This is a genomic window from Streptomyces sp. NBC_00273 (assembly GCF_036178145.1).
GTDB lineage: Bacteria > Actinomycetota > Actinomycetes > Streptomycetales > Streptomycetaceae > Streptomyces.
Genome location: NZ_CP108067.1, coordinates 1,201,913 through 2,124,658 on the forward strand (window position 1 = coordinate 1,201,913; position 922,746 = coordinate 2,124,658).

The following is a 922,746-nucleotide window of genomic DNA, read 5'->3' on the forward strand; positions in this document are numbered from 1 at the left end:
CATCACGCCACTGCCGGAAGCGGTGATGGACGGTTGACCAGGCACCGAACTCCTGCGGCATCTCCCGCCACTGCCCGCCGGTCCTGAACCGCCAGATCACCCCCTCGAACTGCTGCCGCAGCCGCTCGGGATACGGGCCGTACTCGCCGATCGGCAGGCACGGCCCGATGAACTCCCACTCCGCATAAGTCAGTTGCAGGCGTGTCACACAAGATGATCTACCGGTTCCAGCCGCCTCATGAGGGCGAATCCCGTAGATCTATCACGACTCAATACGCGCCCCTAGGTCAGCCGGCGGAGGAGGCACGCTTCTTGACGACCTCGAACGGGGTGTTGCCCGTGTACTGGTTCTCGCCCGCGGGGAGGCAGTTCTCCTCCCGGACGGTGCCGGCCCCGTCGCAGTGCTCGAAGGCCATCCTGAAGAACACCGTGGTCGTGTGCGTACCGGGCTTGAGGCCGGGCAGCGCGGGCGACGCAAAGTTGGCGAAGGGCAGCCCCTCCTCGATCGTCACCAGGCGCAGGACCTCGGGGCCGAAGGAGTAGCTCCGTTCCTGCGGGGTGCCGATGTCCTGGGTGATGCGGACGCCGAGGAACTTCAGGAGGAAGTCGTCGAAGGGATTCGGCAGCGAGGGTGTGTACCCCGCCGGATAGACGGCGGTGGCCGCGTCGGCGGCCGTGCCCCAGCTGGGGAAGGCCCGTACCCACGGCTTCCACGCCACTGCGACGCGGCAGTTGGGCGGGCCAATGATCTGCTCCCGGATCGACAGCTGCGCATTGATGTCGACCCCCTCCGAGGAGAGGCAGTGGTTCCCCCCGTCGGAGGAGGTTGGTGTCGTCACCCCTTGCGCCGCGGTCTCCTCCCAGCCCTTGTCCGCGTGGGCCGTGCCGCCGCCCAGGGTCGTCAGTACGGTCGCCAGAGCGGCGCAGGCCAGGGCCGCTCGGATCCGGGTGGGTCTCATCCGCCATTGCCTTTCGACGTCGCCGTCGGGGCCCTGTCCGCGCAACGGCAGGGCCCCGCTCACGCGCCGAGCATGGCCCGCACCGGCTAGGAGCCGACGCCGGACACGCGTGCACCCGCTGCGCGCACCACCCTTGGTCGGCGTGGTGCGGCCATTCGGCCGAGGAAGACCTCACCCGAACCACCCGCTGATCACGACTCGGTACGCACCCTAGGGCACCCCCTGCACACCGGGGAACTCCCCGCGCCGGTTCACACCGGGCGACGCCGGGCGGCGCGGACGAGGATCCGCAGGGGCGCCGCCAGGCCGTAGCCGATGTCCCGGCGCAGGGCGGCGGCCCCCGCCCGCTCCACGGCGGTCAGCTGGTGCGCCATCAGCTCCGTCATGGTCGCGATGACGGGACGCAGCCCGGGTTCGGCGAGGTCGCCGATGCCGTGGGCGGCGTCCAGCGCCGTACGGGCACGACGGCACTCGGCGGCCAAGAGGGCGCGCACGGCCGGGGTGTCGCGGGCTTGTTCCAGGTCGGCGCGGGTCACGGAGTGCTCGTCGAGCCGGGCCCGCGGGATGCAGAGCCGGCCGTCCGCGAGGTCCTCGCGGAGATCGGCGAGGAAGTCCACGCGCTGGGCGGCGTCGACGAACCACCGCCAGCCCGCGGCCTGTTCCGGGTCGGGGCCGCCCTGGTACTGCAGTCCGGTGAAGACCAGCACCCCGGGCCACGCGTAGGCGTCGAGGTAGGCCTGGAAGTCCTCCTCCGCGGCGAAGCCGTCGAAGCCGGCCTCAGCGGTCGCGGCGCCCTCGAGGAAGCGGGAGACCCAGTGCGGGGGCAGGCCCCGGGAGTCCACCGCGTGCGCGTAGGCCCGCAGCAGGGGGTCGGGACTGTCCCCGGACTCCAACGCCGCCTCCACCCGCTCGGACAACGCGGCGAGACCGGCGGCCCGCTGCTGCGGGGTACCGGTCTCGGCGACGTCGTCGACCAGGTTCATGAAGGCGAGGCCCGCGGCGAGAGCGGGCACCAGCGGCGGCGCGGCGAGCAGCCGCAGCGCCAGGTAGGGGGCTGGCTCGCGGCGGAGCACCCGGCGCGCGGCGCGGGTGTAGTCGTCGCGCAGCCGGGGGCCGGAAATGCCGGCCCCCGTGAGGGTGGTGCGCCAGCTGGGCATCGTGGTCGTACTCCTGAACGCGTCGGTCCGTACGTGCGTACGGGTAGACGATGTCAGAACTTGGTGACCTTCTTGACCTTGCCGTCGACACCGGCGAGCGCATAGCCGCCGCGACCGTACTCGTCGATGAGGTAGGGCCGCATGCAGGGGACCTGGTCCATCATCCAGGGCTCGACGACCACATAGGTCATGGTCGGCTTCTCGATGCCCGACTCCTTCTTCGTCTGCTCGAACAGGCTTGGCAGCGCGTCCCAGTTGACTGCGGCCATGTCGATGAGCGGCTCGCCCTCCTCGACCGTGCCGTCCGGGCCCGTGCGCTTGGCGGCGCCGTCGCGGTACTGCCAGGCGTCGACGGTGTCGGCGCCGGGAGCGGTGGGGACCTTGGCGAGGACGTAGCCCTCGTAGACCTTGAGGTCCACGAAGGTGGTGGTGCCGGTCTTCTCCTTGAGCGCGTCCAGGGCGATCCGGATGTTCTCCGGGGTGAGCATGCTGCCGCGGGCCGTGCCAGCCTTGGACGTGCTCGCCTTCGCAGCGGGGGTGGAAGCCGGGGTACCGCCCGAGGTGGCGACGGCGGGCCGGGTGGCGCGGGAGTCGGCCGCGTCGTCGTTCCCGGAGTTCCCGTCGGGCATCAACTGGACGATCCCGACCACCGCGGCCGCCAGCACCACGGTCAGCGCAGCGCCGATCAGGGCCGGGCGCCTGCGCGGTGCGGGCGTCAGCCCGACGGGCGTGGTGGGGGCCGCGTAGGGGGAGGCGCCCTGGCCGAACGGCGGCGGGGTGGGCGATCCGTACGGGCCGCCGTACGGGCCGTACTGACCCGGGACGCCGGGCGCGGCCGGTGCGCCCGGTCCGGCGGGCGCGGAGACGGACGGCGCGGAGACCGCCGGCGCGGAGACGGACGGCGCGGAGACCGCCGGTACGGAGACGGCCGGCGCAGCGCCCGGCGTCCCGTAGCCGGATCCGAAAGCGGCGCTCGCGGCCCGGAGCAGTTGTTCCAGCTGAGCCCCGTCGGGCCGGGCGGCCGGGTCCCGTACGAGCAGCCGTTCCAGTACGGGTGCCAGCGGGCCGGAGCGCACGGGCGCCGGGATCGGCTCGTCGAGCACGGCGACGACGGTGGCCAGGCTGGTGGCCCGGCGCAGCGGGTTGGTCCCCTCGGCGGCCACGTAGAGGAGCATCCCGAGCGACCACAGGTCGGAGGCGGCCAGCCCCTCCTCCCCGCGGACCCGTTCGGGCGCGATGTACTCCGGGGAGCCGATCAGCACGCCGGTCGCGGTGAGTCCGGTGGAGTCGTGCAGCGCGGCGATGCCGAAGTCGGTCAGCACGGCCGACCCGTCGGGGCGCAGCAACACGTTGGCGGGCTTCACGTCACGGTGGAGGATCCCCTCGGCGTGGGCGGCGCGCAGCGCGGACAGCACGTCGAGGCCGAGCCGCACCACCTCGGCGGGCGGCATGGGGCCGGACTCCAGGCGGTCGTACAGGGAACCGCCCCGGACCATCTCCATGACGATCCACGGGTGCCCGTCCGTACCCTCCGCGGGCTCGACGATGTGGTGGATCGTCACCACGTGGGGGTGGGCGAGCCGGGCGAGGGCACGGGCCTCGCGGACGGCGCGTTCGCGCATCTGGTCCGCGAGGCCCGGCTGGGCTGCGGCGGTCGCCGGGTCCGGCGGGCGCACCTCCTTGAGCGCGACCTCGCGGTGGAGGGCGATGTCGCGGGCGCGCCACACCGTACCCATGCCCCCGCTGCCTAGCGGTGCGACCAGCTCGAAACGGCCGTCGATCAGCTGTCTGCCGGCCTCACTCGTATCCATGGGCGCTCATCGTAGGGGGCGACCGGATCAGCAGCGTCGGCGGTCCACCGTCAGCGTGCCCTGAGCGGTGGCCACCGTCCGGTCGTAACACCCACCAGGTGCTGCGGACCCGTACAACCGGTAGCGGGCGGACGTGGTGGCGACCGCGTGACGCTGGTCGCGCGGGACGTTCGCGGTGTAGGTGGCGTCGCCCGCGTACCGGTCGTCGAGCCGGGAGCGGTCGACGACCTTGCCGCCGCGCAGGGTGACGGTGTCGGCGCGGTCGCCGAGCGAGAGGACGGTGCGCAGCCGGTCGCCGGCGCCGAGGGTGGTCTCGCCGTCCATCGTGTAGGTGCGGTCGGTCCGCGTGGTGGCCGGCCCTCGCGTCACGCTCTCCTCGTCGGTCCACGTGGCGGTGAGCGCGTCCTGGTTCTCGCCGTCGGTCCAGCGGTGCACGGAGGTGCCCCGTACGGCGCGGGTGACGGTGGTGGCCACGCGGCCGTGGGAGGTGTTCAGGTGTCCGGCGACGGTGAGCCGGTGTCCGCCCTCGGTGTCCAGGCGGTGCTGCGCACCGGGGGCCGCGGGGGTCCACCGGGAGTGGCCGGTGGGATCGCCCGGCTCGTACCGGGTCAGGGCGCCGGTGACGACCTCCCGGGCCCCGTCCTGCCAGAGCAGCAGGTTGGTGGGGGTGCTCCAGCCGCTCTGTCCGGCGGGAACCCCGGCGACGGAGACCTCGATGCGGTGCGGTCGGCCGTCGTTGAGGAGGGCGGCGTAGGGAGTGAGGTCGTAGCGGATCGGCTGGACGTCGAAGGCGCGCGGGCCGGGGGTGACGTACCAGAGGAAGGGAGCAGGTAGCAGTAAGGGAGTACGTCTGACCTGCGGTTTCACAGCAATCCCTCGGGATATCACCACACTTGGTGTGCCCGGAGTAGCCCCAGGTCACCCCGTGGATTCCCCGATCTCGCGCACCGCCAGGTGCCCGGGAGTGCCCGGAATCCGACGGTGCGTCAGAACCAAGGGGCCGCCTCACGCCGCCCTAATGGGGCCGCGATGCCAGGACGATACGGGCGCCGCCGTCGACCCGTACATCAACCGCGACGTCCTCGCGCAGCAGATCGCCCGCGAGGAACAGCAGCGCCGCGCGTCGTCAGAGCTCGGTGGAGGGGCACGGTTAGCGGATGAATCTCTGCCTGAGCTCTTAGTACGCTTCGAAGTCGGGTTCCCAGTCCGGGTCGGGCTCTTCGTCGTCGTTGAGTATCTGGGCTTTGATTCCAGCGAGATCGAGTTCCCACGTCGTGAGTATGAGACCGCACAGGCGGCACCCGAAGTGCCGGGGGAGGAACCAGACCTGCAGATAGTCCCCGTCCTGCTTGTCCCGGCCGCTTGCGAAGCCGGTGTGTCCGCACGCGGGGCATTCTGCGGGTACGGCGATCGGCCACGGAGCGGCGGTCGGCAGGGCGGAGAGACTGCTGACGAGTTCGGCGATCTCGGCTTCGGACAGGCGCCGGGTGGTCTGGGCGAAGTGCTCGCGGGCCTGCCGGAGTTTGGCGTGGTACCGGATCTCCATCTCGGTCACGGCCTGGGCCACCAGCGCGGTACAGGCTTCGAAGTGAGGCCCCCAAAAGCCCTCGGGCTCGGCCGACAGGGCCTTCAGCAGGGCGTTGATGTGCTCGATGCCCGCCTTCAGGAGATTGCGGCATTCCGTCACCGGCTGACCCCACCCCATGTGGGTGATGCCATTGCGAGACTCCCGGAGCTCCTTGAGCCCGGCAGGCGTCTGGTGCCCGGGGCCGAGGAGCTGGGCTGCCCTGAGGATGGCCCCCTCACCGCTGATGGTCTTGAGGCCGGCGCGCCCCTTCTTCGTCCTGTCTTCGTTGCCACTCAGGACCAGGAGGTCATCCAGGCTCGGCTGCTTCTCCGACGCGAGGAGCACGGGAGCGATGGACGCCAGGAACGCCTTGGACGCGTGTTCCACCGCGACCGCCATGTGGTGCACGGCGAAGTCCTGGTCTATGGGCTCCTCCAGGTACGCGTCGACAGCCGTGCGAGCCCACTTCCGGGCCGATATCAGCAGGTGCTCGTGGATCGATTCGTGCGACATGCGCATCAAGGTAGAGGGGTGGTGCGGGAGTGCACTGCGAATTTGCCTCCTGACCAAGGCGATCGGACGGGGTGGAATCGTGTCCGGGCGTCGCTCATCATCAGGGGATGGGGGAACAGATGGACATGGCGCTGCTGCGGAGGCTGATCGACGGCGTGCTCTCCACGCTGTACAGGCGCTATACCGAAAAGGAACTGCCGGCGCTGGGCGAGCGCCTCGGCCTTCCCCCGCCCAGTGCGGGCAGCAGCAAGCACGAGCGCCTGGTGGCCAGCCTGAATGCCTGCCCCGACGACCGCCTGCCGGACGTCGCCGACGCCGTTCTCGACCAAGAGGAGCTGGGCCAGGCCGAACGTATGGCGCTGCAGGACGTTCTGTGGCTCGGTCGTCACCACGTGCAGATCCCGAGCCGGACCAGGCGCGAGCTGGCCAGAGACTTCGATCTGTCCGATCACCTCAGCTACCCGGACCGCTTCATGGCGCTGTTGGGCCGCATGTGGCACCTGGACAACGATCCACTCGGCGGCTGGACCACCCCGACAAACAGCCTGCGCAGCCAGATCGAGCGCCACGTGATCCGGTTCCCGGACGACTGGACGACCGAGCAGTTCTTCGAGCAGCTCGGTGCCTTCGAAGCACCGCACCCCCGCTTCGGCGTCTTCCTCGAGAGGCTGGCCTCCGCCGCCGTCCTTCCCGACGAGCAAGCCCAGCGCCGCTTCGTCGAGCTCGCCAACCGGCATCTACAACCGGCTGGCGCCATCCTGAGCCAGGATGGAGAGGCCGACGGCTACCCCCGGTTCCACCTGGTCCAGCACGGCCGCGGCACCGCGCGTCGGCCGCGCAACCTCATCTTCGCCACCCTGGGCAAGCCCGACATCCGCTTCACCAGCGCCCTCGACAACGACATCGAGGTCGCTCAACGCGACGACAAGGTCCTGGTCTACGACCACCCCGTCGGCAAAGAGGGACTGCTCTGGCGCCACCTCCTGGCCTGGTGGCAGGAGACCCGGAACATCACCGACCACGAGCAGGCGGCCCGGTCCCTCTACAGCCGCATGGAGGCTTCCCTGCCCCCGAAGTCTCCAGGGCAGAAGAACCTGTTCTGGCACTACCACCACGCCCACCGGGACCACCTGAACGAGGTCCCCGCCCTCCTGCCGGAGATCTGGCTCCACTGGGACCCCAAGACCCTCCGCGAACGCGGACCGCAGGCCATGCAGAACCTGCGCATGGACTTCCTCATGCTGCTCCCCGGAAACCGGCGGGTGGTCCTGGAGGTCGACGGCATGCAGCACTTCACCCGCAACGCAGGAGCCGAACCCGACAGTACGAAGTACGCCGCGACCATGGCTGGCGACCGCGCCCTGAAGTTCCGTGGCTACGAGGTGTTCCGGTTCGGCCACGACGAACTCCGCGACCGCGACCGTGCTCAGCCCCTGCTTGCCGACTTCTTCGGGATGCTCCTTGACTGCCCACCCGGCTTGCGAGTGCCGCAGTCAGCCGGAGGCTGATCTGGGCTTCACAGTTCTGGTCAAGGCGCCCCTCTGTCTTCCAGGCCGCCCCTGTTCAACCGGGCCCGGAAATTCTCAGCGCCTCCTCGTCGGGGTTAGCGCGCCTTGGCTACAGGCTGGTCGTCTCCTCCTGCGCGGTGTCCTCGTCTTCGGCGGCATCGGGAGCGTCCTCGGCGCTCTCCGCGGTGCGGCGGTAGTAGGGGTGGGTGGAGTCCATCCTGCGGGCGAGGTGGAGGGGGGTGGGGGTGCTTTGGCGGACGTCGGAGGTGATGCCCTGGTTGGTCAGGATGGCGGCGACGGCTCCGATGAGGTCGCAGTCAGCGTCGGGGCTCTGGGCGATGACGGTGAACCGGGTGGCGGTGTGGGCGTAGCCGTTCTTGCTCTGGCTGCCGCTGTCGAAGCGTGTCTCGTCCTTGCCGAAGCGGCCGGCGGGGCCGGCGGCCCAGGTGCGGGGGACGTTGACGAGCAGGAGGTCGGGGTAGGTGACGGCGCCGTCGTCGGTGGCGAGCTGGAAGAGGCTGTTGGTGGTGTCGGTGGCGCGCCAGGTGCCGTCGCTGGTGCGCATGTGGGCCCCGGTGGGGCGGCCGATGCGTTCCAGGTCGCCGATGACGCGGACGGTTGCCAGGGGGCGTTGGGCGCGGGGGAGGCTGTGGCCGGACAGCCAGGACGCCGGCCGGGGCATGCCGGGCGGCGGGTTCTGGCCCAGGGCTTCGTCGGTGAGGCCCGCCCAGATGTACTCGGCGGCGTCGCCGTCGACGTAGAGCACCGCTGGGGCTGGTGAGGGGAGTTGGGTGCGGGTGGCGATGAGGGCCTGCTCGACGATGTCCGCGGCGGCGCGGGCCTGGAGTGTCTCGTCTGCGGCGGCGCGGTATCCGCTGACGTCCCAGGCGAGGTCGGCGGCGTGCAGCGCGGTGGTGGCCGGGCTGTGGGGCTGCCACTGTCCGGCCTGGGGGCTGTAGGCCCAGATCTGCCAGGGGGCGTCCTTTCCGCCGGTGGGGCGCATGGCGGTGAGGGTTGCGGTGATCGGTGCCGGTTCGGTGTTGCGGCGCTTGCCGGGTGTGCGGCGCTGGGCGTGGCGGCGGACGTGGATGCCGATGTGCCACCAGTTCTCGAGCGGAAGTTTGCCGAACGCGGCACCGAGGCGGTGGTCGGTGGCGCCGACGCCGCTGAGGATCTCGCGCAGCACGTTCGCGGTCGAGCTGTCGAGGCCGCTCTGGCGGGAGGCGACCTTCTTCGCACGGTACTTTTCGTTGTAGGGCTTGCCCTCCCGGGTGTGGGTGGGGACCGGCGGCGGGGCCTGCTTGATGTATTGGGAGGTCGCTGCGAGGCGCGCGAGAGCCTGCTTGGAGGGCCACTTGCCGTCCTCGGCCTCGGCCTTCTCGCGGGCTTCGACGCTCGGATACCAGCGCTCGGGGTCCCAGTCGGTCTCGCAGATCGCCGCGACGAGCGTGTCCTCGCGGGTGTGGGGGGCGAGCATCTGCGCCAGGTCCCGCTCGCGCTCCGCGCTGGTGCGCGGTCCGTGGCCGAGGGCACTGGCCTTGTCGTGGAGGAAGACGACCTCGATACGCCCGCCGGCGGCGGGTTCGACGCCGCCTTCCACGGCCTTCCAGTCCTCGCGGGTGCCCCACTGGGCGGCGATCGCGGCCTTCACCCGGGCGCGAACCTCGTCGGTGCTCCACAGGACGGGGACGAGGAGGGTGCCCACGCCGGCGGCGTCCAGGGCGGCGGGGATCCGTTCGAGGGGGATCGGTCCGCTGACGCGTGAGCCGCTCTCGGTGGGCGGCACCTTGATGCCGGGGACCTCGATGAACACGGGGCTGCGGTGGCTGTACTTCTCGCACCGGGTGTCGATGGCTTCCTCGATGCGGCGGAAAAACTCCATGCCGTGTCCGCGGCCCAGGCCGGGGGTGCGGACGCTGGCCGGGGCGACGGCCCAGACCGGCCCCGGGGACGTGTCGGCTAGGGCGTCGTCGGCCAGGTGCTCGGGGAAGGGCGGCACGTTCGAGCTCAGGCGGGGCAGTGCGGCCAGGCGGCGGCTGGCGGCGACCGCGGGGACGTTCAGGCGGCGCTTCCACGGCGGGCCGTCGGTGGTCGCGGCGACGGTGAGCGGCTGGTCGGGGTTGGCCAGCAGGACGGTGGCGACACCCTTCCAGGAGGTGGCGAGGAGGGTGGTGGTGGCGTTCACGGTCAGCGCGTGGCGCCGGGAGTGCCCGCTGGCGGCGGTGCCGATGGTGATACGGGGCAGCAGGTGGCGCACGATGCCCTTGCGGTCGGGTTCGGCGGGCAGTTCGTGGCCGATCGCGGCCAGGCGGCCGTCGGTGCACAGGGCGAAACGGACGGGGGCGCCGTTGTTGCGGGGCCACTCGAGGGTGGCGAGTTCCTCGGCCAGGCGCCAGCGTGCGAGTTCGCCCGGCCACCAGCCGCGCGAGCGCTTGCCGGCGCTCGGCGGCGGGGGCAGGACGGCGGAGCGGGGCTCGGCCCGGGCGAGGAGTTCGGCCAATTGTTCGCCGATGCGCCGGCCGTCGGGGCCCGGGACCACGGCTTCGGCCCAGTAGCGGAACACGTCGCGCCGGTCCTCGGCGCTGATCGGCGCCGCGCACAGGAGCTCGTAACAGCCGTCGTTCCACTGCCAGCGCGCCCAGGTGCCTGCCGCCGCGCGCAGGACACATTCCAGCGCCCGGTAGGGCGGCTGCACGTCCAGACTGGTGCTGACGTTGCGTTTGTACTCGCGCGAGAGCTCCATGGCCAGGTCCATGACGGGGGCGTCTGGCCGGTAGGCAATAACCTTGCCCAGGTCGGCGGGAGCGGTGCGGAACTGCAGCAGGCGGGCCTGCTTGCGGGCGACGCTGTCGAGCGGGCGACTCATGCGTACTCTCCCAGGTAGGCGTCGAAGCCCGCGCGCAGCGCGGGGAGCAGATGCTGGACGTGGGCGTACTCGGCGATTTCCTCGATGGTGTAGCCGTAAGAAGCGCCGAGCTGGACGAGGTCGTCCTGCGGGGACTGCTCAAGCAGCCCGCGGACCAGGGTGGGCAGGTCGGATCCCCAGGTGGGGTCGTGGAAGGCGCCGTCGATGAAGTGGAGCTCGACGTGGGTCTGCCCGCGGCGTCCGCGGCCTGCCAACTGGACGCTCTGCCCGAGGAGGGTGGCGACGAGTTCGTACTTCAGCTCGTCGGGCAGGGCGGAGAAGCGCTTGGGCGCGTTGAGGTTCAGGCGCAGGTGCGCGTCGGCCGCCGCCCGGGCCTGGGCCAGGACGGCGGCGGGGTCGTCGCCGGGCACGGTGCCGCGCCAAGCCCGGGCGGCGACGCTGGCCGCCAGCACCGCCGGGTCGTCGGCCGGCATGACCGGCCGCACACCCATGGCGATCAGGGTGATGGCCGACACGGCGACGCCCTCGAACACGGTCAGCACGTTCAAGCCCCGCTCGGTGCGCGGCAGCGGTGAGATGAGCACCTCGCCGTCGAGGTCCGCCAGCTCCGCGAAACGGTCGCGGGTGAGCTGGCCGATCGCGTCGCAGACCGGCGGCAGAGACGGATCAGGGGTGTCCGCGACGGCGACGTAGATCCGCAGCCGCCGCCCGAGGGCGAGCGCGGTGTCGTACAGGGCCTGGGCGAACAGGCGCCCCTGCCGGTAGGAATTGACGGTGATCAGGGCCCGCGCGCGATGCCGGGTGCGCGCCTCCGCCGCAAGCCGGTCCAGGTCGCGCACCAGGCACGGTGCGTAGCCGGCGGCCAGTGAGATGACCCGATGGTCGCGTTCACTGTAGGGAGTGCTGCCGACGGCCAAGAGCTTTCCGTCGGAGACGGGGGTGCTGTTGAAGATGGTCAGACCACCGCGGAGGGTGTCGGGCATCGCCCAGTCGGGGCGGGCGAGCAGGTGGGTACGTGCCGCGCCCGGCATGAAGCCGGTGGCGGACATGCCCAGGACAGTACGCTGGCGGCCGCTTAGGGCGAGGGAGACGATGCTGCCGAGGAACTGCGTCTCGGTGTGGGGGTCGGCGCGCAGCACCTCCATCTTCAAACTCGCATGGGCACCCGGGTCGTCCAGCCCCTCGAAGCGGAACCCGCCCGGCTGGCGGCCCAGTGGCCCGAACGGGACGACGGTGCCGGCGCCCTGGTGGCCGATCGCGTCTGCGAGCTCGGAGGCCGCGTCGATGCCGTGCCCGGCGAGTTCGCCGACCCTGTCCGTCAGAGTGAACATCGTGTGGACGATGGCCGTCAGCCACGTCTTCATGATCAGCGCGTGCAGGACGCCCGCGGTGACTTCCGTGCGCGTGGGCGCCCGCACCGGCTCCGGCCGGTCGAGACTGCGCTGCGCCGGCACCGTGGACTCGGCAGGTGCTCCGTCGCCTCCGTCCTCGGCGGCGCAGAAGGCTGGCAGCGCTGCGGAGAGGATCTCCCGCAGTTCGTCCTTGAGGGCGGCAAGCTGCCACTCCCCGCCCTCGTCGATCGTGAGCATCCGCTCCAGTAGGCCCGGGACGGGCCGCAGCCGGTCCGGCAGGACGGCGCTGGGAGGGCGGTCGCCCGGCCGGGTGGCCACGCGCGGGAGCAAGGCCTGCAGACGGTCGGCCTGCTCGGCGGTGGCCGCAGCGTCACGGTCCACCCCGATCAGGTGCTCCAGCAAATGCCGGTCCCACTGATGGGGCTGATACCAGCGCTTGCGGTCCTGCAGGACCTGCCGCGTCCGGCGCGGGTCCTGCCCGCGGGCCAGGGCCCGCGCCTGGGCGACCTCGGTGCAGACCTCCTCCCCGGCCACCAGGTCGAGCAGCTGCTCGGCCAGGAACACCGCCCGGGTCAAGGGCCGACGCACGGCCATCGCCAGCCGCGGCGGCGCTTGGTGAAGGCTGTCGCGGATGCGCCGCAGCACCGTGGTTGGGCGGGAGCGGGACGCGAGCTCCAGCACGCCGCACGCGTCGAACCCCCGCGACTGGTAGGCGTCGACCTCGTCGACGACCACATAGGACGCCAGGCGCAGAAGGAACTCCCGCACGCTGATGCTGTTGCGGACCTCCCCGTCGACCTCCACCGGAACCTTGATCATCCCGGACTGGAAACAGGCATGGGTGGTCACGATGATCCGGGCCGTCGTCGCGGCCTCGACATGGGAGAACTTCCCGCAGGACGACACATAAGGGCACAGCGCCCGCTCCGGCTGGCCGAAAGCATCCGACGCCGCGACCGTGCACGGCTCCCTGCCGGCTTCGAAGGCGTCGCGTCCCTCGAGCTGCGCCTGCACGGCGCACCCGTAGGCGGAGTTGTCGATGAGGAAGGCGATGCTCGCCGAAGCGTGCGCCAGCGGCACGCCGGTGCCCTCCAGCTTCGCCGCGGAGCGCAGCGCGAAGTTGTACCGGCTGTTGGGGGCGATGAACGGCGTGGCCGTCTCCTTGACGCCAGCCGCCCGCAGCTCCTGCTGCAGGGTGGAGGCCTCGGCGTAGACGTCGCCGTTGTCGCTGACCACCAGCACGGTGGTGCGGCCCTGGCCCGCCTGCTGGATCGCCAGCCCCCGGCCGAAGACGTTCTTGCCCACGCCCGGAGGCGCACTCAGCAGGTGCATCCGGCCCGGCGGCAGGACGACAGGTTCCACGGGGCGCTGTCCGCCACCGATGGTCCCGCGCAGCAGCAGCGCGATCTGCTTCTCCCGGAAGGCCGGGCCCTTCATGCCCTGGTCGGTGTCCCGACTCTGCCAGCCGAGCTCGTCGGCATCTACCACCAACTCCACCGACGGCGCGGTCACGACCTGAGGCGGCCTGTACACCCCCTGCTCGTCGGGGAAGGCGAGCTGGACCCGCCCACGCGATGTCGGCGCCGACCAGCCCGATCCGCTCGCGACCCGCAGCATCCGCCCGCGCCTGGTCGGCGCGAGCAGGCGTTCGGCGACGTCCGAAGGGTCCTGCCCGTGAGCCGGCAGCACCTCGAGCGCCCGCCCCCGCGCGCTGTACCCGAGCGCGTAGAGAGCGGGCAGCGGGTCGTCCACGTCCGGAGTGTGGAAGACGTCGTAGACGGTCCGTTCGACGTGGTGCAGTAGTGCCTCCCCCCGATGGCGGGTGCCCAACAGCGCGCCGAGGCGCTGCTTGTCCGCCTCCGACCACTGCTCCCAGCCCGCCACGACACGCGGCGCGTGCCCGCTCAGCAGGACATGGGCGTCCGCGACGCGCACCACCTGCCGCCCGTCGCGGAACCGGGCGGGAAGAAGATACTCAGCCAAGGCCAGAGCCCCGGCAATCGTCCTGCTCACGCCCCCTCCACCTCCGCCACCAGGTCGCCATCGGTCAGCACGCGCGCCCCGCTGCCCCGCACCACCCGGCGCAGCAGCGGCAGGTACCCCCGCAGGTGTTCAGGCACCACAAAGCACAGATCGCCGGGCCCCTCGGGATCCTCGCGCAGCTTCTGGGCCAGCCCGTACGGGTCGGCCCAGGTCTTGACGTCGACGCGCCACGCCCTGGACCGGCCGGGACGAGTGACATGCAGGTCATAGGCGTCGCCGAACGGCCACAGCCGCACCTCCGCGCCCAAGGCGACCAGCCGGTCGCGCAGCTCGACCTCCAGCAGGCCCGGGAGCGTCACCCACAGCCACAGGGCGTAGGGCAACGCCACGTAGCCCTCCACGGGCAGCAGCTCCGGCACGGTGCGCAGTTCGCCGCACGGGACCAGGCGCCAGCCCGCCACCGCAGTCGGCTCGGCCCGGTACCGGGCGCCCAGCAGGCTGTGGCGCTCGTCCTCGCACTCGACATTCACCACGCCGTTGGTGCGGTAGGTGGCCCGCATCGTCCATCTGCACATCGGACACGCTGCCCACAGGCCGCCGAACTGCCGGGTCGGGGAGATATCGGTGTACGCGCCCAGCTCGACCAACGCGGTGTTCCGGGACAAAACGCGCCGTGTCAGGACGGGCGTGCGGACCATCGCCTCCCGGCCCTGGGTGTACGCCTCGAAGCCGACGGCCCTCAGCGCGCGGAAGACGGCGTGCTGGACGGTCTCGCCGGAGATCCGCGACAGCCCGGTACTCACCGGCAGCATCCCCACCGCCCGCAGCAGGCTGTGCAGATGGCGGATGTCGGCACCGATCCCCGGGGCCTGGTGGCCGTGCTCAGAGGCCTCCACCGCGAGCCGGTGCAGCGCCGAACTGGGCATGCCGTCGTCATCGAGCAGCCACAGCTTGCCGAGCACTGATCCCTGGGGACGTCCCGGCAGAAGGTCGGCCACCCGGCTTCCGCGGAGCCGACGGGCGAACACCTCGTAGGACGGTGCCTGCTCAAGGACCCCGAACGAGCGCACGTAGCGACCATGGCACTCCATCAGCAGCCGCATCCGTCCCTGCGCCTCGCCCTCACTGCTACTCAAGGCGAGCGCTGCGACCACGCAGGCGTCGAGCGCTGCGCGCTGGTCCGCGTCGAGTTCTTGAACGGCCGCTGCCGTCCCGGCTACCGCCGACACTCCGGTCCTCCCTGCACCGCATCGAGCCCATGCCACAACCTCAACCCCTCCGCCCTGTGGGAGGGCACGGGAGTTCGGGGACCTTCCCCCGATCCGGTGACCCCAGTCCGACGTGCGCGGTGCGGTGGTCTTCCGGACGGACTCGTGTCCGGCTGCCTCCGGATCGGGGCCAGCAGCGTCGTGCTCCCAACAGCGCTCCGCAGGCGACGCGTGGGCCAAGCGCTTCCTCCCCCCGGTGAAGCCCTCACCCGCCTCACCGAACGGCTCGGTGATCCCAATCACCGCCAGACTCCTGAGTGACCGGCGCGGTTCCCGGGCCTGGAAGATCCAAGGGCCTCGGGGAACCGTGGCCCTGAAGGCGAACAGCCCCGACGAGGCGACCGCCCGGGACAAGGCTGCCGAGATTGCCCAGGAGGACGAGCACCTCCTCCGCCTCACCGAGGCCGGCGCCCTTCGCCCCGACTACCGCGTCGCCGCCGGCCCTTGGGACGGTGGCCGGTGGCTCGCGGTCGGCTGGGTCGACGGCGTCCCGCTGTGGCGGGCGCTCGCCCTGGCCCGCGGCCCCGAAGGCGACCGCCCGTCGGTCCGGACCTGGCTCCAGCGCATCGTCCGCACCTGGGCCGAGCACCTGGCCGGCTGGGCCCACGCCGACGTCCAGCCCACCAACACCCTCATCGCCGAAGGCGGCCGCGCCGAGGTCATCGACTACGCCCTCGCCTGCGGCCCCGAACCGGATAGGCGCTTGCCGTACCGCGGCGCTCTAACCCACACGACCGCCCCCGAGATCGCCGCCGCCGTTCTCGCGACCGCGGCGGACATACACGTTCAGGCGCAGCCGGCTGCCGACGTGTGGAGCCTGGGTGCCTCCTTGTTCTGGTGCTGGACCGGCCACCGCCCCGTCCCCTACGACGACAGCCTCGACCGCCTGGACAAGCTGGCGGTCATCGCCACAGGCCGCGCCAGCCCGCTGGCCGACGTACGGCCCTGGCCGTTCCCCGACTTCGAGACCACTATCACCGCCTGCCTGGCCCCTGACCCCGCCGACCGCCCAACCGCCAAGGAACTGATCGCAGCATGGCCCTGCGCGCCCTGACCCTCGACGACGCCCCCGCCCTCACCCGCATCTACAGCGGCGCCTCGGTCCGGTACACCACCGGCCGCGCGCTCTCTCTAGACCAGGCCCCGGAGAAGATCCGCAGCGCCCTCGTACGGGCGGCCGCGACTCCGAGGGCGCAGTGGAGCTGGGGCATCCTCGCCGCCGACGAGATGATCGGCCTCATCGCTCTGCGCCGCCGCTCGCCCGTTATGGGGACCATCAGCTACATCCTGCGCGAGGACACCTGGGGCAACGGCTACGCCACCGACGCCGCCCAGCAGGTCGTCGCCTTCGCCTTCACCACCGCTGGCCTGGAGCGGGTGGAAGCCATGCACCACCCCGCCAATCCGGCCTCCGGCCGGTGTCCTGGCCAAGGCCGGCTTCTCCCGCAGCGGTACCACCGACCAGCCTGCCGCCGATGGGGCCGTCGTGCCATACGAGACGTACGCAATCCGAAACAGGGCGCGCTAAGGCGCAGGAGAGGCGCACCGAGAGGGGCCTGTCCGTGTCCGGGGCTGGCGGCGCTGTCAGGACGGCTTGCCCCGGCTCGGGCGGGTCAGCGGCGCCCGACGGTGCCGCGGACGAGGGCGTAGGTAATCACGCAGAAGCCACCCCGTAGGTGAGTGCCGATGCTGGCGAGTCCGGCTGCCAGACCGTGTTCTCGGCGGTTGTTGGAAGGCCGGTCAGATGAGCGGTTCCTCAGGGTTGTGAGTGGCCGAGACCGCACCCTTCTCGTCCATCTGACGTAAACTGGTGCTGGGCGGTCAACTCCGGCCGCTCTGCTCCCGCGTGCCCAAGGAGGCGTGCCGTGGTCGAACAGTCGACGGAACCCCATGTGAATCTTGCCCTCGGTCTGCGGGCCGTACCCGGGGGGTACGCGGTGCTGCTCGGTGCCGGGGCTTCCGTATCGGCCGGCATGCTTTCCGCCTGGGGCGTCCAGTGCGATCTGATCCGCCAGATTGCCAGCGTCGAGGGCGTCGAGATCCCCGATGGAGACGACGGTCCGTACGACTGGTACGTGAACCGCTTCGAGCGCGACCCGGCCTACGACACCCTCCTGGCTGACCTCTCCGGTACCACGGGCGGGCGCCAGGTGCTGCTCCGCTCCTAACTTCGAGCCCGACGAGACGGAGCGCGAGCAGGGCATCAAGCAGCCCGCGGACGCGCACCGCGCTCTCGCACGCCTGGTCGCCGACGGATACATCAGGGTGATCATCACCCTGAACTTCGACCACCTCATCGAGGACGCCCTGCGCGAGGCCGGGCTGCGCCCGACCATCATCAGGCGCCCGTCCGACATGGCCGGGATGATCCCCCTGCACGCACAGCGCCAGGGCGTGGTCATCCACCTCCACGGCGACTACCTCGACCCGGACAGCATGCGCAACACCCCCGAGGAGCTCAGCTCGTACGAGGAGGAGGTCGACAAGCTCCTCGACCAGGTCTTCGACGAGTACGGCCTGATCATCGCCGGATGGTCAGCCAAGTACAACCCGGCCCTCGTGAACGCCCTCAGACGCTGCCCCACTCGCCGCTTCGACACCTACTGGGCAGACCCGTACCCCCTCTCCACCACCGCCATCGAGCTCATGGAACAGCGCCAGGGCACCTACGTGCCGGCCGACGCCGACCGCTTCCTCACCCGCACCGCCGACGCCGTCACCGCCCTCGCCGAGCACAACCGCGCCAACCCCCAGAACATCGCCACCGCCATCGCCACCGCCAAGCGCGAACTGCGCGGCGACGGCCCGGCCATCAACCTCCATGACACCCTGCGCCGCGAAGCCGCCCGCCTTGCCGACCACCCGCTGCGCACGGACACCGCTGACCTCCCCCAGCCTGATCTGGACGCCGAGCACGAGCGGCGCCTTACGGCGTGGGAGGCCGAGACCGAGACGCTGGCCGCTCTCGCTGCGGTCACCGCCTACTGGGGCACCGATACCACCGACCGCTACTGGTTCACCGACGTCGAGCGTCTCGCAACCGTCACGTGGGGTACCGGGCACAGGGCTCTCAACGATCTGCGCCGCGCGCCGGCCACCCTGCTCCTCCATAGCGCCGGTATCGCCGCGGCCGCGGCCGAACGCTGGCCGCTGGCGGCCCGCCTGCTCACCGGCCCCCGCGCCGAGGACATCATGAGCAGGCTCGACATGCCTGCGGCGGCCCTGCTCGGACCCGACACGGTTCTCAGCCTGCCCACCTCCGCAGCACGGGTACACAAGTACCTCAAGCCCATCTTCACCGGGCACGTGGTGGCCAACGAGAACGCCTTCACCGAGGGCGTGGGAGCACTTCGAGTACCTGCGCCTGCTCGTCCAGGAGGACGCCGGGAACTACATCGGCACGCCGCACCTGCTGGTCTCCGGGACGCGCGGCGACTACCGGCCGCTGGCATCCCACTGGCTCGAGCGTGAACTCGCATCGGGCGACCAGCACCCGCTGCTGCGCGCCGGCTTTCTCGGAGGAGACCTCGAAAGGGTCACCAAGACCCAGAAGATGGCGGACTCCCGCATTTCCGACTGGGTCGACCGGATCGACTGGAGCACCAGCAAGGTGATCAACAGGTACGGACGGTTCTATCCTGACGAACTGAACTGACTCAGAGCGAACAAGCACTGGGGGCCTGACCTGTGACAGTGAAGATGGGCTGATTGCCACCCAAGTTGAGCCAACGCTACTTTGTGACAACGAAGTTGGGCCGGTGGGGGACTCGTTGGGTGGGGGACGTGGTGGGGGCACCTGCCCAGGCAGTTGATCAGGCTGCGCTTACGGGCTTTGAGCTGGACTTTTCTGTTGACGCGGTACGCAGACGTCGGCCGCTGGGGTCTAGCTGGGACGTCCGATTCGAGGGCGTGGAGCCGGTCCGTGAGTTCTCGTGGCACAGGTACACGCGGGGCTTCGCGGGCTGGTACTACTCGGCGACGGTGAGGGACCACGTCGGCTACGAGTCGTGGCTGGAGCGGGACCGGCTGGTCCTGCTGGACCGGGATCCGCAGGTGGTGGGCATCGCCTCGCAGCCGTTCTGGCTGCATTGGGATGACGGGGGCCGGGGGCGCCGGCACGCGCCCGACTACTTCGTCCGGCTCGCCGACGATGGGGCCCGTGTCGTTGATGTCCGCGCCGAGGACGACCTGGACGAGCAGACGCGGGAAGCCTTCGCCGCGACCGAGCGCGCGTGCCGGGCGGTGGGCTGGGAGTTCACCTGGGCGGGGCGGCCGGATCCGGTGTTCATGGCGAACGTCCGCTGGCTGGCCCGCTACCGGCGGGCCCGCTGCGGCCGGCCGGCGGAGGTGGCGGCCCGGCTGCTGGAGGTGTTCCGGGAGCCGAAGGGTTTGTGGGAGGGCGCCGGGCTGGTCGGGGACCGGCTGCGGGTGCTGCCGGTGCTGTTCCACCTGCTGTGGTCCGGAGCTTTGGAGACGGACCTGGCGGGGGCCTTGATGCAGACCGACAGCGTGGTCTGGACGGAGAGAAGCGGATGAGCGAGTTGAAACGACCGCCGGCCTTGGCGGTCGGCCACAGGATCCAGCTTCAGGGCCAGGTCCGGGGGGTTCTCGAGGTCACCGCACAAGCGGCGGTGGTGGAGGACGCGAACGCGGGGCATCGGGTGGTCGCGCTGATCGATCTGTTCGAGGCGCCGGACTTCGAGGTCCTGTTCCAGCCGGAACGGATGCCGTTGCCGCAGGTCGGGCTGCTGGAGGCGTTCCCACCCGAGGCGGTGAAGCAGGCCCTGTGGTGGGAGGGGCACATCCTGGAGGTCCTGCATGGAGTCGTGCCGGCTGCGGAGCACGGCACGCAGCCGCGGCCAGGCTATGGACCCGGTTCCTCGGTGACGTCGCGGGAGCGGGCGAAGGCGGCAGAGCTGGCCGCCGCCGGCCATGCTGTCGCGGCCAAGACGATCGCGAACCGGCGCCGCCGCTACCAGGCTGAGGGCCTGGTCGGGCTGGCGGACCGCCGTCCGGTCCGCCGGCGGGCGGAGTTCGGGTCGGTTCCCGAGGCGGTGGTTGAGGCGATGCGGAAGGCGATCAAGGAGGGCGTCGACACCTCGACGCGCAACGGGGCCTACCTGATTTGGCGGACCGGGGAGATCTTGCGGGAGGCGGGCGGCGAGGCCGAGCTGCCGGCCCGCCAGACCCTCTACCGGCTGCTGGCGAAGCTGACGAAGGGAACCCACGCGACCGGCTCGGCGGTCACCAGGCGTTCGAAGGCCCACGGGGCGAACGCGCCGTTCGGCGAGTTGACCGTGTCGGCTCCGGGCGAGGTGATGCAGATCGACTCCACCCCGCTGGATGTGATGGTCCGCCTCGACAACGGGGTGATCGGCAAGGTTGAGCTGACCGGGATGATCGACGTCGCAACCCGCACGCTGTCGGCGGCGGTGCTGCGGCCGACGACGAAGTCGGTGGACGCGAGCGTGCTGCTGGCCCGCACCGTCACGCCCGAGCTGATGCGGCCGGGCTGGGTCGACGCGCTGAAGATGTCCCGCTCGGTGCTGCCGCACCGCAGGCTGCTGACCTTGGACGAGCGACTGGAGCACGCGGCCGCGAAGCCGGTGATCGTCCCGGAGATGATCGTCTGCGATCACGGGAAGGTGTTTATCTCCCGCAACTTCCGATCCTCCTGCCGGTTCCTGGAGATCGACTTCCAGCCTACGCACAAGGGGGCGCCCTTCCAGAAGGGCCACATCGAGAAGATGCTGGGCTCGGTGGCCTTGATGTTCGCGCAGTTCCTGCCTGGGTACACCGGCCGCAACACCGACCAGCGCGGGCGGCATCCGGAGCAGGAAAACGTGTGGTCGCTGCCCGAGCTGCAGGACCTGCTGGACGAGTGGATCATCGCCAAGTGGCAGAACCGCCCGCACGACGGCCTGCGCGACCCCGATCATCCCGGCCGGCTGTTCACGCCGAACCAGAAGTACGCTGCCCTGGTCGAGGCATGCGGCTACGTTCCGGTCGCGCTGAGCGGGCAGGACTACGTCGAACTGCTGCCCTCAGCCTGGCGGGCGGTCAACTCCTACGGCATCCGGATCAACAACCGCACCTACGACAGTCCCGAGCTGGGGCCGATGCGTCTGAAGGACTCCGGGGTGACCGCGAAGCGGGGGCTCTGGGAGGTCCACCGGGACCCCTACGACGTCTCCTACGTCTGGGTACGCGATCACCGCGGCGACGGCGGCTGGGTGAAGGCGACCTGGAAGCACTTGAACCGGGCCCCGGTCCCCTTCGGGGACCTGGCCTGGGACCACGTCAGCCACCAGCTGCCCAAGGCCACCGAGGAAGAGCTCGCCCAGGCCGTCGCGGACCTGCTGACCCGCGCGCACGCCGGCCCCGGCCGGGCGGCGGGGAAGAAGGACAGGAAGCCCAAGACGGGGGCGGCCAAGGACGGGCGGCGGATCGCCGCCCGGACGAAGGCTTCCGCACCGACGGTCCCTGCCCCGGCGCCGGAACCGCCAGGTGACGTCGAGGACGGCCCTGACGTGCTGGACGAGGCCGAAGGCGATCTCGCCGAGGTGATCCCGCTGGGCCTGTTCAACCCGCTCGAGGACCCCTGGGGACGCTCATGACCGCACTGCTTGCCGACAACTCCGGAGAGGACTTCGGACGGCAGCTGACCAGCCTGCCGGGCTGGCGCGGGTTCGTCGACGCGTCCCTGGGCGAGCCCATGGCCCCGTTGACGAGGGCCGAGTACGACGCGCTGGAGGCGGAGGACCGGGACGCCTACGACGACGACCGGCTCGACCACCACGCCCGCCTTCAGGTCGTCGCCACCTCCACGGTCCGCAACACGGTGACCTGCGGCCGTCGGCTGGTCATCCTCAACCGCGGGGCCGTCAGTGCCCGCCGGGGCATGATTGTCTCCGGGCCCGCGAACACCGGCAAGACGATCGCGCTGACCCAGCTCGGCCTGGCACACGAACTGCAGGACCGCCGCCGGCACCTCGGCCAAGGCAACCGCATCCCGGTCATCTACATCACCGTCCCGCCGGCCGCGACACCACGCATGATCGCCGCCGAGTTCGCCCGCTTCCTGGGCCTGCCGGTCCTGCGGAGCTCGAACATCACCGACCTGACCGAGGCCGTCGTCGGCGTCTGCACCAAGGCCGGAACCGGCCTGATCCTGGTCGACGAGATCCACAACATCTCCCTGACCACCCGCCACGGAGCCGACGCCTCAGACACCCTGAAGTACTTCTCCGAGCGCATACCGGCGACCTTCGCCTACGCGGGCATCGACATCGAGGACGGCAGCCTTCTCTCGGGCACCCGCGGCGACCAGATCGCCGCCCGCTTCACCTCGATGGCCACCCACTCCTTCCCCTACAACGCCGAATGGAAGTCGCTGGTCGCGCAGATGGAGGCCAACCTCATCCTGCACGAGCACCAGGCCCGCACCCTGACCCGGCTGGACCGCTTCCTCCACACCCGGACCAACGGCATGATCGGCACTCTCTCCCACCAGATCCGCGGGGCCGCCGTCGACGCGATCCTCAGCCGCACCGAGAAGATCACCAAGGCAGCCCTGCTGGCCGTCGACCTGGACATCGCCTCCAGCCGCAAGCGTCCGGCCGCGGCTCGGTGAACCGGCCCGCTGGCGAAGCCCCCGTGCTCCGGCTGCCGTTCCAGGTCCGCCCCCAAAGCGGCGAAGGCCCTCGCTCGTTCATCATCCGGCTCGCCCAGGCGAACTGCCTTCCACCCGCTTACCTGCGCAAATACCTCACTCAGCCGCCCTTGCACCGCGGCACCCCGACCTGGGACCGCATCGCCGCGGTCACAGGACGCGAGCCGGCCGAGCTCCGGCAGATCCTGGAAACCGTCGAATGCACGGAGTGCGGCAAACCGATCCGGCCCCTCGTGAGCTTCGGGGTCACTCCCCGGACCTGCTCCAAGGCTTGCCGCCAGCGGCGTTACCGCAAGGGCATCCCAGCGAGCGACTGGAAGAAGGTGCCGTGCCACGTCTGCGGACAGCTGATGCGACGCCTCGGCCAGAGTCGCCGCATGTGTTCCTCCCACTGCCGCCGACTCGCCTTCCAGTTCGGCCAGCACGGTGAACCACTGCCCAGGGCGCCGAAGGCCAGGAACAACTTCGAGCCGGCCGAGACGAACGAGCACACCGGTCTCTGCCTGGCCTGCGAAGGCCCTATGAAAGGCTCCACCAGGCGAAAGGGATGCTCGCGACGCTGCAGTTCCAAGATCGCCCACTGGACTCGCAACCCGCTGCCGACGGCCGGCTGCCGGCACTGTCAGGAACCGCTCCTTCCCAGAGCGGACGGCCAGCTCCGCGAGTGGTGCTCGAGCGAGTGCAGAACCCAGGAACGGCACGGCCAGCAATCTCCGGGCGCGGCCGCGATCCCGCCCCAGGAGGCGGAGGCCGAACTCGACCACGCTTCCTCGGAGACGCCAGAGGCCGCTGCCACCTCCGGCGGTCAGAGCTGTCGGGGCTGCGAGCGCCGCTTCCAGCCTCTCCGCTCCAACCCCTGGTGCTCTCGCCAATGCCTGCACCGTGAGCTCGTGAAACATGCTGAACTGCAAGAATGCGGGGCATGCGGACTCTCGATGGCCCACCGCAAGCCGGGCACCGGCCGCATCTGGTGCTCGAACGCATGTCGCCAAAGATCCACCCGCTGGAACGCAGAGCTTCGGGCCCGAGCGCAAATGATCAACTCCAGCGAGTCCTGGCCAGAGCCGGTACAACCCACCTGCCGATGCTGCGAACGGGTCTATCAGCCCCTCAGGCCCAACCCGTGGTGCTCGGACGACTGCTTTGACCAGGAAGTCCTCAGGCGATCCGAGCGGCAGGAATGCCGGGCCTGCGGAACATCGATGACGCACCTGAGGTCGGCTTCCACCCGCAAGTGGTGCTCGGACACCTGCCGGCAGAGGGCACTCCGCTGGCGATGGGAACTCCGCGACCGCGCGTCGATATCGACCCAACTTCACTGAACCTTTTCCAACCTGACGGCGGTGCTGGGGTGCTGGCGGGTGTGGGCTGTACGGAACGACGAAGCTCCTGGTAGGCGTGTTCTCGACCAAGATCACCCGTGTCCGCCAGGAGCTTCGCGTGCTTGTCTACCCGTCCTCGATTGATCTCTTCAGCCGCACCCTGCGGTTCCTGGCCGGGCAGCTCTCCGGGCGGCAGAGGCAGATCGGGACGCGGTGGCGACGACTGCCGGCTGGCCGTCAGGCCCTCCTGGTGCTGGCCCACTCGTCCAGCGGGCGACCGGGGAGGCGCGGGGCTCAGGAGGGGCAGTTGCCTACGGTCTTGACCGACCTCAGGTCGGCCGCGCCGAAGGTCTCGACGTCGCCGTTCGGCCGCCTGATCCGCAGCTCGCGGTCGGTCTTGGAGCTGAGGAGCGTGCCGCAGACCTTGGCGTCGTTGCCGCGCGTCACCTCGACGAGAGCCTCCTTCGGGCCCGACCGTGGCCAGAACCAGATGCACCCGATGGCCACCGTGAGCGCACCTAGGGAGCACAGGGCCAGTACCACCGCGCGGCCGAGCTGGCTCGCTGCCTGCTTCAGGCGTTCCCGCCGGTTGTGGAACCAGGTGGTCAGCAGGTGGTCGTTGCCGAGATCGACTTCTACGGGCCACCCGTACGCCGCCTTGTAGGCCGAGACGACGGCGAACGCCGCCCCGCCGACCGCGGCCGCGGTGAACACGCCGCCGACGAGGCGGGCCCACCCGCTCAGGCCCGTGAACGCGTCCTTGCCCATCAGCACCCCTGCCAGCCCGAACAGGCCGAGCAGCGCGGTCACCGCCGCGATCCACTTCTCCGCGGACGACCGGACCGTGCCCTCCTCCGTTGCCGTCACCTCCTGCATGGCACGCAGCGCGGGCAGCATCGAGGCGTCCGTCGCCGCGCGCACCGGCGGATCCGCGTCCGGGTCCAGCGGCATCGTGACCAGCCACCAGCTCCCGCAGGTCTTCACCGGTTCCCCGGCGTCGGCGGAGGCGTGCAGCTCTTCGCAGGCGCACTCGCAGATCCTGGTCATCCGCTCGCTGGGGGCGAGGGCCGGTTTCCGCCCGCTCTGGCCGCGGGCCACGACGGACCGGTCCACGTTCAGCTTGGTGGGGTGGCGGCAGTTCGGGCAGGGGCCCTCGATCCCCAGGATCTTGTTGTCGAACCTGGCCCGGTACACCGTCCACCCGGCCAGCTCGTCGTCCGTGACCATGTACTGCCCGTACCGGTACGGCACCGCGTCTTCCGCCATGGCACCAGGTTCCGGGAATCCGCGGGGACCCGCCCGGGCATGCAGCCAGCTGGCGTAGTCCGCACGCCCCGCGCTCGCGGCGAACCTACGCTGCTCGCAGAAGAGGAGGGCACCCATGTGCGAGGACTGGGCGGGCTACTCGACCGTGGTTGGGCCACGGTGGGAGATCGAATGGCTCATCGGGCGCTGGGAGACACTGCGAACACCGGACCGGCTCCGCATCGAGCGGCCAACGATGGTGAGGTTCCACGACGTCCACCGGGAGGCAGCCCATCGCTTCGAGGACGAGTGGAGCCCGGCCATCGCCGTCGCGCACCACCATCCCGGCCTCGGTATGCGCGCGACGGCGCAGTTGCAGGCCGAGCTCATGCGGGGCCCCCGCGGGCGGTCTGCCTTCTGGGACGCACACCCCTACCACGAAGGGCCTCACCTGCTGTGGGAGCCGGGCTATCGGTTCCGCTCCGCTCAGCAGGGAGTCGCCGGCATCCCTGACGACGCCTTCGACGCGGACGAGCTGGACGCGCTCGTACAAAGCGCACCAGCGGTGCCGAGCGGGCCAACCGCGAACGGCCACCGCGTCGCGGTGCTGGATACCGGTGTCCGCGGTGCCGCCCACGACATGATCGACTTCATCAACTGCCACGACGTGGGGATCACGACAACGCCAGCGGCAGACCCGCACGGACACGGCACGGCGGTCGCCGCGGTCATCACAGCCGTCCGGAGCAGCGCCGACATCCACCCGTTGCGCGTGCTCCGCGAGGACAACCAGGGCGAGTCGTACGAAGTGCTGGCCGGCCTTGTATACACACTGTGGTCAGGCGAGTACGACCTGGTCAACGCCAGTCTGACCACCGACGTGTCGGGACAGTGCGCCACCTCGCTGGGCAGAAGCGTCGACTACCTGCTGAGCTACTGCTCCGCGGAGGTGGCACCGCCCGTGCTGGTAGCCGCCGCAGGGAACTGGGGTTCGGCGCAGACGTCCGGATACCCGGCCTGCCTCCCGGACGCGGTCGTCGCCCTCGCGACGGACGACACGGGCGCGCGTGCCTCGTACAACTGCACACCGCCCCCGGGAGCGATCATGGAGGAGGCCTACGGAGGCAGCGACGCCCAGCCGCTCGGCACCCTCCCCGACGGGACCCGCTTGTTCGGCACTTCCTTTGCGGCCGCCGCCGTCTCGGGCGCCTACCTCCCCTGACGCCCAGGGGCCCGTGATGATCCAGATGATGGCCACGGTGCGGGTGTCCTGACACAAACTACGCAGTGACCCATCTTCGCTGACACAAACAGCCGGTGGTTCAACTTCGATGGCAAAGCGCCCACCTTCACTGTCACGGGTCAGGGCCGCCACCAACGACAAGGTGACGGCCCCCACGTGGCAGGTGCAACACACCCCTATGTTGCGCCCCTGAGCTGCACAAACACCGGCAACGGTCGGCCTGGTTCCGTGTTGCACCCCGCCGTGCACCAGGGAAGGGGAAGGCCCCAGGCATGACGCCCGGGGCCTCGGATTCAGGACCGGCCCAGGGAGCGGTCATGCCCAGTCGAGGCCCAGCTCCCGCAGGGCGTCCAGTTGCTCCTGGGTGAGTTTGTCGCGTCGGGTCTTGGTGTTGGAGATCCATACGCCCAGCTTCACGACGACCGGCTCCGCTTCGCCGTCGACAGTGATCTCCTCCCCGTGGGCCCTGGGGACCGGTCGGTGGGCGCCTTCCCGTTCCACCCACTGGGTGAGGGCTTCCAGGCCCCGCTGGAAAGCCTGTTGTGCCTTGCTCGGGCCCTTCGCCCCGCGGCTGGCCGCAGGGGCCGGAGGCGGCGCCTGGGCTGGTTGCACGCCGAGCGCGGTTAGCCGTGCCTGCTGCTCGGGCAGCAGCCGCGCCCAGATGGCCGGCTGCTTCTGCTGTTGGAGCCAATTGCCGACGTCGTCGCCGTCCATGAGTACGCCGGGTGCGATGTCGGGCAGCTGGCCGTCGGCGTCGATCAGGTCCGCCAGCACGCGGTAGTGGCGCTGCCAGTCGAGCGGCCACGGGCAGTCCCAGTCCTCGTCGATCGCGGTGAGCTGCGCCGCGCGTTCCGCGACCCGGTCCGGGTCCTTGCCCAGGCCGTTCTTCGCGCCCTTCCTGCGGAGGTTGGCCATGTGCTGCCCGATGGGCACCATCTCGTCGCCTTCGCCCCATACCGCGCCCTGTCGGGGTGCGAGGTGCCCGGTGACACGATGGTAGGAGCGGAGCGCGGCGAGCTTGGCCTCCCATGCCTCTTCTGCAGGAGGACGCGAACCGCGGTCCCTCGATCGCGATCCGTAGGCAGATTACCGATGGCGCGATCCCTGCTGTCCGGGTCGGCGGCAATCTGAAGATTCACGAGTCGGACCTGCCGCCGCTGGCCATGCCGGTCATCCCTTCCCGCCCCGACAAGCAGGTACAGGAACAGGTCACAGACGACCTCAATGCATTGGTTGCGAATCTCGTCGCGAGCTGGCCGGAACTCCCCATGGAGCGCAGGGTCGAGCTCGGCCGTCTCTTGGCGACCCCCTGACCTGCGATGAGGTCAGCGCAGGCCGTCTGAGTCGTCGTGCTCTTCGCCGACCGGGAGTGGCCGACGATCACCCCCCGGGTCCTCGCTGTAGATGACTGTGGAGACCGCGCCGTCGTAGGCATCGCCGAGGCCGTTGCCGCTTGTGCCGAGCATGTTCTCCCAGTCGAATCCCATGCCTACGAGCCTAGCTGCACCGCTCGAGAGTCTCGGCGATGTGGGGGTTGCCCTCGTCAACCCCCGGGCGAAGGATCACGTCGAACTTCTCCTCGGCAGCGTTCCACCACAGGCACGCGTAGGCCCAGGGGCTCGATCGCGATCTCGACGACCGGCGCGGTGAAGCCGTGCCCGAAGGGCTTGAGCCCCTCGGTTCGGCGCACCAGCTCGAACAACGGCTGCAGGTGACCGCCATCGGGTGGCAGCGGAGCCGGGCTAGACCACGCTGCTGGAGGCGCTCGCGGGGCGGTGCGCGGGCGATGTGATGGGGTTCGTCCCGCAGCAGCCCCTCGGCCTGGGCCCAGACCACCAACTCCTCGATCAGCTGGTCATCCACAGCCATCACCCACTGCGGCTGGGCCACCTCGACGGTTTCCAGTTCAGGCATGTTGTTACTGGTCACCGGCACATCTTCCATGATCAGGAGTAACACCGTTCGTTTCACGGCCCCCGACTTGCGATGGTTTCGCCCCGCGAGTTTCACCGGAAAAGCAACCCCATCTCACTCCTGGCCTTCCTACTCGCCGTGAGAACCACATGGAAAGCACTCATGTCGACAGCGGCCGTGGCCGCCACCTTGGGTACGACCGGGGTGGCCCAGGCAGGCACACCGAACACCGGTCTCGGGCACGGCTATCACAACGGTGAAGTCAAGATCAGCACGAGCCGGGACACCAACGGTGACCACGTGTTGGTGGATCCCGAGCGCGGCGGTCTCCAGGTGCGCAATCTGGCCAACGACTACTACCAGGGCTGGGACCGGGGCAGGCCGTCCTCGGACGCCGACAACGTCTGGGGCAACGGAAGCAAGGACGACCGGCGGACCACGGACGTGGACGCCTACGTCGCCGCCACGCAGACCTGGGACTACTTCCTGAAACAGCACGGGAGGCGCGGCATTCACGACGACGGGGTGGGGCCCCGGTTGTTCACCGACGTGGGCCCGCCCGACGGTGAATTCTTCGCCCAGTACGACCCGGAGTGCGGTTGTATGGTCCTGGGCCCGGCGGTAGGTGGCAACGCCGCATGGAACACCACCGACGTGGTGGCACACGAGATGACCCACGGGATCACCGGCATGACCGCGGGCCTGAATCTGAACGGCGAGTCCGGTGGCCTGAACGAGTCCACAAGCGACATCTTCGGCACCCTGGTGGAGTTCTCGGCGAACAACGGCAAGGACCGGCCGGACTACACCATCGGTGAGGGCGTGAGCGGCAAACCCCTGCGGTACATGGACGATCCCACCAAGGACGGAGCGTCCAAGGGTTGCTGGTCACCGGGTGTCGGAGAGGGAGAGGAACCCAATCACCACATCGCCGGGATCAGCAACAAGTTCTTCTACCAGTTGGCCGTGGGCAGCGGGAAGTCCCAGTGGGGGGACAGCCCGACCTGCGGCGGAGCGCCAGCGGTCAAGGGCATCGGCAACGACAAAGCCGGGAAGATCTGGTATCGCGCGCTGACCCGCTACCTGATGCCCAACTCCAACTTCTCCGGTGCCCGCGCCGCGACCCTGCGAGCCGCGGCCGATTTGTACGGCAAGAACAGCACGGAAGCCAAGTCCGTGACCGCGGCATGGCTCGCAGCCGGGGTTGACGGCAGCGACCCGGTGCCTCCGGCACCGCTGGCCCCGTCGTTGAAGTGGGTCAACTTCCAGAACAGCGTGGTCGGTGCGGAGATCCTGGTGCGGCTGGTGGCACCCGACCCGCAGCGTCAGCGCGTCACTTTCACCGCCACCGGACTGCCCCCGGGGCTGACTCTGAACGCGGCCACCGGTGTGGTCACCGGCAGGCCCACCCGGCAGGGCAGCTCCGAGGTCACGTTCACCGCGGCCGACTGCGACGGCAACACCTCGAAGCGTCAGATCAGCTGGGAGGTCGCGCCCGGGTGAGTTGCGGGGATTCGTCGGCCCGGTGGCCGTGAGCGCCGATGGCGCGGGCGGTGGCGGACTGGGCGACCAGGAGGACGCGGAGGCGGACCTGGCGGCCCATGAAGAGGATCTCGGCGAGCGCCTCGACGGCCGGGGACGTCTTCGGGTCGCCGGACTCGCGGATCTTCGCCCAGTACCGCTTGAGCTGCGCCATGGTGGCGTTGACCTCTTCGAGGAGAAACACGATCCTCGGACCCACTCGCCACGGTTCGCGTTCGAGGACGTCGTCGGCCAGCTGCTCGGCGAGGGCGAGTCGGCGCCGGCCTTCCTGGGCGAGGCGGACCAGGGCGTCGTGGATCTCGGCGATGCCGCGGCAGTAGGTGACGCCGGGCACGCCGCGGGCCCAGGTGTGGGAGATCCGCTTGAAGTCGAGCACGTAGGCGTGCGCGCCGTTGTGGATGAACTGGCAGGTGATGCAGCGCAGGATGGTGGACTTGCCGCCGCCGGTGCCTGCGGAGATCAGGACGTGCGGGGAATCGGCGTCCAGGTCGACGGAGATCTTCCTCTTGCCCGCTCCCAGGCCGATCAGCGGGGCGGACTCCGGCATCTTCGCGAGGATCTCACGTACGCCGGGGTCGGACAGGGTCAGCTTCTTGGGCGGGGCCTTGCGCTTCCTGACGATGACGTGCGTGTCCTTGCCCGCGCGGCGCCAGGTGAAGGAGACGTTCTCCAGGGCGAGCTTCTTGACGATGAGGTCGGCGACCAGGTCCTCGTTGAACCGCAGGTGTCCGGGGGTGTCGATGCGGATCTCCGCGTCGTCGTCGGAGAACTTCCTGGGGACGTGGAGGTAGCGGCGCGGGTCGGTGAGCTCCGACATGCCCAGCGGCACGGCGAGCGCCTCGTGTAGCGGGGTCACCCACTCCCGCATGAACGCCCGGCGCTTGCGGGTCAGCAGCCCGTACGCCAGGCCGCCGACGGCGAGGGCGGAGGCCGCGGCGATGCCGCTGGTCTCCGCGGCCGCGATGGCGGGGTCGGGGTTCTCCCAGACGTCGCACACGGTGGCGACGGTGGAGTCCTGGTTTTCCCACAGCCCCCAGTAGCCGCCCCCGCCGATCGTGGCCAGGCCACTGACGCGGAAGGTCAGGCGCTGCCACCCTGCCGGGCCGGGAAGTAGCGGCTCGCAGTCGGCATCCCCGGGACGTCCGGCGGTGAGCCCATGAGGCTGCGCTGAAGGGTGAGGGCGACGTGGCGCTGCTGCTCGTAGAGCCGGGCGAGCATCTCCTCGGCGGCTTTGCGCTCCGTGACGTCGCGGATGGCTGCGGAGACGAGCGTCCCGTCGGGGGTTTCCAGGGGACTCAGGCTGATCTCCACGGGAAACTCGCGCCCGTCCCGGCACCGCCCGTACAGCTCCAGCCCCGCCCCCATGGGTCTGACCTGCCGGTTGACGAAGTAGCCGTTGCGGAAGTCGGAGTGGTGGCCGCGGAACCGGTGGGGTACGAGCACCTCGACGGGCCGCCCCAGCAGGTCCTCGCGCGCGTACGCGAAGAGCGCCTCGGTCTGGGCGTTGACCAGCTGGATGATGCCCCTCTCGTCGACGATCACCATCGCGTCGGGGGCCGCCTCCAGCAGGGCGCGGAAGCGTTCCTCGGCTGCCCGGCGCTCGCTGACGTCCCGCACGGCGGCCGAGATCAGCAGCCCTTCGGGGGTCTCCAGCGGGCTCAGGCTGATCTCCACGGGAAACTCGCGCCCGTCGCGGCGCAGGCCGTACAGCTCCAGTCCCGCCCCCATCGGGCGTACCTGCCGGCTGGCCGCGTAGCCGAGCCGGTGGCGTGGATGCTGACCGCGGAACCGCTCGGGCACGAGCACGTCGATGGGCCGCCCCAGGAGTTCCTTCCGCGGGTACCCGAACAGGGCCTCGGTCTGGGCATTGACCAGGCGGATCACCCCGGCGTCGTCCACGATCACCATCGCGTCCGGTGCCGCTTCCAACAGGGCCCTGAAGGGCTCTTCGGTCGTCGCTGCCATGCTGCGCCTCGCACTCGCCGGATCCCTCAGAAGGGGACATCGGACCATGGGGCTGAAAACCGCACCTCCGGTTGACCGAAACCCATCCACAATTGACCGGCTGCGAACGGGCCCACCGCACGCCGCCGGGGACCGCCCGCGGCTCCCCGGCGTCTTCTTTCAGCGGCTCAGCGCGTCGATCTCCGCCAGGTCCTCCTCGGACAGCGGTCCCCCGTGCAGTGCGTCGAGGTTCTGGTCCAGTTGGTTCACGCTGCTCGCGCCGATGATCACGGACACCACTCGCGGGTCGCGCAGCACCCACGAGATCGCCAGTTGCGCCAGGCTCTGTCCGCGCCGCTCCGCCAGTTCGCCCAGGCCCCGCAGTTGCTCCAGCTTGGCGCCGGTCAGCGCCTCCTCCTTGAGGAAGTGCCCGACCGACATCCGCGAACCGGCGGGCACCTCGCCGGCGAGGTAGCGACTCGTCAGAAGGCCCTGCGCGAGCGGCGAGTAGGCGATCAGGCCGGTTCGGGTGTCGCCCACCGCGTCCAGCAGTCCGCCCTCGGGCGTGCGGTCGAGGATCGAGTAGCGGGCCTGGTTCAGCAGTACCGGTACGCCGAGCTCGCGCAGGATCGCCACCGCCTCGCGATGCCGCTCGGCCGGGTAGTTGGAGATGCCGGCGTACAGCGCCTTACCTGAGCGCACCGCCGTGTGCAGCGCCCCCATGGTCTCCTCGAGCGGGGTCTCGGGGTCGTAGCGGTGCGAATAGAACACGTCCACGTACTCCAGGCCCATCCGCTGCAGCGACTGGTCCAGGCTCGCCAGCAGGTACTTGCGGCCGCCGCCGTCCCCGTACGGACCGGGCCACATGTCGTAGCCCGCCTTGGAGGCGATGAACAGCTCGTCCCGGTACGGACGGAAGTCCTGCGCGAAGAGACGGCCGAAGTTGCGCTCCGCGCTCCCGTACGGCGGGCCGTAGTTGTTCGCCAGGTCGAAGTGCGTGACGCCCCGGTCGAACGCCCGGCGCAGCACCGCCCGCTGCACCTCCAACGGCCGGCCGTCACCGAAGTTGTGCCACAGGCCCAGCGAGACGACGGGCAATCGGACACCGCTGTGTCCGGCCCGGCGGTAGGTCATGGATGCGTAGCGGTCCCGCGTGGCGTGGTAGTTCACGTCCCAATCCTGCCCGATTCCGATCAGAATCGGAACCTAATCAACACATCTCAACATCATGGTCCACGGCATGAACGGCCGGCGAGGGCGCGACCTCGGCTCACGCCCTCGCCGATGCCGGCTATGGGGCGACGGTGAACCCTTGGTCCGTGCCGTACTTGGCACTGGTGGCCCGCCAGGCCTCCAGGCCCTGGGTCAGCGTCGTCGAGGAGACGTACGCCTTGCCGACGGTGTCGCTGAAGACCGAGTTCGCGTAGACCTGGTACGGCAGGTACGACCAGCCCGCGGCGACGTCACGGGCTGCCTCGGCCAGGATCCGGTTGGCCTGCTGACCCCCGAAGTAGGGGAACGGGGTGTCCAGGAAGGCCTGCGATTCCAGGTCCGCCCGCGTGGCGGGGAAGGCGCCCTCGGACACACGGGCCGTGGCGCCGGCCCCCGTGGTCGCGTACTCGATGAAGGCGTAGGCCAGCGCCTTGTTCTTCGACGCCTTCGGCACGGCGAGGGAGCTACCCCCGTTCTCCGCGCCCGCCTTGGCGCCCTTGGTCCACTGCGGGAGGGGAGCCACGCGCCAGTCCCCCGACGCGGCGGGGGCACCCGTGACGAAGTTGGCCGGCATCCAGGCACCTATGGACAGGGTGGCGATGCTGCCGTCCGACAGTCCCTTGTACCACTCGTCGCTCCAGGAGGTGACCGGCGCGAGCAGTCGCTCGTCGATCAGCTTCTGCCAGGTACCCGCGTACTGCGCCGTGCCCGCGTCCCCGAAGTCGAGGCCGATCTCGGTGCCCTCCACCTTGTACGGACGTCCGCCCGCCTGCCAGATCAGGCTGGTCGTGGCGCCGGCGTCCCCGGTGTCGTTCGTGATGTAGAGCTTCGGGTCCGCCTTGTGCAGGGCGCGCGCCGCTTCCACGTACTCGTCCCAGGTGGTGGGGACGGCGATGCCGTGCCGGTCGAACACCTTCTTGTTGTAGAACAGCGCCATGGGTCCGGAGTCCATGGGGAGGGCGTAGATGCCCTTGCCGTACTTCACCCCGCTCCAGGGACCGGTGGTGAAGGCCTGGTCGTGGCCGGAGGCGCCGTAGGGGGAGAGCTCCTCCAGGGATTTGCCGATGGCGAACTGACCGACCGCGTAGTACTCGACCTGGGCCACATCCGGGGCTCCCGAGCCGGCGGCGATGGCGTTCTGGAGCGCAGTGTACTGCTTGTTGTTCGTGCCCGCGTTGACGAGCTCGATGTCCACCTTCGGGTACTTCTTCTCGAAGTCGGCGGCCACCTTCTTGAGCGTGGGCTCCCACGCCCACACCGTCACCTTGCCTCCGGCTTCGAGTGCTGCCGCCACGTCCTTCGCGGCGCTGTCGGCCCCCGGGTCCGGCGATCCGCAGGCGGTGGCGCCGAGGGTCAGGGCGCACGTCACGGCGACGGCGGCGACGATCCGGCGGCGGTTGTTCGTTCTCATCGGTGGTGCTCCTGATTCGGTGTGCGGATGAAGTGGGACGGGAGGGGCCGAGCGCGCAGCCGGACGCGTCACTCCTTGACGCTGCCGGCGGCCAGGCCCGACTGCCAGTAGCGCTGGAGCAGGAGGAAGACGACGACGATCGGCGCGATGGTGAGCAGGGAGCCGGTGATGATGAGGTCGAAGACGGGCTCGCCGCCCGCGGTCCTGGCCTGGGCGCTCCACGCGTTGAGACCGAGGGTGAGCGGATACCAGTCCGGATCCTTGATCATGATCAGCGGCAGGAAGTAGTTGTTCCAGGTCGCGACCATGGAGAAGAGCAGCACCGTCACGGTTCCCGGCATCAGCAGCGGCAGGGCGATCCGGAAGAAGATGCGCAGCTCGCCGGCACCGTCGATGCGGGCGGCCTCGAGCAGTTCGGAAGGTACCGCTTGCGCGGTGAACACCCACATCAGGTAGAGCCCGAAGGGCGAGACCAGGGAGGGGATGATCACTGCCCACGGCGTGTTGGCCAGGCCCATGCCGCTGAACATCAGGAACGTGGGGACGGCGAGGGCCGTGCCGGGGACGGCCACGGCCCCGATGACGACGGCGAACACGGCTCGGCGGCCCGGGAACTCGTACACGGCCAGCGCGTATCCGCCGAGGACGGCGAGCAGCGTCGCACCGCCCGCGCCGGCGGCGACGTAGAGCAGTGTGTTCAGCGTCCAGCGGACGAAGGCGCCGTCGTCATAGGTCAGCGTGCGGGAGATGTTGTCCCAGAGCTGGAAGTCCTCGCCGAGCCACAGGCCGAAGGAGTCGAGGAGGTCCTCCTGGTCCTTGGTCGCGTTGATGACCAGCCACACGAGGGGCAGGAGGGTGTATACGAGGACCAGGCCGGTCACCAGGGTCAGCGGGATGCTGGGCCTGGGATCGAGCGGGGTGTGGGCCCGTCGGCGGCGACGCTTCGGCGCCGCTCTGGGCGGTGCGGCAGCCGGGGGCCTCTGTGATCCGGTGGCAGCGCCGCTCGCGTCCGCGCCGGAGGAGTCGGCGGTGCGCTCCCTCGTGTCCGAGGAGACACCGGTGGGGTCCGTGATCATGTGCTCAGCCCTTCCGCATGCCGCGGAGCTGGACCGCGTAGGCGATGACCGCGGTGAAGACGCCCATCACGATGGCGATGGTCGCCGCGTAGTTGTGCTGCTGCCCGGAGAAGGCCAGCGAGTACGTGTAGAGGTTCGGGGTGTAGTCGGTCGTGATCGCGTTGGGAGCGAGGCTCTGCATGATGTTCGGCTCGTTGAACAGCTGGAAGCTCCCGATGATCGAGAAGATCGTCGCGATGACCACCGCGCTGCGGATGGCCGGCAGTTTGATCGCGGTGACGATGCGCCACTCCCCGGCGCCGTCGATGGCCGCCGCCTCGTAGAGGGAGCGCGGAACCACCTTCAGGGCGGCATAGAAGATCAAGGTGTTGTAGCCGACGAACTCCCAGGTCACGACGTTGCCGATGGAAGCGAGGACCAACGGGGGCGAGAGCGGGTCCGGGAGCGCCAGGCCGAAGGCGTCGTTCAGGTTGCCCACCAGGCCGAACCGGGTGCCGTAGATGAACCCCCACATCAGGCTGGCCACCACTGCCGGTACGGCGTAGGGAAGGAAGACGGCCACCCTGAAGAATGCCTTGCCGTACAGCCGGCCGCTGTCGATGGCGAGCGCGACGAGCAACGCGATCCCCAGCATCACCGGCACCTGGAGGAGCAGGAAAAGTCCGACCCGGGCCGATCCCTCCCAGAACCGCGTATCGGTCAGTGCTTGGAGATAGTTGTCCGCGCCGACGAAGGAGGTACCGCCGACGAGTCGGTCGCGCATCAGGCTGAGATAGAACGCGTACCCGATGGGAGCCAGGAAGACGAGGGCGAACACCGCTGCGAAGGGTCCGGCGAACCCCCAGCCGACGAGGGCGTTCCGACGTGCGCGTGAACGGGAACGGGATGGGGGGACTGCCTTTGCCGGTGCCGGCAGGAGCGACATGGTGGGTCCTTGCGTCAGTGACCTACAGGTCCGCGACGGAGGAAGGGATGACTGGCCTCCGGGCCGGAATCGGCCTCCATGGGGCAGGACCTGATGAGAAATGTTTACGTAACCATCGGTCCGGCGATCGTGGCACTCCCGGTGGGGAGCGTCAAGCATTCTGCGCCCGCTGGCCGAAAAAGGAGTCGCCGGACGGCCATGCCGCCCGCCGGGGCGCCCTTCACGTACACCCGGCCGCAGACCTTCTGGCCAATCCTCAACGAGCAAAGCGGAGTTGGGCGGCAAGGCGGCACCCGGCCGGTTGTGACGATTCGCGTCCGATTGCTTGACAGTCCCCGACGCGGCTCCCAGACTCGCAGCCAACCGCTGAGTGTTTACGTAAACATTACAGAGGTGGAACACCGATTTCACCGGGGCCGGCTTCTCCGCCGGGTCCGGAGCCATGGGCCCGTCCACCCACGGACACCTCCTTGCCCGCCAGCCATCGCGAGGTACTCATGCGACGTCATCCCCCCTGCATCGCAGCCCTGTTCGCCGTTCTGGTCGCCCTCATCGCGAGCCTCCTCGGCGGTCTCGGCACCGCCGCGGCCTCCCCCTCCCCCGTCACCGTCATCAACGCGACGCAGTTCACCGATCCCGCCGGCCGGCCCGTCCACGCCCATGGCGGAGGGGTCATCAAGGTGGACGAGTACTACTACTGGTTCGGAGAGGACCGGAACCCCGACAACAGCTTCCGGTACGTCTCCGCCTACCGCTCCACCGACCTGAAGACGTGGGAGTTCCGCGGCCACGTCCTGTCCCAGGCCAGCCACCCGGAGCTGGCCACCGCCAACATCGAACGCCCGAAGGTGATGTACAACCGCGCCACCGGGCAGTTCGTCATGTGGATGCACAAGGAGGGCAGCGCCACCGACTACAGCGAGGCCCGTGCCGCGGTGGCCGTCTCCTCCACGGTCGACGGCGACTACTCCTGGCGCGGGAGCTTCCGGCCGCTGGGGCACATGTCCCGGGACATCACGACCTTCGTGGACACCGACGGCACCGGCTACATGATCTCCGCCGCCAACGAGAACGCGGACCTGCACGTCTACCGGCTCACCGCGGACTACACCGGCATCGAGACCCGGGTGCAGAAGCTGTGGGCCGGCCAGTCGCGCGAGGCTCCGGCCCTGTTCAAGCGCGACGGCGTCTACTTCCTGGTGACGTCCGGCGCCACCGGCTGGTCCCCCAACCAGCAGAAGTACGGCACGGCCGACAGCATCACCGGCACCTGGAGCTCGCTGCGGGACCTGGGCGACGGCAGGACCTACGGTTCCCAGACGGCCTTCGTGCTGCCCGTCGAGGGGACGTCCGGTGTCACCACCCACCTGTACATGGGCGACCGCTGGGGCAACTCGATGGGCGGCACGGTCAACGACTCGCAGTACATCTGGCTCCCGTTGAAGTTCCCGACCAGGACCACCCTGTCCATGGACTACTACCCGCAGATCATCGTCTCCACGGAGAACGGGACCGTGCGGGGCACCGGGGACTGGAACACCCTCACCGCCGCGCACAGCGGCAAGTGCGCCGACGCCGCCGACTGGTCGGTGGCCGAGGGCGCCGCGCTGATCCAGTGGACCTGCGCGGCGGGCAGCGTCAACCAGCAGGTGTGGTTCCAGGGCGTGGGGGAACGGATCATGCTCCGTCACAGCGGGAAGTGCCTCGCGGTGCGGGACGCGTCCCCCGATGACGGCGCCGCGGTCGTCCAGACCACCTGCGGCGACGGGCCCGGACAGAAGTGGAGGACGGCCCAGGCGGGCCCGACCGGTATGCGCCTCGTCGCCCAGCACAGCGGCAAGTGCGTCGATGTCGCGAACCAGTCATGGGCCGACGGCACGCGGCTCGTCCAGTGGACGTGCAACGGCGGCGACAACCAGAAGTGGCGGCGCTCGGCCGTCTGACCCGCCCCTCCCCTTCGCCCCGGCACCGGTGGGGCCGTGTGAACCCACGACGTGGGACACGGCCCCGCACGGCCGCCGGGGCGCTCAGTCCTCGACGGGACCGAGGTCGGGCGCGTCCCGGAAGGCCACCTTCCGGTCAGGGCCGGGTGCGTGGAGTTCGAGTACGACGACTTCGTTCGCGCCCCTGCGCAGCACCGGGCCGGGGACGTACAGCGAGTGCTGGGGGCCCCGGGACCAGTAGCGGCCGAGGGCGAAGCCGTTGACCCAGACGCTGCCCTTCCGCCAGCCGTCGAGGTGGAGGAAGGTGTCGGCCGGCCGGTCCGCGTCGAAGGTGCCCCGGTAGAAGGCCGGTCCGGTCGGTGTGGCCGCCCCGGCGCCGAACGGCAGGTCCTCAAGGGCCGTGAGCGGCAGCGGACGGCTGGTCCATCCGTCGAGCGGGGAGCCGCCGAGCGAAACGCGGCCGAGCAGTCCCTTGCGGTCGTGGATGCCCCAGCCGTAGTTCACCCGCCCCTGGTTCTCGACGAGAACGCTCAGGACGGCGCCCGGCCGCGGGACCGCGAAAGTGAGGGCGTGCTCGTGGCTCTCCCGCTCCAGCACCCCCACCGGCTGGCCGTCGACGAAGACCTGGGCGCGGTCGCGTACCTGCTCCAGTTCGAGCAGGGCGGGCCCGGCATCCGGCAGGTCCGCCTCGTACAGCACGAAACCGTAGCCCTGTCCGAGTTCCTCCATGGTCAGCGGACGAGGCGAGGCGACGGCGTCCCCGAGGGCCGGTGCGGCGTCCAGCAGACCGATGCTCTCGGTCAGCTCCACCGCCTCCAGGCTGAACTTCGCAGCACGTGGGGGCGGTACCTCTGCCGGGACCGGGGCGTATTTGGCGATGACCTTGCGGAACGCGGCGAACTTCTCGGTCGGGTCGCCGGCCTCGTCGAGGGGGGCGTCGTAGTCGTAGGAGGTCACGGTCGGCCGGTAGGTGTGCTTGTCGTTGGCGCCGTTCATGAAGCCGAAGTTCGTGCCGCCGTGGAACATGTAGAAGTTCACGGAGGCCCCGGTCGCGAGCAGCTCGTCGAGCTCCTGGGACGCCTGCTCCGCGCCGCGGACGACATGGTGTGCGCCCCACCGGTCGAACCAGCCGATCCAGAACTCCGTGCAGAGCAGCGGCCCGGACGGCCGGGCGGTGCGCAGGGTCGCGAGGTGTGCCGCCGACCGGCTGCCGAAGTTCGCGGTGGCGAGCACGCCCGGCAGCGCCCCTCGTTCGAGGTCGGCCGGCTGGTCACAGGTGAAGAGCGGGACGTCGACGCCGTGGCGGTGCAGGGAGTCGGCGAGGTGCTCCAGGTAGGCGGTGTCGTCTCCGTACGCGCCGTACTCGTTCTCCACCTGCACGGCCAGCACCGGTCCGCCCCGGGTGGCGAGGCGGTCGTGCAGCGGGGGCAGGAGCCGGCCGAAGTAGTCGTCGACCGCGGCGAGGAACCGCGGGTCGCGGCTGCGCAGCCGCATGGACGGGTCGGCCAGGAGCCACGAGGGCAGGCCGCCGCCCTCCCATTCGGCACAGATGTAGGGGCCGGGCCGCAGGAGTACGTGCAGCCCCTCGGCGGCGGCGAGATCGAGGAACCGGGGCAGGTCGAGCCCGTCGTCCATGCGGAACTCGTCGGGCCGCGGCTGGTGGAGGTTCCACGGCACGTACGTCTCCACCGTGTTGAGTCCCATGAGACGGGCCTTGTGCAGCCGGTCGGCCCACAGGTCGGGATGGACGCGGAAGTAGTGCAGTCCGCCCGAGAGGATGCGGAAGGGATCTCCGTCGAGCCGGAATCCGTCGTCTTCGATCTGGAGAAGGGGCATGCGCGTGCTCCTCAACTGAGCAGGGATGCGCGGATCGCGCGCGGGACTGTCGCCGTGCTGAATGTTTGCGTAAACATTGGCGCGATGGCAAGTCCTTGCTGCGGACGGTCAGGTGGGCAGCTCAGCCCAGACCAGCTGGCCGGCGGCCGTCGGCCGGACTCCCCAGGCGCTGCTCAGCGTGTCCACCAGCAGCAGGCCGCGGCCCGTGCAGCTCTCGACGCGGACCGAGTGGGTGCGGGAGCGTGGGTCGAAACCCGGGCCGAAGTCCTCGACTTCCAGCCGCACCACCCGTCGGCCGGTGTCGGGACATCGCAGGGCCAGGGTGATCCGGGCCGGGGTGCCGCCGTGGCGCACGGCGTTGGTGGCCAGTTCGGTCGCGATCAGGAGGAGGTCGTCGCTCGGCCCGTGCAGGTGCCATCCGGCGAGCCGGGCCGTGATCCAGGTCCGGAGCAGGCGTGGGGCCTTGAGGTCCGCGGGAAGCTCGTAGCGGTGTGCGCACGGGCTGACCTTGCGGGAGCTCGGAGCGGTTGTGGTGACGCGGGCGGTGCGAGGCATGAGATCTCCTCGGCTTGCTGGTGTCCGCCTGCCCGCCTGTGCCGGGCGGACAGGCGGGCAGGCGGCCGTCAGGCCGGGTCGGCCGTGACGGTGACGGGGACCTCGCGCAGCGGAATCAGCTTGATCGGTTCCGCCAGGAGCTCTTCGAAGCGGGCTGCGAAGGCCTGGAAGTGGGGCGTGGCCATGTGGAAGTCAAGGGCTTCCTGGTCGGCCCAGGTCTCGCGTACGTAGAAGGTGCCGGGCTCCTCCAGCAGTTCGAACGGCGCGTAGTCGAAGCACCCGTCCTCGGCGCGGGACGGTTCGACCAGTGCGGCCAGGGCGTCCTGCAACGCTCGGCGCCGCGTCGGCTTCGCGCGCACGCGGGCAAGGGCGACGAGCGGCTGGGAAAGGGGGGACATGGCCTTCTCCTCGGGTCGGACGGCGCCGGGGCGGCGCGATGGGTGAGCTCTGGTCACCGGCTCAGAAGCCGGTGAGGGTGATCTTGCCGATGGCGCTGCCGGATTCCAGGATCCGGTGGGCTTGGCGCAGATGGGCCGCGTTGACCGTGCCGAGGTCGGTGGTGGCGGTCGTCGCGAGGGCGCCGCGGTCGACGAGCCCGGCGACGCGGGTGAGGATGTCGTGCTGCCGAGCCCGGTCCGGGGTGCGGTACAGCGACCGGGTGAACATCAGCTCCCAGTGGAAGGAGATGCTCTTGGACTTCAGCAGCCCGATCTCCACGGGCCCGAAGTCGTCGATGGCAACGATCCCGCCGAAGGGCACCAGCATGTCCGCGTAGGCGGCGAGGTTGCGGTCCGTGCCGGCCGTGCTGAAGACGTGGTCCAGGCCGCCGGGTGCGACCTCGGCCACCTGCTGCGGCAGCGGGCGGTGGTGGTCGACGACGTGCGTGACGCCCATCCGGCGTGCGAACTCGGCGCTCTCCGGCCGCGAGGCGGTGCCGATCACCGTCAGGTCGGTGAGGGCCCGGGCCAGTTGCGCCACCATGGCCCCGACGCCGCCGGCGGCCGCTGTCACCAGCATCGTGCCGCTCTCCCGTCCGGTTCCTCCCTCGCGCAGGCCGAGCCGTTCGAAGAGGCCCTCCCAGGCGGTGAGGGAGGTCAGCGGAAGGGCTGCGGCGTCCGTGAAGGAAAGCGTGGCCGGCTTGGGCCCGACGATGCTCTCGTCGACGACGTGGTACTGGGCGTTGGTGCCGGGGCGGTCGATCGCGCCGGCGTAGTAGACCTCGTCGCCGACCGCGAACAGCTCGACCCGGTCGCCGACCGCGACGACGGTGCCGGCCGCGTCCCAGCCCAGCACCTTGGGGCGGCCGCCCGGGTCGTCGTTGCGGCGCACCTTGTAGTCGACCGGGTTGACCGCGACGGCCTCGACCCGGACGAGGAGGTCGTGCGGGCCGGGCCGGGGCACGGGCAGTTCGACGTCCACCAGGCTCTCGTCGTCCTCGACCGGCAGGCTCGCGCGGTAGGCGACCGCCCGCATCGTCTCGTCCGGCGTCTCGTTCGGCATCTCGTTCATCCCGCTTCCTCTTACGGTGGTCTTCTTCTCCGACTCGGCCGCCGGCGTCAGAACGCTGTCCTGCGGCGACGCCGGTCGGGGGTTCCGACTCCGGCGAACCGGGCTCCTGACCCGGGCCGGGGAGGGAGCCGGAGACCCGTTCCGGACGGTACCCCCGGGGACGTAGTAACCTGCAAGGGAGGCTACTTCCCATTGGGAAGTATCGAGGTGGACGACGCACCGGACAGGAAGTGGAAGTCATGGTCATGGGCTGTACGTCGGAGCGGCACGACCAGCACGACGTCTACGCGGCGCAGTGCCCGTGCCGCGAGGTGCTCGACCTCCTGGCCAACAAGTGGTCCGCGCTGGCCATCGGCGCCATGGAGGACGGGCCGCAGCGCTTCGGCGCCCTGCTCCGCCGCCTCCAGGGTGTCAGTCCGAAGGTCCTGACCGGCACGCTGCGCCGCTTGGAGGAGAAGGGATTCGTCGACCGGACCGTGTACCCGGCGGTTCCGCCGCACGTGGAGTACGCGCTCACGGCGCTCGGTCACAGCGTGGCGGAGCCCTTGGGGCAGCTGCGGAGCTGGGTCGAGAACCACCTCGACGAGATCCAGGCCCTTGATCCTGCCTGAGACCTGTCGCTGCCGGCCTTCAGGGCTGGGTGGTGCCCAGGAGCAGTTCTCCCACCGAATCCCTCAGGACGGAGCACGCCTCGGGGTCGAGGCCGTCGTCGGAGATGAAGTAGTCGATCTCCGAGAGGGCGATGAACCGGCTGAGACCGACGACGCCCCATTTGGTGTGGTCCGCGACCACGGCCACCTGAGTGGCGCAGTCGATCAGTGCCCGGTTGGTCTGGGCCTCGGCGAGGTTCGGAGTCGTCGCGCCGGCGCGTTCGGAGACGCCGTGCGCTCCGATGATGAGCAGGTCCACCTGGAGGGAACGGATCGCCTGGTCGGCGAGGGGTCCGACGAGCGAGGCCGACTTGGTGGGAGTGCCGCCGGTCAGGAGCAGCGCGGGGCCCGTGGGGCCCTCGGCCCCGGTGGGCCGCAGCAGTTGGGCGACCGGCAGGGAGTTGGTCACCACCGTCAGACCCGCGATGTCCCGGAGCCGGGTCGCTACCGCGTAGGACGTCGTTCCGCCGGAGATGGCCACGACGCTGCCCGGTTTCACGAGGGCGGAGGCTGCCTCGGCCACCGCCGACTTGGCCCGCGACTCCAGACCGGCCTTCGTTTCGAAGGGTGGTTCGTCTCCTGTGGTGACGGAGGCGCTGATCGCGCCCCCGTGCACCTTCGACAGGGAACCGGCGCGGGCGAGCACGTCGAGGTCGCGACGAATGGTCATGTCGGAGACGCCCAGCTGTTCCACGAGATCGGCCACCCGCACGGCGCCCTCGCGGCGCACGATGTCGAGGATGAGAGCCTGCCGCTGCGGTGCAAGGCGTGCTGACTCGGTCACGATCTCGTCCCCCGTTTCTCTGCGCGCCGTCCGTGTACGCCGCCAAAGTCGCACGGCATTCCTCACGAACGAACAGTCTACGTCGCAGGGCTTCGGCCTCACCGTGTTCTCACACAATGCGCCGGGCGCCGTCGGCCGGGGAGACCGGGAACAGGTGCGGAGCCTGGTACCCGGCCGTACGGAACGCGGTGGTGACAGCGGCGCCGATCGCTTCCACCCGGTCCTCCTCCGCCAGCACGATGACGGACCCGCCGAAACCGCCACCGGTCATGCGCGCACCGAGAGCTCCGTACGCCAGGGCGGTGTCCACGACGAGGTCGCTCTCCGCGCAGGAGATCCGGAAGTCGTCGCGCAACGATGCGTGGCCGGCCGTGAGGATCGGTCCCAACGCCGCCAGGTGCCCGGCCCGAAGGCGGACGACGGCGTCGGTGACCCGAGCGTTCTCCGTCACCACGTGCCGGACCAGGGGCACCAGGTGGGCGGGGAGCGCTGCGGCCGCCCCGTGCAGGTCCGCGGGAGTGAGGTCGCGCAGTGCCGCCAGCCCGAGCAGCCGGGCGGCCTGCTCGCACCCGGCCCGCAGGGCCGCGTACGCGCCGTCGCCGAGGTCGTGCTTCACCCGGGTGTCGACGACCAGCAGGCTCATCCCCTGGGTCTCCGGGGCGAACGGGACCTGCTCGTGGGCGCCGGCGCGGATGTCCAGGTGCAGGGCCGAACCGGCGGTGCAACAGGCGGAGGCCAACTGGTCCATGGCCCCGCACGGCACTCCGGCGAAGCCGTTCTCCGCACGCTGGCCGATCAGCGCGAGGGCGGTCGCGCTCAAGTTCAGCCCGTAGAGGTCGTTGTAGGCGAAGGCGACCGCGCACTCGAGCGCGGCGGAGGACGAAAGACCGGCGCCGGTGGGCACCGTGCTGTCGATGTGGAGGTCGGCGCCCCCGGGCCGGTGTCCGGCTTCGCGCAACGCCCAGACGACCCCCGCCGGGTAGGCGCCCCATGTGGTGACGGCGCCGGGGGTGAGTCGCTCGACGTGGAGGTCGATGACCGGGCCGTCCCCCTGGGCGCTGTGCAGCCGCAGGCGGCCGTCCTGGCGCCTGCGCGCCGCGACCAGGGTGTGCTGGGGGATGGCGATGGGCAGGGCGAAGCCGTCGTTGTAGTCGGTGTGCTCCCCGATCAGGTTGACCCGGCCGGGCGCTGCCCAGACCCTGTCCGGGTAGGCGCCGTAGATGCGCCGGAAGGCCTCCTTCATGCGGTCACCTCACGTGCGAAGGCCCAGGCGTCGGCCACGATGGAGTCCAGGTCGGTGTGGCGGGGCCGCCAGCCGAGGCGCTCGCGCGCGCGGACCGCGGAGGCGACCAGTACCGCGGGGTCGCCGGGACGGCGGGGGCGCACGACCTCCGGGATCGTCCGGCCCGTGACCCGTCGCACGGAGTCGATCACCTCCCGGACCGTGAAGCCCTCGCCGTTGCCCAGATTGCAGATCAGGTGCTCGCCGGGACGGGCTGCCTCCAGGGCCAGCAGGTGGGCCTCGGCGAGGTCGGCGACGTGGATGTAGTCGCGTACGCAGGTGCCGTCGCGCGTGGGGTAGTCGTCGCCGTGGACGTCGATGTGCGGGCGCCGTCCCAGGGCCACTTGGAGGATGAGCGGGATGAGGTGCGACTCGGGTGCGTGGCGCTCGCCGTGGCCCGCGTGGGCGCCCGCGACGTTGAAGTACCGCAAGGACACGGCGGCCAGCCCGTGGGCGGCGGCCTCGCCGGTGATCAGGTGGTCGACGGCCAGTTTGGTCGCGCCGTAGGGGCTGGTGGGCGCGGTGCGGGCGTCGTCGGCGATCGGCAGCCGTTCGGGTTCGCCGTAGACCGCAGCGGTGGAGGAGAACACCAGGGTGCGCACGTCTGCGTGCCGCATGGCGGCCATCAGCTCCAGCGAGCCGGTCACGTTGTTGCGCCAGTACTTGTCCGGGTCGCGTACGGACTCGGCCACCTGCGAGGAGGCGGCGAAGTGCAGGACGGCGGCGTGGTCGGCGGACAGGAGGGCGGCCGCATGCCCGAGACCGCCCCGGACGAACTCGGCGCCCGCCGGAACGGCTTGGGGCGTGCCGGTCGACAGGTCGTCGAGCACCGTCACGCGGTGGCCGGCTTCGAGGAGGTGGGCCACCACCACGCTGCCGATGTAGCCGGCTCCCCCGGTCACGAGGTACCGGCTCATGACGCGACCTCGCGGAGCCGCCGGGCCGCGTCTTCCGGGGCGATGTCGTTGACGAAGGAGTCCATGCCGGATTCGACCCCGGCCAGGAACTTGAGCTTGCCCGCCGACCTGCGCACGGTGAACAGCTCCAGGTGCAGCGCCAGTTCCTGTCCGCTGGTCTTCGGAGCCTGGTGCCAGGCGGAGATGTAGGGAGTGGGGGCGGTCCGAGCCGGCTCCCCTTCCTGCCGGAACAGCCGGTCGAACCTGCGCAGCAGCTCCAGGTACATGCCGGGGAACTCGGCGCGCTCGGCCTCCGTGAGGTGGGTGAGATCGGGGACGCGGCGATGGGGGTAGAGGTGCACCTCGTACGGCCAGCGGGCGGCGTAGGGGACGAACGCCGTCCAGTACTCCCCCGCCAGCACCACGCGCGAGGTGGCGGCCCGGGCCTCGGCCAGCAGGTCCTCGAAGAGGTTCCCGCCGGTGACGGCCCGGTGCGTGTCGGCGACGGCGATCATCTTGGCGGTCCGCGGCGGGACGAAGGGAAAGGCGTAGACCTGGCCGTGCGGGTGCGCGAGGGTGACGCCGATCTCCGCGCCGCGGTTCTCGAAGCAGTACACCTGCTCGATGCCGGCGAAGGACGACAGCCGCTCGGTGCGGTCCGTCCAGGCGTCGAGTACGAGCCGGGCGCGGTCCTCGGTCAGATCGGCGAAGCTCGCGCCGTGCTCCGGAGTGAAGCACACGACTTCGCAGCGTCCGAAGCGCCCCGCCAGCGAGGGGAAGCGGTTCTCGAACACGGCCACCTCGTAGTCCGCCGCCGGTATCTCGCTGTGGCGCCCGTTCCCCGAAGGGCACAGGGGGCACGCTTCGGTCGGCGGATGGTGGACGCGCCCCTGCCGGTGCGAGGCGATCGTGACCCAGTCGCCGGTCGCCAGGTCCAGGCGCAGCTCCGGGTGACTGTCGACGGGCTCCAGCACGCGCCGGTCGATCGTGTCGCGCTCTGCGCTCTCGTCGAGGTCGAAGTAGATCAGCTCACGGCCGTCCGCGAGCTTCGTCGAGGTTCTCTTCACGGAAACGTGCCCGTCTCTCGGAGTACGGTACGGCGCTGTCGCGAGCCATACGTCGACAAGAGTAAACAGAAAACAACTAAAGTCAACGTTTGGACTTGTCGGCTCCGTGCCCGGCGGTGTGGGCTGCGGGGCGAGCCCTTCGCGGTGCGCCGCCTCAGCAGGACAAACGCGCCTCCTGCCAGGGCGGACCACGTGATGTCGAAGGTCCACCGGATCCCGTGCCCCGGACGCGCGGCGCCTCCCAGGCGCTCGCCCGCCGGGCTGACTACCGGCGTGGTCGTGGGCTCAGTCGCGCAGTTGCAGCCCTGCGACGGCGGTATCGAAGACGGGTCGGTGCCGGTCCCACTCCGCATCCGGCGCCGAGAAGTAGACGACGTACTGCGTACCGGCGGTGTCGGCGAAGGCCACCTCGACCGCGCGGAACTTGCGCACCTTGCCGTTGAAGGTGAACTCCCAGTACCCCGCCGGCCTGCCGTGGACGGTGCTCGCCGTCATCCGCACGCGCTCGTAGCCCGGATTGTCACGGCGCGTCTGCTCCTCCTCGGTCGTACGCCAGTGTTCCAGCGCGTCGGCGCCCGCGAAGGCGTCGGCCTTGACGCGCAGCCCGAGGAGGCCCGACGGATCGATGAAGGCGATTTCTCCTCCCGCCAGCTCGTCGCGGCGCCAGCCGGCGGGCACCGGCAAGGTGAGCCCGCCCCCGTCCTGGAAGCGGTAGCCCTCGGGGGGCGACGGCGCTGCCGTGCTGCCACGACCGCCCGAACGGGAAGCGGACCCGTCGCCGAAGAGCGTGCCGGGCCACAGCAGTACCGCGGTCACGGCACACGCCGCAGCCATTGCCGCCGCGGCGGACCACACGAGGCCCCGGCGTACGCGCCGGGCGGGACGGGCGGCCCGGTGGAGCGGGGTGGACGACGTGCCGTGACCGGCGGACCCACCCTCCGCCGCGCGGCGCAGGAGTCGCTCCGCCTCGGCCAGGCCGGTCCGCTGCTCCGGCTCCTTCACGAGCAGCCCGTCGATCAGGGGCGCGAGGGTGCTCCCGCCGGCCAGCGGCGCGTGCGGGTCGCTGACGACGGCGTACGCCGTCTCGATCGGCGCTTCCCGGTCGAAGGGATGACGACCCTCGACGGCCCGGTAGAGCGTGACGCCGAGGGACCAGAGGTCGCCGGCGGCCCCGGCGTCGCCGCCGCGCAGGCGTTCCGGAGCGAGGTAGGCGAGGGAACCGACCAGTTCGCCGGTCCTGGTGAGCGTCTCGGTGCCGCTCACGGCGGCGATGCCGAAGTCGGTGAGGACGATCCGGCCGTCGTGCCCCAGCAGGATGTTGGCCGGCTTGACGTCGCGGTGCCACACCCCCATGTCGTGGGCCGCGCGCAGCGCCTCGACGACGGCGAGGCCGATCCGGGCGGTCTCGGCCGTCGGGAGCGCACCCCGCTGCTCCAGCGCTTCCTCCAGGGTGATCGAGGGCACGTACTCCATCACGATGCACGGCAGGCCCTCGTCCTCGACCGCGTCGTGCACCACGATCACATGGGGGTGGGCGATCCGGGCCGCACTGCGCGCCTCGCGGCGGGTGCGTTCGTGGAGCGTGCGGAGCGTGTCGTCCGGCACGTGCGGGGGGACGTGGAGCACCTTCACCGCCACCTGCCGGCCGAGGAGCTCGTCCTCGGCACGCCAGACGGTTCCCATGCCGCCGCGGCCGACTCGCTGCACCAACCGGTAGCGGCCGGCCACGAGCCGTCCTTGTTCCGACACTGTCGCTCTTCCCCGCTTTCCTGTGCGCGCCCGTATGGCGGACCATAACGCCACGCCGTATATGCGGCCAAGAGGTATCGAGAAATAGATTGCACCGCGGCCCGACGCTCCAACTGGCTTGCAGCGTAATGCATTTCAGGTCGGCTACTCACTCACACAATTGCTTGACACCCGCCTGGTGCATGGTCAAACTTAGGACACCCCGTCACATGAGCGTAGAAATGCCACTTTGGCTCGGAACGTTTTCGGGGCGCCGGCGCGCATGGCGCCGGATCAATACGGGTGAAGGCGGACGATGGGCGGGGCCATGACCTCCGTACTACTGGTCGAGGCCGACGCGCTGTCACGCGAGGCCACATCCCTCGCCCTCCGGCGCTACGGGTACGAGGTCCACGCGGCCGTCGACGGCGACGACGGGCTGGCCCGCTTCCGGGAACTACGCCCTGACGTCGCCGTCGTGGACGTCGCCCTGCCCGGCCTCGACGGGGTCAGCCTGCTGCAGCGCATCCGCGCCGAGAGCCGCACGCCCGTGCTGCTGATCTCCGCGCGGACCGATCCCGTGGACGTCGTACTGGGTCTTGAGGCGGGCGCCGACGACTACGTCACGAAGCCGTTGGACCTGCCGGTCCTCGTGGCACGGATCCGGTGCGCGCTGCGTCGCACCGCCGATGGCCCGGCGTCGCCGACATCGCCTTGGACGTCGGCGACGGACTTCGGTGACCTGCGGATCGACCCGGCAGGCCTGACGGTGCGGCGCTCCGGCCGCCTGCTCGACCTCACGCCCACCGAACTCAAACTCGTCCTCGCCTTCACAGCGCAACCCGGCGTGGTCCTGTCACGGACCGCACTGCTGGAGCAGGTGTGGAGCGCGCCGTGGAGCGGCGACAACAGGATCGTCGACGTGCACGTGCAGCGGTTACGCCACAAGATCGGCCAGGAGCGCATCGTCACCGTCCGCGGTTTCGGCTACCGCTTCGAGCCCTGACGGGCGATGTCACCGGCACGGGTGCGCCGCTCGTCCCTCACGTCCCCTGAGTCTCCGCCAGGATCAGCCGGCCGACCTGTTCGCCGAGGACGGTCCGCGCCTGCTCGGCGAGTCCGTCGTCGGACACGAAATAGTCGATCTCGGACAGGTCGGCGAACCGGCTCAGCCCGACGACGCCCCACTTGCTGTGATCGGCCACAACGGCCAGCCGGGTCGCGGCGGAGATCAGAGTCCGGTTGGTCTGCGCCTCCGCGAGGTTGGGGGTGGTCACCCCGGCCCGCTCGGAGACGCCGTGCGCGCCGACGATGACCAGGTCGACCTGGAGCGATCGGATCGCCTGATCCGCCAACGGACCCACCAGGGAGGCGGACTTGGTGGGGGCTCCACCCGTGACCAGCAGGGTCGGGGCCGCGGAGCCGTCCTCCGTCCCGAACGACCGCAGCAGCTCCGCGACGGGCAGGGAGTTGGTCACCACGGTCAGGTTCGCGATGTCGCGCAGACGGTGGGCGACGGCGTAGGTCGTCGTCCCGCCGGAGATCGCCACGACACTTCCGGGCTGGACCAGCTGGGCGGCCGCTTCGGCGACCGCGGCCTTCGCCGCCGACTTGAGGGTGGACTTGGTCTCGAACCCGGGCTCGTCGCACGTGGTGCCCGAGGTGCTCACCGCCCCGCCGTGCACCTTCTCGACCGACCCGGCCCTCGCGAGCACGTCCAGGTCGCGGCGGATGGTCATGTCGGACACCCCGAGCTGCTCCACGAGCGCGGCAACGCGCACCGCCCCCTTGCGGCGCACGGTATCGAGGATGACTTCTCGCCGCTGGGCCGCCAGCGGTGCCGAATCCGTCACAGTCCCACCCAATGATCTCTAGCGAATTCCAGACAGAGATCAATTGTACACTGCATCCAATAAGGATGGGCAAGGGGTTCCCCAGGACCTTCGCCGAACTTTCGTACCGAAGGGCGGATTTGCCGGTTGCGTATCCGGTGGGCATCCCCGGTGACCGTCCCATCTCTTTATGCCCGTGCGGGCACTTACGACGAATATCGGCGGTGCGTACCGAACGAAAAACCTCTCCCCGATCCTCCTCGGCTTCCGTGTGATTGATCGTGTTTCAGGTCGGAGGACTGTTTCGCCCGATAAGGCCCGCCCCTGCCAGGGGCGGGCCTTGTCGGGCCGACCGCGCCGTACTACCGTCGTGCGCGCCCGGGTCAGTGGGGCAGGCCGACGGCCCGTTCACCGCTTCGGCGCTGCTGGATGACGACGGCGGCGACGAGGAGGGCGCCCTGGGCGACGTTCTGCCAGAAGGTGTTGATGCCCTCGACGGTCAGGCCGTTCTCCAGCGCGCCGAGCAGCGCCACGGCCAGGAGCGTGCCACCGATCCCGCCCTTGCCGCCCTTGAGCGCACAGCCACCCAGCGCCGCCGCCGTGATGGCCTTGAGTTCGAGGCCCTCGCTTCCCGAGACGGGCTGCCCCGAGCCGGTCCGCGCGGTGAGCAGGATGCCCGCGACCGCCGCGACCACACCGATGAGCGCGTAGACGGCCACCAGGTACTTGTTGATGTTGATGCCGGCCAGTCGCGCCGCGGTGTCGTTGCCGCCGATCGCGTAGATGTTGCGGCCGATGTCCGTGTACTTCAGCATGACGTGCACCGCCAGCGCCACGATCACCAGGATCCAGATCATCACCGGTACCCCGGCGATCTTTCCCCGGCCGAGGAACACGAAGAAGGGGTCGTTGAGTACGTAGCCCTGCGCGCGGCCGCCGGAGACGAGCTGGGCCACGCCCTTGTAGGCGGCCAGGCCCGCGAGCGTGGCGATGGTGGGGTTGACCCGGCCGTAGACGATGGCCACTCCGTTGACCACACCGACGAGGATGCCGATTCCGATCGCGGCGGCCATCCCGAGGTAGGGGTTGGATCCGCCGGACGTGAAGACCATGGCGCTCACGACGGATGCCAGGCCGGCCTGGGAGCCGACGGATATGTCGAGGCCTCCGCAGATGATCACGACGGTCTGCACGATGGCGAGCAGGCCGGTGATCGTCGCCGCCTCGCCGATGACCTGGATGTTGGCGAGACTGAGGTAGTTGTCGTTCAGGAACCCGAACAGGGCCAGGACGAGGACGAGGGCGCCGATCAGGCTGAGGTTCTGCCCTCCGAGCGAGGAGAGCAGAGCTCCCGCCGTCTTCCGCGCCGGGGCGGGGAGGCTCTCGGTGGTGGCCGGCGTCTGGGTGGTGGTCATCGAGCGTCTCCATCGGCGGAGTCAGTGAGCGGTCGGTCGGATGCGACGGAGGCGAGGTCGTCGGCCATGGCGAGGTTGAGGATGGCTTCCTCCGTGGCTTGCGACCGGTCGAGTTCGCCGGTGATGCGACCGTTCTGCATCACGACGATCCGGTCGGCGAGCCCCAGGACCTCGGGGAGTTCGGAGGAGATCACCAGCAGGGCGACCCCCTCGCGGGCGAGGTCGGCGATGATGCGGTAGATCTCGGCCTTGGCTCCGATGTCGATCCCGCGCGTCGGCTCGTCCAGGATCAGGACCTTGGGCTTGCGCAGCAGCCAGCGGGCGAGCACGACCTTCTGCTGGTTGCCGCCCGACAGTTTGCGCACCTCGTGTTCGATCGAGGGGGTGCGCACCCGCAGCCGGTCGGAGAAGTCCTGCGCCACCGCCTTTTCCTGGCGGCTCTGGACGAAGCGCCAGCGGCGCAGGCGCTCCAGGCTCACCAGGGAGGTGTTGTCCCGGATCGAACGGTGGAGGAACAGCGCCTGGGCCTTGCGCTCCTCGGGGGCGAGTCCGATGCTCGCGCGGATCGCGTCCCGGGGGCTGCGCAGACGCAGGGGGCGGCCGTTGACGGAGACACGACCCGATCGGATGGGCCGGTCACCGGCGAGGGCGAGAGCCAGCTCGGACCGCCCGGCTCCCATGAGCCCGGCGAGGGCGACGACCTCTCCGGCGCGGACCTGGAGGTCGATCTCGCTGACGTCGTCCGTGGTGACGCCTTCCAATTGGAGGACCACTTCGTCGCGGGCGACGTCCTGTCGCACGAACAGGGAGGACAGGTCACGGCCCACCATCAGGCGGACGACCTCCCCCTCGCTGGTGTTGCGGGCCTCCAGCACGCCGGCGACGGTGCCGTCGCGCAGGACGGCGATGCGGTCGGCGAGGCGGAAGATCTCCTTCATGCGGTGGGAGACGTAGATGACGGCGATGCCCTGGTCCCTGAGCCGGTCGATCAGGCCGAAGAGGGCTTCGACCTCGTTCTCGGAGAGGGAGGAGGTGGGCTCGTCGAAGGCGATGACCTTGGCCTCGCCGGTCAGTGCCCGCAGGATCTCCACCAACTGGCGTTGTGCGGGGGTGAGTTCGGATCCCAGTTGATCGGGGTGGATGACCTTCTCGAATCCGAGCCGGGCCAGGTCCGCGGTGATGCGGCGGCGCAGCTCCGCCCGGTCGAGGCGGCGCAGGGCGGTGCGCGGCAGGGCCCCCGCGTACACGTTCTCGGCGACCGAGACGTGCGGGATGATCTCGGGCTCCTGAGGGATGATGCGGATCCCGGCCTTGTGGGCGTCGTGCGGTGACGACAGGGTCCGCGGGCGCCCGTCCCAGAGGATGCTCCCCTCGGTGGGCTGGTGGTCACCGGTGAGGATCTTCAGCAGGGTCGACTTGCCGGCGCCGTTCTCCCCCATGAGGGCGGTCACCCGACCCCGGGGGAAGGCGAGCGTGACGCCGCTGAGCGCCTGTACCGCACCGAACCGTTTGGTGATGTTCTCGACGGAGATCTCTTCGCCGGGGTCCCGGGCGGGGGCGGGTGGCTCTGTACCGGCTGTGGTCATGGGGGCCTCGCAAGCTGGGGTTACGTGGGGCGTTCGTGCCGGCGACGCTGCTGGGCGGCGGCGGTGGTGGTCTGGACGGGTGGCGGGTACGGCCGCCGCTGCGGCGGCCGTACCCGTCCTGGCCGCGGGCGCGGGCTCAGCCGCAGGTGACTCCCGCGTCCTTCCAGTTGGAGGCGTCGACCATCTTGGTCGGGGCGAAGGCTTCCTTCGGGAAGTCCTTGCCGTTCTTGAGCTTGTCGAAGATGGTCTGCACCGCCAGGGCGCCGACGTCCTTGCCGTTGATGAAGAGCGCGGCCTTCATCCCGGACGGCTTGCCGGAGCTCCAGTTCTTGCAGGCGAGGTAGGCGCCGAGGCCGACGCCGATCACGTTGTCGGCCGTGAAGCCGGCGTTCTCCAGGGCGGTGACCCCGCCCTGGACGTTCTCGTCGTTGCAGCCCCAGACCACCCAGTGCTTCACGGAGGCGTTGGCGGTGATCGTCGCGGCGATCTTGTCCTGGGCGCCCGTGGGGGAGTTGTCCGTCGGCACGTCGATGTTCTGCACCGGCGCGCCCGCGGCCTCCGCGAACGCCTTCTTCGAGGCGTTGACACGGTCGGTGCACACGGTGACGTCCTGCTTCCAGGCCGATATGGTCCGCGTCTCCGCCGGGTTCCAGCCGGCCTTCTTGAACTCCTCGGCGGCCCGCTTGCCGACCTCGCCGCCCATCTGCTCACCGCTGAAGCCGATGCGGGGCACCAGGTCGTCGGCGCCGCAGGCGGAGGGGTCCGGGCCGGTGCTGCAGATCTGGTCGTCCGAGGTCAGGAGGGCCACCTTGCCGGTCTTCGCCAGCTGTACGACCTGCGGGCCCACGGCCGGGTCGGGAACGACCACGATCAGCCCGTTGCTCTTCTGCGAGATGGCCGCCTGGGCCTCGCTCACCGTCTTGTTCGCGTCGTTGCCCAGGTTCACCACCTTCAGGTCGATACCGAGCTCACTCGCCTTCGCCTTCGCGCCGGCGGCCTCGCCGATGAAGTACTCCTGGTCGCCCTGCTTCTGCAGATAGGTCAGGGAGATCTTCCCGTCGACCTTGCCGACGTCCGCGGTGCCGCCCGTCGTCTCCTGACCGCTGGAACACGAGGACAGGACGAGCATCGTGGCCAGGCCCAGGGCCGCGGCCGCTACCGGACGGCGGTGGTGGTGAGTGAGCATGTCGATCCCTTTGCTTGAACGGGTCGCACCGGGCGACCAGTGGGGCACGTGCGATGGGGTGGGGGTCCGGCCGCCGTCGTGAGCGCCGCCCGGGGCTACAGGTCCCTGGAGACTCGCAGGGAGAGGAGTCCGGCCTCGGCCGACGAGTCCCCGGCGGGGGAGCCCTCACTGGGGAATCCGCCACAGTCGGCCGTTTTCAAACTTGATGCAACAGAGAAAAGCGCCGTTTCCGCCATAAGTCAACAGCGTGAACCGAGGGTTTCGGATTGATGCACCCCTGTGACCTCCAGGGATGCCACAGCGCAGCGGGGCCTCCTCAACAGCGGCCCGCCGGGCGAGACCATCAAAGGTGCAGGGCGGGAGGCCGCCCGGCGCAGCCCGCCGCAGGCCTGGACCAGGACGGGCCCCGCTCTGTTGATTCCTATCGGAACATGTCTGAATCTGTTTGACTAATGGCTCGAGGGTGATTGCCCGGTGGGCTCGTTCCAGCGCTGCTCGGCCGCCGGGCCCGTGCGGCCGAAGGTGACGGGTGCTCCGGGCTCACCACTCCCGGACGTCACGGCGTAGCCGGGTGCGATCCGAGGCTTGATGCGTCCTGTCGCATCGGTGGAGAACACCAGGTTGTTCCCCTCGGCCCCGCCGATTGCCGAGCACGACCAGATGCCCACGCCGTCCCCCGCGGAACCGCGTGCGTCCATGCAGTAGCTCGGATTGGCGGCATTGCGAAGGAGTCCCCTTTCGTCCAGGCGCCACTGCTGGACCGGCGCTCCGGCACGGCAGCGTGCGGTGATCACGTCGACACCGTTGGCAAAGGTGCCGCCGCGGACGTCCAGGCACAGACCGGTGGCGGAATTGACGGCCGGAACGAACGACGAGGCCCTGAAGGGTTGAACAGGATCGGCCGTCGCAGCCTCCGTGCCCGGTGTGGGGCTGGGCGTGGGCCCGTCACTGGGCGACGGGCCCGTCGCGGACGGCGACGCGCTGGGGGAACGAGTGGGTGAGGCGGATGCGGAGGGCCGCGACCTGCTCGCCGACGGGGCCGGCGCCCCCGCGCCGGCCTCGACGTGCACTCGCGGTGGCTGCCCCTGAGCCGTGGCGGGCGCTTCGGGCCCCCAGGCCGTCGGGACGACGACGGCCAGCGCCGTCGTCGTGATCAGGGCCGCCGCGACAGCCAGGGAAATCCGCCCGGCCGGCCTCCGTACGAAGAAGGACGGTTTCCGGTCGCCAGCGGTCGGCTCCGACCCGCCCGTGACCCCCGTCGCGGTCATGACCGGGAGGGACAGCGTGTCCTCGGTGTCCGAGTCCTGGTCCGTACGGGTCGCCGCGGAGAGGTAGAGCGGGCCGGCAGGACCCAGCAGGGAGCCGGCCAGCAACGGGCCAGGGGTGTCGCAGAGGGCGACCAGGCCACGCAGAGCGGCCGCGCACCCGGGGCATCCGTCGACATGGCGCGTCAGGTCGGGGTTCTCCCGCACGTCGGCGCGCCCCGCGGCGGCGTCCAGCATGCGTGCGTACGCGGGACAGTGCGGGGTCGGTCGCGCCTGAAGGTGGACGCGCAGGAAGGCGTCACGGCACGCGACCAATGCCCGGTGAGCCAGGTCCGGTACGACCTCGGGCCGATCGCCGGTAATCGTCGCGACATCCTCGTCCGGCTCCCTTTCGACCACGGAGTGCCACAGGACGGACTGCGTGCGCGGCGACAGGGTGACGAATCCCTTGCGGACGAACGACTGGAGCCCCGGGTCCAGCGGAACGGATCCCGCCCCGGAGGGCCCGGGCGGTGCGGGGGATGCGGACGCGGACACCAGCGCCAGCAACGCCAGGCGAGGGGGCTGGTCCAGGGCGTCGGTCGTGGCGGCCAGCCGGTCGAGGAACTGCTCCGTCGCGCGGTCCGCGGCGCGCCGGGCCGCCAGCAGGTCGCCGCAGACCGTTCGCGCGAAGGCGGAGACCCTCGGGCCATGGCGTCCGCGCAACTCGGTCTCGGCCGACGGGGCAGCCGGGTCCGCGGTGCGGATGGTGTCACACAGTTGTTGGTCGGTCATTCGACCCACAACAGAGGGATGGTTCGTCGACACGTGGGACATCCTGGGTGGGAGGGAAAGTCGCCCTATTGTTCAGGACACGACATGCCCGTCGATAGTTCTTTCCAGCGAGAATTCCAGAAACGTCCTCGAAAATGCGGACGTGTTTTAATCCGGGCAGGGCGAGCCACCGGAATTCTCCCTGCACGGAGAGGTCCGGTCTCGATTTCGCCCGCCGTCGGCGGATAGCGCACGGTCGCCACCGGGGAGAGCCCTCCGGTCGGCGCGCCTCGACAAGGGCAGCCGCAACACCCTTGCACCGAACAGAATCAGACACACGCGCAAGGAAGTCAACACCGAAGATCTTGCACGATCGGCCCCGGTACCCGCCGATCACCCAAGGCGGACATAGGAGGTGCCGACCCGCCCTGTTGACAGAAGTTCGAACAGTTCAAGACATCGGCACGGCGTGCACTTCCAGGGAGAGGGCCCTGGGCAGCACCGGGTCGGACGTTTAGCCGATCGTTATCAACTGGGCCCCGACTGGACTGGATTCAAGAGCTCCGCACGCAGTAGATTCACCGTTCACTCCCTCCTTCACCCCACGGTTGTCCCGCAGCGGACGACCATCAGGACACCCTCGACATACGGGCCCGGCAATTCAAGAGCGGTACGACGTGGCACGCCGATGGCCCATTCTGCATTAACCGGAACAGCCGACTGGAGTTTGGTGAGCACCCCTTTCTGCCCCCGATGCGGTGACCTCTTGCGCTGCGCCTGCGGCATCGCGCACCACGACGCGAGCGCAGGCCGGACCGCTGCCCCGGCACAGTTCGACCGCGACTGGGTCAGGCCGTACATCGCCCCGCACGAGCCCGCGCCGGGGGGCGCACCGAGCACCATGGACACCGCCACGGTGTCGTGGGTCGCGGCGCAGGCCGCGTACGAGAGCGGCCCACCGCCCGGCGGTGACGTCGGCCAGCCCATTGTCATGAGCAGGCCGGCGGGTCACCGGGCGCACCGGCCCGCGAAGCAGCGTCGGCCGCTGCGCGTCACCGCGGCCCTGGCCACCCTGATCGGCTCCGCGGCCATCGCGGGTACGTACGCCTTCGCCCGGAGCCAGGACAGCGGGGAGGCGACGGCGCAGGCCCCCGCGAGCCGGCTCGACGTACTCGACGGGGAGGACGAACCGGGCACGTCGCCCGAGGCGTCCCGGTCCCCCGGACCGCTCCCGAGCCCTCCCCGGCGCACCCCGCCGACGACCGGGAACAGCCCGGCGCGTACACCGTCCGCGCCCGCCATGGGCACATCCGCCGGTGCTTACGCAGCACCGGCCGCCGGACAGCAATCCGGCAGTCCGAGCACCGTGCCGCCCTCCCCCGCGCCGCCGACGGCGCCCGTGGACAAGCCGACGCTGCGCCGGCACGACACGGGCCCCCAGGTCGTCGATCTGCAGCGGCGCCTCGGGCAGCTGAGGTTGTGGGCCCTGCCCCAGCGGGGCCGTTTCGACCGGCACCTCGACAACGCGGTGCGGTACTTCCAGGCGAAGTACGGCGTCCGTGGCGACCCGCAGGGGGTCTACGGCCCGGCCACTCGGCGGCGGCTGGAGTCCTTGACCTCCTGACGCCGGGCCCGCTGCCGTGCCCGTACCGCGCGGGGGCTCAACGCGTCACCATTCGGCGAGGGAGCCGTCGCCCCGTCGCCACACCGGGTTGCGCCAGCGATGGCCCGTCTCGGCGGCGCGTTCGACGGCCTTCTCGTCGACGTCGATGCCCAGCCCCGGTGCGGTGAGCAGGGCGACGTGGCCGTCCTCGTAGCGGAAGACGGACCGGTCGGTGAGGTAGTCCAGCAGGTCCGACCCGGCGTTGTAGTGGATCCCGAGGCTCTGCTCCTGGATCAGCAGGTTGGGTGTCGCGAAGCCGACCTGGAGGCAGGCGGCCAGCGCGATCGGGCCGAGCGGGCAGTGCGGCGCCAGGGAAACGTCGTGGGCCTCCGCCATCGCCGCGATGCGCCGCACCTCCGAGATCCCACCGGCGTGCGAGAGGTCGGGCTGGGCCACGGCGATCCCCTGCTGGAGCACCGGCTTGAAGTCCCAACGGGAGTAGAGCCGTTCTCCGGTGGCGATGGGGATGCTGGTGGAGCGCACGACCTCGCCGATGTGGGCGCTCATCTCGGGAACCACCGGTTCCTCGACGAAGAACGGCAGGTACGGCTCCAGGAGGGGAAGCACCCGCCGCGCCATGGGGAGGGTGAGGCGGCCGTGGAAGTCCACGGCGATGTCGAAGCCGTCGCCGACCTCCGCGCGGACGCTCTCCACCCGTTCGACGATGTCGCGGACGGCCCGCGGCGTATCGATCAGTTCCAGCTGGGGCGAGGCGTTCATCTTGATGGCCGTGAAGCCCTCGGCCTTGCGGGCGGCGGCCTGCTGCGCGACGTCGGTCGGTCGGTCGCCGCCGATCCAGCTGTACACCCGCGCCCGGTCGCGGACGTTGCCGCCGAGCAGCTGCCACACCGGCACACCCAGCGCCTTGCCGGCGATGTCCCACAGTGCCTGGTCGATGCCGGCGACCGCGCTGGACAGGACGGGGCCGCCGCGGTAGAAGCCGCCCTTGGTCAGGACCTGCCAGTGGTCCTCGATGCGCATCGGGTCCTGGCCCACCAGGTAGTCGGACAGTTCCTCGACGGCGGCCGCGACGGTGTGCGCACGGCCCTCGACGACGGGTTCGCCCCAGCCGGTGATGCCCTCGTCGGTGTCCACGCGCAGGAAGCACCAGCGGGGGGCGACGAGGTAGGTCCGCAGGGAGGTGATCTTCACTTGGACTCCTTCTTCACGGCCCAGCCGCCGTCCACGGTCAGGTTCGTGCCGGTGATGTACGAGGCGTCGTCGGACGCGAGGAAGGCCACGGCGGCCGCTACTTCGTCGGGGTTGCCCAGCCGTCCCAGGGCGGTGGCACGGGCGGAGAGCAGGCGGCCCTCCTCGTCCACGTCCTGCCAGTTCTCGGTGAGGATCGGGCCGGGCAGCACGGAGTTGAACCGCACGTCCGGCCCGTACTCGACCGCGAGCTGGCGGACGAGCGCACACATGCCCCCCTTCGCCGCCGCGTAGGCCGGGTAGCCCGGCAGGCTGCACAGTGCGTGCACGCTGGAGGTGGCGACGAAGGAGCCGCGGGCGGCGCGCAGGTCGTCGAGGAAGGTCCGAACGGCCAGGTAGGGCGCCTTGAGGTTGACGGCCATGTCACGGTCCCAGTCGCTGCCGGGCAGTTCGTGGGCGGGCGCGGGCGTGTGGGTGAAGGCGTTGCTGTGCACGACGGCCACCGGGCCGAACAGCAGGTGCGTGCGGACCTTCAGGCTGCGCCAGTCCTGTTCGGAGGACACGTCGCACGGCACGAACTCCGCGAGCCCCCCGTCGTCGCGGATCTTCCGCGCGAGTGCGGTGCCCGCCGCCTCGTCGATGTCGGCGAGGACGACGGCGGCCCCTTCGGCGGCCAGACGTACGGCGCTGGCTGCGCCGATGCCGGACGAGGCGCCGGTGACGACGGCGGTTCGCCCTGTGAATCGGTTCATGGCTGGTCTTTCGTGGGTGGAGTGGGTGGAGTGGGTGGGGGTGGCGTCGAGTGGTGATGGGGGCGGCCGGGACGTACCGGTCAGCGAGTGACGTCCGCTCCGTGGAGCAGGTCCAGTTCGGCGCGCCGGGGCAGGCCCTCCCAGTCGCCGGGCGAGGCCACCGCGAAGGCCCCGCACGTCGCGGCCAGCAGGAGCCGGCCCGGGAGGTCGCTGCCGTCGAGCAGTCCGGCGAGGTATCCGGCGACGAAGGCGTCGCCCGCGCCGATCGGATCCACCGGGGTGACCGGCACGATGTCCTGGACGGCCTCGCCGCCGTGCGTGACCGCAACGGCCCCTCGGGCGCCGAGCTTCAGGACCGCTTCGCGCGGGCCGAGGTCGAGCAGGGTGCGCGCCATGGTGGCGGGGTCGTCGGCCTCGGGAACGACCAGCGAGGCCTCGTCGGGACCGGCGAAGACGATGTCCGCGAGGGTGACGAGGTGGGTCAGCTCGGCCGCGGCCTCCTCCCGGTTCCACAGCCGGGCCCGGTAGTTGAGGTCCAGGCTGACGGTGACGCCGACGGTACGGGCCAGGTCGACGGCTCGCCGTACGGCCGCCCGCGGGCCGTCGCCGAGGGCCGGGGTGATGCCGGTGACGTGCAGGACCCGGGCCCGGGCGACGAGTTCCGGGTCGATGTCCTCGGGGTCGAGGCGGGCGCCCGCGAGTCCGCGCCGGTAGTAGGTGACACGGGTGTGGTCGGGTGTGCGGCGCTCGCGCAGCATGAGTCCGGTGGGTGCCGTGTCGTCGACGCGTGCGCGGGTGACGTCGACGGCCTCACCGCGCAGCCCGTCCAGGATCATCGTGCCGGCGCTGTCGGCCCCGACCCGCCCGGTCCAGGACGCCGCGTGGCCGAGGCGGCTGACGCCGATGGCGACCGTGGCCTCCGCGCCCGCGAATCCCAGACGGAGCGAGGTGCCGGAGGCGAGCGGGCCGGGCCGGTCGGCCGCCAGGACGGCCATGGTTTCCCCGAGGGTGACGAGCGCGGTCATGAGCGGATGCCGTCCAGCAGTGTGGCGGCGCGTTCCCGGAGCGCGTCCAGGTCGCCGCCCTCGCAGGCGTCCCCGATCAGCGGGCTGCCCATGCCGAGCGCGCTCGCGCCCGCGGCGAAGTAGGCGGGGGCCTGGTCGAGCTCGATTCCTCCCGTGGGGACGAGCGGGACGTGCGGCAGGGGTGCCCGGACGGCCCGCAGGTACTCCGGGCCGACGGCCGAGGCGGGGAAGAGCTTGACCATGGTGGCGCCCTCCCGCCACGCCGCCGCGATCTCGCTCGGCGTCAGGGCGCCGGGGAGCACCGGGACGCCGAGGCGGCGGGCCTCCCTGATGACGTCCGGGCAGACGGCCGGCGTGATGAGGTAGGTGGCGCCGGCTTCCACGGCGCGCATCGCGTCGGCCGGGGTCATGACGGTGCCCGCGCCGAGTGCGGTACCGGCCGGCTTGGACTCGGCGTACTCGCGCAACGCGTGCAGGACTCCCGGTGTGGTGAGGGTGAACTCCATGGCCCGGATGCCCGCTTCGTGCAGGGCGTCGGCCGTGGCGGCGAAGTGGCGGGGCGACTGGGAACGCAGGATCGCTATCACGGGTGCGACGGCGAGTGCGGGAACCAGGGGGTCGGTCGTCATGCGGAACCTCGGAGGTCGTATGAGGTGGTGGAGGGCCCGGGGAGCTGCGCCGGGTCGTCGGCGAAGGGCGTGACCGGCAGACCGGTGGCACCCGGGCGGCAGATGAAGATCCGGCCGGCGTGCGGCTGCGCCGCGAGTTGCGCGGCCGTCAGCCCGTCGGCCGCGGTGGTGATGATCAGGAGGTCCAGGTCCGGGCCGGCGAAGGCACAGCTGGACACCTGGGAGGCGGGGACCGTCACGACGGCGTGGAGTGCGCCGTCGGGGGCGTAGGCCCTGACCTGTCCCGCTCCCCACACCGCCACCCAGACCCGGCCCTCGGTGTCGACGGCCAGGCCGTCCGGCATGCCGGCCGGGCTGGTGTCGGCGAAGGGACGGCGGGCCGAGAGGGTGCCGGTGACGGGGTCGTGGTCGAAGACGTCGACACGGTGCGTCGGGCTGTCCGCGTAGTACAGCAGCCGGCCGTCGGGGCTCCAGCCGAGGCCGTTGGAGATGGTGACGGGGCTCAGCACGGTCGTCACGGTGCCGTCGGGGTCGAGGCGGTAGAGGGTGCCCGCGCCGGGGGTCGCGTCGTAGGCCATGGTGCCGGCCAGCAGCCGCCCGCTCGGGTCGCACTTGGCGTCGTTGAACCGTCGCGGCGTGCCGTCGTCGGGGACGGCGGGGGCGGCGAACTCCGTGGCCGTCCCGGCCTCGTCGATCCTCAGGAAGGACGTTCCGGCGGCCGCGAGGAGCCCGCCGGACGCGCAGGGCGCGACCGCTCCGACGGGCCGGTCGAGGCTGACGGTCGTCCTGTCCCCCAGGTCCGGCAGACCGCTGGCGTCGTCGCGGGCCACCAGAGGGGCCCGGTGGACGAGGCCCGCCGTGATGTCCACCCACAGCAGGTCCCCGCGTCCGGCGTGCCAGACGGGTCCCTCGGTCAGGCGTCCCGGCACGGGCGCGCACGGCAGTGCGGTCAGGTGCATGGTGTCGCTCCTCTCTTGTGCGACGAAACTCTAGGAGTTCTTCTAACCCATGTAAATACACATCGTCCAACGCATGGAATAAGCTCGGCCCCGTACACGACGACGGCCTCTGCCACGACATGGAAGGACGCACCCATGGCGAAACGCACCGCCCAGGACATCCGCCGCCGCAACCGGTTCGACGCGCTGCGGTGCGTCTTCGCCGCTTCCGGCCCGGTGAGCAGGCAGGAGGTCGCCGCGGCGACCGGCCTGTCCTTCGCGACCGCGGCCAACCTCGTCGCCGAGCTCCTGGAGGCGGGAGTCCTGCGCGAGGCCGGCCACGAGGACTCCAAGGGCGGACGCCCGCGGGCCCGCCTCGCGGTCAACGCGGAGCGCGGTGCGCTGGTCGGGATCGACGTGGCGGAGACGTCCGTCCAGGTCGAGCTGTTCGACCTGGCGCTGACGGTGCTGCGCAGCGTACGGCTGCCACTGCCGCAGACCGACGTCCGGCCGGACGACGTGGTCGACGCCATCGTCGCGGGGGTCGAGGGCCTCTCGGACGCCACGGGCGCGCCCCCGCGCATCCTCGGCGCGGGGGTCAGCATCCCCGGTCTAGTGGAGCGCGAGGGCGGCGTATCCGTCTTCTCGCCCTACTGGTCCTGGCGCGACGTGCCCCTGCGTTCCCTCCTCGCCGAGCGCCTCCCGATGCCCCTGTACCTCGACAACCCCCTCAAGGCCGCCGCCGTCGCCGAGATGTGGTTCGGTGCCGGACGCGAGGTCGACGACCTGCTCGTACTGACCCTCCGGGCCGGCGTCGGCGCGGGCATCGCGGTCGACGGGGCCCTCTACCGGGGCGCCACCAACAGCGCCGGGGAGTGGGGCCACACCTGCCTGGTCCGCGACGGACGCGAGTGCAGGTGCGGCAGGCAGGGATGCGTCGAGGCCTACGTCAGCACCCGCGGCATCGCCCGCACCGTGCGGGAACTGGACGCGGAAAGCCCCCTCCTGGACCCCGACGAGGACGCCGTGGTCAGCAAGGTCGCCCGCGCCGCGGCGGAGGGCGACGCCGTGGCCACCGAAACCGTGGCGCGGACCGCCCGCTACCTGGGGGAGGCCGCGGCCGATCTCCTCAACCTGTTCAATCCGCAGGCCCTGGTACTGGGCGGCTGGGTGGCCGACCGGCTCGGCGAGCCCCTGCTGCGGCAGACCCGCGAGGTCATCGCGGCGCACGCACTACCGGCGACGCTCCAGGCGCTCACCTTCCGGCTGAGCACCGTGCCGGACAACCCGGTGAGTCTCGGAGCCGCCACCTTCGCCCTCGAGGGCTTCCTGGACGACCGCGAGACCTTCGCCACCGTGGCGGCGGGGCGCCGTGCCGCCAGGGCGGCGAAGGCCGGGACGTCCTGAGGGTGCCCCGGCGTCCGGCCGCTCAGCCGGCCGGGGCCGCCGTACTCTCGCGCACCACCAGGACCGGCGCCACCGATGCCTGGCGCGGGCCGCCCGTCCCGCCGCCGATCTGATCGAGGAGCAGTCCGACGCAGTGGCGGCCCACGGCGTCGAAGTCCTGCCGGACCGTCGTGAGGGGGGCGGGGAAGAACGCGGCCTCGGGGACGTCGTCGAATCCGGTCACGCTCACGTCCTGCGGCACCCGCCGACCCGCCTCCTGCAGGGCTCGCATGACGCCGAGGGCCATCTGGTCGTTGGCGGCGAAGATCGCGGTCACTTCCGGGCGGCCGGCCAGTTCACGTCCGGCGCGGTACCCGGAGGCCGCGGACCAGTCACCGTAGAGCAGCGGTGGTACGACGGTGCCCGCGTCCCTGAGCGAGCGGTGCCACGCCTCGGCCCGGCGGCGCGCCGCGTAGGAGTCGCGCGGCCCCGCGACGTGCCAGACCGTACGGTGGCCGAGGCCCAGCAGGTGCGCCACGACGCTGCGGGTGCCCTCGGCCTGGTCGATGTCGACGTTGGCGTAGCGGTGGCCGGTGTCCCCGTCGGCGAAGACCACGGGGACGGTGGACGGCAGCCGCAGTTCGGGGGTGTCCAGGATCTGCGACTCGATGAGGATGATGCCGTCCACCGACTGGACCATCAGCTGCTGGAACGCCTGGCGCACGGCGGCTCCGGTCTGCGCCCGCGCTCCCATGAAGTTCACGAAGAGGTCGGCTTCGCGGGCGGCGTCGGAGATCGCGGCGAAGGTCCTGGCGTTGCCGTAGGCGCTGATGTCGAAGCTGATGACGCCCAGCGTGCCGAACCGTCCGGTGACCAGCGCCCGGGCGGCCGTGTTGGGGCGGTACCCGAGCATATTCATCGCGGCCAGCACCCGCTCACGGGTGGACGCGTCGACGTTCTCCCGGTTGTTGGCCACGCGGGAGACCGTCTGCGACGAGACCCCCGCCATCGCGGCGACGTCGGCCATGGAAGGTGACTGGCGCAGCGGACGGGACCTCGGTGATCTTGCTCCGACCTCGCGCGGCATGTGAACCGGACCTCCGAACCCCTACTCCGAGCCGAGTGCGTGGTGCACTCCGTACGGATGTTAGCGCCGCGCACCGAAAGGGCGGGCGCTCACGCTACTCGCCGGTTCTCTTGACACGCCCGCCCGCCGCTTCGACACTCTCCCCACCCCGTGGTGTTTACGTAAACATCACCCTGCGCCCGGCAGGACACGCACCGCCTGCACCGGCGCCCCTCCCCCGCGTACACATCCGCTCCCGACAGGAGACCAACTGTGTCCGGTACCAGAAGAAGGCCCCCGTGCGCCGCCCGGCGCCGCCTGCGCACCGCCCTCGCGACCTCGCTCGCGGTCGTCACCGCACTCCTCGTCGAGGGTGCGGCGTCAGCCGGGGCCGCAGCCGCCGCCGTCCGTCCGGCAGCGGTCCCCGTCCGCCTCGATCCCGGTTACCAGCAGGCCCCGTTCGAGGGGTGGGGCACCGCACTCTCCTGGTTCGCCAACGTCACGGGCGGTTGGCCGGACGCCCAGCGCAACCGGCTCGCCGACGCCCTCTACGGCGCCGAAGGGCTCGGCCTCACCATCGCCCGCTACAACATCGGCGGCGGTGACGGCCCGGAGACCGTGCCCTACATGCGCGCCGGCGCAGCCGTACCCGGCCACTGGAGTCGCCCCGGCGCCGGGGCGCCCGGCGGGTGGGACCCGGACAACCCGGATCACTGGGACCCGTACGCCGACGGCAACCAGCGCTGGTGGCTCAAGGCCGCCAGAGCCCGGGGCGCCGACACCTTCGAGGCGTTCTCGAACTCACCGCCCTACTTCATGACCCGCAGCGGACTCGTCTCAGGTGCGGTCGACCCCACGCAGGACAATCTCCGCCCGGACCAGTACGAGCCCTTCGCCGCCTACCTCGCCGGAGCCCTGCAGCGCGTGCAGAACAGTACGGGCGTCACCTTCGCCTCCCTCTCGCCCGTCAACGAACCGGGCACCGCCTACTGGCGCGCGGGCGGTCGGCAGGAAGGCTCTCACTGGTCCCGCGACTCCCAGGCCCGCATGATCACGGCACTGCGCGCCGAGCTGGACCGCAGCGGACTGCGCACGCCGATCGCGGCGATGGACGAGACGGACCCGGACCTGTTCCGTACCAACTGGGACAGTTACGGCAGCACGGTCCGCTCCGCCGTCGGACGGCTCAACACCCACACCTACGGCACCAACGGGCGCAGCGGGGCACGGGACATCGCCAAGGGCGCGCACAAGCCCCTGTGGATGTCGGAGGTGGACCTCGGCGGGACGGTCCCGCAGAGCTTCACCGACATGAGCCCGGCGCTGGACCTCGCCGAGCGCATCACCGACGACCTCACACAGCTCGAACCGCGCGCCTGGGTGCTGTGGCAGGCCGTGGAGGACTACGAGAACATGACCCCGGCCCACGAGGACTCCAACTGGGGCCTCATCCAGACCGACTTCACCCCGGGCGACGCCGCGAAGGAGCCGCTGCGCAAGAACAAGAAGTACTGGGCGATGGCCCAGTACAGCCGGTTCATCCGGCCGGGTTCCCGCGTCATCGGGACGGACGACGACCACACACTGGCCGCAGTGCGTCCCGGCGGCCAGGGCGCTGTCGTCGTGCACACCAACCCCATGGGTTCGGCCCGGACGATCGCCCTGGACCTCACCGGCTTCCGGGACGTCTCCGCCGCACCGGTGCAGCGCTACACCACGGACGCGACCCGCAACGTCCACCGGGAGGCCGACGTCGCCGTCACCGGCAAACGCGTCACCGTGACCCTCGCCCCCCACTCGGTCACGACCCTCGTCGTACCGGGCGCGTCCGGCGTCGATCCCGAGCAGGCGGCCCCCGGCGCCGGTCCGCGGCTCCTCGTCAACGACCACAGCGGTCTGGCCCTCACGGCCGCCCCGGCCGGGGCCGGCGGCGCCGTGGTCCAGCGCCCCCCGAACCGGTCCGACGCCGCGCAGCAGTGGGCCTTCACCAGGTCGGCGCCCGGCGACTGGAGCAGCACGGCCTCGTACCGGGTGACGAACGCGGGCAGCGGGCGGTCCCTCGCCGTCGCCGACGGCGCGCTCACGCTGCTTCCTCCGGAACCCTCCGCGCAGCAGCAGTGGATGCTGTCCACCTCCGGAGACGGGCACCACACCTTGATCAACAGAGCGACCGGCACCCTCCTCGACGTCACCGGCGCTTCCACCGCCGACGGCGCCCCGGTCGGCACCTACCGGCCCAACACGGGACGCAACCAGTCCTGGACCTTCCGCACGGACCCGGCGGGCGGGTAGTCCCGACGGCGCGGCACGCACGGCCGGTGGCGGACCCTGCGGCCCGTCACCGGCGGTGCCGGGTCGGGGGAAGCGTTGCCCGTCATTCACGTGCCGGCCGCTTTGGTTGCGTAAACATGTGGCGTCTCGCCCACGGGTCGCTCGATCGCGGCCCACACCCCCCGGAAGGGCTGCCACCATGAAACGCAGGTCTCTGATCACCGCGGCGGCCGGCGCCGTCGCCCTCGGCACCGCGACCCCGTCGCCCGCCGCGGCGCAGCCGCTCGGCCACGCCCCCACCGCGCCGCTGTCCACGTTCAACGTCATCAGCGACATCCAGGGCGACCTGGGGGACTTCGCCGTCGCCCTGCGCGACATCCGGGCCACCGCCCCGCACGGCTCGGGGCTCGCGGTCGCCGGCGACATCACTCCGCGCGGCTACGACTTCGAATACGCGGCGGTACGGCAGGTACTGGAACGGGGCCCGCGCCCGCGCGAGGTCGCGTGGGCCATCGGAAACCACGAGTTCTACGTACCCAAGTACGCCGATCCGCAGACGCTCTCCCTGGCCACCTGGCCCAACGGCGCCACGGAGGACTCCCTGTTCCGCAGCTTCCACCGGTTCGCCGGGCGCGGCACGGTGTACGCCGAGACCACCTTCGGCGGCATCCCCGTCCTGACCATCGGCACCGAGCGGTACATGCACTACCACGACCCGAAGCTCTGGGACGAAGTATGGCTGAGCGAGGCGCAGTTGCGGTGGCTGGAGGGGCGCCTGCGGTACTGGAGCGCACGCCGCAAGCCGGTCATGGTGATCACGCACCACCCCCTGCCCAACACGGTCTCGGGCACACGGAACAAGCTCTACGCCACCGACTACCTCCAGGCGAACGCGCTCCTCGGGCTGCTGGGGCGCCACCGCGACGTGTTCCTGTTCAGCGGACACACGCACTGGGACCTGGCGCTGTCCGACTGGTACGTGCGGCGCGTCGTGCCCGGGACGGCGAACCTGGACGGGTTCTCGGTGATCAACACGGGGGCCGTGCAGACCGGCTTCGCCGACAACGGCCAAGGGGGCGAGAGCACGGTCCCCGGCGTCTTCAACCAGGGCCTCCAGGTCGAGGTGCACCGCGACCGCGTCGTCATCAAGGCCCGGGACTTCGCGGCCGGTGCCTGGTTGAAGCAGATCTCCGTCCCGTTGGCGACCACGATCTGACCCGGGGCGCCCTACCCCGAAGGTGACGCTGCGGTCGTTGATCATGCACGGAATGTCGAATTTGTTTACCAGCTGTTGACATTCAGGTGATGCGTGGGCCAGCCTCTGCTCAAAAGTTGTTGGTTCACGCGCAGAAATGTTGGTTCCTGTGCACATGGAGAGCGGGACTCTCCATGTGCCGGGTACCGGCGTACGCGCGGTGACATCAAGGATCTGCATGCGAAGAGTGAGATCCGTCCTCGTCGGCCTGAGCCTGCTCCTCCCCGTTCTGGGTGGGGCGCCGACGGCGCTGGCGGCGCCCGTCACCACCGAACCCGGCACCCAGTTCCCGGACACCGCGGGACAAGGGGTGCAGGCGCACGGTGGCGGCGTACTCAAAGTCGACGACTACTACTACTGGTTCGGTGAGGACCGCGGCGACGACAACAAGTTCCGCTACGTCTCCGCCTACCGCTCCAAGGACCTGAAGAACTGGGAGCCCCGCGGCCACGTCCTGACGCAGGAGGCCGACCCGGAGATACGTTCCGCCGTGATCGAGCGGCCCAAGGTCCTCTACAACGAGAAGACCAAACAGTTCGTCATGTGGATGCACAAGGAGGCCGACGCCTCCTACGCCGAGGCCCGCGCCGCCGTGGCGGTGTCTTCCACGATCGACGGCCCCTACACCTGGAAGGGGTCCTTCCGGCCGAAGGACGCCTCCGGCGCCGAGCACATGTCCCGCGACATCACCGTGTACGAGGACAAGGCCGCCGGCAAGGCCTACATGATCTCCTCGGCCAACTACAACGCCGACCTGCACATCTACGAGCTCAGCGACGACTACACACAGGTGAAGGACCTGGTGGCGAACCCCTGGCCGGGCCAGCACCGCGAGTCACCGGCCCTGTTCAAGCGCGGTGACGTCTACTTCATGCTCACCTCCGGGACCAGCTACTGGGACCCCAACCAGCAGAAGTACGCCACCGCCACCAGCCTGGCGGGACCGTGGTCGCCCATGAAGGACGTCGGAAGCCACAACGGCCACCACTCGCAGACGGCGTTCGTCCTGCCCGTGGAAGGCAGCGACACCACCTCCTTCCTCTACATGGGAGACCGCTGGGCGGGCGTGTGGTCCGACCCGAAGCACGTCAACGACTCCACGTACGTGTGGCTCCCGCTGGCGTTCCCCACGGCCACGACCATGATCCTTCCGTGGTACCCCCAGGTCTCGATCGACACCGCGACGGGCCGGATATCCGGCTCCGGAGGGGACCCCCGGACGATCACCAACAAGGGGAGCGGCGCCTGCGCCGCCGTGCCCGGCAGCTCCTCAGACAACCAGGTGCCGGTGACCCAGGAGACCTGCGCCGCCGGCACCCTGAACAGCCAGTGGCGGTTCACCGACAACAGCAACGGCTACGTGCGCGTCCTCGCCCAGCACAGCGGCAAGTGCCTGGACGTGGCGGACGAGTCGACCGCCGACGGCGCTGAGGTCAAGCAGTACGACTGCGGCTGGAAGGACAACCAGCGCTGGCGCTTCGAGACCCTCCCCGACGGGTACGTGCGCATCGTCGCCAAGCACAGCAGCAAGTGCCTCGCCGTCCGGGGCGGATCCACGACGGCCGGCGCCGGGATCGTCCAGTCCGCGTGCGACGGCTCGCCCGGCCAGGCCTGGAAGGTCTCCGCCGCAGGCGGTCCGGCCGACCCGGCCGACCCGACCGACCCGCCGGCCCCCGGTACGGCCGAACGGCAGCTCACCGCGTCGGTCGGAGCCGGTGTCCTGACCATGGCCACCACCGCGGACCCCGTCCGGCTCCCCCCTGTCGACTTCGGTACCGGCGGCACCTCGGCCGGACAGCTGGGCACCGTCACCGTGAAGGACTTCCGCGGCGGCACGGCCGGCTGGTCACTCACCGGCAAGGTCACCGACTTCGCCGGACCGCGCGGGAAGGTCGAGGCCAACCGGCTCACGTGGACCCCCGTCTGCTCCACCGCAAGCGACAGCCCCAGCACGTGTGCCGCGGGCAGCCCGGGCGTCGTCGGAACGGACGGCGCGACCCTGGCCTCTGCCGCCGCAGGTGACATGACGGGCGGGGAGTTCACCGCCGACGCCACCGTGTCCCTCGACATCCCGAAGTACACCCCCGTCGGCAGCTACACCGGCATCCTCTCCCTCACCCTCCTCTGACAGCGCCCGCGGGCCGGACGCCACGCGTCCGGCCCGCGGCGCCCGGAAAGCCGACGAGCCATGCGCAGCGCCTTCGTTACCCTGCTCCTTCTCCTCCTGACGAGCCTTTCCCCCACACCGGCCGGGGCGGCGGACAACGGCGAGTGGTCGGTCAGGCCCGCGGACTCCACGATCACTCCGCGGGCGGCCTTCGAACTGCCGGCCCGACCCGGCACGACGCTCACCGACCGCGCGGTCGTCACCAACACCACTGCCGCGGAGCTGACGTTCCGCCTCTACGTCGCGGACGCCCACAACACGGAACGCGACGGCGGACTGGCCGTACGCGGCATCGAGGAGACCCAACGGGACGTCGGTGCCTGGGGAAAGCCCGAGCACGACACCGTCACGGTGCCGGCCCGCTCGGCGGTGACGGTCGGCATCACCCTCACCGTCCCCCGCGACGCCCCGCCCGGCGACCACGTGGGCGCCCTCGTCGCGGTCGACACCCGCGTGCAGCCTGCCGACGGCTCCCACCTCGGCGTCCAGCGCGGTGTCGGAGCCAGGATCTATCTGCGCGTCGAGGGGCCGCGGCAACCCGGCCTGGCCGTGGAGGACGTACGGTTCACGGCGCGGAGCCCGCAGATACCGTGGACCGGCACCCGCGAATCGACCGTCTCCTACACCCTGCACAACACGGGAAACGTGCAGCTCTCCCCCAGGGTCTCCCTCCGCGTCGGCGGCGTGGTCGTGGGAGGGCCCGGCGAACGGCGGCTCGCCAACGTACCGGCCGAGCTGCTCCCGGGGCAGAAGGTCCGACTCACCGAGACCTGGGCGGGAGCCCCCTTCGCGGGCTGGGGGCAGGTCACCGTCACGGCGAGCGCGGACGACGTCCGCGGTTCGGGAACCGACGGCTTCCTGAAGGTCCCGTGGCTCTTCGTGGCGTGCCTGGCGCTCCTGTCGGCCGCCTGGTTGCTGCTCCGCCGCCGGCGCAGGGCCGCCCGCGCGGCAGGCGCCGCCGCTCGCGGCTGATGCCCACGGTATCGAGCCGACTTTGGCCGAAGCCCGTTCTTCATGAGATCCGCTCTCTACGGATCGGCGCAGGTCGGAGACCCGCACGGGCGCGGGGACGGATGAGGTACTCCTTGACACCGATCCCTCGGACCCCCAGTCTCATCCCGATCCAACGTTTGATTGTGTTCGTACACGTTGAATCGTGCTTGCTTCTCGCGTGGTCGACGCCTGCCTACGTCGTTCTCATGCCCTGGCGGGCGCTCAGGCCATCCGATCTGCCCGAACGCTCTCCAGGAGGTAGACCATGGACAAGGCGTTACCCCGCACCATCGCATGCGTGACCGCGGTACTCGGCCTCGCACTGGCCCTCGCCGGCCCGGCGGCCGCGACGCCCGGCGTGCCTGCGCCCGAGGCATCGGCGGACGGCACGCTGGTGAGCAGGACCGGCACGGCCGTCACGGTGACGGCCGCCGTGGGGCTGAGCAACACCATCTCGGTGTGGCAGGCCGGCGACACCATCCGGGTCAGGGACACCGGAGACACCGTGACCGCCCTGGGCGGGTGCAGGCCGGTCAGCGCCAACGAGGCCGTCTGCCCGGGGGCCGGCAGCCTGACCGAGCTCGTCGTCCACGCCGGTGACCAGGCCGACGACGTCACGTCGTTCCTGGAGAGCCTGGGGGTGACCCTCGTCGGTGGCGCGGGGGACGACAGCCTCTACGGCGGCGGCGCCAACGACACCCTGGAAGGCGACGAGGGCGCCGACTTCCTCTCGGGGGGAGGCGGCAACGACACGCTCACCGGCTCCAGCGGCCGTGACCGCCTCTTCGGCGGCCCCGGCAACGACTCGATCGAGGGTCGGGGCGGCGGCGACCTCATCAACGCGGGCGCCGGGAACGACGTGGTGAGCGGCGGCAACGGCAACGACCAGGTGATCGCGGGAACCGGAAACGACTTCGTCGACGGCGGCCCGGGCCAGGACACCCTCGACGCCGTCGACGAGGTCGGCGGCAACGACTACGTGCGTGGCGGCGACGAGAGCGACACCTGCCGCGCCGACCTGGGCGACAGCGTCACCGAATGCCCGTGACCGGCCCGCGGGTACGGCCACGGCCGCACCCGCCCACGATGCACGTGCCCACGACGAACGCGTACCGACGACGAGGGAGACACACGAACATGGCAGTGCGACACATCTGCGCCTTACTCACCGCGGGAGCACTTCTGTGCGCCGCGTCGGCCGGCACCGGTGCCTCGGCGGCACCACTCGCCTCCGCGTCGCGCGACCTCGCCGGCGCCACGGTGGTCGAGATGTCCGGAGGCGCCCTGATCGTCACCGCCGGTCAGGGGGTGGACAACGACATCACCATCCGCCGCCAGGGCGACATCGTCCTCGTCTCGGACACCACTGCCGAGGTACGCGCCTCGGCCCCCTGCGCACCCCGCGCCCAGGACACCGTGGCCTGCCCGCTCCCCACGGACGTACAGGCCCGCGGCCAGGACGGCGACGACACCATCACGGTCTCCCCCAACCTCGACGCCCCGGCCACCCTCTACGGAGGCAGCGGCAAGGACCGGCTCAACGGCGGACCGCACGCCGACCGCCTCGTCGGCGACGAACCGGCCGGAGCCACCGGCCTGACGGCAGCGACCCCCGGCAACGACACCATCAACGGCGGCCCGGGCAATGACACCATCTTCGGCCTGGGAGGCAACGACACCATCAGCGGCGGGCCGGGGAACGACACCCTCAATGGGAACGAGGGCAACGACACCCTGAACGGCGACGCCGGCAACGACACGCTGACGGGCGAGGGTGGCAACGACACCCTGAACGGCGGGGAGGGCAGCGACACCCTCGTCGCCGCCGACGGCGTCAACGCCAACGACAGCCTCGACGGCGGTCCCGCCTTCGACTCCTGCACCCGCGACACCGGCGACACGATGGTCAACTGCCCCTGACGACACGGCCTGTGTGCGCCTCCGCAGGAGCGGAGGCGCACACAGGCCTGTACGGGACCCGCCGCTTCGCGGGACTCAGGGATGGATGTGGAGAGCGGTATCGTCGATCACGAAGTAGGTCGGGGCGGCCAGATCCTCCCTGGCGTTGAACGCCAGGGTCACGAACTGCCCCTCGAAATCACCGAGTTCGACGGTCCGCCGGACATAGTCGGCGCTCGCGTCCAGGTTCGAGAACGTCGCCGGCCTCGCGCCGTTCACCTGGACCGTCAGCTTGTCGTACGGGACGGTCGTGGTCTCCTCCCTGGTGACGACCCGCAGCCAGAAGCTGACCGTGGCCCGGCAGCCGTACGGAATGAAGGCGGTCTGGGTCAGGGTGTCGGTCACCGAGCTCCCGTGGCCCCCGAGCAGGGCCTTCCACGAGCCCGTGCGCGCGGGGAGCCAGGAGTTGTCGGCAGTGATCAACGACGAGTTGCTGTTGGCCTTCCAGGCCTTCGGCCCCGACTCGAAGCCGGCGTTGTCGAGCAGCTGTGTCGTGGTGCAGTTGCCGGGGGTATAGACGAGCCAGGAGAACGAGACCACGTCGACGGCTCCGGTCGAGTCCTCCGCCGTGAGGGTGACGACCGAGCTGCCGTCCGTGGTCGGCGTGCCGGTGATCGCGCCGGTCGAGGCGTCGAGGGCCAGGCCGGCGGGCAGGGTGGTGGCCGCGTAGGTCAGGGTGGCTCCCGGGTTGCCTGTGACGGCCCGGATCCGGAGGTCGACCGCTGCGGTGGTCGTGGAGACCTGGTTGCCGGGGCTGGTCAGCGTGACTCCCTGGACCGTGCGGGGGCCGACATTGACGGCCGCCCAGGCGTTCCCGACGTTGTTGTAGACGACTCCGTCCTTCCCGTACAGGTCGGCGGCGGCCGCCAGCGTGGCGGTGCGCGCGCCCGCGTAGTCGGTGGTCGACGTCATGTAGGTCGTCAGCGCCCGGTACCAGATCTTCGCGGCGACGTCGCGGCCGATCGGATTGACCGGCTTGCCGTCGTGGGTCGGTGAGTCGTAGGTGACGCCGTTGACGAGCTTGGCACCGCTGCCCTCGGAGGCCAGATAGAACCAGTGGTTGGCGGGGCCCGACGAGTGGTGGACGTCGATCCGGGAGATGCCCGGGTACCAGTGGTCGGCGGAGTCGCCGTCCTTGGAGGGGCGGTCCATGTGGCGCAGCGGCGTGCCGTCGCCGTTGATGTCGATCTTCTCGCCCTCCAGGTAGTCGCCCGGGTCGGACGGGTTGTCCGCCCAGAACTCCACCACGGCGCCGAAGATGTCGGACGTGGCCTCGTTGAGCCCGCCCGACTCCCCGCTGTAGCGCAGCCCTGCCGTGAAGGACGTGATGCCGTGCGTCATCTCGTGCGCGGCCACGTCGATCGAGGTGAGGGGGTGGGTGTTGTAGGCGCCGTCACCGTAGGTCATGCAGAAGCACTGGTCCCACCAGTAGGCGTTCGAGTACGCGTTCCCGAAGTGGACCCGGCTGTGGGCGGAGACCCCGTCGTTCCTGATGCCGTTGCGGCCGTGGATGTCCTTGAAGTAGTCCCAGGTCAGCTGGGCGCCGTAGTGGGCGTCCACCGCGGCCGACTGACGGTCCCCGGGGCTGCCGTCGCTCCAGACGTCGTCGGCGTCGGTGAAGAGGGTGCCGGGCGCGTCGTCGTCGGGGGCGTGCCCCAGGTCGGTGGTCCTGTTGCCGCCGCGGGTGTCGTCCTTGAGGAGGTAGCTTCCGGTGGATCCCGAGGTGCCGAGGGTGACCTGGCCGCCGTACTGGCCGTGGCCGATGCCGTTCTTGACGGCCTGGTACGCGAAGACCTCGCCGCCCGTCCTCGCGTCGGTGACGACGTGCAGTTCCGAGGGCGTGCCGTCGTGCTGGAGGCCGCCGACGACCGTCTCCCAGGCCAGCGTGGGGCTACCGGAAGCCGCCCAGACGACCTTGCGCACGGATTGGGCTGCGGGGTCCTTCGTACCGTCGGTCCTCGCCCGGCCGAGGGCGAAGGACACCGCGGAGTCGGCGGTCACGCCGGCCGTGGTGGAGGGCACGGCGATGGGGGCGCCCGCCGCCTTGGTGACGCCCTTGACGGCTCCTCCCGGCGCAGTGTGGACCACCAGGTCACCACCGAGCACGGGCAGTTGGGCGAACGTGCGGTCGTAGCGCGTGTGCAGCGTGCCGTCCGCGTCCTTGAGGACGGACGTGGGCACCAGGGCTTCCTGCCCGCCCAGGCCGAGCGCCTTCGCCACGGCCGACCGGCCCGCACGGGCACCGGCGAGGAGGGCCGCGTTCTCGTCCGGGGTCTGCCGGACGTTCGCGGCGCCCGCCCCGGGCGGGTCGGTGCCGGCAGCGGCTGTGGAGGGGAGGCCGGCGGCGATCACGGCGGCGGCGCACAACAAGGCACCCGTTCTCACTGTCCTGCGGAGGGTTCGTTTCACTGTGACTCCCGGTGCGGGGGCCGGCGTTCGCCGGCCGAAGCGGTCCGGGCGGCCTGTCCGGGCCTGCCCGACGGAGCTGATCTCACAGTTCGAGGCGTGTCCTGCCGCGACGGTGCGGCCTGCCACACGCTGTGCAGCCGGTGCCGGCGACGGCATCGGAGAGAGAATGTTAACGTGAACATGACACCTCGGCCAAGGCCGCCTGCCCCCCGCCGGACGCGCTTCGGCCCTCTCGGCGGGGAACACACCTCCTCCGGAGGGCCGGTCCGCCCGTCAGATCACCACGAAGGCGAGCCAGGCAGCGCCCGGGGCGAATGCGCATACGCCCGCACCCCAGCGCAGCAGGTTGCGGTAGGTGTCCGAGCGCAGTGGTTCCGGCGCGTTGGCCACCACCAGGGCTCCGTTGGTGGAGAAGGGACTCGCGTCGACGATCGTCGAGGCCGAGGCGAGTGCGACGACCAGCCCCGTGGTCGTGATGGAGCCCGAGGCGAGGAACGGGGTCGCGAGCGGCATCAGAGCACCCAGGATGCCGGTGGTGGAGGCGAAGGCCGACACGACGCCGCCGACGTAGCAGATCAGCAGCGCGGCCAGGAGCGGAGTACCCACTGCGGCGATCGTCTCCCCGAGGGAGTCGACGACCCCGAGTTTCTGCAGCAGGGCGATGTAGGTGACGATCCCGCAGACGAGCAGCACGACGGGCCAGGCGATCTCCTTCGCGGCCCGTTGGGCGGTGGCGCGGAAGGCGGTGGCCAGGCCCGCGGCCAGGGTGAGCGCGAACAGGCCCGTGTCCAGGGCGAGGACCGTGGTGCCGAGCACCAGGAGCAGCATCGCCAGCAGGGTCGCCCCCTGTTCGGCGTTCAGGACCGGCGAGGCCGCCGCCGGGACGTCGGCGTCCCGCTCGGCGGTGGCCACCGCCCGGCGCCGGCGGCCGAAGACGAGCCAGGTCACGAACGCGGCGGCCAGATTGATGGCGAAGGTGCCGCCGAAGAGCGTCGCCCCGTCGACGTGCAGGTCGTTCGAGGCGAGCGACGAGTGCACGATGCCGCCCAGGATTCCGGTCGGCGCGAAGCTGCCCGCGGCGGCTCCGTTGACGGCCATCAGCCCGGCGTACAGCGGGCTCATCCCATGGCGCACGGCGAAGGTGATGCCGATGGGCGCCACGATCGCGACCGCCGCCGGGGAGGCGGCACCGGTGGCGCACAACAGTGTGGCGAGCAGGAACAGGACCCACGGCACGATCTCCACCCGGTTGCCGGCGGCACGGACCGCCGAGTGGACCATCCAGTCCACCGTGCCGTTGGCGCGGGCCATCCCGAACAGGAAGGTCACGGCGACGAGTACGACGAACATCTCGGCCGGGAACCCTGCCAGCACCTCCTTGGCGGGGTGCCCGAGCCACACGACGCCGAGCAGGAAGGTGGCGGTCAGGGCGAGGACGCCCATGTTGAGGCCGGTGACGGAGGCCAGGACGAAGACGACGGCCAGGGCCAGCACGCCGATCAGTTCCGTGTTCATGACGTTCCTCCTTCGGGTGCGTGCTCGCGGGGCGTGTCGATCCAGGCGAGGACCGCGTCGGTGTGCTCGCCCAGGGCGGGTACGGGCCGGAGCCGGGCGGGGGCGCGTCCGCCCACGGTGACGGGAGGGACGAGACCGAGCAGTTCCCCGACCGGACTGTCGAAGGAGGCCCAGCGGCCACGGGCCCGGAGCTGCTCGTGCGCGCTGAACTCCTGCATGGTGCGCTGTCCGGCGTGGGCGATGCGGGCGCCGTCCAGCCTGTCGACGAGCTCCGCGGCGCTCAGCGCCAGGGTGGTCTCCCGTACGACGGCGTCGAGTTCGGCCCGGTGGGCGACCCGGTCGGCGTTGCCCCCGAACCGGGGGTCGTCGGCCAGGTGGGGCCGGTCGAGCACGGTCTCGCAGAAGGCGGCCCACTCGTGGTCGTTCTGGAGGCCGAGGATCACGTTCTGACCGTCGCGCGTGGGGAACGGCCCGTAGGGGGCGATCGTGGCGTGACTGGCTCCGGTACGGGCGGGAGCGGCCCCGCCGTATCGGGTGAAGTACTCGGCGTATCCCATCCACTCGCCGAGCGCCTCCAGCATGGAGACTTCCAGCCGGACGCCACGGCCGGTACGGGTCCGCTCCAGGAGCGCCGTGAGGATGCCGGAGTACGCGTACATGCCGGCGCAGATGTCGGCGATGGACAGGCCCACCTTGGACGGGGTCCCGGGGGTTCCGGTGATGGCCAGGAGCCCGGCCTCGGCCTGCACGAGGAGGTCGTAGGCCTTGCGCTCCCGGTACGGGCCGGAGCCGCCGTATCCCGAGATGTCACAGGTGATCAGCTCGGGCCTTTCGCGGGCGAGTCGCTCGCTGCCGATGCCGAGGCGGTCGGCGGCGCCCGGGGCGAGGTTCTGCACGAGGACGTCGGCCCGGTCGACGAGGGCGCGCAGCCGCCGGTTGCCCTCGGGGGACCGTACGTCGAGCTGAACGCTCTCCTTGCCCCGGTTGAGCCACACGAAGTGGCTGGACATACCGCGCACCGTACGGTCGTAGCCGCGGGCCAGGTCGCCGGTGCCGGGCCTTTCGATCTTGATGACACGGGCGCCGAGATCGGCCAGCTGACGGGTGGCGAACGGCGCCGCGACGGCCTGTTCGAGCGAGACGACGACGAGACCGGCGAGCGGCCCCCTGGCTGAAGTGTCGTCAGGTCCGCCTGCCGGCCCGGAGGCTGGGCGGTGCGGGGGATGCGGCTCGGGCATGGGGGCCCTCCGGGGCAGTCGGGATGTGTGGGGACACCCTTCCGCCGCCCGTGGGCCGCTGTGAAATGACGAGATGACCACCGTCCGATGCGTGGCGCGCATGACAGGAGGAGGCGGCTCGGCCATGCGTGTCACACATGGGCCGGCGCACATCCCGTCATTTCACAAGCCGGCCCCGACATTCCGAGGATGAGGTCATGACGAATGAGAACCACAGCCGCCCCGTCCAGGACCGCGCCCCCGTGGAGGGCTGGCAGGGCCGCTACTTCGAGGACTTCGCGGTGGGAGACGTGTACCGGCATCCCCTCGGACGGACCGTGCTGGAGACGGACAACTCGTGGATGACCCTGCTCACGCAGAACACGGCGCCACTGCACTTCGACCGGCACTACTCGGCGCAGACGGTATGGGGCCGCCCCCTGGTGGACTCCACCTTCACCCTGGCCCTGGTGACCGGGCAGAGCGTCACCGACATCTCCCAGCACGTGATGGCGAACCTGGGATGGGACCGGGTCCGCCTGCCGAACCCGGTCTTCGAGGGCGACACGATCTACTCGCAGTCGGAGGTCCTGACCGCGCGAACCTCTTCCACCAGGCCCGACGTCGGCATCGTCAGCGTGCGTACGGTCGGCTTCAACCAGGACGGCGTCATCGTCATCACCTTCGAACGGACGCTCATGGTGTACCGGCGCGGCCGCGGGCCGTCGTTCGCCGCCGTGCGGCCCGTGTGGGACGAACGCTCCAGGGCGGCGGCGGGCCTGGACAACTGACCGGGACCGCCACGAACCCGGGTGCTTCGGCCCGGTTCCCCCACGGCACAGGGACCCGCCGGCTTCCTCAGGAGGCCGGCGGGTCCCTGTACGGGCGACGGACGGCGGCCGGCAGCGGACCCGCCGACGGCCGCACCGCCCTACCCGTCCACCGCCGCCGCGAACTCCAGCAGGTTGCGGGCGTGGTCCAGGCGGGGACGGTCGATCATCTCGCCGTCCACCCGGACCGCGGCTCCCTCACTGTGCGCGGCCTGTTCCAGTACCCGGCGGGCCCAGGCGATCTGTTCCGGAGCCGGGCTGTAGGCGGCGTTCACGGCAGCCGTCTGCGCCGGGTGGATGCAGAGCTTGCCGGTGAATCCGCCGGCCCGGCTCGCGTCCGCCTCGGCGCGTACCGCGGCGATGTCGTCCAGGTGCATGGCGGGGCCGTCGACGGGTCCGCGCAGTCCGGCTGCGCGACTCGCGATGACCAGCCGGGTCCGGCAGTACGCCCACGCCTCGGGCGCGTCGCCCAGACCGGTCTCCCGCCGGAAGTCGGCAACGCCGAAGGCGAGGGCGAAAGTGGCCCTCTCCCGGGCGATCGCGAAGGCGTTCTCCATGCCGAGCGAGGTCTCCACCAGGGCGACGACGGGAGTACCGGCCGGCAGGAGGGCCGCCGTCGAGGCCACGTGCTCGGCGTGTTCGGCCTTCGGCAGCATCACCCCGGCGAGGGCGGGCAGGCCCGCGACGGCTTCCAGATCGTCACGCCAGTGCTCGCTGGTGCGGTCGTTGATCCGCACCCAGACCTGTATGCCGGCGGCGCCGGGCCGGGTGAGGTGGTGACGGGCGAGCACCTTGCGGCCGGGGGCCACGGCGTCCTCGAGGTCGAGGACGACCGCGTCCGCACCGGGCCGGTCCCTGCGGGGGTAGCGATCGGGACGGTCCGCCGGGGTGAACAGCCACGAGCGGGCGTACCGGGGAGCGAGGGCCATCACATCCCCCCGTGGGGAGCGGTCGGCGTGAGGCGCAGGTCGACCCGGACGATGTGCCCCTCGCCGGACGTCGTGGTCCGGACCCGATCGGCGAGGTGCTCGACGATGGTGAGTCCCCGCCCGCACTCCCCGGCCGGACGCGTGGTGGAACCGCCGGGTCGCGCGCAGGGAAGAGGAGCGCAATCCCGTACGTCGATGCGGAGCATCACGCCTTCCAGGGACAGCCGAACGGCGAGCTCCGCACCCCCGTACTGAGCGGCGTTGGCACCGAGCTCGCCGACGACCAGGAGAGCCGACTCGCGGTCGCAGGCAGCCACGCCCCAGAAGGCCAGCAGGGACGAGGTGAAGTGACGCACCTCGCGGACCATGTTCTTCTCGGCCGCTACGAAGACCGCGCCCAGCAGGGGCGCGGTCCGCCGCGGCTCCGGTACGCAAACCGTCTCGGCTGCACCGGGTCCAGGAGCCGGCTCCCGCGTCGGGTACCGGTTTCCACACGACCACGCGGGGACGGTGGTGGCATGAATGTTCATAGGACGATCCTCGGCCCCGGTATCGGCCCTGTGAAATGACGCTTCTCGTGCGCCCTGATGCGCTGCGCGCATGTTTCCAGGTCACCGGCACAAGGCGGTACCCCTCAGGCGTCGGATGGCTGCGCGGTGGAGCGGATGTACTGGTGGAACCGTGCCACGACCGCGGAGCGCGGGCCCCCGGCCTGTGCGATCACTCCGATGGTCCGGAAGGCCCCCGGGTCCGCCAGGGGGACGGAGACGGCGCCTGCGGGGTGAGCGGACGCGTCACCGGTGGCGGGCACCACGGCCACGCCGAGTCCGGATGACACCAGAGAGCGGAGCGTGCTGAGTTCGGTGCACTCCATGACGATCCGCGGGGTGAAGCCGGCCGCCTCGCACAGCTTGTCCGCGACCTGGCGCAGGCCGAACTCCGGCTGAAGCGCGAGGAAGTCCTCCGCGGCCAGCTCGGCCAGCCGTACCCGGTGGTGGGAGGCGAGACGGTGGCCCAGGGGCACGAGAAGGGACAGCGGCTCGTCCCGGAGCGGCGTCCAGCGCAGGGTGGTGTCGGCGGGACGGGGACTGGTGATGCCGAGGTCCAGCCTGCCCTGCCGTACCCCGTCGACGACGGCGTCCGCGGCGCTGCCGCGCAGCTCGAAGGTGGTCGCCGGTGCGATCGCGTGGTACCCGGCGAGCAGTGCGGGGATCAGCCAGGTCCCGTAGGAGTGGAGGAAGCCGAGGGTGATGGTCCCGGTGTCGGGATCGATCAGGGTGGCGATGCGCTGTTCCGCGCGGTCCATCTCGCTGATGGCCCGTACGGCGTGCGCCCGGAACACCTCACCGTACTTGTTGAGGTGGAGCCGGTTCTGCTTGCGGTCGAACAACGCCACCCCCATCCGCTTCTCCAGGCGGGCGAGCGCACGGGAGAGGGTGGGCTGAGCGATGTTGAGGCGTTCGGCCGCGGAGGTCACGTGCTCGCACTCGGCAAGAGCCACGAACCACTGCAACTCTCTGATCTCCATGGAATCACCCTACGTGTGGTGCGTGATCCCGCCACGGTGCCGCGGGGCGGTCACCGCCGGCCGGGCCGGCGGCGGGGAGCCGGCCCGGGCTGAGCGCTGCCACCGGGCACCTCGGGGTGCCGGGCCTGGGCAGCAGGCAGAGCGTGCAGGCCGGGGCCGCCGAGGGTGCCGGCGCGATCGACCATCAGCGCGCGCAGACACGCCTCGGCCGCCGTGTCGGCCGGTGTGAGGACGATCAGGGACTGTCCGGCCCCGTCCAGGGTGGCCAGTGTGTCGTAATGGACGGTCAGCTCGCCGACTGCGGGATGGCTGATGCGCTTGGTGCCGTGAGCCCGCTGCCCGACCGTGTGGTCGTCCCACCAGAGGGCGAACTCCGTTGCGGTCGAGCGCAGTTCCCCGATCACTTCCAGCAGCCGTGGTTCGTCGGGGTGGCGTGCGAGCGTGGCGCGCAGGTTGCCCACTGTCTCGCGGGCGACCCGGGCCCAGTCCAACTGCATCTCCCGCATGCGGGGCGACAGGAACAGCATCCGGGCCGTGTTGTCCGCGACGCCGGAGCCGAAGTCCTCGCCGAACAGCGCGGCCGCGGCGCTGTTGTGGGCCAGGACGTCGAACCTGAAGTCGACGAGGTAGGCGGGCAGGAGCGGCATTCCGTCCATCAGGACGCGCAGCGACTCGCTCACCGGCAGGCACTCGGGGCGGGGCACCGGCGCCTCGCCCCGGGCGATCACGTGCAGGTGGCGGCGTTCGGCGGGCGACAGCCGCAGCGCCCGGGCGAGGCCGTCGAGCACCGCGGCGCCGGGCGCGCTCGCCCGCCCCTGCTCCAGCCGGATGTACCACTCGACGCTGACGGCAGCGAGCTGGGCGACCTCCTGCCGCCGCAGACCCGGTGTACGGCGACGTCCCTGGTCCGCCAGTCCCACCTCGTCCGGCCGCAGTCGCTCCCGCATGGCCCGCAGGAACTGTGCCAGCTCCTCGTTGCGCCCTGTTCGTATGTGCACCACGCCCCCATCATCGCCCCGCACCGCGGCTCCCTGTCCACAGCGGACGGTGGTACGGCGCGTACCAGCATCCGGAAGGCCTTCCCGCCTGCCCGCACGCTCGGGAGCATCGGATCACCACCGACCTTCAGGAGGATCCGATGAAGAAGTCCCCGCTCACCACCGGAGTGGCCGTGACCGTGCCCGAGACAGCCGCCGAGCCCGCCACCGAGCCCGCCACTCCCCCGATCGACCCTTCGGAGTACGGATACAGCGAGGTCCGCAGGGGTGTACCCGCCTCGGCCGAACGCTTCACGGTGACCAGTCCCGATGTGCGCGACGGCGAGGCGCTCCCGGCCGACACCTGGGCCGACGCCTTCGGCTGCACCGGCGACAACCGACAGCCCCGGCTGTCGTGGAGCGGCGCTCCGCAGGCCACCCGCAGCTACGCGATCACCATGTTCGACCCCGACGCGCCCACCGGAGCCGGATTCTGGCACTGGCTCGTCTGGGACGTCCCCGCCGGTCACAACGGCTTGGACACCGGACTGCCGGCCGGCGCGGTGACCGGGGCCAACGACTCCGCAAACGCCGGCTATCTGGGGCCCTGCCCGCCCAGCGGCGACCTCACCCACCACTACGAGATCACCGTGTACGCACTCGACGTCCCCACACTCGGCCTGCCCACGTCCACGCCGCCGACCATTGCCGCGTTCGTGATGTCCCGCCACATCATCGGGTACGCCCGGATCACGGGCACGGTCCGCCGCTGACCCCGGCCGGCCGCACAGCCAACCTCGACCGGTCTTCCGGCTGGCACGACCTGGACGGGTCGCGATGTTGTGGTAGCCGCGTTCTTCCCAGAAGCCGCGCCGGTCCCGGGTCATGCACTCGATCGCGCGCAGCCACTTCGGCTGTAGCCGTAGAGGGTGGGGGACGACCAGGCGCAACGGGAATCCGTGCTCGGCGGTGAGCGGCTCACCGTCGTGGTGCGTGGCCATGAGGGTCTGGTCGGAGGTGAAGTCCGCGAGGCGCAGGTTCGCGCTGCACCCGTACTCCGCCCAGGCCATGACATGGGTGACCTCGGGAGCCGGTGGCGCCAACTCCAGCAGGACGGCTGCCGACACGCCGAAGAACTCGTGACCGACGGTCGTCGTACCCGAGGCGCAGTGCAGTGCTGGCCACTATCCCAGATACACCTCGTGGATGAGCGACTGAACTCACGCTGGTCACGTCGACGAGAGCACGGCGAAGCCGGACTCCAGCGACGCGAGGGCGCGCGCGAAGGCCCGCACGCCCCCAACGCGCCTCCAAGGGCAGCCGCGCGCTCTTGCCGGGCATTTCAGACCCTCACTACGGTCACGCATCGTACACGCTATGTACACACGGTGACCGCAAGGGGATTTATGAACTAGGCTGCTTGGCGTTCGCTCGCGCTCGCGACCGTGCTGGCCGTCCTTCCGCTCGGAGCGACGGCCGCCGAAGCGGAGCCGCCTGGGCCCCTGTCCGCAGATGCCGTGGCGGCCATGACTCTGTCGGGGATCTTGAGGATCCCCGGCGGGGCAGCATGATCAACGGGCATGCTCGGCTCTGTTCAAGGACCGATGCAGTTGTCGAGGTGCCCGTTGTCGCTCCACGCCCGTTCTGGTGAGCAAGTCCCTTCTCTGACCGTGCAGATGGCGCGAGCGAGCAACCCGGGCGGTACGACCGCGATGTGGGTGAGAGACCACCTGGGCGGGCTGTGGCGTGACGAAGACTTCGCCGACTGCTACCCGCGCGACGGCCGCCCCGGGCTGTCGCCCGCCCAGCTGGCCACCGTCTGTGTGCTGCAGTTCCTGCTCGGTCTGTCGGACCGGCAGGCGGCCGAGGCGGTTCGCTGCCGCATCGATTTCAAGTACGCGCTGGCCATGGAACTGGACGATCCCGGCTTCCACCACAGCGTGTTGGCCGACTTCCGCGAGCGTCTCACCGAGGGCGGCCGAGCCGACCGTCTCCTGGACCTTGCGCTCGCGCGCCTGAAGGAGGCCGGTCTCGTCCGCGAGCGCACCACCCAGCGCACGGACTCCACCCACGTCTTGGCCGCGGTGCGAATCCCATCAGTGACACGTCGCCGGGGTAGGACAGTCTTTTCGCCCTGAGTGTGCGCAGGGCTCCGGTCATGGCGTCGGTCTCGGTGCAGAAGAAGGCGGTGGCCCGATCGGTGAGGCTGAGCATGCGATCGACCTCGTGCGTGGCCCGGTTCTCGGTCTTGGGGCCCACCATCACCAGCTGCGGGTCGAAGAGGATGCCGGCGTCGTCGAGCGCATCGAGATACCCCCGCAGCCGCTCGCTGTCGGTCCACAGATCGCGGGCCGACGCGGCGAGCAGCGCGCGTCGAGTGGTGGGCTGTTCCGGGACAGGAGGTCCCCAGACGAATCCGATGCGGCGGTGGTCGGCCGCGGTCAGGGCCGCAACGGCCTCGCGGGCGGCTTCACGGTTGTCGCTGATGACCGCGTGTAGGTCGACTGACCATTCCCGCTGGTTGGCGGGGTGAGGTGAGCGCGTTCGGCGACATGGCTGAGGTGAATCCCGCGCGGGACGGCTGGGATCGACCCTCCGCCCCGCCTCCTCCTGTCCAGGGAGAAAGTCGGGATCCGACGATCATGCACGCCAACCAGCGGGTGACCATGTTGACGTAAACATGAAGTTGCAGGAGAGTTTCGGGGCATGGTCGGACGCTGTCAAGGCTGCAGCCGAACCGTCCTGGTCCATCAGGGGCAAGGGGTGACACGCCCACCGTGTCGTTGCCGTCCAGCAGTGGCAGGTGCATCCGGGCGCCGCCACCGGCCAGCGGCACCTCGGCGGCCTCCCCGCGAAAGGAGGCCCCGCCGGCGGGAGGCTCGATCACCGATGCCGGACCCGGCTGGCGAGAGCGGGGACCTGGCCCGGGCGGCACTTACTGGCGACGGCCACGCGGGCTTCTCGCAGAGGAGGGTTGACGTGGTCCTTCCGGTGGCGGCCGTGACGCCGGTGGCGATTGGGGCGGCGCTCTGGGCCGAGCTTGCTGCGGGCGAGGGTGAGGATGGTGAGTGCGGTCGCGGCGCCTGCGGCGGGAAGCCCGGCGAGCATGTCGGAGTGTGCGGTGAGGGTTGCGGCGAGCGCGGTTCCGACGGCCTGGCCGGTGCCGACCGACAGGATCAGCCAGGCGTACGCCTCGGTGGTGCGGGACGGTGGAGCGAGAACGTCCACGGTGTGGAACCCGTGGGTGATGATCAAGGTGAAGAACAGCCCCGGGATCGCCGTGAGGGCGATGGCTGTGCGGGGGCCGGGCTGGGCGAGCAGGGGCCCCCAGCCGATGAGGAACAGGGCGCTGGTGGTGATGAGTCGGGTGGGGGTCGTGCCGGGCCGCGCCCGGCGGGCGTAGATCAGGCTGCCCAGGAGACTGCCGGTGGAGAACGCGGCGGGTAGCACGCCGGAGAGCATGGCCAGGCCGTGGGTGGCGGCCATTCCAGCGGCCCACACGTTCATCGCTCCGAAGGCGCACCCCGTTCCCGCCAGTGCGGTGTACAGCGCAGTCAGGCCGGCGCTCGTCAGCCGTTCGGTTCCGGTCGCCCCGGTGGTGGCGGGACGCCAGGTCCGTGACGGTGTGGCGGTCAGAACGACCGCTGTGCCCACGAGTGAGAGCGCGGCGGTCGCGGTCAAGGCGGTGTTGGGCCCGTGCGTGGTGGCGAGCCACGAGGCGAGCAGGGGGCCGGCGATGTAGAGGAGTCCCTGCGAGCCGGTGTCGAGGGCTTGAACGACTCGGCGCCGCCCGAGGTCGGGCAGGACGGTCGGCCACAGTGCCCGTAGTCCTGCCTCCAGCGGAGGTGTGACCAGACCCGCGCACCCCACTACAGCGGTCACCGCCGCCGGGTGCCCGCACGCTCCGATCCAGGGGAGCGCGGCCAGGCAGCCCGCGTTGAGCAGCACCGCCGGTGCCGATACACGGGTCTGGCCGTGGCGGTCCATCAGTCTCCCCTTGACCGGCTGGGACAGCCCGGAAGCCAGCCCGTACAGCGCGGCAAGCAGTCCGGCGAAGGCCAGCGACCCTCCGCCATCGGTGATCCACAGGACCAGCCCCACGGGAACCATGCTGTTGGGCAGGCGCCCGGTCAGGGTTCCGCCGAGCAGGCGGACAACGTGTCGGCTGCCCAGCACGGCTCCGTATGTGGCGGACGGCGGGGCGGCGGTCTGGTGATCGGCCAGCGTCAACGGGGCAGGGCTTTCCATCAGTGGGCGTGCGAGGCAGGCGCAGGGCGGGGAGACATCGGCGTTGCGGAGACGGGGTGGCGGCCGAAGGGTGCTGCGGCCACGGGCTTGATGCCGATGGCCGGCGAAGAGGGCTGCTACCGGTAACGGGCACGGAGAGGGGCTGCAGCAGGACCGCGACGCCTTCGTCGAACTGCCCCCCGAACTGTGCGAAGACGTGGACCTGGTGGCTGGTTCATGCGGAGAGCAACCGCAGGAGCACAGCAATCGCACGGCAGGCCCGTGTGCTCGGCGCAGTTGCCCCGGGCGGCTCAGGTGCCGGCCGACCCGGGGCGGGGAGCGTAACCCGAGGCTGCGCGGCCCCCGCGGAACTTGTGAACTTCCGACAAGCTGTGGAAATGGCCGGAGTTGCGGCGGGTGCGGCAGAAGCCTTACGGACGGTGCCGACCGTGGGTCGATCGGGTGGCGCTGCGTCGTCGGAGGAGGTACGCGCCGACGGCCAGTGCCACGACGCTGGCAGCCGCGATGGCGATCACACCGGTCGCGCCGGCGCTCGGGAGCGAGGACCCGTTGGCGTTCGACTTCTTCCCGGTCGCTCCGGGAGTTGCGTCGCCGGCGGACGTCGACGTAGCGCCTGTGGACGCGGCACCGGCTTGTGCGGAGGCGGAGGGTGAGCTGGTGGACGTGGGACTGGGCGACGGGGTCGGGGAACCCGAGGGGGCAGGGGTGGCGGGGGTGGTGGGGCCCGGGTTCGGCTGGGTGCCGGGGGTGGTGCTGGTGATGGCGATGTCATCGATGAAGAGGACCGCCTCGGCTGCTCCGGCCCGCTTCTCCGGCCCCTTCTCCGGACGCCAGCTGGGCCGGTAGGCACCGATCCGGAAGTGCGGCGGATCGCCGCGGTGGTAGTTGTTGGCACCCTGGTGCGAACCGACGGTGACGCCGTCCCGCGTGACGTGGATCGAGCCGGGCCTGCCCGCGGTGGACCACGTGATGTCGAAGACCCACCGGTTCCAATGGCCCGGACGCGCAGCACCGAGCGGGAGGACGGATTCCTGTATCTCACCGTTGCTCATCCAGTGGACCTTCAGCTGCCAGTTGCCGCCGTGGACCGACAGCGCGACGACGGGCTTGATGCCCCCGCCGTCGTCCTGCGTGCTGAACCACTGGGCGACGATGGTGTCGAGGTCCCGCTCCTGCCAGTCACCGGGCAGGTAGTTGGCAAAGACGAAACGATGACTGCCCGCGTCGAGCCCCTTGATGACCAGCTCGGACTTGAACGAACGCCCGTCGTTGGGGATGTTCACGCGCGCCGCCTGCCCCGACTTCCCTCCGGGTGCGGGCCCCACCAGAACGCGGCCGAAGCCGTTGAGCGCCATGAACGGCAGTTTCTGGGACGGGGACTCGAAGTCGTACGAGACCGAATCGGCTGCGGCGGCCGGCGAAGCAGCGCCCAGAGCGACGACCATCAGGGCGGCGGTGCACGCTGTGAGGAGAGGGGCTGGGCGGCGGGTGGAGGACGGCAGCACTGCGATGGGCATGGGCGTTTCCTCGTACGAAGCGGGGAGTTCGGTTGGTGAGGGGAGAGGGGACGGCGAAGCCGGGCAGCCATTCGGCCGCGGCGATCGGGTGAGGTTTTGGGGGCTGGCGAGACTCGGAAGGACAGGCGTCGCCGCCCCTCTCACGCACCGTCGGGCACGGGACCGAACCTCCGCAACCGGTCATTCAGGTGTTCGCCCGGTGGCTGAAGCTGCGCAGACCATACTGTGCAGTACAGATGGAGAACCAGTGGAGATCACTTGCTGGTCTATAACGAAACGCTAACTACGGTGGCGAGCCTGCGAGTTGACGGAGCGTCGCATAGCGGAGTCGCTTGATGGTGGTGTCGTGGATGAGTGGTCCGGTACGCGCGTTGCCCGCGACGTCGAAGCAGGGCCGACTCCCAGGCATGCCGGGTGATGGGGTGTCAGCGTAAGTGATCGGAACCCGATTCTTGTTGACTTCTGTTCAGTAGTGGTGATCGACGAGCTTCTGTTGGATGGCCGGGCTTAGCGAATCAACCGCGAGAACAAGCCACCGGACCGACCTCACACAAGGGGAACCAAGGAAGATTACGAGCCCATCTCAGCCAACGGCGCGGGGTTGACGATCTCCCACGGCAGGAGTCTCATAGACCTCACCCGTTGAGACCTGTTGGTTTCTGGTTGATTTCGGGGGCACCGTAGTTCGCCGTCCCCGCCACGGGATCGGTCACCTGATGCCCGTCTCACAGCGGCTCTTTCCGGAAGCTGATCGACGTTCCGCTACCACGAGGATGGATCATGTCTCGCCGCTGTCACCGCCGGCGTCCTGGCCGTGACCGGTGCACCGTTCCTGGAGCGGGCCACCGACCGCCAAGGCGTTGGGCTCGCTCCTCTGCTGGTGTCCCCTCCAGCAACAAAGCAGGCGCCGTCGTAGCGCACGGTCCCGGCTTATGGGCTGAGCGCCCATCCCGGTTCCGGCCGCGCCCCGTGGCGATGTCGGTGCTCCCGAGGTGAGATTCCGTACGCGGTGCGAAAGGCACGGCTGAAGACCGCCGCGTCGGTGAACCCCCAGCGGCTGGCGATCGCGTGGATGGGGAGGGAGGACAACGTCGGGTCCAGCAGGTCGGTAGAGCACCGTTCGAGCCGGCGCCTGCGGATCGTCTCGGCCACAGTTTCCTTGCGTTCCGCGAAGAGCTTGTGCAGCAGCCGTACGGAGATGTGGTGGCGTGCGGCGATGGCCGGCGGCGAGAGTCGGGGATCGGCGAGGTTGTCCTCGATGAAGAGATCGAGTCGCCGCATCAGCAACTGGCGGCGCGTATCCGGGGGGAGGCGGTCTGCGGCGCTCGCGTAGTGGGCGAGGAAGGCCGTGGCCAAGTCCGATGTCATATCGCCGAGTCGTTCCCCGTCCCCTTCCGTGAGGGATTTCGCCTCCTGGACGACGGATACGAGGTGGCGGGCGAGGACGGCCCCGATCCCGGTCGCCGAAGGCAGCGCGTGGGCGATCAGCCGGTCCGTCTTCGCCTCGGGCAGCAGGAGATCGACGCGTGGCAGGTGCAGGACGATGGCGCGGGACGGACCGGAGTCACGGTCAGAGGTGCTCCGGCCGGTGTAGGGGCGGGACGAGGACCAGAGGTTGAAGTTGCCTGCGGCGAGTCTGGCGTCCTGGCGGCACTGTGAGACGTCCATCCCGCCGCTGAGCAGGAGCGTCACCTCATACGTCTCCGGGTCGGACTGGCGGATCAGGCGGGCCGTGCGCTCGGAGACGAGAGGGGGGAAGTCCAGCACGGCGAGTCGTGTGGCGCCCAGGGAGAGGATGCCCATGCTGCCCGTGAAATCCGATGGCCGGTCCGTCGTGATCCGGGTCGGGCCGGCGCCCAGGCTGACCGTCTCGCGCCACCACTCGAACCGGTGCTCGCGCGGCAGGTCCGCCGTGTCGTAGACGGTGAAGCTCATGAGTCCCCCTCGCGCACCGCGCCTCCGACGCGCTGCCGGGCGGACGGTCGCGCCATCCTCCGGGGGGAGGTATCCCGTTCTCCACACCCCGGATCGCCCCGTGGCCTGATGTGCGTGCGTGGTGGGGGTGAGCGGAACGGGCCGATGGGCGGGTACGGGCTCGCCAGTGGCGTGAGCCCGGCCGGAGGGAGGGCAGGCAACCCGGCTCATGCCGTGCCGGGCGGATCACCGGATCGGGCGCGTTCCCGTCGACCCCACTGCCGCGCCCATGAGAGGCGGTGTCCCGAGCGGTGGCGTCCGAGGGGCAGGCGTCCGAGGGGCAGGCAGGTCCGCCTGCATGGGGCGGTCGTGACGGGAGGGGCCGCCCGGCGGATGCCGGACGACCCCTCGAGTCGCTGCCGAGTACGGTGCGCGGATCAGCCGTTGACGGTGAGGCGCGAGGCACCGCCGTTGATTTCGATGGTTCCAGTCAGGGCCGGCACGGTGCTGACCCGGCCGGCCGAGGCGCCCTGACCGGTGTTTCCGTTGGTCCAGACCGAGCCCACGCTGTTTCCGTTCCCGTTGCGGAGGAGCACCCGGAAGACACCGCTCTTGTTGGAGTAGCCGTTGACCCAGGTGCCGCCGCTCTGGCTACGGTGCACGGCAACCCAGTCGCCCTTGTACCAGGAGGAACCGTTGTAGGCCATCGTGCAGGAGATGTCGTCGTACGTCTGCTCCGGAGGACAGCTCCGAACTGCGGTGAGCGCGGACTCCGTGTCGGTGGCCGCGGAAGCGGCTCCGGTGGCCAGGGGGCTCGCGAGCAGTGCGGCGGTGGCAAGGCCGAGCACAAGCTTGGTACGCATGGTGGGACGCCTTCCGTCGAGGTGTGCGCCGATCGAGTACGTCCCGCCGAGTATCGCCAGGCGCCGCCAATGCCGGCTTCGGCGAGCGGTGCACGCTTTCTTGACGTGGAGTGCACGCGTCTTTGCTGGGCGCGTGTGTCCGCCCGGGGCCACGACGCCCTTCGGTGACGCCCAGGCAAAGCGATGCATCGCCGTATGCGAATCCAGAGGGCTGCGTGTGCACCTGGCCGGGTGGGATTGAGGACGGCAGTGAGCCGGTGCTGGGGGTATCGGTGTCGGTTGGCTCTGTTCACGACTTCCCTTCTGGCTCAACTTCCGGGCTCTGTCGCTAATTTGGGGGTAGTTGGGCAACTATCCGGTGTGATGGGTGGGGTTCAGGTCGGGGATCTTCTTCTGCCGGGTGTCGCAGTGGAGATCGACCAGCTGGTTCTGACGGATGTGGAGGTCCGGGTCGCCGTGCGATCAAGGGCCGTGTCGGCGGCCTGTCCCGGATGCGGGCGGAGATCTTCGAGAGTGCACTGCTACTACCAGCGGACTCTGGCGGATCGTCCGGTCGCCGGCCGGCGTGTGCGGATCGAGCTACGGGCGCGTCGACTCGTCTGCGGGAACGAGCAGTGTGACCGCCGGACGTTCGCCGAACAGATACCGGGCCTGACGCATCGCCATGCACGCCGCACCGACGCACTCACCGCCCAGCTCACCGACGTGGCCCTGTTCCTGGGCGGCCGGCCAGGCGCTCGCCTGTTCCAGCGCATGACCATCGACACCTGCAAGGACACTCTGCTCCGGCTGATCCGTAAGCTGCCGCTCCCCTCGTCGGGATCGGTGCCGCATCTCGGCGTCGACGACTTCGCCGTTCGCAGGGGACGGACCTACGCGACGATCCTCATCGACATGGCAACCCACCGCCCGATCGACGTCCTGGCCGACCGGGCCGCAGCGACTTTCGCGTCCTGGCTGCAAAACCATCCTGAGGTCCGGATCGTCTGCCGTGACCGTGCAGGCTCCTACCGAGACGGGGCCCAGGTCGGTGCCCCGCAGGCCATGCAGGTAGCCGATGCCTGGCACCTCCTGAACAACCTGGCGCAAGCAGTCGAACGGGTCATCGGACGGCATCGCGCTGACCTGCGACAGCCTCTCACCTCACACGATGACCGGACCGACGACGGCCCGGCCTCCGAGGGCCGCGACCGCGAAGAGCTGGACCTCAACGGGCGGCCACGACCTCTGGTCGCCCGCACCCGCGAACGCCACCAACAGATCCACGAACGCATCCAACGTGGCGACAGCCTTCGCGCCATCGCACGCGACCTGCGGCTCAGCCGCGGCACAGTCAACCGCTTCGCGCACGCCGCAGAAGTCGATGAGCTTCTCCTCGCGGCCATTCATCGACCCGCGCTGATCGATGATTACCGCCTCTACCTGCACCATCGCTGGATGGAAGGCTGCACCAACGCCTCCGCGCTCACCCGGGAAATCCAGCGGCTGGGCTACCGCGGCAACGTCAACACCGTCCGCCGGCACCTGAAGCCCTACCGCCACGGCGCGATCCCACTCACCGCCCCCTTGCCACACCTGACCGTCCGCAGGGTCACCGACTGGATCATGCGCCGACCCGAGCGCCTCAACGATGTTGAGCGAAAGGGTCTCGACGAGCTGTGCGAGCGGAACCCAGCGCTGGCGACGACCGTCGCTTACGCACGCCGCCTGGCACTCATGGTCCGCGACCGCCGCAGTGAACACCTCGCTCTCGACGTCTGGATGGCCGACGTCCGCCTCGATGGACAACGCGAACTCCGCACCCTGGCCAATGGCATGCGACGCGACCGCGCGGCCATCCAGGCCGCCCTCACCACGACCTACACTTCCGGAGCGGTCGAGGGCAACGTCACGCGGGTCAAGCTCCTGAAGAGACAGATGTACGGCCGCGCCAACTTCGATCTCCTACGACGCCGCATCCTGCTCTCACCATGATCAAGAGGCCGTTACCCCCAAATTAGCGACAGAGCCCGGAAGTTGAGCCAGCACCGAAGTCGTGAACAAAGCCCCCTCCGGCACCGCGTTCGGGGGCGCCCCGATGAATTCGGTCGAGCCGATGAGGCGGGCTGCGGTCTACAGCAGGTGCCGGCTCGGAGCAAAGCGAAGGCTTCCGGACGATCCCTCACCTCGGCAAGGCCTGCCGCCGCCGCACGCCCCTTCGCGGTCGGCTGCGCTGGAACATCACGAACGGATCTCACCGTTCCGCATGCGCTTGACTGCACTGCCTGTTGAGGATGTCATGCGCCAACACGTGCGAACGTGTCTGTTTCTGATTGGTTGCGATCTGCTGTGCGTGGCTGGGCCGTGGACGGCAGTCGTTGTCCCTTCGCTCCGTGGCCACTGGTTGCTGCGCCGCAGTTCACCACCGCATTCCCCTCACCTGAAGGACAGTTCATGCTCCAGCGTTACAGCCCCAGACGTCGGGTCGGCACAGCTTTGGCGGCCGTGTTGGCGGTGGGATTCGGGGCGACCGAGGCCTTCGCCGACCGTGCACTGACGCCCGTCCCCTTCAAGGACGGGTTCGAGTCCGGAGCCACCACCGCGTTTCCCCGCAAGGGCATCGACGGCACCGGAACCGTGGACGTCAAGGCTGCGCCTGGGGGACATGGCGGCAAGGCCGTCCGGTTCGTCATGCCCGACGACGGGAAGTCCTACCGCACCGAGATAGCCACAGCGCGCGTGCCCTACGGAAGTTACCGGTACACCTTCGCCAATTACCTTCCCAACGACTGGATCCGCTACGACGCCCAGACCATCGTCTCCCAGTGGCACGGCGGGGCGGGCACTTACCCCGCGGTCGTCCTCGCCGTCAAGGGCGACCGCTGGATGATGATCGTCCACTGGAAGACGGGTTCAGACCTGGTGGACGAGAGCAGGCACCCGGCCCACGAGGTCAAGTACGACCTCGGCCCGGTACGACTCGGACACTGGAACCAGTGGTCCTTCGACATCACCTGGTCCACCGCCACCACCACCGGCTCCATCACCGCCCGGCTCGACGGAACCGAGGTGGGATCGCACCGCGGTCCCAACAGCTACCACCAGGACACCGCCCCCTATCACAAGATCGGTCTGTACCGGCCCAACTGGCAGGCCTGGAAGGGGCACAAGGCAGGCGGCACACCGGCCGTGGTGAACTACTACGACGACGTCACCATCACCGCCATCTCCCCTGGAGCCCCCGTACCGCCGCCGGCCACGCCCTCCGCGAAGACCACGGCCACTTCCGCACCCGACCGGTCCGGCGCATCGGCGTCCCCGTCGGTGCAGGCACCCGCCTCGGCGCAAGCGCCCGCATCGGCCCCGGCGACGGGACCGGCTGCGCCGGGCTCGTCACTCGACGCCGCGGACGCCATTCCCCTGGACACCGGCTCCGACCAGGACACCGACAACGATGCCGGTCCGCTGGCCGAGACCGGTGCCTCCAGCCACACCCCGATCATCCTCGCCTTCGGCAGCGCACTGCTCGCCGCCGGCCTGGTCCTCGTCTTCCGCAGCCGCGCGGCACGGCGCCGGGCGGGCGGTCGCAGGGGTGACTGAGGCGGGTCGCAATCGAACCGGCGGTCCGTCCGAGAGCGCAAGGCCCCCTCGCGCTGATGTGGGCGTGGTCCCGGCCGACATCCGCTACGAGGTGTTCGGGCCGACCCTGAGGCTGCCGGTGGCGGTGTGGTCCAGGACGTGTCCGCTCGCCGCGGGAGACGGCTCGTAGCCGGAGTGGGGTCCGGCATCCGCACCAGCCCCCAATACCTGCGTCACCCGCCGGGACGTCCGGCTCATGGCGCAGCGGGTCGCGCGGGCCTTCGACGTCGCCGACGGTACGGACCAGGCCGCCTCCCCGGCAGGAGGCGGCCGACCGGTACTGGGAGGGGACGGTCACCCTCGCGGACAGCGATCTCGACGGCTGCATCACCCAGGGGAGTTCGTCGGCGCCACCCTGGCCAGGCTGTACCAGGACCCGGAGGCGTTCACCCGGATCGCCTTGCCCTGGCACCGGGCGGTGACGCGGTCAACCTCATGCTGGTCGCGCTCGGCGCGGAACCGACCAGGCCCGCCGCGTCGCCGTCGAACACCGCACCGACCCCACCGGACTGATCACCGACGAGGAGATCCTCGCTGCCGTCACCGGCTACTGCACCACCGGCGCCACGCCAGCGGGCCTTCGCCGTACCCGCCTGAAGCACACCGGCCAGGACGGCGAGACACCCCCTAAGGGCTCGCAGAGAATCAAGGTGTTGCTTCCCACGGTTCAACTCGTTGGTGTGGTATGCGCATATCTGGCGAGGTCTGTGATCAACTCGGCCTGAAGTTCGCAGTGTTGTTCCCACATCTGGACGAGCGGCAGCGCCGTCTGCTGATGGGGGCTGAGGCCCGGATCCTGGGACACGGCGGGATCCGGGCGGTCGCCCAGGCGGCCCAAGTCAGCGAGACCACAGTCCGCAAGGGCGTGGACGAGTTGGAGGACGGGGCGGAACCGCTGGGCCGGGTCCGCCGCCCAGGTGGCGGGCGCAAGCGGGCGGCCGAGGTGGATCCAGAACTGCGGCCTGCGCTGTTGGCGCTGGTCGAGCCCGGCATGCGCGGGGATCCGATGTCGCCGCTGCGCTGGACGACGAAGTCCACCCGCAGGCTCGCCGACGAGCTCACCAGGCAGGGCCACCGTGTCTCGGCGGATACCGTCGCCGACCTTCTGCGGGAGGAGGGATTCAGCCTCCAGGCCAACGCCAAGACCCTCGAGGGCGCCCAGCATCCCGACCGGGATGCACAGTTCCACTGCATCAACGACCGGGCCAAGGAACACATGGGCGCCGGCGACCCGGTGATCAGTGTGGACACCAAGAAGAAGGAACTGGTCGGCCCCTACAAGAACAGGGGCCGTGAGTGGGAGCCGAAGGGAGCTCCCGCCCAGGTCAAGACCCATGACTTCCTGGACCGGCAGGGACCCGGCAAGGCGATCCCGTACGGGATCTACGACGTCGCCGCGAACACCGGCTGGGTCAGTGTCGGCACCGACCACGACACGGCAGCCTTCGCCGTTGCCTCGATCCGCCGCTGGTGGCAAGCCCGTGGCAGCCACGACTACCCTCAGGCCGCCCGGCTGCTGATCACCGCGGACGCGGGCGGCTCCAACGGATACCGCACCCGCGCCTGGAAGACCGAACTTGCCACCCTGGCCGCCGAGACGGGCTTGGAGATCACGGTCTGCCACATGCCTCCGGGCACCTCGAAGTGGAACAAGATCGAGCACCGGCTGTTCTCCCACATCTCCATGAACTGGCGCGGCAGGCCCCTGACCAGCCACGACGTCATCGTGAACAGCATCAAGGCGACCACTACCCACACTGGGCTGAGAGTCCACGCGGAACTCGACCCGGGCACCTACGACACCGGCATCAAGGTCACCGACACAGACATCGACGCACTACCCATGCACCGCCACCGCTTCCACGGCGACTGGAACTACACCCTCCATCCACAACACGGTGACACGGCCGGCGCGACCGAGGACCCGCGGTCAGCCGAGGGCCTGCCGCCTCAGTCCCGCGCCGGCGGTCTGCGCAACCCGGAGCTGACCGGCATGACCGAACCGGCACTGGACGAACTCGTCGACCAGCTGTCTCAGAAACTCGATGAGCTCCGTGAACACGGGCGGTCACAGCAGCGAGGAGGAGACCGTATCCGGGCTCGCGGAGCCGGCGCCAAGGACAAGTTGACCACCGCCGACCGAGTCCTGGCCACCATTCTCTACCTGCGCAAACTCGGAACACGAGACCTGATCGCCCAGCTCTTCGGCGTCAACGGCAGCACCATCACCAGGGCCGTTCACCAAATCCAGCCGCTCCTCGGTGACCACGGCTGCACCGTTCGACCTTCGACAGCCAGGTTCCGCACACCCGCCGACGTCACCGCGTTCCTCACGAACAGCAACCCCACAGAGATCAAGTCAGCATGTTGATTCTCTGCGAGCCCTAACGAGCTCGTGCATGGTTGGCGGTGCGGCGCTGGGTCGTGGTCAGCGGGCGGCGAGGATTCCCAACAGACGGGCCACCTCGGCCGCGACCGTGTCCCGTGCGGGGCCCAGGTACGTGCGCGGGTCGGCGACGTTGGGGGCCGTTCGCAGACGGTCCCGCACGGTGCGGGTGAAGAGCTTGTTGAGGTGGGTGGAAATATTGACCTTCGTCATTCCTGCGGCGACGGCCTTGGCGAGGTCGGCGTCGTCGACGCCGGAGGAGCCGTGCAGGACGAGTGGTACGTCGAGCGCGTCGCGCAGGCGTGCTATGAGCTCGAAGTCGAGGTTGGCGTCGCGGGTGAGCATGGCGTGTGAGCTGCCCACGGCGACGGCCAGGGCGTCGACGGCCGTGGCCTTGGCGAAAGCGCTTGCTTCGTCGGGGTCCGTGCGGACGCCGGGGGCATGTGCGCCGTCCTTACCGCCGACCTCTCCCAGTTCGGCCTCGACCCATACGTCGGCCCGGTGACAGTACTCGGTGATGTCCCGGGTGGCGGCAACGTTGGCGTCGTAGGGGAGTTTGGAGGCGTCGAACATGACGGAGGTGAAGCCGAGTTCGACGGCCTCGTGGACGAGGTCGGCGGACTCGGCGTGGTCCAGGTGGACCGCCACCGGTACGGAGGACTCTCGGGCGAGGGCCAGGGAGGCCAGTCCGATCGGGGCGAGTGAGCCGTGGTATCGGGCGGTGTTCTCGCTGATCTGGAGGATGACGGGAACGGCCGCCCGCTCGGCTCCGGCGACGATGGCTTCGGCATGTTCGATCTGCACGACGTTGAACGCCCCGACGCCGTAGGCGTCGGCGTGCGCGGGACCGACGATGTCGTCGGTTGTTGTCAGGGGCATGAGGGTTTCTCCACGTCAACTGTTGGTTAGGCGCCCAGAGGGGACGTCGGCGCCGGCGTCGCGGCCGGGTGGGCCCCGGCCCGCGAACGGCAGGGGCCCCGCGCCTCAGGCGGCGTTGCCGAGGATCACGGAGCGGGTGAGGTTGCGGGGGCGGTCGGGGTCGTAGCCCCGGGCCTCGGCAAGGAGCACGGCCAGGCGCTGGGCGACGATCAGGTCCGCGAGCGGATCGAGGGCGTCGGACGCCTCCGTCGAGGCCGAGTTGAAGAGCCCCCCAACCCGCGCGACGTCCGCGGCGAGGCCCTGGGGGGCGGGACCGAACAGCCAGGTGACGCGGCCGGGGCCGGTGATGCTGATGGGCCCGTGGCGGTACTCCATGGCGGGGTAGGCCTCAGTCCAGGCTCCGGCGGCCTCGCGCATCTTCAGGCCCGCTTCGAGGGCGAGGCCGTAGGTCCACCCTGTTCCAAGAAACGTGAACTGTTCGGCGGCGCTCACTTCGGGGTTCAGCGGGAGGTCGAGGGCGCGCCGGGCGTCCTGGACGGCCCGCGCGAGCGGGCGTACCCCGGCCGGCAGGGCGCCTTCGGCCTCCAGGTGTGCGCGCAGCAGGACGAGCGCGGTGGTGGCGAAGCGGGTCTGGACGACCGATTCCTCGTCGGCGAAGTCGAGTACGGCGACACGGTCGGCAGCCGTCATGACGGGCGTGTCCGGGTCGGCGGTGATGGCGGTGGTCGCGGTGCTGCCCTTGACCTTCGTCAACAGGTCGAGGACCTCGGTGGTGGTGCCGGAGCGGGTGAGGGCCACGATCCGGTCGTAGGCGCGAGCGCCGGGGAACTCGGAGGCGGCGAACGCGTCGGTCTCACCGTGGCCACCGCTCTCGCGCAACTGCGCGTAGGCGTGGGCCATGAACCAGGAAGTGCCGCAGCCGACCACGGCGACGCGTTCTCCGCGCCGGGGCAGGACCTCGGTGTGGGAGCGGGCGGACCGGGCGGCCCGCTCCCAGGTCTCGGGCTGCGAGGCGATCTCGACCGAGGTGCGGGAGGTTTCGAAGGTGGTCACACGAAAGTCCTTGCGCTTGAAGTGGCTAAGGGGGTCCGGTGGCTCAGCGTGCTGGCTCACGGCGTACCACATGGCAATAACTGCTTGGATCTTGCGCCTACTGAGCATGAACGCGCAATCAGTCTGCCCTTGACCGTCAATTCGGACGGCGGGGGTTCAGAGGGTCAGGGCTGCGGGACGGCGCCTCCTCGACGGAGACTTCCGGGAGGAATCGGCGGTAGAGGGCGGCGTCCACGTCTCCGGCGACCGGGCAGGGAACCGCGGCGGCCGAGAGGGCCACCGCCTCGCGCATGATGTCCGGCCAGGCGAGGCCGGCCTCCAGACCGGCGGCGATGGCGGCCACGCAGGCGTCGCCGGCGCCGGTCGGGTTGCCCGCGAGCCGCTCGGGGGGCGTCGCCCGCCAGGCGCCCCCGGGCGTGATGGCGTACAGGCCCGACGGGCCGGCGGACGCGACGACCGCGCGGGCCCCTCGCGTGCGCAGCTCGGCGGCGGCCCGCGCGAGGTCCTCGCGACCCGTCGCGTCCACGATCTCGACCGCGTTGGGTTTGACCACGTCAGGGCGGGCCGCCAGCGCGTGAAGGAGGGAGGGGCCGCTGGTGTCGAGCACGGTGAGCGCGTCGGCCGCCGCGGCCGTGGCGATCAGTTGGGCGTAGGCGTCCTCCGGGAGGCCGGGCGGGGCGCTGCCGCTCAGGACGACCACACGCGCCCGGGTGACCAGGGTGGCGTAGTGCCGGGAGAAGAGGTGCCATTCTGCGGGGGTCACGTACGGTCCTCGCCCGTTGAAGACCGTGGCGTCGCCGTCGTCCCGCGAGACGACGGTGAGGGTCCTGCGCGAATCGCCTGCTACTTCGACGAACGCGTCCCGGATACGGGCGGTGCGCAGTCCGTCGCGGATCAGGCGGCCGGTGGCCCCGCCCGCGAGTCCGGTCGCCACAGGAGTGTGGCCGAGGGCGCCGAGGACGCGGGCCACGTTGATTCCCTTGCCGCCCGCCCGTTCGTTCGTGGTCTCGACGCGGTGGGAACTGCGGGGTTCAAGGGCGTCGACGCCCCAGGTGACGTCGAGGGCGGCGTTGAGGGTGACGGCGAGGATCATCGGGCGGGCGCCCCCGTCCGGTGGGCCGCCTGCCAGGCGGCGAGACCCGCGCCGAGGCATCCGGCCCGGTCCCCCAGTTCGGCTCGGACGATGCGGGGGCGGCGGTGGAAGGTGAGACGCGCCTCCAAACCGGCGCGCACGGGGTCGAGCAAGAGCCGGTCGGCCTCGGCGAGACCGCCGCCGAGGACGACCAGTTCGGGTGCGAGTAGGGCGGTGGCGGTTGCCAGCGCGTCCGCCAGTCCGGTCACAGCGCGCGCCCATACTGCTCGCGCCGCGGGGTCGCCCTGCGCGGTCAGGGCCGCGACATCGGCGGCGCCGGCCACGGACCGGCCGGTGCGCGCGGCGTAGGCAGCGGCGACGGCGGCGGCGGACGCGACCGTCTCCAGGCAGCCGGAGCCACCGCACGCACACGCCTCTCCCCCGGATTCGACAACGACGTGGCCGAGTTCGCCGGCGTACCCGCCGGCCCGAATCGGTTCGCCGTCACAAACGAGTGCCGCGGCGATGCCGGTGCCGATCGCCACGAAGAGCACGTTCCGCGCGCCGCGGGCGGCCCCCAGCGCGCACTCGGCTGCGCCACCCGCGCGAACGTCGTGGCCCAGCGTGACAGGCAGTCCGGAACGTTCCTCCAGGAGGGCGGCGAGGGGAAGGTCGCGCCACCCGATGTTGGCCGACCAGACGGCTCGTTGGAGCTCGTCGTCGACGATGCCGGGGACCACCACACCGGCATGGCGCACCCACAGCCCGCGTCCGACCGCCATCCGGTTCAGGGCGAGCAGGGTGTCGACCATGGCATCCAGGACCGCGGGTGGTCCGTCTGCGCGCGGGGTAGGTCGGTGGGTGGTGTCCAGTGGACGCATGCCCTGGTCGAGAAGCGCCCCCTTCATACCGGTGCCCCCCACGTCCAGAGCGATCACGCACTCCTCCTCACGGGTTGCATCGGACATGGGCGGCCCCGAGGTGCGGAGGTGGACGTCCCTCGTCCGGCTCAGCGGTTCCGGAATCCGGGCCCTGCCCGACAGGGATTCGGCGGCTTCGCCCCGGATGCCGAGTGCGGGAAGATTTCCGGCCAAGGCCGAGTGGCTACTTCCATCCATCGATATCGAACCATCCTAGTGACTGGGTTTGCGTGATTGGATCGAGAAGTGAACGACTTCGCGCATGCTCCGTGAGCGAAGTATCCGCGCTCGGGCCGTCCGCGTCCAGGGGTTCGACGCCCAGTCGACGCCCGGACCTTGCCTGGCGTGCACAAATCACCCACGCCCTGCGATGTGCGGAGCCCTGGCGTTACGATCAACTTCGCGCATGCCCCTCGGGGGCGGCGAGCGGGCGCCTCCGGCGGTCCGTCCTCCACTGCGCGGTTCGGTTGTCCAGAGCACGGAGGGGAAGCGGCGCATGTCCAAGCAGGAACGGTGGAGCAAGCTGCTGGAGCTGCTCGCGGTCGACGGCAAACTGGAAGTGGAAGATGCGGCCGCCACGGTCGCGGTGTCACCGGCGACCATCCGACGCGATCTCGACGAGCTGGCCGAGCAGAAGCTGCTCGTCCGCACGCGAGGCGGGGCGATCGCTCACGGCGTCTCCTACGAGCTCCCACTGCGCTACAAGTCCTCCCGCCGGGTCTCGGAGAAGCAGCGCATCGCAAGCGCCGTGGCAGACCTGCTCGGCGAGGGGGACGTCATCGGCCTCAACGGCGGCACCACCACCACCGAGGTGGCCCGCGCGCTGGTGCTCCGGGCGCGCGCGGGAACCACCGAGCGCGGGGAGGGGTCGTCCGGACCGAGGTACACGATCGTCACCAATGCCCTGAACATCGCCGGCGAACTGGCGGTCCGCCCGCAGTTCAAGATCGTGGTGACCGGCGGTGTGGCACGCCCCCAGACCTATGAGCTGGTCGGCCCATTGACGGAAGGCGTGTTGCACCAGGTGGTGCTCGACGTCGCGGTGCTCGGTGTCGACGGAGTGGACCCGCAGCTGGGCGTCATGACGCACCACGAGGACGAGGCCGGTATCAGCAGGCTCTTCGCCGAGCGCGCCCGGAAGGTGATCCTCGCGACGGACTCGTCCAAGATGGGCAAGCGCGCCTTTGCCAGGATCTGCGGCCTGGAGGGAATCGACGCCCTCGTCACCGACTCCGGCTTGGACCCCGACATGGCCGCGCGGTTCACCGAAGCCGGCATCGAGGTCGTCATCGTCTGACGCCCCCGCGCCACCGGGATGACCGGCCAAAGCCCTTGGCCGGCCCGTGCGGCAACGCAGCCCACGGGCACGAGGGGCGCATTCCGCGAGTCCGCGAACCGCGCATCCACCGCCTCGATGTGCCGACGGAACTCTCCCTGCCCTCGCCACCGGCCACGAACCCACAGTCCACCGGCACGGTGACGCGACGACGCGCGCGCCGCTTCGCACCACTCCTGCGTGCGTCGGCGCCCCGTGAACACTTCCAGGTGGCCCCTGCGCGCGCCCGGCCCACCCCCCTTCCGACCCCGCCGGCCTGCCCGCGCGCGGGGACGCCGGCGCCGACGTGTTGCGGCAACCGCCGGGCACCCAGGCGTTCTTGGTGCGTCACGCCCTTCCGGCCAGAGCCACCGCACTCCCCGACCTCCGGTTGACCCCGGACAGAGCTGCGGCCTTCCCTCGCGCAGGGTCCGCCGAGGGGCGACGACTGGCTGGTTAGCACTTTTTACGTAACAGGCCTGGTTTCGAGCCCGCTCCCTCCTGTTTACTTTGCCCACAGCAGATGCTCGTTCATGAGCGAAAAGCCGATTGATCCTTCATTCCCACGCAAGACGCTCCGAATTCTGCTGATCACAGACCCCACTGGGCCGCGTCATCGTGAGCGGCCAGGAGACAAGGCGGTACTGACGATGAACAAGCGGTTGCTCGTGGTGGCGGCCTGCACCGGTATTGCCGGGGCGCTCACCCTCACGGCCTGCGGCGGCGGCGGTGGTGGCGGCGCGTCGGACGGCAGGGACGTGACGCTGAAGCTGGTGGCAGCCGACTACGGCGACAAGGCCTCGAACAGCTCCACGGCCTACTGGAAGGACGTCGCGCAGCGGTTCACCGCCTCCAACCCGAGGATCAAGGTCGATGTCCAGGTGATCAACTGGAACGACATCGACTCCCAGGTCAAGACGATGATCCAGAGCGGCAACGTCCCGGACGTCCTGCAGACCGGCGGGTACGCCGAGAAGGTCGCCGACGACCTGCTGTACAAGGCGGAGGAGGTGCTGTCGGAGAGCACCCGCGCCAACCTGATCGACAGCTTCGCCAAGGCCGGTGAGGTCGATGGCACCCAGTACGGCATACCGTTCGTCTCCTCGGCTCGGGCCTTCTTCTACAACAAGACGGTCTTCACCCAGGCCGGCATCACAGAGGCGCCGAAGAGTTGGGACGACCTCAAGGCCGCTGCCGAGAAGATCAAGGCGAAGGTGCCGGGCGTGACCCCTTACGCGCTGCCGCTCGGTCCCGAGGAGGCCCAGGGCGAGTCGCTGATCTGGGAGCTCGGCAACGGCGGGGGCCTCACGGACGCCAAGGGAACGTACACGCTGAACAGCCGGCCCAACATCGAGTCGTTCACCTGGCTGAAGACGAACCTCGTCGAGCCCGGCCTGACCTACGCCAACCCCGCGACGACGGACCGCAAGACCGCGTTCGCGGACTTCGCCGCCGGCAAGGCCGCGATGCTCAACGGCCACCCCTCCCTGATCCAGATGTCCAAGGACGGCAAGGTCGACTACGGCGTCGTGCCGATCCCCGGGAAGACGGGCGCACTGGCCTCCACGCTGGGCGTCGCCGACTGGATGATGGCGTTCAAGGACAACGGCCACAAGGAAGAGATCCGCAAGTTCCTCGACTTCGCGTACTCCAGGGAGAACACGCTGAAGTTCGACGAGATGTACAACCTGATGCCCGTCACCGAGGACACCCTCAAGGAGATGACCGGCAGCGGCAAGCACAAGGACCTCGAGCCCTTCTTCACTCTGCTGCCGAACGCGGTCTTCTACCCGCTGGGCGACACTGCCTGGGACGCGATCTCGGCCGAGATCAAGAAGAGCGGCGGAACAGCCGTGAACGACCCGGCCAAGGTACTGGGCGAACTGCAGAAGAAGGCCGAGGAGACCATCTCCGACCAGTAGGCCCCGCGCACCGCACTGTCACGGAAGGCTTCCTCGTGTCCACCACTTCATCCACCGCCCGCTCCGGCCGCAAGGGCCGGAGCGGCCTGGCCCGGCTGGGGCCGCTGCCCTGGATCGGGCCGGCCCTCCTGCTCATCGTCCTGGTCGTGCTCTGGCCGGTCTACGAGATGGTCCGCACCTCCTTTCTCCGGATCAGCAGCAGCGGGTTCGTCCGGGGCTCGGCGGGGTTCGACAAGTACGAGCAGTTGTTCGATGAGCCCTCGTTGCCCTCGGTCGTCCTGTCGACCGTCCTGTGGACCGTGGTGGTGGTCACCTCCACCATGGTGCTTTCCTTGGCGCTGGCCCAGCTCTTCAACCAGCGCTTCCCCGGCCGCCGCGTGACCCGCTGGGCCCTCATCGCTCCCTGGGCCGCCTCGGTCGTGATGACCGCCATCGGCTTCAAGTGGATGCTCAATCAGACCTCGGGCGTCCTGAACACGCTGATGGCCGACCTGGGAATCATCGACGGCCCCAAGGACTGGCTGGGTGACCCCTCGACGGCCTGGCCCTGGATGATGTTCGTCGCCGTCTTCGTCTCGCTGCCGTTCACCACGTACACCCTGCTCGCGGGACTGCAGACCATCCCCGGCGAGATCTACGAGGCCGCCAAGGTGGACGGCACCAGCACCTGGCAGACGTATCTGCGCATCACCCTGCCGCTGTTGAGACCGGCTTTCCTCGTGGGAGTCGTCATCAACCTCATCAACGTCTTCAACTCCTTCCCCATCATCTGGAGCATGACCCGCGGCGGCCCGGACAGCGCCACCGCCACCACCACCGTCTTCATGTACCAGCTGAAGAATTCCGACATCGGCCAGTCCGCCGCCATGTCCGTCGTGAACTTCGCCCTCGTCGTGGTCATGGTCGTCGTCTTCCTCAAGGCCAGCCGCTGGAACCAGGAGGAGAGCTGATGGCCCAGACCGCCCTCACCCCCGAGAAGACCGCCCCGCCCGCCTCGGCAACGCGACCCCCTGCGCGCGGCACACGCAGCGGCGCCTCACGGGCCCCCCGCACGACGCGCCCGCGCACCCTGCTGGTCACCGCCGTCGCCTGGCTGCTGGCAGCCCTGTTCCTGGTGCCGTACGCGGAGATGGTGATCACCGCGTTGCGGCCGGCGCACGAGCTGCGCGACGCCACCTACCTGCCGGCCGGCTTCGAGTGGGCGAACTTCGTCAACGTGTGGCGCGAGTCCCACCTCGGGGACAACCTCCGGGTCACACTGCTGGTCGCGGCGGGATCCACCCTGCTCGTCCTGCTGGTCGCCGTGCCCGCCGCGTACTACACCGCGCGCATGCGGTTCCGCGGCCGCAAGCTGTTCCTCCTGCTCGTGCTCATCACCCAGATGTTCCAGCCCACCTCTCTGCTGGTCGGTCTCTACCGCGAGTTCTACCAACTGGGCATGCTCAACTCGGTATGGACCCTGATCCTGTGCAACGCGGCCTTCAACCTCGCCTTCGCGATCTGGATCCTCACCGCCTACTTCGCCTCCATCCCCGAGGCCCTCGAGGAATCCGCCATGATCGACGGGCTGGGACGGGGAGGGGCGCTGCTGCGGATCACCCTGCCGCTCGCGATGCCGGGGGTCGTCACTGCGATGATCTTCACCTTCATCGCAGCCTGGAACGAGTTCGTGATGGGCCTGACGCTCTCCACCCTTCCGGAGAGCCAGCCGCTGACGGTCGGTATCAACGGCTTCATCGGCAACTACAGCGTCCAGTGGAACTACTTGTTCGCCGGCTCGGTCATCGCCATCGTGCCCGTCGTCATCCTCTTCGCGCTCATCGAGCGGAAGGTCGTCTCCGGCCTCACCGCCGGATCCGTCAAATAGCCCCCACAGCCGCCCGCCCCCTGCGCCCACACCCCCGGCCAGTAGGGGGCGGGCCCTTCCCTGCCCCCACCGGATCCACCTGAGGCGAGGAATGAGGAACACAGCTGCACGCGGTGAACCCAGCACGCGGACCGCACCGACCCGGCCCAGGGACCACACGGCACGACGCGCACGCGCGGCCCACGGGACCGTGATCGCACTGGAGGCGGGCGCCACCTACATCAAGGGGTGTGTCCTGGGCCCGGACGGCGTCCCACGGAACAGGGAACGCTGGTTCACCCGTCCCGAACGGGGGCCGGACGCCGTCCTCGAGACGGTCCTCACCTGTGCGGCCACGCTTGCCGAGCGCTGTCGTCCCACCGCCGCGGGCGTCATCCTCCCCGGCACCGTCGACGAGACCTCCGGCCGGGCGGTGCACGCCCCTGCGCTGGGTTGGCGGGACATCCCTGTCCGGGACTGGGTGGCCGAGCACCTGGACCTCCCCGTGGCCGTCGGACATGACGGGCGCACAGCCGGGCTCGCCGAGGCACGTGCGGGGGCCGGCCAGGACTGCGGGGACTTCCTGTTCGTCTCGGTGGGCGACGGAATCGGCTCGGCGGTCGTCCTCGCCGATCGGGTCCTCACCAACCGTTACGGGGCGGAGGAGCTCGGCCACACCGAGGTCCGGCCGGGAGGCGACCCGTGCCACTGCGGCGGGTGGGGATGCCTGGAGACGGTGGCCTCGTCCGCCGCCGTCACGCGCCGGTACTCACGGGCGACCGGATGGCGCGGCGTCGGCGCCCGCGAGGTGTATCACCGTGCCGACGCCGGGGACCCGGCCGCCCGCGCCATCTGCGGAGAGGCCATGGCGGCCCTGGCCGACGTACTGGCGGCGGCGATCGGCCGGTACGCGCCAGATCGGCTGGTCGTCGGTGGCGAGCTGGCCGAGGCAGGTGCCTCGCTGCTCGCAACCCTGCGGGAGGCCCTCGTCAGTCGGCTCGGCTCACCGGCCGTACCGGAACTCCGGCTCGCGGGGTTCGGCGAATCGGCGGGCCGCGTGGGGGCGGCACTTCTCGCCAGGGACCTGCAAAACGCACACACGCGCGGGTAGCCACCACACCGGACGGTCCGCCAGGGCGCGCCGGCGGGTGCGGGATGCAGTGGCGGGCGACGGCATCGCGCCCTGGGACCCCGCCCTGGTCCCGGGTCCTCCGAATGAAGGAAAGCTACGACGCCGTAGGTCTTGACGCTCCCTTCTCCCACTGACACCTTTTGGCTCAAGTTGCTTGCAAGTCGGCGATTAGGAGCAACTACAAGCAAGATCTGCGCTCAGTCGCGCGTCGCGCGTCGCATGATCCCCCGCCGCACCACAAGTGGCTCGCAGCGTCATGATCCTGGCGGGGGACGCGCGTTGCCCGTGACGCGTCGGAATGGGCCCCCAGGGGCCGATTCCGACGTACGAGCCGTGCGCGCCAGCGTTTGCCCTCGCCGGCGCGCATCGCACCCCCTGGCGGCCCACCACCTGGTGTGCTGCCCTCCCGCCTTCCCGTCCGAAGGAGTCAACGATGCGCTGGTTGCGCCGTCGAGGCCGTCACCTCGCCGTCCTCGCCACAGCCCTCCTCACCCTCCCGCTGCCGACCGCTGCCTCTCAAGCGGCGACCACTTCCCCCACGCCCCACCCCGCCCCCTACGCCCTCGTTCCACGACCGGTCTCGCAGCAGGCGGTGCAGGGCCAGGGGTTCACCCTCACCCACCGGACCCCGATCGCGGTCCTGTCGAAGAGCCCCGCGGCGTTGGGCGTCGGCACCTACGTGTCGAAGATGCTCGCCCCCGCGACCGGCTACACCCTGCCGGTCGTCAGGGACACACAGGCACGGAAGAACGCCGTCGTCCTGGACCCCAACGGCCCCAAGAGCCTTGGGGCCGAGGGATACACCCTGTCGTCCGGAAAGCATGGTGTCGTCGTGAGGGCGCACGGGGCGGAGGGCCTGTTCCGAGGAGTCCAGACGCTGCGCCAGCTGCTCCCGGCCGAGGTGGAGTCCCACAACAGACAGCCCCGCCCGTGGACCGTCTCGCCCGTACAGATAACCGACTCCCCCCGGTACGGGTACCGGGGCGTGATGCTGGACGTCGCCCGCCGCTTCTACCCGGTGGAACAGGTCAAGCGCTACATCGACCAGGCCGCCGCCTACAAGATCAACACTCTTCACCTGCACCTGACCGACGACCAGGGCTGGCGCATCGCCATCGACGCCATACCGAACCTGACCAAGGTGGGTGCCAGCACCCAGAGCGGCTTCACCGGCGGCACCAACTGGTACTACTCGGCGGCGGACTACAAAGAGATCGTCGCCCACGCCACGTCCCGCTTCATGACCGTGGTGCCCGAGATCGACGGCCCCGGACACACCCAGGCCGCCCTGGCATCGGTGCCCGAACTCAACTGTGACGACAAGGCGAAACCCCCCTACTCCGGCTTCGACGTCGGCATCAGCCTCTACTGCCTGGAGGACAAGGAGCACACGGCCACCACGAGCAGGTTCCTGCGGACCGTCATCAAGGCGGTGGCCAGGCTCACCCCCGGTCCCTACATCCATCTCGGAGGCGACGAGACCCCCCAGGCCACCCAGGAGCAGTACGGCGCCTACGTCAAGGCTGCCACCGAGGCGACCACCGGGCGGGGCAAGACCGTGATGGGCTGGCACCAGCTCGGTCAGGCCGAGGTCCCCTCCGGCAGCATCATGCAGTTCTGGGGCGAGGCCGCTGACCGGGAGAGCATCGGCACCCCGCGGGAGACCGAGAGCATCCGCTTCGTGCGCAACGGCGTCGCCCAGGGCGCCAAGTTCGTCATGTCCCCCTCCGACCATGCCTACCTGGACATGAAGTACGACGTCTCCACCCCCTACGGTGTGAGCTGGTCCGGATACGTGCCGGTGCAGAAGTCCTACGAGTGGGACCCGGCGACGAGCACCGCCAAGCCCGACGGCACCGGCTCCATCGTCCCGGCCCGGCAGATCGCCGGCGTCGAGGCCGCCCTGTGGGCCGACCGCGCCTACGAGGGAAGCGACGCCCTGCCGACCCCGAGCACTCGCTGGCCCGAGCCCCACGCATACGCCGACTACATGAGCTACCCCCGCCTCCCCGCCCTCGCCGAGGTCGGATGGACACCCCAGTCGGCCCGTGACTGGAAGGACTTTCGCCAGCGCCTGGCCCAGCACGGAACGCGCTGGTCCGCGGCAGGGATCGGCTACCACGCCGCGCCCGGCATCCCCTGGCCCGGCACCGTGAAGGTCGTGGAGGGCGCGCACAGCGTCGAAACCGGCGGCAAGGCACTGGACAACCCGGGCGGCTCCACGTCCGACGGCACCGGACTGGTCCTGTGGGCGCCGAACCGCGGCAGCAGCCAGACCTGGACGTTCACCCGGCAGTCCGACGGCTCCTACACCATGACCAACAAGACGTCCGGGAAGTGCGCGGAAGTGACCGGTGGCCCCGGCGCCGTCGTCGTACAACGAACTTGCGGCAACCAGGCCGACCAACGCTGGAAAGTCATCCCGCTCGACGACGGAGAACACACCATCACCTCCGCCAGCAGCGGTCTCCTGCTCACCGCCGCCGCGGCTTCCAACGGTGCCACGGTGACCCAGCAGGAGAGCAGCGGCTCCGCGCTGCAACGCTGGACGATCGACTGACCGTCCCCCACCGCCCGCTACCCCCTCCCCCGCTCCGGACGCGCCTCGAGCAGGCCGTCCGGAGCGGGGCCACGCCTCGTCCGGAGCGCGCCGCGGGCCAGGGGCGTCCGGACGGCACTGTCCGGCCGAATGCCACAGGCAGGCGGCGTGCGGGGTGTCCGGCAGTCACCACGGCGCGGCGGGGACGGCCGCTTGAGCGGCCGTCCCCGCCTGTTCATCCGGTTCCGCGGGGGCCGTAGGCCCCTCTCCCACACTCAGAAGAGGAGGGCCCAGGAGTCGATCTTCCCGGTGTCGCCCGTCGCAAGGTCCGCGACCTGGAGCTTCCACACGCCGTCGGCCACCACTGCGGAGGCGTCCACCAGGTAGGTCTGGACGATGTCGTCATCGCTGCCGCCGGTGTGGTTGCGCAGGTTGTAGACGGTGCCGTCCGGGGCGACGAGGTCGACCCGCAGGTCCCCGACCCAGGTGTGCCGGATCTCGACCGATACGCGCAGGGCGGCCGGCGCGCTGCCGGTGATCCCGCTGGCAGTGATCGGCGACTCGACGGTGGAGTGGTCGGCGATCACGTAGTCGTCCGAGTTCTCGAAGCGGGTGCCCGGCTGTGGCGGCGTGGCGCCGTCACCGACGTACAGGAACCGGTTCGGGGAGCCGGGTCCGGGGGCGGTCACGACGTCCCGGGTGGCGACGGCGGCGAGGCCCTCGGCGACTTCTGCGGGACTGCTGTGCGGGTGCTGCGAAAGGTGGAGGGCGGCGGCACCCGCGACGTGCGGGGCGGCCATCGAGGTACCGGAAATCGTGTTGGCGGCGTGGTCATCGGTGTTCCATGCCGAGACGATGGAGGCGCCCGGCGCGAAGAGGTCCAGACTGCTGCCGTAGTTGGAGAAGGAGGTCTTGGCGTCGCTGCTGTTGGTGGCGCCCACGGTGAGGGCTTCGGCGACGCGCGCCGGGGACCTGGTACTCGCGTCCGTGTACTCGTTGCCCGCCGCGACGGCGTAGGTGACGCCGGAGGCCACGGAGTTGCGCACTGCGGTGTCGAGCGCGGAGTTGGCACGGCCGCCGAGTGACATGTTGGCCACGGCCGGTTTGACGGCGTTGGCTGTCACCCACTCGATGCCGGCGACAACCTGCGCGACCGTACCGGATCCGGAGTCATCGAGGACGCGGACGCCGACGATCTTCGCCTTCTTGGCCACACCGTACAGGGAGCCCGCGACGGTGCCCGCGACGTGAGTGCCGTGGCCATTGCCGTCCTGGGCGGTGTTGTCGTTGTCGATGGCGTCGAAGCCGTCGAAGCCGCGGCCCCCGAAGTCGCTGTGAGTGATCCGCACACCGGTGTCGATGATGTAGGCGGTCACGCCCTCACCGGCCTGATCCACGGGGCTGTAAACTTGGTTGAGCGGCAGTACCCGCTGATCAATGCGGTCCAGACCCCACGACGGGGGGTTGGGCTGGGTGGTGGCGGCACCGTCGAGTGTGACGAGACTGTTCTGCACCACGGACTTCACCGCCGGGTCGGCCGCGAGCCTCCTGGCCTGCGCCGCCGTGAGCTCGGCGGAGTAGCCGTTGAGGGCGGCGGAGTAGGTCCGGTCGATCTTCGCGCCGTACCGCTTGACCACAGCCCTGCCCCCGGCATCCGTGGAACGGGCTGCAGAGTCCTTCAGGATGACGATGTAACTGCCGGGAACGGTCCCGGCCGCTCCCGCGTTCTCGACAACACCCTGCGCCTGAGCGCTGCTTCCGGCTGCCGACGCGGGCAGGGTGGAGGCCGCGGCGAGCGCAGCGGCCAGGATCGCGGTCCCGGCGATGCCGGCTAAGTGCCGGCGGGTATGACGCATCACAAACATCGAAGGTTCCTCCTCCTAGGTGGTGCGGAGCGGGGGTAGCCCGGCGGTCCTGCGGCACGCATGGCATGGCCATGCCAATTGCCACGATTCGACACACCTGATACCGCATCAAGCGTCGCATGTTTACGCGAACATACGATTTCTCGGGAGTAAAATCCATCTCACCGGCGCCCCATGGCCGATGCCGGGCTGGTACCAGCGGGCGGCCGTGTTGATCTCGCCGGTGACCGTGTCGGTCCAGCCGGACTGCGCCGAGAACCCGTAGTTGCGGGAGGAGGCGCCGACCGTGCCGGTCGCGGCTGACACCCATCCGGTGCCACCACCGCACGCATTCACACTGCGGGTGCCTCATTTGGATCCGGTACTCCGAGGTAGTGGCGCAGACCGCGGTGACACGCCCCTGCTTGCGAAAGCTCGAACGGATGGACGTGAACGTACCGGCCCCGTGACCTTCTGTTGCCGGACCCTTCATTCCCTGCGCCAGGCGGCTGACCGGCCGCCAGGACACACCGCAGCGAGCGGCGCCGATGTGCGCAGGAGGGAGTGCACGTCATGATCCTCCCGAAGGTCCGCGACCCTCGCTTCGTGACGATCCGCCGTGGTGGGACTCTCACTGATGCGGATCATCGCCTCCTCCCTCTATGGGCCGCCGCCTGTGCAGAGCACGTCCTTGGCCTCTTCGAGGCGGCCCAGCCTGGGGACCCGCGACCGCGTCAGGCGATCAAGCAGCCCGGGCCTGGGTGCGTGGCGAGGTCAAGATGATGCAGGCTCGCGCGGCGGGCGGCCATGCGATGGGGGCAGCCAGAGACCTGCGTGGGGCAGCACGGCCTGCCGCGTACGCCGCCGGCCAGGCCGGGGCCGTCGCCCACGTCGCCGCGCACGAGCTCGGCGCGGCCGCCTACGCGATCAAGGCCGCACGTGCAGCGGCACCGGAAGGTCACCGGGAACCACCGTCCAGTTGTGTGGGAACGCGGGAAACACGGAGCCGTTTGAGGTCGGGGATGTGGTTGTGGAGGGTGCAGGTCCAGATCCGATACATGCCGCACGACGACCGCAGCATCGAGTTCTACGACGGCGAGACGCACCTGTGCGCCGCCTACCCGACCGGCCAACTCACCGCGGCCCAGACCGACGCCTTCCGCGAGCGCGCCCGCGCGGAGGCGACACGTCTCGGCCGGGAGCGGCGCCGCGCCTCCCGCCAGGCCCGCCGCACTCTCGCGCCGATGACCGGCAACGGCACCCCGCCCGCCGAGCCCCGCCCGGTGCCCGAAGGCGACGGCCGGACCCGTACGCAGCGCGAGCGCGACCGGCGCTCGCCGCCAGGGCCAGCACGAGCCTGTTCGGACCTATCGGCCCCACCGCCGACCCGGAGCCAACGCCGCGACCGGCGTCGTCCACGGCCCGGCCAGCACCGGCAAGACCTTCGCCGTCGAGGCCGCCCTCGAAGCCCCCGCCTGGGCCCGCCCCGAGCTCGGCGGCCCGTACGCCCTGCGTCGTGCGGCACCCCAGCACTTCACCCTGAGCCCGCGCAACGACGTCCTCACCAGCAGATGGATTGGCTCCATCCCGCCGACCACGATCGGTCCTGGCGCACCCCCACCGGTCCTTGGATCGCGACGTCCTCACCGACCTCGCCGCCGTGGTGCTTTTCCACGCGCACCACGTCGGAAGCGTCTCCCCGCACGACCGGGACGCACCGGAGTGGGCCACCCCCATCGCGGGGCGATCTCGTCCTCCCGCAGCTCCCAGCCGTCGGCCTCGCACGGCGCCCGCCTGGTGCGAGGGGCGCCGTACGGATCCCGTACGGCGCCCCTCGCGAGACATCCAGGTCGGGCGCAGGACCTACCGTTGTGCATGAGGTGCAGGAGGGTTGGAACGTGGAGGTGCCGCTGAAGTGCCCCTGGCCCGGGCCGTACAGGATCAGCTGGTGGCAGAGGTGTCATCAGCGTTGCCGACACCCTGAGTGTGCCGGCAGTAGCCAGTCGAGTGGGATGCATCGCCGCGGCGAGCCGGAGGCCGTCCGCGCCCCCGCCCGTCTCACGTTTCTGCTCCACGCAGACTCAGTACGGATGACGTAACGGGACAGGCTTCGCCAGTACCCCGGTGGCCGGATGGTGGGTTTGCTGGACGGTTGTCTTCGCCCTGGGTCCTACTGTGTGCGCGGGTGCGGTGAGCAACGCATGGAGGTTGCACAGCAGCATGAAAAGACCGTTGTTCTCCTCGACGTTGCTCTGCTGGCGAGGGATCATGCGGGGTCCGCGTGCCTCCCTCGTGGCTTCCGGACGGGGGGCGGGGGGACGGGCCGAGCGGTGGTTCGGGGCGCCGGGTTCGTCCCACTGGGTCTGGCAGCCCGCGCACGTCGTGTGCTTGGGGTGCAGGCGCACCGGGCGCTTCATTGTTGGGTTCCTTCCCAGTAGGCACGTTCGGCGGCGCGCTCGTCCTCGGGGGTCCAGTGGCTGGCCTCCGGCGGATCGTAGGCGTGCCCGTAGTCGTAACTGCCGGGGTGTGGGGCACCGTAGGCCGCGTTGTACGAGGCCGCGTGCGGGGCGCCGTAGTTGGAGACCACGTGGTCCAGAACCGCGTAGTTCGTGGCTGTCTGGATCGGGACGCCGTGCTGCCAACCCCCGGCGGCGGCGTGCGGCCATGGCTCTGCGACCGGGTGCTGCTGACCGGGGATCAGGCCGACAGCCGGTGTGGGGATCGGGCCGGGGAACTGCGCGGTCTGTCCCTGCGGGTGTTCCAGTCCTGCCGGGAAGTCCGCTTCGAGGGTGCTGTGGTCGGGTGCCGTCGTCTTCTCTGGCGGGGTGCCCGGCAGGAGGAGTTCCACGTGTTCGGCGCCAGCCTTGCGCTGTCGTTCGGCGAATTCCTCCACCTGGCTGCGGCATGCGAGGTCGAGGTGGACCACGGCGGTGAGGTCCAGATGGATGCGCGGCATGCCCGCGACAGAGTCCAGGGCCTCGATCAGCTTGGGCAGGCGCAGGAATGTCGCGTTGCCGCTCATGGTCAGGCAGGCGGTGTTGTCGACCGAAGTGGTGCGGAAGGCGATCCTGGACATGCGCAGGGCGACCAGGACGATGGCGACGGCCAGACCTGCGAGCACGCCTTCGAGGAGGTTGGCGACCACGATGGCGACGGTCGTGATGATCATCACGATGCCCTCGCCGCGGTCGGTCTTCCACATCTTCGGGAAGGCGGTGGGGTCGAAGAGTTTCCAGCCCGCGTGGAGGAGGATGCCGGCAAGTACCGCCACCGGAATGAGGCCGAGCAGGCCGGGCAGCAGCAGCCCGAAGCCGAGCAGCCAGCCGCCGTGCAGCACGCGGGAGATCTTGGTCTTGGCGCCGGCCTGGACGTTGGCGGAGCTGCGGGCGATCACTGCGGTCATGGGCAGTGAGCCGAGGAGTCCGCACAGAACGTTGCCGATGCCCTGGGAGAACAGCTCCGCGTTGTACTTGGTGCGTGGCCCGTCGTGCATCCGGTCGACGGCGGCGGCGCTGAAGAGGCTTTCGGCGGAGGCGATGATGGCGAAGGTGATCACCATAGTGATCACTGCGGGGTCGGCAAGGCCGGCGAAATCGTCCGGTCCGGGGAAGTTCACCGCGTCCAGCAGACTGCCGAAGACCACCCGCTTGACCTCGATGCCGGGCAGGGCGGCGAGGACGGAGCCGAGCATGACGGCGATCAGGGGAGCGGGCACTTTGGACAGGGGGGCGGGCACTTTCTTCCACAGGAAGCAGATCGCCAGGGAGCCGATACCCAGAAACAGGGCGGCCAGCCGGTGTGGGTCGGCCAGGGTGGACTGGACCAGGTGCGGCAGGCCCCCGATGTTCTTGATGGCCGAGCCGAGCTGCTTGGCGTCCATGACGGCGTAACTCTGGCTCAGCATGAGCGGCAGCCCGATGCCGGCGAGCATGCCCTGGACCACGGCCAGGGAGATGGACTGGAACAGACTTCCCAGTCTGAGCGCTCCGAGCCCCATCTGGATCAGGCCGGAGGCCAGGATGACGGGGCCGAGCAGGGCCAGACCGTGCTCGGTGGTGAATTCCAGGCAGAGCCCGGCGAGGCCGGCGGCCGGCCCGGATACCTGCAGGCTGCTGCCGGGCAGGAAGCCGACGACCAGGCCGCCGATGATCCCGGAGATGATGCCGAGGGCGATGGGGACGCCGGAGGCGGCCGCCACTCCGATGCACAGCGGCAGCGCCACCAGAAAGACGACGAGGGAAGCGAGGATGTCCGTGCCGGCGGAGGCCGGGCGGGCCGACGGGCCGACGGCGCTATGGGCCGACCGGCCGGGTCCCCGGCGTGCGTGGCGTGCGCTGCCGGCGGAGCGTGTGTGTTCAAGGGGCACGGGTGTTCCTTTCGCGCGCACCGGTCACCCGGTGCGCGTGCAGGGGGGCGTGGTCTCAGTGCTGGCCGAATACACCTCGTGTCTCGTCGAGCTCCCACAGATCCCCGGTGTCCACCCGGTAGAACCAGCCGTGCAGGCTCAGTCGGCCCGCGGCCGTGCCGCGCTCGATCTGCGGATAGCCACGCAGCGTCATCAATTGCGCGGTGACGTGGCGCTGTACGGCGTCCGGCAGCGCCGGGTCCTTCGGCGGGATGTCGAGCAGCCCGGTCAGTGCCGGTCTGGCGAAGTCCACCCAGCCCGCCACGCTGGGCAGATGGGTCAGGTCCTCACCACGGGCCACGGCCCCTACCGCGCCGCAGTGCGAGTGTCCGCACACGATGATGTCGCGGACCTTCAGGACCTCCACCGCGTACTCGATGGTGGCGGCTTCGCCCGACCGGTAGCCCGGCCGGTAGGGCGGCACGATGTTGCCGGCGTTGCGCAGCTCGAAGAGTTCGCCCGGCGCGGCCGCGGTGATCAGTGTGGGCACGACCCGCGAGTCCGAGCAGGTGATGAACAGCGTTGCCGGGCCCTGCCCGAGCGCGAAGTCCCGGAAGAGTTCCTTCTCGCGGGCTATGCGGTGTCGAAAGGAGCGGGCCCGCTTCAGTAGGTCGTCCATGCTCACGTCTCCTGGCTCTGAAACATCCTGGGTGGATGTCATGGGTGAGAGCCTGTGGCGAATACATGAGCTAGTCGTGGGTTACCTGTGAGAGTGCTCTCACGGACGCGCCACAACGGTTCGGGGCGCGGGCCGGGAGGCGCCCACGTACCCAGCCGGATGGCGGCGTACGCACGAAGATGGATGGGCTCGAGCCGGATGACACGCGAGGGTGCCCCAGGTGGGCTGCGGCACCGCCGCCTTGGCTTTGCAGATGAGCTTCTGTGCGTGGACAGAGGCGGTAGTCAGGCGCGCAGCCGGTAGCCGGCGCCACGGATGGTCTCCACCCGGTCGGCACCCACTTTGCGTCGCAGGTAGCGCACGTAGACGTCGACGATGTTGGACCCGGGATCGTAGTCGAATCCCCAGACCATGCTGAGCAATTGCTCCCGCGTCAGCACTTGGTCGGGGTGGCGCAGGAACACCTCGGCCAGCGCGAACTCGCGTGCGGACAGCTCCGCCACCCTCCCGTCCACGTGTGCCCGCCGGGTGCGCAGATCGAGTACGAGGTCACCGGCTCTGAGCAGTGAGGCTTCCGGGGCGCCGTCCGCGCGCAGCCGTAGCCGTACCCGGGCCAGCAACTCCTCGAAGGCGAACGGCTTGGAAAGGTAGTCGTCGGCGCCGCCCTCCAGACCCGCCACCGTGTCGGACACGCTGTCCCGCGCTGTCAGGATGATCACCGGCAGGGTCACCCGGTCCTCGCGGAGCCTGCGCAGCACGGTGAACCCGTCGCAGGCCGGCAGCCCCAGATCCAGGATCATCAGGTCACAGCCGCCCGCCCGGGCCTCCTCGTAGGCGGATAGCCCGTCACCGACCACGGTGGTGACGAAACCAGCGCTTTGCAGGCCCCGTTGCACGAAGGCGGCGATCCTGGCCTCGTCCTCCGCTATGAGTACCCGGTTCATGGGGTCCTTTCTGCCAGGAAGTGTGGGCGGGCAGCGCGATCACGAATCGGGCGCCGCCGCCCTCGGCGTCCTCCACCCAGGCCGTGCCTCCGTGCGCCTGAGCGATTTCCAGGACGATGGCGAGGCCGAGCCCGATGCCCGGGCTCGACCCGTCGGCCGAGACAACTCGGCCGGCTTGCGCGAAGCGTTCGAAGATGCGCTCCCGGTCCTGCGGCCCGACCCCCGGCCCCGCATCCCGCACCCACAGCAGCAGGCGGCCTTCGCGGAGCTGGGAGCCGACCTCGATGAGGTCCCCGGCGCGGGTGTGGCGCACGGCATTCGCCACAAGCTGCATCAGCGCCTGGGTGAGCCGCTGGCCGTCGATAAAGAGCGTGGCCTCCGACACTTGTGCCACCCGCCAGTGCCGGTTGCCCAGCGCCCGGGCCTTGGCGACCACGTCGACCACCAGGTCCGTCAGGTTCGTCTCGCCGAACGCGAGGAAGTCCGGGCGCTCCGCCTTGGCCAGCAGCAGCAGGTCCTCCACGATCCGGGTCATCCGGTCCAACTCGTCCACTACCAGGGCTCGGGTCGCCGCCGGATCGTCCGCCCCGTCCTCCACCAGCTCCAGAGTGCCCCGGATCACCGTGATCGGGGTGCGCAGCTCGTGCGCCACTTCGTCGAGAAAACGGCGCTGGGTGGTGAACGCGCTCTCCAGCCGGTCCAGCATGCTATTGAACGTATGTGCCAGCGCCGCCACGTCGTCAGTTCCCGCCACCTCCAGCCGCTCTGTCAGGTCGGACTCTCCGATCCGCTCGGCGGTCTGCCGCACCAGGCGAATCGGCGCCAGCACCCGGCCGGCCACCAGCCAGCTCGCCGCGGCCGCGAGCACCAGTCCTCCGCCCCCCGCAGTCAGGAACATCTTCGCGAGCCACCGTTCCTCCCGCGTCTGCCGATCCCGGAACTCCACGATCACCAGACGCGTGTCGTGCCGGTCCCCCGCCACCCGCACCGGGACGACGCCGTAGCGCACTCGCCCGGCCGGCGAGTCGAGCCAGCCGATCCGCGTGCCGCTCCCCTTCGACAGCCGCGCGACCACAGCTGCGTCCTGGTCCAAGCGCGTGGGTACCGCGTTGGGGCTGCGCCGGTCGGCTCGGCCGTCGACGAGACTGAAGAACGCCTCCTCCCGGCGCGGCAGGTTGACGGTCATGAACTCGGTCAGCAGCGACGCCCCGTCGACGAACGGCTCCCCGGTGGCCGGCTCCCGCGCCGTATGTGCGAACCGGCGCAACTTGTCCGCTTCACTGCGCAGTTGATCATCCATCTCGGCGTCGAGCCTGACCTGCCAGATCAGCGTGATGCCGAACGCCGGCACGGCCAACGTCGTGGCGACCAGGAGCAGCATCATTCCCACGATGCGTGACCGGGCGCTCGGCATCCGACGACGCCCTCTCACCCGTCGCTGCCGCCGTCGTCACCATCGTCATCGCTCCCGGTCCTGGCTCGCCAGCCGGCACTGGGAGAAGGGCTGGCACCGTCATCGCTGCGGGGCGGCGACGGCCTCGGGACCGGCCGGCCTCCGGGTTGGGCCGACGAAGTCGGGGCAGGCGACGGAGTCGACGCCACGGCTGACGGCGGTGGAGCGGCGGAAGGTACGACGGACCGCGACGGAGGCGAAGACGGCTCACCACTGCTCTCCGATAGGGGTACCACGATCTCAGGGCCCAGAGATGGCGGATCGCCGTCACTGGACCACCCAAGCCCGATCACTGCCCCTACGGCCGTAAGGGCGCACAGAGCAGCGACTGCCACGCCGACCTTCCGAAGCACCATCCGGCCAGTCTGCCGCCCCCATCGAACGCATGAATGAAGGAGGAGAGATTTCTCATCTACCGCCTCGGGCGGGTACGCCACCCCATTCCGGATCACGGCGACAACTCGACGACAGTGTCCGCTCGCGGCCGGTTCGCTCAGGCCCCGGGTGCGGACGGATCTCCCGAGCTGCAAGAGACCGCCACCCGTATGCATTGGGCCTGCCCCCCTGAGCTCGCCCAGTTCCTCGCCTCCGGGGCGCGGCGTCCAGAAAGGCCTTGCGGCCCTCCAGCAGTACATCGCGCGGGAGGGCGCCCTGCCGGGGCGCGCCGGTGTGCAGGAAACGCCCGACGGGGACATCCACTGCGTCGCGGTATGGCTCGCCAACCAGAAGCAACGCCGCGACCGGCTCGACCAGGCACAGCGGGCCGCTCTGGCCGACCTCGGCGTCCACTGGGCCTGAACATGACGTGGGAGTCAACGTCGGCGCCGGATTGCGCAGGGTCGTCGAGCTCGGCGCGTCACCATCCTCCGCGCCATTCCCGACGGAGTGGATACCGACGAGAGCCTGACCTTCACCAGGACCGCCACGGGAAGCGGCCCCTTCCACGTGGAACTCGACGCCTACCAGGGGTCGGGCAGCTCCCCCTGTACGTGCAGCTGAGTTGCGACGCATGCCGGACCGGCAGCTTTCCTCCGGTCCGGCATCCTTGCGCGCAACCGAAGGTTGCCGGTAACCACATGAAACACCAAAACAATGCATAAATTACGCAAGCCGCCCTCCGTGCAGTCCGGGAGTAGGTTCGACTCGTCACAGACCTCTTCGGAGGCTCGAGCGCTTCTCCCGGAATGACCAGAAGGAGACTTCGTCATGATCGTCAAGAAGCTGCATGCCGCAGGCGTGAAGAGCGAACATGCCTACCTGGCGGCCACTCTGTCCATCGGCCTGTCGCTCGCATCGTGGCTCGCTTCCAACAGCCGCGAGGACGTCGAGCGGGCGGATCGGTGGGGCATCTTCATCGGGGAGTGGGCGCCCACGTTCTTCGGCCTCGGCCTGGCCCTCGCGAATTACGAGCAGTGACACAGCCGCGTACCGACACGATCCCCCATAGGAACCGACATGAAGCTGAGTGACGAGCTACCCGTCGATCACCACCTCGCCACCGTATACCGGTACGGCGCCCTGCTCTGCGGCCTGATCCTGCTCGCCTTCGGGATCCTGGGCTTCGCCGATGCCCTGCGCCCGTTCGACACGCAGGGTGAGACCATCGCTGGGATGACGACGAACACGACCCTCAGTGTCATCTCCGTCGTCGTCGGACTCGCACTTGCCGCGGGTGCCTTCGTCGGCGGCAACTTCGCCTCCACCCTCAACATCACGGTGGGAGCCCTGTTCCTGCTCAGCGGCTTCGCGCACATCTTCGTCCTCGACAAGGACGCCAACGTCCTCGGCTTCGGGGTGACGAACGTGATGTTCAGCTTCGTCATGGGGCTGATCATCATGACCTTCGGGATGTACGGCCGTGTCTCGAGCAAGCTCTCCCACGACAACCCGTACTGGCAACGCCGCCACCTCGGCCACGCATCAGGCCAGTCCTTGCAGGCACGCACTGCTCTCACCAGTGGGGCCATCGACTCCATCGCACGCGTCGCACCTTCAGATCCAACGAGCTCCCTCAGCGCAGGTGAAGCCTCGCGATAGTTGTTCGGGAAGCGCCCCACGATCCGGGGCGCTTCCCGCTCCGGTTCTTCATACGTACGGGCTGTCCACGCCCGCGGCCGCCGGCCGGGGCCCCCGAGCCGGGCAGCAGCCCACCGCGCACTGATCGTGGCTCGCTCCGAGCAGCCCGAGCGTCATGGCATCGATGACCGCCGGGTCCAGTTCCAACAGCCGCTCCAGCCCTTCAGCGAGGGCTTTGGATAACGAGGTTGGCCGGCGGGGCCGCGTGGCAGAAGACGGCTTCCATTGCCAACCTCGTGGAGCTCCGATCTCGCGGGGCGGGGTTCAAGCGATGCACGAACGGTGCAAGGTGCGGTCGCGTGGCCGGTGCCGGACGGTTGAGGAGAAGGTACGACCTCGTCTGGCGTAGGAGGCACCATGAGCGCCCGTCCTGTCATGCCGGAGGAAACCCCGTCAGTGGAGGGTTCCACGGCCGAAGCGAACCAGGAACGACCTGACGGCGGGATCTGGGAGCACCCGTGGTTCTTCCTGGGGCTGATCGTGGTCGGCGCCGTCCTCGTGGCGGGCTTCTTCGCGGCACGGATCGCCGGCCTGTAGGGCGAAGGGACCGACATGGACGACGGTGCGGCTGCATCCTGGCCGGGTATGAGCGGGGCGCGGGTACTCGTCGCGGGAGCCAGCGGCGTGCTCGGCGCGCTCGCGGCCCATGAGCTGCACGCCCGCGGCGCCGTGGTCGCCCTCGCCGGAAGGAATCCGTACCGGCTGGCTGACTTGGCCGCCGGGCTCGGCGGGGCTCCGGTCCGGGGGCTCGATGCGTACGACCTCGACAACTGTGCCGCCCTCGCCACGTGGGCGGTGCGGGAGCTGGGGGGACTGGACGGTGTCCTGGTCACGGTGGGGGTGGCCGGGTTCGGGCGGGTGGATGAGGTGCCCGATGCGGTCGTCGAGCACCTGTTCGCCGTCAACGTGCTGTGTCCGGCCGCAGTGCTGCGCGGCGCGGTCGCCCGCATGGCGGACGGCGGGTTCCTGGCCGCCGTGACGGGAGCCATCGTTGACCGGCCAATGCTGGGCACGGCCGACTACGCGGCGGCCAAAACGGCCCTGAGCTGCTGGCTCGGTGTCGTGGCCCGCGAGGGGCGGGCCCGGCGGCTGCGGGTGTTCGACTTCCGTCTCCCGCACCTGGAGACGGGCTTCTCCGACCGGCCTGTGACCGGGCAGACGCCCTCCCTGCCTAAGGGCGGCGACCCAGCCGCAGCCGCACAAGCCCTGGTCGACCAGCTCGAGGGCGCGGCTCCCGCCGCGCGGTGCGGGGAGTAACTGTGAACGCGACCGGGACATCGAGCCGACCCGCCGAGTCAGTGTGGGACTACCCCCGACCGCCGCGCCTCGAGGCGGACGGCCGGCACGTGGTCGTCGAATTCGCCGGAGCCCTGATCGCCGACACCCGCCACTCGGTCCGGGTGCTGGAGACGAGCCATCCCCCGGTCTTCTACGTTCCGGCCCAGGACACGCGCCAGGAGCTGTTCCGGCAGTCCGGTACCCGAACGTGGTGCGAGTGGAAAGGCGCCGCCACGTACTGGGACCTGCGCGTCGAAGGCAGCGCCGGGGTCCCGGACGTGGCGTGGAGCTACGAGGACCCCTCCCCCGGATTCGCCGCGATCGCCGGATTCCTGGCCTTCTACCCATCCCGGGTGGATCGCTGCCGAGTCGGGGACGAGGAGGTGGTCGCGCAGCCGGGAGACTTCTACGGGGGCTGGATCACCTCCGAGATCAACGGGCCTTTCAAGGGCCCGCCGGGTACGCGGGGGTGGTGACGCCCCGCCGCGCCGCTGGGCGGATGCGCCCGGCCTGCGCATCCGGCAGCGGCGCGGCAGGAGAAGAAGAGGCAGGCGGCACGAAGCTGTGTCCGCGCGGAAGAGATGCCGGGCCGCGGCAGACCCAGGTCGCGCTGCGCGTCGGAAGTCATCGAGTACACCGGGAGACAGCCGTGGCACATTCCGCGACACCAGCGCCGATGCCGGCCCCGGCCCGCCCGCGCGGATCGAGGCAGTGGCGGGCCCTTGCAGGCTTCCTCGCCGTGAGTTACGGCGTCGCGGTACTGGGAGCGCTGGCCTCCGCCGATGCGGGTGAGGTCTACTCGGCGCTGGTCCGGCCCGGCTGGGCCCCGCCCGCCTGGCTGTTCGGGCCCGTCTGGACCGTGCTGTACGGGATGATGGCGGTCGCGGCCTGGCTGGTCGGGCGCCAACCGGATCGTCTGCGCGTGCGGCGGGCCCACGTGTGGTGGTCGGTGCAGCTCGCCCTCAATCTGGCCTGGACCCCGCTGTTCTTCGCGGCCCGCCAGTTCGGCCTCGCCCTGCTGGACATCGTCCTGCTGCTGGCCGCGCTCGCCACCACGGTGGTTCTGTTCTGGCGGCTGAGCCGCACTGCTGCGCTCCTGCTCGTGCCGTACCTCGTGTGGGTGGCCTTCGCAACCGCCCTCAACGCGTCCATCTGGCAGCTGAACCCGTGAAGGTCGAAGAGCAGCACCTGACGCCGCCGGTGGTCGGCATGAGTACGGGAGCCGTGGCGCAGCGTCTCGGAGTGGCGGCGGGAACGCTGCGTTCGTGGGAGCGGCGTTATGCGATCGGGCCCGCTGTCCGCGTCGCGGGCTAGCATCGGCGCTGGCTGCCGGAGGACATCGCGCGTCTGGAGGAGATGTGCCATCTGACCGGGCAGGGGGTGCCGCCCGCGGAGGCCGCGCGAGCTGCCCGGGTGAAGGCGGCAGGAGCGTTCCGGTTCGAGGACGATGCACCCGCGACCGGGGGGCGGGCTCCTGGAGGACCCGCGACGCTGCCGCTGGGGCCGGTCTGTGCCGAGTGCCGCGGTCTCGCACGGGCGGCCGTAAGACTGGACGGGGACGCGGTGGAGGCCGTCCTGGACCGGGCGATCGAGGACCACGGCTGTGTGGTGGCGTGGGAGGAGATCATCGCCCCGACGCTGCACGCGGCCGGCCGTAAGTGCGCCTCTGCCGGCGAACGTTACATCGAGGTCGAGCACCTGCTGTCCTGGCTGGTCTCCTCAACGCTGCGGCGTCGGCGCGAGCCTCGCCTGCCCACCCGCGAAGGGGTCCGGCCGATGGTACTGGCCTGCGCGCCGGAAGAACTCCACAGCCTTCCGCTGGAAGCTCTGTGGGCGGCCCTCACTGAGCGCGGACTGCCGGTGAAGATGTTCGGTCCGGCCGTTCCGGCGGAAGCCTTGATCGAGGCGGTACGACGGGTCGGCCCGTCGCTGGTGGTGGTGTGGGCCCAGGCCCGTCCCGCTGCTGCGGCGGAACTGGTGAGCGCGGTCGAGGGAGTGGGGTGGGGGGTCAGGGGGGCGAGGTCCCACTCCACTCTGCTGGTGGCCGGGCCCGGCTGGAACTCCGTTCCTCACGCCAGCACCAAGCGTCTCACGGGCCGGCGTTCGGGCCTCGCCCTGATCGAACAGCGTCTCGCAAACTGACTCGTCGCAACCGCATCCCGACGAAAACATGTGCGTCTGTGCCGAGGTGCCGGGCCCAGACGGACTTCCCCCGGCAGGTCCCGCGCCCCCGGCACAGACCCCGTACGGATGAGCGCTGAGGAGTCCGTCGTCGTCTCCTCGTATGACCCGCAACTCTGGAACGCGGTCTACGACACCCAGCAGGACATGTTCGAGGTTCCACTGGTGTTCACAGCCCAGATGTCTGGAACGGTCCGTCTTGGCCCCGCCGGACGCGCCTGGCTCCAACACGTCACCATGCACGGCCCCGTCGCGGATACCGTCATGGCCCTGGCCGACGACGGAACCGGCCCCCGCCACCACCTCGACGACGGTACAGCGGACCCCCGCCTTGGGGGTGCCACTCCAGGCCCCACGGTGTCGCCGTGCTCCTGACACCAGGCGACGGGGACCACGGGTATCGCCCGGCGGGCGCACCCCGGGGGATCGTCAGCGCGTCTGCGGGGCAGTGCTGGCGCGGATGGCTGTGATGACCGTACGCGCCCAGTCGGCGGGGTCCGGGGTGTCCACCCGGTCGTGCGGAAGCAGTGGGTCGGTCAGTACGGCCGCGGTGCCCAGGTGCTGGGCGACTCCCGGGTGGGCCGCCACCAGACGGGCGGCCTCCCTGCCGTCAGGGGCGGGAGCCTCCGGCCGCCCGCCCCTGACCACCTTCACCCTCTACATGGGCCGGCCGTAGTACCGGCCGAACCGCTCCAGGTAGTTGGACTCGCCGGCCTGTTTGCCCTCGTCGTACTCCGGGGCGTCCTTGATCTGGTCCTTCGTCCGGTTGACGTAGACCGTCTCCCCGATCATGTCGATGCGCTCGATGGTCCCGGCCGGCAGCAGCACATGCTTGCCGAAGATCCACACCCCGGTGTCCACAACCAGGTAGGAGGCGCCGACGTCTTCGGAATGCTTGTCGATCTTGCCGATGCTGCCGTCGGTGGCCTCGACCTTGTAGCCGACGATGTCAGTGCCCCGCAGGTATCCCGCGTTGGGGTGGTACCCCCAGATGTCGAACCCGCTCACAGCGACGCCTTTCGGTTGTCAATGACTACGGACAACCTGACCGGATCGCACCGAACACAAAACCCAAGCGCGGGAAAGCCACTCCGCTGCCTGCCGCTCGCGGGCTCCCGAACGCGACGACGGCCCTACCGCCGGGCGCGGCAGCAGGGCATCCGCCTGACGGGCCCGCCTGCGGTGTGCCCGCGGCACCGCATAGGGTCCTGATAGGCCAGGGGGGACCGGGCCTTCCTCGCGCTGTATCCAGGGAAGGGGCATCTGATGGGGTGGGACAGAGGTATTGCCGTCGCTGCGGCGGTGGTGCTCGTCGCGGCTGGAGCGGCCGGGTGTACGGGCACCTCGGCCGGGAAGACGGCGGGCACAACACCGGCCGCCGAGGCGACGAGACCCTCCGCCCCGCCGGCGCCCCCACTGGTGATCGCACAGGCCGAGGCCGAGAAGGTCTTCAGCCGGTTCGAGTGGGAGCGCCGCACCCCGGCGGGGTGGAAGCCAGCAGACGGGATGGCCAACGTGGCAACCGGCCCGCTGCTGGCGGAGTGGAAGGCGAACGCCGCCATACGTGCGCTGCGGAACTGGCCGGGCACCAGCACGACCAGCCTGGTGAAGCCCTCGTTCGTGATTCCCGCGGAACGGGACCAGCCGTCGCACCCGAGGTTCTTCGTCGCGCTCAGCAAGGCGAACGGGTGGGAGGACGGGCCGGCCACGGCAGTGCACTACTTCGTGCAGGAGGCGCCCGGCGGGGAGTGGAAGGCGGCCGTGGAGACGTGGATGGCCACGGCGGCGCCGGCGTCGCCGGAGTCCGAGAGCGTCGCGAGGTTCGCCGCGACGACGGTGCAGCTGCGCAAGACGCCGGTGGCCGCGGCCGGCCGCGACGCGGCGGGGGCGGCCGTGTTGTCGCCGACCGCCGATGCGGACCGGACGGTGTGCGGTCGATTTGCCGACTACACGAGTTTCACCACCCCCGACAAGCCGGAGAACGAGCACTTCGCGCCCGGTCCCCTGACCGACGAGATGATCGGGAAACTGGCCGAGATGCCGAAGGCCCCAGAGCTCAACGGCCTGGCCAGGTACTCCTTCGAGCACGAGGTGACCGGTCCCCGGCTGCCCGTGCTGAAGCTGGACAACGGTGCCTCACTGGTCGCCTGCCCCCTGCTGCGCACGGAGGAGGTACGGGGCAAGAGCGCGACGGTCTCGTTCACCTTCGACGAAGACTCCGAGCGGGGCGCGTTGCTGAACACCAAGGGTAAGAAGTGGCGGAGCTCGGACGCGAAACTGAGCCTGACGGCACTGATCGAAGTCCCACCCGCGGGCGATTCGGGCCCGGCCCAGATGGCGGCCTGCAACTGCCTCGAACCGCAGCTGCTGGAGATCTCCGGGAAGCGCGCCGACTGAACACCGCTCTACAGAGGCCCCCCAACCCTCACATCGTCTCGGAATTCGTCCCCTCCCCGGACACCCGCGACCCCGGGCCGGCCCGATCCCCTTACAGCGGCCCGGTGAAAGCGTCCAGCGGCGATAGCACCTGACCAAACAGCATCCGTACCCGAATCCACCCTGGAGTCGATGACTTCGGGCATACGGCTGTCCCGTACTCCCGCACCGGCCGCGACCATGCGTAGAGGGGCGGTGAGGGTTTGGCGGGGGTGTCCTGCGACGCCTCCCATGACCACGCCGACGGTCCGGGCCGATTCTCGCCACTGGGCGAGAGAGCGCCCGAAATACGTCGTGGTTCCCTGGCCGGATATCAGTCCGAGCATCAGGGGTAGTGTGGTCGTCTTCCCCGCGCCGTTGGCTCCGAGGAATCCGGTTACCACCCCTGCTGGCACGTTCAGGTGGACGTCGTCGACGATCCGCTTGCCTCTGTGCTGCCGCGTCAGGCCCTCCGCCCGCACGGCGTCGGGTCGGCCGGCGTCTGTTGCCGTGGAATTGTGCTGCGCCCTAAGGGCCGGGTCGGCGGTGGGTCGATCGGGTGGCGCTGCGTCGTCGGAGGAGGTACGCGCCGACGGCCAGTGCCACGACGCTGGCAGCCGCGATGGCGATCACACCGGTCGCGCCGGCGCTCGGGAGCGAGGACCCGTTGGCGTTCGACTTCTTCCCGGTCGCTCCGGGAGTTGCGTCGCCGGCGGACGTCGACGTAGCGCCTGTGGACGCGGCACCGGCTTGTGCGGAGGCGGAGGGTGAGCTGGTGGACGTGGGACTGGGCGACGGGGTCGGGGAACCCGAGGGGGCAGGGGTGGCGGGGGTGGTGGGGCCCGGGTTCGGCTGGGTGCCGGGGGTGGTGCTGGTGATGGCGATGTCATCGATGAAGAGGACCGCCTCGGCTGCTCCGGCCCGCTTCTCCGGCCCCTTCTCCGGACGCCAGCTGGGCCGGTAGGCACCGATCCGGAAGTGCGGCGGATCGCCGCGGTGGTAGTTGTTGGCACCCTGGTGCGAACCGACGGTGACGCCGTCCCGCGTGACGTGGATCGAGCCGGGCCTGCCCGCGGTGGACCACGTGATGTCGAAGACCCACCGGTTCCAATGGCCCGGACGCGCAGCACCGAGCGGGAGGACGGATTCCTGTATCTCACCGTTGCTCATCCAGTGGACCTTCAGCTGCCAGTTGCCGCCGTGGACCGACAGCGCGACGACGGGCTTGATGCCCCCGCCGTCGTCCTGCGTGCTGAACCACTGGGCGACGATGGTGTCGAGGTCCCGCTCCTGCCAGTCACCGGGCAGGTAGTTGGCAAAGACGAAACGATGACTGCCCGCGTCGAGCCCCTTGATGACCAGCTCGGACTTGAACGAACGCCCGTCGTTGGGGATGTTCACGCGCGCCGCCTGCCCCGACTTCCCTCCGGGTGCGGGCCCCACCAGAACGCGGCCGAAGCCGTTGAGCGCCATAAACGGCAGTTTCTGGGACGGGGACTCGAAGTCGTACGAGACCGAATCGGCTGCGGCGGCCGGCGAAGCAGCGCCCAGAGCGACGACCATCAGGGCGGCGGTGCACGCTGTGAGGAGAGGGGCTGGGCGGCGGGTGGAGGACGGCAGCACTGCGATGGGCATGGGCGTTTCCTCGTACGAAGCGCAGACTTCAGCTGGCGGTGGATGGGAGAGCGGACGGCGAAGTGGGGGCGCGCCGCTCGGCCGTGCGAGCCGGGGCGGAACGTTTCGGTGGCGAGGTTAAGACAGCAGACGAACACCGGCCGTCGCAGGCAGCGTTCTGGCCGGCGCCGGGGCCGATGGACGCTGTGCCATGTACTGCTCGAACCACTGGGCCGGCAGACCATGCAGCGTTTGAGCACATCACGCTCCATGGCCGGCTAGGACCGGCAGTGGCCGGTGAGAAGGGGAGGGGCCCCGGCCGGCGGGGGGATACCGGCCGGGGCTGTTCGAGGGCGGGCGGCCAGGCCGCCCGGTCGAAGGGACCGACGGCGATGGCTGTCGACGGCCTGGTGGGTGCGTGGTGCTGACGATCTGTGAAAGGCCCGGCGGGCCGGGCGGCCTCTGGACGGCTCGCCCCGCCCGCTTTGTTCGAGCGGCATGGGCTGTCGTGACGCCGGCTCACGGTGGTGGCACTTCAGGCCCCTGGTGCGGGCGTGTGTGCGGTGGGTCAGGCCGGGTCGGGGAGGTCGAGGTGGGCGCCGCGGCGGTGGCGCCGCACGGTGGGGGTCTGGGCGCGTAGGGCTGCAGCGGTGACGGCCTCGGTGCGGGTCGGGCGCCCGCGGGATGAACTGTCGGTTCCATGGCGGCCGTCGGGTGTGCGAGTGGGTAGGGTGACCGTCCAACAGGGTGGCGCGTCCGGGCTCGTCCGGTGGTCGAGGTTCCACCACACGAGGGAGAACCGCATGTGGATCTTCATCTTGAACTCCTCGGCGGCACGCTTGCCGACCTCACCGCCCATCTGGGCGCCGGAGAAGCCGATCCTCGGGACCAGGTTCTCCTTGGCGCAGGCCGACGGGGCGAGGACGACGACGATCAGGCCGTTGGTCTTCTGTGCGATCGCGGACTGGACCTCGCTGACGGTCTTGTTCGCGTCATTGCCCAGGTTCACCACCTTCAGGCCTACGCCGAGCTCGGCTGCCTGGGCCTTCCGCCGGCCGCCTCGCCGACGAGGTACCGGCCATCGGTCATGGCCGGGGCAGCCGCGGTTCTGGGAGTCTGCCGAGGACGCATGGTCGGTGTTCCTTAACAGCTGGAGGCGCCGGTGGGTACAGAAGCTGGTGGGGCTGGCGCCGTGTGACGAGGGGCCGGTCCGTGTGGCGGGCGGGGCTCGGTGGCTCAAATCGATGCTCAGGCTTAGCAGCTATGCTGTCAAGTGCCTTGGCCGGATGGCTCGCGCTGGGAGCTGGGGGAAGTGCCTCGGCCGCAGGCTGATTCCGAGGCCCTCATGCACGAGCAGGGTTCGTCCGCGGATTCTGGACCGGGGCCTTGGCGGGACGATCCCGTGGGAGTCGATGGCGGTGGGCGCCCGTTCGACCGCGTGGGCAGCACGGTGAGCGGCCGCGCGCCTTCGGCTCGGTGGATGTTACTTGACCTGCTGCCTCCGCAACCCCGGTGCGGAGGACTCCAGGAACCACCGACCGGGCAGCTCGAAGGCCCCGCGCGCTTACGCCCGCACGCCCCCGATCCAACCGGAGGGTGGGCGTGCGGGCGCGCCCGTTCGCGCTGGGAACTCGGAACCCGGCGGTGCCCTGCGGTTATCGCGGCAGGTACGCGATGGCGGGGTCCAGGGGGCAGCGGTGGATGACGCGAGTGGCACTGTCGGCGAGGTAGAGGGTGCGGCCGTCGGGAGTCAAGGCGGGGCCGTTGACGATGGTGAGGCCCTCCAGGACGGGGTGGACGGTGCCGTCGTGGTCGGTGCGGTAGAGGTTGCCGGCGCCCGGGGTGGTGCCGTCGTAGGGCATGCTGCCGGCCCAGGACCGGCCGTGAGGGTCGCAGGCGTCGTCGTTCATGCGGGTGGGGACACGCGCGTGGCCTTCGGGGCGTGCGAGCCAGTCGGTGGTGCCGTCGGGTGCGAGGAGGGCGATGCCGGTGCGGCGGCGGCGATCCAGTGTCCGGGCCCGCCGCCGCCGGGGGCGACAGCGGCAGGGCCCGGACGGTGATGCGGGGGCTGAGGTCGTGCATCGGGGTCCTCGGGGTCAGCGCAGGGTGGTGCCGGCGGGGGTGTCGAGGAGGGCGAGGTCGGTGCGGGTGGGCAGGCCTTCCCAGTCGCCGCGGGTGGCGACGGCGAACGCGGCGGTGGCGGTCGCGCGGTGGAGGCGCTGCTCGGTGGTGAGATTGTCGAGGACCCCGGAGAGGTAGCCGGCGACGAAGGCGTCGCCGGCGCCGATGACGTCCACGACGGGCACGCGGCGGGCCGGGGTGTGGTGGGTGCCGTCGGCGGTGGTGAGGGTGGCGCCGTCGCCGCCGCGGGTGATGACCACTTCCCGCGTGCCCTGGGCGAGGAGCCCGGCGATGGCATGGTCCTCGTCGTGGGCGGGGTCGTCGGTGACGAGGTGGAGTTCGTCGGCGGAGGCGATGAGGAGGTCGGCATGGCGGGCCAGAGGCAGCAGGACCTGCCGGGCCTGCTGGTGGGTCCACAGGCGGGCGCGGTGGTTGACGTCGAGGCAGACGGTGGTACCGAGGTGGCGGGCGTGCGCGGCGGCGGCGAGGGCGGTGCGGGCGGCGGTGGGGCTGAGCGCGGGGGTGATGCCGGTGAGGTGGAGTATGCGGGTGCCGGGGTGGAGGGCGGGCAGGACGTCGTCGGGGTGGAGGGCGGATCCGGCGGAGCGGTCGCGGTAGTAGTGGACGGCGGCGAGGTCGCCGATGGCGTCTTCGCGTACGAGCAGGCCGGTGGGCCGGCCCTGGGTGTCGGTGCGGGTGTGGGTGGTGTCGACGCCTTCGGCGCGCAGGGTGCGCAGGATCAAGGCGCCGAACGGGTCGGCGCCGACCCGGCCGATCCAGGCGGTGCGGTGGCCGAGGCGGGCGAGGCAGATGGCGACGTTGGACTCGGCCCCGGCGATCGAGAGTTCCATGGGCGGGGCGAGTCTGATCGGTCCGGTGGCCCGCAGCGCGGCCATCGCCTCGCCGACGGTGACGACCTCGGGGACAGGTGTGGCAGGGGACGTGGTCATCGGGCCACCGCCGGGGTGAGGGCGGCGCGCCAGTGGGCGACGCGGGCGCGCAGCGCGGCCTGGTCGCCGCCGTCGGCGGCGTCGCCGATCAGGGGCGTCCCGGCTCCGACGGCAACGGCTCCGGCAGTGAGGTAGGCGAGGGCGGCGGTGGCGTCGATCCCGCCGACGGGCACGAACGGCACGTCCGGGAACGGGGCGCGTAGCGCGGCCAGATAGGCGGGGCCACCGAACATGGCGGGGAAGAGCTTGACGGCGAGGGCGCCGTGCCCGGTGGCCGCCATGACCTCACCGGGCGTCAGGGCGCCCATCAGCAGCGGCAGTTCGGGCAGGCGTGCAACCAGGCCGGGGGTGACGAGGAACGCGGCGCCCGCGTCGGCGGCCCGGACGGCACTGTCGGCGCTCAGGACGGTCCCGGCGCCGAGCAGCGCGTCGGGCCCGAGCTCACGGCGGGCCCGTTCGATCACCCACAACGCGTCCGCCGTGGTCAGGGACACCTCGACGGCCGTGATCCCCTCCTCGGCGAGAGTCACCACGGTGCGTAGAGCGGCGTCGCGGTCGCTCCCGCGGACGATGGCGAGCGTGCGGTACGGCAGGTCGGTCAGTCTCACTGGTTCTCCCGGCTGGTGGGACGGCCACTGGTTCCGGCGTCCGGGGGAGCCAGTCCCCGTGAATCGCGGCCGTGCGCTCCGTTGAACCCTGCAGTTATAGCTACCTAGCAGCCTAGTTGCCAAGTGTTTCGGCGGTTCTTTGCCGAAACCCCTCGGGAGCCAGCCATCGTGACCGCTCGGACCGTGGGGCCGGCACCCCCGCCCACTCGGTCTGTGGCGACCACGCCTCCACATCGCGCGAGGGCCCGCCTCATCAGGGGCCTCCGTGCGACGGCCGGGATATGGCCGGCTGTCACCTGAGTCCGGGAGCGGCCGAGACGGGGGAACGCCGGGGTCAGAGGCCGAGGTCGTGACCGGTTTCCTTGAGGTGATCGGTCATGGCCCGGGCCGCGCGCTCGGGGTCGCCTGCGGCAATGGCGTCCAGGATGTCCCGGTGTGCACCGATCGTGGAGTCCTGGCCCTCGCCCCGTCGTTCGCGGCCGCGGTAGCTCGCGCGGCGCGCGTCGAGCAGGGCGCCGTTCATGGCGGCGAGTAGGTACGAGAAGACCTCGGACGCGGCAAGGTCGGAGACGGCGTTGTGGAAGGCGAGGTCGGCTGCGATGAAGGCCTCGGAGCTTGCTCCCGCGGCGATCATGTTGTCCAGTGCCTGTGCGGCCTCCGCGATGGAGCCGTGGCCGTCGGCGATCCGGGCCGCGGCGCGCCGGGCGAGTTCGCACTCGATCACCCTGCGGGTGTCGAGCAGGTCCTGGAGGTCCATCGATTTCTGGCTGAGCCGAAATTCGAGGATCTGCGCCAAGACGGCCGGCGACGGAGTCGCCACCCGCGCCCGCTTGCCCTGACTGGAGACGAGGACGCCCCGGGCGGTCAGGGTGCGGATCGCCTCACGCACCGCGAGGCGGTTGACACCGTGCCGTTCGGAGAGCTCGCCCTCGGCAGGGATCTCGTCCCCCTCCCGGAGCCGGCGCTGCCTGATCTCCTCGATGATCTCCCGTGCCACGGTGTCGCTCAGCGTCGCGCGCTCGATCGTCATGCCGCCCACCCCGCATGGGCAGCGCGCCCCTGGCGGCCGGCCCCCGGGGCGGAGGGCCCGGCGGATGCCGGTACTCGAAACAGGTGACTCAAGGGGAGACAGCCGGTGTTCACCGGCATCCTGCTTCCGCGACCGCTCCCGGGTACGGCCGCGAGAGGGCCGGACACACCGCTCCGGTCTCCGCCGCGCGGGGCCCGCGGCGTGCGGGTAGCTCTGAGGTGCACGTTCATGCGCCCCCTCCATTCCTCGACTGTCTGGCAGGTTCCCACATCGATGCTTGACAGCATAGCTGCTAAGTAACACTATCGGGGCCTAATCCACCAGCGATGGGCCCGCAGCCGTTCCCGGCCCCGTCGACCTGCCCCAGGCCTTCATTCTGCCCGCAGGAAGTGGACCCGCATCGTGAAGGAAGGGTGGCTACCATGCCCCGGCAGCCCGCCGTTGTCCCTGCCCGCACAAACCCCACGGGCGGTGCGGTATGAGCTCCCTGCGGAGTGCGGCTTGGTGGGAGGATCCCGGCAAGGCGGGATTCATCGCCCGCCACCACATGCGCCAACTCGGACTCACCCGTGACCAGCTACGCGACAAGCCGGTGGTGGGCATCTGCAACAGCTGGTCCGAGTTGACCCCCTGCAACGCCCACCTGCGGGTCCTGGCCGAATCCGTGCGCCGCGGCATCACCGCCGCCGGCGGACTCGCCCTCGAATTCCCGACCATGTCCATCGGCGAACCGCTCATGCGGCCCACCTCCATGCTGTTCCGCAACCTGATGAGCATGGACGTGGAGGAGACCATCCGGGCCAACCCCCTGGACGCGGTCGTCCTGCTCGGCGGCTGCGACAAGACCCTGCCCGCCCAGCTCATGGGAGCGGTCAGTGTCGACCTGCCCACCATCGCGCTGTCCGGCGGCCCGATGCTCACCGGGCGCTTCCGCGGCAAGACGGTGGGATCCGGCACCGACATCTGGCGCATGAGCGAGGAGCGGCGGGCCGGGCGTATCAGCCAGGACGAATTCGATGAGTTCGAGGGCTGCCTGGCCCGCTCCGCCGGCCACTGCATGACCATGGGCACCGCCTCCACCATGGGCTGTGTCACCGAGGCCCTCGGTCTCTCCCTGCCCGGCGCGGCCGCACTGCCCGCGGTCGACGCTCGGCGCGCCCAGCTCGCCGAACAGTCCGGCGCCCGCGCCGTCGAACTCGCCCGCGAGGGCCTGCGGCCCTCGAGCATCCTGACCCGGGAGGCGTTCACCAACGCCGTCGTCGTCAACGCCGCCATCGGCGGCTCGACCAACGCCGTGCTGCACCTGCTTGCGATCGCCGGCCGTGCCGGCACCGCGATCAGCCTCGAGGACTTCGACGCGATCGGCCGCACGGCCCCCCTGCTCGCCGACCTCATGCCCAGCGGCCGTTTCCTGATGGAGGACTTCGCCTACGCCGGGGGGCTGCCCGCCCTCATGACCGAACTCGGCGAACTCCTCGACCACACCGCACTCACCGTCACCGGCCGCACCCTCGGCGACAACCTCGAAGACCACCAGGTCTGGAACCGCGAAGTGATCCGCACCGTCGACGACCCGGTCCGGCCCGCCAACAGCGGCACCGCCGTCCTGCGCGGCAACCTCGCCCCCGCCGGCGCGGTCGTCAAGCAGTCCGCCGCCTCACCCCACCTTCTGCGCCACCGCGGCCCCGCCCTGGTCTTCGACAGCATCGAGGACTACCTGCTGGCCGCCGACGACCCCGACCTGCCGGCCGACGCCGACACCGTCCTCGTCGTCCGCAACCTCGGCCCCCGCGGCTACCCGGGCATGCCCGAACTCGGCAACCTGCCCCTCCCGGCGAAACTGCTCGCCCAAGGCGTCAGCGACATGGTCCGCATCTCCGACGCCCGGATGAGCGGCACTGCCTATGGCACCGTCGTCCTGCACGTGGCACCGGAGGCCGCGGCCGGCGGGCCCCTCGCCCTCGTCCGCACCGGTGACATCGTCGAACTCGACACCCCGAACCGCACCCTGCGACTGGACGTCGGCGACGAGGAACTTGCCGCCCGCCGGGCCGAGTGGACCCCGCCCGCCCGGGCGGGCGAGCGCGGCTGGACCCGCCTCTACGTCGACCACGTCCTCCAGGCCGACCAAGGCGCCGACCTCGACTTCCTGGTCGGCGGATCCGGCGACCGCCCCGCGAAGGCACCCTTCTGATGACAGCCGACCTGCTCCGCGGCGTCATACCGGTCCTCGAAGTGCCGTTCACGACGGATGGCAGCCTCGACGCCGAAGGCTTCGAGCGCCTCGTAACCCACGTGCTCGCCACCGGCGTCACCGCCGTCATGTTCCCCGGCTTCGCCAGCGAGTTCCACAAACTCACCGACGACGAACGCGCCCTGCTCACCCGCCGCCTTCTCGACATCACCACCCCCCGGCCCGACGCCGCCGCCGTCATCTCGATCCCCGACCACGCCACCCGCGTCGCCGTCGACCGCGCCACCGCCGCCGTCGACGCCGGCGCGGACGCGATCAACCTGCTCCCACCCCACTTCCTCGACCCGTCCCCCGCCGAGGTGCACCGGCACGTCACCGCCGTCCTGACCGCCGTCGCCCCCACCCCCGTGATCCTCCAGTACGCACCCGCCCAGACCGGATCGGCCTTCACCGCACAGTCCCTTCGCCACATCGCTGCCGAGCACCCCAACCTGGCCGCGGTGAAGATCGAGACGGCGCTGCCCGGCCGTCTGGCCGAGGACCTCGCCGCCGGTACACCCGCCCTGCGCTCCTTCGTCGGCTACGCGGGACTGCAGCTGGCCGACGCCCTGCGACGCGGCACCGCCGGGGTCCAGCCCGGCTGCTCCTTCACCGAGATCTACCAGCGCATCTGGCGCCTGTGGCACGACGGCGACCAGGACGGCGCGCTCGCCCTGCATGCCAAGCTCGTTCCCTACCTGGCCTACTGGATGCAGGAGGTCGAACTGATCATCACGGTGGAGAAACTCATCTCCGTCCGCCGCGGCCTCATCGACGATCCCCACTGCCGCCACCCCGCCCGCAGCCTGGACCCGCAGGAGAGCGCCGGCGTCGACCGGTTCCTCGCGGAGTTCGACGAACTCCTGCGGCCCGTCCGAAACCGGAGCAGAGCATGATCGACCTCACCGGCCGCGCCGTCCTCGTCACCGGTGCCGCGCGCGGCATCGGCGCGGCCATCGCCCGCATGGCGGCCGACGCGGGCGCCCGCGTGGGACTGCTCGACATCGACGCCGACCGCCTGCGCCACACCGCCCACCGCATCGGGCCGGCAGCCGCCTGGGCCGTCTGCGACATCACTCGCGAGGACCAGATCGCCGACGCGGTCACCGCACTGCGCGAGGAAATCGGCCCAGCTACAGGACTGGTCAACAACGCCGGACGCAACGCCTACGCCGACCCTGTCACCATGACAACCGAGCAGTGGGACGAGGTGTTCGGCGTCGACCTCAAGAGCGCCTGGCTGATGGCCCGCGCAGTCCTGCCCGACATGGTGACCTCGGGGCACGGCTCCATCGTCAACATCGCCTCCATGCACGCCACTCTGACCTGTCCCGGCATGTTCCCCTACGCAGCCGCCAAAGCCGGACTCGTCGGCCTCACCCGCTCCCTCGCCCTCGAAGTCGGACCGAGCGGCATCAGAGTGAACGCGGTCAGCCCCGGCTACATCGAAACCGACCTGCTCACCGAGTACTTCGACCGGCAACCACCCCAGGTCCGCCAAGCCGCCACCGACAAGCACATCCTCGGACGCCTCGGCACACCCCGCGACGTCGCCACCGTCGTCACCTTCCTCCTCTCCGAGGCCGCCGCCTTCGTCACCGGCGCCGACTGGGCCGTCGACGGCGGCGTCTCCGCCCGCTTCGCCTGAACCGCCCCCCTCGGCCGAAAGTCCTCGGTCACTGCCGTGCCCCACGAGCAGCGCAGGTCCGACTCACTACCGCGCCCGGCCGCGCGGACACCGCCCCGCGAGGCCGGTGCCACCCGGGCGGCGCCCCCGCGTCCGGGCGGTTCTGCCGCAATGCCCCGACGGTGACGAATTCCCGCGTCCCAGGTATTGCCAACTTCCTCAGGTGCCCGCTAAATCTACCTAGCAGCCTAGTTGCTAAGAAGGGAAGACAGTGTCGTCTCCTGACCCTCACGCCTCCGCCCCCGCCGCTGAAACGGCCCCGATGGGCGTCTCCCGCCGCGGCATCCTGAAGAGCATGGTCGCCACCGGGATGCTCGTCGCCGTCGCCGGCGCCGGCGACTTCTTCACCGCCGCACCGGCCGCGGCCGCCACCGCACCCCCCGTCATCCCCCCGCTGCCCGACACCGTCACGGGCGTGGCCGCCCCGTGCATCCCCCTCACCTCAGGCTGGCGCTACACCACCACCCCGCCCGCGTCCTTCTGGGCCACCGCCACCGACACCTCCTCCTGGACGGCGGTCAGCGTCCCGGGCGAACCCGCGATGCAGGGCCAGACCGTGCCTTCTGACCAGGAGTGCGCGTACTCCGTGAAAGTGGCCGTGCCGGCCGACTACGCCGGGCGCACGATCATGCTGCGTTTCGACGGCGTATACAGCTACGCCCGCCTTTGGGTCAACGGCACCCCGGTGGCCACCCACGACGGCGGTTTCACCACCTGGTATGCCGACATCACCTCACTCGTCGCCCCGGGCCAGCAGGCCACCGTGGCAGTCGGCGTCACCGACCGGCCGACCAGCATCGCGGGCCAGTCCGCCTACGCCAAGCACGTCATCGGCGGGATCCTGCGCGACGTGACCCTCGTGGCACTGCCGGCCTCCCACCTCACCCGGCTGCACACCGACACGACGTTCGATGACTCCTACACGAACGCAACCCTGACGGTGACCGCCGCCGCCGCACTGGCGGCGGGAAAGACCGCCACCGTCGACCTGGCCCTCACCGACCCGGACGGCCGGCCCGTCCCCATCACCCCCGCCAGCCTCACCCTGACCGGGGCGGCGCCCCAACAGGCGGTGGCCATCCCGGTCAACGCGCCCCGTAAGTGGGACGCGGAGCATCCCCACCTGTACACCCTGAAGGCCACGTACACGGTGGACGGCGTCACGCAGACGGTGTCGAGAGCTGTCGGCTTTCGCCAGGTCAAGAGGCAGGGCAACCAGCTACTGGTCAACGGCAAGCCCGTGCACCTGCTCGGCGTCTGCCACCACGACATCACGGCCACGCAGGGACGTTCGACGAACCCGGAGATGGAGGAACAAGCGCTTCGCCTGTACAAGGAGGCGAACTGCAACTTCGTCCGCACCTCGCACTACCCCCCGACCCCGGCCCTGCTCGAACTGGCCGACCGCCTCGGCCTCTACGTCGAGGAAGAGGCGCCGGTCTGCTTCCAGAACGGGACGGTGGACGACCCCGCCTACACCGGCCAGTACCTGACGCAGTTCGCCGAGATGATCGAGCGCGACCGCAGCCACGCCTGCGTGATCGAGTGGTCTGTCGGCAACGAGAGCGGCATGGGGACCAACTTCGCTCAGGAGAACACCTACGCGCACGAGAACGACCCCTCTCGCCCGACGGTGTTCGAAGACTATTCCCAGCGCAACGGCGGCAACCAAACCGACGTCTACTCCGGGCACTACCCCAGGCTCGGCAACGCGAACGGCAATGCGAGCCAGCCCATCCAGTACGGCGAGTTCGCCCACGTGCCGTGTTATAATACCGCCACCCTGCAGGCGGACCCTGGCGTGCGGGGATTCTGGGGCCACAGCATCGACAAGTTGGCCGACAAGTTCCGCACCACGAGCGGCGTGGTCGGGGGCGCTATCTGGGCGGCCATCGACGAGGTGTTCAACCTGCCCCAAGGCCCAGTCGGCTACGGCGAGTGGGGGATCATCGACCTGTGGCGCCGGCCCAAGCCGGAGTTCTGGCTGACGAAGAAGGCGTTCTCGCCCGTGCGGATCGCCGACGGCGTACTCACCGACCTGACCCCGGGAAAAGCCATCCCGGTGCCGGTCAAGAACTGGTACGACCACACCGACCTCGAGGAACTCACCATCGCCTGGGAGATCGGCCCGCGGTCCGGCACGCTGACCGGGGTCGCCGTGCCCCCGCGGCAGAACGGCACCCTCACCATCCCGGCCGGCCCCTGGACAGCGGGAGACACCCTCCACCTGACGATCCGGCGCGGGACGACGGTCGTCGACGAGTACCGCCTGTGGCTCAACACCCGCGGCGGACTGCCGCAGTTCACCGCACCCGGCGGCACCACCCCCACCGTCCAGGAGACCGCGACGCGGATCGTGGTCACCGGCGTCGACGCACCCTTCACCGTGGTCTTCGACAAGACCACCGCGCGCCTGGTCGAGGCCAGGGCGGCGGGTGGCGCGCGGGTCCTCACCGGAGGCCCGGACCTGGTGCTCAACCGCACAACTCCCGGCCCATGGACCGGCACGTCGGCCACGGTCACCACCACCGGCGGCCAGGCGGTCGTCACCCTCACCGGCAGCTTCGGCACGATCAACACCACCATCAACATCTCCGTCGACGGCCGCGGCCTGCTCACCACCACCTACAGCATCGCCAATCCCCCCTCCGGCTCCTTCAGTGACGTCGGGGTGCTCTTCACCCTCGCCGCCCGGACCGACACCCTCACCTGGCAGCGGGACGCCCAGTGGACCGTCTACCCCGACGACCACATCGGCCGCCCGTCCGGCGCCGCCACCCGCACCCGGGCAACCGGCACCGACGCCTACCAAACCCAGCCGACCTGGCCCTGGGCCCAGGACACGCACAGCTACTACCTGTTCGGCAAGGACGGCGCCGCCCACTGGACCAACGACTTCCGCAGCGCCAAGGCCAACATCCGCCTCGCCAAGGCCACCGCAGGAGCGACGGGACCGGGCATCCAGGTCGAAGCGGACGGCACGGGCGCCGTCCGCCTGGCACCCTCGAATCGCCTGGAACTCGCCGGCCGACTGATCGACAACGCCGACCCGGCCGTCGTCCACACCGGCCCGTGGACGCACGCCGCCAACCAGAGCACCACCGCGAGCGACATCCTCGGAACGGAGTCGTACACGAACACGGCCGGGGCAACGGCGGAGCTGACGTTCACCGGAACCGGCATCGGCCTCTACAGCGTCAAGAACAGCAACCTGGGCATCATCAAGGTCTACGTCGACGGCACCCCCGCAGGTACCGCCGACCTCTACGGCACCTCGAAGACAGCTCCCCAACGGGTCTTTCTCAGCGCACCGCTGGCCCACGGCCAGCACACAATCAAGGTCGAATGCACCGGCACCAAGAATGCCAGCGCTACGGCCGCCTACGCCCTCATCGACGCTTTCCAGGTGATCAATCCCTTCATCGACAACACGTCCAACCTGATCACCTACAACGGGGCATGGACACACGCGACCGGCCAGATCTGGAGCACCGGCGACCTCAATGGCACCGAGTCCTACAGCAACCAGACCGGCGACACCGCCACCACCACATTCCAGGGCACCGGCATCCGCGTCATCGCGCCCAAGAACAGCACCCACGGGGTCGCCGAGATTTCGGTCGACGGCGCAGCCCCCACCCAGGTGGACCTGTACGCCCCCGCCAAGCAGTACCAGCAGACGGTGTTCGAACGCACCGGTCTGCCCGACGGCGAGCACACCGTAACCGTCAAGGTCACCGGCAACAAGAACGCCTCGGCCACCGACAGGTACGTGGTCATCGACGCGTTCGAGACCGTGGAGTCCGACCCGTACGCGAGCGCCCCGGGCGTCGATCTGATCGTCAGCGCGCAGATCAACTACCCGGACCTCGACTGGGGCAACTACATCGACCCGGCGATCACCCTGCAAGCCGACTGGTCAGCGACCGCACGGCTGCGCCTGCTCCCCTGACCGACGGCGCGGGACCGGTGCCGGAACGGGCGAGCACAGCACCCGCCCGTCCCGGCACCGACGGACAACACCAGCCGGGGGGCTCCGTCGTAGGACGTGACCGTGCTTGGCTGTATCCCGTATTGAAGCAGGCGAGGCCCCCTGCCGAACCTCCCCCGGCCCGGCCCACGGTCCGGCCCACATCCGGACCGCCCGAACTGCGGGGCCGAGCTGCTGGACGAGCCGGTGGTGGTGGTTCACCCATGTGTCCTTTGGCCGGATGGCCGTTGCTGTCCGGCGGGGCTTTGGCCCAACGCGAGAGCGTCCGGCCGGGCGGTGCCCGCAGATTCCACTCCCTCGTGCGAGTGAGCCGCAGTCGCCCGCGAACCACGCCGACCTCTTGCGGCCGGGACGGCAGTGCCCCTGGCCGACAGTCCGGGCAAGCCCTGTGTCGGAAGGGCTTGCCCAGGCTCCCCCTGGCACTGCTTCTTGGATCATGTTCGGAGCGAGGTGGTGAGGGCTGCGAGGGTGACGGTGTCGAGGTGGATGTAGGCGCGCTTCTCATAGCGGGTGGCGACGGCTCGGTGGGCCACCCTGGGAACCGCGGTTCGTCCGTGTCCGGCGGCGAGGGCGGTGCCGCACACGAGCGTGGCCATGGCCGCCATGGCGAGGTGGGGCAAGGCACGCCGGATGAGCGGGGCGACTGTGCGCAGCAGCAGGGAGCTCGAGGCGCTCAGCACCCAGGTCACCGGTGGACTCCGGGCGTGCTGGGATCGGCTTCCAGGGCCCGGGTGTGGGACTCGTTGTGGGTGGCGGGCGCCGTGGGGATCGGGTCGGCCGGGACGGCTGGGCGGCCATGGCCTGCTGCGGGCGGGCGCGGATGTCCTCCTCGTCGAGGGGAACACCGGCGGCCGCGGTGTGCTCCAGTGCGTCGCGGGTGCGGGTCAGCAGGTCGGTCTCGGCGCCGGTGGTGGCACGCCGTGGGCGGGCACCGGCTGCTGGAGCTGGTAGTGGATCTGGCCGCCAGAGCCTGAGCCGCGCGCGGGGTGCCGAAGGCCTCGATGACGCGGCGCTGGATCTGCGCGGCCGCGACCGGGGCGAGCGCCTCGGGCAGGTCGGGAGGGGCCGGGGCGGGAAAGGCCAGGCGGCCGAGCGCGTCGTGTATGAGGTGCAGTTGACCCTAGCGCGCGGCCAGTTAGGAGGTCTCGGGGTGCAGCAGTTCAGGGTCGGTGAAGTAGTCGGTGCTGTCCTCGGCCGTGGTCGCGCGCTGTGCGGTCAGGTCCTCGACGGCGTCCTGGAGTTGCTGCGCCTCCTGCTCGCGCCCCGCGTGCGCGGCCGCGGAGTCGGCGCGGACGGCCTCGCGGGCCTGGGTCAGATGCGCGGCGCGGTGCGTCGAGGGCGGGGACGGTGACGTCCAACAGTGCGCCGTCGGATCGCAGGTCGCGCAGGTAGTCGGTGATGTCCGGCTCGAGGACAGCCCGCAACTGCTGCGAGGGCGCTTCCCGCAGGGAGCTCTGGCCGAGCAGCCAGTCGGCCGTCTTCGTGAGCGCCGGAACGTCGGCGGACAGGGATTCCACGGCGTACCGGTCCTCGATCAGCTCGGTGCGGGGGCGGTAGGCGCGCTCCAGCCGGTCGAGGAGGTCGAGGAGGTCGAGGAGGTCGACGATCCTCAGCCCGGTGCTGACCACCAAGTCCGCAGGGGCCTCGCCCTGTTCGCCGGCGCCCTCCAGGCTCTGGGCTAATACCGTGGGCGGCGGGTAGCTGGCCACGGCGCGGCTTGCGACAGGTCCAGGCGGCGGCCGCGGCGATCCACCCGAGCCGAGGCCCTGTGGCGCTTCGGCGTTGCGCTGGTAGAACCAGCTGGCCAGCAGGTCGGTGAGCCGGGCCTCATCGGTGGCCGGGTCGTGCGCCAGCTGGCGGCCAGTTCGCCGGGAGTGTGCTCGCGCAAGCCGCCGGGATCGGCGGTGATGATGGCCAGTTGCCTTACTCGGTCGTCCAGTTGGAGCCAGCGACGCAGGGTCTCGTGCCGGCCGCGGGTGACCTCATGCAGCGCGATGCGCGTGAGGTCGGCGCCCACGTGGGCGATCCCGGTCTCCCCCACCCGGGGCGCCTCGGCCTCTGTCCACGCGGGAAAGCTCGCAGCACTGAGGCTGACTGATGGCCAGGTCCCTGGCGCGGTGCCTTGATCGCATCGAGGGATCTCAGTGCGGTGCACGTGGAGAACTGCGGACGAGATGGCTGAAGTCACGCTCGTCGACGCTGCGATGAGCTCCTCGCGTGCGGGCCGGCCGGAACCGGGAGCGGAGACTGCTGCTGACGACCGCCAAGGGTCCCTCGTCACGCAGAAGGGCGAGACGGGATCGGAACCTCAGCGGCTGGAGCATCGATGTGGCGCCAGTACTGAGGAACAGCAGGATCGTCCCGGCGGTCACAATTCGTCTCGTACGACCATCGCCGATGAAGCAAGGGGCCCTCGCCCGAACGAAGCGAGGGGCCGGCACGCGGCTGGCGCATTCAGCCCCGCTGTCTCGACTCGCCCACGGCGGTCGAGGCCCCGAGAGTCAGGTCGTCCTCGCTTCCAGCGCCGCTCTGGTTGCCCGACCGTAGACCGCTCTCTCGTCTCCTGTGATGCCGTAACGGTCCTGGAGTGCGCTCACCGCACGGGAGACCGGGCCGTTGTACTGCCCGTGTATGGGGCCGTCGTAGAGACCGAGCTGGGAGAGCCGGGACTGGAGATCGTTGACTGCGACACCTCTGTCGCCGCGGCGGAGAACGGGCTGTACGGCCGGGGGCTTTGCGGTAGCTGGTGGCACCGGCGTTCGACTCGGAGGTGGCGCCGCGGGCGCGGAATCTCGGGCAGAGCTGGCCGAGCCCGTCGCGTTGGGAGACTTGCCGGCTTCTGCGGAGCCGGTCGGTCGCGCCTGCGCGGACCGCTGGGGAGTGGCAGTGGCAGAAACCCCGCCGGGGGCCGGAGGGGGAGGCAAGCGGGGCGTGGTAGTGCTGTCGGCGGTTTTCTCGGTGGCCTCGTCGCCCGGCTCGACGACCTCCAGTGCGGTCGACGGATCCGGTCCCCTGCTGCTGGTCTCGTCCGACGAGTGCCATGCGGCGGCGGCAACGACGAGCGTCCCGACCACCGTGGCCACCGCAGTCACCAGGCGCGGGCGGTAACGCGGCGCCGCATGCCGAACGGGCTGCGGTCTCGACATGCTGACGGTGACTGTGGACGTGGAGCCGTGCATCACGATGAACACCGCGTCGCCCGACGGCTCGGCGAACTGAACCTTCGACAGTCGCAGTGTGTCCGCCGCCCCCGCCTCGCCGGACTCCGCGCGAGCCGTGACATAGGGCCTGATCCACTGGTCCGCGAAGTCGTCGGATTCCTCTGCCGGGTTCGCGGTGCCCCGTACGCGGTCCCCATCCCCACAGCAGGGGTACGGTTCGCCCCAGCCGCACCGATGTGCGTTCATTACTCTCATCTCAGGTCGATTACGTCCTTTGCCCCGCCGGCTCTGGTCCACCCCTCACCGAACGAGTCGAAACGTCATTTCCCGCCCGTACCTCAGGAGTACCCGCATCCGGCTCGGCGGGGTCCCCCGGACCGGCGAGGGCCGCTGGCAGGACTGAACACGTCCAGGTATCCGCCCAATTTAAGGTCACGAGTCAGGGGCCAGCGCCGCGGCACTGGCGGCGGCGATGCCGATCACACCGGTCGAGTCGGTGCTCGGGAGCGAAGACTTGTCCGTCTTCGTCTCCTGGGTACCGGGAGCGGTGTCGTCGATGAAGAGGACCGCCTCGGATGCTCCGGCCCGATGCTTCGGCCCCTTTCCGGGCTCCAGCCAGGGCGGTGGGCGCCGATCCTGAAGTGTGGCGGCTGCCCGCGGTGGTAGTTGTTGGCACCCTGGTGCGTGCCTACGCTGACGCCGTCCCGTGCGACGGTGATCGAACCGGGTGCATCGGCGGAGGACCATGTTATGTCGAAGGTCCACTGGTTCCAGTGGCCCAGACGTGCCGCCCCGAGCGGGTCCGGCTGCTGCCAGTCACCGGGGAGGTGGTTGGCGAAGTTGAAGCGATGACTGCCTGCGTCGAGGTTCTTGATGAACAGCTCGGATTTGAACGAGCGTCCGTCGTCGGGGATGTTGACGCGCGCGGCCTGCCCTGATTTCCCTCCGGGTGCGGTCCCGACGAGTACGCGGCCAGCGCCGTTGAGCGCCATGAACGGCAGCTTCTGGGAAGGCGACTCGAAGGTGCAGGAGACGGAGTCGGCGGCGGTGGCCGGGTAGGCGGCACCCACACCGGGGACCAGCAGGGCGGTGGTGCATGAGGTCAGGCGGCGGGCGGGGCGACCGGCGGGCGGCAGCGGCTTTGCGATGTGCATGGGCGTTTCCTTCCTCGTACGGGGCGGAGACTTCAGCCAGTGGCCGATGGGTGGCGGAAGACGAAACCGGGGAGTTGACCGGCGGAGATCGCGAGGGCAAGGAAGCCAATTCCTCGGGCCGACGCGGCCCGATACGACAGGACAGTCCTGGACCCCTCAGGCGCACCGTCGCGCCGCAGAGCCCACCCCCGGTACCGCGCTTCAGCCGCCCGCCCGGTGGTTGAGGATGCGTTGACCCTACTGCGCGGCGATGAAGGAGGACCAGTGAAGAATGCAGTCCGGTCTATAACGAACCGCTAACTACGCTTGCGAAGCGACCAGTTGGAGACCCGACGGTAGGCGAAGTCGCTCAACGGCCATGTCTCCGACGGTCCGGTGCCGATGCCACTCCTGATCCGGTACGGAGAAGCAGACGACGTAGGCGTGTCGGCCGCGTCCGCCATTGCCACGCGGTCCGCGTAGCTCCCCACTTGAGTCACCTATGCCACACGGGCAGACCCGCATGCCGGGCCGCCGTACGCACCCGCCCGGATGCAGCGTCACAGCATCAGCGGCGACGCCCTGAAGCCACTCCGCGCCAGGATCGCCGGTGGTCGGCCGAAGGCCGGTTCACCCGCCGAGGCGGAGGCCGACGACGGCGGTGTCGAAGACGGGCCGGTACCGGCTCCACTGCTCGTCCGGTGCGGAGAGATGAACGACGTACTGCGTGCCGTCCGTGTCCGCGAACGCCACCTCCGCCACCTCCGCCACCTCCGCCACCCGGAAGTTCCGTACCCTGCCGTCGAAGGTGAACTCCCAGTAGCCGCCGGGGCCTCCGCGAACGGTCGTGGGCTCCATTCTCACCCGTACGTGGCCGGGGTTGTCGCGGCGCGTCTGCGCCTCCTCAATCGTGCGCCGGTGCTCCAGGACCGCAAGCCCGGACGGATCCACGTAGACGACCTCACCGCCATCCAGTTCCTTGCCCTTCCAGCCGTCGGGAACCGGCAGGGAGAGGCCACTGCTCTGGTGCTCGATGTGGTACCCGGGAGGCAGCGCCCGGGCACGCTCGGACCGGGCCGGCGTGGACTCGCCGCGTCGCTCGCGGGAGCCCGATGGGGTGCGTCGGCTGCGGCACGCCCGGACCGCCCGGACGGAGCTGCGCGGCGCCGGCGCCCGGTCCGGCGTCCACGGGGGGGGCAGGGTCAGCGGCGTCAATCTCCGGCCGCGCGGAAGAACCCGCCACTACGGCCCCGGCCGCGGACTCGTCCTCACGGGGTGCGTCGGGCGCGGACGGGGCGAGGACGGCGGTTCCCGTCCCCGTTCCGGCCGCATGCCGCAGGTGGTCCTCGGTCTCCGACAGACTCGTGCGCCGCTCGGGCTCCTTCACCAGCAGCCCTGAATCACCAGGGCCAGGTCACCGGCGGCGCGCGGACGGTCGTAGGGATCGGCCGCGATGGCGTAGGCCATCTCGATCGGGTTGTCCCGGTCGCAGGGATGCCGGCCCTCGACCGCGCAGTACAGCAGCACGCCGAGGGACCACAGGTCGCACGCCGGCCCCAGCGGGACGCTGCGCAGCCGCTCCGGCGCGAGACAGGAGATCGAACCGAGGAGCTCACCGATCCGGGTCAGCGGCGACGTGCCGCTCTCCAGGGCGATCCCGAAGTCTGTGAGTACGATCCGGCCGTCGTGCCCGATGAGGACATTGGCGGGCTTGACGTCCCGGTGCAGCACACCGATGTCGTGGGCGGCGCGCAACGCGGCGGCCACCGCCAGGCCGATGCGGGCCCCTCGCCCGTGGGCAGCGGGCCCCGCTTGAGGACGTCGTCCAACGTGACCGAGGGTGTGTACTCCATGACGATGCACGGCAGGCCCTCGTCGTCCTCGGCCCGCAGCATCGCCGCGTCCGCCAGGCAGTCCCGGCCCGGAGCGACCGCGAGTGCGACATCCAGAAGGATCTTGCCCGGGTCGTGGAACGCCCGCGGTTTGCGCCACGGCGCCAATGCCTCCGATATCGCGCCGACCAGGCCGGACTTGCGGACCGTCGCCCAGCAGCACTGTCCCGGGCTGCGAGACCACCGAGCGGCCACCGTCCTCAACACAGACAGACGGATAGGACCCGATACGCTTCTTCACCTGGGAAGTGCTTCTTTCCTCGCCACGCACAGGACCCTCAGCAAGTCCTATCCTTGCAGGTCAGGAGCATGTTCTGTTTTCCCGATCGCCCACCGGACACCGCCCGTGGTGAAAGCCCGAGGCTAGTACTGCAACGGTCTTTTGCCTGACAGGTTGGCAGCTTCGGGTGGTGTGTGGCCTCGGCGTTTGTAGTGGCTGGTGCGGGCTTGGTGTTGTCGTCGTCGGCGCCAGTGCGACCAGTGCAGGACGTGATCGATGTTTGGGCGGGGCCGGGTGAGGCGGGTGATCAGGCGTCTGAGTTCCGGGAGGGTGAGTGGGATGAGCTGGGAGGATCCGTTTCTGCTTTCCCGGCATCCTGTTCGCGGGCCCGCAGGACGGTGAGGCAGGCGTGGGCGGCGATGGCGAGGGTGATGTGGCGGTGCCAGCCGGGGTAGCGGCGGACCTGGTAGTCGTCCAGGCCGCACTCCTGCTTGGCGGTCTGGAAGCATTCCTCGACGGCCCAGCGGCTGCCGGCGACGTGGATCAGTTCGTCGAGCGTGGTCTCGGTGGGGCAGTAGGCGATGCAGTACGAGATCTCGTCCGGCCGGCGGACACTGCGGCGGGCGATCACCCAGTGCCGTCGGTCCTCACGGTGCCAGGGGCGGACCTCGACCCTCGCCCAGTCGTAGACGCGTGGGCCGTGGGCCCCGTTGCCGCAGGAACGGCGTTTCCACTTCTGCCGGGGCAGACCGTTGAACAGGTCATGGACGGGGTGGTCCATGGCCCATCGGGTGACGACGGTGTCGTGGCGGGTGGTGGCCATGACGTGGAAGACATCGGCCCGCTCGAGCTCGGTCCGCCAGCCCTTGGAGAAGCCGTAGGCGGCGTCCGCGGTCACCCAACGGAACGGGATCTTCTCCGTGATCGCCCGGCGGACCATGGCCTTGGCGATGACCACTTTCGTCTCGAAGGCGACCGTGTCCTCGATGCCCGCGGCCCGGCACCGTTCCCGGTCATCGGTCCATGACGTGGGCAGATACAGGCGGCGGTCGATCAGGGTGCGGCCGCGTCCGCCGGCATAGGCGAGGAAGACACCGACCTGGCAGTTCTCCGTCCGCCCGGCGGTGCCTGAGTACTGGCGCTGGACCCCGGCCGATCGGACACCCTTCTTCAGGAACCCGGTGTCGTCCACGATCAGCACCGCACCCGGGTCACCGAGATGCTCGACCACGTAGTCACGGATGTCGGCCAGGACCTCATCGGCGTCCCAGTCGCACCGGTTCAGCAACCGGTGGATCCGGTCCGGGCCGCCATGCCCGGCTTCCTCCGCGAGCGTCCACCCGTTCTTCCGCTCCAACGGGGCTATCAGCCCCCGCATATACGCAAGCGCGGACTCCCGCGGCTCCGACCGGGCAAACCGGTGCACGAACCGCTCGTGCAACTCACCCAGACCCGCCGCCCACACCCTGACATCACCAAACACCCCACCCATGACCAGAACAACGATCACCCTGGCCACCAGTCACGCCAAACGCCGTTGCAGTACTAGAAGCGTGGCGGGAGCGGTGTGCCGACGGGCCGGTTTCGGCGAGCCGTCACCCTGTCGAGGGGAGGTCGAGGAGCGAGGTGTCGAGCGTGCACATGGGTGTAGTCCGCGCACGGAGACAGATCTTGCTTCCAGATGCTCCAATTGCGTAAGTTATGCGCAACCTCGATCACTCTGCGTCGGGGGTGGGGGTACGCCAAGACGTACCCGACCGTAGGCCTTCCGCCCCCACCGCCTGTCTCCCCGCCGCGCTACAAGCGCCGGGATCGCTATCAACTGCTTGCAGTTCACCGGGAGTTGACCGAAGCAGGCCAGCCCGGGACCTCATCGTCCGAGGGGCCGAAATTCGCGCCCACCGTCGTGCGCAGGTGACAGGACCAGTCAAACCAGGAGTCAAAGCATGAGACCTGTGCCCAAGGCGGCGCTGATCCGGGGTCGTGCGTGGCGGTGTCGGCGCCGGCCTACGCGTACTGCCCCCAGGGCCCAGACCCCGGCCAGTTGCACAACTCTGACATTACCCAGCCTGAGACGTCGAGCGACAAGCTCACGAAAGCGCTCGGCGTCGCCTCAACGGTACTCAGGTTCGCACCACTTCCCGACGACGGGGTCAAGCCCGGTGTGGGAGGGAAGCGCAAGGGTCTCGGGCGCGAACCTGCACGACAGCCAGGCCTGGCAACCCCTCGTGCGCGGCATCCCGCCGATCCGATCGCGCCGCGGACCACGTCGCTGCCGGCCGGCAAGCTCCACGGCTACCTCCACCTGCGCATATGGCTCCGCAGACGCGACATCCGTCACTGCATCGCCCGGAAGGGAATCGAACTGTCGACCCGGCCGGGCCGTCACCGATGGGTCGTGGAGCGGACGGTGCCCTGGCTCGCGGGCTGCCGCCGCTTACACTGCCACCACGCACGCAAAGCCGAACACCTCCTGGCGTTCACAGGCATCGCCGCAGCCCTCATCTGCTCATTGGAACCTTCAAGGGCCTTCCCAGTAGAGCGGGACGGAGATCCCTCTCCGCCTCACCCCTCGGATGGCGAACTCGCATGACTCGCGGACGATCGCCACTCCCCGGTGGAGCGACGTGCCGGCCCGGCACGATTCGCAGCCGCCAGTGAGATGCGACGACCGCGGACCCCGAACCAGAGAACAGGCAGGACGGCAGTGCGCACAGGACACGGGAATCTCCCCGCACATACGACCAGTTTCATCGGACGGCGGCAGGAGCTTGCGCTCGCTCGGCAACTGGTCGCCAGGAGCAGACTGCTGACCATGACCGGCCCCGCCGGCATCGGCAAGTCCCGCCTCGCTGTGCAGCTCGCCCACACACTCCAGCGCTCGTTCCCGGCCGGCACCTGGCTGATCGATGTGGCAGCCTTAGAAGCGGGGGAGGCTATCACCAGCGCTGCGTCGGCCATGTTCGGGCTGCGGCCCAGCCCCGACGGCCGGCCGATCGGAGCGCTGACGGAGTACCTGCGAGAGCGCCGGACGCTGATCGTGTTCGACAACTGCGAGCACCTTCTGCACGCCGTAGCGGTCCTCACCAGCGCCCTCCTTGAGGCCGCTCCCCACCTGCGGGTGATCGTCACCAGCCGGCAGACGCTCGGTGTGGACGGCGAGCAGCTGCTCATGGTTCCCTCGCTTCCGCCACCCGGGCCGGTCCTCCCGTCCACCAGACCGGCGGTACGCAACGACGCGGTGCGGTTGTTCACCGATCGTGCCATCTCCGTACTTGGGGCCTTCGATCCCTCGCCCGCCGATGTTCAGGCCGCTGCCGAAATCTGCCACCGCCTGGAAGGCGTTCCCCTGGCGATCGAACTGGCCGCCGCCCGCCTGCGGGTCCTTGCCTGCGACCAGATCCTCGACCGCCTGGACGACAGCTTCGCCTTGCTCACAGGCGGGAGCCGGGCCGCGCCGCCGCGCTTTCGCACCCTGCGGGCAGCCGTCGACTGGAGCTACAACCTCTGCAGCGATCAGGAACAGCGGCTCTGGGCGCGGATGTCGGTCTTCTCCGCCGGTTTCAATCTTGCTGCTGTCGAGGCGGTCTGCACGGACGAGTCCCTGCCTCGATCGGCCGTTCTCGACATGGTGGCGGGGCTGGTCGACAAGTCCGTACTCATCCGCGAGGAGCACGACCATCAGGTCTTCTACCGGATGCTGGGCACCATGCGTCAGTACGGGCAGCTGCGGCTGCAAGAGCACGGGCTGTCCCGGGACCTCGTGCGGCGGCACCGGGACCACTACCACGCCCTCGTTCGGCGGGCGGAAGCAGAATGGTTCACCGCGAAGCAGCCCGAGTGGTTGGTCCGTCTGCAGCGTGAACAACCCAACATCCGTGATGCGCTGCAATCCTGCCTCAACGAGCCAGGAGAGGCACGCAGAGGCATGGAGATCATCACCGCGGTCCGCAGTCACCGGTTGGGCATCGGCCACCTGCAGGAAGACCGCGCCTGCCTGGCGCAGCTGCTCGCGTTGGACACCGAGCCGAGCCCCGACAGGGCCAAGGCCCTCTGGACGGACGGCTGGCTGGCCCTCCTCACCGGCGATACGGCCGGCGGTGCGGTTCGAGCCGCCGAGTGCGGCGGCCTGGCCCGGGTTATGGGCGACCCTGGTACCCACGCCGCGGCGGGCCAGCTGGCCGGGCTCAGCGCGCTGTTCCAGGACGACTTCGTGAGAGCCATCGATCTCCTGGAAGATGCTCGTGCACGCTATGAGGCCCTCGGTGACGCCGGGGAATCGTGGACCACCCTCCATCACCTCGTCCTTGCCGCCTGCTTCGCCGGTGACCGGCGGGCTGCTGGCCTTGCCCAGGACTTGCTGGACCGGTGCGACACCCACGACATGCAGTGGGCCCGGCCCCACGCCTTGTGGGCCCTCGCCCTGAGGCACTGGCTGGCACAGGAGCCCGAGCAAGTCGTCACGATGCTGCGAGCGTGCCTTCGCGACGCGTTGCCCAGCCACGACCGGTTCCTGGTGGCCCGGTGCCTCGAGATGATGGCTTGGGCGCGGGCACGACAGGGCCACAGCAGGGAAGCGGCGAAACACCTGGGTGCCGCTCAAAGCTTGTGGCAGCAGACCTCCACCCTGTTTCCCGGCGTGGGGCAGTCTGCCGTCCACCATCTGGCCTGCGAGAGGGAGCTGCGGACCGCTCTGGGCGATGCCGCATTCGAGAAGCACGTCCGAACGGGCGCGGCCTCGAGCGTCCAGCAGGCTCTCGCACTGGCCCTGCTGGACGACCGAGTCCTCGCTCACCCCTTGCAGAAGGCCTTGCCCCCTCTTCTTACCGCCCGCGAGCAGCAAGTCGCCGGCCTGCTGCGGGAGGGGCTGTCGGACAAGCAGATCGCTGCTCGGCTCGTCATCTCGCCCCGGACCGCGCAGGGCCACGTACAGCGGATCCTGCTCAAGTTGGGCCTCACCCGCCGTGCACAGGTCGTTGCCTGGGTGCACGACCAGGCCCCGCGCTCTTGAGGAACCGTCACGCGCCTCACGCGGGTTGCCGAACAACCTTCACCGAACAAAACGCTCGTGGCCACCCACGGCAGAGCGCCCGGCGGTCCTGGTGACCACCGGGCGCTCTGTCCTGTCCAGATCTGATCAGCTGTCGGTTTGATCAGTCCTCGGAGTACGAGGTTGACTCGGCATCACAGCTCGTCCCGTCCCGCGCATGCCGTCCCACGGTCAGCGACGTACGACTTGTGCCAGAGCGCGTTGTCCGAACCGCGGACGAACACGTCCTCGCGTCCGTTCTCCGATGACACTGCCGCAGGTGTGCCGCGCAGAGTACCGTCGAGGCTCTCCCAGTCTGTCCAGGACTTGTTGTCGGTCCAACTTTTCACTTGCAGGTGTGTGTCGTTGCCATGGATGACGACGTCGAGTCTGTTCGGTGCCTGACTGACCACCGTCGGACTGTCGGCCAGGGCTCCTCCGAGGGACTCCCAGTCGGACCATGCGTCGTTGACGTACCGCTTGTGCCAGAGCGCGTTGTCCGATCCGCGGACGGATACGTCCAGGCCGCCGTTCTCCAGTGGCACCGCCACAGGTGCGCCGCTCAATTCACCTCCGAGGGACTCCCAGTTGGACCAGTTGCCATTGACATACCACTTGTTCCAGAGATGGTTGTCCGATCCGCGGACGAGTACTTCCATGCCGCCGTTCTTCAGTGGCACCACCGCAGGGGCGCCGCTGAATTCACCTTCGAGAAACTCCCAGTCGGACCAGTTGCCATTGACATACCACTTGTGCCAGAGCGCGTTGTCCGAACCGCGGACGAATACGTTGAGGCTGTTGGGTCCCCGACTGACCACCGTCGGACTGTCGGCCAGGGCTCCTCCGAGGGACTCCCAGTCGGACCATGCGTCGTTGACGTACCGCTTGTGCCAGAGCGCGTTGTCCGATCCGCGGACGAACACGTCCAAGCGTCCGTTCTGCAGTGACACCACCGCGGGTGCGCCGACGATCGTGCCGCCAGGGGGCGCGCCGAGATCATCGTAATTCGACCAGGACACACCGTTGTAGGACTTCGTGTACAGATGGCCGTCCATGCCCTGGACGAAGGCGTCGAGACTGTTGGGTGCCTGACTGACCACCTTCGGGCTGTCGGCCAGGGCTCCGCCGAGGGACTCCCACGGGGACCAGGTCGGCGACGGCACCGACCGTTTGCATGTGTGGTCAATCGCGCGCGAAAGTGCTATCGCCAGTACCAGTGCAGCATCTTGGAAGGAGCTGTAGCTCCTCTGACCGACCACCTCCGGCTGGTGGTTGGGCACCTGACTCACGCGGGCTGCATAGTTGGAGAGGTGGGCCCAATTGTTTTCCTCGGTGAGGTATTCGGCGGGCAACCGAATTGCCGTGTCCGTTGAACCTGCCTGAGTGTGCATGAACTCCGAGATGTGATGGAAGCGTGCAGCCTCGGCAGTTATCGCGGCGACTTGGAGTGCGGCTCGGGCCATCCGTACATTGGTGACACCGGCTTCACCTCCGTCGTAGTTGCGCAAGTCGCTGAGTGCACTCAGCATCGACTCGGAACTGTAGCCCAGTTCACTGCGACCTACGCCTGCCATGCGCTCCAGGGCGGTATAGTCGCCTCCCGTGGGCAATGCTTGCGGCACGCTTGCATGAGTGAACTGGCCGACTTGCTCGACATCTCCTGCGAATGCGTAAGTCTGTGCGCCATGGGCATGTGATCGGAACCCGATGAGGTACATGGTCCCTGCGTTGAAATAGAGACTGAAATGTTCGTCATCGGCAAGGCCCACAACGATCTCGGTGTTGCCTTGACTCGTGCGATACATGGAGCCACGATATGCGCTGGCCGTAGCACGCAGTCTGGTGATCATGAGTTGATAGTTGTGCGCACGGACCGATGCACTGTCCGTCCTGAAGTAGCGCCAGTTCACGCTGTGATCGGTGACTGCCATAGCCGGTGGCGACCAGGCGAGCGATCCGCCCAAGAGCGTGGCGACTAGTGTCAGCAGCGTCAGCACGGCAGTCAATGGACGACCCGTCCTGACGGCCGCACGATATTCGATCATCTTCACCTCGATTGATCGTGGATGGAGGAGAACGACGGGCTCGGGCAAGGAACCAACGTGGATTCGCCGAGCCCCGTGCGCAGTCCCCATATGCAGGGCGCATCTGAGTCTCAGTCCCGCCGAGACGGCCCGGACAGCGTGAAACTACCTGCCGGATACCTGTCTCTCGGCGACCGCGGGACGCCACCGTTACGGTCTGAACCTCACCATCCGATCCATCACCCCCCGCACCGGCCCCGCTCTCAGCCTCACCATTCCTCCGCAGCCGATCGAGGTCTGGGTCCGCACACCCTGACCGACCCGCACCACTCCTGCGGTCGACGGCAACCTGCATGATGACTGAGGTCTTTCAGGGTGGCCACCGATCGGGTGACAGGCACTGTGGCCAGAACACACAAGGCTCCAGTGCCGTTGAGAGAGCTGTTCGAAGCCTCAACCCAGCGGCGCAGGAGCCTTGTTGGTGCCTCATCCTGCCGCACTCGACCTTCCCCATGCGCTCATCGAGTGGGTCACGATGCTCATCGTCACCCGCGAGGGTGACCGCCTCGGCGACGGCCGCGCCGACTACTCGGCCAAGCACCGCCGACACGGGGTGGACGTGCAGGTGGTCACGGACCCTCACGGCGAGGTGCTGTGGCTGTCGCCGGCCGTGCCGGAGCACTGCCATGACCTGACCGCGGCCCGTACCCATCGGATCATCAGGATCTGCGAGCGCCAGGGGGTGCCGATCCTGGCCGATCGCGCCTACATCGGTGCCGGCGCGTGGGTGACCACACCGGCCAGACAGCCTGCCCGAGGCAAGCTGTCGCTCACCCAACGGGCCGTCAACCGGGCGCTGCCCAAGGCACGAGCCCCAGTCGAGGGTGGAGTTGCCCGTCCGAAGTCCTGGCGGATCTTCCGACGGGCACCGTCCAGCCCGAATCGAATGACGTCAATCGCCGCAGCCGTACTCACCCTGGAGCGTCGCTTCTACTGGGCTTGAGGGGCGATTGGATGCGGAAGACGCCAGGCTTTTCCCGGTCAGAAGCATGAACCCTCCTATGCCTGATGTGCGACAGGTGTCGTGCACGGAGGCGGCTGGATGCCGCTCGAGGGCCTGTCGGCGCGTTGGGGCGGCCACTGCCTCATCCAGTCAGAGTCGGCAGATCCCCGCCCAGACAATTGCGTGATGCGAATAATTGCGCATCACGCAGGTTCCGCTAACGTGAGTGGCATGAGTGGTCTTCGGGAACGGAAGAAGGAAGCCACGCGCGCAGCGCTGAGCTGGGCCGCAGTCCGGCTCACCGTCGAGCGCGGGTGGAGAGCGGTCAAGGTGGAAGACATCGCCGCGGCGGTCGGGGTGTCTCCGCGCACCTACAACAACTACTTCTCCAGCAAGGCCGAAGCGATTGCGTTTCGCTACCTTGAGCGCTCCTTGCGGCTCGCGGCGGAGCTGCGTCACGGACCGCCCGGCGAGCCCCTGTGGGAGGCAATCACTCGGGCGGCACTACGGCAGCTGGAGCCTGGCCCTGAGGTGGAGCACATGCCACCCCAGGAGCCCGATGAGTGGGCGGCCGGTCTGCGGGTGATGTTGGCCGAACCCGCGCTGGAGGCCGAGATGCTGCGGGCGAGCAAGATTGCGGAGAAGGAGCTTGCCGCAGCGATCGCTGACCGCACGGGCACGGATCCCGGGTCCGACCTCTACCCTCGCCTGGTGGCCGCGAGCGTGATGGCCGCGAACAATGTCGCCCTCGAGCTGTTCGTGCAGGGCGGCACGGGCGAGCCGATGGAGGTTCTGCTGCCCCGGGCTCTGCGCATGGTGGCCACCGGACTTCCCACTCCGTAGGCCCCTCCTTTCCACCCTGAACAGGGGCTGCTGCTTGCAGCCCCTACGCCGCTATTCCCCAGAAAGGAGGATTGTCATGCTTGATGTAGTAATTGTCGGTGGCGGCCCGAACGGGTTGATGCTCGCCTGCGAGGTGGCACTGGCTGGGGTGCGTCCGGTTGTGCTGGAGCGTCTCGCCGGCCCGAAGACCGAGCCCCGGGCGAACGGTCTGGTCGGTCAGGTGGTGCGCATGCTCGACCGACGTGGTCTCTACGCACGCATCAGCGGATCCAGCGAGCCGCCCCGACCCGCGCCCCGCTACATGTTCGGCGCGTCATCGCGCCCAAGAACGGCACCCACGGGATCGCCGAGATTTCGGTCGACGGCGCAGCCCCCACCCAGGTGGACCTGTACGCCCCCGCCAAGCAGTACCAGCAGACGGTGTTCGAACGCACCGGTCTGCCCGACGGCGAGCACACCGTAACCGTCAAGGTCACCGGCAACAAGAACGCCTCGGCCACCGACAGGTACGTGGTCATCGACGCGTTCGAGACCGTGGAGTCCGACCCGTACGCGAGCGCCCCGGGCGTCGATCTGATCGTCAGCGCGCAGATCAACTACCCGGACCTCGACTGGGGCAACTACATCGACCCGGCGATCACCCTGCAAGCCGACTGGTCAGCGACCGCACGGCTGCGCCTGCTCCCCTGACCGACGGCGCGGGACCGGTGCCGGGACGGGCGAGCACAGCACCCGCCCGTCCCGGCACCGACGGACAACACCAGCCTGGGCGGCGGCTGAGCTCGCGCATGGCCTTTGTCTACCGCTCTTCCGCCTCCGCGATGGCAGGTCGACGAGGCGTGGCGGCGCAGGTACGAACCTGGCCGGCCGTCACGTCTTTCGCAGAAAGTTCCCAGGGTTCAGGTCTGCAACCCGAGCACCCGGGCATGCGGGAGTCAACAGGAAGCAACAGGAACCGACAATCTCGCCCAGGAGGCAGATCATGCCACGTTGCATCATCCTTCCCGCCGCTCTCGCCCTCGCGGCCACCACGTCCCTGCCCGCCACCATAGCCGCGGCGGCCCCGACCACCGCCGCTGCGGCCGGGGCCGTCGCACCGGCCATGCAGTGCCCGAGCGGGTGGGACAGCCCGGCCGAGGGCCGTTCCACCGGCCAGGTCCCGGAGCTGCGTGGCATCAGGAGCGGCGAACACCCCTGCTACGAACGGCTGGTGTTTGACGTGCCGGGCAGCTCGTCCGCCAACCCGGTGGGCTATCAAGTCCGTTACACCGACGCCCTCCTCCAGGACGCCTCCGGCGATCCCCTGCCGGTGCGCGGCGGCGCGGTCCTGGAGGTGATGGTGGACTCGCCCGCCTACGACCGGCAGACCATGGCCCCCACCATCCCCGGCCGGAGCGGGCAGCCTCTGCCCGGCGTGGACGTCACCGGCTACCGCACCTTCCGGGACACCGTGTTCGGCGCGAGCTTCGAGGGCCGCACCCAGATCGGCCTCGGCCTGCGCGCCCGACTGCCCTACCGGGTCCTCCAGCTCGACGACCGACTGGCGGTGGACGTCGCGCACACCGGGAACGGCAACCCGGCCACCCCCACGCAGAACTAGGCCGTTTCCTTCGGAGCACCTCGCTGACCAGATGAACATGGCGGCGAGGTGGAGTCAGGCGACGTAGATGGTGGCGGCCTTGTCGCATCGGGTGGCCAGGCCGCGCCACTGGTCGGGTAGCCGGGTCATGTTGCCATGACCCGGCCCCCTCAGAACCGGGCATGCCTGTTTCCAGGCACCACGGCTCAAGCAAGCCCAAACGCTTCACAGAATCTGCTTTTTGTTGCCGCCATCTCTTGCATGAAGCTGCTGATGGCATTCGGAGTGAACGAGTCGAAGATTCTTTACTTCATCAGATCCGCCGTCTCGTCGGTAGGCGAAGTGGTGTTTGTGCAACCGCTTCTTCATCGCGTCGAACCAGTCGATCCACTCGCGTGGACTTTCCGGCTCGTATTCTGCTCCAGCGATGAGCGCCTGACCGCAGAGAGGACAGACTCCTTTCTGACGGGCTGCCAGAGTAAGGCTGATCTTGTCCATTGGCGGAGGTGTGCGCGTCCTGCGACGCTGATTCCAGTAGTCGTGGAGCGCGGGATCATCAGGTGACGAGTTCCCCTTGACTAACTGATGCCTTCTGATGCTGGTCCAGGCGAACTTGGGAAGATGTGCACCTGTGGTGCGGTCACCGAAAACCCAGTTATTGTTCTTGGACCGGTTGAGTCTGCCGAAGTACTTATTGACGATCCAGTGCTTCGACTTCTTCGGGTGGGTGCGCTTGGCCCACTTGTAGGTGAGCGTCCACACGTAACTGTCCAGCGCTGAGAACGTCTTGCTGGATACCACCGTCCGGTAGTACGCAGACCAGCCCCTGACGATCGGGGATAGCCTGCGGAGTACGACTGTGATGCTCTGTCCGAGGAGAGCTTGCATCTCGGAGCGCAGTCGATTCCGGATCCTCTTTACCGCATCCTTGCTGGGCGTAATGATCAGGCTGTCGCCATGGCGTCGGACGTTGAAGCCGAGGAAGTCGAACCCTTCGGAAAGGTGAAGGATTCGCGTCTTCTCCTCGTTGAAGCGAAGACCTCGGGGTTCAAGCCAATCGCCAAGCCGCGACTTGACCGTCTCAGCTTCCTCCTTGCTCGTGCAGAACACGGCAAAGTCGTCGGCGTAACGCACCAGGATCGGCGTCCCTTTCGCGGCCCACATCACTGTTCCTTTGCGGGTTGCGAACCGAACACCTGCGGCTTGCTCCATTCCGTGAAGTGCAATGTTGAGCAGCAAGGGGCTGATCACTCCGCCTTGAGGTGTTCCCTCATCGGTGCGAGTGAAGCGTCCGTCATCGACCACGCCTGCCTTCAGCCACTGGCGGACGAGTTCCCTGGCGGGGAAGCCGCCGACGCCGTCGAGTAGGCGGTCGTGGTCGATGCGGTCGAACGCTGCGGCCAGGTCGGCGTCGAGTACCCACTGACGTTTGGCCGTCTTGCCCTTCGCGGTGCTGAAGATCGCCTGGATGGCGTCGTGGCATCCGCGGCCTGGTCGAAATCCGTAGGATCGTGATTCGAACCGGGCTTCCCACTCGGGTTCCAGCGCGTTCTTTACACGCGCCTGGACTACTCGGTCGCGCATGACCGGGATTCCGAGCGGGCGTTGCTTTCCATTGCTCTTCGGGATGTAGACCCGTTTGACAGGTTTGGCTCTCCAGGGCTGGGTTTGCTGGTCGATGTCGACCGCCATGCGAGCTCGCGCCTGGGGGGTGAGTGCTCGTTCCCTGTCGATGCCTGCCGTCTTGCGGCCCTTGCTCTGCTGCGTTACCCGTTTCACGCTCAGGAGTGTGTTACTGCGGCTCCGCAGCAGGAGCTTTTGCAGATTGCGGACCTTCTTGAGGTCCCCTTCCTGTGTCGCTTTGAAGATCCGTTGTCTCAGGCGCCGTACGTTTTCCTCAGTGCTGGCCCAGTCGATGCCGTGCCAGTCCAGTGGTTCGCCCTGCAGTCCGTTCACTTTGGAGGTGCGGCCGGCAGTAGGGACTGTCTGTCGCATGTTCCTCCTTCGCGTCTAACTTGTCCGGCAGGTTCTGGCGTCATTACTCGGGATGGTTCAAAGGCTCACCCGGCCCCCGTGGGCACCCTTTCGGGCCAGGTCATTCCGACCTGTATCCGGCGAGTTATAGCCTGGATTGAAGGACTCCAGGGCCTTCCTCTGACCTTTCGGTCGACCGGCGTTCGCTTCTTGGGCCATCCTGTTCCCGCTGGAGAGTTGGGCCTTCCTTGCGGTTGGCTTACCGGGCTGAGCCCGGACTCCAACGGGGTTTCCACGTTCCACACACGTAAGTTGCGGCTGGGGTGGGTGCCCCCTCTATCCCGGAACCGGCGGTGTCCTCCTCCCGGTCTCAAATCTCCGAGAGTCGCCTGACGTCTTTCAACGCCGGGTTCTGTAGCCACTGATTGCGAACCATCGGGCGGCTTCAACCTTACGAGACATCAATGGGGGTTCACGCGGTTCACCCGTCCAGCCTTTCCCTCGCCTGTCGTTCCCCGATGGCCAGGGAACCCTTGGGCTTGAACGCTCAGCTTCACACCCCGCTGTTACCGGCGACGCACGTGAGCGCGGGAACGGATTACGGACACTAATCCGGGGTCAGCACATGTTTCCTTCCTTCGCGGCTTTCCCGCTTAACGTGTGCGACTTCGTGTCGCACTTTGAGCTTGTTGATGCAGCGTTCGACAGTGTCCGCTGCTTGTATGCCTCACTGTCGAAGGCCGGGGGCGGCCGCCGAGTCGCACCCGCCCGCAGGACAACCCCAGCGCCCACCGCTCCTTCCACCCGCAGAAGTACGCCCACGCCAAGGGCCCCGGCAGAGAGGTCTCCGAGGAAGAGGCGGGCAACCCCACGGCAAGCCCTCCAAGAGCATGGGCATCCGCGGCGAAGACCAGGAGAAGGGCACCGGCGAGAAGGGAATGCACGACCCCGGCGCGCGCGGCCGCTCACAGCGCCCCAGCGGAGACACTTCCGCCACCACTGGTGTGGATCCCCGAGGCCACCCTGGTACGCGAAGCGCCGGACAGGGATGAACGCCGGCGGGCCTTGCTCGACAAGACCAGAGCCTCGCTAGACGCCGGACAGCCATCCGGCACCGAAATCCAAGAGATCACGAGCGCGCTGCGCCCGCTCCTCGATCAGCCGGCGGAGGCCCGCCACCGCGTACCGCTCGCCGGTGGCCGAGCCGCGCCCGCGAATGCCCGCGACATCAGCCAGGAACTGCTGGGGCTGGGGCTGCCGGCCGTCGACCAGGACACGCAAGCCCAAGCTCTCTGCCCGCCGGTGCAGGGCCAGGAGATGGAGCAGGCCGTCGGCGTCCATGGACATCGCGCCGTGAAGGTCGACCATGAGGTCCCGCTCACCGGTGACGTTATCCAACGCCCGCTGGAATTGCCGCGCCCGCATCTTCGTCTAGCGCCCCGATGACGCTGCCCAGGACCGTGCCGTGGCGCTGAACGTTCGTGGTGATCAATGCGCCCTCCTTCTACCCGGGGCGAGAGGGCCCACGGGCTCCCCATCCTGGCGCGGCGTTCCCCCGGACACGGGTGCGAGGCTCGCTGAGACTCCCACACCCACCTGGACAGCGGCGGCTGTAACAGGCATCGCGTCAAAGTGCCAAGTGGGAGCCGAAGTCACGACCCTGGGACACCACCCTCACCCGCGACCGGCTCGTGGCCGTGGCCTCCGGACGGTCGGCGGGCGCCCGTCCGGGGCGGGAGCAGGGTGCCGCGGGCCCGGACGGGTTCGGTCACTGGATGGTGATCTCAGCGGCGGAGGTGAATCCGTTGACTCCTGCCAGGGCGGTCGGCCCGACGTACTTCGCCTGGGCAGCCGGCAAGGTGGCGGACTTGGCCGTTGCCGTGTTCGCCCAGGTGCCGCTGGCCACCTGGGTGAAGTGCACTCCGTCGGTGCTCGTGGAAACCGTGTAACGGGTGATCCCCCCCGTTGGGTGTGCCGTCCTGCCTCGGCAGGTAGCCGAGGCCCGTCACGGGCTGGGTCTGGCCGAGTTGAAGGGCGATGTCGTGCGGGCCGGGGCGGGTGGCGGACCTCCACTGGGAGGGCCACATGACCGGGGTGCCGAGCTTCACGCCGTCGAGCGCCGCGGTCACCTTGGAGCCCTGAGCAGTAACGCTCAGTCTGTGCCAGGAGCACACGCCAGTCTCTTTGAGATCTTCGAATCAGCGGGGACGGCACACGGACATCCAGGAGTGCCCGGCGGCCGTCGGCCGCCGGGCACTCCTTTCTTCAGGGATCCGGTCAGCTGCAGTGCAACTGTGCGGCGGCCCAGTCGGCGTGGTCCTTGCCCGTGTCGTCACCGCCGTCGGCGGCCACCAGTTCCAGCACCTTGGCGCCGGTGATGTCGACGTCCAGCGTCGTCGGGCCGGTGGCGTGGGTGCGTACGGTGGTGGTCGTCAGGGTGCGGCCGTCGGCGCGGACCGAGAAGGCCACCGAGCCGTGGTCGACCTCGTCGTCGATGCCCACCGTAGCGGTCAGCCGGGTGCAGTGGCCGTCCAGATTCAGCCCCACCACACTTGATGCGTGCGTTCCCAGGCCCGTGGCAAAGGTCTTGCCGTTGAGTGAGAGTGTTCGCCCGTCTCCGGCGCCGGCCTCGCCGTTGCTCGTGTTCCGCTCCACCGGACCCCAGCCGTTGGCCGAGTAGTAGAACGGCAGGGCGCTGACGGCGGTGTCGGCGGTCGGGGGCTCTACCGCGGTGGCCGGAAGGACCTTACGGGTGTCGGCCAGGTGCCTCACGCCGCCCTGCTGGAAGTCAGCCGCTGCGGTGAGTGCGGAGAACTGCGGCAGGGTGCCTGCGGGGGCGGTGACCTGATAGGTCGCGGTGACCGACGTGCCCGGGGCCACCGTGGCATCGGCGACCGCCGTCGCCGGGGTGACGGTCCAGCCGGTCGGTGCCCGCAGGGTGATGTCGGTCGCGGTGGCGGAAGTGACGCCGGCCGGCACGGCCAGCGTGGCGGTGACGGTGGTCTGCTCGGCCGGCGCGAGGTGCTCCGGTGCGGCGAGCGCCAGCTTGGCATTCGGGGAGGCGGACGCGTAGGTGGCGGCCTGGTACTGGGGGGCGGCCACCTGGCCTGTCGTGAGCGGGGAGAGCTGGGTGCCGTAGGACTCCAGGGAAACGGCGCCCAGGCCGCCGGTGGTGCCGTCGGCGTTCCAGACCGCGAGGGCGATGGAGTTGGCACCGTTGGGGTTGAGGATGCCGTTGGGGATCGGGAAGCTGTGCTGCGGGCCGAGGTTGTTGATGTACCGGCCGAGCTGCCAGCCGTTGACGAAGATCAGTGCCCGGTAGTGGCGTGACGGGTCGTCGGTGATACGCAGCCCCACCGAGGTGTCCTGGCCCGCGGGGAGGTCGAGGTTCGCCGAGGTGCGGTACCAGGTGACGCCCGGGGTGGTGCTGTTGGTCGGCAGGGTGACGGGTGACCACGTGGTGTCGGGGAAGCCGGGCAGCGACCAGCCGGAACGCTCGCCGTAAAGGCCTCCGGTGTTCATCGGGCCGCGGGCCGGGTCGATCAGGGTCTCCCCGCCGCGGCTGCCCTGGATGCGCCAGGTGACCGCGGTGGTCGGTGCGCCGACGAAAGCGGCACCGGTCAGGCCGCGTGCCTGCTTGTGGGAGTCGTTGGCCGTCCAGTCCTCGTTGTGGCCGGAGTTCTCCAGCAGCACCGAGAGCACGTTGTCCGCGCCGTCCTTGAGGCTGCCGGCGGGGAAGGCGAACCGGTGGTGGCGGTCATCGGTGCTGCCCAGGAAGGTGCCGTTCAGCCAGACCGAGTAGATGCCGGCGGGGCCGGTGATCGCGGACAGGTCCACGGCGTTGGTACCGGGCATGCCCTTGAAGTGCGCCCGGTACCAGACGTCGCCGTAGTGGAAGCCGTACTCGTCGGTGAACAGCACCGGGAGCGTGTCCGGGGTGGTCGTGCTCTGGGAGGTGAGCTTGTCCGCGACCGTCCAGGTGCTGTCGTCGAAGCCCGGCTGCGCCTCGGGATTCTCGGCGGACTTCTTCCAGCCGGTCAGTGCGGGCAGGGAGACCGCGGTCGGGGCCTTGAGCCGGCCCGTTCCCGAGCCGCTCGACGTGGTCGTCAGGGCGAGGGCACGGCCGTTCCAGGTGGTCTTCGCGAAGGAGCCGGCGAAGACCTCGACAGCGCCGGCGGTGGCGGAGTCGCCGGTGAGTGCCAGCGTGCCGTCGGCGGCGGTGGTGGCGCCGCGCAGCAGCGAACTGCCGCGTACCAGCACGGGGCCGGCCGCGCTCTGGGCCTGCCAGAACGTCTTGGCGGTTGCGGTATCCCCGATCAGCAGCAGCAGCGGTCGCTCTCCGCCCGTGACGAGCACCCGGGCCAGGCCGGAGTGCTGGTAGTTCAGCCGCAGGTCACCGGTGGTCGCGTTCCAGGTGAACGGCACGTTCCCGCTCAGCACCTTCACGGTCGGCTTCGTCGGGAAGTTGAGCACCGTCTCGCCGGACTGCCCCTGGCCGCCGTAGAGCACCGCCAGGTCACGGCCGCCGATGGTGGTGCTGGTCATCAGCTCCGAGGTGGAGTACTGCAGCCGGCTCGCGCCGAGCTGGTAGCCGGCCACGAGGGTCTTGGACTCCCTCCCCGCCAGCGTGATCGCGGTTCCCGCCTGCTGCGGGACGGACGGGTAGTTTCGCGTGGCCCCCGTCGGCTCGTCGACGGCGTCGACCGCGACGAAGGCGCCGGAGGCCGAGGCGTTCTTCTGCCCGGTTGCGACGATCTTCAGGGTGTGTGCGGCGTCGGACAGGTCGTTCGCCGAGAACTGCACCTGCTGCGGCACGACCGTGGTCGAGTAGCCGTCCACGGTGGCCACCTTGGTGCCGTCGATGTAGACGTCGGCCAGGCCGTGGTTGGGTGCGGTCGATGCGATCCAGCGGACCGACTTGCCGGTGAACGGTACCGAGACGCTCGCGCCGGCGGTGTCGGCCCAGGACTCGGTCTGGCGGTAGTCGTTCTTCGCGTAGTCCTGCTCGGCGCCGACATGGGTCCAGCCCGCGCTGTAGGCGAGGCGACTGTCCTGGTCGTCGAAAGTGTAGGCGCCCTTGGTCAGGTCGACCGCGATGTGCGCGTTGACGGTGCCGGTGGACTTGACGTCCGCCTGCCGCAGGAAATGGAACTGCGTTCCGTCGTCCGGGTTCCGGCGGACCGTCTGCACCACGTCCTGGGTGCTCGGGGCGGCGTTGGCCACCTGGTCGGTCTTGTTCAACGACTGTGCGGTCCGGAGGAAGGAGCCGATCAGCTTGATCTGCTGGTACTTGTCGGTGAGCTGGCGGGGCTCGCTGATCGCCGCACCGTAGTCGTAGGAGGTGTAGACCATGTTGGGGTCGGCCTGCCAGCCCCAGGAGGTACCGCCGTAGGCCATGTAGAGGTTCTGCATGGTCGCCCCGACGGCGAGGTTGTTCTTGTAGAAGACGTTGGCGAAGTCGGCGCCGGTCAGCTGGTGGCACTTGTCGTATCCGGGGCCACCCCACGGGTCGAAGGACCCGCCCTGGAACTCCGCGGTGAACAGCGGGGAGCCGGGCGCGCGGGGGTAGCCGGCGATGTTCGGCAGGTCCCTCCACTGCGTGGGGTTGGAGCAGTTGAACCCCTGCGGGTAGGAGTCCACGGCGTCGATGTCCACCGCCCCCGGACCGGTGGCGAACGCTTGGTTGTGGTTACCGGTGAGCGGCACGGTGATTCCGTGGTCCCGCGCGGCCTTCTCCAGGTGGGCCATGTAGGCCCGGCCGTCGTCGTTGTTCCTGTAGTACTCGTTCTCGATCTGGTAAGCGATGATCGATCCGGTCCCGTTGGTGAGCTGGTGGCGAGCCAGGATCGGGTCGATGTGGTTCAGCCACTCGTCCGCCGCGGCCAGATACGCGGGGTCGGTGCTGCGCGCCGAACCCGGCAGGGTGTCGACCCAGGCCGGGAATCCGCCGCTGTCGAGCTCGGCGTTGATGTACGGGCCGGGCCGGGCTATCACGTAGACGCCCTCCTGCGCAGCCATGTCCAGCAACTTGTCGACGTCGCGGATGCCGCTGAAGTCGTACACACCGGGCTTGGGCGAGTGGTAGGCCCAGTCGAAGTAGATGGAGACGGTGTTGAAGCCTGCCGCCTTCAACTTCTGCAGCGTGTCCCGCCACAGGTCCGGACTGGGCAACCGGTTGTAGTGGAACTCACCGCTCCAGATGTAGGTGCGCTTCCCGTCGATCATCATCGAGTAGCCGTCATAGGTCACCGTCTGGGAGCCGCTGATCGCGCGAGCGGCAGCCGGCATGGCTGTGACGGTGGCGGCGGGGGTCGCTCCGGAGGCGGGCTGGGCGGCGGCCGCGCCGCCGGCCGTTAAGGCCAGCGTGACGGCCGCTACCAGCGCTCTGCGCGAGCGGCGACCGGGGGGCCTGGGAGGGGATTGACTGAGCATGGTGCGGCTCCTGAACTGGGCGTGGGGGCGACGCCGTGCGGAACACGGCCCCGCTCGGGTGGTTCCGTCGATCCTCAGCAGCCGTCCGCCTGCTCCGTCGGGCCTGCCGCCAGTCACCGTGTCAGTGCGGCGACCGGTGAGTGGAGTAGCGGATCTGACGGACAGCCACGAGGCCGAACCGGCTGGTTCGCGGCGATTCCCCTGCTCCAGCCCGGTTCGCGGACAGGCGACAGACAGGAGTTCGGATGCGAACTGGCAGGTCCATGCCAATCGTTCGCGAGATCCGGTTGACAAGCACCTTCTCCCGCACCGGTCACCCGTGGAGCCCCGCCCGGGACTCCTCCTTGCCGGTGCTGCCCGAGGAGAGGGGCGAGGAGAAGCGGAGCCGTCGGCCTCCTCCGTGCCTGCGCAAGGGATGAGAAAGCCGGGCGCTCCTTGGCCCGTGCATGGTGGGGGGAGCCGGGTCGGGGCCGGGTCGGGGCCGGGTCGCCCGGGTGCGATCTGACCGTTCCCGCTGGTTGGCGGGGGTGAGGTGAGCACGTTCGGCGACATGGCTGAGGCGAATCCCGCGCGGGACGGCTGGGATCGACCCTCCGCCCCGCCTCCTCCCGTCCAGGGAGAAAGTCGGGATCCGACGATCATGCACGCCGACCAGTGGGTGACCATGTTGACGTAAACATGAAGTTACAGGAGAGTTTCGGGGCATGGTCGGATGCTGTCAAGGCTGCAGCCGAACCGTCCTGGTCCATCAGGGACGAGGGGTGACGCCGGACCGGGACCTGCGAGGGACCGCAGCGTGAGACCTTGTGCTCGGTTACGTCAGCGCTCTGAACGTCGACGGCGAGCCGCATCCGGACGACAGCGGTCATGGCGTCAGATCACCGGAGGGTGGTCCAGTCGTGTCATCTTCCATACCGTCCGCCACCGCATGGGCCGTCTCGGCGGGCACGGCACCCGGACGACTCGATGAAGCCGGCCCACCAGGCCGCGAGGCCACCTCCGCGCGGTGGCCAACTGGGCGAAGTCATCGGGCAGCTGATGGCTCCGGCCCCAGAGTCACCAGCTGACGGAGCCATGCCCGAGGAAGCGGGACAACTGGCAGCCACGCTTGATGATTCATGTGCTGGACTGTTGATTTCGCATGTTGACTTCTGTCTTATTACGTACTTCCTCCTGATGGGATTCCCCTGTGAGGATGACGCTTCCTGATGAGGATCCCATCCGGAAGGGGAACGATGGCAACGGCTGAGGGCGTCGAGCAGGGTTACGCCTACCGGTTGAAGAACAAGCGCACCGGCCTGTACCTCACCAGTTCAGGCTTCGAGGGGGACTCCTACGCCACGCTCTGGAAGTCCGAGAGCAGCGGGCAGGCCCGGGCATCGCAGACGTGGAATGTTCTGAGCCTCGACAACGGCGAGTACCTCATCGCCCAGAAGGTCGCCGGCAACCTGCTGACTCCGGACAACTTCGCCAGTCATGACGTCCGGGTCAACCTCTTCCCGCCGCAGAACGGGGCGGACGCCGCTGTCCGCAACAGCCAGACCTGGCTGCTGCGGCAGGCGGGGGGCGGCTACTGCACGCTCAGCAACAAGAACGGGGGGCTGTTCCTGACCCCCAACAACTTCGGCACGAGCGGCTCCGACAAGGTCAACACCTATTGGCGGGCATCTGGCGCGGACGGCGACTCCCAGCTGTGGCTGCTGGAGAGGGACACCGCCTACAACGGCATCATCAACGCCGCAGCCGGACCGACCGGAAGCGCGGTCGGCGGAATCCTCCGGATGAGCGGACACTTGAGGCCCCACCCGGAGACCACGCAGGAAGTCCTCATCGGCACCACATTATTGCCCTTCCCGCTGGTGTCGGACCCGGCACTCGGCCGTGCGCGGCAGGCCGCGGAGAGTCCGTACTACCTGCTCAAGCGGTACGGCTACTACAAGATCGTCTACTACTACGAACACAGTGGCCAAGTGAGCAAGAAGGAGTCCCAGAGCACCACCATAGGCATGACCACGAGCAACGCCCGCGAGGTGGAGACCACCACCAGCATCTCCGTCACCGCCGAGACGAGCTTCCAGTACAAGGGCTTCTCCGCCTCCCTCAGCACCACCATCAGCCACCAGCTGCGCACCCGCGTCGCCCAGGAGACGACTCAATCCAGTAGCCGCACCGTCACCGTCGAGCGCGAATACCCCGCCAACGGCAAGCGGCTTTCCCAAGCCATCTGGTTCCGCGCCGACCGCTACGTCCTGGAACGCACTGACGGCGGCAAGGTGACGGAGTGGGAGACCACCACCGACCAGGACACCATCGACGACGTCTACCCCGTCGCCACCGGCTGACGGGCAGGCACTCGCAGCTCCGGCCCGAACGGGCGCGGCGCCCCACCGGGGGGAGGGGCGCCGTGCCTGCACCCTCAGCCTCCTACGGTGAGTGCCCTCGCCGCGATGTGCGCGGCGCACCGGGGCAGGCCCGGCATCGTGGTGGTGCCGAGCTGGCATGGTCGGTATCGGCGTGGGCGCACCGCAGTCGTGGGGCGCCGTCAAGACGGTGCTCCACCGCCACGTTCACCCTGCTGCGTGCTGGCGTGCTGCGGCGAGCAGCCTCTGTGCCGTGCGGTCGCTGTCTTCGTAGCGGTGGGCGATCTCGGTGGTGGTGAGGGGCGACCGGCGGGCAAGGTCCTCGGAGTGTCCCAGGCCGACGATCTCCACGAGCTGGTCAGCGAGCGGCAGGGCAGGTCGCTGATCATCACCAGCAACCGGGCACCCAGCAACTGGTATCCACTCATCCCCCACCCCGTCGTCGCCGAGTCGCTCCTGGACCGGCTGATCAACACGAGCCACCAGGTCATCACGAACGGCCCCAGCTACCGCCCGAACAAGCGCTCCAAGAACCCGACCGACAAGCCTGTCAAACCCACGATCGCCTAGGACCGCGTCCCGGAGGCCGGGCCGGCGAGGATGGCGGTCCGAGATGAGATCGTTTCCCGCATGGCCGATACAGACGAAGCAGAAGCCGACGTTGAACATGCCGTCATCGCTCACTATCGACTGGCCGATGACGGCCTCGGCGAGCCAAGCCAACGGGAGGCCGTCCGCCAGGCACAGTCCCTGCTGACCGAGGCAATCGAGCAAGGCGACGTCGGCGAGTTCGACGGACACGAGTACGGAGGAGGCGAGGTGGTCCTCTACGCCTACGGACCGGACGCCGACGCACTCTTCGCTCTCATGGCACCCATCCTGAACGACCTGCCGTTCCGGCCGGCGCACGTCGTCTTGCGCTACGGCTCCGTCGATGACCCATCGGCTGCCGAACATCGCGTCGACCTCTGACGAGGCGAGTCACCAGCCCCAAAACGGGCACCTGGGGAATTGGGCGAACGTCCACTCAGGTCAACACGGGCCTGGCCTGCTCGGGGGACATCTGGTCGACGGGGATGCGCTGCGCGCTGTGGGGAAGCAGGGCGGGGTTGCGGGTGGTGACCAGGCGTACGCAGCGGCGGCCTCCGGTCAGGAAGGGATCGAGCTACTCGGCCTCCCAGACGTCGTCGAGGACGAGCAGGGTGCGGGGCGCTTGTCACGCTCGGCCGCTCACACCAGGACCTCGATGCGTACCGCGGGACCATGCGGGTCCACCCGCGCCAGCCAGGTCGCAGGCAGCAACGTAGGGCGTGAAGGGATCAACTTCGGCACCTGCCGCTGCCAGAGCACGCGCTCGCCCTGGTTGACCCGGATCCAGGGAAGCGTGGCGAACACCCGCGGGCGCAGGATCAGCCTGCCCCGTGCAGGCAGCTCCGCTGTCGAACCGATCCGTTGCGGGCTCACCCAGGCCAGCGCTTCGCCCACTTCGATTGGTACACCCGCGCCAGCCACCTGGGAGGAGCGGTCGGCCAGCCACCGGGCAATCACACCACCGACGTGCCGACCGCCCAGGGCTGCCACGTCCGCGGTCTCCACTGGATGGCAGAGGTTGCCCGCAGCGAAGATCCCCGGCCGGCTGGTGGATCCGGTCGCGTCGATCGTAGGCCCGAGGGTGGCTGGGTCCATCTGGAGACCGGCCGTCCTTGCCAACTCGTGGTCGGGTATCCAGTCACCAGTGAACACGATGGTGTCGCAGGGCACCGTCAGCTGGCGCCCGTCGGAGAGGCGCATCAGCACGGCATGGGTCAGCCGCGGGCGTCCGCGCAGCTCGACCACCCTAGTACCGGTCAGCAGCGGGGTCTTGTACAGCATGCGGGTGGCGAAATTGAACACCGCATAGCTCTGGTGCTGGGGCAGTTCGGTGGTCAGGCCCACGACCTCCACACCGGCGTGGCGCAGCGTCGTCACGGCCGAGAAGCTGACGTGCTCGGCACCGACCACCAGCGCCCTGCTCCCGACCTGCTGGCCGCGCAAGTACACCTCCTGCTGCAACTGGCCCGTGGTGTAGACGCCCTCCCCCCGGTCCCCCGGCACCCAGCGTGCCGCACGGCCGCGTTCCCGGGCACCGGTGGCGAGCAGGACAGCGGAGGCGTGCACGGTGCGCAGCCCGGCCGGTGAGGACACCTCGAGACCACCGTCGGCTGACCAGCCAGTAACCATCGCCGTGGTGCTCAACTCCACTCCGGCAGCACGGGCGGCCTGTGCGTAGTGCCGGGCGTACCGCGGCCCCGACATCACCCGGCGCAGGTCCCGCACGCCGTAGCCCGTGTGGGCGCAGTGCCGGGGGATGCCGCCCGCCGCCGACTCTCGTTCGAGCACCTCGACCCGTGCCACACCTGCCTGGCGCAGCGCGATCGCGGCCGCGAGCCCGGAGGGCCCGGCTCCGACCACCACGACGTCCACTTCGTGCCTGACACGCTCACCCACAGCGGCCTCGTTTCGCTCGTTCATTTTATGATCTCCGCGGCGATGGGCGCGTCCGCCCCGTCCCGGATCATCCTGGACACCGCTGAACCGCAGAAGAATCCCTGGCAGCGCCCCATTCCGGCGCGGGTCCTTCGGCGCAGACCCCCGATGTCGGCCGGCGGGATATCGCTGTGCAGGGCATCCCTGATCTCGCCGCGGCTGACCCGCTCGCAGAAGCAGACGATCTCGCCGTACGCGGGATCCTGCGCAATCAGGCCGGCGTCCTGGTGGGGCCTGGCCTGGGCCTGTCCGATGGAGGGCATGCGCGGCGGGGCCGCTTCGAGGGGCGGGCCCGACAGGTCAAGTCCTGGCCACGCCGCCATCTGCTCGGTGAGATGCTCGGCGATGGCGAGTGAAGACGTCAGGCCGGTGGAGCGGATCCCACCGACGCACACGTAGCGCTGCTCGGGATGGAAGGAGATCTGGTAGTCGCTGTGCTCGGTCGCCGCCCGCAGGCCCGCATAGACGGTGGTGACCTCCTCGTCCAGTAGTGCGGGCAGGATACGACGCCCTTTGTCCCTGAGCATCGCCATGCCGTCCTCGGTGGACTCGGTGGCGGTGCGGTCGTCCATGTTCTCAGCCGTGGGACCGAGCATGACGTTGCCGTAGACGGTGGGACTGACCAGCACGCCCTTGCCAAATTTGCTGGGCACGGGCAGCAGGATGTGGTTCAGCAGCGAGCGTGCGAGTTTGTCGAACACGATGAGCTGCCCACGCCGCGGCGTAACGGAGAAACTCTTGTGGCCGAACATGCGGTGCACTTCGTCGCTGCCCAGCCCTGCGGCGTTCACCACGTGCCGGGCGCGCACCTTGCCGCGGTCGGTGTCCAGCACCACGTGCTCCTCGGCGGGTTCGACGCCCAGCACGGTGTGGCCGAGTAGCAGCCGCGCACCGTGCCGGACGGCTTCGGTGGCGAAGGCCAGTGTTGTCGTCCACGGGCAGATGATCGACTCGCCAGGGACCTCCAGGGCGCCGAACTGCCCGTCACCGAGATGTGGTTCTCTTCGCCGCACCTCCTCAGCGTCCACCTGGCGGGTGTGCTCGTAGCCGTTGGCGACGGCCTGTTCTGCCAGCTCCGGCAGCGTCTCGGCCTGCTCGACATCCCAGGCGACCAACAGCGCACCCAGTGGCTCGACGGGGATGCCGGCCTTTGCGGCGTAGTCGCCGAGCAGCTGGTATCCCCTGGCCACCAGCCGGGATTCCAACGTCCCGGGCTTGGCGTCGTAGCCGGTGTGCAGGATGGCGGTGTTGGCCTTGCTCGTGACATCGCCGACATCGGACCGGGAGTCGAGCAGTGCCACCGACATGCCGCGCTGGGCGAATGCGCGGGCTATTGCGCAGCCGACAACTCCCGCGCCAACAACGGCGACGTCGAACTCCTCATCAGGTGCTTCCTGACTGCCTGTCACAGTTCACTCCAGTGGCGACTAAGGGCCAGCGCGGACCTCCAACGGGACAACTGCTGCTCTGCCCACTCGGCGGAGCGGCTGGGTTCGATGATCGTCCCCGGCCGGGGATCGGGCAGCGAGTGGCCGGTCGCGGCGCGCAGGCCGAGATCCGCCACGCCGAGGGCGGTGGCGTGCGGGGCCGCGGCCACCTCTACGGGGGCCTGCAGCAAATCGGCTTGCATCTGCACCAGAAGCCGGGATCGGGTGAGCCCGCCGTCCACCCGCAAGAGGGGCGGGGCACCGCCGAGATCGGCGGTGCTCGCGTCGACGAGGTCGACGACCTGGGCCGCAATGCCCAGGCACACGGCACGGACCAGGTGTGCCCGGGTTGCGGCCAGATTGAGGCCGAAGAAGCCTCCGGTCGCCGAAGGCTGCCAGTGCGGCGCCGCCAGACCCGCCAGCGAGGGCACGAACACCACGCCTGCGGTGTCATCCACGGTCTCCCCCACCGCGTCCAGGTCACCCGGCCCGTCGAGCAAGCCGACGTCGCGCAGCCACGACAGTGCCTGACCGACGGTGCAGACCTGCCCGTCCAGGCACCAGCGGCGCTGCCCGGTCAGGTCCCAGGCGACCGACGGGGTCAGCCCCGCGCCGCTGCGTACCGGCCGGTCACCGGTGTTGGTCAGGAGAAAGGCTCCGGTGCCGTACGTGCACTTGGCCTCGCCCCACTCTCGGCAGCGCTGCGCCCACAGCGCGGCCTGCTGGTCGACGATGACGCCCCCGACCGGGACCTCACGGCCAAAGGCTCGTGTGGTCCCGACGATTTCGTCGTTTCGGACCAGCCGGGGACGCGGCTCGTCGAGTCCAAACAACTCCCAGGCCTCGTCGGACCAGGTTGCCGAGGACAGATCGAGCAGCATGCTGCGTGAGGCTGTGGCGGCATCGGTGACGAACTCGCCGGTGAGCTGGTGCAGCAGCCAGGTGTCGGTGGTAGTGATCACCCCGCCGGAGCCGAGGCGGTCGCGCAGCCAGCGCATTTTCGGAGCCGAGAAGTACGGATCCAGTGGCAGGCCGGTGAGCTCGGTGAGCCGGGCGGCGTTCGCCTGACCCCGCGCGCAGACCTCCGCGGCCCTGCGGTCCTGCCAGACGACGCACGCCGACTCGGGGCGACCGGTAGCCGGATCCCAAGCCAGCACGCTCTCTCCCTGATTGGCCAGGGCCACCACGTCCACAGCCACCGCCGCTTCGGCCACGGCCTGCCTGCCTGCGTCCAGTACCGAGGCAAGGAGGGCCGCCGGGTCCGCCTCTACCGTGCCGGGGTTCGGGGTGTACACGGGCACCAGGATCTCTGCCTCAGCCAGTACCGTCCCGTCGGCAGCGACGACCAGGGCTTTGGTCGAGGAGGTGCCTTGGTCTATGGCGAGCACGATGCCTGTCATCGGCGCACCTCCTCGTCCGGGGCCATGGCACCCGGGGCGTTCATGGGGTCCATGGATGGCTGAAGTACGGTCAGGCCGGCGTCGCGCAGCTCGCGAACCATGTCGGCGTCCGCCTTGGAATCGGTGATCAGAGCCGTGATCCGCTCCCAGCCGCAGACCTTGCGCAGTGCGACGTGCCCCAACTTGCTGGCGTCCGCAAGGACATATACCTCGGCCGCGTTGTCGATCATGCGGTGCCGGACGGCGATCTCCTCGAGGTGGTAGTCGGTCAGCCCTAGGGTCGCCTGTACGCCTCCGGACCCCAGGAACGCCTTGTCCGCGAAGAACCTGCTCACCTGCTCCTCGGCATCGGGGCCGTAACAGGTGAGCTCGTCATGCCGGATGCGGCCACCCACCAGGTGAAGGTTGACATCTGAACGCCCGGCCAGTGCGACGACCGCGCTGATGTTGTTGGTCACCACCCGGCCGTGGAAGGACTGCGGCAGACTCTGCACGGCGGCGAGCACCGTCGTTCCCACATCCATGAATACCGTGTCGCTGTCCCCCACCAGGGTTGCCACGACGGCTGCGATCTCCCCCTTGGCCTCCTGCTGGATGCATTCACGATCGGCCCGGCCAGGCTCGGCGCTGCGCGAAAGGTCCCGGGCTCTGGCGGCGCCGCCGAAGACCCGGCGGATGTCCCCCTCGCGTTCCAGCATGACCAAGTCTCGGCGGATGGTTTCGGCAGAGACGTCGAGTTGGGCGGCCAGGTCTGCGGGCCGCAACACCTCGCTGTCTTCCAGCAACGACAGGATCTGCCGGCGACGTTCCTCGGGAAGCATCGTTTTCCTCCAACGCAGGGACTGCACTAGGTCGTGGTGATATCAGGTGGTACGCAGTATCCTGCGTAGCCTGCCGGCCCGCTGACCGAGTTCGTCGAGGCCGGCGGCGACCACCAGCGCCGCGCCTGTTGCGATCGCCTGGGCGAAGTACGGCACGTTCATCAAGGTCATCCCGTTGTTGAGCACTCCGAGGAACACCACCCCCAGCAGCACCCCGAGCATCGTGCCTCGACCACCGCTGAAGGCGATGCCGCCCAGCAGTACGGCGGTGAGCACCTGGAGTTCGAAGGTGGCGCCGAGCGTGCTGGGCGGCGCTGCGTCCAGCCGTGCGGCGTAGAGGACACCGCCGAGACCGGCAGCGAGCCCGGTGACCACGAACAGCAGCAGGGGCAGCCGCCTGGTGGCGACGCCGGACAAGAACGCCGCCTCGGTGTTGACGCCGATCGCGTAGACGTGCCGGCCGGAGGGCGTGCCGTACAGGTAGAGGGCGCCGAGCCCAAAGACCACCAAAGCGACCCATACAGGGACTGGTACGCCGAGGAAGAGTCCCCGGCCGAACAGTGACATCCCGGTGCCGAAGCCGGCCGGCGGATCGTCCCGCAGATACTGCGCCACACCGCGGTAGAGCTGCAGGGTGCCCAGGGTGACGATGATCGGGCTCAGCCGGGTGACAGCGACGAGTACGCCGTTGACGAGGCCGCCGAACGCCCCGATGCCCAGGCCCGCGAGCACGGCCAGGCCCCAGCCGACATGGTGGTCCACGATCAGCAACCCGGTCACCACTCCGGACAGGCCCACCGCCGACCCGACCGAGAGATCGACGTATCCCATGATCACCAGTAGGGCCTGCGGCACGGCCACGATCAGCAGCACCGCGCCGGACAGCGCGATGTTCTTTGTGTTGCCCACCGTCAGGAAGAGATCCGACTGGAGGGTGAAGAACAGGATCAGGATGATCAGGCCGATCAGCAGCGCGGAGCGCAGCACGATTTCGAGTGCGTTGCGCCCGCCCCCGGTTGCTGAGGCGACCGGAGTTGCGCTTGCGGTCGTGGTCATGGGTGTACCTCCGGAGCGGTCGGCGGTCTCACGCGGCCATAGGCAGCGGGGCCGGGGGCGTCAGGGCCTGCGGTGGTGACGCCGGTGAACTGGTGGGCATGGCGGAGCAGGGTGGCCTCGGTGATGTCGTGGCCGGACAGTTCGGCGATCGGACAGCCCCGGTCCATCACCACCGCCCGTTGGGCGAGTTGCCGCACCTCCTCAGCGTCGGAGGAAGCGAAGACGACAGCCAGGCCACGGTCCGCCAACTCCCGGCAGACCTCGTAGATCTGACGCCGGGCTCCCACGTCGACCCCCTGGGTCGGCTCGTCCAGCAGCAGTACGGCCAGCTTGTCCGCGCGGGCCAGCCAGCGGCCGAGGACGAGCTTTTGCTGGTTCCCGCCGGAGAACGAGGAGCCATTACGGTTAGCCGCCAGCGGTTGCAGATCCACCCGCAGCGCGCTGGCGCGGAACAACTGTCGTTCCCTGGCGGGGCGGCGCACACCTGCTTTGGCCAGGCTTCGATAGGACGGCAGCAACAGGTTGTCGGCGGCGCTGCGGGTGCCCCACAGAGCCTGGCGCAGGCGGTCGGAGGGGACCAGTGCGATGCCGTGGCGCAGCGCGGCGGCCGGTGTGCGGGCGGCGACGGGGCGGCCGTCCACCACCATCTGGCCGGAGACGGCAGTGAACCGGCCGGCAAGCGTCTCCAGCAGGGAACTGCGCCCCGATCCCAGCACGCCATAGAGGCCGAGGATCTCACCGGCCCTCACTTCCAGGTCCAACGGCCCGAACCGGGGACCTGCCAGCGCGTGCAGCCTCAGCCGGACCCTGGCAGACGCGGTAGACAGGGCAGACACGGCAACGGACGCGGCTGACGCGGCCGGCTGACCGGCGCCGCCGGAAATGACGGAGACGATCTGCTCCGGAGCAACGTCGGCCACCTTCTCCTGCAGCGCGACAACTCCGTCGCGCAGCACTGTGACCCGGTCGGCGATCCGGAACACCTCACCGAGCCGGTGCGTGGTGTAGACGATGCGGGCTCCTTGGGACTTCATCTTGGCAACCTCGATGAACAGCCGTTCGGTTTCGCTCTCGGACAGCGACGCCGTCGGCTCGTCCAGGATCATCACCTTCACCTCGGTGCGGTGCCACGCCTTGGCGATCTCCAGCAACTGTTTGGTACCCATGGGGAGATCACCGACCCGCGCGCCGGGCGCGACGTGAAGGCCGAAACGCGTCAGCAGATCCTTGGTCTCGGCGCGCTGCGCCCGGCGGTTGAGCACACCGGCGACGGTCTGCTCCTGGCCGAGGAAGAGGTTGTCGCTCACCGACAGTACGTCGATCAGCGACAGGTGCTGGTGGATCGTGGCGATCCCGGAGGCGAAGGCGCGGCCCGGCGTCAGGCCCGTCAGCGGTTCGCCGTCGAGCGTCATCTCGCCGACGTCCGGGTTCGTGGACCCGCCTATGCACTTGATCAGTGTGGACTTGCCGGCTCCGTTGGGGCCCAGCAGCGCGTGCACTTCGCCCTCGGCGATGTCCAGGTCGACACCCTTCAGGACGGTGAACGCACCATAACTCTTGAACAGCCCGCGGACTGTGAGCGTCATGGCATCTCGCTTCTGTGGTTCGAGTCGGGGTCATACGATGAGGGCGGACGCGGGCACGCCCGCCCTCAGTCGGCTCAGCTGTAGTCGCTCAGGTAGTCCTTGAGCTCGGGGTTGTCCGCGGTCAGCGCTACGGGAGGGACGTTGACGCCCTGGTTCGGCTTGCCCTCGAGCAGATCCGCGGGCACGTCGGTGACGGCGAAGCCGATGTCGCGGATGCGCACCGCCACGGAGACCCGGTAGATGCCGCCTTGCGAGACAGCGGTCAGGCCGTCCTTGGAACCGTCCTGGCCGCCGATGAAGATGCCGGGGTCCTTGGGGTTCTTGCCGGCGTTGATGAACGCCTGCTGTGCGCCGAGCGACACGTCGTCGTCGTAGCCGAGCACCATGTTCAGGTCAGGGTGTGCCTGCAATACCGTGCGTGTGATCTGCTCGCCATCCGCTCGGGTACCCGCCTTCTGTGTGGAGACCACCTCGACGTTGCTCACACCTGCCGGGAAAGTGGCTTTCAGGCCGTCGTCGCGCTGTGCGCCGACCGCGAGGTCACGGTTGTTGAGCACCAGCACCTTGACGGGTCCCTTGTGCTCCTTGGCCCAGGCCGCCGCCGTCTTGCCGAGTTCCTTGCCGCTCTCCAGACCGCTGAAGAGCACGGCTGCGTCCTGGTTCTTCAGGGGGGAGGCGTAGGAGACGAACACGGTGCAGTTGTTCCTGGCCTCCTGGGCGAGCGGCTCCATGGAGGCCGGCTCCAGCGGGTAGGAGACGATCGCGGGGATCTTCTGGGTCACCCAGGTCTGCATGTTCTGGGTCTGCTTCTGCAGGTTCTCGTCGTCGGCGGTGTACTTGACCGTGTAACCGCGTTCCTTGGCTCGCTGCTCGGCGAACCGCTTCAGGTCCCCGTACACCGAGAGCGAGGTCAAGGGGTAGTCGAAGCCGATCACCTTGTCGGTGGAGCGCTTGCAGAGCTTTGCGTCGTTCTGGGCTGTGCCTGCGCCGGTGTCCTCCTTGATGCTGCCGCAGGCGGTGGCAAGGAGCACCATCGCGGCTACGGCGGTGGCACCGGCGATGTGGCGTCTTCTTCGGTTGGACGGGTCTGCGCCCGAGGCGGAGCGGTTCATCCGGGGTGCCTCTCTGCTGTGTGGTGTTCCGCGTCGGCGGGGCCGTCGGCGCGATGGGTGGGGGCTTGTTTGGAATCGCGTGACTGGAAGTTGTCCAGCACGTTGCGAACCAGCCGGGAGACGTTGTTCTGGCAGCCGTTCCACGGCAGGGAACCGGTGAAGCAGACGGAGCCCACGGAGAACACCGCCCCGCCGGCAGGCTGCTCCACGACGACCATGTCGGATCGCACGTCCTTGCACTCGCTGCCGCCGAGCCCTGGCGAGAGCATCAGCACGTCTTCCACGGCGAGCTGGTAGTAGTCGCTGTGCCGCTGTGAGGTAGCGAGCACAGCGGTGTTCGGCGGGCTGCCGAGGCCGAGGTCGCAGCGGTCGAGTTCATCGCCGCTGGCTCCGTTCATGATCAGTCCGAAGTCACCGATCAGTTCGTCGTCGATGCCGTCGAACACCCAGGCCCACTCCGGCTCGTAGGACAGTGGCGTCCGCGCGAACGCCGGCGCCTTCTCGTCCCATCCCTGGCTGCACATGCCGATCCCGACAAGCTTGTTGGGAGAGCGGCCGCGCCATCGCCACAGTCCGCCCTGTTCGCCGGTCGTCGAGTGCCGCTGCTCCCCCGGCTGGATCTCCCAGGTACGGATTCCCGCCGAGCGGCGGACCTCCAGTACGTGTGGCCGTCGCGGATCCTGGGAGGTCACCCAGTAGAAGCCGTTGCCGCCCAGGTACATGAGGCAGCCGCCGGAGTCGAGATGGCGCTGGAGCGCGTCCAGCATCCGGCCGCTGTAGTACTCCGGGTGCCCTCCGGTGATCAACACCTGGTAGCCGTCGAGGGCGTGCTCGGGGTCGGCGTGCAGGTCGTGGTCGCTGATCACGTCATGCTCGAACGTGCTCTGTGTGAACCAGTGCTCGACGTAAAGGTCCGCGCTCAGGCCTCTCGGAGCGTTCTGCAGCCACATGCGGTAGTCCGGACGCAGATTCAGGATGGGCCGCAGGGCGCTGGAGTAGCAGATGCCGGAGCCGTCGCTGTGGTGGTCGTAGAGGCTGGATCCGAATTCGGGATGGTCGGCGAGCGTGGTGTCGTGTACAGATGGGTTGACGGGGTGGTCCAGGATGCCTGCGGACTCGTAGTCGAGCCGGTGCAGCAGCCGCTCGTTGGCATAGGCGAGGTAGGTGAAGGTCGGGACCAGGTAGGCGATCCTCGCCCGCGGTCGGCCGGCCGGCGGGGGTACCACGACCGGGATGTGATCGGTCTCCTCACCGTCGCCGGTGATGCCGCGCAACCGGACCGCGTAGATGCCGGTCGGCAGATCCTCCGGCAGCGTGATGCGTGCCGCTTCCGGCCAGCCGGCGTCCAGCAGGTCGTCGTCGTGGAAGTGGATCGCGCCGTACTGTTCGGGTGCGTCGGTGGCGTCGTGCACCTCACCGGTCCAGTTGTGCCCCGTCATGGCCCTGGTCGGCATGTTGACCAGGAGTGCGTGGGCTCCGCGTCCTGAGACGTCGGCGGTGGTTTGCGAGCTGAAGTCGCGCTCGAAGGCCCACTCAGCAAGGACATCCGGACCCGAGCGCAGCACCGGCCGCTCCACCTTGCCGTTGAACACCGACCCTGGGCAATAGCGGGTGCCGTCCGAAGGACAGCGCAGTGCCGCAATGACCACTCCGCTGACCGACGAGAGATCCACCGCTGCACCGGAGTACGCGTGTGCTTCTGCATCCTCACCGGCATAGGGCTGCAGCGGCAGGACGGAAAGACGGAGGGCGTGCGGTACGAATTCGACCATCAGCCGGTACCAACGGCTCTGGGCCAGTGGCCGGTCGGCGGCGGCGAGCACCGTCCCGTCCGCCAGGCACAGGCATGGACACCCCTCGGGGCTGAGCGCCAGCGCGAGGACCTGTTCACCGTGCCGGTCGACCAGGCTGAACAACCCCTGCTCCCGGCCTGCCCCCGGCGTGGTCGGCCAGACCAGCAACTCCGCGGAGAGCCGGGTGGTGTCTGCGGAAAAGACCCGGTCCGCCAGTAGGCAGGAGCCTGCTGCTGTCTCCTGCTCGGCCACCACCGCTGTCTGCCGGGCGACCGACGGTACGTCCTCGACGATGAAGCCGGGACCCTGCGGGTTGGCGTCACCGTGCACCAGCCGCACCAGGTCGATCGCGACCTCGCCACCGTCTCCGCTCACCCTCACGGAAAGCTCCTCGCCCGGTCGTGCGGACAGACGATCCAGATAGCCGAACAGCCTCATCAACACTCCCAGGAACCAGGGTGGATGCCCAACTTTCCACAGCGTGTTTGGATTGTTGGGCACTTGGTTGTGGAAATGGACCGTAACCAATGACTGAACTTCCACGCAATACCACGAAAGTAACGAGCAGATTTCAACATTCGGATCCGGCTCACTGTCGTGCGGTCCGCGTGATCCACCCGGGCCGGACTCGGTCGCGCCGTGACCGCCCGGGCACCTCGCGCCATCGGTGCGCGCCGCACAGGCACCGGGACGGGCCCACTGCCCTGCGCGCAGTACGTGCATGCCGAGTGGGGCCGTGCACGAGGGAGCGCAGCGGCTTCTGGAGGGCGACCGGACGGCCTCGGTGGCGCCAGATCCCAAGAACGCCAGGGGCCGGGTCACCGCGGTGCTGTTCCACCTCGGCGACCCTTCCAAGGACGGCCCAGCACGGCCTGCGGGCCGTGACGGCCTCTGCCCGCGGCCTCGCCTGGAAGATCGGTACCGCCGGCCAACTGGATCGTAAGACCACGTCCGACGGACGGGGGTGCCCTGACCCTGCCGTCACCAGCCGTCCGCAGAGGTGGGACGTGGGGGCCTTTCGCGGGAGAGCAATGAGACGACCTCTTGCCGCTGCCTGGGCGCCATCGCCGGCCGGGCACCGCCGAGTGGGACCGGCCGCGTCAGGGGGCCGACCCTGACGGGTCGGCTGTGCGGCAGCTCAAGCAGACGGCAGCCGAGCCGACGCAGCCGGTGGGCCACGTCCGCGGCCTCACGGTCATCCAGTGCGAACACGAACGGGCCCGGGATGAGGAGCATGTCGATCCGGCCCCGCGCGATCTGCCACACCAGGTTCTCCAACTGCGGCAGGCCGTCGCGGGACCGCAGACCGTTGTCCACGTACTCCGACGGTGCGGGCAGGCCGTACCACTGCGCGAGCCGTCGCATCGCGCGACGGTGGAACTCCATGCCGGTCGGGTCGTGGGGGTAGCACCGAAGGTAGAGCGCGGTGTGCAGAGAACCGGCCTGCTGTCGTACGTGCATAACCATGTCGTTCACCTGCCAGTGATCTCAGGGAGTGCGGTGGAACCACGGCTCCGGCAGGCCGGGGGGATGCATGGGTCGAGCGCCGGGGTTGACCAACGGATGGGTGGCCTGCTTCTCCACCATTGGCAGCGCGCCTGGTTCTCCACATCGCGAGAATTACGTAGCCGGCTACTGAGTTCATTCGCGCCCATGCGGTGGCTACGACCCGTAATCGATATCACTCCAGGTCGCCGTGCAGAGGCAAAAAGTAGCGGCAGGGCTACGCCCAGCCCCGGCCGCCGCAAGGGACGGTGGCCGTCCGGATCCCGTACGGGATCTATTTGGCGGCCGCGGGGTTCTGGTCGTCCTGCTCGGGCAGGTGGCCGGTCAGGTTCTGTCCGGTGATCACGGTCGCGACCTGGGCACGGGAAGTACAGGCGAGTTTGCTGAGAATGTTGGCGACATGCGTCTCGGCGGTGCGCTGGGAGATGACCAGTTGCTCAGCGATGTCCCTGTTGGACTTGCCCTCGGCCAGCAGCTCGGCGATCTGTCGCTCTCGCCGGGTGAGAACCTCGGGCCGTTTCGGCACTTGCACCGTGTTCCGGGACGTAGTCTCCCGAATTCCCAGGGCGTACGCGACGGCTTCGTCCTGGGTGAGCCGCGCTCCGCTCTGGTAGGCCAGCCGGTACGCCCGCTCACCCAGGGCGTCCACGGCTGTCCGGACGATGCCGGAGCGGTCCCCTCGCTCGACCCACTGTTCCCTGGTCAGGTTGCCGAAGTCGAGCCCGAGTGGTTCGAGGAACACGGTGCCGGCGCCGAAGAGCCGAGCGCCGCGGTCGGGATCGCCCGACTTCACCGCGCTCCACGCCAAATATTCCAGAGCGCAGCCGACGCCGAGCGGCTGGCGGAACGGATGCTGGAGCCGGACGGCCCCCCTGAGGTATGCCTCCGCGTCCTCGCAGCGCCCTTGGATCACGGCGGACAGGCCGAGGTAGAGCAGGCTCCAGGACTGCAGCCACTGCTCGCCGGCGTCCCGGCAGGCTGTGCGGCACTCCTCGCCGACGGTGCGCACCACGTGGTCGAGGTCGGCCAGGCTGCCCGCGATCGCGAGAAGGAGCTGGGCATGGCGCAGGTGGGGGTTGGGCTCACCCAGGGCTCGCTCCAACTCGACTCCCTCACCGAGGACGAGGAACCCGCGGACCGGGTCCTCTCCGAGCAGTTGCATGTATCCCCACAGGTAGGTTGCGTGGGCGATGCGGGCCGGGTCTCGCAGGCTCGTGGCCAGCCGGTGGCACTCCTCGATCATGGCGAGAGCCGCGCGCTCCGCCGGCCTGCCCCGATCTCCGCTGTAGTTGCTCACGAGGCTGGCCGCCCAAAGGGCGTCGACCCGGTGCGGGCCCGGCGCCGGGCTGCCGGCCAGGGCTCGCGCCAGCCAGATCGCGCCTTCTTGTACCAGGCCGCACACGATCCAGTAGGTCCACAAGGAGGCAGCCATCCGGAGGGCGTGGGGTGCTTCGCCAGGCTCCGTGAGGCAGTACTCCAGAGCCGCGCGCAGGTTGGCGTGCTCCCGGCGCGCGGAAGCGAAGAGGATGACCTGTCCAGGGCCGAACCACTGGTCGTGGACGTGCTCGGCCAGCTGCAGGTAGTGGTCGCGGTGACGGCGCCGCAGACCGTCAGTCTCGCCGGCTCGGGCGAGGTGTTCCCGGCCGTACTGGCGGAGGGTCTCGAGCATGCGGTAGCGCACGCGTCCGTGGACTTCCTCACGCGTGAGGATCGATTTCTCCACGAGACCGGCGACGGCTTCGAGCACGGCTTCGCGGGTGAGTTTCCGGTCCGAGCAGACGTTCTGAGCGGCGGTGAGGTCGCAGCCTCCGGCGAAAACCGACAAGCGGGCCCACAGAAGGCGTTCTTCGGGCGAGCAGAGCTCGAAGCTCCAGTCGACGGTGGATCGAAGGGATCGGTGTCGGAATGCGGAGCCGCGGCGCCGCCGGCGGGTGAGGAGTTCGTACCGTTCGTCCTGGCGGCGGACGAGCTCTTCGACGGAGAGTGACCGCACGCGGGCCGCGGCAAGTTCGATGGCCAGGGGCAGACCCTCGAGGTGCCTGCACAGTGCGGCCACGGCCTGCTCGTTGTCGGGAGTGACCTCGAAGCCGGGGGCGGCAGCGGCTGCCCGGTCGACGAACAGGGCGACCGAGTCGGCTCGGATCCCACCGTGGCTCCCCGGGGAAGTCTCCAGGGGTACGGGCAGGGGCGGCACCGCGAAGACACGTTCGCCCGCAATGTCGAGTACCTCACGGCTGGTGGCCAGCACGCGGACTCCGGGACACATCGCCAGAAGGTCGGCCGCCGCCTCCCCGCACGCCTCCACCAGGTGCTCGCAGTTGTCGAGGACCAGCAGCAGTCGCTTGTCCCGCAGGTGACGGGTCAGCGCCCTTGCGGCGTCGGGACCCATCGTGCGCATGCCCACGGCGTCCATGACGGTCAGGACGACTTGGTCGGACTCACCGACCTCCGCCAGCGACACCCAGAAGACCCCGTCACGGAACGCCCGCCGCACGTCACGCGCGACCTGCAGTGCCAGGCGCGTCTTTCCCACGCCTCCGGTGCCGGTCAGCGTCACCAGACGCGAGTCGGCGAGCAGGCGCTTCACTCCGGCGATCTCCGACCGGCGCCCCACCATGCTCGTCACGTCGGCAGGGAACGCTCCATCCGCCACGACGCCCATACCTAGACTCGTAGGATATGCCGAAATAATGGTAACAATGAGAGGCGGGAGTCACCCCCTCAGGAAACCGGCGTTCGCCGGCCGGGGCCCGCTCGCGCCGCCGCTTGGACCCCGTCGGACGACGCCCCGAACAACACGAAATAGGGTGATTAAAACCATACCGGGGCGCGACATGGGTCTACCGTGAGGTCATGACTGGAGAGGACGCCCGTCTCGCACCAACGGGAACCTGCTGGTGTGGCTGCGGAGCCGAAGTCGGAATCGATTCCTTCTTCGCGCCCGGCCACGACAAGATCGCCGAGGCCGCCCTTATGGCTGTCCGGTACGACAATTCCGTGGCCCGACTCCTCGCCGAGCACGACTTCGGCCCGGACGGTGCGACGACCATCCGGCAGGCAGCTCTGGACAGCGGCTACTGGGAGTCATGCCCGGCCGCGGAGTGCGTCTACGTCGGCACCTCCGCGGCCGTCCGCAGGCACCGCCAAGAAGCCGATCACTTAGAGGTCCTGACAAAGCCGTTGGACGTGGCGGTAGGTGATGAGGCAGCTGGCGAGGCCGAGGAAGCTTCGTGAATGTCCTCGCGTCGTTCCCATCGGATCCGTAGTCGGCGGAAGCCGTGAAGCCATGCGATGGTCCGATCGGGAGCCCCGCAGGGCGAACGCGGCTTCCGCGCGCAGGTTCCCCCGGCGGGCGAGGTGAACGTGCCGCCGGTCGCCAGGGTCACCTCGGTTGCCCAGGCCGACAGCCCCAGCCCCGGCGGAACCCCTGACGGTAGAAGCGGAGGAGCCGATACGTCGGGGCGCGCGCCGTCCATGAGGAACCCGGGGCCACTTCCCGTCCCGCCGGCGCTCGGGCCCATCAGGGGCAGTGCCGGACGCCGTCCTCATACCGACTGGTTCGATCGACTAAGTCGATATAGTGGCCGCATGGCTCACGTTTCTGCGGCCGAGCGCCGTCCCCAGCTGATCAAAGCGGCTATCGCCTTTATGGCGAGGGAGGGCGTCGCCGTCGGGAGCACGCGTGCCATCGCCGCCGAACTCGGCGTCGCCCAGGCCACGGTCCACTACACCTTCGGCACGAAGGAGGGCCTGTACCGAGCGGTCATGGACCAGCTCACCGCGGACCTGATAGCGCAGGTCGAGCAAGCGGCTCCGCAAAACGCTGGCTTCGAGGAGACGATCGCCGCATTGGCCGGCGCCCTCTGGCGCACCGTCCAGGAGGAGGCGAGCGGGCACCAGCTGCTCACGGAACTGGCCCTGCTCGCCTTGCGCACCCCCGGTCTCAGCGAGGCCCGCCAGGCTCATTACCAACAGGTTAACGAGGTCACGGTGCGGATCGTGACCGAGACGGCGTCCCGGAGCGGGTTCGAACTCGTCCAGCCGGCGGACCTGATCGCCCGCTTCTTCCTCGCCGGCTTCGACGGGCTCACGATGCAGCGCCTCTACGCGCCGGACGGACCCGCCGAAAGCGCCGGCCTCCAGGCCCTGGTCTCCGCGACCGTCGCCCTGGCCGGAGGGGGCCTGAACCTCGCAGCCGTCCAGACCCAGTAAGGAACGCCGACGTCCGTTCGCCGCACCGCGCACGCCCCCGCCGGTCCGGCGTGGCGAGGCGTACGCGTAGCGGACCGACACACCGGCCACGGACGCCTGCACGTCCGTGGCCGTGTGGTCCGAGAAAGTCGATGGGCGGGGGTCAGCCGGCCCAGACGTCCTCGACATAGCGACCGGATTCGGTGGTGGCGGCCAGCCAAGCGGCGGCCTCCTCGTCGTCGGCGCAGGAGTTCTGGCGGTAGATCGCCATGAACGCCTCCCGCACCGCGGGCGCCATGCGGCGGCCGTCCCCGCAGACGTAGACCCTGCCGCCGGCCTCCAGCGCGGCCCAGACCTCGTCGCTCTCGCGCGCGATCCGGTCCTGAACGAAACGGGCACCGTGCTCGGGAGCGTGCGTGAAGGTGGGCCGCATGCTGACCGCGCCGGCCGCCTCCGCCGCCTCGAACTCCTGGCGGTGAAGGTAGTCGACATCGGGATGGTCGCAGCCGAAGTAGCACAACAGGGTTCCCGTCGACCCACTGTGCACCCGGTCGAGCACCGCACCCCGGAAGGGCGCGAGGCCGGTGCCCGCGCTGACCAGGATCACCGGCACCGACGGGTCCTCGGGGAGGCGGAAGGACTCGCTGCCCTGCAGCACCCGGGCCTGCAGGGTGTCTCCGGGGTTCACGGTCTGGATGTAGTGCGAGGCGATGCCCTGGAATGTGCCCTCGCCGCTACGGTGAGGTGCGGCAAGCAGCGACACCATGAGGTCCACCTCACCGGGTTGGGCGGCCGCGGACGAGGAGACGGAGTAGTGGCGGGGCCGCAGAACCGGCAGCAGCTCCAGGAAGTGCTCGAAGGGCAGCTCGCAGGCGCGGTACTTCTCCAGCAGGCCCAGGACACTGTGGCCGACGACGGCCACCTGCTCGCGGATGGTCTCCGGGTCTGCCGCGGCAAGTGCGGCCAGGGGCTGCTTCTCGGGCGGGCAGGTGGTGTGCTCGGCCAGGACGGCGACCTGCTCGGGGGTGGCGGCGTCCTGCAGTTCCACGAAGTCGGTGAGCAGGCGGCGCAGGGTCAGCGGGCGGTCGACGGGCAGGACGTTGCGGCTGCGGCGGCGGGCGCGCAGGCGGATGGTGCGGTCCAGGTCGAGGCCGAAGCGGTCGGCCACGCGCTGGACGAGGGCGTCGGGGTTGCTGGGCAGGATCGCCAAGTGGTCGGCGGTGCGGTAGGTGACGCCCTCGGGCAGCCGCAGGCGCAGGAACCGCTTGGAGCGGCCGAGCTCGTGTTTCGTGTCGACGAGTTCGTACGCGTCGAGCACTTCCATCGGCTGGACGCCGTGCCGCGCGGCGAGGCCGCCGGTGACCGAGTCGGTGGCGTCCTCCAGCTCATAGAGCCCTTGGCTGTCGTCGAACTCCGCGGGCGCCGGGACCTCGCCTGGGGCGTGGCCGTAGCGCTCGAGAAGCGTTGTCCACAATTCCCCGACCCAACGGTCCACCGTTCCGGCGAAGTCGCCGGAGGCGTCGGCGGCGCCGCGTTCGAGAAGGGGGACGGCTCCGGCCGCCGCCAGGCGCTCGTCGATGAGGGTGGGGACGCGCTGGTAGGTGGCGGCCCAGTTGCGGTCGCCGACGCCGAGCACGGCGTACGGGAGGCCGGCGAGCGAGCCGGACTCCAGACCCTCCAGCCACGCCACGAACTCGGCAGCATCGTCGGTGGGCCTGCCGTTGTAGGAGGCGGCGACGATCACCAGCGGGCCGCCGGCGGGATCCAGCTTGCCGGCGTGGGCGTCGAGGGGCGCCACGGACGGTGCGAAGCCGTGGTCATCGCCGTCGGTGGCCAGGTCGCGGGCGATGCCGGCGCAGGTGCCGAGGTTGGAGCCGTGCAGCAGGGTGAGCGCGGCGCCGGAGGCCCGCCGGGTCACGCTCACGCCCCGCCCGGTTGCCGCCTCGCTCGCCGTCACGGCGGGCCGACGGCGCTCCTCGGTGGTGCGCCGGGTCAGCTTGAGTGTGAAGCCGTCGGGCTTGAGTGTGAGCGTCTGCTTGATCTTCAGCTGGTAGTCGGTGTGGTCGATCAGCCGGTAGCGGTGGACGAGGAGGCCGAGCAGCAGCGTGGCCTCGTGGAGGGCGAACTGGCGTCCGATGCAGGCGCGTTCGCCGTTGCCGAACGGCTTGAAGAGGTGGACCGGGCGCTTCTCTTCCTGTTCCTGGGTGAAGCGTTCGGGGTCGAACAGCTCGACGTTCTCGCCCCAGGCGGGGTCACGGTGCAGGGCGGGGGTGAGGACCATCAGCGTCTCGCCCTTGCGGACGGCGTACCTACTGCCGATGATGGTGTCCTCCAAGGGCTCCACGGCGTAGCCGGGCGCGGTCGGCCACAGCCGGAGGCTCTCGTTGAGCACCTGGCGGATGTAGGTGAGCTTGCCGATGTCGCCGTAGTCGGGGTCCGGAGTTTCCTCGTCTCCCCACAGCGCGTCCACCTCGGCCTGAGCACGGGCGAGGATCTCGGGGTGCTTGGTCAGGTAGTACAGGGCGAAGGACAGGGCACCGCTGGTCGTCTCGTGCCCGGCGATGAGGAACGTGATGACCTGGTTGCGGATGTTCACGTCGTCGAGCGGCCGGCCCGTCCTGGCATCCGGGGTGTGAAGCATCCGGCCCAGCAGGTCGCCGGTGCTTGTATCTCCGGACTGCTTGCGCTGCCGGATGACCTCGTCGACCAGGTCGGTCATTAGCCTGATGTCTTGGCGGAACTGCTCGGACTGCTTGCGCCTGAACCGCACCGTTCCCGGGATGGACTCGCCCTTGGTCTGGGTGAAGGCCAGGGCCCGTGCCATGGCCTCGACGAAGGAGTGCAGTTCGTCCCGGCGGAACGACTCGAAGTCGTAGTCGAAGCCGCACAGCCCGATGGTGTCGAAGGTCAGGCGGGTCATGTCCTCGGGGATGTCCACCGCACGCTGGCCGGCAGCCTGGTCCCACTTGCCGATCAAAGAGCGGGCGACCCTCAGCATGGTCGCGTGGTAGTCGCGCATCGCACCCAGAGAGAACGCCGGCATCAGAATGTCGTGGGCCTTCTGCCAGTTCGCCTCGTGGTTGAAAGCGGTGAACAGGCCGTCCCCCGCGAACTGCCGGATCTCGACCAGGTCGGGGTGCACGTTCTTGCGGAAGCGGGACTCGTCCGCAAGTTCCGTCACCAGATCCAGGCCGCCCACGACCACGGCCTCGGTGTCGAAGACGCGGAGCCTGTAGATCGGGCCGAGCTCCTTGACCTCCTTCATCAGGTGGGTCGTGGCATCGAACCCCTTCGGGAGCGCGAGGGCGTGGCCCACCAGGGGCAGGGCCGGGCGCTGTGGTATCGCCTGGGCCGTGAGGACGGGCGGCTGAGTCATGAGCGCGCCTTTCAGTTCGAGACATCGGTTCCCGCCAACGTACAGTCGACATTGTCGAGTGACCATGTCGACTGACTGTATTAAATGACACAGTCGCTTTACCGAACCGAATCGGGGTCTCGAACGTCCCCAGCCTGCCGCTCGGTTGAGGTTCCCGGCATGAGCACGATGCTCGTGGGGCGGCTTCACCGCGTGCCGCTTACGCCCGTTGATAGGCCTGCCGCCGTCGAAGCCGCGGCTGTCCGTGCCCGCGCCGCCGACATGGCTCGCCATTTCGTTCCGTTGTCGACCAGGTAGAGGACCGTGTCCAGCATCGCCCGGCGGCAGTACGCTTCCGACTGCCCACCGCGTCCCTGCAGTGGCAGTACCGGACAGACCACGGCCCACTGCACGTCTGTCATGCCTGTGGGATAGCGGCGCTCGCGCATCCCGTTACCAGCGGCGTTCCCGAACTGGTTTGCGAGGCAGTCACGCGACGGGGCGCCCGGACCGGACCCGGCCTGCACGAACGCGCAGAATTGCGACAACAGGGCCTCTTGGCACACTCGTTGGCGTGGAATCTACCGAGCCGCCAAGAGGCCTTGTTCTCATGCGCGCACCCGCCGCGATCACCCGAACGAGACTCCCGTTCGCCCAACACCGCACAGGACCGGAACGACAACAGTCACTCAGAAGCTGCAGCGGGGCGGAGTGGGGCTGGACTTCGCGACGTAGATGGTGGTCAGGCCGTTGGCGTGCTCGAGGGGGACCGTAACGGTGTCACGCACCGTCCAGGTGTGCAGCCCGCCGATGCCGAAGGTCCAGGTGCCCGTCACCTTCTGGGCGACCTTCGCCAACTCGTACCAGCCGTACTCTCCGGGCTTCACAGTGAACTTCGTCTGCTCGGCCTCACTGTGCGAGTTCGACCACACGACCTTGGCGGATACCTTCAGCTTGGCCGTGACCTTGGCGATCAGCGAGCCGACGGCCCCCGTCTCGAACCCGACCTCCAACTCGCTGCCCACCTCGTTGGAGTAGCCGGTCGTCTTGGTCCTGGTGAACACGTGGTCGAGCGGGTAAGGCGTGTCGTTGTACCACACCTCCGACCCGCAGGAACCTGGCAGCGGGGCCGCGGGGGCCTCGCTCTCCGCATTCCACGTGCAGGTGTCCGTTGACTTCTGACACGTGTTCGCCGCGTGGTCGATAGCCAGGTCCCAGACCGCGGAGTACGGTCCCGATCCAACCAACCAGAGCTGGCCGCGGGCTTCGAGCTGGCACGGTGTGGCGATGACGGGGTCACCCACCCGGGAGTTGCGCACATCGGCGCCGAAGGCGGCCAGGCACTTGCCGGAATCGACGTTGCGGACCATCAACTTGTTGCCGGGGCCAGGGTTGAAGTACCAACGCTGTGAGCCCTTGTTCTGGCAGTTCGCGGTGACGAGCACGTCGTAGCGCTCGGCGGTCGGCTGGCTGCCTACGCAAGTGCCGGTCGACTTGCTGACGATCTCGAACGTCGCGTCCGCCCGGTTCACGCTGAGCTTCCAGAAGCGGTTCTGTCCGTCGTCCACCCTGTCGACCACGACCTGTTGGTTCGACAGAGCGCCCGGGTGCAGCGCGAGCACGAAGCCTCCCGAACCGCTCAGGTGGAGTCTCATGCAGTCGAGACTCTCCTCCCCCGCCCGGCAAGACTCTGTCGACGCCGAGGCGGCATGGGCGCTCGGCGGGGAGGTGAGGCCTGCCGCCAGGGATAACAGGGCTACCGCCAGGGCGGCGACCATCCTGCGCAAGGAACTTGCGCGTGTTGCGGTTGTTGACGAGATCACAGAGCACTCCAATCCAATGCTTGTCAGCAGGTCCGGTGCTGGAGCGCACATGCCCTGCGGTTCCACGTCAGGCTCGGCACGGTTTTCCCCGACGGGTCGGGGCAGTCGCGACCACGCCGGCATGGTCACTCTACATCCAATCTAGAAGACATCTACAAGATTGCCGTCTTCGCCGCACTGGTCTGGGTGCGTGAGACAAGCTTCCGTGGCCAACGGACAGTGCGGACACGCCTTCTCGCACGTCGTTCTACCGCGAACTCGTCGCCGCCATTGCTCCCGAAGCCGATCCGGCCCGGCGAGCGGGCCAGGCCCTGTCCCGCAGCGTCGGGCGCGGTGCTGACTGCGTGCCTCGCGCCGAGGACCCAATCGGGGGACGCACTGCCCCGTCGATGCCGAACAGGCTCGCGTAGCACAAGGAGGTAGCAATGCGATCCAGGAGCACTGGCTGGGGGCGGGTGCGGGGCAGCAGGGAGGCCAGCGGCCTCTCGGGGCGAGGGAGGCGGCGGTGTGGCCGCAGTTGTGCAGGTTCTGCCGCTGCCCGGCGCCGAGAACGGCACACAGGTGAGATGGATGGTGGTGTCGGTGTGGACGCAGCCGGTGAAGACTGCTGGGCTGCTTGAGGTGTGCGGCCAAGGCGGTGGCGGCGCGCTCCGGTGTGGGCAGCCACGGCACTGACATCACGAAGCCGAACCACCACCTACGACAACCCGCAGTTCATCAGGCCAGAACCTCGATGCGTACTGCGGAACCATGCGGGTCCACCCGCGCCAGCCAGGTCGCAGAAAGCAACGCAGGGCGCGAAGGGATCAACTTCGGCACTTGACGCTGCCGCAGCACGCGCTCGCCCTGGCTGACCCGGATGCGGAGCAACGTGGCGAACACCCGCCGGTGCAGGTACAGCTTGCCACGTGCGGCTAGGTCGTGTCCGATGGGTCGCGTGACGCTCCCGTTGGGGACTCGTTCCGTGAGGCATGGGGCGGGGAGATCTTTCGGATGAAGAGTGGGCTCGTCTGGAGCCGCACTTGCCGGCGAATCGCGGACGAGGAGGACGCTGGCAATGCCACCGTCGGGTGATCAACGGGATTCTGTTCCGACAGCGGACCGGCCTCCCCTGGCGGGACCTGCCTCCCTGCTTCGGTAGCTGGAAGACGGTCCACGACCGTCATCGAAGGTGGTCGGCGGACGGCACGTGGGAGAGAATTCTGCGGGCCGTCCAGACCGACGCCGATGCCGAGGGCCGGATCGACTGGAGCATGGTCAGCGTCGATTCCACGACCTGCCGCGCTCATCAGCACGCGGCTGGCGCCTCCACCCGCGCCCCGAAGATCCCGGGTCGACGCAGGAGCCCGGCGCGTCACCGTCCCGATGAGGCCCTGGGACGCTCGCGAGGCGGGCTCACAAGCAAGATCCACCTCGCCGGAGAAGGCGGGTGCCGCCCGCTCGGGTTTGTCATCACGCCCGGCCAGTGGGGGGACGCACCGCAGATGATTCCCGTTCTGGAAGAGATCCGTGTGCCCCGGCAGGCTGGTGGACGACCACGTACCCGGCCCGACCATGTCGGGGGCGATAAGGCGTACTCGTCACGCCGCAATCGGCGTCACCTGCGCAAACGTCAGATCAAGCACACGATCCCCGAGCCGAGAGACCAGCGGGCCAACCGCCGGCGCCGCGGCAGCCAAGGCGGTCGGCCCACAGGGGTTCGACAAGACGATCTACCGGCGCCGCAACGAAGTTGAGCGGACCATCAACCGGCTCAAGAACTTCCGGGCCGTCGCCACACGCTTCGACAAACGGGCATACGTCTTCCACGGGACGGTCACCGTGGCCGCGATCCGCCTATGGCTCCGCCCGAAGTGAAGCTCCCCGTTCAGAGATCCTCGGCACCCGGGTAGTGGAGGCGAAGTTCGCTGAGTACGCGCTCGTCGACAGCCCTGACATCCCACAAGGAGCTGTCGAATTCGGTCAGGACAAGCACCAGCTCGTCCCCGGCGAACCCACATACTTCAGCGTCGATCAACTGAAGGAAGGGGGTCGTCAACGACAACAGCGTCAACGTGTCCATGCCGGAGTCTGCGGACCTTCTCTCCATCTCGACACAGCGAGGATCGACGATCTCGTCAAGTTCGACGCGCCAGGTCAGGTCCAGGCCGAAGCTGCCGAGGCGAACCAGCAGCTCGGCCAGGGTCACGTAGTGCTTTCCGCGCCAGGCACGAAACGTGATCCCCTTCATCCCCGCCTCTGCTTCGGCTGTATAGCGCGACATGCGACCCCCTTCGTTCAGCGAACACTAGGCCACAGCCCTGATCGGCTCACACGACCCATCGGACAGTCCCTAGCTCCGCTGCCGAACCACCGATCCGCTGCGGGCTCACCCAGGCCAGCGCTTCACCCACTTCGATCGGTACACCCACGCCGGCAGCCTGGGAGGATCAGTCGGTCAGCCATCGGGCAATCACACCGCCGTCGTGCTGGCCACCCAGGGCTGCAACGTCCGCGGTCTCCATCTGGAGACCAGGGTCGTGCTGGCCACCCAGGGCTGCAACGTCCGCGGTCTCCATCTGGAGACCAGCCGGCCTTGTGAGCCCAGCGGCTCGCGCTGCGCGATCAGTCCCTTTCGCCACGGGCACCGAGTTCGTCGAGGGTGACGCGGTGGAGGCGGACCCAGACCCGGGCCCGCCTCGACTGGGCAAGGCGTCGGTAGGCTGTCTGCCAGCTCGGGCCGAACACTCGGGTCATGTCCCTTGTAGTGGTGTAGCCGATCTTTCGATGGTGTCGGGCAGGCGGGTCGCGGTGTCTGGATAGAGGCTGTCCATGCTTTCGACGGAGAGGTAGCGGCGGGGGAAGGCGATCCATTCGTCGTGGAGTTCGGTGAGGACGGCGGTGGCCAGGCGGCTGACGGCGGCGGTGTTCGGGAAGACCTGGACGACGTCGGAGCGTCGTTTGATTTCGCGGTTCAACCGTTCGAGCGGGTTGGTCGACTGGATCTTCTTCCAGTGCTGGTGCGGGAATTCGGCGAATGCGGTCAGGTCTTCCTTCGCCTCGAGGAGCATGGTTTTGACCTTGGGGAACTGGCCGCCGAGCATGTCGGCGACGGTGTCGAGGTGGGTGCGGACGGCTTCGGCGGTGGGCTGGGCGAACAGGGTCCGGATGGTCGCGGCGACCATTTCCGCGGAGCCCTTCGGGATCACGGAGAAGACGTTGCGGACGAAGTGGACGCGGCAGCGCTGCCAGGCAGCGCCGATCATGACTTTCCGGATCGCTTTGACCAGGCCGCTGTGGCTGTCGGAGATCACGAGGCGGACGCCGGTCAGGCCGCGTTCTCGCAGGTGACGCAGGAACTGGGACCAGAAGGCCTCGGTCTCGCTGTCACCGACCATCACGCCGACGACCTCGCGGCCGCCGTCTTCGGTAACGCCGGTGGCGATGACGATGGCCTGGGAGACGATCCGGTGCTCGACGCGTGCTTTGACGTAAGTCGCGTCGAGGAACAGGTAGGGGAACCGGATGTGGTCCAGCGGTCGGGTGCGGAAGACCTCGAGTTGTTCGTCGAGGCCGGCGCAGATCCGGGAGACCTCGCTCTTCGATATACCGGTGTCCGAGCCGAGGGCTTTGACCAGGTCGTCGACGGAGCGGGTGGACACGCCGTGGACGTACGCTTCCATGACCACGGCGTAGAGGGCCTGGTCGATCCGGCGCCGGCGCTCGAGCAGGCTGGGAAAGAAGCTGCCGGCCCGAAGTTTGGGGATCGCGAGTTCCAGGTCACCGGCCTGCGTGGTGAGGGTCTTGTCCCGGTGTCCGTTGCGATAGGCGGTGCGGGCCTCGGCGTGTTCACCCCACTCCGCACCGATCCTCGCGGTGGCCTCGGCCTCGATCAGTTCCTGCAGCAGGCGTTCGGCGACCTCGCGGACGAGTTCAAGACCGTCCGCCGAACGTAGTGACTCGAGCAGGCGAAGTAGGTCATGCTGGGACAAGGCCACCGTGCACTCCTTGGGTTGAACTGCCCGTTCACCAAGGACATTTGCACGGTGGCCTGCCCAGTTTTAGGGAGCATTCACCAACAGCCGATGCACGCGGGCACACCACGGCGGCGCACATCCCAGCCGAGATCAGTTACACCACTCAGCGGGACACCATCAACACTCGCGGCAGCTGCCGTCAGGTGCAGCCCGAGGTTCCCACAAAATCCATCGCGGCCAAGGCCTCGCGATTACCCGCTCGACGCCAGCCGCCACCCTGCGGACGTGGACGTTGTGACCTCTGTCGTCCGTACCACCCGCCGGAACAACACCCACTGCTCGTCCGGCACCAGTAACTCACGTGAGCGGACAGCACTTACGGTCCGCAGCGAGGTGGATTTTGCCGGTAAGTTGGCCCCGGGACCAGCCGAGCACTGCTTCCTTGAGGCGAAGCCCGCGGCGGCGCTGCGTGTCCCAGGCCAAGCCGGCGCAGGCGTTGCAGTCGACGCCGCAGACGGAGCTCAAATGATCCAGGCACGTGTGGGCACAACAACGACGGCGCGCGTGCCGGACGCACCGTTTGACGGGTAGAGCTGAACCAGCATTCCATGCCTGGAGGCCAGCCTCCCGACCACGAAGAGTCCCATGTGGGAATAGACCCCTACATCAACCGCAGGCGGCATCCTGAGTTTATCGTTCAGACCCTTAATCACATCCGGCGCAATACCTACCCCCCTGTCGAGAATCTCAATGGCCAATCGTCGATCAGGGTAAAGAATCACAGTCATCAGGACTTTGAAATTCTCAACGGAGAACTTCGTAGCGTTCTCAAGCAGCTCGGCTATCAGGTGCATGAGATCAATGACTACCGCGCCCTCTATTCGCACATTGGGGATATCCTTCAGTTCCACTCGAGAGTAACTCTCCACCTCCGAGATGGCAGCGCGGAGCACATCGATCAAAGGAATTGACCCAGGCACCAGGCGCCGCCCCGCCGAATCATCACCCCCGAGTACTAGCAGATTCTCTCCATTCCTCAAAATGCGAGCGGCCAGGTGGTCGACCTCAAATAGACGCTCAAGCCGAGCTTCGTCCATCTCGGTTCTTTCCAGTTCCGAAATCAAGCCAACTTGCTGCGTGACCAAATGCTGATTTCGACGTGACATATTGACCAGGATTGCGTTTATATTGCCCCTGAGAAGAGCTTGCCCTGCGGCCAGATCAACTGCTTGAAAATGTAGGCCGTCAAACGCTCTGGCCAGCTCTGCTATCTCATCCGACCCATCAACCGAAATCGGTGCAATAACAGTGTCAATAGCCTCAGACGTCACACTGGAGAGGGAAGCGACAACATCAGGCAAGGACTGATTTGCGATGCGATGGACGGAGTCACGAAGAATTGTCAACCTGGAAACCATAGAGCGAACCATCGCCAGGGCAAGCGTTGCGGTAATCAGGAGAGCAAGCAACATGGCAAGCACTTCGTCAATGAGAGCCTCTTTTGCTTCCCGTGTGCTGTCCGACGCAAAATGGACAGCTCTGGCAGTTAGCATACTCTCGATTTCCCAGCTTTCGTCGAATTGAACGCTTGCACCCTCCATCCAGCGATCAGGGGTGACCCCTTGGGAGGCGAGCTGCTGGTTGCTCAGGCCGGCCCCTACGTGCCTCACCATCTGCTCCATCCCGGGGGAGGTGAGATCCGAGCGCGGACTCGCCTCGAACTCGCCCCCCGAGGAACTCGACAGCTCCTTTCTGGCTATTTGCGCAAGCGATTGATACCCGACGCTCCTGGCCGCTTGGGTGTGGCGAGTGACTGGGTCACCGGAATTACGGACATCCAGCAGCATATGCATGACAATCGCCCGATTGATCGAAATCGCTTCCTTGGCCAGAGCGATCGCATACACCGCGCGCGCATCCGAGGTGACACTACTTCCGGTACCTAGACTCAACTCATTGGTCAGAGCAAGGAGGGATGTCACGATATCCGAATACGCCTCCTCCGTATCCACCCCGGGAGCAAGGTATGCCCGCGCTCTCACTTCAGGAAGTCCGGACAGAAGACGGTCCACCTCCACAAGGCGATCATGCAGTCTCCCTGCACTCGGCGCCACTTCTGTATGTTGCTTGAGAGTGGATATGGAAGCACTGGTGACCCGATAAAGATCTCCAACCAGGCCACCGTCTCGCTTACCTGCAATGAGCGGACTCACAGATAGGTCTCGTTCGCGCTCGAGATGATGGGCCACAAGCGTTGCCGCCTGAACCAGCCTGGCAGTCCGCTCTGCGGTCGAAGCCGACCGCCATTCAGCTTGATTATCTCGCAGCCGCAGGCCGCCAAAAGCCACGGCGAGCAGAACAGGAACGAGCAGGGATATAGATATTTTGGTGGGAAGCCGCTGCTTCTCCCAGAACCCTTTCCGAATGACACGGCTGCCGAGCGAGCGAATCTGGCGGTACAGTCGCTTAGCGCGCACGGTCTCGTAATAATTCTTGAGCATTCATCGACCTCCGACTTCTAGTCGCACAGCATTCGAAGATCGGCCGCGGCATTTTCCCACTCTGGCGCGCCACAGGTTGGGCGCAAGATGGCGAACCGCCCACATTGACAGGGAAAATGACTCAGCCCGGATGATGAGTTCACTTTCCTTCGGGCGCCGATATCGACCATCAGCCGCATGCCTTACCGAGGCCGGCCCGGGTGACTCCCCCAGTTGAGCTGCTCCAGCTCATCCACGTGCAGGTCGGAGGTCGCGCCCTGGCAGCACGACCCGCCCCTGCCAAGGGTCGGTGTGGGGTGGCGCGCTGCCGCATGGTGCGGGTGGCCAGGCTGGCGCAGCAACGCATTGCTGGGGGGATCAGAGGCCGCACCCCACGGCTCGGACCGGTGGAGGACCCCTCGCGACGTCCAGAGCTTCGCCCCACGGTCGTGAGGTGCATCCTGCGATGCCGACCCGCTGCTGTTGGAGCGGATGGCGGTAGAGTAGCCAAATATTGAAGGCTTCTTCAAGTCTTCGAGGGGTCCCTCTCGCCTGATCGCCAGCTGGGCCGAAGCATGCCCCCTGAGCATCACCGTGGCCCCGCGATCCCTTACGGATTGCACGACACCTCGCGAGCTGGGCGTGGTTGGAGGTGCGACGTGGCACCTTGGCTCATCGCTCATGGCCGCCGGGTCGGAACGGGTGCAGCGATCATCAGCGACAGGAGCGTCACGGCCTGTCGGCCATGATGACCACTGAACTCGACCCCGAAATCCGCCCGTTGTGGCACGAACGGCACCAGGCCAGGCCCGTCTCACAGCCTCGGAAGCGGGCTGCCGACCGGCGCCAGAAACCCATGCCCTGGCGCGGTCCTTGAGACCCGACACCGGGCCCGAACCACCGGGTACCGCTCCCCGCCCAGCCCGAACCGAAACCACCCGAACACGGAACCCGGCACACAGCACACTCCCCACACCACATCCCAGCCGGACACCCCAACAACCAGCGAACCTGAAGTCGCCCGGGAGGCGGAGGGGGCTCGTGCGGATCCGGTCCGGCAGGGTGTGGGGTGGGGTCCGGGGTCTGCTGGTGGCCGTGGTGGTGGGTGACCCCGCGCAGGGCGGGCAAAATCTTGCCTCCGTGTCATCAGGGCAGTCCAAGAGCGGTTCGAGCGAGGTCGAGACAGCACTCCGGAGCGCTCACCGCCGAACCCCGACCCCTTCCCACTCGGGCCCGCTGTCACCGGAGCGCGGCGAAGCCGCTGTGGGCGACATCAGGACTGCGGTGTCTCCGTCTCCCGGGACGCAAAACCAGCGACGCCCGCAACTGGTGATTGCTGATGTGATCACGGCGTTGGAGCGCTCCCAGCCATCCCTCTTCGTCGGGCTCAGCCCGGCGCGCTTACGGGGAGCTGGTGACGACTCTGAAGCGTGAGGGACAGACGCGTTGAGCAAGAGTCGGCGGTGGAACTTGTCACTGGAAGAGCAGGTTGTGCTGGTCAGACGTACGACGGACCAACTTGACGGTGCGTGAGCCAGCCCCGGTGTTCGGGGTGCCCAGGGCGGGTCAGGTCTTGCCGGCGACTGCGCGCACCCGACTCGTGCCACCTCGTGCAGTCCGCGCAGTACCCGGCATTCATCCAGAGCGGTTGACTGAGGGCTTGGCCTTGAGGTGCTCTTCCCACGCTGAATGCTCTTGATCGTCCATGGCGAACGCTATGAACAGGGCGCGGAATGCAGCGCTCGCCGCCTCAACGTCGTCGGCCCGAGGGCCGACAAGGTGGTACAGGTTCAGTCCCTCGGCCAGGGCTGCAAATGCGCGTGCGCCAGCCGCTGGCCGCCTGGCACCTGCTGATCGCAAGGCCACTTCGGCAACATGTTCCATACTCCGAACGATGCCGGCCAGCGCGTCGGACTGACTCGGGCTCCGCACAGCGTGAAGGAGTACTTCGTAGCGGGCCAGTTCCAGTGCCTGCGAGTACGTGGTCAAGAGCTTGGAGAATTCGGCAGCAACCTCCGCCGGGCTGGCCCTGCCGCCCTCGAAGCGCTGAGCGAGGGCTTCCAGATGGGTGTTGAGGTTCTCCGCGATGAGCTGTATCGCTTCGACGGCCAGCTGGTCGATCGTGCCGAAGAAGTAGGAGACGGAAGTGAATGGACACCCCGCGCGTTCGGTAACTGCGCGGTGAGTGAGGCCCGCGATACCTTGCTCCGCCAGGACCTCGAGTGCGGCGTTCAGGAGCTCTTCTCGGCGGCGCGCGCCCTTGGCGTAGCGCTTCTCAGGATTGGGCATGCTTCCAGTCTAGCAATGTTGTAGACATCTTCAACATTAGGAGCTAGGGTTGAGAGGTGCCGCCCCTCTAGCACAGCCCCCCAACTGCTACGCGCGGTGGCCAATCGGTTGCACGCAGTGTCGCGCGCCGCCCTCCGCAGATCCTTCACCTCCATCGGGAGGGACGTCATGGCGTTTTATCACACCTCTCAGGACGCCGGCTTCGCTGTGATCTATTTGCGGTGTTACCCGTATGACATGTGGCGTATGGAACCACATCGCAACGCCTTGGCCCACCTGGCTGAACTCCTGGGGCACCCTGAGCCGCCGGTCTATCTGGACAACGGATATCGCTCGGGTGTAAAGCTGCCAGCGCTCGAACGGGTGATCGCTCTCGCCGGGGCAAAAATGTGCCGGCTTCTCCTCGTTCCCGGTCCGTTTGTCTTCTCGATCTACGAGAGAGAAGCACGTTCCATCACTCGCCGCATCACCGCGGCAGGGTGCAACGTGGTGCAACTGCCCTAACAATGCGCAGGACTCACGGGTCGCCACAAGCTGGGCGTGGTTGGCGGTGGGACGTGGCACCTTGGCTCATCGCTCAATTGCCGGTCGGAACGGGTGCAGCGATCATCAGCGACAGGAGCGTCGCGGCTTGCCGGCCATGATGACCACTGAACTCACCCCCGTATCAAAGCCGTTGTGGCACGAACGACATCAGGCCAGGCCCGTCTCACAGCCGCGGAAGCGGGCTGCCGACCAGCGCCAGACATCAGGCGACCAGCTCCTCGCCAGGCCGTCCATCTCAGCCATCACGACATCCCGGCCTGCCTCCACACCACGTCCCAGCCGGACACCGCAACAACCAGCGAACCTCGCCCAGCACCGCGGCCACCATCAGGCCCCGGCCCCCATGCCGTGACACCACGTCCCCCACTATGCCTGGGCCGAGGGTGCAGGGCCTGCCTCACCGGGCCCTGCACCGCGATCCCGCCGCGGCGGCACCAGGGGCACCGGCAGCATGACCGTCAGCCGCAATGCCCCAAAGGCGTCAGCGGGCACTACCGGGCAAACGGGAGCGACCGGTGCCATCCTCAGGTACGGTCTGCCTTGCTCGGGACGGAAATCCTGCTCATCCTTGTTGGGCCATAGCGCCATTGCCCGTTCCGCTTGCGCGGTGATGGTCAGCGCGGGATTCACGCCCAGGTTGGCTGAGACGGATGCTCCGTCCACCACCGAAATGCCGGGGTAGCCGAAGAGACGATGGTACGGGTCGATGACGCCGTGCTCCGCGTCTTGGCCGATCGGGCAGCCGCCGAGGAAATGCGCGGTCAGGGGGGTTCCCATCAGTTCGCCAACGTTGCTGCTCGCGGTGCCGTTGATGGATCGCGCGAGCAGTCTGGCGCCCTCTGCGGCCTCGGGAATATGGTCCGGATTGGGCTCGCCGTGCCCCTGCCGTGCGGTGAGCAGGCCCTTACCCAGCCCTTTGGGCCTGAGGCAGGTGGTCAGCGAGTTGTCGTGGGTCTGCATGACCAGTCCGACGATGGTCCGCTCCGACCAACGGCGGTAGTTGATCATGTGGACCGCATCGCCGGGCCTGCGCAGGTTGGCTCCGATGAACTGCACCCAGCGCGGCAGTCTTCCCCCGTACGGGATTTGGAGGATGGACAGCGGGGCCATCGCGTTTGAGCCCTTGCCGTACCGCACCGCTTCGATGTGAGTGGTCTCATCGGGGTGGATGGAGGAAGTGATCGCCACTCCCCTGCTGAAGTCCACCCGCTTACCGGAGTCCACCTTGGGGCCGCTGTGCTTCCTGCGATAGAGCCGGTCCGAGGTCGTGGCCCCCACCAGCGCCTCGGAGTTGGTACGGGTCAGTTCACCCAGCTTGGGCGAGATGCGCGGCAACAGGCCGGTGGCCCGCATCCGATGCAGCAGTGTCTGGGTGCCGTAGGTGCCGGCCGCGATCACAACCTGCCGTGCGCGGAGCACCGTTTGCCGCCCCTTGCGGCGCTGGTCGGTAGGGACGGTGGTGACACGGTAGCCACCGCCACCGGGCTCCTCGGCGACCGCGACGGCTGTGGTCATCGCGTGCACCACCGCGCCGGACTTCTCGGCGAGGTGCAGGTAGTTCTCATTGAGGGTGTTCTTGGCGCCGTAACGGCAACCTGTCATGCATTCACCGCACTCGGTGCACGCCTTGCGGGACGGTCCCACGCCCCCGAAGTACGGGTCCGGGGCAGACTGGCCGGGATCGACGCGTACCGCTCCACCGGCGTCCTCACCGTCACCGAAGAACACCCCTACGGAGGCCATGCGGAAGGTATCGCCGACTCCCATCTTCTCGGCCACGTCCTGGAGGTGGACATCGCAGGGGGTCATGGTCCGGGTGGGCCGCACCCCAAGCATCCGCTGCGCTTGGTCGTAGTACGGTTTGAGCTCTTGCGCCCAGTCGGTGATGTGCCCCCACTGCGGGTCCCGGAAGAACGCTGCGGGCGGCACGTAGAGGGTGTTCGCGTAGTTCAGCGACCCGCCACCCACGCCCGCGCCGGCGAGCACCATCACCTTGCCCAGGAGATGGATGCGCTGGATGCCATAGAAGCCCAGCGCCGGGGCCCAGAGGTAGTTGCGCAGGTCCCAGGAATTCTTCGGCAGGGTCTCGTTGGTGAAGCGGCGGCCGGCCTCCAGGACACCCACGCGGTAGCCCTTTTCGGTGAGGCGTAGCGCCGACACGGATCCGCCGAAGCCGGAGCCGATGACGATGACGTCGTAGTCGAGGGCAGGGACGTCCCCGGCCTCAGCTGCTTCGGAGTGAGCAGTCTGCTCATAGGCGTGCTTCTCTGATGACATTGGTACCTCCATCGGCTGCCTCGGCCGGGGGTGGATCGTGCTCGGCGACGGCGTGCTGTGTGAGTAGTGCTGGCTGGGAAAGGGCCCGGGGCCCTCTCTTGCGGATCTTGTTGGCCGGGCCCGCGTGCTCCGGTGCCGTGCATCTCAAGGCGGAGGTGTCTCCCTGTACTGGACGTACCGGGGTGTTCCAACAGCGCCGCGAGGTGCGGTGTTGCACGGCGCAGGCGCGGCAAGATCCGAAAGTGATGGCCCAGGCGCGTCGTCAGGGAGCCTCACACCGGAGCCGGTGGCTGAGTGTCAGCGGAAGTGGATCGCCTTCATCGCGTGCAGGCTTCGGCTGAGGAACGACGCGTACTTCTCATCGTTCATGCCGAAGGCGGGGCCGAGCGGGAGCAGGCGCTGGTGAGCAATGGTTTGCGCTTCTGTGTACTTCATTATGCCTTCGGAGCCATGGCGGCGGCCCAGGCCCGAGTCGCCCATGCCGCCCATCGGGGAGCGGACGCTGCCGTAGGCGGCGGCGTAGCCCTCGTTGACATTGACCGTTCCGGCCCGGAGGCGGGCGGCGACCGCCCGGGCGCGGCGCCCGTCGGTGGACCAGACGCTGGCGTTGAGTCCGTACATGGAGGCGTTGGCGAGCGCGACCGCCTCGTCCTCGTCGGCAAACCGGTAGACGGAGACTACTGGGCCGAAGGTCTCTTCCTCGTGGATCGCCATCCGTGTGCTGACGCCTTCCAGGATGGTGGGCTCGTAGAACAGCGGGCCGATCTCGGGCCTGTGGCGGGCACCGGTGATCACCGTGGCCCCTTTGTCGACGGCGTCTTGGACGTGGCGGGTGACGGTTTCCAGCTGGCGTCTGGAGACCAGGGATCCCATGTCTGCGCCGTACCCCAGCGGGGTACCCAGCCGCATGGCCCTGGTCCGGGCGGCGAAGCGGCTCAGGAAGTCGTCCGCCAGTGATGCGTGTACGTACAGCCGCTCTATGGAGACGCACAGCTGGCCTGCGGAACTGAAGCAGGCGCGGACCGCGCCGGCCGCCGCTTTGTCCAGGTCCGCGTCGTGGAGCACCAGCATGGCGTTCTTGCCGCCGAGTTCCAAAGAGCAGCCCACCAGCCGGGCAGCGGCGCTGCGAGCGACCTCGCGGCCGGTGCGGGTGGAGCCGGTGAAGGAGACGTAGTCGGCGCGTTCGACGACGGCGGGGCCGATGACGTGGCCCTCGCCGACGACGACCTGCCACACCTCGGCCGGGAGGCCGGCCTCGATCAGCAACTCGCGCGCCCACAGGGCGGTGAGCGCGGTCTGGCTGTCCGGTTTCATCACCACGGCGTTTCCGGCGACGAAGGCGGGCAATGCGTCCCCGACCGAGAGCCCCAGCGGGTAGTTCCAGGGCACGATCTGGCCCACGACCCCGCGCGGCTGGCGCAGCTCGGTGACCTTGGTGAGGTACGGGATGACTCCCAGGTGTGCCTTGGGGCGCAGATAGGCGGACGCGTTGCGCCCATAGTGGCGGGCGGCGACGCAGACGCCCTGGATCTCCTCGTGGGCGTGCAGCCGTGTCTTGCCGGTCTCCAGCTGAATGATGTCCAGGGCCTCCGACTGCCGACGCAGCAGCAGGTCGTGGAAGCGGAGGAGGACCGCGGCCCGATGGCGGACCGGGGTGGCGGCCCAGGCTTGCTGGGCGTCGCGGGCCCGCGCGAAGGCGGTGTCCACGTCCGCCGGGGTCGATACGGGCAGGTCAGCAAGCTTTCCCCCGGTGAACGGGCAGTAGCTGGCGGTGAGGCCCGCAGTGCCCGAGGCGCCTGAGACCGCGTGGCGCGTCCCGGTCACCACGCCGCGTACGAGGCGGGCGACCAGCTCGGGTGTAACAACGTCGAGAGCCGTCCGGCCGGGATCGGCAACCGGATTGCCGTGGGTGGACACGTCGCCCCGGGCGCCGTCGAGTTGGGCGTCACTGGCAGGTGTGCTGTGTGCTTTCATCGTGGTCCGTTCGTGTCCAGATAGAGGACGGGGCCGGCCCCCAAGCGTCCTATGGCGTTCAGGGCGAGCAGGGCGGCCATCGACTTGGCGGTGTAGACGGGTTCGAGAATGAGGTCTTCTGTATCCGCGGCCAGTTGCTGTGCGTGTTCTCCGTCCTCTGTCGCGTGGCCGTAAGCCGGCCCGAGCCAGTCCCGTACGACGATCAGGCCGTTCCTGCGGATGTCGGTCGGCGGAAGGTCCGCTCCGAGCGACACGAGTACCTTCTTGGTGCGGCACGCCAGCCGGACGAGGCTGGGTGGGTCCAGTCGCAGCGTGTCGTTGACGACGACGGCGACCACCTTGGTGTTGTGCAGGCCGCACAGTTGGAGGCCGAGCAGCAGTCCCGCTGCCGTGCCTCCGGATCCGACGGCGGTGACGATGTGCGACGGTTCGGGGAGAGCTTCGCAACGTACCTGGTCGGCGATTTCCAGTGCTGCCTCGACATAACCGAGTACGCCGATGGGTGACGAACCACCCGGTGGGATGAAGTAAGGCAGTCGGCCGCCAGTCGTATGGCGGGCGGCCAGGAAGGGCGCCAGCGCGAGGGTTCTCGCCTTCGTGTGCGTGAAGTGCAGGGTCGCACCGCTCTGCTCCAGGCGTGCGAGCTGCGCGCGTACGTGGTCGTCGACGGGCTGGTCGATCAGGGCGAGTGCCGTGTGCAGGCCCTGGTCGCGTGCGTACAAGGCGGTCGCCAATCCCCAATTGGTTCCCAGGCCGCCCACGGTCAGGATTGTGCGCCGGCCTTGACGGAGGGCGTCAGCCAGCAGCCATTCAAGTTTGCGTACTTTGTTGCCGCCCCATCCACCATCGCCGAAGGCGCCCTCGCACTTCATCCACAGGGGCGCGGCTCCAGTGGACAGGCCCGGCAGGCGACGCACAGGTGTGGGAGCCGATCCCAGGCGTAGGTGAGGCAGTGCCTCGCGCAGCGCCGGGAAATGCTGGTGCAGAAGCGGGACCGAGGGGCTCATGCCGGTTCACCTGCACCGACCGGGCGGCCCAGGACGCGCCTGATGTGATCGTTGGTGAACACCCCGTGAGGGTCGAGGCGGGCTCGCACTGCCTGGAAGCGGTCCCAGTGTGGATACTGGCGGCGCAGCATTTCGGCGTTGAGGAAATGCCGCTTGCCCCAGTGCGGCCGTCCACCGAAGTCGATCATGGCCTGCTCCACGGTCCGAAAATACTGCTCCCATGGGATGCCCGCGAACTGGTGCACGGCGATGTAGCAGGTCCCACGGCCGCCCGCCGGACTGAGGTAGGCATCGTCGGAGGCGACGAAGCGGACCTCCAGCGGAGCGGGCACATCGAACTCGCGCCTCTCGGCGATCTTCATGACGGTCCGCACCGCCTCGGCGGCGTACTCACGCGGGATTGCATACTCCATCTCGGTGAGGGGTACGCGGCGTGGCGTGGCGAATACCCGGTAGGAACGGTCGACGTACCTGGTCGTTCCTGAATAGGCCGAGGCCAGCCGGTTCAGCGCCGGAATCCACCCTCTACGTGCTCGACCGAGCAAACACACACCCAAGTAGGCATGATTTGTCAGGAGCACGTCATGACACCATGCCCCGGCTCTTGATCGCGGACGGGGTGCGGCCGAGGTCCGGTTCCAGGTCTTCGTCATGGCCAGCTCGCTGTGCGGGAAGGCGAAGAAGCCGAAGTGGTCGTTGCTGTCGACGCGCTCGTCGAGGCTGCGCAAAACCGTCTCCAACGGCGCAGTCGTGTCCTCGGCACTGAGAGTGAAAGCCGGCACGGCCTGCAGCGTCACTGCAGTGACGACACCGAGGGCACCCATGCTCACCCGCGCGGCCCGCCAGGCGTCGGGATCCATGCCCTCACCGACTTCCAGGATGCTGCCGTCAGCGAGGGCGAGTTGAATCGATTTCAAGCCTGCGGACAGGTTGGGCAGCGTCATGCCGGTGCCGTGGGTGCCCGTCCCTGTCGCGCCGGCGATCGACTGCACATCGATGTCGCCGAGGTTCGCGAACGCGAGACCGTGGTCGTACATCACCGCACTGAGCGCTCCCAGCGATATTCCGGCCTCGACACGTACCAGACCGGTCGCCGGGTCGATGTCGAGCACGCGATTCATGCGCTCCAGCGACAGTAGGGTTCCATCGGTCAACACGCCGTCGGTGAAGGAATGCCCGGCTCCCGCCACCCGGACCGTACGGCCGGCCGCTGCCGCACGGCCAATAGCCTCTGCTACCTCCGCCGGAGCCCCAGGCCTCTCGAACACCGCTGGGCGACAGCTTTGATCACCCGCGAAATTCGTCCACACATGCCCCTTGTTCATGGCCACTCCTCAACAAAGCCCGCACCACAGGGAGGATCGCCGACGCGACGTCGAGCCACTGGCCCGAGTGGTCACCATCGCGACCACGCCGACGTCTCCACTCTACAGCCAATTTAGAAGATGTCTTCAAGATTTTGACCCCGCGACACTGCAGCGTCCCGCTCCGGGCACCGGACAACCTGTCCTGCCGCCACGCCCTCGCCCCCCGTTACGTTCTATGCGGTCCTGCAAGAGGGCCGCCGACCTTCCGGGCCCGGCATGGCTGTGTCCCCCTGTCGGTCGATGACCTGAGGAGCGGTGTCACCGGACCCGAGGGGCGCCGCTGGAGACGCTGACGAGAGGTCCGACCACCGCCTGGCCTGGCGCAATGCCCGGCCGCTTGCGGGTGGCAGGTCTGCAAAACGTGGGTGCGCGAGTACGGCGCCGCCACACCGGCCCCACGCAGTCAGCCCGCTGCGTCGTGGCGGCCGAGACCGAGGAGCAGCGGGCGGGTCAGGGTGCCAGTGATCGACTCAGTGGTGCCCCGCCTTCTGATCTTGGTCCACCCCCGACATCTACCCAAATATCGGCTGGTCAGGGGCTTGATCACCAAACCCTTCACCCCGGACACGCCCGTCCAGGACTCCAACCATCCCCGCGCCTTGGCCAGGTCCGTCGTCATGGGGCACAACGTCCATGGGGCCGTCAGGGCGCGCTCGGCGAACAGTCCTTCCAGCTGTGCGCGCCGCTCGACGTACCGGCGCGCGAGGAGCTCCTGGCCGTCCAGCTGCAAGAGGTCCGCCCCGACTGTGGACAGCTGCCCGGCGGAGGCCAGGCCGGGGAGCCCTCCGGAAGAGTGGTCCACGCCGGGGCCTGGAGCTTGGCTGCCATGCGGGCAGCGGCCTCGAACGTCCGGCGGCTCTGCTCCATCGTGGCGAGGTCGGTGGCGGCTCCCGAATCGGGCCCGCCTTGCGCCGCCTCCGGTCCGGTCTCGGCTGCGGGCTGGACGTGGCGGGCACCGCGACGGTGTGCGGCAGGGACCTCGAGCTCAAGCGGCTCGAACGGCGCACCGCGTGCCACCGGCCGCACCCTCACCCACGCCGCCTCAGCTGCGGCCCTGGCCCCGCTCTGCCAGCCTGAAGGTGGTGAAGGCGCCGAACCGCCTCCTGCGGTTCGGGGTCGGTCTCGTGGTCAGCGGGCGACTAGGACTCCCAACAGACGGGCCACCTCGGCCGCGACCGTGTCCCGTGCGGGGCCCAGGTACGCGCGCGGGTCGGCGACGTTGGGGGCCGTTCGCAGACGGTCCCGCACGGTGCGGGTGAAGAGCTTGTTGAGGTGGGTGGAAATATTGACCTTCGTCATTCCTGCGGCGACGGCCTTGGCGAGGTCGGCGTCGTCGACGCCGGAGGAGCCGTGCAGGACGAGTGGAAGGGACTGTGTGGCGTTAAGGGAGCACGTCTGACCTGCGTTTTCACAGCAATCCCTCGGGATATCACCACACTTGGTGTGCCCGGAGTAGCCCCAGGTCACCCCGTGGATTCCCCGATCTTGCGCACCGCCAGGTGCCCGGGAGTGCCCGGAATCCGACGGTGTGTCAGAACCGAGGCATGCCGCCCCGATGGGGCCGCTGCGGTCCCTAGTGTGATGCGCCAGAAATCCTGATGGTTAGTTCTGCTCTGTTTGCTGGTTGGCGGTTCCGACCTTGCCGAGGTAGTCGGCGAGGGAGTTGAGGATCTCGTCGGCGGTCTTGGTCCAGGTGAAGGGCCGTGGATTCTCGTTCCAGGTGTCGATCCACGCAGCGATGTCGTCCTCCAGGGCCTTCACGGACCGGTGGACGCCGCGGCGGATGAGTTTGTCGGTCAGCAGGCCAAACCACCGTTCGACCTGGTTCATCCAGGAGGAACCGGTCGGCGTGAAGTGGACGTGGAAACGCGGGTGCTTGCCGAGCCAGGTCTTGATCTCGGCGGTGTTGTGGGTGGCGTAGTTGTCACACACCAGGTGCACCTCGAGCTCGGCGGGCACCGCCTTGTCGATCCGGATCAGGAATTTCTTGAACTCGATCGCCCGGTGGCGGCAGTGCAGCGCCGATATGACAGTGCCGTCAGCGATGTTGAAGGCGGCGAACAGGCTGGTGATGCCGTGCCGGTAGTAGTCGTGGGTCCGGCGTTCGGGCATGCCCGGCATCATCGGCAAGACCGGCTGGGAGCGGTCCAGAGCCTGGATCTGGGACTTCTCGTCCACGCAGAGCACTACCGCCTTCTCGGGCGGGTGGTGGTACAGGCCGACGACGTCGACGACCTTGGCGACGAACTGCGGATCGGTGGACAGTTTGAAGGAATCCTGCAGGTGGGGCTTGAGGTCGAACTTCTTCCAGATCCGGCCGATGGTCGACTTCGACAGGCCGGTGCGCTGGGCCATCGAGGCTCGTGACCAGTGCGTGTCCCTGCCCGCGGACGACTCCAGGGTTGCCACGATGACCTCCTCGACCTGGTCGAGGAGGATCGAGGGCGGCCGGCCCGAGCGGGGCTCGTCATGCAAGCCGTCGAGGCGTTTGGCAATGAACCGGGCCCGCCACCGGTCCACGGTCGATTGGTCGATGCTGAGGTCGGCCGCGGCCTGCTGATTCGTCCCACCCTCCGCGCAGCGCAGCACGATCTTGGCCCGCAACGCGAGGAACTGGGCGGTCTTCGCCCGCCGCGCCCACTGCGTCAGCTGCCTCCGCTCAGCCTCGTCCAGGACCAGGTCGGCCTTCGGCCGCCCGATCCAGCCGGCGTCCTCAAGCCCGGCGATCCGCTCTGCGGCGAAAGCCCGACGCCACTTGCCAACCGTCTTGGCCTGGACGCCGACGATCCGTGCGGCACCCGCGTTTGACATGCCATCAGCGCACGCCAGGATGATGCGGGCCTTCTCGGCCGAGCGTCGGTGCGGCATACCCGTCCGGCGCACCAACTCGGCGCGCTCGGCCTCGGACAGCGTGATCTCCACAGCAGAAGGACCCGAATGCGACATGGCAACAGGGCAGTAAATAACCATCAGGACTTCTGGCGCATCACACTAGACCCGTACTTCGCGGGTGACCGTTTCAGGTCTGTGGCCAGCGGGTTTGCCCGATGTCGGTGCCGAGGAGATCGAGGAGGTGGAGTTGGACGCCGCGGTTGATCTGGACGGTTGGCGGGTCGGTGACGTTGCCGATTCGCAGGGTGAGTTCACCGAGGTGGTAGAGGATCATCCGGCCGGTGGGGCGGACGCGGCGGTTGTCCGGGTAGAGGCCGGGCATGGTCTCGTCGGGGCCGAGTGCTCGTCTGACCTGCCGCTCGATGAGGCAGAAGACCAGCAGGGCCAGGCAGATGACCTGGATCAGCGCGGCGACGCGCCGGTTGTGCTGCACGAAGACCGGTGCGACCGCGAGGGGGCCCTTGAAGTCGTGGTAACGGCGTTCGACCGTGCCCTGGCCCTTGTAGTGGATCAGTACTTCGTCCGGGCCGGCCTTCTCGGGCGGGAGGCTGGTGATGAGCTCGTGCCAGCCGTCGACGGCTGCTTCGGCCTTGAGTACGTCCTGGTCGAAGTGCCAGGCCAGGCTGGGGGCGCCGTGCTCGTCGGCGGTGATCTGCCAGCGCAGGCAGGAGGTGACGCGGCGTTTGGCCGTGATGACGCCGATCCGGGCGGCGATCTTCTCCCCCGTCCTGTAGTGCTGCCCGCCCGCCGCGGTGGTGAGTCGGTCGAGGTCTGCGGCGGCTTTGGCCAGTCGTTTGGCGCGGGCCGCCTGTTGGCCGGCCGCGACGGCGGTGGAATGGATCAGGATCCGGCGCATGGTCAGCGGCGGGTCGCTCTTGCGGCGGCCAGTCAGCGTGTGGGTGTCCTCCAGGACCCGGTAGGTCTCCCGTTCCGTCTCCGGTTTCTTCTCGTCCCGCTCCGGAACCCAGTCGACGGGCTCTGCCCGCTCACGGTCCAGGGCCGCGTAGAACTCGTCCTTGATCTGCGCGGCCGGGACGGGCGCGATGAACTCCACCCCGGCCTGAAGCAGGGCGGTGATGTTGGAATAGGACACCAGCTTGGAGTCGGCGACCATCAGGAAATCAGGGGTGCCGGCCATCGCTTTGAGGTCGTTCATCGCTCCGACGGCCTGGCTGACCTCGGCGGCGGCATCGTCGAAGACCCGGGAGTGCACGGGGATACCGCCGTCGGCCGTCACCGCGAGCCCGGCCTGGACCTGTTTCAGATCCAGACGACGGTCCTTGGGATGCCCGTTGCAGGCGATGAGCGGATACCGCTCGTCCTGGTCCTGGGCGGGAAAGGCACCGTGGACGGACATGCTGGTCATGTCCCAGTGCAGCCGGGAAACGTCGATCCCGAACTCGGTGATCGCCCGCGCGCCGACGGTGCCGGCGACGACTTCCAGCTTCGGGGCGATCGCGTCCAGCGCGCGGGCCAGGCGATCGTCGTTGAGGAGGTCCAGTGTGATGCCGAAGACCTCTTCCACCGCCCAGGTGCGGGCCCAGTCCCCGACGCGCACCAGCGGTGCGGGCGAGGTCAGCCGGTTGGCCACCAGCGCCTCGATGACCTGCCCGTGCGTCAGATGCGCGCTCGCGCCGCCCGGACACACCTCGTCGACGATCCCGGCCACGTCCAGCCGGCGCAGAAACTCGGCAGCGACAGGCAGAGCGCCCAGACGCTTTTCCACCACGGACGTCACCACCACTTCAAGGCGCTGACGCTCAGATCGTGGCCGCGGGGACCGGGAAGTCATCGACACATCCGGACCAACGCCATACGACCGGACCGGGACACTCCCGGACCGGTCACACCATACGAATCAACGACCCGCGAAGTACGGGACTAGATAACGATCGGACCGGGGTTCCGCCCCGGGCAGGCCGAGGACAACGGAAGAGCGTGCCCGGGACGGCGTGCACCCGGCCCTTCAACGACCGGGCACACCACCGGTTCCGCGCCCTGGCCACTGGGGTGCGAACCTCACGGTTCTACGCAACCGGCCGACCTGCGAAACGACCCCCGAGGCGTCGGCGCGCCCACGCGGACATGCGGGGGCTAAACAGCGCGCCGAGGGTCTTTCAGAGGCATCTCCGGCGGGGTGCCCGGTCAGGCCCAGAACGCGTCGGTGACGGTGATCTGGGGGTCGGTATGGCGGCGGGTGAAGGTGAAGATGAGCCAGCCGCGGCCACCGGCGAGGTCGGCGATGTGCGGGCCGCCCGGACTGGTCGAGGCCAGGGGGCGGACCGTGATCCAGTGCGGCAGTGACACATCGGCGTCGATGCCCCGGTAGTAGGGATCCGGGGTGGTGATCAGCTCGGCGCGGGCTGACAGGACCAGCTGCTTGCCGTCCTCGGGCATGCTCTCGAATTCCTGGAGCGCCTCTGCCGTCCAGTCCATCTTCCAGGGCGGGAGTGGGAACTCATCGGTCACCGACCGGGCTCCACAACGGCCGCCTGGCGGCGCAGCTGGCTGTATTCGGCCAGGAGCCGGGCGGACTCCTCGGGGTCCTCGGACTTCGCGGCGCGGGCTTCGAGGTCGCGCAGGTGGGCTTCCAGGCCTGGGTCGCGGGCGATGGCGTACTGGGTCCACCACAGGCGCATGAAGGCCGGTACCGGGGTGAGGTTGAAGGCGTCGCCGATCGCGCGGCGCCAGTGGGCCTCGAAGTCCGGCAGCAGGTGCGGGGCGTGTTCCTGGATGGCCAGGCGCAGGGCCTGCGGGGTGCGTTCGGGCATGGGCGGCACCCGGCGGGGCTTCTCGCCGCCGGGGCCGTCGAAGTGGACGGGCTGCGCTGTCATGACGAAGGGACTCCTGGTCTGCCTGTGGTCCGGCCCTTTCAGGCGGCGTTCTGGCCGGCGCCGGGGGCCGACGGACTCTGTGCCATGTACTGCTCGAACCACTCGGCCGGCACGAGGTAGGCCAGGGTCTTGCCCTTGCGGGTGATCGCGGCAGGCTCCCCCGCGATCCGGGTGCGGTCGAGGATCTCGCCCATCTGCTTGCGAAGGTCGATCGTCGTGTACGTCTTCGGCTCCATCCCCCAAACCTACCCCAACTATCATAGTTGCGATAGTTGCGCCCTCACGAGTGAGGCAGTCAGGCCGGTGGACGGGAGTGACTTCCTGGCTGAAGCGTAGTGAGGGGTACTGACGGGGTGGACGAAGGCGGGCGTCCGCTGGTGCGCGGGTCAGGTGCGGCTGAACGGCGAGAGGCAGGGACGATCGCAACGCCGTCGGGGCGGCGTTTGCTCGTTACTGGGCGCGGGCTGCCTCGATGCCGTCGGCGGCAGGAAGCAGGGGCGGGACGGTCTGGCTGGACGTCCAGGACGATCCAGCGGAGGGCCTGGACGGCGGGGCCCACACGACAGCGCGGCCGCCACCGAGTGGCGGCGGCCGCGCTGGGGTCTCCGAGGCGGTCGTGAGGCGGCTCAGATGCCGATGTCGCGGCCTTCCGCTGATTTCCGGATGACCGTTGCGGCGGGCTTGTCAGTGGTGGGTGAGCGCGGCAAGCCCCGCATCGGAGGAGACCAGCAGGCGGCCTCGTGGTGTCACGGTCTGGGCTCCGGAGAACCACGGTCCCTCCACCTGCTGAAGCTGCAACGCTGGGTGAAGGAGACAGGGCGCGGCTTGTGGTGATCTGCGAGGGCCGGGACGCGGCAGGCAAAGGGGGCACGATCCAGCGGTTCACCGAGCGGCTCAACCCCCGCGGGGCACGGATCATCGCTCTGTCCCGGCCGACCGAGCGGGAGACGGGCAGTGGTACTTCCAGAGGAAGGGGTTGGACCAGCCGCCGGTCCAGACGGTGGGGAACGGCGCGGCGATGCCGGCGAGCTGTCCGTCGACGGAGATCTGCACCTCGCGGTACGGGCCGTCGGCGGCCTTGCAGGAGTACGGGGCCGCGTCCGGGGTGGTCATGTACCAGTACTCCTCGCAGCCGCCGCCCGAGCCGGTGGCGTACACCTCGGCGAGGAGGCGCTCCGTGTTGCGCGGGGTGGTGACCGACGGGGAGGTGAGGGGCAGGACGCGGTCGGGGGTGTCCGGGGCCGGGTTGCGGCCGTCGGCGGCGTAGAAGGTCAGGGTCACCTTGACGTCGATGACGCCGGTGTACGTGTCGTTCACGACGTTGCCGATGAGCATCTCGACGGGCTGCGGGCGGGCGAGGGTGTCGCGGTAGCGGGTGACGTCCTTCTCGACGGACCAGGTGATGCCGTCGGGCGAGGGCTGCGGGGTGGAGGTGCGCAGGATCTCGACCCCGCCGACGGCGAGGTGACCGAGGCGGTCGTACTGGCGGCCCTTGACCTTGCCGTCGAGGCGCAGGACCACCTTGGCCCAGCCGGTCGCTCCGCAGGCGGCGGGCGGTGCATAAGTCCCCTGGTAGGGCGTGAAGTCGCGGAACTGTGCCTCCGCGAGGGTCACCTGGCAGGACCGGGTCGCGGGCCGGGCGACGGGCGGAGCCGCCGTGAGCGGGTCGTGCCAGTCGGTGCCGAACTCGGCGGGCGGCGGGTCCGCGGCCGGGAGCGCGGCGGCGTACGCGGGTCCCGCGGCGGCCAGGGTGGCGGCGGTCAGCGCGATCGCGCCGAGCAGGCCGGTGATCCTGTGGCGTCGTCTCATGGGCCCGCAGTGAAACCCGGCCCGCCGGGGCCGGGCCAGGGTCGGTGCTCCGGCCCTGGCCGGTTCTGGACCGCCCCGGCCCCGCCGGCTCCGGTCCGGACGTCAGCGGGGCAGGACGACCACGCCGTCGTCGTCGGCGTGGACGGTGTCCCCGGCGCGGAAGGTGACGTCGCCGATGGTGACGGGCTCGTCGACCGCGCCGTCGCCGGTCTTGCCGCTCTTGCGGGGAACCGTGCCGAGCGCCTTGATGCCGAGGTCGAGCCCGCCGAGGGCGACGCTGTCGCGGACCGAGCCGTTGACGATCAGGCCGGCCCAGCCGTTGGCCTCGGCCGCGCCCGCGATGAGGTCGCCGACGAGGGCGGTGCGCGGCGAGCCGCCGCCGTCCACGACGAGGACCGCGCCCCCGCCCGGCGTGTGGAGGAGGGTGCGCAGCAGTGCGTTGTCCTCGTGGCAGCGCACGGTCCGTACGGGACCGGCGAACAGCCGGCGTCCGCCGAACTGGCGGAACCCGGTGGCGCAGATGGCCAGGGACTCGCCGTACTCGTCGTACAGGTCGGCTGTGGGGACGGGGGTGACGCTCATCTGGCTACCGGTTTCCTCGCTGCTCGTGCGCGTACGTCGCGGTGGTGCGGCCAGCGGCCAGCGGCCAGCGTAATCCGCCGGTCGTCCGGCGCGGCGGGGCGTCTCGCGAACGCGGCGCGGGCGGCCTGAATCGGCTGGAACGTGACGGGCGGTCGGGCGGCCCGGGCGGTGGCGGGGCCCGGACCGGACCGGACCGCGTGCGGCCGGGTCAGTTCCGGGAGTTGCCGAACAGGATGCGGTAGCCGATCAGCAGCACCAGTGAGCCCGCGATGGCGGAGCCCCAAGTGGCGAGGTCGAAGAACTCGGTCTGGATGGGCTTGTCCAGGACCTTCGCCGACAGCCAGCCGCCGATGAAGGCTCCGGCGACGCCGATGAGGGTGGTCCCGATCAGGCCACCGGGATCCCGACCGGGCAGCAGGACCTTGGCGATGCCCCCGGCCAGCAGTCCCAGGATGATCCAGCTGACGATCCCCATGTCCAGTCACTCCGCTTCGGTCGTTTCGGTGTTCCCCCGGGAGGACGCGCCCGGTGGCGGAACGGTTCTCTGCTGCTCAGACCGCCACGCGGCCGGCCGCTACGGGGAGCTCGGCACCCGTGACGGGGCCGGTGCCCGGACCGGAACCGGTGGAGGGCGTCCGGGTGAGCAGGACCACCCCGCGCGCCGCCAGGAAGGCTCCGGCGCCGGCCAGCAGCAGCCCCGGCACTCCGCCCTGCAGTCGTTCGCCGAGCAGGACCATGCCGATGGCGGCCGCGGCCAGCGGGTTGGCGAGGTTCACCACGGCCAGCGGGGCGCCGAGTCCGCCGCGGTAGGCCCGCTGCGACAGGAGCATCCCGCCGACGGCGAACACCATGACGAGCAGGGCGACGGAGACGACCCGGACGCTGAGCAGGGCTCCGCCGCGACCGGCCGCCACGGCCACCGTCTGGGTCAGCGCGGAGGCCGCCGCGGAGGCCAGCCCGGAGGCGGTCGCGTGGCGCAGGCCCGAGCGCGGGTCCTTGTCCGCGGTCAGCATCATGATCACGGCGAGGGTCGCGCCGGAGACGGCCAGCGCCTCGATCAGGGTGAGGGTGTCGTCGGGGGCCGGCCCGGAGGCCGGGAGCAGCAGCAGGCCGAGCCCGGCGACGGTGGCCAGGGTGCCCCGCCATTCGGTGGCCGCCACCCGGCGGCCGGACCGGCGCGCCCCCAGCGGGACGGCGGCCACCAGGGTGAGCGCGCCGAGCGGCTGCACCAGGGTGAGGGGGCCGTAGCGCAGGGCCGCCGCGTGCAGCAGCGCTGCGGCGGCGTTCAGCCCGGCCGACCACCACCAGGCACCGGAGCCCAGCAGGGCCTTGGCGGTGCGCGCGACGGCGGCCCGGGCGAGGCGTTCCTGGGCGACGGCGGCGGCCGCGTAGGCCACGGCCGAAGCCAGGCAGAGCCCGACGGCGAGGGTGGTGTCGTTCATCGTCTTGCTCCTACGGCCGCGTCCGCGCTCCGCGGGCGCGGCAGGCCTCGTACGGGGATGTCCTGGCCGGGCTCCGGGCCCGTTCGCGCGTCCGGGCCCGGGCCCGCGCCCCGGTCCGGATCGGGGTCGGGGTCGCTCGTGCGCGGCTTGGGGACGAGCAGCAGGGCCGCCCCCAGCAGGACGGCGGCCACGACGGCGTCGAGCCAGTAGTGGTTGGCGGTGCCGACTATCACGAGCAGGGTCAGCAGCGGGTGCAGCAGCCACAGGAAGCGCCACCGCGAGGAGGTGGCGGCGATCATGCCGAGCGCGAGCATCAGCGCCCAGCCGAAGTGCAGTGAGGGCATGGCGGCGAACTGGTTCGCCAGGGTGTCCTCGGCCGGTGCGGCCTTGTAGACGGTGGGCCCGTAGACCTGTGCGGTGTCGATGAGCCGCGCGGCGTCGAGCAGTCGCGGGGGCGCGAGCGGGAAGGCCAGGTGCAGGGCGAGGGCGGCTCCGGTGAGTCCGGCGAGCACGCGGCGCGTCCACAGGTAGTGGGCGGGGCGCCGGATGTAGAGCCAGATCAGGAAGAGCGCGGTCGCGGGGAAGTGGACGCCCGCGTAGTAGGTGTTCGCGGTGGTGACGAGGGCGTCCCCGTGCAGCAGCAGCCGCTGTACCGCGCCCTCGCCGGGCAGGTGCAGGAAGCGCTCGGCGTCCCACGTGCGCGCCGCGTTGCGGAAGGCCTCGTCGGTGCGGTCGGTCGAGAGCAGCCGGCCCGCCTTGTAGACGGCGAAGAAGCCCACGACGAGCAGCAGCTCGCGTATGAGGCGGCGGCGCGCGGCTCTCGGTCCGGCTGCCGGCTCGGCAGGTGTGGTGTGGGAGCTCATCCCCCGGTCTCTCTTCCTGTTTGCGCGCACAGCGACACGCCAGTGTATCGATACATTGGCGTATCGATACGCCGGTGTACCGATACGGTCGCGTTCCCGTACACTTCCGTAGTGGAACCTGCAGCCGAGGCGCCCCCGAGGAGAGCCGCATCCATGACGTCGACACCGTCCCCCGCGCGCCGCTCCAAGATCACACCGGAGCGTGAGCAGGAGTTCTACGACGCCGTCCTGGAGCAGCTGCGCGAGTACGGCTACGAGGCCCTGACCATGGAGGGCGTCGCCGCCCGGGCCAGCTGCGGCAAGTCGACGCTCTACCGGCAGTGGAAGACCAAGCCCCAGCTCGTCGCCGCCGCCCTGCGCGCGGGCCGCCGCGGCACCCTCGTCGCCGTGGACACCGGGTCGCTGGCCGGAGATCTGCGCGAGGCGGCCCGGATCGCGGCCGGCACCTCCGGCAGGGACACCCGACTGACACAGGCCCTCGGGCACGCCGTGCTCAGCGACGAGGAACTCCAGGCCGCGCTGCGCGAGGCGCTGGTCGAGCCGGAGCTGGCCGCGTTCGCCGAGATGGTCGGACGGGCCGTGGCGCGCGGCGAGATCGCCGCGGACCATCCGGCCGTGGAGTTCCTCCCCGCCCAGCTGATGGGCGTCCTCCGGATCCGGCCGGTGTTGGAGGGACGGTACGCGGACGCCGACTACCTGGTCCGGTTCGTCGACGCCGTGATGCTCCCGTCCCTGGGCCTCACGCCTTCCCGCCCCACCGGCCCCCCGGCCGACCGGGCCTCCTGAACCGGCGGGCCGCCGTCCCGATGACCTGACGGCGACCCGCCCGCGCTGCCTCGTGGGGACGGCGGCAGCGCGCCACCCGGACCGGGCGGCGGCCACTCACCCCAGGAGTGGCCGCCGTCCGATCCGTGCGGCTCCGCACCGGCCCGGACGGCCGACTTCAGCGGAGCGCGCCCATGGTCCGGGCGAACGCTTCGGGGTCGGCTTCGAAGCCGTGCAGTCGCAGGTCGAAGGACCAGGGACCCGAGGCGTCCCGGGTGAATTCGGCGACGGTGGCCGCGGTGGCGGCGGTCACGGCCGCGAAGTCACCCTCGGCCAGGTCGGTGTGACCCTCACGGATCCGGAACCCGGCGCCGCCGATGTCGGCGAAGGTCTTCGTGGGGCCCGCGGCGCCGGCGTCGGTGTTCTGGATGACCACGCCGACCACCACCCGGCTCGACTCCGGTGCGATCCGGTGCAGCTCGATGGTCATCACCTCGTCGAAGCCGAAGCCCTGGCCGGTGTGGCTGTCCCGGTTCAAGGTGATGGTGCCGTCGGGCGACCGGCTGCCGAAGTGCACGAGCTGGACGGGCGCCCCGTGGAGGTCCGCGGCGCCGTAGACCGCGGCGACTATGTCGAGGTCGTTCGCGGGCGTGCCCGTCGGGCTCGGGTCCCACCGCAGCGCGAACTCCACCTTGGCCAGACCCTTGCGTACACCGGTCACCGAACTCCCCCTTCGTTCACGGGCAATGCCCGTCCATGATCCCACGAGCCCCCCGGCCCGGCTCGAACGACCGCACGCTTCCGGCCACTTCGGCCGGTTCGACCATCCGGCCCGGCTCGCCGCGGTCCGCCGCGCGCCGCGGCGGAAATCCCCCGGTCGCGGCGGGAATGCGCGCGTACCGGATGCGAACGGCCGCCCCTTACGGACAAAACCGATTTACACCCCTTCACCCAATAGCGGAGCATTTCCGTCCGGTCGCACCGGACCCACCGTCGCGCCGCCCCTTTCCCCCGTTCCGACCTGCGCCAACCGCGCGATCGACGACTGTCCGGATCGTTATCCTCAAGTTTTGCTCAAATCTAGTGACGATAAGCCGTTCTGCTTCCTAGCTTCCTCGTACACGCGTCCAGACGTCCCCCACATTCGCGCGGTTCCACGCGCCCCGGCAATCCCGGTGGCGTCCCGCGTTCCCCCAGGAAAGAGTGCAGCATGAAGGTTCCCCAGGCCGGTGCGGTCGCCGCAGTGATCGCGATCGCCCTGACCGCCTCCGGGTGCGGCGTCTTCGACGATGGGGACCAGGGGGAGGGGACCCTCCCCATCGGCATCAAGTTCGACCAGCCCGGCATAGGCCTGCGGGAGACCGACGGCACCTTCTCCGGATTCGACGTCGACGTCGCCACGTACGTGGCCAAGGAACTCGGCTACAAGTCGAACAAGATCGAATTCAAGCAGGTCTACAGCAACGACCGCGAACTGCTGCTCCAGTACAACGAGGTCAAGTTCGTCGTCGCGAGCTATTCGATCAACGACAAGCGCAAGGAGAAGGTCGACTTCGCCGGACCGTACTTCGTCGCGCACCAGGACCTGATGACGCGCGCCGGCGACGCTTCGATCACCAAGGCCGAAGACCTCAATTCGAAGAGCCTGTGCTCGGTCTCCGGCTCCACCTCGGCCGAGAACCTCCGCAAGAACCTCGCCCCCAAGGCGGGCCTGCTGGAGATGGCCGGCTACGCGGACTGCGTCGTCGCGCTCCAGGAGAGCCGGGTCGACGCCATGACCACCGACAACTCCATCCTGGCCGGGTACGCCGCCCGCAAGGGCAGCGAGAACAAGTTCAAGCTGCTCGGCCAGAACCTGAGCAACGAGAACTACGGCATCGGTGTCAAGAAGGGCAACAAGGAGCTCCAGCGGAAGATCAACGACGCGCTGAAGAAGATGGTCGCGGACGGCTCCTGGGAGGCGGCCGTGAAGAAGAACTTCGGCGAGAACTACCGGTACGAGCCGGCTCCGGCGATCACCCCCGTGAGCTGACGTCCGCCGCGGCGGCGGCCGCGCCCGACCTCCCGCCGACACGACCCGACGGCCGTGACCCCTCGTACGGGGTCACGGCCGCCCGCGTGGTCCGTGGGCCCGCTCAGGCCACCGGGGCCTTGCCGCGCAGCACCGTCAGGAACTCCCGCATCCAACGCGAGTGGTCCGGCCAGGCCCGGGCCGAGACGAGGGTGCCGTCGACCACGGTCTCGGAGTCCTCGAACTCGGCCCCGGCCGCCTTCATGTCCAGTTCCAGCGCCGGGTACGCGGTCACCCGACGGCCGGCCAGGCCCCCGGCCGCGGCCGTGATGAGCGGGCCGTGGCAGATCTGGGCGATCGGCTTGTCGGACTCCGCGAAGGCAGCCAGGATCCGGCGCACTTCGGGGTCGTTGCGCAGGTACTCCGGCGCCCGGCCGCCCGGGACGACCAGGGCCGCGTAGTCCTCGGTGACGACGTCCGCGAAGGCCAGGTCGGCGGGCCAGGTGTAGCCGGGCTTCTCGGTGTAGGTGTCGAAGCCCTCCTCGAAGTCGTGGACCACGAACCGCAGCTTCTTCACCTGCGGCGCCGCGATGTGGACCTCGTACCCCTCCTCGCGCAGGCGCTGGTACGGATACAGGACCTCCAGCGACTCGGCCGCGTCGCCGGTCACGATGAGGATCTTCACTGCCATGGGCTGCTCCAGATGGGGCTGGTCACGGTCGCTGAGGCCCCACCGGGGGCCACCGCTACCCTGCCCGCGGCGCGCGGCCGGCACACACGAAGATCACCCACTCTCGACACATGGTTTTCACCTGTTGGGCACATGACAATGTGACCCTCGCACTGCCACTGACACTCCGCCAATTCCCCGGGCGGGGACGGTGCGTATGGAGAGGTACCCCCCACCCGATGAGAATCTCGCGCCTGACCCCTTGGGCTGCCGGCCTCGCCGCCGCCGCCCTGTTCGCCGTACCGGCGGCCGCGTCCGCCGGCCAGCAGCGCCAAGCCGCCGGGGAGAACCCGACGGCCGCCGCGGCGGACCCGTACGCGGACTACTACGCGAGTGCCCAGGGCAAGACCGGGCCCGCGCTGAAGACCGCCCTGCACGACATCATCAAGACCCAGTCCAAGGTGTCCTACGAGGGTGTGTGGAACGCCCTGAAGGTGACCGACGAGGACCCGGCGAACCCCAACAACGTCATCCTGGTCTACTCCGGCCGCTCCCAGTCCAAGGCGACGAACGGCGGCGGCGCCAACGACTGGAACCGCGAGCACGTCTGGGCCAAGAGCCACGGCGACTTCGGCACCGCCACCGGCCCGGGCACCGACCTGCACCACCTGCGCCCGGAGGACGTCACCGTCAACAGCACCCGGGGCAACAAGGACTTCGACAAGGGCGGCAGCCCGGTCAGCGAGGCACCGGGCAGCCGGACCGACGCCGACTCCTTCGAGCCGCGCGACGCGGTCAAGGGCGACGTGGCGCGGATGCTGCTGTACATGGCCGTCCGCTACGACGGTGGTGACGGCTTCGCGAACCTGGAGCTGAACGACAAGGTCAACAACGGTTCGGCCCCCGCGATGGGCCGGATCAGCCTGCTGAAGCAGTGGAACCAGATGGACCCGCCGGACGCCTTCGAGCAGCGCCGCAACCAGGTCATATTCGACCGGTACCAGCACAACCGCAACCCCTTCATCGACCACCCGGAGTGGGTCAACTCCATCTGGTGACCGGGGCCCGCAGTCACGGCGTCCTCCGGGGTTGGGCCGCGTCAGGCAGGGTATTCCCTGGCCAGAGGCTGCGACCCGCGCCCGACGGCAGCAGCCGGCGGAGGTACGCCGTGATGGACGGAGCCGGACTCTCCGATCGCGAGCAGCGCGCCCTCTCGGCGATCGAGGCCGAACTCAAGGGTGACCGTTCCCTCGACCGGATCCTGCGGTCCGCCACGTCGCACCGGCGTCACCGCATCGTGGCCGCTTGGCTGCTCGGTGCGGCGGCGGCGGTGCTGTTCGTGGCGGCCTCGCTCACCGTCTCCCGGCTCCTGATCTGGGTCTTCGCCGCCGTCTGGACGTCTGCGGTGGTTCTGGCTCTGCCGCTGGTCGGCCAGTGTCTCCAGCGCCGCCGCGCGCGCGTCGACCGCACGGCGCGGCCGTAGGACCGGTCAGAGCCGGTCGGCGAGGGCCTTGAAGTCGGGCCAGGGCAGCTGGGGCGTGCGTGCGTCCCACACCTTCTGGGACAGCGCTGCCAGCGGAGCCTGGATGCCCGCGGCCACCTGGGCCTGCGTCTGGGCACCCGCCAGGTCGCTCCAGACGGCGAGGCGCCCGCCCAGGATCTGCGGCCCGTACGAGGCCGGGACGGGGGTCGTGCCGCGCAGGACGAGCGGGGTCCACTGCTCGTAGATCCGCTTCCCGGTGGGGTACGTGAACTGGTTGGGCTCCCCCAGCACGTAGTAGAGGAACTCGTCGTTGAGGTTGACGAGCTTGCGGCCCTCGCGCAGGTACTCCAGCGGCGGCCGGGCGCCGTTCTCCTTGCCGGTCCAGTACTCGACCTGGATGTCCTTGGCGGCGTTCGTCACCCCGCCCGCGAAGAACCCGTCGTTCCACGCCTTGAGCGCCTTGCCCGACGGCCGGACCACGGCGGCGCGGTCGTTCAGCCAGCCCGTCGCCAGGTCCTGGACCCGCGCCGAGGGCCCGTACCGCTGCTGGGCGGCCCGGGCGAGCTGGGGGAAGGAGGCCTGCGGGTCGCGGTAGACCAGCGCCTGGTACTCGTCGGCGCCCAGGTGCCAGGCCCCTCCGGGGAAGAGCGGAAGGTACTCGCGCAGCAGCTCGTCCACGAGCTTGGCGGAGGCCGGGTTCGATATGTCCACGGCCCCCTTGACGGCCCGCCCCTGCGTGTCGCGCAGCTGCAGGTCGGGGTGGGCGCGCAGGACCGCGCCGAGGTGGCCGGGCGAGTCGATCTCGGGGACCACCGTGATGTGCAGCCGGGCGGCGAGCGCGTTGATCTCGCGGACCTGGGCCTTGGTCAGGTGCGGGGTGGAGACGATCTCGGGGTGCGTGTCGGACTGGATGCGGAAGGCCTGGTCGTCGGAGAAGTGCAGGCCGAGCTGGTTGAGCTTGAGGTCGGCCATCTCGCGCAGCCGGTCCTCGATCCAGTCCGGGCTGAAGTGCTTGCGGGCTACGTCGAGGTTGAGGCCGCGCTGGGGTTTCGCGGGGGCGTCGCGCACGGTGCCCTCGGGGGCCGAACCGGCGCCCTTGACCGCCTGCTTGAGGGTGCGGGTGCCGTAGAAGACTCCGGCCTGGTCGGGGCCGTTGATCCGGACGCGGCCGTCCTTGACGTCCATGGTGTACGACTCGGGCCCTCCCGAGGCGCCCGCGTCCAGGGACAGCTCCACGTCGCCGGCGCGCGGCGCCGCCGACGCCCCGTATCCGATGCGCAGTTCGCCGGCGAGCAGCTTGGCTTCGTCGGAGAGCGCTGCGGTGTCGTCCGGGGAGACGACCACGCGGGCTTCGGGGGTGGGCTTCCAGCCGGGCCCGCGGGCGGGCACGTGCTCCCGTACCGCAGGGATGGTGCGCGGAGCGGTGGACAACGGGTAGGTCGGGCTCGGCGTGGGGGTGGGGGCGGCCTCGGCCGGGACCGCCGCCGTGGCGGAGGCGGTGGAGGAACCCGGGTCACCGGGGGCGCGCGCCTCGTCCGAGGCGGCCGTGCAGCCCGGGAGGGCAAGGGTGACCAGCGCGGCGACCGTTGCCGTCGCGATGGTGCGGACCCTCGTGTGCCGTCTCGGTGTGCTCATCATCTGCCCGTGTCCCCCGTACCAACGTGGCACGGGGGACACGGGCGCGCGACCCGGCGGTCTCAGACGAGGGCGTCCCGCGCGGCGGCGGCGAAGCCGTGGTCCTGCTCGGGGGCGCCGCCGCCGACGCCGATGGCGCCGATGAGCCGGCCGTCGCGGTGGACGGGCAGCCCGCCCGCGATGAACAGCAGCGGTCGGTCGAGGGCCGTGGGCAGGGTGTGGAAGGGGCCGCCCGGCCGGACGGCATCGACGAGGTCGGCGGTGGGCGCGTTCAGCTGGAGCGCGGTGTAGGCCTTGCGGGTGCTGGTCTCGCCGGAGATCAGCACGGCGCGGTCGTCGCGGCGGAAGGCGAGGAGGTGGCCACCAGCGTCGAGGACGGTGACGCTGACCGTGGCCCCGGCCGCTCCGGCGGCGGCCGTTGCGGTGGCGACGAGCAGCTCGGCGTCCTCGGTGGTCAGCGGGGCGACGGCGGTGCGGGTGGGGGTGGACATGCGGTGCTTCTCCTTGCGGGCGGGGGTGCGTGCGTACGGGGGGAAGGAGGCGGATCAGTGGTGGGCGGGGACGGCCGCGGTGGCCGCGGGTGCACCGGCCGCCACGGCCGGGCCCCGGTCGCCGCGGGCCGCGCGCCGCGCCGTACGGCGTTCCAGCGCGCCGGAAGCGAGGGCGAGCACCAGGGCGGAGGCGGCCAGCGCCGCACCGACCCAGTTGGGGGCGGTCCAGCCGAGGCCGGCGGCGATCACCAGCCCGCCGAGCCAGGCGGCGAGGGCGTTGCCGAGGTTGAAGGCGCCGATGTTGACGGCCGAGGCCAAGGTGGGCGCCCCGGCAGCCTGGTCCAGGACCCGCTTCTGGAGCGGCGGGACGGTGGCGAAGCCGAGGGCGCCGATCAGTACGAGCGTGAGCGCCGCGCCGACCTTGGTGTGGGCGGTGAAGGTGAAGACGGCGAGGGTGACGGCCAGGGCGCCCAGGGCCACGTACAGCATCGGCATCAGCGCGCGGTCGGCGTACCGGCCGCCGATGAGGTTGCCGGCGACCATGCCCAGGCCGAAGAGGACGAGGAGCCAGGTGACGGAGGTGTCGGCGAAGCCTGCGACGTCGGTCATCATCGGGGTGATGTAGGTGATCGCGGCGAAGACGCCGCCGAAGCCGAGGACGGTCATCGCCATCGCGAGCAGCACCTGGACGTTGCGGAAGGCGGCGAGCTCGCTGCGGGTCCGCACCCCGCCCTCGGGCCGGGGCAGCTCGGGTACCAGCCGGGCGATGCCGAGCAGACCGGCGACGCCGAGCGCGGCGACGATCAGGAAGGTGACGCGCCAGCCGAGGGTCTGCCCGACGAACGTGCCGAGGGGGACGCCGACGACGTTGGCGACGGTCAGTCCGGTGAACATCATGGCGATGGCGCCGGCCTTCTTCTCGGGGGCGACGAGTTCGGCGGCGACGACCGCGCCGATGCCGAAGAAGGCGCCGTGGGCGAGTGAGGCGACGACGCGTCCGGCGAGCATGACGCCGAAGGCGGGGGCGAGGGCGGAGAGCACGTTGCCCGCGACGAAGAGGCCCATGAGCAGCATCAGCATGCGCTTGCGGGGAATGCGGGTGCCGAGCACGGTCATGAGGGGCGCGCCGAGGACGACGCCGAGGGCGTAGCCGGTGACCAGGAAGCCCGCGGCGGGGATCGAGACCCCGTACGTGCCGGCGACCTCGGGGAGCAGGCCCATGATCACGAATTCGGTGGTGCCGATCCCGAAGGCCCCGACGGCGAGGGCGAGGAGTGCGAGAGGCATGGGGGAGGTGTCCTTCAGGGGAGGGGGTGGTGCGGGGTGCGGCGGGGCGACGGCGTGATCGCGGTCGAGGGCGAACGATCGCGGTCGAGGGCGATTGCTTGCGGTCGCCGCTTGCATGCGCTCAACGTTAATTGCAGGCGCGGGATATTTGCAAGCGCGGGCTATTGCGCATGTGGACTATCCTGGTGGTCACACACCCCAGCCCTGGACGCTTCGACGGAGGAGCCCATGACGGCCACGGACAGCGCGCTCACCGCCCTTTCCCAGGGCTGGTGCGCCCTCTCCCTCCTGCACGGGCGGATCGAGGCGCACATCGAACGGGCCCTGCAGGCCGGCCACGGCCTGAGCGTGCGCGAGTACTCGCTGCTCGACGTCCTCAGCCGCCAGCACAACGGCCCGGGCGGTCACCTCCGGATGCACCAGGTCGCCGACTCGGTGGTGCTCAGCCAGAGCGCGACGACCCGGCTGGTGAGCAGGCTGGAGGACCGCGGCCTGCTGAACCGCTACATCTGCGACACCGACCGTCGGGGCATCTACACCGACGTCAGCGAGGCGGGCCTGACCCTCCTGGCCGCGGCCCGCCCCACCAACGACACCGCCCTGCGCGAGGCCCTGGACGAGGCCTCGCGCACCCCTGAACTCGCCCCGCTGGTCACCGCGGTGGAGAACCTCCGGAGCTGACCGGGCGGCCCCCTGGCAGGGCTACCGCGGAGTGGGGCTCGGCGGGGGCGAGGAGGTGGTGACGCCTCCCCGCGCGGCGGACGGGCTCGCCGACGGGGGCTCCGCCCCCGACCTCGATGCCCTGGGTGAGGACGGGACCGACGGGGACGGGCTCACCGCCCCGGTGGGGGGCGAGGACACGGACGGGGTCCGCCGCCCGGATCCGGAGGGTTGAGGGGCGGGTGACGTCGGGTCCTGCGGAGACGGGCCGGGGGCCGTGATCCGCGGCGGGGTGGCCGGTGGCCCCGGCTCGGGCGACGGATCCGGGGCGAGCAGCAGGTACCCGATCCCGGCGGCCGCCGCCGCCGCAAGGCCGGCCAACGGCAGCGCGAACCGCCGCAGCCCGGCCATCGGCAGCCGTCCCAGGTGCGCCCCGGGCGGCTCCGCGGGCCGCAGCCGGCGGACGTCGATGCTGTCCGCGCGCGCGTCGAGGGCCTGTCGCAGCCGGCGCTCGACGGGGCGCTCGGCGAGGCGTTCGCCGTCACGCGTCATATCCGTCCCTCCAGAATCCGTTCCAGGGCGTCCAGGCCGCGGCTCGCGTTGGACTTCACCGCTCCCCGGCTGATCCCGAGGGTGGCCGCGATCTCCGCTTCACTGAGGTCGGCCCAGTACCGCAGCACCAGCACCTGACGGCGGCGCGGCGTGAGCCGGCCGAGCGCGGCGAGCACCTCGCGGTGCGCCTCGTCCAGGACCACGTGGTCCTCGGCGGACGGTATGTCGGCAGCCGCGGGCGGGGTCCAGGCCCGGACGGTGCGCCGACGGCGCAGCACCGAGCGCGAGGTGTTGACCACCGCGGTGCGCAGGTAGCCCAGCGCGTTGTCGACTTCGGCGATCTGCTCCCCGTGCCGCCGGTAGAGGGCCGTGAAGGCGTCCTGGACCACGTCCTCGGCGGTGGCCAGGTCGTCGACGAGCAGCACCGCGAGCCGGACCATCCGCAAACGGTGCGCGTGGTAGAGCTCGGTGACGGTGGGCGGCCGTTGGTCGCCGTGGTCCGTGCGGTCGTAGGGCGACGAGGAACCGTACGAGGAGCCGTACGACCGCGGGGAGGCCGGCGGGGCGGAACGGTCCCGGCGCAGCAACGACCAAAGGCCCCGCCACGCCCGGCCGAAGCCGGGCATGAGGGGGCCGCCGGGTGAAGCGAGTTGGAGCACGGGGTTCCTCAGCTGTTCGCGCGGCGCCGTACGGCGTACAGGGCTCCCGCGCCGGCGAGGACCAGAACCGTGGCCCCCGCCCCCATGGCGATGGTCGTCGCCGAGGAGCCAGTATGCGCGAGCTCCGCCGCGCCGGGTGCGGCCGGTGCGGCAGGTGCGGCGCCCGGCTCGGAGGGCGACGCGCTGGGCCGGGCGTCCGAGGGGGCCGACGGACGGACACCGGGCGCGGCGCTGGGGGACGCGCTCCCGGTGCCCGAGCCCGCGCTCGGCGGGGTGCTCACCGACGGGGAGGGCTTGGGCCCGCCCGCGGTGGGCGACGCGCTGGCCGGCACGCTGACCGACGGGGAGGGCGCGGCCGAGCCGCCGCTCGCGGCGAAGGCGGGACCGGCGAGGGCGACGGCCACTGCGGCGGCGGCAGCGGTGACGGCCGTCCGACGGAAGGCCGGGGGGACGCGCTTGGGGTTCTTCACGGTGGTTCTCCACGGTCGGGTCGAGGACGCGGTTCTGCGCCCTTCACCCCCGCACGACGCGCGACCCCCCGGGAGGTTGCCGCCGTTCCGGAAAAACTTTCCGACCGGTTTCCGGGGGCCCGTCCAGGACCCCCTCCAGGGCCGTGGCCAGGGTGGCGATGCCCTCTTCGATCTCTCCGGCCGAGCCCGCCGCGTAGCCGAGGATCAGACCCGGCGGGCCGGGCCGGACCCGGTGCCAGGACAGCGGGTGGGTCTTGACCCCCAGGGCCAGGGCCGCCGAGGCCAGGGCCGTGTCGTCGAAGCCGGCACCGTCGAAGGTGACCATCAGGTGCAGCCCGGCCGCCGCGCCGTGCACCCGGGCGCCGGGCAGCAGCTCGGCGACGGCCCGGAGCATGGCGTCGCGGCGGCGGCGGTGGCGGCGCCGGACGAAGCGCAGGTGCCGTTCCAGCTCGCCCGAGTCCATCAGCCGGGCGAGGACCAACTGGGCGAGGACCGGATTGCCGAGGTCGGCGTAGCGCTTGGCGGCGGTCACGGCGTCGCGCAGGCGCGGCGGGACCAACAGCCAGCCCAGGCGCAGGGCGGGGGCGAGCAGCTTGGACACGCTGCCGGCGTAGCAGACCGCCTCGGGCAGCAGGGCGCGCAGCGCGGGGACCGGGGCCCGGTCGTAGCGGTGCTCGGCGTCGTAGTCGTCCTCGATGACCAGCCCCCCGGCGGCCGCCCAGCCGAGCAGGGCCCGGCGGCGCTCGCCGTCGAGGACGACCCCGGTCGGGAACTGGTGCGCCGGGGTGAGCAGGACGGCCCCCGCCCCGCTCGCCCTCAGCGCGGCCACGTCCAGCCCGGCCTGGTCCACCCGTACGGGGACCGTCTCCATCAGCCCGTACTCCAGTTGCTGCCGGGCGCCCAGCGAGCCCGGGTCCTCCACCGCGATCCGGTGGACGCCTTCCTCCCGCAGGACGTGCGCCAGCAGCGCCAGCGCCTGGGCGACGCCCGCGACGACGACCACCTCGTCGGGGTCGGCCCGGATCCCCCGGTTCCGGGCCAGCCAGCCGACGACCGCCTCGCGCAGTGCGGGCGCGCCCTGGGGGTTCCCGTAACCGAAGTCGGCCGGGGTGAGCGAGGCGAGGACCCGGCGCTCCACCTGCAGCCAGGCCGTGCGCGGAAAGGCGGTGAGGTCGGGGACCCCGGGTGACAGGTCGATCCGGCACGGCACGGCGCGCAGGGCGTCGACGAGCCCACCGCGCTCCGGTGGGCGGGAGGGGACGGCCACCGGCGGCGGGGCGGCGACGACCACGGTGCCGCCCCGGCCGCGGCCGCTGACCTGGCCGGTCTCGGCGAGGCGCTGGTAGGCCTCGGTGACCAGCCCCCGGGAGACGCGCAGTTCGGCGGCGAGGACACGGCTGGCCGGGAGCCGGCTGCCGATCGGGAGGGTGCCGTCGGCGATGGCTGCGCGGAGCCGGCCCGCCAGCCATTCGGTGCGGCCGCCCGGTGGAGCCTGGCCGACGTCGAGCTGGAGGAAGTCCGAGCCGCTCGGGCCTTTGGACCCCTGGGTGACGCCTTCTTTGGACCTGCTCATGGGGCCATTGTGCGGCCACGCTGGATCCCATGCAGACACCGCGCGCTTCCACCGCCGCCCCTTCGTCCGACTCGACCACCGCCTCCGCCTCGACCACCGCCACCGCCTCTCCCGCCGGATCCACCGCGCTGCGTGACCTGGTTCCGGGGATCGTGGGGATGGCGCTGGTCGGCAGCAGCGTCACCGTCTCGCGGGCGCTCGTCGACGCCCCGCTGTTCGCCACCCAGGCCGTCCGGTACGCGGCCGCCGCGCTGCTGCTGTTCGGTCTGGCCCGGGTCGCCCGGGTGCCGATCCACCGGCCGCGCGGACGGGAGTGGCTGTGGCTGGCGGGGATCGCTGCGACCGGGCTGGTGCTGTTCAACGTGGCCGTGGTCCGCGGGGTCGCGCACGCCGAACCGGCCGTCATCGCCGTCGCGGTGGCCTCCGTACCCATCTTGCTGGGTCTGCTCGGCCCCGTCCTGGAAGGGCGACGGCCCAGCCGTCGGGTGCTGCTGGCGGCTCCGGTGGTGGTGGCCGGAGCGGTACTGGTCGAGGGAACGGGCCGGACGGACGCCGCGGGAGTGGCCTGGGCGGCCCTCGCGCTGGGCTGCGAGGCCGCCTTCACCCTGCTCGCGGTGCCGGTGCTGCGCCGGCACGGGGCGTGGGGGGTGTCCGTGCACGCGGTGTGGTTGGGCGCGCTGATGCTGGCGGGGCTCACCGTCGTCTTCGAGGGCACCGCCGGGCTGTCGTCGCTGGGGCGGACCCCGTGGGCGGCCGTCGGCTACCTCGCCGTCATGGTGACGGCGGTGGCCTTCCTGCTCTGGTACCGCACGGTGGCCGCCGTCGGCGCCGGCCGCGCCGGCCTGCTGACCGGGATCGCGCCCCTGGCCGCTGCCGGTGCGGGGGTCCTCACCGGCAGCGGGGTCCCCGGCCCGGCGGTGTGGCTGGGCCTGCTGGTGGTGATCGCGGGGCTGGGCGCGGGCCTGCGCCCCGACCGCGCCCAGCGGTCCACGCCTACGCCGCCGGCGTGAAGTCCGCGGTCAGCCGCTCCAGCTCGCGTACCGCGGCGTCGACGTCGTAGGTCCGCAGGACGGGCTCGCGTGACGGGTCCTGCGGCCAGACGTCCCGGACCCAGTACTCCGGCCTGCGGTCCGGGGCCTTGAAGTCGTCGTAGCAGTACACGATGCAAGGGCCCAGGGTTTCGGCGGTCGCGAAATCGGAGCTCGTCGCGAGGCGCAGGCAGTTGTGGCTGGAGAAGGGGAAGAAGCGCACGAGCGCACTGGCCCGCGCCGTGCGCCACAGCAGCTCCTCGACCGGGGGAACCCAGGAGTCGGTGCACCGGGAATGGCTGTCGGACATCGGCGCGTGCCGGACGATGGCGTCCCACTCGGGGTCCGGCTCCATCATGAACCCACGCTCCGGCGCGCGTAGCAGAAGAGGTGCTCCTCCGGGACCGCCCGGTCGTCGGCGGGCTGGAAGTGCGCGGTGTGGTGGTGCAGCACCTCCAGGCCCAGGTCGGCGAGCCGGGCCAGGTGGTCCGCCGTGGAGAGGCTGCTGACGGTGACCTCGTGGCCCATCCACTCGATGTCCAGGCCCCGGATGTCCCCCGGCACCGTGGCCATCACGAAGTACCCGCCGGGCGCGACCCAGGACGCCATGCGGTCCAGTGCCCCCGCGACCTCCGGCTGGTCCATCACCAGCAGCGGGAAGAAGGAGCACACCGCGTCGAAGCCGGCCCGCTCGGGCGTGTAGGTCCGTACGTCGGCCTGCTCGAAGCGGGCCTGCGGGACTCTGGCGCGGGCCAGTTCGACCATGGCCGCCGAGACGTCGATGCCGGTGACGGCGCAGCCGGCCCGCACCAGCGTCTCGGCGGTGGGCCGTCCCGTACCGCTGCCGACGTCCAACACCCGTGCTCCGGAGGGCAGTCGGTCGGTGAGCCAGTCAAGGGCCGCCAGTTGGCCGGGAACCCGCCCGAACACCTCCTCGTAGCGCTCCCCCAGAGCGTCGAACACCTCTGCCGCCGACTTGCGTTGACCCATCGGACCGCCCCTTCGTCTTCGGAGCACCACCGTACTGGCGCGGTGCCGTAGCAGGCGACGCCCCCGTTAGGATCTGAGGCCAGTGATCATCAAGGGGGAGTCCATGTCCAACGCCGACGACGCCGTACTGAGACCGCTCGGGCCGGAGGATCCGCAGGAGATCTCCGGTTACCGGCTGCTCGCGAAGATCGGCGAAGGCGGTATGGGTTCCGTCTACCTCTCACGGACCCGCGGGAACCAGCCGATCGCCCTGAAGGTCATCCGCCGCGAGTTCGCCCAGGAGCAGGACTTCCGGGTCCGCTTCGAACGCGAGGTGCAGGCGGCCCGCCGCGTGCAGGGCTACCACATCGTACCGGTGCTCGACCACGACACCAGTGGTGAACGGCCTTGGCTGGCCACCGCGTTCGTACCGGGCCTGGCGCTCGACGACGCTCTCGCCGCGCACGGTTCGCTGCCGCTGCCCGCGGTGTTCCAGCTGATCGGCTGCACGGCGCAGGCCCTGCACTCCGTTCACGCAGCCTCGGTGGTGCACCGCGACCTCAAGCCGAGCAACATCCTGCTCGGTTCGAACGGCCCGTGGGTGATCGACTTCGGTATCGCGCGGGCCACCGACACCACCCAGCTGACGCGCAGCGGCGGGTTCATCGGGACGCCGCAGTACATGTCCCCCGAGCACGCGCTCGGCCGGACCGTCACGGCGGCGACGGACGTCTTCGCGCTGGGTCTGATCGCGGCGGTCGTGGCCACCGGCCGCCACCCGTACGGCGACGGCGGGGGCCTCTCGATCGCCGCCGCGATAGCCAACACCCCGCAGCAGGCCCCGGACCTGAGCGGCTACCCGGAACCCCTGCGCCAGCTGTTGGAGCGCTGCCTGCAGTCCGATGCCGCGCAGCGGCCCAGCCCGGCCGAGCTCGCCGAGTGGTGCGGCCGCGTCGCGGGCCGGGAACTGCGTGACTTCGACGGCTGGCTGCCCGAGCCGCTGACCGCGGAGATCGCCCGCCGCGAGCGGTCGGCACAGGCCCAGGCACAGGCCCAGGCACAGGCACCGGCGCAGACCCCGCCCCCGCCGGCGTACACACCGACCGTGGCCCCCGAGCACGTCCGGCCCGCGTACGCGCCCACGCAGGCGCCCGCGCAGGCGCCCGGACCGGTCCCCCCGGCGTACGCACCGACCCAGGGCCCGGGCCACCCTGGGTACGGCGCGTCCACCGCCCCCGCCTACGCCGCACCCTCCTACTCCGCACCTTCCGCGCAGGCGGTACCCGCCCCCGCACGCCGCAGCCGCGTGCCCCTGGTCGTCGGCGCCGGAATCCTGGTGGTCGCCCTCGCCGCGGGCGGCACGTGGTACTTCACGCACAACGACGACGAGGGCGGCGCCCAGCAGACCGCGGGCGACAACAAGGACAGGACGGCGGAGGCGCCGAAGGACACGGCGCCGGCGGCGCAAAGCAGCGGCTCGACCCCCGCGCCCCAGGCGTCCGGCCGCACCTACACCGCGGTGTTCAAGGACAAGCCCGTGAAGTTCCTCGCGCCCAGGGAGTTCGGCAAAGTCAACGCGGTCGACCTCGACTTCCCCAAGGTGGCTCCGTTCGGCGACATCGGCTACAACGACCGGGAGCTGGCCATGGGCTACGACAGCGTCGAGAGCGTGACCCCGTTCGGCAAGAGCAGGGGCGCCACCCCCGAACAGTGCGAGACCGGGGCCGCCACCGATCCGATTCCCGAGAAGCTGCCGCAGTCGGACCTCGGCGGGGCGGACAGTGCCATCGTCCAGGGCGACCTGCTCTGCACCGTCACCAGCAAGGGCAATCTCGCCATGGTCAAGATCGTCGGGGTCGAGCCCTCGACGGACAGGCTCTACAAGGTCCCGACGTACCTCACCGAAGTGACCCTCTGGAAGCGGTAGGCCGCGGGCGAGGCGTGAGCTCGACGGGCCGGACCGGCTCAGCGGTTGCGGCGTTCCCCTCACACGGAACGTTCCATGCAGACCAGCCTGTCCCGCTCGTCCCACGACCCGGTGACGGTGAATCCGAGCCGTTCGTACAGGGCGATCGCGCCCGCCCGCCACTGCCACACCGACAGCCGCACCGCGCTGAGGCCGCGCTCCTCGGCATGCGTCAGCGCGGCGCCGAGGAGACGGCGGGCGATGCCCAGCCCGCGGAACTCCGGGGCCGTCCAGAGCCTCTTGACCTCGGACCGCCCGTCCACGGGGGCGGCCACCACCAGGCAGCCCACCACGGCGTCCCCGATCGACGCCAGCAGCACGTCGTCGCCGGCGAAGGCCACCTGCGGATCCGTGATCTCCGCGCGGTAGCGGTCGGGCAGCCCTTCCACGCCGGCGACGGCCTCGCCCTTCTCCTCCTGCGTGCGCAGGTGGTAGGCGGCCAGCAACCCGGCCAGCCCGTCCCGGGCGGAAAGGGCATGCCCCGGCCGGCGGACGACGACGACCTCGCGTGGTTCGCTCACGACGGGAGCATCGCATCCCGGTGCGCGACCTCGACGGCCGGGGGGAGGGGTCAGGTCGAGGCGGGGACGAGGACCACGGCCGTTCCGTACGCGCACACCTCGGTCCCGACGTCCTGGGCGTCGGTGACGTCGAACCGCATCATCAGCACGGCGTTGCCACCGCGCGCCTTCGCCTGTTCGATGAGCCGGTCCATGGCCTGGTTCCGGGTCTCCACCAGGGTCTTGGTGAGGCCCTTCAGTTCGCCGCCGATCATCGACTTCAGGCCCGCGCCGATCTGGCTGCCCAGGTGGCGGGAGCGGACGGTGAGGCCGAAGACCTCGCCGATGACGCGCTCGACCCGGTAGCCGGGGACGTCGTTGGTCGTGACGACGAGGACGCCGGTCTCGTGTGCGCCGGCGCCGCCGCCGTAGTCATCGATACCCATGGCACCCACTCTCGCCCGGGCCGCCACCGCCCGCACCCCGGGCCGCGCGAGCAGGGTACGGGCAGCGCACCCGGCACGGATCCGGACCGCCGCCGGACGTGTGCCCGCGTGCACATCAACCCCTTGCGTACCACCCAGGTTGTAGGTCGCCACCTCCCTGGGTGGTACTCCGGCCTCATCCCCCGGATGGGCGCGGGCGGGGACGGCGGGGCCGTAGATTCTCCTCCGCCGGGTCACCGGCCGGCGCCGCCCCGTTCCTCCGGGGCTCGCTGCACGGCCGTGCCCGTTCGGGGGCGGGCACGGCCGCGCACCTCGATAGGGCAAATTGGTCATATCGGGTTAAACGACGGTGAGCCACCGGGGCTACGCGCCCCGCCCTCGTCATAGTCGTCCCTGGCAACCCGCCTGGTTGCCGCCCCGTGCCGCGCGTCGCGGCCGGGTGGATGTCTTCGTAGAGGAGCCGGCTCATGCTGAAGCCCACCAGAACCACCCTCGCTCTCGCCGCCGGCAGCCTGGTTCTCGGTCTGGTCGGAGCGGGCGCCGCCGTCGCCGACGACGGTCCGGAGAACCAGCCGCCGCGGGAGATCGTCGTCGGCGGAGGGTCCGCGGAGCCCGGTGCGTACCCCGAGAAGTACGTCACCGGCAAGGTCGTCTCGAAGGGCCCGCTGACGGTCCGCAGCAAGCCGAGCACCCACTCGCAGTCCCTCGGCCACGTGTACCCGCACAGCAAGGTCGAGATCGAGTGCAAGAAGTACGGTGAGAAGGTCGACGGCAACCGCATCTGGTACCGCCTGGCCGACAAGAACGGCAGCTGGGAGCACGACGCCGCGGCCCCCAAGCGTGCGTACGAGAAGGAGCGCTGGGTCTCCGCCCGCTACGTCAAGAACCTCTCCGAGGTCAAGTACTGCCGCTGACCCCGCCCCTGTCCCCGTCCCTGCCTGTCGGCCGATAGGCAAACGGACAGGGAGCAGTCGGGCGGACAGGTCAGCAGTCAGTCCACCGGGCGTACGGCACGCGGCCCCACGCACTCCACGCCGTACGCCCGGACCCGTTCCCGCAGTTCACGGTCGGCCGTGACGACGACACAGCCGCGCTCCGCGTACGCGGCGGCCAACTCCACGATCCGGTCGTCACCGCTCCCGGGCGCCGGGTCCACCCGGACGCCCGGAACGGACTCGACGCCCCGGGCGGCGCCTTCCACGACGAGGACGATCTCCTCGTCGCCGCCCCGGCCGGCCAGCAGGTCGCGCAGCCGGACGGCCGCGCCCCGCCGGTCCCGCCACCAGCCGTCCGGCACCGAGCCGACGACGTTCGCGCCGTCCACGATCAGCACGTTCCGCGCGGCGTTCACGGCGGCCGGGCCCTCAGAAGTCGCCGTAGTTGACCTGCCAGGTGGGCAGGCCCATCCGGCGCCAGATCGCGACCACGCGGTCCCGGTCGTCGAGCGAGACCCGTACCGCGTACCGGTGGCGCACATGCGCGTCGAACAGCTCCGCCTTCACCACGTCGTCGCGGCGCGTGTCGCCCGCCGCGCGCATCCACAGCTCGTCGTACGGCACCTCGTGGCGCCGCAGCCAGGACTCCGTCTGCTGACGGTACTCCTCGCCGCGCCCCGACAGCAGCACGATCGCGTCGCCGTCGGCGCGCCGGAAGGCGTCGAGCGCGTGCCGTACCGGCTCGTTGAGCAGGTCGAGCTCGCAGCGCGAGAAGTCGTACGGGCCCCGGTCGCCGGTCAGCGCGAGCGTGCCGTCGATGTCGCACATCACCGCGGCCGGCAGGGCCGGGTCGGGCACGTACTCCGTCACGGGCGGCGCGGCCACCCCGCTCGACCCGCCGTTCATCCACTCCGACGTCAGCCGCCAGCCTCCCCGCCGGGCCTTCTCGTGCTTCTCGGCCAATATGCGGATGATCTCCTCGCCGACCTGGCGCTCGCGCGCGGCGTCCCGGCGCAGGCACTCCTCCAGCGGGACGTCGGTGAAGTCGTGCACGACGAAGGTCGCGAGACCGCCGACCGCCGCCTTGAGCCGCTTGGGGATGTTCTTGGTCAGGTGGGTGTTGTCGACGACCACGTCGAAGCCGCCGTCGACCGCCGCGCGGACCGCCGCGTCCTGGACGGCCAGCACGGTCTGCTCGTGCCTGAAGCTACGGCCCCGCCCGGGGTCCGGGAGGTCGAGCATGAGCCGCAGGTCGTCGAGGTTGACGCGGCGCATGCGGCCACCGGCCTCGGCCTGCAGGGCGCGCGCGGCGGTCGTCTTGCCGGAGGCCGGCAGGCCCGTCATGACGTGCACGACGGGCAGCGGGGCCTCCTCGGCCGCAATCGCAGTCGCAGTCGCGTCCGTGTTCACATCCGTGTTCACGTCCGTGTTGGGTGTGTCTTCGGACACGGGTCAGTTCTCCTCGTCGTTCGTGAAGGGGTCGGACGTCTCCGGCCGCACGTTGCGCCATACGGCCAGTTCCGTGGACCGGCCGTCCAGGCGCAGGAACATCGCGGCCCGGACCTCCCGGTCGGGCAGTGCCTTCACCGCCCGGGCGAAGGCCCCCCGGTCGGCGGCCAGGTGCGCGAGTCCCGCGTACGCCTCGTCGATGGCGCGCTCGCGCCGCGCGGCCTCGCTCTCGAGCCGCTCGATCACCTCGCTCACCCAGGCGTCGAACTCGTCGGGCACCTGGTCGAGCAGTGCGTCGAGCGGCTTGCCGCCCGTGGCCTCGATCTCGACGACCGTGGTGCCGAGGCCCTGGGCGAGCTGCTTGAGGGGCAGGCCGGCGAACCGCTGGATGCCGTGGGCGCGCCAGATGTCCCGCTCGGTGGCCTTGGTCAGCAGGCGGTGGAGCCGTACGTACTCGGCCAGCTTGGCCTTCGCGCGCACACCGGAGGCGAAGCGCAGCACGAAGCCCTCCGCCTGGGTGCCGGTCGCCGAGGCACCGCCGGGCAGGGTGTTGGACTCGGTGAGGGCGATCAGCTCGTCGATGGGCATGGCGGGCCAGACCGTGACGACGGAACCGATCCCCTCCCAGTGGGACGCGGCCTCGGCGAGGGGGACCTCGGTGCCGTCCTGACCGAAGGCCGCGAGGAGGACGAGGTCCCGGCGGTCGCCGTAGTCGACGACGATGCGGTTCTGCGGGTACAGGATCTCGGCGAGGTAGGTGGTGCCGGGGCGCAGGGCCGCGGTGTCCCGGCCGTCGAGCAGGCGCTGCGCCCAGGTCGCCTGGGCGCTGATGAAGGACCCCTTGGAGGCGACCCGCCAGCGGTCCGCGTAGTGGAAGACGACGGCGAGGCTGCCGTCGACCTTGTCGTAGACCTCGAACGGCTCGTCCGGGAGGGCGGGGGCGTACGGTTGACCCGACTCGTGCTCGCCGACGTTGAAGAACTTCGGCAGCGGCAACGCGACGATCGCGCCGGTGGTGTCGTCGGCGACGAGTCCGCGGCAGCGGGTGGTGACGTCGTTCCAGACGCGTTCGTACTGGGCCGTCCGCGTGTAGGTGTAGATGGACAGCGGCAGTTCGGGATGCGACTTGCGGGTCACGTACCCGGCGTCGATCGAGTCCGCCAGCGCCTGTGCGGGCAGCAGGTCATGCAGAGTCAGGGTCTCCTGGCTCATGGGGTCCTCCCGGTTTGAGATGGCTCATTCTCACGTGCGGGAGGGTGTGCCCGGTAGTTAATTATGCCTGGTCGGCGCAGTGCCCAGGCGGTTGATGTCGGCGGGCCGCAGGATGTGCCCGGGGATCTCGGTGCCGGGTGAAGCGACGGCGATCATGGCGCGGCCGAAGGCCTCGGAGGTGATGACGAGGTTCGGGGCGACCCGCCGCACGAGGGGGACCAGGGGGCCGAGGACGGCGTAGAACACCCGGGACAGCCGGGCCTTGGAGGGCACGCCGCGCACCGGCTGGACGATGCCGGGGCGGAACATGTACGCACGGAAGGGGAGTTCGAGCAGGTCGTTCTCGGTCTTCCCCTTGACCCGGGCCCACATGGAACGGCCCCGCTCGGTGCTGTCCGTGCCCTCGCCGGAGACGTAGACGAAGGTCATGCCGGGGTTGGCGGCGGACAACGGCCGGGCGACGGCGAGCGTCAGGTCGTGGGTGACGCGCCGGTACGCCTCTTCCTTCATGCCGACGGAGGAGACCCCGAGGCAGTAGAAGCAGGCGTCGTACGCGGCCGGGTCGATCCCGGCGGCGGCCAGGTCGGACGGATCTCCCTGGACGCACTCGCGCAGCTTGGGGTGGCTGACGCCGAGCGGGGTGCGTCCGACGGCGACGACGCTCTCGACCGCATCGCTGCGCAGGCATTCGCGCAGGACGCCCCAGCCGAGCATGCCGGTCGCGCCGAAGAGGAGGACGTTCACGGAGGTCAGTCTAGGCGGTGTCCTGTCGGTCGGGCCGGATCAGGGAGCCGCGAGCCCGGCCCGACCCACACGACCCTTGGAGGGCCCGTCCGGCGAATCGATCGGGTCCGTCGACACCGCCCGCAGGGGACGAACGCCCTCAGCACACTGGCCGTCGGGCCCGCTCTGGCCGTGCGCGATCACGGGGGCACGTACGACGGGTGGGGCGTGCGGCCGGAGCGCTTCGGGGGGCCTCAGATCGCGGGTGAGCGGGCGGGCGAGAAGGCGCTGGGGATGGGCGGCGGTGATCAGCGACGTCCGCCGGTCCGCGGCGTCCGGTTCCCGTAGCTCGGGGCGGGTCCAGCCGAGGGTCTGCTTGAGCAGGCGAAACGTGTGTGCCGTAGTCACGCGGTGTCGGGCTGCGGTCACCGCAGTGGCGTCGTCGGCCGAACCGGACCGCGTCCAGGATCTGCATCCAGGATGTGGCGCCCCTCTCCAGCACGGCGACGAACGAGTAGGGCCGGCCAGGAATGAACCGTGAGGCGGTCTTCGCCCGCCCCTAGACGTGGCGGAACAGCCGGCCCGGCGAGCACGGAGCGTCCGACCGCAGCCACGGTGGCACGCCGACGGCCAGGACCGGGCACCCGTCGGAGAACCGGGGCAGCGGCAGGCCGGCCAGCGGTGACCGCAGCCGAGCCACATCGATCCGCCCTGGTTTCGGGCCGGCGTGCATCGCTCCGCGTCCACGTCGATGTTCCGGCAGGAGCGTCAGCTCGACTGCCGAGTGCACTGTGCCCGGCGCACACAGCTCATCGCCGTGCCCGGTCAGGCACGCGTACAACTGTCCCGGAAGCGTGCCGCTTCCGCGAACGCCTTCTAGTGCGAGTCGTATTCGGCGCCGGACCCCAAACGGCAGGGTCAGGCTCCCTCGGGAGTGATCAGGCAGAAGGGATGGCCGACGGGGTCCTCGTAGACGCGGTAACCGATCGGCTTGTCCGAACCATCCAGCAGCTTCGCGCCGAGGGCGAGCACCTGGGCCTCAGCTATGTCGAGGTCCGTGACCATCACGTCGATGTGCATTTGCTGAGGACGCGCGGAATCCGTCCAACGCGGCGCGCGATAACCGTCCACCCGCTGGAAGAGGACCACCGGGGTCCCCGCCGCGTCCTGGAGCACGACGAACTCGCCGGTGTCCTCCTGTCGCGAGAGCGATAACAGCTTCTCGTAGAAACCGGCGAGTTCATCCGGGTCGGGGCAGTCGATGACAACGGTGTACAGACGTCCGATCATGCAGCTCACTCTGCCACCGGCTGGCGAGCGGGCCAACCGGCAGGGGCCCAGCCGAAGGTGACGGCACGAGTCCCACGAACAGGCCCGCGCCCGCGCCCGGCACGTCCACACGGCGGGCTGCGGCGTCCAGGGTGTTGGTGACAGACTGTCGGGATGGAGTCGATCTTGCGCGCCGCCAGCGAACTGTTGGGGGTCGAGTTGTCCGGCCCGGTCGACCTGGGTGGCAGCCCGCGCAGCACTGTGGTGCGGTGCGAAACGGCCGGTGGCGGCAGTGTGATAGTCAAGGCGTTCGGCAACGAGCCGGAGTCTCTGCGCTGCTTCACGGCTGAGGCCGCCGGGCTGTCCCTCGGGATCGCTGGTCCCGAGCTCCTGGGCGTGGACCTCGAGGTGCCCCTGCTGGTCATGGCAGACCTCGGCAACGCGCCTACCCTGGCGGACGTCCTCCTCGGGAGCGATCCGACCGTCGCGGAAAGCGGGTTGCTGGCCTGGGCCCGTGGGCTCGGGCGGATGGCCGCCGAATCGGTTCACCGGCGCGCCGATCTCGTGCGGTTGTGGTCCCGGTACGACAAGGGCATGCGGTCCTGGGGGGACGAGCCGTGGATCGCCGAGAGGGCCGCCGAACTGCTCGTGCTGCTCGATGGCTCCGGAGTGGAAGCTCCGCCGGGCCTTGCGGAGGAGTTGGCCCGGATCGGGACAGCGGGTGGGGAGGAGTATCCGGCCTTCACTCCGGGTGATACCTGTCCCGACAACAACCTGCTCACCGCAGAGGGACTACAGCTGATCGACTTCGAGGCGGCCTGCTACCAATCGGTGTTCCTGACGGCCGCGTACTGCCGGATGCCGTTCTCCAGCTGCTGGTGCGTCTTCACCCTGCCGGCCGAGATGGCTGCGGAGATCGAGCAGGCGTATCGCGCGGAGGTCGTCGACGTGTACCCGGCACTGGCCGAGGACGAGGTGTGGCAGGCCGGCATGCGGCAGGCCGTAGCCGTTTGGACGGTGGACGCGACGGTGCGGCTGCTACCTCGCACCGTGGAGGACGGTCCGCTGCACCGGACCCGGCATCCGGTCCCGACGAGGCGCCAGGTGCTGAGGCACCGCTGGGAAATGGCGAGCACGCTGGAGGAGTTCCCGGCGTTCGCGGAGACGATGCGGTTGTTGTTGAGTGAGGTCGCCGGAGGCTGGGAGGTGGCCCGACTCCCGGGGTACCCGGCTTTCGGAAGGGAAATCGGCATGACGTCACACGGCTGATCCCGCTGTTGGAAGCGATCCCACGTATCCGGGGACTGCGTGGTCGCCCCCGCAATCGGCTCAAACGGCAGGGCTGCCGAGCTGGCGTCGACGATTCCGATCGCAGCGACCACGTGGGGGTTCCGATGCCCGATGAACGATCCGGGTCCGCAGTGTCCGCGGTCTGCTTCGACGCCGCACGGTGCGCCACCGGCCTCGGCGGGATCGAGACCTCCAACCGCCTCGGCCGGCACCGCTGGGTGATCGAGCGCACGGTCGCCTGGCTCGGCGGCTTCCGCGGGCTCCACCGCCGCTACGAACGCAAGGCCGACCGCTTCGCCGCCTTCGCCAGCATCGCAGCAGCCATCATCTGCACCCGCAGACCCTCCGAACGAGATGTTCTCTTAGCCCCAGTTCTGCAGCTGCCGGAGCAGGTCGGCATCGCCCTCCATCCGCAGCGAGCCGGCCGGGATGCGCATGTACATGAGCAGGGCCATCTCGCTCGCCGTGCCGTAGATGGCGGCGGTGGGCTTGCTCTCGGCGGCCTCCGCCGCGGTGAGGCGGGTGAAGCGGGAACCGGCGGCGTCCACCGTCTGGCGCCAGGAGCCGGCCTCGGCTGCGTGGTAGTCCATGGTGGCGGGCTCGCCCGGCCACGGGACCGTGCCGGTGCAGACGGTGGCGAGGAACTCCTCGATGGCGTCGGCCGCCTCGGTCGTCGGCAGCTCCTGCGGGGTACCGGAGGCCAACTGGGCGTCGTAGGTGTGGATCAGCGATTCCGGGACGCGGCGGCGGGCCACGGCGGCCACCGTGTGCGGCGAGGCCAGCGGCTCCCACCAGGCCCAGCAGCCCCGGTCCGGGCCGGCCTCGCGCAGAGCAGTGAGCAGTTGCTCCGTCGAGTCGGCCAGCCAGGCTATGAGCTCCTCGCGCTCCCTGGGCGCCGCCAGCCCGTCCTTGCTCGGCCGCTCGTCGCCCGGCGCGGTGTTCCGCACGATGTAGGCCCAGAAGCGGTCCCCCTCACTGAGGTGGTTCGCCAGGTCGTACAGCGTCCAGCCCGGGCAGGACGGGACGTCGGCGTCGAGGCTGGGGGCCGCGGCGACGGCGGCGCGGAACGCGGCGGAACGCTCGTCAATCATCCGCAGCAGGGTGGGGAAGTAGAGATGATCAGTCACTCAGACCTTGTATCACCCGGACCGGGACTCCCGCACTCGATTTAGGCCCCCACATGAGATGTCCCCTGAGAGCACGAGTTCGAGGCCCGGCGTGCCGGGGAGGAGGCAGAGAGCGACCGATACGACGCCAAGGCGCAGACGGCGGCGATCCTCTGGTGTGCACCGTCGTTCGAGGAGTTCGCCCATCGCTTCCGGATCGAGAGCCGGCTGGGGCATGCGGTCAACGGCGGCAACCCGTCCCGCCTCGAACCGCAGTTGCACAGCTGCTTGCACCACTACGCACCGTCCGAGGCCTCCGCATGACGGCGGGCCCGGGGGCGGGGGCGATCAGCGACGCATCAGGATCCTGCTGCCGCCGCTACGGGCCGACGGGTACCCGTACACGGACGGCCCCGGGCTGCGCGACGAGACGGAGAACGCCCGCGAGACCCGGGAGACGTGCTGCGACGACGCCGACTTCGACGTGGACCCCGAATCGATCGTGGCGTGGGGGCAGAGGCGTCCTTCGTCAACCGGCTCAACGAGTAGGAGGGCCTCCGTCGTTCACCGCACCGTCCCGATGGCGACAAGGTTGCGCTGTCGGTCCGCCCCGCACCCGGTTGCGGTTCAGCGAGCGACGGGCTTGTACAGGAAGCCGGTCAGCGGTGCGAGGACCTTCCAGTCGAGCGTTTCGTAGAGCGCCCGGCCTTGGACGGTCGCGCCCAGGACGCCGGTGGTCGCACCGTTCTCGACGGCCGCCTCGGTGAGTGCGCCCATCACGACCGTCCCGAGGCCGAGGCGCTGGTGGGCCTCCTCGGTGATGATCTGGTCGAAGACGCAGGCGGTACCCGTCAGACCGGTCTGACCGCGCGCGGCGAGCTCCCCGTCGGCGGCCAGAACGCGCACGCTGACGACATCGCCGTCCCTCTCGGCGGTGGCGGTGTAACCGTCAGGTGCGCGCACGACGGACGGACGCAGGTCGACGGCCATCAGGAAGCCGGGATCGGTCCGCTCCCAGTCGGACGAGAACCACGGCTCCATGACGTCCGGTTCCAGAAAGGCCTTGATGCAGGTGGTCGGTTCGGTGACCGTACCGATGAGCCCGCGTGCGGTTTCGACGTCGGTGTCGAGCAGGACGTGACGGACCGCCTGGGCCGGCAGCCCGACCTGGATGCTCAGCCCCCACGGCACGTCCACCGGCCTCGGTGCCCGTCGCGAGACGGTCCATCCGTCGACCCACGAGCGCGCGAGCTCCCACATCCGGACACCCCTCCGAGTAATGACTGCAATCGGAATGCGGATGTTACACAGGTGCGCTGACGGTCGAACCCCCGCACTCGATCACCTAGTGGGAGACACAGAGCTCGTTGCCCTCCGGATCGGCGAGGGTCGTCCATGCGCTGCCGCCCATACGGCCCTCGTGGAGGTGCTTGGCGCCGTTGGCGATGAGGCGTTCGACCAGTGCCTTGGGGTCGTCGGAGCCGGTACGGACGTCGAAATGGGCCCGGTTCTTGACCGTCTTGGGTTCGGGGACGAACTGGAAGAGGACACGGGGTGCGCGCTCCAGGCCCTCCGGGTGGCGGATCGCGGCGCCCACCTTCCAGACGAGGGTGCCCCGGTGGATCTTGGTGTCGTCCTCGCTCGCGTGGCCCGCCTCGATCAGGCCGCGGATGAACTGCTCGTCGCTCGGCTCCACTTCCCAACCGAGCGCCTCGGCCCACCAGTCGGCGAGCGCGTGCGGGTCGGTCGAGTCGATGGTCACCTGAAATGTGTACGCCATGCCGGGACCCTACTGAGGAGGCGCCGCCATCGCCACACGCCACAAGGGGGCGTGGGAGGCGGGGCGCCGGGCGCGGGGTGTCATCGGCCCCTCTCCCCGCCCCCGGCGGTGAGGTGCGAGGCGACCAGCGCGGCGAAGGTCAGCAGCCAGGCGCCCACGGCGACCCAGAGGAGGACCTCGCCCAGCGTGCGCAGCCAGGCGACACCGGCCGGTTCCGCCACGGAGAGACAGGCGGTGGCCGTCATGCCGAGCGGGAAGACGGTGGCCCAGCGGCGCATGTCGTAGCGCGGCCGCGGGTGGCGCAGTTCGGCGGCGAGGAGGACGACGTACCAGACGAGGGAAAGGGCGAGCAGGGCCAGCGTGACGGTACGCAGCGTGGTGTGTGCCGAACCGGTCCATACGGGTGACGCGGTGAGCTTGGATCCGGCCAGGGCGGAGATGGAGAGCGCACCGCCCGCCACCCAGTGGTCGCCCTTGCCGCCCACCACCTCGCGCAGGTCGAAGCGGAAGAGGGCCGCCAGGTAGAGCAGCAGGCCGAGGCAGAAGGCGGCCATCGCCGCCCGCGCCAGCAGGTCGTGGTGGTCGGCGTCGGCGAGGGACGCGGCGAGGAGGGAGAGCCCCTGGGTCGCCACGCAGCCGAGGAAGGCCGCTCCCGGCATGCGCCGCCGCCAGTGCCGCAGGACGTTGAAGAGCAGCCCGGGCCAGAGCACCGCGGCCACCACGAGCAGCACGGCGGCCGCCGTCTGCCAGCCCTGCTGCGAGAGCCGGGCCCCGATGACGGTGGTGGCGGCGACGGCCGTCAGCGCTGCCGGTGTGTCGGCCTCGGCGCGAAACCGCCCGCGGTCGCCCAGCAGCCGGGAGGTGAAGTCGGCGGCGAGTACGAGCCACAGCGCACCGGCGACGACCAGCGCGGCCAGTGACGCCGCGTCGTGCCCGGTCAGGTGCAGTCCGACGGAGATGATGCCGGTGGCCATGACGGCGGCTCCCGCCGCGGGCGGGAGCCCGGTCCACCAGTCACGGCCGGGGAGGATGCTCACGCGTCCAGCGGACCCCACGGGTCGGCAGGCTCCCGGCGGACGGGGCCGACGCGCCGCGCGAACCACACGGCCGGACGCGAAACCTCCTGCACGCAAGATCAAGCAAACCTGCGCGCGATGCACAGGCGGGGGTGCGGGCCCGTCCTAGGCTCGGACTCAGACGCGGACCTGCCGGTCCGTCACAGGGGAGTGGACCGGCAGGTTCCCGATTCCTCGCGCGGGCACACGGACCCGTTCCCGGCACCGGGGCGACCTCCGCCGGGGAGGGGAACTCCGCGCGCGCCACCGGCGCCGGGTTGAAGGTGCGGGGGTAGCGTCGGACCTCCTCGGCCGGTGGCCGGAACTCGCGCTTGCCGGCCCGGTTAGGCGTACCTAACCTATGGCTCACCCACGCTCGAGAACGTCGGCACGACTTCGGGACCCGTCCCCAACCGAAGGAGCCTCCCCCCATGAACGCACGTCTCGACCATGCCCGGCCCTACGCCCTCGGCCTGTTCCGGATCGTCACCGGACTGCTCTTCGCCTCGCACGGCGCCGCTTCCCTCTTCGGTGTCCTCGGCGGTGCGCACGGTGGCGGAACCGTCGCCACCGGGAGCTGGCCCGGCTGGTACGCCGCCGCCATCCAGCTCGTCGCCGGCGCTCTGGTCCTGCTGGGGCTCAGCACCCGGGCGGCCGCCTTCGTCGCCTCCGGTTCGATGGCGTACGCGTACTTCACCGTGCACCAGCCCGGTGCGCTGTGGCCGCTGCAGAACGGCGGCGAGGCCTCGGCGATGTTCTGCTGGGCCTTCCTCCTGCTGGTGTTCACCGGCCCCGGAGCCCTGGCGGTGGACGGGCTGTTCTCCTCGCGTTCGGCGGCCTCCGTCGGGCAGCGGGACGAGAACCGCCCGGAGGCCGTCACCGCCTGAGGAATCGATTCAGCGCCACTCGCGTCGACACCGTACGCGGCGGCACCACTCGCGCCCCGGCGCCCGGGCCCCTCAGCGGGGCGCTGCGACCAGCCCTATCTCGTAGGCCGTGATGACGAGTTGGACCCGGTCCCGGGCGCCGAGCTTGGTGAACAGGCGCGAGACGTGCGATTTGGCCGTGGCCGCCGAGATGAACAGCTCCTCGGCTATCTCGCCGTTCGAGAGACCCAGCCCCACCAAGGTCAGCACCTCCCGCTCGCGCTCGGTGATCCCCGCGACGGGTCGCGGCGCCCGCACCTCGGGCGCCGCCGGCCCGGGCGCGCGGACGAAGTCCGCGATCAGCCGGCGGGTGACGCCCGGCGCGATCAGGGCGTCCCCCGCGGCGATCACCCGGATCGCGGCGAGGATGTCCTCCACGGCCATGTCCTTCACGGCGAACCCGCTCGCGCCGGCGCGCAGCGCCCCGTAGACGTGGTCGTCCTCGTCGAAGGTGGTCAGCACGAGCACCTTGACGGCCTCCGCGGCCGTGGTGATCAGCCCGGTGGCCTCGATGCCGTCCATGCCCGGCATCCGGATGTCCATCACCACCACGTCGGGGCGCAGTTCGGCGGCGAGGCGGACGCCGTCGGTACCCGTACCGGCCTCGCCGACGACCTCCAGGTCGGCGGTGTCGGCCATCAGCACCCGCAGACCGGACCTGACCAACGGCTGGTCGTCCACGAGCAGGACGCGGATCGCCCGCGCGGGAGCGGCGGTCATCGGAGCCCGTCCACGGCCGCCGCGGCCAGGGGCAGCGGCAGCGCCGCCTCGACCCGGAAGCCGCCCCCGGCCCGGGGACCGGCACTGAAGCGGCCGTGCAGCAGGCTGACCCGCTCGCGCATGCCCGTGATGCCGAATCCCGTACTTCCGATGCCGTCGGGCGCGCCGCGCCCGTCGTCGACGACCTCCACGGTCAGCTCCTGTTCCCCGTATCCGATGGTGACCCGGCAGTGCCCGGTGCCCGCGTGGCGGACCACGTTGGTCAGCGCCTCCTGCACGATGCGGTACGCCGACAGGTCCGTCTCGGGCGGCAGTTGACCGCGCTCCCCCTCCCACCGTACGTCGACCCGCACCCCCGCGTCGGCGGTGGCCGCCACCAGCGCGTCGAGGTCCGACAGCCCGGGTGCGGGCCCGAGCGGCGCCTGCCCCCGGGTGCCGTCCGGCTGGGCCCGACGCAGCGCGACCAGCGTACGGCGAAGGCCGGACAGGGTCTCGCGGCTGGTGGCCTCGATGGCCCGCAGGGCGGCGCGGGCCTCCTCCGGCTGGGTGTCGATGACCCTGCTGCCGACACCGGCCTGGATGGCGATCACGCCGATGCTGTGGGCGACCATGTCGTGCAACTCGCGTGCGATGCACAGTCGTTCGGCGGTCACGGCCTCGGCCACCTGCTGCGTGCGCAGTTCGGCCGTGTGCTCGCGGCGCTCGCGGAACCGCAGGCCGGTCATGTAGACGGCGCCCAACGACAGGAAGGCGATCAGGCTCGTGCTCATCAGGTCGTACGGTCCGGAGGCCACCAACGCGACCCCCGGAAGCTCCACGGCGAACACCATGACGAGGGCCGTGACCGCGTCCCGCCGGGGCCGCGTGGCGACGACGAGTCCGAGGACGAGGTCCGAGGCGAGGAAGACGAAGAACCGGCCCGGACCGTGGTTCTGGGCGGCCCCCGCGACGAGCGTGCCGCCGAGGAGGGTCAGGGCCAGTGCCGCCAGGGGCCGGTGCCGCAGCAGGGGGACGAGCGGGGTCACCGCCAGCAGCATCACGACCCCGAGGAGCGGCCCGGCGGCGTACGGGACACCGCCGATCAGCAGGCCCACGACGAGGACGTAGAGGCCCGCGCCGCCCCAAGCCGTGCGGGCCGATCCGGACCCTGATGTCGAACTCCGCGCGGCCTCGGCGGACTTCGGGGTCTTCGCGGGCTTCGGGGTCTTCGGTGGGTTGTCCATGGCGTGACCGTAGCCAGCCGTCCCCGGCCCGGGCATCCGCCCCCGGGCTTACGCCCCCCGGCCGAGGCCACCGGGCACGTTCCGCCGGCGGTCCGATGTCCTCGGGCCGAGCGCACTGGCAGGGTGGGCCGGGTGATCGAGGTCAAGGAACTCACCAGGACGCACGGCGACCGGACGGCCGTGGACCGGCTCTCCCTCACGGCCCGGCCCGGCGCGGTCACCGCGTTCCTCGGCGCCGCCGGGGCCGGCAAGACCAGCGCGCTCCGCCTGATCCTGGGGCTGGACTCCCCCACCGCGGGCACGGTCGCCGTGTGCGGGGTCCCGCTGCGCGGCCGCCCGCGCAGCCCCCACCAGGTCGGGGCCCTGCCCGATCCGGCCGGGTTGCGCGGCCGGCGGACCGCCGGGGCGGTGCTGGGGGCACTGGCCCGTGCGCACGGCATCGAGGCGGGCCGGGTGGCCGAGGTGCTGACGGAGACGGGCTTGGCGCAGGAACCGCGGCGGCGCGTGGGTACGTACTCCCCCGCGATGCGGCAGCGGTTGCGCATCGCGGGGGCGCTGCTCGGGGATCCGCCCGTGCTGCTGCTGGACGAGCCGCTGGCCGGGCTGGACCCCGAGGGGATGCGGTGGGCCCGCCGGCTGCTGCGCGCACTGGCCGCGCAGGGGCGTACGGTCGCGATCACCGGTGACCGTGCGGCGGAGATGGCCGAGACGGCCGACCGGATCGTCGTCCTCGACCGGGGCCGGACGGTGCTGGCGCAGTCCGCGGCCGAGTTCACCGCCCGGAGCGCCGCGCCTCGGGTCGTCGTGGGTGCTGCGAGCCCCGTCGAGCTTGCCGCCGTACTGACGGACGGGGGCGCGACGGTGGTCCGGGCCCGCCTGTCGGGTCCGGACCGGCTCGCCGTGACCGGCATGACGGCGGAGCGCGTCGGCCCCCTGGCCACCGAGCACGGGATCGTGATCCTCGAACTCGACACCCGCAGGCCTTCGTTGGAGGAGGTGCTGGGCGAACTGTGCGCCGGTTCCCGGGCCGTGTCGGCCCGGTCCCGCCCGGGCGGCGGGCGATAGCCTGGGCGCATGGAGGAACTGGGTGGGGTGGAGGTCATCGGCTTCGCGGACGCCGAAGCGTTCGAGAGCTGGTTGACCGAGCACCACACGCGCCACGAGGGCGTGTGGATCAAGCTGGCCAAGAAGCGGTCGGGGATCGCGTCGGTCACCGATGACGAGCTGGTCGACATCGGCCTGTGCTACGGCTGGATCTCCGGGCAGCGGCGCGCCCTCGACGAGCGGTACTACCTGCAGAAGTACGTGCCGCGCCGGCCCAAGAGCCTGTGGTCCCGGGTGAACGTGGACAAGGTCGCGGAGCTGAGCGCCGCGGGGCGGATGCGTGAGCCCGGACTCGCCGAGGTGCGCAGGGCGCAGGCGGACGGGCGGTGGACGCACGCCTACGAGTCCCAGCGGACGGCGGCGGTGCCACCGGACCTCGCGGCGGCCTTCGAGGCGGATCCGGCGGCCGCGGAGGCGTTCGAGGCGCTCGACCGCACCGGGCGCTACCAGGTGGTCCTGCCGTTGCTACAGGCGCTCACCCCGGAGACCAGGCGGGCCCGGCTCGACCGGGCGGTGCGGCTGCTGGGGGGAGGCGGGGCTGCCGGGTGATCCGGCCGGTCTCCCGCGAGCGCAGGGGGCCGTAGGGGGCAGGGGCGCAACGGACCGGGAGAAGGCGTCAGGCCCGGCCTCCCCACGGGGAGACCAGGCCTGCAGGAGGGCGGAGTCGCGGGTCAGGAACGCTGGTCGCGGGCCTTCTCGGCCTTCTCGGCGTTCTTCTCCTTGATGCGGACCGTTTCCTTGCGGACCTCGGCCTGGGTGGCGCGCTCACGCTGGAGCCACTCGGGGGCCTCCTGCTTCAGTGCTTCGATCTGCTCCGTGGTGAGGGGCTCGGTGACCCCGCCGCGGGCGAGGCCGGCGATGGACACGCCGAGCTTGGCCGCCACCACCGGTCGCGGGTGCGGACCGTTGGCGCGCAGCTCCTTCAGCCACTGGGGCGGATCGGCCTGGAGCGCACTCAATTCGCTGCGCGAGACGACACCCTCCTGGAACTCTGCGGGGGTGGCCTCGAGGTACACGCCCAGCTTCTTCGCCGCGGTCGCGGGCTTCATCGTCTGGGTGTTCTGGTGCGACGTCATGGTGTCAAGAGTATCGAGCGTGTGCGCTACCTCCGACCACGACCGGTAACCTTGCGGGGTGACAGGCTCGGAAGTACCCCATTCGTTCCGGCTCGCTTATGTCCCGGGGGTCACACCCAGCAAGTGGGTGCGCATCTGGAACGAGCGGCTGCCCGACGTCCCGCTGACCTTGGTGGCGGTGTCCCCGATCGAGGCGTGCGGCGTGCTGCGGGCGGGCGGAGCCGACGCCGGTTTCGTGCGGCTGCCCGTCGACCGCGACGACCTCAGCGCGATCCCCCTCTACACGGAGACCACGGTGGTCGTGGTCCCCAAAGACCACCTCGTGGCCGCTGCGGAAGAGGTGTCCACCGAGGACCTCGCCGACGAGATCGTGTTCCACCCGCTCGACGACACCCTGGACTGGGAGCAGCTGCCGGGCAAGCCCGCGATCGAGCGGCCCGAGACGACGGCGGACGCGATCGAGCTGGTGGCCGCCGGGGTGGGCGTACTCGTCGTCCCGCAGTCGCTCGCCCGCCTGCACCACCGCAAGGACCTGACCTACCGGCCGGTGTCCGATGCGCCCGCCTCGCGGGTCGCGCTGTCGTGGCCGCAGGAGGAGACCACCGATCTGGTGGAGGAGTTCATCGGGATCGTCCGCGGCCGGACCGTGAACAGCACGCGGGGGCGCACGCCGACCCCGCCGCAGCCCAAGGCGAAGCGCAAGCGCCCGGACGCGGGTACGGGCGGCGGCGGTGGCGGGGGCGCGCAGCGGAAGTCGGGGGCCGGGAAGTCCTCGTCCGGGAAGCCGGCCGGCAAGAACCCCCGCGGGGCGTCCGGCGGCCCCAAGGGCGGCAAGGGTGCGAAGGGCGGCAAGGGCGGTAGGCCCGGCCGTCGCCCGTAGGCCCCGCCGCCGCCCGTAGCCCGCTCGTCGTCCGCAAGGCCCGGCCGTCGTCCGTAGGACCGGCAGGGCCGACCGCGACGGCCTGGCTTCGGGGATCCGGCTCACCGCGCGTGTATGCAGGAGGGATGGATCTCCGGTCGCCGTCGCACCCCCGTCACCTCCGGTCCCCCAAGGTGAGCCACGCACAGCTGGCGGTCCCGTTCGCGCTGATCGCCCTCGTGACGTTGATCGACGTGCTCGCTCCGCCCGAGGTGCACCTCGGCCCGTTCCTGGCCGCCGCACCTGCGGTGACCGCGTCGTTCGCGGGACCCCGGATGACGGCCTTCGTCGGTTTGGTCGCCGTACTGGCCCAGGTGGTGGTGGCGACGGCGCGCACCAGCCTGACCGATCTGAACCACACCTTCCAGATCATCGCGCTCGTGATGATCTCGGTGTTCGTGACCTTCTTCGCCCACCTGCGCGAGGAGCACGAGAAGGAGCTGACCCAGCTGCGCTCGGTGGCGGAGACGGCCCAGGAGGTGGTCCTACGGCCGCTGCCCGACCGGATCGGCCCGCTGGGCGTCGCGTCCGTGTACCTGGCCGCCGCGGCCGAGGCCCAGATCGGCGGCGATCTGTACGCCGCCGCCCGGACGGCCACCGGCACGCGGCTGATCATCGGCGATGTCCGGGGCAAGGGGCTGGAGGCGGTCGGGGACGCCGCGCTCGTCCTGGGCGCCTTCCGGGCCTCCGCCCACCAGGAGGCCGGACTGCCGGGCCTGGTGGACTACCTGGAGGCGGCGGTCTCCGGGGACCTGGACGGCGCCGGGGACGAGGGCGAGAGCTTCGTGACCGCGGCCGTCCTGGAGATCCCCGACGCCGAGCCGGTGCTGCACCTCGTCAGCTGCGGTCATCCGCCGCCCTTGCTCGTGCTGCGCGCGGGCGGCGCCGAGCAGCTGGAGGTGGAGCGGCCCGCGCCGCCGCTGGGACTCGCCGGGCTCGTGGCGTCTGCGGTCACCGCGCAGACCTTCGCCTTCGCCGAGGGTGACGTCCTGCTCCTGTACACGGACGGTGTCCTGGAGGCGCGCGACCCGGCGGGTACCTTCTACCCGCTGGCGCGACGCGTGAGCGCATGGTCGGGACTGCGCCCGCAGGCGCTGTTGGACCTGCTGTGCCAGGACCTGCTCGCGCACGCGGCCGGCCACACCCTGGACGACGACGCGGCGATGGTCGCGATCGAGCGGCCCTCGGCACCTTAGGGCGTGTCTCCTGGCCGGGCCCGGTTTGCCAGAATCGGATCATGCTGACCCTCGGAACGATCGTCATGGGAGCCGCGGACGTGCGGCGAGCCGCGGAATTCTGGAGCCGGGCGCTGGGGTACGTACCCCGTGACGGCCAGGTGGACGACGGCTGGACGGTCCTGGTCCCGGCCGACGGCGGCGGGCCGGGCCTGGCGCTCGGCAGCAGCGTCACGCCCGTACAGGAGCGGCCGCGCGTCCACCTCGACCTGTACGCGGCGGACGCCGCCGAGCAGGCGGCGGAGGTCGAGCGGCTGGTCGCCCTGGGCGCCCGGCACGTCGACTGGGATTCCTACCCGGAGGACCCGGATTTCGTGGTGCTGGCCGACCCCGAGGGCAACCGTTTCTGCGTCATCGACGCCGCGCACTGCTGAGGCCGGAACCCGCGGGAGCAGGACGCACGTCCTCGGCATCCTTGGCCGGTCCTTACCGCCACCTTAAGCGGAACGTAAGACTCATCAGGGCCGCACCGAAACGAACGAATGTCCGTTTCGGTGCGGCTAGCGTGCTGCCGGATCCCCCAACTCCCCAGTAACACAGAGGTAGGCACGCGATGGGCAGCACAGTCGGGCACCGGCGCACGACGAGCCGTACGGCGAAGGTCACGGGCGCGGTCGTGGCGGCGGCGGTGATCGGTGGGGCGGCCTTCGCCCTCACCGGGACCGCGCAAGCGAGCTCCGTCGGAGCCGTGTACACGAAGTCCAGTTCCTGGAGCGGCGGTTACACCGGCCAGTACGTCATCACCAACAGCACCGGCACGGCGCAGTCGGACTGGACCCTCCAGTTCGACCTGCCGGCGGGCACGAAGATCGACTCGCTTTGGAACGGCACCCACACGGTCTCCGGCCGCCGCGTGACCGTGAAGCCCGCGAGCTGGAACGGTCAGTTGGCGGCCGGGGCCTCCGTCACCGTCGGCTTCGTCGCGAGCGGAACCGGCACCCTCGGCAACCCCACCGGGTGCCTGATCAACGGGGTGAAGTGCTCGGTGGACCAGGGCGCCACGGCCCAGCCCAGCGGGCGCCCCACCGTCCGGCCCACCGTCACGGCGAGCCCGGCCCCGACCGCACCCACCACGTCCGCCAAGCCCACCGGGAGCACGTCGCCCTCCCCCACCGCGACCGCCCCCACCAGCACTCCCGCCCCCGGGGGCGCCGGCGCGCGCTTCGCCCCGTACGTGGACACCTCCTTGTACCCCGCCTACGACCTGGTCGACACCGCGACGAAGACCGGTGTGAAGGAGTTCCACCTGGCCTTCATCACCTCCGGCGGCGGCTGCGCCCCGCTGTGGGGCGGCGTCACGGATCTCGCGAACGACAAGGTCGCCGCCCAGATCGGTGCGCTGCGCGCCAAGGGCGGCGACGTACGGGTGTCGTTCGGCGGGGCCGCCGGTCACGAACTGGCGCTGAACTGCGCCACCGTGGACGAGCTGGCCGCCGCGTACGGGAAGGTCGTCGACCAGTACCGGCTCACCAAGGTCGACTTCGACATCGAGGGGGCGGCCCTGCCGGACACGGCGGCCAACGCGCGCCGCGCGCAGGCCATCGCCCGGCTGCAGAAGTCCCACCCGGGCCTGGACGTCGCCTTCACCCTGCCCGTGATGCCCGAGGGCCTGACCCAGCCGGGTGTGGCGCTGCTGGCCGACGCCAAGAAGAACGGTGTGCGCGTCGACGCCGTCAACATCATGGCGATGGACTACGGCCCGGCGTACAGCGGGGACATGGGGCAGTACGCGATCCAGGCCGCGACGGCGACGCAGGCGCAGATCAAGGGCGTGCTCGGGCTGTCCGAGGCGGCGGCGTGGAAGGCCGTGGCCGTCACGCCGATGATCGGCGTGAACGATGTCGCGAGCGAGGTCTTCACGGTGGAGGACGCGACGCAGCTCGTGCAGTTCGCCGCGTCGAAGGGGATCGGCCGGCTGGCCATGTGGTCCTCCACGCGGGACAAGCAGTGCGCGGCCGGGGCCGTCAACCACGCGGACGCGACGTGCAGTTCGATCCTCCAGCAGCCGCTGGCCTTCACCAAGGCGTTCTCCGCGCTCAAGTAGGCGCGCGCGGACCGAAGGGGGAACGGCGGACGGGCCCTACGCACTTGGCGTGCGGCGGGCCCGTCGGCCGTGGCCCTACGCGAGGATGCCCGCGCGGGCGGCGAAGTCGAGTGCCGCGTCGAGGCGCGGGGCCGGGCGGCCTTCGGTGTGGGCCGCCGCCAGCAGCGCCGCCACCGCGCCCGCGTCGGCCTTGCGTTCCCGTGCCAGCGCCGCGAACCGGGCGACGGCCTCGGTCAGGCTCCGCTCCAGCGCGTACGGTGCGTCGAACGAGGACACGGTGAGGCCGAGGAACTCCTCCTCGTCCGAGCCCACCCAGGCAGCGGCCCCGTCCAGTCCGTCCTCGCGCACCTCGTCCGGGTACGGGATGCGGTGCCACGCGCCGTTCTCCCACCAGTAGACGAAGCCGAAGAGATTGCCGGCGGCGTCATCGCGAAGGAGCTCCCAGGGCAGCCAGTCGGGGCCGCCCTCGAGGAAGTCGATCTGCTCTCCGCCGACGTGGGTGTGGCTGCCGTCGGGGTCCTGGCCGCAGAACACCGCGCGCCCGTCCTCCACCATGGTCAGGCGCCACCAGCCGTCCCCGCCGGTGGAGTGGCACCACAACCCGTCGTCGTCGAGGGCGAACTCGGTGCGCGTCGAGCACGCGGTGTCCACCATGGCCATGGTCACCGCCCTGGCCCACAGCAGTTCGGGGTGTTCTAGGTCTTCCGGCCGGCTCGGCGCGTGCATCGTGATGTCTCCTCCCGGGTGCCGCCCAAGCCTCGCACGCGGGCCCGGGTCGGCCGAAATGCCGATGGTCGGACGGCTCGGCGGCGGTGAGGCTGGGCGGCCGGGCGGCCGGGCGGCTGGCGCGCGAGGCTTCGGCCCGTCCGTGACCGCAGCCGCCGGAACGGGTCTGACCCTCGCCGCGGCCTTTCCCGCCCTCGCCGCCCCATGGGATCCGGAAGGCACCGCGCCCGTGACCACACCCGCGCAGGCCCTGCGCCGGCTGGCGGCCGGCAACCAGCGGTGGCGGGCCCGGCACCAGGACCATCCGCACGAGTCCGCGGCCGTGCGCCGCCGGGTCGTCCAGGGCCAGCAGCCCTTCGCGCTCGTGCTGGGCTGTGTCGATTCGCGCGTTCCGCCCGAGCTGGTCTTCGACCAGGGGCTGGGTGATCTACTGACCGTGCGGTCGGCGGGCGAGGTGCTGGACGAGGCGGTTCTGGGAAGCATCGCGTACGGAGTCCTGGAGCTGCGCATACCGCTCGTGCTCGTCCTGGCCCATCAGTCGTGCGGGGCAGTCTCGGCGGTGGTCCACGCCGACGCGTCGGGCGAGCCGCTCCCCGCGCATGTCCAGTACCTGGCCGATCAGATACGGCCTTCCATCGATCACGGTCAGTACGGCGAGGCCCGCGTCGACGCGACGATCAACGCACACGTGCGCAACGTCCGCAGACGGCTCGCGGCCGAGCCCGACCTCGCGGGGAAGGTGGTCACCGGCGAACTGGCCGTGCTCGCCGCCCGCTACGAGTTGCGCGACCAGCACGTACGCACCCTGGCCTGACGGCGGCGGCGCGTGCGGGCCCGTCCCGGCCGAGCCTCCGATCGGAACGGGCCACGGTTCGCGACCGTCAGGCGTTGACGCAGACGTTGCCGGCGGCCGGGTTGAGCGCGCCGATCACGTTGATGCTGTTGCCGCACAGGTTGATCGGAATGTGGATCGGGATCTGGACCACGTTGCCCGAAAGCACACCCGGCGAGCCGACCGCGAAGCCCTCCGCGTTGGCGTCGGCGGACGCCGAGGACGCACCGCCGATGACCGCCAGGCCGAGCACCAGGGCAAGACCCGCACTCTTCAGAACACGCGACACGTGACATCTCCTTGTAACCGCACAGCGGTGCCGGAGCACCGCACGGCCCCGAGCGGGGTCGTCGCCCTCTACTTCGGCAGCTGACGGCCTCCCAGCCCGGTTGCGACCGGCCGGTTCCCTCGAATAGGTGGACCCGCGCCTCCGTTCGGGGGTACGGGAGCACGGTCGAGCCCGGGCGGCCCGGGCTGCTCGTTAGACCGTCCGACTGAAACCCCGGTCGTGTGCCCCGGACGGATTTCACCACCGCGCCGTTGCCGCAACCGGGTGGCTCCGGCGGGGACCGCGTTCGTCCACCGGGACGCACCGGGCCCGGCTGGCGGAGCTGCGGGATCCCGACGATCAAGATCGGCCACTGTTCCGCCGTCGCCCGAGGAGCCGGCCTTGTTCCCGCTTCAGTCCGGCGAACCCGTTCCGCGCGTACGCGGCTATCTCCTCGCTGGGGAAGGGCACCACGGACTGGTGCTCGCCGTAACTCCCCCGCTCCCACCGGGCGACCGTGATCTCGTAGCCGGAGACGTGGGCGCAGAGTTGAAGCAGGATCGGCGGCATTTCCGCTTCGCCGAAGAGGTCGGCGTGCTTGATGACGAGGTCGCGCATCCGCTGGATGTTCGGGAGGAAGACGGTCTTGACCCACAGCCGCCACTCCGCGAGTTCCTCCTCGGTCGGCGGGAGCTCATGGACGAAGGGCGATCGGCCGTCGGAACGGGCGTGCCGCTCCATGAACGCGCCGAAGATGCGGCCGTTGGCCTCCGTGAGGGCGAACAGCGGTCCGTAGAGTTCGCTGAGCTGCCGGTTGACGCGCGCGAGGCGCTCTTGTCGCTGGGCCAGGCGCAGGCCGTTGAGGTAGGTGACGGTGTAGCCGACGAACGCCAGGACGATGGTGACGACCCATGTGATCATGAGGGGAGATGGTAGTAAGCGCCGTCCCTCGTAGGCCGGTTGGACGCCCGGGGGCCGGAACCCCGTCGGTAGTCTGCCTCGATGCCCCTCTCTGATGCCTTGTCCCAGGCCCTGCACTCCCCTACCGATCCGCCGCTCCGGCCGCTCCCGTCCCCGGTGGTGGACCTGCTCCGGTCCCTCGACGCACCGCCGCGGCTGGCCGCCCATCTGCGTGTCGTCCACGACGTGGCGGTCGAACTGGTCGATTGGATGGACCGTCGCCATCCGCGGATCGCCGTCGACCGCGCGGCCGTGCTCTTCGGGGCGGCGACCCACGACATCGGCAAGACCGTGCACACGGCAGAACTGTCCGGGCCCGGCTCCTCGCACGAAGGGGCGGGCCGCGAGCTGCTGTCGGCCCACGGGTTCGGCCCGGAACTGGCCCGGTTCGCCGGAACCCACGCCTCGTGGACGGCTCCCGGTACGACGCTGGAGGACCTGCTGGTGAGCACGGCCGACAAGGTCTGGAAGAACAAGCGCCTCCAAGAACTCGAAGACCTCGTGATCGCGCGCCTGGCGCAGGCGACGGGCGGCCAACACTGGGAGGAGTACCTCGCGTTCGACGATCTGCTGACGCGCATCGGCGAGGGTGCCGACGGCCGGCTCGCCTTCCAGGCGTCCTTCCCGGAGCACGCGTAGCCCTGACGGCATTTCTTAGCATCAGAGGTCAACTATTCGTCCGGTCGCCGCCGGGACGACTACAAAGGTCGAGACCGAACCGGACCGGACGGGCGACGGGGATCATGCCACCGTCGACCACCGGAATGATGTCGAAGGCGGTGTATGCGCGTGCGTAGATGCGGCAGAATCGAATGGATAGCGGTCAGATTACTTACAGGGAGACCAGGTTCCGACTCCTCCACCTGACGCACTCGGCCCCGCCGCGGACTGTGCCGATAGGCGGGTGCAACGCCGATCCAGGCGCAGGGAGGAGGGATTCCCCGACCTCCTCCCTGCGTTTGCGCTGTGCGTTTCGTTCAACTAATTCCCCACTCCTCGGCGGAGTCCCCGCTGCGGCCTGATACGAGCCGCTGACGTGCACCGTCGAGGGAACCCACCTTGGGCCGCGTCCTGGGCGACGCGATGATCCGGTTGCCACGCGAGCGCGTTCCGACGTGCACCGCACACGGAATTGCGCCGGTTCCGGAGGGCCTCTGCAAGCTGCCCCTCTTCCGCAGCCGAAAAAACTCACCTGAAATTTTTCAAATGGGCACCCATCCGCAGGCGTTGGGGCACCGAAGGAGGAGCGAGAGCCTCTCCAGGGCCTCGTGTAATCCCGTACGATCTGCGATTCCCGTCCTGGGGATCCACGGAACAGGAGCGAATGTGATAGTCAAGCGCGCCGGTCGCCACGTGGTTCTCGCCGCCATACCCGCCGCCGTGGCCCTGACCCTCGGCCTTTCCGGACCAGCTCTCGCGGAGGGCGGAAAGGCGTACCAGATCGACCTGGCGCAGCTGAACAACTCGGGCTCCAGCGGTACGGTCATGCTGACCATCAAGGGCAACCAGCTCACCGTCCAGATCGAGTCCAAGGGCATGGTGCCCGGTCAACCGTCGGCCCAGCACCTGCACGGCTCGACGAAGGGGCACGACTTCCACTGCCCGGACATGACCGATGACAAGGACGGCGACGGGGTCCTCAGCAACACCGAGGCCACGCACGACTACGGCGACATCAACATCTCGCTCACCACGGGCGGGGACACCAAGCCCACCAGCGGCCTCGACGTGCTGCGCATGCCGGTCGCCGATGCGCAGGGCACGATCCGCTACAAGCGGACGATCGAAGTCGGCCAGGACGTGGTGACCCACATCAAGGACCTGCACGTCGTGCAGCACGGCATCGACCGCAACAAGAACAAGAAGTACGACTTCGAGGGGGCCGGCAAGAGCGAACTCGATCCGAAGCTGCCCCAGGAGGCCACGGCTCCGACCAACTGCGGAGAGGTCAAGGGCGCGGCGGTGGGGTCGATCCCCGTCGGCGGCATCGAGACCGGCGGTGGCACCGAAGAGCACACGGCGGTACCGGTGACGGTGCGCGACGGCGTGGCGATGACCGTGCTCGCGGTGGTGGCGGGCGCCGTGATCATCGGGCGGAAGCGGGCCGGTATCGGCCCCGTCCGCCGGGAGACCACCGGGGGCGGCGCGTGAAGACGGCACCCGCGCGGCTCCGCCGCCGAACCGTAGGCCCGCTGGCAGCCGTCGTCCTCGCCGGGCTCCTCCTCTCGGGGTGCGGCGGCGGCGAGAACGCGGCGAAGCCCCCCGCCCCGGCGGGGCAGGACGCCCAGGGCGGGGCGCCGGCCGCCGCCGCCCCGCCCGCCGGGAAGGCGCCCGCCGAAGCGTCGAAGGGCGGCGCGAGCCCCGGTACGGGCGCGGGCGCGGGTTCGGGCAAGGCCGAACAGGCCCTGGCCCGGTCGGCGCCGCAGAAGATCTCGATCCCGTCCCTCAATCTGTCCAGCTCCTTGGAGACGCTGCAACAGAACCCGGACGGCACCATGCAGACCCCGAAGGACCCCGCGCTCGCGGGCTGGTACGAGCCCGGGCCGACCCCCGGCTCCACAGGACCGGCCGTGATCGCCGGGCACGTCACGTGGAACGGCGCATCCGCGGTGTTCGAGAAGCTGAAGACGATGAAGGGCGGTGACACCATCAAGGTGACCCGACAGGACGGCAAGACGGTCACGTTCACGGTGGACAAGGTCGCGGAGTACCCGAAGGCCGAGTTCCCCACTCTGGAGGTCTACAAGAACATCGACCACGCGGGCCTGCGCCTGGTCACCTGCGGCGGCAACTTCGACCCGCAGAAGCACTATTACGACAGCAACGTGGTGGTGTACGCCCGCATGACGGGCGCCGCCTAGCCACGACGTCGGGCCGGGAACACGCCCGTCGGCCGCAGCGCCCCACTGCGGCTGACGGGCCCGGCCCCGCCCGGCCGGATGAGTATCCGTACTCATGGCGTGAGCATGACTGCAAGACCACGATGGAGCACCGGAACGGATCTTCATCGAGGGGGACGACAGGCATGGGTGCGACCGTGGAGGAACGCGGCGTCGGGAGCGGCGGGGCAAGGGAGCGCGGAGCCCGGGCGGTGCTCGACCCGTTGGCCCGGCCCGCCGGTGTGGGTGCGCTGCTGGGCGCCTTATGGCTCCTGGTGGCGGTGCTGCCCTGGGACTTCGACGACTTGTGCCACAGCGAGGAGCCCTGGGGGTGCCTGGGGTTCGGACTGCTGATGCTCGCGGTCATCCCGCTCGTCACCACGGTGGCCGGCTGGGTGTTGCTGCGCGTGGCAGGCCTCCGTCCCGCCTGGCGGGTGGCCGCTCTGGGCGGGGTACTGGCAGGGGCGGTCGAGTACCTGTTCTCCCGGGCGGGGGGCGGGTCCCTCCTGGCTTCGTACGCGATACCGCTCGTGCTGGCCGCTGCCTACGCGGCCGCGGCAGCCGTCGCACTGCCCGCCGTCGGCTCCCTCCGGCGCTGGGGCGTGCTGGGCGCCACTGCTGCTGATGTGGCCGTTGACGGGAGCCCTCGGCGAACACAGCATCTCGCAGTACACCGAACGGCAACTCGCCGCCTCCAAGGTCCCGTTGCTGGCCCCCGAGCTGCGCGGCTACCGAATGTTCTTCCCCGAGGCCAACGCCTACAGCGGCACGTTCGGCTACCTCCTGCTGCCGAGGCCGGTGGAGACCAGCGCCGCCGACCGGGAGCGGCTCGGCATCTGGGTGACCGTCGCCCCGCCGGTCGCCGGTTTCGCACCCCCGGACGCGTGCGGGGTCTACCGCGGTGTCACACAGATCGACGCGGGCCCGTGCGAACAGGTGGCCCCCGATACCTGGCGCTCCTCCCGGTCCGGGGCCATCCGCTACATCGCGCGACGCGAAGGCGCCGTCGTTCTCCTCGATGGCGGTGGGCCGACCGTTTCCGACGAGGACCTGAGGGCCATGGCCGACACCCTCACCGTACGCAAGCCCGCCTACTTCCTGCATCCGAACGGCTAGGGGGTGGCCCGTACGCCGTCTTGACGCGGCGGCACCCGACCCGTCGCCGGATCGGGTGCCGCACCTGGCTCGCGTCAGTCGGTGGCGTGCGTCCAGGTCGTGCACAGCGCCCAGATGATGAACACGTCGATCGCGATGATGATGATCGACCACCAGGGCTGGTACGGCAGCCACATGAAGTTGAGGATCACGCTGATGCCGGCCAGTGCGATACCGGCGCCCCGGGCCAGGTTCGACCCGGCGAACAGGCCGACCCCGGTGAGGACGACGATGATCCCGACGATGAGGTGGATCCAACCCCACGCCGTGAGGTCGAATTCGAAGACGTAGCTGCCGATGCGCGCGTAGACGTCGTCGTTGGCGATGGCCGCGATGCCCTGGAATATCGCGAGGCAGCCGGTCACCAGGAGGAGGACCGCGGCGAACATCGTGCCCACGTTCCCCGCGCCCTGGCCGTCGCCGCTTGGGAACGACGGTGCGTTGCTGCCCGGCGCAGGGCCGGTGTTCCAGTTTCCCCCGGTCGGTGTCGGCTGGCCCATGGAATTCACCTCACAGTTGGCGGTACAGCGCAGGACCGTCCTGCTCCGGCTCGTCGGTCACAGGCTTCGGTGCCCACATCGCAGTGTCGTCCGGCGGTCCGGTTCCCGTGATCACCCGAAGCGGGTGGTCTTCACCCGAACCCGCCCCGGGCCGCCGCGCGGACGCCCGGCAGCTCCCGCTCAGGCGGGCAGCCGGCGCATTTCGAGCACCCGCAGGCCCAGGGACTGGAAGCGGGTGAGGAGCCCGTACAGGTGGGCCTCGTCCGCCACGCTGCCGAACAGGAGCGTCTGCTCCGGTACGGGGGTCCGGTCGAGCTCGGGAAAGCTCGCGGCGAGCGTGTCCGGTACGACCCCCGAGATGCGGAATTCGTAGCGCATGAGAGCACTCACTCCTCTCGGAACGAAGGCGGCGCAGCCCGGGCCGGTGCGAGGGCCCGGGCTGCTCCCGGCTTCCCACGCCATCGTCGGCCCCCGCCCCGCGCTCGGCATCGCCCGGTGCGGGCGAGAAGCGCGTCCCCGGCGGCCCGCTCGCGGCTCAGAGCATCCCGAGGTCCTGCGCCCGGTGGACGGCCTCGCTGCGCCGGGTGACGCAGAGCTTGCGGTAGATGCTCTTCAGATGGGTCTTGACCGTGTTGGCGGACACGTACAGCTCGGCCGCGATCTCCTCGGTGGACAGCAGATCCGCCGCCTTGCGCAGCACCTCGGTCTCCCGCGCGCTCAGCGGTTCCACCACTGCCGGCTGCCCGTCGGCCTGCGGCGCACGCGCCATACGGGCCGTACGGGCCGTACGGCCCGGGGCGCGGGGGATCAGCCAGCCGTGCGACCGCGCCCAACGCGGGTCCTGGCCCAGGGTCCGGCGCACCCACGGCCCGCTCTCGACGAACACCCGGCGCAGTTCCTCGGGGCGGGCGAGCGCCAGCGCCTCGCCGAGGTGCCGGTGCGCCTCCTGGGACTCGCCGTCCGCCGCGGCGATCTGCGCGCGGAGCAGGCACGCGCGGGCCCGTACCGGGGTGGTGACGCCGCCGTCTCCCGGTACGCCCCCCAGCGCCGCCGCCGCGCACGCGCCGCGGCCGGCGGCCAGCAGGGCCCTGGCCCGGGCCACCGCGCGCTCCGGCCGGTCGCCGTCCGGGGCCTCCACCGCGTCCAGGACCCGCAGGGCCCCGGCGGCGTCGTCGCGGGCCAGGTGTACGGCCGACTCGGCCACGGCCAGCTCGTCCACCGCCCAGGCGGGCAGTTCCTCCGGGTCGACCGCGCGCAGCGCGGCGAGCGCGGCGTCCCCGTCGCCCTCGGCCACCGAGATCCGGGCCCCGATGACGGCGGCCCGAACGGCGGTCGCGGGATCCGGGCGCGGCCCGGGCGCCGCGGTGGCCAGGTCGAAGTGGCGGCGGGCGGCCGGCAGGTCGTCCTGCTCGAGGGCCACGCCCGCCAGGACGAGGTGGACGGTCGCGGCCCGGTGCTCGGGCGGAAGGGCGGACCGCTCGGCGACGGCCAGCGAGGCGCGGGCGTGGGCGGCCGCCTGCCGCAACCGGCCGCGCAGCAGTTCGGTCAGGGCCAGTGAACCGAGGGCGCCGCAGTGCGGGGACTCCGTGCCCGGCTCCCCGCACGCGGCGACTGCGGCCGTGAGCGTGGATTCGGCCCGGTCCAGGCGTCCCGCACCCAGCTCGACGGCGCCGAGGTGCGCCAGCAGCAGGGCGCGGAGCTCGGGGCGCTCGGCGACCAGGTGCGGCGGCAACTCGCGCAGCAGCCGTTCGGCATCGGCGGCGGCCCGTTCGACGGCCGTCACGTCATCGGCCGGGCGTCCGGCGAGCACGCCGAGGAAGGCACGGGCGAACCGAGCCGCCGGACCGCACGGGTCCGTGAGCGAACCGTCCGCAGGGGGTGCGTCCGCCAGGGCGGCGTCCGCCCGCCGCAGTGCGGCCTCGCATCCGGGCAGGTCCTGTTCGGCCAGCCGGCAGGCCGCTCCGACCAGCGCGGGCGCCACTGCGGTCGTCCCGGTCGGCATCCCGGCGAGGGCCCGGCCCAGCTGATCGGCCTCCAGGCCGGTGAGGAGGCGGCCGATCGCCAGGTTGTCGACCAGCTGTGCCGCCGCGAACTGCCAGTCCCCGGCGGCGGCGCCCTGGAGCACCGCCTCCGTGAGCCGCCCGGTCCGGGCGAGCCAGCGCGCCGCCCGCCCGTGCAACCGGGGTTCGAGCCCGGGGCAGCGTTGCCGCAGGTGGGCGCGCAGGACCTCGGCGAACAGGGGGTGCAGCCGGTACCAGGCGGAGGCGTCGATCTGCTCCAGGAACGCGTTGTCGCGGGCCAGTCCCGCCAGGGTCCGTGCGCCGTCGTCCCGGCCGGTCAACGCGTCCGCGAGGTCCGGGTGGACGCGGTCCGTGACGCAGACGCGCAGCAGCAGGTCCTGGGTGGGCGGCGACTGTGCATCGAGCACCTCGGTGAGGAGGTAGTCGGCGATCGTGGTGCGGTCGGCCGCGAACTGGCGCAGGAACGCCTCCGGGTCGGCGCTGCGCTGCATCGCCAGGGCGCACAGGCGTACCCCGGCCGCCCACCCCTCGGTCCGCTCCATCAGCAGGCGGATTCCGGCGGGTGAGACGTCCAGCCGGTGCTCGCCCAGCAGCGCCTCGGCGTCCGCATCGGTGAACCTGAGGTCGGCGTGCCGGATCTCGGTGATCTCACCGGCCGCCCGGTAGCGGTGCAGGGGCAGCAGGGAGTCCGATCGGCTGGTGAGCACGATGCGCAGGCCTCCGGCCGCGTGCCGGAGCACGAAGTCCAGTCCCTCGCTCGTCGCGGGCGGCTGGGCGGTGTCGAACTGGTCGAGGACGAGGACCGCGGGCTGCGTGGATGCGGCCAGCCCGTCCGCCAGGCGCACCAGGAACGAGCGGGTCACCCCTTCGGCGCGGGTCGGCCTGCCCACCGCGGCCGGCAGTGCCACCCCGCCCCGGTGGAGGGCCTCCAGGACGTAAGCCCAGAAGGCACCGGGGGCGTCGTCGGGTTCGACGGTGAGCCACATGGGGGGACGCGGCGCGCGCCCGTCGGCCGCCCAGTGGGCGGTGAGCACCGTCTTGCCCGACCCGGCCGGGCCGTTGATGAGGGTGAGCGGCCCCTGCGCCCCGGCCGTCAGCCGCCCCAGCAGCTCGGGCCGGTGGACCAGCAGCTTCGGCACGGCCGGAGGGGCGAACCTGGCCGTGAGCATGGGGTCGCCGGTCGGGGCCCGGTGGTCCATGGAGGTCACCGGGGTTCCCGCGGGGGTACGGACTGTGATCGGCCCACGCTCACCACTGAACCGGTGATCGGTGGTGATCACCAGTCGTGTCACCTGGTCCGGGTGATGCCGGGGCGCCCGGCGGCCCGGAGCATGGGCACCGCTCGCCTTCCCCCTGCGGGACGGCCGTCCAGGAGGTCCGATGAACGCTCTCGCGGCGGCCGGATGGGGCGCGCTCGCAGCATTCTCCCTGGTCATCGGCGCCTGGCTGGCGCTGCGCTGCCGTCCGTCGACGAGGGTGACCGGACTGGTCCTGGGGTTCGGGGCGGGAGCACTGATCGCGGCCGTGGCGTACGAGCTGGTGCCCGAGGAGCGCTTCGAGAGCGCATGGGACTTCCTGGCCGTCGGGGTCGGCGCCCTGACCTTCTTCCTCCTCGACGGAGCCCTCGCGCAGAAGGCCACGGCGCAGCGATCGGCCGGGAGCGCGCACAACGCGAACCGCTCCATCGTGCTCGGTGCCCTGCTCGACGGGATACCCGAGTCCCTGGTGCTGGGGATGGGCCTGGCCGCCGGCGGCTCGATCAGCGTGCCGTTCCTGGCGGCGGTGTTCCTGTCGAACCTTCCCGAGAGCCTCGGCGCCACCGCGGGCATGCGGGAGGAGGGCCGCCCGCCGGGTGTGGTGTACCGGATCTGGTGGGGCATCACCGCGATCTCGGGCGCGTGCGCCGCGCTGGGCTACGGGCTGGTGGGGTTCGTACCCGGCACCGAGGGGCGGCTGGTGCAGGCGTTCGCGGCCGGGGCGGTCCTGACCATGCTCGCGAACTCGATGATGCCGGAGGCCTTCGAGTTGGGCCGCAGGCTCGCGGGCCTGTCGACCGTGCTCGGCTTCGCGGCCGCCGGGGCGCTCTCCCTCCTGGAGTGAGGCACCACCGGCGGCCGCTCGCTCAGACCTCCGGGGTGAAGCCGATCCAGCGCGGCTCCAGGTTCACGCCGAGCAGGGTGAGGCGTACGTCGTCCCCCACCTCGAAGGTCCTGCCGGAAAACTCGCTCTCGTGGACCACGCAGTCGACACCCGGGGCGATGCGCACGGACACACCGAACGGAATGATCTTGGTGACGGTGCCCGTGAGGCGGTCTCCGACCTGGTGGGCTCGGACGAAGGCGCGCCGGGGGTCCGGGAGCAGTGCTTTGACGGACAGGCTCGCGCGCTCCCACTCCAGGTCGACGTGGAAGACCTCGGCGCGGATCCGCCGGCCGATCGGGGCCACCTCGGCCACGTCCTCGAAGTGCTCCCAGGACATTTCGGAGACGCGCAGGAAGCCCATGGGGCGCTGCCACTCGTGGTCCAGGTCCAGGTCCAAGTCCAGGTCCACGTGCACGCCGACGTCGTCCAGACCGCTCACGACGGTGCCGGTCACCACGTCCCCGGTCCGCAGCGAGCCGAGCAGGGTCCGCCGCTCGTCGGCCGGGGTGCGGTTGGTGCGCCAGCGGGCCCGTACGACGCCGTCGGCGTCCGGCAGCACTCCGCAGAGCAGGGGCCGGCGATCGGCCGGTGCCAGCGGGACCAGGCCGGCCCGTCGGTGCGCTCCGGCCCTGATCGCCGGGTGGGAGTAGTCGGTGCGGCCCATCCACGGCTCGGCGATGCGCGACCAACGCATGTTCCCGTCGGGGTCCTGCTGGACCAGGAGTTCGAGCCGTTCCGAGCGGAGGACGGCGGCGCGGACCGCCTCGATGTCGTCGGTCAGGTCCGGCCAGACCGCCAGCCGGGCCCGCGGGGTCAGCAGCGCCCGTACCCGGGTGATCTCGGCGGCCGTGGTCGGCCGGTGCCACCGCTGGTCGCCGCCGACGTACCGCTCCTCGACCAGTACCCCGCCGTGCTCGGCGACCAGGCTGTGGACCGCCGTCCAGAAGGCTGCGTCCGCGGGCGGCTGGGGGTCGGTCTCGTCGAGGGCGGGGTCGTACGGGGAGCGTTCGACCGGTTCGACGGTCAGCCCCGATCGGCGGGCGTGCGCCGCGACCTCCGCGTACGGCGCCGGCCCCCCGACGTAGAGGTCGTGCCGTTCCCCGACGTGAAGGAAGAACCCTTCCTCGGTGTGCAGCCGGCACCAGGGGCCCTCGCGCAGCAGCACGGCCCGCAGCAGTTCCAGGCCGGTGTCGAGCGGAACGCGCGCGCCGTCGTGGAAATCGGACGGTGGGAGCGGGCCGGACGAGCCGGGCCGGTCGGGAGGAAACAGCCCCGCCAGCTCCGGCGCGCTCGGGGCCGGACGGGATCGGAAGGAGAAGAACCCCCGCGCCATCGGGTTGTCGATCGTCAGCCGGTCGATGCCGGCTCGAAGGGCGAAGCGTCTCGCGGCGGCGACGAAGGCCTCGGCCACCTGCTCCCGGATGTCGAAGGGGACGGCCGCGGCAGGGGTGAGCCGGTAGGTGAAGGGCGGCATCTCAGCGCCCCCGGCGGCTCGAAGTTGCCCGGAGGGCCGGTCGCGGACGGACAGAAAGTTGGATCATGCGGCCCAGCGTAGGGTACCGGGATGATCGAGACACCAGAGATCTTCATGCGCGCCACGGTCGAGCGCGAGGGAGCGGCCGGAGCCACGTGGCTCGCCGAACTTCCGTCAATCGTCGATGAGTTACTGGCACGCTGGGAGTGCGTACCGGACGGCGAGGTCATGCACGGGGGTGTCGGGGTCATCGTTCCGGTGCTGCGGCGGGCCGCGGAGCCGGCCGTGCTGAAGGTCTCCTTCCCGCATCCCGGCAACGTCCACGAGCCGGACGCGTTCGAGGCGTGGGGCGGGCGCGGGGCCGTCCTGTTGCACGAGCGCGACGACGAGCGTTTCGCGATGCTGCTCGAGCGGGTCCGGTCGGTGACGCTGGAGGGGGTCGAGGACGGCGACGAGGTGGTGACGGTGGCGGGGCGGCTCAGCCGCCGGCTGGCCGTCCCGGCGCCGGCCCACCTCCCCCGGCTGCGGGAGCAGGCCGATTCCTGGGAGGAGCAACTACGCAAAGATGAGGACGAGTTGGCGCACGCGCTGCCGCGGTACGTGGTGGACGCGGCCGTGGCGACCGTGCGCGAGTTGGGGCGCACCCAGCCGGACGTCCTGATCCACGGCGACCTCCACGCCCGGAACGTCCTGCGGGCGGACCGGGAGCCGTGGCTCGCGGTCGACCCCAAGGGCTACGTTGGGGATCCCGCCTACGACGGCGGCACGCTGCTCAAGACGCGCGCACTGTCCCTCATCGGGGCCGAGGACCTCGGCAAGGCGGTCCACCGCACCGTGGACGTCTTCGTCGAGGCCGCGGAGCTCGAGCGCGAACGCGTCCGGCGCTGGGCCCAACTCCACGCGGTTCAAGCCGCGTTCTGGGCGCGTCGACACGGATTCCGGGTCGCCCGCGGTGGCCCGCTGCTCGACCGGATCACGGAATTCGCCGACCACCTCGCGCAGTTGCTGACGCGGCCCGCCTGATCGCAGCCTGCGATCCCGTACCCCCGCGCCCCCGTACCCCCCGTACGCGGTGCGGCGCGGGTGCGGCGACACCACTCGCCCCACCCGCGCCGTTCCCGTACGTCTCCGGCGCACCCTCTGCCCTGGAGACCCGCCGGGGCCCCTCAGCCCCGGCCGTACGTGTGGAACCCGCGGCCGCTCTTGCGGCCGAGCAGACCCGCCTGCACCATCCGCTGGAGCAGCGGCGGCGGCGCGTACAGGGGTTCCTTGAACTCCTCGTAGAGGGATTCCGCGATGGCCGCGACGGTGTCCAGGCCGATCAGGTCGGCGAGTTTGAGCGGGCCCATCGGGTGGGCGCAGCCCAGTTCCATTCCGGCGTCCACGTCCTCGGGGGCGGCGAACCCGGATTCGGCCATGCGGATGGCCGAGAGCAGGTACGGGATCAGCAGCGCGTTGACGACGAAGCCGGCCCGGTCCTGGGAGCGGACGGTGGTCTTGCCCAGGGCGTCGCGGGCGAAGGCCTCCACGGCGTCGAGGGTGGCGCGCGAGGTGTGGAGGGAGGAGACGACCTCCACGAGCGGCAGGACGGGTACGGGGTTGAAGAAGTGCAGGCCCACGACCCGGTCGGCGCGGCCGGTGGCCATGCCCAGGCGCATGATCGGAATGGCCGAGGTGTTCGTGGCGAGGATCGCTTCCGGGTCCGCCACGATCTTGTCGAGGCCGGCGAAGACCTCGATCTTGGCTTCGGGGTCCTCGGTGACGGCCTCGATGACGAGCTGCCGGTCGGCGAGGTCCTCCAGGTCGCCGGTGAAGACGAGCCGGGCCAGGGCGTCCTCGGCGGAGATCCGGTCCAACTTGCCGCGCTGCACGGCCCGTTCGAGGGAGACGGCGACGCGTTCCCGGGCGACCCGGGCGGCGGTGGCGTCCGACTCGGCGACGACGGTGTCGAGGCCGGCGCGGGCGCACACCTCGGCGATGCCGGCGCCCATCTGGCCGCCGCCCACGATACCGACCCGGTGGATCGTCGCGATCGGCGCGATCGACGTGGTCATGAGGGGTTCTCCGTCCGGCGCACGAGGTGGCGGGTGTAGGCCTCGGGGGTGAAGAAGGCGGGCAGGCGGGGGGTGAGCGCGGTGTTCACGAAGACCTCCCGGGCCTCGGCGACCCGGGCCCGCGGGTCCTCCTCCTCCAGTGCCGCGCATTCGGCGTCGAGGAGGTCGAGGACCGCCGCCCGGTCGGCCAGGTCGTGGCGCAGCCACTGCCAGATCTGGACGCGGGCGATCTCGGCGGTCGCGGCGTCCTCCATCAGGCCGTACAGGGCCACGGCGCCGCTGCCGCGCAGCCAGGCGTCGAAGTAGCGCAGGGCCACGGCGACGTTCGAGCGGATGCCCTCCCGGGTGGGGGGCGCCGCGATCCGGCGCACGGACAGCAGGTCGGCGGCCGTGACCTCGATGTCTTCCCGGGTCCGGTCCAGCTGGTTCGGCCGCTCCCCCAGGACGCCGTCGAAGACCTCGCGGCAGACGGGGACCAGTCCGGGGTGGGCCACCCAGGAGCCGTCGAAGCCGTCCTCGGCCTCGCGCTCCTTGTCGAGGCGGACCTTGGCGAGGGCGGCGGCGTTCGCCTCCGCGTCCCGGCTGGGGACGTGGGCGGCCATCCCGCCGATGGCCTGGGCCCCGCGCCGGTGGCAGGTGCGGACCAGCAGCTCGGTGTAGGCGCGCATGAAGGGGGCGGTCATGGTGACCTTGGCCCGGTCGGGCAGCTGGAAGTCGGTGCGGTGGCCGAAGGTCTTGATCAGGCTGAACAGGTAGTCCCAGCGGCCCGCGTTCAGTCCCGCGCTGTGCTCGCGCAGCTCGTGGAGGATCTCCTCCATCTCGAAGGCGGCGGTGATCGTCTCGATGAGGACGGTGGCGCGGACGGTGCCGCGGGGGATGCCGAGGAGTTCCTGGGCGAGGAGGAAGACGTCGTTCCACAGGCGCGCCTCGTACCGGTTCTCCAGCTTGGGCAGGTAGAAGTACGGGCCGTGGCCCGCGTCGATCTGCCGCTGGGCGCAGTGGAAGAAGTACAGGCCGAAGTCGACGAGGGACGCGGACGGGGGTCGGCCGTCGATCTCCAGGTGCTCTTCGAGGAGGTGCCAGCCGCGCGGTCGGACCATGATGGTCGCGAGCTGCTCGCCGAGGCGGTACTCCTTGCCCTCCGGGGTGGTGAAGTCGATGCGCCGTTCGATGGCGTCGAGCAGGGTCAGCTGGCCGCCGATGACGTTGGTCCAGGTCGGGGCGGTGGCGTCCTCGAAGTCGGCCATCCAGACCTTGGCACCGGAGTTCAGGGCGTTGACGGCCATCCGACGCTCGGGCGGGCCGGTGATCTCGACCCGGCGGTCGGTGAGGCCGGGCGCGGGCGGGGCGACGCGCCAGTGCGGGTCCTCGCGCAGGGCCCGCGTGGCGAGCGGGAAGTCGAGCGGGGTGCCGCCGGCCAGGTGGCCCGAGCGGCGGTCGCGTTCCTTGAGGACCTCCAGGCGGCGGTCCGCGAACGCGGTGTCGAGCCGGCCGATGAACTCCAGGGCCTCGGGGGTCAGGATCTCCTCGTGGCGCTCACCGGGCGCACCGAGGACCTGGACGCTGCTGGTCAGGGACGAGAGGGGCATGCAGTTCTCCTCAGCGGGTTCGGTGGGCGGTGCCCGAGGGGTAAGTCCCCCGGGCACCCGTCGGACGGAGTCGCCGCGGCGTCCCCTAGTGGAACTGCTCTTCCTCGGTGGAGCCGGAGAGCGCGGTGGTGGAGGAGGCCGGGTTGACGGCGGTGGAGACGAGGTCGAAGTAGCCGGTGCCGACCTCGCGCTGGTGCTTGACGGCGGTGAACCCCTGGGCCTGGGCGGCGAACTCGCGTTCCTGGAGGTCGACGTAGGCGGTCATGCCGTGCTCGGCGTAGCCGCGGGCGAGGTCGAACATGCCGTGGTTGAGCGAGTGGAAGCCGGCCAGGGTGATGAACTGGAAGCGGTAGCCCATCGCGCCGAGCTCCCGCTGGAACTTGGCGATCTGGTCGTCGTCCAGCGCGGCCTTCCAGTTGAAGGACGGCGAGCAGTTGTAGGCCAGCATCTGGTCGGGGTACTGGGCGTGGATCGCCTCGGCGAACTCGCGGGCCTGCTCCAGGTCCGGGGTGCCGGTCTCCACCCAGATCAGGTCGGCGTACGGGGCGTAGGCGAGGCCGCGGGCGATGACCGGAGCCATTCCGCCCCGGACGTGGTAGAAGCCCTCCGCGGTGCGCTCGCCCGTGCAGAACTCCGCATCGCGCTCGTCCACGTCGCTGGTCAGCAGGGTGGCGGCGAGGGCGTCCGTACGGGCGATGATCAGGGTCGGGACGTCGGCGATGTCGGCTGCCAGACGGGCCGCGTTGAGGGTGCGGACGTGCTGCGCGGTCGGGACGAGGACCTTGCCGCCGAGGTGGCCGCACTTCTTCTCGGAGGCCAGCTGGTCCTCGTAGTGGATGCCGGCCGCACCCGCCGCGATCATCGCCTTGGTGAGTTCGAAGGCGTTCAGGGGGCCGCCGAAGCCGGCCTCGGCGTCCGCGACGATCGGCGCGAGCCAGTCCGTCGTGTCGGTGCCGCCCTCGGCGGTGGCGATCTGGTCGGCGCGCAGCAGCGCGTTGTTGATCCTGCGCACCACCTGCGGGACCGAGTTGACCGGGTACAGGCTCTGGTCCGGGTAGGTGTGCCCGGCCTGGTTCGCGTCGGCGGCCACCTGCCAGCCGGAGAGGTAGATCGCTTGGAGTCCGGCGCGCACCTGCTGGACCGCCTGGCCGCCGGTGAGCGCGCCGAGGGCGTGGATGTAGTCCTGCTCGTGGAGCTGTCGCCACAGCCGCTCGGCACCGCGCCGGGCCAGGGTGTGCTCCTCGCGGACGCTGCCCGAGAGCCGCACCACGTCCTCGGCCGTGTAGGTGCGCTCGATGCCCGCCCAGCGGGGGTCGTCGGCCCACCGCTGCTTGAGCTGCTCGGCCGCCGCCGTCGTGTTCGCCTCTGCCATGACCGTCACCGTTTCCATCCGTCGCTTGTCTTGCCAATGGGCCGGGCCGTGGACCCGATGCGTTGGCACTCTGTGCCTGGTAGGGAGATGCGGCCGCCGAACCCGGCCATGGGCCGAAGCTGAGCAATGCTGCCGAGCCGCCGGGGCGAACTGTCTGGACGGCCGAAATCAGGGCGTGAATCGGGCCAGTCGGTTCGTCCCGGCCACCGTGTCCGGCGGGCCGCAGCACCGACTCTGACACTGACACCGAGTGCCATCAAGGACGTACATCTGCCAAGGTCTGCGAATCTTCGGCCCCGGAATTGCCAAGGTTGCGAAGACCATCGGTCGCGAAGATCGCCGTATCCTGGCGGCGCGTGTCCGGCCCGGCAGACGGTGAGGGAGTGCGGTGAGCAAGACGTACGCGGGAGCGCGGCTGCGGCGGCTGCGCGAGGAGCGGCGGATGACCCAGGCCGACCTGGCCCGGGTGCTCGCCATCTCCCCCAGCTACCTCAACCAGATGGAGCACGACTCCCGGCCGCTCACCGTTCCGGTCCTGCTGCGGCTCACCGAGGCCTTCGGCGTCGATCCGGGCTTCTTCTCCGAACGCGACACCAGCCGACTGGTCGCCGACCTGCGCGAGGCGCTCGCGAACGAGGTGGCGCAGGCCCGCGTCTCCCCCTCCGACCTGGCCGAACTGGCCACCCGCATGCCCGCGGTCGCCTCGGTGCTGCTGGACCTGGGCCGGCGCAGCCAGCTCCTGACCGAGCGCCTCGCCCACGCCGCCGACGGCCGGGACGTGGCCACCGACAGCCCGCGCTCGCCCCACGAGGAGATCCGCGAGTTCTTCTACCGCCGGCAGAACTACCTCCACGACACCGACGTGGCCGCCGAAGACCTCGCCGCCGAGATCGGCATCCGCCCGGGGGACGTCATCCGCGCACTGACCCGCCGGCTCGGCGACCGGCACGGGATCCGGACGGCCACGGACTCCGACCGGCTGCACCACTACGACCCCGCCGCCCGGGTACTGCACCTGTCGAACCGGCTCCGGCCGGGACAGCAGGCGTTCCGGATGGCCACGCAGCTGGCGCTGATCGAGTACGGGGCCGAGCTGGACCGGCTGGCCGCCGAGGACTTCCCGCCCGGCACCCCCGTCCACGCCCTCGCGCGGATCGGCATCGCCAACCACTTCGCGGGCGCGCTCATCCTCCCGTACCGCGCCTTCCATTCGGCCGCCGAGGAGTTCCGCTACGACATCGAGCGACTCACCGACCACTTCGGGATCGGCTACGAGACGGTCTGCCACCGCCTCAGCACCCTGCAACGGCCCAGGCTGCGCGGGGTGCCCTTCTCCTTCGTCCGGGTGGACCGGGCCGGGAACATGTCGAAGCGGCAGTCGGCGACCGGATTCCACTTCTCCCGCGCGGGCGGCACCTGCCCGCTGTGGAACGTGTACGAGGCCTTCGCCGCGCCCGGCCGCATCCACGTCCAGGTGGCCGCCATGCCCGACGGGCAGCGGTACCTGTGGACCGCCCGGGCCGTCACCCGCCACCGCGGAGGCTGGGGCGAGCCCGGCAAGACCTTCGCGATCGGGCTCGGCTGCGAGATCCGGCACGCCTCACGGCTGGTGTACGCCGACGGGCTCGCCCTCGACAACACGGCGGCCGCCACCCCCATCGGCATGGGCTGCCGCCTCTGCGAACGCCTCGACTGTCCGCAGCGGGCCGTACCGCCGCTCGGGCGGGCGCTGGCCGTCGACGAGAACAGCAGCACCTTCGTCCCGTACCCGGTGACCAGGAACCCGGTCACCGCACGGGACTGAGCGGACGTCAGGCCGCGGGCCGCGGAGGGCGCGGCCGGCGGGGCCGGACGGAAGGCGCGCGGTGGCGGCTCTGGACTTACTAGGACGTCCAACTATATGTTCGTGGCACAAGGTCCGCGGTGCAGGGAAGCCGGTGAGAAACCGGCACGGTCCCGCCACTGTGACCGGGGAGTGTGCTGCCATCCACACGCCACTGACGAGGTCTGTCGGGAAGGCGGGCGGCACGCGGGGATCCGGGAGTCAGGATACCGGCCGCGGATGTTCCGTGTTGTCCACGAGGATGGAGCAGACACGCATGGCACCGGTTTGTACCCACGACCCTGGTAATCCGGCGGAGCGCACGCACACGTTCGCGCGCTCGTAGGTCGTCCCTTTCGACCCCGTCCCACGACCTTCCCCAGCGGCGCACCCGATCGGGTGCCGTCCGCCGGTCGGCCGTGCCATCCCCGGATCCAACCTGACGAGAGCAGGCACCCATGGTCCGCGAACTCACCCATTTCATCGGCGGCAAGCACACCACCGGATCCTCCGGTCTCTTCACCGACGTGTACGACCCCAACACCGGTGCCGTCCAGGCCCGGGTCCCGCTCGCGGGGCGGGCCGACACCGAGGCCGCCGTCGCGAACGCAGAGGAGGCACAGGCCGACTGGGGGCAGTGGAACCCGCAGCGCCGCTCGCGCGTACTGCTGCGCTTCCTCCAGCTGGTCGAGGGCGAACGGGACTCGCTCGCCCGGCTGTTGTCCTCCGAGCACGGCAAGACCGTCGCCGACGCCCACGGCGACCTGCAACGCGGCCTGGAGGTGGTCGAGTTCGCCGCCGGCGTCCCGCACTTGCTGAAGGGCGAGTTCACCGACAACGCGGGCACCGGGATCGACGTGTACTCCCTGCGCTCACCGCTGGGCGTGGTCGCCGGGATCACCCCCTTCAACTTCCCCGCGATGATCCCCCTGTGGCAGGCCGCACCCGCCCTGGCCTGCGGCAACTCCTTCATCCTGAAGCCCTCCGAGCGCGCCCCCTCCGTACCGCTGCGCCTCGCCGAGCTGTTCCTGGAGGCCGGTCTGCCGCCCGGCGTGCTCAACGTGGTCAACGGCGGCAAGGAAGCCGTCGACACCCTCCTCGAAGACCCGCGCGTGCAGGCCCTCGGCTTCGTCGGTTCCACCCCGATCGCCGCGCACATCTACGCCACCGCCGCGGCCCACGGCAAGCGCGCCCAGTGCTTCGGCGGCGCCAAGAACCACATGATCGTGATGCCCGACGCCGATCTCGACCAGGCCGTGGAGGCCCTCATCGGCGCCGGCTACGGCTCCGCGGGCGAGCGCTGCATGGCCATCGCCGTCGCCGTCCCCGTCGGCGAGGAGACCGCGAACGCCCTGGTGGCCAAGTTGGCGGAGCGCATCGCCACCCTGCGCGTGGGTCGCTCCGACGACCCCGAGGCCGACTTCGGTCCGCTGGTGAGCCGGGACGCCCTCGACCGGGTGAACCGCTACGTCGGCATCGGAGCCACCGAGGGCGCCGAACTCGTCGTGGACGGGCGCGGGTTCGCCCTGCCGGGACACGAGGACGGCTTCTTCGCCGGAGCCACCCTCTTCGACCGCGTGACCCCGCAGATGCGGATCTACCGCGAGGAGATCTTCGGCCCGGTGCTGTCCGTCGTACGGGCCGCCGACTACGAGGAGGCCCTGCGCCTGCCCACCGAGCACCCGTACGGCAACGGCGTCGCGATCTTCACGCGCGACGGCGACACCGCGCGCGACTTCACCCGCCGGGTGGGCGCCGGCATGGTCGGCGTCAACGTGCCGATCCCCGTCCCCGTGGCGTACCACACCTTCGGCGGCTGGAAGCGGTCCGGCTTCGGCGACCTGAACCAGCACGGCCCCGACTCGATCCGCTTCTACACCCGTACCAAGACCGTCACCTCGCGCTGGCCCTCCGGGGCCAAGGAGGGCGCGAGCTTCACCATCCCGACGATGGGATGAGCCCGGTGACCCTCACCCTCAGCCCCGATCAGCTCGCCCTCGCCGAGGTCACCCTCGACTTCGCCCAGGAGCAGCTCGGCCCGTACGCCGTCACCTGGGACCAGGACAAGCACTTCCCGCTGGACGTGATCCGCAAGGCGGCGGACCTCGGGCTCGGCGGCGTCTACGTCCGCGAGGGGCACGGCGGTTCCGGCCTCAGCCGCAGCGACGGCGTCCTCGTCTTCGAGACCCTCGCCACCGGTTGCCCCTCCATCGCCGGATACCTCTCCATCCACAACATGGTCGCCTGGATGATCGACCGGTACGGGGACGCGGACCAGCGGGCGCGCTGGCTCCCCGACCTGTGCTCCGCCCGGTCGCTGGGCAGCTACTGCCTGACCGAACCCGGCGCCGGATCCGACGCGGCCCAGCTGCGCACCCGGGCCGAGCGCACGGACGACGGCTACGTACTGACCGGGGTCAAGCAGTTCATCTCCGGCGCCGGCGCCTCCGAGGTCTACGTCGTCATGGCCCGCACCGGCGGGGAGGGCCCGGGCGGCATCTCCGCGTTCGTCGTCGAACGCGCGGATGCCGGGGTCTCCTTCGGTCCGAACGAGCGCAAGATGGGCTGGAACGCCCAGCCCACCCGCCAGGTGGTCCTGGACGGGGTCCGCATCCCAGCCGATCGGCGGCTCGGCGCCGAGGGCGACGGCTTCCGCATCGCCATGAACGGCCTCAACGGCGGCCGCCTCGGCATCGCGGCCTGCTCGCTGGGCGGTGCGCAGAGCGCGCTGGACCGCAGCCTCGCGCACCTGGCCGACCGGGAGGCCTTCGGGGCCCGGCTGCTGGACGCCCAGGCCCTGCAGTTCCGGCTCGCGGACATGGCCACCGAACTGGCCGCGGCCCGCGCCCTGGTCCGCCAGGCCGCCGACGCGCTGGACCGGGGCGATCCGCTGGCCCCGCAGCTGTGCGCGATGGCCAAGCGGTTCGCCACGGACACCGGCTACGCGGTCGCCGACCGGGCCCTCCAACTCCACGGGGGATACGGCTATTTGAGCGAGTACGGCATCGAGAAGATCGTCCGCGACCTTCGGGTCCACCAGATCCTGGAAGGCACCAACGAGGTCATGCGCATCATCGTCGCCCGCGGGCTCACGGAGGCCCTGCGATGAACCACGCAAACCCCGGGGACCACGACCGTGACCAGGACCACGTGCTCCTGCGGGCCGAGGGCCACACCGGCTACATCACCCTCAACCGCCCCAAGGCGCTCAACGCCCTCACCCACTCCATGGTGCTGCGCATCGACGAGGCGCTCGCCGGCTGGCAACAGGACCCTGATGTCGCGGCCGTCGTCATCGAGGGCGCCGGTGGGCGCGGCCTGTGCGCGGGCGGTGACATCCGCGCGATCTACGAGGACGCCCGCACGGGCGGCACCGCCTCGGCCGACTTCTGGCGCGACGAGTACCGGCTCAACGCCCGCATCGCCCGCTACCCCAAGCCGTACGTCGCCCTCATGGACGGCATCGTCATGGGCGGCGGCGTCGGGATCTCGGCCCACGGCACCGTACGGATCGTCACCGAACGCTCCCGCGTGGCCATGCCCGAGACGGGCATCGGCTTCGTCCCCGACGTCGGCGGCACGTACCTGCTGGCGCTGGCGCCCGGAGAACTGGGCACCCACCTGGCCCTGACGGGGGCGCCGGTCGGGGCGGCGGACGCACTGCGCTGCGGGCTCGCCGATCACTTCGTGTCCTCGGAGCTGCTGCCGCGGCTGGCCGCGGACCTGGCACGGGCCTCCGTACACGAAGTGCTGGAACGGTACGTCGGTCCGGCGCCCGCTGGCACGCTCGACGGTGACCGCGAGTGGATCGACCACTGCTACGCGGCGGACACCGTGGAGGACATCGTGGAGCGCCTGCTCGACAGCGGCGCCCCGGCGGCGAAGGAGGCCGCCGCCACCCTGCGGGCCAAGTCGCCCACGGCGCTGAAGGTGACCCTGGCCGCCCTGCGCCGGGTGCGCGGACTCGGCCCGCTGGAGCGGGCTCTGGAGCAGGAGTACCGGATCTCCTGCGCGGCGCTGTCCTCCCCCGATCTGGTGGAGGGGATCCGCGCGCAGGTCATCGACAAGGACCGCAGCCCGCGGTGGTCGCCACCCGCCCTGGCCGACGTGGTTCCGGCGGACGTGGAACGGTACTTCGCCCCGCTCGGAGCGCGCGAGCTGGGGCTGACCCGCACGGATTCGACTCAGGAGGTGCCCTGGTGAGCAGGACCGTGGCGTTCGTCGGACTGGGCCACATGGGTGGCCCGATGGCGGCCAACCTGGTGAAGGCCGGACACCGCGTCCTCGGCTTCGACCTGGTGCCGGAGTTGCTGGCCACCGCCGCCGAGACGGGGGTGGAGCCGGCGGTGTCGGCCGCCGCGGCGGCCGCCGGGGCCGACGTGGTGATCACCATGCTGCCGGCGGGCGGGCACGTCCTCGCCCTGTACGGGGAGGGCGGGCTGCTGGCCGCCGCGCGGCCCGGCACCCTCTTCGTCGACTGCTCGACCATCGACGTGGCCGACGCGCGGGCGGCTCACGAGGCCGCCGGGGCGGCCGGTCACCGGTCCCTCGACGCGCCCGTCTCGGGCGGGGTGGTCGGCGCGCAGGCGGCGAGCCTCACCTTCATGGCGGGCGGCGGCGCCGAGGAGTTCGCGGCGGCCGCACCGCTGCTCGACGCGATGGGCAAGAAGGCCGTGCACTGCGGGACGGCGGGCGCCGGACAGGCCGCCAAGATCTGCAACAACATGATCCTCGCCGTCTCGATGATCGGGGTGAGCGAGGCCTTCGTCCTCGCGGAGAGCCTCGGCCTGGACCACCAGGCCCTCTACGACGTGGCCTCCACCGCCTCCGGCCAGTGCTGGGCCCTCACCGTCAACTGCCCCGTGCCGGGACCGGTTCCGGGCAGCCCCGCCAACCGTGACTACCTCCCCGGCTTCGCCGCCCCCCTCATGGCCAAGGACCTCGCCCTGGCGGCGAACGCCCTGCGGGCCGGCGGGGTGGAGGCGCCGCTGGGCCTGAAGGCCGCCGAGCTGTACGCCGACTTCGCCGCCGGCGCGGGCGCGGGCCTCGACTTCTCGGCGATCGTCCACACCCTGCGACCCCGGAACGGAACACCCGCATGACCTACGAAACCATCCTGCTGGAGCGCAAGGGGCGGGTGGCCGTCCTCACCCTCGACCGGCCCGAGGCCCTCAACGCCCTCAACCTCCAGGTCATGACCGAGGTGGTGGCCGCCGCGGAGGAACTGGACCGGGACCCGGAGGTCGGCTGCATCGTCCTGACCGGCTCCGCGAAGGCCTTCGCGGCCGGCGCCGACATCAAGGAGATGCGGCCGCGCAGCTACATGGACATGTACCTCTCGGACTGGTTCACGGCGTGGGACCGGCTCGGCCAGGTCCGTACGCCCACTCTTGCGGCGGTCTCCGGCTACGCCCTGGGCGGCGGCTGCGAGCTCGCCATGCTGTGCGACATCCTGCTCGCCGCGGACACCGCGAAGTTCGGGCAGCCCGAGATCAAGCTCGGGGTGATCCCGGGGATCGGCGGATCCCAGCGGCTCACCCGGGCCGTCGGCAAGGCCAAGGCCATGGAACTGTGCCTGACGGGCCGCACCATGGACGCGGTCGAGGCCGAGAGGGCCGGCCTGGTCTCCCGGATCGTCCCGGCCGACGAGCTGCTGTCCGAGGCCCTCGCGGTCGCCGAGACCGTCGCGGGGATGTCCAAGCCGGTCGCGATGATGGCCAAGGAGGCCGTGAACCGGGCCTTCGAGACCACCCTCACCGAGGGCGTCCGCTTCGAGCGCCGCCTGTTCCACGCGGTCTTCGCCACGGCCGACCAGAAGGAGGGCATGTCCGCCTTCGTGGACAAGCGCCCGCCCCGCTTCAGTCACGGCTGAGGGCACGTACGGAGGCCGGGTACGGCGCGCACGACTGCGCCGTACCCGGCCTCGGGCCTCCCTGCGAGGGACGGGTGCCGCTCACCGCGGTCATCGGACCGGCGCCGGCGAGCACGCCGACGAGGACGGCCGCCAGGACGGCCGTGGTGACCCGGAAGACGGCGCGGACCAGGCTGATGACGACGCCGGTGGGGACGGCGACCGCCAGGTCCGTCCGTACGACGGCGCGCAGCAGGACGTCCGAGCCGAGCACCAGGGCCGCACCGGTGAGCCCCGCGAACGGCAGGCCCGCGCGGGTGCGGGTGAACCCGAGGAACCTGCGGGCGGACGAGGGCGGGGCACGGCCGGCGCATTGTTCGGGGAATGTACGGATAGCGGCGCGCCCGCCGGAAGGGCGGGGCGGCGCGGTTAGCATCGATGCTGCCAACCGCGGCGGGAGAGGAAGTGATGACGGAGTCCAGGGGCCTCGTGCTGATCGTCGAGGACGAGCGCCACATCTCCGACGTGCAACGCCTCTACCTGGCCCGCGAAGGCTTCGGCGTCCACGTCGAGGCCGACGGGTCCGCCGGTCTCGCGGCCGCCCGGCGCATGCACCCGGTGGCGATCGTCCTGGACATCGGCCTGCCCGGCATGGACGGCATCGCCTTCTGCCGCGCCCTGCGGGACGCCGGCGACTGGACACCGGTCCTGCTGGTCACCGCCCGTGGTGACGAGGCCGACCGGATCCTCGGCCTCGAACTCGGCGCGGACGACTACCTGACCAAGCCGTTCTCGCCGCGCGAGCTGGTCGCCCGGGTCAAGACCGTACTGCGCCGGGCGGCTGGCCCGCCCGGACCGCCGCCCGGGGACACCGGCCGGCTCAGCGTGGACCCGGTCAGCCGCACCGTGCGCCGCGACGGCGAGCCGGTCGAGCTCACCGCCACCGAGTTCAACCTGCTCTCCCACCTCCTCCAGCACGTGGGCCAGGTCTTCACCCGCGAGCAACTGCTCGCCCAGGTGTGGGGGTACCCCGGCTACCGCGACACCCGCATGGTCGACGTCTTCGTCTCGCAGGTACGCGCCAAGCTCGGCGACGCCAGCCCGATCCGTACGGTCCGCGGCGTCGGGTACAGCGCAACGGCTCCCGGCCCGTGACCCGCCGCCCCCGCACCGGTCCGCGCCGCAGCTCCCTCGCCCGCAAGATCGTGGTGCTGACGACCGTGGTGGCGGCGCTCGCGGTGGCCCTGACCGGACTGATCGCCTGGCAGACCGCCGCGCACGGTGCCGAACAGCGTGAACGCGACCAGCTGACCCGTCAGGCGACGGTACTGAGCCGGTTGCCGGCCGTGTCCGAGGCGCTCTTCACCGGCGCCCAGGTCCTGGCGGGGCCGAACGGGGTGCAGCTCGCGGTCATCGCCCGGGACGGCACCGTGAGCGGCACCGCCGGCCCGGCCGTCGACCGGAGGTCCGCATCGGCCCTGCTGGCCGGAGATCCGGTCTCCACCACCGGCATCCTCGGCGGCCAGGAAGTACTGCTGGTGGGGCAGCCCGGCGTACGCGGCGGCGCGGTCGTGCTGACCGAGCCGTACGCGGTCGTCACCGATAACACGAGCCAGATCCGCCGCAACGTCATCGTCCCGCTCGTCGTCGGCATGCTCGGCGCGGCCCTGGCCGGAGCGCTCCTCGCCCGCCGCATCGCCCGTCCGCTCGTGACGGCCGCGCAGATCGCGCACCGGCTCGCCGACGGCGAACGCGGCGTACCGGCCCCGGTCGACGGGCCCCGCGAGACCGCGGACATCGGGCGCGCCCTCAACGTCCTGGACGGGGCGCTGGCCCACAGCGAGAACCGGCAGCGGGAGTTCCTGCTCTCCGTCTCCCACGATCTGCGCACTCCGCTGACCGCGCTGCAGGGCTATGCCGAGGCGCTCGCCGACGGCCTGATCGAGCCGGAGCGGGTGCCCGAAGTAGGCGGCATCCTGGCCGACGAGACCCGGCGCCTGGACCGGTTCCTCGGAGACCTACTGGACCTGGCCCGGCTGGAGGCCGACGACTTCCGCCTGGACGTGGCCCCGGCCGACCTCCGCGCGTTGGTCTCCGACGCCGCCGCGTTCTGGACGGGCCTGTGCGCACGCCACGGCGTCGACCTCCGGCTCGAACGGCCGGACCTGCCCGTCGTCGTCGCGACGGACGCCTTCCGGGTCCGGCAGCTGATCGACGGCCTGGTGCAGAACGCGCTGCGGGTCACGCCCGAGGGCGCGCCCCTCGTCCTCGCCGTCCGTCCGGCCGACGCGGGCGGCGGGGCCGAGCTGCAGGTCCGCGACGGCGGGCCCGGCCTCACCGAGGACGACGTACGCATCGCCTTCGACCACGGCGCCCTGCACGAGCGCTACCGGGACACCCGCCCGGTCGGCAGCGGCCTGGGGCTGGCCATCGCCCACCGCCTGACCGGCCGGCTCGGCGCCGGCATCCGCGTCGAGGGACACGGTCCGGAAGGCGGCGCCTGCTTCACCGTCACCCTCCCGTCGGCGCCCGCCGCCTGAGCACCCGCGTGCCGGCGGCTCCCCCTTACACTCCCCGAACAATGCGCCCACGACCTCCTTACACACACCGCGCACAGTGGCCCCATGAACACTGAATCGGCCCGGCGACCTGGGCTGCTCCACCGGAGCGGGCGCTGGTGCGCCCGGCACGCCTGGCGGGTCGTCGCCCTGTGGGTACTGGCACTGGTCGGCCTCGGGCTCGCCAACCACACCTGGGGCGGCACCTATGCGGACAGCTTCTCCCTCCCCGGTACCAGCACCCAGATCGGTGCCGACCTGCTGACGGCCCACACCACCGCGTCCGGCGGCACCGCCTCCGCCATCGTGATCACCTCCGACGAGGGCGCGGTCACCGATCACCGGGCGGCGATCGAGGCGGCCGTCACCAACCTGGGCCGGCTTCCGGACGTCCTGTCGGTGGCCGATCCGCTCACCACGCCCGGGGCGGTCTCCGCGGACGGCGGGACCGCCCAGGTGACCGTCCGCTTCGACGGCAACCCGGCTAGCTTCGACCCCGCCTACCTCGACGAGGTCGACACCGCCGTCGAGCCGCTGCGCGCCGACGACGTCACCGTCGAGTACGGGGCCCCGCTCGGCCAGCTGGCCACCCCCAAGTCCGCCGACCGCGCTTCGGAGGCCATCGGTCTGGCCGTCGCCGTGCTCGTGCTGCTGATCGGTTTCGGCAGCGTCGCCGCCACCGGCCTGCCCCTGGTGACGGCCGTGATCGGCCTGTCGGTGAGCCTGGCCGGGCTGGGACTGCTCGCCGGGCACTTCAGCTTCGCCCAGGCCGCCCCGACCCTGGCCGCGATGATGGGCCTCGGCGTCGGCATCGACTACGCGCTCTTCCTCGCCACCCGCTACCGGGCCCTGCTGCACGCCGGAGCCGAACCCGCCGAGGCGGTCGGCCGTACGGTCGCCACCAGCGGCCGGGCCGTGTTGGTCGCCGCCGCCACGGTGGCCATGGCCCTGGGCGGGCTGTGCGCCTCCGGCGTGGGCTTCATCGGCGCCCTCGGTGTCGCCGCCGGACTGAGCGTCCTCGTGGCCGCGGCCGCGTCCGTGACCCTGACTCCCGCCCTGCTCGGTCTGCTCGGCCGTCGCATCGACCGCTTCCACGTCCGCGAGCCGGTAGCGGAACCCACCGGCGAGGCGGACGTCTGGCACCGCTGGGCCGTCAGGGTGAGCCGCCGCCCGTGGCTCTTCCTGGTCAGCGGGCTGCTCGTACTCGGCGTGCTCGCGGTCCCCCTCGCGTCCATGCAGCTCGGCCACGTCGACGCCGGTGCCCAGTCCACCAGCAGGACCGACCGCCGCGCCTACGATCTGATCACCGAGGGCTTCGGCCCCGGCGCCAACGGCCCGCTCACCGTCGTCACCCACCTCGACAGCCGTCACGTCGAGAGCGAGAGCCTGCGCCAGGACCTCGCGGCCTCGCTCCGGCGCGAGCTGGCCGCCGTACCGGGCGTCGCCTCCGTCACTCCCCCGGTGCCCAGCCCCGACCGCGCCCTGCTCATCACCACGGTCGTGCCCACCACCGGCCCGCAGGACGCGGCCACCGCGGACCTGATCCACACCTTGCAGGACGAGACGGTGCCGCGGACGCTGTCGGGCACCGGAGCCACCGGCTACCTCACGGGCACGGCCGCCGCCGCCCAGACCTTCACCGACACCCTCACCGCCAAACTGCCCCTGATCATCGCCGTGGTCGTCGCCGCCGCGTTCCTGCTGCTGCTCACCGTCTTCCGCAGCCTGCTGGTGGCGCTCAAGGCCGCCGTGCTCAACCTCTTCTCCATCGCCGCCGCCTACGGCGTGGTCGTCGCGGTCTTCCAATGGGGCTGGGGCGGCGCGCTGTTCGGCGTGACCGAGAAGGTGCCCGTCGAGTCCTACGTACCGATGATGATGTTCGCGATCGTCTTCGGGCTCTCCATGGACTACGAGGTCTTCCTGCTCTCCCGGATCCGCGAGACCTGGCTGAGTTGCGAGGACAACCACCGGGCCGTCTCCACCGGCCTCGCCGCCACGGCCCGCGTCATCACCTGCGCGGCGCTGATCATGACCAGCGTTTTCCTGGCTTTCCTGCTCTCCACGAACGTCGCCGTCAAGATGCTCGCGCTGGGCCTCGGCGTCAGCGTCATCATCGACGCCACCGTGGTCCGCCTGCTCCTGGTGCCCTCGTCCATGTACCTCTTCGGGCGCGCCAACTGGTGGCTCCCCGGCTGGCTGGACCGGTTCCTTCCGCGCCTCGACCCGGAAGGGCCCGCCGCCGGGCCGGAGCCCCATGCCGGATCGGATCCGGGGACACCATCCGCCAGCGCACCCGATTTCGCACCCGCCCGAGGAGAACGGCGATGAAGCACCCCCTGACGAGGGCCCGGGCCGCCCTGCGCCGCCGTCCCGTCCGCACGGTCACGGTCGCCGTGGTCCTGCTGGCCGTCGGTGCCACCGGCGCGGCCGAGTACACGGTCCGCCACCACATCCACGACCGTGTCGCGCAGGCGGCTCCGGGCCTCGGTGACGACGTGGCGGTCGGCATAGCCGGCGGCTGGGCCCTGTGGGACCTGGCGCACGAGGGCATCCCCCGGCTCGACGTCAGCAGCGACGACGCCCGGGTGGGGCGGCTGTCCCACGTCCGCGTCCGGGCCCGGCTGGACGACGTCCGCCTCGGCGGAACGACCACGGTCGGCGGCACCCACGCGGACGTGACGGTCTCCACGCAGTCCCTCGCCGCCGCGATCCGCGGCGCCGTACCGTCCGTGGCGGTGGCCGCGGTCACCACCGACCCGGCGACGGGGACGGTCCTCGCGGACGTCGGCCCGGGCGGCCTCGGGCGGCTGACGCTGCGTCCCGTACTCGCGGACGGCAAGGTCACCCTCGCCGTCGACGGGCTCACCCTGTTCGGCCGCTCCGTCCCCACCGACCGGCTCGGGATCGGTGCCGGCGGCTTCGGCCCCCAGTCGGGCGCGCCGAAGGAGTACCCGCTCGGGCTCGCCGCCACCTCCGCCGAGGTCCGACCGGACGGCCTGCACGTCTCTTTGACCGGCGGCCCGAGCACCCTGCCCGACAGCTGACGCCCACCGCTCGACCGCATTCGCCCGGAACGTTCCGTACCCGCCCGATGGCCGGATCACAGCACATGGCCAGGGCGTTCGAAAAGCCTTACGCACGGCCGCAGTTGCCGGCGGGTACGGTTCCAGCATGGACGTTTCCGCAATCAGTTCGAACGACGAGGACATCACGCCCGCGGTGGTGATCAAGGACGTCGCACGTCACCAGCTGGAGAAGCTGGGCGCCTCGGGGCTCTCCCCGGAGGCCGTATCCCGTGACAGCGGCATCCCCCTCGCCGAGGTCGAAGCCGTCTTCCCCCACCGCGACGACCTGCTGACCGCACTGGTCATCGATGCCTACGACGCGTCGGGCGAGGCGATGGAGCAGGCCGACGCAGCCGCCGCGGCGGCCGGTGGGTCCGGGGGCGCACGGCTCCTCGCGGTCACCCGCGCACTGCGGCAGTGGTCCTTCGACAACACCGCCGAGTTCACCCTGATCTACGGCTCGCCCGTACCGGACTACCACGCTCCCCAGGACACCGTCCCGTCCGCCTCGCGCACCCCCGCGGTCCTCGCCAAAATCGTGCGCACGGCGCTGGAAGCCGGTGAACTCACCCCGCCCCGGCGGACGGTGCCCGGCCCGCCGCTGCTCTTGCCGGAGGCCGTGCAGCTGTTCGGCGGCGCGCCCGAAGCGCCGTTCTCGGACGTCGTCGAACGCGGCATCGTCCTGTGGAGCAGCCTGATCGGCCTCCTGGTGTTCCAGGTCTTCAGCCGTACCCACGACAGCGTCCGGGACGAGGCCGCGTTCTTCGACTACGCCATCGCCGTGGCGGCCGAGAGCATCGGCCTCGTGGTCCCCCTGGCCGAGAGCTCCGACTGATCCGTCCGTCGCCCCCGCGGCACCGGCAGAAAACCAGGACGTGAACACCACCAGAACCCTCTGCTTCGTCATGGCGTCGCTCTCGTCGTACGCGGCGCTCGTCTACCGGCTGTGCCAGGCGCGGCGCAGCTGGAAGGACGGCGCGTACCGCACGCTGATCGCCACTCTGCTGCTCCAGTGCCTCACCTTCACCATGGGGGCCCTGGCCATGGGGGGCGCGCCCCTCCTGGGAGTCGGCAACCTCGCCGTCCTCCTCATGCACCTGTCGGCGGTCGCCTTCTGCGTCAGCGCGCAGATCATCTTGCTGCGGTGGGCCGCCGCGGACGAGGATTCCGTGCGCAAGACCCGCTACTGGGTGATCACCGGCATCGCGCTCGACGTGCTGCTGGCGGCCCTCTTCTTCCTCGCCGACGGCACCGGCCGGCCGGCCTCGGACTTCGACGGCACCAGTGAACCGCTGCTGCTCACCTACCTCTTGGCGTTCATCGTCTCCCAGGCGATCCCGTGCGTCACGATCTACCTCCAGTGCGGGCCGTACGCCCGGATGACCGACAACGCCTCGCTGCGCCAGGCGCTGCGGCTGCTCTCGGTCACCGCGGTGGTCCTGTTCCTCTACTGCCTGGCCAGGACGGTCAACATCCTCACGGCGGCGGGCGGGGTCGACATCGGCGCCTGGAAGGTCGCCGCGTCGGTCTTCAGCGCCGCGGGCATCGTCATGCTCTCGCTCAGCCTGACCAACTCCTCCTGGGGCCCGGCGGCAACCCGGCTCCTGGAATGGGCCCGCACGTACCGGTCGTACCGGGCGCTCTACCCGCTCTGGCGGGACCTGTACGAGTCCTCCCCGGACATCGCCCTGGAGCCGCCCGGCGCCTCGGTGTCGGACCTCGACTACCGCCTGCACCGCCGGGTCGTCGAAATACGGGACGGGTGGCGGGACTTGCGTCCGTACATCGACCGCACCGCCGACGAGGGTCGTGATCCGGCCAAGGAGGTGAGCGCGGAATCACGGCAAGCCTTCACCGAAGCTGCACAGATCAAGCGCGCCTTGCAGGCAAAACTGACCCGCACGGTGCCCCAGAACAACAAGGACGCCGGCGACTTCGACGACCGCGATACGAACAACTTCGCGGCAGAGCTCGCATGGCTCACCCAAGTGGCAGCCGCCTACAGTAAGCTCGACAAGGCGAGTTGAGAACTCCCGCCCGGTTTGCATCCCCCGTCAAACCGGGCGGGTATCCCGTTTCCCCGCTTTCGCGGCGGACGGACGGGTTACTCCCGCCCGTACTGGCCCGGCCCATCCCCCGAGGGCCGGGCCAGTCCGATGTCACCGGCGCCCAACGTGCGTCCCCCGTGAGCGCAAGTTAGCTGCCAGCTATCGGCTGGACCCCACGTTCGCCGAGTCCTGGCCAATTGTCAACTGACCGCTAATCTGTGAAACTTGTGTGTAGCTGAGAGCTATTCCGAGGGGCGACGGGAGGATGGTCCACATGACCGAGAGCGACACCGAGAACGGGAGTGAGGAGCGCCCCCTGCTCGCGATGCGCCTCGACGACCTCTTCCGAACGGTCCGTCCCAAGGGCAAGCACTGGACCAACGCCGAGGTCGCGGACGAGCTGAAGCGGGTCAACCCCGAGCTCAAGGTCGGGGGCGTGTACCTGTCGCAGCTGCGCACGGGCAAGCGCTCCAACCCGTCACCCGACCTGCTCTCCGCCCTGGCCCGTTTCTTCGGGGTCTCGGTCGCCTACTTCTTCGACGACAAGGTCGCCGAGTCCGTGCTCGGCGAGCTCGCCGCCATCGAGGCGCTGCGCCAGTCCGGGGTGCGCGCCGTGGCGATGCGGGCGGCCGGGATGAAGAAGGAGAACCTCCAGGCCATCACGGCCATCATGGACCAGTACCGGCAGATGCAGGGCCTGCCGCCGGTCGCCGACCCCTCCGAGTCCGGATGAGGGGCGCCCGCAAGGAGCGGGCGGCCGACCACGAACGCCGCAGCCGGCTCAAGAAGCTCCGGAAGGCCGGCGCGCAGCGGATCGCCGAACTCGATCTGCCGGCGGCGACCGACGTGGCCGAGCTGTGCCGCCACCTCGGCGAGGTGCGCGACCGTCCGATCACGCTGGTCCCGATGCAGATGCCCTCGTCGCATCCGTGCGGCATGTGGGTGGCCGCTCGCGACGAGGACCTCATCTTCTACGACGCCAACACCACCGGCGCGCATCAGGAGCACATCATCTTGCACGAGCTGGGCCACATCATCTGTTGCCATCGCGGGGCAGGCGGGCTGGACGAGGCGGCCGCGCGCCTCCTCTTCCCCAACCTCGACCCCCAACTCGTACGCGACATGCTCCTGCGGGCGACCTACGACGACGTCCAGGAGCAGGAGGCGGAGATCATCGCCTACCTCCTCTCCCAGCGGATCGGCGACGCCGGGCAGCACCACGCGGCAGCCCCGTCCGCAGCGGCGGGCGAGGACGGCAACCCCGCCAAGAGCGCCACGCTCAGCCGTATCGAACGCACCCTGATCTGAGATGGATCACTTATCCCCCGGCGGTCGCCACTTCCTCGGCCAGGATCGACACGGCCCGTCCGATGTCGTCCTCGCGGTGTTCACTGGTGATGAAGAACCGCAGTCTCGACAGCCCCTCCTCCACGACGGGGTGGAAGATCGGGTCAGCGACGACGCCCCGGGTGAACAATCCGTCCGCGACGCGCAGGGTCCTCGCCGAGTCGCCGAGGATGCAGGGCACGATGGGTGTGCCGGCGCTGGTGCCCGTCGCCAGACCGGCCCCGACGGCGAGCCGGAGGAAGAGCTCGGAGTTCCGCCTGAGCGCCCGCACGCGCTGCGGCTGCGCGGTGAGCAGTTCGGTGGCGGCCAGCGCCGCGGCCGCGTTGGCCGGCGTCAGGCCGACGCTGTAGACGAAACCGGGGAGCGTGTGGCGCAGCCAGCGCACCGTCCGGGCCGAACCGCCGAGGTAACCGCCGCAGCTGGCGAAGGCCTTGGAGAGGGTGCCCATCCACAGGTCCACGTCGGACCGGTCGACGCCGAAGAACTCGCCGACCCCCCGGCCGCGTTCGCCGACGGTGCCGATGCTGTGGGCCTCGTCGACCATGAGCAGGGCGCCGTAGCGCTTCTTCAGCTCGATCACGGCGGGCAGGTCGACGAGGTCGCCGTCCATGCTGTAGGCGCCCTCGACGGCGATCAGCACCCGCCGGAACCTGGGCCTGTTGAGCCGCAGGAGGTACTCCAGTTGCCCCATGTCGTTGTGGGCGAAGGGGCGTCGCGCCGCACCGGACAGGGTGCAACCCTGGAGGATGCTGTCGTGGGCGAGCGCGTCGTGCACCACGAGGTCTTCGGGGCCGACGAGGTGGCCTATCGCGGTGACGTTCGTGGCGTGGCCGCTCACCAGGGTCAGGCAGTCGTCGACGCCGAGGAACCCCGCCAGCGCCCGCTCCAGTCGTACGGTCAAGTCCCGTTCGCCGGAGAGCACGCGGCTCGCGGAGACCGAGGTGCCGTACCGGTCCACCGCCCGGTGCACGGCTTCGTCGACCGCGGGATGGCCGGAGAGCCCGAGGTAGTTGTAGCTGCCGAAGGACAGCAGGGTGCGGCCCCCGATGACGGTCGTGTCGCGGACGTTGCCCTCATGGATCCGGAAGTACGGGTTGGCGGCGCCGCTCCCGGTGATCTCGCCGAGGCGCTGCTCGAACGCGCCGACTTCCGGGAACGCGTCGATGTCGGCCGTCCCGGCGCCCCATGCCGCGCGCTCCTGCTGCGGGACCGGTCCGGCGGGCGCCGGCGTCCGCGTGCGGTCGGGCTCGGCGCGCGGATCGATGTGCGGATCGGCGTGCGGATCCACGAGTTCGATCAGCCGGCCGACGGTGAGTTCGGGCGAGAACAGCTCCTCGTCCCGGAAGCCCGGTATCCGCTTGGCGATGTTGACTGCGAGCTCCTGCAGCATCAGGGAGTCGAATCCGAGATCGGCCCCCAGGGTCAGGTGCCCGCTCAGCTCGGAGAGCGGGAAGACACCGGTCCGCGAGACCTCTTCGAGCACGATGGGCACGGCGGGCGCCGCGGGCGCCACGGATGTCGCCTCGGCCGGATCCGGGAGCTCGCGCCCCGAGTCGTCCACGACCCAGTGGCGGCGCGGGGCCAGCGGGCTCGGCGGCAGGGTGCACGGAGGCGTCCGCACCGTCGCGGGCGGCCGGGGCACGGTCCCGGTGTCCCCCGGGTCCGCGAGCCCTTCCGTTCGGCCCGCCGCGACGCCGGCGGCCACCGCCCTCAGCTTGGCGGTGGCATCGGCGGCGTCCCGCGCCACCAGGGTGAGGTGCTGTGCGAGGGGCGTGCGGCGGGCGAGGGTGTCCGCCACCGCGGCCAGCGGGGGCCGTTCCTCCGCCAGGGTGTCGGCGAGCTCCCGGGCGTAGCGGGCCAGTCCGTCCCGGTCGCGCGCGCTGAGGGCCAGTACGTACGGTCCGTCGCCGTGCGCCGCGGGCGCCGCCGGGCCTGCCGTCGCCGTGGTGCACTCCTCCACCACCAGGTGGACACCGGTACCGCCGAAGCCGAAGGCGCTCACCCCCGCCCGGCGCGGACCCGCGCGGTCCGGCCACGGTGTCGGGGTCGTCGCCACGGTCAGCCGAGCGGCGTCGAGCCCGGAGCGGTCTGCCAGGTCGCACTCCGGCTGCGGGGGTATCACGCCCCGCTGCACGGCCAGGACCGACTTGATGAGCCCGGCGATCCCCGCGGAGTTCAGCGAGTGACCGACCACCGCCTTCACGGCGCCGAGGTAGGCGGGCTGCGCGCGCTCACCGCGCAGTTCGCGCAGGACGCCGAGTTCGACGGGGTCGCCGACGGTGGTTCCGGTGCCGTGCGCCTCCAGGTAGCCCACCGCGTCCGGGGCCAGGTCCGCGTCCCGGTAGGCCCGGCGCAGTGTGCGGAGCTGCCCGGCCGCTTGGGGGTGCATACCGCCCTGCACGGTACCGTCGTTGGCCGTTCCCACCCCGCGGATCACGGCGTAGACCCGGTCGCCCGCCGCCAGGGCGTCGGACAGGGGCCGCAGCACCAGGACCCCGGCTCCCTCGCCCAGGACGAAGCCGTCGGCCTGCGCACCGAAGGGCAGGCAGCGGCCGCTGCGCGAGACGGCTCCGATCCGGCACAGCCCGACCAGCAGGTCGGGGGTGAGTATCAGTTGGGCGCCGCCCGCCAGGGCGATGCGGGAGCGGCCCGCGCGCAGTGCGTGCACGGCGTTGGCCACGGCCATGAGTCCGCCCGAGCAGGCCGAGTCCAGGGCGTAGCTCTCGCCGTGCAGGTCGAAGACCGAGCTGATGGTGTTGGGGCCCATGTTGAGCAGGAGCCCGGCCACCGAGGTGCCGTTGAGACCGTCGACGGCCCGGACCGCCTCCAGCGCGCGGGGGTGGGCGAGCCGCGCGCCGAACTCGCCCCCGGCCAGCTGGCGCATCCGGATCCGCATGGTGCTGAGCTCGCGGTAGCCGCCCTCGGTGAGCGCCGTGATCACCGAGGTCTCCTCGCGGTCGAAGCCGTCGGCCTCCCACCCCGCGTCCTGGATGGCCTCGCGGGCGAGGTCGATCAGCAGCCGGGCCTGGGGGTCCATCGCGCGGGCCCGGCGCGGCGGGATGCCGTAGTGGGCCGCGTCGAAGTGGCCCACGTCCGGCAGCAGCGCCATGGTGCTCGTGTACGCCGACGAGGTGTCGCGGAAGTCGTCGCTCGTGAAGGCCGCGGTGCGCCACCGCGAGTCCGGGATCGCCCCGAACTGTGCCTGTGGGGCCGTCAGGAGCCGCCAGTACTGGTTCACATTGCGTGCTCCAGGGAACCTGCACGCCATCCCCACGACGGCGATGTCTTCCCGCCGCGGTCTCCCCGGGTCGTCCATGTGGCCCACCCCTGTCCTGTCACCCGTGTCGGTCACCGGTCGCGAGTCGTTCGCGCCACCACTCCACGGTCGCCTTGACCTGCTCGTCGACGGGGGTGGACCGTACCGCGAACGCGGCCTCGTAGGCGCTCGAATTTACGACGAACGGACGGTCGAACTGGTAGCGGACCTCCTTCAGTTCGCGGATCAGCGGGGAGAAGAGCGATGCCACGCCGACCACGGCGGACGGGAGTCCGCGCACGGCGACCGGTCCCGTTCCCGCCTGGGCGCACAGTCGCGCGACCATCTCCCGCACGGACAGCGCCGGCTGGGTCGGGACGTGCCAGGCGCGTCCCCAGGCGCGCTCCTCGTCCGCGACCTCGACCAGCGTCCGGGCGACGTCGCGGAGGTAGGTCCAGCTGTGCGGGGCGCCCGGGTCGCCCAGCGTGGTGACCGGCTTGCCGCGCAGCAGCGGCGGCACGACCCGTGCCGCCAGGTGGCCGCCATCGGTGACGCCGGGTCCGAAGAAGTCCGAGGCGCGTACCTCGACCGCCCTGATCCGACCCTGCTCGTGCAGTTTCCGCGCCTGCTCCCAGACCGCGGTGCGGACCCGCCCCTTGGTGCCGGTGGCCGCGAGCGGAAGGTCCTCGGTCATCGGGCCGTCCACCGGGCCGTAGCCGTAGAGGTTCCCCAGCATGACCAGTACGGCCCCGGTCGCCTCGGCCGCGGCGCAGAGCGACGAGGCCAGCGGCGGCCAGTCGGCCGCCCAGCGCGGGTAGGGCGGTGCGGCGCAGCTGTGGATCGCCACCGCGCCCCGCGCGGCTTCGGTCAGCCGCGGGGTGTCCGTCGCGTCGAGCGCGACGTGTTCGATCCCGGGTTCCGGGCTTCGGCCCGATCGGGTGACGACCCTTACGGAATGGCCCTGTTCGGCGAGGAGCCGGGCGGTGGCGGCGCCGGCGGGTCCCCAACCGATGACGATGTGGAAGCTCACGTGCGCACCCTAGCGCGGGCGGCCGGCGCACCCTTCTGCGGAGCACCTCTCCCGGCCAGCGCCGGGGCGCGAACCGCCGGACACTGGGGACATGAGCGACAACCCCACCGGTACCCCCGCCGACGCCCCGGACGACGGGCCGGCAACGGGGCCGGCCAACGGGCCCGCCGTCTCCCGCCGGGAGTTCGACGCGCTGTTCGCGTCGGTCCGTACGTGGGGCCGGTGGGCGGCGGCCGATCGCGGGGCCTGGAACCGGGTGACGGCGGAACACGCGCGCAGGGCGACCGCCACGGTCCGGGACGGGACCGTCGTTGCGATGGCACGGCCCTGGGACACCCGCCCCGGCCCGGACAACGCGAAGCCCGCGCTGCACTACATGTCCGACCTCGGCGACGTGACGGCCCCGGAGCCGTCCGTCCACAAGGACTTCCTGGCCGCGGACTATCACGGCAAGGCCGTGACGCACCTCGACGCACTGTCGCACGTCGCCTACCGAGGGCAACTGTTCGACGGGCGCACCGCGCGCGAGCACGTCGGTGCGGCCGGTGCCCGCTTCGGCGCGGTGTCGGCGCTCGGCCCCCTCGTCACGCGGGGCGTCCTGGTCGACCTGCCCGCCGTCCTCGGGGTCGAATGGCTCGAACCGGGCCGTGCGGTGCACGCACGGGACCTCGTCGCCGCGGAAGAGGCACTCGGAGTGACCGTCGGGGACGGCGACGCGGTGCTGCTGCGCTCCGGGGCCCTGCGCCGGCGCCGGGAGCTCGGCGCCTGGAACCCCGACGCGGCGAGCGCGGGCTGGCACGTGCACGCCGTACCGCTGCTGGCCGAGCGCGCCGTCGCGCTGCTGGGCGGTGACGGGGACAGCGATGTACGGCCTTCGCCGGTCGAGGGGCTGCACTCTCCCGTCCACGCGCTCGCCGTCACGGCGATGGGGGTGCCGCTGCTGGACAACCTCGACCTCGAACCGCTCTCGGCCGCGTGCGCCGAAGCGGGCCGTTACGCGTTCCTGCTCGTCGTGGCGCCGCTGAACGTACCCGGCGGAACGGGCTCACCGGTCAATCCGGTCGCGATCCTGTGACGCCCGCGCCCGCTGATCATTCCACTCCCTCATCTCATTGCCGAAATGTGAGGAATATACTCAAATCCTGTGATCGGGGGCGCTCCGGTGAGGGGAAGTGGTGCACATGGGGGTCGTCGGGGACCGCATCGGCCCCGTGCGCTTCCGTGACCGATTCCTGCAGGGCGAGTCGGTCGAGGGGAGCGTGAGAAGTCCGATCCTGAGTTCGTGGCAGCGCAGCCGTCTGCTGGGGCTGTCGCCGGACCAGTCCGAGCTCCCCTTCCAGCAGGACTTCGACGTGGACGGTCCGCTGCTGCGCGCCGCCGAGCCGGTGCTCGACCGGCTCCAGGCCATCTTCGCGGGCAGCCAGACGAACATCTGCCTCGCCGACGGTCACGGCATGGTGCTCGCACGCCGCTTCGGCGAGAAGTCGATGGCCCGGCGTCTCGCCCCGATCCAGACCGTCCCCGGCTTCGTCTTCGCCGAGCAGTTCGCCGGGACGAACGGCATCGGCCTCAGCCTCGCGGAAAGGCGACTGTGCCAGGTCTACGGCGCCGAGCACTTCGCCGAGCGGTCCCAGTCGAGCGCCTGCACCGCGATCCCCCTGCGCGACCAGCTCAGCGGGCACATCCAGGGCGTCCTGTGCCTCGGATATCCCTACACCGAGGCGGACCCGGCGCTGATCCCCGTGGTGCGCAAGGCGGCCGAAGCCATCGAGCGACGGCTGATGGACCAGAGTTCGGCGCGCGAGCACGGTCTCCTGCAGGCCTATCTGGACACCGCGAGCCTCGCACTGAGCGGCGAGCACGGCCTCGACGGGCACCCGGTCGCCATGGCCGACTTCCTCCAGAGCGAGCTGGAGCAGAGCGACCAGGCGACCCTGAAGGAGAGGGCCACGGAGCTGATGTCCGGGGACCGGCGGGCCGCCGCCGAGGTGCCCCTGTCCCGCGGCCGGTGGGTCACGCTGGTCAGCCGCCCCGTGACGAGCGCCACCGGGGTGGAGGGAGTCGTCGTCGAGGCGCTGCTCCCCGAGGACTCGGAGCGGCACGCCCCCGCCCCCACCCACCCCCACGCCCCCACTGCGACGCCGACCGCGCTCGGCCCCCACGTCACCCCCGGTCCGGAACCGGCGACGGTCCGCGCACACGGCGCACCGCTCGCCGAGCGCCCCGCCGGGGAGGCCGCCCGGGCGCCCGCCGTCGGCCCCTCCCAGGGGCGGGTCAGAGGGCTGGTGCTGGTGGGCGAGCCCGAGGTGGGCAAGTACGCCGTCGCCGCGCGCCGGCGCCTGGAGTTGTTGGCCGAGGCCAGCAACCGCATCGGCACCACGCTGGACGTGAGCCGCACCGCCTGGGAGCTCGCCGAGACGGCCGTCCCGAGGTTGGCCGATTTCGTCACCATCGACCTGCCCGGGGGCGTACTGCTCGGCGAGGAGTCCCCCCACCCCACCACCGAAATGCACCGCACAGTGGTCCACGGCATCCGCGAGGACTGCCCCTTCTACCCGGTCGGTACGCAGGTCAGCCTGCGGCCCACCACGCCCCACATGCGCTGCATCGCCACCCGCCAGCCGGTGCTCGAACAAGACCTGAAGGCCGCCTTCGGCTGGATCGCCCAGGACCCCCGGCACGCCGAACTGCTCCTCGCCCACAACATCCACTCCCTCATCACGGTCCCGCTGCTCGCCCGAGGCGCCGTACTCGGCGTCGCGAGCTTCTACCGCTCGCACGACCCGGCCCCCTACGGGGACGACGACCGCTCCCTGGCCCAGGAGCTCGCCGCCCGCGCCTCCCTCTGCATCGACAACGCCCGCCGCTACACCCGCGAACACACCCTCGCCCTGTCCCTCCAGCGCAGCCTGCTCCCCCGCGACCTCCCCGAGCAGAGCGCCGTCGAAGTCGCCCACCGCTACCTGCCCGCCGAGTCGGGCGTCGGCGGCGACTGGTTCGACGTCATCCCCCTGTCCGGGGCCCGGGTCGCCCTCCTCGTCGGCGATGTCGTCGGCCACGGACTGCACGCCGCCGCCACCATGGGCCGGCTGCGCACCGCCGCCCGCAACTTCGCCGAGCTGGAGCTGGCCCCCGACGAGCTCCTCACCCACCTGGACAACCTGATGGTGCGCCTCGACCGCGAGGAGGGCGGGGACGGTCCCGGCTCCGGCAGCACCGGCATCGTCGGCGCCACCTGCCTGTACGCCATCTACGACCCCACCTCCCAGCAGTGCACCATGGCCCGGGCCGGCCACCCTCCGCCCGCGCTGGTCCAGCCCGACGGCGCCGTGTCCCTCCTCGACCTGCCCGCCGGTCCCCCGCTCGGCCTCGGCGGCCTGCCCTTCGAGTCGGTCGAGATCCGGCTCCCCGAGCACAGCCAGCTCGTCCTCTACACCGACGGGCTCATCGAGGACCGCCACCGCGACGTCGACGTGGCCCTCGACGCGCTGAACCGGGCGCTGGCGCACCCGGACCGGGCCCCCGAGGAAACCTGCCAGGCCGTGCTCGACGCCGTGGCGCCCGAGCACCCCGCCGACGACATCGCGCTCCTGGTCGCCCGCACCCACGCCGTACCCGCGGACCGGATCGCGACCTGGGAGCTGGCCGCCGACCCGGCGCTCGTCTCCGAGGTCCGCGCCGCTTCCGTGGAGCAACTGCACCGGTGGGGTCTGGAGGAGTCCGCGTTCGCCACGGAACTGCTGCTCAGCGAGCTGGTCACGAACGCCGTCCGCTACGGGACCGCGCCCATCCGGGTACGTCTCATCCACGACCGCAACCTGATCTGCGAGGTGCACGACGCCAGCAGCAGTGCCCCGCGCATGCGCCAGTCGGCCACCACCGACGAGGGCGGCCGAGGCCTGTTCCTCGTCGCCCAGCTCGCCCAGTCCTGGGGCACGCGCTACACCACCAGCGGAAAGGTCATCTGGGCCGAGTGCACCCTGGCCGCGGCATGACCCCCGGAGCCCCGGCCGTTCGGCCACCCGGGTCAGACAGCGCCTCGATATGCCGGGAATGTTCCTTGATGTCCCCGTAGAGTGCCCCGTACCGTCGGGAAGAACTCGGAGGCCGACCCCCGGAGAAGTCCGTGCATGACGCTCCCGACACCTGGGCGAGCCCACCCTCGCAGTCCGGTGCCGCACCCCTCGTCCGCCTGCGCGGCCTGAGCAAGCGGTTCGGCGGCACGCTCGCGTTGGACTCGGTCGACCTCGACATCCGGCGCAGCAGCGTCCTCGCCCTGCTCGGCCCCAACGGAGCCGGAAAGTCCACCCTCATCAAGGTGCTCGCCGGGGTGCACCAAGCCGACACGGGCGAGGTCACGGTGGCCGGACACCCCCTCGGCAGCCACGCCGCGACCCGGAACATGTCCTTCATCCACCAGGACCTCGGGCTCGTCCCGTGGATGACGGTGGCCGAGAACATCGCCCTGGGCACCGGCTACCCCCGCCATCGCGGACTGATCTCCTGGCGGCGGACCCGCGAGCGCTGCGACGAGGCCCTGCGGATCGTCGCCGGGCACCTGGACGCCGACGCCCGGATCGCCCGCCTCGGCCCCGCCGAGCGCTCGCTCGTCGCCATCGCCCGCGCCCTCGCCACCCGGGCCGAGCTCATCGTGCTCGACGAGCCGACCGCCACCCTCCCGGCCGCCGACTGCGCGCGGCTCTTCGACGTGCTCCACACCCTGCGCGACCGCGGCCACGGAATCCTCTACGTCAGCCACCGGCTCGACGAGGTCTACCGGGTCGCCGACGCCTTCGCCGTGCTGCGGGACGGACGGCTGGTCGACCGGGGCCCGCTCGCCGGTCACAGCCCGGACCGACTGGTGCGCGCGATCGTGGGCCACGCACCGGCCGGCCGGGCGCCCACCGCTCCCCCGGCCGCCGGCGCGCCCCTGCTGAGCCTCCACGGGGTGCGGACCGTGTCCACCGCAGGGGTGAGCCTGGACCTGCGCGCCGGTGAGGTCCTCGGCATGGTGGGCCTGACCGGAGCCGGCCACATGGAGCTGGGCCGCGCCCTCGCCGGCGCCCTGCCGATCCTCGGCGGGCGGGTGCTGCTCGACGGCCGGCCGTACCACCCGCGTACGGTCCACTCCGCACTCGACTCCGGCGTCGGCTTCGTCGCGGCCAACCGTCAGGAGGAGGGCTGCGCCGCCGACCTGACCGTACGGGAGAACTTCTTGGCGAACCCGCGCGCGTCCGGCACCCCGGCGGTCCACTGGATCAGCCCCCGCCGCGAGCGCGCCCGGGCCACCGCCCTCATCGACCGGTTCTCGGTGCACCCCCGCGACAGCGAGGTGCCGATCGCCACCCTGTCCGGCGGCAACCAGCAGAAGGTCATGGTCGGCCGGTGGCTCCGGGGACACCTGCGTCTGCTCGTCCTGGAGGAGCCGACCGCCGGTGTGGACGTCGGCGCCAAGGTGACCATCCACCGGCTGCTCGACGACGCACTGGCCTCGGGCCTGGCGGTCCTGCTCATCTCCACCGACTTCGAGGAGGTCGCGGACGTGTGCCATCGCGCTCTGGTGTTCGTCCGCGGGAGCGTGAGCGCCGAGCTGAGCGGTGCGGCCCTCACGGTCACCGAACTCACCCGAACCGCCTCGGCCATGTCCGCGATCACCGGACCCACGACGGACCGATGACCATGACCCCTTCCCCGTCCCCGCCCCCTGCCCCGTCGCCCTCGCCTTCCCGTTCGTCCTCGCCGCGGTCCTTGCTGGACCACCTACGGGGTCACCACCTCGGCACCTACGGCCTGCTCGTCCTCGCCGTCCTGCTCTTCCTGGTCTTCTCCCTCGTCCTGCCGGACACCTTCCCCACCCGGGACAACGTCTCCTCGATCCTGTCCAACCAGTCGATCCCGGCCATCCTGGCCCTCGGCGCGACCATCCCCATCGCCACCGGGAAGTTCGACCTGTCCATGGGCTACGGCCTCGGCCTGGCCCACGTGATGGTGCTGCAGCTCATCGTCAACACGGGCTGGCCCTGGCCGCTGGCCTGCCTCACCGTCGTCCTCGGCGGGGCACTGGTCGGCGTCCTCAACGGCGTCATCGTCGAGTACGTGCGGATCGATTCCTTCATCGCCACGCTCGGCACCGGCAGCATGATGTACGCCGTCACCGGCTGGATCACCGACGGCTCCCGGATCGTCCCCGGCCCGGACGGCCTGCCCGCCGCCTTCACCGACCTCTACGACTCCCGGTTCCTCGGCCTGCCGCTCCCCGCCTACTACGTCCTGGCCCTCACGGCCGCGCTCTGGGTGGTCCTGGAACGGCTACCGCTCGGCCGGTACATGTACGTCATCGGCTCGAGCCGGCGCACCGCCGACATCATCGGCATCCCCAGCCACCGGTATTCCGTCTACGCCTTCGCCGGATCCGGCCTGGTCACCGGCCTCGCCGGGGTCCTCCTCGCCGCCCAGCAGCAGACCGGCAACCCGAGCGTCGGACTGGACTACCTGCTGCCCGCGTTCGTCGGCGCCCTGCTCGGGTCCACGACGATCAAACCCGGCCGCGTCAACGCCCTCGGCACCGTCGTGGCGGTCGCCGTCCTCGCCATCGGCCTCGCCGGCATCGGCCAGCTCGGCGCCGACTTCTGGGCCACGCCGCTGTTCAACGGGGCCACCCTGCTCATCGCCGTCGGCCTGGCCGGCTACTCCGCCCGGCGCCGGCTGCGCACCCCCTAGGAACGTTCGTACGCGCACCGCGTCAGGAGCACCGTGTACCCGAAGGACTCGCAGTCGCACTCGCACCGCAGGACCACCCTCACGACCGCGGCGCTGCTGGCAGCGGCCGCCGCCCTCGCCGCCGGCTGCGGGAGCGGCGGCCCCTCCACCGGCTCCGCGCCGCCCAGGGCCGGTTGCCCCGCTGCCCTCGCGAGCGCCAAGGCGGCCGTCGCGCGGGCCGAGAACACCGACACCACCTGGCACGGCCCCACCACCGGCCCCGCGGCGGTCCCCGACAAGTCGATCGTCTACGTCGCGCAGACCATGACCAACCCCGGTGTCGCGGGCGTTGCGAAGGGCGTCGAGGAGGCCGCGAAGGCCATCGGCTGGCAGGTGCGGGTGATCGACGGGGACGGCACCCCTGCCGGCATCCAGGCTGCCCTCAGCCAGGCCATCACCCTGCGGCCCTCGGGCATCGTCATCGGCGGCTTCGATCCCCAGCTGACCTCGCAGCAGATGGCGCGGGCCGAAGCGGCGCACATCCCGGTGATCGGCTGGCACGCGGTGGGTTCCCCCGGCCCGAGCGAGCGACCGAAGCTGTTCACCAACGTCACCACCAAGGTGGAGGACGTCGCGAGGATCAGCGCGGACTGGATCATCGCCCGGTCCGCGGGCGATGCCGGAGTCGTCCTCTTCACCGACGACTCGATCCCGTTCGCGAAGAACAAGGCGGAGCTGATCCGCAAGGGGCTCGCCACCTGCTCCGGCGTACGGCTCCTGAGCTACGAGAACATCCCCATCCCCGACGCCGGGATCCGCACCCCGCAGGCGGTCTCCTCCCTGCTCTCCCGCTTCCAGGACGAGTGGACGTACTCCGCCGCCATCAACGACCTCTACTTCGCGGACGCGGCCCCGGCGCTGCGCGCGGCGGGCAAGCCCGGCTCCGGTCCGCCCTTCAACATCGGCGCCGGCGACGGCGACCCTTCCGCCTTCCAGCGGATCAACAGCGAGCAGTTCCAGGCCGCCACCGTGCCCGAGCCGTTGAACCAGCAGGGCTGGCAGATCATCGACGAGTTCAACCGGGCCTTCGCCGACCGGCCGGCCAGCGGCTACGTGGCCCCCGTGCACATCGCCACGGCCGACAACAGCGACGGCGCCACGTCCTGGGACCCGTCCGGCTACCGCGAGGGGTACCGCAGGATCTGGGCGGGCTGACGGCGCCGCGCAGGGGGCTCCGGTCCCGCTCGGTGCGGGGCCGGTACCCCCTGCGTGCCGCGCGTTACCGGTACGGGTCGAAGGGGATGCCCGCCGGCTTGGCCTCCGCCAGGTGGGAGGCGAAGGAGCCGTCCTTCAGGCCGAAGTGCGCGCTGCCGAAATCGGCCTGCGTGAGCTTGTCCCGCACGGTCGCCGGGTAGCCCGACCAGCCGACGAGGGTGGGGAACTGCCAGGCGCGGCGGTGGTTCTCGGGCGGTTCGTCGTTGGTGTTCGCGGCGCGGAAGCAGTGCGTGCCGATGCCGTCCTTGTGGTAAACGATCTTGGGGTGGTTGCCGTCCCAGCGGATCTGGTCGCGCGAGTGGATGTTGAAGTCCCCGTGGGCGGAGGTCGCGACGTACTTGGCCTCGTTGCCCTGGATCCACACGACCACGTGCTCCCAGTCGTGCCGGTGGCCGCCGAGCTCGATGCCGGGCAGGGCCTGGTCCTTCTCGAAGTAGAGCGCGTACATGACGGCGCACCAGCCGTTGTTGCAGGCCCAGCGGGAGTAGCCGTTGGTGTTCTCGAGGTCCGAGGCGTCCCGGCAGCTGCCGTTGAGGGCGCCGGTGGGCTTCAGTCCGCCGTTCAGCACCCCGCTCGCGCTGATGGCGGGCGTCGGGTAGCAGCCGTCGGTGTCGTAGTCGTACGCGGGCTGATAGGTCAGCTCGATCGCCTCGGCCCTACCGGGGAGCGCCGGGGGCGGCGCCGCGAAGGCCACTTGGGGCACGGCGACGACCACCGCGAGGGCAGCACCGACGACGACCATCGATCTCCGGATGTGACGGTTCGTCCGCAAAACAGGCCTCCTGGCCGACCGGATGCGAGGGGGGTGGGTGCGCCGCGGCGGAACACCGCCGACCGACGCGCCGCGAGCATCATTCGCGAACCGGGGCGACACGGCAAGGGGCCGGACAGACTCCGTTCCTTGCATGCCGAAGGGCCGGGAAAGCCTCGTACACAAGGAATTTGACGGAATGTCAGGGATGTGTCATGGACTACCGGGCCCATCGGTGGTCGCGGGGCAGTCGTGCGGGTGGGGCGGGGGGCCCACGACGTTGAGGACGGGGTCCTTCCCGTCCGATACGTCGAAGACGAAGAGGACGCCGGAGGGCGTGGCCTGGATCGAGCACTGGTTGCCGAAGGTCAGGGGTTCGTAGGGCTTCCAGGCGCAACCGGCGCGGTCAAGGGATTCGGTCACGTCGGCGTAGTCGGGCTTGCCCGGGAAGGCCTCCCTGCCGACCAGTCCGATGGGAAGGTGGATGACATCGCGCCAGGTCTGGAGGCAGATCAGGACGACCTGCTGGCAGCGGCAGACGCTGAGTTCGAGGTCGTCGTAGGCGAACAGGCGCGGCCATGACCGACGCTTCCCGATGGTCACTTCCCAGGGCTCGCCGAGCGCTGCGGTGACCGCGCCCCAGGGTGCACCGTTCGAGACCGGCCCCAGACGCCCCGATCGTGCGAGTTCCGTCAGGACGTCGAGCAGCTCCATGGTGCGGGAGCCTGTCAGCTGCGGCGACGGGCTGTCCAACCGTTTCGGCGCGGGTGGGGCCCGGCGACGCCGGCATGCGGCGCCTTGATCGTCGCAGCTGCACGTGACTAGGTTTGCCCCTGACGAACGACGATCAAGCAGGTGGGGCGCATGACGGGATGGGACGAGCTGGTGCAACTGGTCGGCCCGCCGCCGGCCCGAGAGCCGTCCCCCGACGACTGGGCCGAGGTCGAGGCCTACGTCGGCTCGTCGCTGCCCGGCGACTTCAAGAGGTTCCTCGACGCCTACGGCACCGGTGTGATCTCCGGAGAGCTGGTGGTCTTCCACCCCCGAGGGTCCAGCCCGCTCCTGGAGCGGATGCGGGACATCCACGCAAGGTTCGGCGGGTCATGGCGGCGCGACCCGGGCAGGTACCCGTTCCGGTTCCACCCCGACCCGGGCGGCCTCGTCTCCTGGGGCTACGACCACTCCGGCGACGAGCACTTCTTCTGGCCGCGCGACCCGGAACCGGACCTCTGGAAGATCGTCACGAACATCAACGGGGCCGATCCCGAGGTCTTCGACGGACCGTTCACCGACTTCGTGCTCGCCTTCGCCAAGCGCTTGCGCGACGTGGACCCGCACCACGGGATCGACCCCGACCTCGTGGAGTTCCTCGAACCGGAGGACCTGGACGAACTGGCGGGGAGCGGCGAGATCGGTCCGGTCGAGCCGAGCTTCGAGCCGATCTGATCGCCGGGGTCGGCGGCGCCGCCGAGCCCAGGGGCAGCCCGGCGGTCGACCTGCCCGTGCCCGCAGTTCAGCCGAGGGTGTTCATCAAGATGATGGCCAGGAGGTCCAGGAGGATGACGGCGATGACGACGCCGATCATGAACCAGGCCCTGCTCGATTCGTCCATGCCCACGAGCCACCTCCCGATCCGGGCGTGCCGCCGCGTGCGGTCCGGGGACCGCACGCGGGACTCGTCCACCTCCGGCCATCATGACCCGGATCCGGGCGGAGCACAGGTCGGGGACCCGGTTCCCTAGGCCCTGTCGCAGATCAGGCGACCCAGGTGCCGGTCATGCCGACGACCGCCGAGCCGTCCTGGTCGGCCAGCTTGGTCCCCGTGAAGTCGCGGGCCCACTGTGAGGTCTGGATGCGGAAGGCGGGCCGGTCGGCGGTGAGCGCCTCCATGACGGACTCGGCCGCGCCGGCCGGGGTCTGCGCGCCGTTCATGAACTGGCCGACCGTGCGCTCGACGTAGTGGCGCAGCGCGTCGGAGTACGGGCCGGCCGCGGCGATCCGCGCTTCGAGGTCGAGGCCGATGTTGTTCACGAACTCCGTCGCCACGGCGCCGGGCTCGATGACGGACACGCTCACGCCGACGGCGCCCGCGACGGGGGCCAGGCTCTCCATGTACCCCTCCACGGCGAACTTCGCGGCGCAGTAGGCCTCGTTGAAGGGCTGGCCGATGACGCCGCCGACGCTGGTGACCGTGATCAGGCGTCCGCCGGTGGCCCGCAGGTGCGGCAGCGCGGCCTTGGAGACGTTCAGTACGCCGAAGAAGTTGACTTCCATGACCCCGCGGACGTCGGCGACGGATTCGAGCTCCAGGGTGCCCACGTGCCCGGCGCCCGCGTTGTTGACGACGGCGTCCAGCCGGCCGTAGTCGGCGATGACGCCTTCCACGGCGGCGGCGACGGAGGCCTCGTCGACGACGTCGAGCTGTCGGACGTCGAGCTCGACGCCCGCCTCGACGGCGGCCTTGCGCAGCGCGTCGGCGCGGCCCGTGTCGCGCAGGGTGGCGACCGTGCGCCAGCCGGCCCGGGCGGCGGCGATCGCGGCGGCCAGGCCGATGCCGGAGGAGGTGCCGGTGATCAGGACGGTGCGGGCGGAGGTCGCGGAGGTGGCGGCGGAGGGGGTCGACATGGCGGGGCCTTTCACGGGGACGGTTTATGTGCGTGCACACACACTATAAAATTATGTGCGTGCGCACGCAAGCTCTAGACTGCCGACATGCCGAAGAAGCTCACCGAATCCGAGATGCCGGCGGCCGACTACGCCTTCTACGGGCTGGTGTGGGCCGGGACGGTCATGACCGATCGCGTCGACCGGGCCCTGGTCAAAGCCCATGACCTGCCGGTGTCCTGGTTCGAGGTCATGCTGTGGCTGGCCTCCAGCCCCGAGCCGGTGCCCGCCTCCGTGCTCGGCAACAGCACCCTGCTCAGCCGCAGCCAGGTCTCCCGCGTCGTGGACGCCCTGCAGACCCGGGGCCTGGTGACCCGCACGCCTTCGGCGCGCGACGCCCGGTCGGTGGAGGTCTCCCTCACCGAGGCGGGCCGTACGGTGTTCGTCGAGGCGGACGCCACCCGGCGCGAAGCCCTGGCCCCGGTCTTCACCGAGCTCCTCGACGAGCGGGACCTGGAGGCGCTGGGCACCGTGTGGCGCAAGCTCAAGGCCGCGAAGGCGGCACAGGCCGAGCAGGCCGAGCAGCGCGCCAAGTAACCCCCCGAGCAGCGCCGCTCAGTCGGAGTGGCCGTCGGGCGTGAGGGCGGCGGCGGCCGCGAAGAGGCGGGCGCAGCGCCGCGTCATGGCCTCCGGAGTCTGCTCCGGGTGCTTGACCCACCAGCGGACCAGGGTCGCGACCAGGTCCCGCCATACGTACTTCAGCGCGTCGGCGTCCAGCGGATCGGTGGATCCGGCCGCGCGCAGCAGTTCCGCGGTGCCGCCGGCGGCGAGCCGGTCGATGGCCGCCCAGTACTCCGAGGCCCGGCGCGCGGCCTCACCGCCGGGCGGCAGGGTGGTGTCGTAGAGCACGAACCACGCCTCCCGCTGCCCCTCCAGGGCGACGAAGATGCCGTGGAGCACGCGCAACGGCGTGTGCGGGGCGGCGGCCCCGCCCTCCTCCATGGCCGCACGGACGGTGTCCAGCAGCCGGTCCCCGACCGGGACCAGGCAGGCCACGTACAGCTCTTCCTTGGTGCCGAAGTACTGGTGCAGCAGCGTCTTGGTCACCCCCACCCGCGCGGCGATCGCGGGGAGCGAGGCGGCCGCGTACCCGCGCGTACCGAACTCCTCCGTGGCCGCCTCCAGCATCTGTCGGCGGCGGTGCTGCCGCGGGACTCCCTTGGTGCCGGCCTTCGAGGAATGCGAGGAGGGGGTTGCCATGGACGGATATTATCAGTAGGTAATTTACCGCTAGGTAAATTACCTCGACCCCTGGAGCGCCGCCATGGCCGGCACCATCCCGCAGCCGACGCAGCCCCCGTCCCGCACCCGCTCCTGGTGGGGCTGGGGCTGGACCGACGCGCATCCCGACGACGCGGAATGCACCGCGCTCGGCGCCCTGCTCCCCGGCACCCTCAGCCACCCGCTCCCCGTGCCCCGCGTCCGCGACCTGGCCATCGCGGGCCCCGCGGCCGAACCCCCGCGGAGCCTCGCCCACCTGGTCAGCACCGACCCCGGGGACCGTGCCGCGCACGCCATGGGCAAGGCCTACCGCGACGTGGTGCGCGCCCTGCGCGGACGTCCCGGCCGCATCCCCGACCTCGTCGCCCGCCCCACGGACGACCGGGGCGTGGCCGATCTGCTGGACTGGGCCGGTGAGCGGCAGGTCGCCGTCGTCCCGTACGGCGGGGGTTCCTCGGTCTCCGGGGGCGTGGAGTACCGGGGCGATGCCCACCGGGCCGTCCTGTCCCTGGACCTGACCGCCATGGACCGCGTGCTGGAGGTCGACACCGCGGGCCGGGCGGCGCGCATCCAGGCCGGCACGCTCGGGCCGGGCCTGGAGGACCAGCTGCGGCCCCACGGCCTCACCCTGCGGCACTTCCCGCAGAGCTTCGAGTTCTCCACGCTGGGCGGCTGGCTCGCGACCCGGGCCGGCGGCCACTACGCCACCGGCCGGACGCACATCGACGATTTCGTCCAGTCGCTGCGCGTCGTGACCCCGGCCGGCACCAGCAGCTCGTGGCGGCTGCCCGCCTCCGGGGCGGGCCCCTCCCCCGACCGCCTGTTCCTGGGCTCCGAAGGAGCCCTCGGCGTCATCACCGAGGCTTGGGTACGCCTCCAGGAACGCCCCCGCCACAAGGCGTCCGCCGCGGTGGCGTTCACGGACTTCCAGGGCGCCCTCGGGGCGGTGCGCGCCCTCGCGCAGTCCGACCTCACCCCCGCCAACTGCCGTCTGCTGGACCCCGGCGAAGCCGCGCTCTCGGGCGCGGCGCACGACGGCAGTTCCGTACTGGTCCTGGGGTTCGAGTCGGCGGACGAACCGGTGACCGCCCGGCTCGCACGGGCCGTCGCGCTGGCCCGTTCGCACGGCGGGCGCTGTGGCGGGACGGGCGGGGCCGGCGGACCGGAGGAGGGCCGGGACGGAGACGCGGCCGTGCGCGCCTGGCGTTCGGCGTTCCTGCGGATGCCCTACCTCCGTGACGGGCTGGCCCGGATGGGCGCGGTCGCGGAGACCTTCGAGACGGCGGCCACCTGGGACCGGATCCCGGGCCTGATCGACGAGGTGCGCAGGGAGGTCGGCGAGGCTGCGGTCAAGGCCACCGGATTCCCGGCGACCGTCAACTGCCGTCTGACACATGTATATCCGGATGGCGCGGCGCCGTACTTCACCGTGCTCGCCGCCGGTCGGGCCGGTGACGAGGTCGCCGTCTGGGACGACCTCAAGGCCGTCGCGAGCGAGGTCCTGCACCGCCACCGGGCCACGATCACGCACCACCACGCGGTCGGCCGAGACCACCGCCCGGGCTACGACCGCCAGCGCCCGGAGCCCTTCGCCCTCGCCCTGCGGGCCGCGAAGGGGGCCCTCGACCCGCGCGGCATCCTCAACCCCGGTGTACTCGTGGACTGATCGGGGTCCGTCCGTACGCCGGCCGGACGGGAGGCCGGTATCCCCGGGGACGCCCTGCAGGGGCCGCGGTCGTCGTACGACGGCCCCGGCCCCTGCGGTCCGCGGTCGGTCAGACGCGGTCGGCCGCGATCAGGACGTACTGGAAGGAGCCGTCCTTGTAGGACTCGATGAACGCCTCCTCGATGCCGGTGACCAGGGAGGACGTGGCCCGCAGCTCCCAGTAGGGCAGGGTCTCGGGGGTCAGGTCGATGACGGCCTGCGGTACGAGACGGTTGTCGGCCATCGCCCGCAGGTACTCCCGGCGGGAGTGGATGTTGCACTCGAAGTGCGCGTTGATCTGGGAGACCCACTTGGAGGGCTGGCCGTACTTCGGGTTCCAGCAGCCGGTGATGGTCACGTACCGGCCGCCGACCTCGAGGACGCGCGAGTGCTCCGCGAAGAGGTCGTGCAGGTCGACGTACATGCTCGACTCGTTGTTCCACGAGCCCGCGGCCTGCCCGGTCTCGAACGGCGTGCCGAGCATGTTGCAGACCCGGGCCCGGACGTGGTCCTCGATGCCGAGTTCCTGGGCGCGCCGGTTGGCGAAGTCGGCCTGCTTGGCCGACAGGGTGACGCCCTCCACCTTGCATCCGAAGCGCTGGTGGGCCATGACCATCGAACCGCCGCGGCCGCAACCCGCGTCGACGAGGGTGTCGTCGCGCCCGATGGGACCGAGGTGCTCAAGGAGGAGTTCGGCCTGGGCCGACTCCAGGCGGTGGAGCTCGGCGATCAGCTTCTTCTCGTATGCGCTGTCCTCGGTGTCGCCGAGGGCGGCGTGGTCGATGTCACCGATGCCGTAGTGGTGGTGGTAAAGGCCGTCCACGTCGCCGAGACGGAGGTTCACGGGCCTGGCCTCGTGGTCCCAGTAGCGGGCGATGTCCCCCTGATAGGGAGTCGCCGGTCCGGGGATGAACACGGAGGAGGTACCGGCGGCGGCGGTGAGATCGATGCTAGTCATGAACAATTCCCATCTTTACCAGAAATCGGGCAGGCTGTAGCGATAGGTGTTGGTCTGGTGCCAGTAGTGGTTGCCGTCGACCCACACGGCCACCCCGCGCAAGAAGCGCTGGACGCTCGGAACGGGGCAGGCGAGGGCCAGCTCGGCGGCCGCGGTCTCGAAGTCGCGCATCAGGTCGTTGTGGACCTCGACGGCCTTCAGATAGGCGTCCTTCTCGGAGCGGCCCTCACGTTCGGCGATCACCACCGGCAGGTTCAAATGCCGTCCGGGACTGGCCAGTTCCTTGGTGTAGGAATACAGATCGTTGACGATCGTCGTGGCGTTCCCGGCGAGCGCGATCACCCGTTGCATGGCGGGCTGCGCATGGAGGTCCGCCGGCAGTTCGTAGCCGCCGACGGAGTCGGTGATGGTCGGGCAGGGGCGGAAGTTGTTGAACTGGCGCATCGCCAGGTACTCCCACACCTCGGGGACGTACTCCGTCTGCGCCCAGGCCCCCTCGGCGAGATAGCCCATGTGCAGCCGGGCCATGTCGTGCCGGAACCGGTCGGCCTGCGAGGGAGTGGTGGACTGGAGGAAGTACTCCATGGCGGAGCGGTAGGCGCGCCGGGGAGCGTCCGAGAGGAGCGACGCCTCCCAGTCCGGCGCGTACTCCTTCGTCGTGTGGACGGAGTCGAGGGCGGTGTGCGCCAGCAGCAGCCGCCCGCCGAGACCGACCGGCGAGCCGCCGTGGTCCTCGCAGTAGCAGTCGTCGACCGCGTTCTCGGCGACCATCAGCCGGGTGGCGAGCATCAGGTGCTCGATGCTGGGGGCGTCCGGATGGCAGGCGACCATGTAGCGCCCGACGGAGAAGCCGTCGAACTGGTCCTCCCAGTCATCCGGGTAGAGCGACACCTCGTCCAGCGCCCAGGCCTTGATCCGGCGGCTGAGCTCCTCCACCCGCACCGGATCGGGCTCCGGCACCGGGTGGTAGTAGAGGCCCGGGATCGGGTTGCCCGCCGCCGGCGCGGGCGCGTCGGGCGCCCCAGCCTCCCCGGGCGCATCGCTCCGGGCCCAGTGCAGGCTCGCCGTGCCCAGGCCGCTGGGCCCGCGCAGGATCCGTTCGAGGGCGGCACTCGGCTGCGGCGCGGCGGCCGCGGCCGCACCCTCGTCGGGTACGGGTACGGGTACGGGTGTCAGGACGGGCGGCCCCGTCGGCAGGGCGGGCGGTACCGGCGGGGCGGGCGAAGGCGGTGGAGAGGCTTCGACGGGCCCGGCGCCGACGGCGGGTTCGACGCCGACGGCGAGGGCGCCCGCGAGGACGTGGGCCCCGAAGGACGCCGCGGCGGCGGGCAGGCTCGACTGCAGAGGGGAAGGCCCAGGATCGGGCATCCGTAACTCCTTGGAGAGGTAAGTGGGTTGTCCCGGATCCCGGGCGTGCTCGGCGGGCCAGGACAGGCAGGGGTCCTGGCTGTCGCGGCCGTCGGGCAGGTCCTCTTAGTCCCGCCTGCGGGCGATCTGCACGTTCTCCAGCACACCGAGCGCGTCGGGCACCAGGATCGCGGCGGAGAAGTAGGTGGTGACCAGGTAGGAGATGATCGCCTGCTCGCTGATCCCCATGAAGCGCACCGAGAGGCCCGGCTCGTACTCCTCCGGCAGGCCGGTCTGGCGCAGACCGATGACGCCCTGGTTGTCCTCGCCGGTTCGCATGACGAGCACCGAGCTGGTGTTCTCCTTGCTGATCGGGATCTTGTTGCAGGGCAGGATCGGGACCCCGCGCCAAGCCGGCACCGACTGCCCGCCGACGTCGACGTGGTCCGGGTAGAGCCCGCGGGCGTTGAACTCGCGCCCGATCGCGGCGATCGTCCGGGGGTGGGCGAGGAAGAACTTGGAGCCGCGGCGGCGGCAGAGCAGCTCGTCGAGGTCGTCCGGGGTCGGCGGGCCGGAGTGGGTCTGGATCCGCTGCTTGAAGGCGGCGTTGTGGAGCAGACCGAAGTCCCGGTTGTTGATCAGCTCGTGCTCCTGGCGCTCGCGCAGCGCCTCGATGGTGAGCCTGAGCTGTTCCTCGGTCTGGTTGTGCGGCCCGTTGTAGAGGTCGGCGACCCTGGTGTGGATCCGCAGCACGGTCTGCGCGATGGAGAGTTCGTACTCGCGGGGCTTGAGTTCGTAGTCGACGAAGGCGCCGGGCAGGTCGGCCTCGCCGGTGTGGCCGGCGGACATCGCGATCTCGGCCTCGCCGTGCCGGTTCTGGCGCTGGTGCGGGAGCGAGCTGAACCGGTTGATGTGGTCCTGGAGTTGCGGCGCCGCGGCGAGCACGGAGGCGAAGTCGCCGCGGGAGAGGGTGAGCAGGATGCCGGGGGTCTCGGCGGTGGCCGTGTAGTCCCAGGTGGCGTCCGCGTCCAGCAGGGCGTTCTCACCGAACCGGTCGCCGTCGGCGAGCACGGCGACCGCCACGTCGTCGCCGTACTTGCCGACGGAGGTCTGGCTGATCCGGCCGTGGGCGATCAGGTGGATCTGGTCGGCGGGGGTACCGCGCTCGACGATCACCTCACCGGCCCGGAAGTCGCGCTGGACGCACCGACCCGCGATCGCGGTCAGCACCTCGTCGTCCTCGAAGCCGCGCAGCAGGGCCAGTTCGCCGAGCTCGCGCGGGATCACCCGGACGTTCGCGCCGTCCTGGACGAACTCGATGGTGCCGTCGCCCACGGTGTACGTCAGCCGGCGGTTGACCCGGTAGGTGCCGCCCTTGGTCTCCACCCAGGGGAGCATCCGCAGCAGCCAGCGGGAGGTGATCTCCTGCATCTGCGGGGCGGACTTGGTCGTGCTGGCAAGGTTGCGGGCGGCCGCCGTGCTCAGGCTGGACTGCCGCGGCGGCTCCAGCTGGGCTTCCGGGCTGGTGTCAACGGTCATCGGGCGAGCTCTCCTTCGTAAGGGTGGTGATCGGCGGATGCGCGCGTCACCGAGGAACGAGGAAAAAGGGGGCGAATTATCCGGGAATCCGTCCAGATCCGGGGGAACACTAACGGCCGGTACACCCGTCTTGAGCCTGAAAACCGTTGGCGTTACCTCGATGCAGTGGTCTTGCACCGCAGGTGGTTTGCCGGGGTTATTGACGATATTCGGCCTTGTTCACGAACACGGCCGAAAAGCGGCGCGGCGATCACCTCGTGGGGCCGCCTTGATCTGCTAGCGCGAGTCCGTTCGGGCGGCCGGCCGCCACATCGCCGTCACCTCCAGCGGGCCCACCGTGAGGCGCCGCAGGACGGTGAAGCCGAAGCGGCGATAGAGCCGGACGTTCGCTTCGTCGGCGGTGGTGAGGAAGACGCCGCCGGGCGCGGGGGTCGCGGCGAGCAGGTGGCCGAGGAGCCGCCCTCCGGCGCCCCGCCCGGCCGCCTCGGGCTCCACGCCGATGAACTCGAGGGTCCAGGCCCCGGCCGGGATCCCGGCCTCGGCGGCGTGCAGGTAGCGCAGCGTCCGCACCAGAGCGCGCGGGCCGCAGCCCACCAGGGTGCGGGCCGCCCATGCCGCCCGGGCCGTACCCGAGGGGACGGCGGCCGGCGGGGTGAGGACGGCAGCCGCGACGGGCCGCCCGGTGCCGTCGGCCAGCAGGTGGCGGCGGGCTCCGGGCAGCGTGGCGTGCGTACGCAGCGTGGCGCTGAACCACGCCCGCCGTACGCGGTCCGATCCGCCCGCGATCCAGGTCATGGCGGGTTCGCGGACGAAGGCGGCGGCGAGCACGGGCGCGCACCGCGCGGGCGGCGGGGCGTCGTCACGGTCCGGGCGGCCGGGACCGGGACCGGCACCCGCGTCGGGCTCAGACATCGCGCCGCCGTTCCAGCGGCGCCTCCGGTACGAGGTGGCACACCAGGAGCTTCAGGAAGAAGAGCGGTGCGAACCAGGCGAGGGCGACGGGCACGGGCAGCCAGAACAGGTTGACCACCACGACCGCGGAGTAACAGGCCATGGCCGCCGGGCGCTTGAGATGGACGGGCGCGAACTCCACGACCACTGCGGCGCAGAGCAGCAGCGCCGTGTTCCCCAGCGTCCAGTCGCGGTCCCCGCCGAGCACCAGCAGGCCCATCGCGGCGAGGTGGAGCACGTGCGCGCCGACGAAGAGCAGGCGGGCGCGCCGGGCCCCGGGGTCCTGGCGGTGGTACCAGCGCTTGGCGGAGTTCGTCGCGTTGGTGAGGATCCCCCCGAGCAGATCGAGGCCGATCAGCACCACCACGGTCCACTGGAGGCCGTTCCAGTCGCGGTGGATCCCCGACGACCACACACCGGCCGCGAGCAGCACCGCACACCCGCCCGCACCGAGGATCTCCACCGTCGATTCGGAGCGGGACTTGCCCGGCCCCATGAACCGTTCCAGGCGGCCAAGCGGCCCCGGGGAGGTGGGCGGTATCTCCCAGTGGATCTCCAGATCAGTGCGCACGCCCCGCCCCTCCGTCCGTGCCACCGTTCCACAGCCCCCGCAGCAGGCTCCAGACCTGCTCGCCCCGCGGCGCCGCGGGTTCCGTCGGTTGCGCCGCGCGCAGTGCGGTGAGCGCCCATGCGTCGGCCGCCCGCATCACGGCCGCGGTCGCGCCGGCCAGCAGGGCCGCGTCCACGTCCGTCCGGATGAAGCCGAGGCGCTGTCCGTCCACGACCACGGCCCCGAACCAGCCGAGCCAGACCTCGCCCCGAGCCCGACCGACGGCGGCGTCGGCGAGGGCCAGGTCGTCCGGGTGGGCGCGCAAGTGGGTGACCAGGGCGTGCGATCCGGCTTCCAGCCGGGCCCAGAAGTCGGCCTCGTCGCGGGCCGGGGTCCATGGCCCGAGCACACCGAGGAGGCGGTCGAGCACGTCGTCGAGGGCGGCCGCGAGTAGGTCCTCCCGGCCGTCGAAGTACTGGTAGGCGGCGGTCTTCGAGAAGCCGGCCGCCTCAATGATCTTGTTGTACGAGGCGGACGCGGGGCCGTGCTCGGCGAAGTGTGCGCGGGCGACGGCGAGGATCGCCTCCTGTCGCTCGGCCGGCAGGCGGTGGAATCGAGGGAGCGGAGTCATGTACTTACGGTACACACCAGTGGGGTGTACTACTAGTACACCCCGTCGGGAAATCGGTGACGAGGGAACCGAATTGATCATGTTCGGCGTCTTCGAGGGCATATGGCCGGCGAGGAAGAGGAGAACCTGACGTGAGGACCCCGGACACATCAACGTCCCGACGCGCCCTGCTGACCGTGGGAGCGGGGGTGGCCCTGGCCGCCGCGCTGCCGGTGAGCACGGCCCGCGCCGCCTCACCGGTGGCGGGGCTGCGCGCGCTGGAACGCGAGTACGGGGCGCGGCTGGGGGTGTACGCGCTGGACACCGCCACCGGCCGGACCGTGGTCCACCGGGCCGACGAACCGTTCCCCATGTGCTCGGTGTTCAAGACGCTGGCGGCCGCGGCCGTGCTGCGGGACCTCGACCACGACGGCACCCGTCTCGCCCGGCGCATCCACTACACGCTCCAGGACGTCACGGACGCGGGCGGCGGATCGGTCACGGAGCGGCCCGAGAACGTCGCGGGCGGCCTGACCGTGGCGGAACTCTGCTCGGCCGCCATCGCCCAGAGCGACAACGCGGCCGCCAACCTGCTGCTGCGCGAGCTCGGCGGCCCCACCACGATCACCCGCTTCTGCCGCTCGCTGGGGGACCGTACGACCCGGCTCGACCGGTGGGAGCCCGAGCTGAACACGGCCGAGCCGTGGCGGGAGACGGACACGACCAGCCCCCGCGCGATCGGGCGGACGTACGCCCGCCTCTCGCTCGGCGACGCGCTGGACTCCGGGGACCGGGAGCAGCTGAACCGCTGGCTGTTGTCGAACACCACCAGCGGCGATCGCCTCCGGGCCGGCCTGCCGAAGGACTGGGCCGTCGGGGACAAGACGGGCGCCGGTTCGTACGGGACCAACAACAACGTCGGCATCGCCTGGCCCCCGGGGCGCCCGCCCCTGGTCCTGGCGATCCTCTCGACCATGCCGGAGGCGACGGCGCCGCGCGACAACACGCTGATCGCCAGGACCGCGAAGCTGCTGGCGGACACGCTCGCCTGAGCCCTTCGTCCCCGTCTCCGTCTCGGTCTCCGTCGGTAGGGTGAACCGGCAGGGGGTGTGCGCCACGCGGGTGCACACCCCCTGGCCGAGGTCGACCGCCGCCACGGGATCGACCAGTCACCGCACCGTGAACTGGCCTCCGCCTACGGCGATGCGCCCGGGAACTGGGCCGGGCAGCCCGGCCGGCCCGAGGAGGAATGCCGCCGCGACGGGCGCTCCACCGATCTGCGTGCCGTCCGGTACCGGTAGGAGCAGTACCACGACACCGGCCGCTACCTTGGCCGTCCGGCCTCGCTCTCGAGTCCAGCGGCCGCCCGGGCCAGAAGCCTTGATCGTGCCCGCCTCCCGGGGGGGCGGCCCGCCCTACCGGATGGCACCGGGGCAGTCCCTCCGCTCAGGGGGAGTCCGGGCACTCCTCGGCAAAGCCCTGCGAGACGGGCTGCCATGCGCCGTGGGCCTCACGCACGTTCAGTCGATCCGCCTCCTCCACGCTCGCGATCAGCTGTGCGGTGGTCAAGGGGACGGCCGCTGCGTAGACCCGCCCGAGGTGGTGGCAGGGTCCAGCCCAGTGGACCTGCCACCGCGGATAGCGCTTGCCGGCGGTACGGACCCGGTTCACAGCGCCACACCATCCCGTTCAGCGTGCTGAAGGACAGTCCCATGAAGGGCAGTTCGCGGATCCCGAAGCCGCGATTGCGGATCAGCCCACCGAGCATCGCGGCAAGCCTGGTCTCGGCGGGGCGGCTGTACGGCCACGGCGGCTGCACGAAGACTCCTCCTCGTCGTCGCGGGCCACCCGGTGCCGGCGGCACTCCTTCCCCCGGCGCGCGACGCCGAGGCCGACGGTCTCTCAGGACAGCCCTCCGGCGCCTCCCGCGCGCCCCTGCACCAGCGGGAGGCGCAGTCCGTCCAGGTTGAGGTCCAGGAGGCGTTCGGCCTGGGCCCGCTGCTCGGGGCCGGCCGAGGTGAGGGCGATGCCGGCCAGGGCGGCGAACATGTCGGTCGAGCTGATGTCGGACCTGATCGCACCCGCCGCGGCGCAGGCCTCCATGAGGGACGTGAGGGCTTCCTGGATCATCCGGCGGCTGTCGGCGTAGGGGTTGGTACCCGCCGCGAGGACGGCGCGCATCGCGTCGGCCATGCCCATCTTGGCGGTGGCGTAGTCGATGAAGCGGCGCGTCCAGGCGCGCAGGGCCTCGTACGGCGGCAGGGTCTCCAGGAGGGTGGGGACGGAGTCGCACAGGCGCGCGACCTCGTTGCGGTAGGCCGCCTCGATCAGTGCTTCCCGGGTGGGGAAGTTGCGGTAGAGGGTGCCCGTGCCCACACCGGCTTCCTTGGCGATGCGCTCGAAGTGCGCCTCCAGCCCCTGCTCGGTGAACACGCGCACCGCGGCAGCCAGGATCTTGTCCCGGTTGCGCTGCGCGTCGGCCCTCAGCGGGCGTCCTGCATCTGCGGCCATCAGCTGCTCCCTCGTTCCTCACTTGCTAAGTGGAGGAGCCTCCACTTAGTGTGAGCTGAAGTGGCGGCGCCTCCACTTTCACTCTAGGGCATGCCCTCGGCCTGCCCTTCCTCTTCTTCCACTTCCGAAGGGACGGCCCGTCATGTCGGGAACTGCGGAACTCGCGGGGATCGCGGGAATCACTGGAATTGCGGGAAAGGTCGTCGCCATCACCGGCGCCGGCAGCGGCATCGGCGAGGCGACCGCCCTCCTGCTCGCCGAGCGGGGCGCGAAGGTGGTCCTCGGCGCACGACGCACCGAACGCCTCCGGGCGCTGGCCGCGCGGATCGAGCGGGCCGGTGGTCAAGCCGCATGGATCCGTACGGACGTGACGCGACGCGGCGACGTGGACGGCCTCGTCGGCCTGGCCCGAGAGCGTTACGGCAGGCTCGACGTACTCGTCAGCAACGCCGGGGTCGGACTCATCTCCCCGCTCGACGAACTGCGCGTCGACGAATGGGAGGAGATGATCGACGTCAACCTCAAGGGCGTCCTCTACGGGATCGCCGCGGCGCTCCCCCTCTTCCGGGAGCAGGGCTGCGGACACTTCGTCAACATCGTGTCCACCGCCGGTCTGCGCGTCGTGCCGCTCCAGTCGGTGTACGCGGGCACCAAGAACGCCGTGCGCACGATCTCCGAGGGCCTGCGCCAGGAGGCCGGGGACAGCCTGCGCGTGACCGTCGTGTCGCCCGGGGCCGTCCGCACGGACTTCACGGAGCGCATGGGACCGGAGGCCCGGGCCCGGATCGACCGGATGATGGAGACCGCGCTGTCGCCGGACGCGGTGGCACGGGCCGTCGCCTTCGCCGTCGAGCAGCCGGACGGTGTCGACGTGGGCGACATCGTCGTGCGCCCCACCGCGCAGGCCTGAGCGGAGGGACCGGCTCCGGCCGCGGCGGGCCGTGCCGGTCCCCGGGGGCCGTGTTCCTACGGGGCCATCTCGTACGTGCCGGACAGCGCCTCGACCCGCGCCCAGACGCGCGCCGCCCGCTCCTCGTCGACGACGGGACGCCGGACCGCGCCCAGCGCCCATTCCTGCTGGGCCGCCGTCGCGGAGTCCTTGCCGTACAGCTCGACCGCATGGCCGGAGAAGTCGCGCACCAGGACGGAGAACAGCTCGTCGAGCACCGACCCGTCCAGGTCCGTCAGGCGGGCCTGCTCCAGGATCAGCTGTCCGTACACGACCAACGCGAAGAGCTGGCCCACGGAGAGGAGGAAGTCGAGGTCGCGGCTCTGCTCCTCGTCCGGGGCGACGGTGGCCACGAACGCGCAGAGCGCGTCGGCCTGCTCGCGGAACCGGGCCACGTTCGGCACGTCGGCGTACGCGTCGTAGGCGGTCCGCCAGTCGTGGAACCGTACGGAGCCCAGGCCCCGGGCCGGCCCCTGCTGGAAGAGGAAGGCGTCGTCGGCCGCGTCGAGCCGGGTGGGCACGGCCGGGTACTCGGCCGGGTTCAGCAGGTGGTTGCGCATGAACTTGAGGATCAGGGCGAGGTTGACGTGGACCGTGCCCTCCAGCTTGGGCAGTCCGCGGATCTCGATGGCCGCCTGCGCGAAGTAGTTGTCCTTCTCGAAGCCCTTGGCGGCGATGACGTCCCACATCAGGTCGATGACCTTCTCGCCCTCCGTGGTCACCTTCATCTTCGTCATCGGGTTGAAGAGGAGGTAGCGGCGGTCGTCCGGGCCGGCGGAGCGGAAGTAGTCGACGGCGCGGTCGCTGAAGAGCTTCATCCCGACCAGGCGGACGTACGCGTCGGCCAGCTCCCGGCGCACGTGCGGGAAGGCGGTGACGGGGCGCCCGTAGAGGACCCGGTTGTGCGCGTGGGTCACGGCCTCGTACATCGCGTGCTCGCAGATGCCGATGGAGGCGGTGCAGAGGTTGAACTTGCCGACGTTGACGGTGTTCAGGGCGGCGTCGAAGGCGGCCTTGCCGGTGTGCAGGACGTCCTCGGCGCGGACCGGGTAGTCGTCGAGGCGGAACTCGCTGACGTACTTGGAGGAGTCGACGACGTTCTTCACCAGGTGGTACGCGGGGTGGCGGCTGTCGGCGGCGAAGAAGACGTAGCCGTCGGGGCCCTCTATGTCGGTGCGGCGGCCGAAGACGGAGACGAGGCCGGCGGCGTTGCCGTTGCCGATGTAGTACTTGGATCCGCTCGCGCGGAAGCCGCCGGCACCGGCTTCGTCGGCGTCCGGCCGCAGCAGCATGTCGGTGGAGTAGATGTCGGCGCCGTGGGTCTTCTCGGACAGGCCGAAGGCGAACACCTCGCCCTCGGCGAGGAGCTGGGCGGCGCGGGCGCGGGCGTCGGCGTTGTCGCTCTGCCAGACCGGGCCGAGGCCGAGGATGGTGACCTGCCAGGCGTACCAGTAGTCGAGGCCGTAGAAGCCGAAGATCTCGTTCAGGGCGGCGATCCGTGCCGTGTCCCAGCGCTGGTCGGACTCCCCCTCGCCGGCCTCGGTGGCCGGGGTCAGGAAGGTCGCGAAGAGGCCCTCCTTCGCGGAGAAGGCGAGGAAGTCGGCGAGCCAGGCGCGGGAGCGGTAGTCCTCGATCAGCCGGCGCTTGCCGCGGCTCTCGAACCAGTCGACGGTGGCGCGCAGCAGCCTGCGGGTCTCGGGGTCGAAGTGCGCCGGGTCGTACGTGTGCGGGTTGAAGAGCAGGGCGTCTGCCATGGAGGTTCACCTTCCGAGGGGTTGACGGAGGGGGGGAGGGGAGAAGGGGCCGGGCGACTGCATGGGGGGGGCGGGGCCGTGCGGCGGGGCCGCGGGCGGTGCGGCTGCCGCGGCGCGACGAGGTTCAGGCGGTGGCGGTCGGCGGGGGCCCGCCGAGCCGGTGGAGGGTGGCGAGGACGTCGTCGAGCCACGCGATCGTCATCCGCTCGAACGCGATGCCGCCGCGCAGCACGACGTGCTGGAGCTCCTGACCGGCGTCGAGCGGTGCGGGGGCGTCCGGCCCGGTGAAGTCGCGCAGTTCACCGGCGAGGTAGCGGGCCAGTCGGTCGCTGTGTGCCCGGTGGTGCCGCTCGACCTCGTGGATCAGTGCGGCCGGGTCGTCGAAGGCCGCGCCGCGGATCTTGACGGCGAGGTCGTGGCGGAGGCTCTCGGGCTCGATCGGCTCGTGCAGCCACTCGGCGAGGGCGGTGCGGCCGGGGCCGGCGACGGAGTACTCCTTCTTGTCCGGCCGGCCCTGCTGCGGGACCGCGCGGACGGCGAGCAGCCCGTTGCCCTCCATGCGTGCCAGAACCCGGTAGATCTGCTGGTGGGTGGCGGTCCAGAAGTAGCCGATGGACCGGTCGAACCGGCGGGCCAGCTCGTAGCCGGAGCCCGGCTTCTCCAGCAGGGAGACGAGGATCGCGTGGTCGAGCGCCATGCCCCGATCTTTCTATGCAACTCGTTGCATAGACAAGCGGCAGGGGTCAGGTGAGACGCGGCTCACCCGGGCGTGGAGGACGCCACCGAACGCCGCCGGATGCCGTCGGATGCCGCCGGCTCATTCGGCGGTGAGCCGCGCGCCCGTCCAGACGAGCGCCGGCGGGATCTCCCGCAGCCAGGTGTTGAAGCTGTGGCCACCGCTGTCGAGAATGATCGACGAGACGTGGGCGGGCGCCTTCACCTTGCGGATGAACTCCTGCGTCTCGCCGTAGTTCGGCTCGCCCCGCAGCGAGGAGGTCACCAGGAACGAGGAGTTCCCCTGCGGCAGGTGGTCCAGGTGCCACAGCAGGTCGGACCGCTTCTCCTCGTCCTTGTTCCCCTTGAACAGGTCGCCCGAGTCCTTGTCGATCTCGGGCCGGTACTCCGCCGACAGGCCCACGCCGACCTCGTACGCCTCCGGGTGCTGCACCGCCATCTTCAGGGCGCAGTAGCCCCCGGTGGAGTCGCCGATGATGCCCCAGCTCCGCGGCGAGGTGCCCACGCGGTACGTGCCGGAGACCGCCTTGACGACGTCAGCGCCGAAGAAGGCCTCGCTCTGCGGGCCCCCGGGCACGTCGATGCACTGGGTGTTGGGCGCGGCGATGGTGGGTCGCATCATCACCAGGATCATCGGTTGCATGCGCTTCTGCTTCGCCAGGCTCCACGCCAGCCTCGGGTAGTGCAGCTTCTTGATGAGGTTCTCGGCCATGCCCGGGTAGCCGGTGAGGACGACGGCGGCCGGGAACCTGCGCTGCCCGTCACTCTTGTCGAAGTACTCCGGCGGCAGGTACACGTAGGCCTCGGCGGCGGCCCGGGACCGCTCGCCGTGGATCGTCACCTTCTCGATCACTCCGCCCACCTGCGGGTTCCGGCCGCCGGGCACCTCCGGGGCCTGTCGGCCCAGCACCTCCACGGCGGCGCCGCCCGGGACGGCCGGGGCGTGCTGCTTCGTACCGGCGAGGTCGGCCCAGGAGTCGTAGAGGAGGAAGGTGCGGTTGGCCGCGGCGCCGACCGAGGCGAGGACCGACAGCTGCACGAGCACGAGCAGCCCGACGCGCCCCAGCACCCGCCGGGCGCCCGGGCGTCCGAGCCGGGGCCACAGCCATACCGTGAGGGCGAACAGCAGCGCCGTGCACAATGCGACGCTCGCCATGAGCGTGCCACTCGTCAGACCCATGAATCAGTGAACCCTCTGCGCCGTCCCCGTCCGGACGCTCGGGCCCGGAGCGCTACCAGTGGGTAGCGCACCCGGCAAGAGGGACGCAGCGGACACCGCGTTCCCTCACGGAGGGGACGGTTTCGGGCAAAGGGGTGGTGCGGTCCGGGCACCCGGGGGCCGGGTGCGGCGCCGGCACCCGGGTGTCGGCCCGGAACGGCGGGATCCAGCACCCGACCTCGGGCGAAGCCAGTGAAGCAGCGTCCTGGGCCGGGAGTCGACCGGACGGGACTACGAAAGGGGCGCAACCGACTCGACTCCCCTTTGTGCAATGCCACCGGTGCGCCGCCGTGGCTGGTGGGCGGCTCGTACGTGGTGGTCCGCCGGATCCGGATGCTCCTCGACCACTGGGACACCCTTCCCCTGGAGCACCGGGAACAGGCCGTCGGACGCCGCGCCGCCGACGGCTCCCCGCTCACCGGCGCCGGCGAACACACCGCCCCCGACCTGGCGGCCAACCGCCCCGACGGCGTCCCGGTGATCGCGCACAACGCACACGTCCGGCTGGCCGCACCCGCCACCAACGGCGGCGCGACCATGCTGCGCCGCGGCTGGTCGTACTACGACGGCCTGCGCCCGGACGGCACGCCGGACGCCGGGATGCTCTTCGTCGCCTGGCAGTCCGACCCCCGCACCGGATTCGTCCCCGTCCAGCAGCGCCTCGCCCGCGGCGACGCACTCGGCCGCTACCTGGTCCACGAGGCGTCGTCGCTGTTCGTGGTCCCCGGCGGCGTCCGCCCGGGCGGCTACGTCGGCCAGGCCCTGCTGGACGAGTAGGCCTACCGGGTGGATCCGGGAACCAGTCGGCCGTCGCGGGCGTTGGTGCGACCATAGGTAGGTGATCAGCCGGTCCCTCCGGCCGGCTGGCCCCGCCGGTAACCGCGCCTTCCGACCGCCTGCGAGGGGAGCCGTTCATGAGCACGGCGAAAGACCTGTTCATCATCGCGATGGACCCGCCGCCGGACCGTTCCGTCGGGCAGGGCGACCTGTCGCTCGCCCTGGCGGGAGCCGAGCTGATCGACCTCCTCGACGCGCAGGCCGCCGCCCTGGACGGCGACCGCATCGTGCCCGGCGGGGAGCAGGAACTGCACGACCCCCTGCTGACCGAGGCCGCATCGGCGCTCACCCGCCAGGTGCCGTACGAGCGGGTCGACGACTGGCTGTGGCGCCGCGGCCGTGATCTGTCCGCGGCGTACCAGGCCGCTCTGGAGGAGGCCGGTGAGCTGACGCGGGGACGGCGCGGCCTGCTGCCCTTCGGAACCGACCGCCTGGAACTGGCCGATACGCCCGCCCGCCGGCGGGCACTGGGCCGCCAGGAGGAGGACGAGCCCGTCCTCGCCGCCCTCGCCTCGGTCGTGGGCATCGGCAGCGGCGACCCCGAGGCCGAACCGCGCCCGGGGGACGAGGCGGTGACGATCGTCCTGGCCGTCGTCAACGACGCGGTGATGGAGCTGGAGGCCGTACGCCAGCGGCGGACCATCGAGAACGCGGCGTTCGCCAACATCTGGCGCGGCCCCTGAGGCTCGCGAGCGTCCGTGACGTGCGTTACGCCCGGTCAGAACCGTGGTGCGGCCGGACTATGCTCGCCGGAGTGCCGTCCGCCCCTGTGTACGAACGGCGGATGTCCTCCTGTTGAGAAGGTTCGGAATAAGCGTGTTGATCGGGCGTCAGGAAGAACGGGCGACCATCGCCACCGCGTTGTCACCGCAGGCGGCCACCGCGTCGCTGCTGCTGCTCGGTGAGCCCGGGGTCGGCAAGACCCTGCTGTTGGACACGACCGTCGACGACGCGCTGACGGCGGGGACCCGGGTGCTGCGCGTCCGCGGCAACGCGGCGGAGACCGAGCTGGCCTTCGCGGGGCTGCACCAGTTGCTGCTGCCCGTGCTGGACCGGGCCGACGACCTGCCGGTCCGTCAGCGCGGAGCCCTGATGGCGGCCTTCGGCCTGGGCGACGACCCGGCCCCGCCCGACCCCATGATGATGAGCCTGGCCGTACTGACCCTGGTCTCGCACGTCGCCTCGGCCGGGCGGGTGCTGCTCGCCGTCGACGACGCCCAGTGGATCGACCGCGGGAGCTGCCAGGTACTGGGGTTCCTCGCCCGACGTCTCGCGGGCGAGCCCATCGGGCTGCTCGTCGCCTCGCGCGGCACGCACCGACCGGAGTGGCTGGACCGGTCGGTCCCGGAGCTGGTGGTGCCCGCGCTGTCGCCGGCCGAGGCCGAGGAGCTGATCGGCGCGCAGCCCGATCCGCCCCTGGGGGCCGCCCGGCGCCGTGTGCTGGAGACCGCCGCGGGCAACCCGCTGGCCCTGGTGGAGCTTTCGCGCGCGGCGGCCCGCGACGGCGCGCTCCGGGCGGACGGGCCGCAGACGGTCGGGCTCCGGACGGCCGGACTGCACGCGGCCGTGCTCCACGCGGCCGGTCACCTCCCGGTCACCGATCTCCTGGAGCGGACCTTCGCCGCCCAGGTGGACGAGCTGCCCGCGGCGACGCGGGCCGCGCTGCTGGTCGCGGCGGCGGCCGAGGGCGTCGGGCCGGCCGGTGTGCTGGCCGCCCTGCCGCCGGGCACGGACATGGACGTCTGGCTGCCTGCGGAGCGTGCGGGGCTCGTCCGGCTGCACAGCGACCGCATCGACTTCCGGCATCCCCTGGTCCGCTCCGCGATCTACGGGGCCGCCCCGTTCGCCGAGCGCCGGCGGACCCACCTGGCGCTGGCGGCCTCGCTCGACGGCGATCCCGACCGGCGGGCCTGGCAGTTGTCGGCCGCTACGGTGGAACCCGACGCGGCGGTGTCCGCCGCGCTGGAGGCCACCGCCATGCGGGCGTTCAGCCGCGGCGCCCTCGCCGAGGCCCTGGCCGGTCTGGAACGGTCGGCGCAGCTGAACACCAACCCTGCCGAGCAGACCCGGCTGCTGACGACGGCGGCGTACGCGGGCATCCTGACCGGCGACATCGACCGGGCGGAGGAACTCGCGGGGAAGGCCGCCTCGGTCAACGAGGACCCGGCGGCGACGCCCTGGATATCGGCGCTCACCGCCCTGGTGGAGATGCTGATGATGCGGATGGAGCGGGCGTTCGCCCTGATCGCCCCCGACACCCTGCCCGACGTGGCGCAGCTCGACGAGGGCAGTTCCACGATCCTCACCGGGATCGCCTACCACTCGGGCAGTCCGGTCCAGCGCGAGCGCGTGCTGCGGCTGCTGGCCGGCCGCGACCTGACGGATCCGACGCCGCCGCATCCCTTCCACCTCTGGGACGCCGGTGTCACGGACCCCTTCGGCAAGGGCGACCTGGTCCGCTCCCACCTGCCCGCCGTCACCTCCGCGCCGGGCCGCGCGCCCACCGAGAACCACACGCTCGGCGTGCTCTGCATGATCCTCGACGAGACCGAGACGGCGGTGAGCCTGCTCCGTGAGGTGGCCAACCCGCAATGGGAGGACGCCGACGCCTTCCACGCGGGGATGACCGCCGCCGATCTGGCCTGGGCCAATCTGGACCGGGGGCGATGGGCGGACGCCCGGCTCGGTGTCGAGCGGCTCGCCGGCCGGTTCCTCGGCGGTGTCCACACGCACGGCTCCGCGCGGGCGCTGACCGTCCTGGCCACCCTGTGCGCGCTCACCGGCGAGCCGGAGCTCGCCGTGCGGCACGCGACGGCCGCCCTCGCCGTCACGGAACCGGCCGGGGTGCTCGGCGCCGTCGTCCGTGCCCGCCGGGCGGCGGGTCTCGCCGCCACGGCACTCGGTGACCACGCCTCGGCCTTCCGGCACTTCCGCGCCGTGTTCGACGGGGAGGGGGCGCCCGTGCACTACCACCTGTCGTGCTACGCCGTCGCCGACTACGCGGCGGCCGCCGTGCTCATCGGCCGCGCCGAGGACGCTTCGGCCGCCTTGGAGCAGGTCACCGCCGTGGTCGCCGGCGGCGGCTCCGTCCGACTGCGGCAGGTCCTGGGCCGGGCCCGGGCGCTGCTCGCCGATCCGGCCGGGGCCGGCCCGTCCTTCGAGAGCGCGCTGGCGGACCCGGCCGGCCACCGCTGGCCCTTCGAACACGCCCAGACCTGGCTGGAGTACGGGGAGTGGCTGCGCCGGCAGCGGCGGATCGCCGAGGCCCGGGCGGCCCTGATCAAGGCCCGCGAGATCTTCGAGGGGTTGGGGGCGGTGCACTGGAGCGAGCGGGCGCAGGCCGAACTGCGCGCGGCCGGCGTGGCCGTCGAATCCGCCCCGCGCAGCGCGTTCCGTACCCTGACGCCGCAGCGTCAGCGGATCGTCCGGCTGGCGGCCGAGGGCCTGACCAACCGGGAGATCGGCGAGCGCCTGTTCCTCTCGCCGCGTACCGTCGGCACCCACCTGTACCAGGCCTTCCCGGTGCTGGGCGTCACCTCGCGCGGCCGGCTGCGTGACGTGGTGGAGCCGGAGTCGGCCGACTGAGGCACAGGGCAGAGGCACAGGGCAAGTCATGTGACGGATGGCAGCGGCGGTGATCGTTTCGAGACTGGGTGGAGGAGAAACCCTCACCCCTCGGAGTTCCCATGAGCGTCGTACTCACCACTTTGCCGCTGTCCCCGCACGAACGGGCGGACTACTGGAACAGCGTGGTGTCCGACACCTTCATCCCCCTCGACGTCACCCTGCACGAACCCGTGCCGTCCGCGGGGAGCATCGCCAGCGAACGTCTCGGTCCCCTGCAGATCTCGGCGGTCCAGGCCGGCCCGCAGACCGTGTGGCGCAACCGGAGGCTGATCTCCCGGGGCGGGGAGGAGTTCCTCACGGTCACCTTCCAGCACACGGGTACCGCGCGGCTGACCCAGGACGGCCGCCGGGCGCTGGTCGGGCCCGGGACCTTCACCTGCTCGGACGCCGGGCGCCCGTACGAGCGGGAGCAGCCGGACCACTTCCGCTTCACGGCGATCCGGGTGCCCAAGAGCGGGCTGGGAGTGCCGGAGGCGGATCTGCGGGCGGTCACCGGCACGGTCTTCAGCGGCGATCGCGGGACCTCCGGGCTGGTCGCGGGCTTCCTGAGGCGGTTGGCCGAACGGGCCTCCGGCTTCGACGCGTACACGGGCCAGCAGCTCGCGATGACCGCCATGGACCTGCTGTGCGTGCTGGTGCGCGAGCGGCAGGGGCGGCTGGATCCGTACGCCTCGGACACGGCCCGGGGCATGCTGGCGCGCGTCAAGGCGTACGTCCTCACGTCCCTGTCCGATCCCGACCTGTCGCCGGAGCGCATCGCGGCCGCGCACCACATCTCGGTGCGGTACCTGCACAAGCTCTTCCAGCCGGAGGGGACCACGGTGGGCCGTTGGATCCGGCAGGAGCGGCTGGCGCGGTGCCGGCGCGACCTGTCGCGACAGACGGGGTCGGCGCCGGCGGTCACCGCGGTCGCCCAGCGCTGGGGGTTCACGAACCCGTCCCACTTCAGCCGGGCCTTCCGCGCCGCCTACGGCATGTCGCCCCGGGAGTGGCAGTGCGGCGCCCGGGGCGAATGACCGTCTCACAGCGTGCGCCGTACTCCCGCCTGGCGTTCCAGGTTCCGCAGTTGCACGACGAGGTCCCCCTCGACCGCGGTGTGGGCGGGTCCACTGCGGCCGATCGGCAGCACCTGTTCGCCGCGCATATCCTCCAGCATCAGGGCGAAGGCGGCGTAGGTGGCGACGAGGGCCACCAGGAGGCCGAGGGCTCCCGCCAGCTGTCCGGGCCACTCGGCCCCGGTCAGCCCCGCCAGGCCGGTGGCCGCCCAGCGCGGCAGGGAGACCACGATGACCAGCCACAGGGCCCGCTTGGGCCGGGTCACGAGGGCCATCAGCGCCCCGAAGCACAGCAGCGCCAGGTTGAACACGCCCAGCACCCGGTGTCCGCCGGCCGCACCGGTTCCCGTCACGAGGGCGTACGCCAGCCAGCTGCCGGCGAACGTGCCCATGAGCGTGGCCGCGATCACGTCCCGGGCGCCGAACGCGAGGAAGCTCACCAGGAGTTGGAGGGCGAAGGCGGGCAGCACGCACAGGGCGACGGCCCTGCGGTCGGCGGCCTCGAAGATCCCGAGCTGTAGGCAGCCGGTCATCACGGAGGCGATCGCCACAGTGAAGAAGCCCAGTGGCATCGGTGAGGCGATGGGGTGCAGGTTGATCCGTGTCATCGCCCGGAGGTCCGGTTCGTGGCGGCGCCCGGGCGGTGCCCCGTCCGGGGCGCCCGCGGCGGTGTTGCCCGGGACCGTACTCATCTGGTGGGTTCCCCTGTTCCGTTGTTCCGTTGTGCCGTGGGTCAGTGCGCGAAGCACGGGTCGACGAAGGGCTGCGACGGCGTCTCGGGCGCCGATCCGCGCGCCTGTCGCCACAGCCGGTGCCGTTCGGACTCGGCGACGGCTTCGGCCATCTGCTCGGCCTGGCGTACGCCGCCGCCCCCCTGGTACCCGCCGAAGCGGGCCACCGGCGCCCACTGCGGGCTGACCGGCGGGAGCGGCTCGTCCAGGCCCTCGTACTCGGCGGTCGCGTACACGATGCGGCCGCCGACGACCGTGCACACGGACTCGATGTCGGGGATCGCGGCCTCGGGCACGGTGAAGTAGTCCTCCGACAGGATCGCGAGGTCTCCGTAACAACCCTCCCGCAGCACGCCCTTGACGTCTTCCTCGCCGGTGAGCTGCGCACCGCCCCGGGTGTAGAGGCCGAGCGCGGTCTCCCGGTCGATCGAGGTCCCGGCCGGGTGGAGCGGCGTACCGCCCACGGTGCGGCCGGTCACCAGCCAGTGCAGGCAGACCCACGGGTTGTACGAGGACACGCGCGTGGCGTCGGTACCGGCGGCGACGGTGAGGCCCCGGTCGAGCATGGCGCGTACCGGCGGGGCGTGGGAGGCGGCCTCGGCGCCGTAGCGGTCGAGGAACGCGGTCCCCTGGAAGGACATCCGGTTCTGCACGGAGAGGGCGCCGCCGAGGGCGGCGATGCGGTCCAGGCTGTCGGCCGAGACGGTCTCGGCGTGGTCGAAGAGCCAGCGGTTCCCGCCGGGGAAGAGCCCTTCGGCGGCGAGCTTCTCGAACACCGCCAGGTCGCGGCGGATCGTCTCGTCGTAGGTGGCGTGGAGCCGGAAGCCCCAGCCGTTCTCCATCAGCAGCCGGACGGCCTGCTCGAACTCGGCCTCGTACCCCTCGGCGAGCGCCGGGCGGGGCTCGGAGAAGTTCTCGAAGTCGGCGGCCGCCCAGGTCAGGTTCTCGCCGGCGCCGCCGAGGCGCAGCCACTCGTCGCCGTCCCCCGGCTTGACGGTAGCGGTCCAGCGTTTCAGATCGGCGAGCTCCTGCCCGGCGGTCTGCGGGAACAGGTGGTAGGTGATGCGCAGCGACAGCTCCCCCGACCGGGCCAGGTCGATGACGGTGGCGTAGTCGTCGGGGAAGTTCTGGAAGCCGCCGGCGGCGTCGACCGCCGAGGTCAGCCCGAAGCGGTTCAGCTCGCGCAGGAAGTGCCGCGTCGAGGTCCGCCGGTCGGCCGCGTCCAGGGTCGGCGCCTTGGCCAGGGTGGAGTACAGGACGAGCGCGCCCGGCGCCGCCAGGAGGACCCCGGTGGGCTCGCCGTCGTGGCCCCGGACGATCTGGCCGCCGCGCGGGTCGGGGGTCTCGCGGGTGAATCCGGCGGCCCGCACGGCGGCCCGGTTCATCAGCGCCGACTGGTAGAGGTGCAGGACGAACACCGGGGTGTCGGGCGCGGCGGCGTTCAGCTCGGCCACGGTCGGCATCCGGCGTTCGGCGAACTGCTCGGCGGTCCAACCGCCGACCACCCGGATCCACTGGCCCTTGGGGGTGCGGCCGGCCTGCTCGCGCAGCATGGCCAGCGCCTGCCGCAGGCTGCGCACGCCGTCCCAGCGCAGCTCCAGTACGTAGTTCAGGCCGCCCCGGATGACGTGCAGGTGCGAGTCGTTCAGGCCGGGGACCACGCGACGGCCCAGGGCGTCGACCACCCGGGTCGCCGGGCCCACGAGCCCGGCGAGGTCGTGGTCGTCGCCGAGGGCCACGATGCGGCCGTCGCGGATCGCGACGGCGCGGGCCTCGGGCCGGGCCCGGTCCCCGGTGTACACCTTCGCGTTGCGCACGAGCAGGTCCGCCGCCGGGCGCCCGGCCGCCGGATCCTCCGGGCGCCGGGTGGGGCCCAGCCCGGACACGGGCATGCTCGTCGTACCGACCGGGGCCGTCATGCCAGGGCCTCGCGCAGGGTCTCGACGGCCTGGCCGATGGCGAGCGACGCGGCCCGCGTCTCGCGCAGCGCGTTCAGCATGACGAAGTCGTGGATGGTGCCCAGGACGCGCAGGGCCGTGACCGGCACCCCTGCGGCGCGCAGCCGGGCGGCGTACGCCTCGCCCTCGTCGCGCAGGACGTCGGCCTCGGCGGTGATGACCAGGGCGGGCGGCAGTCCGGTGAGCTGGTCGAGGGTGGCGCGCAGCGGGGAGGCGGTGATCTGCGCCCGCTCGGCCGCGTCGGTCGTGTACTGGTCCCAGAACCAGCGCATGGCGTCGCGGCGCAGGAAGTAGCCCTCGGCGAACTGCGCGTAGGAGTCGGTGTCGAAGGCCGCGTCGGTGACCGGGTAGAAGAGGACCTGGTGGAGGATGTGGACGTCGCCGCGCTGCTTGGCCATGAGGGTGAGGGCGGCGCTCATGTTGCCGCCGACCGAGTCGCCGGCGACGGCGATCCTGGAGCCGTCGAGGTCCTTGTGGCGTCCCTCGCGGGCCACCCACTGCGCGACGGTGTAGTTCTGCTCGATGGCGACCGGGTAGCGGGCCTCGGGCGACAGGTCGTACTCGGGGAAGACCACGGCCGCCCGTGCGCCGACGGCCAGTTCGCGGACCAGCCGGTCGTGGGTGTGGGCGTTGCCGAAGACCCAGCCCGCGCCGTGCAGGTAGAGGATGACGGGCAGCGGGCCGCTGAAGCCGCGGGGGCGGACGATCCGGGTGCGGACGTCGCCGGTGGGGCCGCCCTGGACGGTGATCCATTCCTCGTCGACGGCGGGCAGGGCGACGCCCTCGCCGCTCTGCACGTCGTCCACGGCCTTGCGGCCGTCGGCGACGGGGATCTGGTACAGGTACGGCGGCTGGGCGGTGGCGTGGGCGAAGGCCTGGGCGGCGGGTTCGAGTACCGGCTCTTCGGACATGGGGGCTCTCCTTCGGTGGGGGAATCGGGGGCTGGTGGCCGTGGCCGTTGCGGTGGCCGTGGCCGTGGCCGTGCTCGTGCTCGTGCTCAGCGGAGGAAGGCGAGCAGGGCGGTGTTGACCTCGGCGGCGTGGGTCCAGGTCAGGCCGTGCGGGCCGCCGGGGACGACCGTGAGCTGAGCGCCGGCGATGCTCTTGGCCAGGGGGATCGCCGTGGCCTCGATGGGCAGGGTGCGGTCGGCGTCGCCGTGGATGATGAGCGTGGGCACGTCGATCCGGGGAAGGTCGTCGCGGAAGTCGGTGAGCCAGGCCCGGACGCAGTCGAGGGTGCCCTTGGCGGAGGCTCCGACGGCCACGTTCCAACTGGCGCGGACCGCCTCCTCGCTGATGCGTTCGCCGCCGAGGACGTCGACGTTGTAGAAGTCGGCGAAGAAGGAGCTCATGAACGCGAAGCGATCGGCGGTGATGGCGTCCTCGATGCCCTCGAAGACGCCGCCGTCCACCCCGATGGGGTTGTCGTCCGTCTCCAGCAGGAACGGCGGCACCACGCCGATCATGACGGCCTTGGCGATGCGCTCGCTGCCGTAGGTGCCGAGGTAGCGGGTCACTTCGCCGGTGCCCATGGAGAAGCCGACCAGGACGGCGTCGCGCAGGTCGAGCGCGGTGAGGACCTCGTTCAGGTCGGAGGCGAAGGTGTCGTAGTCGTAGCCGTCGGCGGGCTGGTCGGAGCGGCCGAAGCCGCGCCGGTCGTAGGTGACGACCCGATGGCCGGCGGCGAGCAGGGCGGCGGTCTGCTTCTCCCAGGAGGCTCCGCTCAGCGGCCAGCCGTGGATCAGCACGACGGGCTGTCCGGTGCCGTGGTCCTCGTAGTAGAGCTCGACGGGGGCGGTGCGACCTTCTGCGACCTTGATGTACGGCACGGGTGGTGCTCCTCTTTCGCATGTGTACGGGTGGTACGGGTGGTGCATGGGTGTGGGGTCGGGTGGGCCCGGCCGGCCGGCGCACAGGGGTATGCGCGGACGGCCGGGCCCGGTCCGTGTGGCGGGGGGCTCAGCCGTGGTCGGTGGCGGCCGGGGCTCGGTGCAGGACGAGCCGGGTGAGCAGGCCGCTGCCGACGCCCGCCGCGAGGACGGGGGCCGTCCACCACAGCGGGTACGGGGTGAGGCCGATCGCCGCGTCGAGGGAGAGGGCGCCGGGTCCGGTGGCCGCGAGCGCGGCGGCGCTGACGATCAGCACCAGGGGGTACTCGTAGCCGTCGTTCTGCACCCAGAGGCCGCCGGGCCACTTCACGGTGAGGGCGACGGTCATGACCCCGATGACGCCGGTCGCGGCGAGCGGTGTCAGCAGGCCCGCGGCCAGCAGGAGGCCCGAGCCGATCTGGCCGCCGCCCGCTGCGAGGGCGGTGAGGACGCCGCCGCGGAAACCGTCGGCGCGGAACTCGCGCGCGCCTCCGTCGAGGCCCTTGCCGCCCAGGTGCCGGCTGACCTTCTGCACCCCGTGGGCCGCGACGAGCAGCCCCACCAGCAGACGCAACATCAGGATGCCGGTGTCCAAAGGGGTCAGCCGGCCGTGTGCTCGCCGATGACGGCCTGCGCGTAGACGACGCCGAGGCCGTAGGCCCCGGCGTGGGCCTTGACGACCTCCATGACGGCGCCGTACGTCTCCTGGCGCGCCCAGTCCCGCTGGAGCTCCAGCAGTACCTGCACCCAGGTCACCGGCACGGCCCCGGCGGCCAACATCCGCTGGACGGCGTGCTCGTGGGCGGTCGGGCTGACGCCTCCGGAGGCGTCGGAGACCACGTAGACCTCGTAGCCCTGCTCCAGTGCGGACAGGGCGGGCAGCACCAGGCAGACCTCGGTCCACAGGCCCGACAGGACGATCTTCTTGCGTCCGGTCGCCTTGACGGCCGCCACGAGCGCCTCGTCCTCCCAGGCGTTCATCGACGTACGGTCGATCACCTCGTGTCCGGGGAACACGTCGGCGAGCTGGGGCAGCAGCGGACCGGAGAAGGACTCGGCGGCGACGGTGGTCAGCACGACCGGCACGTCGAACGCCTTGGCCGCCTTCGCGAGGCCCACCGTGCTGTTGATGATGGCGGCGCGGTCACCGCTGCCGGTACCGAAGAACATCTGCGGCTGGTGGTCGACGAAGAGCATGACCGCGTTGTCGGGCGTGAGCAGGTCCGCGCTCGGGGCGGCCTGGACCTTGCTGATGTCGAACATGGGGGGTGTCCTCCCGGAGCACTATGGATCATCGCCGTCCGCGATCGATCCCGCGGCCCGGCACACCCCGAAACTACGGACGCCGTGGCCGCCCGACTTTCCTTACCGTGCACGGGTGTTGGCACGGGAGCGCACGACGCCGATCCGCCGCGCGCACCCGACCCGCCGCGTGCGCCAGGCCCACCGCGCGTGCCCGGCCGGGCGCCGTCAGTCGGCGTCGAGGACGAGGTCGGCGCGGTGGCGACCGAGGGCGACGAGGCGGGCGTTGCGTTCGTCCGAGCGGGCCACCCATGCGCGCGCGTGCGCGGGGTCCTTGCCGTGTCGTACGTGCCGGCCGATCAGCCGCTCCAGGCGCAGGTCCTCGGCCGGGGCGAGGTACCAGGCCTCGTCCAGCAGGGGGCGCACCGAGGCCCACTCCCCCGCGTCGTGCAACAGGTAGTTCCCCTCGGTGATCACCAGCGGTACGTCCGGGGGCACGGGGACGCTGCCCGCGATCGGCTCCTCCAGGGAGCGGTCGAAGGCGGGCGCGTACACCGTGGGTCCGTGCGGTGCGCGCAGCCGGCGCAGCAGGGCGACGTAGCCGGCGGCGTCGAAGGTGTCCGGGGCGCCCTTGCGGTCGGCGCGGCCCAGGCGGTCCAACACGGCCTGGGCGAGGTGGAAGCCGTCCATCGGGACCACGACGGCCCGCTCCGGCCCCAGCGCGTCCGCGAGCCGGGCGGCCAGTGTCGACTTTCCGGCCCCCGGCGGCCCGGCGATGCCCAGGACGCGCCGCTCGCCCGTGGTGGCCAGCGTCCGTGCCCTCGATACCGCTTCCGTCGTGTCCATCCGCACATCCTGCCCGAGGGGCAGCGCCCGGCACCCCTCCCCGCGACCCGGAGAGGGGCGCCGGGCCGCCGGTCAGCAGCGGGGACAGGCGTCGCGGATCACGCGCCAGGTGAAGGTGGCGGAGCCGGTCGCACCCGTGGCGTCCTTGGCGGTGACGGTCACCGTACGGATGCCGCTGCCGCGCAGGAGGCCCGAGATCAGGCCGGTCGAGGGATTGATCGAGGCACCGACCGGCAGGTTGACCGCCGACCAGGTGTAGGGAGCCGCGCCACCGGTGGCGGACATCGGTAAGTACGCGGAGTCGTACTGGAGGGACACCTGGTTGCCCGGGTTGACCACGGACGGGGCGGCGGCCACCGTGCGGGTCACCGCCGGGCCGGTCGAGCCGTGCGGCGCGGCGACGGACGGACCGACCGACGCTGCCAGGACAGCGGTCAGGCCGACGGCCAGCGCCGCCAGTCTGCGCGGGGTGCGTGTACGTGTGCTCAACAGGACCTCCGAACTCGTCGGGCGAGGACGGCGTTTCCGGTACGGGTCCCGGAGACCGCCATCGCCCGTTGTGGGTATGCATGTTCGAGGTGCGTGGCGCGTCGGAATCATAGGCGGGCCCGGCCGTCCCGTCGATGGCGCCGCGGTCGGCCGCCCGGGCCTACGATGTCCGCCATGCCCGGTACGGTCCCCGTCCCGCTCGACCCGCCGCCCCGCGCACGACTGCGCTCCGCCGCCCGCCTGGCCGTGTGCGCCGCCGTGCCCTGGTTCCTCTGCCTGTGGTGGGGCACGAGCACGGTTCCGGTGCCGGCCGCCCTGCCGGCCGTACTGATCCTGCGCGACGACGTGTACGACGCCCCGCGCCGGGGCTGGGAGCGGCTCGTGGGCGTCGTCGTGGGCGTGGCGCTGACCACGCTCGTGCTGCACTGGCTGCCGCCGCCCACGGCCTCCTCGGTGACCTCGGTGTCGGCGGCCGCGTCGGTGTCCTTCCTCGCCGTACTGGCCTGCGGCTGCGCGGGCATGTACCTGATGTACCAGGGAGGCGCCCCCAACCAGCAGGTCCTGGTCAGCGCGCTGGTGATCTACGCGACCGCCCTCCCCGGCTACGCCCTGGCCCGCCTGGCGGAGAGCGCCGTCGGCATCGCCGCCGTCGTCCTGCTGGGGCCGCTGCTGTGGCCGCCGGACCCGTACCGGTCGGCCGCCGCCGGCCTGCGCACGTACCGGGGCGAACTCGATGACCTCCTCGGCACGGTCGCCGCCCGGCTCGGCACCGGCGGACCGCCCACCGCCCGGGGGCTCCCCGAGGACGCGGAGCTGTGGCTGCGGCCGCGGAACGGCCTCGCGGCGTACGAGCGGGCGGCTCGACGCACCCGGCTCCCCCGGCTGTACCTCCGTACGCCGAAACGGCCGCCGGACGGGCTGGAGGAGCGGCTGAGGCTCGCCGCCCGGACCGCCCTCACCCTCCAGTACTTCACCGGGGAACTCCGGGAGCGCGCCCGGACCGACGGCTGCGCCCCGCCTCCCGGAAGCGGGTCGGACACCGCCCTGCGCGAGCTCGCCCCGCTGGTCCGGGCCACCGCCCGGACCGTGGACACCGCCCTGCGCGGCGGGGACTGCGCCGCGGACCTCGACCGGGCCCGCGCCCTGGACCTCGCCCACCGCGCGGCCCACCCCACCCGGCACGACGCCGTCCTGCGGGCGGGCCTCCACCTGACCCACGAGGCCGTCGCCGACCACGTGGCGGCCCGCCCCTGACGACCGTCCGGGGCAACCCCGCGCGGGTCGACCGCCCCTGACCGCCCGGGTGCCCCGTGCGCCGGGCAGAGTGGCCCCGCAGGAAGCAGCGGCCGTGCGCGGAGGAGGGGACGAGGATGCCGTGGGACCTGGCTCTGGCGCCCGACACGGTGGCCCGCTGGCAGTTCGGCATCACCACCGTCTACCACTTCCTCTTCGTACCGCTGACGATCTCCCTCGGCGTGCTCGTGGCCGTCCTGCAGACGGCGTGGGTGCGGACCGGTGAGCGCACCTACCTGATGGCCACCACGTTCTGGGGCCGGCTGTTCCTGATCAACGTCGCGATGGGCGTGGTCACGGGCATCGTGCAGGAGTTCCAGTTCGGGATGAACTGGTCGACGTACTCGCGGTTCGTCGGCGACGTCTTCGGCGCGCCCCTGGCCTTCGAGGCGCTGATCGCCTTCTTCCTCGAATCGACCTTCATCGGCCTGTGGATCTTCGGATGGGACCGGCTGCCGAAGCGGATCCACCTGGCCTGTGCCTGGGCGATGGCCGTCGGAGCCCTGCTCTCCGCCTGGTTCATCCTCGCGGCCAACTCGTGGATGCAGCATCCCGTCGGCTACACCATCTCGCCCGAGACCGGGCGCGCCGAACTCACCGACTTCCTCGCCGTGCTCACGCAGGAGACCACGCTCGTGGTCGTCTACCACACCCTCGCCGCCGCGTTCCTGACCGGTGGGGCCCTCATGGCGGGCGTGGCGGCGTTCCACCTGCGGCGCGGTAGGCACGTGCCCGTGATGCGGGCCTCGCTGCGCCTGGGCCTGGTCACCCTGGCCCTCTCCGGCCTGCTCGTGGCCCTCAGCGGGGACGCGCTGGCGAAGGTCATGTTCCAGCAGCAGCCGATGAAGATGGCCGCGGCCGAAGCCCTGTGGGAGGGCCAGACCTCCGCGCCCTTCTCCGTCTTCGCCATTGGTGACGTGTCCGAAGGTCACAACACGGTCGAATGGTCCATCCCCGGGCTGCTGTCCTACCTCGCCGAGGGCGACTTCACCGCCTACGTCCCCGGGATCAAGGACACCGCCGCCGCCGAGGAGGCGCGCTACGGCCCCGGCGACTACCTCCCGAACATCCCCGTCGCCTTCTGGGGCTTCCGCTTCATGATCGGTTTCGGCATGGCCTCCTTCGGCCTGGGCCTCATCGGCCTGTGGCTGACGCGGCGCCGCTTCCTGCTCCGGCCCGCCCTGCGCACCACCGAGGACGAGGTGCCGCAGCTCGCGCCCACCCGCGGCCGCCGGCTCCCCCCGAGGGCGGCCGCCTGGTACTGGTGGCTGACCCTGTGGACCCTGGCCTTCCCGCTCGTCTCGACCTCCTGGGGCTGGATCTTCACCGAGACGGGCCGCCAGCCGTGGGTGGTCTACGGGCTCCTGCGCACGGTCGACGCCGTGTCCCCCGAGGTGTCCCAGGGCGAAGTGATCGCCTCCCTCACGGCCTACACCGCGCTGTACGCGGTACTCGCCGCGATCGAAATCACGCTGATGGTCCGGGCCGTGCGGGCGGGCCCCTCCGAACCGGCCCCGCACGAGCTCGACCCGCCCACCCGGATCGGCGGCGACCACGACGACCACGACCGGCCGCTGGCGTTCTCGTACTGAGCGGTCCCGGTGCCGATGCCGGTGCTGGTGCCGATGCCGGTCGGCCCCGGAGCGCGAGCCACCGATAGGCTCGTGCACCGACCGGGGAGATGAAGGATCGATGACGTTGAACGAAGGCCTACGGGTGAAGCTGGCCGCGGACCTCACGCTGACCGGCTCGCTCACGACGGCGGGGGACGCGGTCGCCGGGTTCCTGGCCCTGGCCTCGGGCACCGGGGGCACCGTCGAGCGGGTGGACGAGCACCGGCCGCAGAGCGGAGAGGACGTCCGCGAGTACGAGCGGCTTAAGTCGCTCCTCGACTCCTTCGGCCATCAGATGCCCGAGGGGAGCCGGAAGCAGCTCCAGGAGCAGGTCGCCTCCCTGGAACCGGCGTGGATCGCCTTCCAGGAGCAGAAGCTCCGTGTGACGGTCCGCGTCCGCTTCGACAACGGGTTCGTCCTCGACGGCGCGCAACCGGAACTCTTCACGTCCGCCTAGGCAGGGCGGGCAGGGCGGAGCCGCCTGGCACCCTCACCCGGCGCGCGTTTCACTGGAAGGTGCCGTATCCGCGCGCCCACGGAGGAGCGCGCACCGGGAGGTCCCGTGAACACCTACGTGCCACCCCGCTTCGACCCCACCCGCGTCCCCCACCTGCTGGGGTCCTTCGCACCCGTGTCCGAGGAGGTCGACGTCGCGGACCTGGAGGTCACGGGCGAGCTGCCGGACACCCTGGACGGCCTGTACCTGCGCAACGGCCCCAATCCGCGCTTCACGCCGATCGGCTCGTACCTGTACCCCATCGACGGCGACGGCATGCTGCACGGCGTGTGGCTCTCGGGCGGGCGGGCCCGCTACCGCAACCGCTTCGTACGCACCCCCGCGCTGCTGGCCGAGGAACGGGCCGGCCGCGCCCTGTGGGGCGGCCTCGAATCGATGATCATGCCGGACGCCGACCAGGTGGGACCGGAGCTCGCCGGCACCTTCCGGGACATGCCCGACATCAACGTCGTCCGGCACGCCGGCCGCCTGTTGGCCCTCGCCGAGTCGGCCTGCCCGTTCCGGATCGACACCGAACTGGCGACGCTCGGCCGCGAGGACTTCGGCGGCGTGCTGCCCGCGGGCATCACCGCCCACCCGAAGGTCGACCCGGTCACGGGCGAGATGGTCGTCTTCTGCTACGGCCTGGAGCCGCCCTACCTGACCTGGTCGGTCATCGACCGCGACGGCACGGTCCACCGCGGGCCCGCACCCGTCGACGGGGTGGACGAGCCGATGATGATCCACGACATGGCCCTGACCGCCCGCTACGCCGTCCTCGTCCTCGCCCCGGCCTTCTTCGACCTCGCCGCAGCCATGAGCGGCGGCTCCTTCCTGGCCTGGCGTCCCGAACGCGGCACCCGGGTGGCGCTGATCCCGCGCGACGGCGGACCGGTGCGCTGGGCGGCCGACGGGGCCTTCTGGACGTGGCACACCGTGAACGCGTACGACGACGGCCCGGGCGCGGACGCCCCGGTGGTCCTCGACTACGTGCAGTGGAGCAGGCTCACCGTCGGCGGCCCGGAAGGGGACGGCGAACCGATCAGCGGCGGCCTGGTGCGGGCGCGCCTCGACCCGGCCGCCGGCAGCATGGTCCGTACCCCGCTGGACGACTCCCGGGTGGAGTTCCCACGGGTCGACGACCGGCGCATCGGGCGGCGCCACCGGTACACCGCGCTGGCCACCGAAACCGGGCGGACGGACCTGCTGCCGGGCGAGTTCGACGCCGTGCGCTGGTACGACGTCGAGAGCGGCACCTCCCGGGTCTGGCCGGCCGGGGACCTGTCCGTCGGCGAGCCGGTCTTCGCTCCCGCGCCGGGCTCCGGGACCGGCTCCGAGGAGGGTGGCCACTGGCTGACCTTCGCCACGGACCGCACCGACGGTTCGAGCTGGTTCCTGGTCATCCCCGCCGAGGATCCCGCCTCGGGCCCGGTCGCCCGCGCCCGCATCCCCGTACGCGTCCCGCTCGGCCTACACGGCTGCTGGCTACCGACCGAGGAGTGAGACCGCCCGGCGCGCCGGCGCGGCGCGGCCGTGCCACGCTGTTTCCTGGCCTCGGGAGAGACAGCCGCGACGAACGGAGCGCGCTGTGAGCAGACCGATCCACCCCGCACCGGCACCGTTGCGGCGCGGTACGGCCGTCGCCTGTGCCGCCCTGCTGTTCGTCGCCCTCGCCTCGGGTACCGCGACCGGAGCGGAGCCGACCCCTTCGCCGTCCGCGACCGCCCCGTCCGCGACCGGTGACACGGGACTCGCCGGCCTCGACCCGCGCATCACGGAGATCATGCGCAAGCCGGACTACCGCAATGCCCAGTGGGGCCTGCTGCAGACCGACCCGGAGAGCGGCCGCGTGGTGCACAGCCTCTTCCCCGAGCAGTTCTTCATCCCCGGATCCACCGCGAAGCTGATCAGCGTCTCGGGCCCGTGGCACACCCTCGGCGCCGACCACCGCTTCGTGACCCCGCTCTACGCGGTCGGCGCGCGCGACGGTGCCACGCTGACCGGCGACCTCGACCTCGTCGCCCAGGGCGACCTCACCATGGGCGGCCGGACGCGGCCCGACGGCACGGTCGCCTACACCGACCTCGACCACACCTATGCCAACGACTTCCCCGGCGCGACCCTCACCCCGGAGAACCCGCTCGCCGGGATCGACCGGCTCGCCCGACAGGTGCACGACTCCGGGATCACCCGCGTCGACGGCGACGTGATCGTCGACAGCCGGCTGTTCGTCCCCGACCCGGAGCTCGTCCCCACTCCGACGCCCCTGATCATCAACGACAACCTGATCGACCTCATGACCACCCCGGGGGACCGGCCCGGCGCGGACGCCCGGCTGGACTGGCGGCCCAAGGTCGCGCCCTACCAGGTCACTTCGGCGGTGAAGACCGTGGCGGCCGGGAAGCCGACCGCGGTCACGGTGACGGCCAGCGACGGCGGCACCCGGATCCGCCTGACCGGGACGATCGCGGCGGACTCCGCACCGCTGCTGCGCACCTCGCCGATCGGCGACCCGGCCTCCTTCGGCCGCGTCGCGCTGATCGAGGCCCTCGAACGCGCCGGGGTGCACGTCACCGCCGACCCGTCGGGCCCCAATCCGGTGGGGCGGCTGCCGCGCGACTACGACGGACGCCCGCGCGTGGCCGCGTACACCTCCCCGCCCTACGCCCAGTACGCCAAGCTGATCCTCAAGGTCAGCCACAACCTGGGCGCCAACCTGGGCATTTGCCTGCTCGCCGTCACCGCGAAGAGCGACCAGTGCCCGGCCGGCTTCCCGGTGCTCGCCGACTTCCTCGACGAGGCCGGCGTCGACCGCGAGCAGGCGCAGCTGATGGACGGCCGGGGCGGCAACCCCGCCGACCGGGCCACGCCGCAGGTGCTGGTGCAGATGCTGGCGTACTGGCAACGGACCCCGGACGCGCGGCTGTTCCGGGAGGCCCTGCCCATCCTCGGGGTCGACGGGCTGCTGGCCGAGAACTGTCGAAGCTGTCCGGCCCGGGGGAAGGTGTTCGCCAAGACCGGCGCGGCCGTCGGCGGTGACGCCCTCAACGACAGGCTGGCCGTGGGCGCCATCACCATCGCGGGCTACCTCGACAAGGGCGGCGGCCGCTTCGACACCTTCTACGCGGGCGTCAACGGCGCCTCCACACCGGGCGCCGACCCCACCGAGGTGCTGGCCATCACCAACGACCTCGCGATGATCGCCGCCTACCTCCAGGAGTCGTCCTCGCCCTGACCGGTTGCCTCCCGTGGTCACAACTCACCTGCGGGCACACGATGTTCGCGAGGTCGGCCGGGGCCGGCCCGGGCGGACGCATGACCCCGTTCGCGTCCACCGATCCCACGGACGGGGGCCCGCGGCTGTTCTTCCAGCGCGTTCCCGAAGGCAAGGCCGTCAAGAACCGGGGGCATCTGGACGTACCCGTCGGCACGGGACTGGTGGGTGCGCAGCGCCTGGCCGCACTCGAGGCCGCATGCGCACGACTGGTCCCGCTCGGCGCGGTACGCGGGCAACTGCTGCTTGCCGACGGGGGCAACGGGTCGTGCCTCAACATGCAGGACGTCGAGGGCAACGAGTTCTGTCTCGGCTGAGCGGGGGGACCGGCTGCGGCTACGGCTACGGCTACTGCTGCGCCCAGGCGTGCAGCAGGGCTTCCCGCGCCCGCGGCTCGGGGGTGCCCTCCAGGGCGTGCTCCCGCCCCCATGCCTCGACGGCCCGCGGGTCCGCGGTTCCCGCCACGAAGCGGTCGAGCAGGTCCTGGGAGAGCCGTGCCTCCTCGGCGGGGTAGCCGGCCGCCGCCGCGTGGACGGTCACCTCCTGCGCACCCTCCTCCGTCTCCAGGCGCAGCGTCATCTCCGGCGGCCCCTCACCGAGGTAGTCCGTTCCGATCGCGGCCGAGATCATCGCGCCGAGCGCCTTCGTCGCACGGCCCACCGGATTGTGCCCGGGCACGTCCTCGACCACGGCGGAACGCAGCTCTGCCCAGGTCCAGGCCCGGGGGCTGTCGGGGTCCATCGCTTCCAAGCCTCCGGCGGTCAGCCGGACGCCGACTCCGACGGCGTTCGGCGGCGACCCCACGTACACCGCGTCCGGAGTGACCCAGAACAGTCCGACCATCGCCGTCACGTGCCGCTCCCCGCTCTCGTCCCCGACCCACCATCCATACCCGTCGCCGGGGACGGACCGTCGTAGACACACCGGGCGGACGCCGTACCGGGGGCGGGCGTAAATCGATGGGGTCACTCGGCCGGATCTGCGAGCATCCACGGATGGGTGCATTGGACGCAGTGGCCGCCAGGGTCGCCGGCGGAGCCACCGTGGAGTTCCGGCCGACCGGTTCCTCGATGGTCCCGTTGATACGCAGTCGTCAGCGGGTGGTGGTCGCTCCGGTCGACCCGTCGAAGCTGAAGGCCGGGGACATCGTCCTCGCCCGTGTTGCCGGGACGGTGTACCTGCACCTGGTGTCGGCCGTGGACCCGGCGAGGAAGCGGGTGCAGATCAGCAACAATCGGGGCCGGGTGAACGGCTGGACCGGCCACGAGCGCGTATTCGGCATCTGTACGTCGGTCGACGGTGTCCCCCGGGTGGGCGCCGCGGACAAGACGCGTGCGGCTCGAGGGGCCTGACGCGGCGCGGCGCATGGAGTCTCCGCTCGCCGTCCGGGCGCGCGAGTGCCCCGCCCCGCGACCCCGTTCACCCTCCTGGGCGCGCGGGTTACCGTTCTGATCATGAGACCACCCGAGGAACTCGACTCCGTCGACTGGGCGTCGCTGCGGCACGGAATGCGGGAGGACGCCTCGAACGTCCCGCGGATCATCCGGGCGCTGTACGCGGACGACGGGCGGTCGGCGCGCGAGCGGGTGCGTTCGCTGTGGGTGCTGACCCGCTGGGCCGAGGTGTACTCGGCCACGCTCGCCGCGATCCCGTTCCTCGCGCACGCGGCCGCGCACGTGCCCCGCGTACGGGCGGAACTGATCCACTGGCTCGCGAACGTCACCGACGGGCGCGGGCCCGGATCGACGGAGCGCACCGAGGACGACGCGGTCGTCTTCGACCTGGTCCTGGCCGAACTCCCCGCCCTGTTGCGGTTCCTGGAGGACCCGGACCCCGAGACCCGGCGGGCGGTCGTCTGCCTCACGCCCCTCGCCGCCCTGGTGGGTGAGGACGTGGGGGACCGCCTCGCGCGGCGGTACGAGGAGGACCCCGACGGGATGGTCCGGGCCGACGCCTTCTCGGCGCTCGCCGCCCTCCGCTCGGACGCGGTCCGGCGGTGGGCGGCCGGGGCCCTGACCGATCCCGAGCCGCTGGTGCGCGAGGGGGCCGCCGCCCTGCTGCTGGAGGAGGCCGGTACCCCGTACCCGGCGGATCTCGTCGAGGTACTCGCGGAGGCGAGCGCCCGTCCCCCGCCCCGCAACGGGCTGCGGGCCTTCCTCGCCGGACTCCCGGATCCCGCAAGCCGCACGGTCCGGGTCCTCGATGCCGACGCGGGGGTCATGGCGGTCGTGGCCCGGCGGTCGATCGCCGCCGGCGACCACGGCCGGCAGGGAACGCAGCTGGCCTCGCGTCTGGCGTCGACGTGGCGGGACCGGGAGGAGGAGGCCTTCGCGCTGCTGGTGAGCGCCCTGCCGTACGGACACGGGGACACGTTCCGCGTTCTGGGGGAACTGCTCCCGTACGTCCGGCACGTCGACCGGCCCGGCATCGCCGCCGAAGTGCTGCCCCACGCCCGGGACACGGGCTCGGGTACGGACTACTACCGGTCCCGGTCCGCGCGCATGCTCCTCGGCCGGCTCGGGGACGAGCGGGTGGAGGGCCTCCTCCCCGGCCACGAGCCGGGGGCCGTGCCCGACGGCGAGGACGACGCCGACGTCCTCGGGGAGTTGGCCGCCGCGACCGGCCGTCTGGACCTGTGGCGGTCGGTCCTGCGCTCCCCGCACCTACGGGAAGCGAACCCGGCGCTCGACGCCCTCTCGCCGGCCGTCACCGGCGCGCTCCGCCCGGAGTTGGTGGCGCTGCTGCGGGCACGGAGGCACGTCTGGGCGGCGGCGACGGCGCTCGCCGAGGCGGGGGGCGCCACGCCTGAGGTGATGGCCGCGCTGACGGAGATCGCGCGCGAGCCGGACGGGTACGAACCGCCCGCCGACGCGCACAACTCCTGGGACGTGTGGGCGCGCCAGGACCGGGGAGCGGCACGGACGGGGAACCAGATCGCGGCTGCCGTGGCCCTGGCCCGCCTCGGTGGGCCGTCGGAACCCGCGCTCGCGCTGATGGCGCAGGGGCCGGTCACGTGGCTCGCCCTGGCCCGGCACCTCGGCCCGGCCGGCCGCCCCCTGCTCCCGCTCGTCGAGGCGGCGCTGGAGGAGCCGGCGCCCGCGACCCGGCTGTCGGCGGCGGAGGTCCACCACCGGATCACCGGGGACCCGTACGCGCGGTGCGTGCCCGCCCTGACCGACCTGGTGCGTACCCGGCCGGGCGACGGGGCGCAGCGCGCGGCCCCCCTGCCGGCGGCCCTGGCCGCGCTCGCCGAACTGGGCGTCACGCCGGACGAGATCCGCCCCCACCTGCGCACCTGGGCGGACTCCGAGCGCCGGATCATCTCCTACGGGCGCCGCGGCCCCCTGGACGACGATGTCCTGCGGGAGGCCGCACGGGCCCACCTGTCGCTGCTCGGCGACCGGTGACGGGACGTCCGGCCAGCGGCGGGCCGGTCAGGACGGCCGGTCGAGCGCGCGGGCGACGCGGTGGGTCGCCAGGACGGTGCGCGCGATGGTCAGGCCCGCCGGCGTCGACGGCCACCGTCGATCCCGACACGGGTGCTGCCCGGTCGAGGCACATGCGCGGTTCACGATGTGCACCCGGTTCGGCCGGGTCCGGTCCGGGCGGTCTCCGCCAGCCGTGCCGCGGGGGCGGATGGCGGTGACGTTCCTGGCAGGATCCTCGTACGGCACTGCTCGCGACGCGGAACGCAACCGCCGTGCCGCCATCCCGCCGTCGCTACCGGAAGAGGACCAGCACCCCGTGGGAACCGAACCGCTCCCTCCAGGACAGCGCCTCGCCAAGGGCTGGCCCGTCTCGCACTACGGCCCCGTCCCGAAGTTCCGTCCCGACCGTTGGAACTTCCAGGTCTTCGGTGCCACCGCCACGGGCGGCAAGTACTCCTGGACCTTCGACGAGGTCTCCGCGCTGCCCGGCGTCACGATCGAGACCGACCTGCACTGCGCGTCGGGCCCGACCTCCACGGACCACGAGTTCTTCGGCATCGCGGCGCACACCGTCCTGGAGCTGGCGCCGCCGGCCCCGCAGGTCACGCATGTGATGGCGTGGGCGGAGTACGGGTACAGCGCCAACCTCCGTCTCTCCGACTTCGCTTCGGACCGGACCCTGTTGGCCACCCACCACAACGGGGAGCCGCTGACCGTCGAGCACGGCTTCCCGCTGCGCCTGGTCGTCCCGCACCTCTACGGCTACAAGGGCCCCAAGTGGCTGCGCGCGGTCGAGTACATGACCGCCGACCGTCGCGGCTTCTGGGAGGAGCGCGGCTACCACAACGTCGGCGACCCCTGGAAGGAGCAGCGCCACTCCTACCAGGAGGAGTAGTCCGCTCCCAGGAGGGGTGGTCCGCAACTCGGCTCCGTCCGCCAGCCGTCGGCCGATAGGGTGAATTCCTGACCCTCCGTGCAGAAAGGCCCCGCGGCTCGCTGTGACCACATCACGCACGCACACCCTGTTCTCCTTCGGCACGCTGAGGGACGAGCGGGTCCAGACCGCTCTCTTCGGCAGGGCCGTGCCCACCTCCCCGGCCGCGCTGGCCGGTTACACCACCCGCCCCCTGAAGATCACCGATCCGGCCGTGATCGCCGCCAGCGGGCTCGACGTGCACCTGATCCTGGAGCGCAGGCTCGGCGCTTCGGTCGACGGCGCGGTGCTGCACCTCACCGACCAGGAACTCGCCGCGGCCGACGCCTACGAGGTCGACGACTACACCCGCCGGCGGGTGGTCCTCTCCTCCGGCGAGAGCGCCTGGGCCTACCTGGACGCGAAGCCGCTGCGCCCGGCGGAGCGGATCGTCATCGTGGGCGACAGCATCGCCTACGGACGCTGCGACCCGCGGGGCGGCTGGGCGGGCCACCTGGCGGCGGCCCACATCGCCGGGAACGAGGCCGAACGCCGGCTCTTCAACCTGGCGGTCCCCGGCAGCACCCTCGCCGACGTCAGCGAGCAGACGCCCGCGCTGCTGGCGGCCCGCCGGCCCGACACCCTCCTGGTCGCCGCCGGCATCAACGACTCCGCCGTGCCGCTCGCCGGCGCGGAGTCCGTGGCCGACTCCGACTCCGACGCCGACGCCCACTCCCACGCCCACGCCGACGGGACCGCTGGTTTCGCGCAGCTCACCGGCAGCCTCGACGCGCTGGCCGCCACCGCCCTCGACCACAACGCTCGACTCGTCGTCGCCGGACCCGCCTGGCTCGACGAGGACCGCACCCGTGACTACGAGGGCCTGCGCTTCACCCGGGCGCGCGCGCTGGCCCTGCGTGCCTTCCTGCGGGCCTGGTGCGGGGCCAACCACATCGACCTCCTCGACCTGTGGGAGCCGCTGCGGGAGCGGAGCGACCTGCTCGTCGACGGTCTGCACCCCACTGCCGAAGGGCACCGGGCGCTCTACGAGCACCTCGACGCGCTCGGCCGCTGACCACCTCACCGCCCGTGGTGATCTTGGCGAAGCCGCTTGTAACCCCCGGGGGGCACCGCCCGTCACCTGCGCGCAACAGGGGCTTCCTAAGGTGGGGCGCAACGGGACCGACCTGCACACGGCCGCAGCGGCGCGGACCGGTGCGGTGTCGGCCGAAGGCGCGAGGAGGTCTGCTGTGGCGGAGGCGGAGGCGAAGGCCGCGACCGGGCAGCGGGTGCGTACGGTCTGCTCCTACTGCGGGGTGGGGTGCGGGATCGTCCTGGACATCGCCACGGACCGTGACGGCCGCCGTACGGTGGCCAAGGCCGTCGGGGACAAGCAGCACCCGGCGAACGCCGGGCGCCTGTGCACCAAGGGCGCCACGCACGCCGACATGATGGCCGCGCCGGGCCGGCTGACCACCGCGCTGATCCGCGGCGAGCGGGGCGCCGGGCCCGCCCCCGCCGCCGTGGAGGCGGCGGTCGCCGAGGCGGCCGCGCGCCTGAGGGAGATCCTCGACGCGCACGGCCCCGACGCGCTGGCGCTCTACGTCTCCGGCCAGATGTCCCTGGAGGCCCAGTACCTGGCGAACAAGCTGGCCAAGGGCTTCCTGCGGACGAACCAGATCGAATCCAATTCGCGGCTGTGCATGGCGAGCGCGGGCACCGGCTACAAGCTCTCGCTCGGCGCCGACGGACCGCCCGGCTCGTACGAGGACTTCGATCGGGCGGACGCCTTCTTCGTCATCGGCGCCAACATGGCCGACTGCCACCCCATCCTCTTCCTGCGGATGATGGACCGCGTCAAGGCCTCCGGTGCCAAGCTGATCGTGGTCGATCCCCGGCGCAACGCCACCGCCGACAAGGCGGACCTGTTCCTGCAGATCCGGCCGGGCACCGACCTGGCCCTGCTCAACGGCCTGCTGCACCTCCTGGTCGAGGGCGGCTGGACCGACCCGGCCTTCATCGCCGAGCACACCGAGGGCTGGCAGGACATGCCCGCCTTCCTGGAGGACTACGCGCCCGACCGGGTCTCCCGGATCACCGGCATACCGGAGGCCGACATCCGGCTGGCCGCCCGCTGGATCGGTGAGGCGGGCGAGTGGACGAGCTGTTGGACCATGGGCCTCAACCAGTCCACCCACGGCACTTGGAACACCAACGCCCTGGTCAACCTGCACCTCGCCACCGGTGCCATCTGCCGCCCGGGCAGCGGCCCCTTCTCCCTCACCGGCCAGCCCAACGCGATGGGCGGACGGGAGATGGGCTACATGGGACCGGGGCTGCCCGGCCAGCGCTCGGTCCTGGTGGAGGAGGACCGCGGCTACGTCGAGGAGCTGTGGGGCGTGCCGAAGGGCACCCTGCGCACCGACGTCGGCCGCGGCACCGTCGAGATGTTCGAGAAGATGGCCGCCGGCGAGATCAAGGCGTGTTGGATCATCTGCACCAACCCGGTCGCCTCCGTCGCCAACCGCAGCACCGTGATCAAGGCGCTGGAGACCGCCGAGCTCGTCATCACCCAGGACGTGTTCGCGGAGACCGAGACCAATGCCTACGCCGACATCGCACTGCCCGCGACGCTGTGGGCCGAGGCGGACGGGGTGATGATCAACTCGGAGCGCAACCTCACCCTGGTGCGGGGGGCCGCCGGCCCGCCCGGCGAGGCCCTGCCCGACTGGCAGCTGATCGCCCGGGTCGCCTGTGCGATGGGGTTCGCCGAGGCCTTCACGTACACCTGCGCCGAGGACGTGTTCGAGGAGCTCCGGCAGGCTTGGAACCCGAAGACGGGCTGGGACCTGCGCGGGGTCACGTACGAGCGGCTGCGCTCGGGCCCGGTGCAGTGGCCGGCCGCCCCGGGCGGGCCGGACCGCAACCCGGTCCGCTACCTCAACGACGGGGTCAGCCAGACGCTGGCCGAGCGCCCGGACGGCACCCGCCCCCATCTGGTCTTCCCGACTTCCACGGGACGGGCCGTCTTCTTCGCCCGTCCGCACCTGCCGGACGGCGAACTCCCCGACGACGACTACCCGTTCGTGCTCAACACGGGCCGCCTACAGCACCAGTGGCACACCCTGACCAAGACCGGCAAGGTCGCCAAGCTGGGCAAGCTCAACCCCGGACCGTTCGTGGAGATCCACCCGCAGGACGCGGCCGCGCTCGGCATCGAGGAGGGCGACGGGGTGGAGGTGGCCTCCCGGCGCGGGCGGGCCGTGCTGCCCGCCGTCGTCACCGACCGGGTCCGGCCCGGGAACTGTTTCGCCCCTTTCCACTGGAACGACCTGTTCGGCGAGTACCTCAGTGTCAACGCCGTCACCGACGACGCCGTCGACCCGCTCTCCTTCCAGCCCGGATTCAAGATGTGCGCGGTGACCTTGGCCAAGACACGGGCCCCGGTCCCCGTGGCGGCCCTGCCGGCCGGCACGGGCGCGGGATCCGGGGCCGCCGGGGCCGGACCCGGATCCGGCCTCGTCACCGCCACACTGGCTCGTCCCGCGCCGGCCCCCTCGGCCGTCCCCGCGACGGCCGCCCTCGCCTCCGTGTTCGGGCTGGAGGACCGGACCCCGCCCGCCTTCTCCGACCGGGAGCGCCAGTACCTCGCCGGTTTCCTCGCCGGGCTCGCCTCCGCCCCGCCCGGTCCGGGCGTTCCCTCGCTGCCCGCCGGTGCCCCCTTCGAGGCCGGACACGCGCTCTGGGTCGACGGCGTCCTCGCCGGCACGTACTCGCGTACGGCGGCCGCCCTGGCCGGCGCTCCCCCGGCCGCTCCGGTCACCGCTCCCGCCGCCCCGGACCGGCCGGCCCGGCAGACCGTGATCCTGTGGGCCTCGCAAACGGGCAACGCCGAGGACCTCGCGGCCACCGTCGGAGCGGCCCTGACCGGGAGCGGCTCCCCGGCGAGCGTGCACGGCATGGCGGACTGCACGGCCGCCGCCCTGACGCCCGGCACCGATCTGCTGGTCATCACCAGCACCTTCGGCGACGGCGACGCGCCGGACAACGGAGCCGCGTTCTGGGAGTCCCTCACCGCCGCCGACGCGCCCCGCCTCCAGGACGTCCGGTACGCCGTGCTCGCCCTCGGCGACTCCACCTACGACGCCTTCTGCGGCCACGGCCGCCGGCTCGACCAGCGCCTCGAAGAGCTCGGGGGCCGGCGCCTGCTGCCCCGCGTGGACTGCGAGCCCGACTACGAGGAGCCCGCGGGACGCTGGCTGGAGCAGGTGCGCGGGGCGCTCGCGACCGCCCCGGACCCGGAGCCCGTCGCGCGGCGACGACCCGCGGCGGACCGCAACTCCCCCCACACCGCCGGGCTGTCCGGCAACCGGCTGCTCAGCCTGCCCGGAGCCGCCAAGGAGGTCCGCCGGTTCACCTTCGACCTGGGCGAGGACGGCCCGGCGTACGAGGCGGGCGACGCCCTCGGGGTCCAGCCGGTCAACTGCCCCGCCCTGGTGACCGAATGGCTGGCCGCCACCAGCCTCTCCGCGGACGCGGAGGTCGCCGTACCCGGCCGCGACCCCATGCGGTTCGCCGAGGCCCTGCACCGGCACCTGGACATCACCCGGCTCACGCCCGACCTGCTGCGCTTCATCGCCGAGCACACCGGCGACCGCACGCTCAAGCAGCTGACCCGCCCCGACAACAAGGACGGCCTGGCCCGGTGGACCTGGGGGCGCCAGCCCGTCGACGTCCTGGCCGAGTTCCCGGTCCGGATCGGCGCCCAGGAGTGGGCCGAGCGCCTGCGGCGCCTCGGACCGCGCCTGTACTCGATCTCCTCCAGCCCGCTCGTCGACCCCCGCCGGGTCAGCCTGACCGTCTCGGTCCTGCGCTACGAGGGGCCGGGCGGGCGCCACCGCAAGGGCGTCGCCTCCGCCTTCCTCGCGGACGCCGAACCGGGCACGCCCGTACCGCTGTTCGTGCAGAGCTCGGCGCACTTCCGCCCGCCGGCGGGCTCGGACACCCCGGCGATCATGGTCGGTCCGGGAACCGGCATCGCACCGTTCATGGCCTTCCTCGAACACCGCCGGGCGCTCGGCCACCGGGGCGGGAACTGGCTGTTCTTCGGCGAGCAGCGCCGCGCCACCGACTTCTACTACCGCGAGGAACTGGCGGAACTCCACCGGCACGGCACGCTCACCCGGCTCGACCTGGCCTTCTCCCGCGACCAGCGGACCAAGGTCTACGTCCAGGACCGCATGCGCGAGCACGGCGCCCAGTTGTGGTCCTGGCTCCAGGACGGCGCCCACTTCTACGTGTGCGGCGACGCGAGCCGGATGGCCAAGGACGTGGACCGGGCGCTGCGCGAGATAGCCATGACGCACGGCGGCCTCGACGCGGACGAGGCCGCCGCGTACCTGAAGCAGCTCTCCGCCGCCAAGCGGTACGGCCGCGACGTGTACTGAGCGCGCGGGGTGCTCAGGCGAGGTCGAGGAGCTGCTCGTAGAAGCCGCTGAAGACGTAGGTACGGCCGAAGTCCGCCTCGTACTCCTCGTACTCCTCGTACTCCTCGTACTCCTCGTACTCCTCGACGATCGGACCGAAATCGGCGACGGCGATGTCGGCGGCGGTGATCCGGTCGGGCGGGGTCTCCCGGTACGGCAACAGGGTGTTGGGGCCGGACCGGACGATCCGCTCGTGCCCGTGCTTGGTGGTGCCGAACATCTCGTCGGCCAGGTCGCGGATCAGGTCGCCGACTTCGTGCTCCCCGCGCCCGGGCGCCACGAGCCCGCGCGCCTGCACCTCCTCGAACAGTGCGATGGCCTTCTCCTGCGCCGATACCAGCCCGTGGACGCGCCTGCCCTCGGGCACGTCCGTCGTTCCGTGCGTCACGAGGGCTTCCCTCCGTCGTAGTGGGCGCGCGGCCCGGTCCGCCCCGGCGGCACGCCCGCGCGTGCTCACGCGTGCCTACGCGTGCCTACGAGCATGGGCAAGCCCTCCCGCGAACGCGCGGGGATGTCGACACCTCCAATCCCGCCTACTCAAGCGCAGCGCGATCTGGGGATTCGAACGAGCATTTGCCAGGTGATTGTCGAACATCAGCCGCAGATGCAGGATGGTGTCGACAGGTTGCAGGCGGAGGGGGTCACATGGTGGGCGAGGGAGACCACGGCAGCGCCGTCCGCCCGCGGGCCGCGCTCACCTCCTACCGGCCCGAGCCCGGCCCTCAGGTCCGCCTGCGCGGGCCCGTGCCGCCCGGCTCCGCTACGAGCGGGCCGGGGACGGCTGGGAACGCTTCCGGCTCTGGCCGTAGGACCCCCACGAACACCCGCACCCGGTGGCACGACCGCCGGCGTGCGGCCCCCTCCCCCGTTCCTGCTCACAAGGCGAGGCAACACCGTATGACCACACGGACCCCGTACGGCGGCGGAGCCATCGGCTCGCTCTCCACTGACCGTTCCCCCCACCGCCGCCCGGACGAGCGCATCGCCCGGTTCGTCGCCGAAGCCCTCGGCGACTCCCGGACCGTTCTCGACGTCGGCGCGGTCGCCGAGGACCTGCCCTTCGCCGACGGCGAGTTCGACGCGGCGATGACCCTGTTCGGCGTCCACCAGTGGCCCGACGTACGGGCCGGGCTGCGCGAGATGCGGCGCGTGACCCGAGGGCCGGTGGTCATCTTGACCTGTGACCCCGACGTGGTCAGGGACTTCTGGCTGTACCGGTACGCGCCGGAGGTCCTCGACACCGAGGCCCTGCGCCACCCGACCGTCGAGGAGCTGGCTTCGGCCCTGGGCGGCTCCGGCACGGTCCAGACCGTGCCCATCCCCCTGGACTGCACCGACGGGTTCAACGAGGCCTACTACGGGCGCCCGGAGACGCTGCTCGACCCGGCCGCCCGGCAGGCGTGCTCGGCCTGGAGCTTCGTCGACGACCGGGTCCGCGAGCACTTCGACCGGACCCTCCGCGCGGACCTGGAGTCCGGTGCCTGGGACGAAGAGTTCGGCCACCTGCGCCGTCGGCCGACCTACGAGGGATCGCTCGTGATCGTGCGCGCGACCCCGTAGGAAGAACCGGGGGAAGAGGAAGAACGCGATGTCAGTACCCGACCGGATGGACGAACGGCTGCGCGCCCTGGGGCCGAACTCGGTTCGGCGCTCGCCGATCCGCGCCTCACGGGCGGGGGGCCGCACGCCGAGCTCCTGGCGCTCGCCGCCGAGGCGGGCTGGACGGTGGCCGGATGGCACTGCGGTCATCTGGTCGGGGCGGATCCCTCGACCGGATCCTGGAGGTCCATCCGGTCGTCGGGCCCGGCGGTTTCGGCGGCTCGTACAAGCGGCTGCTGGACCTCGTCTGACGAGCCGCCGGTCGGGGCGTCAGCGGGCCGTCAGGACCAGGGGCGCCGGAGCGCCGTCCGTCCAGTCCGGGAGGATCGCGGCGAGCGCGTCGCCCACGGCGGCCCCCTGGAGGAAGGCGGCGCGGTGCCCGTCGGCGATCCTCGCCCGCCCGCCGTCCCAGGCCACGGGTACCAACCGGGTCAGTCCGGGGGCGGGCCGCGCCCGCCCGTGCACCGGTACGCACGGCAGGGGGCCGAGGGCTCGTCCGGACAGGCCCGCGATCAGGGGGCCGAGCAGGGTACGGGCGGCGACCAGGGCGGCGTACGGGTTGCCCGGTAGCCCCACCACCCAACGGTCCGGGGCCAGTTCGGCGAGCAACATGGGATGACCGGGCCGGCAGGCGACCGTGTCGACGACCATCCGCGCCCCGGCATCGTCCAGCAGTCGGCGCAGCTGGTCGGTGGCGCCGACGGAGGTGGAACCGGTGACCACGACGATGTCGGCGCCCCGCACCGCGTGCACGGCCGCGGCCAGCCGCCCGCTCGGCCGGTCGGGGACGTACCGCACCTCTTCGGTCTCGCCGCCGAATTCGGCGACCAGCGCGGGGAGCAGCGGCCCGAGGGCGTCGCGCACCCGGCCGGGAGCCGGAACCCCCGCGTGAGCCAGCTCGTCGCCGGTGACCAGGACGCCGACCCGGGGGCGCGGCCGCACCGGCAGGGTGTCGTGGCCGCACGAGGCGGCGAGTCCGAGCAGCGCGGGACCGATCCCGGTGCCGGCGGGGGCGAGACGGCGGGCCGCGGGGGCGTCCTCGCCCGTGCGCCGGATGTGCCGGCCCGGCTGCGGCAGCGGGCCGGACACCCGGCCGTCGTCCGTGGTCACCGCCGACTCCAGCGGCAACACGGCGCGGGCGCCGGCCGGTACCTCGGCCCCGGTGGAGATCTCCACGCACTCCGCCGCGCCGAGCACGCCCGCCCAGGGCGCGCCCGCGCGGACGACGGCCCGCACCCGCCAGGGGCCGGTGCCGGACACCGCATAGCCGTCCATCGCGGCCGTGTCGAAGCCCGGGAGCGGCTGAAGGGCGGGCAGGCCGTCGGCCAGGGTGAGTCCGGCGGCGTCGCGCAGGGGCACCGTACGGGCGGGCAGCGGGCGTGCCGCGCCGTGGGCCAGGACCCGGGCCCGCGCCCAGTACACGACCGGTGGCCGTGCCGGGACCCGGGGCGCGACGGCGGGGTCGGGCGTGGGCACGAGGGCGGGTGCGGTCGTCGGAGGCATGAACACGACTGTCGACCCGGGGCGTTTCCGCAATCCCCCCGGGAGGGTTGCGGTTGCGCTCCGATCCGCTCACCCGCCGCGTCACGCGGGTGTGAAGCCCGGGGGATCAGGCGGCGGCGAGGGAGATCTCGGTCGACTTGATCAGGGCGACGACGGAGGTGCCGGAGGCCAGGCCGAGGGCCTCGACGGCGTCCTTGGTGATCGCGGCGGTCAACTCGCCGCCCTCGACGGAGACCTTCAAAACACGCCTCACATGGTCGGAAACGAAACTGCAAGCACTTCTGTGACCTGCGTCATGCCCGAACGTACCCGATGGAGTAGGGGGCCCGGAGCGCCCCCATCGCATTCGCCAACCGATTGGACGCAACCTCCTCGCGTATTCCAGAAAGGCCCGAGGTCCTCTTTCTTCATGGGCCTTTTGCCTGCTTGAACTGGGACTTTTGACCCGGTCGGCCGAATCTGGACCTCATCGAGCGGGGGGTGACGAATTGCAGATGCCGGCCTGCCGGTGGTCCATTGGCAGCAAATGCAGCACCGTTCCCCCATCTCATGCCGTGCGTGACTGGGATAGGGATGTCCGGACAGGAGAACACATCCCGCCATGCGCTTCCTCTCGTACCTCCGACAGCGCCGGGCGGCCGCCGGCCTGTTCGGCGGCGCCCTCCTGATTCCCTTCCTGGCCGCCTGCGGCAGTGGCAGCACCGGCCTCTCCGCGGCCGCCGCACCGACCGCCTCCGCACCGACCGCCTCCGCATCGGGCTCCGTACCGGCCGCGAACCTGACCGTGCTCGCCGCCGCCTCCCTCACCGACGTGTTCAAGACCATGGGCGCGCAGTACGAGAAGGAGCACCCGGGTACGAAGGTCACCTTCTCCTTCGCCGGTTCGCAGGAACTGGCCGCCCAGGTCGGGCAGGGGGCTCCGGCCGATGCCCTGGTCACCGCGGACACCAAGACGATGGACGGCCTCAAGGCGGAGACCGGGACCCCGACGGTGATCGCGAAGAACGAGCTCGTGATCGCCACCGCTCCGGGCAACCCCCACCAGGTCGACTCCCTGAAGGACCTGTCCGATCCCAAGCTGAAGGTCGTCCTGGCCGCTCCGGAGGTCCCCGCCGGGCGCTACAGCCAGGAGGTCCTCGACAAGCAGGGCATCACCGTCAAGCCGGTCTCGCTGGAGCCGAACGTACGGGCCGTGCTGTCCAAGGTGGAACTGGGCGAAGCGGACGCCGGCCTCGTCTACAAGACCGACACGACCGCCGCCAAGGGGAAGGTCGGCGCGGTCGACATCCCGCCCGACCAGAACGCCATCGCCTCCTACCCGGCCGCCACGCTGAAGGCCGCCAAGAACACCGCCGCCGCGAGCGCCTTCGTCCAGTGGCTGTCCTCGCCCGAGGCCCAGAAGATCCTGCAGGAGGCGGGCTTCCAGCAGCCGTGACCGAGCGACGCACCGCCGGGCCCCGCCCGCCGCTCCTCCTGGCCCTGCCCGCGCTCCTCGCGATCGCGTTCCTGATGCTCCCGCTGGTCGGGATCCTCGTACGCACCCAGTGGGGCGAGCTCGGCGAGCACCTGACCACGCCCGGCTCCCTGGAGGCCCTACGGCTCTCCCTCGTGGTCTCCTTCTGGGCGCTGGGCCTCAGCCTGGTCCTGGGCGTACCCCTGGCCTGGCTGTTGGCCCGGATCGACTTCCGCGGGAAGACGGTCGTGCGGTCCCTGGTGCTGCTGCCGATGGTGCTGCCGCCGACGGTGGGCGGTGTCGCGCTGCTGCTCGGCTTCGGCCGGCGCGGTCTGCTGGGCCCCTTCCTGGACGACGCCTTCGGGATCACCCTGCCCTTCCACACCTCGGGCGCCGTCGTGGCGGCCACCTTCGTGGCGATGCCGTTCCTCGTCATCAGCCTCGAGGGGGCCCTGGGCGGGCTGCGGCCGGGCTACGAGGAGACCGCGGCCTCCCTCGGCGCCACCCCGCTGCGGGTCTTCTTCACCGTCACCCTGCCGATGGTGGCCCCCGGCCTGATCGCCGGAGCCGCCCTCACCTGGGCCCGGGCGCTCGGCGAGTTCGGGGCCACGATCACCTTCGCCGGAAACCTGCCCGGCGTCACCCAGACGCTCCCCCTCCAGGTCTACCTGCTGCTCCAGGACGACCCCGAGGCCGCGACCTCGTTGTCCCTCCTCCTGCTCGTGGTGGCGATGGCGGTCCTGGTCGCCCTGCGCGGCCGCTGGACCTCCGGTCACGCCGTACGCGACACCCCTCACGCGACCCCCACCGAGGACCCGGTCGCCCGGGCCCCCGAGCCGGAGGCGGACGCGGTCGCCGGCTCCGCGCCCGCCGGCCGTTGGTCCCTGCACGCCGAGGTCACGGGCTTCAACGAGCTCACCCTCGACGCGGAACCCGGCACCACCATCGCCGTGGTCGGCGAGAACGGCGCCGGCAAGACCACCCTGCTGCGCGCCCTGCTCGGCCTCACCCCGCGCGCCCACGCCGAACTGCGGCTCGGCGACGACGACGTGACGGCCCTGCCCCCGCACCGGCGGGGCGTGGCCTGGGTGCCCCAGGACTGCGCGCTGTTCCCGCACCTCTCCGCGCTCGGCAACACCGCCTACGGCCTGCGCGCGCAGGGCGCAGGCCGCACCGAGGCCCGCGCCCGGGCGCGCCTGTGGCTCGACCGGCTCGGTGTCGGCCACCTCGCCGACCGCAGGCCCGCCCAGCTCTCCGGCGGCCAGGCCCAACGGGTGGCGCTGGCCCGGGCACTGGCCGCCCAGCCCCGTCTGCTGCTCCTGGACGAACCGCTGGCCGCGCTCGACCAGACCACCCGGGCCCGGGTCCGGCACACCCTGCGCACCCACCTGGCCGGCTTCGGCGGGGTCTGCCTCATCGTCACCCACGATCCCGTCGAGGCGGTGTCCTTGGCGGACCGGGTCCTCGTACTGGCCCACGGCCGGGCCCTCCAGGACGCGCCGCCCTCGGAGGTGACGCGCAATCCGCGTTCCCCGTGGGTCGCCCGCATGCTCGGCCGCAACGCCTGGCCGGGGACGACCACGGTGGACGGGCTCAAGCTGGTCGCCGGCGGGTCCGTCGTGGTGGCCGAACCCGTGGCGGAGGGCTCCGAGGCCCTGGCCATCGTCGCGCCCGAGGCCGTCTCCCTCCATCGCGACCAGCCGTCCGGCAGCCCGCGCAACGTGTGGCCCGGAACCGTCCGTGAGATCACGGCGGCGGGCAGCCGGCTCCGGGTCCTCGTCACGTCGCAGGACGCCGCCGACGTCGTCTCCGAGATCACCCCGCAGGCGGCCGCCGACCTGGCGATCGCCGACGGCACCGCGGTGTGGTGCAGCGTCAAGGCCACGGAGATCACCCTCGTACCCCTGTGATGGTGCGATGCTCCGAGCGGCGGTGCACATAGCAACCGGCACATGCCACGAGATTCGCCAAATCACCTCGCAGATGCCATTCACTCTGGCTTGTTCACCTCGTGGATGATTAACTGGCTCCAGGCAGGCCGCTTCGGTCCGCCACCGTGTCCACGTCCAGTCGCCCTGCCGGGTCGACCTCGGCCGACCGACACGCACACCGGCCCCGTGACGGTCGAGCGGCTCTCGCCGCCATGGGGAGCACCGGCAAAAGAGGCCCCTGCATGCCGATCGCGGTGTTCGGTACGTGGGGGCCTCTTTGCGTTCCCGCCGCCCGTCTCACGGACCGGAGCACCTCTGGCATATGCGGTCCTCATGTGGGCATGCTTGCGCAGATACAGCCCGAAACAGCCGCTCCGGCTCGAATGTAAGGACTGAGGTATGGCGGTAGTCGTCGTGCAGCCCGCGGCCGGGCGGGCTCCCACCGCCGTGAGCAGGGTGCTCGCCGCGGCGGGTCTGAGCTCCCGGACCGCCCCGCTCGCCGACGATGCCGGTCCCTCCGCGGACCTCGCCGGGGTGGAGGGCCTGATCGTCCTGGGCGCCGCCGATCCCGGCCTGCTCCGGGAGGCCCTCGCCGCTGAGGTGCCCGTACTGGCCCTGGAACCGGGTACCCGACTGCTGGTGCGGGCCGCCGGCGGCGCCCCGGGAGCCCGGCCCGACACCGCCCCCGACCGCCCGCCGGTGGAACTCACCCCGGCCGCCGGCTCCGATCCGCTCTTCGCCGGGGCCGCCCGGCCCTCCCCGGGCCTCCGGCCGGCGTGCGACCCCCTGGAACTGCCCGCCGACGCCGTGGTCCTGGCCTCCTGCGCCGGGTACCCGGAGCAGGCGTTCCGGATCGGCGCCAGCGCCTGGGGCGTCCGGTTCCTGCCGCAGGAGCTCCCCCTGGACCCCTGGGGTGAGCAGCTCCTGGGCCGGTTCGCCACCCTCGTGGCCGCCCGCGCCGAACACACCGCCACCCGGGCCTTCTTCACGCGCCGGGCCGACGCCTGGGAGGAGCGGTTCGCCCACCAGACCCCCGCCTACGAGGCTGCGGTCGCCCGGCTGCGGCTGACACCCGGCGGGCGGGCCCTCGACCTCGGCTGCGGCACCGGACGGGCGATGCCCGCGCTCCGGTCGCAGGTCGGACCCCGCGGCCAGGTGCTCGGCGTCGACCTCACCCCGGCCATGTTGGCCGCCGCCGCCCGGCACGGCCGCGCCCGCCACGGATCCCTCCTCGCCGCTGACTGCACCCGGCTCCCGCTGGCCGGGGCGTCCGTGGACGGCATCTTCTCGGCGGGATTGCTCGACCACCTCCCGGACCCGGCCGCCGCCCTGCGCGAATGGGCCCGCGTCACCGCGGCCGACGGCGTCCTGCTGCTCTTCCACCCGTCGGGCCGCGCGGAGCGCGCCGCCCGGCACGGCCGCTTCCTGGACCCCGACGACCTCCTCGCCGAGGACAACCTCCGCCATGCGCTGGAGACCACGGGGTGGCACCTGGAGGAGTACGAGGACGCCGCCGATCACTTCCTGGCCCGTGCGGTGCCGCGCGGCTGAGCCCGTACGACCGTGCTCAGAGGCGGTGGATCCGCTCGATGCCGTACCAGTTCGAGACGCAGGCCGCGACCCAGTCCCGCTCGTAGGCGGACGTGAAGAAGGGTTCGGCCAGGCTCCCGATGTGCAGGGGCCGGTAACCGAGGTCGGTGGCACCGGCCGCGGCTTCGGTCCGGATGCGGAAGTTCTGGGCGTCCCAGGCCACCGCGCGGGTGACCGTGGCGGTGGTGAGCTGCTTGACGCTCGGGACGAGCACGGCCAGCGAGGCCAGCCCCAGTCCGGCCGCGACCACGATGCCCGCCGGCAGGGCCACGGCGGCGGGCCCCCGGCGCGCCGAGTACCGGCGGGCCCACACCCCCAGCAGGACGCCGTAGGCGCACAGCGCCAGTTCCATCGGTACGAGGTAGTTCGTCCAGGTGCGGGCGTACGTCCACCCGCTCGGTCCGTAGCCGCTGCGCAGCCCCACCACCACCGCGAACGATCCCAGCACCACCACGAGCACGGGCATCAACAGGAGGGCGACCAGCATCTTCCGCGGGACGGCCGGGCCCGACTCCCGTTTTCCGGGCGCGGGCACGGGCGCCGCGAGCCCGGCCCCCAGGCCCAGCAGGAGGCCGACGGCGGCGGCTCCGAGGTAGGCCCACTGGCCGGTGACGGTGTCCCACATGTGGAGCCAGTCCTCGTAGGTGCCCCGGAGTTCGCCCGAGGAGAGCATGGACTCCTTGGCCGGCTGCTGGGCGCGGCGCCACCGGGCGCCGGGGGACGTGGTGAGCACGATCAACCCGCAGACGATCCCGGAGCACCAGAGCAGGCACCAGGTGAACGGGCGCCAGGTACGCGCCAGCTTCAGTCGGGGCACGGCCAGCAGCCCCACGCAGGCCGCGAGGAGTCCGCTGACGAGGGAGAACGACTCGCTCAGGGTGCCGATCGCGAACCCGATGAGGAACGCCGCGGCGAAGCCGCCCGCGCGCACGGCGGCCCGGGGTTGGCGGACGGTCCAGATGCCCAGCAGCAGCGCCCACACTCCGATGACGCTCGGAACGGTGTGGGAGATCGTGGCCGGTGCCCACAGCAGGACTTGATAGCTGCGCGTGCCGCCGTAGTAGATCACGGCCTGGACGGCCAGGGAGGCGGCGACCAGGAGCAGCATCGGGGGGTTCACGCCGAGGCACCGCAGGAACTGGATCCCGAGCAGGACCAGGCCGACGGTGAAGGCGATGGCGATGACGGTCGGCAGGATCTTCATCCCGGCCAGTCCGTCGCCGTAGACGATGCCGCTCAGGAAGGCGTTGGTGATCCGGCCGTTCTGGGTGGCGTAGAAGTCGTGCGTGATGCCGAGGACGCCCAGATCGCGGGACTTCCAGGCGGCGCACCAGTCGTCCGAGCTGGGCCGCAGGTAGAGGCCGAGGAAGCAGCCGACGGCGATCAGCGCTCCGGCCGCCGCCACCAGGCAGCTGCCCGCGACCGGCAGGAGCCTGCGGACGAACCGGCGGTTCCCCTCGGTCGAAGCAGTGCTCATTCACCAGTCCTTCGCAGCGAAGCGCGGCCGGGCCGGCTTCCGACGGCTCGTGCGCCAGCCGGTTCCGGTCACACCAATGTGCACGGTTCACCGCCGACCGGCATCCGAGAGGAGGGCCGCCGGGGCCGGGCCCCGGGCCTCCTGCCGTGCGCCAACGGCGCCTTCCCCCCTGCCGCCGCCGCACCCGCGCCGCTGCGTCGGCTACTCCGTCCGTTGCTCCGTCCGTTGCTGCGTGCGGGAACGGACGGCCCCTTCCGGGCCCTTCCCCTCCCGTCACCCGAGCGGCGGGCATGTCGTGGCGGGCTCCGCACATCCGGCCCACGATGGGTGCTCCGGGGGCCGCGCGCTCGGGAGCCCGACAGAAGGAGTGGCGATGCCCGCTGCCCTGCTCGTCCGCTGGGCGGCCGTCGCGGCGTCCCTCGCGGGGATCGCCCTCCCGGTGTGCGTCGCGGGGAGCCCCGTCGGCCGGCCCTCCGAGGAGGAGCGGCCGGTGTTCTTCGTCCGGCCCCTCGGACACCAGAGCCACGGAGACGCCGAGGGCCGCTACGCGCCCCTGTCGATGCTCGTCGCCCCCACCATCGGCCTCCTCTCCAACACCACCACCGTCGAAGGCGTCTCACCTGCCGTCGCCGGGGGCGCGCGGTACGTCGAGCGGAGCCACGTACTGCGCCTGCTGTCCGGCCGGTGGAAGTACCTCCCCGGCGGCCGGACGGCATCGGTCGTGGTGCCCCCGGAGGACCCGACGGCCCGCCTGCAGATCGCGGAGAGCCGCGACTGGCTGGCCGCCGGCCGGGTGCCCGGCAACACGGCGACCCGGCGCGCGGCGGCCGAGCGGGCCCTGCTGGCCATGCGCGCCCTGCTGCGCCCGAACGGGGCCATGGCGGCGGGCTGGTCTCCCGGCTGGACGTACTCCTGGCCGCGCGACTCCAGCTTCGCCTCCGCCGCGTTCGCGCACACCGGCCACGACGCCGAGGCCTACCGGATCCTGCGCTACAGCGCTGCGACCCAGCGCAAGGACGGCACCTGGGACGCGCGGACGGAACTCGACGGTTCCGGCCCGCCGGACAGCAGGCGGTGGCAGCTCGACGCCAACGGCTGGGTTCCCTGGGCCACCTGGCAGTGGTACCGGACGGCACCTCCCGCCACGCGCCGCGCCCGACTGACCGCCCTCTACCCGATGATCCGCAAGGCGGCCGACCGCTCGGCGGCTTCCCTCGGGCCGGACGGGCTGCCTCCGGCCTCCCCGGACTACTGGGAGGTGATGACGACCACCACGAACATCGGTACGGCCGCACCCCTGCTCGCCGGACTCCACGCCGCCGCGGACCTCGCCGCCGCGCTCGACCGGCCGGGGGACGCGGCCCGCTGGTCCGGCGCCGCCGGGCGACTCTCCACCGGGATCTCCCGGACGTTCGCCCCGCTCGGCTATCAGCGCACCGTCGACGGACAGCACGGACGGGACAGCGCGGTGGCCTTCATGGCGCCCCCCTTCAACACGGCCCCGGCCGACCTGCCCCGGGCGCTGGACACCACGTACAAGGCCTTGCTGCTGCCCAACGGGGGGCTCACTCCCGGGAACGACCCGACCGCGCCCTGGGGTGCGAACGCCTGGACCCCCAGCACCTCGTTCTTCGCCCTCGCATGGGCGGGCACCGGGCAGCCGGCGAAGGCCCGTCAGGTCCTGGACTGGGTCCTCGCCAAGCGGAACCCGCTCGGGGAGCTGCCCGAGAAGGTGGACCGGGCGGGCAGGCCCTCGTCGGTCGCGCCACTGGGCTGGACCGGCTCGATCGTCGTCCTCACGCTGGTGGCACTCGACGGCGTGGGGCTCCCCACCCCACCCCGGAGGCCGTAGCGACGTGGCCCCGTAGCCCTCTCATCCCTTCAGCCCCTCAGCCCCCTCAGCCCCTCGACCCTTGCGGCCTGCGGGGGCCGCTTCAGACCGGGTCCGTTCCGTCACCGGGCGGCGGAGCGGTGCGCAGCCGCTCCAGCTCGTCGAGCAGCCGCTCGTACGCGAGCTTCTCGGCCGCCACCGCGCGCGCGAGGGGGAGGTGGTGCGGATCCTGCCGGGACCGCGCCTCCTCGGCGGCGGCGACGCGGAGCTCCCTCGCCCGGTCCAGTTCGTTCATCGCCGCCACGGTGCCGACATCGAGCAGCTCGTGCTCCAGGACCTGGGAGAAAGCCCGCTCCGTCGGCGCCGTGAGCCGGTCGAGGTCCTCCGCGCAGCCCTCCGGGGTCTCCGTCCGCCCACAGGCCTCGTCGACGGCGCGGGAGAGCGATCGCAGGCCCTTCCCGAGTTCCGGGTACCCCCAGTCGGGCGCGGGGTCGCCGCCGCAGCCGGCCACCAGGGCCGTGCAGGCGGTGAGGGCGGCCACGGCGCGCATCGTCGCGGGTCCTGCGCACCTGCGTCGGCACGAGATGAGAGGACGGGTCATGGAAGCCCCGATCGCCCGTTGGTCCGAGTGCGGCCGCCCCGGCTGCGCGAGCTGGTCCGGCTGCCATCCTCGCCCGCCGCCCTCCGCCCTGCCACCCGGCGGCCCGGGGGCGCCTGGGCCGCCGGGTGGAGCTGCGGCGCAGGTCACCGCGGGGGCTGTCCCCCGGCGACGGTCGTGCCCGGGCGACCGGCTTGCGCGAGCGTCCAGGGCTGGACGGCCCGGTGCCACGGAGCGGGGGTCCGGCTGCCGGGCAGGGTCGCGCCGCCCGAGGGGACCGTCGTGATGACGTGCAGGTCGGCGTCCAGGCCGAGCGCCGCTGCGACGGCCGTACCGGCCCCCTCGGCCACGCCGGCGGGAGCGCCCGTGTACAGCATCTGGGACTCCTGCCAGGGCTGCGGACCGTCGGCGGCCGCCACGCCGACCGTGCCCGCGCCCGCCCGTCCCGCGAGCAGGTCGCCGGCGATGCCCACGGCACCGTAGCCGCCCAGGCCGCCCGCCTCGGCGACCGGGGAGAACTCCGGTGCGGGCCCGCCCGCGCGGGCCAGGCTCGTGGCGACGGTGCCGATGCCGGGCCGGCGGAAGAACAGGCGGACGCCGTCGCCCTCCGGACGCACCGAAAGCGCGCCCGTCGTCTGGGGCAGCCCGGTCGGGACGGGGCCGCCGAAGGGGGCGCCCGGTGCCGGCTGGACCCAGGCCAGTACGGACCCGGCGGTGGCCGCGTACACGTGGCGCCGCCCCGACCCGTCGGTCGCGGTGACCGGATCGCCCTGGAGGCCGGCGCCGCCCAGGGCCTGCCACCCGCCGAAGTCGCCGCCCGGCGTCTCCTGGGCGCGGGCGCGCAGCGTCCGGCGGGAGTCGCGGACGTAGACCGTCATCCGTCCCTCGGGGTCCACGGCGACGGACGGGCCGCTGATGGCCGAGGTGCCGGACCTGTCCGCGGTGTCCGGGGTGCCCAGCGACCGCCACGGGCCGAATCCGCCGTCGACCTCGCTCTGGACGGCGTAGACGATTTCCCGGCCGTACTCCTCGGGCGTCGCGCCGAGGGTGGTGCGGGTGGCGAACACGCCGATCCGGCCGTCCCAGAGGCGGACGGCCGCCGCCCCGGAGTCGATGCCGTCGCCGGGCAGGAACTCGGGGCCCTGCCAGAGGGCCTGCGGGCCGCTGCGCGACCAGTACGCCATGCGGCCGTCCAGCGCGGCGAAGGCCCACAGCCGTCCGGAGACGCCCTCGGTCATCCAGGACGTGCCGTCGCCGCGGCTGTAGCGGATGGTCTGGCTCCAGCCGGCGCCGGTGGGCCGGGTCGCGGTCTTGCGGTCGCCGCAGCCGGCGGGGCTGCCGCACCAGTCCTGGTGGTCGGTCCAGGCGTAGGTCTTCAGGTAGCCGAGCTTCTCCTCGGCCGTCTGCGGGTCGAGCGTCGGGGGCAGCGAGCTGTTCGGATAGCTCACGTAGTTCTGGACCGAGAAGTGCGGCCGGGCCGTGGTCTTGGCGTAGCGCTCGACGGCGGCCTGCACGAAGCGGGCGCCGTACATGTGGTCCTGGTGGTCGAGGAAGGCGCCGCCGCCCTCCGCCCGGCCGGGGGTCGGGTCCTGCGTGCGTATCGTCGTCGGCCGGTAGGTCTCGAACACGCCCGCGATGGCGGCCACGGTCTGGTCCTTGGTGTAGGAGAACCAGTCCTTGACCGGGGTACCGGAGGTCAGCTGGGCGCCCAGGGCCGGGGTCCGGCCGTCCCACAGGCCGCGGAGGCTCTCCGGATTGTCCCCGGAGATGCTGCGGGCCTCGCGCAGCTCCATCCACACGAGATTGACCTGGGGCCGGGCGACCAGGACGTCCACCTCGGCGCTGCCGCCACCCGCGGTGGGTACGGACTTGCGCTGCCAGGCGCTGGTGCGGTCGCCGGTGGCCATCTGCGCGTAGGCGGCGCGTATGCCGTTCTGTCGGGCCTCCGCGTAGGCGGCGCGGTCGGCGGGGCCGACGGCGTCCTGCAGGTGCGGGCTGTGGGCCTCGTTCCTGCCGTCGGACTCGCCGGAGGTCAGGTAGACGGTGGTGACCTTGATGCCCGTCGATATGGAGCGGCTGAGGTCGGGGTTCATGAAGAAGAGGTCGTCGTCGGGGTGCGCGACGACCTGGAGGGTGGCGCCCTCGGTCACGCTCGGGGTGACCACCACCTCGGGAGCCGCCTGCGGGAGCTCGGTCCCGTGTCCGTAGGCCCAGGCCGTCACGCCGGCGGTGCCGACGGAGAACGCGGCGAGCAGGGCCGCGAGTCGGGTGCGGCGGGCCAGGGACATGTACAGCGCCTTGGGGGTCGGTCCCGTGCGGCGATCCGCCTGGGAAGTCGATCGGTGTCCCGATGGCTCCACTGCTTCCGGAGACGACCGGGGCCGATTATGTCCCGCGCGTTCGGGGCTGACACACCATCAAGTCCCATATGACCACAAAGGGAGTTGTGGTAGAAATGAGTATTTTTGTCCCATTTGTCAGTTCGCGCGTAGTTGGCTAGGAAAACCGGCCGAAACCGATGTATGTGCCGGCCACCTGCAGGTTGTCGGGGATCACTACGGCCGTCGAGCGCGCCGGCCCCTTAGCCACCAACCCTCACAAGTGGCGCATTCCACACCTCGGGCCGACCGGCACCGACCGCCATCGACAGGCCCCGGCAGTGACGCGGCTCTCACCGGCCGACGCGGCCCCCTGGAGCCCGGGGACCGGCAGGTCGTCGTGGGGGACAAGGCCCTGTGCACGTCCTACGAGCTCTTCGACGCCGAGCGGCAGGGCGACGCCGTCCGGCACGCCGGCTCGGGCGCGATCTTCGACCTGCGGTCCAACGTCCTGCGGCCCGACGTCCTGCGGCCCGACGGATGGACGTCCGCCGAAGCCGGCGGGCGGATCGACCACGCGATCCGCATCACCGTGCCCCGCTCCGACCGGAGCTACGTCTGGCCCGCGAGGCACCGGGCGGGCTCGGCAGCGGACAGCGCACTGCCTCCGATGGGGCTGCGGCTGCGGCTGCGACTCAAGGGCTCGGACTTCGAGGCGGTCGACGCGTCCGGACTCCAACAGTCCGCGGACTCCGGGGCCGCCGCCCCCGGTGCCGCGTGACGGACGGACCGGACTCGGACGGATGCGCCGCGCCGAGGGCGAAGGCCGCTTCGGCCACCGCACGGCCCAGTGCCGACAGACAGGCCGACCAGGTCCGGTCCACGTCGTGCCGTTCGGCGGGCGGTAGCGGAGCTCCGGCCGAAGTGCGGGCCGCATCGGCGACGCCGAGCAGGCGTGCCGCCCGCTCGGGCTCGCCACCGGCCGCCGCCGCGCCCGCCAGGCCCTCCAGCGCGAGGGCCACGGCACGTACGTCTCCCAGCGCTCGCGCGGCCTCGAGTCCTTCGCGGTGCAGGGCGCGGGCCCTGGCCGGGTCCCCCCTCAGCTCGGCCGTGAAGCCCAGTTCGGCGAGGGCGAGCGTCGTGCCCGGCGCGTAGTCGACCTCCCGGAACCACGTCAGCACCGCCCGCATGTGCTCCTCGGCGCCGACCAGGTCGCCGGTGCGCCGGGCGACCATGGCGAGTCCGATCCGGGCGTCCGCCTCTCCGGCCCGGTGGCTCTGTTCCCTGGCCAGCCGCAGGGCGTCCACGTGCCGCTGCCGGCTCTCCTCGAACGCACCCGCCAACAGCGCCGACCGCCCCAGCGCGCACAGCCGTTTGCCGGCCTCGGTCCGCAGCCCGAGCTCCTCGGCGATGGCCAGCCCCTCCTCGTGCAGCCGGGACGCTTGCGGGTACTCGCCCGCGATCTCGTGGAGCGCGGCACGGGGGAAGACGGTCTGCAACAGGCCCCAGCGGTCGCCCAGTCCGCCGAACAGGCGTGCGGCGCGCTCCGCGTCGCGGCCCACCGCGACCAGGTCGCCGTGCGCGAGGGAGTGTCGGGCGCGCACGCTCAAGGCGGCCGCGGTCCCCCACACGTCACCGATCGCCTCGGCCACGGCCAGGGCCCGGTCGGCGAGTTCCTCGCCCGCGGACACGTCTGCCGCGCCCATCTGCGCGGCGGCCAGGAACCCCACCGCGTGCGCATGTCCCAGCCGGTCGTGTTCCGCCACCTCCCGCGCGTCGAGGTCGGCCGCCGCGGTCCGCAGCAGGGTCCCGGCGGCGCTCGACGTGCCTTCCCACACGGTCAGGCCGGCCCGCCAGGCCGCCGCCAGGGCGGTGGCGGCGATCCGCTCCCCCGCCGACCGGTCCTGGCCCGGACCGGTCCCGGACGCGACGTGCGCGGGGTGGTCGGGGTGGTCGCGCTCCGCGGCGAGGCAGGCGTCGAGCAGCCGGCCGCCCTCCGCGGGTCCGCCGCGCAGCAGCCAGTACCGGGCCAGGGCACGGGCCGCCCGCAGGGCCGGTACCACCCGGCCGTGCGCCAGGGCCTCCTCGACCGCCGGGTACAGCTCCGCCTCGGCCGCGTCGAGCCGGGCGAGCCAGAGCCGCTGGTGCGGGCCGCGCAGCAGCGGTTCGGCCCGCAGCGCCAGCTCCCGGTAGTACCTGGGCGGCCGACCAGCGGGCCGCCTACCTGGACGGCGCGGTGTACGCGGTGCCCCAGACCGTCGGCACCTCCGCCGCCTTCGTCCTCTACAGCGGCGACGAGGCGGCGTACCGGACCTACCGCACGGTCCTCGACACGATCGGTGAGGGCAGCCTCGTCGGCCCGGCCCCCGAGCTGTCGTCCGTGTACGACACCGCCCTGCTCAGCGGCATGTACGGGATGTTCGCCGGGTTCTTCCAGGCGGTGGCGCTCGCCGGCACGGAGGGGATCGGGGCGGCTGAGCTGGCGCGCCCGCTGGTGCGGTGGCTGACGGCGGCCGCCGACGCGCTGCCGGGCTTCGCGGAGGAGATCGACGCGAAGCAGTACACCACGACGACCTCCAACCTGGAGATCAACGCGGTGGGGCTGCGCAACATCCTCTCCACCACCGAGGCGCAGGGACTGCCGACGGACCTGCTGGCGCCGCTGCTGCGGCTCTTCGACGACCAGATCCGCGCGGGGCACGCCGCGTCCAGTCTGTCCCGGGCGGTGGAGTCGTTGCGCGCCGGCGGTCTCCGGTAGCCGGTATCCGGTATCCCCTTGACCCGAAGCTCGGTTGAGGTCCTACCGTCGATCGTGCCGATCAAGCCGATCGCGCAGACCATCGCCTGATGCCAGGGGGAGACGGAACCATGGAGCTCGAGACCGCAACAGCATTCGACCGGGCTCTCGTACTGGGACCGGGAGGTGTGGTCGGAACCGCGTGGATGGCCGGGCTGGTCGGTGAACTGGGGCGCAGGGGTGTGGATCTCGGCGTTGCCGACCTGACGGTCGGCACGTCGGCCGGCGCGATCGTCGGCGCGCTCCTGACCACCGGCCAGGACCTCGGCCGCCTCGCCGAGGTGTCGTCGCGGCCGGGTCCGGCCGCCCGGCCCGGGGTGGACGCCGCCGTCGCGGGCGCGGTGTTCGCCGTGCTCGGCCGGCACGGGCTGGAGCCCGGGGAGGCCCGGCGCCGGGTCGGCCGGATCGCACTCGACCATGCGGACTCCGACCGCGACGCCTCCTCCGAGGCCGAACGGGCGTTGCTCGCGGGCCGTGGCGCCCTGATCGGCTCGGACGTCTGGCCGACGGAGGGCGAGTTGCTCATCACCGCGGTGGAGGCGGCCACGGGTGAGCCCGTGGTGTGGGACCGTACGAGCGGCGTGCCGCTGGTCCACGCGGTGGCGGCGAGCAGTGCCTTCCCCGCGGCCGAGCCGCCGGTCTCCGTCCTGGGACGGCGGTACATGGACGGCGCCCTGCGCGCCGGATCGAACGCGGATCTCGCGGCCGGAGCCCGTACCGTCGTCGTCATCGAGCCCCTGGCGCACCTGTCACCGCGTGAGCCGCTCGACCAGCACCCGACGGCCGTCGGGGCGCGGACCGTGGTGACCGTCGTTCCCGACGCGGAAGCGGTACGGGCGTTCGGGCCCGACCTGAACGACCGGGCGAACTGGGCGGCGGCCTACCGGGCCGGCCTCGCCCAGGCACCCGCTGCCGCCGGGCGGCTGCGCCCCGTGTGGGAGCCCGGATCCGGTCCGGGTGGCTCCCGGGCATGAGACCACGGACCGCTCCGAGGAGTGATGAGGGCGAATGTGAGCCCCTTCCTGCGCAGGCGGGAAAGTGGCGCGGGAAGATGAGCACATGGACGACCTTCTGACGTTCCTCGTCGCGCGCATCAATGACGACAACCATGCCTACGCCTACGTGTCCGAAACGATGGGCGGCGAGGCCCTTCTCGACAGCCATCTGCCGATGCTCGACCTGACCGAGCAGTTGGCCCACGAGTACCGGGCCGTGGATCCCGCCGACCCCCGTGCAGTCGGCCTCGGATACGCGATCCGAGTCCTCGCCCAGTCGTACGCCGGGCATCCCGCATATCGCCAGGAATGGCGCCCGTAAGCGATCCGTACGTCCGTGGACGGTGACAGCGCCGAGCGTGGGAGGCCAACCACGGCCGTGGCCGCGCCGGGCGGTCCCTAGTGGGCGCCGTCCGGGCGCAGTTCGATGTGGTCCGGGGCCAGGTCGACCGCCACGCGGTGTTCCATCCCCAGGGCCTCCAGGAACTTCGGGGGGAGCTGGACGCGCCCGGAGCGGTCGAGGACGACGTACTCGCGTTCGCTGATGGATTCCTCGCCGTGCTCGTCGGTGACCAGGCGGCGCAGGACCTCGCTGCTGGTGCGCCCGTCGCGGATGGCCACGGTGCGGCGGACCTCGCCCGCCACCATCGGGTCGTGCGTCACGATCACCACCGTCACGCCGAGTTCCTTGTTCACGGTCCGGAAGGTCTCGAAGACCGCCGCGGCCGTCTCCGAGTCCAGTTCGCCCGTGGGTTCGTCGGCGAGCAGCACCTTGGGGTCGTTCGCCATCGCCACGGCGATCGCGACGCGCTGCTGCTGGCCGCCGGAGAGTTGCGCCGGGCGCCGGTGCGCCAGGTCGCCGATCCCGAGGGCCTCCAGGACCTCCCCGACCCTGGCGGCGCGGCGTGCGCCGGCGCCGCGGCGGGGGCCGTCTCCCTTCAACTGCATCGGCAGGGCGACGTTCTGGGCGGCCGTCAGGAACGGAAGCAGGTTGCGGGCCGTCTGCTGGAAGACGAACCCGACCGCTTCGCGCCGGTACCGCAGCCGGTCCCGCGCCGACAGTTCCAGCAGGTCGTAGCCCGCGACCGCCGCGCTGCCGGCCGTGGGGACGTCCAGGCCGGCCAGGATGTTCAAGAGGGTGGACTTGCCGCTGCCGGAGGCGCCGACGAGGGCCATCAGGTCGCCCTGTTCGACCGTCAGCTCCAGTCCCTGGAGGGCCTGTACCTCGATGCCGTCCTGGCTGAAGATCCGGACCAGGCGGTCGCAGGCGATCGCGGCGTCCGCCGCCGGGGTGCGCGGCTCGGCGGCGGCCGTCGCCCGGCGGCGCAGCTCCTCGTACGTCGGCTGGTCGGTGTTCAACGCTGGTCTCCCGCTCTCAACTCGGTGGTGATCTGCCGTCGCCCGGATGTCGCCGCCTCGAGGCACACGGCCGCGGCGACCAGGGCGGCCAGGCCCAGGGCCTGGGTCAGTACGGGCCCTGCCGTCAGCTGCACTCCGTTCGGCACGTGCGCGCCGACCAGCGTGGACAGGTCCATCGCCGGGCCCAGCAGGGCCACGGCGGCCGCCGCCACCAGGGCCCCGCCCAGCGTCGCGGCCAGGGTCTGCGGCAGGGTTTCGGCGAGGATCAGCGCCACGCCCTGCCTGCGGCGCAGCCCCATGGTGCGCAGCCGGGCCAGCAGCGCCGCGCGCTCGGGGACGGTCCGCATCAGCGTCAGCAGTACGGCGAGCAGGGCGAAGCCCGCCGCTCCGGCCATGGCGGCCCAGAAGAGGCGCTGTGCCGAGCGCTGGAGCGGGTCGGCGCCCAGTGCCGTGACGGCCTCGGCGCTGGTGTGCACGGGGTACACCTCGTCGAGGGGGGCCGGCCCCGCGGAAGAACCGGAGCCGGGGATCGGAGCCGGGGCCGGGGCGGGCGTCGCGGACGGCGCCGGGAGCTTGGAGCGGACCAGCTCGCGCAGCCGGTCGCCGTCCACGTCGCCGAGTCCGAGCCACCGGTTGGGGCGGTCGGCGCCGCCCATGACGGCGGTTGCGGCGCCCGCCGGCAGGACGACGGTCGCGGCGTCCCGCGCCGGATGGGCCGGGGTGCAGTCGACCGTGCCCGCGACCCGTACCTTCAGCTCCTTGCCGTCGCCGGGCTGCACCGCGTACGTGCCACCCTGCGTGACCTTCCCGACCAGGCCCGCGCTGAACAGCGCGGGCACCGGGGCATCGGCGGACTGCGCACCACCGGTGGCCAGCAGCGCGGGCTCGAAGGAGCCGCAGCCGAGGACCCGGGACAGCTCCGCGTACGCGGCCGGCTCGGCCACGATCACGGTGACCTGGCTGGACCTCACGGTGGTGCCGAGCAGGGCGGAGTCGTGGTCGATCCACAGCGGCACGGACGTCCGTACGCCCGGCAGCTCGCCCGCGGCCTTCGCGAGCCCCTCCGGAAGCGGGGACTTCCCGTACGCGGAGATCGACACGTCGCCCCCGACGGTCAGCCGGGCCACCCCCAGCCGGGACGAGTCCACCGACTGCAGCACGGTGGCGCCGAATCCGCCGGTGGTGATGGCGACGAGCAGCGCGACCATCGGCAGGACGGAGGGTCCGGTGCGGCCGCGGGCCTGCGTGCCGGTCGTCGCCGGGCCGCGGGCGGCCCGCGCGAGTCCCAGGAAGCCGACCAGTCCGGAACCGCGGCCGGCCGCCCGGGCGAGCCATCCGGTGACCACCGGCTGGAGCCGGGCCAGCAGCAGCCCCCCGCACAGGGCGAGCAGCAGCGGGGCGGCGATCAGTAGCGGGTCGAGGTCGCTGCCGGGCGGGGCGACCCCGCGGCGGCGGACCTCCACCACGGCGGCGGCGGTGGCGATGAGGACGAGGAGTTCGGCCACGGGCCTGCGCCACCGTCCGGCCGGGCGGGCCGGGGTCAGCAGTACGGCCGCCCGTACGGGGAAGGCCAGCAGTGCGAGCAGGGCGACGGCCCCGGCCGCGAGCAGGGTGGGCGCGAGCCGGGGGGTGGGCAGCAGCAGGACGGCGAGCGCGGTGGCGGCCGCGGCCGCCGGCAGCACGGTGACGGCGCCCTCGCCGAGGAGCCGGCCGACGATGGCGGTGCGCGAACCGCCGCGCGCGAGCAGCAGCCGCAGTTCGGCGTCGCGGCGGTCGGCCGCGAGTGCGCCGGCCAGGCACAGGACGACGAAGGCGACACCGCCGACCCCGGCGGGTCCGATCGCGGCGAGCGGCGCCGCGGCCTGGGTGCGGACGCGGGCTTCTTCGAACCGCTCGGGCAGCCACGAGGTGGTGTGCAGCCCGGGGCGGCCGGTCTCCCGGACGAGGGCGGCGGCGGTGGGCCCGGCGAGGTACGAGGCGATGTCCTTTTTCGTGGCGTCGAGCCGGTCGGCCCGCAGGTGGCCGATGTCCACCGGCAGCTGCCAGAAGTCCTCGGCGGTGCGGCTCCAGGTGCTCATCCGGTCGAGGTCCCCGGTGCCGACGAGGGCGTCGACGTCCCAGGCGAGGCTCTCGTTGTAGTAGTGCTCGCAGGCGCGGGCGAGGCACCCCAGGTTGTCCGTCCAGAAGTCGTCGCTCTCGTCGAGGACCGCGTAGAGACCGACGACCTCGACGGACGGTGTGGCGTCCACTCGGGACGCGATCTTCAGGACGGATCCGACGCGGGCGCCGAGGGTCGCGGCGGCCTTCTGCGAGAGGACGACCTGGAGGGGTGCCGTCTCCCCGGGGGCGGCCTGGGCGGGGGCCGTGGGCGTGCTGCTCGGCCAGTGCCCCTCCGCCAGCTTCACATGGGCCTCCGCCTGGCGGACGTGCAGGAGGTTCATGCTGGGCGGAAAGCCGGAGGGGCGGGAGAGTTCCGGGTTCAGCAGCTCCTGCCGCTTGGTGGTGCGTGCACCGTGGACCGTCGACTCCCGGTCCACGCGGAAGGTGGATCCGGTCGGCGCGAGCAGTTTCTCCAGCGTGGCGTCCAGGGCCTGGGCGCTCTGCCCCCTGTCCGGGGAGGGAGCGTCCACCTGCAGGCTGGCGTTGCCGGCTGCGCTGCGTTCCAGGAAGGACCGCAGGGCCTGGTCGGCGCCCCGGTCCTGGGCCCGTGGCAGCGCGGCGGCCAGCAGGACGGCGACGAAGGCCAGTGCGGCGCCGAGCAGGGTGCTCAGGGGCGCCGCCCGCAGCCGGGTCCTGATCCAGGGCGCGGGCCGCGGGGCGGTGGGCGCGGGCGAGGGGGCAGTCCGCGGGGCGGACGACGCCGGGGTGGCGGACGGCGGGGTGGTCACATCTCCTCCACGGGACGCAGCCGGGCGGCGATGTCGCGGCCCCGGGGGCCGCTGAGCGCGGCCGACAGAAGGGGAACGGCTGCGATGGCGGCGACCGTCAGCACGGTCTGCCAGAACGGCATGTCCACGCGGACGGGCGGGAACGGCCGCCCGGCAGCGGGTGTCAGCACGACCAGGGGCGCCATCAGGTGGACGAGGGCGATGCCCAGCCCCGTTCCGACCGCGGACCCGATGGCGATCAGTACCCCGCCCTCGGCGGCGGACGCGAGGGCCAGCGAGCGGCGCGGGGTACCGAGTGCGAGCAGGACCGAGAACTCCCTTCCGCGCACGCGTCGTTCGGCGGCGGTGGAGGTCGCGAATCCGATGGCCGCCAGGACCGCGCAGGCGGCGGCGAGGGCGGCCAGTGCGCTCTGCGGGCCGGCGCTGAGCGGGTCGTCCAGCAGCTGCTCGGTGATCTCCTCGCGCAGTTGGACGCGTTCGATCCGGGCGCCTTCGCGCAGCTTGTCCGCCGCGCGGGCCGGGACGGGGTCGGCGGCCGAGTCGGCGGGCAGCCACCACTCGGTGGGCGTGGGCGGCTGCTGACCGACGGACTCCACCAGGAACCGGCCGAGCACCTGTAGGTCGACGGCGAGCGCCGAACGGCCGGCCACGGGCAGGGAGTCCACGGAGGCGGTGACCCGCACCGGGACGCTGGCGCCGTCCAGGGTGACGGGGACCGTATCGCCCACGGCAGCGCCCAGGGACCGCAGGTAGCGGGCGGTGGCGACCGCGGGGACGGCGGTGGGGGCCGGCGCGGCGGGCGCCGGGAACACCACGGTGCCCACGCCCTGAAGGGTGCTGAAACCGCCCCAGTAGCGCAGCCGCAGCAGGTCCGTGGAGCCGGCCGGGACCGGGATCGTCTCGGGGGCCCGCTTGGCGCTCGGCCCCTGCGGGAGCGAGGTCCGCCAGCCGGTGGCGGCCGTGGGTGCGGTGACGCCGGTGGCGGCGCCGTCCGCGCTGTCGGAGACGGCGATCCGGCGCAGGGTCAGCTCGCTGCCGTCGCCCGGGGCGTCACCGTCCCCGGCGTACGAGAGGCGTATCCCCGCCAGGGTCAGCGGGGTGGCCGCCGATCCGACCGGGGCGCCGGTCAGCGCGTCGAGGAGGAAGGGGAGGGTGACGTCGCCGCCCTCGGGCAGGGTGACCGACGGCGTCCCGTACGTCGCCCCGAACCGGTCGCGCAGCAGCAGGCTCACCGCGGCCCAACTGATCCCGGAGGACCGGACCGACACGTCGAGGTCGATCCGGCGCGGGGAGCCGGGCAGGGCGACACCGGGGCCCGCGGGGGCGGTCGCGGCCCCCGGGTCACCGGTGGCGAGCGGGGTGAACAGCTCGCGCATGGTGTGCCCGCCGCGCAGGTCCGCGCGCAGCGGCACGCGTTCGCCCGTCTTGGCGGCGTCCAGGGCGACGAGGTCGGCGGGATTCCCGTCCGGCAGCTTCTGCTCCCGGCGGACCACCGGAATGAGGCGGTCGCCGCCGGGCAGGGCCGCGTAGCGTCCGCCCTGCCCCATCGGGGACATGCTGCTGCCGGAGATCCGCAGGCCGCCCGCGGTGGCGAAGTCGGCCTGGTCGCGCTGGGAGGCGGACCAGCCGCTGTGCTGACCGAGCGCCAGGATCCCGCTGGCGACGGCGAGTACGAGCAGCAGCACGGGCCCGGTGGCCCGGCCGGGTCGTCGGGCGAGCTGCCAGCCGAACAGGGCGGGGCCCAGGCTCCGGCCGCGCGCCGCCAGTCGCCCTCCGGCCCGCGCCGCGAACGGCAGCAGGCGCAGGACCAGCAGCGTGCCCCCGCACAGGGCCAGGGCGGGAGCCGCGACCAGGACCGGGTCGACACCGAGCCCGGTGCTGGCGGAGGCACCGGACGCGGGGGCGTCCGTGCCGCCGTACTGCGCGAGCTGCTGGTAGCCGAGGACGGCGAGGACGACGACGGCCAGGTCGAGGCCGGAGCGGGCGGCGCCCGTCACCAGTGCCTGGCGGCTGCCCACGCGGCGCAGTACGGCGGCGGAGGCCCCGCGCAGGACGGAGGGCAGGGTCGTCAGCAGGACGCAGGCCAGTGCGCAGCCGCCCGCCACCGGCCAGACCAGCCAGGTGTCCGGGATCTCCAGGTGGACCCGCCCGAGCGGTCCGAACCGGCCGAACAGGCGCAGCAGGGGCGGTGTGAGCAGGGGTGCCAGGACGGCCGCGGGCAGGGCGAGGAGCAGGGACTCGGCGGCGGTGAGCGCGCCGAGGCGGCGGCGGGAGGCGCCGCGCGCGGTGAGCAGGACCCGTTCCGGTTCCTGCCGGACGGTCAGGATGTGGGAAACGAGGAGCAGTGCGGCGGTCGACAGGACGGCGAGCTGGAGCGCGCCCATCAGCAGGGTGGAGCGGGCGACGACCGTACCGGCGCTCAGTTCGGCCAGGAGTTTGGGCAGTTCGGTGGCGGCCCGCAGCGAGCCGGCGCGTTCGAGGGCGGTGCTCGCGGGGTCGGTCGCGGTCCGGACGGCCTCGGCCTCGGCGGTGCGGACGGTGTGCAGGTCCGGGGTGAGCAGCGTGAGGCGGTGGTTCTGCAGGATGCCGCCGGTGGTGAAGGCGCTGTCGTCCACCAGGAGCGGACCGTAGATGGCGAAGGTGTCTGCCTGGACCTCGCGGCCGCCGAGGGGGTCGAGCCGCCAGTAGGCGGCGTCCGGGTCGGTGGCCCGGTACACGCCGGTGACCAGCACGGTCAGCGGCGCTCCGCCGAACCGGTCGTCCAGCCGGACCGGTGCGGGCAGCGCGGATTCGGCCAGGCCGAGCCGGGCGAGCGCCGCGCGCGGCACGGCCACCTGGGTCGGCGCCGGCGGGACGCCGGCGCCCGGGGGTGCGGTGACGGGCGCCGGCCACTCACCGGCGAGCAGCCGTACGTGGTCCTTGCCGAGGGCGGCGAGCAGGGTCAGGTCGGCGTCGCGGCCGGAGGCGGCGACACCGGGCAGTCCGTACGAGCGGCTGCGCGCCACGCTCTCGGAGGTCACCGGAAGCCGCCCGAACACCTCGTCCGCGAAGGCCCGTACGGACGCGTCGTCCTTGGCGCGGGAGTCGGCGGGATGGCCGCTGGTGATGACGACGGTGGTCCGGGGCTGTGCCGTCCCGGTCAGGGCCCGCCGGAGCCCTTCTTCGCCCACGCCACGGGTGAATGCCGTCAGCGCGGTGAGTGTGGTCGCGGTGATCAGTACGGTGAGCAGCACGGCGACGGCGAGCGGCCATCGCCCGCGCAGTCGGCGCACGACGAAGCCGAGCACGTGTTGAATTCCTCCCCCGTCCGGACCCGAAGTACCGGATAGCGGACGATGCTGTCAGATGTGATCGATAGAGGGAAGGGGCTTGCGTGATTGGTGCGACAGATGCGCAAATGCGATCAGAAAGCTGCAGCGGCAGCTGGTGCGGGACGTGGGGCCGGGCGCCCCGCGCGAACAACTCGACGGGGGAACAGACACGATGAGGGATCAGCAGGCACCGGCGACGGTCGCGACGCGGGCAGGGCGGGACGGCGACGGCGACGGCTCCCCGATCGTGGTCGTCGACGACGTGCACCACAGCTTCGGCAGCGGACCGCAGGCCGTCCACGCCCTGCGCGGCGTGTCCTTCGAGGTCCGCCGCGGCGAACTCACCGCGCTCAGGGGCCGGTCGGGCTCCGGCAAGACCACCCTGCTGAACCTCGTCGGCGGCCTCGACTCCCCGACCGGCGGCCGGATCACCCTCGACGGCACCGACCTGGCGGACCTCGACGAGCCGGGCCTGCTCGCCCTGCGCCGCGACCGCATCGGCTTCGTCTTCCAGTCCTTCGGCCTGATACCCGTCCTGACCGCCGCCGAGAACGTCGGCGTTCCGATGCGGCTGCGGCGCGTCCCCGCCAAGGAGCGCGAGGAGCGCGCCCGGACCCTGCTGGCCCTGGTCGGACTCGCGGACCACGCCGAACAGCGGCCCGGCGAGCTCTCCGGCGGCCAGCAGCAGCGCGTGGCGGTGGCCCGCGCCCTGGCCAACGACCCGGACCTGATCATCGCGGACGAGCCGACGGGCCAGCTCGACTCGGAGACCGGCCGCTCGGTCATGGAGCTGCTGCGCGCGGTCGTGCGCAGCGAGTCCGTGACCATCCTCGTCGCCACCCACGACCCCAACCTGATCGAGCTCGCCGACCGGGTCGTGGAACTGCGTGACGGCCGCATCGTCCCGACCGACTCATGAACCGAGCGCGTCCGCGCTGCTCCGCTGCCAGTACGTGACCGACAGCGAGCTGTCGTAGGCGAGGCCGGCCGCCGGCAGGGGCGGGGTCGCGGACGCACCTCCGTTGCTGAGGGGCGTCCGGCCCTGGAAGGCGATCGTGAGCCGGTGTCCGGTCGTCCCGCCCTCACCGCTGCCGTCGGCCGCCGACAGCAGGGCCCCGGCGTAGCCCGACTCGCCCGGGGCGAGGGACACCACGGCCTGGGGCCGGGTCTGCTGCTGCGCGGCCGGCACCCATTGCATCTCGTCGAAGCGGAGCACCGGGTAGTAGGTCAGGTCGCAGGTCTTCGAGCCGGTGTTCTTCACCGTGATCAGCATGTGGTTGAGCGGCCGGGAGACCGGCTGCACCGTGACGCCGGTGTTCGCGCCGTTGCACAGGACGTGCTGCTGTTCCCCGGCGCCGGCCGCCGGAGCGGAGGGGGCCGACGCCGGCGCGGTCGGCGAGCCCTTGGGGGCCGCCGCCGCGGTCGAGGCGGACGGGGAAGCGACCTGCGCGGCGGGGCTCGAAGCGACTACTTCTCCCCCGTCCTCGAAGCCCGTACCGTCCTCGCACCCGGTGAGGGAGAGGACCACGAGGGCGGCGGCGGCCGCACCTGCGAGGCGCCGGAAGGCGTGCGGGCGGGAGGTACGGGCGGTGCGGACGACGGGTGCGCGGTGGAACGCGTGCATGGCTGACGGCCTCTCATGGGGCATGACGGCAGGGCCCGGTCGGGGTCCGCCGGGACCGGCCGCCGGGAGCGGTGTGCTTGGATGACCCCAGCCTGAGCGGTGATCCGTCCCAGCCGCCACATCCGCTGGTCCATCAGGAACGCTGGAATGCCCGCATAGGCTCTGAGCTGCGCAAACAACCTGTTCCTGGGATGCGGGACGGGACACGGGTGGGAGGAACGGTGTCGGAGGACACTGCTGGGTCCGGGTTCGCCGAACTGCTGCGGGAGTTGAAGGACCGGTCCGGCCTCAGCTACGGAACGCTCGCCAAGCGGCTCCACATGAGTGCGTCGACCTTGCACCGCTACTGCAGCGGCGAGGTCGTCCCGGCGGACTACGCACCGGTCGAACGACTCGCCCGCCTGTGCAAGGCCTCGCCCGAGGAACTCCTCGCCCTGCACCGGAGTTGGGTGCGGGCCGATACGAACCGCCCGCGCAAGGGCGCGGACACGGGCGGCACCGTGCAGGAGGTGACCGGGGCGCCCGCTGGAACCGGAACCCTTCCGGTCGACACGGCCGAGGTCCACGACGCGACGGACGCACCCGAAGCGGCCGAAGTGGTGGCCGAGGCGGGGTCCGACGTGGTGGCCGAGGTCGCAGAAGTGACCACCGCAACCGAGCCGACCGCCCCGACCCGGCGTCCTCGCCCGCGCGGGGCCGTGCTCGTCGGAATCGCGGTGACGGTCGCGGCCGCCGTCACCGCCCTGGCCGGCGTGCTCACCCTCGACGCGGGCCCGCCGGAACGGGGCACCGACGTCCGGAACGGCCCCGTCGGTGCCACGAGCCGGTCCCCCGCCGGGGAGAAGGCCCCTGACGGCGCGGACGCCCCGCCCATGTCCCCGTCCTCGCCCACGTCCTCGCCCACGTCCTCGCCCTCGTCCTCGCCCTCGTCCTCGTCCTCGTCCTCGGACGCCTCGTCGTCGCCGCCCGCGCCCTCGTCTTCGGACGCCGCGCGCGCGACCCCCGCAGCGGGAAACGGCAGCAGCGGGGGCGGCGACACCGCCGCCGGCACGCCGGTGAAGGTGACCACCCGCCCCCACACCTGGGAGGCTCCCTGCGGCCAGCACTACCTGATCGACAAGCCCCCGGCCCAGGTGGGACCGCCCCCCGTGGAACGGGACGCACCCGCCTGGGTGGCGGCGGCCGGGGCCGTACCCGCGGGCGAGCAGTACGTCACCCTCACCCTGCAGGGCTCCGGCGCGGACACGGTGGTGCTGGACGGGCTCGCCGTCCGTACGGTCGCCAAGCGTGCGCCGCTCCCCTGGAACGACTACGCCATGGGCTACCCGGGGGTGGGCTGCGGCGCCGGCGTCCCGACCCGCTCCTTCGGCGTGGCCCTGGACTCCGCACGCCCGGCCGTCGCGCCCCTGCCGGGCCAGCGGGACTTCCCCTTCTCGGTGAGCGAGTCGGAACCGGAGGTGTTCCACATCAAAGCCGCCACCTCCGCCCACGACGTGAGCTGGTACCTGGAGCTGTCCTGGTCCAGCGGCTCCCGCCACGGCACCCTCAAGATCGACCACAACGGCCATCCCTTCCGCACCAGCGGCCGCGGGGGCCGGACCGGCTACGAGTTCCCCCTCGGCGGCGAAGGATGGGTCGGGGCGGGCACGACGGTCCGTTGACCAGTCCATTGACCAGGAGCGACCGGGTGTGTACCTGGAGCGCACGGTCCGCATCGTCCCGGAGCGGTCCCGGAGGATCGACCATACGATGGGCGGGAACCGGCGCGGGCGGCTCGCCGGGCCGCCCGCCCAGAGCACTCGGGGTGGAGACGACGTATGGCACAGGCCGCCGACACAGCGCGGACCGTCATCCTGACCGTGGACGACGACCCGGGAGTCTCCCGGGCCATCGCCCGTGACCTGCGGCGGCGCTACGGCGCCGAGTACCGGATCGTGCGGGCCGAGTCGGGCGAGTCCGCGTTGGAGGCGCTGCGCGAGCTGAAGCTGCGCGGCGACCTGGTGGCGGTGATCCTCGCCGACTACCGGATGCCCCAGATGAACGGCATCGAGTTCCTCGAACAGGCCCTGGCGGTGTACCCGGGCGCACGGCGGGTGCTGCTCACCGCGTACGCCGACACCAATGCGGCGATCGACGCGATCAACGTCGTCGACCTCGACCACTACCTGCTCAAGCCCTGGGACCCCCCGGAAGAGAAGCTCTACCCGGTCGTGGACGACCTGCTCACGGCCTGGCGCACCAGCGACTACCGTCCGGTCCCCGCCACCAAGGTGGTCGGGCACCGCTGGTCGGCGCGCTCCTCGGACGTGCGCGAGTTCCTGGCCCGCAACCAGGTGCCGTACCGCTGGTACTCCTCCGACGAACCGGAGGGGCGACGGTTGCTGGAAGCGGCCGGGGCCGACGGGCAGCGGCTACCGCTGGTCATCACGCCCGAGGGCACCGCGCTGATCGAGCCGGAGGCGCCCGAGCTGGCCTCCCACGTGGGGCTCGCGACGACGCCGGCGGCCGACTTCTACGACCTCGTCGTCATCGGCGGCGGCCCGGCCGGGCTCGGCTCCGCGGTGTACGGGGCCTCCGAGGGGCTGCGCACCGTACTGGTCGAGCGGTCGGCGACCGGCGGACAGGCCGGTCAGAGCTCCCGCATCGAGAACTACCTCGGCTTCCCGGACGGCGTGTCGGGTGCCCAGCTCACGGAGCGTGCCCGCCGCCAGGCCGGCCGGTTCGGCGCCGAGATCCTCACGGCGCGCGAGGTCACGGGGTTGGAGGTCAACGGCGCGGCGCGCGTCGTCCGCTTCTCGGACGGCTCGGCGATCGCCGCGCACAGCGTCATCCTGGCGACCGGGGTGTCGTACCGGCAGCTGCGCGCGCCGGGCTGCGACCAGCTGACCGGCTGCGGGGTGTACTACGGCTCCTCGCTCACCGAGGCGGCCTCCTGCCAGGGGCAGGACGTCTACATCGTGGGCGGCGCCAACTCGGCCGGGCAGGCGGCGATGTACCTGGCGCGGGGCGCCAAGTCGGTGACGCTCCTGGTGCGCGGGGAGTCCCTGGCGGCATCGATGTCGTACTACCTGATCCAGCAGATCGAGGAGACGCCGAACATCACCGTGCGCACCCGGACCGTCGTCGAGGCGGCGCACGGCGAGGGGCACCTGGAGCAGCTGACCCTGCGGGACGCGGACGGCACGGGGAGCGAACTCGTCGACGCCCAGTGGATGTTCGTGTTCATCGGCGCGGCCCCGCTGACCGACTGGCTGGACGGTACGGTGCTGCGCGACGAGCACGGTTTCATCCTGACCGGGCCGGACCTCACCGCGGACGGGCGGCCGCCGGCCGAATGGGAACTGGACCGGCCGCCCTACCACCTGGAGACCAACATTCCCGGCGTGTTCGTGGCGGGCGACGCGCGCGCCCAGTCCGCGAAGCGCGTCGCGTCCGCCGTCGGAGAGGGAGCCATGGCCGTGATGCTCGTCCACCGGTACCTGGAGCAGTCATGAGCGGGCAGGTCCTTCCGTGCAGCCCGCAGGAGATCGCCTCGCTGTTCCTGTTCGAGAAGCTCACCCCGGAGCAGCTCGGGCGGCTGTGCGGCGAGGGGCGGGTGGAGCGGTTCGAAGCCGGTCCGGTCTACACCGAGGGGTCCCCCGCCACCTGCTTCTACGTGATGATCGAGGGCACCGTCGTGCTGTACCGCCGGGTCGGCGGCGACGACGTCGAGGTGAGCCGCACCTCGCAGCGCGGCGTGTACGCGGGGGCCATGCAGGCGTACCTGGGCGACCAAGTGCCGCAGACGTACACCAACTCGATGCGGGTGACCGAGCCGACGCGGTTCTTCGTGCTGCCCGCGCAGTCGTTCTCGGACATCATGCAGGAGTGGTTCCCGATGGCGGCGCACCTGCTGGAGGGACTGTTCTTCGGCTCCAAGAACACCCAGCGGGCCATCGGGCAGCGCGAACGGCTGCTGGCGCTCGGGTCCTTGTCCGCCGGCCTGACCCACGAGCTCAACAACCCGGCGGCGGCGGCCGTCCGGGCCACGGCGACCCTGCGGGAGCGGGTCGGGAAGATGCGGCACAAGCTGGCCCACATCTCCCAGGGCCAGTACTCGCGCGAGACGATCGCCGACCTCATCGAGATCCAGGAGCGCACCGTCGAACGCGTCGCGAAGGCGACCGCGCTCAGCCCGCTGGAGGCCTCCGACCGGGAGGACGAACTCGCCGACTGGCTCGACGACCACGGCATCGCGGAGGGCTGGCGGCTCGCCCCGACCTTCGTGCAGGCCGGTCTGGACACGGACTGGCTGGACCAGGTCGCGGCGACCGTGACCGAGGAGATCCTGCCGTCGGCCATCGGCTGGCTCAACTACACCGTCGAGACCGAGCTGTTGATGGACGAGATCGACGACTCCACCACCCGCATCTCCCACCTCGTGGACGCGGCCAAGCAGTACTCGCAGCTCGACCGCGCCCCGTACCGGGTCGTCGACGTCCACGAACTCCTCGACAGCACCCTGCTGATGCTGTCCGGCAAGATCGGCTCCCGGGTGCGGCTGGTCAAGGAGTACGACCGCTCCCTGCCGGACGTGCCCGCCTACCCGGCGGAGCTCAACCAGGTGTGGACCAACCTCATCGACAACGCCGTGTTCGCCATCGGGAGCACCGGCGGCGAGGGCACGCTGACGGTCCGCACGGCGCGCGAGGGCGACCGCCTACTGGTGGAGTTCCGCGACACCGGACCCGGCATCCCGGCGGACATCCGCAGCCGCATCTTCGACCCCTTCTTCACCACCAAGCCGGTCGGCGAGGGCACCGGGCTGGGCCTCGACATCTCCTGGCGGATCGTCGTGAACAAGCACCACGGCAGCCTCCAGGTCGAGTCCGCCCCGGGTGACACCCGGTTCCAGGTCCTGCTGCCGCTGACCGCCCCGGCCCCCGAGGCCGAAACCGAAACCGGATCCGCGACCCGGAACCAAACCCAGACCCAGACGGCTGAGGAGCCCGTATGAGCGACATAGAGGGAATCGACCCGAGCGCCGCACCCACCGGCACCGGCTGCGTCGAGTGCGACGAGCTGGGCGGCTGGTGGTTCCACCTGCGGCGCTGCGCCCAGTGCGGCCACATCGGCTGCTGCGACTCCTCGCCGGCCCAGCACGCCACCGCCCACTGGAAGTCCTCGGGCCACCCCCTGGTGCAGAGCTTCGAGCCGGGCGAGGAGTGGTTCTGGAACTACGACACCGACGCGCTGTACGACTCCGGCCCCGAACTAACCGCTCCGCGCGATCATCCGGCGGAGCAGCCGGCCCCGGGCCCGGCCGGCCGGGTACCCGAGGACTGGACGCGGCGACTGAACCGCTGACCTGCGGCTACGGCCGGGCGGCGGGCGGGGTCCACACCGTGCCGCGGGCCTCGTACTCGAGCATGGCCTCCACGCCGGTCGCCGCGTCGGCGCCCAGTTCCCGGCGTACGAGCCACAGGGCGAGGTCCAGCCCGCTGGTGATGCCGCCCGCGGTGACCAGGTCCGCGTCGTCCACCACACGGGCGTTCTTCAGGAGGCCGCCCTGCTTCTCCAGGTCGGGGCGCGCCTTGTGGTGGGTGGTGCAGGGGCGGTTCGCGGTCAGCCCGGCGGCGGCCAGCAGCATGGTGCCCGTGCAGACGGCGCTGACGGTCAGGCCGGGGCGTACCGCCGCGGCCAGTTTCCTCGGGAGGACGCCGCTGCGGATCTCGGCCCACACTCCGGGGCTGTCGCGGCGTGCGTATCCGCCGCCGGGCACGAGGAGGACGTCCGCGGTGCGCGGGGCCCAGGCGTGCTCCACGGTCACCTGCGTGCCGTAGGCGGCGCGCACGGGACCGGGCCCGGAGGTGCTGACGTAGCGGACGTCGACCTCTCGATCGGTGAAGAACCGGGCGGCCGAGAAGACCTCGTAGGGCGCGGCGAAGTCGAGCTCCTCCACGCCGTCGTACATGACGACGTGCACGCGTAACGGCCCCGTCGGCCCCGCCGGCTTCCCGGTGGGTCGCAGTTCCGCCGCCGCGGCCACCCCGGCGGCACCCCCCAACGCGGCCGCGGCGCCGACGGCGACCTGGGCCCGGAGCACGTTCCTGCGGTTCATCCGATGGTTCCTTCCGATCGCCCGGCCGATACGCCGCTCTACGACAGGAGTCGAAGCCGCCGGAGGCCGAGTTCCCGGGGCCGGCTGTGGCGGGCGCCACACGTAGGCCCCCGCCGTCGTCGACCGCGGCGTTCGTCGCGGGCGGGATCCGGGCGTACGGCGCACCGCACCGGGCCGCCCGGATGGCGACGGGTCCCATCAGCCCGGCGCCCGTACGGCCCGGCCCGCTACTGCCCGAAGGCGCCGTGCCGGCCCGCACCGGCGGCGAACCGGTCCGCTCCGGCCTGGGTTTCACCCGCGGTCAAGGGCACCAGGCCGTGCCGGAACTCCCCCGCCAGCGCGTCCTCCTCGGCCAGTCCGTGCTGTTCCAGGACGGACAACCGGTCGTGGCGCAGGCAGGTCTGGGGGAACCCGGCGATCTCGCGGGCCAGTTCCTCGGCGGCCTGCCTCGATCGGCCCGTGGGAACCACGCGGTTGACCAGCCCGATCCCGTGCGCTTCGGCCGCCGGGACCGGACGGCCCGTCAGGATCAGGTCCATGGCCCGGCTCTCGCCGATGAGGCGGGGCAGCCGCACCGTACCTCCGTCGATCAGGGGGACGCCCCAGCGGCGGCAGAACACACCGAACACCGCGTCCTCCTCCGCGACCCGCAGGTCGCACCAGAGCGCCAGCTCCAGTCCGCCCGCCACCGCGTGCCCCGCCACGGCCGCGATCACCGGCTTGCCCAACCGCATCCGGGTCGGCCCCATGGGTCCGTCGCCGGAGGCGAGCACCTGGTTGCCTCGCTCGGTACCGATGGCCTTGAGGTCGGCGCCCGCGCAGAACGTTCCGCCCTCGCCCCAGAGCACGGCGACGGCCGCCTCCTCATCGGCCTCGAACTCCCGGAAGGCATCCGCCAGTCGTGCCGCCGTCGGACCGTCCACGGCGTTGCGCACCCCCGGCCTGCTCAGGATCACCGTGTGGACGGGGCCGTCCCGCTCCACCCGCACCGAGGCCTGCTCGTCCGCCATGCCCGCTCCCCTCCCGCTCGTCGGCCTCCATTGTGGGGGCGGGGAGGCCGCTGTGCGCGGGACTCTCCGGGACGCTCAGCCCGAGCCGCCCGCAGCGGGGTCGGAGCACGGCAGGCTCGTCGGGCCGCCCGGGGTCACCAGCGCCGTCTCGTAGGCGAAGACGACGACTTGGGCGCGGCTGGAGAGCCCGAGCTTGGCCATCGCGCGGTTGAGATGGGTCTTCACGGTCGCTTCGCTGATGAAGAGCTGCCGGGCGACTTCCGCGTTCGTCGCACCCGTGGCCACGAGGCGAAGGACATCGCGCTCGCGGCCGGTCACGGTGTGCCACTCCGGGGCGATCGCCCCCGGCGGTGTGGGCCCGGGGTGGTACGCCTCGATCAGGCGCCTGGTGACGGTCGGCGCGAAGAGCATGTCGCCCGAGGCGACGGTGTGGATGGCGGCGACCAGGCGCTCGGGCGGCGTTTCCTTGAGCAGGAACCCGCAGGCGCCGGCACGCAGCGCGTTGTAGACGTATTCGTCGAGGTCGAAGGTGGTCAGCACCAGGATCCTCGGCGGCGTGTCACCCCTGTCACCCGCGCGGCGAAGGATGCGTTCCGTCGCGGTGATGCCGTCCGTGCCCGGCATCCGGAGGTCCATGAGGACGACATCGGGTGCGGTGGCCTCGGCCAATCGGACGGCTTCTTCCCCGTCGCACGCCTCGCCGGCCACGGACAGCCCCGGCGCGGCGTTCAGCAGGGACACCAGTCCGGCACGGATGAGCAGTTGATCGTCGACCACCAGTACCGTGGGCATCGGGGAATTCGGTCCTCATCGGATGTGGACGTCCCCGGTACCCGGGGCCGGAAGACCACCCGGCCGGTCACTGGTGGTGGGCGCCGGAAGGGTGAGCCGTACCTCGAACCCGCCGAGGGCGCGGGGGCCGGCGGTGACCGACCCGCCGTAGATCTTCGCGCGCTCCCTCATGCCGATCAAGCCGTGACCGGGGGACATCTCCTTGTTTGGCTGGAACGTGCCGTCTCCTTCGTTCGTCACGCGCACGACGATGGTGTGTCGTTCGTAACGGATGGTCACGGCCGCCCTGGTCGGTCCCGCGTGCTTGAGCACGTTCGTCAACGCCTCCTGGACCACCCGGTAGACGCACAGGGCCATGCCCTGCGGAAGCCGGATCGGGGATCCCGCGACCTCCATGGTGACCTCGGCCCCCGCGCCCCGCACCCGCTCCAGCAGCCTGTCCAGCAGGTCGAGCCCGGGAGCCGGGGCGTAGGCGGCGCCGTCCTCCCCCGGTCCGTCCCGCTGTCCTTCCTGGCCGACGCGCAGGAGTACGAGCATCCGGCGCATCTCCTCCAGTGCTTCCCTGCTGGTGTCGGCGATGGTGTCCAGGGCCCGCCGGCTGGCCGCCGGATCCGTGGGGAACACGTACGAGGCCATGCCCGCCTGGAGCGAGATCACCGACATGTGGTGTGCGACCACGTCGTGCAGTTCCCGTGCGATGCGCACCCGCTCCTCCGTGAGGGCCTGCCGTGCGTTCTCCTCCTGTTGTCCGCGCAGCCGGAAGGTGAGTTCGGCGAACTGCCTGTTCCGTTCGGCGAGTGCTCCCGAGCCGCGCCCGACGACGAGGACGACGGCCGGGAACAGGACCGCCTGGGCGAGGACGGTCGGCATGGAGCTGTGTTCGATGTTGGCGATCCCGGCGTACAGCCATGCTCCCGCCACGACGGCCGCGCACACGACCGCGGTTCGGGGGCGGCGGGTCGCGGCCACCGTGTACAGGCCCAGGAGCGGGGGCATCGAATTGACCACGGGCCAGTACCCGCAGGCGATGAACAGGACCCACAGCGCAGCGCTGGTGGCGAACACCGTGACGGGCGCGATGCGGCGGGCCACCATGACCAGGCCCACCAGGGCGGTCAGGGCCGCTCCCAGCCCGTCCACGGACCGCCATCCGGCCGGCGGCTGCTCCTGCCCCAGCAACAGCCCGGCGCCGACGTAGCCCAGCGCGAGCAACGAGTCGACGGCCAGCGGCCGGTACCTTCCCCCGAGCCCGTCGAGGAATCCCGATCCAGCGTGCATCGGCGCAGCTTACGGGCCATCAGGCGGTCGGACCATGGGCCTGTCGCAGGACCGGGCCTACCGCGGCCGCACGGTCGGCCTACCGCGGCCGCACGGTCGGGCTACCGCCGGAGTTGCAGGGAGGATGCCCGCCACCCGCACCGGGTGGAGACCCGAATCATCCCGGTGCGTGCCGCCGGGCGGCATCCGTCCCGCCTAGCTTTCTGTCTGGCCGGCCGCCGGAGCGCACCGCCGGGGCGGCGCACCCACCGACTTCCCGTTTCCTTGAGAAAGGCAGACATCGCCATGACCACTCGTGTGAAGCGCACGCTCGTCGGAGCCTCCGCCGTCGCCTCGGCCCTCGTCATCGGGCTGGCGGGCGCCGCGAGCGCGACCACCATCGGCTTCAACCAGACCTCCACCACCGGCAAGGCCGAGATCAGCGGCACCTACGAGTACCACGTGTCGGGAACGATCCCGGGGACCAACGAGAAGCTCTACTCCGGTTCGTTCCAGGGCGCCACGGCCAAGGACAAGGTGGCGGGCGACGGCTACGAGGCCGTACTGGCCCTGGCCTACCAGGACTGGAAGGACGGTGCCTGGCACAAGGTGACGAACTACGTGGCGGTGGTCAACGGCACGAAGAGCTGGACCTTCAAGAACAAGAAGGACGTGAAGGCCTACGCGTGCGACCGCAAGGTGGGCACCACCAAGCTGCTGAACTGCCGCGCCGCCTGGTAGGCCCGTCCCGCCGTCGCCCGCCGGGCGCCCGAGCCGGAGGCCACACGGGGGGGGCATCCGGCTCCCCATTCGTTCCCTGAAATACCGGAGGGCGGGTCGTCACCCCTGTGACGGCCCGCCCTCCGGTGCTGGAGTGCGCCGTGAAGCGCTCGGCGTTCCCGCCCGGTCACGCCTTGAGGACGCGCCCCGCCACGGTCAGTGCGAGGCGGCGCGGAGCCAGGGCGGACACCGTGGCGGAGAGCCGGTTGCCGAAGCCTACGACGATGCTGGGCGGGGTCTTGCCGCGTTCCAGTGCCCGGCGCGTCGCCGTGACGACCTGCTCCGGGGTGGCCATCCGACCCACGGCGGCGTCCCGGCTGCCGACGACGTCGAAGAACTCGGTGCGGACGGGCCCCGGCGAGACGGCGAGCACCCGCAGGGAGGAGGCGCGCGTCTCGTACGCGACGGCCTCGGTGAAGTTCAGCACGAAGGCCTTCGTGGCGCCGTAGACCGCCATCGCCGGGGTCGGCTGGTAGGCGGCCGCGCTGGCGACGGTGACGAGGGCGCCCCGGCCGTCGGCGGTCAGACCGGGCAGGAACTCCCTGGTCAGTTCCGTCACCGCGAGCACGTTGAGCTGGATCATCTCGCTGATCCGGGCGGGGTCCTCGCCGGCGAAGGGGCCGTGGGTGCCGAAGCCCGCGTTGTTGACCAGCGTGTGGACCGGTACGCCGAGTCCGTCGAGCTCCGCACGCAGCGCCGCCGCGGCACCGGGCCGGGCGAGGTCCGCGGCGATCGGGCGGGCCGTGACCCCGTACCGGCGCTCCAGGTCGGCCGCCAGCTCCTTCAGCCGGTCGACGCGCCGGGCGACGAGGACGACGTCCGCTCCGCGCTCGGCCCACTGTCTGGCGTACTCGACACCGAGGCCTGCACTCGCCCCGGTGATCAGGGCTGTGGTTCCGCGGTATGTCATAGACATGGGTCGGCGCTCCGTTCCGGGACTCCGGTTGATGGTCGATACTTGAATGTAGGCAGAGCAAACATTGTTGTCAATGACAACATCGAAGGAGGAGACCGCCTTGGCCGACGCCGATGCGCCCTATCACCACGGCAATCTCAGGGAGGCCCTGCTGGCGCGCGCGGAAGACGTGCTCGCGACCTCGGGGGCGGACAGCCTCTCCCTCCGGGCCCTCGCGCGCGACCTCGGCGTCAGCCACGCGGCGCCGGGCCGCCACTTCCGCGACCGGCAGGCGCTGCTGGACGCGCTCGCCGTGGGCGGCTTCACCCGGCTCAACGCGCGCCTCCGGGCCGCCGTGGGCGAGCCCGGTCCCGTCACCAGCCGGCTCGCCCGCATGGGCCGCGCGTACATCGACTTCGCCGTCGCGCACGCCCCGCTGCTGAGCCTGATGTTCACGGCCAAGCACGCCGACCACTCCAGCGCCGAGCTCCGCGAACTCGGCCACCAGAGCCTGGACATCGCCGCCGGACTGCTCTCCCTCGCCCAGCAGGAGGGCGTCGTACGGGCGGGCGACCCGGCCCGGCTCGCCCAGGTCGCCTTCTCCGTGGTGCACGGCCTCGCGGCCCTGGCCGTCGGCTCCCTGCTCGAGGACACGCCGCTGGACGAGGCGACCGACCTCGCCCTCGACGTCCTGCTCACGGGCCTCGGCCCGGTCGGCCCCGAGCCGCGCTCCTAGGAGGTGGCTCGCCGATCGGACCGGACTCGCGTCGCCCGGTCCGATCGGCAAGGCACCTCCTAGCGCATTTCCGTCCGGGGCGCCACCGACGGACCCGGGGATGCGGCCGAACCGATCGGAACACGAGCGCGGATTCCCGCGCGGGGAACGGGGTCGGCACCCCGCCGACCTCCCGTTACGCCGCCGCACGCCGCACGCGGCCCCCTTCCCTTGCCGGAATTCGACGCCACCGATGGCGCATATCGGTTCCTCCGGTCCGATGAACTCCAACGAAAGCCCACATCGGCGAAGTTGGGCGTAGTTATGCTCCCGCCCACCGGTCAGAAGGTCCCCCTTTTCGATAGTTCGAGGACGCCGATGGAGCAAAGAGGTACTCCCCCCGAAAGTCCCCACCTGGAGGGAAGAGCAAGCCGGATGCTGCCCGCGATCGCGGTCGTGGCCGCCGCCTGCCTGGTGGGGGCGTTGGCTTCCTCCTCGGCACCGCTCGGCACCGCCTCGATCGCCGTCGCCGCCTCGTGCACCGCAGCGGCCTTCGTCGAGGCGCGACGGCGCGGCCGCGCGCTCGCCGCCGGGCGCGCCCAGGTCGCGGCCCTCCAGCACGCCCTGGCCCGGCAGCAGATCGAGGCGGCCCGACTGTCCGAGGCGGTGCTGCCCGAAGCCATCGAGCGACTGCGCAAGGGCGAGCCGGCCGAGGAGGTGCTGACCGCCCTGGGCGGGCGCGGCGGCCACGGCAACCGCTGGGGCGACGACGAGGCCCTGACCCCGCGCTTCCGGGCCGCCCTCCAGGCCGTGCTGGCCCGCGTCGTCGACGCGGTCGACAACGAGGAGAGCCTTCGCGACTCGGCGCAGCGGGCCTTCGTGAACGTCGCCCGGCGCGTGCAGGCGATCGTCCATCAGCAGGCCCACGAGATGCGCGAGATGGAGGACCGGCACGGGAGCAACCCGGACGTCTTCGGCGACCTGCTGCGGCTCGACCACGGCACCGCCCTGATCGGCCGGCTCGCCGATTCCATCTCGGTCCTCGGCGGTGCGCGCCCCGGCCGCCAGTGGAGCAGGGCCGTCACCCTGTACAGCGTGATGCGCGGCGCGATGTCGAGGATCATCGACTACCAGCGGGTGGAACTGCACTCGGTCTGCGAGGTCGCCGTCGTCGGTCCCGTCGTGGAGCCGCTGATCCACACCCTGGCGGAGCTGCTGGACAACGCCACCCGGTACTCGCCGCCGCACACCCGCGTCCACCTCACGGCCGTCGAGGTCCAGTCGGGCATCGCCGTGGAGATCGAGGACGGCGGCCTGAGCATGAGCGAGGAGGCCCGCGCCCGGGCGGAGAAGATGCTCGCCCAGGCGCAGTCCGGCATCGACCTCAACGACCTGGGTGAGACGCCGAGGCTGGGTCTGGCGGTGGTCGGCCGGCTGGCGCAGGCGTACGGGTTCCAGGTGTCCCTGCGTTCGTCCGCGTACGGCGGCGTCCGCGCCGTGGTGATCGTGCCGCAGCACCTGATCACCACGGCGACCTCCGCGACCGGTCTCGCCCACGGCATCGGCTCCTCCTCGGGGCCCAGGGCCGTGGCCGCCACACCGCGCGAGCACCCCTTCGACCGTTCGTCGGAGGGCATGGGCGCGCCCCGGCCGGCGCCGGTGCCCGGGCCGGCACCCGTCGCCGCCGGGGAGCCGGAGGTCGGCGCGCGTACCGCGACCGGCCTGCCGCAGCGCCGCCGGAAGGACCGTGTGGCCACCTCCGACGCCCGACCGGCCGCGGAGTCCCGGTCGGCGGACGACGGCGGCCCGGGAATGTGGCTGGAGGCGTTCCACAGCGGACTGTCCGGCACGCCCGGCCACGATGCGCCGGGGACCGAAGGAACGTCGGGTTCAGCGACCAAGGGGGCGTAAGCATGATGACTCAGCGAATCAGCAGCATGGACTGGATGCTCAAGGACCTGGCGGCCGGAGTCCCGCAGACGCGGCACGTGATCGTGCTGTCCGCGGACGGGCTCTGCGTGGCGCAGTACGGGGCCGAGACCGACACGGCCGACCGCCTGGCAGCGGCCTGCGCGGGCCTGCAGAGCCTGGCCGGAGCGGTGGCCGCGGAACTGCCCCGCTCGGAGGGCAGGATGCGCCTGGTCGTGATCGAGATGGACGGCGGGTTCTTCTATCTGATGGCCGCCGGCGACGGCTCCTACCTCGCGGTCCTCGCCGACGAGGGCGTGGACGCGGGCTTGATGGGTGCGCAGATGCGCAATCTGGTGACCCGAATGGGGGACCACCTGAGCAGCCCGCCCCGACATGACGGGCAGCCCGCGTGAATGAGCCGCCCGCAAGCTGGGAGGACAGCAGCCCCGAACGGCTCTACGTCGTCACCGGCGGACGCAGTGGGCCGTCCACCGCCGTCCATCTCGACCTCGTGACGTTAGTCGTGGCCAAAGGGTCCGCGCGGCCCGAGATGCAGCCCGAGCAGGCGACCATCCTGCGGATGTGCCAGTCACCGCTGTCGGTGGCCGAGATCGCCGCGTACGCGGGCTTGCCCGTGAGCGTCGTCACCGTACTGGTCGGGGACTTGATGGCCGCTCGACGCGTGTACGTCCGCCCGCCCGTTCCCGCCGCGCAGCTACCCGACCTTGCTCTGATCGAGGCAGTGATCGATGGACTTCAGAAGCTCTGACCCGCCCGCCGGGCCGCTCGAGGCGGACATACTCCCGCAGACGGCAGCGGCCGCCGTGAAGGTCGTCGTCGTCGGCGGATTCGGCGTGGGCAAGACGACGATGGTCGGTGCGGTCAGCGAGATCAGGCCGCTGACGACCGAGGAGACGATGACCAGGGCCGGCGTCGGCGTCGACGACACCTGGGGCGTGGACCACAAGGTCACCACGACCGTCGCCATGGACTTCGGCCGCATCAGCATCAACGACGAGCTCGTGCTGTACCTGTTCGGAACTCCCGGCCAGGAGCGCTTCTGGTTCCTGTGGCGCGGGCTCTTCGAGGGCGCGCTCGGAGCGGTCGTACTCCTGGACACCCGTCGGCTGGAGATCAGCTTCGACGTCATCGGACGGCTGGAGGAGCGGGGCGTCCCCTTCGTCGTGGCCGTCAACTCCTTCCCCGGCGCGCCCGAGCATCCGCTGGAGGAGCTGCGCCAGGCCCTCGACCTGCCCCCCGCGGTCCCGATCCTCGTCTGCGACGCCCGACGGCGGGACTCGTCCCGCGATGTCCTGCTGACCCTCATGCGCTACCTGCACGCCCAGGCAGCCACCCAGGAGGCAATGTGAACACCGGCCCCACCAGCCCCACTCCACCGCCCGAGTGCCCCGCCCACGCGGCGGCGGCGACCGCCGGCGGCCTGTACCGGCTCCACGGCGCGGAGGCCCAGGCCGATCCCCTCGCGCTGTACGAGAAACTGCGCGCCGAACACGGTTCCGTGGCACCCGTCTTGGTGAGCGGGGACCTCCCGGCCTGGCTGGTCCTCGGTCACCGGGAGAACCTGGACGTGGCGCGCACGTCCTCGCGCTTCGCCCGCGACCCGCGCGGGTGGCGCGACATGAAAGAGGGCCGGGTGCCGGCCGACACCCCGCTCGGCCCCATGGTCTCCTGGGTGCCGGTGTGCAACTTCACCGACGGCCCCGTTCACGAGCGGCTGCGCTCGGCCGTGGTGGAGTCCTTGGAGCGCTTCGACAAGCGCGGCATCCGCCGCTACGTGACGCGCTTCGCCAACCAGCTCGTCGACCAGATCGCGGGCGAGGGGTACGCCGACCTGGTGCCCGCCTTCTCCGACCAGCTTCCGATGCTGGTCATGACCCAGCTCATCGGGGCACCCGACGAACACGGACCCCTGCTGGTCAACGCGGCGCGCGACATGCTCCAGGGGACCGAGACGGCCCTCCAGAGCGACCGCTACGTCACCTCCACGCTGGAACAGCTGGTCGTGGAGCGCAAGGCCAGGCCCGTGCGCGACCTCGCCTCCTGGCTGATCGAGCACCCCGCGAACCTGAGCGACACCGAGGTGCTGATGCACCTGCGCGTCGTGCTGATCGCGGCCTACGAGACCACGGCGAACCTGATCGCCAACACGCTGCGGACCGTACTGACCGACCCGCGCTTCCGGGCCAGCCTCTCCGGGGGCCACATGACGCTGCCCGACGCCCTGGAGCAAGTCCTGTGGGACGACCCGCCGATCAACACCATCATCGGGCGCTGGGCCACCGGTGACACGCTGCTCGGCGGCCGGCAGGTGAAGGCCGGCGACATGATCCTCCTCGGGCTGGCCGCGGGCAACGCGGACCCGCAGATCCGGCCGGACCCCGCGGCCTCGGTCCATGGCAACCGTTCCCACCTGGCCTTCAGCAGCGGGCCGCACGAGTGTCCGGGGCAGGACATCGGCCGCGCCATCGCGGACACCGGCATCGAGGTCCTCCTGGACCGGTTGCCCGACCTCCAGTTGGCGGTCGACGCGAGCGAGCTGCAATGGCGCGGCACCCTCATGTCGCGCCACCTGTTGTCCCTGCCGGTACGGTTCGCCCCGCGCCCCGTGGCGAACGCGCAGCCCGACGCCGAACAGCCGGCGGGGCACCCGGTCCACGCGGTCGTCCCGCCGCAACCGGCCGTAGCGCCCGCGGTCGCGGGTCGCCGTCACCGCTCCGTCAGCTGGTGGCGACGGCTGCTCGGCCTCGGCTGACAGCTGGTAGCTGACGGCTTCCAGTCTCCGGGCCGAGGGCCCCGACCGCACCGGCCGGGGCCCTCGCCACCCCTCAGTCGTGTACCCGCTGCCACCAGGAAGCGAGGGCCGGCACATCCGGCGGCTCGGTTCCGGCAAGGCTGGGGGCTTCGGCGAACCGGGTGGCGAACCGGGCATCCGGCAGCGGTAGTTCGTGCCGGTTGCGCGGGCTCGCGTACCGGGGTGCCCGGCTCTGCCAGGTGATGGAGCCGGCCACGTAGTGGCCCAACGCCGCCAGGTGCCGTCGCAGTTCCGCATTCGCGCCGGACTCCGCCCGCGCCCGCAGCGTCATGAAGAGGACCATCACCCGGTCACGCAGGGCCACTGCGAGCGGCACGGCCTCGGCGGGCGAGCAGTCCTCTTGGTGGGCGAGGACATTGACCAGATTCACCTCCCTCGGCTGCAGGTGGTCGTCCTTGTCGTAGGAGAACAGGTCGTTGTCCGCGCTGACGACGAATCCCGCCGCATCCATCAGTACCGTCAGAGTGCGGGAACAGAGCACCTCTGGCGGCAGCCGGTCCCCGCGTGCGACGTCGGACCAGGTCAGCGAGAAGCGCGTCCCGTTCGCCAGCGGACCCATGGCGACGAAGTCGTTCAGCTCCGGCATGGTCCCGGCCTCGGCCCGGGCGGCCCGCCAGGCCGCTCCGAGCAGCCAGTCGCGCGTCCCCTCGACGAACCTGCGCAGCTCGTAGGGCGTGAGCATCGCATGGGTGCGGCGCACCAGGTCCAGCAGCGCACGGGTCATCGGCCCGTCGGGCAGGACCGAGGCGCCCGGGTCCTCGATGGTGCGCAGCAGACGTACGCCGTGTTCGACGACGGCACCCGTGCCCACCTCGTCGGAACCCGAATCCTGCCAGTCGTCGACGGCGTTGGCCCAGTAGTTCCACTGGGCGAACAGCAGGAGGGCGTCCACGTTCCCGTCGGGGACGATGCGGCAGGAGAAGTCGGCGCTGTGGGTGGCGAGACCCCATGCGCGCTCGACCGGATCGGGGTAGACGCCGAAGGCGTCCAGCCACTCGACCGCCCGTGCCTCCACCTGCTTCGCCTCGGGGTGGACGAGGTCGCGTTCCAGGGGGCAGTAGAAGGACGGCAGGCGCGTGCCGAGGAGCGAGGGGCGGGGTGCGGGTGCGGGTGCCGGTACCGGTGCCGGTGCCGGTGACGCCGTCATCGGCGGCTCCGGAGCCGGAAGCGCAGCAGCCGCGTCTGCACCGCGTGGTCCCGCCAGAGCCGGAAGAACCTGCTGTGCGCGAGCGTCGACTGTTCGAGCCGTTCGCCGGTCCATGCGCCGGGCTCGGCGCCCGCGCCCGCGCGGAGCCGGTCGAGTTCGGCGGTGTTCCACGCCATGGACTGCACCCAGAACTCCGCCACCGAATCCGTCACGTCCTCCTCGTGCACGAGTTCAAAACCGGCCGCCTCGGCAGCGGCGAGGTACTCCCCTCTCAGTCCCAATCGCGTTCTGTAGTAGCCGTCGATGAACTCGCGCCAGGTGGAGCGGCCCACGAAGTGTTCCTGGATCCCGAACCATCCGCCGGGCTCCAGCGCCTTGGCGACGACCTGGAAGAGTCGGGTCCGGTCGGTGTAGCCGCTGCTCTCGTTGGCGTAGACGGCGTCGTACGCGCAGCTCTCGTCCAGGTCGTGCACGTCCGCCAGTACGGGCTTCACCCGCTCCCCGACCCCTGCGTGCCGTGCGAAGTGCCGGACGAACGGGATGTGTTCCGCCGCGACGGTGAGACTGGTGACCGATGCTCCGTGCTCCTGCGCCCAGTACAGCGACGTCCCGCCCAGGCCGCAGCCGATGTCCAGCAGGCGCCGGGGAGACGTCTCGTACGCGCCCCACGACCGAGCCGCGTGCTCGACGATCCGCTCCTGAGCGTCGAACAGGCGCTGCTTCAGCACGTGCTGGGGGACGGTGCTGTCCGGCGGACCGTCCGGGTAGAGCCCCACGTGGAAGTGGACACGGGGGCCCGGACCGTACTTGTGCAGGATCTCTTGCGTCTTGTGGTTGTAGTAGAGACGTATGGGATCGTCCGCACCCGGGTCCCGGTCGCTGACCGAGGACGATAAGAGGGGGGTGAAGCGCATCGGATGTCCGCCCTTTCGTGGGGTAGGGCTGCCTCCGGGACACGCTGTCACCGCACTCACCGCGTCCCGTCCGGCACACTGTTGAAGCACGGATCATCGTGGCACTTCGGGTCCCCCACGTCAGCCCACTGGAGTAACAGGGGGCAGCGTCCGTCCCGCCGTGAGCGGGCGGACCGGCAACGGTCGTCGTCCGATCGGTCCGGGGGCGAACCGACGTTCGGACGACCGTGCCCCACCTACCGGACCGACCGGTCGGACGGTGCGGCCGACGTAGGCGGCGAACCGGTCGAGCGCGGGGGCGTCCGCGGGAGCCGCCCTCTACGGCGTCCAGGTGGCCGACAGCGTCCTGACCGGTGGCGGTGGTGGTGGCGAGGTCGCAGCCGTGCAGGACGGCCTCCAGCTCGGCCTGCCAGGGCGGGAACACCCCATTGCGGACAGAATCTGTCCGCAAGCGGAGATCGCGACCCCGGCCGCCAGAGCGCTATGACCCGATTACGTAGATATCCTGTGAAGTGTGATCGAGTCTGGACGGCCGCGGCTACGCAGGCGCCCCGGCCCGGGACGACTTGTGCGGCTGTCGCCGGTCATCCTGACCGTCGTCATCGCCAGCCTGGCGTACAACACTCCGCCGGAAATGGCCTTCAGCCGTCTCCTGCCCGCGGCGCCGGCCCTTGCCGCCGCCATGTGGCCGGTGCTGCCCACCGTCCTGCTCGGGACGGTCTGTCTCATCCTGATGATCGGCCTCAGCTTCGTCTTCCCGGATCTGGGGACGTGGTGGACGGCCGCGGGGATCATCGCGGTCACCGTGGCCGCCGCGTACGGGAGCCATGTCCGGCTCCAACGGGAGCGCACCCTCTTCCAGGTACGGCTCGTCGCCGACGCGGCGCAGCAGGTGGTGCTCAGCCCCCTGCCGCGCCGCTTCGGCGGCATCGAGATCGAGTCGCTGTACCTCGCGGCCGCGGCCGAGGCCCGCATCGGCGGGGACTTCTACGAGGTGGTCGACACGCCGTTCGGGGTCAGGCTGCTCATCGGCGACGTCCGGGGCAAGGGCCTGCCGGCGGTGGGGGCAGCCGCGGCGATCGTGAACGCCTTCCGGGAGGCTGCGTACGGCGAGATCGACATGGTCGACGTCGCACGCCGCATGGACGCCAGCAGCACCCGTTACAACGGCGCGTTCCCCCCCGAGGGGCCCCTGGAGCGCTTCGCCACCGCCCTCCTCGTCCAGATCCCCCACGGGGGTAGACGCATCGACATCCTCAACTGCGGACACCCTCCGCCCCTGCTCCTCAACCAGGGGAAGGTCCTCACGCTCGAGTCCACCACCCCCTCTCCCCTGCTCAGCCTCGCGGAGCTGATCGGCGACCACTACAGCGTCGACACGTTCGACTTCGCCCCCGACGACCTCCTGCTCCTCTATACCGACGGGATCGCCGAGGCCCGCGCCCGCGACGGCGAGTTCTTCCCGTTGGCGGCCTGGATGCGTCGGCAGCCCCCCACACCGCCCGACGAACTGCTCACGGCCCTTCACCGCGACCTCCTCCGCCACAGCAAGGGACGCCTCGACGACGACATCGCCGCCCTCGCCGTACGTCTGTGCGAGCCGTGAGCCCGTCGCGTACCGCCGGGGCGCCCCGGTTCAGCACCGAACCCGCCGTCGCCGGGAGCCGGCACCCGACCCTCGCCGCCCCGCCCGTTCTTGCCGACCGTGCTCCGTCGGCCACTCTTCGTGTGCGCCGCGGCAACGTGCGGCGCGGTCTGATCCGCGAATGCGCTGGTGGGGAACCAGCTGGCTACTCGGCGTGGCTCAGTCGTCCGGGCAGATGACGAAGAGGGGGAAGGCGAGTCGGCGGGGCTGGTCGCCCATCTCGTCGAGTGCGGCGCGGATCTCGTGCAGGTGGCCGGTCGTCATCTGCAGTGGGGGTTCGTGGGGCTGGTAGGTGGTGCGGACCGGGTACTCCACGCCCGGTTCGGTGGTCATCTCGATGTGGCAACCCATGACGTGGGTGACCGGTCTGCGTTCGCAGAACTCGATCAGGCGGTCGATGGTCCGGGAGAAGGCGTACCGGTCCTGGACGTAGAGGCGGCCCGGATAGACCGTGTCGCCGGTGAGCAGGAACCCGGTCCACGCGTCGTAGAACGTGACGGCTGCCTCGTGGTGCCCGGGGGTGGCCAGGCACTCGAGCGTGCGGCCTCCCAGATCGACCCTCGCCACGGCCGCGGGGTTCTCGTCGAATCCGAAGTACTTCCAGGCCGTGGCGAGTTCCGCTGCGACCACCGTGGTGTCGGGGCGGTCGGCGAACTGACCGTCGCCCGCGATGTGGTCGCCGTGGGCGTGTGTGTGCAGCACCAGCAGGTGGTACTCCGGGCGGGGGTGGCGGGCGAGCCAGTCGTCGACGAGCTGGTCCACCACCACGCGCAGGGGGAAGAACGCACGTGACGCAGTGGCCCCGGTATCGATCAGCACCGCCCGGTCGTTGCCGAACAGCAGGAACAGGAACGGCGCTTCGTAGTGGATCGCCATGTTCTGCCGCAGGATGACCGTGTGCTCGTCGTACGCGTGGACCTGGATGTCCGGGTCAGTGTTGTGCTTGGACGATGGTGAGCCGTGGATCCAGCGGACGTCCAACTCGCGGGGCCCGGAAGCCGGGCCGTCGAAATCGATAGGGGATGTGTCTGCAGCCATGACGCCTCCTGAGTGCGTCGTCTTAGCAGGCCGGGTACGGCGCACATCTCGTCCGGGGCGGGCACCTGTGAGCCTCCGCCGCGACGCTACCACGACGTTGATCCACGGCCCTGCTGCCCGGCGCCCGGTCCGGTGCCCTGCGGCGAACCGACGTGTCGAGAGCATCCCGTCGGTGTCAGTGGCTGGGCATGCCGAAGACTTGGCCGGCCGTCTCGAACCAGTGCTCCGTCGGCTTCGGCACCTCGCTGAGGTGGCCGAAGTATTCCGTTTCCGCCGTTCCCGTGAGCACCGCCAGGAGGAAGGCCGAGCACCCCATGTCGTGGTCCTCCCACAGGGGGCCGCGCCCCTCGTTGTAGAGCACGGTCCACTCATCGGGCTGCTGGCCGGGCCTCACCAGCCAGTACAGGAAGGCCCCCGTGCCTTCCTCGAACGCCCACGGCAGGACCAGGGCCCCCGCTTCCAGCAGGCCGGCGGGCTTCGCCTCGATCTCCCATAGGTTGGCCAAGATCTCGTCCCGTTCCGTCTTCTGCGCGTGCAGGTCGCAGTCGTTGTGGGCGGAGTGGGGGACGAGCAGCCAGACCGTGTCGTCGAAGAGGCCGTCGCCGTACGTCTCGACGAGCCGCTTGTAGTCGGTGGGCAGAGCCACACCCAGGGCGCGCTCGGCCTGCGCCCAGTCCACCGCGGGCGGCGGATCGGCGGGCGGCGGGCAGAGGCGGACGAGGGCATCGAGGGCGATCATGGAACCGACGCTACTGGAACCCCTAGCCGATGCCCGTGGGCGGGTCGCCAGGACGGGCAACGCCTTCGGCCGGGCGCCTTCTTGCCGGGGGCGGGCGGACCGGGATCATCCGGCAGGATCCGGAGGAGGCGGCTCAGCGGAGCCCGTCGCATACGACGTCACCGCTGTCCTCAACCTGCCGGAGGGACGGCGGAACCCGAGCTGGAGGAACAACGGCCGTGCACCCTGCCATCGCCCACCTCACCCGCGCGATCCCACCGACGGATGCCCCTCGGGCCCACGACTGGGCGCGCGTCGAAGAGGAGCTCGGAACGATCCTACCGAGCGACTACAAGCAGCTCGTCGACCTCTACGGCGGTGGCCTCTTCGACGACGCCATCTGGGTACTGGAGCCGGACTGCCCCAACAAGTACTACGACCTGGCGTCGGAGAACCACATCCGCGCCGCAGCCCAGCAGGGGCTCTGGACGGGCGGGGAGCCCAAGCCCTCCGAACTCGACGGGACGGGATCCCGCGCCATCGCCTGGGCCGTGACCGAGAACGGTGACTGTCTTCACTGGCTGGCCCGCCCCGACCAGGAACCCGACCGGTGGACCGTGGCGGTCAAGGAGGGACGCGGCCGGGAATGGGAATTCCACGCCCGGTCGTGTGCCGAGTTCTTGCGGTCCGTGCTCCTCACCGGCGACGCGGAGTCCGACGTGTTCTACGACTTCCCGACGGAAGGACCGCACGGGTTCGCTTCCAGCTCCAGTTTCGTCTGAGTTGATGCGTCCCACGTACGGCGGGCTCGGTCCACGGGGTGAGGCTCGCACGCCGCACCGGTCCGGGCCACTGGGATGCGTCCCGCCGGAAGCCCGCTTCGTTGGCTTCGGGGCGCGGCCTGGCTGCAACTGAGGCGCTGAAGCTCCTATTGGCTGTCAAGCAGTGGTGAGCCAGTCGCGGTAGGCGTTGGCGAGGTTGTCGTCGCGGCGGGTGCCGCGTTCGATGCATGAGATGACCGATGGCCAGACGCCGAAGTGGTGGGCGACGGCGGTGAGGGTGATGTTCTTGGCCTGGCGTGTGGGCCGCAGGTCCGCGACCTCGGGGACGGCGACCGTCGTGGTGAGGTAGCGGAACACTTCCCGGGCGATGGCCCGTTTGAGGAGGCGGATGATCTCCTTCTTGGTCCGGCCGGCCGCGGTCTGGCGGGCCACGTAGTCGCGGGTGCGCTGGTCGCTGGCCATGCGGACGAGGGCTATCCGGTAGAGGGCCGCGTTGGCGGCGCGATCGCCGCCTCGGGAGAGGCGGTGACGGTTGGTCTTCCCGCTGGAGGCAGGAACGGGGGCGACCCCGCACAGGGCCGCGAAGGAAGCTTCGGTGCGGAGACGGTCGGAGTTGCCGCCTGCGGTGATCAGGAGCTGGGCCGCGGTGTCGGGGCCGACGCCGTAGGCGCCCCGCAGGCCCGGATTGTGTTCGGTGACCACACTGTCGAGTGTTGCTGTGAGCTCGTCGTGTTCAGCGGTCAGGGCCTGGACGCGTCGGGCGAGGCTCTTCAAAGCGCTCAGCACGGCGGTGTGGACGGCGTCTGTCGTTGCCGTGAGCCGCAGTCGTGCCAGGGCATCCATGAGCGGCTTTCCCCGCAGGGCCCGATAGCGGGCGCGGATGGTTTCGGGGGCGCTGACGAGGATGTGCCCGATCTGGTTCATGGCGGCGGTGCGGGCTTTGACCGTGGACCGGGCGGCGTTGTGGAGGGCGCGTATGCCAGTGACGGTCTCGTCCTTGGGCGCGCTGGAGGCGCGTCCGGAGAGTGCGGCGCGGGCGGCGGCGTAGGCGTCGATGGGGTCGGACTTGCCGCTGCGGCGGCGTTCGGCGCGGTCGGGGCGGTTGACTTCGAGCACGCTCAGGCCATCGGCGACGGCGGCGCGGGTGAACCCGGTTCCGTAGGACGCGGTGCCTTCCACGCCGATCGCGATCACGTCCCCGTGGGCGCAGAGGAAGGCCAGGGCTGCCGTGTATCCGGCGGTGGTGGTGGGGAACTCTGCGTCGGCGAGGTGGCCGCCGTTGTCGGTGATGACCGCGACGTGGATGGTGTCGGCGTGCGAGTCCACACCGCCGAACACCCACTGGCCGCTCGTGCCCGCTGTGTCCGCTGCTGTCATGCTGGAGGTGCCTTCCTAGCCGGAGGTGACACCGGCCAGGTGGGACAGACAGGACATTGAGGGGGCTTCTGACCAAGCTCCTATCAGGTCATGTTCCACCTGGCCGGAGCCATGAAGAACGGGCCCGGCAGCCGGACGGTACAGCGGGAAGACAGCCCAGCAGGGCGTCAGTCAGTGGCAGAGCCACGACCACCGGAACCCGCTACGAGTATCAATGTCAGTGGGGGCCGATACCTTCATCCGCATGACGACGCGTTCCACGCCGCTCGCGGTGCTGTCGACCGACCCGACGGGCGAAACGTCGGGCCTCGGCCTGCCCCCGGGCTCGCTGGTGACCGGGACCCGCGACGGCCCTTGGCACGAGCCGCTGCTCTGGGTGGCCGACGGGACCGCGGTGCCCGGCACGTGGGCACGGTACCGGTCGTCCCGGTCCCGGTCGGTCCGGGATGCCGAGGGACTGCAACCCGTCCTCCTTCAGGACGCATCGGGCAGCGAGGAGTGGTGGGGCGGTGAGCTGGATCCCGGCATGATGTCGGACCCCGGCGATCACCGTGCCGAGGATGTTCTCCGGGCCCTTTGGGAGTCGGCGGTATCGGAAACCGAGGAGAACGAAGACGAAGGGGACGCCGGCGAGACCATCGCCCCGTTCACCGGTCGCTGGCCCGGACTTGCGTCGGTGGGAGGGACGCCGGCAGATCCGGAGGCGACCGCCGGGGACGTTGCCGATGCCTTGATCGGGACCTGGCTCGAAAGCCCTCGGCTCGCATTGGTCCCGGTGGGCCGGCCTGCGGACGTCCCCGCGGCGATCGGCTGGTCGGGTCCGGCCAACTACGTGGACGACGTGGCGCGGCTGTGTGCCGTTCTTCGTTCCTGGGAGGACCGCTTCGGAGCCCGGGTGGTCGCCCTGTCGTACGCGCGGCTGGACCTGTCCGTGGCAGCTCCACCGCAGTCACTGGACGAGGCTCTCGCGATCGCCGCGGAACACTTCGCGTTCTGCCCGGACAACGTCTGGCAGGGGTACGAGAACATCCGGCCCTACGCGGAGCAAGCACTGCTGGGCAACGCTCACTGGACGTTCTGGTGGGACTGAAGCCGCCTACGGAAGGTCCTCGCAGCGGGTGAAGGCCGCCCGGCGCGGGCGGGTCCTGCCGTCAGGGCCAGGGCACCGGCTGGACGGCGGTCTCCTTGAGGACCTTCAGGAAGGCTTCGACCGGGGCCGGGAGCGGTGGTGCGCCGTAGACGACGGCGTCGACGAAGCGGTGGTCGTCCGGTAGGCGGTCGATCCGCACGCCTGGGTGGAGATGGGCGCGCAGGGCGAGGCCGGGCAGCGTACTGACGCCGAGGCCGGCGGCCACGAGTGCCTGGGCTGCGACGTAGTCGTCGGTCTCGAAGGCGATCGTAGGAGTGAAGCCGCGTTTCCCGCACGCTGTCAGCAGGTGCGTACGGCACCGCTCGCAGCCGGCGATCCACCGTTGTCCGCGGTAGGTGTCGAGGTCGGTACGGGGACCGGGCCAGGACGCGCCGGCCCGGCTGACGACGTAGACCGGCTCGTGCAGGATCGGTGTCACGGTGTGGCCCTCGCGGCCTCCGGGCGGACCGTCACCGTGGTGGAAGGTGAAGGCGACGTTGGCCTCTCCGCGCCGTAGGGCCGCCAGCGCTTCGGGAGGCTCCGCTTCCGTCAGTGCCAGTTCGATGTCCGGGTACGCGACGCCGAAGGCGGCGGCCACCGTGGGTACGAGCGTGGCGAGCGCCGAGGGGAACGCGGCGAGGCGGACCCGTCCGGCGCTGAGACCGGCGTGGGCGGCGAGTTCGGTCCGGGCCGAATCGATCCGGCCGAGGATCTCCTCCGCGCGATCGGCGAGCAGTCGGCCGGCCTCGGTCAGCCGGATGCCGCGGCCCGCCCGCTGGACGAGCGGCACACCGGCTTCGGCTTCGAGCTTGGCGAGGTGGTGGCTGACCGACGGCTGCGCGTAGTGCAGCGCAGCGGCCGCAGCCGTCACCGAACCCTCGCGTGCGATGGCGGCGAACACCCGGAGTCGGTTCTCGTCGAACATTCATCGATGATATCGATGAGTTCATCGGAAACTGACATTTGTCCTATGGGTTGTCCCCTGCGCAGCATGAGGGCATGCCCGATCCCACGATCTCCGACGTCCTTCGCGCGCGCCGTCTGCAGAGCGCGCACCTGTCCCCGACCCCTCTGCTCTCGTATCCCGCCCTCGACTCCACCGTCGGCGCCGGGATCCGCGTTCTGGTCAAACACGAGAACCTGCAGCCGACCGGCGCCCTCAAGGTCCGAGGGGGCGTCACCCTGCTGGCCGGGATGGACCCCGCCGAGCGCGCACGGGGCGTCCTCTCGTACTCCACCGGCAACCACGCCCAGTCCCTCGCCCATGCCGCGGCGCTCTTCCACGTTCCCTGCACCATCGTCATGCCGAAGGACCCGAACCCTCTGAAGGCCGCGGCGGTACGGCGCCTCGGCGCCGAACTGGTCGAACACGGAGCGGACTTCGAAGAGGCCCGCCGCCACGCCGAGCAGCTCGCGCCCCTGCGTGGGATGCGCTTGGTCAGCGCGGCGAACGAGCCGGACCTGATCGCGGGGGTGGCCACCGCGTTCCTGGAGGTCTTCGAGCAGGAACCGGACCTCGACACGATCATCGTGCCGGTCGGTGGCGGCAGTGGCGCCGCCGCCGCTTGCCTGGTGGCGGCGGCGATCAGCCCGCGCTGCCGCGTCATCGCGGTGCAGTCCCGCCGCTCGCCGGCCGCGCACGACTCCTGGCGCTCGGGCCGCTGTGTCGAGCGTCCGAACACCACGACGGCGGAGGGCCTGGCCACCGGGTCGGGCTTCGAGCTGACGCAGCGTCTGTTCCGGCAGCACCTCGCGGACTTCCAGCTGGTCGGCGATGACGACATCCGGTGGGCCCAGTGGCTGCTCATGCGTGATGCCCGAACGGTGGCCGAGGCGGCTGCCGCCGCACCGCTGGCGGCGCTCCTCGCCGCACGCGACGGCCTCGCCGGACAGCGTGTGGCGATCATGTGCACGGGCGGAAACGCCGGCGAAGCCGAGCTGCGGGCCGCTCTCTCCGCCGCACCCTCGGGCCGGTGAAGCCGTTCGGGAGCTCCCGCCGCGAGCCGAGGTAGGAACTCCCCCGATGCGCTGGAGCGGATCCGGGCGGCCGGGGCCGTGATCGATACTGATCTTCATGCACGTCAACGTCACGGCCACCACCCTGGAACGCGTCGCCGGCCACCGGATCCGCTTCGACGCCCGGTTCGAGCAGTACTTCGACAGCCTCGGCGAGCGTTTCGACGTCCCGGTGCCCAGCCGGTACGTCCCCCGCTGCCTGGAGCTCCTGCGGGAGCTCTCGATGCGCGGCGGCAAGCGGCTGCGGGTCGTCCTGCTGTACGAGGCGGCCCGGCTGGTCTCCCCCGACGAGGTACCGGGGCTCGCCGAGGCCGCGCTGAGCATCGAACTGCTCCAGACGCACGGGCTCGTCCACGACGACATCATCGACGACGCGCCCTTGCGGCGCGGCCGGCCCTCGACGTACTACGCGTACCGCCGGGAGTTCCCCGGCCAGGACGCCACCGCCCTCGGGCTCGCGATACTCGCCGGGGACCTCGCCGCGTTCCTGTCCACCCAGGTGCTGCTGGAGGCAGAGGTTCCCGCCGCGCTCCGCCAGGCCCTCCTCGGCGTGCACGCGCGCACCGCGGCCGAGACCGTGGCCGGGCAGATCGCCGACCTGGAGCGGGACTCCCACGCCCTGCCCGACGAGGAATTCCTGCACACCGTCACCGACTTCAAGAGCGCGCGGTACTCGATCCTGGCGCCGCTGACGATGGGCCTGCTGGCCGCGGGCGGGAATCCGGCGCCGCACCGCGCCCGACTGCACCGCTATTCCCGGCTGGTGGGCGTCTCCGAGCAGATGCGCGACGACTTCCTCGACTTCTTCGGCCCGTCCGGCGACGACCCGGCGGCCGAAGCGAAGTCCACCGGGGCCGACATCCGCTCGGGCCGCCGCACCTACGCCGTCCGTGCCCTACTGGCCGCCGCGACCGGGGCCGACGCGGCCCTCGTCGAAGCCGCGCTCGGCGATCCCGGCTGCCCGGACGAAACCCTGGGCCGGATCAGGGAGATCGCCCGCGCCGCGGGCGTGGACCGGCACCTCAAGGCGGAGATCCGACGGCACGCGGAGGCCGCTGCCGCCGAGGCCGCGTCCTGGGAGCCGTACTGGCGCGCGGAGGCTGTGGAGTTCTTCCGGGGCCTGCCGATGTGGAACGTGGACCGGATGTCCTGAGGGACGACGGGGGCCGACGCGGACCGACGCGGACCGTCACACGGCGTCGGCCCTCGCGTCGAAGCCCTTGCCGAGCAGCCGGACGGCCAGTGTCACCTCCCAGGCGAACACCGGAAGCGCCGCGAGCGACCCCGCCACCGATACCTGCTCGTAGACCCCGAAGAGCACGGCGGTCGCCGACGCGCAGATCATCGCCCCGCCGACCAGCCCCAGGACGGCGATCGGCCGGGGTACGAGCCGCGAGGCGTACATCAGGCCGGCCAGCACCAGGGTGTTGGCCCCGAGGACGAAGTTCGGCCCGAACAGGAACGTCCAGTCGTGGAACGCCACCAGGGCCTGGCCGGCCGTGACCAGGGAAGCCCCGTCCGTGCTCACCGCACCCTCCGCCTGCCTCCTCAGCGTCACCACCGACAGCACGCTGATGATGCCGACGACGATCACGGCCGCCTCCAGCAGGCGCCCGCAGACGTAGCCGAGGGCGGCTCCTTCGTTCCGCCTCCGCAGGACCGGGTACAGCGCGGCCCCCGTGCCCGTGACCGCCAGCGCGAGCACGAACTCGCACAGCGCCCCCAGGAACACCCGGGAATCGGCGCCCGGCCCCAAAACGTAGCCGGTGTCGTGCAGGACGGGGCGGTAGAGCGCGAGGCCGCCGATCGCGGCGACCTCGGTGACGAGGAACAGCACACCCGCGACGATCGCGGTTCTCCTGGTTGAGCCCATGCGGAACAGCCCCTCCCTCATGGGTGTACGGCGTACACCCGACGGTTGGCGCTCACCCTAGGTGTACGCCGTACACTCGTCAAGGCGGTTCGGACGCCGCCCGCACCACCCCGGGAACGGATCGAGGGAGAAGCCCACATGCCCGAGCAGCCGCAGGAACCGCGCCGGACCCCCCTGAGCCGGGACCGGGTGCTGCGCGCCGCCGTCGCCTTCGCCGACGGCGCCGGGATCGAGGCGCTGAGCATGCGCAGGCTGGCCCAGGAGCTGGGCGTCGTACCGATGGCGCTCTACAAGCACGTGGCCAACAAGGAAGAGCTCTTGGACGGCATGGTGGAAGTCGTCGTCTCGGGCATCACGCCCCAAGTCCCCGGATCCGACTGGAAGAGCGCGGTCCGCGGGCGGATCCTCGGGGCGCGCGGCGCCCTCCTCGCGCACACCTGGGCGGCTCAGGTGATCCGGTCGCGCACCAGCCCGACGCCGGCGGTGCTCGCGTACCTCGACTCGGTGATCGGAACGTTCCGTGCCGGCGGCTTCTCGACCGACCTCACCCACCACGCGATGCACGCCCTCGGCAGCCGGGTGCTGGGCTTCACCGAGGAGCTGTTCGACGACCCGGCGGGCACCGCACCGCAGGACGAACGGGCGCAGGCGGCCGCGTACGAGGCGATGGCCCGGCGGTACCCCCACGTCACCGAACTGGCCCGGGCGGTGGCGCACGACCGGCGGTCGGTCGTCGGCCAGGGGTGCGACGACCAGTTCGAGTTCGAGTTCGCGCTGGACCTCCTCCTGGACGGATTCGACCGGCTCCACGGGCGGGGCTGGACGTCCGCACCCTGAGCCGGCCGACGGCCGCCGACACGGCCGGGCCCGGGCCAGGGCCGGGTCAGTTCCTCCGCACCTCCTGGCGGGCGTTCGACATGGCCGACATCCAGGCGAACGCCGCCTCGCACTGCTCCGGCGTCAGTCCCGCCTCCAGTTCGGCCTCGCGCCGCTGGACGGCCGGGAGCGCGTCCTCGTAGCGCGCGTTTCCGAGCTCCGTGAGGCTCAACTGGTGCGTCCTGCGATCGGTGGCGTGAGGGGCTCGGACGATCAGGCCGTCACGTTCCAGCGCCGCGAGCATCTCGTTGGCGGCTTGGCGGGAGCTGCCGACCAAACGGGCCAGCTGGGCCACCGAAATGCCCGGGGACTGGCCCACGATCATCAGGGTCGCGAACTGCGGCACGGTGAGCCCGAACTCCTCCAGCTCCGCCCCGATCGCCGCCCGCATGCTGAGCCAGGCGTGGCGCACCACGAAGCTCAGCACCCGACGGTGACTCTGCTCGCCCATCGGACGACCTCCGGATTCATGATTGACAGGTACTTTACGAGTTTGCCACGATGAGGGAACCGTCAAGTACTTGACGATTCTTGGGCGGCGCGCCACCGTCACGTGCTCCGTGATGCGCGCGCCCGAAACCCAACTCATCCCGATTCGGAGGCAGTCACGCATGTCCTCACCCACGTCATCGGCGCCGTCCACCCCACCACCGGGCCGTCAGCGGCTCATCCTCGGCGTCCTCGTCTTCGCCCAGCTCCTCATCTGGCTCGACGGCACCATCCTGACCACCGCGTTCGAGACGCTCTCCGACCCCGTCCGGGGGTTAGGCGCCACCCCCGGCGAGCTCCAATGGGCCACCGGCGCCTACACGCTGGCCTTCGCCTGCCTGATGTTCACCGGAGGTGCGCTCGGTGACCGGTTCGGCCACCGCAACCTGCTGCTGACGGGCATGGCGCTCTTCGGCGCCGCCTCCGCCCTCGCCGCCTACGCCACCGCGCCCGGCCAACTCATCGCCGCCCGCGCCGTGATGGGCGCCGGCGCCGCGCTGCTCGTTCCGGCCACCATGGCGGTGGTCAGCTGGACGTTCGAGCCCGCGCAGCGCCCGGCCGCCTTCGGCACCCTGTCGTCCTTCGCCGGCGTCGGCCTCGCAGCGGGGCCGATCCTCGCCGGGATGCTGCTCGCGAGGTTCTGGTGGGGGTCGGTGTTCCTCGTCAACGTGCCCGTCGTCGTCCTCGGCCTCGGCTTCATCGCCCGGTACGTGCCCAACTCCCGCAGCCCGCAGGTCCGCCGCCTCGACCCGGCCGGGCTGCTGCTGTCGACCGGCGGCCTGGGCATCCTCGCGTACGGTCTGATCCGCGCCGGCCAGGACGCCTCCTTCGCCCAGCCGCGGGTCTGGGGGTCCGCCCTCGTCGGCATCGCGCTGATCGCCGCGTTCGTCGTCGTCGAGCTGCGGATCGCCCACCCCAGCTTCGACCCCCGGCTGCTGGCGCAGCGCCGCTTCGCCGCCGGGAACCTCACCCTGATGACCGTCTTCCTGGCCATGACGGCCGGCTCCTTCTACCTCGCCTTCTACCTGCAAGGCGTCCGCCAGTACTCGGCATTGGACGCCTCGCTCCTCGCGCTCCCTGGAGCCCTCGGGGTGATCGTCGGCTCTCCGATCGCCGTCCGGCTGGCCCGGCGGACCTCCGTCCGGCTCGTCTCGTCGGTCGCGCTTTCCGTCGCGGCCGCGGCGATGGGCTCCTTCGCCCTGTTCGGGGCGACCACACCCATCGTCTGGTACGCGGCGGTCGTGCTGGTCCAGGGCACCGCGATCGGCATGGTGATCGCTCCCGTGACGGGCGCGGTACTGGGTTCCCTGCCGCTGGAGCGGTCCGGCGCGGGCAGCGCGGTCAACAGCACCCTGCGCCAGACGGGCAGCGTGCTGGGCATCGCGGCCGGCGGCACGATCACCTCGATCGTCTACCGGCGTTCGATCGACGGCTCGCTGACCGGCCTCCCCGATCCGGTGCGGGAACCTGCGCGGGTCTCGGCCGAGCTCGCCCGGCACGTGGCGGCGGCCACGCACGACACCCGGCTCGCCGCGGCCGCCGACACCGCCTTCCTGCACGCCATGCACGTCGGGGCGCTCTGGACGGCCGGGTTCGCGCTGATCGGCGCGGTCGTCCTGGCCGTCGGCTTCCGGCCGGACCGGCCCACGGGGCGAGGGCGAGGGCGAGAGCGGGCGCGGGCGCGGGCGCAGGGAAGGGCCCGGGAGGTGGAGCGGGCGGCGCGCGCGGGGAGTTCCACGCCCTCGTGACGCGCGGCCGCCCGGTCGGCTGCGGTCGACCGTTGCGGCACCGGGCGCGGCATTCGGGTGGCGGACCGCCGTGTCGGGCCGCCCGACCCGGACCGGTTCGCCATCCTGGGCCGGGCACGGCATCGCGACCGCCGCTGCCCTCCCCCACGGCGAGAAGGAGTACGGCATGCCGACGGACGCGGTCGGGCGTTTCCTCGCGGCTCTGGGACCGCAGCAGCAGGAGGCCGTCACCAGCAGAACGCCGCAGGAGCAGGAGCGGCTCGCGGCCGCCTGGGAGCGGGAGCTGGCCTCGGACGACGAGCTCGACACGCTCGACGAACTGTCACCGCCCGCGGCGGAGGCCGAAGCGGCCCGTCGCGTCATGGACCGCGAAGGGTGACCCGACCCCGCGGGCCGGTCCGGTCCGGCGCCTGTCCACCTGCCGCCACGCGCGGGCGCCGGACCGGACGTTTCACTGGCCGGGGGTGTCGAGCGGCCGCAGGAAGCGGCGCTCGTACCGCTTGATGCAGCGGGTTTCGCGCGCCAGGTCGAAGGCGGCCTGGCATTCGGGGTCGGACATGCTGTCTTTGCGGTACTGCTCGTAGGCGGCGAAACCGGGGAAGGAGAAGAGGGCGTAGGCGATGTCGCTGTCGCCCTCGCTGGGCAGGAAGTAGCCGTGGTGGGTGCCTCCGAACCGGTTGACCAGCCGGACCCAACGGCGCCCGTACTCCTCGAATTCCGCGAGCTTGTCGACGTCGATCTCGTACTTCAGATGAATGGTGATCACCGCCCCATCATGCCGGGACCCCGCGACTTCCCCCGGTACGGAAGAAATCGCCGCCTTCGGGGAGGGGAACGCGCCACATCCTCGTACGCTGCGGGAGTGGGAGACCTCGAGCGGAAGGGGGACCGCATGTCCATGCGGAAGGGTGCCAACGTACCGGTGCCGAGCGCCACGGTCCGGGTGGAGTTGGGGTGGCGAGCGGGTCCCGGAGCGCCCGATGTGGACGTGTCGGCCCTGCTGCTCACGGCAGCGGGCAAGGTGCGGTCGGACGACGACTTCGTGTTCTACAACCAACCCGTGCACCCCAGTGGTGCCGTGCGCCACGAGGGACGGCGCCAGGACGGCACGGGCGTGCTCGAAACGATCGGGGTGACGCTGTCCGGGGTGGAGGAGGAGATCGGGACCGTGGTGGTCGCGGCTTCCACCGACGGCACGTTCGGTCAGGTCTCCGGCCTCTTCGTACGCGTGCTGGACGCGCGGAGCGGCGCCGAGACGGCCCGGTTCGACGCCACGGATGCCACGACGGAGACCGCGTTCGTGCTCGGTGAGCTGTACCGGCGGGCCGGCGCGTGGAAGTTCCGGGCGGTGGGCCAGGGGTACGCGTCCGGGCTGGCCGGGCTCGCCACCGATTTCGGGATCACGGTCGACGATCCCGCCCCGGTGCCGGGGCCGGTGCCGGTACAGGTGCAGCGGGCGGTGGATCCCCCGCCCGCGCCCGCCCGTCCGGTACAGCTGTCGAAGATCACCCTGACGAAGGCGGCCCCCGCGGTGTCGCTGACCAAGCAGGGGGCCACCTCAGGGGGCATGCGGGTCAACCTCACGTGGAGCGCCGCCGTGCCGCCGCGCGGCTGGATGCGAAAGGGGCAGGACGCCGTCCGGCTGGAGGACGTCGATCTCGACCTCTCCTGCCTGTGGGAGCTGCGGAACGGAACCAAGGGGATCGTCCACCCCATCGACAACCAGTTCGGCTCGTTCCACCAGCCGCCGTACGTCCAGCTGGACCACGACGACCGGACCGGTGCGAGCGAGGCCGGCGAGAACCTCATGATCAACCTTGATCACTCGGCTGAGATCGAGCGCCTCCTGGTGTTCGTGGTCATCTACGCCGGGGCCACCAGCTTCGCGGGGCTCCAAGGGGTCGCCACGCTCCATCCGCCGGTCGGTCCGCCGATCGAGGTGCGCCTGGACGAATGCACCGTCCCGTCGCCGGTGGCGGCGATCGCACTGATCGAGAACGTGGGCGGGGAGCTGATCGTCCGGCGGGAGGCGAAGTACCTCCTACTGGCCCCCGGAGTCTTCAAGCAGCAGGCGGCGGACATCGAGTACGGCTGGGGCATGAGCTGGCAGTCGGCGAGCAAGGACTGACCCGCCGGACCGGCCTCCTGTGCGGGGGATCGCCTTCACGTTCGCACCCGTTCCGTACGGGCGCCCGCACGGGCTCGTCCACACGTGTCAAAAGAACTTCGGACGGGATGTCGAGAAGACGTGGCCGGCTCCGTCCCAGGGGTGAACGCGACCACAATGGGTCGCACCAGCACCGAGGAGAACCACCATGGCCAAGTACCTCCTGCTCAAGCACTACCGCGGAGCTCCGGCGGCGGTCAACGACGTGCCCATGGACCGGTGGACGCCCGAGGAGATCTCGGCGCACATCCAGTACATGAACGACTTCGCGGCCCGGCTCGAAGGGACCGGCGAGTTCGTCGACGGTCAGGCGCTCGCCCCCGAGGGGACCTTCGTCCGGTACGACGGGGAGGGCCGTCCGCCGGTCACCGACGGCCCGTTCCCGGAGACCAAGGACCTGATCGCCGGCTGGATGGTGATCGACGTCGATAGCTACGAGCGCGCCGTCGAACTGGCCGGAGAGCTGTCGGCGGCCCCCGGGGCGGGCGGGAAGCCGATCCACGAGTGGCTCGAACTGCGTCCGTTCCTGGGCGCGCATCCCACCATCACGGAATGACCCCACCGATGGACGAGGCCCTGCTCAGGAGCCTCACGCCGAGCGTGCTCGGGATCCTCGTCCGCCGCGGAGCCGACTTCGCGGCGGCCGAGGACGCCGTCCAGGAAGCGCTGGTCGAGGCGGTCCGGACCTGGCCCGCCGACCCTCCGCGGGACCCGAAGGGCTGGCTGGTCACCGTGGCCTGGCGCCGGTTCCTCGACGCGACCCGGGCGGACACCGCACGCCGCAGGCGTGAGGACCTCGTGGACGAGGAGCCGCCGCCCGGGCCGGCGCCCGCTGTGGACGACACCCTCCAGTTGTACTTCCTGTGCGCCCACCCGTCGCTGACGCCGTCGTCCGCCGTGGCGCTCACGCTGCGCGCCGTCGGCGGGCTCACCACCCGCCAGATCGCCCAGGCCTACCTGGTGCCCGAGGCGACCATGGCGCAGCGCATCAGCAGGGCCAAGCGCACCGTCTCCGGCGCACGGTTCGAGCGTCCCGGTGACGTCGCCACCGTGCTGCGCGTCCTCTACCTGGTCTTCAACGAGGGCTACTCCGGCGACGTCGACCTCGCTGCCGAGGCCATCCGGCTCACCCGGCAGCTCGCGGCCCGGGTCGACCACCCCGAGGTGGCCGGGCTGCTCGCGCTCATGCTGATCCACCACGCCCGGCGCGCCACCCGGACCGCGCCCGACGGCAGTCTGGTGCCGCTCGCCGAGCAGGACTGCGGCCGGTGGGACACCGGGGCGATCGCCGAGGGCGTGCGGATCCTGCAGGGGGCCCTCGCCCGCGACCGGCTGGGCGAGTTCCAGGCCCAGGCGGCCATCGCGGCGCTCCACGCCGACGCGCCCACCGCCGAGCAGACCGACTGGGTGCAGATCGTGGAGTGGTACGACGAGCTCGTGCTCCTGACCGACAGCCCGGTCGTGCGGCTCAACCGCGCTGTGGCCGTCGGTGAGGCCGACGGGCCGCGCGCCGGACTGGCGGCGCTCGCGGCGCTGGACGACGGGCTGCCGCGCCACAGCGCGGTGGCGGCGTACCTCCACGAGCGTGACGGCGACGTGGTCGCGGCGGCGCGGCTGTACGCCGAGGCGGCCCGCAAGGCGCCCAACCTCGCCGAGCGCGATCACCTGACGCGCCAGGCCGCCCGGCTGAACAGCGCTCACCGGTCCCGCTGACCGGTGCCGCCCGCCCGCACCGTATGGAGTGCGTCAAAGGGCGGCGGAATTCCGGTACCGGGCCGAGGGGCACGGGAAAGGTGCAGGTGGACGGGATCCCGCTCCCCCCGTGGCCCCGACCGGCCCGGGGAGTCCTGGACCGGGTCCGGCCCGCATCGATATCATCATCGTCTCGGGACGGGAGGTTTCCCATGTCCGGGTACCGGCTCCGCCAGCTCCTCACCCTGATCGCGGCCGTCGCGGCCCCCTTCCTCACGGCGCTCGCGCTCGTGCCCTTCCGTACGGACCTCTCCCCGGCGAACGCCGCCCTGATACTCGTCGTCGCGGTGGTCGCGGTCGCGGCCGTCGGCACGCGGGCGGCCGGGGTACTGGCCGCCCTGTCGGCGGCCGTCGGGTTCGACCTCCTCCTGACCCGGCCGTACGGACACTTCGCGATCACCGACGGGGAGGACGTCCGGACGGCGGCCCTCCTCCTGATCGTCGGCCTGATCGTCTCGCAGCTCGCGGTGCGCGTGCGCCGGCTCGAAGGCGCGGTGATCGCCGACGAATCCCACCTGTCCCGGCTGGAGGCGACCAGCCGCCTCGCCGAGGACGGCGCCCCTCCCGAAGCCGTGGTCGAACACGTGCGCAGGGACCTCATCGACCTGCTGGAGCTGCGTGACTGCCGCTTCGTGTACGGGTCGCTCATCGGACGCCTACCGCGACTGGAGCACGACGGCGGGCTGTGGCTCGGCCTCGAGCCGGGCGACGCCGAAGCCACCTACTGGCCGGAGCGGTGGCCGGACGGTGAGACGGAACTGCGCGCCGTGGGCGGCGGGCACTACTACGGGCGCTTCCTCCTCGACCCGTTCCCCGGCCACCCCCTGCCGTCCCGGCAGGCCCGCCTGGTGGCGGTCGCCCTCGCCGCCCAGGCCGGCGCGGCCCTGGACACGTCCGGCCTGGCCCACCCCGGCTGAACGCCCGGCCGCCGCTCAGCGTCAGGACGGCATCACGAGCTCCGCTGCGCCCTACCGGGCCGCCAACACCGCCGGGAACGCACCGCTGACGACCTGCCCGGCCGGAGCCGGGCTCACCACGTCCCGCCGTCGACCAGGGCGGCCAGCCGGTCGGGCGCCTCCTCCACCACGAGGTGTCCGGCCCCCGGCAGTACCCGCAGTTCGACGCCCAGCGTGCGGGTCACTGCCGGGCCGAGCCGCTTCGGCGGGAGGAACACGTCGTGCTCCCCGGTGAAGACCGTGCGGGGCACCGGCCTCGCCGGCAGGTCCGCCATGCCGGGCGCCCCACTGGAGCGGGAGTACCGGGCCACCAGCGTCATCCACTCCACCAGCCGTTCCCGGGGCTCGTGGTCGGGGGCGAGCATGGCCCGCAGCAGCCTGGCGCTGCTCCTGGGAGCGGGCTGCAGGAACCATGCGGCGGAGGCGGCCAGCAGGGCGGGGGGGAAGGCGCAGCCCGGTGAGGCCGCCGGGAGAGACGAGAACGAGGCGTTCGATGTGCCTGGACGCGCTCGACAGGGCGATGGCGGCGCCGAAGGAGTGGCCCATCACCACCACGGAGCCGGGCGAGGTCTTGTCGATCACCTCGTCCAGCCATGCGCCGTACCAGGACAAGCGGCCCCGGCTGAGGTTCCGGTCACCGGAGCTGAGTCCGGGCTGTCCTGGTACGTCCAACAGCGACACCCGGTGGCCGGCGGCGACGAGAGCGGTGGCCAGGGGCAGCGAGGCGGCCGCATTGAAGTTGGTCCCCGGGACGAACACGACCGTGGTGCCGCCGGCACCGGCGGACACGACGTGGGTCTGCGCTCCGCCCGCGCCCACCACGGTCCGTTCGTGCGGCACGTCCCACCCGTCGAGTTGTTCGTGGCACCAGCGCCGGATGAGTTCTCGGCCCGCCGCGCTGCGGTAGATCGTGTTCGACGCCATCAGAACGGCCTCCGATCGGCCGGTTCGGACGGGGCGAGCGCGGTGTGGAGGAGCCAGCCCACCGCCGCGCCGACCACGTACCAGAACAGGTCCGGTGCGTTGAAGGTGGAGCCGAGGACCAGGCGGGCCACGGTGCTGTGCCGGGAGAGCTCCGCGGGTACGGCGGTCAGCTGGAGGAACTCGACGGCCCAACTGGCGGCCAGCGCCGTCCCCGCCGCCCGCAGGGGCGTCAGCCGGGGCGCGATCAGCACGACGAGGGTCAGCAGCAGGACGGTGTAGAGGGCGTCTCCCCCGTACTTCGCCGTGCTCCCCGTCGCGACGGCCCGCAGCCCCAACCCGGCGCCCACGGTCAGTACCGCGGCCCCGGCCGCCACCAGCCGGGCCCGTCGGAGGGCGGGGGCGGCGGCGCCGTCACGGCATCGGGGTATGGGAGTCACGGGGCCATACTGCCGGAGCCCTCCGAACCGACGCGTGCCCGCCCGGGCAACGCGCTCAGACGACCGAGCGGGTCGGGTAGTCCGTGTAGCCCCGTGCGTCGCCCCCGAAGAAGGTGGCGGGGTCAGGGGTGTTGTACGGGCCTTCGGTGCGCAGGCGGTCCGGCAGGTCCGGGTTGGCCAGGAAGAGGGCGCCGAAGGCGAGGAGGTCGGCGACGCCGTCCTCGATCAGCGAGAGGGCGCGGTGGTCGGTGGGGCCCTCGGTCGCCGGGTTCAGCACGAACGGTCCGGCGAACTGCTTGCGCAGGGCGAGGGTGGCTTCCCGTGCCTCGGGGGCGTGTTCCAGGACGTGGAGGTAGGCCAGGCCGAGTCCGTCGATCTCCTTGACCAGGGCCTCGTAGACGGGCTGCGGGTCGGGCTCGGAGATGTCGTTGTACGTGTTGCCGGGCGAGACGCGCAGGGCCGTGCGCTCGGCGCCGATCGCGGCGGCCACCGCCTTGACCACCTCCACGGCGAAGCGGATCCGGTTCTCCACCGGCCCGCCCCACTCGTCGGTGCGCAGGTTCGAGCCGGGGGCCAGGAACTGGTGGATCAGGTATCCGTTGGCCCCGTGCAGCTCCACGCCGTCGAAGCCGGCCTCGACCGCGTTGCGGGCGGCCTGCGCGTAGTCGGCGATGGTCTGCCGCACCTCGGCCCCGGTCAGCTCGTGCGGGGTGACGAAGTCCTTCATGCCGTCGCCGGTGAAGAGCTGCCCCTGGGCAGCCACCGCCGACGGGGCCACGGGGACGAGAGCGTCGGGCAGCAGCGTCGGGTGGCCGATGCGGCCGGAGTGCATCAGCTGGGCGAAGATCCGGCCGCCCGCCGCGTGGACGGAGTCGGTGACCTCGCGCCAGGCCGCGACCTGCTCCGCATCGTGCAGGCCGGGGGTGAAGGGGTAGCCCTGTCCGACGACGGAGGGCTGGATCCCCTCGGTGATGATCAGGCCGGCAGATGCGCGCTGGGTGTAGTACTCGGCGACGAGGCCGGTCGCGATGCCGCCCTGACCTGCACGGCTGCGGGTCATCGGGGCAAGGGCGATCCGGTTCGCGAGGGTGGCGCCGGCTACGTGGACCGGTTCGAATGCGCTGGTCATATCTGCCTCACAAGAATAGTTGGTCGGCCAATGATTGGCTGCGAGATGCAGCGTACCCCATTACTTGGCCGGCCAAGGTAAAATGGGGGCGGACGGTAGGATCCATCCGGAGATCTGCCGGACCGACCAGGAGGAGCACGTCCATGACCGCGGAATCCGTTCAGGAGCCGCGCTCCGCCACGCGCTGCGCAGCGGTGCCGAGCGCGGTGTTGGACGGGCCGGTGAGCCATGCGATCAGCCGGGTCTCCCGGCTCCACCGGATCGCGGCGAGCCGGGTCCTGCGGGACCTGGGGCTGCACCCCGGGCAGGAGTTCCTGATGATGCACCTCTGGGACAGCGGGGCCGTGCGCCAGTCCGAGCTGATCAAAGCGGTCGGCCTCGACCCTTCGACGGTGACCAAGATGCTCCAGCGCCTGGAGCTCTCCGGCCACGTGCGGCGGCGCCCGGACCCCGCGGACCGGCGGGCCTCCCTGGTCGAGGCGACGGATGCCAGTTGCGGACTCCTGGTCGAGGTCCGCAGGGCATGGGGCGAGCTGGAACGCCAGACCCTGGACGGCCTGGACACCGCCGAACGCACCGAACTGGCCCGCCTCCTGGGCAAGGTCGAGGCCACCTTGTGCACGGAGCTCGCCCGCAGCTTCGGTGCGGAGTGCGACGCCACCGACAAGGCAGAGTGATCGACGCGGTTCGTCAGGAACGGACCGGCGGGATGCCGGCGCGCGGCGCCGCCCTGACGGAGCGGCTCTGCGCGCGCTGAGGCCCGTCCCGGCCGAACGCGGCCGCCCCTGCCACCCCCTCCCGGCTCCGGCATGCGCAGGGCCCGGCGCGGGGCACGCTGGAGCGGGGGACCGGCTCGGGAGGCAGCGCAACGTCAGGCCGAGGAGGGCACATGACCGGCTACCCGCCCATCGCCGACCACGGCATGGTGGGCGATCTGCAGACGGCGGCCCTGGTGGCGGCCGACGGCACGATCGACTGGTGGTGCACCCCGCGTTTCGACTCCCCCAGCGTCTTCGCCTCGATCCTGGACCGTGAACGCGGCGGCGACTGCCGGTTCTCCGCGGACCTCCGGGGCGAGAGCGGAGCGACGATCCGGCAGTTGTACCTCTCGGGCACGGCCGTCCTGGTCAACCGGTACCTCGCCCTCGGCGGCGTCGGCGAAGTGGCCGACTTCATGGTTCCCGTCGAGGGCACCGCGCCCACCACCCGGCACCGGCTGGTCCGGGTCGCCCGCGTGGTCCGGGGCAGCCTGCCGTTCACCTTCAGCTGCCGGCCGCGCTTCGACTACGGGCGCGCCCCGCACGCCCTGGACCGGACCGGCGACCACGCTGCGGTCCTGCGCGGCCCCAGTCGGCCTCGTCGTCTACGGCATCGGCGCGCTGATGAGCGCCGCCGCCCCGGGCCTGGGCGTACTCATCCTCGGGAACTCGATCCTGGAGGGCGTCGGGACGGCCCTGCTCATCCCGCCCGTCTACATCCTGACGACGCTCATCTTCACGAACCTCACCTCACGGGCCCGCGCGTTCGGCGTCATCATGGCGCTGGGCGGCATCGGCGCCGCCGCCGGGCCGCTGATCGGCGGGCTCATCACCTCATGGCTCAGCTGGCGCGCCGCCTTCGTGTTCCAGGCCTTGGTCATCGTCGTGATCATCGTGCTGAGCCGGAACCTCGAAGACCCCCTGCCGCCCGATCCGACGCGCCCCTTCGACACCACCGGAGCGGTCCTGTCGGCCGTCGGTCTCGTCCTCGTCGTCATGGGCATCCTCGCGGCGGACAACAACGTCTGGCTCATGATCGGCCTGCTCGCCGCCGGCGCCCTCGTACTCCTCTGGTTCTACCTGTCCATACGGGCGAAGGAGCGCGCGGGAAAGGAGCCCCTGCTGTCCACCGACCTGTTCCGCAACCGGACCTCCAACCTGGGCCTCGTCACGCAGAACGTCCAATGGCTGCTGCTGATGGGCTCCTCGTTCACCATCGCGACCTACCTCCAGGTCGTGCGCGGGTACGACGCGATCCAGACCGGAGTCATCTTCACGGCCGCCACCGTCGGCCTGCTCGCGTCGTCGCTCGCCGCCGAACGCCTGGCGAAGCGGCGACCCCAGAGGACCCTGATCATGACGGGCTTCGTCGTCACCGTCGCCGGGATCGTCGCCCTGACGGCGATGGCCGGCGGCTCCCCCGCCCCCTGGGCCCTCGCCCCCGGACTCCTGCTGATCGGACTGGGCCTCGGCGTGATGCTGACCCCCTCGGTCAACGTCGTCCAGTCGAGCTTTCCCGAAGAGCAGCAGGGCGAGATATCCGGTCTCTCCCGCAGCGTCTCGAACCTCGGTTCCTCGCTCGGCACGGCGGTCGCCGGCACCATCCTCGTCGCCGGCCTGACCAGCGGCGCCTACGCCGCGGCGATGATCACACTGGCCGTGATCGAACTGGTGGGACTCGCCGCCGCGGTGCTCCTGCCGAGGAAACCGCCCCCGGCGTAGCCACTGGAAGGCGATCTTGTCTGGTTTGGCAGAGAATCGCCATGAAGACACGCTCACCCGATGTCGGCATGCGCGGATCGACGGTCCGAAGGTCGTGGGACATGGCACCTGCAACACTCCAGGGCGCGGAACGGACCGAGGCCTCCTCCGCCATGGAAGATCCCGGGGCGCGGCCAACGGAACCGTGGTCACCCACCCCGACGGAACAGTGGTCACCCACCCCGGAGGAACTCGCGTCCGTCCGGACCACCGTGGCCCGCCTGAAGGCCGCCTACCCCGCGGTCGACGCGGACACCGTCGAGGCGACGGTCAGGGCCGCGTACGACTCGTTCCGGCAGGCCAGGGTCAGGAAGTACGTCCCCATCCTGGCCGAACGCCGGTCCCGGAAGGCGCTCGCCGCCGTCGTCGGGCGCACCCCGAACGTGGTGGGGGACGCGCCGTGACCGCCGTGGCCCGGGAAAGGGGCGAGCGCTGATGTCCGACGAGAGGGCCGAACGCATCGCGGACTTCATCGAGCCGCTACGGGTGCGGCCGGGGTCGAAGGTGCGTCTGGAACGGGACTTCGATCCCCGATACAAGGCCGGCATGAAGAAGCGGGAAGGGACCGAACTCCTACGGACCGGCGTGTCGCTGCTCGCCGAGTACCAGGAGCGGCTGGCCGCCCAGGACACGTACGGCGTGGTGCTCGCCCTCCAGGCGCTCGACGCCGGGGGCAAGGACGGGACGATCCGCCACGTGATGAGCGGCGTCAACCCCCAGGGCGTACGGGTCAGCAGCTTCAAGGTGCCCTCCTCCGAGGAACTCGACCACGACTACCTGTGGCGCTACGCCCGGCGGCTGCCCGAACGCGGCGAGATCGCCATCTTCAACCGCTCGCACTACGAAGAGGTCCTCGTCGTGCGCGTCCACCCCGAGGTCCTCCTCCGGCAGAAGCTGCCGGAGCACGTGCTCGGGCCGGACATCTGGGACCGGCGCTACCGCGAGATCAACCGCTGGGAGCGCTACCTCACGGACAACGGGTTCAAGGTGGTGAAGATCTTCCTCAACCTGTCCAAGGAGGAGCAGCGCACCCGCTTCCTGAAGCGGATCGACCTGCCGGAGAAGAACTGGAAGTTCTCCGCCGCCGACGTCCGGGAGCGGCGCCGGTGGGACGAGTACCAGCACGCGTTCTCCGAGATGCTGTCGGCCACGAGCACGAAGTGGGCGCCGTGGTACGTCGTCCCGGCGGACCGGAAGTGGTTCGCGCGGATCTGCGCGGCCGCGGTCCTCGCGCACACCCTGATGGACATCGATCCGCAGTACCCCGACGTGGGCGAGGAGGCCCGCAAGGATCTCCTCGTCACGAAGCGGAGCCTGGAGCGGGAGGCTCCGGCCGGCGCCCCGGCCGATCCGTACGCCGCTCGGCACGGCAAGCCGAAGGGCAAGCCGAAGAAGAAGCGTGGCTAGCGCTCCTCGAACGGCGCGCGGCCGGCCCGGATGCGTCCGCGGCCCCGGATCGGAGGCACAACCATGACGGTGCGGTCGGATTCCGTGGCGGAACAGCCGCGGGCTGCCGGGGACGGCTGGTACGCGCGCTCCCCCGAGGAGGTCGTGGCGGCGTTCGGTGTCGATCCCGCGGCCGGCCTGTCCGCGGCGCGGGCCGCGCAACTCCTGGCCGCGAACGGTCCGAACGCCCTGCCCGAGGAGCAGCGGACCCCGGCCTGGCGGCGCTTCCTCGCCCAGTACCGCAGTTACATGCAGATCGTCCTGGTGGCCGCGGCGATCGTCTCGCTGGTCATCCAGGAGTGGACCACTGCGATCCTGCTGATCGTCCTGACGCTGTTGAACGCGGTCGTCGGCCTGCGCCAGGAGGGCAAGGCCGAGAGCGCCATGAACGCGCTGAAGTCGATGATGAAGGCGACGGCCCGGGTGCGCAGGGACGGCAGGGAGGCCGAGATCCCCGCCGAACAACTGGTCGACGGGGATGTCGTGCTCGTCTCCGCCGGGGACCAGGTGCCGGCGGACGGACGACTGATCGAGGCCAGCGCCCTGCAGATCGACGAGTCGGCACTGACCGGTGAGAGCGTGCCCGCCGCGAAGGAGACCGGCCCGCTGCAGGGAAGTGGGCTGTCGCCCGGCGACCAGACCAACACGGCGTTCATGAACACCCCGGTCACCCACGGCAGCGGCGTCATGATCGTCACCGCGACCGGTGCGGACACGGAGCTCGGGAAGATCTCCGGGATGCTGTCGGCCACCGAGAAGGAAGTGCCGCCGCTCACCAAGGAGCTCGACCGGCTGACCCTGTGGATCACCGGCGCGGCGGGCCTCACCATGATCGTGATGTTCGCCCTGGGGCGCCAGCGGGACCAGGCCTGGGACGTCCTGTTCGTCAGCGCGGTCTCGCTGGCCATCGCGGCCATCCCCGAGGCCCTACCGACCGTGACCCAGGCGATCCTGTCCGTCGGGAGCCTGAACCTGGCGAAGCGCAGCGCCATCGTCAAGGAACTGCCGTCGGTGGAGACGCTGGCGTTCACCTCGGCGATCAACTCGGACAAGACCGGCACGCTGACGATGAACCAGATGACCGCCGTCGAAGTGCTGAGCCCCACCGACCGGTACACCGTGTCGGGCACGGGGTACGGACTCGAAGGCAAGGTCCACCACGCCGCCGGGTCCGCCGCGGGGATCGAGGACGCGATCTTGCCGTACGTGGTGGCCAGCGACGCCAAGCTGGTGGGCGGAGCGGTGGTGGGCGATCCGACCGAGGGTGCGCTGCTGGTGCTCGCGCACAAGGCCGGCCTGGACACCGACGCCACCCGGGACGCCCTCCCTCGGCTGGCCACCCTGCCGTTCGACCCCGAGTACAAGCTGATGGCCACCTTCCACTCGGCGGTCGACGCCTCGGGGCGGCAGGTCGTGCGCTGCTTCGTCAAAGGAGCGGCCCCTGCGGTGATGGCGCGGGCCGCCACCGCGCTCGCGGCGGGCGAGACCGTCCCGTGGGACGCCGATCTGCTCCGCCGGGCCGAGGAGCAGAGCGAGCGGATGGGCGGTGAGGGGCGGCGGGTGATGGCCGCGGCCATGCGCGATCTGGACCCGGACGGCTTCGATCCCGAGGGCGACCTGCTCGCGTACGTCACCGAGCTGCGGATGACCAGTCTCGTCGGCATGGTCGATCCGCCCCGTGAGGAGGCCAAGGCCGCGGTGGCCGACGCGCAGGCCGCGCACATCCGGGTCCGCCTGGTGACCGGGGACGACGTCACCACCGGGGCGGCGATCGCCCGGCAGATCGGGATCCCCGGCGAGGCCGTGCTCGGTTCCGAGTTCGCCGCGATGAGCGAGGAGGAGCAGCTCGCCCGCATCGAGGGGATCGGTGTGGTGGGGCGGGTCGCTCCGGAACACAAGGTGCTGCTCGCGAACACGCTGAAGAAGAAGGGCGAGGTCGTGGCGATGACCGGGGACGGCGTCAACGACGCTCCCGCCATCAAGGCCGCCGACATCGGCATCGCCATGGGCAGCGGCACGGACGTGGCCAAGAACGCCGGGCGCATGATCCTCTCCGACGACAACTTCGCCACCATCGTCTACGCCGTCGAGCAGGGCCGGACGATCTACGACAACCTCACCAAGTACATCCGGTTCGTACTGCTCCTGCTGGTCACGTTCGTGCTGACGTTCCTCGGGGCCACCGTCTTCAACATCGCCGCCGGTGAGCCGTTCACCCCGCCGCAGGTGCTGTGGATCCACTTCGTCGTCAACGCCTCCTTCGGCTTCGCGCTCGGCTTCGACCGGGAGAGCGCCGGACTCATGCGGCGCCGGCCGCGGCCGCGCGGAGAATCGGTGCTGACCCGTCCCGTGCTGGTCACGGTCGGGCTCGGCGGGCTGGCGATCACCATCCTCCTGCTCGGCCTGATCACGCTCGGCGAGCGCCACTTCGGCGACATCGAGATCGGCCGGTCGATCGCGTTCACGGCCTTCGCCCTCTGTCTGATCGTGGCGGCGTTCGAATGCCGCAGCGAGACGGATTCCGTACTGACGACGTCCACGTTCGACAGCAAGCAGATGAACTGGGTCGCCCTGGCCCAGTTCGTGCTCTCCGTGCTGGTGACCCAGACGGACGGCTTCCAGCGGGTCCTCGGGACGACCGACATCGACGCGCGGCAGTTCGGCTGGGCGCTGCTGGCCGCGGTCGTGCTCCTGGTCCTGTGGGAGCTGGGCAAGCTCGTGGCCCGCCGTTCGGGGACCGCGTCGAGGGCCGCGTCGAGGGCCGCGTGAGGAAGGCCGGTCCGTGACCACCCGGCACGACGGCCACGGGGTGCTCTCCCTCTTCCGGGCGGTTCCCGGGATCCGCGCGGCGAAGTCCTACCGGCGCGCGTGGCTGCCCAAGGACCTGGTCGCGGGAGTCGTCCTGACCACGCTGCTGGTGCCGCAGGGCATGGCCTACGCCGAGCTGGCGGGCCTGCCGGCCATCACCGGCCTGTACACGACGATCCTCTGCCTGCTGGGGTACGCGGTGTTCGGGCCGTCCCGGATCCTGGTGCTGGGCCCGGACTCCTCGCTGGGTCCGATGATCGCCGCCACCGTGCTGCCGCTGGTGGCGGCCGGCGGGGATCCCGACCGGGCCGTCGCGCTCGCGTCGATGCTCGCGGTCATGGTGGCGGCGATCATGATCCTGGCCTCGGTGGCGAAGCTCGGCTTCATCGCCGACCTGATCTCCAAACCGACGATGATCGGCTACATGAACGGCCTGGCCCTGACCATCTTCATCGGCCAGCTCCCCAAGCTGCTCGGCTTCAAGGTCGAGGCGGACAACCTGATCGGCGAGTGTGCCGGCCTCGTGCGGATGATCGCCGACGGGGCGACGGTAGCGGCGGCCGCCGCCGTGGGCCTCGGCGGAATCGCTCTGATCCTGGTCCTGCAGCGCTTCCTGCCGAAGGTTCCCGCGGTGCTCGTGATGGTGGTCCTGGCGATCGCCGCGGCCACCGTCTTCGACCTGGACGAGCACGGCGTCGGCCTGGTCGGCGTACTCCCCGAGGGCTTCCCGCCGTTCACGCTCCCCGATGTGCGGCCCTCCAACCTCGCGCCGCTGCTCGGCGGTGCGCTGGGCATCGCCCTGGTGTCGCTGGCCGACACGATCTCCAACGCGTCCGCCTTCGCGGCCCGCACCGGCCAGGAGGTCCGCGGCAACCAGGAGATGGCGGGCGTCGGTGCGGCCAACCTGGCCGCCGCCCTCTTCCAGGGCTTCCCGGTCAGCACCAGCGGGTCCCGGACGGCGGTGGCGGAGCGCGCGGGGGCCCGGAGCCAGCTCACCGGGGTCGTCGGGGCGTCGCTCATCGTCCTGATGCTGGTGCTGGCTCCGGGTCTGTTCCGCAACCTCCCCCAGCCCGCCCTCGCGGCCGTGGTCATCACCGCGTCGCTGTCCCTGGCCGACGTACCGGGAGCCGTACGGCTGTGGCGGCAGCGACGGGCGGAGTTCCTGCTCTGCTTCGCGGCGTTCGCCGGCGTGGCCCTGCTCGGCGTGCTGCCCGGCATCGCCATCGCCGTGGGCCTGTCCGTACTCAACGTCTTCCGGCGGGCCTGGTGGCCGTACGACACCGTGCTGGGGCGGGTGCGGGGCCTGGAGGGCTACCACGACGTCCGTTCCTACCCCGGGGCCGAGCAACTGCCGGGCCTGGTGATCTACCGGTTCGACGCCCCGCTCTTCTTCGCCAACGCCAAGACCTTCCGGGACGAGGTCAGGCGGCTGGCCGGCGCGGATCCGCGGCCGAGCTGGATCGTGGTCGCGGCGGAGCCCATGACGGACGTGGACACCACTGCCGCGGACGTCCTGGAGGAGCTCGACGAGGCGCTCAACGCCGACGGTGTGCACCTGGTGTTCGCCGAGCTCAAGGACCCGGTGCGGCGGAAGATCGAGCGGTACGAACTCACCCGGACCATCGACCCCCGGCACTTCTTCCCCACCGTGGAGGCCGCGGTCGCCGCCTTCCGCCTGCGCACCGGAGCCGAGTGGACCGCACCGGGCCCCGACGGGTCCGCCGGGCCCCCGCCCACCGGCCCGCAATGACCGTCCGCGCCCCGGATGGCACGACCGACGCGGCGAGGGCACCATGGCCGTGGAGGACGCCATGAACCAGGACCCGCCGGAACCTCCCGCACAGGACGAGCCGGTACCCGAACACCGCCGGTGGCCCCGTCTGACACTGCCCGGCTGCTGGGGCGCGCTCCTGCTGGCCTGTCTGTCCTTCACCCCGTCACTGCTCCCCCGCGGGGGCGTACTCCAGGGCTTGGTCTGCGGCATCAGCGCAGCCATCGGCTACGGGCTGGGCGTGGTCGCGGCCTATGTGTGGCGCGCCTTCGCCGACCGGGACGCGCGGATCCCCTCGCGCCGGTCGTGGCTCGTCCTGGTCGTCAGCGCGATCGTGCTCTTCGGCGTCTCGTTCGGCCTCGGCCAGTACTGGCAGCACGAGATCCGGCTGCTCATGGGGGTCACCGACTACAACGTCCTGTTCACCGTCGCCTGCCCCTTCGTCGCGGCCCTCGTCTTCCTGCTCCTGCTCCTGGCCGGGCGGGGGCTCCGGGCGCTGTACCACCGGGCCGCCGACCTGCTGGACCGCTGGATCGGCGGCCGAGCGGCGCGGGTGGTCGGCTGGCTCCTGGTGGCGGGCCTGGCATGGGCCGCGTTCTCCGGGCTGCTGCTGAACGGCTTCGTGAACGCGTCCAACGAGGCCTTCTCACTGCGTGACACCGAGACCCCGGAAGGCGTCCACCAGCCCACGTCGGCGCTGCGTTCGGGCGGGCCCGGCTCGCTGGTGCCGTGGGACTCGCTGGGCCGGGAGGGCCGGGCGTTCGCCGACGGAGGACCATCGGCCCAGGAGATCGGCGCGTTCACCCACCGTACGGCGCAGGAGCCCGTCCGCGCCTACGCCGGACTGGAGACCTCCGACGACACGGAGACCCGGGCGGCCAAGGCGGTCGCGGACCTCGAACGGGCGGGCGGCTTCACGCGCGAGAACCTGCTCGTGATGACCACCACGGGCAGCGGCTGGGTCGATCCCGCCGCTGTGGACTCGTTCGAGTACCTGGGCAACGGCGACGCGGCCACCGTGGCGATCCAGTACTCGTACCTGCCGTCGTGGATGTCGTACCTGGTGGACCAGTCCAAGGCGCGCGCGGCCGGCCGCGACCTCTTCGACGCGGTCTACGACAAGTGGTCCAAGTTGCCTCAGGACCAGCGCCCGCGGCTGTTCGTGGCGGGTGAGAGCCTGGGGTCGTTCGGCGGTGAGACGGCCTTCAGCGGGGAGGCCGACCTGCGCAACCGCACCGCCGGCACCGTGTTCGCCGGTCCGCCCAACTTCAACACGCTGTTCCGCGAGTTCAGCGACCACCGCGACGCGGGCAGCCCCGAGATCGAGCCCGTCTACCGGGACGGACGGACCGTCCGCTTCACCGACGACCCGGCCGCCGGGACGCCTCCGGCGGACCGGCCGTGGGACGGCCCGCGGGTGGTCTACCTGATGCACCCGTCCGATCCGATCGTCTGGTGGAGCCCGAACCTGGCGCTCACCGAGCCCGACTGGATCGGGGAGCGGCCCGGCTCGGACGTGCTCGAAGCCATGGTCTGGATTCCGTTCGTGACCTTCTGGCAGGTCACCGCCGACCTGCCGTTCTCGACCGGAGTACCGGACGGCCACGGCCACACGTACAAGGCCGCGTACGTCGACGCCTGGAACGACATCATGCGGCCGGAGGGTTTCACCGCGCAGGACCTGAACCAGCTGAAGGGCATCGTCTCGCCGCAGCACTGAGCCCGTCCCACGCTGAGCCCGTCCCACCGCCGGTCAGCGCAGCAGGTACCCGACGAAGTAGCCGAACGCGTTGACCGCCCAGTGCAGGCCCATGGGAGCCAGCAGGCTGCCGCTGCGGCGGCGCAGTTCGCAGAACAGGACGCCGGCCGCCGCCGTGAACAGCACGGCGCCCAGCACCGCCCCGAACGCCGACTGGCCGACGACCGAACCCACGGCCGGTTTCGCCGTCGCCAGGTGCAGCGACGGCAGCACGTGCCACAGCCCGAACAGCAGGCTCGACACGGCGGTCGCCCAGACCGCCCCGCGGACGCGGTACACGAGGCCGTAGAGCACGCCGCGGAAGGCGATCTCCTCCACCAGGACCGTGCCGACGGGGACCAGCACGAACACGCGGAGCAGCACCTCGCCGCCGTCCATCGCCTCGTACCGCCGGTCCTCGAACAGCTCCCTGGTGGCCGGCAGCAGGGCCCCGGCCAGGTAGACGACGCCGACCAGGCCGATCAGGACCAGCGCCCAACGGGCACCGCGGGCCAGCGTGCCCCGGGCCAGCCCCGCGTCCGCGAGGGTACCGCCGGCCCACCGGAGCACACCGAGCAGCAGGCCGCTGACCACGACGGCCGTCACCAGGGCCCACGCACCGGTCCAGCGGTGCAGGGCCAGGTTGGCGGCGCCGATGACGGCCACCGTGACCCCCACGGCCGGCCAGGTACCGATGCGTCGCGGACGTCGATCGTGTCGCCGCCCGGCGTCATCGGCGGTGCTGCGGGGCATGAGAACCCACCTCGGTCATGACGACAGGTCAGTCGGCCTCATCTTGCACCGTCACCGCGGAACTCGACGGCCGCAACCCCGGGATCGCCGGACCGCTGTGGACCGGACCGCTGCCTCAGTAGTCGATGCGGTCGGTCTTGGCCACCCACGCGTCGAACGGCGCCGTACGGTTGGGCAGGTCCAGCTGCTCTATCGCCAGCGGCCACTTCGATGCGGGCTGCTTTTCGAACAGGTCGTAGAACTTGCGGTCGTCGAAGCCGGCCACCGCGGCGTCGTGCCGGTCGGCGGCGTAGACGATCCGGTCGACCCGCGCCCACAGCGCCGAGGAAAGACACATCGGACACGGTTCGCACGAGGTCACCAACACGCAGCCTTCGAGCGAGAACGTGTCGAGCTCCTTGCAGGCGGCGCGCATCGCGCTCACCTCGGCGTGGGCGGTCGGGTCCAGGGTGGAGGTGACCCGGTTGTTCCCGAGCGCGACGATCTCGCCGCCCTTGACGACCAGGGCGCCGAACGGCCCGCCGCCGTTCGCCACGCTGTTCGTGGCGAGTCTGATCGCCTCGTCCAGCCAGGTGCGCTCGAGGTCCTGGACGTTCGCTTCTTGGGTGTGCGCGGTCACGGTCACTCCTTAGGAGACGGTGGGGGATTTCCCTGGTGTCCTGCCCGTGGGGGAGGCGCACCAGGGGCGACAGGTGGGGCTCGCGGGTGCCGCTTCGAGGCCGGCGTCCGGGGATCGGCACGGTCGGCGGCACCCGCGGGAGCTCGCTACGGCTGGACGCCGGCGAGGTGCTCGGGTGCGACCGGGCTGCGGGTCAGGTCCGCCCCCGGCGCAGTGCGGACGGCGAGTTCCGCGGTGACGGTGACGCCTGGGTCGAGCCCGGCCATGGCGAGCGGCCGGCCGGACAACGTCTCGCTCAAGGCTCCCTCTCCCCCGCTTCGTTGCATCGTGTGTGAAGGAGTACACAGGCAACCGAGCACAGTCAGGCAGGGACGGAAGACATGAAAACGTCTGCTGGCTGAAACCTACTCTTCGTACAGATCTACAAAACGGCTTCCCCGGGCACGATATGACCTCTGGTCATTGATCCAGCGGACAGCCCCGGAAGCGAACCTTCCTGGTGGAAGCGGTGGTTGCTGCCGAGGTCCCGCCGGACCGGCCGGTGCGGGCGGAGCGGAACGCCCGGGCGGGGGCGGTGGTTCAGCCGAACACCTCGGCCCCCGGGTAGGGGGCCCCGTCCCGAACGGGCGGAACCAGATACGTGCCTGCCGCCCGTACCGTCAGCAGCCGTCCGGCCGGTCCGTCCGGACCGGGCTGCCCGCCGAAGTTGACGCCACCCAGCCAGCCGCGCTGGGTGAGGATGCGCAGCACCCGTTCGGGGCTGTCCTGGAAGCCGACGAAGTTCAGCCCGGCCCGGAAGCCGGGGGCGGCCGCGACCGGCTCGAAGAACTCGTACCCCTGCCGGAACACCCGCAGCGAGCCGCTCTGGTCGGGGTCGGCGGTGCCGGTCAGATTGGACCGCCGCACATGGCTGGTGAGCAGCACCGGATCGGCGGTGGGCCGTGGCTCCAGGAAGTCCTCGTTGCCCGGTTGCGTCACCTCGGTGGTCCCCGCCACCGGACAGCCCGCGGCCGGTACGGGCAGCCCTTCGCCGTCACGGCCGGTGAGGGGGGCTCCGGTGAGCTTGTCCCGGCCGACGAGGAGCTCCTGCTGCACGCGCGGCAGGAGGTGCCACTGGTCGAGGTCGACGGCGAGGCGGGCGAAGACCAGGCAGGTACCGCCGATCGTCCACGGGTCCGGGCCCGCGTCGGCCGCTCCGATGCTGATGACCCTTTCCCGGTCGGCGCTGTCCAGGTTGGACACGCCGTCGTGGAAGCCGATCCAGCTGCGCCTGTCGTCGCGCTGGAATCCGGTGTGGATGCCCGCGATCTCCAGCGGGGCCGTCCGCGAATCGCCGGTGCGCGCGCCGCGCAGCAGCTTCCACAGCTCCACCACGGCGCGCGAGGCCGCGAGCTGGGTGTCCGCGGTGAGCTGGAGGCAGAACTCCTCCGTGGCGTCGTTGCGGGTGACGTCCGCCGCGTAAGACAGGCCCCCGCCGACCAGCAGCGGCCCGCCTCCGGTGGGGCGGGGCGAACGGAACCGCAGCCGCGGGCCGAGTGCGGCCGGACAGGGGAGTTTCGCGCCCACGATGTCGAACGCCTTCGGGCCGAAGCCGAGCAGGAACTCCAGGCCGGCACTCGGCACCGGGTGGCCCGGCAGTTCCGCCACGATGCCGTCGGCGAGGCCGCGCAGCATCGTGGTCACCTCGCGCAGCGCGCCGTCGACGGCCGCGGCGTCGGCCTCCGGGTCGGCCCGCAGGAAGACGAGCGCGAGATGGCCGGGTGCGCGCCGGCCGGGCCCGTGGTAGATCCCGTCCTGGAGGACGCTCATCTCACGCCCCGGGGGCGGCTGCCCAGGAGTCCGGGCCGTAGGGCCTCGGCGTCGAAGGCTTCCTTCAGCGGCCCCACCGTGTCGGTGCACACGCGCGCGTCCCGGCAGCGGATGGGCCCGGTCGAGTCGGCGAGGACCACGAAGTCACCGGGTGGTACTTGCGCCGGTGCGCCGAGCGCGACGATCGGGCCGACCTGTACCTGGCGTACGACTTCGTAGCCACCGGTCAGGGGTTCCTCCGTGTCGCCCTCCACCACCGTGATCTCGTCGAGGAAGTGCGGGTCGTCGTCCGACGGGCCGAACTCCAGCCGCTGGGCCAGCCCCTGCTGCCCGCGGCCCAGCCGGATCCACGGGTCCGGGACGGGGCCGCCCTCGAAGAGGAAGACCTCGGAGGTGAACTGCTGGATGTACATGCCCAGTGGATCGGCGAAGGACACGGTCCGGCCGTGGAAGGCGGCGTCCGCCGCGGCCAGTGCGGCGGCCGGGTCGGCATGGCGGCAGGACAGGGCTTCGAGCCCGGGCTGTTGGCGGAAGATCTGGTCCCGTCCGGCTGGTTCGAAGCCGCCCGCGGAGTTCCGGCGGGCGTAGGGCTTCGCGCCGAACATCACGATGTAGATCAGGTCGTCCAGCCCGTTGATGGGGTGGGCCATGAAGAGGGCGTTGACCGCGTTGAGCGAGCCCGCCGGTTCGGCCGGGACGTCGGCGTCGATCAGGTCGGGGTGCTGTCCGTGGCCGGTCAGGTGGCGGGCGAAGGCCACGCGGCGTTGGGTCGGGGCGAGCAGCTGCGGGTCCGCGACGGCCGGTCCGTAGAGTTCCTGCCAGCGGGGTTCGGTGCCGAGCGTCTCGGTGAGGATCTCCCGCAGGCGGGCCGGGGCGTGCTCGGCGAGCATCAGGTAGTACTCGGGGAGCTCGGTGGTGACCTGCACCCGCTTGGGGCGGACCCGTCCCTCGGTGTCGGTCGCGCTGATGACCGCGTACTCGCAGTACTCGTTGTGCAGGGCGCGTCGGCCGCGCACACCCCAGTCGGACAACGTGCGGGCCGTGGCGGCGTCGAGGCAGAACTCCGGCTCGGCCGGATTGCCGAACCAGGTGACGGCCACCCGGTCGGCGGCCGGATCGTCGGGCTCCAGGGTGAAGTACTGGCTGCCCAGGTCAGGCTCCAGGCGCCTGAACTGGCGGTCGATCTCCTTGTTCCAGCGGTCCAGGAGATCGGGGGTCAGGTCGTCGGCCAGTCCGGGGACGGAGAACGGCACGTCGGTACCTCCTGACGGGGCGCAACCCCGTAGGTGACGTCGCGAGCGACGAGGGTCGTGACGCAGAGTATCCGATGCGTTCACGGAAAGTAGTCAATGGCGCGCCCGGCATCGCCCTCCGGGCTCGGGGGGCGGGACCGTCAGCCGATGGCCAACACGACCGGACCGCCCGACCGGTCGACCCGGTCCGTCCAACCCGGCGGCAGCGTCAGCGACCGCGACGACGTCGCCCGGGCCGGGACCCGCCGGCGCCACAGCAGCCGGCCGTCCTGGGCCGCCGTCAACACCGGGGCGGTCAGCGGTTCCGCCGACCGCAGCAGCAGCGGCCGCCCCACGACGTCCGTGAGCCGGTTCGGCGTCACCCACAGCAGCGGGGCCCGGACGACCAGCGGTGGGCCGGGGTCCGGCCACGGCGCGCCCGCCAGTCGGGCCAGGACCGGGTCCGCGGCGGCGTCGCCCTCCCCGGCCGCGGTGGCGGCGCGTTCGACGCCGTGGAGGGCGTTGCCGACCGCGAAGACCCCCGGCACCGACGTGCGGAAGGACGCGTCCGTGCAAGGGCCGCGGGTGCCGGGGTCCAGGGCGACGCCACCGCGGCGCGCCAGCTCGTGGTCGGGGATCCAGTCGCCGGTGAAGACCACCGTGTCGCACGCGAGGAGCCCGCAGCGGCCGTCCTCGTGGCGCAGGGCCACGCCCGACAGACGGCCCCGGCCGCGCAGTTCGGCCACCGTCGTGGCCGTGAGCAGCGGGACTCCCGGCACGGCGGTGCCGCGGGAGCGCTCCGTGATCACGGCCACCACCTCCGCTCCCGCCCGGCGCAGGGTGCGTACGGCGTGGCGGGCCACCGGCTCGGCGCCCACTACGACGGCCCTCCGGCCGATGTCCTGGCCGTACAGGTGGACCGACTGCTGTAGCTCCCCGGTGGTCAGCACGCCCGCCGGCCGGGAGCCCGGTACCAGCCGGGCGCTGCGCGGGCGCTCGCGGGCGCCCGTGGCGAGGACGACGGCCCGGGCCGCGATCCGCTCCAGGCCCGCCGGGCTCGTGGTCTCCAGGGTCAGCGGGCCGGCCCAGCCGGTGGCGCTGACACCGGTACGGACCGTCGCCCCGGCCGCCGTCGCCGCCCGCACGGCGCGGCGCGCGTACGCCGGTCCGGTGAGCCAGGGGCGTACGGGCCCCCCGAATCCGCCGTGGTGGCAGTGGCGCGGAACTCCGCCCGCGTCCTGCTCGCGCTCCAGGACCTCGACGCGGCCCGCCCCCGCGCCCGCGAGGCGGGCGGCCAGGGCCAGCCCGGCGGGACCGGCGCCGATGACCAGGACGTCGACCGTGCGGTCGCGGCTCACCTGCGGGCCTCCTCGAACAGCGCGCGGACGGCGGCCCCGCAGTGGAAGCCCTGGCAGCGGCCGCCCCGTGCGCGCGTGCGCCGCCGCAGACCGTCCGGCGAGCCGGGCGGGACGGCCGAGGCCAGCGCGTCGCGGATCTCCCCGCGCGTCACGCGCTCGCAGTGGCAGACGATCCGGCCGTACTCCGGGTCCCGTGCGATCAACTCGGCGTCGCGGTAGGGCCGCAGGAACGCCTCGCCCAGGTTCGGCATCCGCACCGGTTCCAGCTCCCGGGCCCCCGCCACCGGCAGGCCGCCGTCGGCGAGCAGTTCCACGACGTGGGCGGCGATCGCCATCGAGGCCGTCAGTCCCGTCGAGCGGATCCCGCCCACGGTGACGTACCGCTGCGCGGGGTGGGCCCGGATCGCGTAGTCGTCGTCGCCGGTGGCGGCCCGTAGGCCTGCGTACACGGCGGTGACCTCCTCCTCCAGGAGGGCCGGCAGGATCCGGCGGCCCTTCTCGCGCAGCAGCGCGATCCCCTCGGCGGTCGATCCGGTGTCCGTCTTGTCGTCCAGGTCTTCGGCGGTCGGCCCGAGCATGACGTTCCCGTACACCGTCGGCGACACCAGCACCCCCTTGCCGAGGGCGCTCGGTACGGGCAGCAGGACGTGCCGTACCAGGCCTCGGGCGAGCTCGTCGAAGACGATCAGCTGGCCGCGCCGGGGCGTCACGGCGAAGTCCGCGTGACCGAGGAGCCGATCGATCTCGTCGGCGTACAGACCGGCCGCGTTGACCAGGTACCGGGTGCGCAGCGGACCCCGGCTCGTGGCCAAGGCGTGCGTTTCGCCCGACGTGACCTTCTGCACGCGGCAGTTGAGGTGGAGGTCGACGCCTGCGCGCACGGCCTGCGTGGCGTACGCGAGCGTGGTCGTCCAGGGGCAGATGATGGACTCCCCCGGCACGTCGAGGGCTCCCAGCACCCCGGGTCCGAGCTCCGGCTCACGGGCCCGGACCTCGTCGGCCGCGATGATCCGGGCCGCGCGGTAGCCGTTGCGCACGGCCTTCTCCGCGAGCCCCGGCAGTGCGGCCAGCTGCTCGTCGTCCCAGGCGACGAGGAGCGCCCCGAGCGGCTCCACCGGGATGCCGCTCTCGGCGGCGTACGCGGCGAGCAGTCGATGGCCCTCCCGGACGAGCCGGGACTCCAGGGAGCCGGGCACCGCGTCGAATCCGGTGTGCAGGATGGCGGTGTTGGCCTTCGAGGTGCCGTCACCGACGTCGTCGGACGCGTCGACCAGCGCGATCCGTAGCGGGAACCGGGCCAGTTCGCGGGCGATCGCCGCGCCCACCACGCCGGCGCCGACGACCGTCACGTCGTACTCCCCACCGGGCAGGGCGCCGCCGGTGGTGACGGCGGTGGTGGCGGTGACGGTCATGCCGGTGCGTCGCCGAGCAGGGCCGAGACCGCCGCGCGGAAGCGCGTGCGGCGCTCCGTCGCCTCCGTCGCGTCGGCCCGCGGCTCGTAGACGGCGGACGGCTTCCACTGCGGGACGGCCTCGGCGACGGTGAGCGAGGGGTCGAGCCCGAGCCGGGCGACGGCGCCGACGCCGAGCGCGGTGACGTCCGGCAGCGCCGAGACCTCCACGGGGATCCCGAGGAGGTCGGCCTGGGCCTGCATGAGCAGCGCGGACCGGGTCAGCCCGCCGTCGACGCGCAGGGCGGCGAGCGGGGCGCCCAGGTCGGCGGCGACCGCGTCCGCGAGCTCCGCCACCTGGGCGGCGATGCCGTCGCACAGGGCGCGTACCAGGTGCCCGGCGGTGGTGTCGAGGCCCAGACCGGTGACCGAGCCCCGCAGGTCGCCCCGCCACCACGGGGCGGCGAGCCCGGCGAGCGCGGGGACGAAGGTGACGCCGCCGGCGTCCGGGACGCGCCCGCCGACGGTGTCGATGTCGGCGGCGCCGGAGATCACCCCGAGATCGGTGAGCCAGCGCACGGCGGAGGCGGCCGTGTACACCTGCCCGTCCAGGCAGTAGCTGGTCCGGCCGGCGAGCCGCCAGGCCACGCAGCCGACCAGTCCGGAGGTGCTGCGCAGGGGGCGCGGGCCGGTCTGTGCCAGGAGGAACGCGCCCGTGCCGTAGGTGCACTTGGCGGTGCCGGGTTCGGTGACGCTCTGGGCGAGCAGCGCGGCCTGCTGGTCCACGAGCAGTCCCGTCAGCGGCAGCGCGGGACCGAACGCGGTGGTGGTGCCGACGTGGGTGTCCGCGTCGACGACCTCCGGCAGCCGCTCGCCCGCGAGGCCGAAGGCGTCGAGTGCCGCGTCCGACCAGCGGGTGGTGTCGAGGTCGAGCAGCTGGGTGCGGCCGGCGGTCGCCGCGTCGGTGACGAACGCGCCGGTGAGGCGGTGCACGAGCCATGCGTCGCTGGTCGTCACGACTCCGCGCCGGGTCAGGTGGCGGCGTATCCAGGCCATCTTGGGGGCGGCGAAGTACGGGTCGAGCGGCAGGCCGGTCGTCTCCCGCAAGAAGGCGGCGCGGGGGGCCAGTTCGGTGCAGAGCCCTTCGGCGCGCCGGTCCTGCCAGACGATCGCGTCGGTCAGTGGTTCGCCGGTCGCGGGGTCCCAGGCGAGAACGGTCTCGCCCTGGTTGGCGAGGCCCACCGCCACCACCGGCTCGCCCGCCGCCGCCAGCGCGGCGCGTCCTGCGTCGACGACCGAGTCCAGCAGTTCGCCGGGGGTGACCTCGACCCGGCCGCCCGGCAGGTAGCGGGGCCGTACGGCGGCGGATCCGGATCCGATGACTCCGCGTACCGGACAGACGACCAGCGCCTTGGTCCCCGAGGTGCCTTGATCGACAGCGAGCACCGGGCCCGTCATCACCACTCCGTCCCTGGTGTCGCCTTGATCGAACGTCGGTCGGAAGCCTTCCCCAGCCGACGTCGCCCGTCAAGATCCGTCCGAGGCCGCCGCGGTCCACTGACGCATCCTCATATGTTGATCGTGGCTTGATACTTACGTTCGAACATAGAACTGGATGCGTATGCTCCTGATCGCCATATAGTGATCGCCGATCAACGGGCAGCGACATCGACCGTGGGTCAACGGCGGGGGTTCGACGGACAGTTCTCGCATGGTTCACGCATCCCTGGCACCGGGCACGGCTGCACCACGGCAGTCGGCGGCCGGATGGACCCACCTTCCATGCGATCCGAGGACTGATGATCACGACCACCGTAGAACGCGCCCGCCCGGGCCGCCGCCCGTCGACCGGGACGAGGTGATGGCGGGCAGCGATTTCCGGCCCGTCTACCACCCGGCCGGCCACGACAAGGAGCTGCGTTCCGCCGCCCAGGACCTGCGCACCGGTCGCTGGGTCTCCATGGCGCGCTTGCTCGAACGCACCGACAACTGGGGCCTGTGGACCCAGCGCACCCAGGTGCTCGCCGCCGTCTCCGCCGGATCCGACGTGGTCCAGGCCTGGCGGGCCGAGCAACCGGACAGCGTCGCCGCGCTCGTGATGCACACGCGCGTCTGCGTCGAACGGGCCGTTCGCGCCCACCGCGCCGGACACGCCCGCACCGGCGAGCTGTGGCAGGAAGCCTGGTCGACCTGCCGGGAGGCCGCCCGCATCAACCCTGCCGACCCCGTGCCCTGGGTCTGCCTGCTCGCCCTCGCCCTCCTCGACGAACAGCGCCAGATGGCCGAGCACCGGATCGCGCCACCCGCCCCGATGCTGCCACCCGGCCCTTGGGGCATCCTCGCGGAGGTCGACAAGCGCGACCCGCACAACCGCGAGGCCTACCACCGCATGCTCCAGTTCGTGTACGCGGGCGCGCCCGGACCGCTCTCCGAGGCCGCCAACTTCGTCCACTGGGCCGCCAGCGCCGCCCCGCCGGGATCGCCCGTACACGTCCTGCCGCTCTACGTACGGGTCGAGCGCTACCGTCGCGAACGCGGCCAGGAGCGGGCCCTCGACCTGCACTGGGTCGCCGAGGACGCCGTCCGCGACGCCCTCCGCGCCCTGGACACCTGGTTCCTCCACGCCGATCTGCCGCACGCCTCCCCGCTCGATCTGAACCAGCTCGCCCACGCCCTGTGGGGGGCCCTCCAGTTCGAGGAGGCGGCCCGGGTGTTCGACACCATCGGCCCGTACTGGACGACCCTGCCGTGGGCCCACCGGACCCGCGACCCGGCCGACCGCGCCCTGGCCGAGGAGGTGTTCCTGCAGGCCAGGTCCCGCAGCCTGGCCGGCCGGAACTGACCCCCGCCGCCCTCCCCCACGGCGCCGACCCCACGCTCCCACCGCTCGACCCAGGCTCCACCCGCACCCCCAGGCTCCACCGTCCCCGTACTTCACAGACCCCCGGAGGTACCGCCGTGTCCAGAACCGAATGGGCAGCCCGCCAGGACCGCAAGGCTCCACCCCTGCAGGACGAGGAACAGCGCCTCAGGGAACTCGGCTACCAGCCCGTCCTCGCGCGCCGGATGGGCGGCTTCGGCAACTTCGCCATCAGCTTCTCCGTCATATCCGTCCTCTCCGGCTGCATGACGCTGTACGGATTCGGCATGGGCTCCGGCGGCCCGTCCGTGATGCTGTGGGGCTGGGTCGGCGTGGGCCTCTTCGTGCTCTGCGTGGGTCTCGCCCTGGCCGAGGTCACGAGCGCCTACCCCACCTCCGGTGCGCTCTACTACATGGCCGACCGGCTCGGCGGCCGCCGCTGGGGCTGGTACACGGGCTGGCTGAACCTGCTCGGCCTGCTCGGCGCCATCGCCGGCATCGACTACGGCGCGGCCCTGTTCACCGGTGCCTTCCTCAACCTCCGCTTCGGGTTCGTGCCCACTCCCGGCTCCACCTTCCTGATCTTCCTGTGCATCCTGCTGCTGCACGCCGCGCTCAACCTCTTCGGGGTCCGCCTCGTCAGCGTGCTCAACTCCATCAGCGTCTGGTGGCACCTGGGCGGCGTCGCCGTGATCGTCGGCGCCCTGGCCTTCATCCCCGACAACCACCAGTCGGCGTCGTTCGTCTTCACCGAATTCGTCAACGACACCGGCTGGGCCAACCCGTTCTACGTGGCGGCGGTCGGCCTGCTGCTCGCCCAGTACACCTTCTCCGGCTACGACGCCTCCGCGCACCTCTCGGAAGAGACCAGCAACGCCTCCGTCTCCGCCGCCAAGGGCATCGTCCGGGCCATCTGGGTCTCCTGGATCGCCGGCTTCGCCCTGCTCGCCGGCCTGACCTTCGCCATCCAGGACTACGCGGCCGTCCAGAACAGCGCCACCGGCGTTCCGCCCGCCCAGATCTTCATCGACGCGCTGGGCTCCGGCGGCGCCACCGCCCTGCTCCTCGTCGTCATCGTCGCGCAGCTCTTCTGCGGCAACGCCGAGGTCGCCGCCGCGAGCCGCATGGTCTTCGCGTTCAGCCGTGACAACGCGCTTCCCGGATCCGCCCTGTGGCGCAAGGTCAGCGGCCGGACCCAGACGCCGGTGCCCGCCGTATGGCTCTCCGTCGCCGTCGCGGCCGTACTGGCCCTCCCCTCCCTGTACTCCGCCACCGCCTACGGGGCCGTGACCGCCATCAACGTCATCGGCATCACCCCGGCCTACGCCATCCCGATCTACCTGCGCCTGCGCGCCGGCAACCGCTTCGAGCCCGGCCCCTGGAACCTGGGCCGCTGGAGCAAGCCGATCGGCTGGACCGCCGTCCTGTGGGTGGCGCTCGTCACCGTCCTCTTCTGCCTGCCGCAGAAGTCCCCCGTCACAATCGACTCGATGAACTACGCCGTGATCGCCCTCGCGGTGGTCCTGGTCCTGGCCAGCGTCTGGTGGTACGTCGCCCGCCGCTCGTACGGCACCCCGTCGGCCTACGGCAACGCCCGCGAGCAGGCGGAGATCGCCGAAGACATCGTCTGATCCGGCCCGGCCGCCCCGGCCCGCCGCGCCTGCATCCGGTCGACGGACGACCGGGGTGTGCACGGCCGGTCAGCGGCGGCCGGCCGTGCGCCGCTGCGGGGGCGCGATGCGCACCCGCTCCTCGGCGGGCCCGTCATCGAGGTCGTCGAGTTGCGCGACGATCGTGCTGCGCAGGTCGTCGTAGTCGTCGAAGCGGAAGTCGTGGAACAGCGTGTAGCCGGTCCACATCAGGTTGGCGCACACCCGGGCCGGCACCCGACCGGAGGGTCGTCAGCATCCGCTGCATCATCAAGGCGGCGGCGATGTGGAAGTACGGCATCCCCAAGAAGACCCCCATCGCCGACGTCCGGGCGCTGCTGAAGGAGCGGGAGACCGTCCAGCCGCCGGAGTGGTTCCAGGCGATGGTCACACAGGGCGTGCTGCTGCTGAACGCGGCGCTCACCGCCAGCAGCGACGGTTCGGCGGCCGTCGACCGGCACACCGCGTTCTGGCGTCCGGTCGCCGAGCGGATCGTCGAGGAGGTCCTCCGGGCCAAGCAGGACGCCGCCGAGGAGGACCGCGGCGTCGTCTTCGCCTGGTGGGGGGCCCACGCCCGGTCCCTGAAGAAGGTCGTCCTGCGGCTCCAGGAGAAGTACCCCGAGGTGGAAGTACGGCACATCGACCACCCCAACCCGGCTGCGCAGGGCGACGTCTTCTGCGACGGCGACCACTTCGGCACGGTGAACGACGCCCTCGCGTCGCTGGGCGCGGATGAGATCGACTGGCTGCCGAGCACGGGGTGGAACGCGGCGGGGCCGCAGGCCGGCGGCGCGGGCGACGGCGTCGCCGAGCGCATGGGCGCCTTCATCGCGTCCACCATGGAACTGCACCAGCTGTACCTCGACCGTCTGGCGAGCGGGGAGGACGAGGGGCTCGTCCTCCCCGCGATCAGCGGTGTGTTCGACACCCCCGCTGATGGGTTTCCAGGACGCCGCCGCTCCGGTCGTGGAGGTGCTGTCCGGCCTGGACCGGCACGTCAAGCTGTCCCACGAGTTCGGCACGGGGCGGGCGGACGGAGCGGTCGGCGGCCTGTCCGCCGACGCGATCGCCGCGCTCCACCTCTACACCTGCGAGTCCGCGTTCTACCGGGAGATCAACGCCGTCCTGCGCTCCCCGGACCGCGCCCGGCTCGTCCCCTACCTCCCGTACCTGCGGCTGCTGTTCTCCGCCGTGGCGGAGCTGAAGACCGAGCGCGGCGGCCTGTGCACGGTGCGGCTGACCGAGTTGGAGGAGCAGACCCTCGTGTCGTGAGGGGACGGCAGCCGATACGCCGTTGCGTTCCTAGGGGTCCTAGGTTAAAACTAGGACCCCTAGGAACGGAGGGCGCATGGCACGGGCAGGTCTGACGGCGGAGCGGGTGACGGTCGCGGGCGCCGAGCTGGCGGACGAGGTCGGGCTCGACCGGGTGACCATGTCGCAGGTGGCGCGGCGGCTCGGGGTGAAGGACGCGAGCCTCTACGCGCACGTGCGCAGCCTGGAGGACCTGCGCGGACGGATCGCACTGCTGGCGGCGGACGAGAAGACCCTGCGCATCGCCCGGGCCACGGCCGGGCGGGCCGGCAAGGACGCGCTGGTCGCGTTCGCCGACGCCTGGCGGGAGTACGCCCACGAGCATCCGGGCCGCTACGCGGCGACCCAGACCCCGATCCGGATCGACCCCGAACTGGCCGCACGGGCGCCCGGACCGCGCCGCGCGGTCGAGCTCACTTACGGAGTGCTGCGCGGCTACGACCTGACGGAGCCCGACCTGACCGACGCGGTCCGGCTGTTGCGCAGCACGTTCCACGGGTTCGTCGCCCTGGAGGCTGCGGGCGGGTTCGCGCACGAGCGTTCACCGCAGCTCTCCTGGATCCGCGCCCTGGACGCCCTCCACACCCTCCTGGAGCACTGGCCCCCGACCCGAGAGGGAGACCCCTCATGACCGACCCTGACATCGGCAACCTGCGCGTGAACGGCGCCACCTTGCACTACGAGGTGCGCGGCCGGGGCCCGCTCCTGCTGCTGGTCCCCGGCGGGACGGGCGGCGCGGCCTCCTTCGACGGCGTGGCCGACGACCTGGCCGCCGAGTACACCGTCGCGACCTACGATCCGCGCGGCATGTCCCGGAGCACGCTGGACGACCCGGACGCCGAGCAGCACGTGGCCGAGCACGCCGAGGACGCGGCGCGGATCGCGGACCTGCTGTCGCCCCGTGAGCCCGCTCGGGTGTTCGGCAGCAGCTCGGGCGCGATCGTCGCCCTGCACCTGCTCACGGTCCGTCCCGAACGCCTCGTGCGCGTCGTGGCGCACGAGCCACCGGTGGTGGAGGTCCTGCCGGACGCCCCCGATCACCGACTGCTCATCGCCCGTGTGCAGGAGACGCTCCGCACCGAGGGGCTCATGCCGGCGATGGCCGTGTTCGCCGCCGGCCTGCGCAAGGACGGCGACACGGCCGGGCCGGGGGCCGAGGTCAGGCTTCCGCCCCGGGCGGCGGCACGGGCCGAGCAGACGATGGCCGACCTGCCGTACTTCGTCGGCCGCATCGTGCCCGGCTTCATGTCCTACGTCCCGGACATCGACCGGCTGGAGACGCTGGCGGACCGGCTCACGCTCGCCTGCGGCCAGGACTCCCGCGGAGAACTGCCCTACCGTCCGGCCGCCTTCCTGGCCGAGCGGTTCGGCACGGAACTCCTGCGGTTCCCCGGCGGACACACCGGCCTGACGACGCACCCCGCCGGATTCGGTGAACTCCTGCGGAAGGCCTTCCGCGCGTAGGCCCCGCCCCGAGGCGCGTCCGCGTCCGCGCTCCGGCCCACCACCGGTCGGCGTACGCCTCGCTGCGCGCGGCCCGATGCATTCCTACGCTGGATGAATGAGCATCAGATCCTCTGGGCGCAGGACCGGCGCGGGCGCCGCGGCTCTCGCCATCGGCGCATCGGTCCTCCTCGTGCCGACGGCGGCCGGCACCGTGCGGGCCGAGCCGCTGCCACCGCGACCCGCCCCGGCCGTCGACGCCGCGCTGTTGCACCGGGCCGGGACCCACGTACGGGCGCGGCAGGGGGCGCCCGCACTGCCGGACGACGTGTCCGCCCTGTCGTGGCTGGTGGCGGACGCCGGTACGGGTGCGGTGCTCGCGGCCCACGACGCACACCGCCGGCTGCCTCCTGCCAGCACCCTCAAGACCCTCTTCGCCCTCACCGCTCTGCCCCGTCTGCCCGGCTCGGGCCGGCACACGGTCACCGAGGCCGAGCTGGACGAGGTACCGGAGGGGAGCAGCACGGTGGGTCTGTCCGCGGACCACACCTACCGGGTGGCCGACCTGTGGCGGGGCGTCTTCCTCAGCTCGGGCAACGACGCCGTGCACGTGCTGGCCGCGATGAACGGCGGCTGGGACGTCACGTCGGCACAGATGCAGGCCAAGGCGCGCGCGCTGGGGGCGCGGGACACCACCGTCGTCTCCCCGGACGGCTTCGACGCGGACGGCCAGGCTTCCTCGGCCTACGATCTCGCCGTCTTCGGCCGTACGGGCCTCGCCGACCCCGCCTTCGCCGAGTACGCGGCGACCGCCGACGCCCGCTTCCCCGGCGGCACCAACGCCGACGGCAGTCCCACCTGGACGTACGGGATCGAGAACACCAACCGGCTGGTGACCGGTCAGGACGGGATGGGCCGGTACCCGGGGATCATCGGCGTCAAGAACGGCTACACCTCCCAGGCGGGCTTCACGCTGATCGCGGCCGCCCGTCGGGACGGTCGCACGCTGCTGGCGACGGTGATGAACCCCCAGTGGGGCGGCGCGAACGCCGTGTACGAGGAAGCCCGGTCCCTGCTGGACTGGGGATTCGCCGCGGCGGGACGTGTGGATCCGGTCGGATCGCTCGACCCCCCGCCGCCGCCCGCGGCGCCGCCCGCGACGCCGCGCACCGTTACCGCGCGCGCCGTCGCGCGCAGCGGGCTCGACGTCGGTACGCCGATGGTCTACGGCTTGTCGGCCGCGTTCCTCGCCGCGGTGGCGACCCTGACCGGGGCAGCCGTCCTGCGCCGCCGCCGGAGCCCGTGACCGCGCGGACCGTACCCGGGATCCAACGGATCCGGCGCCCAGGGCCATAGAGTGACGGACCGTGAACGACGAGGCGCGCGAGCTCGACAGGCTCGTAGGGGAACAGACCGAACCGCAGGGCGAGCAGGGCGACGTGGAGTACCTACGGGAGCTGGGCTCGCGGGCCTCCGTAGGACTCGACGCGGCGCGCCAACAGGCGCGGACGTACGAGCGCAGCCTCGCGCAGGTCGTCCGCGCGCTCGCCCTCACCCCAGGACGGAACAGCGTGGTGCAGCTGGTCCGGCTCCTCGACGAGCACGGTCCGTTCGGGTGTTCCGGCGCGGACGACCGTTTCATCGCCTCCCTCCTCGCCGAGGCGCAGCAGCCCGCCGACCTCGCCGAGCTCTTCTACGACCGCAGCGAGCGGGACCGGCTCGACGAGGTCCGCGCCTGCCTGTTCCACGAACTGCTCCTGCGGGGCGTCGACGTGTCGGCCCCACGGGGGCTCAGCAGTTGGCCCGTGGTGCGGCCGGCATGGCACACGCTGTCCTGGTTGCCGTCGGACCTCCGCCCCTTCGAGACCGGTTCCCCCTTCCCCAGCCGGTCGATCCGCGGCGGCAGGGGCCGGTCCTGGTCGGGACTTCCCTCCGAGGGCCGCCTGGACCCGCCGACACCCCGCACCGGCGATCGCGCTGCGCTGACGGACATCGCCACCCGCGAGCTGCACGAGCGCATCGTCTCGGCACCCGAATCCGGCGACGTCGGTCACTGCGCGGCCTGGGCCTTCGCGCTGGACGCGCCGCAGGATCCGGCTCTGGTGCCCGCGCTGGTCCCCAGCCTGCCCATGGGCTGCGTGGCGGGACTCGGTCCCACGGCCCGTTTCGAGATCGCGCTCCGCTCGCTCGACGACATCTGGAAGATCCTCTTCAGCGCCGCGTCGATGGACGGCTCGTACGGCGGCGGGGCGCACGGCGCGTGGGGCCGGCGCTGGACCTGGCAGTCGCTGGGGGGCCTCAGCGGCGCGCCCTCGGACGCGAGCGCGCAGGAGGTGAAGCGCTGGGCGAAAGAGAGCACCTGGTTCCATTTCGAGTGCGACTCGGAGTGGTTCCAGAACGAGATCTACGACTACGGGATCGCCGCCCTCTCCCCCGACCGCCGCCGGATCGCGGTACTGGCGGTGACGGACACCGACTGAGGGCGGCAACCGCCCTGCCCGGACCACCTGCCCAGACCCTGCGAACGCCGACTTCGTGGTGCGCACGCCGGACGGCCCCGGTCGCGGTGCACCGGAGTGGCGGCCACGGGTGCGGGCGGGGCAGTCTGTACTCATGAGAGCGCCCGCGCGCTCGCCTCATGGACCGCGAGCCGACGGCCACCACCAGGTCCTCTTCGTCTTGGCGAAGTGCGTGCCCTTCGCGATCGCCCTGCTGGTGCTGCTCGTCGAGTTCACGCCCCTGCACGTCCTGTACACCGGCCCCCTGTTGGTCGCGACACCCGCTCTGGCGGCCGTGACGATGGGCCCCAAGGGCACGCTCGCGGCGGCGGGGGTGGCCGTCGGTGTCAGCGTGGCCACCGCCAGCTACAACAGCGCCTGGGGGACCCAACAGGTCTACACCAACTTCCTCGCCCTGTTCCTGGTCTCGGTGGCGAGTTTCCTGACGAGCCGCTCCGCACGCACGCGCACGGAGAACGAACTCAACCAGGTCCAGCGGATCGCCACCGCTGCCCAGGACGTCCTGCTGCGGCCGGTGCCGGACCGGCTGGGCTCCGTACGGGCGGCCAGCATGTACCTGGCGGCCGAGACGGGCGCGCAGATCGGCGGCGATCTGTACGACGTGGTCCAGACCCGGTACGGGGTCCGGATGATCGTCGGGGACGTCCGGGGCAAGGGCCTGCCCGCCGTGCGGGCCGCCGCGATCGTGCTGGGCGCCTTCCGGGAGGCCGTGCACTACGAGGACGACCTGATGGAGGTCGTCGACCGCTGCGAGGCGGCCCTGCTGCGGGACGCCGCCGTCTCGGGCGCCGGCAATGCGGACGCCATCCTGGAGGGGTTCGTCACCGCGCTCGTGGCCCAGATCCCGGACGGCCCCCACATCGACGTGATCAACCGTGGCCATCCGCCACCGCTGCTGCTGTGCGACGGCGCGGTCCGTCCCCTGATGCCCACCACCCCCCTGCCGCCGCTCGGCCTGGAGGAATTCATCAGCGGTCCTCCCGGGCGGGCGGACCGCTATCACTTCGCGCCCGGGGACCGGCTGCTGCTCTACACCGACGGTGTCATCGAGGCCCGCGACCAGGACAAGACCTTCTTCGACCTGGCGGGAGCGATGGTGACCCTGCGCGACCACAGCCGGAAGGCGTTCCTGGAGGGCCTGCACCAGGCATTGCTCCGCCACACCCATGACCGCCTGGCCGACGACGCGGCGGTCGTCGTCGTGGACCGGAGCGCGGACGAGGTACACCGGACGGACGGAGGTCCGACGTAGCGCCCCTGAACTCGCCCGGACGGTCCGGGACGCGACAGCATGGAGGGGAAGCCGTCGGCGCGATGCCCCCGAAAGGAGGCGATACGGAACAGTGAACGCTCATCGCTTCTCGTTCTGCGGGGCCGAGCTCGCCGCTGTCTACGTGGTCGCCGACCAGGGCAGGGAACTCCATCTCGCCGAGCTGACCGGAAACCGCGGCGTCCTCTACGGGCTGCCGGCGATCCTCGCCGTGGCCGGCCATTCGCCCGCCGCCAACGCCTTCCGCTCGGGCCGCCCGCTGTGGCTGGCTCCCAAGGAACTCGCCACGTTCATCGAGGAGGACCCCCACCACTTCCCCACCCGGGTGCGGGACGGCGCGCCCCACGCACCGGCCAGGATCTCGCTGGGCGCGCTGCCGCTGGGCTACGACGACCAGGAGCTCGGCTGCCTGATCGTCGCCGGGCAGGCCGGGGACGGCTTCAGCGCAGACGACCGCAGCCTCCTGGAGCTCTACGCCGACCAGGTGGCCACGGGACTCGAATCGGTCGCCGGACGCTTCGCCGGACGCAAGTCCCCGCAGGCCCATCTGGGCCAGTCGCTGGTGCCCGACCAGGGCGGCGCGTTCATCCTGGAGCTGGCCACCGGCCGTATGGAGGCCGACGCGCACGTGCTGGAACTGCTCGGTCTGCCTCCCGGGCAGTTCGACGGGCAGGTGGAAACCGTGCTCGCCTGCGCCGTGCCCGACGACATGCCGGCCCTGATGGCGCTCGTGGAGCCGAACCGGCTGGCGGCCGCCGGACAGCAGCTGGCCTTCCGCATCCGCCGCCCGAACGGCGAACTGCGCTGGCTGGGGCTGCGCTGCCGCGTGGAGGTGGACCCGGACGGTACGCCGCGGCGCGTCCTGGGTGTGGTGGCCGATGCCACCTATCTGCGCCCCAGCGCCGACGAGGTCTCCCTCGTACAGCGACTGTCGGCCACCCTGGCGGGGGCGGCGACCATCCGGGAGGTCAGCCGGCTGGTGGTCGCCGCCCTGCGCGAGCCGCTCGGTGCCTCCCGGGTCGCGGTCGGCGAGCTGGAACCCGAACGGCTCATCGTCACCGCCCTCGATCCTCCGGAGCCCGATGCCTGGCCCGAGGTGTGGCGCTCGGAGTGGCGGTCCGAATGGCCCGACGTCGCGCTGAGCGACCTGCCCACCCTGCAGAGCGCGCTGCGCGGCGGCCACATGAGCCTGTGGCCGCCGGGGGCGGCTCTGGAGCCCGGCCTGCTGGGCGTCGGGCCCGGTGGTCTCGCGGTGCTGCCGTTGCCCGCCGACGGCCGGATGGTCGGGGTGTGTCTGGTGGGGTGGGACGCGGAGCACCGGTTCGGACCGGAGGAGCGGTCGCTGCTGACCGCGACCGCGGGGCTGGTGGGACAGGCGCTGGTGCGCGCCCACGCCCTGGACGCGGGCCACGAACTCGCCACCATGCTCCAGCGCAGTCTGCTGCCCCGTAAGCTCCCGGAACTGCCGGGCGGGGTCGCTGTCGCCCGCTACCTGCCCGCGACCGCCGGACTCGAGGTCGGCGGCGACTGGTACGACGTCATTCCGCTCCGTGACGGTCATGTGGCCTTCGTCATCGGGGACGTACAGGGGCACAGCGCGGGAGCCGCCACCATCATGGGCCAGATGCGCACGGCGGTCAGGGCCTACGCGGTGGAGGGACACCCTCCCGATGTGGTGGTCGCACGGGCCAACCGTCTGCTCGCCGGCATGGAGACGGACCTGTTCGCCACCTGCGGGTACGTGGACCTGGACATGGAGGAGGGCATCGCCAGGGTCGTCCGGGCCGGCCACCTGCCGCCGATCTTGCGTTTCCCCGACGGCGTCGCCGAGGAGATGGTGGTCGAGGGCGGTCCTCCGCTGGGCGTGCTCGCGGAAGCGGAGTTCCCCATGACCGAGGCGGGGCTGGTCCCCGGCACCCTGCTCGTGCTGCTCACCGACGGCCTGGTCGAGTCGGCCAGACTGCCCCTGGAGGAGGGCGTACGGCGGGTGTGCGACGTGCTCGCGGTGGCCGACCCGGTCGACGTCGGTGGGATCGCCGACGAGTTGGTCGTCGGCGTGGGCCGTCGCGACGACGACGTGGCGTTGCTGGTGCTGCGCTACGACGGCCAGGGGGACCGGCCGATGCGGAGCCACTGGACGGTGTGGCGGGTGCCCAACGCGGTCCTGCACGCGCGCCGCTTCACCGCGCGCATCCTGCGGTCCTGGGGGGTGGTGGAGGAACTCGACGAAGCCCTGCTGGTCGTGTCCGAGCTGGTCACCAACGCCATCGCGCACACTCAGGGCGAGGTGGGGATGGATCTGACCCTGTCGGCGGACCGGCTGCGGATCGCCGTGAACGACGCGTCGCCGCGCAGCCCCGTGAAACCGGTCTGGGTGAGCTGGGAGTCGACCGGCGGTCGCGGGCTGCTCATCGTCGAGGCGACGGCGACGGCCTGGGGCTCGGTACCGCTCAGCAGCGGCAAGCAGGTGTGGGCCGAGATCCCCTGGCGCCGCGGTTCCTGACACGTTGCGCGGGCGGCTCCCGCGGGCGCTCCCGCGGGCGGTGCTCAGCCGCGGGCCGGGAGGGGGCGCTGGGAGGGGCCGGTGTAGGAGCCGAGGGGGCGGATCAGGGCGTTGTGCTCCAGCTGTTCGGTGATGTGGGCCGTCCAGCCGGTGATCCGGCTCATCACGAACAGCGGGGTGAAGGTCGGGACGTCGAACCCCATCAGGTGGTACGCCAGCGCGGCGGGATAGTCGAGGTTCGGGTGGATCCCCTTGCGGCTGATCACGGCGTGCCGGAGCGAGGCGTGCAGGGTGGCGAGCCGGGTCGCATCGGGGTCCGCGGCGCGGGCGACGAGACGGTCGGTGGCCTCCTGCATGATCGGCACTCGGGAGTCGCCGTTCTTGTAGACGCGGTGCCCGAAGCCCATGATCTTCCTGCGGGCGGCCAGCGCCCCGTCCAGCCACTGCCCGGCCCGCTCCGGGTCGCCGATCTCGCCCAGCATGTGCATCACGGCCTCGTTGGCGCCGCCGTGGAGCGGACCCTTGAGGGCGCCGATGGCCGCGGTGACCGCGCTGTAGAGGTCGGAGAGGGTGGACGTGACCACCCGCGCGGTGAACGTCGAGGCGTTGAAGCTGTGCTCCGCGTAGAGGATGAGCGAGATCTCGAAGCACCGGACGACCTCGGGGGCCGGCACCCTGCCGAAGCACATCCGGAAGAAGTTCTCCGCGTATCCGAGCGACCGGTCCGGCTGGACGGCGGCGAGCCCGTGCCGCCGTCGGTGGTCCGCCGCGACCACGACCGGCAGCTTCGCCAGCAGCGCGAGGGACTTGGTGCGGTTGGCTTCGGTGCTGCCGTCGTCCTCCGTGGGGTCCTGCGAGCCGAAGACACTGACGGCGGTGCGCAGCACGTCCATCGGGTGGCAGGTCTCCGGCAGCCGGGCGAGCAGTTCGGCGGTGGTCCGGTCCAGGGGCCGCAGGGCGCGCTCGCGGGCCTGGAACTCGCGCAGTTGGTCCGCGTCCGGGAGTTCGCCGTACCAGAGGAGGTGCGCGACCTCCTCGAAGGAGCAGCGGGCGGCCAGGTCCTGGACCGGATATCCGCGGTAGGTGAGGGAGTTGGTCTCCTGGATGACGGTGGAGATGGCGGTGGTGTCGACGACGACGCCGGTGAGACCGCGGTGGATCTCGGGCGTGGTGGCGGTCATGGGTGGCCTCCGGTGCGGGTGGTCGGTCAGTTGCCGGGCGGGAGCGTGAAGTCGGCGACGGTCGAGTCGAAGGCGGCGTAGTCCTCGTAGCCGAGCACCTCGTAGAGCCGGGAGCGGGTCTGCATGCGGGGCAGCAGTGACTCCTGGGTGCCCTCGGCGGCGAGGGTGCGCAGGCCGTCCTCGACCGCGCCCATGGCGAGGCGGAAGAGGGTGACGGGGTACAGCGCGATGTTGTAGCCGAGGTTCTCCAACGTGCGTGCGTCGAGCAGCCTGCTCTTGCCGAATTCCGTCATGTTCGCGAGGAGGGGGACGTCGACGGCCTTGCGGAAGGCATCGAACTCGGCCTCGTCCGCGAGCGCTTCGGGAAAGACGGCGTCGGCGCCCGCGTCCACGTACGCCTTGGCGCGGTCGATCGCGGCGGCCAGGCCTTCGACGGCGCGGGCGTCGGTGCGGGCCATGAGGAGGAAGTCGGGGTCGCGGCGGGCGTCGGCGGCGGCGCGGACCCTGCGGGCCATCTCCTCGCGCGCGACGACGCCCTTGCCGTCGAGGTGGCCGCACCGTTTGGGGTTGACCTGGTCCTCCAGGTGGAGTCCGGCCAGCCCCGCGTCCTCCATGAGCTGGAGGGTGCGGGCGGCGTTCATCGGCCCGCCGAAGCCGGTGTCGGCGTCGATGAGGGCGGGCAGGTCGGTGACGCGGGTGATCTGCTGGGCGCGGGCGGCGATCTCGGTGGAGGTGGTCAGGCCGATGTCGGGCAGGCCCAGGTCGGCGGCGAGCACGGCCCCCGAGAGGTACACGGCGTCGAACCCCGCCTCCTGGACGAGTCGGGCCGAGTACGGGTTGATCGCGCCCGGGATCCTCAGCAGCCGCCCGGAGGCGAGCTGTTCGCGGAAGGTGCGGCGGCGGGACGCGGCAGTGGTGCGGGTGTGGAGCATCAGAGCAGGCCCTTCGGGAGCCGGGCGTCTTCCGCGGCGACGGCATTGGTGTCGACGGCGGGGAAGAGGTCGGCGAGGCCTGCGGTGCCCAGCTCCGCCAACCGGTCCGCGGCCTGCAGGAAGTGGTCCTGGGCCGCGCCGGTGACGATCCCCTCGGTCAGGGTGCGGAACTTGGCGGTGTAGCCGGCCCGGTCGAACGGGCGGGCTCCGGCGGGGTGTGCGTCGGCGACGGCGAGCTGGTCCTCGACGACGGAGCCGTCCTCGAAGGTGATCACGGCGCGGCCACCGAAGGCCCGACGGGAGGGGTCCGGGTCGTGGTACCGCCGGGTCCACTCGGGGTCTTCGGCGGTGGAGATCTTCCTCCACAGCTCGACGGTGGCGGGCCGCCCCGCGCGCTCGGGGGCGTAGGAGCGCTCGTGGTGCCAGCCGCCGTCCTCGAGGGCGACGGCGAAGACGTACGGCACCGAGTGGTCGAGGGTCTCGCGGCCGGCGGCCGGATCGTACTTCTGCGGGTCGCCGGAGCCGGAGCCGATGACGTGGTGGGTGTGGTGGCTCGTGTACAGGACGATCGAGCGGACCTTCTCCAGCGGGCCGGCCTTCTCCCGCAGGGTGCGGGCGAGGTCGATGATCGCCTGCGCCTGGTACTCGGCGGAGTGCTCCTTGGTGTACGTGTCGAGGATCGCGCGGCGCGCCTCGCCGGGCCCGGGCAGTGACACGGTGTACGAGGCGTCCGGGCCGTCCAGCATCCAGGCGAGGAAGCCGTCCTCCCCCTCGTAGATCGGCGAGGGGGATCCCTCGCCGCGCATGGCCCGGTCCACCGCTTCCACGGCGGCCTTGCCGGCGAAGGCCGGCGCGAACGCCTTCCAGCTGGAGATCTCGCCCTTGCGCGACTGCCGGGTCGACGTGGTGGTGTGCACCGCCTGCTGTACCGCCTGGTACACGGTTCCGGTGTCCAGCCGCAGCATCGCTCCGATGCCGCACGCCGTCGCGGCGCCGAGGTGGGCGACGTGGTCGATGCGGTGCGCGTGCAGGCAGATGCCCTTGACCAGGGCGACGTGGATCTCGTAGGCGGCGATGATGCCCCGCAGCAGGTCCGCGCCGGAGCGCCCGGTGCGCTGGGCCACGGCCAGCAGGGGCGGAATGTTGTCCCCGGGGTGGGAGTAGTCGGCGGCGAGGTAGGTGTCGTGGAAGTCCAGCTCGCGCACGGCCGTGCCGTTGGCCCAGGCCGCCCACTCCGGCGACACGCGGGTCCCGGCGGCGACTCCGAAGACCGATGCGCCGGCGGGGGTCCGGTGGCTGAGGGCCTGGGCCCGCGCGACGGCGACGGGGCGGCGGCGCAGCGAGGCGACGGCCACCGAGGCGTTGTCGATGATCCGGTCGACCGCCGTCCCCGCGGCCCCGGGGTCGAGGTCCGGGGCGTCCTGGGTGCCGGTGGCCACGGCGGCCAGCTTCCAGGCGAGCTGCTCCTCTCGGGGCAGGCGGTCGGCGCTGGGGTGGACACGTACCTGATGGTCGATCACGGGGCTCCTCGCAGCGTGCGGTGGGATGGTGGGTGCGTCGTCGTACGAGGGTGAGTCTTCCCCTCCGGGAGGGCCGGGGCGACGGCTCCACACTGCGTAATCCGTCCCTGCCGATCGTGCGAATCTGCGAATTCTGCGAACGGTGCGGATGCTAACTTCACAGGTGAGGACGGGTGGAGAGGAGCTCGCGATCCCCATGGGACGGCCTGCCGGACGGATCTACGCACACGCGAAACTGCGCAGGCTGCGCCGTGAGCGGGGCATGAACCAGGTCGAACTGGCCCGCGCGCTGGGGCTGTCCACCAGCTACCTCAACCAGATCGAACACAGCCGGCGGCCGCTGACCGCTCCGGTGCTGCTGCGGATCGCCGAGGTCTTCGGCGTCGATCCGGAGTTCTTCTCCGAGGCCGGCGAGGAACGTCTGGCCACCGATCTACGGGCGGCGCTCGGGGACGAGGCGTGCGGAAGCCCGGTCCCGGGGGACGAGATCGCCGACGTGGCCCGCGACCACCCCGAGGTGGCCCGGGCCCTCGTCGCCCTCCACCAGCGCTACCGGGACGCCTCCGAGCGGGTCGTCGCGCTGGCCTCCCCCGAGGACACCGCGGGCCTGTTGCCGGCCGAACCCCACGACGAGGTGCGGGACTTCTTCTACGCCCACCACAACCACTTCGCCGCCCTGGAAACGGAGGCCGAGCAGACCGCCGAAGCGCTCGGCCCCGGCCGGGTCGGCCGCGCCGCGGACGCTCTCACGGGCCGCCTCGCGACCCGGCACGGGATCAAAGTGCTCCAGGCGGGCCCTGAACGCTCCGCCGACGCACGGCGCTTCGACCCCGACAGCGGACTGCTCCTGCTCTCCCCCTGGCTCAGCGAGGGACAGCGGGCCTTCCAACTGGCCACGCAGCTCGCGCTGCTGGAGCACGGCCCCCTGCTGACCGGACTGGTCGATGCGGCAGACCTGTCCTCGCCGCAGGCGGAGGGCCTCGCCCGCATCGGGCTCGCCAACTACTTCGCGGGCGCGCTCCTCATGCCGTACACCGCCTTCCACGCGGCCGCCGAGCGGCTCCGCTACGACATCGAGCTGTTGCAGGCCCGCTTCGGCGTCGGCTTCGAGACCGTCTGCCACCGCCTGTCGACCCTCCAGCGCACCGGGAACCGGGGGGTGCCCTTCTCCTTCCTGCGGGCCGACCGCGCGGGCAACATCTCCAAACGCCAGTCCGCCACCGACTTCCACTTCTCCCGGCTGGGCGGCACCTGCCCGCTCTGGACCGTCTACGAAGCCTTCTCCTCCCCCGGCCGCGTCCTCACGCAGGTCGCCGAGATGCCCGACGGCAAGAAGTACTTCTGGATCGCCCGCACGGTCACCCGCGGCGGCTTCGGCCATCACGCGCCCCGGGCCGACTTCGCCGTCGCCCTGGGCTGCGAGCTGCGCCACGCCCCGCGCCTGGTCTACGCGCAGGGCATCGCCCTGCAGGACGCGCGCGCCGCCACGCCCATCGGGCTGGGCTGCCGAATCTGCGAACGGCAGGACTGTGCCCAGCGGGCCCGGCCCCCGGCCGGCGGGATCCTCGCCGTCGATCCCGACCTGCGCACCCATGTCCCGTACCCGGTGATCGCGGACCGCTGACTCCGGCTCCGACACCACCACCGGCCCCGGCCCCGGCCCCGGACCAGGCCCCCTAGGCTCGGAGGATGCGCATCGTCTCCCTGCTGCCCGCGGCCACCGACATCGTGGCGGAGCTCGGTCTGGCCGCCGATCTGGTGGGCCGTACGCACGAGTGCGACTGGCCGCCGGGGGCGGTGGCCGGTGTGCCCGTGGTGACCTCGGCCGAGCTCTCGGCGGACGCCCTGAGCAGCCGGGAGATCTCCGACGCCGTCGGCGGCGCCGCGCACAGCGGCTCCTCGCTCTACGCCCTCGACACCGAGGCCCTCGGCGCACTGGCTCCCGACGTGGTCCTGACCCAGGACCTGTGCGACGTCTGCGCGGTGTCCTACGCGGGGGTGAGCCGGGCGGTGCGCGTCCGGGGCGGCGGACCCCGCGTGCTGAGTCTGGAGCCGCGCACGCTGGGCGACGTACTGGACTGCCTGGTCACGGTGGGCGAGCTGCTCGGCGTGGCGGAACGCGCGCGGGAGCGGCGGCAGGCCCTCGCCGCACGGCTGGAGGCCGTACGGGCGCGGACGGCCGGGCTGCAGCGGCCCAAGGTGGTGGCGATCGAATGGCTCGATCCGCTCTGGCCGGCCGGGCACTGGGTGCCGGAGCAGATCGCGTGCGCGGGCGGCGAGGCGCTGATCGCCTCGCCGGGCGAGCACACCCGGCCGATGGAATGGGAGGCGGTCCGAGCCGCCCGCCCGGACGTGCTCCTGGTCATGCCCTGCGGGTTCGGCCCGGAACGCACCCTGCGCGAGCGGGAGCTGTTGACCTCGCTGCCGGGGTGGGAGGAGCTGCCCGCGGTGCGCGCGGGCGAGGTGTGGGTGCTGGACCGGCCCGCCCACTTCAACCGCCCGGGCCCCCGCGTCGTACGCGGCGCTGAGGTGCTGGCGCACGTCCTGCACGGGGTCGGGGCGGGTGCCCCGGTGAGCCCGGCGGAAGCCCGCCGACTCGGCCGCGGCTGACGGCGGGCCCGAATTCGGGGTTCGCTCCCGCTCCCCTCTCCCCAAGCCGTACGATGCGTTCTGCTCCGGCCCACCGCGGCCCGAGCCACAACCGAATGCATGCACAACTGGGGGAAGCCGGTGGGAATCCGGCGCTGACCTGCAACCGTGAGCGGCGTCCGAAACGCCGTGAGTCGGAGAACCCGGGGTGCGATGTGCACCGCTTCCCACTGTCACGGTCTGCAGTACGAAGCCCCAGCCTGGCCCGGCACCCCCGTGCGCCCTCCTCAGGGACGCCCGCAGGGGGTGTGCGCGGGTGCGGGTCGGAGGGTTCGCGCGAGCAGACCCGAAGATCCGCTCAGGAAGGCACTCCATGCGCCAGACCCTCGTCCGACGCTCCGTGGTCACCACGCTCGCCCTCGGCCTCGCCCTCGCCACGGCTCCGGCCGAGGCCAAGCCGAAGCCGAACACGAACGCGGCCGTCAAGGTGGACCTCACCGTCCAGGGACCCGACGGGCTGCTGTTCAAGGGCAAGGTCAAGACCAAGGGCCACGACGTCACCACCGCGACCGGTGGCACCCACAAGTGCGACGGCACCAACGGCGGCGCCAACCCGTCGAAGGTCCCCACCCCGACGGCCGCCCTCGACGACGCCGCCCACAAGAAGGGCTTCACCTGGGACGGCACCTGGTACGCGTCGTTCGACGACTTCTCCGTCGACACCATAAAGAACGTCAGCGGCGGCGGCTCCGCCTACTGGAGCATCGCCGTCAACGGCACCCCGACCCCGGTCGGCGGCTGCCAGTTCAAGCTCAACGCCGGCGACCGGGTCTCCTTCACCTGGACGTCCTTCTAGCCGGGTACGGCCCGGCCGCGGGCCGGGCGGTGCCGTACCGGCCCGACCGGCGGCCGGTACGGCACCGGTACGGCACCGGCGGGACACGCTCCGCGTCGAGCATCCTGACCGAGCGCTACCGGGACTGCCCGGAGTCCGCGAGAAGGGTGTCGCGGACGGTCGCCCATTGCAGCGAATGGCGGATGCCGTCGACGATCGAGTACTCGGCCCGCCAGCCCAGGAGGCGTTCTGCACGGTCGCTGCGGGTGTAGGCGCCCACGACGTCGCCCGGGCGCGCATCGGTCTCGATCGCGGAGATCGGCGTGTCGGCCACGGAGTTGAAGGCCTCGACGAGCTCCTTGACGGTCGTCCCGGTGCCCGTGCCGAGGTTGATCGCCAGGGAGGGGTCCTCGTCGGTCAGCAGGCTGTCGAACCGGGTGAGAGCAGCAACGTGCGCGGACGCCAGGTCCCAGACATGGACGTAGTCACGGATGCCCGAACCGTCCCGCGTGCCGTACGTCGTGCCCGTGACGCAGAACTCGCTTCCGTTCTCCATCGCCTGGATCATCTTGCCGAGGGCGTGGCTGGGGTGGCGGAGCTGCAGACCCGTACGCATCTTGGGATCCGCCCCGATCGGGTTGAAGTACCGCAGGGAAAGGATCTTGATCGGCTGGCTGGCGGCGATGTCGGCGAACATGGCCTCGCAGACGGCCTTCGTCCGGGCGTAGGGGCTCTTCGCGTCGATCGGAGAGCTCTCGTCCACGGTCAGGTCGTCGCCCTCCCGGTAGATCGAGGCCGAGGAGCTGAAGATCATGCGGCTACAGCCGTTGCGCAGCAGGTGGGCGACGAACTCCAGGCTCTTGGCCACGTTGGCCCGGTAGTAGCCCACCGGGTCACCGACGGAGTCGGGCACGACGATGAGCGCGGCGCAGTGGACCACGGCTTCGATGTCGGGGTGTTCCTCGAAGACCCGGTCGATCAGCGCCCCGTCCGCGATGTCACCTTCGTAGAAGGCCTTGCCCCGGGCGAATTCGCGCCTTCCGGTGACGAGGTTGTCGAGGATCACCGGAGTGATCCCGGCGTCCGAGCAGGCCGACGCCACCGTGCTGCCGATGAATCCGGCACCGCCGGCGATCAGAACCTTCATGCGCAATCCCACCCACTTCGTATCGGACACTGCTGATCCGCCAGAGCCTACGGGTTGTCCCGCGGCCCCCGGCGGAGCGCCCCGACGCGCGGGCCCGGGACGGGCTGCGGGCCCGCAGGTCCGCAGCCCCACCGGCATTCGGTGGTCAGGCGCCCCAGCGCAGGGCGATGGTGTCGCCCACGTTGATGACCTTGTTGCGGACCGCGCCGGCGAACGCGGAGCCGTCGACGCTGACCTTCCAGGTGTTGGAGCCGCTGTTGGCCTTGCCGTTGACGGCCGTGACGGTGCCCGTGCCCGACGAGGGGGTCACGCTCGTGACGCAACCGGCCGGAGTCGCCCCGGTGGTGGCCGCGTTCAGGACGTCGCCGAGGGTGGTCGTCGTGCCGGTCGGGGTGAAGGCCACCGAGCAGGCCTTGAGGTTGCCGGCGCCGTCGTCGACGGTCAGCGCCAGCTTGGTGGCCGTACCGGCGGTGAAGGTGGACTGGGCGACCCACTGCGGGGCGCCGGGGGTGACCGGGACGGGCGGGGCCGTGGTGAAGCCACCGCCCGCGACGGCACGCAGGGCGTCGATGGAGGAGTAGGCGGAGGGGACGGTGTCGGAGGGCTTGTACTTGAAGCCGCCCGCCGGGTTGTACTGGTTGGCTATCAGGAAGTCGATCGGGGTCTTCCCGGTGACCGTGAGGAAGTCACCGGTCTGCGGGTTGAAGCCGCAGGCGTTCAGGCCCGCGACGCCCCAGCCGTTGGAGCTGGTGTTGACCCCGTAGAGGGAGTTGAAGGCGCCGGTGGAGGGGACCAGCGTGCTCTTGAGGAAGTTCTTCGCCTGGACGACGTCCGTGTCGGTGTTGGGGACGCCGGAGACGCAGAGGGCCGCCATGGCCGCGCCGGTCATGTCGACGTCGCTCGCGGAGTTGAGGACGGTCGGGTTGCCCTCGGCCTTCTGGTAGGTCCAGCCGCCGTCCACGTGCTGGTTGGCGCGGATCCGGGTGACGATCGAATCGGTCAGCGCCTGCGGAATGCGGGCGCCGCCGGCCTGCGTCTTGGCGCCGCCGAGCGAAAGGGCCGCGAACACCGTGCCGTTGAAGTTTCCGGAGGAGCCGAAGTAGCCCGTCTCCGCCGTCTGCCAGTAGGAGTAGACGTTCGCCACAAGGTTGCGGGAGGCGGAGACGCGGGCCGGGTCGATGCCGGCGGCGTACGCGTTCAGGGTGCCGCGCTCGTAGTCGGTGACCACCGGGGAGGCCGACGGCCAGGCCGCCGTCGAGAGCAGGTTGCGGTAGACGGTGCGGGCGTTCTTCGTCGTGTCACCACCGGGGTAGACGTCCACGACGGCCGTACCGGTCGCGGCGAAGGCGCTGAAGGCCCACTCGTTGGAGAGGCCCGCACCGGCGTACGAACCGTCCGCCGCCTGGAGGGACTTGAGGTAAGCGACGCCGTTGGTCTTGGAGGTGGCGATCTGTGCGGGCGACGAGGTCGCGAACGCGGGCAGCGCGGTGAGGGCGAGGGCACCGAGCGCGGCGGGCGCCGCGAGCGCGAGGCCGCGGGAGGTGCGGGGACGGGACATGGCCTGCTCCTGGAATCGGCGGACGCCGACCGCTCCCGGCGCCCCTGCCACCGTACGGACGCACGGCCGGGCATGCCGGAGGGCCGCCGTCCGGAACGCGTGGTACGGCTTCCTGTACTGCATCGCCGCATGGGCATTCGGGCTCGGAGACGGCCCCCGCCGTCCCACACCGCTGCGCGTCAGCTCCGGCTTCCCACCGGATTCCCCCATCTGGCAGCCCTGGACGCTACCCGAGTGATCAAGGGTCCGCCAGCCAGTCGGGAGCGGTCCGACGGAGCCGTCCGGGGCGTGTCCCATGAGACGGAGGCCACCTTGACGCTGTCTTTATCGGCGTGTTCCACTCCGACTGATAAGCACTCAGCTCCAGGGGAAGCCGGTCGGAATCCGGCGCTGACCCGCAACCGTAGGCCCGGTCCCACCGGGCGAGCCGGAATGCCTGGAGCCTGGTTTTTGCAGCGAGAAACGCCGTCGCGGACTACGGCGTGGTTCGAAGGCTTCTTCCGCGCCCTGCGTTCTGCGCCGCGCCCGGCGCCCTGCGCCCCGTGCCGTGCCCGTGCGGGTACGAGAAGCCCTGTGCCACGCACTGGTCCGCCCGGCCGACACGAGGGGCCGTGGTGGGGACCGCAGAGCAAGCAGAGCGACGCACGGGGCGGAAGAGGCTGGTGTCGCTGCTGTCGGCGGCGCTGCTGACCTTCGGCACGAGCGTGGCCTTCGTCACCGGTACGACGTCCGCGGCGGCCGACCCGATCGAGGGGTGCACGGCCACCACCGGCGCCATCGTCGCCGTCGACTTCGGGCCGTTCGGCGGGAAGGTCGAACGGGGCTGCGACACCACCCCGACCACGGGCTACGAGTTGCTCCACGCCGGCGGTTTCACCACGGAGGGCACCCAACACGACGGCCCCGCCTTCATCTGCCGCATCGGCAGCGGATCCTTCAACTCCGGTACCCAGTACCCCACTGCGGACAAGGAGCCCTGCGTCCTGACCCCGCAGGCGACCGCGTACTGGTCGTACTGGACCGCGTCCCCCGGCCAGAAGACCTGGACCTACAGCTCGCTCGGCGCGATGGCCCGGATCCCGAAGGCCGGTGACGTGGACGCCTGGGTGTTCGGCAGCACGGACATCGGTGGCACCTCGGGCAAGCCCGCCTTCTCCCCCGACGACGTGCGCGCCGCGGGCGGCACGCCCGACCCGGACCCGACGGGCCCGCCCCCCGTGCCGCCGGGCACCGTCGACGTACCCGCCGCCACCCGCTGGATCACCGGGAAGCTGACCGACGGCGAGCGGGTCGTCGACGAGGGCGCCACCACCCCGAACTACCTGCTCACCACGGAGGCCGTGTACGCCCTGGCCGGCGCCGATCCCAAGAGCGCCGCGGCCCGCAAGGCCGCCGACTTCCTGGCCGCACCCGCGCACACGGACGCGTACGCCTACCCGGCCGGCAAGGCCGGGATCCCCGACGCGACCGCCGCCGCACGACTCGCGCTGGTCGCCGAGGCCACCGGGAAGGATCCCCGCGCCTTCGGCGGGCACGACCTGCTCGGCGACCTGGTCAGGTACGTCTGCCCGAGGGACATCGGCGACGGCGAGACGATCGAGGGCTGCCTCACCAAGGGCGACTTCCGCACCACCGGCCAGTCCGATGCCCAGGCCATGGCCGTCATCGCCCTGCTGAACGGCGGCGTGACGCCTCCGGCCGACGCCGTGAAGCGGCTGACCGCCCTCCAGTGCGAGGACGGCGGGTTCACCAGCATCCTCATCCGCTCCGGCGGATGGTGCGACAGCGACGCGAACGCCACAGCACTGATCGCCCTGGCCCTCAAGCGGGCCGGCGGCCACGACGCCGTCGTCGAGAAGGCCCGCGCCCACCTGCGGAAGTCCCAGCTGCCCACCGGCGCCTGGCCCGCCGCCGCCTACATGACCACCGGCAACGCGGCATCCACCGGCTGGGCGGCCCAGGCCATGCGCGCCCTCGGCGACACCCCCTACGCCGACGCGGGTCTGTTCTGGCTCTCCAAGCAGCAGCTGCCCGGCGGGGCCTTCGGCTTCGAAGAGGGGCTGACCGACCCGCAGTTGTACCCGACCGCCCCGGCCGTCGTCGCGGCCGCCAAGAGCGATCTGGTGAAGCTGACCACCAAGAAGGTGGATCCGCCCACACCTCCGACCACTCCTTCACCTCCGACCACGCCTTCACCTCCCACCACTCCCCCGGGCGACGGGCCGGACCTGAAGAAGGGCACCGCGTACCTCACCGACACCGCCCGTCTGATCCAGGGCCGCTACTACGAGAACACCCCCGGCAGCGGCTTCGCCGACTACGGTCTGACCATCGACGGGGCCTACGCCCTGGCCGCCACCGGCGAGAACGACTCCGTCCTGCGCAACATCGTCGATTTCCTCGACAAGGGCGGCAAGGACGGCAAGGGCCGCGGCGTCCACGACTGGACCCTGATCGGCACCAAGCACGCCGGCGGCGGTTCCCTCGGCAAGACCGCCCTGCTCGCCGAGGTGGTGGGCCGCGATCCGCGCGCCTTCGGCGGCCAGGACCTGATCGCCGCCCTCGCCAAGGCCGTCTGCCCGGCCCCGAGCACCGCGCCCGACCGGAGCTGCGCCGCCAAGGGCGCGTACACCAACGCCCCGTCCGTGTTCTCCCAGTCCCTCGCCGTCATCGCCCAGGTCCGCGCGGGTGAGAGCGCCGCGGCGGCCGATCCGATCGCGTACTTGGAGAGCCTCCAGGAGCCCTCGGGCGCCTGGCCCAGCCTGATCGGGACGCCCAGCGGCGCCGAGGTCGACTCCACCGCCATGGCGGCCATGGCCCTCGACCTGCTTCCGGACGCCAAGGCACAGGCGGCCGTGGACAAGGCGCTGGTCTGGCTGGCCGCGCAGCAGAAGGACGACGGCGGATTCCCCGGCGCCTCCGGCAACTCCGTCAACTCCGCCGCCCTCGCCGTCCAGGGCATGGCCCTGGACGCGCCCAAGTACCGCACGCAGATCGCCAAGGCCCGTAAGTTCCTGGCCACCCAGCAGAACGGCGACGGCGGATTCGACGTGGCGAAGGGCGGCCAGCCCGGTTCCGACGTCCGTGCCTCCACCCAGGCCGTCGGTGGCGCCACGGGCATCTCCTTCGCCACCCTCACCCGCAGCCTGGCGGGCACCGTCCCGCAGCCCGTCCCCACCGGCACGACCGGCGTTCCCGTCATCGTGACCCCGGGCGGGGAGACGGCCTCTTCCGCCGGCGGCGGCTCGGGGTCGGGCGGCGGTCTCGCCTCCACCGGAACCCAGGTCGCCGGCATCGCCGCCGCGGCCGTGGCCCTGGTGTTCGGCGGCTGGGGTACGACCCGCGTCGCCCGCCGCCGCCGGCGCCACCACCAGACGACCGGAGGCCGGGCGTGATGCGCGTGCACGTCCTGCGGGCCCTGGCCCGTACGGCGGCCGCGCTGGGGTTGACGGTGGCGGCCTTCGCCGCCACCGCGGCCCCGGCGGGGGCCGTCCCGCAGCCCATGGGGCAGTGCACCACCTCGTCCGGGGTCGTCCTCGCGGTGGACTTCAGCCGCTGGGGCGGACCCGTCTACCGCTCCTGCGGTACGACCCCCACCACCGGCTACGAGCTGCTCAACCAGGGCGGGTGGGCCACGACCGGCACCGGCCACGACGGGCCCGCCTTCATCTGTCGGATCGGCTACAGCGGTTACCAGGGCGGCAAGCAGTTCCCGACCCCGCAGCAGGACGACTGCGTCCTGACCCCGCCCGCCTCCGCCTACTGGTCGTACTGGCACGCGAACCCCGGCCAGAACACCTGGGAGTACAGCCAGCTCGGTGCCATGCTCTACAAGCCGAAGCCCGGCAGCGTAGACCTGTGGATCTTCGGCGGGACGAACGTCGAGGGCACCGAGGGGAAGCCCACGGTCACCCCCGACCAGCTGCGCGCCAAGAACGCCAGGCCCACCGGCGGGCCCGCGCCGAAGGACACCCGCACGGCGGCCCCGCTGCCGCCGAACGTCAACACCGGGCCCAGGCCGGAGAACCCGCCGCCGAGCGCGGCGCCCTCCCCCACGACACCGCCGCCCAGCCCCTCGCCCCCGACCACGACCCCGGAGAGCCCCGCCACGAGCGCCGCGCCGACGCCCTCCGCGCCCCCCGCCTCCGGCGAGCCGGCGCTCGCCGCGCAGCCTCCCGGCCCCCAGGTCGTCGAGGCCGCGCCCGCAGCCGACGCGCAGCACGACGCGGGCTCCTTCCTGCCCGCCGTCGCCACCGGAGCGCTGGTGCTGCTGATCGGCGCCGCCGCCGTGTTCGCGGCCAGGCGCCGCCGTCGTACGGAGTAGCCGCGTGTCACGCACCACCGCCTCGGACAAGACGGAGAAGGCGGCGAACCCGCCCGCGTCCGGCCCCGCGCCGGACGCGGGCGGCCGTCGGCTGCCCCGTACCCTGCACCCGGTCGCCTGGTGGATCTGGGCGCTGGCCCTGGCCACCGCGGTGAGCCGCACCAACAATCCGCTGCTGCTCTTCCTCGTCCTCGCGGTCCTCGGCTACGTGATCACCATGCGCCGTACCGAGGCCCCCTGGGCGCGCGGCTTCAAGTACTACCTCTACCTGGCGCTCACGGTCGTGACGATCCGTGTGCTGTTCCGCGCCGTCTTCGCCACCGGCATCACCCCGCGGGACCACTTCCTCTTCTCCCTGCCCCACGTCCCCACCCCCGACTGGTACGCGGGCATCCAGCTCGGCGGCCCCGTCTCCCTCGAAGCCCTGCTGTCGGCCGCCACCGACGGGCTGCGGCTCGCCTGCATGCTGTGCTGCATCGGCGCGGCCAACACCCTCGCCAACCCCAAGCGGGCCCTGCGGGTCCTGCCCGGCGCCCTCTACGAACTCGGGGTCGCCGTCACGGTGTCCATCAGCGTCGCGCCCCAACTGGTCTCGAGCGTCCAGCGCGTCCACCGTGCGAGGCGTTTGCGGGCCGGTCGTACGAAGGGCCTGCGCGCCCTGCGCGGGATCATCGTCCCCGTCCTCGAGGACGCCCTGGACCGGTCCCTACGGCTCGCCGCCGCCATGGACTCGCGCGGCTACGGGCGGGCCGGAACCGCCACCCGCCGCTCCCGCCGACTGACCGGGGCCCTCATGCTGCTCGGCATGTGCGGCCTGTGCGCCGGGGCCTACGGCCTCCTGGACGCCACCGCGCCGAAACTGCTGGGCCTGCCGGCCATGGCCGTGGGGGCGTCGCTGTGCTTCGCGGGACTCAAGCTCGGCGGGCGACGGATCACCCGGACCACCTACCGGCCCGATCCCTGGCGGGCCGCGGAGTGGGCCGTGGCCGGCTGCGGGGTGCTGTCCGCGGTCCTGCTCTTCACCCACGTCGGTTTCAACGCGGCCGAGTTGAACCCGTCGATCTACCCCCTCAGCTGGCCGACCCTGCCGCTGGTCCCGGCCGCCGCGATCCTGCTCGCCGGCACGGCCGGCTTCCTTGCTCCGCCCCCGACCGCTCCCGCCCGCCCGGCGGTACCGGCACCACGCACCGAGGAACCCAAGTGATCCACTTCGACCAGGTCACCGTCCAGTACGAGGACACGGCCGAACCGGTCCTGCGCGACGTCGACCTCACCGTCGAGGAGGGCGAACTCTGCCTCGTCGTCGGCCACACCGGCGTCGGCAAGTCCACCCTCCTCGGCGCGGTCAACGGACTCGTCCCGCACTTCACCGGCGGCACCCTCTACGGACGCGTCGTCGTCGACGGCCGGGACACCGCCGAGCACCCGCCCCGCGAACTCGCCGATGTCGTGGGCGTCGTGGGACAGGACCCGCTCGACGGCTTCGTCACCGATACCGTGGAGGAGGAACTCGCCTACGCGATGGAGCAGTTGGCGATCCCGCCGGCCACCATGCGCAAGCGCGTCGAGGAGACCCTCGACCTCCTCGGCCTCGCCGACCTCCGCCACCGCGCCCTGCACGAGCTCTCGGGCGGCCAGCAGCAGCGTGTGGCCATCGGCTCGGTGCTCACCGCCCACCCCCGGATCCTGGTCCTCGACGAGCCGACCTCCGCGCTGGACCCGACGGCCGCGGAGGAGGTGCTGGCCGCCGTCACCCGCCTGGTGCACGACCTCGGCGTGACCGTCCTGCTCGCCGAGCACCGTCTGGAGCGCGTGGTCCAGTACGCCGACCGCGTCATCCACCTCCCCGGCGACGGGCGCGTCGTCTGCGGCCCGCCCGCCGAGGTCTTCCGTACGTCGTCCATCGCGCCGCCCATCGTGGAACTCGGCCGTGCCGCCGGCTGGGACCCGCTCCCCCTCTCGATCCGTGACGCCCGCCGGGCGGCCGCGCCCGTACGGACCCGGCTCGCCGGTACGACTCCGCCACCGGTACGGCCCGATCCCGCCGCGGCCCCGGCCGAGCTGTTGAAGGCCCGCGGGGTGACGGTGACCTATCAGGGCGTCCCGGCCGTCCGCGAGGTCGCCCTGCACCTGCGCGGCGGCGAAATCACCGCCCTCATGGGCCGCAACGGTTCCGGCAAGTCCTCCCTCCTGTGGGCCCTCCAGGGATCCGGTCCCCGCAAGGCCGGCACCGTGTCCATTCCCGCCGCCGCCGACGGCGGCAAGGACGCCGACCCGCAGAAGCTGTCCGCCGCGGAGGCCCGCCGCCTCGTCGGCCTGGTCCCGCAGACGCCCACCGACCTGCTGTACCTGGAGAGCGTGCAGCAGGAACTCGACCAGGCCGACTCCGAGTCCGCTGTCGGCGCGGACGCCCCCACGGCGCGCGGGATCCTCGACCGCCTCGCGCCCGGGATCGACGACGCCACCCATCCCCGCGACCTGTCCGAGGGGCAGAAGCTCGCCCTCGTCCTCGCCATCCAGCTGTCCGCCGCGCCCAAGGTCCTGCTCCTCGACGAACCCACCCGCGGCCTCGACTACCGCGCCAAGGCGGAGCTGATCCGCATCGTCGACGACCTGGCGGCCGAGGGCCGCGCCGTCGTCATTTCCACCCACGACGTCGAGTTCGTCGCCCGCGCCGCCGACCGCGTCGTGGTCATGGCCGAGGGCGACATCGTCGCGGACGGCCCGACCGGCGAGATCATCGTCGCCTCCCCCGTCTTCGCGCCGCAGACCGCGAAGATCCTCGCTCCGCTCCCCTACCTCACGGTCGCCCAGGTGGCCTCCGCCCTCCCCGACGACGAGACGGACCGGGCCTCATGACCACCGCCGCACGCACGGCAGCGATCCGCATCAACGCGCGGGCCGGCGTCGTCATCGCCATGGCCGCCTTCCTCGGCATCGTCGCCTTCTTCTGGCCGTTCCTCGTCGCACCCGGGAAGTTCGGCTCGAACTACGCCCCTCCGCTGATCTTCGGCGTCCTGCTCGTGATCGTGCTGTGCGTGGTGATCTCCGAGATCGCGGAGGGCGGGATCAACTCCAAGGCCCTGGCGATGCTGGGGGTCCTGTCCGCCGTCAACGCGGCGATCCGTCCGCTGGGCGCGGGTACGGCCGGCATCGAGACGGTGTTCTTCATCCTCGTCCTGGCCGGCCGGGTCTACGGTCCGGGCTTCGGCTTCACCCTGGGCTGCACCTCGCTGTTCGCCTCCGCCCTCATCACGGGCGGGGTCGGGCCCTGGATGCCGTACCAGATGTTCGGCTGCGCCTTCGTCGGCATGCTCGCCGGCTTCCTCCCGAAGGCCTCCGGGCGCCGCGAGATCGCCGTGCTCGCCCTCTACGGTTCCGTCTCCGGCTACCTCTTCGGATTCCTCCTCAACCTCTCCTTCTGGCCCTTCTCCCTCGACCCCAACAGCTCCGTCGCGTACCTGCCCGGCCTCCCCTTCACCGAGCAGTTCCAGCGCTACCTCGCCTTCGACCTCGCCACGTCCCTGGGCTGGGACACGGGCCGCGCCGTCACCAACTTCATCTGCATCACCCTCGCGGGACCGGCCGTCCTGACCACCTTCCGCCGCGCGGCCCGCAAGGCCCGCTTCCAGGCTCCGGTCCACTTCCGGACCGGCGCACGCCCCTGACCGGATCCACACCCTCCTCTATTGCATATAGATTGCAGTTGCAGAAAATGCGCAAAAGAAGGTGGAGAGCAGTGAGCGGACCAGTGGTGCTGGGGATCGAGTCGTCGTGCGACGAGACCGGCGCGGGAATCGTGCAGGACGGCAAGCTGCTCGCACACGTGGTGGCCTCGAGCATGGACGAGCACGCCCGCTTCGGCGGCGTCGTGCCCGAGATCGCCGCCCGGGCGCACCTGTACTCCTTCAACCCGGTCGTCCGGCAGGCCCTGGACCGGGCCGGACTGCGGCTGAAGCAGATCGACGCGGTCGCCGTCACCACCGGGCCCGGCCTGTCGGGCGCGCTTCAGGTGGGCCTGGCCGGCGCGAAGACGCTGGCGTACGCGGCCGGCGTGCCGCTGTACGGCGTCCACCACCTGGCCGGGCACGTCGCCGCCGACACCCTGGAGCACGGACCGTTGCCCGACCCCTGCGTGGTGCTGATCGTCTCCGGCGGCCACACCTCGCTCCTGTTGGTCCGCGACCTGGTCCGCGAGCCGATCCTGCACCTCGGGGACACCCTCGACGACGCGGCGGGCGAGTGCTTCGACAAGGTCGCCCGGATCCTGGGCCTGCCGTATCCGGGCGGTCCCGCCATCGACCGGGCCGCCCGCGACGGCGACCCGAAGGCCGTGGCCTTCCCGCGCCCGCTGACCAGGCCCGGGGACGACCCGTACGCCTTCTCCTTCTCCGGCCTGAAGACGGCCGCGGCGCGCTGGGCCGAGAAGCACCGGCAGCGCGGCGAGGAGCCGCCGGTGGCCGACGGGGCCGCCGCGCTGCAGGAGGCGGTCGCGGACGTACTGACCCGCAAGGCGCTGGCCGCCTGCCGCGACTACGACGTGAAGACGCTGATCGTGGTCGGCGGCGTGGCCGCGAACTCGCGGGTCAGGGCCCTCGCGGAACGCCGATGCGCCTCGGCCGGCATCGAACTGCGCGTTCCGCCCATGACCCTGTGCACGGACAACGGCGCCATGATCGCGGCCGTCGGTGACCTGCTGGTCCGCTCCGGGGCGGAGCCGGCCCCGCTGAACGTGTCCGTCGACCCGTCGGCGCCGCTGGAGTACGCCTCCCTGACCCCGCTCCCCGCCCCGCCGGTCAAGATCCCCTGACGGACCCCCACCACCGACCCGCGCCCCGACCGGTCCGCTGCCGACGGGTGCGTTCGGCACGCGACCATCCGACAGAACCATCGAGAGGAAACACCACATGAGGGGCATACGCCCGCTGTCCGCGCTCCTGGCCGTGGCCGCCGCACTGCTCGTCCCGGCCTGCGGCAAGGCCGAGGACCGCACCGCCGCACCGGGACCCGGGGCCGAAGGGTTCCCCGTCACCGTGTCCAACTGCGGGGTGGAGAGCACCTACCAGCGGCCGCCGCAGCGCGCGGTGTCCCTGAACCAGCACGCCACGGAGGTCATGTTGGCGCTCGGGCTGGAGAAGTCGATGGTGGGCACGGGCTACCTCGACGACAAGATCCTGCCGGAGTACCAGGCCGCCTTCGACTCGGTGAAGGTGCTGTCGAAGGAGTACCCGTCCTTCGAGACCCTGCTGGCCGCCGAACCGGACTTCGTCTACGGCGGATTCGGCTCCACCTTCGCCGAGAAGGAGGGTCGTGGCCGTCCGGCCTTCACCAAGGCCGGGATCAACACGCACCTCAACATCGAGGAGTGCCCGGCCGGACCGGTGACCATGGCCACCGTCGACGAGGAGATCCGCACCGTCGCCAAGATCTTCGGCGTACCGGACCGGGCCGAGCAGCAGGTGGACGAACTGCACGGCACCCTCGACCGGGTCGACGGCAAACTGGCCGGTGTCGCGCCGACCAAGCTCTTCGTCTACGACAGCGGGGACAAGACCGCCTTCACCGCGGGCGGCAAGGGCATCGGCAACGAGCTGATCGAGCGGGCCGGCGGGGCCAACCTCTTCGCCGACGTCGACAAGGCCTTCGCGGACGTGTCGTTCGAGCAGGTGGCCGAGCGTGCGCCCGAGGTCGTCGTCATCTACGACTACGGCGACCAGAGCGTCGAGGACAAGAAGAAGTTCCTCCTCGCGAACCCGGCGCTGAAGGACGTACCCGCGATCAAGAACGAGCGGTTCGCGGTGCTTCCGCTGTCGTCGACCGTGCTCGGTGTCCGCGTCCCGGCGGCCGTGGAGTCACTGGCCCACCAGATCCACCCGGACCGCTTCCGGTGACCGAGACGACGGACGCGGGCCGGGCGCTCCTCGCTCCGCCGAGCGCCCCGGCGGCCGCGGCCCGCCGCCGGGCCGTTCCCTACCCCCTACTACTCGTGGCCCTGGGCGTCCTGCTCGCCGCCCTCGTGACGGCCGGTATCGCGATCGGTTCGATCAACGTCCCGGCCGGCCAGGTCTGGGGGATCCTGCTCCACCGGATCCACCCGGTCCTCGCCGAACCGGCCTGGACGCCGGTCCGCGAGACGATCGTCGTCGACGTCCGGCTCCCCCGGGTGCTGCTGGCCGGCGTGGTGGGCGCGGGCCTGTCGGTGTCGGGCATGGCGCTGCAGGCCCTGGTCCGCAATCCGCTGGCCGATCCGATGCTGCTCGGGGTCTCGTCCGGCGCGTCGGTCGGCGCAGTGCTGGTCCTCGTCTTCCACGTGACCCTGTTCGGGATGTTCTCCCTGCCCGTGGCGGCGTTCTGCGGAGCCCTCGCCGCGCTGGTCGCGGTGTACTTCCTGGCGCGCTCCGGCGGGCGGATGACCACCGTACGGCTGGTGCTGGCGGGTGTGGCCATGGCCGAGGTCCTCTCCGCCGTGGCCAGCTTCCTGATCGTCACCTCCAACGACCCGCAGAAGACGCAATCGGCCTTGCGCTGGATGCTCGGGGGGCTGGCCGGCACCACCTGGACGACGGTGTGGATCCCCGTCGGTGCCGTGCTCCTCGGCACGGCCGTCCTGCTGGGGGTGTGCCGGTCCCTCAACCTGCTGCTGGCCGGGGAGGAAGCCGCCGCGGCGCTGGGGCTGGACGTCCACCGCTTCCGCGGCGCCCTGTTCGTCCTGGTCGCCCTGATGATCGGCACCATCGTCGCGGTCAGCGGCCAGATCGGCTTCGTCGGGCTGATCCTGCCGCACGTCGTACGCCTCCTGGTGGGCGCCGACCACCGCCGCGCGCTGCCCGCCGCCGCCCTCCTCGGCGCGAGCTTCCTGATCGCCGCCGACCTGGGCGCGCGCACGCTCATGAGCCCGGAGGAGATACCCGTCGGCATCCTCACCGCCCTCGTCGGCGGCCCGTTCTTCCTCTGGCTGATGCGACGGAAGGCGGCGCGATGACCGACGGACCGATCCCCGAGCCCGGCGCGCTCGACGCCGAGGACGTCACGGTCGTGGTGAACGGCCGGACCCTGGTCGACCGCGTCTCCCTGCACGTGGCACCCGGGGAGGTGCTGGCGCTCGTAGGCCCCAACGGCGCGGGCAAGTCGACGCTGTTGCGCACGTTCTACCGGGTGCTGCGCCCCACGTCCGGACGCGTCCTGCTGGACGGCGAGGACGTGTGGCGGATGCCCGGCAAGCGGCTCGCGCGGCGCCTCTCGGCCGTACTGCAAGAGACGGCCGGCGACTTCGAACTCAGCGTCTACGAAGTGGTGGCGATGGGACGCACCCCGCACAAACGCGCCTTCGCGGGCGACGACGCCCACGACCGCGAGATCATCACGGGCTCGTTGGAGGAACTCGATGTCGCCGCCCTGGCGCACGCGCCGTTCGACCGCCTCTCGGGCGGGGAGAAGCAGCGGGTGCTGATCGCCCGTGCGCTGGCCCAACGCACCGGGACGATGGTGCTGGACGAGCCGACGAACCACCTGGACCTGCGCCACCAGCTCGACGCGCTCCGGCTCGTCCGGAGGGTCGGGGTCACCGCGGTGATCGCCCTGCACGACCTCAACCTCGCCGCGTCCTTCTGCGACCGGATCTGCGTGCTGGACGGCGGCCGCGTGGTCGCGACCGGAACACCGCGGGAGGTCCTCACCCGGGACCTGCTGGCCGAGGTCTACCGTGTCGAGGCGGAGGTGTCCCGGCATCCGGGCACCGGGATCCCGCAGGTCACCGTGGTCCCCGAAGTCCGCCGTGCCGGTCGGCCCGTGGAACGCGGGCACGCCCCGTGAGCGCTGTCCGCCCGCCGCGCCGCGGCGGGGGCCGGTGCGCTGGTAGATCCGGTCGGAGGCTCGTGGAGGGGTGGTCGAGGACGGTGTGGAGGCGCCGGTCGTAGTTCGGGGCGGTGGCCTTGGCGGTGGCGACCGGCTGAGTGAAGCTCAGGACCGCGGCGCCGCGTCCCCACCGCCACCGCCCCGGGCGGCGCCCGCGACCCGGCGCCGGACCTGGTCCTCCTGGGCAAGGCGCCGCAACAGCTCGAACACCGGGGCGCAGATCGCGAAGACGATGACGGCCCGCTCGGCCAGGGCCACCGGGTCGTCCAGACCGGCCGCCCGCTCCAGGTCCAGCCGGGCCACGGACTCGGCAAGCCTCGCGTAGGCGGCGAGCTCTCCCGGGGCGTACTGGGCGTCCAGCCGGCGCAGCTCCTCCAGGGCCGCCGTCAGCCCCTTCACGTGCGGTGAAGTACCGGGGGCCTGCCAATCCAGCGCCGTGAGGAGCTCTGCCACCTCGGCGCCGGCGGTCACGTCGGCCCCGGCCTCTTCCCCGTGGCCCGCGGCGCCCTGGGCCGCCACCGGCACCGGGAGCGCGTAGCTGACCGCGCCGAGGGCGCTCTCGGAGCTGTGGGCCTGGTCGACGGCCCCGAGCACCTCCCGGGTGGCGGCGATGGACAGGCCGCCGAGCGTGGTCAGTGCCTTGATCAGCCGCAGCCGCTGCGCGTGCTCCTCCCCGTACTCGGCGAGGGTCGCGGCCGTCGCCCGCCCTGCGGGCAGCAGTCCCTGCCGCAGGAAGTACTTGATGCTGGCGACCGGCACGCCGGTCCGCCGGCTGAGCTCCGAGATCTTCATGCGGCTTCCCTGCTGGTCATGCGGTCCGGTATCCGGCATCGGCGATTGGACACCACAGCAAGATACTGCCACTATCCAGTGACTGGATACCATAAGTATCCAGCCCTAGGAACGCAGCCGCACCGGAGAATCGATGCCTCATCCCACGCCCCCCTCCGTGCTCCGCCGACCCGCACTGTGGATCGGAACGGGACTCATCGCAGCAGTGGTCTCGATGGTGTTCGCCCTGCTCTACGTGGGTGGCAACGTCAACCCCAAGGGCAACCTGCGCGACCTGCCCGTGGCCCTGGTCAACAGCGACGGCGGCGCGGACGTCAACGGCCGCCACGTCAACCTGGGCGAGCAGGTCGTCTCCGGCATCCAGAAGGCCGCCCAGGGCGACAAGAGCATCGACTGGCAGGTCGTCAGCCGCGAGGAGGCCGACAAGCGGCTGGGCCGGGGCAAGGTCTTCGGCGCCCTCGTCATACCCGCCGACTACTCCGCCACGGTGGCCGGGCTCACCGCCCCGCAGCCCGCACCCCAGGGCAAGGCCGCCCCGCCGACCATGACCGTGCTGACCAACCAGGCGGCCGGCAGCATCGGCTCCTCCATGTCCTCCCAGGCCGCCCAGAAGGCCGCCCACGCCGCCTCGGCCCAGCTCGGCCAGGAACTCCTCAAGCAGGCCGCCGCCCAGAAGACCCCGCTGCCGACGGCCGCCCAGCTCAAGCTGGCCGACCCGGTGACCGTGACGGTCGCCGACGGCCACCCGGTCGGCGCGCGCAGCGCCATGGGCCTGAGCGCCTTCTACTACGCACTGGTCCTGGTCGTCTGCGGCATGCTCGGCGCCAACGTGGTCAACTCCCAGGTCGACACCGCGCTCGGCTACCTGCACACCGACTACGGCCCGGTCCGCAAGCGCAAACCCGTCCAGCACACCAGCCGCGTCCGCACCCTGGCCATCGGCATCGCGCTCATGCTCGGCCTGTCCCTGGTGATGGGCACCCTGGTCGAGGTCGCCACGGTCGGCATCCTCGACATGGACGCCTCCCACCTCGGCCTGCTGTGGCTCTACTCGGTCGCCACCATCGCGGTGGTCGGCATCGGAAGCCTGGCCCTGTTCGCCGCCTTCGGCACGCCCGGCATGCTCCTGGCCACCATCGTCTTCGTGGCGATGGCCGTGCCCTCCTCCGGCGCCACCGTGCCGGTCCAGGCACTCCCCGGGTTCTTCCGCGCCCTCGCCGAGTTCGAGCCGCTGCGCCAGATCACCGAGGGGCTGCGGTCCCTCCTCTACTACGGGGCCCAGGCCGACGCGGGCCTGACCCGGGCCTGGGGCTCGATGGGTGTCGCCCTCGTCGCCGCGCTGCTCTTCGGCTTCGCCGTCACCCGCCTCTACGACCGCAAGGGGCTGCACCGCATCCCCCACCCCGACGCCGAAGCGGGCGCCGAGGCCCCCGCCGAAACCCCTGAGCCCCCGAAGTCCCCCGAGACCCCTGCTCCGGCCACCGCCTGAGACGGTCTGACGCGCAGGGCCGCCCGTGCGCGGCCCTGCGCTCGCCCGCGATCGCGGCCCTCAGCATCCCGCCGGTGCGGGCGTTCCCCTCAGGGCGTGCGTGAGGTGGTCGCCGAGGTGGGGCAGCCAGTCCGGCCGGGCATTGCCGAGGAGATGGTCCCCGTGCGGGACGGACAGATAGGTGCCGTTCGGCGCCAGCCGGGCCAAGGGCTCGCCGTTCGTCACGCCGGGGATGACGTCCTGGCCGCCGTCCACGACCAGCAGTGGGGCCGCGATACGAGGTGCCAGGGCGGCGAGGTCCACCTGGCGTACGAACTCGCGTGCGGCGTCGGCTCCTCCGGCACGTCGGGCCATGATGTCCCGTACCGGCGGAGGCAGTTCCTCCCAGTCGAGGCGGAAGGGCCCGCTGACGGTGGCGACGGCCGCCACGCGCGGTTCCAGCGCCGCGGTCCGGGCCGCGAAATAGCCGCCCAGGCTCAGGCCGACGAGCCCGACGCGGGCGGCGCCGAGGGCGTCGACGGCCCGGCCCACGATCCGCTCGTAGTCCGGCACGAAGGTCGTGGTGGCCGCGAGCACACCCTGGCCGGGCCCGTCCATCGCGAACACCGCCAGCCCTCTGGCCAGGAGCGCGGACACGAGATCGAGGAACTCCTCCTTGGCCGAGTCCAGGCCGGGGACGACGACCACGGTCCCGGGCGCGTCGGCGGGGCCGCGCAGCCAGCCGGTGAATCCCTCGCCGCTCACCCGCCGGGCACCGGGCTCCAGCACGGTGAGAGCTCCGCCCAGGGCGCGATCCGCCTCGACGGCGGCGCGATGCGCTTCCGGGTGCGGCGCCAGCGTGGCCAGGTGGAACCACCGGGCCGCCGTCAGCAGGTACTCACCCGCGGAGCGGGACGATCCCGCGCCCTCCGCGCGCCGGAGGTAGCCGTGTCCGGTGCGCAGGAAGGCCGGCCCCCAGTCGGCTACCGAGGTCAGGCCGTCGGTGACGCGCCGGTACTCGTGCGGGTCCACGCCCGCACCCGTGGCACGGGTCCACTGGGCGGCGGTGAATTCGACGGCGCTCATCGTGCTCCTCCGGTCAGCAGGACGGCCTTGCCTCGTATCCGGCGCTCGCGCAGGTCGACCAGGGTTTCGGCGGTCCGCGCCCAGTCGGCGGTGCGACCGATCTCCGGATGCAGCCGGCCCTGTTCCACGAGGCGCACCAGCGTCGAGAGATCGGAGCCGTACGGGGCGCCGGCATAGTGGAAGTGCTGGATCGTGACGCGCTCGGGCCCGCCGAGGAGCTGGAAGAAGTCGAGGGACGCCGGGGTGCGGCTCGCCTGGCCGAACCAGACGAGCAAGCCGCCCGGGCGGGTCTTCGACAGGGCGACCGCCAGATCCGGCCCACCCGTGGACTCGAGCACGACGTCGAACGGCCCCCCGGCCGCCGCGACCTCGTGCACCACCTTCGCACCCAGTTCCGCGAGCCGTTCGCCGCGCACCGGAGTGGCCGTCACTGCGGTCAGCTCGGCTCCGGCCCCCACGGCGAGCTCGGTGACGTAGTGGCCGACGCCCCCCGAGGCACCGGTCAGCAGCACCCGTCGGCCGGCCAGGGAACCTGCCGTACGCAGCAGCCGCAGCGCAGTGATCCCGGCCAGGGGCAGCGCCGCCGCCCGTGCGCTGTCGATGCCGTCCGGAAGAACCGCGAGCGAGTGCGTGGGCACGGCGGCGTACTCGGCCCAGCCGCCCTGCGCCGGGTGGCCGACCACGCGGGTGCCGATGCCGGGGCCGGAGCCGTCGGCCGCCGCCTGTACGACGAGCCCCGCGATGTCCTTGCCGGGCAGCAGCTCCGGCCGGGGGTGTTCGAGAAGGAACGTCTCGCCCCGGTTCGGGGCGAACGCCTCTACCTTGATCAGTGCCTCACCGGGCTCCGGCACGGGCTGGGAGACCTCGGCGAAGGCCACCGGGCGCGCCGCTTCTCCTGTGGGAATCAGTCGTTGCATGGAAAGTAGACAACCCCCACGGCGGCCCCGCGATCCAACAACGAACGCGCAAGGCCGACAACTTCTGGTTGTCACCTATGGTGAGAGGCATGGATCTCGACTTGGCGCAGGTACGTGCCTTCGTGCGCACCGCCGAGGAACTGCACTTCGGCCGGGCGGCCGGGACGCTCGCGGTCTCCCAGCAAGCGCTGTCCAAGCGGATCGCGCGGCTGGAATCCCTGCTCGGCACCGCGCTGTTCCGGCGCGGCGGCAGCGGGGTACGCCTCACCGAGGCCGGGCAGCGCTTTCTCGCACCGGCCCGGCAGACCCTGGCCGCCGCCGACGCCGCGGTCGCGGCGGTGCTCGGGACGGAACATCCGCTGCGGGTGGACGTCTGGGGGCACCTCTACGCGCCGATGCGGACGCTGGCCCAGGTCGCCGGCCGAGCCGGGGAGCTGACCCTGGGCCACGGGCGTGATCTGCCCTCGGTGACGACGGCGCTGCTGCACGGCGACATCGACGCGGCCTTCGGCCGGGTTCACCCGCCGCTGCCCGCCGGGCTGGTGCACCGACTCGTCCGCCTCGAACCGGTGGACGCCGTACTGAGCGCGGACCATCCGCTCGCAGCCGAACCGGCTCTGCGGCCGGACCAGTTGCAGGGCAGCGTGCTGTGGGCACCCGGCGCGCTGGACCGGCTCGACTTCCTCCACGGGTTCGCCGACCGGTTCGGCATTCGGAACAGGGCCACGGGCGTCAACCTCGGGCTCTCCCACTTCCTCGCCGAGGTGGCACAGGACCCGCGACGCTTCTCGCTGGTACCGGCCGATGTGCCACTGCCGCGGGTCCCCGGATTGCGCTCCGTCCCCCTGGTCGATCCCACGCCGCTGTACGCCTGGTCACTGGTGTGGCGCTCGGGACACGGGCACCCGGCGCTGGACGGCCTCGCCGCCGCCTGCGCCGAGGAGGCGGGGCGGAGCCGATGGCTGGAGTACGACCCGACCCGCGACTGGCTGCCCGAACCGCCCACGGTCTGAATCGGGCCCAGGGGCCCGCGAGCCGTACGCCGACCGGCCGCCCGCCGCGGTGTCAGCAGCGGCGGGCGAGCGCCGTCATCGCGGCGAGGTCCCTCTGCGAACGGGCGACCGGGACCTTGGGCCAGAGCAGTTCGTACTCGGTCTGGATCCGGAAGACCGCATCGGCGAAGGAGCGCACCACCTCGTCGGTGACCGTGCCCCGCTCCACGTGCTCGAAGAACTGCTCACAGGCCGCCACGGCGCCTTCGCAGTCTTCGTCGAACTCGAACAGCGCACAGATCGCGTCGACGGCGAACTCGCGCGAGGTCAGATGGCCGATCCCGCAGTCGAGTCCGTCATCGTGAAGGTCGTCGGGGTACGGTGCACGGCGCCAGGAACCGTCCTCGAACCAGTAGACGCACTCGCCCCTTCCCTGCCCCAGAAGGTCGTGCAGGCGTTCATCGCGCACCCACCCGGGCGCCCCGGCGAGGAGATCGATCGGCGGCTCGTACTGCGCGACCCTGCTGGAATCGTCCTGCCCGAAGAGAACGGCGCGGCCGTCGTCGGCCCGGATCAACGCCCACCGGCTGCACGCGCCGTCGTCGTACCGCAACGCGTCGCTGCCGCTGCCGTCGAACCAGTACCCGTGCCGGAAGCGCTCCTTCTCCTCCTCGGCGTCCCAAGTCGCCACGGCGAGCGCGGCCCAGCGCGCCCACAGCACACTCGCTTCCGGAAGGTCCTCCGGCCGCCCCGGACGATGGATCTTCATCCCCACCTCGTACTCCCCAGTCCTCGCATCCGGCCACCGACACTATCCGCGACCGCCAGGCACGCTGACGGTGGACCGGGAGGCGTTTCCGGCCCGCGCCAAAGGGTGATAAGCCTCCCGACGTTGCACATGTGCCGGCAGGGGGAGCGCGATGAGGTACGACCTGTCCGATCGCCTGGTGGTGGGGGTCGCCTCCAGCGCCCTGTTCGACCTGACCGACTGCGACGCGGTGTTCCGGGAGCGGGGCGAGGACGCCTACCGGAGCTACCAGGAGGCCCATCTCGACGAACTACTGGCCAAGGGCGTGGCGTTCCCCTTCGTCAGACGCCTGCTGTCGTTGAACGACCTGGCGGATCAGGCCGACCCCCTGGTCGAGGTCATCATCCTCTCCCGCAACGATCCTGACACCGGGATGCGTCTGATGCGTTCGATCAGAGCGCACGGCCTCCCGATCAGCCGTGCGGTGTTCCGGCAGGGCCGCCCCTCGCACCAGTTCATGCCGGCGCTCAACATGTCGCTGTTCCTGTCGGCCGACGGACCTGACGTTCGGGACGCCGTCGCGGCCGGGCTGCCTGCGGGGCACGTCCTCAAGACCGGGCGGATCGACGACGAGAGCGACCCCGAACTCCGCATCGCGTTCGACTTCGACGGGGTGGTGGCGGGCGACGCGGCCGAGCAGGTCTACCAGAGGGGTGGCATCGACGAGTTCCGCGCGTACGAAGTCGGCCACGCCACCACCCCGCACGATCCGGGACCGCTACGGGACTTCCTGGCCGGCATCAACCGCGTCCAACGCCTGGAGGAGGAGCGGCGGCGCAAGGACTCCGCGTACCAGCCCCGTCTGCGCGTATCGCTGGTCACCGCTCGGGACGCCCCCGCTCATGAACGCGCCCTGCTGAGCCTCAAACGGTGGGGACTGCGGGTCAACGACGCCTTCTTCCTCGGCGGCATCGACAAGGCCGCGGTCCTGAAGGCCCTCGACCCGCACCTCTTCTTCGACGACCAGGTCGCCAATCTCAACGGCACCGCACCGGGCACTCCGAGCGTCCACGTACCCTTCGGCGCGGTCAATGCGCCCCCTGCCGGGACGGTCTGAGCGATCGCCGGCACCGTTGCGGTCACTCCCAGAGACCGGCCAGGTGCGCGTCGAGGACTTCGTGTGCCTCGCGCGGGGTGAGGTGGCCGATGAGGACGTGCGCGGTGAGGCCGTCCGCCAGGGCGAGGAGCGTGCGGGCCTCGCGTTGCGGATCGAGGGGCGCCGCGCGGCCGGAGCCTTCACGGGCCTCCGAGATGAGGCGGGTGAACGCCTCTTGCAGGGCTGCGTAGTTCGCCTTCAGCGTCCTCGCCAGCGCCTCGCTGACAGCCGCCTGCGCGACGAAGGCGAGCCAGACCCTGGCCTCGGCGCGGTGCTCCTCCCGGAGCAGTGAGATCTCGGCGGCCGCGTGACCCAGGGCGGTGCCGGCCGACTGGGCCGGGCTCCGGACCAGTCGGGCCCGTACGCGCTCGTCGATCCGCTCGCCGATGTGCCCGAGAGCGAACACGAGCATCTCTTCCTTGGTGCGGAAGCACCGCTGGACGGCACCCATGGACACCTGCGCGCAGGCGGCGACGTCGCGCAGGGTCACGCCCTCCAGCCCGCGCTCGTCGGCGAGATGGCAGACGGCCTCGGCGATGAGACGACGTCGACCCTCGTGATCCACCTGTCGGGGCATGCCCGTCGCCTCCCTGGTCCCCGGTGCTCCGCTTCGCCGCACAGTTTATTCGATGCGGTCGTATCGAATCCAGGGGTACGGTTCGATTCCGATGCAAGCGCATCGGTACGTGGACGAGGAAGGTGGGGCCATGCAGGACGCCCTGTGGAAGATGACGGCCGCCGCGCAGGCGGAGGCCGTGCGCACCGCGGAGGTCTCGGCGGTCGAACTGATCGACAGTCACCTCGATCGCATCGCCGAGGTCAACCCGCAGGTGAACGCGGTCACACAGCTCCTCGCGGAGCGCGCTCGCGAGGCCGCGGCGCAGCTGGACCGCCGGCGGGCCGCCGGCGAAGCGCCGGGGCCGCTCGCGGGCGTGCCCTTCACGGTGAAGGAGAGCACCGCCGTCGAAGGCGTGCCGACCACGTTCGGCACGGAGCGCTTCCGCGACCTGGTCGCGTCCGCCGACGCACCGCCGGTGGCCCGGCTGCGCGCGGCCGGCGCCATCCCCATCGGGCACAGCAACATCCCCACCCTGATCCTTGCGGGGATGCACACGCGCAGCGAGCTGTTCGGCGACACGGTCAACCCGTGGGACAGCAGCCGGACGCCGGGCGGCTCCAGCGGGGGCGATGCGGTGGCCGTCGCCACGGGCATGGCGGCGCTCGGGCTCGGCAACGACTCCGGCGGGTCGGTGCGCATCCCGGCCCAGTTCTGCGGTGTGGCCGGCCTGAAGCCGTCCACGGGCCGGTTCCCCGCCGACCACCGCGTCCTCGGCCCGGACGACCCCGGCCCGGCGTCCCAGATGCTGGTCACCGACGGCCCGCTGGCCCGGAGCGTGGGCGATCTGAGGCTCGCTTACGAGGTGCTGGCCGGAACCGATCCGCGAGACCCGCGCGCCGTCCCGGTACCCGCCTACGGCGAACCGCTCCCCGGCCCCGTGAAGGTCGCGGTCGTGGCGGACCCGGGCGGGCACGGCGTCCACCCGACGGTGCGCGGAGCCGTCGCGACGGCGGCCGACGCGCTCCGCGACGCCGGGTACGACGTGCGCGAGGTGGGGGACGTACCGCGACTGGACGAGGCCCTCGACGCCTACGGCCGGATCACCGTGACCGAGTTCGCCCCGAGCTGGCCGGTGGTGCGCAAGCTGCTCGGCAAGGGCGGGGACCGCTACATCGAGATGGCGATGGAAAAGACCCCACCCGCGAGCGCGGACGTCTTCATGAAGCTGATGGGCAGTTGGCTGAGCATCCGCCGCTCGTGGGCCGAATTCCTCGACGAGTACCCGCTGTTGCTCGGCCCCGTCTTCACCGAGCCGCCGGTCGAGCCGGGGCTGGAGTCGCGCGACAGGCCGGGCAGGGACCGGGTCGGATCGGGGATGCGCCTGTGCACCGTGACCAGCTTCGTGGGCGTACCCGGTGTGGCCGTGCCGACCGGGACGGCCGACGGGCTCCCCTGCGGGGTCCAGATCGTCGGACGGGCGTTCCGGGAGGACCTGTGCCTGGGCGCGGCGCAGGCGATCGAGGACCGGCTCGGCGTCCTCACCCCGGTCGACCCGCGCACGGGGGGCCGGTCCTGTTGAGTCCACGGGCCAAGATGGCCATCAGGGCAGGCCCGCACGTCGTAGGGTCCTCGTAACGCCGGGGGGGCGAACCTTCCTGTGGGATGTCCAGGGGAGATACATCTGTTGGGTCGGGTCAGGGGGGCCGCTGTCGGAGCGGCCGTCGCTCGGCGCGGTGATCTCCTTCCGGGCGACCGCCGGTCCGCGTGGTTCTGTTACTCGGCCATGACATTCCGATGCTTTTGAACACGATCAACAATCGCTAGATTATTGAACATGATCAAAAGTGAGTACGAGGCATGGGTGAGCGAGTTCGAGGCCGAGCGGGAACGCCGGGCGGCCCTCGGCGACCCCGACTGGGGGAAGGGCGCGCAGCTGCCGGCCGAAATCGTCCGCAGCATCCAGAAGTTCCAGGTCGGCGAGGACGGCGACGGCTCCGCGCTCTCCGGCAAGGCCGACCTCGCCGGTGACCCGGTCTACTCCGAGGCGGTCCGGCTCTTCATCGCCGAGGAACAGAACCACGCGCGGATGCTGAAGCTGCTGTTGGCGGCCGGCGGGGCCGGCACCCTCGACGGGCATTGGAGCGACGCGGCCTTCGTCCGGTTCCGGCGGCTCCTCGGACTGCGGGTGGAACTGCTGGTGCTGATGGTCGCCGAGGTGGTGGCCCTGGGGTACTACCGGGCCCTGCGCGACGGGGCCACCGATCCCCTGACCACCGAGGTCGCGGGCCGGATCCTGGCGGACGAGGAGCGGCACGTCCCCTTCCACTGCCTGCGCCTGCGGGAGGGGCTCGCCGGGCTGCCCCGGCCGGCCCGCCGGGCGGTGACGGCCGGGTGGCGCGGACTGCTGGTCGGCGCCGCCGGCCTGGTCGCGGTGGACCACGGTCCGGCCTTGCGGGCCCTCGGGGTGGGCCGCGGCACCTTCGTCGCACAGACCCTGCGCTCCTCCGCGTGGATGGCCCGCGCCATGTCGGACGGCCCCGTTCCCGCGCCGGCGCGAGCGGGCGTCGGCGTCTGACCCCGGCCCGCCGACCGCCCGCCCCACCCCGCCCGGGCCGTTCCGGTCCGGGCCGGCCATCACATCGAGGTGCGGGTGGAAGCCGGGGCTGGTGCGGGCGGTGACACCCGCTCGGCGCCGCTGTCCGCAGCCAGGCCCGCGAGCAGGCGCAGACCGTCTTCGGCGGGACTGCCCGGAGCCGCGGACAACACCAGCAGCTCCATGCCCGATTCACCCGGTAGCGCGAAGTTCTCCTGGTGCAGTTCCAGCAGTCCCACCAGCGAGTGCCGGTACGCCTTGCGTCCGTGGGTGCGGGCGCGCACGTCCGCGCGGGCCCAGAGGCGACGGAAGCGCTCGCTGCCCATCGCCAACTCGCCGATGAGCGAGGCCAGTCGGGGGTCGTCGGGGTGTTGGCCGGCGGCCAGACGCAGGTGCCCGACCACGTCGAGGGTGCACGTCTCCCAGTCCGCGTAGAGGCCGCGCTCCGCCTCCTCCAGGAAGATGTGCCGGGCGGTGTTCAGGCCCGGCACCGACCGTCCGTAGAGGAGCCCTGCGAGGCGGTTCCCGGCCAGCACGTCCAAGCAGTGGTCCATGATCAGCGCGGGCGCGTCGGCGACCAGGTCGAGGACGCGCAGCACCTCCGGCCGGACCCTCCCCCGACCCCCGGCCGGCGGGACCCCGTTGCCCGGCGCCTTCGTCCGGCGGCGCCGCTGCCTGGCGAGCCGGTAGAGGTGACCGCGTTCGGTTTCGTCGAGGTCGAGGACGCCGGCGAGCGCGTCGAGGACCTGCTCGGAGGGTTGGGTCGCGCGGCCCTGCTCCAGGCGTACGTAGTAGTCGACGCTGACGCCGGACAGGTGCGCGACCTCCTCGCGGCGCAGCCCGGCCACCCTGCGGCGGCTGTCGGTGGGGATGCCGACGGCTCCCGGGTCGACCCGGGAGCGCCGGGTCCGCAGGAAGCCAGCAAGATCGTCCATGCGTCCCAGTATGGCCCGGGTGACGCCCGTGAGGGTGGTCCTGCCGGTACCAGGAAGTCCGGTCCGACGGAAGGGGCGCCCCTGAACGCCGGACGCCGCCGCGTCCAGGATCGAGGCATCCGATCCCAAGGAGTTCCCGTGAAGACGCTGATCGTCCACGCCCACCCGGAGCCGAAGTCGCTCAACAGCTCGCTGAAGGACCTCGCGGTGTCCACCCTGGAGGCCGCCGGGCACGAGGTACGGGTGAGCGATCTGTACGCGATGAACTGGAAGGCGGTCGTGGACTCCGCGGACTACGGTCCCCACGCGTCGAGTCCGCTGAAGGTCGCCCTGGATTCGGGCCGGGCCTTCGACGCCGGGGCGCTCACCCCGGACGTCCTCGCCGAGCAGGAGAAGCTGCTGTGGGCCGACACGATCATCTTCCAGTTCCCGCTGTGGTGGTACACCATGCCCGCGATCCTCAAGGGCTGGGTGGACCGGGTGTTCACCTACCGCTTCGCCTACGGCGTCGGCGAGCACAGCGACACCAAGTACGGCGAGCGCTTCGGCGAGGGCACCCTCGCGGGCCGGAAGGCCCTGCTGTCGGTGACCGTCGGCGGCCCGGAGTCGCACTACTCGGCTCGCGGGATCAACGGCCCCATCGAGGACCTGCTGTTCCCGTTCCAGCACGGCATCCTCTACTACCCGGGCGTCGAGGTGCTACCGCCGTTCGTGCTGCACGGCACCGACCGGATGACCGCCGAGGACTACGCGGACGCCGCCGAGGCCTGGCAGCAGCGCCTGCTCACCCTGGAGTCGACCGAGCCGATCGCGTTCCGGCGGCAGAACTTCGGCGACTACGAGATCCCCTCCCTGCACCTGAAGGAGGGCCTGGAGCCCGCGGGCCGCACTGGTTTCGGGCTGCACGTACGCGGCTGAGCCCGCGCCCCGGCCTCCGGGCCATCGGTAGGCTGCCCACCGCGGTCGTGGTGGCCTTGGGGCCACGTGGGAGCATCTCGGCATGCGCCTAGTAGCTGACGGAGCCACGCCGATCCCCCGATTGGCGCTGGTGGAGGACCTGGAGACCGACAACGGCTACGCCTTCGAGCTGGCGGGCCCGCTCTTCCTGGCCGTTGGTGACCGCATCGGCTTCGACGGCGACGTACTTGTCGTCGTGCGAGCCGGCGGAGAGCGGGTGACGCCGGAAGGCGACTGGTCCACTCGTTGCGGGCTCAGAGCCGGACGCCGTCGGTAACAGCCGCTCGGGTCGCCCCTTGCTTAACCCGTGGCTTCAGCCATCCGCTGCCGGCAAGCTGGACGCATGGTTGCTCCTTCCTCCTCCGCCTCGGCGGGCCCGGACGACCGACGGGTCGTCGAACACATCAGGGGCCGGCCCCTGAGCCAGGACCGGCCGGCCGTCGCGCTGGCTGCCGGCAGCCGGGTCACGGTCGTCCACGATCCGGACTGGGACGGCCCCTGGCGGAACGAGTTCCCGGGCACGATCGACGACATGGGGGCGCCCGAGCTCGTGGAGAACGTCCATGCCCGTCCCGGGGAGATGGCCTACTGGGTCGCCTTCGACGCGCCGCAGTACGACAGCGACGGGGGCGGCCCGTACCGCAAGGCCCAGATCTGGGACCGATATCTACGGCCCGGGCCTCCCCTTCCGCCCCGGACCTGAGCCCCGGCCGGAGGCCCGGCGGACCGGAAGGCGGCCTTCGTCGCGGCCGGGCGGCCGGTCGGTCGGCCGGTTGGTGGGTCGGCCGGTCGGTCTGCGTTAGCTTCACCCCTATGAATTCACAGGCACAGGTGTACGACAGGGAATTCCGTGTGCGCGGCCTGCGCGAGCAGGGGTGGGGCCGGGGACTGGTGGCCGCGGCCGCCCTCATCTGGCTCTGGGTGGCCTACCTGCTCGTCTTCCCCTTCAGCATCGACCGCGGCGAGGACACCGAGCCCATCGAGTGCGACTCCCGCGCCTTCCACCAGGACACCGACTTCAAGGTGACCTACCAGAGGGACGAAGGCGAACGCTGTGACGCCGAGCGCGACCTGGGCCCGGTGCTCGCCGCGCTGCTCCTCTCCCTCCCCCTGGCCACGGTCGGCACCGGCCTGTACGTCTCCGGCACTTCGGCGGTCCGCACCGCCGCGTACGCCGCCGAGATCACCCGTCTGAACACCGCCCAGGAGGCCTGAGCGAGGGCGGGCGGAGCAGCGCCCGGGTGAGCTCCGGGGCGTGGGCGGCGAAGGGACCGAGGTCGGTGGCGCGGGGGTAGGCGGGGTGGTCGCGATAGGTGTCGAGCCGGTCCAGGGCGCGCAGGCCGTAGTACGCGGACGGTTGTGCCGACGCTGCGCGTGCGGGGAGGGCGGTTGCGGTGGTGACCGCCGGGAGGATCTGCTCGAACAGGGCCTGGCAGGCCCGGATGCCGCGGAGCATGACCTGGTGGTAGCGGTCCTCGGGCCCGACGGGGAAGCGGTGTTCGGCCAGGACCGGACCGGTGTCGATGCCGGCGTCGACCTCGTGGGCCGTGGCGCCGTACTCCGTGTCACCGTGCAGCAGGGCGAACAGGACGGCGACGGAGGGCAGTCCGCGATGGCGCGGCAGCAGTCCGTTGTGGATGTTGAGGATGCGCAGGCCGTCCGTCCGGAGCAGGGGCTCCCGGAAGATCTGCCGGTTGTTGAGGGACCAGACGATGCCGTCGGTGCTGGCCCGGGCCAGCGTGTCGGCATGGGCGTTGACGTCCGCCGCCGCGAGGTGGGGCGCATCGGCGGCCGCGGCGTCCAGCGGGTCGGCGGAGCAGACCAGGTCGACCGGGTGACCCCGGGTGGCCGCGTGGGTGACGGCGCGGCGGAGCAGCGCTCCCTCTCCGACGAAGATCATGCGGACACCTCCTCGCGGGCGGCGGCCAGGTGCTCGCAGACCTGTTCCAGCGTCAGGTTGCGTACGAGGCAGTCGAGACGGCCCGTGAACCACGTGGCCTGACCGGGGGTCAGCAGGTCCGAGGAGACTGCGGTGAGCATCTCGACCAGGGCCAGGGAATCACCGCCGAGGGCGTGGAATTCGGAGTCCGAAGACAGCAGCGCGCCGTCGACTCCGAGGACCTCCGCCCAGTGGTGCCTGACCGTTGCCTCCAAAGCGGCGGGTTCGGGTCCGCCCGGCGGCGTGGGTGCGGCGTGGGCGAAGGGGTCGGGGAAGGCGTCGAGATCGGTCTTGCCGCTGACCGTGCTGGGCAGGGTGTCGATCACGACGACATGGGCGGGGACGAGGTACGTCGGCAGCGTCCGGGTGAGCTCGGCCCGCACGGTGCGGGGCAGATCCGCGCGGACGGCGGGGTCGTCGACGGCCGGCAGTACGTACGCACAGAGCACGGCCGCCGTGGAGTTCGGGCGGCGGCGGGGCACGACGACGGCGCGGTGCACGGCCGGGTGGACTTCGAGGGCGGCGACGACCTCGGCGGGGTCGACCCGGTGCCCGGCGATCTTCACCTGTTCGTCGATGCGCCCGGCGAACTCGACGGCTCCGTCGGCCAGTCGGCGTCCGAGGTCGCCGGTGCGATAGGCGCGGACGCCGTCGGGGCCGGTGCTGAAGGGTGAGGGACGGCCGTCGGACGGACCGAGGTAACCGCGGGCCACCTGGACCCCGCGTACGACGATCTCGCCCGTGCGGCCGGTGTCGCCCGGTCCGCTGCCGATGCTCTCGCCGTCCTCGGTGACGAGGTCGACGCGGGCGTACGGGCCGGGGAGGCCGATCGGGACCGTGGCGCCGCTCTCGCCACCGTCCACGGTGTGGGCGAGTACGGCGACGGTCGCCTCCGTGGGCCCGTACCCGTTGACGACACGGCAATCGGCCCCGAAGGCGGCGCGCGCGGACCGTACGGCGGTGGGGGTGAGGGGCTCGCCGCCCAGCAGCAGGGTGCGCAGGCGGTGCGTGGAACCGCTGCCCGCGGGACCGTTGCCCCCGGCACCGAGGAGGGCGAGGTGGGAGGGCGTGAGCGCGAGGGTGTCGGCGCGGTGCTCGGCGACGAGGTCGCGCAGGGCGGCGGGCGAGGGCGAGCCGGGGGCGAGGACGGCCGTACCGCCGGCCAGCAGCGGCAGGAAGAGGGGGAAGCACGAGATGTCGAAGGCGTAGGAGGAGGCGAAGCCGAAGCGCGTGCGACCGGTGACCTGGCAGACGCCGGTCATCCAGCGGACGAATCCCATGAGGCTGCCGTGCTCGATCTGCACGCCCTTGGGCCGACCGGTGGAACCGGAGGTGTGGATGACGTACGCGAGGTCGGCGGGCCGTACGTCCGCCGCTGCGGCGGATCCGGCGGCGGGCGCGTCCGGGCCGGGGGCGCCGTCGAGGAGGTCTTCGACGGCGAGCAGGGTTCCCGGCACGAAGGGGGCGAGTTCCTCCACCAGGTGTCGTCCGGTCAGGCACAGACCGGTGGCGGAACCCGCGAGGACCTCTCTGATCCGTACGCCGGGATGGCCGGGGTCGAGCGGCACGTAGGCGGCGCCCGCCTTGAGGATGCCCCACAGGGCGCACACTCCGGCGGGCGTGCGGTCGACGACCAGTCCCACCAGGTCCTCGCGTCCCACGCCGCGGCGCCGGAGCCCGTCCGCAACCGTGTCGGAGCGCCGGTCGAGTTCGGCGTACGTGACCACGCCCTCGGGCCCGTCGAGCGCGGGCGCGTCGGGGGTACGGGCGGCCTGGGCGCGGAAGGCGTCCACGACGGTGAGCTCGGGGACGGCCGGGTCCGGGACGGCCGGAGCCGGGTGCGCCGCCCGGAGTACGGGGCCCGTGACCGCGGCCTCCGCTTCGACTAGGCCGTGCTCCGCGATCGGTTCGAGGCCGGCCAGGACCGCGTCCAGCAAGCGCGCGGCGCGGGCGCCGAGATCCGGGCCCCCGCCCCGGACGCCCAGGGTGATCTCGGTCGCCGTGCCGCTCTCGGCGGCGACGAAGGAGAGCGGGACCAGCGGGGCGTGCACCGGCAGGGCGTAGGCCGTGGCCGCCGTGAAGCCGCCGCCGGAGAATTCCGCCAGGTCCAGACGGCCCAGGTGGGAGACGACGGCCGAAGCCAGGTGCCGGTCGGTACGTGACGCCACCGCCTGTGCGGTGCGCAGCAGGCCGGCGGTCACGGGCCGCGGCAGCGGCGCGAGGGCCGTTTCGAAGCCGGCGGCGAGTTCGCGGTTCCCGGCCAGGTCGGTCAGCAGGCGGGTGTGTGCGGCCGTCCAGTCCTCCCCGGGGCGCAGGTCCAGGAACAGTGGCAGGCTCAGGTTGCCCGTGGCCGCGATCCCGGGGCGGTGGCGGCGCAGGTCGACGGGGACCATGACACGGGTCTCCAGCCCTGCGGCGTCGGCCAGGGCCTGCGCGAGGCGGGCGGTGAGCGCGGGACGGCGGCCGGGCAGGGTGCGGCGCAGCCACAGCGTCCGGAGCGGGCGGCCGCCGCCGACGGCCGGGCCGAGCGGAGAACGCCGGGGAGGCCCCGGCGTGGGCCGCGGCCCGGTGCTGCCGAGCCGGCGCAGCAGCCCGGCGTCGGTGTCACCGTCGAGGGCGGGCCGGGCGGGCTCGCCGCGCAGGGCTCGGAAGACCTCCCGTACCCAGGTCAGGGCGCCGTGACCGTCCATCACGGCGTGCGAGGCGCTGAAGACGATCGTGGTGGTCGTCTTCCCGTCCGCAGTCTTCCCGTCCGCCGTCTTCCCGTCCGCCCCGGGCACGATGAGCACCTCGCAGCCCGGCGGCTCGGTCCGCCGCGACGGCCCGGCGGGCAACGCGACCGTCCCCGGAGCCGAGTCTGCGTACGCGCCGGCGCGCGGTACGTCGTACCGCACCTGCGGCGGCGGCCCCCCGGCGCTCCACGTCGCCCCGGCGCGCACGAGCCGTGACCCCGGGCACGACTCGGCGGCCCGTGCCAGGGCTGCTCGTAAGGCCTGGGGGTCGGGTACGCCGTCGCCCTCGACGACGATGCGCAGGGCCATGGCCCCGCGGGGGTCTCCGGCGGAGAGGTAGAGGCGTTCGGTGGGCGACACCGGACGCCGGTAATGGACGTCGGTGCCGCCACCGGCACCGACGCCGGTTTCGACACCGGCGTCGACCTGGTGGGATGTCATGACTTCGTGTTCCCTTGTTCGGTGCGGTCGGGGGTGGGGCGGGCCGGTGCGGCGGTGCCGGTGGAGGCGGCCGTGCCGGCGGTCCAGGCGGCGACGCCGCCCACCCCGGTCACCCACTCCTGCAGGGCTCGCAGCCCGTCGGCCTGGCTGCGCGGAGCCGCGTAGCCGAGGTCGTGCCGGGCGGCAGCGGTGTCGTACGTCGCCGAGCGGGTCAGCAGCGCCATCATGTAGCGGCTCAGCGGCGGAGTCGCCTCGGCTGCGCCGCCGGCTGCGGACCGGTGGCGCAGGCGCCAGCCGGTCTCGACCGCCGCGGCCATCCCGCGGCCGAGGAGGAGCGGGATGCGCGGCGCGGGCGGCGGGCAGTCGAAGAGTGCGCCGACCCGGGCCAGGAACGGCCACAGGTCCGTCTCCTCTCGGTCCGCGACGAAGTAGGCCTTGCCGCCGACCCGCCCGGCGGGGGCGAGAGCGGCCCGCAGGCAGGCGTCCACCGCGTTGTCGACGTGGCAGAGCGAGACCAGGACCCGTTTGCCGCCCGACAGGTCGGGCAGCCGGCCCGCGCGCATGGCGTCGACCATGCGCGGCAGGAATCCGGCGTGGTCGCGGGGCCCCCAGATGCCGCGCGGCCGAACGGCGCAGGTGGTGAACTCCGGGGTGTCGGCCGCTCGTACGTGCTGTTCGGCGATCGCCTTCGTCTCGCAGTAGAAGTTGAACCAGCGCTGCGGGTACGGGGTGCTCTCGTCGATGCCGAGCCGGTCGCCCTCCCGGACCCGCATCAGGGCGCTCGGGCTGGATACGAACACGAACCGCCGTGCCCCCGCCGACCGGGCCGCCGCGAGCAGCCGCTGCGTGCCGGTGACGTTGGCGGCCTCGAACTGGGCGCGGCTGCCGTGGTCGACGACCCGTGCCGCGCTGTGCAGGACCGCCTGGCAGCCGGCTGCCGCCCGCCCGAGCGAACCTTCGTCGGTGAGGTCGCCGGTGACGACCTCGACGCCGGGCAGGGAACGCAGCCGTACGGCATCGCTGCCGGGGCGGACCAGGGCGCGGACCTGATGTCCCTGGTGCAGGACGCCGTCGACCAGGTGCCCGCCCAGGAATCCGGATGCTCCGGTGACCAGGATCTTCACAGCGTCCGCCACCAGGTCGCGCCGTAGAGCATGGTGCGCCCGACCACCGAGGCGGTCCCGTGTCCGGCCGCCCGGCCGCGCGGCAGCGCGAGCGGGATCTGCGCGGCGTGCACGCCGATGCTGAGGAAGGCGTCGATCCACCACAGCCAGCGCAGCACCGGGACGTCGGGGACTCCCCCGGCCGCGGCCCACACCGCCCCGCCGACGAGGTACGCCCATCCGGCGAGCGGCACGATCCGGGCCGCCCGCCGGCCCGCGGACGACGCGGGCCGGGCCTGTTGCCGCTCGGCCCAGCGGGCCAGCTCCTCGCGGCCGATCTTGGCGTTGTGCCGGATGTCCACGGGGAAGCCGGGGTGGCGCAGGAACTCCTGGAGGCCGGTGGTCGCGGCGTGCTCCTCGGCCATCGTGCGCAGCTCGACGACGAGCTCCGTCCACGCGCCTTCGTCGAGCGCCGCCCCGTCCGCCCCGGTCTCGGTCTCCACGCAGACGACGGGCCGTTGTGCGCCGGCCGGCCCGACGCCGACCAGGGCGGCGCGCCGGACCAGCGGATGGGCGTTGAAGACTCCCTCGCAGCGCACGGTGTGCAGGTCGCGGTGGCCGGTGCGGACCCGCTGGGTGGCGCGCCCGCAGAACCAGAGCCGGCCTTCGGCGTCGAGGTGGCCCAGGTCGCCGGTCCGGTGCCAGATCCGCGGGGCTTCGCCGCCGGGGCGTTCCTCGGTCGCCTTGTGCGCGGCGTCGGACCGGGGTGCGCGGTGGTAGCGCCGGCTGACGGAGTCGCCCTGCACCAGGATCTCGCCGACGCGCCCGGGCGCCAGGCCGGTCGCGGGGTCGAAGCGGGCGAGCGGCCCGTCGGTGACGGGGGCGATGGCCAGTCGGGTGCCGGGGACGGGCCGGCCGACGCAGGTCCCTTCGCCGGCGGCGGCTCGGGCCGCGGTACCGCCGTCTTCGCGACCGGTGTCGGCCCCGTCGTCGCCGAGGATCTCGGCCGCCTCGATCGAGGTGATCGGCAGGACTTCCGTGGCCCCGTAGGTCACGTGGATCCGTGCCTTCTCGTCGAGGACGGAGCGGAGCGCGGCCACCACCGCGTCGGGCACCGGGGCCCCGCCGGATACGACGCAGCGCAGGTCGGACAGCGGGTGGCGGCCGCGGGCGGCGCCGGTGAGGTGCCCGGCCAGGTTCCGCAGCAGGGCGGGCGAGGCGAACATCGTGGTGACGCGGAATCGTTCCAGCGCGTCCACGAGCAGCGCCGGGTCCGCCTGGGCGACCTTGGCGGGGGCCAGCGGCGCGAGGACCAGGGTGGATCCGTAGACCAGGTCGAGCACGCCGTAGAAGGGCAGGGTGACCAGGGAGACGTCGTCGCGGGTGCGGCCGTGGACGGCTTCTATCTGACCGGCGATGGACAGCGCCATGCGGTGGGTGTATTCGACTCCCTTGGCGGGACCCGTGCTTCCGGTGGTGAAGCCGATCATCAGCAGGTCGTCCCCGCCGGGCTGCGCGGTCTCGTCCGCGTACCGCCCGGTCGCGGAGGTGGCGCGCAGCTCGGCCAGCGTGTGGCCGCGGCCGAGCCGGCGCCGTCCCAGGGTGACGGGTACGCGCACCCCGGCGAAGGTACGGCGGCCCAGGACGCGCACGAGGTGGGCGAGGGGCGGCCCGATGAACGCCTCGGCGCCCACGGCCCGGTAGCAGTGCAGCATGCGCCGTACGCCCATGCCGGGATCCACGACGACGGGCACGGCCCCGACCCGGAACAGCGCGAAGCAGAGGGCGAACAGCTCCGGCCCGGGTGGGGCCATCAGCACCGTCCTGGTGCCCCGGGTGATTCCGGCGCGCCGGAATCCGCGGGCCAGTTCCTCGACCTTCTCCTGCAACTCGCCGTAGGTGAGGGTGGCGTAGCTGCCGGAGCCCCGGCCGTCGGGGTGGATGACGGCCGGCTTGCCGGGGAACGCGCGGGCGTTCCGTTCGAGCCACGCGGCCACGCCGCCCGTGACGGCGGCCGGTTGCTCTACGGCCGGCTCGCCGGTGAACCCCGTCTGCGGCACGGTGCTCACCACCCCTCGGGCCGGTAGAGGGCGCACGCCGCGCTGGGGCCGGCGCCGACCGACACGAACAGGAACTGGTCGTGGTCGTCGCGGTGTGCGCCGTCCATCGCCCGGAGGTAGCCGAGGACCGGCGCCGCGGTGTGCGGCTCTCCCCGGCCCGCTGTGTCGTCGGCGGCCGTGGACGGGCCGATGACCAGGGTCCTGTCGAGGTCGATGCCGATCTCCTGTGCGTAGTCGGCGGCGGCACGTTCCGCGAACGCGCTCAGCCGCTCCGCGTGGCCCGGCTCGCGCCGGACGGTGATCGTGGTCCGCCCGTGCCGGCCCATGGTGCTGGTGTCGAGGTAGCCCTCGACGTCGGTGGGCCGGTCGGCGGTGTAGTGGCGCACCGGCCCGAACCCGGCGCCGGGGTCGGCGCTGCGCTCCAGCAGGAGGGCGCCGGCCAGGTCCGCGTACGGGTAGTCGGCGTCGCGGTCCGCGTCGCCGCCGGGGTGGACGTCGGCAGCGGTGATCAGCAGCCGTTCGGTGGTTCCCGTCTCCAGCAGCGACCGGCCCACCTGGACGGCGTTCAGCACGCCGCAGGCTCCGTTCATCAGGTCGAAGGAGAAGCCCGCGGCCGGTTCGGGGTCGGCGATGTAGTCGAGGTTGATGCCGACCTCCTTCTGGACCAGGGCCGCCATGGCCGGTTCGAAGGTGTTGTGCTCCCGGTAGACACCGACGTTGATGAGGGTGCCGATCGAAGAGGCCGGCACCCCGGCCCGGGCCAGGGCGCCTCGGGCGGCCCGGCCCGCCAGGTCCACGACGGAAGCCGGGGCGGACGCGTCGGGCAGGGCGGTTGCAGCTGCGGTGATGACCATGCCCATGGCTCACACCCCCACGTTCGTGAGCGTCGCGGACAGGGCACCGGTGACCACGCCGGAGGCGGCCGGCACCATCAGGTACTTGGCCCCGGGGCGGGCGCCGCCCGTCCTGAGGTGCTCGCACAGCGTCAGGAAGTGCGAGGTCGTGGCGGTGTTCCCGTACCGCTCCACCACGGAGAGCGAGGTGGGCATGGGGGCTCCGAACTCGGCCTCGGCCGTCTGGTTGACGTAGTCGATGAAGCGGGTGCCGACCTGGTGCTGGATCACGTAGTCGAACTCCTCACCGGCGAACTCCCGCCCCCTCTTGGCCAGGAAGTCCCCGTGGAACCGCGGCCACAGTTTGAGCCGGTCCCGGTTGTGCATCTTCTTGTTGTCCGTGTAGAGGGAGATGCCCGGGGTGCGATCGCTGGGCATGCCCATGCACAGGTGGGAGTACTCGGAGCAGGTCATCAGCTCGATGTAGTGGATGCGGTCGGCGGGGTCGGCGGAGACGTCCAGGACCACCGCGGCCGCCGAGTCCCCGACGGAGAGCGAGGCGAACTGCGGGTCGTAGGAGTCGGCCATCTCGCGCGCGGCCGTCTGCGCGACGCGGGTCGCCTGCTCACCGCTGACGACCAGGCCGCGCCGCACGGCACCGGAGCGGATCATCCGGTCGAGCAGCCAGACGCCCGTCATCATTCCGGCGCAGGCGTTGGAGACGTCGAAGTGGATGGCGGAGCGGGCACCCAGCTCCCCGGCCAGCATCGCGGCGAAGGACGGCTCGAAGGCGAAGCGACTGCCGTCCTTGAAGCGGGTGATCGAGGCGGAGATGACGATGTCGAGGTCCTCGGCCCGGTAGCGGGAGGAGTCCAGCGCGTCCCGGGCGGCCGCCAGGGCCAGCCCGAACGAGTCCTCGCCGGCCGCCGGTTCGGGGTCGTACACGCGCCGCTCGGTGATCCCGGTGATCTTCTCGATGTCCACCTCCCCCAGCCCCGGGACCAGGGCGGCGAGTTGAGGAGTGGTTTGGACTGCTGCCGGAAGGCAGACGCCTAAGGCTTCTATTCGGCTGTGCGTGGTGGTGCTCATGTGTGTCGCTCTCCGTAGCGGTCCGCCCGGGGCATGGGAGTGCCAGGGCGGTGGTTGACAGAGGGATTCAAAGGGCGTCCGGGGAATAACGGACAGTCAAGTTACCGTAGCGTACGGAGATGTCGACGATGTGTCAGGGCTTCGCAAATCAGGAACATATGGTCGAATATCGGCCACCTGTCGCCACTCGCCACCGCCGCGACATCGAGCAGAATCCACGCCTCCCCCTCTCCTCCGAGGTGCCGACGCCCTCGAAAACCTGTCCGGAACCACTCGGTCCACCTCGCGGGGCGTGAGTGGGACGGGACCCCGACGCCTCCGAGGGCGGGTCCGCGCGGAACCAATCGGCCAAACTGTTGATCGATTTCTGGCCGCCGGACGGGTATGATCGCCGGCAGCAAGGCCGTAGCGCAGAGGTCGTCGCGCCCACGCTTCGAGCTGGAGGACGTCGGTTCGAATCCGACCGGTCTTGCGTCTACTTCTGCAGTTCTCGCTTCAAGTCGTGATGGACGCCGGGCACCGGCGAATGAAACCGGTGGAGTGGTGATGACACAGCCGACACCCGTACGGTGCCCCGCGATCGAGCACCCCGACCTGCCGCCGGCCGACCCGGCCCGCCTCGACCCGCTGCTCGCCCGCCTCGCTGCGGACCGGCCCGTCGAGACCGACGAGACCTTCCCCCTCGGCACCCTGCGCACCGACGGCCGCGTCGATCTCTGCAAGCAGGGGCTCGGCCCGGCCGGAGCGGCCCGCCTGCTGCCGGCCGCCACCGCCTCCGCGCACGCCAGGCACCTGCTCCTCGGCACCAACGCCATCGGTGACGCGGGCGCCGCCACCCTGGCCGGGGCCCTCACGGGCGACCACGGGCTGCACACCCTCTACCTCGGCTGCAACCGGATCGGCCCCGACGGGGTGGGCTCCCTCGCCGGCGCCCTCGGCAACGACACGACCGTCCGCGCCCTCTGGCTCAAGCGCAATCCGCTCTTCGGGGACGGCGCCCGCACCCTGGCCGCGCTGCTGCGCCGCAACACCGCCCTGCGCACCCTCGACCTGGTCAACACCGGGATCGGCACCGACGGCGTACGCCTCCTGCTCGAAGCCCTGCTGGAGCGCGAACAGCCCCTGGAACGGCTCTTCCTCGGCGGCAACGGCCTCGGCCCGGACGCCGCCCCGCTGCTGGCCGCCCTGATCCGGGAGGCCGGGGTGCGCGAGCTGTACGTCCCCGCCAACCACCTCGGCGACGAGGGCGCCGCGACCCTCGCCCGCGCCGCGGCCGACTCCGCCCGCCCGGTCCGTCTCGGGCTCGGCGGCAACGGCATCGGCGCCGCCGGAGCGCGTAGCCTGGCCGCCTCCCTCGGCGGCATCGAAGCGCTCGACCTCGGGCGGACCATGTCGGAGCGCAGCCTCGGGTGCCCCGGCAACAACCCCGGCGACGAAGGCGCGTACGCCCTGGCCGCGGCACTTCCCGGCAGCCCGCTGCACCGCCTGGAACTGCGCCACACCGGCCTCACCGGGCGCGGTGCGAAGAGCCTGCTCGCGGCGGTGCCCGCGGACAGCCCGCTGGAGTACGTGGGCCTCGGCCCCGGCCTGCCCCGCCGAGTGAAGCGCTCCTTCACCGCACGTCTCCGCCCCGCCCGGGCGGCCCATCCGGACCTGCGCGCCATCGGCAGCGTGTACCGGTGAGCGTGGAGAACGCCGAACTGCCCGGCGGCCTGCAGCCGGAGGACCGCCCGGCCTGGCGGCGGATCCGCCGCTACGCCGTGCCCGGCTGGATGATCGAGCAGGCCACCGCGCACCGGCTGGCCGGTGACTGGCGTGCAGCCTGCGCGGCCGCCGCCGTGGACGTCGAGTTCGAGCTGCCCGCGGTGGAGGCCCGGTACGGCGCCGCCGTGGCCGAGGCGGTGGCGGAGGACCTGCGGCACTTCGCCCCGGACCTGCTCCGCTGGCACCTGCCGCGGTACTTGGGCGGCCGCACCACCATCGCCACCGATCGGCGGATCCTGCTCGCCTCCTACGGCGGCCCCGGGGGGCCGACCCTGTCGGTCACCACACCCCACATGAGCGAAGGCCCGCAGCGGCTGCGCCTGCACTGCGCGCCGGTCACCGGGAAGAAGTGGAACCTGTACACAGGCAGCGGCTTCACCTCCCAGAACTGGACCGCGGTCCGGCCGTTCTGGGACGCCCGCCACGTGTCCGAGTTGGGCGCGCGCTTCGCCGACCCGGACGGCCTCGCCGAGCGGATCGCCGCGCTGTGGGCCCGCAAGGACGTGGTCGGGGCCTTCGCGGCGGCAGGCGTCGCGTGTGACCTGACCGTCCCCGCTCCGCAGCAGCACCGGCGACAGATCGACCCGGAGGCGGTCCTCGCGGGGATGACCTTCGACCTCACCCGGCTCGCGCCGGAGGTGGCGCGGCTCGTGGCGGCGGGAGCGGGAGACCGGTACCGGCTCGCGGCCGGCTGGCGTACGTACCTCCTCTTCGAACACACCGGACCGCACGGACTGCGGGCACGCGTCGTCGAACAGGCCGAGGCACTCGACGTCCCGGCCCTGCCCGGGTACGTCTGGCAGCGGCTGCCCGACCTCGAACTGGTCCGGACCGGACTGGTCTCCCCGCGCGAGCTGCATCCGCTGGTGGCCGCAGCGCTGTTCCCCGGCGCCGGCCCCGCCGCGGGTCCGCCCGGCCCCGGCACGGGCGGGTCGGCCCGGGTGCGGTGCCGTGGCGGGTGGCACGAGGTGCACTCGCGGGGCGGCGTACTCGACGTTCCGCACACCCCCGAAGAGCAACAACGTGAGCGTGCCATGCGGGCGTTCGGCGGCGCGGTCTCCGGGTGCTTCGCCGTGCAGCAGAGCTGGACCACGGGCGAGGGGCGGCTGCCGCGCGCCCTCCAAGTCCAGCGGCAGGAACTCTTCCTGTACGCCCAGCACGGTGACACCCCGGGTGTGGTGGCGCTGCTGGACGCGGGTATGGACCCGCGGATCCGCGACGCCCGCGGCCGCGGCCTGCTGCACGCGCTCCACCTGCTCGACCACGAGGTGCTGCTGCCCCGGCTGCTGGCGGCCGGGCTCGATCTGGAGGCACGGGACAAGAACGAACGCACCCCGCTGCTGTCCGCCGTGCACTGGGGCGGTTCGGCCGACCTGGTCAGGGCCCTGCTGGCGGCGGGCGCCCGGATCGACGTCGTCGACGAGCTGGAACTGTCGCTGTCCCAGGAGGTTCTCCGCTACAAGCGCACCGACCTCACCTTCCTGCGGGACCGCGTCAACGAGGAGTTCCCCGGCATCGGCGCCGACTGGTACGACGATCACTTGGCGTACCGCGAGGACGACGCGGACGAGGACGACGAGGACGACGACGCATGAGTGCGACCCAGCCCCAGCCCGCCCGCGCCCTGGCCGCCGCCGACGCCCTGGGCGCCCGGCTGGGCGCCACCCGCACCGAGCCCGCCACCAACCCCCAACTGGAAGCATTGGCGCTCGCCGTGACGGCCAATCAGCCGGTGCTCCTGTGGGGTGAGCCCGGCATCGGCAAGTCCGCCGGCATGGAGCAGCTCGCCACCGCGCTCGGCGTGCGGCTGGAGACCGTCATCGCCAGCGTCCACGAGCCCTCCGACTTCGCGGGGCTGCCCATCGTCGGCGAGGACCCGGCCACCACGGGCGTCCCCATGGCCCCGCCGGACTGGGCGGTACGACTCGCCCGCACCGGCCACGGGCTGCTGTTCTTCGACGAGCTGTCCTCCGCCCCGCCGGCCGTGCAGGCGGCCCTGCTGCGCGTGGTCCTGGAGCGCCGGGTCGGCAGCCTGGAACTGCCGGCGGCGGTACGGATCGTCGCCGCGGCCAATCCGCCCGCCAGCGCCGCGGACGGCTGGCACCTCAGCCCGCCGCTCGCGAACCGCTTCGTCCACCTCGACTGGACGCACAATCCGCGCACCGTGGCCCGCGGCATGGCCGGCACCTGGCCCGAGGTGGCGATCCCGGCCGTCGATCCCGCCAAGGCCTCCGGTTCGGTCGCCCGGGCCCGCGGCGCCGTCTCCGGCTTCCTCACCGCCCGTCCGGGCCTGGTCCACCACATGCCGGCCGAGGCCGCCGGACGGGGCCGCGGCTGGCCCTCCCCGCGTACCTGGGAGATGGCCCTGCGGCTGCTGGCCACGGGGTACGCGGCATCGACGGGCCGGGAAGCGCTGGCTGCCGCGCTCACCGGCGCCGTGGGCGAAGCCGCCGGGATCGAACTGCTCTCGTACCTCGAACACCTCGACCTGCCCGACCCGGACCGGGTGCTGGCCGACCCCGACGCCTTCGCCCTGCCCGAGCGCGGCGACCGGCAGCTGGCCTTCCTCATCGCCGTGGTCGCGGCCGTGCAGAGCGAGCTCACCCGTCCCCGGTGGGAGGCGGGCTGGGCGGTCCTCGCCAAGGCCGTGGACGCGGGCGTGCCCGACGTCGCGGCCCGCGCCGCCGCCGACCTCGCCGCGATGCGCGACCTCGACTGGCCGGTGCCCGCCGGCATCGACGCCTTCGCGCAACTGCTCCAGCTGTCCGGCTCGCTGCCGGGCGGCAACTGAGCCCGGTCCTGCGCCGTGCGCCCGGAGTTGGACCGCGCGAAGCTGCTGGCGGCCCGTTACAGGGCCGCCGAGACCCGTCCGTACCTCGCTTCCGCCCTGTACGCCCTGACCGTCGTCCCTTCGGCCGGGGTGCGCACCATGGGCGTCGACCGGCACTGGCGCTGCTACGTCTCGCCCGCCTTCGTCGAGGCGACCCCGGTGGCCCAGCTGGCCGGGGTGTGGATCCACGAGGTGGCGCACCTGCTGCGCGACCACCACGGCCGGGCGGAGCGGCTGCCCGCCGCCGACCAGCGCGACCACGTCCGGGTCAACATCGCCCAGGACTGCGAGATCAACGACGACCTGCTGGCCGACGGGCTGGCGCTGCCCGAGGGCCGGATGGAGCCCAGGCTCTACGGCCTGCCCACGGGCGGCCTGTTCGAGACGTACCTGCCGGCGATTCCCCCGACGCCCCACGGGCCGGACTGCGGCTCCGGTGCGCACGGCACCCCCGTGCCCTGGGAGCTGGGCGGGGACGGCGGCCCCGCCCGGGTCGGACCGGTGGAGGCCGAGGCCCTGCGCCGGCAGACCGCCGAGGCCGTACGGGCCCACCGGCGCACCCGGGGTCGGGTCCCCGAGGGCTGGGCCCGGTGGGCCGAGGAGGTCCTGGAGCCCTCCGTCGACTGGCGCCGGGCTCTGGCGGGAGCGGTCCGCGAGGCCGCCGCCTGGGCGGCCGGCGCGGTGGACTACACGTACCGCCGCCCCTCGCGCCGGACACCCGCGCTCGGCGGCCGGGTGGTGCTGCCCAGTCTGCGCAGGCCGCTGCCGCGGGTGGCCGTCGTCATCGACACCTCGGGATCGATGGGCCCGGACGAGCTCGCGGCCGCGCTCGCCGAAGTCACGGGCGTCCTGCGGGAGGTGGGCGTCGGCGGCAACCGGGTCGCCGTCCTCGCGTGCGACGCCGACGTGCACGCCGTGACCCGGGTGCGCAGTGCCGGCGAGGTGACCCTGGCCGGTGGCGGGGGGACGGACATGCGGGTCGGCATCGGCGCGGCCCTGGCCCTGCCCGACCGGCCGAACATCGTGGTCGTGCTGACCGACGGGTTCACGCCCTGGCCGGACGAGACGCCGTCCTGCCGGCTGATCGCCGCACTGGTCGGGAACGCACCGCCCCCGCCCCCGTCCTGGGTGGAAACCGTACGCGTCGACCTGGCCACGTGAGGGCGGCAGGTGCGGGCGATTCGCCAAGTGACCTGCTTCCGGCGGCCTTTGCCGACACGGCACCAACACGCCCCTCAATGACGCATCTTGTCACCCTCTGTGTTTAACGGCCCGCAATTCGGTAACAAGATGTAGTGACAGGCAGTCACCACTCGACGAAAGGCAGGACCATGAACCTCGTCAACGTGCTCATCCTCGTCGCGGTCCTCGCACTTGTCGGCCTTCTGATCGCAGCCCCCAGCGCCACCGTGCGGCGCAACCCGTTCCCGGGCCGGCGACAGCGGGCCGACCGCCGCCGCTCGGGCGCTCCCCGGTCGACCCAGGTACCCGGTCAGCGGGGCATCCAGCACCACGCGCCCTGACCCGGGCAGGGCAGCCGGCCGTCAGACGGCTTCGGTGGCGAAGAGCTCCAGGTGGGCGCAGTGCGGGCAGCGAAACGCCTCGATGCGCCGCCGGGGCTTTCCCAGCCGTTTGGCACCGCCGAACAGACCGCGTTCCAGCTCCCCGGCGATCCAGCGCGCGTACCCCCGGGCCCCCTCGCCGGCGTCCTCGACGAAACCCGGCTCCAGGCCGACGCCACCGCAGTACGTACATCTCATCGCGTCCACGGGCCGAGTGTAGGCAGCGGGGCCGGGGCGCCGGCGATCGGTCCGGCGCCGCGGCCCCGTGAGGAACTTCACCGCGAGGGACGTCCCCGACCGCGGCCCGCGTTGCTAGATTGTCCGGCGGCCGGTCCAAGGCCCCGGACGAGATGCGCCGTACCCGGTTACGCACGACGACGCGCGAGGTGCTGCACGAGCAGCGCCGTCCGCTGTCCGCACCCGGGCAGCGTCCTCGTCGAGCAAGATGGGCGTACGCCATGACCGTGCCACTCACCCGCAGCCTGTACCGGACGACCGCGCACGCCGCGGGGGGACGTACCGGATCCGTCCGCACGGACGACGGACGCCTGGACGTCCGCCTCGCCCCGCCGCGCAAGAAGGTGCCCGGCACCACCAACCCCGAGCAGCTGTTCGCGGCCGGTTTCGCCGCCTGCTTCACTTCCGCGCTCGCGGAGGTCGCCGCCGAGTTCGGGGCGGACGCCTCCACCGCACGCGTGGCCTGCGAGGTCCAGCTCGGCACCACGGACACGCCCGCCGGGTACGGCCTCGCGGTGACGCTCACCGTCGGCCTGCCCGGGTGGCGGGCCGTGGACCTCCAGCCCCTGCTGCACCGGGCGGACGCGGTCTGCCCGTACTCCCAGGCCGTGCGCGGCAACGTACCGCTGACGCTCCTGGCCCTGGACGAGCCCGCCGAGCCCGAGGCGGTCGAGTCCGTCGAGCCCGCCGCCGATGACCGCGCCTGAGTCCGGGCCGGGCGGGCACCTCCCGGACGGCCCCGGCGTTCCCGTGCCCGAGCACGGCGCCTGGCTGCGGCGCGGCATCAGCCGCGACGGCGGGCCCCTCGTCGAGGACCGCGAAGTGGTGTGGCTGCAGGCCGGGTCGTACTACGCCGACAGCCGGGGCTTCGCCGGCGAGACGTCCTTCGACGGCTCCCAGGTGCACTTCCACCACCTCACGGGCGAGCCCGGCGAAGACGCCGGCACCTTCCGGTGGGACGGTGCGAACCTCGTCGAACGGGGCACCAACCCGGACGGCAGCACCTTCCTGGAGATCTGGGCCCCACTGCCCGCTGCCGACGGCGCGTGCGGCTCCTGGTCGGGCCCGGACCACCACGTGGTGCGCGTCGGCCGCCACGTGGTGCACGTCGATTCCGGTGCCGGTACGTACTGGCGGCTGTAGCCGGGGCGGCGGGGAACCGTCAGTGCAGGAGACCCGCCGGGAGGTATTCCGCGTACTCCGAAGCCGGCCGACCGGTGGCCTGGCGGACCAGGTCCTCGATGGGGTCGACCGCCTCCTCCGACAGGGGCCTGCCGAGTCGGGCGGCGACGTCCTTGCGCAGGGTCGGGAGCATGGCGTAGAGGCGGTCGCCGGGGCAGGACGTGGCGTTGAAGTCGCGGTGGCCGTAGATCTCCGACGCGGGCAGGCCGTACTGGTCGCAGACGTGTGCGCACAGGTCGGCCAGGGCCGCGTACTGCGCCGCCGGCGGGTCCTGCGAGGTGTACGTGCCCTCGTTCTCGATGCCGATCGACACGGTGTTCTGGCCGACGCAGTGTGCCGCCCGCACCTGGCGGGTGCCGGTGCGCAGCTCGGCCAGGCTGTTGTGGCGCCCCTCCAGCACGAAGGCCCCGCGGCTGACGGTGAAGTGCTGACCCGTGTCGATCCAGCCCTGCGCGTCCATGTGGTACGTCTGGATGGCGCGGGCGAGGGCGAAGGCGCGCTGCTGCGAGTAGTCCGTCACGTTCGCAGTCGCCGTGTGGTGGACGATGATCCGCTCCGGGCCGTTAGCCAGGACGACGACGGGTTCGGACGCCGCCCGCGCACCCCAGGCGGCGCAGCCGATGATGTCCGGGCCGGCGGCGGAGTACGCCCGCCCCGCCGTGGCGAGCGGCAGTGCCGCGGCGGCGGTCAGGGCGAAGGCTCCCCTGAGGACCGACCGGCGGGTGTACGGGGCCGCGGCGCGCGCCGACGGCTGGTGCAGTGCGGAGGAGGTCATGCGGCGCCATTGAAGGGGACTCCCCCTCCACCGGCCGCGCAGACACACCGCGCAACCCCCGGACGTACCACCATCGGTGGCCCCACCGGGAGTCCTCGGCGTCCGACACGGCCTAGCCGAGGCCCTGGGGAGTCTCCTCCCCGTCGGTCCACCAGACGCCCAGTCTCTGGCGGACCAGGTACCAGCCGCCCTCGGGGCCCCGGCGGAAGTCCCAGTCGTACGGACCGCCCATGGAGTAGGGCGAAGAGCTCTGCCCGCTCCCCGTCACGGCGACGAACCACATGTACCCCACGCCCGTCGCCCGGTCCTCCTCCACCTGGAAGTCCATGTTCAGGATGTGGTGCTGCATGCTCGGGAAGTGCGCCTCCGCCTCCTCCACCTTCGCCCGGACCGCCTCCCTCCCGCGGATCTCTCCCCACGGCCCGAACTCCAGTACCGCGTCCTCGGCCCAGCACTCGATCCAGGTCCGCCAGTCCTTGCGGTCCAGCGCCCGCCAACCGCGGATCATGAGCCGCCGCAACGCTTCCTTGTCCTCCAGGACCCGCAGTCGGCGCAGCAGGTCCTCGTACGCCACTTCGGTCCCCGTGGTCACTGCGCGCTCGCAGCAGGGCGTACGACGATCTCGTTGACGTCGACCTCGGCCGGCTGGGCGACGGCATAGGCAACGGCTCCGGCGATGGCGGACGCCGGCAGCGCCACGGCGCGATAGGCCTTCATGGCCTCGCGCGCGGCAGGATCGGAGATCCCTTCGGCCAGCTCCGACTCGGTCACGCCCGGAGAGACCAGGGTGACCCGGACGGAGCCGTCCGACTCCTGGCGCAGCCCTTCGGACAGGGCGCGGACGGCGAACTTGGTGGCGCAGTAGACGGCCGCGGTGGGCGACACCTCGTACGCGCCGACGGAGGCGACGTTCACGAAGTGCCCGCCGCCCTGGGCGCGCATCACCGGCAGGGCGGCGGCGATCCCGTGCAGCACGCCCTTGACGTTCACGTCGATCGTCCGGTCCCACTCGTCGACCTTCAGCGCGGCCAGCGGCGAGAGCGGCATCACCCCGGCGTTGTTGACCATGACGTCCAATCGGCCGTAGTGCTCCCGGGCGGCGGCCACGAAGGCCTGCACGTCGGCGGCGTCAGTGACGTCCAGCCGCCGGAAGGCCGCCGTACCGCCTGCCTCGTTGATCTCCCGGCTGAGCGCAGCGAGCCGATCGCCGCGCCGCGCGCCCAGGAGCAACCGGTGGCCGTCGGCGGCCAGCCGCCGAGCCGTCGCCTCACCGATCCCGCTGCTGGCTCCGGTGATGGCCACCACCTTGGCTTCGTTCCTCATCCCTGATGCCTGCCCTACTCCTCGTTCGAAGCGGATGACCCCGCCCGACCGAGTCTGGACAAGCCGCAGTCGACCGACCAGGACGCACCGCACCCTGGCAGTACGCCTCCCCGCGCCCTAGGTCCTGCCGTCAAAGTGGCGTCGGCCGAGCCCGCGGCGTCCGGTGCCGTGCATGGCAAGACGGAGGGGCGCCCGTGTACTGGACGTACTCGGGTGCCCCGACAACGCGGCCAGGTGCGGTGCCGGGCGTCGCGGGCCCGACGGGACTTTGACGACAGGGCCTAGGCTGCGGCCCTCTTGCGCTACGTGGAGACGCTGCCGCTACGTGGTGACGCGGCCGAGCCAGAGCAGGTCGCGGGCCCGGGTCATCGCCACGAAGAGCCGGCTGCGGAGCAGTTCCTCGCGCTCCCGGGCCGTCTCCGACGTCTCCGTACCACCCGCCGTACCGCTCGCCGTGCCGGTCGGGGTCCCGTGCGCGAACACCGCGTCGTACTGGGGCAGGAGGACGTTCTTGAACTCCAGGCCCTTGGCCCTGCGGTAGGTGCCCAGCTTCACCGCGTCGACCGCGCGGCCGTCGTAGTGCTCCAACAGGCGGACCGCGATGCCCGCCTGGGTGAGCAGCCGCTGGTAGTGGCCGACGGCGCGCATGGAGGGGCACAGCAGGGCGGTGTCGGCCGGCGCGCCGGCGGGCAGGGAACGCAGGGCGTCCAGGAGTTCCCTGTCGTGGGCTTCCACCGTGGGCCTGGTGACGCGTACGACGTCCCCGTCGTGGTAGGTGAGGTCGACGTCGCGGCGGCCCGGGGTGCGCTCGCCGTCGAGGTCCTCGAAGGCGTCGTCGGCCACGACGGTGAGGGCCGCGTCCAGGATCTGCTTGCTGTTGCGGTAGTTGGTGCGCAGCACTTGGCCGCGGTCGCCGCGGATGTCGATGCCCGCGTCGCTGAGCCGGAAGCCTCCCGGGTACACGGTCTGCTGGCCGTCGCCGACGAGCAGCAGACCGTTCGGAGCGTCACCGACGAGTGCGTGCAGCAGGCGCACGCCGACGAGCGTGAGGTCCTGTACCTCGTCCACGACGACGGCCGCGTACGGGGGCCGCTCGCGCCGGCGGACCGCTTCGGCCAGGGCCAGGGAGAGGACGTCGTTGAAGTCGTGGACGCCGCGCTCGCAGCGCAGCGCTTCGTACGCCTCGTACAGCTCCCACATCGACTGCCGGTGCGCACGGTGCAGACGCGCCTTCCGCCGCCGCCTGGGGACGGTCACGTACTCCTCGAAGCGGGTGAGGCCCCGCCCCTTGATGACGTAGTCGATCTCTTCGCGCCAGTAGGCGGGGGCCGGGTCGAGCTCGGCCAGGCGGCTCCCGCGGCCGACGTTCTTCCAGGCCAGGCTGAAGGCGGTCTCGGCCTTGTCCTTGTGCAGCCGTACCGGTACGCCCCGCTCCTGTAGGAACTCCTGCGCCCAGGAGTGGAGGCTGCTGAAGTCCACCCGGTCGGCGACGGCCGGGGCCATGGCCTTGAGGAAGGTGCTCTGCACGCGGGGCAGGTTGTTGGCGAAGGTGACGTACAGGATGCGGCCGGTCGTCCGCCGGGCCAGGTGGGCCGCACGGTGCAGGGCGACGACCGTCTTGCCGGTACCCGCCGGTCCGCTGATGCGGGCCGGGCCCGCCCAGTTGCGGCGCACCAGCGCCACCTGATCGGGGTGGAGGAAGGTCATCCACTGCTCGATCGGCCCCTCCAGCGCCCCCTTCAAGGCCGCGTCGCGCAGCCCTTCCAGGTCGAACAGCCCGTCCGGGGAGCTCGGTCGGTGGCGCTCGGGCGCCGGCGGCGGCTGCAGGTGGACGGTCGACGCGGCGTAGCCCGGGAACACCCGCTCGAGGTGATCGGCGATCGCCCGTACCGACTCCGCGCGCAGCCGGTGCCGCTCGGAGAGCAGCACCGGGCCGATCTCGTGTTCGCCCAGGAGCCGTATCCGGCCGCGGCTCGCATCGACACGCTGACCGGCCAACACCATGAGCGGCTGGACCGCCACCGGTGACATGCCGAGGGACGCCACCGCGCTCTCGGCGGCCTTCGTGGCGGCGAGCAGCCCGGTCGCGTGTTCGTCGCCCGGCTCGCCGCCGGCGGTGACGTCGATGACGAAGACACCGCCGGGCCCCACCAGCAGCATGTCCGCGGCAGCGGTCCGCGTCCCGGACCACTGCCGGTCGACGAGCAACCGCCATCCGCGCGCGGTCAGTACCAACAGCTGGGCGAGGACGCGCTGTTCGCCCTCCCCGACCGCGCTCCACCGCAGGGCCTGCCGGCGGGCGGCCTCCCATTGTTCCCGGAGCAACCGCTCCTGCCGCCGCGCGTCCTGCGCCCGCTGCGATGCCGCCCCGCCTGCCCCCATACCAGCCCCCCTCGTACGCGGAGTGACGATCATAGGGCGGAACGCAACCGTGACGGCAGGGCGCGTACCGGGCCGTCCGGGCCCGGTCCTGCTAGTCCTGCCAGTAGAAGAGCAGGGTGTGGACGTCCAACGGGTCGCGGCTGCCGAAGTAGTACACCCCGAGGTCGGTGACCCGGAGGGAGCCGACGGCTTGGTCGATCCAGCGGAAGCCGGCGGATTCGAGGGCGCGGTGCACGTCCGGGTCGTCGTCGTGATCGGTGGCGAACCGGCCGAGCGTGCTGATGAACACCTTGCTGTCGCTCGGGCCGTAGCCGATCACGTGGTACGTACCGTCCCCCTGTCGGTTGTCCTCTCCGCAGGAGACCGGCGGCTTCGGTGCGAGGCCCGCGGCGGTGAGGGCGGCCACGGCCCGCCGCAGCTGCTCGGCCGTATCGGTGGCCGGCGGCGGCCGCGTGCACACGGCCTCGATCCGCCACCGCGGATCGGTCCGCTCCTCGGCCCACGGCCCGTACTCGTGGACGATCGCCGCGCGCAGTTCCTCGTCCAGGCCGGCCACCTCGACGCGGGGCCGTCCCAGCTCCTCGTACAGCCGCCGGGTCTCGGCGGTGTCATCGGTCAGCCGGTGCAGCGCGTACAGGGCCCACAGCTTCGCCTCCTCGGTCGGCGCCCCGGTGAGGTAGCCGCGCAGCCGTTCGGGGTCGGTCAGGAACTCCTGGGCGCGGTACGCGACCGCCCGGTCGGGGTCGGCGAGCGCATCGGTGACGTCCTCGCCGGCTCGGTGGCGCATGCGAACGCCGGTGGAGCGGTCCTCGGGCCGGGCCCCGTCGAGTTCGGCCAGCACCGCCCGGGCCCCGTGCCGGGCGGCCAGTGCGTCCAGCCCCGCCTCGCCGGCCTCCCGCCGGTGACGCCACGGACTGAAGGCGAGCGTCGCCAGGGCGCCCACCGCCGTCAGGTCGCCGAGCGCGCCGCGGGCCCCCAGGACCGCCTCGGCCATGCCGTACGCGCCCTCCTGCTGCCGGTCCTCGTGCCGCAGCCAGGGCAGCAGCTCGGGGCGGTCCGCGAGCAGGCCCAGCAGGGCGATGCGCACTTCGCCCACATCGCCGGTGTCCTGGACGCAGGCGATCAACCGGGCCACCTGCCGCTCCGGCACCCGTCCGGCCAGGGCCTGCGCGCAGGCTTTGCGGCGCCACCACGGCTGGGCCGCGTCGGCCGCGCACTTCGCGAGGGCGTCCGCGTCGCACGCGCGCAGGCCCGCGGTGTCGGTCCGCCCGGCTTCCGGGGTCAGCTTCTTGATCGTCTTCGCCATCCCGGGATGCTACTGGGCGCCGCCGGGCCGGGCCCTCCCGTTTTCCGGGTCCGGGCGAACGGGATCCGGTGTCGGTGGGTGTCGATAGGCTTCGTGGATGGCACTCCCCGACGCTTCCCCCGAGACCTCCGAGACCTCCGACGCACTGCAGGTACTGCACCGCGTGTTCGGCTACAGCTCCTTCCGCGGTGAGCAGCAGGAGATCATCGAGCAGGTCGTCGGCGGTGGTGACGCCCTCGTGCTGATGCCGACCGGCGGCGGCAAGTCGCTCTGCTACCAGATCCCGGCGCTCGTCAGAGAGGGCACGGGCATCGTCATCTCGCCGCTCATCGCGCTGATGCAGGACCAGGTGAACGCGCTGACCGCCCTCGGGGTGCGGGCCGGATTCCTCAACTCGACGCAGGACCCGTACGAGCGGCAGACGGTCGAGCAGGCGTTCCTCGCCGGCGAGCTGGACCTGCTCTACCTGGCCCCCGAGCGGCTGCGCACCGAGAGCACCCAGCGGCTGCTCGACCGGGGGACGGTCTCGCTCTTCGCGATCGACGAGGCGCACTGCGTCGCCCAGTGGGGTCACGACTTCCGGCCCGACTACCTCGCGCTGTCGATGCTGCACGAGCGCTGGCCGAAGGTGCCGCGGATCGCGCTGACCGCGACGGCCACCGAGGCCACCCATGCCGAGATCGTGGCGCGGCTGGGCCTGGAGGAGGCCCGGCACTTCGTCGCGAGTTTCGACCGGCCGAACATCCAGTACCGGATCGCCCCGAAGAACAACCCGCTCAAGCAGGTGCTGGAGCTGATCCGCAGCGAGCACGCCGGTGACGCCGGAGTCGTCTACTGCCTCTCGCGGGCCTCCGTGGAGAAGACCGCTGCCTTCCTGGTGGAGCAGGGCATCGACGCCGTGGCGTACCACGCCGGCATGGACGCCCGGGCGCGCGCGGCGAACCAGGCGCGCTTCCTGCGGGAGGACGGGGTCGTGGTGGTGGCCACGATCGCCTTCGGCATGGGCATCGACAAGCCGGACGTGCGCTTCGTGGCGCACCTCGACCTGCCGAAGTCGGTCGAGGGCTATTACCAGGAGACCGGCAGGGCCGGCCGCGACGGCGAGCCGGCCACGGCGTGGCTGGCGTACGGCCTGCAGGACGTGGTGCAGCAGCGCAAGCTCATCGAGGGTTCCGAGGGCGACGAGACGCACCGCCGGTCCCTGAGCATGCACCTGGACGCCATGCTCGCGCTGTGCGAGACGGTCGACTGCCGCCGGGTGCGGCTGCTGGAGTACTTCGGGCAGTCGGGCGCACCGTGCGGCAACTGCGACACGTGCCTGACGCCGGGCGAGTCCTGGGACGCGACGGTCGCCTCGCAGAAGCTGCTGTCGACCGTGTGGCGACTGGCGAACGAACGGCGGCAGAAGTTCGGCGCCGGCCAGATCATCGACATCCTCCAGGGCAAGAAGACGGCCAAGGTCATCCAGTTCGACCACGACGGGCTCTCGGTGTTCGGCGTCGGGGCGGACCTGGGCACCGCGGAGTGGCGGGGCGTCGTACGCCAGCTGCTGGCGCAGCGGCTGCTGGCGGTGGAGGGCGAGTACGGGACGCTGGTGCTGACGGAGGACAGCGGCGAGGTGCTGGGCGGACGCCGCAGCGTCTCCATGCGGAAGGAGAAGGCGCCCGCCCCAACCGCCCGCAAGGAGTCCGGATCGCGCTCGGGCAAGGGCGCCCGCGTACCGGTCGACCTGCCGGCCGCGGCCGAACCGGTCTTCCTGGCCCTGCGCGCCTGGCGGGCCGAGACGGCGAAGGAGCAGGGCGTACCGGCGTACGTCGTCTTCCACGACGCGACGCTGCGGGAGATCGCGACGCGGTTGCCCACCACGACGGAGGAACTGGGCACCATCGGCGGCGTCGGCGAGGCCAAGCTCACCAAGTACGCCGAGGGCGTCCTCGACACCCTGGCGCAGTGCGCCGCCACGGTCCCGGCCGCCGCCTCCACACCGCCGGCCGAGTCCGCCGCTCCGGCTCACCCGGCGACTCCGCCCGCGGCACGGCCCGCGGCGTCGGCACCGGACTTCGACGAGCCGCCCTTCGACCTGGACGAGATGGCTCCGCCGCCCTGGGACGACTGGCAGTAACCGCTCCGGTCGCACGGGGAGTCGGGGTGGCGGCACCCCACGCCCATGGGCATCCGGCCCATGGGCGTCCGGCGACCCGGTGTGAGGGGCCCGTCACCCCGCGCTCCCCCGGGAAACCTGCACAGGGCGTTCGCGATCTCGACAGCACACCTCCCCCGCGCGGCGATTTGTCCGCATATGCCCTGTCCGTTTGATTGCACTTGCTCCCGTTCAGTTCCTTGTAAGCAACCCCCTACCCTGATCTGTTACTCGATCTTGTGAAGAAGTCGCCAGCATTCCGTGAATCATGCTGCACGTCCGTCGGCATAGGTGGCCGTCCGCACGTGACGGGAAGTCAACGGGATTCGGTGGGGGGCTCGTTCGCGTGCTTTCATCTTGCCCATCGCAGCAGTCAGGAACGGCGGCCGAGTTTCGCGCCGCCCGCCGCGCGGCGATGAATTCCTCCCCCCAATGAAAGGTGCGCGCCATGCGTAACGACCTTGAGACCCGCGAGATCGACGACACCGAGCTGGACGGCGTGTCCGGCGGCATCATCAGCGTGTCCGGCGGCCTGGCAGGCGCCGTGACCAGCGATGTCAACAACGTCGTGGGCGTCGTGGGCTCCCTCAACACCGTCCAGGCCGCAACCGGCATCGTTTCCCACGTCCCCGGTCTCGTCACGGGCATCACCGGTGTTTCGGTGAACTCCGGTCGCGCCGGTCTCTGATCGGAAATAGCCCGTGAACCCCGGATCATCCCCCACGGTTCCGGGGTTCACGGCCGTCCGCGTTTCCGCCCGACGATACGAATGCAGCCGAAGGAACAGTCCGTGCAGTTTCGCCAAAAGGCTCTTTCCAAGCTGCAATCGCCCGAGGAATTGGACCTGCCCGTCCGCCTGGCCCGCCCGCAGGGGCGACTCGTCCTGGCCGTCACGGTCGCCGTCATGGCGGCCGCGACCTACTGGGCCTTCACCGGCACCGTGTCCTCCAAGCTGAGCGCATCCGGCATCCTCACCCGGGCGGAGGGCAGCTACGTGCTGCAGACGCCCGTCGCGGGACAGGTGACCGGGGTCCTCGCCGAGGAAGGCCAGCTGCTGGCGGCCGGTGCGCCCCTGCTCAACGTCCGTACGGAGCAGGGGGAACGACCCGTGCGCGTGGTGACCGGCGGCCGGTTGACGACCCTGGTGGCCAAGGTGGGTTCGGTCATCTCCACGGGTGCGGACGTGGCCACCGTAGAACGTGCGAAGGGGCCGCAGGACCCGCTGGTGGCCGTGCTGTACGTGCCGGGCGGCAGCGGCTCCGCGATCGCCGTGGGCGCCCCGGTCGACCTGAGCGTGCAGTCCGTCCCGCAGCAGCGGTTCGGCATGCTGCGCGGGCGCGTCACCGCGGTCGGCCGCGCACCCCTGACGCGGGCGCAGATCGGCGGCTTCCTCGGCGACGGCGGGCTCGCCGAACAGTTCTCCCGCCAGGGCAGCCCGGTGGCCGTGGTCGTACGCCTCGAACGCTCCTCCGCCACCCCCTCCGGCTACCGGTGGTCCTCCGCCGACGGGCCCCCGTACGCCGTCGATTCGAGGACGCCGGTCACCGGAGCCGTCCACCTCGCCGCGCAGCGCCCGGTCGACTGGCTGCTGCCGTGACCGCGCCGCACCTCCCTCCCGCCGGGCGCCGGCGCCACCGGCCCGAGCCGAAGGGCGGCTCCCGCCGCAGGCCCGCGTCCGTACCCGCGCCCGTACGGCGGGGCAGGACGCCCCGCCCCGTACGCACCCCCACCGTGCTGCAGATGGAGGCGGTGGAGTGCGGCGCCGCCGCCCTGGCCATGGTGCTCGGCCACCACGGCCGCTTCGTACCGCTGGAAGAGCTGCGCATCGCGTGCGGTGTCTCCCGGGACGGCTCCCGCGCCAGCAACCTCCTCAAGGCCGCCCGTGGGTACGGCCTGACGGCCAAGGGCATGCAGATGGACCTGGCCGCGCTCGCCGAAGTGAGCGCCCCGGCCGTCCTCTTCTGGGAGTTCAACCACTACGTCGTCTACGAGGGCACGGCCCGGCGGCTCGGCCGCACGGGCATGTACGTCAACGACCCCGCCAAGGGCCGCCGGTTCGTCCCCATGGACGAGTTCGACACCAGCTTCACCGGGGTCGTCCTCACCTTCGAGCCCGGCGACGGGTTCCGCCGCGGTGGCCGCGGACCGGGCGTCCTCGGGGCCGTGCCGGCCCGTCTGCGGGGCACCTCGGGCACCATGGCCGCCGCCGTGGCCGCCAGCCTCCTCCTGGTCGTCGTCGGCGCGGCGGTACCGGCCCTGAGCCGCACCTACATCGACATGTTCCTCATCGGCGAGCAGACCTCCCTGCTCGGTGTGCTGTTCGCCTCGATGGCCGTCGCCCTCGTCCTCACCGCGACCCTCACCGCACTGCTGCAGGCCAACCTGCTGCGCGGGCGCATCATCGCCTCGACCCTGAGCAGCGCCCGCTTCTTCCGGCACCTGCTCAGGCTTCCGGTCACCTTCTACTCCCAGCGCAACCCGGCCGACCTGGTCCAGCGCCTGCAGTCCAACGACGCCGTCGCCGAGACCCTCGCCCGGGACCTGTCCGCCGCGGCCGTGGACGCCGTGGTGGTCGTGCTCTACGCGGTGCTGTTGTGGACCTACGATCCGCAGCTCACCCTCGTCGGCGTGGCCGTGGCGCTGCTCAACGTGGTCGCCCTGCGGATCGCGATCCGGCTGAGGGCCACCGGTACCAGGAAGCTGCGCGCCGAGAGCGCCCGGCTGACCAACACCGCGTACAGCGGTCTCCAGCTCATCGAGACGATGAAGGCGACGGGCGGCGAGAACGGGTTCTTCCGCCGTTGGGCCGGACAGCACGCCGTCACCCTCGACGTGCAGCAGCGGCTCGGCGTGCCCAGCGCCTGGCTGGCGATCGTCGCGCCCACGCTCGCGGCGTTCAACAGCGCGCTGATCCTGACGATCGGCGGCCTGCGGGCGGTGGAGGGCCACCTCACCGTGGGCCTGCTCGTCGCCTTCCAAGCCCTGGTGACCAGCTTCACCGCCCCGATCTCCCGGCTGGGCGGCGTCGCCGGCCGGATCCAGGACTTCGCGGCCGACGTCGCCCGGCTGGGCGACGTGGAGAACTTCCCGGTCGACCGGGTCTACTCACGCCGCGAGCCCGCGGCCTCCACCCGACGCCTCAAGGGCCACGTGGAGCTGGACCGCATCACGTTCGGCTACAACCCTCTGGACGCCCCGCTGCTCGAGGACTTCTCGCTGACGGTCGGACCCGGGCAGCAGGTCGCGCTCGTCGGGGGCTCCGGCAGCGGCAAGTCCACCGTCTCCCGGCTCGTCTCCGGCCTCCACGCCCCCTGGGCCGGGGCCGTACGCATCGACGGGATGCGGCTGGAGGACATACCGCGCGGGGCGCTGGCCGCTTCCGTCTCCTTCGTCGACCAGGACGTCTTCCTCTTCGAGGGCACCGTCCGCGACAACGTCACGCTGTGGGACCCCTCCATCACGGACGAGGCCGTGATCGCCGCACTGGAGGACGCCGCCGTGCACGAGGTGGTGGCCCGCCGCCCCGGTGGCATCCACAGCCGCGTCGAGCAGGACGGCCGCAACTTCTCCGGCGGCCAGCGCCAGCGCCTGGAGATCGCACGGGCGCTCGTGCGCCGCCCCAGCGTCATGGTGCTCGACGAAGTGACCAGCGCCCTGGACGCGGTGACCGAGCAGGTCATCATCGACAACCTGCGCCGCCGCGGCTGTGCCTGTGTGGTCATCGCCCACCGGCTGAGCACGGTGCGCGACAGTGACGAGATCGTCGTGCTCGACCGGGGCACGGTCGTGGAACGAGGGCGGCACGAACGGCTGGTCGCCGCGCAGGGCCCGTACGCCGCACTGGTCAGGGAGCACTGAGGTGACGTACGCGGACCATGCGACCACCACCACCGCCTCCGCCGCCGTCCGCCCGTCGGGCGGGGCGCCGGACCCGGTCGTCGCGGCCCTGGGCGCGCTGGGTACGCCCGTCGACTGCGCGGGCGCGGGCAGCCTGTCCCTGGAAGGGCCGCTCGTCCTGTGGCTGGTCGTGGAGGGCGAGCTGGACCTGTTCGCCGTGGACGCCGCGCAGTCCGGGCACTGGCACTTCCTGGGTCGGCTGGAGTCGGGCACGCTGCTGCTCGGTCCGGCCGAGGGCCCTGATCACACCCTGGTCGGCCGGCCCCTGCAGGGGTGCCGGCTGCGCCGCATCGAACTGCGGGAGCTTCACCCCTCGGAGTACGCGCCGTACCCGGACCACCCCCCGTACGCGCCGTACCCGCAGTACCCGCAGTACGCCGACGCGGCGCAGCACGGCGCCGCTGCCGCAGAAGGGCCGAGCCCGCTGGAGGACGCCTTCGCGCGCGGCATCGGCCGTGGTCTGCGCGTGCTCTACGAGGCACCGCTGGCCGGCACCGCCACCACCGGGCACGGCGGCGCCGACGACGACATCCTGTGGATGCGGATCGCCCCCGGCAGCGTGCGGTACGGCGCCGTGTACGAGGCGGAGGCGGTCGGCACCCTCCTCGTCGACGCGACGGTGTGGCAGGGCATGGTCGACCAGCAGTACCGGCTGCTGTACGCCCTGGACGGCTGGATCGAACAGCTGGAGCGCGCCCACGAGGACCGCACGGCCGCCGGGATCGAGGCGGGCCGGGCGGCCCGTACCCAGGCGGACCGGACGCTGCTGGCGTCCATCGTCCGCGCCGGCGGCCGGGACCAGCACCGCAGCGCGGACGTCGACGCGACCTTCGCGGCGTGCCGCCTCGTCGCGGGCGCGGCCGGCATCGCCCTGTCCCCACCGAACGGGGCGGGCACCGCGTCCGCGCAGCTGGATCCCGTCGAACACATCGCGCTCGCCTCGCGGATCCGCACCCGCACGGTCGGTCTCGGCGGGCACTGGTGGCGGGAGAACAGCGGACCGTTGGTGGGCCGGCGCGAGAAGGACGGCACGCCGGTCGCCCTGCTGTGGCGGCGCGGCGGCTACGAGGCGGTCGACCCCGCCACCGGCGAGCGCGAGCGGGTCGGCCGGGCCAACCGGGCCGCCTTCGAACCGCGCGCCGTCATGCTGTACCGCCCCTTGCCCGAGGGACGGGTGGGCCTGCCCGCCCTGCTCCGCTTCAGCGTGCGCGGCACCCTCCCAGAGCTGCGCAGCCTGCTGCTGGGCGGGCTGGTCGCGGTGGTGCTGGGGGCACTGGTGCCGGTCGCCACCGGCCAGGTCCTCGGCCGCTACGTCCCGCAGGGCGAGACCGGCCTCATCGTGCAGACCGGACTGGCGCTGGCCGCGACCGCCGTGGTCGCGGCCGCCTTCATGCTCCTGCAGAACACGTCCCTCCTGCGCGTGGAGGGCCGCATCGAGGCCACCTTGCAACCGGCCGTGTGGGACCGGCTGCTGCGCCTGCCGGCGACGTTCTTCACCGGTCGCTCGACCGGCGAACTGGCCGGCGCGGCGATGGGCATCAGTGCGATGCGCCGCGTGCTGTCCGGCATCGGACCGGTCTGCGTGCAGGCGGGCGCGGTCGGCGCGGTGAGCTTCGTGCTGCTGTTCGTCCACAGCGTGCCGCTGGCGATGGCGGCGCTGGCCATGCTGGTCGTCATCGCGGGGATCTTCCTGGGCCTGGGGCTGTGGCAGCTGCGGTACGAGCGCCGGCTGAACGCGCTCGGACACCGGCTGGGCAACCAGGCCTTCCAGACCCTGCGGGGCCTGCCCAAGCTCCGTGTCGCCGCGGCCGAGAGCTTCGCGTACGCAGCCTGGGCGCGGGAGTTCGCCCGTACCCGCGACCTGCAGCAGCGCATCGGCCGGACCCAGAACGTCAGCACGGTCCTCGGCGCCGTCTACCTGCCGCTGTGCACGCTGGTGATGTTCGTGCTGCTGGCCGGTCCGGCACGCGGCGCCATGTCCGCCAGTGAGTTCCTCACCTTCAGCACCGCGCTGACGATGCTGCTGTCGTCGGTCACGCAGGTGACCGGGGCGCTCGTCTCGGCCGCCGCGGTCCTGCCGATGTTCGAGCAGATCCGGCCGCTCCTGCGGGAGGTCCCCGAGGTGGACCGCTCCAGTACCCGCCCGGGACGGCTGACCGGTGCCATCGAGGCCAAGAACCTGTCCTACCGCTACGCCGACGACGGCCCGCTCGTCCTCGACGACGTCAGCCTCCGGATCGGACCGGGCGAGTTCGTCGCGGTCGTCGGGGCCAGTGGCTGCGGCAAGTCGACGCTGTTGCGGCTGCTCATCGGCTTCGACAGGCCCCTCTCGGGCAGTGTGCTCTACGACGGTCAGGACCTGGCGGCGCTCGACCGGGCGGCCGTACGCCGCCAGTGCGGCGTCGTGCTGCAGAACGCCCAGCCGCTCTCCGGCTCGATCCTCGACTGCATCCGCGGCACCGGGACGTTCTCGCCGGAGGAGGCGTGGGAGGCCGCCGCGATGGCGGGGCTGGCGGCGGACATCGAGGCCATGCCGATGGGCATGCACACCATCCTGTCCGACGGCGGCGGGACCGTCTCGGGCGGTCAGCGCCAACGGCTGATGATCGCCCAGGCCCTCATCCGCAAGCCGCGCGTCCTGTTCCTCGACGAGGCCACCAGCGCGCTGGACAACGAGGCCCAGCGCGTGGTCACCGAATCCACCGGTGCCCTGCGGACCACCCGCCTCGTGATCGCCCACCGGCTCTCCACGGTCATGGACGCCGACCGCGTGATCGTCATGTCGGACGGCCGGATCGTCCAGCAGGGCCCGCCCGCCGAACTGCTCGCCGACACGACCGGCCTCTTCCACGGCCTGGTCCGCCGGCAACTGCGTTGACGCTACTGGAGCTCGGACAGGTCGACCGAGTCGGCCGGCGCCGGGGGCTTGGGCGTGACGGGCTCGTCGAAGTCGGAGAAGGAGGCGTCCACCTTCCGGCCGGACTCATCGGTGCCCCGCACCTGGAGGAGGTACGGCTCGTCCTCGGTGGAGACCTGGTAGGTGCCCGTCGCGCCGCTGTCGCGCCGGCTGGTGACCGTGATGGCGGGCACGCCGTCGACGGTGGTCCGGGGGCCCTTGACCAGTTGTTCGCTCGGCGGCTTCGAGGAGAACTCCTTCTTGAAGAAGTCCAGGTCGCAGACCTGGGCGAAATCGCTCAGCAGGGGGCTGTCCGTGGTGCCGTGCAGGTAGCGGCCGTTGATGAGCGCGATCGCGTCGTCGGCCGCGGGGCCCGGTACCTGGGCCTTGAGCAGGGCGTCGTCGAGCTTCATCCAGACGTCGTCGCCGCGCTTGACGATGGCGGCCGTGCCCGCGCCGCCGGGGGGTGTGACGGTGCCGACGCAGTCGCCCTGATCGTCGAAGCGCAGGTCGAGCGTGGTGGTGCCCGAGGTGTCGGTCACCTTGCCCACCATGCGCATGGAGGTGAGCTCGGCCATGGCCTTGCGCGAGGCCTGGGCGATGGCCTGGGCGCTGTCGTCGGCGATGCCGTTGTCATCGGCTCGGGCCACGCCCCCGCCCGTGAACGCCAGCAAGCAGGCGGCTCCGGCGGTCGCGCAGCGGGCCGCTGCTGCCCGGGGTGCGGACATCGGGCATCACCTCCCTCGTGCTGCGTGCGGACGGCGGCCGGCATCACCGCTCCTCCGGCGCAGCCGGGTCACCTGATCAGCGTAGGTCCGCACCGCGGCGGGCGCAGTCCGGGCGGGTCCGGCCGGATCCGGACGGGACGGGCCCGGCGTCGGGCAGCATGGTGCCCGATCACGTTCCCACTGCACCGCCGCTGGAGGCCCGGATGACCGGTTCCACGTCCTTACCGCCGATGAGGGCACGCCTCGCCCTGACCGTGACGGCCCTCGCCGCCGCTCTGACGACGGCCGTGGCCGCCGCCCCCGCCGGGGCGAGCGCACCGCCACCCGGGGCGAAGGCTCCGCGCGCGTTCGTGGCACTGAGCTCGGTCGACCCGACGATCTTGCAGGACATGCGGTACGTGCGCCCGCACAATTTCGTCGGCGAGCCGGTCGACGGCTACCGGCAGCCCGTCTGCATCCTGACCCGCCCGGCCGCCGAGGCCCTGCACCGGGCCCAGGTGCGCCTGCTGCGCCAGGGCTACTCGCTCAAGGTGTACGACTGCTACCGGCCGCAGCGGGCCGTCGACCACTTCGTACGGTGGGCCGAGGACCTCGGCGACGAGCGGCGGAAGGCGGAGTTCTATCCGCGCGTCGACAAGTCCCGGCTGTTCGAGGACGGCTACATCGCGAAGAAGTCGGGACACAGCCGGGGCAGCACCACGGACGTGACGCTGGTGCGGCTGCCGGCACTGCCGGCGCCCCGCCCGCGGCCGGGGCAGGAATCGGTGCCCTGCTACGCGCCCCGGGCGGAGCGCTACCCGGACAACTCGGTGGACATGGGCACGGGTTTCGACTGCTTCGACACGCTGTCGCACACCGATGACCCGCGCGTCCAGGGGGCACAGCGCGCCAACCGGGACCTGCTGAGGTCGACGCTGACGGCGGAGGGGTTCGTCAACCTGCCCGAGGAGTGGTGGCACTTCACGCACAAGCCGGAGCTGTTCCCCGACACCTACTTCGACTTCCCCGTCACGTACCGGTCGGTCGCCGGACACCGCCCCTGAGGAAGCCGTGCGCCGCGGTCCGGCGGGCCGCGGGGCCGGCGCCGGCCCGCCGGGATGCACGGGACGCCGCGGCGACGGACAGTGGAGGCGGGGCCTTCGGCAGACCGGGAGACCCGCGTGACGGACGACGACCCGACGCCCGACCGGACGGTTTCGCCTTTCATGACGGAGGCGGCCTTCCGGTCCCTGCACGCCGAGCTGTGCCGGCGTACGCCCACCGGCCCCGAGCACCGGCGCGGCACCCTCGCCCACCTGACCCCCGCGCGCGTGGCCGCGGCCGCGGCCGACGTGCGCCACGGGCGCACCGTGTCGTTGGCCGCGCCCATCGAGACGCAGCCGGGTCCCGACGATCCGCAGCCCGCCGTCTACCGGCTGACGGCGCCGACCGCACCGGAGACCGGAACTCCGGGGGTGCACTTCGCCCTGGACCGGTTCGCCATGAACGTCCACGGGGACGCCCACAGCCATCTCGACGCCCTGTGTCACGTCGTGTTCGACGGCGAGCTCCACGGCGGCGTCCCGGAGAGCCGTCTGGCGGCCGGCGCCGCCCTCGGGATCACCCTGGACCTGGTGCACGACGGGATCGTCGGTCCCGGGGTCCTGTTGGACGTCCCGCGGCTGCGCGGGGTCCCCTGGCTGGAGCCCGGGGACTTCGTGGGCGCCGAAGAGCTGACGGCGGCCGAGGAGGCCCAGGGCGTCCGGATCGGGCCGGGCGACCTGCTGCTCGTACGGGTCGGGCACCGGCGCCGGCGCCGGGAGAGCGGCGCGTGGGACGCGGCGCACGCCCGGGCGGGCCTGCATCCTGCGTGCATGCGGCTGCTGGCCGAGCGGCAGGTCGCCGTCCTCGGCTCGGACGGCAACAACGACACGGCCCCGAGTCCGGTGCCCGGGGTCTCCTTCCCCGTGCACGTCCTGGCTCTGCACGCCCTGGGCATGCACCTGATGGACTACCTGGACCTGGACGAACTGGCCGACGCGTGCGCGGAGCTCGGGCGCTGGCGGTTCCTGTGCACGGTGGCACCGCTGCGGCTGCCGGGGGCCACCGGCTCGCCGGTGAACCCGATCGCCGTCCTGTGACCCGCACCGTCGGGGGCCCGGTCGTCGGCCCCGACATTGCCGGCCCCGCCGCATCCCCGGGTGCCGCACCGGCGGGGGGCGTATACGTTCGAAGGGGGACCCTGCCGCGACGGACCCGCCGGGGCGGCGGCACCGCAAGCCGAGGACGGTGATCCGGTTGAACGACGCTCCGCACTACGACGTCATCGTCATCGGAACGGGCGCGGGCGGCGGCACGCTCGCCCACCGGCTCGCCCCGTCCGGCAAGCGGGTGCTGATCCTCGAACGCGGCGGCTTCCTCCCCCGCGAACGCGACAACTGGGACTCCACGGCGGTGTTCGTCAAGGGGAAGTACCGCGCGCCCGAGTTCTGGTTCGACCGACACGGCCGCGAGTTCCCTCCCGAGGTCAACTACTACGTCGGCGGCAACACCAAGTTCTACGGCGCGGCGCTGTTCCGGCTGCGCCCCGAGGACTTCGGGGAGCTGCGCCACCACGACGGGATCTCGCCCGCCTGGCCGATCCGTTACGAGGACCTGGAGCCGCACTACACCCAGGCGGAGCACCTCTACCGGGTGCACGGCCGGCACGGCGAGGACCCCTTCGAGGGGCCGGCGAGCGCCCAGTACGCCCACCCGCCGGTGGAACACGAGCCGCGGATCCAGCAGTTGAGCGACGACCTGGAGAAGCAGGGCCTGCACCCCTTCCACCTGCCCATCGGGGTCGACCTGGACCAGGACGCGGCAGGCCGGGCGACCCCGTCCAGCGTCTGCATCCGCTGCAACCGGGTCGACGGCTTCCCGTGCCTGGTGCGCGGCAAGTCCGACGCCCAGGTGATCTGCGTGGAGCCCGCGCTGCAGCACCCCGGCGTCGAGCTCGTCACCCACGCCCACGTGCTGCGGCTGGAGACGGATCCGACGGGACGCACGGTCAGCGCGGTCGTCGCCCGCCTCGCCGGCGGCGAGGAGGCCCGGTTCTCCGCCGACCTCGTGGTCGTGGCCTGCGGCGCGGTCAACTCGGCCGCGCTGCTGCTCGCTTCGGCGAACGACCGGCATCCGCGGGGCCTCGCGAACGGCTCGGACGTGGTCGGGCGGTTCTACATGCGCCACAACAACCTGGCCCTGATGGCCGTCTCCCGGGAGCCGAACGACACGCAGTTCCAAAAGACCCTCGCCCTGCACGACTGGTACCTGGGCGCCGACGACTGGGACTACCCCCTCGGCGGGATCCAGATGCTCGGCAAGTCGGACGCCGAACAGATCCACGGCGAGGCCCCGCGCTGGGCCGGCGCGGTGACCCCGAACATGCCGTTCGAGGTCATGGCCCACCACGCGGTGGACTTCTGGCTGTGCGGGGAGGACCTGCCGCTGCCCGACAACCGCGTCACGCTGGACGGCGACGGCCGCATCCACCTCGCGCTCGACGAGTCCCACAACACGGCCGGGCTGAAGCGGCTGCGGCACAAGCTCCAGAGCATGCTGGGCCGCCTCGGCATGCACGAGCACCACCTGTTGGACCACAGCCTGTACCTGCACAAGGGCATGCCGATCGGGGCCACCGCACACCAGGCGGGCACCGTGCGGTTCGGCACCGACCCGGCGTCGTCGGCCCTGGACCTGAACTGCAAGGCGCACGAACTGGACAACCTGTACGTGGTCGACACGAGCTTCTTCCCGAGCATCGGCGCGGTCAACCCGTCCCTGACGGCCATTGCGAACGCCCTGCGGGTGGGCGACCACCTCCTCGAACGGATGGGCTGACCCGCGACGGCGACACCGCCGACCGGGCGAAGATCCTGCGCCGGGTGGCGCAACGCGGGGCGCAGCGGGCTGCCGCGCCCCGGAGGCGGTGATTGGGTGACGCCGGACCCGCCGGGGTGCCGTCACCCCCGACGGCACGGGGTGGCGGTGCGAAGGAGGCAGTCCGCCGTGAGTTCGACCGAGGGCGTACCCCGGGGTGTGATCCCCGCGCACCTGCTCCGGGGCCAGAAGGCGCTGGTGACGGGTGCGAACTCCGGAATCGGGAAGGCCACGGCGATCGGCATGGGCCGGGCCGGGGCGGACGTGGTCGTGAACTACGTGGCCGGCCGGGAGGAGGCCGAGAAGGTCGTCGCGGAGATCGCCTCCTTCGGGGTGCGCGCGGCGGCGTACGAGGCGGACGTGTCCGACGAGGGCCAGGTCGTGGCCATGACGGAACGCATGGTCGAGGAGTTCGGGACCATCGACATCCTCGTCGCCAACGCCGGCCTCCAGCGGGACTCCGCCTTCACCGAGATGACGCTCGCCCAGTGGCAGAAGGTCATCGACGTCAACCTGACGGGACAGTTCCTGTGCGCCCGCGAGGCGACGAAGGAGTTCTTGCGGCGCGGGGTCGTCCCGGAGGTCTCCAGCTCCGCGGGCAAGATCATTTGCATGAGCTCGGTGCACCAGATCATCCCCTGGGCCGGGCACGTGAACTACGCCTCCTCCAAGGGCGGCGTGCAGATGATGATGGAGACCCTCGCCCAGGAACTCGCCCCGAAGAAGGTCCGCGTCAACGCGATCGCCCCCGGCGCGATCCGCACGCCCATCAACCGCAGTGCCTGGGACACCGAGCAGGCCGAGCAGGACCTGCTCAAGCTGATCCCGTACGGCCGGGTCGGTGACCCCGAGGACATCGCCCACGCAGCCGTCGGCCTCGCCTCCGACCTCATGGACTACGTCGTGGGCGCCACGCTCTACGTGGACGGCGGAATGACCCTCTTCCCGGGCTTCGCCACCGGCGGCTGACCCTCCATCCGCTCGGCCCCGGGGAGGGACGCATGCACACCACGCTCCACCTGCTGGCAGAGGCACCACCTCAGATGCTGCCGGCCCGCTCGCTCATGGCCTTCACCCTCGCCACGCACATCATCCTGGTGCCCATGGGCGTGGCGCTGCCGCTGATCACCCTGATCATGCACGGCTACGGCCTGCGGCGCGGCGACGCGACCGCCCTGCTGCTGGCGCGCCGCTGGTCGGCGGTCATGGCGGTGCAGTTCGCCATCGGCGTCGTCACGGGCACCGTCCTGTCCTTCGAGTTCGGCCTGTTGTGGCCGGGGCTGATGGGCCGGTGGGGCGATGTGTTCGGGATCGGCTTCGGCGTCGAGGCGTGGGCCTTCTTCCTGGAGGCCGTCCTCATCGCCATCTACCTCTACGGGTGGCGCCGGCTGCCCGCCCGTACCCACTTCCTCCTCGGACTGCCGCTGCCGGCGACGGCCCTGCTGGGCGCGTTCGGCATCCTGGCGGCCAACTCCTGGATGAACACCCCGCGGGGCTTCTCCCTCGACTCCGAGGGCAATCCCGTCGACGTGAACGTCTGGAAGGCGATCTTCACGCCGATGTTCGGGCCGCAGTACTGGCACTTCGTCGTGGCGATGCTGCTCACCGCCGGATACGTCGTGGCCGGCGTCTACGCCGTCGGCTGGCTGCGCGGACGCCGAGACCGCTACCACCGGCTCGGCTTCACCGTTCCGTTCACGGTGGCGGCCGTGTTCACTCCCGTCCAGTTCATGCTGGGCGACGCCATCGCCCGGGCGGTGTTCCAGAAGCAGCCGGTCAAGTTCGCGGCGATGGAGATCGTCTGGAACACCGACACGCACGTCCCGGAGTACCTCTTCGGGCGCCTCCACCCCGACGGGACCGTCACCGGCGGAATCAAGATCCCGCAACTCGACTCCATCCTGGCCGGCTTCAGCCCCGACACCGAGGTGCACGGACTGACGTCCGTACCGGCGGAGAACCGGCCCACCGTCACCCAGGCCACCCTCATCCACTGGACCTTCGACATCATGGTGGGCATCGGCTCGGTGCTCCTGCTGCTCGTCGTCTGGTACGCGTTCGTCTGGTGGCGCCGCCGCCGGCTGCCCGCCTCGCCGTGGTTCTACCGCAGCGCCGCTTGCGCCGGCGTGGCCAGCGTCATCGCCGTCGAATGCGGCTGGATCACCACCGAGGTGGGCCGCCAGCCGTGGATCGTCTACGAGAACATGCGGGTCGCCGAAGCGGTGACCGGGGCCCGCGCCGACTCCTTGTGGACCATGTTCGCCGTGGTCGTCGTCGTGTACGTCCTCATCTTCGGCTCCTTCCTGGCCGTGCTCCTGAAGATGCGCACCCGATGGCGCCTGGACGACGAACGGAGCCGTGAGACGGGCACGACCGCGACACCGGAGACCGATACCCCCTACGGCCCCCGTTCCGCCGTCACGGCATCGACCGAGGACGGCAAGCCGTGACCGCCGCCGGTGTGATCGCCGCCGTCCTGCTCCTCGCGGTGGCCGCCTACACCTGCGCCGGCGGCACCGACTACGGGGCGGGCTTCTGGGACCTGACGGCGGGCGGCGCGGAACGCGGGAAGCGACCCCGGTGGCTCATCGACCACGCCATGGCCCCGGTCTGGGAAGTCAACAACGTCTGGCTCATCTTCGTCCTGGTCATCATGTGGACCGGGTTCCCGGAGTTCTTCCAGACCGTGTTCTCCGCGATGTGGCTGCCCCTGGCCCTCGCCGCCATCGGCATCGTGCTGCGCGGCGCCGGCTTCGCGCTGCGCAAGCCGACCCGCAAGATCGCCGGACGGCGCGTCTACGGCGCCGTGTTCGCGGTCTCCTCGCTCCTGACCCCGTTCTTCCTCGGTGCCGCCGCCGGCGGGATCGCCTCGGGGCGCGTGGGGCCGGGCACCGAGCCGACGGCGCACGCCTGGTTCAACCCGACCTCCGTCTTCTTCGGCCTGCTGGCCGTCGTCGGCACGGCGCTGCTCGGAGCGGTGTTCCTGGCCGCGGACGCCGTCCGATACGAAGCCCCCGACCTGCACGCCTACTTCCGGCGGCGGGCACTGGCCACCCTCGGCGCCTTCGCCGTGCTGGGGGCGGTCACCCTGATCGTGGCCCATGCCGACGCCCCCCACCTGTGGCACGGCCTCACCCACGGCGCCGGGCTCGTCCTCATCATCGTGGCCGTGCTGGCCACCGTCGTCACGGCATGGCTGCTGCTGCGCACCTCCGGGGCGTGGTCCCGGCCGGCGGCCGTCGTCCTCATGGCCTCGTCCGTGATCGCGTGGGGCGCGGCGCAGCGCCCGTACCTCATCCCCGGCCGGCTGACGGTGGCCGAGGCGGCGGGGGCGCCCAGCACCCTGCACTGGCTGATCATCGTGACGGTGGTGGCCGCGGTCCTGGTCTTCCCCGCCGTGGCCTTCCTGTACCGGCTCGACACCCGCGGCGACCTGGAACCCCTCACCGATGCCGACCTGCGCCGCGGCGGCGACCCGGAACCCGGGGCCTGACGGAGCCCGTCGACCGTCCCCAGAACACCGGAACCCCGTACGGCACGCGCAGAATGGAGCTCCCGCCAGCCGTCACCGCACCGAAAGCGACCGCCGTGAACCGTCTTCCCGCGGATCCGACCGTGCTCCACCCGTTTCCGGACCAGCCGCGCGTGGTGCTGCTGAAGCCACTGCTGACGTCACCGCTGATCGAGGCGGGTGAGTACTCGTACTACGACGACCCGGAGGATCCGACCGCGTTCGAGACCAGGAACGTCCTCTACCACTACGGGCCGGAGAGGCTGGTCATCGGGAAGTTCTGCGCGCTGGGCACCGGGGTCCGGTTCATCATGAACGGGGCCAACCACCGGATGGACGGCCCCTCCACGTTCCCCTTCCCCATCATGGGCGGTTCCTGGGCCGAGCACTTCGACCTGCTGACCGACCTGCCCGGCAGGGGGGACACCGTCGTCGGCAACGACGTCTGGTTCGGCTACGGCACGACGGTCATGCCCGGAGTGCGCATCGGGCACGGCGCCGTCATCGCCTCGGGTGCCGTCGTGGTCGACGACGTCCCCGACTACGCCGTCGTCGGCGGCAACCCGGCCGGACTCATCCGCACCCGCTACTCCGACGACGACATCGCCCGCCTGCTGTCGATCGCCTGGTGGGACTGGCCGGCAGCGCACCTGACCGCGCACATCCGGACCGTCATGTCGGGCACCGTCCACGACCTGGAGAAGGCCGCACCCCGAGCGTGAGCGGACGGGGCGTACGACGTCGTCGAAGGACTCGGCGAACGCGTGCGGAGACCGTGCCAGTTCCGGCAGTACCCGGTCCGCTGCGTCGCGCCGCCGAGGCCGGGTGCCAGGGCTGAGTGCCGCCCGGTCGAGGACGGGTTCGCCCGGCTCCGTGCCGTCCTGCCACATCCGGGCCCGAGCATCGACATCGGCTGACAGGTAGCAGACCAGGAGTGCTGCCAGATGCCGCGGCGTATCGGAGGCGGGCCCAAGGGCACGGAACAGTGCGGACCGGCGAACGACCCAATGACGACAGGGCCTAGCGCAGGCGGGCCGTGGCCACGTGGATGTTGAAGGCGCAGGGGACGTGCCCGTCCGATGTCGTCATGGCCCTCACCTCGGCGAGGAAGGCTCGGCGCAGACGCTCCACCGTCGCCCGATCGAGCGGGCCGAGATCGTAGAGACCGGACACGGCGGTCCATACCTGCTCCACCGGTCCGCTCAGGTCGAGGGGAACGGTCTCCCAGTCGACCGCCGTGAAGCCTGCCGGTCCGAGGACTTCGTCGAGCCCTTCGCGGCTGCGTGCCCTCCGGTCCCCCAACGCCGGGATGCGCTGTGCGGCCGGTGCCTCCTCGATCGTGGCCCGCAGCAATGCGAGGAACCGTTCATAAGCCTCTCCGCCCACGGCCCCACCCCCCACTACGCATGCCAGAACCCCTCCCGGAGACAGCACGCGCGCAACTTCGGCCACGACGTGCTCGATCTCGCCCATCAACATCAGCGCCATGTGGGAAACGCACGCGTCGAAGCTGTCGTCGGCGAAGGGAAGCTCTTGGGCCCGGCCTTCCTCCAACTTCGCTGCGGACAGCGCCGGTCGACGTCGTGCCAGGGCCAGGGAGTGCGCCGACAGGTCCACCCCGGCGAGTTCCCTCCCGCCCTTTCGGGCCAGTAACTCGAGCAGGTGGCCGTCGCCGCAGCCGAGATCCAGCACGCGCGTGCTTCCGGTCACCCGATCGCACAGGATCTCGTAGCTGGACCGGCCGTCGGGAGCGCGGCCACGCCCGAGCGCTTCCGCGGTCACTGCCGGGTACTCCGCGTGGAACGCCTGGAGGAATGCTTCTTGCGATGCAGTAGTCGTCACGTGCCCAACCTACGGGCACCCCTACCGGATGGGGCCCCGGTTCAGGGCCGCGTCGAGCGTGATCGCCGCGTCGATGAGGGCGAGGTGGGTGAACGCCTGCGGGAAGTTGCCCAGTTGGCGCCCGGTCAGGTCGATCTCCTCGGAGTACAGGCCCAGGTGGTTTGCATAGCCCAGCATCTTCTCCAGGACGAGGCGGGCCTGGTCGATCCGGCCGGCCCGGGCGAGTGCGTCGACGTACATGAAGGTGCACAGCGAGAAGGTGCCCTCGGAGCCGCGCAGGCCGTCCGGAGACGCTTCGGGGTTGTAGCGGTACACCAGGCTGTCGCTGACCAGTTCCTGCTCCATCGCGTCGAGGGTGGAGGCCCACATCGGGTCCTGGGGGGTGAGGAAGCCGACGGTCGGCATGCGCAGGAGGGACGAGTCGAGCACCTCGCTGCCGTAGTGCTGGACGAAGGCGCCGCGGCCCTCGTTCCACCCCTTCTCCATGACCTGTTGGAAGATCCGGTCCCGGGTGGAGTTCCAGCGCTGCATGGGCGCGGGACGGCCGCCGGCCGCGGCGAGCCGCAGCGCGCGGTCGAAGGCCACCCATGACATCACCCGGCCGTAGGTGAAGTCCTTGGCCCCGCCGCGGGTCTCCCACAGGCCCTCGTCGGCCTGGTCCCAGTGGTCGGCCAGCCAGTCCAGGACGTGGACCATGCCGGTCCATCCGTGGTAGCCGAGGTGGATGTCGTGTCCGTGCGCGAAGGAGATGCTGTCCAGCGCCTCGCCGTAGATGTCCATCTGGAGCTGGGTGGCGGCCCCGTTGCCGATGCGGACGGGGGCCGAGCGTTCGTAGCCCTCCCAGTGGTCCAGGGTCTCCTCCTTCAGGTCGGAGGAGCCGTCGACCGCGTACATGATGTTCAGCGGTCCCGATTCGCTCTCGCCGCCCGCCCGTTCCTTGATGCGGTCGTCGAGCCACCCGATGAAGGCCTTCGCCTCTTCCGTGAAGCCCATGCCGAGCAGGGCGTACACGGAGAACGAGGCGTCCCGGATCCACGTGTAGCGGTAGTCCCAGTTGCGCTCGCCGCCGAGCTGCTCGGGCAGTCCCGCGGTGGGGGCGGCGACGACGGCGCCGGTGGGGGCGTAGGTCATCAGCTTCAAGGTCACGGCGGAGCGCTCCACCGCCTCGCGCCAGCGGCCGGTGTAGCGGGAGGTGCTCAGCCAGGTCCGCCAGTAGCCGATGGTGGCCTGGAAGAGCTCCTCGTACTCGGTGAGACGGACCTGCCGGGGCGGCCCGTCGGCGGCCGACTCCAGGATCAGGCCGCGCTGTTGCCCCGCCGTGAGGCGCAGGGTGAGGTGCAGGTCGCGCTCGCCGGCGCTCAGGAGTTGACCCAGCCGCTCGTCCTCCGGTTCCCGGATGGTGTGCACGGTCAGGGTGGCGCCGTCGGCGGTGAACACCGCCCCGTTCTGCGTGAGGTTCAGGTCGTGCGACTTGCGCCCGTAGTCGAACCGGGGCGCGATGTCGACGTCGAAGGTCATGCTGCCGCGCACGCAGCGGACCATGCGGACGAGTCGGTGCCGGGGCGTGATCGTGGTGCCGGTCAGGGGCATGAAGTCGACCACCTCGCCGGCGCCGGCCTCGGTCATGAAGCGGGTCACCAGCACCGCGGTGTCGGGCAGGTACAACTGCTTGGTCGCGTACGTCGCGTGGGCCGGGCGGACCGTGCAGTGGCCGCCCTTGTCCTTGTCCAGCAGGGCTCCGAACACGCTGGGCGAGTCGAAGCGCGGGCAGCAGAACCAGTCGACCACCCCGTCGGAGGTGACCAGCGCCGCGGTCTGCAGATCGCCTATCAGGCCGTGGTTCTCGATCAGCGGGTACTCGTCCATCAGGGCGTCCCTTCCGGAATGCGTCGCCGCCCGGCTCTCGGCCCCCCGAACCAGCGTATGCCGGGCCCGCTGCACCGTCCCGCCGAGCCGGACCCCACGACGTACGTCACTCGTACGGCGCAGATCCCATAAGGAAGGTTGATTTGCCTATAGCTTTTAGGTAAATACATAATGGCTGTCGTCAGATCGAGGGAAGGTGAAGGTCATGGTGAGGGTGGGACTGACCCCGGAGCGGCTGACCCTGGCGGGGGCCGAGATGGCCGACGAGGCCGGATTCGACCAGGTGACCCTTTCGGCGCTCGCCCGGCGGTTCGACGTCAAGGTCGCGAGCCTGTACTCGCACCTGAAGAGCTCCCACGAGCTCAAGACCAGGATCGCCCTGCTCGCGCTGGAGGAACTGGCCGACCTGGTCGCCGCCGCCGTGGCCGGCCGTGCGGGCAAGGACGCCCTGATCGCCTTCGCGAACGCCTACCGCGACTACGCGCGGGCGCATCCCGGGCGCTACGACGCCGCCCGGCTCAGGCTCGACCCGCAGACGGCTGCCGCCAGCGCAGGGGTGCGGCACGCTCAGATGACGCGGGCGATCCTGCGCGGCTACGACCTGGCGGAGCCGGACCAGACGCACGCGGTCCGCATGTTGGGCAGCGTGTTCCACGGCTACGTCAGCCTGGAGGCAGCCGGCGGCTTCAGCCACACGGCCGTCGACTCGCAGGAGTCCTGGGCCTGGACCCTGGAATCGCTCGACGCCATGCTGCGGCACCGGAACACCCCTTGAGCAGCGGCGCCCCGCGCGCCGCCCAGGACCCACTCCCGCACCTACGTGCCGTACCCGTGTCCCGTACCTATGTCCCCCCCTACACCCGGATCAGCAGGCTGAGGCAATGAGCAGCGAACAGGGCTGGATCACCACACCCGTCACCGCGGACATCCTGCGCGGGCACCTCGACGTGGAGCGGACCGCGCGCGGTCTGCTGCCGCACCGACTGCCTGCCCGGGCGCGGCAGCAGATCCCCGACGACCTGCTGGCCGTGGCCGAGGCCCAACCCTCCGGCGTACGACTGGCCTTCCGCACCCGGTCCACCGTCATCGAGCTCGACACGCTGCCCACCAAGCGGGTCTACAAGGGGTTCCCGCCCCCGCCGGACGGCGTGTACGACCTGCTGGTGGACGGCCGCCTCACCGCCCGGGCCACGGTGGCCGGCGGCAACGTCCGTACGGTCACCGACATGGTCAGCCAGACCGCGGAGCTGACCGAAGGGCCCGCGGGGACCGCCCGGTTCGCCGGTCTCCCGGCGGGTGACAAGGACATCGAGATCTGGCTTCCGCACACGGAGGTCACCGAGTTGATCGCCCTGCGCACCGAAGCCCCCGTCGAGCCGGCGCGCAGCAGCGGGCGCAGGGTGTGGCTGCACCACGGCAGTTCCATCAGCCACGGGTCGAACGCCGTCCGCCCGAGCGCCATCTGGCCCGCCCTGGCCGCTGCCCGGGGCGGAGTGGAGCTGGTCAACATGGGGTTCGGCGGGAGCGCGCTACTGGACCCGTTCACGGCGCGTGCGATGCGGGACACCCCCGCGGACCTGATCAGCCTCAAGATCGGCATCAATGTCGTCAACGGTGACACGATGCGCCTGCGCGCCTTCGTCCCCGCCGTCCACGGCTTCCTCGACACCATCCGCGAGGGCCGTCCCACGACACCGCTGCTGGTGGTCTCCCCCCTTCTGTGCCCGGTCCAGGAGGACACGCCCGGCCCGCTCGCGCCGGACTTCGACGGCGGGACCCTGCGGTTCAAGGCCACGGGCGATCCGGCCGAGCGCGCTGCCGGGCGGCTCACCCTCAACGTCATCCGCGACGCGCTCGCGGCCGTCGTGCAACAGCGGACGGCCGACGACCCGAACCTCCACCACCTCGACGGACGCGACCTGTACGGCGAGAGCGACCACGCCGAACTCCCGCTGCCGGACGCGGTCCACCCCTGCCCCGAAGGGCACCGCCGCATCGCCGAGAACTTCGCGCGGCTGGCGTTCACGGGCGACGGCCCCTTCGCCGCGACGACCGGCTGACCCGCCACGGGCCGGGGCGGCGCCGCGAGTCGGAGCGACGCCGCGAGTCGGAGCGACGCCGCGAGTCGGAGTCGGGCGTGCGTCCGGGTGCGGCCTGCGGTGTGACGGCCTACCAGCGCATGCGGACGTCCTCGGCCCAGCCCAACAGCCGGTCCACCGCGATCCGCTCGCCGTCGTCCGTGCGGATCGAGCCCGTGTAGTGGCCGAAGCACTGGTCCGTGCGGTTGGCGAGGAGCCCGATGTCGGTGCGGGTGGACCGGTTGTGGAACGGGGTGAACACCAGGTCCACCCGGTCCGATCCGGGGCTGCGGATCGACCACGGTGCCAGGTGGTCGCCCGGGGACCAGTGCCACTCCAGCTCCTGGCCGATCTTGCTGATCCGGCCGTCCACGCACACCGCGTTCTCGGTCGCTCCGGTGCCGCGGGTCCAGCGGCCGCCGAACTGCAGCCCGACGGTGCGGCCGTCGGTACGCCCGGACGCGGCGCCCCAGTTCCACACCACCGAGCGGGGCCACCGGCCGCGCCCGTGGTCGAGGGTGCCCCAGGCGTCGTCGCCGAACGCCAGCACGTCGCCGCCGATGCGCACCGTCCCGGACGCGGGCCGGGCCGTGTGCTTGGAGGTGTACTGGAAACGACGTTCGTCCCAGGGGACCACCACGGAGAGGGTCTCGTGCCCGGCGGGCATCTCGACGTGGAGGTCCACCTCCACCGGGAGGCCCTGCGGGCTCAGACAGCGCGCCCGCAAGCGGGTCCCGGAGCCCTCGCCCCGGATCTCGATCCTTACCCGGCTCCCGGCCGGCCGCGGCGGTCCGACCACGAGCGCAGGAGACCCCGGATCCGGAGCTCCGGCGATGGTGTCGGGGAGACGGACGCCGAATCCGCCGGGCAGGATCGCGGTGCGCTCGAATTCCCTTACGGTCGAACCGTATTCCAGGACGTAGACCGAGTTAAGGGCCAGGTAGTCGAGGTCGCTCACGGTCAGGGCCACCAGGTGCGTGGGCGTGGTGACGCACCAGTACTCCCACCGCTTCGTCCGCCCCCAGCCGGGAATCCGGCAGCGGTGCAGCGGTCGGCGCGACCAGCCGATCGCGTCCGGGGCGATCCTTCCGTCGGTGCCGCACAGGTCGACGGGCGCGACGATCTCACGTTCGTGCGTGGGCATGGCCGGACCCTATCGGCCACGGGCCCACCGAAGCGGTCGGTCGCGAGAACCCCCGACCGATCGGCCGCCTGGGAGGCGAACGTCGCCCGTCGGAGTGCTAGCGCGTGGCGAGCCGCTCCAGTAGGGCGGCGCTCCGTGCCAGCAGCGCCCGCTCCTCCTCGGTGAGTTCGGCCTCGATGGCTTGCGCGAGCCAGCCGGCCCTGCGGCCGCGCTCCGCTTCCAGCGCGGCCCGGCCCGCGTCCGACAGTTCGACCAGCGCCTTGCGGCCGTCCGTGGGGTGCGGCCGGCGCGTGATTCGGCTTCGCGCCGGCGCTGCGCAGCGCCGAAGAGGCGCTCGACTTCGTGATGGCCGCCATCGAGCGCACCGGCTACCGCCCCGGCACGGACATCGGCCTGGTCATGGACCCGGCGTCGTCGGAGTTCTTCCGCGACGGGGTGTACGAGTACGCGGGCGAGGGCGTGCGGCGCACTCCCTCCGACAACGTCGACTACCTGGCCAAGCTCATCGACGCCTACCCGATCGTCTCCATCGAGGACCCGATGGCGGAGAACGACCCGGACGGCTGGCGCGAGCTGACCGCCCGCGTGGGCGACCGCTGCCAGCTCACCGGCGACGACGTGTTCTGCACCAACGAGACGCTGCTGCGCGAGGGCATCCGCACCGGCGTCGGCAACTCGGTCCTGGTCAAGGTCAACCAGATCGGGACCCTGACCGAGGCGCTCGCCACGGTGGCCACGGCCCACCGGGCGGGCTGGACGGCCGTCATGTCGCACCGCTCTGGCGAGACGGAGGACACCACGATCGCGGACCTGGCGGTGGCGACCGGCTGCGGTCAGATCAAGACCGGGTCGCTCTCCCGTTCCGACCGCACCGCGAAGTACAACCAACTGATCCGGATCGAAGAGGAGCTGGGCGACTCGGCGCGCTTCGCGGGTCGCTCGGCGCTCTCCCGGACGTGAACGACGGGCGGAAATGCCCGGCAAATGCCAGTTTCTTCGGCCATATCGGCCACAGATGCAATGCTGGATGGTACCCGGGTTGGAGAGTGCCGCCCGCACGGGAGGGGAGGAGGATGAGATGAGGGCCGCGGGGCGCGCAGGGGACCGGATCATCGGGTCCCGTGCCCGCCGCACGGGGTGAAGGAGGAGGTCCGGTCGTGGTCATGTCCGAGACGTTCCGGGCCGGGCCCGGCCCGGCGAAAGTGGTCCCCTCCGAGCCCGGCGGACTGCTGGACGTTCTGAGCGTGGCCGCGGTGGTCCTGGACGCCGACGGGCGGATCACGTTGTGGAGCCCCCAGGCACAGGACCTGTTCGGCTGGTCGGCCGAGGAAGCGCTCGGCAGCTACGCGGCGAAACTGCTGGTCGTCGAAGAGTACGTGGACCTGGTCCTCGAACGGTTCGGCAAGGTCATGGCCGGCGGCGGCGCCTGGGCGGGCGTGTTCCCCGTACGGCGCAAGGACGGCTCCACACGGCTGGTGGAGTTCCGCAACATGCGGCTGCAGGACGAGCACGGCGGCGTGTACGCCCTGGGGATCGCCTGCGACGAGGCCGTACTACGGGGCGTGGAGCGCGACCTGGCGCTGTCGGTGCCCCTGGTGGCGCAGTCCCCGCTCGGGCTGGCGGTGCTCGACACCGACCTGCGCTACGTCCTGGTCAACCCGACGCTCCAGCGGATCAACGGCCTGCCCGCCGAAAGCCACCTGGGCCGTACACCCGGTGAGGCCCTGCCGTTCCTGGACACGGACGCGATCGAAGCCGCCATGCGCCAGGTCCTGGTCACCGGCGTGCCCCTGCTGGACCAGTACGGCACCGGGCGCACCCCCGCCGACCCGGACCAGGAGCACGCCTGGTCGGGCTCGTACTACCGGCTGGAGGACCCGCGCGGACGGGTGATCGGTGTGGCCCTCATGGTGGTGGACGTCACCGACAGCTACCGTGCGGCCAAAGAGGCCGCCGAAGCCCGTAGGCGCCTCGACGTCATCGCCCGTGCGTCGGTGACCGTCGGGACCACCCTGGACCTGGAGCGCACGGCCCGCGAGCTCGCCCACCTCGTCGTGGCCGACCTGGCCGACATCGCCTCGGTCGACGTCCTCGACTCCGTCCTGGAGGGCAGCGTCGCCACGGCGCCCGGCCCCCGGACGGGGCAGGCGCTCTTCATGGCCCTGGCAGTGGCGACGGCCTACGAAACGACCTCGGTCCGCGTCACCGACCCGGTGGGCGAACGCATCACGTATCCGGCCGAACGCCTGGTCACCCGCTGCGTGAGCACCGGGCGCCCCGTCCTCGTGTCGCACGTCACCGGCGCGGACCTGGCGCACATCGCGCGCGACGCAGCCGCCGCGGACCTCCTCGCCCACGAGGGTGCGCACTCCTACCTGGCCGTACCCCTGACCGCCCGGGGCCAGGTCCTCGGCGCCCTCGGCCTCCTGCGCACCCGCAATCCGCTCCCCTTCGACCACGACGACGTCACCCTGGCCGGTGAGCTGGCCACCCGCGCCGCCATCGCCATCGACAACGCCCGCTGGTACCAGCACGCCACCGACACCGCCCTGACGCTCCAGCGCCACCTCCTCCCCCACCCCCCGCCCCGGTCGGCCGGCCTGCAGATCGCCTACCGCTACCAGCCCGCGGCAGCGGCCAGCGGCATCGGCGGCGACTGGTTCGACGCGATCCCCCAGCCACGGGACAAGACCGCTCTCGTGGTCGGCGACGTCATGGGGCACGGTGTCCATGCCGCCGCCACCATGGGACAACTGCGCACGGCCACCCGTACCCTGGCGGACCTCGGCCTCGACCCGGCCCGGGTGCTGCGCCACCTCGACCACATCACCGCCGAGCTGGACGGGACCATCGCGACCTGCGTCTACGCCACCTGGGACCCGCACCGCTCCCGCTGCCGCGTCGCCCTCGCCGGCCACCCGCCCCCCGTCGTCATCCGGTCGGGGCAGGCCCCCCGCCTGCTCGCCCTCCCCACCGGCGTGCCGCTCGGCACGGGAGACCTCGGCCGTGCAGACTTCGAGAACACCGTCCTCGACCTGCTCCCCGGGGACCGGTTGGTCCTCTACACCGACGGCCTCGTCGAAACCCGCGACGACGCCCTGGACGACCGCCTCGACCTGCTCCTGCGCCTGCTCGCCGATCCCGGCCTCCCGCCGGAGGCGACCTGCGACCGGCTCCTGGACGCACTGCGACACCACGACGCGACCGACGACGTCGCCCTCGTCATCGCCCATGTACGACCCCACCCGCCCGCGGCCTCGGCGCCGCCCGCGCCTTCGAGGACGCACTGACCCTCCGACCGGTGGCCTCCGTGGCGCGGACGGCCGTCAGGTCCTGAGTCCTGGCGCACACGGCGACGACGGAGGACCCCCGCCCGCCCCAACGCTGCCGTCGTGCGGCGCCCGGCCCGTCAACGGGCGCTCAGGCCGACACCTCGCTCGGGAGGCCGCGGGTGGTGATGACCCGGGCGCTGCCGTCGGCCAGTCGGTAGGACAGGCCCACCACGGCGGTGCGCCCTGCCGTGACCTGGTCGGCGAGGACGCGGGAGCGGTCCATGAGGAGGTCGACGGTGTGCCGTATGTGCTCGGCGATGATGTCGTCCTCGTCGGTGAGTCCGGCGGCGCGGGCGGCCAGCACGCTGGGGGTGACGCGTTCGATGACGTCGCGCACGTATCCGGTCGCGCTGACGCCGTCGGTCAGGGCGGCGCGGGTCGCGGCGACCGCACCGCACTTGTCGTGGCCCAGCACGACGACCAGCGGGCTCTCCAGCACGCTCACCGCGTACTCGATGCTGCCCAGGACCTCCGGACCCGCGACGTGGCCCGCGGTGCGGACGACGAACAGGTCCCCCAGCCCGCGGTCGAAGATGATCTCGGCGGCCAGTCGCGAGTCGGAGCAGCCGAAGAACACCGCGAAGGGACTCTGAGCCGGTGCGGTCTCGGTGCGGCGGGCGGCGTCCTGGTTCGGGTGCTCGGGTGCGCCCGCGATGAAACGCCGGTTGCCGGCCAGCAGCAGCTCGAAGGCCTCGGACGGAGTCGGTGACAGCGAGGTACTCATGACCGCAGGCTACGACCCCGCCCGGACCGCCACACTGCGGGGTCCGGCGAAGGACCGAGGTGCGACGGCGGCCCGGCTTCGCGCCGGCACTCCGCGATGCCACCTGCCGGGGGTCACGGCTCCAGCAGGTCGGGCACGACGCCGCGCAAGGCGTGGGCGCTGATGGCGCCGGCACGCCTGAGGACCGGTACCGGGCCGGTGAGGTCCACGATCGAGGAGGCGACGGCGGCCTCGGTGCGCCCGCCGTCGAGGTAGACGGCGACGGAGTCGCCCAGCATGTCCTGCGCGGCGTCGCAGTCCTGCGGAGAGGGGCGGCCGGTCAGATTGGCACTGGAGACCGCCATCGGTCCGGTCTCGGCGAGCAGCTCGAGCGCCACGGGATGGGACGGCATCCGGACCGCGACCGTGCCGTGGGTCTCCCCGAGGTCCCAGGTCAGCGAGGGCAGATGACGGGCGACCAGGGTCAGCCCGCCCGGCCAGAACGCCTCCACCAAGGCCCACCCCTGCTTGGGCAATTCGGCGACCAGGTCGTGCAGGGCGTCCGGGGAGGCGACCAGCACCGGCGAGGGCATCGCACGGTCCCGCCCCTTGGCTCCCAGCAGGCTGTCCACCGCGTCCGCGTTGAAGGCGTCCGCACCGATGCCGTAGACGGTGTCCGTCGGGAGCACCACGAGCTCGCCCCGGCGTACCGCCCGGGCGGCCGTGCTCAGCCCGTCGGTCCGGCCGGAAGCCGTGGAGCAGTCATATCGAAGGGCCATGGCCGATCTCCATCCCACCGGGCTCTCGGCCCGCACCTGCTGGATTACCCCGGCAGGGTACCGGAAAGGGCGGCCCCGCCCGGGCCCGTCCTGCGGTCTCCTCACCCGCGCCACGGTCTGCCCGGGGCCGTGTGGTGGTGGGCCGGGGGGATGTTCCGGCAGGTTCAACGACAGTCGCACCACGGCCATCACCCGTCCGGGTGACGGACCCTCCGCCGGGCGGTTCGAGCCGAATGCTGGAGACGAGCAGCTTCCGCACCGCCCGTGGGGCGCTGGCCGGGATTCTGGCCGGGTCCAGCAGACCGAACAGCGCTCCCGGACCGTCCCCGACGGCGCGAGCGGCTGGCTCGGCGCCTTCGTCACCGTGCCTCGAGACCACCGGACCGGACGGCCTTCAGGAGGTCGACTCGACTCCGACGTGCGGCGGTGACCGGCTGAGATCGCTGCGGCGGCCCCGTTGGCAGCGCGTTGGGCACGTGTTGGGTGCCGCGTGCACTCTTCCCACGTCGACCGAGGGGCTCCGGACACCGGGCCCCCGGCCGTCGACGGGGGCCCGGTGCGGGTCTCCCCGCCCAGCACTCGACGAAGACGGGACGGATCATGCGCATCAAGGGAAGTCGGATACTCACCCGGGCTCTGCCGGTCGCGGCCATGGCCCTCGCCACGCTGGTGACCACGGGCAATCCCGCCTCGGCCGCCGGACTGGGGTGCAGCGAGTACGCCTGTGACGGCTGGGACCCCGGCCCGGTCAGCTGGGACTCCGGCCCGAGCACCGACTCGACGGCGACCATCGACGGTTACGCCACCGTGGCGCTGCGCTCCGGCAAGAAGGACGGCAGATGGTACGGCTGGGCGAAGACGGCCACGCGCTACTACAAGTACGGGGTGTGGATCGACCGGTCCACGGACGGCGGCAAGACGTGGGACGGAACGCGCGGATACGAACACCGTGACGGGGGCGAGGCGTACACGTCCATGCAGTACTGGCCGGACGGCACCTGGCTGCGCGCCTGCGTGAACGTCGAGGGCGTCAAGCTGGCGTGCACCGCCTGGGTCAGCTGACGCGCTTCGGCGTTCCGGGTGGTGGCCCCGAGCGAGTGCTCAGGGCCACCGCCCGAAGGCGCGGGGTGCTACGGCAGCGCGGCCAGGCCCGCGCGGCTCCGCTCGATGTGCTGCGTCATGCCGTGGCGCAGCCCCAGCTCCAGGCACTGGTCCCAGCAGGCCCGTGCGGCGTCCCACTCGCCGAACTGGTGGTGCGTCCGGGCCATGAAGGCCAGGCAGTCGGCCGTACCGCCGAGGTCGTTCATCCGCTGCCGGATGGTCAGCGCCTCCGTCTGTGCCTCCAATGCCGCTTCGCGGCGGCCGAGTTGTCGGTGGATGTCGCCGAGCTTGGTCAGGCTGGTGGCCAGGAAGACCCCGTGCCGCTGCTCGCGAAGCGCCTCGATGACCTTTTGGTAGTACGTCGCCGCCAGGGCGTGTTCGCCCCGCATCTCCTGGGCGTCCGCGATCCGGCTCAGGGCCAGCGCCTCGCTGGCTGCGTTGCCGACGTTCCGGTACAGCTCGTACGACCGCTCGGCGTGGGCGAGTCCCCGCTCGGCGTCCCCGATCTGGACGTAGAGGCTCGACACGTTGCCCAGGATCGAGGCCCGGGCCAGTTCGTCGCCGGCGTCCGTGAAGAATCCGAGCGACGCGTTCAGATGCTCCAGGCACTGGTCGTTGCGGTTCGCCATCCCGTGGGCAACCGCGATCCTGCGGTGGAGCCAGGCGCGCCCGAGCGTGTCGTCGTGGGCCGTCGCGGTGTCCATGGCCTGTCGCAGGCAGGCGTCCCACTCGCCGGTCCACCAGTGCGTGGTCGCGTACCCGAACAGTCCGACGGCCAGGCGCCAGGCGATGTCGGAGCGTCCCAGCGCCCCGGCCCTGGTGATCGCCTCGCGGATCGCGGGCAGTTCCCGCTTGGTCCACGCCAAGGCGTCCGCTTCTTCGGCGAACGCGGGCACCGCCGGGTCCTCGGGGCCGTCGAGCGGCGGTGGGGACTGCGTCTCGTGGCTGGCCACTGCGCAAGCCGTCGCGACGGCCCGTGCGTACCAGGTGAGCAGCCTCAGGGTGGCGCTCTCCCGCTCCGACGCGGTGACGTCCTGCGCCGCCCGCTGTGCCGCGTACTCGCCGAGGAGGTCGTGGAGCGCGTACGCGTCGGGCTCGGGGCTGTGCACGAGGTTCGCGTCGACCAGCAGTTCCAGTGCGGCGGCCGCGTCGTACTCCGTCGCGCCCAGCAGGGCGGCGGCCGAGCGGGTGGTCACGGCGTGGGGCTGCCACAGACCCAGCAGCCGGAAGGCGCGGGCCGCTTCTCGTTCCAGGTCGTTGTCGCTCGCGCGCATCGCCAGGTAGCTCATGTCGAAGGTGTGCCGTACGGCGACCGAGCCCATGGCCAGGGCCTGGAGGCGCCCCCGGTGCGGAGTGAGGCGCTCGGCCAGCAGTGCCAGCGGCCAGGACGGCCGGGACGCGAGCCTGCCGCCGACGATCCGCAGGGCCAGCGGGAGGCCGCCGCATGCAGCCAGGATGTCGGCCAGGGCAGCCGGCTCGTCCGTGATCCGATCGGCTCCGCAGAGCCTGGACAGCAGGATCCGCTGCTCGTCGGGGCCGAGCGGCCCGAGGGTCACCATCAAGACGCCGGGAAGCTCTGCCAGCAGGTGGCGGCTCGTGATCAGGGCCGCACCGGGGCCGTCGGACGGTAGCAGCGGGGCGACCTGGGTCGCGTCCCGCGCATTGTCCAGGACCAGCAGTGTGCGTCGGCCTTCGAGCGCGGCCCGGAACAGGGCGGCCCGGTCATCGGTGTCGTCGGGCAGTACGTCGGGGCGCACCCCGAGGTCGGCCAGGAACCGGGCGAGCACGTCGTGGGCACTGCGCGCGCCCCCGCTGCTGAACCCCCGTAAGTCCGCGTAGAGCACGCCGTCGGGGAACTCCGCACGCGCCAGGCGCGCCACGTGGACGGCGAGGGCGGTCTTGCCGATGCCGCCCATGCCCGAGATGACGACGGGCCGCAGGGGCTCCGCCGTCCGGTGGCCATCGCTGCCGCGTGCGCGGCCGTCGCTGTCGGTGTCGGTGTCGGTGTCGGTGTCGGTGTCGCCATCGCTTTCGTCTTGGTCTTCGTCCGGGACCGGCGCCGGTCGACGCAGCAGCCCCAGGACGGCCGCCGCCTCGGCTTCACGACCAGTGAATTCAGGTACGGAAGAAGGGAGTTGATGGGGAGAGGAAGCCGTCGGCGGAGCCGGGCGCGGTTCCGGGTCCCGATCGAGCAGTTCCCGGTACGCCTGGTGGACGGCGGCACCGGGTTCCGTACCGAGTTCGTCGACCAGCGACCGTCTCAGCGCGTGGAAGACCTCGAACGCCTCGGCTTGGCGTCCGCTGCGGTGCAGCGCGAGCATGAGCTGGCGGTGGAGCGCCTCGCGCAGCGGGTTCTCGGCCGCCAGGGCGGCGAGTTCGGTGCAGATCTCGCGGTGCCGCCCGAGGTGGAGGTCGGCGTCGAAGGCCCACTCGTGGACTTGGAGGCGCGCCTCGTCGAGCTGGTGGACGCGTAGGGACGGGGCCCGGTGCTCGGAGAACGGGGAGAGATCGACGAGGGGCTCACCGCGCCACAGGGCCAGCGCCGCCTCGCTCTCCGTGCGGACCGTGTGCCAGTCCCCCGCGTGGTGGGCGAGGCCTGCGGCACGCGCCCGGGCCTCGAACACCTCGATGTCCAGTTCGCCGTCCCGTACGAGGAGTCGGTAGCCCGGGGCCACGGCGAGCAGGCGCTTGTCCCCGGTGGCGGAGAGGATCCTGCGCAGGCGGGTCGCATGGTTCGCGAAGGACGCTTCGACGCTGGACGGGAGCCGCTCGCCCCACATGGCCTCTTTGAGGGCGTCCTTGGGCACCACCCGGTTGGCTTGGAGGAGCAGGGCTGCCAGCAGGACGCGAACCTTCAGACCCGCGACCGGCGCCAGCGCCGTACCGTCGTGCACCACCAGCGGTCCGAGCAACCCGAACCTCAACATCTCGCCCCCCGAGCGTCAACGGTCGGCATCCGCGTGTCGGCGGGACCGGCTAGGGCAGATCGTAAGCCGCTCGGGGGGCGCAAGATCCAGGGATTTCGGCGGGCGCGGCGGGGCGGCCTCCCGCCCCGCCCGCACCCGTACCACCGGCCGCTGTCCGTCCCGGCAGTCGACTGTTCCTTGCCGGGACGGAACGCCGGTCTAGTACGTGGTCGGCAGGTAGGTGTGGCAGTAGCCGTTGCCCGCGCCGCCGCCGCTGTAGTACGGGTCGCCCTCGAACATCAGCATGTCGCCGGTCTGGGGGCCCACGATGCCATCGGCCTTCAGGCTGCCGCCCGTACCGTTCTGGACGTCGATGACGGCCTGGCGGGTCTTCGGGCCCCAGGCACCGTCCTCGGCGACCTTGGCCACGCCCCAGTAACGACCCCGGTCGATCGCGTAGTTGATCATGCGCTGGACGCACCACACCGCGTGGGTGTTGTTCGCACGGCCGTTGCCGATGTACGGGGCGCTGGTGGAGGCGTTCGCGGTGCCGCTCATCGCGGTGGCGGCCAGGGCGGTCGCCACCGCCGCGAGAGCGGTCCGGCGGGCAAGGGTCCTCAACATGTCGTTCCTTCCGGGTTGTGGTCTCGAGCCGGTCGGGCGGATGACGAGGTCGATTCGCGGCTCGCCGTGCATCGTGTCCGACGGCCCCAACGGGCCACCAACATCGCTCACACCGACGTGTTGGAACCGGGAGCGGGTGCGGGTCCGGACCTTGGCCGCAGCCCCGGCCGCAGGGGCGGTCGCACACCATGGAGCGGCCCGGCCGCCCCGCGAAGGGGCGGCCGGGCCGCTCCAGGCCCTGTCCGCTCGGGTCACAGACCGTTGACCCGGGCCATCCTCTCCGCGACGAGCGGCGGGAAGTTCGTCGTGATGGCCCGGCCCGTTCTGCGTCCCATCCGGGAATGCTGGAGTCGTACCTGCGCCATCAGCCGGCGGCTGCGCAGGGCCATCTCCAGCTCGAAACGGGTGCGGGGGTCACGCAGCCCCGGCCCGAAGAGCTTCTCCAGCTGCCGCATGCGGTACCGCACGGTCTGGGGATGCACGCTCAAGGCCTTCGCGGCCTCCGGGGCGCCGCCGCCTTCGAACCAGGCGAGGAGGGTCACCTCCAGCCGCTCGCTCTGGCGTGGGGTCAAGCCGGCCAAGGGCCGCAGCCAATGGGCGGCCAACGCATGGGCCAGCGGCTGGTCCTGGAGGAGGAGCAGCGTGGAGAGGTGGTCGTCGACGAAGACCGGCCGGGTCTCGGCACTGGGGCGGGCCGGGGTGAGCGCGAGCAGGCGCAGGGCCCAACGCAGGGAGGACGCGGTGTCCGTCAGGGGAACCGCGTGGCCCACGGCTGCGAAGCGGCCGCGCAGCGGGAGTTCCAGCGCGGCGCGGGTGTCCGGGTCCGCACTCGGCACCAGGAGGCAGGGCTGGCCCGCGAAGACGCCGGCGAGGGGGTTGTCCAGTACGGCCGCCAGCTGCTGCGTCTCGCCGGGGGTGGCCAGTACGACGCCGCGTACGGCTGGTGGCAGCGGCCAGCCGGCCGCCTCGGCCAGCTCGGCGAGGGACTGCTTCGAATCAGCCCTGTCGTCGGTGAGCACCTTGAACAGCTCCTCGCGGGCCCGCTCGCGCGGTGCGGCAGACGCGTACCGGTCCGCTGCGGTGTTCGCGACGGCGTCCGCGTCGGTGTCCTTGGCGGTGTTCGCGGCAGCGACTGTGGCGCTGCGGCGGTCGCGCTGCCTGGGCACGAGGCCGGTGCTCCGTATCACCTCCCGGGTGAAACCGGGGGTTTCCTCCTGTCTACTGTCATGTCCGTCATCGCTCGCCCGCTCGGAGCGGGGGCGGCCGCCGCTCGGCTCCCGGTCATCGGGTTGCCGGTAGCCGAGGAAGTTGCACAGCGCGTTCTCCACCGAGTGCCTGAGCGATTCTTCGTCGATGGTCTCGTAGTCGTCGACGAGTGCCGTGAATGTGGGAGTCCCGTGCAGGAGCTCCTTCACTATCTCGTCGGCCAGCACGGGCAGCTCCCTGCGCAGGATGCGGGTCCACTCGCCTCGGGGGCGGGACCAGATGCGGTTCAGGAGTTCGCACATCGTTTTCCTCGTTCATGCCGGGGTGAGGCCTGCCCGCGGAAGGCAGGAAGCCGGCCGCGGGGCGTCGCTATCGTCAATCTCCTTGCCACATGGGCGGGTTAATGCCTCGGTCGCGCCTGATGAAGGCTTCGGTTGCTGCTGTTCTGCCTCAGCCGTGCCTCGTTGCTGTCGTTGGGATCTGGGGGTGGCAGCCAGGGCGTTGCCTGTCATGAACCCGTCGGAAGGAGACCTTCCGGATTCTTGGATGTGTCGAGACGTGTTGCGGGAAGTTATCACCCTTCGATAAATCCTGTGGAGATGCTGTGCGCTTCCAGCATGCTGCTCCTCTCGCCGCGAGCCCCTGCGGCTCCCGGGTAGCACCCAGAACCCCCGGACACCCCGGCGCGGTCAGCCACTTCGCCGGGCATGAGTCCGCCCGCCGCGCCGGTCGAACGGACCGTACGGCGGACGGGCGGGTCAGGTCGCGTGGCGGTGCGCCGGCGCCCCCGGAATCAGGGGCGGATTCCGTCGCAGGCGATCGGCAGGTGGCGGGGGCCGCGGAGCACCGCGTTCTGGCGGTACGGGGGCGGGTCCTCCAGCAGCCGCGGATTCTCCAGCCTGCGGGCCAGTTCGCTCAGGGCCAGCTGGGCCTCCAGGCGTGCCAGCGGAGCGCCGAAGCAGCTGTGGATGCCGCTGCCGAGGCCGAGGTGCTGGATGTCCCCGCGGTCGGGGTCGAAGCGGTCCGCGTTCTCGAACCGCTTCGGGTCGCGGTTCCCGGAGGCCAGGATCAGCGAGACCGTGGCGCCCTTGGGGATGTTGACCCCGCCCACCTCGATGTCGTCGATCGTGCTGCGCCGCGGCAACAGCTGCACGGGGGGCTCGTAGCGCAGCAGTTCCTCGACGATCGGCACGGACAGCTGCGGGTCCTCGCGCAGTCGCTGGAGGACGTCCGGGTGGCGCAGGAGGGTCAGCATGCCGTTCGTGATCAGGTTGACCGTGGTCTCGTGACCCGCGATCAGCAGCAGCGCCGCGGTGCTGATGGCCTCCAGCGCGCTCATGGAACCGTCCGGTTCGTCGGTGGCGGCCGCCAGCTGGGACAGCATGTCCTCGCCCGGCTCCTTGCGCCGCTCCTCGATCAGCCCGGCCAGGTACATGCCGAGCTCCATCTGTGCGTCGGCCGCGGCCTTCGGCCTCTCGGTGGGGTCGGCGTCCGGATCGGGGTCGAGGCTGGCGGCGATGGTGTCGGCCCAGCCGTGGAAGCGGGGCTCGTCCTCGGGGGGCACGCCCAGCAGCCGACAGATCACGGTCACCGGGAAGGGGTAGGAGAACTGGTCGACCAGGTCGATCCGCTCCGGGGAACCCGCGTCGACGATGCCGTCGATGAGGCCGGAGACGATGCCGTCGAGCTCGCCGCGCATGTCGTGGATCTTGTGCGGGGAGTGCGGCGGCCCGAACGGCCGGTTCGTGATGCGGCGCAGCCGGTCGTGGTCCGGCGGGTCGAGCTTGAGGAACACCGGGGGCAGTGCCGAGTCGTCACCGTCCTCCTGCGCCAGCGGATCGCTCGACGGCAGCGTCAGGTTGCGGGGGTCGGAACTGATGCGCGGATCGTGCAGCAGGCTCTGTATCTCGTAGTAGGTGCTGACGACGTACGGGCCGTCCTCGTCGTGGAAGACCGGCGTCTTGCGCAGCTCCTCGTACAGCGGGTACGGGTCGGCGCGGGTGGAGTAGTCGAGGATCTGCCGGAGCATGGCTTGGCTCATGGTGCGTCCTTGTGCGGCTCGCGGGATCGGCTGATCGGGGCCCCTCCTTCGTCGTTCCGACACCGGTCTCCGGCCGACTCCGGTCCCCGGCTTTCCCAGCATGCACGGAGGCCCCGGGGAACGCCTGCCGGACAAGGAAACCGCAGGTCACACCCTCAGTGCGCACACCGCGAGCCGCACGTCGCCGTTCGGGGCGCGGCACCGGGCCCTCCCGCCCCTCGACAGCTCGCCGAGCCCTGCCGCATCATCATGCTTGCACTAGAAGTGCAAGCATTCCGGATGGGCTCACGCTCCCCGCCGCGTCCTCACAGGTCAGCGAATGAAAGGCCTCCGCATGCGCACGTTCCTCCGTGTCCTGGCCGTCATGGTGGCAGCCGCCGTGTTACCGCCCCTCACCGCCGCCGCCCCGGCCGGGGCAGTGACCCTGCCCGCCCTGCCCGCCCTGCCCGCCCTGTCCATACCCGGGGATCCGCGCGGAGCCGCTCTGCCCCGGTTCACCGGTCGCGCCGTCGCACCGCGACCGGTCGCCGTCCCCCCGGTCCCGCAGCACCCGTTCATGGCAGCCAACGGCTCCAGCAACGTGCACGGCGACGCCTATCAGAGCGACACGTACGAAGGACCCGGTCCCACCGGCCGCGATCTCGCCGTGCGCAGCAGGCTGCAGGGCGGGCTCTGCGGCTCGGTCACCTTCGACTCGCGGGGACGGATCGTCACCGTCTGCATGACCCCCGGGCTCTCGCCCCGGCTGATGCTGCTCGATCCGCACGACCTCGCAGCGGTTTCCTCCCTCACGCTGCCCGGGACGGCGGGCACCAGCCCCACGGAAGTCTCCGGAGGCGGCTACTTCTACCTCGACCAGCTCGACCGTGCCGTCGTCCCCACGAAGGACGGCACCATTCAGGTCGTGGCCGTCCGGCGCGACGCGCTCGTGACACAGGCGCGCTACGACCTCAAGCCGGTGATCGGCACCAGCGGCATCGTGTCCGTCCTCCCCGACTGGTCGGGGAGGATGTGGTTCGTGACCGGCAGCGGGGTGGTCGGCGTCCTCGATCCGGCGACCGGCACGGTCTCCACCCACGTACTGCGGGGGGAGACGATCGCCAACAGCATCGCGGTCGACGAGTCCGGCGGCGTCTTCGTCGTCAGCGACCACGCCCTCTACCGCTTCGACTTCGACTCCGACGCGTCTGCCGAGGGCCGACCCGTCGTCACCTGGCGGGCCGCGTACGACAGGGGGTCGCGGCAGAAGCCCGGTCAGCTCAGCCGGGGCAGCGGGACCACGCCCACGCTCATCGGTCCGGCGGCCGGCCCGGGCGGAGGGTACGTCGCCATCACCGACAACGCCGACCCCCGGATGAAGGTGCTCGTGATGGCGCGCGGGAAGGCCGGGCCCGAGAAGGTGTGCGAACAGCCGGTCTTCGCCCCGGGAAGGGGTGCCGACGAGAACAGCCTCGTCGCCGTGGGCGGTGACCTCGTCGTGGAGAACAACTACGGTTACGTCGTCGAGGACCACGCCCTCCTGAAGGGAATGCTCGGAGGGCGCCAGGTCGACACCGAGCCCGGCCTGGCCCGGGTCCACGTCGACTACACCACCCGTACCTGTTCCCTGGCCTGGTCCGACAGCAGCGAACGGGTTCCCAGCGTCGTCAGCAAGGTCTCCCTCGCGACGGGCCTCTTGTACACCTTCACGCACCCCACCGCCGACGAACTGCGGGCCGCCCGCCGCACGGGCACCGCTGCGATGCCCGACGCCTGGTACCTCACGGCGCTGGACGTGCGGACCGGCGAGCGGGTGTGGAGCCGGCTGGTCGGCGCCGGCCCCCTGTTCAACAACCACTACGCGCCGGTGACCCTGGGCGGGGACGGCTCCGCCTACGTCGGCGTGGTCGGCGGCCTGGTCAGGATCACGGACTCCTGACCCGGACGGGCGGGCCGTCCGACCCACCGCCTGACGCACCGCCTGACCCGCTGTCTGACCCACCGCCTGGTCCGCCGCCTGACCCGCTGTCTGACCCACCGCCTGGTCCGCCGCCTGACCCGCTGTCTGACCCACCGCCTGGTCCGCCGCCTGACCCGCCGTCCGGGTCGCACGCTGGGACCGGACGTGGTGACAGACCGCGGCCGCGCCGCGGTACGGGGCATGAACCGCGCCCCTCACGGTTACCCCTTCCCCGGGTCCCAGCGTCCTCGGCGCTGTGCTCGGCAGAGCGCGGCATGGCCTGACGGCATCGCGTCGGTCCGCGTACCGCACCCCGGACGGCTCCACCAACGGCTTGACGAAAGGTACGACGATGAGACGGCGCAGCACGCGTCCCCGGGTACTAAGTTCCCTTGTCACCCTCGCCCTGACCGGCGTGGCGGTCACGACCGCGATGGTCCCGGCCCACGCGGTCACGGTGCCGTGCGACACCGCGGCATTGATCACCGCCATCGAGAACGCGAACGCGGGCACGGACACGGTCATCGACCTGGCGCCCTACTGCCTCTACGAGGTCACGGCTGCCTACTCGACCGACAGCGGGCTCCCGCCCATCACCAACAACACCGGCGGCGTGACCGTCAACGGCCACCACGCGACCATCAAGCGGGTCGGCACCGCGCCCTTCCGCCTGTTCGAGGTCGGTACGGGCTTTCCGGCCCCCGTCACCCAGGGCAGTCTGACGCTCAACGACCTGACCGTCATGAACGGTCAGCCCTCCGGCGGCCTCGGGGGCGGCGCCGTGCTGGTCAGGGAGGCAAGCACCTTCGCCGGGACCAACGTCGCCTTCCAGGGAGGAACGGCGAACCTCGGCGGCGGCATCAGGTTCCGGGCCACGAGCACCGGAACCCTGACCGACAGCCGCATCTCGGACAACCTCGCCAGCGGTGGGGCGAGCGGCGGAGGCGGGCTGCAATCTGATGGACGGGTCACCCTCACCAACACCCACGTCACCGGCAACCGTGCGCGTGTCGGCGGCGGCATCGGACACTCACCCGGCACGCTCACCATCAACGGCGGCAGCATCAAGCACAACACCGCCTTCGACACCGGTGGCGGCATCTCCAAACGGGCGCGCCAGGCGGCTCCCCGGGACGGTCGCGCTCCGCCACCCGTACGGTCGGCACGTGGAAGGCGACGACGCGCCCGGAACCGTTCCGTCGCCCCCGCACGACCCGCTCCCGGAGGAGCGTCCGCGCGCCGCCAGGGGGAGTTGCTCCTGCTGGTTTGCGACAATGACACCCTGCGAAGTGGGGAGGGGCGCCGTGAACCAGTCGGCCCGACGGCCGCGGTCCGAAGACCGTGCCACGGACGGTCGCGCCCCGGACGGTCGCGCCGAGCGCGGCCGCCAGTCCCGGGTGAAGATCGCCGAGGCCGTACTGTCCCTGCTCGACGAGGGGGAATCCAGCTTTCCCGCAGAGCGGGTCGCCGAGCGTGCGGGCGTGTCCCGGCGCCTCGTGTTCCACCACTTCGCCGACATGTCCGAACTGGTGGAGACGGCCATCACCCGCCGACTGGAGCAGCTGATCGAGCAGATCAGGCCGCTTCCGACCGCCGGGCCGCGCGATACCCGGGTAGCGGCCCTGACGGAACAGCGGGCCCGCATCCTGGAGTGGATCACGCCGGCCCAGCTGACCCTGATGCGCCTGGAAACCCCGGGGGGCCGCGTTGCCGAGGTCACGCGCGAGGTGCTGGACCTGGCCCGGGCGCGACTGGCGGAGATCTTCGCGGAGGAACTCGAGCACCTGCCCGCCGCACGCAGGGCCGAAGTGCTCTACGGGCTGGACGCGGTGACGACCTGGGGCGCCTGGTACCACTGGCGCAGCAGTGGCCTGAGTGCCGAGGCTGCTGCCAGCACCATGGAGACGGCCGTACACGCCCTGCTCGCCACCACCGACCGGCCCGGGACGGGCTCCTAGAGGAGCGCGCACGGCGTACCGGCCCGCGGCGATCGACGGGCTGGAGCGGTTCCTGACGGCGACACGGCGCCAGAACTTCCTCACGCCGCCGCGTCGCCACCGGGCGTTCCCCCTCGTCGAATTCCTCTGAGCACCTATCTGTGACCCGTTCACGACAACCGGACAGGGAGTCTTCATCAGCGCCGTGCAACGCGGAGAGGGGTTCATGGCATCTGGGCATGCCAGAGATGTGGATCAGCCCGGAAGAACGGCCATCACGCACGTGGGGGCTGGTGGGAGCGCACCTCCGGTTGAGGGTGGAAGTGATCCGGGCCGGTGACGCCGGCTCAGGCTGCGACGAAGGCCTCGGGGTGCCCAAGTGACGAGCTGGCCAGCGTAGGCGGAGTCGGCCCGGACAACGGTGATCTCAGGGTGCATGAGCCGGAGACGGAAGAGGACTTCCTTGGCTGCGCCGCAGTCGGTCGTGCCGGTTGGGGTGACCATGACGAGCAGCGGGAGCCCCCGCGCGTCCACGACGATGTGCCGTGTGCGGCCATTGGCCTTCTTCGCCAACCACGGCCGGATTGACGTCGATCGCCGCCCCAGCAGCTTTGCCTGCCCGGCGGAAGCGTTGAACGGCAAGCTGAGGCCCGACTCGCGACCGAGGACGACCGAGGGCGATCCCGGCGGTACTACGCGCGCACGGCCCGCTCGCCCCGACCCCCGGTACCGTGCGACAACCAGTCGTGCAGGGCGGGACCACCGACGGCCACCAGGACGAACAGGAACCCGGCAGTGATCAGGGCCGGTTCGGGGAACCACAGGCCCACGAGCCAGTCGACGAGCAGGGCCACGGCCACGAGGAGCACCTTCGCCGCCACCAGGCCGAAGAACAGACCGCGGTCGACCGGGGTCCTCCCGGCGCGGGCGAGACGGCGACCGACGAAGCGTCCGGCCACGCTGACGCAGAGCACCACCACGAGAACGCGCAGTGCGTGCTCCCACGCGGGCATGTCTGCGCCGAAGGCCCAGATGCCGCCCACGGCCGCGCCCGCGGCGGCGTAGGCGAGCATGCGCGCGGGCGGGGCCGACCGCCTACGCGGCCCGGTTCGGCTCGGCCGGGAACACGTTGGGGCGCTGTAGACGGACATGTCTCGCCTTTCGTGACGGAGAGCAAGAAGTAGCTACAAGTACACACAAAACAACTTGCACTCCGAGTGTCATATCTTCGGGCGTGGATCGTCAAGCCCCGGCCCCGGCGACGCGGCCGGAGCCAAGCGGTGACCCGGTCGGGTGGCACCGCCGTCCCGTAAGGGCTCTGCGGCGGAAAGTCCCTGGTAGAGCTGGTGCACGGCGCCACAGCTACGGACGTTGGAGGCCCAGGAATGGGACGCCTGGTGCAGGACCCCGGAGCGGGCCTTCGCTGGCCCGCCCACGCCCCCGGAGCCGCGCGCACTGCGGGAGGGCCTCACCGAACACGACCGGTTCGTCAGCGCCCGGGGCGGCGCCCCGTGCGCGGGTACCGCCGGAGCCTCCTCGCTGCGCCTGTCGGTACCGGGCGCGGCCCTGGTCGACACGGCCGGGGTGACGATGGCGAGCATAGCCGCCACGCACCGTAGTCGGGGGCCGATGACGGCGACGATGCGGCACCAGCGGTACGCCGATCCGCTGTCCGCGCTGGCGGCCCGCGCAGCGGAGTACGCGGACCAGGTGGCCGACCGCCCGTGCATGCCGGCCCGCCCGCCGGGGTCGGAGCGCCCGGCCGTTCTGGTACCCGAGGGCGGCGGCCGCGACGGCGACTCACCGCTCCGTACGTCGACGCTCGGGGCGCAGAACCGCCCGGTACGGGGGCCGGGCCGGCCGGAAAAGGTGCCCGACTTTGCTGGATACGGCCTATGGTGATCACCACCTCCGGACGCGGGGCCCGTGCTGCGCGTCCGCCGTGCATGCTCCTTCTCCGTCCCCGGCGGCGCCCGGCCCTTCACTTCGCACGGCCCGGTCGTCCACGTGCACATCTCCAGGGGTGAGAGGAGAGGGGCGCGAACGACCCATCACACCAAAGGCACCCCCATGGACAGTGAGCGCATACAGAGCTGCCTGGACCTGATCCACCAGGCACGACAGCTACCCGTCGACGATGCTCAGCGCCGCCTGCTGGAACAGGCAGCCGGTGAACTCGTCCGCGACGGCCGCCTTCGACGCCGTGCCGAGGCACGCGCGGAGCGGGCCGCGGCCGATGCGAAGCTGCTCGCCGCCACCGCGATGGGCGCCCGCGACCGCGTCATGGACGCCGCTCTGCCCGCCCCGGCCCCGCCGGAGCGGGGCCTGACGGTGCGCGAATACGTTCAGCTGCGCCCCGGTCCGGCCGCGGCGCGGCCGCTGCCGGACCGTACGCCGGACAGCCCCGGGCCGTCACGGCTGCTGAACCGTCCCCAGCGCTGCTACGTCTGCAAGAACCACTACCGGCACGTCCACGACTTCTACCACCTGCTGTGTCCCGAATGCGCCCGCGAGAACCTCGCCCGCCGCACCGCCCGCACCGACCTCACCGGCCGGCGGGCGCTGCTGACGGGCGGCCGCGTCAAGATCGGCTATCAGGTCGCGCTGATGCTCCTCCGGGACGGCGCCGAGCTCACCGTGACCAGTCGCTTCCCGCAGGACACGCTGCGCCGGTTCGCGGCGGCCCCCGGCGCCGCGGGCTGGTGGCACCGGCTGCGGATCGCCGCCCTGGACCTGCGCGATCCCCGGCAGGTCCTCGCCTTCACGGACCACGTGCTCGGCCAGGGGCTCCCCCTGGACGTTCTGATCAACAATGCGGCCCAAACCCTGCGCCGCTCTCCCGAGGCGTACACCGCGCTGTCCGCCGCCGAACCCGCGCCGACCCCCGCGTCACTCGCCGCGCCACCGATCTGGACCGCTCCGGGATTCTCCGTACCCGGCCCGCGCACCGCACCCCTGCCGTGGACGGCGGAGCTCGCCCCGCGGTTCCGGTCGTCCCACGCCCTGGCCGGTGGCACGCACACGGGTGACGCCCCGGTGGCCACCCCACTGCCTCGGGAGGCGGTCGACGAGGCGGGTCTGCTGCCCGAGACGGCCGCGGCCAACTCCTGGACCCTACGTCTGGGCCAGATCGACCCGACCGAGCTGCTGGAGGTCCAGCTGGTCAATGCCGTCGCGCCGTTCCTGCTCGCCGACCGCCTGCTGCCCCTTCTCGACGCTTCCCCGCACCCCGACCGCTACCTCATCAACGTCTCGGCGGTCGAAGGCCAGTTCACCGTGCGCAACAAGACCAGCGACCATCCGCACACGAACATGGCCAAAGCCGCCCTGAACATGCTCACCCGCACCAGCGCCGCCGACCTGGCCACCCGCGGCATCCACACCTGCAGCGTCGACACCGGCTGGGTCACCGACGAGAAGCCCCTCCCCGCCCGGGAGCGGCACGCCGCCACCGGTTGGCGCCCGCCGCTGGACGTCGTCGACGGCGCCGCCCGCATCTACCACCCCATCGTGCAAGGGCAGGCCGGCGCACCCGTCCACGGCGTCCTCCTGAAGGACTACCAGCAGGTCCCGTGGTGATTCCCCCCGGCATCCGCGGTGGATCCCCGGTCGGACTCGCGTGCCGACGGAGCCCCTGCCGACGGGGCCGGCTCGGCTTCGACTCCCCCGGTGTCACCTGTTGAGCGCAGGGTCCACCAGCGCCGCGGAGTACCCCTGCGCCGCTGCGGCGAGGGGGAACTCCGTCCAGACGGTCTTGCCGTCCCGGGTGTAGCGGGCGCCCCATCGTTCGGTGAGCTGGGCCACGAGGAAGAGACCTCGCCCGCCCTCATCGGTGGTCCGCGCCCGCCGCAGGTGGGGAGCGGTGCTGCTGCTGTCGGAGACCTCGCAGATCAGGCTGCGGTCGCGGATGAGCCGCAAGGTGACCGGCGCGCCACCTCCGTACCGGTAGGCGTTGGTGACCAGTTCGCTGACGACCAGTTCGGCGGTGAAGGCCAGCTCTTCCAGGCCCCACCCGGTCAGCGTGGTCTCCGTCAGGTGCCGAGCACGGGCGGCGGCGGTCGGCTCCGCGGGGAGTTCCCAGGAGGCGACCTGCTCCGGCGCCAAGACGCGGGTGCGGGCGAGGAGCAGTGCTACGTCATCCGGTGGGTGCTCCGGCAGCAGGGCGTTCTGCACTGCCGCGCAGGTCTGCTCCAGCGAGCTGCCGGGCCGCGACAGGGCTGCTCGTAGCCGCTCGAGTCCCTCGTCGAGGTCGAGGCCACGGGCCTTGATCAGGCCGTTCGTGTACAGCGCCAGGAGACTTCCCTCGGCGAGTTCCAATTCGACGGACTCGAAGGGGAGTCCGCCCAGGCCCAGCGGCGGCCCCTCGGGAAGGTCGGGCAGGCTGACCGTGCCGTCGGAGGTCACCACTGCGGGGGGCAGGTGGCCCGCCCGGGCCAGGGTGCAGCGCCGGGAGGTGGGATCGTAGACCGCGTAGAGGCACGTCGCGCCGACGATCTGCTGGCCCCGCGGACGTCCGACGGCGGGTTCCTGCTCGTCCGCCAGGCGGTTGACCAGGTCGTCCAGGTGGGAGAGGACCTCGTCCGGAGCGTAGTCGAGGCTGGCCAGGGTGTGCACGGCCGTGCGCAGGCGGCCCATGGTGGCCGCGGCGTGCAGACCATGGCCGACGACGTCGCCCACGACGAGGGCGACGCGCGCTCCGGAGAGGGGAATGACGTCGAACCAGTCGCCACCGACACCGGTGGCGGGATCGGCCGGCAGATAGAGGTGCGCGACCTCGACCGCGCTGTATTCGGGCAGTTCCTGCGGCAGCAGGCTGCGCTGCAAGGTCAACGCGGCTTGCTGCTGCTGGGTGTAGCGGCGGGCGTTGTCGATGCACAGGGCGGCCCGCGCGGCGAATTCCTCGGCGAGCGTGAGGTCGTCCTCCTCGAACGGTTCGGGCCGCCTGGCCCGCCACAGGCTGAGCAGGCCGAGGAGCAGGCCGCGGGCCGTCAGCGGTACGACGATCAGCGAGTGGGCGTCCAGGTCGAGGGCGCGCCGGCTGCGCTCCGGATCCTGGAAGTACCAGCCGGGGCTGCTGCGGAGCACGGGTTCGAGGATGGGCTGCTGTTCGGCGAGGCACCTGGCGTGCGGGGTTCGCGGGTCGAAGCGGAAGACCTCTCCGGCGGGGTACATCACCTGGAGCGCCTCCGGCACGACCGAGTGGACGGCCATTCTGCGGACCCGCCCGCCCGCCTCCTCGGCGGCTTCGTCGCCTCGGGCCACCGACTCCAGCAGATCCACCGAGACGGCGTCCGCGAGGTCGGGGACGGCGACGCCGGCCAGCTCCCGGGTGGTCTGCCCGAGATCCAGCGTGGTCCCGATGCTGATGCTCGCCCGGTTGAGCAGGGCGAGCCGCTGCCTGGCCCGGTAGCGGTCGGTGACGTCCTCCACCAGTTGGGTGACTCCGAGGATCCCGCCGGAGGGGTCCTCCATCCGAAACGCCGAGACCGAGACCACCCGCTCGCGGTCGGGGTCGCTCCTCAGGCGACAGGGCTGCTCGGTGAAGATCAGGGGGGCGCCCGTCTCCAGCACCCGGCGCAGCCGCGTTTCGATGGTCTTCAGGTCCGGACCGATGAGGAAGTCGCCGATGCGCCGGCTCCGGATCTCCGCGGCGGAGAGTTGCGTGAACCGGGCCAGCGCCCGGTTGATCCGCAGGATGCTCAGGTCGGGGGCGTGGACGGACAGACCGATCGGGGAGCGCCGGAACAGACCGTCCAGGACCGACCGGTCCGTCTCCCACCGGAGGACCTCCTCCGCCGGGGCGACGACGAGGAACCACTCGCGGGCCGCGCCGGCGCGGATGACGGCGCGGGCGCGGAAGCCCAGCTCCACCCGTCGCCCGCTGCGGTGCAGGACGGGCAGGACGCCGGACCAGCCCCGGTCGCGCTCGCACGCGGCCACTGCGTTCCGCACCGTCTCACGATCACGGGGGTCAAGCAGGAACTCGGCGGCCGTGCGGCCCAGCACCTCGTCGGGCGGGTAGCCGAGGTGCTCCTGTGCCCGCTCGCTCCAGCCGACGACCCTGCCATGGGCGTCCAGTACCGCCGAGGCCGAGTTGTGCAGCGCGAACGGGTCCTCGGGCACCTCGCCCGATCCCGGCGCCGGTGCGTCCATCGCTGCCACCCTTCGATCTGCCGAACGGACCGCACAGAGGGCATTGCCGCAGCGACTGCCCAGAGTGATCGCAGACCAAGGGCTGAGCAGTCGGCCCACCTTCAGTATCGCCGCGCCGCTGCACGTCGGCAGCAGGTCGATCGGCGTGCACCCCGGGGTTCGCCGGGCCCCACCCGCCCGGACCCGGTCGAGGCGCGGATGCGACCCACCGGCACGGGGGATCCTGACGACATGAACGCCGCCCTCACGAGCCTCGTCGCCGTGTTCGCAACGCTGGCAGGGTCCACCCTGACCTTCTTGTTCCAGCGGCACATCGCCCGGCAGGCGGAACGGTTCGCCCGGGATCAACAGGTGTGGCACGAACGGATCAGCGCTTACAGCGCTTTCGCGGCGGCACTCACCGACTTCCGCCGGAGCCAGAACGACCGCTGGCACTTGGAGCGGGCCGACCCGGACAGCCCTCGGTTCATCAGTGCGCGCGAAGCGTCCTACCAGCGACGGGCGGATTCCACAGCAGCGCTCTGCCGAGTTCGCCTCATGTGCGGCGATTCCGTCTTGATCGAGTTGGCCCAGGAGGCCCTCGATGCCACGACCGAGATCCATGCGGCACGGGACGAACAGGACCGCGCGGGGCGGGGCGAGACGGCGCGTCTTGCGCTGGAGAGGTTCCTGACCAGCGCCTCACCGCAGGCCCGCTGACCGCACGGCACAGGGGGCGCGCACCATCGATCCGACCCCGGGGACAGCCACGGGCTGTCCCCGGACGGCCTGGGACTTCCTCAGGGCGAAACCCGCCGTCAGCCCTGGGGGCCGGCGGGCTTGGCGTCCTTGGACAGCGGCACCTCTCCGGTGTTGTCGACGTGGCGGGCGGCGACCCACACGGCCTGGTCGCGCAGCAAGTACCAGATGCTGTTGCCGTCGATGGTCTGCGCGTTCACCTTGCTGTGCAGACCGACCTGGGCGCCGTGGCTCAGGTTGCCGACGAGGGAGGAGTCGGTACTCGGATACCTCCGCAGGTTGACGCCGCTACTGCTGACGACCGTGCCGAACGGCTGGGCTGGACTGGGCATCATGACCTCCGAGAGAACGCCTGAGCGGCGGGACGTGGTCCGCTGTGCGCGGACGGGTTGCTTGCACGGTAGAGCCCCTGCCCGTCGGGGAGCCGGAGGCGTGCGGGGCGTCCCCACGACCGGCGGCGGAGCATCATTCCGATGGTTCCGCCCCGCGACCCGCCGCCTTCGGCCAGATCCCTCCACCGGCCACGGCGTCGGCCGCCCGCCCGCCCGACCTCCGCCGCATCGTCGATCGCTGCTTCAACGGTCCAGCAGAACAATGATGACGGTTCAATCACCATCTGTAACGGACCGCCCGGCCGCCGGGTACCGCTACGCAGCCCACGCGCACCCCGTACACGGCGTGCGACACGGCCAGATGACCGGTCCGCCGGATCGTGAACGCGGTGAGCGCGCCCGCCCTCCGGTTGCCCCGTCCATTACGGTGCGTGACGATCGAGGAGGGGGGCAGGGAGTCGGGGGCGGTCGAGAGGGGTCACGGCGATGTCGGACTTGGAAAGGCATCGCCTTCACGTTGTCGACGCCCCGGAGGTGCGCGTCGCGCACCTGGGGTGCGAGGGGGCGCCCGAAGTGCCAGCGCCCGGAGGTGAAGAGAACCGGCAGGAGGTCAACTCGGGTGGTTTGCTGCGCAGTTCCATGCGCGGTTCCGTCTGGCCGAGAGGCTCACCCGGGAGGACTCACCGGGGCTGCGTCACGCTGTCCGGGAGGACCGGCCCGAGCGGGTTCCCGACGCTCATCTCGCCGGTAGCACCGCCGCGCGGACGGGCGCGCGGACGGCAGCCGATGACGCCCGTCCGAGTGTTGGCATCGCACATGACCGGATCAACGGAGGCACCGAGATGACCACGCTCTTCTTCGACATCGGCGCGACATTGGCGGACGGCCGTCTCGAGGCGGACGGATCCTGGCTGTTGCGTCCTCGCCCCCGCGTCTCACAGGTTCTCGATGCTTTCGCAGGGGAACCCAAAGGCATCATCTCCAACCCCGGCACCGAACAGGATGCGGTCGCACAGATCACGGAAGCCCTCCATGAGGCGTTCCCCGGCCGGTTCCCGGACGACCACCTCATTCACTTCGGCCCCAAGAACAGCCGCACGATCTTCGACGACGCGGTCGCGAGCTCGGACGGCGCGGCCGACGACTGCGTCTTCGTGGGTGAGGACCACGACGAGCGCGCGTTCGCCCGCACGGCGGGCATGCGCGTGGCACCCCACCCCGTGTTCACCCGGGCCGCCATCGAGAACCGCCCGGTCTTCTGGACGAGGATCGACGTGCCGGAGGGGCGGACCCTGGGCGCACTGGAGTCGGTGGCGAACGGCACGGAGGCCGTTCCCGTACACGTCGCCTCCCCTCGGCTCGTACTCGCCATGGCGACCGCACTCGGAGTCGAGACGCTCCAACAGGAAGGGTTCTCGACCGACGTACGGGGACAGGTGGAGGACACGGCGGCGTTCCTGGTCCGGGACGACCGCTCGGTCCCGGTGCCGGAGGCTTTGGCGGGCGCCTCGGAGGGCGCCCGGAAGGCGGCGGAAGGGGCGATGCGCGCAGCGGCCGCGTTCTGCTTCGCCTCGGGCGAGCTGACCGGGTACCCGCGGCAGATCTCGTCGCTCGGGCCGGCGCCCGGCGGTGTCTACGTCGCTTCGCCCGCAGGCGTCCCGATCGAGGAAGTGCACACGCAGGGAGCCAAGCCCGGACACACCGAGCGCCTGCTGCCGGACCCGGCGCTCCTGTCACGCCCCGGTGAAACGCAGGCCGAGGAATTCGCCGCGGCCCCGTCCGCCGGGTTCGACGAGACGGGCGACGGCCTTCCCTCCCCCGAGACGCTCGCGGCCGTACGCGCGACCGTGACGCCCGAGGCGCTCCGTACCCACGTGGCACGCATCTCCGGCGTCGAACCGCTGGTCCCGGGCGAGCCACTGAAGGTCCGCAGCCGTGATGCGGCGCATGCCGACAACGGGCTCGTGGTGGACGCGCTGGTCCGGCACTTCCAGGATCTGGGGCTGGTGGTCCGACGGCACGCGTTCAGATGGCGGGGACGCCAGTTGTTCAACGTCGAGGCCGAGCACCGAGTCGAGGGGGCCGAGTCCGCCGTTCTCATCACGGGACATCTGGATTCGACGGCGCAGAGCGGCCACTTCGTCGATGCGAACGGTGATCCCCGCCCCTACGACCCCTCGGTGGACCCGGCACCCGGCGCGGACGACGACGGGTGCGGCACCGCGGCGGTCATGGCCGCGGCGGAATGTCTGCACGCGCTCGTCGCAGCGGGCAGGGCGCCGACGCGCCACGTTCGCTTCGTCCTCTTCAATGCCGAGGAGCAGGCGCTCGTCGGAAGCAAGCGTTACGCGCGCGCCGCCGCAGCGGCGGACGACCGCATCGCGGGCGTCTTCCAGATGGACATGATCGCTGGTTTGCAGGACGGCAGCCCGCCCGCGGTGGAGATCCATGCCGGCTCCTCCGTACCCGGGCCGGTCGTGGCCGCCTCCGACGGGCTCGGTGACCTGGTCGCGCGGACCGTCCCCGCCATCGCCTCCGACTTCGAGGTCCAGCAGCTCACCGGAGCCGGGGACCCCGCCTTGGGGCGGAGCGACCACGCGAGTTTCCACGAGCGGGGATGGGCGGCCATCGCCGTTTCCGAGAACCTCTTCGGCCCCGACGGCGGACCGGCGACCGGCACCCGGCAGTACCACACGCCCGGCGACACCCTCCTCGACGAGGACCACGACACGCAGTACGCCGCCACGATCGCGTGCTCGGTCACCGCGACCGCCCTGACGTTCGCGGGCCTGTAGCCGCACCCACCGCAAGAAGCCGGTGCCGCGCACCGCTGAACTGCGCGGCACCGGCTTCGGGTTTCGCGTTGCGTAGTTACGCGTTGCGTGGTTACGCGTTGCGTGGTTACGCGTCGGCCGGAAGTCGGTCCGCCTGCGCCGGAACGTGATCCAGCTCCAGCTCTCGCGGACCGCCGACGCGGTGATGACTCCCCGGAGACCGGGAGGTCGTTTCCTCGTGCCCCGTACAACCGTTCCGGCACAGTGGCGGCAACGCCCTTTCAGGAAGCTGCCAGGCGAATTCTACGGCCGCATACGGCTGACCGTTCCCGTCGATCCGGGTGGCGGAAGGAGGCCCAATTCGGTGGCCCGCACCCCAGCCTGGAAACGGGAATTGGCGCCGAGCAGCTGCATGATTTCCGCGACGTAGCGCCGGTAGGTGCGCACCGATACGGTGAGTTCGCGGGCCGCCACCTCGTCGGTGACCCCGACACGCAGGGAGCCGAGTATCTGGCGGGCGAGCACGGCCCGGTCACGGCCGCCGAAGACGATGCGCCGCCCGGCCGGCGCCGCATGGCTCCACATGCCCTCGAAGAGGGTGCGAAGGTTGTGCAGCACCTCGGGTACCCGCAGGACCGAGGCCCGGCGCCCCACCGCGGACTCGGCCACCACCAGGCCCTGGGCGCCGTCGACGATCAGCGCCTGGAGCGGGGGGACCCGGGCCACCCGGACGGCCACTGCCCGGTCCGTCCCACGTTGATTGCGTACGAACGACTCGTCGAGCAGAGCGGGTGTCGTCAGCAACCGCACCGAGACCGATCCGGCCGCCTTGTGGATCAGCTGCCGTTGCAAGACGTTCGCCCGCTCGGACAGTTCCTCGGAATTCACGATCCGGGCATACACGATGTCAATGCTGTGGTCGGCTTGGCCGATCAGTTGTTCCGCAACATCGAGCAACTCGCCGTAGCCGCCGTCGACAGCGGTGACCTGTTGTTCCTGCTGGTTGCGACCGCGGTGAATCTCCATGGCCGACTCGATGAGCGCCCGTACTTCCAGCAGGGCATGCTCCAAGTCGTCCTCTGGCTTTTGGGAAATGCTCATTGGCACTCTGGACACGTCTTACTACACCATCCCCCGATTGGTATTTACCACTGCGGTCCGCAAGCCGCGACGAACCGCCTCCGACTTGCTCCGCGATGTCTCCGCTACGCGGAGAGCAGACCCAGTTCCACCGCACGCGCGCCGGCCTGGAACCTGGAGTTCGCATCGAGTTCCCGCATGATTTCCGCTACATAGCGGCGATAGGTGCGCAGGGAAACATTGAGCTCATTGGCGGCGGTTTCGTCGGTGCTGCCCGCACCGAGCTGCTCCAGGATGTTCCGGGCCAGTTCGGTCCGCAGGCGCGGACGCATCTGCAGATGCTCGTCGAGGCCGCGACCCCGGGCCCAGACGCCGGCGAAGAGCAGTCCCAGGGCGCGTGCGGCGGCGGCGTCGTTCACGACGGTGGCCGGCGCGCCCGCATGACCCGCCGCGCGCACGAGTGCCTCAGTGCTGTCGACGACCAGGATCTCGCGCAGTTCACTTTCCGAAACCCGAACTTCCACCCGAATGTTGGACATTTGGGCATACCGGGCCAAGGAAGGGTCCGATGACTCGTCCGTGCACAGCACGCGCACTATCACACGGGGCGGGATCGTGGGGAGTAATCGCATTACGGCGTCGGCGAATTCACCGGTGCCCGTCCGCGCCACGCTCACCGAGTACCGGGCACGGCCGATGTGCTGCTCCAGGGCGTCGCCGAGCATCGCGACATCGGTACGCACCACCGCCGACGGCGCGACGGGACGCCGCCGGTGCAGGGAGACGGTGGATTCGATCAGTTCGCGGGCCTGTAACAGCGCCTGCTCCAGGTGTGCGGCATGATCACCGTCATCCGCCTCCTCCGACACCTTCTTCATTTCTTGTGGACCCCCGACCACAGCTGACACTTACGCTCCCTCGTCAATCCAGGCCGTGCGCGCTCCGGCCGACGCAGACCTGCACCAGCCGCGCCACGGTAATATTCTGCTAAAACTTGACGGGCAATGCTCTTGACGTCAACAAACGATGACTCATCAGAGCCGAACCGACAGTAGTTTGCATGATCGAGCTCAGTCAACAAAACATTGACTCGCAAAACCGTCCCACGTTCAACGATTCAGCGCCCTCCGCATAACCTCCAGCTTAAACACTCCCCTGTCAGCTAGCTGCACCACTCCCCGGAATCAAGAGTTCCCCTTATTGCTTCAACAGCTGAACGAATCAAGTGCATGTAGACCGTCATGAGGGGTGGCCGGCAGCGGTCAACCGAGCCTCAAAAACGGCTGGTTCCCACATACCGCGCCCAAGTGACGAGACGTCACACCTCGGCCGATCTCGCGCTGCCCGACAGTGCGGACCTTGCGCGCCTGCATTCCTTCAACTCGCCCAATGGGTGTCAAATTTCACCCATCACCGCGCGGCCATACGCCGAGTATTGGCCGAAAATCGCCATGGCCCGACCGCTCATATTTCGCTCGATCGGAAACCTTGTCCGAGTTGCGAAGATAGGGAGCACGGATCGCCGGACATGATTTATCCGGACGTTCCCTGGCAGATCAGTAACTCCCCCACGGGGCGGCAAGGAAGGCCTGGACCGGGTGGGTCGCGCCCGGGAACATCTCGCCGGACCGGCCGCGGAACGCCACCCTCCAGCGGTGCCGGGCGTACCGCACGAACGCCGCCGCGAACAGGTTGCCGCAGACCCAGATGACCTTGACGAGCAGATACGGCAGCGGGGCGACGGCGGCACCGTAGCCGACCACGATGCGCGCCTTCTCGGTCTCCGGGCCGACCGTGGAAGTGACGTCCGGGTGCTCCGCCACCGCCGAGCGCGCCATGGATTCGTCGACCGCAGTCGCCGTCATCTGAGGCGCCTGCTGCGCCACTTGTCTCATGCCGTCGATCGTAGGAGGACGGTGCGGTCGAAGACTTCGGGCCAGAGAATGAGGCCGCCTCCCCCATGCGGGGGAGGCCGGTGCACGGTCAGTGCAGCAGCACCGTCCGGTACGCGCGCACCGCACGCCAAGCTGACGACCCAGGTCACGGCGTTGACCGACGCGGTGCTGCGGAGCTTCATGGCGATCGGCTACGTCATAGGAGCCCAGGGGCTCATCGGCTTCGCTTCGCAGACCTTCTTCGGCACGGAGTGGGGCTGGCGCTCGTCGCCGTCGGAGTGAAGACGCGGAAGGCACCCGAGCGTCCGGAGGCCGCCTGACCGGCGGGCTTTCAGCCGGCGACTCCCCTGTCCGTCCGTCTCACCGAAGGTCGACCGATGAGGCTTCCACGTCCTGGCCGAACGGAGTGGAGAGGAACGACGTCGCCTGCGCCTCCAACGAGCTGTGCCAGGCGGTGCCGAAGCGTCACGGGTTCCGGCCGGAACCCAGATGCCGCATGATCGAACGATGCTGGTCGAACTGGTGAAGGTCGCGAAGTTTCCCCGGAGTCCCTGGCTGGCCCAGGTCCGGACCCCGTTCGGAGAGACCATGGTCCGCTGGTGCGGCGACACGACTGCGGAGCCCGGCGAGTACCACGTCGAGTGGACCGTCGACGAGGACATCGCCTGGGGCCGGAACGCGAAACCGGCCGTCGGCTTCGGAGCGGGTGTCCGGCCTGGGGGGCACTGCGTTGTCCTGCGAGGACGGCTGAACCCAACCGTGGACGGCGCCGCCGTGCTGGACTTCGATGGAGCGCAGATCCTGCTGGACCTTGCTGATCCACTTCCCGAAGGTGTGGCCGACACGTGGGTCGAGCTCTTCATCGAGCGCGAAAGGATCGCTCTCTACCCGTACGAGCTCTGACGGGAGGGCTGATCCGCCCCTGGACGCGATTGCCCGCACCCGGGCGGGCAAGGGCTACGGCTGTGACATGGGCCGCCGTCTGTCGCGACAAGGACGATTCGCCTGCTGCGTGCTGGGCACCGGCATCGAGCATCGGGCGCCGGCTCATGCGGATCTCGTCGACTGGGCGGACCGGGGCATGGATCCCCAGGGCCTGGGCGCCGCAACGCGCTGAGGCAACGGGCTGGCTTGCCGTCCCGGCGCTCGCTGACCCCCGCCGCAGTAGTGCCGGGCAGGGCCGGGCCCGGTGGCCCTCGGCCCGGGCCCCACCTCGCACTGCGCCGTTACCGTTGTCCCCTGGCTCAGGGGGTGAGGCGGTTCGGGCCGCGGAACAGGAACGCGGCCTCGCGGATGGAGTCCAGGCCGAGCATGACCATCAGGATCCGACCCAGGCCGGCGCCGAGGCCGCCGTGCGGCGGGCAGCCGAAGCGGAAGATGTTCATGTAGTCCTGCATCGGCTCGGTGTTCATGCTCTTCTCCTCCGCCTGCTTGAGCAGCACGTCGGAGCGGTGCTCGCGCTGGGCTCCGGTGGTGATCTCCAGGCCCTTCCAGAGCAGGTCGAAGCTGAGCGTCAGGTCCGGCCGGTCCGCCGGACGCATGTGGTAGAAGGGCCGGATGCTGGCCGGGTAGTGCGTGACGAACACGAACTCGTGCCCCGTGAGCTCCTTCATGTGCGCGGCGACGGCCCGCTCACCCTCCGGGTCCAGGTCCTCCTTGACGCCTTCGGGGTCCCAGCCGCCGGCCCGCAGGATCTCCTGCGCCTCGGCCATCGTGATCCTGGGGAACGGAGCCTCCGGCACCACGACCTCGATACCGAAGACCTCCCGGATCGCCTCGCCGTGGACCTCGGCGACCTTCGCGATGGCGTGGGCGAGCATCCGCTCCTCGAAGGCCATCACGTCCTCGACGTCGTCGATCCACGACAGCTCGACGTCCACGCCGGTGAACTCGGTCGCGTGGCGTGAGGTGTACGACGGCTCGGCGCGGAAGACGGGGCCGATCTCGAAGACCCGGTCGATGCCGGCGGCCACGGCCATCTGCTTGTAGAACTGGGGCGACTGCGCGAGGTAGGCCGAGCGGTCGAAGTACCCGAGCTTGAACACCTCCGCGCCGGACTCCGAGGCGGTGCCCATCAGCTTCGGCGTGTGCATCTCCGTGCAGCCGTGTCGCACGGCGTACTCGCGCAGCCCCTGCTCCAGGGTCGTCTGCGCGGCGAACACCAGCTGCGCGGTGGCCCGCTTGCGCACGTCGAGGAAGCGCCAGTCGAGACGGTGCTCGGGGCCGGTGTGCTCGTCGATCGGCAGGGGCGTCTCCGCCCTGTTCAGCACCTCGACCGTCTCGGGGACGATCTCCAGGCCGCCCAGCTTGACCTGGGGCGCCGCTACGACGCGGCCGGTGATCCGGACGGCGGACTCGGGGGTGAGCGACTCGATGACGGCTTCGAGCGGGCCGCCGCCGTCGCGCTTGTGGGTCACCTGGACCATGCCGGAGTGGTCCCGCAAGATGAGGAACTGCATCGTGCGTTGCAGCCGGAGCGCGTTCACCCAGCCGGAGACGGTGACGGTCTGGTCGAGGTGCGCGCGTAGGTCAGAAGCCAGTACGCGGCTAGTGGTGTGGATCATCGCAGCCCTCCAGGGGCGTCGTCATGATCCCTTGGAAGCGTGGGCGAGAAGGGTACTCGCGGTGCCACCACGCCTTTGCCACCGCCGGACAGCGGCGGCCTCATTCAGCCCGATGACGGGGGCGAACCGGCGGGGCATTGGGCCCGAGGGCCTTTCCTCCCCGCGCTCGGGAGGGTCTTCACCACGGGGCACGAGTCCGCCTTCACAGCTACCGGCGGCTCTCTCTCCTCGCGTGATCCGTGGCTACTCGTCTCCGTCAACGCATTGAGATGAGGATAGGGACACGGTCATGTGCAACACAACGGAAATGATCGGCACACGCTTCTCGCATCAGCTCACCGGGAGCGGAGCCGCACGCTGCTCGGCGTAGCGGGTCTGGCGTCACGGATCACGCTCGTGGATCCGTACACCGGGTCCCGCAGCGGGTGCTGACGAGCCGGTGCGCCTGTGGGCTCGACAACCGGGCCCAGCTGTGGCCCGAACGGCACCTGGTCGACCCCATCGCCCCGCAGGAGCTGCCGGACGACCGGCTGCTCATCGCCCTCGTGGAGCACCAGGAGCACCAGGCGCACCGGATGCGCATCGTCGGCGCCGAGACGTGCATGGAGATCACCGCCCCATGACGGCGGTGCCGTGCGTGCGCCCGCGGGCGGAGGTCCTCCCGGCCTCGCTCACCCCTGGCGGCCTCGCCCTGCTGCACGGTGCCTCAGGCACCGTCACGAAGGACGCGGGCGACACGGCGCATCCGCCCGCCCGGCATCCCCCGGTGGCCCTGAGACCAGCAGGTCCACCGGCCCCGGGGCGCGGGCATAGCGGTCGGGGACCTTTCCCTCGGGGCGCACGGACGGCAGGGGCCGCCGCGGCACGCGCCGTCGGCTCCCGTCCCAGGAGACCACCGCCGGCCGGACCCCGCTCGCCGCGACCGGGCCGGGCCGGGTGCCGCACGACCCGCCCGGTACCCCCGTGCGGCGCAACGCGACGGACGGCGGGTGGGGCAAGAGGCCACCCCTGACCGCCCGTCACGCAGCCGGCCGAACGCCCTGATCAGGAATCGGCGCGGAACGCCCCGTGGACGCGCAGGTCGCCGTTGATCGCTACCTTTCCGTCGTTCGTGTGCATGATCCAGTCGCCTGCGTTGCGGACCGACAGGTGCGCGCCGGCGTTCACCTTCCCCTGCAAGCGCGACTCGCCTTGAACGCGCAGCATGCCGAGGGTGGTGAGGTCTCCGGTGACGGTGACCGTGCGGTCGGCCTTCACCTCGCCCTCGGCGTCCAGGCGGCCGTGGACGATCAGTCGCGGCGGGCCGTCCTGAGTCTCCAGCACGTTGTCGACGCTCAGCCCGCCCTGGAGGGTGAGACGTTCCTTGACCTGGGCCCGGTCGGTGACCACGTCGTTCAGGTCCGCCTTGGCGGCGGCGACGGTCCCCCACTGGCGGGTCCCGGAGCCCTGGAACACGTTCATCCCGGAGGCCGGGAACTCGATCCATCCGTCGGCGGCCGTGCGGCCCTGCACCCACTTGGTGTTGATGCCGTTCACGTCAGCCAGGTCAGCGGCGACGGTCCCCCAGTCCTGCTTCCCGTCCTTGCGGACGTTCACTCCCGACTGCGGGAACTCGACCCATCCCTTGCCCGCGTCCCGGTCCCCCACCCACTGGGTGTTGATTCCGTTCACGCTGATCTTGTCGGCCGTGACGGTTCCCAAGTCACTTCCACCGCCGTGGCCGACCCTGATTCCGTCGGACGGGAACCGGATCCACCCGGCGTCGCTGTCGCGCCCCCGGACCCACGCGGCGGTCACGGTCTCGGCGTCGGCCTTGGCGGCGGAGAGGGTGCCGAGGTCGCCCGCGGCGTCGCGGATCAGGGAGCCCTGCGCGGTGAAGACGATCCGGCCCTTGTCCGTCGTGCCCTCGACCCACGGGCTGTGGATTCCGGTCGTCGCGGTGACGCTCTCGAACTCGGGGCTGCGCAGGTGGACGGTGGTGGTGAGGAAGTAACCGGGCTGCTGCCCGCCCGGTGAGGTGGCGATCAGGGTGTACGTGGCGTCGCGCTTCGGCTCCTGACCCGCCGCCGGCGACCACTGCCAGCCGGTCGTGCCCTGCGTCGGCACGACCGCCTCCGGGGGGCCGTCCGGACCCTGGATCCGGTAGGTGAGGGTGTCGGGCCCGTCCCATTGCAGGACGACGTCCTGACCTCCGGCCACCAGGGACTGCTTCGCACGGAAGTTGCGCGGAACCTTGGGCAGCTGCTTCAGCAGGCTCAAGGTGACGGGGTTCTTCTGCACCCTGGCGCCGTTCGCCGCCCTCTCCGTCACGCGCAGGAGCACCAGTCCCGCTGCGCTGGAGACGGGGAAGCCGTCCAGGACCAGTGCCATGGAGCCGGCCTCCTGGAACAGCGTGTTCGGTCGGGCGGTCACGGTGAGGACACCCGTGTTGTCGTCCCAGGCGACGATCGGCTCCTCCCCCTGCTTCGTCGCGGTGTTCCGCTCGACCCGCGCGGTGATCGTCTTCGGATTCGCCGTCAGGTCACCGTCCGCCTGGCCGCAGGGCACGCGTATCTCGATGGAGTACCAGATCACCTCGTCCATGGTCGGGTTGGAGACGACGATGTAGACCGATCCCTGGCGTTCCTCGCCCGCGACCGGCACCTGGAGCGGAGCGGGATCGGTGAGTACTTCGTAGTGCAGAGAAGCCATCGCTGAAGACCCCCTGTGTGCGCTGTCCGACGCTCGCCCCCGACGGGCGCAGCCCCTCCAGCACAACACCCGCCGGACGATCCGAGACCCTGATCCAGCCCAACCGGCGCGAAACAGACGTGTACTGGCCGAATCGGGAATCTCCTACTTTTCGATGGCGTGGCCCACGGCCGCCGTAGCGTCCGCCAGGACCCGTACCGGCCCGCTGAGGCCCGCCTCCCGTCTCTGACCCACCACGCAGAGCAGCGGCCGGGGTCGCGTGGCCGCGGCCGGTCGGAGTCCGACACGCTCCGCCCTTGACGGCCAACACCGGTGGCCATACCGTGAGGCCACGCGCGGCTAACACTGTTAGCCGTTGCGATCGGTCGCAACGCGAGAGGGCCGCAGTGAACACCGGTACAGCCGTCACCGCGCTCGGGTTCCTCACTGGACCGGGCCCGTTCCCACGTAACCCCGCAAGGCGCACCCCTGGAATCCGATGTCTCACGGTGGCCGCATCCGGCATCGCGATCGCGCGGACGGCCTGCCGTGCCTGACCGCGCGCAGCAGATCATGGCCGCCGCCCGGGAGCTGCTCGACGCCGAAGGGCCGGATGCGTTGTCGATGCGGCGCATCGCCGAGCGCGTCGGCATCCGGGCGCCTTCCTTGTACAAGCACTTTCCTGACAAGGCCGCTGTCGAGGCCGGACTCCAGGTGCAGGGGATGACCCGGTTGGCAGAGGAGCTGGAGGCGGCCGAAGCCGAGATCGGCGTCGAACCTCCCCTGCTCGTGCTCGCCCGCGCCTACCGACGGCATGCTCTCGCCAGCCCGCACCTCTACCGCATCACCCACGGACGACCGCTCGCCCGCAATGCACTCCCCGAGGGGCTCGAAGACCGCGCGGCGACGCCGCTGGCCCGCGCGGTGCACGGCGACATCGACATCGCGCGCTCGTTCTGGGCATTCGCGCACGGCATGGTCGTGCTCGAACTCGACGGCCGCTTCCCGCACGACGCGGACCTGGACGCCGCATGGCGCACCGGCTGCGAAGCGTTCGCCCGAACGATCCGGAACGGGACCGCGGAAGACACCAGATGACCGCCATGGCCGAGGGGCCCGTTCCCGGTACGCCATGCCCACCCATCCGCTTGACCGAGACCTCCACGGAGCGACCATGGATCTTGCGTACCTCCCCAGTCCTTCGACCGGGGTCCTTCACCTCGGCCCGGTCCCGTTGAGGGCGTACGCCTTCTGCATCATCCTGGGGATATTCGTCGCCGTCTGGCTCGGCAACCGGCGCTGGGTCGCGCGGGGCGGGCAGCAGGGCGTCATCGCGGACGTCACCCTCTGGGCGGTGCCGTTCGGCATCGCCGGCGGACGTCTCTACCACGTGATCACCAGCCCCGACGCGTACTTCGGCGACCACGGCGAGCCGATCCGCGCCCTGTACGTGTGGGAAGGCGGGCTCGGCATCTGGGGCGCCATCGCCCTGGGCGGTGTCGGCGCGTGGATCGGCTGCCGCCGCCACCGCATCCCCTTCCCCGCCTACGCGGACGCCGTCGCCCCCGGCATAGCCCTGGCCCAGGCGATCGGCCGCTGGGGCAACTGGTTCAACCAGGAGCTCTACGGCCGCCCCACCACGCTCCCCTGGGGCCTGGAGATCGACCGCGCGCACCGTCCGTCCACCATGCTCGACACCGCGACGTACCACCCCACCTTCCTCTACGAGTCCCTCTGGAACATCGGCGTCGCCGCACTGGTCCTCTGGGCGGCCCGCCGGTTCACGCTCGGGCACGGCAGGGCCTTCGCCCTGTACGTCGCCGCCTACACGGTCGGCCGGTTCTGGACCGAGTACCTGCGCATCGACGAGTCCCACACGTTCCTCGGCCTGCGCCTGAACGGCTGGACCTCGGTCGTGGTCTTCCTCGGCGCCATCGCCTGCCTCGTCGTATCGGCCCGCCGCCACCCGGGCATCGAGGACGTGCCGCGGCCGAAGGACGAGGTCGGCTACGAGAGGGCGGGCGAGCCGCGCCCGGGCGTCGCCGTCACGGCAGGAGGAGCGAGGAGCGACGCAGGATGACAAGTAGTCGAGACATGGATCCCATTGCCCCGGAGTCGGCTGATGAACCGTTCCTGACGGCGGAGGAGTACGAGGCGGTACGGGAGGCCGTCCGCACCGTGGCCGGGTCGAGCGGGGCTCGGCAGCCCCGGACGCCGAACTCGCTCCTCGAGCAGTGGAACGAGTTGGTGGACGAGGTGGAGGAGGGGTACGGATGGTCGGCTCCGGAGCTCGCGAACGATCTGGGATGTCGCACCGCGCTGGCCCGCCTTTGGCGTCTGCTGCCGCCGCGGGTCCGTGCCGTCCGGCAGCGTGAACTCGAAGAGATCGACCGAAGGTTCCGCTCCGCCACCGTGGACTGGCCGGGGCACGATGACCCAGAAGGACTCTGGTGGCTGCGGCGCGTGCCACGACGCCTCGACGCGGAGACCAGCGGGCGCAGCGCGCACGGCTGGCCCCTGGGGTGGGAGGTCATGGCGTTCCCGAAGCCGGAAGCAGTAGAGATCACCGACTGGGGAGCGGCGGGAGGCGGCGCATCCTGATCAGGGCCGCCACGCCGGCCGGCGCCGGTGCGTCCCGGCGCGCAGGTCGGCCGGGCCACGACCGGCCGTCCCGTCCCTCCGGCAACTCCGCATCGAGGTCTGCCGCGCCTCAGGCCTTCCCGAGCGTGGACGCATGGTCGGGAACGGCGTTCTGAAGCCCTTTGGACGGGCGCTGGTAGCCCGTCGAAGGGGGCCGGGACGGCAGGGTCAGCGAAGGCAGCGCCACGTCCTCGTACGGGAGCGTGGAGAGCAGGTGGGCGATCATGTTGAGCCTCGCGCTGCGCTTGTCGTCGCTCTCGACCACGTACCACGGGGAGTCCACCGTGTCCGTGTGGACGAGCATCTCGTCCTTGGCCCGGGAGTACGCCTCCCAGCGCGTGAGGGACTCCAGGTCCATCGGGGAGAGCTTCCACCGACGCAGCGGGTCCTCGGTGCGGCGGCGGAAGCGTTCCTCCTGCACCGCGTCGCTGACGGAGAACCAGTACTTGCGGAGCAGGATCCCGTCTTCCACGAGCATGTGCTCGAAGACCGGGCACTGGCGCAGGAAGAGCCGGTGTTGCGCTGGCGTGCAGAAGCCCATGACGTGCTCGACCCCGGCGCGGTTGTACCAACTGCGGTCGAACAGGACGATCTCGCCGGCGGCGGGCAGGTGCTCCACGTAGCGCTGGAAGTACCACTGGGTGCGCTCCCGCTCCGTGGGCTTCGGCAGCGCCGCGATGCGCGCCACGCGGGGGTTGAGGTGTTCCGCGACACGCTTGATCGTGCCTCCCTTGCCCGCTGCGTCGCGGCCCTCGAAGACGACGACGAGGCGGGCGCCTTCCACACGCACCCACTCCTGGAGTTTGATCAGCTCCGTCTGGAGCCGCAGCAGCTCGTCCTCGTACACCGCCTTCTTCAGACCCACGGCGTCTCCTCCCCTTCGTCGTCCGGCGCTGCGATCAAGTGAGTCACGGCGGGCATCCGTGCGCAACAACACCCATCGGGCCCGGGCGTGTCGATACGCTGACCGTGGATCGGGCAACCGAGCGAGCCGCCGGAGGGAAAGCGCGTGGGTGTGGGGAATCCGTTGACCCGGGTACCGCGGATGCGACTGGACGAGCTGCTGGACGAGCTCCAAGTGCGCATCGACGCGGTGCGCGGTACCCGTGACCGGGTACACAGCCTCCTGGAGGCCGTCGTGTCGGTCGGGCGGGAGCTGGACCTGGCCCAGGTGCTCCGGCGGATCGTGGAGGCCGCCGCGCTGCTCGTCGACGCCGAGTACGGCGCGCTGGGCGTGATCGGCCCCGACGGCCGCACGCTCGCCCAGTTCCTGACCGTGGGACTCACGGACCGGGAGATCGCCGGGATCGGCCCCCTGCCGGCCGGCCACGGCCTGCTCGGGGAGGTCATCCACCACCCGGAGCCCCTGCGCCTCACCGATCTCGGCGCGCACTCCTCGTCGTACGGCTTTCCGGCCCATCACCCGCCCATGCGCACGTTCCTGGGCGTACCGATCCGGGTCCGCGACGAGGTGTTCGGCAACCTTTACCTGACCGACAAGCGGGGCGGTCTCGACTTCGACACCGAGGACGAGACCGTGATCTCCACCCTTTCGGTGGCGGCGGGCGTGGCGATCGACAACGCGCGGCTCTACGAGGGCTCGCAGCGCCAGCAGCGATGGCTGAAGGCGAATGCGGAGATCACCGAGAGCCTGTTGTCCGGTAGTTCGCGCCCGGCGGTGCTCGAGCTCATCGCCCGCCGGGCACAAGAGATCACCGCGGCACGCATCGCGGACATCGCCATGCCCGTGGCCGGTATCGACGGCCTGGTCGTGGAGTTCGCGGCCGGTACGGACGCGAGCGCGCGGCGGGGCCTCGTCGTCCCCTTCGCCGGCACGCTCTCGGGAGCGGCGCACCGGGCCGGCAAGCCCGTCACGGCCGTGCTGCCCTCGGCCGACGAACGCTACCCGGCCGAGGCCCAGGCGCAGGACGGATCGGGGCCCGCCGTGGCCGTCCCGTTGGGCACCGCGGGCAGCGAGAGCCGGGGCGTCCTGCTGCTCGCGCGCGCGGCGGGAGAACCGGCTTTCGGCGACGGAGAGCTGGAGCCCCTCGTGGCCTTCGCCGGTCAGGCCGCGCTCGCCCTGGAACTGGCGGAGCGGCGCCGGGACGCCGAGCAGATAGCCCTGCTGGAGGAGCGCGACCGCATCGCCCGCGACCTGCACGACCTGGCCATCCAGCGGCTCTTCGCCACCGGCATGACCTTGCAGAGCGCCGCCCGGCTCGTCGAGCACGAAGGGGCCGCCGAACGGGTCGGCCGCGCGGTCGACGACCTGGACGAAACCATCAAGATCATCCGATCGACGATCTTCGGACTCCGCACCAAGGACCGCGAGGGCGAACCCGGTTTACGGGCGCGCGCCGCCCGGGCCGTCGGCGACGCGGCCACCACCCTCCGTCACCCGCCGCGCCTGAGCATGGAGGGCCTGCTCGACACCGACGTACCGGCGCACATAGCCGACCACGTCATGGCCGTACTGGGTGAACTCCTCAGCAACGTCGCCCGCCACGCGCAGGCCACCCGGGTCGGCGTGACCCTCAAGGCCGGCCGGGACGAGATCATGCTGGCCGTCTCGGACGACGGGAAGGGCCTGCCGGCCCAGGGACGCAGAAGCGGCTTGCGCAACCTCACCGAGCGGGCGCAGAGCCTGGGCGGGTCCTTCACGCACGAGACTCCCGATGAGGGGGGCACCAGGCTCGTCTGGCGGGCGCCCCTGCGCACCGGGAGCTGAGGACCGGGGCGCCTGCCGGGTTCAGCCCCGGGCCGCCGGCACCAGCCGCGTCGGATCCGCCTCCAGCCGAAACCCGGTGACGAGGTCGGGGTGGATCCGCAGGGCGCTGGTCATCGGGCGTGCCACCCAGGGGCGTAGCAAGTGCGCGTACCGGTCCACCTCGTCGGTGTCGACCACTGCCCTCGCGTAGCCGGTGATGACGACGCTCCAGCCGAGGTGGGTGACGGGATCGATGTCGTCCGCTTCATAGGCCACCACCACGCCGGGGGCGTCGGCGGGCGCCGCCAGGGAGGCCAACGCCCCGCCGTCGTGGATCCGGACGATGATGTCCTCGCCCTCGACGAGGTGGTTGACCGGCCGGACGGCGGGCAGCGCGTGCTGCGTGAAGACGATGCGTCCCAGGGACACCGTCGAGAGCAGCCGCAGGGCTTCGGCCCTGTCCAGCTCCCGCATGTGCCGGGCGGCGGTCATGTCACCGATCCGACCGCCGGGTCGCCGTAAGGCTTCCTGATCCATGGTGTGCACCTCACAGAACGACGAACTGCAGGTCGCGGTCGGCAGCGAGCACCCGCATGGACTTCACCACCAGGGGCGGAACGTCGCACAGCAGGAGGCACGTTCCCTCGGCACGGCAGCGGCGGTGGAGACGGATGAGGAGGTCGATGCCGGCGCTGTCGCAGAAGGAGAGGCCGCACAGGTCCAGGACGATGTTGCGGTGGCCGGATCCGGCGAGCTCGCGCAGGCGCGGAGCCACGTGCCCGACCGTGAAGAAGTCGAGCTCTCCGGCCAGGGCGATTCTCAGACCGCGGTCGTCGCGGCCCACGGTCTTCAGGTCGATCAAGGCGGTCGTCATGGTGTCCTCCGCGCTGCGTGCGGCTCCGTCGAGTCGCGCCGTTCCCCGTGCGCCCTCAGTTCATCCGGTGCGGCGTGCACCCGGGAAGGCCCGGCAGGCCCTGCGGACAGGGCCGAAGGTCCCTTCTTCCGGAGGCTTCGACCGCCCCCGCCGCACCCGGCGCCCGGCCGATGAGGGCCGATCGGCCCTGTCCGTCCGGCCGTAGGGGAGGCAGGATGCCGGTGTTCGTGCGTCAAGGACGGACCCAGGCTAAGGAGTTGCGTCATGACCGGCAGCGGTGTCCCCTCCCCCGCGACGGAGCCCATCAGCGTCTTCCTGCTCGACGACCACGAAGTCGTACGCCGGGGCGTGCACGACCTGTTGGACGCCGAGCCCGACCTGACCGTGGTCGGTGAAGCGGGCACGGCGGAACAGGCGTTGATCCGCATCCCCGCGCTGCGCCCCCGGGTCGCGATCTTGGACGTACGGCTCCAGGACGGCGACGGGGTGAGCGTGTGCCGGGAGTTGCGCTCGCGGATGCCCGAGCTGGCCTGCCTGATGCTCACGTCGTTCGACGACGAGGAGGCGCTGCTGGACGCCGTGATGGCGGGGGCCTCCGGCTACGTGCTCAAGCAGATCACCGGCACCGACCTCGTGACCGCCGTCCGGACGGTGGCCTCCGGACAGTCGATGCTCGACCCCGGGGCCACCACGCGGCTGATGGCCCGCATGCGCGGCGACGTGCCCAAGGAGGAGCAGGCCCCGGGGCTTCCCGGTTTCACGGACCGGGAGAAGGAGATCCTCCTCATGGTCAGCGAGGGTCTCACCAACCGGGAGATCGGCGGGCGGCTGTACCTCGCGGAGAAGACCGTCAAGAACATCATCTCGCGGCTCTTCATCAAGCTCGGCGTGGAGAGGCGCGTCCAGGCCGCGGTGATCGCCAGTCACGCGCTGACCCCGCCCGGCCGGCACCCGGCCCCGGCCCCGGCCGCCGAGTAGGAGCCGTCCGCGGGAGGAGCCGGGCACGCCGTACGGGCGCGTGCCCGGCTCCGCCTTCGGCCCGGTGGTCAGTGGTGCGGGACGACGGCGACCGGGCAGGCCGAGTGGTGGAGCACGGCATGGGCCACCGACCCGATCCGCACGCCCACCGCCGACTCGCGGACCCGGCGGCCCACGACGAGCAGTCGGGCGTCCGACGCTTCGGACAACAGCACGTGGCCGGCGCCACCCCGCTTCACGTGCGCGACGACCTCCACCTCGGGGAACCTCAGCCGCCACGGCTCCAGCGCCTGATCGAGCGCGGCCTGCTCGAACGGCTCCAGTCCGCCGAACTGCTCGGCGATCCACATCGAACCGGGGCTGTAGCCGTAGACCGGAGGCGGGCTCCAGGCCCGGACCGCGCGGAGCGGGACCTTGCGCGCTGCGGCCGCCTCGAAGGCGAAGCCCAGTACCTCGGCGGACTCCTGCACGCCACCTTGCTGCCCGACGACGACCTCGCCCTCGTCGCCCCCGAACACCGGCTTGCCGTCGCGGGCCCGGACGGAGACGACGGGGCACTCGGCGGAGGCGATCAGCTGCTGCCCGTAGGAGCCCAGCAGGAAGCCTGCCAGCGCGCCGTGCCCGCGGGTGCCGAGCACCAGCATCTCCGCGCCCTTGGCGGCGTGCAGCAGGGCCGGTACGGGAACGTCCGGCACCACTTCCGCGGAGAGCGAGAGCCGCGGGTGTCGGCGCGTGAGCCCGGCCTCCGTCTCCTCCAGGATCTCCTGGGCCCGGCGAGCCTCGGTGCCGCGGTCCTGGACGACCGGGACGGCGAGCGGCTGCCACAGCCAGGCGTGCACCACGTGCACGTGCATGTCGCGGCGCACGGCTTCCCGCGCGGCCCAGTCGGCAGCGGCCCGGCTCTCGGCGGAACCGTCCACTCCGACGACGAGGGTGCGCTTCACAGGTCTGTCCTCCGTACTGATGCGCTAGGCATCGGGGTCACGGGCTGGAACGGGTGGCGCCGGCCGGGGAGGACCGGGCGCCACCGGGATCCACTGTCCTCGGGCGGGACAGGTGCGGATAAGGGCCGACCGTCCCTCCCCGAGGGACGGTCCTCCCCTGCCGGCCGTACCCCGGCAGGGCGCAGGCTGTCGGCATCGGCTCAGTCGACGAACGTCCCGGACCCTCGTACGCAGGAGCGGACATGACCGCGTTGAGCGCGCATTCGATCTCGGAACTGGACGCCCACTGGCGCGCCGCCAACTACCTGGCCGTCGGCCAGATCTACCTCATGGGCAACCCCCTGCTGGCCGAACCGCTCAGGCCGGAGCACATCAAGCCGCGGCTGCTCGGCCACTGGGGCACCTCGCCCGGACTGAACCTGGTGCACACCCACCTCAACCGCGTCATCGGGGAACGCTCGCTGGAAGCCCTGTGCGTCTGGGGCCCGGGCCACGGTGGACCCGCAGTCCTCGCCAACTCCTGGCTGGAGGGCACGTACAGCGAGACCTACCCGGACGTGAGCCGCGACGCCGACGGCATAGCCAGGCTCTTCCGGCAGTTCTCCTTCCCCGGCGGGGTGCCGAGCCACGTGGCGCCGGAGACCCCCGGTTCCGTGCACGAGGGCGGGGAACTGGGGTACGCCCTCGCCCACGCCTACGGAGCCGCCTTCGACCACCCCGGCCTGCTGGTGGCCTGCGTCGTCGGCGACGGCGAGGCGGAGACCGGACCGCTCGCCGCGTCCTGGCATTCGAACAAGTTCCTCGACCCGGTCCACGACGGGGCGGTCCTGCCGATCCTGCACCTGAACGGCTACAAGATCGCCAATCCGACCGTGCTGTCCCGGATCCCCGAGGCCGAGCTCGACGCGCTGCTGCGCGGTTACGGGCACGACCCGCTGTACGTGACCGGCAGCGACCCCGCCCAGGTGCACCGCGCCATGGCCCGCGCGCTGGACCACGCCCTGGACCGCATCGCCGCGATCCAGCAGGAGGCACGGGCGACGGGCACCGACCCGGGACGGGAGTACGCGCGTTGGCCGGTGATCGTCCTGCGTACGCCCAAGGGCTGGACCGGTCCGGCATCCGTCGACGGCGACCCGGTCGAGGGCACGTGGCGGGCCCACCAGGTCCCGCTCGCCGGTGTGCGCGAGAACCCGGCACACCTGCGGCAGCTGGAGGACTGGCTGCGCTCGTACCGGCCGGAGGAGCTCTTCGACGCCGACGGCCACCCGACGCCGCAGGTCCTGGCCTACGTTCCGGAAGGCGAGCGCCGCCTCGGCGCCGTGCCGTACGCGAACGGGGGCCGCCTGCTGCGACCCCTGCCGCTGCCCGCGCTCGAGGCGCACGCCGTCCCCGTCGCGAAGCCGGGCAGCACCCTGCACGAACCGACCCGTGTCCTGGGGCGCTTCCTCACCCAGGTCATGCGGGAGACGGCCGGGCGGAGGGACTTCAGGGTCGTCGGTCCGGACGAGACCGCCTCCAACCGGCTGGACGACCTGTACGGGGCCACCGGCAAGGCCTGGCAGGGCATCACGGAGGCCACGGACCGGAACCTGTCCCGCGACGGCCGGGTCATGGAGATCCTCTCCGAGCACGTATGCCAGGGCTGGCTGGAGGGCTACCTCCTCACCGGCCGCCACGGCCTCTTCTCCACCTACGAGGCCTTCGCCCACATCGTCGACTCCATGGTCGGCCAGCACATCAAGTGGCTGAAGACCGCACGCGAACTGTCCTGGCGCGCGCCGATCGCCTCCCTCAACTACCTGCTCACCTCCCACGTCTGGCGCCAGGACAACAACGGCTTCTCGCACCAGGACCCCGGATTCGTGGATCACGTCCTCAACAAGAGCCCCGAGGTCGTACGGGTCTACCTGCCGCCGGACGCCAACACCCTCCTCGCCGTGGCCGACCACGCCCTGCGCAGCCGTGACCAGGTCAACGTGATCGTCGCCGGCAAACAGCCCTGCTACGACTGGCTGCCCATCGACGAGGCGCGCACCCACGTGACGCGCGGCGCCGGGATCTGGGAGTGGGCGGGCACCGACCACGGCTCCCGCGAACCGGACGTCGTACTCGCCTGCGCCGGCGACGTGCCCACCATGGAGGTGCTGGCCGCAGCGGCCCTGCTCCGCGAGCACCTCCCCTCGCTGGCCGTCCGCGTCGTCAACGTCGTCGACATCGCCCGGCTCATGCCCCACGAGGAACACCCCCACGGCCTGACGGACCCCGAGTACGACGCCCTCTTCACCACCGACAGGCCGGTGGTCTTCGCCTACCACGGCTACCCGTGGCTCATCCACCGCCTCGCCTACCGCCGGACCGGCCACTCCCAGCTGCACGTCCGCGGCTATAAGGAGTCCGGCACCACGACCACCCCCTTCGACATGGTCGTGCGCAACGACATGGACCGCTACCGGCTCGTCATGGACGTCATCGACCGCGTACCCGGCCTCGCGCGCCGCGCCGAAGTGCTGCGCCAGGCCATGGTCGACCAGCGCATCCGCCACCACGACTGGATCCGCGAACACGGCACCGACCTGCCGGACGTCGCGGACTGGTCCTGGCCGTACTGATCACGCGGGGCCAGGCCCGCAGGCACGCTGACATCGTCTCCGTGCAGAACCTCTACAACCTCGCGAACCGGTCCGCCGAAGGCGTGCTCACGTACGCCGAGGCCGAGAACATGGCCTTCATCCCTTGGTTCCCGATCGCCACGGGCGAACTCGCCCGCCCTGCGCCGCTCCCCGGTGGTGCTCCCGATTCCGGGTACGTCCAGTGCCGCGCATCTGGAGGAGAACGTCAACGCCGCACTGGTGCGGCTCGAGGACCAGGAGTTCGAGGCCCTCACCGCCGCCGCCGGAACTCGCGGGCCGCCCCCCGGCGAACTCCGGGCCGGTGACGCTCCGCACGGGTCGCGGATCAAGGGCCGAGCACGACCACTGCGCCTGGCGGCGGCCTGCGGCCCGCGCTGCCGGCCCGGCTCAGACGCCGGAGGGGACCTCGGCCTTCTCGTCGGACCCCGCGCCCGTCGCCTCGGCCGCCGCTAGCCTGCGGTTGCGCCGGACCGAGGAGATGAAGGACCAGCCGATCAGGACGACGCCGACGAGGCCGGTGATGACCTCGTGGATCTCGTACTGGATGGTGACGAGCAGGATCACGGCGAGGGCGCCGATGGCGTAGTGCGCGCCGTGCTCCAGGTAGACGTAGTCGTCGAGGGTGCCCTGGCGGACCAGGTAGACCGTCAGCGAACGGACGTACATCGCGCCGATGCCGAGGCCGAGCGACATCAGGACGATGTCGTTGGTGATGGCGAAGGCGGCGATGACGCCGTCGAAGGAGAAGGACGCGTCGAGGACTTCGAGGTAGAGGAACAGGAAGAACGCGGCCTTGCCGGCCATCACGACCGCCGGGACCCTCGTGCCGCTCGTCCTGGCCGCTTCCTCGGCCTCGTGCTCGCGCTCCTCCTCTTCCTCGAGCTTGTTCTCGAAGTAACCGGAGAGGCCGCCGACGACCAGGTAGGTGATCAAGCCCGCAATCCCCGCGACCAGGACGGTCTGCGCCTTGTCCGCGTGGATGCCGCCGTACTGGTGGGCGTGGGTGGCGAAGGTCATCGCAGAGACGAGCAGCACGATGAGCGCGATGCAGACGGAGAGCATGTCGATCTTGCCGAGCTTGGCGAGCGGACGCTCCAACCACGCGAGCCACTTGTAGTCGCGGTCCTCGAAGATGAAGTCAAGGAAGATCATCAGGAGGAACATGCCGCCGAAGGCGGCGATGGACGGGTGGGCGTCGGTCACCAGCTGCTGGTACTTGTCCTTGTCGTCCAGCGCGAGCTGTACCGCTTCGATCGGACCGATCTTGGCACTGACGGCGACGATGACGACGGGGAAGACGAGGCGCATGCCGAAGACCGCGATCAGGACACCGACGGTGAGGAAGATCCTCTGCCAGAAGGCGTTCATCTTCTTCAGGATCCCGGCGTTGACGACGGCGTTGTCGAAGGACACCGAGATTTCGAGGATGGACAGGATCGCCACGATCCCGAAGCCGGCCCACCCCCCGTATAACACCGCCGCGATCAGGCCGAGCGCGGTGACCGCGAACGACCAGCCGAACGTTTTCAGAAGCACTGGCTACCCCATCGTTTCGTGCGGGGATCGCCCCGCGCCGCACCTGGCTTTACGAACCATTGACCATGAAGTCTAGAGCGACACCTCGCAGTGCTGACGCGTACCGGCCAGCGGGGCGGGCCTTCCGCTCGCCACCGTGCCGGCCGACTTCGCCGAGAATCACCGCCGGCTCCGTGGACGCGTCTTCACCGAGGCCGCAGCGGGCCAACTCCTGACCGCCGGCGTGGTTCGCCCCGTGGATGCGCGAGTTGCCGACCTGGCCGAAAGTCGGCCTACGATTGTCGACGTCGTCAACCTGGCGCCTTCCAACGCTTTATCGGAGGCTTCACGCATACGCGAGGGCGAGCCATCCGCTCGACCGCCCGCACACGGTCACGCACCGCAACTTCGACGTTGCCGAGAAGACCCTCAACGGACAACTCCGAGATCGCACCGCTCTATTCAGCGGGATGACGGGAGAACCAATGTGCAATACACAAGCACAACGTCTCCCCAACTCCCCTTACGCTTCGGCGTCAAAAAGTTCGTCCCCGGTGCGCGAAGCGAGTGGCGCGCGAAGTGCCGCGGAGCCGAGGAACTCGCTTTCGATGCAGTCGGAGTCGCCGATCACCTGGGATTCCCCGCACCGTTTCCTGCAAGGGTGCTCGCAGCCGAAGCGACCGAACGGGTGCGGCTCACCCTCTCGATGAAGCGGGGTCCGGCTCCCGGCGGGCGTGATGTCGAGCGCGATCTGTCCCGTGGTCGTCGGGACGGGATCGGCGGCCGCGTGCGTCGTCATGCCCGGCCGGTCGGACGCAGTTCGCGTTCGAGGGCGGACAGGGCGAACGCGTGCGCGGAGGTGTGCTGCCAGCGGGACCGTCCGAACATCACGTCCTCGGAGATCCCGCTCAGCATGGCCACGGCCCGGATGGTGAACTCGGGAAGGTCCACGTCGGCGAACTGTCCCAGGTCCCGGCCCTCACGCACGATGGCTTCCAAGCGCTCGTCCCAGCCGTCCAGCAGCGTGGTGAGGAGTTCTCGGCCCGCCTCGTCGTGGCGCTGGGCCAGTACCTGCGTCCACAGCGCGTAGCGCTCGTCGCCCTGGTGGCGGGGCAGGTAGAAACGGACGAACAGCTCCAGCTTCTCGGCAGGGGATGCGGCCTCGTCGGCGGCCCGCCGGAACCGGGTCCCGAGGTCTGCCTCGCTCCATGCGAGGACCTCGAGCAGGAGCCGGTCCTTCTTTCCGAAGTGGTAGAGGATGTGCCCGGTGCTCATCCCGGCCCGCGCGGCGATGTCCGACATCCGAACCGCTGCGGTGCCCTTCTCGGCGATGACACTGATGGCGGCCCTCATCGCCCGCCCCCGCGCCTCGTCCCCGCTGGGCTGACGCTTCCGGTCGACCGGGGCCCCAGCGGCAGGCCGGGAAGAGACGCCGGCCCCGGAGCCGGCCTCGGCACCGGTCGGCCCGGTCTCTGACGTCGCCATGAGTTCGCTCACCTCGCTTCCAGGAGATTAGATTCCTAATCTAGACTGAAAATCTAGTCAGGGCGATGGGGAGTGCGACGGCCGTCGGTCGCCCCGATGCCCAGCGGCTCGCCCGTCCGACCCGACCACCCTGGAGACACCCTCATGACGCGTGGATTCGATGTTGTGGAGACCTGTATCGCCGACCTGCGCGCGTCGCTGGAGAAGGGCGAGACCACTGCTGTCGGCCTGCTCGACGCCTACCTCGCCCGGATCGACGCGTACGACCGGCCCGGTACGACCACCGCTCTGAACGCGATGGTCGTGATGAACCCGGACGCCCGCGCGGACGCGGAGGCCTCCGACGCGCGCCGCGCACGCGGCGAGACGCTCGGTCCGCTGGACGGCATCCCGTACACCGCGAAGGACAGCTACCTCGCGAAGGGTCTGACGGCCGCGTCCGGCTCCCCCGCGTTCGAGCACCTCGTCGCCCAACGCGACGCCTTCGCCATCGAGCGGCTGCGCGCGGGCGGGGCCGTCCTCATCGGCCTGACCAACATGCCGCCGATGGCGAACGGCGGCATGCAGCGCGGTGTGTACGGCCGCGCGGAAAGCCCGTACAGCGCCGACTGGCTCACCAGCGCCTACGGCTCCGGCTCGTCCAACGGCTCCGGCACGGCGACGGCGGCGTCCTTCGGCGCGTTCGGCCTCGGCGAGGAGACCTGGTCATCGGGCCGGGCACCCGCGTCGAACAACGCGCTGTGCGCCTACACGCCCAGCCGCGGCGTGATCTCGGTCCGCGGCAACTGGCCGCTCGTACCGACCATGGACGTCGTGGTCCCGCACACCCGCACCATGGCCGACCTCCTCGAACTGCTCGACGTCATCGTGACCGACGACCCGCACACGCGCGGGGACCTGTGGCGCGCCCAGCCGTGGGTGCCGCTGCCCTCCCCGTCGCAGGTCCGCCCCGCCTCCTACCCGGCACTCGCACCCGCCGACTCCCCGGCCGCACACGACGCGCTCGCCGGCAAGCGCGTCGGGGTACCCCGGATGTACGTCAACGCCGACCCCGGCGCCGGAACGAACCCCGACGGAGGCATCGGCGGCCAGACCGGTCAGCGCATCGACACGCGCCCCTCGGTGATCGCCCTGTGGGAAGCCGCCCGCCGCGACCTGGAGGCCGCCGGCGCCGAGGTCGTCGAGGTCGACTTCCCCGTCGTGACCAACTACGAGTCCGACCGCCCCGGAGCGCCGTCGCTGCTCACCCGCGGACTGGTCAGCCGCGAGTACCTCGCCTTCGAGATCGAAGACCTGTCCGCCTGGGCATGGGACGACTTCCTGCGCGCCAACGGCGACCCGGCGCTCCCCACCCTGGCCGAGGTCGACAGCACCCGCATCTGGCCCAAGCAGGAAGGCGAACTGCCCGACCGCTACGACGGCTTCGACGACACGATCGGCGACTACCCGCGCCTCGTGCGCGAGCGCCCGTACGCGTCCCTCACCGACATGCCGCACCTCGAGCAGGGACTGCGCGGGCTCGAGGAGACGCGCCGGGTCGACCTGGAACTGTGGATGGACGGACTGGGCCTGGACGCGGTGGTGTTCCCCGCGGTCGCCGACGTCGGGCCCGCCGACATGGACGTGTCCGTGGCCTCCGCCGACCTCGGCTGGCGCAACGGCGTCTGGGTCGCGAACGGCAACCTGGTCCCCCGCCACCTCGGCATCCCGACCGTGACCGTACCGATGGGCGCCATGGCGGACACCGGCATGCCCGTCGGGCTGACCTTCGCAGGCCGTGCCTACGACGACAACGCCCTGCTGGCCCTCGCCGCGGCCTTCGAGAAGACCGGCAGCCGGCGCACGGTGCCGCCGCGTACGCCGCAGCTGTCGGCACAGTGACCTGACGGAGCCCTACGGGCGGGGGGGCGGGTGACGACGGGGGCGGCTGCAAGGCGTCCGCCGGCCGCTGACGGTAGCGGGCCCCGGCCGCCGGTAGGGTCAGCCGATATGACCGTCGCCCGTTCCGTCGCCCTCTTCGTCGTCGCCGCCGTGTTCGAGATCGGCGGCGCATGGCTGGTCTGGCAGGGCATCCGCGAGCACAAGGGCTGGATCTGGATCGGCGCCGGCGTCATCGCACTCGGCCTCTACGGGGTGGTGGCCACCTTCCAGTCCGACGACCACTTCGGCCGCATCCTCGCCGCCTACGGCGGGATCTTCGTCGCCGGATCCATCGCTTGGGGCATGGTCGCCGACGGCTACCGTCCCGACCGCTACGACGTCATCGGCGCGTTGGTCTGCCTCGCCGGCATGGCCGTGATCATGTACGCCCCCCGCTCTCACTGACCCTCCGGATGCTGAGGACCGATCGGCCGTCCGCCGACGCCGATCCGGGCGAGGTAGATCCCCGGCAGGCCGAGTCCGGCGCGGACGCCGAGGAGCCAGCCCAGCGGGATGAGCAGCAGGTAGTCGCTGGTCACGGGGGCGAACATGACCACCGTGCCGGGATGTCCGGAAGGAAGCTGACCCCGAGCGCTCGCCGACGGCCCGGCCGACGCCGGGGCGGCGAAATGCTTGGCGCGCGGGGCCGACGGCACCGGGTAACGTCTTTGTCATATTCTTCCAGACGCCGATTCACGCGTGCGAGCGTGCCGGGCCCCCGCTGACGTCCTTCGACGTCGCCGCACCCGTCCCCCACCGATGAATCCGTAGATCACTTCACATCACCACCGGGAGCACCCGTGACCGACAGCAAGAACATCAACAATCCCGTGGGCCAGGGTGGCGGCCAGCGCAAGAGGCTGTCCCGCGCCGAACGGCAGAACAACGGTCCGCACCGCAACCTCGACCGGCAGGGTGCCGCCGACCAGAAAGCGGAGCTGGTGCGCAAGATGCGCGAGAAGGCACGCGCAGCCGAGGCCGCCGGGCAGGCGAGCGACGACGGCGCACAGAGCTGACGCACCACCGCCACAGGCGGCACCGCACGGGGCAGGGCGCGGACCGCGACGCACGGTCCGGGCCCTGCTGCCGTACCGGGAACGGCCGACCACCCGCGCCGAAGGCGGCCACCCGGGGCAGCCGCAGATTCGGCAGCCCCGTCACTGCCACCGCCCCGGTCCGCGCGAGCCGCTCAGCGCGTTCCCCGTGCCCCCCTAGGGACGGACTGTCCCGTCAGACGGTCCCGGACGGGCTCCGGCCGATCTCCTCGGCGGTCTCGAGCGGGGCGGCGGTACGCACAGAACCGCCCACGGCATCCGGCCCGCTGCGGGGCGGGTCGTCCTCGGGCACGTGGTTCCGCATGGGACCGGAGATCCACGACCGTCACTCGGTCACGTTCAGTCCCGGCAACGCCCGCCGGCGGCTGCGCGGCACGACCCCGACGCGTCACACCGACCATGACCGCGTACGGCGGGAGCGGGACGACTCCGGTCACGTGGAGGCGGTGGGTGCCCGGTTGAAGATCCGGCCGCCGAGGTCGATGCCGGCGACGGCACCGCCCGCGTCTCGGGAGAAGAAGCCGCGCTGTCCCCGTAGTCCGCCGGCAGTGACGATGAACTCGTCGCCGTCGCCGGGCAGCAGGCCCATGGCGGCCGGTTCGTGGTCCGCGGGCATCTCGAAGTCGGCCGCCTCGCGGATCTCCGGCTTGATCGCCGCTGCGATGGTCAGCGCCGCGCCGTCAAGGGCGACGGTGAGCGTCATGACGTCGTTCTCGTAGGCCCCGACGACCTCCCCGGCCCGCACCCCGTCGTACGGCAGCGGCTCCGGGTCCTCGTCCACGACGCCGAGGTAGTGCTCCAGGGCCCAGCGGACGGCGGTCCGGTTGAAGGGGATGCCGTCCGGGCCGGCATTGGCCATGGCGACGACCGCGAAGTTCCGCTCGGGCACGATCACCAGCTCGCAGAACTGGCCGTTGGCCGAACCGCCGTGCTCGATCGTCCGAACACCGTCCACCTCGCGCAGGAACCAGCAGATGCCGAAGCCGTCGCCGAGGTTGCTGCCGCGCAGCTCGACGGTCCGTTCCCGCATTCGGTGCAGCAGCTCGGCCGGCAGGAGCTGCTCGCCGTTCTCCGTTCGGCCGTCGCCGAGCTGGAAGCGCGCCCAGGCCAGGACGTCCGCTGCAGAGGAGGCGAGACCCCCTCCTGGGTTGTTGCCCCGGATGAGCCGCCACTCCTTCGCGACGGCGAGGTTGCCGTCCTCGTCAGGGTCGTGGCCCACGGCGAACCGCCGGGTCATGACGTCGGCGGTGCCGAAGAAGCTGTTCGACAGTCCCAGTGGCTCGAGCACGAGCGAGGTGACGGCCTGCTCGTACGTCAGGCCCGTGACGTGCTCCAGGACGCGTCCGAGCAGGTTGTACGCGGCCTGGCTGTACGAGGCGCGGGCACCGGGCTCGCCGATGAACTCCAGCTCGGCCATCCTCGCCACGAAGGCGGCCAGGGCGTCGTCACCGTCACCGGTGTCGACGATGATGTTCCAGCCCAGACCCGAGGTGTGGTTGAGCAGGTTCAGGACGGTGATCTCGGCCGCGGCCGGCTCGTCCGCGAGGACGAGCTCGGGAACGTACCGGCGCACCGGCGCGTCGAGTTCGACGCGGCCGTCGGCGACCAGCCGCATGAGCGCCACCGCCGTGAAGGTCTTCGTCGTGGAGCCCACTTGGAACAGCGTGTCCTCGTCGACGGGCAGCGGGTTGTCGAGGCTGGTCACGCCGTGACTCGCGAAGGTCTCGCGGCCGTCCGCCCACACGCCGACGGTGACGCCGGGGATACCGAACTGCGTGGCGGCCTGTTCGACGAACGCGTTCAGCTCGGTCCGGAACTTCTCGCCCTGCGGCTTCTGGGTGGCGTCGACGTTCATGGGGTTCTCCTGATCGGCTGTCGTCGGTCTCGATGACGTCGGTCTCGATGACGTTCTCGATGACCACGACGATGCCCGGGCCCGCTGACGGACCGCTGATCTCACGCTGACAGCGGGGCGCGCCGCCTGCCGCTCCTCAGGGGGCCAGCTCGCGCGGGTCCAGCGGAATCCGCCAGGCATTGCGACGGTGCACGGATTCCAGCTCGGCCTGGAGCGGGGACGGCGGAACGGCCAGCACGGGGCAGGTGGCGTGCGCGAGGCAGTAGCGGGCCACCGAGGGTCGGACGAGGCGGCGCAGCGCAGTGCGGGACCCCGTGCCGACCACGAGGAGGCCGTCCGGGTCGTGGGCGGTGTCCACGAGGACGGCGCCCGGGGTTCCCCGTACGGTGAGGCCCGCGAGGGGGATCCCGGGTCCCGCAGGACCGAAGGCGGTGTCGAGGACCTCGCGGAGTCTTTCGACGGCCGCAGCACGGCATGGGGCCAGGGCGGAGGGCCCGAGGCCGCCCCGGCTCCCGAGTTCGCCGCCCGGTGACTGCCAGGCCAGGACGACCCTCAGTTCCGCATCGCGCAGTCGGGCTTCTGCTGCCGCCCTGTGCAAGGCGGTCAGACTCCCCGGGCGGCCCGTGACACCGACCACGACTCTTCGCACAGCTTCCGTCCCCTCGTCCTCGTTCGCTGATTCACATGAAAGCGCTCCGCCGGGGATTCGGTGCGGCTGTTGACGGCTCTCTCACGCCGGGGTCCATGACCGTGACGGGTTCCTGACGCCGACCGACGCCGACCGACGCCGGCCGTCAGCGATCCGTATGGACTTGGCGGGTCGTCGTCAAGGTCCCGTCATGGGAGGGCGGAAGGTGTGGGACCCCGGGGATAGCTTCGATGTCGCGCCCCGGACTGCCTCCCCGCACCCGGGGCCTCCACTGCCACTCGTGGTTCCTCTGGGAGGGCCCCATGTGTTTGTTCCAGTACGAGAACGACCCCGAGCCCGAAGAACGCGTCCCGGCCGGACCCCTCTACGTGCCCGTCCGGCCGGGGATCGCGGAGGTGGTGCTCCGGATGTTCCGCACCCCGCTGGGCGACCGTACCGCCGTCGGATTCACCCGCCCCGACCTGCTGGCCGCGACGCTCGGCGCGGAGCAGCCCTGGATCCGGCTGTCCGAGTCCGCGCTCCGCGCGTTGGCTTCGCCGCTCGGCGCGTGCCCGCTGACGATCGACCCGACCTTCACCGCTCCCGCCGTCACCCCGGTGCCGGCTCGAACGGCTGACGTCGCGGTCCGCGCTCTCTGAGAGGGGAAGTCCCGATGACCACTGCCGTACTCTCCGAGGTCGCCACCGGCGCCGACGACCTGTCCATATGGCCCGCGTCCACGCAGCGGCTCCCGCAGGGCGACCTGGCCGTCGGCGGGGTGTCGCTCGCCGAGGTCGCCGAGCGGTTCGAGACCCCGGTCTACGTCCTGGACGAGGGCGATGTGCGCGGGCGCTGCCGGACGTATCAGAACGCCTTCCCCGACGCCGACGTCCACTACGCCGCGAAGGCCTTCCTCTGCCGCGCGATGGTGCGCTGGGTGGAGGAGGAAGGGCTGGGCCTGGACGTCTGCTCCGCCGGGGAGCTGGAGCTCGCCGTCACCGCGGGCTTCCCACCGGAGCGGATCGTGCTGCACGGCAACGCAAAGTCGCCCCGCGACCTGGCGGCGGCGCTGCGGCTCGGCGTGGGGCGCATCGTCATCGACGGTCCGTCCGAAATCGCCCGGATCGCGGCCGCCGTCGGCCCCGAGGGGCACCAGAAGGTCATGGTGCGGGTGGTGCCGGGCGTCTCGGCCGGCGGCCACGACAAGATCCGCACCGGTACGGACGACCAGAAGTTCGGCCTGTCCCTCACCGACGGGGGCGCGCAGCACGCCATCGCCCGGATCCTGAGCCAGCCGCAGCTCGAGCTGACCGGCCTGCACTGCCACATCGGCTCCCAGGTCACCGAAGTGAAGCCGTACCTGGTGGCCCTGCGCCGCATGGTCGGGTTGATGGCCCGCATCCGCGACACGCACGGCGTCGTCCTGCCCGAACTGGACATGGGTGGCGGCCACGGCATCGCCTACCGGCCCGGAGAACCCGCCCTCGACCTCACCGCGCTGGCGCGACGGCTGCGCGCCGAGCTGATCGAAGGATGCGCCGCCGCCCGGCTGATCGTCCCCCGCCTCCTCATCGAGCCCGGACGAGCCGTCGTCGGGCCCGCCGCAGTGGCCTTGTACCGGGTGCTCGCCGTCAAGCACACCGGGGAGAAGGTGTTCGTCGCCGTCGACGGCGGCATGAGCGACAACCCCCGCCCCGCCCTGTACGGGGTGCGCTACGCGCCCCGCCTGATCGGCCGCCGCTCGACGGCCGGAGCCCGTACGGCCACGGTCGTCGGACGGCACTGCGAAGCCGGTGACGTCCTCGCAGCCGACGTGGATCTGCCCGGCGACGTCCACCCCGGCGACCTGCTCGCCGTACCGGTGGCCGGCGCCTACCAGCTGTCCATGGCCTCCGGCTACAACCTCGTCGGCCGGCCCGCGGTCATCGCGGTCCACGAGGGCGCGGCCCGGATCCTGGTCCGGCGCGAGACGCTGGAGGACTTCCGCAGCCGGGACATCGGCAGGTAGGGCAGGCCACGTCGATGGCAGGTGGGGCCGGCCTCGTCGATCCGGCGGAGCACGCCGTGGAGCGCCGGTCTACGGCCGGTAGACGAGCTCGATCACCATCGCGGCGATGACGCCCCAGACCCCGATGCCGAGCAGCCACAGGGCGTCGAGGGCGGCGCCGGCGGCGATGACGGTCAGTCCGGCCGCCCCGAGGGCGAGTACGGTCCGGCGGATGCCGCGGTCGGGGCGCGAACGAGTGGTCACGGTAGTGAGGATCCCGCTGGACCATCGCCGTGGCGAGGGTCCAGCGGGATTCCTGTCGGCATCTTGATGCGAATGGGTCAGTCAGCCCGCGTGGATGTGGGGGCGGCGGGTGCGGTCCGGTTCGGCTTCCCGGATGACCTCGCGGGTGACGGGGGCGACCTCGCCCTGGCCGAAGAGGAAGAAGCGGAAGAAGTTGGCCATGGGGTTGCCCTCGGTCCACTCGAAGTAGATGTGCGGGCGCTGGCCGGTCTCGTCGCGTACGTGGAGCAGGAGCGCGGCCAGCGCGTTGGGGATGCTGGAGCTCTCCAGGGTCAGGACGCGGTAGCGGTCGTGCAGCACTTCGCCGCGTACGCGCATGCCCGATTCGAACTCGGACGCGTCCAGGACCGTGACCTCGACGAACATCACGTCGTCCCCGGCGGGGATGTCGTTGTCCGCGCGGATCTGTTCCTTCTTCTGCCGGTACTCCTCGCGGTCCCGGTTGTCGGGCTCGTTCGCGATGAAACGGATCGTGCGGTTGGCGGTGTCGCGGATGAACCGCTGGGCCATGTCGTCGAGCTCCACGTGCGTGACGCGCAGCTCGAAGACGCGGGCGAGGCGGGATAGAAGGGAGAGGGCCATGATGCCGGCGATGAAACAGGCGCCGATCTTCACGCCGTCGGGGCGTTCCACGATGTTGATGGCGGTCGTGTAGATGAAGACGGCGGAAATGATGCCGAAGCCGATGGTCCAGCCGCGCTCCCCCGCCCGCCGGGCGGCGATGGTCACGGCGACCGCGGCCGAGGTGATCAGCACGAGGACACCGGTGGCGTACGCGCCGCCCTGGGCGTCGACGTCGGCGTTGAAGATCCAGGTGACGAGGAACGCGACGAGGGTGAACACGATGACCATCGGTCGCAGGGCGCGGGCCCAGTGCGGGGCCATGCCGTACCGGGGCAGGTAGCGCGGCATCAGGTTCAGCAGGCCCGCCATGGCGGAGGCGCCCGCGAACCACAGGATCAGGATCGTGGAGACGTCGTAGACCGTGCCGAAGGCGGAACCGAGGTACTCGTGCGCCAGGTAGGCCAGCGCTCGGCCGTTGGCCTCGCCGCCCGGCTCGAACTGGGCGGCCGGGATCAGCAGGGTCGTGATCAGGCTGGAGCAGATCAGGAAGATGCTCATGATCACGGCCGCTGTGGTCAGCAGCTTCTTCGCACCGCGGATCCGGCCCGCGGGCTTCGCATCGGTGTCGTCCGGGTCGCCCTTCACGTGCGGCATGACCGCCACGCCCGTCTCGAACCCTGACAGGCCCAGTGCGAGCTTCGGGAACACGACGAGCGCGATGGCGATCATCATGAACGGATTTCCGTGCTCGGCGGTCAGTGCGGTCGTCCAGTCGGTGATGACCTGCGGCTGCGTGAACACGTTCCACAGCCCGACCGCCACGACGACGACGTTCAGGCTGAGATAGGTGGCCACCAGGACCACGGCGACGCCGATGGCCTCGCTGAACCCCTTCAGGAACACCCCGCCCAACAGGGCGATCAGGATCAGGGTGATCAGTACTTCGTGGCCGTGCAGGGTGCTGGTGAGGTGCGGGTTCTCGACCATGTGCGCGGTCGCGTCCGCCGCGGAGAGGGTGATCGTGATGAGGAAGTCGGTCGCCGCGAACCCGAGCAGGGTCAGGACGAACAGCTTCCCCTTCCAGAAGGTCAGCAGACGCTCCAGCATCGCGATCGAGCCCTCGCCGTGCGGGCTCTCCTCCGCGACGCGCCGGTACACGGGCAGCGCGCCGAAGAGGGTGAGCAGCACGAGCACGATGGTCGCCAGCGGCGAGAGCAGTCCGGCCGCGAGGAACGCGATGCCGGGCTGGTAGCCGAGGGTGGAGAAGTAGTCGAGACCCGTCAGGCACATGACCCGCCACCAGGGCCGACCGTGCGGCTGGGCGGCCGCCTCCTTGGCTGCGGGCGAACTGTTCTCGGCGGTCAAGCCTTCCAGCATCCACGCGCGCAGGCGTGACGTGCGGGCAGGGGTGGCCATCGTGGGTGCTCCTGTCGTACGCAAAGAATCAGCCGTCGACATCGACAGCTGAGCAAGCGTATGCAAATTGATCCTTTGTGCAGGCGAGCGAGCAAACCCTGACGTGTCCTTAACGCGAACGGGGCCATCCGTGGCCGGTCGGGCCCTTGACCGATGTCAGCCGAGGCCGGGGACGGTGGACACCACGAGATCGATGAGTTTGATGCCGACGAAGGGCAGGATCAGGCCGCCGAGGCCGTAGACGCCGAGGTTTCGGCGCAGCAGGTCGTGTGCGGAGGCGGGCTTGTAGCGGACGCCGCGCAGGGCGAGCGGGATGAGGGCGACGATGATCAGCGCATTGAAGATGATCGCCGAGGTGATGGCGGAGGTCGGGCTGCTCAGGCCCATGATGTTGAGGGCTTCGAGGCCCGGGTAGGCCGCGGTGAACATGGCCGGGATGATCGCGAAGTACTTCGCCACGTCATTCGTGATCGAGAACGTGGTGAGGGCGCCGCGTGTGATCAGCAGCTGCTTGCCGATCTCGACGATCTCGATGAGTTTGGTGGGGTTGGAGTCCAGGTCCACCATGTTCCCGGCCTCCTTGGCGGCCGAGGTGCCCGTGTTCATGGCCACGCCGACGTCGGCCTGGGCCAGGGCCGGTGCGTCGTTCGTACCGTCACCGGTCATCGCGACGAGCTTGCCGCCGGCCTGCTCCCGCTTGATCAGGGCCATCTTGTCCTCGGGAGTGGCCTCGGCGAGGTACTCGTCGACGCCCGCCTCGACGGCGATGGCGCGGGCCGTCAGCTCGTTGTCGCCGGTCACCATGACCGTACGGATCCCCATCTGCCGCAGTTCCTCGAACCGCTCCCGGATCCCCTCCTTGACCACGTCCTTGAGATGGATGATCCCGAGCACCCTCGGGCCGTCCCAGTCGTGGACCGCCACCAGCAGGGGCGTGCCCCCGGACTGCGACACCGTGGCCGACCACTGCACCGCTTGCGGCGGTGCGGTCCCACCGCGCGCCGCCACCCAGTCGCAGACCTGCGTCACCGCGCCCTTGCGGATGGCGCAACCCGCGCCGTTGTCCCAGCTCAGGTTCACACCGCTCATCCGGGTGCGGGCGCTGAACTCGGTGAACCGCGGATTGCTGAGGTCCTCCGGGGCGGCCGGCCGGAGCCCGTACTGCTGGGCGAGGGCGACGACGGACCTGCCCTCGGGCGTCTCGTCGGCGAGCGAGGACAGCTGGGCGGCGTCCGCCAGCTTGATGTGGTCGACGCCGGGCAGCGGGATGAACGCTGCCGCCTCCCGGTTCCCGCGCGTGATGGTGCCGGTCTTGTCGAGGAGGAGGGTGTTCACGTCTCCGGCCGCCTCCACGGCGCGTCCGCTCATCGCGATGACGTTCCGCTGGACGAGCCGGTCCATGCCCGCGATGCCGATCGCCGACAGGAGAGCGCCGATCGTGGTGGGGATGAGGGTGACCAGGAGGGCGACCAGGACGGTCGTGGACTGTGCGGCGTGCGCGTGGGCGGCCATCGGCTGGATGGCGACGACCACCAGGACGAAGATGACCGTGAGTGCGGCCAGCAGGATGTTCAGCGCGATCTCGTTCGGGGTCTTCTGCCGGGTGGCGCCCTCGACCAGGGCGATCATCCGGTCGATGAAGCTGTTGCCCGGACGCGAGGTGACCCGTACGACGATCGAGTCGGACAGCACGGTCGTGCCGCCGGTGACGCCGGACCGGTCGCCGCCCGATTCCCGTAGGACGGGGGCCGATTCGCCGGTGACGGCCGACTCGTCCACCATCGCGGCCCCGTCGACCACGTCACCGTCGGCCGGGACCGGCTCGCCGGCTTCGACGAGCACGAAGTCGAAGGGCTGGAGCTCGGCCGGCGTGACCACCTCGGTCTCCGCGTGGTTCAGGTTGGCCCCGTACGTCCAGTGGTTCAGCCGGACCGCGACGGTGTCGGTACGCGCCTTGCGCAGCGACTCCGCCTGAGCCCGGCCCCGGCCCTCGGCGACGGCCTCGGCGAGGTTGGCGAACAGGACCGTCAGCCAGAGCCAGACGCTGATCACCCAGGTGAAGACGGACGGGTGGATGAGCGCCGAGAGCGTGGTCAGGACGGACCCGACGGCTACGACGAACAGCACCGGTTTCTTGACCAGTTCGCGCGGATGGAGCTTGCCGACGGCCTCCCGTGCAGAGGCGGCGAGGAGCTCGGGATCCACGACCTTCACCTGGCCGGAGCGTTTCCGGGACGGTCGGTCGGTCGGAGTCCGCGGAGGTGTCCCGAGACCCGGAGGAACGTGCTGCGCGGCGGCGGGAGGCATGAAGCGACCTTCTGGATGGGTGTTGAGGTGTGGCAGCCCGGCGGCTCGTGGCCGGGCTGCGGGAGAGGACGTCGCCGCCGGGGACCGTCTCCATGGACCCCCTCGGCCGTCATGTGAGTGTTCGGGGTCCCCGGCAGCGCAACAGGCAGGAAATTACCGCCCGTTCTGCAAGGAGCACGCACGTGGGCGCAGGAATTGGCACCGTATTGACGGCGGTGGACGAGACGCGTCAAGCCGCCGTCAGAGGTGCGTCAACACACTGCATGGACACGCTTCAGCGTGCGTCGGCCGTGATGCGGAAGCGCAGCCGGCAGATCACGGCGTCGGTGTCGCGGCGGACGGCGTGGGCGACCACGGAGCCGCGCTGGTTCTGGAGCAGCCGCTGCCAGAGGTGGGCCGGTTCGGTCTCCGGGATCAGGACGGTCACCTGGGCGTCCGGGTGGGTCTGCGCCAGCTTCCGCACGTACGTCGACACGGGGCGGCCGAGCGAACGGCTTTCCGAGGAGACCTCGATCAGTTCGACACCGGGCTTCCACAACTCCCAGTCCCGCCTGAGGGCATCAGTGGTCTGACGGTCTTCCGGGGCCGGGTGGATGACGTTCACGGCGAGGACTTCATCACCGAGTGAGCGAGCGGCGGTGAGGGCCTGGCAGGTCAGACGGGACAGACCGGAGACGGGGACCACGACCACGGAGCGGGAGCGCTGCGGGGGCTGCGGGATCCGGCCGAGCTCCAGACGTTCACCGATCTCGGTGTACGCGCGGTGGACCTTCTCGAAGCCGAGGACGAGCAACGGCAGTGCGAGGACGATCAGCCAAGCCCCTTCGGTGAACTTCGTGGCGGTGACGACGACGGCCGAGACCCCGGTCAGCAGGGCGCCGAAGCCGCCCAGCGCCGCCTTGGCCTGCCAGCCGCGCGGCCGTTCCCCGTACCAGTGCCGGACCATGCCGACCTGGCAGATGGTGAAGCCGACGAAGACGCCGATCGCGAAGAGCGGGACGAGGGTGTTGGTGTCGCCGCCGGAGAAGACGAGCAGGGCCGCGGAGACGGCGGCCAGCGCCAGCACGCCGTGGCGGTGGACCTGCCGGTCGGCCTTGAGGGCGAAGAGGTGCGGCAGGTGGTTGTCGCGGGCCAGCAGGCTCATCAGGACGGGCAGACCGCCGAAGGAGGTGTTCGCGGCGAGCGCCAGCAGCACCATGGTGGCGAACTGGACCACGTAGAAGGCCGCGTTGTGTCCGAAGGAGGCGTCGGCGAGTTGGGCGAGGACGGTCACGCCCTCGACGGGCTGGAGGTGGAAGCGGCCGATGAGGATCGACAGGCCGATCAACATCACGCCCAGGAGCGCGCCGAGGGCGACCTCGGTGCGCTGGGCGCGGCGGGCGGCCGGGGCCCGGAAGGACGGCACGGCGTTGGCGACGGCCTCGACGCCCGTCAGCGCCGAGCAGCCGGCGGCGAAGGCCTTCAGCAGCAGGAGCGCACCGACGGCGGTCGCGCCCTCACCGAGGGCGGAGGCGTGCCCGGTGGCGGACGCGGTGCTGACGGGACCCTCGCGGAAGAGTCCCACGACGACCATCGCGAGGATCGATCCGACGAACACGGCGGTGGGGACGAGGAAGGCCTTGGCGGACTCCACGACCCCGCGCAGGTTCACCGCAGTGACCAGGACCAGGATGCCCAGGCAGATCCACACCCGCTCCCCGTACAGCTCCGGGAACGCCGAGGTCAGGGCGGCCACACCGGCCGTGACGGACACGGCCACGTTCAGGACGTAGTCCAGGATCAGCGAAGCGGCGGCGACCAGACTCGTACGCTTGCCCAGATGGCGTTTGGCGACGGCGTACGAGCCGCCGCCGTCCGGGAACGCGGCGATCACCTGCCGGTACGAGGCCACCAGCACCGCCAGCAGCGCGGCGATCGCAAGGGTGACGGGGAGGGTGAAGCCCATCCCGTAGGCACCGGCCGCCGCCAGCACCAACACGATCGACTCCGGCCCGTACGCCACGGACGCCATCGCGTCCAGCGAGAGCGCTGCCAGTCCCTGGAGGGCGGTCAGCCGGTGACGGTCCCCTGCCGCGGGCGTCCCGACGCCGGTATCAGGAGGTTCCTCCACGCCCGGGGCCCGTCCTGCCGTGCTCGGCTTTCCCATGTCTATGGACATCTTTCGCTGTTCCTCCGTTGGACAAAGTGAGGACAGCGTCCGAATGTCGTGGCCGGATCGCCAGTGTTCTTGGCGCTCTTCATACGGCCGCCGCTCCAGTCTTCACGTGCCCTTGATGCCTGGGCGGGGAGGTCGTACGAGGTGCGGGGCGTCGGCGGCGGACACCACTGCGGCTGCTTCCTACCGCGCGGGCGGGCTCGGCCCTGGACCCGGCGGGGCTGTCCCACCAGGCTTGACCGGGCCTTTTCCCGCGCTTTCCGTCAGGGCGGCGTTAAGAGTCCCCGTGCGCCCGTATGGACCCCGTCAAAGCGTCTTAACGCCGGGATGAAGACACGGTTATCTCGTCATCGGCCACCTGGCCGATTCATTTCTTCCCACTTCATCCAGGAGCTCACGATGGCCGATCTGGCCTTCGTCGTCACCACGGTCGCGGTCTTCGCGCTGGTGGCTCTCATCGCCCGAGGGGTGACCAAGCTGTGAACGCCGAAGACATCGTCGGTCTCCTCGTGGCCGTCTCCCTGCTCGGATACCTCGTCCTCGCCCTTGTGTACCCGGAGAGGTTCTAGCCACCGATGAGTCCCGTTCTCGCTGGTGTGCTCCAGCTCCTCGCACTGATGGCCGCGCTCGCGCTGGCCTACCGCCCCCTGGGCGACTACATGGCCCGCGTCTACTCCTCCGAGAAGCACTACAAGCCGGAGAAGTGGATCTACAAGGCCATCGGCGCCAATCCGTCGGCCGAGATGCGCTGGCCCGCCTACCTGCGCGGCGTCCTCGCCTTCTCCGCGGTCAGCGTCCTCTTCCTCTACGCCCTCCAGCGCGCCCAGGGCATCCTGCCCGGCTCGCTTGGATTCGCCGCGATCGACCCGGACCAGGCCTTCAACACCGCCGCGTCGTTCGTGGCGAACACGAACTGGCAGTCGTACTACGGCGAGCAGGCCATGGGCCACGTCGTGCAGACCGGCGGCCTGGCGGTGCAGAACTTCGTTTCCGCGGCCGTGGGCATGACCGTCGCGGTGGCCCTCGTACGGGGCTTCGCGCGCTCCCGCACCGGAGAGCTCGGCAACTTCTGGGCGGACCTGGTCCGCGGCACCGTACGCATCCTGCTGCCGATCTCGGTGATCGGCGCGATCGTCCTGGTCGCCTGCGGCGCCATCCAGAACTTCGCCGGCATCCACGAGGTCGGCCAGTTCATGGGCGGCACGCAGCAGTGGAACGGCGGCGCGGTCGCCTCCCAGGAGGTCATCAAGGAGCTGGGCACGAACGGCGGCGGCTACTTCAACGCCAACTCGGCCCACCCCTTCGAGAACCCGACCCCCTTCTCGAACCTCTTCGAGATCTTCCTGATCCTGCTCATCCCGTTCGCGATGACCCGCACCTTCGGCCGGATGGTCGGCAACCTGCGCCAGGGCTACGCGATCCTCGCCACCATGGGCGTCATCTGGGTCGGCTTCACCGCGCTGATGATGTGGACCGAGTTCGCCCACCACGGCCCGGCGCTGCAGGCCGCGGGCGGGGCGGTGGAGGGCAAGGAGACCCGCTTCGGCATCGGAGCCTCCGCGATCTTCTCCGTCGCCACCACGCTCACCTCGACCGGCGCGGTCAACTCCTTCCACTCCTCCTACACCGGTCTGGGCGGCGGCATCCAGCTGCTGGGGATGCAGCTCGGCGAGATCGCACCCGGCGGTGTGGGCTCCGGCCTCTACGGCATCCTGATCATGGCGATCATCGCGGTGTTCATCGCCGGCCTGATGGTCGGCCGGACCCCCGAGTACCTCGGCAAGAAGATCAGCACCCGCGAGATCAAGCTCGCCGCCTGCTACATCCTCATCACCCCGGCGCTCGTCCTCTGCTTCACCGCGGCCGCGATGGCCCTGCCCACCCCGGGCAACTCGATGGCCAACCCGGGCGCGCACGGCTTCTCCGAGATCCTCTACGCCTACACCTCGGGCGCCAACAACAACGGCTCCGCGTTCGCCGGTCTGAACGCCGACACCCAGTGGTTCAACAGCACCATCGGCATCGCCATGCTGCTCGGCCGCTTCCTGCCCATGGTGTTCGTCCTCGCGCTCGCCGGCTCGCTCGCCGCGCAGAAGCCCGTCCCCGAGACCGCGGGCACCCTCCGTACCGACAAGCCGCTCTACGCGGGCCTGCTCGTCGGCACGATCCTCATCATCACCGGTCTGACCTACTTCCCGGCCCTGGCGCTGGGTCCGCTCGCCGAAGGGCTCGCATCATGAGCACCGCCACACCCACCAGGGCTCCGCACCAGGACGTGCCCACCGGACACAAGCCGGGCGCCGGACGCGTGGGCGGCGGCCTCTTCGATCCGAAACAGCTGCTGAAGTCCTTCCCGGACGCCGTGCGCAAGCTCGACCCCCGCATCATGATCAAGTCCCCGGTCATGTTCGTCGTCCTGGTCGGCTCGGTCGTCACGACCGTGCTGGCCGTCGGGGACCCGACGAACTGGTTCGGCTGGGCCATCACCGCCTGGCTGTGGCTGACCACCATCTTCGCCAACCTCGCCGAGGCCGTGGCCGAGGGCCGCGGCAAGGCCCAGGCCGACACCCTGCGCAAGGCCAAGACCGACTCCGTCGCCCGCCGCCTGACCAAGGACGGCACGGGCGAGGAGCAGGTGCCGGGCACCGACCTGAGGATCGGCGACCTGGTGGTCTGCGAGGCCGGCGACACCATCCCCGGCGACGGTGACGTCGTCGAGGGCGTCGCCTCCGTCGACGAGTCCGCCATCACCGGTGAGTCCGCGCCGGTCATCCGTGAGTCCGGCGGCGACCGGTCCGCGGTGACCGGCGGTACGAAGGTGCTCTCGGACCGGATCGTCGTGAAGATCACGACGAAGCCCGGCGAGACCTTCATCGACCGCATGATCGCGCTCGTGGAAGGCGCGGCGCGGCAGAAGACGCCCAACGAGATCGCCCTCAACATCCTGCTCGCGTCCCTCACGATCGTCTTCTTGCTGGCCGTGGTCACCCTGCAGCCGTTTGCGATCTATGCGGGCGCCGAGCAGTCGATGATCGTACTGACGGCTCTGCTGGTCTGCCTGATCCCGACGACCATCGGCGCCCTGCTCTCCGCGATCGGCATCGCCGGCATGGACCGGCTCGTGCAGCGCAACGTCCTCGCGATGTCCGGCCGCGCCGTCGAGGCCGCCGGCGACGTGTCCACGCTGCTGCTCGACAAGACGGGCACCATCACCCTCGGCAACCGCCAGGCCTCGGAGTTCGTCCCCGTCAAGGGCACGACGCAGGCCGAACTGGCGGACGCCGCCCAACTGTCGTCGCTCGCGGACGAGACCCCCGAGGGCCGCTCGATCGTGGTCCTCGCGAAGGAGAAGTACGGGCTGCGCGAGCGCCACCAGGGCGAGCTCGCCCAGGCCGACTGGATCGCTTTCACCGCCCAGACCCGGATGTCGGGTGTGGACGTGGACGGCCGCAAGACGCGCAAGGGCGCGGCCGGTTCGGTCATCACCTGGGTGGAGGAGCAGGGCGGTCAGGTCTCCGACGACGCCGACCTCCTCGCCAACCGCATCTCCGAAGCTGGCGGTACGCCGCTGCTGGTCGCCGTCGAGGATGAGAAGGGCGCCCGCGTACTGGGCGTCATCCACCTCAAGGACGTGGTCAAGGAGGGCATGCGCGAGCGGTTCGACGAGCTGCGCCGCATGGGCATCAAGACCATCATGATCACCGGTGACAACCCGCTGACGGCCAAGGCGATCGCGGAGGAGGCGGGCGTCGACGACTTCCTCGCCGAGGCCACCCCCGAGGACAAGATGGCCCTGATCAAGCGGGAACAGGCCGGCGGCAAGCTCGTCGCGATGACCGGTGACGGTACGAACGACGCACCGGCCCTGGCCCAGGCCGACGTCGGCGTGGCCATGAACACGGGCACCTCGGCCGCCAAGGAGGCCGGGAACATGGTGGACCTGGACTCCAACCCCACCAAACTCATCGAGATCGTCGAGATCGGCAAGCAGCTGCTGATCACGCGCGGCGCCCTCACCACGTTCTCCATCGCCAACGACGTGGCGAAGTACTTCGCGATCATCCCGGCCATGTTCGCCGTGGTCTACCCGGGCCTCGACAAGCTCAACGTCATGGGCCTGGCCTCCCCCGAGTCGGCGATCCTATCCGCCGTCATCTTCAACGCGTTGATCATCATCGCGCTCGTACCGCTCGCCCTGAAGGGCGTGCAGTACAGGCCGACCAGCGCCGACAAGATGCTCCGCCGCAATCTGGGGCTGTACGGCGTGGGCGGTCTGATCGCCCCGTTCATCGGAATCAAGATCATCGACATGCTCATCTCCCTCATCCCCGGAATCGGCTGAGCCATGAACACCTCCGTAGGAAACACCGCTCGTCTGCTGTGGGCCGGTCTGCGCGCGCTGCTGGTCCTGACGATCGTCTGCGGCGTCCTGTACCCGCTGGCCGTCACCGGCATCGCCCAGGTCGCCTTCGGCGACAAGGCGGGCGGCTCCGAGATCAAGGACGCGGGCGGCCGGGTCGTCGGCTCGTCCCTCATCGGGCAGACCTACAACCTGCCCAAGCAGAACCCCGACGACCCGGAGGAAGCCGCCGAGCCGGACCTCAAGTGGTTCCAGCCGCGCCCCTCGGGCGGCCTCGGCTCCAACAGCGTCAACACCCAGTACGCGCTGATCCTCTCCGGCGCCACCAACAAGGCCGCCGACAACCCGGACCTGGTCAAGCTGGTCGAGGACGCCAAGGCCGCGGTCATCGCCGACAACACGACGGCCTCGTACGCGGTGAAGCCGCAGGACGTCCCGGCCGACGCCGTCACCTCCTCCGGCTCCGGCCTCGACCCGAACATCTCCCCCCAGTACGCGAAGATCCAGGTCCACCGCGTCGCCGAGCAGAACGGGCTCGAAGCCGAGCAGGTGGAGAAGCTGGTGGAGAAGCACACCGAGGGCCGCACCCTCGGCTTCATGGGCGAACCCCGCGTCAACGTCCTCGAACTGAACACCGCGCTCAAGGCACTGACCAAGAGCTGATGTTCCACATCGCACGGACCGGGAGCCGACAGGCGCGGAACGCTCGCGCCCTGTCGGCTCCTCACCGTGCCCGCGACGAAGGAAAGGCTGCACACCGATGACCCGGGTGCTGGTGGTGGAGGACGACCCTCAGCTCGTCCGCGCGCTGAAGATCAATCTCCAGGCACGCAAGTTCGACGTCGACGAGGCCTCCGACGGCGGCTCGGCCCTGCGGCTCGCGGCCGCCCGCAAGCCGGACGTCATAGTGCTGGACCTCGGCCTGCCCGACATGGACGGCATCGACGTCATCAAGGGCGTCCGCGGCTGGAGCCGGGTCCCCATCCTGGTCCTCTCCGCTCGTCACACCTCGGAGGACAAGATCCGAGCGCTGGATGCCGGCGCGGACGACTACGTGACGAAACCGTTCAGCATGGACGAGCTCCTGGCCCGGCTGCGGGCGGCCGCCCGCAGGCAGGAACCGACTGCTGACTCCCGGGCCGACAAGGTCACCGTGGTCACGACCGACGAGTTCACCGTCGACCTGGTCGCGAAGAAGGTGCACCGGGGCGAACGCACGGTACGGCTGACCCCGACCGAGTGGCACCTGCTGGAAATCCTCATCACCCACCCGGGACGGCTGATCACCCAAAGTCGGCTGCTGCTGGAGGTCTGGGGACCGACCTACGCGGAGAACACCAACTACCTGCGCGTCTACATGGCTCAACTCCGGCGCAAGCTGGAAGCGGACCCCTCACACCCGCGGTACCTGATCACCGAACCGGGCATGGGCTACCGCTTCGAACCCTGATCACCCGCCCGATCGTCAACTGAGCAGAAAGTCTGAACATGGGACGCGGCAAGCTCCGCATCTACCTCGGTGCGGCACCGGGCGTCGGCAAGACGTACGCCATGCTGTCCGAGGCGCACCGCCGGGTCGAGCGGGGCACCGACTGCGTCGTCGGCTTCGTCGAGCACCACAGCCGTCCGCGCACCGAGGTGATGCTGCACGGCCTCGAGCTCATCGAGCGGCGCGAGCTGGCATACCGCGGCTCCACGTTCACCGAGATGGACGTGGACGCGATCCTCGCCCGGCGCCCCGCCGTGGCGCTGGTGGACGAGCTCGCGCACACCAACGTTCCCGGCTCGCGCAACGCCAAGCGCTGGCAAGACGTCGAAGAGCTCCTCCAGGCCGGCATCGACGTCATCTCCACCGTGAACATCCAGCACCTCGAATCGCTGGGCGACGTCGTCGAGACCATCACCGGCGTACGGCAGCGCGAGACCGTACCCGACGAGGTCGCGCGCCGGGCGGATCAGATCGAGCTCGTCGACATGTCCCCGCAGGCCCTGCGCCGCCGCATGGCCCACGGCAACGTCTACAAGCCCGACAAGGTCGACGCGGCCCTCTCGAACTACTTCCGGCCCGGAAACCTGACCGCGCTGCGCGAGCTGGCCCTGCTGTGGGTCGCCGACCGGGTGGACGAGTACCTCCAGGAGTACCGCGGCGAGCACAACATCCGCTCCACCTGGCAGGCGCGCGAGCGGATCGTCGTCGGTCTGACCGGCGGCCCCGAGGGGCGCACGCTCATCCGCCGCGCGGCCCGGCTCGCCGAGAAGGGCGCGGGCGGCGAGGTCCTGGCCGTCTACATCGCCCGCAGCGACGGGCTCACCTCCGCCTCGCCCAAGGAACTGGCCGTCCAGCGCACCCTGGTCGAGGGCCTCGGCGGCACCTTCCACCACGTCATAGGCGACGACGTCCCCGACGCGCTGCTGGAGTTCGCCCGCGGCTGCAACGCCACGCAGATCGTGCTGGGCGTCAGCCGGCGGCGCTCCTGGCAGTCCGTCTTCAGCCCCGGCGTCAGCGCCACCGTCGCCCGCGAATCCGGGCCCGATCTCGACGTCCACATCGTCACGCACGACGAGGCCGCCAAGGGGCGCGGTCTGCCCGTGGCCCGTGGCGCGCGGCTCGGCCGTTCTCGCATCATCTGGGGCTGGGTCACCGGCATCGCCGGCCCCGCCCTGCTCACCGTGCTGCTCAGCCAACTCGTCCCCGAGCTCGGGCTCGCGAACGACATGCTGCTCTTCCTCACCTTCACGGTGGCGGCGGCACTCCTCGGCGGGCTGCTCCCCGCGCTCGCCTCGGCAGCCTTCGGGTCCCTGCTCCTGAACTACTACTTCACCCCGCCGGTCCACAAGCTCACCATCGCCGACCCCAAGAACATCGTCGCCATCGCGATCTTCGTCGGCGTGGCCGTGTCCGTGGCCTCCGTGGTCGACCTGGCCGCCCGGCGCACCCACCAGGCGGCCCGGCTGCGCGCCGAATCCGAGATCCTCTCCTTCCTCGCCGGCAGCGTCCTGCGCGGTGAGGACTCCCTCGACGCCCTCCTGGAACGGCTCCGCGAAACCTTCGCCATGCAGTCCGTCGTACTCCTGGAGCGCACGAGCGAGGTCGATCCATGGACGACGGCGGCAGCCGTCGGCACCGGCACGGTCGTCCGCCCCGAGGACGCGGACGTGGACCTGCCCATCGGCGACACCATGGCCCTCGCCCTGACCGGCCGGGTCCTGCCCGCCGAAGACCGGCGCGTGCTCGGCGCCTTCGCGGCCCAGGCAGCCGTCGTACTCGACCGTCAGCGCCTCGTCGACGAGGCGGAGAAGTCCCGTGAACTCGCCGAGGCCAACCGCATCCGTACGGCCCTGCTCGCCGCGGTCAGCCACGACCTGCGGACCCCGCTCGCCGGCATCAAGGCCTCCGTCACCTCGCTGCGCTCCGACGACGTCGAGTGGTCCGAGGAGGACAGGGCCGATCTCCTGGAGGGCATCGAGGACGGCGCCGACCGCCTCGCCGCCTTGATCGGGAACCTCCTGGACATGTCCCGCCTCAACACCGGCACCGTCGTCCCCCTGATCCGGGAGACCGACCTCGACGAGGTCGTCCCGATGGCGCTGGGCGGCGTACCGGAGGAGAGCGTGGACCTGGACATCCCCGAGACCCTGCCCATGGTCGCCGTCGACCGCGGCCTGCTGGAGCGGGCCGTCGCCAACATCGTCGAGAACGCCGTCAAGTACAGCCCCACCGGCCAACCCGTCCACGTCTCCGCCAGCGCCCTCGCCAGCCGCGTCGAGCTGCGCGTCGTCGACCGCGGACCCGGGGTTCCGGACGAGGCCAAGAACCGCATCTTCGAACCCTTCCAGCGCCACGGCGACGCTCCGCGCGGTGCCGGCGTCGGCCTCGGCCTCGCCGTCGCCCGCGGCTTCACCGAGGCCATCGGAGGCACCCTCACCGCCGAGGACACGCCCGGCGGCGGCCTCACCATGGTCATCACCCTCCCCATAGCGGGGGACGGCCCTACGGTATCGCCGGAGCTCCCGACGTCTGCGGTCACCTGACGTCGAAGCGACCGGCGCGGCCGCGCCGACAGCACGAGCGCCCTGGGTGCGGGATGACGACGGAAGCACGCGAGCCGTCCGGCCCCGGTGTCCCCACACCGGAGAGCCGAACGGCTCATGTGTTGTGCGACGGGTGACCGACACGCGGTCGCACAGGGCCGTACCCCCACGGTGGGGCCATGTGCCGCTCCGGACGGTGTTCAGGTCACCGCCCGTCAGCCGCGTGCCGCCGGTCCGTCGTCCGGCTCCGTCGCCACACCAGTCTGCGCCGGGCCGACGGCCCTGGGAGCATTCCTTGACGGGTTCCTTCCGCACGGAAGTCGATCTTTGACGCGGTCCTGATGGACGGGCATCAGGAGGCCGTCAAGGAGCCGGCCGGCGCTTGCCCCCGTGTCCCCGATGCGATGGGATTGCACCATGAACAGCGGCCCGCGCCACGACGATCGGCCACCGCATCAGGTGCAGCCGACGGCGCCCGCCGTCCGCCCGGCCTTCTGACCTCGGCCGCGCGTCCTCCGCGTACCTGCCGCCCGTCCCCGGACGGCGCTGATCAAGGCTTCGTACGCATCCTCACCTTCGCCGCATGACCTGAGCCCACGCCCCGCCCCGCGCTGGGGCGCCGGGCACGTCGGCCATGCCTTCTTCCGGGAGTTCGACATGTCTGCATCCCTGTCCGGACGTACCGTCCTCGTCACCGGCGCCACCTCCGGCATCGGCTACGAGACCGCCCGCCAGCTCGCCGAGCGGGGCGCCACCGTCCTCCTCCACGGCCGCACGCCCGAGGAGGCCCGGGCCGCCGCCGACCGGCTCGTTGCCACCGCCGGTGCGGACGGCGCCCGTCTGCGGCCGCTCGCCGCCGACTTCGTGCGCCTGGAGGAGGTGGAGGACCTCGCCCACGCCGTCGTACGGGAGCACCCGCGCCTGGACACACTGGTCAACAACGCGGCCATCGCGGCCCCGGAGCGCCACACGCTCACCGCCGACGGCAACGAGATCTCGTTCCAGGTCAACTTCCTGGCCCACTACCTCCTCACCAACCTCTTGGAGCCCGCCCTGACCAGCGACCCGGGCGGGCGCGTCGTCAACGTCTCCTCCGCGCTCCACCGCTCCGGCGCCATCCAGTGGAACGACCCGCAGCGCGTGCGGCGCTACTCCCGCCTCGCCGCCTACGCCCAGTCCCAGCTCGCGCTGACCGTCTTCGCCGCCGACCCGCGCGTCACCGCCGTCTCCGTCGACCCCGGTGTGTGCGAGACCGGTCTCCTGCCGGTGTACGGCCACGAGGGCGCCCCCGCTGCCGAGGGCGCCCAGCACGTCGTGAGGCTCTGCGACCCGGCCACGGAGATCGTCAACGGCGCCTACTACGACCGCTCCGACCGCGTCGCCCCGGCCGCCGCCGCTACCGAGGACCGCACCGTCAAGCGCCTCACCAAGCTCGCCGACCTGCTCGTCGGCCACACCGCCTGAAGGCCCTGTGGCGTGAGCACGCCCTGCTCCGATACCGGCAGCACCCGTCCGGGTCGTGCCGGTATCAGAGCTGCGTCAAGGACCGTCCGACCGTCTTGAGCCCCGTCCCGCAAGGCAGTTGGATGACGGGGGTGAACAGCGGCCCGCGCCACGACGACCGGCCACCGCATACGGTGCGCCCGGCCCCGCGCGCTGCTCACCCGCCGGTGCGCTGAGGCAGCGTTCCCGATCCGCGGCCGCCCGCCCCCGCCCGTAAGCGGGCGGCCGCTTCCACCCGGTGCCGGCCCCGCCCCGCCACGCCGGGGCCGGCACCGGGCCTCACCTGCGGACCCGTCCGGGAGCACGCCGCTCCCCTGTGCAACGGCCCACGCACCACTGGGGAGAGTTGATGATCGACATCGCACCGCAGCAACTGCCCGTTCTGATCCGCTGGTTCCCCAGCGGCTCGCCCGGTCTCGGGGCACTCGCCGAGCACGTACTGACCACGGGCACCGGCCGCTGGTGGGCCGACCACCCCGACCGGCCCCGCGTCCTCGCCGTCACCTGCGCGGACCACGTGCTGATGCGCGGTGACCCCAGCGCGCTCGCTCCGGACGCCCTGGCCCGGTTCGCGAACCGGTACGTCGAGGCGCCGGCACGGTTCTGGCCCGCCCTCGGCGCCGCCTTCGAACGCGTCGTCCCCCGGGAACGGATGCTGTACGTCCACCAGCCCCAGGCTCCGGTGTCCCTCCCCCGTACGCCGCGCGGCGTGACCGTGCGGCGGCTGACGCCCGAGGACGTTCCGGCGCTGGCCGATCTGCATTCCGAGAACGCCTGGATTCACGCCAGTTGGGGTGGACCCGCAGGGCTCGCCGCCTCCGGTCACGCCTGGGCCGCCTTCGCCAAGGGGCGGATCCTCTCCGTCGCCTGCACCTACTTCCTCGGCAGCGCCTACGAGGACATCGGGGTCGTCACCGTGCCCGATCACCGCCGCGGGAGCCCCGCACTGGCCTGCGTCGCCGGGCTGACGGCCGACGTACGGGCACGCGGACGCGCGGCGAGCTGGTGCTGCTCGCGCGACGACCGGCCCAGCAGGCTCCTCGCCTGGACGGCCGGCTTCCGGCTGACCCGCGAATACCTTCACCACGCCACCGGCCGGGCCCTGGCGAGCAGGGCCCGGGCGAACCCGGCCCGCGTGTGAGACGGGCGTCGCCGACGGCTCAGTGGGTGCGCTGCGCGCTCAGGGCGTTCAGCAGGGCGGCCCCGCGTTCGGCGTCGTCCACGCTCACCGCGAACTCGTGCCCCCGCCGGGGGTGGATCACCAGGCACTCGCCGCTGCGGAGCATGACCGTCGTGCCCAACCCACTCAGCCGGTACCCCCAGCCCCCCACCTGGCCGGGGGTACGGCTTTCGGCACGTGCCGATTCGATGTCCTGGGCGGACCAGCGCCGCACCGGCCAGCCGAGCGGACCGAAGGCCACGCTCAAGCCCTTCTCGGTGACACGCGCCTGCACGGAAGCGCAACCGAGAACCGCCATGGAGACCACGGCGAACGGTGCGACGACCGACCACGGCACGTCCACCAGTCCGCTGACCGCGGCCAGCACGGCGGCCAGCGCGACCAGCCCGGCCAGGGCCCCGATCCAGTGGAGCCACGGATTCGTCGTACGGGAGAGCCACACGAACCTCTCGCCGGCCGGAATCTCCATGCTCGGACCGCTCACGACCACGCGCGACGTCGCAGCCCGACCCCGCCGGATCACCACCCACTCGACCAGCCCGGCCACGGCTGCCGCCGCGACCATCCCCACGACCCACGCGCTCACGGAATCGGCCTGCCGCCAGTCCGTGTGATCCAGGTTCGCCCTGACGATGGATACCTGCGCGCCGACGAGGAGCACGCCGCCGGACAACAGCCCGGCGGTCGCTCCCCCGCGCCACCGCCCGAGCACGACGATCAGCAGTACGAGGACCGCCCAGATCAAGGCCGGGAAGAACGCCGCTGCCCACAGGGGCATCGAGCCGTCCGGTCCGCCGGAGCCGGCACCCCAGTGAGTCGCCAGCCGCTCCGGCAGCCGGCCGCTCGCGGCCCACGGAAGTGCGATGAGAACGGCCGTGATCACTGCGGCCCAGACCGCAACACCCCACCGCACCCCGCGCTTGCGCTCCGTCCCCTCCGTCATCTCAGCCCCCTGATCATTTCTATGAGATCGGCCTTGCTGTAGCCCAGATGAGCCGCATCGCCAACCAGTTCGCGCACGCGGTCGAGCAGCACGGACCGCTGGTCCGCCCCCTCGGCCACGGTCACACCGCGCCCTCGCCGGAACTCCAGCAGCCCCTCGTCGCGCAGCGCGCGAAGGCCACGGAGGACCGTGTTGACGTTGACCCCCAGCACCTGGGAAAGGTCTCGCGCGGAGGGCAGCCGGTCGCCCGGACCGCACTCGCCCTCAGCGATGGCACGTCTGATCGCGCCCGCTACCTGCTCGTGCAGGGGGCGGTTGTCCGCGATGTGCAATCTCAACAGCATGGTGCTAATGACACTAGCACCATCAGCTTCGTGTGGAGAGGTCGGGCCCACCGCGGGACAGGCGGCCAGGCGCTTCACGGCTGATCGTGGCAGGGCTTGGCGCAGTGAAGCGGTCATCGTCCTGCCGGGATACGGCAACGACGTGGAGGAGCATCTGTGTCAGGCTGCGGGGCGTGGATTGGACATTCAAATGTCATGGCGGTGTCGCGGCTGCGCTGGGCGCCGCACTGTTGGTGCTGGTCGCACTCACCTGGCTGCCCGGGACGTTGCCGCTGACCGTGTCGGGGTGGCCGATGGCGGCGATCGCCGTGCTGCTCTTCCCTGTCTTCACATCCGCCCTGGTGCGCATGTTCCTGATGCGCGCGGACCGGCACTTGATATGGCTGGCGTTCAGGTGCCTTCCTCGCAAGGTGCAGACGGGGCTTGCGGCATTGGCCATATCGGGCGTGGGGATCACGGTCATCGGCACGGCGGCCGGGGAGGGGAACTTGCAGGCTGCCGAGGTGAAGGACGGCCGGTACTTCGCCTTCGACACCGCGCCGCTCGCGCGCGGCACGGTCGAGATCTCCCAGGGGCAGTACCAGGCCGTCCTGGAGAGCGATCAGCGCAGCATGCTCGCCATCCCCGGCTTGCTCTTCATCGGTGCTGCATATGTCGTCCTGACAGCCGGAGAGTTGCGCCGAGCGGACCGTGGCTCCACGCCATCGTGACGCGTACGAAACGGCTGGTACGTGCGGTACCGAGCAGCCGGTACGCACGGTCCGCCGACTCGGCCAGGCCGGCCTCCTCGCGTTCGGTGCGGTCCGGTTCGAAGGCGCTCCCGAAGTGGCGGACCACGTCGTCCAACGTGAAGCCCTGGGCAACAAGGGTGACCACCGCGACTGATGTCGTCAGTACGAGAGCAACACGAAGGCGAGGACGCCGACCGCGTTCGCTCCATCGGCGCAACGACCGTCAAGGTCCCACCTGGGAGTCGTTAGGGGTGCATCAGGGGTGCTTCGTTCGCGACCTCGCTGGTGTTCGCTGATGAGGTTGAGGACGTGCGGAGGAGTCGGGTGCGGGTGGGCACGGAGAATGTCGTCGGCGTCATCATTGCGGTCTGTTTGATCGGGTATCTGGTCCTGGCGCACCTCTTCCCCGAGAAGTTCTGAGCATGACGTTCACGGATGAGGCCGCCCTGCGAACTGGGGCCCCGCAGCCGGTCCTCAGGCCCGGGAAGCTCAAGGTCTTCCTGGGCGCGGCCCCCGGGGTCGGCAAGACGTACCGGATGCTCGACGAGGCGCACCGCAGGGCGGCCCGTGGTGCGGACGTGGTGGTCGGTTTCGTGGAGTGCCACCGCCGTCGGCACACCGAGGAGAGGCTCCGGGGTTTGGAGGTCCTCCCGCTGGCGGACCAGGACTACCGGGGCGGCCAGTACGCGGAGTTGGACCGGGTAGCGCTGCTGTCCAGGCGTCCGCAGGTGGTGCTGATCGACGAGCTCGCCCATACCAACGTCCCGGGCTGCGGCCGGCATCCGAAGCGCTGGCAGGACGTCGAGGACGTCCTCGCCGCCGGGATCGACGTCGTCACCACGCTCAACGTCCAGCACCTGGAGTCGCTGAGCGACGTCGTCGAGAAGATCACCGGGGTGCCGCAGTGCGAGACCGTGCCCGACGAGTTCGTGCGCCGCGCCGACGAGATCGAGCTGGTCGACATACCCCCGGAGGGACTTCGGCGCCGGATGGCCCACGGCAACGTCTATCCCCCGGAACGGATCGACGCCTCCCTCGCCCACTACTTCCGCCCCGGGAATCTCATCGCGCTGCGGGAGTTGGCCCTGCTGTGGCTGGCCGGGCGGGTGGACGAGACACTCCACACGTACCGCATCGAGCACGGCATCGGGGACGTCTGGGAGACGCGGGAACGGGTGGTGGTGGCGCTCACGGGCGGCCCCGAGGGCGAGACCCTGATCCGTCGCGCCGCCCGTATCGCCGGCCGGTCCGCCGGCGGCGAACTGCTCGCCGTGCACGTGGCACGCAGCGACGCGCTCGCCGCCGGGGTCTCGCAGGCGGCGCTCGCCGCGCAGCGGGCCCTGGTCGAGGACCTGGGCGGCAGCTACCACTCGGTCGTCGGCGACGAAGTACCGACCGCCCTGGTGGACTTCGCCGTGGCGGAGAACGCCACCCAGCTCGTCCTGGGTACGAGCCGGCGCCGCAGGCTGGAACGTTTCCTCACCGGCCGGGGAATCGGCGAGACCGTGGTGGCGCTGTCCGAGGACATCGACGTCCACATGGTCACGCACGAGCGGGCGGGTCACGGCCGGCTGCTGCCGTCCCGCCGCCGTACGCTCCCCACCACCCGGCTCGTCGCCGGACCCGTGGCCGGGGTGCTGCTCCCGGTGTTGCTCACCCTCGCCCTCGACCGGATGCGCGGCACGCTGAACCTGACCAGCGAAGCGCTGCTCTTCCTGGTGACCGTCGTCGGGGTGGCCTGCATCGGCGGGGTGGCCTCCGCCCTGATCGCGGCACTGACCGCCGCACTGCTCCTCAACTACTGGTTCATGCCGCCCATAGGCGAGTTCACCATGAGCGACCCGGACAGCGTGCTGGCGCTGGTGGTCTTCGCCGTCGTCGCCGCCACCGTGGCCGCCGCGGCGGACCGGTCCCTGCGCCTGTCCCGCCGCGCCGCCCGGGCCACTGCGGAGGCGGAGACGATGTCCTCCCTCGCCGGCAGCATCGTCCGCGGCGACCAGACGATCCCGGCGCTGCTCGAACGCACCAGGGAGACCTTCGGCATGGACACCGTCGACCTGGCTCCGGAAGCCCCGGACCCGGGTGCGGGAGCGGACGGCGGGCGCCGCATGCGGACGGAAGCGGATCCCTCCCTGGTGGTCGCCGCCGGTTCCAGGGCCTTCCTCGTCCTGCGCGGGCGTACGCTGCCCTCCTCCGAGCGCCGTGTCCTGGCCGCCTTCGCCGCGCACGTCGGGGCGGCGGTCGAGCGCGCCCGCCTGGCCGAGGCCGCCGCCGAAGTCGAGCCCATCAAAGCCGCCGACCGGTTGCGCACCGCCCTGCTGCGGGCCGTCAGCCACGACCTGCGGACCCCGCTGGCGGGGGCTCTTGCAGCGATCAGCTCGCTGCGCACGCCGGACGTGGACTTCTCCGCGGAGGACCGGGCGGAGCTGCTCGAATCCGCCGAGACGTCCCTGAACCGGCTGAACCGCTTGGTGGAGAACCTGCTCGATCTCAGCCGCCTGCAGGCCGGCGCCCTCACCCTCGAACTGCGGGCCACCGCCCTGGAGGAGGTCCTGCCGGCCGCTCTGGAGTCACTGGACCTGCCGTCCGCGGACGAGCCCGCCGTCGACGTACGGAACCTGGAGACGGTACCGGCCTTGCTGGCCGATCCACCCCTGCTGGAGCGGGTGCTGGCGAACCTGGTCGGCAACGCGGTCCGCCATGCCCCCGGAGACCGTCCGGTGCTGGTGACGGCGAGCGCCCTGGCCGGCCGGGTCGAAGTCAGGATCGCCGACCGGGGCCCCGGGATCGCCGCCGACGACCGCGAGCGGGCCTTCGAGCCCTTCCAACGCCTCGGCGACCGGGACAACACCTCCGGACTCGGCCTCGGCCTCGCCCTGGCCCGCGGACTCACCGAGGCGATGAACGGCACGCTCACCCCCGAGGACACCCCCGGTGGCGGCCTGACGATGGTCCTGTCCCTGCCCGTCGCTCCTCTCTGCTTCGCGCAGGTGGACGAGATCGAAGTCGGCGACGATGCTCTGTGAGCGACATCGACGTGGTCGCAGTAGCCGCACGGCGTACGTCCCGGCAGCCAAGAAGGCGGCGGGCTGCACCTCATGACCGTGGGCGCCGGCCCGCTCCGGCACGGCGGATCACCGAGAACCTTCGACGGAGGACACGGCCTGTGCGGTACGACGACGAACCGGTCTTCAAGCGCAGCAAGTGGGGAACGAACCGCTACTACTACAACCCCGCCAACCCCGTCGGGCTGGCCCTGATCGTCATCACGCTGCTCTTCGTCGGCACGATGATGATCCTCATGGCCAACCGGGCCGGACCGTTCGAGCCCGCGCCCGACCCCGCACCGTGGAGCCCGCCCTCGTACGAGTACGCGCGGCCATCACCTTCGAGCGGCCCACCGGGCCGTTGAACGCCGATGGGGTTCCCGCCCGGCGGGAACCCCATCAAGACGGCGTAGCCATCACGTCAGCCGCGCATCAGGTTCCGACTCCGGGGCCTCCACCAGGCCTAGCCTCGCTCTCATGGGACGACGTTTCACTCGGGCGGCGACCGGCGCACACGGCGCCGAAGCGGCGCTTCCCGGACCCTGCGCACACGACGTCCACTGGGCCGGCGAGAGGCGCTCGGCGATCGGTGTCGCATTCCTCCTGTTCACGGCCCTGTTCGCCGTGGACGCCGGTTTCGGAAGCCTCGACGTGACGCGCGGCGTCCTCTGGACCGGCCTGGCCGGCCTCCTCTTCGTCGTCTTGCTGCCGCCCCGGATCTCCGTACGCCCGGGACTGTTGAGCGTCCGCGGACTGCTGATGACGAACACGGTCCGTACCGACTCGCTCGCCTCGGTCCGCTGGTCCGACGGGGTGGCCCAGCGGATGGTCCTGCGGGACACGGAGGGGAGCCAGGTCGAGATCGACCCGACGGTCCTGGTCCGCAACCCGGCGATGTGGCACCTCCTCGACGCGGACGGCCGCTCGTCCCTCCGGCGCGGCACCCTGCTGCGCGGCGCGACCGCCCTGCGACGGCTGGCCCAGCGCATCGACCGCGAGACGGCCCACACGGTCTTCAAGGTCTCCGGCTTGCGGTGACCCGCGCCCACCTGATGCGCCGCCAGAGTGGTGAGCACATGGGTGAGGACGGCCCCAGGCGATCTCGCCGACGAGCCGAGCTCCGGATCCAAGCCCCGGGCCAGCCGGAGGCGTGCCGGGTCATACTGCTTTGCCCTTCCAGTTCGGCAGACGGCCCAGGGTAGCTGCGCGCAGCAGCCACTCCACAGGCCCGTAGCGGTGGCGGGCCAACCACCAGCGGCTGAAGAGGAGTTGGGCGGCGAACAGGGCGAGGGCGGTCAGGGTGACGAGGGCGGGGGCGACCCGGCCTACGAGGGCGGCGCCGAAGCCGGTGAACACGAAGGCCAGCACGAGCGACTGGGTGAGGTAGTTGGTCAGCGTCATGCGGCCGGCGGGGGCCAGGGCCGCCGCCAGCCGTGGGCCTCGGGGACCGGCCAGGGTCCGCAGGACGGTGGCGGCGTAGGCCGCCGCGAGGAGCGGTGCGGTCACCACGTCCACGGCCACCGCGACCAGTTGGTAGGCGGTCCCCGGATACACCTGGCTCGCGTGTGCCCAGACCAGGCCGCCCGCCACACCGATGGTGAAACCGGTCCACTGCAGGCGCCGTAGGACCGGCAGGTGGCGGGCGGGGTCGGTCAGCATCTTCCGCTTGCCGGCGGCCAGGCCGAGCAGGAACGCGGCGAAGGCGGCCGGGGCCTGGAAGAAGGCCAGCATGAACGCGACGTCGGGCAGCTGTCGCAGGTGGGCGGCGATCACCGAACCCGCGCCGCCGCGCAGTGCCTCGGTGGCCTGCCGGCCCTGCTCGGTGACTACGGCGGTGTCGATGCCCCCGCCGCCGGCGGCGGCGACCAGCGCGGCCAGCAATAGGTAGGCGACGGCGGTGGTGCTCAACAGGACGACGGCGGTGCGCACGGCGGTGCGCGGCCGGATCCGGTGCACGGCGAGCAGGACCAGGCCGAGCACGGCGTAGGTGGTGAGGATGTCGCCGGGGAAGAGGAAGACCGCATGGCACAGACCGAGGGCGAACAGGCCCGCGCAGCGCCGCAGGAAGCGCGGCAGGAAGGCCGCACCGGCGCGTTCAGCCGAGGCGATCTGGAGGGTGAAGCTGTAGCCGAAGAGGAAGGAGAAGAGCAGGTAGAACTTGGCCTCGAAGAAGACCTCCGTGACGAAGCGGACGGTGGTGTCGAGGGCGGATCCGAACGCGGGGTCGTCCACTCCGGTTCCCTGGTAGGCGGAGGCCATGAAGGTGATGTTGACGAGCAGGATGCCCCAGAGGGCGAAGCCCCGCAGGGCGTCGACGTCGGCGAGGCGCCGTGCGGCCGGAGCGGTCACCCCTCCGGGATTCTCTCCGGTGGCGGGACCGCTGGTGGGTCCGCTGGTGGGTCCGGCTGCGGGCTCGGCTGCGAGTTCGGTGGTAGGTCCTGTAGCGGGTCCCGTGGTCATCGCTTTGCGCCTTCCTCGTGGACGGAGGCCAGAAAGTCCTGCTGGTCGGTCAGGAAGCCTTCGGCGAACAAGGCCCTCGGTGCGAACACCGCGGTCGCGGTGAGGCGCAGCCGCGAGGCCTCGACGGCATGCTTGACCAGCCCGTGGGTGGCACCCGGGTAGTGGGCGACGTGCAGGGCGGACCCGGGCAGCAGCCGCTCGTAGGCGGCCTCGGTGTCGGCGGTGTCCACGTTCACGTCGTGTCCGGCGAGGACCAGCAGGACGGGCGTGCCGCGCAGAGCCGGCAGGTCGGCGGCGGCGTCGGCCGTGTGGTTCCTCGAGACGAACCGCCAGCGGGCGGGCGTCATGCCCTGTGGATCGCCGACGGCGCGTACGTACTCCTCGTACGGGGCTCCGCGCGCGAGCAGTTCCAGACCCGTCTCGCGGCGACGCAGCGCGGCGGCGATCTCGGTGTCGGCGGCGCCGTCGCGGCGCAGCTCGGCGAGGAGGTTGTAGCGGCCCTGCTGGTGCCAGTTGACGGCGGGCGAGACCGCGATCACGAACCGTATCCCGTGGTCCTTCGCCGCGATCTTCGGCAACACCCAGCCCGCCTGGCTGGCGCCCCACAGGCCGATCCGGTGTCCGTCGACGTCGGGGTGTTGCCGGGCCCATGCGATGGCGTCGACGGCCTCATCGGCCCGGTCGTCCATGGACTGGTCGAGCCAGTCGCCCGGTGAGCCGCCCACGCCCGGCTTGTTCCAGGACAGCGAGGCGTAGCCGGCGCGGGCGAAGGACTCCCAGATCGGCCGGTAGAAGGTGTCGTGGGTGGCGTCGACCGGGCCGTCGCCGTGGACGAAGACGACGAGGGGGAAGGGCCCCTTCCCCACTTCGGGCAGCGCCAGCACTCCGTCCAGGGTGCGTCCGCCGTGGCGTACCGTCACCGCTCGCTCGCGCAGGTCGTAGGTGTTCTGCCAGGCCGCTAATCCGCCCAGCGCCGCCGCGACGAGGGTCAGCGCGGCGAGCGTCGCGCCCGCGGCCCCCGCGATCCTCCGGCGTCTCGTGCGTACCGCTGTCATGGGTGGCATTCCGCCCCTCCTCCGAAAACTATCGCGCAAGAAACGCTCGTTTCAGATTCGACCGTACTATGTTCGTACGTAGAACGCGAGGAGGAATCGTGGACACACCAGTTGCCGTCCGGCGCGGCGTACCGCACGGGGCGCCGAGGAGCAGGTCGCAGCCCTGTACTGGGAGGCCTTCGGACGCAAGCTCGGGGCCGCCCTCAACCCGCCCGAGCACGGCCGGGCCTTCATCGCCCGCCACCTCCACCACGACCGCGCCGTGGTCGCGCTCGCCCCGGACGGGGACGGGGTGGTCGGTGTGGCCGGGTACCGGCTGGGCGGACGCGGCCTGACCGGCGGGGGTGTGCGCGACGTGCTGTCGGCTTACGGGCTCTTCCGCGGGCTGCCCCGGCTCGCCGTGCTGGCCCTGCTCGAACGCACCCCCGAGCCCGGGGAACTGGTCATGGACGGCATCGCCGTCGACCCGGCAGGGCGGGGCAGGGGCGTCGGCAGCCTGCTGCTCACGGAGATCGCGGCCGTCGCCGCCGAACACGGCTGCTCGCGCGTCCGCCTGGACGTCATCGACGTCAATCCGCGCGCCCGCGCCCTCTACGAACGCCACGGCTTCGACGCCGTGCGCACCGAACAGACGCCGTACCTGAAGGGCCTCATGGGCTTCGGCGCGGTGACCACGATGCATCGGCCCGTCCCCGCCCGCCCCGGCGGCGGCGCCCCCCGCAGCCCCGAGGAGCGGCGATGACCAGCGGACCCGTGACGGAACCGAGCGCCCTAGATCGGGACGGGGAGGCTGGTGCTCGCCCCGGTCCGTGGGGACGGCACGGTCGACGCCGGCGAGCTGTACGCCGCGGCCGGGGCCCTCGACACGACCGGCCAACAGGTCCGGCTCTGCCTCGAACGGCCCATCGCGGAGGGCGGGTTCACCCGGGAGGACCGCGGTCGCACGGCGCGCCCGTAACGCCCCGCTCGCCGCTCTCGCCGCTCTCGCCGCTCTCGCCTGGGCATGAACGCGTTCATCCCGACATGGTCTCGGTTGCGCACCGGTCGCTCGTCCCCACGACGGCGAAGTACCGTGTGCGCATGGCTTCAACAGGCCGAAGACGGGGGGCTCAACGATGACGAACGGGGTTCGGGCGCAGCAGCGGGAGCAGACGCGTCATACCTTGCTGCGGGAAAGCCGACGCCTCTTCTCGACCCTGGGTTACGCCTCTGTGGGTCTGTCGGAGATCGTCCGGGCCGCCGGGGTGACCAAGGGCGCCCTGTACCACCACTTCGACAGCAAGGCCGAGCTGTTCCGGGCCGTGCTGGAACAGGTGCAGCAAGAGGTCGCCGCGCACATCGCGGCGACGGCGGACGCCCAGGAAGAGGCTTGGGACCAGCTCACCTCCGGCTGCCAGGCATTCCTCAGCGCCTCCACCGACCCCGCGCTCCAGCGCATCATGCTCGTCGACGGGCCGGCGGTGCTCGGCTGGCGGGAGTGGAGGGCGATGAACGAGGCCACGTCCGGACGCCACCTGGCCCAGGCGCTCACCGTCCTGATCCACGAGGGCACCATCCCCGCGCAGCCGATCGCACCGCTCACGCATCTGCTGTCGGGGGCGATGAACGAGGCGGCGCTGTGGCTGGCGGCGTCGGAGGACTCCGCCGATCTCGCGGACACTCGGCAGGCGCTGGCACGGATGCTGGATGCGCTGCGTGCCAGGTGACCGCGGGCGCGCCCGTCGGGCGGCCGCGTCTTGGGCACGGCCCGGGCCGGGGGCCGGGCCGCACGAGAGGTCGGGCGGCCCGGCCGCGGCGCTGCGAGGCCCGGCCTACCGGGCGCGCCAAGCGCAGGTCCGGCAACCGCCCTGCCCGCGGCGTACGTTGTTGAGGGTGGGTGCGCCGACCTGGCCGCACCGCGAGCACCGGCACTTCCACGGGTCGCGCACCCGGCCCGGAAAGGGTTCCAGCGGCTCCATGCCGACCGCGCGCATGTCCGCCTCGGCGACGGCCGGGTCGACCGGGGCCCGTCCGGCACAGGCCTGGCAGCCGCCCCCGGCCCGTATCCTGAACAGCCGGGGATGGACGATGCGCCCGCAGGCCAGGTGGCGGCAGCGCCATCTGGCCCCGGCGCCAGGATAGGGCTCCAGTGGCTCGAAGCCCGCGCCGCGCATGTCCGCCTCGGCCCGCTCCCCGCCGGCGGCGAGTCGCCGCCTACCGGCGGCGGCCCGGCCGCACCGGCGGCACCCCGAGGTGACGCCGGAGCGCACCGAGCCGAAGGTGGGCGCAACCATGTGCGCGCTCTTCAGGCAGCGGCAGTTCCAGGCCGCACTCGACCCGGGATAGGGCTCCAGCGGTTCGAGTCCGGCGGCACGCATGATCGCGGCCGCCGTGTCGGGATCGATTCTTCTGGGCACGGCGCGACTTCCCCCTTCGGCGAGCGGTCCCAGCGGTCTCCGACTGGTCAGGTCGGCGCGACGACGTCGATCCGGACCCCGTTGGGATCCGTGACGACCAGGTGCCGCTGATCCGGGTGCCCCACCGCCCCGAGGGCGGCGAGCCGCTCCCACTCCGCTGCCCGGTCGTCCACCGCAAGGGTGAGCCGCACCACGCGCATCGGCCGTCGGAGCGCCTCGGGCAGTGCGGGATGGGCGTGGTCGACGAGAGCGAGCTCGTGGTGTCGCCGCCCGGGCCGGCTGAGGCCTGCGTACCACTGGGCCGTGTACGTGGCGGTGAAACCGAACAGTCTGTTGTAGAAGCTGCGGGATTCCCCCAGCCTCGAGGTGCAGATCACCGGACAGAAACTGGTCAGCATGGGGTGCCATCTCCGCTCACGTACCAACGGTATGCGAACTGAACCTAATGACATACCGCCGGCATGTCAACATGGCTCCCTTGCTCCAACGAGTCGGCGCCGCCCAGGACATGCCCATATGTCGACCAGTTCGGTTCACGCGGTCCGGGCGGCCCCGGCACCCCCGCGGGAACGGCCAGCGCCGCGGCGTGCGCGCCGTTCTGCGGACCGCAGGACAGGTTGACAACGGTCCGGCCCGCCGGCCACCCCGCTCCCCCGGCTCCGAGGTGGTCCCGGTCGCTCGTCCCGCTCCCGCGGACGTGGCCGCGCCCGCCGCAGTGCGCGCACCGGTCACGGCCGAACCGGAGCTCCCGGGGATGGATACCGAGCCGGTCGCCCGGCAACAGCCCTTCCCGCCACGGCGGTGCCTGCCGCACCGCCCACACCCGGGCTTCACCCCACGGGCGCACCGCCGATGCCATGCCCACCTGCTTCGATCCGGCGGACGTGACGCACGGGCGCATGTCTCGTTGATACGAAACGACCGTATGCCCGCCCCAGAACGGTGATGTGATGACGTCCTCTGCCGTAACCAGCTTCTATCCCGTGCTCTGCACCCAGCGGCTCAACGAATCCGTGGCCTTCTACACCACGCTGTTCGGATTCGAGACGACCTACACGAGTGACTGGTACGTCAGCCTGCGGCAGCCCGAGCCGCCGCACTACGAGCTCGCCCTGGTCGCCGCGGGGCACGAGACCGTGCCGGAGGCCTACCGTCGGCCGGCACAGGGCCTGCTCCTCAACTTCGAGGTGGCCGACGTCGACGCCGAGTACGCACGCCTCGTGACGGGCGCCGGCCTGAAGCCCGAACTCACCCTGCGCAGCGAGGCGTTCGGCCAGCGGCACTTCATCGTGGCCGCCCCCGACGGCGTACTGGTCGACGTCATCACCCCCATCGCCCCCACGGCCGCCTACGCCGCCGCCTACCAGGATCGGTCCGGCGCCGGGGTCTGACGGGTGCGGCCCGCGTCGCGAGACGCGGGCCGCACCGACCGCCGGCCTACCCCGGCAGGGGTGGCGAGGCGCTTCATCCCTCCATGTTGACGGCGGGCACGACGCCGTCCGCCGAACCGTCGGAACCGGCGGAGTCCCCGCCCGCTCCCGTCGCCGGGATCTTGATGACCACCGCCACCAGCACGGCGGAGGCGAGCGCGACCAACGCCCCGATGCCTCCGATGACGTTCATGCCGTCGGTGAACGCCTCCCGGGCGGAGTCGAGCAGGGCCGCCGCCACTTCCGAGGACAGGCCGTGTGTCGCCTCGACCGCCCCGGCGAGCGTGTGACCGGCATCCTCCGACACCCCAGCGGGAACCTCCACCCCGCTGCGGTACACGGCGGCCCCGAGACTGCCGAGCACGGCCACGCCCAGCGCCATGCCGAGTTCGGTGCTGGTCTCCGAAATGGCAGCGGCCGATCCGGCCTGCTCGGGCTGGGCCGATCCGACGACGATGTCCGTCCCCAGGGCGATGAGCGGGCCACCTCCGGCGTACACGAACGCGAAGCCCGTCACCACCTGGGCGATGCCCGACGAGCTGTCGGCCAGGCTCAGCACCACGTGACCCATGCCCGACACGGCCAGCCCCGCGGCGACCACGTACGCGGGACGGAACCTGCTCGCCGCCATCGGGGACACCACGGCAGTCACGATCAGCGCGAACGCCGCCGGCAACAGGTACAGGCCGGCCTTCATGGGGGACAGTCCGCCGACGAGCTGGAGGTACTGCGTCACCGTCAGATACGTGCCGCCGGCCACCAGCATGCTGAGCAGCAGCGTGACGAGCGCGGCGCGGAGCGTCGGGTTGCTGAAGAGGCCGAGGTCCAGGAGCGGGCTCTCCAGCGTGCGCTGCCGGCGGACGAACAGCAGGCCGACGGCCAGGCCCACGACGAGCGCCAGGACGGGGATCGGGCCGACCCCGTCGTTGGCGATCTCCTTCAGGCCGTAGATCACCGGGAGGATCGCGGCGAGCGACAGCGCCACGCTGGTCAGGTCGAGCCGGCCGGCCTCCTCGTCACGGTACTCCGGCAGCAGGAGCGGGCCGGCCACCAGCAGCAGCCCCATGACGGGCACGCCGAGCAGGAAGACCGAACCCCACCAGAAGTACTCCAGCATGGCGCCGCCGACCACCGGTCCGAGGGCGATGCCCACGGAGAACATGGTGACCCAGACGGCGATCGCCACGCCGCGCTGCTGCGCGTCGCGGAACATGTTGATGATCAGGGCGAGGGTCGAGGGCATCAACGTGGCACCGGCGATGCCCATCGCCGCCCGCGCCGCTATCAGCGTGGTCGGGTCATCGGCGTAGACGGCGGCCAGGGAGGCGAGGCCGAACGCGGCGGCGCCGATCAGGAGCAGCTTCCGACGGCCGATGCGGTCGCCCAGGGTCCCCATGGTCACCAGGAAGCCGGCGATCAGGAACCCGTAGATGTCGATGATCCACAGCATCTGGGAGGCGGAGGGCTTCAGACCCTCGCTGATGTGCGGCACGGCCAGGTGCAGCACGCTCACATCGATGGACAGCAGCAGTGTCGGCAACGCCAGCACGGCCAGGCCCAGCCACTCACGGGGTCCTGCCTGCTCGGTGGTGTCGGCGGTGGTACTCATGCGGTTCCTTTCGGGGGTGGTGCTAGTCGGTGCCCGACACGGTCATCGGGCGAGGGGGTGTGGGAGGAGCAGCTCCGACCGGGGGTCGTCGGGGCCGGGCACCAGACGGGAAACGACCGTCGACGCGTTGGCGGGTGTGTAGAGGTAGAAGTGGCCGCCGGTGAAGGTCTGCCGGTCGAAGCCGCCCGAGGTCTCCAGCGACCACAGGTGCATCCGGTCGTCGATGACGACCGGGTCGTCCACCGCGCCGAGCGCCAGGATGGGGACACGGGTGCCGGACAGCGGCCGCCGGTAGGTCTCCATCGCCTCCAGGTCGGCCCGGATCGCGCGGAGCGACGGCCGCATCAGATCGACGCGGTCCATCAGTCCCGGGGACATCCCGCCGATGTCCGTCAGGTGCTCCAGCAGCTCCGCGTCGCTGCGGAGGTGGGCGAACGGCGGCTCGCTGGGGAAGCACGGCGGCTGGCGCGCCGATACGGCCAGCAGGGCGGGAGGCAGTCCCTTCTGCTCCATGGCGCGGGTGAGTTCGTATCCGAGCACACTGCCGAAGCTGTGCCCGATGACCGCGTACGGCAGCGGCTCCAGCTCCGCCAGGCCTCGGCTGAGGGCGTCGACCAGCGGCTCGACGCGGGTCAACGGCGGCTCGTTGATGCGCGCTCCCCGGCCGGGCAGCTGGGCGACGACGCACTCGACGTCCTCGGGCAGCACCTGCCACCAGGAGCGGAACGCGGACGGCCACCCACCGGCGTGCGGGAGCGCCACGACCCGGAACCGCGGACGGGCCCGGGGCCCGGGCCCCGGGCCGGTGCCGGCCACCCGGCGCGCACCGCTCCCCACCGTCATCCACCAGCCGCTCATCACGGCCCCCCGTCCGCGGGCGCGGGCAGCCCGGAGATCCCGGACGGCCCGGACCGGCCGGCTACGGACGACGAGCCGGCCAGCAGCGGGTGATGGTCCTCCAGGTGAGTGATCACCCGGTCCTGGTGACGCTGGAGGCGCTGGCCGGGAAGGTGCTCGAGCGCGTGCAGGAACGGGTCCTGGGGGGCCGGCAGGCCGGCGATCGCGCTCGCCGTGCCCAGCACCAGCATCGGCTGGTACCACGCCGAGTAGCCGCCCTCGTGGGCGAAGACGATCCTCCCTCCGGTCAGTTCGTCCGCGAGCCGGCACATCGCCGCGGTCATGGCATGGAAGGTGCGGCTGGTGCACAGCATCCGGCCCATCGGATCGTGGCCGCTCGCGTCGACGCCCGCCGCCACCAGGATCAGATCGGGGCGGAAGGCACGGGCCGCCGGCTCGACGATCCGGTCCATCACGGCGAGATAGGCGCCGTGGCCGGAGCCGGCGGGCAGCGGCACGTTGAGGGTGCTGCCCGCCCCTGCCCCCGCGCCGGTCTCCAACACGAGACCGGACGCCGCCGGGAACAGCCCCTCCTGGTGCACCGAGACGTACAGCACGTCGGGATCCTCGTAGAAGGTCCGCTGGATGCCGTTGCCGTGGTGCACGTCCCAGTCCAAGACCAGCACCCGGCGCGCCCCGTGGCGCTGCGCCGCCCGGGCAGCCACCGCCACGTTGTTGTACAGGCACAGCGCCATCGCCCGGTCCGGCTCCGCATGGTGGCCGGGCGGCCGCACCAGGCAGTACGCCCGGTCGAACCGGCCCTCCATGACGCCCGTGGCGGCCTGCACGCAGGCCCCGACGGCAAGCCTCGCGGCCTGGGCACTGTGGTAGTTGACGTGCGCGTACACACCGGCATCGCCCGAGCCTGCCGCCGAGGCCGCCTCGACCCGCTCGATGTGCTCGGGTACGTGGACGAGCAGCAGGTCCTCGTCGGAGGCCGGAGTCGGCGTGAGGCCGGTGAACCGGTCCATCACGCCGGACGCCTTGACCAGCCCTTCGGCACGCCGGAGGTCCGGGTCGACCGCGAACTGGCGCAGCGGCTCGATGCCCGGCCCGACCGGCACGTACCCCGATCCGGGACCGGGGTCGTGCCAGAAGCAGATCTCGTGGCTGTACCACGCGAGACGGGAGGTGCTCACCAGCCGGACACGCCCAGCGAGGCCCGGCTGATCCCGGCGACCTTCTCGATGTACTGGAGGTAGTACTCGCGTTCCTCGTCCGGCGTGCGCTTGGTGCGCAGCGTCGTCTCCAGCAGACCGAGCACCTCCCCGGCCTCGGTGGAGGTCAGCCGCCGGTCGCCGACCTCCTTCTCGAACGTGCGGATCCGCGCGGTCGGCTCCACCACCCCGGACACGAACTCGCCCTGGTCGGTGCCGTGGTTGCGGGTCGAGGCGATGGTCTTCAGAACCGCTCCGAAGAACGCCGTGGTGTCGACATCGGTCATGTTCGATTCCCCCTTGGTTGCATGCGGTGGTCTGCGCACGGTTGGGTCCGGTCCTGTGGGCCGCTCCGCCCGGTCAGTGCTCAGTGGATGAGGCCACAGGCGCGGCCGGCCTTCTCCAACGTCACGACGGCCGCGTCCAGGTCGGCGTCGGAGTGGCTGAGGTTGACGATGGTCCGCAGCCGCGGCAGCGTCCGCGGCACGGCCGGGTAGACGATCGGCTGGACGAAGAGCCCGTCGAGCTGGCACGACCGGGCCATCGCCCCCGCCTGCTCGGCACTGGTGCAGATGATCGGCACCACCGGCGTCTCACTGGCCAGCGTGTTGAAGCCCAGGGCGCGCAGCTGCTCGCGGTACCGGGTCGTCTTGGTCCGCAGCTCCCGGGTGAGGGACGGGGCGGCCGCCATCACCTCGACCGCGGCCTTGGCCGCCGCCACCTGAGCGGGAGTGGCTGCCGCCGAGAACATCCAGCCGCGGGCGTTGTTCTTCAGCGCGAAGATCAGGTCCCTGGACCCGGCGACGTAACCGCCCGCGCTCGGCACCGTCTTGGAGAGCGTGCCCATCTTGACGTCGACGCGTGCCGGATCGATGCCGAAGTGCTCGGTGATGCCGCGGCCGGTGTCACCGAGCACACCGAGGCTGTGCGCCTCGTCGACCATCAGCGGGGCGTCGTACCGCTCGCACAGTTCCACGATGCCGGGCAGGTCGGCCACGTCGCCGTCCATGCTGAACACGGCGTCGGTGACCACCAGGCGGCCCGCGTCGCCCGCCTTGCGCAGGGCGCGTTCCAGGTCGGCGAGGTCGTTGTGGGCGTAGGTGATGACCGACGCGCCGGACAGCCGGTACCCGTCCAGGATGCTGGCGTGGTTGTAGACGTCGCCGATGACGAAGTCGCCGGGGCCGACGAGGGCGCCGACCGTCGCCACGTTCGCCATGTAGCCACTGGAGAAGACGATGGCGTCCTCGGTGCCCAGGAAGCGGGCGAGCGCCTGTTCCAGCTCCCGGTGCAGGTGCAGGGTGCCCGCCAGCAGCCGCACCCCGTGCGCGCCGGTGCCGTGCCGCTCGACGGCCCGCAGAACCTGGTCGTCGATGTAGCCGTGCCCGATGAGTCCGAGGTAGCTGTAGGAGGCGAAGTTCAGGAACCAGCGGCCGTCGAACTTGATCCGGGGGCCCGTCGCCTCCTCGATGACGGGCTCGTAGAAGTACTCGTCCTTCGCGACGATCAGGCGGTCCTCCGCCGACAGGGCGTCGATGCGGCGGTCGAGGAACCTGCCGTGGGGTGCGTCGGTCAGCCGGCCCGGCAGGGTGCGCCGCGGTATCCGGTCGGCCGCCGGGGCGGGGGTGGGGGTGGGGGTCGGCACGGGAGCGGCGACCGGTGCTGGGGCCGGCGCGGGGGCCGGGATGGCCGGGGCGTGCGGCACGTCCCTGAAGCGGTCCCAGTCGGGAACGAAGGAGTCGGCGCCCCGGGCCGTGGCGGCCACCGGCCGGTCCACCGCCGCAACCGGCCGCTGCTGCGGCACCGCGACGCGCGGCGCCCCCGCCGGAGCTGCCTCGGGCACTTCCCGGACCGGGGCGGGAGCGGGGGTGGGCTCGGAGGTCGGGGCGGGACGGCTGCGCGGGAGCGATTCGAGGTGGGCGAGCAGCGCGCCCACGTTGGTGCGCTCGAAGAACACCATCGGGTCGATGTCGAGCCCGTCGGCGTTCAGCGACGCGGCCAGCTCGACCGCCATCATCGAGTCGAGGCCCAGTTCCAGCAGATCGTCCTCGGCTGCCACGCCGTCGACGAGCAGGACCTTGCTGATCGCGTGGGTGAGCGACGGCCACAGTCCGGTTTCGGGCGTGACAGCAGTCATGGGTGCATCCTTCGCTTTCGCGGCGGCGGACAGAACGTAGTGCGCGGGTGGTTGTCCCAGGGCCGTACGGAGGAGGTCGATGCCGTCGTCCGCGGTGAGGGCAGGGATGCCGTGCGCGGCGGCCTTCGGGGCGATGGACTCGCCCATGCCGACGGTCCACAGGCCCCAGCCGAGGCTGTACCAGGGCCGGCCCCCGGCACGTTGGCGGGCTGCGTAGCCGTCCAGATAGGCGTTGGCCGCGGCGTAGGCGCTCTGGCCGAGGTTCGCCCGTACCGCCGCAACCGAGGAGAACAGGGCGACGAATGCGGGCCGGTCGTACCCGGACACCAGGTCGGCGAGCGCGTGCGCGCCGCCGATCTTGGGTCCGAGTACGGCGTCCACCTGATCCGGGGTCAGACCGCGTGCCAGTCCGTCGCGCAGCACTCCGGCGGCGTGGAACACCCCGTCGTAGCGTGCGGCGTCGGGCAGTGCCTCGCGCAGTGCGCGGACGTCCGCCGCCACGACCGCCAGGTCGCAGCGTTCCGCCAGCCGGTCGAGGCGTTCCCGGGCCTCTCCCCGGTCCGGCACGGTCCGCCCGACCAGGGTCAGATGGGCACAGCCCGCTTCCGCCAGGTACTCCGCGACGCGCAGGCCGATGCCGCCCATGCCGCCGGTGATCAGGAAGCGGCCGTCCCGGTAGCGCGCCCGGCCGGTGGGGCGCGCTGGCGACTGCGGCCGTAAGGAGGGTTCGTACCAGGCGTCACCGCGCCGGGCGAGTTCCGGCCGGTCCTTCTCGAGCGTCTCCCACAGGGCAGCGGCAGCGCCGTCCTCCGGGTCGGCCGGATCGCCGAGGTCGTGGTCGAGGTCGAGGTCGAGCAGGCGGACCCTGGTGCGGGGATGCTCGACCTGCAGCGTGCGGCCGAGACCCCACAGAGCGGTCATGAAGGGGTCGACGGCGTCCTGCGCCACCACCTGGTGGGCGGCGGTGGTGACGATCAGCAGGGAGGGCATCGGGGGGCGGGCCGCGAGCCCGCGCACCATCGCGAAGACCTCCTGTAGGGCCTGCGTCACCGGCGCCTCGCCGGTGAGCCCGCGCGGTGCCACGTACACCACGTCCCGGAAGACGGTGTCGGCCGGAAGTGCGTCCGGGCCCCCTGCGGAGAGCTGCGCCGGCGTCAGGTGCAGGACGTAGCGGCCGGCCGGGGGACGGAGGGCGTGCGCGGACACGACCAGCACGGGGCCCTCGCCCGCCGACGCCTGAGCGGGAGCCGGGTCCACCTTCCGCCAGACGACGGTCTCGATCGAGGCGGCCACCGTGGCAGGCGTGGACTCCGCGGGCTCCGCGGATGCTGCGGGTCCGGCGGCCTTGAGGGTGATGCGGTCCAGTTCCAGCAGGACCTCCCCCTGCTGGCTGCAGACCACGGCCCGCCCCCGTACGGCACCGCCCCGGCCCCCGGCGTCGGCCGGATCGTCCCGCTCGACCAGGGCGATCACCGTGCCGGACATCCGGCGGCGGGCCACCAGCCGGCCGATGTACCAGGGCAGGCACGCCCCGGCCGCACCGCCGTCGAGCATGCCGAGCGCCTGGAAGACGCTGTCGAGCAGCGGCGGCGGCACGAAGGGGGGCGCCGACGCCGCGTTCGGGTCGTCCGCGGCCCGGAGCATCAGCAGCATCCGGCCCGGGCCCCGGTGCGCCGACCGGATCGCCTGGTACGCCGGCCCGTACGCGATCCCGCTCGCCTCGCGCCACGCGGCCACGTCCGACAGCGGCACCTGCTCCGTGCAGCCGGCCCGCAGCGCTGCCACGTCGACGTAGCGGGGCGGCGGCAGCGGGCTGCCGGTCGCCCGGGCGGTGCTGTGCTCGACCGGTAAGCCGTCGTCCCCGGGCTGCACGGAGCGGAGGGTGCACCGGCCGTCCTCCGCCGTACGGACCTCGATCTCGGCCCCGACTCCCGTCACGAGCAGGGGTGCCTTGAAGGCGACCTGCTCCAGCGTCCACCGGCAGTCGGGGCGCCCGGCATCGCAGGCCGACAGTACGGCGTCGATCTGCGCGGCGGCGGGGACGACCGGGACGCCGCCGATCCGGTGGTCGGAGACGAACGGATCGGCGACTCTGAGGAGTGATCTGAGGCCGCTCATGTGTGGAGGTCGAATCGTTCGGTGGCCTGGACGAGACCGTTCACCTGGATGTCGACCGCGTGCTCGCCCGAGTAGTACCGGCGCGTCTGCACCTCCTTGATCGTGTGCGTCTTCTCCAGGGACCGCCGTTCGCCGGGGCCGAGTTCGAGGGTGGTCAGCTTGAAGACCTTCGGAATGCTGCGCCCGTTCTTGCGCACGTGGTGCACCACGTAGTCGACGGCGACGGTGTGCGGCCGGTCGTCGGTGTTCTCGACGTCGAAGTTGATGACGAGGGTGTCCCCGATGGTCACCGACCCGGGGGTGATCCGCAGCCGGGGCACCCTGAGGTGCTCGCCGCCCGTGGCCCCGAGGATGGCGAGGGCCTGCTGGTCGCCCTTCTTCACGAGGGTGCGCAGCCCGTGCTTGACGATCCAGTTGGTCTCGGGTGTGGGGCTCTCCTCCAGCCAGCGCAGCGCGGTCGCGAGCGCGACCTCGGGGTTGTCCTTGGAGATGTCGTTGAGGTTGTTGGCGACGGACTTGCGCACGTACTCGGAGGAGTCGCTGCGCAGCGGTTCGAGGATCTCCAGGACCGGCAGCGGGTCCTTGACGAACACGGTCAGGGTCCGGGCCCAGGGCAGCCGAGAGCGGACGCCTTCGGTCGCCAGGCGCCGTACGTTGTGGCTCGGGCTCTGGGCCCATTGCGCGACGCGCTCCATCGTCAGCACGTAGTGCTGTTCGAGGTAGGGGCGGATCGCGTACTCGCCCGTGTGCCGCTTGGTGATCTCCTCGATGGCGTCCAGCGACGCGTCGGGGTGGTCCAGGCCGTACTCCTCGACGAAGCGGGCGACCGGCATGAGGAACCAGCTGGCGTTGAACATGCCTTCCCCCTCGGCCAGTTCGTCTCCGAGGACGGACAGGAGGATCGGCAGGGCGTCGGGGTAGTCCGCGGGCAGGCGGGTGCGCAGCCCTTCGGCCAGGACGAGGACGCGGTCCTTCAGCTCCTTGCCGGGAATGCGCGCCTCGACCTCTGCCGCGTAGCCCTCCACATCGAACTCGAGGTGGACGGTGCGGATCTTGTCACCGATCAGGCGTGCCGCTTCGCCGTTGAAGTGTCGCTTCAGTCCGTATTCGCTAGCCATGGTTCTGGTGCCTCTTCGTCTCGTTCTTGTAGTTCGTCGTCGTGTCGTGCGGGTCGGCGGATATCCAGAACCGCTGTCGCTTGAAGGGGTAGGTGGGGATGGTGACGGTCCGCTGGCCCTTGCCCCGGTGCAGACCGGCCCAGTCCAGATCAGCAGGCGTCTGGTTCACGTACGCGGCCACCGCCGCGTGCAACTCGGTCTGATCCGCGCGGTCCCGCCGCAGGGTGCTCAACCACACCGGATGCGACTCGCCCCACGAAGCCCGCGCCAACGACGTCAACTGCGGATGGGAACCGATCTCCCACACCACCCCCGCACCCAATCCGCCGAGTGCCGCGACCGCCTCGCTGAAACGCACCGGCTCGCGAATCGCCCGACCCCAATACCCGGGATCCATCACCGACTCGGCCGAATGCCACCCGCCCGAGACCGACGACGCGAACGCCACCGCCGGAGCCGCGAGCGCCGTCCCGGCCACCGCCTCCGTGAACGGCACGACCGCACCCTCCATCGCAGCCGAATGGAACGCATGGCTGACCACCAGCGGCTGCGTCCGCAACCCCGAACCCGCGCGGAACCCGGCCACCGCACCCTCCGGCCCCGTCACCGTCACCACGCGCGGCGCATTGAACGCCGCGACCTCCACACCCGGATGGGCAGCCAGAGCCAACAACACCGCCTCGGCATCCGCATGAACCACGGCCATCGCACCCTCACCCGGCTGCGACTCCATCAACTGACCCCGGACCGCGGTCAACCGCAGCAGATCCGCCAGCCCCAGCACACCGGCCGCCCACGCAGCCGTCAGCTCACCCAGACTGTGACCCACCACCGCATCCGCACGAACCCCGACCGACTCCAGCCAGCGCACCAAACCCACCTGGACCGAAACGATCCCCACCTGCGCATACCGCGTCCGGTCCAACCGGCCCGCCACATCACCGAACAACACATCCAACAACGGCACATCCACGTACGGCACGAGCAGCTCGGCACACTCGTCCAACGCAGCCCGGAACACCGGCTCCGTCACATACAGACCACGGCCCATCCCCGCATACTGCGAACCCTGACCCGTGAACATGAACACGTTCTGAGCGGAAACACTGCCCTTACGGGAAACAGGAGCCAGGCCCGCCGCAAGATTCCTCAAACCGGTAGTCAATTCACTAGCGTCACCACCGTGCACCACCGCACGGAAACGATGCCCGGCACGCCCAGCATTCGCCGTGAACGCGAAATCGCCCAGCTTTTCCGCCGACGCGCCATCCAATTCATCCGCGTACCCGCCGGCCAAGGACCGCAGTCCCGCCTCGTCGGCCGAACTCACCCGCACCACGTGCGAGTCCTGGGCCGGTACTCCCCGCACCGGAAGGACAGGAGGCTCCTCGACGATCACATGAGCGTTCACCCCACCCATGCCGAACGCACTCACCGCAGCCCGCCTAGGCCCACCGTTCCGCGGCCACTCCACCGCACGATCCGCCAAATAGAACGGCGTCTCCTCGAACCGAATGTGATCATTCGGCCGCACCACGTGCAACGACGGCGGAACCACCCCGTGCTCCATCGCCAACAACACCTTCACCAAACCCGCCAAACCCGCAGCAGGCTCCAAATGACCGACGTTCCCCTTCAACGAACCCACCGCACAAAACTGCGACCGCTCCGTCACCCCACGCCACGCACGCGTCAAACCCTCGATCTCAATCGGATCACCCAGACCCGTCCCCGTCCCATGCGCCTCCACCAAACCGATCGACTCCGCAGACACCCCCGCATCCCGCAACGCCGCAGAGATGACGTCCGCTTGCCCGCGCGGGCTGGGTGCGGAGTAGCGGGTGGTGCGTCCGCCGTGGTTGACGGCCGCTCCCTTGACCACGCCCCGGATCCGGTCACCGTCCCGCAGGGCGTCGTCGTACCGCCGCAGGACCACGGCCACGGCTCCTTCTCCCGGGACGAAGCCGTCCGCGGTGCTGTCGAAGGCGCGGCTGCGGTGCCGGGGCGACAGGGCCATGAGGTCGCCCATCGACCGGAAGTACTCCGGACTGATGCCGGCGTGCACGGCCCCGATCACCGCGGTGTCGATGTCGCCGGTGCGCAGGTGCTGGAGTGCCGAGTGCAGGGCGACCAGCGAGGACGAGCAAAGGGTGTTGACCAGTCCGCTCGGGCCGTGCCAGTCCATCAGGTAGGACAGCCGGTTGGCGATCATCGCCTCCAACCCGAGGCCCCGCCCGTCGGGTACGCCGTGGCGCACTCGCTCCTCGTGGTAGTGGTCGTGGCTGTAGGCGATCCACAGACCGGTGCTGCCGTGGGCCCGGGTGCCGATCCGACCGCCGTCCTCCAGGGCCTCCCAGATCGTCTCGTAGACGATCCGCGCCTGCGGATCGATCAGGGGGGCTTCGCGGGCCGAGATCCGGAAGGGAGCCGGATCGAACTCGTCCACGCGGTCCAGGAACGAGGCGTACGGGACCGGCCCGGCTACGTTCTGCCAACGGCCCTCGGGCAGCGGGCGAACCGTGTCCCGGCCTTCTGCCAGCAGCTCGGCGAAGGCGGTCAGGGTGCTCGCGGTGGGCAGCCTGACGGCGGCGCCCACGACTGCGATGTCCCGCGGCCGGGGTGCCGCCTGGGCGAGTGCGGGGGGCTCGGCCGCGTGCGCGGCGTCGGGTGTTCGCGGAGTGACGGTTGCCCGCGCCACCGGTGTGGGCTCCGCCGGCGCGGCCGGGACCGCGGCTTCCGGAGCCGCCTTGGGTTCCGGAGCCGCCTGCGGCGCCTGGTCTGCCGGGGCCGTCGGGGCAGCCGGGGCAGCCGGGGCAGCCATCGTGTCGACGAGCCCTGGCGCTTCCTCCACGAGGAATTCGGCGAACTGCCGGGGTGTCGGGTACTCGAAGAAGACCGTCGGATAGAGGGACAGGCCGTGCTCCTGGGAGATGCGCTCGCTCAGCGTGACCAGCCCGACCGAGTCGAAGCCGGCGGACAGGAACTCCGTATCGGCGTGCTCCTCTGGGGTACCCGTCAGTGCTAGGAACCAGGCGAGCGCCCGCACGGACCGCGAGGCGGCGGGGGCGGCGGGAGCCACCGGGACAACGGGGACCGCCGGGGCTACGGGGACCACTGGGGCCACAGGTGCCGCCGGGCGAGGTGACGTCGCAACGGGCGCGGGCTGCTGCGGTGTCAGCGGCGCTACGGACGCGGCCGGCGCCGGCGCGGACGCCTCCCCCGCGCTGAACGCCTGGACGGGAACCCGCTTGGACGACATGTCGCCGAAGACCAGCAGCGGCGTGCCCGCCTCATCGGTGACGGTCTGGGTGACCCGGCAGGCCTCGTCGTTCCAGAAGGCGATCTCCGTCCGCACGTAGGCGGCGTCGTCCAGCGGTCCGAGGACCTCCAGCCGGCCCACCGAGAGCGGAATGAACGCGGAGGCGTCCGCCGTGCCGAACACCGGGTTGGCCGGATCGATCGCCGCGACCGTCACGCTGTCCAGGAGCCCGGGGAAGAGGTGCACGCCGGGCGGGTTCATCTCCCGCTGCCGGGTGCCCTCGATCCGGGCGAGCGTGCCGCCGTCCGGGAGGCTCGCGACCCAGGAGATGTTCCGGTAGTAGCGGCCGTGGTGGTAGCCGATCCGGCGCAGCCAGCGGTAGAGGCTCGAGCCGGCGTGCACGGCGGAGCGGGCGCAGTCGGCCAGCAGGGTATCGAGGGGGACGGGGAGCGGCGGCTCGGGCAGGTGCCCGGTGGCGAGCCGGCCGGTCACGTAGGGCTCCCCGCTGTCGGCGTCCTCGACCCTGAACCGGCCGTCCGCGGCGACCCGGCCGATGACCCGGCGGGCCCCGGACGCGATGAGCGGGCGGTGGAAGAGGACGTCCCGAGCCCCGTGGAAGGGTTCGCCGCGCAGGGCGGCGCCTTCGCGCAGGAAGTCGAACCACGCCACACCCGGGAGCATCAGCGTGCGGTACACGGCGTGCTGGGCGATGGGCGCCTCGGCCGGTCCGAACACCCGGGAGAAGGCGTACCCGGCCGCCCCCTCGTCCGACACCAGCTCCGCGGGCGCCCCGGGTTCGGCCGAGCGACGGGGCTCGGCGAGGTTCAGGGCCCGGCCGCGCGGCTGGGCGAAGGGCAGCACGCGCTTGGTCCACGCCGTGCCCGTGGCCTTCTGGAATGCCGCCCAGTCGATGTCCCGGCCTGCTTGGAAGAGCTCGGCGGCGATCGCGGCGAGCACCGTGGCGACCTGCCGCTCCTCGCGGGCTTCGGCCAACCGCGCGCTGACGTCGTGGCCGCCAACACCACCACCGCCCTGTGCGTCGTGCTCCGGGTCGCCGTCACGCCGCAGGACGTCGGCCACCGCCTGCTCCAGCGGGACGCGTCCTCGTACGAAGTCCCCGACCGCCTCCCAGCCCGGGGGCAGGTCCACCGCGCCTTCGGGCAGTCCGAGGTCGCGCAGTGCGATCGCGAGGCAGACCCCGGACAGGATCCGCAGCAGCTCGCCGGAGAACTCGGCCAGCCGGGTGCCGGTGGCCGTTTCGAACAGGCCGACGACCTCGTGTACGGCCGGCGTGGAACGGTCGAGGGCCGACAGCCATGCGGTCGGGGCCGCGGCCGCCTCGGGGCGTACGGATACGGCGCTGCGGGGGCTGCCGAAGGCGCCGGCGTCCTGTGCGCCGGTCCGCAGGAGCCATGCGCGCAGAGCGGTGGCCAGTTGGTCCGCGTCCGCGCCGACGACGGCCATCCGCTCGGTACGGTGTGGCCGTGCCAGACGCGCCGTGGCGCACACGTCGCCGAGTTCGCCCGGACCGTCCGCCAGCGTGGGCAGGAACGACAGCCACTGGGCGACCAGTTCGCGCAGCGCGTACGGGCTGTCGGCGGACAGCGGCAGCACGTGGACCGGCCCGGGCTTCCCGCCGGCCCCCACCGGCCCGGCGGGGGTGCCGGACGTGCGGGGGGCGCCCTCGGCCACCACGTGGGCGTTGGTGCCGCCGAATCCGAATCCGCTCACCGCGGCCCGGCGCACCGGCGCGTCCGGCCAGGGGAGGCTGGTGTCGGGCAGGTGGAACGGGCTGTCGGCGAGGTTGAGGCGCGGGTTGGGCGCGTCCACCGCCACGGCCGGGACGGTACCCTCGCGCAGCGCGACGATGATCTTCGCAAGTCCGGCCAGGCCCGACGCCGAGTGCAGATGGCCGATCCGGCGCTTGATCGAACCGAGCGCCACGGAGTTCCGCGGGACGCCGTGGCGGGCGAACACCTCGGTGAGCGCCCGTATCTCGATCGGGTCGCCGATGGCGGTGCCGGTGCCGTGCGCCTCCACGTACTGGACGGTCGCCGGGTCGATCGTCTTGTACGCCTTGTCCAGCAGCTCGATCTGGGCTTCCAGGTTCGGTGTGGTGACGCCCATGGTGCGGCCGTCGTTGTTGACCGCGACCCCGCTGATGGCTCCGAGGATCAGGTCGCCGTCGGCCAGTGCCGCCGGCATGGGCTTGAGCACCAGGGCTGCGGCTCCCTCCCCGGGCACATAGCCGTTGGCCTTGCTGTCGAAGGTGTGGCACAGCCCGTCCGGGGAGAGCGCCCCGGTGCGGGAGAGGAGTACGAACGTCAGCGGGTCGATCAGCAGGTCGACCGCGCCGACCAGGGCGAGCTCGCAGGTTCCGGCCGCCAGGCTCTGGCAGGCGAGCCAGACCGCCGACAGCGACGACGAGCAGGCGGTGTCGACCACCAGGCTCGGGCCCGCCAGGTCGAGGCGGTCGGACAGCCAGGCCGCCGTGAAGTTCTGCGACCGCCCCCACAGGGCTGCGGGCCCGGGCCCACCGGCGGAGCCCGGTGCGGCGGGCGGAACCAGCCCCCGGCCCTGGTCGAATCCGTACGCGTTCATGCGCGCGCCGACGAACACGCCGGCGTCGAGCCTGCGGCGCACCCCCAAGTACCCCGCGTCCTCCAGGGCACGGGCGCCGACCTCCAGCATCACCCGCTGCTGGGGGTCGAGGAACACGGCGTCCTCGGCGGTCAACCCGAACGCCTCGTGGTCGAAGGAGAACGGGTCCACCAGGAACGCGCCGCGGTGGTGCGTGCCCTGGTGGGGCCCCTCGCCCCGGTACAGCTCGCGGGCCCACCGGCTCGACGGGACCTCTCCGACCTCGACCCCGTCGCCGCCCAGCAGAGCCGTCAGGTCGACGACGTCCTCGGCGCCCGGGAGCCGTACCGCAAGGCCGATCACGGCGATGCGGGTGTCGAGCTCGCTCACAGTAGTCCTTTCGTTCGACGCGCCGGTCGCGCCCGGCCCGGTCACCGCTGCCCGTCCCGCTGGAGCAGCGGACGCAGCAGGGCGCTCAGAGCGGATGCGGGCACGTCGTCGTGGTCGGGAGTGGGCGGACGGTGGGGGGCCGGCGCCTCGTGAACGGCCGACACCTCATGCGCGGCCGGCGCCTCGTGGGCGGCGAGTCCGGCCGCGACGTCGTCGGCCGTGCGTGCCCGCATCAGCAGCGACGGATCAACGGTCAGGCCGCTGCGCTGTTCGAGTGCCGTGGTCAGCTCGGCGATCACCAGGGAGTCCAGCCCCAGCCCCGGCAGCGGGCGCTCGCCGGGGTCCTCCCCCAGCACCTGGACGAAGGCGTCCCGCACCCGGGCGCGCATCCCCGCGCCGTCGTGCCCCGCACGCACCGGTGCGGGAACGACGGGGGCCCCGGCCCGCGTCTGCACCGGCGCGGCCCCGACGAACGCGACGGGCTCCACGGCCTCCGCAGGGGAGGCGGTGGTGCTTCCCGGGAAGATCACGGCGCCGCCCGACCGCAGGTGGTCGAAGAAGGCGTCCAGCGCTTGCTCGACGCCGATCGAGTGGGCTGCGGAGAAGGACGCGTCCGCCTTCATTCCGATGCCCGTCCAGTTGGGCCACGCGTGCGCCGTCACCGTGGTGACGGCGTCGCTCTCCCGCTCGGCGAGCGCCAGCTGGTAGGCGTTGGCGAGGCTGTAGTCGACCAGCCCCCGGCCGGCCAAGGCCTGCGTACCGGCGATCGAGGACACCAGGACGGCGAAGTCGGCGCCCTCCTCCTTGGCCAGCCGTACGACGTTCAGCGAGCCGGGGACCTTGGGGGCGAGCACCTTCTCGGCGTCGCTCCACGGCCGGCGGTGCATCGCCCCGAAGGGGTTGACCCCGCCGGAGGAGTGCACGACGCCGACCAGCCTTCCCCAGCGCCGGCCCAGCTGCCCGGCGACCGCGGCGAGCGCCGCGGGGTCGGACACGTCGCAGGGCACGTACTCGACCTCGGCCCGCGCCGCCAGTTCCCTCAGGGGGGCGGAGTGGGCGGGGTCGACGACCGACCGGCCGATGATGCCGATGCGCTTGGCTCCCCGGTCGATCAGCCGCTCGGTCAGGCGCAGTCCTACGGCGCCCAGTCCGCCGGTGACCAGGCAGTACCCGTCGGTGGGCAGGGCGTACGGTGCGCCGGGCGGCGCGGGCACGGGGTGCGGCGTGTACCGGACGCCCCGCCGGTGGGCGACGACGACCGTGCCGCCGTCGGCCTCGGCGGCCGTACCGGCCCCCAGGGCGGCGTACTCGGCGGCGAGGCGGTCGGCCAGTACCTCGACCGGGTCGGCCGGGTCCAGGTGGACGATCGCGGTGGGCTTGCGGCCCTCGGCCCCGGCGGCCCGTACGGCCATGGCCATGGCGGCCCGTTCGGGGCGCAGGCTGCCGCGCTCGTCGGGGTGGACGGCCGCGTCGTGGAATCCGGCCCAGAGCAGCGTCCCGTGCGCGGGCAGCGTCGTCATCAGGCCGCTCAACTCGGCCCAGAAACCGCTCAGGTCGAGGGGGCGGCTGTTGCGGCTGCCCGGGGCGTCGATCACGATGGCCGCGTCCGCCTGCCGGCCGGACTCGACGACGGTCACGCCCCGGTCCCGGAGGGTCTTCGTCAGCGCGTGCCCGATCTCGGGGTCGGCGGTGACCAGGCGTACCGCGGCCGGGACGGTGGCGGGCACCGGTGCCGGTTCCCGGACGCGCCACTCGACGCGTACCGCCCCGGCGCCGACAGCTGGTGCCGGGCCGGGCGCGGCGACCTCCGGGTCGGTGGTGTGCCAGTACGACTCCCGCGCGAACGGATAGGTGGGGAGGTCAGTGGCCCGGGCACCCGTGGTGGAGAGCGCGGGCCAGTCGATGTGCGCGTAGCCGGCCCCGGCCAGCTCGGCGGCGCCGGCGGGCCGGTGCGGCGCCGCGGCCGACCCGGTGCGGATGGCCGCCGCTTCGACGGTCAGGTCGATGTCGACGCGGGCGGGCCGGATGCTACCGGCGGCGACGGAACGCAGCGCGGTGGCGAGTTCGGCGGCCGTCCGTCCGTGGACCGCGGTCTGGAACTCCAGCGGGGAGCGGCCGGTGTTGGCGGTGTGGCAGAGGTCGGCGGTCTCCCAGTCGTCGCGTACCGCGTCGAACCGGTCGGCGTACGCGCCGGCCAGGGAACGCAGTCCCGCTTCGTCGGCAGCGCTGACCCGCACCACGTGCGAATCCTGGGCCGGTACTCCCCGCACCGGCAGGACAGGAGGCTCCTCGACGATCACATGAGCATTCACCCCACCCATGCCGAACGCACTCACCGCAGCCCGCCTAGGCCCACCGTTCCGCGGCCACTCCACCGCACGATCCGCCAAATAGAACGGCGTCTCCTCGAACCGAATGTGATCATTCGGCCGCACCACGTGCAACGACGGCGGAACCACCCCGTGCTCCATCGCCAACAACACCTTCACCAAACCCGCCAAACCCGCAGCAGGCTCCAAATGACCGACGTTCCCCTTCAACGAACCCACCGCACAAAACTGCGACCGCTCCGTCACCCCACGCCACGCACGCGTCAAACCCTCGATCTCAATCGGATCACCCAGACCCGTCCCCGTCCCATGCGCCTCCACCAAACCGATCGACTCCGCAGACACCCCCGCATCCCGCAACGCCGCAGAAATCACCTCCTGCTGCGCCGCACTGCTCGGAACCGTCAACCCACTCGTACGACCACCGTGATTGACCGCACTCCCCTTGATCACACCCCGGACCCGATCACCATCCCGCAGCGCAGCCCGGAGCGGCTTCACCACCACCGTCACCACACCCTCACCCGGCACGAAACCATCAGCCCCCGCATCGAACGGCCGGGAGGCACCCGAAGGCGACAGGGCGCGCAGGTTCCGCATCGCCACGTAGTGCAGCGGAGACATGGCGACCCGGACTCCGGCGACGATCGCCTGCTCGCACTCGCCGTTGCGGATGCTGCGCACCGCCGTGTGCAGGGCGACCAGCGACGACGAGCACAACGTGTCGATCGTCATGCTCGGCCCGTGCAGGTCCAGGAAGTAACTCACCCGGTTGGCCAGGAACGCGTTGTGGTTGCCCAAGCCGCTGGGGGCGTCCAGTTCCGGCGCGATGTTGTAGTCCTTGTAGTGCTGGTAACTGGCGCCCACGAACACGCCGGTGGAGGAGGAAAGCTGCCTCGGCGGCAGGCCGGCCGACTCGAGTGCCTCCCAGGTGGTGCGGAGCAACCAGCGGGCCTGCGGGTCGAGGACCTCTGCCTGCTTGGGGAAGAAGTCGAAGAACCGGGCGTCGAACTCCTCCACGTTGTCGAGGAATCCGCCCACGTCGGGCTCGTGACCGCCCGTGTACGGGCCCCAGCGGTGGGCCGGAGCCGGGCGGATCTCCTCGCCCGAGCCGGCGAGCAGCGACCACAGCCGTTCCGGGTCCGGGGCGCCGGGGAGCGCCAGGGCCAGGCCGATGACGGCCATGTCCTCGGCGGCCGCGGTGTCCTCGGTGGCCGCGGTGGTTGCAACGGCGTCGGGGGCTGCAACGGCGTAAGGGGCTGCGTCGCGGGCCGCGGTCGGGGCGAACACTCCGTCGGCCGCCAGTTCGGCGACGTGCGCGGCGAGGGTGCGGCAGTCCGCGGCGTCCAGGACGTCCGTCGGGCTCAGCTGCACCCCGTACTCCGCCTCGACGTCGGCCGCGATGGCCGTCGCCAGCATGGAGTCGAGACCCGCGGCGGACAACGAGGTGGTCGCGGTGACGCCCGGGTCGTGGAGGACGCTCCGCACCACCGCGACGATCGCCGCCTCCGACGCCGCGGCCTGCGGCGTACGGCGGCCGGGAGCGGACGGGCGGCCGTCGTTCCCGGTCACCGTGCGGTACTCGACCCCGTCGAGCCGGACGAGCACCCGGCCGTCGGCGGCGAACAGGGTCGCGTCGCCGCGCCGCGTGCCGTCGCTGCCGGGCTCGGCACCTTCGAGCAGCACGAACACCGCCCGGGCCGGATCCGCCCAACGGGTCACCCGGCCGATGGAGACCGGCAGGTACGTGGCCGACGGGGCTGCGGGGTCCGCCAGCGTGAGGACGGCCATGACCTGGAGGGCGGCGTCGATCGCCACCGCCTCGGCCTCCAGCGGGCTGCCGGCCGGGACGTCGATCCGTGCGAGTACGCGGCCGGGCCCGTAGTGCACCTCGGCGATGGACCGCAGCGGGGCGGTGAGCTCCATGCCCTTCGCGGCGAACCACGCGTAGAGGCCCTCCGGTTGCAAGGTCCGGTCGAGGCCGTCCCGCAGGGCGTCCAGGTCCGCGGCGACGGGCGCCGGGCCCGCCGGGGCGCCGGCGGTGGTGAGCCGGGCGATGACCCGGTCGGCATGCCGGAAGGCAGCCGGCCCGGTGCGGACGGGGTCGTCGAGGTCGCTGGTGAGGGAATCGGTTCCGGTCCCCCGGCCGGTGAAGGCGATCCGGCTCAGGACACTGCTCGACCGCAGGCCGAGGGCCACGGGCAGCGCCCCGGGCACGGTGTCCTCGCCCAGCACCCGGTGGGCGCGCGCGAGCCGCCGTACGGCCGCGGCCACGTCCTCGGCGGCCGGCGCGGCCGGTGGGTCCGGCACGGCCGGTGGGGCGGTCTCGGGTCGCGCCCCGAAGGGGTAGGGCGGCAGGGTACGGTGGCGCGCCGGCGGGCCGGGGTACACCGTGGCCCAGTCGACGGTGCCGCCGCCGACGTAGCGGAAGGCCGGGCCGCTGAGGCCGGTCGATGCGCTCTCCAGCACCGATCCGCCACGGACGACGCTGCCGGGTGCCCGGTCCGCCAGGCCCAGCGCCCGGGCCAGTCCGGTGCTGAGCTCGTCGACCGTGGTTCCCAGGAGCGCGATCCGGTGGGCCCGGTGGTCGCGTCCGACGGCACTGGAGCGGCACAGTGCGCTCAGGCCGTCCGCGGTCTCCGGCAGCAGCAGCGGGCGGACGTCCGCCATGCGCCGGAGCAGGGCGTCCGGAGTGTGGGCGGACAGGACCAGCAGGTGCTCGTCCGCTACGGCGGCGGACTTCCGCGCGTCCTCGCCGGACTCCCCGTACGGGGGTTCCCCGACGTACTCCTCCACGACGACGTGCGCGTTGGTGCCGCCCATGCCGAAGGAGCTGACCCCCGCCCTGCGCGGCCCGTCCGAGTGCCACGGCCGGGGCTCGACCGGGATCACGAACGGCCCGGCGGACAGGTCCAGGTGGCTGCTGGCGGTCTCGAAGCCCGCGACGGGCGGGATCTCCCGGTGCCGCAGGCTCAGGAGGACCTTGAGCAGGCCGGCGAGTCCGGCCGCTGGCTCCAGGTGCCCGATGTTGCCCTTCACGGTTCCGATGTGGCACGGCTCGGTGCGGTTCGGGTCGCCGCCGAACACCTCGGTCAGCGCGGCGATCTCGATCGGGTCGCCGAGCCGGGTCGCGGTGCCGTGCGTCTCGATCAGGGAGATGTCCGCCGGGGCCAGTCCGGCGTCGTCCAGAGCCGCCCGGACGACCGCGGCCTGGGCTTCGCTGCGGGGCACCGGCAGGGCGCTGCCGCGGCCCCCGTGGTTGACGGCCGTACCGCGGATGACGCCCCAGATCGGGTCGCCGTCCCGCTCAGCGTCCGCCAGCGGCTTCAGCATCACGGCCAGCGCGCCCTCGCCGGGGAGGAAGCCGTCCGCCCGCTCGTCGAAGGGCCGCGGCCGGGTCTCGGACAGCGCGCCGAGCTGGCTCAGGCTGCGGTAGTACCACGGAGTCAGGCCGACCTGGCAGGCCGCCACGATGGCGGCGGCACAGTGGCCCGAGCGCAGCGCGGCGACCGCCTGCTGGATGGCGACGAGGGACGACGAGCACAGGGTGTCGACGGTCTGCGACGGGCCGGTCAGGTCCAGCGCGTACGAGATCCGGTTGGCCAGTACCGCGTTCATGGAGCCGAGCGCGGTGTGCGGTCCGACGGTCTCCAGCCCCTGCGCGTCGCGGTGGTGGGTGTAGGTGGCGCCGACGAAGACGCCGATGTCGCGGCGGTCGGCGAGACCGCTGTCGTCCCGCACCGCCCAGGCGTGTTCCAGCAGCAGCTTCTGCTGTACGTCCATCTCTTCGGCCTCGCGCACCGAGATGCCGAAGAAGCTGGGGTCGAAGCGGTCGACGCCGGAGACGAAGGCGCCGGTGCGGCAGTAGGTGCCCGTCATACGTGGGCCGCGCGGCTCGAAGTGGGCGTCGACGTCCCAGCGTTCGGCCGGGACCTCGGTGAACGCGTGTCCGCCGGAGCGGAGCAGGGTCCACAGATCCGCCGCACCGCCGGCCGCGCCCGGCAGGTCACCGGAGACGGCGACGATCGCGACGTCCGCGTCACGGCCGGCTGCTGCCGTCTGCCGCCGCGGCATCGGACGCGGGCGGTCCGGGAAGGCGGCCGGGAGCGGCTCGCCGGACCGGACGGGCTCGGCAGACTCGGGCTCGATGGGCTCGATGGGCTCGATGGGCTCGGCGGTCTCCGGCGCCGCGACCGCGACGGCCGCGCCGTAGCGGTCCGTCAGGGCTTGGACCAGCTCGGCGAACTCGCCGTACTCCAGGAAGAGCGTCGCCGGGAGGTGGATGCCCCACCTGCGGGACAGTTCCTCCGACAGCTCGACGCTCATGATCGAGCTCATGCCGTAGTCCGACAGCGGGGTGTCGCGGTCGAAGGAGGCGACGCCCAGCCGCTCGGCGAGGAACCGCTCCAGTGCGTGCGCGACGCGTTCCCCGGCGTCCGCGCCGGTCTCACCGTTCTCCCCGGTCTCACCGGTCTCACCGGTCTCACCGGCCGCGTCCCGTACGCCGTCACGAGCCTCGGCCCGTACCGCGGAAGGCGCTCCGGCCTCCGCGGCCTCGTCCTCGAGCGCGATGACCACGTCGCCGGCGTCCGGGTGGGCGACGACCACCTGGCGGGGGTCCTCCTCCGACCCCAGTACCGCGATCAGCGCGTCCAGGCCCTCCGCGGTGCCGAGCGGCCGGACACCGCGCCGCCGCAACTGCTCCGCGACGGCCGTACCCATGCCCACCTCGCCCCACAGGCCCCAGTCGACGCTCAGCCACGGCGAGCCGTACGCCTGCGCGAAGGCGTCGAGGTAGGCGTTGGCCGCGGCGTACCCGCCCTGCCCGAGGTTGCCGAACGTGCCGGAGACCGACGCGAACAGCACGGCGAAGTCCAGGACCTGACCGGCCACCGCGGCCGCCAGCTCGCGGACCCCGTCGACCTTGGGCCGCATCACCGCGGCGATGTCCTCGGCCGTGGCGCTGCGGATCAGCCCGTCCTTGAGCGTGCCGGCCGCGTGGACCACGCCGTGCAGGTCGCCGAACTCCGCACGGGCGCGTTCGACCACGGCCGCCAGGGCGCCGGGGGTGGTGACGTCCGCGCTGTAGGAAACGACCTCGCATCCGTGTGCGCGGATCGCGGCCGTCCGGTCCTCGTCGGCGGCTGCCGCTCCGGAGCGGCTGACCAGCGCGACGACGCCGGCGCCGTCCCGTGCGAACCTGTCGGCGACCTCCAGGCCCAGACCGCCGTGCCCGCCGAGGATGAGGTAGCGGCCGCCCTTCCTGATGGGCCCCGGCCCGGGGCGGGGCGCGACGTGTGCCGACCGGTCGCGCACCCGGACGGGTGCCTGGCGGACACCCTGCCGGTAGCCGACCTCGGTGGGGCCTTCGCCGTCGCCGAGCTCCGCCAGGAGTGCGCGGAGCCCGTCGTCGGAGGACCGGTCGATGTCGAGGAGGCGCGGGCGGAGACCCGGGTACTCGATGGCGGCGGTGCGGACGAAGCCCCACAGGGCGGCCCGCGCGGGCACCGGCCGGTCCCCGCTCGCGATCGGCTGCCCGTCCCGGGTCACCACGAAGAAGCGGGACTTGCGCTGCCGCTCGCCGAGGGTCTGCAGGGCGGCCAGGCATCCGTAGAGGCCGAGGCGGAGCTCCGTCTCCTCCCCCTGGGCACCGTCGGCCGCGTCGCCGGCGTTCCACAGGTGCACCACACCCGCGACCGGGTCCCCCAGCTCCTCCCAGAGCCGCCGGAACGCCTCCTCGTCCGGCTGCGCCAGCATCCGCTGATCGCGGCCGTGCGCCTGCGGCCCGGACGGGCCGACGCCGACCTCCACCACACGGGCTCCCTCGGCACGCAGTTGCCGGGCGGCCCGCTCACCCAGGCTGCCCGTACCGCCGTTGTGCAGCAGCACCCAGGTGCCGGTCCCCGGCTCGGGCCGGACGTCCTCCGCCGACGCGGGACGCCAGTCGATCCGGGTGATGGGCAGCACGGCCGCGCGCGGCGGAACCGCAGCGGAGGCCGGCCGCGACACGGCGTCCGTACGCCGCATGCGTAGCCCCTCGAACTCTGCCGCGATCTCGTTCGAGGGCCCCAGCAGCAGTGCGTCGGCAGTCGCGTACGCGCCGTCGACGCCGGTGCGGCGCACCAGGACGGTCGCACCGGCCGACAGCGCCGAGAGGTCGGTGAGGACCCGGAGCCGGGCGACGCCGATCGGCAGCATGGGGTAGGGGCCGTCCGGTCCCGTGAGGTCCTGGAGCGCGCAGCTGACGACCTGGAACACCCCGTCCACCAGAAGTGGATGGGCGTACCAGGGCATGGGCTCGGCATCGGAGCGCAGCGTTGCCCTGGCCATGCCGTCGTCTCCGACGGAGAGGTCCCAGACGGTGCGGAAGTCGGGCCCGTACTGGAGGCCCTCGCGTGCCCAGCTGTCGTACAGCCGCTCCGAGGTGATGGCCCGGGTACCGGTCACCTGCCAGCCGGTACCGGCGGGCGGGTCCTGGACGTCGCCCGGGAGCAGCCGGCCGGTGCCGGTGGACAACGGCTTGCGGTCGCCGGCCACGACGGTGCTCAGCTCGAAGCGGGTCCGGGGTCCGAAGGCCACGTCGAGCCGGATCGGAGCCGCACCGTGGTCACTGATGGTGAGGGGGCGCAGGAACGTCACATCGGTGAGCTCCAGCGGAGTGAACGGCCGGCGCTGGGCGACTCCCACCATCGCCATTTCCAGCTGGACCGCGGCGGGCAGCAGCCCGGTGCCCGCGGAGCGGTGCTGGGCGATGAAGGGCTCCTGGCCCGTGAACGTCTTCTCGTAGGTTTCGGCCGGGTTCGTCACTGTCCCTCGCTCTGGTGCTCGTAGTGACGGTCGAACAGCGGGTGGCTGACGGCAGGCGCCGTGGTGCGGCGGGCCGGGGGCGCGGTCAGCCCCTGTCGCTTGAAGGGGTAGGTGGGGATGGTGACGGTCCGCTGGCCCTTGCCCCGGTGCAGACCGGCCCAGTCCAGATCAGCAGGCGTCTGGTTCACGTACGCGGCCACCGCCGCGTGCAACTCGGTCTGATCCGCGCGGTCCCGCCGCAGGGTGCTCAACCACACCGGATGCGACTCGCCCCACGAAGCCCGCGCCAACGACGTCAACTGCGGATGGGAACCGATCTCCCACACCACCCCCGCACCCAATCCGCCGAGTGCCGCGACCGCCTCGCTGAAACGCACCGGCTCGCGAATCGCCCGACCCCAATACCCGGGATCCATCACCGACTCGGCCGAATGCCACCCGCCCGAGACCGACGACGCGAACGCCACCGCCGGAGCCGCGAGCGCCGTCCCGGCCACCGCCTCCGTGAACGGCACGACCGCACCCTCCATCGCAGCCGAATGGAACGCATGGCTGACCACCAGCGGCTGCGTCCGCAACCCCGAACCCGCGCGGAACCCGGCCACCGCACCCTCCGGCCCCGTCACCGTCACCACGCGCGGCGCATTGAACGCCGCGACCTCCACACCCGGATGGGCAGTCAGAGCCAACAACACCGCCTCGGCATCCGCATGGACCACGGCCATCGCACCCTCGCCCGGCTGCGACTCCATCAACTGACCCCGGACCGCGGTCAACCGCAGCAGATCCGCCAGCCCCAGCACACCGGCCGCCCACGCAGCCGTCAGCTCACCCAGACTGTGACCCACCACCGCATCCGCACGAACCCCGACCGACTCCAGCCAGCGCACCAAACCCACCTGGACCGAAACGATCCCCACCTGCGCATACCGCGTCCGGTCCAACCGGCCCGCCACATCACCGAACAACACATCCAACAACGGCACATCAAGATGCGGCACCAACAGCTCGGCACACTCGTCCAACGCAGCCCGGAACACCGGCTCCGTCACATACAGACCACGGCCCATCCCCGCATACTGCGAACCCTGACCCGTGAACATGAACACCGTCGGAGCAGTCGCGCCGCCCTTCCGGGACACAGGAGCCCGGCCGACCGCAATGTCCTTCAGACCGGCAGCCAGTTCAAGGGCGTCACCACCGTGCACCACCGCACGGAAACGATGCCCGGCTCGGCCGGTGTTCGCCGTGAACGCGAAATCACCCAGTGCGTCCCCCGCCACCCCGGCCAGCCCCTGCGCGTACGCGCCGGCCAGGGAACGCAGCGCCGCTTCGTCGGCAGCGCTGACCCGCACCACGTGCGAATCCTGGGCCGGTACTCCCCGCACCGGCAGGACAGGAGGCTCCTCGACGATCACATGGGCGTTCACCCCACCCATGCCGAACGCACTCACCGCAGCCCGCCTAGGCCCACCGTTCCGCGGCCACTCCACCGCACGATCCGCCAAATAGAACGGCGTCTCCTCGAACCGAATGTGATCATTCGGCCGCACCACGTGCAACGACGGCGGAACCACCCCGTGCTCCATCGCCAACAACACCTTCACCAAACCCGCCAAACCCGCAGCAGGCTCCAAATGACCGACGTTCCCCTTCAACGAACCCACCGCACAAAACTGCGACCGCTCCGTCACCCCACGCCACGCACGCGTCAAACCCTCGATCTCAATCGGATCACCCAGACCCGTCCCCGTCCCATGCGCCTCCACCAAACCGATCGACTCCGCAGACACCCCCGCATCCCGCAACGCCGCAGAAATCACCTCCTGCTGCGCCGCACTGCTCGGAACCGTCAACCCACTCGTACGACCACCGTGATTGACCGCACTCCCCTTGATCACACCCCGGACCCGATCACCATCCCGCAGCGCAGCCCGGAGCGGCTTCACCACCACCGTCACCACACCCTCACCCGGCACGAAACCATCAGCCCCCGCATCGAACGGCCGCAGGGCACTGGACGGGGAGAACGAGCGCAGGCGCGAGCCCAGTTGGAAGTACTGCGGTGACATGGCCAGGTGCACGCCGGCCACGACGGCCTGCTCGCACTCGCCGTTGCGGATGCTGCGCACCGCCGTGTGCAGGGCGACCAGCGACGACGAGCACAACGTGTCGATCGTCATGCTCGGCCCGTGCAGGTCCAGGAAGTAACTCACCCGGTTGGCCAGGATCGCGTTGTGGTTGCCCAGGCCCGCCGCCGTCTGTACGACGTCCCCGACGACCATGTCGCGGTAGTGCTGGTAGCTGGCGCCCACGAACACGCCGGTCGACCGCTGGGTCGTACCCGCCAGGCCGGCGTCCTCCAGGGCCCGCCAGGCGGACTGGACGAGGTGGCGCTGCTGGGGGTCGATCCACTCCGCTTCTGCGGGTGACAGCCGGAAGAACCCCGCGTCGAAGTCGGTCAGTCCTTCGACGAAGCCGGCGCGCCTGAGGTAGACGGTGCCGGGCTTGCCGTCCGTCCCGTAGTACGAGTCGATGTCCCAGCGGGATGCGGGCACCTCGCTCAGGCAGTCCTCGCCCTCCACCAGAACCCGCCACAACTCCTCGGGACTCTCGGCGTTCGGGAACACCCCGTCGAAGCCGATGACGGCGATGTCGTGCAGATCCGCATCACCGGACACCGGGGCGCCGGGCTGCTCGACCGTCGGCACCAGGGGCCGGATCGGCTGCGGGACCGGAACCGGAACGGGGACCGGAACCGGCTCCGCACGCTCTTCGGGCCGGGTCGTCTGCGGAACACCGTCCGCGACCGGAAGGCCCGCGTCGGCGGGTGCCGCGGTGACTCCGTACTCGTCCCTCAACTCGGCGGCCAGCCGGTCGACCGTGCCGACCTCCAGGACCAGCGTCACGGGGACGTCCACGTCCAGCTTGGCCCGGATGTCCTGGGCCAGCGAGACCGCGAGCATCGAGTCGAGCCCCTGCTCCTGCAGCGGACGGTCTGTTTCCAGTTCGTCGACGTCCAGTTCCAGGGCGTCCGCCACCCACCGGGCCAGCGCCGCGTCGAGACCGCCGGCTCCCGGGCGGCCGGGGGCCGGCACGGGACGGTGGCCGTTGGAAACCGGACCGGTGACCGGAACCTGGGCCGGAACGGGCGCCGGCGCGGGCCGGTGGCCGTTGCGCGCGCCGCCTCCCGCCCCTCCCGACGACGGTGCGGGGGAGAGCCGCTTCCAGGTGATCCCGCGGGCCTCCAGTACGGGTTCGTCGCCGTCGAGGACCACCAGGCTCGCGGTCAGAAGACCGGAGTCCGGCCCGGTGTCCCGGTCGCGCCGGGCGTACACCCTGGCGTTGTCGGGAAGCCGGCCGAGGACGGTGAGCCGCTCGACGGTGAAGGGAACGTACAGTCCCTGCGCGCCGCACGCGGCGAGCGCGATCTGGAAGGCGCCGTCGAGGAGCCGGGCGTCCACGGCGCCAACGGTCTGCCCGGCGCCGCGCAGCACACCGGTGGCCTGCCCGGGCGCCACGGAGAGCGCGGCCACGGTCCGAAAACCCGCGCCGTAGCTGAGCCCGGCACGCTCGAAGGCGTCGTACATCGCGTCGAGCGCAACGGGGGTGAAGCCGTCGGCGGTGGCCGGAGCAGCGAGTGACGGCTGCTCGGGCGCGGTCACCTCGGTGTTGGCAACCAGGGCTCCGGTGCCGTCGCGGAAGGCGACCGCGTCGTCGTCGCGCTCGGCCGTGAGGGTCGCGGGGGCCTCGACGGCCGCCCGGAAGGTGAGGTCCCGCAGGCCGAACCGGTTGCGGCCGAGGAGCTCGGCGACCTTGCCGGGATATCCGGCGCCGGGCAGCGTCGGCTTGCCGAGGACCAGGTGCTCGGCTGCCTCCGGGTGCTCCGTCCACGTGTTCCTCGTACGGCCGGGCACGGCCTCCTGCACGGTCGCGTTCGGCTGTTCGGCGGGCTCCAGCCACAGGTACTTCTCGGCGTGCGGCCTGGTCGGGAAGCGCACCCCCGACCGGCGTCGCGGCCCGGCGGGCAGGTCGGAACCGACGACGAACGCGCGGGCCGCCGCGTCGAGCGTCTCGCGGCTCGCTCCGGCCCCGACGGGCCCGTCATGGGTACGCGCCGCCCGGGACGCCACCCCCGCGTGGAGGGAGCGGGTGTCCCCGACCCCGGCCAGGAACAGTTGCAGCTTGTCCTCGAGCTGCTCCACGCTGTCCGCCACGCACGCCAGCCGGTGTGCCCCGGCCGGGCGCTGCAGGCTCGCCTCGCTCAGCGCGTGCAGGGACGGGCAGTAGGGGGAGCGCAGCATCAGCACGAGCCGGTGGGCCAGCGTGTGCAGCGCATCGTCCGATCCCGCGGAGAGGATCAGCAACCGCGGACCGGGCCCATCGTCCTCCGCCGTCGTGGCCGGGCCGGCCTCGACCACCGCGTGGGCGTTCGTGCCGCCGAAGCCGAAGCTGCTGATTCCCGCGACGCGCGGGCCACTGCCCCACGGCTGCAGCCGGTCCGCCACGAACAGGGGCGAGCCGTCGAAGTCGAAGGACCTGTTCGGGGTGCTGAAGTTCAACGACGGCGGGATGTGTCCCGCTTGGAGCAACAGGATCGTCTTGATCAGTCCGGCGATGCCCGCGGCGGGTTCCAGGTGGCCGATGTTGGTCTTCACCGAGCCCAGGGCGACCGGTTGCCGTCCGCCCGGCTCGCCCAAGACGGCCTGCAGGGCTTCGAGTTCGATGAGGTCGCCGAGCTGGGTGCCGGTGCCGTGCGCCTCGATGTAACCGATGTCGGCCGCGGTGCGCCCGGACCCGGCCAGTGCCCTGCGCAGCACGGCTTCCTGAGCCGGCCTGCTGGGTGCCGTGAGGAAGCCGGCGCTGCCCCCGGTGTGGTTGACGGCGGTGCCGCGGATCACGGCGAGGACGGGATCGCCGTCGCGTTCGGCGTCGGCGAGGCGCTTGAGGATGACGGCGCCCGCGCCCTCTCCCCGTACGTAGCCGTCGGCCCCGTCGTCGAAGGCACGGCACGTCCCCTGTGGGGACAGCATCCCGTTGCGGACGAAGGAGCGCGTCTTGGCCGGGGTGAGGACCAGGTTCGCGGCCCCGACCACGGCGGCGTCCACCTCGCCCGCCCGCAGGTGCATGGCCGCCTGGTGCAGGGCGACGAGGGAGGAGGAGCAGGCCGTGTCGACGGCGAAGCTCGGACCCGACCAGTCGAAGACGTGCGACAGGCGGTTGGCGACCATGGAGGGGGCGGTGCCCGTCGCCACGTGCGGGTCGCCGTACCCGATGCTCCGGGCCACGATCTCCGGGAAGTCGCTCGCGATGGCGCCGACGAAGACGCCGGTGGCGGCACCGAGGGAGGTGTGGTCGTGGCCGCAGCTCTCCAGGGCCTCCGCCGTCACGCTGAGCAGGATCCGCTGCAGGGGGTCCATGCGGCGGGCCTCGCGGTCGCTGAGTCCGAAGCGGGCGGCGTCGAAGTACTCGACACCGTCCACCCAGCCCATCCGTACGTCGTCGGCGCCGGCCTCGGACCACAGGTGGGCCCAGCCGCGCTTGCCGTCCGGGGCGTGTCCGACGCTGGACACGCCGTCGACGAGGTTCTGCCAGAACTCGTCCGGTGTGGCGGCTCCGGGGAACCGGCACGCCATGCCGATGACGGCCAGGGCGCCGTCGTCGGCGACCGGCCGGGCGGGCTCCGCCGGCACGGACGTCGCGCGGGTCGGTACCGCCGGGGCGGTCACCACCTGTGCGGTCACGGACTCGGTCGCCACCGGTGCGGTCGCCACCGGCGGGGTCAGGACGGGCGCAGGCTCCGGCGGCTCCTCCCGTACGGTCACGGCGGCGCCCTCGGCGTCCGGGCTGGCCAGCAGCCCTACCACTCCCTCCGCGCCCAGCAGCCGGGCCAGCTTCACCGGGGTACCGGAGGCGAAGATCGAGGGGGCGGTGATCTCGGCGCCCAGCTCACGGCTGAGCCGGACGGCGGCGGACGTGACGTTGACCGAGTCGCCGCCCAGGTCGAAGAAGTTGGCGTGCACGTCGAAGGCGGGGTGGCCCAGCGTGGCCGCGAACACCCCGGCGATCGACTCCGCGAGCGCTTCCGCCGTCACACCGGTCGCCTCCGGTTCCGCGGCTTCCCCGGACTCCACCGGTGTCGCGGCAGACCCGGCGGACCCGGCGGCGGGGATGATGGTGTCACGTGTCGGCAGCGGCAGCCGGGCGCGCGCCACCTTGCCGTTGTCCGTCAGCGGGACGGCATCGAGGTCGACGTAGGTGTCGGGCACCATGTAGCCGGGCAGGCAGCTGCCGACGAACGCGTCGAGCCGGGACTTCGTCGGCGTACCGTCGCCCACCAGGTAGGCGGTCAACCTCGGTTCGCCGCGTCCCTCGAACCGCGCCGCGACGACCACGGCGGCGGTGATGCCGTCGAACTTCTCCAGCACCCGCTCGATCTCCGCGGGCTCGATGCGGTGGCCGCGCACCTTCACCTGGGCGTCGGTGCGGCCGAGCCACTCGATCGCGCCGTCCGCGTGCAGACGTACCTCGTCGCCGGTCCGGTAGAGCCGCACGCCGGTCACGGGGTGGACGGTGAAGACGTCGTTCGTCAGGTCCGGCCGACCGGCGTAGCCGCGGGCGAGTCCGGTGCCGGAGAGGTACAGCTCGCCGGTCGTTCCGGCCGCGCACGGCTGCAGCTCCCCGTTCAGGACGTGGAGTTCCGTGTTCGGCAGGGGTTCGCCCAGCGGCAGGAAGGAGCCCACCGAGGTGACCCGGTGGCACGAGGTCCAGATCGTCGCCTCGGTCGGGCCGTACAGGTTCCACAGGGCACGGGCCGGCGCGTGCAGGCGCTCGGCGGTAGCCGGCGGCAGGGCCTCGCCGCCGGAGAGGACGGTGAGCTCCGCTTTCGGGGTCCAACCGGTGCCCAGCAGCAGGCGCCACAGGCTCGGCGTCGCCTGAGCCATGGTCACGTCGTTCGTGAGTTCGGCCAGGCGGTACGGGTCTCCTGCCGCCTCCCGGGAGGCCAGGACCACGGTCGCGCCGACCGTGAGCGGGAGGAAGAGCTCCAGCAGGGAGATGTCGAAGGCCACGGTGGTGTGCGCGAGCACGGTGTCGCCGGGCGACGCTCCCAGGCGTTCGCCGATGCCGGTGAGGAAGTTGGCCAGCGCCCCGTGCTCGACCTCCACGCCCTTCGGGTTGCCGGTCGAGCCGCTGGTGAAGAGGAGGTAGGCCAGGTCGCCGGCGGTGACCTGCGGCGGCACGGCCTGTGCCGAGCCGTCCGCCCCGGGCACGCGCCGCGCGGGGCCCAGGGAGGCACCCAGGGCGTGGGTGCGGTCGTCGGTGACGATGAGGTCGCACTGCGAGACCTCCACGTACCGCTGGAGCCGCTCCACGGGATACCCGGGGTCCAGCGGCAGGAAGGCCGCACCTGCGCGCAGGATTCCGAGCATGACCGGGAGCAGCGCGATGTCCCGCTCCATGAGGACGCCGACCACCGAACCGGACTCGATGCCCTCGTCGTGCAGGCGTGCGGCGACGGCGTCGGCCCAGGCGTCCAAGCCGGCGTAGTCCAGCGTGCGGGCGCCGCTGCGGACAGCGGTGGCTCCGGGCCGGTCGGCCACCGTGGCCGCGAACAGGTCCAGTACCGTTCCGGCCTCCGACGGGGCGGCAGAGCCGTCCGGCTGTGCCGCGAGCGGTTCGGCGGGCTGCGCCTCGGGCCGTACCCCGGGGTGGGGCTCGGGGTGGGGAACGGGGTGGGGCTCGGGGTGGGGCTCGGGGTGGGGAACGGGGTGGGGCTCGTCGCCATGGAGCAGTGCGGTCAGGACCAGGTCCTCGACCTGCTCGGTGAAGTCCAGTGCCTCGTCCTCGCCCATCGCGGTCTCCCGGACGAAGATCGTGGGCGGACCGTCCTGCAGGCACAGCAGCGCGATCTCGGTGTGCGGTTCGGCGGACGCCTCTTCTCCCGCGCTGCGGTCCAGCACCATGACGCGGGTGAAGCTCGGCTCGTCGGAGCCGAGCGGCCGCCCGGCCAGGCCGAGCCGGAGTTCGAGGTCGCCGGCGTAGCCCTGGTGGGCCGCCGCCTCGTCCAGCTTGTCCTGCAGGGACCGGGTGGTGTCGCTCTCGAACCGTACGGGGAAGCGTGCGGCGGCGATGCCGTGGGTCCGCTCCGCGAGGACCCGCGCGGCCGAGGGCGACCAGGCGAAGTCGAAGACGTGCTCGCCGGTGCGCTCGGCGACGACGGTGAGGAAGGCGCGGACGACCGCGACCGCCTCCTCCCGCGAGGCGGGGGTGAAGGCCAGTTCGTAGCGGCCGTAATGGGCCGCGGCGGCGGAGAAGTCGTCGGCGGGCAGCGGGGCCGGGCGCAGCTGCTCCAGCCGTGCGCGCCACCACGGTTCGTGGGGCCGCAGCGCCTTCTGGGCGGCGGCGATGTCCGCCAGCCGCTCCGCCGAGGCCGCCGGCAGCGGCGCCCCCGGGGCGATGCCGAGCCGCTGCGCGGCCGCCTGGCCGCTCAGCGCGCTCCCGTCGACGGCGGTGCAGTCGCTCAGCACGAGGTCGGCGTCCGGGGCGGCCAGGGTGATGGCGGACGTGGTCACGGACAGCACGGTGGTCCCGGTACGGGTGTCGTCGCGCGGGATCAACCTGACCTGCCGCGTGAAGACCGCGCCCTGTTCGGTGACGAGGGTCGGCACCCCGAGCGGGTTCGGGAAGGAGCCGTAGTCCAGGGCCTTGGAGAGTCGCACGGCCTCGGCGGCGGGCGTGCCGGCGTGGATGATGCCGCCGGATGCCATGCGGTCGGACCGCCGGTAGAACCGCCGCTCGCGGTCGCCCGTGTCGAGCGGCTCGGGCAGGGTGCGCGCCACCACGTGCGGGACGAGATCGGCGAAGAGCTCTATGCCCACCTCGGCCGTCTCGTACGTCAGTGACAGGGCGGTGGAGTGGTCGCGGACCGGGAACCAGCGCTCCAGCAACACGCTGCCGGCGTCCACGGCTTCCGTCATCCGGTGCCAGGTGGCCGCGTGCCGGGTCGCGCCTTCGTACAGGGCCCAGGCAGGGACGTGGCTGCCTGAGTAGCGGGGCAGCGGCCCGTCGTGGAAGTTGATCGCGGCGATCTTCGGCAGGTCGAGGACCGGGGCGGGCAGGATCCGGAAGTTGACCATGCTGAAGAGGTAGTCGAACGACCGTGCCGAGAGGATCTCCGCCAGGTCGCCGTGCGGGTCGAGCACCGGGACCTCGTGGGAGCCGGCCCATGCCGTTGCGGCGGGGTCGTCGCTGAGGATTCCCTCGATCCGCACGCCGGCGTCGAGGAGCCGTGCGGCGCACTGGGTGAGGACCCGGGTGCCGCCGATGATGTAGCAGTTGGTTATCGCGCTCACTCCGCGGCCTTTCCGGGCTCGGCGGCGTCCTCGCCCTGCACGGCGGTGTCCGGGGCTTCGGCGCACTCGCGGGCGACCCAGGAGTCGATCTGGGAGACGACCTCCTCGTCGAGCGAGAGCTGCCCGGGCGTCCACAGGGGGTTTGACAGGCCGCGGTGCGTCCGCTCGCACATCTCCCAGTCCTCGTAGTTCGCCTTGTCCCACAGCGCGAACACGGCCTCGTGGGAGAAGTCGCTCTTGGCGGTCTCGGAGGGGTGGAAGAGCCAGAAGTGCCGGACGAAGCAGGTGCCGGGGCTCTCGGGCCAGACCCACTGCATCATCACGTAGTCGGCCGTGAACCCGAACAGGAGGTTGGGCAGGATGGTGATCCAGTTGATCTTCAGCTGGTCTCCTTCGGGGACCAGCTGCATGGGCGTCCGGCCGCTGCGCCCCGTCATGGAAACGGAGTTGTAGCCGCTGCGGATCGACTGCCACGCCCCGACGATGTCGCCCTTGAGGTCGTAGGTGCCCGCGTCGTCGAAGTCGGTGATGCGGTGCAGGTCCTTGTGGGCGGTCGGGAAGTGCAGGCTCTCGTTGACGTTGTGCGCGACGAGCTTCCAGTTCGAGGCGACCGGGTAGTCCTTCGCCTCGACGCACTCCAGGTCGGCGAGCTCGTAGACCTTCGCGAACTCGCCGAACTCGCCGAGCGAGGCGTCGAGGTCGGGCGCGTCGTCGGACAGGGCGATGAACACGACCCCGAAGCGGACCTCGGTGCGCACCGGCAGCAGACCGTTCTTCTCCTTCTCGAAGAAGTGGTCCAGGTAGGTGCCGTTGAGGCTCTTGAGCTTGCCGTTGCGGTCGTACACCCAGCAGTGGTAGAGGCAGACCAGGCTCTGCCGCTTGCCGGTGGCCTCCTCCACGAGCTTGTAGCCGCGGTGCCGGCAGTAGTTGTGGTACGCCTGGATCCCGTCGTCCCCGTGGATGATGAGGACGGAACCGGTGCCGATGTTCAGGGTGCTGTAGGCACCCTTCTCCTTGAGTCGGGAGACGTGGTCCACCGGGAGCCAGCGCCGGCCGTAGATGCGGGACATCTCCCGCCGGTACTGCTCCTCGCCGGTGTAGAACTCGTGCGACCTGCCGATGCCGCCTGTTTCGAAGTAGGGCCTTTCCTCGTCCTGGTCACTGATGAGATCGAACATGCTGGACGCACGCGTCATCTGCTGGGCTCCCTCAGCGGGTAAAGGGCATGGGATGCAGTGCCGGAATGCCATGGGACCGGGGCCTGGGAGAGGGCCGCACCGAGCCCCGCGCACGGCGGGACGGCATGGTGACTGAACGGTGATGGGTGAGAAGTGGTGCGGGGCCGGCCGGGTGGGGCGCTGCGGGCACGGCCGAGGGGCACACGGGGAGCGTGGCCGGCGAACGGGCGGGCCGCTGCCGGGAGTACCGGCGGACGAGCCGACCGTCTTGGAAGGAAGCGGAGGTCACCGGGGCACGCACGGCTGCTTGTGCGAGGGTGGCCCGAAGCACCGGCGCGAGCGGCGGTAACGGCACGCTCGACGCACGGCGCTTGGCATGCGTGCCCTGGTCGGGACGGATGCGGGGACGGCCTGGGAAGGCCAGGGGAAGGTCGGGGAAGGCCTGGGAAGGTCGTCAGCCGGCCGGGTCGTAGATCCGCTCCGCCTGCGGCGTGCCGGCTGCGTCGTAGAGCTGCTCAAGGGCGTCCGGCGCGTAGATCTCGTAGTCCGGGACGACTCCGCCGATCAGGCCGAGCATCTTGTTGGTCCACTCCTGCGTCTTGCCCATCGCATCCATCGTCGCCCGGAAGAACGGCGGGAGTTCGGTGAGTTCGCCGAGCGTCGTCGTGAAGTCGTAGACGCCTGCGCTCTCCTCGTCGCGCAACTTGTTGTACTCGGCCAGCGCCTCGTCCATCGGCCGCTCGCCGGTCAGGCCCTGGTGAACGCGCTCGGCGAGGAGCTCGCCGTGCAGGAAGCCGTCGGTGATGCCCCACCCGGTGTAGGGGTCCTTGTGGTAGCCGGCGTCGCCGACCAGCGCCCAGCCGGGACCGTACGCGCGGCGGTAGTAGTTGTCCGGGTAGCGCATGGGCCTGAAGTCCTCTTCGCGCCTGCCCTGGTCGCGCAGCTGCGCGCCCATCTCCGGGGACACGTCGTCGAACACGCCCTGGAAGCCGGCCTCGACGTCCTGGCGGAACTCCTTGAGCTGGCGCCGCGTGCAAATGACGGCCAACATGTTCACGCCGTCGTTCGTCGGCCAGGTGCCGAACCACTTCTCGTTGAAGCCGGTCTTGTGGTGCAGGCCCCAGTCGTCGAGCCCGCTGTAGTACGAGTAGTAGATGAAGCCCGCCGCGGGGCGCACGTTGTACAGCTCCGCGCCGACCTTCTTGGCGACCGTGGAGTGGAAGCCGTCGGCGCCGATGACCACGGTGGCGCGGAACTCCCGCTCCGGCCCGTCCCCTTCGCGTCCTCGGATACCCGTCACGCGGCCGTCGGTGAAGACGAGGTCGGATACCGTGAACCCTTCGATGACCTCAGCGCCGGCCCGGCGGGCGGCGTTGACGAGGATCTCGTCCAGCACGGTGCGGCGCGGGCAGTAGACGGCATCGATGCCGTCCACGGGATCGGCGAATCCGTTGAGTTCGATGCCCCGGTAGGAGTAGTGCATCTTCCGAAGCGCCGGGGTCTTGGCCGCGATGATCTCGTCGAGCAGGCCCCAGTCCTGGAGCCGCAGCAGCCCCGCCTGGTGGATGTAGTGGGTCGACACCGTGTCGCTGGGGAATGAGGCCCGGTCCACCACGAGGACCCGGTGCCCCTGTCGGGCCAGCAGCATCGCAACCGGCGATCCGGCGCAGCGGCCGCCCACAACAATGACGTCGTACATACGATCCACCCGTCAATTGGTTTGAGGTACTGACGCACCGTTGGTCAGCGGCGCAAGCACGATTCGAAGGCTATGAACATCGACAGATCGAGGTCAAGCATCGGTAATGATCTAGTAATGTCCGGATGTTAGATTCTCGCCACTCGAATGATCCATTCCGCCCGACCGCTGCACAAGATGCCCCTTTTTGCTCCGCTTTGAAGGTCGAGAATGTGCCATGCATCACACGTCTCGAGTGAGACGAGAATGAGCCAGTCGCGGTGAAATGTTCAACCAATCGCATAGGGAGAAGTTCTTTAATATTGAACTAACGTACCTCGTATGAGCGGTGTTTGAATAAAGTCCAGCAGACCGAGCCGGCCGCCCTTCCGACGATCACCCGTCCACGGAAGATCGCGATATTCACCCGTACCGATATCCCCGGTAGTCGCAAGGTGACGTGAGCGGTGTTCATGCAGAGCGTGTGCAGAACCACTAGTTCTTCGGGTCCGCAAAGCCGCACTCGATCGGCGCCCGCCCGCTGCCGCACAGCCGGCTCCCCCGCGTCCTGAGCCACGGTCCGCTCCGGCCATCACGATTGCGCCGCCCGCACCGAGAACCAGGCCGTTTCCGGAGGGTCATCTGATCGCTGGTTGATGCGTGTCGTTGACTGATGCCCAGTGGGCGCGGATCGAGCCGTTGCAGCCGGACCGGGATGCCGTGGAGGGACCTGCCCGAGCCGTTCGACTCACGGAAGGTGTCCACGACAAGCTGCACGTCTGGGCCGCGGACGGCACTCGGGCAAAGGTGTTCACGGCTCTGCTCGCCCAGGCCGATGCCGAGGGTGACCTGGAGTGGGTCGTCGCTGTCGATTCCACGATCGTGCGAGCACATCAGCACGCCGCCGGGGCCGTCGTGGCGCCCCGGCCGGCGAGCCGGCCGACCATGCCATCGGACGGTCCCACGGCGAACTGCCCACCAAGATTCACCTCGCCGCCGGCGGCCGCTGCCGCCCGTTCGCATTCGCCATCACGCCCGGGCAGGCTGGTGATGCACCCGCATTCGAGCAGGTCATGGCCCGGATCCGCGGCCCGCGGCCCGCGGCCCGTCGGCAGGTGATCCGAAGGAAACGACCTGGCCCGACGCCGTGCGCTCCGCCGTCAGCAGCCGGCCTAGAACCCCAGCTTCACTTCGCGGAGGCTGCCGGGGCGTGCCAGCCCGTGGTGTGGTTCGCTTCGGGGATCGGCGGCGTCGGCCGGCTTCGCCGTCGGCGTAGCCAGACGTACAGCATCAGGCACGGCAGGAGCACCCCGAGGACGGTGAGGGTGAGGAACGCCGCGAAGCTGCTGATGTGGGTGACCAGCCATGCGAAGTTCTGCCCGAAGAAGCCGACCACGAAGGACAGCGGGAGGAACACGCTCGCGAGGATCGTGAGCCTTTCCATCGTGGCGCTCTGCCGAAGGTTGATCTTGTTCTGCTCTACGGAGATCACCGCGATGTTCGCTTCCAGGACGGTGGTCAGGAGATCGCGCTGGGCGGCGACCTCCTCATTGACCAGCAGCAGGTGGTCGTGCACGTCACGCATGTACGGCTGGAGCGGGGGCGGCGTCTTGCCGGGCTGCAGCCGCCTGGTGAGCACGGCGAGCAGCGGGTGTACGGCCCGGTAGAAGTCGGTGGCCTCGCGGCGCAGGGAGTAGATCCGTTCGGTCGGGGCGACCGCCCCGGAGAACACCGTGGCCTCGATCTGCTCGATGTCGCGCTCCAGCTCGCCGACGACGGGCGCATAGCTGTCGACGACCTGGTCGAGGATCGCCCACAGCGTGGAGGGGCTGCCGGTCTTGAGCAGTTCGGGGCGGCTTTCGAGCCGGCTGCGGGCTTCGTGCAACTCGCTCGCGATGCCCTGGCGGACGGTGATGACGAACTGGTCTGCGAGGAAGATGCTGATCTCGCCGGTGTCGATCTCCTCGCGCTCGTCGTCGTAGCGGGCCGTGCGCAGGATGATCAGTTCGGTACCGTCCTCGTACTGCTCGGCCTTCGGCCGCAGGTGGAAGGCCGCGGCGTCCTCGACGGCGAGCTCGTGCAGTCCGAAGATCTCGCGGACCCGGTCCAGTTCCTCGGGACCCGGTTCGAAGACGCCCAGCCAGACGAATCCGCCTTGCCTGCAGCGCGCGGCCGCCTGCTCCAAGGGCATCGCGCCCTCGTGCTGTCGACGCCCGTCGCGGTAATGTGCACAGTCGACGATCATGGCCTTCCTCCTCACGGCCGGCCGATGTGCGCCGCCTCGTGCCCGCCGGGGGCACAGCGCGCCGTACAGGCCCCACAGCTATAGATGCTCCTCCGACTCGGCAGAGATGTCCTCGCAGCCGGCCCCGGTGACTGCCCTCCCCGGTCGAGTTTGCTGGTCACGCGGATGCGAGCGGGTCGCGCAGCGGGCTCGGGTGCGGCAACCGCAAGGTGGAGGACGCCCCGGCCGCCGCCTCAGGAGTCTCGGTACGACGTGCAGCGCCGGCCGCGCGCTGCCGGGGATGCGGGCGGCGACCCGGGCGGCGCGGCGGATCAGCGCGTCTCCCTCCGGGGCACCGCTCAGGACGGCCAGCTCGATCTGGTCGGCCCGGCGTGCCACCTCGTCGGGCAGGGTCTCGCTCTGCGCGCCGCCGGTGATCTACCGGACCGCTTCCCGCGACGACGGCTACCGCTTGCGCCTGCTGGCCGCGGTGATCCGACCACCTCTCCTGCTTCGCACCGGCGAAGGCCGTGCTGTTCTGCGTCCGGCCTTTCCCCCGCGTTGACACCGCTGCACCCGGCGGGGGCCGTGGGACGGCGTTTCCTCCTCGGAACGTTACGCAGTCCCCACAACGCCCCTGTGTCCGCGGCAACAGGAGGGTGGTCCGTGGTTCATCGCACGAGGTGGTTGAGGACGGCCGAGGCGAGTGCCGCATCGAGGGCGCCCACACCGGTGAGGTCGGCGACCGTGATTGCCGTTTCGGGGCGGTCGGGGGGCGTCTTCAGGAGCAGGCCAGCGGCGATGTCGCCGTCCGACGCGGCGGCGCCGGCGCGGACGGCGTGGCCGAAGTCGCCGTGGTGGAGGCACTGGGAACGGTCGTCGGTCGCGATGAGCCGTGCGCGCTGGAAGAGCGCCGGTGGCAGCTCGTTCTTGTGGGGCATGTCCGTGCCGATGCCGGTCACGTGGGTGCCCTCGGGCACGTCGGCGGCGTTCAGGACCGGTGCTGTCGCCGGTGTGGTGGTGATGATCATGTCGGCGCCGGCGGTCTGCCGTGCGGAAGCGGGCCGGGCCGGCAGGCCGTTCTTGTGGAGTTCCTCGCACAGGGCAGCGGCATTGTGCAGGTTGCGGCCGTGGACGAGTATCTGGCTGATGGGGCGGAGTTTGGCCAGCCAGACGGCTTGGAGGAGGGCCTGTTCGCCGGTGCCGAAGAGGCCCAGGGTGAGGGCGGTGGGCCGGGCCATGGCATGGGTGACCAGTGCGCCCGCGGCGGCGGTGCGCCAGGCGGTGAGCAGGCCGCGGTCGTTGAGGACGGCCCGTATCTGCCCGGTGTCGGCGCTGATGACGCAGACCAGGCCGTGGTGGTGGGACGGCATGCCGGAGCCGGGGCGGCCGTAGAAGCCGGTCGCTATCTTGACGGTGAACTCGGTGGCGTCGGTGATCCAGCCGGCTTTCACGTGGCAGTCCCCGTTGGCCTGGGGGAAGTCCATGTGCAGGGGCGGCGGGACGCTGGTGCGGCCCTCGGCGTGGGCGATGAGAGCGTCACGGACGGTGTCCAGGACCATCTGGGAAGTGGCGGCCGCCTCGATGGCGCCCGTGTCGAAGACGGGCAGGGTCGTCGTCATCGGCGTGTCCGCATCCACTGCGCGAAGGCTGCCAGGCCTTCCTCGGGGCGGTGCCGGCCGATGCCGATGCGGAACCGGTCGGGCGGGGTGGCGGTGAGTTCGGAGTGGTAGATGCTGGCGGGCAGCAGCAGGACGCCGGCTTCCTCCACCAGGCGGGTGCAGAATTCCTCCACCCCGTCGGGGCCGAGGTAGCGGGGATAGGCGACGCACCCACCGTCGGGGGCCTGCCAGTCGAAGTCGTCCGCGAACTCGGCGAAGAACGACTCGAACACCGGCAGGTTGGCTGCGATGAGCGCCCTGTTGCGCCGCAGGATCGTCTCGCGGGCCTTGAGCGCGATGCGGGCCAGGACCTCGCTGGGGGCGGAGTTGCAGATGGTGGTGTAGTGCTTGGCGCGCTCCAGGCGCGAGAGCACGTCGCGGTCGCGGCAGGTGATCCAGCCGATGCGCAGCCCCGGCAGTCCCAGGGATTTGGACGTCACGTTCAGGGACAGGGCGCGCTCGGACAGGTCGGCGGCCTGCGGCAGGATGCGGGCGGCGTCGTGTTCCAGGCCGCGGTAGACCTCGTCGCTGAAGAGGTGGATGCCACGCTCGTCGCACAGGCGGGCGAGCGCGGTGAAGTCGGCCGCGTCGATGACCTTTCCGGTGGGGTTGTTGGGGAAGTTCACCGACACGACGCGGGTGTTCGGCCGGAGCGCCGCCGCCACTTCGTCGAGGTCCAGGGCCCAGTTGCGGTCCGGGTCGAGGGCCACGCCGGTGACCTCGCACAGCGCCATCGGCACGGTCTCGGCGGCCTGGTAGTTCGGGGTCACCACCACGGCGTGGTCCCCGGCGTCGAGCAGGACGTTCATCGCCAGGTAGAGGGCTTCCTCGGCTCCCGCGAAGCAGATCACGTCGCCCGCGCCGGCGTTCTCGTACGTCTGGGCGATCACCTCGCGCAGGGCCGGGTCGCCGAAGGTTTCGGTGTATCCCAAGGGCAGGTTCTCGAAGGCCTCACTGTCCTTGTCGTCGGCCAGCGAGAGGAGCTCGCCCAGCGTCATGGTCTGGACGTCGGAGGCGGTCAGGTGGTGGCGGGCGGTGAACTCCCAGCGGGAGAAGTAAGTTTCCAGTCGGAAGTCGGGCAGCCTTGTCATGGTCGGTCCTTCGCGTTCGGTGATCTGAGTTCGGCGAGCAGGCCGTAGACAGTGGAACGGGACACCTGCAGGGCGCCGGCGACGACGGGAGCGGCGCGGCGGACCGCGAACACCCGGGCCTCCTCCAGCCGGCTGAGAACGGCCAGGCGGTCCTGGCGGGTCATGCGTTCGACGGGGCGCCCCGTCTCGCGGACGTAGCCGCCGATGACGTGCTGGATGCGCTCGGACCAGTCCTGCTCGAACAACGGCTCCGGGCGCTGCACGGTGGGGGCGCCGAAGGCGGACAGGACCGCGGCGGCTTGTTCCAGCGGAGTGCGGTCGAGGTTGATGCACAGCACCGCCGACGGTCGGTCCTGCGGATCGCGCAGGACCGCGCTGACCGATGTGAGCCGACGACCGTCGACGAGCAGCTTCTCGTACGGCCCGAACACGTCCTGTGCCGACGGTTCGAGATCGTCCAGCTCCCCCAGCAGCGAGGGATCTCCCACACCGCGGGAGGTCATCGGATTCCAGATCCCGAGGACCCGGTCGGTGTCCGGATCGTGCAGGACGACCTCCGCGTACGGGCCGAGCAGCAACGCAACGGCCTGGGCCACCGGCGCCCACAGTCGCACACGAGCATCTTGCGGGTCTTCGACATTCCCCATGAGTGGACTATAAGTCCAGACTGGACAAACAGTCCAGAGACAGGCCGCTCACTGACCGGTGACCACGATCTCGCGCTTGAGGATCTTGCCGGTGGGTCCCTTGGGAAGCTCGGCCGTGAACGTGACGATCCGCGGGTACTTGTACGCCGCCACCCGGTCCCTGACGTACTCCCGGATCTCCTCGGCCGTGGCCTCGGCACCGGGCCGGAGCACGATCACCGCTGCGATCTCCTCCCCGTGGAACGAGTGCGGCACGCCGACGACGGCGGCCTCGGCGACCGACGGGTGCGCGTACAGCACCTCCTCGACTTCACGCGGGTACACGTTGTAGCCGCCGCGGATGATCAGATCCTTCTTCCGGTCGACGATGAAGTAGAAGCCGTCCTCGTCGAGACGGGCCAGATCACCGCTGTGGAACCAGCCGTCGCGGACCGCCTCCGCCGTGGCCTCGCGGCGGTTCCAATAGCCCGTCATGAGGTTCTCACCGCGGATCGCGATCTCGCCGACCTCACCGGGGGGCACCGCGCCACCGTCCTCGGCGACGAGCTTCATCTCGACTCCGCGGACGGGCTGTCCGATCGAACCCGCCTTGCGCGGGCGGTCCGGGTGGTTGAAGGCGGCGACCGGTGAGGTCTCGGAGAGTCCGTACCCTTCGAGGACGGTGACGCCGAAGCGCCGCTCGAAGCCGTGCAGCACCTCGACCGGAAGCGAGGCGCCGCCCGAGACGGCCAGGCGGAGCCCGTGGGTGCTGAAGCCTTCGGGGAGCTCGGCATAGAGCAGCGCCGCGTACATCGTCGGCACGCCGAGGAACACGGTGACTCCGTCGCGGGCCATGATCTCCAGGGCGCGCTGCGGCTCGAACCGCGGCAACAGGGTCAGTGTGGCGCCGGCGGCAACGGCGGTGTTCAGCGCGCAGGTCTGACCGAAGGCGTGGAAGAGGGGCAGGCCACCGAAGAGCACGTCGTCGGGTCCGACCTGAAGCAGCGTCTCGGCCGCGGTGGCGGTGTTGGTGGCCAGGTTCCGGTGGGACAGTTCGGCCCCCTTCGGCGTCCCGGTCGTGCCCGAGGTGTAGAGGATGAGGGCCGCCTCGTCATCGGTACGGTCGACGACGCCGGGCACCGGTTCGTGGGCCCGCAGCATGTCGTCGAAGTCCGCGGGCTCGGTCACCAGGCATGCGGTTCCGGTCTCGGCAGCGGCCTTCACGACCTCGTCCGCGAACAGGGGGAACACCAGCGCCATCCGCGCCCCGCAGTCGCGCAGGGTGAAGGCCACCTCACGGGCTTTGAGGAGCGGGTTCATCGGCACGACCACGCCGCCGGCCCGCAGGATGCCGTAGTAGACGACCGGGAACAGCGGCACGTTGGGCATGGTCAGCGCGATGCGATCGCCGGGCCGGACACCGCGGTCGCGCAGCAGGGCGGCGACCCTGGCGCTCGCGTCGTCCAACTGGGCGTAGGTGAGCGTGCTGCCGTCGTGGCGGACGGCGATGCGATCGCCCCGGGCCGCGGCGGAGTCCACGAGGAACGTGGCGAGGTTGGTCATGTCGGCAATCTCCTTGGGTTCGTCTCGGCCCGCGACGCGGCAGCCAGAGGGCGGATCACCGCACGTGGGGTGGTGCCCCCGTCGCGAGCGCTGGCGCTACCGGTGCCGTGCGACCCGGCCGACCGGAGCCGCGGCGCCACGAGCGGACCGGGCCGGTGAACGGCGCCATGCTAGGTTGCCCACTCATCGCCGTGCTTGTCCTGGCGTGACATGAGACTTTTCTTTTCGGGACAGTCTTGGAGCGTGCACATGAGGCCCCTGGTCCGTACCGCAGCCCTCAGCGGCTACGTCGAGCTGTGTCGATCGCTCGGTATCGACCCGCAGCCGCTGATGAAGCGCGTGGGCCTGGACACCGCCGCCCTCGCGGTCCAGGACCGGTGGATCTCCGGCTCCGCCGTGGTCCAGGTGCTGGAACTGTCGGCAGTCGCCGCGGGTCACGAGGACTTCGGATTGCTCATGGCGGAGTTCCGGCGCTTCTCCAACCTCGGCCCCATCAGTCTGGTCGTCCGTGAGGAACCCGATGTGCGGAGCGCACTGGGGCTGTTGATCCGCCACCAGCACATGTACAACGAGGTCCTGGACACCCGATTGTCCGAGGGGGACGGGCTGGCCACGTTGAAGGTCGACCTGCGTCTGGGCGAAGCGCTGGACACCCGGCAGGCCACGGAGCTGGCCATCGCCGCCTACCACCGAATCCTGCGCGACTTCCTGCACACCCGGTGGCAGCCCCTCTCCGTATGGTTCAGGCACCCTGCACCGGCGGACGTCTCGACGCACCGGCGCGCCTTCGGCCCCATCGTGGAGTTCGACCGCGAGTTCGACGGCATCGTCTTCTACGCGGGCGATCTCGACGCGCCCAACGCGATGGCGGATCCACTGCTGCGCGCGTACGCCCACCAGTACTTCGAGGCGATCACCGTACCCAGGGACACCACCACCGCGGACCGGGTGCGCGAGCTGATCGAGGTCCTGCTGCCGACGGGGCGCTGCTCGATCGAACAGGTCGCCCGCAGCCTGGGCGTGGACCGGCGGACCGTTCACCGGCACCTGGCCTCCTCGGGCGAGACGTTCTCCTCGCTCCTGGGCGCCACCCGTCGGCACCTCGCGGAGCAGTTCGTCGCGAACCCCCGGCGCTCGCTCACGGAGATCTCCGACCTGCTGGGCTTCTCGTCGCTGAGCGGTTTCTCGCGCTGGTTCCACGAGCAGTTCGGGTGCAGCCCCCGGGCATGGCGCAGTGCCGGGAGCCAACACCGGCTTCCCGGCCAGGACTGACACCGCGGTCGGCACGGGTTCGGCCGAGCCGAGCCGTGCCGGCCCGCTCGGCACGGCTCACGCGATGTCCCCAAATGACAAATTATCTGTCCCTGAGAGTCAAGCGAACGCCGTTGCCCGCCCCTACCTTGGCACCACCGCAGAGACGCGGTCGGCCGCCGGACGAAAGGGGGTTCCCCCATGCACGCTTCCTCCGGACCGGTCGATCGTACGAGGGCCGCCCACGCGCCCGCTGTCCCCGGTTGACCCGCATCCATCCTCGCCGGACATCACGACCCCGCGCATCGCACGCGGCGATGCTTCCGGCGAGTGATCACCGATCGCACGAAGGAGACGGACCGTGCACTTCCACGACGACTCACTCTTCCCGGAGAACCAGGAGAAGCTGGTGATCCAGGCCGCTCCCTACGGGCCGGAGTGGCTGCCCGGCGACGCCGACGACCTCCCCCTGACGATGGACGAGCACGTACAGGCGGCCGTGGACTGTTACAACGCCGGAGCCACCGTGCTCCACATCCACGTACGCGAGCTCGACGGCAAGGGCTCCAAGCGGATGTCCATGTTCAACGAACTCCTGGGCCGGCTGCGCCAGGCCGTGCCGGACATGGTCCTGCAGATCGGCGGCTCGATCTCGTTCGCTCCGGAGGACGAGGGCAGCGAGGCCAAGTGGCTGAGCTACGACACCCGCCACCTGCTGGCCGACCTCGACCCCGCGCCGGACCAGGTGACGATCGCGATCAACACCAGCCAGATGAACATCGTCGAGATCATGACCGACGACGACCTGGCGGGCACCTCGATCGCGAAGCCCGAGTACTACAAGGCCTACCGCGACATGGTCGTCGAGGCGGGCCCCGATTTCTACCTGGAGCACCTGGAGCGCCTGCGCGAGAACGGCATCCAGCCGCACTTCCAGCTCGCCACCCTGGCTCAGCTCGAAACCGTGGAGCGGCTCATCCGAGCCGGCGTCCACACCGGCCCGCTGATCCTCAACTACGTGGCCATCGGCGGCGGTTTCGCGGGCCGGCACCCGGCAGACCTGATCGAGTTCGTCCGTCGCACCCCGGACGGCGCCGTCCTCACCATCGAGAGTTCCATGCGCGCCGTGGCGCCGATGAACGCCATCGGCATCGCGCTCGGTGTGCACGTGCGCGTGGGCAACGAGGACAACCTGTGGCGGCGCAAGGGCGAGCGCATGACCACCGTCGAGCAGATCGAGCAGATGGTGCAGATCTCCGAGGCGCTCGGCCGCGACATCGCGACGGGCGCCGAGGCCAAGAAGATCTACAAGCTCGGCGAGTACTACTCCGGGACCGACGAGACGCTGGCCCGTCTCGGCATGGTGCCGAACCGCCGACCCGGTCAGCGCGGCCCCATGCTGCGCGTCGTCTGATCGCGGCACGGGACCACCGCGCCGCCGTGCCGCCGCGCGGCTGCGGACCCACGGGGCTGCCGTGTCCCCGGCACCGGCGGCCGCTTCTTCTCTTCCCCACCTCCCCCGAACAACGGAGCACGCCCATGGCCCACGCCATTCGCTTCAAGGAGACCGGCGGTCCCGACGTCCTGCACTGGGAAGAGGTCGTCGTCGGCGCCCCCGGCCCGGGCGAGGTACGGATCCGGCACGGAGCCGTCGGACTCAACTTCGCCGACACCTACTTCCGCAGCGGCCTGTATCCCGCACCGCTGCCCGCCGGACTGGGCGTCGAGGCCGCGGGGGTGGTCCAGGCGGTGGGCGAAGGCGTCACCCATGTCGCCGAAGGCGACCGGGTCACGTACACCGGAAGCCCGCTCGGTGCCTACAGCACGGAACGGGTCATGCCCGCCGACTCCCTGATCCGGCTGCCGGACGGCATCGGCTTCGAGACGGCTGCCGCGATGACCATGCGCGGCCTCACTTCCGCCTACTTGTTGCGCAGGATCCACCCGCTGAAGGCCGGGGACACGATCCTGCTGACCGCGGCGGCGGGTGGCGTCGGCCTCATCGTCTGCCAGTGGGCCAAGCTGCTCGGGCTCACCGTCATCGGCACCGTCTCCACCGAGCAGAAGGCCGAGCTCGCCCGCGCCCACGGCTGCGACCACGTCATCCGCTACCCGCGCGAGAACGTGGCCGAGCGGGTGCGCGAACTGACGGACGGCATCGGCGTTCCGGTCGCCTTCGACAGCATCGGCAGGTCCACCTACGCCGCCTCGCTGGCCTCGCTACGGCGCCGCGGTCTGCTGGTCTGCTTCGGTACGGCGTCCGGGCCGGTCCCGCCCATCGACGCCATGCAACTGGCGCTCAGCGGCTCCCTGTTCGTCACCCGGCCGGCTCTCGCCGACTACATCGCTGACCCTGCGGAGCGAGCGGCGCTGGCGGGAGAGCTCTTCGACCACGTCGCTTCCGGACGCATCTCCATCGAGATCAACCAGCGCTACGCGCTCGACGACGCCGTACGGGCACACCGCGAGCTGGAGTCGGGACGGACCACGGGATCGTCCGTCTTCGTCCTCTGAGCCGCTGCCGCATCACGCGCGTCTCCACCCTCTCCAGGAGGAAGCACCATGGAAAAGACCGTCTCTTCGCTGGACGGCGCACCCTCGTCGGTACGCGCACGCTCCCGCGCCTCGATCAAGGTCGAGCCGCTGACCTGCACCATCGGCGCCGAACTCTCCGGAGTGAACCTCGGCGATGCCGTGCGCGACGACGACCTGTTCGCCGAGATCAAGGCCCTGCTCCTGCAGTACAAGGTGCTGTTCCTGCGGGAACAGGACATCACCCGAGCCGAACACGTCGCCTTCGCCGAGCGCTTCGGCCCGCTGGAGGACCATCCGGTGGCCGGAAGCGACCCCGACCACCCCGGCCTGGTACGGATCTACAAGGACCTGGACAGCGCGCCCGAGCACTACGAGAACGCGCTGCACACCGACGCCACCTGGCGCGAGAACCCGCCCATGGGCGCCGTGCTGCGCTGCATCGAGTCGCCCCCGGTGGGCGGTGACACGATCTGGGTCAACATGGCCGAGGCCCACCGCCGGCTGCCGGAGCACATCAAGACGCAGATCAAGGGGCTGCGGGCCCGGCACAGCATCGAGTCCACCTTCGGCGCCGCCATGCCGCAGGCGGGGCGTCACGCGCTGGCAGCACGGTTCCCCGACGCGGAGCACCCGGTGGTGCGCACCCACCCCGAGACGGGCGAACAGATCCTCTTCGTCAACGCCTTCACCACGCACTTCGTCAACTACCACACCCCCGAGAACGTGCGCTTCGGGACGGACTACGCCCCCGGCGCGGGCCTCCTGCTGAACTACCTGATCAGCCAGGCCGCCGTCCCCGAGTACCAGGTGCGCTGGCGCTGGACGCCGAACAGCATCGCCATCTGGGACAACCGCTCCACCCAGCACTACGCCGTCCAGGACTACTGGCCCGCCGTCCGCAAGATGGAGCGCGCCGGAATCGTCGGCGACAGGCCGTTCTAACCCTTTCCCTTTCCGCCACGAGCAGTTGAGGTGATGACAATGGGGTTTTTCACCGCTGTGGAACCCGCCCCGGGCAGAACCGTTTCCGGTTCCTCGGAGTGGCCCGTGTCCCGGCGCTACGCCTGGGTGGTCTTTGCACTGAGTTTCGGACTCCTGCTCTCGGACTACATGTCCCGGCAGGTCCTCAACGCCGTCTTCCCGATGCTGAAGGCCGACTGGCTTCTCTCGGACGCCCAACTGGGCTCCCTCAGCGGCATCGTGGCGCTGGCCGTCGGTCTGCTCACCCTCCCGCTCTCGCTGCTGGCCGACCGATGGGGCAGGGTGAGATCCCTGGTCATCGCGGCCGCGATGTGGAGCCTGGCAACCCTGGGCTGTGCGGTGGCAGCGAGCTACGACCAGATGTTCACCGGTCGGCTCTTCGTCGGCATCGGCGAGGCCGCGTACGGCAGTGTCGGTATCGCCGTGGTCCTCAGCGTCTTCCCGCGCGCACTGCGGGCGACGCTCTCGGGAGCCTTCATCGCCGGCGGGGCCTTCGGCTCGGTCCTGGGCATATCCATCGGCGGCGCCGTGGCCCAGGCGTACGGCTGGCGCTGGGCGTTCGGCGTGATGGGCGTCTTCGGCCTGGTGCTCGCGGGCATCTACGCCGTCGTGGTCACGGAGAAGCGGCTGGCCCCGCGGCAGGATCCGGCGGCGGACGGGGCCGGCACGCAGGAGGGCGACCGTCTCCGCGTGCTCCTCCCCCGGCTGTTCTCCTCCGTCTCGGTGGTCAGCGCCTACATCGGCAGCGGTCTGCAACTGTTCATCGCAGGCGCCCTGATCGCCTGGCTGCCCAGCTACTTCAACCGCTACTACGACATGCCCACCGCGAAGGCCGGCGCAACGGCAGGGCTCTTCGCCCTGATGATCGGAATCGGCATGATCGCCGGCGGCATCGCCTCGGACCGGATCAGCCGTCGCGCCCCGGTCCGCAAGTGGGCCGTCGCCATCAGCTGCAGCACGGGCTCCCTCGTCCTGCTGATGACCGCGTTCCGCCTGCCGGCCGGCCCCGTACAGCTGCTCGTGCTGGGGCTGGGAACCGTGCTGTGTGCAGGAACGGCCGGGCCGGGGGCCGCCATGGTGGCGAACCTGACCCCCGCGGCCATCGCCGCGACGGCGTTCGCCACGCTCACGCTGGCCCAGAGCCTGCTCGGGCTCGCCCCCGGCCCCGCGGTCACGGGGATGCTCGCGGACCGACTCGGTCTGCTCGGCGCGCTCCAGCTCGTCCCGCTCGTGGCGATCGCGGCCACCACGGCGTTCCTGATCGGCCGCCATTGCTACGACCGTGACGTACGCCGTCTGACCGGGGTCGCCCCGGCGGCGGAGCCGCAGAAGACGGAGGTGTGCTCATGAGCGGTACCACCGAGCCGGTGGTCGTGATGGTCCCCGGCCTGCGCGACCACGTCGAGGAGCACTGGCAGACCCTGCTGGCGGATCTGCTGACCGAGGCCGGGCGCAGCGTCCGCACCGTTCCCCCGCTGACGCAGGACCGGCTGAGCTGCGGGGCAGGCGTCGCCGCACTGGACAAGGTGATGGTGCAGATCGCGGGGCCCGTGGTACTGGTCGCCCACAGCGCCGGTGTGATCACCACCGTCCACTGGTCCCGGCGGCACCCGGCGCAGGTGCAGGTGCAGGGGGCGCTGCTGGTGACGCCGCCGGACTTCGAGCAGCCCCTGCCGGCTGGCTACCCCACCACCGACGTACTCGACGAGAACGGCTGGAACCCGGTGCCCCGCTCGCCGCTGCCCTTCCCCACCATCGTCGCGGCCAGTTCGAACGACCCACTGGGCACCGTCGAGCGAGTAGCCGAGCTGGCCCGGAACTGGGGCGGCCGCCTCGTGGAACTCGGCGCTGTCGGCCACCTCAACCCCGCCTCCGGCCACGGCCCGTGGCCGAGGGCGGAGGAACTCCTCCGCGAGCTCGAACACAGGGGGTCCCCCGGCGCTCTGCCGACTGATTGACGATTCAGGGCTGCTGGTGTTCGGGCGGGCTGTTGCGGCGGATCACCTCGGGTGGCCAGCTCTACCCGCGAGGTCAGGCCGAGCTTGCGCAGCATGTTGGCGACGTGGGTGCTGACGGTGCGGCGCGAGATGCACATGCGCGCGGCTGTTTCGGGGTTGGAGTGTCCGGCAGCGACGTGACCGGCGATGATGCGCTCGGTGGAGGTGAGCGCTTCCCGTCCCAGGCGCGCGGTGTTGCGGGGGCCGCGGGTGCCGCGGCTCACGGAGACCGCGCGAAGGCGGGCGGTCGCACGTGCCGCGTCCCAGACCGCACCCAGGCCGGAGCCCGTTGAATCCAGATCCTCATCACTGCCTCCCCGGCCAAATCCGGTGCACCGCAGGAATGGTCATGCCGATCAGGTTTCGTGTGGAGCGTTCGCGGCGAAGTACTTCAACCATGGGCTTATCACCGGTTGCCGGTCATCCTGCTGTCGCTGTCTTCCGAGAGCCCCGAGGCGGTCGGCCCGTCCCGGTGTTGGGCCCACGGGTCGATGCTGAGGCGAAACGGACCGCGCGCGTGCTGGCCGCGGTGTCGACGCATGCCGGACCTGTCGAGCGGACCCTCGCGCTACGGCAGGCCACCACGACTGCCGGTGAGTTGGTGGCCGCGCTGTCGGCGCTGGCTCCGGCCGCGGCCGGTGAGGAACTGCCGGCGGAGTCGACCAGTCAGTCCTACTTCCGGGTCCGCGAGGGAGAGCTGTCAGATCAGCAGGCCGCCCTGCACGGTGTCCTGGTCATCCACCGCGGTCTGGAAGACCTGTGTGACGCTCCGCTGTCAGGCTCCGACCTGGCGCTGGAGGTGACCGGGATGCGGTAGTCGGTGCTCGATCTCACCGGCGCAGCACCAGGCGCAGACGATGGCTCCGTCCCGCCGGTGGCCGTCCCCGGGGCCGGTGCGGAAACGTCGTTGGAACGTGTGTGGAGTGCGCGGTGGCTCATTGGTCACCAGGTCCACGTCCTGTTCAACGTTTGCGCTGCGGTCGCCGTGGCCGACGCCACCCGCCATCTGCGGCTCGGCGACGGCGATGCCGCGCTGCTGCGGCTGGCCGACGCGACGGCGTACGTGCGTGGATTCCCGGCGGCCATGACCCACGCAAGTACGGTCCCGGCCGACTACTACATGGCGTCGATACGCCACACCATGGCGCCCCCGTCGGTGGACATCCCGTTGAGCGGGCGCCAACATCGCGGATACAAGCTGTTCCGGACGGCGGTGAAGGACCTGCTGTCCGTGGTTCCCGATTCCTACGAGCAGTTGGCAGCTCGCGCCCCGGAGCTGGCCGAGGCACGGGGCGCGCTCCTGGAAGCCGACATCGTGGACGGTGAACGGCACGTCACCCTCGCCTACTCGATGGTACATCTGCGTCGTTCCATCGCTCAGAGACCCGAAGGCCCCGACAACGCCGTCGCCGAACTACGGCTCATGCGCCATCGCCGCGCAGCCCAGTACGCCTCGCTGATCCGCTTCGGGGACCACTACGTCGCCGACGCCGTGGCCGGCCTGCGCCACTCGTGAGTCCGCCGCCCACACCTCCGGCAAGAGACGTCAAGAAGGTGAGGACCCCGATGCCCGAGACGACGCCCGGCACCACCCGAAGCTCTGCCGTCGCAGCCGACTGGGCACTTGACCCGGCCGATGCCGGCGCGTGCGAGCAACTGGCACGCACCCTGTGCACCCGCGGGCACGACCAGGTCGACAGCCCCGAGTGGGTGGCCCGGGCCCGGGACGCCTGGGAGGAGCTTCCGCTACGGCTGCGCCTCGAGGTGCACCGGTTTCGAAGGCGTTCCGGCCCGCACGGCACCTTGGTGATCGGCGGCCTGCCCGTCGATCAGGCGGTCCTGCCCGCGACACCGTCCGTACCCGGCTCGGTCCAGCGCCAGGCCACCGTCTCGGCCGCGGTGCTCACCATGGTGGCCTGCGGGCTCGGAGAACCCCTCGCCTACCGGGCGGAGAAATCCGGCGCCCTCGTACAGGACGTCGTGCCCGTGCCCGGGCAGGAGAGCTTCCACGGCAACGCCGGATCGGTGCCGCTGTCCTTCCACACCGAGAACGGCTTCCACCCCCACCCGCCCGACTACGTGGTCTTCCTGTGCCTGCGTGCCGACCACGACCAGATCGCCGGCATGCGCGTCACCGGCATCCGCCAAGCGCTGCCGCTCCTCACCCCGGCCGGCCGCGAAGCCCTGTTCGCCCCGGAGTTCATCACCACACCACCCCCCTCCTTCGGCCCCGACCCTGCCGCGACCGGGTTCGACGTCCAGCCCCGACCGGTGCTGTCGGGAGCGGTCGAGGATCCCGACATAAGGATGGCTCAACTCGTCACCACCCCGCTCACCCCTCGGGCTGCCGCGGCGCTGACCGAATTCGGCCGCGCCTGCGAGACGACCGCCCGCACCCTGCGCCTGACACCCGGCGACCTGGTCGTCATCGACAACCGCGTCACCGTCCACGGCCGCACCGCCTTCCACCCCCGCTACGACGGAGCAGACCGCTGGCTGCAACGCACGTACGTCACCACCGACCTGCGCCGCTCCCGCGACCACCGCCCCCAGGACGGCCACGTACTCGCCCGCTGACCAGCCGCATCGTCACCGTCGCGGTGCCGCCCCGGTCGGGAACCGTCCGCTGGCTTCGAGGTGGCCGTCGGCGGATCACGTCGTACCGCAGCGCTGGGGCGCACGCGGCGATGCCGGCGGCGAAGGAGCTCGCCCACAGGCGTTCGCCGTCCGTCAGGGGCTGCAGGTACTGGTTGGCCGGTCTCAGCGCGCTGAATAGGAAGTCGCCGTCGATGTTCAGGTGGACGCGTCGGCCGGGGGGATGTCGACGTCGATGCGGCCCATCACGCGGCGGGCCGCCTCGGCGAGTTCGGGCGGGCTCTCGACGGTGAACCGGCAGTTGAAGGTGACCAGGAAGCCGATGAGCGCCGACCACGACCAGGCCCCCATCCGCATCCGGGTGATCCGCTCGTCGATCGCTTCGAAACTCGCCGCGCCCGGGGCCCACTTGGCCACCAGCGCCACGGGGCACTCCATCAGGACGGTGCCCCAGCAGGGCCAGGTGTCCGGGGTGTCTCCGCGGTCGGGCTGGTTCTGGACGAAGTGGGTGATGTCCCCTTCGGGGACGTCGCGCTGAGTGAAGCGCCACCCGGTGGGGGCCGGCTGTTCGATCCGGTCGAGCCGGTAGGCGCGCCAGGAGCACCCGCGCTGGTCGTAGGCGACCACGTACCAGCGTCCCGACCAGACGACGAGCCGGTGGGGTTCGGCGAGGACCTCGCTGCCGTCCACCTCGTCGACCTCGATGGACCGGTAGGTGAACCGCACGAGTTCCCGCTCCTGCGCGGCGGCGCTCAGCCGTGCCACCAGTCCGGGATCGACCTGGGGCGGGGCCAACTCCCACGCGTTCTCGATCTGTTCGATGGAGAAGGTCGCGAGGCGGCGGGAGAGATGGGGCGGCAGGAGCTCCCTGATGGAGTTCAGCGCGCGCTTGGTGGCGTCACCCATGCCGGCCACGGAGGCGGGCGCCGTCTGGAGGGACAGCGCGATGGCGATGGCCTGCTCGTCGTCGACTATCAGCGGAGGAAGACGCGCCCCGCGGGACAGCCGGTAGTAGCCGGAGGGGCCTTTCGTCGCCGTGACGGGGTAGCCCAGTTCACGGAGCCGGTTGATGTCGCGGCGGACGGTTCGCGGGGACACTCCCAGGCGCTCGGCCAGCCCGTCGCCGGTCCACTCCTTCTGTGCCTGAAGCAGGCTGAGGAGCTCCAGTGTGCGGTTGGCGATCAAGAATTGCCCTCCGATTGCGATCGGTAGAGGTCAGCACGCGTCCTCTTCTCCTGCGACGGTGCGTTTGCTCCGGGGGCGGCGCACGTCCCCCTCCCGCTCCAGTATTTCGCCCCCGGCGTTCCACCGGGTGCGTTGCATCGAGAAGATCGGAAGAACGCAGTGCCTGAGAATCCAACTCGATCCTCATCGACCAATCGGGACGCTTGGCTGGGTTTGGTCGCGATTTCCCTCGGTGTGTCGCTGGTGGTCGTGGACTTCACCATCGTCAACGTGGTGATGCCCCCCGTCATCGGCGACTTGAAGATCTCCGCGTTCGGCGCTCAGTGGATCCAGGAGTCCTACGCGATCGTCCTGGCAGCCCTGCTGCTGCTGATGGGGCGCCTGTCGGACATCGTGGGAGCACGCCGTCTGTTCGTCGTCGGCACCGTCGTCTTCGGGCTGGCGAGCATCGCCGCGGCGGTGGCGCCCTCCGGGGAGCTGCTGATCGTCAGCCGGTTCGCCCAGGGCGTCGGCGGCGCGATCGTCATGCCGACGTCGCTGGCGCTGCTCAACATGACCTTCCGGGGACGCGACCGCGGCAAGGCCTTCGCCATCTGGGGGTCCACGATCGGTGCGGCCGCCGCGGTCGGTCCGCTGCTGGGCGGCTGGCTCGCCGAGTACTCCTGGCGGTGGGCGTTCGGCATCAACGTCTTCGTCGTGGTTCTGGTCCTCGCGGGCATCATGCGATTCCTCCGGCCGTCCCCCCAGCAGCCGGGCAAGGTCGACGTCGGCGGCGGAGTGCTGTCGGTGCTGGGCCTCGGACTTCTCGCCTTCGGTCTGATCGAGGGCCGCAACTACGGTTGGTGGGAGGCCCGCAAGAGCTTCGGCCCCTTCGGTGACGTCGTGAACCTGTCGGTCGTCCCGGTCGCCCTGGCCGTCTCCGTGGTCAGCCTCGCGCTCTTCCTCCGGCTGCAGGTCCGGCTGACGCGCGCGAGCGGCACGGCACCGCTGATGGACACCTCGCTGTTCGGCATCAAGTCCTTCGGCACGGGCAACATCGCGACGCTGATCATCGCGCTGGCGGAGTTCGGCATCCTCGCCGTACTGCCCCTGTGGCTCCAGTACACCCTGGGGTACTCCGCGCTCCAAACCGGCCTGATGGTCTTCGTCGTCGCGGTCGGCAGCTTCTTCGCGAGCGGTGCCAGCTTCGGCATGGCCGAGAAGACCGGCCCCGTCGGCCTGGTCCGCATCGGCCTGGTGCTCGAAGCGCTCGGTCTGCTGGTGTTCGGCCTGCTGGCGAGCAGCGACTCCCCGTGGTGGGTCATCGGCATCGCCCTGTTCCTGTATGGCACGGGGGTCGGCTTCGCCACCGCGCAGGTCACCAACGTTGTCCTGGCGGACGTACCGCCGCAGCAGGCCGGCCAGGGCTCCGGAATCCAGAGCGCCGCGCGTCAGCTCGGCTCCGCGCTCGGCATCGCGATCCTGACGTCGACGTTCTTCACGGCGTTGGACTCCGACCTGTCCGAGCGGCTCGCCCAGCAGGGAACGCCCGACGCGGACGAGCTGTCCTCGGCGGTCTCCGACAGCGCGGGCGCGATGATCTCCGGGCTGAGCCAGAACCCCGCGACGGCCTCGGCCGCGGACGCCGCCCGGGACGCCATGTCCTACGGGATCCAGATCAACGGCTACACCTGTGCCGCGCTGCTGGTCCTCGGAATGCTCGCGACCTTCCTCATCCCCCAGCGGGGGCCGGACGCCCAGCAGTGGGGCGGGCAGGACGCTTCCGGCGGGGCGCCGGGAGCCGGCGCCGACGTCCAGCAGACGCCGGCCTAGCGGGCACGGCTTCGTCGCGCCCGCCGTCGCCCCCGCCGTCGCCCCCGTCAGCATTCAGCTTCTCGATCTGAGCCGTGGCGTTCCCCCTGGCCGTGGTCCCGGATCTGCTGGGATGGCCGGAGGACGAGGGCAAGGAACGGCCGGCAGCAGCCCTGGCGGTGATCGACGGCCCGCCGGATCGAAGCGGTCGACGCGGCGGGCTGCCGACCCATCGGTCCGGACACCGCTGCAGGTTCCGGGTCGGGGCCCGTGCGTGACTGCCGTGTCCGGCGTCACGCACAGGCTCGTCTTCCGGAGGCGGAGCAGGTCAGTACGCGAAGCCGGACTTGCCGGTCAGGGTCGCCGACACGCGGGTGATCTGGCTGCCCGGCGGCAGGGCGGTCGTCGTCGACGCGGAAGCGGTCGTGGTGCCGTCACCGAGCTGGCCGAGGGCGTTGGCGCCCCAGCCGATCACCGAACCGTCGTCGAGCGCGGCGAGGGTGAAGTCCACTCCGCCGTTGACGTCCTGGACGCCCTTGAGGTGGTCGAGGGGGACCGGGGTGGTGCGGTTGGCCTTCGTCCCGTCGCCGAGCTGGCCCTCGGCGTTCTTGCCCCAGCCGGTCACGCTGCCGTCGTCGAGGACGGCGAAGCCGGAGGCAGAGGTGGCGAAGACCTTCGCCACGGAGTCGAGGTGGGCGACGTCGACGGGCTTGTTGCTGTCGGCCGTGCTGTCGTTGCCGAGTTGGCCCTCGGCGTTCTTGCCCCACGCCTTCACGGTGCCGTCGGCGGTGAGGGCGAGGACGTGGTCGCAGCCGACCGAGATCGATTCGACGTCGGCGAGGTCCGGGACCTGCTGCGGTGTGGCCCGGTCGGTCGCATTGCCGGTGCCCAGGCGGCCGTTGGCCCCCGAGCCCCAGGTCCAGACGGTGCCGTCCTGGCGCAGGGCCACGCTGAAGTCGCAGCCCGCGCCGACGTCCCTGACCTTGTCCAGGCTCTGGACGTCGACCGGAGTCCTGTACGGGGTGGTGGCGTCCAGACCCGTACCGAGTTGCTTCTTGGCGTTGTCGCCCCAGGCCAGGACGCGGCCGCCCTTCACGGCGAGGGCGTGGTTGGAGCCCGCTGCGATCTCGCTGACGCCGGACAGTTTGGTGACCGTCGCGGGGAACGACTGGTTGACGATGGTGCCGTTGCCGAGCTGGCCGGTGAGGTTCGCGCCCCAGCTCTTGACCGTGCCGTCCCGAAGGAGGGCGACGACGAAGGGGTTCTTGTCGCCGCCTCCGGCGGCGAGTTCGCGTACGTCGTCTCGGGTGACGCCGATTACGGCGGCGGGGGTTTGTTGAGCGAGGACGCTGCCGTTGCCCAGTTGTCCCAGGGCGTTGTCACCCCAGGCGCGGATCCAGGGGTCGGTGCCTGCGGCCTGGGCCGACAGGCAGGGGGTGGCAGCGGTCAGTGCGGTGAGGGTGAGGGCGGTGAGCAGGGTGCGGCGCAGAGGTGGGGTCATCTGCATGCCTTTCGCGTGGGGTGCGGGAGGGCGCGGTGCGCCCGTGCATGGGTTCAGTAGGCGTAGCTGGAGTTCCATCCGAGGGACGCGGCGACTCGGGTCGTACCGCTCCCCGCGGGCAGGGCCGTGACGGGGGTGAGGGAGGGGGTGGTGCTGGCGTCGCCGAGCTGACCGTTGGCGTTGTCGCCCCAGGCGACGACGGTCTGGTCATCGAGGACGGCGAGGGTGTGGGTCCAGCCGCCGCCCATGGCCTTGACGCCGGTCAGGCCGGGGAGCGGGACCGGGGTCGTGCGGCTCGTTCTGGTGCCGTCGCCCACTTGGCCGGCGCTGTTCCAGCCCCACCCCCGGACGGTGCCGTCGTCGAGGAGCGCAAAGCTGTGGTGGCTGACTGCGACGATGCCCACGACATTCTTGAGGTGCTGGACGTTCACGGGTACGGGGCTGGCTGTCGTGGAGTCGTTGCCGAGCTGGCCGTTGGCGCCCCGGCCCCATGCCTTCACCGTGCCGTCGGCCGTCAAGGCGAGCATGTGGGTGCAGCCGGCCGCCACGGACACGATGTCCTGAAGGCCGGCGACGCGCTGGGGAGTGTTGCGGTCGCTTGTGGAACCATCGCCGAGCTGCCCCTCATTGTTCCGTCCCCAGGTCCAGACCGAGCCGTCCTCGCGGAGGGCGGCCACGTGGTTGCATCCCGCCGCGATGCCCTTGACCTTGTTGAGGCTCTGGACGGAGACGGGGCGGCTGGTCGGCGGCTCGGTGCTCGCCGCCGTGCTGCCGTTGCCGAGCTGGCCGTACGTGTTGTCCCCCCAGGCGAAGACGCGGCCGTTCCGTACGGCGTAGGCGGCAAAGATCCCTGCGGCCACTCCGGAGGCGCCGGACAGCCCGGCGACGGCGGCCGGGTAGGAGCGGGAGGCCGTGGTGCCGTCGCCCAACTGCCCGCGCGAGGCGTTGCCCCAGGCCTGCACGGTGCCGTTGTTGAGCACCGCTACGGCGAAGGACGTGGTGGCGTTGCCACCGCCTGCCAGCTCGCGGACGTCGTCGCGGGCGAGGCCGCGGACCGCCGACGGCGTCTGCTGGTCGAGCGTGGCGCCGTTGCCGAGCTGACCAGCGGCGTTGCTGCCCCACGCCCGTACCCACGGCTCGGGCTTCTCGGTACGCGCGGGGCCCTGTGCAGCTGTGGCGAGGAGGGCGGAGACGGCCAGCAGGACGCCGAGACCTGCGCGTCGACCGGGATACGTCATGGCGTGACGCACCTCCTCAGTAGGCGTACGTGGTGTTGCCGCCCAGGGACACGGCCACGTTCTTGATCGCCGAGCCCTCCTTGAGGATCTTCACCGACTCGTAGCGGGGGACGGTGGTGCCGTTGCCGAGCTGGCCCTCGCCGTTGTGGCCCCAGGTGAAGACGTCGTCCGCGGTCACCGCGACGCCGTGGCGGGCTCCGGCGGCGAGGTGCTGGACGCCCGCCAGGCGGGGGATCTCGACGGGCGCGGTGCGGTTGGTGCGCGAGACGTTGTCGCCGAACGACTCGTCGCCCTCGAGGAGCTGTCCGTACTGGTTGTTGCCCCAGCCCCAGACATGGCTGTCGCTGGTCTTGACGTAGTTGTGGAAGGCGCCGGCTTCGATGTCGGAGACGCCCTCGACCCAGTCGACGTCGACCGGAACCGTAGAGGACTTGGTACTGGAGTTGCCGAGCTGGCCGTAGATGTTGTACCCCCAGGACTTGACGGTGTCCTCGGCAGTGAGCGCGAGGGCGTGGTGGCAGCCCGCGTCGACCTCGACGACGTTCTCCAGCCCCTGCACCTGGCGCGGGACGGAGCTGGTGGCGCGGCTTCCGTTGCCGAGCTGACCGTGGATGCCGCGGCCCCACGCGTAGACCTTGCCGTTCTCCAGCAGGGCCAGGCTGAAGTCGCAGCCCGCGGAGATCTGCTTCACCTTCGGCATGCCCTGGACCCGGTCGGGGACGGTGCGGCTGTCTCCGGTGCGGTTGTTGCCGAGCTGGCCGTAGGCGTTGTCGCCCCAGGAGTAGACCTGGCCGGAGGTGTCGAGGGCGAGGCCGTGCTTCCCGCCGGCCGCGACGCTCTTGATGTTGGTCAGGCGCGGGACGGTGGTCGGCACGGTCTGGTTGGTGTTGCCTCCGTTGCCGAGCTGGCCGGAGGAGTTGTGGCCCCAGGACTTGACGGTGCTGTCGGTGCGGGCGAGTACGAAGGAGTCGGCCGACGAGGTTCCGCCGGCCGAGATCTCGTCGACGTCGCCCCGGAAGAGGCTGGTGACGGAGGAGGGGGAAAGGCTGTCGGCGAGGGTGCCGTTGCCGAGCTGGCCGGTGCGTCCGGCACCCCAGCTCAGGACGGTCGGGTTGCCCTCGTTGGCCGTGGCCGTGGGGGCGGCCAGAGCCGTGGCCATGGCCGTGGTGACGGCCGCGAGCATCCAGCGGCGGCGGGCCAAGGTGCGCGGGCCGGACGGGGCCGCTGCGGCTGCGTCGTGCGGGGAGCGTGCCCGGTCGGGGCTTGAGAGGAGTCGGGGGGTCATGCGCTGCTCTCCTTGGTGTGGGGGCGTACGGAACCTCGGCGCGCAGTGGGGGTCTCCGCGGGCCGAGGCGTACGGGAGCCCGGCGGTGAGGTCTGTCGACGCCGTCGGGCTTGTCAGTAGGGTTACCGGAAATGATCACCATTACGAGCCGGCGGCACAGAACCACCTTTTTGCCGGGCACTCGTTCGAGTACCCACCCACACGGAGCATCAGGGGCCGAACACGGCGGGGCGGGAGAGGCGCCTGGCGGGCCGCCGGTCGGCCGCACCCGACAGGGGAGGCCGGCGTCCCCGCAGCGGTAGCACGAGGAATCCCGGCCCTCCCGAAGGGTGCCGGAAGCGGGTGTGCCGGTCAGCCCCGGATGTCGCGCCACCCCTTCTTCTCGCCTGGCATCCGGGGCAATTGGGCGGCACGGCCGTTGCGGTGAACACGACCGGAGGCCGCGCCGCACCGTGTGTCCTGCCGTGCAGCCAAGGTCGGTCCGATTAGCTTCAGATCACCTTTGATGATCACGGAGGCCGCTTTCCGTGGCCCCGGCATCGGCTCCATGACGCCCTCCACCCACCTTTCCGGGAGTTCAGGTGAACCCACGCACGTCCGCGCGCCGCGCCCTGTCCGCCGCCCTGCTCGCCTCTGCCCTGTCGCTCGCCGCCCCGGCGTTCCTCGCCGCGCCCGCCCACGCCGACCCCGCCGGGTACGCCGCCCCGAGTGCCCCCACCGAGGACTGCGCCGCCGACGACCAGGCGTGCAAGGACCGGAAGGAGGACGAGGAGCAGGTGAAGGAGGTCGAGGAGAAGCAGAAGGAGACCGAGGAGGACGCGAAGAAGGCGGAGAAGACCATCGAGGACGTCGGCAAGAAGCTGGCGGAGTGCGAGCCCGGCTCCAGCAGCTGCATGGAGGGGCTCACCGGCCCGGGCATGGGCGAGAAGCAGGGCATCACCGACATGACCAGCACCGTCAAGGGCTTCAAGCCCGGTCCCGCCGGCGACGCGTCCGCCGCGGTCACCTCCACCTGCTCCGACTTCGTCGCGTCGCTGCCGACTGGATCGGCGGACGATTCCCAGAGCCCCTTCCCCGTCGCCCAGTTGTGCGCCCTGCTCGGCGGCTGACCGAACCGCGCACGCCGCTCCCCGCCCCCTCACTCCTCGAAGGGATCCCCCCATGCCCGCGCGCCGCATCGTGCTCGCCGCCCCGGCTCTGGCCCTCGCCGTGTCCCTGGCCTCTCCCCTCACCGCCCTGGCCGCGCCACCCCAGCCCGCGGCCGATCCCGGCCCCGTTCCCCGACCCCGTGCCGTGACCGCCGACGGCCGCCCCGCGAAGGTCGCCGACGTTCTGAAGGAGTGCGAGCAGAATCCGTCCGGCTGCTCCTTCCGGATCGACCGCAAACTCGGGATCGAGTTCGCCACGACGGTCAGGTCCCTGGGCAACGCCGTCATCAACTGCACCCAGAACGACATGAACGTCGAGCGGACGGTGACCCTGCACGCCGTCACCACCGACAACATCAACGGCGAGATCTCCGGCTCCGTCACCGCCGAGGGCACCATCCAAGCCTCCGGAGAGGTCACCACCACCCTCGCCAACGAAAGCGGCACCACCCACAAGGGGCCCAACCTGGACAAGGGCCCCACCACCGAGGCAGCCACCAAGGTCAACGTCGGCGGCGGCGGGAAGATCGCCGGCGAGACCAGCGCCAAGCTGGCCTTCCAGGCCGCGTTCAAGGCCGCGTACGCGAAGACGTGGACGGTCGACACCACCGAGACCACGACCTACAAGAGCACCGTCAAGGCCCACGACATGATGGTGTTCGGCGCGACCGTCGCCATGCGCCGCATCGTCGGACAGCTCGTCACGAACAAGGGCAGCGGCATTCTCAACGTGGCCGTCGACAGCCCCTCCATGGCCAACGACAGCCACTTCGTCGCGCAGACGTCCACCGCCCCCGGCGGTCTCTGCAGCGGCACGCGGCCCCCGGGCAACTCGGCTCCCGGCCAGCCCGGCCCGTGAACGAGATCCCGGCCCCCGCCGCCCCACCCCAGCGCCTCGCCGCCGCGCAAAGTCACCCCGCGCCCGGCCTCCGGCGGTTCCTGCCGCCCCACCCGAGGAGGGTCCCCGCCATGAGACACCCCTTCCGTCCGCCCCTGGGCGCCACCCTGACCGTGCTCACCGCCACCGCCGTCCTCCTACCGCCCCTCGCCACCACCGTCCAGGCCGCTCCTGGCGAACAACCCGTGGCCGTCCTCAACGGTGACTTCGCCGAGCCCGCCACGAAGGGCGACGGCCCCACCACCGTCACCATCGACAACTGGACCGGTGCGAACCAGCGTTACTCCCCCGCCGCCTCCGGCCGGACCGGAACCTCCCACGCCGTCGCCCTGCAGAAGGACGGCAACACCCTGCGGCAACGGCTTCGCGGAGTGCGCGCCGGAGCCCGGGTCACCGTCACCTACGAGGACAGCCCCGCCGTCTCCAAGGAGTGCGTGGCCGCCGACGTCGACAGCGGCCAGCCGTACACCGTCGAGGGCGGCGGCGGACCGGTCCAGGCGGTGACCACCGCCGCCGACACCGGCCGGGTCAAGGGCACTCCCGGCACGGGCAAGTGGACCAGCCGCACCTATGCGTTCACCGCCGGCGAGAGCGATCCGGCACTCACCTTCACCTCGAAGGTCACCGGCACCAAGACGCACCTCACCTGCACCCCGATGATCGCCGCCATCCGCGCGGTGGAAGTGCCCCCGGCCGTCGACCAGACCGTCGACCGGACGGCGCTCGGCACGTCCGAGGCCTTCAAGGGCAACGAACGCGAGAAGTCCCTGCACAACGCTGCGGCCGCCTGCAACGGCGAGAACGCCTGCACCTTCCGCCCCGACAAGCGGACTTCCTTCCGTTACTTCGGCCAGGCCCGCGTCATCGGCGAGACGTTCATCAACTGCACCCGCAACCCGCTGGAACACACCCGCACCCTGCAGTACGCCGAACGCAGTCACGACAGCATCGCCCAGACCTACGCCGACGCGAACCTCGCCCTGGAAGAAGTCGCCCGCCTGCCCACCACGGGTGACCGCGCCGAGGACGTCAAACGGATCAAGGCGCGCCCGATGGCCACCCAGTTCGCCCTCGCCTACGAGAAGACCTGGCAGCGGCCCTGGCAGTGGTTCAGCAGCGACCAACGCCAGATCAACGAGAAGATCCAGCCCGGCGAGGTCAGCTGGGTCGAACTCCAGCCCAGCAGGGAACGCGTGGAGGGCTGGTTCGTCAGCAACAAGGACGACTACCGCCTCCACGCGGTCATCGACGGCCCCTCCCGGGCCGTACCCGACCGGCTCATGCAGCGCACCGGCCCGATGACCGAGACCGAGAAGCAACGGTGCATCGCCGACCGCCCCACGACCACCACCCCCGTCGGCGCGGGCACCCCCGCCTCCTCCGCCGACAAGGGCCTCCAGGAAATCCCCGCTCTCACCGCCCCGGGAACCCGCGCGGCCACTACCATCCCGCTCAACTGAGAGGCACTCGTACGGCGATCTCCTGCCCGGGTGCGTCGAGCAGGGCGGCGGCCTGCACCTCTGGTCGCCGCCCTGCTCGACGCACCCGGGCGCAGGATCGCACATTCTCCAGTCCGGCCAAGGCGCCCTGCTGGGGCGTCTGTCCGACCAACCACTGAAAGTGGGGGCGCGGAGGTACTGACCGGTCCCGTGGTACTGGCCCTGGCAGCGAGCCTGCGGCAGCCGTGCGGGCCCGGTCTCACTCGGCGGCGGAGGCCGGATCGTCGAGTTCGTGCAGCCCCGCCGGGTCCTCGTCGGTCAGCAGCTCCCCGGTCGCGGTGACGAAGCGCTGGGCGTGGCCCCGGTGGACGCAGAGGAGTTGGTCGCGCGTGCCGGTCCGGTCCCGGTACACGGCCAGCGCCGGACCGTACTTGCTGCTGTGCCCCGGCATCGCGGTGTCCGTACTCCACCCTGCGCCGTCGAAGGCGGACCACCACAGCTGCTGGCGGGCGGGATCACGGTGGACGCACATCAGCTTGCCGTCGAAGACGGCGAGGCCGATGTTGCTCCGGGTGCGGTGGCCGGGCAGGGCACCCTCGGAGGTCCAGGTGGTGCCGCTCAGCCGGGTCCAGTGGATCGCTCCGTCCTTGGGGTTGCCGTACAGCAGGTGCAGGTCGCCGTCGTACACGGCGAGCGCCGGGGACCTCGTGGTGGCGCAGCCGGGGACGGGTTCGGGGGTTGTCCAGCTGCGGCCGTCCCGGCTGGTGGTGACCATGATCCGCTGGGCGGCGTCGGCGTAGGCGAGGTGGAGTGCGTCGCGGAACACGGCCAGCGCCGGGCCGTAGACGCTCTCGGCGTCCGGGACCGGCCGGTCCGGCGTCCAGGCATCCCCGTCGTACGAGGTCAGGGCCATGCCCCAGTCGCCCGAGCCGCCGCGGTGCGCACAGTACAGCCGGTCCTGGAACACGGCCAGGGCCGGGCTGCCCAGGGTGTGGTGACCGGGGAACGGCTGGTCCTCGGACCGGCTGCCGTCCGCGCGGTGCGCGGTCCACCACAGGTCGGGGTCATCGCCCCGGCCTTCGTAGACGCAGTACAGGTCATCGCGGAAGACGGCCAGGGCCGGTGTTTCGGAGGCGTAGCGCGCCGTGAACTGCACGTCGGCTCCCCACCCTTCGCCCGGTTCGAACACGCTGAACCACAGGCCCGTCTGGCGCGGCGGCGCGTTGAGGGCCACGGGGGCGAGGAGGGTCGGCGCGGCCCACGGCGAGACCAGGTCGCACCCGGAGCCCCGGGCGGCCGCCCCGATCTGTTCGGCGCGTCCGGCCAGCCCGGCGCCGACGGTTTCGGCCAGGGCCTCGGGCAGGGAGCCGGCGAGCACTTCCTCCACCAGGTGGGGGAAGCCGCTGTCGGGCCCGGCGCTGTCGGGGGGTGCCAGGCGGTCGGCGGCGCCCTGGTCGAGGCGGAGGGCGAAGCCCCACTCCAGCAGGTGGACGGAGACGGACGCCCCCGCCGCGGCGAGCTCCGCGCCCGCCCGTTCCGCGCGCTCCACCGCCTTGGATGACGGAGCGTCCGCGCCGAACTCCGGTGCCTTGCCGCTCTGCCGCCCGGGGGCGGCGCCTTCGATCGCCATGCTGTCCTCCTGTCTGCGGGGCGCGGGTCGGAAGGCCGCATTCCGCGCGGCGCGCGGGCTAACCGTTCCGATCCGCGGATTGACATGGGCGCTTGCGGCCCGCTTCCGGCCAGGCGCTGGGCTGCGGGCCCTCCCACGCTTCGCCGGGGCGGCCGGTGCGGACGAGTAGCCGTTCGGCCGCCCGCCGTCAGCCGACTCGCCACTGGGTCGAGGGCTCGCGGGCGAGGGACGGAACGGGGGGCGCTTGCTGCCGTGCGTCCTGCGGCAGCGGGAGGATCCGGTCGCCCATGCGGATCGTCCCGCCGCGGACCACCTCGGCCCGTAGGCCGCCGCGATGCAGCAGGCCGCGGATCAGGCCGGGGCGGACCAGCTGTTCGAGGCGCGCGCAGGGTTCGCTGAGTTTGAGGCCGCGCAGGATCACCGTGCCGATCTGGAACTCCTGGTCCACCAGCGGATTGAGCCGGATGTCGCGGCAGACGAGGTTGCGCCGGCATTCGGCGGGGGCGAGCGTGATGCCGTGCTCGCGGGCCAGGGCCTCGAGCGCCTCGGCCTCGATGAGGGTGACGTCGCAGACCCCGGACGCCCGGCCGGTGCCCCGGCGCCGGGGCCGGGGGCCCTCGCCCGCCCAGTAGTTGCGGTCCCCCTCCAGCCCGCGGCCGGTCACCGCGCGGGCCCGTGCTACGCGGAAGGTGGGCTCCCCGGCGCGCGCGGCGAGGTGTAGGGAGGTGACCCGGCCGGGTCCGTGTAGCGGTGGAGCTTGTGCCATGGGCGGTTCACCCCTTGAGGAAGTGGTCCGTGAGGGACCGAAGGGTGCGGAACTGGTTCACGTCGATCTGGTCGAGCTGCAGTTCCCGGCCGATCAGGTCCTCCAGCAGCAGGATGAACTCCATGAAGCCGAGCGAGTCGATCAGCCGGTTCTCGATCAGGTCGAGGTCCTCCGGGATCTCCTCGACGGTGGGGTTGCGTTCGCGCAGCCAGTCCACGACCGGCTTGATCACGTCGTCCATGGTCACCTCTCCTGGATCCGGTGCGGCTGTCGGCAGGCCGTCGGGGGCCGGCGCACGCTCTCGTACTCCAGGCGGACCCGGGCAACGGTGACGGCGGCCGGGTGCAGGGCGGTGACGCGGCTGCAGGACCGGCCGCAGTACATGGCCATCTCCTCGATGCGGCCGGTGGTGGCCTCGCTCGGAGCCGCCGCACTGTAGCGCGGTACCGGGTGCTCCCGGCCGTCCACCCGCGTGGTGGCCATGAAGGTGGCCGGGGCGCGGTTCGAGGCATGGGTGAGGGCATTGCGCAGGACCCGGTGCGGGCGGTTCGGCCAGCCGATGTCGAAGAGGGAGGTGATGATGGTGTCGTCGGCCACGGCCTCGACCACCCGGCGTTTGAACTCCGGGTGCGCGGTGGATTCTGTGGCCGGGACGAACAGGGTTCCGGCCATGGCCCCGTCCGCGCCGCGCGCCACGGCCTCCGCGAGGTCCTTCCCGGTGGCGATCCCGCCCGCGACGGCCAGCACCGCGTGCGGGTGGCGGGCCCGGACGGCGGCTAGGAGAAGGTCCACGGGCAGTCGGCCGAGCAGGTGGCCGCCCGCTTCGGTGCCCTGGAGGACCAGCACCGCCGCGCCCTGCCGAAGGGCCGTGTCGGCGTCCGCGAGGGTGCCGACCTGGACCACCAGCAGGTGTCCGGCCGCCCGCACGGCCTCGGCCGCGTCGGCGTCGGGCAGCCCGAAAGAGGTGACGAAGCCGCCCCGGGGCAGTTCGGGCAGGACGGCCCGGAGCTGGGCCAGACAGCCGGCCGGCCCGGTGACCTCGGGGACCACGTTCACCCCGAACGGGCGGCCGGTGGCGGCCGCCACCTCCCGGACCAGCCGGGCGGCCCGCGCGGGCGCTTCCTTGTACAGCGCGAGGGTCCCGCCCGCTCCGGCCCGGGACACCTCGGCGCACAGGGCGGGGCCGGCGACGGCGCCCATCCCGGCTTGGAGCAGGGGCAGTTCGAGCCCGAGCCGGGCGGTCAGTCGGGTCACGAGACTTCCCCCGCCTGCCGTACCGCGCGGTGCGCGGCGGCCAGGTCCCCTTCGAAGAGGTCGCCCAGGACGTGCACCCAGCGTTCCAGACCGAAGGCGACGCAGCCGGTGAAGGCCGGACGGCCCGCGTGGCCGATGGCGCGACGCTCGCCGAAGAAGTTGCGGTGGTTGTTGGTGGACGCAACGGCGGTGCCGTCGGTGTGCAGGTACTCCTCCTTGACCGGGGCGAGCAGTTGCATGACGGAGCGGGCGCCGTCCTTTTCGAAGAACGGGTCGGTGGCGGGCGCCCGGTCCAGGGTGAGCCCGAGGGCCGCGCCGAAGGCGAGGATCCGCTCCTGGTGCCGGTCGAGGTGGGTCCGTACGGCTTCGGCGGAGCCGACGCACACGATCTCCCGCATGGTGAACCCCCAGAGCCTGCGCAGCCCGTCGTGGTGGTCCTCGTTGCGGAAGCAGTGCGCGATGGTGGTGATCAGTACGGGGGTGTCGGCACTGGTGCCGGTGAGGTGCAGGAAGCAGCCGTAGCAGGCCGCGGAGGGCAGCAGGTGGGTGGCGTCGGCCAGCTCGGCCGCCGGCAGTGCGGTGGCCCCGGGCGGAGCTGCGGCGAGGGCGGCCAGCCGGTCGGGGCGGATCCGGGTGACCGGGCTGCCCAGGTGCGGGAAGTTGCGGAAGTAGTCCAGGGTGCGCAGGTCTTCGGCCCGCAGCAGCGGCGGGTAGCTCTGCTGCCGGGCTCCGGCCTCGGTGCCCCAGCGGGTGAACACCGCGTCGAGTGCGTCCCTCAGCAGAACGGCGGGTTCGTCGAGGGTGGCGAGTCCGTCCCGGACCGACCAGGTGGTCCCGGTGGCCGTGGGGTCAGTGACGGGCATCGAACACCCCGATCCGGTGGAGGAAGTCGGTGGTCTTGTGCAGGACCTTGGCGTGGGCGGCCTGCCGGGCGGGGTGGGCGAGCAGCCGCCGGCGCAGCGCGAAGCCGTTCGCGAGGCCCGCGTCCCGGTAGACGGCCGGGTTGTAGAAGGACTCCATGCTGGTGGTGATGTAGCGGCCGAGGTAGTTGCGCAGTTCGAGCCGGGCCGCCTCGTCCAGGCCGCTGTCGAGGAGCCGCTCCCACAGCAGTTGCACCAGGCGGCGGCCGAAGGCGATGTGCCGGGACTCGTCCTGGTGGTGCAGCCGGTTGATGTGCCGGATGGTCGCGTGGAGTCTGCGGTCGGCGGCCAGCTGGACGTTGTAGTGGTCGACGATCTGCTCGAAGATCAGGATCCGGGCGAAGACGAGGAAGTTCTCGATGTCCGGGTCGCGCGGGGCCTCGGGCAGTTTGACCGACTTGTCGGGGTAGATCTTGTCGGCGTACTTGAGGCAGAAGGTGGCGAAGAACCACATGTGGTCGTTCTCCTCGCCGATGAAGTGATGGAAGAACTCGGAGGGGAGCTCGAAGCCGGGGGTGTGGACGCGCCGGGTGACCTCGATGAGCAGCTCGCGGATGCCGTGCACGTTGAGGCTGTAGAAGTTGATGCTCTCCCACCGACTCAGGGCCTGGAGCTGGCCGGGGCTGAGTTCGTCCATCAGCTCGGTTCCGTGGACGGAGAGCAGCTCGGGGGACATCCAGAGCCCGTCGGTGGGGATCGCGGGCGGCCAGTCGAAGGTGGTGAACGGGTTGTAGTAGTCCGCGGTGGCCTTGTCGGAGAGCCGGTCGAGCAGGACCCTGAACTCGGTGTCGTCGGCGGTGGCGGTGGCGGCCGTTCCGGCGGGCGGGGTGTTCCGGGGGTGCATGGGCGTCACTCCTTCCATCGGACGGCCGACAGCAGGGCCCGGTGGAGTTCGGGGGTGGATGCGGCCACGCAGGACCGCTGGTTGTCGATGCTCAGGTCGGTCAGCACGGTGTCGCCGAGCGGCTCTCCGTAGCCGTCGGTGATGACCGCGCCGGCCCGCTCGGCGAGGAAGACGGCTGCCGCGATGTCGTACGGGAACAGGTGCAGGACCCGGCCGTTGCCGACGCGTTCGAACTCGGGCAGCAGCGCCGGGTCGTCGCGCAGCAACCGGTTGCCGATGTCCACGTACGCGTCGAGCTGGCCCGTGAGCAGCCGGGAGATGGACCAGGTGGCGCTGTTGAAGACGAAGACCCCGCCGGTGTTGGCCGAGCGGTCGATGAGGTGGCCGTAGGCCCCGGCCATCAGACGGGCCGGGTGGCCGTTGAACTCCAGCGACCAGAACATCCGCGCGGGGTCGGTGGTGCGGGTCAGCGCCGGGACGGGGTGGTCGTAGCCGTGCGCCGTGATGCCGGGCGTCGCCAGGTCCCCGTAGAGGTAGGCGCCCGTACGCAGTTCCATCAGCAGCGCGTGCTCGACGTCGGCGATGCGCGGGCGCTGCGCCATACGGGCGACGGCGACCGAGACGGTGGCCGACTCCAGGCCGGCGACGGCGGGGCGGGTGCCGTCGATGGGGTCGACGACCAGCAGGTGGGCCGGGTCCGTGCCGTGGTGTTGCAGGCCGCGGTCCTCGGAGTAGACGGCGACGGGCAGGTCGTGACCGACGACGTACTTCCAGACGGCGGCCTCCGCGACCTCGTCGAGGCCGAACTGGGCGTCCCCGCCCGGCGAGTGGCCCCGGACCAGGCGACTGCCGGCCCGGTGTCGGGCGCCCAGCACGGCCCCGCGGACGGCACCGGCGAGGCCGGTCACGTACTGCCGCAGCGCCGCGGCCCCCGGCGGGCTGCCGTGCGCGGTGCCCGTCATGCGGCTGCCTCGGCGGCGAAGAGGGCTTCGAGCCGGTCGCAGAGCAGATCGGCCTCGGCGCGGGTGAGGATCAGCGGCGGGCGGATCTTGATCACGTTCCCCCGTCCGTAGCGTGAGGTGCGCAGGATCAGGCCGTGGTCCATGCCGCGCCGGGCCAGGGTCTGGGCGCGTTCGCTGTGCGGGCGGCCCGCGTCGTCGCCGATCTCGATCCCGATCATCAGGCCGAGACCTCGCACGTCCACGACGGCGGGGTGCGAGGCGGCCAGTGCGCGCAGCCGTTCCATGATGTGGGCGCCGACCTCCCGGACGTTCTCCAGGAAGCCGGGGCGGCCTATCACCTCGAGGGTGGTGGCCGCGGCGGCAGCGGCGAGTACGTTGCCGCCGTAGGTGAAGGAGTGGTGGTCGGCGCTCAGCCCGGACATCCGCTCGTCGGCGACGATGGCCGCGATCTGGGCGCCGGAGCCGCCGAGGCCCTTCGCGGTGGTCAGGATGTCGGGCCGGACCCCGTAGTGCTCTGCGGCGAACATCCGGCCGACCCGGCCTATGCCGGTCTGGATCTCGTCGAAGACGAGGGCGATGCCCCGTTCGTCGCACAACGCGCGCAGCGCGGGCAGGTAGCCGTCGGGGGGCACGATGTTGCCGCCGCTGCCCGAGACCGGTTCGACGACCACGCAGGCGACGCTGCCGGAACTGGCGTGGTCGAGGAAGTCGTTGATGCGCTCGACGCAGAGCATGCCGCAGCTGTCGGGTCCCGCCTGGCGGTAGAAGCAACGCAGGCAGTAGGGGTCGGGGACCTGGAGCACGCCGGGCATCAGGTGCGGGAACGGGGCCTTGCGGAAGGACTCGCCCGACATGGTCGTCGTCATCATGGTCTGCCCGTGGTGGCTGCGGAACAAGGTGACGACGTCGCGGCGGCCGGTGGCGAGTTGCGCCATCTTGACCGCGCCCTCGTTGGCGGTGGAGCCGCCCGACACCTTGAGGTGCACCTTGGTCAGGTTCGGCGGGGTGACTTCGACCAGCCGCCGGACCAGTTCGTTGACGGGGGCGGTCTGGAAGGTCGAGGTGGTGTGCACGAGCCGTTCGGCCTGGTCGCGCATGGCCTTGACCACTTCGGGGTGCCCGTAGCCGAGGCTCAGGTTGAAGGTGCCGGACGCGCAGTCCAGGTACTCGTTGCCGTCGGTGTCGTACAGGTGGACGCCTTCGCCGTGGTCCATCTCGTACGCGCTGACCGGGTAGTACAGGTGGTTCTGCGCGTAGCTCAGGGCATCGCCGCGGACGTCGCTCCGGGCACCGATGCGCGCGTCACTCCGGGCATCGCTCTGCGTATCGCGTTGGGCGCGCATGAGATCGGCCATGTGTCTCCTGTCGACTTCCGTCCCGCGGACACGACGGACGGCGGATATCGATATCTCCGGGCATCGGACTAGAAGGTTCCCTACGGGATTCGATGGCCGGATTTCACACGTCCAGAACGAAGGTGAAAGAGGCATCCCAACCCTCAGGCGTTTCCCGCACGTCCATCAGGCATTCTGGCCGGAAATACTTGTCAAGGTGGTTCCGGCGTTCCCCGGGGAAATACAGCATCGTGGTCAGTACGGCTCCGCCGGGCGGCTGCACCTTCACGTGCACGTGCCGCGTCCGCCCCGGGTACACGGCGGGCAGCACCGTCTCCAGCCGCCACCGCCCCTCGACGTCGGCGAACTGGTGGCCGCGCAGCCGAAAGCCGTCGTCGTCGTAGACTCCGGTGTCCCCGACCTGCCAGAAGTCGAGCAGGGTGCCGCCGATCGGCTTGCCCTCGGGGGTGCGCACGGCGCCGTGCAGCAGCATCGGAACGCCTCCCGCCACATCACCCCGGAAGCTGGTCCTGCAGGGGGTGTCGGGCTTGTAGTACGGCCCTTCGCGCAGGGCGGGCGTGGGTGGCGTGCCGTTGCAGCGAACGGTCGGCGTGAGCACCTTCAGGACGTTTTCCGGGCTTCCGCTCTCCACGGTGGAATTCTCCCTTGGTCAAGGATCTTCGCTTCCGTTCAGGCAGACTAACCGGCATTCCCGATGTTGAGAAGAAGGCCCCGTGTCACCTCTTCGCCATTCATTGGACGCATATTCACAGGGCTTCCGTCATTCGCACGAACAGCAGCCGCGTCTCCTGGGAAAGGAGCGGCGCACGGGCCGGATGGGACAGGGGGACACTCGGTGGGCCGCGCTCGTCCCGTCCGCGCTCAGTGCCGGTCGGCGGCGGATCGGCACAGCACGGCGCGGGCGCGGGCGAAGTAGGCCGGGTCGGGTGGTGCGGTGAGGATGTCGGCGAGCGCGAAGAGGTCAAGTGTCCGGCTGAGCCGCTGCCAGTCCACTGGCAGCCGGCCGTTCCCGTCCCGGAAGCCCTCGACGAAGCCCGCGGTGAAGGCCGGCGGGTACTCGTGGGCGAAGCGCAACATGTTCCCGACGTCGAAGAGCGGGGAGCCGCTGAAGGCGAGCTCCCAGTCGAGCACGGCGGCCACCGTCCACTGCCCGCTGCACCGTTGGACCAGGACGTTCTTCGGGTTGAAGTCGCAGTGCACCAGGCTGCGTTCACCGGCCACGGCGGCGAGCGCCCGGGGCCCCCGGCGGGCCAGGGCACGCAGTGCGGCCGCATCCGTCCCGCTCAGCGGCCCGTCCGCAGCCGAGGTCGCCAGACAGCGGTCGACGAAACCGGGCAGGTCGCCCAGAGGGGCCGCACCGCCCGGGACCGGGACCAACGAAGAGTCTCCGAAGGCGCCCGGGCGGGGCAGCCTGACCCGGCCGATCCGCGCCAGCACGGCGCCGACGGCCCGGCCCAGGGCCCGAGCTTCGCCGCTCACCGGGCCGTCCGCGAGCACATGACTGAGCGGGATCCCGTCCACGAACCGGTAGAGCAGGGTGGGGCGACCGGTGGCCCGGCCGTGCGGATCGGCGGCGACCACCGTGGTCACCGGGACGGTACTGGCCGCCGCCCGGCCGAGGACGGCGACCTCCACCGCACAGGTGTTGCGCGGGACCCGACTGCCGCTGGGCCGGTAGCGGCGCAGCACGTAGCGCTCCGCTCCCGGTGCGTCGGCGTGCTGGGCCGTGAGCAGGGCCATGTCGTTGGTGAACCCGCCGGGCAGCGAGTGCACCCCGTGCAGCCGGGCGCCGGGCAGGGCGTGCCGGGTCAGCCAGGCGCGGGTGGCGGGGTCGAGGAGGCCCACCGGATCGGGGCGCGTCACATCGGCCAGCCTGCCCGACCCGGGGCCGTCCTCATGCCTCCGTTCCCCCCGATGGCCCAGGCCCGGATCACGGCCGCAGCCGCGCGGCAGCGGCCGCCCCGGCCGCCAGGACCAGTCCGCCCGCCGGTCCGGCGAGGCGGCCGAGCCGGGCCGGGACCACGAACTCCTCGGCCGCGTGCTCGGGCAGCCCGGGGTATCCCGCCAGTGCTGCGGCCAGTTCGGCGCGGAGCAGCGGGAACAGCCCGGCGAGTTCCGCGACGCCGCCTCCGATCACGATCCGCTGGGGCGCCGTCGTGTAGACGATGTTGCGCAGGCCTGCGGCCAGGTAGGCCACCTCCAGCCGCAGCGCCTTGCGCAGTGCGTCGCCGGTCAGTTCTTCGGCCGGCGTTCCCCAGCGGGCGCCCATCGCCTCGCCGCCCGCCAACCCCTCCCAGCAGTCGCCGTGGAAGGGACAGGAGCCGGGAAAGGCGTCGCCCGCGATCCGGGGCACCGCGAGGTGGCCCATCTCGGTGTGGACCAGGCCGCTGACCACCTTGCCACCGATCACCGCGCCGCCGCCGATGCCGGTGCCTACGGTGAGGTAGACGTAGGCGTCCAGACCGCGCGCCGCGCCCCAGCGGCCCTCGCCGAGGGCCGCGCCGTTGACGTCGGTGTCGATGCCCACCGGCACACCGAGGGCGGCGGCGACCGGGCCGGCGACGTCCACCCCGGACCAGCCGGGTTTGGGGGTGGCGGCGAGGTGGCCGAACTTGGCATGGCCCGGGCGCAGTTCGAGGGGCCCGAAGGAGGCGATGCCGACCGCGTCCAGCGGTCCGGTCGCGGCGGCCGTCTCCTGGAAGAAGGCGATGGCCCGGGCCAGGGTGGGACCCGGTTCGCCGGTCGGGAACCGGGTCTCGGCCTCGATCCGGTCGGGAGCCGAGCCGACCAGGCAGACGAACTTGGTCCCGCCGGACTCGATCGACCCGAGGCGCGGCGCGCTCACGCGCCCACCGGCCAGCCGTCGGCGCCGACCGGGCCGGAGTGCGAGCGGATGACGACCTTGAGCGCGTCGTAGCGCGGTGGCCGTCCGGTGCCGCCGTCCCCGTCGCCCCGGGTGAGATCGCCGAGCGCGGCGAAGGCCTCTGCGTGACGTTCGAGCGGGAACTCGTGCGTCACCAGCCGCTCCAGGACCGGTACGGTGCCGGCGCCGGACCGTTGTGAGCCGCCCAGCTCGGCGGCCAGGTCCACGGCGACGGGGAAGACGTCGGCCCGGTAGTCCCCGGCGCCGATCAGCTGGATGCCTCGATTGGTGAGCTGGAGCGGGCGCAGCGGCACGGTGTAGGTGTCATCGAAGCCCATCAACACCACCCGGCCGCCGTCGTCGATCAGCCGTAGCGCCGAGTCGAGACCGGTGCCGGTGGTGTCGAAGACGACGGAGGGACGCTCGCCGCCCGAGGCCTTCACCACGGCTTCGGCCGGGTCCGTTTCGGCCACGTCCACCACGTGCGTGAACCGTTCGCGGGCTTGCTCCAGCCGGTAGCCGTCCGGTTCGGCAACGGTGACCCGGCGCGCCTGGCGGGCGGCGACGAGTGCGGTCAGCATCCCGATCGGGCCCGCGCCGAGCACCACCACGGTGTCGTCGAAGGTCAAGGACGCGGCCTCGACGTTGTTCAGGACGCAGGCGAGCGGCTCGATCAGGATCGCGCTGCGGAAGGCCAGTCCGGCGGGGATCCGTTCGACGAAACGTTCCGGCAGGGTCACGGCCTCCGCGTACGTGCCGTCCCGGTCGACGCCGACCTCGGTCCCGGCCTTGTGCCGGCAGAAGTTGGTCGCGCCCCGACGGCACGGGACGCACCAGCCGCAGTACAGCGTGGGGTTGACCACCACCCGGTCCCCCACCGCGACCGAACGCACCTGCGGCCCCACCTCCCGCACCACACCCACCGACTCGTGCCCGAGCACCACGCCCGGCCGGGCCGGGAACCGCCCGAGCAGGATCTTGCGGTCCGTTCCGCAGACCCCGGTACCGACGATCTCCACCACGACGTCATCACCGGTCACGAGTTGGGCGGCGGGCCGGTCCTGCAGTTCGGCGGAGCCTGGACCCAGATACACGAGAGCGCGCACGAGACCTCCCCATCGGTGTTCGGGAGGGCGACGCTAGCGCAGCCGGACGCGGCTGGACACGGCGCCTCTGAGCCACTCCGCGGCCGGCCCGGGCCCGGGCCCCTACGGCTTCCGGGATGGCCTGCGAGGAGCCAAGGAGCCTTTCCCGACCTGACGGCGGTGCTGGGGTGCTGGCGGGTGTGGGCTGCACGGAACGACCTGCGGTGACGGCGAAGGCCAGCGGCCGTGCTCCGCCGTCGGCGGCCAGGTGGACCTTGGCGCTCAGTCCGCCGCGTGAGCGGTCCGAGCGCGCGATCGGAGGGCTCGCCGGAGCGGGCCGCCCCATTCTGCGTACGCCGGCGACGTGCTGGTGGACCGGGACGACCGTAGGGTCCACTGACACGGTCCAGTCGATGTCGATCCTCGCCGATCTCCCGAACGTGATCCCCGGCCCGCCCGCCTCGTCCAGGCCGTCGGTGAACTCCCGGTAGAACGTGCCGTCGGGACCTCCGCGAACCCCTCGCCCGCGCCCTGTCCTCCTACACCGAGGACACCCACCAGATCCTGGGCGGCATGGGCAGCAGCCAGTACATCACCTCTGCCACCGGCGACGGCTTCTTCCACGACGGCGACAAGACCCACATGGCGGTCACCCAGAAGGACCTGGCCCAGTTCATGCGCGGTCTCTCGGACGACCCGGAGGCGTACGCCACGCTGCACAAGGCCGAGTCCCGCTACATCAGCCTGGAGATGGAGAAGATCCCGCAGGGCGCCACCGGCTTCGCCCAGAGCAATCCGCTGAGCAACGCCGGCGCCGTCCTAGGGGCGTACAGCGCCATCAGGGAGGACGTCCTCAACGACGACCGCACGGCCGCATACAGCGCGGCGGACTGGAAGTCGAGATGGCCTACCACGTCATCGGGGGCGCGGTGACACCGCTGTACTTCACGACAGCCGGCGGCATGTCCATCGCGATCGGCGACTCGATCCAGCGCGGTGTGGACACCTGGGCCTGGGTCATGGGCAACAACCTGAAGGCGGAGGCGGACGTCACGGCGAACGCGGGCATCGCCGACCACTACCTCGAGGCAAACAACCAGCTGAATCTCATGGTCGAGTCATGGGCGGACGGCCGACAGGACATCAACGCCGATGCGAGGGCCGGCCTGAAGGACGAGATCCTCGACGGTCACGACCGAGGAAGCAACGCCACTCACAAGTACCTGACCGACACCACCAACTGACGTGACCCCGTACAGGAAAGGCAGCCATGCCGCAGGAGACCCCCCGCCGCACGACACCAGTCAAGGCATTCATCGTGCTCGGGCTCTGTCTGGCTCTGCTGGGAGGTGTCGGAGCATGGCTGCTGCTCGGCAGGGAGACGGCTGAACCGTGCAACGGCCTGGCCGGGGACGAACGTGTACAGAAGTCAGTGGGCGCGGCCGTCCACCCGGGCATGAGCTGCGCAACCCTTGCCGAGGCCATCGTGAAGGCGTCGGCCGGGGACGCGCCCGGCCGTCACACCCGGGCTCAGGCCCAGGCGCTGAAGGACGTGTTCGTCGCCCTCGGATCCGGAGAACCAGCGGAACTCACCCTGGATCCCGCACTGCGTGTCCCCCTCGCCACCGCCCTGGCCGACTACGCACCCGATCTGCACGCGATGCTCGGCGGCAACGACGTCAACTACGTGACCAGGGCTGGCCCCCAAGCCCCTCCATGGGAATCCGAAGGCACTCACCATCTTGCCGTCTTCACCAACACGCTCAGGGGAGTGCTACTCGCGATGGCGCAGGACCCACATGCCTACGCCCTGCTGCGCCTGACGGAAACCCGGTCCGCGGCTCAGCGGCTCGCCACCGTCCCCACCGACGCAACGGGCTACGCCCTCACCGTCCCCCCGACCGAGAGCGCGCGAGCACTCGGCATCCTCGACGGCATCGCCGACGCGGTCACCCACGGCAAGGACGAGGGACAGGCACGGGCATGGCGCGGGGCCGTTCTGGACGGGCTGCTGAACGGACAGGACTCCCCGAAGAGCGATCAGGATCCCCGGGCCGCCGAACTCTCGGCGGTATGGCTCCAGAACCTGAAGAACGCCCCCGAGGGGGAGCGCTTCGACCGGCTGCGTACGCAAGGCGTCGACATGGCCCGTACGTGGGCCCAGGAACGGAAGATGGATGAACAAACCCAGCAAGGACTGCTCGCCAAAGCCGAACGCAGCACACTCGGCGCGTAACGTGAGATCAAGCCCTGACACATCACGGTGGGCCAGGCCGTCTGGAACGGGCGGCTGGGCCGGGCTCGTCCCGGACACCAGCAGTGCCATGCTGACCACCGACGGCCTGCGGTGGTTCGTCGGCTCCTGAGCGCGACGGCGAACCCGTACGCCAGCTCTACGCGCCCCTTGCCGATGCCCACATCGCCTACGACCGACCGGCGCCCCGCCGTAGAACTCCCCTGCGGCGCCAAGGGTCCTGGTTCGGTCCTCGGCGGCTCGGAGCATGCGGACCCATTCGATCCGCTTCCTGCGCCGGCACTTCGAGCGGTAGGTAGAGCTCCAGGAGGTGGCCGGGGGCCGCAGCCACGGCAGTGACGGCCGCGCTGATCATCCGTGCGCGGCCCCCCGGCCTCTGGACAGGGGGCACGCCCCGGCAGGGATGGGGTCAGTACCGACCGGTCGCAGCAGTCCGGCTTTGGAGGGCGTTGACCAACTGATCGAGCAGGGCGCCGTCTCGGGTCCACACGATCAGTTCCGTGGTCGCATCGTCCGTCTCCACCGAGACGGTGCTCCCGTACGCCGACACCTTGGTGACCCGCGCGCTCCGCGTGGTCGCCGTCAATCCGATTCTGGTCGCTTCGGAGGCCAGGGTGGCATCACGAGAGGTGATCAGCAGGACGCCCCTCAGGGTCCGGGCGGGTCGATCCGCCGAGCGGTACCTGCACTTCAGGGGCACCGTTTCGCCGTCGTGGATCCTGCGGAGTGCTCGTCGGGCGGTTCTGCTGTCGAAGACGCGTCCGCCGAGGGCTCCCAGGTGATCGAGGGTGCTGAAGAAGAGGTACTCGATGATCAAGACCAATGTTCCGTTTCTCGTTCGCTTTCCACGACTGCCTCGTCGTTACAGGAGTTTCGCATTGTCGTGGCGATCCCCCGGACGTCTTCGAGAGCAGCCGCGGGGCTCTCCGCAAGGAGGACGCCGCCGCTGCCCCGCACGATCTCGCCGGTTCCCGCCGCGTGGTGTCGCACCAGTTGGCACGCCACCTGGTCCGCGTCACCGAAGGCCATCGCGCCGTGGCCCACCAGGGCGCCGGCAGCCGACCAAGTGTCGTCGACACGAGCGGGAACGCCCGCCAGGCGGAGCATGGCAGCGTAGTGCTCACCGTTCCGGTGCAGTGCGTGGGCGGTGCGGACCAGCCGACGCGGGTCCCGACCGGGACGAACCACCGCACGGGGAACAACCGAGGCCCTTGCCCGCACGCCCGGCCTGCATCCCGGCAGCGTGGACGACCTGATGGGTCGTCTGCGCCCTGCCCGGCGGCGAGCAAGGGTTCGACATCGCCCGGATCGCCGCCGTGCTGCTCGGCTGGGACCCCGTGCCCAAAGTCACCGTCAACCGCTTCTGCAACTCCTCGCTCCAGGCCATCCGCATGGCCGCGCAGGCAGTGCGCTGCGGCGACGCCGACGTTGTCGTCGCGGCCGGGGTCGAGTCGCAGTCGCAGTCGCGGCTGGCCTACGGCAGCTCCGACACCTGGCCCGACACCGAGAACCCCGCCTTCCGAAGCGCCGGCCGGCGCACCGTTCAGCGCTCCGGGCCGGGCGTGCTGCTGGAGCGACCCGCGCGAACAGGCCCTCGCCGCGCTGTCACCGCGTTCCCGCCCCGACGGGCGCTCACCGCAGGCAACAGCGCCCCCGTCCGACGGGGCTGCCGCCGCCGTGGTGATGTCCGAGAACGACGCACGCGCCCACGACCACATCCCGCTGGCCCGGATCGTGGCCACCGTCGTCTCGGCCGGCACTCCCGAAACCGAAGGCCCCGTACCCGTCACCGCGACCAGGACCGTCCTCACCCGGGCCGGTCCGACCCTCGCGGACCATCGACACCTTCGCCGGCAACGAACCGTTCGCCGCACAGATCCTCGCCTACTGCACCGAGCCGGGCCTGGATCCGGAACGGATGAACCCGCACGGCGGCTCCATCGCCCTCGGCGAGCCCTACGGCGCCGCCGGCGCCCGGCTGACCACCACCGCCCTGATCACCGTCGTCGCCGTCGCCGCCGGCGGCCAAGGCATGGCTGCTCCTGGAACGCACCTCGTAGCCCGCATCGGACGATGCGCTGCCGAGTGGCCGGCGAGGCCGCGGACCGGCCGCGTGGCACCCGGATCCCGGCGAGGCGTGAGCGACGGGGTACTGCTGCCTGCGGTCAGCCGGCCCCTGCGGCCGGGCCTTGGCCGTACCGGGAAGCATCCTCAACCGTGGCGTCCAGGCGTAGTCGTACAGTGGCGCAGCGAGAATCTCCACGCTCCCCGGCCGGTGAAGTGTCACCGTCGGCTTCGGCTACCAGCGAAGGTGAACCGCGCCTCCCACGAGTGCCCGGGACCCATCGGGAGCAGGTACTCACTGCTGTCCCTGTCACGGACAGCGCGCGGGCGCCAGGAAAGCCCCGTCAACGACTGCAGGAGGACAGCGTGCTCACAGCGCACCAGTGGATCGACGCCCTCGGCCTGGAAGCCCACGTGGAGGGCGGGTACTTCCGCCGGACCTTCCAGGCAGACCACCGCCCCCGGATCCGCACACCCCACGGGGACCGCTACACACTGACCTCCATCCACTACCTGCTCACCCACTGGTCCCCGATCGGTCACTGGCACCTGAACCGGTCCGACATCCTGCACTTCCACCACCACGGCGAACCCATCACCTACCACCTGCTCCACCCCGACGGCCGCCACTCCACCGCCGTCCTCGGGCCGGACCCCGGCCAAGGACAGCTCCTCACCCTCGCTGTACCGGGAGGCGTCTGGAAGGCCTCCCACCTCACCGCCGGAGACCACGCCCTGATCAGCGAAGCCGTCGCGCCCGGCTTCGACTACGCCGACATGACCCTCGGCCGGCCCGACGAGCTCATCGCGCGCTTCCCCGCGCATGCCGAGCTCATCCACCGCTACTGCCGCCCCACCCAGCCGCACACGACCGGCACTTCCTCCACGTGACGTAGCTCGTGGCCGGGCCCCATGGGGCGGGGGCACGCTCATCCGCGGACGCGTCCAGGCGCAGGCGCACGGACCGGAGCGGTACCGATGGGCGCTGCCTGAGGAGGCCCGGCAGAGCGAGGGCCGAGATGACCAGGAGGACGGGGTACTGCAGCGAGCCCGCCACGCCCCGCTAGCGCGAGGCCGGCGTCCAGTCCGCGACGAGGTCGAGGAGTCCGGGGAAGCGCGCGTCGAGGTCGTCGACGCGTACGTGGCTGCGCCGCTCCAGACCGTACTGCCGCTGCCTCGTGATGCCCGCTTCGCGCAGCGCCTTGAAGTGGTGGGTGAGGGAGGACTTGGGACGGTCCAGGCCGAACCACCCGCAGGAATGGTCGAACTCCTCCGACTCCAGGAGGAGTTTGCGCACGATCCCCAGGCGCAGAGGATCGCTCAGCGCCCCCAGCACCTTTTCGAGCCGCAGTTCATCCACCGCCGGTTCGGCAAGGGGCTCCGGGAGCCCGGCAGGCTCCGGCAGCACCTTGATGGTGGTCACTGATCGCGTCGTCGCTGACATGGGCCACTCCTCATAACCCGAATCCTATGTACGAGTTGAATCGTACAACATGCTAAGTTCGACTTAACTCGTACATGCCTCGACGGAGGAAACGCTCATGTCGGAAAGTCGAACGGTGCCCAGGTACGCAGCGAGCGGAGCGCGGCACACCAAAGCGGCGCGGACGGCACAGGACTCGGGCCCGGCCACCGCCACCCTGGCGCCCACCTGGTGGGTCTGGCTGGCCGCCTGGCCCGTCACCGCGGTGTTCATCCTGTCCAACGCGGCCACCCCGTTGTACGTGCTGTGGCAGAAGGACATCGGTTTCTCCAAGGGCACCCTGACCGTGATCTTCGCGTTCTACATCGTCGGACTGCTCGGGTCCCTACTCGTCTCGGGCGTGGTCTCCGACCGGCTCGGCCGCAAGCCCGTACTCCTCCCCGCCCTCACCCTCGGCGTCGCGGCATGCGTGATCTTCGCGACCGCCTCGTCGGTGGCCGCGCTGATCGCGGCCCGTCTGTTCACCGGCATCGCCGTCGGCGCCGTCGTCTCCGCCGGCATGGCCGCGGTGACCGATGTGGCCGGACAGGCGCGCAAGCGCCTCGCCGCCCTGCTCGCCTCGTGCGCCATGGTCTTCGGCGCGGGCCTCGGCCCGCTCCTCGCGGGCATCCTGTCCGAGACGGCGCCGGCCCCCACCGTCACCGTCTTCATCGTCGAGATCGTGCTGCTCACGACCGCGATCCTCGCGGTGCTGCGCATGCCCGTACGTCGGCCCACCGCACCCCCGAAGGGCGCTTGGGTCCGCATCCCGGGCGTACCGAAGGGCAACGGCCCGCAACTCGTCCTGGGTATCGCGGTGTTCGCCCCCGGCATCACCGCCACCTCGTTCGTCCTCTCGCTCGGCCCCTCGCTCCTGTCGGGCCTGCTCGGCACCACCAGCCGGGTGGTGGCCGGGGTCATGGCCTTCGCGATGTTCCTCTCGGCCACCGGCGTGCAGTTCGCCGTCCAGAAGTTGCGCCGCCGCACCATCCTGATCACCGGGGCGGCCGGCACCACCCTCAGCATGGCCGCCCTCGTCGTCGCCGTGCACTCCTCGTCGGTGGCGGTCCTCATCGCCTCCGCACTGCTGGCCGGCGCCGGGCAGGGGATGGGCCAGCTGGGCGGGCTCTCGCTGCTCAACTCCACCGTGCCGCCGCGGCGGCTCGCCGAGGCCAACGCGGCCCTCAATGTGGGCGGTTACCTCCCCGCCGGCATCCTTCCGGTCTCCGCCGGCTACCTGAGCGACGCCGTGGGCCTGCCCAATGGGGCGACCGTCTTCGCCGCCGCCCTGACGGCCCTCGCGGTGATCGGCGGCCTCGTGGTGATCAGCACCCGCCGCCGGGCCCCCGAGCCCGCCTGAGCCCCTCGACCGCAGACCGCCGTACGGCGGTACGGACGGATGCCCCGACCCGGCCCCCCCGGCAACCCCGCCCGCCGCGCACACACCGGACAGGATCGACGCACCCAGAACGCGGCCGACGTGTCCGAGGTCGCCGAACGGGCCGGACTCCCCCGGTCAGCGACCCATTCCGCTTCCGGGGCGACTCCGGCCCGTTCGGCCATCGCCCTGCCCCGCGGTCCAGGACACCCGACGGAGCTACGCGACTCGGCGCCCTGCACCCCGCGCGCTTTCACCCGCCGAGAAATCCGCTCATCACCGGGCAGACTGCCGCCCCGTGCCCATGTCGGCCGAACCAGCCCTGTGGGCTCAGGCGTTCCGGCGCCGGGCACGCCCTGCTGACGGTCCGGTAGATTCAGCGATACGGCTGATCTTCAAGGGAGCGGCAACATGCCGCGCGTGCGACACGGGGGCAGTGGGTGCGGAGCGGACACGCGCAGGACCGTCGACGGAAGGCCCTGCTGGAGTGCTGGCGCGCGATCGAACTGTTCAGTCCGCCAACCATCCCGGCACTGCCTCGCCGGCGCCCCGCCGCGCGCTCCGGGCCGAGGGACGAGTGCGTAGTTGACCTGACTCCGGAGCCGGGTCGGGTGCCACCGCTCCTGCCGTGGGCTCCGGACCATCCGGAGACGGGGGCACGGCGGGCACCGCACGGCCGCATGTGGCGGCACGAGGTCTACTGCGGGGTCTTCGATCTGGAACTGCTCCGCCAGGCAATGATCGCCGTACTGCCCGCGGGGACCGATCCCGACCCCGGCGTGCCGCAGACCGAGCTGGTGCTGTCGGGCCAGAGCGCGATGTTCGCGCTGGTCCTGGACGACGAGGGCCGACCGCTCGAAGACACGTCCGTGATCTCCGCGTGCGCCTGGGCGACCGGCCGCCTGTTCGATCCCGGGCCGTCCGCACCGGGGTGGCTGGACGGGTTCGAGGAACTCGACGACGCGTTCGGCAAGGCGATCGACGAGCTTACGGCCACCGCGATCCCTTACGGCCCCACCGCCCCGACCGCCGGAACGGCGTACGAGCGGTGGCCCGGCTCCGCGGCTGGGCCGGGAGCTCCGGCCGGGGCCGGCGGCGGCTGGCAGCGGCTGCTCGCCGAGATCCTGGGCGGCGCTGCCGTCGGCGCGGTCGGGGCCCTGTTCGGCGAGGTCGCCGGCGCCGCCCTGCAGGGCGCCGCGGAACCCCTGGTGCGCCGCGCCGCGGACTGGGTCGCAGCCCGCCGCTCCGCCGAGGAGCAGGTGCAGTCCGGGCGGCCGGACGGCACCCGGGGCGTCCCCGAGGGGGCGTCGGCCGACGGTCCTGACATGTCGACCGAGGCGGATCACGGGGCTGGCACCGGTGCCCGTGCACTCGGGTTCGCCGATCTGGTCGCCCTGACCGCGCAGATCGCCGACCTGTGCGGGGTACGGGACCACCTGCGCCCGCAGGTGGTCCGGGTGCGCAGCAGGCTGGTCCAACGGCCGCGGGACCCGCAGGCGAAGGTCGCCGCCGCCGCGCCGTTCTTGAACAGTCTCCTTCCCCCTGATCTGGCCCGGGTGTCCGCGGCCATCGGGAAGGGGTTCGGCCCGGCGCTGGAGGCGTACCTGACCGAGCTCGACGCGGTAGCCGTGGGGGCGCGGACGGATGTGCGCCGGGAGCGCGGGGTCGTCCTGGAAGGGGTGGCTCCGGACCTGGTTCCGGCCGGCCGCTGGCCCGCACCGGCACGGTTCCCGCTCGCCCTGAGCCAGCAGTTCGCGGTCGACCGCATGCTCGCCGACCGAGCGGGAACCGAGGGCGGGATGTTCTCCGTGAACGGCCCGCCGGGCACGGGCAAGACCACGATGCTGCGGGACCTGGTCGCCGCCCTGGTCGTCGAGCGAGCGGCGGTGCTGGCCACGTTCGACCGGCCCGAGAAGGCGTTCACCGGTCCGGCCTGGCAGGGCAGGGACCGCCAGGGCACCTACCCCCGCACCGTGTCGCGGCTCGACCCGCGGCTGACCGGGTTCGAGATCGTGGTCACCTCCTCCAACAACGGCGCCGTGGAGAACATCACCGCCGAACTGCCCGGCATGGGCGCGCTCGGCGAGCACTGGCACGGCGGCCCCGACCACTTCTCCGACCTCGCCTCCGCGCTCCTCGGCGGGCCAGCCTGGGGTCTAGTCGCGGCGGTGCTCGGCAACAAAACCAACCGCAAGGAGTTCGGAAACCGGTTCTGGTGGGGCCGGCTGCCCGAGAAGGAGACCCAGGCTCGCTCCGCTGCGGGACTGCCGCCGCTGCGCGGCATGCAGGAGGTCCTGCGCGACTGGCTTCCGCCGAAGCCCCCGCCCGGAGGCCGGCGTCCCGTCACCCCGGCGGACCAGGCTGCGGCCGCGGCGGCGGGGCCCGCCCAGCCCGTGCCGTCGTGGACCGACGCCGTCGCTGCGTTCCGTACCGCCCAGGCCGAGGTGGAGCGGCTGCGCGCCGGACGCGCCCGGCTGGCCGGGGCCCTGACGGCCGTCGAGTCCCCGTCGGCCGGGCAGCGGATCGCGGACCTGGAAGCCGCCGTGTCCCGGGCCGACCAGCAGGTCGCCGCCGCCACGACGGTCCTGGACCGGGCCGCCGCCGGCACCGCTGCCGCCCGGACCGCCACCGCGGCGGCCGAGGCCGGATACGGGGCGGCCTCCGAACACGTACCGCGGGCCCGCCAGGAGCTGGCCACCGTCCGCGCGGACCTGTCGGCCGCCCGCGAACTGGCCGCTCACCATCGCGCGCACGTGACCGCGCTGACCGCACGCCACGACGCTCCCCCGGCCGTCGAGCGCGGCCTGCGCGGCGGGCTGCGCCGCTTGCTGCAGAGCACGGCCGACCGGCAGGCCGCCGAACGGCAGCAGGAGCACACCCAGGCCGAGATCGCGCACCTGCTCGTCCAGCAGCGCACCGCGCTCGAGGACTCCCTGGAGCAGGTCGCCGCGGCCGTACGCGCCGAGTCCCTCGCCGCCGACCGGCACACCCGATCCGGCACCGTCGTCGACGAGGCCGCCGCCGGCCTCACCGCAGCCCTCGACCACGAACGGGCCGCGAGCGCGCGGGAGGCCGTGGCAGCCGCCGCCCTCCGACACGCCCGGCACATCGCAGACGCGGCCCGCCGCGACCTGCGGGCCGCCGTGGCCGAACTCGACGGCTGCCACCGCGAACTGCGGGAGGCTGCCCGGACGCTGCCGTCCCTGCCGCTCGGCTGGTCGCACCTCGCCGAAGCCGACCAGGAACTCGGCTCGCCCTGGTCCGACGAGGCCTGGTCCACCGCGCGCAGCGACCTGTTCCTGCGCGCCCTCGACCTGCACCGCGCCTTCGCCGCCGGCGCCGCGAAGAAGGTCCGCGGCAACCTCCAGGTCCTCATGGAGTTGATGGCCGGCACCAACGGGCCCGTACCCGACGAGGAGGTCGAACACGCCTGGCAGACCCTGTTCCTCCTTGTGCCCGTCGTCTCCACCACCTTCTCCTCCATCGGCAGCATGTTCGCCCGCCTCGGCCGGGAGTCGATCGGCTGGGTCCTCGTCGACGAGGCCGGGCAGGCCACCCCGCAAGCCGCCGCCGGCGCTCTGTGGCGCGCCCGCCGCGCCGTCCTGGTCGGCGATCCGCTCCAGCTCGAACCCGTCGTCACCATGCCCACGGCCCTGCAGCGCCGGCTGCTGAACGCCTACGGAGTCGACGAGCACTGGCTGCCCTCGGCCACCTCGGCCCAGGCCGTCGCCGACCGGACCAACCGCTACGGCACCTACCTGCCGGCCCCGGACACCGACGACGAGCCCGTCTGGGTGGGCTCTCCGCTGCGCGTGCACCGCCGCTGCGAAGAGCCGATGTTCACGGTCAGCAACGAGGTCGCCTACGGCGGCCTCATGGTCTACGGCACCGCACCCAAGGCGTTCCCCGATGCGGAACGGGACGGCCTGCTGCCCAGCCGCTGGCTCAACACCGACGACCCGGGCCGCCCGTCCGAGGCCCCGTGGGGCGAACGCGACCGTCGGGCCTTCGAGTTCGTCCTCGACCACTTGCACCGGCAGGGCGTCACCGTCGAGCGCGTACGCGTCATCGCCCCCTTCCGGGCCCTCGTCGCCGAGTGCCAGAAGATCTGCCGCGGTCGTGACGGCTGGACGTCCGGACTGATCGAGGAGCGCTGCGCCACCGTTCACCGGGCCCAGGGCAAGGAAGCCGATGTCGTCGTCCTCGTGCTCGGCGGCGGTCGGCCCGGCGCCCGCGAGTGGGCGGCCCGCACCCCGCACCTGCTCAACGTCGCCGCGAGCCGCGCCAAACGCCGCCTCTACGTCATCGGCGAGCGCAGCCTGTGGGCCCCGCTGCCGCACTTCGACGTCCTCGCCTCCGAGCTGACGGAGTTCCATCACCTCCGCGACCACGCCACCTGGCCGCCGGAGGGCGAGTAACCGCCGACGAAACGGCAGAGCAGAGGGCTACACGGGCATCACGATACGACGCCGCAAGCCCGACTCAAGGCGCAAGCCAGAATCGACCCCTTGGCCCGTGCACAACAGATTCCACTCATCCTCAGAACGGAAGCTGGCCGACTCGCGCCTTACAACGGCTAACACAATGAGGTGAGTTGCCTTGCGGCACCTGACGACAGCAGTACGGTCGGGTGATCGCGCGAGTCGGCCTGGTGGTTACATGTCGCGCCAGTTCACGAACACGTGCGGCCCTGATCCCGCGATCGGCTCGCTGAACGGATCCACCGCGCCGGTAAGGACGGCCAGGCAGAACTGTGCCATGCCACCGTCGAAGACCGTCCAGCGGTTCGCCCCCCACGGCGCCTGCCTCCGAAAAGTGACCACCCTCCAGCTGTCGGGTGCGCCCTTTCGTAGCCAGAAGGCGACATCGCTGCTCGCCGAGTCCGCGAAGGGCAACAGGAGCGGCAAGCCTTGCCTTCCAAGGAGAGCGCCCAGTTCCTGGCAGTCCCGGTCCGAGAGTGCGGGATCGACTCTGTCGAGGAGATCCCCATACGGCGATCCCGGGACGGGAGGCGTACTGACGGACAGGTATTCGTCGATCTCTCCCCCGCCGTACGACTCCACGAACTCGCGATAGTCCGCAGGGAGTTCCAACTGCGCCGTGTCGGAGAGCCCTTCCCAGTCCACCGCGTCCCCTCCGGAGACAGGTGGCGGGAGTAGCTGACGCAGGCGAGCGACAGCAGGCTGAGGCATATCAGAGTTCCTTCCTCGTCGCTGTGGGTCGCCGGTCTCGGCGGCTGCCAAGAGAGGTCAAACATGGCCACCGGTGCGGTTGTCGGCTGCGGTCCGGAGGTGCTTGAGTTCCGTCCAGCAGCGCAAAACAGCTAACACAATGATTTCACTCGTCGGAAGGTGATGAGGCAGCAGGCCAGTCTGAGGAAGGCCTCATGGATGTCGGCCCGACGTTCCCAGCGGATCCTCAGGCGTCGGAAGCCGTGCAGCCACGGAAACGCCGCTCGACCACCCACCGGTAGGTGCCCAGCCCGGTGCCATGCCGCGTTCCACGGCGGGCAATCGCCGGCACGATGCCGCGATCGCGGACCTGGTCCCGGTAGACGTCGTGGTCATAGCCACGGTCGGCAAACACAGAGTCGGGCTTGCGGCGGGGACGGCCGACACGGCCGCGGACCGGTGGGATGGCGTCGAGCAACGGCAGCAGCTGGGTGACGTCATTGCGGTTGCCGCCGGTCAGCAGGACCGCGAGCGGGGTGCCGTGCCCGTCGGTGATCAAGTGGTGCTTTGAGCCGGCCCGGCCCCGATCGACCGGCGACGGACCCGTATGGCTCCCCCTTGTAGGGCCCTGACGTGGGAGGAGTCGACCACGCAGCGGGACCAGTCCAGCCGCAGGGCCGCGTTTAGCTCGGCCAGAAGCACCTCGCGCAGTTGCTGCCACACGCCAGCCTCGTTCCAGTCCCGCAGTCTGCGCCAGCACGTCATGCCCGAGCCGAAGCCCAGCTCCTTCGGCAGGTACTCCCACTGGATACCGGTGTGCAGCACGTACAGGATCCCGGACAGCACCTGTCGGTCCGGCAGCGGCTTGCGGCCCGAGTACCGGAAGCGCCGCTCACGTTGAGGCAGTAGCGGCTCCAGGCGGTCTGGGCTTGATCCGCTTTGACGGACATTCGAGATCAGGGGTTCGTCCCCGGGAGGATGTCCATCATGGAGAGCATGGGGAAGAAGAAGCCTCGCCCTCGCCGTTCGTTCACGTCGGAGTTCAAGGCCGAGATCGTCGAGCTGTGCCGGCGCGGTGACCGCTCGGTCGGTCAGATAGCCAAGGACTTCGATCTGACCGAGACCGCGGTGCGGGACTGGGTCAAGCAGGCCGAGGTCGACGCGGGCGAGCGAGACGGGCTGACCAGCAGCGAGCGTGAGGAGCTGGCCGCGCTGCGGCGGGAGAACCGCCGCCTGCGCGAGGACGTCGACATCCTCAAGCGGGCCACGGCTTTCTTCGCGAAGGAGACCCGGTGACGGTGCACCCGTTCATCGAGGCGGAGAAGCAGAGCAACCACAACGTCAAACGCGCGTGTGAACTGCTCAAGGTCTCCCGCACCGCCTTCTATGCCCGCCGCAACGGAACTCCCGGCCCCCGCGCGGTCCGCGACCTGGAGCTGACCGTGAAGATCACCGAGGCCCACGAGCACTCCCGTGGCACCTACGGGGCCCCACGCCTCCACGCCGTTCTGCAACGCGAGGGCGAAAGATGCGGACGGCGCCGCGTGGCCAGACTGATGCGGGACGCCGGACTCGAAGGCCGGCACCGCAGGCGGCGACACGTGACCACCGCCCCCGACCCGCGGGCCGCCGCGAGGCCCGACCTCATCGGGCGCGACTTCGCACCCGACCCGGCCGCACTCGACGTCCGCTGGTGCGGCGACATCACGTATATCCCGACCGATCAGGGCTGGCTCTACCTGGCCACCGTCATCGACATCGCCTCCCGCCGTGTCGTCGGCTGGGCAACCGCCGATCATCTGCGGACCGACCTGGTCGCCGAAGCCCTTACGACCGCCTGCCGGCGGCGCCGCCCCGCCCGGCCGGTGATCTTCCACTCGGACCGCGGATGCCAGTACACCAGCCAGCAATTCGCGTCCCTGGCAGGTGAGTTCGACGTCCAGCTATCGGTCGGCCGCACCGGACAGTGCTGGGACAACGCCCTCGCCGAGTCCTTCTTCGCGACGATCAAACGGGAACTGCTCGGCACGAAACCCTGGCCCAGCAGGGCTCTCGCCCGCACTGCGATCTTCGAGTGGATCGAGAGCTGGTACAACTTGCAGCGGCTACACAGCAGCCTCGGCTACCGAAGTCCCGCCGAATACGAGACCGTACTCGCGGCCTGACCACCACACCAATGGTGTCCGTCAAAGCGGAGCAAGCTCAGTCCCACAGCTCATCCGGCACGGTCCACGGCAAGTTCCCCACGCCGGGGTGAACGCTCAACTTCCACCCAGGGCACTGCTGTCAGAGCCGATCCACCTCATTGTGTTAGCCGTTGTTAGACCGTGTCCTATGTGGTGAGGCGGACGAGTCGCTTGTAGCAACAGATGGCGGCGGCGAGATCGAGGAAGGCCAGGTAGTTGCGGGGTTGGCGTTCGTAGCGGTGGTTGAGCCGGCGGTACCCGGTCAGCCATGACATGGTCCGTTCGATCACCCACCGGCGGCGCCCGAGTCGTTCTGATGACTCGATGCCTTTGCGGGCGATGCGGACGCCGATCCGTTTGCCACGAAGCCATTTCCGCAGTTCAGGTATGTCGTAGGCCCGCTGTCGTGGGTGTTGGCCGCTGAGAGGCCGACGACCATGGGCAGTCCGGCCGCGTCCGACAAGACGTGCATCTTGGAGCCCGGCTTGCCCCGGTCCACGGGGCTCGGACCTGTGAGTTCGCCCCCTGTTTAGCCCGCACGTGTGCGGAGTCGAGGACGATGCGGGAAAGATCGAGGAGGCCGGCGTTGTCAAGGCGGTGCAGGATCTCCTCGTGCAGCCGGCCCCAGACTCCGGCCCGCGACCAGATCAGGAACCGACGATGGGCCGTCGACTTCGAGATCCCGAAACATGGTGGCAGTGCCCGCCAGGCACAGCCGCTGACAAGCACGTAGATGATCGCCGCGAACAGCGTCTCATCAGGCGTGTCCTGCGTCCCGCCGCCCTGCGACCGCACCTTCGACGGCGGGATCAGCGGCTTCGCGATCTCCCACAACCCGTCCGGAACAATCCAACTCCACGTACCCCGCCCCATGACGGGCTCAACGACACCTCACCACATAGGACACGGTCTTAGCTGCGGGAGGCGGCGCCCGGCACCGCTGGGACCTGCTTGTCGTGGTGGTACGGCCGGACAGCAGCAGCCCGGAGACCATCGCCTTCACCGCCGGCCCGGCTCTCGTACTCCCGGCGGGCCTTGCGCTGGGCCGGGACTGCCGAGAGGCCCGGGCCGCCGTCGAGCGGCTGGCACTGGGCGAGGAGCTGACGGTGCGCCGCGGTGGCGGCGGTGGCGTGCAGGGTGTGGCCCTGGCCTCGCCGCACGGCCACGCCCTGGTCGAGCGCGGCCCGCTCGGCGGGCTCCAACTCGGGCGGTGCGGAGGAAGTCGGCGACCTTTCCCGGCATGTCGAGGGTGACATGGCCGTGGAACAGACCACCCGCCTCGGTCGCCGACGCCCAGCGGGTCTACACCGAGTTGACCGCCGGACGAGAAGACCGGGAAGCCGCGTTCGCTGCCTGACCTGGGCAAGCAGTCCATGGCCTTCGAGCTCTCGAAGGGCGAGGCCCACGCCTACGTCCGGGTCGGCACGGTCGTGGTCTACGTCTCGGAGCGGGGCAGCCACGACGACTACAAGCCTGCCGTCCTCGAGTCCCTGGCCAGGACGGCCGCCACCTGGGCCCAGCAGGCCCAGGACGGCAAGACCCCGGCGCGGAGGTTACGTAGCGACCCGGACCGGATTCGTCGCCCCGGACGCCGGTCCGCTGCCGGGCCGGCAGCCCGCACCGGGGTTTCGTCACGCCGTCACGGGGTTTCGTAACGGTCGCCGGCCGTGGCCGGGGCCGCCCCCTGCTGCGCGGCGGCCAGGCGGGTGCGCTCGCGGTAGGCGCGGGAGCGGCAGGCAGGCGAGCAGTACCGGGCCGGACGCCCGTTGACCGGACCCGCGGGCCGGGGCGGCAGGGGGTCGCCACAGGCGGGACAGGCGGGACGGGCGGAGGCGGCGGGACAGGCGGGACGGGCGGAGGCGGCGGGCCCGGCGGACGCTGCGGCGCCGGCCTCCGCGGTCTCTCCGTCTCCGGCGTCTCCGGCGTCTCCGGCGTCTCCGGCGTCTCCGGCGACCACTGTGGTCTCACCGACCTCAGCGGGCTTTCTGGCCTCTGTGGCCCCGGCGACCTCTACGGCCTCCGCGCCCACGGGCGTCGGTACGTGGTGCCGGGTCAGCCCCTGCCGTTCGGCGATGACGCCCGCTTCGAAGCGGCTGTGGGCTCCGAGGGTCTCCAAGAGCTCCGAGACGTGCCGACGGCAGGTGCGGAGGGAGATGCCGAGGCGGCGGGCGATGGTGTCGTCCTTGAGGCCCTTGGCAAGCAGGACGAGGATGGCCTGCTTCATGGTCCGGGAGACGTCGGACGCGGCCTGGGGGCCGGTGGCGTACGGGGTGGCGTTGGCCCAGTCCCGTTCGAAGACGTCCAGGAGGTAGCCGAGGAGGTCGGGTTCGCGGATGAGCAGCGCGCCGCCGGAGCGGGCGGGGAGCAGGGCCAGGGCCCGGTCCACGATGATCATCTGGGGCAGGACCTCGGGCAGGGTACGGATCTCGGCGCCGGCGGCGACCAGTTGCTCGGCGTGGGTGCGGGTGGGCTGGTCGAAGCGGGTGGCGTGCTGGTAGAGGCTGCGCATGCGGATGCCGCGTTCCAGGAGGGCCAGGTCGCGCGGCAGGGCTTCACGCAGGGCGGCGACGGGGAAGGAGCCGCCGTGCTTGGAGACCAGGACCTCGCTGTGGCAGGAGTCGATGACGTCGGTGAGCAGGGTGCGGACCGCGAACTTGTCGGGTAGGTGGTCGATGGTGCCCTGGGGGAAGGCGTGCTGGCGGGCCTGGAGGTAGACGGGCGTGAGGGCGGCGAGGCTGTCCTGCTCCGCCTGGATCCGGCGGCGCTGGGTGCGCAGGGTCTCTTCCTGGGCGCGTAGCGCGGCGTCCCGGTCGGAGAGCAGCCGGCTCGCGGCGGCCTGCGGGCTGACCGGCTGCCAGCGCACGCCCTGGGTCCCGGCGGCGGGGAGCTCCTGGAGGAGGCAGGCGGCGAGGAGGGAGTCCAGGGCCCGGGCCGCCTCGTGGTCGTCGATGCCGGTCTCCGCCGCGGCCCGGGCCAGGGTGTCCCGGGTGAGGTGGGCGTGGACGACGGTCCAGCGGTAGAGCAGGACCGCGGCGCCGTCGAGTCCCTGTATTCCCGCCGACCCGCCGTCACCTGCTGGTTCGTCCACGGAACCCCTCCTAAAAGTGCATGGCACACAGATGATGCCCGGCAGGGCTGCCGCCGCCGGCGCCGGGTTGGCACAGTGGTGATCACAGTCGGCCGGGACGGGCGGCGGTTCACACAGGACCACACACCGGCGGAGTGACCGCCGCCGGGTGACAGCAGGAGTTGACGCACATGCGGGGAAACACGCGCCGGGCCATGGTGGCCTTCGTACTGGCCGCGGGCATCACGACGGGCGGCCTCGCCGCCTCCGACGTCGCCGCCGCTTCGGAGCTGCCCGGCACTGGGCATCGGGTCGGCGTCGGCGTGGAGATCCCGGGGCTCGACCCCGGCAAGGACTGCATCGTGACGACCGCGTGGGGTGATACCACCTGCCCGGCCCGGCAGTACTAGACCTCCCGGAGGAACGGGAGAGGGGGCGGCGGGTTCCATCCGCCGTCGGTTGGGTGGTCGTGGGCCCTTTCCCGATTGAGCAGTAGGCGCGGAGCGACAACGGTACGCGCGGCACATGCGGCAAGCGCGGCAGGCGTGGCTCACCGGGCACGTGGCACACAGGCCTGACGCAGCGGCCTGACACACGCGCGAACACAGCGCCTGGCCACCGTCGTCGACCGGCGGTGGCCAGGCGCGCCCTTTTCACACCCCTCACCGAAGGCTCAACCACCATGAAAGCGCCCAAGCGGGACAAGTCGTCACGGCGCCGGACGACCGTCGCGGCGAGCCTGGCCCTGGCCGGTACCCTGCTCGCCGTCCCGTACATCGCCCAGGCCGCCACCGCCGACGAACCGGTCTCCGGACCGGTCCAGGCGCCCCCTCCGAACTGGGTCCGGCCGAACATCGGGGGCTCCTGGACCGCGTGGCAAGTGGCGCCGAACGGGGGCTGAGTACCGGCTCGGGGTCCGGCAGGGAGCGCGCCCCGCGTGACCAGGATGGTGTCCGTCCCGTGCACGTGGAACTTCACCCGCCAGCCCGTCATTCGTAGGCGATGGACTTCGCCCGCACCGTCAAGAAGGCCGTCCCCCGCCAGCGGGTCATCCTCACCGTGCACGAAACGAAGCGCCTCGGACGCGGCACCGCCGAACTCCCGGCCGTCACCGAACTCCTGGCCATCGCCGAGGACCTACGCCACCACGACATCCAGACGGACCATCGATTCACCCTGAAAGGAATTTTCAACAGTGAGCAGTAAAGCTCATTCGAGTCGACTGCAGAAACGCTTCCCTCTCATAGGGGCTCTGCTCTGCGTTCTCAGTATGCTCATCCTGATTCCCGCGTCACCGGCCCAGGCCCAACCGACTCCATTCACCAGTATCAACCTGGTGACCTGGAACTCTCTCGGTCAAAACTGGAGCAGCGTCGCCGCCCTCCTGAGCCGTGGACACGGTCGGGAGAACCAGTTGGCGGTAATCCAGGAGGCAGGCCCCGCGCCCGCCGAGATGCAGGACTTCGGCGTCGTGGCGGAACGAACGTTCGGCAACGTGACGTACCAAGTCCGCCGTTACCGCTGGGAAGCGCCCGGCGCGACCTACCAGGTCTACTGGATGAACGGAAACGCCGCCAATGGCGGACGGGTCAACTTCGCCATAGTCGCAAGGGAAATGGCGCTGTCCGTCCTCATTGCGCCGCCCCCGCGCCCCAACACCCGACCCTCCTTCGGTATCAGGATCGGCCTGGACTACTATTTCAACGTCCATGCGCCGTCTCCGAACAACGGGCAGGATGCTGTTCAAATCCTGTCGAACATCAGCGACACCGTGGCAGCTGTCGACGGCTCGAACTGGACCGCGATAGGGGATTTCAATGTAAACCCTGGCGCCCTTCAGCCCTTCATCAACGGAGTATGGCCGACGGTGGGCAGGCGGCCGGTGATCTATCAACCCGGTGTGCCCACACAGGACGGGTGGGGAACTCTTGACTACATGGTGTCCAGTCATAGCTTCCCGGGGCTGCGCATGGTCCGTGACGGCCAGATCGGAAGCAGCGACCACTACCCGGTGTACAACGAGTTCAATTTGAGTGGCGGGGGGGAGGAATACTACCTTCGGTCCAACAAGTATCCGAATTACACCATGCAGCCCAATGGCAGCCCGTACACCGGCGACAGCGTTATTCTCGGGTACCCCTCGTCCCCGTTCGATGAATTCGTCTTCTCTGGCTCGTTTTCGAAAGCGAAGGCGGCGGGCGTAGGGGCGGCAGCGGCACTGACAACGATCAAGGAAGCGGACAGTGGCCTCTGCCTGGACCCGCTCGGGTACGTTTCGCAAGTCAGGGCGAAGCTGGAACTCTACCCGTGCTCCGGATCAGTGGATCAGACGTTCTCCACAGACCCCGCCGACACCGGAGGTACCGACATGAAATCGATGATGATACGTCACGATCTCTCCGGGCTCTGCTTGAGTGTGTTCGAAAGCAGTACGTCTGCCGAACCGACGTGGATTGGGCTCGACAACTGCAATAAGAACTCGATCAATCAGAGGTTCTCCATCATTGCGTGACCGCGTCATGACGCTTGCCTGACCTGAACCTCGACACTGTTCCGAAACCCTGTCATCGCCCCGCCCACAACCTGGGCGGGGCGATTCACCTGTCACGACGCACCCGCTGGATCGATCGCGACATCCAGACGCGGGGCAGACCGGCCCCCACTCGATCGCAGGTTCAGGGGCTCCGTATCTGCTCGTGCCTACGACATGCTGTCGCGCCTTCGACTCCACGTTCGGCCCGCGGAGCCGGCCGTCCGTCGCGAGCGACGCCGCCTGAACCCAACGGCTCGCCAGACCCGCTGCTCGGTACAACGCGCTGTACCGAGCAGCGCCGGGCTTCGAACGCCACCGAGAGCCTCATGGCGGAACGTCAGCAAGCCTGACGAACCGTCACCAAGGTCAGCATCGGGTCAGCATTGGTCCTGGCAAAGCTGACCCCACCTGGCCACACATGGGAAACCTCAAAGCCGCGAAGCGGGCCGCCACAAGCCCCTGACGCGAGCCCTGCCGGAACGATCTCCGCGGGGCGTCGCGCTCTCTCCGGTCCACCTCGGGCAGATCGACCCGATCAAGAAAAGCGCAGTTCAGCGCACCCGTCCGCGCGCTTTCAGCGGCCCCGGCGGGAGCTGCGGTGCAGGGATCGGAGGGCCGTCGTAGCCCTTCACTTCGCCGAAGCGAGTGCCCTCCATCCAGTCCTGGCGGGCCTGTACGATCTCCTCGTTGCTGCGCCCGATCCAGTTCCAGAACATCACGATCTCCTCCTCGAACGGCTCGCCGCCCAGGAGCATCAGGCCCGCGTCCGAGGTTGCCCGCAGGGGGAGTTCGGTGCGGCCGCAGCCGAGGTAGAGCATCGAGCCCGGGAGGACCGGGACGCCGTCGACGTGGGCCTCGCCCGACATCGACAGGACCGCGTACTCGAAGTCCGGGTCCAGCGGGAGGCGGGTTTCCGTGCCCGCCGCGAGGGCGAGGTCCGCGCCCACGATCGGGCTGTACGCCGTGCCCGGCGAGGTGGCCGTGTCCAGGGTGCCCAGGATGACCGTCGCCGTCAGCCCCGGGGCCGTCACGCGCGGGAGGTCGGTGTGGTGCTGGAAGTGCGGTTCCACGTTGCGGTGGGCGTCCGGCAGGGCAACCCACAGCTGGGCGCCGTGCAGGAAGCGGGCGTGCGGGCGCGGGCTCTCCTCCGAGTGGCTGATGCCGCGGCCGGAGGTCATCAGGCCCAGCTCCCGGGGGCGGATCGTCTCCAGGCTGCCGACGCTGTCGCGGTGCAGTACCTCGCCCTCGTGCAGCCAGCTCACCGTCTGGAGCCCGGCGTGCGGGTGCGGCGCGACCTGCATGCCGGGCTCGTCGGCGATGTCGTCCGGGCCGTAGTGGTCCACGAAGCACCAGGCGCCCACCATGCGGCGGCCCAGGTTGGGCAGGAGCCGGCGGACCTCGGAAGACTCTCCGAGCTTGACCGTGCGGGGGCTGAGGAGCTCGCGCACCGGTTCGGCCACGACGAAGCCGCGGCCGCCGCAGGCGGAGAGAGCGGGCTGGCGATCGAGATTGCTCATGTGGACAACCTAGCCCCGAGACGGTGGCCGCGGAGAGCGGAATGTTCCACGGCCGGGGCGTGTTGGAGGCAGCGGACGGACCACCTGAACGGCGGAAGGGACGCGATGAACGCGCCGACGACGTACTTCGAGCACGGGACGGCAGCCGAGCGCTGGGCGCGCGCCCAGCTCTTCTTCGACGCGAAGGAGTACGCGACGGCCGCCCGCATCCTGGAGACGCTGGCGGTCGAGGCCCCCGAGCAGCTGGCGCCCCGGCTGCTGCTGGCCCGCGCCTACTACCACTCCGCCCAGCTCTCCCGCGCCGAGCGCGAGCTCCGCGCCGTCCTGGAGCGCTGGCCGGTGGAGGACTACGCACAGCTGATGCTCGGTCGCACCCTGGAGCGTCTGGGTCGGGCCACCGAGGCCCGTCCCCACCTGCGGATGGCCGCCGCCATGGCCGGCGAGTTCCCCGAGTAGTGCGCCGCCCGGCCCCGCGCATGCGGGGTCGGGCCTTCGGCTCGGATAGCCTGGGCCCCATATGAACCACCTCACCACACCCTTCGGCTCCTACGAGCTCACCCGCTTCCCCGAGGACCCTCGCGACCGGCTCCGCGCCTGGGACGCGGCCGACGAGTACCTGTTGCGCCACCTCGACTCCGGTACCGGGGAACGCGGGCCGGTGGACCTGGCCGCCGCCGGCCGGATCGTCGTGCTCGGGGACCGCTGGGGGACGCTGACGACTGCGCTCGCCGCGTACCACCCGACGCAGATCACCGACTCCGCCCTCACGCGCGCCGCCACCGCCGCGAACCTGGACCGGGCCGGCATCGGAACGTCCAAGTCGACGGTGACCCTGCTGACGACCCAGGACCCGCCGCCCGAGCGGATCGACGTCCTGTTGGTGCGCGTGCCCAAGAGCCTGGCGCTGCTGGAGGACCAGCTGTACCGGCTGGCCCCGCACGTGCACGCGGGCACCGTCGTCGTCGGCACCGGCATGGTCAAGGAGATCCACACCTCCACGCTGCGCCTCTTCGAGAAGATCCTCGGCCCGACGAGGACCTCGCTCGCGGAGAAGAAGGCACGGCTGATCTTCTGCACGCCGGGCACCCCCGGGGCGACCCGTCCCACGTCCGCCGGGCCGTGGCCGCTGACGTACACGGTGGACGAGGAGGCCGGTTCGGCCTCGGGCCTGTCCGTCGTCAACCACGCCGGGATCTTCTGCGCCGACCGGCTCGACGTCGGCACCCGCTTCTTCCTGCAGAACCTGCCGACCAACACGGACGGGGCCCGGGTCGTGGACCTGGGCTGCGGGAACGGCGTCGTCGGCACGGCCGTCCAGGTCCACGACCCGGACGCCGAGGTCGTGTTCACCGACGAGTCCTACCAGGCGGTCGCCTCGGCGCGGGCGACCTACCGGGCGAACATCCGCGAGGGCCGGCGCACCGCCGAGTTCCACGTCGGCGACGGCGTCGCGATGCTCTCCCCCGGCTCGGTGGACCTGGTGCTGAGCAACCCGCCCTTCCACTCCCACCAGGCCACGACGGACGCGACGGCGCTGCGGATGTTCGCGCAGTCGCGCAAGGTGCTGCGGCCGGGCGGCGAGCTGTGGATCGTCGCCAACCGGCACATGGGCTACCACACCCATCTGCGGCGGCTGTTCGGTAACAGCGAAGTCGTCGCGAGCGAGCCGAAGTTCGTGGTCCTGCGGGCGGTCAAGCAGGATCGTCCGCGGCCCATGTGACCTGCCGGCAAGTCCTACACTCTGGCGCGTGAGCAGCCAGGTGGAGGACGGAAGCGGGAGCAGCAGCGGAAGCGGCGGCAGCGGGCGCTACCGCCGCGAGGACGTGGCCCGGGCGGCCGGCGTCAAGGTGCGCAACCTGCGCTACTACCAGGAGCGCGGGCTGCTGCCGCCGCCGCGCCGGGAGGGCCGGATCGCCTGGTACTCCGACGATCACCTGACCCGGCTGCGGCTGATCAGCGATCTGCTGGGGCGCGGCTACACGGTCAACGGCATCGCCGAGCTCCTGCACGCCTGGGAGCAGGGTGGCGGCCTGTCCCAACTGCTGGGCCTGGAACGGGAGATGACCCGGGACTGGGTGCAGGAGGAGCCGGTGACGATGACCCGGCGCGAGTTGCGGGAGCTGTTCGGCCCGACGGCGACCGCCGCGGACACCCGGCGGGCGGCGGAGCTCGGCTACGTGACGGTCGACGGGGACCTGGTCACGTACCCGAGCCGGCAGCTGCTGGAGGCGACGCTGGCGCTGGTGCGGCAGGGGGTGCCGCTCGCGGAGGTCCTCGATGCCGGGGAGTTCGTACAGGCACAGGCCGCTGCGGTCGCCGACCGGTTCGTGGGGCTCTTCCGACGGTACGTGATCGACGCCGCGGGCGCGGACGGCTCGACGGGCCCGGAGGGTTCGGGCGACCCGGGAAGTTCGGGCGACCCGGACGCCTCGCAGGGCTCGGAGGGCCTGGAGCGGCTTTCGGCCACGCAGCTGCAGCACATCACGGCGGCGGTAACGGCCCTGCGGCCGGTGGCCGGTGAGGTGGTGGCCACCGAGTTCGCGCGGGCGATGGCCCGACGGGTGGACGCGGAGGTCGCCGAACTGCTGCGGACGGAGCAGTAGGAGTCGGCTCAAAGGGTGCGCTCGCACAACCTTGCCAACCCCCATTGGCACTCTTACATTCAACTCGTCGGTAACAACGGTGCACAGCCGATATAAGGGACGACCTCATGACCGGTTCCCCGCATTTACCCGACCCCTCAGACGATGACTCCGGGCGTGTCCGCTGGCGCCGGTTCGCCGTCCTGACCGTCCCCGCCGTGGCCGTGACCGCCGGCCTCGGCATCGCCCTCGCGCAAGGCGTGCTGGCCGCCTCGTTCGCCGTGTCGGGGCAGCAGTTCAAGGTGTCCGCGAGCAGCCTGGAGGGCGAGGGCTTCGCCCAGTACGGCAGCGTGGACGTCAACGCCCGCCAAGAACTCATCCCGGTGGCCGTCACCGCCATCCGGGAGGCCAAGCTCCACAGCCTCTGCCAGTCCGTGGTCACCTCGCTCCCGGTGGTCGGGGACATCTCGCTCAACCTCACCGCCGGACGCAAGACCCCGGTCGAGGCGAGCAACCTCTTCGTCGACGCGACCCAGCTCGCGGGCGACGCCGTGTTCAGCAACATCGAGATCGGGCGCGACGCCTCCACCCTCGACAAGGGTCCGGCCGAGGCCCAGGGGATGCAGGACCTCTTCGCCCAGCAGGCCGACACGGTCAGCATCACCGATCTCCAGCAGACGGCGTGGGCGACGAACGCCGGCACCTTCAAGCTCTCCGGGCTCAGCATGAACGTCAGCAAGGGCAAGAAGGAATGCTTCTGAACCTGCTGCAGCGCTGGCGGCGGTGGCGGCGCAGCAGGCCCTTCTGGGGCGGTCTGTTCGCGATCCTGGCCGGGTCGTGGATCTGCGTCCTGCCGCTGGCACCGCTGAAGATCATGCTCCAGCAGGGGGTGGCGGGGATCCCGTCCGTCCTGATGGGCATCGTGATGATCGTCCTCGGGCTCACCGCCTGGTTCTCTCCCCCTCAGCGCTCTCTCGCGGGTGTCCTCACCACCCTGATCGCCACCGCCGCTCTGGTCCTGTCGAACCTCGGCGGGTTCCTGATCGGCACCCTGCTCGGCATCCTCGGCGGCGGCCTGATGTTCGCCTGGCAGCCGCACGCCGCCCGGCGCACCGGGAAAGCCGGGAAGGCCGTAGAAGTCGGGACCGCGGAGTCCGTCGTGGCCGCACCCCCTCCCCCCACCCCGCACCACGATCCCCAAGGAGCACAGCCATGAGCCGTACGCGCACCGCGCTCGCCCTCGGGACGGCCGTCGCCGGCGCCATCACGCTGGCCTCGGTCACTGCCTCCGCCGCGCCCTTACCCCTGGCCGGGTCGACCACCGTCACTCCGGCCGGGCACGCGTTCAAGGCCACCCTCAGCGGGAAGGCCACCCTCAAGGCCGGTTCGGTGACCGTGACCTGCACGGTCTCCGTCGCCACCGGCAGCGTGCCGGGCGCTCCCGGCAACAACAACCCGGCCGGATCCGTGTCCTCGCCGATCTCGGCCCCCACGTACGGCTCGTGCACCTCCAGCACGTGGGGAGTGACGCCCACGGTCACCACCAGCGGCGCCTGGACGGTGTCGATGCAGAACGGGTCCCCGATCACCGCCACCATGGGTCTGCCGGTCGGCGGTCTGGTGGTCCAGACGAGCGGGCTCGCCTCTTGTACGGTCACCGCTGCCCCCACCGCTCCGGCGAACGTCGGCGGCACCTGGGTCAACGGTGCTCCGTCGACGCTGACCTTCACGAACGTCTCGGTGCCGGTCACCGTCACCGGCGGGTTCGGCTGCCCGACGAGCGCGACCACGTCCATCTTCAACGCGGTCTACAAGGTGACCGACACCACGGACCCGGCGCAGCAGATCACCGTCGGTCCCTGACCTCCGCCGGTCCCCGGCCACGGGTCCCGAACCAGCCCGCCCGGCCCCGGAGCGTCCGGTGCCGGGCGGATCGCCGTCCTGCGGAAAATGCGTTGCCGCCGCCGGCGCGGACGGGCCAAGCTCGCCGGCATGTCCCAGAGCACCGAGCACCAGCCGTCGCAGTCCGCCGCCGCTTCCGTCTCCGCCCCGAGCCCGCTACGACGGGACGTCGGCGACCTCTTCTCCGGCGGCCGCCTCACCGTGATCCCGCGCAAGGTCGCCCGGCGCGAGCAGTTGCTCGCCCACCTCGCGGAGACCCTCTTCGCGGTGGACCGGGAGTACACGGAGCCCGAGGTGAACGATGCGCTGCGCACCGTGCACGAGGACTGCTCGGCGCTGCGGCGCTATCTGATCACCTCGGGCCGGCTCACGCGGACCCGTGACGGACGTACCTACCGGCGGGCGGCGACCACCCGGTAGTGGGTCGTCAGCCGGCCGTCGTCACCGAGCACGTGGAAGGCGACGGCCGGGGGCTCGTCGAGGTGCACGTGCTCGGAGGACCCGGTCGGCGCCTCCCACGGCAGCCGGAGCGTGGAGACCACCCCGGGCGCGACCAGCACCGGCCGGCCCGCGAAGGTGGTGGCCGCGGCGGTGTGCGCGTGTCCGCACAGGAAAGCGGTCAGGTGCGGGTGGCGCTCGACGAGCGCGGCGAGCCGCTCCTCCCCGAACTGGCGGATCTCGTCCACGTACGGGGTGTGCAGCGGCACCGGTGGGTGGTGGAAGGCGACCAGGACCGGGGTCTCCGGCGGGGTGTCGGTCAGTACGCCGTCCAGCCAGGCCAGGGTGGACTCCTCCAGGAAGCCGTGGTGCTCGCCGGGAACGGACGAGTCGCACACGGCGAGGACGAAGCCCTCGCCGCGCAGCACCTGGTCGACGGGCTCGGTGGAGAGGGACTCCCCGGAAGACTCCCCCAGCAGGCCGCGGCGGAATGCGGCGCGCTCGTCGTGGTTGCCGGGGCAGACCACCAGGGGGTGGCGCGAGCGGAGCAGCTTCGCGGCTTCCTCGTACTCGGCGTCCTCGGCGTGGTCGGCTATGTCCCCGCTCACGAGTACGGCGTCCAAGTCGTAAGGAAGGGCGTCGAGATACTCCATGACGGCGCGGGTGCGGTCGGCCGCGCGCCGGTCACCGTCGAGATGGACGTCGCTGAGGTGGGCGATCACGATCACGTGCGGTGTCTCCTTCGTCTCTGGTCAAGAGATGTGGTGAACACCCATTCAACACGCCGAACCACCGCCCACCCGCTGCGGGTTGCCGGCCCTCGGTCCGCCCTCGGTCCGCCCTCGGTCGTCCCCGGCCAGTCCTCAGCCGGTGTTGCGCTGCCGTGCGCGGCGCATCAGCACCCACCCGGCCCCCGTGAGGACGACGGCGCTCCCGGCGAGGGAGGCCACGGCCGCTCCGGTGGAGGCGAGCGCGCCGCCATGGGGGGTGGTGTGGTCGCCGCCGCCGACCGTGGCACCGGCCGAACCGCCGCCGACGCTCCCGGGGGTGCCGGAAGTGCCGGAAGTACCAGACGTGCTGTCGGAGCCGCCGTCGGAACCGCCTGCCGCACTCCCGGCCGAGCCGGCCGAGCCGGTGGAACCCGCCGAGCCGGCGGCGCCCGTCCCGCCCGTGCCCCCGGCCGTGGTGGAGCCGCCGCTGCTGCCGCCCGCGGTGGTGTCCGCGATGGTGACGGTGAGGGTGGCCACAGCGGTACGGACCACACCGGCGTCGTTGCCGAACTCCGCCCGGTAGCGGCGGCCGCTGTCGGAGAGCGCCGCCGTGAACGTGTACGTCGGCGCGGTGGCGCCCGCCACGGGCTGCCAGGTCCGACCCGCGTCCGTACTGACCTGCCAGGCGACGGTGGGCCGCGGGGTTCCCTCGGCCTCCGCCGTGAGCGAGACCTCGGTCCCGGCCGCGACCGACCGGTCCGCCGGGCTCCGGGTGACGCGCGGGGAGCTGGCCCGTTCCAGTCGGATGATCCTGCCGGCGACCGGGTCCGATACGAAGACGGTCGCGCCACCGGGTTCGACGGCGACGGCCGCACTGCCCAACTGCACGTGGATTCCGGGGAGCACGACCGGCTTCACGACCTCCTGGAGGTCACGGGTGCGGTGGACGGTGAGCGTTCCGTCGTTGTCGCTGCCCGGCTGCGAGGTGTCCCCCGCGTCCTGCCACACGACGAACGCCTCGTGCGTGGTGGCGTCGAAGCCCGCCGCGCGGGGCATGTCGCTGCCCGCGCCGCGCAGGGTGCCCAGCCGCTTGCCCGTCGCGTCGTGGACGACCACGGAGGAGTCCAGCCCGACCCACACCGCGCCGGTCTCGGGATCCACCTCCGTGAACCCGCCGAACCCCTCGCCGGCCGGGAGTTCTACGGTCGCGGCGACCCGGAAGGTGGCCGCGTCGATCCGGTACATCCGGCGGTTGCCGATGTCCGTGAACCACACCGTGCCGCGTGCCGCGTCGACCGCGAACCCGTCCCCGCCCTCCAGCGTGACGGAGCGCTTCACGGCGGCGGTCGCGATGTCGACCTCCGACAGTACGGAGCCCTGCGCGACCAGCACCGTCGAGGGGGTGAGCCCGGCGGTGGCGTGGGTGACGGCCGCACCCGGCACCCACGCGCCCGCCGCGGCGGCGTCGCCGTCCTTCGCGGTACCGATGCCGCGCAATGGATAGGAGAAGACCGCTCCGTCACCGGGCAGCGGTGCGAGCAGCTGCCGCACCGCCCGCCGGCCGAGCGTGCCGGTGGGCCCGGGGGCCTGGCCGATGGTGCTGCGCACCTTGCCGTCGGCGGGGTCCAGGACGTGCAGCCCGCTCTCGTTGACGTCGGCGGTCTCGGGCAGGTCGTCCGAACCGACGTACAGCTTCTTCGAGTCAGGGTGCAACAGCAGGTCACGGGGCTTCCCCGCCGTGGCGAACCGCGCCACCGACCGGTACGCGACGGTGCCCTGCGGTACGTCGGCCCCCTCACTCCCGGCTGCCGATACGGGACTTCCGGTGGCGGCCGAGGCCAGTACGAGTGCGAGCGCGGCGGATGCGGCGCCCGCACGACCGGGGGTGAGGGGGTGTCGGTGTGTCATGGCTTCCTCGTCGACGGGTCGGGGAATCGGTCCCGGAGCGGGATCAGTTGAAGGTCACCGGGACGTGGACGTCGTACTTGCGGTTCGAGGAGTTGAAGTGGTCGGCGCGCGTGACGATGGCGCACTCGACGGTCTCGCCGCAGATCTGGCCTCCGCCGAGGTCGGCCTTGACGTGGATGGTGACGCTGAAGGTGCCGCCCGTACCGAACTTGGAGGTGTTGGCCAGCGTCCCGCCGAAGACGTTGTTGACCCAGTGCGAGGCCCCGGTGGTGCCCGACTGGTCCGAACCGCCCAGGCAGGGGGTGGGCTTGCTCGCACCCGGCGCCCCGCTCACCGCACAGAGGCTCACGTATATGCCCCTGGAGGTGTTGTAGCCGCTGCCGGTGACCGTGACGTTCTGACCGGCCGCCGCGGCGGTGGAGGGCGCGGTGAGGCTGAGGTTGTAGGTGGTCCCGCCGTCGGTGACCGTACGCGTCGAGGTGGCGGCCGAGGCGGAGCCGGCCGCGCCGACGGCGAGCGCGACGGCGGCGGAGGTGGCGACGGCCGCGCGGGCGGCGGTACGGGGCAGGGAGGCAGCACGCATCACTGGAACACCTTTCAGGCACAGGAGGTCACGAAGACTGAGGTAAGGCTAACCTAATATCGATCAAGGTTGTACGCCTACTTCACGCCATCTCCCGCTCCGTGACGTCCAGTCAACTCCGTTCCTGCGCACGCTGATCCGGTGGTCGGAAGGGGACGGTGAGGGGACGGTGAAGGGACGACGGGCAACGCACGCAGAACGGCCCGGCTGCGCCGTGCGGCGGCGCAGCCGGGCCGTGTCCAGGACGCCCTCTCGGGCCGGCCCTCACCCCCGGTAGGTCTCCAGCAGTCGCAGCCAGACCTCGCTGATGGTCGGGAACGACGGCACCGCGTGCCACAGGCGCTGGATCGGAACCTCCCCCGCGACCGCGATGGTGGCCGCGTGGATCAGCTCCGCGGCGCCGGGGCCGACGAAGGTCACCCCGAGGAGGACCTCGCGGTCGAGGTCGACGACCATGCGGGCCCGGCCCTTGTAGCCGTCGGCGTACAGGCCGGCACCGGAGACCTTGGACATGTCGTAGTCGACCGCCCGCACCCGGTGCCCGGCCCGTTCGGCCTCGGCCAGGGTCAGGCCCACGGCGGCGGCTTCCGGATCGGTGAAGACCGCCTGCGGGAGGGCGCGGATGTCGGCGGTCGGCGTGTGCGCACCCCAGGGCGCGGTGTCCAGCGGGGTGCCCGCCGCGCGGGCGGCGATCACGGCGCCCGCGATCCGCGCCTGGTACTTGCCCTGGTGGGTCAGGAGCACGCGGTGGTTGACGTCCCCGACGGCGTACAGCCAGTCGTGCCCGGGCACGCGGCAGGTGTCGTCCACCTCGATCCACCGACCGGCGGGCAGGCCGACGGTGTCCAGCCCGATGTCCTCGGTCCGCGGCGCGCGGCCCGTCGCCATCAGCAGCTCGTCGCCCTCCAGCGTCTCGCCGCCCTCCAGGACCACGCTGACGGGTCCCGTCGAGCCGTCCCGCACCACCGCCTCGACGGACACCCCCGTACGGACCACCGCCCCGGCCTCGCGCAGCGAGTCGGCGACCAGTTCCCCCGCGAAGGGCTCCATCCGCGGCAGCAGCCCGTCGCCGCGCGCGAGGACGGTGACCTGCGAGCCGAGGGCCTGCCAGGCGGTGGCCATCTCGACGGCCACCACCGAGCCGCCCACGATCAGCAGCCGGCCGGGGGCCGCCTGCGCCGAGGTCGCCTCGCGGCTGGTCCACGGGCGGGCCCCGGCGATCCCCGGGAGGTCCGGGATCACGGCCCGGGTACCGGTGGCGACGACGACCGCGTGCCGCGCCGACAGGATGTGGTGCTCGCCCTCGGGGCTGGTGACGGCCACCTTGCGGACCCCGTAGAGCCGACCGTGGCCCCGGTACACGTGGGCGCCGATCGAGTCGATCCAGTCGATCTGGCCCTGGTCCTTCCAGTCGCCGGTCCAGTAGTTGCGGTGCGCGAGCACCGCCGCCGTGTCCAGGGGCCCCTGGACGGCACCGGCCAGGCCCGGCACCCGGCGGGCGTCGGCCCGGGCCAGCGCCGGGCGCAGCAGGGCCTTGCTGGGGACGCAGGCCCAGTACGAGCACTCGCCGCCCACCAGTTCGCTCTCGACGAGCGCCGTGCTCAGCCCGGCGGCACGGGTCCGGTCGACGATGTTCTCACCGGCCGGCCCCCCGCCGAGGACCACCACGTCGTACTCCACCGCTTCCGACACAGACACCTTCCAAGGGTTCCAGAGGGTCCACCAGGACCCGTGCGAATCCCGGTCAGGGGCTAATGTCCCGTCACTCTACGTGTGGCGTGCGGGACATGCCCGAGAGGACGGGCGGCCTCGGCGTGGTGACTCCACCGCCCCGCCGAGGACCAGGCGCCCCACACGCGACCACGACCCCGGTCGCCCTCCCCCGCCCGCCCGGCTGCGCCGGCCCCGCCGACCGGGTCAGTTGCTGACCGACCGCCAGATGTGGTCGGGCAGTTCACGTGCGGCTTCCTCCAGATCGACGTCTCCCACGGTGAGCCAGCGCCGGACGACGGCGACCACCGGGCCCATGGCAAGGGACTCGATCAAGGGGGCGGAAAGTTTGGCGAGTTCGCCCGATTCCTGGTGCGCGTGGATCCAGAGGGTGATCGGTGTCAGCCGGGCCTCTTGGGTATCGCGGATCTCGCGCGAGTGGGCCATGCCCAGGCGGTCCGCGGTGACGGAGTGGATGAGGCGGGCCGCGTCGGGATGGGCCTGTACGAAGTCCAGGTAGGCCAGGACGACGGCCCGGATGCCGGAGCGGGCGTCGGTCGCCTGGAGCAGCGCCGCCCCCAGTTCCTTCAGGAGCTGCTCCAGGGCTCCCAGCGCGAGCGCGGCGACCACCCCGTCCAGGTTGCCGAAGTGGTGGTAGATGCTTCCGGAACTGACCCCGCTGGCCCTGGTGATGGCACCGAGGGTGAGACCGGCTTCCCCGGACGTGGCGTAGAGGCGGAGCGCCGCGTCCAGGACCTGTTCGACGGTGGCTTCGCCGCGTTGTTGCTTCGGCATCGGGCAGGCGTCCTCGGTCTCATAACGGCGGCGGATCTCTTCGATCCTCGTCGGATTCAGCCTAAAGCACCATTACTAGATTCTTTTCTAGAAACACTTTCCATTGTGCGCGTGAGGGGTCCACACTGGGCGGCGTCCTGGAGAAGGGGGAGACATGGTGTATCACGTGGAGTTACCGATCGGCGGGGCGGGCGGGCCGCAGGACGTGGTGCGGGTCGAGGTCGTGGCGACCGGCGAGGACGGCCTGGTCCGGGTGGCCCGGCCGGGGCAGGTGATGGCGCGCGCCTCACGGTCGCTCGGGGAGATGGTGACCGGGATCCGGCCGGTCGCGCAGAGCTTCGTCGACGGCTTCCGCGGCATGGCGCAGGCGCCCGACGAACTCAACCTGGAGTTCGGACTGTCGATCTCCGCCGAGGCGGACGTCGTGATCTCGAGTACGGCGGCCGAGGCCAACTTCAAGATCTCGCTCACCTGGACCCGCAACCCGTCCGACGGCCCGGCTGCGGGCCCAGCGGCCGGCCCGGAAGCCGGCCCCGGCGTCGCGGAGCCCGCGCCGTGACCGGGCCGCAGGCGTCGGAGGGCATCGGACCCAAGGCCCTGAACGCGGCGGTGCTGCGGATCCGCGACCTGCGCGGAGATCCGGTCGGCCTGGGTTTCCTGATCTCTCCCGAGCTCGCCCTGACGTGCGCCCACGTGGTGTCCGCGGCGCTCGGCACGCCGCAGGACCAGGAGCCCTCGCCCGCCTCCCGGATCCGCGTCGACCTCCCCCTGGTGTCCGCGTTCGCCCCGGACGCCGTCGGGGTGAGCGCGAGCGTCGATCGCTGGCTGCCGCCGTGTGAGCCCGGCGGCGGGGACATGGCGGTCCTCCGGCTGGACGCCGCGCTGCCCGGCGCCCACCCCGTGCGGCTGATCGAGGCCGAGCAGGTGTGGGGGCACCCGGTACGGGCCTTCGGCTTCCCCGCCGGCCGCCCGGGCGGAGTCTGGCACTCGGGAGTCCTGCGGGAGTCACAGGCCTACGGGTGGATCCAGGCGGACCTGGCCGACGGGGGCTATCCGGTCTCCCGGGGCTTCAGCGGCACGCCGGTCTGGGACGAGGACCGCGTCGGCGTGGTCGGCATGATCGCCGTCGCCGAGTCGGGCCGGCCCCCGGTCAGCTACCTGATCCCGACGGCCGGCATCCTCCGGGCCTGGCCCGAGCTACGGCCGCTGGCCATCCCGCCGTCGCCGTTCCGCAGCCTCACGGCGTTCCGGGAGGCCGACGCCCCGCACTTCTACGGCCGGCGGGCCGAAAGCGACGAGCTGGACCTCGCGCTGGCCGGCGAGCAACGGGTGACCATCGTGGGCGCCTCCGGATCCGGCAAGTCCTCCCTGGCCCTGGCCGGGGTCCTCCCCCGGCTGCGCCGCTCGGGAGCGGAAGCGGTCGTCGTACGGCCGACCCACGGCAGCAGTCCCCTGGCCGTCCTCGCGGCCGCGCTGCTGCCGCTGCTGGAACCCGGACTGTCCGAGACGGGGCGCCTCGCCCGGATCTCCGAGCTGACCGGTGTGCTGCGCGAGGGTGGACTCGCCGACGTCGTGGCCCGGGTGCTCGACCTGTCCGGCAGCCGTCGACTGCTCGTCGTGGTCGACCAGTTCGAGGAACTCCTCGCCCTCGCCCCGGAAGCCGTCGACGAACTGGCCGACGTCCTGTTCGACGACGCCCTGCCGCAGCCGGTCCGGGTACTCACGACCCTGCGGGCCGACTTCCTGGAGATGGCGCTGGCGCATCCCCGGCTGGGGGCCGTCATCGGCCGGCGCGTCCACGCCCTCGGCCCCCTGGGCCCCGAGCGGCTGCGCGAGGTCGTGACCGCGCCCGTGGACGCCGTCCCGGCAGTGCGCTACGAAACCGGCCTCGTGGACCGCATCCTCCAGGACACCGGCACCGAGCCGGGCGCATTGCCGCTGCTGGGCTTCACCCTCGACCTGCTGTGGCAGAAACAGCGCGGCGGGCTGCTCACCTACCAGGCCTACCAGGACCTCGGCGGTGTCGCAGGAGCGCTCAGCCTGCACGCCGATCAGGTCTGGGCCGAGTACGTCCCCGAAGGGGACGAGCCGGCGGCCAGGCGGCTGTTCACCCAGCTCATCCGGGTCCCCCTGGAATCACCGGCCGCGACGCGCCGCATCGCCCTGCGCGCCGACCTGGGCGAGGAACAGTGGCGCGTCGCCCAGCGGCTCGCCGCCACCCGGCTCCTGGTGACCGGCCGCAGTGCCGAAGGCGGCGAGAGCGTCGAGCTCACGCACGAAGCCCTGATCAGCGGCTGGGAGAAACTGGCGCGGTGGGTCGAGGAGGACCGGTCCTTCCTCGTGTGGCGGGAGTCCCTGCGCCACGACATGGACCGCTGGGAGCGGGCCGAGCGCACCTCCGAGCTGCTGCCGAAGAAGGTGGCCCTCGCCGGCGCCGACCAGTGGCTGCCCGGACGCGCCGACGACCTGAGCCCCGGGGAACGCGCCTACCTCGATGCCGGGCGCGCCCACCAGCGCTCCCGGACCCGCCGGGTGCGCGGCGCCTGGTCCGCGGTCTCCTTCATCGTGATCGCGGCCGTCCTGCTGGGGTCGCTGTTCCTCGTCACGCGGCAGGAGAGCCGCGAACGCGACGCGCTCGCCACCTCGCGCGCCCTGACACAGGCGGCACAGGACGTCACGGCCACCGACCCCGCCCAGTCCGTGATGCTCGCGCTCGCGGCCTACCGGACGTCGCCGACCCAGGAGGCCCGCAACCAACTCCTGCGCCAGCACCTGGCGTACTCGGACAAGAGCCGTGTCGTCTCGGGCCTGCTGGGAACGGTACGGGAGCTGCAGACCAGCCTCGACGGCAACGTGGTGCTGGCCACCTCGAAGAACGGCAGGGCGATGCTCTTCACGGGCGTCACCACCGGCCGGGTCCGCAGCGCGCAGGTTCCCTCGGTCGGGCAGGTGAAGTACCCGATGGTCTCGGCCGACGGAAAGCGGGCCGGCTACGTCCAGGAGGACGGGGTCGCCGCGTGGTTCCCGGTGCACGCCGACCGTGACGAGCCGATGGGCGAGCTGCACAAGCTGGCCGCGGCCCCGGGAGCGGCCGTGGGCACGGAGAAGGGGCTGGACCCCTCCATGTCGGCGGACGGGACGCTGATCGTCCACCGGGTGCTGGACCACCTGGTCTGGTGGGACCTGGACAGCGGTGCCATCGCCCGTTCGACGCGCGCACCCACTCCCCAGACCGACGGCAGCACCGACGACCTCTGGATCGGCGCGGACAACCGGACCCTGCTGCTGCGGCGGAGCGGACTGGGCGACAACAACTCGGCCCTGATCGCCTACGACCCGCCGACCGACGCGACGCGCGTCGTCGCCGGCGACGCGGCCGACATCGAGCTCTCCGGGGACCGGACGGCAGCCGTGGTGTGCAGCAAACAGGGCGACGGCACGGTCCTGAGCCTGGTGCGGATCTCCGACGGCGCCCCGCAGGGGAAGCCGTACAGCGAGCAGGACAAGCGGTTCAAGTCCGGAATCTGCCTTCCGCAGGCGGTCAGCGCGGACGGCACGCGGGTGGCGCTGTGGTCGGACGACACGCTGCGCCTGGTCGACCTGCTCCAGAACAAGGTGGTGTCCACCGTCCCCTCACCCTCTGCGCGCTGGTCGCACCAACTGGCGTCGGCCGACGGCAAGCTCTACTACGTCGGGTTCAAGGACTCCCTGATCACCTACACCGAACTCCCCACCGGAGAATCCGTACTCCAGGTGGGCCAGCAGATCCTCACCCACGACGGCGGCAGGACGATCAGCGTTCTCGCCGACGGATCCGCGCTCCAGGTCCGGCCCACGGCGCCGGGCACCAACGACCAGCTCATCGCCGAGGCCCCGCGCCGGACGCCGTACCGGAAACCCGGGAGCACCGACCTCCTGAGGCTGAGCAAGGACGGACGGCTGCTCGCGGACCTGGAGGGAACCAACGTGGTGTCCGTCCTCGATGCCTCCACGCTGCGCAAGCTGGCCACCATCACCGCGGCCGAGCCGCCCGCCCTGGCCGCCAGCACGCCGGCGCCGATCCTGGTCGACACCAGGGAACCGGACTTCCAGCACTACTTCGACGTCGCCGGCAACGTCCTGACCGTCTCCGGGACCCTGGTCCAGCAGTGGGACGCGCGTACGGGACGGGAGCTCGCCCACTACGACGCGAAGGCCCTGCTGCCCACCACGGGATCCGAGCCGCATACCAGCATCGGCCCCTACCCGGCCCCGAACAAGGTGGCCGTGACCGTCTGGGGCGACCCGTCGGTCCGCATCGTCGACATCACCACGGGCACCGTCACGGAGACCGTCCGCACCACCGAGGACGTCCTCGCCGTGCAGTTCGACCCCAGCGGCCGCTACCTCGGGCTGATGCGCCGGGGCTCGATCGTCGAGCTGTGGCGGCGCCACCCGCTGCGCAAGGAGATCGGTCCCCTGCGCAGTACCGCCGAGGACTCCGCCACCCCGACCGTCACCCAGTTCCTCGACGGCGACGGCCACTTCCTGATCGCCGCCAACAACGCCGTACGGACCTACGGCATCGAGGAACGCGCCGTCCTGGAGTCGTACGAATTCGGTCATCCGCCGAGCGAGACCTCCAGCTCCAGCTCCCTCTTCTCGCCACGTCCGTACGCCTTCATGGACATGTCCAAGGACGCCAGGACGGTGATCTACGCCGATCCCGCCGGTCCCGGCGGTGTCCTACCGCTCGACCCCCGGGCGTGGCAGCGCGACCTGTGCAAGGCCATCGGCAACCGGACGTTCACCGCCGAGGAGCGCAGGAGCCTGCCGGTCCGCGTCCCGGAGCAGCCGGTGTGCGCACCGGGCTGAGCCGACCGGGCCGGCGCAGATCCGCAGATCCGCCGGGCCCGCGGGCCCGGCGGATCCTCAGGTCTCGCGCCTCAGGCCTCAGGCCCCCGCGGTGCCGGCGTCCCCGCTGCCCGCGCCCTGGGAGCCCTGCTGCTCGGCAGCGATCTTCGCGCGGACCTCGTCCATGTCGAGCTCCCTGGCCTGCCGGATCAAGTCCGTCAGGGTCGCCTCCGGCAGGGCTCCGGGCTGCGCGAAGATGGCCACCTGGTCCCGGACGATCATCAGCGTCGGGATCGAGGTGATCTGGAAGGCCCCGGCCAGTTCCTGCTGCGCCTCGGTGTCCACCTTGGCGAACACGAGGTCGGAGTGGGCCTCGGAGGCCCGCTCATAGACCGGGGCGAACTGCAGGCACGGCCGGCACCAGCCCGCCCAGAAGTCGATCAGCACGAACGGGTTCTCGCTGACCGTCTGGTCGAAGTTTTCCTTGGTGAGCTCGACTGTAGCCACGGTGTCCAGACCTCCTGATTGAGCCGTCTGCTCCCTTGAACGAACGTCCCGCCTTCCGCATTCCGCTTCTGCGGGACCCTCCCCCAGACCGTCCTAGAACGGGTGGCCGGCGGGGGTGCTGCGGGCCGTGGTCCAGCGCAGTTCCGTGAAGGCGTCCAGGTTCGCCTCGCCGCCGAAGCGGGCGCCGGTGCCGGAGGCACCGATTCCACCGAAGGGGGCGACGGCCTCGTCGTTGACCGTCTGGTCGTTGATGTGGGCGATCCCGGTCGGGATGCGGTCGGCCAGGTCGAGCCCGCGCGCCGCGTCCCGGGTCACGATCCCGAGGGAGAGGCCGTAGGGACCCGCCGAAGCCAGCGCCACCGCCTCCTCCTCCGTCGCGAAGGACCGTACGGGCGCCACCGGGCCGAAGACCTCCTCGGTGTAGGCGGGGGTGTCGTCGGCGACGCCCGCCAGAACGGTCGGCCGGTAGAAGAGGTCCCGGTGCGTGCCGCCGGCCACGAGCTTGGCCCCCTGCCCGGTGCTCGCCTCCACCAGGGCGTGGACGCGCTCCACCTGGGTGCGGTCGATCAGCGGGCCCAGGTGGACCCGCTCGCGGTACGGGTCCCCCACGGCCAGTTCCTCGGCGCGCGCGGCGAGCCGCTCGACGTACTCGTCGTAGAGCGAGGTGTGCACGAGGTGCCGCCCGGCGGTCATGCAGATCTGGCCCTGGTGGAAGAAGGAACCCCAGGAGGCCTGGGCCACGGCGGCCTCGACGTCGGCGTCGTGGAGCACGACGAGGGCGGAGTTCCCGCCCAGTTCCAGGTGCGCGCGCTTGAGGTGACGGCCGGCCAGTTCGCCGACGGACCGGCCCGCGGCGGTGGATCCGGTGAAGGACACCACCCGCACGCGCGGGTCCGCGACCACCGCGGCGCCCGTCCCGGCGCCGCCGGGCAGGACCTGCAGCAGCCCGCCCGGCAGCCCGGCGGCGGCGAAGACCGCGGCGAGGGCGAGGCCGCCGCAGACGGCGGTGCGCCGGTCCGGCTTGAGCAGCACCGCGTTGCCGAGTGCCAGCGCCGGCGCGACCGAGCGGATCGCCAGGATCAGCGGGGCGTTGAAGGGGGCCACGACCCCGACCACCCCGGCCGGCACCCGGCGGGTGAAGGAGAGCCGGGGGGCCTCGCTCGGCAGCACCTGCCCCGTGGGGCGCGAGGCCAGCGCCGCGGCCTCGTAGCACTCCTGGGCGGCGACGTGCAGCTCGAAGTCGGCCTTGCCGGGTATCGAGCCGGACTCGCGGACCAGCCACTCCCGCAGTTCGTCGGCGTGTGCGGTGAACAGGTCCCCGGCGCGGCGCAGCACGGCAGCCCGCTCCGGGTGCGTGGCGCGTGCCCAGTCCCGCTGCGCCGCGAGGGCCCGTACGGCGGCCTCCGCCACGTCGGCGGGTGCGGCGAGCTCGATGGTGGCGAGGGTGCGGCCGGTGGCGGGTTCGACGACCGGGGCGGAGCCGCCGGTGAGGGTGGGTCCGTCCTGCCAGAGCGTCGGATCGAGGAGCGGCATGGCGCGGGGCCTCCGGTGGGGATGGGCGGGGCGGGGGGCGGCAGCACGCGCCATCGTGCCAGACCGGAGGCTCCACATCTGTTCAGTTATTGGGCAGTTGACGGCGAGCGGTGACCGGAAACGATCGACGCCCGCGCGCCACTCCGGCCCGGGTCAGCGCTCCAGGACGAGTGCGATGCCCTGCCCGACCCCGATGCACAGGGCCGCCATGCCGGTGCCGGAGCCCGCCGCCGCCAGCTGGTGCGCGACCGAACCGGCCAGCCGGGCGCCCGAGGCGCCGAGCGGATGGCCGATCGCGATGGCGCCGCCCCGCGGGTTGACCACGGCCGGGTCGAGCTCCGGCCAGGCCGCCAGACAGCCCAACGCCTGTGCGGCGAAGGCCTCGTTCAACTCGAAGGCGGTCAGGTCGGCGAAGCCGCGGCCGGACTTGGCGAGCGCCCGCTGGACGGCGTCCACCGGACCCAGGCCGAAGAGCTGGGGCTCGATGCCGGTGACGGCGGACGCGCTGATCCGGGCGAGCGGCTCCCGGCCGGTGGCCGCCAGGCCCTCTTCGTCGGTCAACAGCAGCGCGGCGGCGCCGTCGTTGAGCGGGGAGGCGTTGCCCGCCGTGACCGTGCCCGTGCCGTCCGTCCGGAAGGCCGGCTTCAGCCGGGCCAGCGCCTCGGGCGTGGATCCCTCCCGGATGCACTCGTCACGTACCAGGTCCACGCCGGTGTACGGGACGACCTCGCCGTCGTACAGCCCGGCGGACCAGGCGGCCGCCGCCTTGCGGTGGCTCTCCAGGGCGAAGGCGTCCTGCGCGTCGCGGGTGATGCCGTGCTTGTCCGCGACGAGTTCGGCCCCCTCGCCGAGCGAGCCGGTCCACTCCGCGGGCATGCGCGGGTTGGTCATGCGCCAGCCGAGGGTGGTGGACCACATCTGCTGGTGCCCGGCCGGGAAGGCGCGCTCGGGCTTCTGCACGACCCAGGGGGCGCGGCTCATCGACTCGACCCCGCCCGCGATGGCCACGGAGGCGTCGCCGAGCGCGATGGCGCGGGCGGCCTGGATCACGGCTTCGAGGCCGGAACCGCAGAGCCGGTTGACGGTGACCCCGGGGACGCTCACCGGCAGCCCGGCCAGCAACACCGCCATGCGGGCCACGTCCCGATTGTCCTCGCCCGCCCCGTTGGCATCGCCGAAGACGACGTCGTCGATGCGGGCCGGATCGAGGTCCGGCGTACGCTCCACCAGCGCGCGCACGACGTGCGCGGCCAGGTCGTCCGGCCGGACCCCGGCGAGGGCGCCGCCGAACTTGCCGATCGGGGTGCGGACGGCGTCGACGACGTAGACGTCGCGGACGGTGCGGATGCTCATGGGGTCTCTCCTGGGCGGATCCGTACGGGCGGTGGCGCGTCGGTGCCGGTGTGGACACCGGGGCACGCCGCCGGGCACGCCCGGTGGGGCGCGCCCGCAGTCTCCGTCCGCACGTCACCGCCTGTCAACGGCTCCCCTGACCGGGGCCGGCGGACGTCCGGCCCCGCACCCCGCGCACCTCGGGCCCGGGCCCGGTCAGGTCGACTCCCGGTGGACGGCGGCGGCCGCCATCAGGTCGTGCCGCTCCGTGACCTCCGACGGCTCGCGCACCGCGTGGTCCACCAGCGAGGCCAGATGGGCGCCGGTCGGCATCTCCAGTCGTACGGTGCTCAGTCGGGGCCGCAGCAGTCGCCCGATCAGCAGGTCGTCGGCGCCGATGACGGCCACGTCCTCGGGGACGCGGAGCCCCTCGTCCTGGAGGGCCCGCATCAGCAGCATCGCGTACTCGTCGTTGTACGCGAAGGCCGCGTCCAGCCCGAGCCCGCGCCAGCGGGCCGCGAGGGCCGCGGCCGATTCCTCGGAGTAGGCCATCGGCAGGGCGGAGACCTCGGCGCCGTCGACCGAGCGGGCGCCCGCCAGCCGGGGCACGGAGAACAGCTCCAGGCCCTCCTCCTCCGGGACCACCACGCCGATCCGCCCCCGTCCGCGCTCGACGAGGTGGGCGGCGGCCCGGACGCCGACCTCCTGCTGGTCCATGACGAGCGCGTGTGCTCCGGGCACTCCGGCGGGCCCCATCGTGATCACCGCGCGGGCTCCGGCCCGCTTGAGGGTGGCGACGTTGCGCGCGGAGAGAGTGATCTCGCCGAGGGAGATCACGGCCACCGGACGCAGTTCCGCCCAGGCGCGCACGGCCTCGTCGCCGGTGAGCCCGAGGCTCCCGTACTGCACCACCGTGTAGTCGAGGCGGCGCAGCGCCCACTGGAGTTCGTTGAGGAAGGTGCTGTAGAGGGGCCCGACCGGCACGTGGGAGGTGGGCAGCAGGACGATCCTGGTGTGTCCGGCGCGCAGGCTGCGGGCGGCGGCGTGCGGGACGTACCCGAGCTCCTCGGCGGCCTCGTGGACCTTGCGGCGGGTCGGCTCGCTGATGCGTACGGCTTCCGCGTTGTTCAGCACGTACGAGACCGTCGCGCGCGAGACGCCGGCGAGGCGGGCCACGTCGGCGCTCGTCGGAACGGGGGGCGGCGGCGGGGTGGCCGATCCGGAGGCCGGGGTGGGCGGCTTCGGCGATTTCGATGACTGAGACATTGCCGTGGCATCTTTCCAGACCGATCACGCCCGAGGGCTAGCGGATGGCCGGAATCGGATGCTACACAATGGTTACACGAGTCATTGACACGTGTAACTGCGGCGTCACATCCCTCTACGACCGATGTGTCGACGCCGCGCCCCGCCGTGCCGCCGCCCTGCCGCGCTCCGTCGCACCCCCGCCGTCGCGACAGGGCGGCGCGCACCCCACCGCGCTCCACCCCGCACCTCCTCCTCCCCTCGTCCGCCCGCATCCGCCCAGGAGGGCACCGTGGCCCTTTCCTCCCCCGGCACCGGCTCCGCCGCAGCCACCACCGACGAGTCCCCCGGACCCGGCACCGGACCCGGACCCGCACGGCGCGGCCTGCTCCCCCTTCTGCTCGTCGGCAACAGCGCCATGTACGCCCTCTACATCGGCGTGGCCGGCGTGCTGCTCGCACTCCAGGTCGAGGACGTCGACCCGGCGAACAAAGTGGCGAACTTCGGCCTGATAGCAGGGGTCTCGGCGATCTTCGCCACGGTCTTCAACCCCGTCGCCGGCGCCCTGTCCGACCGCAGCGGACGGCGCAACCCCTGGATCCTCGGCGGTGGGCTCGCCGCCGTACCCGCGATGTTCCTGCTGGGCCTGGCCGACACGATCCTGCTGATCACGATCGCCTGGTGCCTCGGGCAGGCCGTCATGAACGTCTACCAGGCGGCCATCACCTCCGTGGTCCCCGACCGGGTCCCCACGGACGCCCGCGGCAAGGCCTCCGCGGCCGTCGGCCTCGGCCTGCCCTTCGGCTCCGCCCTCGGCGCGCTCATCGGCGCGGCCTTCTCGGAGGACTACCGCACCGGCTACCTCGTCTTCGGCGCGCTCGTCGCGGGCGCCGCGGTGCTCTTCACCGCATGCGGTCGCGAGCAGCGGCTCCCGGCCCGCGCCCCGATGCCCGTCAAGGACCAGCTCGCCGCCTTCACGGGCGCGCTGAGCGACCACGACTTCCGGTGGGCCTTCATCGGGCGGGCGCTGCTCGTCCTCGGCTACTTCGCCGTCAGCGGCTACCAGCTCTACGTCCTCCAGGACCACACGGTGCTGCCCGACGGCATGGAGCCGGAGGCCGCGGTGGCGGTGCTGATGCCGCTGACCAGTGTGGCCATGGTCCTCTCCACGGTCATCGGCGGCTACCTGTCGGACCGGTTCGACCGCCGCAAGCTCTTCGTCGGCGCTTCCGCGCTGTTGTCTGCCGTCGCGCTCGTCATCCCGGCCGTCTCGACCAGCTGGACCGCGATGCTGTCCTTCGCCGCGGTCAACGGGCTGGCGTTCGGGTGCTACATGGCGGTGGACACCGCCCTGGTGACCATGGTGCTGCCCAAGGCCGAGGACGCCGCCCGCGACATGGGGGTCCTCAACGTCGCCAACGCCGGCCCGCAGATCATCGCGCCGTTCGTCGCCTCGGTGATCGTCTCGTTCAGCGGCGGGTACACCGCGCTGTTCGTCGTCGCGGCCGTGCTGGCCGTGGCGGGGGCCCTTGCCGTGAAGCCGATCCGCAGCGTTCGCTGAAGCCCCGGCCGGCTCCCTCCGCGCCCTCCGCGCCCTCCCCGCTCGTCCACCCGATCGACATCCACCGCCGAGAAAGGCCCACCGTGCACCTGCACACCCAGACCTGGGGCGAGGGCGACCGCATCGCCCTCCTGATCCACGGCATCATGGCCGACCACCGGACCTGGCGCCGGGTCGGCCCCGCCCTCGCCGACCACGGCTACCGCGTCATCGCCGTCGACCTGCGGGGCCACGGCGCCAGCGGGCGCGGCGCGTACGGCCCCGAGCTCTTCGCGGACGACGTGGTCGAGACGCTCCCGGCCGGCGCCGAACTCGCCATCGGCCACTCCCTGGGCGCTCTGACCCTGTCGCTCGCGGTGGACCGGCTGCGGCCGGCCCGGGCGGTGTTCTCTGACCCCGCGTTCCATCTGGGCGCCGCGGCCGACGGCATCGGCCCCGAGCTGCTCGCGCAGTTCAAGACGGCGTCCAAGGAGCAGGTACGGGCGATGAACCCGCGCTGGGAGGAGGTGGACGTCGACATCGAGCTGGAGACCCTGGCGGTCTGGGACGAGCGGACCGCGCTGAGCCTGGCACCGCTGGTCGGCACCGATCTGATGCCGCCCGCACCGGTGGTCCCCTCCCTCGTACAGCTCGCCGATCCGAGCGTCCTGATCGACGAGGAGCGGGCGCAACTGCTCAAGGGCCGCGGATTCGAGGTGCGTTCGGTCGCCGGAGCGGGACACACGATCCACCGGGACGACTTCGACGGGTTCATGGCCTCTCTGGAGGGCTGGCTCTAGAACTGCCCGGCCACTCCCCACTACGGTCTACCTACCGACCGGTAATGGGGAGTGGTACGCGATGTCCGATTCAGCTGTTCCGACGGTCTCCGGCCTGGTCGACATGGTCGGCGCACTCGCCGAAGGGACCGTTTCGGCGCGGCGGTTGACCGAGGAGGCGCTGCGCCGGATCGCCGCGGCCCAGCCGGAGCTCAACGCCTTCCGGACCGTGCGCGCCGAGGCCGCGCTCGCGGAGGCGGACGCGGCGGACCGGCGGCTGGCCGCGGGCGAACGGCTGCCGCTGCTGGGGGTACCGCTGGCGGTCAAGGACGACATGGACGTGACCGGTGAGCCGACAGCGTTCGGCTGCGCGGGCCCCTTCCCCCCGAAGACCGCCGACAGCGAGGCGGTACGAAGGCTGCGCGCGGCCGGCGCCGTGATAGTCGGCAAGACCCAGACGCCGGAGTTGGGGCAATGGCCCTTCACCGAGGGCGAGGCCTTCGGCGAGACCCGCAACCCGTGGAACCCGGCCTACACGCCCGGCGGCTCCTCGGGCGGCTCGGCCGCCGCCGTGGCGGCGGGCCTGGTCCCGGCCGCCCTGGGCTCGGACGGGGCCGGCTCGGTCCGGATCCCGGCGGCCTGGACCCATCTGGTGGGGGTGAAGCCCCAGCGCGGGCGCATCTCCACCTGGCCGGAGCCGGAGTCCTTCCACGGGCTCACCGTCAACGGCGTTCTGGCCCGCACCGTCGCCGACGCGGCGCTCCTGTTGGACGCCGCGAGCGGCCCGCACCCGGAGGACCTGCACCGCCCGGCTCGGATCTCCGCCGTCGAGGCGACCCGCCGCACGCCCCGTCGGCTGCGGATCGCCCTGTCCTTCGCGATGGCCTTCACGGCGACGCCCAAGTCCCTGGACCCGGAGGTCCGGTCCGCCGTGGAGCGGCTGGCCGCGCGGCTGGAGTCGCTGGGCCACGAGGTGATCCCGGAGGACCCGCGCTACGGACCGATCGGACTGACCTTCGTACCCCGCGCGACCAGTGGCGTACGGGACTGGGTGGCGCGGGTGCCCGATCCCGCGCTGCTGGACCCGCGCACGCACGAAGCCGTACGGACGGGCCGCGTCCTGGGCGGGCTCGCGCTGCGGGCCTCCCGCCGGGCGGAGACGGTCCTGCGCCGGCGGGTCGGCGAGGTCTTCGACCGCTTCGACGTGGTGCTGACCCCGACGACGGCCACCCCGCCCCTGCGGATCGGCGCCCTGGCCGGGCTGGGGGCCATGGCCACGGACCGGGCGATGATCGCGGCCTGCCCGTACGCCTGGACGTGGAACGTGCTGGGCTGGCCGGGGGTGAACGTCCCTGCGGGCCTCACGGCCGACGGACTGCCGATGGGAGCCCAACTACTGGGCCCGGCCGATTCGGAGCCGCTCCTGTTGGGACTGGCCGCGCAGCTGGAGGCGGCGGAGGGCTGGGCGGCGGTGCGGCCGGGTCGGTAAGCGGCACGGCCCTCCCTTGATGTAAGTTCCCATGAGGAACTATCAAGTGCCACATCACCGGAAGGGGCGACGCGACCCATGGTTCAGCAGACGTGGACGGCCGTTGACGACTACTTCGACGGACTGCTGGTCGAAGAGGACGAGGCCCTGGTCGCCGCGGCCGCCGCCACCGAGACAGCGGGTCTCCCCGCCCACCAGGTGGCCCCCAATCAGGGCAAGCTGCTGAACCTCCTCGCCCGCGTCCGCGGCGCCCGCCGCATCCTGGAGATCGGCACCCTGGGCGGCTACAGCACCATCTGGCTGGCCCGCGCGCTCCCGGCCGACGGACGGTTGGTCACGCTGGAGGTCGACGAGCGGTGCGCCGACGTCGCGGCGACCAACATCGCCCGGGCCGGGCTGGAGCACGTCGTCGAGATCCGGCGCGGCCGCGCCGTCGAGCTGCTGCCCGGACTCACCGGCGAAGCGCCGTTCGACCTGGTCTTCATCGACGCCGACAAGCCGTCCAACCCCGAATACTTGGAGTGGGCCCTCAAGCTCACCCGGCCCGGCAGCGTCATCATCGGCGACAACGTCGTGCGCGACGGCGCCGTCGTCGACGCCGACAGCTCCGACCCCCGCGTGCAGGGCGTGCGCCGGTTCACCGAACTCATCTCCGAGCAGCCGCAGTTGACCGCCACCGCCCTGCAGACCGTCGGCAGCAAGGGCTACGACGGGCTCGTCCTGGCCCTGGTCACCGACTGACCCCTGACACGGGCGCGCAGGCCCGCCTCCTCCACCAAGGCCGCGGGAACCAGTAGCCTCGCCCGGATGACGGCACTTTCCCACCACGGCAACGGCCACACCGAGCAACCGGGCCGCGACGGTTCCACGGCCACCACCGAGGCCGATCCGCGCGCCATCGGACCGGTCCGGACGGAGTACGCCCCGGATCCCGACGGCGATCCCGACCCCGGCGAGATCGTGTGGACCTGGGCCCCCTTCGAGGAGAACGACGGGCGCGGCAAGGACCGTCCCGTGCTGGTCGTGGCCCGGGAGGCGGGTGGGCGGACCCTGCTCGCCGTGCAGCTGTCGAGCAAGCGGCACGACCACGACCGGGAGTGGGTGCCGATCGGAACGGGCCCGTGGGACAGCGCCGGACGCGAGTCCTGGGTGGACGTGGACCGGGTGCTGCGGGTGCACGAGGCGGGGATGCGCCGCGAGGCCTGCGCGCTCGACCGCGGCCGCTTCGGTCTGGTCGTGGACCGGCTTCGCGAGCGCTACGGCTGGCAGTGACCCGCAGGTCCGGGCGGTGGTCACGGTCAGAACCGCGGCCACCGCCCGGACCGTACCGACCTCCCGTGTCCCTGATCCGGACCGCCCTGGACACCCCCTAGGGTGAGCCCCGTAGGCGGACACAGGGAGTAGCGGGCATGCGAATAGAACGACACAGGGTGAGCGAGGCGGCCCTGGCGGCGGTGCGCGAGGACTTCGCGAACAAGATGATCTCGGACGTGTACTCCAGGTCGCGTGCCGGCCAGATCGACGCGTACGACTGGTGGGACATCACGCTGCGGTTCCTCGACGGACTCGGCGCGTTCTCGACGGTGACCCCCGACCTCGACACCCCCGAGGCGAAGGCGATCCTGGCCGACGCAGCCGAAGCGGCCGTCGGCACCGTGTCGTTCGCCGCCTACCCGAACGCGTCCTTCCACATCTTTCTCAACTACGTCAACTTCGGCCGCGACTACGACTCCGGGGCGGGGGGCAGCCCGCAGCCGGTCAGCGCCGCGCGCTGGATCGACGCGTTCTGCGTGGCGATCCTCGCCGACAAGACCGAACGGCACGGCGAGGCCTTCCACTTCGCCCGTACGGCACCACAGCGGGCCGGCGGGCCCGGGCTCCCGCCGGTGGAGCTGATCAACGGCCTGCTGGCGTACGTCAGCGGGGACATCGGGGTCGAGTACCAGAAGTTCCCGCCCTCCCCGCAGGAGAAGCTCGCCGCGCTGGATGCCGCGCTCGCCCGGATCGCCGACCGGCACGCCCGGGCGGGGGCCGGAGCCGACAGGACCGGAGCGGCCGACCCCGCCACCGGCGCGCTGCGCGCCCTGCGCGCGCTGGCCGCCCGGGACCGGGAGGCCTTCGCCGCCGAGCTCGCCGCACTGCTGCTCCCGTACTCCTACCTGGATGACCCCCGGGCCGAGCCGCGCACCCTGCTGCCCGTGCTGCCGCTGGCGCTGGCCGCGCTCGGCTACCGCCGCGAGGGCTGGTTGCCGCCCGTCGAGTCGGCGTACCTGCCGCGGGCTCTGGTCACCGGCTTCGAGGCACCGCCGCCGCGCGTGGGGCCGTACGGGCGCGAGCGGCGTGCGGACGCCGTAGCGGCGCTGGCCACGGGCCCCCTGGTCGTCGAGCGCCCCGAGATGCCGGACTGTGCGGCGCACGCCGACCACCTGGTGCGCAACCTGTACGAGGCCGTCCGCGCGGGGGCCGGTTCCGAGGGCGCCGTCCGCCCGGACCAGGCGCTCGCCCCCGGGTCCTGGTACCAGTCCCTGAAGCACGCCCTGATCACCGGCAGCCGCGCGGAACTCGCCCCGCTCGTCCTCAGCGGCCCCAACGCCCTGCAGGAGGACCGTTCCGCGCACGCCTCGTACCGGCAGGCCCTGCACGACTACCTGCGGGGCGAGGACCCGGAGCCCGCCACCGACCGGGCCGTCGCCGAGGTCGGGCAAACCCTGGAGTGGGGCTTCCACCCAGCTCCGGCCGTGCTCTTCTCCCAGCTGGTGGAGGGTGACGAGGAGAGCTTCAACCTGGCCCTGGCCGATGCCCTGGAGGCCCACCGGGACTACTACTCGGTGAGCGACCGGCTCTTCGGCGGTGGGGCCGAGGCCGCGGTCGACTTCGACGTCCTGGCCCTGGCCTGCCACGCCCGCCGCCGGGGCTGGCGGATCCGCGTCTCGTCGCCCTATCTGCCGGAGAGCCTGCTGGGGGCGGCGCGCCCGTTCTGAGGGCGGCGGGGCCCCGCCGCCCCCGCGCCTCAGGCCGGGAAGGCCCGCTCGAAGGCCTCGCGGGTGGTGGGGTCGCGGTCGAGGATGCCGAACACCACCTGCTCGAAGACCCCGGCGAACCGGTCCCCGAGCAGTCCCCGGAAGGCCTCGGCCACCTGGGCCGGGTCGTTCTGGAACACCCCGCAGCCCCAGGCCCCCAGCACCAGCCGCCGGTACCCGTGCAGCGCCGCCACCTCCAGGACGAGCTCCGCGCGCCGCGCCAGCGCCGCCGGGATCTCGGCGGTGCGCTCGGGCTCCTGCCGCCGGATGGTGCCGGCGTTCGGCGCGGGCGAGGTGAGGAAGCCGACCCGGAACGGGGTCTCCAGCAGATCGCCCCGGTCGTCGCGGAAGACCGGGACCCCGGGCGAGTGAATCACCCGGTCGGTGTAGAAGGTGCTCCGCTCCGCACGGTGCACCTCGTAGTACTCCGGAGCCTCGAGCAGGGTCTCGTACAGGGCCGAGGCGCGGCACAGCGCCTCCTCCTGAGCCTTGGCCCCGCGGACGTAACCGCCCCCGGGGTTACGGGCCGAGGCGAAGTTCAGGACCGCAACGGGAGCGGGATCCGGGTGGTCCGGGGTGGCGGTCGCGAGCCTGCGGGCGGCGACGGTGCTGCTCTCGCCGGTGACCTCGACGACGGTCGCGGCGTCGCCGGAAGCAACCTCCTCATCTGGAATGACCCGGTTTGGTCCATATATCCTGGTTCCTGCCTTGGCTTCCGCCAGGGCGGCGGCCAACGGAACCTGCCGTCCCGACCGCGTCCGGTACCCGCCGGCCGCCAGGATCTCCGCGTTCTCCCGCGCGATCTCGCGCAATCTGCTGCTCACGCCGCCATCTTCCGCACAGCGATTCCCGGCGGCAAAGGGTTTTGTGCCGCGAGGAGGGGTAGGCACGGGTGATGTCACGACCGACGACAGGAGACGAGGACCCGGTCATGCCCCAGGACCCATCCGCTCCCCCACCCCCACCCGCGCCCGGCCCGACCCCCGTGCCCTCGATCAGCGAGACGCAGGCCGAGGACCTGATCCACGGCATCTGTTTCAAGACCGGCCCGCCCCGCCTCCTCGGCGCCGAGCTCGAATGGCTGGTCCTGGACGCCGAGCGGCCGGAGCAGCCCCTGCCCCCCGAGCGACTACGGGCCGCCCACACCGCGGCCCGCGCCCTGCCCCTGCACGCGCGGGTGACCGTCGAACCGGGCGGCCAGCTCGAACTCAGCTCGGCCCCCGCCACCTCCCTCAGCGGTTGCGTGGACGACCTACAGGCCGACCTCACCGCCGTCCGCGCCGCCCTGCTGGCCCAGGGCCTGGTCCTGCGCGGCCTCGGCAGCGATCCCCGCCGCCCGTACCGGCGGCTGCTGAGCAGCCCGCGGTACGACGCCATGGAGGCCTACTTCGACCGCACCGGCCCGGCCGGGCGCGCCATGATGTGCGCCTCCGCCTCCGTGCAGGTCTGCGTGGACGCCGGGTACGAGGAGCCGGGCGTGCTCGGCCACGGCCGGCGCTGGCGGCTCGCGCACCTGCTGGGTGCGGTCCTGGTGGCCGCCTTCGCCAACTCCCCCGCGCACGAGGGCCCGTACGCCGGCTGGCGCTGTGCCCGGCAGGGGATCTGGAGCGACCTGGACAGCCGGCGCGCGCTCGCCCCGCCGCTGGACGCGGAACCGCGTGCCGCGTGGACCCGACAGGCCCTGGACACCGAAGTGATGTGCGTCCGGTCCTACGAGGACGACGGCCCTTGGGAGACCCCGCCCGGCACGACCTTCCGCGACTGGCTGCGCACGGACGGACACCCCGCGCTGCGCCCGCCCACCGCCGAGGACCTGGACTACCACCTGACCACGCTCTTCCCGCCGGTCCGGCCGCGCGGCCACCTGGAACTGCGGATGATCGACGCGCAGTCCGGCGACGACGGCTGGCTGGTCCCGGTGGCCGTCGTACACGCGCTGTTCGACGATCCGGAGGCCACCGAGACCGCGTACCGGGTGGCCAAGGGACTGGCCGACTTCTACGGCGGCCACCCCGCGCCGCGCAATCCGCTCTGGCGGTCGGCCGCCCGGCACGGCCTGGCCGATCCGGAGCTGCGGGCCTCCGCGAAGGCCTGTTTCCGGGCCGCGGTCGAGGCCCTGCCCAGGCTCGGCGCGAGCACGCACGTCCGGGACACGGTCGGCGCCTTCACCGAACGCTACGTACTGCGCGGCCGATGTCCGGCCGACGACTCATCCACACAGGTGCTCACCGGAAAAGAGGTCCGCCGATGACCACCGGATCCCCCTCCGCCTCCACCTCCGAGTCCGACTCCCGTCTGCGGGAGCGGGCGGCCGCCGCCCTGACCGCGGCACGCATACGCACGGCCGGCCTCACCGACGCCGTGACCGACGAGGACCTCACCGCCCAGCACTCCCCGCTCATGTCGCCGCTGGTCTGGGACCTGGCGCACATCGGGAACCAGGAAGAACTGTGGCTGCTCCAGCGCGTCGCCGGGCGCGAGTCGATGCGCCCCGAGATCGAGCCGCTCTACGACGCCTTCCAGCACCCCCGTGCCGAGCGGCCCAAGCTGCCGCTGCTCGGGCCCGCGGAGGCCCGCCGGTACGCGGCCGACGTGCGCGGCCGGGTCTTCGACCTGCTGGAGAAGACGCCGCTGGAGGGCAGCACCCTGCTCGACGACGGTTTCGCCTTCGGGATGATCGCCCAGCACGAGCAGCAGCACGACGAGACCATGTTGATCACCCATCAGCTCCGGCGGGGCGCGCCCGTGCTGACCGCCCCGGAGCCGGACGGCCCCTACGATCGTCCGTCCGCCGCCGAAGTCCTCGTCCCCGGGGGCCCGTTCACGATGGGCACCTCCGCCGAGCCGTGGTCGCTGGACAACGAACGCCCGGCACACGTCCGGGACACCGCGCCGTTCTGGATCGACACGGTTCCCGTGACCAATGCCGCGTACCTGGCGTTCATCGCCGACGGCGGCTACCGCGATCCGCGCTGGTGGGCGGCGCCGGGCTGGGAGCAGATCCGCGAGCACTCCATCGAGGCCCCGCTGTTCTGGCACCGGGAGGCCGGCCAGTGGCTGCGCCGCCGCTTCGGGGCGATCGAGCCGGTGCCTGACGAAGAACCGGTTCTGCACGTGAGCTGGTACGAGGCGGACGCCTACGCCCGTTGGGCGGGGCGGCGGCTGCCCACGGAGACGGAGTGGGAGAAGGCCGCCCGGCACGACCCGGCGACCGGCCGCTCCACCCGCTACCCGTGGGGCGACGCCGACCCGACGCCCGCGCACGCCAACCTGGGGCAGCGGCACCTGCGCCCGGCGCGCGCGGGCAGCTACCCGGCCGGCGCCTCCCCGCTCGGGGTGCGCCAGCTGATCGGCGACGTGTGGGAGTGGACCTCCTCCGATTTCCTGCCGTACCCGGGCTTCCGCGCCTTCCCGTACCGGGAGTACTCGGAGGTGTTCTTCGGCCCGGAGCACAAGGTGCTGCGCGGCGGCTCCTTCGCCGTGGACCCGGTGGCCTGCCGGGGCACCTTCCGCAACTGGGACCTCCCGGTGCGGCGACAGATCTTCTCCGGCTTCCGGACCGCGAGGGACGTCTGATGTGCCGTCATCTGGCCTACCTCGGACCGGTGGTGGCGCTCGGGGAGCTGCTGAGCGGGCCGGAGCATTCGCTGGTGCGCCAGTCCTGGGAGCCGCGCCGCCAGCGGTCCGGGACGGTCAACGCCGACGGCTTCGGCATCGGCTGGTACGCGGAAGGGGACCCGGTGCCCGCCCGCTACCGGCGGTCCGGGCCGATCTGGGGCGACCTGACCTTCACCGATCTCGCCCGGGTGGTCCGCAGCGGGGCCGTGCTGGCCGCCGTACGGGACGCCACGGACCCCGGGGCCGACGGGGAGGCGGCCGCGGCGCCGTTCGCGGACGGGCCGTGGCTGTTCAGCCACAACGGCGCGGTGCGGAACTGGCCCGGGTCCGCCGCCCCGCTCGCGGCCGGGCTACCGCCCGCGGAACTGCTCCGGTTGGCCGCGCGCACCGACTCGGCGCTGGTCTGGGCACTGGTCCTGCACCGGCTGCGGGCCGGGGACGACCTGGGCACGGCGCTCGCCGAGCCGGTCCGGGAGCTGGCCTCGGCAGCTCCCGGCTCCCGGCTGAACCTGCTGCTCACGGACGGCGTCACGATCGCCGCGACGGCCTGGGGCGATTCGCTCTGGTACCTGGCCGACGCGGACCAGCGGCGCACCGTGGTGGCCTCCGAGCCGTACGACGACGACAGCCGGTGGCGCGAAGTGCCCGACCGGACCCTGCTGACCGCCACCCGCACCAGGGTCGAACTGACCCCGCTCAAGGAGAACTCCCTGTGAACGACTTTCAGTTGACCCGTACGCTCGACGAGAACGCCGCGGAGACGGCGCTGCGTGCGGATGTGTTGCACGGGCTGACGCACTCGCCGAAGGTGCTGCCTCCCAAGTGGTTCTACGACGCGCGGGGCAGTGAGCTCTTCGAGGAGATCACCCGGTTGTCGGAGTACTACCCGACGCGCGCGGAACGGGAGATCCTGCTGGAGCGGGCGCGGGAGATCGCCACCGAGAGCGGCGCCCGCACCCTGGTGGAGCTGGGCTCCGGGTCCTCGGAGAAGACCCGGCACCTCATCGAGGCGATGCCCGCGCTGGACACGTACGTGCCGGTGGACGTGAGCGAGAGCGCGCTGCGGGGGGCGGCCGAGACGCTGCTGGCGGAGCATCCGGGGCTGCGGGTGCACGCCCTGCTGGCCGACTTCACGCGTGCGCTGCAACTGCCGGACTCCCCCGGGCCCCGGCTGGTGGTGTTCCTGGGCGGCACGATCGGGAACCTGCTGCCGCCGGAGCGGGCGGTGTTCCTGGCGTCCGTACGGGCGATGCTGTCGCCCGGGGACGCACTGCTGATGGGGACGGACCTGGTGAAGGACGAGGCCGTGCTGGTGTCGGCCTACGACGACGCACGGGGGGTGACGGCCGAGTTCAACAAGAACGTGCTGGCGGTCATCAACCGGGAACTGGGGGCGGACTTCCACACGGCCGACTTCGCGCACGTGGCGGTGTGGAACGAGGAGCAGGAGTGGATCGAGATGCGGCTGCGGGCCCGGTCGGAACTGGTGGTGAAGATCCGGGCGCTGGATCTGGTGGTGCCGTTCGCGGCGGGTGAGGAGATCCTGACGGAGGTCTCCGCGAAGTTCCGTCAGGAGGGCGTGCGCAAGGAGCTGGCGGCGGCGGGGCTGGAACTGACCCAGTGGTGGACGGACGCGGCGGGCCGGTTCGCGCTGTCCCTGTCGGTCGCCGACGGCGTGGCCGGCTGAGCGGGGACGCCCGGTAGCAGGTCCGGGGCGGGGGTCGCGGCCCGCGCCCCGACGACGGCCCGCTGAGCGGCTGCCGCGAGGTCCCGCCGGTGCGCGTACCGGCCCGGCGGGATCCGCGGCAGCAGCCTGACCTCGGCCCGCACCCCGCGGGCCCGGGCGATCCGCCACAGCGAGGCGGTCAGCGGGTCGTCCCCGACGAAGGCGGGCGCCCCGGCCGGATTCCCGTCGCGGCACAGGTAGGTGAGCCGCAGCGGCTGTACGGGGACCCGGGCGTCCAGGGCTGCTTGGAAGGCGGCCCGGCGGAAGGTGCCCTGGGCCCGCCCGCACCACGTCGAGCCCTCGGGGAAGACGGTGACCCGGTCCCCGGCCAGCAGCGCGCCGGTGACGGTCCCGATGGTGGCGGGCAGGGCACGGATCCGGTCGCGCTCGATGAACAGGGTGCCGGCCCGTCCGGCGAGGCGGCCGAGCACGGGCCAGGCCCGGATGTCGCTCTTGGCCAGCATCCGGCAGGGCAGCACGGCGGCCACCAGCGGGATGTCCAGCCAGGAAATGTGGTTGGCGACCAGGAGCCGGCCGCCGCCCGGCCCCGGGCTGCCGTGCACGGTGATCCGGATGCCGAAGGCCCGTACGAGCGCGGTCGACCAGGCCCGTACCACCGTGTGCCGGGGGCCGGCCGGCAGCAGCCGGACCGGCGGGGCGCCCAGGATCCCCAGCAGGATCAGGGCCACGGCGGCGGCGAGTCTGAGCACCGCCCGGGGAACGCTCGCGGTGTCCCCTCCGTGCCCGGCGCAGGCTTCGGGGGTGCAGGGCGAGGTGGGCAGCCAGACGCTCATGCGCCCGGGACGAGCGAGCGGAAGTGCTTGAGGTAGCGCGGGTTGGTCCGGCGCAGGGAGAGCAGGACGTACAGGTCGGCGCAGCCGAACTCGGCGTCGAGGGCGGGCTCGCCGCACACCCAGGCGCCGAGGCGGAGGTAGCCGCGCAGCAGCGGGGGCAGCTCCATGCGGTCGGGGAAGGTGATGCCCTCGGGGCTCCAGGGGAGGTGGGGGGTTACCCGGTACTCCTCGGGGGCGAGGCTGCGGGTCAGGGCGGTCTCCCTGGTGGCGGCGGCCAGGACTCCGCCGTCGGCGAGCGGTATCGAGCAGCAGCCGGCGAGCCAGTTGTGCCCGGTGCGGTCCATGTAGTGGGCGAGGCCGGCCCAGATGAGGGCGATGACGGCGCCGTTGCGGTGGTCGGGGTGGACGCAGGAGCGGCCGACCTCGACGAGGTCGGGGCGGATGGGGGCGAGGGCCGAGAGGTCGAATTCCCCCTCGGAGTAGAGGCGGCCGGCGACGGCGGCGCGCTCCGGGGGCAGCAGCCGGTAGGTGCCGACGACCTGCTCGGCCTCCTCGTCGATGACGAGGAGGTGGTCGCAGTACGCGTCGAAGGCGTCGGCGTCGAGGCCGGGCTCGGGCCCGTCCAGTCGGGCGCCGAGCTCGCCGACGAAGACCTGGTGGCGCAGCCGCTGGGCGGCGCGCACCTCGTCCTCGTCGCGGGCGAGGCGGACGGCGTAGCGCGGTCCTTCGGAAGGCGCGCCGGGCGCCGCGGCCGGGTCCCTGACGGGGGCGAGGCGGGTGGCGGGCGCGGGTGAGGGGGCCGGCGCCGGGGCGGTGAGGGGGGACGGGGACAGGGGTGCGATCGTCATGGCGGCTCCTGATCCGGGCACGGAGGGCCTGGCCCGCAGGTGCGTGGCCTGGCTCCTTTACTTCTTCCGTGACCGGCTGGATTCGACATGACCGCTCAGCGGCCCTTGGATGTGCGGACGCTGAACTCGGCGTACCCCCGTCCCGGCGGCGGCCGGGGCTCCGGCTCAGCGGTCGGAGCTGAGGACCTTGCCGATCTCCTCGGAGGCGGCGCGGGCGGCCTGCTTGGGGTCGCGGCCGGTGAGCACGGCCGTCATGAAGGGCTTGATCGGGTTCTTCGCCTCGACCTCGGCCCAGCGGGCGGAGGTGGGGGTGGCGCGGCCCTGGGCGGCGCCGGGAGCCATGGCTGCCGCGCCCTCGTTGCCCTCGACGGCGCGCGCGAGGGTGGTCTTGTTGGGCACGTAGCTCATCGTGCGCGCGAGTTCGGTCTGCCACTTCTCGCTGACGAGGGCCGTGATCACGTCCACGGCGCCCTTCCGCTGTCCGGTCCGCGCCGGGATGATCAGGTCGGAGCCGCCGGTGAAGACGGCCCCCGCCTTGTCGGAGGTCTTGCCGGGGATCGGGAAGAAGCCGAGCTTGCCCTTCAGGGCGGGGTTGGCCGCCTCGATCTCGGCGGCCTGGCCGGGCGGGGCGATGATCTGGGCGACCTGGCCACGGGCGAAGACCTGCGACTGAGGGGGCGTCTCCTCGTCGGCGCCCTTGGGCCCGTCGCCGAGGGCCTGGAGCTGCTTGTAGAAGTCCATGCCGGCCAGGGCCTTGTCGTCGTCGAGCCCGCCGACCCACTTGCCGTTGGTCTCGACGGCGAGTTCGCCGCCCTCGTCCCAGATGAAGCCGGCGAGGACGTACCAGTTCTGACCTGCGAGGTAGATGCCCTGCTGGTCGCCCTTGTCGAGCTTCTCGGTGGCCTGTATCCACTCCTGTCGGTTCTTGGGCGGGGTCTTGATGCCGGCGCTCGCGAAGAGGTCCTTGTGGTAGATGACCACCCGGTTGGCGGCGTACCAGGGGACTCCGTACTGGGCGCCGTTGATGGTTCCCGGGTCGGCGAGGCCCTTGAGCCAGTCCTTGCTGCCCCATTCGCGCAGGCCTTCGAGGGTGAGCTCTTCGAGGCCGCCCTTCTCGATGTACGTGGCGACCTGGGTGTTGCCGACCTCGATGACGTCGGCGCTCTCCTTGCTCGTGCCGTCGAGGACGGCGTTGACCTTGTCGCCGATGCCCGTCCACTCCTGGATCTTGACGTCGAGGTCGATGCCGGGGTGTTCCGTCTCGAACTCCGCGGTGAACTTGGCTGTGAAGTCCTCCGGTGCGCTGCCCTTCATCAGCCAGAGCGTGACCTTCTGCGGCCCCCCGGCCGTGTCGGCCGACCCGCTGCAGCCCGTGAGGGCGGTAGCGGCCGCGAGGGTTGTGCACACGGCGAGGAAGCGCATCTTCAAGAGGGTCACCTTCTGGGTTCGGTCTCAGATGGCTCGAAATTGGCATAGACCAATGGGCCGGTCAAGGGTCTTTCGCTCGGGACTGTTCGCCCAAAGTTCGCGGACCGGCCCTTACTGGGGCACCGTAGAACCAGGCAAAAGCCACCCACTGTCGGGAGACCTCCATGTCCAATCACACGTACCGGGTGACCGAGATCGTCGGCACCTCCCACGAGGGCATCGATCAGGCCATCCGCAACGGGATCGCCCGGGCGGGCCAGACCGTGCGGAACCTGGACTGGTTCGAGGTGGTTCAGGTACGCGGCCACATCGAGAACGGGGAGATCGCCCACTACCAGGTGGGGCTCAAGGTCGGCTTCCGCCTCGAGGGCGAGGACTGAGCCCCGCCCCCGGTCGCCTCACGTCCGCCCGTCGACCTCCTGGGCGGACTCCAGCTCGGGCGCGTCCGCCGCCCAGTCGGCGAGCACCACCCGGAATCCGGCGGCGCGCGCGGCCTGGCAGACGAGCTCGTCGTCGTCGACGAGCATCCGCACCTCCCGGCCCCGGGAGATCCGCCGCAGCACCTCCAGCTTGGTGGTGCGGGCCGGCCGCCGGTCCTGGTTGCCGCGCATGAACAGCCGCCCCTCGGGCAGGTCGTGCCGGGCGAGCCAGTCGAGCGTGTCCGCACGGCACCGCTCGGGGCGCCCGGTCAGGTACACCACCTCGCAGTCGACCGCGCTCTCCACGGCCAGCGCGACCCCGCGCGCGAGCGGCGGGTCGGCCGGGGCGGCGGCGAAGAAACCGGTCCAGTCCCGGGGCCGGCGCTCCAGGAAGCCCTGGCGATGGCCGGTGTCCGCAAGGGTGTTGTCGAGGTCGAAGACGGCCAGCGGCCGGGTGGTGTGCTCACTCATCCCGTCAGCGTAGGAGAGCCGTACGGGGAATCCTCACGGCCGCCGGGCGTTGAGTCCTGTGTGATCCGAAAACTCTCGATACTCGACCGCTCGCGCACCCGTCAGGGCCACCCGGCCCCGCAGGCCCTGCGCGACACCGTGGCGCTGGCCCGGACGGCCGAGGAACTCGGCTACCACCGCTTCTGGGTCTCGGAGCACCACAGCGTTCCCGGCGTCGCGGGCTCGGCGCCGACGGTACTGGCCGCCGCCGTCGCCGGAGCGACGCACCGGATCCGGGTCGGCACGGGCGGGGTCATGCTGCCCAACCACCAGCCGATGGTGGTGGCGGAACAGTTCGGGGTCCTGGAGTCGCTGTTCCCCGGCCGGATCGACATGGGCCTCGGCCGTTCGGTCGGCTTCACGGGCGGCATCCGGCGGGCGCTGGGCCGCGACACCGGCGACGCCGACCGCTTCGAGGAACAACTGACCGAGCTGCTGGGGTGGCTCGACGGCACCCAGCGGGCCCACCCCGAGGTGCACGCCCGCCCCGCCGAGGGGCTGCGGATCCCGGCCTACGTCCTGGCCACCGGGGAGGGCGCCCAGATCGCCGCCCGGGCCGGACTGCCGCTGGTGGTGGGCGACCTGCGGGCCCTCGGCCGGGTGGGCGAGCTCGCCCGGGCGTACCGCGAAGAGTTCCGGCCCTCCGCCCGGACGGTGGAGCCGTACGTCGTGGTCTCGGGCACGGTGGCGGTCGCGGCCACCGAGGCGGAGGCCCGCCGCATCCTGGTCCCGGAGGCCTGGGCCCTCACGCACTCCCGTACCCGGGGCAGCTTCCCGCCGCTGCGCCCGGCGCAGGAGATCGAGGCGCTGGAGATGACCCCGAAGGAGCGCGAGCTCTACGAGGGCGCCCTCGCCGGGCACGTCCACGGCACGGAGGACCAGGTGGCGGCGCAGCTGTCGGAGGTCGCGGACCGGACCGGCGCGGACGAACTGCTGGTCACCACCTCCACGTACGACCGCACGGCGCTACTGGACTCCTACGCGCGCCTGGCCCGCATCGCGGGCCTCTGAAGGCGAGCCTTTAAAATAGGACGAATGCACCAGGCCACCGGTACCCCCGCCCCTCCCCCCGCGTCCCTCGACCCCTACGTACGGGTCCGGGGCGCCCGGGAGCACAATCTGCGCGGCGTCGACGTGGACATCCCGCGCGACGCGCTGACCGTGTTCACCGGGGTCTCCGGCTCCGGGAAGAGCTCGCTCGCCTTCGGCACGCTCTACGCCGAGGCCCAGCGCCGGTACTTCGAGTCCGTGGCCCCCTACGCCCGGCGCCTGATCCACCAGATCGGCGCACCGAAGGTGGATTCGGTCACCGGGCTGCCGCCTGCCGTCTCGCTGGAGCAGCGCCGCTCCTCCCCCGGCTCCCGCTCCTCGGTCGGCACGGTGACCCTGCTGTCCAACTCCCTGCGGATGCTGTACTCGCGGGCCGGGACCTATCCGCCGGGTGCGGAGCGGCTCGACTCCGACGCCTTCTCGCCCAACACCGCCGCCGGGGCCTGCCCGTCCTGTCACGGGCTCGGCCGGATCCACCGCACCAGCGAGGAACTCCTCGTTCCCGACCCGCAGCTGTCGATCCGTCAGGGCGCGATCGCCGCCTGGCCGGGCGCCTGGCAGGGCAAGAACCTGCGGGACATCCTGGAGACCCTCGGCCACGACGTGGACCGGCCCTGGCGGGAGCTGCCGGCGAAGGACCGCGAGTGGATCCTGTTCACCGAGGAGCAGCCGGTGGTGACCGTGCACCCGGTGCGGGAGGCCGAACGGATCCAACGGCCCTACCAGGGCACGTACATGAGCGCCCACCGCTACGTCATGCGGACCTTCGCCGACAGCAAGAGCGCCACCCTGCGGGCCCGCGCCGAGAAGTTCCTCGCCGACTCGCCGTGTCCGGTGTGCGAGGGGCGGCGGCTGCGCCCGGAGGCCCTCGCCGTGACCTTCGCCGGGCGGACCATCGCGGAGCTGGCGGCGCTGGCACTGACCGACCTGGACGGCGTACTGGCCTCCGCGCCCCTGGACGGCGAGGCGGCGCGGGTGCTCGCCGAGGACCTGCGCTCCCGGATCGGGCCCGTCACGGAGCTGGGGCTGGGCTATTTGAGCCTGGACCGGACCGCGCCGACCCTGTCCGCGGGCGAGCTGCAGCGGCTGCGGTTGGCGACGCAACTGCGGTCGGGGCTGTTCGGGGTCGTGTACGTGCTGGACGAGCCGTCGGCGGGGCTGCACCCGGCCGACACCGAGGCGCTGCTCGGCGTACTGGACCGGCTGAAGGAGGCCGGGAACACGGTCTTCGTCGTGGAACACCATCTCGATGTGGTGCGGCACGCGGACTGGCTGGTGGACGTGGGGCCGCTGGCCGGCGAGCACGGCGGGCAGGTGCTCCACAGCGGGCCGCCGCAGGAGCTGGCCGGGGTGGCGGGGTCGGCGACGGCCCGACACCTGTTCGCGGCGCGGGAGCCGGCCGCGGCCCCCCGGCAGGTGCGCGCGGCGACCGGGGCGGTGCGGTTGACCGGGGTGGACCGGCACAACCTGCGGGAGCTGGAGGCACAGTTCCCGCTCGGGGTGTTCACGGCCGTCACCGGGGTGTCCGGGTCGGGCAAGTCCACGCTGGTGGGACAGGTGCTGGCCCGGGAGGTCGGCGAGCGGCTCGCGGAGGCGGACTACCCCGTGCGGCGGCTGGTGGAGGTGGACCAGAAGCCGATCGGCCGGACGCCTCGGTCCAACCTGGCCACGTACACCGGGCTGTTCGACGTGGTGCGCAGGCTCTTCACGGCGGCTCCCGAGGCGCGGGCGCGCGGCTGGAAGGCGGGCCGGTTCTCCTTCAACGTGCCGGGCGGCCGCTGCGAGACCTGCCAGGGCGAGGGTTTCGTCTCGGTGGAGCTGATGTTCCTGCCGAGTACGTACGCCCCGTGCCCCGAGTGCGCGGGGGCCCGGTACAACGCCGAGACCCTGGAGGTCCGGTACGCGGGCCTGAACATCGCGGAGGTGCTGGGCCTGACGGTGGAGTCGGCGGCCGCCTTCTTCGCCGATGTCCCGGCGGCGGCGCGCAGCCTGCGGGCGCTGGAGGAGATCGGTCTGGGTTACCTGCGGCTCGGGCAGCCGGCCACGGAGCTGTCCGGCGGCGAGGCCCAGCGGATCAAGCTGGCGACGGAACTGCAGCGGCTGCGCCGGGACCACACGCTGTACCTGCTGGACGAGCCGACGACCGGGCTGCACCCGGCCGATGTACGGGTACTGCTGCGGCAGTTGCACGGGCTGGTGGACGCCGGGCACTCGGTGGTGGTCGTGGAGCACGACATGGAGGTGGTCGCGGGCGCGGACTGGGTCATCGACCTCGGTCCGGGCGGCGGCACGGCGGGCGGCCGCGTGGTCGCCGCGGGCACGCCGTCGGAAGTGGCCTGCGCACCGGGCAGCCGCACGGCCCCGTACCTGGCGCGGGCCCTCGGGTCCGACTGAGACCTGCCGGTGGCGGTCCACGTTCGCGGCGGAGAGGGGATCAGTACACTGCCCTCTTTGCGTCAGGCCGCGGAGGGGCGGGTTCGGAAGTGGCATTCACAGGGCAGCGCGGCGTCCGGATGACCTCGAGGGAAGTCGTCGAGGAATACGGTCGAGGGCGGCGGGACTTCACCTATGTCGAGGTGGCGAAAGCCGATTTCTCCGGCATGAACCTGGAGGGCATCCGCTTTTACGGGGCACGGCTGACCGGGGCCGAATTTGCCGGCACCTCGCTGCTCCACGCCCAGTTCAAGGACGCCGACCTCACGGAAGCCGACTTCACGGGATCCACGCTGGCCGTCTCCGACCTGATAGGAGCGCGCTTCAGGGGCACGGTGTTCAGCCGTGTCGATTTCACCGGCGCCGCCCTGGACGGAGCCGACTGCACCGGCGCCGACTTCAGGGGAGCGTTCCTGAACAGCGTGAAGGTTGAGGGTGCACATTTCAGCGGGGCCAGCTTTGACGGGGCAAGACTGAGTCGTGCGAACCTGAGCAACACGGATCTCGGGGCCTTGTGCGGGGCGAGAAACCTCCGGCACGACAATCCCTGCTCGATCGACGCCCATGCCGTCATGAAGTCGTACGGCCACCCCGAACTGTACAAGTTCATGCTTCGTTGCGGCGTCCCCGCCCTCTTCGCCGAAAGCATGATCGATTGCGCGCGAACACTCGGAGGGTGACGCACCACCGGCGCCCGCCGGGACGTGGTGCGCCTGCTCCAGCAAGGTCCGTGCCGCGGCGCCGATAGCGGCCGGCCACGCGGCACACTCGGGGCCCTCGTGCATATTGACTGAAATTTCAGTTAGGCTGACCGGGCTGTCGACGCCGATGGCACGTCCAGTGGCGGTGGCGGCATCGGCGCGTGGCACGGGAGCGAACGGAAGCGAGACGAGCATGCGGCACCGCCTGTTCCCACTGGTCACCGATCTCGCTCTGATCGCCGTGATCGGGTCGGCCGCGTCGGTGCTCTTCGATTGGTCCGGTGGCTTGAGCACCGGCAGCGAGTCCTTCGGACCCGCCGGCCACGTCGTCACGGCCGGTGGCGCCGCGGCGGCAGTGCTCGTCCGTCGGCGACTGCCGGCGGCCGCGCTGCCGGCCGCCGCCGTGCTCGTGGCGGTCGAGCCACTGACCGGCGGGGCATTGGCCGCAGTGGCCCACGCGGCCGGCCTGCGCTGGTTCCGGCTGCGCAGGCGCGCCCTCCTCCTGGCCGCGTGCCTGACGCTCCCCTTCGCGTTCACCCTGGCGCACTCGGCCGGGCAGCCGACCCCGGTGCTGGAGTACGAGGTCATGGTCGTGCTCGTCTCGGGCCTCGTGTGCGGCGCCCTGCCCGGTCTCGCCGGCGCCCTCGCGGGCCAGCGCGAGCGCCTGGTGCAGGCACTCCGAGAGCGCAACGCCTCCCTCGAACGGGCCCACCGCTCGGCGGAGGACCAGGCCAGAACGCGCGAGCGGGCCCGGATCGCGGGCGAGATGCACGATCTGCTCGGTCATCGGCTCAGCCTCATCGCCCTGCACGCCGGCGGTCTCGCACTGGCCACCGAGAAGAGTGATCCGGAAGTCCATCGCAGTGCCCTCCTGGTGCACGGCACGGGGCGACGGGCGATGGACGAACTACGCGGCGTACTGGGGGTGCTCCGCGCCGGCGAACCGGCGAGCGGCCTGCCTGAGCCGTTCACCCCGGCCACGGGAACCCGAGCCGATGTCACCGCCCTGGTCGCCCAGTCCCGCGCTGCCGGGATCGCCGTCGCCATGGAGTGGACCGGCGCGGACCTGGCCGGGGCGAGCTCTTCGGCCCGGCGCGCGGTGGACCGGGTCGTTCGTGAGGCACTGACCAACGTGCACAAGCATGCGGCCGGGGCCGACGTGGCCGTGTCCGTCCACCGCGAGGCGCGGTGGATACGGGTCGAGGTCCGCAACGGGCCCGACACCTCGGGCTGCTCGCCACGACTTCCGGGCACCGACCTCGGGCTCGTCGGACTCCACGAGCGCATTCGCCTGCTCGGCGGAACCCTGCGCGCCGAACGCACCGACGACGGTGGGCACATCGTGCTCGCGCACGTCCCGCTGGGCCTCGGCCCCGTCGTGCCGAGCGTGCCCGTCCCGCCCGGGCACGCGTCCCTCGCGGCCGTGCGGTCCCGGTGGAACCGGACGGCGACCGCGGCGGCCACGGCCCTCGGCGTGCTGGCCGCCATGGCCCTGCAGGTCGTCACCCTCACCTTCGTCCCCTTCCCTGAGGCGGACGCGGAGGAGCGGCCGCAGATCGAGGAGATCGCCCTTTCGGCCCGCGGGCCGGCGACCGACACCCACCCGGTGAGGCCCTCGTGGTGATTCGCGTCCTGCTGGCCGACGACCAAGAACTCGTCCGTGCCGGAATCAGGCTGGTGCTCAAGCACGCCGAGGACATCGAGGTGGTGGCAGAGGCAGCGGACGGGCACGAGGCGGCGCAGCTCGCCGTCCGTCATCAGGTCGACGTGGCGATGCTGGACATCCAGATGCCGGGCACCGACGGGCTCCTCGCAGCGGAACGGATCGCCGAGCGGGCCCCCTCGGTACGCGTGGTCATGCTCACCACCTTCGGCGAGCACGCGTACGTGGCCCGTGCGCTGAGAGCGGGGGCCGCGGGGTTCCTGCTCAAGGACAGCAGCCCGCAGGAACTCATCCGGGCCGTCCGCACGATCGCGGCCGGCTCACCGGTCGTCTCCCCCGAGGTCACACGGCACCTCATCGACCGCTACCTCAGCAGCGACGGGGCGCCGGCCGACCCGCGTCTGGACCGCATCGCGGACCTGACCGGCCGCGAGCGTCAGGTGCTCGCGATGGTGGGTACGGGGGCGTCCAACGCGGAGATCGGCAAGGTGCTCCACCTGGGCGAGGGGACGGTCAAGGCGTACGTGAGCCGGATGCTGACCAAACTCAGCTGTACCAACCGGGTCCAGGCCGCCCTCCTGGCCCGTGACGCCCGGCTCCGCCCGGGCCCCGACTGACCGCGGCCGCGGGAACGGTCCGTCCCCGCGGCGGCGGTCAGCGCCCGGAGGGACCGGAGGTAGGGGCGGCGGAGCCGTGCCCGGGCGCGGCGGAGGACGGCGGCGGGCTCGTACGCGAGGTGGCGCGCGGGGAGGCCGGCGGCGTCGGGGACGTTCGGGTGGACGTTCCGGGCGGGCCGGGTTCCGGCGCGGCCCCCTGTCCGCCGGCCGGTGCCTCCCGTACGGGATCGGTGTCGGTGGCCTGCCGCGGCGGCTGCGCTCCGGCGGCGCTGACGGCGAGGAAGGCGCCGGCCGCCGCTGCGACGACGACCTTGGACACGAGCGCGGTCCAGCGCATCAGCGCCTCCCCGGAGCAGTGATGGCGGCCATCAGGCCACGGCCGGTGACGTTCTGGATCTGGAGGCCGGGGCGGGCATTGACCTCGAGGATCAACGGCCCGCGGTCGGCGTCGACGACGATGTCCGCGCCGAGGTAGCGCAGACCGGTCGCGGCCGCGCACCGGCGTGCCGCGTCGAGCACCTCGGGCCAGTGCGGAACGCTGGCTCCGATGAGGAGTTCACCGGTGTCGGGGTGCCTCTCGGTCGGCTCCTTTCCGAGGAGGGCATGGGTGATCCGGCCGGTGGACAGGTCGACGGCGGCGCCGACGGCCCGCTGGTGCAGGTTGGCCCGGCCGCCGCTGAACCGCGTGGGCAGGCGCAGCATCGCCAGCCGCGGCCGGTCACCGTCGCAGATCACCCGGATGTCGGGCAGCCCCTGGTGGGACAGCCTCGCCAGATCCGGGTGCGCCCGGATGAGGGGTTCGAACATGGCCCAGTCGTCGGGGCGGGGGGAGAACTCCCCGTCCAGGATGCGGCGCAGCTGGTCGGCGACCAGGCCTCGGGAGATCCGCTTGCCGGAGGAGGAGGCCCAGTGGCTGCGGCGCCGGCCGAAGGCCAGCAGGATGCCGTTGCCGCCCAGGCTCTGGTTCGGCTTGAGGGCCCAGGAGGCGGGCAGTCCGTCCCAGTCCAGGGTGGCGACCTCCCGTCGCGAGCGCAGCAGGGCGAGGGTGGGCGAGGTCGGGGCGCCGACCGAGGTCAGCGCGTCCTTGGTGGCGTACTTGTCGTTGACGAGCCGGATGGCGGCCGACGGGTTCTGTCGGGCGATCCGGGCGTTGCGCAGGTTCATGCCCATGACCGGGTCCCAACCGCGGAGGCGTATCACGACGCGGCTCCCTGTGCCTTCGCCGCGGGCGCGAAGCGGGAGAGCTCGCTCAGCCGCAGCCCGCGGTAGGTCCCGGCGACCGCGGTCCACACCGCGCACGCGATCGCGAGCTGCAGGGGCACCGCCTCGGCGAGGTGGCGTACGTACGGTGTGAGCAGGAGCAGCGCCACCAGCACGGCCGTACCCATGGTCAGGGCGGCGCCCGTGACGGCGGCCCGGATGCCGTCGAGGTCCCATGCCTCCCACAGGCGTTCGGTGATGATCGCGGTGACGACGACCGGCAGGGACATGCCCCAGGAGTCGGAGAGACCGAAACCGCCCAGGCCGAGCTGAGCGCCGATCAGGCCGCAGGTGACCACCGCGATCAGGACGCCGAGGCGCGCGACCCGCGGGAGGTGCAGGCGGCGCAGCACGGGCTGCATGGCGAACCCGAGCGCGAACATCACCAGCGTGAGGGGTACCCCCAAGGGCAGGCCTGCCTGGGCGTACGCCAGGGCCAGCAGCACCGGACTGAAGGTGCCCAGCGTGTTGAGCCCGACGACGACCCGGAGCACCACGATCAGCAGCGCCGCCAAGGGCAGCAACGCCATCATCGAAACGGGGTCGATCGCCGGCGCCTTGGCGAAGAGGATGCGCAGGGCCGAGGGCGCAGCGGTCGATTCGGGCTGGGTCAGGAGCCGCTTCCCGACGGCCACTTGAAGGCCCTGGACCTCCTGGCGGCCGAGCAGTACGGGGGTTTCGCGCTTGGCCCGACTGTTGACGCTCACCTTGGCGGCGAACGATCGGCCGGCCAGGCGCACCGTGGTGTCGACGACGGGGCGCTTCTCGCGGCCGAGCGCGGAACCGACCGTGATCCGGGGGGCCGCGGCCAGGTCGAAGCCGAGGTCCTTCGCCAGAGCGGTGTCCAGCGAGGACGCCGACGCACCTGTGTCGATCAGGGCGAGGACCTCGGCCGTCTTTCCGTTCGGTCCGCTGATGCGCACCATTTCGCGCTCGCCGACGACCTCGGGGGACCGCCCCAAGGACCGGTCCGGGGAGCCGAGCACACCGAGCAGCAGCAGGGCCACCCCGGCCACGGCCGCCAGCACCTTCACCAACACCGGTAGCTTCCCGCGCCCGCGTCTGTGGTCGCCGGCCGCCCGCCGCGTGCTGTCCGGACTCGTTTCGCTCTTCAGGAGGTCATGCATGCGGACAGCCTCGGGCAGCGGGTGGAGCGTCCAGTAGTACCGATCGGCCCGAGCGGGGCAACGAAAGTTACGCGTGAGCAGGGGTGTCCGTGGGACGCCCCTTGACTGATCCTGTCGCTGCACCCATCCTGACTGAAAATTCAGTCACCACCCCCTGAATGAACGTTGTCATGAGCATTGCCCGATGCGATCGAGGGAGAGGCACAGAAGTGAACGACAGGCGCGGCAACGGCGGGGGCGGACTCCGGGCGGGATCCCTGGGGACGTTCGACTCCGTGGTGATGGCGGTGGCTGGCTGCGGGCCCGCGTACACCGTCATCGCGCTGATTCCCGCTCTCGTCGCGGCGGTCGGCTACGCCGCCCCGGCGGTCCTCCTCTACTGCGCGGTTCCCATGGTGGGCATCGCCCTCGCCTTCCGGCACCTGGGGCGGCTCGACGTCAACTCCGGTGCCACGTACTCCTGGGTGGCCAGGAGCCTGCACCCCTTCCTCGGGTTCCTCAGCGGGTGGGCCGTGGTGGTCTCGACCACGCTCTTCGTCATCGGCTCGACGACGCCGGCGGGCAGGGCGACGCTCTCGCTCTTCGACGAGGGGCTGGCCGAGGACGACGTACTGGCCACCGCGGCCGGGTTGGGCTGCTTCCTGCTGATGGCCGCCCTCGTGGCGTCGGGTGCCCGGATCGCCGCCCGGGCGCGGGCCGTCGCCGTCGGGATCCAGCTGGCACTGTTGCTGGCCGTCGCCGTGACCGCGCTGACGCAGGACGCTCACGCCGCCTCGTTCTCGTTCTCCTGGTTCGGCTTCGGGCACTTCGACACCACCCGCACCTTCACCGCGGGCGCGTTGATCGCGAGCGCCCTGTACTGGGGATGGGACGTGACGGCCAACCTCAGCGAGGAGACCCGCAGCGGCCGGGGCGGCTCCGGGCTCGGCGGTCTGATCGGCCTCCTGGTCGTCGTGGCCACGCTCCTCACCCTCACCGTCAGTACGAACGTGCTCCTGGGCCCGGAAGCCGTCACCGCGACGGACGGCGGCTTCCTCCACCAGCTCGGTGAGGCGGCCTGGCCCGGAGCGGGTGGCACCCTGCTCGTCCTCGCCGTGCCGCTCTCGATGATCGCCACGCTGGAGACCACGCTCCTCCAAGCGACCCGCACCCTGTTCGCGATGGGCCGCGACCGTACGCTCCCGTCGTTCCTCGGCCGCATCCACCGCCGGTGGCAGACCCCCGTGGCCGCCACGCTGGCCGTCGTCGCGGCCGCGGTCGCGGCCCTGACGCTCATCGCACTCACCGGCTCGGGGCTCGACGTCCTCGGGGACGCCCTACTGGGGATCGGCCTGCTGATCGCGTTCTACTACGCCCTGGCCGGCATTTCCGTCACCGTCGCCTTCCGCAGTGTGCTGCTCGCCTCCCCCGCCAACCTCGTCCTCCTGGGCCTGTGGCCGCTCGCGGGCGCAGCCTTCAACATCTGGGTCCTCACGGCCTCGATCCCGACGCTCACGGGCGCGGCCCTCGCCATCGGCCTCGGGGGACTCGCCCTCGGACTGGTCCCGCTGGCCTTCGCCGCATTCGGCGGAGGGCGGCCCTACTTCCGCCCGAGCCCGCTCGGCCCGCAGAACCTGGAGGCCTCGGACACCCCCCTCGCGGACGCCGCAGCGGCCGCGGGTCCGGCCGGTGGCCGACGCGACGGCCTCCTGTCCGACTTCTGAAACACACCGCTTCCCCGACCCACCCGCCGGAACCCGCGCGAAGGAGAAGAGACATGGCCGCCTGGCTGCGCCGCGGTGAGGGAGCGCCGGTCTACGATCCGGCCTTCGGCGACACCGCACTCGCCGAGGCACGCCAGGACATCCTCCTGGGCCGCTGGGAGGGTGCCCGCGACGTACTGGCGCGGACACCCGACGCCTGGGACGGGCGGGCCCACCGGATCCGTCTGCTGGCCGATGCGGCGGCCAGCAGACGGACCGTAGACCTCTGGCAGGCGTCCGAACCACGCAACCCGGACGCGGCGGTGCTCCGTGCGGAAACGGAGGTGATGCGCATGTTCGCCGCCGCGCGCACCGGGCCGAACCCCGACGTCGAACGGTTGGACAGGACGGCCCGGTTCTGTCACCGGGCGGCCGAACTCGCGCCCGCGGACCCGTATCCGTGGGTCTCGCTGTTCGCCCTCGCCAGGCTCTACCCGGGCGGTCACGCCAAGATGAGCGAATGGTGGAAGGAGATCCGCGGGCGGGACCCGCACCACCGCGAGGGTCACCACCAGGCGCTGCGTTACCTCTCCGCCCGCTGGCACGGCTCCTACGGCATGGCGCTCAACTTCGCCCGGGACGTCGCCGAATACGCCCCGCAGGGGTCGCCCCTCGCGATCCTCCCCCAGGTGGCGCGCGCCGAGCACTACCGCCACCGCATGGCGACGGAGGGGAACACCACCATCGGCCTGGCCCGTCACTGGAGCGACGAGCGCGCCCGCACGGACCTGCGCAACGCGCTGGGCACCTGGATCGCCCACCGCGCACCTGAGGCGCAGGACGTCGCCGACCTGAACCACCTGGCCCACGGACTGGTCCTGGCCGGGATGGCGGACCGGGCGGGGGAGGTCTTCAGTCTGTTGGAGAACCGGGCCACCGAAGTGCCCTGGTGCTACACGGGGGACCCGGAACAGCAGTTCGTCCGCTGGCGGGACAGGACGCTGTCCGGCTGAACGCCCAGCACGTCCGCCGCGGCCGCGTGCTCGTCGGGGAGACGGGTTGGTTGGATGCGGGCATGAGTCCAGTGCACTGGCTGTTCGGTGACCAGCTCGGCCCGCACTTCACCGCCACCGCCGCCGGCGGGACACCGAGGAACACCCGGTGGCTGCTGATCGAGTCACGGGCCGTCTTCCGCCGTCGCCGGTTCCACCGGGCCAAGGCCCACCTGGTCCTCAGCGCCATGCGCCACCGGGCGGCGGACCTCGGCGCGGGCGCGCGGTACGTCACGGCGGAGACCTACCGGGAGGGCCTCGTACGGGCCGTGGGCGACGCGCCCGTCTCCGTGCACCACCCGACCTCCCGCGCCGCCCTCGCCCTCGTGGCCTCGCTGCCTCAGGTCACGGTCCACCCGGCCCGCGGGTTCCTCCTGGGGCACCGGGAGTTCGCGGACTGGGCCGCACGGCAGCAGGGCCGCCGGCTGCTCCAGGAGAACCTGTACGAACACATCCGGCGCACCCACGACATCCTGATGGACGGCGACCGGCCGGCGGGCGGCCGCTGGAACCTGGACCACGACAACCGCGAGCCCCCGCCCCGCGGCCGGGACACCCTCGGCGCGCCGCCCCCGTACCGGCCCCGCGAGGACGAGATCGACGAAGGGGTCCGGCAGGACCTCGACCGGTGGGAACGCGAGGAGGGGATCGCCTTCGTGGGCCGCGACGGCCCCCGGCTGTTCCCCGCGAGCCGCCGGGAGGCACTGGCCGCGCTCGACCACTTCGTCACGCACCGCCTCGCCGGTTTCGGCGCGCACGAGGACGCCATGATGGCCGGGGACCCCGTGATGAGCCACAGCCTGCTGTCCTCCTCCCTCAACCTCGGGCTCCTCGATCCCTGGGAGTGCGTGACCCGGGCCGAAGCCGCCTGGCGGGCCGGACACGTGCCCCTGAACAGTGCCGAGGGGTTCATCCGACAGGTGTGCGGCTGGCGCGAGTACGTGTGGAGCCTCTACTGGCACCTCGGCGAGGACTACCGGCACCGCAACGACCTGCGCCACACCGCACCCGTACCCGCGTGGTTCGCGGAGCTGGACGCGGACGCACCCGCGGCCCGCTGCCTGTCCACCGTGCTGGCGCAGGTCCGCGACACGGGGTGGACGCACCACATCCCCCGCCTGATGGTCCTCGGCAGCCACGCCCTCCAGCGGGGCTGGGACCCGGCGCAGGTGACGGACTGGTTCCACCGGTGCTTCGTGGACGGCTACGACTGGGTGATGCTGCCCAACGTGGTGGGCATGTCCCAGTACGCGGACGGCGGACTGATGACCACCAAGCCCTACACCTCGGGCGGCGCCTACATCCACCGGATGAGCGACCTGTGCGGAGGCTGTCGGTACCGGCCCGCCGACCGCACCGGCGAACGGGCCTGCCCCTACACCGTCGGCTACTGGGCCTTCCTGGACCGGCACCGTTCCCGGCTGGAGGGCAATCCCCGCATGGCCCGGGCCGTGCGCGGGCTGGACCGGCTGGGCGACGCGGCACAAGTGGCCCGGGCGCACCGAGCCGCGGGCGACGCACCGCCCTGACCACACCCGCGGGCGCGCCCCGTCGAGGACGGCGGAGCCCGCCGGTCCACCGGTCCGCCTACAGTGGAGGGCCCGACCGGAACGCACAGGAGACGCAGATGGCTGCCCAGCCGCACGGGGGCCGACCGGCCGAACGGCCGGACACCGAGCAGCAGGACGACGCCCTGTTCGGCCTGGAGGACATCGACCCGGGGTCACCCGTCCCGGCCGGTGGCGGCGCCGGCCCGTTGTTCCGCGACTCGGCGGCCGCGCGCCGACTGCTGTCCGTGCGGACGATCCACGCCGAACCCGCGGCCGCGGCCTCCCCGCGCGGCCGGCAGGTCATCGCCCGCTTCCCCGGTGCCGAGGTCGTCCCCGTGGACTCGCACTGGCGGATCCCGCACCTCCACGGCAACGAGGGCAACGTCGACCGGTGGGTCCGGATCAAGAGCGAGGTCCTGGTCCTTGGTGTGAAGAAGACCCTCACCACCCGCCCCAACGGACGTTCCGCGGACTGGATCGCCCCCGGAGCCGCCAACGGCTGCGCGATGGCCTGTGCCTACTGCTACGTCCCGCGCCGCAAGGGGTACGCCAACCCGATCACCGTCTTCACCAACACCGAGCGCATCATCGCCCACCTCTCCCGGCACGTCGCGCGCCTCGGCCCCAAGGCGGAGGCGAACCAGTGCGACCCGGCCGCGTGGGTCTATGACATCGGCGAGAACAGCGACTGCTCCGTCGACGCGCTGATCAGCGAGAACGTCGCCGACCTGGTCCGTGCTTTCGCCCGGTGGCCCTCCGCGAAGGCCTCCTTCGCCACCAAGTTCGTCAACCCCGACCTCCTCCTGCTGGAACCACGGGGCCGTACCCGGGTGCGGTTCTCCGTCATGCCGCAGGAGGACTCCAAGCTGCTGGACGTCCGCACCAGCCCGGTGGAGAGCCGCATCGCCGCCGCCGGCGACTTCCTGGAAGCGGGGTACGAGGTCCACTTCAACCTCTCGCCCGTCGTCCTGCGTCCGGGCTGGCAACGGGACTGGGCCCTCCTGCTGGAGCACATGGACGACGTGCTGCCCGGCCCGGTCAAGGACCAGGCAGCCGCGGAGGTCATCATGCTGACGCACAACGAGGACCTGCACGACCTCAACCTCGGCTGGCACCCCCGCGCGGAGGCGGCGCTGTGGCGGCCGGAACTCCAGCAGCCCAAGCGCTCCGAGAACGGAAGCTGGAACGTCCGCTACCGCAACGGGGTGAAGGCCGGGGCCGTCGAGACGATGCGCGCACTCGTCGCCGCCCGGGCGCCGTGGCTGCGGATCCGGTACGCCTTCTGACGGTGCTCCGTACGGCCGCGTAGCGCCCGCGGGGACCACGGCGGACCCGACCGGACCGGGCACAGGATGTCGGGTCCGCCGTGGTGGGTCCCTCCTAACGTGAGTGGTCGAAAGGGAAGGACACAGGATGCTGGACCGGTTGAACCAGGCCATGGAGCACATCGAGCACCGCCTCGATCAGCCGATCGATGCGGCCGACCTGGCACGGATCGCGGTGACGTCGGAGTACCACTTCCGGCGACTGTTCTCCGCCTTGGCCGGGATGCCGCTGTCGGAGTACGTCCGGCGCAGGCGGCTGACGGTCGCGGGCGCCGAGGTGCTGGGCGGGGAGCGGACCCTCCTGGAGATCGCGGTGCGCTACGGCTACACCTCCGGAGAGGCGTTCGCGCGGGCGTTCCGGGCCGTGCACGGCGTCGGTCCCGGCGAGGCGCGGCGCCGTGGCGCAACGCTGCGGTCCCAGCCACGGATGTCCTTCCGCCTCATCGTCGAAGGGAGTAGCAGCATGGAGTACAAGGTCGTGGAGAAGGACGAGTTCCGCGTGGTCGGCCGGAAGGCGCGGGTCCCGCTCGTGCACGAGGGGCCGAACCCGGCCATCGCCGCGTTCATCCGGGAGATCGGCCAGGAGACGCTGCGGCGCATCGAGAGCCTGTCCGACCAGGAGCCGGAGGGGATCGTCTCGGCGAGCGACGACCTGCACGACAGCCGCGCGGAGGGGACCGAACTCGACTACTACCACGGGGTGGTGACCCGCGCCGCGGTGCCCGAGGACATGGACGCGCTCACCGTCCGGGCCGGAACGTGGGCGGTCTTCGAGAGCTCCGGCCCGTTCCCGCAGACGCTTCAGCACCTGTGGCGGGACGTGTTCACGCAGTGGTTCCCGTCCAACCCCTACCGGAGCCGGCCGGGGCCCGAAATCCTGCGCACCCGGTTGTCCCAGGACGGGACGGAGGCGAACGCGGAGCTGTGGATCCCGGTGGAGCGGACGGTGGTCTGAGCAACGGCGCGCCGTCGGCGGGCCGATCCGGCGCTGCGATTCAGACGTCGCCGGGGAGCAGGTGCTGCGGCAGTTCGCGGAAGCTCCACCGCCCCTGGCGGCGGGTGAAGATCCAGACGAGGTCGTGCCGGTCGGGCCAGGTCGCCGGGGTACCGGGGACCTGGTCGGCGCCGAGGGCCCGGATCAGGCGCGGGATCCCGCTGTGCTCCCAGCAGACGAGTACGGGCATGGGCGCGGCCAACGCAGCCTGCACGAGGGCGGCTTCGGCGCCGACGGCGAACTCGGCGCGGACGGGGGTGCGCAGGGCGGTGGCGAGCGCCGCCACCGTCTGCTGGCACCGCGCGGGCGCGGCGGCCCCTTTCCCGCCCGCCGCGAAGACCGCCGCGGGGCGGGGCAGCGAGGAGCCGGGGGCCGGTGGGAAGAGGTGCGGGAGCCGCTCGGCCCGGCGCCAGCCGCGGCCGGCCAGCGAACCGGGGTCGTCCTCGCCCTCCGCGTCCCGGCCGACGCCACCGGCGTACGGCTTCTCCGCGTGCCGGATCACCATGACCAGGGCGTCCTTGGGCCCGGCGGGCGCACCGGGAGCACCGTTAGCACCGTTAGCCGGGGTGCGCCAGGCTGCCTCGCCCGAACACCCGAACCCGGCTCCGGCCAGCGGGGCGAGGGCGGCGACCAGGACGGCTCGGCGACGCGGCCCGGACCCGGCGGGGACTTCTGGCATGGCGCCACTGTCCCCCACGGCCCGGACGGCGCCGCGGCGCGGCGCGGTACGGGCCGTGCCGGTCAGCCGATCGGCGCAGGGGCGGAGGCAAGGGCAGGGGCGGAGGCTGGGGCGGAGGCGGCCGCCCTGGGCCTCGGGGTCAGCGGGGGCCCTTGCGCACCGCCCGCAGCCACTCCTTGTTCATCGCGGCGATCGACGGCAGCGGGATGCCCTTCGGGCAGGCCGTGGCGCACTCGCCGGTCAGGGTGCAGCCGCCGAAGCCCTCCTCGTCCATCCGGGCCACCATGTCCAGCACTCGGGTCTCGCGCTCCGGCGAGCCCTGCGGGAGGACGTTCAGGTGGTTGACCTTGGCGGAGGTGAAGAGCATCGCGGAGCCGTTGGGGCAGGCCGCCACGCACGCGCCGCAGCCGATGCACTCGGCGTGCTCGAAGGCGAAGTCGGCATCGGCCTTGGGCACGGCGGTGGCGTGCGCCTCGGGGGCGGCGCCGGTGGGAGCGGTGATGTAGCCGCCGGCCTGGATGATCCGGTCGAAGGCGCCGCGGTCGACGACGAGGTCCTTGACCACCGGGAAGGCTGCGGCCCGCCACGGCTCGACGTCGATGGTGTCGCCGTCGGCGAAGGACCGCATGTGGAGCTGGCAGGTGGTGGTGCGTTCCGGGCCGTGCGCGTCGCCGTTGATGACGAGGCTGCAGGCGCCGCAGATGCCCTCGCGGCAGTCGTGGTCGAAGGCGACCGGGTCCTCGCCGCGCAGGATGAGGTCCTCGTTGAGGGTGTCGAGCATCTCCAGGAAGGACATGTCCTTCGAGATGCCGTCGACCTCGTAGGAGGCCATGTGACCGGGGGCGTCGGCGCCGCGCTGGCGCCAGACGCGCAGGGTGAGCTTCATGCGTAGCTCCGCTGGGTGGGGTGGACGTACTCGAAGACGAGGTCTTCCTTGTGCAGGACGGGGGCGGCCCCGGTGGCCGTGAACTCCCAGGCCGCGGCGTAGGAGAAGGCCTCGTCCTGGCGGGCCGCCTCGCCGTCGGGCGTCTGGGACTCCTCGCGGAAGTGGCCGCCGCAGGATTCGGCGCGGGCGAGCGCGTCGAGGCACATCAGCTCGGCGAGTTCGAGGTAGTCGACGATGCGGTTGGCCTTTTCCAGCGACTGGTTGAACTCCTCGCCGCTGCCCGGGACCTTGATCCGGCGCCAGAACTCCTCGCGGATCTCGGGGATCCGGTCGAGCGCCTTGCGCAACCCCTCCTCGCTGCGGGCCATCCCGCAGTACTCCCACATGAGTTCGCCGATCTCGCGGTGGAAGGAGTCGGGGGTGCGGTCGCCGTCGACGGCGAGCAGCTTCGCGAGCCGCTCGCGGGTCTCGTGCACGACGGCCACGGCCTCGGGGTGGGTGTCGTCGACGGCGCTCCGGTGGGGGTGGCGGGCGAGGTAGTCGTTGATCGTGGAGGGGAGCACGAAGTAGCCGTCGGCGAGGCCCTGCATCAGTGCGGAGGCGCCGAGGCGGTTGGCTCCGTGGTCGGAGAAGTTGGCCTCGCCGATGGCGAAGAGGCCGGGGACGGTGGTCTGGAGGTCGTAGTCGACCCACAGGCCGCCCATCGTGTAGTGCACGGCGGGGTAGATCCGCATGGGGACCTCGTACGGGTTCTCCGCGGTGATCCGCTCGTACATCTCGAAGAGGTTGCCGTACTTCTCGGCGACCTTGTCCCGGCCCATGCGGCGGATGGCGTCCGCGAAGTCGAGGTAGACGCCCTGGCCGCCGGGGCCCACGCCGCGACCCTCGTCGCAGACGTTCTTCGCGGCGCGGGAGGCGATGTCGCGGGGCACGAGGTTGCCGAAGGAGGGGTAGATCCGCTCCAGGTAGTAGTCGCGCTCCGCCTCGGGGATGTCGGCCGCGGCGCGGGTGTCGCCCTGGGCCTTGGGGACCCAGATGCGTCCGTCGTTGCGCAGGGACTCGCTCATGAGGGTGAGCTTGGACTGGTGGTCGCCGGTGCGCGGGATGCAGGTGGGGTGGATCTGGGTGAAGCAGGGGTTGGCGAAGTACGCGCCGCGCCGGTGCGCCCGCCAGACGGCGGTCGCGTTGGAGTTCATGGCGTTGGTGGAGAGGTAGAAGACGTTGCCGTAGCCGCCGCTCGCCAGGACCACGGCGTCGGCGTAGTACGTGGAGATCTCGCCGGTGATCAGGTCGCGTGCGACGATGCCGCGGGCCACGCCGTCGACGACGATGAGGTCGAGCATCTCGGTGCGGGCGTGCATCTCGACGTTGCCTGCGGCGATCTGCCGGGAGAGTGCCTGGTAGGCGCCGAGCAGGAGCTGCTGACCGGTCTGGCCGCGGGCGTAGAAGGTGCGGGACACCTGGACCCCGCCGAAGGAGCGGGTGTCGAGGAGGCCGCCGTACTCGCGGGCGAAGGGGACGCCCTGGGCCACGCACTGGTCGATGATCTCCACGGAGATCTGGGCGAGGCGGTGGACGTTGGACTCGCGGGCGCGGAAGTCGCCGCCCTTGACGGTGTCGTAGAAGAGGCGGTGCACCGAGTCGCCGTCGTTGCGGTAGTTCTTGGCGGCGTTGATGCCGCCCTGGGCGGCGATGGAGTGGGCGCGGCGCGGGGAGTCGGAGAAGCAGAACTGGACCACGTGGTAGCCCTGTTCGGCGAGCGTCGCGCCGGCCGCTCCGCCCGCCAGGCCGGTACCGACGACGATGACGGTGTGCTTGCGGCGGTTGGCCGGGTTGACGAGCTTGGCCTCGAAGCGGCGACGGTCCCACCGGTCCGCGATCGGGCCTTCGGGGGCCTTGGTGTCGGCGACGGGCTCGCCGGTGGCGTAGGCGGCGTAGTGGGCGTGCTGCTTGCGGTCGTGCTGATCGCGGTCGTGCTGGGGTGCGCTCATGGTCAGTTCACCACTCCGGTCATGACGGCTACGGGGACGGACACGAAGCCGGCGAAGAGGACGAGGGCCAGGCCATTGGCCAGGAACTTCAGCGTCCGCTCGCGTCGGGCGCTGCCCGCGCCGAGGGTCTGCGCGGCGCTCCAGAAGCCGTGGCGGACATGCAGGCCGAGAGCGGCCATGGCCACGATGTAGATGGTGTTCCCGTACCAGGTGGAGAAGGTGGACAGGACGTTCTCGTACGGGTGGCCGGCCCAGGCGCGCTCGTTGACGGTGAGCGTGGTGAGGTCGAGCAGGTGCCAGACGATGAACAGGCCGAGGATGATCCCGCCCCAGCGCATGGTGCGGGTGGCGTAGCTCGCGCGACGGCGCTTGTGGGCGTACTTCACCGGGCGGGCCTTGATGTCGCGGCGGCTGAGCTGGTACGCGGATACGGCGTGGGCGACGACCGCGGCGAGCAGTCCCGCGCGCACGAGCCACAGGGCCCACTCGTAGTGCAGGAAGGGCGAACCGAGGGTGCGCAGCCAGTGGGCGTAGCCGTTGAACTCGTCCGGCCCGAAGAAGATCTTGAGGTTTCCGAGCATGTGCACGACGAGGTAGCCGAGCATGATCAGGCCGGACACGGCCATCACGGACTTCTTGCCGACGGAGGAGTCCCAGATCGTGCGTGTGATGGACGGCCGTCGATCCGTCCGCGTTGCCAGAGCCATGTCCTCGACGGTACGGACGGGCGTCCCGAAAGGTCCAAGACATGATGGAGCTGATATCGATAGAGGATGACTATCGAGGGCGCTAACCTGGGCGGATGCAGTTCCAGCAGCTCCTGTACTTCGTGGCCGTGGCCGAGACCCTGCATTTCACCCGGGCCGCGGAGCGCGTGCACGTGGCCCAGCCCTCGCTCTCGCAGCAGATCAAGGCGCTCGAACGGGAGCTCGGGGCCGAGCTGTTCAGCCGGGCCCGGGGCAACATCACACTCACCGACGCGGGCGAGACGCTGCTGCCGCTGGCCCGGCGGATCCTGGCGGACGCGGACACGGCACGGCTGGAGGTCCAGGAACTGGCGCAGCTCCGGCGCGGCCGCGTCCGGCTCGGCGCCACGCCCAGCATCTGCACGGGCCTGCTGCCGGACGTACTGCGGGCCTTCCACGACGCGCATCCCGGGATCGAGCTGCTGATCGAAGAGAGCGGCTCGCTCGACCTCGTACGGGAGCTCGCGCGCGGAGCCCTGGACCTGGCCCTGATCGCACTGCCGCTGCCCCCTTCGGCCCCGGCCCTGACCACGGTGGAACTGTTGACGGAAGACCTCGTGGTGGTCTCCTCGGCGGAACGGCCGGCACCCGGCGGGGGCGGCGAGCTGACCATCCCGGGGCTGCGGAACGAGCCGATGGTGATGTTCCGGCACGGCTACGACCTGCGGGAACTCACCGTGGCGGCCTGCCGGGCGGAGGGCTTCGAGCCGGTCTTCACCGTGGAGGGCGGCGAAATGGACGCGGTCCTGGGCTTCGTCCGGGCAGGGCTCGGCGTAGCGGTGGTCCCGGCGATGGTGGTCGACCGCTCCGGTCGGGGCCTGCGGGTGACCCCGCTGGCCGGCTCCCCGCTGCGCCGCACGATCGCCCTGGCCCACCGCACCGACGTGGCTCCGCCGCGCGCGGCCCGCGAGCTGAAGCGCCTGCTGCTCGGCTGACTCCGCCCCGCCCGGGCCCGCATGCGGGGCAGCCGTCAAGGCACGTGCGGGGCGGCCGTCACGGCGCGGCCGGGGATATCAGCGGGGCAGGGGCAGCCGGCAGGGCCTTGTCGAGGCCGTCCGCCAGCATCGCGAAGGCCTGGTCGGCATCGGCCACTGCGGCCGCATGGGCCTCGTCCGCACTCTGACCCGCCTCGATCCGCCGCCAGTTCACCCGACCCAGCTCGTGGCGGACCGCCACGAGGTGCGTCGCCGCGAGCCGGGCGGCGAGCGGGGGCACCTCCTCCGCCTCCAACTCGGCGGCGAGCAACTCCACCTCGAGCTCGGTGTAGCGGTTCAGCCGGCTCTTCAGACTGGCGGTGCTGTAGATCAGTTGCTGGAAGGCCATCACGTTCGGGTGGTCACACAGCCCGGTGATCGGATCCCGCTCGGCCAGCGCGGCCAGGAACTGTGTGTGCACAGCGCCCACCGGAGTGTGGCCGGCGGGCCGCTCGCGCACGATGCGCGCCGCCTCGTCCTGATGGTCGGCGAAGCGGTCGAGCAGCAGGTCCTCTTTGGTCGGGAAGTACCGGAAGAGCGTGGGCTTGGAGACCTCGGCCGCGGCGGCGACATCCGCCACCGACACGGCATCGAAGCCCCGCTCCAGGAAGAGCTCCAGCGCCGTCGCCGCCAGCCGGTGGCGCGTACGGAGCTTCTTGTTCTCGCGCAGACCCGTCGTGTTCTCCATGCGCACAGCGTAGCACGGATCTGTGACCGAGTTATTTTTTTAACCGGGTTGCTTTTTCTGTCGGGAGCCGCTTTCCTTGAGACATCGACGAGGAGAGGACATCTCATGACCGACGTACTGGTCACCGGCTCCGGTCCGACCGGACTGACGCTCGCCTGCGACCTGGCACTGCGCGGATTCGCCGTGCGCCTCATCGACCGGCGCACCGAACCGCACCACGAGTCCCGGGGCAAGGGGCTCCTGCCGGCCAGCCTCGATGTCTTCCGGCGGCTCGGCGTGCTCGACACCCTGTCCACCACGGGGATCACGAGGGTGACCCTGCGCAAGTACTTCGACGGGGAACACATCAACGACACCCCCACCGACGCCGGCATGCTGATCGGGCAGTGGCAGATCGAAGCGGCCCTGCGCGACCGGCTCGCCGGGCTGGGGGTGCGGGTCGAGTACGGATCGGAGCTCACGGCCATCACCCAGGACGCGTCCGGGGTGCGCGCGGAGCTGGCGGACGGCACCGTGATCGCCGCCCGCTATCTCGCCGGGTGCGACGGCGGGCGGAGCACCACCCGCAGGCTGCTCGGTATCCCCTTCGAGGGGAACGGGGAGGAGGAGCCCGCGATGGTGATCGGGGATGTCCGGGCACCCGGGCTCAGCCGGGACGTGTGGCACCAGTGGTTCACTTCGGAGGGCGGCGGGATCCTGCTCTGCCCGATGCCGGGGACGGACAGCTTCCAGCTGCAGGCCTCGCCCGAGCGGGACGAGCGCGGCGAAGCGCTGCCGCCCTCGCTGGAAGGCTTCCAGCGGATCTTCGACCGCCACGCCCGGGTGCCGGGCATCCGACTCATCGATGCCACCTGGATCTCGGCCTGGCGGGTCAACGTCCGGATGGCCACGCGGATACGGGAAGGACGGGTGTTCCTCGCCGGGGACGCCGCGCACGTACAGCCCATAGCCGGCGGACTGGGCATGAACACCGGCATCCAGGACGCGGCCGCCCTCGGCCGGACGCTGGCCGCCGCGCTCAGTGGCCCTGGCGGCGAGGAGGTGCTCGACGCGTACGAGGCGGAGCGGCTGCCGGTGGTCGCCGACGTGCTCGCCGACACGGCCGAGCGGTACGAGCGGGTCATGGAGGCCGTGCGGACCCCCGGGCACGGAACGGAGATCGGCATGAACCGGGCCGCGCCGCCCGCCGGAGTCTGAGCGGACCGGGCCCCGTCGGAGCCCGCGGCCCCGGGCTCCCCGCCCGGTGCCGCGGGCGAGGCTCGGGTCCTCCCGACGGGGCGGACGTCAGGAGGGCGTGGGCACCGCGTCCGAGAGGGAGAGGCTGTGGATGCGGTCCGGGGCCCCGGGCCGGGCGTAGTACCAGCCCTGAGCGGTGTCGCAGCCGAGGGCGCGCAGCTGGGCGGCCTGGGCTCCGGTCTCCACTCCCTCGACGGTGACGGCGAGTTCGAGGCTGTGCGCCAGGGCGACGATCCCCTCCACGATCTTGACGTCGACCGGGTTGGCGGGCTGCTGCTGCATCCCTTGGGTGAAGGAGCGGTCGAGCTTCAGGACGCTGACGGGCAGCCGCCGCAGGTTGGCCAGGTTCGAGTAGCCCGTACCGAAGTCGTCGAGGGCGATGTCCACACCGAGGGCGGCGAGCCGGCGCAGCGGTTCCAGGAGTTCGTCGTCGGCCCCTATCAGGGCCGATTCGGTGACCTCCAGGCACAGCGCGCCCGGGGCGAGGCCCGACTTCTCCAGCACCGCCACGGTGTCGGCGACCAGGCCCGGGTGGTGCAGCTGGGTCGGCGAGAGGTTGACGTTGATCCGCAGGGCCGCGCCTCCGTGCTGGCGCTGCCAGATGCGGGCCTGGCGGACGGCCTCCTCCAGGACCCAGCGTCCGAGCGGCACGATCAGCCCGGTGCGTTCGGCGAGCGGAATGAAGCGGTCCGGGCCGAGGACCCCGTACTGCGGGTGCGACCAGCGCACCAGCGCCTCGGCCCCGTGGACGCTGCCGTCGCGCATGTGGACCAGCGGCTGGTACTCGATGAAGAACTCGCCGCGTTCCAGCGCCGCGGGCAGGGCGTTGGTCAGGCCGTGGCGGGTGATCGCGCGGGCGTCGGCCTCGGCGTCGGCGAATTCGAAGCGGTTGCCGCCCGCCGCCTTGGCCCGGTACATCGTGATGTCGGCGCTGCGCAGCACCTCCGCCGGGGTGCGTTCCTTGGCCCGTCCCTCGACGATGCCGATGCTGCCCCGAACCGTCAGTTCCCGGCCCTCCAGCCGGATCGGCGTGGACAGGGCGGTCAGTATGCGGACCGCGAGGTCGGTCACCTTCTGCTCGGTGTCGGAGCCGGTGGTCAGGGCGACGAACTCGTCACCGCCGAGCCGGGCGACCACCTCGCCGGGGCCGGTCGCGCAGCTCTGCAGCCGGTCGGCGACCTCCACCAGCAGTCGGTCCCCCGCAGAGTGCCCGAGGCTGTCGTTGACCGCCTTGAAACCGTCGAGGTCGAGGTAGCACAGGCCGTAGCGGTCGCCGCCGGCCCCGCCGAGCGCCTTCTCCAGCCGCTCGAAGAACAGCGTCCGGTTGGGCAGGCCGGTCAGGGCGTCGTGGGTGGCCTCGTAGCGCAGGCGCAGGTTCAGCAGCCGGCGTTCGGTGGTGTCCTCCATCAGCGCCAGCTGGTACTGCGGCTTCCCGTCGGCGTCGCGCAGCAGCGACACCGTCAGATTGGTCCAGAGCACGGTGCCGTCGTGCCGGTAGTACGGCTTCTCGACGCGGTAGCTCTCGCGCTCGCCGCGCACCAGCTCTCCGTACATCCGCCAGACGTGCGGAGTGTCGTCGGGGTGTCCCCATTCGCTGACGTTGCGGCTGCGGACGTGCCCCTCCAGGCCGCCGAACATCTGCAGCAGCGTGTCGTTGACCTCCAGGACGTTCCCGTCGAGGTCGGCGATGCCGATCCCCACGGCCGCGCCCTCGAAGACCGCCCGGAAGCGCTCCTCGCTCGCGTGCAGGGCCTGCTGCGCGTCGGTGCGCGCGGTCAGCGCGGAGCGCGCGATGGCCTCCTGCTCCCTGAGGGTGCGCTCGCGCAACGCGCGGGCGTATCCCGCCGCGATGGCGTGCTGGAGCCGGGCGCAGCGCGAGCGGTACTCCTCGGTGCCCTCCACGCCGGAGCCCTCGGGGCCGTCCGGGCCGCAGTAGAGCACCAGGTACGACTCGATCACGCCGAGGGTGCCGGCCAGGGCCTCGGGATCGGTGCAGTGCACGGCGACGAGTTCAGCCCCGACCTGCTGGGCGACCGAGGCGTCGAAGGGCCTCGCGTGCAGGGCCTCGGTGAGCGTGCGGGTGAGGGGTACGAGGTGCCGTTCGAACTCGGTGCGGGTCAGTGAGGTCGCCGTGACCGGGAAGATCGCCCGGCCCCAGATCGTGGCGAAGCGGGCGATCCGGTCCTCGATGCCGCCGTGCGGTGCCGCCGCGGACCCGGTGGCCGGTGCCGCGGCGGGTGCCGCGGCGACTTTCGGCGCGCCCGCCGTCTGTGCCGGAAGTCTCACGCCTTGCGTCCCACGCCGCCGAAGCCCGAGAAGGCGTAGGGGTCCTCCGGTGTCTCGCCGTCCTCGCCGTTGTCGGGCCGGTCCGGCCGCCAGTTGGGCATGGACACGAGGCCCGGCTCCAGCATCTCGAACCCGTCGAAGAAGCCGCTGATCTGTTCCCGGGTCCGCATGACGAGGGGGTTGCGCATGTCCCGGTAGACGCCCACGGTGCCGGCGGCGGTTTCCTGGGTGAGCGGGATCCCCTCGTACGAGGCGTGCGTGAGGATCAGGAGGCTGCCGGGAGCCAGCGCGTCGCGCAGCTCGGCGACGGCGTCGAACGGGTCGTCCGTGTCCTCCAGGAAGTGCAGGACGGCGACGAGCAGGAGGGCGACCGGGCGGCCGAGGTCGAGGAGCCGGCCGACCTCGGGGGCGGCCAGGATCTCCTTGGGCTTGCGCAGGTCGGCGGCGACGATGCCGCTCTGGTCGTCCCCCGCGAGGACGGCCCGGCTGTGCGCGACGGCCACCGGGTCGTGGTCGACGTAGACGACGCGCGCCTGCGGACTGGCGGCCTGGGCGACCTCGTGGACATTGCCGAAGGTGGGGATGCCGGAGCCGATGTCGAGGAACTGCGTGACGCCCTCGGCGACGGCGTGCCGGACGGCGCGGCGCATGAATGCCCGGTTGGCCTGCATGATCTTGGGCAGTCCTGGCATGAATTCCATGGCACGGCGAGCCGTCTGGCGGTCGACCTCGAAATTGTGGGACCCACCCAGATAGTAATCATAGATGCGGGACACGCTCGGCACCGATATGTCGATGCCTGGCGGGGCCCAGGCGGGGCGCTCCATCGGGGTCTCCAAGCGTTGGTCCTGCGGTCGTCCGTGTGAGGTCGGACTCCTGTCCGAGCCGAATGTACTGATCATTTCCCAACAGGGCGAGCAAAAGCGGAAATTGGCGATCCGTTCTTCGTCACACACCAAAGGCACCGCCTCGCCGGACGAGGGAATGACCGATTCCGACAAGTCCCTTATGGGAATTGACTGGCGGTCGACCGGAGTCACCACACTACCGACCTACAGATGGCTCAAACCTCTCTGGTCGGCAGTCCACCCGTTCAGGCGAACCGGGGGCCGAGCCTCGCGTGCCCGGGCGCGCGCGGGCCCATGCTCCCGGGGTGAACAGAGCCTGTGCCAGGCGCCTGCTGGCGGTCCCGGTCCTGCTGTGGGCGGCCTTGTCCGTCACGCCGGCCGTGGCTGATAGCCGCGCCTACGCGACGACCGACTCCGGCGGCGGCCCGGCCGCCGCCGTGGTGGCCGCGGTGGTCGGCGGCAACGACCGCGGACGCGACCCGCGTGGCGGACATCACGGTGACGACCAGGGCTCCGACCACGGGAAACGCCGTGGTGGCGGGCACGGCGGGGGCCGTCACGGCCACCCCCACTGCCCACCGCCGCCGCCCCCTCCGCCCTGCCCTCCGAAGCCGCCACCGAAGCCGCCGAAACCCACCCCGCCACCCACCCTGCCACCCGAGCCGGCTCCCCCGCCGCCACCGCCCGAGCCCCCGCCGCCCCCGAAACCCGCACCGCCGAAACCGCCGCCTCCCGAGCCGGCACCGAAGCCCGTACCGAAGCCGGTCCTGCCCGCGCCGCCCCCGCCGAAGCCGGCGCCCCCACCGCCCCGCGTGGTCAGGGCTCCCGCACCGCCGCCCGCCCCACCCGCACCACCGCCACCGCCCGCACCAGAGGTGAAACCCACACCACCGAAACCGGTGGCCCGGCCCGCGTATCGCGCGGCCGCCCGCAAACCCGTCGAGCACCACATCTCGCCGGTGACTTTCACCTTGATGACCGCCGCTCCCGCGGTGCTCGCGATCGTCGCGCTGCGCCCGCGCTAGCGCTTCTTCCGCCCCACCAGTAACCGATTGGGAGTCATCTTGTCGGAATGGCTCGTCCTGTCCCTCGCGATGGCCGCGGCCTGTGCCGTGGTGCTGTCCATCGCCTTCTTGAACCACAGGAGGATCGGCGACGACGACGATCCGAACGAGACCCCGGACGTCATCGAGTACATGACGATGATGATCGGGGTGATCTACGCGATCGTGTTGGGCCTGGCGATCGCCGGCGTCTGGGAGGGCCGCGGGGCCGCCCAGGAATACGTGCGCCAGGAGGCCCAGGCCCTGCACGAGATCAGCGTCCGCTCCGAGGTCTACCCGGCCGAGGTGCGCAAGAAGATCCGGTCCGACGTCGACGCGTACGTGACCCACGTCGTGGACACGGAGTGGAAGCGGATGGCCGACCACGGCGAGCTCACCGAGCAGGGCGGGGAACTGCTGGAGCGCATCCGCCGGGACGTGACCGACTACGAGCCGCAGACCGACCACGAGGGGCAGGCCTACCAGCCGCTGGTCGACCAGGTCGCGGTGGTCGACGACGCCCGCAGCGCTCGCGGCTCGAGTGCCGGGGCCACCATGCCGGGCGTGGTGTGGTTCGGGCTGATCGTCGGCGCCCTGGTCACCGTGGGCCTGATCTTCACCCTGCAGATCAGGCGCTCGTTCCGGGAGATGCTGCTGGCGGGACTCTTCAGTGCCCTCATCGCGTTCCTGCTGTTCCTGATCTGGGACTTCGACGCACCGTTCGGACGGGGCATCTCCGCCACCGCCGAACCGTTCCTCGCCCAGTTCCCCCACCTAGACCTCGGCGGCTAGGTCGGCCCGCTCGACCCGGGCCACCCGCAAACCGGGGACGGGCCTCCCGTCCCCGGTTCGGCCCAGGGCCGTGCCCCATTCGCCCGTTCCTGATCGCGGGTCACCGCACCCCGACCTAGCGTGTCGGACATCGAGGCGCACGACCCCCCACGTGCGGAAAACCGTTCCGCGGCTGCTCCTCGGGGATCCGGAGAACCAACCATGGGTGCGATACGTACCTCCGCCACCGCCCTGCTGAGCGTCGGCGCCACGGGCGCCGTACTCGCGCTCGGCGTCCTCGGCGCGCCCGCCGCGACCGCTGCCGAGGCCCAGCCCATCACCTCGTTCGGCTTCACCCTCACGCCTTCGACCGTCGCCCCCGGGGGGCAGACGGTCCTCGCGGTCAGCCGCTGCAACGCCGCCTACGCCACCGCCTCCTCCGGGGTCTTCGACACCGTGAGCATCGCGCGCGGCCAGAGCGTACGGGTCACCGTGGACCGGGACGCCCGACGCGGAGCCGTCTACTCCGTCTCCTTCACCTGCAACGGGGAGACCGGCTCGGCCGATCTGACGATCGCCGGCGGCACCACCGGACCCACCACGAGCTCCACGCGGACCGGCACCGGCGCGACCCTCTCCCCGACCCCGTCCTCCGCCCTCGGTGTCCGCGGCGGTCTGGGCGGCAGCGTGGCCGGCATGGATCCCCTGGAGCTCGGCGCCGGCGCCGGTCTGTTCCTCGCCGCCGCCGGCGGCACCGTGTTCGCCCTGCGCCGCAGGGGGTCCGGCCGTAGCCATTGAACTCGCCGGACGTCCCCCGCTACCGCCGATCGCCCCGAGTCCTGACGTGGACTCGGGGCGATCTGCGGTAGCGGGGGATCTGCGTCCGGGGAGACCGGTCAGGCCCGGCTGCGGAGCGGGCGGCGACGGCGCAGCACGTGGGCGCCGGCGCCGAGGGCCGCGGCGCCGACGAGGCCCGCACCGATGGCGGTCTCGGCCGTGGACGGGCCGAAGGATCCGCCGATGCCGCCCTGCGAGGGGTTGCCCTCCAAGATCGTGAAGCGGTGCGTGGCGACCAGATTGCTGTCGTTGCACTTGACCGACAGCGTGTGGTGCCCCGGCGAGGCGTGGTTGAAGATCCGGACGGTCGCGAAGCCGATCGACCCCGCGGACAGGTTGGCCGGCGGAAAGTTGCCGTGCGACGTGACGGTACCGCCGTGACCGCAGCCCGCCGCGCTCACCTGCATCGTGGAACCCTGGTGCACGGAGTACGGGTTGACGGAGATGTTGCTGGGGCCGTTCCCACCCCCACCCCCGTTCCCACCCCGGCCCCCGGGGTCCTGGTTCGCGGAGGCGAACGGGGCACTGAGGCCGATCACGGCGCAGGCTGCCGCCGTCACGGTAAGAGCGCGCAAGACACGCATGGTGGAACCTCCAGCGGGAAGCGCCCCGGAGCGTCGGCCCCGGATGATCGACGAGAACGCCTCCCACGTCGAACCCTCGGGTCGTCCCGCGATCTCCGCATTTCAGGCTTTGGGCCGCCCGGTTGAGCGACACGCCGAAGCACGTGAAATGCAACTGACGGATCCGCAGGTCACGACCCGTCAGGCATTTATGTGACGATTACCTGGATGGGCGCACCCCGTACGGCTCCCTCCGGGTGGCGGCCACCCGTTCGCCCTTCCCCCCTCGCCGTCCTGCCGACTCGGCCTTAGCGTGCGTGAAGTAGGGCGTACAGGGGTGGGACAGGATCGCGGGTCGGGACCCCCGCGTCGGGAAGGGAGAACGATGGGCGAGGACGAGACCGGGCAGTCGCGCAAACGCTCACCGTGGGGCGTACTCGCCCTGGTCATGCTCACCGGACTCGCCATGGTGCGCAACGGTGTGGACGTCGGCGACGGGCCGCCGCAGCCCACCGCGGCCTCGGCCGTCGCGGTGACGGCCGACCAGTTGCCGGCGGATCCACCCACGCCGCCGGCGGACATGGAGGTGTTGGAGCACTCGTCGGTCCAGCGCATCCGGATTCCCACGATCAACGTCGACGCGCCGGTGATGACCGTCGGGCTGGACGCGGAGGGCTGGATCGACGCGCCGCCCCCGCAGGACCGCAACCTCGCCGGCTGGTACCTCAACGGCATCTCGCCGGGCCAGCGGGGCTCCGCGGTGATCGTCGGTCACGTGGACAACGCGCAGGGCCCCGCGGTCTTCTACGGCCTCGGCTCGGTCAAGCCGGGCAACCACATCGAGGTGGAACGGTACGACGGCCGCACGGCGGTGTTCGAGGTCTACGGGGTGGAGGTGTTCTCCAAGGAGGCCTTCCCCGGGGCCCGTGTGTACGGGGACACCGGGCACCCGGAACTCCGCGTGATCACTTGTGGCGGCGGATACTCGAAGGCCCGCGGCTACGACGGCAATGTGGTCGTCTTCGCCCGCATGGTGGAGGCCCGCTGAGCCCGTGCGCATCCGCCGCGGCCGGCCCCGGGCCCCGGCCCTGCCCCGGCCCCCGGCTCAGCGGGGCGGCAGCACCGGGAGGGTCATCCGGTAGCCCCGTGCGAGCAGTTGGGGAAGGTACGAGGAGATCGCCTGGACGCTCTGCGACCGGTTGCCGCCGGCGTCGTGCGAGAGGACGATCACGCCGGGGGCCGCGCCGCCCAGTACCCGGGAGATGATCGTGGGGGTCCCCGGTTCCTTCCAGTCCAGGGTGTCCACGGTCCAGGCGAGCGGCTCCATGCCGAGCTCGGCCCCGATCTCGAAGGCGGCCCGGTTCCAGGCCCCGTAGGGGGCCCGGAACCACAAGGGCGCCTCGCCGACGGTCTGCTGCACGACCTCGCTCGTGCGGCCGATCTCGGAGGCGAGGGCCGGCCGGCTGAGGCTGGGGATGAGCGGGTGGGTCCAGGTGTGGTTGCCGATGACGTGGCCCTCGTCGACCATCCGGCGCAGCAGGTTCCCGTTCTCGGCGGCCATCTCCCCGCAGACGAAGAACATGGCGCGTACGCCGTACCGGGCGAGGGTGTCGAGGATGGCGGGGGTGTAGCGGGGGTCCGGGCCGTCGTCGAACGTGAGCACCATGCCGGCCGACGCGGCTTCTTCGGCGGGGAGTTCCAGGATCGGCCGGGTCCGTACGGCCGGCTTCAGGGCCGCAGCGCGCACCGGCGCGTCGGCGGTCATCGGCCGCAGCCGGTACGACTTCTCGGGCAGCGCCTGCGCCCGTAGCCCCGGCGCACCCGCCGCGGGTCGCGCCCCCGGCCCGGCCGGCGCCCCGGACCCGCCCGGTCCCGGCCCGGGGGTACCCGCGCCGCCCTCACCACCCACGCTGAGCAGTCCGGAGGCTGCGGCGACCCCGAGGAAGACGGCGGTACGCAGGACCGTGCGCCGCCCTACTGTCGGCTCGTCATTTTTCATTATTACTACGTATCAACGACATCGCCGAAGTTGTCGAGAGGCGCGGACGCACCCCTTCCCCCTCACCCGGTCGGCCCACGCCGACCGCCTCGATCACGCTGGCTAGGGTGACCCGCAGGGACGAGCCGGAAGGGGCCGACGATGAGTCAGTACTTCGACATGGGTGACGAGACGCTGTGGAACCCGTCCAACGGCGCTTCCCGGATGTTCCGGCGCCAAGTGGCGGTCTTCGAGGCGGAACTGGGGCTCGGCTCGGGCATCGGGCCGATGGAGAACGACGAGTGCCAGATCGACCCGATCGCGTTCGCGGCGTTCGTCGAGGCCCTGCTGGTACAGCACCGCAGGACGAGCCACGCCATCCTGCTCGCGCTCTCGGAGGGCTTCACCGCCACCGTGGTCGTACTGGCGGAGCGTGCCGGGATCCGGGTGGACTGGGAGCGGCTCGGCGCCGCCCCGGAAGGCCCTCGTACGGACGTACAGGTCTCCGCCGCGGGAGGGGCGGCTCCGGCGGACGGCGCCCGCTGGTCGACGGGGCTGCGTGCGAAGGCGCTGGAGCTGGGGCGGCGCATGCCCAGGGAATGAGGCCGGTCCCGCCGTAGTGGCGGCGCGGCCGCCCGACCGTCCCGCGGCCCGGTCAGCCGCGGCGGACCAGGGGGAAGGGGAGGGTCTCGCGGATCGTCAGGCCCGTGAGGAACATGACGAGGCGGTCCACGCCGATGCCGAGGCCGCCCGTGGGTGGCATCGCGTACTCCAGGGCGTCGAGGAAGTCGTTGTCGAGTTCCATCGCCTCCGGGTCGCCGCCCGCAGCGAGCAGGGACTGGGCGGTGAGGCGGCGGCGCTGTTCCACGGGGTCGGTCAGCTCCGAGTAGGCGGTGCCCAGTTCGGTGCCGAAGGCGACCAGGTCCCAGCGTTCGGCGAGCCTGGGGTCGCGGCGGTGCTGGCGGGTGAGCGGGGAGACGTCGGTGGGGAAGTCCTTGTAGAAGGTGGGCAGCTTGGTGCGCTCCTCCACGAGCCGCTCGTACATCTCCAGCACCACGTCGCCGCGGGTGTCCTCGGGGGCGTGCGGGACCGATGCCCGGTCGCACAGCCGGCGCAGCACCCCTTCCTCGGTGTCGGCGTCGACCTCCTCGCCGAGGGCCTCGCTGATGGCCCCGTACATGGTCTTGACCGGCCAGGTTCCGGAGATGTCGTGGACGACGAGCTTCCCGTCCGGTCCCGCCTTGTGGGCGATGGGCGAGCCGAAGGCGGCGGTGGCGGCGCCCTGGATCAGTTCGCGCGTGAGGTCGAGCATCACGTCGTAGTCGGCGAAGGCCTGGTAGGCCTCCAGCATCGTGAACTCGGGGTTGTGCTTGTAGGAGACGCCCTCGTTGCGGAAGGTGCGGCCCATCTCGAAGACCTTCTCCATGCCGCCGACGCAGAGCCGTTTGAGGTAGAGCTCGGGCGCGATGCGCAGGTACAGGTCGAGGTCGTAGGCGTTGATGTGGGTGCGGAAGGGCCGGGCGTTGGCGCCGCCGTGGATCTGCTGGAGCATCGGGGTCTCGACCTCCAGGTAGCCGCGGTCGAGCAGTCCCTGGCGCAGGGCCTGGACCGCGCTGGAGCGGGCCCGTACGACGTCCCGGGCCTCGGGGCTCGCGACGAGGTCGAGGTAGCGGCGCCGGACCCGGGCTTCGGGGTCGGCCAGGCCCTTGCGCTTGTCGGGGAGGGGGCGCAGGCACTTGCCGGTGAGCTGCCAGGACCGCACCACCAGCGACAGCTCGCCCGCCTTGCTGGCGCCGGTCTCGCCGCTGACGAGCACGTGGTCGCCGAAGTCGACCTGGGAGGTGAAGGAGTCCAGTACCTCGGACCCGGCTTCGTCGCGGGTGAGCATCAGCTGGATGTCGCCGGACCAGTCGCGCAGGACGGCGAAGACCACGCCGCCGAGGTCGCGCACGAGCATCACGCGCCCGGCGAGGGTGGCCCGTTCGCCGGTCCGGGCGCCGGGCGCCAGGGCGGGGCGGCCGGGGGCGCCCTCGTGGGTGGCCTTCAGTTCCGCGACGGTGTGGGTGCGCGCGCGGATCCCCACGGGGTAGGGGTCGGTACCGGCCGCCCGGATGCGGTCGAGCTTCGCGTGGCGGACGCGGACCTGCTCGGGCAGCCGCTCGGCCGGGGCTCCCGCGTCCCCCTGCTCGACCGCGTCCAGGCCCAGGGATTCGATGGGGGGCAGCCCCTCGGTGGAGGCGATGGCGGTGAGGCCCTTGGGGTGGCCGTTGCCCCACAGGGTGCGCAGGCTGGGTACGGAGACGAAGCCCTCGGCAATGCCGGAGGCGAGGCTGACCCGGGCGAGCGAGCCGGCGTCCTGGTAGCAGAGGTAGCGCGGGTACCACTCGGGGTCGTACTTGACGTTCGAGCGGTACAGCGCCTCCAGTTGCCACCAGCGGGAGAAGAAGAGGAGCAGCTTGCGCCACAGTTTGAGGACGGGGCCGGCGCCGATCCGGCCGCCCTCCTCGAAGGCGGAGCGGAAGACGGCGAAGTTGAGGGAGATCCGGTGCACGCCGAGGCCGGGGGCCGCGGCGCAGAGCTGGGCGACCATGAACTCCATGACCCCGTTGGGGGCGGTGCGGTCGCGGCGCATGAGGTCGAGGGAGATGCCGTCCTTGCCCCAGGGGACGAAGGAGAGCAGGGCGATCAGCTCGCCCTGGTCGTCGAAGGCCTCGACCAGCAGGCAGTCCCCGTCGGCGCGGTCGCCGAGCCGGTCCAGGGCCATGGAGAAGCCGCGTTCGGTCTCGGTGTCGCGCCATGTGTCGGCGCTTTCCACGATCCTCTGCATCTCGTCCTCGGAGAGGGCGGAGTGGCGGCGGATGACGGTGGTGGCCCCGGTGCGCCGGACCCGGTTGACGGCCTGGCGGGTGACGCGCATGTCGCGGCCGTCGAGGTCGAAGTGGGCCACGTGCAGGATGGCCTCGTCGCCGAGCTGGAGTGCGCCGAGTCCGGAGCGGGCGTAGGCGGTGGCGCCGTCCTCGGAGGCGCCCATGACGGCGGGCTGCCAGCCGTAGCGCCGGGCCACGGCCAGCCAGGCGTCGATGGCGGCGGTCCAGGAGGCGGGGTCGCCGACCGGGTCCCCGCTGGCGAGGCAGACGCCGGCTTCGACGCGGTAGGTGACGCCCGCCTTGCCGTTGGGGGCGAAGACGACGGCCTTGTCGCGCCGGGTGGCGAAGTAGCCGAGGGAGTCGTTGCGTCCGTAGGCGCCGAGGAGGGCGCGGATGCGGGGTTCCTCGTCGCCGTGCAGGGCGGCGGTCAGGCGCTGGGAGCGGAAGAGGGTCATGGCCGCGTTCAGCAGGGCGACGGCGCCGAAGAGGCCGAGCAGGAAGGAGAGCGGGCGGGGCGGGTGGCCGTCGAACTCCCGGGCCGAGAAGAGGCCGCCGAAGACCTCCTTGGCGGCCCAGTCCAGCCATTGGCCCTGGGGCAGGGTGCCGGGGAAGAGGGCGACGAGCGCCCAGCCCGCGAGCACGGCGGCGAGCAGGCCGAGGCCGAGCACGAACAGGGCGTGCCACAGGGCTCCGGGGCGGGAGGCGGCGTAGAACTCGTCGCGGGCGGCGATCAGCACGGCCAGCGCGGCGACGGCGATGACCATGGAGGGGACGCCGATCCAGTACTCGCCGACGGCCATCTCCAGCACGTCGTCGACGATCAGCAGGGCCAAATAGGTGATGACGATCCACCAGGCGACCTTCTTGCGGGTGCCGAGGGCCGCGGCGAGGAGGAAGAGGAAGACGGCGTAGGCGAGGTTCGCGCTGACCGGTACGACGATCAGGTCGAGGAACCGCACGATGGGCCGCAGGAGCCGCCGCAGCGTGGGGGAGAGCGCCAGCAGGGCGCAGAGCAGGCCGAGCGTTGCGAAGAACGCGCCGAACCCGTCGGGCACCCGGTTCAGGAAGCGGTTCCGGGTTCCGTGCTTCTCCTCCACGGTGGCGCTGGTGGCACTCATGGTTCGCACTGTAGGGAGGGCGGCGTCGGGGCGCGCGGCGAGCGGCAGTGGCACTCCCCCGGCCAAGTCCCCGGCCATGTCCCCGAGCAGGCCCGGGTCGTGCCCCGGGCCGTGCCCCGGGCGCTCCGGGGCACGGCCTATCCTCGGCAGGGTGACGGAGCACGTGAATACGGAATTCGAACGCGGTACCGACGGCCCGAAGGTGATCCTGGCCGGGGTGGACGGGTCGGAGTCCTCGCTGCGGGCCGCGGCCTACGCGGCGGGGCTGGCCCGCCGGCAGAACGCCCTCCTGGCCCTGGTGTACGTCCAGCCGGTGATCCCGGCCGGCGCCGCGCTGGGTGCGCCGGTGGCGGACACCACCGGGGAGATCGCGGAGGGCCTGGTGGCCGAGATCCGCGCCTCGGCGGAGCGGCTCAAGGGCATCTACGAGGTGCGCTGGGAGTTCCACACCTTCCGCGGCGACCCGTACGCCGGCCTGGTGAGCGCGGCGGACGAGCTGATGGCGGACGCCGTGGTGGTCGGCGCCTCCGAACAGGCGGGCCACCGCATCGTGGGGTCGGTGGCGATCCGCCTGGTCAAGGCGGGCCGCTGGCCCGTCACCGTGGTTCCGTAGGTTCCCCGGGTCCCGTCCCCGGCCCTACCTGCCCATGGTCAGCCCGTCCTTGGCGGCGCCGCGGCTGAGGACGGCCTCGCTGATGGCGTCGCGCGCGCTCTCGTAGTCCTCGCGGCCGGGATCCTTCGCGAGGGCGTCGGGCAGGTGGACGACCCGGCCCGCGGACAGGTCCATCATCTGCGGCACGAACTCGGCCTTGGTGACCTGCCAGCGCTGCCCGGCGGCGGCCGGCGGGGCGAAGGTGAACCGGCCGATCGAGCCGTAGTTGCCCCGCATGTCGCGCGCGCCCGTGTAGTTGAACATCTCGCCCGCGACCTGGTCGCCCATGCCGTAGACGATCCAGGTCCCGTTGACCTTTTCGTAGGGCTGCGGGATGTGCGCGTGCGTGCCGAGGATCATGTCGATGTCGGGGCGGCCGCCGGTCTGCGAGGCGGTGAGCGCCTTGCCGAGCGAGAGCTGGGTGCCGTCCGGTTCGGTCTCCCATTCCGTGCCCCAGTGCACGCTCACCAGCACCACGTCCGCGCCCGCCTTCCGGGCCGCCCGCGCATCCGCGATGATCTTGTCCTGTTTCATCAGGTTGACCGCCCACGGCTGGCCCTCGGGCAGCGGATAGCCGTTGGTGTCGTAGGTGTACGCGAGGTGCGCCACCTTGGCGGAGCCCGCCGTGTACGTGGTCACCGTGGCCGCCTCGGCGGCCGTCCGGGCCGAGCCGGCGTGCCCCAGTCCGACCTTGTCGAAGCGGTCCAGCGTGCGGCGCAGGCCGGCGCCCCCGTCGTCGAGGGTGTGGTTCGAGGCCGTGGAGCAGCCGTCGTACCCGGAGTCCTTCAGCCCGTCGGCGACCTCGGGCGGCGATTTGAAGGCCGGATAGCCGGAGAAGGGCCCGCCCTCCTCCCCGTAGATGGTCTCCATGTGGCAGAGGGCGAGGTCGGCCGCCGAGACCACCGGCTTGACCCCGGAGAACATCGGCCTGAAGTCGTATCCGTCGCCGTCCGCGTCGTTCGCCGCGTGCTGGATGACGGAGGTGTGCGGCAGTACGTCGCCGCTCGCGACGAGGGTGAAGCCCTGGGCGGGGGCCGATCCGGCGGCACGGGAGGGGGCGGCCGGCCCCCCGGAATCCCCGAGGCGGGCCGGTGGAGCGCCCTGGGTGGCCGAACAGCCGGCGGCGGCGGACAGCAGCACGGCCGACAGGAGGGCGAGCACCTGCGGCCGGATTCGCGTGGTCATGCGCCCTGCTCTCATTAATACGATTATCTGACGTGTGATCACATGCAATCCACATAACTACACGCCGTAAGTCAAGAACCGGAGCCGTCGCGCGGACACGCGCCCACCCGAACGGCGGACGGGGGCGACGCCGGTTGCCGGCCGCCTGCCGTTCGCCGCGCCGTTCGACCGTTCACCGACCCGCACGGCCGCCCGGCGGACGACCCGGGTGCTTGGGCGCAACGCCGGGGCCGGACGGTTCCGGGTCGGCTCCGTGCAGGTCAGGGTGGACGGGTCGCCGCTTCCACGACCCCCCACGCACCCCGGAAGGAGCCCCTCGTGCCGCTCTCCCCCACCCTCCTGCGTACGGACCCCGAGGCACTCGCCGAACTCCAGCGCGATCACGGGCGGGCCCTGTTCGGATTCCTGGTCGGCCTCACGGCGGGGGACGCCCAGCGCGCGGAGGACCTCGTGCAGGAGACCCTCGTACGGGTCTGGCAGCACCCGGAGGCCCTGTCCAGCGGGCACGACTCCATGCGGCCCTGGCTGTTCACCGTGGCCCGGCGCCTCGCGATCGACGCCCGGCGGGCCCGGCTGTCACGGCCGCTGGAGGTGGATCCGGAGGGGCTGGAACACGCACCCGAGCCGCAGGACGCGGTGGCCGGCTCGGTCACGGCGATCGACGTCCGGCGGGCCGTGGGGTCCCTGGGGCCGGAGCACCGCGAGGTGCTGATGCAGGTCTACTTCCGCGACCGCTCGGTGGCCGAAGCCGCCGCCGAGCTCGGCATCCCGGCCGGAACCGTCAAGTCCCGCACGTACTACGCCCTTCGCGCCCTGAAGAAGGGTCTCCAGGGGTACGGGTACGGCCTCGGCGCCTGAGCGTGCGGCGCGGCGAAGGATCGGTCAACGCCATGAATGGATGCGGACCGGACATAAAACGCGTCGATTTCGGCATCAGAGCGTGCAAGTTGAGTAAACATCCCCCGCTCCGCGAGGCACTCGGTGAAGGCTCGGGACTGACGACGGGACGCTCGAAGCGCGGGAGAAGGTGGAACGGTGCAGCCCGAGGGTAGTAACGGCACCAGTGACGGCGGGCTCGCGGTGCCCATGGCCTGGCTGTACGCCGAGTACATCGCGGACGAACTGCTGCGTACGGGCCGGCTCATCCCGGCCAGCACCCTGGAGTTCAGGGCCGGACGGGACACGCTCGCCCTGACGATCTACCTCTCGGACGCGGCCGGTGAGCTCTCCGGCATCCGGGTGGTCTCGCAGCTCGACGAGTGGCTGTCGCTCACGGCGTACGGACACCCGTGGCGCGACTGGGTGCACACCCGCTTCCTCGCGCTCGACGAGGAGGCCCACGAGCGCGGCGACGGCGGGGACCCCGACCTGGAACTGGCCCGGGCGGCGTGGCGCTGGCTGGACAGCACCGAGCTGTTCGCCACCAACCTCGACCCCGGGCGGCCCGACCACGACCACGACCACACCGACATCGCGCCGGGACTGGACGAGAACGCGCGCGTGTGGACGCCGGCCTGGCAACTCGGCCTGCCCCTCGGACACTTGGCAATGCACCTGTTCTGACAAAGCCGCGAGCACGGACACGGGCACAGGACGCTGAACTCGTATGATCAGCACACTCCTCACGTGGCTCGAAAGGCACTCATCAGTTCCATGGACAGCAAAGCGATCGAGAACGCGCAACGGGTGGCAGCGCGGGTGACGGCCGAAGCCGACGGCGATGCCTGGAAGGAACACCACTGGACGGTGGCCCGCTTCCTGGCCGGTTCCCGGTCTGCTGCCGAAGAGGACCACTGGAGGAGGCAGTTGAACGACTGGAGGGAGCGGCTCGTCGCTTCCCTCGCGGCGGACGCCCTCGCCGAGGTCGCGGAATCCCAGGACCTCCTCCTGGGCTGGCTCCTGACGGAGCTCCGGCACAGCGACGACGCCCTCGGCTCGCTGCTGGCGCTGTATCCCCTGCCCAGGCCGAAGCCGGAGCCGCGTTCCGTCTTCCCCATGCCGGCGTCGGAGGTCTACGGCGACGGACCCGAGTTCTACTTCAGCGACGTCTTCGCCTTCGTCACCGACTACCTGGCGGTCACGATCCGCCGCCCCCTGGACGGTGCGTCGGCGACCTGGTGTCCGCTCTGGTGGGAGCACCCGGAGGCGGGGGCCCGGTTGTCCGCGCTCTGGCTGGCCTGGGAGCACCTGCGCCACGATCCGGCCCTCGGCATGACGACGTGGTGGATCCAGCACGCCGATCCGCACCTGCGGGTCCTGATGGACCCGCGGCAGGGCCCGTTCGCCTCGTGCTCGCCGAAGGGGCACACGCAGGAACCGCTCGCCCCGCTCCCGGTGGAACCGTACGAGCCGACGTAGACCGCCGGCACGCCTAGCACTACCCGTACGGGTGAGAGGACCATTTCCATCATGCGCCGCCCGGGGCGGCGATGCCAGCGCTTCAGCACGGTTACCACTTCAACCACACGACCGCTCGCCCTGTCGCACATCGCTTCGCCCTGGCCGCACACGCCCAACTCCGCCTCGCCCGCCCACTCGCGCATGACCTCCGCCGGCCGTGGGAACGACCAGCGGGACCGGAACCCAGCCGGCCCGGACCCGGTGGGCGAACCGCGCGGCACGTGATGACCAGCCGGCGAGCCCGGCCATGGTGCGTTCGATGGTCCAGCGGTGGCGGCCAAGTCGCTTCGTCCGGCTCTCGCCGCTCGGCATTCGGTGTGTGCGGACCCCCGGTGTGTAGCCCGGATCGGCGTGACGTCGAGAGCTGGGAGGCATGGGGAAACGTAGCTCTGGGCCACGTGTGTGACGCTCCGCCACGACAGCGACTCCCCCATGACGTCGCCATCGCCGCGGCCCGGCTGCACCGACGGCGCATCGGTGGTTCAGTGGAATCAGGGGAAACAGGGGAAACCTGTATCCACTGCCGCAAGCCGAGGAGGTCGGGCGATGTCTGAATTCAGGCTGGGCGATCGAATCGATGAGAGCACGGAATTCGTCAACACGCCGCCCCCGGTGGTCTTCAAGACCCAGCCGACCGGTTACGTTCGACTGAAGAGCCCCGAGGAACTCCGGGCGTGGGAAGAGGCAGTGCGCCTGACCACGGGCCTCGAGATCGTTGCCGACACCCTCGCAGGCCACGTCTGCGAATCTGGCTGCGAAGTCAACCTCACTTCTCGCAGCGATATGTGTGACTTGGCATGATCCTGGCCGTCTCCTACCGTGAGGACTTGCATGCGGTCGCGGTACAGCACGCGGTACGCAGTCGAGGTCATGACTTTCACATCGTGGAGTGCGACACCATCGGTGGACGAGCGGCTCTCTCGTGGCATTCGCACGGAGCCGGAAAGAGCCATGCCCCCGGAAGGGCAACCCTGGTGACGTCCGAGGGCGCGACCGTGGATCCGCAGGAGGCGAGCCGCCTGTGGTGGCGGCGAGCCAGGGCCGATCAGGAGATCAGCGAGAGGGTGAGCAGTGCCCACCAGCGCAGTCTGATCAACAACGACTGCCGCGGCGCGCTCGCCGGCGTCCTCGCCGCCGCCTTCCACGGGGATTGGATCTCATCCCCCGAAGCAACCGACCGGTCCTCGGACAAGGTGTATCAACTGGCGGTGGCAAGGGAGGCAGGGTTCCGGGTGCCGCAGACCCTGGTCTCGCAGTCACGTGAGGATGTCATCGCCTTCACCCAGGAAGTCGGACGAACCATTGTCAAACCCGTGGTCGGCGCCCGTGGACCTTCGCTCTACACAAGCTGGGTTGATGGGCCGGAGTCGATCCCTGAAGGGTCGTTCAAGGTCTGCCCCGCCACCTACCAGGAGTACATCGAAGGCAATCGACACGTCAGGCTCAACTGTTTCGGTGACCACATGTACGGGGCGCTCATCGCGACAGAAGCGCTCGACTGGCGCCCCGACCTCAATGTGCCCATTTCGGCTTGGCCCGTTCCCGAGTACGTGAGCAGGCGGGTCGACGAAGTGCTGCGCCGCCTGGGGCTTCGCATGGGGGTGGTGGATCTGAAACTCACACCGGAGGGCGAGCCGGTATGGCTCGAAGTGAACCCGCAGGGCCAGTTCCTGTTCCTGGAACCACTGACCGGCCAGCCACTGACCGAGCTCTTCGCCGATTTCCTGCTGTCCGCGGCTGCGAGCTGGACCGGTCCCGCTGTGCGATCGACTCGGTGAACATGCGGGCCCTGAAGAAGGGGGAATCTCCTGCTGAAGGGTTCGGTGTTCCCGGTCACGAGCTCAGCTCGACGTTCAACCTGCGCGAGGAGGTTGGCTTCGCGTGAGAGGACGTGCCCGGCTCACGAGGTGCTGGGGCAGTCAGTCTCGGTCCAGGTCGCGACGAGGTCACGGCATACGACGGCGAGTGAGCCGTTCCAGAACGCGATCTCGTGGCTGCAGCCGTTCTGGTGGGGCAGGACCTCGTCGAGGATCACGGTCCCGAGGTTTGCCCCATCGTCGTCCTCGGCGCTTCCGGTATGGAAGCCGGACACGCCCGTGTAGCGGATGACCAGGTCTTCGTCGTGCTTCCAGCAGTTGTGCCGGAACCGGACCTCCAGCTGCTGGTCAGCAGCTCCGACACCACGGATGTGCTGGAGTTCCAGATCCTTCACGCACCGCTTGCTGGAGAAGTCGTAGTGCCCTGGGGCCGTGGCGAAGTCCCGGGCCCCGGCCGGCAGATCGCCGGCCAGCGAGGGCAAGCGCTCCAGATAGAGAGCAGGGTCCAGGACGCCTGACAGGTTGCCGACCCGTGCGTCCAGATTGATGTACTCCATCGTCCTTGTCCCGCTCGTGGCTCTGTTGGCCAACGCATCGTCGCACACACTCCGTTCTGCCGATCCGGAGCCGAGCGTGCGGGGCAAGGACGAGCCGGGTCCGGCGGTCGGCTGCTGCCGAGTCCCGCAGCTCCTGAAGGTGCCTTCGCGGGTCAGCCGGAAGCATGGAGCCGGCCCCGGTTGATGGCGGAGGCTCTACCCGTCCCAGGGCCTCCGCTATGGACGGGACGGGGTCAGGGGTGGCGGCAGCGCCGGCCGACCGCCGGGCAGGTCCCCGACGTCGGTAAGATCGGCGCTCTCTTGGGGGGGGCGATGCGAACACCGGGGCGGGGCGGCAAGGGGGAGACGTATGCGCTGACCTCGGACGAAGACGACAGCGGTTTCCGGGAGTGCACTCACGAGGCCGAGGGGTTCTTCATCGCGGCGAGGCGAGGAAGGGCCAGCCGCCACGACGCCGGAACGTGCACTCGGTGATGGGCGGGGCGGTGGACGCGCTCCAGGACCGCGCACCTGCGACGCGCCCCTGTGTACGAAGTGCACCGACCCGGATCCGGACGTCTGGGGGCGCCGCCCGGTCTGCCGCACCACGTGGCAGCGCAGCACCATGTTCTGGCCGTCGGGCTCGAAGGTCAGCATCCTGTTCCAGCGGATCGGGCGCGACGAACGAACCGTCATGCACGAGACGCTCAGCCGGGACGAGACCGGCCACTTCGTCCGCTGGTCGGTACACCACCGGCACGCCCACGGCGGCGAGAGACGCCGGTCAGACATCCGACGGCTCCGCGTGGAGAACCAATGAAGCTACCCATCACCATCCACCAAGCACGGCTCGGATCCACGGAGTTCAAGGTCATCCGACCAGCCCGACCCCTGGTCCGCGCAGTGCTCATCGACCACAACCGGCACCTGGACACCTACCTCGACCAGGACGCCGCCCAGCGAATCGGCGCACTATGGAAGCTCGCCGCCTCTTCACCGCGCTCGCTGGTCCACCTGCCGATGCGAGGCAACCGGCCCCCCTCCCACGAGCTGCCAGAAGACGGCACTCGGCAGCTTGATCTCGTCCTGCTGCACCACTCGCTCCAATTCGCGCCTTCACGCTGGAAGGAGATACGAGGACGGCTCGGCCCGGGACGTCCGCAGACCGTGACCCTGCCCGGCGCAGGACACACCGACGAAGCCGTGATCGACCACGAAGCACGGCACTACCAGGAGAACCGGGACCTGTTTCACCAGCATCTTCACTCCGAAACCCTGTTCATGACGGGCAGCGCGCAGGTGTTCAGGGACACCGCCCGGCACTTCTTCGACGTCGCCCGAAACGGCCCCGGATACGTTCCCGTCCATCCGAGCTACCCGCGCTTCTGCACCGAACTCCACTCCAACGACGGCATTCTCGGTGACGCGCGCGAGATCCACATCGAGTACTGCGACCAGTGGGACTCCCGGTCCGACCGGCAGGGCCACCGCCCATGACGTTCCCCGATCACCTTCAGCACACTGAAACTCAGGCACGACGCAGCAAGGCCGGTTGGAGGAGATCCGCGACGACCTCGTCGCCCGACGTGCGGTCGCCTGCGGGCTCAACCGGCTCAAGCGCCAGCGGGCGGTGACCACCAGGTTCGGCGAACTCGCCGTCGCTTCGCGGCCACCGCCCTGATCGCAGTCATCCACGAGTGGCTCTGACCTTGCTCGCGATGCCCGGTCGGAGAGAAATCCGGTATCGCTGCAGGAAGCCAGGGCTTTAGCCTGCGACCCTGCATCAGCCTCGAAGGCGCGACCGGCGCCTGACTCGCCGCGTGTCGTCAGAGCCGGCCCAGCGTCAGGCGTTCCGACTCCCTGCCGAGGGTGCCGCTGTGGTCCTGGTCGGCTACTTCTCCGCGAAACAGAAGGACTTCGAAACGCTCATGGCGTCGGCAGCCACAGAACTGGCAGCGCACGGCGCTCGGGTCGTCGCGCAGATGGTGCAACGACGAGGCGTCTCGAACGGCGGGGTCCGCAAGATGGGTCTGCCCTACTCCTCGCGAACCCTGCTGACCTACGGGAAAGTCCGCGAGGTGGCTCTGGCGTGCGAGCAAGCCAATGCTGACGCAGTGATCTTCGTTGCCTCCTTGACGGAGCGCCAGCAGCGCACGCTGACAGACATGCTTGGCCGCCCCGCTGTGAGTCTCCTTGACGTCCTCACTGCCAACTGACGACTCACTCGGAACGGGCTGCTGAAGCAGACCTTAGTCGTCGGCTGCGACGAGCAGGGTGAGTGCGGCCGCGGGGCGGTCGATGAGGACGAGTTCGTGGTAGTCGATGTGGATGGGTCCGTAGTCATGGAACGCGTCCTCGGGAAGCCGTCCCAGCACGTACCGGGTGGTTGCCGTGCAGATCGGGGTGTAGATCTCCTGCCGCAGGCGTGCCTCGAGCTTCTCCGGGATGTCGCCGTGCTGGCCGGCCCACGAGTGGATGACGTCAGCTGCGGTTACGTCGTCGACTGCCTTGTAGGTGTCGGGGGTAATGCGGTCAAGCCACCATGGGCCGTGCCGAGGCCAGTCCTGAACGCCCGCTCCGTCGTACGTGTCCCGGAACTGCGGGTGCGCGATCAAGGCCGCCAACACGTCGCGGTCGTCAGCTGCGTCGACTGGCAGCCGGAAGCGCTTGGTGTTGACCCAGCGGTAGCCGTGGTGGGAGCCCTCGGTGAAGTCGAAGTCACGGAAGTTGATGAAGGGGCTGTCCGAGTGGACGAGGCTGGGCACCGGTTCCATTCTGGTCATCGTAGTGCGCGCTGTGTCCTCCAGCCCGACCGTCGATCTGCGGCCTGACCAGCTACTATTCTCGACCCCCCGGTCGCCGGCTGAGGCGCTTTGCCGTCGGGCGTCTGGCCAGGTACTCCTCCTCGTCGATCGGCGAGGGGAGTCGGCGCAGAGGCTGTGCGGTGCCGTCCCGTACTCCCGGGGGGAAGGTGGAACGGCGTTAGCCGCGGTCGGCCGGGTCCATCACCAGGCCCGTGAAGTCCGCCTCGTTGCGCTCCGCCCGGGTGACGTACCACCGGGCGATGAGCCACATCACCGGATACACCAGCAGGCCGAGCGCCAACCAGACCAGCGGACCCGACGCGTCGCGCGACACGGCGAACACCAGCGGCAGGGTCCCGATCAGCGATACGAGCGCGGCCAACGCTCCGAGAGCCGCACGCAGTTGGCTGCGCATGAGGGCCCGGACGTAGGTGGCCCCGAGGGTGGTCTGCTCGGAGATCTCCGAGCGGGCGGGGGTGTGCGCGGGCGGCCGGCGGCGCGCGCCCCGGGGGACCCCGGTGACGATCTCGCGCCGGGGCGGCGACTGTTGCTGCTGCGGCTCGGCCATCGTGGCGGAGTCTACGCAGCGACCGCCTATTTGAGGAGCCGTGAGAGCCGCCGGTCCGCGAGCGGCTTCCCACCGGTCTGGCAGGTGGGGCAGTACTCCAGGGACGAGTCGGCGAAGGACACCGAGCGCACGGTGTCCCCGCACACCGGGCACGGCTCACCGGCCCGGCCGTGCACCCGCAGACCGCTCTTCTTCTCGGCCTTGAGCTTTCCCGCGGCCACCCCGTGGGCCCGGCCGACGGCCTCGCCCAAGGTGCTCCGCACGGCCCCGTAGAGCTGGGTCAGCTGCTCCTCGGTGAAGGAAGCGGCGAGCTTGAACGGCGAGACCCCGGCCGCGTGCAGGATCTCGTCGCTGTAGGCGTTGCCGATCCCCGCGATCACGCTCTGGTCCCGCAGCACGCCCTTGATCTGGCGCCGCTCCCCCACGAGCAGCGCGGCGAAGGCGTCCCGGTCGAAGCCCGCGGCGAGCGGATCGGGGCCGAGGCGGGCGATGCCGGGCACTTCCTGCGGGTCGTGGACCACGTACACGGCGAGGCGCTTTTGGGTACCGGCCTCGGTGAGGTCGAAGCCGCCCCCGCCCACGAGGGAGACGCGCAGCGCGAGCGGTCCCTTGCCGGGGCGCGGCGGCTGCGCGGGCAGGGTGTCCTGCCAGCGCAGCCAGCCGGCCCGGGCCAGGTGCGTGACGAGGTGGAGCTCGCCGACCGGCAGGGCCAAGAACTTGCCGTACCGGGCGGTGGTGCCGGCCGGCTGCCCTTCGAGGGCGGTCAGCGGTGGGTCGTAGGTCTTGAGCACGCTCACGGCGAGCGGGAGGACGCGCTCGACCACCCGCCCGGTGAGGTGCTCGTCGAGGTACTCCCGCAGGGCCTCGACCTCGGGCAGCTCCGGCATGGTCCCAGCCTGCCGCCGCCTCAGGCGAAGCGCGAGCTGGGCACCGGGCCGGGCGAGGCGACGCGGTCGCGGGGCGCCGTGAGCCAGCCGTCGCGGACGGCGGTCACGAAGGCCCGGAAGGCCGCGTCCGGGTCGGGCGGGGTCGTGCCGTCGCCCTCGTCCGGATCGGCGGCGGCCTCGGCGACGTCGCGGGCGATCTCCTCCTCGGGCCGCGGGTCGTCCTTCCACGGCGGGGAGACGAACTGGCACAACAGCGTGCTGAAGTCCGCGCTCACGGCGGGCGGGTCGGTCCAGCAGGTGGCGTGCTCGGACAGGATCTGGCCGTCGGCGCGCGCGTGCAGGGTGCGCAGGAGGTCCGGGTCGATCGCGTTCAAGTCGTAGGCGACCACGAGGGTGTCCGTACGGGCGGGCTCGTACGGTACGGCGGGCAGCCCCAGCACGCGTGCCGCGGCGAGCCCGAGGATCCGGTCGGACCGGCCGGGCAGCAGCGAGACCGTGGCGGGGCGGCGCCCGGAGGCCTCCAGGGCGAGTGCCAGGCGGGCGAGGCCCCGGCGGCACTGTTCGGGGCTGTCCCCGAGGTAGGCGTACCGGCCGGTCATCCCGGCGTCCCAGCCGTACGGGGAGAGGGTGCCCAGCAGTCCGCCGGTCAGGCCGAAGTGCCAACCGCGCAGGTCGGCGCGGCCGAGCGGATCGGCGTGGCCGGCCGCGCCCTGGGCCCGGCGGGCCCGGTCGGCGCGGTGCAGCCGGTGCTTCTGGCGGTCGTGGGCGCCGGACCACTGCGGGTCGTCGGGGGCGGGGAGGGCGCGGCCGATGCGCTCGGCGGTGTCCAGGTCCCCGGCCAGCAGGGTGTGGTGCACGAGGAGGTACGTCTCGGGCCAGGCGGGCAGCTCCTGGCCGCGGCCGGAGAGCAGGGCTACGGCCTCCGCGTGCCGGTGTTCGTCCTCCAGGGCGGACACCAGCTCGGCGAGGAGCGGCCGCGAGTCGGGGAGCAGCCGCAGTGCCTCGCGCAGCGGTGCGACGGCGAGGAAGGCTATGCCGCGCTCGACGCAGGCGTAGCCGAAGTCGTAGAGGGCCTGGGGCTCGCCGGGCCGCTTGGCGGCGGCCTTGGCGGCGCCGGCCAGGTCCTTGAACCCGGCGGCGTCGGCCAAGGCCCTTGCGGCCTTGGCGAGTTCGGTGATCGATGCCGTCTCGGCGTGCGGCCGAAGGGAGCGTACCGCTCCGGGCAGATCGTCCGTCTTCAGGAGACGGCGCACTTCATCTATGGCGTTGGTCATCGCCCCAGATCCTCACGGAGCGGGGCCGGGCCCGCAACGGACTTTCCTGCTGCGTCGCCCGGATCAGATCCGGGCGATCAGTGCGTACCGCTCGTCGGTGACCGGTCCGCCCCACAGCTCGGTGTTGCCGTCGAGTGGTTCGATGCGCAGGTCGGACACCAGGGGCCGGACCGCGGCGGTCAGATCCGCGGCGGTGATCCCGCCGTGCCAGGGGAGCGATTCGGCTCCGGCGACATAGGGCACGCCGCTCCCACCGGCTTCCCGCCACCGCCCCTCGACCAGGACGAGCCGCCCTCCCGGGCCGAGCCGCGCCACCCACGCGCGGAGCGCGGCCCCGGGATCGGGCAGGGTCCACAGCAGGTGCCGGCAGAGGAGCACGTCGTACCGCTCCTGCCCGGTGGGCGGATCCGCGGCGTCGCCGACGAGGAACCGTCCCGCCAGGCCCGCGGCCGCGAGTTTGGCCTCGGCCCGCTCCACCATTCGGGGCGCGAGGTCCACACCGGTCACCCGGTGTCCGGCCTCGGCCAGCAGCAGGGAGAGCGACCCGGTGCCGCAGCCGACGTCGAGGACGTCGGCCGGCCCGGCGGGCAGCCAGGATCCCAGCAGTCGGGCCCACGCGGTTCGGGTGTGCGCCTGCCGCAGGCCGTGGTCCGGTTCGTCGTCGAACGCGGCCGCGGCGGCGTCCCAGTACGCGGTGATGGCGAGGGTGGGTTCGTACATGGTGGTGATCCTGCCAGCAGCCACCGACAACCGGCATGACGCAACGTCATCCCCGGGCGGGGCGGGCGGCCCGCCCGGGCAGAGCGGCCCGGGCCCGGACCTGGGGGCAGGAGCTCAGCCCATGACGAACTCGCACCACACGCATTTGCCGCCGCCCCGCGGCTCCACGCCCCAGACGTCCGCCAGGCGGTCCACCAGCATCAGGCCCCGCCCCGAGACGCCCGACTCCCCCGCCTCGCGGCGGCGCGGCAGTGCGCTGGAGCGGTCCTCCACCTCCACCCGGAGCCGGCGCTGCGGACCCGCCAGGACCCGTAGGGTCACGATCGCCGGGCCGTCCGTGTGCATCAGGGCGTTCACGATCAGCTCGTCCGCGACCAGTTCGATCTCGTCGGCCCGTTCCCGCGCGCCCCACGACCGCACCGCCGCACCGATCATGTGCCGGGCCGCCACCAGGGCCTCCGGGTCACCCGGTGCCACGTGCTGCTGGAGGCGGCCGCCGCCCTCCTGGGCGGCCACCACGTGGCGGCGCAGCAGGAGCAGCGCCATGTCGTCGTCCCCGCCCCGTTCGTCGACGATCTCGCACAGCAGGTCCGCCAGGGCCTGCAGGTCGGCCGGTCCGCGACGGATGTGGGAGGTCAGGAGCTGGATTCCGTCGTCGAGGTCGGCGCCGGGCTGTTCCACGAGGCCGTCGGTGCACAGCAGGACCGTTTCCCCGGGGTCCAGCTCCACCGTGGTCACCGGGTACTCCAGGCGGCCGAACTCCGCCGAGAGGCCGAGCGGCATCCCGCCCGCCACCGGGAGCCGGTGGCAGTCCCCGTCGCGGGTGCGCAGCAGCGGGTCGATGTGGCCGGCCCGGACCACCTGGAGGACGCCCGTCGCCAGGTCGGCCTCCACGTACGTGCAGGTCGCGAACCGCTCGGTGTCCAGCTCGTGCAGGAAGACGGAGGCCCGGGCCATGACCGTGCCGGGCGAGTGCCCCTCGGCGGCGTAGGCGCGCAGCACGATCCGCAGCTGGCCCATGACGGCCGCCGCGTGCGTGTCGTGGCCCTGGACGTCGCCGATGACGGCGCCGACCCGGCCGCCGGGCAGCGGGATCACGTCGTACCAGTCGCCGCCGATGTCCTGGCCCATCCGGGCGGACCGGTAGCGTACGGCGATCTCCCCACCGGCCACCGACGGGATCCGCCGCGGCAGCATGGCCTGCTGGAGGCCCTCGGCCAGGTCGTGCTCCTGCTCCAGCAGCATGGCCCGCTGGAGGCTCTGCGCGATGCTGCTGCCCAGGGCGACGAGCAGGTTGCGCTCCTCCTGGGTGAAGCCGTCCTTGTCCTGGTAGAGCAGTCCGATCGCGCCGATCGGGCGGGCCTGGGCGATGAGCGGCAGGTAGGCGGCGGCCGAGATCCGCATGTACGAGATCTTCGCCCAGAGCCCGGGGTAGTCCCGGGCGAATTCCTGCGCGGAGTCGAGGAAGCGCGGCTCCAGCGAGCGGACGACTTCACTCATCGGGTACTGCTCGTCGATGCGGGTGTAGCGGGTGCCGGGGACGAAGCTGTCCTCCGGGCCCTCGGCTACCAGGTGGATCCGGCCGGCTTCGACGAGGCCCATCACCATGCCCATCGAGCCGAGCCGTTCCAGTCCGTGGGCGTCGCCGATGACGTCGATGACGTCCTGCACCGTCCGGGCGTGCGCGAGGGCGGCGGTGGTGGACTCGACCACCGACGTCTGGCGGCGTCGTTCCTCGTCCAGGCCGAGCCGCTCCGCCGAGTGGCTGAGCTCGTCGGTGGCGTCCCGGACGATGCCGATGATCCGGTACGGGCGGCCGTCCGGGCCGCGCATGACGCGGCCCTGGGTGTGCGTCCAGCGCAGCCGCCCGTCGTGGCAGCGGATGCGGAAGTAGGCGCCGTAGCTGTCCTCGCCGCTCTTGAGGGCGGAGGAGACGAGGGCGTCGAGCCGGGTCGCCTCGGTGGCGGGGACGCGCGGGTTGAGCGACTCCGGCCGGCCGTCGTACTCCTCGGGAGTCGCATCGAAAACGTCGAGGGCGGCTTCGTCCATGTGCATGAGACCGGTGATCAGGTCCCAGTCGAAACTGCCCATGCGGTTCAGCGAGAGCGACCGGTCCGGGTGTGCGGGCCAGTCGTCCGGCAGCGATACGGTGGTCGGCACCGATCCACCATGACACACGGGCCGGTCAGGCGCTCTCCAGCGGATGGCCCCCGTCCGACGGCTGCGGCTGCAGGTCCGGGTCCGGGACCGCGTTGGGGTCGGACGGGTTGTAAGGGGCGTACAGGTCGGACGGGGTGTCCGGGTTGTAGGGATCGACGGGGGCGGCGGGGTCGGCGGGCAGCGGACCCGATCCGTCGGGCTCCGGGGGAAGCAGCCCCAGCTCACCGGGGTCCAGCGGCGGCAGGCCGGCCAGGGGGTCCGCGGGATCGGCGGACGGCGGCCGCTGCTGCGGCTGCTCCGGTTGCTGCGGCCGGGTGGACGGGTTCGACGGCGCGCCCGGCTTCCGCGGCAGGTTCCCGCCGGGCGGGTTCTGCGCGGCCTGCGGGTCTTGCGGGCAGTCCGTCGCCCCGGGAGCCGGTGCCGCGGGGACGTTCGGTGAGGCCGGTGAGGCTGGTGAGGCCTGGTTCGGCGGGCAGGGGTCGCCGGACGCGGACCCCGGCGGGTTGACGGGCCCGTCCGGGATGCCGGCGGACGGGTCGTAGGCGGGCAGTACCTTCGGGGTCCGGTCCTGCGCGCCGTCGTCGCCCCGCTTGCGCTCGATCCACGTGTTGTCGGCGATGTTGACGATCACCAGGTTGTTGATCACGTGGGTGGTCGGTTCGATGACGACGACCTGGTTGACCTGGTAGCCGCTCCACGGGTCGCCCTTGTGCACCGGGGATCCCTTGGCGGTGCGCGGGGAGGCCAGCGGGTTTCCGCAGCCGCAGCGGACCCGGGGCATGCCGTGCTCGTCCACGAGGACGGCGGTGCCGGCCTGGAGGACGGACTGGAAGCCGTCGGCGGCTCCGTCGCGGAAGGCGTGGTTGGTGACCCGGGTGTCGGCGCGCAGGACGACGGGCGTCAGGCCGCGCAGGAATTCGGGGATCTTCCCCACGTCGATGTTCGACGCTTCGGCGAAGGCCTGGGCCTTGTCCTTGTCGTCGGTCAGGAAGCGGACCTGCTGCTCCACGTCGCAGCTGCCGAGCCGCTGCGTGCCTCCGTACAGGCCGGGGGTGGCCGCGTTGACGGTCCGGATGCCCTGGCCCGTCGGATTGGGCAGCGGGGGCTGTACCGGGGCGGACTCGGCGGTGGCCGAGGAGGCCGTGAAGGGGTCGGGGCCGGCGGAGGCCACGGGCTGGAGGTAGACCTCCTGGCTCTCGGCTCCGGGGGCGCCCGCCGGCGGCTCGGGACTGCCGCACGCTGCGGCGAGGAGGCCGAGGAGGGCGAAGAGGGCGGCTCCGGCGGGTGCATGACGACGCGATGCCTGACGCGGTGTCGGAAGTGACGATCCGTTCACTTGATTCTCCCTGTTCGCCCCGGTTGCTCCCCTCTTGTCTGCCGCATCCCCGCGGGAGCCGCAACCGGAGAGCGTCTTGAACATGTTCAAGGAACGCCGTAGGCTCACCCGTGTGGATTGAACGCGTTCAAAGCGTTCGGCCGCGGCATTGGGGGGAGTCCAGGGTGACGGTGCTGGTGAACATGATCGTGACCCTGGGCATGCTCCACGTCGTCCCGGCCGGCCTGCGGCTCATCGACCCGGCCCGGCTCCTGCGCACGGCCCGCTTCTGGCCGCTCGCCGCCGCACCCGGAGCCCTGTGCCTGTGGCTGCCCCGCGGAACGCCCGCCACCGCGCTCGCCGCACTGTACGCGGCGGCCTGTCTGGCGCTCGCCGCCCGGGCCCCCGTCCGACTGCTGCGCGCCCGCTCCCTGACCCCGCCCGCGATCGCCGTCGCCACCGCCCTGGTCTCGCCGTCGATCGCCGCCACCGCCCTGGTCGCCGAGCGCGCCGGGTACCGGCTCTTCGGTTTCGACCTCGACATCCTGGCGCTGACGGTGCCCCACTTCCACTTCGCCGGGTTCGCCGCCGCCCTGGTCGCCGGGCTGGTGTGCCGCGCCGTGGGCGGCCGCGCCGGGACCGGCGGCCTCGCGCGCTGGGCCGCGTACAGCGTCCCGGCGGGCACCCTGCTCGTCCTCCTCGGCTACTTCGTCGACGACTGGGCCGAGCTGCTGGGCGCGGTGGTCCTGACCGGCGGGATGTGGGCCGTGGCCCTGCTCACCTGGCGGGAGGTCCGGCCCGCCGGCGCGGACCGGACCACACGGACCCTGCTCGCCACCTCGGCGGCCGTGCTCGTGGCCACCATGCTGCTCGCCCTGTGGTGGGCGGTCGGCGAGGCCACGGGGATCACCCACCCCACGCTGACCTGGATGGCCGCCACCCACGGCCTCGGCAACGCCCTCGGGTTCGCCCTGTGCTCGGTGCTCGCCTGGCGCCGGCTCGCCACCGACGCGCGAACCGCCGACCGCCCGGACCACCGACCGGGTGCCACCACCACCGGCCTCCCGGACCGCCGACCACGCACCGCCAGCAGCAGCACCAGCGACCGAATGGAGACCTCGCCATGACCCGCCTCATCAGCGCCGGCCGGGACACCGTCAACTACCCCGACCGGGGCGCGACGGCCCACCGGCCGCTGCCCGCCGGATACAACCACCTGCACCACCGCGCCCGCCTCGGACACGGCCGGGCCGTCTTCGAGGCCGCCGGAACCGCGGTCACCACCTTCCAGGCCCACCGGACCTCGGGAATGCGCGTGCGGTCCGATGCGGGCGCGGTCCGGCCCGGCAGCCGGGTGGTCGTCGGCATCGGCCTCGGGCCGCTGCGGATCGATGCTCCGTGCGAGGTGATCTGGACCGCGTACGAGCCCACCCGCATCGGTTTCGCCTACGGAACCCTGGCCGGGCACCCCGAGTGCGGGGAGGAGTCCTTCCTCGTGGACATGGACCCCGACGGCACGGTGTGGTTCACGGTCACCGCCTTCAGCCACCCGAACACCTGGTACACCCGCCTCGCCGGCCCGGTGGTCCCCTTCCTCCAGCTGCGCTACGCCCGCTGGCTCGGCCACCACCTGCGCAAGCTGGCCGCCACCGGCTGACCGAGCCGATACTGGAGGCGATGGACTGGTTCACGGCGCCCGGATACTGGCTCGCCCGGCTGGTCTTCCAGCGGGCCCTGGCCGGGGTCTACCTCGTCGCCTTCCTCGGGGCCGCCCTGCAGTTCCGGGCCCTGATCGGGGCGCACGGCATGACGCCCGTACCGCGCTACGTACGGTACGTGCCCTTCCGGCGCGCCCCGAGCCTGTTCCAACTGCGCTACTCGGACCGGCTCTTCGCCGGCTGCGCCTGGACCGGTGCGGCACTGGCGGCGGCACTGGCCGCCGGGGCCGGGGACGAGGTGCCGCTGGCCGCGGCCATGGCGACGTGGGCCGTGCTGTGGCTGCTCTACCTCTCGATCGTGAACGTGGGCCAGACCTGGTACTCCTTCGGCTGGGAGTCGCTCCTGCTGGAGGTGGGCTTCCTCGCCGTCTTCCTCGGCAACGCGCGGGCCGGTCCGCCCGTGCTGGTGCTGTGGCTGCTGCGCTGGGTGCTCTTCCGCGTGGAATTCGGGGCCGGGCTGATCAAGATGCGCGGGGACCCCTGCTGGCGCAAGCTGACCTGCCTGTACTTCCACCACGAGACGCAGCCCATGGCCGGGCCGCTGAGCTGGTTCTTCCACCACCTGCCGAAGCCGCTGCACCGGGTGGAGTGCGCGGCCAACCACGTGACCCAACTGATCGTCCCGGTGCTCCTGTTCACCCTGCAGCCGGTGGCCTCGTACGCCGCCGGGATCGTCATCGCGACGCAGCTGTGGCTGGTGCTCTCCGGCAATTTCGCCTGGCTGAACTGGCTGACGATCACGCTGGCCGTCTCGGCCGTGGACTTCACCGGGCTCGCGGGCGCTCCCCCGGCGGCCGCCTCGCGCACGGGTCCCGTGTGGTTCGTGGTCCTGGTGTGCGCGGTGACCGTTCTCGTCCTGTTCCTCAGCCGGCACCCGGTGCTCAACATGGTCTCGCGCCGCCAGGTGATGAACCGCTCCTTCGACGCGCTGCACCTGGTCAACACTTACGGGGCCTTCGGCTCGGTCGGCCGGGTCCGGATGGAAGTGGCGGTGGAGGGCACCGCGGACCGGGTGCCGCGCACGGACGGGGACTGGCGCGAGTACGGGTTCAGGGGCAAGCCGGGGGAACCGGGTCGCCTTCCGCGCCAGTTCGCCCCGTACCACCTGCGGCTCGACTGGCTGATGTGGTTCGCCGCCATCTCCCCCGACTACGCGCGGGACTGGTTCGGGCCGTTCGTGGAGCGGTTGCTGGCGGGCGACCGGGACACGTTGCGGCTGCTGCGCGACAACCCGTTCCCGGACGACCCGCCCCGCCACGTCCGCGCCCTGCTGTACCGCTACCGGTTCACCACCTGGCGGGAGCTGCGCGAGACGGGGGCCTGGTGGCACCGCACGCTCGTGCGCGAGTACCTCCCGCCGACCCGGCTCGCGGACGCACGCCGCTCAGAGCCCGAGTAGTGCGGCCTCCCGCTCCGCGGAGATGCCCTTGGCCGGCACGTCGGGGCGCTGCGGGGCGGCTCCGCCGAGCGCGCGCAGCCAGGCCCAGGTGTCGGCCACGGTCTCCTCGACCGGCCGGCACGTCAGGCCGGCCGCCAGCGCCTTGGAGACGTCGCCGCGGTGCATGTGGTTGTAGGCCTCGCCCTCGGGGACCCAGACCGGGAGCTCGGTCCAGGGCTGCACGCCCGCCTCCAGGAGCCGGTCCGGGTCGGTCCAGCGCAGTTCGGCGCCGCCCCCGGTGGTGGTGGCGCAGGCGTCGAGGAGTCCGCCCATCGTGGCGTGCCCGGACGGGGAGACCAGGTTGTACGCGCCCGAGCGCCCCGCCGCGGCGGCGTCCAGGGTCCAGTGCGCGAGGTCGCGTACGTCGATGTACTGGATCGGGAGGTCCCGCGGTCCCGGGGCGAGCACCGGGCCGCCGCGGGCGGTGCGGTCCAGCCACCACGGCAGTCGGCCGACGTTCTCGTACGGGCCGAGGATCAGTCCGGCGCGCACGAGCAGGGCGCGGTCCACGAAGGCGTCCAGGGCGGCGAGTTCGCCGCCCCGCTTGTCCTCGGGGTAGTCGGTCGACCCGGCGTCCGGCGAGCCACCGACCAGAAGGCCGTCCTCGGCCAGGCCGGCCGGGGCGGGGTAGGCGTACACCGAGCGGCTGGAGACGTACGCGTACCGTCCGGCACGGTCGCGCAGCAGGCGGGCGCTGTCGCGCACCGCCGTGGGGGCGCCGCCCCAGGTGTCGACGACCAGGTCCCACTCGCCGGCGGTGAGGGCGGCCAGCCCGTCGGGGGCGGTGCGGTCCCCGTGGAGGGCGGAGGTGCCCGGCGGGGGCGCGTGGTGTCCGCGGTGGAAGACGGTCACCTCCCAGCCCCGGGTCAGGGCGTCCTCGGTGATCGCGCGTCCGACGAATTCGGTACCACCCAGCATCAGCAGTTTCATGGACGCCAGCCTGCCGGGGCGGGCGGAGCGGCGGAAGCGGTGATCGCCGTCGGCGAAGACGCTCAGGGCGTAGCCGGGCGGGGAACCTCACCGGGACCGGGCGGGGAGCCGCGGGCGGGCGGCGAGCCGGGGGGCGGGCAGGAGCCGCTGCGGGCAGGGCAGCGCCCCCGGTGCGCGTGGGCACGGGGGGCGCTTGGCACCGCTGTGCGGACTAGTCGATACCGGGCAGGATGTGCGCTTCCGCCAGGTCGTCCTCGTACCCGGCCAGCCGGATCGGGGCGGATCGGGCCCAGACCTCGAGGCTTCCGAGTTCGTCGGTCCGGGGCTTCGCCCGCGTTCCCGTCCGCTCCATGACCGTCGGTTCGGGCTTTGTCTTCTCAGTCACCGCGCACTCCTTCGTGTCGCGTAACCCGGTAAGCGGACCGCGCGCCGGGCAAGGGATGAAAGGTTTCCGGACGCGGTGGCGCCTTAGTGGAGCGCGGCCCGGATGGGGGCCGTCTTGATGCCCCAGAGTACACATATGAGCGGACCTCCGCTCGATAGGAAGGCAAAATCCGCTGCGCCCTCTTACTTTCGCTCCTAGTTCAGCAAGTCGTGGGTCTGCGGGTACGTGGCGGCTGATCTGCTCGACCCCGGACGTGCAGGGTGTGGCGGAGGGGGTCGGCGGTGGCGGGGTCCAAAGTGTCCGAGGCTCAAGTCCCTTATGTCACAAGCGTGCTGGAGCTGATGGAGCTGTTGCGCGCCGACCCCGACGACCAGGGTCTGCGGACCGCGGCCCTGCTGCGCCGCTCGCACCCCTTCGACAAGGAACTGCAGATCGCGGGCCTGGTGCACCGCCTCGGGCGTTTGCTCCGTCTGAGTGACGGGACGGTTACCGTCGGGGTGGCGGCGGAGTCGATCCGCCCACTGCTGGGCGAGCGGGTGGCCCGGCTGGTACGGCTCCAGTCGCCGGACCGGCCCGCCGGCGCGGACGTCGGACACCACGACGGCGACGGCGACGACGCCGAGGCGGTGGCCACCCTGTGCCAGGCCCGGGACTCCGCCGCCGCGGCCGGCCTGGACGCGGGCGTGCTGGAGGACTGGCAGCCGCTGCTGGAGCTGGTCGCGGCCGGGTCCTGCCGGGCCGCGCGCCCCGGGAACGCACTCGACCCCCTCGGTCCGCCGAAGGGGTCGAGGGGGTCGAGCGTGCCGGACGGGGCCCGGTAGGACTAGGACGGGGAGCGGGCTCCGGGGTTACCAGTTCGCCGGGGCGTAGTCCTTGAGGAAGACGCCGAACAGGTCCTCGCCGGACTCGCCGCGCACGATCGGGTCGTAGACCCGGGCCGCGCCGTCGACCAGGTCGAGCGGGGCGTGGAAGCCCTCCTCGGCAAGGCGCAGCTTGTCGAAGTGCGGGCGCTCGTCGGTGATCCAGCCGGTGTCGACCGAGGTCATCAGGATGCGGTCGGTCTGGAACATCTCCTGACCGCTGGTCCGCGTCACCATGTTCATCGCGGCCTTGGCGGCATTGGTGTTCGGGTGCCCCGCGCCCTTGTAGCCGCGGCTGAAGACGCCTTCCATCGCCGAGACGTTGACGATGTACGCCCGCCCGTTGGCCGCCTTCCGGGCCGCGTCCGCCATGGCCGGCCGAAGCGCGCTGATCAGGATGAACGGCGACGTGTAGTTGCACAGCTGGGTCTCGAGCAGCTCCACCGGGGAGATCTGGTCGATGGTCTGCACCCAGGTGTTGCTGTCGACGACGTCGGGCAGCAGACCGCCCGCGTCGATGGCCGTGCCGGCGAGGTGCCGCTCGAGGCTGGCGTTGCCCGCGACCAGGGCGAGGTCGGCGACCTTCTGCGCCTCGAGGCCGCTCACTCCGACGGGCAGGGCCGCCAGGCCGTCGACCGCGCCGGAGTTGAAGGCGCCGATGACGTGGTGGGCGGGGAGCTCACCGGCGGGCAGCGGGGCGGCCTCCCCCTCGACGAGCGCCGCGTAGGCGCTGGGCAGGCGGCGCACGGTCTGCGTCGCGTTGTTGATCAGGATGTCGAGCGGACCGGCCGCGGACACCTGGTCGGCGAGGGCCACCGACTGGGCCGGGTCGCGCAGGTCGATGCCGACGACCTCCAGGCGGTGCATCCAGTCCGCGGAGTCCTCCATCGCCTTGAAGCGGCGGATGGCGTCCTTGGGGAAGCGCGTGGTGATCGTGGTGTGGGCGCCGTCGCGCAGCAGCCGCAGCGCGATGTACATGCCGATCTTGGCCCGGCCGCCGGTGAGCAGCGCGCGCTTGCCGGTCAGGTCGGCGCGGGCCTCCCGCCTGGTCCGGTTCTCGACGGCGCACCCCGGGCAGAGCTGGTGGTAGAAGTAGTCGACCTCGACGTACCGCGTCTTGCAGACGTAGCAGGAGCGCGGGCGCTGGAGTATCCCGGCGATCCGGCCGGCCTCCGTGACCGAGGAGGGCAGGATGCCCTCGGTCTCGTCGTCGATGCGCTCGGCGGAGCCGGTGGCGGTGGCCTCGGTGACGGCCTTGTCGTTGGCGGTCTTGGCGGCGCGGCGCTCCTGGCGGCGGCGCTGCTTGACCGTCCGGTAGAGGCCGGCGGTGGCGCGGCGTACGGTGATCGCGTCGGGGTGGTCGACGTCGAGCTTGTCCAGCTCGTCGAGCACGCTGAGGCAGAGGGCCAGCCGGTCGGGGTCGATGCCGGGCCCGTAGGCGGGCTCGGAGTCGTGGCCGTAGTGCTGGCTGTCTTCGGTCACCGTCATTGCCGCTGCCGTTCCTTGATCACTCGTCCGCATCCGCCTGCTGCGGAAGTCCTCAAAAGGGCAACTGTACGGATCCCACGCGCCCGGAGCCAAACCCGCTCCCGATACCCTCACCCACCGCGAGCGGGACGTCACCGTATGCGGCGGACCGGTGGCGTCGGAGCCCTGGCGGGGGTCGCTTTCCGCTGCCCGAGGGGCCACGCTGCGTACTCCCGTACTACGTCGGGAGTATGACTGATCACCACCTGTGGACGGAGGAATAGCGCAGGTGGGTCGGGCATTGTGGAGCTTATGAGTGCACTGGCGCTGTCGGTCCTGCTCTGCCTCGTGTCCGCCCTGGCGTACGCGGGTGGCGCGATCGTTCAGGAACGGGTCGCGGCGAGCACGCCGGACCGCCGGTACGCTCCGCTGCGCCGGGGCGTGTGGTGGGTGGCGGTGGGGCTGAACGGCCTCGGTGCGCTGTTGCACGTGGTGGCCCTCGCGTACGGGCCGCTGAGTCTGGTCCAGCCGCTGGGCGCCCTGACCATCGTCTTCGCCCTGCCGATGGCCGCCGTCTTCGTACGGCGCCGGGCGGGCGCGGCCGCCTGGCGCGGGGCGGTGCTGGCCACGGTCGGCCTGGCCGGGCTGCTGGCTCTGACCGGCGGGAGCGGACGGGCCGAGCCGGCGCTGGCGGGGGACGAGCGGCGCCTGCTGCTCGTGGTGACCGCCGGCGCGGTGCTGGTGCTGTTCCTGGCGGCGCACCGGATGCACCGGGCGGTGCTGCACAGCGTGCTCCTGGCCTCGGCCGCCGGTACCGCCTTCGGCATGGCCTCCGTGTTCACCAAGTCGGTGGCCGAGGACTTCCGGCCGGGCGCGCTGCCCGGTCTGTGGCCGGACCTCGCGGCGATCGCGGTCCTGGCGGCCGGCGGGCTGCTCTTGTCGCAGGCGGCCTACCGGGGCGCCGGGCTGACCGCGCCGCTGGCCACGGTGACGGTGGTGAACCCGGTGGTGGCGGCGACGGTCGGCATCATGCTGTTCGACGAGGGCTTCCGGTACGGGGCCGCGGGCGCGACGGCGGCCGTGGCCAGCGCCGCGCTCGCGGCGGCCGGCCTGATCCTGCTCACCGTCGTGCCCTCGCACGTGCGCGGGTCAGATGCGGACCCCGTGGCCACGGAGGTACTTGAGCGGGTCGATGTCGGAGCCGTAGCCGGGTCCCGTGCGCATCTCGAAGTGCAGGTGCGGGCCCGTGGTGTTGCCAGTCGAGCCGGAGCGGCCGATGCGCTGGCCTCCGGAGACCTGCTGGCCGGCCTTGACGCCGAGGGCGGAGAGGTGGGCGTACTGGGAGTACCGGCCGTCGGTGTGCCGGATGACGACCTGGTAGCCGTAGGCCCCGGCCCAGCCGGCGGAGACGATCTGGCCGGGTCCCACCGACTTGACGGCGGTGCCGGTCGCCACCGGAAAGTCGACGCCCGTGTGGTAGCCGCTGGACCAGGAGGAACCCGAGACGCGGTAGGCGGTGCCGAGGGCCGCGTCGACGGGGGCGGAGAATCCGCCGGCATCCGGCTTCTGCTGCGCTGAGGCGGGCTCCGGCGCGGGCTTTTCGACCGGCTTCTCGGCCGGCTTCTCGACGGGCTTCTCGGCCGGCTTGGGCGCGGGCTTCTCGGCCGGCTTCTCGGCCGGCTTCTCGGCCGGCTTCTCGGCGGCCGGCTCCCCGGGGGTCACCGGGTCGGCGGTCCGCGGCGGCTTCTCGGGGTCCTGCCTCGGCGGCGGCGGCAGGGCCGGACCCGTGGTGACCCGAAGGGTGAGCCGCTGGCCCGGGAAGATCAGGTTCGGGTTGCCGCCGATGGTGGTCCGGTTGGTCTCGTACAGCGCCTGCCAGCCGCCCTCGACGTGCTGGTCGGTGGCGATCGCGGAGAGCGAGTCGCCGGGCGCGACGACGTACGGGTTGGGCAGGACGGAGGTCCCCGTCGGGCGCGGTCCGCCGCCCTGCTCCGGGGTCGTCCGCGCCACGGGGGCCTGTCCCTGCGTCAGGCTCTGCTTCTGCGCCTGCGTCTGGGTCTTGTTCTGGGTCTGGCTCTTGGTCTGGCTCTTGGTCTGCGGGGTGACGGCGGGCGCCGGGCCGCTGCGCGTGAGTCCGGCCTGCTTCCCGCAGTTGGGCCAGGCGCCGGGCCCCTGACCCCCCAGGACCTTCTCCGCGACCGCAATCTGCTGGTCCTTGGTGGCCAGGTCGGCGCGCGGGGCGTAGGCGGTGCCGCCGAAGGCCCGCCAGGTGCTCTGGCTGAACTGGAGGCCGCCGTAGTACCCGTTGCCGGTGTTGATGCGCCAGTTGTTCGTCGACTCGCAGGAAGCGACCTTGTCCCAGGTGTCCACGGAGGCCGCGTGGGCGACTCCGGCCCCGATGAGCGGGAGCGCGATCCCCGCCCCGCCGGCGGTGACGGCCAGTGAGGCACGGTTGATGCTGCTCGGCTGATACCGGCGGTGCCGGCCCCGTACACCCATGGGAGCCCCCCCTCGAAGACATCAGGAACCGCACAACTTAACGTCACGATCAGAGCGTGACAAGAGGCGCAACGGGGCGCACGCCGAGGGAACTTGACTGTACCTCCATGAGTAAAAGATCCACGGGGGTCCCTGCGGGGGGTAGCTTCGGTGCTCCCCGCCCACCGAAGGCACACCGAAGCAAGCAGGAGCGCACCGATGAGCACCAGCACAGCCCAGATCGGCGTCACCGGACTCGCTGTCATGGGCAGCAACCTCGCCCGCAACTTCGCCCGCAACGGATTCACCGTGGCCGTCCACAACCGCACCGCGGCCAAGGCCACCGCGCTGGTCGAGGAGTTCGGGCACGAGGGCGCCTTCGTGGCGGCCGGGTCGGCGAAGGAGTTCGTCGACGCGCTGGAGCGCCCCCGGCGCATCGTCATCATGGTGAAGGCCGGGGAGCCGACCGATGCCGTGATCCGCGAGTTCGTCCCGCTCCTGGAGGAGGGCGACGTCATCATCGACGGCGGCAACGCGCACTTCGAGGACACCCGGCGCCGCGAGCGGGAACTGCGCGAGCGCGGCCTCCACTTCGTGGGTGTGGGCATCTCCGGCGGCGAGGAGGGCGCGCTGCTGGGCCCGAGCATCATGCCGGGCGGCTCGACGACGTCGTACGCCTCCCTCGGGCCGCTGCTGGAGAAGATCTCCGCGAAGGCCGCCGACGGCACGCCGTGCACCTCGCACGTGGGGCCCGACGGCGCCGGACACTTCGTCAAGATGGTGCACAACGGCATCGAGTACGCCGACATGCAGCTCATAGCCGAGGCCTACCACCTGCTGCGCGAGGTCGCGGGCTACTCCCCCGCGAAGATCGCGGAGACCTTCCGGGCCTGGAACCGGGGGCGCCTGGACTCGTACCTGATCGAGATCACGGCGGAGGTGCTCGCCCACACGGACGCCGCGACCGGGCGCCCGTACGTCGACGTCGTGGCCGACGCCGCCGAGCAGAAGGGGACCGGCCGCTGGACCGTGCAGATCGCCCTCGACCTCGGGGTCCCGGTGTCGGGGATCGCCGAGGCGGTCTTCGCCCGCGCGGTCTCGGGCCACGCGGACCTGCGCGACGCCGCGCGCGGGCTGGCGGGCCCGACCGCTGCCGTGCTCGCACCGGAGGCCGCGGAGGCCTTCGCTGCCGATGTGGAGCAGGCGCTGTACGCGTCGAAGATCGTCTCGTACACCCAGGGCTTCCACCAGATCCGGGCCGGCAGCGAGGAGTACGGCTGGAACGTGGACCTGGGCGCCGTGGCTTCGCTGTGGCGCGGCGGCTGCATCATCCGGGCCGCGTTCCTGGACCGGATCCGGGCGGCGTACGACGCGCGGCCGCAGCTGCCGAGCCTGCTGGCGGACGCACACTTCGCCGAGGAGATCGCGGCCGCCCAGGACGGCTGGCGGTCCGTCCTGGTGGCGGCGGTGCGCCAGGGCATCCCGGTTCCCGCCTTCGCGGCCTCACTGGCCTACTACGACGCGCTGCGCGCGGAGCGGCTGCCCGCGGCCCTCACCCAGGGGCAGCGGGACTTCTTCGGAGCGCACACCTACCGTCGGACCGACCGCGAGGGCTCGTTCCACACCCACTGGAGCGGCGACCGCTCCGAGGTCCGCACGTCGTAGCCGCTCGCCGCACTAGCTGAGGGGCCCGGGCTGAGGGATCGGCGCGGGCCCCGGCGGCGCGGGGACCGGGTCCGGCTCGGGCACCGGGGCGGGCACGGGCGGCACGGGCCGGGGAATGGGCTCGGGATCGGGGAAGGGGCCCGGCCCCGGGACGGGCGGCTGCGTTCCTTCTACATCTCGCTTTCGCACCATACGGCCCACCTTCCCGCGATTCCGGCCGATATGCCTGCCCTACGCGGCCGAGCGCATCGCCAGGCCCGCGGCCAGGCCCGGAGCCGGGCTGGAGAGCACCGGGAGCGGGCTCGTGGCCAGGTCCGCGGCCCCGACCATGGAGGCCTGGGCCAACACGATGACGTCCGCGCCGGTGACGGAGTCGGCGGCCGCGGCGACGCGGGCGAGGTAGCCGGCGGTGTCCCCGACCTCGAAGCGGTCCCAGGCGCCGGCGACCAGGTGCGTTTCGATCGACACGGGCCGTTCACCGGCCTCCTCGGCCAGCAGTTCGCAGGTCGGGGCGAGGGTCGACTCCAGGGCGGCCAGTACGGCGATCCGCGTCCCCGCCCGGACCGCGGCGGCCGCCATCGGCCGGTCCACCCGGAGTACCGGGACGCCGAGCGCCGGAGCCAGCAGCTCCGCGGTCGCCCCGATGGTCGAGCAGGTGACCAGCACGGGCGACCCCGTGTGCGGGAGCAGCAGCCCCCGGAGGGCCGGAGCCACCGACTCCGGCCCTTCGGCGCGGGCCCGGTCCAGCAGCTCCGGCACCACCAGGTGCCCGAGGACGGCCCCCGGATGGTTCCGGTCGCGCAGGGCGTCGAAGACCGGGACGTGCACGGGCGAGGTGTGCAGCAGGAGCAGATCGGTCACACGAGGTCGGGGGACGCGGCGAGCTGCGCCTTGGCCGCCCGTACGACCTCGGCGGCCGGCTCGGGCGCCTCGTCGGGGTGTTTGGCAGCCCAGCTCGCCGCATACGGGCAGAGCGGCACCACGGGCACCCCCTCGGCAGCGGCGATCCCGTAGAAGGTCCTCACCAGCCCGCCCGCGATACCGCGGCCCTCGTGCCCCTGCTCGACGATGGTGTGCACCGCGACAAGGGCGTGGGGCGCGTCGGCGAGCACGAAGTACGCGATGTGGCCGACCACCGCCCCGTCCTCGACGGCGAGCAGCCGTCCGGCCTCACGGTCGTCCTGGAACTCGATCGACATGATCCCCGACTCCCCTCAGACAGCCACAGCGTGCGGGCTGCGCCGCTGGTCCGTACCCGGCACCGGAGCGGACGGGTCCGCACCCAGCTCGACGATCCGGTTGTCACCGTCCACGTGCACGACGCGGGGCTCGAACGCCCGGGCCTCGGCATCCTCGACCTGCGCGTAGCTGATGAGGATGACCAGGTCCCCGGGGTGCACCAGGTGGGCGGCGGCGCCGTTGATCCCGATCACCCCGGACCCGCGCTCCCCTTCGATGACGTAGGTCTCCAGCCGCGCCCCGTTGGTGATGTCCACGATGTGGACGAGCTCTCCGGGCAGCAGATCGGCCGCGTCCAGCAGGTCGGCGTCGACGGTGACGGAGCCGACGTAGTGCAGGTCGGCCTGGGTGACGGTAGCCCGGTGGATCTTGGACTTGAACATGGTGCGCATCATGTAGTAACTCCCGAAATGTCTGCTCCCTGCCTGCTTTCCGCAGGTCAAGGGCGATGCCCGGAGCCTACAACGATCCGCAAGTCCGGTCAGCTTTCCCCAGGTCTTTCAGGACTCGCGCTGACTGATTGCTGACTCTTCTGGCGCATCATCGGGCAGCGCGGGGACTGCTCGGACCGAGGTGCTCGTGATCACAGACAGCTAACAGGCGTCTTCATCGAGAACACAGTGAAGACGGCAAGGGATTCAGCGGAAGTCGGCGCCTCGCGCACGTCGCAGCCCCACACGCCGCGGGCGATCGACGGCGACGACGACCTGGCCGGCGTGGCCGCTCGGGTCGCGAACCGGCTCCACGGCCCCCTGACCCAGATCCATGCGGCGCCGGAACGGGTCCTGGGCCGCGGTTGCAGCAGCCGGCCGTGTTGACTCTGCTGGAGCGGTTCGGGTCACCGGCCCGGATACACAAGGCCGGCAGACGGTGACCGGTCGCCCTGCTGCGGCCGCAGCGCCGTGCGCGACACCCTGCGACGCGGGGTCATGGGCATAGGCGAGTGTGTGCCCGTTGAAGTCGGTCTCCGAGGCCAACTGTCCGGTGGAGTCATAGCCGTAGCGCCAGGTGAGGCCCTGGGCGTTGGTGACCTCGGTCAGGCGGAGCTCGGAGTCGTGCCGGAAATCGTGCCGGACACCATCGGGTGCGGTGCGGGCCGCGGGAAGGTCGAAGTGGGTGTACTCGACGGTCGTGGTCCGACCCAGCGGGTCCGTCTCGGCAAGGACGCGGTCGTAGGCGTCGTAGGCGAACGAGGACGACATGTAGCCGTCCGGTCCGATGGTTTCCACGACGCAGCCGGCGCCGTCGTACACGTACCGGAAGGTCGAGCCGTTGCGGGTCGGTCCACGAGGTGATGCGGTCGGCGTCGTCGTAGGTGAAGCGGAGCGGCAGGCCGCAGGAGTTGGTGACGGCGTTCGGGTTGCCTCGCTCGTCGCAGTTGTACGCCAGAACGGTGACGGTCCCGACGGAGTGCGCGGCAGGAGCGACTCGATGCGCCCCCGGCCGGTGACGGCCTGCGCCTGGTAGCCGCCGTCATGGCTGACCGTGGCGGGTGCGTCGGCGCTCTGCCGGCTGTAGGTGATGCCGTTGCCGTTGCGGTCGTCGATCTCGGTGAGCCAGTACGCCGGCGAGGCGTTGTACGGGCTGCCCGTGAAGTACCGCGCGGTGCCGGTGTGCGGGTCGGTTGTCCGGTACGTCGTGTGCGCGGAGCCCCGGCGTAGGCTCACCGATGCGGACCGCCGGGCGCTGTCGCTGCCCGGCTCAGGGCCTGCAGCGCCGTGACCCCGGCCAGCGCAAGTGTGGTGGGTGCGGCCGCCAGCAGCCGGGCGGGCAGGGAGACCTGCTCGGCCCAGGTACCGCGGCTGGTGGCGACCTGTGCGGACATCGCCACCCCGAGGTGGCGGGGAGTTGGGGCCCGACTTCCCCTGCGCAGGTTTTCCAGTCCACCGGGTTCAGGCTGCTGGCGACGGTACGGATCAGTACTTCGCCGACTCCTGGAGTGGGCTGGGGAACCTCCCGGACGGACAGGACTTCGGGCCCGCCGTGACGAGCGATCTGGATCGCGTACATGGCGACCTCCTATGCGAGGGGAGTGGACAGGGAATCAGGTGACCGAAGCTTCGTGTGCGGCGTCCTTCACCGACGTCCGTGTCCGGGGCAGGACGAGATGGGTCAGGGCCAGTCCGATCAGGCTCAGTACCGCGCCCGCCAGGCCGGTCCACCGCAGAGCGCCGGCGGCGACGATCGCGCCGCCGATGACCGAGCCCGCTGCGGCCCCGAGGTTGAAGGCACCCACGTTGACGGAGACCGCCAAATTGGGGGCGGCGCCCGCGTGGTGCAGGATCAGTCCCTGCAGCGGGGCGATGGTCGCGGTGGCGAGCAGGCCGAGTACCAGGACCGCGGCCACCGCGGTGGGCTGCCACACCACGGCGAACGGGACGAGCAAGAGCGTCCCGGCCAGCCCGCCGAAGACCCCGCGTACGGTGGCGCTCATCGACTTGTCGGTCAGCTTTCCGGCCGTGAGGTTGCCGAGGAAGCTGCCCGCGCCGTAGGCGAGCAGCAGACCGGAGACCGCCTCGGCGGAGAAGCCGGAGACGCGGGTCAGCAGCGGGGCGATGTAGGTGAACACCGTGGCGACGCCGGAGAAGCCCACCGCGGTGGTGGCGATGGCGAGCATGACCGGCCGACGTGCCACTACGCGTATCTCTTCGCGCAGTCGCGTGGACGGTGCTTCCTGCCGGGGCAGTACGGCGGCAAGCAGCACGGTGCCCACCAGGGACAGAACCGTCAGCACGGCGAACGGAGCCCGCCATCCGGCGCCCTGCCCGAGCAGTGACCCCAGGGGTACTCCGAGGAGCGTGGCCACGGTGAAGCCGGAGGCGACGGTGGCGATGGCCGAGCCCGTCTTCTCGGCCGGGACCACCCGGGTCGCCGTCACCAGCGCCAGGGCCAGGAACGCGGCGTGACTGAGCGAGGAGACCACGCGGCCCACCAGGAGCAGGCCGAACGACGGCGCCACGGCGCTGATCGCACTGCCCGCCGCGAACAGCAGCATCAGGCCGATGGCGAGCCCCTTGCGCGGCAGACGCGAGGTCAGCAGGGCCATGAGCGGCCCTCCGATCACGACTCCGAGCGCGTATGCGGTCACCGCTTGTCCGGCGGTGCCCACAGAGACATCCAGATCAGCGCCGACCTGGGGCAACAGTCCGGCGATCAGGTACTCCGAAGTACCCACGACAAAGACGCTCGCGCACAACGCGGCGAGCGTCGCGAAACCCTTGTTCACCTTCATGCCGCAGACGCTAAAGTCTCACATCGGTATGAGAGTCAAGTCGAACGGGCAAAGCCCGCGCGACCATCAGGAGGTCCGTGTGCGCATCGGTGAGCTGTCCCGACGGACCGGCGTGGCCGTGCACCTGCTGCGCTACTACGAGGAACAGGGTCTGCTCCACCCGCAGCGGCGCCCCAGCGGATACCGGGAATACGTCGAAGAGGACGTTGCCATCGTCCGCCGCATCCGCAGCCTGCTGGCCGCGGGCCTGGGCACCTCAACGATCACCACGGTCCTGCCGTGCCTGCGGGACGCCGGCGACCGCCTCGTCCCCACCTGCTCGGACCTGCTCGCCGACCTCCACCAGGAGCGCGACCGCATCGCTCGGGTCATCAGCGACCTCCAGACCTCCATGGACGCACTCAATGACGTCATCGCTGCGGCCCCGGCCGACGTCACTCGCCGGGCACTGGCCTCACTCGACGTGTAAACGAATCGGCTCTCACAAACGACCCTTTCCCGGAGCAAGGTCAAGAACGGTCGACGGGGGCGGTCCGAAGCGCCGATTCGCTGTCACAACTCGTTCTCGCTCAAAAGTGGAAGCAGGCCTGTTCTGGGAATTTCCACCCCTGCCCACGCCGTCACGCAGCTCCAGGTTCACCCTGCCGCTCGCGCTCCGGCGCGGCCGCTGGCACCTATCACACCGGGCGCTTCACCAAGGTGCCCCGGCTCGCGAAACTCCTGCGCGTACCGACACCCGCCGCCCACGGCCTGGTCCTGGAGCTGCTCGCCGGCCCCCTACAGGGGATGTACGGCCCCAGCTGGCCGGGACGCCTGCTGTTCGGGTTCTTCGCGGCGATGGCGGAGACGGAGCGGGAGTACATCCGGGAGCCCACCCTCGAAGGGCTGGACGCCGCGGCGCACAAGGGAAACGGTGGCCGGCCGCCGGTCATCACCGACGACATGGTGCACACGGTGCTCCGCCGCCGCGCGAACGGTGAGACGGTCGAGAACACGGCCGAACTGAATCTCTCGTACTCGCGCAGCACGTCCGTGCGCCGCTTCGCTCGGCCGGGAAGTCGGTGCGCTACAGCGGGTGGGCGTACGCCTACGGCGGGGTCGGTCCGTTCGAGTCCTCTCGCCCGGCGAAACGCTGCTGCCGCCGCCGGGAGGGTTGAGGTCGGACTGTGCCGGAAAGAGCGCTCGCTTCTCCTGAACGAAGGGGGAAGTTGCCGCCGCGTCGTCTGCACCCGGGCGCGGCGTCGAGGACGGTCGGGCATTCGTGGCAGAGACCCTCGCAGCATGCCGACGGGCCCCTTGTGGCAGAGCCTGAACGCCCTCGCACTGCGGCACGCGTTGAGCTCGGGGCGGCGAGGATGTCCTCGGGCGGCCGGGGTGCGGGGCGGGGCGGGTGGGGCGGGCAGGGCGGGCAGGGCGGCCCCGGCTGGGTCCTCGCCCTGTTACTGAGGTTTGATGCGTGATGTCGCTGGGGCGACGCCTTGAACTGCGAAGAGGAGGGCCCGCCCCGCGGCATGATGCGAAGATCACCAGTGAGCCCGTCATCCAGGTGCCCCTCCCGACCGCCCTGGTAGCGTGCGCTGGCATGTCATCGGAACTGAAACGCCCCCCGCTCCAAGCGGACGAACGCACCGCGCTCATCGGCTGGTTGGACCTGCAGCGGCAGATCCTGCGCTGGAAATGCAAAGGGCTGAGCGACGAGGACGCGCGCCGCCCGGTCATCCCGACCTCACCGGCCATGACGATGGCCGGTCTCATCTCCCACATGCGCTGGACCGAGCACATATGGATGGAAGTGCTGTTCCTCGGCGGCGATAAGAAGCAGAACCCCGCATTCGACGAGTCAAGCAAGAACGCCGACTGGCACACCGACGGCCGCCCCCTCGCAGAGCTCCTCGCGGAGTACGAGGCCCAGTGCGCCCGCAGCAACGAGATCGTTGCCGCAGCCGACCTGGACGACGCCGGCCGCCACCCCGACTTCCACGACGGCAGCGCCAACCTCCGCTGGATTCTGATCCACCTCGTCGAGGAGACGGGGCGACACGCCGGGCACGCGGACATCGTCCGGGAGCTGCTCGACGGCACGAAGGGCTACTACTAGCGCAGCTCCGCGAAGCGGGCCCTTCCCTCAGGAGCCGGACCAACACGCCTCACGACCAATGCGGGAGAGCCCGTTACTGGTGATCTTCGCATGATGCCGCGCGGCGAACCCGCTCGGTCAGCCGATGGCCGCCGCCATGGCCGTGCCGATCTCCTTGGCGACGAGCGGCAGCTCCCAGTACGCCGAATGCGTCCAGCCCCAACCCAGGCCGCTCGCCGGAGCGGGGACGCAGATGTCCACGGGCGCGGTGCCGTCGTGGAGCTGGAACATCCGGGCGGTGACGAACGCCAGCAAGTCCATCGGCTCCCAGAGGTTGGTCCAGCGGCGCAGCGAGGGCGGCAGGACGACCGGGCCGGCGCCCTCGTACGGGGGGAGCAGGCCCCCGCGCGGGTCGATGGCGTGGAAGAACGCGGGCTGCGAGCCGAAGGTCACCAGGGAAGAGGTCCACAGTGGCTCGGCCGAGGTCGCCATGTCGAAGGCGACCACCCCGCCGAGGCTGTGGGCGACCACCCGCACGGGCCGGTCGGGGGTACGGCCCAGGGCCGGGTCCACGCGGTCGATGGTCTCGCGGACACGGGCGTGTACGCGATCGCGGTGGCGCTGGTAGACCAGTACGTCGCCCAGGAACCGGGCGGTGCCGGGCGCGGCTGCCGTACGCATGACGGTGTTGACGCGGCCCAGGGTGGCCGAGATCGCTGCGCCCGCCACCCGGTCCAGGGCGCGCAGCTGTTCGCGGAGCCGGGCCCGCAATCGGCCGTCGGCCCCTTCTTCGCCGCGGCCTCGGAGTCCGTCGTACCCGTCGTCCTCTCCGTACCCGCCGTACCCGCCGTACCCGCCGTATCCGTGGTCCGCCCCCGGCCCTGGGTCGATCCGCTCGGTGAGGGTCTCGGCCAGCGCACGGCCAGCTTCCGTCAGGAGTGCGGGATCGTCGGTGTGGCGAAGCCATTCGGTCTTGGTCCACTCATCGGCCAAGTAGTCGATGAGCCCGTCCGAGACGGTGGGGTCAGGTGCCGGGGAGCTCCGCAGGCCGGAGTCCGGGGCGTCCGCGGCCGTGCCCAGCCAGGCGCGTACGGCACTCTCCACCTGCGGCCACCCGTCGTCGGGCGCGTCCCGCAGGCCGCTGCCCCCGGGCAGCCGGGGGCCCGGCACGACCGGGGTTCCGGTCCGTCCGGGGAATGACGCCGTGACGTGGCGGTCGTCCGCGCCGAGGTCCCCCCAGTGGACCGGCACCATGTCCAGGCCGGTCGCGGTGCGCAGGGCGTCCACCGAAGCCGCAAAACCCTCGGGATCGCGGTTGGCCACCCCGTGGATCACGAAGACCGGTTCGTTCATGTGATGCTGCTCCTGTTCTCGTACGAGGTGGCCGCAACGGCCGCCGGATTCCCGTAGACGGCGTACGCGAGCCAGGTGGGGTCGCCTTCCTGGTCGGTGATGGCCTGTCGCGCGGCGAGCGACGCCGCTCCCAGCGGCTGGCGGTCCACGATGAGCTCCTGGTAGAAGGCATCGGCGAACAGCAGTGCAGAGGACGAGCGGACCGGCCACAGAGTCCCCACGAACGCCCCGGCCCCGGCCCTCATGAACTGCGGGGCCCAGCCCAGACTCGACCCGAACCAGTCGATCTCGCCCGCGCTGCGGCAGGCGTTGAAGAACACCAGCGGATGGTGGGGGCGCAGGCTGCGCAACTGGATGGCAGCGGCCAGGTCGATCGGGTCGAACGCACCGTCGGCCATCTTCACGGTGGAGCCGGTCGGTCCGAAGGAGTTGTGGCACGCGAAGTGCAGCAGCCCGGAGTAGCCGTGCTCGATCAGCTCGACCAGCGCCTCGCCGTCCGTGAACACGCCCCGGTCGACGACGTCCGTACCGAATCCGGCCCGCAGCGCCTTCACCTCGTCGAGCGCGTCGGCCGGCGACCCGGGAGGGACTACGAAGGCCGCGCCGTCCAGGGACAGGTCCGTGGCCCGCTCCTGCCCGAAGACGCGCCGGACGATCGGGAGCCACTCCGCCAGGAACCCGCGTTCCTCGTGCCCCTCGTTGAGCGGGAACAGCAGCTCCCACGGCACGATGTCCTGCGCCCCCAGCACCGTGAACGTGGCGATCCGGTCGGCCTCTTCCCAGAACTGCCGTTGCACCGCCTCGGGTACGGCCGATCTCCACAGCTCGGCTCCGTGGGCGCGCAGCCTGCGTCGGAGCCGGGCGCCGCTCATCGGGCGGCCGGCCGCGGCTTCTGCGGCGGCGTGCGTCAGCTGTTTGAAGATCTCCTCGGAGGCCCTTCGGGGGTTGCCGGAGCGGAAGCTGAACACCTCGGGGGCGTGACACCGGGAGCTGAGCAACTGGAAGGTGTACGTGCCGCTCTGCGGGTCCTTCTCGAGCACTTGGAGGGTGACTTCGCCAGGCTCGAAAGCCATGCTGGGCAGGGGCGCGGTCCGGGTGCGCCCGTCCCGGGTCGGACCGTCGTGCTCGACCGAGATCTGGCAGCGGACCTCGCCGAGGAAGGTACCGCCGTGGAAGGCCCGCGTGGTGACCTGGTGCAGACCCGTGGCCGCCGTTCGCAGGCCGAAGCGGACCACGTCGGAGTCGCGCCCGGGGCGGACCGTCAGTTCCTGTTGCAGATCGCCGAGGGCTACGAGGCCGGGAGCGTGCACGGTGAGGTGCAGTCGGATGCCGTCCGCCGGGATGTCGAACGCGCGCAGCTCCGCTCCCGGGCCCGCCTCCGTGTTGCACACGACCTGTACGTGCAGGGGGACTTCGCGGCCGCTGGCGGCTTGCTGCGCCAGCTCGGCGACGAGCCGACGCTGCTCGGAGGCGGAGGCGGAGGGGAGCGTGGGCGTGGGGGTGGGCGGATCCGGGGTGGGAACCCGCACGGTCTGGGGGAAATGCTGGTCCGGAACGGCCGTCACGGGCGGGACCGGCGGGGACGGGACCGGCGGGGACGGGAGATCGTCTGCACCGGTGCCGAGCAGCGTGTCGAAGCCCGGCAGGCTGAGCGTGTGCCGCTCCGCCCGGTACAGGGAGTGCCGGGACACCGCCTCCACGAGGACGTCCTCCAGCTCGACCACCTCCTCGAAGGCGCACGATTCGACCCGTACCCGCCACCGGCCCTTGTCCGGAAAGCGCAGGGTCCCCTCGAAGCGGCCGTCCGGCCCGCTGCGCACCAGTACGGACTCCCACCGCACCTCGTCATCGTCCGGCGCCGTGACCCGCATCCGGAGAAAGCCCTCGTCGCGGCCCGAGACGGCCGCCACCGGCATGGTGTGCTGTGCCGGGACCCGGCTGGGGAGGTCCAGGCCGAGGGGCTCGGCGGCCGGTCGGCCGCTCGGGCCCTGTGCTGTGGTGGCGCGGGTGAGTTCGGTGAGGACGACGGCGTTCGACAGCAGATCGACCCGGCCCGCGGGCACCAAGGTGACATCGGCCTGCGCGCGGTAAGCCTCCGGGACGGTCGACAGGAGGGGTGCGGTGCCGTCACCCGCGTCGGACGACGTGCGCACGCGCCAGGTGGTCCCGTCCGGGGCGAGGGTCTCGGGCGTGGATCGAAACGTGCCGGCGATGATGTGGAAGCGATAGGGAAGCACTCTGCCGGGCCGTGGAGCGATCTCGTCGAGGAAGCGGGCCGCGGCGGCGGCCGCGCCGCGCGGCAGGCCCGCCACCTTGGCCTCCGTCAGCGACAGCAGCCGCCCGCTCTGGCGGATGCAGGGGTACGTGGGCAACAGCTGCTGCGCGGAAGGCCAGGTCGCGAAGGCCTCGTACAGACGGAGGCGGGAGGGCCGGTCCTGCCTAAGCATCATCTCGGTCGTCTTCAGCATGCCCAGGTACGGGGTGCCGACAGTGATCAGCGCTCGTAACTCCACGTCGCCGCCCAGCACTTCGGCGAAGTAGCGGCCGACCAGACCGCCCTCGGCGTGGCAGAGCAGAACGATCCGGGCCCCGGGGTGCCCTGCCCGCCGCCACTGCGACAGCCAGCCCTCGACCGCCTCGGCCAAGAGCTGCGCACTGCGCCGGTGGGAGAGTCGCCAGTCGTACGTGAAGTACCGTACCCCGGCGCCGAATTGGTTCAGCAGGCGCTTGTGGAGCTGGTCGTACGCCCCCGAAATCAGGCCGAGGGCGAGCCGCGAGGTCAGCAAGAGCCCTCCCGCCCGGATGCCGTCCCCGGGCGGGCCATCACCCAGGCCCGGCGGCAGGGCGGGCAATCCTCGGAACTGCCCGAAATGTGCCAGGACCGCTCGAGGCCGCAACGCCCACACCGGCCGCCCCGATGCGCCGACCAGCTCGCTGCCGAACAAGCCCGGGACGAAGACCACGAGATCGTCCGTCATGGCCCGCACTATCCCACGCCCCGGGCCGCTCGGCCCGGGGAACGGTGGCACTCCGGCCCGGCCAGCTCCAGCGCCAGCCGGGCCGGCGACACGGCCGGGTCCGCATGCATCGAGGCCGTCGCGCCTTTCCGGTCCGTGCCCGAGTTGGCCGACGCGCACCAGCGCCGGTCGGGTGCCGTCCACGTCGAGACGGCGACCCGGTGCGACGCGGCCCCCAACTGGTCGCCACACCCCCGAGCCGCAGCCGGCCCCCATCGGGGCTCTCCTGGCCCTGCCCGTACTCGCGGGAGTGATTCCTGCGAAACGGCATCACGCCGGGCCCACCGGGTACCCCATCCTCGATGTCCTCGGAGTACACCTCGCGCCGACGGGAGTCGCCCATGAGCGTCCTGGCCTGGATCGGCACCGTCCTGGGCGCCTGGTTCGCGCTCTCGTTCCTGCTCGCCGCCGTCTACGCGTACGGTCGCTCCCGGCACAAGCGCGCCCGCCGGTGAGGCGGTCGGCCTTCACGTGGACCAGCTGTCCAGCAGTTGATCGGCGGCACGGACCCTTCGATGCCGCGCTGGCGCAGGACGTCGCCCACGCTCCAAGGAACCGTCCTTCTCGTCGTACGACTTCGCCTTGCCGGGAACGTCCACCGCCGGGGACAAGACCGTGCGCAGGTGCAGCGGGCTGAAGAATTCCTGTTCGAGGAAGGTCGGGAACGGCTTGCCGGTGACCCGCTCGACGACATGCACCAGCAGGACGTAGTTGGAGCTGGAGTAGGAGAAGTGCTTGCCCGGCGGCTCGTGCGGCTGCCAGGCGAGGATGGCCGCGATCGCTTCCTTCTGACCGGCCGGATCCGTCAGCTCGATGCCCTCGGCCTCCAGCAGATCCTGGCAGTCGGTGATGCCGCTGGTGTGACGCATCAGGACAGCGGGTCGTTCAGTGCCACTTGGTGCCGGCCGGCCAGCAGGAGGACGGCGTCTGCGGTGAACTGCTAGGAGTCGGACGCCATGTCCAAGACGGTCTTCGGGGTGATGGCGCGCCCGGTCGTCAGGTCGGCCTTCCCACTCCCCGCGTGCCGACGGCTGCCGCACAGCCCGGGCCGTCGGGAGGGGGCACCAACTCCTGGAGTACGGCTGCGCTGCGCTTCTCGCGGTCGTCGCCGGTCGCGTACGCCTGCGGGTGGGCGACACCGGCCAGCGCGACCGCCAACACGGCGCCCCCGGCCGTGCACCACGACACCGTCCGGTGCACGGACACCACCTTCTTCCTTGCAGGTCCAGCAGTCGCGAAGCGGTCCCGAACTTCGGGGGGATGCGCTGCGGTGTGCCGGCACTGCTTCACCGCGTCGAGCCGCGCTGGGCCATGACGATCAGTTCGCGGTCCGGGTTCAGGCCGGAGGACACCAGGAACGGGATGTCGTCGAAGCTCTCGCCACCGGGTCCGCCCGCCATGAACGCCACGGGGTCCTGGGCGGGCCCCGCCGAGGTGGCCGGGACGGGTGCGGTTCTCGGGGACCTCCGGGGCTCCGCACCCGGCGGTGGCCAGCGCTTCGATCGGGCTGGGGCGTCTTGGGGCAGGGTGCGGGTACGAAGCGTGACGCGACGGCCGTGCCCGATGCGGTGACAGTGCCGGTATCGACATTCCGTTGGGCGACGCTACGGCGGTACGGGCGGAACGCACGTCACCGACGTTACCGGGCGGTCCGAACACGTGCACACGGACGGCCGCCGGCCACACGCACCGCGGCCCTCTCGGAGTCCTGAAAATCCCTCCGGCACCTACACGATCGAGCCGCTCCGCGAGCTGACCGGTGACCCCGCGTACGAACGCCCCGCAGAGCTGCTGCTCAGCGCACGCGCCTGCCATCGCGCCCGCGGTACCGGGGGCGGCTTCGCCACCTGCGCGGCCGCCCTGCGCGGCCGCCCTGCGCGCCGATCAGAAGCGTCGGGCGCCGGCGCCCGACGGCCCGGCCGGCGCCGCACGCTGCCGACAGCCCGTAGAGGTTAGAAAATGGGTTGATGAGCAACTATCTGGGAGGACTCCGGCACTGGCTGCTCCGTTCGGGCACGAGCTCCTCCACTCGCTCTCGGCCTCCCCGCTCGGGGCACCGCCAAGAGAGCCGGGACCCGGCGCCGCCCCCCGGAGAAGGGGCGCGGCGGCCGCAGCGCCTGTCTACCCTCCTGAGCGCGCGCAGCGTGGCCGGCGAGGTGTTCCTCCTCCAGCTGGCCGTCGTCGTCCTCCTCGTCGCTGCCGCGGTCGTGGCGCTCGTGGTGCAGGGCCGGAGCGCCGCCATGCTGGACGCCCGGAACCGTACCCTCGCCGCCGCCGGGACGTTCGCGGAGTCGCCGGGGATCGTCGCCGCCGTGCGCAGCCCCCACCCCAGTGCGGTGCTCCAGCCCAGCGCCCAGGCGGCCAGGAAGATCGCCGGGGTCGACGGCATCAACGTGTACACGCTCGACGGGCTCACCCTCGCCCACAGCGACCCGCGGCAGATCGGCAAGCACGTCGTCGGCCCCTTCGCCAGGGCGGCGGCCGGCCGGTCCTTCACCGAGACGTTCTCCGGGTCCCTGGGTCAGTCCGTGGTCTCGGTGGTCCCCGTGAAGGCCGCGGACGGCAGCGTCATCGCCGTCGTCTCCTCCCCCGTCACGGTCGAGAACGTCCAGAACATGCTGAACGGGCAGCTGCCGGTCGTCCTCGGCAGCGCGGCCGCGGTGCTCGCCCTGTCCGCGGGCGGCACCGCTCTGGTGAGCCGCCGGCTGCTGCGCCGGACCCACGGCCTGGGACCGGCCGAGATGACGAGGATGTACGAGCACCACGACGCGGTGCTGCACGCGGTCCGGGAGGGCGTGCTGATCGTCGGCGCCGGCGGGCGACTGCTGCTGGCCAATGACGAGGCGCGTCGGCTGCTGGACCTGCCGGCGGACGCGGAAGGGCTCCCCGTCACGGACCTGGGCCTGGAGGAGGGGATCGCCGAGCGGATCGCCTCGGGCCGTTCCGCGACGGACGAGGTGCACATGGCGGCCGATCGGCTACTGGCGGTGAACATCCGGCCCACCGCCCCCTTCGGGTCCGCCGGCACCGTCGTCACGCTGCGGGACACCACCGAGCTGAGGGCCCTGTCCGGCAGGGCCGAGGTGGCGCGCGAGCGCCTGAAGCTGCTCTACGACGCGGGGGTGCAGGTGGGTACGACCCTGGACGTCGAGCGCACATCGGAGGAACTGGCCGAGGTGGCCGTCCCCCGGTTCGCCGACGTGGTCACGGTCGACCTGCTCGACCCGGTCCTGCGCGGCGAGGAGCCGCCCGAGGTGAACACCGAGATGCGCCGCACCGCCGCCGTCGGCCTGCACGGCGAGCACCCGCTCTACCCCGTCGGCAAACTGATCCGGTTCGTTCCCAGCAGCCCCATGGCCGCCGGGCTGGCGGGCGGCCGTGCGGTCCTGGAGGCGGACCTGCGCACCGCCCAGAGCTGGCGGACCCAGGACCCGGAGAACTCCCTGCGGATCCTGGACCGCGGCATCCACTCCTTGATCGCCGTGCCCCTGCGGGCCCGGGGCGTCGTGCTGGGGATGGCCGGCTACTGGCGGGGGCAGGATTCCCCGCCGTTCGACGAGGAGGACGTGTCCTTCGCCGAGGAGCTGACCGCCCGGGCGGCGCTGTCCGTCGACAATGCCCGCCGCTACACCCGCGAGCACACCGTGGCCGACACCCTGCAGCGCAGTCTGCTGCCCCGGCGGGTACCGGAGCAGTCCGCCGTCGAGGTCGCGCACCGCTATCTGGCGGCCGAGGCCGGGGTGGGCGGCGACTGGTTCGACGTCATCCCCCTGCCCGGCGCCCGGGTGGCGCTGGTGGTCGGCGACGTGGTCGGCCACGGTCTGCACGCCGCGGCCACCATGGGTCGCCTGCGGACCGCGGTCTACAACTTCTCCACCCTCGACCTGCCTCCGGACGAGCTCCTGAGCCATCTGGACGAGCTGGTCGCCCACATCGACACCGACGAGCAGGAGTGGGCGGGGATCACCGGAGCCACCTGCCTGTGCGCCGTCTACGATCCCGCCTCGGGGCGGGTGACGGCCGCCACCGCCGGCCATCCGGGCCCCGCCCTGGTCCAGCCCGACGGCACCGTGACCTTCCCCGAGGTGCCGATCTCCCCGCCGCTGGGGCTGGGCGCGGGCCTGCCCATGGAGACCATGGAGCTGACCCTGCCCGAGGGCTCCGTGCTGGCGCTGTTCACCGACGGGCTGGTCGAAGGCCGCGACCGCGATCCGGACGCGGGGCTGGCAGCGCTGCGCGCCGCCCTGGCCGGGCCCGCCCGTACCCCGGAGGAGATCTGCACCGCGGTGATCGACGCGGTGCTACCCACCCGGCCCGACGACGACGTCGCCCTGCTGGTGGCACGCACCCGTCGGCTGGACCCCGAGCGGATCGCCCAGTGGGACGTGCCGCCCGACCCGGCGGCGGTGTCCCGGGTGCGCAACGCCTGCGCCCGGCGGCTCGAGGAGTGGGGCCTCGAAGACATCGCCTTCACCACGGAGCTCATCCTCAGCGAACTGATCACCAACGCCATCCGGTACGGAACCGAGCCCATCCGGGTGCGGCTGCTGTACGACCGCAGCCTGGTCTGCGAGGTCTCCGACGGGTCCAGCACCTCCCCGCACCTGCGCCGGGCCGAAGACACCGACGAGGGCGGCCGCGGCCTGTTCCTCGTCGCCCAGTTCGCGCTGCGCTGGGGCACGCGCTACACCGACCGCGGCAAGATCATCTGGAGTGAGCAGGCCACCCATGAGGGGGTCGCACCGGCGGCAATGGTTCCGGAAGAGGCGCTCCTGGCCGGGTGGGACGACGAGCCGCTCTGAGACGCGCCGGTACGGGCGCCTCGGAAAGCGCGGCCGCGGGAAACGCGGCGGACACCACCGGCTGGGACTGCGCCGCCGGGGCCACTGAACGTACGCTGGTCTCGACCGGTACGCGACCGCCCGCCATGGAGCCTTTGTGCCCGCACCTCGTCTCCGGACAGCCGCCGTCGCCGCCCTCCTGGCCTTCGCGGCGGCGCCCCTCGCCGCCTGCGGGAACAAGCCCGCCGCCGTGCCCAGAGCGCCCGCGGTGGCCACCTCCGCGACGGACGCCGGCGGCATGGCGGCACTGACGGCGGCGGCGAAGAAGGAGGGCGCGCTCAACACGATCGCGCTCCCGAGCGACTGGGCCAACTACGGCGCGCTGATCGACGGCTTCGAGAAGAAGTACGGGATCAAGGTCGCGGTGGAGAACCCGGACGGCACCAGCCAGGACGAGATCGACGCCATCAAGGAGCACCGGCGCGACGGCCGTGCCCCCGACGTGATCGACGTGGGCGGCTCCTTCGCCCGGTCCGCGGCCAAGCAGGGCCTGCTCGCCCCGTACATGGTCGTGCCGTGGGACAGCATCCCCGAGGACCAGAAGGACCCGCACGCCCGCTGGTACAACAACTACGGCGGCTACGTTTCGATCGGCTGTGACGCCAAGCGCGTCGAGACCTGCCCCGCGACCTTCGCCGATCTGCGCAAGCCCGAGTACAAGGGCAAGGTCGCGCTCAACGGCGACCCGACCCAGTCCGGCTCCGCCTTCGCCGGCGTGTACGCGGCGGCGCTGGCGAACGGGGGTTCCTTCGACGACATCCAGCCCGGGATCGACTTCTTCGCCGAGCTCAGCAAGAAGGGCAACTTCATCCCGGTCGAGTCCACCCCGGCCACGATCGAGAAGGGCGAGACCCCGATCAGCATCGACTGGGACTTCCTCAACCTCGGATACGCCGACGAATTCCGCAGGAAGGGCGCGGACGTCGACTGGCGGACCGCCATCCCCTTCGACGGCAGCTTCGCCGAGTACTACGCCAACGGGGTGAACAAGGACGCCCCGCACCCCGCGGCGGCCCGTCTGTGGCAGGAGTACGTCTTCAGCCCGGAGGGCCAGAACATCCGGCTCGGCGCCTACGCACGCCCCGTCCTCATGGACGCCATGGAGGAGGACGGGACCCTCGACAAGGCGGCCGCGGAGAACCTGCCGACGGTCGAGGGCACGCCGACGTTCCCGACGGAAGCGCAGCAGCAGAAGGCGAAGGAGACCGTCAACCGCAACTGGGCCAAGGCCGTCTCGGGTTGACGACGGGTACGGCACACCGGTTTCCGGCTCAGTGGCGGACGGGACCGTCGTACGCGTTCACGGTTGCGCCGACACCTGTGAGGACCCGGGGCGCCTCCCGAGCGCCGGAATGGGCCAGTGCCTCCCGGCGGGCGGCATCCTCACTGGCAGCGCCGTGCAGATCCCTACGCACACGGTCCTGCCCCGTCCCGGCGTCGCGTTGCGTCGGCGTCATGGCGATCAGGCGATCGGGCCCCGCGTGGGATCCGTACCGGCGCGGTAGCGGTCGACCGCCGAGAGGAAGGCGTCGTTCTCCTCCGGCAGGCCGACCGTGACGCGGACGCCGTCCCCGGGGAAGGTCCGCACGAGCACGCCGTGGCGGGCGCAGAAGTCGGCGAAGTCGGCGGCCTCCTTCCCCAGGGGCAGCCATACGAAGTTGGCCTGCGAGGGGGTCACCGGATGGCCGCGGCGCGCCAACAGGTCCTGTAGCCGCTGCCGTTCGCGGACGATCGCCGCGGAGCGCGAGCGCACCTCCTCGGGGCGGTCGAGTGCGGCGAGGGCCGCGGCCTGGGCGAGGCGGCTGACCGCGAAGGGGACGGACACCTTGTGGACGGCGGAGACCACGGCCGGCGCCGCCACGCAGTACCCGATGCGCACGCCGGCGAGCCCGTACGCCTTCGAGAAGGTGCGCAGCACCGCCACGTTCGGGCGGTTCCGGGCCAGCTCGACCCCGTCCGGCACGTCGGGATCGTCGACGAACTCCCGGTACGCCTCGTCCAGTACGACCAGGATCCGGTCGGGGAGGCGGTCGAGGAACGCGCGCAGCTCGCGGCCCCGGACCGCCGTCCCGGTGGGGTTGTTGGGGTTGCAGACGAAGACGACGCGGGTGGCGGGGGTGACGGCCGCGAGCATCGCGTCCAGGTCGTGCCGGTGGCCCGCGTCCAGGGGGACGGTGCGGGCGCGCACTCCGGCGACGCGGGCGAAGACCGGATACGCGTCGAAGGACCGCCAGGCGCACAGGACTTCGTCCCCGGGCCCGCAGAACGCCTGGATGAGGTCGCGGCACAGGCTCACCGACCCGCAGCCGACGGCGATCCGCTCTCCGGGGACCGCGAGCTCGGCGGCCAGTCGGCCGACCAGGGTGTCGGAGAACCACTGCGGGTAGCGGTGGCCCTCTACGGCGGCGCGGGTGATGGCCTCGACCACGGCGGGCGGTGGCGGCAGCGGCCCCTCGTTGGAGTTGAGCAGGACGGCGTCGGGCGCCGTGCCGGGAATGTTGTAGTCGGGAACGGTGGCCAGGTCGGCCCTGATGGCGACACCCATGGGGCTCCTCGGAGTGTGCGGACGCGGTCAGTTCGGGGCGAGGCGGAACACGTCGTCGGCCAGCAGCCGGATGCGGCGGTGGTCGGCGAGGAGCCGCTGCGGGCTGGCCCCGGTCAGGAAGACCCGCAGCGGGCTGGACAGCAGGTCGGTGGTGGGCCGCATCCGGTCGCCCGGGGCCAGCCGGGGCACCGCCAGGTGCACGGTGTCCAGGGCGCGGATCCGGGCCAGGGCGTCCTCGTCCACGGCCTCGACGAGACCGCCGCGGGTGGTGCGGACGTGGACGACCATCCCCTCGCGGTGCTTGCGGTACAGGGTGTCGCCGGGGTGCGCGCGCCGGTACTCCTCGGGGCGTACGCAGGCGAGTGCGAGCAGGTCGGCCTGGTTCCCGTCGAGGCACGAGTCGTGGTGGCCCGGGTCCATGATGCCGTCGAGCCGTGCGCCCACCTCGACGAGCACCGGCCCGGCGGCCGTCATCATGATCTCCGCGTGGGCGGCGCCGAACCGGATGTCCAGGGCGTCGAGGACGGTGTCCAGGTAGGTGACGAGGGGTTCGACCACCGGCGCGCCGGGGTCGACCAGGACGTCCCGGTCGTAGACGGGCCGGGTCCCGACGAGGGTCTTGTCGTAGCGCCAGACGCCGCACACGTGCCGTGTGCCGCCGGGGCCCCTGACCACGTCCACGATGTACTCGGTGCCGTCCAGGAAGGACTGCGCGAGCAGCTCGTCGTTGTGCCGGCCGAAGATGTCCCGGCTGCCGAGGATCTCGGCGGCGGCGGCGCGCACTTCGTCCGGGCCGCGGCAGATCGAGACCTTGTCCGTGGAGGCCGAGCTGAGCGGTTTGACGACGACCGGGTAGCCGGTGGTCCGCGCCCAGGCGAGCACCTCCTCGACGTCGCCGGACTTCAGCTGGTCGGCGCAGCGGATGCCGGCGGCGCGCAGCGCCTCGATCATGCGGTACTTGTCGCGGCGCAGCGCGGAGGTGGCCGACGGGTTGCCGGGCAGGCCCAGCAGCTCGGCCGTCCGGTCGGCCGGCGGGACGCCGGTCTCCTGGCCGGGCAGCACCCCGCACGGGTGGTAGGAGGCCAGCTCCCGCACCGTGCGGTCGGGGTCGGCCGCGTCCTGGACCACGTTGGCCAGGTACGGGCGCAGGTCCGGCGGGGGTACGCAGTCCAGGAACTCGGGCGTGCTCTGCAGGTGCACGACGTCCGCGCCGAGCCGGCGGAAGGCGGCGGGCAGGTACTTGCCGACCGAGTAGCCGTCGACGATCACGCCGACGGGCGCAGCGGGGGAAAGAGAGGCGGAGGCGGAGGGCATGGCGGATCCCTTCTTCGGGGGCGTGCTCACGCGGCGGCGACGCTGACGCGGTGGACGGTCCGGGAGACGCCGGGCGGCAGGTCGGTGGCGACGTGGTAGGTGGTGTCGGTCTTCCACAGCAGCAGGTCGTGCGGGGTCCAGCGGTGGGTGTACGTCCGGTCGGGGTCGGCCAGGAGGGTGTCGACGAGGTCGAAGAACTCCTCGTTCTCGTTGGCGTCGAGGCCGACGACGCGGTCCATGTAGGCGCGGGAGCCGTACAGGAAGCGGCGGCCGGTGTGCGGGTCGCGGCGGACGACGGGATGTTCGACGGCCGGGTACTGGCGGGCGACGAGGGCGCGCACCTCGGCGATGGACAGGCCCACGTGCTCGGGGGCGATGCGCTGCTGCTTGGTGAGGGTGTGCAGCCCGATGCGGTCCCACAACAGTTCGTGCCACTCTTCGGGCAGCCGGTCGTAGACGTCGGCGGCGCTCGCGAAGACGGTGTCGCCGTGCCCCTCGGGCACGTGGACGCCGTGCAGCACGGTGTAGGCGGAGGGGTCGGCGTCGAAGGAGGAGTCCTGGTGCCAGAAGTGGCCGACCCGCTCGATCCCGATCGGCCGGCCGGCCTTTCGCTCGTTGGACGAGACGAGGATCTCGGCGAAGTCGGGGTGGCGCCAGTCGGCGAGCAGGAAGGGGACGGGCCGGCCGATGCGGGCGGCGATGCCGATCTGCTGCTGGGGGGTGAGGTCGATGCCGCGTACGACGACGAGGTCGTGCTGGTGCAGGGAGTCGACGACGTCGGCGAAGACCTCGGGGCGGGTGAGTTCGGTGTGGGTGAGTCCGGTGTACTCGACGCCGATGAAAGGGGTCAGGGCGCGCTTGTGCACGGTTCCTCCTTGTGCCAGGTGTACGGGTGGGTGCGGGCGGCGAGCAGCAGCAGGCCTGCGGCGCAGACAGCCGCTCCGGCGGCCGCCCAGGGGGCGCCCGGCTGGCCGGGGGCCGAGAGGTGCAGGGCGAGTTGCGGGGCCGCGATGAAGGCCAGGTTGACGCCGCTCGAGTACAGGCCCATGGTGCGGTCGGCGGCCGGGCCGGAGAGCCGGCTGACGTAGTCGAGCAATCCGGGGAAGACGACGATCTCCCCCGCCGTCCACACGAGGGTGGCGAGCACCAGCTCCGGCCCGGTGTCGGCCAGGGCCATGAGCAGGAACCCGGCGCCCGCGAGGGCGTAGCCGATCAGGAGGGTCGCCAGGTGTCCGACGCGTGCCGTGCGGATGTTGAGCGGGACCTCGAACAGGACGATCCCGACGGCGTTGACGGTGAAGACCACGCCGGCCCAGTAGCCGGGTAGGCCGAGGCCGACGATGACGTGGGCGCCGACGAAGACCGAGGGCAGCGCGTAGGCCAGCTGGATGGGCAGCGAGAGGCCGAACACGGTCCAGAACCGGGTGCGTTCGGCCGCCGTGGGGCGGGGGGTTGCGTGCGGGGCGGCCCCGTTCCCCGTACCGCCGCCGTCCCCGCCTCCGGTGTCGGTGTCGGTGTCGGTGTCGGTGTACGGTCCCGCACCGGGCCGGTGTGCGCGGCGCAGGTGCAGGAACGCCGCGGCCGCCAGGACGCACAGGGCGTTGGCCCAGAACACGGAGTACGGGTCGAGCGCGTAGAGCAGGGCTCCCACGAGCGGGCCGGCGGACAGTCCGAGGTTGATGGCGAGGCGGTAGCAGGAGAACGCGACCTTGCGCTGCTCGGGCCGGGACCCGGCGATCGTGGCCGCGTAGGCCGCCGGGGTGACGATCTCGTACGCGAACCCCCAGACCAGCACCCCCGCGACGAGCGCGGGCAGGCCGTGCAGCAGCGGCACCACCGCGACCGCGGCGGCGCCCAGCAGGAAGCCGCCGCGCATCAGCGCGTACGGGTGCCACCGCCCCAGGAGCCGTCCGGCGGCCAGGTCCGCGGCGAGGGCGCCGATCCCGAAGGCGGTGACGACCAGGCCCGCCCCGGCCGCGTCCAGGCCTCCGCCGCCCAGTAGGTGGGGGGTGAGGAAGGGGTAGGCCATGGTGCCGGTGCGGAAGAGCAGGGTGGTGAGGAACAGGGTCCGCAGGGGCGGCGCGAGCCCGGCCACGGTCCGCAGGGTCTCAAGTGGCACGGCGGTTCCCGCCCGGCCGGCGGGCGAGGACGGCGCCGGGGTTGAACAGGCCCGCCGGGTCGAGGGCGTCCTTCAGGCCCCGGTGGACGCGCAGCGCCACCGGTCCCAGTTCGCGTTCCAGCCAGTCCTGCTTGAGCTTGCCGACCCCGTGCTCGCCGGTGATGGTGCCGCCGAGGGACAGGGCGAGGGCGAGGATCGCGTCGAACGCCGTCCGGGCGCGGGCGTACTGCTCGGTGTCGGCGGCGTCGTAGAGGACCGTCGGGTGCATGTTGCCGTCGCCCGCGTGGCCGACGACCGCGACGGTGAGCCCCGCCCCGGTGCCGATCCGCGTGCAGCCCTCGATCAGTTCGGCGATGCGGGTACGGGGCACCGCGACGTCCTCGGTCATGCAGGCGCCCCGGGCTTCGAGGGCGGCGAGGCTCACCCGGCGGGCGCGCAGCAGCAGGGCGCCCTCCGCCGGGTCCTGCGTGGCGTGCGTGTACACCGCGCCGGCCTGCCGGAACACGCGCTCCATGTGGTCGAGTTCGGCTTCGCGGGCGGCTTCGGGGGCGTCGGACTGGCACAGCAGGAGGGCTTGGTCCCCTTCGCCGACGAGCTCGGTGCCCAGGTAGGCGGAGGAGGCGCGCAGCGAGGTCGCGTCCATGATCTCCATGAGGGAGGGCACGAGGCCGGCCCGGACGATCCGGTTGACGCTGGCGCCGGCCTGGGCCACCGAGTCGAAGGCCGCGATGACGGTGCCGGGCGCGGCCGGCAGCGGGCGCAGGGCGAGGGTGGCCCGCGTGATGACGCCGAGGGTGCCCTCGCTGCCGACGAGGAGGCGGGTGAGGTCGTAGCCCGCGACGCCCTTGACGGTGCGCCGGCCGGTGCGCAGGAGGGAACCGTCGGCGAGGACCGCTTCCAGGCCGAGGACGTAGTCGCCGGTGACCCCGTACTTGCCGCAGCACAGGCCGCCGGCATTGGTGGCGAGGTTGCCGCCGAGGGTGCACGTGTCGAGGCTGGAGGGGTCGGGCGGGTAGTACAGGCCGTGGGCGGCCGCGGCCGTCTTCAGGTCCTGGTTGACGACGCCCGGCTCCACGACGGCGAGCCGGTTGTCCGGGTCGAGTTCGAGGATCCGGTTCATCCGCGTCGTGGCCAGGACGATGCAGCCGTCGACGGCGTTGGCGGCGCCGGTCAGGCCCGTTCCGGCGCCCCGGGGGACGATGGGGACGCCGGCTGCCGCACAGGCCCGTACGCAGGCCTGCACCTGCTCGGCCGAGGCGGGCAGGACCACCGCGAGCGGCCGGCCGTACGGGGCCAGCGGCATCATGTCGTGGGCGTACCCGGTGGTGGCGTCCGGGTCGGTGACCAGGGCGCCGTCCCCGTCGAGGGCGGCGCGCAGGGCGTCCAGGAGGGCGGCGGTCATGCGGGCCGCCCGTCGGCCCCGGTGACGAGGATGGCCTGGGCGGGGCACAGGTCGGCGGCTTCCAGGACGGCGTCGGCGAGGTCGTCGGCCGGCTCCGGGTCCAGCAGCAGGACGACGCCGTCGGCTTCGTCCTGGTCGAAGACCGTGCCGGCGGACAGGACGCAGTGGCCGGCGCCGACACAGCGCTCGGGATCGAGGGTGACCTTCACGGGGTCGGCTCCTTCGGGGCGGGGGACGGACGGTGGCCGGGCAGTACGGGGCGGCCGGGCAGTACGGGGAAGCGACCCGTGCGCGGTGGTGGGGTCACCAGGTCACGGGCAGGGCGTGCACCCCGTACACGGCCATGTCGGACTTGAAGCGGATCTCCTCGACGGGCACGGCGGTGCGCAGGGTCGGGATCCGGCGGGCCACGGCGGCGTAGACCTCCTGGAGCTCCACCCGGGCGAGCGCCTGGCCCATGCACTGGTGGGGCCCGTAACCGAAGGCGAGGTGGCCGTGGGCGCGGGCCGCGGGGTCGAACTCCTCGCCCGCGGCGAAGCGTTCGGGGTCCCGGTTGGCGACGTTGATGGCGGCGACGACGCCCTCCCCCGCCCGGACGAGCCGGTCGCCGACCTTCACGTCCTCGACGGCGATCCGGCGGATGCCGCGCTGGACCACGGTGAGGTGGCGCAGCATCTCCTCGACGGTGCCGGCGAGCAGTTCGGGGTCGTGCTCCGCGCCGAGGGCGGCGAAGTGGCCGGGATGGCGCAGCAGGGTCAGCACCCCGAGGGAGATCATGTTGGCGGTGGTGTCGTGGCCGGCGGTGAGCAGCAGGAGGGCCATCGCGGCGAGTTGGCGCCGGGTCATGGTCCCGTCGGGCCGGTGCCGGGCGGCCATGCGGCCGATGAAGCCGTCCCGCGGTTCCCGTTCGCCCGCGGCAACGAGCTCCTCCAGGTAGTCCTGGAGGTCTTGCCGGGCGGCGGCGGCGCTCTCGGTGGTGCCGGCGACGACGTTCATGGTGTGGGTGAGGCCGCGGAAGAGCTCGTGGTCCTCGAAGGGCACGCCGAGGAACTCGCAGATGACGGTGAGCGCGACGGGCAGGGCCAGGTCGGCCACGAGGTCCGCTTCCGTGCCGCGGAGCATGCGGTCCAGGCAGCCGTCGACGACGGCGCGCACGGCCGGGCGCCACCCTTCGGCCCGCTTCACGGTGAACTCGCCGAGCACCAGGCGCCGTACGGCGTCGTGCTCGGGGTTGTCCATGACGAGCAGGGTCGGTTCGACGGCGGTCTCGGCGAGGGCGACGGCGCTGGACAGCGGGTAGCCGGGGCGGCTCTTGTCCGCGCTGAACCGGGGGTCGGCCAGGACGGTGCGGGCGTCGTCGAAGCGGGTGAACAGCCAGGGCCGGACGCCGTTCCACAGCGTTACGCGGGGCACGGTGCCCGCGTCGCGGATGTCGGTGGCCTCCCGCGGCGGGGCGAACGGGCACTGCCGGTGCATGGGGTAGTGCGGCTCGGCCGTCGGGGCGGTCGTCGGGTCGGTCGTCGGGTCGGTCATGCGCGGGTGCTCCGGTCGAGGTTCTGCCACCAGCGGCCGACGAGGGCGTCGTCCAGGGCGGGCGGGGCGATGCCGTGGGCCCGCAGGGCGGCGAGGGTGGCGTCGTTGCGGTGGTCGGGGAGGCGCGCGTCCAGGTGGTCGCGCAGGTCCCGGACGTACTCGCGGTAGGCGAGGGCGGGCAGCGCGGTGCCGTCGGCTTCGGCGTCGGCCAGACGGCCGAGCCAGGTGTCCAGCGGGACCGCGGGGGTGGTCCGGCCCGTGCGGCGGTCGTGTACGGCGTGCAGTTCGGCCAGTGTCGTCCGCCGGGGGTGGTGCAGGTGGTGGACGGTGCCCGGGGCTCCGTCGGCGAGGGCAAGGGCGACCAGGGCCCGGGCCATGGTGTCCACGGGCAGTGCGTCGGTGGCCAGCCGCGGGTCGTCGGGGTGGCAGCCGAGGGCGGCGGAGGTGACGAGGAGCCGGCTGAGGAAGTCGTCCTCGTTGACGGCTCCCGTCGTGCTGCCGCCGGCCCGGCCGAGCCGGTAGATCCGGGCGTCGGCGCCGCGTTCGAGGGCCTGGGCGACGAGGTGCTCCGCGGCCCACTTGGCGGCCGCGTAGCCGCGGCCCCGGGGGTGGCGTTCCGCGCCGGCCGGGGTGACCTCGGTGATCGTACGCGGGCGGGCGCCGCCGGGTCCCTCGCGGAACACGCCGAGGGTGGAGACGTGGTGGAAGCGGGCCGGGCGGCCCTCGGCGCAGATCCGCAGGAGCTCGGCGGTGCCGCCCACGTTGGCCGCCGCCAGGTGGTGGAAGCCGGACACGTGGTGGACCTCGGCGCCGAGGTGGAGGACGGTCCTCGCGCGCAGGACGTGCTCCTGGTGGGTGCCGTCGAGGCCCAGGCCGGGCCGGGTCAGGTCGCCGGGGACGGGCACGATCCGCGGGTCCGAGGCGTCGGGTCGCAGCCCGTGGCGCCGCAGGGCGGCGGACAGCCGACGGCGGGCGGCGTCCGGGTCCTCGGCCCGGACCAGGCACAGGACCGGGCCCGTGGTGCGGTCCAGCAGCTCGGCGAGGACGTGGGAGCCCACGTATCCGGTGGCTCCGGTGAGCAGGACGGCGTCGTGCGGGTCGAAGGGGCCGGGGCGGTCGGGGAAGACGATGGCGGGGTCGAGCCGCGCGTCGTCGGGCCCGACGGGCCGGGCCCCGGCCGGGACGGCCCCCTCCAGCAGGCGGGCCACCTCCCGTACGGTCGGCGCGGCGAGGAAGTCGGCGACGGCGATCCGGACGCCGTGCTCCCGCTCGATGCGGCCCAAGAGCCGGATGACGCGCAGGGAGTGGCCGCCCCGTGTGAAGAAGTCCTCGTCCGGGGAGCCCACCGGCGCGCCCAGCACGTCCTCCCACAGGGCGAGCAGCCGCCGCTCGGTCCCGTTCGGCGAGCCGTCGGCGGCTCCGTCGCCCGGGTACGGCCGCTGCCGGCGCACAGAAGCCAGGTGGGCGGCCAGCGCCGACCGGTCGGCCTTGCCGTGGCTGCCGGTCGGGATGGCGGGGACGGGCACGGTCAACCGGGGCACCATGTGGGCCGGGAGCAGCCGGGCGAGGTGGGCGCGGGCGTCCCGGGGTGCGGCCGTGCCGACGTAGCCGACGGCGAGTTCGGCGTCGGCCCCGGCGTCGAGGAGGACGGCGACGGCCTCCCGGACACCGGGGTGTTCCGCGAGCGCGGCCTCGATCTCCCCGAGCTCGACGCGGAAGCCGCGCAGCTTGATCTGGTGGTCGAGCCGGCCCAGGTAGTCGATCGATCCGTCGGACAGCCGGCGCACCCGGTCCCCGGTGCGGTAGCAGCGACCGGCGGCGGGGAGTGCGGGATGGGTGGTGAACGACCCGCCCGTCCGCTCGGGGTCGCCCAGGTAGCCGTCGCCGAGTCCGGCGCCGGAGAGCCACAGTTCGCCGGGGACGCCGGTGGCCGCGAGCCGTCCGTGGCGGTCCACGACGTGGGCCGCGGTGCCGGACAGGGCGGTGCCCACGGGCACGCGGACCCGGGCGTCCGCGGGGTCGGCCCGGTGGGTGGTGGCCAGGATCGCCGCCTCGGTCGGGCCGTAGCCGTTGACGACGACCCGGTCCGCGGCGAAGTGACGGGTGTCGTGGACGTCCGCGGGCTCGCCGGCGACGAGCAGCACGCGTACGCCGGCCAGGTCGGGTCGGTCCAGTGCGCGCAGCAGCGAGGGCACTGTCACCATCACGGTGACCCCGGCGGTGCGCAGGGTGCGGGTGAGGGCCGGGCCGTCGGCGCGGGTGGCGTCGTCCGCGTACACCAGGGTGGCGCCGGAGACGAGCGGCATGAACTGCTCGAAGGCGGCCACGTCGAACCCGGGCGAGGTCAGTTGGAGCCACACGTCGTCCGCGGTGAAGGGGTGCCGGTCGAGACAGGCGAGGAGGGTGTTGGCGACCGCGCGGTGGGAGACGGCGACGCCGCGGGGGCGCCCGGTGCTTCCGGAGGTGTAGATGACGTACGCCGGGGCGGCGGGATCTCCGGGGTGTGCGGCGGGCGCAGTCCGCTCGCCGGGGGCGGTGAGGGCCTCGATGTCCAGGACGGGCGGGCCGGAACCTTCCGTGCCCGGTCCGAACAGCGTGTCGGCGGTGTCCTTGGCGCAGACCAGCGCGCCGGCACCGGCGTCGGCGATGCAGTGGCGCAGTCGCAGCGCCGGGTACGCCGGGTCGAGCGGCACGTACGCGGCCCCGGCCTTGAGCACCCCGAGGAGGGTCGTGGCGAGGAGCGGGGAGCGCTCGAGGCACACGGCGACGCGGTCGCCGGGCCGGATCCCGCGGGTGGCGAGGCGGGCGGCCACGGTGTCGGCGAGCCGGTCGAGTTCGGCGTAGGTGAGGCTGGTGTCGGTGCCGACGACGGCGGCCTTGTGCGGGTGGGCGGCGACCTGGCGGGCGACGAGGGCGGGCAGGGTGGTCCGCGCTGCCCGGGGGCCCGGCTCCGGGGCGCGGCTCAGCCGCTCGTGCTCCCCCGGTTCGTACAGGGTGACGCCGCGCAGCGGCGGGTCGCCGTCGGCGAGGCGGTCGAGCACGGCGGCCAGTTGGCCGGCCAGCCGCTGTGCGGTGGCACGGTCGTAGAGGTCGGTGCTGAACTCGACCTCGATGTCGAGGCCGTCGCCCTCCTCCTGGAAGGTGAAGGACAGCTCGAAGGTGGCGGTGTCGCGGTCGCCGGCGTCCCAGGGCGCCGTCCGCGCGCCGGGCAGCTCCAGCGGACGCGGGCGGCGCTGGCGGTGGTTGACGACGGCCTGGAAGGGGACGGCCGCGCGGCCGGTGGTGACCGGGGCCAGTTCCCGGCCCACGGCCTGGAAGGGTACGTCCTCGTGGTGCAGGGCCTCGGTGCAGGCGGCCCGGACGCGGGCGAGCAGGACGCTGGCCGTGGTGTCCGCGTCCGCCTCGATGCGGACGGGCAGCAGGTTGACGAAGCAGCCCACGAGGTCCTGTGCCCCGGCCCGGTTCCGCCCGGCGGCCAGGGTTCCCAGGGTGAGGGTGTCGCGTTCGGTGTGGGCGGCCAGGACCGTGTACACGCCGGCCAGGCCGAGCATGTACGGGCTGACGCCGTGCCGGCGGGCGGCCTCGATGTGGCGGGCGTGCTGCGCGGCGCCGATCCGCAGCCGCACCCGGTCGCCGGATCCGCTGAGGACGGCGGGGCGGGGACGGTCGGTGACCAGGTCGAGTGCGGCGGCGCCGCCGTCGAGCGCGCCCTGCCAGAACCGGGCCGCGGCGGCGAGCCGTTCGGGGCGGGGCGCGAGGGAGCCGCGCAGGTGCTCGGGGTAGCCCCGGTCCAGGGGCGGCAGGTCCGCGGCCGGGTCCGCGTAGAGGGCGGACAACTCGGACGTGAAGAGGTCCAGGGACCAGTCGTCGGCGATGGCATGGTGGACGGCGAAGTGGAGCAGCGCGCTCCGGGCGTCCAGGGTGAGTACGAGGGTGCGCAGCAGCCGGGTGCCGTCGGCGTCCGGCTCCGCCGTGCGGTGCTCGGCGGCCAGGGCGCGGGCCAGGGCCTGGCGTTCGCCGGCCGGAACGCCGGTGAGGTCGATGTGGCGCACCGCCGCGCCCGGGTCGGCGGTCAGGCTCTGTCGCCAGCCGTCGGCGTCGCGCCGCACGACGGTGCGCAGGGCGGTCTGGCGCCGGCCCAGCAGGGTCAGGGCGGTCCGCAGCCGGGCCGGGTCGAGGGGGCCGTCGACGAAGTACCCGCGTCCGATGACGTAGCGGCCGGTGCTTCCGGTGGCCTCCTGCTCGAACCAGATCCCCTCCTGGGCGGGCGACAGCGGCAGCGGGCCGGGGTACGCCCCGGGGGCGGCCGGTGCGGTGGTGGCGGTGGCCGTGGCGGCGGTGGCCACGCGGGCCGCCAGGGCGCGGATCGTCGGGGTGGTGAAGAGGTCGGCGATCGTCAGGGCCACGCCCTGGTCGCGTTCGAGTCGGGCCAGGATCGCCAGGGCGGACAGGGAGTCACCGCCGGCGGCGAAGAAGTCGGCGTCCGGGCCGACGGCGCGACCGAGAACGGCCTCCCAGTGTGCGGAGACGGCGTGCAGGACGGTGGCCTCCTCGGTACCGGGGCCCGCCGGGGCGGAAGTGGCCGGAGCCGGGCTCGCCGCGGGCGCGCGGTCGGCGAGGGCGGCGAGGAGACGGCGGTCGGCCTTGCCGTTGGCCGTGGTCGGCAGCTCCGCGAGCACGGTGACGACCGCCGGAACCGCCGGTTCGGGCAGGATCCGCGCGATGTGCGCGACGAGGGCGGCGGCCGCGTCGACCGGGGCCGGGACGGAAGCGTCGGCGGGGGCCGGGGGGATCGGGTCGGCCGAAGCCGGGGCGGATGGGGCGGCCGAGGTCGAGACGACCTGATCGGCCGGGGCCGGAACGACCAGGCCGGCTGCGGCCCGGGCAACCGGATCAGCCAAGGCCGGAACAGGAGCGTCGGCAGAAGCCGGACCGGCCGCGCCGGCCGAAGCCGAGACGACCTGATCGGCTGGGGCCGGGGGGACCGCGTCGGCCAAGGCCGAGACGACCTGATCGGCCCGGGCCGGAACGACCAGGCTGACTACGGCCGGTGCGGCCGGGGTCGGGACCACCGCAGTGGCTGTGGCCAGGGTCACCTGATCGGCCGGGGCTGTGAGGGTGGATGACGTGTTCGGGGTGGGGGTGTCGAGCGGTGTCAGGGTCACGTACGCGGCCAGTCGGCGGGCGTCCGCGGCGCCGTACGGGACCACGACCGCCTCCCGGACCGCCGGGTGGGTCCGCAGGGCCCGTTCGGTCTCGGCCGGTTCTACGCGGTGGCCGCGGATCTTGACCTGGTCGTCGAAGCGCCCCAGGAAGGCGAGTTCGCCGCCGGGGAGCCGGCGGACCCGGTCGCCCGTCAGGTAGGCGGTGCGGCCGGGCCGGCCGGGCTCGGGAACGAACCTCTCGGCGGTCCGCTCCGGCTCGCCGCGGTAGCCCTGGGCGACGCCCGGGCCGCCGATGCAGAGTTCGCCCTCCTCGCCGGGCGCGGCCGGGGTGTGGTCGGGGCGCAGGACGTGGGCGGTGGCGCCTGCGAAGGGGCGGCCGATCGGCACGTCCTGCCAGGCGGCGTCCCAGTCGTCCGGGCCGTCGAAGGCCTGCCAGCAGGCGTAGACCGTGGTCTCCGTGGGCCCGTAGCCGTTGACGATCCGGCAGCCGGGCAGCTCGCGCAGGGCGGTCCGTACCGCGTCCGCGTCGGCCCGGTCGCCGCCGGAGATGCACAGGCGCAGCCCGCTCAGGTCCGCGGTGATGTGTTCCATGGCCAGCCGGAACAGGGGGGCGGCCAGCCGCAGGACGGTCACGCCGTGGCGGGCGCACTCCCGGCCGATGTCGTGCACGCCGGGCCGTTCGGACCGCGGGAGCACGAGCCGGGCGCCGTTGAGCAGGGCGCCCCAGATCTCGAAGACGGAGGGGTCCACGTGGAGCGGGGCGAGCTGCAGCACGGTGTCGTCGGCGGTCAGCCCGGCCTCGGGGGCGCGGGCCAGTGCGAGGACGGAGCGGTGCGCGACCTGGACGCCCTTGGGGGCGCCGGTGCTGCCGGAGGTGTGGATGACGTAGGCGGTCTGCCCGGCCCCGGGGGCGTACGACGGGCTCCGGCCCGCGCCCGGGTCCGGGTCCGGCAGCGGGTCGGGTGCGTCCTCGTCGACGGGCAGGACCGTCACGCCCGCGGGCAGCAGGGCGCGCAGCCGCGCGGTGTCCTGCCCGGCGGCGAAGACGGTGCGCAGGTGGTTGTCGAGGACGAGCGCGCGGATCCGCTCGTCCGGTGCGTCGGGGTCCAGCGGCAGGTACGCGCCCCCGGCCAGCACCGTCCCCAGCAGGGCGGCGATGGTGCCGGGCGAGCGCCGGGCGCAGATCCCTACGCTCTCGCCGGCGGCGGTACGGCCGGTGAGGCGGCGGGCGGCGGCCGCGGCCCGGGCGGCGAGTTCGCCGTAGCCGATCCGTAGGTCGCCGTGGACCAGGGCGGTGCGGTGGGGGTGGGCCCGGGCCACGGCGGTGAAGGCCGCGCCGAGGGTGGTGGCGGTGGTGGTGGTGTTCACGGGGCCGAGGTCACCTCCTGCGGGTCGCGTTCCAGGGCCTCGACGACACTGGCGGTGTCGAAGAGGTCGAGGTAGCGGGAGATGAGTCCGTCGCGGACGGTGAAGACGTTCATCCACTGGGCTTCGTAGCGTGCGCCGTTGGCCAGGACGTGGGTGCGGCTCACGCCCAGGACCACGACCCGGTCCCCGGCGTCGAGGTAGTCGTAGGCCGCGCACTCCTGGACCCGGATCAGCTCGCGGACGATGGCGAAGAACGCCCGGAAACCCTCGACGCCCCGGTAGACGCCGGCCCACGGCAGCGAGGCGGGGCCGTGGTAGACCCACTCGAAGTCGGGGGCGAGCAGCGGCTCGATGTCGGCGAGGCGGCCCTCGTCGAACAGCCGGAAGAAGGTGCGGATCACTTCGACGTTCTGCGTGCTCATACGGTGCTCCTCGAAGGTGCGGGGGTGCGGGACGGGCCGGGCTTCAGCAGGCCGGACAGCCGTTGGCCGAGCCGGAACAGGACGGCGTGGGCCAGGAGCCGGGCCGGGCCGGTGCGGGAGAGCCTGCGGGCGCCGCGCATGACCTGGAAGATCTCCCGCTCGGTGGCGGTCAGGGGCAGCAGGAACACGTCGTAGACGACGAAGGCCCGGGCACGGGTGATCCACCAGAGGATCAGGGCGTACGTCATCCACTCGCCCTCGGGGTCGACGAAGCGGCCGAGCGCTCCGGGGACGCGTGGTTCGAACCGGCCGAGCATGCCTTCGGCGAAGCGGCGGCCGATCACTCCGTGCGGCCCGGTGTCCATCGCGGCGAGTCCGGCGGCCACGAGGTCCGACAGGGCCCGGACCCGTTCGGGCAGGCCGAGGGCGTCGACCTGGCGGATGGCCTGGAGCGCGAAGTGGGCGCCCAGGGCGTGGGCGTGGTGGGTGCGCAGTTCCTCGACCAGCTGCGGGTTGGCCGCGCGGGCGGCGTCGTACACCTCGTCGGAGACGAGGGCGGCACCCGTGGGGAAGCAGCCGTAGCTCAGGGCCTTGGACAGGCTCATGAGGTCGATGTCGGGGAGCCGGCCGTGGTGGGCGAAGCGGGTTCCGCAGCGGTAGTAGGACGTCAGGACCTCGTCGACGCCGACGAGGTAGCCCTGTTCGGCCCGGCCGGCGGTGACGGCGTCGAGGAGCGGTCCGGGGATCGGGGCGTAGGCGTCGGAGCTGCCGTGGACCAGTTCGATCCACACGAGTCCGATCTCGCCGGTGGCCGCCTCCTTGCGGAAGTCGTCGACGGCGTGCGGGGTGAAGGGGTCGATGTAGCGGATGTCGTCGTAGAGGGGGCCGAAGGGCGCGCGGGTGCGTCCGGCGGCGGTGGCCAGCAGGGAGACGAGGGTCTTGCCGCCGTAGTTGTGCTTGAAGACGACGATGCGCCGCCTGCCGGGGCGGGCGAGTCGGGCCAGGGTGATGGCGCTCTCGACCGCGGACGCGCCGCTGACGGCGGGGAAGGCGTGGGGCAGGCCGGTTTCGCGGGCCAGGACCTGTTCGAGCTCGCGGACGTGGTCCCGGGCGGGGTCGTGATCGCGTACGACGTCGGTCAGCGCGTCGGCCGGGTTGTGGCCGGCCACGCCGAGCCCGGCCCCGCACAGTCCGTCGACCAGGTCCAGTTCGCGGCCGGAGTCGAGACGGACGGTGAGCCGGGAGCCCTTGGCGCGGACGACGTTGAGCGCGCCGTGCAGCTTGCGGTGCATGCGGACCGCCATCGGGTTCACGTGGCGGGCGTACAGGTCGAGGGTGGCCTGCCGGTCGGCGGTGGCCGCCGCGAGGACGCGGTGCACCGGGGCGGCGGCGTCCCAGCGGGGGCGCAGCCGGGCGCCGACGGCGCGCACGGCGACGCTGTTGCCGCCGTAGGTGTTGGAGTGCAGGAACCCGGTCTGCGGGGTGGTCCACGGCGCGAACGTGTCGTGGGTACCGGTGAAGGCGCCGAACGGGACCTCGTACCCGGTGAGGGATTCGCCCAGGACGACGAGGTCGGGGCGCAGCGCGGTGACGGCGGGGTCGACGGGGCTGTCCGGGGCGACGTCGCTGAGGTCGACGACGACGCGGGCTCCGGTGGCGCGTGCGGTACGGGCCAGTTCGACGACGGCGGCCAGGGCGCCCGCGTCGAGGAGTTCGGGGGCGCGGACGACGAGCCCGCACACGGTCGTGCCGTGCAGGGCGGTGCGCAGGCCGGCCACGGTGGTGTGGGTGAGGAGGCCGGGGGCGAGGGCGCGGTCGGGGCCTTCGCCGAGCGGGTCGGTACGGCGGGCGAGGGTGCCGTCGGGGTCCAGGACCAGGACGCGGCCCCGGTGGGCGGCGGCGGTCGCGGCGGCGCGGTGGCGCAGGAGTTTGACGGCGCCGTGCAGGGCCTCGTAGCGGGAGTTGGCGAAGAAGCTGCGGTAGTGGGTGCCGGGCGGGCGGCCGCCCAGTTCCCTGACGAACTCGCTGACGAGGTGGCCGGCCTGGGCGGACTCGGTGGTCACGAACCAGGACGGCATGGCGAAGACGGGCTGTTCCTGCGCGATGAGGTCGGCCAGGATGCCGAGGGTCTGCGGGCCGGCCGGGCGCAGGTGCGGTACCGGGCCGGGGGCGGCGTGGGGGTTCGGGTTCATGACGCCATCTCGCTCGTGGGAGGAGTCCCGGCCTGTGCGCTGCGCGGGATGCAGGGTGGGGGCGGGTGCGGACTGCCGCGGCAGGCGGGCGACGGGACCACCGCCAGGCGGAGTCGAGACCGGCAGCCCGGTGGCGACGGCACCGCCGGGCAGGACCGGTGACGGCACCGCGTCCCGGCGAAGCCGACGACGGGACCACCGCCGGGCCGAGCCAGGAGCAGCACCGGGACCGGTGCCCGGTGGCGGGCCGCCGCCGAGCACCGTCGGTCACGGCACGGCAGGACCACCGCCGGGCGGGGGCGGGGGTGCTGGGTGGGGTAGGGCCGGGCGGCGGGGGGCGCGCTGTCAGGTACGCTCCCCCGCCGCCCGGGTTCTCAGGAGGCCCGGACGCGCATCGCGTCGGCCTGCTCGCCGCCCCACAGGAGGGCGGCGGGGGTGACGGACGGCTCCTCGGGGGTGGCGAGCCATCCCACGAGTGCGCCGTCGCGGGTGACGAGGACCGCGGCGGACCCGGCGGGCAGGTCCAGCGTCCAGCCACCGCCGGTGCCGGTGACCCGGTCGTCGGCGTCGGTGGGGTTGAAGGCGCCGATGACGCGGACGCCGTCCGGGCCGGACCGGCTCAGGACGCGGGCCCTGCCGTGCGCCGTGGTCCAGCGCGGGCCGGCCGGAGCCGGAAGCGCGTCGGCGAACGCGGCGAGGAACGCGGCGGCCGCGCCGTCCGCGGGCTCACCGGCGGGCAGCGTCAGCTCGCCGGGGCCGTCTCCGTCGGGGTGCCCGGCCCGCACCACGGCGACGGGGACGGGGGTGCCGTCGGCGGCGTGGGCCGGCCGCTCGTCGAGCCAGCCGAGCCCGATCAGCCGTCCGGAGTCGGCCAGTTGGCGGTGCACGGCGTCGGCGAGTTCCACGAGGACGGTGCGGCCGGTGCGCTGCCAGGCGCCGGCTTCGGGCAGGGCCCGGTCGACGAGGACCACCGCGTCGCGGTCCAGGACGGAGCCGGCCAGCAGGGCGCCGTGGCGTTCGAGGAACGCGGCCAGCAGCCGCAGGCCCTGGGCGTTGGCCTGGTGGGCACCGCCCTCGGCGAGCGGTGCACCGGGGGTGTACGGCGGTGCGTGCAGGGCGGGGTCCACCCCTTCGGCGCGCAGCCCGTCGGGGTCCATGTCGACCAGCGGGCCCCAGTTCTCCGTGGCGCAGGCCGTGTAGACGCTGACGGTGGTGGAGCCCAGCAGGAGAGCCAGCAGGGCGTTGAAGACGGGGGTCGCCGGCCGGGCGAAGGACTCGTCGGTCCAGGTGAACCCCCAGTTCGCCTCGACCACGTCGGTGCCGCCGAGGAGGATCCCGGCCAGGTGGGAGCCGAAGGCCTCGGTCTCCCTGGCCGGGTTGCCGATCCATTCGGTGTGGCCGACGAAGTACCCGGAGCCTCGCACGGCGCGCTGCCGGGCGGCCCAGGCGTCGAGGGCGGCGCGCGGTGCGGCGACCGCGGTCAGGGGGACGTTGGCCAGCCGGGCCGGGCCTTCGGGGAAGAGCGCGGAGATCCGGTCCCACAGGTCGACGATGGCCTGGCCGGACCAGCGGGACCACTGCTGTCGCGTGGCGCTGGTCCACCGGGTGACGTCCTCGGTGGCGAGGGCTGCCTCGTCGGGCAGGCCGCGTCCGGTCAGCCAGCGGGCGAAGGCCCGGCGGGCGGCCGGCGAGGCGTCCTGGGCGTCCACGGGGAGGTGGGCGTCGCCGCAGGTGCCCTCGTTGCCGAGCTGGAGGGCGACGACGGGGCCGTCGGGCGCTGCGGCCCCGGCGACGACCTCGTCGGCGACGGCCTTCAGCCAGGTCTCGGTCTCGGCCTGGACGGCCGGGTCGAGGAGGCTGGGCAGCGGCTTGCCCTGCGAGGTGAGGACGGTGCCGTCCAGCCCCTGGTAGGGGGTGTGTCCGGGGCCGCAGAGGCGGTCGGGCAGGCCGCCGAGCTGCACCTCGGCGTGGATGAAGGGGCCGGGCTTGAGGAGGACGCCCAGTCCGGCGGCGGCGGCCAGCTCCAGCAGCCCGACGACGTCGCACTGCGGGTCGGTCTTCCCGGTGAAGTCGAAGGAACGGTCGCCCTCCTGCGCACCCGTCTCGTGGAAGCGCCACGGGAGGTAGCAGGAGACGACGTCCACGCCGAGGGCCCGCAGTTCGCGCAGGTCGGCGCCCCAGTTGACGGGGGCGGCCCGGTAGTACGGGTACTCGCCGACGACGACGGGCCGGGTGGTGCCGGGGACGAGCGCTGCGGCAAGCGTGGCGCGCGGGGTCGGGCTCATACGGCCGCTCCGTCGTGCGGAGGTACGAGGACGACCTTCAGGGCGGTGTACTCGGCGCCGGGGACGGCGGCGAGGGCCTTGAACGCCTCTTCGTGGTCGGCGAGGGCGAAGCGGTGGGTGACCACGCGCTCCAGGGGCAGCTGCCGGGCCAGCTCGACGGCCTTGGGGAAGATCATGCTGTTGTAGTCGCCGGCGCCGATGATCTGCAGGCCGCGCTGGAGCAGGGTGAGCGGCCGGACGGTGGCGGAGGCGTTGCTGTTGAAGCCCATGACGACGACGCGGCCGCGCACGGCGGCGTAGCCGATGCTCTGCTCCAGGAGGTTGCCCACGGAGTCGACGACGAGGTCGCCGCGTTCGGTGAGGGCGGGGTCGTCCGGGGTGTGGACGGTGACGCGGCCGCCGAACTCGGGGGCGTCGAAGATCTCCTGGCCGAGCCGGCCGCGTACCGGGTCGGGTTCGACGAGGAGGACCGTGGCGCCGTAGCGCTGGGCGGCCATGGCGGTGACCACGCCCATGGGGCCGCCACCGACGACGACGGCGGTCTCGCCGGCCGCCAGGCGGCCGGCCTCGATGTTGTTGAGTGCGCAGGCGAGCGGTTCGACGACGACGGCGCGGTCGAAGTCCATGTCGTCGGGGATCGCGTGGCAGAAGAGCTCGGGGAGGCGGATGAACTCGGCGAAGGAGCCGTCGTAGTCCAGGCCCACCTCGGTCCCGGTCTTGCGGCTGCAGAAGTTCCAGTGGCCTTCGAGGCAGGTGGGGCAGTTTCCGCAGTACAGGGTGGGGTTGACGATGACCCGGTCGCCGACGGCGAAGCGGGTGACGCCCGGGCCCGTGGAATCGACGACGCCGACGGCCTCGTGGCCCATGACGACACCGGTCTCGGCGGGGAACTTGCCGACGAGGACGCTGCGGTCGGTCCCGCAGATGCCGCTCTGGGTGACGCGGATGACGACGTCGTCCGCGGCCAGCGGCTCCGGCTTGGGGTGGTCGACGAGGGCGAGCGTGCGGTCGGCGGTGAGCGTCAGGGCCTTCATGATTCCTCCCTCACGGGCGCGGCGGCGGCGCGGCCCAGGTCCCAGCGGATGGTGTCGAGCAGCTGCTCGTGGAGTTCGGGGGTGGCGGCGGCGATGCAGGACTTCTGGTTCATCGGGCCGAGGTCGACCAGCGAGGTGCTGCCGAGGTCGTCGCCGTAGGCGTCCGTGATGACGACGCCGGCCTGCCGGGCGAGGTAGACGACGGCGGCGATGTCGTAGGGGAAGAGGTGCAGGATCGAGCCGCGGCCTACCCGCAGGAACGCCTCTTCGGTGTCGGGGTGGTCGCGCAGCACGCGGTTGCCGATGTCGACGTAGGCGTCGAGCTGGCCGGTGATGATGCGGGAGATGGAGAAGGTGCTGCTGTTGAAGACGAAGATGCCGCCGGTGTTGGCCGAGCTGTCCACGAGGTGGCCGTACGCCGCGGTCATCAGGTCCATCGGGTGGCCGTTGAACTCGATCGACCAGAACATGTGGGTCGGGTCGGTGTTCCGGCTCAGCCGCGGGACCGCGGTGGCGAATCCACCGCTGTCGAGGCCGTCGGTGTCGTCGCCGTAGAGCCATGCGCCGCTCTTGATCTCGACCAGGCAGGCGGCGTCGACGTCGGCGAGGGTGGGCTTGCCGTCCCCATAGGGGGCGGCCGCGATGGACACCATGCCCATTTCGAGGCCGGCCGAGGTGGGGCGGGTGCCGTCGATCGGGTCGACGACGAGGAGGACCTGCGGATCGGGGGCGAGCTCCACGTAGGAGCCGTCCTCGGTGTAGAGGGCCGCGGGGACGTGGGCGTGCTCGCGCAGGTAGTCCAGTACGGCCTGCTCGGCCACCTCGTCGACGTCGAACTGGGCGTCGCCGCCGGGCGAGTCGCCGTGGACGCTGCGCTCGCGGCCGGTGGCCTCGTAGGCGAGGAGTTCGGCGCGGACGTGCTGTCCGAGGGAGGTGAGCAGCCGCTTCATCGGGTTGTCGCCGACCATCGGGTTGTCGGCGGTCATCGGCGTGTCGGCGCTCATCGGGCCAGCTCCGCGAGGAAGAGGTTCTCCAGCTTGTCGCAGATCTCCTCGGCCTGGTCCATGGTGAGGATCAGCGGCGGGCGGATCTTGAGGACGTTGCCGTAGCCGTAGCGCGAGGTGCGCAGGATCAGGCCGTGGTCCATGGCCTTGGTGGCCAGGTGGTTGGTGAGCTTCACGGCGGGCTTGCCGTCGGCTTCGGCGATCTCGAAGCCGATCATCAGTCCGACGCCGCGGACGTCGACGATCTGCGGGTAGCGGCGCTTCATGTCGTCGAGGCGCTGCATGATGTAGTCGCCCGTGCGGGTCACGTTCGCCAGGAACTCGGGCTGCCGCACGATGTCGAGGGTGGCGTTGGCCGCGGCGGCGGCCAACAGGTTGGCGCCGTAGGTGAACGAGTGGTGGTTCGCGGGGAGGCCGGCGAGCCGCTCGTTGGTGATGATGGCGGCGACCTGCGCGCCCGATCCGCCGAGGCCCTTGGCGGTGGTGATGGCGTCGGGTTCGACGTCGAAGTACTGGGCCGCGAACATGTGGCCGGTGCGGCCGATGCCCGTCTGGATCTCGTCGAATATGAGGGCGATGTTCTGCTCGTCGCAGAAGGCGCGCAGTTTCTGCATGTACCCGTCCGGCGGGACGATGTTGCCGCCGTTTCCGGATATCGGCTCGATGAGTACGGCGGCTACCCGGCCGGAGCTGGCGTAGTCGACGAAGTCCTCCAGCCGGTCCACGCACATCATCCCGCAGGAGCCCTCCTTCTGCCCGTAGAAGCAGCGGAAGCAGTACGGGTCGGGGACCTGGAGACTGCCGGGGAAGATGTTGGGGAACGGCTCGCGGCGGAACGCGTTGCCGGACATCGACGTCATCATCATCGTCTGTCCCACGTGGCTGCGGAACAGCGTGATGACCTCGGACTTGCCGGTGGCCATCTGGGCCATCTTGATGGCGCCCTCGTTGGCGGCGGAGCCGCCGGAGACCTTGGGGTGCACCTTCGTCAGGTTGTCCGGGGAGACCTCGACCAGCCGCTGGACCAGGCCGTTGACCGGATCGCTCTGGTAGGAGGAGGTGATGTGGACCAGCTTGTCGAGCTGCTCCTTCATCGCGGCGACGACGGCCGGGTGGGAGTATCCCAGGCTCAGGTTGAAGGTCGCCGACGCGCAGTCGAGGTAGCTCTTGCCGTCCTCGTCGTAGAGGTAGACGCCCTCACCCCGCGCCATCTTGTAATCGCTGACGGGGTAATAGATGTGCTCGGTAACGTCCTTGGTTTCCATCGGTCCCTCTCACACGGGTCGTTCGAGACGTCAACACGTCGAAAAATGGACGGCGGATTTTCAACTCACGTCCAATGGAAAGAATTCGGATACGGCGACTTGATGCCGGTGGGGGGCGGCCCGGATACTTCACCCGTTTGAGACAGGGATCTCGCGGCAGCGCCTTCTCATTCATCTGATCACATTCCAACTCGGCCTGACAAGTGGCCATTTGGAGATGTAGATCTCTTTACTCCCTTTACCATCCGGTTTCTCTAGCCGGGAAAGGCGAGAGCGCCGGCGGAGCCGCTCAGGGAATGGGACACGGCCGTCGCGGCGCGCGCGACGGGCAGCCCCGAGGGCCCCAGTGCGGCCACGGCCCGCAGGGTGCGCCGGGACGCCTCGTCCCGGGACAGGGCGGGCCAGCACAGGTCGTGCAGTCCGGACGCCGCGAGCAGGGCGCCCGCGGCCACCGGGTGGAGGGCGGAGCGGTCGGGCTCCGCCACCGACCGCCGCACCCGGCGCAGCGCCTCGCGGGGCCGGATCCCGGCGCGCCCGCCGGGCGGTTCGGTGCTGCCCGGGAGCAGTCCGGGGCGGGGGGCGACGAGCGCCGCGGGAGCGAGGCGCTCCACCCAGTCGGACGGCGCCCGGTCCCGGGGGGAACGCTCGACGTGCGCCAGGAAGGCGTCCAGCACCGGGTCGCCGCGGCGGCCCCGTCCGGTCGGCCGGACCCGGTCGTCGTACAGGTCCAGCCGGCCGGCCAGCACGCCCTGGAGCAGCATCGCACCGGCGAGGCCCCGGCCCGCCTCGGTCGCACGGTGCGGTGGCGGGAAGTCGCCGTGCGCGGCGACGCACAGGGCGTAGAGCTGTGCGGGAGCCGTCACGTCAACGCTGCCTCCAGCGTGACCAGCAGTTCTTCCGGTGAGGTGAACACGTGTCCTTGGAGACCGAGTCCGCGCGCCGCGTCCACGTTCTCGGCCCGGTCGTCGACGAACAGGATCTCTTCGGGCGGCAGTCCGAGTGCGCGGACGCACCACTCGTAGGCGGCGGGTTCGGGCTTGGCGCTGCCGATCCGGCAGGAGAGTCCGCGGACCGCGAACCGCTCCAGCCACGGCTGGGTGGCCTCGTACCGGGCGGCGAGGTCCTCGGGGATGTTGGAGAGGAGGCCGAGCACGAGCCCCTGGTCGGCGAGGAGGCCGAGCAGGTCCACCATGCGCTGGTCGATCTCGCTCCAGCTGGCGAGGTCGGCGGCGGTCAGTTCCCCGGTCAGCCGCCCGTCGAGCGGGACGTCCAGGTGCGCGAAGACCGCCTGCCAGTAGCCGGGCCCGGTGACCTCGCCGCGGTCGTAGGGGGGCCGCTCGGACCAGTACGCCGCCCAGAAGCGGTCGGGGTCGGCCCCGGCCGTGCGTTCCAGGACGGCCGTGGACTCGGGCGACTGGACACGGGCGATGACACCGAACATGTCGAAGAGGACGGCTTTCATCCTTCGGTTCCTCACGTTCTACGGGTTCAGGGGTGTGGTGACGGCGTCCGTACGCCCGGCGTCGCGCGGGCCGGGCACACCACCGGGGTCGGGGGCGTTGCGGCGCAGCCACAGGCTCAGCACGCCGCAGACGACGGCGAGCAGGAACAGCAGGAGCGGCACCGTCTTCACCTCCATCGTGTCGATGACGGCGCCGAGCAGGGGCGGGAACGCCACCCCGCCGATCATCGAGGCGGCGATCACGTAGGCGCCGGCGGCGCCCACGCCGGGCACGGCGCGGTTCAGCCAGGGCAGACAGGTCGGGAAGATCGGCGCGATCATCAGGCCGACGCCGAAGTACGCGTACGGGGCGAACGCCGGGACCGTCGCCAGGAGGAGGAAGCCGGCCATGCCGATGCAGCAGACGAGGAGGATCGACGGCGCGGACCAGCGCAGGCTGATCGGAGCGGCGACGAACCGGCCGAGGGTCATGGCGGCCCAGTAGGCGGAGGTCGCGGTCGCTGCGGTGGCGGCGCCGTACCCGACGGCTTCGAGGTGGGTGGGCTCCCAGCCGCCGACGCCGGTCTCGATGGCGACGTGCAGGACGTAGATGCCGATGAACACCGCGATGATCGGGAGCACCCGGGCGCCTCCTGTCGGGGCGCCGTCCACGGGGGCGGGGTCGGGCTCCCGGGCGGCCACCCCGCCGAGGGTGACGAGGATCAGCAGGCTGATCACGCCGGTGCCGATGAAGATCTCCGGATAGCTGTCCGCGCCGAGCCAGCCGATCAGGGCGGGGCCGGCGATCGCACCGATGCCGAAGTGCCCGTTCAGCAGGTTGAGCATGGCGGTGCTGCGGTGGCCGAAGCCGACGGCGAAGAGCTGGTTGAGGCCGTAGTCGATGCCGCCGAAGCCCAGGCCGATGACGAACGTGCCGGCGAGGGCGAGGGCCCAGCTCGGGGAGAACGCGAAGGCGGCGGCGCCGACGGCCATCAGCACGTAGGAGCCGCCGAGCAGCACCCGGTTGTTCAGACGGCCCCGCAGGAGGTGGTAGATCAGCACTCCGAGGAGGGCGCCGACGAAGTGGGCGCTGAGGCTGAGCCCGGCCACGGCCGGGCTGATGCCGAACTCGTCCCGCAGGGCCGGGATCGCCGGACCGTAGAGCGCCTGGAGGGCGCCGATCACCACGAACGCCAGGCACGAGGCGACGATCGCAACGGTGGTGAGGAGGGGCTTCCCTCCTTCTGGCAGGTCGGCCTCAGGGCTGGCGGTCATGGCTCTCCTCATTGGTCATGGCCGAATGAACACGATCAACGTTCACAGCAGCAGGAAGTCCCCACTACTTCACTCAAGCTACACATCACGAATGTTCATTTCAACAGTTTGAATGTTCGAAACGCACATCGTGACGGCCCTCCGCCCTCATCTGTGCTAAAAGCAGACACATGAACGTGATGGAGAGGCACAAGTTCGTCGTGGAACTGCTCATGCAGCAGAACCGCGCGACGGTGGCCGAGCTGGCCCTGGCCACCGGGGCGTCCGAGATGACCATCCGCCGGGACCTGGAAGTCTTGGAGTCCCGGGGAGCACTGCGCCGCGTGCGCGGCGGCGCGGTGAGCAGCCTGCCCGGCGGAATCGAGCCCCCCTACGCGATCCGGGCCATGTCCGGAACGCAGGCCAAGGAGCGGCTGGCACGCGCCGTGGTCGAACTGCTCACCGACGGCGAGACCGTCGCGCTGGACACGGGTACGACCGCCGTGGCCATCGCCAAGGCCATGGCGGATCGCCAACTCACCGTCGCACCCCTCTCACTGCACGCGGCCTTCGCCCTGTCCGCGCACCCCGGCATCCAACTGGTGATGCCCGGCGGGCAGGTGCGCCCCGAGGAGCTGTCCTTCTACGGCCACGCACCCGTGCAGACCTTCAAGGACCTGTGCTTCGACACGTTCATCCTGGGCTGCTGCGGCGTCGACCCCGTTCAAGGCGCCACCGCCTACAACCTCGACGACGTCCAGGTGAAGCGGGCGGCGGTCGCCGCGGCGCAGCGCGTGGTCCTCGTCGCGACGGCCGACAAGATCGGCCGCGCGGCACTGGGTCGCATCTGCTCCATGGAGGAGATCGCCCTCGTCGTGACGGACGCCCCCGCCAACTCCCCCGCGGTCGAAGGACTGCGCGACCAGGGGGTCGAGGTGGTCCACCCGGCGGAGGGCTGAGCCCGGCGGCCGGCCCGGGCGGCCCCGACGGGCGGGGCCCACCGGTCGTCTGGGATCCATGCGTTCGTGCCTTTCCTGCACGGTGCGCAGCCCCGATCGGTGCGCCCCGTCCCAGCATCGAGGGGGAGACGGCCGCCCGCCAATGGGGTGCGACCGTCGTCTTACCGACTGTCAGAAAGACGACAGCAAGAGCTTGCTGCAACTTTCAGGCGGGGTCCTACGTCTTCCGGCCATCCCGGCGGAGGCACTCCGTCCGGCTCGCCGGTTCGCGGCTGCCGTCGAATTCCGCTACGGATCAAGGGTCTTGCGCCGACCTCCCGGCAAGACCCGCGCACGGGAAGCGTGTCCGATACATGTTCCTGGGGCGGCGGGCCGGAGCGGAGTCTCCTAGCATCGCGATCGCGACGGATGCGAACGAGAGGGCAGCGAAATGAAACCAGGCGCGCCGACACGCCCGCAGGACCGTGACCGACCCCGGGAGCTCACGTCCGAGGAGATGGACCTCTACCGGGAGTTCGCAGAACACGGCCCCCTCCAGGAAAGTCAGGTGCTCGCCCGGGCGGAACCCGCCGCCATGGCCCGTACCCTCGACGCCCTCGTCTCCAGCGGCCTGGTCCAGCAGATCGGCCCCGACTGCTTTGCAGCCACCAACCCCACCGACGTGTCCGCACGCCTGCTCAAGCGGTGGGAGGAACGCGTCCAGGGGGCCCAGCTCGACCTGCTGCGCATGCGGGGGCAGCTCGCGGAACTGGCCATCGTGCACGCCGCACGCCAACGCACCCTGGAGGGGCCGCCGCTGGAGCGCATCGAGTCGGCGGACGAACTCCAACGCATCCTCGACCGGCAGTCCGCCGCGTGCACGCAGGAGGTGCTCTGCGCCCAGCCGGGCGGCCCCCTGCCCGAGGCCGAACAGCGCCGCGTCCGCGTCCGGCACCGGGACCTGCTCTCCCGCGGTGTCCCCGTACGCACGCTGTACCAACACTCGGCCCGGTTCGACCCGCCGACCGTGCGGTACGAAACGGAGCTGGCGGCTCTCGGGGCCGAGGCGAGGACGGTCTCCGGCGGCCTGGCCCGGTGCCTGGTCTTCGACCGGTCCCTGCTCGCCCTCCCGCTCCCGGAGACCGCGGGCGGGGCGCTGCTCGTCCGCAGCCCGGACCTGGTCGCGTTCGTCGCCGAGCTGTTCGACCTGCTGTGGGCGACCGGCGAACGCATCGGCAAACCGCGCGAGAAGGCCTTCATCCAGGACGTCGCCGACCAGGCGAAACGATCCGTGCTCCAGCATCTGATGCAGGGCGACGACGACCGCGCCACGGCCCGCGCCCTCGGCATCTCGGTGCGCACCTGTCAGCGCCACGTCTCCGCCATCATGCGTCAGCTCGGCGCGACGAGCCGCTTCCAGCTCGGTTACCTGGCCCACCAACACGGGCTGCTCTCGCCCGACGGCTCGGAGACCGCCCGTACGGTCATCCCGACATCGATGTCACGCCCCGCGCCCGCACCGGCCGTTCCCGAGTCCGGCGCGGGGTGCGCCGTGGACCGCAGCACCTGGATCCACCTGTCACGGGATCGCGGTACCGAGGACTTCTCCGAGCGGATCGGGTGTCGTCAAGAGGCGTATTAGTGGGACTTTCGGGACCGTCCGGCCGTCACGGACAGTGGCCTCACGTCGTCGTTGATCGACCGATCCGACTGAGGAGACTGACCACCGCATGGCCACTCACGACCGCGGGCCGCTGCCCCTGACCCCGCCGCAGAACGGCGTCTGGTTCGCGCAGCAGCTCGACCCCACCCGCCTCGACTACACCATCGCCGAGTACCTGGAGATCCGCGGGGCGGTGGATCCGGAGCTGCTCGCCGAGGCGGTGCGCACGACGGTGGCGGGAACCGAGACGCTGTGCGTCCGCTTCGCCGAGGTGGACGGAGTGGTGTGCCAGATACCCGCCGGTCCGCCGCCGCTGCGGATGGAGACGGCCGACGTCAGCGACCACCCGGACCCGGACGCCGAGTCCGATCGGCTGATGCGCGCCGAGCTGGCCCGGCCGACGGACCTGGCGACCGGTGACGTGTGCCGGCACCTCCTCGTGCGGACCGGTCCGGCGACGTACCGCTGGATGCAGGGCTACCACCACCTCGTCGCGGACGGGGTCACCGGTTCGCTCCTCGCCCGGCGGACCGCCGAGGTGTACTCGGCGCTGGTCGCGGGAGAGCCCGTACCGGGCCCCGAGAGCACGCCGTGGGAGCGGATCGTGGCCGGGGAGGAGGAGTACGCCCGCTCCGAACGGTGTGCCGAGGACCGGGCGTTCTGGCGGGGCCGACTGGACGGCGCCCCCGAGCCCGTGTCCTTCACCGGCAGCGTCCCGGCGCCCGCGTCGGGCACCACGGTGCGGGTGAGCGGCGAGCTCGACCCCGCCGATGCCCGCACCCTGCGCAACGCCGCGCGCCGGCACGGCACGCGCTGGTCCGCGCTGGTGATGGCCGCGGCCGCCGCCCACCTGCACCGCGCGGGCGCCACCGACGACGTGCTCCTGGGCCTGCCGGTCACCGGCCGCACCACCCCGGACGCCCGCCGGACACCCGGCATGTTCTCCAAGGTCCTGCCGCTGCGGCTGGCGGTGACCGGGGACACCACGGTCGGCGAACTGCTGCGCAGCACCTCCGCCGGCATCAAGGAGGCCCTGCGCCACCAGCGGTACCGGATCGAGGAGTTCACCGGAACCGGGCCCCGGCTGTGGGACGCCGCCGTCAACCTCATGTCCTTCGACTACGAGCTGTCCTTCGCCGGTGCTCCCGCCTCCGCGCACAACCTCTCCGTCGGCCCGGTGGAGCACGTCTCCCTCAACGTCTACGACCGTGGTGGCGAGAGCCCCCTGACCGTGCAGGCCGAGGGCGACGCCGCCGACGTCGACCCGGAGGAACTCGAAGCGCTGCGCGTGCGGTTCACCCGCTTCCTGGTCGCGCTCGCCACGGCCGACGACGCGGCCCCGGTCGGCTCGCTGCCCTTCCTGACCGCCGAGGACGAGGAGCGCCTCGCCGTCTTCGCCGAGGGCGGCGTCGACCCGGCGCCCGCGGACGGGCGGCTGCACGCGCTCTTCGAAGCGGAGGCGGCGCGCACCCCCGGGAAGGTCGCCGTGATCTGCGCCGGCCGAGAAGTGACCTACGGTCAACTCGACGCCTGGTCCGAGGACATCGCGGGCCGGCTGGGGCCGGCCGTGGATCCGGGCACGCCGGTCGGCGTGTGCGTGGAGCGCTCGCCCGCGATGGTCGCCGCGCTGCTCGGCGTCCTGAAGGCGGGCGGCTGCTACGTGCCGCTCGACCCCGGCCTCCCGCCGGAGCGCATCGCCTACATCGTGCGCGACGCGGGGCTGCGCACGGTCGTCGCCGGGCCCGGCAGCCTCGACCGGCTGCCGCACGACCTCCCGTCGGTGGTCGACCCGGGAGCGGTGAGCGACCGGATCCACGGCGACCGGGCGGGCGCGGCAGTGCCGGTGGCGTCCGCCGCGTACCTGCTGTACACCTCGGGCAGTACGGGCGAGCCGAAGGGCGTCGTCGTCCCGCACGCGGCGGCGGTCGACTTCGTCCACGGCCACCTCGCCCTGTGCGGCGCGGGCGACGGTCACGGGTCCAACGGCACCGAGCGGTTCCTCGGCTTCGCCTCGCTGTCCTTCGACGTGTCCGTCCTGGACGTCTTCGGCGCGCTGCTCAGCGGTTCCACCCTGGTCCTCGCCACCGACGCCGAACGGGTCGATGTCGACCGTCTCCAGGCCCTGCTCGCCGAACACGCCGTGACCGTCGCCGACCTGCCGCCGGCGCTCCTGCCGCTGCTGGACCCGGCCGCCCTGCCCGCACTGCGGTTCCTGTCCACGGGCGGCGAGGCCCCGTCGGGGGACGCCGTCGACCGCTGGGCGGTGGACGGCCGCGAGGTCTGGAACGCGTACGGGCCCACCGAGGCCGCCGTCTCCGTCACGATGCACCGGGTGGTTCCGCCCTCGCACGGCCGGATCCCGCCGATCGGGCGGCCGATGGCCAACCACCGTGCGTACGTGGTCGACCGGGCGCTGCGGCTGCTGCCGCCGGGAGCGACCGGTGAGCTGTGCGTGGCCGGTGCCGGTCTGGCCCGGGGGTACGCGGGGCGCGCCGCCATGACGGCCGACCGCTTCGTGCCCGACCCCTTCTCCGGCGTTCCCGGTGCGCGGATGTACCGGACGGGCGACCTCGTGCGCTGGTCGGCGCGGGGCGAACTGGAGTTCCTCGGACGGGTGGACCGACAGGTCAAGATCAACGGGCACCGGATCGAACTGGGCGAGATCGAGGCGGTGCTCGGCCGGCAGCCCTCGGTGGGGCAGGCCGCGGTCGTGGTGCACGCCCCAGCGGGCGGGGCCCGGCGGCTCGTCGCCTTCGTGGCGCCGCCGGGCGACGGCGGCCCGGCTCCCGAACCGGAGCTGCTGGCTGCGGAGTTGGGCCGGCTCCTGCCGGGCTACATGGTGCCCCGCACCTTCGTGGCGGTGGACCGGTTGCCCCTCACCCCGAGCGGCAAGGTGGACCGCGCGCGGTTGCACGTACCCGAGGCCGCGGATCGTCCGGAGCGCCCCGCGCGTGCGTACGGGGCCACGGAGCTGGCCCTCGCGGCGCTGTTCTCCGAGGCCCTCTCCACCGCCGCCACTCCCGACGACAACTTCTTCGAGCTCGGCGGCGACAGCATCGCCGCCCTGAGCCTGACCAGCCGGGCCCGGGCGCGGGGCTTCTCCTTCACCCTGCGCGAGGTGTTCGCGCACAAGACGGCGGCCGCCCTCGCCGCGGCCGTCGGCGAGCCGGGCCAGGGTTCCTCCCGGGCCGCCGGTCCGGCGGTCCCGGAGCACGGTCCGCTCCCCGCGACCCCGGTCATGCGCTGGCTCCTCGACGGGCCGGGCCCGATCGGGCGCTTCAGCCAGTCCATGGTGCTGGCCCTGCCCGAGGGTGCGGACGACGCCACGCTCGTACGGGTCCTGCAGTCGGTGGTGGACCGGCACGGGGCGTTGCGCCTGGGCGTGACCGCCGGACCCGAGGGCCCGCTGTGCACGGTCGGCGAGCCCGGTTCGGTCGACGCGTCCCTGCTCTACCGCACCGTCGGTGTGGCGGGGTCGGACGAGTCGGCCCGCACCGCGATCGTGGCGGAGGCGGCGCGGGAGGCGGCCGGGCAACTGGACCCCGCGGCCTCGGTGATGCTGAGGGCGGTGCGCTTCGATGCCGGTGGGGCGTCGCCGGACCGGCTGCTGCTGTGCGTGCACCACCTGGCCGTGGACGGGGTGTCCTGGCGGATCCTGACGGCGGACCTGGCCGCGGCCTGGGAGGCCGCCGTCGCCGGGCGTCCGCTGCCGGCCGCGGACGGGGAGGTCTCGTTCCGTGCGTGGGCCCACCACCTGGCGCTCCAGGCGCGTTCCCCGGAGGTGCTCGCCGAGCTCCCCTTCTGGCGCTCGACGCTGGAGACCCCGGGGGCGGGACCGGACCCGCGGGAGCCGTGGCACCGGGTCCCCGACCCGGCGCGGGACACCGCGGGCACCACCCGAACCCTGACGCTCGACCTGCCCGCCGAGGTCGCCGGCCCGCTGCTGGCCAAGGTGCCCGGCGCGCTGCGCACCGGTCCGGCCGAGGTGCTGCTCGCGGGGCTGGTCCTCGCGGGCCACCGCCTGCGCTCCCCCGGTACCGCTCCGGGGTCGCTGCTGGTCGACCTGGAGGGCCACGGCCGCGTCGACCGCACCGGCCGCCACGACCTGGCGCGCACGGTCGGCTGGTTCACCACCCAGTACCCGGTCCGGTTCGACCTGGACGGCCTCGACCTGGACGCGGCGGCCCGGGGCGGCGACGCCCTCGCCGAGCTGGTCGCGCGGATCCACGCGGCGGTCGCCTCCGTACCGGACCACGGCACGGGCTTCGGTCTGCTGAGCCGGCTCGATCCGCAGAGCGCCGCGCAGCTGTCCGGACTCCCGCGCCCCCGGGTCCTGTTCAACTACCTGGGCCGGTTCTCCGGCGGGGACGGGGCGCCCTGGAGCCCCGCCCCCGAGGCGGGCGGGCTGCGGGCCGACGTGGATCCGGCGATGCCCGTCGAACACGCCCTGCAGATCGACGCCATGGCCGTGGACGGCACCGACGGCCCCTCCTTCACGGCGGTGGTCACCCATCCGCAGGCGCTGCTGACCGACGCCGAGGCGGACGCCCTGGTGGCGGCCTGGGACGAGGCCCTGCGCCTGCTGGCCGGCTGGACGGGCGCCCCCCGACCGCGCCGCCTCACCCCCCGCGACCTGCCGTTGGTGCGGCTGACGCAGCCGGAGACGGACGCGTTGGCCGCGCGCTACCCGGGGCTCGCGGACGTACTGCCGCTCTCGCCGCTCCAAGAGGGCCTGTTCTTCCACTCCGCCTTCGACACGGGCGCGATGGACGCCTACACCGGCCAGATCGTCCTCACCCTGGACGGCGCCCTGGCCGAGGACGCCCTGCGGACGGCCTGTGACCGGCTGCTGCGCCGCCACACCGCGCTGCGCTCCGGCTTCACCGACCAGGGTCTGGACCGGCCGGTGCAGATCGTCGTCGGGTCCGCCGGAGCGCCGTGGGAGGCCGTGGACCTCGGCGGGCTCGCCTCCGCGGACCGGCAGCGGGAGTGGGAGCGGCTGCTCGCGGCCGACCGGGCGCGCCGCTTCGACCTGGAGCGGCCGCCGCTGGTGCGCTTCACCCTGGTCCGGTTCGGCGCGGACGAGCACCGGCTGGTCATGACGAACCACCACATCGTCTGGGACGGCTGGTCCTCGGCGGTGCTGCTGCGCGACCTGCTCACCGGATACGCCGAACACGCCGGGTCCCACGGGCCCGGGGTCTTCGACGCCGTCGTGGAAGGGGTCCCGTACCGCTCGCACCTGGACTGGCTGGCCCGCCAGGACGACGGCGCCGCGGAGGCTGCGTGGAGCGCCGCGCTCGCCGGGCTGGCGGAGCCGACCCTGCTGGGCGCGGCCGACCCGAACCGGATCGACGCGCTCCCCGAGCGGGCCCCGGTCGAGCTGTCGGCGGAGCTCACGGCGCGGCTCACCGCGCGGGCCCGTACCGCGGGCGTGACCCTCAACAGCGTCGTCCAGGGCGTCTGGGCGGTCCTGCTGGGCCGGGTGACCGGGCGGGACGACGTCGTGTTCGGCGGGACCGTCTCGGGGCGGACCGCGGACGTCGCGGGCATCGAGGACATGGTCGGCCTGCTGATCAACACCCTGCCCGTGCGGTTCCGGATCCGGGAGGACGAGCCGCTGCTGGCCGCGCTCGCCCGGTTCCAGGACGAACAGGCGGAGCTGATGGACCACCAGCACGTCGGGCTCGCCGGCATCCAGCGGGCGGCGGGGCTGGGCGCCCTCTTCGACACCACGGTCGTCGTCGAGAACTATCCGCTCGACCTGGAGTCGATGCGGGACCTGGCCGGCGGTCCGCGACTGACCGGGGTGGAGGGCTCGGACGCCACCCACTACACCGTCAACCTCATCGTGCTGCCCGGGGAGCGGCTGCGGCTCCACCTCGACCACCGCACGGACGTCCTCGACGCACGGACGGCGCGCAGCCTGGGCGAGGCGCTGGAGCGGCTGCTGACGACCGTCGCCGACGCCCCTTCCACCCCGGTCGGGGAAGTGGACCTGCTCTCCGCGGAGCAGCACCGGCTGATCCGGGAGTGGAACGGCACGGCCGTGCCCGTCCCCGACACCACGCTGGTGGAGCTGTTCGAACAGCAGGTGGCCCGGACGCCCGGCGCCCCGGCGACCGTCTTCCGCGGCGAGCGCCTGTCGTACGCCGAACTCGACGCCCGCGCCGAGCTGCTGGCCGGTCAGCTGTGCGCCCGGGGCGCCGGTCCGGAGCGGATCGTCGCGGTGGCCCTGCACCGCTCCACCGAGATGGTGGTCTCGCTGCTGGCCGTGCTGAAGTCGGGCGCCGCCTACCTTCCGGTGGACCCCTCGCTGCCGGCGGACCGGATCGCGTACCTGCTGTCGGACGCCGAGCCCGTCCTGCTGCTCGCGGACGACGCGGTGGCGGCGGCGCTGCCGGCCGCGGCAGACCTGCCCCGGCTGGATCCGGGGGCCGTCCCCGACGGGACCACCGGCGCCGTGCGCCGAGCCCCCCTGCCCGCGCACCCCGCGTACGTGATCTACACGTCCGGGTCGACGGGACGGCCCAAGGCCGTCGTCGTGGAGCACTCGGCCATCGTCAACCGGCTGCTGTGGATGCAGGACCGGTACCGGCTGGGCGCGGACGACCGGGTGCTCCAGAAGACCCCGTTCGGCTTCGACGTCTCGGTGTGGGAGTTCTTCTGGCCGCTGCTGACCGGCGCGGCCCTGGTGGTCGCCGAGCCCGGCGGGCACAAGGACCCCGCCTACCTCAGCAGGGTGATCCAGGAGGAGGCGGTCACCACCGTCCACTTCGTCCCGTCCATGCTGGCGGCGTTCGTCGAGGATCCGCAGGCGGGCGGCTGCGCTTCGCTGCGCCGGGTCGTGTGCAGTGGCGAGGCCCTGCCGGAGGAGCTGAAGAACCGCTTCCTCGACGTGCTCGACGTGCCCCTGCACAACCTGTACGGGCCCACCGAGGCGGCCGTGGACGTCACGCACTGGGACTGCCGCCGCGAGGACGTCGGGCCCGTGCCGATCGGCCGCCCGATCTGGAACACCTCGCTGTACGTGCTCGACCCGCAGGGGCGTCCCGTCCCGGTGGGGGTCGCGGGCGAACTGTTCCTGGCGGGTGCGGGCCTCGCCCGCGGGTACCTGCGCCGCCCGGCGCTGACCGCGCAGCGGTTCCCGCTGGACCCGTTCGGCCCGCCGGGCTCGCGCATGTACCGCACCGGTGACCTGGCCCGCCACCGGGCCGACGGCTCGGTGGAGTACCTGGGCCGCACCGACGACCAGGTGAAGATCCACGGCTTCCGGATCGAACTCGGCGAGATCGAAACGGCGCTGGGCCGCCTCCCCGGTGTCGGGCGGGCCGCCGTCGTGGTCCGCGAGGACGCCCCGGGCGAGCGCAGGCTCGTCGGGTACGTCGTCCCGGAAGCCGGGACGGACCCTGCTCCGGCCCCGGACCCCGAGTCGATGCGCGCCGAACTGGCCGGCTCCCTGCCGGAGTACATGGTTCCGGTGCTGGTGGTCGTGGACGGGCTGCCCGTCACGGCGAACGGCAAGCTCGACCGCCGGGCGCTGCCGGCACCCGCCGCCGCGGCCGCCGCCACCGGGTACGAGCCGCCCGCCGGGGAGACCGAGGAACTGGTCGCCATGGTGTGGGCCTCCGTACTGGACGCGCCGCGGATCGGCCGCCACGACGACTTCTTCGCCCTCGGGGGGCACTCGCTGAGCGCCACCCGGGTGGCGGCCCGGCTGCGCCAGTCCCTCGGCCTGGACCTGCCCCTGCACACCCTCTTCGAACAGCGGACCGTCGCCGCCCTCGCCATCGCCGTCGAGACGGTGCTGCTGGCCGAACTGGAGGCCGAACCGGCCCCGTTCGCCGCCACCGCCGACGCCGTTCCTTCACTCGTACTTCAGGGAGAGACCTCGTGACCACCCAGGAGAGCCTGCCGGCCGCCGGCACGGACAGCCGCCTGGCCGCTGCCCGAGAACTGCTGCGCCGCCGGGTGCGCGCCGCGCTGGACGACTCGGCGGCCGGTGCGGCCGCCGCGACGGCCCCGACCCCCACCGCCGGCCCCGACGGCCCGGGCGCCGAGCCCGTCGCCTCGTTCGCCCAGGAGCGGATGTGGTTGGTGGACCGGATGATGGACGGCACTCCCGGCTACGCGATCCCCGAGGTCGTGCGGCTGCGCGGCCCCGTCCGCCCCGACCTGCTGCGCCGGAGCCTGACGGCCGTCGTGGCCCGCCACGCACCGCTGCGCACCGTCTTCGAGGAGCGCGACGGCGCCCCGCACCCGGTGGTCCTGCCCGCGCCGGCGGCCGTCCCGCTGCCGGTGCTGGACCTGGGCAGCGCCCCCCTGGCCGAACTGGAGGAGCGGGCCCACGCCCTGGCCCGGGAGGAGGTCCGCAGACCCTTCGACCTCGCGACGGGCCCGCTGCTGCGCGCCCTGCTGATCCGGCTGGGCGCCGAGGACCACCTGCTGGTGCTGGTGGTCCACCACATCGCCACCGACGGCTGGTCCATGGGCCTGCTCTGGCAGGAGTTCTCCGCGGGCTACGCGGCCCTGCTCGCGGAGCGGCCGCTCCCGCAGGAGCCGCTCCCCCTCGACTACCAGTCGTACGCCCGTACCCAGCGCGACCGCTTCGCGAGCGGCGCGATGAACGGGCAGCTGCGCTGGTGGGAGGAGCGCCTCGCCGGGCTGGAACCCCTCGAGCTGCCCGCGGACCGGCCCCGGCCCACCCGCCGCAGCGGCGACGGCGCGAGCCTGGACTTCGCCCTCGACGCGCCGCTCACCGCACGACTGCGCGGGATCGCCGAAAGCTCCGGCGCCACCCTCTTCATGACCCTGCTGGCCGGCTTCCAGGCGGCCCTGGCCCGCTACGCCGGCCGCACCGACATCGCCGTCGGCACTCCGGTGGCCGGGCGCGACCGGGTGGAACTGGAGCCCCTCGTCGGGTTCTTCGTCAACACCGTGGTGCTGCGCGCCGACCTGTCGGGCGACGCCGGGTTCCGCGAGCTGCTCGGTCGGGTCCGCCGGGCGACGGTGGACGCGTACGACCACCAGGAGGTGCCCTTCGACCGGCTGGTGGAGCACCTGAGCCCCGAGCGCGTCGGTGACCGCAACCCGCTCGTGCAGGTGATGTTCGCGTCGGCCCCGGACGAGACGGCCGGGCTGCGGCTGCCGGGCCTGGACGCGCAGGCCGTGCGGACCGACTTCGGCGGATCGCTCTTCGACCTGAGCGTCTTCGTCTCCGAGGGCGCCGACACCTGCTCCGGCTCGCTCGTCTTCGACACCGACCTGTTCGACCGGGCCACGGCCGAACTCGTCCTCGGCCACTACCTGGAGCTGCTTGCCTCCGCCGCCGAGGAGCCCGACCGCCCCGTGGCCGAGCTGCTGCCCTCCGCCCCGACCGCGGCCCGGCTCGTGGCCGAGGGCCACGGCGCGGTCCGCCCGGACCTCGCCCCGGCCACCCTGGTGGAGCTGTTCGCCGAGCAGGTCCGGCGCACCCCCCGCGCCGACGCCGTGGTCTGCGGCACGGGCCGCCTCACCTTCGCCGAACTCGACTCCCGCTCCGACCTGCTGGCGGCCCGGCTGACCGCCGCCGGGGTGGGGCGCGAGACCCCCGTGGCCCTGCTCATGGAGCGCTCGGTCCACCTTCCGGTGGCGATCCTGGCCGTCCTGAAGGCCGGCGGGGTCTACGTCCCGCTCGGCGAGGGGTTCCCCGTCGCCCGACTGCACTGGATGCTGGAGCGGACCGGCGCCCGCCTGCTGCTCGCCGATCCGGCGACGTCCGGCCACGAGGCGGTCCGCACCTCGCCCGTGCCGGTGCTCGACGCGAGCGCCCCGGCCGACGGGATCCGGGCCGTCGCGCCGGGCTCGTACCCGGCCTGCTCGCCGGACCAGCTGGCGTACGTGATGTACACCTCCGGTTCCACGGGAGAGCCGAAGGGCATCGGCGTCACGCACGCCAACGTCGCGGCGCTCGCCCGCGACACCGCCTTCGGCGCCGCGCACCGGCGGGTGCTGGCCCACTCCCCGCTGTCGTTCGACGCCTCGACGTACGAACTGTGGGTGCCCTTGCTGTCCGGCGGACAGGTGGTCATGGCGCCGCCCGGCCGGGTGGACACCGCGGCCCTGGCCGCGCTGGTGGAGGAGCACCGGATCACCTCGATGTTCCTCACGGCCGCCCTGTTCAACCTGGTGGTCGAGGAATGCGTGGAGCTCCTGACGCAGGTGCGGGAGGTGTGGACGGGCGGCGAGGCCGCCTCCCCGCACTCCTTCGCCCGGGCCCTGGAGCAGGCTCCGGACACCCTCCTGGTCAACGTCTACGGGCCCACCGAGACGACCACCTTCGCCACGGGCCACCGGCTGGACCCCCGCGCCGGTGCCGTCGTGGACGGCCGGATCCCCATCGGCACCGCCCTGGACGACACCCGCCTGTACGTCCTGGACGAGCGCGGCCGCCCGGTGCCGCAGGGCGCCGTCGGCGAGCTGTGCATCGGCGGCACCGGCGTGGCCCGCGGCTACCTGGGCCGGCCCGGCCTGACCGCGCGGCAGTTCACCCCGGACCCGTACGGCGCCCCGGGCGCCCGGATGTACCGGACGGGCGACCTCGCCCGGCGGCGCCCCGACGGCACCGTCGACTACCTGGGCCGCGGCGACCAGCAGGTCAAGATCCGCGGCCACCGGATCGAGCCGGGCGAGATCGAGGCCGAGCTGGCCCGCTGCCCGCAGGTCGGGCACGCCGCGGTGGTGGTCCGCGAGGACACCCCCGGCGAGCAGCGCCTCGTCGCCTACGTGGTGCCCTCGGAGGGGCAGCAGGCCGAGCCGACCGAGCTGCACCGGGCCCTCGCCGCACGGCTGCCCGCGTACATGCTCCCCTCGGCGATCGTGCCGCTCGCGGCCCTGCCGGTGACCCCGAACGGCAAGCTGGACCGGCGCGCGCTGCCCGCGCCCCCCGAAGAGGGGGTGCGCCGGGCCGAGTTCGCCGCACCGGTCACGGGGACCGAGGAACTGGCCGCGGCCGTATGGGGCGAGGTGCTGGGCACCGCGCGGATCGGCCGCCACGACGACTTCTTCGCGCTCGGCGGCCACTCCCTGCGGGCCACCCGCGCCGTGTCGCGGCTCGGCGCCCGGCTGGGCACCGGCGTGCCGCTGCGGCTGCTGTTCGAGCACCCGACGCTGGAGCGGTTCGCATCGGCACTGGACGCCCTGCGCGGGGACGGTCCCGGCACGGCCGCGGCCGCCGTCACCGCGATCGGCGCCCGGCCCGCCGGGGAGCCCGCGCCGCTGTCGTTCGCACAGCAGCGGCTGTGGTTCCTGGACCAGCTCCAGCCCGGCCGGCCCGACTACAACATCCCCGTCGCGACCCGGCTGCGCGGCCCGCTCGACGCCGACGCGCTGGCCGCCGCGCTGTGCGCGGTGGTGACCCGGCACGAGGTGCTGCGCTCGCGCATCACCGAGGGCCCGCGGGGCCCCGTACAGACCGTGGAGGCGCCGGAAGTCTTCGTGCCCGTCCGCACCGACCTGGGGGACCTGCCCCGCGAGGAGGCCCGCTCGCGGGCGCTGGGCCTCGCCCACGCGGACGCCGCCGCCCCCTTCGACCTGGGCTCCGCTCCCCTGCTGCGGGCCCGCGTGGTGCGGGTCGCGGACGACGAGCACCTCCTCGTCCTGGTCCTGCACCACACCGTCGGCGACGGTTGGTCGATGCCGGTGCTGTGGCGGGAGCTGTCCGGGGCCTACGCGGCGCTGCGCCGCGGCGAGCGTCCCGAACTGCCGGAACTGCCGGTCCAGTACGGGGACTTCGCGTACTGGCAGCAGCGCCGGCTGGCGGACGGCGACGCCGACGCCGGCATCGCCCACTGGCGGGCGGCCCTCGGGGGCCTCCCGGTCCTGGAGCTGCCCACCGACCGGCCGCGGCCCCAGGTGCGCTCGGGCGCGGGCGACGCCTTCGTCTTCGAGGTCCCGGCCGAGCTCGCCGAACGGCTCGGCGCTCTGGCCCGGGAGCGCGGCGCCACCCTGTTCATGGTGCTGCTGGCCGGCTTCCAGGCCCTGCTGGCCCGCTACACGGGCCAGGCCGACATCGCGGTGGGCTCGCCCATCGCGGGCCGCGACCGCACCGAACTGGAGCCGCTCGTCGGCTTCTTCGTCAACACCCTCGTGCTGCGCACCGACCTGTCCGGCGACCCGGCCTTCGGCGAACTGCTGGGCCGGGTGCGCCGGACCGCGCTGGCCGCGTACGAGCACCAGGACGTCCCCTTCGACCGGCTGGTGGAGGAGCTGCGGCCGGAGCGCGACCTCAGCCGCAACCCGCTCTTCGACGTCCTGTTCCAGCTGCATCCCGAGCAGCTCGACGCGCTGCCGCTGGAGGGTGTGGAGGTCGAGAGCCTGGACACCTCCAACGGGACGGCCAAGTTCGACCTCAGCCTCGCGATGACCGAGCACCCCGGCGGCATGACCGGCACCGTGCAGTACGCGACGGACCTCTTCGACCGGGACACGGTCGAGCGGTTCGGCGCGCACTACCTGCGGCTGCTGGCCGGTGCGGCCGAGACCCCCGACGCACCGCTGTCCCGGCTGGACGTGCTGTCCCCGCAGGAGCACGCCGCCCTGCTCGGCGAGGAGTCCGCGCCGCGGACGGACCGGCCGGCGGCGCGGACCCTGCACTCCCTGGTGGCGGAACGGGCCCGGCTGCGGCCGGACGCCCCGGCCGTGACCTGCGAAGGCCGCACCACCAGCTACGGCGAGCTCGACGCGGCCGCCAACCGGCTGGCCCACCGCCTGCGGGAGCTCGGGACCGGCCCCGAGACCCGGGTGGCCGTACTGGCCGGGCGCGACCCCCGCATGCTGGTCTGCGTCCTCGCGGTGCTGAAGGCCGGCGGGGCCTACGTGCCCCTCGACGCGGGCCATCCTGCCGAGCGGGTCCGCACGGTCCTCGCCGACAGCGGCGCCCGCCTGGTGCTGACGGCGGGCCTGCCGGACGGGCTGCCCGCGGACCTGACCGGCGACCTACCTGTCCTGGACCTGGACGCCGAGCGGCAGCTGATCGACGCACTGCCCGCGACGGAGCCGGCCGCCCCCGCCACCCCCGCGCACCTCGCCTACCTGCTGTACACCTCCGGATCCACCGGCCGCCCCAAGGGCGTGGCCGTCACCCACGCCGCGATCACCGGCTATCTGGCGGCGCTGGCCTCCACCTTCGACCTCGGCCCCGAGGACGCGGTGCTCGCCCGTACGGCGCTGACCTTCGACCCGTCGGTGCGCGACCTGTTCGCGCCGCTGACCACCGGCGGGCGGATCGTGCTGGCCTCGCAGGACGAGGCCGGTGACCCGGACGCACTGGCCCGGCTGCTGCACGGCGAAGGCGTGACGGCGCTGCTGTCGATCGTCCCGTCGATGCTGGAGCCGCTGGTCGCCGCCGCCTCGGCCATGGACGGGCCGGCGCCGGCGCTGCGGCTGGTGATGACCACCGGTGAGGCGCTGACCGCCGGACTGGCCCGCGCCGCGCACGCCCTGGGCGTGCCCGGCCGGCTGCGGCTGGTCAACCAGTACGGTCCGACGGAGTGCACCAACACCACCACCTACCACGTGGTGACGGACGCCGACATCGAGGCGGGCCGCATCCCCATCGGGCGGCCGCTGCCCGGCGCCCGGGTGCTCGTGCTCGGCGAACACCTCGAACCGCTGCCGCGGGGCGCGATCGGTGAGCTGTTCATCGCCGGGCGCGGGGTGGCCCGCGGCTACCTCGGCGATCCGGCCCGCACCGCCGAGGCCTATCCGCCGGACCCGTACGGGCCGCCCGGCGCGCGCATGTACCGCACCGGTGACCTGGCGCGGCTGCGCTCCGACGGCGTGCTGGAGTTCCACGGCCGCCGCGACAACCAGGTCAAGGTCCGCGGCCACCGGATCGAACTCGGCGAGGTCGAGGCCGCCCTGCTGCGCCACCCCGACGTGGCCCGGGCCGTGGCCGCCGCGCACGGCGAGGGCGCCGACCGGCTGCTCGCCGCGTACGTGGTGTGGCGGGAGGGGAGCGGTGATCCGGCCGCCGTACTGGACTTCGTACGCGCGGCCCTGCCGGCCGCGATGGTGCCCTCCGCGCTGGTGGTGCTGGACGCGCTGCCGCTGACCCCGAACGGGAAGACCGACCGCAGGGCGCTGCCCGCGCCGGAATCCGGTTCGGCCGGCGGGCACCGGGCGCACGTCGCCCCGCGCACGCCGCTGGAGCGGACGGTGACCGAGGTCTGGGAGGAGGTGCTCGGCGAGGGCCCGATCGGGGTCCGCGACCACTTCTTCGAGCGCGGCGGGCACTCCCTGCGCGCCACCCGGGTCATCTCCCGGCTGCGCGCCCTGTTGGAACTGGACGTCCCGATGCAACTGCTCTTCCGCCACCCGGTGGCCGAGGACCTCGCCCGGGCGCTGGCCTCGCTGGGCGCGGCGGGCGCGGCGATCCCCGCACTGCCCGAGGGGCCCGGCCCGCTGTCCTTCGGACAGCAGCGGCTGTGGCTGCTGGACCGGCTCCAGCCGGGCCGGCCCGACTACAACATGCCCGGTGCCGTACGGCTGACGGGGGAACTCGACGCCGACGCGGCGCTGGCGGCCCTGACGGACGTCGTCGCCCGGCACGAGGTGCTGCGCTCGCGGATCGAGGAGACGGGGGAATCCGGGGACTCCGGGGACTCCGGGGAGGTGAGCGGCGAGGGCGCCTTCGCGGCCCGCGTCGTGCCCGGTCCGGCCTCGATGTTCGCCCCGTCCTTCACCGACCTGTCGGAGCTGGGTGCGGCGGCGGCCGGGGAGCGGGCGCTGGAGTTGGCGGCGCACGACGCCGCGCTGCCCTTCGACCTGGCGGCCGCGGGCCCGCTGCGGGCCCGCCTGGTGCGGATCGCGGCGCGGGAGCACCTGCTGGTGATCGTCGCGCATCACATCGCCTTCGACGGCTGGTCGGTGGGGGTGTTCTGGCGGGAGTTCTTCGCCGCCTACCGGGCCCGCACCCTCGAGGGGGCCGAGCCGCTGCCGGAACTCGCCGTCTCCTACCGCGATTTCGCGTCCTGGCAGCGCGACCGGCTGAGCGGTGACGCGCTCGCCGGCACCCTGGACCACTGGCGGGAGCGGCTCGCCGGGCTCGCCCCGCTGGACCTGCCTACCGACCGGCCCCGGCCGGCCGCCCCGTCCGGGCGCGGCGAGCAGTTCCCCTTCGTCCTGCCCGAGCCGCTGCTGCACGGGCTGCGCGAGCTGGGGCGCCGGCACGACGCCACCCTGTTCATGGTGCTGCTGGCCGGCTTCCAGGCCCTGCTGGCCCGCTGGTCGGGCAGCGAGGACGTGGCGGTGGGCTCCCCCATCGCGGGCCGCGACCGCACCGAACTGGAGCCGCTCATCGGCTTCTTCGTCAACAACCTGGTGCTGCGCACCGACCTGTCCGGCGACCCGGCCTTCGGCGAACTGCTGGACCGGGCCCGGGAGACCGCCCTGGGGGCCTACGCCCACCAGGAGGTGCCGTTCGAGCGCCTGGTGGAGGAGGTGCGGCCGGAGCGCGACCTGAGCCGCAACCCGCTCTTCCAGGTGATGCTGGTGCTCGACGAAGAGGGCGCCGCGCCGCCCGCACCGTCCGGGCTGGACGTCGAACCGCTCTCGCTGGCCAGCGGGGCCTCGAAGTTCGACCTCTCGCTGTACTTCGTCGAGGAGGAGGGCGCGCTGCGCGGCGAGGCCGTGTTCGCGACCGACCTCTTCGACCGGGCGACCGTCGAGCGCATGACCTCGGCACTGGCCGAACTGCTCACGGCCGCGGTGGCCGATCCCGCGACGCCGCTCGGCGCACTGCCGCTGATGGGTCCGGCCGAGGAGCGCCGGATCCTGCGTGCGGGCGGCGGGTCCTTCGAGCCGGCCGCCGACCGGCCGCTGCCCGTGCTCGTCGGTGAGCAGGCCTCCCGTACGCCGGAGGTCGTCGCCGTGGACGACGGGGAACGGAGCCTGACGTACGCCGGGTTGTGGGAGGTCTCGGGCCGCCTGGCCCGGGAGCTCGCCCGGCTGGGCGTGGGCCCGGACGCGGCGGTGGCCGTGTGCGCGGAGCGCTCCGTGCTGCTGCCGGCGGCGCTGCTGGGCGTCCTGCGCTCCGGCGGCCTGTACGTGCCCGTCGACCCCGGATATCCGGCCGACCGGATCGGCTACATGCTCGCGGACAGCGGTGCCCGGGTGCTGGTGGTGTCGGGGCCTTCCGGCGCCGCGCAGGCACCGGACGGGGTCGCCGTGGTGGACCTCGACGCCCTGGCCGGGGACGGGAGCGCGCGGGCCGACTTCGCACCCGTGCGGCTGGAGCCGGAGCAGCTGGCGTACGCCCTGTACACCTCGGGCTCGACGGGACGCCCGAAGGGGGTCACCGTCCCGCACCGGGCGCTGGCCAACTTCACCCGGGACATGGTGCGCAGGCTGGAGCTGACGGCCGGTGACACGGTCGCGGCCGTCACCACGGCCTCGTTCGACATCGCCGTGCTGGAGCTGCTGGTCCCGCTCGTGTGCGGGGCCACCGTACGGGTCGTCGACCGGGAGACCGCGCGGGACGGCACCCTCCTCGCGAAGGAGCTGGACTCGGCGCCGGTCACGGTCGTCCAGGCCACTCCGGCCACCTGGCACCAGCTGATGGAGTCCGGCTGGCAGGCGCCCCGCGTACGGGCGCTGTGCGGCGGCGAGGCGCTGCCGTCGGCCCTGGCCGAGCGGATGCGTACGGCGCTGGGCACCGTGTGGAACGTGTACGGGCCGACGGAGACCACCGTCTGGTCCACGGCGCACCGGCTGTCCGGGCCCGTCGGCGACGGGCCGGTGCCGATCGGCTCGGCGCTCGCCAACACCCGGCTGCACGTGCTGGACGCGGGCCTGCGACCGGTGCCGGTCGGCGTGTTCGGCGAGCTGTACATCGGCGGCGACGGGGTGGCCCGCGGCTACCACGGGCGGCCGGCGCTGACCGCGGACCGGTTCGTGCCCGACCCGTACGCGGCGGGCGAACGGCTGTACCGCACCGGTGACCTCGTACGACGGCTCGCGGACGGCTCTCTGGAGTACCGGGGCCGGGCCGACGGCCAGGTGAAGGTGCGCGGCCACCGGATGGAGCTCGGCGAGATCGAGTCCGCGCTCGCCCGCCACCCGAGGGTGCTGGCGGCGGCCGTGGCCGTCCACGGCACGGGGGTGGACGCGGTGCTGGCCGGCTACGTGACCTGGCGGGACGAGGAGGGCGACGTGCGGGAGCTCGGCGACTTCCTGCGCCAGGACCTCCCCGAATACATGGTCCCGGCGGTCCTGACCGCCCTGGAGCGGCTCCCGCTCACCCCGAACGGCAAGCTCGACCGCAAGGCGCTGCCCGCTCCTTCGGCGGACGCGGCGCGCGGCGACGGCGCGGGGCGGATCGCCCCGCGCGACACGACCGAGCTGCGGATGGCGCGGCTGTGGGAGCAGACCCTGGGGACGGCCCCGATCGGGGTGCGCGACGACTTCTTCGCGCTCGGCGGGCACTCGCTCAAGGCCTTCGCCCTGATGGCGGCCGTGCGCCGGGAGTTCGGCGTGGAACTGCCGCTGAACCTGGTGTTCCGCCGGCGCACCGTGGAGCTGCTCTGCGAGGCGCTGCCGGACGCGGGGGCGGCCGCCGCCAGGCTGCTGGTCCCGCTGGCCGACGGGGACCCGTCCCGGCCTCCGCTGGTCCTCGTCCACCCGCGGGGCGGCGACGTCGTCTGCTACCGGGACCTGGTGCGGGACCTCGCCGCCCGTCCCGGGGGCGACCGGCGGATCCTGGGCCTGGAGTCGGTGGGCTACAACACCGGCGAGAGGCCGCTGGAGCGGGTGGCCGAGATGGCCGAGCGCTACCTGGCCGCGCTCCGCGAGGAGCAGCCGCACGGCCCGTACCTGCTGTCCGGCTGGTCGTTCGGCGGGACGGTGGCCTACGAGATGGCGGCCCGGCTGGAGGCCGCCGGTGAGGAGGTCGCCTTCCTCGGCCTGATCGACGCGGCGGCGCCGGGAACGGCTCCCGGGAGCCGTTGCGGTGCGGCCGGCGGGGCGGGCGATCCGGACCTGCTGCGGTACGGCATCGCCGCCGGGATCGACGCCGGCTCGGCGCGCGAACTGGACGAGGAGGAGCTGCTCGACGTCCTGGTGCGCCGGGGCCGCGAGGAGGGCACGCTCCCCCGCACCTCCCCCACCCGGGCCCTGCGCAGACTGCTGCGGGTCGCCGAGGCGAACGGGGCGGCTTCCGCCGCCTACCGCACCGATGCCGTGCTCGCCGTGGACCTGCACCTCTTCACGGTCGACGAGCGCCATCCGGAGCTCGCGACCCCGCTGGTGGACCCGGCGGCGTGGCGGCCGCGCACCGCGGGCGCCGTCGTACGGGCCGCGGTCCCGGGCAACCACCACGATCTGGTGGACCCGCCGCACTGCGCAGAGCTGGCGGAGCTGCTGGCCGCGGCCCTGCCCGCCTGACCTTCCTGACCTTCCTGAAGCGCCGTACCCCGAAGCCCTTCCGCATTCCTGATCCCTCGAGGAGAGCACCGTGAACGACTCGTCCCCGCAGCAGTACCTGGTCGTCGCCAACGACGAGGAGCAGTACTCCCTCTGGGAGGCCGGCCGGCCCGTTCCGCTCGGCTGGTACGACCAGGGCGTGCGCGGCACCAAGGAGGAGTGCCTCGCGCACGTCGAGCGGGTGTGGACCGACATGCGCCCGCTCAGCCTCCGCGTGAGCATGGCCGGCTGACCCGACGATCCCCGGGCACCACGCCGCCCGGCAGACCCCACCGCGGGCTGCCGGGCGGCGCGGCGGTGCCGGAAGGAACCCCGTATGACCAGCTCGTACCCCGGCGGCTCCGCGTCACCGCGCCGCCGCACCCCGCTGGCCGCCCTGGTGGCCGCCTCCGGGATCTCCTCGCTCGGCATGGCGGCGACCCTGGTCGCCGTGCCCTGGTTCGTCCTGCACAGCACCGGCAGCGGCACCCGGACGGGGCTCGTCGCCACCGCCGAGGTGCTGGGCCTGCTCTGTTCCGCCGTGCTCGCGGGTCCGGTGGTCGACCGGCTGCCCGTGCGCGCGACGAGCATCGCAGCGGACCTGTTGACGGCCGCCGCGATCAGCCTGATTCCGCTCCTGCACGCCTGGGGCGCCCTGCCCCTGCCCGTCCTGATCGTCCTGGTCTTCCTGGTGGGGGCCGCGCGCGGACCGTCCGACACCTCCAAGCAGTTGCTCCTGCCCGGGGCGATGGCACGCGCGGGGGTCACGGCGGAGCGGGCCACGGGAGCCGTCGAGGGGGCCCGCCGGATCGGCATGATGGCGGGGGCGCCGCTGGCCGGTCTGCTCATCGCGACGGTCGGCCCCGTGCGCACCTTGTACGCGGACGTGGCGGCGATGGTGCTGGTCGCCCTCCTCGTGGCGGCCCTGGTGCCGGCGTCGGCCCGCCCCCGCCCGGCCGACGGCGTACCGTCGCGCGGTTCCTACGCCCAGGAACTGCGTTTCGGGCTCGGGCAGTTGCGCCGGGACCGGCTCCTGGGGGCGATGGTGGGGGTCCTGATGCTGACCAACGCCCTGGACGGGGCGCTGAACGGCGTGCTCTATCCGGCGTACGGGACCCAGGTGCTGCGCAGCAGCGCCCTGTTCGGGGCGATGGTGACCGCCATGGGGGCCGGCGCGCTGCTCGGGGCGGCCCTGTACGGCTGGGCCGGCCACCGGATGCCACGGCGGGCCGTCTTCGTCGGGGCCTTCGTCCTCGTCGGGGCGGTGCGGTGCGCCGCACTGGCCGTCGAGCCCCGGACGGCGGTGCTGCTGACGGTTCTGGCCCTGTCCGGCATCGGGTCGGGGGTCGTGGGTCCGCTGATGATGTCGGTCGCCTACGAGCGGGTGCCCGAGGAGGTCCGGGGGCGGGTGTTCGGTCTGCTGGTGGCCGCCGCGCTGGCGGCTACCCCGCTGGGGATGCTCGGCGCGGGGCTGGCCCTCGACGCCTGGGGTCTGGTGGCGGCGCTGCTGGGCACGGGGGCGCTGTACCTCGCGGTCACGCTCGCGCCGCTGGTCTTCCCGGTCTGGCGGGAGCTCGACGCCCGGGACCCGGCGGAGCCCGCGGAGCCCGCGGAGCCCGCGGAGCCCGCGGAGGCGCCGGTCGGGCGCGAGCTGGGCCCTCCGACCGCCGTAGGAGCAGGAATCCTGACCGAATAGGTAAGTTATGAGGGGATTTGCGACCCCTCACCATCGCGCCAGGCAGCTTGATGAACAGTCTGATCGATCACCGAAGCGCCCGGGGCACGGCAAGGTTGGTCCTGCACCGACCGGCGCGGACGGCCCACGAAGTGGTTCGCGCCGAGACCAGACCGCTCGCACTCCTGGGGATCCCATGCTCAAGCGTTACGTCATCGCCCTGTCCGTGACCGCGGCCGCGCTGCTGCTGCCCGCCGGCGCCGCTCAGGCCGCCGACGGCACCACGGACGCGACCACCGTGACGACCACCACCGGCGGCGAGGACACCACCACCCAGACGCCGCGTCAGATCGTGACGCCCAGCGGCCGGGTGGTGACGGTCGGCACCACGACGAACGGCCGACTGCGCGACATCAACGACAGCTCCTGGGGCGGCTGATCGCACCGGCCCGTGAGGGCCGGACGCAAAGGGGGGAGGGAGGATCGCACCGCGATCCTCCCTCCCCCCTTTCGTGCACCGAGCCGTCAGTCACCCGCACCGTTGAGGGAGATGACGGCGTACTGCGCCTGCGGTGCGCCGACGCACCTGCGCGACCACCGGGCCGGTACGTACAGCAGCTCGCCGGGCAGCAGCCGGCACTGGAAGGACTCCGGCCGGCCGTTCTCGCCGGTCCCGGTCAGCTGCCAGGTCACGGCGCCGGCGATCTGGTGGATCAGCAGGTGTTCCCGGTCCCCGGGCTGCCCGGTCCAGACGGCGTCCACACCGACGCCCGGGGCGGACCCGGCCGTCTCCACCCGGTCCAGCCGGACGGACAGGCCGGTCAGGGAGGCCAGTTCGGCGGTGAACCGGTCCACCTGCGCCGGGCACACACCGCCACCCGCAGGACCCGCCCCGGCGCCGACGACGCCATGGGCGTCGTCGGCTTCATCTGCGTCATCGGCGTCGCCGAACGCCGGGTTGTCGTACTCGGGCCACAGCACACCCGGCGCCCGATCCAGGTGGACCGAGAGGAACAGGACGATCTCCCGCAGGTGCGGGGCTTCCCGTTCGCAGGCTTCATCCGGCATGTCCATTACGTGCCCCTCTTGTTCGGCGGCTCCACAGCTCCCATCTCAGCAGCATGCGACACGCCCGCTGACCGCGACAGACACGAAAACGCGTGACACCAGGTCAGGAGGGCTGTACCGGCTCGCCGTCCGCCTCCGCATCCGGGTCCAGCAGACCGCGCGCGGCGGCGGCCACACCGGCCTGGAAGCGGCTGCCCGCACCCAGCTCCTGCATGATGTCGGCGATGTGGCGCCGGGCCGTGCGCAACGACATGCCCAGGCGCCGCGCGATGGCCTCGTCCTTCAGGCCGGCCGCGAGCAGCCGGATGATCGTCTCGTGGATCTCGCGGGCCACCTCTTCGAGCCCCTGGCCCGCCGCGGCCGAGAACGGCGAGGCCAGGTCCCAGGTCTGGTCGAAGATGTTGCACAGGTAAGCGACGGTCGAGGGCTCGCGTATGACCACGGCGCCCCAACTGCCGTCCGAGACGGGTATGAAGGCCAGTTCCCGGTCGAAGGCGATGAGGCGGCCGAAGAGTTCGTGCGCGGTGCGGTACTGCGCCCCCAGCACGGAGGTGGCGGCGACGTAGGCCTGGCTCGGCCCGTTGAAGCGGGCCGTGTGGTGGTAGAGGGTCCGGATCGAGATCCCCCGCTGGAGCATCGTCTCGTCCCGCCGCAGCGCCTCCTGCATGGCCTCCGGCACCCTGCCGCCGCCCCCGGGCTGCGAGCTGAGCATCTCGGTCGTGCAGTTGAGCGAGGCCCGGTTGAGTGCCCCGCGCACGTCCTCCAGGCTCTCCAGGACCTCCAGCGACTCCCCCGTGGAGCGGCGGCCCAGATAGTGCGGCAGGAAGCGCCCCAGGTCCTCGCGGATCCCGCTGATCTCCCGCTGCTGCTCGCGGATCTGCGCCTCCAGGGGCGCGACGAGCTGCTCGGCGGCCGTGTCGGGGGCCACCGCGAAGGCCACCGCCGGGTCGATCGGGCTCACGTGCAGCAGGCGTGCGGCGCGCAGGCGCGCCACGCTGCGCCGGACCTCGTCCGCGTCCCGCCCCGTACCGGCGGCCACCGCGTCCACGTCCACCGTGCGGTGTTCGAGCACCCATCCGTAGACATCGATGTCAACATCAGCGCTGTTCGGATCCGGCGCCACGTCAGATGTTTGCATTGCCCCACTTTGCCTTTTTTGCCCCTGGTCGCTTTACTGCCAGGCACTTTGGTGAGGTGCCCGCCCCCTGGCGCCAGGATATGCAGGGCGAAAGGCTGTACCCGACGAACAGCAGCGGGTGTCCGGCCACTTCAGGCCCCGGACGTCCGAAACGGTGCGATCACACCCAGCGTGATCGCACCGTCACCAGGGGCGCCGAACCCCCGCTGCTCCCCCTTCACCTTCGACCCGGAATCCGGAGCCCCACATGCTGCACACCACGCTCACCGCCCGCGCACCGGAGCTGCCCGCCCTGACCCCCCGCGAGCAGGAGGTGCTCGCCTACCTCGCGCAGGGGGACACCTACCGGATGATCGCCTGCCGGATGGGGCTGAGCCCGCACACGGTCGACACCTACCTGCGCCGGCTGCGCAGCAAGACCGGCGCGGTGAACCGGACCCAGCTCACCCACATCGCGTTCCGGCTGGGCTACTGAGCCGGCCGCGCGGCCGCGGCACCGGCCCCGACCTCCGGGGCATCGTCCTCGAACTCGCGCATCCGCCGCAGCGGGGAGCAGAGCAGGACCAGCGGTGCCGCCGACAGGGCGGCGGCGCACAGCCACAGCGCGTTGCGCACGCCCAGCAGTTCGCCGAGGAGCCCCGCCAGCAGACCGCTCAGGGGCAGTACGCCCCACACCAGGAAGCGCATGGTGGCCGTCATCCGGCCGAGCAGGTGCGGCGGGCAGACCGTCTGTCGGTAGGTGACCTGGCAGATGTTGTACAGGGTGACGCCGGCCGACTGGACGAGCGACCCGAGCACGAACAGGCCGATCCGCCAATCGTTGTCGGCGAGCGGAAGCAGCAGCCCGAAGGGCATGGTCACCAACAGGGACAGCCACGTGAGCCGGGCCGCACCGACGGCCCGGGTCACCCGGTCCGCGGCGGTGGCCGCGAGCACCGAGCCGATCGTGGCGGTCGTCAGCACCCAGCCGAGGGCCGCGGGCGGCAGCCCCACGGTGCGGGTCAGGAAGAGCACCTCGATGGCCATCACCGCGCTGAGGAACAGGTTCACGGCAGCCGTGTTCAGGGCGATGAGCCGCAGGATCCGGTGGCTCAGGACGTAGCCCAGCCCCTCCCGGATGTCGCGCAGCAGGTGCCGGCGCGGGGCGGGCTCCGGCTTCTCCTCCCGGGCCCCGATCCGCCCCAGCAGGACCACGGACACCAGTGAGGTGACCGCCTGCCCGGCCAGCGTTCCGGCCGCGCCCAGCAGTTGCACCAGGAAGCCGGCGACGCCGGGTCCTGCGAACTCGGCTCCCGAACGCACGGTCTCCAGCTTCGAGTTCCCCGCGATCAGGGTGTCCTTGCCGATGAGGGTCGGCAAGTAGCTCTGATCGGCGACGTCACCGAACAGCCGGGCGCAGCCGAGCAGCAGGGCGACTGCGTACAGCAGCGGCATCGAGTGCAGGTCCAGCAGGTAGGCCACCGGCAGCGCCGTCAGCAGGACGGCGCGCGCCAGGTCGGCGGCCATCATCACGCGGCGCTTGCGCATCCGGTCCACCCAGGCCCCGGCGGGCAGTCCCAGCAGCAGGAACGCCGCGTGTTCCGCGGCGGACAGCAGACCGGCCTGCCACGCCGAGGCGTCGAGGGTGAGCACCGCCATCAACGGCAGGGCCACGTACGTGATGCTGCCGCCCAGCTCGTTGCAGATGTGCGAGGACATGAAGAGCCGGAAGTCCCTGCGCCGGCGGCGCTGCACGGCCTGGACGGCCTGGACGGCCTCGGTGGACCCGGTGGGCTCGGCGGACTCGTCGGTGGTGACGGACACGGGTGCGTTCCTTGTCTGGTCGCGGACCGGGTCCGCGGGCTGCTGGTTCATCGGGGGTCCGGCGCGGGGAGCGCCCTGGGGTCGAGCTTGCCGCCCGGAGTCCGCGGCAGCCCGTCCATCAGTGTCACCACGGCCGGTACGAGGTACCCGGGCACCTTGGCCAGAAGGTGACGGCGCAGGCCGTCCGGGGTGAGGGGACTGCCGGGGGCGACGGCGGCCCAGGCGGCCAGCTGCGGGCCGTCGGCCGCCGGGACGGCGCGGGCGACCACGTCGACGACGTCGGGGTGGGCGGCCACGGCCGCCTCCACCTCCTTGAGTTCGACCCGGTGGCCGCGGATCTTGACCTGGTCGTCGGCGCGCCCGAGGAAGACGAGCGGGCCGCCGGGCGCACGGGTGACGCGGTCGCCCGTGCGGTACATGCGCGCGCCCGGGGCGTCGGCGAACGGGTCCGCGACGAACCGCTCGGAGGTCAGCCCCGGCCGGCCGTGGTAGCCGCGCGCCAGGCAGGAACCCGCCAGGTACAGCTCGCCCGCGGCGCCGGGGGGTGCCTCGCGCAACTCCTCGTCGAGGACGTAGGCGCGTACCCCCGCCAGCGGTTCGCCGAGCGGGATCAGCTCGTCGCCCGCGAAGCCGGCCAGTTCGGCCGGTCCCGGCTCGTAGGAGGTGGCGGTGATCGTGGACTCGGTGAGGCCGTAGCAGCTGATCACCGGGGGATGGCCGGCGGTCGTCCAGCGCGTCAGGTCCGCGGTGCGGCCCGCGTCGCTGCCGATCACCACGCGGCGCAGTGCGGACGGCAGCGGCCGCGGTGCGCGCTCCAGGTCCTTGGCCCACTGCGACCAGTACGGGGTGGGCAGGTTGACGACGCTGATCCGCTCCTCGTCGAGGAACGGCTCCAGTTCCGCGGGCGAGAGGACGTTGTCCTTGACGAAGACGGCCGTGCCGCCCGTGCACCAGGTGGGCAGGGCCTCCTCCAGGCTGACGTCGAAGGCGGGGGCCGCGAACTGCAGGACCGCGTCCTCGGCGGTCAGCCCGTAGCGTCCGGCCAGGGTGGCGACCTGTGCGGCGAGTCCGGCGTGGCCGACCGCCACGGGCTTGGGCTGCCCGGTGGAGCCGGAGGTGAAGAGGACGTAGGCGAGGGAGCCGGGGGCGACGTCGGCGGGCCGGGCCTGCGACACGGGGGCCGCGGTCGTGGTGGAGGCCCAGAACAGCTCGCGCCCGGTGCGGCGTTGCAGCATCGCGGCCGCGTACGTGTCCGGGGCGACGGCGTGCCGGGTGCCGGCGGCCTCCAGCAGGGTGCGCAGCCGCTCGTCGGGGGCGTCGAGGTCCACCAGGAGGGGGGCCGCGCCCGCGTACCAGATCCCCAGCAGCCCCACCGCCCAGTGGACGCCGCGGCGCACCCCCAGGAGCACGGTGTCCTCCGGCCCGGCGCCGGCGGCGCGCAGTTCCTCGGCCACCGCGCGGGCCCGCCGGTCGAACTGGCGGTACGTCAGCTCCCCTTCGGGTGCGCGGACCGCGGTGGCCTCGGGCGTGAGCCCGGCCCGGTGCGCGATGCGCAGGGGCACGGGGGTGGTCTCGGTGGGGCTCATGGTGGTGGTGTCTCCTGGGGGTGCGGGCGGGCTCATCGCGGGGGCGCGGGGCGTCCGGGGTGTTCGCGGCATTCGCGGCGCGTTCGGGCGCCTTCGCGCGCGTCCGGGCGCGTCCAGGCGGGTTCGTACGCCTGGACGCGCGGTCGCGCCCGGTCAGTGCTGGTCGCGGGAGCGGGGGCGCAGGGCGGGGCGGGCGGGCGCGGTGGCGGCTTCGGCCAGGCGGGCGGCGATGCCCGCCGGGGTGGGCGTCTCGAAGAGGTCGCGGATGCCCAGTCGTACGCCCAGCTCGGTGCCGATGCGACCGGCGAGGCGGGTGGCGAGGAGCGAGTGGCCGCCGTGGGCGAAGAAGTCGTCGTCCATGCCCGCCTCCTGGAGGCCGAGGACGGACGCGAAGATCTCGCAGACCGTCCTTTCGGCGGGCGTGACGGGCAGCCGGCCGGCCGGGCGGTGCACGGTGGCCGGGTCGGGGAGCGCCTTGCGGTCCAGCTTGCCGTTGACGGTGAGCGGGAACTGCGGCAGGTGCAGGAACAGCGACGGGACCATGTAGTTGGGCAGGTTCCGGCCCAGTTCGGTGCGGACCTCCTCGGCGGTGGGGGTGCCGGTGAAGTAGCAGATGAGCCGTTGCTGGCCCGCGTGGTCCCGGTCGACGGCGACGACGGCCTCGCCGACGCCCGGTACGGCGCGCAGCGCGGTCTCCACCTCGCCCAGTTCGATGCGGTTGCCGCGGACCTTGACCTGGTGGTCCTGGCGGCCGAGGAAGTCGAGCTGGCCGTCGGCCCGCATCCGGGCGAGGTCGCCGGTGCGGTACATGCGGCTGCCGGGCACGGCGGAGAACGGGTCGGGGACGTAGCGCTCGCTGGAGCGGCGCGGGTCGCGCAGGTATCCGGGGCCCACGCCGGTGCCGCCGATGAAGAGTTCGCCGGGGACGCCGGGCGGTACGGGGGCGAGCGCGGCGTCCAGCAGGTAGAGGGTGTTGTTGCGCAGCGGGCGGCCGACGGGCAGCCGGCCGTGCTCCAGCTGGGCGTGCACGTCGGGGCCGATGAAGGCGTGGGTGTTGTCGTCGGAGCACTCGGTGAGGCCGTAGGCGTTGACGATCGCGGCCTTCGGGTGGCGCGCGTACCAACGGGTGCACAGTTCGGGCGGCAGCACCTCGCCGTTGACGATGAACCAGCGCAGCTCGGGCAGGGCCGGCGGCAGCACGCCGGTGTCCCACAGGTCGACGGCGGCGCGGACGAAGGAGGGCACGGTCTCCAGGACGGTGGTCCCGCGGCGGGCGGCGTCGTCGAAGAGGGCGGCCGGGTCGCGGGCGGTGTCCCGGGTGACCAGGTGGACCTGTCCGCCGGTGATCAGCGGGGCGAGCATCTGCCACACGGAGATGTCGAAGGTGAGCGGGGCGTTCATCACCACGCGGTCGCCGTCGCCGAGGTCGAGGTCCTCGACCTTGGCCAGGAGGTGGTTGTTCATGCCCCGGCGGTGGACCATGGCGCCCTTGGGCTTGCCGGTGGAGCCGGAGGTGAAGCAGACGTAGGCGAGGGCGTCGGGTCCGCCGGCCGGCGCCGGCCGCTCGCCCGGGGCGGCGGCCGCCGCGTCGTCGATGACCAGGACGGGCAGGCCGCCGGGGACGGCTGCGGCGATCTCCTCGGCGCGGGCCCGCTGTTCGGGGGCGGCCAGCAGGCGGGCGATCCCGCCGCTCGCGAGGAGGTCGGCGGTACGGGTGACGGGGCCCTCGGGGTCGAGGGGGACGTAGGCCGCTCCGGAGCCCAGGATGCCGAGCATCGCGACGGGGACCCGGGTGGTGGGCTCGCTCAGCACGGCGACCAGGTCGCCGGGGCGCACGCCGTCGGCGAGGAGGGCCAGGGCGAGGGCGTCGGCGCGGGCGACGAGGGCCGCGTAGCTCAGCTCGCGGCCGGCCTCGTCGGTGGTGGCGACGGCGTCGGGGCGGCGCTCGGCCTGCTGCCGTACGCGTTCGACGGCCTCCGCGTACTGCTCGTCGCGCGCGGTGTCGTTCCATTCGACCAGGACGCGGTGGCGTTCGGCGGGCGAGAGCAGGTCCACGGTGCCCACCGGGCACGACGGGTCCTCGGCGACGGCTTCCAGGAGCCGGGCGAGCCGTTCCAGCAGGGCCTGGGCGGTGTCCCGTTCGAAGACGTCCGGCCGGTAGTCGATCTGCAGGCGCAGCCGGTCGCCGGGGATGGCGGTCAGCGAGAGCGGGTAGTGGGCGGCGTCGTACGGGTCCACTGCGGTGACGCGGAGCCCGCCGGCGCCGAGGGCGGCGAGGCCGGCCTCGTCGACCGGGTAGTTCTGGAAGGCGACGCAGGAGTCGAAGAGCTCCCCCGCTCCGGCGAGCCGCTGGATCTCGACCAGGCCCAGGTGGTGGTGGTCGATCAGCCGCGCCTGCTCGTCCTGGAGCCGTTCGAACAGCGCGACGAGGGACTCCGCGGGGTCGATCCGCACGCGGACCGGCACGGTGTTGATGCACAGGCCCACGATGTCGGCGACGCCGGGCAGTTCGGGGTCGCGGCCGCTGACGATGGCGCCGAAGACCACGTCCTCGGAGCGGATCTGCCGGCCGAGCAGGAGCGCCCACGCGCCCTGGAGCAGGGTTCCCGAGGTGATGCGGTGGCCGCGCGCGAGCGCGCCGAGCCGCTCGGTCAGGGACTCCGGGAGGTACGTCTCCACGCGGTCGGGCAGGACCGAGCCGGGCGGCGGGGACACGGGCGCGGTGCGGGTTCCGCCCGCCAAGCCGTCCAGGGCGCGGGTCCAGGCGTCCTGGGCGGCGGCCGTATCGCGGGTGTGGAGCCGGCCCAGGAAGGCGGAGTACGGGGTGACCGGGCCCAGGGGCGCGTCGTCGGCGTGGTGCAGGGCGAGGAGTTCGCGCACCAGGACCGGCCAGGACCAGCCGTCCATCAGGATGTGGTGGTAGGTCAGCAGCAGCCGGTGGGACAGCGGGCCGGTGCGGATGAGGGTGAAGCGCAGCAGCGGCGGCCGGGCGAGGTCGAAGCGGGTGGCCCGGTCCTCGGCGAGGAGGGTGTCGACGGCGGCGGCGCGCTCGACCGTGCCGAGCCCGGACAGGTCCATCTCCTGCCAGGGAGCCCGCACGCCGCGCTGGACGACCTGGGCGGGCTCGCCCGTGGCGCGGCGCAGGAATCCGGCGCGCAGGTTGGCGTGCCGTGCCAAGGCGGTGTCGGCGGCGGCGCGCAGCCGGTCCGCGTCGAGGGGGCCGTCGAGGTCGAGGAGCAGCTGGGCGACGTAGACGTCGCGTTCGTCCTCGTCGAAGAGGGCGTGGAAGAGGATGCCGTCCTGGAGCGGGGAGAGCGGCAGGACGTCCTCGACCAGGGAGCGCGCGGCGGGTGCGGCGGGTGCGGCGGCAGGGGCGGGGGTGGACGGCGGGTGGTTCACGGTGGTGTTCCTTCTGTGGTCAGGCGGTCTGGGTGCGGCGGGCCCGGCGGACGATCGGCGGGTCCTCGGCGCCGGCGCCGGCGGCCGCGGCGGCGGGCAGGGCGGCGGCCAGTTCGGCGACGGTGGGGCCGGTGAAGAACTGGCGGATGCCGACGGCGGCTCCGAACCGCGCCGTGACCTCGGCGAGCAGTTGGGTGGCGAGCAGGGAGTGCCCGCCGAGGTCGAAGAAGCTGTCGTGGACGCCGATCCGCGGCAGGCCGAGGACCTGTTCCCAGATCGCGCACAGGGCGCGCTCGTCGTCGGTGCGCGGTTCCTGGTGGGCCCCTGCGGTGCCGGCCGTGGCCGGGTCCGGCGCGGGCAGGGCGGTCAGGTCGGTCTTGCCGTTGGCCGTCACGGGGAAGGCGTCCAGCAGGGTGAGGGTGGCGGGCACCATGTAGTCGGGGAGCCGGGCGCGCAGGTGTTCGCGCAGTTCCTGCGGGTCGGGTGCGGGGGTTCCCTCGGCGGGGACCGCGTAGCCCGCGAGCGCGGGTCCGGCGGCCGTGTCCACGACGGTGACGGCGGCCTGGCCCACCGCCGGGTGGCAGGCCAGGGCGTGCTCGATCTCGCCGGGTTCGATGCGCAGTCCGCGGATCTTGACCTGCCGGTCGGCGCGGCCGAGGTACTCGACCTGGCCGTCGGTGTTCCAGCGGGCCAGGTCGCCGGTGCGGTACATGCGGGCGCCCGGGGGGCCGTACGGGCAGGCGACGAAGCGTTCGGCGGTCAGCGCCGCCCGGCCGAGGTAGCCCTGGGCGAGACCGGCGCCCGCGATGTAGAGCTCGCCGATGACGCCGGGTGCCACGAGGCCGAGCCGCCCGTCCAGGACGTGGAGCTGCGTACCGTCGAGCGGCCGGCCGATGGGGACCTGCCCGCCCGGGGCTTCCTGGCCCGGGCCGACGGCGAAGGTCGCGGCGAAGGTGGTGGTCTCGGTGGGGCCGTAGGCGTTGGTGACGGTGGTGTCGGGGCAGGCCTCGCGGACCCGGCGGACCATGGACGGCGAGGCGGCCTCGCCACCGGTCATCACCTCGTGCAGCGTGCCGAGTGCGGGCAGGCAGCGGTCGGCGAGGACGTTGAAGAGGGTGGCGGTGAGGAAGGTTCCGGTGACCTTCTCCTCGGTCATCAGCCGGGCCAGCGCGTCGACGTCGAGCTCGCCGGGCGGCGCGACGACGACCAGGCCGCCGTTCAGGAGCGGCACCCACATCTCGTAGGTGGAGGCGTCGAAGGCGTGCGGGGAGCGGAACAGGACCCGCTCGTGCGCGCCGCCGCGCCAGCGCCCGTCGGTGGCGAGGGCGACGACCTCGCGGTGGGCGACGGCCACGCCCTTGGGGGTGCCCGTGGAGCCGGAGGTGTACATCAGGTAGGCGAGCGCGTCGGGATGTCCGGGGGGCCCGGCCGGCGCGGCGTCCCCGGCCGCGTCGGCGGGGGCCGCGTCCGGGCGCAGCACGTGGCGCGGACCCGCCGGTACGGGCTCGCCGTCCGGGAGGTCGGTGACGAGGACGGCGGCTGCTGCCGCGGTGATCACGGCCTCGGTACGGGCGCGCGGGGCCCGCGCGTCCAGCGGCAGGTAGGCGGCGCCCGCCTTGAGGATGCCGAGGCAGGCGGCGACGAGGTCGGCCGAGCGGTCCATCAGTACGGCGACGGCCTCGCCCGGGCGGACGCCGAGGGTGCGCAGCCGCCCGGCGATCCGGTCGGCGCGGGCGCCCAGTTCGGCGTACGTGGTCTCCCGGCCGGCGCAGAGCACTGCGGCGCGGTCGGGGTGGGCGGCGGCCCGCTCCTCGAAGGCCCCGTGGACGGTGCGGGCGTCGGTGGCGACGCTCGCGCCCTGCCAGTGCTCCAGGAGGTCGGCGCGCTCCCCGGGCAGCAGGACGTCGAGTGCGGAGAGCGGGACCCCGGGTTCGCGGACGACGGCGCCGATGAGGTGGACGAGCCGGTCCAGCAGGCGCCGGGCCGTCGTCCCGTCGAACAGGTCGCTCGCGTACTCCAGGCCGAGGGCCAGGCCCCGGGGTTCTCCGGTGGCCGGGTCGTGGAGCTCTTCGACCTCCAGGGTGAGGTCGAACTTGGCGGTGTCGGTGCGTACCGCCTCGACCTGCGCGGCCAGCCCCGCGAAGGCGGGGACCTGCGGCTCGGTGCGCTGGGCGGAGACGGCGACCTGGAAGAGCGGGTGACGGGCGGGCGAGCGGGCCGGGTTGAGGCGTTCGACCAGCGATTCGAAGGGCAGTTCCTGGTGGGCGTACGTCTCCAGGGCGGCGGACCGCACCCGGGCCAGCACCTCCGTGAAGGCGGGGTCGCCGGAGGTGTCGGCGCGCACGATCAGGGTGTTGACGAAGAGTCCCACGAGGTCGGTGAGGGCTTCGTCGTCGCGGCCGTCGACGGGGCAGCCGAGCGGCAGGTCGGTGCCGGCGCCGAGGCGGGTGAGCAGGACCGCGAAGGCCGCCTGGACGGCCATGAACGGCGTGGCGCGGCCGCCTTGGGCCAGCGCGGCCAGCCCTGCGTGGACGGCGGCGTCGGTCCGTGCCTCCACCAGTGCGCCGCGGTGGCCGGCGACGGCCGGGCGCGGCCGGTCGGCGGGCAGGGCCAGTTCCTCGGGCAGGCCGTCCAGGGCGGCCGCCCAGTGGGTGAGCAGCCGGGCGTGCAGGGAGGCGGGGTCCTGGGCCGGGCCGAGGAGTTCGCGCTGCCACAGGGCGTAGTCCGGGTACTGCACCGGCAGTTCGGGCCACTCGGGCGGGCGGCCGGAGCACCGGGCGGTGTAGGCGGCGGCCAGGTCGCGGACGAGGACGTTCACGGAGTGGCCGTCGCCCGCGATGTGGTGCAGGACCAGGAGCAGGTAGTGCTCCTCGTCCCCGTCGGTGAACAGGTCGGCGCGCAGCGGCGGTTCGGCGGCGAGGTCGAAGGGCCGGGACGAGGCCTGTGCGGCCCGCCGGGCGCGTTCCGCGGGCGGGCAGACGGTGACGGTGAGCGTCGGGGTTGCGTCCGCGGGGTCCAGGACCCGCTGGTGGGGGCGGCCCGCGGCGTCGGGGAAGACGGTGCGCAGGGCCTCGTGGCGGCCGCTCACGTCCGCGAGCGCGGCACGCAGGGCCGGGCGGTCGAGGGCGCCGCGCAGCCGCAGCCCGACGGGGATGTGGTAGAGCGCGCCGTCGGCGCCGTCCCGGGCGTGGAACCACAACCGCTGCTGGGCGTGGGACAGAGGGATCACAGCAGGGCTCCGAGCTGGGATTCGAAGGTGTCGAGGTCGGCCTGGCTGACCTGGGCGAGGGATACGTCGGAGGGGGTCAGCCCGCCGGCGTCCGGGCGGGCGGCGTGGGTGACGACGGCGCGCAGCATGGTGAACCACTCCTGCGCGAGGTCGTGGACCCAACTCCCCGGGAAGGCGTTGCCCGCCCAGGTCCAGGTGGCGCTGAGGGTGAGGCCGTCCGGGCCCTCGTGGGCGGCCGCGTTGACCTCCACGGCGTGGGCCATCGGCAGGCCTTCGTCGGCGTCGTCGAGGGCGAAGGCGTGCCCGGGCGCGGCGTCCCAGGGGGCGTCGCCGCCCATCGGGAACCGGCCGAGGTAGTTGAAGCCGATCTGGGGGATGCCGCGCGCGGCGAGGTCCGGCCCGGTACGGGAGTTGAGGTGGCGCAACAGCCCGAAGCCGATGCCCTTGTCCGGTACGGCGCGCAGTTCCTCCTTGACCAGGCGCAGGGCGGCGCCGACCGCGGGTCCGCCGGCGCGGGCCTCGTCGAGGTCGGGTCGGCCGAGGGCGAGGCGGACGGGGAACACGGTGGTGAACCAGCCGACGGTGCGGGACAGGTCCGTGCCGTCGGTGACGTCCTCCCGGCCGTGGCCCTCGACGTCGACGAGGACGGCGCCCTCCTCGTCCGTGCCGTCCTCGCCGTCGGCGCTGCGCCGGCCGAGGACGGCGAGGGCCAGGGCGGTCAGCAGGACGTCGTTGACGGTGCCGTTGACGAGTCCGGGCGCGGTGGTGAGCAGGGGGCCCGTCACGTCCGGCCCGAGGGTCAGGGTGAGGGTGTTGTCCGGGCTCTCGGGGTCGAGGCCGCCGGCCGCGCGGACCCCGGCGAGGGCCTGCGGGGCCTCGCGCAGCGCGGCGGCCCAGCGGTCGGCCTCAGCGGTCCGGCGGCCGGAGGTGGCCTCCGCGCGCAGCAGGTCGGCCCAGTGCGCGAACGGGGTGTGCGCCGGTTCCAGGACGGGCTCGCGGCCCTCGCCGAGCGCCGCCGCGCAGGTGCGCAGGTCGTCCTGGAGGATCCGCCACGAGACGCCGTCGACCACGAGGTGGTGGACGACGAGCGCGAGGCGTCCCTGCTGTCCGGCCCCCCGGTCGAGGAGTACGGCGCGCAGCACGTGGCCCGCACGGGGCGAGAGCAGCCGACGGGCCGCGCTCATCCGCTCCCGGGCCAGGGCGGGGAGTTCCCCGTCGCCCGTCCCGCGTGCGTCCACGTGCTCCAGCAGGTCCGCCGCGGTGACGGAGCCCGCGGGCGGTACGAGCGGCTCGGCGCCGCGGGCGCCGATCCCGTCGGGCAGCCGCAGGCGGAGCATCTCGTGGGTGTCGAGGAGGGCCTGGACGGTGCGTTCGGCGGCGGCCGCTCCGAAGCCCGGCGGGGTGCGCACGACGAGCGACTGGTTGTACGTGTCGACGGGACCGCCGAGTTCGGCGAGCCAGCCCATGATCGGGGTGGGGGTCAGCGGGCCCAGCCGGCGCGGGGGCACGGCGGGGCCGGTGCCCTCCCCCGCCCGGCCGTGGGCGCGGGCGGTGGCGGCGAGCGCGTTCACGCTCTCGGCGCGGAGCACGTCGCGGGTGCTGACGACGAGGCCGGCCGCGCGGGCGCGGCTGACGACCTGGATCGCCTGGATGCTGTCCCCGCCGAGCCCGGTGAAGCTGTGGCCCGCGTCGACCTCGGCGCGGCCGAGGACCTCCGCGAAGAGGGTGCGCAGGGTCCGTACGGGGTCGGCGCCCGTGTCGGTGTCGCCGCCGGTGTCGGCCGGCTGCCCGGTGGGGTGGACGGGCTCAGCCACGGGGCGCGTTCCCGGCGAGGGCGGCCACCAGGGAGGCGGGGCGCATGTCGGTCCAGACCCGCTCGACGTGGTCCAGGCAGGCCTGGCGGCCGTCGGGGCCGTGCACCACGGTCCAGCCGGCCGGGACGGGGTTGGCGGCGGGCCACAGGGAGTGCTGGAGCTCGTCGTTGCGGACCACGACGTAGGTGGCGTTGTCGTTCTCGAAGGGGTTGCTCATGGCGGTTCGCCTTTCGGGTCGGGTGCGGCCGTACGGTCGTACGGCCGCCTCGCGGAAGGAGGAGTGACGGTCGATCAGGAACGGGGCGCGGCCTCGATGTCGAGGCGGAGCAGGGCCCGTGCCGCGTCGAGGGCGGCGTGCACGCCCTCGGGCTCCGGGTGGCGGGCGATCACGTGCCCGAGGCGGTCGGAGGCGCTGCGGGGCCTGCGTACGGGCGTGCCGGGGGCGGCGGTGACCAGCACCGACTCGACCCCTTCGACGGCGGCTGCCTCCCGGGCGCCGTGGGCGGCCGTGAGGATGCCGTCGGCGTCGGCGAGGACGAACTGGATCCCGGCGTGGCCGGCCCCCTCGGCCTTGAGGTGCGGGGGCAGGCCGAGGGCGGCACGGAGCTGTTCCCCGAGGAGGTCCACCCCGGTGGCCAGTCGGATCAGTTCGGGGATCATGCCGCCGGCCGGACGCGGGTTGATCTCGATGAGGGCGGGCCCTTCGGCGGTCAGTTTGACCTCGGTGTGGGTGGCTCCCAGGCGGATCCCGGCCGCGTCCAGGGCCGCCGTCACCGTCTCGGTGATCTGCTGGGCGGTGGCGGCGGGCAGCGGGGCGGGGAAGAGGTGGCGGTGCTCGACGAAGTGCGGGGTGGCCGTCACGGACTTGGCGGTGATGCCGACGCACACGGCCTGCCCCTCCCCGCTGAACATCTCGACGCTGTACTCCGGCGCGTCCAGGTACTCCTCGACGAGGACGGTGCGGGCGGTGGGCATGCCCCGGACGTTGGTGTCGATCGCGAGGATCTTCTCGATCTGGGCGCGGGCCTCCGCCTCGTCGGCGCAGAGCAGGACGTTGGTGGAGCCCGAGTCGTCGGCCGGCTTGACCACGCAGGGCAGTCCGGTGCGGGCGACGGCCTCCGCCGCCCCGGCCGGCTCGTGCACGAGGGCGTACCGGGGCTGGCGGACGCCAGCGGCCCGCATCCTCTCGCGCAGGGCGGACTTGTCGCGGCAGACGGCCACGGCGTCGGGCGGGTTGCCGGGCAGGCCGAGCCACTGGGCGATCCGGGCGGCGGCCGGTACGTAGAAGTCGCTGGTGGTGGTGACGCCCGCGATCTCCTCGCGGCGGAAGCGTTCCTGTACGGCGGCGCGCAGCGCGGCGTCGGAGTTGGTGTCGCAGCGCACCACCTCGGCGCCGGTGTCCGCGAGTCCCCGGTAGCGGTCGGGGTCGCCGGTCAGCAGGACGGGTACGGTGCCCAGTTCGCGCGCCCGGTCCAGGGCCAGCATGCCGGTGCCGGTGGTGTTGGACTCCACGAACAGCAGGTGCCGCCGGATCCCGGCGGGCGGGCTGTAGGCGAGGGTGGACCAGGTATGGGCGGTCCCCTCGGGGCCGAGGGCGGCCGGCGCGGTGGCGGTGGGCACCTCGCGCAGCCGGTGGGCGTCCCAGTGCTCGTCGTTGTAGACGGTGTCGGCGTAGCGGTCGCCGCGGTCGGGCAGGATGCCGACGATCCTGGTCCCGGGCTCGGCGCGGTCGGCGAGGCCGGTGAGGACCCGGTAGACGGAGCCCGAGGTGTTGCCGCCGAAGATCTGCTGCTCGCGGGCGAGGTCCCAGGTCGCGGCGAAGGCCTCGTGGTCGTTGAGCCAGTGCACCTCGTCGACGAGGGTGCGGTCCAGGTTCTTGGGCAGCAGGCTGTTGCCCAGCCCGCTCTGCAGCCGCTGCGGTACGTCGGGCTGGCCGAAGAGGGCGCTGCCCACGCAGTCGACGCCGACGACGTGCAGGGCGGGGAGGCTCTCGCGCAGCGCCCGTGCGGTGCCGCATAGGGAGCCGCCGCTGCCGACGGCCCCGACGAGGGTGTCGAACTGACCCAGGTCCGCCAGGAGTTCACCGGCGAGGGTGCGGTAGGCGCCGGGGTTGTCGGGATTGGTGTACTGCTGCGGCCAGAAGGCGCCGGGCAGTTCGTCGAGCAGTTCCGCGAGCCGCTCCAGGCGGGCGCTCTGCCAGCCGTGGCTGGTCATGGCCGCGACCACGTGCACCCGGCAGCCCAGGGCGCGGAGTTTGGCGAGGGTGACGGGGTCGATGCGCGGGTCGGTGACGATGTGGACCTCGTGGCCCAGGGAGCGGCCGACGAGGGCCACGCCGAGGGCCATGGTCCCCGAGGAGCTCTCGATGACGGGGGCGCCGGGCTTCAGGGTGCCCAGTCGCCGGGCCTCCAGGAGGATGTTGCGGGCGACGCGGTCCTTCATGGCGAAGAGGTTCTGCAGCTCCAGCTTGGCGTAGACCTCCACGCCGCGGGCCTCGCCGAGGCGCAGCCGGACCAGCGGGGTCGCGCCGATCGCGTCCGTCACGGTGTCGAACAGCATGGTCAGATCTCCAGCTCGGTGGGGTGGGCGGGCGCGGCCGTCGGGCTCCAGCTGTCGTCGGCGCCGAGGGAGCGGTGTACGGACACCTCTCCGCCGAGGGCGGCGCAGCCGGCCCGGATGTGCTCGGTCTTGCCCGCGAGGGCCGGGTCGTTCGCCTCCAGGAGGACGCCGAGCATGGTGCCGCTGTGGGCGAGCACCAGGCCCAGGCCGTCGACCTCGCGGCACAGGGCGTGCAGCTGCGCGAAGCCGGCGCGCCGGCGGCGGTGGGCGTTCATCTCGGCGCTGCGGGTCGCGACGGCGCCGACCTCCTGGAGGTCGCCGCGGGCCACGGCGTCGGTGAGCCGGTCCAGCAGGAGCGCGTACTCCTCCCGGTCGGCGGCGTCGATGGCCCGGGCTCCCCGGTTGTGCGCGACGGTGTCCACCTGGCCGCCCTCGTCGTGGGCGACGACGGTGAGCGGGGGCAGCACGCCGAGGCGGCGACCGAGGCGCACCTCCCGGTGGTGGAAGGCGACGATCTCGTCGTACATGACCCCGTCGGCCGGTTCGATGCCGCGCAGGAAGTCCTCCGTCTCGGCCGGGGTGAACTCGCGCCCGTGGGCGGCCCCGACGGCCCGTACGGTGGCGACGAGGTCGGCGGAGGAGCTGGCGAGGCCCTTGCCCTCGGGCAGGTCCCCGGCCACCTCCAGGAGGCCGCCGTCCGCCGCGCCGAGGGCGGCCAGGACGGCCTCGGCGACACGACGGGACTTGGCCTTGTGGGCCGGCCGCACCTGGACCTCGCGCCGGCCGGGGCTGGGGTGGAAACGGGCGGTGGCCCAGCGGGCGAGGGGGAAGGTGACCAGGAAGTCCCCCTGCGGGTGGGGCAGGGCGCCCTGGAGCAGTTCTCCGAAGGTGCCGAAGGCGCTGCCGGAGCCGGGTCCGAGGACGGAAGCCGGTCCGAGGACGGAGGCGGTCCTCCCTCCGGCGGCGTCAGTGGGCGTGCTGTACGCGGGCGCGGGTGCCATCGCCGTCCTCCTGGTGGATCTCGTCGTCGGTCGCGCCGTACAGGGCGCGGTCGCCTTCCTCGGCGCCCGCGCGGACCGCGGCGGCGCGCAGTTCCCAGTCGGCGCCGAGCCGTTCGTACGTCTCCTGCTGGGTGCGCAGTACCGCGCGCACGGCGTCGGGGCGGGCCGAACCGGCGGAGACCATGCGCTCCAGGCCCCGGTCGACGTCGAAGGCCTCGGCGAGGAGCCGGGCGGGGTCGGCGAGGGTGATGCCGCGTCCGGCGGCCGCCTCGACCAGCAGGGCGGGTTCGCCCGGGGCGGGGGCGGCGCCCGCCGCCGCGGCGAGCACGACGTACTTCCCGGCGACGACCTGGGCGGTGCGCCAGGGCACCCCTTCGGCGAGGCAGAGGGCGTTGGCGAGGCTGAAGCCGCCGAGGAACTCGCGCTCGCACACCTGGCGCATGCGGTCGGCGCGGAAGGTCAGCCTGCGCAGCACCTCCGTGAGGAGGCGGACGGTGCCGTGGGCCGAGTCGAAGGCGTTCAGCAGGTGGGTGCCGGCCTCCTTGGAGACCTCGACGAGGTTGCAGAAGGGGGTGTTGCGCTGCCCCAGGAGCACGTCGAAGTGGAATGCGGTCAGGTGGGCGGTGCGCCCGCGGATGCGTTCCAGGACCGGGTAGTTCTTCTTCTGCGGCATGGCGGAGGAGATGCCGGACAGCTCGTCGGGCAGTTCGATGAAGCCGTACTCGCTGCCGCCCCAGGTCAGCAGGTCGGTGGTGAAGCGGCTCAGGGCGGTGCCCAGCAGGCTGAGTTCCGCGGTCAGTTCGGCGCTCCAGCGGCGCGAGGCCACGGCGGTCAGGGCGTGGGGCTGCGGCCGGGAGAAGCCGAGCAGCCGGGCCATCCGGTCGCGGTCCCAGGGCAGTTCCTGCCCCGCCATGGCGCCGGCGCCCAGCGGGCAGGCGTCGATGCCGTCGTACGCGTTCAGCAGCCGGGCGTGGGTGTGCAGCAGGTGCTCGGAGAGCGCGGCGAGGTGGAAGCCGGGGGTGATGATCTGGGCGGCCTGGAAGTGGGTGTACCCCGGCATGGGCAGGTCGCAGGTCTCCTGGGCCAGCCGGTGCACGACGGCGGCGAGTTCGAGGAGGGCTGCGGCGAAGCGGGTGAGCTGGTCGCGGCCGTACATCACCTGGGCGCAGGCCTGCAGGTCGTTGCGGCTGCGGTCGGCGTGCCAGCGCACGACCGGGGCGGGCAGGCCCGCCTCGACGTGCCGTTCGAGGGCGAAGGCGATGTCCGACATGTTGGCGCCGGGCTGCGCGCTGAGGGTGTCGGGCCCGACGGAGTCCAGCAGGGCGGCGATCCGGTGGGCCTCCTCGGCGGTGATCAGGTCCATGCGGACGTACTCGGCGGCCAGGGTCTTCTCGATGGCGACGTAGTGGCGCAGCAGGTGGCGGGACTCGAACCCGAACTGCGGGGCGAGCACTTCGTCGTGCAGGAGTTCGGCGGGACCGCCGCTGATCCGGCCGCTCAGCTCTGGGGCGGGCCCCGGGGTGTCACTCGTCACGTGGTGTGTTCCGTTCCTGTTCTGGTGCGGGGCGCGTCGGCGCATGCCTCGTCGACGCGCGGCGCGGGAAGGGGGGGACGGGTACCCCGGGCGGGCCGGGGCACCCGTTCAGCGGTGGTCGGCCGCGGCGAGGGCGGTGCGCAGGAGGGCGGCGACCCGGGTGCTGTGCGGCGGCCGCATCAGCCCGTAGTGGTCGGTGGCGGCGTCGTGGCGGGTGAAGCCGGCCCCGGCCCGCCCGGCCCATCGGTCGGCGGCCCGCTCCCGGGCCCCGGTCCCGCTCTGGAGGAACAGGACCGGGCAGGGGGCGGTCGGGGGCTCGTACGCGGCGCCGGCGCGGATCCCGGTCCGGAACACCGCGTAGTGCCGGGCGAGGTCCTGCGGGTCCAGTCCGGGGGCGAAGCCGTCGCGTTCCACCTGCTCGGCGAGGACGGTGAGCCGGGCCGTGGTGTCGGCGACGCTCCGCAGGGCGCTCCGCAGGGCGGACGCGCTCTCGTCGGAGGGGTCGAAGCCGGCGGAGCGGGCGAGGTCCTCGTGGAACCACTCCAGCAGCTCGTTCTCGTCGTCGGGGACGGCGCCGGGCTCCGGGTAGCCGGTGTCCAGCAGTGCGAGGGTCGCCACCTCCTGCCCGGCTGCCCGCAGTTGGACCGCCATTTCGTGGGCGAGGAGCCCGCCGAAGGACCAGCCGGCCAGGTGGTAAGGGCCGGAGGGGCGGATCCGGCGCAGGGCCTCCAGGTGGGCTGCGGCCAGCTCCTCGACGGTGGCGTCGGGGGCCGCTGCGGGGTCGGTCAGCCCGGGTGCCGTCAGCCCGAACACCGGTCGTTCGGTGCCCAGTTCGGCGGCCAGAGTGCGGTAGCAGAAGACGTTCCCGCCGATCGGGTGGACGAGGAAGAGCGGGGCGAGGGTGCCCTCGGGCTGGAGGCGGACCACCGGGTCCGGGGCCACGGCGACGTGGCGGCCCCGCAGCAGCGCGGCCTGCCGGGCGACGGTCGGGTGCTCCAGGACGGCCGAGACGCCGAGGCGTTCGCCGAAGGCCTGGTTGATCCGACCGATCAGGCGCAGGGCGTCGATGGAGTGCCCGCCGGACTCGAAGAAGTCGTCGTGGACACCGACCGTGCCGGCGTCCAGCAGCCGCTCCCAGATCCCGGCGAGGCGGGCTTCGAGGGCGTCGCGGGGCGGGGTCGGCTCGGCGCCGCCGCGCAGGTCGGCGGGGTCCGGGTCGGGCAGGGCTGCGCGGTCCAGTTTGCCGTTGGCGGTCAGCGGGAGGGCGTCCAGGCGCACCCACGCGGAGGGGACCATGTACTCGGGGAGCCGCTCCCGGGCGTGGGCGGCCAGTGCGCCCGGGTCGGGGGCGGGTGCGGCGTCCGGGCCGGCCGCGTCGGGGACGAAGTAGCCGACGAGGCGTTCGCCGCGGGGCAGGACCGCGCAGTCGCGCACACCGGGGTGTTCGGCGAGGACGGCTTCGATCTCCCCCGGCTCGACGCGGAAGCCGCGGATCTTGAGCTGGTGGTCGGTGCGGCCCGCGTACTCCAGGGCTCCGTCGGGGCGGTGCCGGGCCAGGTCGCCGGTCCGGTAGAGGCGGCGGGTGACGCCGTCGGGGCCGGTGTGCTCGATGAAGCGCTCGGCCGTCAGTTCGGGGCGTCCGTGGTAGCCGTCGGCGAGGCCGACGCCTTCGAGGAAGAGTTCCCCGGTGACGCCGAGGGGGACCTCGGCGAGGCGGCGGTCCAGGACGTGGGTGCGCATGTTGGCGATGGGCCGGCCGATGGGCACGCTGTCGCCGCCGTCCGGCCGGCACTGCCAGTACGTGACGTCGACGGCCGCCTCGGTGGGTCCGTAGAGGTTGTGCAGTTCGACGCCGGGCAGCCGCTCGAAGAACCGGCGCTGGACCTCGTACGGCAGGGCCTCGCCGCTGCACACCACGCGGGTGAGCCCGGCCGCGCCGGTCACGGCCGCGGGGTCGTCGAGGAAGACGCTCAGCATCGACGGGACGAAGTGCACCGTGGTGGCGCCCTCGTCGTGGATCAGGCCGGCGAGGTAGCCGGGGTCGCGCTGCCCGCCGGGGCGGGCGAGGACCAGGGTGGCGCCGGTCAGCAGGGGCCAGAACAGCTCCCACACGGAGACGTCGAAGGTGTACGGCGTCTTGTGCAGCACCCGCTCCCCCGGGACCAGCCCGTACTCGTCCTGCATCCACAGCAGCCGGTTGGCGATGGCGCGGTGGGAGACCACGACGCCCTTGGGCTTTCCGGTGGAGCCCGAGGTGAAGATCATGTACGCCGGGTCGGACGGCTCGGGCGCCCCGGCGGGACCCGCGGCGGCGGTCGGGGCCGCGTCCGGCCGGACGACGGTGACCCCGGAGCCCTCCAGCCGCTCCGTCCACGCGCCCTCGGTGACCACCAGGCCGATGCCGGACTCGGCGAGCAGGGACCGCACGCGCGGCGCCGGGTGCTCCGGGTCGAGCGGGACGTAGGCGGCGCCCGACTTCAGGACGGCGAGCAGGACCACGGGCAGGGCGAGGGAGCGTTCCAGCAGCAGGCCGACGAAGGTGCCGGGGCCCGCGCCCCGCTCCCGCAGGGCCGCGCACAGCCGTTCGGCCTCGGTGTCGAGGGCCCGGTAGGTCAGCTCGGCGCCCTCGAAGCGCACGGCCGGGGCGTCCGGGGTCCGGTCGCGCTGCGCGTCGATCAGTCGGGTCAGGACGTGCGGCTGCGGGTAGTCGACGGCGGTCCGGTTCCACTCGGCGTGGCGGCGGTGTTCGGCCTCCGGCAACAGGTCGGCGGCCGTACAGTCGCGGTCCGGGGCCTCGGCCAGGTCGCACAGGGCGGCGGTGTAGGAGGCGTGGGCGCTCTCCATCTGCGCCTCGGAGAACTGGGCGGCGTCGAAGCGCAGGCCGAGTTCGAGCAGGGAGCCGTCGGGGCTGCGGGAGAACTCCGCGCCGAAGGCGAAGTCGGTGCCGGCCTCTCCGGTCTCCTCCAGCACGGTGAACGCGCCGTCGGCGGACCCGTCCCGCTCCACGTGGAAGTGGGTGTAGTTGAAGAAGGTCTCGAAGAGCGGCCCGCCGCCGGACAGGCGCTGGATCTCGGCGAGCGGGAAGCGGCGGTGCGCGTGCAGCTCCGCCTCCAGCTCGGCGACGTGCGCGACGAGGCCGCGCCAGCTGAGACCGGTGACGTCGGCGCTCAGCGGCAGGGTGTTGAGGAAGACGCCGACGACCTTGTCGCCGTCGGTCTCCTCGGCCCGGCCGTTGTGTACCACTCCGGTGGTGACCGCGTCGCCGCCGCCCAGCAGGGCCATGGCCCGCAGGTGCGCGGCGAGCAGGACGGTGCGCAGCGGTACGCCGCACTCGGCGGCCAGGGCGGTCAGCCGGGCGTGCAGCCCCTCCGGGAGCGGCGCGAGGTACCAGGACATCGTGGCGGGTCCGCCGGTCGCCGCCGGGCGGGGCAGCCGGGTCGCGGGGGCGTCGGCGGCCTTGCCGGTCCAGAAGGCGCGCTGTCCGGCATCGCCCAGCGCCGCCCGTTCCAGGGCGACGAAGGAGGCGAACCGGGAGCGGGGGCCCGCGTCCGGCGAGGGACCCTCCGCGGGGGTCCGGGCGGCGAGCGCCTCGGTGTAGCAGGAGGCCAGTTCGGTGAGGAGCGAGCGTTCGCTCCAGCCGTCGAGGACGGCGTGGTGCTCGGCGACGAACAGCTGGAGGCGGGTGTCGGAGAGCCGCTGGACGTGGAAGCGGATCAGCGGGGGCCGGTCCCAGCCGAACGGCCTGTCGCGCTCGGCGGCGTAGCGGGCGGCGACGGCGGTCCGCTGTGCCTCGGGGTCGAGGCCGTACAGGTCCTCGAAGGTGATCTCCGGGCGGGCGCCGCGGTGGACGAGCTGGAGGGGCTCGCCGAACCCGTGCGGGTCGAAGGAGGTGCGCAGCATCTCGTGCCGGGCGGCGAGGACCTCGACGGTGGTGCGCCAGGCGTCCTCGGAGTAGGGCGCCTCGACCAGGTAGGAGGCCACGTTGTGGTAGACGCGTCCGCCGGCCGACGGCAGGTCGCTGTGGTAGAGCATGCCGGCCTGGAGCCGGGTCATCGGGTAGGCGTCCTCCAGCCCTTCGGGCAGGGCGGCGCGGTCCTCGGGGGTGAGCAGGGCGAACGGCTCGTACGGGGCCTCGGCGGCGGCCGCCGCCTCCCGCCGGGTCACGACGGGGGCCAGCGCGCGGGCCGTCTGGCGGCGCATGAGGTCGGCGACGGTGAGGTCGAGGCCGCGTTCCCGGATCCGGGCGAGGACCTGGAGGGAGCGGATGGAATCCCCGCCGAGGGCGTACCAGTTGTCCAGGGCGCCGACCCGTTCGTGCCCGAGGACCTGGGCGAAGACCTCGGTGAGCGCGGTCTCGACCGGCCCGCGGGGCGCCTCGTAGGTGGCGGTGGGGGTCCGGGGCACCGAGCCGGGGGCGGGCAGGCGGCGTCGGTCGGTCTTGCCGTTGGCGGTCAGCGGGAAGGCGGGCAGGGTGACGAAGGCGCCGGGGATCATGTAGCCGGGCAGCCGCTGCGCGAGGTGGGTGCGCATCTCCTCCACGGTGGGGCCCGTGCCGTCCTCGGCCCCGGTCACGGCCAGGTAGCCGACGAGGACGTCGGTCCCCGCGGGGTCCGGCGCGACGAGTGCGACCGCGGCGTCGACGAGGGGGTGGGCGGCCAGGGCGGCCTCGACCTCGCCGAGTTCTATCCGGAAGCCGCGCAGTTTGACCTGGTGGTCGATGCGGCCGAGGTACTCCAGGTCCCCGTCGGGCAGGGCGCGCGCCAGGTCGCCGGTGCGGTACAGCCGCTCGCCCTCCGCGAGCCCGGCGGGCCCGTCGGCGCCGCGGTCTGCGCCGCGGTCGGCGAGGCCGGTGGGGAAGCGCTCGGCGGTGAGTTCGGGCCGGCGCAGGTAGCCGCGGGCCAGGCCGGCCCCGGCGACGTACAGCTCCCCCACGGCGCCGCGCGGGACGGTCCGGCCGCGCGCGTCGAGCAGGTGCAGGCGCAGGTCGGGAATGGGCACGCCGATGACGCTGCCGCGGCCCTCCTCGGCGTCGCGGGCGGTCAGCGGCCGGTAGGTGACGTGCACGGTCGTCTCGGTGATGCCGTACATGTTGACCAGGCGGGGTGCGGTGTCGCCGTGCCGGGCGAACCACCCTGCGAGGGCGGCTACGTCGAGGGCCTCCCCGCCGAAGACGACGTGGCGCAGGGCGAGCCCGGAGGCGTCCGGACCGGCCGTGCGCTGGTGCTCCTCGTCGGCACGGGCCAACTGGTAGAAGGCGGAGGGGGTCTGGTTGAGGACGGTGACCCGCTCGGCGCGCAGCAGCCGGTGGAACTCCTCGGGCGAGCGGCTGGTTCCGTACGGCACCACGACGAGGCGGCCGCCGTGGGCGAGGGCGCCCCACAGCTCCCAGACGGAGAAGTCGAAGGCGATGGAGTGGAACAGGGTCCACACGTCCTCGGGGCCGAAGCCGAACCAGTGGTCGGTGGCGGAGAACAGTCGGGTGACGTTGGCGTGGGGCACGAGGGTGCCCTTGGGCAGGCCGGTGGAGCCGGAGGTGTAGATGACGTAGGCGAGGTGCTCGGGGGTGACGCCGCTCTCGGGGGCGGTGTCCGGTTCGGCGGCCAGGAGCGGGGCGTCGGCCTGCAGGTCGACGGTGTGCAGGCCGGGGGCGTCCCACAGGGACCGGGTGGCGGTGGTCCCGACGACGTGCTCCAGGCGGGCGTCCTGGACGATGTGGCGCAGCCGCTCGGGCGGGTTGTCGGGGTCGAGCGGCAGGTAGGCGCCGCCGGCCTTGAGGATGCCGAGCAGAGCGACGACGAGGTCGGCGGAGCGGGGCAGGCACAGTCCGACGAGGGTGTCGGGTCCCACGCCGAGGGCGCGCAGCCGGTGCGCGAGCCGGTTGGCGCGGGTGTCGAGCTCGCGGTAGGTGAGGGACGTGCCCTCGTGGACGAGGGCGACCGCTTCGGGGGTGCGGGCGGCGTGCCCGGCGAAGATCTCGTGGATGCAAGCCGGCTCGCCCGGAGCGTGCGGGAGGGCGGCGCGGGGCGGGAGCGGCGAGCCGATGCCGCTCCGCTCGTCGGCCGACAGCATCGGGAGCCGGCTGAGCGGGAGTTCGGGGCTTGCGGTGGCCGCGTCGAGGAGGCGGGCGAAGTGCCGGCCGAACTGCCGGGCGGTGGCGGCCTCGAACAGGTCGGCCCGGTACTCCAGCCGGCAGCTCAGCGCGCCGCCGGTGCGTACGACGTCGAAGGTCAGGTCGAACTTGGCGGTTCCGGCCGGCCCTTCGAGCATCGTGACCCTCGGGCCGGGCAGGCCCTCGGTCATGCCGTCCTCGTCGTGCAGGCCGAACATGACCCGGAAGGGGGGCGCGTCCTCGCCGGTGCGTCCGGGGGCGATCCGGTCGACGACGCGTTCGAAGGGCAGGTCCTGGTGGTCCTGGGCGTCGAGCACGGTGTCGCGTACGCGCTCCAGGTGGACCCGGAAGGCGGGGTCGTCGGACAGGTCCGCGCGGATGACCAGCGTGTTGACGAACAGGCCGACGGTGTCCTGGAACTCCTTGCGGTTGCGGCCCGCCACCGGCGTTCCGACGAGCACGTCGTCGGTGCCCGTGTAGCGGCCCAGCACGATCTGGAAGGCCGCCAACATCAGCGTGTAGGGGGTGCTGTGGGTGTCACGGCACAGGCGCTCCATCCGGGCGAGCACCTGGGCGGGCACCTCGAAGGAGTGCAGCGCCGCCGCGCCGCGGTCCGCTCCGGCACCGGGCCGGCCGTCCCGGGGCAGGGGCGCGTCGGGCAGTTCCCCGCCCAACTGCTGCTCCCAGTAGGCGAGCTGGCGCTGGGCGGCGGCTCCCTGGAGCCATTCCTCCTGCCAGTCGGAGAAGTCGGCGTACTGGTATTCGGGGACCTCGGGCCCTTCCAGGGCCTCGGCCGCGGCCGGCTGCGGCCGGTCGGCAGCGTCGGGGGCGCCGGCGTACCGGGCGTACGCGCCGAGGAGCTCGCGGGCGAGGATCCCGACGGACCAGCCGTCGGCGACGATGTGGTGCAGGGCGAGCGCGAGGACCGCGCCCTCGGGGGTGTGCAGCAGGGCCACCCGGAAGAGCGGTCCGGACTCCAGGTCGAAGGGCCGGTGGTGTTCGGCGGCCATCCACTCCTCGACGTCCCGGGGTCCGTGCGCCGCGGCGGCGGACCAGGCGAGCACGGCCTCGGTGTCGATGTGCTGCCACAGCTCGCCGTCGCGCAGGACGAACCGGGTGCGCAGTGCCTCGTGCCGGTCGAGCAGGCCCTGGGCGCACGTGCGGAGCGCGGCCTCGTCCACCGGTCCTTCGAGACCGTAGAAGACGGGCATGTGGTAGGTCGGCCTGCCCTCCTCCACCTGCTGGAGGAAGTACATCCGCTGCTGCGCTCCCGACGCGCGGAACGCGCTGAACGACGGCTCCGCAGGGCGTTCGGTCGGATCGTGACTGGCCAAGACAACTCCCTCGGCGCCGCACCGGTGGCTGGTACGCGGCGCATGCTCCGCTTGCTTGCCCGTTCAGCCTAGGAACGGCAGCGATTCGGGTGAAGTCGCCTGTTTCCGGTCCCCGATTCACGTGACCGCGGTTGTGGACGACCTGCGCAAGTACGGGTGGAAGGCCGTGTTCTGACGCCGTTCGGGGGCCCCGGGGCGGGACACTGCTGCCGCGGACCGATCCGAGATCGCCACAGGAGGCGCCATGCCCTTCATCACCGTCGGCCAGGAGAACACCACCGACATCGACCTGTACTACGAGGACCACGGCAGCGGGCAGCCCGTCGTCCTCATCCACGGCTACCCGCTGGACGGACACTCCTGGGAGAAGCAGCTGCCCGCCCTGCTGGACGCCGGCCACCGCGTCATCACCTACGACCGGCGCGGCTTCGGGCAGTCGTCCCAGCCCACCACCGGCTACGACTACGACACCTTCACCGACGACCTCCACACGCTGATGGAGACCCTCGACCTCACCGACACGATCCTCGTCGGCTTCTCCATGGGCACCGGCGAGGTCGGCCGATACCTCGGCACCCGCGGTTCCGGACGCGTGGCCAAGGCCGCCTTCCTCGCCGGCCTGGAGCCCTACCTCCTCAAGACCGACGACAACCCCACCGGCGTCGACGGCAGCGTCTTCGAGGGCATCCTCGCCGCCGTCACGAAGGACCGCTACGCCTACTTCACCGACTTCTACCAGGCCTTCTACAACCTCGACGAGAACCTCGGCACGCGCATCAGCGAGGAGACCGTCCGGGCGAGCTGGGCCACCGCCGCCGGCGCCTCCGCGTACGCCTCCCGCGCCGCCGTCCCCACGTGGACCACCGACTTCCGGGCCGACATCCCCAAGATCGACGTTCCCACCCTGATCCTCCACGGCACCGCGGACCGCATCCTCCCGATCGAGGCCACCGCGGAACCCTTCCACAAGGCCCTCCCGCACGCGGACTACGTCACCGTCGAGGGCGCCCCGCACGGTCTGCTGTGGACCCACGCCGAAGAGGTCAACAACGCCCTCCTCGCCTTCATCGGCAAGTAGCGCCCGGCTCGGCCGTCCGCCCCGCCCCGGGCTCCGCGCACTCCGGGGCCGCCGCCGCGGAGCCCGGGGCGGCGGCCCCGGAGCCGAGCATGATGCAAGAAATTTGCTTTAAGCTGGCCGCATGAGCCGAAAAGCGATGGTCCGCCCCGGAGGCCGCAGTGCGCGGGTCCAGGAGGCGGTCCACACCGCCGTGCGCGAGCTCCAGGCCGAACTGGGGCGTCCGGAGCTGACGATCCCGATGGTCGCGGCGCGGGCCGGCGTCACCCCGTCGACGATCTACCGCCGCTGGGGCGACCTACAGGAACTGCTCTCGGACGTCGCCGTCGAGCACCTGCGCCCGGACGCTCCGCCGCAGGACCACGGAGACCTGCTGTCGGACCTGCGGGGCTGGGCCGAGCAGTTCCAGGAGGAGATGGCCTCGCCCACGGGACGCGCGTACATCCGTGACGCGCTGCTCGGGGACCCCGACGGCGACAACGCGGGGCAGTGTTCGACCTATGCGGCGGAGCAGATCGCCATCGTGCTCGCCCGCGCCGCGGAGCGCGGCGAGGAGGCCCCCGACGTCGAGACGGTGCTCGACCGGGTCGTGGCGCCGATGATGTACCGCATCCTGTTCCGCCCCACCGGGCTCACCGGTGCGTACGCGCACCGGCTCGCGGGAGAGGCCGTACGGGGCTTCGGCGCACCCCGCTGACCGGCCCGGCACGCACGCCCCCCGGGTCAGCGGCGCGCCGCTGCGGCGGCCACGGGTTCGAGCCGGTAGCCGTCCCCCTCGGCGACCACGCGGCCGGCGGTCGGCGCGGGGAAGTGCGTACCGAGCACCAGGGCGCCGGTGTCGGCGAGTCGGGCGAGCAGCGCGCGGCGGGTGGCTTCGGCCTGCACGGGGTCGATGTCGACGCAGCTGCCGATCTCCGGGCGCGCCAGCTGCACGGGGTGGTGGACGGCGTCCCCGGTGACGAGGGCCGTCGCACCGGCGCTGCTCACCTCCACGGCGATCTGTCCGGGGGTGTGCCCCGGCGCGGGCAGCAGGCGCAGTCCCCGGGCCACCTCGATCCCCTCGTCCGGTACGTCGACCAGGTCGAGCAGACCCGCCTCCTCGACGGGCACGACGGAGTCGCGGAACATGCCGCGCCGCGCCTCGTCCATGTCGTAGGCGGCCCAGAACGCGTACTCCGCCCTCGACGTCAGGTACCGGGCGCCCGGGAAGGTCGGCACCCATGCGCCGTCCACCTCGCGGGTGTTCCATCCGACGTGGTCGGTGTGCAGATGGGTGAGGATCACCAGGTCGACGTTCTCGGGGGTGAACCCGATGTCCGCGAGGCGTGCGAGGTAGTCGGTACGGAGCTGGTGCCACGCCGGGTTGGCCCTGGTCTTGCCGTTGCCGATCCCGGTGTCGACGAGGACCCGCAGACCGTCCACGACCAGCGCGAAGCTGTGGCTGTCGAGGTGCAGGACGCCGTCCGGGCCGGCGAAGTCGGGCCGCAGCCAGTCGTGTTCGGCGACCACGTCCGGGGTGGCGGACGGCAGCAGCCACGGTCCGGTCGCGGGCGGCAGGGGCACCTCGTCGACGCGGTGGACCGCGATCTCCCCGACGGACCAGTGGGCGGCGGCTCCGGACGGGGCCCGTTCGGTGAACTGTGCGGTGCGCATGCGCGTGTTCCTTCGTCTACAGAGGGCCGGCCGAAACAAAAGCGATTCATTCGCTTTAAGCGACCGTAGGCCCTACCGTGAACTAACGCAAGCCGTTAGCTTTAAGGCAACGGCGATCGCTCCGTCGTTCCCCCTTGAAGGAAGGCAGCACATGTCCGCCCCGAACCTCACTCCCCCCGAAGCCGCCCGCTGGGCCGCACGGTCAGGGCTTCCGTTGGCGAAGGACCGCCATGCGGAAGTGGCGGCCACCGCCGACCACATCCACGCCGTCGTATCGCTCCTGCGGGAACTGGACTTCGGCGAGACACCGCCCTCCGCGACGTACCGTGCGGGAGGGGAGCAGCACGATGGAACCGTATGAGCTGACCGTGGCCGAAGCGGCCGAGGCCGTGCACGGCCGACAGGTCTCGCCGGTCGAACTGGTGGAGTCGGCGCTGGCGCGCATCGCACGGGTCGAGCCGCAGCTGAACGCCTTCACCGCCGTGACGGCCGACCGTGCGCGCGACGCGGCCCGCCGGGCGGAGACCGAGATCGCCCGTGGCACGCACCGGGGGCCCCTCCACGGGATGCCCGTCGGCCTGAAGGACCTCATCGACGTGGCCGGGACGGCGACCACGGCGAGCTCCCGGGCGCGGTCGGGGCACCGGGCGGAGGCCGACAGCACCGTCGCGGCGCGGCTCGCCTCGGCCGGGGCGGCCCTGGTGGGCAAGACCCACACGCACGAGTTCGCCTACGGCCTGACCACCCCTCAGACGGCCAACGCCTGGGATCCGGACCGGGTGGCCGGCGGGTCCAGCGGCGGTTCCGCCGTCGCCGTCGCGGCGGGGGCGGCCGCATTCGCCCTGGGCACCGACACCGGTGGATCGATCCGGGTGCCCGCCGCCCTCAACGGGGTCGTCGGGCTGAAACCGACGTACGGGCTGGTGCCGCGCCACGGCGTGACCTCGCTGTCCTGGTCGCTCGACCACGTGGGCCCCCTCACCCGCACCGTGGAGGACGCCGGGCTGGTCCTGGCCGCCCTGGTCGGACACGACCCGCGCGACCCGGCGTCCGTCGCGGCGCCGGCCGCGGACCACCGGCCGGGCCCCGGCACGGATCTGACGGGGCTGCGGGTCGGGGTGCCGGGCAACTACTACTTCGACCGGGTGGACCCGGAGGTCGAGGCCGCCGTCCGGCGGGCGATCGGACGGCTCGAGGAGCTCGGCGCGCGGCTCGTCGACGTCGAGATCCCGATGACGCGCTACGTCCGCGCGACCCATTGGGGCCTGATGGTTCCCGAGGCCTCCGCCTACCACGAACGGACCCTGCGGGCGGTGCCCGACCTGTACGGGGCCGACGTGCGGGTCCTGCTGGAGGCGGGCGAGCTCGTGACCGCGGGCGACTACCTGCGGGCCCAGCGCGCCCGCACCCTCATGGGGCGGGCCTGGCGGGACATGCTGGAGGCGGTCGACCTGATCGCCGCGCCGACCGTGCCGATCACCGCCGTCGAGTCCGGCCGGACCGAGGTGACCTGGGGCGACGGCAGCACGGAAAGCGTCGCCGACGCGTACGTACGGCTGTCGGCCCCGGCCAACCTCACCGGTGTTCCCGCGCTGAGCCTACCCGTCGGCCTGGACTCGGCGGGCCTGCCGATCGGCATGCAGCTCATGGGGAGGCCCTTCGGGGAAGCCGCGGTGCTGCGCGCGGGACACGCCCTCGAGCGGACCGGCAGCGCGCGCGGGCTGGCCCCGGAGCGGGCGGCGTAGCGGGACGGCCGAGGGTGCGCGAAGCGTCGCCGCGCGACGAACCGGCCGCGAAGGAGGCGGAGTTGAGCCAGTCCCCGCCGCTGCAGCCGGTGCGTCTGGTGGGGGTGGGGGCCGCTATGTAATGTCACATCGCATGATGCTCTTACGGCGTGCGGCGTCGGCCGCTGCCCTTCTCGCCACCGTCCTTCCCCTGGCCGTCGCCTCACCCGCGCACGCGGCCGACGGCTCGTCCGCGTGTCGCGCCTCCGCGTCCGTACCGCTGGACGCCGAACAGGCGCGGCTCTCGGACGCCCGCACCACGGCCCTCGTCGAGCGCGGCGGGTTCGGGGACTTCGTACGCCGGTTCCCCGCCGCGCTGTGCACGACCCGCGGCCCCGCCGAAGCCGACCGGCTGGTCACCGACTGGGGCGAGGCCCTGTGGCAGGCCTCCGTACGGCGGGCCCAGGGGCAGCGGCCCGGCGGCGACCTCGCCCCCGGGGACGACCGGCCGCTGTACTGGGCGCGGCTCGGCATGACCGCCGTACTCGCCCGCTGGCAGCCGGAGTTCACCGCCGACCGGGCCGCGCTCCGCGCCCGCTTCGAGGACGCCTCCCGGGGCCTGACGAACAACGCCTTCCGTACCGCGCCGGGCGTACGGCGCGTCTTCATCAGCGGGTTCGACCCCTTCGGGCTCGACGCCGAGATGCGCCGCGCCAACCCGTCGGGTTCGGCCGCCCTCCAGCTCAACGGACGGCGCGTGACCCTCGCCGACGGCAGCCCCGCCGAAATCCGTGCCGTCGTCCTCCCCGTGCGGTACGCCGACTTCGACGCCGGCATGGTGGAGCGGGCGTTCGCCCCGCGCCTGGCCGGCGGCCCCGCCCCGGCCGACGTCATCACCACCGTCAGCCAGGGCTACCCCGGCATCTTCACCCTGGAGGACTGGGCGGGACGGGCGCGGTCCGCCGACCCGTACCCCGACAACGTGCGCGCCCTGTCCGGGGGCACCCGCGAACACCCGGTGACCGCCCCCGACCTCGGCCCGGGACCGGAGTTCATCCGCACCACGCTCCCCGCGGGCGCCGTCACCGGCGCCGTGCAGAGCCCGTACCCGGTCCTCCTCAACAGCGACGTGACCGAGATCCCGGCGGGCGGCACGGCTCCCGTCGACCGGACCGACGGCCCGACCCCCGGCTCGCGGGCCGTGGCGGGCGGCGGGGGCGGCTACCTGTCCAACGAAGTGGCCTACCGCTCCAACCGGCTGCGCGCCGAACTCGCCCCGCACCTGCCCGGGGGCCATCTCCACACCCCGGTGCTCACCGGCCTGCCGGCCGACCCCCAGCAGCTGACCGGCCCCGAGTTCGAACGCAACGAGAGCGCGATAACCGCGGAGGTCCGCGCGGTCCTCGAACACGCCGCCGCACGACGGTAGCGGCAGCCCCGCCTGCGGTGCCTCCCGCTGCCATGGGGCAGGATGGCAGCCCGTTCCGGATGCGCACACGCGCCCGAACGCGGCTTCACGCACGACGAACTGACAGGTGACAAGGTGACGACACACCCACGCCCCATACGACGGCCGGCAGCGCCCGTCGCCACTCCCCCGGGCCGGCGCGGCGCACCGGAGGGGGTACGTTGAACCGGGATCTCGTCCTGCACGACTGGCTGGTCGCCGGGATCGCCCTGGCGGCGGGCGCCGCGGTCGGGCTGCTGCTGCGCGCCCTCCTGCGATGGCTGGGCCGGCACGCCGAGCGGACCCGGTGGCAGGGGGACGACATCATCGTCGACGCGCTGCGCACCATCGCGCCCGGGGCCGCGCTGATCGCGGGCGCGGCCGTGGCCGCCACGACCCTGCCGCTCACCGCGCGCGTCTCGGGGTTCGTGAACCAATCGCTGACCGCGCTGCTCATCCTCATCGCCACCCTCAGTGCGGCGCGGGTCGTCGCGGGCCTGGTCCAGTCCGTGGCGGCATCGCGCACGGGGGTGGCCGCATCGGCGTCCATCTTCGTCAACATCACGCGGATCGTGGTCCTCGTGATGGGCGTGCTCGTCGCCCTGGAGACCCTCGGGGTGTCCATCGCGCCGCTGGTCACCGCCCTCGGAGTGGGTGGTCTGGCGGTGGCCCTGGCCCTCCAGGACACCCTCGCCAACCTCTTCGCCGGCGTGCACATCCTCGCCTCGAAGACCGTGCAGCCCGGTGACTACATCCGGCTCACCAGCGGCGAGGAGGGCTACGTCGTCGACATCAACTGGCGCAACACCGTGGTCCGCAACCTGTCGAACAACCTGGTCATCATCCCCAACGGGCGTCTCGCCCGGACCAACATGACCAACTTCACCCAGCCGGAAGCGCAGTTCTCGATCCTGGTCCAGGTGGGCGTGGGCTACGAGAGCGATCTGGAGCACGTCGAGCGGGTCACCCTCGACGTGGTCGGCAAGGTGATGGCCCACGTGGACGGCGCGGACCCCGCGCACGAGGGGGCCGTCCGCTTCCACACGTTCGCGGACTCCCGGATCAACTTCACGGTGATCCTGGGCGTCGGCGAGTTCAGCGACCAGTACCGGATCAAGCACGAGTTCATCAAGCGCCTGCACGAGCGGTTCCGGACGGAGGGCATCTCGATCCCCGCTCCGACGCGTACGGTCGAGCTCCACCGGGACGAACCGCGTGCGCCGTTGTCACCGCTCGCACCGGTCCCGCACCAGCGCGAGTCGTCGGCGCTGCTCCCGGACGGCGGCCGGTAGGCCCGCTCCGCCGTACCCCCGCGCCGCCGCACCCCGCGTCGACGTCAGCCCACGGGCCCCGGGCCCGTGGGCAAAATCCGTGTGCGGTACGTCAAGACCTCGCCAGGGCGGGTGGCTCCGCCCCTCGCCGTGGGCAGTCTGCCCTCGGACATCTGGCTCTGGTTGAGATCGTCACCTCCGGACGGGAGGCATCACATGCCCGCGTACCGACTCCACGACCGTGCCGCGCTGTTCGGGGCCCTGGTGGTACCCCTGCTCGTGGCGCTCGCGCTCGTCCCCTTCCGCACCCGGCTCTCCCCTACGAACGAGGCCCTGGTCCTGGTCGTCGTCGTGGTCGCGATCGCCGCCTCGGGCACCCGGGCCGCCGCAGCCGTGGCCGCGCTCTCCGCGGCCACCTGGTTCGGCCTGCTCCTCCTCGCCCGGCCCTACGAGCACGTCGCCCTCGCCGACCGGGACGCGGTCCAAACGGCCGTCCTCCTGCTGGCCGTCGGGCTGATCGTCGCGCAACTGGCCGTACGCGCCCGCAGGCTGGAGGCGGTCGCGGTCGCCGGCGCCGCGCACCTGTCCAGCCTCCAGGGCACCGCCCGGCTGACCGAGCGGGGCGGTTCGCCGGACGCGGTGGTCGAGTACGTCCGCCAGGAGCTCATCGGCCTGCTGGGGCTGCGCGGCTGCCGCTTCGAGTACGGGACCCTGATCGGGCACCGACCTCGGTTGGAGCACGACGGCGGCCTGTGGCTGCGCCGCGGCGGCCGGGTCACCGGGTACGCCGACTGGCCGGACGGCGAGACCGAGCTGCGGGTCGTCGGGGGCGGGCACTACTACGGCCGCTTCCTCCTCGACCCCGTTCCCGGCCACCGCCTGCCGCCCGAGGACGCCCGCTCGGTGGCGCTCGCCCTGGCCGCGCTGGCGGGCGCCGCACTGGACACGGCCGGCGTGTCCCACCGCGGCTGAGCCCCCGCTCACGGGGCGCCCCGGTGGACGCGGGCCAGGATCAGGACCGTGTCGTCGGTCGGCGGTTCGGGCAGCAGGCCGGCCAGGATGCGGTCCGCCATGTCCTCCAACGGTTCGCTGCGGTCGCCCAGTTCGGCGCGCAGGGCGTCCAGGCCCACCTCGATGTCCTGCCCCCGGGCTTCGATGAGGCCGTCCGTGTAGAGGGCGAGCGTCGCGTTCTCGGGCAGTTCGATCTCGGTGGTCCGGAACGGGGCGCCGCCGACGCCCAGCGGGACCCCGAGGACCTCGTCGACGGTCTGCACCGTGCCGTCCGGCCGGAGCACCAGGGGCGGCGGGTGGCCGGCGCTGGCGATGCGGGCACGTCCGCTGCGCGGGTCGTAGACGAGGTACAGGCAGGTCGCGAGCTCGATGCCGGCCTCCTGGGCGCACATGTCGAGTTCGGTGAGCAGGTCGGCGGGCTCGCTGTCGTGGCGGGCCAGGGCCTTGGTGGTGATGCGGAGATAGCCCATGGCGGCGGCCGCGGAGACCCCGTGCCCCATCACGTCGCCCACGACGAGGACGATCCGACCGTCGGGCAGGTTGATCACGTCGTACCAGTCGCCGCCGACCTCGGTGATCCGGCTGCCGGGCACGTAGCGGTGGGCGACGTCCACGTACGGGGTGACCGCCAGCGCCGTGGGCAGCAGGGCCCGCTGCAAGGTGAGGGCGATGTCCTGGACCCGGCTGTAGAGGCGGGCGTTGTCCAGGCAGATCGCGGCGCGCGAGGCGAGTTCGCTGGCCAGGCTGACGTCCTCCTCGGTGAAGGGCGGACGGGCGGCGGACCGGCCGAACATGGCGATGCCCTGGACGGTGCCCCGGGCGATGAGCGGAGCGACGAGGATGCAGGCCACCCCGCTCTCGCCCATGATCTTCGTACGCGACTCGGTGACGACGGTGCGGGCCAGGAACTCCTCGTCCACCACGGCCGAGATGGCGCGGCCGGTGCTCAGCATGTCGTGGATGACGGAGCCCGGCGGGTACCGGACCTTCTCCACCCCGCTCACGAGTTCGACGGCCGGAGCGGGCAGGGTCGTCCCGGAGGCGATGCGACGGGTGAACAGCGGCCGCCCCGGGTCAAAGTCCTCGGTCTCGTCCATCCACTCCACGATCTCGACGACGGAACCGTCGCAGAAGTCCGGCATCGACGCGTCGACGAGCTCCTGGGCGGTGAGGTTGACGTCCAGGGTGGTCCCGATCCGGGTGGAGGCCCCGTCGAGGAGGGCCAGCCGGCGACGGCTGGCGGTGGCTTCCAGGATGGCGCGTTCCCGGTCGGTCACGTCGATCATCAGCCCGCCCACGCCGGAGCGGGTGCCGACGGCCCGGCTCAGCGGGAAGAAGCTGACCGACCGGACCTGGTCGCGGTCCGGATGCCCGCGCGGGCGCACCCCGACCAGGGTCCCCACCACGGGTGCCCCGCCCTGGGCGACGGCCCGGAGCATGCGCTCGTACTCACCGCCGTCGGACATGATCATGATGTCGTCCATGCGCCGCCCCAGGTGGGCCTCGATCGGCAGGCCGTCCATGTCGGCGAGCGCCTGGTTGAGGTGGATGTACCGCAGGTCCTCGTCGATCATGACCAGGCCGATGGGGCAGGTCTCGAAGAGGGCGTCGAGGAAGGCGAGGTTGGTCTTGACCCGGTCGAGTTCGTCGCTGCGGCTCGACAGGACCATCACCACCGAGGGGCCGCCGGATCCGGTGACGGAGAAGGACCGGAAGCCGCAGTCGAAGACCGTGCCGTCGCGGTGCCGGGCCGTCAGCCTGCCCCGCCAGTAACCCTGCGTGCGCCCTTGCTCCGTCAGTCGGGCGCACGATGCGGACTTGCCGCTGCGGGAGGCGTCGGCGAAGAGGAGGGCGCCGGGCCGGGTGAGGACGGCGCCGGGCTCGTACCCGAAGAGGTCACGGGCGCCGGGCCCCCAGTAGCAGACGCGGTCGTGTTCGTCGATGCCGAGGACGGCCACGGGCACGCGCTCGAGCAGCGACCCCGGCTCGGACCAGATCGGGCCGTGGGTTTCCTCGCCCCCCGGCCGAGCCGATGGCACGAGACGTCCCCTTCCGCACGCCGTTCTCTCCACATCATCGTCCGGACGCGTCGTACGGGCACGCCGGGCGGCGCACGACGGCCCGGGACGAGTGCCTCGCGGGGTCCCTCGCCGTCGCCCATGCGCCCCCGCACAAGATGAACCCGCATGAGCGAGATCAAACCCCCGTCACACCTTGCACGTGCCAGATCGAAGGGACGATTCACCTCTTGGACGATCCACCCTGACGACACGGGGCGGACCGGCCCGATTCCGTGCCCCGGACCAGGTGTCGCCCCGGGGTCGCTCCTGGTTCACTGGTCGTGGCCACCACCCCGCGGACCGCTTGGCGGCTCTCGCGGTCACGGAGTGACCTGGTCCAGGAAGGCCCTGCGCGCCGACAGCGGTGTTCGGCGCGCAGGGCTTCGCCGGCCGCACCCGTACATCGTGGCGCTGGGACGGCCCGCGTTTCGACACCGCGGCACCTGCCGGGCCCGCCGGGCTCCAGCATGATCGATGCTCTGTGCCGGAGCGGCGGCGCACGCGCCCCGCTCCGCCTTCCTTCGATCACGGGAGTCCAGCCCTATGTCCGACATCAGCGTGCGTTCCGTGCGGGACGGCGATTTCGCCCAGTGGCGCGCCCTCTACCGGGGCTACGCCGACTTCTACGGGGTGGAGCAGACCGAGGAGGCGGCCGCCACGGTCTGGTCCTGGGTGACCGACCCCGGCCACGAGGTGGGCGCCCTGGTGGCCGAGGACACGGAGGGGCGGCTGCTGGGCCTCGCCCACTACCGTCCGTTCGCGCGCCCGCTCTCCGCGACGGTGGGCTGCTTCCTCGACGACCTGTTCGTGGCACCGCAGCACCGCGGTTCGGGCGCCGCCGACCTGCTGCTCGGCGCACTGCGCGAGCTCGCGGCCGAGCGCGGCTGGAGCGTGGTCCGCTGGATCACCGCCGATGACAACCACCGGGCGCGGTCCAAGTACGACCGGGTCGCCCAGCGGACCATGTGGGTCACGTACGACATGGCTCCGTGAGCCCCTATCGGTTCGGCGCCGAGGCCCTGGGCTCCCCCGGACGCGGGCTGCGGTGACGGTCCGGGTCGCCCTTCGACCCGATGCCTCGGGTCCTGGTCGGCGTTCCGTCCGGGGCGAACGGGTGGTGGAAGGTGAAGGCGTGCGGCGCGGAGCCGTGGTCGTGGACGTGTTCCAGCCTGGAAACCCCGTCCCGCCAGGTGGGTATCACGCCGTCGGGGACCCACCAGAACACGTATCCCGGGTGCCCCGTCTTCTCGAACCAGTCGTAACGCCTGTTCAGCGCCCCACGGTGCAGACCGGTGTAGATGGCGTCGAAGACGGGGTCCAGGTCGGTCCAGAGCGAGAGGGTCGCGGCCAGGGCGGTGGTTTCCACCGTGCGGCCCTTGCCGTACCAGGTCGGTACGGCGAACTCCCCCCATGCACCCCAGTCCGCCTCGAAGAGCGTGCCCCGGTCGCCGTCTGCCGCTTCGGCACGGGCGAGGTACCCGGGGTGCTGACTGATCTTCCGGTAGATGGCCTCGCCGGTGTCGTAGAGCTCGTTCGTGAGCGGTGTGGGATCGGCGAGCGGTGACTTGAGGACGCCGAATGTGTACAGCGCAAGATGGGGCATGCGTCTCTCCCTGGTAGGGGGCTGGTGTGGTCCCGGTGCGGCGGCTTGCGCAGGGGGGCAAGGAGCAGTGGGGCGTGCCGGACCCGTCCCTTCGCGGGTGGCTCAGCCGAAGGAACTCCTGTGCGCCCGTGGGCGATCGCCGAGGACCAGGTGAAGGTAGCTGCCCCTGCGGGCCATGTCGAAGTTGCGTTTTCCCTGTCCAAGTGGCCTCTTGGACAGGTCATTGCAGGGCTGGGGCGGGGCGGGGCTAGCTCCGGGGTACCAGTGATCCGCTTCGGCCTACCGGTTCGCCCGGGCGGGCGGCCTGCCCGGGCTCACCGACCGTCAACGCTGCGGCCGTCCCACCTCGTTCACGCCGCCGGCACCAGGGGGGCACAACCTTGCCGCGCCGGTCCAGGGTCTCCTTGGTAGCCCACAGCTAGGCTCGCTTCTCATCAGCTCCAGACGTCCCCTCAGGCCGGGAATCGATGCCAGGGACGACCACGGTCACCTGGCCAGCGGTTCGGCCAGGAGGACGACCCGATCGGCCGCGACGTCGAAGCCGAGTACCGGACGGCCGTGGCTGCCCTCCGGGTCCATCAGGACGGCCTTGCCCACGCATCGCCCGATCTCCCGCAGGAAGCCGCAGAACACATCGAGTCGCTCCTGCCCCTGCAACTCCCGCAGGTCAACGTCGAAGTCGATGACGTCGTCGGCGTAGAAACGGAAGATCGCCAGGACATCGGCAACCGGCCGGACCCGCAGCTCCGGGCACTCGGCGTCCACCGGGCGGGACAGCACGCTCGCCGCCCGGGGCACCGGAAGCTCCGTGGCGCCTTCGGAGTAGCGGCACTTCCAGCCCCTCGCCTCGACGAGGTCGAGGACCGCCTGCCAATCCTCGACCGAACAACCCGGGACGCGCATGTCCGGCAGCGCCCCCATCAGGTCCGGGTCGAAGAAACAGCTCACGTCGTCCCACAGAAGATCGGCCACACCGCCATGTTGCCCGGCGCCCCGATCCACCGCAGCCCCTTTCCGCTCGACCGGAAGGGACGGCGGTCAGGCGGGCAGGTCCATCAGGAGCAGGGGGGTCGTGGTGGGTCGTGGGGATCCTCCGGCGGGTTCGAGGGTGAGGCCGATCGCGCCGGCGTCGGCGGTGTCGCCGTCGACGAGGACGGTGCCGTCCCGGTGGATGAAACCGGCCGGGCTCATGGTGCCGTCGTGGTCCAGCCACAGCTGGTAGGTCGTGCCGGCGACGGGCGCGGGAAGTCCGCCGGCGGTGAAGACGGCCTTGTTGCGCATGGCCGAGGAGACCACGGTGGCGGCGGCTCCGTTGCTGGTGCGGCCGTGGGCGGTCCGGGCGTCGGGAGCGGCCAGGACCGTACTGACGTCGTCGAGGCGCTGCTCGATCTGCCGGGCCTGCTGTTCGTAGTGCCGGCTTTCCTGGCTCTGCCAGGCGGCCAGGCCCGCGAACAGGGCCGCGGCGGCCACGCTCGCGGCCACGGCGAACAGGCCGGCCTTGCGGCGCAGCGCGCCGCCCACCGGGACCGGGGAGAGGGGGGTGGAGCGTCGGGGCGGGAGTTGGCGCACGCCCTCGACGGCTGCCAGGGTCCGCTGCTTCATGGCGGCGGGCGGCGGCTGGGCCACGGCGGCGGCCAGCCGGGCGGCGGTGGCCTGGAACCCGGCCACTTCCAGGCGGCACTCCTCGCACCGGACGAGGTGGTCGGTGAACGGCTCGCGTTCGCCGACGTCCAGGGCGTTCAGTGCGTACGCGGCGGTGAGGGCGTGGCTATCGGACCGGTGCTGGTTCATGTGGTCACCCCCATGCAGTCGCGGAGCCGGACCAGTCCGTCGCGCATGCGCGTCTTGACGGTGGGAAGCGGCGTGTGGAGGACTTCGGCGACCTCGCGGTAGGTCAGGCCCTGGTAGTAGGCCATGGTCACCGCCTGGCGCTGGAGTTCGGTGAGGCCGTGCAGGCAGCGGCGGACCTGTTCGCTGTCCAGGCGGATCTCGACCTGTTCTGCGACCTCGTCGAATGCCGTCCGGTGTTCGCGGGCGGCCTGTGCGCGTTCCCGGTCGGCGGACGCCTGGGCGGAGCGGACCCGGTCGACGGCCCGCCGGTGGGCGATGGTCGCCACCCACGTGGTGACGCTGGCGGAGTCGGGCCGGTAGCGGGCGGCCTGCCGCCACAGGTCGATCATGACCTCTTGGGCGACCTCCTCGGACTGGGCCCGGTCGCGTACGACTTTGATCACGATCCCGAAGACCAGCGGGGCGAGGGCGTCGTACAGGACGGAGAACGCCTCTTTGTCGCCGTGTGCGACCTGCCGCATGACCTCGGGGAGCTCGGCACGGTCGGTGCGGTTGGTGGGGCCGCCGGTGGGGTCGGGGCCGAAGCGGCTCGGCTGGTTCACGGGGCGGGCTCCGGCCTGGGGAACCAGACGCAGGGGCGGCCGGGATCGTCCGGCCGGGGGCGGGGTGTCCATCGCATGGTGATCCTTGTCCGGAGAGCAGCGGCCGGACCGCCGCACGGGGCGGTGCGGGCCACAGGTCCAGGGGATGGGTCTGATGGTTCTTCGTAGCGGAGGCGCGTGCGGATGGGAGGGCGTTCACGCTCCGGGACGAGGCGCGGTTCCCTCGTTCGAGGGAACCGTCGGGTCAGCCGTCCCGCCAGGTGAGCACGGCGATGACCTGCTTGCCGCGCGGTGAGCGGCTGACGAAGAGGTCCGCGCCGAGCGCCCGGACGATCTGCAGGCCGCGCCCCCGGGTGGCCTCGGTCCCGTGGCCGTCGCCCCGCTGGGGCAGGGAGAGCGAGCCGTCGCTGACGCAGATGCCCGCCCGGCCCCGGTCCAGGCTGATCGTGAGCGCGTACGGGGGAACGGCGTGCCGGACCGCGTTGGTGGCGAGCTCGGACGCGATCAGCAGGATGTCGCAGGCGGTCTCCTGTGGGCAGCGCACGGGGTGCAGGGCCAGGGTGCGCGCGGCGCTGCGGCGGGCTTCCCCGGCGGCCTGTGGTCCTGAGGTCAGGGGGTGGTGCACGGTCCTCGGCCGCGCCGGGGATGCGATTGCGGTGTCCATGACGGTTCCTCGCTGTGCGAGCGGCCCCGGTGGCTCCGGGCCGGTCCGGGGGCCGGGAACGGACGGGGTTCCGGGGCGGTGACCCCGGAACCCCTGTGCGCCGGTCGGCGCTGCGGCGCTGGGGCGCTACCACTTGTTGTGGCAGTTCCAGTGGCCGGGCACCCAGTGCTGCGAGTGGCCCTTGCCCCACCAGCCGTCGTGCCAGTTGCCGTGGTGGTCGCGGTAGCCCTCGTGCCAGGTGCCGTGATGCCACTTGGACTCCCAGTGGCCCTTCACCCAGGTGCACCGGTCATGGCGGTCCCACCGGTTGTGGTGGTCCCACCGGTCGTGCCGGTCCTGGCGGTGGTCACGATCACGGTCACGGTCGCCGGTGAGCGTCGAGCTCACCGTGGCGGATGCCGCCGGGGCGGCGTTCGCGGTGCCGGAGAGGCCCAGCAGCGAGCCGCCGGCCAGCAGCCCGGCGGACGCGGTCCCGACGAGCAGGCGCCGTGTGCGCAGCGAACCGGTCATCGCACTCACCTCCTTCCCTTCATCGGACGGTCGGTTCAGCGGCCCCCTCAACCTCAGGAGCCTCACCAGGGATTCGCCACGCACAGCGCGAGGGATTGGAAAAACCTCATCTACGGGACAAAACATCGCGACGCGAAGGGGATCGCCACCTACCGACGAGTAGAGCATTTGCAAGGCAGAATCATGAGATCAACCGTATCTGCGGCCTTATCTGGCTGATACATTCCGCAGGCGCAATCCGCACGCCCCATCCCGTCACGGCAGTCCCCGACCTGGTTCGACGCCGTGCCGAGCACCTCGGTCAGACCGAAGCCCCGAGAACCACCACGGATGCGTCGGAGGCCGTGCGGCCACGGCCGCCTCCAGCCGAGATCCACCTCCGAAGGGGAAATCCTGATGCGAAAGATGCTTCTGCGGCGCCCGGCCGCGGGAAAGGCGCTGGTCGTGAGCGCCCTGCTGGCCCTGGCCGTACCGGGAATCGCGTACGCCAACACGGTCGGCGTGACCGTGAAGACCCCGGGCGCCACCGCGGGACCCGGCTCCGCCTTCTCCGAGATATCCACCAACGCCGCCTGTAGCAGCGGCCTGATCTCCGGTGGCGGGATCAACCAGGCCATCGGCACCGGCACCTCGTCGAACGGCAACAAGATCAACGGCACCTCGCCGAGCCCCGACGGCAGCACCGAGTACACCGGCTCCACCGGCGTGGTCGGGACCGACGTGGCCTACTGGCTCGGCATCGGCGGTAGCGGCGGCGCGGTGAACGCTTCCTTCTCCAGCACTCCGTACGCCCTGTGCTTCACCAGCAATCTGATCAACCACACCCAGGTGGTCATGAACAAGACCGCCGGACCCACCACCAGTGGGACGGTGGGCCTGGTCACCGCGAGCTGCCCGGCCAACACGCGGCTGATCGGCGGCGGCGCCCGCATCACCCCGGCGAGCGTCGGCAGCCTCAAGCCCATCGCGAGCTTCCCCACCTTCAACGACTCCGCCCACGGCTTCGGTCAGAAGGCCGCGGCCGACGGCGAGAACAACCCCGACTCCTGGACCGCGGTGGGCTGGAACGGCGGCGGCGGCAACAGCAACAACACCACGTACGCCTACGCGATCTGCAGCGGCAACAACATCAACGTCAGCGGTGCCACCGTCAAGGTCCGCCACAGCGAGGTGAGCGGCCCGACCGCGGCGACCAGCGGCCAGACGGTCACGGTCGGCTGCGGCGGCAACGACGGAAAGCTGGTCAGCGGAGGCGCCGCGATCAGCGGTGGCAACGTCACGACCACCGCCTTCACCGGCCCCGGATCGGTCGGCGACCACCTCAACGGCAGCTACCCGAGCACCTCCGGCGGCACCCCGGTCAGCGACGGAACCACCACCGCCGCCTACTGGACGGCCGTCACCCACACCGGCGGGGTCAGCTCGCCGGGGACCTACTCCGACGCCTGGGCGCTGTGCGCCGATGACGGCGTCTGAGCCACCGGCAGCTGCCCGCATCTTCCCAAGTACTCTCGTTTGGATCCTCGTTGAGCATCTTCAGAGCCAAGACAGCAGTGGCGGCCGGCGTGACCGGTCTGCTGGCAGCCGTACTGGTGGCCGCACCCGCGACCGCCGACCCGGCCGGGGCGCCGTCGCCCTGCGGTGCGGGCGGCACGTTCACCGCCTCGCCCCCCACCTGCACCTACACGGCGGTCGGTACGGACACCTTCACCGTCCCTGAGGGCGTGAGCGCCGTCACCGTGGACGTGTTCGGAGCCGAGGGCGGCAGCGCGGCCGGCTTCGTCACCCCCAATCCCCCGAACGAGGGGGCGGCCGGCGGACTCGGCGGCGAGACCCGCGCGGGCCTCGCCGTGAGCGCGGGCCAGAACCTGCAGATCACGGTGGGCGGCGCCGGCAGTTCCGGCAGTTCGCGGCGCGGCGAGTACGCCCGGCCCGGCGGCACCGGCCACGGGGCCGGCGGCGGCGGTGCGCACGGCGGGGGCGGTTCCGGCGGCGGCGCCACCGATGTGCGCGTCGGCGCCTTCGGACCGGCCGACCGGGTCCTCGTCGCCGGCGGCGGCGGGGGCGCGGGCAACGGCGGGCCCCTGCTGCACGGCGGCCACGGCGGCGGCCCGGCCGGTGAGCCCGGCGGCCAGGGCGGCGGTCCGGAAGGATCCGGTCTCGGGGGCGGGGGCGCGACCCAGACCGCGCACGGCACCGGCAGCCGCACCTCGCCCCTCGGCGGCCCCGGAATACCCGGAGGCGACATCGACCCCAACACCGGACTGCCCAACCCGGGCAGCGGCGGCCCCGGCGGCAACGGCGCACGCGGAGGCAACGGCGGAGGAGGCGGTGGCGGAGGCTACTTCGGCGGTGGCGGCGGCTCCGGCGGCGGTAACCCCGACAACCTGTACGGGGCAGGCGGCGGGGGCGGCAGCGGCTTCGCGACTCCGGCGGCCACCGACGCCGTCCTCCTGCCGGGGGTGAACCGCGGCAACGGCAAGGCGGTCGTCTCGTTCCGGTACGGGTCCTCGCTCACGGTGGCCGCGGACACGGACGCACCGCTGTTCGGGCACCCCGTGACCCTCACCGCGACCGCCGCCCCGGCGCATCCGGCCGCGGGCGCTCCGGGCGGGACGGTCACCTTCTTCGACGGGACCACGGCACTGGCGACCGTGCCGCTCGACGGCGGGCGGGCCCGGCTGCGCACCGCCGCGTTCCGGCCCGGCTCCCACGCGATCACCGCGACCTACGGCGGGGATGCGAGCCACACGCCGAGCGCGACGGCCGGGCCGGCCCCCGTCACGGTCGGTTTCAGCCTGCCGTGCATCACGACGGCACGGGTCGGCACCCTGACGGTGGCCGCCGGCCAGGCGCTCTGCATCGCCTCGGGCGGCAGTCAAACGGGCCCGGTCGAGGTGGCTCCCGGCGGGTCCCTGGCGATCACGGACGCCCGTGTCACCGGGCCCGTGTCCGCCGAGGGCGCCCTGGCCCTCGCCCTCTGCGGCTCACGCCTCACCGGCCCCGTCTCCGTCACGGACAGCGCCGGCTACGTCCTGGCCGGCTCGGACGACGGGCCGACCGCCTGCGCCGGCAACACCTTCCAGGGTCCGCTGACCTTCGGGGGCAACACCGGCGGCCTCCAGGCCTCCGCCAACACGGTCACCGGACCGGTACGGATCGACGGCAACAGCGGCGACGGACCGCTGCCCGGCGCGGACGTCCCGGCGTTCCGGGCCAACCGGGTCACCGGACCGCTGCGTTGCGAGGGCAACGCACCGGAGCTGGTGCAGACGGGCACCGTCGTCCAGGGGCCCCGGTCCGGCCAGTGCCGCCCGGCGCCGTAACCGCACCCGCTCCTTAGCCGGCAACGCCGGGCGGTGACGCACGGGCACCCGGGACGATCCGTCCCGGGTGCCTCGCCGTTCGCGGCCGGAGCGGCACCGCCTATGCTGCGGGCGTGCCGTCGTACTCGATGGGCGTTGCCGCCCAACTGCTGCGCGTGAGCCCCGAA

General features: G+C 71.8%; 748 protein-coding genes, 1 tRNA gene, 35 pseudogenes and 5 riboswitches (2 of these 789 only partly in view). Of the genes and pseudogenes, 372 read left to right on the forward strand and 412 right to left on the reverse strand.

The window, feature by feature from the left end; genetic code table 11:
• From OG386_RS05085 to OG386_RS05110, 6 genes and pseudogenes are all read right to left on the reverse strand, one after another.
• A pseudogene (locus tag OG386_RS05085) lies at positions 1-208 on the reverse strand (transposase); it reaches 635 nt to the left of the window's first position.
• Positions 209-287: 79 nt separating this feature from the next.
• Positions 288-1,022: a hypothetical protein gene (locus tag OG386_RS05090; protein WP_328786956.1), complete on the reverse strand. Its 735-nt coding sequence runs from the start codon at positions 1,020-1,022 to the stop codon at positions 288-290.
• A 188-nt stretch (positions 1,023-1,210) separates the two neighbouring features.
• Positions 1,211-2,116, reverse strand: coding sequence for a phytoene/squalene synthase family protein (locus OG386_RS05095; RefSeq protein ID WP_328786957.1), 906 nt, complete (start codon positions 2,114-2,116; stop codon positions 1,211-1,213).
• A gap of 53 nt (positions 2,117-2,169) precedes the next feature.
• Entirely contained in the window at positions 2,170-3,927 is a 1,758-nt protein-coding gene (locus tag OG386_RS05100) for a serine/threonine-protein kinase (RefSeq protein ID WP_328786958.1), read from the reverse strand.
• A gap of 27 nt (positions 3,928-3,954) precedes the next feature.
• Positions 3,955-4,752 (reverse strand): annotated as a pseudogene (locus tag OG386_RS05105) (peptide-N4-asparagine amidase); the annotation flags it as partial.
• 352 nt (positions 4,753-5,104) lie between these two features.
• Positions 5,105-6,007, reverse strand: coding sequence for a hypothetical protein (locus OG386_RS05110; protein WP_328786959.1), 903 nt, complete (start codon positions 6,005-6,007; stop codon positions 5,105-5,107).
• 107 nt (positions 6,008-6,114) lie between these two features.
• On the opposite strand from OG386_RS05110, the gene OG386_RS05115 reads away from it, so the two are divergent.
• A complete protein-coding gene (locus OG386_RS05115; RefSeq protein ID WP_328786960.1) occupies positions 6,115-7,515 on the forward strand; it encodes a hypothetical protein in 1,401 nt (466 codons plus the stop codon).
• Between the two features lie 109 nt (positions 7,516-7,624).
• Here OG386_RS05115 and OG386_RS05120 read toward each other — a convergent pair whose 3' ends face one another.
• From OG386_RS05120 to OG386_RS05130, 3 genes are read right to left on the reverse strand one after another with little or no spacing between them, the layout of a single operon-like run.
• Entirely contained in the window at positions 7,625-10,381 is a 2,757-nt protein-coding gene (locus OG386_RS05120) for an RNAseH domain-containing protein (protein ID WP_328786961.1), read from the reverse strand.
• The gene (locus OG386_RS05125; protein ID WP_328786962.1) at positions 10,378-13,716 is read right to left on the reverse strand and encodes a hypothetical protein; all 3,339 of its coding nucleotides are present in this window, start codon (positions 13,714-13,716) and stop codon (positions 10,378-10,380) included. The genes OG386_RS05120 and OG386_RS05125 overlap by 4 nt, the downstream gene beginning before the upstream one ends.
• Positions 13,717-13,742: 26 nt before the next feature.
• Positions 13,743-14,945 (reverse strand): restriction endonuclease-related protein, encoded by a 1,203-nt coding sequence (locus OG386_RS05130; RefSeq protein ID WP_328786963.1) that lies wholly within the window; start codon positions 14,943-14,945, stop codon positions 13,743-13,745.
• Between the two features lie 346 nt (positions 14,946-15,291).
• Between OG386_RS05130 and OG386_RS05135 the strand changes: the two genes are divergently transcribed.
• The 7 genes from OG386_RS05135 to OG386_RS05165 all read left to right on the forward strand — a co-directional run bounded on the left by OG386_RS05135 (position 15,292) and on the right by OG386_RS05165 (position 22,617).
• Positions 15,292-16,038: a protein kinase domain-containing protein gene (locus OG386_RS05135; RefSeq protein WP_328786964.1), complete on the forward strand. Its 747-nt coding sequence runs from the start codon at positions 15,292-15,294 to the stop codon at positions 16,036-16,038.
• Positions 16,020-16,634, forward strand: coding sequence for a GNAT family N-acetyltransferase (locus OG386_RS05140; RefSeq protein ID WP_328786965.1), 615 nt, complete (start codon positions 16,020-16,022; stop codon positions 16,632-16,634). Before OG386_RS05135 ends, OG386_RS05140 begins: the two co-directional genes overlap by 19 nt.
• A 215-nt stretch (positions 16,635-16,849) precedes the next feature.
• Positions 16,850-17,152: a hypothetical protein gene (locus OG386_RS05145; RefSeq protein WP_328786966.1), complete on the forward strand. Its 303-nt coding sequence runs from the start codon at positions 16,850-16,852 to the stop codon at positions 17,150-17,152.
• A gap of 97 nt (positions 17,153-17,249) precedes the next feature.
• Positions 17,250-18,455, forward strand: coding sequence for an SIR2 family protein (locus OG386_RS05150; RefSeq protein WP_328786967.1), 1,206 nt, complete (start codon positions 17,250-17,252; stop codon positions 18,453-18,455).
• Between the two features lie 315 nt (positions 18,456-18,770).
• Positions 18,771-19,520 (forward strand): TnsA-like heteromeric transposase endonuclease subunit, encoded by a 750-nt coding sequence (locus OG386_RS05155; protein WP_328793166.1) that lies wholly within the window; start codon positions 18,771-18,773, stop codon positions 19,518-19,520.
• A complete protein-coding gene (locus OG386_RS05160) occupies positions 19,517-21,601 on the forward strand; it encodes a Mu transposase C-terminal domain-containing protein (protein ID WP_328786968.1) in 2,085 nt (694 codons plus the stop codon). Before OG386_RS05155 ends, OG386_RS05160 begins: the two co-directional genes overlap by 4 nt.
• Positions 21,598-22,617 (forward strand): ATP-binding protein, encoded by a 1,020-nt coding sequence (locus OG386_RS05165; protein ID WP_328786969.1) that lies wholly within the window; start codon positions 21,598-21,600, stop codon positions 22,615-22,617. Before OG386_RS05160 ends, OG386_RS05165 begins: the two co-directional genes overlap by 4 nt.
• A 1,655-nt stretch (positions 22,618-24,272) precedes the next feature.
• Here OG386_RS05165 and OG386_RS05175 read toward each other — a convergent pair.
• Positions 24,273-25,244 carry a hypothetical protein gene (locus tag OG386_RS05175; protein WP_328793580.1) on the reverse strand — a complete coding sequence of 324 codons (972 nt, stop codon included), beginning with the start codon at positions 25,242-25,244 and terminating at the stop codon, positions 24,273-24,275.
• A gap of 115 nt (positions 25,245-25,359) precedes the next feature.
• On the opposite strand from OG386_RS05175, the gene OG386_RS05180 reads away from it, so the two are divergent.
• Positions 25,360-26,445 (forward strand): S8 family peptidase, encoded by a 1,086-nt coding sequence (locus OG386_RS05180; RefSeq protein ID WP_328786970.1) that lies wholly within the window; start codon positions 25,360-25,362, stop codon positions 26,443-26,445.
• 336 nt (positions 26,446-26,781) lie between these two features.
• Here OG386_RS05180 and OG386_RS05185 read toward each other — a convergent pair.
• A pseudogene (locus OG386_RS05185) lies at positions 26,782-27,510 on the reverse strand (helicase associated domain-containing protein); the annotation flags it as partial.
• Here OG386_RS05185 and OG386_RS05190 point away from each other — a divergent pair.
• Complete coding sequence (locus OG386_RS05190; RefSeq protein WP_328786971.1) at positions 27,495-27,779, forward strand: hypothetical protein; 285 nt, start codon at positions 27,495-27,497, stop codon at positions 27,777-27,779. The pseudogene OG386_RS05185 and the gene OG386_RS05190 overlap by 16 nt on opposite strands.
• A 12-nt stretch (positions 27,780-27,791) precedes the next feature.
• Here the strand turns inward: OG386_RS05190 and OG386_RS05195 are convergent, their stop codons facing one another.
• A complete protein-coding gene (locus OG386_RS05195) occupies positions 27,792-27,953 on the reverse strand; it encodes a hypothetical protein (protein WP_328786972.1) in 162 nt (53 codons plus the stop codon).
• Between the two features lie 10 nt (positions 27,954-27,963).
• A complete protein-coding gene (locus OG386_RS05200; protein ID WP_328786973.1) occupies positions 27,964-28,437 on the reverse strand; it encodes a hypothetical protein in 474 nt (157 codons plus the stop codon).
• Between the two features lie 105 nt (positions 28,438-28,542).
• Here OG386_RS05200 and OG386_RS05205 point away from each other — a divergent pair, with 105 nt between their 5' ends.
• Positions 28,543-29,883, forward strand: a complete 1,341-nt coding sequence (locus tag OG386_RS05205) for a M4 family metallopeptidase (RefSeq protein ID WP_328786974.1) — start codon at positions 28,543-28,545, stop codon at positions 29,881-29,883.
• Here the strand turns inward: OG386_RS05205 and OG386_RS05210 are convergent.
• The 6 genes and pseudogenes from OG386_RS05210 to OG386_RS05235 form a co-directional block, all read right to left on the reverse strand.
• The gene (locus OG386_RS05210; RefSeq protein WP_328786975.1) at positions 29,858-30,919 is read right to left on the reverse strand and encodes a helicase HerA domain-containing protein; all 1,062 of its coding nucleotides are present in this window, start codon (positions 30,917-30,919) and stop codon (positions 29,858-29,860) included. The genes OG386_RS05205 and OG386_RS05210 overlap by 26 nt on opposite strands.
• Positions 30,920-31,014: 95 nt before the next feature.
• Positions 31,015-31,887 (reverse strand): annotated as a pseudogene (locus tag OG386_RS05215) (PAS domain-containing protein); the annotation flags it as partial.
• Positions 31,888-32,046: 159 nt separating this feature from the next.
• Positions 32,047-33,000: an aldo/keto reductase gene (locus OG386_RS05220; RefSeq protein WP_328793167.1), complete on the reverse strand. Its 954-nt coding sequence runs from the start codon at positions 32,998-33,000 to the stop codon at positions 32,047-32,049.
• A 157-nt stretch (positions 33,001-33,157) separates the two neighbouring features.
• A complete protein-coding gene (locus tag OG386_RS05225) occupies positions 33,158-34,489 on the reverse strand; it encodes an ABC transporter substrate-binding protein (RefSeq protein WP_328786977.1) in 1,332 nt (443 codons plus the stop codon).
• A 68-nt stretch (positions 34,490-34,557) separates the two neighbouring features.
• On the reverse strand, positions 34,558-35,565 hold the full coding sequence (locus tag OG386_RS05230; protein ID WP_328786978.1) for a carbohydrate ABC transporter permease: 1,008 nt from the start codon (positions 35,563-35,565) through the stop codon (positions 34,558-34,560).
• Between the two features lie 4 nt (positions 35,566-35,569).
• On the reverse strand, positions 35,570-36,490 hold the full coding sequence (locus OG386_RS05235; protein ID WP_328786979.1) for a carbohydrate ABC transporter permease: 921 nt from the start codon (positions 36,488-36,490) through the stop codon (positions 35,570-35,572).
• Positions 36,491-36,987: 497 nt separating this feature from the next.
• Between OG386_RS05235 and OG386_RS05240 the strand changes: the two genes are divergently transcribed.
• The gene (locus tag OG386_RS05240) at positions 36,988-38,433 is read left to right on the forward strand and encodes an RICIN domain-containing protein (protein ID WP_328786980.1); all 1,446 of its coding nucleotides are present in this window, start codon (positions 36,988-36,990) and stop codon (positions 38,431-38,433) included.
• A gap of 84 nt (positions 38,434-38,517) precedes the next feature.
• Here the strand turns inward: OG386_RS05240 and OG386_RS05245 are convergent, their stop codons facing one another.
• The 4 genes from OG386_RS05245 to OG386_RS05260 form a co-directional block, all read right to left on the reverse strand.
• Positions 38,518-40,269 carry a glycoside hydrolase family 35 protein gene (locus tag OG386_RS05245; protein ID WP_328786981.1) on the reverse strand — a complete coding sequence of 584 codons (1,752 nt, stop codon included), beginning with the start codon at positions 40,267-40,269 and terminating at the stop codon, positions 38,518-38,520.
• Between the two features lie 108 nt (positions 40,270-40,377).
• Positions 40,378-40,824, reverse strand: coding sequence for an ATP-binding protein (locus OG386_RS05250; protein WP_328786982.1), 447 nt, complete (start codon positions 40,822-40,824; stop codon positions 40,378-40,380).
• 68 nt (positions 40,825-40,892) lie between these two features.
• The gene (locus OG386_RS05255) at positions 40,893-41,222 is read right to left on the reverse strand and encodes a putative quinol monooxygenase (RefSeq protein ID WP_328786983.1); all 330 of its coding nucleotides are present in this window, start codon (positions 41,220-41,222) and stop codon (positions 40,893-40,895) included.
• A 61-nt stretch (positions 41,223-41,283) separates the two neighbouring features.
• On the reverse strand, positions 41,284-42,333 hold the full coding sequence (locus OG386_RS05260; RefSeq protein WP_328786984.1) for a zinc-binding alcohol dehydrogenase family protein: 1,050 nt from the start codon (positions 42,331-42,333) through the stop codon (positions 41,284-41,286).
• A 245-nt stretch (positions 42,334-42,578) separates the two neighbouring features.
• Between OG386_RS05260 and OG386_RS05265 the strand changes: the two genes are divergently transcribed.
• Positions 42,579-42,944 carry a winged helix-turn-helix transcriptional regulator gene (locus OG386_RS05265; protein WP_328786985.1) on the forward strand — a complete coding sequence of 122 codons (366 nt, stop codon included), beginning with the start codon at positions 42,579-42,581 and terminating at the stop codon, positions 42,942-42,944.
• A 19-nt stretch (positions 42,945-42,963) separates the two neighbouring features.
• Here OG386_RS05265 and OG386_RS05270 read toward each other — a convergent pair whose 3' ends face one another.
• The 5 genes from OG386_RS05270 to OG386_RS05290 all read right to left on the reverse strand — a co-directional run bounded on the left by OG386_RS05270 (position 42,964) and on the right by OG386_RS05290 (position 48,740).
• The gene (locus tag OG386_RS05270) at positions 42,964-43,767 is read right to left on the reverse strand and encodes a DeoR/GlpR family DNA-binding transcription regulator (protein ID WP_328786986.1); all 804 of its coding nucleotides are present in this window, start codon (positions 43,765-43,767) and stop codon (positions 42,964-42,966) included.
• A 109-nt stretch (positions 43,768-43,876) separates the two neighbouring features.
• Positions 43,877-45,010, reverse strand: coding sequence for a galactokinase (gene galK, locus OG386_RS05275; protein WP_328786987.1), 1,134 nt, complete (start codon positions 45,008-45,010; stop codon positions 43,877-43,879).
• On the reverse strand, positions 45,007-45,966 hold the full coding sequence (gene galE / locus OG386_RS05280; RefSeq protein ID WP_328786988.1) for a UDP-glucose 4-epimerase GalE: 960 nt from the start codon (positions 45,964-45,966) through the stop codon (positions 45,007-45,009). Before galE (OG386_RS05280) ends, galK begins: the two co-directional genes overlap by 4 nt.
• Positions 45,963-47,012: a galactose-1-phosphate uridylyltransferase gene (gene galT / locus OG386_RS05285; protein ID WP_328786989.1), complete on the reverse strand. Its 1,050-nt coding sequence runs from the start codon at positions 47,010-47,012 to the stop codon at positions 45,963-45,965. Before galT ends, galE (OG386_RS05280) begins: the two co-directional genes overlap by 4 nt.
• Positions 47,013-47,297: 285 nt before the next feature.
• The gene (locus tag OG386_RS05290; RefSeq protein ID WP_328786990.1) at positions 47,298-48,740 is read right to left on the reverse strand and encodes a serine/threonine-protein kinase; all 1,443 of its coding nucleotides are present in this window, start codon (positions 48,738-48,740) and stop codon (positions 47,298-47,300) included.
• A 328-nt stretch (positions 48,741-49,068) separates the two neighbouring features.
• Here OG386_RS05290 and OG386_RS05295 point away from each other — a divergent pair, with 328 nt between their 5' ends.
• Positions 49,069-49,746 (forward strand): response regulator transcription factor, encoded by a 678-nt coding sequence (locus tag OG386_RS05295; RefSeq protein WP_328786991.1) that lies wholly within the window; start codon positions 49,069-49,071, stop codon positions 49,744-49,746.
• A 37-nt stretch (positions 49,747-49,783) separates the two neighbouring features.
• Here the strand turns inward: OG386_RS05295 and OG386_RS05300 are convergent, their stop codons facing one another.
• The 5 genes from OG386_RS05300 to OG386_RS05320 all read right to left on the reverse strand — a co-directional run bounded on the left by OG386_RS05300 (position 49,784) and on the right by OG386_RS05320 (position 56,798).
• The gene (locus tag OG386_RS05300) at positions 49,784-50,593 is read right to left on the reverse strand and encodes a DeoR/GlpR family DNA-binding transcription regulator (RefSeq protein ID WP_328786992.1); all 810 of its coding nucleotides are present in this window, start codon (positions 50,591-50,593) and stop codon (positions 49,784-49,786) included.
• A gap of 362 nt (positions 50,594-50,955) precedes the next feature.
• Positions 50,956-51,987, reverse strand: a complete 1,032-nt coding sequence (locus tag OG386_RS05305; RefSeq protein ID WP_328786993.1) for an ABC transporter permease — start codon at positions 51,985-51,987, stop codon at positions 50,956-50,958.
• Complete coding sequence (locus OG386_RS05310) at positions 51,984-53,573, reverse strand: sugar ABC transporter ATP-binding protein (RefSeq protein WP_328786994.1); 1,590 nt, start codon at positions 53,571-53,573, stop codon at positions 51,984-51,986. Before OG386_RS05310 ends, OG386_RS05305 begins: the two co-directional genes overlap by 4 nt.
• A gap of 136 nt (positions 53,574-53,709) precedes the next feature.
• Entirely contained in the window at positions 53,710-54,759 is a 1,050-nt protein-coding gene (locus tag OG386_RS05315; RefSeq protein ID WP_328786995.1) for a substrate-binding domain-containing protein, read from the reverse strand.
• 449 nt (positions 54,760-55,208) lie between these two features.
• Positions 55,209-56,798 (reverse strand): ricin-type beta-trefoil lectin domain protein, encoded by a 1,590-nt coding sequence (locus OG386_RS05320; protein ID WP_328786996.1) that lies wholly within the window; start codon positions 56,796-56,798, stop codon positions 55,209-55,211.
• 709 nt (positions 56,799-57,507) lie between these two features.
• Between OG386_RS05320 and OG386_RS05325 the strand changes: the two genes are divergently transcribed.
• Positions 57,508-58,401, forward strand: a complete 894-nt coding sequence (locus tag OG386_RS05325; protein ID WP_328786997.1) for a peptidoglycan-binding domain-containing protein — start codon at positions 57,508-57,510, stop codon at positions 58,399-58,401.
• Between the two features lie 45 nt (positions 58,402-58,446).
• Here the strand turns inward: OG386_RS05325 and dgoD are convergent, their stop codons facing one another.
• From dgoD to OG386_RS05350, 5 genes are all read right to left on the reverse strand, one after another.
• A complete protein-coding gene (gene dgoD / locus OG386_RS05330; RefSeq protein WP_052874720.1) occupies positions 58,447-59,592 on the reverse strand; it encodes a galactonate dehydratase in 1,146 nt (381 codons plus the stop codon).
• The gene (locus tag OG386_RS05335; RefSeq protein WP_328786998.1) at positions 59,589-60,341 is read right to left on the reverse strand and encodes an SDR family NAD(P)-dependent oxidoreductase; all 753 of its coding nucleotides are present in this window, start codon (positions 60,339-60,341) and stop codon (positions 59,589-59,591) included. The genes dgoD and OG386_RS05335 overlap by 4 nt, the downstream gene beginning before the upstream one ends.
• Before the next feature lie 80 nt (positions 60,342-60,421).
• On the reverse strand, positions 60,422-61,366 hold the full coding sequence (locus OG386_RS05340) for a sugar kinase (protein ID WP_328786999.1): 945 nt from the start codon (positions 61,364-61,366) through the stop codon (positions 60,422-60,424).
• The gene (locus OG386_RS05345; RefSeq protein ID WP_328787000.1) at positions 61,363-61,995 is read right to left on the reverse strand and encodes a bifunctional 4-hydroxy-2-oxoglutarate aldolase/2-dehydro-3-deoxy-phosphogluconate aldolase; all 633 of its coding nucleotides are present in this window, start codon (positions 61,993-61,995) and stop codon (positions 61,363-61,365) included. The genes OG386_RS05340 and OG386_RS05345 overlap by 4 nt, the downstream gene beginning before the upstream one ends.
• The gene (locus OG386_RS05350) at positions 61,992-62,954 is read right to left on the reverse strand and encodes an SMP-30/gluconolactonase/LRE family protein (RefSeq protein ID WP_328787001.1); all 963 of its coding nucleotides are present in this window, start codon (positions 62,952-62,954) and stop codon (positions 61,992-61,994) included. Before OG386_RS05350 ends, OG386_RS05345 begins: the two co-directional genes overlap by 4 nt.
• Before the next feature lie 135 nt (positions 62,955-63,089).
• Here OG386_RS05350 and OG386_RS05355 point away from each other — a divergent pair, with 135 nt between their 5' ends.
• Positions 63,090-64,340: an ROK family protein gene (locus tag OG386_RS05355; protein ID WP_328787002.1), complete on the forward strand. Its 1,251-nt coding sequence runs from the start codon at positions 63,090-63,092 to the stop codon at positions 64,338-64,340.
• Between the two features lie 22 nt (positions 64,341-64,362).
• On the opposite strand, the gene OG386_RS05360 is transcribed toward OG386_RS05355, so the two are convergent.
• Complete coding sequence (locus tag OG386_RS05360; protein ID WP_328787003.1) at positions 64,363-65,346, reverse strand: LacI family DNA-binding transcriptional regulator; 984 nt, start codon at positions 65,344-65,346, stop codon at positions 64,363-64,365.
• 312 nt (positions 65,347-65,658) lie between these two features.
• Between OG386_RS05360 and OG386_RS05365 the strand changes: the two genes are divergently transcribed.
• From OG386_RS05365 to OG386_RS05390, 6 genes are all read left to right on the forward strand, one after another.
• Positions 65,659-67,677, forward strand: coding sequence for a glycoside hydrolase (locus OG386_RS05365; protein ID WP_328787004.1), 2,019 nt, complete (start codon positions 65,659-65,661; stop codon positions 67,675-67,677).
• Between the two features lie 178 nt (positions 67,678-67,855).
• Complete coding sequence (locus tag OG386_RS05370) at positions 67,856-68,872, forward strand: metallophosphoesterase family protein (RefSeq protein ID WP_328787005.1); 1,017 nt, start codon at positions 67,856-67,858, stop codon at positions 68,870-68,872.
• A 217-nt stretch (positions 68,873-69,089) separates the two neighbouring features.
• Positions 69,090-71,039: an RICIN domain-containing protein gene (locus OG386_RS05375; protein ID WP_328787006.1), complete on the forward strand. Its 1,950-nt coding sequence runs from the start codon at positions 69,090-69,092 to the stop codon at positions 71,037-71,039.
• A gap of 60 nt (positions 71,040-71,099) precedes the next feature.
• On the forward strand, positions 71,100-72,050 hold the full coding sequence (locus OG386_RS05380) for a DUF916 domain-containing protein (RefSeq protein ID WP_328787007.1): 951 nt from the start codon (positions 71,100-71,102) through the stop codon (positions 72,048-72,050).
• Positions 72,051-72,336: 286 nt separating this feature from the next.
• Positions 72,337-73,119, forward strand: coding sequence for a calcium-binding protein (locus OG386_RS05385; RefSeq protein ID WP_328787008.1), 783 nt, complete (start codon positions 72,337-72,339; stop codon positions 73,117-73,119).
• 89 nt (positions 73,120-73,208) lie between these two features.
• A complete protein-coding gene (locus tag OG386_RS05390) occupies positions 73,209-73,991 on the forward strand; it encodes a calcium-binding protein (protein ID WP_328787009.1) in 783 nt (260 codons plus the stop codon).
• Positions 73,992-74,066: 75 nt separating this feature from the next.
• Here the strand turns inward: OG386_RS05390 and OG386_RS05395 are convergent, their stop codons facing one another.
• The 3 genes from OG386_RS05395 to OG386_RS05405 all read right to left on the reverse strand — a co-directional run bounded on the left by OG386_RS05395 (position 74,067) and on the right by OG386_RS05405 (position 79,192).
• Positions 74,067-76,415: a M4 family metallopeptidase gene (locus OG386_RS05395; RefSeq protein ID WP_328787010.1), complete on the reverse strand. Its 2,349-nt coding sequence runs from the start codon at positions 76,413-76,415 to the stop codon at positions 74,067-74,069.
• A 297-nt stretch (positions 76,416-76,712) separates the two neighbouring features.
• Positions 76,713-77,954 carry an SLC13 family permease gene (locus OG386_RS05400; protein WP_328787011.1) on the reverse strand — a complete coding sequence of 414 codons (1,242 nt, stop codon included), beginning with the start codon at positions 77,952-77,954 and terminating at the stop codon, positions 76,713-76,715.
• On the reverse strand, positions 77,951-79,192 hold the full coding sequence (locus OG386_RS05405) for a CaiB/BaiF CoA transferase family protein (RefSeq protein ID WP_328787012.1): 1,242 nt from the start codon (positions 79,190-79,192) through the stop codon (positions 77,951-77,953). Before OG386_RS05405 ends, OG386_RS05400 begins: the two co-directional genes overlap by 4 nt.
• 197 nt (positions 79,193-79,389) lie before the next feature.
• Between OG386_RS05405 and OG386_RS05410 the strand changes: the two genes are divergently transcribed.
• Positions 79,390-79,962 carry a MaoC family dehydratase gene (locus OG386_RS05410; protein ID WP_328787013.1) on the forward strand — a complete coding sequence of 191 codons (573 nt, stop codon included), beginning with the start codon at positions 79,390-79,392 and terminating at the stop codon, positions 79,960-79,962.
• 140 nt (positions 79,963-80,102) lie between these two features.
• On the opposite strand, the gene OG386_RS05415 is transcribed toward OG386_RS05410, so the two are convergent.
• The 4 genes from OG386_RS05415 to OG386_RS05430 all read right to left on the reverse strand — a co-directional run bounded on the left by OG386_RS05415 (position 80,103) and on the right by OG386_RS05430 (position 83,459).
• Positions 80,103-80,930, reverse strand: coding sequence for an HpcH/HpaI aldolase/citrate lyase family protein (locus tag OG386_RS05415; RefSeq protein ID WP_328787014.1), 828 nt, complete (start codon positions 80,928-80,930; stop codon positions 80,103-80,105).
• A complete protein-coding gene (locus OG386_RS05420; protein WP_328787015.1) occupies positions 80,930-81,460 on the reverse strand; it encodes an ATP-binding protein in 531 nt (176 codons plus the stop codon). The genes OG386_RS05415 and OG386_RS05420 overlap by 1 nt, the downstream gene beginning before the upstream one ends.
• 104 nt (positions 81,461-81,564) lie before the next feature.
• Positions 81,565-82,458 carry a LysR family transcriptional regulator gene (locus OG386_RS05425; protein WP_328787016.1) on the reverse strand — a complete coding sequence of 298 codons (894 nt, stop codon included), beginning with the start codon at positions 82,456-82,458 and terminating at the stop codon, positions 81,565-81,567.
• A 50-nt stretch (positions 82,459-82,508) separates the two neighbouring features.
• Positions 82,509-83,459, reverse strand: coding sequence for a helix-turn-helix transcriptional regulator (locus OG386_RS05430; RefSeq protein ID WP_328787017.1), 951 nt, complete (start codon positions 83,457-83,459; stop codon positions 82,509-82,511).
• A 137-nt stretch (positions 83,460-83,596) separates the two neighbouring features.
• On the opposite strand from OG386_RS05430, the gene OG386_RS05435 reads away from it, so the two are divergent.
• Positions 83,597-84,208 (forward strand): YbhB/YbcL family Raf kinase inhibitor-like protein, encoded by a 612-nt coding sequence (locus tag OG386_RS05435; RefSeq protein WP_328787018.1) that lies wholly within the window; start codon positions 83,597-83,599, stop codon positions 84,206-84,208.
• A gap of 60 nt (positions 84,209-84,268) precedes the next feature.
• On the opposite strand, the pseudogene OG386_RS05440 reads toward OG386_RS05435, so the two are convergent.
• Positions 84,269-84,610, reverse strand: a pseudogene (locus tag OG386_RS05440) (molybdopterin-dependent oxidoreductase); the annotation flags it as partial.
• Positions 84,611-85,111: 501 nt separating this feature from the next.
• On the opposite strand from OG386_RS05440, the gene OG386_RS05445 reads away from it, so the two are divergent.
• On the forward strand, positions 85,112-85,573 hold the full coding sequence (locus OG386_RS05445) for a transposase (protein WP_328787019.1): 462 nt from the start codon (positions 85,112-85,114) through the stop codon (positions 85,571-85,573).
• Positions 85,574-85,580: 7 nt separating this feature from the next.
• On the opposite strand, the pseudogene OG386_RS46860 reads toward OG386_RS05445, so the two are convergent.
• The 5 genes and pseudogenes from OG386_RS46860 to OG386_RS05465 form a co-directional block, all read right to left on the reverse strand.
• A pseudogene (locus OG386_RS46860) lies at positions 85,581-85,922 on the reverse strand (hypothetical protein); the annotation flags it as partial.
• 396 nt (positions 85,923-86,318) lie between these two features.
• On the reverse strand, positions 86,319-87,665 hold the full coding sequence (locus OG386_RS05450; RefSeq protein ID WP_328787020.1) for an MFS transporter: 1,347 nt from the start codon (positions 87,663-87,665) through the stop codon (positions 86,319-86,321).
• Between the two features lie 428 nt (positions 87,666-88,093).
• Positions 88,094-89,200, reverse strand: a complete 1,107-nt coding sequence (locus OG386_RS05455) for a heparin lyase I family protein (protein WP_328787021.1) — start codon at positions 89,198-89,200, stop codon at positions 88,094-88,096.
• A 930-nt stretch (positions 89,201-90,130) separates the two neighbouring features.
• A complete protein-coding gene (locus OG386_RS05460) occupies positions 90,131-91,135 on the reverse strand; it encodes a helix-turn-helix domain-containing protein (protein ID WP_328787022.1) in 1,005 nt (334 codons plus the stop codon).
• A gap of 416 nt (positions 91,136-91,551) precedes the next feature.
• Entirely contained in the window at positions 91,552-91,977 is a 426-nt protein-coding gene (locus OG386_RS05465; RefSeq protein WP_328787023.1) for a hypothetical protein, read from the reverse strand.
• Positions 91,978-92,340: 363 nt separating this feature from the next.
• Between OG386_RS05465 and OG386_RS05470 the strand changes: the two genes are divergently transcribed.
• The 3 genes from OG386_RS05470 (at position 92,341) to OG386_RS05480 (ending at position 97,966) form a co-directional block, all read left to right on the forward strand.
• Positions 92,341-93,951: an ISL3 family transposase gene (locus OG386_RS05470; protein ID WP_328786298.1), complete on the forward strand. Its 1,611-nt coding sequence runs from the start codon at positions 92,341-92,343 to the stop codon at positions 93,949-93,951.
• A gap of 459 nt (positions 93,952-94,410) precedes the next feature.
• The gene (locus tag OG386_RS05475) at positions 94,411-95,556 is read left to right on the forward strand and encodes a polysaccharide lyase (RefSeq protein WP_328787024.1); all 1,146 of its coding nucleotides are present in this window, start codon (positions 94,411-94,413) and stop codon (positions 95,554-95,556) included.
• A gap of 724 nt (positions 95,557-96,280) precedes the next feature.
• On the forward strand, positions 96,281-97,966 hold the full coding sequence (locus OG386_RS05480; RefSeq protein ID WP_328787025.1) for an ISAzo13 family transposase: 1,686 nt from the start codon (positions 96,281-96,283) through the stop codon (positions 97,964-97,966).
• Between the two features lie 57 nt (positions 97,967-98,023).
• Here OG386_RS05480 and OG386_RS05485 read toward each other — a convergent pair whose 3' ends face one another.
• From OG386_RS05485 to OG386_RS05500, 4 genes are all read right to left on the reverse strand, one after another.
• Complete coding sequence (locus tag OG386_RS05485; protein ID WP_328787026.1) at positions 98,024-98,860, reverse strand: class II fructose-bisphosphate aldolase; 837 nt, start codon at positions 98,858-98,860, stop codon at positions 98,024-98,026.
• A 105-nt stretch (positions 98,861-98,965) separates the two neighbouring features.
• Complete coding sequence (locus OG386_RS05490) at positions 98,966-99,913, reverse strand: SIS domain-containing protein (protein WP_328787027.1); 948 nt, start codon at positions 99,911-99,913, stop codon at positions 98,966-98,968.
• Between the two features lie 136 nt (positions 99,914-100,049).
• Complete coding sequence (locus OG386_RS05495) at positions 100,050-101,006, reverse strand: 1-phosphofructokinase family hexose kinase (protein ID WP_328787028.1); 957 nt, start codon at positions 101,004-101,006, stop codon at positions 100,050-100,052.
• Positions 101,003-101,953: an ROK family protein gene (locus tag OG386_RS05500; RefSeq protein ID WP_328787029.1), complete on the reverse strand. Its 951-nt coding sequence runs from the start codon at positions 101,951-101,953 to the stop codon at positions 101,003-101,005. Before OG386_RS05500 ends, OG386_RS05495 begins: the two co-directional genes overlap by 4 nt.
• 448 nt (positions 101,954-102,401) lie before the next feature.
• Here OG386_RS05500 and OG386_RS05505 point away from each other — a divergent pair, with 448 nt between their 5' ends.
• The 6 genes from OG386_RS05505 (at position 102,402) to OG386_RS05530 (ending at position 110,680) form a co-directional block, all read left to right on the forward strand.
• Positions 102,402-103,202, forward strand: a complete 801-nt coding sequence (locus OG386_RS05505; RefSeq protein WP_328787030.1) for a DeoR/GlpR family DNA-binding transcription regulator — start codon at positions 102,402-102,404, stop codon at positions 103,200-103,202.
• A gap of 668 nt (positions 103,203-103,870) precedes the next feature.
• Positions 103,871-105,142 carry an extracellular solute-binding protein gene (locus tag OG386_RS05510; RefSeq protein ID WP_328787031.1) on the forward strand — a complete coding sequence of 424 codons (1,272 nt, stop codon included), beginning with the start codon at positions 103,871-103,873 and terminating at the stop codon, positions 105,140-105,142.
• Positions 105,143-105,177: 35 nt separating this feature from the next.
• Complete coding sequence (locus tag OG386_RS05515) at positions 105,178-106,092, forward strand: carbohydrate ABC transporter permease (RefSeq protein ID WP_328787032.1); 915 nt, start codon at positions 105,178-105,180, stop codon at positions 106,090-106,092.
• Positions 106,092-107,009 carry a carbohydrate ABC transporter permease gene (locus OG386_RS05520; RefSeq protein WP_328787033.1) on the forward strand — a complete coding sequence of 306 codons (918 nt, stop codon included), beginning with the start codon at positions 106,092-106,094 and terminating at the stop codon, positions 107,007-107,009. Before OG386_RS05515 ends, OG386_RS05520 begins: the two co-directional genes overlap by 1 nt.
• Positions 107,010-107,199: 190 nt before the next feature.
• Complete coding sequence (locus OG386_RS05525; protein ID WP_328787034.1) at positions 107,200-108,099, forward strand: ROK family protein; 900 nt, start codon at positions 107,200-107,202, stop codon at positions 108,097-108,099.
• Positions 108,100-108,553: 454 nt separating this feature from the next.
• Complete coding sequence (locus OG386_RS05530) at positions 108,554-110,680, forward strand: family 20 glycosylhydrolase (protein ID WP_328787035.1); 2,127 nt, start codon at positions 108,554-108,556, stop codon at positions 110,678-110,680.
• Between the two features lie 254 nt (positions 110,681-110,934).
• Here OG386_RS05530 and OG386_RS05535 read toward each other — a convergent pair whose 3' ends face one another.
• A complete protein-coding gene (locus tag OG386_RS05535) occupies positions 110,935-112,524 on the reverse strand; it encodes a S8 family peptidase (RefSeq protein WP_328787036.1) in 1,590 nt (529 codons plus the stop codon).
• Positions 112,525-113,076: 552 nt separating this feature from the next.
• Between OG386_RS05535 and OG386_RS05540 the strand changes: the two are divergent.
• Positions 113,077-113,471, forward strand: a pseudogene (locus OG386_RS05540) (putative immunity protein); the annotation flags it as partial.
• A gap of 1,445 nt (positions 113,472-114,916) precedes the next feature.
• Here the strand turns inward: OG386_RS05540 and OG386_RS05545 are convergent.
• The 4 genes from OG386_RS05545 to OG386_RS05560 all read right to left on the reverse strand — a co-directional run bounded on the left by OG386_RS05545 (position 114,917) and on the right by OG386_RS05560 (position 119,852).
• The gene (locus OG386_RS05545) at positions 114,917-116,869 is read right to left on the reverse strand and encodes a SulP family inorganic anion transporter (protein ID WP_443053102.1); all 1,953 of its coding nucleotides are present in this window, start codon (positions 116,867-116,869) and stop codon (positions 114,917-114,919) included.
• A 55-nt stretch (positions 116,870-116,924) separates the two neighbouring features.
• Entirely contained in the window at positions 116,925-117,527 is a 603-nt protein-coding gene (locus OG386_RS05550; protein ID WP_328787037.1) for a carbonic anhydrase, read from the reverse strand.
• A gap of 284 nt (positions 117,528-117,811) precedes the next feature.
• Positions 117,812-118,471: a response regulator transcription factor gene (locus OG386_RS05555; RefSeq protein WP_328787038.1), complete on the reverse strand. Its 660-nt coding sequence runs from the start codon at positions 118,469-118,471 to the stop codon at positions 117,812-117,814.
• Positions 118,374-119,852 (reverse strand): sensor histidine kinase, encoded by a 1,479-nt coding sequence (locus tag OG386_RS05560; protein ID WP_328793169.1) that lies wholly within the window; start codon positions 119,850-119,852, stop codon positions 118,374-118,376. The genes OG386_RS05555 and OG386_RS05560 overlap by 98 nt, the downstream gene beginning before the upstream one ends.
• 741 nt (positions 119,853-120,593) lie before the next feature.
• On the opposite strand from OG386_RS05560, the gene OG386_RS05565 reads away from it, so the two are divergent.
• From OG386_RS05565 to OG386_RS05610, 10 genes are all read left to right on the forward strand, one after another.
• Positions 120,594-120,722 carry a hypothetical protein gene (locus tag OG386_RS05565; protein ID WP_328787039.1) on the forward strand — a complete coding sequence of 43 codons (129 nt, stop codon included), beginning with the start codon at positions 120,594-120,596 and terminating at the stop codon, positions 120,720-120,722.
• A gap of 408 nt (positions 120,723-121,130) precedes the next feature.
• The gene (locus OG386_RS05570) at positions 121,131-121,340 is read left to right on the forward strand and encodes a hypothetical protein (protein ID WP_328787040.1); all 210 of its coding nucleotides are present in this window, start codon (positions 121,131-121,133) and stop codon (positions 121,338-121,340) included.
• A 39-nt stretch (positions 121,341-121,379) separates the two neighbouring features.
• Positions 121,380-121,961 carry a DUF4383 domain-containing protein gene (locus tag OG386_RS05575; protein WP_328787041.1) on the forward strand — a complete coding sequence of 194 codons (582 nt, stop codon included), beginning with the start codon at positions 121,380-121,382 and terminating at the stop codon, positions 121,959-121,961.
• A gap of 396 nt (positions 121,962-122,357) precedes the next feature.
• Positions 122,358-122,537 carry a DUF6480 family protein gene (locus tag OG386_RS05580; protein ID WP_328787042.1) on the forward strand — a complete coding sequence of 60 codons (180 nt, stop codon included), beginning with the start codon at positions 122,358-122,360 and terminating at the stop codon, positions 122,535-122,537.
• Positions 122,538-122,585: 48 nt separating this feature from the next.
• The gene (locus OG386_RS05585) at positions 122,586-123,257 is read left to right on the forward strand and encodes an SDR family NAD(P)-dependent oxidoreductase (protein WP_328787043.1); all 672 of its coding nucleotides are present in this window, start codon (positions 122,586-122,588) and stop codon (positions 123,255-123,257) included.
• Positions 123,258-123,259: 2 nt separating this feature from the next.
• Positions 123,260-123,754 carry a DUF427 domain-containing protein gene (locus OG386_RS05590; protein WP_328787044.1) on the forward strand — a complete coding sequence of 165 codons (495 nt, stop codon included), beginning with the start codon at positions 123,260-123,262 and terminating at the stop codon, positions 123,752-123,754.
• A 173-nt stretch (positions 123,755-123,927) separates the two neighbouring features.
• Positions 123,928-124,449 carry a TspO/MBR family protein gene (locus OG386_RS05595; protein WP_328787045.1) on the forward strand — a complete coding sequence of 174 codons (522 nt, stop codon included), beginning with the start codon at positions 123,928-123,930 and terminating at the stop codon, positions 124,447-124,449.
• A complete protein-coding gene (locus tag OG386_RS05600; protein WP_328787046.1) occupies positions 124,446-124,592 on the forward strand; it encodes a MerR family transcriptional regulator in 147 nt (48 codons plus the stop codon). Before OG386_RS05595 ends, OG386_RS05600 begins: the two co-directional genes overlap by 4 nt.
• A gap of 42 nt (positions 124,593-124,634) precedes the next feature.
• Positions 124,635-125,420: a B12-binding domain-containing protein gene (locus OG386_RS05605; protein WP_328787047.1), complete on the forward strand. Its 786-nt coding sequence runs from the start codon at positions 124,635-124,637 to the stop codon at positions 125,418-125,420.
• A 108-nt stretch (positions 125,421-125,528) separates the two neighbouring features.
• Positions 125,529-125,834: a hypothetical protein gene (locus OG386_RS05610; protein ID WP_328787048.1), complete on the forward strand. Its 306-nt coding sequence runs from the start codon at positions 125,529-125,531 to the stop codon at positions 125,832-125,834.
• Positions 125,835-125,888: 54 nt separating this feature from the next.
• Here OG386_RS05610 and OG386_RS05615 read toward each other — a convergent pair whose 3' ends face one another.
• Together OG386_RS05615 and OG386_RS05620 are read right to left on the reverse strand one after the other, a co-directional pair.
• A complete protein-coding gene (locus OG386_RS05615; protein ID WP_328787049.1) occupies positions 125,889-126,113 on the reverse strand; it encodes a hypothetical protein in 225 nt (74 codons plus the stop codon).
• Between the two features lie 3 nt (positions 126,114-126,116).
• Positions 126,117-126,467: a PRC-barrel domain-containing protein gene (locus OG386_RS05620; protein WP_328787050.1), complete on the reverse strand. Its 351-nt coding sequence runs from the start codon at positions 126,465-126,467 to the stop codon at positions 126,117-126,119.
• A 258-nt stretch (positions 126,468-126,725) separates the two neighbouring features.
• Here OG386_RS05620 and OG386_RS05625 point away from each other — a divergent pair, with 258 nt between their 5' ends.
• Positions 126,726-127,856: a hypothetical protein gene (locus OG386_RS05625; protein WP_328787051.1), complete on the forward strand. Its 1,131-nt coding sequence runs from the start codon at positions 126,726-126,728 to the stop codon at positions 127,854-127,856.
• 8 nt (positions 127,857-127,864) lie between these two features.
• On the opposite strand, the gene OG386_RS46865 is transcribed toward OG386_RS05625, so the two are convergent.
• The 7 genes from OG386_RS46865 to OG386_RS05655 all read right to left on the reverse strand — a co-directional run bounded on the left by OG386_RS46865 (position 127,865) and on the right by OG386_RS05655 (position 134,197).
• Positions 127,865-128,356, reverse strand: a complete 492-nt coding sequence (locus OG386_RS46865; RefSeq protein ID WP_405435879.1) for an ATP-binding cassette domain-containing protein — start codon at positions 128,354-128,356, stop codon at positions 127,865-127,867.
• A 46-nt stretch (positions 128,357-128,402) separates the two neighbouring features.
• Positions 128,403-129,509, reverse strand: a complete 1,107-nt coding sequence (locus tag OG386_RS05630) for a heparin lyase I family protein (RefSeq protein ID WP_328787052.1) — start codon at positions 129,507-129,509, stop codon at positions 128,403-128,405.
• Positions 129,510-130,056: 547 nt separating this feature from the next.
• Complete coding sequence (locus OG386_RS05635) at positions 130,057-130,497, reverse strand: hypothetical protein (RefSeq protein ID WP_328787053.1); 441 nt, start codon at positions 130,495-130,497, stop codon at positions 130,057-130,059.
• A gap of 646 nt (positions 130,498-131,143) precedes the next feature.
• A complete protein-coding gene (locus OG386_RS05640; RefSeq protein WP_328793170.1) occupies positions 131,144-131,497 on the reverse strand; it encodes an SMP-30/gluconolactonase/LRE family protein in 354 nt (117 codons plus the stop codon).
• 87 nt (positions 131,498-131,584) lie between these two features.
• Entirely contained in the window at positions 131,585-132,559 is a 975-nt protein-coding gene (locus tag OG386_RS05645; RefSeq protein WP_328787054.1) for a sugar kinase, read from the reverse strand.
• Positions 132,556-133,167 (reverse strand): bifunctional 4-hydroxy-2-oxoglutarate aldolase/2-dehydro-3-deoxy-phosphogluconate aldolase, encoded by a 612-nt coding sequence (locus OG386_RS05650; RefSeq protein ID WP_328787055.1) that lies wholly within the window; start codon positions 133,165-133,167, stop codon positions 132,556-132,558. The genes OG386_RS05645 and OG386_RS05650 overlap by 4 nt, the downstream gene beginning before the upstream one ends.
• A 334-nt stretch (positions 133,168-133,501) precedes the next feature.
• Entirely contained in the window at positions 133,502-134,197 is a 696-nt protein-coding gene (locus OG386_RS05655; RefSeq protein ID WP_328787056.1) for a FadR/GntR family transcriptional regulator, read from the reverse strand.
• Positions 134,198-134,675: 478 nt separating this feature from the next.
• On the opposite strand from OG386_RS05655, the gene OG386_RS05660 reads away from it, so the two are divergent.
• The 4 genes from OG386_RS05660 to OG386_RS05675 all read left to right on the forward strand — a co-directional run bounded on the left by OG386_RS05660 (position 134,676) and on the right by OG386_RS05675 (position 142,069).
• On the forward strand, positions 134,676-136,391 hold the full coding sequence (locus OG386_RS05660) for an IlvD/Edd family dehydratase (RefSeq protein WP_328787057.1): 1,716 nt from the start codon (positions 134,676-134,678) through the stop codon (positions 136,389-136,391).
• Positions 136,391-137,326, forward strand: a complete 936-nt coding sequence (locus OG386_RS05665; RefSeq protein WP_328787058.1) for a dihydrodipicolinate synthase family protein — start codon at positions 136,391-136,393, stop codon at positions 137,324-137,326. The genes OG386_RS05660 and OG386_RS05665 overlap by 1 nt, the downstream gene beginning before the upstream one ends.
• Positions 137,323-138,078 (forward strand): SDR family NAD(P)-dependent oxidoreductase, encoded by a 756-nt coding sequence (locus OG386_RS05670; protein ID WP_328787059.1) that lies wholly within the window; start codon positions 137,323-137,325, stop codon positions 138,076-138,078. The genes OG386_RS05665 and OG386_RS05670 overlap by 4 nt, the downstream gene beginning before the upstream one ends.
• A gap of 250 nt (positions 138,079-138,328) precedes the next feature.
• Positions 138,329-142,069, forward strand: coding sequence for a glycoside hydrolase family 2 TIM barrel-domain containing protein (locus OG386_RS05675; protein ID WP_328787060.1), 3,741 nt, complete (start codon positions 138,329-138,331; stop codon positions 142,067-142,069).
• 473 nt (positions 142,070-142,542) lie between these two features.
• On the opposite strand, the gene OG386_RS05680 is transcribed toward OG386_RS05675, so the two are convergent.
• The 8 genes and pseudogenes from OG386_RS05680 to OG386_RS05715 all read right to left on the reverse strand — a co-directional run bounded on the left by OG386_RS05680 (position 142,543) and on the right by OG386_RS05715 (position 150,006).
• Positions 142,543-142,797, reverse strand: a complete 255-nt coding sequence (locus tag OG386_RS05680) for a hypothetical protein (protein WP_328787061.1) — start codon at positions 142,795-142,797, stop codon at positions 142,543-142,545.
• Positions 142,798-143,268: 471 nt separating this feature from the next.
• Positions 143,269-143,817 carry a hypothetical protein gene (locus tag OG386_RS05685; protein WP_328787062.1) on the reverse strand — a complete coding sequence of 183 codons (549 nt, stop codon included), beginning with the start codon at positions 143,815-143,817 and terminating at the stop codon, positions 143,269-143,271.
• Between the two features lie 792 nt (positions 143,818-144,609).
• Positions 144,610-145,524, reverse strand: coding sequence for a peptidoglycan-binding domain-containing protein (locus OG386_RS05690; RefSeq protein WP_328787063.1), 915 nt, complete (start codon positions 145,522-145,524; stop codon positions 144,610-144,612).
• Positions 145,525-145,748: 224 nt separating this feature from the next.
• Entirely contained in the window at positions 145,749-146,423 is a 675-nt protein-coding gene (locus OG386_RS05695) for a heparin lyase I family protein (protein ID WP_328787064.1), read from the reverse strand.
• A gap of 609 nt (positions 146,424-147,032) precedes the next feature.
• Entirely contained in the window at positions 147,033-147,617 is a 585-nt protein-coding gene (locus OG386_RS05700; RefSeq protein WP_328787065.1) for a hypothetical protein, read from the reverse strand.
• A 168-nt stretch (positions 147,618-147,785) separates the two neighbouring features.
• The gene (locus tag OG386_RS05705) at positions 147,786-148,169 is read right to left on the reverse strand and encodes a protein kinase domain-containing protein (RefSeq protein WP_328787066.1); all 384 of its coding nucleotides are present in this window, start codon (positions 148,167-148,169) and stop codon (positions 147,786-147,788) included.
• Between the two features lie 113 nt (positions 148,170-148,282).
• Positions 148,283-148,535, reverse strand: a pseudogene (locus OG386_RS05710) (transposase); the annotation flags it as partial.
• Between the two features lie 286 nt (positions 148,536-148,821).
• Positions 148,822-150,006 carry an IS701 family transposase gene (locus OG386_RS05715; protein WP_328793171.1) on the reverse strand — a complete coding sequence of 395 codons (1,185 nt, stop codon included), beginning with the start codon at positions 150,004-150,006 and terminating at the stop codon, positions 148,822-148,824.
• A 682-nt stretch (positions 150,007-150,688) separates the two neighbouring features.
• On the opposite strand from OG386_RS05715, the pseudogene OG386_RS05720 reads away from it, so the two are divergent.
• Both OG386_RS05720 and OG386_RS05725 read left to right on the forward strand, forming a co-directional pair.
• Positions 150,689-151,023, forward strand: a pseudogene (locus OG386_RS05720) (IS5/IS1182 family transposase); the annotation flags it as partial.
• A gap of 306 nt (positions 151,024-151,329) precedes the next feature.
• Positions 151,330-153,525 (forward strand): ATP-binding protein, encoded by a 2,196-nt coding sequence (locus OG386_RS05725; RefSeq protein ID WP_328787067.1) that lies wholly within the window; start codon positions 151,330-151,332, stop codon positions 153,523-153,525.
• Positions 153,526-153,698: 173 nt separating this feature from the next.
• Here the strand turns inward: OG386_RS05725 and OG386_RS05730 are convergent, their stop codons facing one another.
• On the reverse strand, positions 153,699-155,588 hold the full coding sequence (locus OG386_RS05730) for a ribosome-inactivating family protein (protein ID WP_328793172.1): 1,890 nt from the start codon (positions 155,586-155,588) through the stop codon (positions 153,699-153,701).
• A gap of 457 nt (positions 155,589-156,045) precedes the next feature.
• Between OG386_RS05730 and OG386_RS05735 the strand changes: the two genes are divergently transcribed.
• The 5 genes and pseudogenes from OG386_RS05735 (at position 156,046) to OG386_RS05755 (ending at position 159,013) form a co-directional block, all read left to right on the forward strand.
• Positions 156,046-156,570 (forward strand): transposase family protein, encoded by a 525-nt coding sequence (locus tag OG386_RS05735; protein ID WP_328787068.1) that lies wholly within the window; start codon positions 156,046-156,048, stop codon positions 156,568-156,570.
• 231 nt (positions 156,571-156,801) lie between these two features.
• Positions 156,802-157,413, forward strand: a complete 612-nt coding sequence (locus OG386_RS05740; RefSeq protein WP_328787069.1) for an acyl-CoA-like ligand-binding transcription factor — start codon at positions 156,802-156,804, stop codon at positions 157,411-157,413.
• A 76-nt stretch (positions 157,414-157,489) separates the two neighbouring features.
• Positions 157,490-157,726 (forward strand): annotated as a pseudogene (locus OG386_RS05745) (FAD-dependent monooxygenase); the annotation flags it as partial.
• Between the two features lie 68 nt (positions 157,727-157,794).
• Positions 157,795-158,103: a hypothetical protein gene (locus OG386_RS05750; RefSeq protein ID WP_328793581.1), complete on the forward strand. Its 309-nt coding sequence runs from the start codon at positions 157,795-157,797 to the stop codon at positions 158,101-158,103.
• A 292-nt stretch (positions 158,104-158,395) separates the two neighbouring features.
• Positions 158,396-159,013 (forward strand): AMIN-like domain-containing (lipo)protein, encoded by a 618-nt coding sequence (locus OG386_RS05755; protein WP_328787070.1) that lies wholly within the window; start codon positions 158,396-158,398, stop codon positions 159,011-159,013.
• Between the two features lie 204 nt (positions 159,014-159,217).
• Here OG386_RS05755 and ltrA read toward each other — a convergent pair whose 3' ends face one another.
• Positions 159,218-160,987, reverse strand: coding sequence for a group II intron reverse transcriptase/maturase (gene ltrA, locus OG386_RS05760; protein ID WP_328787071.1), 1,770 nt, complete (start codon positions 160,985-160,987; stop codon positions 159,218-159,220).
• 981 nt (positions 160,988-161,968) lie between these two features.
• On the opposite strand from ltrA, the gene OG386_RS05765 reads away from it, so the two are divergent.
• Together OG386_RS05765 and OG386_RS05770 are read left to right on the forward strand one after the other, a co-directional pair.
• Positions 161,969-162,412 carry a hypothetical protein gene (locus OG386_RS05765; protein ID WP_328787072.1) on the forward strand — a complete coding sequence of 148 codons (444 nt, stop codon included), beginning with the start codon at positions 161,969-161,971 and terminating at the stop codon, positions 162,410-162,412.
• A 359-nt stretch (positions 162,413-162,771) separates the two neighbouring features.
• Complete coding sequence (locus OG386_RS05770) at positions 162,772-162,915, forward strand: hypothetical protein (protein WP_328787073.1); 144 nt, start codon at positions 162,772-162,774, stop codon at positions 162,913-162,915.
• A gap of 328 nt (positions 162,916-163,243) precedes the next feature.
• Here the strand turns inward: OG386_RS05770 and OG386_RS05775 are convergent, their stop codons facing one another.
• Both OG386_RS05775 and OG386_RS05780 read right to left on the reverse strand, forming a co-directional pair.
• Positions 163,244-167,254, reverse strand: a complete 4,011-nt coding sequence (locus tag OG386_RS05775; protein ID WP_328787074.1) for a beta-galactosidase — start codon at positions 167,252-167,254, stop codon at positions 163,244-163,246.
• A 1,017-nt stretch (positions 167,255-168,271) separates the two neighbouring features.
• Positions 168,272-168,393 (reverse strand): annotated as a pseudogene (locus OG386_RS05780) (glycosyltransferase family 2 protein); the annotation flags it as partial.
• Positions 168,394-168,633: 240 nt separating this feature from the next.
• Here OG386_RS05780 and OG386_RS05785 point away from each other — a divergent pair.
• The 3 genes and pseudogenes from OG386_RS05785 to OG386_RS05795 all read left to right on the forward strand — a co-directional run bounded on the left by OG386_RS05785 (position 168,634) and on the right by OG386_RS05795 (position 170,730).
• On the forward strand, positions 168,634-169,740 hold the full coding sequence (locus OG386_RS05785; RefSeq protein WP_328787075.1) for a hypothetical protein: 1,107 nt from the start codon (positions 168,634-168,636) through the stop codon (positions 169,738-169,740).
• A 339-nt stretch (positions 169,741-170,079) separates the two neighbouring features.
• Positions 170,080-170,328: pseudogene (locus OG386_RS05790) on the forward strand (ATP-binding protein); the annotation flags it as partial.
• A gap of 60 nt (positions 170,329-170,388) precedes the next feature.
• A complete protein-coding gene (locus tag OG386_RS05795; protein ID WP_328787077.1) occupies positions 170,389-170,730 on the forward strand; it encodes a hypothetical protein in 342 nt (113 codons plus the stop codon).
• A gap of 258 nt (positions 170,731-170,988) precedes the next feature.
• Here OG386_RS05795 and OG386_RS05800 read toward each other — a convergent pair whose 3' ends face one another.
• The 11 genes and pseudogenes from OG386_RS05800 to OG386_RS46870 all read right to left on the reverse strand — a co-directional run.
• The gene (locus OG386_RS05800) at positions 170,989-172,269 is read right to left on the reverse strand and encodes an NAD(P)/FAD-dependent oxidoreductase (RefSeq protein ID WP_328787078.1); all 1,281 of its coding nucleotides are present in this window, start codon (positions 172,267-172,269) and stop codon (positions 170,989-170,991) included.
• Complete coding sequence (locus tag OG386_RS05805; RefSeq protein WP_328787079.1) at positions 172,266-173,693, reverse strand: NAD(P)/FAD-dependent oxidoreductase; 1,428 nt, start codon at positions 173,691-173,693, stop codon at positions 172,266-172,268. Before OG386_RS05805 ends, OG386_RS05800 begins: the two co-directional genes overlap by 4 nt.
• Positions 173,690-175,111, reverse strand: coding sequence for an FGGY family carbohydrate kinase (locus OG386_RS05810; RefSeq protein ID WP_328787080.1), 1,422 nt, complete (start codon positions 175,109-175,111; stop codon positions 173,690-173,692). Before OG386_RS05810 ends, OG386_RS05805 begins: the two co-directional genes overlap by 4 nt.
• Positions 175,108-175,932, reverse strand: a complete 825-nt coding sequence (locus OG386_RS05815) for a DeoR/GlpR family DNA-binding transcription regulator (RefSeq protein ID WP_328787081.1) — start codon at positions 175,930-175,932, stop codon at positions 175,108-175,110. The genes OG386_RS05810 and OG386_RS05815 overlap by 4 nt, the downstream gene beginning before the upstream one ends.
• A gap of 42 nt (positions 175,933-175,974) precedes the next feature.
• Positions 175,975-176,988: an ABC transporter permease gene (locus tag OG386_RS05820; RefSeq protein ID WP_328787082.1), complete on the reverse strand. Its 1,014-nt coding sequence runs from the start codon at positions 176,986-176,988 to the stop codon at positions 175,975-175,977.
• Positions 176,985-178,574: a sugar ABC transporter ATP-binding protein gene (locus tag OG386_RS05825; RefSeq protein ID WP_328787084.1), complete on the reverse strand. Its 1,590-nt coding sequence runs from the start codon at positions 178,572-178,574 to the stop codon at positions 176,985-176,987. Before OG386_RS05825 ends, OG386_RS05820 begins: the two co-directional genes overlap by 4 nt.
• Before the next feature lie 74 nt (positions 178,575-178,648).
• Positions 178,649-179,686, reverse strand: a complete 1,038-nt coding sequence (locus tag OG386_RS05830; RefSeq protein ID WP_328787085.1) for a sugar ABC transporter substrate-binding protein — start codon at positions 179,684-179,686, stop codon at positions 178,649-178,651.
• Positions 179,683-182,202 (reverse strand): N,N-dimethylformamidase beta subunit family domain-containing protein, encoded by a 2,520-nt coding sequence (locus OG386_RS05835; protein ID WP_328787086.1) that lies wholly within the window; start codon positions 182,200-182,202, stop codon positions 179,683-179,685. Before OG386_RS05835 ends, OG386_RS05830 begins: the two co-directional genes overlap by 4 nt.
• Positions 182,203-182,460: 258 nt before the next feature.
• Positions 182,461-182,946, reverse strand: coding sequence for a hypothetical protein (locus OG386_RS05840; RefSeq protein ID WP_328787087.1), 486 nt, complete (start codon positions 182,944-182,946; stop codon positions 182,461-182,463).
• Positions 182,947-183,259: 313 nt separating this feature from the next.
• Positions 183,260-185,602, reverse strand: coding sequence for a LuxR C-terminal-related transcriptional regulator (locus tag OG386_RS05845; protein WP_328793173.1), 2,343 nt, complete (start codon positions 185,600-185,602; stop codon positions 183,260-183,262).
• A 542-nt stretch (positions 185,603-186,144) separates the two neighbouring features.
• A pseudogene (locus OG386_RS46870) lies at positions 186,145-186,287 on the reverse strand (IS5/IS1182 family transposase); the annotation flags it as partial.
• Between the two features lie 286 nt (positions 186,288-186,573).
• Between OG386_RS46870 and OG386_RS05855 the strand changes: the two are divergent.
• Positions 186,574-187,197 (forward strand): TetR/AcrR family transcriptional regulator, encoded by a 624-nt coding sequence (locus tag OG386_RS05855; protein WP_328787089.1) that lies wholly within the window; start codon positions 186,574-186,576, stop codon positions 187,195-187,197.
• A gap of 142 nt (positions 187,198-187,339) precedes the next feature.
• On the opposite strand, the gene OG386_RS05860 is transcribed toward OG386_RS05855, so the two are convergent.
• From OG386_RS05860 to OG386_RS05870, 3 genes are all read right to left on the reverse strand, one after another.
• A complete protein-coding gene (locus tag OG386_RS05860; protein ID WP_328787090.1) occupies positions 187,340-190,552 on the reverse strand; it encodes a bifunctional cytochrome P450/NADPH--P450 reductase in 3,213 nt (1,070 codons plus the stop codon).
• 185 nt (positions 190,553-190,737) lie between these two features.
• Positions 190,738-190,980 (reverse strand): transposase, encoded by a 243-nt coding sequence (locus OG386_RS05865; protein ID WP_328787092.1) that lies wholly within the window; start codon positions 190,978-190,980, stop codon positions 190,738-190,740.
• A 240-nt stretch (positions 190,981-191,220) separates the two neighbouring features.
• Positions 191,221-192,186, reverse strand: a complete 966-nt coding sequence (locus OG386_RS05870; RefSeq protein ID WP_328787093.1) for an RICIN domain-containing protein — start codon at positions 192,184-192,186, stop codon at positions 191,221-191,223.
• A 1,139-nt stretch (positions 192,187-193,325) separates the two neighbouring features.
• Between OG386_RS05870 and OG386_RS05875 the strand changes: the two genes are divergently transcribed.
• Positions 193,326-194,211, forward strand: a protein-coding gene (locus OG386_RS05875) for an IS5 family transposase (RefSeq protein WP_328787094.1) whose coding sequence is annotated in 2 segments (ribosomal slippage) — positions 193,326-194,048 and positions 194,050-194,211 — 885 coding nt in all. Because the reading frame shifts where the segments join, the coding sequence is not laid out codon by codon here.
• A gap of 10 nt (positions 194,212-194,221) precedes the next feature.
• Here the strand turns inward: OG386_RS05875 and OG386_RS05880 are convergent.
• From OG386_RS05880 to OG386_RS05905, 5 genes and pseudogenes are all read right to left on the reverse strand, one after another.
• Positions 194,222-194,617: a hypothetical protein gene (locus tag OG386_RS05880; RefSeq protein WP_328787095.1), complete on the reverse strand. Its 396-nt coding sequence runs from the start codon at positions 194,615-194,617 to the stop codon at positions 194,222-194,224.
• Positions 194,618-194,961: 344 nt separating this feature from the next.
• Positions 194,962-195,078: pseudogene (locus OG386_RS05885) on the reverse strand (IS5/IS1182 family transposase); the annotation flags it as partial.
• Between the two features lie 8 nt (positions 195,079-195,086).
• Positions 195,087-196,331, reverse strand: a complete 1,245-nt coding sequence (locus OG386_RS05890) for an IS256 family transposase (protein WP_328787096.1) — start codon at positions 196,329-196,331, stop codon at positions 195,087-195,089.
• A gap of 500 nt (positions 196,332-196,831) precedes the next feature.
• The gene (locus OG386_RS05900) at positions 196,832-198,811 is read right to left on the reverse strand and encodes a sensor histidine kinase (RefSeq protein ID WP_328787097.1); all 1,980 of its coding nucleotides are present in this window, start codon (positions 198,809-198,811) and stop codon (positions 196,832-196,834) included.
• Positions 198,812-200,425: 1,614 nt separating this feature from the next.
• Positions 200,426-201,079 carry a TetR/AcrR family transcriptional regulator gene (locus OG386_RS05905; RefSeq protein ID WP_328787098.1) on the reverse strand — a complete coding sequence of 218 codons (654 nt, stop codon included), beginning with the start codon at positions 201,077-201,079 and terminating at the stop codon, positions 200,426-200,428.
• A gap of 168 nt (positions 201,080-201,247) precedes the next feature.
• Here OG386_RS05905 and OG386_RS05910 point away from each other — a divergent pair, with 168 nt between their 5' ends.
• Entirely contained in the window at positions 201,248-201,583 is a 336-nt protein-coding gene (locus OG386_RS05910; protein WP_328787099.1) for a hypothetical protein, read from the forward strand.
• Positions 201,584-201,991: 408 nt separating this feature from the next.
• Here the strand turns inward: OG386_RS05910 and OG386_RS05915 are convergent, their stop codons facing one another.
• The 11 genes and pseudogenes from OG386_RS05915 to OG386_RS05965 all read right to left on the reverse strand — a co-directional run bounded on the left by OG386_RS05915 (position 201,992) and on the right by OG386_RS05965 (position 214,212).
• Complete coding sequence (locus OG386_RS05915; RefSeq protein ID WP_328787100.1) at positions 201,992-203,902, reverse strand: GMC family oxidoreductase; 1,911 nt, start codon at positions 203,900-203,902, stop codon at positions 201,992-201,994.
• Positions 203,903-204,199: 297 nt separating this feature from the next.
• On the reverse strand, positions 204,200-205,876 hold the full coding sequence (locus tag OG386_RS05920) for a succinic semialdehyde dehydrogenase (RefSeq protein ID WP_328787101.1): 1,677 nt from the start codon (positions 205,874-205,876) through the stop codon (positions 204,200-204,202).
• Entirely contained in the window at positions 205,873-206,883 is a 1,011-nt protein-coding gene (locus OG386_RS05925) for a 1-aminocyclopropane-1-carboxylate deaminase/D-cysteine desulfhydrase (RefSeq protein WP_328787102.1), read from the reverse strand. Before OG386_RS05925 ends, OG386_RS05920 begins: the two co-directional genes overlap by 4 nt.
• A complete protein-coding gene (locus OG386_RS05930; protein ID WP_328787103.1) occupies positions 206,880-208,208 on the reverse strand; it encodes a D-arabinono-1,4-lactone oxidase in 1,329 nt (442 codons plus the stop codon). The genes OG386_RS05925 and OG386_RS05930 overlap by 4 nt, the downstream gene beginning before the upstream one ends.
• A 445-nt stretch (positions 208,209-208,653) precedes the next feature.
• On the reverse strand, positions 208,654-209,052 hold the full coding sequence (locus tag OG386_RS05935) for an ATP-dependent DNA ligase (protein ID WP_328787104.1): 399 nt from the start codon (positions 209,050-209,052) through the stop codon (positions 208,654-208,656).
• 326 nt (positions 209,053-209,378) lie between these two features.
• A pseudogene (locus OG386_RS05940) lies at positions 209,379-209,618 on the reverse strand (class II fructose-bisphosphate aldolase); the annotation flags it as partial.
• A gap of 234 nt (positions 209,619-209,852) precedes the next feature.
• The gene (locus OG386_RS05945; RefSeq protein WP_328787105.1) at positions 209,853-211,196 is read right to left on the reverse strand and encodes an IS630 family transposase; all 1,344 of its coding nucleotides are present in this window, start codon (positions 211,194-211,196) and stop codon (positions 209,853-209,855) included.
• 73 nt (positions 211,197-211,269) lie between these two features.
• Positions 211,270-212,871 carry an IS1634 family transposase gene (locus OG386_RS05950; protein WP_328787106.1) on the reverse strand — a complete coding sequence of 534 codons (1,602 nt, stop codon included), beginning with the start codon at positions 212,869-212,871 and terminating at the stop codon, positions 211,270-211,272.
• 416 nt (positions 212,872-213,287) lie between these two features.
• Complete coding sequence (locus OG386_RS05955) at positions 213,288-213,611, reverse strand: hypothetical protein (protein ID WP_328787107.1); 324 nt, start codon at positions 213,609-213,611, stop codon at positions 213,288-213,290.
• Positions 213,608-213,976: a DUF6247 family protein gene (locus tag OG386_RS05960; protein ID WP_328787108.1), complete on the reverse strand. Its 369-nt coding sequence runs from the start codon at positions 213,974-213,976 to the stop codon at positions 213,608-213,610. Before OG386_RS05960 ends, OG386_RS05955 begins: the two co-directional genes overlap by 4 nt.
• Before the next feature lie 38 nt (positions 213,977-214,014).
• Positions 214,015-214,212: a type II toxin-antitoxin system Phd/YefM family antitoxin gene (locus OG386_RS05965; protein WP_328787109.1), complete on the reverse strand. Its 198-nt coding sequence runs from the start codon at positions 214,210-214,212 to the stop codon at positions 214,015-214,017.
• 594 nt (positions 214,213-214,806) lie between these two features.
• On the opposite strand from OG386_RS05965, the pseudogene OG386_RS46875 reads away from it, so the two are divergent.
• Positions 214,807-214,869, forward strand: a pseudogene (locus OG386_RS46875) (hypothetical protein); the annotation flags it as partial.
• A gap of 49 nt (positions 214,870-214,918) precedes the next feature.
• Here OG386_RS46875 and OG386_RS05975 read toward each other — a convergent pair.
• The 5 genes and pseudogenes from OG386_RS05975 to OG386_RS05995 all read right to left on the reverse strand — a co-directional run.
• Positions 214,919-215,785: pseudogene (locus OG386_RS05975) on the reverse strand (peptide-N4-asparagine amidase); the annotation flags it as partial.
• Between the two features lie 102 nt (positions 215,786-215,887).
• The gene (gene rraA, locus OG386_RS05980) at positions 215,888-216,367 is read right to left on the reverse strand and encodes a ribonuclease E activity regulator RraA (protein WP_328787110.1); all 480 of its coding nucleotides are present in this window, start codon (positions 216,365-216,367) and stop codon (positions 215,888-215,890) included.
• A 208-nt stretch (positions 216,368-216,575) separates the two neighbouring features.
• The gene (locus OG386_RS05985; protein WP_189744401.1) at positions 216,576-216,842 is read right to left on the reverse strand and encodes a GlsB/YeaQ/YmgE family stress response membrane protein; all 267 of its coding nucleotides are present in this window, start codon (positions 216,840-216,842) and stop codon (positions 216,576-216,578) included.
• A 76-nt stretch (positions 216,843-216,918) separates the two neighbouring features.
• A complete protein-coding gene (locus OG386_RS05990) occupies positions 216,919-217,809 on the reverse strand; it encodes a DMT family transporter (protein WP_328787111.1) in 891 nt (296 codons plus the stop codon).
• Positions 217,806-218,672, reverse strand: a complete 867-nt coding sequence (locus OG386_RS05995; RefSeq protein WP_328787112.1) for a phosphatase PAP2 family protein — start codon at positions 218,670-218,672, stop codon at positions 217,806-217,808. The genes OG386_RS05990 and OG386_RS05995 overlap by 4 nt, the downstream gene beginning before the upstream one ends.
• A 153-nt stretch (positions 218,673-218,825) precedes the next feature.
• Here OG386_RS05995 and OG386_RS06000 point away from each other — a divergent pair, with 153 nt between their 5' ends.
• Positions 218,826-219,458 carry a TetR/AcrR family transcriptional regulator gene (locus OG386_RS06000; protein ID WP_328787114.1) on the forward strand — a complete coding sequence of 211 codons (633 nt, stop codon included), beginning with the start codon at positions 218,826-218,828 and terminating at the stop codon, positions 219,456-219,458.
• A gap of 157 nt (positions 219,459-219,615) precedes the next feature.
• Here OG386_RS06000 and OG386_RS06005 read toward each other — a convergent pair whose 3' ends face one another.
• Positions 219,616-220,158, reverse strand: coding sequence for a TerD family protein (locus OG386_RS06005; RefSeq protein ID WP_328787115.1), 543 nt, complete (start codon positions 220,156-220,158; stop codon positions 219,616-219,618).
• 489 nt (positions 220,159-220,647) lie between these two features.
• Between OG386_RS06005 and OG386_RS06010 the strand changes: the two genes are divergently transcribed.
• The gene (locus tag OG386_RS06010; protein ID WP_328787116.1) at positions 220,648-221,469 is read left to right on the forward strand and encodes a glutamate ABC transporter substrate-binding protein; all 822 of its coding nucleotides are present in this window, start codon (positions 220,648-220,650) and stop codon (positions 221,467-221,469) included.
• A gap of 103 nt (positions 221,470-221,572) precedes the next feature.
• Here OG386_RS06010 and OG386_RS06015 read toward each other — a convergent pair whose 3' ends face one another.
• Positions 221,573-222,139: a DJ-1/PfpI family protein gene (locus tag OG386_RS06015; RefSeq protein WP_202197863.1), complete on the reverse strand. Its 567-nt coding sequence runs from the start codon at positions 222,137-222,139 to the stop codon at positions 221,573-221,575.
• A gap of 218 nt (positions 222,140-222,357) precedes the next feature.
• On the opposite strand from OG386_RS06015, the gene OG386_RS06020 reads away from it, so the two are divergent.
• The gene (locus OG386_RS06020; RefSeq protein WP_328787117.1) at positions 222,358-223,176 is read left to right on the forward strand and encodes an endonuclease I family protein; all 819 of its coding nucleotides are present in this window, start codon (positions 222,358-222,360) and stop codon (positions 223,174-223,176) included.
• 113 nt (positions 223,177-223,289) lie between these two features.
• A complete protein-coding gene (locus OG386_RS06025) occupies positions 223,290-223,601 on the forward strand; it encodes a DUF3040 domain-containing protein (RefSeq protein WP_328787118.1) in 312 nt (103 codons plus the stop codon).
• A gap of 6 nt (positions 223,602-223,607) precedes the next feature.
• On the opposite strand, the gene OG386_RS06030 is transcribed toward OG386_RS06025, so the two are convergent.
• The 3 genes from OG386_RS06030 to OG386_RS06040 all read right to left on the reverse strand — a co-directional run bounded on the left by OG386_RS06030 (position 223,608) and on the right by OG386_RS06040 (position 227,014).
• On the reverse strand, positions 223,608-225,236 hold the full coding sequence (locus OG386_RS06030) for a beta-N-acetylhexosaminidase (protein WP_328793174.1): 1,629 nt from the start codon (positions 225,234-225,236) through the stop codon (positions 223,608-223,610).
• A gap of 62 nt (positions 225,237-225,298) precedes the next feature.
• Positions 225,299-225,727, reverse strand: coding sequence for a GlcG/HbpS family heme-binding protein (locus OG386_RS06035; protein WP_328787119.1), 429 nt, complete (start codon positions 225,725-225,727; stop codon positions 225,299-225,301).
• Between the two features lie 54 nt (positions 225,728-225,781).
• Positions 225,782-227,014, reverse strand: a complete 1,233-nt coding sequence (locus tag OG386_RS06040; protein ID WP_328787120.1) for an MFS transporter — start codon at positions 227,012-227,014, stop codon at positions 225,782-225,784.
• A gap of 228 nt (positions 227,015-227,242) precedes the next feature.
• On the opposite strand from OG386_RS06040, the gene OG386_RS06045 reads away from it, so the two are divergent.
• On the forward strand, positions 227,243-227,695 hold the full coding sequence (locus OG386_RS06045; protein ID WP_328787121.1) for a MarR family winged helix-turn-helix transcriptional regulator: 453 nt from the start codon (positions 227,243-227,245) through the stop codon (positions 227,693-227,695).
• Positions 227,696-227,716: 21 nt separating this feature from the next.
• Here the strand turns inward: OG386_RS06045 and OG386_RS06050 are convergent, their stop codons facing one another.
• The 4 genes from OG386_RS06050 to pdxR are packed head-to-tail and all read right to left on the reverse strand — an operon-like array spanning position 227,717 to position 230,928.
• The gene (locus OG386_RS06050; protein WP_328787122.1) at positions 227,717-228,226 is read right to left on the reverse strand and encodes a hypothetical protein; all 510 of its coding nucleotides are present in this window, start codon (positions 228,224-228,226) and stop codon (positions 227,717-227,719) included.
• A complete protein-coding gene (locus OG386_RS06055; RefSeq protein ID WP_443053301.1) occupies positions 228,223-228,852 on the reverse strand; it encodes an RNA polymerase sigma factor in 630 nt (209 codons plus the stop codon). Before OG386_RS06055 ends, OG386_RS06050 begins: the two co-directional genes overlap by 4 nt.
• 41 nt (positions 228,853-228,893) lie before the next feature.
• Positions 228,894-229,355, reverse strand: a complete 462-nt coding sequence (locus OG386_RS06060) for an LAETG motif-containing sortase-dependent surface protein (RefSeq protein WP_328787124.1) — start codon at positions 229,353-229,355, stop codon at positions 228,894-228,896.
• 43 nt (positions 229,356-229,398) lie between these two features.
• Positions 229,399-230,928, reverse strand: coding sequence for a MocR-like pyridoxine biosynthesis transcription factor PdxR (gene pdxR, locus OG386_RS06065; protein ID WP_328787125.1), 1,530 nt, complete (start codon positions 230,926-230,928; stop codon positions 229,399-229,401).
• Between the two features lie 29 nt (positions 230,929-230,957).
• On the opposite strand from pdxR, the gene OG386_RS06070 reads away from it, so the two are divergent.
• A complete protein-coding gene (locus OG386_RS06070; protein WP_328787126.1) occupies positions 230,958-231,938 on the forward strand; it encodes a DMT family transporter in 981 nt (326 codons plus the stop codon).
• On the opposite strand, the gene OG386_RS06075 is transcribed toward OG386_RS06070, so the two are convergent.
• Both OG386_RS06075 and OG386_RS06080 read right to left on the reverse strand, forming a co-directional pair.
• Complete coding sequence (locus tag OG386_RS06075) at positions 231,922-232,314, reverse strand: hypothetical protein (RefSeq protein ID WP_328787127.1); 393 nt, start codon at positions 232,312-232,314, stop codon at positions 231,922-231,924. The two genes, OG386_RS06070 and OG386_RS06075, sit on opposite strands and share 17 nt — an antisense overlap.
• Complete coding sequence (locus OG386_RS06080) at positions 232,311-232,946, reverse strand: class I SAM-dependent methyltransferase (protein WP_328787128.1); 636 nt, start codon at positions 232,944-232,946, stop codon at positions 232,311-232,313. The genes OG386_RS06075 and OG386_RS06080 overlap by 4 nt, the downstream gene beginning before the upstream one ends.
• A gap of 103 nt (positions 232,947-233,049) precedes the next feature.
• On the opposite strand from OG386_RS06080, the gene OG386_RS06085 reads away from it, so the two are divergent.
• Positions 233,050-234,852, forward strand: coding sequence for a protein kinase domain-containing protein (locus tag OG386_RS06085; RefSeq protein ID WP_328787129.1), 1,803 nt, complete (start codon positions 233,050-233,052; stop codon positions 234,850-234,852).
• 59 nt (positions 234,853-234,911) lie between these two features.
• On the opposite strand, the gene OG386_RS06090 is transcribed toward OG386_RS06085, so the two are convergent.
• Both OG386_RS06090 and OG386_RS06095 read right to left on the reverse strand, forming a co-directional pair.
• Positions 234,912-235,412 (reverse strand): GNAT family N-acetyltransferase, encoded by a 501-nt coding sequence (locus OG386_RS06090; RefSeq protein ID WP_328787130.1) that lies wholly within the window; start codon positions 235,410-235,412, stop codon positions 234,912-234,914.
• Positions 235,413-235,462: 50 nt separating this feature from the next.
• Positions 235,463-235,837 (reverse strand): YbjQ family protein, encoded by a 375-nt coding sequence (locus OG386_RS06095; RefSeq protein WP_266607592.1) that lies wholly within the window; start codon positions 235,835-235,837, stop codon positions 235,463-235,465.
• Positions 235,838-236,304: 467 nt separating this feature from the next.
• Between OG386_RS06095 and OG386_RS06100 the strand changes: the two genes are divergently transcribed.
• Positions 236,305-236,751: a hypothetical protein gene (locus OG386_RS06100; protein WP_328787131.1), complete on the forward strand. Its 447-nt coding sequence runs from the start codon at positions 236,305-236,307 to the stop codon at positions 236,749-236,751.
• A gap of 77 nt (positions 236,752-236,828) precedes the next feature.
• On the opposite strand, the gene OG386_RS06105 is transcribed toward OG386_RS06100, so the two are convergent.
• The 7 genes and pseudogenes from OG386_RS06105 to OG386_RS06135 form a co-directional block, all read right to left on the reverse strand.
• Positions 236,829-237,188 carry an NTP pyrophosphohydrolase gene (locus OG386_RS06105; protein ID WP_327381181.1) on the reverse strand — a complete coding sequence of 120 codons (360 nt, stop codon included), beginning with the start codon at positions 237,186-237,188 and terminating at the stop codon, positions 236,829-236,831.
• Positions 237,189-237,201: 13 nt separating this feature from the next.
• Positions 237,202-238,221 carry a phosphatase domain-containing protein gene (locus OG386_RS06110; RefSeq protein ID WP_328787132.1) on the reverse strand — a complete coding sequence of 340 codons (1,020 nt, stop codon included), beginning with the start codon at positions 238,219-238,221 and terminating at the stop codon, positions 237,202-237,204.
• 3 nt (positions 238,222-238,224) lie between these two features.
• Positions 238,225-239,433: an RNA ligase gene (locus OG386_RS06115; protein WP_328787133.1), complete on the reverse strand. Its 1,209-nt coding sequence runs from the start codon at positions 239,431-239,433 to the stop codon at positions 238,225-238,227.
• 57 nt (positions 239,434-239,490) lie between these two features.
• Entirely contained in the window at positions 239,491-240,177 is a 687-nt protein-coding gene (locus OG386_RS06120) for an epimerase (protein ID WP_328787134.1), read from the reverse strand.
• A gap of 39 nt (positions 240,178-240,216) precedes the next feature.
• Positions 240,217-240,564, reverse strand: a complete 348-nt coding sequence (locus OG386_RS06125) for a hypothetical protein (protein WP_328793582.1) — start codon at positions 240,562-240,564, stop codon at positions 240,217-240,219.
• Positions 240,565-241,032 (reverse strand): annotated as a pseudogene (locus tag OG386_RS06130) (transposase); the annotation flags it as partial.
• A gap of 42 nt (positions 241,033-241,074) precedes the next feature.
• Entirely contained in the window at positions 241,075-241,446 is a 372-nt protein-coding gene (locus OG386_RS06135) for a VOC family protein (RefSeq protein ID WP_328787135.1), read from the reverse strand.
• A 153-nt stretch (positions 241,447-241,599) separates the two neighbouring features.
• Here OG386_RS06135 and OG386_RS06140 point away from each other — a divergent pair, with 153 nt between their 5' ends.
• Both OG386_RS06140 and OG386_RS46880 read left to right on the forward strand, forming a co-directional pair.
• The gene (locus tag OG386_RS06140; protein ID WP_328787136.1) at positions 241,600-242,694 is read left to right on the forward strand and encodes a hypothetical protein; all 1,095 of its coding nucleotides are present in this window, start codon (positions 241,600-241,602) and stop codon (positions 242,692-242,694) included.
• Positions 242,695-242,891: 197 nt separating this feature from the next.
• Positions 242,892-243,044: pseudogene (locus OG386_RS46880) on the forward strand (transposase); the annotation flags it as partial.
• Between the two features lie 33 nt (positions 243,045-243,077).
• On the opposite strand, the gene OG386_RS06145 reads toward OG386_RS46880, so the two are convergent.
• The 4 genes from OG386_RS06145 to OG386_RS06160 all read right to left on the reverse strand — a co-directional run bounded on the left by OG386_RS06145 (position 243,078) and on the right by OG386_RS06160 (position 246,638).
• Entirely contained in the window at positions 243,078-243,842 is a 765-nt protein-coding gene (locus OG386_RS06145) for a maleylpyruvate isomerase family mycothiol-dependent enzyme (protein ID WP_328787137.1), read from the reverse strand.
• 606 nt (positions 243,843-244,448) lie between these two features.
• Positions 244,449-245,081 (reverse strand): GNAT family N-acetyltransferase, encoded by a 633-nt coding sequence (locus OG386_RS06150; RefSeq protein WP_328787138.1) that lies wholly within the window; start codon positions 245,079-245,081, stop codon positions 244,449-244,451.
• Between the two features lie 85 nt (positions 245,082-245,166).
• Complete coding sequence (locus tag OG386_RS06155; protein WP_328787139.1) at positions 245,167-245,601, reverse strand: VOC family protein; 435 nt, start codon at positions 245,599-245,601, stop codon at positions 245,167-245,169.
• An 80-nt stretch (positions 245,602-245,681) separates the two neighbouring features.
• Positions 245,682-246,638 (reverse strand): tellurite resistance/C4-dicarboxylate transporter family protein, encoded by a 957-nt coding sequence (locus OG386_RS06160; RefSeq protein ID WP_328787140.1) that lies wholly within the window; start codon positions 246,636-246,638, stop codon positions 245,682-245,684.
• 449 nt (positions 246,639-247,087) lie between these two features.
• Here OG386_RS06160 and OG386_RS06165 point away from each other — a divergent pair, with 449 nt between their 5' ends.
• Positions 247,088-247,543 (forward strand): DoxX family protein, encoded by a 456-nt coding sequence (locus OG386_RS06165; RefSeq protein ID WP_328787141.1) that lies wholly within the window; start codon positions 247,088-247,090, stop codon positions 247,541-247,543.
• Between the two features lie 72 nt (positions 247,544-247,615).
• On the opposite strand, the gene OG386_RS06170 is transcribed toward OG386_RS06165, so the two are convergent.
• Positions 247,616-248,302: a response regulator transcription factor gene (locus OG386_RS06170; protein WP_328787142.1), complete on the reverse strand. Its 687-nt coding sequence runs from the start codon at positions 248,300-248,302 to the stop codon at positions 247,616-247,618.
• On the reverse strand, positions 248,299-249,525 hold the full coding sequence (locus tag OG386_RS06175; protein WP_328787143.1) for a sensor histidine kinase: 1,227 nt from the start codon (positions 249,523-249,525) through the stop codon (positions 248,299-248,301). The genes OG386_RS06170 and OG386_RS06175 overlap by 4 nt, the downstream gene beginning before the upstream one ends.
• A 132-nt stretch (positions 249,526-249,657) precedes the next feature.
• On the opposite strand from OG386_RS06175, the gene OG386_RS06180 reads away from it, so the two are divergent.
• Both OG386_RS06180 and OG386_RS06185 read left to right on the forward strand, forming a co-directional pair.
• Complete coding sequence (locus OG386_RS06180) at positions 249,658-250,590, forward strand: ABC transporter ATP-binding protein (RefSeq protein WP_328787144.1); 933 nt, start codon at positions 249,658-249,660, stop codon at positions 250,588-250,590.
• Positions 250,591-250,599: 9 nt separating this feature from the next.
• Positions 250,600-251,178, forward strand: coding sequence for a YdeI/OmpD-associated family protein (locus OG386_RS06185; protein ID WP_328787145.1), 579 nt, complete (start codon positions 250,600-250,602; stop codon positions 251,176-251,178).
• 122 nt (positions 251,179-251,300) lie between these two features.
• Here the strand turns inward: OG386_RS06185 and OG386_RS06190 are convergent, their stop codons facing one another.
• On the reverse strand, positions 251,301-251,705 hold the full coding sequence (locus OG386_RS06190; RefSeq protein WP_328787146.1) for a DUF5997 family protein: 405 nt from the start codon (positions 251,703-251,705) through the stop codon (positions 251,301-251,303).
• A gap of 58 nt (positions 251,706-251,763) precedes the next feature.
• On the opposite strand from OG386_RS06190, the gene OG386_RS06195 reads away from it, so the two are divergent.
• The 4 genes from OG386_RS06195 (at position 251,764) to OG386_RS06210 (ending at position 255,903) form a co-directional block, all read left to right on the forward strand.
• Complete coding sequence (locus OG386_RS06195) at positions 251,764-252,585, forward strand: LysR substrate-binding domain-containing protein (protein ID WP_328787147.1); 822 nt, start codon at positions 251,764-251,766, stop codon at positions 252,583-252,585.
• A gap of 125 nt (positions 252,586-252,710) precedes the next feature.
• The gene (locus OG386_RS06200) at positions 252,711-253,820 is read left to right on the forward strand and encodes a PP2C family protein-serine/threonine phosphatase (RefSeq protein ID WP_443053107.1); all 1,110 of its coding nucleotides are present in this window, start codon (positions 252,711-252,713) and stop codon (positions 253,818-253,820) included.
• A gap of 41 nt (positions 253,821-253,861) precedes the next feature.
• Positions 253,862-254,233, forward strand: a complete 372-nt coding sequence (locus OG386_RS06205) for a VOC family protein (RefSeq protein WP_328787149.1) — start codon at positions 253,862-253,864, stop codon at positions 254,231-254,233.
• Between the two features lie 179 nt (positions 254,234-254,412).
• The gene (locus OG386_RS06210; protein WP_328787150.1) at positions 254,413-255,903 is read left to right on the forward strand and encodes a cellulose binding domain-containing protein; all 1,491 of its coding nucleotides are present in this window, start codon (positions 254,413-254,415) and stop codon (positions 255,901-255,903) included.
• Between the two features lie 75 nt (positions 255,904-255,978).
• Here the strand turns inward: OG386_RS06210 and OG386_RS06215 are convergent, their stop codons facing one another.
• Positions 255,979-256,629 carry a hypothetical protein gene (locus OG386_RS06215; RefSeq protein WP_328787151.1) on the reverse strand — a complete coding sequence of 217 codons (651 nt, stop codon included), beginning with the start codon at positions 256,627-256,629 and terminating at the stop codon, positions 255,979-255,981.
• A 58-nt stretch (positions 256,630-256,687) separates the two neighbouring features.
• On the opposite strand from OG386_RS06215, the gene OG386_RS06220 reads away from it, so the two are divergent.
• Positions 256,688-257,443 carry a carbonic anhydrase gene (locus OG386_RS06220; protein ID WP_443053109.1) on the forward strand — a complete coding sequence of 252 codons (756 nt, stop codon included), beginning with the start codon at positions 256,688-256,690 and terminating at the stop codon, positions 257,441-257,443.
• A gap of 67 nt (positions 257,444-257,510) precedes the next feature.
• Here the strand turns inward: OG386_RS06220 and OG386_RS06225 are convergent, their stop codons facing one another.
• Together OG386_RS06225 and OG386_RS06230 are read right to left on the reverse strand one after the other, a co-directional pair.
• Complete coding sequence (locus tag OG386_RS06225) at positions 257,511-257,750, reverse strand: chaplin (RefSeq protein WP_266607568.1); 240 nt, start codon at positions 257,748-257,750, stop codon at positions 257,511-257,513.
• A gap of 339 nt (positions 257,751-258,089) precedes the next feature.
• Positions 258,090-258,650, reverse strand: a complete 561-nt coding sequence (locus OG386_RS06230; RefSeq protein ID WP_328787153.1) for a hypothetical protein — start codon at positions 258,648-258,650, stop codon at positions 258,090-258,092.
• Positions 258,651-258,731: 81 nt separating this feature from the next.
• On the opposite strand from OG386_RS06230, the gene OG386_RS06235 reads away from it, so the two are divergent.
• From OG386_RS06235 to OG386_RS06250, 4 genes are all read left to right on the forward strand, one after another.
• Positions 258,732-259,328, forward strand: coding sequence for an HD domain-containing protein (locus OG386_RS06235; protein ID WP_328787154.1), 597 nt, complete (start codon positions 258,732-258,734; stop codon positions 259,326-259,328).
• Between the two features lie 687 nt (positions 259,329-260,015).
• The gene (locus OG386_RS06240) at positions 260,016-260,840 is read left to right on the forward strand and encodes a hypothetical protein (RefSeq protein ID WP_328787155.1); all 825 of its coding nucleotides are present in this window, start codon (positions 260,016-260,018) and stop codon (positions 260,838-260,840) included.
• The gene (locus OG386_RS06245; RefSeq protein WP_328787156.1) at positions 260,837-261,550 is read left to right on the forward strand and encodes a class F sortase; all 714 of its coding nucleotides are present in this window, start codon (positions 260,837-260,839) and stop codon (positions 261,548-261,550) included. Before OG386_RS06240 ends, OG386_RS06245 begins: the two co-directional genes overlap by 4 nt.
• Before the next feature lie 642 nt (positions 261,551-262,192).
• A complete protein-coding gene (locus tag OG386_RS06250; protein ID WP_328787157.1) occupies positions 262,193-262,684 on the forward strand; it encodes a hypothetical protein in 492 nt (163 codons plus the stop codon).
• A 74-nt stretch (positions 262,685-262,758) separates the two neighbouring features.
• Here OG386_RS06250 and OG386_RS06255 read toward each other — a convergent pair whose 3' ends face one another.
• The 3 genes from OG386_RS06255 to OG386_RS06265 form a co-directional block, all read right to left on the reverse strand.
• Complete coding sequence (locus OG386_RS06255; RefSeq protein WP_328787158.1) at positions 262,759-263,223, reverse strand: DUF7144 family membrane protein; 465 nt, start codon at positions 263,221-263,223, stop codon at positions 262,759-262,761.
• A gap of 180 nt (positions 263,224-263,403) precedes the next feature.
• Positions 263,404-263,601 carry a hypothetical protein gene (locus tag OG386_RS06260; protein WP_328787159.1) on the reverse strand — a complete coding sequence of 66 codons (198 nt, stop codon included), beginning with the start codon at positions 263,599-263,601 and terminating at the stop codon, positions 263,404-263,406.
• Positions 263,602-263,758: 157 nt separating this feature from the next.
• Entirely contained in the window at positions 263,759-266,443 is a 2,685-nt protein-coding gene (locus tag OG386_RS06265; protein WP_328793175.1) for a LuxR C-terminal-related transcriptional regulator, read from the reverse strand.
• A gap of 181 nt (positions 266,444-266,624) precedes the next feature.
• On the opposite strand from OG386_RS06265, the gene OG386_RS06270 reads away from it, so the two are divergent.
• Positions 266,625-267,344 (forward strand): ZIP family metal transporter, encoded by a 720-nt coding sequence (locus OG386_RS06270; RefSeq protein WP_328787160.1) that lies wholly within the window; start codon positions 266,625-266,627, stop codon positions 267,342-267,344.
• A gap of 22 nt (positions 267,345-267,366) precedes the next feature.
• On the opposite strand, the gene OG386_RS06275 is transcribed toward OG386_RS06270, so the two are convergent.
• Positions 267,367-268,860, reverse strand: a complete 1,494-nt coding sequence (locus OG386_RS06275) for a S1 RNA-binding domain-containing protein (RefSeq protein ID WP_328787161.1) — start codon at positions 268,858-268,860, stop codon at positions 267,367-267,369.
• Positions 268,861-268,950: 90 nt separating this feature from the next.
• Here OG386_RS06275 and OG386_RS06280 point away from each other — a divergent pair, with 90 nt between their 5' ends.
• Positions 268,951-269,883 (forward strand): aminoglycoside phosphotransferase family protein, encoded by a 933-nt coding sequence (locus tag OG386_RS06280; RefSeq protein WP_328787162.1) that lies wholly within the window; start codon positions 268,951-268,953, stop codon positions 269,881-269,883.
• Between the two features lie 143 nt (positions 269,884-270,026).
• On the opposite strand, the gene OG386_RS06285 is transcribed toward OG386_RS06280, so the two are convergent.
• From OG386_RS06285 to aceA, 3 genes are all read right to left on the reverse strand, one after another.
• Positions 270,027-270,914 (reverse strand): 3-hydroxybutyryl-CoA dehydrogenase, encoded by an 888-nt coding sequence (locus tag OG386_RS06285; RefSeq protein WP_328787163.1) that lies wholly within the window; start codon positions 270,912-270,914, stop codon positions 270,027-270,029.
• Complete coding sequence (gene aceB / locus OG386_RS06290) at positions 270,911-272,503, reverse strand: malate synthase A (protein WP_328787164.1); 1,593 nt, start codon at positions 272,501-272,503, stop codon at positions 270,911-270,913. The genes OG386_RS06285 and aceB overlap by 4 nt, the downstream gene beginning before the upstream one ends.
• A gap of 85 nt (positions 272,504-272,588) precedes the next feature.
• Complete coding sequence (aceA, locus tag OG386_RS06295; protein ID WP_328787165.1) at positions 272,589-273,875, reverse strand: isocitrate lyase; 1,287 nt, start codon at positions 273,873-273,875, stop codon at positions 272,589-272,591.
• Positions 273,876-274,263: 388 nt separating this feature from the next.
• On the opposite strand from aceA, the gene OG386_RS06300 reads away from it, so the two are divergent.
• The 6 genes from OG386_RS06300 to OG386_RS06325 all read left to right on the forward strand — a co-directional run bounded on the left by OG386_RS06300 (position 274,264) and on the right by OG386_RS06325 (position 281,569).
• The gene (locus OG386_RS06300) at positions 274,264-275,679 is read left to right on the forward strand and encodes a short-chain fatty acyl-CoA regulator family protein (RefSeq protein WP_328787166.1); all 1,416 of its coding nucleotides are present in this window, start codon (positions 274,264-274,266) and stop codon (positions 275,677-275,679) included.
• A gap of 100 nt (positions 275,680-275,779) precedes the next feature.
• Positions 275,780-275,950: riboswitch (cobalamin riboswitch) on the forward strand.
• A 205-nt stretch (positions 275,951-276,155) separates the two neighbouring features.
• Positions 276,156-277,655 (forward strand): CoA-acylating methylmalonate-semialdehyde dehydrogenase, encoded by a 1,500-nt coding sequence (locus OG386_RS06305; RefSeq protein ID WP_328787167.1) that lies wholly within the window; start codon positions 276,156-276,158, stop codon positions 277,653-277,655.
• On the forward strand, positions 277,652-278,806 hold the full coding sequence (locus tag OG386_RS06310; protein ID WP_328787168.1) for an acyl-CoA dehydrogenase family protein: 1,155 nt from the start codon (positions 277,652-277,654) through the stop codon (positions 278,804-278,806). The genes OG386_RS06305 and OG386_RS06310 overlap by 4 nt, the downstream gene beginning before the upstream one ends.
• On the forward strand, positions 278,803-279,900 hold the full coding sequence (locus OG386_RS06315) for an enoyl-CoA hydratase/isomerase family protein (protein WP_328787169.1): 1,098 nt from the start codon (positions 278,803-278,805) through the stop codon (positions 279,898-279,900). The genes OG386_RS06310 and OG386_RS06315 overlap by 4 nt, the downstream gene beginning before the upstream one ends.
• Entirely contained in the window at positions 279,897-280,799 is a 903-nt protein-coding gene (mmsB, locus tag OG386_RS06320; RefSeq protein WP_328787170.1) for a 3-hydroxyisobutyrate dehydrogenase, read from the forward strand. Before OG386_RS06315 ends, mmsB begins: the two co-directional genes overlap by 4 nt.
• Complete coding sequence (locus OG386_RS06325) at positions 280,796-281,569, forward strand: enoyl-CoA hydratase (protein WP_328787171.1); 774 nt, start codon at positions 280,796-280,798, stop codon at positions 281,567-281,569. Before mmsB ends, OG386_RS06325 begins: the two co-directional genes overlap by 4 nt.
• Here OG386_RS06325 and OG386_RS46885 read toward each other — a convergent pair.
• The gene (locus tag OG386_RS46885; RefSeq protein ID WP_443053112.1) at positions 281,556-281,996 is read right to left on the reverse strand and encodes a hypothetical protein; all 441 of its coding nucleotides are present in this window, start codon (positions 281,994-281,996) and stop codon (positions 281,556-281,558) included. The two genes, OG386_RS06325 and OG386_RS46885, sit on opposite strands and share 14 nt — an antisense overlap.
• A 20-nt stretch (positions 281,997-282,016) precedes the next feature.
• Between OG386_RS46885 and OG386_RS06335 the strand changes: the two genes are divergently transcribed.
• The 8 genes from OG386_RS06335 to OG386_RS06370 all read left to right on the forward strand — a co-directional run bounded on the left by OG386_RS06335 (position 282,017) and on the right by OG386_RS06370 (position 290,527).
• Positions 282,017-282,703, forward strand: a complete 687-nt coding sequence (locus OG386_RS06335; RefSeq protein ID WP_328787172.1) for a response regulator transcription factor — start codon at positions 282,017-282,019, stop codon at positions 282,701-282,703.
• On the forward strand, positions 282,700-284,088 hold the full coding sequence (locus OG386_RS06340; protein ID WP_328787173.1) for a HAMP domain-containing sensor histidine kinase: 1,389 nt from the start codon (positions 282,700-282,702) through the stop codon (positions 284,086-284,088). The genes OG386_RS06335 and OG386_RS06340 overlap by 4 nt, the downstream gene beginning before the upstream one ends.
• 84 nt (positions 284,089-284,172) lie before the next feature.
• The gene (locus tag OG386_RS06345) at positions 284,173-286,434 is read left to right on the forward strand and encodes an MMPL family transporter (RefSeq protein WP_328787174.1); all 2,262 of its coding nucleotides are present in this window, start codon (positions 284,173-284,175) and stop codon (positions 286,432-286,434) included.
• Positions 286,431-287,150, forward strand: coding sequence for an LmeA family phospholipid-binding protein (locus OG386_RS06350; RefSeq protein WP_328787175.1), 720 nt, complete (start codon positions 286,431-286,433; stop codon positions 287,148-287,150). The genes OG386_RS06345 and OG386_RS06350 overlap by 4 nt, the downstream gene beginning before the upstream one ends.
• A gap of 127 nt (positions 287,151-287,277) precedes the next feature.
• Entirely contained in the window at positions 287,278-288,006 is a 729-nt protein-coding gene (locus OG386_RS06355; RefSeq protein ID WP_328787176.1) for a TetR-like C-terminal domain-containing protein, read from the forward strand.
• A gap of 40 nt (positions 288,007-288,046) precedes the next feature.
• Positions 288,047-289,198 (forward strand): MAB_1171c family putative transporter, encoded by a 1,152-nt coding sequence (locus OG386_RS06360; RefSeq protein WP_328787177.1) that lies wholly within the window; start codon positions 288,047-288,049, stop codon positions 289,196-289,198.
• Positions 289,199-289,493: 295 nt separating this feature from the next.
• A complete protein-coding gene (locus OG386_RS06365; RefSeq protein ID WP_328787178.1) occupies positions 289,494-289,952 on the forward strand; it encodes a helix-turn-helix domain-containing protein in 459 nt (152 codons plus the stop codon).
• A complete protein-coding gene (locus tag OG386_RS06370; protein WP_328787179.1) occupies positions 289,949-290,527 on the forward strand; it encodes a toxin in 579 nt (192 codons plus the stop codon). The genes OG386_RS06365 and OG386_RS06370 overlap by 4 nt, the downstream gene beginning before the upstream one ends.
• A gap of 10 nt (positions 290,528-290,537) precedes the next feature.
• Here OG386_RS06370 and OG386_RS06375 read toward each other — a convergent pair whose 3' ends face one another.
• Positions 290,538-293,882 (reverse strand): aminotransferase class I/II-fold pyridoxal phosphate-dependent enzyme, encoded by a 3,345-nt coding sequence (locus tag OG386_RS06375; protein WP_328787180.1) that lies wholly within the window; start codon positions 293,880-293,882, stop codon positions 290,538-290,540.
• A 19-nt stretch (positions 293,883-293,901) separates the two neighbouring features.
• Positions 293,902-294,852: an NAD-dependent epimerase/dehydratase family protein gene (locus tag OG386_RS06380; protein ID WP_328787181.1), complete on the reverse strand. Its 951-nt coding sequence runs from the start codon at positions 294,850-294,852 to the stop codon at positions 293,902-293,904.
• A gap of 91 nt (positions 294,853-294,943) precedes the next feature.
• Here OG386_RS06380 and OG386_RS06385 point away from each other — a divergent pair, with 91 nt between their 5' ends.
• The 5 genes from OG386_RS06385 (at position 294,944) to OG386_RS06405 (ending at position 302,766) form a co-directional block, all read left to right on the forward strand.
• Positions 294,944-295,927 carry a cyclase family protein gene (locus OG386_RS06385; RefSeq protein WP_328787182.1) on the forward strand — a complete coding sequence of 328 codons (984 nt, stop codon included), beginning with the start codon at positions 294,944-294,946 and terminating at the stop codon, positions 295,925-295,927.
• Positions 295,928-296,033: 106 nt separating this feature from the next.
• The gene (locus tag OG386_RS06390) at positions 296,034-298,847 is read left to right on the forward strand and encodes a SpoIIE family protein phosphatase (protein WP_328787184.1); all 2,814 of its coding nucleotides are present in this window, start codon (positions 296,034-296,036) and stop codon (positions 298,845-298,847) included.
• 131 nt (positions 298,848-298,978) lie between these two features.
• Complete coding sequence (locus OG386_RS06395) at positions 298,979-300,529, forward strand: sugar ABC transporter ATP-binding protein (protein ID WP_328787185.1); 1,551 nt, start codon at positions 298,979-298,981, stop codon at positions 300,527-300,529.
• A 2-nt stretch (positions 300,530-300,531) separates the two neighbouring features.
• A complete protein-coding gene (locus tag OG386_RS06400) occupies positions 300,532-301,572 on the forward strand; it encodes an ABC transporter permease (RefSeq protein WP_328793176.1) in 1,041 nt (346 codons plus the stop codon).
• A gap of 96 nt (positions 301,573-301,668) precedes the next feature.
• Positions 301,669-302,766 (forward strand): substrate-binding domain-containing protein, encoded by a 1,098-nt coding sequence (locus OG386_RS06405; protein ID WP_405790879.1) that lies wholly within the window; start codon positions 301,669-301,671, stop codon positions 302,764-302,766.
• 64 nt (positions 302,767-302,830) lie between these two features.
• On the opposite strand, the gene OG386_RS06410 is transcribed toward OG386_RS06405, so the two are convergent.
• Positions 302,831-303,568: an NPP1 family protein gene (locus OG386_RS06410; RefSeq protein WP_385288879.1), complete on the reverse strand. Its 738-nt coding sequence runs from the start codon at positions 303,566-303,568 to the stop codon at positions 302,831-302,833.
• A 222-nt stretch (positions 303,569-303,790) separates the two neighbouring features.
• Positions 303,791-304,291 carry a hypothetical protein gene (locus OG386_RS06415; RefSeq protein WP_328787187.1) on the reverse strand — a complete coding sequence of 167 codons (501 nt, stop codon included), beginning with the start codon at positions 304,289-304,291 and terminating at the stop codon, positions 303,791-303,793.
• A gap of 150 nt (positions 304,292-304,441) precedes the next feature.
• Between OG386_RS06415 and OG386_RS06420 the strand changes: the two genes are divergently transcribed.
• Complete coding sequence (locus OG386_RS06420; RefSeq protein WP_328787188.1) at positions 304,442-305,023, forward strand: hypothetical protein; 582 nt, start codon at positions 304,442-304,444, stop codon at positions 305,021-305,023.
• Between the two features lie 309 nt (positions 305,024-305,332).
• On the opposite strand, the gene OG386_RS06425 is transcribed toward OG386_RS06420, so the two are convergent.
• Positions 305,333-306,202, reverse strand: coding sequence for an SDR family NAD(P)-dependent oxidoreductase (locus OG386_RS06425; RefSeq protein WP_328787189.1), 870 nt, complete (start codon positions 306,200-306,202; stop codon positions 305,333-305,335).
• 87 nt (positions 306,203-306,289) lie between these two features.
• Between OG386_RS06425 and OG386_RS06430 the strand changes: the two genes are divergently transcribed.
• Positions 306,290-306,778 carry a MarR family winged helix-turn-helix transcriptional regulator gene (locus OG386_RS06430; RefSeq protein WP_328787190.1) on the forward strand — a complete coding sequence of 163 codons (489 nt, stop codon included), beginning with the start codon at positions 306,290-306,292 and terminating at the stop codon, positions 306,776-306,778.
• 18 nt (positions 306,779-306,796) lie between these two features.
• Here OG386_RS06430 and OG386_RS06435 read toward each other — a convergent pair whose 3' ends face one another.
• Positions 306,797-307,441 carry a TetR/AcrR family transcriptional regulator gene (locus OG386_RS06435; protein ID WP_328787191.1) on the reverse strand — a complete coding sequence of 215 codons (645 nt, stop codon included), beginning with the start codon at positions 307,439-307,441 and terminating at the stop codon, positions 306,797-306,799.
• A gap of 64 nt (positions 307,442-307,505) precedes the next feature.
• On the opposite strand from OG386_RS06435, the gene OG386_RS06440 reads away from it, so the two are divergent.
• Positions 307,506-309,128, forward strand: a complete 1,623-nt coding sequence (locus OG386_RS06440; RefSeq protein ID WP_328787192.1) for an FAD-binding oxidoreductase — start codon at positions 307,506-307,508, stop codon at positions 309,126-309,128.
• 109 nt (positions 309,129-309,237) lie between these two features.
• Here the strand turns inward: OG386_RS06440 and OG386_RS06445 are convergent, their stop codons facing one another.
• The 6 genes from OG386_RS06445 to OG386_RS06470 form a co-directional block, all read right to left on the reverse strand.
• Positions 309,238-310,125 carry a geranyl diphosphate 2-C-methyltransferase gene (locus tag OG386_RS06445; protein WP_328787193.1) on the reverse strand — a complete coding sequence of 296 codons (888 nt, stop codon included), beginning with the start codon at positions 310,123-310,125 and terminating at the stop codon, positions 309,238-309,240.
• Positions 310,126-310,140: 15 nt separating this feature from the next.
• On the reverse strand, positions 310,141-311,493 hold the full coding sequence (locus OG386_RS06450) for a family 2 encapsulin nanocompartment cargo protein terpene cyclase (RefSeq protein WP_328787194.1): 1,353 nt from the start codon (positions 311,491-311,493) through the stop codon (positions 310,141-310,143).
• Between the two features lie 105 nt (positions 311,494-311,598).
• Positions 311,599-313,011, reverse strand: coding sequence for a family 2B encapsulin nanocompartment shell protein (locus OG386_RS06455; protein ID WP_328787195.1), 1,413 nt, complete (start codon positions 313,009-313,011; stop codon positions 311,599-311,601).
• A 276-nt stretch (positions 313,012-313,287) separates the two neighbouring features.
• Positions 313,288-313,923 carry a GNAT family N-acetyltransferase gene (locus OG386_RS06460; RefSeq protein WP_328787196.1) on the reverse strand — a complete coding sequence of 212 codons (636 nt, stop codon included), beginning with the start codon at positions 313,921-313,923 and terminating at the stop codon, positions 313,288-313,290.
• Complete coding sequence (locus tag OG386_RS06465; RefSeq protein ID WP_328787197.1) at positions 313,916-314,533, reverse strand: hypothetical protein; 618 nt, start codon at positions 314,531-314,533, stop codon at positions 313,916-313,918. The genes OG386_RS06460 and OG386_RS06465 overlap by 8 nt, the downstream gene beginning before the upstream one ends.
• Positions 314,523-315,143 (reverse strand): TetR/AcrR family transcriptional regulator, encoded by a 621-nt coding sequence (locus OG386_RS06470; protein WP_328787198.1) that lies wholly within the window; start codon positions 315,141-315,143, stop codon positions 314,523-314,525. Before OG386_RS06470 ends, OG386_RS06465 begins: the two co-directional genes overlap by 11 nt.
• Before the next feature lie 131 nt (positions 315,144-315,274).
• Between OG386_RS06470 and bla the strand changes: the two genes are divergently transcribed.
• A complete protein-coding gene (gene bla, locus OG386_RS06475) occupies positions 315,275-316,174 on the forward strand; it encodes a class A beta-lactamase (RefSeq protein ID WP_328787199.1) in 900 nt (299 codons plus the stop codon).
• Positions 316,175-316,231: 57 nt separating this feature from the next.
• Complete coding sequence (locus OG386_RS06480) at positions 316,232-316,423, forward strand: hypothetical protein (protein ID WP_328787200.1); 192 nt, start codon at positions 316,232-316,234, stop codon at positions 316,421-316,423.
• A gap of 145 nt (positions 316,424-316,568) precedes the next feature.
• Here the strand turns inward: OG386_RS06480 and OG386_RS06485 are convergent, their stop codons facing one another.
• Both OG386_RS06485 and OG386_RS06490 read right to left on the reverse strand, forming a co-directional pair.
• On the reverse strand, positions 316,569-316,793 hold the full coding sequence (locus OG386_RS06485; protein WP_328787201.1) for a hypothetical protein: 225 nt from the start codon (positions 316,791-316,793) through the stop codon (positions 316,569-316,571).
• Positions 316,794-317,024: 231 nt separating this feature from the next.
• A complete protein-coding gene (locus OG386_RS06490; protein WP_328787202.1) occupies positions 317,025-317,633 on the reverse strand; it encodes a TetR/AcrR family transcriptional regulator in 609 nt (202 codons plus the stop codon).
• A gap of 178 nt (positions 317,634-317,811) precedes the next feature.
• Between OG386_RS06490 and OG386_RS06495 the strand changes: the two genes are divergently transcribed.
• Entirely contained in the window at positions 317,812-318,543 is a 732-nt protein-coding gene (locus tag OG386_RS06495; protein ID WP_328793178.1) for an SDR family oxidoreductase, read from the forward strand.
• Positions 318,544-318,599: 56 nt separating this feature from the next.
• Here OG386_RS06495 and OG386_RS06500 read toward each other — a convergent pair whose 3' ends face one another.
• The 3 genes from OG386_RS06500 to OG386_RS06510 form a co-directional block, all read right to left on the reverse strand.
• Positions 318,600-320,336 (reverse strand): acyl-CoA dehydrogenase family protein, encoded by a 1,737-nt coding sequence (locus tag OG386_RS06500; RefSeq protein WP_328787203.1) that lies wholly within the window; start codon positions 320,334-320,336, stop codon positions 318,600-318,602.
• Between the two features lie 124 nt (positions 320,337-320,460).
• On the reverse strand, positions 320,461-321,033 hold the full coding sequence (locus OG386_RS06505) for a PadR family transcriptional regulator (RefSeq protein WP_328787204.1): 573 nt from the start codon (positions 321,031-321,033) through the stop codon (positions 320,461-320,463).
• 120 nt (positions 321,034-321,153) lie between these two features.
• Positions 321,154-322,251: an alpha/beta hydrolase gene (locus tag OG386_RS06510; protein WP_328787205.1), complete on the reverse strand. Its 1,098-nt coding sequence runs from the start codon at positions 322,249-322,251 to the stop codon at positions 321,154-321,156.
• Between the two features lie 303 nt (positions 322,252-322,554).
• Here OG386_RS06510 and OG386_RS06515 point away from each other — a divergent pair, with 303 nt between their 5' ends.
• From OG386_RS06515 to OG386_RS06530, 4 genes are all read left to right on the forward strand, one after another.
• Complete coding sequence (locus tag OG386_RS06515) at positions 322,555-323,067, forward strand: Dyp-type peroxidase (RefSeq protein ID WP_405790005.1); 513 nt, start codon at positions 322,555-322,557, stop codon at positions 323,065-323,067.
• Between the two features lie 137 nt (positions 323,068-323,204).
• Positions 323,205-323,810, forward strand: coding sequence for a GOLPH3/VPS74 family protein (locus tag OG386_RS06520; protein WP_328787206.1), 606 nt, complete (start codon positions 323,205-323,207; stop codon positions 323,808-323,810).
• 133 nt (positions 323,811-323,943) lie between these two features.
• Entirely contained in the window at positions 323,944-326,712 is a 2,769-nt protein-coding gene (locus OG386_RS06525) for an AAA family ATPase (RefSeq protein WP_328787207.1), read from the forward strand.
• Positions 326,713-326,813: 101 nt separating this feature from the next.
• Positions 326,814-327,770 carry a helix-turn-helix domain-containing protein gene (locus tag OG386_RS06530; protein ID WP_328787208.1) on the forward strand — a complete coding sequence of 319 codons (957 nt, stop codon included), beginning with the start codon at positions 326,814-326,816 and terminating at the stop codon, positions 327,768-327,770.
• A 5-nt stretch (positions 327,771-327,775) separates the two neighbouring features.
• Here OG386_RS06530 and OG386_RS06535 read toward each other — a convergent pair whose 3' ends face one another.
• From OG386_RS06535 to OG386_RS06570, 8 genes are all read right to left on the reverse strand, one after another.
• On the reverse strand, positions 327,776-328,501 hold the full coding sequence (locus OG386_RS06535) for a hypothetical protein (RefSeq protein WP_328787209.1): 726 nt from the start codon (positions 328,499-328,501) through the stop codon (positions 327,776-327,778).
• 41 nt (positions 328,502-328,542) lie between these two features.
• The gene (locus OG386_RS06540; protein WP_443053118.1) at positions 328,543-330,459 is read right to left on the reverse strand and encodes an amidohydrolase; all 1,917 of its coding nucleotides are present in this window, start codon (positions 330,457-330,459) and stop codon (positions 328,543-328,545) included.
• Complete coding sequence (locus OG386_RS06545; protein ID WP_328787210.1) at positions 330,456-331,409, reverse strand: alpha/beta hydrolase; 954 nt, start codon at positions 331,407-331,409, stop codon at positions 330,456-330,458. Before OG386_RS06545 ends, OG386_RS06540 begins: the two co-directional genes overlap by 4 nt.
• An 86-nt stretch (positions 331,410-331,495) precedes the next feature.
• On the reverse strand, positions 331,496-332,326 hold the full coding sequence (locus OG386_RS06550; protein WP_328787211.1) for an alpha/beta fold hydrolase: 831 nt from the start codon (positions 332,324-332,326) through the stop codon (positions 331,496-331,498).
• Between the two features lie 130 nt (positions 332,327-332,456).
• Positions 332,457-332,960 (reverse strand): DoxX family protein, encoded by a 504-nt coding sequence (locus tag OG386_RS06555; RefSeq protein ID WP_328787212.1) that lies wholly within the window; start codon positions 332,958-332,960, stop codon positions 332,457-332,459.
• A gap of 5 nt (positions 332,961-332,965) precedes the next feature.
• Complete coding sequence (locus tag OG386_RS06560) at positions 332,966-333,628, reverse strand: hydrolase (protein ID WP_328787213.1); 663 nt, start codon at positions 333,626-333,628, stop codon at positions 332,966-332,968.
• A 207-nt stretch (positions 333,629-333,835) separates the two neighbouring features.
• Positions 333,836-334,453, reverse strand: a complete 618-nt coding sequence (locus tag OG386_RS06565; protein ID WP_328787214.1) for a nucleoside/nucleotide kinase family protein — start codon at positions 334,451-334,453, stop codon at positions 333,836-333,838.
• 72 nt (positions 334,454-334,525) lie between these two features.
• Positions 334,526-334,942, reverse strand: coding sequence for an Ig domain-containing protein (locus OG386_RS06570; RefSeq protein ID WP_328787215.1), 417 nt, complete (start codon positions 334,940-334,942; stop codon positions 334,526-334,528).
• Between the two features lie 174 nt (positions 334,943-335,116).
• On the opposite strand from OG386_RS06570, the gene OG386_RS06575 reads away from it, so the two are divergent.
• The 6 genes and pseudogenes from OG386_RS06575 to OG386_RS06600 form a co-directional block, all read left to right on the forward strand.
• Positions 335,117-336,196: a hypothetical protein gene (locus OG386_RS06575; protein WP_328787216.1), complete on the forward strand. Its 1,080-nt coding sequence runs from the start codon at positions 335,117-335,119 to the stop codon at positions 336,194-336,196.
• Positions 336,197-336,312: 116 nt separating this feature from the next.
• Positions 336,313-337,827, forward strand: coding sequence for a cytochrome ubiquinol oxidase subunit I (locus OG386_RS06580; protein WP_328787217.1), 1,515 nt, complete (start codon positions 336,313-336,315; stop codon positions 337,825-337,827).
• Positions 337,828-337,927: 100 nt separating this feature from the next.
• Entirely contained in the window at positions 337,928-338,305 is a 378-nt protein-coding gene (locus OG386_RS06585) for a hypothetical protein (RefSeq protein ID WP_328787218.1), read from the forward strand.
• Positions 338,306-338,410: 105 nt separating this feature from the next.
• A complete protein-coding gene (locus tag OG386_RS06590) occupies positions 338,411-339,847 on the forward strand; it encodes a carotenoid oxygenase family protein (RefSeq protein ID WP_328787219.1) in 1,437 nt (478 codons plus the stop codon).
• A gap of 85 nt (positions 339,848-339,932) precedes the next feature.
• Positions 339,933-341,579: a D-alanyl-D-alanine carboxypeptidase/D-alanyl-D-alanine endopeptidase gene (dacB, locus tag OG386_RS06595; protein WP_328787220.1), complete on the forward strand. Its 1,647-nt coding sequence runs from the start codon at positions 339,933-339,935 to the stop codon at positions 341,577-341,579.
• An 89-nt stretch (positions 341,580-341,668) separates the two neighbouring features.
• Positions 341,669-341,935 (forward strand): annotated as a pseudogene (locus tag OG386_RS06600) (VOC family protein); the annotation flags it as partial.
• A 31-nt stretch (positions 341,936-341,966) separates the two neighbouring features.
• Here the strand turns inward: OG386_RS06600 and OG386_RS06605 are convergent.
• Entirely contained in the window at positions 341,967-342,470 is a 504-nt protein-coding gene (locus OG386_RS06605) for a hypothetical protein (protein ID WP_328787221.1), read from the reverse strand.
• Between the two features lie 143 nt (positions 342,471-342,613).
• Here OG386_RS06605 and OG386_RS06610 point away from each other — a divergent pair, with 143 nt between their 5' ends.
• The 5 genes from OG386_RS06610 to OG386_RS06630 all read left to right on the forward strand — a co-directional run bounded on the left by OG386_RS06610 (position 342,614) and on the right by OG386_RS06630 (position 351,406).
• Entirely contained in the window at positions 342,614-342,970 is a 357-nt protein-coding gene (locus tag OG386_RS06610; protein WP_328787222.1) for a S26 family signal peptidase, read from the forward strand.
• Positions 342,971-343,072: 102 nt separating this feature from the next.
• Positions 343,073-345,025 carry a hypothetical protein gene (locus OG386_RS06615; protein ID WP_328787223.1) on the forward strand — a complete coding sequence of 651 codons (1,953 nt, stop codon included), beginning with the start codon at positions 343,073-343,075 and terminating at the stop codon, positions 345,023-345,025.
• Between the two features lie 337 nt (positions 345,026-345,362).
• Positions 345,363-345,941, forward strand: coding sequence for a molybdopterin-dependent oxidoreductase (locus tag OG386_RS06620; RefSeq protein WP_328787224.1), 579 nt, complete (start codon positions 345,363-345,365; stop codon positions 345,939-345,941).
• Positions 345,942-346,044: 103 nt separating this feature from the next.
• Positions 346,045-347,034 carry a GDSL-type esterase/lipase family protein gene (locus tag OG386_RS06625; protein WP_328787225.1) on the forward strand — a complete coding sequence of 330 codons (990 nt, stop codon included), beginning with the start codon at positions 346,045-346,047 and terminating at the stop codon, positions 347,032-347,034.
• Positions 347,035-347,209: 175 nt separating this feature from the next.
• The gene (locus OG386_RS06630; RefSeq protein ID WP_328787226.1) at positions 347,210-351,406 is read left to right on the forward strand and encodes a bifunctional nitrate reductase/sulfite reductase flavoprotein subunit alpha; all 4,197 of its coding nucleotides are present in this window, start codon (positions 347,210-347,212) and stop codon (positions 351,404-351,406) included.
• A 52-nt stretch (positions 351,407-351,458) separates the two neighbouring features.
• Here OG386_RS06630 and OG386_RS06635 read toward each other — a convergent pair.
• A pseudogene (locus tag OG386_RS06635) lies at positions 351,459-351,833 on the reverse strand (M24 family metallopeptidase); the annotation flags it as partial.
• A gap of 509 nt (positions 351,834-352,342) precedes the next feature.
• Here OG386_RS06635 and OG386_RS06640 point away from each other — a divergent pair.
• On the forward strand, positions 352,343-353,005 hold the full coding sequence (locus tag OG386_RS06640) for a class I SAM-dependent methyltransferase (RefSeq protein ID WP_328787227.1): 663 nt from the start codon (positions 352,343-352,345) through the stop codon (positions 353,003-353,005).
• Positions 353,006-353,314: 309 nt separating this feature from the next.
• Here OG386_RS06640 and OG386_RS06645 read toward each other — a convergent pair whose 3' ends face one another.
• Positions 353,315-354,547, reverse strand: a complete 1,233-nt coding sequence (locus OG386_RS06645) for a molybdopterin molybdotransferase MoeA (protein ID WP_328787228.1) — start codon at positions 354,545-354,547, stop codon at positions 353,315-353,317.
• Positions 354,548-354,653: 106 nt separating this feature from the next.
• Positions 354,654-354,788 (reverse strand): annotated as a pseudogene (locus tag OG386_RS06650) (TOBE domain-containing protein); the annotation flags it as partial.
• 360 nt (positions 354,789-355,148) lie between these two features.
• Between OG386_RS06650 and modA the strand changes: the two are divergent.
• The 3 genes from modA to OG386_RS06665 all read left to right on the forward strand — a co-directional run bounded on the left by modA (position 355,149) and on the right by OG386_RS06665 (position 359,482).
• Entirely contained in the window at positions 355,149-355,982 is an 834-nt protein-coding gene (modA, locus tag OG386_RS06655; protein ID WP_328787229.1) for a molybdate ABC transporter substrate-binding protein, read from the forward strand.
• Positions 355,979-357,910, forward strand: a complete 1,932-nt coding sequence (locus OG386_RS06660; protein ID WP_328787230.1) for an ABC transporter permease — start codon at positions 355,979-355,981, stop codon at positions 357,908-357,910. Before modA ends, OG386_RS06660 begins: the two co-directional genes overlap by 4 nt.
• Before the next feature lie 420 nt (positions 357,911-358,330).
• A complete protein-coding gene (locus OG386_RS06665) occupies positions 358,331-359,482 on the forward strand; it encodes a methyltransferase domain-containing protein (protein ID WP_328787231.1) in 1,152 nt (383 codons plus the stop codon).
• Positions 359,483-359,498: 16 nt separating this feature from the next.
• Here OG386_RS06665 and OG386_RS06670 read toward each other — a convergent pair whose 3' ends face one another.
• Complete coding sequence (locus tag OG386_RS06670; protein WP_328787232.1) at positions 359,499-360,998, reverse strand: hypothetical protein; 1,500 nt, start codon at positions 360,996-360,998, stop codon at positions 359,499-359,501.
• 373 nt (positions 360,999-361,371) lie between these two features.
• On the opposite strand from OG386_RS06670, the gene OG386_RS06675 reads away from it, so the two are divergent.
• Positions 361,372-362,850: a hypothetical protein gene (locus OG386_RS06675; protein WP_328787233.1), complete on the forward strand. Its 1,479-nt coding sequence runs from the start codon at positions 361,372-361,374 to the stop codon at positions 362,848-362,850.
• 82 nt (positions 362,851-362,932) lie between these two features.
• Here OG386_RS06675 and OG386_RS06680 read toward each other — a convergent pair whose 3' ends face one another.
• Positions 362,933-363,379, reverse strand: a complete 447-nt coding sequence (locus OG386_RS06680) for a hypothetical protein (RefSeq protein WP_328787234.1) — start codon at positions 363,377-363,379, stop codon at positions 362,933-362,935.
• 194 nt (positions 363,380-363,573) lie between these two features.
• Complete coding sequence (locus tag OG386_RS06685) at positions 363,574-365,715, reverse strand: PIG-L family deacetylase (RefSeq protein WP_328787235.1); 2,142 nt, start codon at positions 365,713-365,715, stop codon at positions 363,574-363,576.
• 430 nt (positions 365,716-366,145) lie between these two features.
• Here OG386_RS06685 and OG386_RS06690 point away from each other — a divergent pair, with 430 nt between their 5' ends.
• Positions 366,146-366,526 carry a hypothetical protein gene (locus OG386_RS06690; protein ID WP_328787236.1) on the forward strand — a complete coding sequence of 127 codons (381 nt, stop codon included), beginning with the start codon at positions 366,146-366,148 and terminating at the stop codon, positions 366,524-366,526.
• On the opposite strand, the gene OG386_RS06695 is transcribed toward OG386_RS06690, so the two are convergent.
• Positions 366,441-367,808 (reverse strand): tetratricopeptide repeat protein, encoded by a 1,368-nt coding sequence (locus tag OG386_RS06695; protein WP_328787237.1) that lies wholly within the window; start codon positions 367,806-367,808, stop codon positions 366,441-366,443. The two genes, OG386_RS06690 and OG386_RS06695, sit on opposite strands and share 86 nt — an antisense overlap.
• 182 nt (positions 367,809-367,990) lie before the next feature.
• Between OG386_RS06695 and OG386_RS06700 the strand changes: the two genes are divergently transcribed.
• From OG386_RS06700 to OG386_RS06710, 3 genes are all read left to right on the forward strand, one after another.
• Positions 367,991-368,503 carry an imine reductase family protein gene (locus OG386_RS06700; protein WP_328787238.1) on the forward strand — a complete coding sequence of 171 codons (513 nt, stop codon included), beginning with the start codon at positions 367,991-367,993 and terminating at the stop codon, positions 368,501-368,503.
• A gap of 110 nt (positions 368,504-368,613) precedes the next feature.
• The gene (locus OG386_RS06705) at positions 368,614-369,516 is read left to right on the forward strand and encodes a patatin-like phospholipase family protein (RefSeq protein ID WP_328787239.1); all 903 of its coding nucleotides are present in this window, start codon (positions 368,614-368,616) and stop codon (positions 369,514-369,516) included.
• Positions 369,517-369,601: 85 nt separating this feature from the next.
• On the forward strand, positions 369,602-369,859 hold the full coding sequence (locus OG386_RS06710; RefSeq protein ID WP_328787240.1) for a DUF6221 family protein: 258 nt from the start codon (positions 369,602-369,604) through the stop codon (positions 369,857-369,859).
• Positions 369,860-369,936: 77 nt separating this feature from the next.
• Here the strand turns inward: OG386_RS06710 and OG386_RS06715 are convergent, their stop codons facing one another.
• The 3 genes from OG386_RS06715 to OG386_RS06725 are packed head-to-tail and all read right to left on the reverse strand — an operon-like array spanning position 369,937 to position 377,071.
• The gene (locus tag OG386_RS06715; protein ID WP_405789962.1) at positions 369,937-370,896 is read right to left on the reverse strand and encodes an ABC transporter ATP-binding protein; all 960 of its coding nucleotides are present in this window, start codon (positions 370,894-370,896) and stop codon (positions 369,937-369,939) included.
• Positions 370,893-373,784, reverse strand: a complete 2,892-nt coding sequence (locus OG386_RS06720) for a hypothetical protein (RefSeq protein WP_328787241.1) — start codon at positions 373,782-373,784, stop codon at positions 370,893-370,895. Before OG386_RS06720 ends, OG386_RS06715 begins: the two co-directional genes overlap by 4 nt.
• Positions 373,781-377,071: an ABC transporter permease gene (locus OG386_RS06725; RefSeq protein ID WP_328787242.1), complete on the reverse strand. Its 3,291-nt coding sequence runs from the start codon at positions 377,069-377,071 to the stop codon at positions 373,781-373,783. The genes OG386_RS06720 and OG386_RS06725 overlap by 4 nt, the downstream gene beginning before the upstream one ends.
• A gap of 196 nt (positions 377,072-377,267) precedes the next feature.
• On the opposite strand from OG386_RS06725, the gene OG386_RS06730 reads away from it, so the two are divergent.
• Complete coding sequence (locus tag OG386_RS06730; protein ID WP_328787243.1) at positions 377,268-378,014, forward strand: ABC transporter ATP-binding protein; 747 nt, start codon at positions 377,268-377,270, stop codon at positions 378,012-378,014.
• On the opposite strand, the gene OG386_RS06735 is transcribed toward OG386_RS06730, so the two are convergent.
• Complete coding sequence (locus tag OG386_RS06735; RefSeq protein ID WP_328787244.1) at positions 378,009-378,719, reverse strand: DUF4232 domain-containing protein; 711 nt, start codon at positions 378,717-378,719, stop codon at positions 378,009-378,011. The two genes, OG386_RS06730 and OG386_RS06735, sit on opposite strands and share 6 nt — an antisense overlap.
• 221 nt (positions 378,720-378,940) lie before the next feature.
• Between OG386_RS06735 and OG386_RS06740 the strand changes: the two genes are divergently transcribed.
• The 4 genes from OG386_RS06740 to OG386_RS06755 all read left to right on the forward strand — a co-directional run bounded on the left by OG386_RS06740 (position 378,941) and on the right by OG386_RS06755 (position 384,065).
• On the forward strand, positions 378,941-380,380 hold the full coding sequence (locus tag OG386_RS06740; protein WP_328787245.1) for a helix-turn-helix domain-containing protein: 1,440 nt from the start codon (positions 378,941-378,943) through the stop codon (positions 380,378-380,380).
• 156 nt (positions 380,381-380,536) lie between these two features.
• Positions 380,537-382,213 carry an FAD-dependent oxidoreductase gene (locus OG386_RS06745; RefSeq protein WP_328787246.1) on the forward strand — a complete coding sequence of 559 codons (1,677 nt, stop codon included), beginning with the start codon at positions 380,537-380,539 and terminating at the stop codon, positions 382,211-382,213.
• Positions 382,210-383,715, forward strand: coding sequence for an ATP-binding protein (locus tag OG386_RS06750; protein ID WP_328787247.1), 1,506 nt, complete (start codon positions 382,210-382,212; stop codon positions 383,713-383,715). Before OG386_RS06745 ends, OG386_RS06750 begins: the two co-directional genes overlap by 4 nt.
• Entirely contained in the window at positions 383,712-384,065 is a 354-nt protein-coding gene (locus tag OG386_RS06755) for a UBP-type zinc finger domain-containing protein (RefSeq protein ID WP_327381297.1), read from the forward strand. The genes OG386_RS06750 and OG386_RS06755 overlap by 4 nt, the downstream gene beginning before the upstream one ends.
• Before the next feature lie 7 nt (positions 384,066-384,072).
• On the opposite strand, the gene OG386_RS06760 is transcribed toward OG386_RS06755, so the two are convergent.
• The 4 genes from OG386_RS06760 to OG386_RS06775 all read right to left on the reverse strand — a co-directional run bounded on the left by OG386_RS06760 (position 384,073) and on the right by OG386_RS06775 (position 387,899).
• Entirely contained in the window at positions 384,073-384,819 is a 747-nt protein-coding gene (locus OG386_RS06760; RefSeq protein WP_328787248.1) for a DJ-1/PfpI family protein, read from the reverse strand.
• Between the two features lie 227 nt (positions 384,820-385,046).
• Positions 385,047-385,829 carry a crotonase/enoyl-CoA hydratase family protein gene (locus OG386_RS06765; RefSeq protein ID WP_328787249.1) on the reverse strand — a complete coding sequence of 261 codons (783 nt, stop codon included), beginning with the start codon at positions 385,827-385,829 and terminating at the stop codon, positions 385,047-385,049.
• 75 nt (positions 385,830-385,904) lie between these two features.
• Positions 385,905-386,621: a response regulator transcription factor gene (locus OG386_RS06770; protein WP_328787250.1), complete on the reverse strand. Its 717-nt coding sequence runs from the start codon at positions 386,619-386,621 to the stop codon at positions 385,905-385,907.
• 15 nt (positions 386,622-386,636) lie between these two features.
• Entirely contained in the window at positions 386,637-387,899 is a 1,263-nt protein-coding gene (locus tag OG386_RS06775) for a sensor histidine kinase (protein WP_328787251.1), read from the reverse strand.
• A 285-nt stretch (positions 387,900-388,184) separates the two neighbouring features.
• Between OG386_RS06775 and OG386_RS06780 the strand changes: the two genes are divergently transcribed.
• Positions 388,185-388,619 carry a hypothetical protein gene (locus OG386_RS06780; RefSeq protein WP_328787252.1) on the forward strand — a complete coding sequence of 145 codons (435 nt, stop codon included), beginning with the start codon at positions 388,185-388,187 and terminating at the stop codon, positions 388,617-388,619.
• 166 nt (positions 388,620-388,785) lie between these two features.
• Here the strand turns inward: OG386_RS06780 and OG386_RS06785 are convergent, their stop codons facing one another.
• Complete coding sequence (locus OG386_RS06785; protein WP_327381303.1) at positions 388,786-389,574, reverse strand: SDR family NAD(P)-dependent oxidoreductase; 789 nt, start codon at positions 389,572-389,574, stop codon at positions 388,786-388,788.
• A gap of 73 nt (positions 389,575-389,647) precedes the next feature.
• On the opposite strand from OG386_RS06785, the gene OG386_RS06790 reads away from it, so the two are divergent.
• The 6 genes from OG386_RS06790 to OG386_RS06815 all read left to right on the forward strand — a co-directional run bounded on the left by OG386_RS06790 (position 389,648) and on the right by OG386_RS06815 (position 394,952).
• Entirely contained in the window at positions 389,648-390,289 is a 642-nt protein-coding gene (locus OG386_RS06790) for a TetR/AcrR family transcriptional regulator (protein ID WP_328787253.1), read from the forward strand.
• Positions 390,290-390,646: 357 nt separating this feature from the next.
• Entirely contained in the window at positions 390,647-392,179 is a 1,533-nt protein-coding gene (locus OG386_RS06795; RefSeq protein ID WP_405789948.1) for a sensor histidine kinase, read from the forward strand.
• 2 nt (positions 392,180-392,181) lie between these two features.
• A complete protein-coding gene (locus tag OG386_RS06800; RefSeq protein ID WP_373037725.1) occupies positions 392,182-392,592 on the forward strand; it encodes a roadblock/LC7 domain-containing protein in 411 nt (136 codons plus the stop codon).
• Positions 392,589-392,948 carry a DUF742 domain-containing protein gene (locus OG386_RS06805; RefSeq protein WP_328787255.1) on the forward strand — a complete coding sequence of 120 codons (360 nt, stop codon included), beginning with the start codon at positions 392,589-392,591 and terminating at the stop codon, positions 392,946-392,948. The genes OG386_RS06800 and OG386_RS06805 overlap by 4 nt, the downstream gene beginning before the upstream one ends.
• A complete protein-coding gene (locus tag OG386_RS06810) occupies positions 392,929-393,549 on the forward strand; it encodes a GTP-binding protein (protein WP_327381307.1) in 621 nt (206 codons plus the stop codon). Before OG386_RS06805 ends, OG386_RS06810 begins: the two co-directional genes overlap by 20 nt.
• A complete protein-coding gene (locus tag OG386_RS06815; protein WP_328787256.1) occupies positions 393,546-394,952 on the forward strand; it encodes a cytochrome P450 in 1,407 nt (468 codons plus the stop codon). Before OG386_RS06810 ends, OG386_RS06815 begins: the two co-directional genes overlap by 4 nt.
• Positions 394,953-395,025: 73 nt before the next feature.
• On the opposite strand, the gene OG386_RS06820 is transcribed toward OG386_RS06815, so the two are convergent.
• Positions 395,026-396,159, reverse strand: a complete 1,134-nt coding sequence (locus tag OG386_RS06820; protein ID WP_328787257.1) for a terpene synthase family protein — start codon at positions 396,157-396,159, stop codon at positions 395,026-395,028.
• Positions 396,156-397,073, reverse strand: a complete 918-nt coding sequence (locus OG386_RS06825; protein WP_328787258.1) for an SAM-dependent methyltransferase — start codon at positions 397,071-397,073, stop codon at positions 396,156-396,158. The genes OG386_RS06820 and OG386_RS06825 overlap by 4 nt, the downstream gene beginning before the upstream one ends.
• Before the next feature lie 568 nt (positions 397,074-397,641).
• On the opposite strand from OG386_RS06825, the gene OG386_RS06830 reads away from it, so the two are divergent.
• Positions 397,642-398,679 (forward strand): PP2C family protein-serine/threonine phosphatase, encoded by a 1,038-nt coding sequence (locus tag OG386_RS06830; protein ID WP_328787259.1) that lies wholly within the window; start codon positions 397,642-397,644, stop codon positions 398,677-398,679.
• A 198-nt stretch (positions 398,680-398,877) separates the two neighbouring features.
• Here the strand turns inward: OG386_RS06830 and OG386_RS06835 are convergent, their stop codons facing one another.
• Together OG386_RS06835 and OG386_RS06840 are read right to left on the reverse strand one after the other, a co-directional pair.
• Positions 398,878-399,756, reverse strand: a complete 879-nt coding sequence (locus OG386_RS06835) for an MBL fold metallo-hydrolase (protein ID WP_328787260.1) — start codon at positions 399,754-399,756, stop codon at positions 398,878-398,880.
• 11 nt (positions 399,757-399,767) lie between these two features.
• Positions 399,768-399,835, reverse strand: a riboswitch (guanidine-III (ykkC-III) riboswitch).
• Between the two features lie 96 nt (positions 399,836-399,931).
• The gene (locus OG386_RS06840; RefSeq protein WP_328787261.1) at positions 399,932-400,495 is read right to left on the reverse strand and encodes an SMI1/KNR4 family protein; all 564 of its coding nucleotides are present in this window, start codon (positions 400,493-400,495) and stop codon (positions 399,932-399,934) included.
• A 218-nt stretch (positions 400,496-400,713) separates the two neighbouring features.
• Between OG386_RS06840 and OG386_RS06845 the strand changes: the two genes are divergently transcribed.
• Complete coding sequence (locus OG386_RS06845; RefSeq protein WP_328787262.1) at positions 400,714-401,256, forward strand: SMI1/KNR4 family protein; 543 nt, start codon at positions 400,714-400,716, stop codon at positions 401,254-401,256.
• Between the two features lie 156 nt (positions 401,257-401,412).
• On the opposite strand, the gene OG386_RS06850 is transcribed toward OG386_RS06845, so the two are convergent.
• A complete protein-coding gene (locus OG386_RS06850) occupies positions 401,413-402,633 on the reverse strand; it encodes an IS110 family transposase (protein WP_328787263.1) in 1,221 nt (406 codons plus the stop codon).
• A gap of 244 nt (positions 402,634-402,877) precedes the next feature.
• On the opposite strand from OG386_RS06850, the gene OG386_RS06855 reads away from it, so the two are divergent.
• Positions 402,878-403,723 (forward strand): DUF4253 domain-containing protein, encoded by an 846-nt coding sequence (locus tag OG386_RS06855; RefSeq protein ID WP_328787264.1) that lies wholly within the window; start codon positions 402,878-402,880, stop codon positions 403,721-403,723.
• Positions 403,724-403,784: 61 nt separating this feature from the next.
• Here OG386_RS06855 and OG386_RS06860 read toward each other — a convergent pair whose 3' ends face one another.
• Positions 403,785-404,687 (reverse strand): LysR family transcriptional regulator, encoded by a 903-nt coding sequence (locus OG386_RS06860; RefSeq protein ID WP_328787266.1) that lies wholly within the window; start codon positions 404,685-404,687, stop codon positions 403,785-403,787.
• A gap of 74 nt (positions 404,688-404,761) precedes the next feature.
• On the opposite strand from OG386_RS06860, the gene OG386_RS06865 reads away from it, so the two are divergent.
• Positions 404,762-405,739, forward strand: coding sequence for a threonine ammonia-lyase (locus OG386_RS06865; protein WP_328787267.1), 978 nt, complete (start codon positions 404,762-404,764; stop codon positions 405,737-405,739).
• A 97-nt stretch (positions 405,740-405,836) separates the two neighbouring features.
• Positions 405,837-406,931 (forward strand): polyprenyl synthetase family protein, encoded by a 1,095-nt coding sequence (locus OG386_RS06870; RefSeq protein ID WP_328787268.1) that lies wholly within the window; start codon positions 405,837-405,839, stop codon positions 406,929-406,931.
• A gap of 36 nt (positions 406,932-406,967) precedes the next feature.
• On the opposite strand, the gene OG386_RS06875 is transcribed toward OG386_RS06870, so the two are convergent.
• The gene (locus OG386_RS06875) at positions 406,968-407,651 is read right to left on the reverse strand and encodes a DUF4386 domain-containing protein (protein ID WP_328787269.1); all 684 of its coding nucleotides are present in this window, start codon (positions 407,649-407,651) and stop codon (positions 406,968-406,970) included.
• 138 nt (positions 407,652-407,789) lie between these two features.
• Between OG386_RS06875 and OG386_RS06880 the strand changes: the two genes are divergently transcribed.
• Positions 407,790-408,488 (forward strand): TetR/AcrR family transcriptional regulator C-terminal domain-containing protein, encoded by a 699-nt coding sequence (locus tag OG386_RS06880; protein ID WP_328787270.1) that lies wholly within the window; start codon positions 407,790-407,792, stop codon positions 408,486-408,488.
• Between the two features lie 46 nt (positions 408,489-408,534).
• On the opposite strand, the gene OG386_RS06885 is transcribed toward OG386_RS06880, so the two are convergent.
• Positions 408,535-408,978 (reverse strand): MarR family winged helix-turn-helix transcriptional regulator, encoded by a 444-nt coding sequence (locus OG386_RS06885; RefSeq protein ID WP_328787271.1) that lies wholly within the window; start codon positions 408,976-408,978, stop codon positions 408,535-408,537.
• A gap of 160 nt (positions 408,979-409,138) precedes the next feature.
• Between OG386_RS06885 and OG386_RS06890 the strand changes: the two genes are divergently transcribed.
• Positions 409,139-410,764 carry an MFS transporter gene (locus OG386_RS06890; protein WP_328787272.1) on the forward strand — a complete coding sequence of 542 codons (1,626 nt, stop codon included), beginning with the start codon at positions 409,139-409,141 and terminating at the stop codon, positions 410,762-410,764.
• 166 nt (positions 410,765-410,930) lie between these two features.
• The gene (locus tag OG386_RS06895; RefSeq protein ID WP_327381323.1) at positions 410,931-411,143 is read left to right on the forward strand and encodes a hypothetical protein; all 213 of its coding nucleotides are present in this window, start codon (positions 410,931-410,933) and stop codon (positions 411,141-411,143) included.
• 72 nt (positions 411,144-411,215) lie between these two features.
• On the opposite strand, the gene OG386_RS06900 is transcribed toward OG386_RS06895, so the two are convergent.
• The gene (locus OG386_RS06900; protein ID WP_328787273.1) at positions 411,216-411,530 is read right to left on the reverse strand and encodes an NIPSNAP family protein; all 315 of its coding nucleotides are present in this window, start codon (positions 411,528-411,530) and stop codon (positions 411,216-411,218) included.
• A 126-nt stretch (positions 411,531-411,656) separates the two neighbouring features.
• On the opposite strand from OG386_RS06900, the gene OG386_RS06905 reads away from it, so the two are divergent.
• From OG386_RS06905 to OG386_RS06920, 4 genes are all read left to right on the forward strand, one after another.
• Positions 411,657-412,892, forward strand: a complete 1,236-nt coding sequence (locus tag OG386_RS06905) for a TerD family protein (RefSeq protein WP_328787274.1) — start codon at positions 411,657-411,659, stop codon at positions 412,890-412,892.
• A 187-nt stretch (positions 412,893-413,079) separates the two neighbouring features.
• Positions 413,080-413,487 carry a YciI family protein gene (locus OG386_RS06910; RefSeq protein ID WP_327381326.1) on the forward strand — a complete coding sequence of 136 codons (408 nt, stop codon included), beginning with the start codon at positions 413,080-413,082 and terminating at the stop codon, positions 413,485-413,487.
• Positions 413,488-413,495: 8 nt separating this feature from the next.
• Positions 413,496-414,644, forward strand: a complete 1,149-nt coding sequence (locus OG386_RS06915; RefSeq protein WP_328793181.1) for an RNA polymerase sigma factor — start codon at positions 413,496-413,498, stop codon at positions 414,642-414,644.
• Between the two features lie 191 nt (positions 414,645-414,835).
• Positions 414,836-415,600: a DUF4118 domain-containing protein gene (locus tag OG386_RS06920; protein WP_328787275.1), complete on the forward strand. Its 765-nt coding sequence runs from the start codon at positions 414,836-414,838 to the stop codon at positions 415,598-415,600.
• A gap of 113 nt (positions 415,601-415,713) precedes the next feature.
• Here the strand turns inward: OG386_RS06920 and OG386_RS06925 are convergent, their stop codons facing one another.
• The 4 genes and pseudogenes from OG386_RS06925 to OG386_RS06935 all read right to left on the reverse strand — a co-directional run bounded on the left by OG386_RS06925 (position 415,714) and on the right by OG386_RS06935 (position 418,129).
• Entirely contained in the window at positions 415,714-416,073 is a 360-nt protein-coding gene (locus tag OG386_RS06925; RefSeq protein WP_328793182.1) for an alpha/beta fold hydrolase, read from the reverse strand.
• A 37-nt stretch (positions 416,074-416,110) separates the two neighbouring features.
• Positions 416,111-416,563, reverse strand: a pseudogene (locus OG386_RS46890) (alpha/beta fold hydrolase); the annotation flags it as partial.
• Positions 416,563-416,991 (reverse strand): ribosomal maturation YjgA family protein, encoded by a 429-nt coding sequence (locus OG386_RS06930; RefSeq protein ID WP_328793183.1) that lies wholly within the window; start codon positions 416,989-416,991, stop codon positions 416,563-416,565. The gene OG386_RS06930 and the pseudogene OG386_RS46890, both read right to left, overlap by 1 nt.
• A gap of 64 nt (positions 416,992-417,055) precedes the next feature.
• On the reverse strand, positions 417,056-418,129 hold the full coding sequence (locus OG386_RS06935; RefSeq protein WP_328787276.1) for an alkene reductase: 1,074 nt from the start codon (positions 418,127-418,129) through the stop codon (positions 417,056-417,058).
• A 143-nt stretch (positions 418,130-418,272) separates the two neighbouring features.
• On the opposite strand from OG386_RS06935, the gene OG386_RS06940 reads away from it, so the two are divergent.
• The 8 genes and pseudogenes from OG386_RS06940 (at position 418,273) to OG386_RS06975 (ending at position 428,393) form a co-directional block, all read left to right on the forward strand.
• Positions 418,273-418,806 (forward strand): MarR family winged helix-turn-helix transcriptional regulator, encoded by a 534-nt coding sequence (locus OG386_RS06940; RefSeq protein WP_328787277.1) that lies wholly within the window; start codon positions 418,273-418,275, stop codon positions 418,804-418,806.
• A 245-nt stretch (positions 418,807-419,051) separates the two neighbouring features.
• A pseudogene (locus OG386_RS06945) lies at positions 419,052-419,429 on the forward strand (trehalase-like domain-containing protein); the annotation flags it as partial.
• Positions 419,430-419,511: 82 nt separating this feature from the next.
• Positions 419,512-420,609 carry an MFS transporter gene (locus tag OG386_RS06950; RefSeq protein WP_328787278.1) on the forward strand — a complete coding sequence of 366 codons (1,098 nt, stop codon included), beginning with the start codon at positions 419,512-419,514 and terminating at the stop codon, positions 420,607-420,609.
• 101 nt (positions 420,610-420,710) lie between these two features.
• Positions 420,711-421,052: a three-helix bundle dimerization domain-containing protein gene (locus tag OG386_RS06955; protein WP_328793583.1), complete on the forward strand. Its 342-nt coding sequence runs from the start codon at positions 420,711-420,713 to the stop codon at positions 421,050-421,052.
• 31 nt (positions 421,053-421,083) lie between these two features.
• Positions 421,084-422,055 carry a polyphosphate kinase 2 family protein gene (locus OG386_RS06960; RefSeq protein ID WP_328787279.1) on the forward strand — a complete coding sequence of 324 codons (972 nt, stop codon included), beginning with the start codon at positions 421,084-421,086 and terminating at the stop codon, positions 422,053-422,055.
• A 63-nt stretch (positions 422,056-422,118) separates the two neighbouring features.
• Positions 422,119-424,863, forward strand: a complete 2,745-nt coding sequence (locus tag OG386_RS06965; protein ID WP_328787280.1) for a cation-translocating P-type ATPase — start codon at positions 422,119-422,121, stop codon at positions 424,861-424,863.
• Positions 424,864-424,876: 13 nt separating this feature from the next.
• On the forward strand, positions 424,877-426,652 hold the full coding sequence (locus OG386_RS06970) for a SulP family inorganic anion transporter (protein ID WP_328787281.1): 1,776 nt from the start codon (positions 424,877-424,879) through the stop codon (positions 426,650-426,652).
• A gap of 61 nt (positions 426,653-426,713) precedes the next feature.
• Complete coding sequence (locus OG386_RS06975) at positions 426,714-428,393, forward strand: alpha/beta hydrolase (protein ID WP_328787282.1); 1,680 nt, start codon at positions 426,714-426,716, stop codon at positions 428,391-428,393.
• A 33-nt stretch (positions 428,394-428,426) separates the two neighbouring features.
• Here OG386_RS06975 and OG386_RS06980 read toward each other — a convergent pair whose 3' ends face one another.
• The 8 genes from OG386_RS06980 to OG386_RS07015 form a co-directional block, all read right to left on the reverse strand.
• Positions 428,427-429,164: a CPBP family intramembrane glutamic endopeptidase gene (locus OG386_RS06980; protein WP_328787283.1), complete on the reverse strand. Its 738-nt coding sequence runs from the start codon at positions 429,162-429,164 to the stop codon at positions 428,427-428,429.
• A gap of 115 nt (positions 429,165-429,279) precedes the next feature.
• Positions 429,280-429,789 carry a nucleoside deaminase gene (locus OG386_RS06985; RefSeq protein WP_328787284.1) on the reverse strand — a complete coding sequence of 170 codons (510 nt, stop codon included), beginning with the start codon at positions 429,787-429,789 and terminating at the stop codon, positions 429,280-429,282.
• Between the two features lie 140 nt (positions 429,790-429,929).
• Positions 429,930-430,082, reverse strand: a complete 153-nt coding sequence (locus OG386_RS06990) for a hypothetical protein (RefSeq protein WP_328787285.1) — start codon at positions 430,080-430,082, stop codon at positions 429,930-429,932.
• A gap of 280 nt (positions 430,083-430,362) precedes the next feature.
• Positions 430,363-431,592, reverse strand: coding sequence for a Dyp-type peroxidase (locus OG386_RS06995; RefSeq protein ID WP_328787286.1), 1,230 nt, complete (start codon positions 431,590-431,592; stop codon positions 430,363-430,365).
• Positions 431,589-432,845, reverse strand: a complete 1,257-nt coding sequence (locus tag OG386_RS07000; RefSeq protein ID WP_328787287.1) for a hypothetical protein — start codon at positions 432,843-432,845, stop codon at positions 431,589-431,591. The genes OG386_RS06995 and OG386_RS07000 overlap by 4 nt, the downstream gene beginning before the upstream one ends.
• A gap of 140 nt (positions 432,846-432,985) precedes the next feature.
• Positions 432,986-434,182 carry an NAD(P)/FAD-dependent oxidoreductase gene (locus OG386_RS07005; RefSeq protein WP_328787288.1) on the reverse strand — a complete coding sequence of 399 codons (1,197 nt, stop codon included), beginning with the start codon at positions 434,180-434,182 and terminating at the stop codon, positions 432,986-432,988.
• Complete coding sequence (locus tag OG386_RS07010) at positions 434,179-435,594, reverse strand: FAD-dependent oxidoreductase (RefSeq protein ID WP_328787289.1); 1,416 nt, start codon at positions 435,592-435,594, stop codon at positions 434,179-434,181. The genes OG386_RS07005 and OG386_RS07010 overlap by 4 nt, the downstream gene beginning before the upstream one ends.
• Complete coding sequence (locus tag OG386_RS07015) at positions 435,591-437,030, reverse strand: FGGY family carbohydrate kinase (RefSeq protein WP_328787290.1); 1,440 nt, start codon at positions 437,028-437,030, stop codon at positions 435,591-435,593. The genes OG386_RS07010 and OG386_RS07015 overlap by 4 nt, the downstream gene beginning before the upstream one ends.
• A 403-nt stretch (positions 437,031-437,433) precedes the next feature.
• Here OG386_RS07015 and OG386_RS07020 point away from each other — a divergent pair, with 403 nt between their 5' ends.
• Together OG386_RS07020 and OG386_RS07025 are read left to right on the forward strand one after the other, a co-directional pair.
• Entirely contained in the window at positions 437,434-438,414 is a 981-nt protein-coding gene (locus OG386_RS07020) for a hypothetical protein (RefSeq protein ID WP_328787291.1), read from the forward strand.
• A 224-nt stretch (positions 438,415-438,638) separates the two neighbouring features.
• Positions 438,639-440,063 carry an amino acid permease gene (locus OG386_RS07025; protein WP_328793184.1) on the forward strand — a complete coding sequence of 475 codons (1,425 nt, stop codon included), beginning with the start codon at positions 438,639-438,641 and terminating at the stop codon, positions 440,061-440,063.
• A 69-nt stretch (positions 440,064-440,132) separates the two neighbouring features.
• On the opposite strand, the gene OG386_RS07030 is transcribed toward OG386_RS07025, so the two are convergent.
• Positions 440,133-440,306 (reverse strand): hypothetical protein, encoded by a 174-nt coding sequence (locus OG386_RS07030; RefSeq protein ID WP_328787292.1) that lies wholly within the window; start codon positions 440,304-440,306, stop codon positions 440,133-440,135.
• A complete protein-coding gene (locus tag OG386_RS07035; RefSeq protein WP_328787293.1) occupies positions 440,291-440,932 on the reverse strand; it encodes a hypothetical protein in 642 nt (213 codons plus the stop codon). Before OG386_RS07035 ends, OG386_RS07030 begins: the two co-directional genes overlap by 16 nt.
• Before the next feature lie 85 nt (positions 440,933-441,017).
• Here OG386_RS07035 and OG386_RS07040 point away from each other — a divergent pair, with 85 nt between their 5' ends.
• From OG386_RS07040 to OG386_RS07070, 7 genes are all read left to right on the forward strand, one after another.
• A complete protein-coding gene (locus OG386_RS07040; protein ID WP_328787294.1) occupies positions 441,018-441,353 on the forward strand; it encodes a hypothetical protein in 336 nt (111 codons plus the stop codon).
• Positions 441,354-441,429: 76 nt separating this feature from the next.
• On the forward strand, positions 441,430-442,023 hold the full coding sequence (locus tag OG386_RS07045; protein ID WP_328787295.1) for a TetR/AcrR family transcriptional regulator: 594 nt from the start codon (positions 441,430-441,432) through the stop codon (positions 442,021-442,023).
• The gene (locus OG386_RS07050) at positions 442,020-442,856 is read left to right on the forward strand and encodes an alpha/beta fold hydrolase (protein WP_328787296.1); all 837 of its coding nucleotides are present in this window, start codon (positions 442,020-442,022) and stop codon (positions 442,854-442,856) included. Before OG386_RS07045 ends, OG386_RS07050 begins: the two co-directional genes overlap by 4 nt.
• A 97-nt stretch (positions 442,857-442,953) precedes the next feature.
• Positions 442,954-444,141 carry a D-alanyl-D-alanine carboxypeptidase family protein gene (locus OG386_RS07055; protein WP_328787297.1) on the forward strand — a complete coding sequence of 396 codons (1,188 nt, stop codon included), beginning with the start codon at positions 442,954-442,956 and terminating at the stop codon, positions 444,139-444,141.
• 61 nt (positions 444,142-444,202) lie between these two features.
• Positions 444,203-445,315 (forward strand): DUF6183 family protein, encoded by a 1,113-nt coding sequence (locus OG386_RS07060; protein ID WP_328787298.1) that lies wholly within the window; start codon positions 444,203-444,205, stop codon positions 445,313-445,315.
• A 133-nt stretch (positions 445,316-445,448) separates the two neighbouring features.
• Positions 445,449-446,606, forward strand: a complete 1,158-nt coding sequence (locus tag OG386_RS07065; RefSeq protein WP_328787299.1) for a PP2C family protein-serine/threonine phosphatase — start codon at positions 445,449-445,451, stop codon at positions 446,604-446,606.
• A gap of 91 nt (positions 446,607-446,697) precedes the next feature.
• Positions 446,698-449,127: a SpoIIE family protein phosphatase gene (locus OG386_RS07070; RefSeq protein ID WP_328787300.1), complete on the forward strand. Its 2,430-nt coding sequence runs from the start codon at positions 446,698-446,700 to the stop codon at positions 449,125-449,127.
• A 44-nt stretch (positions 449,128-449,171) separates the two neighbouring features.
• Here the strand turns inward: OG386_RS07070 and OG386_RS07075 are convergent, their stop codons facing one another.
• From OG386_RS07075 to OG386_RS07085, 3 genes are read right to left on the reverse strand one after another with little or no spacing between them, the layout of a single operon-like run.
• Positions 449,172-450,308: a bifunctional 2-methylcitrate synthase/citrate synthase gene (locus tag OG386_RS07075; RefSeq protein ID WP_328787301.1), complete on the reverse strand. Its 1,137-nt coding sequence runs from the start codon at positions 450,306-450,308 to the stop codon at positions 449,172-449,174.
• Between the two features lie 26 nt (positions 450,309-450,334).
• Complete coding sequence (prpB, locus tag OG386_RS07080; protein WP_328787302.1) at positions 450,335-451,240, reverse strand: methylisocitrate lyase; 906 nt, start codon at positions 451,238-451,240, stop codon at positions 450,335-450,337.
• Positions 451,240-452,760: an MmgE/PrpD family protein gene (locus OG386_RS07085; RefSeq protein ID WP_328787303.1), complete on the reverse strand. Its 1,521-nt coding sequence runs from the start codon at positions 452,758-452,760 to the stop codon at positions 451,240-451,242. Before OG386_RS07085 ends, prpB begins: the two co-directional genes overlap by 1 nt.
• A 196-nt stretch (positions 452,761-452,956) precedes the next feature.
• On the opposite strand from OG386_RS07085, the gene OG386_RS07090 reads away from it, so the two are divergent.
• The 3 genes from OG386_RS07090 (at position 452,957) to OG386_RS07100 (ending at position 456,205) form a co-directional block, all read left to right on the forward strand.
• Complete coding sequence (locus OG386_RS07090; RefSeq protein ID WP_328787304.1) at positions 452,957-454,384, forward strand: short-chain fatty acyl-CoA regulator family protein; 1,428 nt, start codon at positions 452,957-452,959, stop codon at positions 454,382-454,384.
• A 65-nt stretch (positions 454,385-454,449) separates the two neighbouring features.
• Positions 454,450-455,370, forward strand: a complete 921-nt coding sequence (locus tag OG386_RS07095; protein ID WP_328787305.1) for a cobalamin-binding protein — start codon at positions 454,450-454,452, stop codon at positions 455,368-455,370.
• Between the two features lie 110 nt (positions 455,371-455,480).
• A riboswitch (cobalamin riboswitch) is annotated at positions 455,481-455,554 on the forward strand.
• A 168-nt stretch (positions 455,555-455,722) separates the two neighbouring features.
• Positions 455,723-456,205: a DUF4430 domain-containing protein gene (locus OG386_RS07100; RefSeq protein ID WP_328787306.1), complete on the forward strand. Its 483-nt coding sequence runs from the start codon at positions 455,723-455,725 to the stop codon at positions 456,203-456,205.
• A 115-nt stretch (positions 456,206-456,320) separates the two neighbouring features.
• Here OG386_RS07100 and galE (OG386_RS07105) read toward each other — a convergent pair whose 3' ends face one another.
• Complete coding sequence (gene galE, locus OG386_RS07105) at positions 456,321-457,331, reverse strand: UDP-glucose 4-epimerase GalE (protein WP_328787307.1); 1,011 nt, start codon at positions 457,329-457,331, stop codon at positions 456,321-456,323.
• Positions 457,332-457,476: 145 nt separating this feature from the next.
• A complete protein-coding gene (locus OG386_RS07110) occupies positions 457,477-458,889 on the reverse strand; it encodes a hypothetical protein (RefSeq protein WP_328787308.1) in 1,413 nt (470 codons plus the stop codon).
• Positions 458,890-459,003: 114 nt separating this feature from the next.
• A riboswitch (cobalamin riboswitch) is annotated at positions 459,004-459,136 on the reverse strand.
• Between the two features lie 367 nt (positions 459,137-459,503).
• On the opposite strand from OG386_RS07110, the gene OG386_RS07115 reads away from it, so the two are divergent.
• The 9 genes from OG386_RS07115 (at position 459,504) to OG386_RS07155 (ending at position 471,025) form a co-directional block, all read left to right on the forward strand.
• Positions 459,504-462,284: a prenyltransferase/squalene oxidase repeat-containing protein gene (locus OG386_RS07115; RefSeq protein WP_328787309.1), complete on the forward strand. Its 2,781-nt coding sequence runs from the start codon at positions 459,504-459,506 to the stop codon at positions 462,282-462,284.
• On the forward strand, positions 462,284-463,213 hold the full coding sequence (locus tag OG386_RS07120; protein WP_328787310.1) for a hypothetical protein: 930 nt from the start codon (positions 462,284-462,286) through the stop codon (positions 463,211-463,213). Before OG386_RS07115 ends, OG386_RS07120 begins: the two co-directional genes overlap by 1 nt.
• 4 nt (positions 463,214-463,217) lie before the next feature.
• Positions 463,218-464,417: an energy-coupling factor transporter transmembrane component T gene (locus OG386_RS07125; protein WP_405789908.1), complete on the forward strand. Its 1,200-nt coding sequence runs from the start codon at positions 463,218-463,220 to the stop codon at positions 464,415-464,417.
• Positions 464,414-466,072, forward strand: coding sequence for an ABC transporter ATP-binding protein (locus OG386_RS07130; protein WP_328787311.1), 1,659 nt, complete (start codon positions 464,414-464,416; stop codon positions 466,070-466,072). The genes OG386_RS07125 and OG386_RS07130 overlap by 4 nt, the downstream gene beginning before the upstream one ends.
• Positions 466,069-466,881 carry an ECF transporter S component gene (locus tag OG386_RS07135; RefSeq protein WP_328787312.1) on the forward strand — a complete coding sequence of 271 codons (813 nt, stop codon included), beginning with the start codon at positions 466,069-466,071 and terminating at the stop codon, positions 466,879-466,881. Before OG386_RS07130 ends, OG386_RS07135 begins: the two co-directional genes overlap by 4 nt.
• An 83-nt stretch (positions 466,882-466,964) precedes the next feature.
• On the forward strand, positions 466,965-468,023 hold the full coding sequence (tsaD, locus tag OG386_RS07140; protein ID WP_328793186.1) for a tRNA (adenosine(37)-N6)-threonylcarbamoyltransferase complex transferase subunit TsaD: 1,059 nt from the start codon (positions 466,965-466,967) through the stop codon (positions 468,021-468,023).
• Between the two features lie 97 nt (positions 468,024-468,120).
• On the forward strand, positions 468,121-469,104 hold the full coding sequence (locus tag OG386_RS07145; RefSeq protein WP_328787313.1) for an ABC transporter substrate-binding protein: 984 nt from the start codon (positions 468,121-468,123) through the stop codon (positions 469,102-469,104).
• Positions 469,101-470,195: a FecCD family ABC transporter permease gene (locus OG386_RS07150; protein ID WP_443053130.1), complete on the forward strand. Its 1,095-nt coding sequence runs from the start codon at positions 469,101-469,103 to the stop codon at positions 470,193-470,195. The genes OG386_RS07145 and OG386_RS07150 overlap by 4 nt, the downstream gene beginning before the upstream one ends.
• Positions 470,192-471,025: an ABC transporter ATP-binding protein gene (locus OG386_RS07155; protein WP_328787314.1), complete on the forward strand. Its 834-nt coding sequence runs from the start codon at positions 470,192-470,194 to the stop codon at positions 471,023-471,025. Before OG386_RS07150 ends, OG386_RS07155 begins: the two co-directional genes overlap by 4 nt.
• A 147-nt stretch (positions 471,026-471,172) precedes the next feature.
• Here the strand turns inward: OG386_RS07155 and OG386_RS07160 are convergent, their stop codons facing one another.
• Entirely contained in the window at positions 471,173-471,859 is a 687-nt protein-coding gene (locus tag OG386_RS07160) for a MerR family transcriptional regulator (RefSeq protein WP_328787315.1), read from the reverse strand.
• Positions 471,860-471,992: 133 nt separating this feature from the next.
• Here OG386_RS07160 and OG386_RS07165 point away from each other — a divergent pair, with 133 nt between their 5' ends.
• Complete coding sequence (locus OG386_RS07165) at positions 471,993-473,348, forward strand: DUF3533 domain-containing protein (protein WP_328787316.1); 1,356 nt, start codon at positions 471,993-471,995, stop codon at positions 473,346-473,348.
• A gap of 60 nt (positions 473,349-473,408) precedes the next feature.
• Here OG386_RS07165 and OG386_RS07170 read toward each other — a convergent pair whose 3' ends face one another.
• Together OG386_RS07170 and OG386_RS07175 are read right to left on the reverse strand one after the other, a co-directional pair.
• On the reverse strand, positions 473,409-474,413 hold the full coding sequence (locus OG386_RS07170; protein WP_328787317.1) for an alpha/beta hydrolase family protein: 1,005 nt from the start codon (positions 474,411-474,413) through the stop codon (positions 473,409-473,411).
• Complete coding sequence (locus OG386_RS07175) at positions 474,410-475,330, reverse strand: zinc-binding dehydrogenase (protein WP_328787318.1); 921 nt, start codon at positions 475,328-475,330, stop codon at positions 474,410-474,412. Before OG386_RS07175 ends, OG386_RS07170 begins: the two co-directional genes overlap by 4 nt.
• A gap of 89 nt (positions 475,331-475,419) precedes the next feature.
• On the opposite strand from OG386_RS07175, the gene OG386_RS07180 reads away from it, so the two are divergent.
• Entirely contained in the window at positions 475,420-476,343 is a 924-nt protein-coding gene (locus tag OG386_RS07180) for a LysR family transcriptional regulator (RefSeq protein WP_328787319.1), read from the forward strand.
• A 52-nt stretch (positions 476,344-476,395) separates the two neighbouring features.
• On the opposite strand, the gene OG386_RS07185 is transcribed toward OG386_RS07180, so the two are convergent.
• Positions 476,396-477,091 carry a hypothetical protein gene (locus OG386_RS07185; RefSeq protein ID WP_328787320.1) on the reverse strand — a complete coding sequence of 232 codons (696 nt, stop codon included), beginning with the start codon at positions 477,089-477,091 and terminating at the stop codon, positions 476,396-476,398.
• Between the two features lie 151 nt (positions 477,092-477,242).
• Between OG386_RS07185 and OG386_RS07190 the strand changes: the two genes are divergently transcribed.
• A complete protein-coding gene (locus OG386_RS07190) occupies positions 477,243-478,187 on the forward strand; it encodes a 5'-nucleotidase (protein ID WP_328787321.1) in 945 nt (314 codons plus the stop codon).
• A 22-nt stretch (positions 478,188-478,209) separates the two neighbouring features.
• Here the strand turns inward: OG386_RS07190 and OG386_RS07195 are convergent, their stop codons facing one another.
• On the reverse strand, positions 478,210-478,803 hold the full coding sequence (locus tag OG386_RS07195; RefSeq protein WP_328787322.1) for a TetR/AcrR family transcriptional regulator: 594 nt from the start codon (positions 478,801-478,803) through the stop codon (positions 478,210-478,212).
• A gap of 130 nt (positions 478,804-478,933) precedes the next feature.
• Here OG386_RS07195 and OG386_RS07200 point away from each other — a divergent pair, with 130 nt between their 5' ends.
• Together OG386_RS07200 and OG386_RS07205 are read left to right on the forward strand one after the other, a co-directional pair.
• Positions 478,934-480,364, forward strand: coding sequence for an amidase (locus tag OG386_RS07200; protein WP_328787323.1), 1,431 nt, complete (start codon positions 478,934-478,936; stop codon positions 480,362-480,364).
• Positions 480,365-480,619: 255 nt separating this feature from the next.
• Positions 480,620-481,360 (forward strand): ferritin-like domain-containing protein, encoded by a 741-nt coding sequence (locus OG386_RS07205; RefSeq protein WP_328787324.1) that lies wholly within the window; start codon positions 480,620-480,622, stop codon positions 481,358-481,360.
• Between the two features lie 59 nt (positions 481,361-481,419).
• Here the strand turns inward: OG386_RS07205 and OG386_RS07210 are convergent, their stop codons facing one another.
• Positions 481,420-482,313, reverse strand: a complete 894-nt coding sequence (locus tag OG386_RS07210; RefSeq protein WP_328787325.1) for a helix-turn-helix transcriptional regulator — start codon at positions 482,311-482,313, stop codon at positions 481,420-481,422.
• 138 nt (positions 482,314-482,451) lie between these two features.
• On the opposite strand from OG386_RS07210, the gene OG386_RS07215 reads away from it, so the two are divergent.
• The 4 genes from OG386_RS07215 (at position 482,452) to OG386_RS07230 (ending at position 484,485) form a co-directional block, all read left to right on the forward strand.
• The gene (locus OG386_RS07215) at positions 482,452-483,231 is read left to right on the forward strand and encodes an NAD(P)H-dependent oxidoreductase (protein WP_328787326.1); all 780 of its coding nucleotides are present in this window, start codon (positions 482,452-482,454) and stop codon (positions 483,229-483,231) included.
• 82 nt (positions 483,232-483,313) lie between these two features.
• Positions 483,314-483,547, forward strand: coding sequence for a hypothetical protein (locus OG386_RS07220; protein ID WP_328787327.1), 234 nt, complete (start codon positions 483,314-483,316; stop codon positions 483,545-483,547).
• Positions 483,548-483,613: 66 nt separating this feature from the next.
• Positions 483,614-483,973 carry a ferrous iron transport protein A gene (locus OG386_RS07225; protein ID WP_328787328.1) on the forward strand — a complete coding sequence of 120 codons (360 nt, stop codon included), beginning with the start codon at positions 483,614-483,616 and terminating at the stop codon, positions 483,971-483,973.
• Positions 483,974-484,083: 110 nt separating this feature from the next.
• Complete coding sequence (locus tag OG386_RS07230) at positions 484,084-484,485, forward strand: hypothetical protein (RefSeq protein WP_328787329.1); 402 nt, start codon at positions 484,084-484,086, stop codon at positions 484,483-484,485.
• Here the strand turns inward: OG386_RS07230 and OG386_RS07235 are convergent.
• From OG386_RS07235 to OG386_RS07260, 6 genes are read right to left on the reverse strand one after another with little or no spacing between them, the layout of a single operon-like run.
• Positions 484,454-485,170 carry a formyltransferase family protein gene (locus OG386_RS07235; protein ID WP_328787330.1) on the reverse strand — a complete coding sequence of 239 codons (717 nt, stop codon included), beginning with the start codon at positions 485,168-485,170 and terminating at the stop codon, positions 484,454-484,456. The genes OG386_RS07230 and OG386_RS07235 overlap by 32 nt on opposite strands.
• Positions 485,167-488,382: a non-ribosomal peptide synthetase gene (locus OG386_RS07240; RefSeq protein WP_328787331.1), complete on the reverse strand. Its 3,216-nt coding sequence runs from the start codon at positions 488,380-488,382 to the stop codon at positions 485,167-485,169. The genes OG386_RS07235 and OG386_RS07240 overlap by 4 nt, the downstream gene beginning before the upstream one ends.
• Positions 488,379-489,518: an NAD-dependent epimerase/dehydratase family protein gene (locus OG386_RS07245; RefSeq protein WP_328787332.1), complete on the reverse strand. Its 1,140-nt coding sequence runs from the start codon at positions 489,516-489,518 to the stop codon at positions 488,379-488,381. Before OG386_RS07245 ends, OG386_RS07240 begins: the two co-directional genes overlap by 4 nt.
• A complete protein-coding gene (locus OG386_RS07250) occupies positions 489,503-491,545 on the reverse strand; it encodes a fatty acid CoA ligase family protein (protein ID WP_328787333.1) in 2,043 nt (680 codons plus the stop codon). The genes OG386_RS07245 and OG386_RS07250 overlap by 16 nt, the downstream gene beginning before the upstream one ends.
• A gap of 5 nt (positions 491,546-491,550) precedes the next feature.
• Positions 491,551-492,405 carry a hypothetical protein gene (locus OG386_RS07255; protein WP_328787335.1) on the reverse strand — a complete coding sequence of 285 codons (855 nt, stop codon included), beginning with the start codon at positions 492,403-492,405 and terminating at the stop codon, positions 491,551-491,553.
• A gap of 3 nt (positions 492,406-492,408) precedes the next feature.
• On the reverse strand, positions 492,409-493,467 hold the full coding sequence (locus OG386_RS07260; RefSeq protein WP_328787336.1) for a 3-oxoacyl-ACP synthase III family protein: 1,059 nt from the start codon (positions 493,465-493,467) through the stop codon (positions 492,409-492,411).
• A gap of 399 nt (positions 493,468-493,866) precedes the next feature.
• Here OG386_RS07260 and OG386_RS07265 point away from each other — a divergent pair.
• From OG386_RS07265 to OG386_RS07290, 6 genes are all read left to right on the forward strand, one after another.
• A tRNA-Arg gene (locus tag OG386_RS07265) sits at positions 493,867-493,939 on the forward strand.
• A gap of 74 nt (positions 493,940-494,013) precedes the next feature.
• The gene (locus OG386_RS07270; RefSeq protein ID WP_328787337.1) at positions 494,014-495,150 is read left to right on the forward strand and encodes a gala protein; all 1,137 of its coding nucleotides are present in this window, start codon (positions 494,014-494,016) and stop codon (positions 495,148-495,150) included.
• Positions 495,147-496,826, forward strand: a complete 1,680-nt coding sequence (locus tag OG386_RS07275; RefSeq protein ID WP_328787338.1) for an ankyrin repeat domain-containing protein — start codon at positions 495,147-495,149, stop codon at positions 496,824-496,826. Before OG386_RS07270 ends, OG386_RS07275 begins: the two co-directional genes overlap by 4 nt.
• Entirely contained in the window at positions 496,823-498,022 is a 1,200-nt protein-coding gene (locus OG386_RS07280) for an AAA family ATPase (RefSeq protein ID WP_328787339.1), read from the forward strand. Before OG386_RS07275 ends, OG386_RS07280 begins: the two co-directional genes overlap by 4 nt.
• Positions 498,023-498,037: 15 nt before the next feature.
• Positions 498,038-499,222, forward strand: a complete 1,185-nt coding sequence (locus tag OG386_RS07285) for a vWA domain-containing protein (RefSeq protein ID WP_328787340.1) — start codon at positions 498,038-498,040, stop codon at positions 499,220-499,222.
• Positions 499,223-499,392: 170 nt separating this feature from the next.
• A complete protein-coding gene (locus tag OG386_RS07290; RefSeq protein ID WP_328787341.1) occupies positions 499,393-499,584 on the forward strand; it encodes a hypothetical protein in 192 nt (63 codons plus the stop codon).
• Between the two features lie 21 nt (positions 499,585-499,605).
• Here OG386_RS07290 and OG386_RS07295 read toward each other — a convergent pair whose 3' ends face one another.
• Entirely contained in the window at positions 499,606-499,821 is a 216-nt protein-coding gene (locus OG386_RS07295) for a hypothetical protein (RefSeq protein ID WP_405790875.1), read from the reverse strand.
• Positions 499,822-499,944: 123 nt separating this feature from the next.
• Positions 499,945-500,007, forward strand: a riboswitch (guanidine-III (ykkC-III) riboswitch).
• Between the two features lie 74 nt (positions 500,008-500,081).
• Between OG386_RS07295 and OG386_RS07300 the strand changes: the two genes are divergently transcribed.
• Both OG386_RS07300 and OG386_RS07305 read left to right on the forward strand, forming a co-directional pair.
• Positions 500,082-500,567: an Ohr family peroxiredoxin gene (locus OG386_RS07300; protein WP_328787343.1), complete on the forward strand. Its 486-nt coding sequence runs from the start codon at positions 500,082-500,084 to the stop codon at positions 500,565-500,567.
• Positions 500,554-501,003, forward strand: a complete 450-nt coding sequence (locus tag OG386_RS07305; RefSeq protein WP_328787344.1) for a hypothetical protein — start codon at positions 500,554-500,556, stop codon at positions 501,001-501,003. The genes OG386_RS07300 and OG386_RS07305 overlap by 14 nt, the downstream gene beginning before the upstream one ends.
• A gap of 19 nt (positions 501,004-501,022) precedes the next feature.
• On the opposite strand, the gene OG386_RS07310 is transcribed toward OG386_RS07305, so the two are convergent.
• The 5 genes from OG386_RS07310 to OG386_RS07330 form a co-directional block, all read right to left on the reverse strand.
• Positions 501,023-501,817 carry a peptidoglycan recognition protein family protein gene (locus OG386_RS07310; RefSeq protein WP_328787345.1) on the reverse strand — a complete coding sequence of 265 codons (795 nt, stop codon included), beginning with the start codon at positions 501,815-501,817 and terminating at the stop codon, positions 501,023-501,025.
• A 112-nt stretch (positions 501,818-501,929) separates the two neighbouring features.
• Positions 501,930-502,409, reverse strand: coding sequence for a nuclear transport factor 2 family protein (locus OG386_RS07315; protein ID WP_328787346.1), 480 nt, complete (start codon positions 502,407-502,409; stop codon positions 501,930-501,932).
• Entirely contained in the window at positions 502,406-503,140 is a 735-nt protein-coding gene (locus OG386_RS07320) for an SDR family oxidoreductase (protein ID WP_328787347.1), read from the reverse strand. The genes OG386_RS07315 and OG386_RS07320 overlap by 4 nt, the downstream gene beginning before the upstream one ends.
• 321 nt (positions 503,141-503,461) lie before the next feature.
• Positions 503,462-505,522, reverse strand: coding sequence for a nuclease-related domain-containing DEAD/DEAH box helicase (locus OG386_RS07325; protein WP_328787348.1), 2,061 nt, complete (start codon positions 505,520-505,522; stop codon positions 503,462-503,464).
• A 91-nt stretch (positions 505,523-505,613) separates the two neighbouring features.
• Positions 505,614-506,828 (reverse strand): hypothetical protein, encoded by a 1,215-nt coding sequence (locus OG386_RS07330; protein ID WP_328787349.1) that lies wholly within the window; start codon positions 506,826-506,828, stop codon positions 505,614-505,616.
• Positions 506,829-506,925: 97 nt separating this feature from the next.
• Here OG386_RS07330 and recQ point away from each other — a divergent pair, with 97 nt between their 5' ends.
• The 5 genes from recQ (at position 506,926) to OG386_RS07355 (ending at position 515,743) form a co-directional block, all read left to right on the forward strand.
• Complete coding sequence (gene recQ / locus OG386_RS07335; protein ID WP_328787350.1) at positions 506,926-508,950, forward strand: DNA helicase RecQ; 2,025 nt, start codon at positions 506,926-506,928, stop codon at positions 508,948-508,950.
• A 466-nt stretch (positions 508,951-509,416) separates the two neighbouring features.
• Positions 509,417-509,656 carry a hypothetical protein gene (locus OG386_RS07340; RefSeq protein WP_327381397.1) on the forward strand — a complete coding sequence of 80 codons (240 nt, stop codon included), beginning with the start codon at positions 509,417-509,419 and terminating at the stop codon, positions 509,654-509,656.
• Between the two features lie 102 nt (positions 509,657-509,758).
• Positions 509,759-510,565 (forward strand): HlyD family efflux transporter periplasmic adaptor subunit, encoded by an 807-nt coding sequence (locus OG386_RS07345; RefSeq protein WP_328787351.1) that lies wholly within the window; start codon positions 509,759-509,761, stop codon positions 510,563-510,565.
• A complete protein-coding gene (locus tag OG386_RS07350; RefSeq protein ID WP_328787352.1) occupies positions 510,562-512,826 on the forward strand; it encodes an NHLP family bacteriocin export ABC transporter peptidase/permease/ATPase subunit in 2,265 nt (754 codons plus the stop codon). Before OG386_RS07345 ends, OG386_RS07350 begins: the two co-directional genes overlap by 4 nt.
• 1 nt (position 512,827) lies before the next feature.
• Positions 512,828-515,743 (forward strand): NHLP bacteriocin export ABC transporter permease/ATPase subunit, encoded by a 2,916-nt coding sequence (locus OG386_RS07355; RefSeq protein WP_443053135.1) that lies wholly within the window; start codon positions 512,828-512,830, stop codon positions 515,741-515,743.
• 2 nt (positions 515,744-515,745) lie between these two features.
• On the opposite strand, the gene OG386_RS07360 is transcribed toward OG386_RS07355, so the two are convergent.
• Positions 515,746-516,489, reverse strand: a complete 744-nt coding sequence (locus OG386_RS07360; RefSeq protein WP_328787353.1) for a hypothetical protein — start codon at positions 516,487-516,489, stop codon at positions 515,746-515,748.
• 203 nt (positions 516,490-516,692) lie between these two features.
• Between OG386_RS07360 and OG386_RS07365 the strand changes: the two genes are divergently transcribed.
• The 7 genes from OG386_RS07365 to OG386_RS07395 all read left to right on the forward strand — a co-directional run bounded on the left by OG386_RS07365 (position 516,693) and on the right by OG386_RS07395 (position 524,619).
• Positions 516,693-517,532, forward strand: a complete 840-nt coding sequence (locus OG386_RS07365) for a M15 family metallopeptidase (protein WP_328787354.1) — start codon at positions 516,693-516,695, stop codon at positions 517,530-517,532.
• A 162-nt stretch (positions 517,533-517,694) separates the two neighbouring features.
• Complete coding sequence (locus OG386_RS07370; protein WP_328793189.1) at positions 517,695-518,609, forward strand: cyclase family protein; 915 nt, start codon at positions 517,695-517,697, stop codon at positions 518,607-518,609.
• A 157-nt stretch (positions 518,610-518,766) separates the two neighbouring features.
• Entirely contained in the window at positions 518,767-520,347 is a 1,581-nt protein-coding gene (locus tag OG386_RS07375) for a GMC family oxidoreductase (RefSeq protein ID WP_328787355.1), read from the forward strand.
• A gap of 213 nt (positions 520,348-520,560) precedes the next feature.
• Positions 520,561-521,355 carry an SDR family oxidoreductase gene (locus tag OG386_RS07380; RefSeq protein ID WP_384843725.1) on the forward strand — a complete coding sequence of 265 codons (795 nt, stop codon included), beginning with the start codon at positions 520,561-520,563 and terminating at the stop codon, positions 521,353-521,355.
• 32 nt (positions 521,356-521,387) lie between these two features.
• Positions 521,388-522,836: a cytochrome ubiquinol oxidase subunit I gene (locus OG386_RS07385; protein WP_328787357.1), complete on the forward strand. Its 1,449-nt coding sequence runs from the start codon at positions 521,388-521,390 to the stop codon at positions 522,834-522,836.
• On the forward strand, positions 522,833-523,879 hold the full coding sequence (locus OG386_RS07390; protein WP_328787358.1) for a cytochrome d ubiquinol oxidase subunit II: 1,047 nt from the start codon (positions 522,833-522,835) through the stop codon (positions 523,877-523,879). The genes OG386_RS07385 and OG386_RS07390 overlap by 4 nt, the downstream gene beginning before the upstream one ends.
• A gap of 53 nt (positions 523,880-523,932) precedes the next feature.
• Complete coding sequence (locus tag OG386_RS07395) at positions 523,933-524,619, forward strand: CatB-related O-acetyltransferase (protein WP_328787359.1); 687 nt, start codon at positions 523,933-523,935, stop codon at positions 524,617-524,619.
• 298 nt (positions 524,620-524,917) lie between these two features.
• Here OG386_RS07395 and OG386_RS07400 read toward each other — a convergent pair whose 3' ends face one another.
• On the reverse strand, positions 524,918-525,739 hold the full coding sequence (locus tag OG386_RS07400) for a class I SAM-dependent methyltransferase (protein ID WP_328787360.1): 822 nt from the start codon (positions 525,737-525,739) through the stop codon (positions 524,918-524,920).
• 21 nt (positions 525,740-525,760) lie between these two features.
• Positions 525,761-527,605, reverse strand: a complete 1,845-nt coding sequence (locus OG386_RS07405) for a glycoside hydrolase family 15 protein (protein WP_328787361.1) — start codon at positions 527,603-527,605, stop codon at positions 525,761-525,763.
• A gap of 205 nt (positions 527,606-527,810) precedes the next feature.
• Between OG386_RS07405 and OG386_RS07410 the strand changes: the two genes are divergently transcribed.
• Together OG386_RS07410 and OG386_RS07415 are read left to right on the forward strand one after the other, a co-directional pair.
• On the forward strand, positions 527,811-528,380 hold the full coding sequence (locus tag OG386_RS07410; RefSeq protein WP_327381408.1) for a TetR/AcrR family transcriptional regulator: 570 nt from the start codon (positions 527,811-527,813) through the stop codon (positions 528,378-528,380).
• A 106-nt stretch (positions 528,381-528,486) separates the two neighbouring features.
• Positions 528,487-529,665 carry a GDSL-type esterase/lipase family protein gene (locus OG386_RS07415; protein ID WP_328787362.1) on the forward strand — a complete coding sequence of 393 codons (1,179 nt, stop codon included), beginning with the start codon at positions 528,487-528,489 and terminating at the stop codon, positions 529,663-529,665.
• A 109-nt stretch (positions 529,666-529,774) separates the two neighbouring features.
• Here OG386_RS07415 and OG386_RS07420 read toward each other — a convergent pair whose 3' ends face one another.
• Both OG386_RS07420 and OG386_RS07425 read right to left on the reverse strand, forming a co-directional pair.
• Positions 529,775-530,827, reverse strand: a complete 1,053-nt coding sequence (locus OG386_RS07420) for a DUF2804 domain-containing protein (protein WP_328787363.1) — start codon at positions 530,825-530,827, stop codon at positions 529,775-529,777.
• Between the two features lie 97 nt (positions 530,828-530,924).
• Positions 530,925-531,122 (reverse strand): annotated as a pseudogene (locus tag OG386_RS07425) (MarR family transcriptional regulator); the annotation flags it as partial.
• Positions 531,123-531,124: 2 nt separating this feature from the next.
• Here OG386_RS07425 and eno point away from each other — a divergent pair.
• Together eno and OG386_RS07435 are read left to right on the forward strand one after the other, a co-directional pair.
• Positions 531,125-531,787: pseudogene (gene eno, locus OG386_RS07430) on the forward strand (phosphopyruvate hydratase); the annotation flags it as partial.
• A gap of 203 nt (positions 531,788-531,990) precedes the next feature.
• Positions 531,991-534,117, forward strand: a complete 2,127-nt coding sequence (locus tag OG386_RS07435) for a SpoIIE family protein phosphatase (protein WP_328787364.1) — start codon at positions 531,991-531,993, stop codon at positions 534,115-534,117.
• Between the two features lie 130 nt (positions 534,118-534,247).
• On the opposite strand, the gene OG386_RS07440 is transcribed toward OG386_RS07435, so the two are convergent.
• Both OG386_RS07440 and OG386_RS07445 read right to left on the reverse strand, forming a co-directional pair.
• Positions 534,248-534,883 (reverse strand): carbonic anhydrase, encoded by a 636-nt coding sequence (locus OG386_RS07440; protein ID WP_327381412.1) that lies wholly within the window; start codon positions 534,881-534,883, stop codon positions 534,248-534,250.
• Positions 534,884-534,996: 113 nt separating this feature from the next.
• Positions 534,997-535,641: an L-threonylcarbamoyladenylate synthase gene (locus tag OG386_RS07445; RefSeq protein ID WP_328787365.1), complete on the reverse strand. Its 645-nt coding sequence runs from the start codon at positions 535,639-535,641 to the stop codon at positions 534,997-534,999.
• A gap of 600 nt (positions 535,642-536,241) precedes the next feature.
• On the opposite strand from OG386_RS07445, the gene OG386_RS07450 reads away from it, so the two are divergent.
• Positions 536,242-536,703, forward strand: coding sequence for a hypothetical protein (locus OG386_RS07450; RefSeq protein WP_328787366.1), 462 nt, complete (start codon positions 536,242-536,244; stop codon positions 536,701-536,703).
• A 68-nt stretch (positions 536,704-536,771) separates the two neighbouring features.
• On the opposite strand, the gene OG386_RS07455 is transcribed toward OG386_RS07450, so the two are convergent.
• The 4 genes from OG386_RS07455 to OG386_RS07470 all read right to left on the reverse strand — a co-directional run bounded on the left by OG386_RS07455 (position 536,772) and on the right by OG386_RS07470 (position 543,519).
• Positions 536,772-539,669, reverse strand: a complete 2,898-nt coding sequence (locus OG386_RS07455; RefSeq protein ID WP_328787367.1) for an AfsR/SARP family transcriptional regulator — start codon at positions 539,667-539,669, stop codon at positions 536,772-536,774.
• Between the two features lie 198 nt (positions 539,670-539,867).
• A complete protein-coding gene (locus OG386_RS07460) occupies positions 539,868-540,272 on the reverse strand; it encodes a peptidoglycan-binding domain-containing protein (protein WP_328787368.1) in 405 nt (134 codons plus the stop codon).
• 251 nt (positions 540,273-540,523) lie between these two features.
• Complete coding sequence (locus tag OG386_RS07465; protein WP_328787369.1) at positions 540,524-541,780, reverse strand: PucR family transcriptional regulator; 1,257 nt, start codon at positions 541,778-541,780, stop codon at positions 540,524-540,526.
• 491 nt (positions 541,781-542,271) lie between these two features.
• Positions 542,272-543,519 (reverse strand): cytochrome P450, encoded by a 1,248-nt coding sequence (locus tag OG386_RS07470; protein ID WP_328787370.1) that lies wholly within the window; start codon positions 543,517-543,519, stop codon positions 542,272-542,274.
• Positions 543,520-543,853: 334 nt separating this feature from the next.
• Here OG386_RS07470 and OG386_RS07475 point away from each other — a divergent pair, with 334 nt between their 5' ends.
• The gene (locus tag OG386_RS07475; protein WP_328787371.1) at positions 543,854-545,437 is read left to right on the forward strand and encodes a hypothetical protein; all 1,584 of its coding nucleotides are present in this window, start codon (positions 543,854-543,856) and stop codon (positions 545,435-545,437) included.
• Between the two features lie 1,325 nt (positions 545,438-546,762).
• A complete protein-coding gene (locus OG386_RS07480) occupies positions 546,763-547,416 on the forward strand; it encodes a TetR/AcrR family transcriptional regulator (protein ID WP_328787372.1) in 654 nt (217 codons plus the stop codon).
• 309 nt (positions 547,417-547,725) lie between these two features.
• Here the strand turns inward: OG386_RS07480 and OG386_RS07485 are convergent.
• Positions 547,726-547,962: pseudogene (locus tag OG386_RS07485) on the reverse strand (transposase); the annotation flags it as partial.
• 125 nt (positions 547,963-548,087) lie between these two features.
• Positions 548,088-548,468, reverse strand: coding sequence for a hypothetical protein (locus tag OG386_RS07490; RefSeq protein WP_328787373.1), 381 nt, complete (start codon positions 548,466-548,468; stop codon positions 548,088-548,090).
• Positions 548,469-548,766: 298 nt separating this feature from the next.
• Between OG386_RS07490 and OG386_RS07495 the strand changes: the two genes are divergently transcribed.
• Together OG386_RS07495 and OG386_RS07500 are read left to right on the forward strand one after the other, a co-directional pair.
• Complete coding sequence (locus tag OG386_RS07495) at positions 548,767-549,297, forward strand: GNAT family N-acetyltransferase (RefSeq protein ID WP_328787374.1); 531 nt, start codon at positions 548,767-548,769, stop codon at positions 549,295-549,297.
• Positions 549,298-549,465: 168 nt separating this feature from the next.
• A complete protein-coding gene (locus OG386_RS07500) occupies positions 549,466-550,974 on the forward strand; it encodes an SDR family NAD(P)-dependent oxidoreductase (RefSeq protein ID WP_328787375.1) in 1,509 nt (502 codons plus the stop codon).
• Between the two features lie 93 nt (positions 550,975-551,067).
• On the opposite strand, the gene OG386_RS07505 is transcribed toward OG386_RS07500, so the two are convergent.
• Positions 551,068-553,548 carry a SpoIIE family protein phosphatase gene (locus tag OG386_RS07505; RefSeq protein WP_328787376.1) on the reverse strand — a complete coding sequence of 827 codons (2,481 nt, stop codon included), beginning with the start codon at positions 553,546-553,548 and terminating at the stop codon, positions 551,068-551,070.
• 231 nt (positions 553,549-553,779) lie between these two features.
• On the opposite strand from OG386_RS07505, the gene OG386_RS07510 reads away from it, so the two are divergent.
• The gene (locus tag OG386_RS07510) at positions 553,780-554,247 is read left to right on the forward strand and encodes a hypothetical protein (RefSeq protein ID WP_328787377.1); all 468 of its coding nucleotides are present in this window, start codon (positions 553,780-553,782) and stop codon (positions 554,245-554,247) included.
• Positions 554,248-554,345: 98 nt separating this feature from the next.
• Here the strand turns inward: OG386_RS07510 and OG386_RS07515 are convergent, their stop codons facing one another.
• Positions 554,346-554,621, reverse strand: a complete 276-nt coding sequence (locus tag OG386_RS07515; RefSeq protein ID WP_328787378.1) for an SH3 domain-containing protein — start codon at positions 554,619-554,621, stop codon at positions 554,346-554,348.
• Between the two features lie 839 nt (positions 554,622-555,460).
• On the opposite strand from OG386_RS07515, the gene OG386_RS07520 reads away from it, so the two are divergent.
• Complete coding sequence (locus OG386_RS07520; RefSeq protein ID WP_328787379.1) at positions 555,461-557,413, forward strand: M28 family metallopeptidase; 1,953 nt, start codon at positions 555,461-555,463, stop codon at positions 557,411-557,413.
• A gap of 282 nt (positions 557,414-557,695) precedes the next feature.
• Here OG386_RS07520 and OG386_RS07525 read toward each other — a convergent pair whose 3' ends face one another.
• The 3 genes from OG386_RS07525 to OG386_RS07535 form a co-directional block, all read right to left on the reverse strand.
• A complete protein-coding gene (locus tag OG386_RS07525; protein WP_328787380.1) occupies positions 557,696-558,493 on the reverse strand; it encodes a TrmB family transcriptional regulator sugar-binding domain-containing protein in 798 nt (265 codons plus the stop codon).
• A gap of 104 nt (positions 558,494-558,597) precedes the next feature.
• Positions 558,598-559,350 carry a DNA-binding response regulator gene (locus OG386_RS07530; RefSeq protein WP_328787381.1) on the reverse strand — a complete coding sequence of 251 codons (753 nt, stop codon included), beginning with the start codon at positions 559,348-559,350 and terminating at the stop codon, positions 558,598-558,600.
• A gap of 678 nt (positions 559,351-560,028) precedes the next feature.
• Positions 560,029-560,367, reverse strand: coding sequence for a hypothetical protein (locus OG386_RS07535; protein ID WP_328787382.1), 339 nt, complete (start codon positions 560,365-560,367; stop codon positions 560,029-560,031).
• 153 nt (positions 560,368-560,520) lie between these two features.
• On the opposite strand from OG386_RS07535, the gene OG386_RS07540 reads away from it, so the two are divergent.
• Positions 560,521-560,649, forward strand: a complete 129-nt coding sequence (locus tag OG386_RS07540; RefSeq protein ID WP_328787383.1) for a hypothetical protein — start codon at positions 560,521-560,523, stop codon at positions 560,647-560,649.
• A 225-nt stretch (positions 560,650-560,874) separates the two neighbouring features.
• Complete coding sequence (locus OG386_RS07545; RefSeq protein ID WP_328787384.1) at positions 560,875-561,270, forward strand: hypothetical protein; 396 nt, start codon at positions 560,875-560,877, stop codon at positions 561,268-561,270.
• Between the two features lie 341 nt (positions 561,271-561,611).
• Here OG386_RS07545 and aspS read toward each other — a convergent pair whose 3' ends face one another.
• Complete coding sequence (aspS, locus tag OG386_RS07550) at positions 561,612-562,931, reverse strand: aspartate--tRNA(Asn) ligase (RefSeq protein ID WP_328787385.1); 1,320 nt, start codon at positions 562,929-562,931, stop codon at positions 561,612-561,614.
• Between the two features lie 425 nt (positions 562,932-563,356).
• On the opposite strand from aspS, the gene OG386_RS07555 reads away from it, so the two are divergent.
• The gene (locus OG386_RS07555) at positions 563,357-563,554 is read left to right on the forward strand and encodes a hypothetical protein (RefSeq protein WP_328787386.1); all 198 of its coding nucleotides are present in this window, start codon (positions 563,357-563,359) and stop codon (positions 563,552-563,554) included.
• 421 nt (positions 563,555-563,975) lie between these two features.
• Here OG386_RS07555 and OG386_RS07560 read toward each other — a convergent pair whose 3' ends face one another.
• Positions 563,976-565,622 carry a hypothetical protein gene (locus OG386_RS07560; RefSeq protein WP_328787387.1) on the reverse strand — a complete coding sequence of 549 codons (1,647 nt, stop codon included), beginning with the start codon at positions 565,620-565,622 and terminating at the stop codon, positions 563,976-563,978.
• 552 nt (positions 565,623-566,174) lie between these two features.
• Between OG386_RS07560 and OG386_RS07565 the strand changes: the two genes are divergently transcribed.
• From OG386_RS07565 to OG386_RS07575, 3 genes are all read left to right on the forward strand, one after another.
• Positions 566,175-566,699, forward strand: coding sequence for a TetR/AcrR family transcriptional regulator (locus OG386_RS07565; protein WP_443053302.1), 525 nt, complete (start codon positions 566,175-566,177; stop codon positions 566,697-566,699).
• A gap of 76 nt (positions 566,700-566,775) precedes the next feature.
• Positions 566,776-567,681, forward strand: a complete 906-nt coding sequence (lgt, locus tag OG386_RS07570; RefSeq protein WP_328787389.1) for a prolipoprotein diacylglyceryl transferase — start codon at positions 566,776-566,778, stop codon at positions 567,679-567,681.
• Between the two features lie 14 nt (positions 567,682-567,695).
• Positions 567,696-568,202 carry a hypothetical protein gene (locus OG386_RS07575; protein ID WP_328787390.1) on the forward strand — a complete coding sequence of 169 codons (507 nt, stop codon included), beginning with the start codon at positions 567,696-567,698 and terminating at the stop codon, positions 568,200-568,202.
• A 109-nt stretch (positions 568,203-568,311) separates the two neighbouring features.
• Here the strand turns inward: OG386_RS07575 and ppk2 are convergent, their stop codons facing one another.
• Positions 568,312-569,106, reverse strand: coding sequence for a polyphosphate kinase 2 (gene ppk2 / locus OG386_RS07580; RefSeq protein ID WP_328787391.1), 795 nt, complete (start codon positions 569,104-569,106; stop codon positions 568,312-568,314).
• 180 nt (positions 569,107-569,286) lie between these two features.
• Here ppk2 and OG386_RS07585 point away from each other — a divergent pair, with 180 nt between their 5' ends.
• Positions 569,287-570,969 carry a sensor histidine kinase gene (locus tag OG386_RS07585; protein ID WP_328787392.1) on the forward strand — a complete coding sequence of 561 codons (1,683 nt, stop codon included), beginning with the start codon at positions 569,287-569,289 and terminating at the stop codon, positions 570,967-570,969.
• Between the two features lie 21 nt (positions 570,970-570,990).
• Here the strand turns inward: OG386_RS07585 and OG386_RS07590 are convergent, their stop codons facing one another.
• Positions 570,991-571,485 (reverse strand): pyridoxamine 5'-phosphate oxidase family protein, encoded by a 495-nt coding sequence (locus OG386_RS07590; protein WP_385283812.1) that lies wholly within the window; start codon positions 571,483-571,485, stop codon positions 570,991-570,993.
• A 10-nt stretch (positions 571,486-571,495) separates the two neighbouring features.
• Positions 571,496-571,822 (reverse strand): STAS domain-containing protein, encoded by a 327-nt coding sequence (locus tag OG386_RS07595; protein ID WP_328787393.1) that lies wholly within the window; start codon positions 571,820-571,822, stop codon positions 571,496-571,498.
• A gap of 264 nt (positions 571,823-572,086) precedes the next feature.
• Here OG386_RS07595 and OG386_RS07600 point away from each other — a divergent pair, with 264 nt between their 5' ends.
• Positions 572,087-572,800 carry a response regulator transcription factor gene (locus tag OG386_RS07600; RefSeq protein WP_328787394.1) on the forward strand — a complete coding sequence of 238 codons (714 nt, stop codon included), beginning with the start codon at positions 572,087-572,089 and terminating at the stop codon, positions 572,798-572,800.
• Positions 572,801-572,868: 68 nt separating this feature from the next.
• Here OG386_RS07600 and OG386_RS07605 read toward each other — a convergent pair whose 3' ends face one another.
• Positions 572,869-573,744 (reverse strand): universal stress protein, encoded by an 876-nt coding sequence (locus OG386_RS07605; protein WP_328787395.1) that lies wholly within the window; start codon positions 573,742-573,744, stop codon positions 572,869-572,871.
• A gap of 242 nt (positions 573,745-573,986) precedes the next feature.
• Between OG386_RS07605 and OG386_RS07610 the strand changes: the two genes are divergently transcribed.
• Positions 573,987-576,356: a phosphoketolase family protein gene (locus OG386_RS07610; RefSeq protein ID WP_328787396.1), complete on the forward strand. Its 2,370-nt coding sequence runs from the start codon at positions 573,987-573,989 to the stop codon at positions 576,354-576,356.
• An 11-nt stretch (positions 576,357-576,367) separates the two neighbouring features.
• Positions 576,368-576,638: pseudogene (locus tag OG386_RS07615) on the forward strand (aldo/keto reductase); the annotation flags it as partial.
• A gap of 126 nt (positions 576,639-576,764) precedes the next feature.
• On the opposite strand, the gene OG386_RS07620 reads toward OG386_RS07615, so the two are convergent.
• From OG386_RS07620 to OG386_RS07635, 4 genes and pseudogenes are all read right to left on the reverse strand, one after another.
• Entirely contained in the window at positions 576,765-577,913 is a 1,149-nt protein-coding gene (locus OG386_RS07620; protein ID WP_328787397.1) for a DUF475 domain-containing protein, read from the reverse strand.
• Between the two features lie 49 nt (positions 577,914-577,962).
• Positions 577,963-578,196 (reverse strand): annotated as a pseudogene (locus tag OG386_RS07625) (TerD family protein); the annotation flags it as partial.
• Positions 578,197-578,415: 219 nt separating this feature from the next.
• Positions 578,416-578,691 carry a hypothetical protein gene (locus tag OG386_RS07630; protein ID WP_328787398.1) on the reverse strand — a complete coding sequence of 92 codons (276 nt, stop codon included), beginning with the start codon at positions 578,689-578,691 and terminating at the stop codon, positions 578,416-578,418.
• Positions 578,688-579,377: a TetR/AcrR family transcriptional regulator gene (locus OG386_RS07635; protein WP_328787399.1), complete on the reverse strand. Its 690-nt coding sequence runs from the start codon at positions 579,375-579,377 to the stop codon at positions 578,688-578,690. Before OG386_RS07635 ends, OG386_RS07630 begins: the two co-directional genes overlap by 4 nt.
• A 144-nt stretch (positions 579,378-579,521) precedes the next feature.
• Here OG386_RS07635 and OG386_RS07640 point away from each other — a divergent pair, with 144 nt between their 5' ends.
• Both OG386_RS07640 and OG386_RS07645 read left to right on the forward strand, forming a co-directional pair.
• Positions 579,522-581,258: an amidase gene (locus tag OG386_RS07640; protein WP_328787400.1), complete on the forward strand. Its 1,737-nt coding sequence runs from the start codon at positions 579,522-579,524 to the stop codon at positions 581,256-581,258.
• Between the two features lie 108 nt (positions 581,259-581,366).
• Positions 581,367-581,702, forward strand: coding sequence for a YnfA family protein (locus OG386_RS07645; protein WP_328787401.1), 336 nt, complete (start codon positions 581,367-581,369; stop codon positions 581,700-581,702).
• On the opposite strand, the gene OG386_RS07650 is transcribed toward OG386_RS07645, so the two are convergent.
• Entirely contained in the window at positions 581,696-581,836 is a 141-nt protein-coding gene (locus OG386_RS07650; RefSeq protein WP_328787402.1) for a hypothetical protein, read from the reverse strand. The genes OG386_RS07645 and OG386_RS07650 overlap by 7 nt on opposite strands.
• 261 nt (positions 581,837-582,097) lie before the next feature.
• Here OG386_RS07650 and OG386_RS07655 point away from each other — a divergent pair, with 261 nt between their 5' ends.
• Positions 582,098-582,313 (forward strand): DUF6243 family protein, encoded by a 216-nt coding sequence (locus OG386_RS07655; RefSeq protein ID WP_328787403.1) that lies wholly within the window; start codon positions 582,098-582,100, stop codon positions 582,311-582,313.
• A 214-nt stretch (positions 582,314-582,527) separates the two neighbouring features.
• Here OG386_RS07655 and OG386_RS07660 read toward each other — a convergent pair whose 3' ends face one another.
• From OG386_RS07660 to OG386_RS07670, 3 genes are all read right to left on the reverse strand, one after another.
• Complete coding sequence (locus OG386_RS07660; protein WP_328787404.1) at positions 582,528-582,656, reverse strand: hypothetical protein; 129 nt, start codon at positions 582,654-582,656, stop codon at positions 582,528-582,530.
• 129 nt (positions 582,657-582,785) lie between these two features.
• Complete coding sequence (locus OG386_RS07665) at positions 582,786-584,207, reverse strand: serine hydrolase domain-containing protein (RefSeq protein WP_328787405.1); 1,422 nt, start codon at positions 584,205-584,207, stop codon at positions 582,786-582,788.
• A 136-nt stretch (positions 584,208-584,343) separates the two neighbouring features.
• Positions 584,344-584,856, reverse strand: a complete 513-nt coding sequence (locus OG386_RS07670) for a universal stress protein (protein WP_328787406.1) — start codon at positions 584,854-584,856, stop codon at positions 584,344-584,346.
• Between the two features lie 302 nt (positions 584,857-585,158).
• Between OG386_RS07670 and OG386_RS07675 the strand changes: the two genes are divergently transcribed.
• Positions 585,159-585,494: an SAV_915 family protein gene (locus OG386_RS07675; RefSeq protein ID WP_328787407.1), complete on the forward strand. Its 336-nt coding sequence runs from the start codon at positions 585,159-585,161 to the stop codon at positions 585,492-585,494.
• A 14-nt stretch (positions 585,495-585,508) separates the two neighbouring features.
• The gene (gene lysA / locus OG386_RS07680) at positions 585,509-586,843 is read left to right on the forward strand and encodes a diaminopimelate decarboxylase (protein ID WP_328787408.1); all 1,335 of its coding nucleotides are present in this window, start codon (positions 585,509-585,511) and stop codon (positions 586,841-586,843) included.
• Positions 586,844-586,912: 69 nt separating this feature from the next.
• On the opposite strand, the gene OG386_RS07685 is transcribed toward lysA, so the two are convergent.
• The 4 genes from OG386_RS07685 to OG386_RS07700 all read right to left on the reverse strand — a co-directional run bounded on the left by OG386_RS07685 (position 586,913) and on the right by OG386_RS07700 (position 593,570).
• Positions 586,913-587,086, reverse strand: coding sequence for a hypothetical protein (locus tag OG386_RS07685; protein ID WP_328787409.1), 174 nt, complete (start codon positions 587,084-587,086; stop codon positions 586,913-586,915).
• Between the two features lie 81 nt (positions 587,087-587,167).
• Positions 587,168-589,105, reverse strand: a complete 1,938-nt coding sequence (locus OG386_RS07690; RefSeq protein WP_328787410.1) for an amino acid transporter — start codon at positions 589,103-589,105, stop codon at positions 587,168-587,170.
• 156 nt (positions 589,106-589,261) lie between these two features.
• On the reverse strand, positions 589,262-591,412 hold the full coding sequence (gene kdpB, locus OG386_RS07695) for a potassium-transporting ATPase subunit KdpB (protein ID WP_328787411.1): 2,151 nt from the start codon (positions 591,410-591,412) through the stop codon (positions 589,262-589,264).
• Positions 591,413-591,686: 274 nt separating this feature from the next.
• The gene (locus OG386_RS07700; protein WP_328787412.1) at positions 591,687-593,570 is read right to left on the reverse strand and encodes an APC family permease; all 1,884 of its coding nucleotides are present in this window, start codon (positions 593,568-593,570) and stop codon (positions 591,687-591,689) included.
• A 476-nt stretch (positions 593,571-594,046) separates the two neighbouring features.
• Here OG386_RS07700 and kdpF (OG386_RS07705) point away from each other — a divergent pair, with 476 nt between their 5' ends.
• From kdpF (OG386_RS07705) to OG386_RS07740, 8 genes are all read left to right on the forward strand, one after another.
• Complete coding sequence (gene kdpF / locus OG386_RS07705; protein WP_328787413.1) at positions 594,047-594,136, forward strand: K(+)-transporting ATPase subunit F; 90 nt, start codon at positions 594,047-594,049, stop codon at positions 594,134-594,136.
• Between the two features lie 6 nt (positions 594,137-594,142).
• On the forward strand, positions 594,143-595,807 hold the full coding sequence (gene kdpA, locus OG386_RS07710; protein WP_328787414.1) for a potassium-transporting ATPase subunit KdpA: 1,665 nt from the start codon (positions 594,143-594,145) through the stop codon (positions 595,805-595,807).
• On the forward strand, positions 595,804-597,909 hold the full coding sequence (gene kdpB, locus OG386_RS07715) for a potassium-transporting ATPase subunit KdpB (protein ID WP_328787415.1): 2,106 nt from the start codon (positions 595,804-595,806) through the stop codon (positions 597,907-597,909). The genes kdpA and kdpB (OG386_RS07715) overlap by 4 nt, the downstream gene beginning before the upstream one ends.
• A gap of 3 nt (positions 597,910-597,912) precedes the next feature.
• Complete coding sequence (locus tag OG386_RS07720; RefSeq protein ID WP_328787416.1) at positions 597,913-598,590, forward strand: potassium-transporting ATPase subunit C; 678 nt, start codon at positions 597,913-597,915, stop codon at positions 598,588-598,590.
• Between the two features lie 97 nt (positions 598,591-598,687).
• On the forward strand, positions 598,688-599,377 hold the full coding sequence (locus OG386_RS07725) for a response regulator (protein ID WP_328787417.1): 690 nt from the start codon (positions 598,688-598,690) through the stop codon (positions 599,375-599,377).
• 38 nt (positions 599,378-599,415) lie between these two features.
• The gene (locus OG386_RS07730; RefSeq protein ID WP_328787418.1) at positions 599,416-601,959 is read left to right on the forward strand and encodes a sensor histidine kinase KdpD; all 2,544 of its coding nucleotides are present in this window, start codon (positions 599,416-599,418) and stop codon (positions 601,957-601,959) included.
• A 657-nt stretch (positions 601,960-602,616) separates the two neighbouring features.
• Complete coding sequence (locus tag OG386_RS07735) at positions 602,617-603,423, forward strand: SDR family NAD(P)-dependent oxidoreductase (RefSeq protein ID WP_328787419.1); 807 nt, start codon at positions 602,617-602,619, stop codon at positions 603,421-603,423.
• Positions 603,424-603,811: 388 nt separating this feature from the next.
• A complete protein-coding gene (locus OG386_RS07740; protein WP_328787420.1) occupies positions 603,812-604,603 on the forward strand; it encodes a GNAT family N-acetyltransferase in 792 nt (263 codons plus the stop codon).
• 19 nt (positions 604,604-604,622) lie between these two features.
• Here OG386_RS07740 and OG386_RS07745 read toward each other — a convergent pair whose 3' ends face one another.
• Both OG386_RS07745 and OG386_RS07750 read right to left on the reverse strand, forming a co-directional pair.
• Positions 604,623-605,585 (reverse strand): DUF1648 domain-containing protein, encoded by a 963-nt coding sequence (locus OG386_RS07745; protein ID WP_328787421.1) that lies wholly within the window; start codon positions 605,583-605,585, stop codon positions 604,623-604,625.
• Positions 605,582-605,929, reverse strand: a complete 348-nt coding sequence (locus OG386_RS07750) for a GntR family transcriptional regulator (RefSeq protein ID WP_328787422.1) — start codon at positions 605,927-605,929, stop codon at positions 605,582-605,584. The genes OG386_RS07745 and OG386_RS07750 overlap by 4 nt, the downstream gene beginning before the upstream one ends.
• 173 nt (positions 605,930-606,102) lie before the next feature.
• Between OG386_RS07750 and OG386_RS07755 the strand changes: the two genes are divergently transcribed.
• The 5 genes from OG386_RS07755 (at position 606,103) to OG386_RS07775 (ending at position 610,745) form a co-directional block, all read left to right on the forward strand.
• Complete coding sequence (locus tag OG386_RS07755; protein ID WP_328787423.1) at positions 606,103-606,639, forward strand: hypothetical protein; 537 nt, start codon at positions 606,103-606,105, stop codon at positions 606,637-606,639.
• A 351-nt stretch (positions 606,640-606,990) separates the two neighbouring features.
• A complete protein-coding gene (gene kdpF, locus OG386_RS07760) occupies positions 606,991-607,080 on the forward strand; it encodes a K(+)-transporting ATPase subunit F (RefSeq protein ID WP_328787424.1) in 90 nt (29 codons plus the stop codon).
• Between the two features lie 2 nt (positions 607,081-607,082).
• Positions 607,083-609,686: a sensor histidine kinase gene (locus OG386_RS07765; protein WP_328787425.1), complete on the forward strand. Its 2,604-nt coding sequence runs from the start codon at positions 607,083-607,085 to the stop codon at positions 609,684-609,686.
• A gap of 140 nt (positions 609,687-609,826) precedes the next feature.
• The gene (locus tag OG386_RS07770; protein ID WP_328787426.1) at positions 609,827-610,072 is read left to right on the forward strand and encodes a hypothetical protein; all 246 of its coding nucleotides are present in this window, start codon (positions 609,827-609,829) and stop codon (positions 610,070-610,072) included.
• Between the two features lie 112 nt (positions 610,073-610,184).
• Positions 610,185-610,745 carry a hypothetical protein gene (locus OG386_RS07775; RefSeq protein WP_328787427.1) on the forward strand — a complete coding sequence of 187 codons (561 nt, stop codon included), beginning with the start codon at positions 610,185-610,187 and terminating at the stop codon, positions 610,743-610,745.
• Between the two features lie 120 nt (positions 610,746-610,865).
• Here the strand turns inward: OG386_RS07775 and OG386_RS07780 are convergent, their stop codons facing one another.
• On the reverse strand, positions 610,866-612,167 hold the full coding sequence (locus OG386_RS07780) for a DUF418 domain-containing protein (RefSeq protein ID WP_328787428.1): 1,302 nt from the start codon (positions 612,165-612,167) through the stop codon (positions 610,866-610,868).
• Positions 612,164-613,231: an alpha/beta hydrolase family protein gene (locus OG386_RS07785; RefSeq protein ID WP_328787429.1), complete on the reverse strand. Its 1,068-nt coding sequence runs from the start codon at positions 613,229-613,231 to the stop codon at positions 612,164-612,166. Before OG386_RS07785 ends, OG386_RS07780 begins: the two co-directional genes overlap by 4 nt.
• Positions 613,232-613,385: 154 nt before the next feature.
• On the opposite strand from OG386_RS07785, the gene OG386_RS07790 reads away from it, so the two are divergent.
• From OG386_RS07790 to OG386_RS07800, 3 genes are all read left to right on the forward strand, one after another.
• Positions 613,386-613,964: a GNAT family N-acetyltransferase gene (locus tag OG386_RS07790; protein ID WP_328793191.1), complete on the forward strand. Its 579-nt coding sequence runs from the start codon at positions 613,386-613,388 to the stop codon at positions 613,962-613,964.
• Between the two features lie 51 nt (positions 613,965-614,015).
• The gene (locus OG386_RS07795) at positions 614,016-614,180 is read left to right on the forward strand and encodes a hypothetical protein (RefSeq protein WP_328787430.1); all 165 of its coding nucleotides are present in this window, start codon (positions 614,016-614,018) and stop codon (positions 614,178-614,180) included.
• Between the two features lie 157 nt (positions 614,181-614,337).
• Positions 614,338-614,928 carry a TetR/AcrR family transcriptional regulator gene (locus OG386_RS07800; RefSeq protein WP_327381481.1) on the forward strand — a complete coding sequence of 197 codons (591 nt, stop codon included), beginning with the start codon at positions 614,338-614,340 and terminating at the stop codon, positions 614,926-614,928.
• A gap of 105 nt (positions 614,929-615,033) precedes the next feature.
• Here OG386_RS07800 and OG386_RS07805 read toward each other — a convergent pair whose 3' ends face one another.
• A complete protein-coding gene (locus tag OG386_RS07805; RefSeq protein ID WP_328787431.1) occupies positions 615,034-615,618 on the reverse strand; it encodes a hypothetical protein in 585 nt (194 codons plus the stop codon).
• 47 nt (positions 615,619-615,665) lie between these two features.
• The gene (locus OG386_RS07810) at positions 615,666-616,016 is read right to left on the reverse strand and encodes a VOC family protein (RefSeq protein WP_328787432.1); all 351 of its coding nucleotides are present in this window, start codon (positions 616,014-616,016) and stop codon (positions 615,666-615,668) included.
• Between the two features lie 552 nt (positions 616,017-616,568).
• On the opposite strand from OG386_RS07810, the gene OG386_RS07815 reads away from it, so the two are divergent.
• Entirely contained in the window at positions 616,569-617,009 is a 441-nt protein-coding gene (locus OG386_RS07815) for a VOC family protein (RefSeq protein WP_328787433.1), read from the forward strand.
• Between the two features lie 73 nt (positions 617,010-617,082).
• On the opposite strand, the gene OG386_RS07820 is transcribed toward OG386_RS07815, so the two are convergent.
• The 11 genes from OG386_RS07820 to OG386_RS07870 all read right to left on the reverse strand — a co-directional run bounded on the left by OG386_RS07820 (position 617,083) and on the right by OG386_RS07870 (position 653,680).
• Positions 617,083-618,657: an MFS transporter gene (locus OG386_RS07820; protein ID WP_328787434.1), complete on the reverse strand. Its 1,575-nt coding sequence runs from the start codon at positions 618,655-618,657 to the stop codon at positions 617,083-617,085.
• Positions 618,658-618,699: 42 nt separating this feature from the next.
• On the reverse strand, positions 618,700-619,515 hold the full coding sequence (locus OG386_RS07825; RefSeq protein ID WP_328787435.1) for a thioesterase II family protein: 816 nt from the start codon (positions 619,513-619,515) through the stop codon (positions 618,700-618,702).
• Positions 619,515-620,693, reverse strand: a complete 1,179-nt coding sequence (locus OG386_RS07830; protein ID WP_328787436.1) for a class II histone deacetylase — start codon at positions 620,691-620,693, stop codon at positions 619,515-619,517. Before OG386_RS07830 ends, OG386_RS07825 begins: the two co-directional genes overlap by 1 nt.
• Positions 620,690-620,998 carry a hypothetical protein gene (locus OG386_RS07835; protein WP_314252016.1) on the reverse strand — a complete coding sequence of 103 codons (309 nt, stop codon included), beginning with the start codon at positions 620,996-620,998 and terminating at the stop codon, positions 620,690-620,692. Before OG386_RS07835 ends, OG386_RS07830 begins: the two co-directional genes overlap by 4 nt.
• Before the next feature lie 80 nt (positions 620,999-621,078).
• Positions 621,079-624,966 carry a bifunctional SDR family oxidoreductase/pyridoxal phosphate-dependent aminotransferase family protein gene (locus OG386_RS07840; protein ID WP_328787437.1) on the reverse strand — a complete coding sequence of 1,296 codons (3,888 nt, stop codon included), beginning with the start codon at positions 624,964-624,966 and terminating at the stop codon, positions 621,079-621,081.
• Positions 624,963-626,084 (reverse strand): DNA alkylation repair protein, encoded by a 1,122-nt coding sequence (locus OG386_RS07845; protein ID WP_328787438.1) that lies wholly within the window; start codon positions 626,082-626,084, stop codon positions 624,963-624,965. Before OG386_RS07845 ends, OG386_RS07840 begins: the two co-directional genes overlap by 4 nt.
• The gene (locus OG386_RS07850; RefSeq protein ID WP_328787439.1) at positions 626,077-632,313 is read right to left on the reverse strand and encodes a polyketide synthase; all 6,237 of its coding nucleotides are present in this window, start codon (positions 632,311-632,313) and stop codon (positions 626,077-626,079) included. Before OG386_RS07850 ends, OG386_RS07845 begins: the two co-directional genes overlap by 8 nt.
• A gap of 41 nt (positions 632,314-632,354) precedes the next feature.
• Positions 632,355-641,450 (reverse strand): SDR family NAD(P)-dependent oxidoreductase, encoded by a 9,096-nt coding sequence (locus OG386_RS07855; protein WP_328787440.1) that lies wholly within the window; start codon positions 641,448-641,450, stop codon positions 632,355-632,357.
• The gene (locus tag OG386_RS07860; protein ID WP_328787441.1) at positions 641,447-650,803 is read right to left on the reverse strand and encodes a polyketide synthase; all 9,357 of its coding nucleotides are present in this window, start codon (positions 650,801-650,803) and stop codon (positions 641,447-641,449) included. Before OG386_RS07860 ends, OG386_RS07855 begins: the two co-directional genes overlap by 4 nt.
• Positions 650,800-651,999: an aromatic ring-hydroxylating oxygenase subunit alpha gene (locus OG386_RS07865; protein ID WP_327381495.1), complete on the reverse strand. Its 1,200-nt coding sequence runs from the start codon at positions 651,997-651,999 to the stop codon at positions 650,800-650,802. The genes OG386_RS07860 and OG386_RS07865 overlap by 4 nt, the downstream gene beginning before the upstream one ends.
• A gap of 436 nt (positions 652,000-652,435) precedes the next feature.
• Positions 652,436-653,680, reverse strand: a complete 1,245-nt coding sequence (locus OG386_RS07870; protein ID WP_328787442.1) for an NAD(P)/FAD-dependent oxidoreductase — start codon at positions 653,678-653,680, stop codon at positions 652,436-652,438.
• A gap of 685 nt (positions 653,681-654,365) precedes the next feature.
• On the opposite strand from OG386_RS07870, the pseudogene OG386_RS07875 reads away from it, so the two are divergent.
• Positions 654,366-654,795, forward strand: a pseudogene (locus OG386_RS07875) (transposase); the annotation flags it as partial.
• Positions 654,796-654,845: 50 nt separating this feature from the next.
• Here the strand turns inward: OG386_RS07875 and OG386_RS07880 are convergent.
• The 5 genes from OG386_RS07880 to OG386_RS07900 all read right to left on the reverse strand — a co-directional run bounded on the left by OG386_RS07880 (position 654,846) and on the right by OG386_RS07900 (position 660,824).
• Positions 654,846-655,904 carry a magnesium and cobalt transport protein CorA gene (locus OG386_RS07880; protein ID WP_328787443.1) on the reverse strand — a complete coding sequence of 353 codons (1,059 nt, stop codon included), beginning with the start codon at positions 655,902-655,904 and terminating at the stop codon, positions 654,846-654,848.
• A gap of 650 nt (positions 655,905-656,554) precedes the next feature.
• Entirely contained in the window at positions 656,555-657,505 is a 951-nt protein-coding gene (locus OG386_RS07885) for an ornithine cyclodeaminase family protein (protein ID WP_328787444.1), read from the reverse strand.
• A complete protein-coding gene (locus OG386_RS07890) occupies positions 657,502-658,635 on the reverse strand; it encodes a pyridoxal phosphate-dependent aminotransferase (RefSeq protein WP_328787445.1) in 1,134 nt (377 codons plus the stop codon). Before OG386_RS07890 ends, OG386_RS07885 begins: the two co-directional genes overlap by 4 nt.
• The gene (locus OG386_RS07895; protein WP_328787446.1) at positions 658,632-659,282 is read right to left on the reverse strand and encodes a helix-turn-helix transcriptional regulator; all 651 of its coding nucleotides are present in this window, start codon (positions 659,280-659,282) and stop codon (positions 658,632-658,634) included. The genes OG386_RS07890 and OG386_RS07895 overlap by 4 nt, the downstream gene beginning before the upstream one ends.
• A gap of 48 nt (positions 659,283-659,330) precedes the next feature.
• Positions 659,331-660,824: a long-chain-fatty-acid--CoA ligase gene (locus OG386_RS07900; protein WP_328787447.1), complete on the reverse strand. Its 1,494-nt coding sequence runs from the start codon at positions 660,822-660,824 to the stop codon at positions 659,331-659,333.
• 249 nt (positions 660,825-661,073) lie between these two features.
• On the opposite strand from OG386_RS07900, the gene OG386_RS07905 reads away from it, so the two are divergent.
• The 6 genes from OG386_RS07905 to OG386_RS07930 all read left to right on the forward strand — a co-directional run bounded on the left by OG386_RS07905 (position 661,074) and on the right by OG386_RS07930 (position 667,549).
• Positions 661,074-662,096, forward strand: coding sequence for an AraC family transcriptional regulator ligand-binding domain-containing protein (locus tag OG386_RS07905; RefSeq protein WP_328793192.1), 1,023 nt, complete (start codon positions 661,074-661,076; stop codon positions 662,094-662,096).
• A gap of 340 nt (positions 662,097-662,436) precedes the next feature.
• On the forward strand, positions 662,437-663,489 hold the full coding sequence (locus OG386_RS07910; RefSeq protein WP_328787448.1) for a 3-keto-5-aminohexanoate cleavage protein: 1,053 nt from the start codon (positions 662,437-662,439) through the stop codon (positions 663,487-663,489).
• Positions 663,490-663,614: 125 nt separating this feature from the next.
• On the forward strand, positions 663,615-664,589 hold the full coding sequence (locus tag OG386_RS07915) for a quinone oxidoreductase family protein (RefSeq protein ID WP_328787449.1): 975 nt from the start codon (positions 663,615-663,617) through the stop codon (positions 664,587-664,589).
• Positions 664,590-664,637: 48 nt separating this feature from the next.
• Positions 664,638-665,552: a TauD/TfdA dioxygenase family protein gene (locus OG386_RS07920; RefSeq protein WP_328787450.1), complete on the forward strand. Its 915-nt coding sequence runs from the start codon at positions 664,638-664,640 to the stop codon at positions 665,550-665,552.
• A gap of 105 nt (positions 665,553-665,657) precedes the next feature.
• Positions 665,658-666,941 carry an MFS transporter gene (locus OG386_RS07925; RefSeq protein ID WP_328787451.1) on the forward strand — a complete coding sequence of 428 codons (1,284 nt, stop codon included), beginning with the start codon at positions 665,658-665,660 and terminating at the stop codon, positions 666,939-666,941.
• Positions 666,938-667,549 (forward strand): RBBP9/YdeN family alpha/beta hydrolase, encoded by a 612-nt coding sequence (locus OG386_RS07930; protein WP_328787452.1) that lies wholly within the window; start codon positions 666,938-666,940, stop codon positions 667,547-667,549. Before OG386_RS07925 ends, OG386_RS07930 begins: the two co-directional genes overlap by 4 nt.
• A gap of 62 nt (positions 667,550-667,611) precedes the next feature.
• On the opposite strand, the pseudogene OG386_RS46895 reads toward OG386_RS07930, so the two are convergent.
• Positions 667,612-667,812 (reverse strand): annotated as a pseudogene (locus OG386_RS46895) (response regulator transcription factor); the annotation flags it as partial.
• 305 nt (positions 667,813-668,117) lie between these two features.
• On the opposite strand from OG386_RS46895, the gene OG386_RS07935 reads away from it, so the two are divergent.
• The 3 genes from OG386_RS07935 (at position 668,118) to OG386_RS07945 (ending at position 670,165) form a co-directional block, all read left to right on the forward strand.
• On the forward strand, positions 668,118-668,405 hold the full coding sequence (locus OG386_RS07935; protein ID WP_328787453.1) for a hypothetical protein: 288 nt from the start codon (positions 668,118-668,120) through the stop codon (positions 668,403-668,405).
• Positions 668,406-668,495: 90 nt separating this feature from the next.
• The gene (locus OG386_RS07940; protein WP_328787454.1) at positions 668,496-669,104 is read left to right on the forward strand and encodes a hypothetical protein; all 609 of its coding nucleotides are present in this window, start codon (positions 668,496-668,498) and stop codon (positions 669,102-669,104) included.
• Between the two features lie 50 nt (positions 669,105-669,154).
• Positions 669,155-670,165, forward strand: a complete 1,011-nt coding sequence (locus OG386_RS07945; protein ID WP_328787455.1) for a clavaminate synthase family protein — start codon at positions 669,155-669,157, stop codon at positions 670,163-670,165.
• Positions 670,166-670,381: 216 nt separating this feature from the next.
• On the opposite strand, the gene OG386_RS07950 is transcribed toward OG386_RS07945, so the two are convergent.
• On the reverse strand, positions 670,382-671,368 hold the full coding sequence (locus tag OG386_RS07950) for a helix-turn-helix transcriptional regulator (RefSeq protein WP_328787456.1): 987 nt from the start codon (positions 671,366-671,368) through the stop codon (positions 670,382-670,384).
• Positions 671,369-671,581: 213 nt separating this feature from the next.
• Between OG386_RS07950 and OG386_RS07955 the strand changes: the two genes are divergently transcribed.
• Positions 671,582-673,180 (forward strand): MFS transporter, encoded by a 1,599-nt coding sequence (locus OG386_RS07955; RefSeq protein ID WP_328787457.1) that lies wholly within the window; start codon positions 671,582-671,584, stop codon positions 673,178-673,180.
• Between the two features lie 307 nt (positions 673,181-673,487).
• Here OG386_RS07955 and OG386_RS07960 read toward each other — a convergent pair whose 3' ends face one another.
• From OG386_RS07960 to OG386_RS07970, 3 genes are read right to left on the reverse strand one after another with little or no spacing between them, the layout of a single operon-like run.
• Complete coding sequence (locus OG386_RS07960) at positions 673,488-674,660, reverse strand: RCC1 domain-containing protein (protein ID WP_328787458.1); 1,173 nt, start codon at positions 674,658-674,660, stop codon at positions 673,488-673,490.
• Between the two features lie 53 nt (positions 674,661-674,713).
• Positions 674,714-675,898 (reverse strand): RCC1 domain-containing protein, encoded by a 1,185-nt coding sequence (locus OG386_RS07965; RefSeq protein WP_328787459.1) that lies wholly within the window; start codon positions 675,896-675,898, stop codon positions 674,714-674,716.
• 16 nt (positions 675,899-675,914) lie between these two features.
• Positions 675,915-677,183 (reverse strand): RCC1-like domain-containing protein, encoded by a 1,269-nt coding sequence (locus tag OG386_RS07970; RefSeq protein ID WP_328787460.1) that lies wholly within the window; start codon positions 677,181-677,183, stop codon positions 675,915-675,917.
• A 581-nt stretch (positions 677,184-677,764) separates the two neighbouring features.
• On the opposite strand from OG386_RS07970, the gene OG386_RS07975 reads away from it, so the two are divergent.
• The 3 genes from OG386_RS07975 (at position 677,765) to OG386_RS07985 (ending at position 680,689) form a co-directional block, all read left to right on the forward strand.
• Entirely contained in the window at positions 677,765-678,292 is a 528-nt protein-coding gene (locus OG386_RS07975; RefSeq protein ID WP_328787461.1) for a hypothetical protein, read from the forward strand.
• Positions 678,293-678,344: 52 nt separating this feature from the next.
• Positions 678,345-679,190, forward strand: coding sequence for a hypothetical protein (locus OG386_RS07980; RefSeq protein WP_328787462.1), 846 nt, complete (start codon positions 678,345-678,347; stop codon positions 679,188-679,190).
• Between the two features lie 110 nt (positions 679,191-679,300).
• Positions 679,301-680,689: a hypothetical protein gene (locus OG386_RS07985; protein ID WP_328787463.1), complete on the forward strand. Its 1,389-nt coding sequence runs from the start codon at positions 679,301-679,303 to the stop codon at positions 680,687-680,689.
• Positions 680,690-680,927: 238 nt separating this feature from the next.
• On the opposite strand, the gene OG386_RS07990 is transcribed toward OG386_RS07985, so the two are convergent.
• The 12 genes from OG386_RS07990 to OG386_RS08045 form a co-directional block, all read right to left on the reverse strand.
• Positions 680,928-682,298 (reverse strand): hypothetical protein, encoded by a 1,371-nt coding sequence (locus OG386_RS07990; protein ID WP_328787464.1) that lies wholly within the window; start codon positions 682,296-682,298, stop codon positions 680,928-680,930.
• 187 nt (positions 682,299-682,485) lie between these two features.
• Positions 682,486-683,064: an MOSC domain-containing protein gene (locus tag OG386_RS07995; RefSeq protein ID WP_328787465.1), complete on the reverse strand. Its 579-nt coding sequence runs from the start codon at positions 683,062-683,064 to the stop codon at positions 682,486-682,488.
• A gap of 7 nt (positions 683,065-683,071) precedes the next feature.
• Positions 683,072-683,305: an acyl carrier protein gene (locus OG386_RS08000; protein WP_327733592.1), complete on the reverse strand. Its 234-nt coding sequence runs from the start codon at positions 683,303-683,305 to the stop codon at positions 683,072-683,074.
• A gap of 2 nt (positions 683,306-683,307) precedes the next feature.
• Positions 683,308-684,318 (reverse strand): NAD(P)H-dependent flavin oxidoreductase, encoded by a 1,011-nt coding sequence (locus OG386_RS08005; protein WP_328787466.1) that lies wholly within the window; start codon positions 684,316-684,318, stop codon positions 683,308-683,310.
• Positions 684,315-685,181, reverse strand: coding sequence for a hypothetical protein (locus tag OG386_RS08010; RefSeq protein ID WP_328787467.1), 867 nt, complete (start codon positions 685,179-685,181; stop codon positions 684,315-684,317). The genes OG386_RS08005 and OG386_RS08010 overlap by 4 nt, the downstream gene beginning before the upstream one ends.
• Positions 685,168-686,082, reverse strand: coding sequence for a diiron oxygenase (locus OG386_RS08015; RefSeq protein ID WP_328787468.1), 915 nt, complete (start codon positions 686,080-686,082; stop codon positions 685,168-685,170). The genes OG386_RS08010 and OG386_RS08015 overlap by 14 nt, the downstream gene beginning before the upstream one ends.
• Positions 686,083-686,087: 5 nt before the next feature.
• Positions 686,088-687,044 (reverse strand): inositol monophosphatase family protein, encoded by a 957-nt coding sequence (locus OG386_RS08020; protein ID WP_328787469.1) that lies wholly within the window; start codon positions 687,042-687,044, stop codon positions 686,088-686,090.
• A complete protein-coding gene (locus OG386_RS08025) occupies positions 687,041-688,399 on the reverse strand; it encodes an aspartate aminotransferase family protein (protein WP_328787470.1) in 1,359 nt (452 codons plus the stop codon). The genes OG386_RS08020 and OG386_RS08025 overlap by 4 nt, the downstream gene beginning before the upstream one ends.
• 103 nt (positions 688,400-688,502) lie before the next feature.
• Positions 688,503-688,997: a dioxygenase family protein gene (locus tag OG386_RS08030; RefSeq protein WP_328787471.1), complete on the reverse strand. Its 495-nt coding sequence runs from the start codon at positions 688,995-688,997 to the stop codon at positions 688,503-688,505.
• Between the two features lie 263 nt (positions 688,998-689,260).
• A complete protein-coding gene (locus tag OG386_RS08035; protein WP_328787472.1) occupies positions 689,261-690,262 on the reverse strand; it encodes a phosphotransferase in 1,002 nt (333 codons plus the stop codon).
• Between the two features lie 67 nt (positions 690,263-690,329).
• Positions 690,330-691,244, reverse strand: a complete 915-nt coding sequence (locus OG386_RS08040; RefSeq protein ID WP_328787473.1) for an ROK family protein — start codon at positions 691,242-691,244, stop codon at positions 690,330-690,332.
• On the reverse strand, positions 691,241-692,368 hold the full coding sequence (locus tag OG386_RS08045) for a zinc-dependent alcohol dehydrogenase (RefSeq protein WP_328787474.1): 1,128 nt from the start codon (positions 692,366-692,368) through the stop codon (positions 691,241-691,243). The genes OG386_RS08040 and OG386_RS08045 overlap by 4 nt, the downstream gene beginning before the upstream one ends.
• A gap of 552 nt (positions 692,369-692,920) precedes the next feature.
• On the opposite strand from OG386_RS08045, the gene OG386_RS08050 reads away from it, so the two are divergent.
• Genes OG386_RS08050 through OG386_RS08060 form a run of 3 tightly spaced genes read left to right on the forward strand, consistent with a single transcriptional unit; the run spans position 692,921 to position 694,583 of the window.
• On the forward strand, positions 692,921-693,280 hold the full coding sequence (locus OG386_RS08050; RefSeq protein WP_328787475.1) for a hypothetical protein: 360 nt from the start codon (positions 692,921-692,923) through the stop codon (positions 693,278-693,280).
• Positions 693,250-693,591: a hypothetical protein gene (locus tag OG386_RS08055; RefSeq protein WP_328787476.1), complete on the forward strand. Its 342-nt coding sequence runs from the start codon at positions 693,250-693,252 to the stop codon at positions 693,589-693,591. Before OG386_RS08050 ends, OG386_RS08055 begins: the two co-directional genes overlap by 31 nt.
• Positions 693,592-693,617: 26 nt before the next feature.
• On the forward strand, positions 693,618-694,583 hold the full coding sequence (locus OG386_RS08060; RefSeq protein WP_328787477.1) for a hypothetical protein: 966 nt from the start codon (positions 693,618-693,620) through the stop codon (positions 694,581-694,583).
• Positions 694,584-695,010: 427 nt separating this feature from the next.
• On the opposite strand, the gene OG386_RS08065 is transcribed toward OG386_RS08060, so the two are convergent.
• A complete protein-coding gene (locus OG386_RS08065; RefSeq protein WP_328787478.1) occupies positions 695,011-695,418 on the reverse strand; it encodes a hypothetical protein in 408 nt (135 codons plus the stop codon).
• Positions 695,419-695,872: 454 nt separating this feature from the next.
• Here OG386_RS08065 and OG386_RS46900 point away from each other — a divergent pair, with 454 nt between their 5' ends.
• From OG386_RS46900 to OG386_RS08070, 3 genes are read left to right on the forward strand one after another with little or no spacing between them, the layout of a single operon-like run.
• On the forward strand, positions 695,873-696,523 hold the full coding sequence (locus OG386_RS46900; protein ID WP_405790871.1) for a beta-ketoacyl synthase N-terminal-like domain-containing protein: 651 nt from the start codon (positions 695,873-695,875) through the stop codon (positions 696,521-696,523).
• On the forward strand, positions 696,439-697,164 hold the full coding sequence (locus OG386_RS46905; RefSeq protein WP_405790869.1) for a hypothetical protein: 726 nt from the start codon (positions 696,439-696,441) through the stop codon (positions 697,162-697,164). Before OG386_RS46900 ends, OG386_RS46905 begins: the two co-directional genes overlap by 85 nt.
• Positions 697,053-697,556, forward strand: a complete 504-nt coding sequence (locus OG386_RS08070; RefSeq protein WP_405790868.1) for a cupin domain-containing protein — start codon at positions 697,053-697,055, stop codon at positions 697,554-697,556. The genes OG386_RS46905 and OG386_RS08070 overlap by 112 nt, the downstream gene beginning before the upstream one ends.
• A 172-nt stretch (positions 697,557-697,728) precedes the next feature.
• On the opposite strand, the gene OG386_RS08075 is transcribed toward OG386_RS08070, so the two are convergent.
• On the reverse strand, positions 697,729-698,109 hold the full coding sequence (locus OG386_RS08075; RefSeq protein WP_328787480.1) for an ArsR/SmtB family transcription factor: 381 nt from the start codon (positions 698,107-698,109) through the stop codon (positions 697,729-697,731).
• Positions 698,110-698,206: 97 nt separating this feature from the next.
• Between OG386_RS08075 and OG386_RS08080 the strand changes: the two genes are divergently transcribed.
• Together OG386_RS08080 and OG386_RS08085 are read left to right on the forward strand one after the other, a co-directional pair.
• On the forward strand, positions 698,207-699,487 hold the full coding sequence (locus OG386_RS08080; protein WP_328787481.1) for an MFS transporter: 1,281 nt from the start codon (positions 698,207-698,209) through the stop codon (positions 699,485-699,487).
• A gap of 698 nt (positions 699,488-700,185) precedes the next feature.
• A complete protein-coding gene (locus tag OG386_RS08085) occupies positions 700,186-703,923 on the forward strand; it encodes a DEAD/DEAH box helicase (protein WP_328787482.1) in 3,738 nt (1,245 codons plus the stop codon).
• Positions 703,924-704,160: 237 nt separating this feature from the next.
• Here the strand turns inward: OG386_RS08085 and OG386_RS08090 are convergent, their stop codons facing one another.
• Complete coding sequence (locus tag OG386_RS08090; RefSeq protein WP_328787483.1) at positions 704,161-704,631, reverse strand: SMI1/KNR4 family protein; 471 nt, start codon at positions 704,629-704,631, stop codon at positions 704,161-704,163.
• Positions 704,632-704,828: 197 nt separating this feature from the next.
• Positions 704,829-705,633, reverse strand: a pseudogene (locus OG386_RS08095) (IS5 family transposase).
• A 30-nt stretch (positions 705,634-705,663) separates the two neighbouring features.
• On the opposite strand from OG386_RS08095, the gene OG386_RS08100 reads away from it, so the two are divergent.
• Together OG386_RS08100 and OG386_RS08105 are read left to right on the forward strand one after the other, a co-directional pair.
• A complete protein-coding gene (locus OG386_RS08100; protein ID WP_032759650.1) occupies positions 705,664-705,972 on the forward strand; it encodes an IS3 family transposase in 309 nt (102 codons plus the stop codon).
• Complete coding sequence (locus OG386_RS08105; RefSeq protein ID WP_328786315.1) at positions 705,969-706,841, forward strand: IS3 family transposase; 873 nt, start codon at positions 705,969-705,971, stop codon at positions 706,839-706,841. Before OG386_RS08100 ends, OG386_RS08105 begins: the two co-directional genes overlap by 4 nt.
• A gap of 167 nt (positions 706,842-707,008) precedes the next feature.
• On the opposite strand, the pseudogene OG386_RS08110 reads toward OG386_RS08105, so the two are convergent.
• Positions 707,009-707,735 (reverse strand): annotated as a pseudogene (locus OG386_RS08110) (IS5 family transposase).
• Between the two features lie 38 nt (positions 707,736-707,773).
• Positions 707,774-708,118 (reverse strand): hypothetical protein, encoded by a 345-nt coding sequence (locus OG386_RS08115; protein WP_328787484.1) that lies wholly within the window; start codon positions 708,116-708,118, stop codon positions 707,774-707,776.
• Between the two features lie 117 nt (positions 708,119-708,235).
• On the opposite strand from OG386_RS08115, the gene OG386_RS08120 reads away from it, so the two are divergent.
• The gene (locus OG386_RS08120) at positions 708,236-708,517 is read left to right on the forward strand and encodes a hypothetical protein (protein WP_328787485.1); all 282 of its coding nucleotides are present in this window, start codon (positions 708,236-708,238) and stop codon (positions 708,515-708,517) included.
• Here the strand turns inward: OG386_RS08120 and OG386_RS08125 are convergent.
• Entirely contained in the window at positions 708,502-709,950 is a 1,449-nt protein-coding gene (locus OG386_RS08125; protein ID WP_328787486.1) for a helix-turn-helix transcriptional regulator, read from the reverse strand. The genes OG386_RS08120 and OG386_RS08125 overlap by 16 nt on opposite strands.
• 170 nt (positions 709,951-710,120) lie before the next feature.
• Here OG386_RS08125 and OG386_RS08130 point away from each other — a divergent pair, with 170 nt between their 5' ends.
• From OG386_RS08130 to OG386_RS08145, 4 genes are all read left to right on the forward strand, one after another.
• Positions 710,121-710,339, forward strand: coding sequence for a hypothetical protein (locus OG386_RS08130; RefSeq protein ID WP_328787487.1), 219 nt, complete (start codon positions 710,121-710,123; stop codon positions 710,337-710,339).
• Between the two features lie 272 nt (positions 710,340-710,611).
• Entirely contained in the window at positions 710,612-710,830 is a 219-nt protein-coding gene (locus tag OG386_RS08135) for a hypothetical protein (protein ID WP_328787488.1), read from the forward strand.
• A 101-nt stretch (positions 710,831-710,931) separates the two neighbouring features.
• Complete coding sequence (locus OG386_RS08140; protein WP_328787489.1) at positions 710,932-711,135, forward strand: hypothetical protein; 204 nt, start codon at positions 710,932-710,934, stop codon at positions 711,133-711,135.
• 64 nt (positions 711,136-711,199) lie between these two features.
• Complete coding sequence (locus OG386_RS08145; RefSeq protein WP_328787490.1) at positions 711,200-712,441, forward strand: ricin-type beta-trefoil lectin domain protein; 1,242 nt, start codon at positions 711,200-711,202, stop codon at positions 712,439-712,441.
• A 572-nt stretch (positions 712,442-713,013) separates the two neighbouring features.
• On the opposite strand, the gene OG386_RS08150 is transcribed toward OG386_RS08145, so the two are convergent.
• Positions 713,014-713,979, reverse strand: a complete 966-nt coding sequence (locus OG386_RS08150; RefSeq protein ID WP_328787491.1) for a pirin family protein — start codon at positions 713,977-713,979, stop codon at positions 713,014-713,016.
• Between the two features lie 105 nt (positions 713,980-714,084).
• Between OG386_RS08150 and OG386_RS08155 the strand changes: the two genes are divergently transcribed.
• From OG386_RS08155 to OG386_RS08185, 7 genes are all read left to right on the forward strand, one after another.
• Positions 714,085-714,435 (forward strand): tetratricopeptide repeat protein, encoded by a 351-nt coding sequence (locus tag OG386_RS08155; RefSeq protein ID WP_328787492.1) that lies wholly within the window; start codon positions 714,085-714,087, stop codon positions 714,433-714,435.
• Between the two features lie 61 nt (positions 714,436-714,496).
• On the forward strand, positions 714,497-715,699 hold the full coding sequence (locus tag OG386_RS08160) for a methyltransferase (RefSeq protein ID WP_328787493.1): 1,203 nt from the start codon (positions 714,497-714,499) through the stop codon (positions 715,697-715,699).
• Positions 715,700-715,727: 28 nt separating this feature from the next.
• Positions 715,728-716,582, forward strand: coding sequence for a MerR family transcriptional regulator (locus OG386_RS08165; protein ID WP_328787494.1), 855 nt, complete (start codon positions 715,728-715,730; stop codon positions 716,580-716,582).
• A gap of 107 nt (positions 716,583-716,689) precedes the next feature.
• Positions 716,690-717,322, forward strand: a complete 633-nt coding sequence (locus OG386_RS08170; protein WP_328787495.1) for a DUF6230 family protein — start codon at positions 716,690-716,692, stop codon at positions 717,320-717,322.
• Positions 717,313-717,777, forward strand: a complete 465-nt coding sequence (locus tag OG386_RS08175; protein WP_328787496.1) for a DUF6114 domain-containing protein — start codon at positions 717,313-717,315, stop codon at positions 717,775-717,777. The genes OG386_RS08170 and OG386_RS08175 overlap by 10 nt, the downstream gene beginning before the upstream one ends.
• Positions 717,774-718,424 (forward strand): hypothetical protein, encoded by a 651-nt coding sequence (locus OG386_RS08180; RefSeq protein WP_328787497.1) that lies wholly within the window; start codon positions 717,774-717,776, stop codon positions 718,422-718,424. Before OG386_RS08175 ends, OG386_RS08180 begins: the two co-directional genes overlap by 4 nt.
• 129 nt (positions 718,425-718,553) lie before the next feature.
• A complete protein-coding gene (locus OG386_RS08185; RefSeq protein WP_328787498.1) occupies positions 718,554-718,883 on the forward strand; it encodes a DUF2087 domain-containing protein in 330 nt (109 codons plus the stop codon).
• On the opposite strand, the gene OG386_RS08190 is transcribed toward OG386_RS08185, so the two are convergent.
• The 5 genes from OG386_RS08190 to OG386_RS08210 all read right to left on the reverse strand — a co-directional run bounded on the left by OG386_RS08190 (position 718,856) and on the right by OG386_RS08210 (position 724,607).
• Positions 718,856-719,629, reverse strand: a complete 774-nt coding sequence (locus OG386_RS08190) for a metallophosphoesterase (protein WP_328787499.1) — start codon at positions 719,627-719,629, stop codon at positions 718,856-718,858. The genes OG386_RS08185 and OG386_RS08190 overlap by 28 nt on opposite strands.
• Positions 719,630-719,764: 135 nt before the next feature.
• Entirely contained in the window at positions 719,765-721,519 is a 1,755-nt protein-coding gene (locus OG386_RS08195) for a hypothetical protein (RefSeq protein WP_328787500.1), read from the reverse strand.
• Positions 721,520-721,562: 43 nt separating this feature from the next.
• On the reverse strand, positions 721,563-722,102 hold the full coding sequence (locus OG386_RS08200) for a hypothetical protein (RefSeq protein WP_328787501.1): 540 nt from the start codon (positions 722,100-722,102) through the stop codon (positions 721,563-721,565).
• A gap of 264 nt (positions 722,103-722,366) precedes the next feature.
• Entirely contained in the window at positions 722,367-723,794 is a 1,428-nt protein-coding gene (locus tag OG386_RS08205; protein WP_443053304.1) for a dihydrolipoyl dehydrogenase family protein, read from the reverse strand.
• Between the two features lie 225 nt (positions 723,795-724,019).
• Positions 724,020-724,607, reverse strand: coding sequence for a TetR/AcrR family transcriptional regulator (locus OG386_RS08210; RefSeq protein ID WP_328787503.1), 588 nt, complete (start codon positions 724,605-724,607; stop codon positions 724,020-724,022).
• 166 nt (positions 724,608-724,773) lie between these two features.
• Here OG386_RS08210 and OG386_RS08215 point away from each other — a divergent pair, with 166 nt between their 5' ends.
• Positions 724,774-725,166, forward strand: coding sequence for a CU044_2847 family protein (locus OG386_RS08215; RefSeq protein ID WP_328787504.1), 393 nt, complete (start codon positions 724,774-724,776; stop codon positions 725,164-725,166).
• Positions 725,163-729,461, forward strand: a complete 4,299-nt coding sequence (locus OG386_RS08220; protein ID WP_328787505.1) for an nSTAND1 domain-containing NTPase — start codon at positions 725,163-725,165, stop codon at positions 729,459-729,461. The genes OG386_RS08215 and OG386_RS08220 overlap by 4 nt, the downstream gene beginning before the upstream one ends.
• A 78-nt stretch (positions 729,462-729,539) precedes the next feature.
• On the opposite strand, the gene OG386_RS08225 is transcribed toward OG386_RS08220, so the two are convergent.
• From OG386_RS08225 to OG386_RS08240, 4 genes are all read right to left on the reverse strand, one after another.
• A complete protein-coding gene (locus OG386_RS08225; RefSeq protein WP_328787506.1) occupies positions 729,540-729,947 on the reverse strand; it encodes a thioredoxin family protein in 408 nt (135 codons plus the stop codon).
• A 93-nt stretch (positions 729,948-730,040) separates the two neighbouring features.
• Positions 730,041-731,480, reverse strand: a complete 1,440-nt coding sequence (locus OG386_RS08230) for an aldehyde dehydrogenase family protein (protein WP_328787507.1) — start codon at positions 731,478-731,480, stop codon at positions 730,041-730,043.
• A gap of 153 nt (positions 731,481-731,633) precedes the next feature.
• A complete protein-coding gene (locus tag OG386_RS08235) occupies positions 731,634-732,833 on the reverse strand; it encodes a thiolase family protein (protein WP_328787508.1) in 1,200 nt (399 codons plus the stop codon).
• Between the two features lie 195 nt (positions 732,834-733,028).
• Positions 733,029-734,078, reverse strand: a complete 1,050-nt coding sequence (locus tag OG386_RS08240) for a LacI family DNA-binding transcriptional regulator (RefSeq protein WP_328787509.1) — start codon at positions 734,076-734,078, stop codon at positions 733,029-733,031.
• Between the two features lie 271 nt (positions 734,079-734,349).
• Here OG386_RS08240 and OG386_RS08245 point away from each other — a divergent pair, with 271 nt between their 5' ends.
• The 6 genes from OG386_RS08245 to OG386_RS08270 all read left to right on the forward strand — a co-directional run bounded on the left by OG386_RS08245 (position 734,350) and on the right by OG386_RS08270 (position 740,846).
• Positions 734,350-735,618, forward strand: a complete 1,269-nt coding sequence (locus OG386_RS08245; RefSeq protein ID WP_328787510.1) for an MFS transporter — start codon at positions 734,350-734,352, stop codon at positions 735,616-735,618.
• Between the two features lie 83 nt (positions 735,619-735,701).
• Entirely contained in the window at positions 735,702-736,397 is a 696-nt protein-coding gene (locus OG386_RS08250; protein ID WP_328787511.1) for an alpha/beta fold hydrolase, read from the forward strand.
• Between the two features lie 61 nt (positions 736,398-736,458).
• Complete coding sequence (locus OG386_RS08255) at positions 736,459-737,865, forward strand: amidase (protein WP_328787512.1); 1,407 nt, start codon at positions 736,459-736,461, stop codon at positions 737,863-737,865.
• Positions 737,866-737,943: 78 nt separating this feature from the next.
• The gene (locus tag OG386_RS08260; protein WP_328787513.1) at positions 737,944-738,606 is read left to right on the forward strand and encodes an O-methyltransferase; all 663 of its coding nucleotides are present in this window, start codon (positions 737,944-737,946) and stop codon (positions 738,604-738,606) included.
• A 66-nt stretch (positions 738,607-738,672) separates the two neighbouring features.
• On the forward strand, positions 738,673-739,137 hold the full coding sequence (locus tag OG386_RS08265) for a type II toxin-antitoxin system PemK/MazF family toxin (protein WP_328787514.1): 465 nt from the start codon (positions 738,673-738,675) through the stop codon (positions 739,135-739,137).
• Between the two features lie 137 nt (positions 739,138-739,274).
• Positions 739,275-740,846 carry an immunity 49 family protein gene (locus tag OG386_RS08270; RefSeq protein ID WP_328787515.1) on the forward strand — a complete coding sequence of 524 codons (1,572 nt, stop codon included), beginning with the start codon at positions 739,275-739,277 and terminating at the stop codon, positions 740,844-740,846.
• Positions 740,847-740,875: 29 nt separating this feature from the next.
• On the opposite strand, the gene OG386_RS08275 is transcribed toward OG386_RS08270, so the two are convergent.
• A complete protein-coding gene (locus tag OG386_RS08275; RefSeq protein ID WP_328787516.1) occupies positions 740,876-741,709 on the reverse strand; it encodes a TIGR02452 family protein in 834 nt (277 codons plus the stop codon).
• A gap of 107 nt (positions 741,710-741,816) precedes the next feature.
• Here OG386_RS08275 and egtA point away from each other — a divergent pair, with 107 nt between their 5' ends.
• Genes egtA through egtD form a run of 4 tightly spaced genes read left to right on the forward strand, consistent with a single transcriptional unit; the run spans position 741,817 to position 746,190 of the window.
• The gene (gene egtA / locus OG386_RS08280) at positions 741,817-743,136 is read left to right on the forward strand and encodes an ergothioneine biosynthesis glutamate--cysteine ligase EgtA (RefSeq protein ID WP_328787517.1); all 1,320 of its coding nucleotides are present in this window, start codon (positions 741,817-741,819) and stop codon (positions 743,134-743,136) included.
• The gene (gene egtB, locus OG386_RS08285) at positions 743,133-744,461 is read left to right on the forward strand and encodes an ergothioneine biosynthesis protein EgtB (protein ID WP_328787518.1); all 1,329 of its coding nucleotides are present in this window, start codon (positions 743,133-743,135) and stop codon (positions 744,459-744,461) included. Before egtA ends, egtB begins: the two co-directional genes overlap by 4 nt.
• Complete coding sequence (gene egtC, locus OG386_RS08290; RefSeq protein WP_328787519.1) at positions 744,461-745,219, forward strand: ergothioneine biosynthesis protein EgtC; 759 nt, start codon at positions 744,461-744,463, stop codon at positions 745,217-745,219. The genes egtB and egtC overlap by 1 nt, the downstream gene beginning before the upstream one ends.
• Positions 745,216-746,190 carry an L-histidine N(alpha)-methyltransferase gene (gene egtD / locus OG386_RS08295; protein ID WP_327381801.1) on the forward strand — a complete coding sequence of 325 codons (975 nt, stop codon included), beginning with the start codon at positions 745,216-745,218 and terminating at the stop codon, positions 746,188-746,190. Before egtC ends, egtD begins: the two co-directional genes overlap by 4 nt.
• On the opposite strand, the gene OG386_RS08300 is transcribed toward egtD, so the two are convergent.
• From OG386_RS08300 to OG386_RS08310, 3 genes are all read right to left on the reverse strand, one after another.
• Positions 746,073-747,023: a lysophospholipid acyltransferase family protein gene (locus tag OG386_RS08300; RefSeq protein WP_328787520.1), complete on the reverse strand. Its 951-nt coding sequence runs from the start codon at positions 747,021-747,023 to the stop codon at positions 746,073-746,075. The two genes, egtD and OG386_RS08300, sit on opposite strands and share 118 nt — an antisense overlap.
• A complete protein-coding gene (locus OG386_RS08305) occupies positions 747,020-747,871 on the reverse strand; it encodes a GNAT family N-acetyltransferase (protein ID WP_328787521.1) in 852 nt (283 codons plus the stop codon). The genes OG386_RS08300 and OG386_RS08305 overlap by 4 nt, the downstream gene beginning before the upstream one ends.
• Before the next feature lie 165 nt (positions 747,872-748,036).
• On the reverse strand, positions 748,037-749,299 hold the full coding sequence (locus tag OG386_RS08310) for an extracellular solute-binding protein (protein ID WP_443053155.1): 1,263 nt from the start codon (positions 749,297-749,299) through the stop codon (positions 748,037-748,039).
• A gap of 164 nt (positions 749,300-749,463) precedes the next feature.
• On the opposite strand from OG386_RS08310, the gene OG386_RS08315 reads away from it, so the two are divergent.
• On the forward strand, positions 749,464-749,679 hold the full coding sequence (locus tag OG386_RS08315) for a dodecin (RefSeq protein ID WP_030663252.1): 216 nt from the start codon (positions 749,464-749,466) through the stop codon (positions 749,677-749,679).
• 18 nt (positions 749,680-749,697) lie between these two features.
• Here OG386_RS08315 and OG386_RS08320 read toward each other — a convergent pair whose 3' ends face one another.
• The gene (locus OG386_RS08320) at positions 749,698-750,189 is read right to left on the reverse strand and encodes a phosphatase domain-containing protein (RefSeq protein WP_328787522.1); all 492 of its coding nucleotides are present in this window, start codon (positions 750,187-750,189) and stop codon (positions 749,698-749,700) included.
• A gap of 60 nt (positions 750,190-750,249) precedes the next feature.
• Between OG386_RS08320 and OG386_RS08325 the strand changes: the two genes are divergently transcribed.
• The 5 genes from OG386_RS08325 to OG386_RS08345 all read left to right on the forward strand — a co-directional run bounded on the left by OG386_RS08325 (position 750,250) and on the right by OG386_RS08345 (position 756,692).
• Entirely contained in the window at positions 750,250-751,239 is a 990-nt protein-coding gene (locus OG386_RS08325) for an LLM class flavin-dependent oxidoreductase (RefSeq protein WP_328787523.1), read from the forward strand.
• A 24-nt stretch (positions 751,240-751,263) separates the two neighbouring features.
• Complete coding sequence (locus tag OG386_RS08330; protein WP_328787524.1) at positions 751,264-753,672, forward strand: excinuclease ABC subunit UvrA; 2,409 nt, start codon at positions 751,264-751,266, stop codon at positions 753,670-753,672.
• 89 nt (positions 753,673-753,761) lie between these two features.
• Entirely contained in the window at positions 753,762-754,391 is a 630-nt protein-coding gene (locus OG386_RS08335; RefSeq protein WP_328787525.1) for a pentapeptide repeat-containing protein, read from the forward strand.
• 214 nt (positions 754,392-754,605) lie between these two features.
• Positions 754,606-756,036, forward strand: coding sequence for a sensor histidine kinase (locus OG386_RS08340; RefSeq protein ID WP_328787526.1), 1,431 nt, complete (start codon positions 754,606-754,608; stop codon positions 756,034-756,036).
• Positions 756,033-756,692, forward strand: a complete 660-nt coding sequence (locus tag OG386_RS08345) for a response regulator transcription factor (RefSeq protein ID WP_328793194.1) — start codon at positions 756,033-756,035, stop codon at positions 756,690-756,692. Before OG386_RS08340 ends, OG386_RS08345 begins: the two co-directional genes overlap by 4 nt.
• A gap of 37 nt (positions 756,693-756,729) precedes the next feature.
• On the opposite strand, the gene OG386_RS08350 is transcribed toward OG386_RS08345, so the two are convergent.
• From OG386_RS08350 to OG386_RS08360, 3 genes are read right to left on the reverse strand one after another with little or no spacing between them, the layout of a single operon-like run.
• On the reverse strand, positions 756,730-757,029 hold the full coding sequence (locus OG386_RS08350) for a hypothetical protein (RefSeq protein ID WP_328787527.1): 300 nt from the start codon (positions 757,027-757,029) through the stop codon (positions 756,730-756,732).
• Positions 757,029-757,892 carry a sugar-transfer associated ATP-grasp domain-containing protein gene (locus OG386_RS08355; RefSeq protein WP_328787528.1) on the reverse strand — a complete coding sequence of 288 codons (864 nt, stop codon included), beginning with the start codon at positions 757,890-757,892 and terminating at the stop codon, positions 757,029-757,031. Before OG386_RS08355 ends, OG386_RS08350 begins: the two co-directional genes overlap by 1 nt.
• Positions 757,889-759,079 carry a 7TM domain-containing protein gene (locus OG386_RS08360; RefSeq protein ID WP_328787529.1) on the reverse strand — a complete coding sequence of 397 codons (1,191 nt, stop codon included), beginning with the start codon at positions 759,077-759,079 and terminating at the stop codon, positions 757,889-757,891. Before OG386_RS08360 ends, OG386_RS08355 begins: the two co-directional genes overlap by 4 nt.
• 209 nt (positions 759,080-759,288) lie before the next feature.
• Between OG386_RS08360 and OG386_RS08365 the strand changes: the two genes are divergently transcribed.
• The 5 genes from OG386_RS08365 (at position 759,289) to OG386_RS08385 (ending at position 765,643) form a co-directional block, all read left to right on the forward strand.
• Complete coding sequence (locus OG386_RS08365) at positions 759,289-760,782, forward strand: APC family permease (RefSeq protein WP_328787530.1); 1,494 nt, start codon at positions 759,289-759,291, stop codon at positions 760,780-760,782.
• A 53-nt stretch (positions 760,783-760,835) separates the two neighbouring features.
• Entirely contained in the window at positions 760,836-761,774 is a 939-nt protein-coding gene (locus tag OG386_RS08370) for a hypothetical protein (RefSeq protein ID WP_328787531.1), read from the forward strand.
• A 62-nt stretch (positions 761,775-761,836) separates the two neighbouring features.
• A complete protein-coding gene (locus tag OG386_RS08375; protein WP_328787532.1) occupies positions 761,837-763,342 on the forward strand; it encodes a cryptochrome/photolyase family protein in 1,506 nt (501 codons plus the stop codon).
• 98 nt (positions 763,343-763,440) lie between these two features.
• Complete coding sequence (locus tag OG386_RS08380; protein ID WP_328787533.1) at positions 763,441-764,649, forward strand: spore photoproduct lyase family protein; 1,209 nt, start codon at positions 763,441-763,443, stop codon at positions 764,647-764,649.
• A gap of 127 nt (positions 764,650-764,776) precedes the next feature.
• The gene (locus OG386_RS08385; protein WP_328787534.1) at positions 764,777-765,643 is read left to right on the forward strand and encodes an AraC family transcriptional regulator; all 867 of its coding nucleotides are present in this window, start codon (positions 764,777-764,779) and stop codon (positions 765,641-765,643) included.
• A gap of 40 nt (positions 765,644-765,683) precedes the next feature.
• On the opposite strand, the gene OG386_RS08390 is transcribed toward OG386_RS08385, so the two are convergent.
• From OG386_RS08390 to OG386_RS08405, 4 genes are all read right to left on the reverse strand, one after another.
• Positions 765,684-766,361: a hypothetical protein gene (locus OG386_RS08390; protein ID WP_328787535.1), complete on the reverse strand. Its 678-nt coding sequence runs from the start codon at positions 766,359-766,361 to the stop codon at positions 765,684-765,686.
• A gap of 139 nt (positions 766,362-766,500) precedes the next feature.
• Positions 766,501-767,247 carry a succinate dehydrogenase/fumarate reductase iron-sulfur subunit gene (locus OG386_RS08395; protein WP_030011685.1) on the reverse strand — a complete coding sequence of 249 codons (747 nt, stop codon included), beginning with the start codon at positions 767,245-767,247 and terminating at the stop codon, positions 766,501-766,503.
• Positions 767,244-769,238, reverse strand: coding sequence for a fumarate reductase/succinate dehydrogenase flavoprotein subunit (locus tag OG386_RS08400; protein WP_328787536.1), 1,995 nt, complete (start codon positions 769,236-769,238; stop codon positions 767,244-767,246). Before OG386_RS08400 ends, OG386_RS08395 begins: the two co-directional genes overlap by 4 nt.
• Positions 769,239-769,240: 2 nt before the next feature.
• Complete coding sequence (locus OG386_RS08405; RefSeq protein ID WP_328787537.1) at positions 769,241-769,945, reverse strand: succinate dehydrogenase; 705 nt, start codon at positions 769,943-769,945, stop codon at positions 769,241-769,243.
• 95 nt (positions 769,946-770,040) lie between these two features.
• Here OG386_RS08405 and OG386_RS08410 point away from each other — a divergent pair, with 95 nt between their 5' ends.
• Entirely contained in the window at positions 770,041-770,919 is an 879-nt protein-coding gene (locus OG386_RS08410; protein WP_328787538.1) for a LysR family transcriptional regulator, read from the forward strand.
• A 58-nt stretch (positions 770,920-770,977) separates the two neighbouring features.
• Here OG386_RS08410 and OG386_RS08415 read toward each other — a convergent pair whose 3' ends face one another.
• Positions 770,978-771,646 carry a TetR/AcrR family transcriptional regulator gene (locus OG386_RS08415; RefSeq protein WP_328787539.1) on the reverse strand — a complete coding sequence of 223 codons (669 nt, stop codon included), beginning with the start codon at positions 771,644-771,646 and terminating at the stop codon, positions 770,978-770,980.
• 105 nt (positions 771,647-771,751) lie between these two features.
• Here OG386_RS08415 and OG386_RS08420 point away from each other — a divergent pair, with 105 nt between their 5' ends.
• Positions 771,752-772,843, forward strand: coding sequence for an FAD-dependent monooxygenase (locus tag OG386_RS08420; protein WP_328787540.1), 1,092 nt, complete (start codon positions 771,752-771,754; stop codon positions 772,841-772,843).
• Between the two features lie 87 nt (positions 772,844-772,930).
• Here the strand turns inward: OG386_RS08420 and OG386_RS08425 are convergent, their stop codons facing one another.
• Positions 772,931-775,168 carry a putative bifunctional diguanylate cyclase/phosphodiesterase gene (locus tag OG386_RS08425; protein ID WP_405789707.1) on the reverse strand — a complete coding sequence of 746 codons (2,238 nt, stop codon included), beginning with the start codon at positions 775,166-775,168 and terminating at the stop codon, positions 772,931-772,933.
• Positions 775,165-775,995 (reverse strand): SAM-dependent methyltransferase, encoded by an 831-nt coding sequence (locus tag OG386_RS08430; RefSeq protein WP_328787541.1) that lies wholly within the window; start codon positions 775,993-775,995, stop codon positions 775,165-775,167. The genes OG386_RS08425 and OG386_RS08430 overlap by 4 nt, the downstream gene beginning before the upstream one ends.
• An 896-nt stretch (positions 775,996-776,891) precedes the next feature.
• Here OG386_RS08430 and OG386_RS08435 point away from each other — a divergent pair.
• The 3 genes from OG386_RS08435 to OG386_RS08445 all read left to right on the forward strand — a co-directional run bounded on the left by OG386_RS08435 (position 776,892) and on the right by OG386_RS08445 (position 778,628).
• The gene (locus tag OG386_RS08435) at positions 776,892-777,041 is read left to right on the forward strand and encodes a hypothetical protein (protein WP_328787542.1); all 150 of its coding nucleotides are present in this window, start codon (positions 776,892-776,894) and stop codon (positions 777,039-777,041) included.
• Between the two features lie 39 nt (positions 777,042-777,080).
• Positions 777,081-777,851, forward strand: coding sequence for a bestrophin-like domain (locus OG386_RS08440; protein WP_328787543.1), 771 nt, complete (start codon positions 777,081-777,083; stop codon positions 777,849-777,851).
• Between the two features lie 201 nt (positions 777,852-778,052).
• Entirely contained in the window at positions 778,053-778,628 is a 576-nt protein-coding gene (locus tag OG386_RS08445) for a hypothetical protein (protein ID WP_328787544.1), read from the forward strand.
• Positions 778,629-778,726: 98 nt separating this feature from the next.
• Here the strand turns inward: OG386_RS08445 and OG386_RS08450 are convergent, their stop codons facing one another.
• Positions 778,727-779,251, reverse strand: a complete 525-nt coding sequence (locus OG386_RS08450; RefSeq protein ID WP_328787545.1) for a hypothetical protein — start codon at positions 779,249-779,251, stop codon at positions 778,727-778,729.
• A gap of 43 nt (positions 779,252-779,294) precedes the next feature.
• Here OG386_RS08450 and OG386_RS08455 point away from each other — a divergent pair, with 43 nt between their 5' ends.
• Positions 779,295-779,447 (forward strand): hypothetical protein, encoded by a 153-nt coding sequence (locus tag OG386_RS08455; RefSeq protein ID WP_266607032.1) that lies wholly within the window; start codon positions 779,295-779,297, stop codon positions 779,445-779,447.
• A gap of 168 nt (positions 779,448-779,615) precedes the next feature.
• Positions 779,616-780,278, forward strand: coding sequence for a class F sortase (locus OG386_RS08460; protein WP_327381825.1), 663 nt, complete (start codon positions 779,616-779,618; stop codon positions 780,276-780,278).
• A 57-nt stretch (positions 780,279-780,335) separates the two neighbouring features.
• Here OG386_RS08460 and OG386_RS08465 read toward each other — a convergent pair whose 3' ends face one another.
• The gene (locus OG386_RS08465; RefSeq protein WP_328787546.1) at positions 780,336-781,229 is read right to left on the reverse strand and encodes a polysaccharide deacetylase family protein; all 894 of its coding nucleotides are present in this window, start codon (positions 781,227-781,229) and stop codon (positions 780,336-780,338) included.
• A gap of 141 nt (positions 781,230-781,370) precedes the next feature.
• Between OG386_RS08465 and OG386_RS08470 the strand changes: the two genes are divergently transcribed.
• Positions 781,371-781,811, forward strand: a complete 441-nt coding sequence (locus OG386_RS08470) for a DUF6086 family protein (RefSeq protein WP_328787547.1) — start codon at positions 781,371-781,373, stop codon at positions 781,809-781,811.
• A gap of 52 nt (positions 781,812-781,863) precedes the next feature.
• Here the strand turns inward: OG386_RS08470 and lysX are convergent, their stop codons facing one another.
• Entirely contained in the window at positions 781,864-785,193 is a 3,330-nt protein-coding gene (gene lysX, locus OG386_RS08475) for a bifunctional lysylphosphatidylglycerol synthetase/lysine--tRNA ligase LysX (protein ID WP_328787548.1), read from the reverse strand.
• A 151-nt stretch (positions 785,194-785,344) separates the two neighbouring features.
• Here lysX and OG386_RS08480 point away from each other — a divergent pair, with 151 nt between their 5' ends.
• Entirely contained in the window at positions 785,345-785,806 is a 462-nt protein-coding gene (locus OG386_RS08480) for a universal stress protein (RefSeq protein ID WP_328787549.1), read from the forward strand.
• A 24-nt stretch (positions 785,807-785,830) separates the two neighbouring features.
• Here the strand turns inward: OG386_RS08480 and OG386_RS08485 are convergent, their stop codons facing one another.
• Positions 785,831-787,030 (reverse strand): CapA family protein, encoded by a 1,200-nt coding sequence (locus OG386_RS08485; RefSeq protein WP_328787550.1) that lies wholly within the window; start codon positions 787,028-787,030, stop codon positions 785,831-785,833.
• Positions 787,031-787,348: 318 nt separating this feature from the next.
• Here OG386_RS08485 and OG386_RS08490 point away from each other — a divergent pair, with 318 nt between their 5' ends.
• The 5 genes from OG386_RS08490 (at position 787,349) to OG386_RS08510 (ending at position 791,208) form a co-directional block, all read left to right on the forward strand.
• Positions 787,349-787,888, forward strand: coding sequence for a sigma-70 family RNA polymerase sigma factor (locus OG386_RS08490; RefSeq protein WP_328787551.1), 540 nt, complete (start codon positions 787,349-787,351; stop codon positions 787,886-787,888).
• 228 nt (positions 787,889-788,116) lie between these two features.
• Positions 788,117-788,593: a hypothetical protein gene (locus OG386_RS08495; protein ID WP_327388402.1), complete on the forward strand. Its 477-nt coding sequence runs from the start codon at positions 788,117-788,119 to the stop codon at positions 788,591-788,593.
• Positions 788,594-788,683: 90 nt separating this feature from the next.
• Complete coding sequence (locus OG386_RS08500) at positions 788,684-789,388, forward strand: DUF4913 domain-containing protein (protein WP_328787552.1); 705 nt, start codon at positions 788,684-788,686, stop codon at positions 789,386-789,388.
• Positions 789,389-789,976: 588 nt separating this feature from the next.
• Positions 789,977-790,231, forward strand: coding sequence for a hypothetical protein (locus tag OG386_RS08505; RefSeq protein ID WP_327381832.1), 255 nt, complete (start codon positions 789,977-789,979; stop codon positions 790,229-790,231).
• On the forward strand, positions 790,228-791,208 hold the full coding sequence (locus OG386_RS08510; protein ID WP_328787553.1) for an ATP-grasp domain-containing protein: 981 nt from the start codon (positions 790,228-790,230) through the stop codon (positions 791,206-791,208). Before OG386_RS08505 ends, OG386_RS08510 begins: the two co-directional genes overlap by 4 nt.
• 122 nt (positions 791,209-791,330) lie before the next feature.
• Here OG386_RS08510 and OG386_RS08515 read toward each other — a convergent pair whose 3' ends face one another.
• Positions 791,331-791,804 (reverse strand): hypothetical protein, encoded by a 474-nt coding sequence (locus OG386_RS08515; protein ID WP_328787554.1) that lies wholly within the window; start codon positions 791,802-791,804, stop codon positions 791,331-791,333.
• Positions 791,805-792,408: 604 nt separating this feature from the next.
• On the opposite strand from OG386_RS08515, the gene OG386_RS08520 reads away from it, so the two are divergent.
• The 4 genes from OG386_RS08520 to OG386_RS08535 all read left to right on the forward strand — a co-directional run bounded on the left by OG386_RS08520 (position 792,409) and on the right by OG386_RS08535 (position 793,999).
• Positions 792,409-792,603: a hypothetical protein gene (locus tag OG386_RS08520; RefSeq protein ID WP_328787555.1), complete on the forward strand. Its 195-nt coding sequence runs from the start codon at positions 792,409-792,411 to the stop codon at positions 792,601-792,603.
• Positions 792,600-793,280 carry a hypothetical protein gene (locus tag OG386_RS08525; protein ID WP_328787556.1) on the forward strand — a complete coding sequence of 227 codons (681 nt, stop codon included), beginning with the start codon at positions 792,600-792,602 and terminating at the stop codon, positions 793,278-793,280. Before OG386_RS08520 ends, OG386_RS08525 begins: the two co-directional genes overlap by 4 nt.
• A gap of 55 nt (positions 793,281-793,335) precedes the next feature.
• Positions 793,336-793,464: a hypothetical protein gene (locus tag OG386_RS08530; protein WP_328787557.1), complete on the forward strand. Its 129-nt coding sequence runs from the start codon at positions 793,336-793,338 to the stop codon at positions 793,462-793,464.
• 196 nt (positions 793,465-793,660) lie between these two features.
• Positions 793,661-793,999: a hypothetical protein gene (locus tag OG386_RS08535; protein WP_328787558.1), complete on the forward strand. Its 339-nt coding sequence runs from the start codon at positions 793,661-793,663 to the stop codon at positions 793,997-793,999.
• Positions 794,000-794,032: 33 nt separating this feature from the next.
• On the opposite strand, the gene OG386_RS08540 is transcribed toward OG386_RS08535, so the two are convergent.
• From OG386_RS08540 to OG386_RS08570, 7 genes are all read right to left on the reverse strand, one after another.
• Positions 794,033-794,557: a hypothetical protein gene (locus tag OG386_RS08540; RefSeq protein ID WP_328787559.1), complete on the reverse strand. Its 525-nt coding sequence runs from the start codon at positions 794,555-794,557 to the stop codon at positions 794,033-794,035.
• A gap of 208 nt (positions 794,558-794,765) precedes the next feature.
• Positions 794,766-795,155 (reverse strand): hypothetical protein, encoded by a 390-nt coding sequence (locus OG386_RS08545; protein WP_328787560.1) that lies wholly within the window; start codon positions 795,153-795,155, stop codon positions 794,766-794,768.
• A gap of 26 nt (positions 795,156-795,181) precedes the next feature.
• Positions 795,182-796,042: an Fpg/Nei family DNA glycosylase gene (locus OG386_RS08550; protein WP_328787561.1), complete on the reverse strand. Its 861-nt coding sequence runs from the start codon at positions 796,040-796,042 to the stop codon at positions 795,182-795,184.
• Positions 796,043-796,062: 20 nt separating this feature from the next.
• The gene (locus OG386_RS08555; protein WP_328787562.1) at positions 796,063-797,316 is read right to left on the reverse strand and encodes a hypothetical protein; all 1,254 of its coding nucleotides are present in this window, start codon (positions 797,314-797,316) and stop codon (positions 796,063-796,065) included.
• A gap of 63 nt (positions 797,317-797,379) precedes the next feature.
• Entirely contained in the window at positions 797,380-798,036 is a 657-nt protein-coding gene (locus OG386_RS08560; protein ID WP_328787563.1) for a class I SAM-dependent methyltransferase, read from the reverse strand.
• A 114-nt stretch (positions 798,037-798,150) separates the two neighbouring features.
• Positions 798,151-800,214 (reverse strand): SpoIIE family protein phosphatase, encoded by a 2,064-nt coding sequence (locus tag OG386_RS08565; RefSeq protein WP_328787564.1) that lies wholly within the window; start codon positions 800,212-800,214, stop codon positions 798,151-798,153.
• A gap of 7 nt (positions 800,215-800,221) precedes the next feature.
• A complete protein-coding gene (locus OG386_RS08570) occupies positions 800,222-801,532 on the reverse strand; it encodes a DUF6777 domain-containing protein (protein WP_328787565.1) in 1,311 nt (436 codons plus the stop codon).
• Positions 801,533-801,696: 164 nt separating this feature from the next.
• Here OG386_RS08570 and OG386_RS08575 point away from each other — a divergent pair, with 164 nt between their 5' ends.
• Genes OG386_RS08575 through OG386_RS08585 form a run of 3 tightly spaced genes read left to right on the forward strand, consistent with a single transcriptional unit; the run spans position 801,697 to position 804,628 of the window.
• Positions 801,697-802,638, forward strand: a complete 942-nt coding sequence (locus OG386_RS08575; RefSeq protein WP_328787566.1) for a YndJ family protein — start codon at positions 801,697-801,699, stop codon at positions 802,636-802,638.
• Positions 802,635-803,168: a DUF1990 family protein gene (locus OG386_RS08580; RefSeq protein ID WP_328787567.1), complete on the forward strand. Its 534-nt coding sequence runs from the start codon at positions 802,635-802,637 to the stop codon at positions 803,166-803,168. The genes OG386_RS08575 and OG386_RS08580 overlap by 4 nt, the downstream gene beginning before the upstream one ends.
• A 20-nt stretch (positions 803,169-803,188) precedes the next feature.
• Complete coding sequence (locus OG386_RS08585) at positions 803,189-804,628, forward strand: lipase maturation factor family protein (protein WP_328787568.1); 1,440 nt, start codon at positions 803,189-803,191, stop codon at positions 804,626-804,628.
• On the opposite strand, the gene OG386_RS08590 is transcribed toward OG386_RS08585, so the two are convergent.
• Both OG386_RS08590 and OG386_RS08595 read right to left on the reverse strand, forming a co-directional pair.
• Positions 804,614-805,597, reverse strand: coding sequence for an NAD-dependent epimerase/dehydratase family protein (locus OG386_RS08590; RefSeq protein ID WP_328787569.1), 984 nt, complete (start codon positions 805,595-805,597; stop codon positions 804,614-804,616). The genes OG386_RS08585 and OG386_RS08590 overlap by 15 nt on opposite strands.
• A 211-nt stretch (positions 805,598-805,808) precedes the next feature.
• Complete coding sequence (locus OG386_RS08595; protein ID WP_162500713.1) at positions 805,809-805,982, reverse strand: hypothetical protein; 174 nt, start codon at positions 805,980-805,982, stop codon at positions 805,809-805,811.
• A 329-nt stretch (positions 805,983-806,311) separates the two neighbouring features.
• Here OG386_RS08595 and OG386_RS08600 point away from each other — a divergent pair, with 329 nt between their 5' ends.
• Positions 806,312-806,803: a hypothetical protein gene (locus OG386_RS08600; RefSeq protein ID WP_328787570.1), complete on the forward strand. Its 492-nt coding sequence runs from the start codon at positions 806,312-806,314 to the stop codon at positions 806,801-806,803.
• A 27-nt stretch (positions 806,804-806,830) separates the two neighbouring features.
• Here OG386_RS08600 and OG386_RS08605 read toward each other — a convergent pair whose 3' ends face one another.
• Positions 806,831-808,330 carry an SDR family NAD(P)-dependent oxidoreductase gene (locus tag OG386_RS08605; protein ID WP_328787571.1) on the reverse strand — a complete coding sequence of 500 codons (1,500 nt, stop codon included), beginning with the start codon at positions 808,328-808,330 and terminating at the stop codon, positions 806,831-806,833.
• 291 nt (positions 808,331-808,621) lie between these two features.
• Here OG386_RS08605 and OG386_RS08610 point away from each other — a divergent pair.
• Positions 808,622-809,434, forward strand: a pseudogene (locus OG386_RS08610) (DMT family transporter); the annotation flags it as partial.
• A gap of 24 nt (positions 809,435-809,458) precedes the next feature.
• Here the strand turns inward: OG386_RS08610 and OG386_RS08615 are convergent.
• Positions 809,459-810,808, reverse strand: a complete 1,350-nt coding sequence (locus tag OG386_RS08615) for a transglycosylase family protein (protein WP_328787572.1) — start codon at positions 810,806-810,808, stop codon at positions 809,459-809,461.
• A 198-nt stretch (positions 810,809-811,006) separates the two neighbouring features.
• Here OG386_RS08615 and gndA point away from each other — a divergent pair, with 198 nt between their 5' ends.
• Positions 811,007-812,452: an NADP-dependent phosphogluconate dehydrogenase gene (gene gndA, locus OG386_RS08620; RefSeq protein WP_328787573.1), complete on the forward strand. Its 1,446-nt coding sequence runs from the start codon at positions 811,007-811,009 to the stop codon at positions 812,450-812,452.
• A 231-nt stretch (positions 812,453-812,683) separates the two neighbouring features.
• Here the strand turns inward: gndA and OG386_RS08625 are convergent, their stop codons facing one another.
• From OG386_RS08625 to panD, 3 genes are read right to left on the reverse strand one after another with little or no spacing between them, the layout of a single operon-like run.
• Positions 812,684-813,313 carry an aspartate/glutamate racemase family protein gene (locus OG386_RS08625; RefSeq protein WP_328787574.1) on the reverse strand — a complete coding sequence of 210 codons (630 nt, stop codon included), beginning with the start codon at positions 813,311-813,313 and terminating at the stop codon, positions 812,684-812,686.
• The gene (locus tag OG386_RS08630) at positions 813,310-813,651 is read right to left on the reverse strand and encodes a GNAT family N-acetyltransferase (RefSeq protein ID WP_328787575.1); all 342 of its coding nucleotides are present in this window, start codon (positions 813,649-813,651) and stop codon (positions 813,310-813,312) included. The genes OG386_RS08625 and OG386_RS08630 overlap by 4 nt, the downstream gene beginning before the upstream one ends.
• A gap of 15 nt (positions 813,652-813,666) precedes the next feature.
• A complete protein-coding gene (panD, locus tag OG386_RS08635; protein ID WP_328787576.1) occupies positions 813,667-814,086 on the reverse strand; it encodes an aspartate 1-decarboxylase in 420 nt (139 codons plus the stop codon).
• Positions 814,087-814,389: 303 nt separating this feature from the next.
• On the opposite strand from panD, the pseudogene OG386_RS08640 reads away from it, so the two are divergent.
• Positions 814,390-814,562, forward strand: a pseudogene (locus tag OG386_RS08640) (IS110 family transposase); the annotation flags it as partial.
• A gap of 792 nt (positions 814,563-815,354) precedes the next feature.
• Here OG386_RS08640 and OG386_RS08655 read toward each other — a convergent pair.
• On the reverse strand, positions 815,355-815,516 hold the full coding sequence (locus tag OG386_RS08655; protein ID WP_328787577.1) for a hypothetical protein: 162 nt from the start codon (positions 815,514-815,516) through the stop codon (positions 815,355-815,357).
• 219 nt (positions 815,517-815,735) lie between these two features.
• Positions 815,736-816,923 (reverse strand): MFS transporter, encoded by a 1,188-nt coding sequence (locus OG386_RS08660; RefSeq protein ID WP_328787578.1) that lies wholly within the window; start codon positions 816,921-816,923, stop codon positions 815,736-815,738.
• 79 nt (positions 816,924-817,002) lie between these two features.
• Between OG386_RS08660 and OG386_RS08665 the strand changes: the two genes are divergently transcribed.
• The 3 genes from OG386_RS08665 to OG386_RS08670 all read left to right on the forward strand — a co-directional run bounded on the left by OG386_RS08665 (position 817,003) and on the right by OG386_RS08670 (position 819,021).
• Positions 817,003-817,392: a MerR family transcriptional regulator gene (locus tag OG386_RS08665; RefSeq protein ID WP_328787579.1), complete on the forward strand. Its 390-nt coding sequence runs from the start codon at positions 817,003-817,005 to the stop codon at positions 817,390-817,392.
• 80 nt (positions 817,393-817,472) lie between these two features.
• The gene (locus tag OG386_RS46910; protein ID WP_443053305.1) at positions 817,473-818,369 is read left to right on the forward strand and encodes a zinc finger domain-containing protein; all 897 of its coding nucleotides are present in this window, start codon (positions 817,473-817,475) and stop codon (positions 818,367-818,369) included.
• Positions 818,370-818,505: 136 nt separating this feature from the next.
• The gene (locus OG386_RS08670; RefSeq protein WP_328787580.1) at positions 818,506-819,021 is read left to right on the forward strand and encodes a DinB family protein; all 516 of its coding nucleotides are present in this window, start codon (positions 818,506-818,508) and stop codon (positions 819,019-819,021) included.
• A 117-nt stretch (positions 819,022-819,138) separates the two neighbouring features.
• Here OG386_RS08670 and OG386_RS08675 read toward each other — a convergent pair whose 3' ends face one another.
• The 4 genes from OG386_RS08675 to OG386_RS08690 form a co-directional block, all read right to left on the reverse strand.
• Positions 819,139-820,353 (reverse strand): hypothetical protein, encoded by a 1,215-nt coding sequence (locus OG386_RS08675; RefSeq protein WP_328787581.1) that lies wholly within the window; start codon positions 820,351-820,353, stop codon positions 819,139-819,141.
• A complete protein-coding gene (locus OG386_RS08680) occupies positions 820,350-823,331 on the reverse strand; it encodes a CHAT domain-containing protein (protein ID WP_328787582.1) in 2,982 nt (993 codons plus the stop codon). The genes OG386_RS08675 and OG386_RS08680 overlap by 4 nt, the downstream gene beginning before the upstream one ends.
• Positions 823,332-823,837: 506 nt before the next feature.
• Positions 823,838-824,239 (reverse strand): serine hydrolase domain-containing protein, encoded by a 402-nt coding sequence (locus OG386_RS08685; RefSeq protein WP_328787583.1) that lies wholly within the window; start codon positions 824,237-824,239, stop codon positions 823,838-823,840.
• Positions 824,240-824,366: 127 nt separating this feature from the next.
• Positions 824,367-824,576 carry a hypothetical protein gene (locus OG386_RS08690; protein ID WP_328787584.1) on the reverse strand — a complete coding sequence of 70 codons (210 nt, stop codon included), beginning with the start codon at positions 824,574-824,576 and terminating at the stop codon, positions 824,367-824,369.
• 761 nt (positions 824,577-825,337) lie between these two features.
• Here OG386_RS08690 and OG386_RS08695 point away from each other — a divergent pair.
• Positions 825,338-828,172, forward strand: a complete 2,835-nt coding sequence (locus tag OG386_RS08695) for a SpoIIE family protein phosphatase (protein ID WP_443053156.1) — start codon at positions 825,338-825,340, stop codon at positions 828,170-828,172.
• Between the two features lie 136 nt (positions 828,173-828,308).
• The gene (locus OG386_RS08700) at positions 828,309-829,454 is read left to right on the forward strand and encodes an ABC transporter substrate-binding protein (RefSeq protein WP_328787585.1); all 1,146 of its coding nucleotides are present in this window, start codon (positions 828,309-828,311) and stop codon (positions 829,452-829,454) included.
• A 219-nt stretch (positions 829,455-829,673) separates the two neighbouring features.
• Here the strand turns inward: OG386_RS08700 and hisC are convergent, their stop codons facing one another.
• From hisC to OG386_RS08785, 17 genes are all read right to left on the reverse strand, one after another.
• Entirely contained in the window at positions 829,674-830,756 is a 1,083-nt protein-coding gene (hisC, locus tag OG386_RS08705; protein WP_328787586.1) for a histidinol-phosphate transaminase, read from the reverse strand.
• Between the two features lie 27 nt (positions 830,757-830,783).
• The gene (locus tag OG386_RS08710; protein WP_328787587.1) at positions 830,784-832,100 is read right to left on the reverse strand and encodes an ATP-grasp domain-containing protein; all 1,317 of its coding nucleotides are present in this window, start codon (positions 832,098-832,100) and stop codon (positions 830,784-830,786) included.
• Positions 832,097-832,936 (reverse strand): TauD/TfdA dioxygenase family protein, encoded by an 840-nt coding sequence (locus OG386_RS08715; protein WP_328787588.1) that lies wholly within the window; start codon positions 832,934-832,936, stop codon positions 832,097-832,099. The genes OG386_RS08710 and OG386_RS08715 overlap by 4 nt, the downstream gene beginning before the upstream one ends.
• Positions 832,918-834,189, reverse strand: a complete 1,272-nt coding sequence (locus tag OG386_RS08720; RefSeq protein ID WP_328787589.1) for an MFS transporter — start codon at positions 834,187-834,189, stop codon at positions 832,918-832,920. The genes OG386_RS08715 and OG386_RS08720 overlap by 19 nt, the downstream gene beginning before the upstream one ends.
• Positions 834,179-835,591, reverse strand: coding sequence for an FAD-binding oxidoreductase (locus OG386_RS08725; protein ID WP_328787590.1), 1,413 nt, complete (start codon positions 835,589-835,591; stop codon positions 834,179-834,181). Before OG386_RS08725 ends, OG386_RS08720 begins: the two co-directional genes overlap by 11 nt.
• On the reverse strand, positions 835,588-835,800 hold the full coding sequence (locus OG386_RS08730; RefSeq protein ID WP_328787591.1) for a ferredoxin: 213 nt from the start codon (positions 835,798-835,800) through the stop codon (positions 835,588-835,590). Before OG386_RS08730 ends, OG386_RS08725 begins: the two co-directional genes overlap by 4 nt.
• A gap of 94 nt (positions 835,801-835,894) precedes the next feature.
• The gene (locus OG386_RS08735) at positions 835,895-837,124 is read right to left on the reverse strand and encodes a cytochrome P450 (RefSeq protein ID WP_328787592.1); all 1,230 of its coding nucleotides are present in this window, start codon (positions 837,122-837,124) and stop codon (positions 835,895-835,897) included.
• A complete protein-coding gene (locus OG386_RS08740; protein WP_328787593.1) occupies positions 837,121-843,657 on the reverse strand; it encodes a non-ribosomal peptide synthetase in 6,537 nt (2,178 codons plus the stop codon). Before OG386_RS08740 ends, OG386_RS08735 begins: the two co-directional genes overlap by 4 nt.
• Complete coding sequence (locus OG386_RS08745; protein WP_328787594.1) at positions 843,654-844,079, reverse strand: nuclear transport factor 2 family protein; 426 nt, start codon at positions 844,077-844,079, stop codon at positions 843,654-843,656. Before OG386_RS08745 ends, OG386_RS08740 begins: the two co-directional genes overlap by 4 nt.
• Positions 844,076-846,271: an aminotransferase class III-fold pyridoxal phosphate-dependent enzyme gene (locus OG386_RS08750; protein WP_328787595.1), complete on the reverse strand. Its 2,196-nt coding sequence runs from the start codon at positions 846,269-846,271 to the stop codon at positions 844,076-844,078. The genes OG386_RS08745 and OG386_RS08750 overlap by 4 nt, the downstream gene beginning before the upstream one ends.
• A gap of 374 nt (positions 846,272-846,645) precedes the next feature.
• Complete coding sequence (locus OG386_RS08755; protein WP_328787596.1) at positions 846,646-848,556, reverse strand: beta-galactosidase; 1,911 nt, start codon at positions 848,554-848,556, stop codon at positions 846,646-846,648.
• Positions 848,553-849,590 (reverse strand): zinc-dependent alcohol dehydrogenase, encoded by a 1,038-nt coding sequence (locus tag OG386_RS08760; RefSeq protein WP_328787597.1) that lies wholly within the window; start codon positions 849,588-849,590, stop codon positions 848,553-848,555. The genes OG386_RS08755 and OG386_RS08760 overlap by 4 nt, the downstream gene beginning before the upstream one ends.
• Positions 849,587-850,594 (reverse strand): inositol monophosphatase family protein, encoded by a 1,008-nt coding sequence (locus tag OG386_RS08765; RefSeq protein ID WP_328787598.1) that lies wholly within the window; start codon positions 850,592-850,594, stop codon positions 849,587-849,589. The genes OG386_RS08760 and OG386_RS08765 overlap by 4 nt, the downstream gene beginning before the upstream one ends.
• Positions 850,591-851,859 (reverse strand): aspartate aminotransferase family protein, encoded by a 1,269-nt coding sequence (locus OG386_RS08770; RefSeq protein ID WP_328787599.1) that lies wholly within the window; start codon positions 851,857-851,859, stop codon positions 850,591-850,593. Before OG386_RS08770 ends, OG386_RS08765 begins: the two co-directional genes overlap by 4 nt.
• 254 nt (positions 851,860-852,113) lie before the next feature.
• Positions 852,114-852,722 (reverse strand): GPP34 family phosphoprotein, encoded by a 609-nt coding sequence (locus tag OG386_RS08775; RefSeq protein WP_328787600.1) that lies wholly within the window; start codon positions 852,720-852,722, stop codon positions 852,114-852,116.
• Positions 852,719-853,321, reverse strand: a complete 603-nt coding sequence (locus OG386_RS08780) for an HAD family hydrolase (RefSeq protein WP_328787601.1) — start codon at positions 853,319-853,321, stop codon at positions 852,719-852,721. Before OG386_RS08780 ends, OG386_RS08775 begins: the two co-directional genes overlap by 4 nt.
• A gap of 18 nt (positions 853,322-853,339) precedes the next feature.
• Positions 853,340-854,575, reverse strand: coding sequence for an MFS transporter (locus OG386_RS08785; protein WP_328787602.1), 1,236 nt, complete (start codon positions 854,573-854,575; stop codon positions 853,340-853,342).
• A gap of 170 nt (positions 854,576-854,745) precedes the next feature.
• Between OG386_RS08785 and OG386_RS08790 the strand changes: the two genes are divergently transcribed.
• From OG386_RS08790 to OG386_RS08820, 7 genes are all read left to right on the forward strand, one after another.
• Positions 854,746-855,513 carry a DeoR/GlpR family DNA-binding transcription regulator gene (locus OG386_RS08790; protein ID WP_328787603.1) on the forward strand — a complete coding sequence of 256 codons (768 nt, stop codon included), beginning with the start codon at positions 854,746-854,748 and terminating at the stop codon, positions 855,511-855,513.
• Positions 855,514-856,009: 496 nt separating this feature from the next.
• Positions 856,010-857,134 (forward strand): helix-turn-helix transcriptional regulator, encoded by a 1,125-nt coding sequence (locus OG386_RS08795; protein WP_328787604.1) that lies wholly within the window; start codon positions 856,010-856,012, stop codon positions 857,132-857,134.
• A gap of 88 nt (positions 857,135-857,222) precedes the next feature.
• A complete protein-coding gene (locus OG386_RS08800; RefSeq protein WP_328787605.1) occupies positions 857,223-865,052 on the forward strand; it encodes a non-ribosomal peptide synthetase in 7,830 nt (2,609 codons plus the stop codon).
• A complete protein-coding gene (locus OG386_RS08805; protein ID WP_328787606.1) occupies positions 865,049-875,575 on the forward strand; it encodes a non-ribosomal peptide synthetase in 10,527 nt (3,508 codons plus the stop codon). Before OG386_RS08800 ends, OG386_RS08805 begins: the two co-directional genes overlap by 4 nt.
• A 70-nt stretch (positions 875,576-875,645) precedes the next feature.
• The gene (locus tag OG386_RS08810; protein WP_327381990.1) at positions 875,646-875,846 is read left to right on the forward strand and encodes an MbtH family protein; all 201 of its coding nucleotides are present in this window, start codon (positions 875,646-875,648) and stop codon (positions 875,844-875,846) included.
• Between the two features lie 84 nt (positions 875,847-875,930).
• Positions 875,931-877,289, forward strand: a complete 1,359-nt coding sequence (locus OG386_RS08815) for an MFS transporter (RefSeq protein ID WP_328787607.1) — start codon at positions 875,931-875,933, stop codon at positions 877,287-877,289.
• Between the two features lie 175 nt (positions 877,290-877,464).
• The gene (locus OG386_RS08820) at positions 877,465-877,707 is read left to right on the forward strand and encodes a hypothetical protein (RefSeq protein WP_328787608.1); all 243 of its coding nucleotides are present in this window, start codon (positions 877,465-877,467) and stop codon (positions 877,705-877,707) included.
• A gap of 86 nt (positions 877,708-877,793) precedes the next feature.
• Here OG386_RS08820 and OG386_RS08825 read toward each other — a convergent pair whose 3' ends face one another.
• Together OG386_RS08825 and OG386_RS08830 are read right to left on the reverse strand one after the other, a co-directional pair.
• The gene (locus tag OG386_RS08825) at positions 877,794-878,342 is read right to left on the reverse strand and encodes a hypothetical protein (RefSeq protein ID WP_328787609.1); all 549 of its coding nucleotides are present in this window, start codon (positions 878,340-878,342) and stop codon (positions 877,794-877,796) included.
• A gap of 97 nt (positions 878,343-878,439) precedes the next feature.
• Positions 878,440-879,474, reverse strand: coding sequence for a helix-turn-helix transcriptional regulator (locus OG386_RS08830; RefSeq protein WP_328787610.1), 1,035 nt, complete (start codon positions 879,472-879,474; stop codon positions 878,440-878,442).
• A gap of 247 nt (positions 879,475-879,721) precedes the next feature.
• Here OG386_RS08830 and OG386_RS08835 point away from each other — a divergent pair, with 247 nt between their 5' ends.
• A complete protein-coding gene (locus tag OG386_RS08835) occupies positions 879,722-879,949 on the forward strand; it encodes a response regulator transcription factor (protein WP_030016799.1) in 228 nt (75 codons plus the stop codon).
• On the opposite strand, the gene OG386_RS08840 is transcribed toward OG386_RS08835, so the two are convergent.
• The 10 genes from OG386_RS08840 to OG386_RS08885 all read right to left on the reverse strand — a co-directional run bounded on the left by OG386_RS08840 (position 879,943) and on the right by OG386_RS08885 (position 903,842).
• A complete protein-coding gene (locus tag OG386_RS08840; protein WP_328787611.1) occupies positions 879,943-881,277 on the reverse strand; it encodes an MFS transporter in 1,335 nt (444 codons plus the stop codon). The two genes, OG386_RS08835 and OG386_RS08840, sit on opposite strands and share 7 nt — an antisense overlap.
• A gap of 47 nt (positions 881,278-881,324) precedes the next feature.
• On the reverse strand, positions 881,325-882,863 hold the full coding sequence (locus OG386_RS08845) for an amino acid adenylation domain-containing protein (RefSeq protein WP_328787612.1): 1,539 nt from the start codon (positions 882,861-882,863) through the stop codon (positions 881,325-881,327).
• Positions 882,864-883,016: 153 nt separating this feature from the next.
• Positions 883,017-886,262: a non-ribosomal peptide synthetase gene (locus tag OG386_RS08850; protein ID WP_328787613.1), complete on the reverse strand. Its 3,246-nt coding sequence runs from the start codon at positions 886,260-886,262 to the stop codon at positions 883,017-883,019.
• A gap of 19 nt (positions 886,263-886,281) precedes the next feature.
• Positions 886,282-889,491, reverse strand: coding sequence for an amino acid adenylation domain-containing protein (locus OG386_RS08855; RefSeq protein WP_328787614.1), 3,210 nt, complete (start codon positions 889,489-889,491; stop codon positions 886,282-886,284).
• Positions 889,488-891,305 (reverse strand): condensation domain-containing protein, encoded by a 1,818-nt coding sequence (locus OG386_RS08860; protein WP_328787615.1) that lies wholly within the window; start codon positions 891,303-891,305, stop codon positions 889,488-889,490. The genes OG386_RS08855 and OG386_RS08860 overlap by 4 nt, the downstream gene beginning before the upstream one ends.
• Positions 891,298-891,522, reverse strand: coding sequence for an MbtH family protein (locus tag OG386_RS08865; RefSeq protein ID WP_189741799.1), 225 nt, complete (start codon positions 891,520-891,522; stop codon positions 891,298-891,300). The genes OG386_RS08860 and OG386_RS08865 overlap by 8 nt, the downstream gene beginning before the upstream one ends.
• Positions 891,523-891,596: 74 nt before the next feature.
• Positions 891,597-893,864 (reverse strand): pyridoxal-phosphate dependent enzyme, encoded by a 2,268-nt coding sequence (locus OG386_RS08870; RefSeq protein WP_328787616.1) that lies wholly within the window; start codon positions 893,862-893,864, stop codon positions 891,597-891,599.
• Between the two features lie 2 nt (positions 893,865-893,866).
• Positions 893,867-894,865 (reverse strand): GHMP family kinase ATP-binding protein, encoded by a 999-nt coding sequence (locus OG386_RS08875; protein WP_328787617.1) that lies wholly within the window; start codon positions 894,863-894,865, stop codon positions 893,867-893,869.
• Positions 894,831-896,399: an argininosuccinate lyase gene (locus tag OG386_RS08880; RefSeq protein WP_328787618.1), complete on the reverse strand. Its 1,569-nt coding sequence runs from the start codon at positions 896,397-896,399 to the stop codon at positions 894,831-894,833. Before OG386_RS08880 ends, OG386_RS08875 begins: the two co-directional genes overlap by 35 nt.
• Positions 896,400-896,507: 108 nt before the next feature.
• Positions 896,508-903,842 (reverse strand): non-ribosomal peptide synthetase, encoded by a 7,335-nt coding sequence (locus OG386_RS08885; RefSeq protein WP_328787619.1) that lies wholly within the window; start codon positions 903,840-903,842, stop codon positions 896,508-896,510.
• 244 nt (positions 903,843-904,086) lie between these two features.
• Between OG386_RS08885 and OG386_RS08890 the strand changes: the two genes are divergently transcribed.
• Together OG386_RS08890 and OG386_RS08895 are read left to right on the forward strand one after the other, a co-directional pair.
• Positions 904,087-904,920, forward strand: a complete 834-nt coding sequence (locus OG386_RS08890) for an alpha/beta fold hydrolase (RefSeq protein ID WP_328787620.1) — start codon at positions 904,087-904,089, stop codon at positions 904,918-904,920.
• A 121-nt stretch (positions 904,921-905,041) separates the two neighbouring features.
• Positions 905,042-905,614 carry a TetR/AcrR family transcriptional regulator gene (locus tag OG386_RS08895; RefSeq protein ID WP_328787621.1) on the forward strand — a complete coding sequence of 191 codons (573 nt, stop codon included), beginning with the start codon at positions 905,042-905,044 and terminating at the stop codon, positions 905,612-905,614.
• A 26-nt stretch (positions 905,615-905,640) separates the two neighbouring features.
• Here the strand turns inward: OG386_RS08895 and OG386_RS08900 are convergent, their stop codons facing one another.
• Positions 905,641-906,570 carry an MBL fold metallo-hydrolase gene (locus tag OG386_RS08900; RefSeq protein WP_328787622.1) on the reverse strand — a complete coding sequence of 310 codons (930 nt, stop codon included), beginning with the start codon at positions 906,568-906,570 and terminating at the stop codon, positions 905,641-905,643.
• A 151-nt stretch (positions 906,571-906,721) separates the two neighbouring features.
• On the opposite strand from OG386_RS08900, the gene OG386_RS08905 reads away from it, so the two are divergent.
• The 5 genes from OG386_RS08905 (at position 906,722) to OG386_RS08925 (ending at position 911,984) form a co-directional block, all read left to right on the forward strand.
• The gene (locus tag OG386_RS08905) at positions 906,722-906,931 is read left to right on the forward strand and encodes a hypothetical protein (protein ID WP_328787623.1); all 210 of its coding nucleotides are present in this window, start codon (positions 906,722-906,724) and stop codon (positions 906,929-906,931) included.
• On the forward strand, positions 906,918-908,315 hold the full coding sequence (locus tag OG386_RS08910) for an amidase (RefSeq protein ID WP_328787624.1): 1,398 nt from the start codon (positions 906,918-906,920) through the stop codon (positions 908,313-908,315). The genes OG386_RS08905 and OG386_RS08910 overlap by 14 nt, the downstream gene beginning before the upstream one ends.
• A 133-nt stretch (positions 908,316-908,448) precedes the next feature.
• Complete coding sequence (locus OG386_RS08915) at positions 908,449-909,723, forward strand: pyroglutamyl peptidase (RefSeq protein WP_328787625.1); 1,275 nt, start codon at positions 908,449-908,451, stop codon at positions 909,721-909,723.
• Positions 909,724-909,923: 200 nt separating this feature from the next.
• On the forward strand, positions 909,924-911,033 hold the full coding sequence (locus tag OG386_RS08920; protein ID WP_328787626.1) for a mechanosensitive ion channel family protein: 1,110 nt from the start codon (positions 909,924-909,926) through the stop codon (positions 911,031-911,033).
• A gap of 195 nt (positions 911,034-911,228) precedes the next feature.
• Positions 911,229-911,984, forward strand: coding sequence for a DUF4118 domain-containing protein (locus OG386_RS08925; protein WP_328787627.1), 756 nt, complete (start codon positions 911,229-911,231; stop codon positions 911,982-911,984).
• A gap of 8 nt (positions 911,985-911,992) precedes the next feature.
• Here the strand turns inward: OG386_RS08925 and OG386_RS08930 are convergent, their stop codons facing one another.
• Complete coding sequence (locus tag OG386_RS08930; protein ID WP_328787628.1) at positions 911,993-914,062, reverse strand: SpoIIE family protein phosphatase; 2,070 nt, start codon at positions 914,060-914,062, stop codon at positions 911,993-911,995.
• 564 nt (positions 914,063-914,626) lie between these two features.
• Between OG386_RS08930 and OG386_RS08935 the strand changes: the two genes are divergently transcribed.
• Positions 914,627-915,076 carry a GNAT family N-acetyltransferase gene (locus OG386_RS08935; protein ID WP_328787629.1) on the forward strand — a complete coding sequence of 150 codons (450 nt, stop codon included), beginning with the start codon at positions 914,627-914,629 and terminating at the stop codon, positions 915,074-915,076.
• Positions 915,077-915,080: 4 nt separating this feature from the next.
• On the opposite strand, the gene OG386_RS08940 is transcribed toward OG386_RS08935, so the two are convergent.
• The 6 genes from OG386_RS08940 to OG386_RS08965 form a co-directional block, all read right to left on the reverse strand.
• A complete protein-coding gene (locus tag OG386_RS08940; RefSeq protein ID WP_328787630.1) occupies positions 915,081-915,686 on the reverse strand; it encodes a DUF3291 domain-containing protein in 606 nt (201 codons plus the stop codon).
• Positions 915,687-916,172: 486 nt separating this feature from the next.
• Positions 916,173-916,658: a hypothetical protein gene (locus OG386_RS08945; RefSeq protein WP_328787631.1), complete on the reverse strand. Its 486-nt coding sequence runs from the start codon at positions 916,656-916,658 to the stop codon at positions 916,173-916,175.
• A gap of 66 nt (positions 916,659-916,724) precedes the next feature.
• Complete coding sequence (locus tag OG386_RS08950) at positions 916,725-917,477, reverse strand: anti-sigma factor (protein ID WP_328787632.1); 753 nt, start codon at positions 917,475-917,477, stop codon at positions 916,725-916,727.
• Positions 917,474-918,079 carry an ECF RNA polymerase sigma factor SigK gene (gene sigK, locus OG386_RS08955; protein ID WP_328787633.1) on the reverse strand — a complete coding sequence of 202 codons (606 nt, stop codon included), beginning with the start codon at positions 918,077-918,079 and terminating at the stop codon, positions 917,474-917,476. Before sigK ends, OG386_RS08950 begins: the two co-directional genes overlap by 4 nt.
• Positions 918,080-918,323: 244 nt before the next feature.
• Entirely contained in the window at positions 918,324-918,743 is a 420-nt protein-coding gene (locus OG386_RS08960; RefSeq protein ID WP_328787634.1) for an ATP-binding protein, read from the reverse strand.
• A 126-nt stretch (positions 918,744-918,869) separates the two neighbouring features.
• On the reverse strand, positions 918,870-919,253 hold the full coding sequence (locus OG386_RS08965; RefSeq protein ID WP_328787635.1) for a hypothetical protein: 384 nt from the start codon (positions 919,251-919,253) through the stop codon (positions 918,870-918,872).
• A 396-nt stretch (positions 919,254-919,649) separates the two neighbouring features.
• Between OG386_RS08965 and OG386_RS08970 the strand changes: the two genes are divergently transcribed.
• The 3 genes from OG386_RS08970 to OG386_RS08980 form a co-directional block, all read left to right on the forward strand.
• On the forward strand, positions 919,650-920,729 hold the full coding sequence (locus OG386_RS08970) for a hypothetical protein (RefSeq protein ID WP_328787636.1): 1,080 nt from the start codon (positions 919,650-919,652) through the stop codon (positions 920,727-920,729).
• 50 nt (positions 920,730-920,779) lie between these two features.
• The gene (locus OG386_RS08975; RefSeq protein WP_328787637.1) at positions 920,780-922,579 is read left to right on the forward strand and encodes an Ig-like domain-containing protein; all 1,800 of its coding nucleotides are present in this window, start codon (positions 920,780-920,782) and stop codon (positions 922,577-922,579) included.
• A gap of 113 nt (positions 922,580-922,692) precedes the next feature.
• Positions 922,693-922,746 carry the beginning of a TOBE domain-containing protein gene (locus tag OG386_RS08980; RefSeq protein WP_328787638.1) on the forward strand. It continues 345 nt past the right edge of the window, so the window shows 54 of its 399 coding nt (coding positions 1-54); the start codon lies at positions 922,693-922,695; its stop codon lies beyond the right edge, outside the window.

Coding starts and splice junctions, on each gene's coding strand:
- OG386_RS05095 (WP_328786957.1), bottom strand. CDS start 2,116: ATGCCCAGCTGGCGCACCACCCTCACGGGGGCCGGCATTTCCGGCCCC.
- OG386_RS05100 (WP_328786958.1), bottom strand. CDS start 3,927: ATGGATACGAGTGAGGCCGGCAGACAGCTGATCGACGGCCGTTTCGAG.
- OG386_RS05110 (WP_328786959.1), bottom strand. CDS start 6,007: ATGTCGCACGAATCGATCCACGAGCACCTGCTGATATCGGCCCGGAAG.
- OG386_RS05115 (WP_328786960.1), top strand. CDS start 6,115: ATGGGGGAACAGATGGACATGGCGCTGCTGCGGAGGCTGATCGACGGC.
- OG386_RS05120 (WP_328786961.1), bottom strand. CDS start 10,381: ATGAGTCGCCCGCTCGACAGCGTCGCCCGCAAGCAGGCCCGCCTGCTG.
- OG386_RS05140 (WP_328786965.1), top strand. CDS start 16,020: ATGGCCCTGCGCGCCCTGACCCTCGACGACGCCCCCGCCCTCACCCGC.
- OG386_RS05160 (WP_328786968.1), top strand. CDS start 19,517: ATGAGCGAGTTGAAACGACCGCCGGCCTTGGCGGTCGGCCACAGGATC.
- OG386_RS05165 (WP_328786969.1), top strand. CDS start 21,598: ATGACCGCACTGCTTGCCGACAACTCCGGAGAGGACTTCGGACGGCAG.
- OG386_RS05175 (WP_328793580.1), bottom strand. CDS start 25,244: ATGGCGGAAGACGCGGTGCCGTACCGGTACGGGCAGTACATGGTCACG.
- OG386_RS05180 (WP_328786970.1), top strand. CDS start 25,360: ATGTGCGAGGACTGGGCGGGCTACTCGACCGTGGTTGGGCCACGGTGG.
- OG386_RS05190 (WP_328786971.1), top strand. CDS start 27,495: ATGCCTCTTCTGCAGGAGGACGCGAACCGCGGTCCCTCGATCGCGATC.
- OG386_RS05195 (WP_328786972.1), bottom strand. CDS start 27,953: ATGGGATTCGACTGGGAGAACATGCTCGGCACAAGCGGCAACGGCCTC.
- OG386_RS05205 (WP_328786974.1), top strand. CDS start 28,543: ATGTCGACAGCGGCCGTGGCCGCCACCTTGGGTACGACCGGGGTGGCC.
- OG386_RS05220 (WP_328793167.1), bottom strand. CDS start 33,000: ATGACCTACCGCCGGGCCGGACACAGCGGTGTCCGATTGCCCGTCGTC.
- OG386_RS05225 (WP_328786977.1), bottom strand. CDS start 34,489: ATGAGAACGAACAACCGCCGCCGGATCGTCGCCGCCGTCGCCGTGACG.
- OG386_RS05230 (WP_328786978.1), bottom strand. CDS start 35,565: ATGATCACGGACCCCACCGGTGTCTCCTCGGACACGAGGGAGCGCACC.
- OG386_RS05235 (WP_328786979.1), bottom strand. CDS start 36,490: ATGTCGCTCCTGCCGGCACCGGCAAAGGCAGTCCCCCCATCCCGTTCC.
- OG386_RS05240 (WP_328786980.1), top strand. CDS start 36,988: ATGCGACGTCATCCCCCCTGCATCGCAGCCCTGTTCGCCGTTCTGGTC.
- OG386_RS05245 (WP_328786981.1), bottom strand. CDS start 40,269: ATGCCCCTTCTCCAGATCGAAGACGACGGATTCCGGCTCGACGGAGAT.
- OG386_RS05250 (WP_328786982.1), bottom strand. CDS start 40,824: ATGCCTCGCACCGCCCGCGTCACCACAACCGCTCCGAGCTCCCGCAAG.
- OG386_RS05255 (WP_328786983.1), bottom strand. CDS start 41,222: ATGTCCCCCCTTTCCCAGCCGCTCGTCGCCCTTGCCCGCGTGCGCGCG.
- OG386_RS05260 (WP_328786984.1), bottom strand. CDS start 42,333: ATGAACGAGATGCCGAACGAGACGCCGGACGAGACGATGCGGGCGGTC.
- OG386_RS05265 (WP_328786985.1), top strand. CDS start 42,579: ATGGGCTGTACGTCGGAGCGGCACGACCAGCACGACGTCTACGCGGCG.
- galK (WP_328786987.1), bottom strand. CDS start 45,010: ATGAAGGAGGCCTTCCGGCGCATCTACGGCGCCTACCCGGACAGGGTC.
- galE (WP_328786988.1), bottom strand. CDS start 45,966: ATGAGCCGGTACCTCGTGACCGGGGGAGCCGGCTACATCGGCAGCGTG.
- OG386_RS05295 (WP_328786991.1), top strand. CDS start 49,069: ATGACCTCCGTACTACTGGTCGAGGCCGACGCGCTGTCACGCGAGGCC.
- OG386_RS05305 (WP_328786993.1), bottom strand. CDS start 51,987: ATGACCACCACCCAGACGCCGGCCACCACCGAGAGCCTCCCCGCCCCG.
- OG386_RS05310 (WP_328786994.1), bottom strand. CDS start 53,573: ATGACCACAGCCGGTACAGAGCCACCCGCCCCCGCCCGGGACCCCGGC.
- OG386_RS05315 (WP_328786995.1), bottom strand. CDS start 54,759: ATGCTCACTCACCACCACCGCCGTCCGGTAGCGGCCGCGGCCCTGGGC.
- OG386_RS05320 (WP_328786996.1), bottom strand. CDS start 56,798: ATGACCGACCAACAACTGTGTGACACCATCCGCACCGCGGACCCGGCT.
- OG386_RS05335 (WP_328786998.1), bottom strand. CDS start 60,341: ATGAACCGATTCACAGGGCGAACCGCCGTCGTCACCGGCGCCTCGTCC.
- OG386_RS05340 (WP_328786999.1), bottom strand. CDS start 61,366: ATGACCGCGCTCGTCACCCTCGGGGAAACCATGGCCGTCCTGGCGGCC.
- OG386_RS05345 (WP_328787000.1), bottom strand. CDS start 61,995: ATGACGACCGACCCCCTGGTTCCCGCACTCGCCGTCGCACCCGTGATA.
- OG386_RS05350 (WP_328787001.1), bottom strand. CDS start 62,954: ATGCACCTGACCGCACTGCCGTGCGCGCCCGTGCCGGGACGCCTGACC.
- OG386_RS05355 (WP_328787002.1), top strand. CDS start 63,090: ATGGCGAAACGCACCGCCCAGGACATCCGCCGCCGCAACCGGTTCGAC.
- OG386_RS05360 (WP_328787003.1), bottom strand. CDS start 65,346: ATGGCCGACGTCGCCGCGATGGCGGGGGTCTCGTCGCAGACGGTCTCC.
- OG386_RS05370 (WP_328787005.1), top strand. CDS start 67,856: ATGAAACGCAGGTCTCTGATCACCGCGGCGGCCGGCGCCGTCGCCCTC.
- OG386_RS05375 (WP_328787006.1), top strand. CDS start 69,090: ATGCGAAGAGTGAGATCCGTCCTCGTCGGCCTGAGCCTGCTCCTCCCC.
- OG386_RS05380 (WP_328787007.1), top strand. CDS start 71,100: ATGCGCAGCGCCTTCGTTACCCTGCTCCTTCTCCTCCTGACGAGCCTT.
- OG386_RS05385 (WP_328787008.1), top strand. CDS start 72,337: ATGGACAAGGCGTTACCCCGCACCATCGCATGCGTGACCGCGGTACTC.
- OG386_RS05390 (WP_328787009.1), top strand. CDS start 73,209: ATGGCAGTGCGACACATCTGCGCCTTACTCACCGCGGGAGCACTTCTG.
- OG386_RS05400 (WP_328787011.1), bottom strand. CDS start 77,954: ATGAACACGGAACTGATCGGCGTGCTGGCCCTGGCCGTCGTCTTCGTC.
- OG386_RS05405 (WP_328787012.1), bottom strand. CDS start 79,192: ATGCCCGAGCCGCATCCCCCGCACCGCCCAGCCTCCGGGCCGGCAGGC.
- OG386_RS05410 (WP_328787013.1), top strand. CDS start 79,390: ATGACGAATGAGAACCACAGCCGCCCCGTCCAGGACCGCGCCCCCGTG.
- OG386_RS05415 (WP_328787014.1), bottom strand. CDS start 80,930: ATGGCCCTCGCTCCCCGGTACGCCCGCTCGTGGCTGTTCACCCCGGCG.
- OG386_RS05420 (WP_328787015.1), bottom strand. CDS start 81,460: ATGAACATTCATGCCACCACCGTCCCCGCGTGGTCGTGTGGAAACCGG.
- OG386_RS05425 (WP_328787016.1), bottom strand. CDS start 82,458: ATGGAGATCAGAGAGTTGCAGTGGTTCGTGGCTCTTGCCGAGTGCGAG.
- OG386_RS05435 (WP_328787018.1), top strand. CDS start 83,597: ATGAAGAAGTCCCCGCTCACCACCGGAGTGGCCGTGACCGTGCCCGAG.
- OG386_RS05445 (WP_328787019.1), top strand. CDS start 85,112: ATGGCGCGAGCGAGCAACCCGGGCGGTACGACCGCGATGTGGGTGAGA.
- OG386_RS05455 (WP_328787021.1), bottom strand. CDS start 89,200: ATGCCCATCGCAGTGCTGCCGTCCTCCACCCGCCGCCCAGCCCCTCTC.
- OG386_RS05460 (WP_328787022.1), bottom strand. CDS start 91,135: ATGAGCTTCACCGTCTACGACACGGCGGACCTGCCGCGCGAGCACCGG.
- OG386_RS05465 (WP_328787023.1), bottom strand. CDS start 91,977: ATGCGTACCAAGCTTGTGCTCGGCCTTGCCACCGCCGCACTGCTCGCG.
- OG386_RS05470 (WP_328786298.1), top strand. CDS start 92,341: ATGGGTGGGGTTCAGGTCGGGGATCTTCTTCTGCCGGGTGTCGCAGTG.
- OG386_RS05475 (WP_328787024.1), top strand. CDS start 94,411: ATGCTCCAGCGTTACAGCCCCAGACGTCGGGTCGGCACAGCTTTGGCG.
- OG386_RS05480 (WP_328787025.1), top strand. CDS start 96,281: ATGCGCATATCTGGCGAGGTCTGTGATCAACTCGGCCTGAAGTTCGCA.
- OG386_RS05485 (WP_328787026.1), bottom strand. CDS start 98,860: ATGCCCCTGACAACAACCGACGACATCGTCGGTCCCGCGCACGCCGAC.
- OG386_RS05495 (WP_328787028.1), bottom strand. CDS start 101,006: ATGATCCTCGCCGTCACCCTCAACGCCGCCCTCGACGTCACCTGGGGC.
- OG386_RS05500 (WP_328787029.1), bottom strand. CDS start 101,953: ATGTCCGATGCAACCCGTGAGGAGGAGTGCGTGATCGCTCTGGACGTG.
- OG386_RS05505 (WP_328787030.1), top strand. CDS start 102,402: ATGTCCAAGCAGGAACGGTGGAGCAAGCTGCTGGAGCTGCTCGCGGTC.
- OG386_RS05510 (WP_328787031.1), top strand. CDS start 103,871: ATGAACAAGCGGTTGCTCGTGGTGGCGGCCTGCACCGGTATTGCCGGG.
- OG386_RS05520 (WP_328787033.1), top strand. CDS start 106,092: ATGGCCCAGACCGCCCTCACCCCCGAGAAGACCGCCCCGCCCGCCTCG.
- OG386_RS05530 (WP_328787035.1), top strand. CDS start 108,554: ATGCGCTGGTTGCGCCGTCGAGGCCGTCACCTCGCCGTCCTCGCCACA.
- OG386_RS05535 (WP_328787036.1), bottom strand. CDS start 112,524: ATGTTTGTGATGCGTCATACCCGCCGGCACTTAGCCGGCATCGCCGGG.
- OG386_RS05550 (WP_328787037.1), bottom strand. CDS start 117,527: ATGGACGACCTACTGAAGCGGGCCCGCTCCTTTCGACACCGCATAGCC.
- OG386_RS05555 (WP_328787038.1), bottom strand. CDS start 118,471: ATGAACCGGGTACTCATAGCGGAGGACGAGGCCAGGATCGCCGCCTTC.
- OG386_RS05560 (WP_328793169.1), bottom strand. CDS start 119,852: ATGCTGCTCCTGGTCGCCACGACGTTGGCCGTGCCGGCGTTCGGCATC.
- OG386_RS05570 (WP_328787040.1), top strand. CDS start 121,131: ATGATCGTCAAGAAGCTGCATGCCGCAGGCGTGAAGAGCGAACATGCC.
- OG386_RS05575 (WP_328787041.1), top strand. CDS start 121,380: ATGAAGCTGAGTGACGAGCTACCCGTCGATCACCACCTCGCCACCGTA.
- OG386_RS05580 (WP_328787042.1), top strand. CDS start 122,358: ATGAGCGCCCGTCCTGTCATGCCGGAGGAAACCCCGTCAGTGGAGGGT.
- OG386_RS05585 (WP_328787043.1), top strand. CDS start 122,586: ATGAGCGGGGCGCGGGTACTCGTCGCGGGAGCCAGCGGCGTGCTCGGC.
- OG386_RS05605 (WP_328787047.1), top strand. CDS start 124,635: ATGTGCCATCTGACCGGGCAGGGGGTGCCGCCCGCGGAGGCCGCGCGA.
- OG386_RS05610 (WP_328787048.1), top strand. CDS start 125,529: ATGAGCGCTGAGGAGTCCGTCGTCGTCTCCTCGTATGACCCGCAACTC.
- OG386_RS05625 (WP_328787051.1), top strand. CDS start 126,726: ATGGGGTGGGACAGAGGTATTGCCGTCGCTGCGGCGGTGGTGCTCGTC.
- OG386_RS05630 (WP_328787052.1), bottom strand. CDS start 129,509: ATGCCCATCGCAGTGCTGCCGTCCTCCACCCGCCGCCCAGCCCCTCTC.
- OG386_RS05645 (WP_328787054.1), bottom strand. CDS start 132,559: ATGACCACGTCCCCTGCCACACCTGTCCCCGAGGTCGTCACCGTCGGC.
- OG386_RS05655 (WP_328787056.1), bottom strand. CDS start 134,197: ATGACGATCGAGCGCGCGACGCTGAGCGACACCGTGGCACGGGAGATC.
- OG386_RS05660 (WP_328787057.1), top strand. CDS start 134,676: ATGAGCTCCCTGCGGAGTGCGGCTTGGTGGGAGGATCCCGGCAAGGCG.
- OG386_RS05665 (WP_328787058.1), top strand. CDS start 136,391: ATGACAGCCGACCTGCTCCGCGGCGTCATACCGGTCCTCGAAGTGCCG.
- OG386_RS05670 (WP_328787059.1), top strand. CDS start 137,323: ATGATCGACCTCACCGGCCGCGCCGTCCTCGTCACCGGTGCCGCGCGC.
- OG386_RS05690 (WP_328787063.1), bottom strand. CDS start 145,524: ATGAGAGTAATGAACGCACATCGGTGCGGCTGGGGCGAACCGTACCCC.
- OG386_RS05695 (WP_328787064.1), bottom strand. CDS start 146,423: ATGCACATCGCAAAGCCGCTGCCGCCCGCCGGTCGCCCCGCCCGCCGC.
- OG386_RS05715 (WP_328793171.1), bottom strand. CDS start 150,006: ATGGGTGGGGTGTTTGGTGATGTCAGGGTGTGGGCGGCGGGTCTGGGT.
- OG386_RS05725 (WP_328787067.1), top strand. CDS start 151,330: ATGACCGGCCCCGCCGGCATCGGCAAGTCCCGCCTCGCTGTGCAGCTC.
- OG386_RS05730 (WP_328793172.1), bottom strand. CDS start 155,588: ATGATCGAATATCGTGCGGCCGTCAGGACGGGTCGTCCATTGACTGCC.
- OG386_RS05740 (WP_328787069.1), top strand. CDS start 156,802: ATGAGTGGTCTTCGGGAACGGAAGAAGGAAGCCACGCGCGCAGCGCTG.
- OG386_RS05755 (WP_328787070.1), top strand. CDS start 158,396: ATGCCACGTTGCATCATCCTTCCCGCCGCTCTCGCCCTCGCGGCCACC.
- ltrA (WP_328787071.1), bottom strand. CDS start 160,987: ATGCGACAGACAGTCCCTACTGCCGGCCGCACCTCCAAAGTGAACGGA.
- OG386_RS05775 (WP_328787074.1), bottom strand. CDS start 167,254: ATGCCGGCTGCCGCTCGCGCGATCAGCGGCTCCCAGACGGTGACCTAT.
- OG386_RS05785 (WP_328787075.1), top strand. CDS start 168,634: ATGGCAACGGCTGAGGGCGTCGAGCAGGGTTACGCCTACCGGTTGAAG.
- OG386_RS05795 (WP_328787077.1), top strand. CDS start 170,389: ATGGCCGATACAGACGAAGCAGAAGCCGACGTTGAACATGCCGTCATC.
- OG386_RS05800 (WP_328787078.1), bottom strand. CDS start 172,269: ATGAACGAGCGAAACGAGGCCGCTGTGGGTGAGCGTGTCAGGCACGAA.
- OG386_RS05810 (WP_328787080.1), bottom strand. CDS start 175,111: ATGACAGGCATCGTGCTCGCCATAGACCAAGGCACCTCCTCGACCAAA.
- OG386_RS05815 (WP_328787081.1), bottom strand. CDS start 175,932: ATGCTTCCCGAGGAACGTCGCCGGCAGATCCTGTCGTTGCTGGAAGAC.
- OG386_RS05820 (WP_328787082.1), bottom strand. CDS start 176,988: ATGACCACGACCGCAAGCGCAACTCCGGTCGCCTCAGCAACCGGGGGC.
- OG386_RS05825 (WP_328787084.1), bottom strand. CDS start 178,574: ATGACGCTCACAGTCCGCGGGCTGTTCAAGAGTTATGGTGCGTTCACC.
- OG386_RS05830 (WP_328787085.1), bottom strand. CDS start 179,686: ATGAACCGCTCCGCCTCGGGCGCAGACCCGTCCAACCGAAGAAGACGC.
- OG386_RS05835 (WP_328787086.1), bottom strand. CDS start 182,202: ATGCACGTACTGCGCGCAGGGCAGTGGGCCCGTCCCGGTGCCTGTGCG.
- OG386_RS05840 (WP_328787087.1), bottom strand. CDS start 182,946: ATGGTTATGCACGTACGACAGCAGGCCGGTTCTCTGCACACCGCGCTC.
- OG386_RS05845 (WP_328793173.1), bottom strand. CDS start 185,602: ATGGTGGGGCGCCGGTCGGAGATCGCCGGAGTGAAGCGCCTGCTCGCC.
- OG386_RS05855 (WP_328787089.1), top strand. CDS start 186,574: ATGGCTCACGTTTCTGCGGCCGAGCGCCGTCCCCAGCTGATCAAAGCG.
- OG386_RS05860 (WP_328787090.1), bottom strand. CDS start 190,552: ATGACTCAGCCGCCCGTCCTCACGGCCCAGGCGATACCACAGCGCCCG.
- OG386_RS05865 (WP_328787092.1), bottom strand. CDS start 190,980: ATGCGCGAGCGCCGCTATCCCACAGGCATGACAGACGTGCAGTGGGCC.
- OG386_RS05870 (WP_328787093.1), bottom strand. CDS start 192,186: ATGAGACTCCACCTGAGCGGTTCGGGAGGCTTCGTGCTCGCGCTGCAC.
- OG386_RS05880 (WP_328787095.1), bottom strand. CDS start 194,617: ATGTCGCGCTATACAGCCGAAGCAGAGGCGGGGATGAAGGGGATCACG.
- OG386_RS05900 (WP_328787097.1), bottom strand. CDS start 198,811: ATGCTCAAGAATTATTACGAGACCGTGCGCGCTAAGCGACTGTACCGC.
- OG386_RS05905 (WP_328787098.1), bottom strand. CDS start 201,079: ATGCCCAATCCTGAGAAGCGCTACGCCAAGGGCGCGCGCCGCCGAGAA.
- OG386_RS05910 (WP_328787099.1), top strand. CDS start 201,248: ATGGCGTTTTATCACACCTCTCAGGACGCCGGCTTCGCTGTGATCTAT.
- OG386_RS05915 (WP_328787100.1), bottom strand. CDS start 203,902: ATGTCATCAGAGAAGCACGCCTATGAGCAGACTGCTCACTCCGAAGCA.
- OG386_RS05920 (WP_328787101.1), bottom strand. CDS start 205,876: ATGAAAGCACACAGCACACCTGCCAGTGACGCCCAACTCGACGGCGCC.
- OG386_RS05925 (WP_328787102.1), bottom strand. CDS start 206,883: ATGAGCCCCTCGGTCCCGCTTCTGCACCAGCATTTCCCGGCGCTGCGC.
- OG386_RS05930 (WP_328787103.1), bottom strand. CDS start 208,208: ATGAACAAGGGGCATGTGTGGACGAATTTCGCGGGTGATCAAAGCTGT.
- OG386_RS05945 (WP_328787105.1), bottom strand. CDS start 211,196: ATGTCGCATTCGGGTCCTTCTGCTGTGGAGATCACGCTGTCCGAGGCC.
- OG386_RS05960 (WP_328787108.1), bottom strand. CDS start 213,976: ATGACAGCGCAGCCCGTCCACTTCGACGGCCCCGGCGGCGAGAAGCCC.
- OG386_RS05965 (WP_328787109.1), bottom strand. CDS start 214,212: ATGGAGCCGAAGACGTACACGACGATCGACCTTCGCAAGCAGATGGGC.
- rraA (WP_328787110.1), bottom strand. CDS start 216,367: ATGAGCGTCACCCCCGTCCCCACAGCCGACCTGTACGACGAGTACGGC.
- OG386_RS05985 (WP_189744401.1), bottom strand. CDS start 216,842: ATGGGGATCGTCAGCTGGATCATCCTGGGACTGCTGGCCGGGGGCATC.
- OG386_RS05990 (WP_328787111.1), bottom strand. CDS start 217,809: ATGAACGACACCACCCTCGCCGTCGGGCTCTGCCTGGCTTCGGCCGTG.
- OG386_RS05995 (WP_328787112.1), bottom strand. CDS start 218,672: ATGAGCTCCCACACCACACCTGCCGAGCCGGCAGCCGGACCGAGAGCC.
- OG386_RS06000 (WP_328787114.1), top strand. CDS start 218,826: ATGACGTCGACACCGTCCCCCGCGCGCCGCTCCAAGATCACACCGGAG.
- OG386_RS06010 (WP_328787116.1), top strand. CDS start 220,648: ATGAAGGTTCCCCAGGCCGGTGCGGTCGCCGCAGTGATCGCGATCGCC.
- OG386_RS06015 (WP_202197863.1), bottom strand. CDS start 222,139: ATGGCAGTGAAGATCCTCATCGTGACCGGCGACGCGGCCGAGTCGCTG.
- OG386_RS06020 (WP_328787117.1), top strand. CDS start 222,358: ATGAGAATCTCGCGCCTGACCCCTTGGGCTGCCGGCCTCGCCGCCGCC.
- OG386_RS06025 (WP_328787118.1), top strand. CDS start 223,290: ATGGACGGAGCCGGACTCTCCGATCGCGAGCAGCGCGCCCTCTCGGCG.
- OG386_RS06030 (WP_328793174.1), bottom strand. CDS start 225,236: ATGAGCACACCGAGACGGCACACGAGGGTCCGCACCATCGCGACGGCA.
- OG386_RS06035 (WP_328787119.1), bottom strand. CDS start 225,727: ATGTCCACCCCCACCCGCACCGCCGTCGCCCCGCTGACCACCGAGGAC.
- OG386_RS06040 (WP_328787120.1), bottom strand. CDS start 227,014: ATGCCTCTCGCACTCCTCGCCCTCGCCGTCGGGGCCTTCGGGATCGGC.
- OG386_RS06045 (WP_328787121.1), top strand. CDS start 227,243: ATGACGGCCACGGACAGCGCGCTCACCGCCCTTTCCCAGGGCTGGTGC.
- OG386_RS06050 (WP_328787122.1), bottom strand. CDS start 228,226: ATGACGCGTGACGGCGAACGCCTCGCCGAGCGCCCCGTCGAGCGCCGG.
- OG386_RS06055 (WP_443053301.1), bottom strand. CDS start 228,852: ATGCCCGGCTTCGGCCGGGCGTGGCGGGGCCTTTGGTCGTTGCTGCGC.
- pdxR (WP_328787125.1), bottom strand. CDS start 230,928: ATGAGCAGGTCCAAAGAAGGCGTCACCCAGGGGTCCAAAGGCCCGAGC.
- OG386_RS06070 (WP_328787126.1), top strand. CDS start 230,958: ATGCAGACACCGCGCGCTTCCACCGCCGCCCCTTCGTCCGACTCGACC.
- OG386_RS06075 (WP_328787127.1), bottom strand. CDS start 232,314: ATGATGGAGCCGGACCCCGAGTGGGACGCCATCGTCCGGCACGCGCCG.
- OG386_RS06080 (WP_328787128.1), bottom strand. CDS start 232,946: ATGGGTCAACGCAAGTCGGCGGCAGAGGTGTTCGACGCTCTGGGGGAG.
- OG386_RS06085 (WP_328787129.1), top strand. CDS start 233,050: ATGTCCAACGCCGACGACGCCGTACTGAGACCGCTCGGGCCGGAGGAT.
- OG386_RS06095 (WP_266607592.1), bottom strand. CDS start 235,837: ATGGGTATCGATGACTACGGCGGCGGCGCCGGCGCACACGAGACCGGC.
- OG386_RS06100 (WP_328787131.1), top strand. CDS start 236,305: ATGCTGAAGCCCACCAGAACCACCCTCGCTCTCGCCGCCGGCAGCCTG.
- OG386_RS06115 (WP_328787133.1), bottom strand. CDS start 239,433: ATGAGCCAGGAGACCCTGACTCTGCATGACCTGCTGCCCGCACAGGCG.
- OG386_RS06135 (WP_328787135.1), bottom strand. CDS start 241,446: ATGATCGGACGTCTGTACACCGTTGTCATCGACTGCCCCGACCCGGAT.
- OG386_RS06140 (WP_328787136.1), top strand. CDS start 241,600: ATGGAGTCGATCTTGCGCGCCGCCAGCGAACTGTTGGGGGTCGAGTTG.
- OG386_RS06150 (WP_328787138.1), bottom strand. CDS start 245,081: ATGTGGGAGCTCGCGCGCTCGTGGGTCGACGGATGGACCGTCTCGCGA.
- OG386_RS06155 (WP_328787139.1), bottom strand. CDS start 245,601: ATGGCGTACACATTTCAGGTGACCATCGACTCGACCGACCCGCACGCG.
- OG386_RS06165 (WP_328787141.1), top strand. CDS start 247,088: ATGAACGCACGTCTCGACCATGCCCGGCCCTACGCCCTCGGCCTGTTC.
- OG386_RS06170 (WP_328787142.1), bottom strand. CDS start 248,302: ATGACCGCCGCTCCCGCGCGGGCGATCCGCGTCCTGCTCGTGGACGAC.
- OG386_RS06175 (WP_328787143.1), bottom strand. CDS start 249,525: ATGGACAACCCACCGAAGACCCCGAAGCCCGCGAAGACCCCGAAGTCC.
- OG386_RS06185 (WP_328787145.1), top strand. CDS start 250,600: ATGGAGGAACTGGGTGGGGTGGAGGTCATCGGCTTCGCGGACGCCGAA.
- OG386_RS06190 (WP_328787146.1), bottom strand. CDS start 251,705: ATGACGTCGCACCAGAACACCCAGACGATGAAGCCCGCGACCGCGGCG.
- OG386_RS06200 (WP_443053107.1), top strand. CDS start 252,711: ATGGATCTCCGGTCGCCGTCGCACCCCCGTCACCTCCGGTCCCCCAAG.
- OG386_RS06205 (WP_328787149.1), top strand. CDS start 253,862: ATGCTGACCCTCGGAACGATCGTCATGGGAGCCGCGGACGTGCGGCGA.
- OG386_RS06210 (WP_328787150.1), top strand. CDS start 254,413: ATGGGCAGCACAGTCGGGCACCGGCGCACGACGAGCCGTACGGCGAAG.
- OG386_RS06215 (WP_328787151.1), bottom strand. CDS start 256,629: ATGCACGCGCCGAGCCGGCCGGAAGACCTAGAACACCCCGAACTGCTG.
- OG386_RS06220 (WP_443053109.1), top strand. CDS start 256,688: ATGCCGATGGTCGGACGGCTCGGCGGCGGTGAGGCTGGGCGGCCGGGC.
- OG386_RS06230 (WP_328787153.1), bottom strand. CDS start 258,650: ATGATCACATGGGTCGTCACCATCGTCCTGGCGTTCGTCGGCTACACC.
- OG386_RS06235 (WP_328787154.1), top strand. CDS start 258,732: ATGCCCCTCTCTGATGCCTTGTCCCAGGCCCTGCACTCCCCTACCGAT.
- OG386_RS06250 (WP_328787157.1), top strand. CDS start 262,193: ATGTGGCCGTTGACGGGAGCCCTCGGCGAACACAGCATCTCGCAGTAC.
- OG386_RS06255 (WP_328787158.1), bottom strand. CDS start 263,223: ATGGGCCAGCCGACACCGACCGGGGGAAACTGGAACACCGGCCCTGCG.
- OG386_RS06260 (WP_328787159.1), bottom strand. CDS start 263,601: ATGCGCTACGAATTCCGCATCTCGGGGGTCGTACCGGACACGCTCGCC.
- OG386_RS06265 (WP_328793175.1), bottom strand. CDS start 266,443: ATGGACCACCGGGCCCCGACCGGCGACCCCATGCTCACGGCCAGGTTC.
- OG386_RS06270 (WP_328787160.1), top strand. CDS start 266,625: ATGAACGCTCTCGCGGCGGCCGGATGGGGCGCGCTCGCAGCATTCTCC.
- OG386_RS06275 (WP_328787161.1), bottom strand. CDS start 268,860: ATGCCGCCCTTCACCTACCGGCTCACCCCTGCCGCGGCCGTCCCCTTC.
- OG386_RS06280 (WP_328787162.1), top strand. CDS start 268,951: ATGATCGAGACACCAGAGATCTTCATGCGCGCCACGGTCGAGCGCGAG.
- OG386_RS06285 (WP_328787163.1), bottom strand. CDS start 270,914: ATGACCACGTCGATCGCGCCGATCGCGACGATCCACCGGGTCGGTATC.
- aceB (WP_328787164.1), bottom strand. CDS start 272,503: ATGCCCCTCTCGTCCCTGACCAGCAGCGTCCAGGTCCTCGGTGCGCCC.
- aceA (WP_328787165.1), bottom strand. CDS start 273,875: ATGGCAGAGGCGAACACGACGGCGGCGGCCGAGCAGCTCAAGCAGCGG.
- OG386_RS06305 (WP_328787167.1), top strand. CDS start 276,156: ATGGTCCGCGAACTCACCCATTTCATCGGCGGCAAGCACACCACCGGA.
- OG386_RS06310 (WP_328787168.1), top strand. CDS start 277,652: ATGAGCCCGGTGACCCTCACCCTCAGCCCCGATCAGCTCGCCCTCGCC.
- OG386_RS06315 (WP_328787169.1), top strand. CDS start 278,803: ATGAACCACGCAAACCCCGGGGACCACGACCGTGACCAGGACCACGTG.
- OG386_RS06325 (WP_328787171.1), top strand. CDS start 280,796: ATGACCTACGAAACCATCCTGCTGGAGCGCAAGGGGCGGGTGGCCGTC.
- OG386_RS06335 (WP_328787172.1), top strand. CDS start 282,017: ATGACGGAGTCCAGGGGCCTCGTGCTGATCGTCGAGGACGAGCGCCAC.
- OG386_RS06345 (WP_328787174.1), top strand. CDS start 284,173: ATGAACACTGAATCGGCCCGGCGACCTGGGCTGCTCCACCGGAGCGGG.
- OG386_RS06350 (WP_328787175.1), top strand. CDS start 286,431: ATGAAGCACCCCCTGACGAGGGCCCGGGCCGCCCTGCGCCGCCGTCCC.
- OG386_RS06355 (WP_328787176.1), top strand. CDS start 287,278: ATGGACGTTTCCGCAATCAGTTCGAACGACGAGGACATCACGCCCGCG.
- OG386_RS06365 (WP_328787178.1), top strand. CDS start 289,494: ATGACCGAGAGCGACACCGAGAACGGGAGTGAGGAGCGCCCCCTGCTC.
- OG386_RS06370 (WP_328787179.1), top strand. CDS start 289,949: ATGAGGGGCGCCCGCAAGGAGCGGGCGGCCGACCACGAACGCCGCAGC.
- OG386_RS06375 (WP_328787180.1), bottom strand. CDS start 293,882: ATGGACGACCCGGGGAGACCGCGGCGGGAAGACATCGCCGTCGTGGGG.
- OG386_RS06385 (WP_328787182.1), top strand. CDS start 294,944: ATGAGCGACAACCCCACCGGTACCCCCGCCGACGCCCCGGACGACGGG.
- OG386_RS06390 (WP_328787184.1), top strand. CDS start 296,034: ATGGGGGTCGTCGGGGACCGCATCGGCCCCGTGCGCTTCCGTGACCGA.
- OG386_RS06400 (WP_328793176.1), top strand. CDS start 300,532: ATGACCCCTTCCCCGTCCCCGCCCCCTGCCCCGTCGCCCTCGCCTTCC.
- OG386_RS06410 (WP_385288879.1), bottom strand. CDS start 303,568: ATGGTCGTCGTCGGTGCTGCCCTCGCGGTGGTCGTCGCCGTGCCCCAA.
- OG386_RS06415 (WP_328787187.1), bottom strand. CDS start 304,291: ATGGAGCTGCTCGACGTCCTGACGGAACTCGCACGATCGGGGCGTCTG.
- OG386_RS06420 (WP_328787188.1), top strand. CDS start 304,442: ATGACGGGATGGGACGAGCTGGTGCAACTGGTCGGCCCGCCGCCGGCC.
- OG386_RS06425 (WP_328787189.1), bottom strand. CDS start 306,202: ATGTCGACCCCCTCCGCCGCCACCTCCGCGACCTCCGCCCGCACCGTC.
- OG386_RS06430 (WP_328787190.1), top strand. CDS start 306,290: ATGCCGAAGAAGCTCACCGAATCCGAGATGCCGGCGGCCGACTACGCC.
- OG386_RS06435 (WP_328787191.1), bottom strand. CDS start 307,441: ATGGCAACCCCCTCCTCGCATTCCTCGAAGGCCGGCACCAAGGGAGTC.
- OG386_RS06440 (WP_328787192.1), top strand. CDS start 307,506: ATGGCCGGCACCATCCCGCAGCCGACGCAGCCCCCGTCCCGCACCCGC.
- OG386_RS06445 (WP_328787193.1), bottom strand. CDS start 310,125: ATGACTAGCATCGATCTCACCGCCGCCGCCGGTACCTCCTCCGTGTTC.
- OG386_RS06450 (WP_328787194.1), bottom strand. CDS start 311,493: ATGCCCGATCCTGGGCCTTCCCCTCTGCAGTCGAGCCTGCCCGCCGCC.
- OG386_RS06455 (WP_328787195.1), bottom strand. CDS start 313,011: ATGACCGTTGACACCAGCCCGGAAGCCCAGCTGGAGCCGCCGCGGCAG.
- OG386_RS06460 (WP_328787196.1), bottom strand. CDS start 313,923: ATGTCTGAGCCCGACGCGGGTGCCGGTCCCGGTCCCGGCCGCCCGGAC.
- OG386_RS06470 (WP_328787198.1), bottom strand. CDS start 315,143: ATGACTCCGCTCCCTCGATTCCACCGCCTGCCGGCCGAGCGACAGGAG.
- OG386_RS06490 (WP_328787202.1), bottom strand. CDS start 317,633: ATGGCCGCAGATGCAGGACGCCCGCTGAGGGCCGACGCGCAGCGCAAC.
- OG386_RS06500 (WP_328787203.1), bottom strand. CDS start 320,336: ATGGCAGACGCCCTGCTCTTCAACCCGCACACGTACGACCCGGCGCAC.
- OG386_RS06505 (WP_328787204.1), bottom strand. CDS start 321,033: ATGGCGCTCGACCACGCGATCCTCGTCTCCCTGCTGGAGAAGCCGGGC.
- OG386_RS06510 (WP_328787205.1), bottom strand. CDS start 322,251: ATGGGTCTGACGAGTGGCACGCTCATGGCGAGCGTCGCATTGTGCACG.
- OG386_RS06520 (WP_328787206.1), top strand. CDS start 323,205: ATGAGCACGGCGAAAGACCTGTTCATCATCGCGATGGACCCGCCGCCG.
- OG386_RS06530 (WP_328787208.1), top strand. CDS start 326,814: ATGAGCGTCGTACTCACCACTTTGCCGCTGTCCCCGCACGAACGGGCG.
- OG386_RS06535 (WP_328787209.1), bottom strand. CDS start 328,501: ATGAGTACGGTCCCGGGCAACACCGCCGCGGGCGCCCCGGACGGGGCA.
- OG386_RS06540 (WP_443053118.1), bottom strand. CDS start 330,459: ATGACGGCCCCGGTCGGTACGACGAGCATGCCCGTGTCCGGGCTGGGC.
- OG386_RS06545 (WP_328787210.1), bottom strand. CDS start 331,409: ATGTCCGAAGAGCCGGTACTCGAACCCGCCGCCCAGGCCTTCGCCCAC.
- OG386_RS06560 (WP_328787213.1), bottom strand. CDS start 333,628: ATGTTCGACATCAGCAAGGTCCAGGCCGCCCCGAGCGCGGACCTGCTC.
- OG386_RS06565 (WP_328787214.1), bottom strand. CDS start 334,453: ATGGACACGACGGAAGCGGTATCGAGGGCACGGACGCTGGCCACCACG.
- OG386_RS06575 (WP_328787216.1), top strand. CDS start 335,117: ATGCCCGGTACGGTCCCCGTCCCGCTCGACCCGCCGCCCCGCGCACGA.
- OG386_RS06580 (WP_328787217.1), top strand. CDS start 336,313: ATGCCGTGGGACCTGGCTCTGGCGCCCGACACGGTGGCCCGCTGGCAG.
- OG386_RS06585 (WP_328787218.1), top strand. CDS start 337,928: ATGACGTTGAACGAAGGCCTACGGGTGAAGCTGGCCGCGGACCTCACG.
- OG386_RS06610 (WP_328787222.1), top strand. CDS start 342,614: ATGGGTGCATTGGACGCAGTGGCCGCCAGGGTCGCCGGCGGAGCCACC.
- OG386_RS06615 (WP_328787223.1), top strand. CDS start 343,073: ATGAGACCACCCGAGGAACTCGACTCCGTCGACTGGGCGTCGCTGCGG.
- OG386_RS06640 (WP_328787227.1), top strand. CDS start 352,343: ATGACCACACGGACCCCGTACGGCGGCGGAGCCATCGGCTCGCTCTCC.
- OG386_RS06645 (WP_328787228.1), bottom strand. CDS start 354,547: ATGCCTCCGACGACCGCACCCGCCCTCGTGCCCACGCCCGACCCCGCC.
- modA (WP_328787229.1), top strand. CDS start 355,149: ATGCGCTTCCTCTCGTACCTCCGACAGCGCCGGGCGGCCGCCGGCCTG.
- OG386_RS06665 (WP_328787231.1), top strand. CDS start 358,331: ATGGCGGTAGTCGTCGTGCAGCCCGCGGCCGGGCGGGCTCCCACCGCC.
- OG386_RS06670 (WP_328787232.1), bottom strand. CDS start 360,998: ATGAGCACTGCTTCGACCGAGGGGAACCGCCGGTTCGTCCGCAGGCTC.
- OG386_RS06675 (WP_328787233.1), top strand. CDS start 361,372: ATGCCCGCTGCCCTGCTCGTCCGCTGGGCGGCCGTCGCGGCGTCCCTC.
- OG386_RS06680 (WP_328787234.1), bottom strand. CDS start 363,379: ATGCGCGCCGTGGCCGCCCTCACCGCCTGCACGGCCCTGGTGGCCGGC.
- OG386_RS06685 (WP_328787235.1), bottom strand. CDS start 365,715: ATGTCCCTGGCCCGCCGCACCCGACTCGCGGCCCTGCTCGCCGCGTTC.
- OG386_RS06705 (WP_328787239.1), top strand. CDS start 368,614: ATGGAGCTCGAGACCGCAACAGCATTCGACCGGGCTCTCGTACTGGGA.
- OG386_RS06710 (WP_328787240.1), top strand. CDS start 369,602: ATGGACGACCTTCTGACGTTCCTCGTCGCGCGCATCAATGACGACAAC.
- OG386_RS06730 (WP_328787243.1), top strand. CDS start 377,268: ATGAGGGATCAGCAGGCACCGGCGACGGTCGCGACGCGGGCAGGGCGG.
- OG386_RS06735 (WP_328787244.1), bottom strand. CDS start 378,719: ATGCACGCGTTCCACCGCGCACCCGTCGTCCGCACCGCCCGTACCTCC.
- OG386_RS06745 (WP_328787246.1), top strand. CDS start 380,537: ATGGCACAGGCCGCCGACACAGCGCGGACCGTCATCCTGACCGTGGAC.
- OG386_RS06750 (WP_328787247.1), top strand. CDS start 382,210: ATGAGCGGGCAGGTCCTTCCGTGCAGCCCGCAGGAGATCGCCTCGCTG.
- OG386_RS06755 (WP_327381297.1), top strand. CDS start 383,712: ATGAGCGACATAGAGGGAATCGACCCGAGCGCCGCACCCACCGGCACC.
- OG386_RS06760 (WP_328787248.1), bottom strand. CDS start 384,819: ATGAACCGCAGGAACGTGCTCCGGGCCCAGGTCGCCGTCGGCGCCGCG.
- OG386_RS06765 (WP_328787249.1), bottom strand. CDS start 385,829: ATGGCGGACGAGCAGGCCTCGGTGCGGGTGGAGCGGGACGGCCCCGTC.
- OG386_RS06770 (WP_328787250.1), bottom strand. CDS start 386,621: ATGCCCACGGTACTGGTGGTCGACGATCAACTGCTCATCCGTGCCGGA.
- OG386_RS06775 (WP_328787251.1), bottom strand. CDS start 387,899: ATGCACGCTGGATCGGGATTCCTCGACGGGCTCGGGGGAAGGTACCGG.
- OG386_RS06780 (WP_328787252.1), top strand. CDS start 388,185: ATGACCACTCGTGTGAAGCGCACGCTCGTCGGAGCCTCCGCCGTCGCC.
- OG386_RS06785 (WP_327381303.1), bottom strand. CDS start 389,574: ATGTCTATGACATACCGCGGAACCACAGCCCTGATCACCGGGGCGAGT.
- OG386_RS06790 (WP_328787253.1), top strand. CDS start 389,648: ATGACAACATCGAAGGAGGAGACCGCCTTGGCCGACGCCGATGCGCCC.
- OG386_RS06795 (WP_405789948.1), top strand. CDS start 390,647: ATGGAGCAAAGAGGTACTCCCCCCGAAAGTCCCCACCTGGAGGGAAGA.
- OG386_RS06800 (WP_373037725.1), top strand. CDS start 392,182: ATGATGACTCAGCGAATCAGCAGCATGGACTGGATGCTCAAGGACCTG.
- OG386_RS06810 (WP_327381307.1), top strand. CDS start 392,929: ATGGACTTCAGAAGCTCTGACCCGCCCGCCGGGCCGCTCGAGGCGGAC.
- OG386_RS06820 (WP_328787257.1), bottom strand. CDS start 396,159: ATGACGGCGTCACCGGCACCGGCACCGGTACCGGCACCCGCACCCGCA.
- OG386_RS06825 (WP_328787258.1), bottom strand. CDS start 397,073: ATGCGCTTCACCCCCCTCTTATCGTCCTCGGTCAGCGACCGGGACCCG.
- OG386_RS06835 (WP_328787260.1), bottom strand. CDS start 399,756: ATGGCTGCAGACACATCCCCTATCGATTTCGACGGCCCGGCTTCCGGG.
- OG386_RS06840 (WP_328787261.1), bottom strand. CDS start 400,495: ATGATCGCCCTCGATGCCCTCGTCCGCCTCTGCCCGCCGCCCGCCGAT.
- OG386_RS06850 (WP_328787263.1), bottom strand. CDS start 402,633: ATGACAGCAGCGGACACAGCGGGCACGAGCGGCCAGTGGGTGTTCGGC.
- OG386_RS06855 (WP_328787264.1), top strand. CDS start 402,878: ATGACGACGCGTTCCACGCCGCTCGCGGTGCTGTCGACCGACCCGACG.
- OG386_RS06860 (WP_328787266.1), bottom strand. CDS start 404,687: ATGTTCGACGAGAACCGACTCCGGGTGTTCGCCGCCATCGCACGCGAG.
- OG386_RS06865 (WP_328787267.1), top strand. CDS start 404,762: ATGCCCGATCCCACGATCTCCGACGTCCTTCGCGCGCGCCGTCTGCAG.
- OG386_RS06870 (WP_328787268.1), top strand. CDS start 405,837: ATGCACGTCAACGTCACGGCCACCACCCTGGAACGCGTCGCCGGCCAC.
- OG386_RS06875 (WP_328787269.1), bottom strand. CDS start 407,651: ATGGGCTCAACCAGGAGAACCGCGATCGTCGCGGGTGTGCTGTTCCTC.
- OG386_RS06880 (WP_328787270.1), top strand. CDS start 407,790: ATGCCCGAGCAGCCGCAGGAACCGCGCCGGACCCCCCTGAGCCGGGAC.
- OG386_RS06885 (WP_328787271.1), bottom strand. CDS start 408,978: ATGGGCGAGCAGAGTCACCGTCGGGTGCTGAGCTTCGTGGTGCGCCAC.
- OG386_RS06890 (WP_328787272.1), top strand. CDS start 409,139: ATGTCCTCACCCACGTCATCGGCGCCGTCCACCCCACCACCGGGCCGT.
- OG386_RS06895 (WP_327381323.1), top strand. CDS start 410,931: ATGCCGACGGACGCGGTCGGGCGTTTCCTCGCGGCTCTGGGACCGCAG.
- OG386_RS06905 (WP_328787274.1), top strand. CDS start 411,657: ATGTCCATGCGGAAGGGTGCCAACGTACCGGTGCCGAGCGCCACGGTC.
- OG386_RS06910 (WP_327381326.1), top strand. CDS start 413,080: ATGGCCAAGTACCTCCTGCTCAAGCACTACCGCGGAGCTCCGGCGGCG.
- OG386_RS06915 (WP_328793181.1), top strand. CDS start 413,496: ATGGACGAGGCCCTGCTCAGGAGCCTCACGCCGAGCGTGCTCGGGATC.
- OG386_RS06920 (WP_328787275.1), top strand. CDS start 414,836: ATGTCCGGGTACCGGCTCCGCCAGCTCCTCACCCTGATCGCGGCCGTC.
- OG386_RS06935 (WP_328787276.1), bottom strand. CDS start 418,129: ATGACCAGCGCATTCGAACCGGTCCACGTAGCCGGCGCCACCCTCGCG.
- OG386_RS06940 (WP_328787277.1), top strand. CDS start 418,273: ATGACCGCGGAATCCGTTCAGGAGCCGCGCTCCGCCACGCGCTGCGCA.
- OG386_RS06950 (WP_328787278.1), top strand. CDS start 419,512: ATGAGCGCCGCCGCCCCGGGCCTGGGCGTACTCATCCTCGGGAACTCG.
- OG386_RS06955 (WP_328793583.1), top strand. CDS start 420,711: ATGGCACCTGCAACACTCCAGGGCGCGGAACGGACCGAGGCCTCCTCC.
- OG386_RS06960 (WP_328787279.1), top strand. CDS start 421,084: ATGTCCGACGAGAGGGCCGAACGCATCGCGGACTTCATCGAGCCGCTA.
- OG386_RS06965 (WP_328787280.1), top strand. CDS start 422,119: ATGACGGTGCGGTCGGATTCCGTGGCGGAACAGCCGCGGGCTGCCGGG.
- OG386_RS06975 (WP_328787282.1), top strand. CDS start 426,714: ATGAACCAGGACCCGCCGGAACCTCCCGCACAGGACGAGCCGGTACCC.
- OG386_RS06980 (WP_328787283.1), bottom strand. CDS start 429,164: ATGCCCCGCAGCACCGCCGATGACGCCGGGCGGCGACACGATCGACGT.
- OG386_RS06995 (WP_328787286.1), bottom strand. CDS start 431,592: ATGAGCGTCCTCCAGGACGGGATCTACCACGGGCCCGGCCGGCGCGCA.
- OG386_RS07010 (WP_328787289.1), bottom strand. CDS start 435,594: ATGACCGTCACCGCCACCACCGCCGTCACCACCGGCGGCGCCCTGCCC.
- OG386_RS07015 (WP_328787290.1), bottom strand. CDS start 437,030: ATGACGGGCCCGGTGCTCGCTGTCGATCAAGGCACCTCGGGGACCAAG.
- OG386_RS07020 (WP_328787291.1), top strand. CDS start 437,434: ATGGCGGGCAGCGATTTCCGGCCCGTCTACCACCCGGCCGGCCACGAC.
- OG386_RS07025 (WP_328793184.1), top strand. CDS start 438,639: ATGGGCGGCTTCGGCAACTTCGCCATCAGCTTCTCCGTCATATCCGTC.
- OG386_RS07040 (WP_328787294.1), top strand. CDS start 441,018: ATGGGTTTCCAGGACGCCGCCGCTCCGGTCGTGGAGGTGCTGTCCGGC.
- OG386_RS07045 (WP_328787295.1), top strand. CDS start 441,430: ATGGCACGGGCAGGTCTGACGGCGGAGCGGGTGACGGTCGCGGGCGCC.
- OG386_RS07050 (WP_328787296.1), top strand. CDS start 442,020: ATGACCGACCCTGACATCGGCAACCTGCGCGTGAACGGCGCCACCTTG.
- OG386_RS07055 (WP_328787297.1), top strand. CDS start 442,954: ATGAGCATCAGATCCTCTGGGCGCAGGACCGGCGCGGGCGCCGCGGCT.
- OG386_RS07065 (WP_328787299.1), top strand. CDS start 445,449: ATGAGAGCGCCCGCGCGCTCGCCTCATGGACCGCGAGCCGACGGCCAC.
- OG386_RS07075 (WP_328787301.1), bottom strand. CDS start 450,308: ATGACCGCCACCACGCCCGAGATCCACCGCGGTCTCACCGGCGTCGTC.
- prpB (WP_328787302.1), bottom strand. CDS start 451,240: ATGCTCCACACCCGCACCACTGCCGCGTCCCGCCGCCGCACCTTCCGC.
- OG386_RS07090 (WP_328787304.1), top strand. CDS start 452,957: ATGGGACGGCCTGCCGGACGGATCTACGCACACGCGAAACTGCGCAGG.
- OG386_RS07095 (WP_328787305.1), top strand. CDS start 454,450: ATGCGCATCGTCTCCCTGCTGCCCGCGGCCACCGACATCGTGGCGGAG.
- OG386_RS07100 (WP_328787306.1), top strand. CDS start 455,723: ATGCGCCAGACCCTCGTCCGACGCTCCGTGGTCACCACGCTCGCCCTC.
- galE (WP_328787307.1), bottom strand. CDS start 457,331: ATGAAGGTTCTGATCGCCGGCGGTGCCGGATTCATCGGCAGCACGGTG.
- OG386_RS07110 (WP_328787308.1), bottom strand. CDS start 458,889: ATGTCCCGTCCCCGCACCTCCCGCGGCCTCGCGCTCGCGGCGCCCGCC.
- OG386_RS07120 (WP_328787310.1), top strand. CDS start 462,284: ATGCGCGTGCACGTCCTGCGGGCCCTGGCCCGTACGGCGGCCGCGCTG.
- OG386_RS07135 (WP_328787312.1), top strand. CDS start 466,069: ATGACCACCGCCGCACGCACGGCAGCGATCCGCATCAACGCGCGGGCC.
- OG386_RS07145 (WP_328787313.1), top strand. CDS start 468,121: ATGAGGGGCATACGCCCGCTGTCCGCGCTCCTGGCCGTGGCCGCCGCA.
- OG386_RS07155 (WP_328787314.1), top strand. CDS start 470,192: ATGACCGACGGACCGATCCCCGAGCCCGGCGCGCTCGACGCCGAGGAC.
- OG386_RS07160 (WP_328787315.1), bottom strand. CDS start 471,859: ATGAAGATCTCGGAGCTCAGCCGGCGGACCGGCGTGCCGGTCGCCAGC.
- OG386_RS07165 (WP_328787316.1), top strand. CDS start 471,993: ATGCCTCATCCCACGCCCCCCTCCGTGCTCCGCCGACCCGCACTGTGG.
- OG386_RS07170 (WP_328787317.1), bottom strand. CDS start 474,413: ATGAGCGCCGTCGAATTCACCGCCGCCCAGTGGACCCGTGCCACGGGT.
- OG386_RS07175 (WP_328787318.1), bottom strand. CDS start 475,330: ATGCAACGACTGATTCCCACAGGAGAAGCGGCGCGCCCGGTGGCCTTC.
- OG386_RS07180 (WP_328787319.1), top strand. CDS start 475,420: ATGGATCTCGACTTGGCGCAGGTACGTGCCTTCGTGCGCACCGCCGAG.
- OG386_RS07185 (WP_328787320.1), bottom strand. CDS start 477,091: ATGAAGATCCATCGTCCGGGGCGGCCGGAGGACCTTCCGGAAGCGAGT.
- OG386_RS07190 (WP_328787321.1), top strand. CDS start 477,243: ATGAGGTACGACCTGTCCGATCGCCTGGTGGTGGGGGTCGCCTCCAGC.
- OG386_RS07195 (WP_328787322.1), bottom strand. CDS start 478,803: ATGCCCCGACAGGTGGATCACGAGGGTCGACGTCGTCTCATCGCCGAG.
- OG386_RS07200 (WP_328787323.1), top strand. CDS start 478,934: ATGCAGGACGCCCTGTGGAAGATGACGGCCGCCGCGCAGGCGGAGGCC.
- OG386_RS07205 (WP_328787324.1), top strand. CDS start 480,620: ATGATCAAAAGTGAGTACGAGGCATGGGTGAGCGAGTTCGAGGCCGAG.
- OG386_RS07210 (WP_328787325.1), bottom strand. CDS start 482,313: ATGGACGATCTTGCTGGCTTCCTGCGGACCCGGCGCTCCCGGGTCGAC.
- OG386_RS07220 (WP_328787327.1), top strand. CDS start 483,314: ATGCGCCTAGTAGCTGACGGAGCCACGCCGATCCCCCGATTGGCGCTG.
- OG386_RS07225 (WP_328787328.1), top strand. CDS start 483,614: ATGGTTGCTCCTTCCTCCTCCGCCTCGGCGGGCCCGGACGACCGACGG.
- OG386_RS07230 (WP_328787329.1), top strand. CDS start 484,084: ATGAATTCACAGGCACAGGTGTACGACAGGGAATTCCGTGTGCGCGGC.
- OG386_RS07235 (WP_328787330.1), bottom strand. CDS start 485,170: ATGATCTTCGTCGGAGAGGGAGCGCTGCTCCGCCGCGCCGTCACCCAC.
- OG386_RS07240 (WP_328787331.1), bottom strand. CDS start 488,382: ATGACATCCCACCAGGTCGACGCCGGTGTCGAAACCGGCGTCGGTGCC.
- OG386_RS07255 (WP_328787335.1), bottom strand. CDS start 492,405: ATGGGCATGGTCATCACCGCAGCTGCAACCGCCCTGCCCGACGCGTCC.
- OG386_RS07260 (WP_328787336.1), bottom strand. CDS start 493,467: ATGAGCACCACCACGCACAGCCGAATAGAAGCCTTAGGCGTCTGCCTT.
- OG386_RS07270 (WP_328787337.1), top strand. CDS start 494,014: ATGACACAGCCGACACCCGTACGGTGCCCCGCGATCGAGCACCCCGAC.
- OG386_RS07280 (WP_328787339.1), top strand. CDS start 496,823: ATGAGTGCGACCCAGCCCCAGCCCGCCCGCGCCCTGGCCGCCGCCGAC.
- OG386_RS07290 (WP_328787341.1), top strand. CDS start 499,393: ATGAACCTCGTCAACGTGCTCATCCTCGTCGCGGTCCTCGCACTTGTC.
- OG386_RS07295 (WP_405790875.1), bottom strand. CDS start 499,821: ATGAGATGTACGTACTGCGGTGGCGTCGGCCTGGAGCCGGGTTTCGTC.
- OG386_RS07300 (WP_328787343.1), top strand. CDS start 500,082: ATGACCGTGCCACTCACCCGCAGCCTGTACCGGACGACCGCGCACGCC.
- OG386_RS07305 (WP_328787344.1), top strand. CDS start 500,554: ATGACCGCGCCTGAGTCCGGGCCGGGCGGGCACCTCCCGGACGGCCCC.
- OG386_RS07310 (WP_328787345.1), bottom strand. CDS start 501,817: ATGACCTCCTCCGCACTGCACCAGCCGTCGGCGCGCGCCGCGGCCCCG.
- OG386_RS07320 (WP_328787347.1), bottom strand. CDS start 503,140: ATGAGGAACGAAGCCAAGGTGGTGGCCATCACCGGAGCCAGCAGCGGG.
- OG386_RS07325 (WP_328787348.1), bottom strand. CDS start 505,522: ATGGGGGCAGGCGGGGCGGCATCGCAGCGGGCGCAGGACGCGCGGCGG.
- OG386_RS07330 (WP_328787349.1), bottom strand. CDS start 506,828: ATGGCGAAGACGATCAAGAAGCTGACCCCGGAAGCCGGGCGGACCGAC.
- recQ (WP_328787350.1), top strand. CDS start 506,926: ATGGCACTCCCCGACGCTTCCCCCGAGACCTCCGAGACCTCCGACGCA.
- OG386_RS07340 (WP_327381397.1), top strand. CDS start 509,417: ATGCGTAACGACCTTGAGACCCGCGAGATCGACGACACCGAGCTGGAC.
- OG386_RS07360 (WP_328787353.1), bottom strand. CDS start 516,489: ATGTCCGCACCCCGGGCAGCAGCGGCCCGCTGCGCGACCGCCGGAGCC.
- OG386_RS07365 (WP_328787354.1), top strand. CDS start 516,693: ATGACCGGTTCCACGTCCTTACCGCCGATGAGGGCACGCCTCGCCCTG.
- OG386_RS07370 (WP_328793189.1), top strand. CDS start 517,695: ATGACGGAGGCGGCCTTCCGGTCCCTGCACGCCGAGCTGTGCCGGCGT.
- OG386_RS07385 (WP_328787357.1), top strand. CDS start 521,388: ATGCACACCACGCTCCACCTGCTGGCAGAGGCACCACCTCAGATGCTG.
- OG386_RS07395 (WP_328787359.1), top strand. CDS start 523,933: ATGGAGCTCCCGCCAGCCGTCACCGCACCGAAAGCGACCGCCGTGAAC.
- OG386_RS07405 (WP_328787361.1), bottom strand. CDS start 527,605: ATGGACGAGTACCCGCTGATCGAGAACCACGGCCTGATAGGCGATCTG.
- OG386_RS07410 (WP_327381408.1), top strand. CDS start 527,811: ATGGTGAGGGTGGGACTGACCCCGGAGCGGCTGACCCTGGCGGGGGCC.
- OG386_RS07415 (WP_328787362.1), top strand. CDS start 528,487: ATGAGCAGCGAACAGGGCTGGATCACCACACCCGTCACCGCGGACATC.
- OG386_RS07420 (WP_328787363.1), bottom strand. CDS start 530,827: ATGCCCACGCACGAACGTGAGATCGTCGCGCCCGTCGACCTGTGCGGC.
- OG386_RS07435 (WP_328787364.1), top strand. CDS start 531,991: ATGTCCGAGACGTTCCGGGCCGGGCCCGGCCCGGCGAAAGTGGTCCCC.
- OG386_RS07440 (WP_327381412.1), bottom strand. CDS start 534,883: ATGAGTACCTCGCTGTCACCGACTCCGTCCGAGGCCTTCGAGCTGCTG.
- OG386_RS07445 (WP_328787365.1), bottom strand. CDS start 535,641: ATGGCCCTTCGATATGACTGCTCCACGGCTTCCGGCCGGACCGACGGG.
- OG386_RS07450 (WP_328787366.1), top strand. CDS start 536,242: ATGCGCATCAAGGGAAGTCGGATACTCACCCGGGCTCTGCCGGTCGCG.
- OG386_RS07455 (WP_328787367.1), bottom strand. CDS start 539,669: ATGTTGAGGTTCGGGTTGCTCGGACCGCTGGTGGTGCACGACGGTACG.
- OG386_RS07460 (WP_328787368.1), bottom strand. CDS start 540,272: ATGTTGAGGACCCTTGCCCGCCGGACCGCTCTCGCGGCGGTGGCGACC.
- OG386_RS07465 (WP_328787369.1), bottom strand. CDS start 541,780: ATGTGCGAACTCCTGAACCGCATCTGGTCCCGCCCCCGAGGCGAGTGG.
- OG386_RS07470 (WP_328787370.1), bottom strand. CDS start 543,519: ATGAGCCAAGCCATGCTCCGGCAGATCCTCGACTACTCCACCCGCGCC.
- OG386_RS07475 (WP_328787371.1), top strand. CDS start 543,854: ATGCGCACGTTCCTCCGTGTCCTGGCCGTCATGGTGGCAGCCGCCGTG.
- OG386_RS07490 (WP_328787373.1), bottom strand. CDS start 548,468: ATGCTCGCCTACGCCGCCGCGGGCGCGGCCGTGGGCGGCATCTGGGCC.
- OG386_RS07500 (WP_328787375.1), top strand. CDS start 549,466: ATGGACAGTGAGCGCATACAGAGCTGCCTGGACCTGATCCACCAGGCA.
- OG386_RS07505 (WP_328787376.1), bottom strand. CDS start 553,548: ATGGACGCACCGGCGCCGGGATCGGGCGAGGTGCCCGAGGACCCGTTC.
- OG386_RS07510 (WP_328787377.1), top strand. CDS start 553,780: ATGAACGCCGCCCTCACGAGCCTCGTCGCCGTGTTCGCAACGCTGGCA.
- OG386_RS07515 (WP_328787378.1), bottom strand. CDS start 554,621: ATGATGCCCAGTCCAGCCCAGCCGTTCGGCACGGTCGTCAGCAGTAGC.
- OG386_RS07520 (WP_328787379.1), top strand. CDS start 555,461: ATGACCACGCTCTTCTTCGACATCGGCGCGACATTGGCGGACGGCCGT.
- OG386_RS07525 (WP_328787380.1), bottom strand. CDS start 558,493: ATGAGCATTTCCCAAAAGCCAGAGGACGACTTGGAGCATGCCCTGCTG.
- OG386_RS07530 (WP_328787381.1), bottom strand. CDS start 559,350: ATGAAGAAGGTGTCGGAGGAGGCGGATGACGGTGATCATGCCGCACAC.
- OG386_RS07535 (WP_328787382.1), bottom strand. CDS start 560,367: ATGAGACAAGTGGCGCAGCAGGCGCCTCAGATGACGGCGACTGCGGTC.
- OG386_RS07545 (WP_328787384.1), top strand. CDS start 560,875: ATGCTGGTCGAACTGGTGAAGGTCGCGAAGTTTCCCCGGAGTCCCTGG.
- aspS (WP_328787385.1), bottom strand. CDS start 562,931: ATGATCCACACCACTAGCCGCGTACTGGCTTCTGACCTACGCGCGCAC.
- OG386_RS07560 (WP_328787387.1), bottom strand. CDS start 565,622: ATGGCTTCTCTGCACTACGAAGTACTCACCGATCCCGCTCCGCTCCAG.
- OG386_RS07565 (WP_443053302.1), top strand. CDS start 566,175: ATGGCCGCCGCCCGGGAGCTGCTCGACGCCGAAGGGCCGGATGCGTTG.
- lgt (WP_328787389.1), top strand. CDS start 566,776: ATGGATCTTGCGTACCTCCCCAGTCCTTCGACCGGGGTCCTTCACCTC.
- OG386_RS07575 (WP_328787390.1), top strand. CDS start 567,696: ATGGATCCCATTGCCCCGGAGTCGGCTGATGAACCGTTCCTGACGGCG.
- OG386_RS07585 (WP_328787392.1), top strand. CDS start 569,287: ATGCGACTGGACGAGCTGCTGGACGAGCTCCAAGTGCGCATCGACGCG.
- OG386_RS07590 (WP_385283812.1), bottom strand. CDS start 571,485: ATGGATCAGGAAGCCTTACGGCGACCCGGCGGTCGGATCGGTGACATG.
- OG386_RS07595 (WP_328787393.1), bottom strand. CDS start 571,822: ATGACGACCGCCTTGATCGACCTGAAGACCGTGGGCCGCGACGACCGC.
- OG386_RS07600 (WP_328787394.1), top strand. CDS start 572,087: ATGACCGGCAGCGGTGTCCCCTCCCCCGCGACGGAGCCCATCAGCGTC.
- OG386_RS07610 (WP_328787396.1), top strand. CDS start 573,987: ATGACCGCGTTGAGCGCGCATTCGATCTCGGAACTGGACGCCCACTGG.
- OG386_RS07630 (WP_328787398.1), bottom strand. CDS start 578,691: ATGACGACGCACGCGGCCGCCGATCCCGTCCCGACGACCACGGGACAG.
- OG386_RS07635 (WP_328787399.1), bottom strand. CDS start 579,377: ATGGCGACGTCAGAGACCGGGCCGACCGGTGCCGAGGCCGGCTCCGGG.
- OG386_RS07640 (WP_328787400.1), top strand. CDS start 579,522: ATGACGCGTGGATTCGATGTTGTGGAGACCTGTATCGCCGACCTGCGC.
- OG386_RS07645 (WP_328787401.1), top strand. CDS start 581,367: ATGACCGTCGCCCGTTCCGTCGCCCTCTTCGTCGTCGCCGCCGTGTTC.
- OG386_RS07660 (WP_328787404.1), bottom strand. CDS start 582,656: ATGCGGAACCACGTGCCCGAGGACGACCCGCCCCGCAGCGGGCCGGAT.
- OG386_RS07665 (WP_328787405.1), bottom strand. CDS start 584,207: ATGAACGTCGACGCCACCCAGAAGCCGCAGGGCGAGAAGTTCCGGACC.
- OG386_RS07675 (WP_328787407.1), top strand. CDS start 585,159: ATGTGTTTGTTCCAGTACGAGAACGACCCCGAGCCCGAAGAACGCGTC.
- lysA (WP_328787408.1), top strand. CDS start 585,509: ATGACCACTGCCGTACTCTCCGAGGTCGCCACCGGCGCCGACGACCTG.
- OG386_RS07690 (WP_328787410.1), bottom strand. CDS start 589,105: ATGGCCACCCCTGCCCGCACGTCACGCCTGCGCGCGTGGATGCTGGAA.
- kdpB (WP_328787411.1), bottom strand. CDS start 591,412: ATGCCTCCCGCCGCCGCGCAGCACGTTCCTCCGGGTCTCGGGACACCT.
- OG386_RS07700 (WP_328787412.1), bottom strand. CDS start 593,570: ATGTCCATAGACATGGGAAAGCCGAGCACGGCAGGACGGGCCCCGGGC.
- kdpA (WP_328787414.1), top strand. CDS start 594,143: ATGAGTCCCGTTCTCGCTGGTGTGCTCCAGCTCCTCGCACTGATGGCC.
- kdpB (WP_328787415.1), top strand. CDS start 595,804: ATGAGCACCGCCACACCCACCAGGGCTCCGCACCAGGACGTGCCCACC.
- OG386_RS07720 (WP_328787416.1), top strand. CDS start 597,913: ATGAACACCTCCGTAGGAAACACCGCTCGTCTGCTGTGGGCCGGTCTG.
- OG386_RS07725 (WP_328787417.1), top strand. CDS start 598,688: ATGACCCGGGTGCTGGTGGTGGAGGACGACCCTCAGCTCGTCCGCGCG.
- OG386_RS07730 (WP_328787418.1), top strand. CDS start 599,416: ATGGGACGCGGCAAGCTCCGCATCTACCTCGGTGCGGCACCGGGCGTC.
- OG386_RS07735 (WP_328787419.1), top strand. CDS start 602,617: ATGTCTGCATCCCTGTCCGGACGTACCGTCCTCGTCACCGGCGCCACC.
- OG386_RS07740 (WP_328787420.1), top strand. CDS start 603,812: ATGATCGACATCGCACCGCAGCAACTGCCCGTTCTGATCCGCTGGTTC.
- OG386_RS07745 (WP_328787421.1), bottom strand. CDS start 605,585: ATGACGGAGGGGACGGAGCGCAAGCGCGGGGTGCGGTGGGGTGTTGCG.
- OG386_RS07750 (WP_328787422.1), bottom strand. CDS start 605,929: ATGCTGTTGAGATTGCACATCGCGGACAACCGCCCCCTGCACGAGCAG.
- OG386_RS07765 (WP_328787425.1), top strand. CDS start 607,083: ATGACGTTCACGGATGAGGCCGCCCTGCGAACTGGGGCCCCGCAGCCG.
- OG386_RS07775 (WP_328787427.1), top strand. CDS start 610,185: ATGGGACGACGTTTCACTCGGGCGGCGACCGGCGCACACGGCGCCGAA.
- OG386_RS07780 (WP_328787428.1), bottom strand. CDS start 612,167: ATGACCACGGGACCCGCTACAGGACCTACCACCGAACTCGCAGCCGAG.
- OG386_RS07785 (WP_328787429.1), bottom strand. CDS start 613,231: ATGCCACCCATGACAGCGGTACGCACGAGACGCCGGAGGATCGCGGGG.
- OG386_RS07800 (WP_327381481.1), top strand. CDS start 614,338: ATGACGAACGGGGTTCGGGCGCAGCAGCGGGAGCAGACGCGTCATACC.
- OG386_RS07810 (WP_328787432.1), bottom strand. CDS start 616,016: ATGCTGACCAGTTTCTGTCCGGTGATCTGCACCTCGAGGCTGGGGGAA.
- OG386_RS07815 (WP_328787433.1), top strand. CDS start 616,569: ATGACGTCCTCTGCCGTAACCAGCTTCTATCCCGTGCTCTGCACCCAG.
- OG386_RS07820 (WP_328787434.1), bottom strand. CDS start 618,657: ATGAGTACCACCGCCGACACCACCGAGCAGGCAGGACCCCGTGAGTGG.
- OG386_RS07825 (WP_328787435.1), bottom strand. CDS start 619,515: ATGAGCGGCTGGTGGATGACGGTGGGGAGCGGTGCGCGCCGGGTGGCC.
- OG386_RS07835 (WP_314252016.1), bottom strand. CDS start 620,998: ATGACCGATGTCGACACCACGGCGTTCTTCGGAGCGGTTCTGAAGACC.
- OG386_RS07840 (WP_328787437.1), bottom strand. CDS start 624,966: ATGAGCGGCCTCAGATCACTCCTCAGAGTCGCCGATCCGTTCGTCTCC.
- OG386_RS07845 (WP_328787438.1), bottom strand. CDS start 626,084: ATGGCTAGCGAATACGGACTGAAGCGACACTTCAACGGCGAAGCGGCA.
- OG386_RS07865 (WP_327381495.1), bottom strand. CDS start 651,999: ATGACGCGTGCGTCCAGCATGTTCGATCTCATCAGTGACCAGGACGAG.
- OG386_RS07870 (WP_328787442.1), bottom strand. CDS start 653,680: ATGTACGACGTCATTGTTGTGGGCGGCCGCTGCGCCGGATCGCCGGTT.
- OG386_RS07880 (WP_328787443.1), bottom strand. CDS start 655,904: ATGATCGTCGACTGTGCACATTACCGCGACGGGCGTCGACAGCACGAG.
- OG386_RS07885 (WP_328787444.1), bottom strand. CDS start 657,505: ATGACGACGACCCTGCCCGTCTTCGACACGGGCGCCATCGAGGCGGCC.
- OG386_RS07890 (WP_328787445.1), bottom strand. CDS start 658,635: ATGACAAGGCTGCCCGACTTCCGACTGGAAACTTACTTCTCCCGCTGG.
- OG386_RS07895 (WP_328787446.1), bottom strand. CDS start 659,282: ATGGGGAATGTCGAAGACCCGCAAGATGCTCGTGTGCGACTGTGGGCG.
- OG386_RS07900 (WP_328787447.1), bottom strand. CDS start 660,824: ATGACCAACCTCGCCACGTTCCTCGTGGACTCCGCCGCGGCCCGGGGC.
- OG386_RS07905 (WP_328793192.1), top strand. CDS start 661,074: ATGAGGCCCCTGGTCCGTACCGCAGCCCTCAGCGGCTACGTCGAGCTG.
- OG386_RS07915 (WP_328787449.1), top strand. CDS start 663,615: ATGGCCCACGCCATTCGCTTCAAGGAGACCGGCGGTCCCGACGTCCTG.
- OG386_RS07920 (WP_328787450.1), top strand. CDS start 664,638: ATGGAAAAGACCGTCTCTTCGCTGGACGGCGCACCCTCGTCGGTACGC.
- OG386_RS07930 (WP_328787452.1), top strand. CDS start 666,938: ATGAGCGGTACCACCGAGCCGGTGGTCGTGATGGTCCCCGGCCTGCGC.
- OG386_RS07945 (WP_328787455.1), top strand. CDS start 669,155: ATGCCCGAGACGACGCCCGGCACCACCCGAAGCTCTGCCGTCGCAGCC.
- OG386_RS07960 (WP_328787458.1), bottom strand. CDS start 674,660: ATGACCCCACCTCTGCGCCGCACCCTGCTCACCGCCCTCACCCTCACC.
- OG386_RS07965 (WP_328787459.1), bottom strand. CDS start 675,898: ATGACGTATCCCGGTCGACGCGCAGGTCTCGGCGTCCTGCTGGCCGTC.
- OG386_RS07970 (WP_328787460.1), bottom strand. CDS start 677,183: ATGACCCCCCGACTCCTCTCAAGCCCCGACCGGGCACGCTCCCCGCAC.
- OG386_RS07980 (WP_328787462.1), top strand. CDS start 678,345: ATGCCCGCGCGCCGCATCGTGCTCGCCGCCCCGGCTCTGGCCCTCGCC.
- OG386_RS07985 (WP_328787463.1), top strand. CDS start 679,301: ATGAGACACCCCTTCCGTCCGCCCCTGGGCGCCACCCTGACCGTGCTC.
- OG386_RS07990 (WP_328787464.1), bottom strand. CDS start 682,298: ATGGCGATCGAAGGCGCCGCCCCCGGGCGGCAGAGCGGCAAGGCACCG.
- OG386_RS07995 (WP_328787465.1), bottom strand. CDS start 683,064: ATGGCACAAGCTCCACCGCTACACGGACCCGGCCGGGTCACCTCCCTA.
- OG386_RS08000 (WP_327733592.1), bottom strand. CDS start 683,305: ATGGACGACGTGATCAAGCCGGTCGTGGACTGGCTGCGCGAACGCAAC.
- OG386_RS08010 (WP_328787467.1), bottom strand. CDS start 685,181: ATGCCCGTCACTGACCCCACGGCCACCGGGACCACCTGGTCGGTCCGG.
- OG386_RS08015 (WP_328787468.1), bottom strand. CDS start 686,082: ATGCACCCCCGGAACACCCCGCCCGCCGGAACGGCCGCCACCGCCACC.
- OG386_RS08020 (WP_328787469.1), bottom strand. CDS start 687,044: ATGACGGGCACCGCGCACGGCAGCCCGCCGGGGGCCGCGGCGCTGCGG.
- OG386_RS08025 (WP_328787470.1), bottom strand. CDS start 688,399: ATGGCCGATCTCATGCGCGCCCAACGCGATACGCAGAGCGATGCCCGG.
- OG386_RS08050 (WP_328787475.1), top strand. CDS start 692,921: ATGGGCAGCAGCCAGTACATCACCTCTGCCACCGGCGACGGCTTCTTC.
- OG386_RS08055 (WP_328787476.1), top strand. CDS start 693,250: ATGGCCTACCACGTCATCGGGGGCGCGGTGACACCGCTGTACTTCACG.
- OG386_RS08060 (WP_328787477.1), top strand. CDS start 693,618: ATGCCGCAGGAGACCCCCCGCCGCACGACACCAGTCAAGGCATTCATC.
- OG386_RS08075 (WP_328787480.1), bottom strand. CDS start 698,109: ATGTCAGCGACGACGCGATCAGTGACCACCATCAAGGTGCTGCCGGAG.
- OG386_RS08080 (WP_328787481.1), top strand. CDS start 698,207: ATGTCGGAAAGTCGAACGGTGCCCAGGTACGCAGCGAGCGGAGCGCGG.
- OG386_RS08085 (WP_328787482.1), top strand. CDS start 700,186: ATGTGGCGGCACGAGGTCTACTGCGGGGTCTTCGATCTGGAACTGCTC.
- OG386_RS08100 (WP_032759650.1), top strand. CDS start 705,664: ATGGAGAGCATGGGGAAGAAGAAGCCTCGCCCTCGCCGTTCGTTCACG.
- OG386_RS08115 (WP_328787484.1), bottom strand. CDS start 708,118: ATGTCACCCTCGACATGCCGGGAAAGGTCGCCGACTTCCTCCGCACCG.
- OG386_RS08120 (WP_328787485.1), top strand. CDS start 708,236: ATGGCCTTCGAGCTCTCGAAGGGCGAGGCCCACGCCTACGTCCGGGTC.
- OG386_RS08130 (WP_328787487.1), top strand. CDS start 710,121: ATGCGGGGAAACACGCGCCGGGCCATGGTGGCCTTCGTACTGGCCGCG.
- OG386_RS08135 (WP_328787488.1), top strand. CDS start 710,612: ATGAAAGCGCCCAAGCGGGACAAGTCGTCACGGCGCCGGACGACCGTC.
- OG386_RS08140 (WP_328787489.1), top strand. CDS start 710,932: ATGGACTTCGCCCGCACCGTCAAGAAGGCCGTCCCCCGCCAGCGGGTC.
- OG386_RS08145 (WP_328787490.1), top strand. CDS start 711,200: ATGCTCATCCTGATTCCCGCGTCACCGGCCCAGGCCCAACCGACTCCA.
- OG386_RS08150 (WP_328787491.1), bottom strand. CDS start 713,979: ATGAGCAATCTCGATCGCCAGCCCGCTCTCTCCGCCTGCGGCGGCCGC.
- OG386_RS08155 (WP_328787492.1), top strand. CDS start 714,085: ATGAACGCGCCGACGACGTACTTCGAGCACGGGACGGCAGCCGAGCGC.
- OG386_RS08160 (WP_328787493.1), top strand. CDS start 714,497: ATGAACCACCTCACCACACCCTTCGGCTCCTACGAGCTCACCCGCTTC.
- OG386_RS08170 (WP_328787495.1), top strand. CDS start 716,690: ATGACCGGTTCCCCGCATTTACCCGACCCCTCAGACGATGACTCCGGG.
- OG386_RS08175 (WP_328787496.1), top strand. CDS start 717,313: ATGCTTCTGAACCTGCTGCAGCGCTGGCGGCGGTGGCGGCGCAGCAGG.
- OG386_RS08180 (WP_328787497.1), top strand. CDS start 717,774: ATGAGCCGTACGCGCACCGCGCTCGCCCTCGGGACGGCCGTCGCCGGC.
- OG386_RS08185 (WP_328787498.1), top strand. CDS start 718,554: ATGTCCCAGAGCACCGAGCACCAGCCGTCGCAGTCCGCCGCCGCTTCC.
- OG386_RS08195 (WP_328787500.1), bottom strand. CDS start 721,519: ATGACACACCGACACCCCCTCACCCCCGGTCGTGCGGGCGCCGCATCC.
- OG386_RS08200 (WP_328787501.1), bottom strand. CDS start 722,102: ATGCGTGCTGCCTCCCTGCCCCGTACCGCCGCCCGCGCGGCCGTCGCC.
- OG386_RS08210 (WP_328787503.1), bottom strand. CDS start 724,607: ATGCCGAAGCAACAACGCGGCGAAGCCACCGTCGAACAGGTCCTGGAC.
- OG386_RS08230 (WP_328787507.1), bottom strand. CDS start 731,480: ATGCCGCTCCTCGATCCGACGCTCTGGCAGGACGGACCCACCCTCACC.
- OG386_RS08235 (WP_328787508.1), bottom strand. CDS start 732,833: ATGAGCATCCGCACCGTCCGCGACGTCTACGTCGTCGACGCCGTCCGC.
- OG386_RS08240 (WP_328787509.1), bottom strand. CDS start 734,078: ATGTCTCAGTCATCGAAATCGCCGAAGCCGCCCACCCCGGCCTCCGGA.
- OG386_RS08255 (WP_328787512.1), top strand. CDS start 736,459: ATGTCCGATTCAGCTGTTCCGACGGTCTCCGGCCTGGTCGACATGGTC.
- OG386_RS08260 (WP_328787513.1), top strand. CDS start 737,944: ATGGTTCAGCAGACGTGGACGGCCGTTGACGACTACTTCGACGGACTG.
- OG386_RS08265 (WP_328787514.1), top strand. CDS start 738,673: ATGACGGCACTTTCCCACCACGGCAACGGCCACACCGAGCAACCGGGC.
- OG386_RS08270 (WP_328787515.1), top strand. CDS start 739,275: ATGCGAATAGAACGACACAGGGTGAGCGAGGCGGCCCTGGCGGCGGTG.
- egtA (WP_328787517.1), top strand. CDS start 741,817: ATGCCCCAGGACCCATCCGCTCCCCCACCCCCACCCGCGCCCGGCCCG.
- egtB (WP_328787518.1), top strand. CDS start 743,133: ATGACCACCGGATCCCCCTCCGCCTCCACCTCCGAGTCCGACTCCCGT.
- egtC (WP_328787519.1), top strand. CDS start 744,461: ATGTGCCGTCATCTGGCCTACCTCGGACCGGTGGTGGCGCTCGGGGAG.
- OG386_RS08300 (WP_328787520.1), bottom strand. CDS start 747,023: ATGAGCGTCTGGCTGCCCACCTCGCCCTGCACCCCCGAAGCCTGCGCC.
- OG386_RS08305 (WP_328787521.1), bottom strand. CDS start 747,871: ATGACGATCGCACCCCTGTCCCCGTCCCCCCTCACCGCCCCGGCGCCG.
- OG386_RS08315 (WP_030663252.1), top strand. CDS start 749,464: ATGTCCAATCACACGTACCGGGTGACCGAGATCGTCGGCACCTCCCAC.
- OG386_RS08320 (WP_328787522.1), bottom strand. CDS start 750,189: ATGAGTGAGCACACCACCCGGCCGCTGGCCGTCTTCGACCTCGACAAC.
- OG386_RS08330 (WP_328787524.1), top strand. CDS start 751,264: ATGCACCAGGCCACCGGTACCCCCGCCCCTCCCCCCGCGTCCCTCGAC.
- OG386_RS08340 (WP_328787526.1), top strand. CDS start 754,606: ATGCGGCACCGCCTGTTCCCACTGGTCACCGATCTCGCTCTGATCGCC.
- OG386_RS08350 (WP_328787527.1), bottom strand. CDS start 757,029: ATGCGCTGGACCGCGCTCGTGTCCAAGGTCGTCGTCGCAGCGGCGGCC.
- OG386_RS08360 (WP_328787529.1), bottom strand. CDS start 759,079: ATGCATGACCTCCTGAAGAGCGAAACGAGTCCGGACAGCACGCGGCGG.
- OG386_RS08370 (WP_328787531.1), top strand. CDS start 760,836: ATGGCCGCCTGGCTGCGCCGCGGTGAGGGAGCGCCGGTCTACGATCCG.
- OG386_RS08375 (WP_328787532.1), top strand. CDS start 761,837: ATGAGTCCAGTGCACTGGCTGTTCGGTGACCAGCTCGGCCCGCACTTC.
- OG386_RS08380 (WP_328787533.1), top strand. CDS start 763,441: ATGGCTGCCCAGCCGCACGGGGGCCGACCGGCCGAACGGCCGGACACC.
- OG386_RS08385 (WP_328787534.1), top strand. CDS start 764,777: ATGCTGGACCGGTTGAACCAGGCCATGGAGCACATCGAGCACCGCCTC.
- OG386_RS08390 (WP_328787535.1), bottom strand. CDS start 766,361: ATGCCAGAAGTCCCCGCCGGGTCCGGGCCGCGTCGCCGAGCCGTCCTG.
- OG386_RS08395 (WP_030011685.1), bottom strand. CDS start 767,247: ATGAAGCTCACCCTGCGCGTCTGGCGCCAGCGCGGCGCCGACGCCCCC.
- OG386_RS08400 (WP_328787536.1), bottom strand. CDS start 769,238: ATGAGCGCACCCCAGCACGACCGCGATCAGCACGACCGCAAGCAGCAC.
- OG386_RS08405 (WP_328787537.1), bottom strand. CDS start 769,945: ATGGCTCTGGCAACGCGGACGGATCGACGGCCGTCCATCACACGCACG.
- OG386_RS08410 (WP_328787538.1), top strand. CDS start 770,041: ATGCAGTTCCAGCAGCTCCTGTACTTCGTGGCCGTGGCCGAGACCCTG.
- OG386_RS08415 (WP_328787539.1), bottom strand. CDS start 771,646: ATGGAGAACACGACGGGTCTGCGCGAGAACAAGAAGCTCCGTACGCGC.
- OG386_RS08420 (WP_328787540.1), top strand. CDS start 771,752: ATGACCGACGTACTGGTCACCGGCTCCGGTCCGACCGGACTGACGCTC.
- OG386_RS08430 (WP_328787541.1), bottom strand. CDS start 775,995: ATGGAGCGCCCCGCCTGGGCCCCGCCAGGCATCGACATATCGGTGCCG.
- OG386_RS08445 (WP_328787544.1), top strand. CDS start 778,053: ATGGGTGCGATACGTACCTCCGCCACCGCCCTGCTGAGCGTCGGCGCC.
- OG386_RS08450 (WP_328787545.1), bottom strand. CDS start 779,251: ATGCGTGTCTTGCGCGCTCTTACCGTGACGGCGGCAGCCTGCGCCGTG.
- OG386_RS08455 (WP_266607032.1), top strand. CDS start 779,295: ATGATCGACGAGAACGCCTCCCACGTCGAACCCTCGGGTCGTCCCGCG.
- OG386_RS08460 (WP_327381825.1), top strand. CDS start 779,616: ATGGGCGAGGACGAGACCGGGCAGTCGCGCAAACGCTCACCGTGGGGC.
- OG386_RS08465 (WP_328787546.1), bottom strand. CDS start 781,229: ATGAAAAATGACGAGCCGACAGTAGGGCGGCGCACGGTCCTGCGTACC.
- OG386_RS08470 (WP_328787547.1), top strand. CDS start 781,371: ATGAGTCAGTACTTCGACATGGGTGACGAGACGCTGTGGAACCCGTCC.
- lysX (WP_328787548.1), bottom strand. CDS start 785,193: ATGAGTGCCACCAGCGCCACCGTGGAGGAGAAGCACGGAACCCGGAAC.
- OG386_RS08485 (WP_328787550.1), bottom strand. CDS start 787,030: ATGACCACGCGAATCCGGCCGCAGGTGCTCGCCCTCCTGTCGGCCGTG.
- OG386_RS08495 (WP_327388402.1), top strand. CDS start 788,117: ATGGCCTGGCTGTACGCCGAGTACATCGCGGACGAACTGCTGCGTACG.
- OG386_RS08500 (WP_328787552.1), top strand. CDS start 788,684: ATGGACAGCAAAGCGATCGAGAACGCGCAACGGGTGGCAGCGCGGGTG.
- OG386_RS08505 (WP_327381832.1), top strand. CDS start 789,977: ATGTCTGAATTCAGGCTGGGCGATCGAATCGATGAGAGCACGGAATTC.
- OG386_RS08510 (WP_328787553.1), top strand. CDS start 790,228: ATGATCCTGGCCGTCTCCTACCGTGAGGACTTGCATGCGGTCGCGGTA.
- OG386_RS08515 (WP_328787554.1), bottom strand. CDS start 791,804: ATGGAGTACATCAATCTGGACGCACGGGTCGGCAACCTGTCAGGCGTC.
- OG386_RS08520 (WP_328787555.1), top strand. CDS start 792,409: ATGTTCTGGCCGTCGGGCTCGAAGGTCAGCATCCTGTTCCAGCGGATC.
- OG386_RS08525 (WP_328787556.1), top strand. CDS start 792,600: ATGAAGCTACCCATCACCATCCACCAAGCACGGCTCGGATCCACGGAG.
- OG386_RS08540 (WP_328787559.1), bottom strand. CDS start 794,557: ATGGAACCGGTGCCCAGCCTCGTCCACTCGGACAGCCCCTTCATCAAC.
- OG386_RS08545 (WP_328787560.1), bottom strand. CDS start 795,155: ATGGCCGAGCCGCAGCAGCAACAGTCGCCGCCCCGGCGCGAGATCGTC.
- OG386_RS08550 (WP_328787561.1), bottom strand. CDS start 796,042: ATGCCGGAGCTGCCCGAGGTCGAGGCCCTGCGGGAGTACCTCGACGAG.
- OG386_RS08555 (WP_328787562.1), bottom strand. CDS start 797,316: ATGACCAACGCCATAGATGAAGTGCGCCGTCTCCTGAAGACGGACGAT.
- OG386_RS08560 (WP_328787563.1), bottom strand. CDS start 798,036: ATGTACGAACCCACCCTCGCCATCACCGCGTACTGGGACGCCGCCGCG.
- OG386_RS08580 (WP_328787567.1), top strand. CDS start 802,635: ATGACCCGCCTCATCAGCGCCGGCCGGGACACCGTCAACTACCCCGAC.
- OG386_RS08585 (WP_328787568.1), top strand. CDS start 803,189: ATGGACTGGTTCACGGCGCCCGGATACTGGCTCGCCCGGCTGGTCTTC.
- OG386_RS08590 (WP_328787569.1), bottom strand. CDS start 805,597: ATGAAACTGCTGATGCTGGGTGGTACCGAATTCGTCGGACGCGCGATC.
- OG386_RS08605 (WP_328787571.1), bottom strand. CDS start 808,330: ATGACGGTGACCGAAGACAGCCAGCACTACGGCCACGACTCCGAGCCC.
- OG386_RS08615 (WP_328787572.1), bottom strand. CDS start 810,808: ATGGGTGTACGGGGCCGGCACCGCCGGTATCAGCCGAGCAGCATCAAC.
- gndA (WP_328787573.1), top strand. CDS start 811,007: ATGAGCACCAGCACAGCCCAGATCGGCGTCACCGGACTCGCTGTCATG.
- OG386_RS08630 (WP_328787575.1), bottom strand. CDS start 813,651: ATGTCGATCGAGTTCCAGGACGACCGTGAGGCCGGACGGCTGCTCGCC.
- panD (WP_328787576.1), bottom strand. CDS start 814,086: ATGATGCGCACCATGTTCAAGTCCAAGATCCACCGGGCTACCGTCACC.
- OG386_RS08655 (WP_328787577.1), bottom strand. CDS start 815,516: ATGTCCGCACAGGTCGCCACCAGCCGCGGTACCTGGGCCGAGCAGGTC.
- OG386_RS08660 (WP_328787578.1), bottom strand. CDS start 816,923: ATGAAGGTGAACAAGGGTTTCGCGACGCTCGCCGCGTTGTGCGCGAGC.
- OG386_RS08670 (WP_328787580.1), top strand. CDS start 818,506: ATGTCATCGGAACTGAAACGCCCCCCGCTCCAAGCGGACGAACGCACC.
- OG386_RS08675 (WP_328787581.1), bottom strand. CDS start 820,353: ATGAACGAACCGGTCTTCGTGATCCACGGGGTGGCCAACCGCGATCCC.
- OG386_RS08680 (WP_328787582.1), bottom strand. CDS start 823,331: ATGACGGACGATCTCGTGGTCTTCGTCCCGGGCTTGTTCGGCAGCGAG.
- OG386_RS08685 (WP_328787583.1), bottom strand. CDS start 824,239: ATGCGTCACACCAGCGGCATCACCGACTGCCAGGATCTGCTGGAGGCC.
- OG386_RS08695 (WP_443053156.1), top strand. CDS start 825,338: ATGAGCAACTATCTGGGAGGACTCCGGCACTGGCTGCTCCGTTCGGGC.
- hisC (WP_328787586.1), bottom strand. CDS start 830,756: ATGGGTGTCGCCATCAGGGCCGACCTGGCCACCGTTCCCGACTACAAC.
- OG386_RS08725 (WP_328787590.1), bottom strand. CDS start 835,591: ATGACCGCCGCCCTCCTGGACGCCCTGCGCGCCGCCCTCGACGGGGAC.
- OG386_RS08735 (WP_328787592.1), bottom strand. CDS start 837,124: ATGACCGACCCGACGACCGACCCGACGACCGCCCCGACGGCCGAGCCG.
- OG386_RS08745 (WP_328787594.1), bottom strand. CDS start 844,079: ATGAGCACGCAGAACGTCGAAGTGATCCGCACCTTCTTCCGGCTGTTC.
- OG386_RS08750 (WP_328787595.1), bottom strand. CDS start 846,271: ATGAACCCGAACCCCCACGCCGCCCCCGGCCCGGTACCGCACCTGCGC.
- OG386_RS08755 (WP_328787596.1), bottom strand. CDS start 848,556: ATGAGCCCGACCCCGCGCGCCACGCTTGCCGCAGCGCTCGTCCCCGGC.
- OG386_RS08760 (WP_328787597.1), bottom strand. CDS start 849,590: ATGAAGGCCCTGACGCTCACCGCCGACCGCACGCTCGCCCTCGTCGAC.
- OG386_RS08765 (WP_328787598.1), bottom strand. CDS start 850,594: ATGAGCGCCGACACGCCGATGACCGCCGACAACCCGATGGTCGGCGAC.
- OG386_RS08770 (WP_328787599.1), bottom strand. CDS start 851,859: ATGGAAACCAAGGACGTTACCGAGCACATCTATTACCCCGTCAGCGAT.
- OG386_RS08780 (WP_328787601.1), bottom strand. CDS start 853,321: ATGAAAGCCGTCCTCTTCGACATGTTCGGTGTCATCGCCCGTGTCCAG.
- OG386_RS08785 (WP_328787602.1), bottom strand. CDS start 854,575: ATGACCGCCAGCCCTGAGGCCGACCTGCCAGAAGGAGGGAAGCCCCTC.
- OG386_RS08790 (WP_328787603.1), top strand. CDS start 854,746: ATGAACGTGATGGAGAGGCACAAGTTCGTCGTGGAACTGCTCATGCAG.
- OG386_RS08795 (WP_328787604.1), top strand. CDS start 856,010: ATGGACCTCTACCGGGAGTTCGCAGAACACGGCCCCCTCCAGGAAAGT.
- OG386_RS08800 (WP_328787605.1), top strand. CDS start 857,223: ATGGCCACTCACGACCGCGGGCCGCTGCCCCTGACCCCGCCGCAGAAC.
- OG386_RS08815 (WP_328787607.1), top strand. CDS start 875,931: ATGACCAGCTCGTACCCCGGCGGCTCCGCGTCACCGCGCCGCCGCACC.
- OG386_RS08820 (WP_328787608.1), top strand. CDS start 877,465: ATGCTCAAGCGTTACGTCATCGCCCTGTCCGTGACCGCGGCCGCGCTG.
- OG386_RS08825 (WP_328787609.1), bottom strand. CDS start 878,342: ATGGACATGCCGGATGAAGCCTGCGAACGGGAAGCCCCGCACCTGCGG.
- OG386_RS08830 (WP_328787610.1), bottom strand. CDS start 879,474: ATGCAAACATCTGACGTGGCGCCGGATCCGAACAGCGCTGATGTTGAC.
- OG386_RS08835 (WP_030016799.1), top strand. CDS start 879,722: ATGCTGCACACCACGCTCACCGCCCGCGCACCGGAGCTGCCCGCCCTG.
- OG386_RS08845 (WP_328787612.1), bottom strand. CDS start 882,863: ATGAGCCCCACCGAGACCACCCCCGTGCCCCTGCGCATCGCGCACCGG.
- OG386_RS08865 (WP_189741799.1), bottom strand. CDS start 891,522: ATGAGCAACCCCTTCGAGAACGACAACGCCACCTACGTCGTGGTCCGC.
- OG386_RS08870 (WP_328787616.1), bottom strand. CDS start 893,864: ATGCTGTTCGACACCGTGACGGACGCGATCGGCGCGACCCCGCTGGTC.
- OG386_RS08875 (WP_328787617.1), bottom strand. CDS start 894,865: ATGGCACCCGCGCCCGCGTACAGCACGCCCACTGACGCCGCCGGAGGG.
- OG386_RS08890 (WP_328787620.1), top strand. CDS start 904,087: ATGCCCTTCATCACCGTCGGCCAGGAGAACACCACCGACATCGACCTG.
- OG386_RS08895 (WP_328787621.1), top strand. CDS start 905,042: ATGAGCCGAAAAGCGATGGTCCGCCCCGGAGGCCGCAGTGCGCGGGTC.
- OG386_RS08900 (WP_328787622.1), bottom strand. CDS start 906,570: ATGCGCACCGCACAGTTCACCGAACGGGCCCCGTCCGGAGCCGCCGCC.
- OG386_RS08905 (WP_328787623.1), top strand. CDS start 906,722: ATGTCCGCCCCGAACCTCACTCCCCCCGAAGCCGCCCGCTGGGCCGCA.
- OG386_RS08910 (WP_328787624.1), top strand. CDS start 906,918: ATGGAACCGTATGAGCTGACCGTGGCCGAAGCGGCCGAGGCCGTGCAC.
- OG386_RS08915 (WP_328787625.1), top strand. CDS start 908,449: ATGATGCTCTTACGGCGTGCGGCGTCGGCCGCTGCCCTTCTCGCCACC.
- OG386_RS08925 (WP_328787627.1), top strand. CDS start 911,229: ATGCCCGCGTACCGACTCCACGACCGTGCCGCGCTGTTCGGGGCCCTG.
- OG386_RS08935 (WP_328787629.1), top strand. CDS start 914,627: ATGTCCGACATCAGCGTGCGTTCCGTGCGGGACGGCGATTTCGCCCAG.
- OG386_RS08940 (WP_328787630.1), bottom strand. CDS start 915,686: ATGCCCCATCTTGCGCTGTACACATTCGGCGTCCTCAAGTCACCGCTC.
- OG386_RS08950 (WP_328787632.1), bottom strand. CDS start 917,477: ATGAACCAGCACCGGTCCGATAGCCACGCCCTCACCGCCGCGTACGCA.
- OG386_RS08960 (WP_328787634.1), bottom strand. CDS start 918,743: ATGGACACCGCAATCGCATCCCCGGCGCGGCCGAGGACCGTGCACCAC.
- OG386_RS08965 (WP_328787635.1), bottom strand. CDS start 919,253: ATGACCGGTTCGCTGCGCACACGGCGCCTGCTCGTCGGGACCGCGTCC.
- OG386_RS08970 (WP_328787636.1), top strand. CDS start 919,650: ATGCGAAAGATGCTTCTGCGGCGCCCGGCCGCGGGAAAGGCGCTGGTC.